Annotated in this window: 728 protein-coding genes, 5 tRNA genes, 1 other RNA gene and 2 pseudogenes (2 of these 736 running past the window's edge); 357 read left to right on the top strand and 379 right to left on the bottom strand. The window is 62.3% G+C overall.

Going from position 1 to position 922,746, the window contains the following annotated elements; translation table 11 throughout:
* On the bottom strand, window positions 1-2,076 hold the 5' portion of the coding sequence (locus ACR9Y2_RS18295) for a tetratricopeptide repeat protein (protein WP_435042982.1). The gene continues 246 nt to the left of window position 1, outside the view; the window shows 2,076 of its 2,322 coding nt (coding positions 1-2,076); its start codon is at window positions 2,074-2,076; its stop codon lies off the left edge, out of view.
* A 132-nt stretch (window positions 2,077-2,208) separates the two neighbouring features.
* Between ACR9Y2_RS18295 and ACR9Y2_RS18300 the strand changes: the two genes are divergently transcribed.
* The 3 genes from ACR9Y2_RS18300 to ACR9Y2_RS18310 all read left to right on the top strand — a co-directional run bounded on the left by ACR9Y2_RS18300 (window position 2,209) and on the right by ACR9Y2_RS18310 (window position 6,815).
* Window positions 2,209-3,828 carry an alpha-L-fucosidase gene (locus ACR9Y2_RS18300; protein ID WP_435042983.1) on the top strand — a complete coding sequence of 540 codons (1,620 nt, stop codon included), beginning with the start codon at window positions 2,209-2,211 and terminating at the stop codon, window positions 3,826-3,828.
* Between the two features lie 12 nt (window positions 3,829-3,840).
* Window positions 3,841-5,331, top strand: coding sequence for an alpha-L-fucosidase (locus tag ACR9Y2_RS18305; RefSeq protein WP_435042984.1), 1,491 nt, complete (start codon window positions 3,841-3,843; stop codon window positions 5,329-5,331).
* 731 nt (window positions 5,332-6,062) lie between these two features.
* Entirely contained in the window at window positions 6,063-6,815 is a 753-nt protein-coding gene (locus ACR9Y2_RS18310) for a hypothetical protein (RefSeq protein WP_435042985.1), read from the top strand.
* A gap of 33 nt (window positions 6,816-6,848) precedes the next feature.
* On the opposite strand, the gene ACR9Y2_RS18315 is transcribed toward ACR9Y2_RS18310, so the two are convergent.
* Window positions 6,849-7,538, bottom strand: a complete 690-nt coding sequence (locus ACR9Y2_RS18315) for a hypothetical protein (protein WP_435042987.1) — start codon at window positions 7,536-7,538, stop codon at window positions 6,849-6,851.
* Window positions 7,539-8,163: 625 nt separating this feature from the next.
* Here ACR9Y2_RS18315 and ACR9Y2_RS18320 point away from each other — a divergent pair.
* Window positions 8,164-9,081, top strand: coding sequence for a hypothetical protein (locus tag ACR9Y2_RS18320; RefSeq protein WP_435042988.1), 918 nt, complete (start codon window positions 8,164-8,166; stop codon window positions 9,079-9,081).
* 577 nt (window positions 9,082-9,658) lie between these two features.
* Here the strand turns inward: ACR9Y2_RS18320 and ACR9Y2_RS18325 are convergent.
* The 3 genes from ACR9Y2_RS18325 to ACR9Y2_RS18335 all read right to left on the bottom strand — a co-directional run bounded on the left by ACR9Y2_RS18325 (window position 9,659) and on the right by ACR9Y2_RS18335 (window position 11,194).
* Window positions 9,659-9,940 carry a helix-turn-helix domain-containing protein gene (locus ACR9Y2_RS18325; protein ID WP_435042989.1) on the bottom strand — a complete coding sequence of 94 codons (282 nt, stop codon included), beginning with the start codon at window positions 9,938-9,940 and terminating at the stop codon, window positions 9,659-9,661.
* Between the two features lie 102 nt (window positions 9,941-10,042).
* Window positions 10,043-10,477, bottom strand: a complete 435-nt coding sequence (locus tag ACR9Y2_RS18330; protein WP_435042990.1) for a type II toxin-antitoxin system HicB family antitoxin — start codon at window positions 10,475-10,477, stop codon at window positions 10,043-10,045.
* Between the two features lie 336 nt (window positions 10,478-10,813).
* Window positions 10,814-11,194, bottom strand: a complete 381-nt coding sequence (locus ACR9Y2_RS18335; RefSeq protein WP_435042992.1) for a hypothetical protein — start codon at window positions 11,192-11,194, stop codon at window positions 10,814-10,816.
* 525 nt (window positions 11,195-11,719) lie between these two features.
* On the opposite strand from ACR9Y2_RS18335, the gene ACR9Y2_RS18340 reads away from it, so the two are divergent.
* The 3 genes from ACR9Y2_RS18340 to ACR9Y2_RS18350 all read left to right on the top strand — a co-directional run bounded on the left by ACR9Y2_RS18340 (window position 11,720) and on the right by ACR9Y2_RS18350 (window position 14,202).
* A complete protein-coding gene (locus ACR9Y2_RS18340) occupies window positions 11,720-12,067 on the top strand; it encodes a YciI family protein (protein WP_435042993.1) in 348 nt (115 codons plus the stop codon).
* A 108-nt stretch (window positions 12,068-12,175) separates the two neighbouring features.
* Window positions 12,176-13,438 (top strand): RNA polymerase sigma factor, encoded by a 1,263-nt coding sequence (locus tag ACR9Y2_RS18345; protein WP_435042995.1) that lies wholly within the window; start codon window positions 12,176-12,178, stop codon window positions 13,436-13,438.
* A gap of 206 nt (window positions 13,439-13,644) precedes the next feature.
* Window positions 13,645-14,202 (top strand): dihydrofolate reductase family protein, encoded by a 558-nt coding sequence (locus tag ACR9Y2_RS18350; RefSeq protein WP_435042996.1) that lies wholly within the window; start codon window positions 13,645-13,647, stop codon window positions 14,200-14,202.
* A gap of 394 nt (window positions 14,203-14,596) precedes the next feature.
* Here ACR9Y2_RS18350 and ACR9Y2_RS18355 read toward each other — a convergent pair whose 3' ends face one another.
* Both ACR9Y2_RS18355 and ACR9Y2_RS18360 read right to left on the bottom strand, forming a co-directional pair.
* Entirely contained in the window at window positions 14,597-15,166 is a 570-nt protein-coding gene (locus ACR9Y2_RS18355; protein WP_435042997.1) for a hypothetical protein, read from the bottom strand.
* A 369-nt stretch (window positions 15,167-15,535) separates the two neighbouring features.
* On the bottom strand, window positions 15,536-16,111 hold the full coding sequence (locus tag ACR9Y2_RS18360) for a pyridoxamine 5'-phosphate oxidase family protein (protein ID WP_435042998.1): 576 nt from the start codon (window positions 16,109-16,111) through the stop codon (window positions 15,536-15,538).
* A 123-nt stretch (window positions 16,112-16,234) separates the two neighbouring features.
* Here ACR9Y2_RS18360 and ACR9Y2_RS18365 point away from each other — a divergent pair, with 123 nt between their 5' ends.
* Window positions 16,235-17,761 (top strand): PLP-dependent aminotransferase family protein, encoded by a 1,527-nt coding sequence (locus tag ACR9Y2_RS18365; protein WP_435042999.1) that lies wholly within the window; start codon window positions 16,235-16,237, stop codon window positions 17,759-17,761.
* Here the strand turns inward: ACR9Y2_RS18365 and ACR9Y2_RS18370 are convergent.
* A complete protein-coding gene (locus tag ACR9Y2_RS18370) occupies window positions 17,756-19,150 on the bottom strand; it encodes a cytochrome B6 (RefSeq protein ID WP_435043001.1) in 1,395 nt (464 codons plus the stop codon). The genes ACR9Y2_RS18365 and ACR9Y2_RS18370 overlap by 6 nt on opposite strands.
* Before the next feature lie 154 nt (window positions 19,151-19,304).
* Here ACR9Y2_RS18370 and ACR9Y2_RS18375 point away from each other — a divergent pair, with 154 nt between their 5' ends.
* From ACR9Y2_RS18375 to ACR9Y2_RS18410, 8 genes are all read left to right on the top strand, one after another.
* Window positions 19,305-19,811 carry an RNA polymerase sigma factor gene (locus ACR9Y2_RS18375; protein WP_435044882.1) on the top strand — a complete coding sequence of 169 codons (507 nt, stop codon included), beginning with the start codon at window positions 19,305-19,307 and terminating at the stop codon, window positions 19,809-19,811.
* Window positions 19,808-20,626: an anti-sigma factor family protein gene (locus ACR9Y2_RS18380; RefSeq protein ID WP_435043002.1), complete on the top strand. Its 819-nt coding sequence runs from the start codon at window positions 19,808-19,810 to the stop codon at window positions 20,624-20,626. The genes ACR9Y2_RS18375 and ACR9Y2_RS18380 overlap by 4 nt, the downstream gene beginning before the upstream one ends.
* 59 nt (window positions 20,627-20,685) lie before the next feature.
* Window positions 20,686-21,582: a ThuA domain-containing protein gene (locus tag ACR9Y2_RS18385; RefSeq protein ID WP_435043004.1), complete on the top strand. Its 897-nt coding sequence runs from the start codon at window positions 20,686-20,688 to the stop codon at window positions 21,580-21,582.
* 73 nt (window positions 21,583-21,655) lie between these two features.
* Window positions 21,656-24,121, top strand: a complete 2,466-nt coding sequence (locus tag ACR9Y2_RS18390) for a PP2C family protein-serine/threonine phosphatase (RefSeq protein ID WP_435043005.1) — start codon at window positions 21,656-21,658, stop codon at window positions 24,119-24,121.
* Window positions 24,118-26,553 (top strand): PP2C family protein-serine/threonine phosphatase, encoded by a 2,436-nt coding sequence (locus tag ACR9Y2_RS18395; protein ID WP_435043006.1) that lies wholly within the window; start codon window positions 24,118-24,120, stop codon window positions 26,551-26,553. The genes ACR9Y2_RS18390 and ACR9Y2_RS18395 overlap by 4 nt, the downstream gene beginning before the upstream one ends.
* 45 nt (window positions 26,554-26,598) lie before the next feature.
* On the top strand, window positions 26,599-29,598 hold the full coding sequence (locus tag ACR9Y2_RS18400) for a PSD1 and planctomycete cytochrome C domain-containing protein (protein WP_435043007.1): 3,000 nt from the start codon (window positions 26,599-26,601) through the stop codon (window positions 29,596-29,598).
* A gap of 9 nt (window positions 29,599-29,607) precedes the next feature.
* A complete protein-coding gene (locus ACR9Y2_RS18405) occupies window positions 29,608-31,008 on the top strand; it encodes a DUF1501 domain-containing protein (RefSeq protein ID WP_435043008.1) in 1,401 nt (466 codons plus the stop codon).
* Between the two features lie 9 nt (window positions 31,009-31,017).
* Complete coding sequence (locus ACR9Y2_RS18410; protein WP_435043009.1) at window positions 31,018-31,782, top strand: class I SAM-dependent methyltransferase; 765 nt, start codon at window positions 31,018-31,020, stop codon at window positions 31,780-31,782.
* A 16-nt stretch (window positions 31,783-31,798) separates the two neighbouring features.
* On the opposite strand, the gene ACR9Y2_RS18415 is transcribed toward ACR9Y2_RS18410, so the two are convergent.
* The gene (locus tag ACR9Y2_RS18415) at window positions 31,799-32,524 is read right to left on the bottom strand and encodes a hypothetical protein (RefSeq protein ID WP_435043010.1); all 726 of its coding nucleotides are present in this window, start codon (window positions 32,522-32,524) and stop codon (window positions 31,799-31,801) included.
* Window positions 32,525-32,694: 170 nt separating this feature from the next.
* Between ACR9Y2_RS18415 and ACR9Y2_RS18420 the strand changes: the two genes are divergently transcribed.
* A complete protein-coding gene (locus ACR9Y2_RS18420) occupies window positions 32,695-33,411 on the top strand; it encodes a GntR family transcriptional regulator (RefSeq protein WP_435043012.1) in 717 nt (238 codons plus the stop codon).
* Window positions 33,412-33,417: 6 nt separating this feature from the next.
* On the opposite strand, the gene xrtE is transcribed toward ACR9Y2_RS18420, so the two are convergent.
* Window positions 33,418-35,088: an exosortase E/protease, VPEID-CTERM system gene (gene xrtE / locus ACR9Y2_RS18425; RefSeq protein WP_435043013.1), complete on the bottom strand. Its 1,671-nt coding sequence runs from the start codon at window positions 35,086-35,088 to the stop codon at window positions 33,418-33,420.
* Window positions 35,089-35,533: 445 nt separating this feature from the next.
* Window positions 35,534-36,094, bottom strand: a complete 561-nt coding sequence (locus tag ACR9Y2_RS18430) for a nitroreductase family protein (protein WP_435043014.1) — start codon at window positions 36,092-36,094, stop codon at window positions 35,534-35,536.
* Between the two features lie 325 nt (window positions 36,095-36,419).
* Here ACR9Y2_RS18430 and ACR9Y2_RS18435 point away from each other — a divergent pair, with 325 nt between their 5' ends.
* A complete protein-coding gene (locus ACR9Y2_RS18435) occupies window positions 36,420-37,616 on the top strand; it encodes an aminotransferase class I/II-fold pyridoxal phosphate-dependent enzyme (RefSeq protein ID WP_435043015.1) in 1,197 nt (398 codons plus the stop codon).
* An 18-nt stretch (window positions 37,617-37,634) separates the two neighbouring features.
* Window positions 37,635-38,606 (top strand): GNAT family N-acetyltransferase, encoded by a 972-nt coding sequence (locus tag ACR9Y2_RS18440; protein WP_435043017.1) that lies wholly within the window; start codon window positions 37,635-37,637, stop codon window positions 38,604-38,606.
* A 1-nt stretch (window position 38,607) separates the two neighbouring features.
* On the opposite strand, the gene ACR9Y2_RS18445 is transcribed toward ACR9Y2_RS18440, so the two are convergent.
* The 3 genes from ACR9Y2_RS18445 to cpaB are packed head-to-tail and all read right to left on the bottom strand — an operon-like array spanning window position 38,608 to window position 41,198.
* Entirely contained in the window at window positions 38,608-39,522 is a 915-nt protein-coding gene (locus ACR9Y2_RS18445) for a type II secretion system F family protein (RefSeq protein WP_435043019.1), read from the bottom strand.
* A 7-nt stretch (window positions 39,523-39,529) separates the two neighbouring features.
* The gene (locus tag ACR9Y2_RS18450; RefSeq protein WP_435043021.1) at window positions 39,530-40,495 is read right to left on the bottom strand and encodes a type II secretion system F family protein; all 966 of its coding nucleotides are present in this window, start codon (window positions 40,493-40,495) and stop codon (window positions 39,530-39,532) included.
* A 4-nt stretch (window positions 40,496-40,499) separates the two neighbouring features.
* On the bottom strand, window positions 40,500-41,198 hold the full coding sequence (gene cpaB, locus ACR9Y2_RS18455) for a Flp pilus assembly protein CpaB (RefSeq protein ID WP_435043022.1): 699 nt from the start codon (window positions 41,196-41,198) through the stop codon (window positions 40,500-40,502).
* Window positions 41,199-41,370: 172 nt separating this feature from the next.
* Between cpaB and ACR9Y2_RS18460 the strand changes: the two genes are divergently transcribed.
* Complete coding sequence (locus tag ACR9Y2_RS18460; protein WP_435043023.1) at window positions 41,371-42,171, top strand: rhomboid family intramembrane serine protease; 801 nt, start codon at window positions 41,371-41,373, stop codon at window positions 42,169-42,171.
* 22 nt (window positions 42,172-42,193) lie between these two features.
* On the top strand, window positions 42,194-43,180 hold the full coding sequence (locus ACR9Y2_RS18465; protein WP_435043024.1) for a quinone oxidoreductase family protein: 987 nt from the start codon (window positions 42,194-42,196) through the stop codon (window positions 43,178-43,180).
* Here ACR9Y2_RS18465 and ACR9Y2_RS18470 read toward each other — a convergent pair.
* Complete coding sequence (locus tag ACR9Y2_RS18470; protein ID WP_435043025.1) at window positions 43,177-44,163, bottom strand: radical SAM protein; 987 nt, start codon at window positions 44,161-44,163, stop codon at window positions 43,177-43,179. The genes ACR9Y2_RS18465 and ACR9Y2_RS18470 overlap by 4 nt on opposite strands.
* Window positions 44,164-44,285: 122 nt before the next feature.
* On the opposite strand from ACR9Y2_RS18470, the gene ACR9Y2_RS18475 reads away from it, so the two are divergent.
* Window positions 44,286-45,350 (top strand): acetate/propionate family kinase, encoded by a 1,065-nt coding sequence (locus ACR9Y2_RS18475; protein ID WP_435043026.1) that lies wholly within the window; start codon window positions 44,286-44,288, stop codon window positions 45,348-45,350.
* On the opposite strand, the gene ACR9Y2_RS18480 is transcribed toward ACR9Y2_RS18475, so the two are convergent.
* On the bottom strand, window positions 45,328-46,056 hold the full coding sequence (locus ACR9Y2_RS18480; protein ID WP_435043028.1) for a sulfite exporter TauE/SafE family protein: 729 nt from the start codon (window positions 46,054-46,056) through the stop codon (window positions 45,328-45,330). The two genes, ACR9Y2_RS18475 and ACR9Y2_RS18480, sit on opposite strands and share 23 nt — an antisense overlap.
* 42 nt (window positions 46,057-46,098) lie before the next feature.
* Window positions 46,099-47,361 (bottom strand): uroporphyrinogen decarboxylase family protein, encoded by a 1,263-nt coding sequence (locus tag ACR9Y2_RS18485; RefSeq protein WP_435043029.1) that lies wholly within the window; start codon window positions 47,359-47,361, stop codon window positions 46,099-46,101.
* A gap of 95 nt (window positions 47,362-47,456) precedes the next feature.
* Here ACR9Y2_RS18485 and ACR9Y2_RS18490 point away from each other — a divergent pair, with 95 nt between their 5' ends.
* The 3 genes from ACR9Y2_RS18490 to ACR9Y2_RS18500 all read left to right on the top strand — a co-directional run bounded on the left by ACR9Y2_RS18490 (window position 47,457) and on the right by ACR9Y2_RS18500 (window position 50,073).
* Window positions 47,457-48,878, top strand: coding sequence for a sulfatase (locus tag ACR9Y2_RS18490; RefSeq protein ID WP_435043030.1), 1,422 nt, complete (start codon window positions 47,457-47,459; stop codon window positions 48,876-48,878).
* Window positions 48,879-48,943: 65 nt separating this feature from the next.
* Window positions 48,944-49,297, top strand: coding sequence for a 6-carboxytetrahydropterin synthase QueD (queD, locus tag ACR9Y2_RS18495; RefSeq protein ID WP_435043031.1), 354 nt, complete (start codon window positions 48,944-48,946; stop codon window positions 49,295-49,297).
* Between the two features lie 101 nt (window positions 49,298-49,398).
* Window positions 49,399-50,073 (top strand): SagB/ThcOx family dehydrogenase, encoded by a 675-nt coding sequence (locus ACR9Y2_RS18500; RefSeq protein WP_435043032.1) that lies wholly within the window; start codon window positions 49,399-49,401, stop codon window positions 50,071-50,073.
* A 10-nt stretch (window positions 50,074-50,083) separates the two neighbouring features.
* Here the strand turns inward: ACR9Y2_RS18500 and ACR9Y2_RS18505 are convergent, their stop codons facing one another.
* Complete coding sequence (locus tag ACR9Y2_RS18505; RefSeq protein ID WP_435043033.1) at window positions 50,084-51,619, bottom strand: AAA family ATPase; 1,536 nt, start codon at window positions 51,617-51,619, stop codon at window positions 50,084-50,086.
* Window positions 51,620-51,730: 111 nt separating this feature from the next.
* Here ACR9Y2_RS18505 and ACR9Y2_RS18510 point away from each other — a divergent pair, with 111 nt between their 5' ends.
* Window positions 51,731-52,900: a glycoside hydrolase family 99-like domain-containing protein gene (locus tag ACR9Y2_RS18510; protein WP_435043034.1), complete on the top strand. Its 1,170-nt coding sequence runs from the start codon at window positions 51,731-51,733 to the stop codon at window positions 52,898-52,900.
* Here ACR9Y2_RS18510 and ACR9Y2_RS18515 read toward each other — a convergent pair.
* Both ACR9Y2_RS18515 and ACR9Y2_RS18520 read right to left on the bottom strand, forming a co-directional pair.
* The gene (locus ACR9Y2_RS18515; RefSeq protein ID WP_435043036.1) at window positions 52,864-55,959 is read right to left on the bottom strand and encodes an efflux RND transporter permease subunit; all 3,096 of its coding nucleotides are present in this window, start codon (window positions 55,957-55,959) and stop codon (window positions 52,864-52,866) included. The two genes, ACR9Y2_RS18510 and ACR9Y2_RS18515, sit on opposite strands and share 37 nt — an antisense overlap.
* Window positions 55,960-55,962: 3 nt before the next feature.
* The gene (locus ACR9Y2_RS18520; RefSeq protein ID WP_435043037.1) at window positions 55,963-57,159 is read right to left on the bottom strand and encodes an efflux RND transporter periplasmic adaptor subunit; all 1,197 of its coding nucleotides are present in this window, start codon (window positions 57,157-57,159) and stop codon (window positions 55,963-55,965) included.
* Window positions 57,160-57,407: 248 nt separating this feature from the next.
* Between ACR9Y2_RS18520 and ACR9Y2_RS18525 the strand changes: the two genes are divergently transcribed.
* Window positions 57,408-57,827: a hypothetical protein gene (locus ACR9Y2_RS18525; protein ID WP_435043038.1), complete on the top strand. Its 420-nt coding sequence runs from the start codon at window positions 57,408-57,410 to the stop codon at window positions 57,825-57,827.
* A gap of 80 nt (window positions 57,828-57,907) precedes the next feature.
* Window positions 57,908-59,335 (top strand): Gfo/Idh/MocA family protein, encoded by a 1,428-nt coding sequence (locus tag ACR9Y2_RS18530; protein WP_435043039.1) that lies wholly within the window; start codon window positions 57,908-57,910, stop codon window positions 59,333-59,335.
* Between the two features lie 3 nt (window positions 59,336-59,338).
* Here the strand turns inward: ACR9Y2_RS18530 and ACR9Y2_RS18535 are convergent, their stop codons facing one another.
* Window positions 59,339-60,571, bottom strand: a complete 1,233-nt coding sequence (locus ACR9Y2_RS18535) for a hypothetical protein (RefSeq protein WP_435043040.1) — start codon at window positions 60,569-60,571, stop codon at window positions 59,339-59,341.
* Between the two features lie 207 nt (window positions 60,572-60,778).
* On the opposite strand from ACR9Y2_RS18535, the gene ACR9Y2_RS18540 reads away from it, so the two are divergent.
* From ACR9Y2_RS18540 to ACR9Y2_RS18550, 3 genes are read left to right on the top strand one after another with little or no spacing between them, the layout of a single operon-like run.
* Window positions 60,779-61,696 carry an FAD:protein FMN transferase gene (locus tag ACR9Y2_RS18540; protein WP_435043041.1) on the top strand — a complete coding sequence of 306 codons (918 nt, stop codon included), beginning with the start codon at window positions 60,779-60,781 and terminating at the stop codon, window positions 61,694-61,696.
* Window positions 61,693-62,925: a hypothetical protein gene (locus tag ACR9Y2_RS18545; protein WP_435043042.1), complete on the top strand. Its 1,233-nt coding sequence runs from the start codon at window positions 61,693-61,695 to the stop codon at window positions 62,923-62,925. The genes ACR9Y2_RS18540 and ACR9Y2_RS18545 overlap by 4 nt, the downstream gene beginning before the upstream one ends.
* Window positions 62,922-64,355, top strand: a complete 1,434-nt coding sequence (locus tag ACR9Y2_RS18550; protein ID WP_435043043.1) for a Gfo/Idh/MocA family protein — start codon at window positions 62,922-62,924, stop codon at window positions 64,353-64,355. The genes ACR9Y2_RS18545 and ACR9Y2_RS18550 overlap by 4 nt, the downstream gene beginning before the upstream one ends.
* 5 nt (window positions 64,356-64,360) lie before the next feature.
* On the opposite strand, the gene ACR9Y2_RS18555 is transcribed toward ACR9Y2_RS18550, so the two are convergent.
* Window positions 64,361-66,094 (bottom strand): ankyrin repeat domain-containing protein, encoded by a 1,734-nt coding sequence (locus tag ACR9Y2_RS18555; RefSeq protein ID WP_435043044.1) that lies wholly within the window; start codon window positions 66,092-66,094, stop codon window positions 64,361-64,363.
* A gap of 161 nt (window positions 66,095-66,255) precedes the next feature.
* Here ACR9Y2_RS18555 and ACR9Y2_RS18560 point away from each other — a divergent pair, with 161 nt between their 5' ends.
* The gene (locus ACR9Y2_RS18560; protein ID WP_435043045.1) at window positions 66,256-66,753 is read left to right on the top strand and encodes a CcdC family protein; all 498 of its coding nucleotides are present in this window, start codon (window positions 66,256-66,258) and stop codon (window positions 66,751-66,753) included.
* Between the two features lie 2 nt (window positions 66,754-66,755).
* On the opposite strand, the gene ACR9Y2_RS18565 is transcribed toward ACR9Y2_RS18560, so the two are convergent.
* Both ACR9Y2_RS18565 and ACR9Y2_RS18570 read right to left on the bottom strand, forming a co-directional pair.
* Window positions 66,756-67,646, bottom strand: coding sequence for a ThuA domain-containing protein (locus ACR9Y2_RS18565; RefSeq protein WP_435043046.1), 891 nt, complete (start codon window positions 67,644-67,646; stop codon window positions 66,756-66,758).
* A 4-nt stretch (window positions 67,647-67,650) separates the two neighbouring features.
* Window positions 67,651-68,307 (bottom strand): DUF1963 domain-containing protein, encoded by a 657-nt coding sequence (locus tag ACR9Y2_RS18570; protein ID WP_435043047.1) that lies wholly within the window; start codon window positions 68,305-68,307, stop codon window positions 67,651-67,653.
* Between the two features lie 133 nt (window positions 68,308-68,440).
* Between ACR9Y2_RS18570 and ACR9Y2_RS18575 the strand changes: the two genes are divergently transcribed.
* Genes ACR9Y2_RS18575 through melA form a run of 3 tightly spaced genes read left to right on the top strand, consistent with a single transcriptional unit; the run spans window position 68,441 to window position 73,427 of the window.
* Complete coding sequence (locus tag ACR9Y2_RS18575) at window positions 68,441-69,520, top strand: mannonate dehydratase (RefSeq protein WP_435043048.1); 1,080 nt, start codon at window positions 68,441-68,443, stop codon at window positions 69,518-69,520.
* A 37-nt stretch (window positions 69,521-69,557) separates the two neighbouring features.
* A complete protein-coding gene (locus tag ACR9Y2_RS18580; RefSeq protein ID WP_435043049.1) occupies window positions 69,558-71,951 on the top strand; it encodes a glycoside hydrolase family 95 protein in 2,394 nt (797 codons plus the stop codon).
* 48 nt (window positions 71,952-71,999) lie between these two features.
* The gene (melA, locus tag ACR9Y2_RS18585; RefSeq protein ID WP_435043050.1) at window positions 72,000-73,427 is read left to right on the top strand and encodes an alpha-galactosidase; all 1,428 of its coding nucleotides are present in this window, start codon (window positions 72,000-72,002) and stop codon (window positions 73,425-73,427) included.
* Here melA and ACR9Y2_RS18590 read toward each other — a convergent pair.
* Together ACR9Y2_RS18590 and ACR9Y2_RS18595 are read right to left on the bottom strand one after the other, a co-directional pair.
* Window positions 73,424-75,007, bottom strand: a complete 1,584-nt coding sequence (locus ACR9Y2_RS18590; protein WP_435043052.1) for a mechanosensitive ion channel family protein — start codon at window positions 75,005-75,007, stop codon at window positions 73,424-73,426. The genes melA and ACR9Y2_RS18590 overlap by 4 nt on opposite strands.
* 48 nt (window positions 75,008-75,055) lie before the next feature.
* Window positions 75,056-76,552: an LssY C-terminal domain-containing protein gene (locus ACR9Y2_RS18595; protein WP_435043053.1), complete on the bottom strand. Its 1,497-nt coding sequence runs from the start codon at window positions 76,550-76,552 to the stop codon at window positions 75,056-75,058.
* A gap of 110 nt (window positions 76,553-76,662) precedes the next feature.
* Here ACR9Y2_RS18595 and ACR9Y2_RS18600 point away from each other — a divergent pair, with 110 nt between their 5' ends.
* Window positions 76,663-78,774, top strand: coding sequence for an alpha-amylase family protein (locus ACR9Y2_RS18600; RefSeq protein WP_435043054.1), 2,112 nt, complete (start codon window positions 76,663-76,665; stop codon window positions 78,772-78,774).
* Here the strand turns inward: ACR9Y2_RS18600 and ACR9Y2_RS18605 are convergent.
* The 3 genes from ACR9Y2_RS18605 to ACR9Y2_RS18615 all read right to left on the bottom strand — a co-directional run bounded on the left by ACR9Y2_RS18605 (window position 78,771) and on the right by ACR9Y2_RS18615 (window position 82,029).
* Window positions 78,771-79,853, bottom strand: a complete 1,083-nt coding sequence (locus ACR9Y2_RS18605; RefSeq protein WP_435043055.1) for a DUF481 domain-containing protein — start codon at window positions 79,851-79,853, stop codon at window positions 78,771-78,773. The genes ACR9Y2_RS18600 and ACR9Y2_RS18605 overlap by 4 nt on opposite strands.
* 141 nt (window positions 79,854-79,994) lie before the next feature.
* Window positions 79,995-80,867, bottom strand: a complete 873-nt coding sequence (locus ACR9Y2_RS18610; RefSeq protein ID WP_435043056.1) for a DUF6807 family protein — start codon at window positions 80,865-80,867, stop codon at window positions 79,995-79,997.
* Complete coding sequence (locus ACR9Y2_RS18615; RefSeq protein WP_435043057.1) at window positions 80,860-82,029, bottom strand: mandelate racemase/muconate lactonizing enzyme family protein; 1,170 nt, start codon at window positions 82,027-82,029, stop codon at window positions 80,860-80,862. The genes ACR9Y2_RS18610 and ACR9Y2_RS18615 overlap by 8 nt, the downstream gene beginning before the upstream one ends.
* A gap of 69 nt (window positions 82,030-82,098) precedes the next feature.
* On the opposite strand from ACR9Y2_RS18615, the gene ACR9Y2_RS18620 reads away from it, so the two are divergent.
* The gene (locus ACR9Y2_RS18620; RefSeq protein ID WP_435043058.1) at window positions 82,099-83,286 is read left to right on the top strand and encodes an ectonucleotide pyrophosphatase/phosphodiesterase; all 1,188 of its coding nucleotides are present in this window, start codon (window positions 82,099-82,101) and stop codon (window positions 83,284-83,286) included.
* A 14-nt stretch (window positions 83,287-83,300) separates the two neighbouring features.
* Here the strand turns inward: ACR9Y2_RS18620 and ACR9Y2_RS18625 are convergent, their stop codons facing one another.
* The 5 genes from ACR9Y2_RS18625 to glpK all read right to left on the bottom strand — a co-directional run bounded on the left by ACR9Y2_RS18625 (window position 83,301) and on the right by glpK (window position 91,654).
* Complete coding sequence (locus tag ACR9Y2_RS18625) at window positions 83,301-84,506, bottom strand: deoxyhypusine synthase family protein (protein ID WP_435043059.1); 1,206 nt, start codon at window positions 84,504-84,506, stop codon at window positions 83,301-83,303.
* 198 nt (window positions 84,507-84,704) lie between these two features.
* Window positions 84,705-86,579: an outer membrane beta-barrel protein gene (locus ACR9Y2_RS18630; RefSeq protein WP_435043060.1), complete on the bottom strand. Its 1,875-nt coding sequence runs from the start codon at window positions 86,577-86,579 to the stop codon at window positions 84,705-84,707.
* 32 nt (window positions 86,580-86,611) lie between these two features.
* On the bottom strand, window positions 86,612-88,576 hold the full coding sequence (locus tag ACR9Y2_RS18635) for a WD40/YVTN/BNR-like repeat-containing protein (RefSeq protein WP_435043062.1): 1,965 nt from the start codon (window positions 88,574-88,576) through the stop codon (window positions 86,612-86,614).
* 28 nt (window positions 88,577-88,604) lie between these two features.
* Window positions 88,605-90,167, bottom strand: coding sequence for an FAD-dependent oxidoreductase (locus tag ACR9Y2_RS18640; RefSeq protein ID WP_435043063.1), 1,563 nt, complete (start codon window positions 90,165-90,167; stop codon window positions 88,605-88,607).
* The gene (glpK, locus tag ACR9Y2_RS18645) at window positions 90,164-91,654 is read right to left on the bottom strand and encodes a glycerol kinase GlpK (protein ID WP_435043064.1); all 1,491 of its coding nucleotides are present in this window, start codon (window positions 91,652-91,654) and stop codon (window positions 90,164-90,166) included. The genes ACR9Y2_RS18640 and glpK overlap by 4 nt, the downstream gene beginning before the upstream one ends.
* A 97-nt stretch (window positions 91,655-91,751) precedes the next feature.
* Between glpK and ACR9Y2_RS18650 the strand changes: the two genes are divergently transcribed.
* Complete coding sequence (locus tag ACR9Y2_RS18650) at window positions 91,752-92,381, top strand: histidine phosphatase family protein (RefSeq protein WP_435043066.1); 630 nt, start codon at window positions 91,752-91,754, stop codon at window positions 92,379-92,381.
* 80 nt (window positions 92,382-92,461) lie between these two features.
* On the opposite strand, the gene ACR9Y2_RS18655 is transcribed toward ACR9Y2_RS18650, so the two are convergent.
* Both ACR9Y2_RS18655 and ACR9Y2_RS18660 read right to left on the bottom strand, forming a co-directional pair.
* A complete protein-coding gene (locus ACR9Y2_RS18655) occupies window positions 92,462-93,358 on the bottom strand; it encodes an aldo/keto reductase (protein WP_435043067.1) in 897 nt (298 codons plus the stop codon).
* A 241-nt stretch (window positions 93,359-93,599) separates the two neighbouring features.
* Window positions 93,600-94,310, bottom strand: coding sequence for a hypothetical protein (locus tag ACR9Y2_RS18660; RefSeq protein ID WP_435043068.1), 711 nt, complete (start codon window positions 94,308-94,310; stop codon window positions 93,600-93,602).
* A gap of 239 nt (window positions 94,311-94,549) precedes the next feature.
* Here ACR9Y2_RS18660 and ACR9Y2_RS18665 point away from each other — a divergent pair, with 239 nt between their 5' ends.
* The 4 genes from ACR9Y2_RS18665 to ACR9Y2_RS18680 all read left to right on the top strand — a co-directional run bounded on the left by ACR9Y2_RS18665 (window position 94,550) and on the right by ACR9Y2_RS18680 (window position 97,480).
* A complete protein-coding gene (locus ACR9Y2_RS18665) occupies window positions 94,550-95,158 on the top strand; it encodes a class I SAM-dependent methyltransferase (protein WP_435043070.1) in 609 nt (202 codons plus the stop codon).
* 378 nt (window positions 95,159-95,536) lie between these two features.
* Window positions 95,537-96,184: a hypothetical protein gene (locus ACR9Y2_RS18670; RefSeq protein WP_435043072.1), complete on the top strand. Its 648-nt coding sequence runs from the start codon at window positions 95,537-95,539 to the stop codon at window positions 96,182-96,184.
* A 16-nt stretch (window positions 96,185-96,200) separates the two neighbouring features.
* A complete protein-coding gene (locus ACR9Y2_RS18675) occupies window positions 96,201-96,590 on the top strand; it encodes a helix-turn-helix domain-containing protein (protein WP_435043074.1) in 390 nt (129 codons plus the stop codon).
* Window positions 96,587-97,480, top strand: a complete 894-nt coding sequence (locus ACR9Y2_RS18680; protein ID WP_194451196.1) for a DDE-type integrase/transposase/recombinase — start codon at window positions 96,587-96,589, stop codon at window positions 97,478-97,480. The genes ACR9Y2_RS18675 and ACR9Y2_RS18680 overlap by 4 nt, the downstream gene beginning before the upstream one ends.
* Window positions 97,481-97,823: 343 nt before the next feature.
* Here ACR9Y2_RS18680 and ACR9Y2_RS18685 read toward each other — a convergent pair whose 3' ends face one another.
* Window positions 97,824-98,738 (bottom strand): hypothetical protein, encoded by a 915-nt coding sequence (locus ACR9Y2_RS18685; RefSeq protein ID WP_435043077.1) that lies wholly within the window; start codon window positions 98,736-98,738, stop codon window positions 97,824-97,826.
* A gap of 247 nt (window positions 98,739-98,985) precedes the next feature.
* Window positions 98,986-100,407: a Gfo/Idh/MocA family protein gene (locus ACR9Y2_RS18690; protein WP_435043078.1), complete on the bottom strand. Its 1,422-nt coding sequence runs from the start codon at window positions 100,405-100,407 to the stop codon at window positions 98,986-98,988.
* Window positions 100,408-101,510: 1,103 nt separating this feature from the next.
* Here ACR9Y2_RS18690 and ACR9Y2_RS18695 point away from each other — a divergent pair.
* A complete protein-coding gene (locus ACR9Y2_RS18695; RefSeq protein WP_435043079.1) occupies window positions 101,511-102,560 on the top strand; it encodes a sugar phosphate isomerase/epimerase family protein in 1,050 nt (349 codons plus the stop codon).
* Window positions 102,561-102,644: 84 nt separating this feature from the next.
* On the top strand, window positions 102,645-103,109 hold the full coding sequence (locus ACR9Y2_RS18700; RefSeq protein WP_435043081.1) for a DinB family protein: 465 nt from the start codon (window positions 102,645-102,647) through the stop codon (window positions 103,107-103,109).
* 36 nt (window positions 103,110-103,145) lie between these two features.
* Here the strand turns inward: ACR9Y2_RS18700 and ACR9Y2_RS18705 are convergent, their stop codons facing one another.
* Both ACR9Y2_RS18705 and ACR9Y2_RS18710 read right to left on the bottom strand, forming a co-directional pair.
* A complete protein-coding gene (locus tag ACR9Y2_RS18705; protein WP_435043083.1) occupies window positions 103,146-103,775 on the bottom strand; it encodes an L-2-amino-thiazoline-4-carboxylic acid hydrolase in 630 nt (209 codons plus the stop codon).
* A 74-nt stretch (window positions 103,776-103,849) separates the two neighbouring features.
* Window positions 103,850-104,749, bottom strand: a complete 900-nt coding sequence (locus tag ACR9Y2_RS18710) for a sugar phosphate isomerase/epimerase family protein (RefSeq protein ID WP_435043085.1) — start codon at window positions 104,747-104,749, stop codon at window positions 103,850-103,852.
* 410 nt (window positions 104,750-105,159) lie between these two features.
* Between ACR9Y2_RS18710 and ACR9Y2_RS18715 the strand changes: the two genes are divergently transcribed.
* The 6 genes from ACR9Y2_RS18715 to ACR9Y2_RS18740 all read left to right on the top strand — a co-directional run bounded on the left by ACR9Y2_RS18715 (window position 105,160) and on the right by ACR9Y2_RS18740 (window position 109,783).
* A complete protein-coding gene (locus ACR9Y2_RS18715) occupies window positions 105,160-106,266 on the top strand; it encodes an AAA family ATPase (protein ID WP_435043086.1) in 1,107 nt (368 codons plus the stop codon).
* Complete coding sequence (locus ACR9Y2_RS18720) at window positions 106,259-106,810, top strand: hypothetical protein (protein WP_435043087.1); 552 nt, start codon at window positions 106,259-106,261, stop codon at window positions 106,808-106,810. Before ACR9Y2_RS18715 ends, ACR9Y2_RS18720 begins: the two co-directional genes overlap by 8 nt.
* Before the next feature lie 399 nt (window positions 106,811-107,209).
* The gene (locus tag ACR9Y2_RS18725; RefSeq protein ID WP_435043088.1) at window positions 107,210-108,337 is read left to right on the top strand and encodes a pyridoxal phosphate-dependent decarboxylase family protein; all 1,128 of its coding nucleotides are present in this window, start codon (window positions 107,210-107,212) and stop codon (window positions 108,335-108,337) included.
* Between the two features lie 20 nt (window positions 108,338-108,357).
* Complete coding sequence (locus ACR9Y2_RS18730; protein ID WP_435043089.1) at window positions 108,358-108,552, top strand: hypothetical protein; 195 nt, start codon at window positions 108,358-108,360, stop codon at window positions 108,550-108,552.
* An 86-nt stretch (window positions 108,553-108,638) separates the two neighbouring features.
* Window positions 108,639-109,187 carry an RNA polymerase sigma factor gene (locus tag ACR9Y2_RS18735; protein ID WP_435043090.1) on the top strand — a complete coding sequence of 183 codons (549 nt, stop codon included), beginning with the start codon at window positions 108,639-108,641 and terminating at the stop codon, window positions 109,185-109,187.
* On the top strand, window positions 109,184-109,783 hold the full coding sequence (locus tag ACR9Y2_RS18740) for a hypothetical protein (RefSeq protein WP_435043091.1): 600 nt from the start codon (window positions 109,184-109,186) through the stop codon (window positions 109,781-109,783). Before ACR9Y2_RS18735 ends, ACR9Y2_RS18740 begins: the two co-directional genes overlap by 4 nt.
* A gap of 129 nt (window positions 109,784-109,912) precedes the next feature.
* On the opposite strand, the gene ACR9Y2_RS18745 is transcribed toward ACR9Y2_RS18740, so the two are convergent.
* On the bottom strand, window positions 109,913-110,338 hold the full coding sequence (locus tag ACR9Y2_RS18745) for a hypothetical protein (protein ID WP_435043093.1): 426 nt from the start codon (window positions 110,336-110,338) through the stop codon (window positions 109,913-109,915).
* 184 nt (window positions 110,339-110,522) lie between these two features.
* On the opposite strand from ACR9Y2_RS18745, the gene ACR9Y2_RS18750 reads away from it, so the two are divergent.
* Both ACR9Y2_RS18750 and ACR9Y2_RS18755 read left to right on the top strand, forming a co-directional pair.
* Window positions 110,523-112,079: a sodium:solute symporter family transporter gene (locus tag ACR9Y2_RS18750; RefSeq protein ID WP_435043095.1), complete on the top strand. Its 1,557-nt coding sequence runs from the start codon at window positions 110,523-110,525 to the stop codon at window positions 112,077-112,079.
* Window positions 112,080-112,231: 152 nt separating this feature from the next.
* Window positions 112,232-112,711 (top strand): suppressor of fused domain protein, encoded by a 480-nt coding sequence (locus ACR9Y2_RS18755; protein ID WP_435044883.1) that lies wholly within the window; start codon window positions 112,232-112,234, stop codon window positions 112,709-112,711.
* A gap of 154 nt (window positions 112,712-112,865) precedes the next feature.
* Here ACR9Y2_RS18755 and ACR9Y2_RS18760 read toward each other — a convergent pair whose 3' ends face one another.
* On the bottom strand, window positions 112,866-114,395 hold the full coding sequence (locus ACR9Y2_RS18760; RefSeq protein WP_435043097.1) for a hypothetical protein: 1,530 nt from the start codon (window positions 114,393-114,395) through the stop codon (window positions 112,866-112,868).
* Between the two features lie 226 nt (window positions 114,396-114,621).
* Between ACR9Y2_RS18760 and ACR9Y2_RS18765 the strand changes: the two genes are divergently transcribed.
* Window positions 114,622-116,325: a peptidase M61 gene (locus ACR9Y2_RS18765; RefSeq protein WP_435043099.1), complete on the top strand. Its 1,704-nt coding sequence runs from the start codon at window positions 114,622-114,624 to the stop codon at window positions 116,323-116,325.
* 146 nt (window positions 116,326-116,471) lie between these two features.
* Complete coding sequence (locus tag ACR9Y2_RS18770) at window positions 116,472-117,935, top strand: glycoside hydrolase family 140 protein (protein WP_435043101.1); 1,464 nt, start codon at window positions 116,472-116,474, stop codon at window positions 117,933-117,935.
* A 38-nt stretch (window positions 117,936-117,973) separates the two neighbouring features.
* On the opposite strand, the gene ACR9Y2_RS18775 is transcribed toward ACR9Y2_RS18770, so the two are convergent.
* Together ACR9Y2_RS18775 and ACR9Y2_RS18780 are read right to left on the bottom strand one after the other, a co-directional pair.
* Entirely contained in the window at window positions 117,974-123,754 is a 5,781-nt protein-coding gene (locus ACR9Y2_RS18775; RefSeq protein ID WP_435043102.1) for an RHS repeat-associated core domain-containing protein, read from the bottom strand.
* Between the two features lie 507 nt (window positions 123,755-124,261).
* Window positions 124,262-125,479: an L-type lectin-domain containing protein gene (locus tag ACR9Y2_RS18780; RefSeq protein ID WP_435043104.1), complete on the bottom strand. Its 1,218-nt coding sequence runs from the start codon at window positions 125,477-125,479 to the stop codon at window positions 124,262-124,264.
* 193 nt (window positions 125,480-125,672) lie between these two features.
* Here ACR9Y2_RS18780 and ACR9Y2_RS18785 point away from each other — a divergent pair, with 193 nt between their 5' ends.
* Window positions 125,673-126,476: a pyrroline-5-carboxylate reductase gene (locus tag ACR9Y2_RS18785; protein WP_435043105.1), complete on the top strand. Its 804-nt coding sequence runs from the start codon at window positions 125,673-125,675 to the stop codon at window positions 126,474-126,476.
* Here ACR9Y2_RS18785 and ACR9Y2_RS18790 read toward each other — a convergent pair.
* From ACR9Y2_RS18790 to ACR9Y2_RS18855, 14 genes are all read right to left on the bottom strand, one after another.
* Window positions 126,454-128,676 (bottom strand): GH92 family glycosyl hydrolase, encoded by a 2,223-nt coding sequence (locus ACR9Y2_RS18790; RefSeq protein ID WP_435043106.1) that lies wholly within the window; start codon window positions 128,674-128,676, stop codon window positions 126,454-126,456. The genes ACR9Y2_RS18785 and ACR9Y2_RS18790 overlap by 23 nt on opposite strands.
* Window positions 128,677-128,724: 48 nt before the next feature.
* On the bottom strand, window positions 128,725-129,144 hold the full coding sequence (locus tag ACR9Y2_RS18795; RefSeq protein WP_435043108.1) for a GlcG/HbpS family heme-binding protein: 420 nt from the start codon (window positions 129,142-129,144) through the stop codon (window positions 128,725-128,727).
* A 61-nt stretch (window positions 129,145-129,205) separates the two neighbouring features.
* The gene (locus tag ACR9Y2_RS18800) at window positions 129,206-130,585 is read right to left on the bottom strand and encodes an aldehyde dehydrogenase family protein (RefSeq protein WP_435043110.1); all 1,380 of its coding nucleotides are present in this window, start codon (window positions 130,583-130,585) and stop codon (window positions 129,206-129,208) included.
* A 55-nt stretch (window positions 130,586-130,640) separates the two neighbouring features.
* Window positions 130,641-131,747: an NADH:flavin oxidoreductase/NADH oxidase gene (locus ACR9Y2_RS18805; RefSeq protein WP_435043112.1), complete on the bottom strand. Its 1,107-nt coding sequence runs from the start codon at window positions 131,745-131,747 to the stop codon at window positions 130,641-130,643.
* A 38-nt stretch (window positions 131,748-131,785) separates the two neighbouring features.
* Window positions 131,786-132,226, bottom strand: a complete 441-nt coding sequence (locus ACR9Y2_RS18810) for an SRPBCC family protein (RefSeq protein WP_435043113.1) — start codon at window positions 132,224-132,226, stop codon at window positions 131,786-131,788.
* Window positions 132,207-133,250, bottom strand: a complete 1,044-nt coding sequence (locus ACR9Y2_RS18815; RefSeq protein WP_435043115.1) for an aldo/keto reductase — start codon at window positions 133,248-133,250, stop codon at window positions 132,207-132,209. The genes ACR9Y2_RS18810 and ACR9Y2_RS18815 overlap by 20 nt, the downstream gene beginning before the upstream one ends.
* A gap of 44 nt (window positions 133,251-133,294) precedes the next feature.
* On the bottom strand, window positions 133,295-133,663 hold the full coding sequence (locus tag ACR9Y2_RS18820) for a putative quinol monooxygenase (RefSeq protein WP_435043116.1): 369 nt from the start codon (window positions 133,661-133,663) through the stop codon (window positions 133,295-133,297).
* Between the two features lie 85 nt (window positions 133,664-133,748).
* Window positions 133,749-134,612, bottom strand: coding sequence for a VOC family protein (locus tag ACR9Y2_RS18825; RefSeq protein WP_435043118.1), 864 nt, complete (start codon window positions 134,610-134,612; stop codon window positions 133,749-133,751).
* A gap of 76 nt (window positions 134,613-134,688) precedes the next feature.
* On the bottom strand, window positions 134,689-135,804 hold the full coding sequence (locus ACR9Y2_RS18830) for an NAD(P)-dependent alcohol dehydrogenase (RefSeq protein ID WP_435043120.1): 1,116 nt from the start codon (window positions 135,802-135,804) through the stop codon (window positions 134,689-134,691).
* Window positions 135,805-135,944: 140 nt separating this feature from the next.
* Entirely contained in the window at window positions 135,945-136,682 is a 738-nt protein-coding gene (locus ACR9Y2_RS18835) for a DJ-1/PfpI family protein (protein WP_435043122.1), read from the bottom strand.
* Between the two features lie 224 nt (window positions 136,683-136,906).
* Window positions 136,907-137,227 (bottom strand): hypothetical protein, encoded by a 321-nt coding sequence (locus ACR9Y2_RS18840; protein ID WP_435043123.1) that lies wholly within the window; start codon window positions 137,225-137,227, stop codon window positions 136,907-136,909.
* A 134-nt stretch (window positions 137,228-137,361) separates the two neighbouring features.
* A complete protein-coding gene (locus ACR9Y2_RS18845; RefSeq protein WP_435043125.1) occupies window positions 137,362-138,024 on the bottom strand; it encodes a response regulator in 663 nt (220 codons plus the stop codon).
* A gap of 17 nt (window positions 138,025-138,041) precedes the next feature.
* On the bottom strand, window positions 138,042-140,966 hold the full coding sequence (locus ACR9Y2_RS18850) for a sensor histidine kinase (RefSeq protein ID WP_435043126.1): 2,925 nt from the start codon (window positions 140,964-140,966) through the stop codon (window positions 138,042-138,044).
* A 55-nt stretch (window positions 140,967-141,021) separates the two neighbouring features.
* Window positions 141,022-142,059 (bottom strand): hypothetical protein, encoded by a 1,038-nt coding sequence (locus ACR9Y2_RS18855; protein WP_435043127.1) that lies wholly within the window; start codon window positions 142,057-142,059, stop codon window positions 141,022-141,024.
* Window positions 142,060-142,452: 393 nt separating this feature from the next.
* Between ACR9Y2_RS18855 and ACR9Y2_RS18860 the strand changes: the two genes are divergently transcribed.
* The 3 genes from ACR9Y2_RS18860 to ACR9Y2_RS18870 are packed head-to-tail and all read left to right on the top strand — an operon-like array spanning window position 142,453 to window position 148,307.
* The gene (locus ACR9Y2_RS18860; protein WP_435043129.1) at window positions 142,453-143,724 is read left to right on the top strand and encodes an efflux RND transporter periplasmic adaptor subunit; all 1,272 of its coding nucleotides are present in this window, start codon (window positions 142,453-142,455) and stop codon (window positions 143,722-143,724) included.
* A 6-nt stretch (window positions 143,725-143,730) separates the two neighbouring features.
* Window positions 143,731-146,901, top strand: a complete 3,171-nt coding sequence (locus ACR9Y2_RS18865) for an efflux RND transporter permease subunit (RefSeq protein WP_435043131.1) — start codon at window positions 143,731-143,733, stop codon at window positions 146,899-146,901.
* Window positions 146,898-148,307 (top strand): efflux transporter outer membrane subunit, encoded by a 1,410-nt coding sequence (locus ACR9Y2_RS18870; protein WP_435043132.1) that lies wholly within the window; start codon window positions 146,898-146,900, stop codon window positions 148,305-148,307. The genes ACR9Y2_RS18865 and ACR9Y2_RS18870 overlap by 4 nt, the downstream gene beginning before the upstream one ends.
* A 4-nt stretch (window positions 148,308-148,311) precedes the next feature.
* Here the strand turns inward: ACR9Y2_RS18870 and ACR9Y2_RS18875 are convergent, their stop codons facing one another.
* The gene (locus tag ACR9Y2_RS18875) at window positions 148,312-149,022 is read right to left on the bottom strand and encodes a hypothetical protein (RefSeq protein ID WP_435043133.1); all 711 of its coding nucleotides are present in this window, start codon (window positions 149,020-149,022) and stop codon (window positions 148,312-148,314) included.
* A gap of 111 nt (window positions 149,023-149,133) precedes the next feature.
* Here ACR9Y2_RS18875 and ACR9Y2_RS18880 point away from each other — a divergent pair, with 111 nt between their 5' ends.
* Complete coding sequence (locus ACR9Y2_RS18880) at window positions 149,134-149,955, top strand: hypothetical protein (RefSeq protein WP_435043134.1); 822 nt, start codon at window positions 149,134-149,136, stop codon at window positions 149,953-149,955.
* A gap of 795 nt (window positions 149,956-150,750) precedes the next feature.
* A complete protein-coding gene (locus tag ACR9Y2_RS18885; protein ID WP_435043135.1) occupies window positions 150,751-153,042 on the top strand; it encodes a BACON domain-containing protein in 2,292 nt (763 codons plus the stop codon).
* 524 nt (window positions 153,043-153,566) lie between these two features.
* On the opposite strand, the gene ACR9Y2_RS18890 is transcribed toward ACR9Y2_RS18885, so the two are convergent.
* Window positions 153,567-155,306, bottom strand: a complete 1,740-nt coding sequence (locus ACR9Y2_RS18890) for a M48 family metalloprotease (RefSeq protein ID WP_435043136.1) — start codon at window positions 155,304-155,306, stop codon at window positions 153,567-153,569.
* 1,490 nt (window positions 155,307-156,796) lie between these two features.
* Here ACR9Y2_RS18890 and ACR9Y2_RS18895 point away from each other — a divergent pair.
* Both ACR9Y2_RS18895 and ACR9Y2_RS18900 read left to right on the top strand, forming a co-directional pair.
* Entirely contained in the window at window positions 156,797-157,396 is a 600-nt protein-coding gene (locus tag ACR9Y2_RS18895; protein WP_435043137.1) for a deoxynucleoside kinase, read from the top strand.
* Entirely contained in the window at window positions 157,393-160,332 is a 2,940-nt protein-coding gene (locus tag ACR9Y2_RS18900; protein ID WP_435043139.1) for a PHP domain-containing protein, read from the top strand. Before ACR9Y2_RS18895 ends, ACR9Y2_RS18900 begins: the two co-directional genes overlap by 4 nt.
* Before the next feature lie 10 nt (window positions 160,333-160,342).
* Here ACR9Y2_RS18900 and ACR9Y2_RS18905 read toward each other — a convergent pair whose 3' ends face one another.
* Both ACR9Y2_RS18905 and ACR9Y2_RS18910 read right to left on the bottom strand, forming a co-directional pair.
* Complete coding sequence (locus tag ACR9Y2_RS18905) at window positions 160,343-162,901, bottom strand: ATP-binding protein (protein ID WP_435043140.1); 2,559 nt, start codon at window positions 162,899-162,901, stop codon at window positions 160,343-160,345.
* On the bottom strand, window positions 162,888-163,964 hold the full coding sequence (locus tag ACR9Y2_RS18910; protein WP_435043141.1) for an adenylosuccinate synthetase: 1,077 nt from the start codon (window positions 163,962-163,964) through the stop codon (window positions 162,888-162,890). Before ACR9Y2_RS18910 ends, ACR9Y2_RS18905 begins: the two co-directional genes overlap by 14 nt.
* 456 nt (window positions 163,965-164,420) lie before the next feature.
* On the opposite strand from ACR9Y2_RS18910, the gene ACR9Y2_RS18915 reads away from it, so the two are divergent.
* The 6 genes from ACR9Y2_RS18915 to ACR9Y2_RS18940 are packed head-to-tail and all read left to right on the top strand — an operon-like array spanning window position 164,421 to window position 169,923.
* Window positions 164,421-164,900 carry a hypothetical protein gene (locus ACR9Y2_RS18915; protein WP_435043142.1) on the top strand — a complete coding sequence of 160 codons (480 nt, stop codon included), beginning with the start codon at window positions 164,421-164,423 and terminating at the stop codon, window positions 164,898-164,900.
* A 55-nt stretch (window positions 164,901-164,955) separates the two neighbouring features.
* Window positions 164,956-166,578, top strand: coding sequence for a bifunctional methylenetetrahydrofolate dehydrogenase/methenyltetrahydrofolate cyclohydrolase FolD (gene folD / locus ACR9Y2_RS18920; RefSeq protein WP_435043143.1), 1,623 nt, complete (start codon window positions 164,956-164,958; stop codon window positions 166,576-166,578).
* A 5-nt stretch (window positions 166,579-166,583) separates the two neighbouring features.
* Window positions 166,584-167,189 (top strand): dephospho-CoA kinase, encoded by a 606-nt coding sequence (gene coaE / locus ACR9Y2_RS18925; RefSeq protein WP_435043144.1) that lies wholly within the window; start codon window positions 166,584-166,586, stop codon window positions 167,187-167,189.
* The gene (locus ACR9Y2_RS18930) at window positions 167,186-168,331 is read left to right on the top strand and encodes a S1C family serine protease (RefSeq protein WP_435043145.1); all 1,146 of its coding nucleotides are present in this window, start codon (window positions 167,186-167,188) and stop codon (window positions 168,329-168,331) included. The genes coaE and ACR9Y2_RS18930 overlap by 4 nt, the downstream gene beginning before the upstream one ends.
* Window positions 168,328-168,954: a 3-keto-disaccharide hydrolase gene (locus ACR9Y2_RS18935; RefSeq protein ID WP_435043146.1), complete on the top strand. Its 627-nt coding sequence runs from the start codon at window positions 168,328-168,330 to the stop codon at window positions 168,952-168,954. Before ACR9Y2_RS18930 ends, ACR9Y2_RS18935 begins: the two co-directional genes overlap by 4 nt.
* Window positions 168,955-168,990: 36 nt before the next feature.
* Complete coding sequence (locus ACR9Y2_RS18940) at window positions 168,991-169,923, top strand: hypothetical protein (RefSeq protein ID WP_435043147.1); 933 nt, start codon at window positions 168,991-168,993, stop codon at window positions 169,921-169,923.
* A gap of 3 nt (window positions 169,924-169,926) precedes the next feature.
* Here ACR9Y2_RS18940 and ACR9Y2_RS18945 read toward each other — a convergent pair whose 3' ends face one another.
* Window positions 169,927-170,322, bottom strand: a complete 396-nt coding sequence (locus tag ACR9Y2_RS18945) for a 2Fe-2S iron-sulfur cluster-binding protein (RefSeq protein ID WP_435043148.1) — start codon at window positions 170,320-170,322, stop codon at window positions 169,927-169,929.
* 89 nt (window positions 170,323-170,411) lie between these two features.
* Here ACR9Y2_RS18945 and ACR9Y2_RS18950 point away from each other — a divergent pair, with 89 nt between their 5' ends.
* The 6 genes from ACR9Y2_RS18950 to ACR9Y2_RS18975 all read left to right on the top strand — a co-directional run bounded on the left by ACR9Y2_RS18950 (window position 170,412) and on the right by ACR9Y2_RS18975 (window position 178,691).
* On the top strand, window positions 170,412-172,379 hold the full coding sequence (locus ACR9Y2_RS18950; RefSeq protein WP_435043149.1) for an arginine--tRNA ligase: 1,968 nt from the start codon (window positions 170,412-170,414) through the stop codon (window positions 172,377-172,379).
* 218 nt (window positions 172,380-172,597) lie between these two features.
* Window positions 172,598-173,326: a PEP-CTERM sorting domain-containing protein gene (locus ACR9Y2_RS18955; RefSeq protein ID WP_435043150.1), complete on the top strand. Its 729-nt coding sequence runs from the start codon at window positions 172,598-172,600 to the stop codon at window positions 173,324-173,326.
* 165 nt (window positions 173,327-173,491) lie between these two features.
* Entirely contained in the window at window positions 173,492-176,755 is a 3,264-nt protein-coding gene (locus ACR9Y2_RS18960) for a TonB-dependent receptor domain-containing protein (protein ID WP_435043151.1), read from the top strand.
* A gap of 15 nt (window positions 176,756-176,770) precedes the next feature.
* Window positions 176,771-177,052: a peroxidase gene (locus ACR9Y2_RS18965; protein ID WP_435043152.1), complete on the top strand. Its 282-nt coding sequence runs from the start codon at window positions 176,771-176,773 to the stop codon at window positions 177,050-177,052.
* 33 nt (window positions 177,053-177,085) lie between these two features.
* Entirely contained in the window at window positions 177,086-177,418 is a 333-nt protein-coding gene (locus tag ACR9Y2_RS18970) for a carboxymuconolactone decarboxylase family protein (RefSeq protein WP_435043153.1), read from the top strand.
* Complete coding sequence (locus ACR9Y2_RS18975) at window positions 177,405-178,691, top strand: MFS transporter (protein WP_435043154.1); 1,287 nt, start codon at window positions 177,405-177,407, stop codon at window positions 178,689-178,691. The genes ACR9Y2_RS18970 and ACR9Y2_RS18975 overlap by 14 nt, the downstream gene beginning before the upstream one ends.
* 9 nt (window positions 178,692-178,700) lie before the next feature.
* Here the strand turns inward: ACR9Y2_RS18975 and ACR9Y2_RS18980 are convergent, their stop codons facing one another.
* Complete coding sequence (locus ACR9Y2_RS18980; protein ID WP_435043155.1) at window positions 178,701-179,615, bottom strand: MauE/DoxX family redox-associated membrane protein; 915 nt, start codon at window positions 179,613-179,615, stop codon at window positions 178,701-178,703.
* Between the two features lie 10 nt (window positions 179,616-179,625).
* On the opposite strand from ACR9Y2_RS18980, the gene ACR9Y2_RS18985 reads away from it, so the two are divergent.
* From ACR9Y2_RS18985 to ACR9Y2_RS18995, 3 genes are read left to right on the top strand one after another with little or no spacing between them, the layout of a single operon-like run.
* On the top strand, window positions 179,626-181,257 hold the full coding sequence (locus ACR9Y2_RS18985; protein WP_435043156.1) for an amidohydrolase: 1,632 nt from the start codon (window positions 179,626-179,628) through the stop codon (window positions 181,255-181,257).
* Entirely contained in the window at window positions 181,254-181,781 is a 528-nt protein-coding gene (locus ACR9Y2_RS18990) for a hypothetical protein (RefSeq protein ID WP_435043157.1), read from the top strand. Before ACR9Y2_RS18985 ends, ACR9Y2_RS18990 begins: the two co-directional genes overlap by 4 nt.
* 47 nt (window positions 181,782-181,828) lie before the next feature.
* Complete coding sequence (locus ACR9Y2_RS18995; RefSeq protein ID WP_435043158.1) at window positions 181,829-183,454, top strand: M20/M25/M40 family metallo-hydrolase; 1,626 nt, start codon at window positions 181,829-181,831, stop codon at window positions 183,452-183,454.
* 3 nt (window positions 183,455-183,457) lie between these two features.
* Here the strand turns inward: ACR9Y2_RS18995 and ACR9Y2_RS19000 are convergent, their stop codons facing one another.
* From ACR9Y2_RS19000 to ACR9Y2_RS19030, 7 genes are all read right to left on the bottom strand, one after another.
* The gene (locus ACR9Y2_RS19000) at window positions 183,458-184,951 is read right to left on the bottom strand and encodes a sulfatase family protein (protein ID WP_435043159.1); all 1,494 of its coding nucleotides are present in this window, start codon (window positions 184,949-184,951) and stop codon (window positions 183,458-183,460) included.
* A gap of 9 nt (window positions 184,952-184,960) precedes the next feature.
* Window positions 184,961-186,217 (bottom strand): glutamate-1-semialdehyde 2,1-aminomutase, encoded by a 1,257-nt coding sequence (hemL, locus tag ACR9Y2_RS19005; protein ID WP_435043160.1) that lies wholly within the window; start codon window positions 186,215-186,217, stop codon window positions 184,961-184,963.
* A gap of 3 nt (window positions 186,218-186,220) precedes the next feature.
* Window positions 186,221-187,399, bottom strand: a complete 1,179-nt coding sequence (locus tag ACR9Y2_RS19010) for an NAD(P)/FAD-dependent oxidoreductase (RefSeq protein ID WP_435043161.1) — start codon at window positions 187,397-187,399, stop codon at window positions 186,221-186,223.
* A complete protein-coding gene (locus ACR9Y2_RS19015) occupies window positions 187,396-187,830 on the bottom strand; it encodes a hypothetical protein (RefSeq protein WP_435043163.1) in 435 nt (144 codons plus the stop codon). The genes ACR9Y2_RS19010 and ACR9Y2_RS19015 overlap by 4 nt, the downstream gene beginning before the upstream one ends.
* Window positions 187,831-187,903: 73 nt before the next feature.
* The gene (locus tag ACR9Y2_RS19020) at window positions 187,904-191,407 is read right to left on the bottom strand and encodes an SBBP repeat-containing protein (protein WP_435043164.1); all 3,504 of its coding nucleotides are present in this window, start codon (window positions 191,405-191,407) and stop codon (window positions 187,904-187,906) included.
* A 91-nt stretch (window positions 191,408-191,498) separates the two neighbouring features.
* Window positions 191,499-192,320, bottom strand: a complete 822-nt coding sequence (locus tag ACR9Y2_RS19025) for a DUF6599 family protein (RefSeq protein WP_435043165.1) — start codon at window positions 192,318-192,320, stop codon at window positions 191,499-191,501.
* Window positions 192,317-193,441, bottom strand: a complete 1,125-nt coding sequence (locus tag ACR9Y2_RS19030) for an aldo/keto reductase (protein ID WP_435043166.1) — start codon at window positions 193,439-193,441, stop codon at window positions 192,317-192,319. Before ACR9Y2_RS19030 ends, ACR9Y2_RS19025 begins: the two co-directional genes overlap by 4 nt.
* 62 nt (window positions 193,442-193,503) lie before the next feature.
* Here ACR9Y2_RS19030 and ACR9Y2_RS19035 point away from each other — a divergent pair, with 62 nt between their 5' ends.
* Both ACR9Y2_RS19035 and ACR9Y2_RS19040 read left to right on the top strand, forming a co-directional pair.
* Complete coding sequence (locus ACR9Y2_RS19035) at window positions 193,504-194,538, top strand: DUF362 domain-containing protein (protein ID WP_435043167.1); 1,035 nt, start codon at window positions 193,504-193,506, stop codon at window positions 194,536-194,538.
* Between the two features lie 45 nt (window positions 194,539-194,583).
* Window positions 194,584-195,714, top strand: coding sequence for an aldo/keto reductase (locus ACR9Y2_RS19040; protein WP_435043168.1), 1,131 nt, complete (start codon window positions 194,584-194,586; stop codon window positions 195,712-195,714).
* 12 nt (window positions 195,715-195,726) lie between these two features.
* On the opposite strand, the gene ACR9Y2_RS19045 is transcribed toward ACR9Y2_RS19040, so the two are convergent.
* From ACR9Y2_RS19045 to ACR9Y2_RS19055, 3 genes are all read right to left on the bottom strand, one after another.
* Window positions 195,727-196,755 carry a tetratricopeptide repeat protein gene (locus ACR9Y2_RS19045; protein ID WP_435043170.1) on the bottom strand — a complete coding sequence of 343 codons (1,029 nt, stop codon included), beginning with the start codon at window positions 196,753-196,755 and terminating at the stop codon, window positions 195,727-195,729.
* A 325-nt stretch (window positions 196,756-197,080) separates the two neighbouring features.
* Window positions 197,081-198,109: a hypothetical protein gene (locus tag ACR9Y2_RS19050; protein WP_435043172.1), complete on the bottom strand. Its 1,029-nt coding sequence runs from the start codon at window positions 198,107-198,109 to the stop codon at window positions 197,081-197,083.
* Window positions 198,110-198,233: 124 nt separating this feature from the next.
* Complete coding sequence (locus ACR9Y2_RS19055; RefSeq protein WP_435043173.1) at window positions 198,234-198,443, bottom strand: hypothetical protein; 210 nt, start codon at window positions 198,441-198,443, stop codon at window positions 198,234-198,236.
* Between the two features lie 302 nt (window positions 198,444-198,745).
* On the opposite strand from ACR9Y2_RS19055, the gene ACR9Y2_RS19060 reads away from it, so the two are divergent.
* Window positions 198,746-199,426 carry a hypothetical protein gene (locus ACR9Y2_RS19060; RefSeq protein WP_435043174.1) on the top strand — a complete coding sequence of 227 codons (681 nt, stop codon included), beginning with the start codon at window positions 198,746-198,748 and terminating at the stop codon, window positions 199,424-199,426.
* Between the two features lie 10 nt (window positions 199,427-199,436).
* The gene (locus tag ACR9Y2_RS19065; RefSeq protein ID WP_435043175.1) at window positions 199,437-201,329 is read left to right on the top strand and encodes a DUF2264 domain-containing protein; all 1,893 of its coding nucleotides are present in this window, start codon (window positions 199,437-199,439) and stop codon (window positions 201,327-201,329) included.
* Here the strand turns inward: ACR9Y2_RS19065 and ACR9Y2_RS19070 are convergent.
* The 3 genes from ACR9Y2_RS19070 to ACR9Y2_RS19080 form a co-directional block, all read right to left on the bottom strand.
* Window positions 201,254-202,081 carry a putative Ig domain-containing protein gene (locus ACR9Y2_RS19070; protein ID WP_435043176.1) on the bottom strand — a complete coding sequence of 276 codons (828 nt, stop codon included), beginning with the start codon at window positions 202,079-202,081 and terminating at the stop codon, window positions 201,254-201,256. The genes ACR9Y2_RS19065 and ACR9Y2_RS19070 overlap by 76 nt on opposite strands.
* A 10-nt stretch (window positions 202,082-202,091) precedes the next feature.
* The gene (locus tag ACR9Y2_RS19075; protein WP_435043178.1) at window positions 202,092-203,402 is read right to left on the bottom strand and encodes an NAD(P)/FAD-dependent oxidoreductase; all 1,311 of its coding nucleotides are present in this window, start codon (window positions 203,400-203,402) and stop codon (window positions 202,092-202,094) included.
* Between the two features lie 144 nt (window positions 203,403-203,546).
* Entirely contained in the window at window positions 203,547-204,614 is a 1,068-nt protein-coding gene (locus ACR9Y2_RS19080; RefSeq protein WP_435043179.1) for a M48 family metallopeptidase, read from the bottom strand.
* A 39-nt stretch (window positions 204,615-204,653) separates the two neighbouring features.
* Here ACR9Y2_RS19080 and ACR9Y2_RS19085 point away from each other — a divergent pair, with 39 nt between their 5' ends.
* Both ACR9Y2_RS19085 and ACR9Y2_RS19090 read left to right on the top strand, forming a co-directional pair.
* Window positions 204,654-205,796: an aminotransferase class V-fold PLP-dependent enzyme gene (locus ACR9Y2_RS19085; RefSeq protein ID WP_435043180.1), complete on the top strand. Its 1,143-nt coding sequence runs from the start codon at window positions 204,654-204,656 to the stop codon at window positions 205,794-205,796.
* Window positions 205,797-205,840: 44 nt separating this feature from the next.
* On the top strand, window positions 205,841-206,458 hold the full coding sequence (locus tag ACR9Y2_RS19090; RefSeq protein ID WP_435043181.1) for a DinB family protein: 618 nt from the start codon (window positions 205,841-205,843) through the stop codon (window positions 206,456-206,458).
* Here the strand turns inward: ACR9Y2_RS19090 and ACR9Y2_RS19095 are convergent.
* The 8 genes from ACR9Y2_RS19095 to ACR9Y2_RS19130 form a co-directional block, all read right to left on the bottom strand.
* A complete protein-coding gene (locus ACR9Y2_RS19095; protein WP_435043182.1) occupies window positions 206,455-209,160 on the bottom strand; it encodes a glycosyltransferase in 2,706 nt (901 codons plus the stop codon). The genes ACR9Y2_RS19090 and ACR9Y2_RS19095 overlap by 4 nt on opposite strands.
* 19 nt (window positions 209,161-209,179) lie before the next feature.
* Window positions 209,180-210,289, bottom strand: a complete 1,110-nt coding sequence (locus tag ACR9Y2_RS19100) for a hypothetical protein (protein WP_435043183.1) — start codon at window positions 210,287-210,289, stop codon at window positions 209,180-209,182.
* Between the two features lie 103 nt (window positions 210,290-210,392).
* Window positions 210,393-210,911 carry a DinB family protein gene (locus ACR9Y2_RS19105; protein ID WP_435043184.1) on the bottom strand — a complete coding sequence of 173 codons (519 nt, stop codon included), beginning with the start codon at window positions 210,909-210,911 and terminating at the stop codon, window positions 210,393-210,395.
* Between the two features lie 226 nt (window positions 210,912-211,137).
* Window positions 211,138-212,769, bottom strand: coding sequence for a PP2C family protein-serine/threonine phosphatase (locus ACR9Y2_RS19110; protein ID WP_435043185.1), 1,632 nt, complete (start codon window positions 212,767-212,769; stop codon window positions 211,138-211,140).
* 6 nt (window positions 212,770-212,775) lie between these two features.
* On the bottom strand, window positions 212,776-213,423 hold the full coding sequence (locus ACR9Y2_RS19115) for a class I SAM-dependent methyltransferase (RefSeq protein ID WP_435043186.1): 648 nt from the start codon (window positions 213,421-213,423) through the stop codon (window positions 212,776-212,778).
* Window positions 213,410-214,906, bottom strand: coding sequence for an amino acid permease (locus ACR9Y2_RS19120; protein WP_435043187.1), 1,497 nt, complete (start codon window positions 214,904-214,906; stop codon window positions 213,410-213,412). Before ACR9Y2_RS19120 ends, ACR9Y2_RS19115 begins: the two co-directional genes overlap by 14 nt.
* A gap of 256 nt (window positions 214,907-215,162) precedes the next feature.
* A complete protein-coding gene (locus ACR9Y2_RS19125; RefSeq protein WP_435043188.1) occupies window positions 215,163-215,330 on the bottom strand; it encodes a hypothetical protein in 168 nt (55 codons plus the stop codon).
* A gap of 94 nt (window positions 215,331-215,424) precedes the next feature.
* A complete protein-coding gene (locus tag ACR9Y2_RS19130) occupies window positions 215,425-217,815 on the bottom strand; it encodes an ATP-dependent helicase (protein ID WP_435043189.1) in 2,391 nt (796 codons plus the stop codon).
* 140 nt (window positions 217,816-217,955) lie between these two features.
* Here ACR9Y2_RS19130 and ACR9Y2_RS19135 point away from each other — a divergent pair, with 140 nt between their 5' ends.
* From ACR9Y2_RS19135 to ACR9Y2_RS19145, 3 genes are all read left to right on the top strand, one after another.
* Window positions 217,956-218,558 (top strand): RNA polymerase sigma factor, encoded by a 603-nt coding sequence (locus ACR9Y2_RS19135; protein WP_435044884.1) that lies wholly within the window; start codon window positions 217,956-217,958, stop codon window positions 218,556-218,558.
* Window positions 218,559-218,658: 100 nt separating this feature from the next.
* Window positions 218,659-219,024, top strand: coding sequence for a hypothetical protein (locus ACR9Y2_RS19140; RefSeq protein ID WP_435043190.1), 366 nt, complete (start codon window positions 218,659-218,661; stop codon window positions 219,022-219,024).
* Window positions 219,021-219,458, top strand: coding sequence for a hypothetical protein (locus ACR9Y2_RS19145; RefSeq protein WP_435043192.1), 438 nt, complete (start codon window positions 219,021-219,023; stop codon window positions 219,456-219,458). Before ACR9Y2_RS19140 ends, ACR9Y2_RS19145 begins: the two co-directional genes overlap by 4 nt.
* A 93-nt stretch (window positions 219,459-219,551) precedes the next feature.
* On the opposite strand, the gene rpmE is transcribed toward ACR9Y2_RS19145, so the two are convergent.
* Window positions 219,552-219,800, bottom strand: coding sequence for a 50S ribosomal protein L31 (rpmE, locus tag ACR9Y2_RS19150; protein ID WP_435043194.1), 249 nt, complete (start codon window positions 219,798-219,800; stop codon window positions 219,552-219,554).
* A 695-nt stretch (window positions 219,801-220,495) separates the two neighbouring features.
* Here rpmE and ACR9Y2_RS19155 point away from each other — a divergent pair.
* Entirely contained in the window at window positions 220,496-221,764 is a 1,269-nt protein-coding gene (locus tag ACR9Y2_RS19155; protein ID WP_435043195.1) for an MFS transporter, read from the top strand.
* Here the strand turns inward: ACR9Y2_RS19155 and ACR9Y2_RS19160 are convergent.
* Genes ACR9Y2_RS19160 through waaF form a run of 4 tightly spaced genes read right to left on the bottom strand, consistent with a single transcriptional unit; the run spans window position 221,761 to window position 224,661 of the window.
* Window positions 221,761-222,303, bottom strand: a complete 543-nt coding sequence (locus ACR9Y2_RS19160) for a methyltransferase family protein (protein ID WP_435043196.1) — start codon at window positions 222,301-222,303, stop codon at window positions 221,761-221,763. The genes ACR9Y2_RS19155 and ACR9Y2_RS19160 overlap by 4 nt on opposite strands.
* Window positions 222,303-223,217: a glycosyltransferase family 9 protein gene (locus tag ACR9Y2_RS19165; RefSeq protein WP_435043197.1), complete on the bottom strand. Its 915-nt coding sequence runs from the start codon at window positions 223,215-223,217 to the stop codon at window positions 222,303-222,305. Before ACR9Y2_RS19165 ends, ACR9Y2_RS19160 begins: the two co-directional genes overlap by 1 nt.
* Before the next feature lie 38 nt (window positions 223,218-223,255).
* Window positions 223,256-223,585: a hypothetical protein gene (locus tag ACR9Y2_RS19170; protein WP_435043198.1), complete on the bottom strand. Its 330-nt coding sequence runs from the start codon at window positions 223,583-223,585 to the stop codon at window positions 223,256-223,258.
* A 29-nt stretch (window positions 223,586-223,614) separates the two neighbouring features.
* Complete coding sequence (gene waaF, locus ACR9Y2_RS19175) at window positions 223,615-224,661, bottom strand: lipopolysaccharide heptosyltransferase II (RefSeq protein WP_435043199.1); 1,047 nt, start codon at window positions 224,659-224,661, stop codon at window positions 223,615-223,617.
* On the opposite strand from waaF, the gene ACR9Y2_RS19180 reads away from it, so the two are divergent.
* From ACR9Y2_RS19180 to ACR9Y2_RS19200, 5 genes are all read left to right on the top strand, one after another.
* Window positions 224,626-225,399, top strand: a complete 774-nt coding sequence (locus ACR9Y2_RS19180) for a phytanoyl-CoA dioxygenase family protein (protein WP_435043200.1) — start codon at window positions 224,626-224,628, stop codon at window positions 225,397-225,399. The genes waaF and ACR9Y2_RS19180 overlap by 36 nt on opposite strands.
* A 49-nt stretch (window positions 225,400-225,448) precedes the next feature.
* Window positions 225,449-225,919 (top strand): adenylyltransferase/cytidyltransferase family protein, encoded by a 471-nt coding sequence (locus tag ACR9Y2_RS19185; protein WP_435043201.1) that lies wholly within the window; start codon window positions 225,449-225,451, stop codon window positions 225,917-225,919.
* A complete protein-coding gene (gene mfd / locus ACR9Y2_RS19190) occupies window positions 225,916-229,392 on the top strand; it encodes a transcription-repair coupling factor (RefSeq protein WP_435043202.1) in 3,477 nt (1,158 codons plus the stop codon). Before ACR9Y2_RS19185 ends, mfd begins: the two co-directional genes overlap by 4 nt.
* Window positions 229,393-229,669: 277 nt before the next feature.
* Window positions 229,670-230,113 carry a hypothetical protein gene (locus ACR9Y2_RS19195; protein ID WP_435043203.1) on the top strand — a complete coding sequence of 148 codons (444 nt, stop codon included), beginning with the start codon at window positions 229,670-229,672 and terminating at the stop codon, window positions 230,111-230,113.
* Between the two features lie 172 nt (window positions 230,114-230,285).
* Window positions 230,286-230,780 (top strand): transposase, encoded by a 495-nt coding sequence (locus ACR9Y2_RS19200; protein ID WP_435043204.1) that lies wholly within the window; start codon window positions 230,286-230,288, stop codon window positions 230,778-230,780.
* Between the two features lie 131 nt (window positions 230,781-230,911).
* Here the strand turns inward: ACR9Y2_RS19200 and ACR9Y2_RS19205 are convergent, their stop codons facing one another.
* The 7 genes from ACR9Y2_RS19205 to ACR9Y2_RS19235 form a co-directional block, all read right to left on the bottom strand.
* Complete coding sequence (locus ACR9Y2_RS19205; protein WP_435043205.1) at window positions 230,912-232,030, bottom strand: sialidase family protein; 1,119 nt, start codon at window positions 232,028-232,030, stop codon at window positions 230,912-230,914.
* A gap of 132 nt (window positions 232,031-232,162) precedes the next feature.
* A complete protein-coding gene (locus ACR9Y2_RS19210) occupies window positions 232,163-232,762 on the bottom strand; it encodes a YceI family protein (RefSeq protein WP_435043206.1) in 600 nt (199 codons plus the stop codon).
* 58 nt (window positions 232,763-232,820) lie between these two features.
* Window positions 232,821-233,171, bottom strand: coding sequence for a SnoaL-like domain-containing protein (locus tag ACR9Y2_RS19215; protein WP_435043207.1), 351 nt, complete (start codon window positions 233,169-233,171; stop codon window positions 232,821-232,823).
* Entirely contained in the window at window positions 233,168-233,647 is a 480-nt protein-coding gene (locus tag ACR9Y2_RS19220; RefSeq protein ID WP_435043209.1) for a MarR family winged helix-turn-helix transcriptional regulator, read from the bottom strand. The genes ACR9Y2_RS19215 and ACR9Y2_RS19220 overlap by 4 nt, the downstream gene beginning before the upstream one ends.
* Before the next feature lie 266 nt (window positions 233,648-233,913).
* The gene (locus ACR9Y2_RS19225) at window positions 233,914-234,483 is read right to left on the bottom strand and encodes a CvpA family protein (RefSeq protein ID WP_435043210.1); all 570 of its coding nucleotides are present in this window, start codon (window positions 234,481-234,483) and stop codon (window positions 233,914-233,916) included.
* Window positions 234,480-235,367 carry a phosphoribosylaminoimidazolesuccinocarboxamide synthase gene (locus tag ACR9Y2_RS19230; RefSeq protein WP_435043212.1) on the bottom strand — a complete coding sequence of 296 codons (888 nt, stop codon included), beginning with the start codon at window positions 235,365-235,367 and terminating at the stop codon, window positions 234,480-234,482. Before ACR9Y2_RS19230 ends, ACR9Y2_RS19225 begins: the two co-directional genes overlap by 4 nt.
* Before the next feature lie 18 nt (window positions 235,368-235,385).
* A complete protein-coding gene (locus ACR9Y2_RS19235) occupies window positions 235,386-235,844 on the bottom strand; it encodes a hemerythrin domain-containing protein (RefSeq protein ID WP_435043213.1) in 459 nt (152 codons plus the stop codon).
* Window positions 235,845-236,006: 162 nt separating this feature from the next.
* On the opposite strand from ACR9Y2_RS19235, the gene ACR9Y2_RS19240 reads away from it, so the two are divergent.
* The 13 genes and pseudogenes from ACR9Y2_RS19240 (at window position 236,007) to ACR9Y2_RS19300 (ending at window position 252,276) form a co-directional block, all read left to right on the top strand.
* Window positions 236,007-236,095 (top strand) — tRNA-Tyr (locus ACR9Y2_RS19240).
* A gap of 136 nt (window positions 236,096-236,231) precedes the next feature.
* A tRNA-Thr gene (locus tag ACR9Y2_RS19245) sits at window positions 236,232-236,307 on the top strand.
* A 108-nt stretch (window positions 236,308-236,415) separates the two neighbouring features.
* Window positions 236,416-237,536, top strand: a pseudogene (locus ACR9Y2_RS19250) (elongation factor Tu).
* Window positions 237,537-237,555: 19 nt separating this feature from the next.
* Window positions 237,556-237,629: transfer RNA gene (locus tag ACR9Y2_RS19255), tRNA-Trp, on the top strand.
* A 124-nt stretch (window positions 237,630-237,753) separates the two neighbouring features.
* On the top strand, window positions 237,754-238,014 hold the full coding sequence (secE, locus tag ACR9Y2_RS19260) for a preprotein translocase subunit SecE (protein WP_435043214.1): 261 nt from the start codon (window positions 237,754-237,756) through the stop codon (window positions 238,012-238,014).
* A gap of 29 nt (window positions 238,015-238,043) precedes the next feature.
* Window positions 238,044-238,724, top strand: a complete 681-nt coding sequence (nusG, locus tag ACR9Y2_RS19265) for a transcription termination/antitermination protein NusG (RefSeq protein WP_435043215.1) — start codon at window positions 238,044-238,046, stop codon at window positions 238,722-238,724.
* Window positions 238,725-238,801: 77 nt separating this feature from the next.
* Window positions 238,802-239,233: a 50S ribosomal protein L11 gene (gene rplK / locus ACR9Y2_RS19270; RefSeq protein WP_194452118.1), complete on the top strand. Its 432-nt coding sequence runs from the start codon at window positions 238,802-238,804 to the stop codon at window positions 239,231-239,233.
* 181 nt (window positions 239,234-239,414) lie between these two features.
* Entirely contained in the window at window positions 239,415-240,122 is a 708-nt protein-coding gene (gene rplA, locus ACR9Y2_RS19275; RefSeq protein WP_435043217.1) for a 50S ribosomal protein L1, read from the top strand.
* Between the two features lie 30 nt (window positions 240,123-240,152).
* Entirely contained in the window at window positions 240,153-240,680 is a 528-nt protein-coding gene (gene rplJ / locus ACR9Y2_RS19280) for a 50S ribosomal protein L10 (RefSeq protein WP_435043219.1), read from the top strand.
* Between the two features lie 96 nt (window positions 240,681-240,776).
* On the top strand, window positions 240,777-241,157 hold the full coding sequence (gene rplL / locus ACR9Y2_RS19285) for a 50S ribosomal protein L7/L12 (RefSeq protein WP_435043220.1): 381 nt from the start codon (window positions 240,777-240,779) through the stop codon (window positions 241,155-241,157).
* Between the two features lie 474 nt (window positions 241,158-241,631).
* Entirely contained in the window at window positions 241,632-245,954 is a 4,323-nt protein-coding gene (gene rpoB, locus ACR9Y2_RS19290) for a DNA-directed RNA polymerase subunit beta (protein WP_435043221.1), read from the top strand.
* Window positions 245,955-245,978: 24 nt separating this feature from the next.
* Window positions 245,979-250,211, top strand: coding sequence for a DNA-directed RNA polymerase subunit beta' (gene rpoC, locus ACR9Y2_RS19295; RefSeq protein WP_435043222.1), 4,233 nt, complete (start codon window positions 245,979-245,981; stop codon window positions 250,209-250,211).
* 100 nt (window positions 250,212-250,311) lie between these two features.
* Window positions 250,312-252,276, top strand: coding sequence for a CocE/NonD family hydrolase (locus tag ACR9Y2_RS19300; RefSeq protein WP_435043223.1), 1,965 nt, complete (start codon window positions 250,312-250,314; stop codon window positions 252,274-252,276).
* Window positions 252,277-252,350: 74 nt separating this feature from the next.
* Here ACR9Y2_RS19300 and ACR9Y2_RS19305 read toward each other — a convergent pair whose 3' ends face one another.
* From ACR9Y2_RS19305 to ACR9Y2_RS19320, 4 genes are read right to left on the bottom strand one after another with little or no spacing between them, the layout of a single operon-like run.
* The gene (locus ACR9Y2_RS19305) at window positions 252,351-252,887 is read right to left on the bottom strand and encodes a DinB family protein (RefSeq protein WP_435043224.1); all 537 of its coding nucleotides are present in this window, start codon (window positions 252,885-252,887) and stop codon (window positions 252,351-252,353) included.
* Between the two features lie 34 nt (window positions 252,888-252,921).
* The gene (locus tag ACR9Y2_RS19310) at window positions 252,922-253,401 is read right to left on the bottom strand and encodes an aminoacyl-tRNA deacylase (RefSeq protein WP_435043225.1); all 480 of its coding nucleotides are present in this window, start codon (window positions 253,399-253,401) and stop codon (window positions 252,922-252,924) included.
* Window positions 253,398-253,547, bottom strand: coding sequence for a hypothetical protein (locus tag ACR9Y2_RS19315; RefSeq protein WP_435043226.1), 150 nt, complete (start codon window positions 253,545-253,547; stop codon window positions 253,398-253,400). Before ACR9Y2_RS19315 ends, ACR9Y2_RS19310 begins: the two co-directional genes overlap by 4 nt.
* Before the next feature lie 30 nt (window positions 253,548-253,577).
* Window positions 253,578-253,781 (bottom strand): hypothetical protein, encoded by a 204-nt coding sequence (locus ACR9Y2_RS19320; protein WP_435043228.1) that lies wholly within the window; start codon window positions 253,779-253,781, stop codon window positions 253,578-253,580.
* Between the two features lie 92 nt (window positions 253,782-253,873).
* Here ACR9Y2_RS19320 and ACR9Y2_RS19325 point away from each other — a divergent pair, with 92 nt between their 5' ends.
* Both ACR9Y2_RS19325 and ACR9Y2_RS19330 read left to right on the top strand, forming a co-directional pair.
* Window positions 253,874-254,944 carry a serine hydrolase domain-containing protein gene (locus ACR9Y2_RS19325; protein WP_435043230.1) on the top strand — a complete coding sequence of 357 codons (1,071 nt, stop codon included), beginning with the start codon at window positions 253,874-253,876 and terminating at the stop codon, window positions 254,942-254,944.
* Entirely contained in the window at window positions 254,941-255,699 is a 759-nt protein-coding gene (locus tag ACR9Y2_RS19330; protein ID WP_435043231.1) for a hypothetical protein, read from the top strand. The genes ACR9Y2_RS19325 and ACR9Y2_RS19330 overlap by 4 nt, the downstream gene beginning before the upstream one ends.
* 3 nt (window positions 255,700-255,702) lie before the next feature.
* On the opposite strand, the gene ACR9Y2_RS19335 is transcribed toward ACR9Y2_RS19330, so the two are convergent.
* A complete protein-coding gene (locus tag ACR9Y2_RS19335; protein ID WP_435043232.1) occupies window positions 255,703-257,034 on the bottom strand; it encodes a (Fe-S)-binding protein in 1,332 nt (443 codons plus the stop codon).
* Window positions 257,021-258,148 (bottom strand): FAD-binding oxidoreductase, encoded by a 1,128-nt coding sequence (locus ACR9Y2_RS19340; protein WP_435043233.1) that lies wholly within the window; start codon window positions 258,146-258,148, stop codon window positions 257,021-257,023. The genes ACR9Y2_RS19335 and ACR9Y2_RS19340 overlap by 14 nt, the downstream gene beginning before the upstream one ends.
* A gap of 43 nt (window positions 258,149-258,191) precedes the next feature.
* Between ACR9Y2_RS19340 and ACR9Y2_RS19345 the strand changes: the two genes are divergently transcribed.
* The 6 genes from ACR9Y2_RS19345 (at window position 258,192) to ACR9Y2_RS19370 (ending at window position 265,062) form a co-directional block, all read left to right on the top strand.
* Entirely contained in the window at window positions 258,192-259,394 is a 1,203-nt protein-coding gene (locus ACR9Y2_RS19345; protein WP_435043234.1) for a Gfo/Idh/MocA family protein, read from the top strand.
* 95 nt (window positions 259,395-259,489) lie between these two features.
* Entirely contained in the window at window positions 259,490-260,635 is a 1,146-nt protein-coding gene (locus ACR9Y2_RS19350) for an acyl-CoA dehydrogenase family protein (RefSeq protein ID WP_435043235.1), read from the top strand.
* Between the two features lie 9 nt (window positions 260,636-260,644).
* Window positions 260,645-261,529 carry a methylmalonyl Co-A mutase-associated GTPase MeaB gene (meaB, locus tag ACR9Y2_RS19355; RefSeq protein ID WP_435043237.1) on the top strand — a complete coding sequence of 295 codons (885 nt, stop codon included), beginning with the start codon at window positions 260,645-260,647 and terminating at the stop codon, window positions 261,527-261,529.
* Window positions 261,514-262,392 carry an S-methyl-5'-thioadenosine phosphorylase gene (gene mtnP / locus ACR9Y2_RS19360; protein WP_435043239.1) on the top strand — a complete coding sequence of 293 codons (879 nt, stop codon included), beginning with the start codon at window positions 261,514-261,516 and terminating at the stop codon, window positions 262,390-262,392. The genes meaB and mtnP overlap by 16 nt, the downstream gene beginning before the upstream one ends.
* Window positions 262,393-262,497: 105 nt before the next feature.
* A complete protein-coding gene (locus ACR9Y2_RS19365; RefSeq protein WP_435043240.1) occupies window positions 262,498-263,736 on the top strand; it encodes a glycosyltransferase family 9 protein in 1,239 nt (412 codons plus the stop codon).
* Between the two features lie 27 nt (window positions 263,737-263,763).
* Window positions 263,764-265,062, top strand: a complete 1,299-nt coding sequence (locus ACR9Y2_RS19370; protein WP_435043241.1) for a 3-keto-disaccharide hydrolase — start codon at window positions 263,764-263,766, stop codon at window positions 265,060-265,062.
* A gap of 367 nt (window positions 265,063-265,429) precedes the next feature.
* Here the strand turns inward: ACR9Y2_RS19370 and ACR9Y2_RS19375 are convergent, their stop codons facing one another.
* The 10 genes from ACR9Y2_RS19375 to ACR9Y2_RS19420 form a co-directional block, all read right to left on the bottom strand.
* On the bottom strand, window positions 265,430-265,864 hold the full coding sequence (locus ACR9Y2_RS19375; protein WP_194452099.1) for an ATP-binding protein: 435 nt from the start codon (window positions 265,862-265,864) through the stop codon (window positions 265,430-265,432).
* 3 nt (window positions 265,865-265,867) lie between these two features.
* Window positions 265,868-266,236 carry an STAS domain-containing protein gene (locus ACR9Y2_RS19380; RefSeq protein ID WP_435043243.1) on the bottom strand — a complete coding sequence of 123 codons (369 nt, stop codon included), beginning with the start codon at window positions 266,234-266,236 and terminating at the stop codon, window positions 265,868-265,870.
* A gap of 36 nt (window positions 266,237-266,272) precedes the next feature.
* Window positions 266,273-268,675, bottom strand: coding sequence for a PP2C family protein-serine/threonine phosphatase (locus ACR9Y2_RS19385; protein ID WP_435043244.1), 2,403 nt, complete (start codon window positions 268,673-268,675; stop codon window positions 266,273-266,275).
* A complete protein-coding gene (locus ACR9Y2_RS19390; protein WP_435043245.1) occupies window positions 268,672-271,143 on the bottom strand; it encodes a PP2C family protein-serine/threonine phosphatase in 2,472 nt (823 codons plus the stop codon). The genes ACR9Y2_RS19385 and ACR9Y2_RS19390 overlap by 4 nt, the downstream gene beginning before the upstream one ends.
* Before the next feature lie 4 nt (window positions 271,144-271,147).
* Window positions 271,148-272,764: a PP2C family protein-serine/threonine phosphatase gene (locus ACR9Y2_RS19395; RefSeq protein ID WP_435043246.1), complete on the bottom strand. Its 1,617-nt coding sequence runs from the start codon at window positions 272,762-272,764 to the stop codon at window positions 271,148-271,150.
* Window positions 272,765-272,812: 48 nt separating this feature from the next.
* On the bottom strand, window positions 272,813-273,985 hold the full coding sequence (locus tag ACR9Y2_RS19400) for a GNAT family N-acetyltransferase (protein ID WP_435043247.1): 1,173 nt from the start codon (window positions 273,983-273,985) through the stop codon (window positions 272,813-272,815).
* Between the two features lie 210 nt (window positions 273,986-274,195).
* A complete protein-coding gene (gene leuD, locus ACR9Y2_RS19405; RefSeq protein ID WP_435043248.1) occupies window positions 274,196-274,813 on the bottom strand; it encodes a 3-isopropylmalate dehydratase small subunit in 618 nt (205 codons plus the stop codon).
* Between the two features lie 12 nt (window positions 274,814-274,825).
* Window positions 274,826-276,229 (bottom strand): 3-isopropylmalate dehydratase large subunit, encoded by a 1,404-nt coding sequence (gene leuC, locus ACR9Y2_RS19410; protein WP_435043250.1) that lies wholly within the window; start codon window positions 276,227-276,229, stop codon window positions 274,826-274,828.
* An 81-nt stretch (window positions 276,230-276,310) separates the two neighbouring features.
* Window positions 276,311-277,393, bottom strand: a complete 1,083-nt coding sequence (gene leuB / locus ACR9Y2_RS19415) for a 3-isopropylmalate dehydrogenase (RefSeq protein ID WP_435043252.1) — start codon at window positions 277,391-277,393, stop codon at window positions 276,311-276,313.
* A gap of 51 nt (window positions 277,394-277,444) precedes the next feature.
* Window positions 277,445-278,644, bottom strand: a complete 1,200-nt coding sequence (locus ACR9Y2_RS19420; RefSeq protein ID WP_435043253.1) for a 2-isopropylmalate synthase — start codon at window positions 278,642-278,644, stop codon at window positions 277,445-277,447.
* Window positions 278,645-278,838: 194 nt separating this feature from the next.
* Between ACR9Y2_RS19420 and ACR9Y2_RS19425 the strand changes: the two genes are divergently transcribed.
* Both ACR9Y2_RS19425 and ACR9Y2_RS19430 read left to right on the top strand, forming a co-directional pair.
* Window positions 278,839-279,723 (top strand): LysR family transcriptional regulator, encoded by an 885-nt coding sequence (locus ACR9Y2_RS19425; protein ID WP_435043255.1) that lies wholly within the window; start codon window positions 278,839-278,841, stop codon window positions 279,721-279,723.
* Window positions 279,720-280,586 (top strand): alpha/beta hydrolase, encoded by an 867-nt coding sequence (locus ACR9Y2_RS19430; protein ID WP_435043256.1) that lies wholly within the window; start codon window positions 279,720-279,722, stop codon window positions 280,584-280,586. The genes ACR9Y2_RS19425 and ACR9Y2_RS19430 overlap by 4 nt, the downstream gene beginning before the upstream one ends.
* On the opposite strand, the gene ACR9Y2_RS19435 is transcribed toward ACR9Y2_RS19430, so the two are convergent.
* Window positions 280,583-282,427, bottom strand: a complete 1,845-nt coding sequence (locus tag ACR9Y2_RS19435; RefSeq protein WP_435043257.1) for a M14 family metallopeptidase — start codon at window positions 282,425-282,427, stop codon at window positions 280,583-280,585. The two genes, ACR9Y2_RS19430 and ACR9Y2_RS19435, sit on opposite strands and share 4 nt — an antisense overlap.
* Window positions 282,428-282,480: 53 nt before the next feature.
* On the opposite strand from ACR9Y2_RS19435, the gene ACR9Y2_RS19440 reads away from it, so the two are divergent.
* From ACR9Y2_RS19440 to ACR9Y2_RS19455, 4 genes are all read left to right on the top strand, one after another.
* Window positions 282,481-284,277: a DUF885 domain-containing protein gene (locus ACR9Y2_RS19440; protein ID WP_435043258.1), complete on the top strand. Its 1,797-nt coding sequence runs from the start codon at window positions 282,481-282,483 to the stop codon at window positions 284,275-284,277.
* Between the two features lie 193 nt (window positions 284,278-284,470).
* Window positions 284,471-284,989 carry a signal peptidase I gene (lepB, locus tag ACR9Y2_RS19445; protein WP_435043259.1) on the top strand — a complete coding sequence of 173 codons (519 nt, stop codon included), beginning with the start codon at window positions 284,471-284,473 and terminating at the stop codon, window positions 284,987-284,989.
* A gap of 25 nt (window positions 284,990-285,014) precedes the next feature.
* A complete protein-coding gene (locus ACR9Y2_RS19450) occupies window positions 285,015-286,388 on the top strand; it encodes a sensor histidine kinase (RefSeq protein WP_435043260.1) in 1,374 nt (457 codons plus the stop codon).
* A 125-nt stretch (window positions 286,389-286,513) separates the two neighbouring features.
* A complete protein-coding gene (locus tag ACR9Y2_RS19455) occupies window positions 286,514-286,723 on the top strand; it encodes a hypothetical protein (protein WP_435043261.1) in 210 nt (69 codons plus the stop codon).
* A gap of 17 nt (window positions 286,724-286,740) precedes the next feature.
* Here the strand turns inward: ACR9Y2_RS19455 and ACR9Y2_RS19460 are convergent, their stop codons facing one another.
* From ACR9Y2_RS19460 to ACR9Y2_RS19475, 4 genes are all read right to left on the bottom strand, one after another.
* The gene (locus tag ACR9Y2_RS19460) at window positions 286,741-286,953 is read right to left on the bottom strand and encodes a DUF2905 domain-containing protein (protein WP_435043262.1); all 213 of its coding nucleotides are present in this window, start codon (window positions 286,951-286,953) and stop codon (window positions 286,741-286,743) included.
* A 963-nt stretch (window positions 286,954-287,916) separates the two neighbouring features.
* Window positions 287,917-288,138, bottom strand: a complete 222-nt coding sequence (locus tag ACR9Y2_RS19465) for a hypothetical protein (protein ID WP_435043263.1) — start codon at window positions 288,136-288,138, stop codon at window positions 287,917-287,919.
* A 280-nt stretch (window positions 288,139-288,418) separates the two neighbouring features.
* Window positions 288,419-289,294, bottom strand: coding sequence for an aminotransferase class IV (locus tag ACR9Y2_RS19470; RefSeq protein ID WP_435043264.1), 876 nt, complete (start codon window positions 289,292-289,294; stop codon window positions 288,419-288,421).
* Between the two features lie 35 nt (window positions 289,295-289,329).
* Entirely contained in the window at window positions 289,330-290,163 is an 834-nt protein-coding gene (locus ACR9Y2_RS19475; protein ID WP_435043265.1) for a HipA family kinase, read from the bottom strand.
* A gap of 85 nt (window positions 290,164-290,248) precedes the next feature.
* On the opposite strand from ACR9Y2_RS19475, the gene ACR9Y2_RS19480 reads away from it, so the two are divergent.
* A complete protein-coding gene (locus ACR9Y2_RS19480; protein WP_435043266.1) occupies window positions 290,249-290,467 on the top strand; it encodes a hypothetical protein in 219 nt (72 codons plus the stop codon).
* A 144-nt stretch (window positions 290,468-290,611) separates the two neighbouring features.
* On the opposite strand, the gene ACR9Y2_RS19485 is transcribed toward ACR9Y2_RS19480, so the two are convergent.
* From ACR9Y2_RS19485 to ACR9Y2_RS19500, 4 genes are all read right to left on the bottom strand, one after another.
* Entirely contained in the window at window positions 290,612-291,352 is a 741-nt protein-coding gene (locus ACR9Y2_RS19485; RefSeq protein WP_435043267.1) for a hypothetical protein, read from the bottom strand.
* Window positions 291,353-291,462: 110 nt separating this feature from the next.
* On the bottom strand, window positions 291,463-293,004 hold the full coding sequence (locus tag ACR9Y2_RS19490; protein ID WP_435043268.1) for a transglycosylase SLT domain-containing protein: 1,542 nt from the start codon (window positions 293,002-293,004) through the stop codon (window positions 291,463-291,465).
* Between the two features lie 397 nt (window positions 293,005-293,401).
* Window positions 293,402-293,953 carry a phosphatase PAP2 family protein gene (locus ACR9Y2_RS19495; RefSeq protein ID WP_435043269.1) on the bottom strand — a complete coding sequence of 184 codons (552 nt, stop codon included), beginning with the start codon at window positions 293,951-293,953 and terminating at the stop codon, window positions 293,402-293,404.
* Between the two features lie 165 nt (window positions 293,954-294,118).
* Entirely contained in the window at window positions 294,119-294,274 is a 156-nt protein-coding gene (locus tag ACR9Y2_RS19500; RefSeq protein WP_435043271.1) for a hypothetical protein, read from the bottom strand.
* Window positions 294,275-294,552: 278 nt separating this feature from the next.
* Between ACR9Y2_RS19500 and ACR9Y2_RS19505 the strand changes: the two genes are divergently transcribed.
* The 5 genes from ACR9Y2_RS19505 to ACR9Y2_RS19525 all read left to right on the top strand — a co-directional run bounded on the left by ACR9Y2_RS19505 (window position 294,553) and on the right by ACR9Y2_RS19525 (window position 298,769).
* Window positions 294,553-295,653, top strand: coding sequence for a PP2C family protein-serine/threonine phosphatase (locus ACR9Y2_RS19505; protein WP_435043272.1), 1,101 nt, complete (start codon window positions 294,553-294,555; stop codon window positions 295,651-295,653).
* 44 nt (window positions 295,654-295,697) lie between these two features.
* The gene (locus ACR9Y2_RS19510) at window positions 295,698-296,846 is read left to right on the top strand and encodes a glycosyltransferase (protein ID WP_435043273.1); all 1,149 of its coding nucleotides are present in this window, start codon (window positions 295,698-295,700) and stop codon (window positions 296,844-296,846) included.
* Between the two features lie 66 nt (window positions 296,847-296,912).
* Window positions 296,913-297,314, top strand: coding sequence for a DUF7670 domain-containing protein (locus ACR9Y2_RS19515; RefSeq protein WP_435043274.1), 402 nt, complete (start codon window positions 296,913-296,915; stop codon window positions 297,312-297,314).
* Window positions 297,315-297,330: 16 nt separating this feature from the next.
* A complete protein-coding gene (locus ACR9Y2_RS19520) occupies window positions 297,331-298,257 on the top strand; it encodes a sugar phosphate isomerase/epimerase family protein (RefSeq protein ID WP_435043275.1) in 927 nt (308 codons plus the stop codon).
* Window positions 298,254-298,769, top strand: coding sequence for a hypothetical protein (locus ACR9Y2_RS19525; RefSeq protein ID WP_435043276.1), 516 nt, complete (start codon window positions 298,254-298,256; stop codon window positions 298,767-298,769). The genes ACR9Y2_RS19520 and ACR9Y2_RS19525 overlap by 4 nt, the downstream gene beginning before the upstream one ends.
* A gap of 5 nt (window positions 298,770-298,774) precedes the next feature.
* Here ACR9Y2_RS19525 and ACR9Y2_RS19530 read toward each other — a convergent pair whose 3' ends face one another.
* Window positions 298,775-301,168 carry a diguanylate cyclase domain-containing protein gene (locus ACR9Y2_RS19530; RefSeq protein ID WP_435043277.1) on the bottom strand — a complete coding sequence of 798 codons (2,394 nt, stop codon included), beginning with the start codon at window positions 301,166-301,168 and terminating at the stop codon, window positions 298,775-298,777.
* A 246-nt stretch (window positions 301,169-301,414) separates the two neighbouring features.
* Here ACR9Y2_RS19530 and ACR9Y2_RS19535 point away from each other — a divergent pair, with 246 nt between their 5' ends.
* On the top strand, window positions 301,415-302,191 hold the full coding sequence (locus ACR9Y2_RS19535; protein WP_435043278.1) for a tyrosine-protein phosphatase: 777 nt from the start codon (window positions 301,415-301,417) through the stop codon (window positions 302,189-302,191).
* Here ACR9Y2_RS19535 and ACR9Y2_RS19540 read toward each other — a convergent pair.
* Both ACR9Y2_RS19540 and ACR9Y2_RS19545 read right to left on the bottom strand, forming a co-directional pair.
* Window positions 302,181-302,813, bottom strand: coding sequence for an oxidoreductase (locus ACR9Y2_RS19540; protein ID WP_435043279.1), 633 nt, complete (start codon window positions 302,811-302,813; stop codon window positions 302,181-302,183). The two genes, ACR9Y2_RS19535 and ACR9Y2_RS19540, sit on opposite strands and share 11 nt — an antisense overlap.
* A gap of 25 nt (window positions 302,814-302,838) precedes the next feature.
* Complete coding sequence (locus tag ACR9Y2_RS19545) at window positions 302,839-303,939, bottom strand: TIGR03790 family protein (protein WP_435043280.1); 1,101 nt, start codon at window positions 303,937-303,939, stop codon at window positions 302,839-302,841.
* Between the two features lie 176 nt (window positions 303,940-304,115).
* Between ACR9Y2_RS19545 and ACR9Y2_RS19550 the strand changes: the two genes are divergently transcribed.
* A complete protein-coding gene (locus tag ACR9Y2_RS19550) occupies window positions 304,116-305,051 on the top strand; it encodes a LysR family transcriptional regulator (protein ID WP_435043281.1) in 936 nt (311 codons plus the stop codon).
* Window positions 305,052-305,080: 29 nt separating this feature from the next.
* Entirely contained in the window at window positions 305,081-305,422 is a 342-nt protein-coding gene (locus ACR9Y2_RS19555) for a hypothetical protein (protein WP_435043283.1), read from the top strand.
* A gap of 2 nt (window positions 305,423-305,424) precedes the next feature.
* On the opposite strand, the gene ACR9Y2_RS19560 is transcribed toward ACR9Y2_RS19555, so the two are convergent.
* Entirely contained in the window at window positions 305,425-305,988 is a 564-nt protein-coding gene (locus tag ACR9Y2_RS19560) for a hypothetical protein (RefSeq protein ID WP_435043285.1), read from the bottom strand.
* 340 nt (window positions 305,989-306,328) lie between these two features.
* Here ACR9Y2_RS19560 and ACR9Y2_RS19565 point away from each other — a divergent pair, with 340 nt between their 5' ends.
* Both ACR9Y2_RS19565 and rfbD read left to right on the top strand, forming a co-directional pair.
* Complete coding sequence (locus tag ACR9Y2_RS19565) at window positions 306,329-306,697, top strand: PilZ domain-containing protein (protein WP_435043287.1); 369 nt, start codon at window positions 306,329-306,331, stop codon at window positions 306,695-306,697.
* 292 nt (window positions 306,698-306,989) lie between these two features.
* Entirely contained in the window at window positions 306,990-307,868 is an 879-nt protein-coding gene (gene rfbD / locus ACR9Y2_RS19570) for a dTDP-4-dehydrorhamnose reductase (protein ID WP_435043288.1), read from the top strand.
* On the opposite strand, the gene ACR9Y2_RS19575 is transcribed toward rfbD, so the two are convergent.
* Window positions 307,865-308,620 (bottom strand): ABC transporter permease, encoded by a 756-nt coding sequence (locus ACR9Y2_RS19575; protein WP_435043289.1) that lies wholly within the window; start codon window positions 308,618-308,620, stop codon window positions 307,865-307,867. The genes rfbD and ACR9Y2_RS19575 overlap by 4 nt on opposite strands.
* A gap of 5 nt (window positions 308,621-308,625) precedes the next feature.
* Window positions 308,626-309,522, bottom strand: coding sequence for an ATP-binding cassette domain-containing protein (locus ACR9Y2_RS19580; RefSeq protein ID WP_435043291.1), 897 nt, complete (start codon window positions 309,520-309,522; stop codon window positions 308,626-308,628).
* Between the two features lie 164 nt (window positions 309,523-309,686).
* On the opposite strand from ACR9Y2_RS19580, the gene ACR9Y2_RS19585 reads away from it, so the two are divergent.
* The gene (locus tag ACR9Y2_RS19585; RefSeq protein WP_435043292.1) at window positions 309,687-310,367 is read left to right on the top strand and encodes a hypothetical protein; all 681 of its coding nucleotides are present in this window, start codon (window positions 309,687-309,689) and stop codon (window positions 310,365-310,367) included.
* Between the two features lie 70 nt (window positions 310,368-310,437).
* On the opposite strand, the gene ACR9Y2_RS19590 is transcribed toward ACR9Y2_RS19585, so the two are convergent.
* Window positions 310,438-311,322, bottom strand: a complete 885-nt coding sequence (locus ACR9Y2_RS19590) for an STAS domain-containing protein (protein WP_435043293.1) — start codon at window positions 311,320-311,322, stop codon at window positions 310,438-310,440.
* Window positions 311,319-313,979, bottom strand: a complete 2,661-nt coding sequence (locus tag ACR9Y2_RS19595; RefSeq protein WP_435043294.1) for a SpoIIE family protein phosphatase — start codon at window positions 313,977-313,979, stop codon at window positions 311,319-311,321. The genes ACR9Y2_RS19590 and ACR9Y2_RS19595 overlap by 4 nt, the downstream gene beginning before the upstream one ends.
* A gap of 311 nt (window positions 313,980-314,290) precedes the next feature.
* Here ACR9Y2_RS19595 and ACR9Y2_RS19600 point away from each other — a divergent pair, with 311 nt between their 5' ends.
* The 6 genes from ACR9Y2_RS19600 (at window position 314,291) to ACR9Y2_RS19625 (ending at window position 321,311) form a co-directional block, all read left to right on the top strand.
* Window positions 314,291-314,821: a hypothetical protein gene (locus ACR9Y2_RS19600; RefSeq protein ID WP_435043295.1), complete on the top strand. Its 531-nt coding sequence runs from the start codon at window positions 314,291-314,293 to the stop codon at window positions 314,819-314,821.
* A gap of 13 nt (window positions 314,822-314,834) precedes the next feature.
* Window positions 314,835-315,488: an isochorismatase family cysteine hydrolase gene (locus ACR9Y2_RS19605; RefSeq protein WP_435043296.1), complete on the top strand. Its 654-nt coding sequence runs from the start codon at window positions 314,835-314,837 to the stop codon at window positions 315,486-315,488.
* Window positions 315,489-315,562: 74 nt separating this feature from the next.
* Window positions 315,563-316,840, top strand: a complete 1,278-nt coding sequence (locus tag ACR9Y2_RS19610; RefSeq protein ID WP_435044885.1) for an epoxide hydrolase family protein — start codon at window positions 315,563-315,565, stop codon at window positions 316,838-316,840.
* A gap of 50 nt (window positions 316,841-316,890) precedes the next feature.
* Window positions 316,891-317,706 (top strand): enoyl-CoA hydratase/isomerase family protein, encoded by an 816-nt coding sequence (locus ACR9Y2_RS19615; RefSeq protein ID WP_435043297.1) that lies wholly within the window; start codon window positions 316,891-316,893, stop codon window positions 317,704-317,706.
* Window positions 317,707-317,922: 216 nt separating this feature from the next.
* Window positions 317,923-319,938, top strand: a complete 2,016-nt coding sequence (locus ACR9Y2_RS19620; protein ID WP_435043298.1) for a serine protease — start codon at window positions 317,923-317,925, stop codon at window positions 319,936-319,938.
* Complete coding sequence (locus ACR9Y2_RS19625) at window positions 319,920-321,311, top strand: metallohydrolase (protein ID WP_435043299.1); 1,392 nt, start codon at window positions 319,920-319,922, stop codon at window positions 321,309-321,311. The genes ACR9Y2_RS19620 and ACR9Y2_RS19625 overlap by 19 nt, the downstream gene beginning before the upstream one ends.
* A gap of 610 nt (window positions 321,312-321,921) precedes the next feature.
* On the opposite strand, the gene ACR9Y2_RS19630 is transcribed toward ACR9Y2_RS19625, so the two are convergent.
* The 3 genes from ACR9Y2_RS19630 to ACR9Y2_RS19640 are packed head-to-tail and all read right to left on the bottom strand — an operon-like array spanning window position 321,922 to window position 326,643.
* On the bottom strand, window positions 321,922-323,091 hold the full coding sequence (locus ACR9Y2_RS19630) for an ABC transporter permease (RefSeq protein WP_435043301.1): 1,170 nt from the start codon (window positions 323,089-323,091) through the stop codon (window positions 321,922-321,924).
* 1 nt (window position 323,092) lies between these two features.
* Window positions 323,093-324,253 (bottom strand): ABC transporter permease, encoded by a 1,161-nt coding sequence (locus ACR9Y2_RS19635; RefSeq protein ID WP_435043303.1) that lies wholly within the window; start codon window positions 324,251-324,253, stop codon window positions 323,093-323,095.
* A gap of 56 nt (window positions 324,254-324,309) precedes the next feature.
* The gene (locus ACR9Y2_RS19640) at window positions 324,310-326,643 is read right to left on the bottom strand and encodes a TonB-dependent receptor (protein ID WP_435043305.1); all 2,334 of its coding nucleotides are present in this window, start codon (window positions 326,641-326,643) and stop codon (window positions 324,310-324,312) included.
* 112 nt (window positions 326,644-326,755) lie between these two features.
* On the opposite strand from ACR9Y2_RS19640, the gene ACR9Y2_RS19645 reads away from it, so the two are divergent.
* From ACR9Y2_RS19645 to ACR9Y2_RS19665, 5 genes are all read left to right on the top strand, one after another.
* The gene (locus tag ACR9Y2_RS19645) at window positions 326,756-327,460 is read left to right on the top strand and encodes a response regulator transcription factor (protein WP_435043307.1); all 705 of its coding nucleotides are present in this window, start codon (window positions 326,756-326,758) and stop codon (window positions 327,458-327,460) included.
* Window positions 327,432-328,829 (top strand): HAMP domain-containing sensor histidine kinase, encoded by a 1,398-nt coding sequence (locus tag ACR9Y2_RS19650; protein WP_435043308.1) that lies wholly within the window; start codon window positions 327,432-327,434, stop codon window positions 328,827-328,829. Before ACR9Y2_RS19645 ends, ACR9Y2_RS19650 begins: the two co-directional genes overlap by 29 nt.
* Before the next feature lie 295 nt (window positions 328,830-329,124).
* A complete protein-coding gene (locus ACR9Y2_RS19655) occupies window positions 329,125-330,702 on the top strand; it encodes an OmpA family protein (RefSeq protein ID WP_435043309.1) in 1,578 nt (525 codons plus the stop codon).
* A gap of 172 nt (window positions 330,703-330,874) precedes the next feature.
* A complete protein-coding gene (locus ACR9Y2_RS19660) occupies window positions 330,875-331,132 on the top strand; it encodes an AbrB/MazE/SpoVT family DNA-binding domain-containing protein (protein WP_435043310.1) in 258 nt (85 codons plus the stop codon).
* Window positions 331,132-331,464, top strand: a complete 333-nt coding sequence (locus tag ACR9Y2_RS19665) for a type II toxin-antitoxin system PemK/MazF family toxin (RefSeq protein WP_435043311.1) — start codon at window positions 331,132-331,134, stop codon at window positions 331,462-331,464. The genes ACR9Y2_RS19660 and ACR9Y2_RS19665 overlap by 1 nt, the downstream gene beginning before the upstream one ends.
* A 504-nt stretch (window positions 331,465-331,968) precedes the next feature.
* Here ACR9Y2_RS19665 and ACR9Y2_RS19670 read toward each other — a convergent pair.
* Window positions 331,969-332,820 (bottom strand): nucleotidyl transferase AbiEii/AbiGii toxin family protein, encoded by an 852-nt coding sequence (locus ACR9Y2_RS19670; protein WP_435043312.1) that lies wholly within the window; start codon window positions 332,818-332,820, stop codon window positions 331,969-331,971.
* The gene (locus ACR9Y2_RS19675) at window positions 332,817-333,419 is read right to left on the bottom strand and encodes a type IV toxin-antitoxin system AbiEi family antitoxin domain-containing protein (protein WP_435043313.1); all 603 of its coding nucleotides are present in this window, start codon (window positions 333,417-333,419) and stop codon (window positions 332,817-332,819) included. Before ACR9Y2_RS19675 ends, ACR9Y2_RS19670 begins: the two co-directional genes overlap by 4 nt.
* 151 nt (window positions 333,420-333,570) lie before the next feature.
* Between ACR9Y2_RS19675 and ACR9Y2_RS19680 the strand changes: the two genes are divergently transcribed.
* The 4 genes from ACR9Y2_RS19680 to ACR9Y2_RS19695 all read left to right on the top strand — a co-directional run bounded on the left by ACR9Y2_RS19680 (window position 333,571) and on the right by ACR9Y2_RS19695 (window position 335,899).
* Window positions 333,571-333,783, top strand: a complete 213-nt coding sequence (locus ACR9Y2_RS19680; RefSeq protein ID WP_435043314.1) for a hypothetical protein — start codon at window positions 333,571-333,573, stop codon at window positions 333,781-333,783.
* Window positions 333,784-334,231: 448 nt separating this feature from the next.
* Complete coding sequence (locus tag ACR9Y2_RS19685) at window positions 334,232-334,501, top strand: hypothetical protein (RefSeq protein ID WP_435043316.1); 270 nt, start codon at window positions 334,232-334,234, stop codon at window positions 334,499-334,501.
* A gap of 8 nt (window positions 334,502-334,509) precedes the next feature.
* Entirely contained in the window at window positions 334,510-334,830 is a 321-nt protein-coding gene (locus ACR9Y2_RS19690) for a PIN domain-containing protein (protein WP_435043318.1), read from the top strand.
* Window positions 334,831-334,906: 76 nt separating this feature from the next.
* Window positions 334,907-335,899 carry an alpha/beta fold hydrolase gene (locus ACR9Y2_RS19695; protein WP_435043319.1) on the top strand — a complete coding sequence of 331 codons (993 nt, stop codon included), beginning with the start codon at window positions 334,907-334,909 and terminating at the stop codon, window positions 335,897-335,899.
* Window positions 335,900-336,016: 117 nt separating this feature from the next.
* On the opposite strand, the gene ACR9Y2_RS19700 is transcribed toward ACR9Y2_RS19695, so the two are convergent.
* From ACR9Y2_RS19700 to ACR9Y2_RS19720, 5 genes are read right to left on the bottom strand one after another with little or no spacing between them, the layout of a single operon-like run.
* The gene (locus ACR9Y2_RS19700; protein ID WP_435043320.1) at window positions 336,017-337,444 is read right to left on the bottom strand and encodes a Ni/Fe hydrogenase subunit alpha; all 1,428 of its coding nucleotides are present in this window, start codon (window positions 337,442-337,444) and stop codon (window positions 336,017-336,019) included.
* 12 nt (window positions 337,445-337,456) lie between these two features.
* On the bottom strand, window positions 337,457-338,002 hold the full coding sequence (locus tag ACR9Y2_RS19705) for an NADP oxidoreductase (RefSeq protein ID WP_435043321.1): 546 nt from the start codon (window positions 338,000-338,002) through the stop codon (window positions 337,457-337,459).
* Window positions 337,999-338,733, bottom strand: coding sequence for a bidirectional hydrogenase complex protein HoxU (hoxU, locus tag ACR9Y2_RS19710; protein ID WP_435043322.1), 735 nt, complete (start codon window positions 338,731-338,733; stop codon window positions 337,999-338,001). The genes ACR9Y2_RS19705 and hoxU overlap by 4 nt, the downstream gene beginning before the upstream one ends.
* Before the next feature lie 15 nt (window positions 338,734-338,748).
* A complete protein-coding gene (locus ACR9Y2_RS19715) occupies window positions 338,749-341,904 on the bottom strand; it encodes an NADH-ubiquinone oxidoreductase-F iron-sulfur binding region domain-containing protein (protein ID WP_435043324.1) in 3,156 nt (1,051 codons plus the stop codon).
* On the bottom strand, window positions 341,901-342,458 hold the full coding sequence (locus ACR9Y2_RS19720) for an NAD(P)H-dependent oxidoreductase subunit E (RefSeq protein WP_435043325.1): 558 nt from the start codon (window positions 342,456-342,458) through the stop codon (window positions 341,901-341,903). Before ACR9Y2_RS19720 ends, ACR9Y2_RS19715 begins: the two co-directional genes overlap by 4 nt.
* 231 nt (window positions 342,459-342,689) lie before the next feature.
* On the opposite strand from ACR9Y2_RS19720, the gene ACR9Y2_RS19725 reads away from it, so the two are divergent.
* The 3 genes from ACR9Y2_RS19725 (at window position 342,690) to ACR9Y2_RS19735 (ending at window position 346,492) form a co-directional block, all read left to right on the top strand.
* A complete protein-coding gene (locus ACR9Y2_RS19725) occupies window positions 342,690-343,136 on the top strand; it encodes a Clp protease N-terminal domain-containing protein (protein WP_435043326.1) in 447 nt (148 codons plus the stop codon).
* A gap of 78 nt (window positions 343,137-343,214) precedes the next feature.
* Window positions 343,215-345,977 carry a M16 family metallopeptidase gene (locus ACR9Y2_RS19730; RefSeq protein WP_435043328.1) on the top strand — a complete coding sequence of 921 codons (2,763 nt, stop codon included), beginning with the start codon at window positions 343,215-343,217 and terminating at the stop codon, window positions 345,975-345,977.
* Window positions 345,977-346,492 (top strand): YkgJ family cysteine cluster protein, encoded by a 516-nt coding sequence (locus ACR9Y2_RS19735; RefSeq protein WP_435043330.1) that lies wholly within the window; start codon window positions 345,977-345,979, stop codon window positions 346,490-346,492. Before ACR9Y2_RS19730 ends, ACR9Y2_RS19735 begins: the two co-directional genes overlap by 1 nt.
* Before the next feature lie 26 nt (window positions 346,493-346,518).
* Here the strand turns inward: ACR9Y2_RS19735 and ACR9Y2_RS19740 are convergent, their stop codons facing one another.
* Window positions 346,519-347,463 carry a hypothetical protein gene (locus ACR9Y2_RS19740; protein WP_435043331.1) on the bottom strand — a complete coding sequence of 315 codons (945 nt, stop codon included), beginning with the start codon at window positions 347,461-347,463 and terminating at the stop codon, window positions 346,519-346,521.
* Between the two features lie 70 nt (window positions 347,464-347,533).
* On the opposite strand from ACR9Y2_RS19740, the gene dusB reads away from it, so the two are divergent.
* From dusB to ACR9Y2_RS19785, 9 genes are all read left to right on the top strand, one after another.
* The gene (gene dusB, locus ACR9Y2_RS19745) at window positions 347,534-348,574 is read left to right on the top strand and encodes a tRNA dihydrouridine synthase DusB (RefSeq protein WP_435043332.1); all 1,041 of its coding nucleotides are present in this window, start codon (window positions 347,534-347,536) and stop codon (window positions 348,572-348,574) included.
* Between the two features lie 12 nt (window positions 348,575-348,586).
* Complete coding sequence (rnhA, locus tag ACR9Y2_RS19750) at window positions 348,587-349,027, top strand: ribonuclease HI (RefSeq protein WP_435043334.1); 441 nt, start codon at window positions 348,587-348,589, stop codon at window positions 349,025-349,027.
* Between the two features lie 88 nt (window positions 349,028-349,115).
* Window positions 349,116-349,682, top strand: coding sequence for a nicotinate-nucleotide adenylyltransferase (gene nadD / locus ACR9Y2_RS19755; RefSeq protein WP_435043336.1), 567 nt, complete (start codon window positions 349,116-349,118; stop codon window positions 349,680-349,682).
* Entirely contained in the window at window positions 349,683-351,131 is a 1,449-nt protein-coding gene (locus ACR9Y2_RS19760) for an ATP-binding protein (RefSeq protein ID WP_435043337.1), read from the top strand.
* Window positions 351,132-351,208: 77 nt separating this feature from the next.
* On the top strand, window positions 351,209-351,916 hold the full coding sequence (locus tag ACR9Y2_RS19765; RefSeq protein ID WP_435043338.1) for a response regulator transcription factor: 708 nt from the start codon (window positions 351,209-351,211) through the stop codon (window positions 351,914-351,916).
* 83 nt (window positions 351,917-351,999) lie between these two features.
* Complete coding sequence (locus tag ACR9Y2_RS19770) at window positions 352,000-353,847, top strand: serine hydrolase (RefSeq protein WP_435043339.1); 1,848 nt, start codon at window positions 352,000-352,002, stop codon at window positions 353,845-353,847.
* A 156-nt stretch (window positions 353,848-354,003) separates the two neighbouring features.
* On the top strand, window positions 354,004-356,763 hold the full coding sequence (locus ACR9Y2_RS19775) for a TonB-dependent receptor domain-containing protein (RefSeq protein WP_435044886.1): 2,760 nt from the start codon (window positions 354,004-354,006) through the stop codon (window positions 356,761-356,763).
* A 32-nt stretch (window positions 356,764-356,795) separates the two neighbouring features.
* Entirely contained in the window at window positions 356,796-358,622 is a 1,827-nt protein-coding gene (locus ACR9Y2_RS19780) for a hypothetical protein (RefSeq protein ID WP_435043340.1), read from the top strand.
* A gap of 54 nt (window positions 358,623-358,676) precedes the next feature.
* The gene (locus tag ACR9Y2_RS19785; RefSeq protein WP_435043341.1) at window positions 358,677-359,138 is read left to right on the top strand and encodes a hypothetical protein; all 462 of its coding nucleotides are present in this window, start codon (window positions 358,677-358,679) and stop codon (window positions 359,136-359,138) included.
* Here ACR9Y2_RS19785 and ACR9Y2_RS19790 read toward each other — a convergent pair.
* The gene (locus tag ACR9Y2_RS19790; RefSeq protein WP_435043342.1) at window positions 359,135-360,151 is read right to left on the bottom strand and encodes a VWA domain-containing protein; all 1,017 of its coding nucleotides are present in this window, start codon (window positions 360,149-360,151) and stop codon (window positions 359,135-359,137) included. The two genes, ACR9Y2_RS19785 and ACR9Y2_RS19790, sit on opposite strands and share 4 nt — an antisense overlap.
* A gap of 59 nt (window positions 360,152-360,210) precedes the next feature.
* Here ACR9Y2_RS19790 and ACR9Y2_RS19795 point away from each other — a divergent pair, with 59 nt between their 5' ends.
* From ACR9Y2_RS19795 to ACR9Y2_RS19825, 7 genes are all read left to right on the top strand, one after another.
* The gene (locus ACR9Y2_RS19795) at window positions 360,211-360,816 is read left to right on the top strand and encodes a DNA-3-methyladenine glycosylase family protein (RefSeq protein ID WP_435043343.1); all 606 of its coding nucleotides are present in this window, start codon (window positions 360,211-360,213) and stop codon (window positions 360,814-360,816) included.
* A gap of 246 nt (window positions 360,817-361,062) precedes the next feature.
* Window positions 361,063-361,731, top strand: a complete 669-nt coding sequence (locus ACR9Y2_RS19800; protein ID WP_435043345.1) for a glycine cleavage system protein H — start codon at window positions 361,063-361,065, stop codon at window positions 361,729-361,731.
* A 78-nt stretch (window positions 361,732-361,809) separates the two neighbouring features.
* Complete coding sequence (locus tag ACR9Y2_RS19805) at window positions 361,810-362,553, top strand: 4Fe-4S dicluster domain-containing protein (protein WP_435043346.1); 744 nt, start codon at window positions 361,810-361,812, stop codon at window positions 362,551-362,553.
* The gene (gene nrfD / locus ACR9Y2_RS19810; protein WP_435043347.1) at window positions 362,550-363,728 is read left to right on the top strand and encodes an NrfD/PsrC family molybdoenzyme membrane anchor subunit; all 1,179 of its coding nucleotides are present in this window, start codon (window positions 362,550-362,552) and stop codon (window positions 363,726-363,728) included. The genes ACR9Y2_RS19805 and nrfD overlap by 4 nt, the downstream gene beginning before the upstream one ends.
* Window positions 363,729-363,734: 6 nt before the next feature.
* Window positions 363,735-365,411 (top strand): sensor histidine kinase, encoded by a 1,677-nt coding sequence (locus tag ACR9Y2_RS19815; RefSeq protein WP_435043349.1) that lies wholly within the window; start codon window positions 363,735-363,737, stop codon window positions 365,409-365,411.
* Window positions 365,408-366,760, top strand: coding sequence for a sigma-54-dependent transcriptional regulator (locus ACR9Y2_RS19820; protein WP_435043350.1), 1,353 nt, complete (start codon window positions 365,408-365,410; stop codon window positions 366,758-366,760). The genes ACR9Y2_RS19815 and ACR9Y2_RS19820 overlap by 4 nt, the downstream gene beginning before the upstream one ends.
* Window positions 366,757-367,305, top strand: a complete 549-nt coding sequence (locus tag ACR9Y2_RS19825; protein ID WP_435043351.1) for an archaemetzincin family Zn-dependent metalloprotease — start codon at window positions 366,757-366,759, stop codon at window positions 367,303-367,305. The genes ACR9Y2_RS19820 and ACR9Y2_RS19825 overlap by 4 nt, the downstream gene beginning before the upstream one ends.
* A 302-nt stretch (window positions 367,306-367,607) precedes the next feature.
* Here the strand turns inward: ACR9Y2_RS19825 and ACR9Y2_RS19830 are convergent.
* From ACR9Y2_RS19830 to ACR9Y2_RS19850, 5 genes and pseudogenes are all read right to left on the bottom strand, one after another.
* Window positions 367,608-368,000: pseudogene (locus ACR9Y2_RS19830) on the bottom strand (deiodinase-like protein); the annotation flags it as partial.
* Window positions 368,001-368,012: 12 nt separating this feature from the next.
* Entirely contained in the window at window positions 368,013-368,321 is a 309-nt protein-coding gene (locus ACR9Y2_RS19835; protein ID WP_435043352.1) for a hypothetical protein, read from the bottom strand.
* On the bottom strand, window positions 368,318-370,630 hold the full coding sequence (locus ACR9Y2_RS19840; RefSeq protein WP_435043353.1) for a ribonuclease R family protein: 2,313 nt from the start codon (window positions 370,628-370,630) through the stop codon (window positions 368,318-368,320). The genes ACR9Y2_RS19835 and ACR9Y2_RS19840 overlap by 4 nt, the downstream gene beginning before the upstream one ends.
* A gap of 26 nt (window positions 370,631-370,656) precedes the next feature.
* Window positions 370,657-371,790, bottom strand: coding sequence for a vWA domain-containing protein (locus tag ACR9Y2_RS19845; RefSeq protein ID WP_435043354.1), 1,134 nt, complete (start codon window positions 371,788-371,790; stop codon window positions 370,657-370,659).
* 127 nt (window positions 371,791-371,917) lie between these two features.
* The gene (locus ACR9Y2_RS19850; protein ID WP_435044887.1) at window positions 371,918-373,447 is read right to left on the bottom strand and encodes a magnesium chelatase; all 1,530 of its coding nucleotides are present in this window, start codon (window positions 373,445-373,447) and stop codon (window positions 371,918-371,920) included.
* 88 nt (window positions 373,448-373,535) lie between these two features.
* Between ACR9Y2_RS19850 and ACR9Y2_RS19855 the strand changes: the two genes are divergently transcribed.
* Entirely contained in the window at window positions 373,536-374,354 is an 819-nt protein-coding gene (locus ACR9Y2_RS19855) for a TrmB family transcriptional regulator (RefSeq protein ID WP_435043355.1), read from the top strand.
* A 260-nt stretch (window positions 374,355-374,614) separates the two neighbouring features.
* Here the strand turns inward: ACR9Y2_RS19855 and ACR9Y2_RS19860 are convergent, their stop codons facing one another.
* Window positions 374,615-375,586, bottom strand: coding sequence for a glycosyltransferase family 2 protein (locus tag ACR9Y2_RS19860; RefSeq protein WP_435043356.1), 972 nt, complete (start codon window positions 375,584-375,586; stop codon window positions 374,615-374,617).
* A gap of 11 nt (window positions 375,587-375,597) precedes the next feature.
* The gene (locus ACR9Y2_RS19865; RefSeq protein ID WP_435043357.1) at window positions 375,598-376,332 is read right to left on the bottom strand and encodes an SRPBCC family protein; all 735 of its coding nucleotides are present in this window, start codon (window positions 376,330-376,332) and stop codon (window positions 375,598-375,600) included.
* Window positions 376,333-376,381: 49 nt separating this feature from the next.
* On the opposite strand from ACR9Y2_RS19865, the gene gyrA reads away from it, so the two are divergent.
* Both gyrA and ACR9Y2_RS19875 read left to right on the top strand, forming a co-directional pair.
* On the top strand, window positions 376,382-379,015 hold the full coding sequence (gene gyrA, locus ACR9Y2_RS19870; protein ID WP_435043358.1) for a DNA gyrase subunit A: 2,634 nt from the start codon (window positions 376,382-376,384) through the stop codon (window positions 379,013-379,015).
* A gap of 140 nt (window positions 379,016-379,155) precedes the next feature.
* A complete protein-coding gene (locus tag ACR9Y2_RS19875) occupies window positions 379,156-380,442 on the top strand; it encodes a DUF6861 domain-containing protein (RefSeq protein ID WP_435043359.1) in 1,287 nt (428 codons plus the stop codon).
* Between the two features lies 1 nt (window position 380,443).
* Here ACR9Y2_RS19875 and ACR9Y2_RS19880 read toward each other — a convergent pair whose 3' ends face one another.
* The 4 genes from ACR9Y2_RS19880 to ACR9Y2_RS19895 all read right to left on the bottom strand — a co-directional run bounded on the left by ACR9Y2_RS19880 (window position 380,444) and on the right by ACR9Y2_RS19895 (window position 385,569).
* Window positions 380,444-382,486 carry an accessory Sec system translocase SecA2 gene (locus tag ACR9Y2_RS19880; RefSeq protein ID WP_435043360.1) on the bottom strand — a complete coding sequence of 681 codons (2,043 nt, stop codon included), beginning with the start codon at window positions 382,484-382,486 and terminating at the stop codon, window positions 380,444-380,446.
* A 102-nt stretch (window positions 382,487-382,588) separates the two neighbouring features.
* A complete protein-coding gene (gene accC / locus ACR9Y2_RS19885) occupies window positions 382,589-383,956 on the bottom strand; it encodes an acetyl-CoA carboxylase biotin carboxylase subunit (RefSeq protein WP_435043361.1) in 1,368 nt (455 codons plus the stop codon).
* Between the two features lie 15 nt (window positions 383,957-383,971).
* Window positions 383,972-384,469 carry an acetyl-CoA carboxylase biotin carboxyl carrier protein gene (accB, locus tag ACR9Y2_RS19890; protein ID WP_435043362.1) on the bottom strand — a complete coding sequence of 166 codons (498 nt, stop codon included), beginning with the start codon at window positions 384,467-384,469 and terminating at the stop codon, window positions 383,972-383,974.
* The gene (locus ACR9Y2_RS19895; RefSeq protein ID WP_435043363.1) at window positions 384,466-385,569 is read right to left on the bottom strand and encodes a M24 family metallopeptidase; all 1,104 of its coding nucleotides are present in this window, start codon (window positions 385,567-385,569) and stop codon (window positions 384,466-384,468) included. Before ACR9Y2_RS19895 ends, accB begins: the two co-directional genes overlap by 4 nt.
* 81 nt (window positions 385,570-385,650) lie before the next feature.
* On the opposite strand from ACR9Y2_RS19895, the gene ACR9Y2_RS19900 reads away from it, so the two are divergent.
* A complete protein-coding gene (locus ACR9Y2_RS19900) occupies window positions 385,651-387,651 on the top strand; it encodes a prolyl oligopeptidase family serine peptidase (RefSeq protein ID WP_435043364.1) in 2,001 nt (666 codons plus the stop codon).
* A 7-nt stretch (window positions 387,652-387,658) separates the two neighbouring features.
* On the opposite strand, the gene ACR9Y2_RS19905 is transcribed toward ACR9Y2_RS19900, so the two are convergent.
* The gene (locus ACR9Y2_RS19905; protein ID WP_435043365.1) at window positions 387,659-388,246 is read right to left on the bottom strand and encodes a YdcF family protein; all 588 of its coding nucleotides are present in this window, start codon (window positions 388,244-388,246) and stop codon (window positions 387,659-387,661) included.
* Window positions 388,247-388,269: 23 nt separating this feature from the next.
* On the opposite strand from ACR9Y2_RS19905, the gene ACR9Y2_RS19910 reads away from it, so the two are divergent.
* Window positions 388,270-389,061: a TrmH family RNA methyltransferase gene (locus tag ACR9Y2_RS19910; RefSeq protein ID WP_435043366.1), complete on the top strand. Its 792-nt coding sequence runs from the start codon at window positions 388,270-388,272 to the stop codon at window positions 389,059-389,061.
* Window positions 389,058-390,380, top strand: coding sequence for a replication-associated recombination protein A (locus ACR9Y2_RS19915; protein WP_435043367.1), 1,323 nt, complete (start codon window positions 389,058-389,060; stop codon window positions 390,378-390,380). The genes ACR9Y2_RS19910 and ACR9Y2_RS19915 overlap by 4 nt, the downstream gene beginning before the upstream one ends.
* On the opposite strand, the gene ACR9Y2_RS19920 is transcribed toward ACR9Y2_RS19915, so the two are convergent.
* Entirely contained in the window at window positions 390,352-390,792 is a 441-nt protein-coding gene (locus ACR9Y2_RS19920; protein WP_435043368.1) for a RidA family protein, read from the bottom strand. The two genes, ACR9Y2_RS19915 and ACR9Y2_RS19920, sit on opposite strands and share 29 nt — an antisense overlap.
* Window positions 390,793-390,914: 122 nt before the next feature.
* On the opposite strand from ACR9Y2_RS19920, the gene ACR9Y2_RS19925 reads away from it, so the two are divergent.
* The 7 genes from ACR9Y2_RS19925 to ACR9Y2_RS19955 all read left to right on the top strand — a co-directional run bounded on the left by ACR9Y2_RS19925 (window position 390,915) and on the right by ACR9Y2_RS19955 (window position 404,193).
* On the top strand, window positions 390,915-391,283 hold the full coding sequence (locus ACR9Y2_RS19925) for a PilZ domain-containing protein (protein ID WP_435043369.1): 369 nt from the start codon (window positions 390,915-390,917) through the stop codon (window positions 391,281-391,283).
* Between the two features lie 370 nt (window positions 391,284-391,653).
* Window positions 391,654-395,271: a carboxypeptidase regulatory-like domain-containing protein gene (locus tag ACR9Y2_RS19930; protein ID WP_435043370.1), complete on the top strand. Its 3,618-nt coding sequence runs from the start codon at window positions 391,654-391,656 to the stop codon at window positions 395,269-395,271.
* 156 nt (window positions 395,272-395,427) lie between these two features.
* A complete protein-coding gene (locus ACR9Y2_RS19935) occupies window positions 395,428-396,834 on the top strand; it encodes a uroporphyrinogen decarboxylase family protein (protein WP_435043371.1) in 1,407 nt (468 codons plus the stop codon).
* A gap of 100 nt (window positions 396,835-396,934) precedes the next feature.
* Complete coding sequence (locus ACR9Y2_RS19940; RefSeq protein WP_435043372.1) at window positions 396,935-397,783, top strand: PEP-CTERM sorting domain-containing protein; 849 nt, start codon at window positions 396,935-396,937, stop codon at window positions 397,781-397,783.
* A gap of 88 nt (window positions 397,784-397,871) precedes the next feature.
* A complete protein-coding gene (acnA, locus tag ACR9Y2_RS19945; RefSeq protein ID WP_435043373.1) occupies window positions 397,872-400,496 on the top strand; it encodes an aconitate hydratase AcnA in 2,625 nt (874 codons plus the stop codon).
* Window positions 400,497-400,687: 191 nt separating this feature from the next.
* On the top strand, window positions 400,688-403,393 hold the full coding sequence (locus tag ACR9Y2_RS19950) for an ADOP family duplicated permease (protein WP_435043374.1): 2,706 nt from the start codon (window positions 400,688-400,690) through the stop codon (window positions 403,391-403,393).
* 62 nt (window positions 403,394-403,455) lie between these two features.
* Window positions 403,456-404,193 carry a hypothetical protein gene (locus ACR9Y2_RS19955; RefSeq protein ID WP_435043375.1) on the top strand — a complete coding sequence of 246 codons (738 nt, stop codon included), beginning with the start codon at window positions 403,456-403,458 and terminating at the stop codon, window positions 404,191-404,193.
* A gap of 9 nt (window positions 404,194-404,202) precedes the next feature.
* On the opposite strand, the gene ACR9Y2_RS19960 is transcribed toward ACR9Y2_RS19955, so the two are convergent.
* The 3 genes from ACR9Y2_RS19960 to ACR9Y2_RS19970 all read right to left on the bottom strand — a co-directional run bounded on the left by ACR9Y2_RS19960 (window position 404,203) and on the right by ACR9Y2_RS19970 (window position 406,139).
* Window positions 404,203-404,634, bottom strand: coding sequence for a DUF2752 domain-containing protein (locus tag ACR9Y2_RS19960; RefSeq protein ID WP_435043376.1), 432 nt, complete (start codon window positions 404,632-404,634; stop codon window positions 404,203-404,205).
* Window positions 404,634-405,275 (bottom strand): RDD family protein, encoded by a 642-nt coding sequence (locus tag ACR9Y2_RS19965; RefSeq protein ID WP_435043377.1) that lies wholly within the window; start codon window positions 405,273-405,275, stop codon window positions 404,634-404,636. Before ACR9Y2_RS19965 ends, ACR9Y2_RS19960 begins: the two co-directional genes overlap by 1 nt.
* A gap of 66 nt (window positions 405,276-405,341) precedes the next feature.
* The gene (locus ACR9Y2_RS19970; RefSeq protein WP_435043378.1) at window positions 405,342-406,139 is read right to left on the bottom strand and encodes an SDR family NAD(P)-dependent oxidoreductase; all 798 of its coding nucleotides are present in this window, start codon (window positions 406,137-406,139) and stop codon (window positions 405,342-405,344) included.
* A 26-nt stretch (window positions 406,140-406,165) separates the two neighbouring features.
* On the opposite strand from ACR9Y2_RS19970, the gene ACR9Y2_RS19975 reads away from it, so the two are divergent.
* Window positions 406,166-407,866 (top strand): hypothetical protein, encoded by a 1,701-nt coding sequence (locus ACR9Y2_RS19975; protein WP_435043379.1) that lies wholly within the window; start codon window positions 406,166-406,168, stop codon window positions 407,864-407,866.
* A gap of 39 nt (window positions 407,867-407,905) precedes the next feature.
* On the opposite strand, the gene ACR9Y2_RS19980 is transcribed toward ACR9Y2_RS19975, so the two are convergent.
* Window positions 407,906-411,403, bottom strand: a complete 3,498-nt coding sequence (locus tag ACR9Y2_RS19980) for a TonB-dependent receptor domain-containing protein (protein WP_435043380.1) — start codon at window positions 411,401-411,403, stop codon at window positions 407,906-407,908.
* A gap of 215 nt (window positions 411,404-411,618) precedes the next feature.
* Here ACR9Y2_RS19980 and ACR9Y2_RS19985 point away from each other — a divergent pair, with 215 nt between their 5' ends.
* The 3 genes from ACR9Y2_RS19985 to ACR9Y2_RS19995 all read left to right on the top strand — a co-directional run bounded on the left by ACR9Y2_RS19985 (window position 411,619) and on the right by ACR9Y2_RS19995 (window position 416,272).
* Window positions 411,619-412,914, top strand: coding sequence for a hypothetical protein (locus ACR9Y2_RS19985; RefSeq protein WP_435043381.1), 1,296 nt, complete (start codon window positions 411,619-411,621; stop codon window positions 412,912-412,914).
* A 58-nt stretch (window positions 412,915-412,972) separates the two neighbouring features.
* Window positions 412,973-414,916 carry a right-handed parallel beta-helix repeat-containing protein gene (locus ACR9Y2_RS19990; RefSeq protein ID WP_435043382.1) on the top strand — a complete coding sequence of 648 codons (1,944 nt, stop codon included), beginning with the start codon at window positions 412,973-412,975 and terminating at the stop codon, window positions 414,914-414,916.
* 111 nt (window positions 414,917-415,027) lie between these two features.
* Window positions 415,028-416,272: an enolase C-terminal domain-like protein gene (locus ACR9Y2_RS19995; protein ID WP_435043383.1), complete on the top strand. Its 1,245-nt coding sequence runs from the start codon at window positions 415,028-415,030 to the stop codon at window positions 416,270-416,272.
* Window positions 416,273-416,557: 285 nt separating this feature from the next.
* Here ACR9Y2_RS19995 and cysC read toward each other — a convergent pair whose 3' ends face one another.
* From cysC to ACR9Y2_RS20025, 6 genes are all read right to left on the bottom strand, one after another.
* Entirely contained in the window at window positions 416,558-417,130 is a 573-nt protein-coding gene (cysC, locus tag ACR9Y2_RS20000) for an adenylyl-sulfate kinase (RefSeq protein ID WP_435043384.1), read from the bottom strand.
* A gap of 32 nt (window positions 417,131-417,162) precedes the next feature.
* Window positions 417,163-418,878: a sulfate adenylyltransferase subunit CysN gene (gene cysN, locus ACR9Y2_RS20005; protein WP_435043385.1), complete on the bottom strand. Its 1,716-nt coding sequence runs from the start codon at window positions 418,876-418,878 to the stop codon at window positions 417,163-417,165.
* A gap of 1 nt (window position 418,879) precedes the next feature.
* Window positions 418,880-419,800: a sulfate adenylyltransferase subunit CysD gene (gene cysD / locus ACR9Y2_RS20010; RefSeq protein WP_435043386.1), complete on the bottom strand. Its 921-nt coding sequence runs from the start codon at window positions 419,798-419,800 to the stop codon at window positions 418,880-418,882.
* 125 nt (window positions 419,801-419,925) lie between these two features.
* Window positions 419,926-420,801 (bottom strand): PHP domain-containing protein, encoded by an 876-nt coding sequence (locus ACR9Y2_RS20015; protein ID WP_435043387.1) that lies wholly within the window; start codon window positions 420,799-420,801, stop codon window positions 419,926-419,928.
* 11 nt (window positions 420,802-420,812) lie between these two features.
* On the bottom strand, window positions 420,813-422,672 hold the full coding sequence (locus ACR9Y2_RS20020; protein ID WP_435043388.1) for an aryl-sulfate sulfotransferase: 1,860 nt from the start codon (window positions 422,670-422,672) through the stop codon (window positions 420,813-420,815).
* 33 nt (window positions 422,673-422,705) lie between these two features.
* The gene (locus tag ACR9Y2_RS20025; protein ID WP_435043389.1) at window positions 422,706-423,452 is read right to left on the bottom strand and encodes a sulfite exporter TauE/SafE family protein; all 747 of its coding nucleotides are present in this window, start codon (window positions 423,450-423,452) and stop codon (window positions 422,706-422,708) included.
* A 98-nt stretch (window positions 423,453-423,550) separates the two neighbouring features.
* Between ACR9Y2_RS20025 and ACR9Y2_RS20030 the strand changes: the two genes are divergently transcribed.
* Window positions 423,551-425,404, top strand: coding sequence for an aryl-sulfate sulfotransferase (locus tag ACR9Y2_RS20030; protein ID WP_435043390.1), 1,854 nt, complete (start codon window positions 423,551-423,553; stop codon window positions 425,402-425,404).
* A 33-nt stretch (window positions 425,405-425,437) separates the two neighbouring features.
* Here ACR9Y2_RS20030 and ACR9Y2_RS20035 read toward each other — a convergent pair whose 3' ends face one another.
* Window positions 425,438-426,916, bottom strand: a complete 1,479-nt coding sequence (locus tag ACR9Y2_RS20035; protein ID WP_435043391.1) for an MFS transporter — start codon at window positions 426,914-426,916, stop codon at window positions 425,438-425,440.
* A gap of 94 nt (window positions 426,917-427,010) precedes the next feature.
* Here ACR9Y2_RS20035 and ACR9Y2_RS20040 point away from each other — a divergent pair, with 94 nt between their 5' ends.
* Together ACR9Y2_RS20040 and ACR9Y2_RS20045 are read left to right on the top strand one after the other, a co-directional pair.
* A complete protein-coding gene (locus ACR9Y2_RS20040; RefSeq protein ID WP_435043392.1) occupies window positions 427,011-427,934 on the top strand; it encodes an MBL fold metallo-hydrolase in 924 nt (307 codons plus the stop codon).
* A gap of 213 nt (window positions 427,935-428,147) precedes the next feature.
* A complete protein-coding gene (locus ACR9Y2_RS20045; RefSeq protein ID WP_435043393.1) occupies window positions 428,148-429,056 on the top strand; it encodes a sulfotransferase domain-containing protein in 909 nt (302 codons plus the stop codon).
* Between the two features lie 183 nt (window positions 429,057-429,239).
* Here ACR9Y2_RS20045 and ACR9Y2_RS20050 read toward each other — a convergent pair whose 3' ends face one another.
* On the bottom strand, window positions 429,240-430,727 hold the full coding sequence (locus ACR9Y2_RS20050; RefSeq protein ID WP_435043394.1) for a hypothetical protein: 1,488 nt from the start codon (window positions 430,725-430,727) through the stop codon (window positions 429,240-429,242).
* A 267-nt stretch (window positions 430,728-430,994) separates the two neighbouring features.
* Between ACR9Y2_RS20050 and ACR9Y2_RS20055 the strand changes: the two genes are divergently transcribed.
* From ACR9Y2_RS20055 to ACR9Y2_RS20065, 3 genes are all read left to right on the top strand, one after another.
* Window positions 430,995-432,431, top strand: a complete 1,437-nt coding sequence (locus tag ACR9Y2_RS20055; RefSeq protein WP_435043395.1) for an adenosine deaminase family protein — start codon at window positions 430,995-430,997, stop codon at window positions 432,429-432,431.
* A gap of 81 nt (window positions 432,432-432,512) precedes the next feature.
* Window positions 432,513-433,427, top strand: coding sequence for a DMT family transporter (locus ACR9Y2_RS20060; RefSeq protein ID WP_435043397.1), 915 nt, complete (start codon window positions 432,513-432,515; stop codon window positions 433,425-433,427).
* A 66-nt stretch (window positions 433,428-433,493) separates the two neighbouring features.
* Window positions 433,494-433,667 (top strand): hypothetical protein, encoded by a 174-nt coding sequence (locus tag ACR9Y2_RS20065; RefSeq protein ID WP_435043399.1) that lies wholly within the window; start codon window positions 433,494-433,496, stop codon window positions 433,665-433,667.
* A gap of 809 nt (window positions 433,668-434,476) precedes the next feature.
* Here ACR9Y2_RS20065 and ACR9Y2_RS20070 read toward each other — a convergent pair.
* Window positions 434,477-434,770 carry a hypothetical protein gene (locus ACR9Y2_RS20070; RefSeq protein ID WP_435043400.1) on the bottom strand — a complete coding sequence of 98 codons (294 nt, stop codon included), beginning with the start codon at window positions 434,768-434,770 and terminating at the stop codon, window positions 434,477-434,479.
* 603 nt (window positions 434,771-435,373) lie between these two features.
* Here ACR9Y2_RS20070 and ACR9Y2_RS20075 point away from each other — a divergent pair.
* The gene (locus ACR9Y2_RS20075) at window positions 435,374-436,432 is read left to right on the top strand and encodes a metallophosphoesterase family protein (protein ID WP_435043402.1); all 1,059 of its coding nucleotides are present in this window, start codon (window positions 435,374-435,376) and stop codon (window positions 436,430-436,432) included.
* A 30-nt stretch (window positions 436,433-436,462) separates the two neighbouring features.
* Here the strand turns inward: ACR9Y2_RS20075 and ACR9Y2_RS20080 are convergent, their stop codons facing one another.
* The 3 genes from ACR9Y2_RS20080 to ACR9Y2_RS20090 form a co-directional block, all read right to left on the bottom strand.
* On the bottom strand, window positions 436,463-437,497 hold the full coding sequence (locus ACR9Y2_RS20080) for a YncE family protein (protein WP_435043404.1): 1,035 nt from the start codon (window positions 437,495-437,497) through the stop codon (window positions 436,463-436,465).
* Window positions 437,498-437,535: 38 nt separating this feature from the next.
* Window positions 437,536-438,864, bottom strand: coding sequence for an amidohydrolase family protein (locus tag ACR9Y2_RS20085; RefSeq protein ID WP_435043406.1), 1,329 nt, complete (start codon window positions 438,862-438,864; stop codon window positions 437,536-437,538).
* Window positions 438,865-438,952: 88 nt separating this feature from the next.
* A complete protein-coding gene (locus tag ACR9Y2_RS20090; protein ID WP_435043407.1) occupies window positions 438,953-439,390 on the bottom strand; it encodes a VOC family protein in 438 nt (145 codons plus the stop codon).
* Window positions 439,391-439,984: 594 nt separating this feature from the next.
* Between ACR9Y2_RS20090 and ACR9Y2_RS20095 the strand changes: the two genes are divergently transcribed.
* Window positions 439,985-441,136: a hypothetical protein gene (locus ACR9Y2_RS20095; RefSeq protein ID WP_435043408.1), complete on the top strand. Its 1,152-nt coding sequence runs from the start codon at window positions 439,985-439,987 to the stop codon at window positions 441,134-441,136.
* Window positions 441,137-441,377: 241 nt separating this feature from the next.
* On the opposite strand, the gene ACR9Y2_RS20100 is transcribed toward ACR9Y2_RS20095, so the two are convergent.
* Together ACR9Y2_RS20100 and ACR9Y2_RS20105 are read right to left on the bottom strand one after the other, a co-directional pair.
* On the bottom strand, window positions 441,378-441,665 hold the full coding sequence (locus ACR9Y2_RS20100; RefSeq protein WP_435043410.1) for a HigA family addiction module antitoxin: 288 nt from the start codon (window positions 441,663-441,665) through the stop codon (window positions 441,378-441,380).
* Window positions 441,666-441,672: 7 nt separating this feature from the next.
* Window positions 441,673-441,972, bottom strand: a complete 300-nt coding sequence (locus ACR9Y2_RS20105) for a type II toxin-antitoxin system RelE/ParE family toxin (RefSeq protein ID WP_435043412.1) — start codon at window positions 441,970-441,972, stop codon at window positions 441,673-441,675.
* Window positions 441,973-442,147: 175 nt separating this feature from the next.
* Between ACR9Y2_RS20105 and ACR9Y2_RS20110 the strand changes: the two genes are divergently transcribed.
* From ACR9Y2_RS20110 to ACR9Y2_RS20130, 5 genes are all read left to right on the top strand, one after another.
* The gene (locus ACR9Y2_RS20110; protein ID WP_435043414.1) at window positions 442,148-442,339 is read left to right on the top strand and encodes a hypothetical protein; all 192 of its coding nucleotides are present in this window, start codon (window positions 442,148-442,150) and stop codon (window positions 442,337-442,339) included.
* 930 nt (window positions 442,340-443,269) lie between these two features.
* Window positions 443,270-444,427, top strand: coding sequence for an RCC1 domain-containing protein (locus ACR9Y2_RS20115; RefSeq protein WP_435043416.1), 1,158 nt, complete (start codon window positions 443,270-443,272; stop codon window positions 444,425-444,427).
* Window positions 444,428-444,984: 557 nt separating this feature from the next.
* Window positions 444,985-445,392, top strand: a complete 408-nt coding sequence (locus ACR9Y2_RS20120; protein ID WP_435043418.1) for a hypothetical protein — start codon at window positions 444,985-444,987, stop codon at window positions 445,390-445,392.
* A gap of 3 nt (window positions 445,393-445,395) precedes the next feature.
* Window positions 445,396-447,024 carry a P-loop ATPase, Sll1717 family gene (locus tag ACR9Y2_RS20125; protein WP_435043419.1) on the top strand — a complete coding sequence of 543 codons (1,629 nt, stop codon included), beginning with the start codon at window positions 445,396-445,398 and terminating at the stop codon, window positions 447,022-447,024.
* 203 nt (window positions 447,025-447,227) lie between these two features.
* The gene (locus tag ACR9Y2_RS20130; RefSeq protein WP_435043421.1) at window positions 447,228-447,707 is read left to right on the top strand and encodes a hypothetical protein; all 480 of its coding nucleotides are present in this window, start codon (window positions 447,228-447,230) and stop codon (window positions 447,705-447,707) included.
* Window positions 447,708-447,852: 145 nt separating this feature from the next.
* On the opposite strand, the gene ACR9Y2_RS20135 is transcribed toward ACR9Y2_RS20130, so the two are convergent.
* Together ACR9Y2_RS20135 and ACR9Y2_RS20140 are read right to left on the bottom strand one after the other, a co-directional pair.
* Window positions 447,853-449,556, bottom strand: a complete 1,704-nt coding sequence (locus ACR9Y2_RS20135) for a hypothetical protein (protein ID WP_435043422.1) — start codon at window positions 449,554-449,556, stop codon at window positions 447,853-447,855.
* Window positions 449,557-449,638: 82 nt separating this feature from the next.
* A complete protein-coding gene (locus ACR9Y2_RS20140; RefSeq protein WP_435043424.1) occupies window positions 449,639-451,090 on the bottom strand; it encodes a hypothetical protein in 1,452 nt (483 codons plus the stop codon).
* 1,776 nt (window positions 451,091-452,866) lie between these two features.
* On the opposite strand from ACR9Y2_RS20140, the gene ACR9Y2_RS20145 reads away from it, so the two are divergent.
* Window positions 452,867-454,375 carry a Gfo/Idh/MocA family protein gene (locus ACR9Y2_RS20145; RefSeq protein ID WP_435043425.1) on the top strand — a complete coding sequence of 503 codons (1,509 nt, stop codon included), beginning with the start codon at window positions 452,867-452,869 and terminating at the stop codon, window positions 454,373-454,375.
* Window positions 454,375-455,448: a TIM barrel protein gene (locus ACR9Y2_RS20150; protein WP_435043427.1), complete on the top strand. Its 1,074-nt coding sequence runs from the start codon at window positions 454,375-454,377 to the stop codon at window positions 455,446-455,448. The genes ACR9Y2_RS20145 and ACR9Y2_RS20150 overlap by 1 nt, the downstream gene beginning before the upstream one ends.
* Window positions 455,449-455,451: 3 nt before the next feature.
* Here the strand turns inward: ACR9Y2_RS20150 and ACR9Y2_RS20155 are convergent, their stop codons facing one another.
* The 4 genes from ACR9Y2_RS20155 to ACR9Y2_RS20170 all read right to left on the bottom strand — a co-directional run bounded on the left by ACR9Y2_RS20155 (window position 455,452) and on the right by ACR9Y2_RS20170 (window position 460,924).
* Window positions 455,452-456,696, bottom strand: a complete 1,245-nt coding sequence (locus ACR9Y2_RS20155; RefSeq protein WP_435043428.1) for a DUF362 domain-containing protein — start codon at window positions 456,694-456,696, stop codon at window positions 455,452-455,454.
* Window positions 456,693-458,186, bottom strand: a complete 1,494-nt coding sequence (locus ACR9Y2_RS20160) for a hypothetical protein (protein ID WP_435043430.1) — start codon at window positions 458,184-458,186, stop codon at window positions 456,693-456,695. Before ACR9Y2_RS20160 ends, ACR9Y2_RS20155 begins: the two co-directional genes overlap by 4 nt.
* Window positions 458,183-459,427, bottom strand: a complete 1,245-nt coding sequence (locus ACR9Y2_RS20165; protein WP_435043431.1) for an amidohydrolase/deacetylase family metallohydrolase — start codon at window positions 459,425-459,427, stop codon at window positions 458,183-458,185. Before ACR9Y2_RS20165 ends, ACR9Y2_RS20160 begins: the two co-directional genes overlap by 4 nt.
* Window positions 459,428-459,526: 99 nt before the next feature.
* Complete coding sequence (locus ACR9Y2_RS20170) at window positions 459,527-460,924, bottom strand: glycoside hydrolase family 125 protein (protein WP_435043432.1); 1,398 nt, start codon at window positions 460,922-460,924, stop codon at window positions 459,527-459,529.
* A 246-nt stretch (window positions 460,925-461,170) separates the two neighbouring features.
* Between ACR9Y2_RS20170 and ACR9Y2_RS20175 the strand changes: the two genes are divergently transcribed.
* The 5 genes from ACR9Y2_RS20175 (at window position 461,171) to ACR9Y2_RS20195 (ending at window position 468,230) form a co-directional block, all read left to right on the top strand.
* On the top strand, window positions 461,171-462,496 hold the full coding sequence (locus ACR9Y2_RS20175) for an ankyrin repeat domain-containing protein (protein ID WP_435043433.1): 1,326 nt from the start codon (window positions 461,171-461,173) through the stop codon (window positions 462,494-462,496).
* 299 nt (window positions 462,497-462,795) lie between these two features.
* Window positions 462,796-465,480: an InlB B-repeat-containing protein gene (locus ACR9Y2_RS20180; RefSeq protein ID WP_435043434.1), complete on the top strand. Its 2,685-nt coding sequence runs from the start codon at window positions 462,796-462,798 to the stop codon at window positions 465,478-465,480.
* Between the two features lie 72 nt (window positions 465,481-465,552).
* Window positions 465,553-467,139, top strand: a complete 1,587-nt coding sequence (locus ACR9Y2_RS20185) for a M28 family peptidase (protein WP_435043435.1) — start codon at window positions 465,553-465,555, stop codon at window positions 467,137-467,139.
* Between the two features lie 27 nt (window positions 467,140-467,166).
* Window positions 467,167-467,715: a DUF1572 domain-containing protein gene (locus ACR9Y2_RS20190; protein WP_435043436.1), complete on the top strand. Its 549-nt coding sequence runs from the start codon at window positions 467,167-467,169 to the stop codon at window positions 467,713-467,715.
* Between the two features lie 53 nt (window positions 467,716-467,768).
* Complete coding sequence (locus tag ACR9Y2_RS20195; RefSeq protein ID WP_435043437.1) at window positions 467,769-468,230, top strand: hypothetical protein; 462 nt, start codon at window positions 467,769-467,771, stop codon at window positions 468,228-468,230.
* An 85-nt stretch (window positions 468,231-468,315) separates the two neighbouring features.
* On the opposite strand, the gene ACR9Y2_RS20200 is transcribed toward ACR9Y2_RS20195, so the two are convergent.
* From ACR9Y2_RS20200 to ACR9Y2_RS20210, 3 genes are read right to left on the bottom strand one after another with little or no spacing between them, the layout of a single operon-like run.
* Window positions 468,316-469,014: a HEAT repeat domain-containing protein gene (locus ACR9Y2_RS20200; RefSeq protein WP_435043438.1), complete on the bottom strand. Its 699-nt coding sequence runs from the start codon at window positions 469,012-469,014 to the stop codon at window positions 468,316-468,318.
* 16 nt (window positions 469,015-469,030) lie between these two features.
* On the bottom strand, window positions 469,031-470,308 hold the full coding sequence (locus ACR9Y2_RS20205) for a Gfo/Idh/MocA family protein (protein ID WP_435043439.1): 1,278 nt from the start codon (window positions 470,306-470,308) through the stop codon (window positions 469,031-469,033).
* A 57-nt stretch (window positions 470,309-470,365) separates the two neighbouring features.
* Window positions 470,366-470,611, bottom strand: coding sequence for a GIY-YIG nuclease family protein (locus ACR9Y2_RS20210; protein ID WP_435043440.1), 246 nt, complete (start codon window positions 470,609-470,611; stop codon window positions 470,366-470,368).
* Window positions 470,612-471,288: 677 nt separating this feature from the next.
* Between ACR9Y2_RS20210 and ACR9Y2_RS20215 the strand changes: the two genes are divergently transcribed.
* Complete coding sequence (locus ACR9Y2_RS20215) at window positions 471,289-472,023, top strand: hypothetical protein (protein ID WP_435043442.1); 735 nt, start codon at window positions 471,289-471,291, stop codon at window positions 472,021-472,023.
* 102 nt (window positions 472,024-472,125) lie between these two features.
* Here ACR9Y2_RS20215 and ACR9Y2_RS20220 read toward each other — a convergent pair whose 3' ends face one another.
* The 25 genes from ACR9Y2_RS20220 to ACR9Y2_RS20340 all read right to left on the bottom strand — a co-directional run bounded on the left by ACR9Y2_RS20220 (window position 472,126) and on the right by ACR9Y2_RS20340 (window position 494,457).
* Complete coding sequence (locus ACR9Y2_RS20220) at window positions 472,126-472,422, bottom strand: hypothetical protein (protein WP_435043443.1); 297 nt, start codon at window positions 472,420-472,422, stop codon at window positions 472,126-472,128.
* Between the two features lie 16 nt (window positions 472,423-472,438).
* Window positions 472,439-472,669: a hypothetical protein gene (locus tag ACR9Y2_RS20225; protein ID WP_435043444.1), complete on the bottom strand. Its 231-nt coding sequence runs from the start codon at window positions 472,667-472,669 to the stop codon at window positions 472,439-472,441.
* Window position 472,670: 1 nt separating this feature from the next.
* Window positions 472,671-478,370 carry a hypothetical protein gene (locus ACR9Y2_RS20230; protein WP_435043445.1) on the bottom strand — a complete coding sequence of 1,900 codons (5,700 nt, stop codon included), beginning with the start codon at window positions 478,368-478,370 and terminating at the stop codon, window positions 472,671-472,673.
* A 100-nt stretch (window positions 478,371-478,470) separates the two neighbouring features.
* On the bottom strand, window positions 478,471-481,002 hold the full coding sequence (locus ACR9Y2_RS20235; protein WP_435043446.1) for a tape measure protein: 2,532 nt from the start codon (window positions 481,000-481,002) through the stop codon (window positions 478,471-478,473).
* Between the two features lie 23 nt (window positions 481,003-481,025).
* Complete coding sequence (locus tag ACR9Y2_RS20240; protein WP_435043447.1) at window positions 481,026-481,319, bottom strand: hypothetical protein; 294 nt, start codon at window positions 481,317-481,319, stop codon at window positions 481,026-481,028.
* A gap of 29 nt (window positions 481,320-481,348) precedes the next feature.
* A complete protein-coding gene (locus ACR9Y2_RS20245) occupies window positions 481,349-481,687 on the bottom strand; it encodes a hypothetical protein (RefSeq protein WP_435043448.1) in 339 nt (112 codons plus the stop codon).
* A 9-nt stretch (window positions 481,688-481,696) separates the two neighbouring features.
* The gene (locus ACR9Y2_RS20250; RefSeq protein ID WP_435043450.1) at window positions 481,697-482,119 is read right to left on the bottom strand and encodes a phage tail tube protein; all 423 of its coding nucleotides are present in this window, start codon (window positions 482,117-482,119) and stop codon (window positions 481,697-481,699) included.
* A 52-nt stretch (window positions 482,120-482,171) separates the two neighbouring features.
* Window positions 482,172-482,528 (bottom strand): tail completion protein gp17, encoded by a 357-nt coding sequence (gp17, locus tag ACR9Y2_RS20255; RefSeq protein ID WP_435043451.1) that lies wholly within the window; start codon window positions 482,526-482,528, stop codon window positions 482,172-482,174.
* Entirely contained in the window at window positions 482,528-483,037 is a 510-nt protein-coding gene (locus ACR9Y2_RS20260; protein ID WP_435043453.1) for an HK97-gp10 family putative phage morphogenesis protein, read from the bottom strand. The genes gp17 and ACR9Y2_RS20260 overlap by 1 nt, the downstream gene beginning before the upstream one ends.
* 4 nt (window positions 483,038-483,041) lie before the next feature.
* Window positions 483,042-483,701: a glycosyltransferase family 2 protein gene (locus ACR9Y2_RS20265; protein WP_435043454.1), complete on the bottom strand. Its 660-nt coding sequence runs from the start codon at window positions 483,699-483,701 to the stop codon at window positions 483,042-483,044.
* Entirely contained in the window at window positions 483,683-484,003 is a 321-nt protein-coding gene (locus tag ACR9Y2_RS20270) for a phage head closure protein (protein ID WP_435043455.1), read from the bottom strand. Before ACR9Y2_RS20270 ends, ACR9Y2_RS20265 begins: the two co-directional genes overlap by 19 nt.
* 2 nt (window positions 484,004-484,005) lie before the next feature.
* Window positions 484,006-484,299, bottom strand: a complete 294-nt coding sequence (locus ACR9Y2_RS20275; RefSeq protein ID WP_435043456.1) for a head-tail connector protein — start codon at window positions 484,297-484,299, stop codon at window positions 484,006-484,008.
* A 1-nt stretch (window position 484,300) separates the two neighbouring features.
* Entirely contained in the window at window positions 484,301-484,483 is a 183-nt protein-coding gene (locus tag ACR9Y2_RS20280) for a hypothetical protein (RefSeq protein ID WP_435043457.1), read from the bottom strand.
* 56 nt (window positions 484,484-484,539) lie between these two features.
* A complete protein-coding gene (locus ACR9Y2_RS20285) occupies window positions 484,540-485,655 on the bottom strand; it encodes a phage major capsid protein (RefSeq protein WP_435043458.1) in 1,116 nt (371 codons plus the stop codon).
* A gap of 7 nt (window positions 485,656-485,662) precedes the next feature.
* Entirely contained in the window at window positions 485,663-486,292 is a 630-nt protein-coding gene (locus ACR9Y2_RS20290) for an HK97 family phage prohead protease (protein WP_435043459.1), read from the bottom strand.
* A gap of 10 nt (window positions 486,293-486,302) precedes the next feature.
* Window positions 486,303-487,496 carry a phage portal protein gene (locus ACR9Y2_RS20295; RefSeq protein ID WP_435043461.1) on the bottom strand — a complete coding sequence of 398 codons (1,194 nt, stop codon included), beginning with the start codon at window positions 487,494-487,496 and terminating at the stop codon, window positions 486,303-486,305.
* Complete coding sequence (locus tag ACR9Y2_RS20300) at window positions 487,493-489,091, bottom strand: terminase large subunit (protein WP_435043463.1); 1,599 nt, start codon at window positions 489,089-489,091, stop codon at window positions 487,493-487,495. The genes ACR9Y2_RS20295 and ACR9Y2_RS20300 overlap by 4 nt, the downstream gene beginning before the upstream one ends.
* A complete protein-coding gene (locus ACR9Y2_RS20305; protein WP_435043465.1) occupies window positions 489,091-489,462 on the bottom strand; it encodes a phage terminase small subunit P27 family in 372 nt (123 codons plus the stop codon). The genes ACR9Y2_RS20300 and ACR9Y2_RS20305 overlap by 1 nt, the downstream gene beginning before the upstream one ends.
* 142 nt (window positions 489,463-489,604) lie before the next feature.
* On the bottom strand, window positions 489,605-490,006 hold the full coding sequence (locus ACR9Y2_RS20310) for an HNH endonuclease (RefSeq protein WP_435043466.1): 402 nt from the start codon (window positions 490,004-490,006) through the stop codon (window positions 489,605-489,607).
* Between the two features lie 138 nt (window positions 490,007-490,144).
* Window positions 490,145-490,636, bottom strand: coding sequence for an HNH endonuclease (locus tag ACR9Y2_RS20315; protein ID WP_435043468.1), 492 nt, complete (start codon window positions 490,634-490,636; stop codon window positions 490,145-490,147).
* Between the two features lie 49 nt (window positions 490,637-490,685).
* Window positions 490,686-490,931, bottom strand: coding sequence for a hypothetical protein (locus ACR9Y2_RS20320; protein ID WP_435043470.1), 246 nt, complete (start codon window positions 490,929-490,931; stop codon window positions 490,686-490,688).
* Between the two features lie 18 nt (window positions 490,932-490,949).
* Complete coding sequence (locus ACR9Y2_RS20325) at window positions 490,950-491,198, bottom strand: phage fiber-tail adaptor protein (protein WP_435043471.1); 249 nt, start codon at window positions 491,196-491,198, stop codon at window positions 490,950-490,952.
* A 9-nt stretch (window positions 491,199-491,207) separates the two neighbouring features.
* On the bottom strand, window positions 491,208-493,892 hold the full coding sequence (locus ACR9Y2_RS20330; protein ID WP_435043473.1) for a beta strand repeat-containing protein: 2,685 nt from the start codon (window positions 493,890-493,892) through the stop codon (window positions 491,208-491,210).
* Window positions 493,893-493,894: 2 nt separating this feature from the next.
* Window positions 493,895-494,095, bottom strand: a complete 201-nt coding sequence (locus ACR9Y2_RS20335) for a hypothetical protein (RefSeq protein ID WP_435043475.1) — start codon at window positions 494,093-494,095, stop codon at window positions 493,895-493,897.
* Window positions 494,096-494,106: 11 nt separating this feature from the next.
* The gene (locus ACR9Y2_RS20340) at window positions 494,107-494,457 is read right to left on the bottom strand and encodes a phage tail fiber protein (RefSeq protein WP_435043476.1); all 351 of its coding nucleotides are present in this window, start codon (window positions 494,455-494,457) and stop codon (window positions 494,107-494,109) included.
* 993 nt (window positions 494,458-495,450) lie between these two features.
* On the opposite strand from ACR9Y2_RS20340, the gene ACR9Y2_RS20345 reads away from it, so the two are divergent.
* On the top strand, window positions 495,451-495,678 hold the full coding sequence (locus tag ACR9Y2_RS20345; protein WP_435043478.1) for a hypothetical protein: 228 nt from the start codon (window positions 495,451-495,453) through the stop codon (window positions 495,676-495,678).
* Here ACR9Y2_RS20345 and ACR9Y2_RS20350 read toward each other — a convergent pair whose 3' ends face one another.
* From ACR9Y2_RS20350 to ACR9Y2_RS20360, 3 genes are read right to left on the bottom strand one after another with little or no spacing between them, the layout of a single operon-like run.
* Window positions 495,679-496,407, bottom strand: coding sequence for a hypothetical protein (locus ACR9Y2_RS20350; protein WP_435043479.1), 729 nt, complete (start codon window positions 496,405-496,407; stop codon window positions 495,679-495,681).
* Window positions 496,408-496,416: 9 nt separating this feature from the next.
* Entirely contained in the window at window positions 496,417-496,956 is a 540-nt protein-coding gene (locus ACR9Y2_RS20355; protein ID WP_435043480.1) for a hypothetical protein, read from the bottom strand.
* Between the two features lie 52 nt (window positions 496,957-497,008).
* A complete protein-coding gene (locus ACR9Y2_RS20360; RefSeq protein WP_435043481.1) occupies window positions 497,009-497,380 on the bottom strand; it encodes a hypothetical protein in 372 nt (123 codons plus the stop codon).
* Between the two features lie 234 nt (window positions 497,381-497,614).
* Here ACR9Y2_RS20360 and ACR9Y2_RS20365 point away from each other — a divergent pair, with 234 nt between their 5' ends.
* Window positions 497,615-498,052 (top strand): hypothetical protein, encoded by a 438-nt coding sequence (locus ACR9Y2_RS20365; protein ID WP_435043483.1) that lies wholly within the window; start codon window positions 497,615-497,617, stop codon window positions 498,050-498,052.
* Window positions 498,053-498,513: 461 nt separating this feature from the next.
* On the opposite strand, the gene ACR9Y2_RS20370 is transcribed toward ACR9Y2_RS20365, so the two are convergent.
* Together ACR9Y2_RS20370 and ssrA are read right to left on the bottom strand one after the other, a co-directional pair.
* Window positions 498,514-499,752, bottom strand: a complete 1,239-nt coding sequence (locus tag ACR9Y2_RS20370; protein ID WP_435043484.1) for a tyrosine-type recombinase/integrase — start codon at window positions 499,750-499,752, stop codon at window positions 498,514-498,516.
* 86 nt (window positions 499,753-499,838) lie between these two features.
* Window positions 499,839-500,188: a transfer-messenger RNA gene (gene ssrA, locus ACR9Y2_RS20375) on the bottom strand.
* Between the two features lie 134 nt (window positions 500,189-500,322).
* Between ssrA and ACR9Y2_RS20380 the strand changes: the two genes are divergently transcribed.
* On the top strand, window positions 500,323-500,649 hold the full coding sequence (locus tag ACR9Y2_RS20380; protein ID WP_194450063.1) for an ATP-dependent Clp protease adaptor ClpS: 327 nt from the start codon (window positions 500,323-500,325) through the stop codon (window positions 500,647-500,649).
* Between the two features lie 14 nt (window positions 500,650-500,663).
* On the opposite strand, the gene ACR9Y2_RS20385 is transcribed toward ACR9Y2_RS20380, so the two are convergent.
* On the bottom strand, window positions 500,664-504,149 hold the full coding sequence (locus tag ACR9Y2_RS20385) for a carboxypeptidase regulatory-like domain-containing protein (protein WP_435043485.1): 3,486 nt from the start codon (window positions 504,147-504,149) through the stop codon (window positions 500,664-500,666).
* 218 nt (window positions 504,150-504,367) lie between these two features.
* On the opposite strand from ACR9Y2_RS20385, the gene ACR9Y2_RS20390 reads away from it, so the two are divergent.
* The 7 genes from ACR9Y2_RS20390 to ACR9Y2_RS20420 all read left to right on the top strand — a co-directional run bounded on the left by ACR9Y2_RS20390 (window position 504,368) and on the right by ACR9Y2_RS20420 (window position 512,807).
* Entirely contained in the window at window positions 504,368-505,696 is a 1,329-nt protein-coding gene (locus ACR9Y2_RS20390; protein WP_435043486.1) for an aspartate aminotransferase family protein, read from the top strand.
* Window positions 505,696-506,925 (top strand): Gfo/Idh/MocA family protein, encoded by a 1,230-nt coding sequence (locus ACR9Y2_RS20395; protein WP_435043488.1) that lies wholly within the window; start codon window positions 505,696-505,698, stop codon window positions 506,923-506,925. The genes ACR9Y2_RS20390 and ACR9Y2_RS20395 overlap by 1 nt, the downstream gene beginning before the upstream one ends.
* 123 nt (window positions 506,926-507,048) lie before the next feature.
* Complete coding sequence (locus ACR9Y2_RS20400; RefSeq protein WP_435043490.1) at window positions 507,049-508,665, top strand: SLC5 family protein; 1,617 nt, start codon at window positions 507,049-507,051, stop codon at window positions 508,663-508,665.
* An 18-nt stretch (window positions 508,666-508,683) separates the two neighbouring features.
* Complete coding sequence (locus ACR9Y2_RS20405; protein WP_435043491.1) at window positions 508,684-509,484, top strand: IclR family transcriptional regulator; 801 nt, start codon at window positions 508,684-508,686, stop codon at window positions 509,482-509,484.
* Window positions 509,481-510,884, top strand: a complete 1,404-nt coding sequence (locus ACR9Y2_RS20410) for a hypothetical protein (protein ID WP_435043492.1) — start codon at window positions 509,481-509,483, stop codon at window positions 510,882-510,884. The genes ACR9Y2_RS20405 and ACR9Y2_RS20410 overlap by 4 nt, the downstream gene beginning before the upstream one ends.
* Window positions 510,881-512,044, top strand: a complete 1,164-nt coding sequence (dgoD, locus tag ACR9Y2_RS20415) for a galactonate dehydratase (RefSeq protein WP_435043493.1) — start codon at window positions 510,881-510,883, stop codon at window positions 512,042-512,044. The genes ACR9Y2_RS20410 and dgoD overlap by 4 nt, the downstream gene beginning before the upstream one ends.
* Window positions 512,045-512,048: 4 nt before the next feature.
* On the top strand, window positions 512,049-512,807 hold the full coding sequence (locus ACR9Y2_RS20420; RefSeq protein ID WP_435043494.1) for an SDR family NAD(P)-dependent oxidoreductase: 759 nt from the start codon (window positions 512,049-512,051) through the stop codon (window positions 512,805-512,807).
* Here the strand turns inward: ACR9Y2_RS20420 and ACR9Y2_RS20425 are convergent.
* Window positions 512,804-514,543: a hypothetical protein gene (locus ACR9Y2_RS20425; RefSeq protein WP_435043495.1), complete on the bottom strand. Its 1,740-nt coding sequence runs from the start codon at window positions 514,541-514,543 to the stop codon at window positions 512,804-512,806. The two genes, ACR9Y2_RS20420 and ACR9Y2_RS20425, sit on opposite strands and share 4 nt — an antisense overlap.
* Before the next feature lie 184 nt (window positions 514,544-514,727).
* Between ACR9Y2_RS20425 and ACR9Y2_RS20430 the strand changes: the two genes are divergently transcribed.
* The 4 genes from ACR9Y2_RS20430 (at window position 514,728) to ACR9Y2_RS20445 (ending at window position 522,951) form a co-directional block, all read left to right on the top strand.
* Window positions 514,728-517,916, top strand: a complete 3,189-nt coding sequence (locus ACR9Y2_RS20430) for a TonB-dependent receptor (RefSeq protein ID WP_435043496.1) — start codon at window positions 514,728-514,730, stop codon at window positions 517,914-517,916.
* An 89-nt stretch (window positions 517,917-518,005) separates the two neighbouring features.
* Window positions 518,006-519,208 carry a Gfo/Idh/MocA family protein gene (locus tag ACR9Y2_RS20435; RefSeq protein ID WP_435043497.1) on the top strand — a complete coding sequence of 401 codons (1,203 nt, stop codon included), beginning with the start codon at window positions 518,006-518,008 and terminating at the stop codon, window positions 519,206-519,208.
* A 221-nt stretch (window positions 519,209-519,429) separates the two neighbouring features.
* A complete protein-coding gene (locus ACR9Y2_RS20440; protein WP_435043498.1) occupies window positions 519,430-520,143 on the top strand; it encodes a PEP-CTERM sorting domain-containing protein in 714 nt (237 codons plus the stop codon).
* Between the two features lie 105 nt (window positions 520,144-520,248).
* Window positions 520,249-522,951 (top strand): protein kinase domain-containing protein, encoded by a 2,703-nt coding sequence (locus ACR9Y2_RS20445; protein ID WP_435043499.1) that lies wholly within the window; start codon window positions 520,249-520,251, stop codon window positions 522,949-522,951.
* Between the two features lie 5 nt (window positions 522,952-522,956).
* On the opposite strand, the gene ACR9Y2_RS20450 is transcribed toward ACR9Y2_RS20445, so the two are convergent.
* Window positions 522,957-528,716: an MG2 domain-containing protein gene (locus ACR9Y2_RS20450; protein WP_435043500.1), complete on the bottom strand. Its 5,760-nt coding sequence runs from the start codon at window positions 528,714-528,716 to the stop codon at window positions 522,957-522,959.
* A 349-nt stretch (window positions 528,717-529,065) separates the two neighbouring features.
* Here ACR9Y2_RS20450 and ACR9Y2_RS20455 point away from each other — a divergent pair, with 349 nt between their 5' ends.
* Window positions 529,066-529,815, top strand: a complete 750-nt coding sequence (locus tag ACR9Y2_RS20455) for a hypothetical protein (protein ID WP_435043501.1) — start codon at window positions 529,066-529,068, stop codon at window positions 529,813-529,815.
* Between the two features lie 55 nt (window positions 529,816-529,870).
* Here the strand turns inward: ACR9Y2_RS20455 and ACR9Y2_RS20460 are convergent, their stop codons facing one another.
* The 3 genes from ACR9Y2_RS20460 to ACR9Y2_RS20470 all read right to left on the bottom strand — a co-directional run bounded on the left by ACR9Y2_RS20460 (window position 529,871) and on the right by ACR9Y2_RS20470 (window position 534,223).
* A complete protein-coding gene (locus tag ACR9Y2_RS20460; RefSeq protein WP_435043502.1) occupies window positions 529,871-532,144 on the bottom strand; it encodes a response regulator in 2,274 nt (757 codons plus the stop codon).
* Window positions 532,141-532,755, bottom strand: coding sequence for a RedB protein (locus ACR9Y2_RS20465; protein WP_435043503.1), 615 nt, complete (start codon window positions 532,753-532,755; stop codon window positions 532,141-532,143). Before ACR9Y2_RS20465 ends, ACR9Y2_RS20460 begins: the two co-directional genes overlap by 4 nt.
* Before the next feature lie 172 nt (window positions 532,756-532,927).
* The gene (locus tag ACR9Y2_RS20470) at window positions 532,928-534,223 is read right to left on the bottom strand and encodes a Gfo/Idh/MocA family protein (RefSeq protein WP_435043504.1); all 1,296 of its coding nucleotides are present in this window, start codon (window positions 534,221-534,223) and stop codon (window positions 532,928-532,930) included.
* Between ACR9Y2_RS20470 and ACR9Y2_RS20475 the strand changes: the two genes are divergently transcribed.
* Window positions 534,222-536,204, top strand: a complete 1,983-nt coding sequence (locus ACR9Y2_RS20475; RefSeq protein ID WP_435043505.1) for a hypothetical protein — start codon at window positions 534,222-534,224, stop codon at window positions 536,202-536,204. The two genes, ACR9Y2_RS20470 and ACR9Y2_RS20475, sit on opposite strands and share 2 nt — an antisense overlap.
* Here the strand turns inward: ACR9Y2_RS20475 and ACR9Y2_RS20480 are convergent.
* The 4 genes from ACR9Y2_RS20480 to tssK (ACR9Y2_RS20495) are packed head-to-tail and all read right to left on the bottom strand — an operon-like array spanning window position 536,176 to window position 542,278.
* Window positions 536,176-536,673, bottom strand: coding sequence for a hydrogenase maturation protease (locus tag ACR9Y2_RS20480; RefSeq protein ID WP_435043506.1), 498 nt, complete (start codon window positions 536,671-536,673; stop codon window positions 536,176-536,178). The genes ACR9Y2_RS20475 and ACR9Y2_RS20480 overlap by 29 nt on opposite strands.
* A 60-nt stretch (window positions 536,674-536,733) precedes the next feature.
* Window positions 536,734-540,207, bottom strand: coding sequence for an ImcF-related family protein (locus tag ACR9Y2_RS20485; RefSeq protein ID WP_435043507.1), 3,474 nt, complete (start codon window positions 540,205-540,207; stop codon window positions 536,734-536,736).
* Window positions 540,208-540,213: 6 nt separating this feature from the next.
* Window positions 540,214-540,930, bottom strand: coding sequence for a DotU family type IV/VI secretion system protein (locus ACR9Y2_RS20490; protein ID WP_435043508.1), 717 nt, complete (start codon window positions 540,928-540,930; stop codon window positions 540,214-540,216).
* 10 nt (window positions 540,931-540,940) lie between these two features.
* Window positions 540,941-542,278 carry a type VI secretion system baseplate subunit TssK gene (gene tssK, locus ACR9Y2_RS20495; RefSeq protein WP_435043509.1) on the bottom strand — a complete coding sequence of 446 codons (1,338 nt, stop codon included), beginning with the start codon at window positions 542,276-542,278 and terminating at the stop codon, window positions 540,941-540,943.
* Window positions 542,279-542,392: 114 nt separating this feature from the next.
* On the opposite strand from tssK (ACR9Y2_RS20495), the gene ACR9Y2_RS20500 reads away from it, so the two are divergent.
* From ACR9Y2_RS20500 to ACR9Y2_RS20525, 6 genes are all read left to right on the top strand, one after another.
* The gene (locus ACR9Y2_RS20500; RefSeq protein WP_435043510.1) at window positions 542,393-544,441 is read left to right on the top strand and encodes a hypothetical protein; all 2,049 of its coding nucleotides are present in this window, start codon (window positions 542,393-542,395) and stop codon (window positions 544,439-544,441) included.
* A gap of 233 nt (window positions 544,442-544,674) precedes the next feature.
* Complete coding sequence (locus ACR9Y2_RS20505) at window positions 544,675-546,891, top strand: hypothetical protein (protein WP_435043511.1); 2,217 nt, start codon at window positions 544,675-544,677, stop codon at window positions 546,889-546,891.
* Window positions 546,892-546,934: 43 nt separating this feature from the next.
* Window positions 546,935-547,684 (top strand): glycosyltransferase, encoded by a 750-nt coding sequence (locus tag ACR9Y2_RS20510; RefSeq protein WP_435043512.1) that lies wholly within the window; start codon window positions 546,935-546,937, stop codon window positions 547,682-547,684.
* A 33-nt stretch (window positions 547,685-547,717) separates the two neighbouring features.
* A complete protein-coding gene (locus tag ACR9Y2_RS20515) occupies window positions 547,718-548,344 on the top strand; it encodes a pyridoxamine 5'-phosphate oxidase family protein (RefSeq protein WP_435043513.1) in 627 nt (208 codons plus the stop codon).
* Between the two features lie 99 nt (window positions 548,345-548,443).
* Window positions 548,444-548,770, top strand: a complete 327-nt coding sequence (locus tag ACR9Y2_RS20520) for a PadR family transcriptional regulator (protein ID WP_435043514.1) — start codon at window positions 548,444-548,446, stop codon at window positions 548,768-548,770.
* Between the two features lie 10 nt (window positions 548,771-548,780).
* Window positions 548,781-551,276, top strand: a complete 2,496-nt coding sequence (locus ACR9Y2_RS20525) for an ABC transporter permease (protein ID WP_435043515.1) — start codon at window positions 548,781-548,783, stop codon at window positions 551,274-551,276.
* Here ACR9Y2_RS20525 and ACR9Y2_RS20530 read toward each other — a convergent pair.
* The gene (locus ACR9Y2_RS20530; RefSeq protein ID WP_435043516.1) at window positions 551,245-552,204 is read right to left on the bottom strand and encodes a LysR family transcriptional regulator; all 960 of its coding nucleotides are present in this window, start codon (window positions 552,202-552,204) and stop codon (window positions 551,245-551,247) included. The genes ACR9Y2_RS20525 and ACR9Y2_RS20530 overlap by 32 nt on opposite strands.
* Window positions 552,205-552,331: 127 nt before the next feature.
* Here ACR9Y2_RS20530 and ACR9Y2_RS20535 point away from each other — a divergent pair, with 127 nt between their 5' ends.
* The gene (locus ACR9Y2_RS20535) at window positions 552,332-553,603 is read left to right on the top strand and encodes an MFS transporter (RefSeq protein ID WP_435043517.1); all 1,272 of its coding nucleotides are present in this window, start codon (window positions 552,332-552,334) and stop codon (window positions 553,601-553,603) included.
* Here the strand turns inward: ACR9Y2_RS20535 and tssK (ACR9Y2_RS20540) are convergent.
* Window positions 553,600-554,955, bottom strand: coding sequence for a type VI secretion system baseplate subunit TssK (gene tssK, locus ACR9Y2_RS20540; RefSeq protein ID WP_435043518.1), 1,356 nt, complete (start codon window positions 554,953-554,955; stop codon window positions 553,600-553,602). The genes ACR9Y2_RS20535 and tssK (ACR9Y2_RS20540) overlap by 4 nt on opposite strands.
* A gap of 219 nt (window positions 554,956-555,174) precedes the next feature.
* Here tssK (ACR9Y2_RS20540) and ACR9Y2_RS20545 point away from each other — a divergent pair, with 219 nt between their 5' ends.
* The 14 genes from ACR9Y2_RS20545 (at window position 555,175) to ACR9Y2_RS20610 (ending at window position 572,880) form a co-directional block, all read left to right on the top strand.
* A complete protein-coding gene (locus ACR9Y2_RS20545; RefSeq protein ID WP_435043519.1) occupies window positions 555,175-556,689 on the top strand; it encodes a methyltransferase in 1,515 nt (504 codons plus the stop codon).
* 244 nt (window positions 556,690-556,933) lie between these two features.
* On the top strand, window positions 556,934-557,458 hold the full coding sequence (gene tssB / locus ACR9Y2_RS20550; RefSeq protein WP_435043520.1) for a type VI secretion system contractile sheath small subunit: 525 nt from the start codon (window positions 556,934-556,936) through the stop codon (window positions 557,456-557,458).
* Window positions 557,451-558,938: a type VI secretion system contractile sheath large subunit gene (gene tssC / locus ACR9Y2_RS20555; protein ID WP_435043521.1), complete on the top strand. Its 1,488-nt coding sequence runs from the start codon at window positions 557,451-557,453 to the stop codon at window positions 558,936-558,938. The genes tssB and tssC overlap by 8 nt, the downstream gene beginning before the upstream one ends.
* A gap of 178 nt (window positions 558,939-559,116) precedes the next feature.
* The gene (locus ACR9Y2_RS20560) at window positions 559,117-559,623 is read left to right on the top strand and encodes an Hcp family type VI secretion system effector (protein WP_435043522.1); all 507 of its coding nucleotides are present in this window, start codon (window positions 559,117-559,119) and stop codon (window positions 559,621-559,623) included.
* Between the two features lie 30 nt (window positions 559,624-559,653).
* Entirely contained in the window at window positions 559,654-560,403 is a 750-nt protein-coding gene (locus ACR9Y2_RS20565; protein WP_435043523.1) for a type VI secretion system accessory protein TagJ, read from the top strand.
* Between the two features lie 5 nt (window positions 560,404-560,408).
* Window positions 560,409-562,319, top strand: a complete 1,911-nt coding sequence (gene tssA, locus ACR9Y2_RS20570; protein ID WP_435043524.1) for a type VI secretion system protein TssA — start codon at window positions 560,409-560,411, stop codon at window positions 562,317-562,319.
* Between the two features lie 3 nt (window positions 562,320-562,322).
* Entirely contained in the window at window positions 562,323-562,808 is a 486-nt protein-coding gene (gene tssE / locus ACR9Y2_RS20575) for a type VI secretion system baseplate subunit TssE (RefSeq protein WP_435043525.1), read from the top strand.
* Between the two features lie 4 nt (window positions 562,809-562,812).
* The gene (tssF, locus tag ACR9Y2_RS20580) at window positions 562,813-564,654 is read left to right on the top strand and encodes a type VI secretion system baseplate subunit TssF (protein WP_435043526.1); all 1,842 of its coding nucleotides are present in this window, start codon (window positions 562,813-562,815) and stop codon (window positions 564,652-564,654) included.
* The gene (gene tssG, locus ACR9Y2_RS20585) at window positions 564,618-565,661 is read left to right on the top strand and encodes a type VI secretion system baseplate subunit TssG (protein WP_435043528.1); all 1,044 of its coding nucleotides are present in this window, start codon (window positions 564,618-564,620) and stop codon (window positions 565,659-565,661) included. Before tssF ends, tssG begins: the two co-directional genes overlap by 37 nt.
* A gap of 54 nt (window positions 565,662-565,715) precedes the next feature.
* Entirely contained in the window at window positions 565,716-567,821 is a 2,106-nt protein-coding gene (locus tag ACR9Y2_RS20590; RefSeq protein ID WP_435043529.1) for a type VI secretion system Vgr family protein, read from the top strand.
* 4 nt (window positions 567,822-567,825) lie between these two features.
* Window positions 567,826-568,413, top strand: coding sequence for a DUF6931 family protein (locus tag ACR9Y2_RS20595; protein WP_435043530.1), 588 nt, complete (start codon window positions 567,826-567,828; stop codon window positions 568,411-568,413).
* Between the two features lie 28 nt (window positions 568,414-568,441).
* Complete coding sequence (locus tag ACR9Y2_RS20600; RefSeq protein ID WP_435043531.1) at window positions 568,442-568,732, top strand: PAAR domain-containing protein; 291 nt, start codon at window positions 568,442-568,444, stop codon at window positions 568,730-568,732.
* Window positions 568,733-569,203, top strand: a complete 471-nt coding sequence (locus ACR9Y2_RS20605) for a hypothetical protein (protein WP_435043532.1) — start codon at window positions 568,733-568,735, stop codon at window positions 569,201-569,203. It abuts the gene before it with no gap.
* Between the two features lie 80 nt (window positions 569,204-569,283).
* Window positions 569,284-572,880 carry a carboxypeptidase regulatory-like domain-containing protein gene (locus ACR9Y2_RS20610; RefSeq protein WP_435043533.1) on the top strand — a complete coding sequence of 1,199 codons (3,597 nt, stop codon included), beginning with the start codon at window positions 569,284-569,286 and terminating at the stop codon, window positions 572,878-572,880.
* Window positions 572,881-573,010: 130 nt separating this feature from the next.
* Here the strand turns inward: ACR9Y2_RS20610 and ACR9Y2_RS20615 are convergent, their stop codons facing one another.
* From ACR9Y2_RS20615 to ACR9Y2_RS20630, 4 genes are read right to left on the bottom strand one after another with little or no spacing between them, the layout of a single operon-like run.
* Window positions 573,011-573,379, bottom strand: coding sequence for a VOC family protein (locus ACR9Y2_RS20615; RefSeq protein ID WP_435043534.1), 369 nt, complete (start codon window positions 573,377-573,379; stop codon window positions 573,011-573,013).
* Between the two features lie 18 nt (window positions 573,380-573,397).
* The gene (locus tag ACR9Y2_RS20620) at window positions 573,398-573,757 is read right to left on the bottom strand and encodes a hypothetical protein (protein WP_435043536.1); all 360 of its coding nucleotides are present in this window, start codon (window positions 573,755-573,757) and stop codon (window positions 573,398-573,400) included.
* 50 nt (window positions 573,758-573,807) lie between these two features.
* Window positions 573,808-574,692 (bottom strand): serine/threonine-protein kinase, encoded by an 885-nt coding sequence (locus ACR9Y2_RS20625; protein ID WP_435043537.1) that lies wholly within the window; start codon window positions 574,690-574,692, stop codon window positions 573,808-573,810.
* Window positions 574,689-575,348, bottom strand: a complete 660-nt coding sequence (locus ACR9Y2_RS20630) for an RNA polymerase sigma factor (protein WP_435043538.1) — start codon at window positions 575,346-575,348, stop codon at window positions 574,689-574,691. The genes ACR9Y2_RS20625 and ACR9Y2_RS20630 overlap by 4 nt, the downstream gene beginning before the upstream one ends.
* Before the next feature lie 261 nt (window positions 575,349-575,609).
* On the opposite strand from ACR9Y2_RS20630, the gene ACR9Y2_RS20635 reads away from it, so the two are divergent.
* From ACR9Y2_RS20635 to ACR9Y2_RS20645, 3 genes are all read left to right on the top strand, one after another.
* On the top strand, window positions 575,610-577,412 hold the full coding sequence (locus ACR9Y2_RS20635) for a di-heme-cytochrome C peroxidase (protein ID WP_435043539.1): 1,803 nt from the start codon (window positions 575,610-575,612) through the stop codon (window positions 577,410-577,412).
* 102 nt (window positions 577,413-577,514) lie between these two features.
* Window positions 577,515-578,573, top strand: a complete 1,059-nt coding sequence (locus ACR9Y2_RS20640) for a methyltransferase (protein ID WP_435043541.1) — start codon at window positions 577,515-577,517, stop codon at window positions 578,571-578,573.
* A 104-nt stretch (window positions 578,574-578,677) separates the two neighbouring features.
* A complete protein-coding gene (locus ACR9Y2_RS20645) occupies window positions 578,678-580,279 on the top strand; it encodes a Gfo/Idh/MocA family protein (RefSeq protein ID WP_435043542.1) in 1,602 nt (533 codons plus the stop codon).
* Between the two features lie 6 nt (window positions 580,280-580,285).
* On the opposite strand, the gene ACR9Y2_RS20650 is transcribed toward ACR9Y2_RS20645, so the two are convergent.
* Complete coding sequence (locus ACR9Y2_RS20650; protein WP_435043543.1) at window positions 580,286-580,930, bottom strand: 3-keto-disaccharide hydrolase; 645 nt, start codon at window positions 580,928-580,930, stop codon at window positions 580,286-580,288.
* Window positions 580,931-580,988: 58 nt separating this feature from the next.
* Here ACR9Y2_RS20650 and ACR9Y2_RS20655 point away from each other — a divergent pair, with 58 nt between their 5' ends.
* Window positions 580,989-583,283 carry a glycoside hydrolase family 2 protein gene (locus ACR9Y2_RS20655; protein WP_435043544.1) on the top strand — a complete coding sequence of 765 codons (2,295 nt, stop codon included), beginning with the start codon at window positions 580,989-580,991 and terminating at the stop codon, window positions 583,281-583,283.
* A gap of 324 nt (window positions 583,284-583,607) precedes the next feature.
* On the opposite strand, the gene ACR9Y2_RS20660 is transcribed toward ACR9Y2_RS20655, so the two are convergent.
* From ACR9Y2_RS20660 to ACR9Y2_RS20670, 3 genes are read right to left on the bottom strand one after another with little or no spacing between them, the layout of a single operon-like run.
* Window positions 583,608-584,795, bottom strand: a complete 1,188-nt coding sequence (locus ACR9Y2_RS20660) for a Gfo/Idh/MocA family protein (RefSeq protein WP_435043545.1) — start codon at window positions 584,793-584,795, stop codon at window positions 583,608-583,610.
* Window positions 584,796-584,797: 2 nt separating this feature from the next.
* Complete coding sequence (locus ACR9Y2_RS20665; RefSeq protein WP_435043546.1) at window positions 584,798-585,964, bottom strand: Gfo/Idh/MocA family protein; 1,167 nt, start codon at window positions 585,962-585,964, stop codon at window positions 584,798-584,800.
* A complete protein-coding gene (locus ACR9Y2_RS20670; RefSeq protein ID WP_435043547.1) occupies window positions 585,961-586,911 on the bottom strand; it encodes a sugar phosphate isomerase/epimerase family protein in 951 nt (316 codons plus the stop codon). Before ACR9Y2_RS20670 ends, ACR9Y2_RS20665 begins: the two co-directional genes overlap by 4 nt.
* Window positions 586,912-588,355: 1,444 nt before the next feature.
* Between ACR9Y2_RS20670 and ACR9Y2_RS20675 the strand changes: the two genes are divergently transcribed.
* Together ACR9Y2_RS20675 and ACR9Y2_RS20680 are read left to right on the top strand one after the other, a co-directional pair.
* Window positions 588,356-589,006 carry a hypothetical protein gene (locus tag ACR9Y2_RS20675; protein ID WP_435043548.1) on the top strand — a complete coding sequence of 217 codons (651 nt, stop codon included), beginning with the start codon at window positions 588,356-588,358 and terminating at the stop codon, window positions 589,004-589,006.
* A 586-nt stretch (window positions 589,007-589,592) separates the two neighbouring features.
* On the top strand, window positions 589,593-589,754 hold the full coding sequence (locus ACR9Y2_RS20680) for a hypothetical protein (RefSeq protein ID WP_435043550.1): 162 nt from the start codon (window positions 589,593-589,595) through the stop codon (window positions 589,752-589,754).
* A 142-nt stretch (window positions 589,755-589,896) separates the two neighbouring features.
* Here the strand turns inward: ACR9Y2_RS20680 and ACR9Y2_RS20685 are convergent, their stop codons facing one another.
* Together ACR9Y2_RS20685 and ACR9Y2_RS20690 are read right to left on the bottom strand one after the other, a co-directional pair.
* On the bottom strand, window positions 589,897-590,322 hold the full coding sequence (locus ACR9Y2_RS20685; protein ID WP_435043552.1) for an RHS repeat-associated core domain-containing protein: 426 nt from the start codon (window positions 590,320-590,322) through the stop codon (window positions 589,897-589,899).
* A 465-nt stretch (window positions 590,323-590,787) separates the two neighbouring features.
* Window positions 590,788-594,999: an RHS repeat domain-containing protein gene (locus ACR9Y2_RS20690; RefSeq protein WP_435043553.1), complete on the bottom strand. Its 4,212-nt coding sequence runs from the start codon at window positions 594,997-594,999 to the stop codon at window positions 590,788-590,790.
* Between the two features lie 330 nt (window positions 595,000-595,329).
* On the opposite strand from ACR9Y2_RS20690, the gene ACR9Y2_RS20695 reads away from it, so the two are divergent.
* The 3 genes from ACR9Y2_RS20695 (at window position 595,330) to ACR9Y2_RS20705 (ending at window position 598,450) form a co-directional block, all read left to right on the top strand.
* Window positions 595,330-597,198: an RHS repeat domain-containing protein gene (locus tag ACR9Y2_RS20695; RefSeq protein ID WP_435043554.1), complete on the top strand. Its 1,869-nt coding sequence runs from the start codon at window positions 595,330-595,332 to the stop codon at window positions 597,196-597,198.
* Window positions 597,195-597,785 carry a hypothetical protein gene (locus tag ACR9Y2_RS20700; protein ID WP_435043556.1) on the top strand — a complete coding sequence of 197 codons (591 nt, stop codon included), beginning with the start codon at window positions 597,195-597,197 and terminating at the stop codon, window positions 597,783-597,785. Before ACR9Y2_RS20695 ends, ACR9Y2_RS20700 begins: the two co-directional genes overlap by 4 nt.
* Window positions 597,786-597,889: 104 nt before the next feature.
* Window positions 597,890-598,450, top strand: coding sequence for a transposase (locus ACR9Y2_RS20705; protein WP_435043557.1), 561 nt, complete (start codon window positions 597,890-597,892; stop codon window positions 598,448-598,450).
* A gap of 73 nt (window positions 598,451-598,523) precedes the next feature.
* Here the strand turns inward: ACR9Y2_RS20705 and ACR9Y2_RS20710 are convergent, their stop codons facing one another.
* The 3 genes from ACR9Y2_RS20710 to ACR9Y2_RS20720 are packed head-to-tail and all read right to left on the bottom strand — an operon-like array spanning window position 598,524 to window position 600,394.
* Entirely contained in the window at window positions 598,524-599,297 is a 774-nt protein-coding gene (locus ACR9Y2_RS20710; RefSeq protein ID WP_435043558.1) for an alpha/beta fold hydrolase, read from the bottom strand.
* 25 nt (window positions 599,298-599,322) lie between these two features.
* A complete protein-coding gene (locus ACR9Y2_RS20715; RefSeq protein WP_435043559.1) occupies window positions 599,323-600,162 on the bottom strand; it encodes an alpha/beta fold hydrolase in 840 nt (279 codons plus the stop codon).
* Window positions 600,140-600,394 carry a hypothetical protein gene (locus tag ACR9Y2_RS20720; RefSeq protein ID WP_435043560.1) on the bottom strand — a complete coding sequence of 85 codons (255 nt, stop codon included), beginning with the start codon at window positions 600,392-600,394 and terminating at the stop codon, window positions 600,140-600,142. Before ACR9Y2_RS20720 ends, ACR9Y2_RS20715 begins: the two co-directional genes overlap by 23 nt.
* A gap of 347 nt (window positions 600,395-600,741) precedes the next feature.
* On the opposite strand from ACR9Y2_RS20720, the gene ACR9Y2_RS20725 reads away from it, so the two are divergent.
* Window positions 600,742-602,565 carry a sigma 54-interacting transcriptional regulator gene (locus tag ACR9Y2_RS20725; RefSeq protein ID WP_435043562.1) on the top strand — a complete coding sequence of 608 codons (1,824 nt, stop codon included), beginning with the start codon at window positions 600,742-600,744 and terminating at the stop codon, window positions 602,563-602,565.
* 461 nt (window positions 602,566-603,026) lie between these two features.
* Window positions 603,027-604,484 carry a Fic family protein gene (locus ACR9Y2_RS20730; protein WP_435043563.1) on the top strand — a complete coding sequence of 486 codons (1,458 nt, stop codon included), beginning with the start codon at window positions 603,027-603,029 and terminating at the stop codon, window positions 604,482-604,484.
* 57 nt (window positions 604,485-604,541) lie between these two features.
* On the opposite strand, the gene ACR9Y2_RS20735 is transcribed toward ACR9Y2_RS20730, so the two are convergent.
* On the bottom strand, window positions 604,542-604,913 hold the full coding sequence (locus ACR9Y2_RS20735) for a DoxX family protein (protein ID WP_435043565.1): 372 nt from the start codon (window positions 604,911-604,913) through the stop codon (window positions 604,542-604,544).
* Window positions 604,914-605,238: 325 nt separating this feature from the next.
* On the opposite strand from ACR9Y2_RS20735, the gene ACR9Y2_RS20740 reads away from it, so the two are divergent.
* From ACR9Y2_RS20740 to ACR9Y2_RS20760, 5 genes are all read left to right on the top strand, one after another.
* Window positions 605,239-605,424, top strand: coding sequence for a hypothetical protein (locus tag ACR9Y2_RS20740; RefSeq protein WP_435043566.1), 186 nt, complete (start codon window positions 605,239-605,241; stop codon window positions 605,422-605,424).
* A 10-nt stretch (window positions 605,425-605,434) separates the two neighbouring features.
* Window positions 605,435-606,109, top strand: coding sequence for a hypothetical protein (locus ACR9Y2_RS20745; protein WP_435043567.1), 675 nt, complete (start codon window positions 605,435-605,437; stop codon window positions 606,107-606,109).
* A 93-nt stretch (window positions 606,110-606,202) separates the two neighbouring features.
* Window positions 606,203-606,811, top strand: a complete 609-nt coding sequence (locus ACR9Y2_RS20750) for a hypothetical protein (protein WP_435043568.1) — start codon at window positions 606,203-606,205, stop codon at window positions 606,809-606,811.
* A gap of 599 nt (window positions 606,812-607,410) precedes the next feature.
* Window positions 607,411-608,001: a hypothetical protein gene (locus ACR9Y2_RS20755; RefSeq protein ID WP_435043569.1), complete on the top strand. Its 591-nt coding sequence runs from the start codon at window positions 607,411-607,413 to the stop codon at window positions 607,999-608,001.
* Between the two features lie 58 nt (window positions 608,002-608,059).
* Window positions 608,060-608,578, top strand: coding sequence for a hypothetical protein (locus ACR9Y2_RS20760; protein WP_435043570.1), 519 nt, complete (start codon window positions 608,060-608,062; stop codon window positions 608,576-608,578).
* 68 nt (window positions 608,579-608,646) lie between these two features.
* Here ACR9Y2_RS20760 and ACR9Y2_RS20765 read toward each other — a convergent pair whose 3' ends face one another.
* The 10 genes from ACR9Y2_RS20765 to mddA all read right to left on the bottom strand — a co-directional run bounded on the left by ACR9Y2_RS20765 (window position 608,647) and on the right by mddA (window position 621,391).
* Entirely contained in the window at window positions 608,647-609,027 is a 381-nt protein-coding gene (locus tag ACR9Y2_RS20765; protein WP_435043571.1) for a transposase, read from the bottom strand.
* A 1,095-nt stretch (window positions 609,028-610,122) separates the two neighbouring features.
* The gene (locus tag ACR9Y2_RS20770; RefSeq protein WP_435043572.1) at window positions 610,123-612,990 is read right to left on the bottom strand and encodes a CHASE2 domain-containing protein; all 2,868 of its coding nucleotides are present in this window, start codon (window positions 612,988-612,990) and stop codon (window positions 610,123-610,125) included.
* Window positions 612,991-613,003: 13 nt separating this feature from the next.
* On the bottom strand, window positions 613,004-613,681 hold the full coding sequence (locus ACR9Y2_RS20775; protein WP_435043573.1) for an OmpA family protein: 678 nt from the start codon (window positions 613,679-613,681) through the stop codon (window positions 613,004-613,006).
* Complete coding sequence (locus ACR9Y2_RS20780; protein WP_435043574.1) at window positions 613,656-614,105, bottom strand: FecR domain-containing protein; 450 nt, start codon at window positions 614,103-614,105, stop codon at window positions 613,656-613,658. Before ACR9Y2_RS20780 ends, ACR9Y2_RS20775 begins: the two co-directional genes overlap by 26 nt.
* Window positions 614,106-614,426: 321 nt before the next feature.
* A complete protein-coding gene (locus ACR9Y2_RS20785; protein WP_435043575.1) occupies window positions 614,427-614,816 on the bottom strand; it encodes a YciI family protein in 390 nt (129 codons plus the stop codon).
* Between the two features lie 100 nt (window positions 614,817-614,916).
* The gene (locus ACR9Y2_RS20790) at window positions 614,917-616,398 is read right to left on the bottom strand and encodes a glycoside hydrolase family 130 protein (RefSeq protein WP_435043576.1); all 1,482 of its coding nucleotides are present in this window, start codon (window positions 616,396-616,398) and stop codon (window positions 614,917-614,919) included.
* A gap of 7 nt (window positions 616,399-616,405) precedes the next feature.
* A complete protein-coding gene (locus ACR9Y2_RS20795; RefSeq protein WP_435043577.1) occupies window positions 616,406-618,694 on the bottom strand; it encodes a glycosyltransferase family 4 protein in 2,289 nt (762 codons plus the stop codon).
* A 212-nt stretch (window positions 618,695-618,906) separates the two neighbouring features.
* Window positions 618,907-620,112, bottom strand: coding sequence for an FG-GAP repeat domain-containing protein (locus tag ACR9Y2_RS20800; protein ID WP_435043578.1), 1,206 nt, complete (start codon window positions 620,110-620,112; stop codon window positions 618,907-618,909).
* 110 nt (window positions 620,113-620,222) lie between these two features.
* Entirely contained in the window at window positions 620,223-620,615 is a 393-nt protein-coding gene (locus ACR9Y2_RS20805) for a YbaN family protein (protein ID WP_435043579.1), read from the bottom strand.
* Complete coding sequence (gene mddA / locus ACR9Y2_RS20810) at window positions 620,612-621,391, bottom strand: methanethiol S-methyltransferase (protein ID WP_435043580.1); 780 nt, start codon at window positions 621,389-621,391, stop codon at window positions 620,612-620,614. Before mddA ends, ACR9Y2_RS20805 begins: the two co-directional genes overlap by 4 nt.
* Before the next feature lie 310 nt (window positions 621,392-621,701).
* On the opposite strand from mddA, the gene ACR9Y2_RS20815 reads away from it, so the two are divergent.
* Window positions 621,702-622,607 carry an alpha/beta fold hydrolase gene (locus ACR9Y2_RS20815; protein ID WP_435043581.1) on the top strand — a complete coding sequence of 302 codons (906 nt, stop codon included), beginning with the start codon at window positions 621,702-621,704 and terminating at the stop codon, window positions 622,605-622,607.
* 87 nt (window positions 622,608-622,694) lie between these two features.
* A complete protein-coding gene (locus ACR9Y2_RS20820) occupies window positions 622,695-623,330 on the top strand; it encodes a pyridoxamine 5'-phosphate oxidase family protein (RefSeq protein WP_435043582.1) in 636 nt (211 codons plus the stop codon).
* A gap of 131 nt (window positions 623,331-623,461) precedes the next feature.
* Here ACR9Y2_RS20820 and ACR9Y2_RS20825 read toward each other — a convergent pair whose 3' ends face one another.
* The 3 genes from ACR9Y2_RS20825 to ACR9Y2_RS20835 form a co-directional block, all read right to left on the bottom strand.
* A complete protein-coding gene (locus ACR9Y2_RS20825) occupies window positions 623,462-626,743 on the bottom strand; it encodes a TonB-dependent receptor domain-containing protein (protein WP_435043583.1) in 3,282 nt (1,093 codons plus the stop codon).
* A 266-nt stretch (window positions 626,744-627,009) separates the two neighbouring features.
* Window positions 627,010-628,395, bottom strand: coding sequence for an FAD-binding protein (locus ACR9Y2_RS20830; RefSeq protein WP_435043584.1), 1,386 nt, complete (start codon window positions 628,393-628,395; stop codon window positions 627,010-627,012).
* 215 nt (window positions 628,396-628,610) lie between these two features.
* Window positions 628,611-629,972 carry a carboxypeptidase regulatory-like domain-containing protein gene (locus ACR9Y2_RS20835; protein ID WP_435043585.1) on the bottom strand — a complete coding sequence of 454 codons (1,362 nt, stop codon included), beginning with the start codon at window positions 629,970-629,972 and terminating at the stop codon, window positions 628,611-628,613.
* A 204-nt stretch (window positions 629,973-630,176) separates the two neighbouring features.
* On the opposite strand from ACR9Y2_RS20835, the gene ACR9Y2_RS20840 reads away from it, so the two are divergent.
* Window positions 630,177-631,670, top strand: a complete 1,494-nt coding sequence (locus tag ACR9Y2_RS20840) for a hypothetical protein (RefSeq protein ID WP_435043586.1) — start codon at window positions 630,177-630,179, stop codon at window positions 631,668-631,670.
* Window positions 631,671-631,679: 9 nt separating this feature from the next.
* Window positions 631,680-632,099 (top strand): hypothetical protein, encoded by a 420-nt coding sequence (locus ACR9Y2_RS20845; RefSeq protein ID WP_435043587.1) that lies wholly within the window; start codon window positions 631,680-631,682, stop codon window positions 632,097-632,099.
* Window positions 632,100-632,137: 38 nt separating this feature from the next.
* On the opposite strand, the gene ACR9Y2_RS20850 is transcribed toward ACR9Y2_RS20845, so the two are convergent.
* Window positions 632,138-635,632 (bottom strand): PAS domain S-box protein, encoded by a 3,495-nt coding sequence (locus ACR9Y2_RS20850; RefSeq protein WP_435043588.1) that lies wholly within the window; start codon window positions 635,630-635,632, stop codon window positions 632,138-632,140.
* A 311-nt stretch (window positions 635,633-635,943) separates the two neighbouring features.
* Between ACR9Y2_RS20850 and ACR9Y2_RS20855 the strand changes: the two genes are divergently transcribed.
* Both ACR9Y2_RS20855 and ACR9Y2_RS20860 read left to right on the top strand, forming a co-directional pair.
* Complete coding sequence (locus tag ACR9Y2_RS20855; protein ID WP_435043589.1) at window positions 635,944-636,813, top strand: HpcH/HpaI aldolase family protein; 870 nt, start codon at window positions 635,944-635,946, stop codon at window positions 636,811-636,813.
* A 7-nt stretch (window positions 636,814-636,820) separates the two neighbouring features.
* The gene (locus ACR9Y2_RS20860; protein ID WP_435043590.1) at window positions 636,821-636,961 is read left to right on the top strand and encodes a hypothetical protein; all 141 of its coding nucleotides are present in this window, start codon (window positions 636,821-636,823) and stop codon (window positions 636,959-636,961) included.
* A 25-nt stretch (window positions 636,962-636,986) separates the two neighbouring features.
* Here ACR9Y2_RS20860 and ACR9Y2_RS20865 read toward each other — a convergent pair whose 3' ends face one another.
* Window positions 636,987-637,973, bottom strand: a complete 987-nt coding sequence (locus tag ACR9Y2_RS20865) for a D-2-hydroxyacid dehydrogenase (RefSeq protein WP_435043591.1) — start codon at window positions 637,971-637,973, stop codon at window positions 636,987-636,989.
* Window positions 637,974-638,104: 131 nt separating this feature from the next.
* Here ACR9Y2_RS20865 and ACR9Y2_RS20870 point away from each other — a divergent pair, with 131 nt between their 5' ends.
* Entirely contained in the window at window positions 638,105-638,704 is a 600-nt protein-coding gene (locus tag ACR9Y2_RS20870; RefSeq protein WP_435043592.1) for a YdeI/OmpD-associated family protein, read from the top strand.
* A gap of 13 nt (window positions 638,705-638,717) precedes the next feature.
* Here ACR9Y2_RS20870 and ACR9Y2_RS20875 read toward each other — a convergent pair whose 3' ends face one another.
* Complete coding sequence (locus ACR9Y2_RS20875) at window positions 638,718-639,281, bottom strand: DinB family protein (protein WP_435043593.1); 564 nt, start codon at window positions 639,279-639,281, stop codon at window positions 638,718-638,720.
* Window positions 639,282-639,396: 115 nt separating this feature from the next.
* Between ACR9Y2_RS20875 and ACR9Y2_RS20880 the strand changes: the two genes are divergently transcribed.
* Window positions 639,397-640,509, top strand: a complete 1,113-nt coding sequence (locus ACR9Y2_RS20880) for an FG-GAP repeat domain-containing protein (RefSeq protein WP_435043594.1) — start codon at window positions 639,397-639,399, stop codon at window positions 640,507-640,509.
* 78 nt (window positions 640,510-640,587) lie between these two features.
* Window positions 640,588-642,756: an alpha-galactosidase gene (locus tag ACR9Y2_RS20885; RefSeq protein ID WP_435043595.1), complete on the top strand. Its 2,169-nt coding sequence runs from the start codon at window positions 640,588-640,590 to the stop codon at window positions 642,754-642,756.
* Window positions 642,757-642,963: 207 nt separating this feature from the next.
* Here the strand turns inward: ACR9Y2_RS20885 and ACR9Y2_RS20890 are convergent, their stop codons facing one another.
* The 9 genes from ACR9Y2_RS20890 to ACR9Y2_RS20930 form a co-directional block, all read right to left on the bottom strand.
* A complete protein-coding gene (locus ACR9Y2_RS20890) occupies window positions 642,964-643,392 on the bottom strand; it encodes an OsmC family protein (RefSeq protein WP_435043596.1) in 429 nt (142 codons plus the stop codon).
* A gap of 82 nt (window positions 643,393-643,474) precedes the next feature.
* Entirely contained in the window at window positions 643,475-645,922 is a 2,448-nt protein-coding gene (locus ACR9Y2_RS20895) for an ABC transporter permease (protein WP_435043597.1), read from the bottom strand.
* A gap of 119 nt (window positions 645,923-646,041) precedes the next feature.
* On the bottom strand, window positions 646,042-647,310 hold the full coding sequence (locus ACR9Y2_RS20900) for a polysaccharide pyruvyl transferase family protein (RefSeq protein ID WP_435043598.1): 1,269 nt from the start codon (window positions 647,308-647,310) through the stop codon (window positions 646,042-646,044).
* Window positions 647,311-647,357: 47 nt separating this feature from the next.
* Window positions 647,358-648,671, bottom strand: coding sequence for a Ni/Fe hydrogenase subunit alpha (locus ACR9Y2_RS20905; protein WP_435043599.1), 1,314 nt, complete (start codon window positions 648,669-648,671; stop codon window positions 647,358-647,360).
* Window positions 648,668-649,480, bottom strand: coding sequence for an oxidoreductase (locus ACR9Y2_RS20910; RefSeq protein ID WP_435043600.1), 813 nt, complete (start codon window positions 649,478-649,480; stop codon window positions 648,668-648,670). Before ACR9Y2_RS20910 ends, ACR9Y2_RS20905 begins: the two co-directional genes overlap by 4 nt.
* The gene (locus ACR9Y2_RS20915; RefSeq protein ID WP_435043601.1) at window positions 649,470-650,330 is read right to left on the bottom strand and encodes an FAD/NAD(P)-binding protein; all 861 of its coding nucleotides are present in this window, start codon (window positions 650,328-650,330) and stop codon (window positions 649,470-649,472) included. Before ACR9Y2_RS20915 ends, ACR9Y2_RS20910 begins: the two co-directional genes overlap by 11 nt.
* On the bottom strand, window positions 650,327-650,812 hold the full coding sequence (locus ACR9Y2_RS20920) for a Crp/Fnr family transcriptional regulator (RefSeq protein WP_435043602.1): 486 nt from the start codon (window positions 650,810-650,812) through the stop codon (window positions 650,327-650,329). Before ACR9Y2_RS20920 ends, ACR9Y2_RS20915 begins: the two co-directional genes overlap by 4 nt.
* The gene (locus tag ACR9Y2_RS20925; protein WP_435043603.1) at window positions 650,802-651,953 is read right to left on the bottom strand and encodes a 4Fe-4S dicluster domain-containing protein; all 1,152 of its coding nucleotides are present in this window, start codon (window positions 651,951-651,953) and stop codon (window positions 650,802-650,804) included. Before ACR9Y2_RS20925 ends, ACR9Y2_RS20920 begins: the two co-directional genes overlap by 11 nt.
* A 197-nt stretch (window positions 651,954-652,150) precedes the next feature.
* Entirely contained in the window at window positions 652,151-652,795 is a 645-nt protein-coding gene (locus tag ACR9Y2_RS20930; RefSeq protein WP_435043604.1) for an RDD family protein, read from the bottom strand.
* A gap of 488 nt (window positions 652,796-653,283) precedes the next feature.
* On the opposite strand from ACR9Y2_RS20930, the gene ACR9Y2_RS20935 reads away from it, so the two are divergent.
* Window positions 653,284-655,695 carry an LPS-assembly protein LptD gene (locus ACR9Y2_RS20935; RefSeq protein WP_435043605.1) on the top strand — a complete coding sequence of 804 codons (2,412 nt, stop codon included), beginning with the start codon at window positions 653,284-653,286 and terminating at the stop codon, window positions 655,693-655,695.
* A gap of 35 nt (window positions 655,696-655,730) precedes the next feature.
* Window positions 655,731-656,207, top strand: coding sequence for a hypothetical protein (locus tag ACR9Y2_RS20940; RefSeq protein ID WP_435043606.1), 477 nt, complete (start codon window positions 655,731-655,733; stop codon window positions 656,205-656,207).
* A 16-nt stretch (window positions 656,208-656,223) separates the two neighbouring features.
* On the opposite strand, the gene ACR9Y2_RS20945 is transcribed toward ACR9Y2_RS20940, so the two are convergent.
* Both ACR9Y2_RS20945 and ACR9Y2_RS20950 read right to left on the bottom strand, forming a co-directional pair.
* Window positions 656,224-657,606, bottom strand: coding sequence for a hypothetical protein (locus tag ACR9Y2_RS20945; protein ID WP_435043607.1), 1,383 nt, complete (start codon window positions 657,604-657,606; stop codon window positions 656,224-656,226).
* Window positions 657,607-657,673: 67 nt separating this feature from the next.
* A complete protein-coding gene (locus ACR9Y2_RS20950; RefSeq protein ID WP_435043608.1) occupies window positions 657,674-657,901 on the bottom strand; it encodes a hypothetical protein in 228 nt (75 codons plus the stop codon).
* A gap of 220 nt (window positions 657,902-658,121) precedes the next feature.
* On the opposite strand from ACR9Y2_RS20950, the gene ACR9Y2_RS20955 reads away from it, so the two are divergent.
* The 3 genes from ACR9Y2_RS20955 to ACR9Y2_RS20965 all read left to right on the top strand — a co-directional run bounded on the left by ACR9Y2_RS20955 (window position 658,122) and on the right by ACR9Y2_RS20965 (window position 661,159).
* A complete protein-coding gene (locus ACR9Y2_RS20955) occupies window positions 658,122-659,000 on the top strand; it encodes a hypothetical protein (protein ID WP_435043609.1) in 879 nt (292 codons plus the stop codon).
* A gap of 8 nt (window positions 659,001-659,008) precedes the next feature.
* Complete coding sequence (locus ACR9Y2_RS20960) at window positions 659,009-659,602, top strand: RES family NAD+ phosphorylase (protein WP_435043610.1); 594 nt, start codon at window positions 659,009-659,011, stop codon at window positions 659,600-659,602.
* Window positions 659,603-659,917: 315 nt separating this feature from the next.
* Window positions 659,918-661,159, top strand: a complete 1,242-nt coding sequence (locus tag ACR9Y2_RS20965; protein WP_435043611.1) for an EAL and HDOD domain-containing protein — start codon at window positions 659,918-659,920, stop codon at window positions 661,157-661,159.
* A gap of 325 nt (window positions 661,160-661,484) precedes the next feature.
* Here ACR9Y2_RS20965 and ACR9Y2_RS20970 read toward each other — a convergent pair whose 3' ends face one another.
* The 5 genes from ACR9Y2_RS20970 to ACR9Y2_RS20990 form a co-directional block, all read right to left on the bottom strand.
* A complete protein-coding gene (locus ACR9Y2_RS20970) occupies window positions 661,485-661,781 on the bottom strand; it encodes a cell division protein ZapA (protein ID WP_435043612.1) in 297 nt (98 codons plus the stop codon).
* Window positions 661,782-661,796: 15 nt separating this feature from the next.
* Window positions 661,797-662,093, bottom strand: coding sequence for a hypothetical protein (locus tag ACR9Y2_RS20975; protein ID WP_194451900.1), 297 nt, complete (start codon window positions 662,091-662,093; stop codon window positions 661,797-661,799).
* A gap of 17 nt (window positions 662,094-662,110) precedes the next feature.
* Window positions 662,111-662,467 carry a 50S ribosomal protein L20 gene (gene rplT / locus ACR9Y2_RS20980; RefSeq protein ID WP_194451899.1) on the bottom strand — a complete coding sequence of 119 codons (357 nt, stop codon included), beginning with the start codon at window positions 662,465-662,467 and terminating at the stop codon, window positions 662,111-662,113.
* A 149-nt stretch (window positions 662,468-662,616) separates the two neighbouring features.
* Window positions 662,617-662,817 (bottom strand): 50S ribosomal protein L35, encoded by a 201-nt coding sequence (rpmI, locus tag ACR9Y2_RS20985; protein WP_435043613.1) that lies wholly within the window; start codon window positions 662,815-662,817, stop codon window positions 662,617-662,619.
* Between the two features lie 104 nt (window positions 662,818-662,921).
* Entirely contained in the window at window positions 662,922-664,109 is a 1,188-nt protein-coding gene (locus ACR9Y2_RS20990; RefSeq protein ID WP_435043614.1) for a response regulator, read from the bottom strand.
* 616 nt (window positions 664,110-664,725) lie between these two features.
* On the opposite strand from ACR9Y2_RS20990, the gene ACR9Y2_RS20995 reads away from it, so the two are divergent.
* Genes ACR9Y2_RS20995 through ACR9Y2_RS21005 form a run of 3 tightly spaced genes read left to right on the top strand, consistent with a single transcriptional unit; the run spans window position 664,726 to window position 667,206 of the window.
* Window positions 664,726-665,187: a response regulator gene (locus tag ACR9Y2_RS20995; RefSeq protein WP_435043615.1), complete on the top strand. Its 462-nt coding sequence runs from the start codon at window positions 664,726-664,728 to the stop codon at window positions 665,185-665,187.
* A gap of 52 nt (window positions 665,188-665,239) precedes the next feature.
* Window positions 665,240-665,773 (top strand): hypothetical protein, encoded by a 534-nt coding sequence (locus ACR9Y2_RS21000; protein WP_435043616.1) that lies wholly within the window; start codon window positions 665,240-665,242, stop codon window positions 665,771-665,773.
* Complete coding sequence (locus ACR9Y2_RS21005; protein ID WP_435043617.1) at window positions 665,770-667,206, top strand: sigma-54-dependent transcriptional regulator; 1,437 nt, start codon at window positions 665,770-665,772, stop codon at window positions 667,204-667,206. Before ACR9Y2_RS21000 ends, ACR9Y2_RS21005 begins: the two co-directional genes overlap by 4 nt.
* Here the strand turns inward: ACR9Y2_RS21005 and ACR9Y2_RS21010 are convergent.
* The 8 genes from ACR9Y2_RS21010 to ACR9Y2_RS21045 form a co-directional block, all read right to left on the bottom strand.
* Window positions 667,203-667,925, bottom strand: a complete 723-nt coding sequence (locus tag ACR9Y2_RS21010) for a hypothetical protein (RefSeq protein WP_435043618.1) — start codon at window positions 667,923-667,925, stop codon at window positions 667,203-667,205. The two genes, ACR9Y2_RS21005 and ACR9Y2_RS21010, sit on opposite strands and share 4 nt — an antisense overlap.
* A gap of 68 nt (window positions 667,926-667,993) precedes the next feature.
* Window positions 667,994-668,197 (bottom strand): Fe-S cluster assembly protein IscX, encoded by a 204-nt coding sequence (iscX, locus tag ACR9Y2_RS21015; RefSeq protein ID WP_435043619.1) that lies wholly within the window; start codon window positions 668,195-668,197, stop codon window positions 667,994-667,996.
* A 2-nt stretch (window positions 668,198-668,199) separates the two neighbouring features.
* The gene (hscA, locus tag ACR9Y2_RS21020) at window positions 668,200-670,050 is read right to left on the bottom strand and encodes a Fe-S protein assembly chaperone HscA (protein WP_435043620.1); all 1,851 of its coding nucleotides are present in this window, start codon (window positions 670,048-670,050) and stop codon (window positions 668,200-668,202) included.
* 43 nt (window positions 670,051-670,093) lie between these two features.
* The gene (gene hscB, locus ACR9Y2_RS21025) at window positions 670,094-670,735 is read right to left on the bottom strand and encodes a Fe-S protein assembly co-chaperone HscB (RefSeq protein ID WP_435043621.1); all 642 of its coding nucleotides are present in this window, start codon (window positions 670,733-670,735) and stop codon (window positions 670,094-670,096) included.
* On the bottom strand, window positions 670,735-671,061 hold the full coding sequence (locus ACR9Y2_RS21030) for a HesB/IscA family protein (protein WP_435043622.1): 327 nt from the start codon (window positions 671,059-671,061) through the stop codon (window positions 670,735-670,737). Before ACR9Y2_RS21030 ends, hscB begins: the two co-directional genes overlap by 1 nt.
* 63 nt (window positions 671,062-671,124) lie before the next feature.
* On the bottom strand, window positions 671,125-671,532 hold the full coding sequence (iscU, locus tag ACR9Y2_RS21035) for a Fe-S cluster assembly scaffold IscU (RefSeq protein WP_435043623.1): 408 nt from the start codon (window positions 671,530-671,532) through the stop codon (window positions 671,125-671,127).
* Window positions 671,533-671,598: 66 nt separating this feature from the next.
* Window positions 671,599-672,816, bottom strand: coding sequence for an IscS subfamily cysteine desulfurase (locus tag ACR9Y2_RS21040; RefSeq protein WP_435043624.1), 1,218 nt, complete (start codon window positions 672,814-672,816; stop codon window positions 671,599-671,601).
* 20 nt (window positions 672,817-672,836) lie between these two features.
* Entirely contained in the window at window positions 672,837-673,307 is a 471-nt protein-coding gene (locus tag ACR9Y2_RS21045) for an RrF2 family transcriptional regulator (RefSeq protein ID WP_435043625.1), read from the bottom strand.
* A gap of 207 nt (window positions 673,308-673,514) precedes the next feature.
* On the opposite strand from ACR9Y2_RS21045, the gene ACR9Y2_RS21050 reads away from it, so the two are divergent.
* The 4 genes from ACR9Y2_RS21050 to ACR9Y2_RS21065 all read left to right on the top strand — a co-directional run bounded on the left by ACR9Y2_RS21050 (window position 673,515) and on the right by ACR9Y2_RS21065 (window position 680,608).
* Window positions 673,515-674,906, top strand: coding sequence for a sugar transferase (locus ACR9Y2_RS21050; RefSeq protein WP_435043626.1), 1,392 nt, complete (start codon window positions 673,515-673,517; stop codon window positions 674,904-674,906).
* A 34-nt stretch (window positions 674,907-674,940) separates the two neighbouring features.
* Window positions 674,941-675,015 (top strand) — tRNA-Gly (locus tag ACR9Y2_RS21055).
* A 403-nt stretch (window positions 675,016-675,418) separates the two neighbouring features.
* On the top strand, window positions 675,419-679,324 hold the full coding sequence (locus ACR9Y2_RS21060) for an ATP-binding protein (RefSeq protein WP_435043627.1): 3,906 nt from the start codon (window positions 675,419-675,421) through the stop codon (window positions 679,322-679,324).
* 246 nt (window positions 679,325-679,570) lie between these two features.
* Window positions 679,571-680,608 carry a sensor histidine kinase gene (locus tag ACR9Y2_RS21065; RefSeq protein WP_435044888.1) on the top strand — a complete coding sequence of 346 codons (1,038 nt, stop codon included), beginning with the start codon at window positions 679,571-679,573 and terminating at the stop codon, window positions 680,606-680,608.
* Between the two features lie 263 nt (window positions 680,609-680,871).
* Here ACR9Y2_RS21065 and ACR9Y2_RS21070 read toward each other — a convergent pair whose 3' ends face one another.
* The 4 genes from ACR9Y2_RS21070 to ACR9Y2_RS21085 form a co-directional block, all read right to left on the bottom strand.
* Window positions 680,872-683,940, bottom strand: a complete 3,069-nt coding sequence (locus tag ACR9Y2_RS21070) for an arabinofuranosidase catalytic domain-containing protein (RefSeq protein ID WP_435043628.1) — start codon at window positions 683,938-683,940, stop codon at window positions 680,872-680,874.
* A 103-nt stretch (window positions 683,941-684,043) separates the two neighbouring features.
* Window positions 684,044-687,445, bottom strand: a complete 3,402-nt coding sequence (locus ACR9Y2_RS21075; RefSeq protein ID WP_435043629.1) for an arabinofuranosidase catalytic domain-containing protein — start codon at window positions 687,443-687,445, stop codon at window positions 684,044-684,046.
* 141 nt (window positions 687,446-687,586) lie between these two features.
* Window positions 687,587-690,295, bottom strand: coding sequence for a hypothetical protein (locus ACR9Y2_RS21080; protein ID WP_435043630.1), 2,709 nt, complete (start codon window positions 690,293-690,295; stop codon window positions 687,587-687,589).
* Between the two features lie 35 nt (window positions 690,296-690,330).
* On the bottom strand, window positions 690,331-691,380 hold the full coding sequence (locus ACR9Y2_RS21085; RefSeq protein WP_435043631.1) for a TAXI family TRAP transporter solute-binding subunit: 1,050 nt from the start codon (window positions 691,378-691,380) through the stop codon (window positions 690,331-690,333).
* A gap of 373 nt (window positions 691,381-691,753) precedes the next feature.
* Between ACR9Y2_RS21085 and ACR9Y2_RS21090 the strand changes: the two genes are divergently transcribed.
* The 7 genes from ACR9Y2_RS21090 to bla all read left to right on the top strand — a co-directional run bounded on the left by ACR9Y2_RS21090 (window position 691,754) and on the right by bla (window position 704,372).
* Window positions 691,754-693,850 (top strand): family 43 glycosylhydrolase, encoded by a 2,097-nt coding sequence (locus tag ACR9Y2_RS21090; RefSeq protein WP_435043632.1) that lies wholly within the window; start codon window positions 691,754-691,756, stop codon window positions 693,848-693,850.
* A gap of 52 nt (window positions 693,851-693,902) precedes the next feature.
* Window positions 693,903-695,924, top strand: coding sequence for a sialate O-acetylesterase (locus ACR9Y2_RS21095; RefSeq protein WP_435043633.1), 2,022 nt, complete (start codon window positions 693,903-693,905; stop codon window positions 695,922-695,924).
* 20 nt (window positions 695,925-695,944) lie between these two features.
* Window positions 695,945-697,123: an alpha/beta hydrolase-fold protein gene (locus ACR9Y2_RS21100; RefSeq protein WP_435043634.1), complete on the top strand. Its 1,179-nt coding sequence runs from the start codon at window positions 695,945-695,947 to the stop codon at window positions 697,121-697,123.
* Window positions 697,120-698,274: an alpha/beta hydrolase-fold protein gene (locus ACR9Y2_RS21105; RefSeq protein ID WP_435043635.1), complete on the top strand. Its 1,155-nt coding sequence runs from the start codon at window positions 697,120-697,122 to the stop codon at window positions 698,272-698,274. Before ACR9Y2_RS21100 ends, ACR9Y2_RS21105 begins: the two co-directional genes overlap by 4 nt.
* Before the next feature lie 168 nt (window positions 698,275-698,442).
* The gene (locus ACR9Y2_RS21110) at window positions 698,443-699,972 is read left to right on the top strand and encodes a malectin domain-containing carbohydrate-binding protein (protein ID WP_435043636.1); all 1,530 of its coding nucleotides are present in this window, start codon (window positions 698,443-698,445) and stop codon (window positions 699,970-699,972) included.
* A gap of 169 nt (window positions 699,973-700,141) precedes the next feature.
* Window positions 700,142-703,507, top strand: a complete 3,366-nt coding sequence (locus ACR9Y2_RS21115; RefSeq protein WP_435043637.1) for a carboxypeptidase regulatory-like domain-containing protein — start codon at window positions 700,142-700,144, stop codon at window positions 703,505-703,507.
* Window positions 703,508-703,517: 10 nt separating this feature from the next.
* A complete protein-coding gene (gene bla, locus ACR9Y2_RS21120; protein ID WP_435043638.1) occupies window positions 703,518-704,372 on the top strand; it encodes a subclass B3 metallo-beta-lactamase in 855 nt (284 codons plus the stop codon).
* 25 nt (window positions 704,373-704,397) lie between these two features.
* Here the strand turns inward: bla and ACR9Y2_RS21125 are convergent, their stop codons facing one another.
* From ACR9Y2_RS21125 to ACR9Y2_RS21150, 6 genes are read right to left on the bottom strand one after another with little or no spacing between them, the layout of a single operon-like run.
* A complete protein-coding gene (locus ACR9Y2_RS21125; protein WP_435043639.1) occupies window positions 704,398-706,563 on the bottom strand; it encodes an alpha-N-arabinofuranosidase in 2,166 nt (721 codons plus the stop codon).
* A gap of 47 nt (window positions 706,564-706,610) precedes the next feature.
* The gene (locus ACR9Y2_RS21130; protein WP_435043640.1) at window positions 706,611-707,678 is read right to left on the bottom strand and encodes an alpha/beta hydrolase; all 1,068 of its coding nucleotides are present in this window, start codon (window positions 707,676-707,678) and stop codon (window positions 706,611-706,613) included.
* 46 nt (window positions 707,679-707,724) lie between these two features.
* On the bottom strand, window positions 707,725-710,265 hold the full coding sequence (locus ACR9Y2_RS21135) for a glycoside hydrolase family 9 protein (RefSeq protein WP_435043641.1): 2,541 nt from the start codon (window positions 710,263-710,265) through the stop codon (window positions 707,725-707,727).
* Window positions 710,266-710,307: 42 nt separating this feature from the next.
* Entirely contained in the window at window positions 710,308-711,882 is a 1,575-nt protein-coding gene (locus tag ACR9Y2_RS21140; protein WP_435043642.1) for a carboxylesterase/lipase family protein, read from the bottom strand.
* Window positions 711,883-711,894: 12 nt separating this feature from the next.
* Complete coding sequence (locus ACR9Y2_RS21145; RefSeq protein WP_435043643.1) at window positions 711,895-713,082, bottom strand: alpha/beta hydrolase; 1,188 nt, start codon at window positions 713,080-713,082, stop codon at window positions 711,895-711,897.
* 57 nt (window positions 713,083-713,139) lie between these two features.
* On the bottom strand, window positions 713,140-714,375 hold the full coding sequence (locus tag ACR9Y2_RS21150) for an alpha/beta hydrolase-fold protein (protein ID WP_435043644.1): 1,236 nt from the start codon (window positions 714,373-714,375) through the stop codon (window positions 713,140-713,142).
* 220 nt (window positions 714,376-714,595) lie between these two features.
* Here ACR9Y2_RS21150 and ACR9Y2_RS21155 point away from each other — a divergent pair, with 220 nt between their 5' ends.
* A complete protein-coding gene (locus ACR9Y2_RS21155; RefSeq protein WP_435043645.1) occupies window positions 714,596-716,143 on the top strand; it encodes a malectin domain-containing carbohydrate-binding protein in 1,548 nt (515 codons plus the stop codon).
* A 42-nt stretch (window positions 716,144-716,185) separates the two neighbouring features.
* Here the strand turns inward: ACR9Y2_RS21155 and ACR9Y2_RS21160 are convergent, their stop codons facing one another.
* Window positions 716,186-717,232 carry a LacI family DNA-binding transcriptional regulator gene (locus tag ACR9Y2_RS21160; protein ID WP_435043646.1) on the bottom strand — a complete coding sequence of 349 codons (1,047 nt, stop codon included), beginning with the start codon at window positions 717,230-717,232 and terminating at the stop codon, window positions 716,186-716,188.
* Between the two features lie 166 nt (window positions 717,233-717,398).
* On the opposite strand from ACR9Y2_RS21160, the gene ACR9Y2_RS21165 reads away from it, so the two are divergent.
* From ACR9Y2_RS21165 to ACR9Y2_RS21175, 3 genes are read left to right on the top strand one after another with little or no spacing between them, the layout of a single operon-like run.
* Window positions 717,399-718,724, top strand: coding sequence for an alpha-L-fucosidase (locus ACR9Y2_RS21165; RefSeq protein WP_435043647.1), 1,326 nt, complete (start codon window positions 717,399-717,401; stop codon window positions 718,722-718,724).
* A gap of 8 nt (window positions 718,725-718,732) precedes the next feature.
* Complete coding sequence (locus ACR9Y2_RS21170; RefSeq protein WP_435043648.1) at window positions 718,733-719,902, top strand: uroporphyrinogen decarboxylase family protein; 1,170 nt, start codon at window positions 718,733-718,735, stop codon at window positions 719,900-719,902.
* Window positions 719,903-719,915: 13 nt separating this feature from the next.
* On the top strand, window positions 719,916-720,239 hold the full coding sequence (locus tag ACR9Y2_RS21175) for an L-rhamnose mutarotase (RefSeq protein WP_435043649.1): 324 nt from the start codon (window positions 719,916-719,918) through the stop codon (window positions 720,237-720,239).
* A gap of 9 nt (window positions 720,240-720,248) precedes the next feature.
* Here ACR9Y2_RS21175 and ACR9Y2_RS21180 read toward each other — a convergent pair whose 3' ends face one another.
* The 5 genes from ACR9Y2_RS21180 to ACR9Y2_RS21200 all read right to left on the bottom strand — a co-directional run bounded on the left by ACR9Y2_RS21180 (window position 720,249) and on the right by ACR9Y2_RS21200 (window position 726,424).
* A complete protein-coding gene (locus ACR9Y2_RS21180) occupies window positions 720,249-722,000 on the bottom strand; it encodes a hypothetical protein (RefSeq protein ID WP_435043650.1) in 1,752 nt (583 codons plus the stop codon).
* Entirely contained in the window at window positions 721,997-722,992 is a 996-nt protein-coding gene (locus ACR9Y2_RS21185; RefSeq protein ID WP_435043651.1) for a WD40/YVTN/BNR-like repeat-containing protein, read from the bottom strand. Before ACR9Y2_RS21185 ends, ACR9Y2_RS21180 begins: the two co-directional genes overlap by 4 nt.
* Before the next feature lie 17 nt (window positions 722,993-723,009).
* Entirely contained in the window at window positions 723,010-724,269 is a 1,260-nt protein-coding gene (locus tag ACR9Y2_RS21190) for a serine hydrolase domain-containing protein (RefSeq protein WP_435043652.1), read from the bottom strand.
* Between the two features lie 110 nt (window positions 724,270-724,379).
* Window positions 724,380-725,078: an aquaporin Z gene (gene aqpZ / locus ACR9Y2_RS21195; protein WP_435043653.1), complete on the bottom strand. Its 699-nt coding sequence runs from the start codon at window positions 725,076-725,078 to the stop codon at window positions 724,380-724,382.
* Window positions 725,079-725,716: 638 nt separating this feature from the next.
* On the bottom strand, window positions 725,717-726,424 hold the full coding sequence (locus tag ACR9Y2_RS21200; RefSeq protein WP_435043654.1) for a hypothetical protein: 708 nt from the start codon (window positions 726,422-726,424) through the stop codon (window positions 725,717-725,719).
* A gap of 1,033 nt (window positions 726,425-727,457) precedes the next feature.
* Between ACR9Y2_RS21200 and ACR9Y2_RS21205 the strand changes: the two genes are divergently transcribed.
* The 7 genes from ACR9Y2_RS21205 to ACR9Y2_RS21235 all read left to right on the top strand — a co-directional run bounded on the left by ACR9Y2_RS21205 (window position 727,458) and on the right by ACR9Y2_RS21235 (window position 732,994).
* Window positions 727,458-729,710 carry a glycoside hydrolase family 3 N-terminal domain-containing protein gene (locus ACR9Y2_RS21205; RefSeq protein WP_435043655.1) on the top strand — a complete coding sequence of 751 codons (2,253 nt, stop codon included), beginning with the start codon at window positions 727,458-727,460 and terminating at the stop codon, window positions 729,708-729,710.
* Window positions 729,711-729,728: 18 nt separating this feature from the next.
* Window positions 729,729-730,016 carry a hypothetical protein gene (locus ACR9Y2_RS21210; protein WP_435043656.1) on the top strand — a complete coding sequence of 96 codons (288 nt, stop codon included), beginning with the start codon at window positions 729,729-729,731 and terminating at the stop codon, window positions 730,014-730,016.
* Window positions 730,017-730,052: 36 nt separating this feature from the next.
* Entirely contained in the window at window positions 730,053-731,030 is a 978-nt protein-coding gene (locus ACR9Y2_RS21215) for an alpha/beta hydrolase (RefSeq protein WP_435043657.1), read from the top strand.
* A 473-nt stretch (window positions 731,031-731,503) separates the two neighbouring features.
* Window positions 731,504-731,845, top strand: a complete 342-nt coding sequence (locus tag ACR9Y2_RS21220; protein WP_435043658.1) for an ArsR/SmtB family transcription factor — start codon at window positions 731,504-731,506, stop codon at window positions 731,843-731,845.
* Window positions 731,842-732,333 (top strand): SRPBCC family protein, encoded by a 492-nt coding sequence (locus ACR9Y2_RS21225; RefSeq protein WP_435043659.1) that lies wholly within the window; start codon window positions 731,842-731,844, stop codon window positions 732,331-732,333. The genes ACR9Y2_RS21220 and ACR9Y2_RS21225 overlap by 4 nt, the downstream gene beginning before the upstream one ends.
* A gap of 77 nt (window positions 732,334-732,410) precedes the next feature.
* Window positions 732,411-732,557 (top strand): hypothetical protein, encoded by a 147-nt coding sequence (locus ACR9Y2_RS21230; protein WP_435043660.1) that lies wholly within the window; start codon window positions 732,411-732,413, stop codon window positions 732,555-732,557.
* Window positions 732,558-732,601: 44 nt separating this feature from the next.
* Window positions 732,602-732,994: a DUF1801 domain-containing protein gene (locus tag ACR9Y2_RS21235; RefSeq protein WP_435043661.1), complete on the top strand. Its 393-nt coding sequence runs from the start codon at window positions 732,602-732,604 to the stop codon at window positions 732,992-732,994.
* A gap of 1,068 nt (window positions 732,995-734,062) precedes the next feature.
* On the opposite strand, the gene ACR9Y2_RS21240 is transcribed toward ACR9Y2_RS21235, so the two are convergent.
* From ACR9Y2_RS21240 to ACR9Y2_RS21250, 3 genes are read right to left on the bottom strand one after another with little or no spacing between them, the layout of a single operon-like run.
* Window positions 734,063-734,473, bottom strand: coding sequence for a transposase (locus ACR9Y2_RS21240; protein WP_435043662.1), 411 nt, complete (start codon window positions 734,471-734,473; stop codon window positions 734,063-734,065).
* Between the two features lie 17 nt (window positions 734,474-734,490).
* Window positions 734,491-734,691: a hypothetical protein gene (locus ACR9Y2_RS21245; protein ID WP_435043663.1), complete on the bottom strand. Its 201-nt coding sequence runs from the start codon at window positions 734,689-734,691 to the stop codon at window positions 734,491-734,493.
* Window positions 734,691-735,215 carry a helix-turn-helix domain-containing protein gene (locus tag ACR9Y2_RS21250; RefSeq protein ID WP_435043664.1) on the bottom strand — a complete coding sequence of 175 codons (525 nt, stop codon included), beginning with the start codon at window positions 735,213-735,215 and terminating at the stop codon, window positions 734,691-734,693. Before ACR9Y2_RS21250 ends, ACR9Y2_RS21245 begins: the two co-directional genes overlap by 1 nt.
* A 54-nt stretch (window positions 735,216-735,269) precedes the next feature.
* Between ACR9Y2_RS21250 and ACR9Y2_RS21255 the strand changes: the two genes are divergently transcribed.
* The 4 genes from ACR9Y2_RS21255 to ACR9Y2_RS21270 all read left to right on the top strand — a co-directional run bounded on the left by ACR9Y2_RS21255 (window position 735,270) and on the right by ACR9Y2_RS21270 (window position 739,923).
* The gene (locus ACR9Y2_RS21255) at window positions 735,270-735,578 is read left to right on the top strand and encodes a cation transporting ATPase C-terminal domain-containing protein (RefSeq protein ID WP_435043665.1); all 309 of its coding nucleotides are present in this window, start codon (window positions 735,270-735,272) and stop codon (window positions 735,576-735,578) included.
* Window positions 735,579-735,833: 255 nt separating this feature from the next.
* Complete coding sequence (locus tag ACR9Y2_RS21260; protein ID WP_435043666.1) at window positions 735,834-736,406, top strand: ECF-type sigma factor; 573 nt, start codon at window positions 735,834-735,836, stop codon at window positions 736,404-736,406.
* Between the two features lie 44 nt (window positions 736,407-736,450).
* The gene (locus ACR9Y2_RS21265) at window positions 736,451-739,240 is read left to right on the top strand and encodes a protein kinase domain-containing protein (RefSeq protein ID WP_435043667.1); all 2,790 of its coding nucleotides are present in this window, start codon (window positions 736,451-736,453) and stop codon (window positions 739,238-739,240) included.
* Between the two features lie 14 nt (window positions 739,241-739,254).
* Window positions 739,255-739,923 carry a hypothetical protein gene (locus ACR9Y2_RS21270; RefSeq protein WP_435043668.1) on the top strand — a complete coding sequence of 223 codons (669 nt, stop codon included), beginning with the start codon at window positions 739,255-739,257 and terminating at the stop codon, window positions 739,921-739,923.
* A 1,312-nt stretch (window positions 739,924-741,235) separates the two neighbouring features.
* Here ACR9Y2_RS21270 and ACR9Y2_RS21275 read toward each other — a convergent pair.
* The 4 genes from ACR9Y2_RS21275 to ACR9Y2_RS21290 all read right to left on the bottom strand — a co-directional run bounded on the left by ACR9Y2_RS21275 (window position 741,236) and on the right by ACR9Y2_RS21290 (window position 746,221).
* A complete protein-coding gene (locus ACR9Y2_RS21275) occupies window positions 741,236-742,837 on the bottom strand; it encodes a hypothetical protein (RefSeq protein WP_435043669.1) in 1,602 nt (533 codons plus the stop codon).
* A 422-nt stretch (window positions 742,838-743,259) separates the two neighbouring features.
* Window positions 743,260-743,988, bottom strand: coding sequence for an FkbM family methyltransferase (locus tag ACR9Y2_RS21280; protein ID WP_435043670.1), 729 nt, complete (start codon window positions 743,986-743,988; stop codon window positions 743,260-743,262).
* Between the two features lie 16 nt (window positions 743,989-744,004).
* On the bottom strand, window positions 744,005-745,069 hold the full coding sequence (locus tag ACR9Y2_RS21285) for a hypothetical protein (RefSeq protein ID WP_435043671.1): 1,065 nt from the start codon (window positions 745,067-745,069) through the stop codon (window positions 744,005-744,007).
* An 18-nt stretch (window positions 745,070-745,087) separates the two neighbouring features.
* Entirely contained in the window at window positions 745,088-746,221 is a 1,134-nt protein-coding gene (locus ACR9Y2_RS21290; protein ID WP_435043672.1) for a glycosyltransferase family 1 protein, read from the bottom strand.
* A gap of 93 nt (window positions 746,222-746,314) precedes the next feature.
* Between ACR9Y2_RS21290 and ACR9Y2_RS21295 the strand changes: the two genes are divergently transcribed.
* Entirely contained in the window at window positions 746,315-746,521 is a 207-nt protein-coding gene (locus ACR9Y2_RS21295; RefSeq protein ID WP_435043673.1) for a hypothetical protein, read from the top strand.
* Window positions 746,522-746,692: 171 nt separating this feature from the next.
* Here ACR9Y2_RS21295 and ACR9Y2_RS21300 read toward each other — a convergent pair whose 3' ends face one another.
* Both ACR9Y2_RS21300 and ACR9Y2_RS21305 read right to left on the bottom strand, forming a co-directional pair.
* The gene (locus ACR9Y2_RS21300; RefSeq protein ID WP_435043674.1) at window positions 746,693-747,604 is read right to left on the bottom strand and encodes a hypothetical protein; all 912 of its coding nucleotides are present in this window, start codon (window positions 747,602-747,604) and stop codon (window positions 746,693-746,695) included.
* A 157-nt stretch (window positions 747,605-747,761) separates the two neighbouring features.
* A complete protein-coding gene (locus ACR9Y2_RS21305) occupies window positions 747,762-750,056 on the bottom strand; it encodes a hypothetical protein (protein ID WP_435043675.1) in 2,295 nt (764 codons plus the stop codon).
* 298 nt (window positions 750,057-750,354) lie between these two features.
* Between ACR9Y2_RS21305 and ACR9Y2_RS21310 the strand changes: the two genes are divergently transcribed.
* On the top strand, window positions 750,355-750,918 hold the full coding sequence (locus ACR9Y2_RS21310) for a DUF2087 domain-containing protein (RefSeq protein ID WP_435043676.1): 564 nt from the start codon (window positions 750,355-750,357) through the stop codon (window positions 750,916-750,918).
* Entirely contained in the window at window positions 750,915-751,778 is an 864-nt protein-coding gene (locus ACR9Y2_RS21315) for an alpha/beta fold hydrolase (protein ID WP_435043677.1), read from the top strand. Before ACR9Y2_RS21310 ends, ACR9Y2_RS21315 begins: the two co-directional genes overlap by 4 nt.
* Here the strand turns inward: ACR9Y2_RS21315 and ACR9Y2_RS21320 are convergent, their stop codons facing one another.
* Window positions 751,779-753,578: an alpha-L-fucosidase gene (locus ACR9Y2_RS21320; protein WP_435043678.1), complete on the bottom strand. Its 1,800-nt coding sequence runs from the start codon at window positions 753,576-753,578 to the stop codon at window positions 751,779-751,781.
* Window positions 753,579-754,271: 693 nt separating this feature from the next.
* On the opposite strand from ACR9Y2_RS21320, the gene ACR9Y2_RS21325 reads away from it, so the two are divergent.
* The 3 genes from ACR9Y2_RS21325 to ACR9Y2_RS21335 all read left to right on the top strand — a co-directional run bounded on the left by ACR9Y2_RS21325 (window position 754,272) and on the right by ACR9Y2_RS21335 (window position 757,858).
* Entirely contained in the window at window positions 754,272-754,652 is a 381-nt protein-coding gene (locus ACR9Y2_RS21325; protein ID WP_435043679.1) for a PRC-barrel domain-containing protein, read from the top strand.
* Window positions 754,653-754,786: 134 nt separating this feature from the next.
* Entirely contained in the window at window positions 754,787-755,080 is a 294-nt protein-coding gene (locus ACR9Y2_RS21330; RefSeq protein ID WP_435043680.1) for a YXWGXW repeat-containing protein, read from the top strand.
* A gap of 504 nt (window positions 755,081-755,584) precedes the next feature.
* The gene (locus tag ACR9Y2_RS21335) at window positions 755,585-757,858 is read left to right on the top strand and encodes a transglycosylase domain-containing protein (protein ID WP_435043681.1); all 2,274 of its coding nucleotides are present in this window, start codon (window positions 755,585-755,587) and stop codon (window positions 757,856-757,858) included.
* A 16-nt stretch (window positions 757,859-757,874) separates the two neighbouring features.
* On the opposite strand, the gene ACR9Y2_RS21340 is transcribed toward ACR9Y2_RS21335, so the two are convergent.
* The 3 genes from ACR9Y2_RS21340 to ACR9Y2_RS21350 all read right to left on the bottom strand — a co-directional run bounded on the left by ACR9Y2_RS21340 (window position 757,875) and on the right by ACR9Y2_RS21350 (window position 764,481).
* The gene (locus tag ACR9Y2_RS21340) at window positions 757,875-758,276 is read right to left on the bottom strand and encodes a cupin domain-containing protein (protein ID WP_435043682.1); all 402 of its coding nucleotides are present in this window, start codon (window positions 758,274-758,276) and stop codon (window positions 757,875-757,877) included.
* A 212-nt stretch (window positions 758,277-758,488) separates the two neighbouring features.
* Window positions 758,489-760,603, bottom strand: coding sequence for a glycosyltransferase family 39 protein (locus ACR9Y2_RS21345; RefSeq protein WP_435043683.1), 2,115 nt, complete (start codon window positions 760,601-760,603; stop codon window positions 758,489-758,491).
* A 458-nt stretch (window positions 760,604-761,061) separates the two neighbouring features.
* Window positions 761,062-764,481, bottom strand: coding sequence for a glycosyl hydrolase (locus tag ACR9Y2_RS21350; protein ID WP_435043684.1), 3,420 nt, complete (start codon window positions 764,479-764,481; stop codon window positions 761,062-761,064).
* Window positions 764,482-764,743: 262 nt separating this feature from the next.
* Between ACR9Y2_RS21350 and ACR9Y2_RS21355 the strand changes: the two genes are divergently transcribed.
* A complete protein-coding gene (locus tag ACR9Y2_RS21355) occupies window positions 764,744-765,679 on the top strand; it encodes an NADP-dependent oxidoreductase (RefSeq protein ID WP_435043685.1) in 936 nt (311 codons plus the stop codon).
* Between the two features lie 205 nt (window positions 765,680-765,884).
* On the opposite strand, the gene ACR9Y2_RS21360 is transcribed toward ACR9Y2_RS21355, so the two are convergent.
* The 3 genes from ACR9Y2_RS21360 to ACR9Y2_RS21370 form a co-directional block, all read right to left on the bottom strand.
* Window positions 765,885-766,262 carry a carboxypeptidase-like regulatory domain-containing protein gene (locus tag ACR9Y2_RS21360; RefSeq protein WP_435043686.1) on the bottom strand — a complete coding sequence of 126 codons (378 nt, stop codon included), beginning with the start codon at window positions 766,260-766,262 and terminating at the stop codon, window positions 765,885-765,887.
* A gap of 294 nt (window positions 766,263-766,556) precedes the next feature.
* Window positions 766,557-766,632, bottom strand: a tRNA-Lys gene (locus tag ACR9Y2_RS21365).
* Between the two features lie 241 nt (window positions 766,633-766,873).
* The gene (locus ACR9Y2_RS21370) at window positions 766,874-768,718 is read right to left on the bottom strand and encodes a heterodisulfide reductase-related iron-sulfur binding cluster (protein WP_435043687.1); all 1,845 of its coding nucleotides are present in this window, start codon (window positions 768,716-768,718) and stop codon (window positions 766,874-766,876) included.
* 99 nt (window positions 768,719-768,817) lie between these two features.
* Between ACR9Y2_RS21370 and ACR9Y2_RS21375 the strand changes: the two genes are divergently transcribed.
* Window positions 768,818-769,747 carry a UDP-glucuronic acid decarboxylase family protein gene (locus ACR9Y2_RS21375; protein WP_435043688.1) on the top strand — a complete coding sequence of 310 codons (930 nt, stop codon included), beginning with the start codon at window positions 768,818-768,820 and terminating at the stop codon, window positions 769,745-769,747.
* Window positions 769,748-769,836: 89 nt separating this feature from the next.
* Here ACR9Y2_RS21375 and ACR9Y2_RS21380 read toward each other — a convergent pair whose 3' ends face one another.
* The 5 genes from ACR9Y2_RS21380 to ACR9Y2_RS21400 form a co-directional block, all read right to left on the bottom strand.
* Window positions 769,837-770,796, bottom strand: coding sequence for a hypothetical protein (locus ACR9Y2_RS21380; RefSeq protein WP_435043689.1), 960 nt, complete (start codon window positions 770,794-770,796; stop codon window positions 769,837-769,839).
* A gap of 153 nt (window positions 770,797-770,949) precedes the next feature.
* The gene (locus ACR9Y2_RS21385; protein WP_435043690.1) at window positions 770,950-771,543 is read right to left on the bottom strand and encodes a nucleotidyltransferase family protein; all 594 of its coding nucleotides are present in this window, start codon (window positions 771,541-771,543) and stop codon (window positions 770,950-770,952) included.
* Window positions 771,543-772,712, bottom strand: coding sequence for an XdhC family protein (locus ACR9Y2_RS21390; protein WP_435043691.1), 1,170 nt, complete (start codon window positions 772,710-772,712; stop codon window positions 771,543-771,545). The genes ACR9Y2_RS21385 and ACR9Y2_RS21390 overlap by 1 nt, the downstream gene beginning before the upstream one ends.
* A 5-nt stretch (window positions 772,713-772,717) precedes the next feature.
* Window positions 772,718-774,994: a molybdopterin cofactor-binding domain-containing protein gene (locus ACR9Y2_RS21395; RefSeq protein ID WP_435043692.1), complete on the bottom strand. Its 2,277-nt coding sequence runs from the start codon at window positions 774,992-774,994 to the stop codon at window positions 772,718-772,720.
* Between the two features lie 16 nt (window positions 774,995-775,010).
* On the bottom strand, window positions 775,011-775,451 hold the full coding sequence (locus tag ACR9Y2_RS21400) for a (2Fe-2S)-binding protein (RefSeq protein ID WP_435043693.1): 441 nt from the start codon (window positions 775,449-775,451) through the stop codon (window positions 775,011-775,013).
* Between the two features lie 678 nt (window positions 775,452-776,129).
* Between ACR9Y2_RS21400 and ACR9Y2_RS21405 the strand changes: the two genes are divergently transcribed.
* The 3 genes from ACR9Y2_RS21405 to ACR9Y2_RS21415 all read left to right on the top strand — a co-directional run bounded on the left by ACR9Y2_RS21405 (window position 776,130) and on the right by ACR9Y2_RS21415 (window position 778,797).
* Window positions 776,130-776,231 carry a translocated intimin receptor Tir gene (locus tag ACR9Y2_RS21405; RefSeq protein WP_435043694.1) on the top strand — a complete coding sequence of 34 codons (102 nt, stop codon included), beginning with the start codon at window positions 776,130-776,132 and terminating at the stop codon, window positions 776,229-776,231.
* Window positions 776,232-776,235: 4 nt separating this feature from the next.
* Window positions 776,236-777,534, top strand: coding sequence for a GRP family sugar transporter (locus tag ACR9Y2_RS21410; protein WP_435043695.1), 1,299 nt, complete (start codon window positions 776,236-776,238; stop codon window positions 777,532-777,534).
* A 126-nt stretch (window positions 777,535-777,660) separates the two neighbouring features.
* Window positions 777,661-778,797 (top strand): alpha/beta hydrolase, encoded by a 1,137-nt coding sequence (locus ACR9Y2_RS21415; RefSeq protein WP_435043696.1) that lies wholly within the window; start codon window positions 777,661-777,663, stop codon window positions 778,795-778,797.
* Window positions 778,798-778,884: 87 nt separating this feature from the next.
* On the opposite strand, the gene ACR9Y2_RS21420 is transcribed toward ACR9Y2_RS21415, so the two are convergent.
* From ACR9Y2_RS21420 to ACR9Y2_RS21480, 13 genes are all read right to left on the bottom strand, one after another.
* Window positions 778,885-781,140, bottom strand: coding sequence for a carboxypeptidase-like regulatory domain-containing protein (locus ACR9Y2_RS21420; RefSeq protein WP_435043697.1), 2,256 nt, complete (start codon window positions 781,138-781,140; stop codon window positions 778,885-778,887).
* On the bottom strand, window positions 781,137-783,080 hold the full coding sequence (locus ACR9Y2_RS21425) for a hypothetical protein (protein WP_435043698.1): 1,944 nt from the start codon (window positions 783,078-783,080) through the stop codon (window positions 781,137-781,139). Before ACR9Y2_RS21425 ends, ACR9Y2_RS21420 begins: the two co-directional genes overlap by 4 nt.
* Before the next feature lie 360 nt (window positions 783,081-783,440).
* Window positions 783,441-784,472 (bottom strand): inositol 2-dehydrogenase, encoded by a 1,032-nt coding sequence (gene iolG / locus ACR9Y2_RS21430; protein ID WP_435043699.1) that lies wholly within the window; start codon window positions 784,470-784,472, stop codon window positions 783,441-783,443.
* A 16-nt stretch (window positions 784,473-784,488) separates the two neighbouring features.
* Window positions 784,489-785,415, bottom strand: coding sequence for a TIM barrel protein (locus ACR9Y2_RS21435; RefSeq protein WP_435043700.1), 927 nt, complete (start codon window positions 785,413-785,415; stop codon window positions 784,489-784,491).
* 12 nt (window positions 785,416-785,427) lie between these two features.
* The gene (locus ACR9Y2_RS21440; protein ID WP_435043701.1) at window positions 785,428-786,903 is read right to left on the bottom strand and encodes a CoA-acylating methylmalonate-semialdehyde dehydrogenase; all 1,476 of its coding nucleotides are present in this window, start codon (window positions 786,901-786,903) and stop codon (window positions 785,428-785,430) included.
* A 7-nt stretch (window positions 786,904-786,910) separates the two neighbouring features.
* Window positions 786,911-788,785, bottom strand: a complete 1,875-nt coding sequence (gene iolD / locus ACR9Y2_RS21445; RefSeq protein ID WP_435043702.1) for a 3D-(3,5/4)-trihydroxycyclohexane-1,2-dione acylhydrolase (decyclizing) — start codon at window positions 788,783-788,785, stop codon at window positions 786,911-786,913.
* A gap of 25 nt (window positions 788,786-788,810) precedes the next feature.
* The gene (locus ACR9Y2_RS21450) at window positions 788,811-789,821 is read right to left on the bottom strand and encodes a Cgl0159 family (beta/alpha)8-fold protein (RefSeq protein ID WP_435043703.1); all 1,011 of its coding nucleotides are present in this window, start codon (window positions 789,819-789,821) and stop codon (window positions 788,811-788,813) included.
* A gap of 14 nt (window positions 789,822-789,835) precedes the next feature.
* Window positions 789,836-790,786, bottom strand: coding sequence for a 5-dehydro-2-deoxygluconokinase (gene iolC, locus ACR9Y2_RS21455; protein WP_435043704.1), 951 nt, complete (start codon window positions 790,784-790,786; stop codon window positions 789,836-789,838).
* 10 nt (window positions 790,787-790,796) lie between these two features.
* On the bottom strand, window positions 790,797-791,609 hold the full coding sequence (iolB, locus tag ACR9Y2_RS21460; protein ID WP_435043705.1) for a 5-deoxy-glucuronate isomerase: 813 nt from the start codon (window positions 791,607-791,609) through the stop codon (window positions 790,797-790,799).
* A complete protein-coding gene (locus tag ACR9Y2_RS21465) occupies window positions 791,609-792,622 on the bottom strand; it encodes a LacI family DNA-binding transcriptional regulator (protein ID WP_435043706.1) in 1,014 nt (337 codons plus the stop codon). Before ACR9Y2_RS21465 ends, iolB begins: the two co-directional genes overlap by 1 nt.
* 117 nt (window positions 792,623-792,739) lie before the next feature.
* Window positions 792,740-795,931, bottom strand: a complete 3,192-nt coding sequence (locus tag ACR9Y2_RS21470) for a TonB-dependent receptor domain-containing protein (protein WP_435043707.1) — start codon at window positions 795,929-795,931, stop codon at window positions 792,740-792,742.
* Between the two features lie 47 nt (window positions 795,932-795,978).
* Entirely contained in the window at window positions 795,979-797,559 is a 1,581-nt protein-coding gene (locus ACR9Y2_RS21475; RefSeq protein ID WP_435043708.1) for a hypothetical protein, read from the bottom strand.
* Window positions 797,552-798,118 (bottom strand): RNA polymerase sigma factor, encoded by a 567-nt coding sequence (locus tag ACR9Y2_RS21480; RefSeq protein ID WP_435043709.1) that lies wholly within the window; start codon window positions 798,116-798,118, stop codon window positions 797,552-797,554. Before ACR9Y2_RS21480 ends, ACR9Y2_RS21475 begins: the two co-directional genes overlap by 8 nt.
* 74 nt (window positions 798,119-798,192) lie before the next feature.
* Here ACR9Y2_RS21480 and ACR9Y2_RS21485 point away from each other — a divergent pair, with 74 nt between their 5' ends.
* Both ACR9Y2_RS21485 and ACR9Y2_RS21490 read left to right on the top strand, forming a co-directional pair.
* On the top strand, window positions 798,193-801,474 hold the full coding sequence (locus tag ACR9Y2_RS21485; protein WP_435043710.1) for a carboxypeptidase regulatory-like domain-containing protein: 3,282 nt from the start codon (window positions 798,193-798,195) through the stop codon (window positions 801,472-801,474).
* A gap of 13 nt (window positions 801,475-801,487) precedes the next feature.
* Window positions 801,488-803,554, top strand: coding sequence for an alpha/beta hydrolase (locus tag ACR9Y2_RS21490; protein WP_435043711.1), 2,067 nt, complete (start codon window positions 801,488-801,490; stop codon window positions 803,552-803,554).
* A gap of 18 nt (window positions 803,555-803,572) precedes the next feature.
* On the opposite strand, the gene ACR9Y2_RS21495 is transcribed toward ACR9Y2_RS21490, so the two are convergent.
* The 8 genes from ACR9Y2_RS21495 to ACR9Y2_RS21530 all read right to left on the bottom strand — a co-directional run bounded on the left by ACR9Y2_RS21495 (window position 803,573) and on the right by ACR9Y2_RS21530 (window position 813,560).
* Window positions 803,573-804,793: an acyltransferase family protein gene (locus tag ACR9Y2_RS21495; RefSeq protein ID WP_435043712.1), complete on the bottom strand. Its 1,221-nt coding sequence runs from the start codon at window positions 804,791-804,793 to the stop codon at window positions 803,573-803,575.
* Between the two features lie 13 nt (window positions 804,794-804,806).
* Complete coding sequence (locus tag ACR9Y2_RS21500) at window positions 804,807-805,607, bottom strand: ABC transporter permease (RefSeq protein ID WP_435043713.1); 801 nt, start codon at window positions 805,605-805,607, stop codon at window positions 804,807-804,809.
* Window positions 805,604-806,503 carry an ABC transporter ATP-binding protein gene (locus ACR9Y2_RS21505; protein WP_435043714.1) on the bottom strand — a complete coding sequence of 300 codons (900 nt, stop codon included), beginning with the start codon at window positions 806,501-806,503 and terminating at the stop codon, window positions 805,604-805,606. The genes ACR9Y2_RS21500 and ACR9Y2_RS21505 overlap by 4 nt, the downstream gene beginning before the upstream one ends.
* A gap of 87 nt (window positions 806,504-806,590) precedes the next feature.
* On the bottom strand, window positions 806,591-807,358 hold the full coding sequence (locus ACR9Y2_RS21510; protein ID WP_435043715.1) for a LytR/AlgR family response regulator transcription factor: 768 nt from the start codon (window positions 807,356-807,358) through the stop codon (window positions 806,591-806,593).
* A complete protein-coding gene (locus ACR9Y2_RS21515; RefSeq protein ID WP_435043716.1) occupies window positions 807,333-808,505 on the bottom strand; it encodes a sensor histidine kinase in 1,173 nt (390 codons plus the stop codon). The genes ACR9Y2_RS21510 and ACR9Y2_RS21515 overlap by 26 nt, the downstream gene beginning before the upstream one ends.
* 175 nt (window positions 808,506-808,680) lie before the next feature.
* Window positions 808,681-810,870 (bottom strand): protein kinase domain-containing protein, encoded by a 2,190-nt coding sequence (locus ACR9Y2_RS21520; RefSeq protein ID WP_435043717.1) that lies wholly within the window; start codon window positions 810,868-810,870, stop codon window positions 808,681-808,683.
* Entirely contained in the window at window positions 810,867-811,409 is a 543-nt protein-coding gene (locus tag ACR9Y2_RS21525; RefSeq protein ID WP_435043718.1) for an ECF-type sigma factor, read from the bottom strand. The genes ACR9Y2_RS21520 and ACR9Y2_RS21525 overlap by 4 nt, the downstream gene beginning before the upstream one ends.
* Before the next feature lie 300 nt (window positions 811,410-811,709).
* Complete coding sequence (locus tag ACR9Y2_RS21530; RefSeq protein WP_435043719.1) at window positions 811,710-813,560, bottom strand: hypothetical protein; 1,851 nt, start codon at window positions 813,558-813,560, stop codon at window positions 811,710-811,712.
* 207 nt (window positions 813,561-813,767) lie between these two features.
* Here ACR9Y2_RS21530 and ACR9Y2_RS21535 point away from each other — a divergent pair, with 207 nt between their 5' ends.
* Together ACR9Y2_RS21535 and ACR9Y2_RS21540 are read left to right on the top strand one after the other, a co-directional pair.
* Window positions 813,768-814,742 (top strand): hypothetical protein, encoded by a 975-nt coding sequence (locus ACR9Y2_RS21535; RefSeq protein WP_435043720.1) that lies wholly within the window; start codon window positions 813,768-813,770, stop codon window positions 814,740-814,742.
* Window positions 814,743-814,774: 32 nt separating this feature from the next.
* A complete protein-coding gene (locus ACR9Y2_RS21540) occupies window positions 814,775-815,446 on the top strand; it encodes an NF038129 family PEP-CTERM protein (protein ID WP_435043721.1) in 672 nt (223 codons plus the stop codon).
* An 80-nt stretch (window positions 815,447-815,526) separates the two neighbouring features.
* Here ACR9Y2_RS21540 and ACR9Y2_RS21545 read toward each other — a convergent pair whose 3' ends face one another.
* From ACR9Y2_RS21545 to ACR9Y2_RS21575, 7 genes are all read right to left on the bottom strand, one after another.
* A complete protein-coding gene (locus ACR9Y2_RS21545; RefSeq protein ID WP_435043722.1) occupies window positions 815,527-816,486 on the bottom strand; it encodes an MBL fold metallo-hydrolase in 960 nt (319 codons plus the stop codon).
* Between the two features lie 9 nt (window positions 816,487-816,495).
* Window positions 816,496-817,491: an MBL fold metallo-hydrolase gene (locus ACR9Y2_RS21550; RefSeq protein ID WP_435043723.1), complete on the bottom strand. Its 996-nt coding sequence runs from the start codon at window positions 817,489-817,491 to the stop codon at window positions 816,496-816,498.
* A gap of 194 nt (window positions 817,492-817,685) precedes the next feature.
* Window positions 817,686-819,197 (bottom strand): DUF5060 domain-containing protein, encoded by a 1,512-nt coding sequence (locus ACR9Y2_RS21555; RefSeq protein WP_435043724.1) that lies wholly within the window; start codon window positions 819,195-819,197, stop codon window positions 817,686-817,688.
* A 235-nt stretch (window positions 819,198-819,432) separates the two neighbouring features.
* Window positions 819,433-822,771: a TonB-dependent receptor domain-containing protein gene (locus ACR9Y2_RS21560; RefSeq protein ID WP_435043725.1), complete on the bottom strand. Its 3,339-nt coding sequence runs from the start codon at window positions 822,769-822,771 to the stop codon at window positions 819,433-819,435.
* 193 nt (window positions 822,772-822,964) lie between these two features.
* Window positions 822,965-824,287, bottom strand: a complete 1,323-nt coding sequence (locus tag ACR9Y2_RS21565; RefSeq protein ID WP_435043726.1) for a winged helix-turn-helix domain-containing protein — start codon at window positions 824,285-824,287, stop codon at window positions 822,965-822,967.
* Between the two features lie 75 nt (window positions 824,288-824,362).
* Complete coding sequence (locus ACR9Y2_RS21570; RefSeq protein ID WP_435043727.1) at window positions 824,363-825,754, bottom strand: DUF1501 domain-containing protein; 1,392 nt, start codon at window positions 825,752-825,754, stop codon at window positions 824,363-824,365.
* 8 nt (window positions 825,755-825,762) lie between these two features.
* The gene (locus tag ACR9Y2_RS21575) at window positions 825,763-828,774 is read right to left on the bottom strand and encodes a DUF1553 domain-containing protein (protein ID WP_435043728.1); all 3,012 of its coding nucleotides are present in this window, start codon (window positions 828,772-828,774) and stop codon (window positions 825,763-825,765) included.
* Window positions 828,775-828,831: 57 nt separating this feature from the next.
* On the opposite strand from ACR9Y2_RS21575, the gene ACR9Y2_RS21580 reads away from it, so the two are divergent.
* Window positions 828,832-829,791 carry a DUF72 domain-containing protein gene (locus tag ACR9Y2_RS21580; RefSeq protein WP_435043729.1) on the top strand — a complete coding sequence of 320 codons (960 nt, stop codon included), beginning with the start codon at window positions 828,832-828,834 and terminating at the stop codon, window positions 829,789-829,791.
* A gap of 171 nt (window positions 829,792-829,962) precedes the next feature.
* Window positions 829,963-834,840 carry a S8 family serine peptidase gene (locus ACR9Y2_RS21585; RefSeq protein ID WP_435043730.1) on the top strand — a complete coding sequence of 1,626 codons (4,878 nt, stop codon included), beginning with the start codon at window positions 829,963-829,965 and terminating at the stop codon, window positions 834,838-834,840.
* Here ACR9Y2_RS21585 and ACR9Y2_RS21590 read toward each other — a convergent pair.
* The 3 genes from ACR9Y2_RS21590 to ACR9Y2_RS21600 are packed head-to-tail and all read right to left on the bottom strand — an operon-like array spanning window position 834,837 to window position 838,446.
* Complete coding sequence (locus ACR9Y2_RS21590; RefSeq protein WP_435043731.1) at window positions 834,837-836,957, bottom strand: ABC transporter permease subunit/CPBP intramembrane protease; 2,121 nt, start codon at window positions 836,955-836,957, stop codon at window positions 834,837-834,839. The genes ACR9Y2_RS21585 and ACR9Y2_RS21590 overlap by 4 nt on opposite strands.
* A complete protein-coding gene (locus ACR9Y2_RS21595; protein WP_435043732.1) occupies window positions 836,954-837,700 on the bottom strand; it encodes an ABC transporter ATP-binding protein in 747 nt (248 codons plus the stop codon). The genes ACR9Y2_RS21590 and ACR9Y2_RS21595 overlap by 4 nt, the downstream gene beginning before the upstream one ends.
* Complete coding sequence (locus tag ACR9Y2_RS21600) at window positions 837,697-838,446, bottom strand: SDR family NAD(P)-dependent oxidoreductase (RefSeq protein ID WP_435043733.1); 750 nt, start codon at window positions 838,444-838,446, stop codon at window positions 837,697-837,699. Before ACR9Y2_RS21600 ends, ACR9Y2_RS21595 begins: the two co-directional genes overlap by 4 nt.
* Before the next feature lie 100 nt (window positions 838,447-838,546).
* Between ACR9Y2_RS21600 and ACR9Y2_RS21605 the strand changes: the two genes are divergently transcribed.
* A complete protein-coding gene (locus ACR9Y2_RS21605) occupies window positions 838,547-839,260 on the top strand; it encodes a hypothetical protein (RefSeq protein WP_435043734.1) in 714 nt (237 codons plus the stop codon).
* A gap of 75 nt (window positions 839,261-839,335) precedes the next feature.
* Here ACR9Y2_RS21605 and ACR9Y2_RS21610 read toward each other — a convergent pair whose 3' ends face one another.
* Window positions 839,336-841,537, bottom strand: coding sequence for a S8 family serine peptidase (locus ACR9Y2_RS21610; protein ID WP_435043735.1), 2,202 nt, complete (start codon window positions 841,535-841,537; stop codon window positions 839,336-839,338).
* 607 nt (window positions 841,538-842,144) lie between these two features.
* On the opposite strand from ACR9Y2_RS21610, the gene ACR9Y2_RS21615 reads away from it, so the two are divergent.
* Window positions 842,145-844,058, top strand: a complete 1,914-nt coding sequence (locus ACR9Y2_RS21615; protein WP_435043736.1) for a sensor histidine kinase — start codon at window positions 842,145-842,147, stop codon at window positions 844,056-844,058.
* Window positions 844,033-844,719, top strand: coding sequence for a response regulator transcription factor (locus ACR9Y2_RS21620; protein ID WP_435043737.1), 687 nt, complete (start codon window positions 844,033-844,035; stop codon window positions 844,717-844,719). The genes ACR9Y2_RS21615 and ACR9Y2_RS21620 overlap by 26 nt, the downstream gene beginning before the upstream one ends.
* Window positions 844,720-844,722: 3 nt before the next feature.
* Here the strand turns inward: ACR9Y2_RS21620 and ACR9Y2_RS21625 are convergent, their stop codons facing one another.
* Together ACR9Y2_RS21625 and ACR9Y2_RS21630 are read right to left on the bottom strand one after the other, a co-directional pair.
* Window positions 844,723-846,108: a VWA domain-containing protein gene (locus tag ACR9Y2_RS21625; protein WP_435043738.1), complete on the bottom strand. Its 1,386-nt coding sequence runs from the start codon at window positions 846,106-846,108 to the stop codon at window positions 844,723-844,725.
* Between the two features lie 104 nt (window positions 846,109-846,212).
* Window positions 846,213-847,514, bottom strand: coding sequence for an amidohydrolase family protein (locus ACR9Y2_RS21630; protein WP_435043739.1), 1,302 nt, complete (start codon window positions 847,512-847,514; stop codon window positions 846,213-846,215).
* Window positions 847,515-847,597: 83 nt separating this feature from the next.
* Between ACR9Y2_RS21630 and ACR9Y2_RS21635 the strand changes: the two genes are divergently transcribed.
* The 3 genes from ACR9Y2_RS21635 to ACR9Y2_RS21645 are packed head-to-tail and all read left to right on the top strand — an operon-like array spanning window position 847,598 to window position 851,131.
* The gene (locus ACR9Y2_RS21635; protein WP_435043740.1) at window positions 847,598-849,226 is read left to right on the top strand and encodes an ATP-binding protein; all 1,629 of its coding nucleotides are present in this window, start codon (window positions 847,598-847,600) and stop codon (window positions 849,224-849,226) included.
* The gene (locus tag ACR9Y2_RS21640; RefSeq protein ID WP_435043741.1) at window positions 849,223-849,771 is read left to right on the top strand and encodes an archaemetzincin family Zn-dependent metalloprotease; all 549 of its coding nucleotides are present in this window, start codon (window positions 849,223-849,225) and stop codon (window positions 849,769-849,771) included. Before ACR9Y2_RS21635 ends, ACR9Y2_RS21640 begins: the two co-directional genes overlap by 4 nt.
* A gap of 1 nt (window position 849,772) precedes the next feature.
* Window positions 849,773-851,131, top strand: a complete 1,359-nt coding sequence (locus tag ACR9Y2_RS21645; RefSeq protein ID WP_435043742.1) for a sigma-54-dependent transcriptional regulator — start codon at window positions 849,773-849,775, stop codon at window positions 851,129-851,131.
* Between the two features lie 280 nt (window positions 851,132-851,411).
* On the opposite strand, the gene ACR9Y2_RS21650 is transcribed toward ACR9Y2_RS21645, so the two are convergent.
* Window positions 851,412-852,815 (bottom strand): sulfatase family protein, encoded by a 1,404-nt coding sequence (locus ACR9Y2_RS21650; RefSeq protein ID WP_435043743.1) that lies wholly within the window; start codon window positions 852,813-852,815, stop codon window positions 851,412-851,414.
* Between the two features lie 120 nt (window positions 852,816-852,935).
* Between ACR9Y2_RS21650 and ACR9Y2_RS21655 the strand changes: the two genes are divergently transcribed.
* Both ACR9Y2_RS21655 and ACR9Y2_RS21660 read left to right on the top strand, forming a co-directional pair.
* Entirely contained in the window at window positions 852,936-854,300 is a 1,365-nt protein-coding gene (locus tag ACR9Y2_RS21655; RefSeq protein ID WP_435043744.1) for a TrpB-like pyridoxal phosphate-dependent enzyme, read from the top strand.
* A gap of 123 nt (window positions 854,301-854,423) precedes the next feature.
* Entirely contained in the window at window positions 854,424-856,067 is a 1,644-nt protein-coding gene (locus ACR9Y2_RS21660; RefSeq protein ID WP_435043745.1) for a B12-binding domain-containing radical SAM protein, read from the top strand.
* A 102-nt stretch (window positions 856,068-856,169) separates the two neighbouring features.
* On the opposite strand, the gene ACR9Y2_RS21665 is transcribed toward ACR9Y2_RS21660, so the two are convergent.
* The 4 genes from ACR9Y2_RS21665 to ACR9Y2_RS21680 form a co-directional block, all read right to left on the bottom strand.
* Entirely contained in the window at window positions 856,170-856,460 is a 291-nt protein-coding gene (locus ACR9Y2_RS21665; RefSeq protein WP_435043746.1) for a winged helix-turn-helix domain-containing protein, read from the bottom strand.
* On the bottom strand, window positions 856,461-857,090 hold the full coding sequence (locus ACR9Y2_RS21670) for a hypothetical protein (RefSeq protein ID WP_435043747.1): 630 nt from the start codon (window positions 857,088-857,090) through the stop codon (window positions 856,461-856,463).
* 90 nt (window positions 857,091-857,180) lie between these two features.
* On the bottom strand, window positions 857,181-858,368 hold the full coding sequence (locus ACR9Y2_RS21675) for an amidohydrolase family protein (RefSeq protein ID WP_435043748.1): 1,188 nt from the start codon (window positions 858,366-858,368) through the stop codon (window positions 857,181-857,183).
* On the bottom strand, window positions 858,365-859,657 hold the full coding sequence (locus ACR9Y2_RS21680; protein WP_435043749.1) for an amidohydrolase family protein: 1,293 nt from the start codon (window positions 859,655-859,657) through the stop codon (window positions 858,365-858,367). The genes ACR9Y2_RS21675 and ACR9Y2_RS21680 overlap by 4 nt, the downstream gene beginning before the upstream one ends.
* Before the next feature lie 67 nt (window positions 859,658-859,724).
* Here ACR9Y2_RS21680 and ACR9Y2_RS21685 point away from each other — a divergent pair, with 67 nt between their 5' ends.
* The 4 genes from ACR9Y2_RS21685 to ACR9Y2_RS21700 all read left to right on the top strand — a co-directional run bounded on the left by ACR9Y2_RS21685 (window position 859,725) and on the right by ACR9Y2_RS21700 (window position 865,610).
* Entirely contained in the window at window positions 859,725-861,047 is a 1,323-nt protein-coding gene (locus ACR9Y2_RS21685) for a M16 family metallopeptidase (protein ID WP_435043750.1), read from the top strand.
* Window positions 861,044-862,438, top strand: coding sequence for a M16 family metallopeptidase (locus ACR9Y2_RS21690; RefSeq protein WP_435043751.1), 1,395 nt, complete (start codon window positions 861,044-861,046; stop codon window positions 862,436-862,438). The genes ACR9Y2_RS21685 and ACR9Y2_RS21690 overlap by 4 nt, the downstream gene beginning before the upstream one ends.
* Window positions 862,439-862,617: 179 nt before the next feature.
* Window positions 862,618-862,845, top strand: coding sequence for a hypothetical protein (locus tag ACR9Y2_RS21695; protein WP_435043752.1), 228 nt, complete (start codon window positions 862,618-862,620; stop codon window positions 862,843-862,845).
* A gap of 401 nt (window positions 862,846-863,246) precedes the next feature.
* Window positions 863,247-865,610, top strand: a complete 2,364-nt coding sequence (locus ACR9Y2_RS21700; RefSeq protein WP_435043753.1) for a hypothetical protein — start codon at window positions 863,247-863,249, stop codon at window positions 865,608-865,610.
* Window positions 865,611-865,694: 84 nt separating this feature from the next.
* Here the strand turns inward: ACR9Y2_RS21700 and mqnC are convergent, their stop codons facing one another.
* Together mqnC and ACR9Y2_RS21710 are read right to left on the bottom strand one after the other, a co-directional pair.
* Window positions 865,695-866,729: a cyclic dehypoxanthinyl futalosine synthase gene (gene mqnC, locus ACR9Y2_RS21705; protein WP_435043754.1), complete on the bottom strand. Its 1,035-nt coding sequence runs from the start codon at window positions 866,727-866,729 to the stop codon at window positions 865,695-865,697.
* Window positions 866,704-867,456, bottom strand: coding sequence for a menaquinone biosynthetic enzyme MqnA/MqnD family protein (locus tag ACR9Y2_RS21710; protein WP_435043755.1), 753 nt, complete (start codon window positions 867,454-867,456; stop codon window positions 866,704-866,706). The genes mqnC and ACR9Y2_RS21710 overlap by 26 nt, the downstream gene beginning before the upstream one ends.
* Before the next feature lie 465 nt (window positions 867,457-867,921).
* Here ACR9Y2_RS21710 and ACR9Y2_RS21715 point away from each other — a divergent pair, with 465 nt between their 5' ends.
* Entirely contained in the window at window positions 867,922-870,906 is a 2,985-nt protein-coding gene (locus ACR9Y2_RS21715; protein ID WP_435043756.1) for a hypothetical protein, read from the top strand.
* A 17-nt stretch (window positions 870,907-870,923) separates the two neighbouring features.
* A complete protein-coding gene (gene cas6 / locus ACR9Y2_RS21720; protein WP_435043757.1) occupies window positions 870,924-871,793 on the top strand; it encodes a CRISPR system precrRNA processing endoribonuclease RAMP protein Cas6 in 870 nt (289 codons plus the stop codon).
* On the opposite strand, the gene ACR9Y2_RS21725 is transcribed toward cas6, so the two are convergent.
* Window positions 871,705-873,951, bottom strand: a complete 2,247-nt coding sequence (locus ACR9Y2_RS21725) for a hypothetical protein (RefSeq protein WP_435043758.1) — start codon at window positions 873,949-873,951, stop codon at window positions 871,705-871,707. The two genes, cas6 and ACR9Y2_RS21725, sit on opposite strands and share 89 nt — an antisense overlap.
* Window positions 873,952-874,094: 143 nt before the next feature.
* On the opposite strand from ACR9Y2_RS21725, the gene ACR9Y2_RS21730 reads away from it, so the two are divergent.
* The 7 genes from ACR9Y2_RS21730 (at window position 874,095) to ACR9Y2_RS21760 (ending at window position 880,517) form a co-directional block, all read left to right on the top strand.
* A complete protein-coding gene (locus ACR9Y2_RS21730; protein ID WP_435043759.1) occupies window positions 874,095-874,964 on the top strand; it encodes a TIGR00266 family protein in 870 nt (289 codons plus the stop codon).
* A 275-nt stretch (window positions 874,965-875,239) separates the two neighbouring features.
* On the top strand, window positions 875,240-876,382 hold the full coding sequence (locus tag ACR9Y2_RS21735; RefSeq protein WP_435043760.1) for a response regulator: 1,143 nt from the start codon (window positions 875,240-875,242) through the stop codon (window positions 876,380-876,382).
* 71 nt (window positions 876,383-876,453) lie between these two features.
* Window positions 876,454-876,804, top strand: coding sequence for a hypothetical protein (locus tag ACR9Y2_RS21740; protein WP_435043761.1), 351 nt, complete (start codon window positions 876,454-876,456; stop codon window positions 876,802-876,804).
* Between the two features lie 148 nt (window positions 876,805-876,952).
* On the top strand, window positions 876,953-877,540 hold the full coding sequence (locus ACR9Y2_RS21745; protein WP_435043762.1) for a hypothetical protein: 588 nt from the start codon (window positions 876,953-876,955) through the stop codon (window positions 877,538-877,540).
* A 39-nt stretch (window positions 877,541-877,579) separates the two neighbouring features.
* Window positions 877,580-878,407: a DUF4159 domain-containing protein gene (locus tag ACR9Y2_RS21750; RefSeq protein WP_435043763.1), complete on the top strand. Its 828-nt coding sequence runs from the start codon at window positions 877,580-877,582 to the stop codon at window positions 878,405-878,407.
* 924 nt (window positions 878,408-879,331) lie between these two features.
* A complete protein-coding gene (locus ACR9Y2_RS21755; RefSeq protein ID WP_435043764.1) occupies window positions 879,332-880,051 on the top strand; it encodes an RNA polymerase sigma factor in 720 nt (239 codons plus the stop codon).
* A 106-nt stretch (window positions 880,052-880,157) separates the two neighbouring features.
* On the top strand, window positions 880,158-880,517 hold the full coding sequence (locus ACR9Y2_RS21760) for a zf-HC2 domain-containing protein (RefSeq protein WP_435043765.1): 360 nt from the start codon (window positions 880,158-880,160) through the stop codon (window positions 880,515-880,517).
* Window positions 880,518-881,018: 501 nt separating this feature from the next.
* Here ACR9Y2_RS21760 and ACR9Y2_RS21765 read toward each other — a convergent pair.
* The 5 genes from ACR9Y2_RS21765 to ACR9Y2_RS21785 all read right to left on the bottom strand — a co-directional run bounded on the left by ACR9Y2_RS21765 (window position 881,019) and on the right by ACR9Y2_RS21785 (window position 885,977).
* Window positions 881,019-881,681: a DUF5612 domain-containing protein gene (locus ACR9Y2_RS21765; protein WP_435043766.1), complete on the bottom strand. Its 663-nt coding sequence runs from the start codon at window positions 881,679-881,681 to the stop codon at window positions 881,019-881,021.
* Window positions 881,678-882,235 carry a KdsC family phosphatase gene (locus ACR9Y2_RS21770; RefSeq protein WP_435043767.1) on the bottom strand — a complete coding sequence of 186 codons (558 nt, stop codon included), beginning with the start codon at window positions 882,233-882,235 and terminating at the stop codon, window positions 881,678-881,680. The genes ACR9Y2_RS21765 and ACR9Y2_RS21770 overlap by 4 nt, the downstream gene beginning before the upstream one ends.
* Before the next feature lie 195 nt (window positions 882,236-882,430).
* Window positions 882,431-883,513 carry a PfkB family carbohydrate kinase gene (locus ACR9Y2_RS21775; protein ID WP_435043768.1) on the bottom strand — a complete coding sequence of 361 codons (1,083 nt, stop codon included), beginning with the start codon at window positions 883,511-883,513 and terminating at the stop codon, window positions 882,431-882,433.
* 372 nt (window positions 883,514-883,885) lie between these two features.
* Complete coding sequence (gnd, locus tag ACR9Y2_RS21780; RefSeq protein WP_435043769.1) at window positions 883,886-885,343, bottom strand: decarboxylating NADP(+)-dependent phosphogluconate dehydrogenase; 1,458 nt, start codon at window positions 885,341-885,343, stop codon at window positions 883,886-883,888.
* Between the two features lie 346 nt (window positions 885,344-885,689).
* Window positions 885,690-885,977, bottom strand: coding sequence for a hypothetical protein (locus ACR9Y2_RS21785; protein WP_435043770.1), 288 nt, complete (start codon window positions 885,975-885,977; stop codon window positions 885,690-885,692).
* 1,010 nt (window positions 885,978-886,987) lie between these two features.
* Between ACR9Y2_RS21785 and ACR9Y2_RS21790 the strand changes: the two genes are divergently transcribed.
* Window positions 886,988-887,302 (top strand): helix-turn-helix domain-containing protein, encoded by a 315-nt coding sequence (locus ACR9Y2_RS21790; RefSeq protein WP_435043771.1) that lies wholly within the window; start codon window positions 886,988-886,990, stop codon window positions 887,300-887,302.
* Window positions 887,303-887,363: 61 nt separating this feature from the next.
* Here ACR9Y2_RS21790 and ACR9Y2_RS21795 read toward each other — a convergent pair whose 3' ends face one another.
* Both ACR9Y2_RS21795 and ACR9Y2_RS21800 read right to left on the bottom strand, forming a co-directional pair.
* Window positions 887,364-887,630, bottom strand: coding sequence for a type II toxin-antitoxin system YafQ family toxin (locus ACR9Y2_RS21795; RefSeq protein WP_435043772.1), 267 nt, complete (start codon window positions 887,628-887,630; stop codon window positions 887,364-887,366).
* A 3-nt stretch (window positions 887,631-887,633) separates the two neighbouring features.
* Complete coding sequence (locus ACR9Y2_RS21800; RefSeq protein ID WP_435043773.1) at window positions 887,634-887,888, bottom strand: type II toxin-antitoxin system RelB/DinJ family antitoxin; 255 nt, start codon at window positions 887,886-887,888, stop codon at window positions 887,634-887,636.
* 356 nt (window positions 887,889-888,244) lie between these two features.
* On the opposite strand from ACR9Y2_RS21800, the gene ACR9Y2_RS21805 reads away from it, so the two are divergent.
* Complete coding sequence (locus ACR9Y2_RS21805; RefSeq protein ID WP_435043774.1) at window positions 888,245-889,234, top strand: ketopantoate reductase family protein; 990 nt, start codon at window positions 888,245-888,247, stop codon at window positions 889,232-889,234.
* A gap of 225 nt (window positions 889,235-889,459) precedes the next feature.
* Here ACR9Y2_RS21805 and ACR9Y2_RS21810 read toward each other — a convergent pair whose 3' ends face one another.
* The gene (locus ACR9Y2_RS21810; RefSeq protein WP_435043775.1) at window positions 889,460-889,885 is read right to left on the bottom strand and encodes a hypothetical protein; all 426 of its coding nucleotides are present in this window, start codon (window positions 889,883-889,885) and stop codon (window positions 889,460-889,462) included.
* A gap of 220 nt (window positions 889,886-890,105) precedes the next feature.
* Here ACR9Y2_RS21810 and ACR9Y2_RS21815 point away from each other — a divergent pair, with 220 nt between their 5' ends.
* Window positions 890,106-890,918: a class I SAM-dependent methyltransferase gene (locus ACR9Y2_RS21815; RefSeq protein WP_435043776.1), complete on the top strand. Its 813-nt coding sequence runs from the start codon at window positions 890,106-890,108 to the stop codon at window positions 890,916-890,918.
* A 120-nt stretch (window positions 890,919-891,038) separates the two neighbouring features.
* On the opposite strand, the gene ACR9Y2_RS21820 is transcribed toward ACR9Y2_RS21815, so the two are convergent.
* Window positions 891,039-891,356 carry a DNA-binding protein gene (locus ACR9Y2_RS21820; protein WP_435043777.1) on the bottom strand — a complete coding sequence of 106 codons (318 nt, stop codon included), beginning with the start codon at window positions 891,354-891,356 and terminating at the stop codon, window positions 891,039-891,041.
* Window positions 891,357-891,818: 462 nt separating this feature from the next.
* The gene (locus ACR9Y2_RS21825; protein WP_435043778.1) at window positions 891,819-892,277 is read right to left on the bottom strand and encodes a hypothetical protein; all 459 of its coding nucleotides are present in this window, start codon (window positions 892,275-892,277) and stop codon (window positions 891,819-891,821) included.
* 426 nt (window positions 892,278-892,703) lie between these two features.
* Between ACR9Y2_RS21825 and ACR9Y2_RS21830 the strand changes: the two genes are divergently transcribed.
* The 3 genes from ACR9Y2_RS21830 (at window position 892,704) to ACR9Y2_RS21840 (ending at window position 894,868) form a co-directional block, all read left to right on the top strand.
* Window positions 892,704-892,919, top strand: coding sequence for a DUF433 domain-containing protein (locus tag ACR9Y2_RS21830; RefSeq protein WP_435044889.1), 216 nt, complete (start codon window positions 892,704-892,706; stop codon window positions 892,917-892,919).
* Window positions 892,920-892,970: 51 nt separating this feature from the next.
* On the top strand, window positions 892,971-893,252 hold the full coding sequence (locus tag ACR9Y2_RS21835) for a DUF5615 family PIN-like protein (RefSeq protein ID WP_435044890.1): 282 nt from the start codon (window positions 892,971-892,973) through the stop codon (window positions 893,250-893,252).
* A gap of 380 nt (window positions 893,253-893,632) precedes the next feature.
* The gene (locus ACR9Y2_RS21840; RefSeq protein WP_435043779.1) at window positions 893,633-894,868 is read left to right on the top strand and encodes an alpha/beta hydrolase-fold protein; all 1,236 of its coding nucleotides are present in this window, start codon (window positions 893,633-893,635) and stop codon (window positions 894,866-894,868) included.
* Window positions 894,869-895,088: 220 nt separating this feature from the next.
* On the opposite strand, the gene ACR9Y2_RS21845 is transcribed toward ACR9Y2_RS21840, so the two are convergent.
* Window positions 895,089-896,111, bottom strand: coding sequence for a tetratricopeptide repeat protein (locus ACR9Y2_RS21845; RefSeq protein WP_435043780.1), 1,023 nt, complete (start codon window positions 896,109-896,111; stop codon window positions 895,089-895,091).
* Between the two features lie 79 nt (window positions 896,112-896,190).
* Complete coding sequence (locus ACR9Y2_RS21850) at window positions 896,191-897,450, bottom strand: sigma-70 family RNA polymerase sigma factor (RefSeq protein ID WP_435043781.1); 1,260 nt, start codon at window positions 897,448-897,450, stop codon at window positions 896,191-896,193.
* A gap of 678 nt (window positions 897,451-898,128) precedes the next feature.
* Between ACR9Y2_RS21850 and ACR9Y2_RS21855 the strand changes: the two genes are divergently transcribed.
* The 4 genes from ACR9Y2_RS21855 to ACR9Y2_RS21870 all read left to right on the top strand — a co-directional run bounded on the left by ACR9Y2_RS21855 (window position 898,129) and on the right by ACR9Y2_RS21870 (window position 900,298).
* On the top strand, window positions 898,129-898,509 hold the full coding sequence (locus ACR9Y2_RS21855) for a hypothetical protein (protein ID WP_435043782.1): 381 nt from the start codon (window positions 898,129-898,131) through the stop codon (window positions 898,507-898,509).
* Between the two features lie 543 nt (window positions 898,510-899,052).
* Complete coding sequence (locus ACR9Y2_RS21860; protein WP_435043783.1) at window positions 899,053-899,352, top strand: type II toxin-antitoxin system Phd/YefM family antitoxin; 300 nt, start codon at window positions 899,053-899,055, stop codon at window positions 899,350-899,352.
* A 122-nt stretch (window positions 899,353-899,474) separates the two neighbouring features.
* The gene (locus ACR9Y2_RS21865) at window positions 899,475-899,771 is read left to right on the top strand and encodes a putative toxin-antitoxin system toxin component, PIN family (RefSeq protein WP_435043784.1); all 297 of its coding nucleotides are present in this window, start codon (window positions 899,475-899,477) and stop codon (window positions 899,769-899,771) included.
* Between the two features lie 167 nt (window positions 899,772-899,938).
* Window positions 899,939-900,298, top strand: a complete 360-nt coding sequence (locus ACR9Y2_RS21870; protein WP_435043785.1) for a four-helix bundle copper-binding protein — start codon at window positions 899,939-899,941, stop codon at window positions 900,296-900,298.
* Between the two features lie 73 nt (window positions 900,299-900,371).
* Here ACR9Y2_RS21870 and ACR9Y2_RS21875 read toward each other — a convergent pair whose 3' ends face one another.
* Entirely contained in the window at window positions 900,372-902,183 is a 1,812-nt protein-coding gene (locus ACR9Y2_RS21875; protein WP_435043786.1) for a winged helix-turn-helix domain-containing protein, read from the bottom strand.
* Window positions 902,184-902,431: 248 nt separating this feature from the next.
* Here ACR9Y2_RS21875 and ACR9Y2_RS21880 point away from each other — a divergent pair, with 248 nt between their 5' ends.
* The gene (locus ACR9Y2_RS21880) at window positions 902,432-903,892 is read left to right on the top strand and encodes a LamG domain-containing protein (protein WP_435043787.1); all 1,461 of its coding nucleotides are present in this window, start codon (window positions 902,432-902,434) and stop codon (window positions 903,890-903,892) included.
* A gap of 102 nt (window positions 903,893-903,994) precedes the next feature.
* Here ACR9Y2_RS21880 and ACR9Y2_RS21885 read toward each other — a convergent pair whose 3' ends face one another.
* Window positions 903,995-906,703, bottom strand: coding sequence for an ABC transporter permease (locus tag ACR9Y2_RS21885; protein ID WP_435043788.1), 2,709 nt, complete (start codon window positions 906,701-906,703; stop codon window positions 903,995-903,997).
* The gene (locus ACR9Y2_RS21890; RefSeq protein WP_435043789.1) at window positions 906,696-907,040 is read right to left on the bottom strand and encodes a PadR family transcriptional regulator; all 345 of its coding nucleotides are present in this window, start codon (window positions 907,038-907,040) and stop codon (window positions 906,696-906,698) included. Before ACR9Y2_RS21890 ends, ACR9Y2_RS21885 begins: the two co-directional genes overlap by 8 nt.
* A gap of 87 nt (window positions 907,041-907,127) precedes the next feature.
* Between ACR9Y2_RS21890 and ACR9Y2_RS21895 the strand changes: the two genes are divergently transcribed.
* Both ACR9Y2_RS21895 and ACR9Y2_RS21900 read left to right on the top strand, forming a co-directional pair.
* Entirely contained in the window at window positions 907,128-907,673 is a 546-nt protein-coding gene (locus tag ACR9Y2_RS21895) for a gluconate 2-dehydrogenase subunit 3 family protein (RefSeq protein WP_435043790.1), read from the top strand.
* Window positions 907,670-909,313, top strand: coding sequence for a GMC family oxidoreductase (locus ACR9Y2_RS21900; protein WP_435043791.1), 1,644 nt, complete (start codon window positions 907,670-907,672; stop codon window positions 909,311-909,313). Before ACR9Y2_RS21895 ends, ACR9Y2_RS21900 begins: the two co-directional genes overlap by 4 nt.
* Window positions 909,314-909,500: 187 nt before the next feature.
* On the opposite strand, the gene ACR9Y2_RS21905 is transcribed toward ACR9Y2_RS21900, so the two are convergent.
* The 6 genes from ACR9Y2_RS21905 to ACR9Y2_RS21930 form a co-directional block, all read right to left on the bottom strand.
* Entirely contained in the window at window positions 909,501-910,736 is a 1,236-nt protein-coding gene (locus tag ACR9Y2_RS21905; RefSeq protein ID WP_435043792.1) for a glycoside hydrolase 100 family protein, read from the bottom strand.
* 27 nt (window positions 910,737-910,763) lie between these two features.
* Window positions 910,764-911,900 (bottom strand): glycosyltransferase family 4 protein, encoded by a 1,137-nt coding sequence (locus ACR9Y2_RS21910; RefSeq protein WP_435044892.1) that lies wholly within the window; start codon window positions 911,898-911,900, stop codon window positions 910,764-910,766.
* A gap of 2 nt (window positions 911,901-911,902) precedes the next feature.
* On the bottom strand, window positions 911,903-912,580 hold the full coding sequence (locus ACR9Y2_RS21915) for a PIG-L deacetylase family protein (RefSeq protein ID WP_435043793.1): 678 nt from the start codon (window positions 912,578-912,580) through the stop codon (window positions 911,903-911,905).
* A gap of 19 nt (window positions 912,581-912,599) precedes the next feature.
* The gene (locus tag ACR9Y2_RS21920) at window positions 912,600-914,036 is read right to left on the bottom strand and encodes a glycosyltransferase family 4 protein (RefSeq protein WP_435043794.1); all 1,437 of its coding nucleotides are present in this window, start codon (window positions 914,034-914,036) and stop codon (window positions 912,600-912,602) included.
* A 674-nt stretch (window positions 914,037-914,710) separates the two neighbouring features.
* Entirely contained in the window at window positions 914,711-915,646 is a 936-nt protein-coding gene (locus ACR9Y2_RS21925; RefSeq protein WP_435043795.1) for an AraC family transcriptional regulator, read from the bottom strand.
* A 10-nt stretch (window positions 915,647-915,656) separates the two neighbouring features.
* A complete protein-coding gene (locus tag ACR9Y2_RS21930; protein WP_435043796.1) occupies window positions 915,657-916,532 on the bottom strand; it encodes an SDR family oxidoreductase in 876 nt (291 codons plus the stop codon).
* A 430-nt stretch (window positions 916,533-916,962) separates the two neighbouring features.
* On the opposite strand from ACR9Y2_RS21930, the gene ACR9Y2_RS21935 reads away from it, so the two are divergent.
* From ACR9Y2_RS21935 to ACR9Y2_RS21955, 5 genes are all read left to right on the top strand, one after another.
* On the top strand, window positions 916,963-917,334 hold the full coding sequence (locus tag ACR9Y2_RS21935) for a hypothetical protein (RefSeq protein WP_435043797.1): 372 nt from the start codon (window positions 916,963-916,965) through the stop codon (window positions 917,332-917,334).
* Between the two features lie 159 nt (window positions 917,335-917,493).
* Window positions 917,494-918,468, top strand: a complete 975-nt coding sequence (locus tag ACR9Y2_RS21940; protein ID WP_435043798.1) for a GlxA family transcriptional regulator — start codon at window positions 917,494-917,496, stop codon at window positions 918,466-918,468.
* Between the two features lie 189 nt (window positions 918,469-918,657).
* Entirely contained in the window at window positions 918,658-919,302 is a 645-nt protein-coding gene (locus ACR9Y2_RS21945; protein ID WP_435043799.1) for an HD domain-containing protein, read from the top strand.
* A gap of 58 nt (window positions 919,303-919,360) precedes the next feature.
* Window positions 919,361-919,771 (top strand): cupin domain-containing protein, encoded by a 411-nt coding sequence (locus ACR9Y2_RS21950; protein WP_435044893.1) that lies wholly within the window; start codon window positions 919,361-919,363, stop codon window positions 919,769-919,771.
* A gap of 37 nt (window positions 919,772-919,808) precedes the next feature.
* The gene (locus ACR9Y2_RS21955) at window positions 919,809-919,937 is read left to right on the top strand and encodes a hypothetical protein (protein WP_435043800.1); all 129 of its coding nucleotides are present in this window, start codon (window positions 919,809-919,811) and stop codon (window positions 919,935-919,937) included.
* Window positions 919,938-920,193: 256 nt separating this feature from the next.
* Here the strand turns inward: ACR9Y2_RS21955 and ACR9Y2_RS21960 are convergent, their stop codons facing one another.
* Window positions 920,194-921,555: a hypothetical protein gene (locus tag ACR9Y2_RS21960; protein WP_435043801.1), complete on the bottom strand. Its 1,362-nt coding sequence runs from the start codon at window positions 921,553-921,555 to the stop codon at window positions 920,194-920,196.
* A 525-nt stretch (window positions 921,556-922,080) separates the two neighbouring features.
* On the opposite strand from ACR9Y2_RS21960, the gene ACR9Y2_RS21965 reads away from it, so the two are divergent.
* Together ACR9Y2_RS21965 and ACR9Y2_RS21970 are read left to right on the top strand one after the other, a co-directional pair.
* The gene (locus tag ACR9Y2_RS21965; RefSeq protein ID WP_435043802.1) at window positions 922,081-922,533 is read left to right on the top strand and encodes an RrF2 family transcriptional regulator; all 453 of its coding nucleotides are present in this window, start codon (window positions 922,081-922,083) and stop codon (window positions 922,531-922,533) included.
* Window positions 922,514-922,746: the start of a hypothetical protein gene (locus ACR9Y2_RS21970; protein WP_435043803.1), read on the top strand. Its footprint extends 1,078 nt past the window's final position; 233 of the gene's 1,311 nt are visible here — the first part of the coding sequence; its start codon is at window positions 922,514-922,516; its stop codon lies off the right edge, out of view. The genes ACR9Y2_RS21965 and ACR9Y2_RS21970 overlap by 20 nt, the downstream gene beginning before the upstream one ends.

A 922,746-nucleotide genomic window follows, 5' to 3' on the forward strand; every position in this document is an offset into this window, starting at 1 on the left:
AGCCGACTTGTCCGGGCACGTGGCCAACAGCCACGCCAGGTTGCCCAACACCGGCAGGCGGCCCGGCTCCAGCCGCATCGCCTCGCGCAGGGTGCTGACAGCGCCGCGATAGTCCTTCTGCATCAGATAGACGCCACCCAGGTTCACCAGCGCCTCCATCGACTGCGGCTCCAGCTCCAGCGACTGCTGGAACTCCCGCGCCGCTTCGCTCAACTGCCCTGTCTGCAGCAGCACCAGCCCCAGGTTGTTGCGCGCTTCCACCGCTTCCGGCTTCGCTTCCAGCGCACGGCGAAACTCGGCCGCGGCCGGTTCCAGCCGCCCCTGTCGCAGATAGATGCCCCCCAGGTTGGTGCGCGCACGGGCATCCGCCGGATCCAGTTGCAGCGCGCGCTGCCATTCCGCAATGGCGGCTTCGTTCTGGCCCTTCTCCGTCAGTTCAAAAGCGAGGTCGTACAGCCGGTAGAACTCGGCGGCCGGCGCGTCGATATGATCCAAGCCCCCCTTGGGAATGTTCGCGAACTCCGGAATATTCACGGCCCGATTCGCGGCGGTGGAGTTCTCAATCAGGATGGGCGGGCTGTCGTTGCCGTTCTCGTCGATGTGTGTGAGGAACATCTGCGTGTACGGCGAACGGCTCTTGGAGGAGAAAACCATCCACCGGCCGTTGGGCGAGAAGCTGTGCCACGAGTTCATCAGCTCCGTATTGCAGTTCATCAGCCGAGGCTCGCCGCCGGCCGCCGGCACGATGTACAGCTTGCCGTCGGGCCGCATCAGTTGACCATTGCGGCTCTTCACAAACACCAGCCAGCGCCCGTCCGGCGAGACCTTGGGGAACGAGTTGCTCATCCCGTTCTGCGAGGCGCCGCGGATGGGCTCCGCCTTACCGCCTGCCCCCTGATTGAAGGGGATCCGGTACAGGTCGTATTGGATCTGGACCTCATTCGGATCGTTCGAGAACTCCGCCATCTTCCTGCCCTTCGGATACGATTCCGTGGCCGGGGCGCGCACGAAGATCAGCGACTGCCCGTCCGGGCTCCACACCGCGTTGGACTGCACAAACCCTGGATCGTCGGCGCCGGGCAGGGCCTGCACTTGGCCGTCGGCCCGGTTGTACCAGGCGAGGATGCCGCGCGTCGGATAGAAGACCTGCAGGAACCGGTAGTCCGTGAAATTCGCGACGTAATACTGAACCTCCGTGGTCGTGGCGACATAGCGGCCGTCCGGCGACACCTGTGACATGAAGCCGATGCGCTTCCCGGGTTCCATCTGCTTCCGGAACGCCTTCCACGAGATCACGTCTTCGTTCCGGATGGACGTCTGCTGGCGCACGGGCACGATGGCGTAGAGCCCCTTGTCGTTGTGCGGTCCGTCGAGGTCCAGGCCCAGCGTCTTGCCGTCCTTCGAGAACGAGTGGCAGTTGGCGCAGGTGTGCATTCCTGTCAACACCAGACGGCTCGCGGGTTCGTCCACATAGCGCAGCCGCCACGCGAGGTAAGGCAGCAGCTTCGGCTCCAGCGGTTTGATGATCCCCGGCTGCAGCTCAGACGGCATCAGCGGCACGTCCCGATAGAAGATGGGCGCGCCGACGGGATCGCGCGAAGTCTGGATCGTGACCCGGCCTTGGGCCGCCGCAACAGCGCCGCTGTAGCGGGTGATCGTGAGGATGGCGGGCTTTTCAATTGAGTGCTGCTGGATCATCGCCCACGTGGCCGCATCGGGCTTCCAAGTGCGCAGCGCCGCCTGGTGCGGAGTGAGTTCCGGCAGGCGGTTGGTGTTCGACACACAGCGCGGGTCGATCTCCCCCAGCCGGACCCGGTCTCCCGCGGCACTCACCTGCAAGGGCGCAGTGCCGTCCGCGAAGTGGATCTGGATTTTCCATGTACCCGCCGGGTCGCCCGCTTCGAACCACTCGATGGTGGGCGCCGCCATGTCGGGCGGGAAGATCGAGCCGTCACGCGGGTATTCAACGGTGATGCTGGCAGGCGCCGCGGGCGTGCCCGCGCCGCGTTGCTGGGCCGCAATCGCACACAGCAGCACCGGCGCCAGTACGAGCAGTTTTAACGTGAAGTCCCTCATGGAAGCAGTTTTCTCTACGATACCCGGAACGCCGCCGTCCTGCGCGCCGCCAGGGCTTGCGGCGGCATTGCACGGCCCGCTTTGATTCTTTTGTGGACACGAACGTTAACGCTAACTATAATGGGCGTGATCATGCGACGCCTGCTGCCCGCCCTCCTCCTCTTCACCGGACTCATGTCGGCCCAGCGCGACATCCCGCCCGGCTCCCTCAATAAACCCGACCGCCTGGAGTGGTTCCGCGACCAGGGCTTCGGCATGTTCATCCACTGGTCGGTGGACAGCCAGACCGGCGTCGTCATCTCGCACTCGCTGGCCGGAGCCGACGAAGCTTACACCAAGCGCTTCTTTGAAGACCTGCCCAAAACCTTCAACCCGCGCAAGTTCTACCCCCAGGACTGGGCCGCCCTCGCCAAGCTCGCCGGCATCAAATACGTCGTCTTCACCACCAAACACCATGCCGGCTTCACCATGTGGGACACGAAGACCAACGATTTCGGCATCATGCATACCCCGTTCAAGCATGACCTGACGCGCGAAATCCTGGACGCCTTCCGGGGGCAGGGCATTGCGCCCGGCATCTACTTCTCGCCCGACGATTTCTGGTGGCTGTGGAAGAACAAAATCGACATCCAGCGCGGCATCCCCGGCGTGCAGCCCCGCAACAACCCGGGCCTCATGAAGCTCGACCTCGCCCAGATCCAGGAACTGATGACCAACTACGGACCCATCGACGTGGTCTTCTTCGACGGCGAACCGCAGGAATTGCGCGATCTGGCCTGGAAGCTCCAACCCAATACCATCGTGACCCGCGGAGCGATCCAGACCCCTGAACTCTATGTCCCCGGCGTCCCGTTGGAAGGCGCCTGGGAAGCGAACTTCACCATGGGCACCGCCTGGCAGTATCAGCCGCAGAACGAGGACTACAAGTCCGGCGGCCGCGTCATCGACATCCTGGTGGAGACGCGCGCCAAGGGCGGCAACCTCCTCCTCAATATCGGTCCCAAGCCCGATGGCGAACTGCCCATCGAGCAGGAGGAGCGCCTCCGTGAAGTCGCCCTCTGGATGCAGGTGAACCAGGAGTGCATCTACAACGTCCGGCCCTGGGTCATCACCAACGAACAGAATATTTGGTTCACCAAGGCAAAGAACGAAGACACGGTCTACGCCGTCGTCAAGCAGGAGCCGCGCTGGGTGCGCGCCCAGTGGCGCGACTTCGTCCTGAAGAGCGTGCAGGCCACTCCGCAATCCGTGGTCACCGTGCTCGGTCAGAACGATCGCATCCTCGAATACCGGCCGGAAGTGAACCCCAAGCCGTCCCTCAAGCAGGAGTCCGACGGCCTGCACATCCGCGCCATGTTCACCCACCGCCTGCAGGACAACAGCAAGTGGCCCAACCCCATCGTCCTGAAGATCACCAATGTGAAGCCGGCCTTCACTCCGCCCAAGGTGGAAACCAGCAGCGCGAAGTTCGACAAGGCCACGAAGACCGCCACCCTCTCCGGAAACCTGGTGGACCTGGGCAAGGCCCCTTCCCTGGAAGTCGGTTTCCAATACCGCAGCATCATCGGGCTGGATGCCAGCGACCGCTCCATCCCCTGGCAGAACGGACCCTCCCAGATGGTAAGCGCCACCGGCGCCTTCACCCTCACCTTGCCCAACCTGAACCCGGAGGGCGTGTATGAGTTCCGCGCCTACGCGAAGCATCCGGTGCTCACCATCTACGGCCTCGACAAACGCCTGCCCATGAAGTAAGGAAGTCTCACCATGCAAATCAGTCGACGAAACCTGTTGCAGATGGCCGCCGCCGCGCCCGTCCTGGCGCAGGGCGCCAAGCCCGTATTCGAAGGCAACTTCGAGTCCCTCGCCCAGTACAAGTGCCCGGACTGGTTCCGGAACGGAAAGTTCGGCATCTGGGCCCACTGGGGCCCTCAGTGCGTGCCCAAGACCGGCGACTGGTACGCGCGCAACATGTACATCGAAGGGTCGCCCCAGTACAAGTACCACGTCGAACATTACGGCCATCCGTCCAAGGTCGGCTTCAAGGACATCGTCACGCAGTGGAAGGCCGAGAAGTTCGATCCCGAGGCGCTCATCACGCGCTACAAGGCAGCCGGAGCGCGCTACTTCGTCTCCATGGGTATCCACCACGACAACTTCGACATCTGGAATTCGAAGCATCACAAGTGGAATGCCGTCCAGATGGGACCCAAAAAGGACATCGTCGGAATGTGGGCCAAAGCCGCGCGCAAAGCCGGCCTGCGCTTCGGCGTGACGGAGCATCTGGAGCGCACCTGGTCCTGGTTCAACGTCAACAAAGGCGCTGACAAGGAAGGCCAGTTCAAGGGCGTGCCCTACGACGGCAACGATCCAAAGTACGCCGACTTCTATCTGCCGCCGCACGAGGACAACTCCCGCGCATTCCCGCTGAATCCGCCCGATTCTTGGAAAAAGGAGTGGCAGGCGCGCATCACCGATCTCATCGATCAGCACGAGCCGGACCTGCTCTACACCGATGGTGGCATCCCGTTCGGCGAAGTCGGCAAATCCCTGGTGGCCCACTTCTACAACCAGAGCATCAAGCGCAACAAGGGCAAACTGGAAGCGGTCTACAACATCAAGAACGTGCACGATAACGTGCACGGCGAGTTCGATCCGCGCTGCTGCATCTACGACCTGGAGCGCGGCTACGCCGACAAAATCCTCGACCTCCCCTGGCAGACAGACACCTGCATCGGCGACTGGTTCTACAAGGCCGGCATGCAATACAAATCGGCGCAGACCGTCGTTCACATGCTGGCCGACATCGTCAGCAAGAACGGCAACCTGCTGCTGAACTTCCCGCTGCTGCCCGACGGCACGCTGGACGCGGAAGAGAGCATCGTCCTGGAAGGCATCACCAAGTGGATGGCGTCGCACGGCGAAGCAATCCACGACACCCGCCCCTGGACAAAGTTTGGCGAAGGCCCCACGCAGGCCTCCGGAGGCATGTTCAGCGAGCGTTCCCTGAAGCAGTACACGGCCCAGGACTTCCGCTTCACGAAGAAGGGCGAAGTCCTCTACGCGATCTGCCTGGGCGTGCCGACGAAGCAGGCATTGATCCAGTCTTTAGCCGAGAATGCGCCGCAGAAAGTCCAGCGTGTGGAACTGCTCGGACGCAAGCAGGCACTGAAGTTCCAACGCAGCGGGCAGGGCCTGACGGTCGAAATGCCGGCCGACGTGGCCCCGGATCTCGCCGTGGTGTTCAAAGTCAGCTAAAGCGGCGCAGCGAAAATGGTGCCCATCCCCGCGGGGTCGTGATCGAGCGACCCCGGGGGCGGCGCGCCTAGCTTTGGCCCTGATGCTCGCCATCGTCATATAATGTAGGGCGATGGCACGCAGTTGCGCTTCCCTGGCCAACGTGAAGTGCTCGCCCAGGGTTTGTCCGGACCGGGGAACAAGAGCAGACGCGGTTCTGCCTCAAATGCCCGTTCAGCGAGTAGAAGCCGTGCCAACCGCACATGGTCACGTCGAGAGCGGACCTCCAGATGTCCCCTTCAGGAGGACCGTAAGTAGATGTCTGTGTTTAGGCGGAAATCAGGGAGCGAGGGCTGCGATGTCCGCAAGGGCTGCTGACCTCCGAGGGAACTGCAGCGAATCAGTTGGTCGACTCAAGCTCGAGAGACAAGTTGGCGCTGTTCCCCGCTATCTGATGCGGTGAGCCGCGCCGAGTTCAAAGCACTTTGCAGTTCGGATGGCTTCGATGATGAAGTGCCGCTGGACTGGGTTAATCCTCAATGGAGGCTCGGTTCGAACGGATTCCGCTTTCGATAGGCCGTGTCGGGCATTTTCACTACATGAACCAGTCATCCAGGTGGGCCTTGTGTTAGTTCTGGAGTGGGCGCAAGCACGGTGAGGCGGATTGGCATGTCGAACATTTGGCTCTTCGGGCAATCATACTGATTCCCCGCGGGTCTACTCGAAAAGCACCGCTTGCTACTCTTGTGGACATGCCTGCCGCTGCCCATCCCTTTGACGCCCTGGAGGACCGTTTTGCGCTAGAGGATTCCTCGTCCTCTCCGGTCACCGTTGCGATTCTAGAGCTAGCGTCGTCAGCGCCGCTTCCTTGGCCCATGGACAAGGTTGTGCAAAAAATCAAGGCGCACCTTGGGGCCGACTCCCTGGACCGAATCCGCATCATGCTAACGACCTGCATGGATGAGGTTCGTAAGCATGGCGCGGAGCTAGAGACCTTACGGGAGACAATGTGTGCTGAAGAGGTTGCTAGTCGAGAGGCGGCACTTAGGGATCTGGTGCTCGACGCTTCGCGCAAAGCCGAGGCGACGCGTGGTCTCGAACGTGTCAGGCGAATTGGAATGATACTCGCAACCTCAGCTATCGAATCGAAAGCCATCGATGCGGACGAAGTCGAGGAGATGATGCGAGTAGCTATGAACTTGAGTGATTTAGACGTGCTCATACTGAAGGCCGCGATCCTAATATACGATCAGGAAACGACGACCAAATCGGAGGCGCGCAACAGCATTTCCGCCCGAGTGTGGATGGCCGTAGCGCATCAAACTAGCGGAATCTCCGGAGACGAACTGGCAAGTATCGGAGCAAAACTCCAGAGCTTTGGCCTTGCGTCGCGAATCGAAGGGATAACTGGAGACACTGATTCCTTTGCAGTACTCCAGCGAGGGCGAAGGTTCACCCAGTACATTGGAACACATGTTGGCCAACACGCTTCAGACGCCCTTTAGTTCTTTCTTGCCAAGATCATGCTTGAGTCGGGATCAGCCGAGTTTTCGACTGTAAAGCGTCGAGTGAATCGCATTTATATGCAGTCCGTAATTTCGAATTTCACGCTCCACAACTTCGGCTACCCATTTGGGAGCAGTTGGCGAAATATGCACAGCGTCGATCAGCGATGGGAGATTGACCTTTAGCCGCAAGGACGGAGGCGAATTTCTAATTCTACATTTAATGCCAATGAGAAGCCGGATTTCCTGCTCATAACTGAAGCTCTTGCGCTTGGCGAACGTCAAGCCGTCTCGACGATTTGGATCCTGGAGCTGAGCGGCAATCTCGTCTTCATCAAGGTAGTTGATACTGCCAAACGCCAACTCACCGATCTCAAATCCTTGAAGGCGTTGCGAGACTTCTGGGAGTATCCCCGTCAGCCGATCCAAGCCTGAGCGTATTGCAATCCCAGCGGTTGCGTAAATGCTCCACATGGCGGCCGATTCGAATTGACTCTGGAACCAGCAGTTTACGTACTCTACTCGGAGTCCAAATTTCCGTCTATCCTTGTAAGCTCTGGCTCTCGACAAAGCATGCTCGAACGGGTCCTGCAGGCGGTCAAGCCGTGTGAAATGCAGCTCGCTAGTTTGAAGCAGGTCTATAAATTTTGCGAAATCGAGGTAGCGCCAGACCGGGCTTTCGGCCGCACTCGTTTTCGATGCGCTGGAAGTCGTAATTTTCATCCGAGAAGTGGCCCTCGAAGCATTATGCCTGCTCGACTCTCATCGGAAAAAGGGGATCGCCAGTCACTTCGGCCTTATCTCCATCCTTCTTCCAGGCGTCACACCCCAGTATTCTACCCTGTGGGCACTCCACGATCACAGGGGATCCGCCCGGTCTAGGCGCTGGCTCCCAGTTCTTCAGTTCCCCGGTTGGGGGCAACTCTCCGGCTACGATCGCTCCACCGAACAGCCATTTCGCGATCATTTCCTGAGCAAAAGTTCTATCCCGAAGCCGCTGTCCTCACCGCGTCCCATTTCGTATCGCTTTGAGCGCGGAGGGAGATATCTGTGAGGCGGTTGACATTTGGCCTGACAATGCTAGTTAAGATGGCAGTCTCCTGCGAAGTGCGTAACCGCCCGGAAGCCAACAAAACACAGCACCGCAATTTTCTCACCACGTGCCCGCAACAGGATCCGAAGTACGTCTTCCTTCATTCAAGAAGGTCATCGGGAGCACCCGCATCAGCAACGGACGCGAAACGCCAAGGAGCTTCGCACCCCACTGGCCAATGAGTTCGTGATGTTCTGCGACGACACTCCCCTGCGCCGGCCCGCTCGGCCCAACATGATACCTTGGACTCTGAAAATGGCCAAAGCATTCTCTGTTGTCCTCCGCACCCTGCTGGTTCTCAGCCTGTGCGCACTCGGCTCGGCCGCCGCGACCTGCGATCGCCCCTGCCTCGCCAAGGCACTCGATCAATACCTCAGTGCCATCGTCAGCCATCAGCCGGCCGCCGCACCGCTCGCCCCCGGCTTCCGCTACACAGAGAACGCCGAACTCACCAAGCCAGGCAGTGGGCTCTGGAAGACCGCGTCCGCACTGGGCCAGGTCCAGCGCCGCTACCTGGACCCCGTCACCGGCCAAGCCGCTTACTTCGGACAGATCGAGGAAGGCGGTATCACGAATCTCGCAACCCTGCGCATTCGCGTCGTGGGTACACAAATCACGGAAGGGGAATCCATCGTCGCTCGCAAGTCGGACGGCATCTTCGACGCCCAGGGCTTCTCCCTCGAGCCTCCGCCCCAGACCCGGCCCACCGCTGAAGCCGCCTCCTCGCGCCAGGCCATGACCGCCGCCGCGCAAAGCTATCTCGATGGCGTGCAGAACCACGACGGCTCCGGCGTGCTGGCCGTCAAAGGCTGCCCGCGCATCGAAAACGGCGTGCTGACCGCCGCTCCCCCCACCGCACCCGGGTCCCACCGCCCGGCACGAGCAGCCATTCCCGGAATCGTCGTACTCGCCGACTGCACCACACTGGAGGGTTTCGGCAAGACCATCGCTGCCGTCGATCACCGGCGCTATCCGGTCATCGACGAAGAAGCCGGCATCGTGTTGGCATTTGCCGTGTTCAACCGTCCGCCCGGCGCCACCCGCGCCGACGGCAAGCCCTACCCGCGAAACCTGCTCAGCGAGTTATTCGTAGTCCAGAACGCCCGCATCCAGGGCATCTACGCCATCATGCACTACATGCAGCCCGACATCGCCGCAGCACCCGGCTGGTAGTCTGCCCACCACCCAGCCAGGTCAGGGAACAGGGAAGGTAGGGTCCAGGGCGTCGTCTGCTGAGCAATTTCCGGCAAGACCGAGAGCGGTGCTCGGAACTGCGAGAGAGTCCCGCATCGCCCTCCAGGCCCCAAACCACGTAAACCGCAACGAACCACGACCGTCAGGGAGTGGTCCCCGCCGCGCTGCGAACCGCGCACGGCAGTAAGCGGGCAACCCGGCAAAGTCGCGTCTTCAACGGAGTCCCGTATGGCCCTGCGAGCCGCCAAATCAGATGAAGCCGCAAACGGAGCCGTGAACGTCAGTGAGCGGATAGCCACCGAAAAACTCCACTCAATTCAGCAGCGCGACCCATCGCGTGAGCGTCTTCAACGGAGTGGTCCCCACCACACTGCGAACCGCGCACCGCAGCAGGCGGGCAACCCGGCAATCGCGTGCTCAGTCTCGGCCTCAATGTGCACAGAACGACCATCACCGACTGCTGCCTCCACCTCGGCGTGAATCGTCGGAGGCGACCCCGTTTACCAGTAGGCCGCGTGCCTGGAGCCCTTTCCGCGGGCCAGCAGGAGCGGCACGATCAACCGGCGTCCACCACACGCATCTCGACGCGCAAGCCCGCAGCGGTCGCCATGTTCACCAGCGCATCCAGCGCAAACAAGTTGATCTTGCCACGCATGAGATCGGAAACCCGCGGCTGCGTGACGCCGAAAAGCTGGGCCGCTGATGCCTTGCTCATCCCGGTACGGCTGATGTGGTCCTTCAAGGCGATCATCAGGGCCGAGCGCAGCTTCATGTTGGCGGCCTGCCCTGGCGTATCTTCAATTGCGTCCCAAACATCAGTAGAAACCTGCCTTGTCATTGGCATAGCTCCTTGAACAACTCGCGGTAACGCTTGGCGGCGTGCAGTATACAAATGTTGTATGCGCGACAAACTGGCAGACCCGGCAGGTCAAATCTCGCCTCACGCGTCGTCGCGGACTTCAACCGTCAACTGCTTCCCGAGAACAGCAAGGGCGGCCTGGATCTTCTCCGCCTTAGTCGCGTGTTCCGGATCCAGCATGCGGCGGATCACCCGCTCGTGGAGTCCCAGGCGGCGCGCCAACTCGGAGTTGCTGACATTCTGCTCGCGCATCGCCAGGTACAACGCCAGCTTCGGCGCCAGCCAGAGCGGCACCGGCACCAGGCGCTGTTTCCGCTTGGGTGCTGAGGGCGTTGGAATCTCCTCCCGGCGGGACAAGCGAATCGAGAGATCGGAGCCGAGAGCGTCCATCGCTTCTTCCATCGCCTCGCGGTCGTCCTTGCCGTCTGTCGCGACACGGGCCAGATCGACAAACTCCACCAGAACGCGGCCATCGCTGCCGGTCGTGAACTTCGCGGGATATCTAAATAGGGACACGCCCTTACCTCCTACAGGTCATGCGGATCGATCTTCAAATCCGCGCACGTTTTGGCCGATGCGAATCATCAGAACTTACGCTAGATCCGTGGGGCCGGTGGAGTGGCCGTGCTTCTGCATCAGGCAGGGCGGCTAACAAGTAGAGTGGCAAACCGTCAGGCTGGATTCCCAAAAACCCCACGCTGAGGCATCGAGGCTCTGCAAGGTGCCTCCTTTCCATGGTGACCACCTGAGGATCCGACCTGCGGCGAAGAACGGAGGAAGCCGGACTCATCCCGCCGCCAATACTGCTTTCGAAATTCACTTGGTTGTCCGTAAGCCCCTGATGAGAACCGTTTACTGCGATAGGGTGTCCATGAGTTCGAGCAGTTGACGAGCACTGGTAGCGGCAACTCCCCCGTCCTTTTCCAAAGTGCCTACCAGCGGCGCTAACACAGAAATCCCTTGCTCAATCAGCTTCTTGAGTGACACACCCAAATAACGTTCTTGCCCAGGCTCTGGTTCGAACGAGCCGTACAATTCAATGAGCACCTCCAGGATTGTACGTTGCGACCACGGACTGCCCTCCCGGAGAATGCGCTCCATGCTCGGCAGAATTCCAAGCGCAATCGAGTAGTACGTCCCCGCGTGATCGTTGCCGATCGCGTTTAGCAAAAGGTGATAGGCGTCTGAACTCGACTGTTCGTTGTGCGCGCTGAGGATTTGCCGGATGGCCACACTGAGACTACTCGGATCGTTCCATTCTGGCTGTGAGAAAGCGCTCAGGTCCGGTAGGGCGATTCTGTCCAGCATCGGCGACAAGTGTACCGCACAGTCAGAGCGCGGGACCGCCTGATCCGGCCCTTCGATTCCGCCAGGGACCCTCGCAGCGCGAGCTCCACGCGGGCTCGCCCGCTCCCGCGGCGAATCAGGAGACACCAGCCCACCCGCTCGACTGCGAAAGCCGAGTGGACGTGCCGTTCCGCACAGCGTGAGCTGCTGGGCAGGCTTTCTGGAACGTCAGTGCTCCAATGATCGGGCGCGGAACACCGCGCGTCCGATGGTGTCGGAATTGTGATGGGCGCAATGCTCGCCACTCCACTGGCTCCCCATGCCAACTCACCGCATGGCCCGCCTTCCCCCTAGCCAAAACCTCCTACCAAAAACTTCTCCAACCCCCCGGTAGAAATCCCCATCCCCCACTCGTCGTTATAGTGAAGGCGGGGCAACAAGCCCGGCTGAAAACCACCTCAGGAGTAGACAATGCCGCAATATCTGGTTGCTGGGTACCTCCCCGACGACTTCGACCCGTCCACCGTGGACGAAGCGATGATCAATGAAATCCACGCGCTCAACAAAGAGATGATCGCTGCCGGCGTCAGGAAATTCGCCTGTGGCCTCGGAGCCACGAAGTCGCTGCGTGCGCAGGCCGACGGCGGAATCCTCGTCACCGACGGGCCCTACCTGGAGGCCAAGGAACACATCGGCGGCCTCTGGATCCTGGAATGCGCCGACATGGACGAGGCCGTGGCCTGGGCCCGCAAAGGTCTCGTCGCCACACGCGGTCAGGTCGAGGTCCGCGAGATCTTCTTCATGCCCGCCCCCGAATAGGACTCACCCCTGCTGGCAGCCAACAGGTGCTGCCGCAATGCCCCCCATCGCCTGCCCAGCGGCATCGTGAGCATGTTCGCCTGACCACTGAGATAATGTCAGGCGAACATGAGCGATGTCGGCAGCGCAATAGAAAAGGTCTGGAAGCTCGAGTCCACGCGCCTCATCGCTGCCATTGCCCGAGTCACCCGCGACATCGGCCTGGCCGAGGAGCTCGCCCAGGACGCCTTCGTCGCCGCCCTCGAACGGTGGCCCACCGAAGGAATCCCCGAAAATCCGGCCCCCTGGTTAATGACCGTGGCCAAGCGGCGCGCCATCGACAATCTGCGCCGTGGGCAAATGCTCCAGCACAAGCACGCGGAAATCGCCCGCGAACTACAAAGCCAACAACAACGCCTCGGAGAGGCCATGGACCGCGCTCTGGATCAGGTCATCGACGACGACGTACTGCGGCTCATCTTCACCGCCTGCCATCCGGCGCTCACCGTAGAAGGCCGCGTTGCCCTGACTCTGCGTCTCATCGGCGGCCTCACCACTGCGGAAATCGCCCGCGCCTTCCTGGCCTCCGAGAAGACGATCGGGCAACGCATCTTCCGCGCCAAGAAGACTCTCACCGAAGCTCAGTTGACCTTCGAGACGCCTCGCGGTGACGACCTGCACCAGCGCGTGCAATCGGTGCTGTCCGTCATTTACCTCATCTTCAACGAAGGACATACCGCCACCGCCGGTGACGAATGGATGCGCGCCTCGCTCAGCCAGGAAGCCCTGCGGCTCGGCCGCATGCTGGCCCAACTCCTGCCCGGCGAGTCCGAGGTGCACGCGCTGCTGGCCCTCATGGAATTCAACGAGGCGCGCACGGCGGCCCGCCGCGGCAGCAACGGCGAAGCGGTCCTTCTGCCCGATCAGGATCGCTCTCTGTGGGACCCCGGGCGGATCCAGCAGGGCCTGGCCGCGCTCGAACAGGCGCAAACGCTGGGCGGCGGCGCAAAACCCTACGCCTTGCAGGCCGCCATCGCCGCCTGCCACATGCGCGCCCGCACCGCCGCGGATACAGATTGGCACCGCATCGTCCTGCTCTACGACACCCTCGCCCAAACCGCGCCCTCGCGCGTCGTGTCCCTGAATCGGGCCGTCGCCGTCGGCATGGCTCAGGGCCCGGCAGCGGGACTCGACGCGCTCAACGACGCCAGCGCCCTCTCCGGACATCATCTCTTTCACAGCGTGCGCGCAGACCTGCTGGGCAAACTGGGCCGCCTCGCTGAAGCGCGCGAGGAGATCCAGCGCGCCCTCGCTTTGACGCAAAATCTGCGAGAACGCGAATTGCTGTCCGAGAGACTAAAGCACCTCCAGCAGTCCGCCTCGCCCACTTAGGACCGGCTTCAAACAAACCAAACAGCCCACTCCCCTCGTGGGGTGGCATTCATGCTGCGCGGGGGTTCACCCCCGCCTCTTCAATAAGCCGCAAACCCTCAACCGCCTGCTCACCATCAATCGCACCACTGCCTCCGCCACGAACCAAAGCGGGATCGAGCAATCCGTGAGCCCGCCCGCCGCTGCTAGGCTGTGAAGGTAACCCCATGGCCAAACTGATCTACTTCACGCCCACCTCCCTGGATGGCTACATTGCGGGCGATGGCAACTTCGATTGGTCGGTGCCCAGCGAGGAGACCTTCTCCTTCATGACCGAGCTCATCCGGCCCATGGGCACATATCTCTATGGACGTAAGGAATACGAAACCATGGCGGTCTGGGCGACGCCTGAGGTCCTGCCAGGCCTGACGCCCGCCATGCAGGACTTCGCGGCGATCTGGCAGTCCGCCGAAAAGATCGTCTACTCCCGAACCTGGGAGACCCTCTCCGCCCCGGGAACTCGTCTGGAGCGTACCTTCGATCCCGCCGTAGTTCGCGAGCTAAAGGCGCAGGCCTCTCTCGACCTGTCGATAGCCGGTCCAACCCTAGCCGCCGAGGCGATCCAGGCCGGCCTGGTCGACGAGTACCAATTCCTTATCCTCCCCACTCTGTTGGGCGGAGGCATTCCGATCCTGTCCGCCAACGTCCGGCAGAAGTTGGAACTCCTGGACGAGCGTCGTTTTGCCAACGGAGCGGTCTATCTCCGCTATCAAACCCAAGCCTGAACCGGTCCGTCACCGCAGGGTCTGAGCCACCCCCGACCAGCAACCCCAACGCGCACCAACCCTCGATAGGGCGCAAACGTGCGTCCGCAGCCACCCCGCGCAACGAACTACGACCGCAAGGGAGTAGTCCCAAGCGCGCCAAGAGCGTCCGGCCCGCCACTCCGCCCCCTGACACCCCAAACACCCCGAATCCAACTCAAAGCCCTCTTCCGTGGGGTATGCGTCCACGCTTGCGGGCCGGCATTCGTGCCGGCCTTCTACCCCCCCCAACCACCCCATTTCCCCACATGAAGCTTCTTTGATGACACAAGTTCAAGAAATATCTTCTCCCCTGCAATCAACACATTGCAGATATTCCTCTCCTAAATCCTAGGTCCACCCCCTACAAGAATGGTTATAGAGGACATTTTCTATGCACATCACCGAACCAGTCTACGCACCTGTCCCCGTCCACAGGCGCGCTGAAACGCAAGGAACACACCCGAGAGCCATAGAAAAGGACTCCATGCCCGCAACCCAGATCTCCGAACGCCGCCTCGCTGCCAACCGAGCCAACGCCCAGAAATCCACTGGCCCCCGAACCGTCGCCGGCAAAGCCAAAGTCTCCGAAAACGCCCGCCGCACCGGAGCCTACAGCGAAGACCACCGCATGTCGCCCCGACTCGAAGCCCACTTCCGAGCCATCGCCGAAGCTAACACCCAAAACCTGGCCGACCCAACCCTGCGCGCCCTCACTTTCGAGTGGCACATGCTCCAGGGCCACCTCGTCGTCCAAGAGAGCCGAGAACGCGCCCTCTTCAACGCCGGTCTCGAATACGGGAAGGGCAACGAAGACATCGCCCACGACTGGGTCCTCCGCCAGCACGGCTACATCCAGGCTCTCAATCGCTACGCCGGCTGGATCCAGATGCAGCTCCGCCGCGTCGAAGGCTCCATCCTGTCCACACCATCCGGCCTGGACCACCTAACCCAACTCCTGGCCCCCAGCCAGCCGGCCGAACCCACCGCAAGTTTTGAGGGAACAAACCCACCTGCCCCCGAACCGCCGCCCGTCCAACCCCTGGCACAACCCACCGCTCAATTTGAGGGAACAAACCCACCTGCCCCCGTCCATGCCACCCAAGCGAACGAAGCCACAACGAACCACGACCGTGAGGGAGTGGTCCCTCCCACGCTGCGAACCGCGACTGGCAAGGAGCGGGCCACGGGCCAGCCCGCTTCCTCCACAGCGTTCCAGATACACACGCTGCCCAGCGCCCGCCGGTCGGCGCCCGAACCGGAGGCCCAACAACGGTTGGCAACCCTCATGGGCCCGTTCGAGCCGCAAGCTCAACTACAACGGCACAACCCCGCAAGTCCCCAACGCTCCAGGGTCGTTATCCAGGGGCCCCGTCGGAGCACCCCGCCGCACCTTGGCACTCATACTCTCGATCGTCACCGCCACCAGCGCCGTCGCCCGCAGTTGCGCCTCCGTGGCCGAGGCATAGTGCTCGCCCGCCGTACGCCCCGGAAAGTAACGCTCGATCATCCGGGTAAAGACCGCCTGCTTCTCCGCACTGTCTTCCACCGCGCGCGCCCGGCCGAAACACACCACACTCCGGTAGTTCATCGAGTGGTTCAGCGCGGTCCGGGAATAGACCAGCCCATCCACCATCGTGACCGTCACACACACCGCCGCGCCGCCGGCCAGCGCGCGCAAGGTGTGGCTGCTGTGGCCCCCGTGCAGGTACAACCGGTCCGGAGCACTGCTGTCATATTGATAGGAAAACGGGATCACATAAGGCTGCCCGTCGACCTGGAAGCCGACGTGGGCCACCGTACCCGCGGCCAGGAAATCGCCTGCCTCGGCACTGGCGGCACGCTCGGGATGCTGGCGGATCGTCGAGTTGATGGGCGTAGCGGTATCCATAAGTTGAACCCCATGATGCACGCCGGCCGTGGGGGGCGAAAAGATCCAGAATGGACGCCGCCCAGGGGTCCACTTCCCGCGCCGGCCGCCCGCCATTCCACAATAGGAAGACGCACCTCCGGCATGGGTAGAAAATCATCCACCTTCCTGTCTCCGCTCTTCACGCTGGACCCGGCGAGCGCCGATCCGCTCTACCACCAGCTCTACGGCGCCATCCGCGACGCGATCCTCGATGGGCGCATTGCGAAAGGAACCCAGCTGCCCTCGTCCCGCATGCTCTCGACGGAGCTCTCCGTCTCCAGGAATACCGTCGTCAACGCCTACGAGCAGCTCCTCGCGGAAGGCTACTTGGAGGGCGAAGCGGGGTCGGGTACGTATGTGACGCTGCGCCTGCCCGATGAGAGTCTGCGGGCCGTGCGGAGCCCATCCGGGGTGCCGGCCGCGATACCCGATCCGCCCCGGTTGTCCCGACAGGGCCAGGCGCTGCAGCGCTATGCCACCACGCACACTCTCTCCCGCAACGAACCTCGGCCATTCCGCCCCGGCGTGCCGGCCGTCGACGAATTCCCCTTCCGCCTCTGGGAGCGCATGGTCGCCCAGCAGTGGCGCAAACATCCCTGGCCCATGCTCACCTATGGCCCGGCCGAGGGCTATCAGCCGCTGCGCGTGGCCATCGCCGACTATCTGCGCATGGCGCGGGCCGTGCGCTGCGACTGGCGCCAGGTCATCCTCGTCTCGGGTTCGCAACAGGCCATCGATCTCACGGCACGGGTCCTGCTCGATCCGGGCGACGGAGTCTGGATGGAAGAGCCCGGCTATCGGGGAGCGCGCGATTCCCTGCTGGCCGCCGGTCTGGATCTGGCGCCGGTACCGGTGGACGATGAGGGGCTCAGCGTTCGTGCGGGCCGGGCCATGGCGCCCGAGGCCCGCCTGGCCTATGTGACCCCATCCCACCAGTTCCCCTCGGGCGTAACCATGAGCGTGGCGCGCCGCATGGAGTTGCTGCGCTGGGCCGCCGAGACCGGGTCCTGGATCCTCGAAGACGACTACGACAGCGAATACCGCTATGTCAGCCGGCCCCTCTCCGCCCTCCAGGGGTTGGACGAGAGCGGCCGCGTCATCTACGCCGGCACGTTCAGCAAAGTGCTGTTCCCTTCACTGCGGCTCGGCTACCTCGTCGCGCCCCCGGCCCTAGTCGACGTCTTCACCGCCGCACGCGCCATCGCTGACCGCCATTCGCCCATGGTCGATCAGGCCGTGCTGGCGGAGTTCATGAAGGAGGGGCACTTCGGCCGCCACATCCGCCGGATGCGGACCCTCTATCAGGAACGCAGGGACACCCTCGTCGAAGTCCTCACGCGCGAGTTGGGCGGCTTGCTGGAGCTGTCCCCGGCAGCCGCGGGCATGCACCTGGTGGGCTGGCTTCCGCCCGGCATCGATGACCGGGCCGCCAGCCGCTGCGCCCTCGAGGCCGGCGTGGAAGCCCAGGCGATCTCGGCCTACTGTCTGGCCGAGCCTGCCCGGCGCGGTCTCATGCTGGGCTATGCCGGCTACTCGTCCGCGGCCCTGAAACGGGCAGCCGGCCAGTTGGCGCAGGCTCTCGCCGGCTTGTCCGCCGCCGCGCCGCCTGTCACTCCGGAACCCCTATAGAGTGCGCAGGAACGAGATGAGTGCCTTCTTCTCCTCCGCCGTGAGGTGCACCTGGGTCACCACGTTGAAGAACTCCACCGTGTCGTCGATCGTGATCAGCCGGCCGTCGTGGAGATAGGTGGGCGACTCCTTCAAGCCCCGCAGCGGGAAGGTCTTGATCGGCCCGTCGGCCGCGGCGAACCGCCCGTTGATCATCTTCGGGGTAAAGAAGCGCTCCGTCTGCAGGTTGTGCATCGTGTTGTCCGTGTAATACGGAGCCGGATGGCAGCTGCCGCACTTCGCCTTGCCGAAGAAGAGCTCCTGGCCGCGCAGCTCCTGCTGGCTGGCTTTGGTGGGGTCCAGCAGGCCGTCGATGCCCAGCTTGGGGGCCGGCGGGAAATCCAGCAGGGCCTGGAATTCCGCCATGAAGTGGACCTGGCTGCCGCGCTCCAGCACGTTCACACCCTTCTTGGCGGCAGTCAGGTGATCCCCGTCGAAGTAGGCCGCCCGCTGCTCGAACTCCGTGAAGTCCTCCACCGTCTTCAGCGCGCGCTGGGAGCCGAACAGGCGCTGGATGTTGACCCCGCGCAGCGAGGGCGTGTCGATGCGATGCCGGAACTCCTGCGGCCGGATGTCCCCCACCAGGTGGGTGGCGGCGTTCGTATGGCCGTTGGCATGACAGTCGAAGCAGGCGACGCCGCGGCTGGGCTTCTCTGAACGGCGGTCGTCCGTCTGGTTGAACTGCTGCTGCGGGAAGGTCGTGACCAGCAGGCGCAGCCCTTCCAGTTGCTTCGGATTGAGGATCCCGTTGAACAGCCGGTAGTAGTTGTCGATGGTGATCAGTTCGCCCTTCGCCGCGTCGCCCAGGTCGGGGCGCGTGGTGAGGAAGACGGCGGCGGGGAACTCGGGCAGCAGGTGCTCCGGCAGGTCGTGATCCAGGTCGAAACGGGTGAGGTCCCGGCCCTCCTGTTTCTTCACCTCGTCGATCTCCATCTTGGGGAACAGCATGCCGCCCTCGGGGTGATTGGGGTGCGGCAGCGGGTAGAAGCCGGCCGGAAAGACGCCCTTGGCTTTCACGTCCGCCGGGCTCATATTGGCGAGCTGGTCCCAGGTGAGGCCGGCCGGCAGCTTGACGCGGACGCCCTCCTGCACCGGTTTGCCGCGGAACATGGTGACGCCGCTGGCGGCCCGGTTGGCGAGATCGTAACGCTCGCGCAGCAAGGCCGCCTGCCGGCTCTCGATGGCCGGCTTCTCCGACTTCATGCGCGCCATGACGGTGGAGAAATCCCCTTCCACCACCGGCATATAGCTGCTGGGCTTCTGTGCGCGAGCCCGTGTGATCGTGACGGCCAGGACGCAACCCAGCGTCAAGCCCAGGGTCATCCAGCGGCCAATTCGTGTCTTGCTCATCCGAAGAACCTCCTTTGGAGGACACCTCGCGCGCCCTGCCGCGGGTGCCGCGTCTATAAGGGGAACAATCGGGCCGGCCGAATATTCCGGGAAATCCGGGAATATCCTGGTATCAGCGGTGTTGACTGGATAGAGAGGGACGCTGCTGACCGCACTGGGCCAAACTCTGCTTGCCTGCCACGCGTCGCTCTATCGCTACGCCCGGGCGCTGTCGCGGGACCCGGCCACGGCCGAGGAACTCGTCCAGGAGACCTTCCGCCGGGCCCTGGGCGCGAAGCGGGGCCCGTTCCAGGCCAGCCCGGATAACGTCCGGCCCTGGGCGTTCACCATCCTCCGGCATATCTGGCAGAACCTGATGCGCCGCCAAAGGCGGGAGTCCTTTGAAGAGCTGAAGGATGAGGCGGCGCTGGGCGAGTCACCGGAAGTCGTGCTGACCCAGCGCCTGCTTCGCTCCGAGATTGCCGATGCGATCGACGCCCTGCCCGTCGTCCTGAGGGAAGTCATCGTCCTGCGCGAGATGGAAGGCTACACCTACGCCGAGATCGCCCAGGTGCTGAACTGTCCCGCCGGCACCGTGATGAGCCGCCTGGCCAGGGCCCGGCACTCGTTGCGGAAGCTGCTGCTGAGGCACGCGCCGTCGTCGCAGGAGATAGGCTCATGAGCGCCTGCGAATTCACCCGGGAGCGGATCCATCCTTACTTGGACCACGAACTGCCCGCGGCCGAGGTGCTGGAGTTTGAGAGCCACTTGATGGACTGCTCCGCCTGCCGGGCTTCGTTCGAGAGCGTCCGTGCCGTGGTGGACGTGGTGCGCGGAGCGAAGCCGCTCTACGAGATTCCGGAGAGCTCGCTAGCCTCCGCTCGCTCCCTGGTGGCGGGCCACGCCCGGCGGCGTGTCTGGCTGCAGTCGGCGGCGCTGCTGCTCATCGGCTTGGGCCTCGGGTTCTCGCTCTGGCTGGGCGCGCGGCCGGCATCGGACCAGTTCTCCGCCTTTGCCGCCGAAGCGCACCTTCGATACGCGAAGGGCCAGTTCCCCTTGGATGTACTCTCATCCCAACCGGAGGCCGTCTCGCGCTGGCTGCAATCCCGCCTGCCCTTCGCCGTGCATTTGCCGGATTATCCGGTAGGAGCCGGCCAGCAGAAGAAGTACGAACTGGTGGGCGCCCGGCTGCTCCAATATGAGAACGAGGACGTGCTGTACCTGGCCTACCGGCTGGATGGCAAGCCCATCTCGCTGCTGATGACCGCTTCGCAGCAGGTGGCGCCCGGCGGGGGAGACATCTACCGCTCCGGCCGCCTGGACTTCCATTTCAGCGACTCAAAAGGCCTGGGCCTCATTTCCTGGACGGACCGCGGCATTCACTACAGCCTCGTCTCGGACTTGGGAGCCGGCCGCGCGGAGTCCTGTGTCATCTGCCATCCCAAATCCTCAGACCGCCGTGTGATCGAGGAACTCGTGCCGCGCGGGAAGGGCTGATTGCACGCCGGACCGGCCTGGAGGCGTAAGATAGCGGGTGGAACGTAACGACAACCTCGATGGCTCTTATCTCACCCTGTCCGACTTTCCCGGCTCTGGCCATCTTCGTTCTGGCCCTCGGAGTGCAGCCCGTTCATTCCGCTTCGCCCCGGCTGAAGGTTCTGATCATCGATGGCCAGAACAACCATGCCTGGAAAGAGACCACCCCGATCCTGCAGGAAATTCTCGAGATGTCGGGCCGCTTCGAGGTGGAGGTCGCCACCACGCCCCCCCAGGGCGGTGACATGACCGCGTTTAAGCCGGACTTCTCCAAGTATGCCGTGGTCGTCTCCAACTACAATGGCGATCCGTGGTCGAAGGAGACCAGTGAGGCGTTCGAGAAGTTCGTCCACGACGGCGGAGGCTTTGTCTCCTACCACGCCGCCGACAACGCCTTCCCCGAGTGGCATCAGTACAACCAGATGATCGCGGTGGGCGGCTGGGGTAACCGGAAGGCTCCGGAGGCCGGGTCCATGATCCGCTTGCGGGACGACGAGGTGCGCGTGGAACCGACGCCCGGCCGGTGCGGGAATCATGGCGCCCGCCTGCCTTTCGTCGTGACGATGCGCGAGCGGCGGCACCCCATCGTCAAAGGATTGCCCAGGATGTGGAAGCACGCTCCGGACGAACTCTATGACTCGCTGTGCGGGCCGGCGGCCGACTTCGACCTGCTGGGGACTGCCCATTCCACCTCCCAGAATCGTGGAACCAATGAAGACGAGCCCATGCTGCTGGCCATCCGCTATGCCCGCGGGCGCGTCTTCCACACCACGCTGGGGCACGATGTCGCCGCGATGCACTGCGTGGGCTTCATCGCCACCCTGATGCGCGGCACGGAGTGGGCGGCGACGGGCCGGGTGACGATTCCCGTACCGGCCGACTTCCCCTCGTCCGACCGGATGTCGATCCGGAAATAGCCGGCGTTACACCCGGCACTTGGATCAGGCTCTCCGTGCAGGTACAATCGGGAATTCCCGGGGCCGGGCTGCCATGTATCCAGGATTCATCCAGTCGCTTGCGTCCACGGCGCTGTTCGCCCGTCTGCCGCGTCCCACGGCGTTGCTGGCGATTGCCTTGGCCCCGCTCGCCCTGGTGGCCGGGCTCACGCTGCGCTATGCCGCCAAGGTGCCCGCGTCTGTCCGCAGCGACGCCAGCCGTACGCAATTGCAGGACATAGCCCGGCGGCTGGGCGCTTCGCAGGGACTCTCGCTGGACGCCTCGGGCGCCTTGCTCAAGATCAAGCCCCAAACCTCCCATCAGGTATTCGCCTTGCGCGCGGCTCCGCAGGCGGTGGACGCGGCGGGGCGGCTGGCGGCGCCATATCATTTCGTCCTCAATCTGGCCGAGCCCGACGGGGAGCACGGCATCATCGTCACCTTGAATGGTCGGGGCGATGTGCTGCAGTTCGATACGGAGCGGCCGCGGAACCCGGGGCCCGCGCTGAGCAGCGAGGCCGCCGAGGAACTGGCGAAGCAGTACATGCGCTCCTGGTTGACCTTCATCCCGAACCCCCAGATTGACCGGGTGAGGGAGGCGTCGTCCCAGAGCAAGAAGGACGAGGACGAGTCCATCGCCCGCCGGTTCGATTTCGAAGGCCACCTGGGGCAGTTGCCTACGGTGAAGTTCAGCGGACGGGTGGAAGTCACGGGCTCAAAGGTGACCGGAGCGCGGGTCGAACCGGAGTTCGGCCGGGCGATGCACTCCTGGTCGGACGACGAATCCGGGCTGCGCGGCACGGTCGGCGTGCTGGCCGTCTTCCTGGCGATCTTCGCCTCCATCTACTCCATCCGGCTGTACCGGAAGCGCAGCCGGGAGAAGGAAGCGCCCCGCAAGCGGGCGCTGATCCTGGTACTGGTTTTCGGTCTGTGCGGCGCCGGATACCTGGCCCTGAACGCGGAATCGTTCGCGAACACCGATGGCGCCTCCACGCTGCCGTGGTACGTCACGCTAGGCATCAGCGCAATGGGCGGAATCTTCCTGGCGATGGGTGGAGTGCTGGTGGGCGCTGCCTACGCCAGCGGCGAAGGCGAGATCCGCGAAGGCTATCCGGACAAGCTGACGGCGTTCGACGCGATGCTTTCCGGCCGGTGCCGGGTGAGCAATGTCGCGGTCTCGGTGGGCGCGGGCGCGGTCTTTACCGCATGGGCGTTCCTGTTCACCTCGATCGCGAGCTGGCTCGTGTCGTCCGGCGACGCGCTGTTGCTCTCGGATGAAGCAATGGCCGCGGCCTACGGCAATTACCCCTGGCTCAGCGGATTGCTCATGCTGCCGCCCCAGATCGCCTGGACGGTCGTTTCCGGCCTGTTTGTGCCGCTCACCTTTGTGCTGCGCAATGTGCGGCGCCCGGCCTGGAAATGGACGATCCTGCTGTTGTGCCCGTTCCTGATCGCGGCCGGGTTTACCGACAACAGCCTGGCGTCATCCACGCGCGTGCTGGACATGGTGGTGGGCGTGGCGGTCGTCCTGGCGCCGTTCTTCTTTCACGATGTGCTGGCGGCGCTGGTCTCTTCAATGCTGTTCTCGCTGGCGATCCAGACCTCGACCATGGCCGCGCTGGCGCCCTTCTCACTGCCCAGCGGGCTGCTGCAACTCGGCATCGTGACCTTCGGATTGGCCTACCTGACCGCCACCTCCTGGAAAGGCGAGGCGGTCACGGAAGACGAAGTGAAGCCGGAGTACGCCCGCAACCTGGACCAGCGGCTCTCGATGCAGGCCGAGGTGCATGCGGCGCGGGAAGCGCAGTTGCGGCTGCTGCCGGAAAAGCCTCCGCAGATTCCGGGCCTCTCCATCGCTGCTTCGTGCCGGCCCACCGGTGATGTGGGCGCCGATTTCTACGACTTCTTCCCCTTGCCCGGAGGCGGACTGGCGGTATTTGTGGCCAGCGGCGGCGGCCTGGGCGTGGCTTCGGCGCTCACCATTGCGCTGGCGAAGGGCTTTCTCATGTCGGACCTGCGCCGCGGCGATACGCCGGCCAGGACACTGGCCCGGTTGCGCGCGTTGCTGACCGGACGCCTGGGCGAGGTGGCGCAGCGGGCTCGGTTTGCCGTGGCGACCATCGATCCGCAACGGCGGACTTTCCAGGCGGCCCGTTGGGGCGAAGTGCCGGCGATCTGGGTGCTGCGCGACCTGATGGCGCATCCCATGGCCTTTGTCGAGAGTCCGGAGGGGTTGCCGGAAGCGGCGGTGCCGCTGGAAGTGGGCGACATGGTGTTGTTCCACACCGAGGGGCTCATTTCGGCTTTGGAGGATCAGTCGCCCACGGGCCTACGCGACTGGTTCCGCAACCTGGCCCGCATCACACGCGCCTGCGGCGCGCTGGATTTCCACGACTTCCTGCTGAAGCGGCTGGCCGGCGGCAGTGAGAAGCGGCTCACCCGGCGGTTGACCAGCGACCTGACGGCCGTGGTGCTGAGGCTCGAGGAAGTCCAAGTGCTGCAGCAGGAGCACGTGGCATGAAGCGGTACGTGATCATTGCCGGCGCCGCGCTGGCCGCCCTGGTCCTTCTCGCCTTGCGGCCGCAAGGCGGCCGTGCCGGCGCGGCGGCGCCATGGACCCGGGAGCAAGCCATCTCCGCCACCGTTGCGCTGGCTCACGAGTTTGGCATTGAGACCGCGAACTGGGAGTTCCTGATCACAGTGGAGCCCCAGGACGATTGGATGGACATGCGGACCCGCCATCCGGACTCCGCGTTGCTAAAGGCATTCTCAGGCACCCGCTATCGCGTGCTGGCCCGATCGCCTGATGGGAACTCCACGGTTACCGCCGAACTGGATGGCACCGGCCGGCCGCTGCGGTGGCGGCCCAGGCTGCGTGGTGACCTGCCCGCGGCCGCGCAATTGAGCAGGGAAGGCGTCCTGGCCCGTTTTGCGCCGGCTGACGCGGCAAAGTTCCAGCCCGTGACCGAGGCTGGGGAGGATGGGAAACGGCGCGGCAGGCGGTCCCGCCGGGAGGAGCAGGAGACCTCCAGCGGCGAGACAGCGAGGTGGGAATGGCGGGATCCGAAGGTCGATGGATTGCGGGCGGAGCTCAGCGCCACGTTCTACAAGGGCAAGCTCGAGGAGGTGAGTCTCCACCACGACGTGCCGCGGTCTGTCCGGCGCAACGCCTCGGTGCCCGGCGCCAAGTGGAAAGAGGTGTTGGGGGGCATCGGGGTCTTCTTCCAGGTCTGCGCGGTGACCGGGTCTGTCATCTTCGTGCTGATCAGCTTGACCGACCGCCGCGACCATCTGCGCCTTGCCCTTTGGGTGAGCGGGGCGGTGGCGTTGTTCTACATGGGCTGCCTTCTGCTGGGCGGCCGGCAAGGCTACCTCTCAGTCAATTGGGATCAATCCGATTTCGACACCACCAGCAACAAGGTGGGGTTCCTGTTCGGGCTGTTCGTCACGCGTCCCCTGGCCCTGGCCTTCCCCCTGGCTGCCGGATTCCTGCTCATCCGGGAAGGACAGATCGAGTCGTGGTTATCGATCCTGTGGCTCACCGTGCGGAGAAAGCTGATCCCTGCGGCGGGCCGGGAACTCGCGGGCGGAGTGCTGATGTCGGCACCGCTGGCAGTCCTGCCTATGCTCGTGTGCGCGGCGCTGCCAATGACGGGTGTGCGCCTGGAAGCAGCCCGGCCCGGCATTCTGATGGATACCTCGCCGGCCATGGGGGTGCTGGTTCAATTCCCGGTGCTGTGCTATCACCTGCTGTGCGTCTTCGCCGTCATGCTGCCCCTGCTGTGGCGGCCGAGTCCGCGACTGAAATGGCGGCTGGGGCTGCTGTTCCTGGCCGGGCCGCTGCTCTGCCTCGCTCGCTTTTCGCCCGTGTCGGGCAACGGCTACATCAGCATCGCTGTCGTTGCCGTGATGTTTGCGGCCTGGGTGAAGGTCTATCGGGCGTTCGGGTTGCTGGGCCTGATGGCCTGCCTGCTGGGCCTGTATACGCTCTACGACCTGTCGGCGCTGATCGCCTTCCCGGCCGGCCGGGCGTGGCCCATCGCGCAATTGCTGCTGGTGTGGGGCGTGCCTTTGGTGGGTGGATTCGTGATCGCCGCCCGGCCGGCTCCCTCGAATGTGGAGGAGCTTGCGGACGAGATCTCGCGGCGCAACGATCCGCCTCCGGGTTCCGCTCCACGGTCTGAGCGGGAGCGCCTGCTGACCGAGTTTGCGGTGGCGCGCGAGGCGCAGCAGGGCATGCTGCCCGACAGGCCGCCTTCGATTCCGGGCTTCTCCCTGTTCGCGAGTTGCGTGCCCGCCCGCGAGGTGGGTGGCGACCTGTTCGATTTTCTGGAAATGCCGCGCGGCTGCTGGGCGATGTGCGTGGCCGATGTCTCCGGCAAGGGCGTGCCGGCCGCGCTGTACATGACCTTGACCAAGGGCATGCTGGCGGCTGAACAGGCGATGGCCACCGGGATCCTCGACCTCGCCTGCGCCGTCAACCGGCAATTGCTGCTGGCCGGGAAACGGCGGACCTTTGTGACGCTGGCGATGGGCCTGCTGGATCCGGAACGGCGGGTGCTCGAGGTGCTGCGGGCCGGGCACAATCCCATCCTCTGGTGGCGGGCGGCGGACGGGGAATCCCACTATGTCCAGCCCAAGGGAATCGGGCTGGGCCTGGCCGGCGACCGCATTTTCTCGAAGAGCATCGAGTGCCAGGAACTGGCGCTGGCCGACGGCGACCTGGTGGTGTTCTATTCCGACGGGTTGACCGAGGCGATGAACCCCAGGCAGGAGCAGTATGGGGAAGACCGCCTGCAATTGGTCGTGGCGCGGGCGGCCGGACTGGACGCGCCGGAACTGGCCCAGGCGATCCTCGACGATGTCGAGGTTTTCAAGGCCGGGGCGGATCCGCATGACGACCTCACGCTGGTAGTGCTGCGTTGCCTGCCGGCCGGCGAAGCCGCGGCGTAGGCCGCTTTCGCGCCAACACCCTCCCGACTTGATAAGCTATGGCCCATGCGGAGCGGCTTGCTGGGAATACTGGGCGTAGTGTTGTCATCCACGATCTGGGCGGATCCACCCGACTTCGTGCGCGATGTGCAACCAGTCCTGAGCCGGTCGTGCGAAAAGTGCCATGGCGGGAAGCTGCAGATGGGTGGACTGCGGTTGGACGCCAAGGCCGCGGCCCTCAAGGTGATTCGGCCCGGCGATGCGGCGGCCAGTGAACTCTACAAGCGCGTAGCCGGGATTGGCGACCAGGCGCGCATGCCGATGGGCGGGAAACCTCTGCCGGAGGCGGAGATTGCCCTGTTGAAGCGCTGGATCGACGAGGGTGCGGCGTGGCCCGATGGAGTCGGATCGGCGGTACGGGACAGCGGGACTCATTGGGCGTATGTGCCTCCGAAGAAGGCGACCGTGCCGGCCCTGGGCGCAGGAAATCCCATCGACGCGTTCGTCCTGGCGCGGCTGCAGCAGGAAGGTTTGCAGCCCTCTCCGGTCGCCGCCAAGACCACACTGCTGCGCCGCCTGAGCCTCGACCTGACGGGCCTGCCGCCGACGCCGCAGGAGCTGGATGCGTTCCTCGCGGATCGTTCCGCCGGCGCCTACAAGGCCCAGGTGGAGCGCCTGCTGGCCTCGCCCCACTATGGGGAAAAGTGGGGCCGGTGGTGGCTGGACGCCGCGCGCTACGCCGACTCCGACGGTTATGAGAAAGACAAGCAGCGCCAGGTCTGGTTCTATCGCGACTGGGTGATCCGCGCCTTGAATCTCGACCTGCCGTACAACCGTTTCATCATTGAACAGGTGGCCGGCGACCTGCTGCCGAACGCGACCCAGGACCAGCGTGTCGCCACGGGCTTTCTGCGCAACTCGATGATCAACGAGGAAGGCGGCATCGATCCCGAGCAGTTCCGGATGGAAGCGATGTTTGATCGCATGGACGCGCTGGGCAAGGGTGTGCTGGGCGTCACGATTCAGTGCGCGCAATGCCACACGCACAAGTACGATCCCATCAAGCACGAAGACTACTACCGGCTGTTCGCGTTCCTGAACAACACGTATGAGGCCAATATCGCGGTCTACACACCGGCCGACCAGGCCCGGCGCGACGCGATCCTGAAGCAGACCGCGGCCATCGAGCAGGGCCTGCAGAAACGGATGCCCGGCTGGGCCGCGCGCATGGCGGCCTGGGAGCAGGAGGCTCGGCTGCTCAACCAGAAGACGAAGTGGCTGGTGGTGCGGCCCGATGTGGATGACATCTCCACCGGAGGCCAGAAGTACCTGCCGCTGGAGGACGGGTCGCTGCTGGAGGCTGGCTACGCTCCGACGAAGCACACGGTCAAGTTGACGGCGAAGGTGGGACTGCCGCGCATCACGGGCTTCCGCCTGGAACTGCTGCTGGATCCCAACCTGCCGCAGGGCGGCCCGGGCCGCGCGATTGATGGGACAGGCGCCTTGACAGAGTTCACGGTGGAGCGGCTGGGCTCGGATGCGAAGCCGGAGAAGATTCCGCTCGGCTCGGCTACGGCCGACATCGCGCTGCCCGAGACGCCGCTGGCGCCCATGTTCTATGACAAGAGCGACAAGCGCCGCGTCACCGGTCCCATCTCGTACGCGATCGATGGCAAGGACGAGACGGCCTGGGGCATCAATGCCGGACCGGGCCTGAGCAACGTGCCCCGCAAGGCCGTATTTGTTGCCGCGAAGCCGATCGAAGCCAGCGGGGAAACCACCCTGGTCTTCCTGGTGAAGCAGAACCATGGCGGCTGGAACAGCGATGACAACCAGAACAACAACCTGGGGCGGTTCCGGATCTCGGTGACGGGGGACGATGCTCCGGTGGCGGATCCGCTGCCGGCCGAAGTTCGGTCCATTCTCGACAAGCCAACGGCGGAACGCACGCTGGAGGATCAGCGCAAGGTCTTCTCCTATTGGCGCACGACCGTGGCTGACTGGGCCGCTGAGAACGAGAAGATCGCCGCGTTGTGGAAGGAGCATCCGCAGGGCTCTACGCAGTTGGTCCTGGCGGAACGCCCGACGAGGCGGGAAACGCACATCCTGGAGCGCGGCGATTTCCTGAAGCCCGCCAAGCTGGTGACGCCCGGCACGCCAGGCTTCCTGAACCCGTTGGCCGTGGAGAATCCCACGCGGCTCGATTTCGCCAAATGGCTGGTCGACCGGCAGTCGCCCACCACCGCGCGGGCGGTGGTGAACCGGGTCTGGCAGTCGTATTTCGGCACCGGGCTGTCGGCTACGAGTGAGGATCTGGGCAAGCAGGGGGAAACGCCTTCGCACCCTGAACTGCTGGACTGGCTGGCGGTGGAGTTCATGGACCACGGCTGGAGCCTGAAGCATCTGCACCGGCTGATTGTGGAGTCCGCGACGTACCAGCAGACCTCACGCGTCACGCCGGAACTGCTGGAGCGCGATCCTGCCAATCGGCTTCTGGCCCGTGGCTCGCGCTTCCGGGTGGATGCGGAGATCGTGCACGACATTGCCCTGGCGGCCAGCGGGCTGCTCAACGATCAGGTGGGCGGCACCAGCGTCTATCCGCCCGCGCCCGACTTCCTATTCCAGCCGCCGGTGAGCTACGGCCCCAAGATCTGGAAAGAAGAGAAAGACGCACAGCGCTACCGCCGGGCGCTCTACACCTTCCGCTACCGCAGCGTGCCGTACCCCATGCTGCAGACCTTTGACTCGCCCAACGGCGACGCGGCCTGTGTGCGTCGTTCGCGTTCCAATACGCCGCTGCAAGCCCTCACCACCTTGAATGAGCCGCTCTTCATGGAAGCCGCACATGCACTGGCGGAGTTGACGCTGAAGCAGGGCGGGGCCTCGGATACAGAACGGCTGAGCTTTGCCTTCCGGCGCTGTGTAGCCCGGCCTCCGGTGGAAGCGGAAGTAACGGAGTTGCTGGGGCTGTTGAAGAAGCAGGAAGCGCGCATGGAACCGGCCCAGGCGTGGACGATGGTCGCCCGCGTCCTGCTCAACCTCGACGAAACGATCACGCGCGAATAGGAGAACAGCATGGATCCCCATCAAGTGAAATCGGAGCGGACACGCCGCTGGTTCTTCGAGCAGTGCGGAGTCGGCCTGGGCTCGATCGCACTCGGTGATTTGCTGCGCGCGGCTTCGACCACGGATCCTCTCGCCCCCAAGCAGCCGCACTTCGCTCCGAAGGCAAAGCGGGTCGTCTTCCTGTTCATGGCGGGCGCGCCCAGCCACCTGGAACTGTTCGACTTCAAGCCTGAGCTCAAGAAGTTCGACGGTACCCTGCCGCCGGCCGATTTGCTGAAGGGCTACCGCGCGGCCTTCATCAATCCCAACTCGAAGCTGCTGGGGCCGAAGTTCCAATTTGCGCAGTATGGCAGCAATGGCGCCTGGATCTCGGAGTTGCTGCCCCACACGGCCGCCATTGTCGATGACCTTGCCATTGTGAAGTCGATGTCTACGGATGCGTTCAATCACGCTCCGGGGCAGCTGCTGATGAACACCGGCAGCATGCAGTTTGGCCGGCCGAGCTTCGGCTCGTGGGCGACTTACGGCCTGGGCAGCGAATCGCGTGACCTGCCGTCGTTCGTGGTGTTCTCCAGCGGAGCGAAGGGACCGAGCGGTGGGAATTCCTGCTGGGGCAGCGGCTTTCTGCCCACGGTCTACCAGGGGGTGCAACTGCGCGGCAGCGGCGACCCGGTGCTCTATCTTTCCAATCCGCCCGGCGTCGACAAACAGACTCAGCGCGAGTCGCTCGACTCGCTGAGGAGCCTGAACGAGATGCACCTGGCGACCGAGGGCGACCCGGAGATCTCGACGCGCATCAATTCCTTCGAGATGGCGTTCCGCATGCAGGACAGCGCCCCGGAATTGATGGACCTCACCAAAGAGCCAGCCCACATTCTCGAGATGTACGGCGCGCAGCCGGGTAAGCCCTCGTTCGCCAACAACTGCCTGTATGCGCGGCGTCTGCTGGAGCGCGGGGTGCGATTTGTGCAGCTCTACCACGAGGCCTGGGATCAGCACGGCAACCTGGTGAAGGACCTCAAAAAGAACTGCCTGGATACGGATAAGGCCGCCGCGGCGCTGGTGAAGGACCTGAAGCAGAGAGGTCTGCTCGACGATACGCTGGTGATCTGGGGCGGGGAATTCGGACGTACGCCGATGGTACAGGGGGGCAGCGACGGCCGCGACCATCATCCCAATGCGTTCACCATGTGGATGGCGGGCGGAGGGATCAAGCCGGGCCTGGTGATGGGCGAAACAGACGAACTGGGCTTCAACGTCACGAAGGACCGGGTACACGTCCACGACCTGCATGCCACGCTGCTGCATCTGCTGGGCTTCGACCACACCAAACTGACGTACAAGTTCCAGGGCCGCCCGTTCCGCTTGACAGACGTCCACGGGGAAGTTGTCCGGAAGATGCTGGCTTAGACTGGATGCATGGGAAATCCGTTTGAGACGGACAAGATGGCGGCGGGGTACGCGACGGCGCGGCCACCGGTGCACGCCAAGGTGATTGAACGCGCACACCAGGCACTGGGGCGGCCCGCGCCGTTCCGGCGGGCTCTGGACGTCGGCTGCGGAGCGGGGCTGTCCACGCGGGCGCTGGACGGCTTCGCAGAGCATTCCATTGGCGTGGAGCCGGCCGAGCCCATGCTCAGGTGGCACTCGACACTGGCGCCGGCCTCGGACTTCGTGGTGGGCCGGGCTGAGGCGCTGCCGGTCCAGGACGGTTGTGTGGATCTCATCACGGCGGCCGGGGCCCTGAACTACGCGAATCTGGACCAGTTCTTTCCTGAGGCCCTACGCACGCTCACACCCGGCGGCACGCTGCTGGTCTATGATTTCTCGCCGGGCCGCTCGTTTCGCCACAACGACAGGCTGGACGAATGGTTCACGGCCTTTTCCACGCGCTATCCCTGGCCCCGCGCTGAGGCTCGCGAGCTGAATCCTGAAATCCTCGCGGCGCTCGATTCCGGCTGTGGCCTGAGGCAGAACGAGTACTTTGAGATTGGCCTCACGCTGTCGCCCGGGTTCTATCTCGAGTACATGCTGACGGAGACGAATGTGGCCTCTGCGATGCGGAGCGGCGTGCCCTACGACGAGATCCGGCAGTGGTGCGGGGCAACGCTGGCGCCCGTGTGGGACGGCCGCGACCACGAGGTGTTGTTTAGAGGCTACTTTGCCTGCCTGAGCCGCCAGTAGGGCGGGCCAGGCGGACTCAGAGTTCCAGGTGATTCTGGTAGACCATCTGGCTGAGCCGGAACTTCTCGTGGATCACGAAGATCTGCAGGTCGCTGACGCACTCCACTTCCTCGTCCTTTAGTTCGATGGGGGCGGAGTTCGGGAAGTGGATCTGGATGGCGATGGTGAGGCCCTGGGGCACGACTTCCACCTTGGTGGGCTTGATGATGCGGCCGGAGCGGGTCCGCAGGAAGGACGTGCGCTCGGTTTCGACCTCCACCACCCCGGCGCCCAAATGGGCCACTTCGGCCGGAACGCCATAGATCTCGAGGACGTAGTCCTGCGGCGGGGCGCCGATCAGCGCATTGATCTTCGCTTCACCCTGCTTCTGCTGGCGGGCCTTGTAGAGCGCCGTGGCATGCCGGATGGGCAGCGCGCTGGCCCAGCGAATGATGATATCGGCCTTGGCCGGCAGGCTGGAGCGCGGCACGCCAATGCCGCCCACGGGGCTGCCGCCTTTGATGGTGCCGTTGGGCGTGTTGCCCGGGACGTCCTTGTAGCTGAAGGGCCGGTCGCCCGGTTTCACCCACATCAGGTTGACCGACTTCACGTGGGCCCAGGGGGAATCGGAGACGAGGCGCACGACGGCGTCATCGTTCCAGTTGGGGAAGGGCTTGTCCTTCCAATCGGCGCCGGAGGCGACGGCCGCCGTCGCGAGGACTGCCCAGCAACCGAGGATACACCGGAGTCGAACTGTGTTCAATGTGGAGCCCATCTACTTCCAGGATACCGCCCGTGATTTATCCGACGCGCCGCGAGGACCTTCGGTTGCGAAGACGATCCGCATGGCTCGATTCTGAAATTCCACATTCTTGCCATCTGAAATACGAAGATCTACACTCAACTTTCTGGTAGCGTTTGCAGGGAGAACCCATGGAATTCGTCAAGATCCGTCGAGAGCGTGCGGTTGATGCTGTCTATGATGCCTTGCGACAGGCGATTGTCAGCTGTTCGATGAAGCCCGGGGAGCGGCTGAACGTGGAAGAGCTGGCCCAGAAGATGGGGGTCAGCCTGACGCCGGTGCGCGGGGCGATCCAGCAGTTAGCCACGGAAGGGCTGGTGGAGGTGCGGCCGCGCAGTGGCACCTTTGTGGCGAGTCTCACCCCGCAGGATCTGGACGAGACCTTCAAGCTTCGAAGCGCATTGGAATGCCTGGCGGCGGAAGAGGCGATTGAGCGGATCCAGCCCGCGCAGTTGGCGCGCCTGCACACGCTGCTGAAGTCGTTGAAGCGCAAAGTCACCAACGATGTGGAACGCCGCGCGCATGAGCAGGACAATTCCGAGTTCCATCAGATTTTCATTGATGCCTCGCAGAATCAGCGGCTTGCGGATATGTACCACGCTCTGAACGCACACATCAAGATTGTGCGGATCCATGCCGGTGAATCGGGTTGGCCGCTGCGGTTGCAGGAGGAGCAGGCGGAGCACGAGGCGATTGTGGCGGCGCTGGAAGCGAAGGATGCGGCGAGGCTGACGGCCGCGCTGCGCAAGCACATCTACCGGGCGAAGGATGCCATGATCGCCGTGCTGCGCGGTTTGGGCGGGCATCAGCTGGAGGCGGGCCCCGGCCGGAACCATGGGGCTGCCTGAGGGCGGTTACCAGTAGCGCCAGTCGCCGGTATACCAGACCAGGGCGGCCAATGCGGCGTTGGTGACGGCATGCGCCAGGATGGCATCGCCCAGCCGTCCGCGACGCATCTGTACCAAGGCGTAGACCGCGCCGGCGACCAGGCCCGCCAGCCAGCGCGACTCGTGCATCGCCCCGAAGGCGAGGGAGGAGCCTAGAAACGGCAGCCAGGCGAACTTGCGCCAGTCGACAGATTCGAAATCAGCATCGGCCAGGCGGCGCATGAGATAGCCGCGGAAAGCCAGTTCCTCGGCGATGGGTACGGTGACGACGGCAGCCAGCGTGCGGCACGCCAGCCAGAACGCCTGCAAGGCCCAAGGCATGGCGACGAAGCCTGCCGGCAACCCGGCGCGTGCGGCGGCGGCGGAGGGCGTGGACCAGGCCCAGAGGGCGGCCACCGCCAGCCCGGCGAGCGCCGCGACGGGGCCGAAGCGCCAATCGACCTGGCCATAGGATTTGCGGAAGTACCAGAGGGCTGCGACGGCGGCCAGCAATCTCAACGGGTAGAGCCACTCGAAATCAGCGGAACCGGCGCGAGCCAGGATGGACGCTGCCAGGATCGCCAGGAACGGCATGAGGTAGGCGGAGACCGCGGTTGCGTTGGCGGTATCTTCCGTTGGGGGCCGCTCAAGTCTCAGCGAGGGATGACGGAAGAGCGCGATGCGGCGCGACAGTACGCAGAACAGGATCGCTGTGAAAAGAAACGCGATCCAGCCGGCTTCCGAATGGAAACCGCCCATTGCGATGCGGTCCGCGCCCGCATGGCCAATGAGAATCAGGACGGCGATGCGCACGGCATTGAGGATCCACATGACCAGCGCGCCGGCGGGAATCAGGCAAAGTGCGGCTGGAAACCGGTATTCCCTGCGGAAGAGGTAGAGCCAGGCAACGCTGAATGCAAGAAACAGCCCCACGCCCTCATAGCCGGAACAGGCGGGGTCGATGATGACCGAGAAGCGGCTGGTGCCGATGTCCGCCGTGGCCGGGTTCGCGGTGAGGCCGGGGAGGATCGGCTCAAGAAGGAACCGGACGACTTTGAAGGTGAGGGCGCTGGATCCGCGCCAGGTGGCCAAAGCGGAGGGACGGGCCGCGGCGGCGACGCCGGCTACGGCCAAGCCCCAAGCCCAGCCCCAGCCTACGGCTCGAATCAGTCCCAACCATATCGATATGGGGAGTAAGGAAAGCGCCAGGAGTCCGACTCCGGCCAGGCCGCTGACGAGCCAGGCGAGCGTCAGCCAGCCGGGCACGGAGGCTGAGACGCCGGCGAAGACCTGCGGAGACAGCCAGCTAAAGAGGGCCATCAGGGCAGCATGCGCGGCGAGGAGGCTGAACCGTACGCGGCCGGGTGCTTCCAGCAAGACGGAGCGGAGACCGGACGGACCCTGTTGGCTGAGCATGAACGCCGTGGCGAGGAATGCTACTGCGCTACGGACGAGCATGGGGCCCAGGTGGCGGACCCAGGTAGCCAGGCCGCCGGCGGCGGGAAGATCCGCGGCGTCAAGGGAGATACTGGCTGCCAGGAGTTCCGCGCCCAGGAGGGCGACGAGGGCGAGGAATCGGAAACCGGCGGGAGGAACCAGGGCGGTGCCGGGAATTTGCCGGTGGAGTGGCGGCGGGATAGCCGGAGATGGTGAGGGCACTGGCCAGATTGCAGAAGCCGGCCTCCAGAAGCAGCTTGACGACTATTCCTGGAGACCGGCGCTAGAGAACTACCGGCGGCGGCTACGCAGAACGAGCACGGCGCCTGTGAGAAGGGTCAGGGCGCTGGATGCCGTCGCGCCATCGATTTCGGGTGCAGTCCTCGCACACGCAACTGCCGCAACGCCAATCATGAGGCAGAGCATTCCGAGGGACTTTTGGACCAAACTTGTCATAGCTTGAACTCCTCTAAAAAATCGGACTGTTTCGAAATGCTAGTTGGTTGGGACCCCTTGCGTCAAGGTAAAACTGACGGGGAAAGCCCCTTTGGCGGCCTGTAGATAGCCCAATTAGTACTTTTTCGTCAAAACTAGTACTTCTGGGCCGACTGCGGTGGCGGGCGTAGAACTTTCCGGCAGGTAACCCCGGTCCTATCTTAATGAATCTTCAGGATTTCAGGATCAGTACTTCCGATAGCCCTTTCTTCCCGATGCTGGGAACCTCCGCACCCGGGCTGGGGTAGCCGACAGGGATGAGCAGGCACGCCCGTTCGTTTTTGGGCCGCTGGAGGATCTCGCCCAGGAAGGCCATCGGGCTGGGGGTATGGGTGAGGGTGGCGAGTCCGGCGAGGTGCAGTGCGGCGAGGAGAAATCCGGCGGCGATGCCCACCGATTCCTGGACGTAGTAGTGTTTGACCTTGCGGTCTCCCTCGAGGCCGTAATCCTGGCGGAACACCACTATCAGGTAGGGGGCATCTTCCAGGAAAGGTTTCCGCCAGTCGGTGCCCAGGGGGCGCAGGGCCTGCAGCCACTCCTCGGTCATGCGGTGCTCGTAGCTCTCCCGCTCTTCGGCTTCGGCGGCGGCACGGATGCGGCTCTTGATCGCGGCGTCGCTCACCACAACGAAGGTCCAAGGCTGCTGGTTGGCGCCGGAGGGTGCCGACGCGGCACAACGGATGGCGGTCTCGATCAGGCTAAGCGGCACCGGTTCGCTGCTAAAGTGGCGCACGGAGCGCCGCTGCCCCAGACGGGCCTGGAACTCCTCGACGCGCCGCGCCTGCTCCTCTGGCGACAGCCGCTGGAACTCGAGTGGGTGGAAAGCTGGAGGGGATTCATGAACGATGGCAGGGGGACTGCGCAGGGCGATCGCAAGCGCGTCGTCGACGGCCGGGCGCGGAGGGGACCGCGGTCTAGATCACGATGACGAGCTGGCTCTGCTGCATGGCTCGCACCGATTCCGGCCGCGCGCCACACAGAACGCCGAAGGCGAGGACGGAGGCCAAAACACAAGCCCAGCAGTAGTTCCTCATGTCCGGCAGTGTAGCATAGACCTTATGGGTTCATTGCCAGACGAGTTTTACCGCATATCTAAATTGCCACCCTATGTCTTTGCCGTCGTGAATGAAATGAAGGCAAAACTGCGTGCGGCGCAGTATGACGTAGTTGATTTCGGGATGGGCAATCCCGACGGCGCAACCCCGCGCCCCATCGTGAGCAAACTGGCAGAGGCAGCACGGAACCCCAAGAATCATCGCTACTCCGTGTCGAGGGGCATACCCAACCTGCGGCATGAGGTCTGTAAGCGCTACGCCCGGAACTACGGCGTCGAGCTTGATCCGGAAGACGAAGCGATTGTGACCATCGGATCCAAGGACGCGCTGGCCCACCTGCTGTTCGCCGTCGTCGGACCCGGGGATCACGTCATCACCCCCGCCCCGTGTTACCCCATCCACCAATGGGGGGTCATCATGGCCGAGGGGGAAGCTGTCCCTCTGCCCGTCTCCAATCCGGCCGACTTCCTGAACGGCCTGGAAGATCATTACCGGAAGGCCACCAAGCCGCCGCAGATCATCCTGATGAACTTCCCGCACAATCCCACCACGGCTTGTGTGGATCTCGATTTCTTCAAGGAAGTGATCCGCATGGCCCACCAGCACGGCACCATGGTGGTCCACGACTTCGCCTACGCAGACCTCGGTTTTGACGGTTATCGCGCACCCAGCATTCTGCAGGTGGACGGCGCGAAAGAAGTGTCTGTCGAGATCTTCACGATGTCGAAGAGTTACAACATGGCCGGCTGGCGTGTTGGGTTCTGTGTCGGCAACAAGAAGATGATCAAGGCGCTGGCCCGCATCAAGAGCTATCTGGACTATGGCAACTTCCAGCCCATTCAGATCGCCTCGATCATCGGGCTGCGCGACTGCGAAGGGGAAGTCGAGAAGATCCGCCACCTCTATGAGAAGCGGCGCGACCTGCTGGTGGACGGACTGAATGCGGCAGGCTGGCCGGTGGAGAAACCACGCGGCTCCATGTTCGTGTGGGCGCCGATTCCGGAGGAGTTCAAACAGGTAGGATCGCTGGAATTCTCCAAGCTCCTGTTGGAGAAGGCACTGGTCGCCGTCTCGCCCGGGATTGGGTTTGGACCGGCAGGCGACAGCCACGTCCGGTTCGCACTGATCGAGAACCACCACCGGTCGCGACAGGCAATTCGCTGCATTAAGCAATTCCTAAAAGATTGCAAGGTGGCCTGACGCTGATATCATCGCGCTATGGCCGCGCGTGAGCAGTCCAGGCCGCTGAGGCTCGTTGAGCTGCGCGCCCTACCTGCGTCTTCGCTCAGCCGGTTGCTGGCCGACGAGAAGGCGCGTTGGCTCTCTTTACTGCACTGGGACTTTACGCCGTCCGCGGACCTGGTGACACGTTATGTGTCCATGCAGGCCCTGGACGGCTATGTCCTGGTGGATGAGGGCGAGCCGGTGGGCTATGTCTATTGGGTGATGGAAGACCACAAGGGGCTCATCGGCGATCTGTATGTCCGCGATGCCTGGCGTTCGCCCGCCAATGAGAACCTGCTGATGGGCGCCGCGCTGGGCCAGTTGCGCCGCTACCCGTGGATCCGCCGTGTGGAAGCGCAGCTGATGCAGCTCTCGATGCGCGGCTCGCAGGTGGCGCCCACCGGGCTGCGCCCCCGCCTTTACCCGCGCCACTTCATGCTGGCTTCCATGACCAGTCTTGCGGCCCTGCGGCCCATCCAGGTTGAGCCTGAGTTCCACCTGGAGAACTGGAACATGCGCTGGCTGGACGCTTCGGCGCAATTGATCGGCTCAGTCTACGCGGGCCACATTGACAGTGCGATCAACGACCAGTACAACTCCGACCAGGGAGCGCGCCGCTTCCTGCAGAACATAGTCCAGTATCCGGGCTGCGGCCACTTTTCCCACACCGCGTCCTGGGTGGCGTTGAACCGCCGGGGCCAGGTGGTCGGAATGTCGCTGGCCAGCAAGGTGGCCTCGCGCATTGGTCACATCGCGCAGCTCTGCCTGTCGCGGGAGATGCAGGGCGGCGGGGCCGGCTATGAGATGCTGCGGCGCAGCATGCAGGCGCTTGCCAACGTCGGCTGCGAAGAGGTCTCGCTGACGGTGACAGCCTCAAACGAACGGGCGATCCGGCTCTACGAGCGGTTTGGATTCCGCGCGATCTATCACTTCGAGGCTCTGGTTTGGGAGACCCTCTGGAGCTGATCTAGAGCCCCAGCGTGGGGCCGATGGCCTCATAGAAGGTCAGCACGGCAGGGCCGAGCGTGATGACGAATACCGCAGGCATGATCAGGAAGAACACCGGGAAGACCAGTTTCACACTCAGCTTGCGAGCCGATTCCTGCGCCTTGTGGCGGCGCCGGGTGCGCAGGTAGCGGGCGTGGTTTCGGAGCGCCGGGCCCAGGCTGGTGCCGAAGCGGTCGCTGTCGATCAGCACGGTGGAGAGCTTGCGCAGTTCCATCGAGTTCGTGCGTTGTCCCAGCGAGTATAGAACCTCGGTGCGCGAACGCCCGGCTCGCAGTTCCACCTGGACTTGTGCGAATTCGTTCGACAACTCGGGGTAGAGGCCGCGCAGTTCACGGCTGGTTTCGATGAGCGCACTATCCAGCGACTGGCCGGCCTCAATGCCGAGCACCATGAGATCCAGGGCATTCGGCAGGGCGCGCTCCAGCTTGTAGCAGCGTTGATTCACTTTCGCGTCCAGGACCCGGTCGGGCAGCAGGAACCCGAAGCCCAGGCCGCAGATGGAGAGCACGAAGCCCACCGCGAGGCTCTCATGATCCAGCAGGCCGATCCAGCCCAGCACGACGCCGCAGAGCAGCGCGGTGGCGACCTTGGTGCCGTAGAAAATAGTCCCGGCGGCCGGAGACCGGTAGCCGGCGGCAATGAGTGAGTTCCTAGCCGAGGCTTTTCGCGGCTTCTGGCCGGCCGCCAGCTCCCCGATGACGAACATCGACTCCTGGAGGCTGGCCGAAAGACCTTTCTGGCCCGAGGGCGGTGGTCCCTGCAGCCCGCCATCCTGGATCTTGGCTGCGGTCCGCCACCTGACCAGCAATAGCGCCGCGCCCACGGTGGCCATCACGAAGAGGAAGAAACAGACCGCCATCATTGTTTCTGACATGGCTGCCTCACATTTTCACCTGGGCAATCCGTTTCACGACGAAGTGGGCCACCACGTTCGCCAGCGCCGCCGCGCCGAGCATGGCCCGGCCTTCCGGACGGCGCACCATGATGCCCATGTATTCCGGGTTCACCATGAACATGAGTACACCGATCATGATCGGGACGATTGTCAGGACCGTACCGGTGATCCTGCTGTGGGCGGACACGGCGCGCACTTCGCTTTCCAGGGCGCCATTGTCGCGCATAGTCTCACCCAGGCGGCCCAGGACATCGTTGAGGCGTCCGCCGACTCGATTCTGGAGCTTCACGGCGGCCACAAACAGTCTCACTTCGGGCACCGGGATGCGTTCGGCCATATTGTCCAGCGCCTGATCCCAGCCCACGCCCAGATTCCACTCCTCGCGGGTGCGCCGCATCTCGGAGGACAAGGGTTCTGGCTGTTCCAGCGCCAGCAGTTCGACTGCCGCGGATAACGGATAGCCGGCCTTCAAGGCGCGTGTCATCGAGTCCAGGGCTTCTGGGAATTGGGCGGCGAAGGTCTCGAAGCGCTTACGCCGCAGCCGCCGGATGTACAGGTAGGGGCTGGCTACGACGACGCCGACGATCAGCATGGACGGCACCAGGGGAATGAACTCGATCTGCCACAGCAGAGCGGCCGTTGCCGTACCGCCCAGCAGCATCATTAGAGTCACCCGGCCTACTGACCAGTGGAGGTTCGCCTCCGAGATCATAGCCCGCAGTTCCTCGACATGGCTGAACTTCTCCAGCAGCCGGGACCAAACCTTGATGGTGCTGAGATCTTCTCCCTTGATGACCTGCGGTTCGCCGCCGCTCTCGCCGGTCTCCAACACGAGTTCCGTGCCGGCGCGGCGAGCGCGCACGTGCATCGACGCCCAGTAAAACGACACCGCGAGCAGGGCCGTTAGAAAGGCAGTGCCAAACATCATCAGGAAGACGACGAGGCTAAGCATGGGCTTATTGGCGCACAGCGGCCGAAGCGTTCAGCAGCGTTCCAGGGGCAACGGTCTGGGCGCCTTCCACCGAGCGGTCGTTGGGATTGCGCAGCACCAGCCGCAGTTGCAGCGTGGCATCGGCCAGGCTCAAACGGTCAGCATCCACCGGTGAGACCAGCAGGGTGATGACGGGACGCCCGTTGCCGGGCTCGTTGCCCGTGACACTGAGCACTTCCACGTCTTCCAGCATCCGGCGCAGTTGTTGTGTGCCGCGCGTGTCCAATACCTGGATGTCCACCCGGCTGCCAGAGCGAATCATGGCGACCACGCCACTGCTGTCAATGGGATGGATGCTCACGGCGCGGCGTCCCGAAGGTATGGCCAGCGAGGGGCCGCCTGCTGCGCCGCGGCGCGCCACATGCATCGTCGTGATCGGCTGGTTGGGAGAGACCGGCTCCAGCAACGTCAGCCCAACCGCCTGTTCAGGGGCGGGGATTGCATTCGGCGGCAGCGCCTTCTGGTCGAAATCCACGACCTTCACGTCTTCCTGCCGCAATACTGCTCCACGGTCCAGAGCCCGCACGGCCAATACCGCTGTGCGCGGATTGTCGGCCGAGGCCGACCCACGCAGCCGCGGAATCAACAGCCCGTAGAATATTCCGGTCGCCACGACAGCCGCCACAAAGGCGACTCCCAACAGCGGCATTAGATTCCGTTTCATCGCGTACCTCGAGGCGGACTGGTACGGTTCTCCTGCTAATACCAGTCCTGCCCCAGTACAACATGCACACTTATCCGCTCATATCAGTCGAAGGCCTTAGTACCTCCGAGTTTGAACCTGAGACGGTTCGTACTCCCGGACGGCTACAATGAAAGCAGTGGAAACTCGCCGTATGTGCCCGCATTGCCGGGCTTTTATCACCACCAGCGACAAGGTCTGTCCGTATTGCGACACGCCCGTTGGTCCTACCGCCAAAGAGCGCCTGGGCGGAGCCGATATTTTGGGGGGACTCATCCCATCCGCCCAATTCGTCACGGTACTCCTGCTCACGATGAACATCGGGATGTACCTGGTGACGATGTTTGCCTCGGCCAAAGTGGGCGAGTCGAACGCGCTGATCCGCTATGGCGCGGCGCTGCCGGAAGGGGTCTTCGGCGGCCAGTGGTGGCGCATCATCACGGCTGGGTTCCTGCATGGCGGCCTGATGCACATCGGCTTCAACATGTGGGCGTTGATGGACGTCGGGCGGCACGCCGAGGAAACCTATGGCGCCAAGCGCATGGCGGTCATCTACATCCTGTCGACCATGGGCGGTTTTGCGCTGAGCATGGTGCGGGGCACACAGTTGACGGTGGGCGCCTCGGCCGGCCTGTTCGGTTTGATCGGCGCCATGATTGCGATCGGCGTGATCCACCGCAACTCGTCCCAGGCCGCGGCCATTAAGGCGTTTTACATCCGCTGGGCCATCTATGGACTGCTCTGGGGTCTTCTGCCTATGTTTCACGTAGACAACGCTGCCCACCTGGGCGGAATGGCCACCGGTTTCGTGGTTGCCTGGGCGGCCGGCACGCCCCGCGAATTCGACGTGACCCGTGAGCGCATCTGGAGTATCCTGGCCGGACTTTCGGCGGCCCTGACGGCCTATGCCTTCTTCCGCCTGTTCCTCTGGTTGCAGAGCATAGCGTCGGTCTAGACGCAAAGGCGATAATGAGGCCATGCGCGCATGGCTCATGGAATCTTTCGAAGGTGTCGAGAAGCTCCGCCTGGCCGAGGTGCCTGATCCGCAGCCAGGGCCCGGCGAGGTCCAGCTCGAGATGCATTTGGCGGGCTTGAACCCGGCCGATGCGTTCCTGGCGCTGGCCCAGTACCCCGCGAAACCCGCGCTGCCGCATATCCTGGGCCGCGACGGTGTGGGTACCGTACGCGCCGTGGGTGAAGGCGTATCCAATGTCCAGGTGGGCGATGTGGCCGGAATCCTGCGCTGTGATGCGGGCGTCGAGGCCTGGGGTACCCTGGCCGGCAGGACGGTTGTGCCCGCCGCAAGCCTGGCTGCCATTCCGGCCGGCTGGACCCACGAGCAGATGGCGGGCGCTCCGCTGGTTTTCCTCACGGCCTGGCAGGCTCTGGCCCAATGGGGCGAACTGCCGCGCGAAGGGCAAGTCGTCCTCGTGACGGGAGCCTCCGGCGGCGTTGGTGTCGGCAGCGTCCTACTGGCCAAGTCCATGGGCGCCACAGTCGTGGGCCTGTCCCGCAATCCGGAGAAGAGCGAAACAGTCCGCCAACTCGGCGCGGACTTTGTTTTCGATCCCGGCGATCCCGCCCTCCGCAAAAAGGTGATGGCCGCCATTGCGCCGCGCAAGGTCGATTTTGTGGTCGACAGTGTGGCCGGGCCGCTGTTCTCGCAGATCATCGCCATGCTCGGGTACGGCGGGCGCATCAGTGTCGTGGGCCGCAGCGCCGGTACGGTGCCCGATTTCAATACCGCAACGCTCTTCTTCCGCCGCAATCGCATCGGTGGGGTCGCGGTCGCAGACTATACTCCGGAGGGGGCGCAGAGTGCCTGGGCGGAGATTGTCCGGCGTCTGGACGCGATGGGTCGGCGCCCGGTTGTCGATCAGGTTTTCCCGTTTGCGGATGTGAAACAGGCCTTCGCGCGGCTGGCGGAAGGCCCCATGGGCAAGGTGCTCGTGAAGGTGGATTAGCAGCCCGCGCCGGCGCCCGTCGGCTTGGCCTTTGTCCCTCGGCTGAAGCTGAGGTAGTTGGCGACATTCTCCCGCAGGAGTTGCGGGAAGTTTTTGTCCAGATTCGAACGGATGGCCACGTAGCACTCGTCGCACACGTTGTGCATGGTGAACTCGTTGACCATCTTTTCCTGGTCTTCCAGCTTGTAGCGTTTGAACTGCATCGAACACGGCTGCAGCATGCCGTCGGCGGTCACCACCAGAAAGCGCAGGCCGGCCTTGCAGCCGGGGGCTCCGCCAGTCTCGAAGTAGTGCCGGGTGGCATTGACCGTCGTCGGGGCACTGACAATCCAGTTCGACTCATCGCGCCGCTTTTCAATGCGGTCCAGTTGGGCGTTGAGGACCTTCAACTGTTCCGGCGTGCCGGGGAACAGATCGCGGCAGCCGGTACGCCGCGCGGAATAGGCGCTGTAGCAGATGTTGACGCCCCATTTATGGGCCTGGTCCGCCGCGCCGTTGATCTCGCCGACATTGGCCGCGGTGATGCAGGTATTCAGGACAATGTCGTCAAACCCGTAAGCTGCGCAAGTGGGGATGACGTCGTTCAGGTGAGAGTAGAGGCCCGGGTACACCCGGAATTCGTCGTGCCGGTTGTCGGGGAAGTCCAGCGACACAGAGAACTGGTCGACGCCCGCGTCGCGCAACTCGAGATACCGCTGGGGTGTCATCAGCGACCAGCTCGAGACCAGGATGATGTAAGGCAAGCCGTTCGCCAGCTTGATGTTGCGGACGACGTCACAGAGATCTTCGCGCATCAGGGGCTCGCCGCCCGATACCTGCACCACGCACGGCTTCAGGGTCTCCGTGTAGTGCCGGTAATCGGCCGGCCGCATGTTCTTCGAATCGTCCTTCGGACCGCCGTGATCGCAGTGCCGGCAGTAGCAGGTGCAGGAATCGGTGACTTCGAAGGATACAACGATGGGACGCTGCGCGAGCCAATTCATCGATCCTTGCCCGATGATCCTCAGTGACTGGCCAATGGGAACCTTGCGCATGAACCTAAATCATACCAAGAGGCCCGAATAACGTGCAAGAAGGTAATGATTTACAGTACAGAAGTAGACTCATGCGGATTCTAGTCCTGAACGCGGGCAGCTCGTCCCTGAAATACCAGCTCATCGAGACGGGCGTGCGCCATGAACACGTTGTGGTGAAAGGCGCGGTCGAGCGGATTGGCGCGGCCGGCAGCCCGGTGCACAACCATACCGAAGCGGTGGAGGAGATTCTGCCCAATCTCGGGCCCATCGACGGGGTGGGCCACCGTGTGGTCCATGGGGGCGAGCGCTTCAAAGAGTCCGCGCTGATCGATCTTGAGGTGGAACGCGCGATTGCGGACTGCTGCTCGCTGGCGCCGCTCCACAATCCGCATCACCTGGCCTGCTACCGGGCCGCTCACGCCCTGCTGCCGAATGTGCCGCATGTCGCCGTCTTCGATACCGCCTTTTTCCACACCATCCCACGGCGGGCATTTCTCTACGCGGTGCCCTACGAGTTGTACGAGACAGACCACATTCGGCGCTACGGCTTCCACGGTACTTCGCACCGCTATGTCGCGGGTAAGGCGTCGGAGCAACTGGGGATTCCGCCGGATGAGGTCAAGCTGATCACCTGTCATTTGGGCAACGGCTGCTCAGTGGCGGCGATTGACGGTGGGAAAGCCGTCGACATCTCGATGGGGCTCACGCCGCAGGAGGGGTTGGTGATGGGGACGCGCTCCGGTGACATCGACATCGGGGTGATCTTCCACCTGGCCCGCCAGAAGGGCATGACCCTCGACGAGATCGAGAAACTCCTGATTCACCGCAGTGGGCTGCTGGGGCTCTCCGGCCGCTCGAACGATATGCGCGATCTTGTCCAGGCGTCCCAGCAGGGCGATGCCCGCGCCCGTATCGCGGTCGAGGTCTTCTGCTACCGGGTGAAGAAGTACATTGGGGCGTTCTGGGCGGTCCTGGGCGGGGCCGACGCCATTGTCTTCACTGGCGGGATCGGCGAGAATCGGCCCGAAGTGCGTGACGAGATCATGGAAGGGCTGGAGAACCTGGGCGGCGCGCCGGTGCTGGTGATTCCGACGAATGAGGAGCTCGTCATCGCTCGCGACACGGCCCGGATTATCGGAAAAGGAAGAGGGTAGAGGCAGCGGTCAGGATCACGACCAGGGCTTCAAAGAGCTTCTCGGGAATGTGGGGCACCAGCCGCCGCCCGCCCATCGCCCCCACCATGACGGCCGGCACCATCAGGACATCGAAGGTCAGCGACTGCCGGCTGAACAAGCCGTGCCAGGCGTAGATGGGCACCTTGGTCAGGTTGATGATGAAGAAGAACCACGCGCCGGTGGCGATGAACTCCTCTTTGGGGAGATTCTTGCTGAGCAGGTAGAGGCTCATCACCGGGCCGGCGGCGTTGGCCACCGTGGTGGCGAAGCCCGCCGTTGCGCCATAGACGACCGGGTGGGGCGTCACCGAGGCGCCGTTCTTCGCGTACTTCCGCCAGAGGTAGGCGATCAGCATCACCAGCACGATGCTGCCCACGATGGGACGGAGCACGGTTTCCTTCAGGTTCAGGGCCAGCGCTCCGCCGGCCATGCCGATGAGGACCCACGGCACCAGCGAGAATAGCCTTCCGGCGGCCGCGTGCCGGCGCCAGTAGATGACGGCAAACAGGTCAGCCGTACAGAGCAGGGGGAGCAGCCAGGCGGCGGAGGCCCGTGCGTCGCCCACGGTGAGAATGATGAGTGGAACCACCAGGATGCCGAAGCCGGGCAGGCCGGTCTTCGCCACGCCGACACACATCGCGCACAGCGCGCCAACCAGCCATTGCCAGATTTCCAGATGGGGCATGAGGACTAAATGCGGGACCTAGTCCTCCAGCATAACCTCAACTCAGCGGCCGTTGAATTCCTTCACGGCATCGAGCATCGCCACCAGGTTTTCCACGGGGGTGCCCGCCTGCACGTTGTGGATGGAGTCGAAGACAAACCCGCCGCCGGTGGAGAAGATCTCGCAACGCCGCAGGACTTCGGCCCGCACCTGCTCCGGCGTGCCGAACGGCAGCGTCTTCTGCGTATCCACTCCGCCGCCCCAGAACACCAGCCGGTCGCCGTACCTGGCTTTCAGCGTCTCCGGATCCATGCCCACGGCCGAGCATTGCACCGGGTTGATGATGTCGAAACCCGCGTCGATGAATGCATCGAAGAACTTCTCCACGCTGCCGCAGGAGTGCTTGAAGCACTTCCAGCCCGTGTTCTTGTGCACCCAATCATTGACGGCTTTGTAGTAGGGGAACCACAGCTCGCGCAGGGTACGCACGGAGCAGAACTGGGAGGTCTGGGTGCCGAAATCGGTGCCGCACAGGAACACCGCGTCCACGCTGTCGCCGATGCGGGCGTGCACCCGCTCCAGGTTCCGGATGCCGTTCTCGCACTGGTGCGCGAAGATCTTGTGGACATAGTCCTTGCGGCTGCTGGTGGACATGTACCACTCGGCCACGTCGCGGATCCCCTTTGGATTCTTCAGGAAAGGGGCCGGGACCAGGGCGATGTCGCCAAAGGCAGTTCCGCCGAAGGTAGCCAGGATGCCTTTGCCGGTCTGCTGGGCCGCCGCGACGCTGGCGCTGACGTGATCGAGATCGGCTTCGGAGAGCGGGGTGAACTCCTCCAGGTTGTCCTCGATGTTCAATGAATCTTCATCGAAGGCCGGCTGCCGGACGATTGTGTCGAAGAATGCGCTGCCCAGGGGCATCCGGCCGCTGGGGGCAGCGGTCTCATCGCCTTCGGGGTAGATGAGGATGTCGCCGTTGGCCTCGGTGCGGGTGCGGAACTCGGTGGAGACAAGCACCGGCAGGCCGCGGAAGTCCCACTCTTTCCAATCGGCGTTGGCGAAGCCGAACATGGTGTTGCGGGGAAAGACACCCGTGACGTCCAGGCCCATCGCCTCGCTCAGGTCCGGTTCCACCAGACCGAGCATCTGATAGGGCTCATGCACCATGACAGGGCGTTTTTCCAGTCCATAGAAATCGCGCAGCGCGGCCACGCACGAGACGTGGACCCCGGTCACCGCGCTGCCGCCAAAGTCGATGGGGATGCGGTCGGGCTGCCTGTGCGCCAGTGCGTCCCGCAGCCTCTGCCGGCTGGTAGTGGGTGCCATGCTTACGTGTCCTTCCGTGCGATCACTTTATTCGTACTTCAGGATCAATCTATCTGAATGGCTTAGACCAGTCAACGAATCGCATAATGGATCCTATGCAAAGGCGATCGTTCCTGGCCGCAGCGGCTGCCGGCCTGCTGCCTGCCGCGGGCAACCCGAAACCCAACATTGTCCTGATCCTGGCCGACGACCTTGGGTGGTCCGATATCGGCTGTTACGGCAACCGGGACATCGCCACGCCGAATCTCGACCGCCTGGCCGCGCAGGGCGCCCGCTTCACGCAGGCCTATGCCGCCTGCCCGGTCTGCTCGCCCACTCGCGCCAGCATCATGACCGGGCGCTATCCGGTGCGAACCGGGGTCACCGATTGGATTCCCGGGCGCAAACCCGATCCCAAAAGCCCCATCGTCACCCCGCTGACGGCGACTCAGCTGGACCGCAAGCAACGCACCATCGCCGAGTGCCTCAAGCCGGGCGGCTACCGCAGCGCCAGTATCGGCAAGTGGCATCTGGGCGGTGAAGGGTTCCTCCCGACGGATCAGGGCTTCGACATCAACATCGGGGGCAGCCATATCGGCAGTCCGCCACCTTCCGGCAAACTGGGCTCCAGCTATTTCGGGCCCTTCGAACTGCCGAATCTCAAGGCCGGACCGGGCGAGTTCATCACCGAGAAGCTCACCGACGCGGCCAGCGGGTTCATTGCCCAGCAGAAGTCGAATCCTTACTTTGTCTACCTGTCCCATTACACGGTGCACATCCCGCTGCAGGCCAGTGAGGCAGATATCGCGCGCCACCGCGAGCGTGCCCACGGCCGCTACAACCCGATCTACGCCGCCATGCGCGAGAGCATGGACCAGAGCGTCGGGCGCGTGATGGAGGCGGTGGAGAAGAGCGGAGCCGCGGACAACACGCTGCTCATGTTCTTTGCCGACAACGGCGGGCTGCGTTACGAGGGGAAGGGCCAAGCCGCGGTCACCGACAATGCTCCGCTCAGGGCAGGGAAGGGCCATCTCTATGAAGGCGGGATTCGCGAGCCGCTCATCATCCGCTACCCCGGAGTCGTGAAGCCCGGGATGGTGATCGACACGCCGGTCTGCAACGTGGATTTCCTGCCGACCTTCGCCGAGATGGCAGGTCAGAAGGCGGGCGATGTGGACGGAGTGAGCCTGCTGCCGCTATTGCGTGGCAGCGATCTGAAGCCGAGGCCGTTGTTCTGGCACTACCCGCACTACTCCAACCAGGGCGGAGCGCCCGGCAGCGCGATCAGGGAAGGCGACTGGAAGCTGATCGAATTCCATGCCGACGGCCGCCGCGAACTGTTCAACCTGGCCGATGATCCCGGGGAGCACAGGAACCTGATCCGGAGCCAGGCCAAAGTGGCGGACGAGTTGATGGCCAAGCTGAATAGATGGCGTAAGTCGACGAGAGCGGTGATGCCGGCCAGGAATCCGAACGCGGATCCCGCCTGGCCCGGGTTCCAACTGACCGGCGAGGAACAGCCGACGCCGCCGCAGTAGTCGATTCGGCGCGAGCGGGGCTGCCGCCAGTGCCAGTGTTATCCTGGTCTTTGGTACCCGCCCGCATGGAAATCTTCAAGGATTTCACCTTCGAAGCAGCTCACCGACTGCCCAACCTGCCGCCCGAGCACAAATGTTCGCGCTTGCATGGGCATTCGTTCCACGTCCGCATCTGTGTCCAGGGCGCTCCGGATCCAATCCTGGGCTGGGTGATGGACTTCTCTGACATCAAGGCGATCTTCAAGCCCATCCTGCTGCAGCTCGATCACTACTACCTGAACGACATCCCGGGCCTCGAAAACCCCACCAGCGAAGTCATTTCCATCTGGATTTGGAACAAATTAAAGCCGTCATTGCCGGCCCTCTGCCGCGTCGAAGTCCGGGAAACCTGCACCGCAGGCTGTACCTACGCGGGTTGATGGATTCCTCCACAATCCATTGATAGTGTGTATTTTCTTCGTAAACACGACAAAAGACTCTTGAAGTATTATTTGCCGCCTGCTAGCATGAGTAAAAATTCATGAAGCGGCCACCACTGATTGCCAGCGTATCGCGAGTGATTCTACCCTCTCCACCATCTGTCCGCGACCTCGCGGCCGACCCCATCACGCTGCCCGTGCCGCCAGCTGTGCACGGTGGACCTACCCTCGATCACTGTCTTCGCAATCGCCGTTCATCCCGCAGTTTCCTGCCCAGCCCTCTCACCCTGGCGGAAACCAGCCAATTGCTCTGGGCCGCGCAAGGCTGCACCGGACTTGGCGGTCTTCGCACCGCGCCCTCCGCCGGGGCCATCTACCCGGTCCGCGCGTACCTTCTGGCCACTGCGGTGGATGGCCTGACGCCGGGCTTCTACAGCTACGATGCCGATGCAGGCAGCCTGCTCCTGCTGCGCAAGGGCGATCGCCGCAAATCCCTGGCCCGCGCCGCCGCCGGTCAGTCCTGCGTCGAGGAGTGCGCCTTTGCGCTGCTGCTCACCGGCTGGTACAAACGGGCCGGTAGGGAATTTGGCGACGCCGCGCCGCGCCTGGCGGCCATGGAATGCGGCCACATTGGTCAGAACTTCTGCCTGCAGGCGACCGCCATGGGCCTGGGCGCCATCGGCCTGGGCCGCCTGGACCCTGAGGCGGTACGGCTGCTGTTGCGCGTCCCCGACGACGAGGAGCCGCTCTACCTGCTCCTCGCCGGCCGTATCTAGCGTTCTTTACTCAGCGTTCGGCGCCCTTCGACGGCGTGGCCTTGATAGCGCGCTCGAAGGCCCAGGCCCGGATGTGGTTGATCTGTTCGCGCATGGTGCGGGACAGCGGCACTGAGCGGGCCGCGAGCGTCAGCATGTCCTTCGAATTCACGGTCGTGTCTGTGAGTTTCGCTTTGGTGATGGCGCTGATGACGCACTGCTCCACCTCGGCGCCCGTCCAGCCCTTGGTGAATTCCATGAGCTGCGGAATGCTGAGCGTGTCGGGGTCATAACCACGGCGTGACAGGTGAATGCGGAAGATTTCGGTGCGCTCCTCGTCGGTGGGGAGGTCGACGAAGAACACCTCGTCGAAGCGCCCTTTGCGGATCATCTCGGCGGGCAGCAGGTCGATGCGGTTGGCGGTGGCGGCCACGAACAGCCCCGGCGTCTTTTCCTGCATCCAGGTGAGGAAGAAGGCAAAGATGCGGCCCTGTTCTCCGCTGGACTCATTCGCAGTGACGGCCATCTCGATTTCATCGAACCAGAGCACTGCCGGCGCAATGTCCTCCATCTGATGGCACGCATCGGCGAACGCGGTTTCGGGTTTGCCGTGGCGGCCCGAGAAGACCTCCACCATATCCATGCGGTACAGGGGCAGTTGGAAATGGGCCGAGATCGCTTTGACACACAGGCTCTTGCCGCAGCCCGGAATGCCCATCATCAGCACGCCTTTGGGCACAATCTCTTTACTGAGCGAATCGCGCAGGTCGAAGAGCTTGCGGCGCTCAAGTAGCCATTTCTTCATGTTCTCGAGCCCGCCCACGGCGTCCATGGTGGTGGGGGTGGAGACGAACTCGAGCACGCCGCCGCGGCTGACGAGCAGGCGCTTTTCCTCCAGCAGGGCGGGGCGGGATTCTTCGCTGAGCGGCGTTCCCCCGGCTGTCGCGCGGCGCAGGGTGTAACGGGTCTCCTCGAGCGTCAGGCCGAGCAGGGCGGGCGCGAGCTCCGCGATCACTTCGTCGGAAGGCGGCTGGGCGTGCCCCTTCATTTCGTCGCGGACAAAGGCTGTGATTTCGGCGATGTCGGGTGTGCGGAGCTCGACATAGGCGAGGGAGCGCTCCAGTTCCTCAGGGACGTCGTGGATGGGTGAGGTGATGACGACGAACTTGTGGCGGTCGGTGCAGGTGGCGTACAGGTCGCGCAGGTGGCGCCGGACGAGCGCCGACTCGCGCATGGCCTCATGGAAATCTTTCAGGTGGTAGAGCCCGGGTTCCGGGGTGGCGGCGATGAAGGCGAGGACCCCCGCCGCGGTCTCCGTACCTGGCTGCGGAGTGGCGTCGCCGGGGCGCCTGAGGCCTTCCGTGAGACTCCACGACCACACGGGGATGGCGGTGTCGCGGCCTTGCACGGGCAGTGCCGGCGAGAGTTCCGCGAGGATCCTGGCGACACGTTCCTCCTCCGTCGTGCGGACATAGGTGAGGGGCCGGCCGGACAGGAAAAGTTCGCGGAGGGTTCGGGTGGCACGGCTAGCCTGAGCCGCGGCCGAGGTGGCTGCTGGGACGTTCACGAGTATTAGACGCTCGAGGCGGCCAAAAGGACGGCTGGGTGGTCCGGGAATGGTCCGGGAATGTTGGTTTTCCGCCGTCCCCTCGTCCGGTTATGATCCAATACAATCGAGATGACTCGACGCGAGCTCCTAGCGACGCCAGCCCTCCTGGTTCAGAATCCGCCTGCTGTGCCCGAATACCAGATTGGCGCCTACTATTTCCCGAACTATCACGTCGACCCTCGCAACGAGCGGACCCACGGCCGGGGCTGGACCGAATGGGAGCTCGTCAAGCACGCCCAACCGCGCTATGAAGGCCATCGCCAGCCGCGCAAGCCGCTATGGGGCTATGAGGACGAATCCAACCCCCGCGTCTTCGAGAAGAAGATCGATGTGGCCGCCAAACACGGGCTGAATCACTTCATCTTCGACTACTACTGGTACAACGACGGCCCCTATCTCAACCGCTGCCTCGATCGCGGTTACCTGGGCTCATCCAATCATCAGAAGGTGAAGTTCGCCTTGATGTGGGCCAATCACGACTGGCTGGACATCCACCCGGCGCGCGCCGGCATCCGCGCTCCGCTGCTCTATCCCGGAGCCCTCACCCGCGACGCCTGGGATTGGATGACCGACAACATCGTCACCCGCTACTTCGCCCATCCCTCCTACTGGCGTCCCGGCGGCCTGCCCTACTTCTCCATCTACGAACTTTACAAATTTGTTGATTCCATGGGCGGCACGGAAGAGGCTGCGGCCGCGCTGCAACAGCTGCGCAACAAGGCGGGACGAATCCACATCAACGCGGTGGTCTGGGGCGTCAAACTGCTGCCCAGCGAGACGACCATCACCAATCCCAACCAGATGTTGAAGATCCTCGGCATCGACAGCGTCACCAGCTACGTCTGGATCCACCATTTCCCGCTCACCACGTTTCCGGCAGAGCCCTATGAACGCGCCGCCCAGTTCATGTACTCCTACTGGCGCAAGGCCGCGGCCGACTTCAGCATCCCCTATCACCCCAACGTCACGATGGGCTGGGACGCCTCGCCGCGCACCTGCCAGTCCGACATGTTCGAGGATCGCGGCTACCCCTTCATGCCGATGCTCACCGGCAATACGCCTCAGGCCTTCCGCCGCGCGCTGCAGGAGTGCAAACAGTTCCTCGACAGCCAGCGCAACACGCTCAAGATCTGCAACATCAATGCTTGGAATGAGTGGACCGAGGGCAGCTACCTGGAACCCGACACCGAGTACGGCCTCGGTTACCTGGAAGCGATCCGCGACACGTTTTCCAGCTGAAGCGGCGTCTCGGGCCGCAGCCAGCGCTGGAACCGCTCCATGTAGAGGTAGATCACCGGAGTGATGTACAGCGTCAGGAACTGCGACACAATCAGGCCGCCGACCACGGCCAGGCCCAGCGGTTGCCGGGCATCGGCACCTTCGCCATACTTCAGCGCGATGGGCAGCGTGCCGAACAGGGCCGCCACCGTGGTCATCATGATGGGCCGGAAACGCAGTTTGCAGCCTTCATAGATCGCCTCGTGTGCCGGCTTGCCCTCCACGCGCTGCGCTTCCAGGGCGAAGTCGATCATCATGATGGCGTTCTTCTTCACCACGCCGAACAGCATGATCAGGCCCACGAAGGCATACAGGTCGAGTTCCTTGTGGAACAGCCGTAAGGTCACCAGGGCGCCGAAAACCGCCGATGGCAGGCCCGACAGAATCGTAATGGGGTGGATGAAGCTCTCGTACAGGATGCCCAGCACGATGTAGATCACCAGGATCGCCACGATCAACAGCACCGACAGCCCCTGGAACGACTCCTGGAACTCCTTCACGGTGCCCTGGAAGTTCACCCCAATCGTCGCCGGCATGCGCAGCTCGCGCACGGCCGTCATCACCGCATCGGCCGCCTCGCCCAGTGAATAGCCGGGCTTCAGGTTGAACGCCACCGTTACGGCGGGCAGCTGCCCGAAGTGATTCACGCTGAGTGGACCCACCGTCCTGCGGCGCTTCACCAGCGAGTCCAGGGGGACGAGCTTGCTCTGCGACGAACGGATATACAGCTTTTCCAGCGACTCCGGATTCTTCTGGAAGTTCTGGTCCACCTCCAGAATCACTGAGTACTCATTGGCCGGCGTGTAGATGGTCGAGATCTGGCGATTGCCGTAGGCGCTATAAAGCGCGTCCTGGATCTGCTGCGGTGTCACGCCCATGGAGACAGCGCGGTCACGGTCGATGTCCACCATCACCTGCGGGCTGGCGATCTGCAGATCCGTATTGATGTCGACAAAGCCGGGCAGTGTCCGCATCTTGGCCATCAGCGGGTCCACCCAGTCGTACATCTCCTTCAAATTGGAGCTCTGCAGCGTCATCTGGTAAGCGCTGGTGGAGAACTGCCCGCTCACCGTGATGGGCGGCGGATTCTGCAGGAACGTCATGATGCCCGGCACCTGCGCCAGTTGCGGCCGCAGCGAAGCCATCACATCGTCCACACTGCGGTTCCGCTGGTCGCGATCCTTCATGCGGACAAACACGAAGCCCTGGTTGCCGGGCATCGCCACCGCAATCGCGCCTTCCACCGCCGGATCCTTCTGGATGATGCTCGCCACCGCCAACTGGTGATTCGCCATCGACTCGTAGGAGATGTCCTGCCCGGCGCGGGTCACGCCAAACATGAAGCCGCTGTCCTGGCTGGGGATGAAGCCCGTCGGCATCGTCACAAACAGATAGACCGTCCCGCCCAGCAATAAAAAGGACATGACAATCGTGATGAACTGGTGCCGCAGGACGCCGCGCAGGGTGACGTCATAGGCCCAGGCCAGGCCGTTGAAGCCGCGCTCCAGCGCCATGTAGACGGAGCCGTGCTTCGCGCCGTGATCAAACTTCAGGAAACGGCTGCCCAGCATCGGGGTGAAGCTGAGCGAAACGAAGCCGGAGATCAGAATCGCCACCGTGATGGTCACCGCGAACTCGTGCAGCAGCCGCCCCACAATGCCGCCCATGAAGAGCACCGGGATGAACACCGCCACCAGCGATACGGTCATCGAAACGATGGTGAACCCGATCTCCTTCGAGGCCAGCAGGGCCGCCTCCATACGTGGATGCCCCATCTCCATATAGCGCACGATGTTCTCGAGCATCACGATGGCGTCGTCCACCACGAAGCCCACTGAGAGCGTCAAAGCCATCAGCGACAGATTGTTCAGGCTGTAGCCCAGTAGGTACATCACGGCAAACGTACCCACAATCGACAGGGGCACGGCCACACCGGGAATCATCGTCGCCGACAGATTCCTCAGGAACAGCGAGATCACCAGGATCACCAGGCATACGGTCAGGACGAGGGTGAACTCCACGTCCCGAATGGAGCCCCGGATCGATTGCGAAGCATCGAAGGCGATCTGCAGTTCCACCGACGCCGGCAACTCGCGGCGGAACTGCGGCAGCAGCGCCAGGATGTTGTCGACCACTTCCACCGTATTCGTACCCGGCTGCCTCTGCACGGCCAGGGTCAAGCCTCGCTTGCCCTTGAACCACGCCGCCGCCTTGTCGTTCTCCACCGTGTCCAGGACATTGCCCAACTCAGAGAGCCTGACCGGCTGGCCGTTGCGCCAGGCCACCACCAACGGGCGGAACTGGTCGGCGCTGGTCAGCTGTCCATTCGATTGCACTGTGAACGCCTGGCGGGAGCCGTACAACTTGCCCGTCGGCAGGTTCACGTTGTTGCGCTGAATCGCACTGGCTACTTCATCGATACCAATGCCGCGTGCCGACATCGAATCCGGATTCACCTGCACCCGCACGGCGTACTTCTGCGAGCCGTAGACGGTCACCCTCGACACGCCGCTCGCCATCGAAATGCGCTGCGCCAACAGGGTTTCGGCATACTCGTCCACCGTGTACAACGGCAGGGTTTCCGACGTCAGCGAGAGGAACAGCACCGGCTGCTCCGCAGGATTCACCTTCTGGTAGGACGGCGGCCTGGGCATGTTCGGCGGTAGTTGTCCGCCCGCTTTCGCGATGGCCGACTGGATGTCCTGCGCGGCGGAATCGATGTCGCGCTTCAGCTCAAACTGCACCGTGATGGAAGTCGAGCTCTGGCTGTTGGTAGAGTTCATCGACTTCACGCCGGCAATCGTCGAGAACTCGCGCTCCAACGGAGTTGCCACCGCGGCCGCCATCGTCTCCGGATCGGCGCCAGGCAGGGCAGCCTGCACCTGAATCGTGGGATAGTCCACGCTGGGCAGGGCCGCCACCGGCAAAGCCCGGAAGCCCACGACGCCGAACAGGATGATGGCGAAGGTGACCAGCGCGGTCATCACCGGCCGGTCGATGAAGATCTTCGATACGTGCATCGCCTACGACCCCTGTCCGCCGGTTTGCACGCCCTGTACGGCCTTTACCGCCGCGCCGGGCCTCAACAGAAGTTGCCCGTCGGTCACCACGGTCTCGCCGTTCGCAATGCCATTCTCAATCACCAGCTTGCCGCTGATCGCCGGTCCCGTCTTCACCATGCGCAGGTCCACCGTCTGGTCCGGCTTCACCACATAGACGAACAGGCCTTTCTGGCCCGATTGGACGGCTTCCGATGGCACCACGACGGCATTCTCCAGCGTGCCCAGGGTCAGGGAGACATCCACAAACCGGCCCGGCCATAACGCATGATTGCTGTTGTCGAACACGGCCTTCAAACGGATAGTGCCCGTGGTGGCATCAATCGCGTTATCGATCACCGCCAGCCGTCCCTGCACCGGTTGGAACCCGCCATCCTGTACTGAGGCCGTCACCGCCAGTTGGCGTCCCTGGCTGCTGCGCCGTACCGCGTCCAACTGCTGTTGCGGTACACCAAACGAAACGAAGATTGGGGCCACCTGGTTGATCACCACCAGCGCCGTGTCGCCATTCGCTTTCACCAGGTTCCCCACATTCACCAATAGGTTGCCCGTGCGCCCGGAAAGCGGCGATCGGATCTCGCAGTAGCTCAGGTCCAGCCGGGCCCGCTCCACCGTAGCCTTGTCCGTCTCGACATTGGCCCGCGCGGTCTGAATCGCAGCTTCATCGGCCCGCGCCGACTCGCGTAAGGCATCCGCCGTCGTCTTGTACTGGTCATACTGCGAGCGCGACACCACGCCCTCTTTCACCAACTGTTCATACCGCGTGGCGTCCGACTCGGCGTTGCGCAGTTGCGCCCGGTCGCGGGCCAGGTTCGCTTCCGCCTGCCGCATCATCGCTTCGTCGCGAGCGGCCGCTCCCTGAGCCTGCCGCAGGGCTTCACGATAAGGCCTCTGGTCGATTTCGAAAAGCAGATCACCTGCTTTCACATCACTGCCTTCGGTGAAGTGGACCTTCATCAACGGGCCGGCTACCAACGACTTAACCTGCACTGTCGAGTACGCTTCCACCGTGCCCACCGCGCGCACACCGGTCGGAACCGACTGCGTGGACGCCTGCGCCACGGTCACTGGTACTGCCGGCGGCGGACCTCCGGCTCGAACCTCCTCCTTCTTACAGGCTGAGGAGACCAGCAGGAAGACTACAGCTGTGACGGCCGCCATGCGGGCTCTGGCCGGCTGGAGGAAGGGATGAGGCAAACGAATTGCGGGAAGTAATGATAGTTGCATGCGCGGCAACCCGAGACACTCAAAAGGGAGGTTGTTCCCACCAGATTAACACCACCTGCCGGAGGTGAAACCTGAATTCGGAGTGCAAACACTGGTTTCCTGTAAACTTTCCGCGATCCCCAACCATTGACTTCACCCTCTTCCTGCAGCACCTTGGAGCTGTCCGCATACTGGAGCGAATCATGAAGATCATTGCCACGCCCCGTCCGTCTACCACCGCGGCAGTTCTCGCCATCGCCGCCGCGCTCTGCTTCTCCTGGCCCGCGCTGACCCAGGAACCGAAAGCGCCCGCCGCGAAGCCGCCCAAGACTTCGCCTTCCGATCAGTCGATGCAGGACCGCCTGCTCACCCTTCAACTCTCCGTGCGCGAATTGGAATCCCGCGTGGCCGAACTGCAGTCGTCCGCCCGAACGAGTGATTCCTCCGGCCGCAACTACCAATCCGTCATCAGTTCCCTGCAATCCACCGTCGCCAACCAGCAGAGTTCCCTCCAATCGCTGCAGATGTCTGTCCAGAGCCTCCAGAACGCCGTGGCCAGTCTCCAGAGCCGGGTGCATGCCGCGACGCCGGGTCCTGTGCTTCAGGAGGCTGCGCCCGAGTGAGCCAGACTGGCCCCGGGTATATAGTATTGGTTTGAGATCAATCGATCTGATTGCCTTCCCAGGCGAACGGAGGCCTTGTCATGACACCGGCAGCCAATGCGGACACGCCATCGAGGCGTGAGTTCTTCCAACGCTCCCTGGCGGCCGGAGCCCTCGGCTTCCCCACCATCGTGCCGTCGCGTGTGTTCGGCGCCGCCGCGCCCAGCAACCTGATCCAGGTGGCCCAGATCGGTTGCGGCCGCATCGCCCGCGGTTCGGAGTTTCCCGGCGTCTTCCGCCACTCCGATCTTGCCCGCTTCACCGCCGTCTGCGACCTCGATACCGTCCGCCTGGAAGACGCGAAAAATCTCGTCGAATCCACCTATGGCCGCAAGATGGGCAAGGAGCAGTTCACCGGCGTCCGGACTTTCCGCGACTATCGTGAAGTCCTCGCCGACAAGAGCATCGACGCCGTCTGCATCAGCACCCCCGACCACTGGCACGCTCAGCCCGCCATGGAAGCCGCCCTCGCCGGCAAGGACATCTATCTGCAGAAGCCCGCCTCCCTCACCATCGCCGAGGGCCGTCAGATGGCCGATGTCGTGAAGAAGTCCGGACGCATCTTCCAGCAGGGCAGCCAGCAGCGCTCGGAGTTCCAGTTCCGCTACGCCTGCGAGTTGATCCGCAACGGCCGCCTGGGCCGGATCACTGAAATCTATATCGGGTTACCGGAAGACCCCGGCGGCGACGAAGAGAAAGAAATGCCCGTCCCCGGCAATCTCAACTACGAGATGTGGCTGGGCAGCACGCCCAGGGTCTACTACACTGAGCAGCGCGTGCATCCGCAGACGGCGGAGTCCAAAGGCCGCTACAACCGCCCTGGCTGGCTGCGCTGCGAACAGTTCGGCGCGGGCATGATCACCGGTTGGGGCGCCCATCACATCGATACGGCCCATGTCGCCATGGGTACTGAGCATTCCGGTCCCATCGAAGCTTCCGCCACAGCCGAATTCCCGAAAAAGGGACTTTGGGATGTCCACGGCCCCTATCATGTGCGGATGCAGTACGCCAATGGGGTCACCATGTACCTGAGCGAGAAGTATCCCACCGGCCTCAAGTTCGTCGGCGAGGACGGCTGGCTCTGGGTGACCCGCGGCAAGTATCAGCTCAGCGACTCCGCCGCCGGCAAACCACGCAGCACCGTACTGGATGCCAGCAACTTGAACATCCTGCGCAACGGCATCAAGGATAGCGAGCTCCACCTGCACGCCAGCCCCGGCAACGATCATCACCTCGATTGGCTGACGGCGATTAAGAATCGAACCCAGCCGGTCGCTCCGGTCGAAGACGGACACCGGTCGTGCTCTGCCTGCCTGGTCGCGCACGCCTCCATGAAACTAGGCCGCGCCGTGAAGTGGGATCCGGCCAAAGAGCAGTTTGGCGATGCCGAGGCGAACCGCATGCTGGCTCGCGAACAGCGTGCGCCTTACGGCACGGCCCATGTCCTGGCCCGAATGGCCAGGGGCTGATCTCTACCAGACGTGCGTCGCCACGACAGTCGGCCGCGCGGGCGTGCCCTTGTAGATGGTGGTGTGCAACAGGACCTGGATATTCTTCTTCGGCCAGTCCGCGGGCGACTTCTCCAGCGCCTGGTTCATCCGCCCGCTGTCCGTCAGGAATTCACCCGCCGCGCGAGTCCCATACTGCGTGATGCCGGCCGCCGAAACCAGCGTCTGCCCGGTAGCCGAGTCGAAGAGCCGCGACACGATCGCGTAGTCCTCAGGCGTCTTGCCGTCCGGAGCCAGGTTCTTCAGCGACCATGATTGCTTGTTGGTGGTGTCCAGGATCCGCCGCTGCCCCTGGTCCTGCTCAAAGATGAACCGCAGTTTGCCCGTCATCTCCAGCGTCCACAGGTTCGAAAATGCGCCAATCAGGACGGCCGGAGAGCTGCGCAGATCGCTGAACGAGAGATCGTTGGCATAGCGCAGTTCCACCGTCTTGCCGCGCCCGGCGAACATGGTGGAAAGCAGTACGGCCGCGTGCGCATTCCCGATGCCCACAAACTGCTCTGTCACCGGAATGATGTCCCGGCCGTGCAGCACCGCCTCAGGCCCCAGCAAGACCGGTGAAGATCCGCGCTGGTGGTCCGGATTGGTCGCCTTATACGCTTCGTGAACGTCCTTCGACAGGAAGTACACCACCGGTTGCCCACAGTAGATCAACACTGGTTTGGTGGTGGTCATCACCGGGGCCCAGAACTGTTCCAGCACCCCGGTTGGCCGCAGCATCCGGGTTGCCCAGATGCCGCCCACAATCAGGCACAGCAACACCGCAAACCCCAGCGCCATCGTACGGAATCTGCTCGCCTTGACCGGCAGGATTTCCGCCGGCGGCGCGGCGAAATGGAATTCCGCCCGGTATGAGCCGGATCGTAAATCGATGCGTACCGCTCCGGAATCTGTACCTTCCTGGTAGTATTGCGCCAGCCTCTTTCTGATTTCGGTCGCCCGCACGCGCACAATCGGATCTTCGCCCGTGTCGTAATCCGGAGCACGTTCAAAGACCTCGATCCCGATGTTGCGCTCCTTCAGCTGGTCGTCCTTGCCGTGCATGCTGTGATCGACCACATAGCGCAGGAAGCGCTGCGATTGCTTGCTGTTCCGGAACGCCGGGCTGGACAGCAGCTGCTCCAGCGCCGCGCGGACCGCCGCCCGCTGCTCGTCGCTGAGCAGGATGTCGTTTGTTTCCGGCGCGTTGGGGCGCATGGTAACGGTACTTTACCGTCCTTTTCTCTGCACAGAGCATATCGCAAATCCGCCGGGAATTCGGACTTTTTTCAGGGATTTGCAGGAGCCGATCCGTAGCGCACCTTTTCCGATTCCCTCACCGCGCCCAAACTTCGGTTGCTGGTGAACGCTATGCTGCTTCGACATTCTGCCCGTACAAGTTTCCTGAATGTAGGGCGAAGGGCCATGGCCTGCGAGTTCTCGACCCTGTTCCCGGGGCATACCCGCCACGCCGTCGATGCAGGCTGCGCCGCGCTCGACGAGGTCGACCGGCTGGAGCAACTGCTCTCCATCTACCGCGAGGACAGTGAATTGTCCCGCCTGAACACGAGCCGCTCGTTTGAGCGCCAGACGCTGCCCGAGGTCTACCAGGTCATCCGCTTGGCCGCCGGGCTGTGGGCGGAAACCGAAGGTGGTTTCGACATGGCGGTCGCGCCCCTGGTTCGGCTTTGGGGCTTCTTCCAGGGCCCTCGCCGGGTTCCGTCCCACGCAGAGATCGACCTCGCGCTGGCGGAAAGTGGCAGCCGTCATCTCTACTTCCCCGACTCGCCGCACACCATCGGCTACCGGCGGCCGGGTGTCGAGATCAACCCCGGGGCAATGGGCAAGGGCTATGCCATCGACCGCGCGATCCGCCTGATGTGGAATCACTTCGGCATCCGTTGCGCCCTGATGCAGGCGGGCCAGAGCAGCCTCTACGGGCTGGGTGCTCCTTCCGGTGAGCCGCGCGGTTGGGGTGTCGATATCGGCGATCCCCACGGGTCCAGCCGCGCCGTCGCCCGGGTCTACCTGCGGAACCGGGGCCTCGGGACCTCCGGAGCCGCCAATCAATACTTCGAAGTCGATGGCCGCCGCTACGGCCACATCCTCGACCCGCGGACCGGACGACCCGCCGAACAATTGGCCAGCGCTACGGCCATTGCGCGCAGTTCGGCCGAGGCCGATGCCTTGTCCACCGCCTTCTATGTGATGGGCACGGAATGGGTTAGGAAGTTCTGCGAGACACATCGCGAGATCGGCGCCGTGCTGGTGCCCTTGAAATCAGACAAGACCGCGGCTGGACCCATCGTCCTGGGCGCGGCGGAAGTGGAGGTAAGTGCATGAATAGATGGAGCAAATCGATGCTCGTTGCGCTGCGGATCGTGATCGGCTGGCACTTTCTGTATGAAGGCGTCTACAAGCTCGATTCCGACCGCGGAACGGCGCAGTATGCAGCCGCACGCTACCCGTTGCAGGCGGCGACGGGCCGTCTTCACAACGACTTGACGAAGAACCTGCCGTTGCCCGGGGTCTCGGCCAGGGTCGACGCCTGGAATGACGAGATCGTGAAGGTTTTCAAGGCCAGGCAGCCGCTCTCCGAGGACCAGAAGGCCAAACTGACCGATCTCGGCGACAAGATCAAATTGGCCGCCGCGGAAGGGGTCCAAGGTGCTGATTTGATGCAGTTTGACTGGACGCTTGTACACGAGGAAGTCCTGAAGCTGGCAACGGAACAGGAGGGCGAACAGTTCTCGTCGCTCCCCTTCCTGCAGGCCTCGGCTGGACCGTTCCGGTCGCTCTTCCGCGGCTTGGTGCCTGACATGGATGGGCTCGAGCGCCTCACCGAGGTGGCCCTGAAACAGCGCATGGACGACAGGTATGGGGAAATCCTGCGTCATTTCTCCGAGGCCGGGAAACCGTTCACGGCCGACCAGCAGAAACGGCTGGCGGCGGTGCGCGACACCGTGAAAGCAGCCGCCGTGGAGACCGTGACTGCACCGTGGTTCCAGGTCCGCCTGGCTGACTACCGCCTGCTGCGGCAGCGCGTGGCCGCCGCGGAAACCAACGCTCCGTTCACCCGCGAGCGCCGGGATGCCGACCGCAAGAAGCTCGACGTCATCGCTGGAGAACTATTGAGTTACCTCAACGAGCCGCTGTCAGAAATGGCGGTTCAAACCCAAGGCATCGCCACCGTGGATCAACTGGGCGCCGGGCCGCTGCCGCGTCCGGGTGACACCGCCGCCTGGGTCGACCGCGCCATCAAGACCAGCCTCACAGTGATCGGGATCCTGTTGATGCTCGGGCTGTTCACACCCATTGCGGCCTGCGCCGCCGCCGCGCAACTGGCCGTCTTTTACCTGGCCTCGCCACCCTGGCCGGGGCTGCCGGCGATGTCGGTCGCGGGCCATTACCTCTTTGTCGATCGGAATCTGATCGAGGCGTTTGCAGCGCTCGTCATCGCCACCACGGCGACAGGCCGCTGGGCTGGCCTCGATTTCTATCTGGCGCGCTGGTTTCGCGCCGTAAAAACCCAACATCCAGAAGCAGTTATGGTCACCAGGAGCCTGTCATGATCCTCAATGAACAACAACGCCAAGTGGGCAAGGACAACTTCGCCGACGCCCTGAAGATGACGCGCCGCGACCTGATTCCGGCGCTGGTGACGGTGCCTTCCGTCACGGCCTTCTACTGGGGCTACAGCAGCTTGCGCGGCAACCCCGTGCGCGCCGCGCTCATCGGCGCCGGCGGCCAGGGCCGCTCCCACATCGATTCGATCAATCCTGACTACATCAAACTGGTTGCCTTCTCAGACATCCGGCCCAGCATGCAGAAGAAAGCGCGTGTGTCGCTGGAAGGGAAGTTCGGCTCGGACGCACGCCACATCGAGTTGATCGAGGACTACCACAAACTCCTGGATCGCGACGACATCGAGATGGTCATCATCGCCCTGCCGCTGCACCTGCACGCTCCCTGCACGATCGAAGCCATGCAGAAGGGCAAGCACGTCCTGTGCGAGAAGCTGATGGCCAAGACCGTCACCGACTGCAAGCGGATGGGCCGCGCGGCCAAGCAGACCGGGCGCCTGCTCGCCATCGGCCACCAGCGTCACTACAGCTATCTCTATGCAAACGCACTGGAAGTGGCGAAGCAGAAGGACATCCTGGGGGACGTCCGGCATATCCGGGCGTTCTGGCACCGCAACCAGACTGGCGGCGGCAAGCCCGGAGCCGAAAAGGGCGACTTCGATACCTGGTTCGCCAAGGTCCCGGCCGAGGACAAGCAGGTGGATTTCGCCCGATACGGCTACAAGAGCCTGGACGAACTCGTCCGCTGGCGCCTGCAGAAGCGGACCGGGGAAGGCCTGATGGCGGAACTCGGCAGCCATCAGTTGGACGCCTGCAGCATCCTGCTCAAAGCCGTGCTGAATGACAAGGATACCCACGGCGGCAAGACCATGGTCCATCCCAGGGCGGTCTCCGGCGTGGGTGTGAACTCCTACTTCAGCGACGGCCGCGAGGTGGAGGATCACATCTTCCTCACCTACGAGTACCCCGGCGATACCGTCGTCACCTACTCCAGCATTACGACCAACGAAGCCGATGGATACGGCGAGCAGGTGATGGGTTCGAAGGGCACCCTGGCCATCCTGTCTGAACGCGATGTGTATCTGCTGAAAGAGAAGTCGTTACGGGACACCCGCATCTCCTGGGCGGAGCGCCGCATCAGCCAGCCGTCGGCGGTCTCCACCTCCACCGCGCAGTGGACTTCGGGCGGCGGGCTGCAGGACACCCTCACCAGCCGCGGCTACCGCGAGGAGCAGGAGCACCTGGCCTGGCTCATCCGCCACCCGGGCGAGGGCCAGCCGCGCTGCGGAGCCGATGTCGGGCTCGCTGACGCCGTAGTGACCCTGGTTTCGAACATGTCAGCCAGGCAGCGCCGGCGCATCGAGTTCAAGCCCTCGTGGTTTGACCTGAACTCCGACGACGCGCCGGAGACGGCCTGAGCAAACTACTTCCGGGCCAACGGCTTGAGCAGATCGGCGGTCTCACTGGAGAAGCCGGAGATGCCGCCGGTATGACGCAAGGGCGTGAATCCAAACTTATCCACATGATTCGGATTCGCGCCCAGCTCCAGCAATACTTTGACGCTATCGTTGCGGTGCGAAAGCGCTGCCCAGGAGAGGTTCGTCATCTTGTCGTCATCGGTCTCGTCGACGCTCACGCCATTCTTAATCAGGTATCGAACCAGATCATGCTGCCCCAGGGCCACGGCAACACCAAGTGGCGTCATGGCAGCCAGGCCCGTGAGCATGGAGAACTGTTTTGGATCCGCGCCGTGAGCGATCAACTCCTCGGCCATGCCGACGTCGCCCGTATAGGCAACCCGCATCAGGGGCGTCATCCTGAACTTCACATTCGCCCTGGTTTTGGGGCTGGCGCCTTTCGCGATCAGGGCTTTGAGCACGGGCCGGTTGCCCTTGACCAGCGAGGCGACAAGCAGCGCGTCAAAGCCCGTTTTGGACTGGGCGTTGACGTTGGCGCCGCGGTCGAGCAGCAGCCGCACTTTCGCCTCGTCGTCGACGGCCATCATGAGCAGCGAAGTGCCCTCCGGTGTGGCCGCGTTGACGTCGAGCCCCTTGTCGAGCAAGGCGGCCAACTCGGTGGCGGAGCCGAACAGCGCCGTCTTCATCCAGGGCTGCTCTCCGCGAGGAGTCGCGCTGGTGACAGGCGCCGCAACGCTTGGACTGGCAGCGGCCGGCAGCATCTCGGCCAGCGCCATGACCGCCCAACTGGTGGCGGCACAGGAGAGGTACTGGTCGTGACCGCCCGGGAATCCGCTCTCGAAGTAAGGCGGACTGACCTGCGCCGGCGTGTGGAGGCGCGTTCTGACGAGCCAGGCTCCATCGGGCCGCTGGTTCTTCACCAGCCAGGCAACTCCATTCTCGATTTCGGCTTGGCCGGCACTGACATGGCCCGCCTGGCGGAGGGCGGTAATCGCTTGAGCGGTCGAATAGGCGTCGCTTGCCAGGCCTGGAACCTGCGGCCATCCGCCATCACTGTTGTGGCGGGCGAGCAACTCCTGGGCGGCTGCTTTGCGGTCGGCTTCCGGGGCGCCGGCCCACTTCAGGCCGAGCAGCCGGAAGGTGGAGGCCTCGGTGTCAGCCGGCTTCGTGCCGTTCAGCCACAGGCGCGCCTTTGCCAGCGTGGCTTCGCGCTGCCTGCTCAACTCCTCCGGCAGGTAGTAAGCCACGGCGGCGGCCGCCAGGCTTGTCGATGTGAACACGCTTTGGCTGTGCGGCGGACGGTTGTCGAAATTGGACCAGTGACCATCCTCCAATTGAAGGTTGGCGAGGCGTCGCGCATAGATCGCCAGCGTGAGACTCGGAGCCACGCCCGACGCCTGGGCGCCCCATAGGAAGTAGCCCTCACTCAGCGCCGGATCGATGAGCCGGCGATCCTCCACCGCCGCGTCAATGGACGACAGAAACTCAAGAGTGCTACTGGCGACCGCCTGGGCCGCTTTCTCATCGACGGCCAACCCGTGCGCCCGAGCCGTCTCCAACGCGACAGCCGGCATCGTCTGGTGGTGGCAGGAGTAGCACGCGACCTTCCAGTTCGAACCTACTTTCTGAATCAAGGCGATCGATCGCTGGGCGGCCGCCCGGAACTGTTGCTGGGATGGGGCCGCACAGAACGTAGGCGCCGAAAGACAAAGCGTGGCACAGGCCAGGAACCGGATCATCGTCTGCTCTCCTCCGCACTCGGACCCGACTAGTATCAGTACAGAATTGTACAGAGTCAATCGAAAGTTAGGGGGTATCCCGCGGCCTTGGTTGCGTCGCGGACAAGCGATCCTGCACCATCTGAGTGTGGGTTGGCGAGACCCCGCCATTTGCGCATCGCATGTTGAACCTCTCCGTCATGTCGATTCCGTTCCCCAGCGGAGCGCGGCTGGTGGGTCCGATTCTCGGACTGCTGGCCGTGCTGGCATGGCGTGTACGCGAGGCCCGCGGGCCAGTCTCCGTCAAGAAGATCATCTTCCCGCCACTGGGCATGGCGACGGGCCTGTCGATGTTCCTGCTGCCCGTGTTCCGCATTCCCTGGCTGTGGGCTCTGGGGGCAGTGCTGATCGGAGCGCTGCTGCTGGCTTACCCTCTACTCCGGACCACTCGTCTGGAGCGGCAGGGCGAGGTGATCATGATGCGCCGTTCGAACGCCTTCTTCGCCGTGCTGCTCGGCCTGTTCGCAATCCGCTTCGCGGCCCGCGGCTATCTCGACACGATCCTGTCAGGGCAGCAGACGGCGGCTCTGGCTTACCTGCTCGCGCTCGGGATGATCGTACGCTGGCGCACCCAAATGTATCTCGAATACCGGGCACTGGTCAGCAGTCCGGCCGTCTGAAACTATCCGGCCCAGCCGATGGCCGGCCGGGTAGTGACATGGCCGGTGGCCGCCCACTCCGTTCCGTTGACGAGCAGTGTCTGGAAGTGCGGGTCGAGCAGGTTCGGATTCGGTTCATCTTTCCACGTATGCCCCAGCATGGTGGTGTAAATGCGTCCGCGGCCCCAGGAACGAACCCAATCCAGCGGCTCGCGACGATGCGAGTCCTTCGACAGCGCGTAGGTGAGAATCCGCAGTTCCTTCTCGATCGGCCCATGTTTCGGCTGCGCGGCCCCGTGCTGGCCGTGGGTCAACTGCTCCGAAGGATGGATCCAACTCTTCGGCAGTCCGCGAGTGATGGGGTGGCGTGGATCCCGCACCGACATCTCGAAATCGTGGCGCGGGCCGTGGCCGGGTCCGAGTCCTTCGCCGGCCGGCACGACCACGACCCGCTCGCGCTCATCCAGGATCAAGCCGGGGCCAAAGGTCTTGTCGCGCCAGCCCAGGCCGATCATCTCGCTATAGTCAGCCCATTCCAGGAACGCGTTGTTGGCGGCGTGAAAGACGACCAGGCCGCCGCCCTTCGACACGTACTGTTCGAGACTCTGTTCCACGGGGGCCGGCCAGCGGACACCATTTTTCTGATGGCCGCCATTGAAGTTGTTGATCACCACGGAATAACGGTGGAAGTCCGGCCGCCACCGCGCCCATCCCTCCTGGTCGCCCGCGGTGGAAGGTGTCGTCGAGACTTCGACCTCAAAGCGGCCCGAGGCTGCGAGGATGCCGCGTAGCGCCTGGGTGCCGGCTTTCCAGTCGTGGTTGTTCATGCCATCGACAATGAGGACGGGCAGCCGGGCGGGCGGTGCGGCCGCGAGGGCCGAGAGTAAGAGTTCGCGCCGTGAGAGATTCATCATGGTACTATCCGCACTGCCAAAGCAGGAGACCTTCCGTGTAGCCGGGTGAGATGAGCACATAGCAGACGCCTGTGCCAAAGTTCCAGTCGGTTTGTATGCACGTTCCGTCAAGCTCGGGGTAATCCGGGATTTGAACCAGCAGCCGCCAACCTGCCGGCATCTCATCGCCCTGAATCCACTCGGGCGTTCCCCCCATCTTCAGTCCCATCTGCTGGTCGTATTCGGCCTGGCGCTCCACGGGCAATTGGAGGTACTCATCGTACTCGATTTCGGGCAGCTCTTCCCCGATCGCTACCGCGGCGGCTAGTTCGATGGGCCTTTGCATGGCGATGCCCTCTTCCCAAAAAGTCTCATGGAGACAGGGGCCCTCGGTGATGACTGGCTTCCGGTCAGGAGACCTACGCTGGAGGATGACGGCATTCTCACCGGAGTGGGGATCCCAGGTTTCGAGGTCGCGAGGTTCGCCGCCCGTCATGAAGAGGTAGGCCACCAGCCCGGGTTCCACCGGGAAGAGGCCCGGCTCGACGCAGACCTGACCGAGAAACAGCATCGGTTCCCCGGTGGCCCGAGAGACCGGCCACACCGGCTGCTCTACCCAGACCGGCCAGCCGCCCAGCTTCGTCTCCGGTTGCTGGATGGGTGATTCCGCGCGGGTCAACACAAGCCTTCCATATTGCATGTCGGTTTGGATGAGAATATACCAGCAAATCCCGGTGCCGGCGATCGCACGAACGGCCCCGAGTATGAACAAGAGGCCTGGTCGTCTGATAGCATGGCGGGCGAAGGAGTACTCGATGCCCCGCATCACTCGTCGAACCTATGTGAAGGCGCCTCTGGCGGCATTGGCGTTGGGCGCGGCGGAGGCAGCGCCGGCCGGGCGGACAACGGGCCAGGGCGGCATCCAGTTTTCCGAGATCCTCAATCCCGGCGAGGCGTCGCGCATGCGGTTGGCCAAACAGATTGGGATCAACCACGCCATCGTCAATGTGAACTCGACGCTGGCGAAGGTGCCGCGTACGGAGTATGTCCAGGCGCTCACGAAGATCAGGGAAGAGTTCACCGCCGCGGGTTTGAAGATCGCAGGCGTCGAGAGCCACCCTGTGCCGGCCGAGAAGATCAAGCTTGGCTTGCCGGGGCGCGATGAGGAGATTGAGAACTACCAGGCGGCCATCGCGGCACTGGCCCAGGTGGGCGTGCCGATGATCTGCTACAACTTCATGGCCGGCCTGGGCTGGTACCGCACGCGCGTGGACCTGAAGGAACGCGGCGGCGCCCTGACCTCTGAGTTCAACAACGCCGACGCCAAGAAACTGGGCCTGACGAAGTTCGGCGAGGTGACGGAAGCGCTGATGTGGTCGAACATCGAGTACTTCCAGAAAGCCGTGATTCCGGTGGCCGAGAAGCACAACATCCTGATGGCGCTGCATCCGGACGATCCTCCGCTGTCGCCGCTGCGCGGGCTCGCCCGCATCGTCATCAGCGCCAAAAACTACAGGCGCATCATGAATATCGTGCCCAGTCCTGTGAACGGCATTACGTATTGCCAGGCGAACTTCGTGGCCATGGGGGAAGACGTCTACTCGCTGGCCCAGGAGTGGCTGAAAGAGAAGAAGATCTTCTTCGTGCACTTCCGCGATATCGAAGGGAAGGGGGAACGCTTCCGCGAGACCTTCCACGACAATGGCCCCACGGACATGGCCCGGATGCTGAAGATCTACGGCGAGGGCGGTTTCAACGGCCCCGTGCGGCCCGATCATGCTCCGACGCTGGAAGGCGAAGGGAACGACCGGCCGGGCTACGCGATGGGCGGCAAGGTGTTTGCGATCGGGTATATGCGGGGCATCCTCGATGCCTACAAGCTGCCGCACTCCTGAGGGGCGGCCGAATCGAAGGGAAGATGGGGAAGTGAATATGCGATCAGTGCGTTTGGGGTTGGCTGCAACACTGCTGGTGTGTCCGGCGCTTTGGGGTGAGACTCCGGGAGCGAATACTCTCTGGTATCGCCAGCCGGCGGCGAAGTGGGTGGAAGCGCTGCCGGTAGGCAACGGCCGCCTGGGCGGTATGGTCTTCGGCGGCGTGCCGGTGGAGAAGATCCAACTCAACGAAGACAGCATCTGGGCCGGCGAAAAGCGCGATCGCAACAATCCCGAGGCGGCCAAGGCCTTGCCCGAGGTACGCCGCCTGTTGAAGGAAGGCCGCATCAAGGAGGCCGAGGCGCTGGCCGAGAAGTCGATCATCTCGAAGCCGAAGCGGCTGCCGCCCTATCAGACTCTCGGTGACCTGATGCTGAAGTTCAGCAACCAGGCCGAGGTGACCGGCTATCGCCGCATGCTCGATCTGGATCGCGGCGTGGTGCGAGTGGAGTACCAATCCGGCGGTGCGACGTTTACCCGCGAGGTCTTTGCCTCCGCGGTGGCGCACGTGCTGGTGGTCCGGCTGACCTGCGACAAGCCGGGACGGCTGAACTTCGCGGCGGCGTTGACGCGGGAAAAGGACAGCACCACGACGGCAACGAACAAAGGTCTGTCGATGAAGGGACAGGCGCTGGTCCACGACCGTTTCCATGCGGACGAGCGAGCCGAGGGCGTGAAGTTCTGGGCCGAACTGCTGGTCCTCGAAACTGGTGGACATAAGAAGGCCGAAGGCCAGGAATTGATCGTGGAAGCGGCGGACTCCGTCACACTGGTGCTGGCCGCAGCCACGGACATGACGGTGCAGGAACCGGCCCCGGCTCTCGGGCCAGCTGCGCCTGCAGAAAACGCTTTGAAGGCCGCGACCGCCGCATCACGCAAGCCCTACGCCGCGCTCCTGGCCGCCCACGTCGCCGACCATCAGCGGTTCTTCCGCCGCATGGAGTTTCACCTGGAAGGCCCAGCCTCCGACCTGCCGACCGATGAGCGCCTGAAGCGCGTTCAGGCCGGCGAGTCGGACCTTGCCCTGGAGACCCTCTACTTCCAATACGGGCGCTACCTGCTGATCGCCAGCAGCCGCCCCGGCGGTTATCCCGCCAACTTGCAGGGCATCTGGAACGACAGCCTGGCTCCAGCGTGGGACAGCAAGTTCACCATCAACATCAACACCGAAATGAACTACTGGCCGGTGGAGACGTGCAACCTGTCGGAGCTGCATCTGCCGCTCTTTGATCTCATCGATAAGGCCAAGCCGGACGGACGACGCATCGCCAAGGAGTTGTACGGCGCGCGCGGCTTCGTCCTGCACCACAATACGGATGGCTGGGGCCACGCGGTGCCCATCGATGGCGCCATCTACGGCATCTGGCCCATGGGCGCGGCCTGGCTCAGCCTGCATGCCTGGGATCACTACGAGTTCACCGGCGACCGCAAATTCCTGGCCGCACGAGCCTATCCCGATCTCAAGGAAGCCTCGGAGTTCTTCCTCGACTACCTGCAGGACGACGGGAAAGGCCATCTGATCACGGGGCCGTCCATCAGTCCCGAGAACCGCTACCGTACCGCGGGCGGCGCCGTCGGCGTGCTCTGCATGGCCCCTACCATGGACACGGAGATCACACGGGCGCTGTTCAATCGCGTCATCCAGGCCAGTGAAGTACTGGGCATCGATCCGGAGTTCCGGGCAAAGGTGGCCGCGGCCCGTGCGAAGCTCGTACCATTCCAGGTGGGCAAACGTGGCCAGTTGCAGGAGTGGGCCGAAGACTACGACGAACCGGATCCCGGCCACCGCCACATCTCACCGCTGTTCGCGTTGCACCCGGATAACCAGATCACGCTGCGCGGGACGCCGGAGCTGGCGCGCGCGGCGCGCAACACGCTCGAAGGCCGGTTGAAGGCCGGCAGCGGCCACACGGGCTGGAGCCGGGCCTGGATCATCAACTTCTGGGCTCGCCTGGAAGAAGGCGACACGGCGCACGAGAACATCGTCGCGCTGCTGGCGAAGTCGACCCTGCCGAACCTGTTCGACAACCATCCGCCCTTCCAGATCGACGGCAACTTCGGCGGGACGGCCGGCATGGCGGAACTGCTGCTACAGAGCCACGCGGGCGAGATCAGCCTGCTGCCGGCGCTGCCCAAGGCCTGGGCTGGCGGATCAGTGAAGGGCTTGAAGGCACGCGGCAATGTGGAAGTATCCATCCAGTGGACCGCGGGCAAAGCGGCCTCGGCCACGCTCAAGCCGGCGGTGGCCGGGACCCTGAAACTCCGCGCACCCAAGGGCCAGCAGATCAAAGCCATCACCTCGGCCGGCAAACCGCTGGCGTTGCGGCCCGAGTCCGATGGAACGGTCAGCGTCCGGCTCGCAGCCGGGGAAAACAAGGTCACCTTCCAGTAGACGGTGCGCGGGCTGTGGTAGAACATCAGGCAGCAGGAGGGATTGGGCATGGCACACAAAATCGCAATGATCGGTGCGGGCAGCATCGTGTTCTGCAAGACGCTGATGAGCGACATCATGGCGACGCCGGCGCTCGCCGGCAGTGAATTCGCGCTGATGAGCCGTACGGAGCCGAAGCTGCGGGCAATGGAAGCCTTCGGGCAGCGCATGCTGCGCGACAACGGCCTGCCGGGCAGCGTATGGGCGACACTCGATCGCGCGGAAGCGATTCGCGATGCCGACTTCGTCGTGGTGATGGTTCAGGTAGGCGGGGTCGAGGCGTTCGGGCTCGACTACAAGATCCCTCTCCAGTACGGTGTCGACCAGTGCATTGCCGACTCCCTCGGGCCGGGCGGCATCTTCCGCGGCCTGCGCACCATTCCCCTGCTGGTGGACATCGCCAGGGACATGGAGCGGCTGGCCAAGCCCGGCGCCATCCTGCTGCAGTACGCGAATCCCATGGCCGCCAACTGCCTCGCCCTGGGCAAGGCCTCGAAGGTCTCATTCGTCGGCTTGTGCCACGGCGTGCAGACCACCCTCGACCTCATCTCCCGCTACTGCGATGTGCCCAAGGACGAGATCACCTACACCTGTGGCGGCATCAACCACATGGACTGGTTCCTCCGCCTGGAGCACAAGGGCGAGGATCTCTATCCCGACCTGCGGGCGGTCTTCGAACGGCCCGAGTTCTACAAGAACGAGAAGGTGCGCGGCGAGGTGTTTCGGCACTTCGGCTACTTCATGACCGAGAGCACCGGCCATCTCAGCGAGTACGTTCCGTGGTTCCGCAAGAACGCCAAGGCGATGGGTCTGTACTGTGACGAGCCCAGCTTCGGCGGCGAAAGCGGCGCCTACTACTCGTGGTGCAAGGCCATCGCCGACATCTACGCCGAGCACGATCCGCTGGAGACCGAGTCAACCCGCATCGATCACCGCAGCGTGGAGTACTGCTCGTACATCATGGAGGCCGTGGCGACCGGCAAGCCCTTCCGCTTCATGGGCAACGTGCGGAACGACGGCTACATCACGAACCTGCCGCGCGGCTGCTGCGTGGAGGTGCCGACGTTCGCCGACGATACCGGGCTTCGCCCGACGGTAGTGGGCGATCTGCCCCCACAGTGCGCGGCCCTCTGCATGACCAACGTGAACGTACAGTTGCTGACGGCCGAAGCGGCGCTCAACGCGGATCCGGAAAGGCTGGTGCAGGCGGTCGCGATGGACCCGCTCACCAGTGCCGTCTGCACCCTGGGCGAGATTCGCGAAATGTGCACGGAGATGCTGGAAGCCCAGCGCGAATGGCTGCCTGGCTTCCACGGCCGCTACATCAAGCAGAAACCCATCATCAGTATCCCGGCGGACTGCGAACCGGTGGACGTGCCGCTCGATCCGGCGCTGGCAATCGGTAAGCGGTTCTCTACGCTGCTGGAGCGCAGCTAAGAGTTCACCCGGAACGACGGCGGCTGGTAGTGCGGCGGCCGGTCCGCTTCCGGCGTCGTCACCGTATTGCCGTCCCTCAGTGCGAAGTAATTTGGCGACATGATCTCCACGCCCGCCTTGTTGAACGAGTCCTGGATATTCTGGTGCAGCCGCGAGTAAATGAACTCAAACTCGTTCGGCCTGTCGGTGAAGGCGTTGAGCTGATAACTGATGTTGAAGTCGTTCAACGCTGTCTGCAGCACGAATGGCACAGGCTCGATCAGGATCCCCTCCGTGTTTTGCGCCGCGCGGATCATCAGCTCGTGCACCTGCCTCCACGGTGCGTCATAGCCAATGGTCACCGTAGTGTGGAGGATCAGTCCGCGGTTCCTGGCCATGGCGCTGAAGTTCTGGATCATGCCGCCCAGGATCGTGGAGTTGGGAATCACCACCTCCACGTTCTTGATGGTGCGCAGCCGCGTCACCAGCAGCGACTTCTCCAGGACGTCGCCGATCGTATCGCCGAACTGGACGCGGTCGCCCGCCCGGTAAGGACGCATGTACGTCAGAGTGATGCCCGCCAGCACGTTGCCCACCGAGGATCCGGATCCAATGGAAATCAGCACGCCCAGGAAGATCGAGACGCCTTTGAATGCCTCCGACTGTCCGCCGGGCAGGTAAGGGAACGAGACCACCAGGGCGAACACGATCACCAGAATCCGCGCGAGCTGATAGGTCGGCAATGCCATCTCCGGGTGGATCCCAGGCACTGTGACGTCGCTGTGTTCGATGGCGCGCGCCAGAACTTTCAGCACCTGCAGCAGGTAGAAGCTGATCACACACACGATCACCACGAAACCGCCCTTGGGCAGGTAGTCGAGCACCGAGCGGCCAATGCCGCCGAACGTCAGGCGCAGGTAATCGATCAGGGTCGTCGAGATGCCCGCCGTCTGCGGGAACTGGCTGAACGAGAACGAGATCAGCAGCGAGAACTGCGAAAGCAGGAATAAGACGACCACCACTTTCAGCAGCGAGAGCGCCAGCAGCGAAGCGCGCCGCCACAGAATGAGGCCAAAACCACGCACCTGCCGGGTTTTCGTTTCGCGTTGGAACCAGAGCGAGATGCGCTGGCCCAGCCAATCCAGCCCTCGCTTCAGCAGCCAGCAGAGTAGAACGAAGGCGGCCCAGGCAAGCAGCGTCTTTCCTGAGGCGACCACGTAGCTGACCAGCGTGTGCTGGTCGCGATAGGACTCCAGTGCCTTCTGGATAGCCAGCGCGTAGCGGGCCGCCAGTTCATCGCGGGGCGCTCCGGCAGCCTCCGCATCGGCGTTGGTGACCAGCATAATGTAGACCGACCCGGCGGCGACGGCCGTGACGTTCTGCGACGGCAGATTCTTGATGCTGATCTCCGGATGGGAGGACGTGTCGCCTATCTTCTCGATCCGGCTCCGGATGTCCGCCGCGCGCGCCTCCGGCGAGAAGGGGGCCGCTCCTGTATAGACCCGCAGCACTTCCGTGCCATCGATGACGACCGGCGAACCCGGCTTTTGTGCCCATAGGGAACACAGCAGAATCGCGGTCAAGCCTGGAATGATTCGCATGATACTGATTGAATCCAGGGTAAACCGCGACCGGGCCGGATGGTAGCGCTAATCGGGCAGCGACGCGGTCGGCGCGGCCGGAGCGATGTCTGTCGAGCGCTGGCTGCGCTCAACCAGGCCCGTGCGCGCCGGTTGCGTGCGATCCTCCCGGCCCAGCATGCGGCGGAATAGGAACTGGATGCCTTTGCCGGCCTGGTAGATCGGATTGTTGAAGGTGAAGTCGTTGCCGGCGGTGAGCATCACCTGGCGGCCCAATCGCTGCAGGCGGCCCCCGCTCACTCGCATTGGGGGACCGGGATCCAAAGTCCGCAGCGGTGTACGGCAGGGATTGATCTCGAGCACGGCCACGGCGCCATCCGTCGCCAGCAGTTCCCCTGTGTAATTCTGCGTACTCTGAGGGACCCATGGGCGCTCGATCAGTTCAGCCGAATCCACGCAGCCCGTGAACGCGAGGTCGTTCACGATCTTGGCTCGTTCGTTGTCGATATTGCGGTCCACCACATGGATGAGGCGGTTCTTGCTGAACGAGAACGTGACCGCGATGTCCTGCGTCGAGCTGGCTGCCAGCACCGGATGACGGTTCCAGGCTTCGGGCTGGTCGAAGACCCGCAGATGATGGCGTTTCGAATAGCTGTTGAGCGCCTTGGAGAATTGGAAGATTGCCGGCTTTTCGTCCAGCAGCATGCCGCTCATCGGGGCGCGCGGATAGGGCTTCGCCTCGGCCACGGCGCGGAACGACATCCAGCCTGATGACTTGGTCAGCTTGTCGGCATGGATCCATCCGGCGGCGGTGAAAGCTCGCTCAATCCAGTCAGGTTCGCCCAGCAGGATGAGGTTGACGAAGTCGCCGGGCCTGCTGTTCTTCTCCCGGTGCGTCCGGACGGTCATGTTGTGGACAATACTCAGCAGTCGCTCGCGGTCCGCGGCATCGTCCGTCAGGCGCGGCAGCGGGGTCGACCAGGTGGTGTCCACCTCCAGGGGGGCAGTGAGGGCCAGGAACATCTCCGTGCCGGCCGGGAAGCTGATCTCCGCCTCGGGGAAGCGCAACACAGCGGCGGTACTGCCGGTCAGCACCAGTTGCAGCAGCGGATCCCACATGAAGATATTCCGCGTCACCCCGGCCAACCGGTGGCCCATCGGGGCGGTCGCCCGGATGCCGACGATCTTGCCTGACTCATCAACCGTCTCCCGCGCGTTATCCACCGAAGCGACATGGGCCTTCAGTGCCTGCGTGGTGCCGTCCGGCAGGGCGATGGTGTCGAACGTCAACCGCATGGAAGCCCGCAAATTTCGGACGCCCCAACCGATTCGCTTGACCTCTGTCAGCGTGCCTGAAAGCAGCGAGCCCTGCGGCAGCAGCGTGTGGCCGTCCACCCGCACAGGCGCGATCAGGTCGGCGCGAATCGCTTGCCCCTGTTTACTCGAATAGGACGACAGATTCTGACGTAGCCGCAACTCCAGCAGCGTTCCGGCCGCGACCGTGGCGGCTTGGCCGGCCACCGCAAACAGGGGGAGTATCCAGAGAATTCGGCGCAGAAGCTTCATGTTCCAGGGAAGACGGGTTTTTTCTATTTTAGCTGTTGTGGCCGGGCCGGGTGATAGAATGCGGGCGGATTGGAGGCCTGATGCCGGGCCCCTTCCATTGGGAGAACTGCATGAAACGACGCGAGTTTGTGGCCACGCTGGCGGCCGCTGGGTTGCTGCGCGGGGCGGCCTCGGCGCCCTGGTTTTTACGTATGCGGCGCCTGGGCCAATTGAACATCAATGAGGCGGATTCAGCCACACTCGATGTCCGGTATTGGATCGAATATTGGTCGAAGATGCAGGTGGACGGGCTCATCGTGAGTTGCGCCGGCATTATGGCGTTCTATCCATCCAACGTGACGCTGCACCACCGCGCGCGGTTTCTCGGGAATCGGGACCTGTTCGGCGAATACGCCACAGCGGCCAAAAAGGCAGGCATTCGCGTCATCGCCCGGCTCGACCCTTCGTATGCCTTCGAGGAAGTGCACGCGGCCAAACCCGAGTGGTTCGCCCGCCGCAAGGACGGCACACCCGCCCGCCACAACGAGGCCCCCGAACTCTATCGCACCTGTGAATTCAGTGCCTACTACGACACGCACATGACCGCCATCATCCGCGAGCTGTGCGAACGCTACGACCCCGACGCCTTCTATACCAATGCCTGGCCGTCCACCGGACTGGGCACCATCTGCTACTGCGACACCTGCCGCAAGCTCTTCGGAACCCTGCCCGAGAAGGACGACCGCAACGACCCCGTCTTTCGCAAGTGGACCGAGCGGCGCCTGGACCGCGTGCTCGAGATCTGGAAGCTGTGGGACTCAACCGCCAGCGCCGGCCGCGCTGACCGCGTCTATGTCGGCAACCTCGGCGGCAGCATTCGCGCCGAAACCGACATCCAGAGAATCGCGGCCGTGGCGAGATGGATGAATGCCGACCACCAGGACCGCTCCGGCAATGTGCCGCTGTGGGATTGCGCTCAACAGGGGCGCATCGGCTACGCAGTCATGCGCGGCCGGCCCGTCACCAACGTCACCAGCGGCTACAACCTCAGCGACGCCATCTGGCGCCACACGTCGAAGGCCCCGGTGGAAACCCATATGTGGCTCAAGCAGAGCGCCGCCAGCGGCATGGTGCCCTGGCTGACGTGGCTGGGTGGCAATCCCCAGGACAAGCGCTGGATGCAGACCGGGCTGGATGTCTTTCCCTGGTTGAAGCAGAACGAGCAGCACTTCTTCAATAAGAGGTCGCTGTCGCGCATCGGGCTGGTGTGGCCGCAGCGCACCCAGGTGTGGCATCCCAAGCTCAGCGGCAATACCGAAGCGCTGCAAGGCTACTACTTCGCCTTACTGGAAAACCGCATTCCTTTCGACCTCATCCACGACGGCGATCTCACCCTGCCGCGCCTGCGTGAGTACAGCTGTGTCATCTTGCCGAACGCCGCACTGCTCAGCGATGCCAGCGTCCAGGCACTGCAGCAGTACGCGGACGGCGGGGGCGGCATCGTGGCGACCTTCGAATCCTCCCTCTACGACGAGAACGGCCAGCGCCGCGCCGAGTTCGGGCTGGCCCGGGTCTTCGGAGCTTCGTTTGCCGGCCGCGTCGAGGGACCCTTGCGTAACTCCTACTTCCGCGTGGAGCAGCGGCACGAAGTCCTCAAAGGCTTCGAGGATACCGGACTCCTGCCCGGCGCCCAGAACCGTGTGGCCGTGAAGGATTCGCCGGCCGCCCCGCTGTCCCGCATCGCGCCTTTCCCTGCCTTTCCGCCGGAGATGGTCTATCCGCGCGACAACAAGTCCTCGGGGCCCGAAATGTTCGCTCACGACACGCCCGGCCGCATGGTCTATTTCCCCTCCGATATCGACCGGACACTCTGGCGGAGCTGGAATCCCGATCTCTCCAAACTGCTGGCCAATGCAGTGCGCTGGACTTCCAGCAACGCCCTGGGCGTCCACGTCGAGGGCTCCGGCCTCATCGATATCTTCTATTGGGAGACAGAGGCCGGACTGGCGCTCCACCTGTTGAACTACACCAACCCGGCCCTGCTGCACGGGCCCGTGCGCGAGGTCTATCCCCTCGGACCGCAGAAGGTCCGGCTCGACCTGCCCAAAGCCTTCCAGCCGCGCACCGTCCAGGCGCTGGCGGCACAAACCAAACTGGCCTTCCGGATGGTGGAAGGCCAGTTGGAGTTTACAATTCTCTCAGTCGGTGAATACGAAGTGATCGCCATCACCGGCCGCGGCTAGCGCTTGTTCTGGTCGAAGCTGACACGGACACCGGTCGTGAAGATCGTGTCGTTGCCCTTGTTTCCGAACACAGGGTTGGAGATGAAGCGGTCGCTGAAGCCGAAGTTCAACTCCAGCCACTTCATGACCGGCACGCTGGCCGTGGCGTCGAAGTTCATGCGGTATTGGCCGCCATCGCTCATGTTCGGGAAGATCGTGAGCTTCTCATACAGCTTCAGCTTGCTCAACGCCTGGTAACCCATCTCCTGGCCGACCACGACTTCCGCAATCTGCCGGGTGATGTTCACCCCATCTTTGTTGTACTTTTCACGGTTCCAGTTGCCGCCGCCAAACACATCCAGGTAACCCTTCTTGCCAATCCAGACGTGGTCACCGAAACCGCCGCCAACCACGACGCGCAGGTCGAGGTCCTGGAACTTGTCATAGTCGTAGCCGTTGGTGCCGTACACGAACAACCGCTTGCTGAGATCGCGGTCGATGCGCAAGCCGCCGCTCACCTTGTTGGCCGTCTGGCCATGCGGCAGGGTGGTGCTCTGCGTGGCATAGAGCTGGGCGAAATTCAGGCTGAGCTTGTTCTTGCCGGCGATTCGAGTAGCCGACGCCGCCGTGCTGACCGTGGTCGTGATCGAGTTGCCGCTGGAATTCGCAATCCCCAGCGAAACGAAGCCAGCCCAGAAATCATTCAGGCGCGGGTGATGCAGCCTCTCTTCCTCGCGCTCGTACGCCTTCTGCGAGGCGTCGTTCCGAAGGTTCGTCACCACTTCGGGCTTGACCGTCACTGCCGTGCCATCGGTCTTCTGCACCTGAACGCCCTCGGCGGTCGTCTCGACTTTGCCTTGAACCTTACCGGCGTCCTTCAACGTCACGTTGAGCACCTGGTCGGTCACCATGTTGGTGATGGAGGCGCGGTCGATCTTGATCTCCCCCGCATAATCCGTCTTCAGTAAGACGGTCTTGTCATCGGCCATGACGATCTTGCCAGACACACGATCGCCGTTCTTCAACGTGATTTGGTCTCCGAAAAGTGTAGCGGCCAGGCCGCACACCAGAAGAAAGGAAAGGGATGCTGCTTTTTTCATAATTGAGTCATCTGAGCGCAAGCGCCTCGGCCCGGTTCCCCCCACGGAACCCGGCCGATCATGAGTATTCTCCCATGACAGGCACGGGGGATGCCGGGCGCGCAGCGCACCGGAATGGGCTTAATACTGGACGAAGCGGGTCTAATTCGCGTCGGAAGCCGTAACCCTGAATTTGAGTCTCAGCGGCTTGCCCGGCTCCAGCGTATATCCAGTGACCGTCTCGGTCCGTCCGGGGAACGAAGCGCCCACGAATCCGTATGGGCGCAGGCACCATTGATAGGGCGTTCCGGCGCCCTTCGGATCCGGGGTGATCCGCAGCACGGCGCGCTTCCCTTCATACAGCGCCGAGAGTTCGGCCCAGGCATGGGCCACCAGGTCTTCGTCCTTCGTGACGGCGCCAGTGTCGGCCAGGATGGCGGTCTGCTCCCGCGGTGCAAAGCGGGCGCTCAAGCCGCCGTAGCTTTTGCCCTTCTCGGCGGACCCTCTCAGGGTCACCGCCTCGCCAACCGCTTCCAGCTTCAGCTCCACATCGAATTCACGCTTGGCGCCCTTGGACGGATAGGCGGTCAGCTTCAGTGTCTCCCTGACAATCTTGTGTTCTCCGGCATACCACCCGTTCTCCACCGCCAGGATGGCGCTCTTCTTCGCCGCAGGCGGCGTCACCCACTTCTCGAAGCGGTTCTGCAGGTTGGGGAACATCCAGCCATCCAGATCCTGGCCACCTGTTTCCACGTGCGGCCACGCCCAGAAGATGCCCCGGTGGTGGTAGTGGTCTTTGGGGAAGTCGTCCAGCATCGAGACGCCGGCCGGGGTCATCACAGGGAAGATATAGCAGCAGCGGCGGCGATTCTCCGGGGCGCCCTCTTTCAATTGCGGACCGTAGTTGTAGACCAGCGCCGTCTTCCCGTTTTCCAGTAACTCCACCCGTCCGTCCTTGTGGTCCCTCCACTCCAATGGGCCCGCGGCCATCAGCGGCAGCGCTGTGCACATCGCGAACAGGGTGGTTCTAGTCATGAGCAGCTTTCCTTACTTTCTCTTCGTCCACCTCGACGCCCAGCCCCGGTCCGGTTGGGGTGCGCAGGGCTCCATCCTCGAGTTGGAAGGGTGTGCGCAGGAATGACCCGGCAAGATACTGCAGGCCGTTCAGGGCCGCGGGGTACTTTAAGCCATAGGCGGCGTAGAGCACCACGGCCGCGGCCAGCGCCACGTCAGGGTCGGTCAGGCCGCTGCCCAGGAACATCAGCCTGTTGTGCTCCAGGTATTCCACCTGTTGCCGCGCGTCAAACAAGCCGGCGGTGCGCGCCGGTTTCATCGCGACCCCGTCCAGCAGCCCCAACTCGTGAAACTCTTCCAGGTCGGTGATCGAGACTACGCCCTCATCCAGGATGATCGGCAGCAGGCCCTGGCGCTTCGCGGCGGCGAATCCGCTCAGCCGGTTGGAGGGCACCGGCTGCTCCAGCACGTTCACTCCGGCATCCTTCAGCCTGGGGATCACCGTCAGCGCTGTGTCGGTGTCATAACCGCCATTCGCATCGGCCCACAGGAAGCTGTCGGGGGCGAAGCGCCGCACGGTGCGCGCCAACTCCACATCGAACTTCGGATCCGGGGCCACCTTGATGTTGAAGTGCTTGTAGCCGCGCTGCCGCCCATCGGCCATCACGGTCTCGGCTTCGGCCATGGATTTGGTGTTCACCGTCCAGCTCAGAACCACCTTCGAGAGTGGCTTCCGTCCCCACAAGGCAGCCAGGTTCTTCCCTGCCAGCTTGCCGGTAATGTCGTGTAGGGCGAGATCAATGCCCGCCTTCGCAATCGGCATTCCGGTGGAGAATGACGGTGCGATTGCCTTGTTCATGGCCGCGTGCGCCCCCGCCAGATCGGTCGGATTCTTCCCGATCAGGGTGGGCGCCAGATAGCCCCGCAAGGCCGTCGTCACCGACTCCAGCGTTTCGTAGCTCCAGGTTGGAATGGGTACGCTTTGGCCCCAGCCGAAGGTGCCGTCTTCACAGGTGACCTTGACGAAGGCCGTCTGCCGCTCCGGCTTGGTGAAGAACTTGAAGTAGCCGTTGACCGGGTAGCGGACGGCGAAGACTTCAATCGACCGGATGGCTGGCGCCGCTGCCGCGGCAGCGAGGCCGGCCAGGGGCAGGGAACCAGCGAATGCGCGTCTGGTCAGCATGAGCACTTCTATCATATCCAGGACTAGAAGATCTTTTTTGAATCGGGCAAAGGACGGGATAATGGGTCCATGTCTCGATTCCTGGTTTGGGCTTTGGTGCTGTCCGGTCTTGTGCTGCAGGCCGCTCCGCCGGTTTTGGTCATCGCCCTGGACGGCTTCCGGTGGGATTACGCCGAACGCGAGAAGGCGTCCAACCTCCTGGAGCTGAAGCAACAGGGCGCTGCCGTGGACAGCCTGATCCCCGCCTTCCCCTCGACTACGTTCCCCAACTTCTACGCCATCGCGACGGGGCTCTATCCCGAGCACCACAACGTGGTCGGGATGATGTTTCGAGACCGCGGTCGGCAGAAGAACTTCCAGTACTGGAGGGATTCCAGCGAAGGTGCCTGGTATGGCGGCACGCCCATCTGGCTCTTGGCCGAGCAGCACGGCGTCAAGGCGGCAACCTTCTTCTGGCCGGGTACCGACGCCGGGATCCAGGGCCGCAACCCCAGCTACTTCAAGAAGTATGACGGGCGTATCCCGAACGAAACCCGCGTGAAGCAGGTCCTGGATTGGCTGCAGTTGCCTGAGGGGCAGCGCCCGGGCCTCGTGATGGCCTATTTCTCGGACGTCGATGGCAAGGGACACGCACTGGGTCCGGATGCGCCGGAAACCAGGGCTGCGATCGCCGCGCTCGACGAGCTAACGGGTGAACTCGTGCGGGCCGCGCGCGCGATCCATCCAGGCATGAACATCGTGGTGCTGTCGGATCACGGGATGACCGCTGTGGCCGGCCACCTCAACCTCACCAGCCGGGCCGATTTCAAAGGCTGCGTGGCGGCTAACGAAGCTCCGATGACCATGCTCTACTGTGACGATCCGGAGCGGGTGCGTGCCGAGCTGATCAGGAACGCGCCCGAGGTGGACGTCTACCGGCGGGCCGAGGTCCCGGCCCATCTGCACTACCGTGACAATCCAAGGATCGGCGATCTGGTGGTCATTCCGAAGACCCCGCTGATCATTGAAATCGTGCCGCCCGGCGACACCGACTCCAAGGTGATTCCGCAGTTGAAGGGCATGCACGGCTACGATCCGGAGAAGTACCGCGACATGCGCGGCATCCTCATTGGCGTGGGGCCCGCCTTCCAGGCCGGCAAGACCACAGACGCGGCCAGGACGGTGGACGTGTTTCCGCTGCTGTGCCGGCTGCTGGGATTGACCCCGCCCGCGAAACTGGACGGCGATCTGAACCGTGTGAAAGCCTTGCTTCGCTAGCGGAGTGCTCCTGCTTACGCCAGCGGGTAGTCGAGGGTCTCGGCCAGCCACTCGCGATTCTCTTTGACGGCGAGCACCAGCTTCTTCAACAGCTCATCCCGCTTTTCGAACAGCCGGTAGCCCGCTCGCGGCCGCAGATAGCCCTTCGCCTTGGGGTGCTTTGCGAAGAGCGTCTCCTCGCCAAGTTCCTCCCGCAGGCGCTCATAGCGCGCCCGGTTGTCCAGCAGCGCCTTGACGAGGAATGGCAGCAGCATGGAGTAGTCCGCCTGCATGCTCTCGGTCGTCTGCTGGTAGACATTCCGGTCCACCTTGCCCCAAGTCACGGCTTCGGCCGGGAAGCAGGAGGACAGCGACCCATCGGTCACCGGAGAACTGACAATCTGGACGTCGAAGTGATACCCGCGCACGTCCGGCAGTCCCAGCACCTGGCCGAGCGCCGGTTCCGGTTGGAGATTGAAGTTCTTCGGGACGCCGCCGCCCAGCACGAAGGTTGCGAGTGCCTTGGTGTCGCTCTCAAACAGGCCCCAGTAGTGGTAGGCGCAGCTCTCGAAGACCTCGGCGTGGATGTCGAGTTCAAACTCGTAGTTCTCGAGCAGCCCGGCCTGCTTCATGGCCCACAGCTTCATTGAGTTCAGGAAGACGCTGCCGTCGCCCGGGGCGCCCACGAAGAACGGGATGGCCATCTTGTGGCACACCGCCAGCATGCCCGGCTCGACCCCATTCCGCTGCTCCAGGCTGCCAAAGCGGCGGCCCAGAAGATAGCGCAGTTCCGTGCCAGTCATCTTCTTCTGGAACTCCGGTTCCCGCAGCAGGGCCGTCAGATAGCGGTCCTGGTCCAGCAGTACATCCTCGTCGAACGCCATGTCGGTGACGCGGATGGTGTGTTCGTCGCGCAGCGCGCCGTCGTCGCCGAAGATCGGCACTTCGTGCACGGGATCGCGGCGGCCGTCCAGGCTGCGGTGGCCATCGTGGTAGCACATGGCGTCGGTGCCGCTGAGATAAGCGATCCAGCCCGTTTCCAGCAGCGGGATCAGCCACGTCTGGTGCTGGCCGGAGACCGTAATGGGGCCGGCAATGGCCATGGTCAACGGGCAGCCCATGCCGATGGCGGTGTCGAGAATCGAGTAGACACGGCGGAAGTAGGCGCCGCCGAACGCGGGCAGGCAATGCTGGATCAACTCATGCAGGCTCTGGACTTCGTCCACGCGCTTGGTGCGCACGACACGCCGGTTCTGCTGACAGGGGGACTCGGTGGAATGAGACATTTCGATGGGTACAATTTGACGCTAACACGCCCGACGGGCACGGGCGCAATGGGAAACGGCCGTACTAGCAGGGATTGGAAAACAGGGGCAAAAACAAAACCCGACCCCCTTGCGAGGGCCGGGTTTTGCGTTTTGAGGGAGAGACGGACCAGCTTATTTCGGGCAGCCGAGCCGCTTCAGTTCCTTCGGGGTCACCGCCTTGGCGCCCTTGAAGGAGTTGGGCAGTTTGGTTCCCTTGGGCACCAGCCAGACTTCCACGCGGCGATTCTGATCGGCGGTGGAGGCCATCGAACCCGGACGCTCTTTCGAGGCCGAGCGGGCGGAAGTGCCGCAGAGGGCGGGCTGCATATCGGCGACCTGTTCGGTGCCGACCCAATCGACCTTCACCCGGCTGGGATCCACATTGGCGCAGGTGCCGGTGCCGCCAGTGAGGACGGCGAGGGCGTTCAGCGCGCGCTGCTGATCGAGCTTGGAAGGTACGCGGGTTTTGGAGGCTTCGTCGTTGTCGATGTGGCCGACGAGGACGATTTCGTAGTCCGGATCAGCGGCCTTCGGCGCCAGCTCTTCCAGCAGGACGCGCTTGCCGCAGTTGTTCACGCGGCTGCTGCCCTTCGAGAAGATGACGTCGGAGAAACGGATGGACTTAGGCGTGTAGTCCACCTTCAGCGTCCCGGTGGACGTCGCGGACATGCCGCGGTCGTCGGTCACCTTGCTGGTGACGGTGACGGTCTTGGACTGGATCTTGCCACCCTGGTCGAACCGGACCGACTTCGAATCAAACGAAGTGGAGGCAGACGTCGGATTGGAGACCGTACCTTCCGTGGCGGACCACTGGAAGCTGATCGTCGAGCAGGCCGAACCGGTGGCCGAAGCGCTGAGGGCGGCGGTCTGACCATACTCGATGGCGGCCGGGTTGACCGAAATCGCGCCGATGGTCGGGGCGGTGTACTCCTGAACGTTCAGCGAGAGCGTGTTCGCCTTGGCGGTTCTGGTGGCCAGGCCCTCGGTATTGGGAGCGTCGGCCGTCAGTTCCACCATGTAGCTGCCCGGCTTGTCCGGAGTGAAGGTCAGTTCGGCGCTGTTGCTGCCGGCCGGTTGTCCGTTGACCGTCCACTTGTAGGTGATGGCGCGGCCGGCGGGATCGGTGACGTTCGAGCGGACCGTGATGGCACGGCCCTGGCACAGGGTGCCGGATCCGGCGGAAAGCGTGCCGGCATTCAATCCAGCGAGGGGCTGCGGCGGTGGCGGCGGGGCCGGCGGCGGAGCCGGTTCAGCTTTCTTGCCAATGTAGTACGTAATGCCAGCCGTAGTCTGCACGCCATTCAACATGTTGCCGCGGGGAATGTACACACCCGTGGGCGAGATGTCGGGGAGCTTAAAGGTGGGGTTCTTGGTGTACAAACCGCGAACGTCAAACCGCAGACCAACCCGGTCTGTCAGGTGGACCTTCAGGCCGCCGCCATAGTTCATGGCAGGTTGAATGTTGTTGTTCGTGTTCTGGGCGCCGTAAATCTGGTTCGCCAGGTAACGCCCTTCCGCCTTGCCGGTGTCGGTGGGGGTGATGTTGAGGGCGGAGATGCCTACGGTCAGGAACGGCCGAAATCTTGACCCACGCGGTGTCCAGTAGACAACCGGGTTCAAAGAGTACTGGTAGATGCGGTTACCGAAGCCGTAATTGGGCAAACCCGGCTGACTCGGCTTCAAAAACGTAAGGTTGTTCGTGCTGTATGTAAAGGCCTGCTCCAGGCCGACATACCGCCAGAAATTCTCGGTCACCCTGGCGCCAGCGGCGCCGCCATTATTCAGCTTCGTTCCAAGACCTTTGTCCACCTGTTGGAAGAAGCTGCCTCCTAGGAAACCATTAAGTTCCACAAAATCGGGGCGTTCATCACCCTCTGCGGCCGCTTTCTTCTTGTCCGATGCGGCCTGCTGGGCGCCGGCCGACGTACAGATTGCCATCGCCAACCCGGCCGCGACCAGAGCCCGCGACCAGGATCGATTGCTGGGACTGAGTGTCGTAAGTTTCATATTCAGGGCTTCACCTGCCTTTAATCATTATGCTACTGATCGACTGAAAGGTCTAGATAAAACATTCCCAGATCGGGAGTTAGCCCCAACAGCCGGTCCTTCTGACCCCACGCGAAAGTCAGCTTTTGGATGCTGGCTTCGGCGATTTCCGCTTGCGCCAAAGACTGCCACAGCCGGCCCCCGTTTACCGAACGGAAGACCCGGCCGAACTGCGATGCGTATACCTCATCGGCATGATCCGGCCTCACCGCGAGAGAACTCACAGTTCCGGGTTGGAGCCCGTTTTCGCGCCGCTGCCAGGTCTTGCCGCCGTCCTCGGATACAAACAACCCCTGGGCCGTGGCCACCAGCGCCAACCCCTTCGGGCCGCCGGCCAAGGCTATGTCATAGATGAGGCTCACCGGGAAAAGGATGTTCATTACTTTCCAGGAACCGCCTGAATCTTCAGACAGATACATCGCAAAGGTGGTTCGCACGGCAATCCGCCGCGGCGCGGCCGGCGAAGTATAGATCGCCTGAACGTTGTGTGGAATGTTAACGGTAGTCAGCCGGGCGGGTTGCCAAGTCTGGCCGGCGTCCGAACTCCGCAGGAGCCCCCGGTCCGTGCCGGCATAGACCAAACCCTTTTCGGGTTTGTCGCCGGAGACGCAAGCCAGCGCCAGGAGGCGGGCATCGGCGACCCCCAACCGCAGCTCTGTCCACACTTTGCCGCCGTCGCGCGACCGCAGGGCGCGGGACTCATTGCCCGCAAACAGCAGTTTTTCGTCGCCGGGACAGCCCGCCAGGCGCGTAATATGGTTGTCCCGCAATACCGTCGAATTGGCCGAAAGATTCCACGACTCTCCGCCATTCCTGCTCGAGAATATCCCGCCGCCCTCGCCATCCTGGATCACGTTGGTATAGAGCGAGCCGTCCGCGGCCGCGACGCTGATGAGGCGGCGGCTGACGAAGCCGTTATTGATGGTCCGGACGGTCTGCCCGCCGTCCTCGCTGAGCCAAAGTCCGGTGCCCTCGGCCGCGATGTAGAGCCTGTCGGGGTTCCGCGGATCGAAGGTCATGGCCAGGATGTGCAATTGATTCAGCTGTTTGAACGTCGCCCCGCCATTCACTGATTTCAGCAGCCCCAGCGTGGTGCCGGCGTAAATCACCTTGCTGTCGCCTGGCCGGATGCGGATCACATGGGTGCGGCGGTGGCTGGACGGGATGCCCTGGAACTTGGTCCAGTCGGTACCGGCCGCCTCGCTGCGGTAGATGCCGCTGCAGGCGCTGGCCAGCACCTGCTTCGGATTGGCTGGATCTATTACAATCGAAAACACATCCGAGTCATCGATCATGCCGTCGTGGATCGAGCTCCAGGTCTTGCCTCCGTCGGTCGATTTCCAGGGCAGGTGCGTGGTGCCGGCATAGATGATGTCGCCATCCAGCGGGTCGATGGCCACCGCGGTGACGCCGCGCATCTCGTGGTTGTAGGGGGCCGACAGGCGCTTCCAGGTGCGGCCGGAATCCGTACTGCCCCACACTCCGTCGCGAGTGCCCACCACCACGCGGCGCGGGTCTTTGGCCCAAATGGCCAGCGACTGGACGGAGTTGCCCGCCAGGCCGCTGCCCATCTTCCAGGTGGCGCCGGCGTCCTCGCTATACCAGACACCGGCGTACGGAGATTGCTCCACATAGAGACCGGCGAGGTACAGTTTCGGGTCGCCCGGGCTGATGGCCAAGGTCGTGACGGTGCCCAGGAAATGTCGTGGGAAGCCCAGGCGCGACCAGTGGGCGCCGCCGTCCCGGGACCGGAAAATCAATGAGTTGCGTGCACCGGCGAGCAGTGTGCCGGGTGCATTGGCATCCACGGCAATCGCCGTGGCGCTGCCGCCCCACGGACCGGAGGGCCGCCATGCCGAGGTGGATTGGGGCGGCGGGGGAACGGGGTCCGCCAAGGGCGCACTTTGGGCTTCCCATGGAGCCAGGGCCGCCAGGACTAAACCAAACAGAATGATCATTGAGCCTGTAAGTTCAGGGTAACAAAGATCACTCCGGCAGATACCGTTTCGCGACCGCAGTGAATGCGGCCACCTGGGCTGTCTGCCAAGCCGGATCCAGCCCCAGTTCCCCGGCCAACAGTTCCGCAACCCTGGGCGCCATGGCCAAGGCTGCGCGGGCATTCAGGAGGAGGGCTCGGGTCCTGCGGGCCAGGATGTCCTCCACAGTGCGGGCCATTTCCCAACGGGCGGCCCAGATCACCTCAGACTCGAGATAGGGCAGGTCGGGGTGAAGCTGAACGCCGCGGTCCGGGTGATTGCGAGCCATCTCCTGGATGGGGATCGCATCCGACCCGTAGACCTGGAGGTGCCCGAACTTCGAAGCGTAGTGGTGGTAGCCATGGATTCGCAGCCGCCGCGTGACGCACGGCCGGTCGTCCAACCCGGCCAAGACGATGGCCTGGTCGACGCAATCCTCCGCCATATGGCGGTAAGTGGTCCACTTGCCTCCAGCGATGGTGAGCAGGCCGCTGGGGTCGATGTGGATGGAATGATCCCGCGACAGTGAGGCGGTGGACCCACCGCCGGCGGCTTTCACGAGTGGACGGATGCCGGCCCACGAGCTGAGAATGTCGGTCCGGGACGGGGGCTTGTCGAGGTAGAGGGCGGAGGTCTCCAGGATGAACTGAATCTCCTGGTCCATCGGCACCGGCTCCAGGGAAACCTGGCTGATGGCGGTATCCGTGGTGCCCACCAGGGTGTGGCCATGCCACGGGATGGCAAACATGACGCGCCCGTCGCTGGTGTGCGGCACCATGATGGCGCTGTCGCCTTTCAGGAAGGAGGCGTCGAAGACGAGGTGGATGCCCTGGCTGGGCGCGACCATCGGCGCGACGGACTCGTCGGCCATGCGGCGCACGCCGTCGCTGAAGCAACCGGTGGCGTTGATCACCACGCGGGCCTCGATCTCGAAGCCGTTGCCTGTCTCCTCGTCGCGCACGAGCGCCCCGCGCACCATCCCGTCCGCGGTCTTTAGCAGGCCCTGGGCGGAACAGTAGTTCACCATGGCGGCGCCCTGCTCGGTCGCGGTCATGGCGAGGTGGATCAGCAGGCGTGAATCATCGAACTGGCCATCATAGTAGACAACGCCGCCGCGCAGCCCGTCCTGCTTCAGGGTGGGCAGGCGCTGCAGGGTCTCTTCTTTGGAAAGGTTCTTCGACGCTCCGAAGCCGTACTTGCCGGCCAACAGGTCGTAGAGCCGCAGGCCCACTCCGTAGAAGGGCGATTCCCACCACTCGTAGTTGGGGACGACGAAGGCGAGGTCGCCCACCAGGTGGGGCGCGTTCTCGCGCAGGATGCCGCGCTCCTTGAGCGCTTCCATCACCAGGGCGACGTTGCCCTGTTCCAGGTAGCGGACGCCGCCGTGGACGAGCTTGGTCGACCGGCTGGAAGTGCCCTTGCCGAAGTCGTGCTGTTCGATGAGAGCCACCTGGAAGCCGCGCGCGGCCGCATCCAGCGCACACCCCACGCCCGTGGCGCCTCCGCCGATCACCAGCAGATCCCAAGGGCCGGAGTGGGCCCTCAGCCGTTCGAGTTGTTCTGCCCTGTTCACGCTTCCTCCCAATGACGGGCGCGGGCTACGGCTCGTGTCCACTTGGCGCGCATTTCAGCCGACTGCTCCTTGGCCATCGAGGGCACAAAGCGGCGGTCTTCCTTCCACTGGCTGGAGATGATGGAGCGGCTACCGTAGACGCCTGTGGCGAGCCCGGCCAGATAGGCCGCGCCGAGCGCCGTGGTCTCTGTCACCTGTGGACGGATGACCGGGACACCCAGCAGATCGGCCTGGAATTGCAGGAGCAGGTTGTTCTTCGAGGCGCCGCCATCGACGCGCAGTTCTTCGAGTTTGATTCCGGAATCGGCCTCCATGGCGGAGACGAGGTCGGCCACCTGGAACGCGATGGACTCCAGTGCCGCCCGCGCGATGTGCGCGCTGGTCACGCCTCGGGTGAGGCCCAGCATGGCGCCGCGCGCATAAGCATCCCAATGAGGAGCGCCCAGGCCGGCGAAGGCGGGGACCAGATAGACGCCACCGTTGTCGGGTACGCTGGCTGCGAGTTCTTCCACCTCTGGCGCAGTGCGGATGATCTTGAGACCGTCGCGCAGCCACTGGACCACAGCGCCGCCGATGAAGACGCTGCCTTCGAGGGCGTACTCCGTGGCACCGCCGGTGTTCCAGGCGACGGTGGTCAGCAGCCGGTTGGTGGAGGCGACGGGCGTGGTGCCGGTCTGCATCAGCATGAAGCAGCCGGTGCCGTAGGTGTTCTTGGTGACGCCGGGCGAGAAGCAGGCCTGCCCGAAGAGGGCCGCCTGTTGATCGCCAGCGACACCGGCCACCATGATGTGTCCGGGCATGTTCTGGTGCGAGGTGGCGCCGAAGCTGCCGCTGGACGGCCGCACTTCGGGCAGCACGGCCCGGGGCACGCCGAGGATGCGGAGCAGTTCGTCGTCCCAATCTCCGGTGCGGATGTTGTAGAGCATCGTCCGCGAGGCGTTGCTGGGGTCGGTGGCATGGACGGCGCCGCGAGTGAGATTCCAAATGAGCCAGGTGTCGACCGTGCCGAAGGCGAGTTCGCCGGCTTCGGCGCGCTGGCGGGCTCCGGGTACGTTATCGAGGATCCAGCGCAGTTTGGTGCCCGAGAAGTAAGGGTCGAGCAGCAGGCCGCTGCGGGCCTGGACCTCGGGTTCCACGCCATCGCGGCGGAGCTGATCGCAGAAGCCCGCCGTGCGCCGGTCCTGCCAGACGATGGCGTTGTAGACGGGCTCGCCGGTTTTCCGGTCCCAGACCAAGGTGGTTTCGCGCTGATTGGTGATGCCGATGGCGGCGACGGCGTCGGGGGCGATGCGGGCCGAGGCCAGGGCCTCGACTGTGACGCTCAACTGCGATGACCAGATCTCGCCGGGGTCGTGCTCCACCCAACCGGCCTGCGGGTAGATCTGGGTGAATTCCTTCTGGGCGACGTTGACGATGCCGCCTTGCTCGTCGAAGATGATTGCGCGGCTCGACGTGGTGCCTTGGTCCAGTGCCAGCAGGTATGCCATGGTTGCTTGTTCTCTCTCCGAATCAGGATGCGCAGCGTGGTGGTGGAGGACCCGGAATCTGACGGCCTCCCCACGGCCATGAGAATATCAGAAGTCTATGTCCAAACCCCTTGAGATCTGGCTCATTCGGCACGGAGAAACGGCGTGGTCGCTCACCGGCCAGCACAGCGGCCGTTACGATCTGCCGCTGACGCCGCATGGTGAAGAAGAAGCCCGCGCCACCGCCCTGGCGCTGCAGGGTGTTGTGTTCGACAAGGTGATCTGCAGCCCGCTGCAACGGGCTACGCGCACGTGTGAACTCACCGGCTACCTGGCCCAGGCGCGCATCGAGCCCGACGCCGCCGAGTGGGATTACGGTGACTGTACCAGCTTCACGCAGGACCAGCTTGCGGAGAAGTACCCCGGCTGGACGATCTGGAGGGGACCTGTGCCCAACGGCGAATCCATCGAACAGATTTCGGCCCGGGCGCGGCGGGTGATTGAGGGGATCAAGGCGGAAGGCGGACGTGTTGCGGTGTTCGCGCACGGGCATTTCCTGCGGATCTTTACGACGCAGTATCTGGGGCTGGAGCCCGAACGCGGGCGGCACTTCGCGCTGGCGACCGCGGCGATCTGCATCCTGGGGGCGGAGCAGGGGGAACCGGCTATTGTGGCCTGGAACCGGAAGGGCGCAGAGAGTAGGGCTGGTGCTGCAACAACGGCGGGGCTGAAGCCCCGCGCAAGATAAATCTCGCCCCACAGGGAAATCTCGCCCCACAGGGAAATCTCGCCCCACAGGGGAATCTCGCCCCACAAAGAAGGGGGGTGTCAGGCGTTCAGGAGGCGGTTCATCCTCGCTATGGCTTCGTCGATCTCTGCGGGAGATTTGAAGCCGATGGTGGTGGCGTCGACGGCGCCGCTCTGGATCACCTTCTTCATGGCGGCCTCGCGGTCGTCGGCGTTGGTGAAGCGGCCTTCGCCGATGAGCTTCATGCCCAGCACGCCGGTGCCTTGTTTGTGCACCTGCGCGACATGGGTGAACACTTCGTTGACGTCGCCCAGGTCGTCGGTGTCGCGTGTCTGGAGCGAATCCATCTTGACTCCGCTGTGGTTGACACGCATGAGCGCGACATCCAGCCACTTGTTGCCGGGGAAGGCGCGCAGGGGCAGCAGTCCATGGCAGGAGGCGCCGTGGGCGACGATCACCTTCTTCTGTTTGACCTCGGAGAAGACGTCGCGCAGGCGCTCATGGTCAGCGCTCCAGGTGGCCGAGCGGACACAGTGCAGCAGCAGGATGTCGACATACTCCGACTTGAGCTCACGGCGGAAGCGGTCGATGGTCTCCTTGGGATCATCCTGGGTGTTCAGGCGGAACTTGGTCATCAGCCGGTAGGAGTCGCGCGGAATACCCTGGAGGGCGATGCCCAGCATTTCGGGCATGCCGCGATAAGCGTCGGCCGTCTCAAAGAACCGGATGCCGCTGTCATAGGCGTGGCGGACGAGTTTGGTGAACTGCTCCTGCCCCAACTCGCGTTGGACGCGCCCGCCAAAGGTACCCGTTCCGAAGGCGAGCCGGGTGACTTTGACGCCTGAATTGCCTAACGTCACGAAGTCTGTCGCTGCCCGTTTCGCCGGGGCGGCGGTCAGGTTCAGGCCGCCTACAGCGGCGGTGCCGGCGGCGATGGCCGCGGTTTTCAGAAAGTTGCGACGGTTGCAGTGCGCCATGGTATCGGCCTCCTCGTGGATTACTGGAAACAGTATCACAACCGCACGATAAAAACCGCCCCCTGGTCCTTCCCCTGGGTGGGCGGCCAGGCAGAGCAAGGGTAACGAGCCGGCGTTGGGGGAGCAGGCGGACGGAACTCCCCCGGTGTTGGATAGAAGGTTTGGATGTCAAAGATCGTGAGCGGGCGAGGCGCCTGGCTTCGTTTCGTGAAGTGTTGGGGCCGGGGCGGCGGGGCTGATCTTATTGCTGGGATTCCGTGTAGCGGACGAGGGGCATCCCTGCCTCTTCCGCGGCCAGATCGGCTTCGTTTTGTTCGGACTCATCGGCCTCGAATTCGGCGAGTGCTTCCTGGTTGATCTCAATGACATGGTCGATGCCCTGGGCGAGGCGAGCCTGCGCCAGGCGGGCTTCGCTGTAGTTGTCGACGTTGAGGAAATCGCCAGTGGCTTTGGTCAGGCGCGTGATTTCGGCGAAGGGTGCGCCTTCGGTGATGCCCTGGACGACGGCGGCGTGTTGCTGGAGGAGGGCGACGCGCTCGGTCTGGAGTTTGCTGAGTTCCTTCATGGCGCGATAGAGGCCGCGTTCGAGGTCGCGGCGGTAGCGGGCGTAGCTTCCGAGTTTGGGGGCGTAGGGATCGGTTTCGGCCAATGGGTTCGTTTCGGCGAGGATGAGGCTCTCGAAGGTCTCGATGCGGCGGAGGTTCCAGGTGTGGGTGAGGATGCGGTGGAAGATCTCCTCTTCGAGGCAGTCGGCGGGGCGGGTTCTGAGGCGGAGGGCGGCTTCGAGTTCGGTGAATTCGGCGCGGTCTTCGAGTGTGATGTTGAGGTGCCTGGCGCTGAAGCCATGGCGGCGGGCGTTCTGGGCGGAGCGGGCCTTGCCGTCGATTGAGACGGGGCCGGTGGACAACTGGGCGTTGGCCTGATTGGCGAGAACCTGAGCAGCGGATGACATTTCTGAAAAACTCCCTGGTAAATGAAAATGGCCGGCATGGAAGCCGGCGCGATTCCAGGGTAAAGGGTGGGGCAAGGGGTAAGGCGGGCTTTGGGGGAGGGGTGTGTTGAATCCAAAGGAAATATAGATTTGAATCCGCTGTGACTGAAGAAAGCTTCATGTGTGAATTGGGGGAGAAGTGGGGTGGGGGCGGGTGTTGAGGTTGGTGTGAAGGGTGCTGCCGCATTTACGGATTCTGAGTGCTACACTCGCGCCCAGTGGCAAGTATTGACGAGTCGAATGGCTACGAGAAAATCGCGGCGGATTACATCGCCCGGCGCGGGAGCAAGAGCGGCGGGATTGGGGCTCGGGTTGTGGCGGATTGGTCCCAGCAATTGCCCGCCGGCGGCTCGATTCTGGATGTCGGATGCGGAAACGGTATTCCGATCTCCGAGGTGCTGATTGAGCGAGGGTTCCAGGTGTATGGGGTAGATGCTTCCCAGGCGATGGTGGAGGGCTTTCGGGCTCGCTTCCCTGGTGTGCCGGTGCAGTGCTCCTCTGTGGACGATTCGGATTTCTTCGGGCGCAGTTTTGATGCCGTTGTTGCCTGGGGGGTGGTTTTTCTGCTCGCCGAGGATGCGCAGCGAAGGCTTCTGGCGAAGATCGGCGGGGTCCTGCGCAGCGGGGGGCTTTTGCTGTTCACCGCGCCTCGACAGCGTTGCAGTTGGAGCGACGCGATGACGGGAGAGCGTTCCGTTTCGCTGGGCGATGAGGAGTATCAGCGTGTTCTCGAGTCCGCGGGCCTGGTGGTGACTGGGACGGAGTCGGACGAGGGCGAGAATCATTACTACCTGGCACGGATGGATTAGTCGAGCGAGCGGTCAGCGGCTCCGCCCGTTGGCACTGCCTCGGATGGAGTCGTTTGCGCAGCTCCCGAATGGAAAGGGAGCGTAGAGGGATGGCCAGGCAGAATGTACGCCGAGCGTTGCGGGTGGCGGTGCATTTTATGCGGAAAGACATGCGCTCAATTCGTAAGTAAGGTGGTATTGTGCTTCCAATGTGCGCAAAACGGACGTAGATTGGTGGCTGTATGGAAACGAAAGCCAGTTCTCCGTGTGCTGCCTCACTTACGGCATCCTGGCGTCAGGCGGCGCCCTCTCTCGCAAGCACAGCACCGTCCACAGGAGTGATACTGCCGCCATCGTCTCTCAGTCGGCCATTGTGGGCCGGTCGGTGGAACTGAAGAGATGCTGCCCCGAATAGCGGTGCTCGCCTTGGTTCTTCTGATCGGTGGCATTGCGTATGCCAAGGAGCCGAAGCTGTATAAGTTGCGATTTCGCGAAGGTGCGGAGAATTGTGCGGTGGTGCGAATTCCGGATTCGTGGCACTATCGCCCCGGGCGGTTGCCGGATGAACTGACGCCGGGCCGGTGGGAGTTGCGTAAGGACGCAACAGCGCCCTCGCCCGGCTACCTTCTTCGTTGGAATGGGGAGCCTGGGTATGTGCCGGACAACTACAGCGACAATATGTTTCGATTCGAGTGGACTAGCGACAAGCCTGTGTTCTTCCCCGTCGCGCCGGAGAGGTGGGCCGCGGCATCGAGAATGAAGATGTCATGGTCGGGTAACAAGGGCACCCACGTCATTGGTGGCGACGATCCTAAGATGACCGTAGAAGGGAGATCGTTCGAACGAACGGGCAAGCACTGGAATCAGAGCTATGGTGATGCAATCCTGACCTCCGACAAGAAGTGGCTTGTTTTGCAGAGTACTGACGGCAAAATCATAAACCGGACCATCTTCGGGGAAGGACCAGGGCTGCCTTTGGATGGGCCAATCCATGTCGACGTTTATTGGATGTCTCCCGCCCCGCGATTTTCTTGGACACTGATTTGAAGAAAGGAGAGTCAGCATGTCCAGCAACAAGCAATCGGTCCCGGGGGGCTCGGAGGGAGCCCGAAGGGCGACCTCCGAGGCCCCCGGGACCGGCCGCCGAGGCAAGGGCCGCTGGTCGGCCAAGCGCAAGATGGCGGTCGTTCTTGAGCTCCTCCGAGGCGAGGATCTGGAGAGCTTGAGCCGCAAATACGCGGTCACCGCCGCCACGCTGTCCGATTGGCGGGACGCGTTTCTCGCCAGCGGCGAGGCTGGCCTGAAGATCCGCGAAGACGATCTGGTCGATGAGCAGGGCCGGCGCATGAAGTCCGTCATCGCCGAACTCGCCATGACCGTCGAACTGCAACGCGAGCGCATCCAGCAACTGGAGAACGCCAACCCTTCTCTGAAGTGGAGGTCGAAGCGATGAGCCAAGCCCAGTCGCCCTCCACTGGCCGCAAGTACGGGCGGGCTCGTGTTCTGACCGTGTGGGGCCAGCCGCGCTCGACGTTCTATGCCAGGCAGCAGAGAGCACGCCAACCCGCGGCTTTGCAGCGGCGCGGTCCGAAGACGAAGTACACAGATGCCGAGTTGTTGGAGCAGATCCGCGCCGTCCTGGCGGCTTCGCCCTTCCATGGCGAGGGGCATCGCAAGATCTGGGCGAGACTGCGAGCCCAAGCGGTCCGCACCTCCAAGCCACGCGTCCTGCGCCTGACGCGAGAGAACGAACTGCTGGCGCCGCAACGGCAGCTCGTGCCGGTGGAGGAGAAGTTGCATGACGGTTCCATCGTGACCAGCCAGCCCAACCAGATGTGGGGCACCGATGCCACCGCTACCGTTACCCTCGCCGATGGCCAGGTCACTGTCTTCGCCGCCATCGACCACTGCACCGCCGAGTGCGTGGGCATTCACGCCGTCAAGCGCGCCACCCGCTTTGAGGCACTGGAACCATTGCGACAGGGCGTGCGTGAGCACTTCGGCGCCTTCGGCCCCAAAGCCGCCGCCGGCTTGCAGATCCGCCACGACCACGGCTCGCAATACATGAGCGACCACTTTCAAAACGAGCTCCGCTTTCTCGGCATGGATTCCTCGCCTGCCTTTGTCCGTGAACCCGAATGCAATGGCTGCATTGAGCGTTTCTTCCGCACTCTCAAAGAGCAGCTTCTCTGGGTGCGGCACTTCCAGGACCTCGAAGAATTGCAGGCCGCACTGCGCGAGTTCCGCGATCGCTACAACCGCGAGTGGCTGATCGAACGTCTCAGCTTTCAGTCTCCGCGACAGGCTCGCGAGCGCCTCCTTGCGCTCCAGCATGCCGCATGATTATGGTGAATTTACTGTCCAAGAAATCGCGCGCGCAACAACGTTTATTGGATGCAAACCGGCAAGCGGTATATCCGATTGGAAATAAATCAATCGGAGCGCCAGGACCTATCGTACTTTTTGAACAACACCCATATCTACGAAGATCGGTATTTATTTCTTCGCGTCGATCCGCGCGGAAAGCAAATGTACTACCTTGTCTGTAAACTGCCGGGTGAGCCGTAGCCTGGAAAGATCGTCGGGCCGTGTCGGATTCCATAGGCGGCCGGCGGCTGGGGACGTCTAAGGGCCGGAGATTGCACACTCAACGATGTCTGCGGGCCGGAGGCAACTCAAGTGGCATTTAGCAGATGCCAGTCGGTTCACGGCCTGCTATCGCGAGTTGAATCTTCGCTTTCAGTGCTTCAGGCCAGCACCCATCCAAAGCTGATTCCACTAAAGCCTGGTGATCGGCCTCAGCCCATGCGAAGTCTTTGGTGAACTGCTTGAATGCAAAAGTGAACGAGACCAGGCAGGGTGTCCGGCGGTTGAGTTCTTCCAGGCCCGTGAGTAAGATGCTGTTCAGCCATCCGAGCCCGGATCGGCCGACGCCACCTAGATCCTCGTAGCAATTTTGAGTCATCAACACTTCAAGATGGATGATTCGAGCCCTGAGGAGCGGTCGCAGATCTACCGTGCCTGGGAATAGAACCTCCTGGTTCTCCCGGCAGTAGAGAAAGATTAAGCCGTATTGGAGGATCTCCATGGCGGCAAAGAGTGGAGTTTGGTTGCCGCCACACCTTCTGCCTGGGCTGAGCGCCTTCAGCTCAATGAAGTCGTACTCGGTGTCGGAATGCCGGTACACGAGGTCGATGCTTCGTTTGGCCTCGTGTCCATCCGTCAGTCCCGATGAGACGGGAACCTGATTTACCCAGTCGCTGTCCATCAGGCGTGCAATCGCCCGCTCGATCCGAACTTCAAGACTGGCGTTGCCTGGGTCCAGCTTTAGGTTCTTTTTGAAGCGCCACATCTGGCCTCCCCGCACAGGCGTGCCGGCTTGGGTCAGGGCCGAGCGATTCTCGCTGATCCTCGTCAGAAGCCGGCGAACCAGTTCTGCCCCGTCAAGCTGAGGCTTCTCCCTGCACAGCTTTCGATAGGCACTCCTATTCGCGTACGAGAGGTTGATCTGGCTGAGGCCGAAGAAATCGTCAATTTCCCGATCGAGGGAAGTGACAATACCTTTGTTGTTCAGGCTGGTCAGTGGTATGGGCGTGTTCATTCCGGTGTGCCGTAGTGCAGCTTTTGATTGTCGAGCAGGTACGCGGCGCGTGCAGCCGTCCATCTTCTGGAAAAGGACTCACGGGAGAAGTACGCATTATCGCGCGTCCAGCGATGAACTCGCACCCGGGCCGAGGGGACACCTGCGGCCAAGGCCAGGCTTTCGACCCGCCATTTGGGCGCAAAGCGCCACGCGGCATTGATCCCGTTTCGAGAGCGCAATCTGGCGTGGCGCCCGAAAAACCCGCCTAGCTGAACTTCACCAGGTCCCAGGGCTTCCGGTATGGCCGGAACAGGTACTTCCCGGCTTCCGGGGCTCCCGGGAAACTGAACGTCTTGGCATCCCAGTTCAGCTTGCGCCCGGTCCAGTAGGCCACATTGCCCATGCAGGCGACGGCCGTGGCTCGCACGCCCACTTCGATGTTGGCCGCCGGCTCTTTCCTGGCGCGCACGCAGTCCACAAAGTTCTTGGTGTGGAGCGGGGTCGGCTCGTCTTCGTTCATCTTGAACTTCTCGATGCGCGGCTTCCATTCCGCTCCGCGGGCGAAGCGCTTGCCGGGTTCCGGCGGAACGGGCTCGGGGTAGAGTTCCATGCCCAGGCGGTCGACGAACAATGCCGCTTCCGTGCCGTAGAACGCCATGCCGTGCGGACGGTCCTCCGGGCCGCGCATGCCGTAATATTTCATCCCCGGCGTGCGGCCGCCCAGGCCATGCCCGTTGTAGTTGCAGCACTCGTAGGACAGGATGAACGACGGGTATTCATAGGTCGCCGTCTGCATGTCCAGGATGTCTCCGGCCAGCTTCTGGTTGAAACGCAGGGCGGAGGACACCACATTCTTTGGGGTATCGACGCCCATGATCTGATGGACGGAATCGAAGCGGTGATTGCCGTAGTCGCTGATGATGCCGTTCGTGTAATCCATGTACGACCGGTAGTTCAAGCGGTTCTGGTTGTAGGCGACCTTGGGGGCTGGTCCCAGCCACATATCCCAGTTGAGGTCAGAGGGCGGCTCGCTGTCGGGCACCGGGGGATTGCCCCAGAACGTGCTCATGTAGTTCCACACGCGGACGAAGTGGACCTCGCCGATCTTGCCGCTGGCGATGATCTTTGCGGCTTCGGCAATGTGGTCGGCCGAGCGGTGCTGGGTGCCGATCTGCACGATGCGTTTCGTGCGGCGCACCGTGTCGACCATCGTTTGGGCTTCGGCGAGACGGTACATGACTGGCTTCTCGAGGTAGACATCCTTGCCGGCCTCGCAGGCCAGCATCATCATCGGGGCATGCCATGGGTCGGGTGTGCCGATGATGACGGCGTCGATCTCCTTGTCGGCCAGCATGGCGCGGAAGTCACTGTATGTCTTTGCCTGCGGGGCCCACTGCCTGGCGCGGTCGACGCGGCTGCCGAAGACATCGCACAGGCCGGCGATGTCGACGTTGCGGGGTTCTTTCAGGCGCGGATCGAGATTTCCGTCGTGATAGTTGTCCGGGGCGACTGCCTGGATGTCGGCCGGCGTTCCGCGCATGAGGCGGGCATCGAATGTGCCGCGGCCTCCGCAGCCGATCAGTCCGACGCGGAGCCTGTCGTTGGCGCCCAGTACGGCTTGGCGGGATACGGCGGTCCAGGCCGCGGCGCCCGCACCCACCCGGTTCAGGAAGTCTCTTCTTTGCATGCGCGGAATCTCACTTTCTGTCTGGCTGCGCGGATTGATTCCGCCCAGAACCCACCCGGCGCCGGTGAGAGCAGTGAGGTCCCATTGAAGAAAAGAACAAACCACTCCAGCCGGCCGCGTGCCTGTCCATCCTGTTTCGCTTGCTGCGAGGTGGTCCCCTCTCCAGCAGGCACACTGATCGAGAGCACCATCCAACGCTGCCGGAATCGTATATTTACGGGGCAGGGAAGTCAACCTGCCGGGCTGGTGGGGTGTGGGCGTGATTAGGACTAAGGAGAAGATTGCGTTCGGATGGTGGGATTGAGATGCGGTGGATGATGTGGTTGGGCGGGCGGCGCGGTGGCGGATGGTGCGGGCGGCGCCCAATCCTGGATTCCGCGGTGGGGGGGTTAATGCTCGGTTGGAGGGGTTTGCGCTTTGGGTCGGGCGGCCGAACGGATTGGGGCGTTTCGGTGGCTATCCGCTCACTTACGTTCACGGCTCCGTTTGGCTTGATCTGGTTTGGAGGTTCGGGGGGGCTTGGGGACGCCGTTGAAGACGCGGCTTTGCCGGGTGCCCGCTTACTGCCGTGCGCGGTTCGCAGCGCGGTGGGGACCACTCCCTGACGGTCGTGGTTCGTTGCGGCTTGCTTCGCTTTGGCGGCCTGGGGGGGCATTGGGGACGCCTTTGAAGATGTTCATGCAGTGGGTCGGGCGGCCGAACGGAGTGGGGCGTTTCGGTGGCTATCCGCTCACTTACGTTCACGGCTCCGTTTGGCTTGATCTGGTTTGGCGGCCCGGCGGGTTATGGGGGCTCCGTTGAAGACGCGACTTTGCCGGGTGCCCGCTTACTGCCGTGCGCGGTTCGTAGCGCGGTGGGGACCACTCCCTGACGGTCGTGGTTCGTTGCGGCTTCCTTTGCTTTGGCGGTTTGGGGGGCCATGGGGGCTCAGTTGAGGGCTCGCCTGTCCGTGGCCCGCTCCTTGCCAGTCGCGGTTCGCCGGGGGACGCGTCCCTTACGGTCGGCGTTCGTTGGCTTTCTGCGGGTTGGGGGGCTAGGGGGGCTGCTCCAAAAATGAGATTGGGGACTACCCACCGGAAGCCGAAGTGTGATCTGCTGTCGTCATGACACGCAGAGATGTTCTGGCCCTGGCCGGTTCGCTTCCCGCCGTTCTCTCCTCCACTGCTGCGTCCGCGCAGCCTTCCACAGGCCGACGCATGGGCGGAACTCCTACTGCTTTCCTCGCCCACGTGCGTGCGGCTCGCGAAGGCGGGAGCCCGTTCGACATCGTGGAGCACTGTCACAGCATGGGCCTGGCCGGCGTGCAGACGAATCCGCCCTCCCTGGAACCCGAGGCGATCCGGAAGTTCCGCGACCGGCTCGAAGCCTACAAGATGCACCTGGTGACCGACCCGCGCCTGCCCAGGAACGCGGGTGAGATAGCGGCTTTCGAGGCACAGGTAAAGGCCCACAAAGAAGCCGGCGCTGTTGCCTTCCACGCGGCGCTGACGGGCCGCCGCTACGACGAATTTGCGGCATTCGAGCCCTGGAAGGAGATGTTCCTCGACCGGCAGAACCAGGTGCAGCTCGCCGAGCCTGTCCTGCGCAAGTACAAGGTTCCGCTCGGCCTGGAGAACCACAAAGGCTACCGTTCGGCTGAGCAGGCCGCCTGGCTGAAGCGGCTGGGCAGCGAGTGGGTGGGCGTGTGTCTCGATTTCGGAAACAACCTCTCGCTGTGTGAGGATCCCCTCGACACGGCCCGCACGCTGGCGCCCTACACCGTCTACGCCCACATCAAGGACATGGCGATGGAGGAATACGAGGACGGCTTCCTGCTGTCTGAAGTCCCCTTCGGCGAAGGCGTTGTCGATCTTCCGCAGATCATCGCGATGCTCCGCAAGAAGGATCCGAACATGATCTTCAACCTGGAGATGATCACGCGGGATCCGCTGAAGATCCCGGTATTCACTCCAAAGTATTGGGCGACCTTCGACGATGCCTATAGCCCGCTGCCGGGCCGTGACCTGGCCAAGATTCTGGATCTCGTTCACAAGCACAAGCCGAAGCAGCCGCTGCCGCGCACTGCCGGGCTGAGCGCTGCGCAGCAGCTCAAGCTCGAGGATGAACTCAACCAGAAGTGCGCCAGTTACGCGCACGAGCATCTGGGCCTGTAGCCCGGAACCGCGGACGCACTGCCCATCGGTTCGGAGGGACGCATGCGCGCCAGCTGTGTCCGGTCCGGATGTTAACCTACGCCCATGCACCGCGACGAACTTCTGGCCAGCCCGCTTGCCTTCATGCCTCCGGCCCGGCTACTGGACGGCCTCACTCCGGAGGAGGCCGCCCGGCCCATAACCGGAGTCAAGCACAGCATCGTGGAGATCCTGGCGCACATGGTGTACTGGCAGGCCTGGTTCCTGAGCCGCTGCACTGGCGTGGCCGCGCCGATGGCTGAGCATGCGGCGGAAGGCTGGCCTGCTGCCGCGGCCGGGGACTGGGCTCCGTTGCGCGAACAATTACTGGAGGGACTGCAGCGCGCGCTCGAACTGCCGGAGAACGGCCGGGTCGATCCGCCGATCGAGTTCCCACCGCTGGCCGAGTACACCATCGGCGACGCCATCACGCACATCGCGCAGCACAATGCCCACCACCTGGGGCAGATCGTTATCCTGCGGCAGATGCTGAACCTGTGGCCTCCGCCCGACGGCAGCTACACCTGGTAGGCCGACCCCTGGAGCGGCGGGACTGTGCCCCCTGTTTCACCGTTTCGGCGGCAGATGACGGAACCGGAAATCGCAACGCGACGCGCCCCGAGCCAAGGTGCCGCCCCGGACGAGCTCCAACCCGGCCAGGGCCGAGGTGAGCTCATCCACCTCGCAAAGCACCGTCACATATTGCCCTGCACCGTGTTTCCGGAACAGCTTCACGATTCCGCATTCCAGGATGTCGAAGCCGTAGCCCAGCCCGTGCGTCTCAGCGGGGCTGGTCACGACCTGCACGAGAAAGCCGTCCTCGTGACCCTTGCGGCCTGTCTTGGCTTGCATCACGCGAGCCATCAGGGCGACGACTGGGGTCCCCATCAGTTTTGCCGGGAGCTGCCTCAGCCACCGCTGCCACGAGTTCCTGGGCTGGACGAAGGCCCGTGTGACCGCGAGGCAGGTGTCGCGAATCGTTTCCGGGCTCTCGCCGTGCCGTTCCAGGATCAGAATCGTCGCCAGGAAGTAGGAGCAGAAGTCCAGCCGGCGGTCCATCGGGTTGGAGGACAACCGGGCGAAAGCGACATCGGGCGCAATGGCGCGGTACTGTTCGTCGATCTCCGCGCACAGCCTGCTGTGTGCGGCCGGGAAGCGCCGGCGGAGTTCCTCTTGAAAGTAGATGGCGTCTCGCATCGGGGATCCTGGTAGCAGCGCCGCCCAGGCATGACGGTTCCTGCCGCGACCCGGGCGCGGGCTCGCCGCAGGCGTTAAACCTGGGCGATCACTTTCAGTAGTCCGCCGAGGGAGATCTCGGTGGCGCGAGCCTTCCCTTCGGGCGTCCGCCAGTGGGTCTCCAGCGTGTAGGAGCCCTGATAGTGGTCCTTGCGCAGTGCACGGATCTGGCCGAGGTTGTCGAATTCGCCTGTACCCACGGCGGCCCACTCCACGGTCCCATCGGCTTTGTGGCGCCAGTCGCGCAGGTGCACATGGAAGATCCGCGCGGGATCCAGCTTCGGATATCCGTCCTTCAGCGGGGCCTCGCCGCACGACGCGGCGTTGTTCGGATCCCAGGCCAGGCCCAGGTTGTCGTTCGAGACGGCCTTGAGCAGTCGAGCCGAGTCGGCGCCTGTCTGGACGTACCCGCCCTTCAGGTTCTCGACGGCTAGCTTGAACCCGCGTTTCTTCGCGCGCGTGGCCGCCTCTTTCAAGAGTTCGTAGCTGCGCGGATAGGCCGTCGTATCCCCGGTGCTGCCGTCTTTGGGGACAAAGGCGAAGATTCGCAGGAGTTTCGTGCCGAGAATATCGGCGCGATCCATGGCGGCGTCCAGCAGCGCCCACTCTTTGTCGAGAGCCGCGCCTGTGGGAATATCGACCCGGAAAAATGCCGTGTCGACGATGGACGTGTGCACTTTGGCGGCGTCGAAGATTCCGCGGATCTCGCGCACTTTTTCCACGGGCTGCGATGTGTTGTACTTGCCCCACACGGACCGCACTTCGGCCCAATGGAGGTTGAACCGCGCCAGGAATTCCGCGGCGGTTTTCGGCTCCTCGTCGATTTCGTCGGTGGTGATGCCGAGCTTGATTTCGTCGAGGGGCAGGGCACGCAGGAGTCCGCCAAGGGCAGCGGTCAAGGCGGCGCGGCGGGTGAGTGGGAGCAGGCCAGTCATGCCAAACAGTATGTCACCGTCGCTTGCCTGATCTCCCCGGGGCCGCCGGGCAGATGAGATATAGTCTGGAAATCCGGGCTCGCAGCCCGGCCTGGGAAAAAGGGCAATGGCGATGCGTTCCACGAAGATCCGGCTCGGAATCGTGCCAATCTGGCTTCGCCGATGTCTTGACTTCCGCAGAAGCTTCATTTGAAGGGGCACTCCCCTCCTCCTGTCGCCATCGAGGCTGCTCTTCTAGAATGGCAACGTTAACTCCTGCGGGTATTGCTCGCCTTGGCAACGCGCCGGGGGACGGCTGAGAGGACGGGGTTCCGATCCACAGGGGCTTTGCCATCCGGGGGGACACCAGCACTGGTTCCGTGCCGCCCCTGCTAATCTCCCTCAGGGAACGAAGTGTAGAATTGGGTCAGATGCTGCGCAGACTGTATATCGACAACTTCCAGGCTTTTGTGAACTTCGAGCTTCGGTTCGATCGTAAGCAATTGATCCTTGGCCGGAATGGTTCCGGCAAGTCCTCAATGCTTGTTGCCCTTCTGAAGCTCCGACAGTTTGTCGCCAGAGGTGATCGAGCAGAGGATACGTTTTTTCCTCAGGAGCGGACACGATGGATGGATCATCCACGTCAGACGTGGGAGTTGGAACTTGAACTGGAAAGCGAAACCTATCTGTATCGGTTGGTGATTGAACACGTTGATGGCCAAACGAAGCCAGTGGTCATTGAGGAATCGATTCATTGTGGTGGCAAACCTGTCTTCGGGTTTAGCGCCGGCGTAGTTCAGCTATACAGTGATCGTTTCGAGCTTGACGTTTCCTATCCCTTTGATCCTCACCGTTCCGCACTGGCCACAATTCAACCGCGTGCAGACAAGCGGGTTCTGTCGCGGTTTTTGAACTGGCTTCCAAAACTCCTGTTCTTCCGCCTTAATCCGTTTAATATGGGATTGCGCGCCGAGGGCGAGGACCTCGCCCCTAATGTTGATCTGTCTAATTTTTCCGCCTGGTATCGCCATTTGGTTCAAACGTTTCCGCGAGAAAATGTTGAGTTTCTGAACAGTCTTCAGTCGTCTATCGACGATTTTGGCTACCTTCAGCTCGAATCGGCGGGTGAGAACCTCCGTATATTAACAGCCGAGTTTCATAGCCAAAACGGAAGAGACGTGAAGTATGGATTTCAGCAGTTGTCCGAGGGTCAGCGGTGTTTAATTTCTCTTTACGCCATACTTCATTTTGTACTGATCCGCGAATGCACGGTATTTATTGACGAGCCAGATAATTTTATTTCCTTACGGGAGATTCAACCCTGGCTGATGGCTGCGGATGATCTTATTGAAGAAGGCCGGGGCCAGCTGTTCCTGATTTCGCATCATCCAGAGTTGATCAATCAATGGGCGCCGCATTCCGGAATTCGATTTTTCCGGGAAAAAGGAGGGCCGGTTCGGTCCAAGCCTTTCATCGGCGATCGAAGTAGTCTACTTACACCATCGGAGATGATTTCAAGGGGATGGGAAGGTGAGTAGCCCTTCGCAGGTTATCGTTCTCGCGGAAGACGTTCGGCATCAGCAATTCGCACGTCGCTTCCTGTTTCGAATGGGATATAAGAACCATCATATCCGAAATAGAGATCTTCCCTCCGGACGAGGCAGTGGAGAACAATGGGTTCGAGAGCACTATGCCGAAGAGGTCGCCGCCTGCCGCCAGCGAAATACTCGCGCGAAGACTGCGCTCTTGATAGTGATTGATGCGGACACGCGAGATGTCCAGAATCGGATGACAGCCCTGTCAACAGCTTTGAACGCCGCCGGGCATGCGCCGCGTGAGAACGATGAGCCAATCGCACACTTTATACCGAAACGAAACATCGAGACGTGGATCCTTTGTCTTGCCGCCGGGGGCGTAGATGAAGCCCATGATTACAAAGCGAGGGCTATCACAAGCATAGAGATCCGTTCTGCCGCTGAGCAACTCTTCCTGCTGAGGGGCGGAACAAATGTGGGAGAGACCCCATTGATTCCTTCACTCGAAGTTGCAAGACGCGAGGCCAGAAGAATTCCCACGCTGTAATCTGATGGGCATAGTGAGGTTACGAGGTACTGCAAGGGGGGGCGTGAGGATGCAAGGAGTAGCAACTAGGTCCGCCTCCGAGTGCGCATGCCCGTCGAAGACGAAATTTGAGGAGCTGGGCAAAGCAGAAAGACTGTAACTGCGAGAGCTCCTTCTCATGTTTCTTGCGGTGAGGGGTGCCATTCTGCCCTGCACTCCAAGCGATTCTGAGCTTCGGATTGCTACTAGTGCCATCGCGAACCCCCTGCAATGCTCGTGGTGCCGCTTTCTTCCTCTCGGCGGGCGGGCACTCATGGCGCCGATCAGCTTGGCTTGATTCCCACGTCCGTCGGCAAATCCTCTAGGAATCCGAAGCATTCCGGACGAGATTGCGACTACAGCGCGCGCTAGCATCGAAGGATGCAAGCCCTGCTAACCAGGACCGCCGGGATCGCGGCCCGCTACCTGGAAACCCTCGAGGATCGCAGCGTAGCTCCCACGGCGGCGGCTCTCGAAGGGCTCAAGGAATTGGTGGAGCCCATGCCCGGCCAGCCCATGGAACCGGCGCAGGTTCTCGAAACGCTGGACCGCATCGGCTCCCCCGCGACGATGGGGATGGCTGGACGCCGCTTCTTCGGCTTCGTCATTGGAGGCTCACTGCCGGCGGCGCTGGCCGCGAATTGGCTGGCCGGCGCCTGTGACCAGTGTCCCGGCCTCTTTGTGGCCTCCCTCATCGCGACCGCGCTGGAGGAGGTGTGCCTCGCCTGGTTGCTCGACGTGCTGAAATTGCCAGCGCAGTCCGGCGGAGCCTTCGTCACCGGAGCCACTGTCGCTAATTTCACGGCCCTGGCGGCCGCGCGCCACAGCGTGCTTGCCCGCGCCGGCTGGGATGTCGAGGCCGACGGGCTCTTCGGTGCTCCACCGATCACCGTGGCCATTGGAGATGAGGCGCATCCTTCGCTGATCAAGGCCCTCGGTCTTCTCGGCCTGGGCCGTTCGCGTGTTGTCCGCGTGCCTGTGGACAGCCAGGGACGCCTGGTTGCCGCTCGCATCCCTGCGCTGCAGGGTCCGGCCATCGTCTGCATGCAGTCCGGGAACGTCAATACGGGGGCCTTCGACCCGGAGGGTGAGATCTGCGAGCGTGCCCATTCTCAGGGCGCGTGGGTCCATGTAGACGGAGCTTTCGGCCTGTGGGCGGCCGTGAGTCCGGCCCACGCCCACCTGACGGAAGGCGTCGCCGCCGCCGACTCCTGGGCCACGGACGCCCACAAATGGCTGAACGTCCCTTATGACAGCGGCCTGGCCTTCGTCCGTGACGCTGCCGCCCTGAAGAGCGCGATGTCCCTGACCGCCGCTTATCTACCGCAGGGCGAGCATCGTGAGCCCTCGCAGTACACGCCTGAGCTTTCCCGCCGTGCGCGCCGTGTGGAGATCTGGGCGGCGCTGAAATCGCTGGGGCGGGCAGGCCTGGCGGACCTGGTCGGCGCAACTGCCGCTTCGCCACTCGATTTGCCCAAGAACTGCGGCAAGGGGGCTGCGAGATCCTGAATGAAGTCGTTCTCAATCAGGTGTTGGTCGCCTTTGGAGACGCCGAGCGCACGCGCCGGGTGATTGAACGGGTTCAGGCGGATGGCACCTGCTGGTGTGGGCCCACGGAGTGGCAGGGCCGCACTGCCATGCGGATCAGCGTGTCGTCGTGGGCCACACGGGAAGAGGATGTCGACCGCAGCATCGCGGCCATTCTGCGAGTCGCGGCGCAGTAGAAAAAAGCCGCCCCGGTCATCGCGTGCATTTCCGATGTAAGCTTTTGGCGTCCACTGAGACTACCTGTTCGAACGCGATGAATAGCATGGCCCAGGCAGTCGGGACGGCGAGCATGGATGAGCTCCATAAAACGACCTTCCTGCGATTGATGGAAGACTACTCCGCGGCGCTGGCGCGTCTTGCGGGTGCTTACCTGCCTCATCCGGAGGACCGGGAGGACCTGTTGCAGGAGATTGCGACCGCCATCTGGACGGCGATTCCGCGGTTCAAAGGTGAGGCGAGCGAGCGTACCTGGCTGTACCGGATTGCGCACAACACCGCGATCACGGTGGCCGCCAAGGTTCGCCGTCGCGGCCAGGTCGAAACTGCTTTCGAGAGGGTCGGCGAGCCCGCTGGCGCCGGACCCGGAGGCGACGAGCGCCTGATCCGGCAGCAGCAGCAGGCCTGGCTCACCACGGCGATCCGCGAGTTGCCGCTGGTCGACCGGCAGGTCCTCATCCTGCACCTTGAGGGCCTTCGATACTCGGAGATCCATGAGGTAACCGGCCTCGGGGAAAGCGCGATCGGGGTGAGGTTGACGCGGATCCGGGAACGCCTGGGCTATGCGATGCGCCGAAAGGAGAACGAACTGTGAACGAGGAACATGACCTGCTGAAGGACCTCTGGAACAGCGCCGCTCCGGTTCCGAACAAGAAGGGAGACGAAATGCTGCACATAGCAATTGAACGAACCAGGGCTCTTGACCGGCAGATCGCCGCGCGCAACTCGCTTGAATGCGCGGCCGCGCTGTTGGTGACCGCATTCTTCGGGTGGGCCGCCCTGCGCGCTCCCAGCACGTTGGAACAACTGGGCCTGGCAATTGTTTCGCTGGGCGGGCTCTGGATCATTTACTACATCCTGCACCATGGCCGAGGGCCGAGCCAGGTGGACGCGGGGCTGGACCTGTCGGCGTATCGAAAGGTGCTGCTGGAGAACTATAGCCGCCAGATTCGGCTCCTCCAGAGTGTGCAGTTCTGGTACCTGGGGCCGCTCTACGCAGGGCTGCTGATTGCCAATGCCGGCACCGCGCTGCGCTTGACCAGGGAAGGCCGCAGCGTGCTGGGCCCCGTGCTCACCGTCGCATTGGTAACCCTCGTTTTTGCTGCGATTCTGTTGCTGAACCAGCGCGTCGGAGTCGGGCGGATGCGGAGTGTCAGGAAGGAACTGGTTCAGCTCTTCGGCGGGGAGTGAGTGGACACGCGCGCGGCACGCTAGGCCGATGTCCGCGGCCGGTCTGGCCATGGCGTGCAGGGATCAGCGAAAGGATTGCCTGGATCCCAGGGGGAGATTGCGATCTCCAGTCTTCCCCTCCACATGGTGTCAATCCTCATCGTCTTCCTCGTCTGCTTCCTCCTCATCTTCGTCGTCGTCAGCGTCAGTGTCGTCCGCTTCCTCGACTTCCAGATCCTCCTCGTCGTACTCCTCTTGCTCCTCCTCTGCTTCCTCTTCCGGATCGGCTTCCGGCGGTGGCAGAAACGTGGGCGCCCATTTTTCGTCCCACTCCTGCTGCGTGACGCCTCGGGCGGCCTCGGGAATTTTCGCTGCCGTGCCGGCGGCGGCGCCAATCGACAATGCCTCGGCGGCCTGCATCAACCGGTCGCGACGAGTCGCATCGGAACAGGCTCCGGCGGAGCTTTGGAGGATCTCGATGGCGGATGCGCGTCCGGTCGCGTCCAGGCCGTTCACCGCCGAATTGAAGGCAAACAGCAGTCCTTCCACGGATTCATCGGGCAGGCTCGTCATCATGTCGGCCAGATTTTGAAGGATCCCAGGGGTGTTCACAGAAGGTGGTTATAGCATGATTTCCGTGATCCTGACGAGGCCGGGAAGCCAACCGGCCGGCCCTACATCCCGGACGCCCGCGCGGCCGCTTGGCCGCATACAATTGTAGGGACCCAGAACTAAAAAGACGCAGAGGGGCGCTTCACTAGTGATTGGCATCATCGATACGGTAGTCATCGTTCTCAGCCTGGTCCTTGTTGTGGGCGCTGTCCTGCGGGCGGCCGGGAAGAAACAGACAGACGCCGAATACTTCCTCGCCGGGCGGGATCTCCGCTGGCCTTTCGTCGGCATGTCGCTGCTGGCCTCCAACATCTCGGCCGAGCATGTGGTGGGCCTGGCGGGCGATGGATATCGCGTCGGGCTGGTCACTGGCGGCTATGAGTGGATGGCGGCGTGGTGCCTGATCATCCTCGCTTCGCTGTTCACACCCCTGTATCTGCGGCGCAAAATCTACACCATCCCTGAGTTCCTGGAGCACCGCTTCGGTTGGGGCTTGCGCGCTTTCCTGTCCGGCAACCTGCTGCTGATGAACGTACTCACGAAGAACGCCATCGACCTGTGGGCCGGATCGCTCCTGCTGCACCTGCTGTTCGGCTGGAACCAGACCGCGGTGATGGTGGCGCTGTCGTTGCTGACGGCCCTCTACACGATGAAGGGCGGGTTGCGCGCCGTGGTCTATGCGGACATGGTGCAGGGGACATGGCTCATCCTCAGCGGCATTGTCCTGACGATCGTGGGGCTCGTTGCCGTGGGCGGCTGGAGCGGTCTCACGGCCCGCGTCGATCCGGCACTCATCCACATGGTGAAGCCGCTCGATTCCGAACTGCCCATTACCGGCTTCCTCATCGGGAACCTGTTCGGGGGGATGTTCTATTGGTGCATGGACCAGACCAACGTGCAGCGCGTTCTCGGAGCGCGTTCGGTAGATGACGGACAGAAAGGCGCCATCTTCGCCGGGTTTCTCAAACTGCTCATCCCGTTTATTCTGGTGCTGCCCGGTGTCATCGCGCACGTCCTCTATCCGAACCTGGCGCGGGCCGACATGGCTTATCCGCGCATGGTCAGCGACCTGCTGCCGATCGGCCTGCGCGGGGTGGTTCTGGCCGGGCTCATCGCGATCCTCATGTCTTCGATGAGCGCCTGCTACAACGCCAGCGCCACGCTGGTAGTGCGCGACTTCTTCATGCGCTGGAGGCCCGGGCTGAGCGACGAACAGCAGGTCGCGATCGGGAGAAAGATCACCATGCTGATGGCGGTCCTCGGCGTCCTGGCAGCGCCACTGGTGGGCCGTTCCGTCACCATCTGGAACTACCTCCAGATGCTTTCCGCCTACCTGGGCGTGCCGTTAGGGGCGGTGGTCTTTGTGGGCCTGCTCTGGAAACGCGGCAATACTGCCGGAGCGATTGCCGGCGGCACGACCGGCTTTGCGCTGGGCCTGTTCCTGATGATGGACCAGACTCTCGGTTGGGGCCTGGTGGCGCACCCTTACCTCACTTCATTCCTGCACCGGTCGATCCTGGTTTGGGTGCTCGCCGCGGTCACCATGGTGGTGGTCAGCCTCATGACTGCGCCGCCGGCCCAGGAGAAGGTGGAAGGCAATGTGTTTGGGTCCGCCCCGGCGCAGACAACGGCAGGGACGGGCTATCGCCTCTGGGCCGTGGCGCTCTTCATGTGCACACTGGTCCTGTGGTGGGCGTTCCGGTAGGCGTGAAAGGCCGCGCTTTCGGTGGAGTTCGAACTGGAATCGGCGTTCGGTGAGCTGGTAAATCCGGGGAATAAACGGCGCCTATTGCGCGAACGATATAATCCCTCGAGGAGAGAATATCGCCTGAAGAAAAATCGCCCGGAGGTTCCACCATTCGCCGATACTCCAGCGGTGAATGGGCTAACCCCCAGGCTGGCCAGCCTAGGGATTCCTCGCTTCAATTCGCGGCGGCCCGCGAGGACGCACCCCGCCGTGTCGAGTTAATCTTCTACTGCGCGGAGCCAAGTCAGGAGTACATCGATAAGTTGCGTTGGGTGGGCCGCTTCCTCCACGACCAGAAGACCTGGCTGAGCTATGGTCACACGATACCCAACGGCAACCCGCCGGCTCCGTTTTGGGGCAGCCAAGTCCTGGACACACTGCTGTTCATGCCTACGATCGTCCGTCGCGACCAGGCTCTTCCCGAGAAGTTGGTACTGTCCGGCGACCCCGTGCACTTCCTCTGGGTAGTCCCGCTCTCCACCCCCGAATGCAATCTGAAGCTGGAGCACGGTTTCGGCGCCATCCTCGATCTGTTCCAGGCGAACTGCCATCCCCACGTATTCAACCCCTCGCGCAAGAGCTACGTGTAGCGGGTAGCCTCACCAGGGAGTGGGCAGTGAGGTGGTTCCTGGTTGGTCGCTGCCCGATGGGGCGACCCTCCAGGCTCCAAGGGTGCGCCGGATGGCAACGGAAATCCCGGAATGTGACTAGTTCGGCGTCACCGGCCCGCGGCCATGCACTCGCTCACGCGCCCGCGATTTCGACCCAGTGAATCGTCACGGCCGCCTGCGCCTGCACGTCGATCACGACCCGGCCCGCCGCGCCGCCTGGTATTGTCCAAGTCACAAAACCGCGCTCCGGACCAGGCTTCAATCCCATCTCCACGCCCGCGGCGCTGCACTCCTGCCCGTTTGCCCGCACGGCGCCGAACCCGCCTCCTTCCAGTTCCATCCTCACCCGTGCCCGCCGCAACGCCGGACCGCAATGCACGCGGAACGCAGCCCACTGCCCGGCCGCCAGCTTCTGCGGCAGTTGCGTGCCCGAAGACTCGCCCGGGGCCGACGTATCCGCGTAGGTCACGACATGCCGCCGCGCCTTGCCCACCAGCGTCTGCAGCCGCCCGCATTCGCGCAGCAGGGCAGGGTAGTTCTCCGCGTCCGGCATCTGCGTCTGCGAATCCATGTAGTTGAACAGGTACACCCGGTCTGCCCCGCGTTCCAGTAGAGAGGCCGCGGCGCCCCGCACCGTCTCGATTGAATTCATCGGAATCGGCCGGTAGGCAGGATACGGGCGCAGCAGCAGTTCCAGCCCGGCGGCCAGGGTCACCCGATCTCCTGCCAGGCGCCGCCACAACTCCACCGGCATGTCCGGCTCCGCGCTCGCCCAGAACGGCGTGAAGACCAGCAGATCGATCAGCCCTTCGCGTGCCCACAGGGCCCCATCCAGCCCCAGGTCGATCGCAGTTTGCGGACGCGAGGGGACGCGCGCGCCTAGTCCGATCCTATGGCCCCTCCGCTTCGCCCAACTGTCCGCCAGCCGCCTCGTCTTTCGAACGAACTCCGTCAGCAGCCGGCCGCCCTCCGCCTCCCGACCCGGACTGAGATGGAAGCCGAACCGCATCCAGTCCAGTTCCAGGCCATCCACGTCGTACCGTTCCAGATACTCTTCCACCAGCCGGAAATGGTACGCCCGAACCTCCTCGTGCGCGAAGTCAAACGCCCTGTCTCGCCAATCTACCGCTCTCCAGGGGATGCGCCGGAACTGCGGATTCTGCCGCCAGAACGTGCTGTGCATGTAACTATCCGGGTCGTCGACGTTATGCAGGTCGTTCATCCGCATCGAGACCCAGGGCGACAGACCTCGCTTTCGCGCGCGTTCAATCCACACTGCATAGGGATCGATACCCTGCTTCGCCAGCGACCACGCCGAATGCACCCACTTCCGGGCATTCACCCGCGCCTCGGTCGTAGTGGACCGGAACAGCGGTTGATCGTCGGGGCCTTCCGGATCATAGCCCTTCCAGATCGGATCCCAGGCCTTGCTCGCAAAACTCGTTCGCTGTGAATTGCCGCTGAGCAGCAGTTCCCGGACCTGCGTCCCCGCATACTGATCCACGAACGCGGCCACCGACTTCTTCGTATGCGTCTGGCCAGCCCGTGTGAAGAACCAGTGGCTATTGTCCTCATTCAAGCACAAGCCCGTTTGCCGAGCCGCACCAAGCGGCTGGGCGCTCGCCACCGACCCCACGACCTGAACAAACTGCCGTCGATTCATACCGACCAGCTTAGTGGATAGGCCAGTGCCCTCAGGATCACCGCCGCCATGGAGCGGATAGCTCGCTGCAGGGCTTCAGCGGACGCGAGAGAGGAGAGGCTGCGGCGGCACATCACGTCCACCGACGCCCCAACTCCGCAATCCCGTACCGGCCGTGCCCAACAGAGCAGGCGGTCCACCCGTCTAAAATGAAGTACCCGGAAACCCGGAGGTCCTCACCGGATCCATGCTCAAATGTCGTCTCATTCTCACTGCCGGCCTGATGGGGGCCTTCGTCCTGTCCGCTGCCCAAAGCGTTCCGCCGGGCGCACAGTCCACGCTGGACTTGATTTTGCGGCCCGCTGCTCCCGACGCCGCCGGACGCATTCCCTCCGTCGACGTGACGCTGGTCTACCCGACATTCGTCATGGTTGAACTGGCCTTCCTCCCTTACAACGTCGAGACGGTGGCGAAGACGATCACGCTGCTCACGGCGCGCGATGCAGCCGGATCCCTGCCGCTGAGGGTCACGGACGATCCGGAGTCGGCGGAAGGCGCCGCCCGGCACTGGTCACCCGCACGCCCTGTTCGGGGCCCCGTGACCGTGCGCTACCGCGCCCCCATCTCGAACCGCCCGGCGCCTCGCGGCGCTGCGCCGCCACTGGAATTGCGTTCCGACACTGGAGCATTCTCCGGAGACGGAGCCAGCTTCCTGCTTCTGCCCCGGAGCCCAGCCCCAGCCCGTCTCCGCCTGCACTGGGATCTGTCAGAACTGCCTGCCGGCTCGCGCGGTGTGTCGAGCCTGGGTGCCGGCGACCGTACCGTCGAGCTCGAAGACGTGACAGGCCGGCTGAGATCCACTTACTTCCTGGCCGGCCGGCTCCACCTTTTTCCCGAACAGCCGGCACAGCGCGGCTTCTTCTCCGCCTGGCACGGAACTCCGCCGATGGACCTCCCTCGGCTGATGGCGTCCGAACAGAAGCTCTATGCCTATTACGAGAAGTTCTTCAACCGCCCGGCCAAGGCGCCCTATGCGGTCTTCCTGCGCGAAAACCCCGTGAATCCAGGCGGCGGGATGGGCCTCACCGACTCGTTTATCGCAACCTTCGGGCCGAAGGTCACCGCGGAGGACCTGACCATCACGCTGGCCCACGAGATGCTGCACACCTTCGCCGGAGGCTTGGATCAGCCGTCCGGGCTGGAGGGTTCCTGGTTTTCAGAAGGGCTGGCAGTGCACTACGCCCGGCTGCTGGCTTTGCGCGCCGGCCAGATCACGCCTGCCGAGTTCCTGCACGACCTGAACTCGACGGCCGGCCGCTACTACACAAATGCATTCCTGGGCACCCCAAACTCGGAAATCCCGAAACGCTTCTGGGCGGATACACGGATCCGCGTACTCCCCTACGATCGCGGCTCGTTATACTTCGCGGTGCTGGATACGCAGTTGCGGGCAGCGTCCCAGGGCCAGCGTGGTTTGGACGAACTGCTGCTGCAGTTCCTGCAGCGGCGGGAACGGTCTCTACCGCTGGACGAAGCCGCGTGGTGCGCCTTGCTGGAGCAGGCGCTGGGCCCGTCCGGTCCGGCGTCCTACCGGGCGATGTTGGCGGGCACCCTGCAATTGCCGGAACCCGGGGCGTTCGGTCCGCAATTCACCCGGACCACGAGCCGGCTGCGACGCTATGAGTTGGGGTTCGCGCCCGAGGTGCTCGTCGAGCCGCGGCCTGTCGTGCGCGGGTTGAAGCCGGGGTCGGCCGCCGCCCGCGCCGGCCTGCAGGATGGCGATGAGATCACGCGTCCTGTCCCCCAGGATGTGGTCCAGGCCCAACAGGAAGCGACCCTGACCCTGCACGTGAACAGGGCGGGGCAGTCGCTGGTGATCACGTATCTGCCCAGGGCAGAAGATCTGGATGCGTGGCAGTGGCGCATGGCCGGCAGCGCCCCTCTCAAATGAACAGCAGCGGGGCTGGTGATACTCAGGCGGGCGAGACCGCTCCTGGTTGCCGGCGAACTCCGATATGCTGGCTCCGTGCTGAGAGGCAGCGTACGCCAGCGGGCCTCGCGGCACGGAATATCCTCCGCAAGATGGGGCTTCATTCAATGTCCGCAAGAACCACCAGTACAATCGACGTACCTCGCCGGTCCTACCGCGGGCAGGCAGGCATCGCACTCGCACTGCTAGTCCTGAGCCTGGCCACGGCCGGTCCCGGCTGGGGCGCCGTCCACGGCCGCCTGAAGGTTTCGGAGAACCGTCACTACCTTGTATACGAGGACGGCACCCCGTTCTTCTACCTGGGCGACACGGCCTGGGAACTCCTCCACCGATTGAATCGCGAAGCGGTCGACCGTTATCTCGAGAATCGCGCGCGCAAGGGTTTCACCGTCATCCAGGCCGTCGCCCTGGCCCAGATCGGCGGCTTGACTGAGCCCAATGCCTATGGCGACCTGCCGTTGGATGGCAAAGACCCGGCCCAGCCGAACGAGGCCTATTTCCGGCATGTGGACTACGTGGTGAGCAAGGCGGAGGCTCTGGGCTTGTTTATCGGCATGCTGCCTACGTGGGGCTCCTATTGGAATCTCACCCCCGGCAGCACCGGCCACATCTTTACTGTGGAGAATGCCCGGACCTTTGGCCGGTTCCTGGGTAAGCGCTACAAAGACAAACCCATCATCTGGATCCTCGGCGGCGACCGCACGATCACCAGTGAGGAGGAACGCGCGGTCATGAACGCCATGGCCGCGGGCCTGGAAGAGGGCGACGGCAAGTCCCACCTCAAGACCTTCCATCCCTCGGGACCGGGCCAGTCGTCCAACCATCTGCACAACGCACCCTGGCTGGACTTCAACATGTACCAGTCCTCCCATGGCGCGCAGGATCACGACAATGGCCTGTACGCGGAACACGACTATGCCCTGCAGCCTCCCAAGCCGACCCTGGACGGCGAGCCCCGCTATGAGCAGATGCCGGTGGGCTTCTACTTCCAGAACTACAGCCGCCACATTCGCTTCGACGATTACGATGCCCGCCAGGCCGCTTACTGGTCGCTGTTCGCGGGCGCTTGCGGGCATACCTACGGCAACAACAACATCTGGCCCATGTGGCAGCCGGGCCGCAATCCGGCGATCTTCTCGGACATTCCGTGGTACGACGCGCTCGACCATCCGGGCGCGTTCCAGATGACGTTTGTCCGCCGGCTCTTCGAATCGCGGCCGTTCCAGACTCTGCAGCCGGATCCCGGCATGGTGAAAGCAGGACCCACGACAGGCGGAGGCAAGATCCGCGCCTTGCGTGCCGCCAATGGCTCGTTCGCGTTCATCTACTCACCGCGAGGAGAGAGCTTCACCGTCGACAAGAACTCCATCCAGGCGAAGCGGGTTCGGGAGATCTGGTACGACCCGAGATACGGTGTGGCCCGGCAGATCCACATCTCTGACAACTGGGGCTACCAGACCTACACTCCGCCGACGTCGGGCCGCGGCAACGACTGGATCCTGATCCTGGAGGATGAGGCGGCGCAGTTCCCGCTGCCGGGGACCAATGCGCCGGCTGCGGCCGGCAGGTGAACGATCCTTCGCATCAGACGCGCTGGATTGGGATGCGACTACGACCTATTGCTCACAGTCTTGATCATCTCCCAAGTGACTCTGACGTAACCCTTGTTCGTCTTGTAGATGGAGTAGGGTCGATGGAGGTGATCCCGGTGAAGGAACCACTCGAGCAGTGTTCGTGGTTCGATGTCGACGATGAGCCGTGCCGTTTTGCTGTCATAGCCGCTCTCTTCAAGTCCATCCCAGATCGTATAGAACGTACTGAGATGGAAGTGCTCCCACGGAGTGCGTTGAAATGCCTTGGGCAGATCTGTCTCGTCCAGGACGGGGGTACCCTGACCGTGACCCTCAATCAATTTGAAAAGCTTCTCCTCATCCGCCGGGGGCACCGGTTCGGGGTCTAGGCACACCGAGATGCTGGGACCTTCGGCGAATGGCCAGAGCCCGAAGGGATCGGTGCGCGCTACCGGATTCTGCCCGGCGTAAGCATAAGGATTCATCGCCATCGTCCGCTGCATTCCATCGCGTAGCATCATCCGCGCAATGTCGCCTGCGCCCTCCAATGCCAGAACCTGCAGCGAAGAGTGGTTGAGCGGATCCTGCTGCAGGAACCGTCCGGTTCGCGCATCGTAGTAGCGCGCGCGAAAATAGTAGAGGCCCGTTTCCGCATCGTATTCCCGACCCGTGTAGGTAAGCCGGTTAGGGACACTCCCCTCGGCTTGCATCTGCCCGAAGCTGTCGTAGCGATAGCGATTCACGACCGCGCCCGTTTCGTCCGTCAGCGCGGCAGCGCTACCCAGTCCGTCGTGCAGCACGTAGTAGGTTCGCTCTCCGCTACGGATTCCCAGGATCTCGTCGATTCCGATGCCGTTCAGGTAGTGGGTCTGACTTCCTTCCGGCCCCGTCTCGGCGATCAGCCTGTCCCCATCCCAGAAGTACTGCGTCGTCGCCCCATCCACCGACTTTGCAATGCGCCGCCCCATCGCGTCGTAGGTGAATTTCACCTCTGGCCCGCCTGGCATCTCCACCATCACCAGCCGGTTCGACGCATTGTAGACATACTTCACCTTGCCCTTCGAATCCTCCCGGCTCACCACATTGCCTTGCCTGTCGTAGCCGAATACCGCCTCACTATCGCTGGTCAGTTGCCCTTCATCGTCATGAGTGTAGGCCTTGGCGCCTGAGCCCAGCCGGTTGCCGGCCAAGTCGTAGCTATAGCTCTCGCTTTCCTGGTCCGGATGAATCGCTCCCGTCAGCCGGTCCTGCTCATCATAGGTATACGTGTGAGGACCAGCCGAATCGACTATGCTCACGCGGTTGCCCGCCTGGTCGTAGCCGTAGTTCCACAGCAGCAGCGTCTCCCCCCTGTCGTTCGAGTACACCAATGAGGTCAGCCGCCCCAGGGCATCGTAGTCGTAAGTGGCCTTCACTCCGTTGGGCAGGTCCAACCGGGTGCGCAGCCCACGCGCGTCATAGGCCAGCCGGGTGATCGCCCCGCCGGGCCCTGTGATCGAGGTGATTGCTCCATTGGCGTCTCGCTCGTAGCGCGTCACTCCTCCCTCCGCGTCGGTGATCGCTGCCAGTCGCCCTGACTTGTCGTAAGCGTGCGTAATGGTCGCACCGGTTCGCGAGTCAGTCATCTGTGCCGGCCGGTTCATCGCATCGTAGCTGATCCAATAGTCGACGCCCGACCCTGCAGCATGCGTCATGTTGCCGTTTTCGTCGTAGGTGTAGCTCTCCTCCGTGCCGTCGGAAAACACGATGCGCGTTACCTGATTGAGCGCATCGCGCTCCAGCCTCCGTTCTGCTCCATTCCGGTCCCGCACGACGGCCAACCGTCCCCGCCCATCGTACTGGTAGCTGCCTGAGTGCCCCAGCGGATCGATCACCGACTGCACTCGTCCGGCGAAGTCGTACTCGTTCAGCCAAGTCTTGCCCTCCGCCGTAGTCACCCCCAGCAGATCGGCTCCTGACGGCAACGAGCCGTCCATAGGTGTATAGCGATAGCTGGTCAAGCCGCCGCTGGCGTCGGTCACCGTGGCCGGGTTGCCCATCAGGTCGTAGGTGCTGGAACTGGCCCGCCCGGCGAAATCAACCATCCGCGTTACCCGGCCGTTGCCGTCGTACTCATAGAACGCCGTCTCGCCCAGCGCATTGGTCACCTTCCGGTTGTACCCGGCCGCATCGTACTCGAACTGCGTTTCCCCGCCCACAGCATCCACCAGCGCAGTGATCCGGCGAAGACTGTCGAACCGCGATGACGCCACCACTCCCGCCGCATTGCGCTGTTCCACCAGATTACCTTGGGCATCGTAGCCGAGCGTCACTGACCGGCCCTCCGGGTCGGTGATGGACAGTAAGTTCCCGGCTGAATCCCAGCCGTAGCTCCACACGTTGCCTGCCGGGTCTATCCGCTTCGTTCGATTGCCCCGGGAGTCGTACTCGAACCTGGTTACATTGCCCCTCCTGTCGCGCAACCGCGTGAGCTGTGTGAATCCGGGTTCGTACGCGAATTCCACCCGGTTGCCGGCAGCGTCCGTGGCCGTCGCCAGGTTGCCGTTCGCGTCGTAGCTGTACTGGTTCGTCGCTCCGGCCTCGTCCGTAACAGAGAGCAGCCGCCCCTCCGCACTCCAGTTCTGTTCCACTACATTGCCATCAGGACGGACGATGCGGGTCACGTAGCCGAGATCGTTATATTGGAACGTGGTTGCACTTCCGCGCTCGTCCGTGACCACCGTTTCGTTGCGCAAGGGACGGTAGGAGAAGGACATCGAACCACCCGCCGGGTTCACGATACGCGAGACTTTGTCGTTGCCATAGTACTCAAACAGAATCGTCGCCTGGTCCGGGAAGACAATTGTACGGAGGTTGTGGTCGTCGAAGCGGTCAGCGTAGTAGGAGAAGCTCGTCTGCGCCCCGCCTGGTGCCGTGCTCGACACCAGGTCGCCTCGTTGGTCGTAGACAAAGGAAACTCGCCGCCCAGCCTGGTCGGTGACCTCCGTGACGCGGTTGCTGGCATCGTAACCAAGCACCACTCCTACACCGTCTCCGTCGCGCACCGACAGCAGATTGCCCTTGCCGTCGTAGGTCAGCCGGTGTTGATTGCCATTCCTGTCAGTGAGGGACTGCAGCTTGCCTGCCGCGTCGAAGCGAGCCTGCATTCCGGTTTTCGAGCGCAGTAGGAATCCCTGCGCGTCCTTGCTGAGTTGCAGCGGCAGATTTGCCGGCGCGGAGTAGCCGCCGCTCTTCGCGGTAAATCGATAGACCGCCCCGCTTGCATCCGTATAGTCCATTGAACCCTGGTTGTCTTTGAGGGACGCCAGGTAGTTGTGCGTCCAGCCATAGCCCAGGGATCCGCTCCCACTCGACCGGCTGTTGTAGGTGCGCGCCAATTGGATGGGAAAACCCCTGGCCGTCAGCACGAAGTCGCTGAACTGATGGAACATGTTCCCGTTGCTCACACACACGGGGGATCCGCAATTGCTCTGCTGCCAGCCGTCGCCACTCGTGCCGCTACCCACTGGCGCTCCCACCAGCCACGGCGTTGCCTGTGTGCTCTCGCCGCCCATGTATGTCGATACGTAGTGCGCGGCCACGCTGCCAGGAAGCTCGGAGATCCAGGGCACTCCGCGCCACTGGTTGTAGTTGATTGGGCCGGACGTCGTGATCACCGTTCGACCGGCGTCCACTTCAGCCTGGAAGCGGGTCTTCAGGCTGGCCGCCACCTCCAGAGTCGCAATCTCGGTAGCGGCATTGTCCCTGGTAATGGTCTTTACCACCGCCTTCGAGGCCAGAGCCAATTCCAGGCCCTTCGTCGTCGAGATAGAGGGTACGAGAGTTATCTCCTCCCACAACTCGTGCTCCAGCGACGAACTCGTCAATCCCAACATCTGCCGGAAGGCACTGTAGGTGGAGGCCGGCGTATCCGCTGAGTCAACGTTCAGAAACCCGTAGGCCAGCCCGCCCGCGTCCAGCACCGTCCGGCTCGGAGTCACGACGAAGGGACGGTCGAATGCGTTTCCAACCACCAGCGTGCTACGCGTCATTGCCTCTTCGGCAACAAGACCGCCCAAAAAGCGCAGATGCATGGGCTCACCCAATCGGCGCCGTTCCGTGTCGAAACGGTCAAAATAGCGTAGCGCGGCAATCTGGAGGATCGCCGTCATCGTCTCATCCTGCAAGCCCGTCCCCAACGCGGGAGACTGCTCCAGCAGGCTGTCGATGCGCGCCGTCACGAAACCGGGCGTCGCCTGATACTGATTCAATCCGACTACGGCCACCTCGCCCGCAATGACTGAATGAGTCACCACTCTCGACGCCGTGGTCATGCGTGCAGGATACTGTGCCACCCTCAGCCGCACATATTCGCCTGGCGTCAGTGCAGTCGTTCCGCTGGCTACCACTGCCGCGCCCACCCTCAGCTTCGGAACCAGGCTCACTGCTGCCGCTGGCGCGCCTGCCAAGCCGCCAAACAGCGCAATCACGTGCTGGTCAGCCGCCGCCGCCGGACCGAAGGTGAGCGATATCGAGTCCGTGATCGATTCGGGCAGGGAAATAATCGCCTTGGCATAGGAAGTCTCCGTCCCACTCGCCAATACCTCGACCACCGCTTTCTGGTGGAATTCGGGCCAGATCTCCGAAAGCCTCCAATAAGTCTGCACCACCTTGTATGGCAACGCACCATCACCAGCAATGGCCGGCGCGTACCCGGCATCCGAGATGCTCTTGAGCGGATAGTTCTTCGCGATTTGCGCGCGTATCAGGTCCAGGTACGCCTCGCTTGGCAGTTTGCTCACCGGAGTGGAGGCGAGAAAGGCCATGCGGTTGAACTCCGGAGGATCCAGTTTCATCCCCTCGCGAGCCTGCCTCACCTTGAAAGCAACATCGATACCTCTCCACGCCATGCCGGAATCTCCCGGCAGCCAGGCTTCCACCACCACCTGGTCGAAGTTGATGTAGTCACCTGCCTGCTCCACATAGGTGGCTCGCCCCAACAGCACAGGGATCAGTGCCGCGTCCTTGATCCCAAGCCAGTTCATCAGGTCGGCCGGACTGGCCTGCGCCTGCACCGCCACAAGTCGCGCGGGCACCCCGGCCGCCCGCAGGCACGCCGCCAGGAACACTGATAAGTCGTAGGAACTCCCTCGGCCCGCCCAGTAGACTCCCGCCGAGCCAAGCACCAACCCGTAGTACGGCTCAAAATCGTAGTTGCGCCAAACCCAATCAATGATCCGTGCGGGGTCGTTCCCCATCGCAGCGACGCGCGCGCGAATCTCCGGTGTGAAGCGGATTACCTTGCTCTCAGCCAAGTCTTCCGGCGCGGGTTCTGCATTCCTGCCAGGCGCCGCAGTCAGGCGTTCGACCCTCGCTGCCTGGACCGCCGCTTCACCCGCCACCCCGCTCATCCGAGCTGCCGTGGTCCTCGGCAGTACGGTCCTGATCAGTTCCAGGCGGGCCGCTACTTCGCTCGCGTCGCCAGCAGCGGCAGCAGCCTCCAATGCGGCCAGATCCGAATCCAAACGCCTTGCCTTGGCCTCGACTTCCTGCCGGAATGCGCGCCACCGCTCCACCTTCTCCGCAAGTCCGGCACCCGACAGGCGCGCCTCCACTTCCGCCCATCCTGATTGCTGCGCTGTCATTGATTCTCCCAGCCGCAGTCGCCGTGTACGAAGTTGTGCCGTGCGGCCTGCGAGTGAACGGCCCGCGGCGTAGAGACTCTCACAAGCTTCGATCTCCGTGTTCAACTCCGCGGTCGTCTGCCTCAGTTCCGTGGCCGCGCGGATCAGGCCGCTGTTGGTTGCAGGCTGGTTCAACCACCGGTTCAGTGCCTGCATCCGCGGTGATCCTCCACCGTCCTGGGCTGGCACGAGGCATGGTAAAGCGAATGAGATCAGCAAACTGACAATCCGGTGCGATCGCATGAAGGACCTCCGAGGCAGGCTGACTTTTGGAAGTGGCGCGGGCTCGGGTCTCCCGCCCGGGCTTTCGGCCACCGGCGAGTGTACCGCCAGAGTCTCTGTAAAACAAGAGTTAAACCGCGTAAACTCTGGTTAAGCACCGAGTGAACTCAGGCAATCCCGGAACGCGCGCCCAGGCAGCCTCGGCGGTCTGCCTTTGCTTGGATTGCATTGCCTGGGGTGTGCCAACCTGCCTTCGCGGAAAGACCCGGCCCGCACCCGAAACAGCCCTGGCGTACTGGTGTCCTCCCCCGCCGCCGCGGTCGAGGTCAGCGGCTATCGCAAACGCTGAATCCCCGGGCTCCTCCCGGGGCGCGGATCCGTATCCGGGTGAACTGGGAGCCATAGCGTGCCGGCAAGTCGGCGAGGAGCAGGGAAGGGGTGTTACCGCAGGCTGACGTCAAACTCGTAGAAGCCCTGGTTGGCGGCGAATCTGCGCCCCTTGCGGCCGTTCACCGTGAACCAGATGCGGCCGCTCCCGGTCTTGGAGAGCAGGGCTCCGGCCGGCTGGTCAGGCGATATCAGGGCGTCATTGCGTGAGCCAGGATTTCCGCCCGGGCCACCGCACCCGTCAGCGCCACTCTCCAGATCCCAGCAGGCATTTCCTCGGGCGCCGGTAATGTTGTACTGCTGGTTCCTCGGGTTCGGGATGCTCGCGCCCCACTCCACGTGGGCCGGCAGCACGACATGGTACTGGCCCGGACCGCGCTCTTCCACGACTGCTTCGGGCGGTGTGCAGAGATTCCTGCCACCGAGACAGGAAGTTGGACTGAAGGTGATGTCGGAACTCACGACGGTGATATCGGAGGAGACCTGCGGCTCGACGGGCCTGAACTTCCAGGCGAGAATGTCGTGATTCTCCCAACCTTCACCTGTGGATGCTGTGAAGCCGATGAAGGCCCGGCCCTGCGGATCGACAACAGTGGAGAGATCCACGGGCACGCGCAGTTCCGGCTCGCCGTCGTCCAGGTAGACAAATAGTACCGGCGGCTTGTAGCGGATGCGGGCCATGTGCGGTTGCCCGTCCTTGAGCCGGACTTTGAGTCTGGTGCCGGTTCCGAGGCGATTGGGCGGCCAGCGCATCTTCTCCACCGGCCCGTTCGTGCACACGGCGATGTAGTTGTCAGACGGATCCAGCCCGTCCCGGTTCATGTATGTATCGAAGAACACCGCTATGCTGCGCGGAATGCCGGGTTGGGAACGATCCTGGCGGCCATCTCCAAGAGCGAAGCCGCCAGCGGAGCCCCGGCCCGCGAGCGCCTCCGGGCCGTTATTCTGCAGGACGAAAGCGAAGCCGTCAGCTCCCTTACCCAGTCCGCCTTGTTGCGTGAGTTGAAACCGGATCAGCATCTCGAAACCGGCCGCCACCGGTTGGCGTTCCACAAACCAGGCCGCCCCGGCCATCTGCGGAATGGCGGGCGTAAGCCGGATCCGGTTTTGCCAGACTTCCGCCTCTCCCACAAGTTGGAGCTTCGGACCCTCCTGGCCGTGTAGCCCTGCCGCGCCCGCCAAAAAGAGGAGAATTATCAGGCCGCGCCGCAAAAAAGACCACCTCATCATGTTGAGGATATCGCGAAAACTGAAGCCACAGTAACGGGGCATGCGCTGGATCCGCCATCCAATTGGACCGTCTCCGTCCGGCTATGTCACGTTATTGCGGCGGCACGGAGCCACCCGCCAGACCTTAGTACCGATCGCGGTCAAGGCGCACGCCGCCCCTGGCTACTCATCGCCTCCATCTGCTCCGCCAACCTCCGAACGCATGCCAGCCTCTGGGACAATAAGCACTATCATCATGACTCTTGGATTCCTGGGATCGGGCGCAATCACGGAGGCCATCGTCACCGGCCTCAGTACTCCAGGTGGGCCGTGCCACCCCATCCGGTTGTCGCCGCGCAACGCCGCCGTGGCAGCCGGCCTGGCCGCGCGCTTCGAAAACGTCTCCGTCTGCCCTACCAACCAGGCCGTAGTCGACGTCTGCGACACGATCGTCCTCGCCGTGCGGCCCCAAGTCACACCCAAAGTCCTCTCCGAGCTCCACTTCGCCCCTACCCACACGGTCATCAGCCTCGTGGCTGGATTCTCCGCGGTCCGCATCGCCGGACTCGTCGCGCCTGCCTCGGCCATCTCAAGAGCCATCCCGCTGCCCTCGGTCGCGCAACGGCGCAGCCCCATCGCCGTCTATCCGCCGAAGAGTGCAGCCGCCGGCCTCTTCGCCCCCTTGGGCCAGGTTTTCGGGATCGAAACAGAGGCCCATCTCAACGCCCTCAGCACCGCCACCTCCACCATGGCCGCCTACTTCGGGTTCATGGGACACATTGCCTCCTGGGTAGCCGGCAAAGGGATTCCGGAACCACAGGCGCGCCAGTACATCGCCCTGCTTTTCTCTGGACTCGCAAGCACGGGCCTGGAGGAATCGGGCCAGTCACCCGCGGACCTCGCGGTGGCCCACTCCACCCCCGGCGGCTTGAACGAACAACTCCTGCGCCATCTGACCGAGCATGGCGTATTCGATACCCTCAACGACGCCCTCGAGGCCGTCCACCGCAGGGCCTCCGGCATGCAGCCTCTGCCGGCTACTTCGGCGAAATCGGAGTAGCCTGCCACGCACTGCCCCAGCGCGACGGCTTCGGCCCCATCTCGAACGCCAGCGAGGCTCCGGCTTGGATCTGTTCCCAGGTAATCAGCGGATCGTTCAGCGGCTTTCCGTCGAGCGTAGCTGACTGTATATAGAGATTCGTCGCGGAGACGTTCCTTGCCGCCACGCGAAACGTCTTCCCGTTTTGCAGCCGGATGCTCATGTGGCTGTACATCGGACTTCCGATCATGAATTCGCCGCTGGCCGGATTTACGGGATAGAAACCCATCGCCGTGAATAACAGCCACGCCGACATCTGTCCGCAATCATCGTCCCCATCCAGGCCGCCTTCATCATATCCATACTCGGCCGCGGCGATTGCTCGCACCTTCTCCTGCGTCTTCCACGGCTGGCCCGCGAAGTCGTACAGATATGCGTAGTGGTGGCTCGGCTCGTTGCTATGTACATTGTGCCCGCCGCTGAAATGGGCATCCAGCTTCCTGCCGTAAGCATCTCGTCCGCCCATCAGTTGGACCAGGCCCGCCTGATCGTGAAACGCCGACCATGTATAGGCCCAGGCATCGCCTTCCGTCCAGCCCGCCTCAGATCGGTTGCCCTGCGTATCCGCCGGCCCGCCGATCGGCGCCCACCGGCCATCCGAGGTCTTCCCGTTCATCAGCCCCAGGGTGGGGTTGAAGAGATTCCGGTCGTTCAAAGAACGCCGCAGGAAGAACTGGTAGTCTTTTTCACGCCCCAGGGCCTTTGCGACCTGCGCCACACACCAGTCGTCATAGCTGTCTTCCAACGTGCGCGACGCAGCTTCGTCGGTCTTGTCCGTAGGAATGTAGCCCAGCTGTTTGTAATACGTCAGTCCCGCCCGGGCCTCATAGGGAGTGCCCTCTTCCCGGTCGAGCCAGCGTCGCGTCGTATCCCCGTCCGGAGGCACCATCGCATCTTTATAGACCGCCTTCCAGGCCAACTCCCGGTCGAACCCTTTGAACCCCTTCCGCATCGCCTCAGCGATCATCGAGTCCGCATGGGTCCCGATCATGATGTTCGTATATGAAGGGTTCGGCCATTTCGGCAACCAGCCGCCTTCCCGGAAATTCTGCAGCAGCGCGGTGATCATGCCATCGATCCGCTCCGCCGCGAACAGCATCAGCATCGGGCTCTCCGCCCGAAACGTGTCCCACAACGAGAACGCGGTATAGCTCTCGCCCTGGTGCACCTGGTCGTCGAACGCGCTGTAATACCGTCCATACTCGGAAAACAACCGCGGGTACAACAGCGTGTGATACAAGGCGGTATAAAGGCGCGTCTTCTCGCGATCACTGGCGCCCTCCACCTGCAGGCGGTTCAGTTTCTCAGCCCACGCGGCATGCAACCGCCCGCGAACTCCATCAAAATCCCATGCCGGGATCTCCTGCCGCAGATTCTCCCGTGCCTGTTCGATGCTGAGGAACGAAGTCCCCACCCGCACCTCCACTGCTTCGCCGGGCCGGAACTCGGCATAAGCGCCCCGGCTCCCTGAGGCGTCTTCCTTCTCCAGTCCATAGGTGCCCGCCTTCGTGGGAACCTGCCGGAACTGCACGGCGAAATAGCCTTTGAAGTTCGGCAGCTTGTGCGGACCCAGGTGCGCATCCATCCGGTGCGGGTTGTAGCCCGTGATCTCGTACGTCGCCGCATCGACCGCGGCGAATCCAGCAGAACCCGGCCGCGAAGTCTCCACCAGAACCCGGGCCGTGCCGGTATCCGGGAACCGGAAACGAAAGATGGCGCAGCGCTCAGTAGCGGTCAGCTCAGCGCGGATCGACTGGCCGTTCCCGGCCTGCAACGCCACCGCATAATAGTCCGGCTTCGCGGTTTCGCCGCTGTGCGAGAAGGCGAGTCCGCGCCTCTCGGGCGCAGTGCGCAACTCACCCGTCTGCGGCATCAGCGTGATGTACCCGTAGTCGCCCATCCAGATGGCTGGCTGATGGGTACCGATGAAGCCCGTGATCGTTGGATCACCGTACTCGTATGAGGTGATGCTGATCTTGTTCTGCCGCGTCTGGGGTGTCCAGTTCGTCATGGCAAATGGCGGCGACACAAACGGCATGGTGCCGCCATAGCCGACTTTGCTTTTCGCTGTACCGATCAGGGGATTCACAAAGTCGAGCGGTTCTCGCTCGGCGCCGGACAGGGTGGCCGCGGCCAGGAGGCAGATCAAAGGGATACGCATGGGTGACCCTAATCACTCTATCGAACCGGGCCGCCCCGCCACAGACTGCTAAACCAGCAGCGCTGCTACCGCGGCCTCGGCCACTGCGATGTCCTGTTCAACAGTCCCCGCGCTGGCGCCCACGGCCCCGATAATGACTCCATGGAAGAGGATGGGGATGCCGCCGCCGAAGATGATGACTTTGCCGGCATTGCTTTCCTGAATACCGTAAAGCGGTTGCCCCGACTGCGCGAGCCTTGCCAGTTCTGAGGTCGGTTTATCGAAGATTCTCGCTGTGACCGCCTTGTCGATGGCGAGATCGATGCTGCCGATCAGGGCGCCATCCTGGCGCAGGAACGCCACCAGGTGGCCGCCCGCGTCGACTACCGCGATATTGTAGGCAATTCCCAGGCTCGTGGCCTCTTGTTCCGCGGCTGCCAACATCCGCTTCGCATCTTCGAGTGTGACGGTGTCGTATGTGCGTGGCATAGGATCCTCAATTTGCTCGACGTAGTATTCCTGGTGCAGGGGTAAGTCACGGCAGCTGCAACTATGAGTTCTTGAAGACGATCATTTTCTCGGCAGTCATCTCCCTCATGGTGTACGGAATGCCGCCGATTCCATATCCGGATTCACGCCGTCCGCGGAACGGCATCCAATCTGTTCGAAACGCTGTGTGATCGTTCACCATCACAGCGGAGGCATCCAGACGCTCTGCCGCGTAAAGTGCCGTGGGCAGATCCTCAGTGAAGATGCTCGCTTGAAAGGCGTCCGGTAGCGAATTGGCCGAGGCAATCGCCTCGTCGATGTGTTGGAATGAATACACACAGGTAATCGGCCCAAACACTTCAAGGGTCGAGACCTTCGCCTCGCGCGGCGGATGGACCAGGATGCCCGGCGCCAGCGTCGTCTCGCTCCGGCGCTCGCCGCCGATCAGGCGGGCTCCCCCGGCGACGGCCTCCTCGCTCCATGCGGCCACCCGCGTAGCCTCGTCGGGATGGATCAGTGGACCAACCTCCGTCTCCGGCAACAATGGATCGCCCACTCGTAAAGCAGAAACGCGCTCGGCGAAGCGTTTCAGGAACTCTTCCTCCAGCGTCTTGTGGACGTATATACGCTGAACGGAAACGCAGACCTGGCCCGCATGATAGTACCCGCCCTTGGCCAACGGCTCGATCACCCGATCCAGTTCGGCCTTGCGATCAATGATCACCGGCGCCACTCCGCCGTGTTCCAGCGCGCACCGTGCGCCCGGCGCCAGCTTGGAGCGGAGTGACCAGCCGACTTTGGCCGAACCGATGAAGCTGAGAAAGGCAATCCGGGGGTCGGTTACCAGCGCCTCACTCAAGCCACGCTTATCCGGCAGGAACGTCTGCACCCAGCCTTCCGGCAGGCCGGCCTTGCTCAGCAGGGCAACGAGATCGAAACAGCACAGGGGGGTCGCCGTGGCGGGCTTGATGATCACCGGACATCCCACCGCGACTGCCGGCGCCACCTGGTGAACAATCAGGTTGAGCGGATGATTGAAGGCGGAAACCGCGGCCACAACGCCAATCGGCTCGTGGATCGTGAAGGCCCGGCGGCCAACGCTCGCGCGGGTCATCCCCATCGGGATCTCCACTCCCGCCGAGACACGCAGCATGTCGGCGGCATTGCGTATGCCGTCGATGGCGCGATCTGTCTCTACCAGTGCATCTGTGAGTGGCTTGCCGCCCTCGCGCGCAATCAGCTGTCCAAAGCTCTCCCGCCTGTCAGAGACGAGGTCGCTGAGTCTATTCAGGATCTCGATCCTCTCGTACTTCTCCAGCCACTGGCCGCGGTCGGCGAGAAGCCGGGCGGCCACGGATAGTTTGTGCTCCAGCGCGGCCTCGTCGTCGCCCGGGAGAGTGGTGATTGGTTTCCGGTCAAATGCCTGAACAACTTCAACCATAGGAGCCTCGATTCGTTGGATTGAGTTTTTCGCCGTACAGAAGTCGCAAGCCGGCCTAATCTGCCTCGAACAGGTCTGGGTACTGATGTGGCTGGCAACGCAGGTACTGGTGCGGAGCGCGAACGCTCGCGCCCAGGTGGGCCGCCGCATGCCAGGGCCAGCGTGGATCGTAAAGCATGCCCCGCGCCAGCGCGATCATGTCGGCGTCGCCCGTCGCGATGATCGATTCGGCCTGTTCGAAACCCGCAATCAAGCCGACCGCGACTACCGGGATATTCACCGCTTTCTTCACCGCACGGGCCAGTGGCACCTGATAGCTTGGCCCTACCGGAATCCTCTGCGCTGGATGGTTTCCGCCAGAGGAAACGTGCATGGCATCGCAGCCATGCTCCTGAAGCGCCTGGGCGAACGTGACAGTCTGTTCGATGTCCCAGCCGCCCTCTACCCAGTCTGTGCCCGACACCCGCACGGAAACTGGCCGTTCGGCCGGGAATGCCGCGCGCACTGCATCGAGCACCTCCAGTGGGAAGCGCATCCGGTTCTCCAGGGAGCCGCCATATTCGTCCGTCCGTTGATTGGACAAGGGCGAGAGAAACTGATGCAGCAGATAACCATGCGCGGCGTGAATTTGAATGAGGTCGATCCCGAGGACTCCGGCGCGGCGAGCCGCTGCCGCAAAGGCCTCCCGAATGAGGTCGAGCCCTGCGCGATCCAGTGCAGCAGGTGGCGCCGAGCCGTCATGAAACACGATGGGCGAGGGCGCCTTCGTTGGCCACCCCAGCAGATTGTCGGCGGCGAATTGACCACCACCCTTCCACGGCACCTCCGTCGATGCTTTGCGGCCGGCGTGACTCAATTGGATTCCGATTGGTATCTTCGACCACCGGCGGACGCTGCTCAACGTGCGGCCCATCGCGGCTTCCGTCTCTTCATCCCACAGCCCGACATCCGCGTAGGTGATGCGGCCTTCCGGTAGAACCGCCGTTGCTTCGATGGTCAGCAAAGCGGCGCCCGACAGGGCCAGGTGCCCCAGGTGAATGAGATGCCAGTCGTTCATGCAACCCTGCTCGGCCGAGTACTGGCACATGGGCGCGATCACGATCCTGTTGTGCAGTTCGAGTCCGCGGATGCGAAGCGGCCGGAAGAGTGCGGTGTGGCCCAAGTTGCCTCCTTCGAAGTTCTCGCTTGGCTGTTGATCTGCTAGGCGGAGCTGCCTCGGCTTTGTCGACCTGCCAGCGTGGATGCCAATGCCCTCAGTCCGTCCTCATAAATCCCCTGAAAGAGTCTTGCTGCCTCGTCGTCGCTGACGCCCCTGGGTGTGAACTTGCCCGCCCATTCCACGAGGGATCCCGGGCTCGCGGGTTCTGTCTTGACGCGAATGGTCGACAGGTATCCGGTGACTGGGAAAGGCGCCTGGAGAATGGAGTAGGTGTAACTCCTGGAGTGATTGTCGTAGGCTTCCAACTGCTCTACAATCGCCTCGCCATGCGGGTTAGCGAGATGGCGAACCCTGCCTCCCTCGCTCAACTCACTGCTTGGAATGTAAGGCAGCCAGTCGGGCAGTGATCCAAATCCCCCGATCAGCCGCCACACTTCATCCGGATCGTGCGGAAGCTGAACGCTAGCGTAGGCGTGTGCCATGGGTCGCTCCTTCTGTTCGGTCAATGGGCAATGGCGCGTCGTGCGCCACCAGCCCCTGCTTTCGAAGCTCCATCCAGAAATCATCGGGAATGACAGCGTGCAAGGCCGCTTGATCTTCCTGGATCCGGCCCGGTTTGCTGGCGCCCGGAATGACAGCTGCGACGCCTGGATGCGCCAGTGAGAACTGCAGGGCCGCGGCCTTCATGGGAACGCCGTAGCGCTCTGCAAGAGCCTTGATCTTTCCCACTTTCCCCATCACCCCGGGCGGCGCGGGTGCGTACTCGTAGTGCTGCCCGCCCGCGAGCACGCCGGAATTGTAGGGACCGCCGGCCACAATATCAACGCCCTTCGCCGTGGCGGCCGGCATCAGGCGCTGCAGAGCGTGAGCGTGATCCAACAACGTATATCGGCCGGCCAGCAGCGTGCCGTCCGGCGTCGCCCCGGAGAGACCCAGCATCAGCTCCACCGGCTCAATCCGGTTCACACCGAGCCCCCAGCCCCGGATGACGCCCTCCTCCCGCATCTGGGTCAGCGCTCGAAACGCGCCTTTGCGGGCTGTCTCGAAACAGGCCAGCCATTCGTCACCATGGAAGTCCTGCGCAATGTCGTGAACCCACACGAAGTCAATCCTGTCAACGCCCAGGCGCCGCAGGCTGTCCTCAATCGACCGTCGCGTGCCATCGGCCGAATAGTCATAGATCATCCTGTTTGGCCTGCCATGCTCGAAGAGGCCTGTCTTCTCACCAAAGTCGCGCTTCGTCTCTATCTCATCCAGAATGATGCGTCCTACTTTTGTACTCAGCACGTACTCATCGCGCCTGTGCCTGGAAATGGCCTGGCCGAGACGGATCTCCGCCAGTCCAGCCCCATAGAAGGGGGCGGTATCGAAATACCGCACGCCCTGTTGCCAGGCCGCGTCCACCGTTGCGGCCGCCTCCCCCTCGGGAATGTTCCGGAACATGTTGCCCAACGGCGCTGTGCCGAAACCAAGCGGTCCGGCCAGGAGATGTTCTCTGATGCTCATGGATCCTCCAAACCCTGTCAGGTGATGTGTCGCGCGCCACCTGGCTATCTTGCCGCCTCTCGATAAACGCGCATTTTCGTTGTCTTGACTCCGCCCTCGGCGAGTGCGGGCAGTTTCGCGAACCATGCCTTCACGTAGGGCATGTTGTTGTGGGCTTCGAAGTCAGCCTGATTGGCCCAGACTTCATAAAAGACCAGGTGGCCTGGCGCCTCCCGGTCTTCCTGGAAGAAATAGACGAGGTTCTTTGGATCGCCGCGGACCAATGCGATGAGGGGCACCGTGGCGCTGCGCAGTGCATCCTCTTTGCCTGGCTTGGCGCGCACTTCCGCCACTACGGAATAGGCGTCCCGCGGAATTGTGGCGTAACCGGCGCCGGATCCGGATTGCGCGTGGCCCGAGCTGGCAATTGCCATCAATGCCAGAGCAGCCGCGAACGCGAGCCTGCGGTACCCAACTCGATTCGAGCTCATCATCCTACTCCTCGTTCCCCTGCATGTTCTAGGCTTTGGAGTTGAGCCCCTTCTGGCGTTGTTCGAGTGAACCATCAAACGTCTGCTTCACCTGGCCCAGCACCTGGACAAACTCCAACTGTTCGCCCTCCGGACCCTTGCAATAGATCAGCGACCATCCGTTCGATCGGCCCTGCGTGATCTTGATGGTGTTCGAATCCAGCGGCGCCTTCAGTCGTTCCACGTCTGACGCCGCCGCCCTGGTCCGGTTCGCCTTCACATTCGTCATGCCTCGCCTGGCCGACTCAGCCTCCAGGTCGTGGACGAACTGGTCAAAATCCGTATCGTCCTTGATGTAGAAGCAAATGTGGGTTGAGCTGGGATAGGCGGGGCTGGTGCGCTCGTGTGGCGGAGCGAAACTGCTGCCGCTGCCCTCCGGCTGCTCCTGGTCGCGGTACTGCAGCAGTTCGATCACAAGATTGTCGAACTGCACGAATCGCACGTCGAGGCGCTGGGCGCCATGCCGCAGATCCGGGATCCCGACGGTCCGCGGGTTGACGTGTTGCTGCTTCGCGGCAATCTCCTCGTGCAGCAGCAGTGTGTTGTGGATGGGTTCGCCTTGGAAGTCTCCATCGCGCATCACTTCGGTCCCGCCCAGCACTTCCGTGTAGAACTCGAACGCCCGGTTCATGTTCTGGACCGTGACCCCGAAATGCTGCACGCCCCGGATTCTGGATCCGAGCGACCCGCCCGATTTCGGGATCGCCCCCGCGGCACTGTGCGCCGCGCCCGATTGACCTGCGGCCGGTGTCACGCTGCCAACACTGACAAGTGTGAGGCCGGCCAGGGACTGCACTGCCTGCCGCCGGTTCGGCGTCCTTGTCACACGTTTCTCATCTTGCTCATTCGCCATGGGTGTGTCCCTCCTGGGTGGTTGGAAAGCGCCGGGTATCCGCCCGGCGCTGCACAGTGTCAATACTGGCTCCTGGTCAGCCAACGGCCATCTGCTGCGCAGCCTGGCGGCCACCGGGGCCCGCGGCCGCGTCCACATCGAACACCACGACTGCGCGCCCAATGATTTCCCCGGTGCGCAGCATTTCGAGATTCTCGTTGATATCCTTGAACCCGACTCGCTTGGTGGAATGCTGGATCTTGCCTTGTTGGGCCAGTGCCAGCACTTCCTGCAGGTCGGTGTAGTTCGCCCAGAACGAGCCGTAGAACGTAAATTCACCGGACACGAACGGGAACAGGGGCATGTCGATTTGGTCCCCTACCAGGCCAACCAGGACGAACGCGCCCGCTGTGGCCAGCAGGCCAAAGCCGGTCTGGATCGTCTCCCGGGCGCCCACACAATCGACTACCGCATCCAGCTTGCGTTTACCCGTGAGCCGGAACAGCTCAGACCGGAGGTCGTCCAGCGACTTGCCGCGCGTGTTGATCGCATAGTCCGCCCCATGCCGCTTAGCGATCGCCAGCTTCTCTTCGTTCCGGGCGAAGACGACGATCGTCGATCCGGACGAAAGCAGCTTGGCATACTGCACGGCGTAGCTGCCGAGTCCGCTGGCGCCAAAGACTGCGATCACACGGTCGGGTCCAAACACCCCCGCCGCCCTCAGTTTCTTGATCCCGCGGTAGGGTGTCACTCCGGCATCCGTCAAAGGCGCCAGTTCTTCCCAGTTCAACCTGTGTTCCATTCGGATGAGGTGGCGGTAGGGGACGGGGACGTACTCGGCGTACCCGCCGGGCGGCCCAAATCCCGGCCAGGAACCGTGTTCACAGATCTGCTCGTCCCCGACGCGGCACTGCCGGCACACTCCATCGCCCCAGCCCGTCGCCACGACCACCTGATCGCCGATGGCAAGCTGGGCCGCCTCGGGCACGTCATCGCCTGTCGCTTCCACCAAGCCCGCAATTTCGTGCCCCAACGTGATGGGGAACGTCGTATTCAACGCGTGGTGGAAATAGCCATCAATGAGTTGTACGTCCGACCGGCACATGCCGACCCCTCCGACCCTCACCAATACCTGGTCGGCCGAGATCTCTGGCTTCTTTATTTCTTCGAGTACCAGCGGTTGTTTGTAGCCGTGCATTCTTGCTGCAAGCATTTGGTGTCTCCCTTTCAATCAGGATTTTTGACTCAGAACGCCTCAGGACTCTACCCGGGTACTTGTCTTCACAACAAGGCGCGTGTCGTTACCGTCCCCGGGACCTTTAGACCGCATGTCAAACCCGGCCCTGCGCCTCTTTACGCATTCTGCTGGGTGTCAAACACCCGCACGCATCTCTCCGCCGTGCTGCGCGCACTCTGCGGGTTGACGCCGGTGACAACCCGGCCGCACGAGATCGAATAGTCGTCGAACGCGTTCATCGGCGAGCTGTAGTAGGCGCCGACTTTGGTCACTGCTTCGACGATCGGCACGACGCCATCCGCCCGCAGTTTGTCGAGGATGGCGAAGATCATCTCACCTTCAATCGTGAAGCCGGTCACCGTCCTCCCCTCGATGATCGATTTGCCCGTCTTGGCGTCGATAATGCCCGGCATGATGGCAGCGCCATGACATACGGCAGCAACAACCCCGCCGCGATTCCAGACGTCCGCGGCAGTCGCTTGCAGTGCCGCGGCGGTGGGGTAGTCGTAGAGCGCGGCGTGGCCAGCTGAGGCGAAGAACACGCCGTATTCCTCTTTCTTCACGTCGGACGCCTTCTTGAGTTGGGAATTCAGCTTCACCTGGAACGGATGCTTGGGATTGTCGTAGACGGCTTTGTCGCTGCCCGCCAGGAACGGCGGCAGTAGCGAGTTGAAATCCAGGCCGCAGGTGCCCGTCTCGGAAGCCAGGTCCACTTCGAATCCTGCGTCCGTGAGAACTTCGTACGGGTGCAGCGCCTCTGTGAAGAAGAGACCTGTTCTGTGCCCGCCGGGATAGATATCGCCAGTAAAGCTGGAGATGGCAATCAGCGCTTTTCGTTTGAGCTGCTTGGACATGTATGTTCCTCTGGTGTGGAGATCGTGATGCTTCGTCCGCCTTGCTGAACGGACGCGGACACTAGGTGGTGAAAGACCGTTGCCTGGGTGATCGCAACCCTCGGTCTTTGCAAGAACGGCCCTGCTGCGACGTCCCCAGTTTGCCCTTTGGAACAGCGATCCATGAAGCCTCAAAGTGGCTCTGGAGAGACCCCCATCGGGTGCCTGTCAGCTACCCGGTTGGGTTATTCCCCGCGGGAAAGCGAGATGCGCCGGCGTCCGAACAGCCGCGCGTCGACTGACCAGGCGCCGGGGCCCAGCAGCGTCAGGCCGGCGCCAATCGCGGCAGCCAGGTAGTGCGCGGCGGCGGCATCGGCGGTCCTCGTCGCAAACGAGAACTCCAACACCGCTGTCACCGCGGCTGCGATCGGAGTCCATAGCCCGGCGAGGAGGAAAACTCCGGCGAGCGCGGCAATGGCCGCCGGCCAGTTATCACCTAGTGGGAAGGGGTGGCTCGCAACACAGCGTTCTAGCAGAAAAATGGCAACCGCCAGTCGCAGCAGCAACAGGCCACGGCCGGGCCAGCCATTCGCGAAGTTGGAATATAGACGCTGCAGAAGCCCCGTTCTAAACCATAACGGCGCTGTGCGATTTTGGGAAGCCTTGAAAGAGGCGCTCAAGACGCCCCTTTCGAGTGAATTTACGGTATGAGAATGCCGCGCTTTACAGCGATCATCACTGCGTGCGTACGATCATTGGCCTGTAGTTTCGCCAGGATATTCTTCACGCGGCTCTTGACCGCTTCCTCTGTGATGCACAGCCGGGCGGCGATTTCCTTATTTGCATGGCCGCTCGCGATGAGTTGCAGCACTTCATCCTCCCGCTCAGTCAGCGGCTCGTCCATCATGTGATCCGTCAGCGCCACGGCCACATCCGGCGAGACCATCCGGTGTCCCGCATGGACTCTTCGAATCGTCTCCAACAGGTCCTTGTGCAGCAGGTTCTTGAGTAGATAAGCCTGTGCTCCCGCCTTCAGCGCGCGCCTCACCTGTACGTCACCGGAGTATGTCGTCAGTACGATGATCGCTGCCTCCGGGGCCTGCTCCCGAATGGCGATGATGGCGTCGACCCCGTGCAGTCCAGGCATCTGGAGATCCATCAGAGTGATGTCCGGTTTGTGCTTGCGGAACTGTTCCACTCCCTCCGCGCCGCCTGCCGCTTGCGCCACCAATTCCAGGTCCTTCTTGCCGGCCATCAGCGCGGCTATGCCTTCGCGGATGAGGGGATGGTCGTCTACAACCAGGATGCGAATCGGCCGCGGAGTGGAAAGCGGGCTGTCGAGTGGACTCGTTGACGAATGCACAGTTGCCCTCGATGGTGTCAGTATAAACCGGAATTCCCCGATTCCTCAATACGCGCATAAGCTATCGTGCCCGGAATTGTGACTTCGATCTCCGTGCCGCGCTCGAGTTTGCTCCAAATGGCGAATTGTCCGCCTATGCTCGTCGTTCGTTCGCGCATGCCTGGAAGTCCGTAATGGCCCTTGCGGCGGCCGGAGTCCAATACCTGCGGATCAATTCCGGCCCCGTCATCGCGCACCCGCAGCCGGAATGCGCCATCGTCATACCGGATGTCGAGTTCAATCTGTTTGGCCCGCGCGTGGCGAAATGCATTGCGCACCGCCTCACGCGCAATCCGGTACAGATCGTCCCGCACGACGGGGTGCAACTGTCGCGGTGTGCCCTCCACCAGGACTCGATAGCTGGTGTCGACTCCAAACTCCCGCGAGCCCCGCATCTCGTCCCTGAACTCGCGGTCGACCGTCGCCAGCGACTCGCCTAGATCATCGAATTCCTCTTCACCGCGTAGCGCCTGCACGGCGTCCCGGCCTTCGGTAACGGCCGCCGCGGCTCGATCAATCGCAAACTCCAAGGCCTCGCCAGCGGCGGCCGGCTCTTCCGGCAACATATCCCGCACGGCCTGAAAGCGCAGTATCAGCCCTTGAAAGCTCTGGAGCAGTGTGTCATGCAACTCGCGCGCTATTCTGGTTCTCTCATCCAACCGTTCCTGAAATCGCAGGTTCCACTGCCGTTGCACGGCGCGCAATCTCAACTGGTAGGCTGCGAAGCCCATCGCACAGATCGCCAGGGCCGCCGAAGTGCGGAACCACAGGGTCTGCCATAGCGTGGGCTCCACATACAATGCGATTTCACTGGGCGGCTCATTCCACAACCCGTCGATGTTGCTGGCCCGCAGTTCGAAATGATAGAGGCCGGGCGTCAGGTTCGTGTACGTCGCCTCTCGCGCGGTAGTGGGTTCACTCCAATCGTGATCGAAGCCGCCCAGCCTGTAGCGAAACCGCACGCGATCCGGAGCCGCCAGATTCAGTCCGGTGAAGTGAATGACCGTTCGCTGCCGCCCTGCTGGTATGAAGACCGTCTCCGCCAGGCGCAGCGGCTGTTCGTCCGCCGAGATCTGTTGAACTTGAACCAGGGTGGGCGCGGAGGGTTGTCGCAGTGCCGATGGATCGGCCATCACCAGGCTGTTGCCCAGCGACATCCAGATGCGGCCTGCCGCATCCGTCGCAATGGATCGGCTGGTGCGGTTCGGAGAGTTGGCCGGCAGTCCGTCGTGGACGCTGAACTGCCGGATGAATACGGGCCTCGCATTGCCGTTCAATAGATCGGAGCGTTTGACTCGCAACACGTGATGCGCCGTGAGAATCCACAGGAAATCATCCCGGTCCGCCGCCACGCCGAAGATCGGTTCATGCAGCAATGGCAGATTCGAAGCCGCCAGATAAGCCTTGCCGTTTGCGATATGACCGAGCCCCTGGTCGGCTCCCACCCACAGCACGCCGGCCTTGTCTGCCAGGATGCAATTGATACGACCGGGCGGCACGCCTTCGCGGGCGGTAAAACTCCTCCAAAGGCCCTGTGAGAGCGACGCTATGCCGTTCGCCGTGGCGAACCACATCACCCCGTCGCGAGCCTGGTCGATCGCGGTCACTGTATTCAGGCGAAGGTCGCCCGCGGCTGAATGCAGTGTGGAGTGCCCCTTCGCGATCTCAGCTACCCCGCCGTTCTGCAATCCCGCCCACACAGTCCCCCCACGGCTCTCGAAGAGGGAAATGACCGGCTGGCTGAGTTGTGCCTCCTTCCTGGCGGAGATGCCGGAGGCCGTCCCTGCCGGCTCGGCCCGCAGCACTGTTCCGTCCTTCTGCCCCAACCACAACGCCCGCCCGGCTCCGCTGAGCGAAGCGAAATCTCCCGTGGCGAGCATCCGCTCGGTCCGGCCCTCGCGAATGCGGACAAGCCCGAGATTCGGACTGGCGCACCACACCGCCCCCTCGCCGTCCGCGAAGATAGCGCCGCGGTTTCGGCCCGCATCGGAATCGAGTGCATACGTCGTCAGAATCCGTTGCCGCAGCCGTACAATTCCGGTGGAAGTGCCCGCCCAGATATCCCCTTCACGGTCTTCAAAGAGAGAGGTCACCAAGTCGTGGGAGTGAGGACTCACGAGTTGCGCGCCGCCGCCGGGGCCTAGACGGTAAAGCCCTCGCGTCGAGCCCAGCCAGAGCTGCCCCTGCCGGTCTTCCAGCATCGCCTGGATATGCGTGGGACCGAAGAAGCGTCCGGGTGTGCCGGCGCCATCCCATTGCCATAACCCCTTGTCAGTCGCCGCCCTGAAGCCGTGAGCCCCAAACGGGACCAGCGCGTTGATCTTATTGCGACGCAACTCCTGCAGTTCAGGGGGAACCTGACTATCGGGATAGGGGAACACGCCGTGGATGGTCGTACCCATCCAGATGGTGCCATCCCGAGCTCGAACAGCGGCCGTGATGTCTGGCCGCGTGCCCTCCAGGGCAGTGAAACCCTTGCCGTTGTAAGTGATCAGCCCCCTGCGCACCGTGGCAATCAGTATCGACCCCGTGCTCTCCGGATAGATCGCGGAGAGTGGATCCCCAGGCTGGCCGGGCAGCCGGGGCAGTTCCTCCAACTCCTCGTTCCGCAGGCGCAGCCGTTGGAGTCCCTCCGTGCTGACCAGCAGATTGCCTTGCGAGTCGCCTGCCAGTGCAAAGACGAAATCCAGTGGCGCTCGGCGGGGCCCCATCTGCCGGAATACCTGAAACGCTGTCCCGTCGAAACGAATCAGGCCGCGGTCAGTGCCAATCCAGAGATATCCGTCACGGGTTTGTGTAATTCCGTAAATGCGGCCGCCAGGATACCCGCGCGATTCATCCCATTCGTCCCGGATGTATTGCGGTAGATCGTTCTGGCCCGGTTGGCCCAGGGCGGCGGGCATTCCGGAATTCAGCAGCGCCAGACCCGCAAGCAACCCGTATCGCCGCCAACCGGTATCAGGGCGTGTATTCGAACCGGTCAACGACAACCTCCCCTTCCGCCGGGTGTTGGGACGCGCTGTTTGGCAAATATAGGGCGATGCGGGCAGACTCCATGCCCGGAGTGGGAATTCCCAGCGTGAACTTGTGTTGGGCCACGGCATGCTGGCCGTTGCCCTTTTTCGAGGTCGTGAAGTCGATCTGCCCAGCCTCCCAGCGGAACGCGTGTGAGAAGTCTCCGGCCTGCAAATTGAACTCGTACAAATTGCTCGCGACCTGGTACGGCTGGACCACAAACCGCGCACTCTGGATGGGAGCGGATGAGCGCCGCCGGATCACCACATCCATCTCACGATTATTCTGTCCGGCGCCGGAATAATCCCACGTAAACATCTCCAGCGTAATCTCGGGCGCCAGCTTGGATAGGTCGCGCACAGAGAACGAGTACGTCCCATAACCCAGGCTCCGCGTCAGTGCGACCTCGGCACATTCAAACCGCTCGCCCCGCTTCCTGATGCGCAGGTGCAGCGCTCCGCTGGGGTCGGTCCAGGCGTTCTCGCCGGAATACGGATTGTTCCGCCCGCCGCGATTGCTGACTGCGGTGCGGATGCGCCATTCATAGCCGCTGAATTGCAGTGTGGGTGATGGGGAAGCGGAGGCGCCCCTGGTGACACCCACCGCCGCCACAAGCCCGCCAACCGCCGGCAGGGTCTGGATGCTCCGCTCCGGCCGATACCCCGCGTCCACCAGCAGCGCGGCATAATCGCTGCCCAGGTGCGTGGCATTGCGCCACTTCAAATTTGGCTGGATCCTCGTGAAGGGAGCTTCCAGCAGCGGTTGCAGCCACCATGCCCCGCTCCTCGAATAAAGGACGATCTTCTGCCCCTCACGCGCGCCCGCTACCTTGCCCTCAATAATGTCGTGCCGGTCGGAACCGTTTATGTCTGCCTGCGGAATGCGCGTGAACTCCACCGTTGGCCGTGGAGCGTCCGGCTTGCTGCGGCAACCCGCGCCCAGTGCGCACGCCGATACCATGATGACCTGACGACGCGTCATTTCTGCCCGCCCTGCCCCCGATCGCTGACATCCCGTGGATCAATTATTGCAGGATTTGACTGTGTTTTACCTGGCCATGCGTCGTGTTTGCCAGGCATGGGCCGCGCCGTAAAGCCGGAGATCCTCAGAGGCGTTGTGGTCCCACAATCACCCCGTCGGGGCACACCCGCCTACCTCGTTTGGGTGTAAGCGCTACAGGGGGAAACGGGTAGCCCCATCTGCCTCGAACGCGGGATGTACCGCCTCGGATCTTCCTGCACACTCGAATTCGAAGAGGGAGACTGGACCGCCGGCAACTTGCCGGCCTGGCCTGAACCCATCGTGGCAAGTGAGAGGGCAGCCCGCCTCTCTAGCCCGCTGATGTCTTGTCGTTTTTGCATGGAGGTGATTTCGATGTGTAGGACCCTGGTTTGGACCCTTGCCATTCTTTTGGCGCTGCTGGCGGCTGGATGCACCAGCAATTCCAACGCCGCCAAATCCACTCCGCCCCTCACCGTGGAAACAGTCCAGGTGCAGCAGCGCGATGTGCCCATCTACGGCGAATGGCTGGGCACCCTCGAAGGCATGGTGAACGCCGACATCAAGGCCCAGGTCTCCGGCTACATTGAGCGCCAAGGCTATAGCGAAGGATCCGTCGTTTCCAAGGGCCAATTGCTGTTCCAGATCGACCCCCGGCCGTTCCAGGCCGTTGTAGACCAGGCGCGCGCTCAACTCGCCCAGGCCAGGGGGCGGCTCTCCCAGGCCAAGGCCCACCTGCTGGAAGCCGAGGCCCAGGTAGGAGTCGCGGAAGCCAACCAGGGCCGGGCGCGCCTCGATGTGGAACGCTATACACCCCTCGCCAAACAACAGGCGATCACCCAGCAGGATCTCGATAACGCGATCCAGAATAATCTGGCCGCCAAAGCCCAGGTGCAGGCCTCCAAGGCGCAGGTGGAAACGGCCAAGTCGCAGATCGAATCCGCTGAGGCGGAAGTGCAGGCCGCCACCGCCGCCGAGGAAACGGCCCGCTTAAACCTCGGCTTCACACACCTGGTCTCTCCCATCGACGGGGTCGCCGGAGCCGCCCTCCAGCAGGTGGGCTCGCTCGTGAGTCCCGCCGCCGGCACCATCACCACCGTCTCCACCCTCGACCCCATCAAATGCTATTTCACCGTCAGCGAGCAGGAATATCTCGACTTCCATCGCCGCTACTCGACACCGGAAACCCTGGCCGAGCGGCGCCGCAATCTCGATCTCCAGTTGATCCTCTCCGACGGCACCCCCTATGAGCATCGCGGACGTTTCTACTTCGCCGATCGCGAGGTGAATGTGCGCACCGGCGCCATCCGCATCGCCGGACTCTTCGATAATCCAGGCAACACCCTGCGACCCGGCCAATACGCCAAGATCCGCTTCACCCCCAGGTCTGTCTCTGGAGCCTTGCTGGTGCCGCAAAGAGCCGTGTCTGAACTCCAGGGCGGCTACCAGGTGGCGGTCGTCGGGGCTCATAACAAGGTGCAGATCCGCGCCGTCAAAGTTGCCGATCGCGTGGGACACGATTGGATCATCAGCGAGGGTGTGAAGCCTGGCGAACAGGTTGTCGTCGAAGGACTGCAAAGACTGCGCAACGACGTAGTCGTCGACCCAAAACCCTACGTTGCCCGGAAATCCGGAGAGGCCAAATAGCCAGCCATGTCAAACTTCTTCATCGACCGGCCTATTGTGGCCATGGTGATAGCTCTGCTGACGGTGATTGTAGGCGTCGTCGTGATCTTCAGCCTCCCCGTCGCGCAGTTTCCGGCGATTGCACCACCCGAAATTCAGATCTCAGCCGTATATGTCGGCGCCGACGCCCAGACCGTGGAACAGGCGGTGGCTACCCCCATCGAACAACAGATGAGCGGCGTCGACAACATGAATTACATGTACTCCGTCAATGCCACTGCCAATGGGCAGATGCGCATGGTGGTCAACTTCGATATCAAGACCGATCCCAATATTGACCTGATCCTCGCCCAGAGCCGCGAAACCCTCGCCGCCTCTCAATTGCCACAGGAAGTGACGAACTACGGCATCACCGTGCAGAAGTCTGTCACCGCGCCCTTGATGCTACTCGCGCTATCCTCCCCCAAGGGCTCCCATGACGAGCGCTTCCTCGCCAACTACGCCTACATCAACCTGAACGATCCACTCACCCGCGTCCCGGGTATCGGCAGCGTCCAGGTGTTCGGCGCCGGCCAATACGCCATGCGACTTTGGGTCAGGCCCGACCGTTTATCCAAGCTCGGCATCACGGTCCCCGAAATCGTCTCCACCATTCAGTCGCAGAACACTGTGAACCCCGCCGGCCAGGTGGGCAGCGAGCCCATCCCGCAGGGACAGGAATACACCTACTCCGTTCGCGCCCAAGGCCGCCTGACCTCGCCTGAAGAGTTTGGCGATATGGTCCTCCGCGCCACGCCTGACGGCGCGGTGGTCCGCGTCCGCGACGTGGCCCGGGTTGAACTCGGCGCCCAGGATTACAGCGTGGCCGGCCGCCTCAACGGCAATCCCAGCGCCGTCATCGCGGTCTATCAGCTGCCCGGATCCAACGCCGTCGATGCCGCGAAAGGTGTCAGGAAATTGATTGAGGAGGCACGGCAGCGCTTCCCCCAGGACGTCGAATGCATCGTCGCGCTGGATACCACGCGCGCCGTATCAGAGGGCATCCGCGAAATCGTCGAGACCCTCCTCATCGCCATCGTCCTCGTCATCCTCGTCGTCTATCTGTTCCTCCAGGGCTGGCGCGCCACTCTCATTCCGCTCCTCGCCGTACCCGTCTCCCTCGTCGGCACCTTCATCTTCTTCCCGCTGTTCGGCTTCTCCATCAACACCCTGTCCATGTTCGCGATGGTGCTCGCCATCGGCCTTGTGGTCGACGACGCCATCGTGGTAGTCGAATCGGTTGAACGCTACATCGAAGAAGGACTCTCCCCTCGCGACGCAGCCCGCAAGGCCATGGCCGAGATCACCGGCCCGGTCATCGGCATCGCGCTCGTTCTCTCCGTCGTCTTCATCCCCACTGCCTTCATCCCCGGCATCACCGGACGCCTCTATCAACAGTTCGCCGTCACCATCGCCGTCTCGGTCATCCTCTCCGCCTTCAACGCCCTCACCCTCAGCCCCGCCCTGGCCGCCCTGCTGCTGAAGCCGAGGACCCACGGCAGTGCCGGCTTCGGCGGCTCGTTCTTCGCCTGGTTCAATCGCGTCTTCGGCCAGGCGACTGAGCGTTATGTTCGCGGCTCCGGCGCCCTCATCCGCAAGAGCGCCTTCTCCATGCTCCTGTTGGGTCTCTGCGCTGTTGGCGGCGGCTTCCTGGGAAGCAGTCTGCCCACCAGCTTCGTCCCGGACGAAGACCAGGGTTACCTCTTCCTCAACATCCAGTTGCCCAACGCCGCCTCTCTGCAACGCACCAACGCCCTGGCCCGCAAAGTGGAAAAGATCATCGCCGCCACCCCCGGAGTCGAATCCACCACCACCGTCGTCGGCTTCAGTCTCCTGAGCTTCGCCCGCACCAGCTACAACGGCTTTGCCTGGATCACCCTCAAGGAATGGAGCAGCCGCCAGGAGCGTGCCCAGCAGATGCAGTCCATCAAACAGCACCTGAATCGCGAACTCGCGAAACTGCCCGAAGGCGTGGCCTTCAGCTTCTCGCCCCCGGCCATCCCGGGCGTGGGTACCTCCGGTGGTTTCACGTTTCTGCTCGAAGACCGCTCCGGCCAGGATGTGGCCTTCCTTGCGTCCAACCTCAACAAGTTCATGACCGCCGCCCGCAAGCGGCCCGAAATCGCCAACCTCACCACCACCTTCCTGCCCAGCGTGCCCCAGCAATTCGTAGTCGTCGATCGCGATAAGGCCATCAAACAAGGTGTCCCCCTCACCGACGTCTACCGCACCATCCAGACCTTCATGGGCGGGCTCTTCGTCAACTACTTCAACCGCTTTGGGCGCCAGTGGCAGGTCTATGTGGAAGCCGAAGGCGAGTACCGCACGCGCCCCGAGAACGTAGGCCAGTTCTACGTGCGCAACACCAGCGGCGAAACCGTCCCGCTCTCCGCCCTCACTCACTTCGAGTCGCGCACCGGACCCGAGTTCACCGTCCGCTTCAACGAGTACCGCGCCGCCCAGCTCAACGGAGCCTCCGCCCCCGGCTACAGCTCCACCCAGGCCATGAAAGCGCTCGAAGAAACCTTCGCCGCAACCATGCCCGCGGAGATGGGCTTCGACTACTCCGGCATGTCCTATCAGGAGAAACGCGCCTCGGAAGGCATCCCCCCCTCCGCGATCTTCGGTTTCTCCCTCCTGTTCGTGTTCCTGATCCTCTCCGCGCTCTACGAGAGCTGGTCCCTACCCTTCAGCGTGCTGCTCACCACCCCGGTGGCCGTCTTCGGCGCCTTTGGCGTACTCTGGGCACGCCGCGCCATCTCCGGCCTCTATCTCCCGCCCTTTCTGGTGCAGATCGAGAACGACGTCTACTCCCAGATCGGGCTGGTCATGCTGATCGGCCTCGCCGCCAAGAACGCCATCCTCATCGTTGAGTTCGCCAACGAGGAACTGGCCAAAGGCCGCTCGCTGGTCGACGCCGCACTCGAAGGCGCGCGCCTCCGCCTGCGCCCCATTCTCATGACCTCCTTCGCCTTCATCCTGGGCAGCGTGCCGCTCTGGACAGCCTCCGGAGCCGGCTCCGTCGCCCGCCAGATCATGGGCACCACCGTCATCGGCGGCATGCTCGCCGCGAGTCTCGTCGGCATCTTCCTCGTCCCCGCCTCCTACGTCGTCGTCAAACGGCTGGCCGGAGCGGAACGGAAAGGAGGTGCGGCATGAAGCACGCACTGCTCGCCCTGGCCCTTCTCACCCTCGCCGGCTGCGCCCTGGGACCGGACTACAAGCGCCCCGACGTTTCCGTGCCCAAAGGCTACCGCATGCCGGAGCCGCAGCCCCCCGACACGGAGGCCGCCTCCCTGGCCGATGCCCCCTGGTTCCAGGTCTTCCAGGACGAACGACTCCAGGGCCTCATCCGCGAAGCCCTGGTCAACAACTACGACCTCCGCGACGCGGTGGCGCGCGTCGATGCCGCTCGTGCCGTCGTCGGCATTACCCGCTCCAACCAGTTCCCCAACGTCGGCGCCTCCGGCTCCATCAACTTCAATCGCCTCTCCCGTACCGGAGCCACCAACCTCCCCCCCTCCGTCCTGCCGGAGCAGAACCGCACCTTCGGCTCCGCCGCGCTCAACCTTCTCTCATTCGAGGTGGACCTGTGGGGCAAGTGGCGGCGCGCCACCGAAGCTGCGCGCGCGGAACTGCTCAGCGCGGAAGAGAACCGCAAGACCGTCGTGACTGTCCTGGTCAGCGATCTCGCCACCGCCTATCTCACCCTCTGCGAACTCGACTATGCCCTCGAGATCTCCCAGCGCACCCTGAAGACCAGACAGGACTCTCTCGAACTCGTTCGCAACAGGCAGAGCGGCGGCGTCGCCACCATGCTGGACCTCCGGCAGGCCGAACAGTTGGTGGAAACCGCGGCGCAGTCCATCCCCGTCCTCCAGCAGCAGATTGAACAGACCGAGAACCGCATCAGCCTGCTGGTCGCGAAGAACCCCGCCGCCGTCGTCCGTGGCCGTGGCTTCAACCAGCAAACCCTGCCCCCCGAAGTGCCCGCCGGACTGCCATCCAGCCTGTTGGAGCGCCGGCCGGACATCCGCGCCGCTGAACAACTCCTGGTCAGTGCCAACGCCCGCATCGGCGTGGCCAGGGCCGCCTACTTCCCGCAGCTCAGCCTCACCGGCCTCCTAGGCGGGCAGAGTACCCAGCTCACCAGCCTCTTCAGCGGACCCAGCGCCGCCTGGAGCCTCGTGCCCCAGCTCAGCCAGCCCATCTTCACCGCCGGCCGCTTGAAGAGCAATGTGAAACTGGCCGAGGCGCAGCGCCAGGGCGCCTTGATCAACTACGAGAAGACCATCCAGGTCGCCTTCACCGAAGTCTCCGACGCCCTCATCGCCCACCGCCGCATGCGCGAAAGCCGCGAACGGCAGCAAGCCCTAGTCAACGCCCTGCAGGATCGCACCCGCCTCGCCTATGTCCGCTACCGCGGCGGAGTCGACACCCAGTTGAACGCCCTCGACGCGGACCGCGACCTCTTCCAGGCCGAACTGGCCCTGGCCGGCATCCGCCTGGACGAGATGCTAACCGTGGTAGACCTCTACAAAGCGCTGGGCGGCGGCTGGAAGTAACTATCTACCCACAGCCCGCCCCAACCCTCCAACCGCCCCCTCCGTGGGTCAGGCCTCGTCCGTGGGGCGAGCCCCCAGGCTTGCGGGCCGGCAATCGTGCCGGCCATCTTCCCTCCATCCATCCTCCCCCCCCACACTGAACCGGAATCTCCCCCACAGGCCCACCCTCATCCCCACCAGCCCAACACCGTAGATCCCATTCCGCCGCCATAGCATCCGCAATACCCTCCAGCAACTGCAGCAGCCCCTCCAACCGCCGCACAAACTCCAGCACGCTCACCCTCTCCTGCCCGCCCAGACCCGCGGAACCGGCAGCGCACTGGAACGCGCCATACTCCGGGTCAATCTCATGCGCTTCGTCAATCGCCGCCCGAAACTCCGCCAGGTTCCTCACACCGTCGCAACAGAACACTGCTTCCCACCGCAGCGTCTTCACAATCTGGCAGACAAACTGGGCCAGCAAGGGCAGGGACCTGGTCTTCTGGATCGACAGGACGTCCGGCCGCACCGACAGAAACGCCCCGCCCTCTCCCAGCACAATCACCTTCAGATGGAGCTCGAGCGCAAGCCGGTACGCCGAAAGCACCGGGCTCAAATCGAACTCGGGGATCGGCCCAGGCTCGTGATCCAGGCCGTCTGCCAGCTTCCGGGCCGCCATCCGGTACGACCGGGCAAAGAGAAAATAGTCATCCTCGGCAAGTTTTCGCCAGTTCATAGTTCCCGTCCCGTGATCAATCCTCCGCGCATCCCCAGCATACCGGGCCCCCGCCTCCACCAGCCCTCCCGAGAACCGCGTAGAATTATCAGATCACCAGGAGGACACGCCATGGGACAGAATCGGTGGCTGCGTAATATTTTCGCGGTTGGGCTGTGGGCGGGCACCCTCGCCAACGGCGCGACCCTCTACCAATACGAAGGTTTCGCCTACCAGCCCGGTTCCAGCATCTTCCTGCAAAACGGCGGCACCGGCTGGTCCGGAGCCTGGGGGACCCCCGGCGGCCTCGACGCCACCATCGCAGCCGCTTCGCTCACCTCCGGCGGCTTGGCGGTGTCCGGCGGCTCACTCTCCACCGCAGGCGCCCAACCACCCAACCAGGGCTCCTCCGTGGCCACCTGGGTTCGCTACCTCGGCACGTCGCAAGGCGCCGACAACACCACCGTCTACTTCAGCTTCCTCCTCCGGCCTGATGCCGGCTTCGGCTACTACGGCGGCCTGAACCTCGGCTCGGTGTTTGCCGGCCTCTCCGGCAACCAGTCTGTCTATGGCTTGGAAGGCCCGGTCAACGACCTCAGCCTGTCCTCCACACCGGTCGTCGCAGGCCAGAGCGTACTCTTCGTCCTCCGGGCCGATTTCCATGCAGGCAACGATACGCTTTCCCTCTTCCTCAACCCCACCCCGGGCCTGCCGGAACCAGCAGTAGCCGATGCAACCAAGACCAACGTGGACGTGGGCGCAATCGACTTTCTGACAATCAACAACTACGGCGGCTTCACGATGGATGAACTCCGCATCGGCTCGACGTTCGACTCCGTCACGCCCACCGCCGTACCCGAACCCGGCTACGCCGCGGGCATCGCCCTGGCGTCCTTCCTCCTGGCCTGGTCGCATCGCAAACGCCGCCTCGGTACACCGTTGGCGCAACGCTAATCCGCCGCGCCCATCGGGTCTTGCCGTGCCGCTGCCGAGCCGTATCCAAACGAAAGCCCCCAGTCCCCTCTTCCGTGGGGCAAGCCCCCAGGCTTGCGGGCCGGCAATCGTGCCGGCCATCTTCCAGAGCCCTGCAACCCCTCCTACCCCACTCCCATAACTTCAATATTTACCAATAAGTATGAATTTCCCAATAAGGCGAACCCCCAACCAGCCCCCAGAAAGATCTACCGGTCCCGGAAGATTCAGTACCGGTAATTTCCACTGACCCTCTTTAACGCCATTCCCCCAACTGTTCAGAAATCCAACACACAATGCCATCGCCCTCCGCCTCTTTGGGCCGCATCCACGCCCCATCCACCCCGTTCTCAAAATGGCCACTCACGTGCACTTTATTCGCTTCGGATGTTGGTGGATAAAAGGGTACTAAAATATCAAGTTGAGTCGCTCACCAGCTGCTCCTCGCCCCTCTTCCCCCCACAGAACCGCCATTTCGCCCATCCGCGCATCGGTTCTATCCACTCCAACCGGAGCCACCCTCCCCCGACCAGTAACAAATCTTCAACCGAACCTGTCACCAAAACAGAAAAACTGACTCTTCTGTTGAACAATCGCAGGATTCGAATTAAGGCAGACTCGGCCGCCGTCCCAAAGTTGGGTGTGAGGACCCGGCCGAGTCAGCAGGCGCATGGATTAATCGATAGAAAAACGTAAAGATTGCGAAAAACGCAACATCCCCTGAAGTGAAGTAAAACTCTACATCGAGGTACTATGAAACACTGGCGGCATGCCCGAATGCCCCTTGCCCTGGGTGTGGCCCTGTGCGCCACATTGGCAAGCCCGGCCCGGATGCTCGCGGACGAAGGCTCAAACGTAACGGTAGCCCCTTCTTCCCTGAGCTTCTCTTCCACCTCCGGCGGTTCCGCACCCCCGGCGCAGTTCGTCGACCTGAACGCGTCCTCAGGCAGCAGGTCCACCATCTCTGTCTCCACCAGCAGCGGAGGAAACTGGCTCAGTGTCACCCCCTCCGGATCCCTCACCGGCAAACAGCGTCTCCGCGTCTCGGTGACCCCCGGCAGCCTCCAATCCGGCGAATACAAAGGCTCCGTCCGCATCGCAACCCGTCAGACCACCGTAAAGGTGGAAGTCAGCCTCGCCGTCGCGCGCGCCAGCGGCTCCACCCTCTCCGCCAACCCCTCCTCGCTCACCTTCTCCGCGACCGTCGGCGGCTCCACCCCAGCGCCCCGCGAACTGACCGTCAGCGCCTCCAGCCAGACGAGCTTCACCGCCAGGGTCACCACCCAGAATGGCGGCTCCGCCTGGCTCACCCTCTCACCGTCCGGCAGCCTCACCACCAATCGCACCCTCGCCGTCGCCGTCCGTCTGTCCGGCCTCGCCGCCGGAACTTACACTGGAGCCGTCGCCCTCTCCTCGGCCCGCGGCAACCTCACTATCCCCGTGACCCTCAAACTCGCACCCGGCGGTTCCAGCGGAGGCGGCGGAACTCTCACCTCCTACACCCTCGTCGGCTGGAACGACCTCGGCATGCATTGCCAGGACGGCCAGGACTACAGCGTCTTCGCCGTACTCCCTCCTTACAACACCATCCACGCCCATCTCATCTCCAAGGCCAACGGCCTGGTCACCAACAATGTCGGCTACACCCTCACCTACGAGGCCGTCAAAGACCCTCTCACCAGCACGCTCAACACTACCTCTACGGCCAAGACCAACTTCTGGAAGTACGCCGCCGCTCTCGGCTTCGGCTCGCTCGCGCCGGATATGGGCCTCAAGGGCTTCAAGATGCCCGGAGCGGCCAACACCCCCCAGGCCATGGCCTTCAGCACCGCCGACAACACCTGGGTGGCCGAAGGCATCCCCATCATGCCCTACGCCGATGCGCCCGCCGCGCCCTACCCCGTCAACTACTTCCCCATGATGCGCCTGACGGCCAAAGACGCCACCGGCATCGTCCTGGCCACCACCGACATCGTCCTGCCTACCTCCGATGAGATGGACTGTGCTTCCTGTCATGCCTCCAACACCGGCACCGCCGCGGCCCGGCCCGCCGCCGGCTGGATCAACCGTTCGGACGCAGCCAAGGACGTCAAGCTGAACATCCTCCGCAAGCACGACGATCGTTTCAAGAGCCTGCCGCTCTTCCAGACCGCGGCCGCCAAAGTCGGCTACAACCCCGCCGGCCTCGAAGCCACCGTGCCGGCCACCCCCATCCTCTGCTACAACTGCCACGCCTCCAACGCCCTGGCAAAGGACGGCATCGCCGGCATCAAGCCCATGACCACGGCCATGCACGGCATGCACGCCTCCGTCACCGATCCGGCCACCAGCCAGACGCTCGACAGCAACACCTCGCGCCAGTCCTGCTACCGCTGCCACCCCGGACCCCAGACCGAATGCCTCCGCGGAGCCATGGGCAGCCTCAAAACCGCCTCCGGCGGCAATGCCATCGAGTGCCAGAACTGCCACGGCGCCATGAGCAATGTAGCCATGCCCACCCGCACCAACTGGCTCGATCAGCCCAACTGCCAGAGCTGCCACACCGGCACGGCCACCTCCAACGCCGGCCAGATCGTCTACAACTCCGTCTTCTCCAGCGGTACGAATCTCCGCGTCGTCACGGACCAGACCTTCGCCACCAACCCCAACACCCCCCTGGCCGCGACCTCGCTCTACCGCTTCTCCTCCGGCCACGGCGGCTTGCAGTGCGAGGCCTGCCACGGCTCCACCCACGCCGAGTACACCTCGCCCATCGTCAACGACAACGTCCAGAGCAACGCCCTGCAAGGCCACTCCGGCACGCTGGCCGAATGCTCCACCTGCCACAGCACCACACCCAACACCGTCACTGGTGGACCCCACGGTCTCCACCCCATAGGCGCCTCCTGGGTCAACCGGCACGAAGACGCCGCCCGCAACCGCGCCGCCTGTCAGGCCTGCCACGGCACCGACTACCGTGGAACCATCCTGTCCAAGATGCAAGCCGACCGGACCATGGCCGGCCGAACCTTCACCAAGGGCACCGTCATCGGCTGCTACAGCTGCCACAACGGCCCCAGCGGCGACTGATCGAACCCCAAGGGGGCGCGGCCCAACCGGCCCGCCCCCTCTCCTCTCCACCCGGCACAGACCCAAATCACCAGCCCGCCGCCCCCGCATCAGTGCGCCGCTGCAGCCATCAGACTTCAGCCAACCGAGACCATCCACAGCAAAGCCAAACGCTCACTGCCCAGTGTTGTCAACCGGACAGTCCAAGCGCACCCCTCGTCCGTGGGGTAGGCCACCAGATTGTGGGGCGGCATTTATGCTGCGCGGAGCTTCAGCTCCGCCGCGTCAGTCCCTGGGAAATCAACCCTCATGCCCTCGCGACCTGAAGCCCCAGAGCCAACACCACTCACCGGGCCCCACGATCTCTACCGGCAACTCGTATATCCCGTGGAACCGCAAAATCAAGGACTGTCGCGATCAACAATGACCCCAGGACACGAGTTCGGCCTCCCAAAGAATGAACCCAAGCTCGCACACACGCCCACAGCATCGCTGGCCATCCGGGGCGGCTTCCGCACCTCCCCCCTGTCCGGTGAACCGCTGCTTCAGGAGCGTGGCCGGGACATGCCGCCCGGTATCTTGGCGCGGCCTTGCTTCTTCCTGATCTTTCGGATGCGCTTTTCCAGATCTTGCCCCAGCACGCTTACCGTGTCGCTGGTCGGGCCCTGCCCAAATACAAGGATGTGAGCGAAAATGCGGCCGCTACGCGCATCGGCGAACGAGATTTGGAGCGCAGCCGCACCGTCCGAGCCCAGCCTCATCGTCTTGCCAAGAGCCTCGCTGCGTCCTCGAAGGAAGACGATCGTGTCGGCAGCCGCCGCACAGGGCAGCACGGCAACCGCATCGTCGATCGTGAATTGCCCTTTCTCCACATCCTTCGAGTGCTTTTCAAGGTCGTCTGCGAGCAGGTTGTACTCTTCGCGAACCGTCCGCAACTCCGCGGCCGTTGACTGGAAAGGGACAATCTCTACCCCCTCCTGACTCAGTTTCCCTCCGACTAACTTCTCCAGCCGCTCCTGCCAGGCCTTGGTCTCTTTCGACAACGCCTCGGCGTCGTCTACCCAGGAGCGCTTGACCTGGACATCGGCCGGCACCACGCAGGCTCGCTTCAGTGTCGCTGCTGCGGTGTGTGCGGAGGGGGCCAGCATCGCAAGGCGGTGTTCGATCCGGGAGCGTTCCATCGCGTCGGTGGGCGCGCCATCGAGATAGCGCCGGTACTCCGCGGCCGCCTCCTCCGGGTGGTTCTCCTTCTCCAACAGGAGCCCCAATCCAAGGTGCGCGTCCGCCAGCGCCGGCGCATGGTCGACAATCAAACGGTAGATCGGTTCGGCCTCCTCGTACTCTTTCTCGGCCAGCAGGGCGTGTGCCAACAGAAGCTGGTAGCGCGGCTCTTGCGGGGCCCATGCCACAAGTCTCCGGGCCTGCGTCAGGGCGGCTCGCGGATTCCTGCCGGCCGTCTCGGTGCGGATGTTCACCGTGATCGCGGATTCCGCGTGGGCCAGGTAGTCGTCCCCAGGTCCGCGAGAGGCCCCAGGGACGGACAACTGGGCGGCGGATTCGCTCAGTGCTTGGGCCCGCGCCAAAAGCCTGGAGCGCGATTGATACCGGAACCGGCTCTGCCCTGCGGCGGCTCCGTCCGCCAACAGGTGAAGCGCTCGCGGGAGGGCCAGCGGGTCATAACCTGCGCCATGCATCCGCTGCAAGGCGTCCAGGCCGGCTTCCTGTGCCCGCCTTTCGCCATAACCGGAAACCAACGCGGCCTGCATCCCGGGACCCCCGTTTAGGCGCGCCATGAGGCTGTTCGCGATCAGAATGGAACCGGGCAGCGGTGCGACCGCTAGGCTCTGGAGCATAGTCTTCTTGCGAAAGGATCTCAAGAAGAAGTAGGTCTGCCGCAGCGCGATCTCGGCGATCCCCTGGGCCATCACGCCGGCAAGCTGCTCCTCATTCTCCAGCAGGGCCAGCATTCCGGTGGTGATGTAGATCGAGCCATTGGGCAGCGCGAGTATATTCGGTGTCGGATCTCGCAGCGCGGCAAAGCGGAAGGTCACGTTCTCAAGTGGAGGCTGCTGCCCGGTCAACGCCGTCCCCATCCGGGTGAGCCACTCCCCCACCCGGCGGTCCTCCAGCACCGCGCCCTCTGCCCGAAAGGTCTCCTCGACGAATCGGGTCTCCTCGAGCACCTCGCGCTCGACTCTTCCGAACCGGAAGGAAGCGGCGTCCTTATCGGCCCGGCAGAGTGGCGACATCACTGCGAGAAATAGCAGAATTTCGAACCTTATCATCCTCTGGAGATCTTATCAATATTGCGCGATCGAAAGCGCGATTCCCGTGGATTCCGAACCGATGCCGATCGCCATTCCAAGGGAATGCCGATGGCCGCTCTGGACGAATGCCGGTCCCCGGCGGCGAGGCTCGGAGCGGCAGTCGTGCCGGCCCACTTCTCGTAGGATTCAGCGAGCCGCACGCCGGCAGCTCAAGTGCTTGAAAAGTAGACCCGCACCCCCGCGATACCGACAAATCTAAGGAGTATCCAGGCACCCCTCTTCCGTGGGGTATGCCTCCAGGCTTGCGGGCCGGCAGTCGTGCCGGCCTTCTTCAAGAGACCGTCAAAGACCTGGGCACCGCGTATCCGCACGCCGCAAACGGCCGCCCAGAAGCCCCAGGGCCACCAAACCCGAAGCAACCGCAATCAGAGCCGCGACTGTAAGGACCGGGGCAGCAGCCGGCAATCTCCAGCCGACGAGCACACTACCCCGGCTCTTCCGGGCCTCGAGGCTTCCGGATCCACCCAGCCGGAGGCAAACAGTGGAATATCGCTCACTCTGCAATGCACCTCAAAGCGAAGGTCACCGGGTCTCCCGCCGCGGCATCCAAACAAACGCCGCTCAGTGAAGTAGGCGGACCTCCGGACGCAAATCCCTCCGTCCGTCCGGGGAAATGTAGGAGAAGCCATCCAGGAGCGGCGCACCGTCTGTGGGAAGGTAGGGGCCGCGCCAGCCCTCGACGCCAGGATCGAGGCGGAAGGCTTCCAGGGCTGTCAAAACGGAACTCTCCCGCACCCGTTCTGCGAATAAGGCTTTTCGCTGGGATGGCGATCTTGAGGCCGAACTACTTGCCCGAGCTTGGCCCACTGGTGATATGAGTGTCACGAAGGCGGCCATATGCACAGCCACCGGGTTGCGGCACGCGGTGCTTCCCCAAAGAGCAACCGCAAGCTGACGTTCTTGTCCGGCTATGGTTCCCGCTGGATGGCATCGAAGTCTTCGCTGTACCTTGGAGGACTGCGGAATCCAGCAACCACGATTCCAACCGTGCGTTGCCGAGTATCGAATTGACAAAGAACCCGCCCAATGGATCGAATGCGTGCTCGACCTCGGGCCGGCACATCTCCTGTAACGGTAGCGCAGCGATCGACTTGTCCGGATCAGGAAGGGCAGTCGGGCTAGCGAACACGCCGAGAGAAGCTGAAACGGGCGACCACGCGGGTAGGAGAACTGAGTTTACCCACATCTGCCCTGGGCGCGGATCTCGGGGCAAGCGGATGGCCGCCCTCGGACAACCTCGTACACCTTCCCAGGGTCGAGCCAGTCTGGAAGTTCGCAGGCTCGGCCGCCGAGGAAGGTCGATCTGGCCTTGGAGGGCCCAGTCGGCAAGGGCAGCCGATACAATAGGAGAGAGGTGCACTGCGGTACCGACAACTGCTGCAAGGCCTTTGGGGGCATCAGGAACTGAGTAGTTGCGGAGGCGGAGTTCGTTCTAGTCGGATCATGGCATGTTAATTTCGATCGATGGCTGCGTTGGGAGCGGCAAAACGACGGTTGCCAAGGGGCTCGCATCCTTCCGGGGTAGCTCTGTCCTGTTAGAGTCGTTCGAGCTGAATCCATTCCTTCGCATGTTCTATGAAGACCCGTCCTCAACTGCCATCGAGACGGAATTCTCCTTTCTTTTACTTCACTTTCACCAACTGAAGACCATTGCAGCAACAGTCCCAACTTCCGAGGTCATTGCAGATTTTCATCTTGGAAAGGATCTTCTCTACGCAGACCTTAACCTGCGAGATCAAAGTGCTCGCCAGGTATTCCAAGAACTTTATGAGCTCTGCAGTCCAGCTGTTCCGAAGCCAGACATTCTGATATTTCTGACCGCACCGACTTCTCTGATTCTTCAGAGGATTCGTGCCCGTCAGCGAGACTTTGAGCAAGAGATAGAGCCCGAATACTACGCTGCTGTCAACGCGGCATACGAATTGAATTTCCGCGAATACCGCGGCAAGAAGCTACAATTGCCGATGGAAGAATGGGATTTCGCCAAAGATAGCAGTCTATATAACGCCCTCGACAGACTGATTAGGATGGAGATGAGCCAGCGATGAAGAAAGGAGCACCGAAGCGGGTCTCTGTGACGAGCCGTGCTCAATCGAACGCCTCCGAACGCTGCGGGTCACTGCCTGTTGAGTACTTTCGAATTCGAGACTTCGAATACGTGCAGCCACTATACGATCTCGCTTTTCTCCTAGAAGTCGATGCATTGGCGAAGGGAGCAGAAGTCCCAAAGTACCGGACTTTCTCGTTGTGGCGAGCTGCATACAGCCTTGACGGGTACGGCACCACGATTGATCGCTGGCTCGACGGAACGGCTATAGACCAAGATCTTGACTACGTCCCATCGTCACGAATCCGTGAGTACTTAGCGACGATCCGCAAGAATGGCACGATTCCGGAGCTTCGTTCGTATCGCCACGAGCGATTTGATCGGTGTCTGCGATTGCGCTCAGTGCGGGGGCTCGGGCCAAACAAGATAGCCCTGACCGTAACTTCGCGAGCGTTAGCTGAAGAGTGGTTTAGTCAAGTCGCCCTGGATTTGTCACTAGATCGAGACCGAATCATCGACCTGTACCAGGGAAGGCGCACGGGGCCTTGGCAAACCGCTCATCTCGTTCCACCGCTGCTTCGCTTCCTGAAGAAGACAGAAAGGCTGTACGGGGCGAAAGTTAGTTGGGCGATTTCCGGCATAACAGATCCCTTCCAACCCGTAACTGAAACCATCACGGTTCTCAGCGATTGCGCATGGGTTGACGTCAAGAGCGCCTTCAGCAAGAGCCTCAGGAGTGAAAAACTGTTTCGTCAGGTGCCAAACGACGAAGGCGACGCAATGAAGTTCCGGCACCAGATGGGTTGGACCTTTATTGTTCGTAACGATTACGAAGACGCGCCGAAGAAATGCATTCCCGAACTGGCCGAAACTCTCGATCCGATCTCCAGGGAGCATTCTGGCGGGCTGAAAGCCGATTTGCACTTGCATACGGCCTGGTCAGACGGAAGCGCGTCGGTCAATACGATGGCGACAGCGGCAGTCGCCAATGGTTTGGAATACTTTGCGGTTACTGACCACAGTAGATCAAGCAAATTGCAAGGTGGTCTCACCCCGCTACTCTGGCTGAGACAAGCCAGTGCACTGGAACTAGCCACACCACTGTGCCCTGTTCTTCATGGTATCGAAGTAGATATTCTGAAGGATGGAGCGCTTGACCTTCCTTCCTCTTTGCTCAACGCTGCCGATTTGGTTGTGGCTTCAGTTCACACGAATTGGACATCGAGTGCGCGGGTGAACACCGACCGCCTTCTAAAAGCAATCGAGTCGGGCTGCGTGGACATCCTAGCTCATCCCACATCAGCAATCATCGGTAAGCCCGGCGTACCTGATTACCATAGACCCCCTGCGGACGTTAATTGGGATGAAGTCATTCCCCGCTGTGCCCAATGGAAAGTAGCACTTGAGATGAATTGCTTCCCGTCACGATTGGACTTGCCTCTAAATCTTCTCAAACAAGCTATTGAGGCCGGCTGTGCGATCTCGATAGGCTCAGATGCGCATTCGCGTTCTCATCTCCTGAATAGGCGGTTCGGCGATGTGGCTCTGGAACGTCTCAATGCTCCTCTGGTACTGAACCGCCTCAGTTACGTCGAGCTCAAGCAGTGGATCAAGACAAGCAGAGCTTGCAGGCGGGCACTTTCCCGGAACGTCGCAGGCTTTGTACAAAGCCAGCTGCAATTCGGCGAAGAGCTTGAAACTCAAGGCCGTCCTCTATCTGCAGGAATCCAACCTCCTCAACGTATTCCGTCCGGTTCTAGAATCGTCGGGATCGATTTAACGGCAGGCGATAAAGCAACCGGCCTCGCTTTGCTTGATGGGTATACGGTCCACACATGTTCGATGTTCTCCGACGCTGAGATAATTGCGTTCATAGAGGAAAACAAACCGGCAATCGTAAGCATTGATTCTCCTCTTGGCCTGCCAGGAGGCGGGACCTTCATCGATCCGAAGTCTGGGATCGTGCGGATAGCAGAATACGATCTGGCTAGTGTGGGAATACCTGCCTATCCCGCTCTCATCGATTCCATGCAGAACTTGACGCTGAGAGGTATTGGGCTTAGAAGGGCCCTTGAAGGCCTTTCCAATGCGCCGAGAGTCATCGAATCCTATCCAGGTGCAGCACAAGACATATTGTCGATTCCTCGGAAGCAGAAGAGCTTAGATCTTCTCAGGGAAGGCCTCCGTCGATTGGGATTACAAGGTCCAGGTCTGGAGACTCGTTCCCATGACGAGATGGATGCCGTCACATCAGCGATAGTCGGACGATACTTTGAGTCTGGCCTGTTTGAGCCGATGGGGGTTCCCAGCGAAGCGCAGCTCATTGTGCCAAAGGTGAGTCCATTGGTATTTGATGACAGCCCAATTATCTGCTTGGCTGGAAAGACAGGGGCCGGGAAGTCGGTCGTGGCCCGATACCTCAGTATCTTTTACGGCTTCAAGTGGGTTCGAACCCGGAACATCATCGAAGAGCTACTACGCGAAGACCTGACGGCTCCACTCGAGCACCGACTCTCTGATCTGGCTTCACGACCGGATGCTATCTCAGAAGAGGACTTGCGCACGTTCGGCGCAGTCATCCTTACGAGGCACCGACAGATTCCCCTTCGTAAAAAGCTCAGCGAGACGCTCCGCCGGAATGTCACCCCAATCGTCGTCGATTCGATTCGCGACACTGTGGATGTCGACCCAGCGATCTTCGGCAACAGACCAGTGTTAACTTGGTTTGTTGACTGCAGCGATTCAATTATCAACCAGCGTCTCGCAACACGAGCCAAAGTGGGGGAAAAGCGCACGAGCACAGGGAGTCCCGTTGATCAAACGGCATCGTCTGTGCGCCGGCATGCTGACGCGCTTATTCCAAATGGCGGCACATTGGAAGAACTGCGGTGGAGGATCGATGACACTCTGTTCGCGAGCATAACCCTTCGGCGCTAAACCTCACAAGTCACTGTAGTTTGCTTTGGTATCGATCGATCATATACTTGACCGCTGGATTCTTTAGATCAACATCCCGCGCCTTCACCGCAGACTCATCAAATTCGATCTTATCGAAGTCACTCAGCCGCCCACCTTTTACTTTGAGAGCGAGGCGCAGAGGGCCTAGGCTGTCAATGCGGAGTCCAACCGTCTGGCTGTCCTCTTCAACCAGCCTCCGAAATTCCGCGGGTGAGTAGTCTTGTAGCTTTTGTAAGTCCTGCCAGATCTTTCCGACAAAGCTCTTGAAGTCGCCATAGGTGTAAAGGCTCAGTTGGTCTTCGACCCAGCCGTCGTTGTCGAGGCCTGCAAGACGCGCAATCGTCTCACCGACGAGCTTAGTGTTCTGGTCAGCCTTTTGCCCTAAAAAGCGATGAATCGAATTGCATTTGTCTTTTAGCGTTGGCGGCCCCATGCATAATAGCAAGTCGAATCGCCCGGCACGCTTGATAGCATCGTCGAAGTTCGCTTGAAAGTTCGTCGCCATGAGGAAGACGATCCGCCCGCGATCATGTAATTTAGCGAGCTTCGGGAGCATGTAGGTAGTCAGGAACTTACTTTCCGTGTCAGGAAGGTGGTCTCCGTCGCGTTTCTGCACCAAGGCGTCCATTTCATCGAAAAGCACCACAACTCCACACATGTCCATCACGTCGTCGAAAATCTTCTCCGCTTGAACATAGATATTCTGAAAGCTGTTTTGTAGGAAGTGAGAAGGGTCAATCTCAACGAGCGGCCATTTCAATTCCGCAGCAATGGCCTTTGCCACCTCTGTTTTAGAAGTTCCGGGCGGACCGAACAGCAGGGCGGACAGACGTCCTTTGGCTTTGGTCTTACGTAGCCGCTCAGCTTTCTCATCTGGAAATGATTTGAACGTCTGGATAACGGTAGAGAGGAGCGTTTCCTTAAGGCTTCTCGGCGATCCCGTTCGGTTAAGCAGGACTTCAATGTCCAGCAGGCCGCTAATGCCGGCGGATTCTTTTGGTTGCTTCTTGGCCGCGTAGATTTGGAGTAGGCGCCGCTGTATATGACATGAAAGTACATCCACCAATTCCCAGAGAAACATGTGGACTACGGCTGTGGCCCAGGATTCCGGTTGTCCACGTCGAAGCGTCTCGAGGTTTCCGCCGGAATTCCAGCCACTGTATACATCCGGCTTGCCAGATTCGGTAGTTTGCAGACGATTGACTTCACAGGACCGGACGGCTCGTTCAAGTCCCGATATTACGGCTTCCTCCGTCAACAGTCTGTTATGCTCGCCGCCAAACTCGACGAGAATTGCTTCCAACAATTCAAAGGTGAAACAGAAGTTGGACCCCGCATCTTGATAGTGGAAGAGCGGGAAGTACTTCGGCCAAATTCCACTCGAAGTTTGCTCGGCAAACAGGTCGACGACCGCGCTCTCAAGTTCAACTGTTGAGGGCAGCATGGAATGATGTGTATTGTCTGTCCCGAATTGTAGTCCTTTACTTATGGTGCGCAGTCGGGCACAAAGGCAGGCGGACATGGCCATGGCTACCGGGTCCATCATCGCGGCATCTTTCGCTACTACGCGTGATCTCTGTCTCCCGAATTCGTCTGCTGCAAATCGGCACAAGCGTCCCCAGTCTTCCGGGGCCAAGGGAATCCGTGCGCGTGATATGCCATCAACGAACCAATAGAGGACGGCAGTCGAGGGTTCATAGTTGTTGATCTTGAACCGATCGATTTTGGCGCTTGCCACATCTGCGGTCCGGCACATCTGGCGAGCGATGGCGGAGAGCGAAAGCTTCTTTAGGGGTTGGAGGACTTCGTCTCCAAAAAGCTGATGCACGTAAAGGCGGTTTCGCTGCGGAACACTGTACTCCCCCGTCCGCCGTCCTTCTCGATCGAGGATCTCAGGATTTGGAGGAAGATCCGCAACAAGCTCTGCTTGGCAGAGATTTCCAGTCCTGATTAGCTTCTCAAGCTCAGCGACCACTTTCTCTTCGGTATTCTTACACCGAGTCCCGTTCTCGACGTGAGCACGCAGGCAGTCTTGAAGAGCTGGCGGGAATAGTCCAGCCAAGTGTTTAGCGAAGCCTGGTTCTGTGGATAGAAGAACGGCAGCGGCTTTATCGAAATTGGCGAATTCTATCTGGGACTCCCAGCGCTTTTCGGGTTCGGTCGGACTCTTCTCACCATCGAACACGCCCGCGTCGACGAGCATTCCGAAGAGACGCAGGACGAGGGTTGTCGTGAATGCGTTATTCTCAGCGAGTCCTGAACTCATCCAAGGAGCATCCAGTAAAGCGTGAAATATATGCTTCGTTGTTTCGAGTCCTGCTTCGCCATAAAACTCAACGAGCCTGCCGGTTAGTGACAAACTCATGAGGCACGAACAGGTGGTCGTCACATTAATGTCATCTGGAGGCGATTCGGAATCCGGCTTACGACGAAAGCCATTTAGATGCCTTTCGTGTTGGAACGGCTTGAGATCCGAAGTGAGTGTTGCCAACAGCGCATCAGCCCGATGCCTTAATTCGCGCAAACGTTTTAGCTCAATATCGGGCATGGTTGAGTTCTGGCTCCTGCTGAGTTGGTGCGGTATCCGGGAATCGTACGAAATCCAAAGTTCCGAATCCAGTGCCTGCAAAGGCCACTGGGACGCCAGTAGTTAGTTCAAGGTTGTTCAAGAAGTCCCGAGAAGTGGCGGTGAGCCCGGTCGCATTGCAAACGCCAGAGTCGGCATAATCGAGGCGATCCAATCCCATTACCGCCAGGTCTGTAGGGCGATTGTATTTGCAGGCCAATACGATCGAATCCATGTCAAAGCGTGCGACTCTTCGCAAGCGCCTTGTAACCGAGGTGTATTCAGGGTATGTTCGTGGCGCGCCGGATTGTTCGCGAATATCCTCCCAAGTGCATTCGTTCGCGAAAGGACCACTGGGCCCGCCAACCCTGATCGGAAAGGTTCGCAAAACAAGGACGATTCTGTCGATCAGGCGTGGGGATAGTCCCACTTCCATTGCGAATCCCGCCGCAGTTGTGTCACGCGCAGTGACAAACGGGTAATCCCTTCCGTGTAGGAGCGATAATGCAAACCCCTGGGTACCTTCAACGATCACGCCCTCGCCCCGATCAAGTGCATCATGGAGGAGTGGTGCAACCGTCTCGATACGACAGCGTTCTGTGAGTAGGCTGGAATCCTTCGCCAGGCGAACATTGGATCTTCTTTCGATTCGGCGTATCAGGGCTGCCCCGGTGCCGGAACACGTGCTGCCGATGCCAATCAGTTGCCCACGTTCACACTTCCGATCATCTTCCGTGACGAGCATAGCCCGCGGGTCGATTATGATCTGTTCCCGGCGGATTCCGAGTACGTCTAGTTCACCCAGCAACACCGGTTCATCGATCACGCATCCGGCAGCAACGCAAAATGTCGCGAGGCTGGGCTCGGTGCAGCATGGTACCTGGCGCAGGACTATGTCCTGTCCCCGGACCGTCACTGTGTGGCCGGAATTTGGTCCTCCGCAGCGGACAAGCCAAGGAGATCTGATTTCGCGGGCTAGGAGAGCCGCGACCTTGCCCTTTCCTTCAGATCCATACTGACCTCCGACAACTATAGTAGCTGGCATAGAATATTTCGCTTGGACTCGAACATTCTCGATTCTGGCAGACAAATCGTCAATCTCAAAATTCCGGCTGAACGGGATCGAACTCGAGATCTCCCGTCATCGGGCGGCGTGCCAAGTTGCGGTCACGTATGAGGTTAGAAACACACCGATCAGCTCAGCCGCGATTGAGAGTGGATCGTTTGTTTCACGAAACGGGCCGAGGGATTGGCCTTGCAAATAGTTTGTGGCGCGGCTACGGCGGTCCGCTCTACCACGGCCACTCCACCCGCCGCGCCTGGAGGCCCACCCTGTTCGCCCCGCGATTCCGGTGCCCAGAGCCCCCGTCCCCCCACATTAAGCTTCTTTGATCACACAACTTCAAGAAAAATCTTCTCCCCTACAATCAACACATTGCAGACATCGACGTCCTAAATCCTAGGTCCACCCCCACCAAACTGGTTATAGAGGACATTTCATATGTACACCACCGAACCAGCCGATTGCGCCTTCCCCGACATCGACCTTCTCACCCGCCACTCCGCCGTCACAGAAGACGGCATCCTCACCGGCCCCAATGCCTCCGCCGTCACCACCTTCTGCGAACGCAAGGGGTACTTCAAAAAGGTTCGTGCCGCCGTCCACGAACAATACAAACCCGCCACCACCTATCAGCACATCCTCGCCGACCGCATCGCCGAATGCATCTGGCGCGCCGACCGCTACGCCTCCTTCGAAACCACCGTCCTCAACCTCCAAATCCAGCGCCAATGGGACAACACCAACGAACTCGTGCCCAAACCCAGCCCCAGCCTCCACGACTGGCAGGGCTTTCACACCCTCGACCCCGCTCAACGTAAAGCCCTTCACGAAGCCCTCAAACTCGAAGAACGCTACTGGCGCCGCCACCGCACCCTCGCCGCCGAACTGCGCCTCGTCCAACGCCTCTACCCCAACTGAGCGCCTACCCCCACTCAGCCATCCAAGTCCCATACATCGAAGCAAGGACCACCCCATGCCCGCAGCCAACATCTCGGAAAAGCGCCTCGCCGCCAATCGCGCCAACGCCCGCAAATCCACCGGCCCCCGCACCGCCGCCGGCAAAGCCGCCTCCTCCGGCAACGCCCGCCGCACCGGAGCCTACTCCGCCAACCACCAGATGCCCCCTCGCATCGAAGCCCACTTCCACGCCCTCGCCCAGGCCGCCACCCGCGACATCACCAATCCCCAACGCCGCGCCCTCTCCTTCGAACTCCACATGCTCCAGGGCCACCGCCGCCTCCACGAAAGCCGCGAACACGCCCTCTTCAACGCCGGCCTCGAATACGGCCGCGGCGACGAAGCCGTCGCCACCCAATGGGTCCTCCGCCAGGTCGGCTTCATCCAGGCCCTCAACCGCTACGCCGGCTGGATCGAAGCCCAAACCCGCCGCCTCGAACGCGCCCTCCACCTCCTGCCATCCGAACCCATTCCAACTTTTGAGGGAACAAACCCACCTCAGGACAACCGCGAATCCGCCGCCCGCCCCAACCGCCCTTCTCACCCGCACCGGCCCGCCGCCCGCCAGAAACCCATGCCGGATTTTGAGGGAACAAACCCACCTGCGCCCCAGCCCCCCAGCCCACCCAAGCCCTGTCTTTCGAACGGTCCGCAGCCAAACCAGGGCCCCATCTCCTCCAGTTCCTTGAGGTGCGCCGCCCCCCCTTGCTACCGTGAAGGAAGCATGGCGCGTATCCTCGACGGCAAAGCGATCAACCAACAGATCCTCGATGAGCTCAAACCCCGCATCGCGCACCTCACCTCCACGCGGCGCGCCCCCGGCCTCGTCGTCATCCTCGTGGGCAACGATCCCGCCAGCGAGATCTACGTCCGCAACAAGGTCAAAACCTGCCTCGAGCTGGGCGTCCATAGCGAAGAGATCCGCCTCCCCGACACCACCACCACGCCCGAGCTTCTCGCCCACATCGAGACCCTCAACCACCGCCCTGACATCGATGGCATCCTCGTCCAGATGCCCCTGCCCCGGCAGGTCGACTCTCGCGCCGTCCTCCTCGCCATCCGCCCCGATAAGGACGTCGACGGCTTCCATCCTTTTAATGTGGGCCAGCTCGTCGCCAACGCCCCCGCACCCCGCTCCTGCACCCCCGCCGGCGTCATGGAAATCCTCCGCCGCTCGGGCATCGACCCCGCCGGTCAGGACGCCGTCGTCGTCGGCCGCTCCGACATCGTCGGTAAGCCCATGGCCATGCTCCTCCTCCACGCCCACGCCACCGTCACCATCTGCCACTCCAAAACGCAGAACCTGCCCGAAGTCTGCAAACGCGCGCAGATCCTCGTCGCCGCCATCGGCCGCCCCGCCATGCTCACCGCCGATTACATCCGCCCCGGGGCCGTCGTCATCGATGTCGGCATGAATCGCGTCTCCAGCCTCCCCGAAGCTGAGCGCATCGCCCGCGGCGACGCCGAGAAACTCGCCCGCTTCGAGAAACGCGGCAGCATGCTCGTCGGCGATGTCCACCCCGTCGATATGGCCGAACTCTCTTCCGCCTATACCCCCGTCCCCGGAGGTGTCGGCCTGCTGACAATCGCCATGTTGATGTCCAACACCGTCCAAAGCGCCGAACACCGCCTAAAATAAGATCCATGCTACGCGTCGGCCTCACGGGCGGGCTTGCCACCGGTAAGACTTTCGTCGGCAGGGCTCTGGTCGAGCTCGGCTGCCGCCTGCTCTCCGCCGATGAACTCGGCCACCAGGCTCTGCTGCCCGGCGCCCCCGCTTTCCTCCAGGCCGTCGAGGCCTTCGGTGGCGATATCCTCGACGCCAACGGCCGCATCGATCGCCGCCGGCTCGGCGCCGTCGTCTTCAGCGAGCCCGAAAAGCTGGAACTGCTCAACTCTTTCGTTCACCCCGCCGTCATCGCGGCCGAAGAGCATTGGATGCAGACAGTCCAGGCCGAGGACCCCCGCTCGATCGCTGTTGTGGAAGCCGCTATCCTGATAGAGACTGGGAGTTATCGGCGGTTCGACAAGTTGATCCTGACCGTTTGCACCGATGAACAGCAGATCGCCCGCGCCATCAAACGCGATGGCCTCACGCGCCAGGAAGTCCTCGACCGCCTGAAACGGCAGATGCCGCTCGAAGAGAAACGAAGGTACGCTGACTACGTCATCGATACTTCAGGGGAAAAGGATGGAACCCTTGCACAGGTCGGCCGTCTCTACACTGACCTGCGGAGTCTTACAGTATGAAAGTACGGATTTGGATCATCGCCTCCCTGTTGGTGGGAGGATTTGTAGCCGGAACAACGTATAAGCGCTGGAGCCCTGCCGCGCGCCTCGCCACCGGGCTCGACTCGCCCATGTGGTCCGGGCCCGCCGTCGCCCGCGGAGCCGGGCTCAGCGTCGATGAGAACAACAACATCGAGGTCTATAAACAGGCCCACGAAGCCACGGTAAACATCACGTCCACCGTTTACCGCCAGAACTGGTTCCTTGAGATCTACCCCTCCAAGGAATCCGGCTCCGGCTTCTTCATCGATAAGACCGGCCGCATCCTCACCAACAACCACGTCGTCAGCGGCCGCGCGCCCGAGGTCCAGGTCACCCTCTCCAATGGCGAGAAATACAAGGCTACCGTGGTCTATAAGGATCCCGTCAACGACCTCGCCCTCCTCAAGGTGCAGCCCCGCCGCGAAGCCAAATACCTCCCGCTCGGCGACTCCGAACACCTCCAGGTCGGCCAGAAGGTCCTCGCCATCGGCAACCCCTTCGGCCTCGACGGCACCCTCACCACCGGCATCGTCTCCTCCCTCGGCCGCGATATCGCCGACGAAAGCGGCCGCAAACTCGAGGGCATGATCCAGACCGACGCCGCCATCAACCCCGGCAACTCCGGCGGCCCGCTGCTCGACTCCAACGGCAACGTCATCGGCATCAATACCGCCATCTACGGCCCCGGCGGCAACATCGGCATCGGCTTCGCCATGCCCATCAACCGCGCCAAGACCATGATCGAGTCCTACCAGTCGAATAAGCCGTATGGCCGGCCCCGCCTGGGTGTCGACGTCATCTATGTCTATGGCGACCTCGCCACCGAACTCGGCCTGCCCGAAGAGGGTGGCCTGCTCGTCCAACAGGTGGCCCAGGGTTCAGCCGCCGCCCAGGTCGGCTTGCGCGGCGCGCGCGACGTCGTCGTCATCGGCAACTACCAGATCGGTGTCGGCGGCGATCTCATCATGGCTCTCGACGGCACCAAGGTCGACCGCATCGATTCCCTGTCCCGCATTCTGGCCCGCAAACACCCCGGTGATAAAGTGGAACTCACCCTCTACCGCGGCGGGCGTAAAGTGAAGATGTCCGTGACCCTTGGAGAGGCTTCGCAGGATCTATGAAACTACTACTGCTCATCGTTCTGTCCGCCGCGGCCCTGTTGCCCGCCGCTGAGTTCAAATCGCTCTACAACGGCAAGGACCTCACCGGCTGGAAGATGACCGGCCCCGGGCAGTTCGTCATCGAGGACGGGCTCATGAAGACCGAAGGCGGCATGGGCCTCCTCTACTTCACCAAGGAGAAGTTCGGCAACTGCGTCGTCCGCGTCGTCTTCAAGACCGTCGGCGACCACGCCAACTCCGGCGTCATCATCCGCCTTCCGGAAGCCCCGCCCGATCCCTGGTACGGCGTCCACAACGGCTATGAAGTCCAGATCGATGCCGCCGGCGACGACTGGCACTCCACCGGCGCCATCTACTCCCTCTCCAAGGTGAACTCCCGGCAGCAGAAGCCCGCCGGCGAGTGGAACACCATGGATATCGAGATCAAGGGCCAGGTCACGAAGATCTCCCTCAACGGCGTCGTCGTCAACGAGTTCAAAGGCGACCAGGCCGTCCCCGAACGCAAGATGTGGTACGAGCCCGTGCGCGGCCCCCGGCCCGATGCCGGCTTCATCGGCGTCCAGAACCACGACAAGGCCTCCACCGTCTTCTTCAAGGAGATTAGCGTCAAGTCGCTGAAATAGATCCATGCCCGGCCCCGTCATAAAGTTGGGGAGCATATGGATCTAAGGAAAACCGCCACCATCGCACTGGCCGCTGTCTTCGCCGCGGGTTGCGGAGCCGGGTCGAAAGGCGCGCGCGTCGACGCCGCCATCGCTCCGCTGATTCCTTCCGACACCGTCGTCCTCGCCGGGCTGCGGTTGGATAAGTTGAAGGCTACGCCCTTCTTCAAGACCTACGTCGAAGGTCACAAGATCAAGGTCCTGGACGACTTTCAGTCCAAAACGGGGCTCGACCCCACGCGCGATATCTGGGAACTGGTCTATGCCGGCAACAACAAGCGCAGCATGGTCTTCATTCGCGGCAAGTTCGGCGGCCAGTTCGGCCAGGAACCCGACTTCCGCGTGCCCGGCATCGAGCGCCAAAGCTACAAGACCTACTACATCCTGTCGCAGGGTGAGGCCGGCGTCCTCTTCATCACCAGCGGCGTAGCCGTCGCCGGCGCCGTGAAGGACCTGAAGCAGATCATCGACAACCGCGACAAAGCAGGCGAAAACCCGCCCCACGACCTCATCGAGATGGTGACCGAACTGCCGCTCGACCACGCCTGGCTCGTTTCGCTGCACGGCGGAGCCATGGTGCCGGACATCCCCATGCAAGGGAATATGGCGAACTTCGCCCGCCTCGCCACGTCGCTAGGGGAAGTCAAGGTGCACGCCGACCTCAGCAGCGGAGTCAATCTGCAGGCCGAAGGCGACTATCCAGACGCGAATCTCGCCAAGCAGGTGCAGGAGACCATCCGCGCCGCGGTAGGGATTCTGAGATTGAGGACGCCCGACACCGAGAAGGAACTGATGAGGATCTACGACGGCATCCAGGTCAACGCCAAGGACAAGCAGATCAGCATCAGCGTCGTGGCGCCCTTTGATATCATTGATCAGGCGGTCAAGGCGTTTCCGATGCGACACCCGGAAGGCGTCAAAGCGGAGTAACCGCTACTTTTTCGAGGCGGGAATGGCGTCGCCCAGGTTGATTGAGCCGCCGCCTTCGCTTACGTAGTTGCGGTTCCAGGAAGGAATCTCGATCACGGCGTCACCGTCGCGCTCGAAGAAAACCTGGCACCCCAGCCGTGAACCGAGTTGGAGATCGGCGGCCATGTCGAGCTTATCGGCCTCGTCGTCGTCCATCTCGCTAAGGAATTCGGCGCCCTCTTTCACCACCACGTGGCAGGTGGTGCAGGCGCAGTTTCCACCGCACGCGTGTTCAATGTGCATGCCCACATTGATAGCGATGTCGAGAAAAGATTTCGGCTTGCCATGTTCGTGATAAGGCAAATTTTCCAGGTCAATCTCAAAAGTCTGGTTGGCCGGGAGGAAGGTTACTTTCGCCACGATCTAAGTATACCTCAATCTAGGACCAAAGTGGTCTCATATAGCCCTTGGAGGCGGTTGCTACACTGGAATCTGAGGTCCCACCCGTCGTGTTTCATTTGGCCGAACAGCGTCTTCGCGAAGCCCTTACCAGCCTCTTGAAAGAGCGCTATGGCGTTGATATTCCTGTAGTTATTGAGCAGCCCAAGCAGAGCGACCTGGGCGAGCTGGCGGCGCCCGTGGCGTTTGCGCTGGCGCGCCAGTTGAAGAAGGCGCCTAAGGTGATCGCCGCCGAGATTGTGGCTGCTTTGCCGCCCGTTCCGGGCATTGCCAGCCTCGAGGTTGCGGGCAATGGCTTCCTGAATGCGCGGCTCGATCGCGGTGCGTACGGCGCCCTTCTCTTGGCTGCCGCCAGCCAGGCGCCCGCGGCTCTTCCGGGCAAGACCATCGTCGAGCATACGAACATTAACCCGAATAAGGCGGCCCACATCGGCCACCTGCGGAACTCCGTCCTGGGCGACACCTTCGTGCGCATGCTGCGCGCCTCCGGCCGCGCCGTCGAGGTCCAGAACTACATCGACAACACCGGCGTTCAGGTCGCCGACGTGGTCGTGGGCTTCCACCACCTGGAGAAGAAGTCGGTCGCCGACGTGAAGGCGCTGATCGCGGCGCCCAGGTTCGACTACTATTGCTGGGACCTATACGCGCGGACCTCGGCCTACTACGGCGATCATCCCGAAGCGGTCCAGTGGCGGCGCGACGCCCTGCATGCCATCGAGCATGGCGAAGGCGTCATTGCCGAACTGGGCCACCTGATCGCCGACGCGATCGTCGAGTGCCACCTGACGACCATGTGGCGGCTGGGCATCAGCTATGACGTGCTGCCGCGCGAGAGCGAGATCCTACACCTGCAGTTCTGGGCCACCGCCTTCGAGCAGTTGAAGGAGCGCAAGGCCATCTACTACGTCGAGGAAGGGAAGAACAAGGGCTGCTGGGTCATGGCCGCCACGCACTTCCGCGATTCGGCCGGGGAAGAGTCCGGCGACGACGACGCCAAAGTGATCGTCCGCTCCAACGGCACAGTCACCTACGTCGGCAAGGACATTGCCTACCAGATGTGGAAGTTCGGCATCCTCGGCAAGGACTTCCATTACATGCCGATGCGGACCTATCCGAATGGCCACGTCGCCTGGGTCGCCACAGCCGACGCGTCGGAAGCAGTGGCGGATCGCCCCGCGTTCGGCGGCGGCACCGAGGTGTACAACGTCATCGACTCGCGGCAGTCCTACTTACAGGACGTCGTAGTCGCCGGCTTGCGCGCTCTCGGCTACGAGCAGCAGGCCGACCGTTCCATCCATTTCTCCTATGAGATGGTGGCCCTCTCGCCCCGCACCTGTGTCGAGCTGGAGATCCCGCTCTCCGAAGAGGACAAGAAGAAGTCGTACGTCGAAGTCTCCGGCCGCAAGGGTCTGGGCGTAAAGGCCGACGACCTGATCGACAAGCTCATCGAGAAGGCGCAAGTCGAAGTCGATGCGCGCCACGCCGAGAAGCCCGAAGCGGAGCGCCGCAGGGTGGCCACCCAGATCGCCATCGGCGCGCTACGCTACTTCCTGCTCAAGTTCACCAGGAACACGGTGATCGCCTTCGACCTCCAGGAGGCGCTGAGCTTCGAAGGCGAGACCGGACCTTATATTCAATACGCCGCCGTGCGAGCCGGAAAGATCCTGGCCAAGCTGGTCGAACGCGGCGAACAGCTCCCCGAATTCACCGAGGTGCTGGACGCCGAGAAGATGGCGCGTCAGCTCAGCTCCGAGCCGGTCTGGCAACTCCTGCTGGCGGCCTCGAAATCCGGTTCCGCCCTGAACGCCGCGCTCAGCTCCGGAGAACCGGCGCAAATGGCGCGCTATGCGTTCCAACTGGCGCAGGCTTTCAATACCTTCTACCAGGATTTCCCGATTCTGGCAGAGAAGGATCCAGAGAAGCGGACCCTATTGCTCTGGTTGGCAGTCTATTTCCAGAGACAACTGCACAATACACTATCGAACGTGCTGGGAATCCCGGTGCCGGAATACATGTAAGCCGAGCCCTTCGTCCTACGCAAGTCATACAGAAAGCGCTTCCATCCGATGCCTTCGCCGTCTGTAAGCCCATCGTTTGAGGGGAGTAACAAGCGGCGTCGTACAAAGTTCGAAAAATTCGTTCTGAGTAGTCACTTCTCCTATGTACATGACGTCTTAGTGTGATATCGTCACCCGTATTGGGGCAAATAAACACACTACTCCTGGAGGGGAAGTAAATGAAATTTAATGGTTTGCGAAGGGTTTCGGCCCTTTGCGTGACTGCCTTTGCGCTTGCGTCGGTCGCGCAGGCGTCGAGCATCAATGGTCAGGTGCACTTCACTGGCGGGATTCTCGGTGCATGGTCGGTCGGTTTTTCATCCAGCGATCCCGCACTCGAATTGCAGCAGTTAGTCATTACACTGCCTGCCACGTACTTTTTTGACACACAGGCAGGTGGTTTCGGCTATCTGACTTCGCAGGATTTCCAGAAAACCGGCGGCGGAGCGACCGCTACCGGACTGACTCCGAACACGACGGCTTCGCGTGACGGCGCCGGTGCTCTGGCGATCGTTTTCTCCGGGTTCAATGCGGCCTCCGGGGCCTTTACGTTCGATCTGGACGTGGATGGCACCGCCAACCTCACTCCGCTGCAGAGCTGCGCGGGCAAGACTGGCTTCCAGTTGGTCCAGTGCAACCTGACGAACGCCGGCATCACGGTTGCCAACGCGGCGCTAGCGACCGAGGCGTCGTCGGTCAACGGCTCCGAGATTGGCGGCGCCCAGATCGCACTGACATTTGGCGGTGGCAGCTCACCGACCACCACCTTGCACACGACCCTGGCGCAGACCGCCTTCTTCCAGGCGCAGGGCAACTTCTCGGCCGTGCCTGAACCCAGCTCGTATGCCCTGATGGGCAGCGGCCTGGCTGGCTTGCTTTGGCTGGCTCGGCGCCGCCGCAGCAGCTAAGATTTACCAATCCAAAGTTCGAACGAGACGAGCCGTGGCCGCCCCGCCACGGCTCGTTTCCTTTTTGGCCCGCCATCCCCCTTCCACACTAGTAGAAACCGCATATTGCTGATTCCGTGTTTTCCCGTGTAGTATCAGACCCATTGCTTCGACGGGCTCCAATTCATGACATCTTTCTGGTCTAAGTCTGCTCTCCTCATCCCTCTATCTCTATTCGCAGCCGCGTGGGGACAGGACCCTACCGGAGTTGTGGAGGGCCGCGTCACGGACCGGTCTGCCAGCATGATCGGTAACGCGCACGTGGCTGTGAGGAACCTGACCACCGGCCTCGTCCAGGAGACGATCTCGTTGCAGGGCGGGTTGTTCCGGTTTCCGCCGCTGCCGGTGGGGACCTACACCCTGACGGCCGAGGCGCCGCAGTTCTCGAAGTACACGCAGACGCCGGTCCAGGTGAATGTCAGCAGCACGCTGCGCGTGGACATTGAGCTCGACCTGGCCAGCGTGCACGAAACGGTGACGGTGACCGGCGATGCCCAGGTGGTGGACACGACGACGAATACTTTGGGCAAGGTGGTGAGCGGGCGCGAGGTGCTGGACCTGCCGCTGAACGGCCGCAACTTCACGCAATTGGGGCTGCTGCAGACGGGGGTGGCTCCGCTGACCGCCGGCGTGGCGACAGCGGGCGGTTCGCTGCGGCAGGGGCAGGCGTATGCGGTGAACGGGATGCGGCCGGAGTCGAATCTCTACCTGCTGGATGGGGCACAGAACATCAACCGCATGGACGGCGGGTATGCGTTGAAGATCCCGGTGGACGCGATTGCGGAGTTCCGGATTCTGACGCAGAGCGCACCGCCGGAGTATGGCGGCACGAGCGGAGCGACCACAAGTGTCGTGACACGGTCCGGCGGGAATCAGTTTCATGGCGGTGTGTATGAGTTCCTGCGAAACGACCGGCTGGACGCGCGCAACTTCTTCTCGCAGGATGTGGAGCCGCTGAAGCAGAACCAGTTTGGCGGGACGGTGGGCGGTCCGTTGAAGAAAGACAAGCTGTTCTTCTTTGGCTATTACGAGGGCTTTCGCAATAAGCAGGGGTTTACCAATTCGGCCACCGTGCCGACGGCGCAACAGCACAACGGCGACTTCTCCGACCTAGGGGTGCAACTGATCAATTTCGCTGCGGGCGGCGTGCCGATTCCCGGCAACAAGATCCCGGTGCAGGCGCTGAATCCCGTGGCTTTGAACGTGGTCAACCTCTATCCCATCGGCAACATTTCTCCCTCGATCTACCGGGCGACTGTTGTGGCGACGAACTTCTTCGACCAGGCGGGCGGACGCCTGGACCTGGTGGCGACGGCGAAGGATCAGGTGTCGGTGCGGTATTCGTTCTCGGGCGGCTACGACATCAATCCGATCTCGGTGCGCGGGTCTGAGGTGCCGGGCTTCCCGACGCGGAACGATATCACGACGCACTCGGCGGCGCTGGCCAGTACGCATGTCTTCACTCCGGCGTTGAGCAATTCGCTGCGCCTGACCTTCTTCCGGTACAGCTTCGATTTCGACACGCGGTTGAACCGGACGCCGCCCAGCGCTCTCGGGTTCAAGTACAACTCGGCGTCCGACCTGGGGCAGGGGCCGCCGTTCTTCAATATCAGCGGCTACTCGCCGATTGGCGGGGCGATTACGGGGCCGCGCGACTCGGTGCAGAACAGCTACGAGGTGCAGGAGGGGCTGTCGTGGTTCCACGGCGCGCACTCGCTGAAGTTTGGGGGCGGGTTCGTCCGGACGCAATTGAATATGTTCCAGGCCATCGCTCCGAACGCCTTCTATGTCTTCGCCTCCACCTTCCCGACGAACAACGCGATTGCGAACCTGCTGCTGGGCGGGCCGGTGACGTTCTACCAGGGGCTGGGCGACTTCCATCGCGGGCTACGGATGTGGGGCACCAATCTCTATGCGCAGGACGAGTGGCGGATCTCGCGGCACCTCACGTTGAACTACGGCGTGCGCTATGAGCGGCTGAACCCGATCAGGGAACTGCGGCAGCGGGTGAATGCGTTTGTGCCGGGCGTGCAGTCGACGGTGCGGCCGGATGCGCCGAAGGGGCTGCTGTTCCCGGGCGACCGCGGCATCGCCGAAGGGATTGCGCAGAGCTACAACGGCTGGATGCCGAGAGTGGGCTTTGCGTGGGATCCGACGGGGCAGGGGCAGTGGTCGATCCGTTCGAGCTATGGACTGTTCTACGACCAGTTCCAGAACGGCTCAGGCACGGCTTCGCAGGGTCCGGTCAGCTCGCTGCCGTGGGCGCAGTTCAACCAGTACAGTGGGGCCGGGCTGAACTTCGCGGATCCTTACGCCGGACGCGTGTATCCTCCGGCCGACACGTTTGTGCGGCCCTCCACCGTCTTCGCGATTGACCCGACGGCCCGGCCGCCCTACGCGCAGAACTGGAACTTCAGTGTGCAGCGATCGCTGTGGTCGCAGTATCTGGTGGAGGTGCGGTATGTGGGCTCGAAAGGGACGCGGCTGCCGCGCAACATCGAGGCCAACCCGGCTGTATACGGACCCGGGGCCACGGCGCAGAATGCCGACCGGCGGCGGGTGTATGCGAACTGCCCGGCCGACGGCGGCTCCTGCGACTTCTCGACCATTGCGATGCTGTCGAACATCACGAACTCGACCTATCATGCGGCGCAGGCGAGCCTCTCGCGGCGCTACAACGGCGGCTTCGGGTTCAACGTCTCCTACTGGTATTCGAAGTCGCTGGACTACCTGTCGGCGATGAACCTGTCGGGGGCGGCGGCCAAGCCGCTTTCAGGCGAGAACGACCTGGCGCAGAATCCCTTCAACCTGGCGGCGGAGCACGGTCCGTCGCTGTTCGACGCGCGGCAGCGGTTTGTGGCCAGCGGAAGCTGGGAGCCGAAGGTGCGCAAGAGTGCGCCGGCGGCGGTGCGGCACGCCGTGAACGGCTGGCAGTTGAACCTGATCGCGATTCACAATACCCCGACGCCGTTCACGATTTCGGATTCAACGAACGTCTCACTACAGGCCAATAGCCCGCCGATCTCCGGCTTCGCGGCCAGCCGCCCGGATGCGGTGAGCGACCCGAATGCGGGGCCGCGGACGGTGGATGCGTGGATGAGCCGGTCTGCCTTTGTGCGGCTGGATCCCGTGACGCGGGCGGGCCAGTTTGGGAACGCGGGCCGCAACACGGGCCGGGGCCCGGCGGTGACGAACTTCGACGTTTCGCTGGTGCGGAACTTCCGGATGACCGAGACCATGCGGTTGCAGTTCCGGGCCGAGTCATTCAATGTGGCGAACCACGCGAACTTCGGTCTGCCGGTATCGGATTTGAATTCAACGAATTTCGGGCGCATTTTCAGCGCGGCTCCGCCGAGGCTGATGCAGTTTGCGCTGAAGCTGAATTTCTAGAGTGGGGAGCAAGCGATGAGCGATTCCGAGAAGCCGAAGTCTCCGATGGAGCCGATGTTCCTGCCGGGGGTGGAGAACAACCCCCAGCCGAGCGCCTACCTGGACAGCATCCGAATGATGCAGGCGTCGGGGGCGGAGTATCCGCAGATCTGGCACATGTTCGCGTTCAAGCCGGAGGCGACGACGCACCTGGCGCGGTTTACGCAGGAGATGCTGCGCGAGCCGGGTCCGTTGAGCCCGGGGGTGAGGGAGCTGATTGCGGCCTATACGTCGGCGCGCAATCACTGCCCGTTTTGACTGAAGTCGCACGCCGCGGTCGCGGCGGTTTTGTTGGAGCAGGAGCGTCCCGGGCTGCAGGGCGAAGCGTTTGTCACGAGCCTGCTGCAGGATCTCGAGACGTCGCAACTGGATGACAAGGAGAAGGAGTTGTTCCGTTTCGTCGACAAGGTGAACCACCAGTCGCCGCAGATGACGGCGGCGGACATGGCGCCGCTGCTCGCGGTGGGCTACGACGACGAAGCGATCTACTACGCCATTACGGTGTGCGCGTTGTTCAACTTCTATAACCGCTGGATCGACGCCAGCGGGGTGCATGCGTTGTCGGACGAGGCGCACCGGATGGGTGGCAAGAGGTCGGCTGGAATGGGCTATGTCAGAAAGTAGAGACAGCGGCGAAGGCTCGGCCGGCTATCCTGGCTGGCGGGTCGTCTTTGCGTCGTCCGTTGGGGTGCTGACGGGCTTCGCTTCGCTGCTGGTGTACACCTTTGGGATCTTCCTGAAGCCATTGAGCGCGGAGTTCGGCTGGTCGCGGGAAGCGGTGTCGATGGCGTTTGGTTTCGCGGCGATGACGGTGGCGGTCTGTTCGCCGCTGCTGGGCCGGTTGTTGGACCGGTATGGGCCGCGGCGTGTGATTGTGCCGTGTGTAACGGTCTTCGGACTGGCCTTTGCGGCGCTGTCGCAACTGAGTCCGCGCTTGTGGCACCTCTATGCGATGTTTGTGCTGATTGGGGCGGTGGGCAATGGTACGGCCATGCTGGCGTACGCGCGGGCGATCAGCAGTTGGTTTGACCAGCGTCGCGGCCTGGCGCTGGCGATGATGCTGACCGGCGGGACGGTGGGCGCCGTGGCGTGGCCTCCGGCGGCACAGGCATTGATCCTGCACTTCGGTTGGCGCTGGGCGTTTGCGGTGCTGGGCGGCCTGGTGTTGCTGGTGGGGCTGCCTACGGTGGCGTTCATGGTGCGCGAGAACCCGGCTTCGCGCAAGCCGGCGGGAGACGCGCAGACCGGCGTGGAGTGGAGCGAAGGCTTGAAGTCGCGGGCGTTCTGGATCCTGGCCGTGGTGTTATTCCTGGCCTCGATCAGCCAGAACGGGATGATTACGCATTTGCCTGCGCTGCTGACGGATCGGGGTGTGGATTCGGGCCGGGCGGCGCTGGCGGTGTCGGCGATGGGCTTCGCGGCCTTTGCCGGACGTATGATCACGGGCTGGCTGCTGGACCGTTTTGCCGCGCCGAAGGTCGGGTTTGTGCTGCTGGCGATGGCCGCGGGCGGCGTGTTTGTACTGGCCGGCGCGCGGACCCTGGAGACCGGTATCGTGGCCGCCGCGCTGATTGGATTCGGGATGGGCGGGGAGGCGGACGTCACGCCGTTCCTGTTGTCGCGGTACTTCGGGCTGCGCTCGTTCTCAACCCTGTATGGACTGACCTGGACGTCGTATGCGATAGCGGGCGCGATTGGACCGATCCTGATGGGCCGGGCGTTCGATTCCGCGTCCTCCTATGGAGGAATGATCATGAAGCTGGCGGTGCTCACGGTTGGGGCCGCGGCGTTGATGTTGTTTCTGCCGGCGTTGCCGGAGAGTTTGGAAAAGAGGCCGGAGCCTGTGCTGCCGGGACCGCTTTTGACGGCCGAGGAACCCTTACCGCCGGTGGGTTGAGCCGGTCGATTAAGGCAGCCAGCCGAGCTTCTTGAGGCCGGCGACGGGGTCCTTATCATCGAAGAACGGGTAAGCGCCCACCTGCCGGCCGCGTTCGAGGGCGACGCCGTAGGGCGGATCGGTCTTGAACGCAAAGGTCTGGCGGAGGATGTTGATGTCGGGCGAGATGCCGGCTTTGAGGCCCGTGTCTTTCAGGAAGCCTTCCGAATACTGGGGATGGACAGTGGGGACGACCACCACCTTGACATCCTTCCAGGTGTATTTGGACATCTGCTGCGCGGCGGCGAAGCAGTGCATGCACTCCGGATCGAAGAAAAAGAGGAAGATGCGGCCTTCGGAGGTCGAGAACGCCTTGCCATCGACGGTAATGCGGGCGGGGGCTTTGGTGCCGGTGTGGCGGGCGGCGGTGACTCCGTAGATGGCGCCCGCGAAGACGACGATGGCGGCGAGCACGATGGAAGCCTGTTTCAGGCCGTGAGAGGTGCTGGACCAGCGGGCGGCGGCCAGGGCGAGCAGGAGCATGGCGGCGTCGCTGATGAAGAAGCCGGGGCCGACTACGCGCTTGAGCCAGGGGAAGCAACTGCAATCGGCGCCCTGGAGCTGCTGGTAGAAAACCGCGAAATAGACCATGAAGGCGAGCAGCATGAAGCCGCTGAGCCAGGCGCCCCATTTGCGCCAGCGGGGGACGAGGAGCATCACGCCGCTCCACACCTCGGCGATGCCGGCGGCCAGCGCGGTAGCCAGTGCCAGTTGGGTGGGGATGAGGGCCTGCACCATGCGGGTTTCCGTGGCGAACGGATCGCTGAGTTTCCAGACGCCCGCGACGAGGAACAACAGGGCCAGCAGGAAGGCGCTCACGGTTCCGACCCAATACTGCCAAACCGAGGTTTGCAGCGCGGGGGCGGTCAGATCCCCGTGTGCCATACTGTCATCCATGCTGCCTATTGTAGCCCTGTTGGGGCTGGTTCTGGTTGTTCCGGCCGTCGCGCAGAAGGCTGACCTGATTGTTGAAAACGCACGAATTTACACGGTGAATCCCGCCATGCCCGCGGCGAAAGCGATTGCCGTGGCCGGGGAAAAGATCCTGGCGGTGGGCGCGGACGTGAGCTCCTTTGCCGGTCCGAACACGCGGCGCATTGATGCGCATGGCGCGGCGCTGTTCCCGGGGCTGATTGATTCGCACGGCCACATGCGCGGGCTGGGCGGCTTGCTGGAGTCGCGCGACCTGCGGCATGTGAAGACCGTGGCGGAGATTGCTGAGTATGTGAAGCAACAGGCGGCGGGCCGGCCGGCGGGCGAATGGGTGGTGGGCCGGAACTGGGACCAGACGAACTGGGGCGGGGTATTCCCGAGCGCGAAGGACCTGGATGCGGTGGTGGCGGACCGGCCTGTGTTCCTGACGCGCGTGGACGGCCATGCGGGCTGGGCGAACTCGAAGGCGCTGGCGCTGGCGGGGATTGACGACAAGACTCCGGATCCGGCGGGCGGCAAGATATTGCGGGACGCGCAGGGCAAGGCGACGGGCATCCTGGTGGACCGGGCGCAAGGGCTGGTGCGGTCAAAGATCCCACCGCCAACTTTCGCGCAGATCAAGAAGCAGTTGGAACTGGCGGCTGCCGAGTGTGCGCGGCTGGGCCTGACGGGTGTGCACGACGCGGGTGTGAGCGATGCCGACCTGCGGGCGTACAAGGAACTGATTGCGGAAGGCAAGATGCCGATGCGGGTGTGGGCGATGATCGGCGGCGAGGGTCCGCTGTGGAAGCAGTATCTGGAGAAGGGTCCCGAGATTGGCAGCTACCTGACGGTGCGGGCGATCAAATTGTATGCGGACGGGGCGTTGGGGTCGCGCGGCGCGGCGCTGTGGCAGCCGTATACAGATGACAAGGCGAACTCCGGCCTGATGATGACGACGAAGGAAGACATCGAGCGGGTGGCGAAGCAGGCCGCGGCGCGCGGGTTCCAGGTGTGTACGCACGCCATTGGCGACCGGGCGAACCGGACGGTGCTGGATGCCTATGCGGCCGCGCTGCAGGGCAAGAACGACAAGCGGTTCCGGGTGGAGCACGCGCAGGTGATCTCGCTGCCGGACTTCAAATTGTTTGCGGACAACTCGGTGATTGCGTCGGTGCAGGCGACTCATGCGACGTCGGACATGCGCTGGATCGATAAGCGGGTGGGGCCGGATCGTGTGGCAGGCGCCTATGCCTGGCAGCGGTTTCTGAAGGCGGGCGTCCCGGTGGCGAACGGCAGCGACTTTCCGGTGGAAGAGCCGAATCCGATGCTGGGGCTGTATGCGGCGATCACGCGGCAGGATGTGACGGGGCAGCCGCCGGGGGGCTGGACTCCGGAGCAGCGGATGAGCCGGGCGCAGGCGCTGGAGAGTTGGACGCTGACCGGGGCGTATGCGGCTTTTGAGGAGAAGATCAAGGGTTCGCTGGAAGTGGGCAAGCTGGCCGATTTCGTGATTCTGGATCACGACATCATGACGGCTCCGGTTTTGGATATTGTGAAGACGAAGGTGCGCCTGACCGTGGTTGGGGGCAAGGTGGTTTACGAGCAGAAATGACGAGCCTGTGGCTGGCATTGTTGTTGGCGTCGAAGACTGCGGCCGCGGCGCCGCACAGCGTGACGCTGATCGACGATGCGGTGAAGGTGGGGGCGTCGAAGATCCGTACGCTGGATATCGACCTGCCGGTGGAGCCTGCGCGGATTGTGTGCACGTATGAGGTGCTGCAAGGCGGGTCGGGTGTGCGGGTGGTGCTGCTGAAGCAGGAAGACGCGCAGCGGTGGCTGCGTGGGGAAGCGCACGAGGTGGAGGCGTCGACTCCGTTCGCGCGCGGTGGAGCCTTTTCGCACAAGCCACTGGAGCCGGACCACTACCAGATCGTGCTGGATAACCGGATGGAGGGCCGTACGGCGGCCGAGGTCCACCTGCTGGTGCGAGTGGTCTACGGAGACTCGGGCACAGGACCTGTGCGAGGGGCGGAACCGCGCCGGGGGCTGGTGCTGGTATGGATCAGCATGTTGTTATTTGCGGCAATTGCCGCAACTTTCACATTTCGGTTTAAGCAGAATCTGGACCGCGATTAATCTCCCCGAGGCCGCTATACTATCCCCATAGAAGAGGAGGTCTTTCGATGTTGCTGCGGATTGCTGTCTGCGGTTTGGCACTTCTTTCCCTACAGGCACAGGACCGGGTGGACCTGCAGGTGGTCCAACAGATCAAGGCCGAAGCCTACGAGCGATCGAAGGTGATGGAGACGCTGGCGGGGTTGACAGACCGCTATGGACCGCGGCTGACGGGGTCGCCGGAAGCGCGGGAGGCGGCGGACTGGGCGTCGAAGCGGCTGAGCTCGTGGGGTATGCAGAACGTGCATCTGGAGAAATGGGGTCCGTTTGGACGGTCCTGGTCACTGGAGCAATATGCGGTGGAGATGGTGGAGCCGCGCTATGCATTGCTGACGGCGGTGCCGCTGGCGTGGAGCGGGGGGACGAACGGGCCGGTGACGGGCGAGGTGATGCAGGCGGTATTCCGCGATTCCTTCAATCCGAAGAAGATGGCCGAGGAGCTGGCGAAGTTCAAGGAGAAGTACAAGGGCAAGCTGCGCGGAAAGGTGGTGCTGCTGAGCCCGGTGCAGGACGTGAGCCCGTCGACGCAGGGGCTGGTGAAGCGCTATACGGATGCCGAACTGGCCGATCTGGCCAAGGCCGTGGGGTCCAGCCCGAAGATTGCCTACGATCCGGCGAAGACCGAAGTGCCCGAGGAGCCCGAGAAGCTGGGGCCGTTCTTCAACAGCCTGACGGTGAAGGGGATTGAGACATTCATCCAGCAGATCTACGGGCTGCGTGGGGAGCGGGTGAAGTTCCTGAAGGACGAGGGCGCGGCGGCTGTGTTTATGGCCGATGGACGGGCGCGGGACGGACGTACGGCGGCGGAGCAGGCCGGGCGGCAGGAAGCGGAGTTCCCGATGGGCCCGCCCACGTTTGTGGTGACGGCGGAGCACTACAACCGGCTGGTGCGACTGGCGGAGACCGGGACTGTGCCGAAGGTGCGGGTTTTGCTGAAGGTGAAGACCGAGGAGAAGGTGGACAGTTTCAACCTGGTGGGCGAACTGCCGGGCGGCGCGAAGAAGGATGAACTGGTGATGGTGGGCGCGCACTTCGATTCGTGGCATGCGGGCACGGGCGCTACGGACAACGGCGCGGGCAGCGCAGTGATGATGGAGGTGGTGCGGATCCTGAAGTCGCTGAACCTGAAGCTGGACCGTACGGTGCGGCTGGTGTTGTGGACGGGCGAGGAGCAGGGGCTGCTGGGTTCCATCGCGTATGTGAAGGAACACTTCGCCGATCCGAAGACGATGCAGTTGACGTCGGAGCACGGTCGGATGAGCGGGTACTTCAACCTGGACAACGGGGCGGGGAAGATCCGCGGCGTCTATGTGGAGAACAACGACGCGATGAGGCCGGTGTTCGAGCAGTGGCTGGCGCCGTTCCGCGATATGGGTGTCAGTACGGTGACGTTGCGGACGACGGGCGGGACGGACCACCTGGCGTTCGATGCGGTGGGCCTGCCGGGGTTCCAGTTCATCCAGGATCCGCTGGACTACGGCTCAGTGACCCACCACGGCAATATGGATGTGTACGATCACGCACCGGCGGACGATTTGAAGCAGGCCAGCGCGGTGATTGCGTCGGTGGTGTACCACGCAGCCAACCGCGCCGAGATGCTGCCTCGCAAGGCATTGCCGAAGCCCGCGGAATAAGCGCTACTGGTGACGGGCCGGGCCTTTGGGCCTGCCGATGAACTGCGGCGGGAATTCGGCCGGTTTGGCCTTATCCGGGTTGCGCAGGCTCTGCTGGCTGCCGCCGTCGGGTTGCACCGGGATGTTCATGCCGCCGGTCTGCTCGAGCACCTCGAAGAGGCGTTTGCGCATGCCGGCGGCGATGGCCTTGTGGTTGTCGCTATTGATGAGATTGCGGCTCTCCAGCGGGTCTTCCTGCAGGTCGTAGAGTTCGTCGATATCCCAGACGCCCTGGCAGCGGATGAACTTGTAGCGGTCGCCGCGCAGGGCATGGACGGTGGGGGTCTGCGGGAAGTTGCGCTCCCAGTAGTACTCGTAGAGGAGTTCCTTGCGCCAGCCGATGGATTCTCCGCGGGCGAGGGGCAGCCAACTCATGCCGTCCAGGCCGGCGGGTGTGGGCACGCCGCAGGTGTCGAGGACGGTGGGCATGATGTCGAGTCCAGCGACCACCTGATTGACGGTTTTGCCACCTTGGAAGAGTTCCGGGCAACGGGCGAGCAGGGGCACGCGCATGGATTCCTCATAGGCGGTGCGTTTGTCGATGAGGCCGTGCTCGCCGAAGGCAAAGCCGTTGTCGCCCATGTAGACGACGAGGGTGGAGTCGAGTTCGCCGCGGGTCTTGAGGGTGTCGAGCACGCGGCCGACGCTGTCGTCGACGGCCATCAGGGTTTCGGCGTAGCGCTTGTAGTAATCGGCGATGTCGAGCTGCGAGTGGTAGGGGTAGTCGACGCCGTGCCACGAGTTGCGCTGGTTGCGCACCCACATGGGACGGTTCTGGGCCATCTCGCCGGTTTCCTGCATGGTGGGCGGGTAGATGAATTTGGCGTTCTGGTAGCGGCCCTTGTGACGAGCGGCGGGTTCGAACTCGGCGTGGACGGCCTTGTGCGAAAGGTACATGAAGTAGGGCTGATTCCTGGGCAGGGTGTTCAGCCAGTTCAATGAATAGTCGGTGAGTTCGTCGGTGATGTAACCCTTCTGCGGGACCTTGCGCCCGTTGACGTTCAGGCCGTTGGGGTTGGGCAGATAGGTGCCCTGGCCGAGGAAGCTGACCCATTCGTCGAAGCCGGGCTGGGGTGCGTCGCCGGAGTTCCCCATGTGCCACTTGCCGAAGAAACCGGTCTTGTAGCCGGCCTTCTGGAGATGGGACGGGAAGAACGTGGTGCCCTGTGGGATGGCTGTGTTGTTGTCGACGATCTTGTGGCGGTGGGCGTAGACGCCGGTGAGGATGGAGGCGCGGCTGGGCGAGCAGAGCGCGGTGGTGACAAAGGCGTTGCGGAAATGGGCGCCTTCGGAGGCGAGACGGTCGAGTTGGGGCGTCTCCAGCCAGGGCTGGGCTTTGAGGAAGCCCAGCGCGTCGTAGCGGTGATCGTCGCTGAGGATGAAGATCACGTTGCGCGGCTTGGCGGCGTTGTTGAGGCTCATGGCGGCCGCGCCGGCCAGGATTTCTCTGCGGGTCATGCCGCTACATTAGCGGAAAGAGCGGATGGCCTGCACGGTGGCGTCGATTGCTTCGTCGTCGTGGGCGGCGCTGACGAAACCGGCCTCGAACTGGGAGGGCGGCAGATAGACACCGTTGTCCAGCAGGTGGTGGAAGAAGGCGTTGAAGCGCTTGGTGTCGGCGGTCTTGGCGGTGTCCCAACTGGTGACCGGGCCGGTGCCGAAGAAGAACGTGAACATGGAGCCGACGCGGTTGACGGTGACGCCTTCGGGTGCGGCGGCGGTGATGCGGGCGGCGGCGCGGTCGAGCTGCTGGTAGACGTCCTTGTGGGCCTTGAGGTAGCGGAGCATGGCGAGGCCCGAGGCGACGGCCAGCGGATTGCCGGAGAGCGTGCCGGCCTGGTAGATGTTGCCGGAGGGGGCGACGCGGCTCATGATGTCAGCGCGTCCGCCGTAGGCTGCGATGGGGAGTCCGCCGCCGATGACTTTGCCGAAGGTGGAGAGGTCGGGGCGGATGCCGTAGAGTTCCTGGGCTCCGCCGAAGCTGACGCGGAAGCCGGTCATGACTTCGTCGAAGATGAGCAGGGCTCCGTGCTGATTGCAGAGGGCCTGCATGGCCTGGAGGTAGCCGGGCAGGGGCGGGACGCAGCCCATGTTGCCGACGACGGGCTCGACGATGACGGCGGCAATTTCGCTGCCGTGGGCGGTGAAGGCGGCATCGAGGGCTTCGACGCTGTTGTAGGGCAGGGCGAGTGTGGTTTCTGCGAAGGCGCGGGGGACGCCGGCGGTGTCGGCGATGCCGAGGGTGGCCATGCCGCTGCCGGCCTTGACCAGCAGGGAGTCGACGTGGCCGTGGTAGCAGCCTTCGAACTTGATGGTGAGATCGCGGCCGGTGAAGCCGCGGGCCACGCGCAGGGCGCTCATGGTGGCCTCGGTGCCGGAGTTCACCAGGCGCACCATTTCCATGGAGGGGACGGCGGCGGAGATCTCTTCGGCGAGTTCGATTTCACGTTCCGTGGGGGCGCCGAAGCTGGTGCCGGTTTCGAGCACCGCGCGGATGGCGTTCATCACGGGCGGGAAGCAGTGGCCGAGGATGAGAGGGCCCCACGAGCAGACGTAATCGATGTAGGAGTTGCCATCCACATCGACCATGCGGCAGCCGGCGCCGCTTTCAATGAAGCGGGGCGAGCCGCCGACGCCGCGAAAGGCGCGTACGGGCGAGTTGACCCCGCCGGGGATCAGTTTCCGGGCACGCTCCATTAACTGGGCGCTACGTTCGGTATTCAAGTCTCAGCGTCCTTCCTTGACGACCCGATGGCCGAGCATCGAGCCCATGCAGACTTCCAGTAGTGTTCCGTTGAGATTGGCCAGCAGGCGGGCTTTGAGGTCGAGGTAGCCCTGGGTGCCGGAGAAGAGGTCCTGCACGATCTCCATCATGCGCGGGCTGCGGCGCATCAGCTCGATCATCCGGGCGGGCACGCTGGAGAACAGGATCCGCTGGATGAAGAAGCGCTTGGCGAGGCCGGCTCCGAGGGTGAGATCCTCCATGAACTCGCCGTGGATGAGCGAGCGGTAGAGGGCGGGCCGCTGGATTGGATCGTGCTGTTCGTTGAGGACGGATTGGGCGGCGAGGTCGCCGGAGCGGAAGGCGTAATAGAGGCCTTCGCCGGTGACGGGATCGACCAGGCCGGCGGCGTCGCCCACAGCCATCCAGCCTTCGCCGCTGACGCGGTTGCTGCGCCAGGAGGGGCGTTCCAGGGCCGGGATCATGTGGCCGTAGAACTTGGCGTCCTTGACGGGGATGCCGTTTTCGCGCATGTACTGTTCCAGGCGGGCGCGCATTTTGGCGGCCGGTTCGCCCTTGCCGCAGATGCCCACGGAGAGGTGCCCGCAGCGGGGGAAGACCCAGATGTAGCCTTCGAAGTTGGGAAAGAACTGGATATCGATGCGGCTGCGCTCGTCCGCGACCCAGTAGCCCAGGGCGTACATGGTGTCGGCGGCCGACCACTCCGTGCCGACGTTGCGCAGGGCGTTGCGGGCGCCGGTGGCCACGACGACGAAATCGGCGTCGAGGGCGCCCTTGCGGGTTTTGATGGACCAGCGGCTGCCCTGGCGTTCGAGGCCGGTGACACGCTCCTGCTCAATCTGGACGCCCGAGTCTTCGGCGCGCTTGAGCAGCAGGCTGTTCAGGTCATAGCGCGAGAAGATGACCAGCGGTTGAGTAAGGCGCATCTGGACGGAGCCGCTGCGGGGCTCAGCCAGTACGGCGTCGCTGACCACTTTCTTGGGGCGGTCGTTGTCGAGCAGGAACGGGTAGCGCGTGTACGCTTTGTAGGTGATGCCGCCGCCGCAGGGCTTCTCCCAGGCGAGTTTCTCGTCGAGCAGGATGGTGTCCAATCCGGCTGCCGCGATACCCGCGGCCGCCATGGATCCTGCCGGTCCTCCGCCCAGGACGGCGACGCGCTTCACTTCTTCTCCGGCATCTTTCCGGCGCCCATCGGCGGGTGGTTGGGCGGCATTTCGCCGGCGGCCGGAGCAGTGGCGCCGTGTGGGGAAGCCGGCATGGCTCCGGGATTGATGCCCGGCATGGCCGCGCCGTGGCCGCTATCGGCCTTCTTCTTGACGACCCACTCGGAGCCCTGGCGTTCCAGCGAATAGCGCATTTGCATGCCGCTGGCGGGATCCGCGCCCTTGGGCTTGAAGGAGACAGACGCCTCGGCTGTGTTGTCCTTGAAGGTCACACCGCTGACGGTGATGTCCATGCTGGCCAGCTGCAAGCCGGTGTTCTGGCTCAAATGCTTGATGATGCCTTGCTTTACGGCTTCGTCCGTCTGGATGTTCTTGGAACAGGCGGAGAGCAGTAGTACGGCCAGGGGGACGATCAGTTTCAGGTGTTTCACCCTTTGATTATATATTCGTCCCTTCGCGGGCCCGGGACTCAATTGAGGGTTCCGGCCCGCGGAGGGGAATACATTAACGAACCGCAATCGTTACGATTTGGGTGCTGTCCTTGCCGCCGATTCGCAGGACGACGGGCACAGCCGGTCCGGGTGTCACTTCATCCGGCACCTTCAGGTTGAGATCCAGGTAGCCGGCGAAGCGGCCGGGGGCGGCACCCGAGTAGTAGACATCGCACGGTAGGCCGCCGATGAAGACCTCGACCTTGGCGTCGGGGTGATGATCGGCGTCGGTGACGAGCTGGCCATCGGCGACGGCGGGCGTCATGATGCCGGCTCCGGTGGCGTGCAGGATGATCGGGCGGCCGTGTTCGGCGGCATTGTCGACGGTGTTGGTGGTGCCGTCTTCATTCTCGGCCCGCGCCTGGCCCTGGCCGGAGCCGTCGGCGGTGAACAGGCCGGGGGCGGTGGGCGTGAGGGCGACTTCGATGGGCTCGCCGGCGAGACCGTCGCGGGTCACCACGATGGTGGCGCGATCGCCGGTGAGGCCGAAGGGCGTGATGGCCGCGATGGCCGTGCCTTCCACGGACTCGAGCGGTGCGAGGGTCCCATTGATGGTGACGGAGACGCGGCCGAGGGTGGTGGGCAGGACTTCGGCCGCGGGGTCGGGTGTCAGCTTGCCACCGGTGAAGAGGAAGCCGTCGCCCTGCAGCAGGATGGGGAGGCCGGGCGCGATGGCCTGGGCGGTGCGTTCCGCCGCATGGAGAACACCCGATGCGGTGAGGACGGGCGGGGTGGCGTTCTTCAGGCGCAGGGTCACCGCCACTGGCATGGCGGCCACGCCGGCAAGCGGCGAGGAGACGTCGATCGCGGTCTTATACTCTCCGGCGAGGAGACTGGTCGCGTCGACCTGTACGAGCAGTTCGCCGGCCGCCTTTGGATTCGGGACGGCTTTCAGCCAGGTTGCGTCGGCGGGCACTTTGGCTTCCAGCGGCAAGGCTCCAGCGAGGCTGGTGACGGCGATCGTCTTTTCCTGGGTGAGCGGGCCGCCGTCGAGCAGGATGTCAAACGTCAGGCTTTTCTGCTGGAAGGTTGCATCGGCGGCCATGCCGGAGACACGAACCAACAGGGCGTCCGAGGCGCCGCCGAGGTAGCCGGCGCCAGCGCCTGTGAGCGTGCCGGTGAGGTCGCGCGAGGTGGTATAGCCGCCGACCCAGGTGGCATTGCCGGTGGCAACAACCGAGGTGGCGGAGTCCAGGCCGCTGCCGCCCAGCAGGGTGGTGAGCGCAAAGCCCGGGGCGATGGGGGAAATCCGGGCCAGGAACATGTCCGCCGAGCCGCCGAGAGGCTGATTGCCGAGCCCGCCGGTCACCGGGAACTGCAGGGAATCGGTCCAGCCGGCGGCGGCCAGGGTTCCGCCCGGTTCAATGGCCAGGGACGTGGCGAACTCCACTCCGTCGCCGCCCAGCAGGGTGGAGAACGGGAGGGTTCCGAGGGCGGGATCGAGCGTTGAGACGAAGGCGTCGATCGTGCCTTCGATGACGGTCTGGGGTGCGCCCGGCGTGAGGGGGAAGTCCGGCGAGTCGCTGCCGCCCGCCACATGTACGGCCCCATCGGCTCCGATGGCGATCGCGTAGATTTCGTCGTCGCCGTCTCCGCCCAGGTAAGTGGATTGGAGAATCGACTGCGCGTCCTTATCCAGATGCATCACGAAGCCATCCGGCGCGAGTTGCCCGCAGGAGTAGACCACGTTTTTATCCAGCGGGTTGAGGGCCAGGCCGTAGATGTAGTGGTTCGAGAGCTCGAGGGCTGGTTGGCTCCAGGTCTGGCCGTAGTTCAGTGACTTATAGATGCCGTAGTCGGTTGCTGCATAGACGACGCCAGGGGCGTTGGTACCGGCTCGGAACTCGTAGACCGTCATGTAAGGGGAGAGCCCGCTGCGCATGGGTTGCCAGGAGGCGCCGCCGTCCGTACTGCGGTAGGAGCCGCTGAAGTAGGAGGACGCGTAGATGGTGCTGGAGTTGTTTTCGTCGACGTGGATGGAGGTGTAGATCTCGTCGAATGGCCCGGCATTCAGCGGCGTCCAGGTCAGGCCCGAGTCGCGGCTGCGATACACCGACAGGTAGCCGGCGGCGTACAAGGTGGAGGGCGTCTGGGGATCGACCGAAATCTGGAGGATATAAGGGTAGTCCTCGTCCAGCCCGCTGTTGGCGGTGTTCCAGGTGTCACCCCCGTCGGTGCTCTTCATGATGCCGCTGGAACTGGTGGCGGCGTAGAGAGTCCTGGGGTTTTGCGGATCCAGGGTGACCTGCCACGCGTTTTTGGCGAGACCGGAATTGGCCGCGGACCAGTTGGCGCCTCCGTCGGTTGACTTAAACACGCCGACCGTGGAAGTGGCTACGTAAAGGGTGGTCGGGGTCTTGGGGTCGATGGCCAGGTATTGCGTGGCGGCGGAGGTGAGGCCTGAGTTGGCGGCCTTCCAGGTGAAGCCGCCGTCGGTGGATTTGTAGACGCCGCGTGAGGTCGCCACATAGAGGATCTGTGGATTTAAGGGATCGATCACCAACGACTCACCCTGGATGCCGCGCATGCCGTCAGCCCCGGGGATCCAACTTTGGGCGGCATTGCCGGAACGCCAGACTCCGGCGCTCTGCTGGTTCTTCTGGAACGACTTCACCATGGGTAGATCGCTGGCGGTCGCGGCTCCTGCCACCTGGTAGGTGCCGTCCGCCAGGCTGGCGATGGCGAAGCCTTCCACCCAGCCGTTGCCGGTGAGCACCGTGCTGGAAACCAGCGCCGTGCCGGCGGCGTTGAGCCGCGCAATCATTGCGCCAGGTCCGGACGAAAATGCTCCGCGGGAGCCGGCTGCCTGGGTGGGGAAATTCGTCGATGTGGTGTGGCCGGTGACGGCCACCACACCGGTCGCATCCACACTGATGGCGTCGGGCGATTCGTTTTTCGTGCCGCCCAGCAGGGTGCAATAAACGAGACTGCCATCCTTGCCCGACAATTTGGCGACAAACGCATCGTCGCCGCCCTGGCCAAACCGCTGAAATGCATTCGCCGAAGTGGGGAAATCAGACGAAGCAGTCCAGCCAGTGACATAAACGTCGCCTTTGGCGTCCACGGTCACCGCGGTTGCGCTTTCTGATTGGGTGCCGCCCAACCGGGCTGTCCAGAGCACCGCCGAGGCATCGGCTTTGAGTTTCTGGACGAAGACGTCGCCGCGATCGTGGGCAACGGCGCCGGCCGTGGCCTGCAATTCGGCGGAGGTGGAGTCGCCGGCGACGATCAGGTTCCCCTGTGGGTCTTTCGCCATGCCGTAAATATCATCTATGGCCGTTCCGCCCAGATAGCCGGAGGACGTGGCTACACCGGCGCCGGCGGCCAGAGGCGTGCGGCCGGGCAGGGACGCGGCGCGATTCCGGAAACGATCGCCGCGATTTGGCTCTGAGGAGCGCAGGCCGCGCAGGGCGGCGCGAACATCCGAAGCTTGTGTGGTTTCCGCGAGACGAGCGCGATTGAGGGGAGGGCCAGCCAGGAGAAAGGCCGGCAGGAGAAACACAATAATCGTTTTCATTTGGAGCTGCGAGGCGCACAACGACCGTAAGCAGCTCCATTATGCTGCATTGTCCAGTAAATTTGTAGAGGGCCTGTAAAAAATATTAAACTTACGGGATACGAGCCGCTAATTGCGTGGCCCGTTGGGCTGCATCGCCGGACGGCGGCGCATTGGTGAAGCCGGCTACGCGCTTTCCTTTACGGAATAGACACATTTTGCCCAGGTAGCGGTCTTCGGTCGCATAGCCTTCGTCGCCGACCTGTGCGGTGGTGCCGCCGGGGAACCGTTCCTTCAGTTTGGCGAATAAGGCCGTGGCGGAAGCGGGTGAGTCCTCTGTTACTACAAATGACTTGCCCTCGTCATATTGAGCGAGATAGCCGCGTTTCAGGATACGCAGCCCGAGGACGCTTTGCGGCACCAGTCGCGGGGAACCCGCCTGTAGCCGTTCTTTCGGGAACCACCCCAACTCCATCGGGATTTCCGTAGTTCCGGAGATTTTCTTTTCGAACTCGACAGCGGCGGCGCGCAGCAGAGCGGTGTACTCGCCTTCGGGTTCGGCTGCAATTTCTCCCAGGAACTGCCCTTTTACAAAAAGTACTTTGCGGGGCGTCACCTGGCCGCCGGCTCCGATCTTCTCGGTAGGCAGGCGGGGATCCAAATTACCGGTGAACATTCCGTACGCCAATTCGGGTGAAGGGAACGTACTGATATCGGCGATCAGCGTCACTCCGCCTTTCTTGCACGTGATTCCGGTCATGCTCTTGAAGCCGTACAGGAAATAACCTTCCGAATTCCCGTTCATGTACTCGTACAGGGTTTCGGTATCAAACTGGCGAACCTTTCCATCCTGGACAAACCCCGGTGAGATGGAGCAGTCCGGAGACTGCCCCATTGCCACCATTCCGATCAGTGACAGCAATAAAGCCCTCACGCAAACATCTCCTGTGCACGGGCCACGCGTTCGGCCACGCGGACGCCGTTCGGACAAGCGATGCTGCAGTTGGTGCAATCGCCGCACTTCACCTGCTGAAGATTCTCAGGCAAGGTCTGATAGTTTTCACGGCCAAGGGCGAATTCGCCGTAGCCTTCGGCATAGCTGACATAGCGGATGATGTCGCTGACCGGGAGACCCTGTGCGCATTTGCCTGAGCAGGAGCCGCAGAAGCGGCAATAGAGCGGGCTGATGAACTTGAGTTGGGCAGCCAGAAGTTTGTCGTCGACTTCCTTCTTGTAGCCGGCGGCGACAGCCTTGAAGTTCTCATCCAGTTGATCGGCATCCATGATGCCCGGGATGGAGGTGTGGATGGCGGTGCGGCGCACGGCCCACTTGAGGGCGGCGGCCATGGTGCCGGTCTTGGACAGCTTCTCGAACATGGGCGAACCCTGCTTGTTCTGGCGGAAGCCGCCGGCCATTACCTTCATGGCGACGATGCCCATGCCGGCTGTGTTGGCCTTGTCGATGAGCGCATCGAGCTCAGGATCCATCGTGAAGTTGTAGCTCATGAGAAGGACGTCGGTGCGCTTCTTCTCGATGAGGAACGGAATCATCTCTTTGTGGCCGCTGTGGAAGCTGACACCCTTGAAGCGCACTTTGCCGGCTTTGATGGCTTCGTCCTGCGCGTCGAAGAGCTCATCCGGAGTGGCCGCGGGGGTGGAGCGGGAGTGGAGATACCACACGTCGATGTGATCGGTCTGCAGTTCCTTCAGCGTGGTGTCCAGATGTGCCAGTACCTCGGCCTTGGTCTTGCCGGGGGTCTTGCTGGTGATGTGGAGCTTGTCGCGGCGGCTCTTCAGGGCGGCTCCGACCATGCGCTCGTTGTTTCCGTTCTGATAGCCCCGGGCGGTATCGAACCAGTTGATGCCGGCGTCGGCAGCCTGTTCAATGACCGTGGGGTCGGAGGTGGTCATGCAGCCGAAGCCGAGCACGGTCACCTTGATGCCGGTTCTACCCAGCGTCCTTTTAGGCATCTCGAGGGCGGAGGGTGCCGCCTCCAGGCCAACAGTTCCAGCCAGGCCGATGCCGGCCAGGAATCCGCGTCGCGTCGCGCTCATGTCGAAATCCTCCTTTACAGAGTTTCAGCTCTTTACATACTATATTGACAGAGGTGTTCGCAATGGCCACTACTTTCACCCGCCGGGGTCTGTTTGGCGCATCCGCCGGGCTGCTGCTGGCTTCCCGCACCGCTCGGGCCGCCACGCAAGTGCCCGCCGGCCTGTTCAAAGGCGAAGATCGCCGCAAGAACGTCACGGCCGCAATGCGCCTGATCGACAAGGAGATCACGGCGAAGCTGCGCGGACGTAAGTCTGTTGTTATCAAGCCGAACATGGTCTCCACGGAGCGCCAGTTGGCAGCCACGCACGCCGACGCCCTGAACGGAATTCTCGATTACCTGGCCGATCGCTACAAGGGCCCGGTGTTCATTGCGGAATCCTCAGCCGGTTTCACGACCGCCGGTTTTGACAATTTCAAGTACCAGGCCGCCATTGATGATCACAAGAAGATGAACATCAAGTTGGTGGATCTTAATGAAGAAGCCGAGTACGAGACGCTGCAGATACTGGACGCGAATCTCCAGATCCAGCCAGTCCGCCTGGCCAAGCGGTTGCTCGATCCTGACGCCTTCGTCATCTCCGCCGGTCTGTTGAAAACTCACAACGTCGTGATTGCGACCATGAACATCAAGAACATGGCGCTGGGCGCTCCGCTGCACTACAAGCGCGGCGAGGCGAAGCGCTGGAACGACAAGCGTGTCTATCACGGCGGAGTGCGGCAGACGCATTACGACATCATGCGCACGGCGGAACGGCTGAAGCCGAATTGGGGCGTGGCCGTGATCGACGGGTTTGAAGGAATGGAAGGCAACGGCCCGGGTTCCGGCACGCCGGTGGCTTCGCGCGTGGCGATTGCGTCGACCGACTTTGTGGCCGCCGACCGCATCGGCGTCGAGTGCATGGGTGTGAATCCCGAGTGGATGGGCTACCTGCAGTATTGCGAGAAGGTGGGCATCGGCACGTTCGACCGGGCAGGGATCGAATTGCGCGGCGAGACGACGGAGAAGGTGCAGCAGAAGTACCGCCTGCACACCGATATCGAGCGCATGATGCAGTGGATGGGCCCGCTGACGGAACTGCCGCCCAAGCTGGGCTAGTCGCGGCGCCGGTTGTTGAAGGTCAAATTCCGGAGGTTGTATCCCGTGAGTTCGAATTTCTCCCGCCGCGGCTTTCTGGCTGCCGGCGCCATTTCGCCTGTTCTGCTGGCCGCGCCGGGCGCTCCGCCGCCGGCCCCCATCCGGACCCTGGGCAAGACCGGCTTGAAAGTCACCAGTGTCGGCTTCGGCTGTATGGTGACTTCTGATCCCAGCGTGATCGAACGCGCCATCGACCAGGGCATCACCTACTTCGACACGGCCCGTGTCTATTCGGGTGGGAACAACGAGCGCATGGTGGGCGGCGCTGTGAAGGCGCACCGCCAGAAGCTGGTGCTCTCTTCCAAGACGATTGCGAAGGACAAGGAAGGCGCCCTGCGTGATATCGATATCACGTTGAAGGAGCTAGGCACCGATCACATCGACATCTGGTATCTGCATGCCAAAGACCGGGCGGAGCAGATTACTCCGGAGCTGCTGGAAGCGCAGCAGATTGCGAAGAAGCAGGGCAAGATCCGGTTCGCCGGGGTGAGCCTGCACAACGGGCATGCCGAGGTGATTCCGGCGGCGATCAAGACCGGCGCCATTGACGTGATCCTCACCACCTACAACTTCGCCATGGCCGCGACGATGGAGCCGCTGGTGAAGTCGATTGCGGATGCGGGCATCGGCGTGGTGGCGATGAAGGTGATGGCCGGGACGATGCGGCTGGATCGCAGTTACGATTTTGACCGGGCCAAGGCCGCCATGGCGAAACCCGGGGCGGCGCTGTCGGCGCTGAAGTGGGCGCTGCGCATGCCGTACGTGCATACGACGATTCCGAGCATCAAAGACAACGAACAGCTGGATGAGAACCTCAAGGCAATGAAAGAGCCTTACCGGGAGGCGGATTCCAAGCTGCTGGCCGCGCAGATGGAGCGCATTGCGCCCTTGTACTGCCGGATGTGCGGGACCTGCGCCGGGACGTGCCCGCAGGGTTTGCCGGTGAGCGACATGCTGCGGTATTTGACCTACGCGGACGGGTATGGTGAGTTTGCGCTGGCGCGCGACAACTTCCGGACAATGCCGGCTGAGCTGCAAGGGGTCCGCTGCGAGTCCTGCGACAAGTGCACGATTGAGTGCCCCAACGGGGTGCGCGTGCGGGAACGGCTCATCCGGACCCAGGAGCTGCTGGCCTAGGCCGGCGTTCCCTCAGCGCTTGCCGGCGTCCCGAGTGAAGTCCGCCACGTCTACGCTGTAGCGTCCGGGCTGCTGCACGAGGGTGCGCTGGTAGATGTTCTGCGCCTCGCGGCGAGCGGCTTTAGACTCCTCGCCGCGTTTGGCGCGCTTGAGCAGGTCGGCATAGTCGGACCACAGGCCCACCAGGAAAACATGGCTTGGACCTATGTTGGACCGCACTATTTCAATGGCGCGGTGCATCATTTCCAGTGCGTTCGGGTCGTTTCTATCGGCGCCCTTCATCTTGGCCAGATTGCTGAGGGCGGAGGCGTATTCGACGACGTTCACGCGACGATTGGCCTCGAGGATGTCGACCGCCACCTGGGCCTCCTGGCGGGCCTCGTCTTTCCGTCCCTGTTGCCACAGGATGAGGCCGAGCTGATTGTGGACCTGCGATCTCTCTTCCGGCATGTCACTGGGATTGAACTTGTGGAACTGAATCGCTTTACGGGAGAGGGCTTCCGCGCGCGGCAGGTCCTGGTTCAAATAGGCCGCGGCCGCCAGCGCGCCGTAGACTTTGTCGGCCGCCGCGGCATCCTGATCGAGCCTGGCGTCGCAGCTTGCGGCCAGGGTCCTGGCCAGGCGCGCGGCTGGACCGGGCCGCCCCGTGGCGACATACAGGCTGAGCAGGTCCGCTTCAGCCTGCAGGCGGGCGACCAAGCCTGCTTCACCGGATTCCTCCCAGAGGCGGATGGAGGATTTCATCATGGTTTCCGCCTCGGTGGGCCTGCCCAGCAGCGCGGCAACGCTACCGAGGTACTCGTAGCTCCGCGCCCGCATTTGAGTCGCGCCTGGGGTTTGCCGGCTCAGGTCGCTGGCCTGCTGCAGGGTCTGAAAGGCCGCCTGGTAGTCTCCGGCCTGCCGCTGTTGCTGGGCTGTTTCCACAAGACCAGCCCAGCGCCGGGCGGGGTCTTCCGGCGTCGTGTTGGACTGTCCATACGCGGCGCAACCGATGGCGACCGCGCTGCAACGGACGATGAGACACACGAATCCTCTTCTCATGGCCTTCCTTGTTTGAGTGGCCGATTCCAGCGGTCGAAGACAGAAAGAGGCTGTCGCGGGGACGCAAAACTCCCCGGGAGCGGCCTCCGAGGGCTTCGGCCAGCCGAAAAGGGATCGTCTTTTCAGTTCCTGAACTTGACTCTGCGCCGCGTGGCTACCACTGCCACGCGGGCTGGCCGCGATTGACTGGTGTTGGACCAGGTACTGTCTTGCAATACGGCCCAGCCCGGCAACCGGCTGTATCAAACACAGAGTTTTACAGTTGGCACAGGAATGGCGCGTCGCGGGGCAATGCGCGAGCGGTGGACGGTGGAGCGCAACAGCCCTAGTGGTGCTTGCTGGCCCGCATCAGGTCGGACACATCCACCGTGTGCTGACCCGGCTGCTGCACCAGAGTCCGCTGGAAGATCTGCTGCGCCTCGCGCTGCGCCGCCTTGGACTCGTTGCCGCGCTTGGCCTGCTTGAGCAGACCAGCATAGTTGACCAGTAACTCCGCCAGGAAGACGTGCCCCGTGCCGACGCCGGCGCGTACGACCTCGATGGAACGCCGCATCATGTCCGGTGCGCGGCGATCGCCGTTTTCCATGGAAGACATCATGGCCTGGTTGGCCAGGGCGGCAGCGTACTCGATGGAATGCGTGCGATCGTTCCTTTCGAGGATCTCGACCGCCTTGCGCGCTTGTTCCAGTCCCGCCGCGTGCCGGTCCCGCTGCCACAGAATGAGACCCAGTTGGTTGTGGGCCTGCGACAGTTCTTCCGCCATGATCTCCGGATTGCCGATCTTCGCCTCCAGCGCCTTCCGGCAGAGCGACTCGGCCCGGTTGAGATCCCCGTTCAGGTAGGCCGCCGCGGCCAGGGCGAGCAGCACCCGGCCGGCTGCCGTGCGGTTCGATTCGAGCTTGCCCTCGCTGTCGGAGACTAATCGTTTCGCCAGGCGGTCCGCCTTGCCGGTCTGGCCGGTCTCGACGTAGAGATTGACGAGGTCGGCCATGGCTTGGAGTTGCGCGATCGTGCCGATTTCGCCCATCGATTCCCAGAGCCGGATGGCCGACTGATAATGGCCTTCCGCTTCAAAGGGCCGGCCAAGGATCGCAGCCACGCTGCCCAGGTACTCGTAGTTGCGGGCGCGCAGGATGGGGCGGCCGGGCATGCCTCGCGCCTGGACGGCGGCATCCTCGAAGCCGCGGTAAGCCGCCTCATAGCTCCCTTGCCGTCGCAATTCCTGGGCCGCTTCCATCGTGGACACCCAGCGTTGGACAGCCTCGCTGTCCGGCAGGTCGGCCTGCATCTGGACGGGCCTGCCGTGGACCACCAGACACAACTGCACAATCAGACACACGAATCCTATTCGCATTGGCTGCTCTCTTTCATTGGCCGTTTTCCGGCCGGCCAAAAACAAAAGAGGCCGCCGCTGGGAACCTGGTTTTCCCTCGCGACGGCCTCCGAGTGTTTCGGTCAGCCGGAATCGGACGTTCGGTCTAGCTTGTGAACTTCACCTTTTGCCGTGTGGTTTCGGCCAGCACGGGCAAACCGTCCTGAATGCACAACCGCTCGATTTCGCCATACCGCATTTCCTGGCAGTAGCGGATGAAATCGACCCACGCTGACGGCAGCTTCCCATACGCCGGGGTAGCCGAAGCCTGCCTGTTCCGAGGTGGTGGCGGCCCTTTCACCGGATCATCGTTCATCGGGTCGTCTCCTCAGTTAAGAAATGAACTGCACTTGGAGGCTGTCTCCAAGCGGAATGACTGCGCTTAATTGCACTCCCACCAGACTCTACTCTGCAATACGACTCATGTTTGCCGGCTGTTGTAACAAAACCAGAAAAATGACTTCGCATTCCGAAAGTTGAGACTTGATGACAATCTTTGACACACGGCGGGCCTGCCGTGTTCCCGGAATCTCTACGATGCCCGCCTGTTACGCCGCCCGAATTGGAATGCGCGGGGGTCGGAACAAACGGCCTCCGTTTGATGTCTAATGGGACCGGATGAAGCGGTGGCAGAGTTGGCTGCAACTCGGAAACCTCCTGCTGCTGATCGTGACGGCCTGGCTGCTGATCGACGGCATGCCGAATCTCCTGCGCTGGCGGGCGGTGCGCAACACCACTCCCGTGAAGCGGCCCGAAGCGTTTGACTGGGTCGATCCGGCGAAGGGGCTGGGCATCATCAATTTCTATGCGTATCCGGGCGCTATCGCTGAGGGCGAGACAACCTCGGTCTGCTATGGCGTGATGAACGCCAAGGCAGTGAAGCTCGATCCTCCCGTCGCCGAGCTCTCGCCCTCGTTCAACCGCTGCTTCGAGGTCAGCCCGGAGCGAACCACTCGCTATACGCTCACGGCGGAGGATGCAAAAGGCCGGACCCTGAGTAAATCGTTCGAACTGGTAGTGGAGCCGGAACCGGCGCTGGCGCCGCGCATCAGTTATTTCCGCGTGCGGACGTCGAAAGTGGATCGCGGCGACACGGTCCACCTGCTTTGCTTCGCCACGGTCAATGCGACGTTGGTGGAGGTGAATCCGCCGGCTTTTCCCGGCTCGCCGGTCCTGCAGGGCTGCTTCTATGCGGTGCCCAAACAGCCGGTGACCTACACCCTGACCGCTACCGGGACCTTCGGCCGCAAGGTGAAACGTCAATTAACCGTGGCCCCCGAAGCTCCGGTTGAGAAATAATGCTGTCAGCATGTACCGGCGAGAATTTTTGAGTCTGGTGCCCGCGGCGGCCGCTGCTGCGCAGAGCAAGAAGAAGTCCGGGGGAAAGACCGGAGGGAAGAAAGGGGAGGCGCCGCCGCCCCCTCCTCCACCGGAGACGCAGGTCAGAAACCTCTTCCTCGACATCACGCGCGGTTACCTGAAGAATGCCGCCCGGACGTCCGCCAGCATGGCGGTGGTGGAGTATCCGAATGCCACCATCACCAGGAACTTTCTGGCGAAGTCGGGGCTCAGCGTAACGGGTGTCACCCGCATGATGCCGGCGATGGCGGCGTGGATCGCGGGTGGACGCGAGCCGGGGCTGGAACTCACGGCCGCCATGACGAACGCCTTCCGCAATGGCTGCAATCCGGAGCATCCCGATTACTGGCAGGCGGCCAAGACCGGCGGCAGCGATCAACGGCAGGTGGAGTCGTCCATCGTCGCCTGGAGCTTGTGGCTGCTGCGCGACAAAGTGCTGCCCGCCCTGACCGAAGGGGAACGCAGGAACGTGGCTGCCTGGCTGGACGGTTGTACGAAGCAGCCTGTACGCGGCAACAACTGGGCTCTGTTCACGGCCGTGAATCACGCCGCGCGCCTGCGCCTGTCGGAGAAATGGCCGGAGTTTCAGGCTGACCCGCAGTTCATGCTCGACGACATGAAAGTGATCGAGTCCATGGCGACGGGCGACAGCGGGTGGTATAACGACGGTCTCACGGGCGCGGCGTACGACTATTACAACTCCTGGGTCTTCGCCAGCCATTTCCTGTATTGGAACGAACTGGTGGGCTCGCGGTATCCCGAGATCAGCAAACGGTTCAGCGAGCGCCTGACGAAGTATCTGGAGACCGCGCCGATGTTCTTCGCCGGGCATGGCGGCCATGTGCTGTTCGGACGATCGCTCATCTACCGTTGGGGTGTGCTGACTCCGCTGGTGCTGGCCTATCAGCAGAAGCTCTGGCCGCATTCGCCGGGTCTCCTCCGGCGGATCGTGCAGCAGAACATCCTCTATCACGCTGCCATTGGCGGCTTCGATGCCGAGGCAGGGAAGCTGAGGGAGACTTATACCCCGGAAGGCTCGCCGGCCATCAAAGAGAGCTACATCGACGGCGGCCATCCTTACTGGGGCATGCAGGCCTTCGCGTTCTGGCGGATTGCCGATGACGATCCATTCTGGACCGCGCCGGAAGAGCCGCTGCCCATTGAGAAGAGCGACTACGGGATCGCGCTGGTGGAACCGGGCCTGCTGCTGGCCGGGCGGCGGTCCTCAGGACAGGTTCGCGTCTTCAACGCCAAATCGACCAAGCCCGATCCGCACTACCGAGACAAGTACAACAAGCTGGAGTACTCGTCGCATTTCTGCTTCGCGGCGACGCACGATCCCGCGCACGCCACCATCGACAATGTGTTGGCGCTGCGCAATACCAGCACGGGCGAGACAGCGGTTCGCGGTGAAATCACCTCCAGCGAGATGGACACAGAGAAGATCGAGATCGAGTATGCGATCAAGCTGGGTGCGGTGACTGCCCAGGTTCGTACGCAAATCCAGCACCTGGGGGAGTTCGAAGCGCGCGTCCACAATGTCCAGTGCTCCGGCGGTTCGCTGGAGGGGATCGAACTGGTGGAAGGCGGTTCGGCCTTTTCGCCAGGACCGGTCTATCCGGACGCCCATCTGAAGACCTGGAGCATGAAGGGCTGGGTTAAGTCAGATAAGGAGGAGGCGACGGGCAGCGTGCTGTTTGCCCGGCACCAGGTTCAGACCCTGACGGCACCGGCGCAGCCGAAGTTGTACCTGGCGTCGCTGCGCTATCAAAGTCCCAAGGCGATGCCCAAGGACAAAGTGGATGGCGAAGCAGCGCAACTGCTGGACAGGCTGAGGGTCTGATCCTCGTAGTGGGCCACGGCCTGCTGGCCGGTCTCCAGGTTAGTGAGGACGATGTCCACGCCCTCACCCGGCCCGCCGCCGATGAGTTCGGCCGTGATGGTCTCGGGGAGCGGTGGAAATTCGGCGATGACGTGGCAGTCCTGCACGCTGAGCCGGACGCCGATGGCCGGCAGGGACGTCTCTTCGCCGTAAGCGTTCACGGTGAGGGTAGTGCGCAGGCGGTTGCCGCCCGCATCCAACACTTCTATGGGCACCTCGTACATTCCTGGTACGAGCACCGTCCCGCGCAGGATTCCTTCGGGGGTCAGTACTAACCCCAGCGGAAGGAAGCCTTGCGGCGCGAGACGGTATTCGAACGGCGCCGCTCCTTCGGATACGACGGCCTGCCACTCCAGAGCCTCACCGACGGGCGCGACTGCATACGCCCTCGACAGACTGAGCGGCGAAACCGTCAGATCCAGCCATTGCTCAACGATTTGCCCTTCAGCATCAGTGACCTGAACCCTGACAAACCACTGACCTGCTTCAGCCGGTGCACCGAAGAATCCCGGGATCGACGCCGAGCCCAATATCACCGTCGACAGATCCACCAGATGTACACCGGGCGGAAGTTCCCCCGCGGTCACTTCCCATTGGTAGGGCGCGGTTCCACCTTCCGCCTTTAACGGCATCGACCATGGCCGGCCCACCGAGGGCTGGTTCCAATCCGGAGAACCGCTGGTCAACGCCAACGCAAGCAATAGGATGTGCATTTGATCTGCCTCAAGAGGCAGATCGGACAGCATCGGAGGTACTTGAGGAATTTTGTGGCTCGACGATCAGGCGCGAGCCGCGCTGTTCCGTGAAGTACGACCAGACCCATTGCAGGAATACGCTTACCCGCAGGTTGGGCAGCGCCAGGAAGAGGACGTGGATCATCGACCAGGCCAGCCAGGCGATATAGCCGGTGAGTTTGAGATTGCCGCGCTCGAGGATGGCGTAGTTCCGGCCGACCACTGCCATGTTGCCCTTGTTGACATAGTGGAACGGCGGCGGCGGAGCGTCGTTCATCAGGCGCGCCTCCATCACACGCGCCACGTGCGTGCCCATCTGCATGGCTACCTGCGCCACGCCGGGTAGAGGCTTGCCGTCCTGCTCGTAGTTGGCTACGTCGCCGATGACGAAGATCTCCGGCGCACCAGGGACGCTCAGGTCGTAACGAACCTTGACGCGGCCGGCGCGGTCGGCCGGACAGGCCAGCCAGCGGGCGACGGGCGAAGGGGTGACGCCAGCCGTCCAGATGACTGTCTTGCTGGCGATGTGTTCACTGCCGACGGTGACGCCGGTATCGTCGATCTGCTCCACCGGATGGCCGGTGAGCACCTGCACGCCCATGTGGGTGAGGCGCTTCGTCACCTTCTCAGAGAGGACCGGGTCAAAGCCGCCCAGTACGCGCGGCGAAGCTTCGACCAACAGGATCTTCGTATCCAGCGGGTCGATGCGCCGGAAGTCGGACTTCATGCTCATGCGGGCCAGTTCGGCGATAGCCCCGGCCATCTCCACGCCGGTGGGGCCGCCGCCTACCAGGACGAAGGTCAGCAGGGCGGAGCGCAGGGCGGGATCCGTCTCGTGTTCCGCTGCCTCGAAAGCGGAGAGCACCTTGTTGCGGACCCTCGTCGCATCCGACATGGTCTTCATGCCGGGCGCGAACTGCTCGAACTCGTCGTGGCCGAAGTAGCTGTGCTGGACGCCGGTGGCCAGCACCAGGAAGTCGTAGTGGAGATGGAGGGGCTCGCGCTCCGGCGTCTCCACGGTTAATGTGTGTGCCGCGGCATCGACGCTGGATACTTCACCCAGAAGTACGGTCGTGTGCCGGTCGTTCTTCAGGACCTGACGGATTGGAGCGGCAATCTGTCCGGGCATTAGCATGGCCGTTGCAACCTGATAGAGCAGCGGCTGGAATAAGTGGTGATTGGTGCGATCGACAAGCGTGATGCGGACGTTCAGGTGGCGCAAGGCGCGGGCCGCGGCCAAACCGCCGAAGCCGCCGCCAACAATCACGATGTGAGGTAAACTGCCATCCCCGGTACCCATATACCTCTATTGATGCGCGAAACGACCCCCGCGCGCCATTCGGGTTTGTCTATCTCAAATAGGGGATTTGCGGTAGTCCGCAAATGAAAAACGCCACACCCGGGTGGGCATGGCGTTGTTCGCGGGAGTCGGCGGATAGGTCGATTAGTTGCGGCGCTTGAGGGTCGGGCGCTCGTCGGATTCTTCCTTGGTCGGCTTCTTGTCGCTGCCGTCGCCGTCGATCGGGTCGGTGCCGCCGCCGGGCGACTTCCGAAGCGTGGGACGGTTGGCGTCCTCGGGCGTCGAGCCAACCCGGCGCCGGTTGTTCATCGACAGCAGGCGGGTCTTGACGTCCTCGAACTCCGAGGTGGTGATGACGTATTCCGGCTTCTCTTTCAGCAGGTCGGAGATGTTCTTCTGGGCGGTAGTGATGCGGTCGCCCGTCGGCGGATGCGAGCTGAAGATCTTGGAAACGGCGCCCGGTTTGCGCTTGTTTAGCGATTCCAGCCGTTCAAAGAAGTCGACGAAACCGTTGGGATCGTAGCCGGCCTTGTACATGTACTGCAGGCCCAACAGGTCGGCCTCGGATTCGAAGGCGCGCGAAAACTGGAGGAAGCCCAGCGGGATGGCGAGCGAAACGGCCTGGCGGATGCCATAGCCGGTCCAGCCGCCCATGAAGATCAGCGGGATGGTCGCCAGGTTGACCAACTGGCCGCGGGTGGCCTGCTTCGTGCCGTGGCGCGCCGCGATGTGCGCGATTTCGTGGCCCATGACGCCCGCGATCTCGCTCTCGTTCTCGGCCAGGGTAACCAGGCCGGTGTTCACGAAGAAGAAGCCGCCGGGCAGCGCCATCGCATTGGGTTCGTCCGTATCGATCACCTTAATGGTCACCGGGACTTTGCAGTCGGAGTTCCGGACGAGGTTCTGGCCGACGCGATTCACATACTCGGCGATCACGGGGTCGTCGACGATTTTGGCCTGACGCTCGATCTCCATGGCGTACTGCTTGCCCATGGCGATCTCTTTTTCGATCGAATACCAGTTCATGCCCTTGCCGACATCGCGGTCTCCGATGGCGTCAGGGTCCTTCTTTTTGTTCTTGTTACTGGTCTTCTTCGCGTCGGTTTGAGTGCTGTCCGTCTTGCTGTCGCTGGTCTTGGGCGGGTCGGCCCAGACCGTGGGCACAATGAGGCCCAGCAGCACGGGCAAAGTGAACGGAAGGCGCCTGATCATAGTCGATCCCCTCATCCAGACTAACGTACAGTAGAGTTGATGGGTTACATAGAATTAGGGTCGCAGGAAATCTGGGCCCAATACCGGTCGGAATTCCCGGTCACTGACAACTTAGTTTATCTGAACCATGCCGCGGTGGCGCCGCTGGCCCGCCGCGCCTCGGACGCGATGAAGTGGCTGGCTGATGACGGCATGAACTTCGGTTCGCTGCACTACGACAAGTGGCTGGCCTCCTACGACGGCCTGCGCGCCGTCACAGCGCGACTGATCCATGCCGAACCGGCCGAGATCGCCATCGTCAAGAACACCAGCGAGGGCATCGCCACCGTGGCCCTGGGGCTCGACTGGAAGCCGGGCGACAGGATCGTCGCCTTCCAGGAGGAATTCCCCGCTAACCTGTACATCTGGAAGAAGTTGGAACAGTGGCGCGGAGTCCAGGTGCAGTGGCTGTCCTATCTCGATCCGCTGGACAAAATCGAAGCCGCGGCCCGCGGAGCCAAGCTTCTGGCCATCAGCTTCGTCCAGTACCTGAGCGGCTATCGCGCCGACCTCGAGGCGATTGGGCAGATCTGCCGCCGCCACGGCGTCTTCTTCTTCGTCGATGCCATCCAGGGCCTGGGCGCGTTCCCGCTGGACGTCCGCAAGATGAACATCCAGGCGCTAGCCGCCGACGGCCATAAGTGGCTGCTGGGTCCGGAAGGCAACGGCGTGCTCTATGTCCAACAGGACTGGCAGGACCGGATTGAGCCGGTGGAGTTCGGTTGGACCACTGTGGCCGGCTTCGCCGACTATTCGTCGCGGGACATGACGGTCCGCCGGGACGCGGGCCGCTATGAGTGCGGAACATTGAACACAATTGGCTGTTTCGGCCTCTGGAAGTCCACGGAACTCATTCTGGAAGTTGGGGTTGACCGCATCGCCCCGCATGTCCAGGGCTTGGGCGACCAACTGGCCGAAGGGGCGCGCCGCAAGGGCTACGAGGTCCTGGGTGAACGGACGCCCGCCACCGGCGCCGGCATTGTCTGCATCCGCAAACCGGGTGTCGATGCCCGCACCACCCATGCCCACCTCAAGGCGAATGGAGTGATTACGGCTCCGCGCCAGGGTTGGGTTCGAATGTCCCCGCACTTCTACATCGCCCCGGCCGACATCGAGCGGGTGTTGGAACTGCTGCCCGAATAGAATTACCAAACGAACCAACCGGAGGGCCGTCCAACCCGGGCAGTATGACTGCCTGCTGCCTGCCGGTCCGCTGTCCGGGCGCCTGCGCCGTGCTGGCGTTTGCCGCTTTATTTACAGGAGTTTGCACCGCCGGCCCGCTGCCTGCGATGGAGCGGGAACGGCTGGTCGCCCATTTCGAGATGACCAACCGCTGGCTGGCGCAGGAAGTGACGGGTCTCACTCCAGCCCAACTGGCGTTCAAGGCGGCTCCCGACAAGTGGAGCATCCTGGACGTGGTGGAACACCTGACGATTGCGGAGCCTCAATACTGGCAATGGGTACAGGACTGCCTGAAACAGCCAGTGGGCGCCTTCGCTCGTCCCAAGCATCCGGATGAGGAGACGTTGTGGTACGGAATCGACCGGACGGAGCGCAACAAGACCGCCGCGGCGCGTGAATCGAAAGGCGAATTGAAGGACGCCCGCAAGGGGTTGGAGCAGTTCCTGAAGCTGCGCGGCGAGATGCTGGCCCTGGCGAAGTCGACCCAGGAGGATCTGCGCGGGCGCGAGATCCAGAAGAGCGGCACCGACCTCTACCAGTGGTTCCTGATGATCTCGGTCCATTCGCAGCGCCACATCCTGCAGATCCAGGAAATCAAAGCCAGCGCGGGCTATCCGCGTTAAGGCTTCCTCATCAGTGACCGGTAGAGGGCGGATTGCGCGGCCGCCACAGCGTCCCAGTTGTAATGCGCCTCGACGGTGCGGCGGGCGGCAGCCTCGATGCGGCGGCGCTGGTCGGGATCGAGCAGCAGGGCTTTGACCGCGCCGGCCATCTCCGCGCCCGACTGGACGACAAGGACATCTTTGCCTGGATTCAGGTCGAGTCCATTGATGCCGGCGGGCGTCGAGACGACGGCCTTGGCCATCGCCATGGCTTCCATAATCTTGATGTTCGTGCCGGCGCTGGCCTGCAGCGGAGCGATGACAACGGAAGCGCGGTTATACGCCTCGCGCACGTCGCTGACAAAGCCTTCCACCTCGATGCCGGGCCGGTTGAGATCCAGTTTGACGCGGTCCTGGTGAAGTTCCCGGTAGTGCTCTGAGCGCGCTCCGCTAATGACGTGGAGCGTGGCGCCGACGGCCTCCAGGGCGGGCCAGGCCTCGCGCAGGAAGAACTCGAGCGCCATCAGGTTCGGCAGGTGGGCGAACGACCCGATGAAGAGGATGCGGCGCGGCTCCGGTTCCTGTCCGGACGGCTGGAACCGCTGCAGGTCGACTCCATTGGGTAGCACCTGCACCTGGCGTGCGCCCTCCACGGCGGCGCGGTCTTTCTCTGACATCGTGACGACGCAGGACACATCGCGCCAGGCCTGCCGTTCGAAGCGCTGCCAGCGGGCCAGCTGCTGGGCCATCTCCCAATCGGCGTGTTCGCGCAGCAGTTGGGCGTAGAGATCCACGGTGACGTCGTGTTCCACCAGGATGGTGGGGACGGTGCCGCAGTCGCGGGCGTAGAGCGCCATTTGCGTGAATTCGAGCTGGACCACCGCCGGCTGATGCTTGCGGATCATCTCGCGCAGGGCGGCGCGAAACGCGGGCGTGTCGTGCTCTTCCACCACGTCGGGGCGGTCCGTCATGGGCTTCAGGTGGGAGCCTTCGCGACGGACCAGGATCACCTCGTGACACAACGCCAGGATCTCGGGCGCCGGAGCCTCATGCTTGTCGCAAAACGCGATCAGGACCTGGTCAAATTCCTCCGACGCGCCGCGCATGAGGTTGAAGATGCGCACCGCTCCGCCATGCGAGAGCGGGAAGGGGATGTAGGAACTGGCCACGAGCACCAGCGGTTTGCGTGGATCGCGGGGTTTGCCAGGGAAACTGACGGCGTCGCCGGTACCCAGTGCCTGGGCCAACACCTCGTCGGCGGGTTGCGGCGGAGCGGGCTCCACCCAATCGGCGACGGAGCGTGCAGCCTGCAGGGTAGGGAAGACCCACGGTTGGGTGGGCTCCTGCGCGGCATAGAGGTTCAGGCGCTGGATGGCGCGCCGCCACATACCCTGGAAGAGCTCCGGATCGGCCACGCTGCGCGCCAGGAAGCGCAGGTAGTTCACTTCCACGACGGCCTGGATCTGCGCTTCGGTGAAATAACGCTTCGTCGTGCTGCGGTGATGGTGCACCAGTTTTGCGCCGGCGACGAACACGGTGGGCCAGCCGCGCACCCAGCCGCGATAGCCCAGGTCGAGATCCTCGACATAGGCGGGTTTGAAGACCTCGCCCACGCAGCCGGCCTGCAGCAGTTTGGCGGTGTCGTAGAGCGAGCAGCCGCCGCTGCCATAGAGGACATAGCTGAGATCCTCGCCGGCCAGCGGCTCGTCGCACCAGATGGGAAAATCCACGGCGTCGCCGCGATTCCAGAGCAGCGCCTTGCCCGTCTCTTCGCGGCGCACGCCTGCCGGGAAGAAGATCTGGGCCGTGGCGCAAAACAGATCCGGCACTTTGCGGAACGCGTCGCGCAAAGGCGCGAAGAAGCCGGGCTCCAGCACCATGTCGTTGTTCAGCAGGCAGGTGTGGGAGAACCGGGCGCGGCGGATGCCGCGGTTCACCGCCTCGGCGAAGCTGAGCGGCTGGGGATGGATCTCCACGCTGACGGCAGGATATTCGGCCGCCAGCCAGGCCGCCGTGCCATCGTCGCTGCCGTTGTCCGAGACGATGACTTCATGGTCGAAGCCCTGCAATTCGCTGAGCAAGCCCGGCAACAGGCGTTCCAGCAATGCCCGCCCATTGCGGGACGGCACGACGACGCTGATGCCTTCAGGTCTCGCAGGCCCCGGCGGCGGATCCGGCCGCGGCGCCAGGGAGCTTTTCTTCCAGGCCGCCCGTGCGCCCGCCGCCAACGCCAGTTTGCAGGAGATTTGCCGTTTGTACGCCCACGGATGCAACAGACGCCAGACCTGCGTGTAGGCCCAGCCGCCGGGCCGCGTCTCCCAGCGGATGTAGTTCTTCGTGCGCCAGCGCATGTGGCGCAGAATCGCGAATGCGGCGCGCGGATGGACGGCGAAGTGGTCGAGATTCTCGTTGAAGCACAGCAGGCGTGTGGGCGACAGCAGCGTGGCGGCGGTGCGCATGGGCCAGTAAGGCATGCGCGGCTGCAGGATCATCGCCGTGTAGGCGATTTCCTTCCCGTGCACAGCATCGCGTACCCGGGCCAGATTCTGCTGGAAAGTGCGGCCGATGAACCAGGGAATCCACTTGCCGCGCGGCGGCGGGAATTCCGCCACAACATAGATGGGCAGTCCTGGCGCCACGCATTCGAACTGGTCAATCAGGGTCGGGATCAGGTCTTCCGATCCGGACGCGAATGCCACGAGGATGCGTTCCGGCTTTCTCACAACACGCGTACTTCGTTAGCTAGATCAGACTGCGACGATCCGCGAGCGGTAACCCTTGTTGGTAGTCGTCCCAAAGTGCCAGAGCCTGTAAACAGAATGCGGTCGAAACCGGATTCGAATAATTTGAGAGTACTCCTTCGCGGCGTCCGAAGTTGAACCCTCCATCCAGCCGCGGGTCTTCGCTCTCCATCTGGTAGGCGGCGGCCCAGCGTGCTTCCTGGGCGGCGGCCTCCTGATTCAGCGCAACCGCGCCCTGCGCGTCGGCCCATAGACGCACCCGCAGCAGCTGGGCATTCGCGTCTGACCGTTCAAACTCGTGCCGCACGGCGCGCAGGTGCGCTGCTTCGCGCTCAATGCCTTCTTCCAGCGCCTGGCGTACCTCGGGCCGTTCCGAAACCGCCAGAATCGCCTCCAGGAAATAGCCGTAGGCGTGCAGGCGGTCCATAATGCGGTGATTCTGCGGCTCATGGTCGAAGAACTCGCCATGCGTCTGCAGCGCACGCTCCAGCGTCCACTCAAACTCAGACCGGAACGACTCGTTGCCCGTCACCTCATACAGATCAAGCCAGGCGAGCGCCGACTTCAACTGATAGCAGTCGGACGAGCGCGACCAGCGGGCATCGCGCGCCACCGGGCACTTGCCCGGCAGGGTCAGGATGGGGTGAATGTCGTGTCGGTTCACAAAGTCGCGGCTCATCGACTCGCCGCAGCACACGGCCATGTCCAGATACTGCTGGCTGCCGGTGGCCCGCCACAGGCGCAGCAGGGCGCGGGCGATGATGCCGTTGTCGAAGAAGTAGCTGTGATGCTCCGGCAGTACGCCGCTGGCCGACCATTCGAACGGCATCGCCGAGCTGCGTCCGTCCCAAGCCTTCACCAGCAGATCGCCGCCGCGCGCCGCAGCCTCCAGATAAGAGTCCTCGCACGACCGGTCGTACAGCTCCAACAGGGCCGAAACTGTATAGCCGGTGATCTCTGTGGAGACCCGCGCATTGCGGTTCTCCGAGATGTAATGATATCGGGCCACACCGCCTTCCGCTTCCTGGATCCCCGATAGGAGATGCCATTGACCGGCGCGGGAAAGAACGGGTGACAGAGAACGGACGGTGACCGGAGTAGACAGGCTCAAGACGAAAGACTCCCCCAAAACTCTACGCCAGATTACATTGTATCAGCAGCATTCACAAGACCAAATGTGTGGTGCTCCTGACACGGTCAATTAACAAAACTTTTTACTTCCTGGGTTCGCTCGAAGGAGGCACGATGCCCTTCAACCGCATGTAGACGCTCAAGTAGCCGTACTCCTCATTGGAGTGCGACACCAGGCCTGCCAGCGCACCCAGCCGTGACCGTTCTCCGCGGCCCAGTTTCACCATCTCCGCCGCCTTGGCGTCCGTCATCGCATCCACCACGGCATCGCACATGGTGAATGATTCCTGCAGCGCCGCCACCAGGTCTGCCTTCGTCGTCTTCGAGGCCGCACCCAGTTGCTTGGCCTCGCCGGCTAGTGTCGAACAGGTCCGGGCCTGCGAATCCGCGATGTGCGCGATGAGCTGGCCGAATGAACGGATGTCCGGAGAAGCCTTGAAGTCGTAGCTCTCCGCCGGCATCTTTTCCGCCATGCGCGTGAGGTTGGTCTTCACGCCCGTATACATCTGCTTCATTTCCGTGCTGAGCGGATTGGCGGTCTGCGCGGAGACTGCGCAGGTTCCAACCAGCAATGCGGTGACCGCGAGTGTAACTCGGCTCATGCAAGACTCCTGATACGCCGTTTTCATTAGGCGGGCAAAGACGCCCGCCGGACTTCGGAAGGTTACCACACGTCCCGCTACAGGGAAAGGAAAACATGTTTGGGCGACAACATACATCACAGAAAATCTTCGTGCCGTCAGGAGTGCCCACCGGCTCTTCAATCTTGACCCCGTAATAGTGAATAGCCGGGTACTGGGAATTATGGAACTGACTTGAGCGCGCGGTTCAGTTCGGCCGCAATATGATTAGCAGCCGCGGCGGAGCCAGCATGTTTTTGCCGGTGAACTCGTGTACGGAATGCAGGGTCAGGTGGGCGATGTCGCGTGCCCGCTGCGATTCCCAGCTCTGCACGGTATCGATGTAGCGGGGCTCGCCCCAGACTTCACACTCGGGGCCCGGCGCCTGTGCGAGACCGGCGGAACTGATCGCCACGAGGTCGCCGCTGTGGATCTCCACCTCACCTACCTGCCGCGGCCCTTCCGGACCGACGCCGATGGGCGGGCCTCCGCAGGCCAGGCGCGTAATCTCCGCCCCCTCACTCGTTCTGCGAATCAGTAAGGGCGGATACACACCTGCATTGAGGTACTGCAACTTGCCGGAGCCGGCAACGTAGCGCGCGCAAAACAGACCCACGGGCGGCCGGCCCACCGCGCTGGCTCCGAGGGCCCGCTGCGTCGATTCCAGCAATTCGGCCAGGTCTTCCGTGTAGGCCCGCGCCCTGGTGCGCAGCAGCGCCTGCAGTTGTACCAGCCGCACGGCTGCCTCCTCGTCCGGACCCGGCACTTCCGCCAGGAAGAAGGCCGCCGCGCGATTCGGCACCGAGACGATGTCATAGAAAGCGCCGCCGGGGTTGTCGCCCATCCAGTACTCGGCTGCGAAGTCGAGGTCGGGCAGTTCAAAGCGGTCGGGCGGCGTCAGGTGGGTGCGGGTTGTGCGTGCCGCCTGGCGCGCGGCATCCACCGCGGCGGATGCCGTTGCTTCAGCCATGGCGGCATGGGCCAGTTCGGCCACGGCCGTTGTACTCACCAATTGACGCGCGATGGCTTCAGCGAAGTGCAGGTGTTCGCACGAGTAGCCTTCTCCACCCTGCCGCGGACCCAGGATGATCAGGCCCGGCAGCGCCGCCCCATCCTGTACCGGCACCACCAAATGCGCCTCCACCGAAGCCAGCAGGGATTGCTCGGCTTCCAGCCGGGCCGGCATGCCCTTCGACCAGATGCGCCGGCTTTGGCCGTTCGGCTCCATCACCCGCAGGCAGCGGTAGGTGTGGCCGTTCGTCAGTTCCTGCCGCAGCAGGGAGGCTCTGGAAAACGAAACATCGCTTTCCGGGGCTGAGGGCACGGCTGCGCTCAAAGTGAAGGAATCGGCCGAGCGCGTATAGAAGTACACGTGATGGGCGCCCAGAACCTCATGCAGCAGGCGGCAGGCCGTTTGGCGGGCTATACCGGCGTTGAATTGGCGCCGCAGCTCTTCCACGGCCGAATGCGTACGGTCCCGCCAGGCCAGGTTCTCTTCCGCCTGATGGTTTACCCACGCCGTGAGCTGTTTCCAGCTCCAGTCGAACGAGACCCACGTCACGCCAGCACCCACCAGGACCAGCGCGATGCGCATGGTGGGGGTTTCCAGCGGGCTGATCTGCACCAGCAGGGCGCACACAATTGCCACGGCCACGGTCAGCAGCAGCGGCCGCAACGTAGTCCGGCCCAGCGGCCGGTGGCGGTACCAGCTCACCGTGATGTCCAGCCGCACACGGCGCGAGGCGAAGAAGAAAGCGGTTAGGGAGGAAAGAAACAGGAGCAGGACCGCGAGCCAGACAAGCAGCGCCAAGCGCTGAAGAAAGTCGAGTCCTGCATTCATGACGGTTCAGCGCGCCTGGAAGACCAGGAAATACTGATGCGGCAGGAAGTCGTGGCTCTTCACCAGGCGGAAGCCGGCGGCGGCGAACTCCTTCTTTACCTCGTCGTCGGAGAGCTTCATCGCCGGCGGCGGACCCACCGGCAGTTCCTTCTTGTAAAAGTCCACTATCACTATGCGGCCTCCGGGCTTAAGCGCGCCTCGAAGCTTCCCATAATACGCCGGCCGGTCGGAGATGTGGTGCAGGACATCGCAGAGGAAGATGGTGTCGATGCCGGCTGCCGGCAGCTTCGGGTCATCGGGCTGCGCCAGGATCGTCGACATATTGGCCGGAGCGCCCTTCGCCGCCAGCGCCAGCAGGTCTCTGTCGATATCCACCGCGTACACTTTGCCGGCATGATTCGCAAACCGGCGCGAGAAGTAGCCTGTGCCGGCGCCGATGTCGGCCACCGTATCGCTGGCTTTCAACTCCAGCGCCATCACGACCTCGTGTGGTTTCTGCCACGCGTCGCGAGTTGGATCTTCCAGCACCTTGGCATATTCCCCGCTACTCTGCGGAGGATGGTGCTGGTGTTGGACCTGTGCGTTTAGGCCGGCCACGGGCAGCAGGGAGACCGCCGCGGCCAACCGGAGAAGGGAACGGCTACGAGTTGGCAAGGGTGCTGTTCTTCTTTCCAAACACGAAGTAAATCGCGATGCCGATGGCCGACCAGAAGAAGAAGCGCACCCAGGTCTCCAGCGGCAGCGCCATCATGAGGATCAGGCAGCTGACGATGGAGAGCACGGGGAATAGCGGTCCGAAGGGGACACGGAAGCTCCGTGGCCGGTCGGGCTGAGTCCTGCGCAATACCAGCACGCCCCCGGATACGACGGTAAACGCGAACAGCGTGCCAATGTTCGAAAGGTCGGCGAACGTGCCGATGTCCCACACGCCCGAAGGAATGCCCACGGCAAAGCCGGCTATCCAGGTGGAGACATGCGGCGTGTGATGTTTGGGGTGGATCTTCGAGAAGAAGCGCGGCAGCAGGCCGTCGCGCGACATGGCGAACCACACGCGAGCCTGGCCGTACTGGAACACCAGCAGCGACGAGAGCATGCCGACAATGGCGCCCACGCCCACCCACTCGCGCACCGTGTTCATGTTCAGGTTCTTCAGCGCTTCGGCGACCGGCGCGGCGTTGTTCAGGCTCTGCCACGGCGCAATGCCGGTGAGCACCAGCGCCACGGCAATGTACAGCGTGGAACAGACCAGCAGCGTGCCGATGATCCCGATCGGCAGGTCGCGCTGGGGGTTCTTGCACTCCTCGGCCGCGGTCGAGACCGAATCGAAGCCGATGTAGGTGAAGAAGACAATCGCCGCGCCTGTCAGCACACCCGACATGCCATTCGGCAGGAACGGGTGCCAGTGATGCGTGTTCACCGCACGGCCCGCGCCGATCACGAAGATCGCGATGGCGCCCAGCTTCACCAGCACCATGATATTGTTCGTCCGCGCGCTCTCCTTAATGCCGTAAGTGAGCACCCACGTCAGCAGCATCAGGATGAGGAACGCCGGCAGGTTGAACCAGCTGCCGGTGAATTGCCCGCCCATGATCATCGGCTCTGACAATTGTTTTGGCAGGTGCCAGCCGAAGATCGACTCCAATATGTCGTTGAAGTAGGCCGAGAATCCCACCGCGACCGCCATGTTTGAGACGGCGTACTCCAGGATCAGATTCCAGCCGATCAGCCAGGCAACGAACTCGCCCATGGTGGCGTAGGCGTAAGTGTAGGCTGAACCCGCCACGGGGATGCAGCAGGCCATTTCCGCGTAACACAACGCCGCGAAGCCGCAGGCGATGGCCGTGAGCAGAAACGAGAGGGCGACCCCTGGTCCCGCGCCCGGCCGTCCAATCGTGAATGAGGAGTTGGCCCCGTTCATGATCAGGTCCAGGATCGGAACGTGGAGCAGGGAGTGGAAGCTGCGCACCTCGCCGGCCGCTGCCGTGCCGGTGAGGATAAAGATGCCGCTGCCGATGACAGCGCCGATGCCCAGCGCCATCAGGCTCCAGGCGCCCAGGGTGCGGTCCAGCCGCTTGCCTTCCTGGTTGGAGGCGGCCACCAGAGCCTCGATACTCTTGGTGCGGAAGAGTTGTTTCATCGGCGGATGCCTCCTCGCAGCCGGGGTGTTTGGGAGCTGTCGGCGATCAGCCTTCAGCTTTCAGCTATCAGTGAATAAACCTCAGGCCACTGCCATCCAGAAGCGGCAGGAGCGTCAATGAAGAGTTGAAAGCATACCACCCTTGGCCACCTGCGGCCAAGGGGTGGAAGTCCGGCAACGGCAACCGAGGGACGTGCCGGACACTAGGAAATAGCTGAAAGCTGATGGCTGACCGCTGATAGCTGAACGCTTAGTGTTACCGCTTCCGCTGGCCGCGGGCGATGACCTTGACTTTGCGCTTTAGCGAGCCGCGGTCCACACCAGCCGGACGGGGCTGCAGCGGGTTCTTCTCGTCCGCCGCCTTGCGCGCCTTCCGCTTCGTCTCTTTCCGTACTGCCTTATCGGCGATGGTCTTCGTATTCATGCTCAGTTCAATCCTTCATGCCGGCTTACCGGTCTGTGCGTTTAAAATCCAACGGTCCGGCCCACGCCTGCGCGGGGACACACCGGATGCCGCCTCAATCATCGGCCGTCAGGCCGGCGAACTTGGCGATCAATTTCTTCAAGCCGTGCCCAGGGAAGCTCACTGTGAGTTTGGCGTCCTCACCCTCGCCTTCCTTGCGTAGCACGGTGCCACGGCCATACTTGGGGTGCACGATCGTCATTCCGGCCCGTACACCACCCTTCTTCAGGGCGGGCTTGACCGGCGCGGCTGGCGGCCGCATCGCGAATTGCCCCTGCGCCGGTTTCGGCTGCGGCGTCACCACCGCGCGCGATACCGGCTCGCCCGCAGGCTTCGGGGCGGCGGGTTGCGGAGCCATTGCTGGCGGGCGCACACCCCGGTCGGCGAAGAACTGCGAGATATGATCGAGCGAATTATATGTCTTTCCAGTATACGTATTTCGGCGCGCCACTTCGCGCACCGACGCCCGCTCCCCATAAAGGTCGATGGAACCGGCCGGCTGGCGTTGCGGGCTGAGGTCTTCCATCAGGGATCGTGGAACCTCTTCCAGGAACCTCGAAGGCTGGCACGGCTCCGGCGGGGATCCGCCATACTTGCGCCTCATCCGCGCACTGGAAAGGTACAGCCGCTTCATCGCGCGGGTCATGCCGACATAGCACAGCCGCCGCTCTTCCTCGAGCTGGTCGTCGTTGTCGCGCGATCGCGAGTGGGGGAACAGGCCCTCTTCCATGCCCGCGATAAATACGTAGGGGAACTCGAGGCCCTTGGCGTTGTGCATCGTCAGCAGCGAAACCTGAGCCGCTTCTTCAATGTCGTCGGAATCGGCCACCAGGGCCGCCGAGTCCAGGAAGTCCTGCAGGGTGTCGCCGCGTTCGGCTGCGTCCGCCGCTGCCGATACGAGTTCGTCAAGATTGCCGAGCTTCGATTCGGACTCCGGTGTCGAGTCCGTCTCCAGCATCTTGCGGTAACCGGTGCGGTCCAGGATCTGCTTGATCGTCTCGTCCGGACCCTGCTGTGTCATCGCGTCGCGCAGCTCTTCGATCAGCCGGTGGAACGCCGCCAGAGCCGCCTCGGCCCGCCCGCCCAGCAGGTGTTCCTTTTCCGCCGTGTCGATCGCTTCCCACAGGGTTTCGCCGCGCTCGGCGGCGATCTTTTCCAACTGCTCCGAAGTGGTTTTGCCAATCCCGCGCGCCGGAACATTGAGAATCCGCAACATCGCGATGTTGTCGCGCGGATTCATCATGAATTTGACGTAGGAGAGTGCGTCCTTCACTTCCGCCCGCTGGTAGAAACTGAAGCCGCCCACCACGACATACTTGCGCATGTAGCGCCGCAGCGCCTCTTCGATCTGCCGCGACTGCGAGTTCGTGCGGTACAGGATCGCCACCCGCGTATCGCTCTCCTTGCGGATGATCTTTTCGATGGTGTCGGCGATGAACAGGGCCTCCTGTTCGCCGTCGGCCGCTTCCAGGTAGCAGATGGGGTCGCCGTCGGCGCCGTCGGTCCACAACATCTTGCCCTTGCGGGCTTTGTTGTTTTCCACCACACGCGACGCAGCTTCCAGGATGGCCTTGGTGGAACGGTAGTTCTGTTCCAGCCGGATCACCTTGGCGCCCGGATAGTCTTTTTCGAAATCCAGGATGTTGCGGATGTCCGCGCCGCGCCAGCCGTAGATCGACTGATCTTCGTCACCCACCACGGCCACATTGGAATGCGCTTCCGACAGCAGCCGCATGAGCTCGTACTGCGAGCGGTTGGTGTCCTGATACTCGTCGATCATCAGGAATTGCAGCCGCCGGTTCCACAACTGGCGGACTTCGGTGTCATACCGCAGCAGGCGTACCGCTTCCAACAGTAAGTCGTCAAAATCCAGGGCGTTAGCCGCCTCCAGCCCCTGCTGGTAGTGCTCAAAGACAACCGCCAGTTTGGATGCCTTGGGGTCGGCCGACATCTTGTAGAAGTCCGCCGGGGTCTGCTTCTGGTTCTTGGCGTGGCTGATCCGCGACAGGGCCGCGCGGTGCTGCATGAACTTGTCGTCGAGGCCGAGCTTCTTATAAATCTGCTTCAGCAGGGCGAGCTGGTCGTCGTCGTCGTAGATGTGAAAGCTGGTGGTGAAGTTGCGCCGCAGGTCGCCCAGGGTCGCGCCATCGCGTCTCAACAGACGGACGCAGAACGAGTGAAAGGTGGCCACCATCGGCCCGGCACTCGCCGGCAGGTGGTTCAGCAGCTTCAAAACCCGGTCCCGCATCTCACCCGAAGCCTTGTTCGTGAAGGTCACGGCCAGGATCGACGGCCCATAAACCCGTTCGCTATCGATCAGGTGGGCAATTCGATGGGTGATGACTCGCGTCTTGCCACTCCCGGCGCCGGCGAGGATCAAAAGAGGGCCCTCGACATGGGCCACGGCTTCGCGCTGCTGGGGATTCAGGCCGGAGAGAAAATCCATGGGGGAAGGGCTAAGTTCCAATTTTAACATGCATCTAGAGGCACAAACGGCCTTGTGGGGAATTGTTGTAACCTGAGTGCAGGCTAGGCGCGCCTTATTGTTAGAAATTTTAAGGAGTCGCGCCAGCTCCCTTGCCTCCAATGCTGGTCGACTTCGAAGTTGTGGAACGAGCGCGGGCGGGCGATCCCGCTGCGTTCAACGAGGTCGTCACGGCATACCGGCGCCGGATCTTCGGTACCGTCTCCCGTTTGATCGGGCGGCCCGAGGATGTGGAAGATGTGGCTCAGGAAGTGTTCCTGCGCTTGTATTATTCGCTCGATCAGTTGAGAAGCCCTGAGGTTTTCGAGCCTTGGCTCTACCGGCTGACTGTCAACGCGGCTTTGGACTATCTGCGGAAGCGACGGAAGCGCCGTCTGGAATCGCGGGTTTCCGATCTCAGCGAACAGGCGGTTATGCTGGCCGACGCTTCGGCCGGAACCAAGGTGCAGGTGGACGATCTGCACCGGGCGAAGGTGCGCGAGTTTGTCGATTCGCTGCTCAGCGAAGTGTCGGAAGAGGACCGCGCTTTGCTGACGTTGAAGGAAGTGGAAGGGCTGTCGCTGAAAGATCTGGAAAAGGTCTATCATGTCAACGAGAACGCTCTAAAAGTCCGACTCTTTCGGGCGCGTCAGCGCGTCCTAAAAGCGTACGAGTCTTCGAGGAGCGCCAAGGGTGTGGAGCGGAAGGAAAAATCCGCCGAATAAGGTAGTGGACGGCCGTGTTGGACGACCCCGGCGAGTGCACCTCGCGGGTCTGCAGGTTTGCTGAACAAGCGATAAGGGTTTGGGAAAGGATGCAGGAGCCATGAGCGAATCGCAAAATCGGACGGAACAGGACTTCGACCGGCTGCTGGCGGCCTATCGGGACGCTTGCGGAGAGCCGGACATTCCCGCGGATTTCATGCCGAGGCTCTGGAATCGCATCGAGAGTGGACAGCACTGGACCAAGCAGCTTTGGAAATGGTCCAACGGCCTTGTGGCCGCGGCCGCTGCTGCCAGTCTGTTTTTTGTCATGTTACAAATGTTGCCGAAGCGTCCGGCAGTGGTCTACACTGCTACCTACCTCGAAGCTTTGGCCGACGCCCATGAAGACGCCCAGATGCTGAGCGGTGTGGCGGTTGTTCCGGTCGGTACCGAGTCCGGGCGGTCGCAGGAGTCTCCTGTGAAATGATGCGGTCGAATTCTACCCTCGCTCTTTCTCTCATCCTCGTTTTCGCCAGCGGCACGGTGGTTGGCGCCCTGGGCTATCGTTCGTATTCGCTGAATACGGTTAGCGCCAAGAATCCCCCCAAGAGCCCCGAGGACTACCGCCGCGAATACATCGGTGAGATGCAACGCCGGCTGAGCCTCCAAACCGAACAGGTTCAGAAACTTGAGACGATCCTGGACGAGACCCGGGCGAAGTTCCGCGAACTGCGCGAACGCAGCAAGCCCGAGATGAAGGTCATCCAGGACGCGCAGACCGCTGAGATCAACGCCATGCTCACTCCGCCCCAGCAGGCGGAGTATGAGAAGTTCCGCAAAGAGCGCGAAGACAAGCGCAAAGCGGAGCAGCGAGAGAAAGAACAGAAGGACAAAGAGCAAAAGGACAAGTCCGGTAAATAGACTCTTCCTATCTCATTGATCCCAAACGCGAAAAAGCCCGGCTTCGCAGCCGGGCTTTTTCAGTCCTGTAAGGAAGATGCAGGCAGCGATCGGTTAGCCGACCGGCTGCTTGGTGTCCGCGCGCTTTGCCTTCAAATTGGCCGAGCGAACCAACATCTTCTGGAAACGATCCACTCGCCCCTCGGTGTCGATCAGCTTCTGACGGCCCGTGAAGAAGGGATGGCAACTTGAGCAGATTTCCACTCGGATGTCACCTTTATTGGTCGAGCGGGTCTTGAACGAGTGACCGCATGCGCAGATCACATTCGTTTCATTGTAGGCGGGATGGATGCCAGCTTTCATCGTTGATCCTTTAACCTCCTCAGTATAGCAGACAAGCATCCTGTGCCAAAAGATGCAGCTAAACAGAAAGAACCCGCAGCCGGACTCCGGCGGCGGGTTCTTCGGTAGCCTGGATTCTGAAGCCTACGGCTTTAGAATCGCGCTCAGTGGCCGGTGCGCACGATCTTAGCCCTGCACTGAAGGTCGGGCCAAGGCGTGACCAGTTTGAGCTTCAGCAGTCGACCACCTCACGCGTGTGACAACTACCAGTACTCATGTTCTCTGGATCACCTCCTTTCTTCAGTGATGGCCTTATCCTAAGCGAGGTTCAGGAATCAGTCAAGAGGAAATCAGATACAAACCACAAGATTTTGCGGTGCGATTCCAAAAGTGGGAATATGCGGTGGTCCGCATGCCGGAATCTGCAAACACACACCTCCGGCCCAGGCTTCTTCGCCGGCTGGCCGCCAGCTCGCTCATCCAGTTGTAAATGGCTGATTAAAAAGAAAACGCCCCGGGGGATCGGAGGATACCACCGGGGCGGGATGGTTAGAGAGGCAACCACCCACAAAGCATCTAACTAACGTGACCCGCAGTCTGTAGTGCAGTTTGACTGCCAAACGTAAGTCGTTGTATTTACATGAACCCGTACGGGTGAAATATGAAAATTGGGAGAAATCGCTCGAATTCCCTCCGGTCTTTGGTAGCGGCCCACCTTGTATGCCCGCTTCACCACTTTTCGGAGCTACAATGGGCTGGTGCCGGCCGCCTCCCAATTGCCACCCGGGCTCGAGACCACGCAAGGTTCCCTGCAAGGGTCGATGGCGCGCCGCGGTATCTCCGGCCTATTCCTGTCCGGCATCCTGATGGCCTTCCTGGGCTCCATCCTGCTGGCCTGGCGCTATCATATTGATCCCAATTACCTTCTCATTGGGAACTACTTCCTGCTGCAGAACCTCGGCATGCTGCTGGCGCCCGTGCTGGCCGCCCCGCTGTTGCGCCGCAAAGGGATCGGCTTCGTCATGGCGTTCGCCTGCGCCGTGGCGTTCCTGGCGATGGTGCTGCTGGCCGCGTTTTCGCCGCCTTCCCCTTCTGCCTGGCGGATGGGCGGACTCTTCCTGGTCGGGCTCAGTGCGGGCCTGCTCAATACAAGCGTCTTCCACGCCATTACCCCGGTATACAACCTGAACCCCGCCGCGACCCTGAGCCTGGCCGGAGCGCTCTACGGCTTGGGCAGCATGGCCTGCGCGCTGTTCGTCGCCGGCACCTTCTTCGCTTACACCGTGGCCAGCGTACTGCTGATCCTGGCCGTCGTGCCCGCCTTGGCCGCCATCGTCTATTACCGCGCCAAGCTGCCGGAAGAGCCGGTGGTTCAGGAAGTCACCTGGGAGCGGGCGCTGCACGACTTCAAGAGCCCCGCCGCTATCCTTTTCGCGTTATTGCTCTTCTTCCAGTCGGGCAATGAAGGTGCACTGGCCGGCTGGCTGCCGTTGTTCCTCACTCAACGGCTGGGTGCGAGCCCGGCGACCTCGCTGTTCCTGCTTGCTGTGTATTGGTTTGCACTGCTCATCGGCCGGGTTGCGGCGCAATGGCTGCTGCCCCGGGTCCGCCATGCCCGGCTGCTGGCCGGGGCCACCCTGGCGCCCATGTTTGCCTGCCTGGTCCTGCTTTCCACCAACAACCTCTTCGGAGCTACGGTCGGCGTGCTGCTGGCCGGCGGCGGCTTCTCGGTGATCCTGCCGCTGGTGGTGGAGAAGATCGGCGACCGCTTCCCCTACTTCCACCCGGGCTTTTTCAACGGCATCTTCTCGATCGCCATGACGGGCAGCCTGCTGGCGCCTGCGTCGCTGGGCTATCTCGCTCATTTCTACGGAGTTGGTGTGGTGATGGGGCTGCCGCTGGCGGGCTCCATCATGGTCGTGTTCCTGATCATCCTCATCCTGCTGGAAGCCCGGCTCTCGAGCGCCCCCAAGTCCAAAACCTAGAGCGACTTGAAGATCAGGAAGCCGTACACGAGCAGGAATCCGTACAGCGCCTTATACTCGCGATTGCGCAGGTACACTTCAAACGAAAAGCGCTGCGGCGGGTAGATCTTCGGCAGGCGCGGCAGAAGCTGCGGAACCCGTTTCGCGTACGCTTCAAACTCCGGGAAGATCTTCGCCAGGTGCTGTTCTTCCTGTTCCATGACCGGCAGGTACACGAAGATGAAGACCACTCCGACAATCGTTGCCAGGCTGGGGCGGGCGGCGGCCACGGTGCAGCCCAGCGCGGTGAACAAAGTGCCTATATACAAAGGGTTGCGGACCCACGCATAGGGGCCGGAGTCGGTCAACTGCTGGTTCTTCCTGAGGTGGCCGGCGGCCCAGGCACGCAAGGCCAGTCCCAACAGGGCGATGGGACAGCCCAGGAGGAGTGTTGGCAGCACCGGTTGGGACAGCCACACAAAGGCGGCCGCCAGCAGCAAGCCGGTGGGGACTCTCAGCCTCTGGACCAAATCTGCATACTGTTTCGGAAAGATCGACATTACCGCCTCACTATTGTAGCGAGTACATCCAATACGGCCTCCGGCTGAATCGCCCGCATGGATGCGTCTATCTCTTTCCTCCGCTCATAACTGGTGACGGCGCCCGGTATCCGGATCACCGATAAGGACTTACCATAGGGACCGTTGCGCGCCGGATCGGTCGGCCCAAACAGCGCCACGCCGGGCTTGTCCAACGCCGCGGCCAGGTGCATGGGCCCGCTATCGACTCCGACAATCGCGGTTGCACGCCGCGTCGCGTCAATCAGGCCGGAGATCGACGAGATGTGGACCTCGGCCGCCTCGGCGCTGCGCAGCGCTTCCGCCTGCCACGGCGCGCCATTGAGAACCAGGGGGATCCCCAGTTCCGATTTCAATTGACGCGCCAGCACCGCGTAGTGCTCCAGCGGCCACTGCTTCGAGGCCCAGCCGGCGAATGGGGCGGCCAGGACAAACCTGCCTGGGGGCAGCGTGCTCTCCGGTGTACCGGCCGGTAGCGGGAAAGTTACCGTGCGGTCGCGCGCACCGGCGGCCTGCGCGAGGTCCAGATTTCGCTCGACGACATGTGTTGTTTTAGCTCTAACTGTTGTTGTGTATAGACTTGCGGCGGGCCACTCGCGGACCTGATCCTTGACGAAACCGTACACCTGACGGGAACGGGCCACCCGCGCCACCAGCGCGGATTGGATGAGGCCCTGGAAATCCACGGTGAAGTCGAACTCCTGTTTCCGGAGTTCGCGGGCGGCGCCGCGCAGGGAGGATAAACGACGTCTGTCGATTAGGATCAACTCGTCTGCTAAGCCCCCTGTTTCCAACAGCTCCCGCCATTTGGGATGGACAGCCCAGCTCAGCCGGCAATCCGGGAACGAGCGTTTGAGGGCGGCGGCGGCGGGCAAGGCATGTAGAATATCACCCATTGCGCCCAGCCGGACCACCAAGATGAGCGTAGGCGCCATTAACCCTGCCGTTGGCGCACGTGGGCCACAAACGCGGCAGCCGCGGCTGCATCCCGTTGATCCAACTGGACATCGGCGGTGGGTACGCCGGGCGCCTCGAGGAGGACGAAGTCGACGACTTTGAGGGCGGCGACGAGTTCGGCGCGGGCGCGCGTGGAGAGGATCGGCACGGGCGGATCCTTGACGACGACTGCCAGTTTGTCAGAGACGCCGCGGGCCTCGGCCAACCAGGCCGCATGGACGGTCAATAACGGATCAAAATAGCCGGATACCAGCCGTACTCCGGACGGCAATTCCGCGGGTAAAACGATCTTCAGGCGCGAATCCACTCATACTGTTGTAGCAGGACTGGCCCCTCTCAGAGCGTCGAGATTTGGACCAGTTCGAGAGCGGATTCAACGACACGGTCGACCTCGACACCGGTCATGCAGCGGTGGTCGATGGGGCACTCCCGCAGAAGACAAGGCGAACACTCGACGTCGTGGCGGATCACCTGGGCCAGCGGGCCGGTGGGGCCGGTGGTGATGTGGTTGGTGGCGCCAAAGATGGCCACCGTGGGGATGCCCAGGGCCGAGGCAATGTGCATGGAACCCGAGTCGTTTGTGAGGAATACGCGGCAGGTGCCGGCGCGCTCAATGAATTGTTCGAGGGTCGTATTGCCGGCCAGGTTCAGGGCGGAGCCACCCAAACGGAGGATTTCCGAGCGCACTTCTTCGCACAGCGGGCGTTCGGATTTGGAGCCAAAGAGTTCGATTTCGGCGTTTAGTTGTCCGGCGACCTGTAGGGCGGCGGCGGCGAAACGCTGTGGAATCCATTGTTTAGCGGTGCCATAGGCGGCTCCGGGGCTGACGCCGATGACGGGCCTCATCTTGCCGCGCTGGCCGGCGAGGCGGATGAGCGGCTCAGCCGGGAGCCTGTCGACCCAGCCGATCTGGCGCAGAAGTTCCAGATAATAAAAGCTTTCGTGCGGCGGGATGGAGCCCTTGGCGGGCACCGGGACGGCGTCGGTCAGAAGCAGGCCGCGGCCGTCACGGTTGTAGCCGATGCGGCGTGGGATGCCCGCCAGGAAGGTAATCAATGCCGCGTCGAAGGCGTTCTGGAGGAGCAGGGCGCAATCGAACCTGCGCTTGCGGAGCTCGGACGCGGTTTTCCAACGATCGAGTACAGATTCCGGCTGGTAGGGCAGGATTTCGTCGGCGAAGGGCTCCTTGCGATAGAGGCCGGCGACCCACGGCCGTGCAAGAACCGTGATCTTTGCGGTGGGAAACCGCGCACGGACCGCGGCCAATGCCGGCAAACTCATCACCGCGTCGCCGACCCAGTTTGTCGCCCTTACTAAAATGTTCTCCAAGCTTATAGAATAGGGCGCATGACGGAAGCCGAAAAGCGGCAACTGGATGAACAAGGCTACATCATCCTGCCCGGGTTCATGGATGAGTACCTGCTGCATGAGTTGCGCGTGCGGGTGGAGCAGCTGTTTGAGGAAGAAGGTGAGAATGCCGGCCACGAGTTCCGGCAGGAGCCTTTTGCGCGGCGGCTGGCGAATCTCGTCGACAAGGGCGAGATTTTTGAGCAGGTGGTCTCGGACGCGCGGCTACTCGTCTACATCGATCATGTATTGAACAGTAGTTTTAAGTTGAGCAGCCTGAATGCGCGGTCCACGAATCCGTACGCTCCTGAGGCGCAGCCTCTGCATGTGGATATGGGCGTATTGCCGGACGAGACGGGCGCCTGCGTGTTCAATTCCGTCTGGCTGCTGGACGATTTCACGGAAGACAATGGCGCTACGCGACTGATTCCGGGGTCGCACCTGTGGGGCCGGATGCCGCAGGATGTTCTGAAGGACCCGAAGGCGCCGCATCCGCAGGAGATTCTGGTGCTGGCGCCGGCGGGGTCGGTGGCGGTGTATAACGCGCATGTGTGGCACGGCGGGACGGCCAATTTGACGGCGCGGCACCGGCGGGCGCTGCATGCGTTCTATGTGCGGCGGGACCTGCCGCAGCAGCAGTGGCAGAAGCAGTTGCTGAGCGCGGAGACGAAAGCCCGGCTGTCGCCGCTGACGCGCTATCTGCTGGCGCTGGACGATGCGATGAACGACCAGTTGTGCGCCGAGGGTAGCGGACGCAGCGGTTTCATGAAATAGCCTCCCTCGCACGCCACGGCTACACTAGAGCCTGGAGCGTCGTATTTCGATGGCGAGCATCTACAACCGGGCGGATCTGGTGGTCCAGCGCGCGCGCTGGCGGGCGGCCGGACTGACCGTGGTATTCACAAACGGCTGTTATGACATTCTGCATCCGGGGCATATCCGGACCCTGGAGTCGTGCCGGAACCTGGGCGATGTGCTGGTGCTGGCGCTGAATTCGGACGCGAGCACGGCGCGGATGAAGGGGCCGACGCGGCCGATTCTGCCGGAGCAGGAGCGCGCCACGCTGGCGGCGGCGCTGGAAGCGGTGGATGCGGTGACGCTGTTTGAGGAAGACACTCCGCGGGAGCTGATTGCCGCGCTGCTGCCGGACATTCTGGTGAAGGGCGCCGACTGGTCGCACTTTGTGGCGGGCAGGGAAGAGGTGGAGGCCGCCGGGGGCCGGGTGGTGCTGGTGCCGCTGGAGCCTGGATACTCCACGACCGCTACGGTGGAAGAGGTCCTGAGCCAGCAGTGATCAACCCAGGGATTCGAGATCAGTTCCAGGCCCTGACGCGACATCCGGCCTTTCAGGAGCTGGTGAGGCGGCTGGCGCACGAGCCGACGACGCGCTCGATGCTGGGCGGGCTGACGCCGACGGCCAAGGCGTTGTACCTGACGCTGCTTTGGGAGAACCTGGAGCAGCCGATTCTGGTGGTGACGGACACGAACCGGACCGCGGAGATCCTGCAGGAGCTGCTGGAGACGTTCCACGGGCTGTTGCTGGCGGGCCGGGGGGCTCCGCCGCCGATCCACATTCCCGCACTGGATGTACTACCGGGGCAGGGCCTGTCGCCGCATACAGAGATCAAGGCGCAGCGGGCGGTGGGTTTGTTCCGGCTGGCGACGGGGAAGTGCTCGATTGCCGTGACGCCCGTGGCGTCGGCGCTGCTGCGGACCGAGGGGGCGGCCGCCTACCGGCAACTGGCATTGACCCTGAGGCAGGAAGACGAGATCGCGATGGACGATCTGGCGTCGCACCTGGATTCCATCGGGTATGAGAAGCGCGAGCCGGTGGAGATGGAGGGCGAATACTCCATCCGCGGCGGCATCTTCGATGTCTTTCCGGCGGAGGCGCACCGGCCGATCCGCATCGAGTTTTTCGGCGATACGGTGGAGAGCCTGCGGCGCTTCGATCCGGAGACGCAGCGCAGCGTGCTGAAGGTGGAAGAGGTGACGCTGCTGCCGATGGAGGAGACTCCGCGGACGCGCGATTTCCTGCGGCGGCTGGCGGAACTGATGCAGGCCGACGATGTGGTGCCGGGCGAGACTTTCCCGGGGTGGGAGTTCGCGGCTCCGCTGTTGAGGCCGAGGAACGATTCGATTGAGAACCTGATCGAGAAGCCGATTCTGGTTTGGGACGAGCCGGAGAGCCTCAAAGTCGCGGCGGAGCGGTTGTGGAAGCGGCTGGAAGGGTTGGCGGAGCAGTCGCCTTGCCCGCCGGAGCAGGTGTTCCGGCACTGGGGCGAGTTTCAGGCACAGCATCCGGACCGGCGTGAGATCGAGTTGAGGAACCTGTCGCTGGAGGGGGACACGCACGCGGGCGATGTTCCGCTGGAGATCCGGTCCCAGCCGGGGATGGCGTTCCGCAACAACATGCCGGCGGCGGTGAGTGAAGCGCGTTCGCTGGTAGATAAGGGATACCGGGTGGCGTTCTTTGCGGCGGCGCAGGGGGAAGTGGAGCGGCTGGCCGACATCCTGGGCGAGTATTCGCTGCCCTTCCAGCTGGGCATGGAGTTGACGAGCTCAACGCCGCAGTACCTGGCCGATCGCGCGTATATGGCGATGCAGACGGCCAGTGTGTACCTGATCCAGGGGCAGGTGCGGCGCGGCGTGACGCTGCCGGAGGCGCAGTTCGCGCTGATTGGCAGTGAGGATCTGTTCGAAGCATCGGACTACGCGGCGCAACCGGCGCGGGCCCGGTCGCATGTAGCTCTGTTCACGCCGGAGTCGTTGGATCTCAAAATCGGCGACTACGTGGTGCATGCGCAGCACGGCATTGGGCGGTTTACTGGCCTGCGGCAGATTTCGGGCGGCGACACCATGGAAGATTTCATGGTGGTGGAGTATGCGGCGGAGTCAAAGCTGTATGTTCCGCTGACGCGGCTGGACCTGATCCAGAAGTACCGCGGCGCGAACGAGGGCAAGCCGGCGCTGGACAAGCTGGGCGGCGTCACCTGGGCGAAGACGAAGTCGCGGGTGAAGGCGAAGATGCGTGACATGGCGGAGGAGCTGTTGAAGCTCTACGCCGAGCGCAAGATGAGCGAGGGGTACCCATTCTCGGCCGATTCGAACTGGCAGCGCGAGTTTGAAGACGCGTTTGAGTATGCGGCGACGCGCGATCAATTGCAGGCGGTGACGGAGATCAAGCGGGACATGGAGAGCCCGCATCCGATGGACCGGCTGTTGTGCGGCGACGTGGGTTTCGGCAAGACGGAAGTGGCGATGCGGGCGGCGTTCAAGGCGCTGGGGGATGGCAAGCAGGTGGCGGTGCTGGCTCCGACGACGGTGCTGGCGCTGCAGCATTTTGAGACTTTCCAGAAGCGGTTCCAGGCGTTCCCAGTGCGGATCGAGATGCTGAGCCGGTTCCGGTCTCCGAAGGAAACGAAAGCCGTGCTGGCGGACCTGAAGGCGGGCAAGGTGGACGTGGTGGTGGGGACGCACCGGATCCTTTCCAAGGACCTGGAGTTCCCGGACCTGGGCCTGTTGGTGGTGGACGAAGAGCAGCGCTTCGGTGTGGCGCACAAAGAGCGACTGAAGCAGATGAAGAAGAGCGTGGACGTGCTGACGATGTCGGCGACGCCGATTCCGCGCACGCTGCACATGTCGCTGCTGGGGTTGCGCGATATGAGTGTGATTGAGACTCCGCCGAAGGACCGGCTGGCGGTGCAGACGGTGGTGGCGAAGTACAATCCGGACCTGATCAAGACGGCGATCGAGCAGGAAGTGCAGCGCGGCGGGCAGGTGTACTTTGTACACAACCGGGTGGACTCGATCTGGACGCGGGCGGCGACCATTCAGGAATTGGTACCGGGGGCGCGGGTGACGGTGGGTCACGGGCAGATGGGCGAGGCGGAGTTGGAGAAGGTCCTGCTGAGCTTCATGCATCGCGGGGCGGATGTTTTTGTCTGCACGACGATTGTGGAGAACGGCCTGGATATCCCGCTGGCGAACACGATTATCATTGAAAACGCGCAGAATTACGGGCTGTCGGAGCTATACCAGTTGCGCGGGCGCGTGGGTCGCAGCAACCGGCGGGCGTACGCCTACCTGATGGTGCCTACGGATGTCGATTTGACGGAAGTCGCGCGCAAGCGGCTGGCCGCTTTGAAGGAGTTCTCGGACCTGGGCGCCGGGTTCAAGATTGCGGCTTTGGATCTGGAGCTACGCGGGGCGGGGAATTTGTTGGGCGGCGAGCAGCACGGGCACCTGGCGGTGGTCGGGTATGAGACGTATGTGAAGCTGCTGGACGAGACGGCGCGGGAGCTGCGTGGGGAAACGGTGGCTCCGGAGGTGCACTCGTCGTTGAATCTTGGGTTGGATATCCGGATTCCGCCCGATTACATTGCCGATGAACAGCAGAGGTTGAAGGCGTACAAGCGGATTGCGGATGCGGGCGATCCGGCGAAGGCGGTGGCGCTGCTGCAGGAGCTGGAGGACCGGTATGGGGCGGCTCCGGAGAGTGTGCGGCACCTGGTGGAGTTCTCGCAGTTGAAGACGCTGGCGGCGCGGTGCGGGATCGAGGCGATTGACCGGCGGGGTGGTGGAGTGAACATCAAGTTCCACCCGGGGTCGGCGGTAGATCCGCATGCGTTGATGCGGCTGGTGAGTGAGACGGCGGGGGCGCAGTTTACGCCGGCTGGGATCCTGAGAGTGCCCTTGGATCCGGCGGCGGAGCCTGGGGTGTTGCTGGTGCAGTTGCGAGGGCAGATTGAGGGGTTGGCGGGGTAGGGGTAGGCTGAAGGCGAGGGTGTGACTGGCCTCGCGGATGGATGGGAGCGTTTCGTTTGGCTATCCACTCACTTACGTTCGCGGCTCCGTTTGGATCCTTCCCGTGCCTCGGGAACTTTTCGCCCCTGGTGGCGTCCACCCTCGTGTGGGCCCCGGTTTATCACGCGGGCTCCTTTTCCAGATGTCGATGGTCCCCAGAAATACTCCTAGATGGCTGCTGACCGGGTTGGTGGCTGCGTGTGCGCTGGTGGGCAGTTCCTGTGACAGCCGTCCGCCGATGCCCACAGACGCGAGTTGGGATGCTGCGTCCGGCAAGTTCTCGTGGGCAGGCGGTGAGTTGGTGGTGCCCCCGGGTTTTCACTACCTGCCGGATTGGGGTACTGACAGTTTTGTGGGCCACTTCACCTCGGCGAATGGACGTGTCGTGATCTCTCACGATATCGGGAGGGATGCGGGTATGTGGGCGCGGCGGGGCAAGGAAGCGACTGCTTTCCACGAGACCGTGGTGGATGGAGCGCGGGTGTGGGTGGCTCGTCGGGATTTGTCCTTTGGTCCGGTGGGCCGGGTTTCGCACTTTGCGGTCACGTTTCCCGATTCCGGGTGTGCGAACTTCTACATGGAGTCGTCGGAGCCTGAGGACGGTAAGGCGATCGAGTTGATGGCCCGGAGTTTTCGGCCGAAGCGGCAAGGTGCGGGGGGGTGTGCTGGTTGGGCGCGGTGAGGATTGAGCCTAGGTCGGGATCTGGAACTTGGCGGCAAGTATGCAGGTGGATGTTCCGGCAGATTTCTTTGCCAGTCCTGAGAGGAACCCACGGTTCACCGACACTCCCCTTGATGTGAGCTTCTATCGGCGAAGGCTTCCTCATTGGCATCCAGAGGGAGCTGCCTTGTTCGTGACCTGGCGGAACTTCGGATCCCTGCCGCCCCACCGTTATGTTGCTCCAGCAGGGCTGACCAGCGGCCAGTCCTTTGCCTGCATCGATCGGTATCTTGATCGGGCCGAGTGCGGCCCATTGTGGCTGAGTCGAAACGACATTGCCGATTTCGTATCCGAGGCGATCCGGTGCGGCGAACGCGAGTTGAATCAGTATCAGTTGCATGCCTGGAGTGTCATGCCGAATCACGTGCATCTTCTGATTACCCCGGTCATTGAGCTTCGCCGTCTGGCTCAATCCCTCAAGGGATTCACGGCACGTCAAGCGAATCTGATGCTCGGGCGGACGGGCTCGCCGTTCTGGGAGAGGGAGTCCTACGATCATTGGGTCCGGAACGAGGAGGAGTTTCAGCGGATCGTACGGTATGTGGAGAGGAATCCGGTGCGGGCCGGGTTGGCTGGCAGAGCTGAGGAGTACCGATGGTCTTCGGCGTATCGAGCGGAGGAGAAGTAAGGCCTTAAGATGGCCGGCTTGAGAGCCGGCCCGCAAGCCTGGTGGCTCGCCCCACGGAAGAGGGTGTTGCGGACGAAAGATGATTTGTGTGACTCAAGAAGCGAGATTGCTACGGCTAGCTGCCTGCCGGTCTATAGGCGCCAGTGGGCTTGTCGGAGGACGGCTTTGGGGCTGGCTGCCTGCTGCTCGTACCAGATGGTTAGCAACGATCCTCCGGCTAGTTCCACTGTGGACGGGTAGCCCAGGTCGCCTCGCACCCCGTCTGACGAAATCGCGATGGGCTGGGACCAGGTTTTGCCGTGATCTTCACTGACTCGCGCCTGGTTGCCGAAGGGGCTTCTCCGATAGCCGTAGGACATCAGCAGGCGGCCGTCGCGCAGGCGCAGGAGATGGGACGGGAGGCCCCAGACTCCGATGGCATGCGGTTCGGTCCAGGTCTTGCCACCGTCGCTGGATTCGCACTGGAGGGTCTCGCCGCCGTTGGTCTTGCTGTGGTTTCGGATGTGAACGACCAGGCGACGATCCGCGGTCTCTACTGCGTGGAGTTCGTGATAGTCCTCGTAGCGGTCTCCCGGGCGGAGGGGGATGTCGGAAAGGATGCGCCAGGTCTGGCCGTCGTCCGTCGATTCGGCTACGCGCGCCTTTTGGCCAGGCTCCCAAAGTTCCTTGCCAGGATAGATGAGCCGATTGCCCGAGACTGAGACTGGGCCGTGCGGAGAATTGACGGGGACGCGGTAAGGCGCCGACCAGGTCATGCCTCCGTCGGTGGAACGCAGCATCCAGGTGCCCAGCAGGGCGTTGCGCTGGGCTTGCGTGGAGCGGCGCTGGACGGCGGCCCAGCGGCCGGTGCGGTCGGCTGGCCAGTCTTTGGCGCGCTGCAGTGTGGCTTCGTAGGCGAGGGATGTGAAAGTGGTGACGAGGATGGTTCCGGAGGCGGTAATGCAGAGGCCGGCGTCGCGGTCGTCGATGACTGTGTCCATCAGGACTTCGGGCCAGCTCCAGGATTTGCCCTCGTCGGTGGATCGCATGAGTTCGACGCGGCCGAAGGGGCAGACGTGAGTTTCGCGGCCTCCGGAGTAGGCGACGAGCAGTTCGCCATTGGCGCGGCGGGCGAGGGTCGGCCAGCCACAGTAGGACTCAGGCGTCAGGCTGATGTTCGAGAGGGCGGGTCCGGGGGCTTGGGGTTGGGCGGCGCGCGTGAAGTTGAGAATCGCAGGCGCGGACAGGAGAGCTCGGCGGGAGAGTGGCATCGCTGAAGTACCTTGCGGGCGTAGCTTGCAGGGTACTAAAGCGGCGGGGTGGAAATGAAGGAGGGGCCCCTTTTTAGGGGGGCCCTGTTGCGACTGCTCTCAACGAAGGAGGATGTTTCGGCAGCAGGCTGGTTATTTCGTGGCCGGTGCGGCGCCGGCGCGGGTGCCTTCCACGTCGATGGTGATTTTCACCTGATCGCTGACAACCACGCCGCCGGTTTCGAGCGCTTTGTTCCAGGTGAGGCCGTAATCGGCGCGGTTGATGGTGGTGGTGGCCGAGGCGCCGCGACGGAACATGCCCCACGGATCCTTCACTTCCGGACCGGAGTTATCCACAAGCAGGTCGATTTGGCGGGTGACGCCGTGGAGGCTGAAGTCACCGGTGACGACGAGGCCGTTCGCGGTCTTCCTGGCGCTCTTGGACTTAAAGGTCATGGTCGGGTACTTGGCGACGTCGAAGAAGTCGGCGCTGCGCAGGTGCTCGTCGCGCTTGGGTTCGCTGGTGTTGACTGTGGTGGCGTCGATGGTGGCATCGATGCGGATGGCGGTGGGGTTCTTCTCGTCGTAGACGATGGTGCCGGTGACCTTGCTGAACTCGCCGCGGACGTTGCTGACCATCAGGTGCTTGACGGTGAAGGCGGCTTTGGAGTGCGAAGTGTCGATCTTGTACTCATCCGCGAAGACTGCAGTCACGGTGAGCAGGGATAAGGCGAGGACGGATTTCCAGTTCATGATTCGGATTCTTTCCTGTGATTGTTTCGTGGGCTCTGTGGTTGTGCGCTGAGGCGGCTTACTTGGAGTAGTAGAAGCGTTCGTTGACGACTTTGCCGTCTTTCCAGCGGCGGACAGCGACCTGGGCGAGTTGGATGCGAACCCCACCCTTGAAGGTGACGTCGTAGAGCCACTCAGAGAGGGATACGTCGCTGTTCACGGCAGAGGAGAGGACGAAGGCGCCGTGGAAGGCTTCGATGCTCGAGAAAAAGTCAATTTCGCGCTGGCGGTTGACCGCCTTGCCGACGAACGGTTCGTTCGAGTTTTCCTGCATGACGACGTTCTCGTCGTAGAGTTCTTCGAAGGCTTCCAGCGCCTTGCCGGTGAGGATGTCGTTGTTCAGTTTGGCGTCGAGTTCAGCGATAGTCATTGTCTTGTCTCCCGTATCTTTTCCAGTAGTTCCACGAGGGTTTCGGCCTCATCGGGGGTGAGCCCGGCGGCCATCTTCTGATCCATTTCCGCGACCAAAGGGTCGAGGCTGGCCAGCAGGCGCGCGCCTACCTCGGTGAGGTAGCAGAGCACCTGGCGGCGGTCCTTTTCGCAGCGAACCCGGCGGACGAGACCTTTGAATTCCATGCGGTCGAGCAAGCGGGTCATACCCGGTGTCTCTTCAAGGAGACGCTCGCCGATGGCCAAGGTGGGAATCCCCTCGGCACCTGCGCCGCGCAGGATGCGCAATACGTTGTACTGCTGCGGCGTAATCTCGTGTGGTTCCAGGAATCGTGCTGTGTCACGCCGGAAGACATCCGCGGTCTTCAGGATGGACAGAGACGCCTCCTGGTAGATGGAGCTGAAGGGTTTGGTTTGTTTCAGTTCCTCTTGGAGGCGGCTTGTCTTACGTGCCATGACTTTAAATTACACGACATTAGTTGATACGTCAAGTAATTTCTTGAGGAATGCTTCGGGAGACGGCTGGGCCGGGTTCTGAGTGGCGGAGAGTTTGTTTAGATTGATGAGGTTAGAGAAGACAGAATGGGTGAATGCCGTCGCTGGGAGTGTTGTGGGCGAGGGACGTTCCCGCCCTGTCCACCTGCAGTTTTCATTGAGATTCCTGACAGTTTGCGTTTCGGGACAGGGGATGAACGTCCCTTGGGGGCGTCTTTCGGGTGGAGCTAGTTGCTGGCTTTGGGCGGGTCGTCGTGGTCGACGTCATGGCGCACGCCGGTCCATAGCTTCTTCACCCGCTCATAAGTTGCCAGGAAACCGTCTTTGAGGTCTCTAGGTGCGAGATAGACCAGGACATGCGAGGCTTCGACGAGATAGGGGGCTACGGTCGAGTCCGCGACTGAGTCAGGCACGGGTTTGATGGGGAAGGCGAGCAGCATCATGATGAAGACGACGCCGATGAGGGTCGCCTTGATGAGGCCGAAGAGGGCTCCGAGCATGCGGTCGAGCCAGCTGAGGCCTGTCCACTTAAAGATGCGCGAGAGGCCCCAGCCCAGCAGGCCGCCGATGGCCTGGACTCCGACGAAGACCAGGAGGAAGCCGACGATATTGCAGAGGGCGCGGGAGCTGAGGTAGGGCTGAAAGTAGGCTCCGGCGGAGCCATAAAACCAGGTGGCCAGCAAAAGGCCCAGCACCGTGGATGCCAGGCCGATTGCGAGCCGGGTGAAGCCCCGGCGGATCCCCTGCGTCACGAAGATGCCGAGGATCACCAGGAAAAAGATGTCGAGCCAGTTCACAGCTTGCTACCAGTGATCTTTTCGTACGCCTCCCGGTACTTGTCGGACGTTTTCTCGATCACGTCGGCGGGGAGTGACGGAGCGGGCGGCTGTTTGTTCCAGGTGAGGGTTTCGAGGTAGTCGCGCACGAACTGCTTGTCGAACGAGGGCTGCGCTCCGCCCGGTTTGTACTCGGAGGCCGGCCAGAAGCGGGAGGAGTCGGGTGTGAGGACCTCGTCGCCCAGGGTAAGGGTGTCTCCGATGAAGCCGAACTCGAACTTGGTATCGGCGAGGATGATGCCGCGGGTGAGGGCATAGGCAGCAGCCTTGGAATAGATGCCGAGGGTGAGGTCGCGCAGGCGGGTGACGACGTCCTGGCCGGCGAGTTGGGCGGCCTTTTCGAAAGTGATGTTCTCGTCGTGGCCGGACTGGGCCTTGAAGGCCGGGGTGAAGATGGGTTCGGGCAGTTGGTCGCTCTCTTTGAGTCCGGCAGGGAGCTGGATGCCGCAAACCGTGCCGTCCGCCTTGTACTCCTTCCAGCCGGAACCGGAGATGTAGCCGCGGGCGACGCATTCAATCTGCACCATGTCGGCTCGTTTGACGAGCATGGAGCGCCCTTCGAGCTGGTCGCGGAACTGGTGCAGGTCGGCTGGATATTCGCTGACTTCGGCCGAGATGAGGTGGTTGGGTACGACGTCCTTGAGGAATTCGAACCAGAAGAGGGAGAGCTGGGTGAGAACCCGGCCTTTGTCGGGGATGGGTGAGCCGAGGACGCAATCGAACGCGGAGATGCGGTCGGTGGCGATCATCAGCAGCTTGTCGTCGCCTACGGCATAGACATCGCGGACCTTGCCACGGGCGATCAACGGGAGGCTGGGGATGTTGGTTTGGAGTAGGGTGCTCATCGGAATAGGGTATGGAAATCAGGGTTCGAGGCAGACACGGACGGCTCGGGCTTCAAAGGTGTCGCCGAGACGTTGCATGGTGGCATCGCTAAGACGGTCCTGGACGCTCTCGAAGAGTTCGTTTTCCTCGCTGCGGATGTGCGCGCGGAGGAGGGCGCCGAAGTCCTGGAGGCGTTCGATGGTGGGTTCGGCGCGGAGGGCGGCGATTTGCTGCTCCATGGAGCGGTGCTCGGCGATGAGGGCGTCGACCATCGGATTGGGGCCGAGTTCCGCCAGGATAGCGGGGAAGAGGCCTTGTTCCTCGAGTTCGAAGTGGTTGACGAGTTCTAGATCGAAGCGATCGGCGCATTTGGCGGCCAGGCGTTGGACAGTGGCGGGAGAAGGGTCCCGGGCGAGGCCGCGTTCGATGAGGACGCAGAGCGCTAGTCCGTTGTGGTGCTGGTGGGACAGCGGGTGGAGGCTCTTATGTCGGCGCATAGATGGAACGTGGAAGGGTCCCGAACTACTGTTGGTACCATCCTTCGGGGCGGGACGCAAGGTGGTGTATTAGAACAAATTCAGGCGCAATTGTTTGATGCAAAACGAGCGGCAATGCGTTATATTGGGAGGGTTGCCGTCCGGCAGCGACAATACGGTTACGGACAGGTGGCCGAGTGGTTAATGGCAGCAGACTGTAAATCTGCCACTCCTTGCGAGTTACGGAGGTTCGAATCCTCCCCTGTCCACCATCTACTTTTGTGGTAGAGCGAACCGAAGGAATTGCCGGGCTAAAGCGATCCAGCCTGGGTCTGTGATGGAAATCGCGGAGAGCAGTGTGCCGGGGTTGCCATAGGCAGGTAGGGTTGCGCTAAAGTAAGTTGCAGGGCCGATGTAGCTCAGTTGGTAGAGCGCGTCCTTGGTAAGGACGAGGTCACCAGTTCAATCCTGGTCATCGGCTCCAGAATTTTTCAAGACGAGCTGGACCCTTCCAGGTTCCGGTGAGCCCGAAGCGGGCGGCCGGTCCCCACAAAAAGCTGGATTAGGCGGGAGGCAGCAGGGAGTCGCACGCATGGCGAAAGAGAAATTTGATCGCAGCAAACCGCACGTGAATGTCGGCACGATTGGCCACATCGACCACGGCAAGACCACGCTCACGGCAGCAATCACGAAGACGCTGGCCAAGCATAACCCGAAGGTGCAGTTCCGCAGCTTCGATTCGATCGACAACGCGCCTGAAGAAAAGGCACGAGGTATCACGATCGCGGCGGCGCACGTGGAGTATGAGACGGCGAAACGTCACTACGCGCACGTGGACTGCCCGGGTCACGCGGACTACATCAAGAACATGATCACCGGTGCGGCGCAGATGGATGGCGCGATCCTGGTGGTGGCGGCTCCTGACGGGCCGATGCCCCAGACTCGTGAGCATGTCCTGCTGGCCCGCCAGGTAGGCGTACCGTACATTGTGGTTGCCCTGAACAAGGTGTATGATGGACGACGGAACTGCTGGAACTGGTGGAGATGGGCTGGGCTGCCATTCTGGGTTCCCGGCGACGACCTGCCGATCTGCGTATGGCTTTGGGCGCGTTGGTAGCGAGCCGGAGTGGAAAAGTCGGTGGACGACCTGACCGGTGATTAGCTACATCCGATTCCGCCGCGACATGGACAAACCGTTCTACAGTGATCGAAGACATTTCTCGATCAGGAGGCCGCGGGGTGGTGGTGACAGGCCGTGAAAAGAGGCCAGGTCAGGGCGAGGAAATTCAGTTGGCAGGCTTCGCGACACGCGCAAGACGGTCGTGACGGGCGTGAAATCTTCAGAAGCTGCTGGACAGCGGCGCGGCGACAATATCGGCCTGTTGCTGCTGGCATCGACAAGACGACGTGGAGCGTGGTCGAATGCTGGCGAAGCCGGGCTCCGTCGGCCGCGCGAGTTCCCGCGGTGAAGTGTACGTACTGTCGAAGGAAGAAGGCGGCCGTCATACTCCGTTCTTCAAGGGTTATCGTCCGCAGTTCTACTTCCGCACGACGGATGTGACGGGCGTGATGGAATTGCCGGAAGGCACGGAGATGGTGAGTTTGCAGGACGCGCGGCGGCTTTTGAAAGAAGGCCGCCGCGTTTGTTCGCAAGGGTTTGGATCGAAAGTACGGATGGCTGGTTCCCGAGGCTGTCCGGAAGTTGAGCTATAATACTGAGTGTTTACCGGGAAGGGGATTAGGTTAACGGTAGACCAGCGGTCTCCAAAACCGCATGTGGGGGTTCGATTCCCTCATCCCCTGCCATCTTCCTGGCATCCGGACCAGATCTGGGTGGATTTCATACAAGACGCCCGCGTAAGGGGCGTTCGTCGGTAGCGGGTGTGCCATAGGCACGCCTCTCGGAAAGGCTTCGGAAAAGGTGCCATCCATGGCGGCAGTAACTACGGCAGCGAACGGCGACAACCAGCCACAGACCGGCGTGTCCGGCTGGATCGAACAGGTCAAAGAATATATCTCGGATCTGAAAGCTGAGATGCGCCGGGTGAGCTGGCCCAACAAGGCACAAGTGCAAGCCACGACAGCGGTTGTGATCGCAGCAGTATTCCTGTTCGCGGCCTACTTTGCGGTGGTGGACCTGCTGCTGGGCCGGGCGATCAATCAGATTTTCCAGACGCTGGCACGGAAGTAGTAAGCGCAAGCTAGACAAGGGTTTCGTCCATGTCCGAGCAAGACTTCGATCAAAATAACGAGGCAGGCGGCATCGCTGATGCGTCTGAAGACGCGCCGGTGAACGGCGCACAGTCGGAGTCTGCCGAGGAGGTAACCGCGGAGGAAACTGCCGCGGTGGCCGATCCGAACGCGCTCCCCGGCATGGATTGGTTCATCATCCATACCTACTCCGGATTCGAAAACAAGGTAGCGGAATCGCTGAGGGCCCGAGCCTCGGCGTATGCGTTTGCTGACCGGTTGGGCCAGATCCTGATTCCCACGGAAGAAGTGGTTGAGTTGCGGAACGGCAAGAAGGTCACGAGCAAGCGACTGCTGTATCCAGGATACGTCATGGTCCAGATGGCCATGGACGACGAGCTTTGGCATCACGTAAAGAACACGCCCCGGGTGACCGGGTTTGTGGGCGGCGGCAACACACCGGTGCCGTTGACCGCGGACGAAGTGAACGCGATTCTTTACCGTCAGGCGTCGGCTGCCGAGCGGCCACGTCCGAAGATGAGCTTCGAGAAGAGCGAGACAGTGCGGATCGTGGATGGTCCGTTCACCAATTTCCAAGGCAAGGTGGACGAGGTGAACTCGGACCGGAACACGCTGCGCGTGCTCGTGACGATTTTTGGCCGCGCGACTCCGGTGGAGCTCGAATTTCTCCAGGTGGAGAAGATCAGCTAGCAGGCTATTTGGCCAGGCTGGCGCCTGCAGGCAATTGCCGGGCGTGCGCTTGAGAAGAGTTTGAGAAGGGTTTTGAAATGGCGAAGAAAGTAACGGCTCAAGTGAAGCTGCAAATTCCGGCGGGGAAGGCGACTCCGGCGCCTCCAGTCGGCACGGCGCTCGGTCCGCAGGGCGTCAACATTATGGAGTTCTGCAAGGCGTTCAACGCTAAGACCTCCGCCAAGGACCAGGAAGGTTTGATCATCCCTGTAGTCATCACGATCTACTCGGACCGTTCGTTCACCTTCATCACCAAGACGCCGCCGGTGGCGATTCTGGTGAAGCGTGCCTGCAACCTGGCGAAGGGTAGTGCGGAGCCGAATAAGAACAAAGTCGGCAAGATTACGATGAAGCAGGTTGAGGAAATCGCAAAGCTGAAGATGCCTGACCTGAATTCATTTGATATCGATTCGGCGATCGCCCAGGTAAAGGGTGCTTGCGTTTCGATGGGTGTGGAAGTAATTAACTAGTTTCAACGTGTTCCGGTGTGGACGCGCCAGTCGCGGCCATGCTAAAGTAGTAGTTTCGTTCTTTTCCAATCTAACGGAACGTTTGCCGGGTCGCAATTCAGGGCACGGTGGGCAATCCGACCACATTGGGAGGTCTTATGGCCGGGTAACCGGCGGAAGGGCCGTTTGGACCAGTCACACTATGGCAAGAAAACCAGGCAAAAAGTATACTGCGGCCGCGGGGCAAATCGAGAAGCGGCCCTACACGCTCGAAGACGCCATCCCGCTGGTACAAAAGATCAAGTTCTCGAAGTTCGACGAGACGGTCGAAGTGCACATGCGGTTGGGGGTCGATCCGAAGCACGCGGACCAGATGGTTCGCGGCACCGTGGTTCTGCCGAATGGCCTCGGCAAGAGCAAGCGGGTGCTGGTGATCGCCTCTGGCGATAAGATCCGTGAGGCAGAAGCGGCGGGCGCCGAGTTTTTCGGCGGCGACGAGATGGTGGAGAAGATCCAGAAAGAGAACTGGATGGACTTCGACGCCGTGATTGCAACCCCCGACATGATGCGGTCGATGGCGCGGTTGGGTAAGATACTGGGTCCTCGTGGCCTGATGCCGAACCCGAAAACCGGAACGGTGACGACGGACGTCACTAAGGCTGTCAACGAAGTGAAGGCCGGCAAGGTGGAGTTCCGCGTGGACAAGACTGGCGTGATTCATGCGCCGGTGGGCAGGGTTGGTTTTGCGACCGACAAGCTGTTGGAAAACGCGAGCACACTGATTCAGGCCGTCATCAAGGCGAAGCCTTCGGTGGCCAAGGGCAAGTACGTAAGAAGTGCGACGGTCTGCTCCACGATGGGGCCTGGCGTCGCTCTGGACGTAACTGTCTACAACCTCCGTCAACTGTAGCATCGAGCGCGCTCGCGAAAGGATCCGGTCATGAAGGAAAGAAAAAAGAAACAAGCAGATCTCGAGAAGCTGCGCGGTGAACTTCAGAGTGCCCCGAGCGTCTTTGTGACGGGCTTCACGAAGTTGACGGTGGCGCAGGATTTCGAGTTGCGGAAGACCGTTCGCGGGGCTGGCGGGATGTATCACGTGATCAAGAACACGATCGCGGAGAAGGCGTCCGCCGGGCTGGAATCCGCACAGGTGCTGGCAGGGCTGAAGGGAGTGTCCGCGGTGGCTTATACCAACGGGGATCCTGTGGCTCTGGCGAAGGCGCTGACGGCTTACGCGAAGGCAAACCCGACATTTACTTTCAAGGCTGGTTTGGTGGAAGGCCGTGCGATCGACCTGAGTGCGATCCAGGAACTGTCCAACATGCCGGCGAAGGAAGTGATCTACGCCAAGCTGTTGTGGTTGATCAATGCTCCGGCGCAGCGACTGGTCACCGTCTTGAACGGCGTTGGCCGCGATCTCGCCGTGGTCATCGATCAGGGCGTTCAGGAAAACAAGTTTTCCTCCTAGTGAGGGCAGGCCTCCAGGCGGGGTTCGGATTGCGGATCGCGCGGGTGAGGAACTGAGTGGAACGATTTTACAACGATAGGGAGTTTCGAAACTAAAATGGCTGACATCAACGCGATTGCCGAAAATATCCAGGGCCTGACGCTTCTGGAAGCCTCCCAGCTGGTGAAGCTGCTTGAGGAAAAGCTGGGTGTTTCCGCCGCCGCCGCCTCTGTTGCCGTTGCCGCTCCTGCGGCCGGCGCTGCTGCCGCCGCGGTTGTGGAAGAAAAGACCGAGTTCAACGTCATTCTGACGGCTGCCGGCGCCAACAAGATCAACGTGATCAAGGTTGTGCGTGAAGTGACCAGCCTCGGCCTGAAGGAAGCCAAGGACCTCGTGGAAGCGGCTCCGAAGGCGATCAAGGAAGGCGTTAACAAGGACGAAGCCGAGACGATCAAGAAGAAGTTCGTCGACGCCGGCGCCACCGTCGAGATCAAGTAGTGAACGCGTCCTGTGTGGGCGCATTCCTATCGACAAAACAGAGATGCGGCGGGTTGCGGGGTTCCCGGATGGGACACTCTGTAGCCGGCCGCTTCTGCGTGCCCAGGTAACACCCGTTTGACGGTCTGGTTTTCATTCTGTTAGACTGGGGGCATCAGATTCTGGAGCCGGATCAGGAATCGCTGCGCCAGTGCAAAAGATATTTGGCCCGGGAACCGTACCATGGCGGAATCCGGGTGACCTCAACACTTCGTTCCTACTGCGCAGCCGGTGTGTATCCCAAATTCTTCCCGGCTTGTCCTGTCTGAACTGGTCCAATTTCCTGCCCTTGGTGACAGACATCCCTGCGCCGGGCATCTCCCGACATATGATCCCGAGATTCACCCCTATCGCCCGATTTCCGGGTAGTTAGGGATGCCAGACTCTTCTGGCGGCCCCGCCGCCGGATGAGATCGGCGCCTTAAGGAGTGGAGAATGGCTACTGCGTCCAACGGCACGCCTCGCGAGCGCGTCGATTTTTCCAAAATCCGGACCTCTGTCCCGATTCCAAACCTCATCGAAGTCCAAAAGCGCAGCTACGAGCGCTTTCTGCAAATGGACCTGCTCCCCGATGAGCGTGACGACATCGGCCTGCAGAGTGTCTTCAAGAGCGTATTTCCGATTACGGATTTCCGTGGCTTGTCCGAGCTGGAGTTCGTCGATTATTCGATTGGCAACTGGGAGTGCAAGTGCGGCAGCCTCAAGGGCTTGAACCACCTGCGCACGGTTTGCCGGAACCCGACCTGCGGCGCCACGATCAAGACCGACCCTTTCCATCCCGGCGACGTACTTTGCGACAAGTGCGGCACCTTCAATAAGAACATCGTCACTTTCTGCAACCGCTGCGGCGACCCCGTCGGCCTGCAGTTGAAGTATGACCAGGCGGAGTGCGAAGAGCGGGGCATGACCTATGCCGCGCCGCTCAAGGTCACCATCCGGCTGAAGATGTTCGATAAGGACGAGTCGGGCCGCAAGACCGTGCGCGAGTTCAAGGAGCAGGAGGTGTTCTTCGGCGAAATTCCGCTGATGACGCCAAACGGCACCTTCATTATTAACGGCACGGAGCGCGTGATCGTCAGCCAGTTGCACCGCTCGCCCGGCGTCTTCTTCGAGAAGATCCAGGCTCAGAGCTACTTCCTGGGCAAGATCATCCCGTACCGCGGTTCTTGGGTGGAGTTCGAGTTCGATTCGAAGAACCTTCTGTATGTCCGCATCGACCGTAAGCGCAAGTTCTACGGCTCGGTGTTTCTGCGCGCGTTGGGCATCAAGAGCGACTCAGAGATCATCAAGTCGTTCTACAAGCACAGCGAACTGCAGTTGAAGGACAAGAAGATCTACTGGAAGGTCGACGAGTCGCTGATCGGCGTGAAACTGGGCAATGCCCTGATCACGAAGACCGGCGAGTCGATTCACCCGGCCAACCGCAAGATCCGTGAAGCCACGATTGAAGCGCTGCGCAAGGCCAAGGTCGAGGCGGTCGAAGTGACCATCGCGGAGATCGAAGGTTCGTGGGTGGCGTCCGACGTCATCGACATGGAGACTGGCGAAGTCCTGGCGGAAGCGAACCAGGAGCTCACGGCTTCCAACCTGGCCAAGATCATGGACGCCGGCATCAAGTCGATGGACGTGTTCTTTGCTGAGCGCGACGAAGTCGGCAATGTCATCTCGGTGACCCTGAAGAAAGACCCGGTGAAGTCGCAGAACGAAGCGCTGCTGGAAATCTACCGCAAGCTGCGTCCGGGCGATCCGCCGACCCTCGACACCGCCACTCAGTTGTTCCACGGCATGTTCTTCGACCCGCGCAAGTACGACTTCTCGCGCGTGGGCCGCATGAAGTTCAACATCAAGCTGTACGACAACGCCGAGTATTCGCCCGAGGGGACGGTCGGCAACCCGCTGGACCGCCGTACGCTGGATGAGACCGATTTCATCGACACGATCAAGTACTTGTTGAAGCTGCGCAAGGGCATCGGCGCGGTCGATGACATCGATCACCTCGGCAACCGCCGCGTCCGCGCGGTGGGCGAGCTGCTCGAGAATCAGTTCCGCATCGGCCTGGTCCGCATGGAGCGGGCGATCAAGGAAAAGATGGCGGTTTATCAGGAAATGTCGACGGCGATGCCGCACGACCTGGTGAACGCCAAGCCCGTCATGGCCGCGATCCGCGAATTCTTCGGATCCAGCCAGTTGTCGCAGTTCATGGATCAGACCAATCCCCTGTCGGAGATCACGCACAAGCGCCGTCTCTCCGCCCTGGGACCAGGCGGTTTGAGCCGCGAACGCGCCGGCTTTGAAGTCCGCGACGTGCACCCGACGCACTACGGCCGTATCTGCCCGATTGAAACGCCGGAAGGTCCGAACATCGGTCTGATCTCGTCGTTGAGCTGCTTTGCGCGGATCAACGAGTACGGCTTCATCGAGAGCCCGTACCGCCGCGTGGTGGGTTCGCAGGTTCAGGACGACGTCAAGATCCTGAATCCGGGCGGCACCAACCTGAAGGTGGGCCAAGTGCTCACGCTGAAGGAAATGGACCGCATCATGGCTCTTCCCGAAACGAAGAAGAGTCCGCCCGAGTTCGAAGCTTACTGCGACTACCTGTCGGCGTGGGACGAAGACAAGTACGTCATCGCCCAGGCCAACATGGCGCTGGACGGCGAAGGCCGCATCGTCAATGAACTGGTGAACACCCGTAAGGCCGGCAACTTCTCGCTGCTGGCTCGCGAAGAGATCCAGTACATGGACGTCAGTCCGAAACAGCTGGTCTCGGTGGCCGCCTCACTGATCCCGTTCCTTGAGAACGACGACGCGAACCGCGCGTTGATGGGATCGAACATGCAACGCCAGGCAGTTCCGCTGCTGCGCGCCGATTCGCCCATCGTGGGCACGGGCATGGAAAAGGTGACGGCCCGCGACTCGGGCGCCGTTGTGCTCTGCAAGCGCGCCGGCGTAGTGGATTCGGTCGACAGCGAACGCATCATCGTCCGCGTGGAAGGCAACATCCACGAAGGCCAGATGTCGCGTGAAGTCGGCGCCGACATCTATCCGCTGACCAAGTTCAAGCGTTCGAACCAGAACACCTGTATCAACCAGAAGCCCATTGTGTACCAGGGGCAGAAGGTGAAGAAGGGTCATGTTCTGGCCGACGGTCCTTGTACCGACCAGGGCGAACTCGCTCTTGGCCGCAACGTGCTGGTGGCGTTCATGCCCTGGCGCGGCTGCAACTTTGAGGACGCGATCATCGTGTCCGAGAAGCTGGTGAAGGAAGACTACTACACCTCGATCCACATCGAGGAGTTCGAGATTGAAGCGCGCGATACAAAGCTCGGTCCGGAAGAGATCACGCGCGACATTCCGAACATCTCGGAGAGCTTCCTGCGGAGCCTCGACGAGAGCGGCATCATCATGATCGGCTCGAAGGTGAAGCCGGGCGACATTCTGGTGGGCAAGGTCACGCCGAAGGGCGAAACCCAGCTGACGCCGGAAGAGAAGCTGCTGCGCGCCATCTTCGGCGAAAAGGCCGGCGACGTGAAGGACGCGTCGCTCTACTGCCCGCCCGGTATCGAAGGTGTGGTGGTGGACGCGAAGGTGTTCTCCCGCAAGGGCGCCGATCTGGACGAGCGCAGCAAGTCGATTCTGGAATCGGCGATCGAGAAGCTGCACCGCAACCTGGATGACGAAAAGCGCATCCTGGGCGACGAGCGCGCCAAGCGCCTGGCCGCCCTGCTGGACGGCAAGGAATTGCTGGCCGACCTGCACGACGAAAAGACCAACAAGAAGCTGCTGAGCAAGGGCCAGCCCCTGACGCGCGACATCATCGAGAAGATGAAAGCGCGCGACCTGAAGCGCATGAAGCTGTCGAATCGCGATCCTCGCCTGAACGAGGCCATCGACGAGATCGAAGAGCTGACTTCGCGCCAGATCATGGTGCTGGAGAAGATCAGCGAAGAGAAGATCGCCAAGCTCAAGAAGGGCGATGAGCTCCCCCCCGGCGTCATCAAGATGGTGAAAATCTACATCGCGATGAAGCGCAAGCTGTCGGTGGGCGACAAGATGGCCGGCCGCCACGGTAACAAGGGTGTCATTTCGCGCATCGTGCCGGAAGAAGACATGCCGTACCTGGAGAACGGTACGCCGGTGGAGATCATCCTGAATCCGCTGGGCGTTCCCAGCCGTATGAACGTCGGTCAGATCCTGGAAACTCACCTGGGTTGGGCCGGCCGGGAACTGGGCAAGAAGTATGCCACCCCGGTGTTCGACGGTGCGACGGAAGCCGACATCAAGGGCCAGCTCACGGAAGCGGAATTGCCGACCAGCGGCAAGGTGACGCTCTACGACGGCATGACGGGCCAGGGCTTTGAGCAGCCTGTCACGGTGGGCATCATCTACATGCTGAAGCTGAGCCACCTGGTGGACGACAAGATCCACGCGCGCTCCATCGGACCGTACTCCCTGATCACCCAGCAGCCGCTGGGCGGCAAGGCGCAGTTCGGCGGACAACGCTTCGGCGAAATGGAAGTCTGGGCGCTGGAAGCCTACGGCGCCGCTTACGTTCTGCAGGAGTTGTTGACGGCCAAGTCGGACGACGTCTATGGCCGCGCGAAGATCTACGAGGCGATTGTGAAGGGCGAGGCGGCCGCCGAACCGGGCGTGCCCGAATCGTTCAACGTGCTCATCCGCGAGCTGCAGTCGCTTTGCCTGGATGTGGAACTGATGAAGAAGCCGAAGGAAATGCCGGACACGGCATTGGCGGCGGACTAACCGGAATAGGACAGGAGGCGAAATATGTACAGATCATCCCCGTACGATCGAGCGAACCTGATCGCGGATTTTGATTCCATCCGCATCAGCCTGGCCTCGCCGGAAAAAATCCGGAGCTGGTCCCATGGCGAAGTAACGAAGCCGGAGACCATCAACTACAGGACGTTCAAGCCGGAACGCGACGGCCTGTTTTGCGCCCGCATCTTTGGACCTATCGCTGACTGGGAGTGCTTGTGCGGCAAGTATAAGCGCATGAAGCACCGCGGCGTCATCTGCGACAAGTGCGGCGTCGAAGTCACGCTGTCGCGCGTCCGCCGTGAACGCCTGGGCCACATCGAGCTGGCCAGCCCCTGCTCGCACGTCTGGTTCTTCAAGGGCCTGCCGTCGCGCATCGGCTACCTGCTGGACATCACCCTGCGCGACCTGGAGCGCGTGCTCTATTTTGAAGCGTTCGTCGTGGTGGACCCGGGTGAAGTGCCCGGGCTCGGCAAGGCCGAAGTCCTCACCGACGAGCGGAAGCGGCAGCTCGAAGCCGAGCACCCCGGCAAGTTCGTCGCCATGATGGGCGCCGAGGGCATCAAGGAGCTGCTGAAGAAGGTCGACGTCGAGAGCCTTTCCGTTGAAATCCGCGAGCGGATGAAGACGGAAGCTTCCCAGCAGAAGAAGCTGAAGTACGCCAAGCGCCTGCGTGTGACGGAGAGCTTCCGCAAGTCCGGCAACAAGCCGGAGTGGATGATCCTCGATGTCATTCCGGTGATCCCGCCGGAACTGCGCCCGCTGGTTCCGCTGGACGGCGGCCGCTTCGCGACCTCCGATCTGAACGACCTCTACCGCCGCGTGATCAACCGCAACAACCGGTTGAAGAAGCTGATCGAGCTGCACGCGCCGGACGTCATCGTGCGCAACGAAAAGCGCATGTTACAGGAGGCGGTGGACGCCCTGTTCGACAACGGCCGCCGTGGCCGTGTCCTGCGCGGCGCCAACAACCGCCCGCTAAAGTCGCTCTCCGATGCCCTCAAGGGCAAGCAGGGCCGCTTCCGCCAGAACCTGCTGGGCAAGCGCGTCGACTACTCCGGCCGTTCGGTGATCGTGGTCGGTCCCGAGCTTAAACTGCACCAGGCCGGCCTGCCGAAGAAGATGGCGCTGGAACTCTTCAAGCCGTTCATCTATCACCGGCTGGAACTGCGCGGCCACTGCACCACGATCAAGCAAGCCAAGGAATTGGTGGAACAGCAGGATCCGGTGGTGTGGGACATCCTTGAGGAAGTGATCAAGGAGCATCCGATTCTCCTCAATCGCGCTCCTACGCTGCACCGTCTGGGCATTCAGGCTTTCGAGCCCGTGCTCGTCGACGGCAAGGCGCTGAAGATTCACCCGCTGGTGTGTACAGCTTTCAACGCCGACTTCGACGGCGACCAGATGGCCGTGCACATCCCGCTGTCGCCCGAAGCGCAGATTGAAGCCTCGACGCTCATGTTGAGCGCGAACAATATTCTGTCGCCGGCGCACGGCGCGCCCATCGCGGTGCCGACGCAGGACATGGTGCTGGGGCTTTACTACCTCACCAAGGTCCGCAAGGGATCCCGCGGTGAAGGCAAGAAGTTCGCTTCAGTGGAAGACGTCCTGATCGCCTACGAAATGGGCGAAGTGGAGACGCAGACCCCCATCACGCTGCGCTACACGGGCAAGGTCATCGATCTGGCGACCGCCTATGACAGCCAGGACGTGATGCACACTGAGCCGGTTGAGTACGCCAAGACCGACATGGAAACGACGGTCGGCCGCGTGGTGCTCAACGATGTTCTGCCCGACGAGATGCCCTTCATCAACGGTCTGTTGAAGAAGAAGGGTCTCACGCAGATGGTGCACTACTGCTACCTGAAATTCGGTCTCCGGATCACGGTACGCATGCTGGACGACGTGAAGGACCTGGGTTTCCTGTCCGCCACGCGCGCCGGCATCTCCATCGGCATCGACGACATGGTCGTGCCGGCTTCGAAGCCCACCCTGGTGAGCGAAGCCGAACGCGCCGTGGTCGAAGTGCAGAGCCAGTATCAGGAAGGCGCCATCACCCACGGTGAGCGCTACAACAAGATCATCGAAATCTGGAACAAGGTGACCGACCGCGTTTCGGAAGAGATGTTCAAGACCATGGAGAACGATGATAAGACGGGCCGCTATCTGAACCCGATCTACATCATGGCCGACTCCGGCGCGCGCGGTTCGAAACAGCAGATCCGCCAGCTGTCCGGTATGCGCGGTTTGATGGCCAAGCCGAACGGCGAAATCATCGAGACCCCCATCACGGCCAACTTCCGTGAAGGCCTGAACGTGCTGCAGTACTTCATCTCGACGCACGGCGCCCGCAAGGGTCTGGCCGACACGGCGTTGAAGACGGCCGACTCGGGCTACCTGACCCGCCGCCTCTGCGACGTGGCGCAGGACGTCATCGTGACCGAACGCGATTGCGGCACGATGGACGGCATCTTCGTCGAGCCCATCGTGGAATCGGGCGAAATCATCGAACCGTTGCGCGACCGCATCGTCGGCCGTGTGGCGCTGGAAGATCAGCTCGACTACGAAGGCAAGATCATCGTCAAGGCGAACGAGGACATCACCGAAGAGATCGCGCAGGCCATCCAGGATGCCGGTATCGATCGTGTGAAGATCCGTTCGGTGCTGACCTGCGAATCCAAGCGCGGTGTTTGCGAACTCTGCTATGCCCGCAATCTGGCTACGGGCCGTATCGTCGAGCGCGGCGAAGCGGTGGGTATCATCTCCGCCCAGTCGATCGGCGAGCCCGGCACGCAGCTCACGATGCGTACGTTCCACATCGGCGGCGCGGCGTCGTCGGGTGTGGCGCAGAACAAGCAGGAAGCGCGTTACGACGGCTTCGCCAAGTACATTGGCGTCAAGACCGTTAAGAACGCCCAGGGCGACATCATCGCCATGAACCGCACCGGCCTCGTCGCCACTTATGACGAAAAGGGCCGCGAACGCGAACGCTACCAGGTGGTGTATGGCGCCAAGATTCTGGTCGAGGAGGGTGCGCCTATCAAGGCCAACCAGACCCTGCTCGAATGGGATCCCTACGCCTTCTCCATCCTGACGGAAATCTCGGGCACGGTGGTCTTCAAGGACATCACCGAGAACGTCACTTACCACGAGCAGGTGGACGAAGTTACCGGCCTGTCGCAGTGGGTCATCATCGACTCGCCCGACGAGAAGCGCCTGCCCACCGTCATCATCCATCCGGATGGCGGCGGCAAGCATGACGAGCGCCGTTACCTCATGCCCACCCACGCGCACCTGAGTGTCCGTGCGGGCGACCGGGTCCACGCCGGCGACGTGCTGGCCAAGATCCCGCGCGCCACGACGAAGACCAAGGACATCACGGGCGGCCTGCCGCGCGTCGTCGAACTCTTCGAAGCGCGCAAGCCGCGGGAAACCGCCGTCATGAGCGAAATCAACGGCGTGGTCCGCATCGGCGATGTCGTCAAGGGCTTCCGCAAGGTGGCCATTGTCGGCGACGACAAGACGGAGAAGGAATACTCCATCCCGCGTGGTGTTCACATCAACGTGCAGGACGGTGAACGTGTGAAGGCCGGCGATCCGCTGATGGACGGTCCTCGCAATCCGCATGACATCCTGAAGGTGCTCGGTGAAAAGGAACTGCAGAAGTACCTGGTCAACGAAATTCAGGAAGTCTACCGGCTGCAGGGCGTCAACATCAATGACAAGCACCTGGAAGTCATCGTCCGCCAGATGATGCGCTGGGTGAAGATCGAGGACATCGGCGATACGGAATTCCTGCCCGAGGAGATCGTCGACAAGTTCAAGTTCAAGGAAGAGAACGATCGTGTGCGCGAAGCAGGCGGCCGCCCGGCACAGGGCTCGCCCGTACTGCTGGGCATCACCAAGGCGTCGCTGTCCACCGACAGCTTCATCTCGGCGGCATCGTTCCAGGAGACCACGCGCGTACTCACCGAAGCCGCGATCAACGGCAAGGTGGACTACCTGCGCGGCCTGAAGGAAAACGTCATCATGGGCCGCCTCATCCCGGCCGGCACCGGCATGGATTACTATCGCCGCGTGAAGATCGCCGGGGAGGATGTGGTGGACGAACCCGTGCAGGAAGCCGACGCCCTCATGGCCGACTCCTTCGCCGTCTACGACGACGAGACCAAGGGTAGCTACATCGGCGGCAGCGAACCGATCGAGCTCAACATCGACGAACCGCTGGGCGACGCCGAATAAGGAATCGCTCATCCGCAAACGATCAACGGCCGGGGCTCACGCGCCGGCCGTTATCTTTTGGGGGGCGGCATCGAAGAGGCAGCCTAGCTACACTCTATAAATGGGTCTCCTCCACTGTCTGGGCAGTCTCAACGAAGGTCCTGCCCACCGCGGCCGTGCGCCCCTCCTGGCCGCGGCATTCCTGAGTTCACTCTTCATTTCGCTGCCGTCCGCCGCGCAACAGGCAACGCCGGGCGGCAACGATGTCCCGAAGGAATTCCACGCTCCGGTCAATAGTTTCGATTACGTCCGGCGAGAAGTGATGATTCCCATGCGGGACGGTGTGAAGCTGTTCACCTCCATCATTCTCCCCAAGGGTGCGCACGACGCGCCCATCCTGCTGACGCGCACACCGTATAACGCGGCCGGGCGCACGACGCGCAATCACAGCCCGCACATGCTCTCCACGCTGCCGCAGGGCGATGAAGTCTTCGTCCAGGCCGGCTATATCCGCGTCTTCCAGGATGTACGCGGCAAGCACAAGTCTGAAGGCGATTACGTGATGACGCGACCCGTGCGCGGTCCGCTGAATCCCACGGCGACCGACCATGTCACCGATGCCTACGACACCATTGAGTGGCTGGTGAAGAATACGCCGGAGTCCAACGGTCGGGTGGGCATGATCGGATCTTCCTACGAAGGTTTCACCGTGGTAATGGCGCTGCTGGGCCCGCATCCGGCCTTGAAGGTGGCTGCCCCCGAGAGCCCAATGGTCGATGGCTGGATGGGGGACGACTGGTTCCATTACGGAGCCTTCCGGCAGACGAACTACGACTACACGGCTGGCCAGACCGCCCATCGCGGCGGCGGCGAGTCTGTCGCCCGCGGATTCTACGACGACTACGAAGACTTCCTGCGCGCCGGTTCCTCGGGCGCCTATGCCCGGCAGCACGGCCTCGACCAGTTGCCTTGGGTCCAGAAGATGATTGAGCACCCGGCGTATGACGAATTCTGGCAGGGGCAGGCGCTGGACAAACTGGTGGCCGAGCGGCCATCCACGGTCCCCACCATGTGGATCCAGGGGCTTTGGGACCAGGAGGACATGTGGGGCGCCATCCATTGCTACCTGTCACTGAAGGCGAAAGGGCAAGCCGATCACAACTACCTCGTGATGGGCCCCTGGCGGCACAGCCACGTCAACTATGACGCCTACACCTTGGGCGCGCTGAAGTGGGAAGGTGACACGGCCCTGCAGTTCCGCCGCGATGTGCTGCGGCCATTTTTCGATCAGTACCTGAAGACCTCCGCGCCCAAGGCCGACACGCCGCCCGTGTTCATCTACAATACCGGCGAGAACCACTGGGACAAGCTGAAGAACTGGCCGTTGGCGTGTGAGAAGGGCTGCGCTGCTCCGATGAAGCCGCTCTATCTGCAAGTGGATTCCGGCCTGGGTTTCGACAAGCCCAGCCAGCCCGGCAACGCCGTGGATACCTACGTCTCCGATCCCGCCAAGCCCGTGCCGTACATCCAGCGTCCTGTGCGATTCGCCGATTCCGAGCGCTGGCGCACGTGGCTGGTGGCCGATCAGCGTGCCGTCGCCGACAGGCCGGATGTCCTTGTGTACGAGACCCCTGTGCTTTCCGCGCCCGTGCGCATCAGCGGAGCGCCTGTCGCCGACCTGTTCGCCGCCACCACCGGCACGGACAGCGACTGGGTGGTGAAGCTGATCGACGTCTACCCGGATGAGGTCCCCAGCTTCCCGGAGATGGGCGGCTATCAGCTTGCGGTCTCCATGGACATCTTCCGAGGCCGCTACCGGGAGAGCTTCGAGCGGCCCTCGGCCATTCCGGCCGGCAAGGCGCAGCGCTACCGCTTTGTGCTGCCCACCGCGAACCACGTCTTCCTGCCGGGCCACCGCATCATGGTGCAGGTCCAGTCGAGCTGGTTCCCGCTGTACGACAGGAATCCCCAGACATACGTCGCCAACATCTTCATGGCCCAGCCGGCGGACTATGTAAAGGCGACGCAGTCGGTTTTCCGCGGCGGCGAAACTGCCAGCGCGGTGTGGCTGCCCGTAGTGCCGTAATTCCTGCCCATCAATGAGAGAGAGGAGCCCGCGGCCGAAAGCCACGGGCTCCTCTCCTCGTTTTGGATCGGGTGCTAAACGAGTACGGCGCTATAGCGTTCGTGGAATACCGCCAGATGGGCCAGTTCGTGGCCCGCGGTCAGCCAGGCCAGGGACCGGGCGCTGATGGGCATGTCGCTGGCAGTGCCCACGCGTGCCAATGATTCGGCGTTGAGACCGCGCAGCAGGCAGAGCGTAGAGCTGCGCACTACCTGGAACTCTTCCACCAGGTCGCTCCAGGGCTGGTGTGCGTGCGGGCCATATTGCACAAGAATGTCCTGCTCGAACCCGGGCAGGGGCGTCTTATCGTTGCGGGCAATGCGCAGCAGGCGGTAGGCAAAGATTCGCTCGGCATCGATCATATGGCCGAGAACTTCCTTTACAGACCACTTGCCCTCAGCGTAGCGGTAGTTCGCCTGCTCCTCCCGCAGGGGGGCGAGCAGTTTTACGACTGAATCCATTTGTTCGCGCAAGGTTGCGCGGATGTCTCCATCCGGGACCAGATTGATATATCGTCCAAAGTAGGGCGCATACTCCTCCGCGCCGGGCCTGAGAGTCCAGATCTCGCTCATCTCACCAGTATGACAAGTGCGCGGGCTCGCTCAGTTATCCGGCTGCGTGGGCAAACGCCAGCACCGACGGACGCACCAGGTCCTCCCAGTCTTCCGTGTTCATCTGGATCACGTCCCGATGCGTGCCGGCATTGAAGCAGATGGTCTCCTCGGACATCAGCAGGCCATCCACCCAGACTGGCATCTCATAGAGGATTCCATTGCCGAAGGGCGGCATGGCGCCCAGTTCGCAATCATGGAACAACTCCTGGAGTTCCCTCTCGGTGGCCAGCCGCAGGTGCTGGCTGCTGAAGGCAGTGCGCAGCTCCTCCAGGTCGACGACCCGGTCTGCCGGCAGCACCGACATGGCGTAGCCGTCCTCCGAGTGGACGACAACCACCTTCGCAAAGGTGCGCGGCGGAAGGTGGTCGGCTCGGGCTGTTTCCCGGGCCGTGTATGTGAGTGGATGGCGGTCGTGACGATAGAAGATCTCACGCATTTCTAGGAGTGCTGTCAGGCGGTCGAGCGTTTTCATGGTTTCTTCCTCGTGGGGTCCGGCGGCTGCCGGCGGGCCTTGTTCTTTTCGGCCGCGGGCCGGACGTGAGCTGGTGTCGGGGCCTGGACCCGGATGCGATCCACGGCCCACGTGCGAACGACGTGCGGATGGGTAGGGCGATCCATAGTCCCTCCTGGTGGTGTGGCCGGTTTGGTTCAGTCCGGGGCGCCGGTGGCGGACACTCGCTTCATCAGGTTGTCCACCTGCTGCAATCGCTCATGCAGCGCGTCCCGGAAGGTTCTCTTGTCGGTATGCCGGATCTCGGAAAGCAACTCGCGTTGCTTGGCTTCCAGCAATTGGCAGATCAGCGCCCAGTCGTCAGGGGTCAGGGCGGGTGGCTTGTCTTGCAACTGCACCATATCCACCTCCTACTTCGAGGATCCGGCCCTACCGTAACTCCAAATTGTCCGGAATGGAAGGGGGAATCCATCGAACGTGGTACATAGGAGGTATGGCCCTCCGGTTTGCCTTTGTCTTCGCCATGGTTGTGTCCGCCCTGTTGGGCCAGGTACCCACCTCCAAGATCCCTGGCTTGCAGCGGGTTGCCACCTCCTGGATGGAGCGGACGCACATCCCGGCCCTCTCCATCTCAGTCCAATCGGGCGGTCAACCGGACTACGCAGCGGCCTGGGGCTTCAGCGATCTGGAAAACTCCGTACCCGCTACACCCAGGACTGTTTTCCGCCTGGCCTCGCTTTCCAAGCCGTTCACCGCCGTTGCCGCCCTCAAACTTGTCGAAGCGGGCAAACTCGACCTGGACGCGGAGATTCAGCGATACCTGCCGTCTTTTCCCAGGAAACAATGGCCCATCACCACGCGGCAACTGCTCTCCCACCTGTCGGGCATCCGTGCCTACGAAGGCGATGAGATCAACATCACACGCCATTATGGCGACCTGATGGACGGGCTCGAGATCTTTGCCAAAGACCCGCTGTTGTACGAGCCCGGCACGAAATATCACTACTCCACCTATGGGTTCAATTTAGCCGGAGCCGTGGTGCAGGCGATCGCCGGGGTCCCGTTCGCCACATTTGTGGAACAGCAGGTTCTACAGCCTTCCGCGACCCTGACCATGCGGCCAGACAGCGTCTTCGACCTTATTCCCAATCGAACGAGAGGCTATTACCTGAGGGCAGACGGGCAGATTCAGAACTGCGGCCTAGCCGATACCAGCTACAAGCTGCCGGGTGGAGGGTGGGTCGCCGCCGCCCCCGATATCACGCAATTCGCCCGGACGCTCATGGACGAAAAACTACTGAACCGCGAAACTCTGAACGTCATGTGGAGCTCTAACAGACTGAAGGATGGTTCGTCCAATGACTATGGGCTCGGTTGGAATAACGAGCGCCGGCAAGGCCTTCGAGTCGCCTGGCACGGCGGGGGCCAGCAGGGGACGAGCACTTTCCTCATCGTTTGCCCCGAAAGGAAGATCTCGATTGTAGTCCTGGCGAACCTGGAAGGCGCCCCCGTCCGTGAGATCGCGATCGACTTGTTTGACGAGATAGCTGGATTATCAAAGTGAAATCCCTGTTGGCTTTACTCCTCCTGCCCGCCTCGCTGTCCGCGGTGGAGCTTTCGTCTAAAACGCTGGCTGAATTCCGGGCCTATATGGAAGTGGCGGACCGCTCTGTCCAGAATCGTCCCCACACCACCAATTCGTACCTGCCCGCCACGGCTACGTCCGGACCCCAGATCATGCCCTATGACGCGAAGGAGCCGCGCAGCCTCACTTCGGGCCTGGTTCACGACTGGGTGGGCGCCGTCTTCGTGCCGAAGGCAAAGGCCGCCGACGCGATTGCCGTCCTGCAGGATGTAAACCGCTACAAAGAGATCTACTCTCCGGACGTCATCGAATCCAAGCTGACTAAGCGCGACGGCGATCACATTTTCGCCTATATGCGCGTGGTCAAGAAAAAGGTCATCACGGTAGCCCTCGACACCGAATACGACGTCGAATATCGCAATAAGGGCAAGGGCCGTTGGGAAGTCTGGTCGCGCAGCACCCGCATCGCAGAGGTGGAGCATCCCGGCCATAGCCAGGAGAGCATCAAAGCGCCGGATACCGGGTTTGGCTTCCTGTGGCGCCTGAACTCCTATTGGCTGCTCGAAGAACGCGAAGGCGGTCTGTACATGGAATGCCGGGCCATCTCACTCACTCGGGACGTCCCTCTGGGCGTAGCCTGGGCAGTGAAACCGATGATCACCAGCCTGCCCCGTGAGTCCCTGCTGGCGACGCTGGAAGATACTCGCGCCGCTGTAGAAGCCCGGGTGAAGTAAGCCCTACTGCCCTGCCTTGCGATAGGCTTCGTCGAGTAGTTCCACGACATGCAGCACCTTCTGCTGCTTGCCATATTTTGTGACGCCGGCCTTCAACTGGATGGCGCAGCCCACATTGGCAGTGGTCACCACTTCGGCGCCCGTTCCGTTCACCATCGCCATTTTCTTCTGGAGCAGGGAATCGGCGATCTCGTCGTGGACGATGTTGTAAATCCCGGCGCTGCCGCAGCACAGGTCCGAGAGCGGCATTTCTTTGAACTTCACGCCAGGTATCGCATTCAGCAACTGGCGCGGAGCGGCCCTCACCTTCTGCCCGTGCGCCAGGTGGCACGAGTCCTGGTAAGTCACCGTCACACCCAGGGGCGCCATTTTCCCGGTGAGTTCAATCGAACCCAGAAACTCCGTGATGTCTTTCATCCTGGCCACGAATTGCTTCGCCTTTTCGGCGTACGCTGCATCGTGCTCCAGCAGTTCGTGGTATTCCTTCAGCGTCGAACCGCAGCCTGCCGCATTCGTAATGACTGCGTCGAAGTTGCCGGCAAGAAAGACGTCAATGTTCCTGCGGGCCAGGGCGCGTGCCTGTTCCTTCAGGCCCGAGTGGACGTGCAGAGCGCCGCAGCAGGTCTGTTCTGCCGGCAGGACGACCTCGCATCCGTTGGCCTGCAGCACCCGGACCGTGGCTTCGTTCAGCCTTGAGGACGTCACATTGGCCAGGCAGCCGGCCAGGAATCCCACTCTGTAACGACGCGGCCCCTTGGCTGGAAACGTCCGGCCCACTTTGTCGAAGAAGAATGGGACTTCCGCAGTTGGGGCGAGGTGCTCGATGCGACCCATTTTGCCCATCAATTTGAGCAGCCCGCTGCCGCGGACGATGGCCCGCAACCCCGTGGCTTCATACAGATACAGGAATGCCCCAGCGGTTTTGAGCATCCACGGCTTGACGAGTAGATGCTCGAAGATAAAGCCGCGGAATGCCCGTTCGTGCCATGGCCGCTGTTTTTTCGCCTCAATCTCCGTGCGCGCCGCTTCGATCAGACGCCCATAGGGAACTCCGGACGGGCAGGCGCTCTCGCAGCCCCGGCAGGCCAGACACAGGTCCAGGTGCTCCTCATACGATGCACCCGCTTCCACCTGCCCGGTCGCCACCTGCACCATCTGATAGATGCGGCCGCGCGGAGAGTCCATTTCCAGGCCTAGTTCACGGTAAGTCGGGCATGCATTCAGGCACAAACCGCAGTGGACGCACTTATCCAGGTCCACCGCTCGCGGAGCTTCCGGATGCCGGTTCGGCAGTACCGGGGGAAAGGCCGAGGTCGTCGTCTCAGAGGCGGCCATACAGTCTCCCTCGATTCAGCAGTTGATTCGGATCGAACAGCGCTTTCATGCGCTGCATCAGCTCCAGATCGGGACCCGGAGCCGGCCATTGTTCAATCTGCGCCTTCTCTTCTTCCGGCGCCCACTCCACAATCCTCGACCACGCTTTCGACTCCTGCGCGTCCATCCAGCGCCGCACGGATGCAGCATCCTCGAAGCCCAGGTAGGTCACGCCACTGCCCGCGCGGGCCAGGCTGGCCCCGCCGCTGCTATCCAGTACGGCCTGCAGGTCCATCAGCGGGTGGCCCACGCGGATCACGAACCGCGGCATGGCGGGGAACTCGGCCACCGCATTCCACAGCGCCTCTTCCCGATCTCCGGAAAGTTGCTCCGCGCCCGCCAATTCATCTCCGTAACGGGCCAGCAGTTTCTCGCTGCCGCCGGCGCGCACCAGCAGACAATCGCCGCTCAACGACAGTTTCTCCGCCGCCACGGCATTCACAACATCCAAAGAGGTCGGCTGCAGGACCCCGCGCAATATCTTGTCTCGCGCCATCACCGCTTGGGCCGCTGTAGGGAAACTCAGGGCGAAAGTGCGCGTACTCTCGGGAATCGGGCTCAGCTTGAAATTGAGGCTGACGATCGCCGCCAGCGTACCGAAGCTCCCGATCAGCGTCTTCTGCACATCCAGTCCCGCCACATTCTTGACCACCATGCCGCCGGACTGGACCAATTGGCCCTCCAGCGTCGCATAGCTCAACCCGATCACCATGTCACGCGCCGCACCATACACCCTGCGGCGTGCTCCGCCAGACCCGCAGGCGATCACACCCCCGATCGTGGCCCCCGCCGCGCAGGGCGGATCCAGCGGCAGCATCTGTTGATGGGCGGCCAGCGTCCGGGTCAATGCGCCGTACGACATGCCCGCCTCGACACTAATCGTCAGGTCCTTGGGTTCGTATTGGAGAATCCGGTCCAGCCGCGTGGTGGAGATGCGCAGGGCAGCGCCACCCGCCGGTCCAGCCATCCGGTCCTTCGTCCCGGCGCCGCCCATGGAGATCCTCTGGCCGTTTCCGGCCGCCTCGCGCAGCGACTCGGCCAGGTCCGCGGCGGTTGTCGGAGATAGTTCGGTCATCGGTATCGCAGAATCATTCTGACAAATTCGGTATCATCACCGCATGGGCTCCCGTCGTAATTTTCTGAGTACAGTCGCGTCCGGACTGGCCACCACGCTGGCCGCGCCGGGTGCCGTGCTCGGCGCCAACGATCGTTTGCGTGTCGGAATCATCGGTCCCGGGGCCCGTGGCCAGGAGATCATGCACTGGGCGATCGCCTGCCCGAACATCGATTTCGTCGCCGCCGCTGACATCTACACACGCCGTCTGGAACAGGCCAAGGCGATCGCTCCGAACATCAAGACTTACCTCGATCACCGCTACCTGCTCGACGACAAGTCCATCGACGCTGTCCTCATCGCCACGCCGCAGCATCTGCACTGTGAGCACTTCACCGCCGCGCTGGCCGCCGGCAAGCACATCTACCAGGAAAAGACGATGGCGTTCACCGTCGCCCACGCCAAGAAGATGCGCGAGGCGTACAAGGCCGCCAAAGGTCGTGTGGTCCAGGTTGGCCACCAGTCCTGCTCTTCCGGCCAGGCCACCGATGCAGCCCGCATGCTGGCCGAAGAGCCCATGGGCAAGATTACCTTCATCCACATGTGCCAGTACCGGAACACACCGCACGGCAAACCTCAATGGTCACGCCCCGTGTACCCGGATATGAACAGCGAGAACATCCTCTGGAAGCAGTTTCAGGGCGACAATCCGGATAGGCCTTTCGACGCCAACCGCTACATCAACTGGCGCTTCTTCTGGGACTACTCGGGCGGCAACGTCTATGAGAATATGTGCCACCAGGTGTCCTTCTGGTACAAGGCGATGAAGCTGCAGATTCCCAAATCTGTTTCCATGACCGGCGGCCTTTACCTCTGGAAGGACGGCCGCGAGGTGCCCGACTCGATGTGCGTCTCCATGGAGCAGCCCGAGGAGATGATCATCACCTGGAACTCCGGCTTCGGCAACGACAAGCTAGGCGTCACCGAGGACGTCCTGGGCGATGACGGCACCATCCAGAAGGGCAACCAGCTCCGCTATACCCCCCAGCGCGTCAACGTGAAGGACAAGGCCGAGAAGGTGGGCACTTCCATCACCGCGCCCCAGGCGCACATGCAGAACTTCTTCGACTGCATCCGCAACGGTGGCGAGCCGAACTGCCCCTTCGAACTCGGTTTCCGCACCTCCATCGCCTGCCGCATGGCCGTGGAAAGCTACCGCCAGCAGCGCATGGTGAAGTGGGACGCAGTCAAGGAAGAGATCGTTTAACACCAGGTCTCGCCCTCCCTGCAACCAATCAGCGCCTCGCCGTATCCAATGTCATAAGCCTGGGATCACCGGCTATTTGTGTGAGGAGGCGCCGCTTGGACTTTGAGTTCTCGTCGGAACAACTGCATCTGCGCCGCACCATCCGTGCCTTCGCCGAGGCCGAGATCGCCCCGCACGTCCTGGAGTGGGACGAAACGCAGACATTTCCGGCGGACGTCATCCGCAAGCTGGGCGGCCTCGGCTGCCTGGGCGCCATCTTCCCTGAGGAATACGGCGGAGCCGGGCTCTCCTACATCGACTACTCGATCATCGTGGAAGAACTGGCCCGGGTCGACCCATCTGTCGCCCTCATCGTCGCCGCCCACAATTCGCTCTGCACGAATCACATCTATCTGGCCGGCAGCGAGGAACAGAAGCAGCGCTACCTGCCGCGGCTCACCTCCGGCGAGTGGCTGGGCTGCTGGTCACTCACTGAACCCGATGCCGGTTCCGACGCCGGCGGCACCCGCACCCGTGCCGTGCCCAGCGGTGACGACTGGGTCATCGAAGGCTCCAAGACCTTCTGCACCAATGCGCACCATGCGCACGTCTGCGTCGCCATGGCCGTCACTGACCGATTGGCCGCCCATCACGGCATTTCCGCCTTCATCGTCGAAAAGGACACGCCCGGCTTTCGCACGGGTAAGAAGGAAAACAAGCTCGGCATGCGCGCGTCCGACACAGGCGAGGTGATCTTCTCCAACTGCCACCTGCCGGCGTCCCAGTTGCTGGGCCAGGTGGGCGAAGGCTTTGTCGACAGCCTGCGCATTCTCGACGGCGGCCGCATCTCCATCGCCGCCCTCAGCATCGGGTGCGCCCAGGGTGCCTATGACGCCGCCCTCAAGTACAGCAAACAGCGTAAGCAGTTTGGCCGCTTCATCAGCGAGTTCCAGGCCATCCAATACAAGCTCGTCGATATGGCGACGGAAATCGACGCCGCACGCCTGCTCACCCTGCGTGCCGCGGCTTTGAAGGATCAGGGCCGCCGCGTGACCCGTGAATCCGCCGTGGCCAAGCTCTTTGCCTCCGAGATGGCCGTACGAGCCTGCAACGAAGCCCTCCAGATCCACGGCGGCTATGGCTTCATCAAGGACTACCCCGTGGAGAAGTTCTATCGCGACGTGAAGCTCTGCACCATTGGCGAAGGCACCAGCGAGATCCAGCGCCTGGTCATCGCCAGGCAGCTGCTGCAGAACCAGTAGACTGAACAGGTGGCCGTTCCGCAGACACCTCTCCCTGAGCGTATCCTGAGCGGCGACATCCGCGCCATCGCCCGCGCCTGCAGCCTGGTGGAGAACCGTGCGCCCCAGTCTGCGGACATCCTCAAAGCGCTCTTCCCGCACAGCGGGCGGGCGTTTACTTTGGGGATCACCGGCTCGCCCGGAGCAGGGAAGAGCACCCTCACTTCAGCCCTCATCTCGGAACTGCGCCGCCGCCAGCAGCGTGTGGCCGCGATCGCCGTCGACCCCACCAGCCCGTTCTCCGGCGGAGCCATCCTGGGCGACCGCATCCGCATGGCGGCCCATCACGAGGACCCGGGCGTCTTCATCCGCTCCATGGCGACCCGCGGAGCCTTAGGCGGACTCGCCCCCACCACCCACGACCTCGCCCTCCTCCTCGATGCCGCCGGCTTCGACTGGATCCTCATCGAGACCGTGGGCGTCGGCCAGGACGAAGTCGACATCGCGCGTCTCGCCCAGGCAACAGCCGTTGTCCTGGCCCCCGGCATGGGCGACGAGGTCCAGGCCATCAAGGCCGGTATCCTCGAAATCGCCGATGTCTTCGTCCTGAACAAGGCAGACCAGCCCGGCGCGGCCCGCCTGGAACAGGACATGCACGAATGGCCGCGTCCCCTGGTGAAGACCGTCGCAACCACCGGCGAGGGCCTGCCGGAACTCTGCCAGACGCTGGCGTCCATCCGAGCCAATCTGCCGACCCGCCGAATCGAGGCCCATTGGGACTACAGGCTGCGCCAGATGTTCGCCGAACGCGTCGTCGCCCGGCTCGATCCCCAGGCCGTAGCACAGGCCGTCCAAAGGGTCGCTGGCAGAGAGTGCGATCCATATACGATCATCGAAGAATGGCTGAAAGTCTGAATCCCAAGATCGGCATCATCGGAGGCAGCGGCCTCTACCACATGCCCGGCTTCACCAACCAGCGCGAGGTGAAGGTAGATACCCCGTTTGGCGACCCGTCCGACCCCTATGTCGTCGGTGAACTCGAAGGCAAGCCGGTCGCCTTTCTGGCCCGTCATGGCCGCGGTCACCGCATCAGCCCGTCCGAGCTGAATTTCCGCGCCAATATCTACGGATTCAAAAAGCTGGGCATCGAGACCATCATCTCGCTCAGCGCTGTCGGCAGCCTGAAGGAAGAGCACAAACCGCTCGACTTCGTCATCCCCGATCAGTTCGTCGACCGCACCCGCGGCCGCATCTCCACCTTTTTTGGCGAGGGCCTGGTGGCCCATGTCAGCTTTGCCGACCCGGTCTGCCATCACCTCGCCTCTACCCTGAATCAGGCCTGCCAGAACGCCGGAGTGGGCGCCACGCTCGGCGGCACCTACATCTGCATGGAAGGCCCGGCCTTCTCGACCAAGGCGGAATCCAACCTCTACCGCAGCTGGGGCATGGATGTCATCGGCATGACAAATCTCCAGGAAGCCAAACTGGCGCGCGAGGCCGAGCTCTGCTACTCCACCATCGCCATGGTGACCGACTACGACTGCTGGCATCCCGATCACGACGCCGTCACCGTGGCCGACATCATCCGCAACCTCACACAAAATGCTGAGAACGCCGCCAAAGTGGTGAAGGCCGCTGTCGGGCTCATCTCCGATGGCCCGCGCACCTGCGGCTGCGGACGCGCCCTGGAATACGCCATCCTCACCGACAAATCGACCGTTCCGGCGGCGACCTTCAAAAAGCTCGAGCTGATCGTAGGCAAATACTTCCAGGGTTGATACCCCCAGGCGGGACGGTTTCCATATGATCCGTCCCGCCCCTTCTGCTTCGTACACGATGGATGGCCGGCACTCATCCGGCGCTAGAGAGACGGTGGACTCAATTTGGAAAGCATTGCACCCGCCGAACTGGCTGTTGAACTCCTGAATCACTGCCTGCGCGGCTCTCAGTGGCCCCAGGACCTCCTGCAGGCGCTCACCGAAGAAGCGCTCGACGAAGACGAACGCCTGGCCGCACCCGCCACCCGCGCGCTGTTCTCGATCCTCGTCGAACGCCTGGCCGACCTCTTCGAGCCAGCCCTGTGCGATGTCTACGCCGCCCTGTTTTCCACCGTGATCGAAAGCGCCCTGCCGGAGCTCCGCGCGACCGATCTCCAGGTCCGCTACCGCCATGTCCGCACTGTCAGGCCCGTGACATTCGACCCGGAGAACGTCTTCGTCCTCTCTCGCGTTACTCTCGGCGCCGACATCGCCGTCACCAGCATCCTCCTCGACGCCGCCCGCCAGCGCTTCCCAAAAGCCCGCATCTGGTTCGTGGGTCCAAAGAAAGCCTGGGAGCTCTTCGAGAGCTCTCCCTATCTGCACCACCTGCCCGTCGCCTATGGCCGCCGCGGCCTGCTGGCCGATCGCCTGACCGTCTATCACGATCTCAAGAAGGCGCTCGACCAGCCCGGCAGCCTCGTACTCGACCCCGACTCCCGCCTCACCCAGCTCGGCCTGCTCCCCATCTGTCCGCCTGAGCAGCACCACCTGTTCGAAAGCCGTTCCTATGGGGCCGATTCGCTCGCCTCGCTGCCTCAACTCACCCGGCAATGGGTGCGTGCGACTCTCGGGGTGGAAGATGCCCAACCCTGGCTCCATCCCAAGTTCCAATACGATTTCGGGGCCCAGCCCGTCACCACCGTCAGCCTCGGCGTAGGAGAGAATCCAGCCAAGCGTGTGGAAGATCCCTTCGAAACCGAACTCCTGAGCATGCTCGCCTCGCGGCCCGGCCTGGTAATGGTGGATGCCGGAGCACCCGGCAGTGAGGAAGAGGAGCGCGTTCGCCGCGCCATCGAGAGCACCGGCCTGTCGGCCGACCGCATCGGCCTCCACGAAGGCTCCTTCGCGTCCTTCGCCGCCATGATCGCCGCCAGCGAACTCTATGCCGGCTACGACTCCGCCGGGCAGCACGTCGCCGCCGCCCTGGGCGTCCCGCTCATCACTGTCTTCGCCGGCTACGCCAGTGACCGCATGTTCGCCCGCTGGCGGCCTGACAGCCCCGGCCCCAGCACCGTCATCCAGGCCGCGTACCAGGACCCCCAGGACCTTTTGGCCGCCGTCCGCGCTGCTCTCCCGCTGTAAACTGGGGAGGCCTCATCCGGCTTAGCCATGCGCCAGACTTGCCTCCCCCTCCTCCTCGCCTGCCTGGCTGCCGCCAGTTGCTCACCCCCGAAAGTGCCGCCGCCTGCGAAAAAGGCCGGCGCACCGCCGCAGGAAACAGCCGCCAAGCCCGATGCAAAAGACGCAGCCAAGCGGCCGGCAGGGAAGAGTGCAGTCCCGGCGAAATCCGCCGCCGCCAAGCCCACGGCTTCGAAATTGGCTGCCAAACCCTTCGTCCTGCCGGCAGTGGAACTTACGCCCCAGCAGGTGGCCGACGGCTGGATCAATCTCTTCGACGGTTCGTCCCTGTTTGGCTGGAATGCCTCGTCCGGAACCAACTGGACCGTCCGGGACGGCGCCATCGCCGCGCCCGCCAGTGGGTGGCTGCTCACCCACCAGCCGTTCACCGATTTCCGCCTGCGGCTGCAGTTCCGCACCACCGGGGCGGCGTCGGCCGTGTTGGCCCTCCGCGCCAGGCCAGACGGTGATCCCACGCAATCCGGCTTCCTGGTCGATCCCGCCAAGCTGAACGCGAAGCCCGGCGATTGGCACGCCTACGACATCCTGGCCCGCGGCAGCGACTACATCGTGCTGCTCGACGGCCGGCAGTTGCTCCGCACGCGCCGCTTCAGCCCCCAGGCCGGAGCCCTCGCCCTTTCCGCGGGCGCTATTGAGTATCGCGCCATCCAACTCCGCCCACTCGATATGGCCTGCATGTTCAACGGCACGAATCTCGACGGCTGGCGCCGGGTGGAACGCTCTCCTGCTCCTCCACAGCCCGCCGAGTGGACCGTCCGCGATGGCGCGATCCATGTGGAAAAAGGACCTGGCCAGCTCGAGTCGCAATACGCCTTCGACGACTTCATCTTCCAGGCGGACATCCGCGCCAACAGCACCAACCCGTCCCTCCATCCCAACAGCGGCGTCTTCTTCCGCGGGGATCGCGATATCTTCTGGTCAGGCTACGAGGTCCAGGTTCGCAACGAGTTCACCGCTGGCGATACATCCAAATCAGTGGACTTTGGCACCGGCGGGCTCTACCACCGCCAACCTGCACGGCGCATCGCAGCCAGGGACAATGAGTGGTTCACTATGACCGTTAGTGCCTCCGGGCGGCGTATCTCTGTTTGGATCGATGGAGTTCCGGTCACCAGTTATCGGGATGCCGGCGCCGAAGGCCTGAATGTCCGCGATGGCAAGGCGCGCCTGCTGCGCGGCAGCATCTCGCTGCAGGCACACGATCCAACAACAAATCTGGATTTCCGCAGCCTATGCATCGCACCGATGGCCCGGCTCAGCGAAAAATGATGCATTAGTACGTCCAGCCCCCGTGGATAGAGCAGGCTCGCTCATTGCCCTATCTTTCTGCTGCGCAGTTGGTTAGAGCCGGTGCCGCTTCACCCCGGCTGGGGGAGCGGAAACAATTTTGACGTCAATCTGCCTCCACCGATTTAAAATGTCCCCCCAAAACTCTTGATATGCGCTGAGTTTTGGAGTAGCATTTCCCCAAGCTCTGGAGGAGGAGCTCGTGCGCTTCCTGAACGGGAAGCTGGTCCCAATAGTGGCTTCTTGCGAGCTGACGCCTGGTGTCTGACTCTCCTCCGCAGTTACTCGGCGTCTGGGGCGGCTCTATGGGCCGCCCCCTTTAAATCCTGCAGCCCGCATCCCATCCCGCCTAGTGCTTCTTGAGCTTCTTCACCATCCGCAGTTCGTTCTTCTCCCCGGGCACAATCCGGTACTGCACATCGTCCATGATCGTGCGGATCAGGCGCAGACCAAGCCCGCCCGACTTCCTCTGGCGGATCAGTTCCTCCACCTCCTGCGGCTGCATTTGGCCCGGATCGAACCCTCGCCCCGTGTCGATGATCTCGAACCGCAGGGTGTCGTCATCCACCACTGCCCTGATCGTTACGTCGTGAGTCGCTTCCAGCCCATAGGCGTGCTCAATTACGTTCGCACAGGCTTCGTCGACGGCCAGTGCCAGTCGCGCCACTTCGCCTTCATTGAACCCCACCTGGACCCCGATGTTGGACACGAAGTCCCGGATCATCGCCAGGTTTTCCGTGGACGAAGGCACTTTCAGGGAGAAGGTCTTCTCAAACGACGGCATGGGTCAGAACTCCTTCCGGCCACCCTCGGCGAATTTTGCCGCGGCGGCCTCCACGGTATCCAGAATGTCGAACAGGGCGGGGAAGCCCAGTACCTCAAAAACCTGATACACCTTCGGCGCGATCGCAGCCAGCTTGATGTCACCGCCCGCGTCACGGATCTCCTCAATGAAACTCATGAAGACGCCCAGCCCAGCTGAGGAGATGTAAGTGAGACGGCCGCAATCGGCAATCAGATTCAGGTTGCCCGCCTGCATCTCTTCCTGAATCGCATTCTCGAAATGCGGCGCCGTATGCGCATCCAGGTATCCATCCAGCGCCAACACGCGCACCGCGCCCTGGTTGCCTCGTTCAATCTGAAAATTGGTGGCCACGAATTCCTTTTCTCCCTCCGCCTATCGTAATGGATCCTACGTCTGGCTCCGCCGGGCGACTGGTCCATTTTCAGCGCGCAGCACCACAACGGTCAAATCATCATGCGGGTCGGCCTCGCCGCGGAACACACGCGCCGCTTCAATGATGGCCGCTTCAATCCCGTACGCATTCAGGTGCGCCGACTGCAGCACCACCGCAACCAGCCTGTCTTCGCCAAACTGCTCCTGCTTCGAGTTCATACACTCGGTCAAACCATCGGAATACAGGACAATCGAATCGCCGGGCTCCAGTTCGACGTCCTGCACCTCGAGATTGCGCTCGAACACCAGACTCCCCGTGATCCCCAATCCCACACCCTTCGGCTGCAGGAACTCGCAACTCTTCAACGCCGCGCGATACAGCACCGGCGGATTGTGCCCCGCCCGCACATGCCGGAACACACGCTTCTCCGCATCCAGCACACCCAGCGACATCGTAATGAACGTCTTCCGCTTGCCCGTCTCCGAAACAAACCGGTTCAACCGCGATGCAATCAATGGCAGGTCGGGGAATCTCGTCTGGGCCGAGGCCAGCATGCCTTTGGTCAGCGTCATATAAAGCGCCGCCGGCACGCCCTTGCCCGAAACATCCGCCACGCAGAAGCCCCATTGCCCGTTGGGGAATGGTAAGTAATCGAACAGATCCCCACCCACCTCGCGTGCGGGTTCGCAGGCCCCTTGAATGCTGAATCCGGGGATGTCCGGCGCGCTCGACGGCAGCATGCCCTGCTGCGCGCGACGCGCCACGCTGAACTCCGCCTGCAGCCGGTCGCGGTCTGAACGCGAAAGCCCCAACGCGCCCGGCTCCATCAAGGTCTGTATCGCCGCCTCATCCGTCGCACGCCCAAAGATCCAGACGCCCGCCGCGGCCGCCACCACCACACCCTGCACCGCGATCACCTGCCAGCCGCCGGACCGTTGCCCAAGAGCCAGGAACGTCATCGCATGGATAGCAGCCCACATCCCCACCGGAGCCACCCACACCGCCAGCACGCCCGTCGCCCGGTACAGCAGCGCCATGCCGCCCAATAGGCATACCGCGTAGACCAGGTTCGGCCACACCAGGGCAGGGAAGGGGTCACGATAGGTTGCCACGAACACCACGCCCGCCGCGCCCAGCAGAATCCATCGCAGCGCCGGCCGCCGGATCTGGAAAAGGGCCCAGGGCAGGGCCAGGATGAAGAAACCGTAGGTCTCCCACGACAACAACACCCCTTCGAACGGTTCGAAACCAGGCGATGGCGAATACAGGAAACCGGGGTCGAGGATCTCCACCACCGCATCGCGCCAGCCGGGAATCGCGGCGACCAGGTAAGGCAGGCAGGCCAGGCCCGCGCCTGCGCACAGACCCAGTGCCACTTCCCGCCCAAACTGCCGGTCCAACAAACGGCCCAAAGTCAGCAGCCGCAGTCCCACCCATCGGGTCCGTTCCGTCACCGGGAGAATGGAATACCCGGCCGCCACCAGCACGAACACCGTCAAGGCCAGGAAGGCATTGATCGCCAGCGTGATCACCACATTCGCATCGCCCAGGCCGCCGCTCTCGAACGACCGGAACGCGCCGTCCGACCGCGCAGCGCCGCCCACCACCGCCAGCACAATCGGCACCGCCGCGATCAGCACAGCACGATACCCGAAAGCAGCGTGGTCTTTCCGTTTAGTCAGCCGCTGAAACACCAGGTAGGTCGCCAGCAGAGTGAGCGCCGAGATCAGCAGGATCCGCGTCACGCCTTTAATGTCCTGCCGCCGGGAGTTTGCCTCCCTCACCGGAGTCATCAGCCGCGCCGCCACATCCAGGCTGTAACTCACCCGCACCACTCGCGGACCGTTCGTGACCACTTCGATGTGCGCCACCATGCCCGGTGAGTCCTTGTCCGCCCATTCGAATGCCGACCGCAAGCCCTCCTGGCTCCGCACCCCGCTCGCTGTCCGTTCAAACCGGTCCGCGAACCCGCCTGCATAGCGGTGCAGTTCCCGCTCGGCCACACCCGGCTCGTCGGCCGCATTGGTTTTCGATGCCTGCACCCTGGGATTGCGGTCCACATAGCCCATCGGCCGTCCGTCCGGAGCCAGCGTCACCAGCACCGCCTCCGAGTCCTTTGGCGATGCCGCCAGCACCCGGATCTGCAGTGGATTGAATGCTTCCGTGATGACCTTGCCGCCGAACGCCTGGCGCACCTGGCTGTGCTGCCGGTCAATCCGCGTCGACACATACGTCGGCCATCCCGAAATGTTGGTGCCGTATTCCTGCGCCAGCTTCTGCGCGGCACTGATCGCCTCGCCTCGTGTCAGCTTCGGCTGCCACGTACGCGTCGCACTGTCGTGCGCGGCAAACAGGCCCGCCAGGATGGCGACACCCATCGCGCTCAACACCGGTACGGCGATCGTCCCGTGCCTCACGCAACTTCCTCCATCTCGCCCTCGGCGACGGAGTCGTAGCGCAGCACCACTGCTGTCAGGTCATCTGTCAGTTCTTCCCTGGGATGCTCGCCGCCCTGCATCACCGCGTCCAGCACGGCATCATGCAACTGTCCAGCCGACTCAATATGGCGGAACGCCGCTGCCTTTCGCAGCAGTTCCTGCGGCGACCCCGCCTTCCGCGCCTCCAGCAGTCTCGACAGCCCGTCCGTGTAGATGAACAGCGCGTCGCCCGGCATCACTTCCAGATGCGCCGACTCCACCGCCTCCCCGGCCTGATGCGGCTTCGGCGCCAGTTCGGCCACCGCGCCGTCCTGCGACAGGATGAGCATCCGCGGATACGGCCCCACGCGCGCCATGCGCACCGTGCCGTCCGCTGGATTCAACAGGAACAAAGCCAGGCTCGTCCGGCCCGACGGCCTCTCCAGATAGCACCCCAGCGCATCCTCCAGCCGGGCCAGCGTCTCTTCCACCGTCGCCCCGGCCGACGCCTCGTACATCAGGAAGCCCTTGGCCAAAGCGATGGTGAGTGCCGACGCCAATCCGTCGTTGCCGCCTTCGGCCACCACCACGCCCAACCGTCCTCCGGCGACCGGGAAGAAGTCGTAGAAGTCGCCCCCCACTTCGTGCGCCGGCGTGCACGACGCCGCGATAGTCAGCCCCGGCACCTGGGGCGGATGCTCCGGCAGCAGCCGCAACTGTGCTTCGCGAGCGGCATTCAGTTCGGCCCGCAGCGAAAGCCGTTCGGCCAGATTGCGCGCGTGCTTCGGCTGGACCTCTTCTTCCTCATACCGGCGCCCGCGCCAGGCTGCAATCGCGAACGGCAGCAGCGTAGCCGCCGCCACTCCGGCCGTCAGCAACAGGCTCCCTCGCCAACTCGGCAGAATTCGTGCCATGTCCACGATCGAGGTCAGAAACATGTACGCCGTCAGCGTGGCCACGGACGCCAGGTAGTCCATCGCGAAAAATGGCGCCAGCGCCGCAATCATCACCACCGCGGCGCCGAACCAGTAAATGGGCGAGGTGATCGCCACCGCGTCGCCGAGATTGCCCAACACCAGCGCGGTTACCGCCAGCAGGACATACTGGATCCTCCGCGACTTCACGTGCCGCCGCAGGAACGTCAGCGGCACCAGCAGGTTCGCTACCGAATTGAACAAAGCCACCAGGGGCAGGTTCACCAGCAGGATCAGCAACGGCACCCGTCCAAATGTGAAGGCGACCGGGCCAAACGGACTTTGCGCGGCCCGCATGCTGAACAGTGCATACCCGGTCTGCTGCAGCAGAAACAGCCAGGCCGCGGCGACCGCGCCGGTCACCACCGACGCCCCCACGTTGGCCGAGAATACCTTCCCGCACAGCAGCGTATCGAGGGACGTCAGCTTCCCCGGCCACGACTCCCTCACCTCGCCCTCGCCTGAGCCGTACGCAATCCCCAACAGCAGCCCCTGCAGCGCAAAACTGAACGCAATCGCGAATAGCTGCAAATAATAAGCGGGGCCGCGCAGTTGATCGGGCCGCAGTTCCGGCACGCTGAAAAACGGGTCCACCGCCAGGATCACCAGCCCGAACGCCAGCATCGTCGAGGCCAGCATCAGCATCCTCAGGTGCGGAGCTTCCTTTTCCATCGTCCGCCGCGTATACCGGTAGCCCGCATAGAGCGCCAGGAACACCAGCAGCACCACACGCAGAGTGCCGCCCAACTGCTCCGTCGCCGCGGTTGGAGTGATCTCCCTGTCGACAAAAGAATCCGCAAAGTTGGGCCGCACTTCCCGCCGGCTGATGCGCTTGCCCACTACATCGAACGTGAAGGCCAGTTCGATCTCCGGCGTACGCCGCGGCTGGATGCGCCAGGTGAAACGCCGCGCACTGCCGGCGCCAGCCCCCTCGGCCGTCGACACCTCCGGCTCTCCAAATCGCGACAGCGCCATGTCGCCCAGCCAATACTTCAGCGCCCGCTCCGCCACCATCCGCGCCTCAGCTTCCGTAGTCTCTCCAGTATCGGTGGGCAGCACGGCCCCGCCCAGCCGGAATGCCGTCACAAAGCCGCTGGGCCCCATCTCCGCCTGCACCCAGCCCAGGTCGTCGGGCCGCATCAGCAGAGTGGATATGGATGCCACCGGAACGAACATGCGGGTCCGTGAACGCTCCAGGTCGCGTTGGCGCTCGAAGTACTTCACCGCATAGGGCCGCTTGGCGAAGTTGACATACTCCCTCCAGCCGCGCACGTCAATTCCAGCGTCACGCGCAATCGCCCGCGTCAGTTCCAACGCCTTCTGCCGGTCAATCGTGATTTTCAGGTCGCTGCCGCGCCGCCCTGATTGCTGGATCCAGTACCCCCCGGCCAGCGCCAACGGGGCGGCCAGCACGAAGAACAGCGTCCAGCGCCTTCGGGCCGCTGAACTCCCTGGCTCCACAAACGGCTTCAGCAGAGCATCGGAAATCGGCATCAGTTCAGTCGGTCCTCTTCAGCACCATGACCGTAATGTCGTCAAACTGCGGAGCGCCGGCCGCGAATTCATCAATTGACTGGAACACATGGTCCAGGATCTCGTTCGCCGGCAGGTGCACGGTCCGCCGCACGCACTCCACCGCCCGCTCCACGCCAAACTCAAGATCGTCCACCGTGCAGGCATCTGTCACACCGTCGGAGTAAAGCATCAGGACATCCCCGGGGTGTATGTCGAACTGGACCACTTCGTATTCCCGCTTCGGAAAAAGTCCGATCGGCAAACCCGTGGTGGTCAACATCTCCACTTCGCCATTCGCCCGCAGCAGGATTCCGTCGGAGTGGCCGCCATTGACGTATTCGCACTGGCCACTCACCGGATCATACCGGACGAAGATCGCCGTGCTGTACTTGTTGCCCGGCGTCGACGCGTACAGCAGATCGTTGGTGCGTGCCGCCAGGTCGATCAGCGCCGGATGCGACGACAACAGCGCCCGCAGGGTCGCCTGGATATTCGCCATCAACAGCGACGCCGAAATGCCCTTGCCCGAGATATCGGCCACGCACAACAGATGCGGATTGTCCCGGCCGCAGGCCCCAATCGGCAGCACGTCGTAGTAGTCGCCGCCCACCTGCCGCGCCTGCCTGTTCCGCGCCCAGATGTCCGATTGCCGCAGGTCCGGCAGAGTCTTCGGAAACAGATCCTGTTGGATCGACGCCGCCAGCGTCAGTTCCTTCTCCAGTTGCTGCCGGTATAACGTATCCCGGAAGTGCCAGGCGTTGTCGAGCGCGACCGAAGCCTGTGCGATCAGGCCCGTGCAGAAATCGAGGTCAGAGGTGCTGTAAGGCAAATTCGCCGGCCGCGGGCCCAGCGCCACCATGCCGCAAATCGTCTCGCCCGACCGCAGCGGGAACAGCAGGAATCCGTTCGCCTCCACCGTGTTGCCGGTCTCATCCAGCAGCCCGCGCCAGGTCTCCAGTTCCTGGATCTCAATCCCTTTGGCTCGGGCGATGACCGGCTGATTCTCTTTCCAGGTCAACATGCCGTGCTTTCGAACGGCCCACCGGCCGCTCAACGTCAGCATTAGCATCTGCGCCACTTCGTCCGCGTCGATCGTCGCCGCCAGGCCGCGCACCAGGTCCAGCAATGCGCGCAGTTCCTGGATCTTCTGGTCCAGCGCCCGGTTGCTCTTGACGACATCGGAGTGCGCCCGCGCGTTTGCGATGGAAGCCGCCGCCAGCGAAAGCAACGCCTCCAGGAAGTCCACTTCACCCGGTTCCAGTGCGCCGCGGGCCGGCTTACCCAACGCCAGTACACCCAGCGGACCGGCCTCGTCACATATGGTATGAATCGAGTCCAGCCCCAACTCCAGGGCCTGCGTCGCATCGAACACAGCACCTGCCTTCAAGCCGGGCACGCCGCGCGACAAGGCGATCTTCAGCTCATCGCCATCCTTCAACGCAACCGCCGCCCGCATGATCAGCAGCCGCCCCATGACGGTCCTCAGCAAATGCCGCAGTTGATCTTCCAGTTTTAGTGAAGAACTGAGCAGTTTGGCGGATTCGAGCAGGCTCTCCAGCCTCGTTGCGTCGAGTCGAGTGTCCGTCAGGCGCGCGTCCATTGAAGAGAGGATAGCGCGGAGCCGCCTCGGTTGTCTTAACAGTGGTTTTTAGTGAGTGACGGCCGTCGCGTCGTCTCCCGCCACGCTCTCTTCCATCATTGCCTTGCGCCGCCAGCGCGTCTTCAGCCACTTGAGCAGGCCCGTCCGCTCCAGCAGCGCATATGCGATCGTCCGCACCGCACCGGTGAAGGCCCGCAACACCATCAGTTGCACGCCGCGCCACGACCGCCGGAACAACAGCGTCTCCACATGCATCGCATGCTCCGACGCGTAGACCTCTTTATATCCGCTATCGCCCAGGCCAAACTCGATCATTTTCACCCCGCCCAGCCCGCACAGGTCTTCCAGCACATGGTGAAATACCGCTGTGCCCGCGCTCAGGTGGCGGAACTCGTCGTCAAAGCCCGTATACGAGCCCCAATAGGTCCCCTTGTACAGATAGCCCTGGTAGAACGCCAATGGCCGGCCATCCAGGTAGAGCAGGTAGATCCGCGACATGCCGTGATCGCACAGCCACCTCAGCTTCTTCATCGCCAGTTCACTCGGATCGAACCCCGCGCCGATCTTGCACTGATAGCTCGCCTGGTCGATCTGCCGCAGATCCCTGAGCGCCTGCTCCAAATCCTCCGGCTGTGTGAAGCAGCGGCACTCCACCACACCGGCTTTCTGCAGGCGGTTCTGCACCACCTTCACTTTTCGCCGTGTGTTCTTCGAGTGCTCGCGCAGCAGATCCTCATACTTAGGTGGCAGCGTCCGGCGCCAGCGTCTGTTCTTGAGTGGGAAGTGGTCGCAGAATACGAACGACGACTTGTGCAGTTGGCGGTCCAGCGCGCCGCCCTCGGGAATGTAGCCGAATCGCGCCACATCCGCACCGCTGCTCCGGAATAGTTGCCTGATCCCGTCCACCAGCGCCCGCGCTGCCGCGTCATCGAGTTCACCCCATACCCGGCCGTAATCGACGTTCAACTGGTGAACCCTGCTATGGCCGACCGTCTTTGTGCCCAGCCGCCACTCCATCTCCGTCTCTTCCAGTTTGGCGGCCAGCACACCCCGGATCTCGCCACCCTGGCGGCAAACCAGGAAGATCAATCCGCTCTCAAACTCCAGGCATGCCGCATCGGCCTCCGGAAACCAGCCCGCCTCCGCCAGAAAAGGGCGGTAGGGTGCCATCTCCTGCCACGACCGGAGTATCTCTACCACCGGAACTACTTCTTCCGTCATTACATCTCATTCATCGGCAGGTTCACCACAGCGCAATACCGGATGTTCGATAGGCATTTCTGGCGGGGAAACTGGAAAAATAGGTGGGGATTCAATCCGGCGGGCGGGCGATTTCGTACTTGCCCTTACGTGGGAAACGAAGGGCCTCATCCGGCTATTCGTATGGGCGGTGGCGGCACTGGCCGGAGGGACAGCGCCGCCACCTTTCTTCTAGAGCGCGACAGCCAGCGTGTTCAACCCGTCCGGATGGGCCTGCTCGTACGCCGCGATCTCCGCTTCGTGCTTCAACAGGAACCCGAGCTCGTCCACGCCTTCCAGCATGCACGTCTTCGAGAACTCATCCACCGGGAAGGTACACGTGCTGCCATCTGGCAGTGTCAGGGTCTGGCTCGCCAGATCCACGCTTACCTTGGCCAGCGGGTTCGATTGCAGCGTGCTGAACAACTTGGCATGCACGTCCCGCGGCACCGCAATCGGCAGCAGCGAGTTCTTCAACGAGTTGCCCTTGAAGATGTCCGCGAACGAGGTCGAAATCACCGCGCGGAACCCGAACTGCGTCAATGCCCACGGAGCATGTTCGCGCGACGAACCGCAGCCGAAGTTGTCTCCGGCCAGCAGAACCTGCGCCGACTTCGCCGGCTCCTGGTTCAATGGGAAATCCGCCTTCGGCGATCCGTCCGCGTTGTAGCGCCAGTCGAAGAACAACTGGTCGCCCAGGCCCACCTTCGAAATCGTCTTCAAAAACCGGGCTGGGATGATCTGGTCGGTATCAATGTTATCGGTCGGCAGCAACGCCACCGAAGATTCAAATGCCGTGAATTTTTCCATGTCCGGTTCTCCTTACCCAACCAGCGTGCGCGGATCCGTCACCGTTCCGCTGATGGCCGATGCAGCCGCCGTCAACGGGCTGGCCAGGAACGTCCGCCCGCCCTTGCCCTGGCGTCCTTCGAAATTGCGGTTGGAGGTCGACACCGAATACTGCCCTGGAGTTAACTGGTCTCCATTCATCGCGATACACATCGAGCAGCCCGCCTCGCGCCATTCCGCGCCGGCATCCCGGAACACCTTGTCCAGCCCCTCGGCCTCGGCTTCACGCTTGATCTGCTGCGAACCAGGCACCACCATCACCCGTACCTTCGGGCTCACCTTCCGGCCCTTCAGGACGCCCGCCGCCGCCCGCAGGTCGCTCATCCGCGAGTTCGTGCAGGAACCGATGAACACCACATCCACCGGCCGCCCGGTGAGCGGCTTGCCCGGCTCCAACCCCATGTAAATAAGCGCTTTCTTTAAAGTCTCGCGTTCCACTGAGTCACTGATCGACGCCGGATCGGGCACCGCTCCGTTGATCGAAATGCCCATGCCCGGATTCGTGCCGAACGTGATCATCGGCTCCAGCGTGTCCGCGTCGATGCTGATCTCGTGGTCATACGTCGCGCCTTCGTCCGTCGGCAGTTCGCGCCACTTGGCCACAGCCGCATCCCACGCCGCACCCTGCGGCGCAAAAGGCCGGCCGCTCAGGAACTGATATGTGACATCGTCCGGAGCGATCAGGCCGGCGCGCGCCCCACCCTCAATCGACATGTTGCAGACGGTCATCCGTTCTTCCATGGTCAGCGCGCGGATCGTTGAACCTGTATACTCCAGTACGCATTCCGTCCCGCCGCCCACACCAATCTTCGCGATCAGCGCCAGAATGATGTCCTTCGCGGCCACACCCTGCCTCAGCGTGCCGTTCACATGCACGGCGAAACTCTTCGACTTCCGCTGCAGCAGCGTCTGCGTCGCCAGCACATGCTCCACCTGCGATGTGCCGATGCCGAACGCCAGCGCGCCAAACGCACCGTGCGTTGCCGTGTGCGAGTCGCCGCAGACCACCGTCTGGCCCGGTTGCGTCAGGCCGTACTCCGGTCCAATCACATGGACAATGCCCTGACGGTTGCTGAGGAAGCCAAAGTGCGGGATCCCAAACTCCCGGCAGTTCTTCTCAAACTGCTCCACCTGGGCCTTGGCGATCGGGTCGATGATGGGCAGGTCGCGCGGGGCCGTGGGCGTCGAGTGGTCGCACGTGCCAAAGGTCTTGTCCGGCCGGCGTACCTTCAGCCCTCGGTCGCGCAGACCCTGAAATGCCTGGGGCGAGGTCACTTCGTGGACCAGGTGCAAATCGATGTAAAGCAAAGCCGGAGCGCCGGCCGGCTCGCTGACGACGTGGGAATCCCAGAGTTTTTGGATGATTGTGCGGGGCATGGACTGATTTCTTTCCAGATCACTCCGCCGCTGGAGCGCCGGGCTTGCGGGATAGCCCGGGGCGCCAGCGGTGGAGCAAAGTTAGATCGCTGCGCAGATGGCCGCGCCAACCTGTTCCGTCGTGAGCGGAGCGCCCTTCGGCTTCAGATCGGCGGTCACCTGGCCGGCGTTCAGGACTGTTTCAATTGCATTGTTGACGGCCGTGGCTTCTTCCATCAGGCCGAAGGAGTACTCGAGCATTGCCGCCACGCTGCCAATCGCGCCCAGCGGATTGGCTTTGTTCTGGCCGGCAATGTCCGGCGCCGAACCGTGGACCGGCTCATACAAACCCACCCAGGCGCCCGACGGCTTCTGCTCGCCGATCGAGGCCGACGGCAGCATCCCGATCGAACCGGCCAGCACGGCGCCTTCGTCCGACAGGATGTCGCCAAACATGTTCTCGGTCACCACCACGTCGAAGCGGGTCGGGTTCAGCACCAGCTGCATGGCGCAGTTGTCGACCAGGATGTGCTCCAGTCCGACGTCCGGGAATTCGGCTGAGACTTCAACCATTACTTTGCGCCAGAGCTGCGAAGTCTCAAGGACATTGGACTTATCCACCGACGAAACCTTCTTGCGGCGCTTGCGGGCCAGATGGAACGCCATACGCCCGATGCGCGCGATTTCGGCGCGCGTATAGGTCATGGTGTTCGTGCCGCGTTCCGTATCGCCGCTGCCTTCCACGCCGCGCGGTGTCCCATAGTAAATGCCGCCAGTCAACTCACGGACGATGATCATATCCGTACCCTCAATCCGCTCATTCTTCAGGGGAGATGAGTCGATTAAGGCTTTGTAGGTACGCACCGGCCGCAGGTTGGCATATACGCCCAGCACCTTGCGGATCCCCAGCAACCCGCGCTCCGGCCGTTGGGCCGGAGGCGCGTTGTCGAACTCGGGCAGGCCCACCGCGCCCAGCAGGGTCGCGTCGGCGTCCGCCGCCAGCCTGGCGGTTTCGTCCGGAAACGGCGTGCCGGTCTTATGGATGGCAATGCCGCCCAGCAACCCGTCGGTGAGTCGCACCGTGTGGTTATACTTCTCGGACACCCGTTGCAGGACACGCACGGCCTCGCGCGTGACTTCCGTGCCGATGCCGTCTCCGGGCAGAACTAGGATGTTCAGGTTCATGTTGCGTAATTGTTTAACTGTCTACTGTCAACTAATAGCAATCAGGGGTATTTAGTCCGTAGCGGCAGACTCGGAATGGACGCCTTCGCCCGCCTTGAGCGTGTGGATCAGCGCCAGGATCTCCTGGTCGGATACACCCTTCTTCCGGTCGGCAATCTCGATGAATCCGTGATAGACCGCGTCCAGTTCTTCTTTGCCCAACTGGTAGCCCAGGTGCTCGCACTTCGACCGCAGCGCATGCCGCCCGGAGTGCTTGCCCAGTACCAGCCGTCCCTCTGGAATCCCGACCGACTGCGGATCAATGATCTCGTAGGTCGACTTTTCCTTCAGGTAGCCGTCCTGGTGGATGCCCGCTTCGTGCGCGAAGGCGTTCGCGCCCACCAGCGCTTTGTTCGGTTGCGGCCCGAAGCTGATGATTCCAGTCAGCATCTGGCTGGCCGGGAAGATCTGCTCGGTCACGATGCCCGTGTAGAACGGCAATCGGTCCTGCCGGACCTTGATCGCCATCACGATCTCTTCCAGCGACGCATTGCCCGCCCGCTCGCCGATGCCGTTGATGGTGCATTCCACTTGACGGGCTCCGGCGCTGACCGCGGCCAACGAGTTGGCCATCGCCAATCCCAAATCGTCGTGGCAGTGCACACTGATGATGGCCGAGTCGCCCACCGCACGCACCATCCGGCCGATCAGTTCCGCATGCTCGTCCGGCACGGAATAGCCGGTTGTATCCGGTAGATTCACCGTACGGGCGCCGGCCGCCACCACCGCGCGCGTCACCTGTTCCAAATAGTCCGGATCGGTGCGCGTCGCATCCTCGGCCGAGAACTCCACATCCTCGACATACTGCCGGGCCAGTGCGACCGCCGCGCAGGCCTCGTCCAGCACCTGCTGACGGGTCTTCTTGAGCTTGTATTTCAGGTGGATATCGCTTGTGGCGATAAAAGTATGGATTCGCGAACGCTTGGCCGGCTCCAGCGCACTGGCCGCTCGCTCCACGTCCATCTTGCAGGCCCGGCTCAACGCCGCAACCTGAACCCAAGGCAGTTCCGATGACACAAGCCGGACCGCCTGGTAGTCGCCTTCTGAGGCAATCGGGAACCCTGCTTCCAGGATGTCTACCCCTAGCTCCGCCAGCTTGTGGGCCATCCGAAGCTTCTCTGGCACCGTCATCGAACACCCGGGCGACTGTTCACCATCCCGGAGAGTCGTGTCGAAGATGTAAACGCGCTCTCTGTTTTGCGTATCTACCATTCTGCGTTCGCGCTCCTTAGTTGAGGGCCCCGCCCGCCTGGGGTGTGGTGACACTGGCGAGGGAAGGGCCAACTATCTTCATTGTGGGGTGGAAGGTCCAATTTGACAAATTTATAATGTGCTTGTCCAGAATAACTGAGACGAATATAATAAGTTCTGTAAATGGGCGCTAGGGTCGCCCCTAGGCTGGACGTATGGAACTATATCCACTGAAAGTTTTCCTAACTGTAGCAACCGAAAAGAGTTTCTCGCGCGCCGGAGAGAAACTGCTCCGGACACAGCCGGCCATCTCCCTGGCTGTGCAGCGGTTGGAGGCAGAGCTTTCCGAAAAACTCCTCGATCGCACAGGTCGCGAACTCGTCCTCACCGATGCCGGCAAGATCGTCCTGGAATACTGCCGCCGCTTTGAGAACCTGGAACGCGAAATGGACAACGCGCTGGCCGAGCTGCGCGACATGGCAGCCGGCCGTCTCTCCATCGGCGCCAATGAGTCCACATGCCTTTATTTGCTAAAACATATCGAGAGTTATCGAAGGCTTTACCCGAAGGTCAAAGTGCAGGTGCGGCGCACCCTCTCCAGTAAGGTTCCCGCCCAGTTGATCGACGGGGACCTGGAGTTAGGCGTAGTCAGCTACGATCCTGAAGACGACCGCCTGGAAAACCGCATTATCTACATCGATCACCTCTCGTTCGTTCTCTCGCCGCAGCACCGCTTCGCCGGTAGGAAATCCATCTCCATCAAGGAACTCGGGATGGAGACCTTCATCGCCCACAACGTCCTGAGCCCCTATCGCGAGGTGGTCATCAAGGCTTTCCAGCGCGCCAAAGTTCAGCTCAACATGGACGTCGAGATGCCCACGGTGGAGACCATCCGGAAGATGGTGCAGAAGAACGAGGGCGTCGCCTTCCTGCCCAAGATGTGCGTGGAGCAGGAGCTGGAGCAGGGTCTACTGGCTGAAGTAGAAGTTGAAGAATTACGTGTAGATCGTAAGATCCGCTTGGTTTACCCAGCGAGGCGCGCCCTCAGCCATGCCGCCAACGCCTTCCTGGAGGTAGTGCAGGGGCCGAAGTCGGAATGAAGCGCCGGATCCGGATCCTATTGATCGAGGCTCTGGTCATCGGTGTCGCGGTCTCCTGTCTCGGCGGTGTCGTTCTCTGTGAGAATGCCCTGCGCCTGCCGGCCGATATGCGGTCCACGCCGCGGGCCGGCTTCGGCTTTCCGGTCGAGATCCAGGCCGCCGATGGCATCCCGCTCAGGGCCTCCTGGTTTCCGCCCAGGGACCCCGGCGCGCCGGTGGTTGTCCTGCTGCATGGTGTAGCGGATTCCCGCCACGGCTTCGCGGGTATCATCGCGATGCTCCAGCGAAACGGCTTCGGAGCGCTGGCGCCGGACAGCCGCGGCCATGGCATCAGCGGCGGCGACCAGTTCACCTTCGGCCTCAAGGAAGTCGGCGACCTGAATCGCTGGTGTGACTGGGTGGAGAAGTCGAGCCCCGGCAGCAAGTTATACGGCCTGGGCGAATCGATGGGCTCCGGGACACTCCTGCAAGCCTCCGGTCCAGGCACGCGCTTTCGGGCGGTCGTGGCCGAGAGTCCCTTTGCCACGTTCTGGATGGTGGCCAACCACCGTGTGGGCCAGTTGGTCGGCTTCGCCTCGACGCCTTTTGTGGCCGGTGCATTCGTCTATGCCCGATTAAGGTATGGGTTGAGCTTTAGTGATGCATCTCCATTGAAACAAGTGAGTAAGCCTGGAATTCCTATCCTGCTCATTCATGGCGCCAAGGATGAGAACATTCCCATCGAGCACAGCCGGGTCCTGGCAGCAGCCAACCCCACTCGCATTCAGCTTTGGGAGGTGCCCGACGGCGATCACGTGGACGCCAGCGTGCGGGCACCTGTCGAATTCGAGCGGCGGGTGATCGCGTTCTTCCGCGCGAATTAGCGGGAACCCAGGGCGGAAGTCACCGCCGGCAGTTCCGCCGGAGTCACACGAAGCACCGGGTAAGTGTCCTTGTCAGGTTCAAAGTACGGCGACCGCTGGAACAGCCACAGCAGCCGGGCCCGGGGGTTTTTGGCGAATGTCGCATCGGACTGCACCTTGGCATCGAACTCCGCCTTCAGCGCCGCATCCTGTTTGAGCATCTCCACCGCGTATGGCTCGAAGACATAGTCGCTAAAGTACTCTTTCTGCTCGAATACAGACTGGAAGAAGCCCCAGCGCACCGCTGAATCCGGAGCCGCCGGTTCCAGGATCTGCATCGCCAGCTTGCCCGCCCGCTGTGCCGCTGGAACATACACGCTGCCCGCCGGAATCTCTACCATCTGGGTCGCATTGCGCGTGCTGAACGATTGCACCTGGAATCGCCCTTCGAACGGCGCAGCCGCCCAGCGCACATTCTCCACCCTCATCACCTCCATTTTTCGCTTCAATGGTTTGTTGATGGTTTGCGTCTTAATACCATGCAAATGAAGCAATTCGATAACTTCGTTCCATTGCCTGGGAACAAGGTATCCGGCCGGGGCCGCCGGCGCCACTTTCTCAGCCAGGCTCCGCACCAACTGCACCGGCTGGTCAACCGGCTTCGAGGAGTACCGCGCCACTGGCCCTCCGGATACCGTGCTGACCGGCCGCTCAAAGGCCAGCAGCCGTTGGACATACGGTTCCGACTTGTCGCCCGGCGCACCCTCCAGGAAGACCTTCTCCCCCGGCTTCAGCGCTTCATACCGTTGATCCGCCGCCAGCGACGCCGCGCGCAGCGCCTTCGCCTCAGCGCAAATCGCATCCAGGGATACCGCCATGATGTCGTAATGAGACCAGATTCTCGTTTTGAACGACTTCAGTGAATGCGTCTCCACCAGCAACGCCGCCCGGTTCTGCGCGGCCGCATAGCCCGTGGAATAGCGCGGAGACGCGGTCATCACGGCCAGTGCGTCGCCGTTCCGGCCGCGGCCTTCGATATACCAGCCCACCACATGCCCCAGCTTCTCCATCTCCGGGATCAACCTGGCTAAGTACTTCTTCGCTACCCATTCGCCTACCTCGGGCGCGATGTCCTGTTCCGTGTGTGTGGCGATGGTGACGTCATATTGGTTGTCGCTGCCGTCCGTCACATGATTGTCGACCAGAAAGTCAGGCAGCCACGCCGTGTACAGCTTGAGCCAAGCCCGCATCTCGGGCGTCCCGGCCTTGATGTAATCCCGATTCAAATTGAGACGGTTGGCGTTGACACGGAAGCCCATCTTCGCCGGGCCGTTCTCGTTGATCCGGTTATAACCGGAGACATGCTCATGCCCGTCGGCATTAAACACCACGATTGAGATCAGAATGGCGTGGTCGAGCCACGCGGCATGGCGTTTCGTAACCAGCACATCCCGCAGCAGCATCATAGCCGCGTCTTTGCCGCCATTCTCCCCGGCATGGATCCCGTTCTGCAGCAGGACCACCGGCTTGCCGGTCCGGCGAGCCGTCTCCGGCGTAAAAGCCTTTTCCTTGGAGACGATTAGGGCGTATAACGTGCGGCCTTCCCCAGTCTCCCCAAGGGGTACCAGCCTAGCCAACGGGGAGAGTTTCTCCAGGCGGCGATAGAAGGCAACAGCCTCTTCGTAGCTGCCGGTCTCCCGGTAGCCGGTCGCTTCTGCGTGCGTTCGCAGGTCTTTCGGAGCGGCCATGGTGCTCTCGGCGAGCGATTGCGCGGCCTGCATGGTGGCGGTTTCGGCTTGCGATTGCGGCGGCATGGGCGGAACGGCAGCCATTTGGAGGGCGAGCAAAAAACACAGTGACATCTTTTTCAGACTAGCCGAATTCCAACCTTCGCCCCGCTGGTAGACTTGTCGGTATGCGGAAGTATTGGCCGGCCGGACTCGTCGTGGCGCTCGCCCTCAGTGGCTGCGGCGGCGCGAAGCAGCAGACACAAGCTGTCGACTTTGAAAAACTTACGGGCGATTTTGTATATTCAACATTAGCTCTTTCGCCTGTCGCGGCGACCTCCTCCGGCTACCACCAGCACAACGGAGTTGTGCTCGATTCCATCCTGGATGACTATTCGGCCGAAGGCCTGGAGAAGCAGCGGAAGCACTTCCACGACTGGAAGGCGCGCCTGGCGGCTATCGATCAGTCATCTTTGGACGCTGATTCCAAAGCGGATCTCGAGATGATGCAAGGCCAAGTGGACTATGCCCTGCTCGACCTCGACACCATCCAGTCGTTCCAGCACAACCCGACCGTCTATGTTGAACTCATCGGGAATTCCATCTTCACGCCCTACAGCGTTGAATACGCTCCGGAAGCGCAACGCTACCAGCACATCATCGACCGGTTGAAGGCCGTACCCGCGTTTCTGGCTTCCGCGCGGAAGACGCTGGTGGATTCCAACACCGTCTGGACTCATGTGGCGATCGAAGAAAATGAGGGCAATCTGGCCCTGGTTGAGAAAGTCATTCCCGCAAGAGTCCCGGCGGACAAGAAAGCCGAATATGACCAGGCGGCAAAGAATGCCGTCGATGCGATGCATTCCTTCAACGACTACTTGAAGTCGGTCAAGGACACCGGAGCCGACGGCTGGCGGCTGGGCAAAGCGAACTACGACCTGAAGTTCAAACTCGCGGTGGGCAGCGACACCACGCCCGAACAGATGCTGGCGGACGCCGAGGCGGAACTTCTGGCCGTGCGGAAGAAGATGTTCATGCTCTCTCTCCCGCTGCACGTGAAGTTCTACCCCACTCATAAGGATCCGGTCGACCTCAATCTGATCGTCGGTGAGACCCTCGCCAAAATCGCCCAGAAGCATGTGAAAGCGGACGATTACTTCAAGGAAGCCGAGAAGACTCTGGCCGAGACCAGGGCCTTCCTCAAATCCCACGAAGACAAGATCGTCAAGATGCCCGGCCAGGACAACCTGAAGCTGATCGAGACGCCCGGGTTCATGCGCGGCATTTACGGCGTGGGCGGCTTCAATCCGGCCCCGGCCCTCCAGCCGGAACTCGGCGCCTTCTACTGGCTGACTCCGATCCCCAAGAGTTGGCCGAAGGATCGCGTGGAGTCGAAGCTGAGGGAATACAACGACTACGGGTTGAGAATCCTCACGATCCATGAAGCCATTCCGGGTCACTATGTACAGTTGGAATACTCGAACGCCGTGCAGCCCAAGTCACGGCGCGTGCTGCGGTCGGTATTCGGCAGCGGCCCGTACGTCGAGGGCTGGGCGGTCTATGCCACGGACGTGATGATCAACGAAGGCTATCTGGATAAGAACCCCGAAATGGCGCTGACCTGGGGCAAGCAGCAGCTCCGTGCCATCTCCAACACCATCCTCGACATCAAGATGCAGACCATGGGCATGACCGACGACGAGGCCATGAAATTGATGCTGGAGAAGACGTTCCAGGAAAAAGAGGAAGCGACGGCCAAGCTGCAGCGGGCGAAGTTGAGCTCCTGCCAGTTGCCCACTTACTTCGCCGGCTACCGCGCCTGGAAGCAGTTGCGAGCCGCGGCCGAGAAAGCCGAGGGCGCCCGGTTTGTACCGGGTGAGTTCCACCGCAAGGCGCTGGCTGCGGGTGCGCTGCCGCTGCCCTCGCTGGGCCGGCTGCTAGGCTATTCCACTCAGGCTCCAGCCGCTGCCGCGCCAAAGCAGTAAGGGTGGGATGGAAACCTCGATCAGTTCGGTACGTCCAATCGATTGAGGAGCTTGGATCGGGCTGGCCGCGTCCCGGCGCTCCCCCGGCCCGGATTGGCTATCAGTTTCATAGGCTCCAGTACAAAGGAGCCTTGCTAAGGTCTGGATTACCATGCTTCAATCAGGGCATCCCAAGTTCGGGAGTTGACCGCAGATGTGGAAACAGGCTGGATTCTGGATCAGAGACCTGACTCTCTCAGTCCTGATTGCGCTTGTCGTCATTCTGTTCCTTTATCAACCCGTCAAGGTGGAAGGAACCAGCATGATGCCGGCGCTGCAGGACCAGGAACGTGTGTTCATCAACAAGTTCGTCTACCGCCTCGGCTTCGGAGAAGTCTCGCGTGGCGACACCGTCGTCTTCTGGTTTCCGGGCGATCCTTCCAAGTCCTACATCAAGCGGGTGATCGGGCTGCCAGGCGACCTGGTGGAGGTCCGCGCAGGCACGGTGGTTGTGAACCAGAAAGCGTTGGAGGAGCCCTATGTTCCGGAAGAGTACCGGGACCGGCAATCCGTGGCTCCGATGAAAGTGCCCGAAGGGCAATACTACGTGCTGGGCGACCATCGCAGCTCTTCCAACGACAGCCGTAGTTGGGGACCTGTGCCGCGCGACGCCATCTACGGCAAAGCTGTCTTCGCTTACTGGCCGCTGGCCAAGCTCGGTTCTGTTCCATAGAACGACCAAACCGCTACTCTGAATCATGGTCGAGCAGGAAGATCACGGGTCAAATCTCAGGCGGATCCGCTGGCTGCTCGGCATGGGCTTCGGCGGGCTGCTGGCCCTGATGGTGCTGGTCAACGCCTACTCGGTGAAAGTGCTGCAGGAAGTTGATGAGATCGATGATGGCGGCACCAACGAGTTCCTGGCCAAAAGCGATCAACTGAACCTGTTGCGTTTGAATGCCGGCCTGACGGCCTCCCGTGTGCGCGACGCGGTGCTGGATCCAAAGAGTTCCGACCGCAAACGGGAAGGCGAAGCCGCTCGGGCCGCTGCCGCCGATACCCTGGTCGCCCTGGATCACCTGCGAAAACTGGCCAATCCGGCCGAAGCGAAACTGCTGGACGAGTTCGACTCCAGGTTCACTTCTTATTGGGAGTACGCGTCGGTGGCCGTCGAGAATGCGATGACGATGGGCCGCACCGGCAGCTACAACATCTTCGCTGAGCAGTTGGCTCCGGGTCGGGAAGGGTTCATGCATCCTCTGGACGATCTGCGGCGAAGGATGGAAAGCGATCTCCGTGCGGCCGACAAAACCGCATCTCAGTTAATCCTCACCCTACGCCAGCGCGTGTCGATGACTATCCTGCTGGCGACCGTCCTGGCCGCGGTCCTGGCATTCCTGACGGTTTTTTACTTAATGCGGCTTGAGCGCCTGGCCGCGCGCCGGTATCTGGAAGCTCAGGAGGGGAAGGCCGCCCTGGGCCAGCTCTCGGCCCGGTTGGTGGATGTCCAGGAAGAAGAGCGCAGGAGCCTGGCGCGCGAGCTGCACGACGAGGTAGGCCAGTCGCTTTCCGCCCTGCTGGTGGATCTTGGCGAAGCCCAGCACTACTCGCCCCCGCACATCAAGCCGCTGCACACGGCTCTGGAATCCGTGAAGAACCTGGCCGAGACGACCATCTCGAACATCCGCAACATCATGCTTCTGCTGCGGCCCTCCATGCTGGACGATTTAGGACTGATGCCCGCGCTGCACTGGCAGGCCCGGGAGACGACGCGAACCTCCAGCGTGCGCGTCCAGGTGCTGGCCGACAACGACGATCTCGAACTCCCTGACAGCCATCGGACAGCCGTATACCGAATCGTCCAGGAAGCGCTGCGCAACGTGACGCGGCACTCCGGCGCGACGATGGCCGTGGTCAGTGTCCGCTGTACAGACACGGGCGTGGTGGTCGAGGTGAAAGACGATGGCCGCGGATTCGACGCCAACGCCAACAAGGGCGTAGGCCTGCTGGGCATGAAAGAGCGGGTGGATCACCTGGATGGCAGTTTCCGGATCACCTCGCAGCCGGGGCAGGGCACTCTCATCCGTGTCGAACTGCCGCTGCCGGTGGAAGCGCAATCCTCCGCCGGGTAACTGCACCCCGGCTTCACCAGCCGCCAAAATACCATTCCGACGGGAGTCACCGCCCTGGGCCGGGCTGCGTTCATTAGGGTGGGCACGGCCACGACAAGACGCCGGGCCCGGAAAGAGGATCCAGAATGAAACACGGACATAACGCTCTGCGGGGCGCCCTGATGACGTTCGCCGCTGCTGGCGCGATGGTGCTGGCGGCCGGCTCAGCCCGCGCTGACGTCTTTGTACACTATCCCGCTGCCGCGGCCAAAGCCGTGGCTGGCGGTGGAGCGCACGTCGTCAAAGCAACCGCCCACGGCGCCAGCCGCATGGTGAAGGCGGTCCGGCACGTCTGACCGGTGCGCACTGACTTCTATTTCCGGCGCAGGATCCAAACGGCCAGGGAATAGAGCAGACTCAGCAGCAGGCACGTGACGATGGGGAAGTAGAAGGTCGTATTCTTGCCGCGGATGGTGATGTCGCCGGGCAGCCGGCCCAATGGAATGTGGAGCTTACCGGCAAGATAGACGGCCAGGCCGGCGGTGAATAGCACGGCCCCGAGAATCATGAGCGTGCGTGCCATCATCGGGCGGCTCCTGCCCGATGGGTCCATCCGGGGACAAGGTTTGTTGCTGGCATGGCCGGGCGGCTCAATTTGGGCCTTGGTCCTATGATACCGGAGCCGGAGCGTGGCCAGCGTGCGAAACAGAAACCGGCACGCACGTTTTATGCACAGTCTTTGCACAGAGCGTGCCCTGTATCCATCTGATTCAAAAGGAAATAAAGTCTGAGGATTCCCGTTACGAAATCGCAATATTCCTTTGACTCAAAAACGGATCGGGTGCATATTGGGGTTGGTTCCAAGAGGTTCACGGAACAGCGAGCCGAAGGGAATGTAGCGGACCTGGAACGATGATCCGCCGGTGTTGAAACTTTATAGAATCCACCGGTGGGGAGCGAAGGGAAATCGGGCATTGCCTGCGGTAAGTTTCTTAGGCGGCAGGCCGGATCGGGTGCTTTGATCTGGAGGGGTGCGAGCCCTGAAAGGGAGCGACGAATCGGTAGCGCCGTCGAGAGTGGTGTTGACAGAGTGTTCAACGGATCTTGGTTGTAGAGCTCCCCGGAGGTTCTCGAGACTGGCCGAGGAGGGAGACCGAGGTGGACCGGGTTCATGAAATCAGCATTGCGGGATCGAAGAGGTAGGGCAGGAGCTTTAACCCCTCCAAGGTGACCCGGCAACGGGAGAGTCTTTGAGGGCGAGCAAAAGCCCGCGTCGAGGTTCCAACTTCGCTTCGGCAATTACAGCCGGCGCAGCGAGAGGCATTGAAGCGCAGGCGGGGAAATCCCGCAGGCGTCGAGCCAATCGAACCAGCGCTCAAGTTGCCGTAAGTGACAGGTCCAAGCCTGGCATGCAGGTTGGGGGACGAGCTGAATCCGAGGGTCACTTGGAACCATTTTCATTTGGTGACGCGGTTCGCGCACCACTTGCCCCCAGCCACACCCCAAGCTCGCCAATCGAACACGAGCCGCCAGCGCCCCGGCTGCTCAACTACCCGCCGTACAATTCGTGATAATCCGCCGCCGCCGGTGAGATGGGTTGCTGCTGCGCCTGCTGTTCCGCGGGCCGCACATACTTCTGCTTCCTCGGCCGCCAACTCAGGAAATTGTTGCGGCAGGGCTCACACCGCCAGCGATGGGCGCCAAACCATACCTTTAAATCCATCCAGGCGCTTTGCTTGTAGTATTTGGGATCCCAGGTGGCAAGATCCATGCGCAGGCAGCGCGGACATTTCGCATAGCCAGCATTGGCAACACCCAGCGGATTTGCCAGAAATCTGTGGTAGCAGTCAGAACACCGGAAGGAATAGAACCCCACGAACGATAGGAGATTCTGACGGAACCCGTGGGCGGGCACACTCCTCACGCGTGAAGAATCGCATTCCGGACAGTTGACGAACTTCCTCTTGGGCAATTCAACCCTCCTCCGTAAGGGTCCTTAGCAGTATATCCCAGATCTCCGCAATGTAGCTATCTTTAGTTGGCTCTATGCCCTACGTGCCAACCATTGCTCTACGGACAGCCTGCGCGACGTAGTCTCTTTCGTACTTCTCAAATTCCGCAGCCAATGACTGCCGAACCCGGTCGCCGGTCTGCACCGCGAGGCCTTCCACTTCTGAAACCGGCAGGAGATCTCGAGTACTGGACGTTATGAATATACCATCAGCTCGCTCCAAGTCATCCAAGGATATTGTCCTTTCGATGATTTGAACGCCGGGAATCTGTATTTTTTCGACCAGAATCTGCCGCGTAATGCCGGGAAGGCATCCGGACGACAGCGGCGGGGTCGCCACCGTGTCCCCAAAGCAGGCAAAGATGTTGGCCGAGGTGCACTCACAAACTTCCCCCCGCTCATTCAGCAGCACCACTTCGTCCTGGCCGCGGCGGTGGGCCTCTTCATACCAGACGAGGTTCATCGCCCAGGACGTCGTCTTCGTGCCCGTGAAGACGCAGGCCGCGTGGCGGGCATTGGGCACGATGCCGAGTTTGCAGGTGCTGCCCCAATTGCTGCGCGGCGCGGTGAAGGCGATCAGGTCGAACTCCGGGTCAGTGACCGGGCCGGACCACATGGTGCCTGTGTTCCGGACAATGGCCACGCGCATGGTCGCATTGGCCTCCTGGTTTGCCTCCACCAGGCGTAGCAGCATGTCTTCGAGTTCGTCCGCGGACCACGGGAACGGCACCCGCAGCAGGTCTGCATCCCGGCTCAATCTGGCCCAGTGGCGCTTGAATTCGAACAACACGCCCTCCACCACTTTGATGGTGGAAAAGATGCCCCAGCCGGAGAGCAAACCTACCTGGCCGGGATTCAGTATGAACTCGCTGGAGGGGCGGATCTGACCGTTGTGGAGGAGTTGGGGGCGGATCACCTACCCAGTTTACTCGAAGGGCGAGTCCGCCTCATTCATCGCCAGAGTGGAAAATAGTGGGCCTTGGCTCGCACCGTGGCCACCAGCAGATCCTCGATCCGCGCGCGGCGCCTCATCAGGCGGTCGAGCAGGGCCTCCAGCAATTCGGAATCGCCCTCCAGCCAGGACTGCGGCATCTGCCGCAGCACGTCGTCGCACAGGCTCTCCGGACAGTAGCGGGCCCGGTCGAGCCACGGCTGGAAGTCGTCCAGGCCCCGCACCGGCGCATAGACGATGGGGCGGAAGTACAAACCCTGAATGGGCGAGTCGTGGAACTCCCACTGCGGTCCATCGAAGATGTAGCCGTGGTCGACCATCTGCGCGATGAAGCCTTTCTGCAGCGCCGGCGCGGACGGCTCGGCCAGCCAGTCGCGAATCCGCCGCCGGAAGAAGATGGCCTGCCGGGCATCGGAATTGGAGGTCCACTTGTCGAAAACCAGGGCGCCCAGGAACTGCCGCAGGTTCACAACGCTGGTCAGCAGGGAGTCCGGCAGATAGTCGTACACCGCATCGCTGGCCGGATTGCCCGGAAACTGCGAGCCGAAGTGCCAGCCGGCCGACACCGTTCGTCGACCGTTGCCCAACTGCAGACAGATGTCGGGCTCCACCGCCAGCAGATCGGGCGGCAGGTTGACCACTCGAACCTCGGGTGCGGCAATCTGCAGGTGCTGCAGAAACACGGCCGCGACCCACTCGTTCACCAGAATCCGGCGGTGCTGCGGGTTCTCCAGGAACTTGGTGACATAGTGGCGTCCGTCGTCACAGGCAAAAAGTTGGGCCTGTGCGCCGCCACGCATGCGGCGTTCCAGCCGCGTCGCGTTCACCGGCATCTGCAATCTAGGATAATCGTTTAGTGAGTTTCCGGCACCCGCTCAAGGCGCGGGCAGCCGATTTTTATCAGGAGCAACAGAGACTATGGAAGAGAAGTCCAAGACGCCCGAGACCCAAAGCGGCAAGGGTGGAGATGAAATCGCGCTGGAACTGATGAAGTTCATTGCCACCGCCACCGGATATGGACGTGGCTCGCAGGCAGTGGGCTTTGCCGGAAAGGGCGCCCGCACGCCGGAAGAGCAGGCCGACACGCTGCTCGAGCTGTTTGAGCGCTGCCGGACGGTGGTCAAGAAGGAAAGCTAAACGGCACCGTCTTCCCAAAAGAGATCAGGGCGCCCCATCCGGCGGCGCCCCATTGAACATCAGCATGGGCTGAATTGGTTTCGGTCAGATCGCCCAGAAGGCGGTCCAGGTTCTCTCGTGCCGTTCTTTGACGGCATCTGGAGCCTACTTCTTCTTGGCAGCGGCCTTCTTGGGGGCAGCGGCCTTCTTGGCGGGCGCGGCAGCCTTCTTAGCAGGAGCAGCAGCCTTCTTGGCAGGTGCGGCAACCTTCTTGGCAGGAGCAGCGGCCTTCTTGGCGGGCGCAGCGGCCTTCTTCACGGGCGCAGCGGCCTTCTTCACGGGCGCGGCAGCCTTCTTGGCGGGCGCGGCGGCTTTCTTCGTTGCTGTTTTCACTGTTTTCTTAGTCACCTTTCGGACGGCGGGTTGCGCCGTTGTTTTCGCGGCCGGTTTTCCGGACGCGTTCCCAACCTTGCGGACGGGAAGTTGTACAGAGGATGCCTTCTTCTGCTCGGGCCGCTTGGGTTCGGCTTTCGGCGGAGCCGCGGCAGGTTTGTCCGGCTGAACCACCTTCGCTACCGGAGCCGCCGGCTCAACCGGCTTCGCGTGAACTGCGGCTGGGGGCCGGACGGGCGGCGCTGGTTTGCGGCTCACCACAGGCTGCGGTGCCGGAACCGGCTCAGCCGGGCGTGCAACTGGCGGCGTCACAGGCGCCACCGGTGCGATCGCAGCCGGCCGCACGGGCGCGGCAGGCGCACGTCTCGGTGCAGGCTTATCCTCTTCTAAATCGTTATCGTCGAAAGCGGTATTGCTGCGCACTTCTCCCACCGCATCGTCATTGAATGCGGTGTCGAAATCAGTGTCATCCTCGTCGAACGAATCGAAGAGACGAATATCCCTTTGCGGCATGGTCGATCAAGCCTCCTGCTTGGCCGAATCATAATTAGGATAACTTGTTTTTTAGCTTTCGCAACAGGGGGGGTGTCTGAAGCACCTGATCAGGTGTCCCGCCGCAAGGCTTAGCGGCTAATGGGCTTGTGCGTCTTGGAGACCACTGCGACGCGTTTCGCGGCTGCCGGACGGATGCGCGTAGCCGTCGCAGTATAGCCCCGGCGGGCTGTCCCACGGGCCTTGGAAGACACTGCGCGCTTGACAGGCTGCACCTGGACAGAGGCCGGAATCAGCAGCATTTCGCCGCTTTCCGGCGCATCGAAGAACGAAGAATCCAGACGCGCGTTGGCGGCAATGATCGAACCCGCTGCCGTCGAATAGCGGCGGGCAATCGCGGTCAACGTCTCACCTTCGGCTACCCGGTGCAGCCGCCACGAGTCTCTTTTCGACTCAGGAACCGACTCGAGCGCGGCCAGAACCACGCTGCCTTTTGTTTTCGGAACACGCACTTCGTAGTTCCCCGGCGCCAGGTTGCGCAGCAGCGAAGGGTTGAGATCGCGAATCTCGGCCACTGGCAGATCGGCCGCATCGGCAATCAGCGACAGGCTGGTGACGCACGTGGTCTGCACCGTGTCGTATTCCATCGCCGGCTCCGGCGTCTCCGGCGTGATGCCGTAAGCTTCCGGGTTCTTGCTGATGATCGCCATCGCCAGAATCGCCGGCACGTAGTTCATCGTCTCGCGGGGCAGCACACTGCGCGAACGCAATTCCCAGAAATCGGCGAAACCAGTGCGCTGGACGGCACGCTCCACACAGAACGGCCCACAGTTGTAGGCGGCCATCGCCAGATACCAGTCGCCCAGTTGCGAGTAAAGATCACGCAAATGCTTGGCGGCGGCGCGCGTCGCTTTTTCAGGATCCAGGCGGTCGTCGTGCAGCGCGGAGGAGTTCAGGCCATATTCCGTGCCCCGGCTGCGCATAAACTGCCACATGCCGGCGGCGGCGACGCGGCTCACCGCGCGCGGGACAAAGCCGGATTCGGCCTGCGCCAGGCTGATCAACTCCTGCGGCACCCCTTCTTCGTCCAGGATGCGCGAAATCATCGACTTGTACCGGCCCGCATGCTTCCAGCCGTAGATCATCACGCGGCGCCCACGCTCACTCGTAAAGTAATTGATATAGCTGAGGACGGCGTCGTTCACCGTCAGGGGGAGTTCTGAGGAGGCGGCTGCTACCTGGGCCAGCGTACGGTCTTTCAGGCGGGGGTCGATGGGGAAGGTGCGGTCAAGGATCTCAGGCAAGTTGGACTGGACGAATACAGGACTTTCCGGGGACTCACCGCTGCCCAGCGACTCGATGTCATAACGGTGGATCAGCCGGATCAGCTCTTCAGACTTCTTCTCAGCCACCGAACGGTCCGGCGTGGATTCCGGTACATCCAATAGCGTGTCGATGGCCTGGTCGAATTCCTTGCGGGCCTCATCGATCTTGCCTTCCTGGATGTAGAACTTACCGTACTGGAAGTGCTTGTCGGAGTCGCGGACGGCCTTCTGGGAGGGGGTCAGGCTATCGGAGGAAATCTCTTTCGGCAGCAGTAACGCCGGCTGCTTGAGATTCACATAAGGATTGGACGCTGGTTCGGCGGTCTCCTCGGCCTTCGCGGCCGCCATGAACCCAGCCGGCCAGAACCCGTTGGTGTGTGGCCCTAATCGTGCAGGAGTTTGCCCAGAGGCGGTAATCAGAGTGGCCAGGCAGGCCAGCGAGGTACGAAGGAGATGATTGCTTAGTTTCATTCCGACCTGGTCACGAACTGGAATATTGCGCTTACATGACTATCGAACAATTGACTCTATCTCATTAGGGCAATTTGGGTCAACTGGAAACACCAGGTGTGTAATCTGGAAACGGCACCTGCGCCCAGTATACCAGTTTGAGGGCAACTCGTTGATTCAGCTTGTGATGGGGGGAAGAGGCGGGGCAGGCAACAGCAGTCCAAAACTGAGTTTGCCGTCTGGAACTCAAAATTTCACGACCGGAAGATGGGGATGGATGGGAGGATCGCGCCGCTCAGGCGCCCAGGGCCAGGCCGGCCGCGTGGAAACCCAGCCCTAACGCGGTACCAATCGCCGCCCCGGCCAGCACATCGCTCAGGAAGTGCATGCCCAGTACGATCCTCGACACCGCTATCGACACCGCACAGAACTGCAGCGCGAACCGGGCCTCCGGGAAGTGTCCAATAATTGGCAGGATGACCGCGAACGCCGTAATGGTGTGGCCGGACGGGAAACTGAACTGGTCGGGCGGCAGCAGGGTCGACCAGCAATGGGGCTCCAGAGCGCACGGCCTGCGCCGGCCGGTCGCCCGCTTCAGGTAAAGGAAGATCGCAATCCCCGTCCAACAGGCGAGCGCCGCTTCCAGCACGGCCCACCGGCCGTCTGCCCCGCCAAACACCGGCAGCAGCAATCCCAGCGCGTACCACAGCCAGCCGTCGCCGCCTCGCGTGGCACACACCATCCAGAGCCTGATCCACCGCGGAGCGCGCCAGCGGTGCACACGCCGCATCAGGCCGTGATCCGTGGCCTCTACCCAACTAAGAAAATCATGGGCTAGCGTGCTCATGCTTCTTTATCTCTTCGGGGGATGACAGCCGCGTGAAGAATCGACAAATGGTTCGTCAATTGTAGCGGATAGGGCGGGCGAACAGGGTTGAAAACAGCGGCGCCCGTCCGGCGCGGGGGCCGAACGGGCGCTGGGCCGACTCCAGAGGAGCAGGTGGAAGAAATACTACTTCTTCTCTTCCTTCTTCTCTTCCTTCTTCTTCTTGCCCTTCTTTTCCTTCTTCTCGGTCTTGGTGTCGTCCTTCTTGGCGTCGTCCGCCAGGACAACGGTCGTGGTCAGGGCGAAGGCCGCCAGAGTCAGAGTCGCAAAAAACTTCTTCATTGAGAGTCTCCTTATTAGATCCGGGGGGCTGCGCCCACCCTTCACTTAGCATCATGCGCCTTGCACGCCCGCCGACAACTCCCCCCGATAGGCTACCGGGAGTCACTAATTTCAGGGGGCCTATCGAACTGTTCGGAATCGGACGCAAGTGCCCGTTTACCACCACCTGCCCGCCCCTTCGCTTTCTCTCCATGTGTCTGATAACCAATTACTTGCGCCGGTAGCGCGAATGGCCGGAGGCGTGCAACCCTGATTCTGTTGTCAGTGGAGGAGCACTCATGCGGATTCTGGTGGCCGACGATCAGCCGGATGTCCTGTTGGCCTTACGTTTCCTGTTGAAAGCAGAGGGGTTTACCATTCAAACGGCCGATCATCCGGCAGCTATTTTGAGCTCAGTCCGCCAATCCCCCCCTGATTTAGTCTTGATGGACCTCAATTACACGAGGGATACCACTTCTGGTGAGGAGGGGCTCAACACGCTCGCCCAACTCCAGCAATTGGACCTGCGAATCCCTGTGATCGTGATGACCGCCTGGGGCAGCGTCGAACTGGCGGTGGAAGCCATGCGCCGCGGCGCGACGGATTTCGTCATGAAACCGTGGGATAACGACAAGCTGCTCAGCACGTTGCGGCGGCATCTGGTGGTGGCCCCGCAGCCGGCCAGCCGTGTCGCACACGATCTCGACCTGGCTCGCCAGGTGCAGGCGCAACTCCTGCCGCAGCGCCGTCCGCCACTCAAAACCCTGGAATATGACGGTCATTGCCGGCAGGCCGGCGCCGTCGGCGGCGACTACTTCGACTTTCTGGAACTGGCGCCGGGCCGCGTGGGTCTGCTGCTGGCCGACATCTCGGGCAAAGGGATAGCGGCGGCGTTGCTCATGTCAAACCTGCAAGCCGCGCTGCGCAGCCTGGCCTGGCAGGCCACCCGGAATCTGCCGCTGCTGCTGCGGACTTTGAACCTCCAGTTCCTGGAATCCACCCCGCCTGAGCGCTTTGCGACTTTGTTCTTCAGCGATTACGACGATGCCACGCGCGTCCTGCGCTATGCGAACTGCGGCCACAATCCGCCCCTGCTGATGCGCGCCTCCGGCGAACTGGAATGGTTGAAAGCCACCGCGCCCGTCATCGGCCTGCTGGACGTCTTCCTGCCGGAAGTCGGGGAGACCCGGCTCTCGCCAGGTGACCGCCTCATCATCTACTCCGATGGAGTGACCGATGCCCGCGGGCCGGGCGCCGACGACCTCGGCGACCAGGGCTTTGCCGACATTGTTCGCCTCAACCCCGCGCTTTCGCCAGAGCAACTGACGGCGCACATCGCGGCGCTCGCGCCCGGCGATCAGTTCGACGACATGACCCTCGTCATGGCGCTCTCCGTCTGACCGGGCGTTGCCCGGGGGCCTTCTGCTATTCTCCACATCAGCGCATGCCGATCCTCGATTTTCTCTTCTTTGATGCGGGGGGCGGACACCGTGCCGCCGCCACAGCACTCAAGTTGGCGATGGAGCAGGAACAGCTGCCCTGGCAGCCGCGCCTGGTCCACCTGCAGGATATTCTGGCGCCCGCCGACGTGTTCAAAAAGGTGCTGCGCATCGATCTCCAGGAGATCTACAACCTGATGCTGCGCCGCGGCTGGACCCTCGGCTCCGAACAGGGGCTGCGCTTCATGCAGGGTGTCATCCGCTTCTATCACGGCACCGAAGTGAAGCTCATGCGCGAGTGGTGGCAGTCCCGCTCGAAGGCCGCCCCACCCGACGGCGTCGTCAGCGTCGTACCCAACTTCAACCGCGCCATCTATGAAGGCTTGCAGCAGGCGCTCCCCGGTACCCCGTACATCACCATCCTGACCGACATCGCCGACTTCCCTCCCGCCTTCTGGATGGAGAAACAGGATCAATACTTCATCTGCGGCAGCGACCGGGCTTACCGCCAGGCGCTGGATATGGGCCACCCCAAAAACCGCGTCTTCCAGACTTCGGGCATGATCCTCCATCCGCGCTTCTATCAGCCGCTGGAAGTGGATGTCGCGGCCGAGCGCACCGCCGCCGGTCTGGATCCTTCCACGCCCACCGGCCTGGTCCTGTTCGGCGGTTACGGCACCGGGGTGATGAAGGATATCCTGAGGCGCCTCGACGAGTCCGGCCAGAAGCTACAGCTGATCCTCATTGCCGGCCGCAACGAGTCGTTGAAGAAGCAATTGGAAGCCCAGCCCAGCCGAATCAGGAAGCATGTGGTCGGATTTACCAGCGAAATCCCGCGCTGGATGCGCCTGTCCGATTTCTTTATCGGCAAGCCCGGTCCGGGCAGCCTGAGCGAGGCGGTCCACATGGGCTTGCCCGCCATTACGGTCCGCAACGCCTGGACCCTTCCGCAGGAGCGCTACAACGCTGAGTGGTTGCGCGAGAACAAGTTGGGCCTGGTATTGAAGAACTTCGACGGCATCGGCCAGGCGGCTTCCGAACTGCTCACCGGAGGCCGGCTGGAGGAGATGCGGGCCCATGCCGGCCGCATCCACAACCGTGCGATTTTCGAGATTCCGGGGCTGTTGAACGAAATCATGACACGCCGGCCATGATTAGTATTGCTGATTGACCTATTGCGGTTGCCCGCACATGGACGTATAATTTCGCCCCAGAGGCTCATGCAGCACATCCATTTTCCCTTGTGGAACGTGCAACATCGCGAGACCGGTCTGGCTCGGGCCATCTCAGCCTGTTGGGCGGCCTTCTGGACTTGGTTCGGCTTCGCCTGCGGTGTGGCCGAATTCGCTTCCTTCACCGACGTCCTTCAACAAACCGTCCCCGGAATACTGTTCATCGGCGCCACCGCTATCGCCTGGCGATTCCCCCGCGAAGGGGGCGCGCTGCTGCTGGCCCTGGGCATTGCCGTCTTCGGCGTGTACTGGAACTTCACCACCCAACAGGGCGGCGCCGCGGCGCTGTTGACGGCCGTCATGCTGGCCGGGCCGCCCATGCTGGCCGGCGCACTTTTCCTGCGCGCGCCCGAGGATCGCCGGGCCGCTACGATGGCTCCACGACACTGATAGACTGGCTAGGTTCATGCTCCGCAGAACCTTTCTCCCCACCGCGCTCAGCAGCGCCCTGGCCGCGCCAGCCCTCTGGGGCCGCCATCGCATCGACCTCTCCCGCATCAGCCTGCTGACCGACGAGGTTGGCAAGTCACCAGCCGAATCCATCGCCTTTGCCAAACAGTACGGAATCGACTGGGTGGAATTGCGCGGCATTCCGGGCAAAGGCGGTACCTACGCCTTCCTGGGTGAGAGCGAACTGCGCGCTTTTGCCAGGGAGCTGAAAGACGCCAAGCTGCGCGTGTCCTTCCTCAACACGCCGATGCTCAAGTTCACCATGCCCGGCACTGAGCCAAAGCGCAGGCGGCCCGAAAGCGCCGAGGATAAGGTGAAGCGCGAGGAGCGCGACAGGAAGCAGTTCGACGACCGCCTGGTAGCCCTGAACAAGGCCATTCTGGCCGCTCATATCCTGGGCGTGAAGGGCATTCGCGTCTTCGCGTTCTCGCGCGTCGAAGAGCCGGAAAGCGTCCTGCCCAAGATCGCCGAAGTTCTGCAGGAGATGGCCAAAGTCGCCGAAAAAGAAGGCGTGGAACTCCTCATCGAGAACGAGGCGTCGTGCAATGTGGGCACCTCGGCCGAACTGAAGCGCATCTGCGAACTCGTCCCCTCGAAGGCCTTCGGCATCAACTGGGATCCGGTGAACGCCATCGGGCTGAAGGAAACCCCGTGGCCCGACGGTTACAAACTGCTGCCCGCCAAGCGCGTCCACAACGTCCAGATGAAGGCTCGGGCGCTGGTCATCGGACCCGATTTCCTGGACTGGAAAGCGATCTACCACCAGTTGGAAGAGGATGGCTATGCCGGCAAGGTGGGCCTGGAGACGCACGTCTTCGACGGCACGCTGATCGAGAAAGCGCATCTTTGCATGAAGAAGATCCAGGAGCTGGTAAAGGCATGATGAAGCCTCCGGGCCTGCCGCCCCTCGCCCGCAATCTGCTGTTGGGGCTGATGGCGGTTCTCGTCTTCGCGGGTGTGGCTGTCCTGCTGAATCACGGGTCGCAGGCCCGGCTGGAAGGCTCCATCCTCAAAGTGCGGATCGTGCCCACGGACGACAACGCATGCCTGGCCGTCGTGGACTTCCGGGTGAAGAATCCCTCCTCCACCATGTTTCAGGTCAAACAGCTGCGCATCGTGGCCACCCTGGCCGACGGCTCTGAGGTGGAAGGGCAGACGGTCCCGCAAGTGGACCTGGACCGGGTGCTCGAATATCACAAGGTGGCCGGCACGCGCTATACGCCGGTGTTGAAGGAGCGTGACCGCGTCAATGGCGGCGTGGAAGAGGATCGCACCGCCGCGGCGGGCTTCACCCTCTCTGAGAAGGTGTTCCAGGCGCGCAAGGGCTTGACCCTCAAGATTCAGGACGCCGATGGCATGGCGTCAGAGTTTGGCAACGTCCCGGCCAAACCCTAAGTTCACTATTCCGTACTATTCAGCCAGGAGTGTGCGGTCTCGCTCACCATGCCGGCCCGCAGCGCCTTGCGTACGGTCTTGTCCTGGTACATCAGCTCATCGGCCTTTGCCAGCAACTCCTCCGCTGAGCGGCCGTCCTTCGGATAGAAGGCGACGCCCACGCTGAGCGAGGCTACCCGTTCCATGCACAGGTCGAAGGCGACCTTCTCCACCATTTCCGAGAACCGCTTGCGGCGGGTCTTTACCGCCTCATCCGTGGCGCCGGGCAGCACGATGACAAACTCATCGCCGCCCAGACGGGCCACGAAGTCGTATTCGCGGCACGATTCCTTGAAGCCCGCGGCCACACCCTGCAGCAGTTTGTTGCCGGTGAGGTGCCCAAAGCGGTCGTTCACCTGCTTGAAGCCGTCCAGGTCGCAGACCAGCACAGCCAACGTGGAGGTGTTGCGGGCCGAACGCGAGAGTTCGTTCTGCAGATGCAGGAACAGCGACCCGGCGTTCGGCAGTCCGGTGAGGAAGTCGAAGGACGCCTGGTTTTCGGCCGCGCGGAAACGCAGCGAGTTCTCGACAGTCACTGAGAGTTTCGGAGTCAGGGCCAGCAGCAGGCCCAGTTGAGGCTGCGAGAACGCCTCGCGTTTCTCGGCATAGAACGTGAGCACGCCTACGACTCCCTGCGGGCCTTCCAGGGGCACCGACAGGGCGGACCGCAGTCGCGCCGCCTTCTCCGGCGATCGCCCGGAGATGGGTTCCGACGCCGGGTCTCCATTCAGCAGCGGCTTGCGCCGTTCCGCCACGCCTCCGCTCAGGCCTTCGCCGGTACTCATGCTGAGGCCATTGAAGAGCGAGAAGTTCTCGCCGTCAATGAACGAGGCTTCCAACTGCTTGTCCTTGCACAGATACAGCACCAGCGTATCGAACGGGATCTGCTTGCGGAAGCGCCGGGAAATCGCCGAGAGCGTCTCGTGCAGATTCAGGGAACTGCCCAGGATCTGCGTGAATTCCAGCAGGGATTGCTCCTCTTGGCGCGCCGCGGCGATCGTCGCCAGGAATCGCGGTGTCTCTTCGGCGGGCTCCAGCTCCGCTCTTCCGTCCTTCCCCTTCACAATTCGTGGGGGTACGACCGGAACCGCCTTCGCTTCATCGCTCAGGTCGAGATAGATCTGCTCCAGGGCCGTCACGACCGTTGGATCCAGCCCCCGGCCCGACTCCTGCCGCACAATGGCCATCGCCTTTTCCACCGGCAGCGCCCTGCGGTGATGCCGATCGGAACACAGCGCCACAAAGGTGTCCACTGCCGCCAGGACGCGGGCCTCCAGCGGAATCTGGTCGCCCTTCAAGCCCTGCGGATAACCGTTGCCGTCCCAGCGCTCGTGGTGCGCGCGGACAATGGGGGCGACCGCATAGGGGAAGTTGGCGCGTTCGATGATGTCGCCGCCCACGTCGGGATGCACTTTCAGGCGTTCGTACTCTTCCGGCGTCAATCGGCCCGGTTTCATGATGATGTGGTCCGGTACCGCCACCTGGCCGATGTCGTGCAGGACTGCCGCCGTGCGCAGGGCACGCAACTCCGGCTCCCGCAGGCCGACGGCCCGTCCGAGTGTCACCGCGTAAGTCGCCATGCGATGCAGGTGATCGACCGCGCTGAGCTCCTTCGATTCCACGGCCAGCGCCAGCGCTTCCACCATGCTCAGCTGCAATGTGGCCAGTTCCTCGGCATGCAGCCGTTCACGGGCCAGCGAGTCAATCTGCAGGCCATAGGCGCGGTACACCAGCAGCAGCAGCGGCACGATGATCACCGCGGTCTGCCACAGGGGCAGCTGCACCACGGCCGTCAGCAGCCCGGCGAGAGCCGCACCGGCGAGATAGTAAGGCAGCGACCACAGAAAGCGGTTATGCCAGACGCGCCGCAACAGTTCGCCCTCTTTCATGGCGGTGGTGGCGGCCAGCGGGAAAGCGGTAACCAGGAACAGGATTGTGCCTGCCAGGGGCAGGGCAGCCGCCACGCCGCTGTTGGGCAGCAACTGCATGATGCGATCGAAGGCAAGATGGGCGGCCTCGATCCCCAACACCACCACCGCGGTCTGGAACGACAGCGACAGCCAGTTGATGCGCGCTTTCGTATCCCGCAGGTAGTGAATGATGGTGCCGGTGATGCCGATGGTGATGGTCTGGCCCATGCTGAGCTGGGCCAGGCTCGCCAGAATGAAGATGAACCCGATAGAGATTGTGCCGGCGGCCGTCGGCACGCCAAGCCGCATCAACGAAGTGACAATCGTGAGAGCGAAGTAGGACAGGAACAACCGGTCATTGCCGCCTGGCGAAATCAGGCTCTGCCGGACGGCCAAAGCCAATCCAAGCAGCAGAATCAGAGATTGGTAGACCTTTGCCTTTTTCGTCATTCGTGGAAGGGAGGTGCCGGAGTTGAGTAAGTAGTATTTGTATGCAAGAGAGCGGCCAACTGGAACACCGGGCAGGTCAGGCGGGGTACCCGCTTTGTTTCATCTGTTTTGTATCGACTCGGTGGGGCATTCACTTTAGGACATCTGCGGGTGGATAGGACAGATTGTCCAGTACCGTTGAGCAGGCAGGACTTTTTGTCCTGCTGACCGCCGCGCCGCATCCCCTACAATGGAAGAACTCGCTGCATGGTTGATATTCACTCCCACGTTCTACCGGGCATTGACGATGGTTCGAAATCGATGGAAGAGACCGTCGAAATGATCCAGATGGCCAGGGCGCATGGCACCACTGTGCTGGTCGCCTCGCCCCACGCCGATACGCAGTACACCTACGACGCGGCCCGCGTCGATGAACTGCTGGCCGAAGCACGGACCCTGGCCGGCCCGGGCATCCAACTGGTGCGCGGCTGCGACTTCCACTTGATGTTCGACAACATCGAAGCCGCCCTCCGCGAGCCCCTGAAGTACACCATCAATCAGAAGGGCTACCTCTTAATGGAGCTCTCCGACCTCACCATCTTCCCCAATACCGGCACTCTTTGGAGCCAGTTGGAGGAGGCCGGGATGAAGATCATACTGACCCATCCGGAACGGAATCCCCTGCTGCGCCAACGCCTGGAACTGGTGCAGGAGTGGGTTTCGCAGGGCCGCTTTATGCAGGTGACCGGGCAGTCGCTACTGGGCCTGTTCGGCAAAAAGGCCGAGGAGTTCGCCAGGCAACTGCTGGACCTCGGTCTGGTCCACTTCATCGCCTCCGATGCGCACGACCTGCGCGGGCGCCCGCCACGGCTGGATGTGGCGTTCCAGTGGATCTGCGAGCACTACTCACCACGCCTGGCGGAACTGCTCTTCATTGAGCATCCGGCTGCCGTGATCCGCGGCGAGGCGCTCGACCTGTCTGAATTTCCTCCGGAGCGCAAAGGCAACAAACCCGGCTTCTGGTCCCGGCTCTTCAGGAAATAGTGCCCCCCGCCAGGCCGTAGATCCCGTCAAAATCATAAACGTGCCGGCCCGTGGCTCCGCGTTCCCCGGCGACCGCCATGGCCGAAGCCAGGACACCCACCGGCATCGGCCGGTACTTGCGCAAGCCACCCGCCATCGCCCATTCGACGGCCCGCAGGAAGCGGATGCTCCAGCCTTCGCCGGTCCTGGCCTGCGCCCGGTGACCCTGCAGGACGCTGGGCCGGAAGATGTGCAACGACTCGAAGCCCATCCCGCTCAGCGCCTCTTCCATTTCGCCCTTCACCCTCAAATAGAACGTGCCCGACCGTGCATCGGCGCCGACGCTGGAAACCACCATCATGCGCCGCGCGCCTGCTTCTTTGCCGGCCCTGGCAAAGCGCACGACAAAGTCGAAATCAACCTGGCGGAAGGCTGCCTGGCTGCCGGCGGCCTTGATGGTGGTACCCAGGCAGCAGAACAGATGCGTCGCCCCGGGCAACTGGCTGGCCTCCAGGGTGTCCAGGCCATCCTGCCGGGTCAACGCTTGAACCTCGTCATAATAGGCGTCTTCGTCCAGCACTTCCCGCAGGTACCTGCCGGTGAGTCCGGTGGAGCCGGCCAGCACGGCCACGTTTCGCGTCATATTCTGCCAGGATACCCCGCTCTGGCTACGGGGCCAGGCGGCACAGCGGGTCGCCGACCACGATGTTCATCCAACTGAGGGAAGGGATCGATGACCAGAAGCTCTCGGCCAGGCTCTTGCCGGAGAGATAGGCGGGGAAGAGGACCTCGGGCCGCGGAGTCTGCTGCAGGTAGGGTTCGTAGACGTGGCCGGAGACGCCGGTGGCGCCCTGCCTAAGGAAGTCGGCCGACATGGTCTGGGGCGAGTCGGCGAAGAGGTCGACCGGGACCCTCCACGATCCGCCGGGTACCCACGAGGAAGGCGGCTCCAGGAAGGTCCGTCCGTCGGTGGACACAAACTCGGTGACGATTGCACCGGGCAGGTACTGGAACTTCACGCTGCGCTCGCGGCGACTGCGGTCGTTCGACCCCCAACTGGCATAGCCGATGACGAACTGCGCGCCATACACCACCTTGGCCGTCTCCTCGTGGAGGACCCGCTCTTTCGGCAGGCGGTGGGCGGCGCGGTACAGCCAGTTGTCGCCGGTTTCCACGCCAGGCTCCCGCTGGTCGAGCACGACAATGCCGCGATTCCGCGCGGCCAGCGCGCGGTCAATGATCGACTTGACGTCCTGGAAGGTGTATCCGGTCAGGCGGGTGACCAGGTAGAGCGGATACTCCGGGTGAGACATGGGCCGATCGATACCGAAGAAGGGATTGGGCAGCGGCCCCGGCAGGGGGTGCGGCGCTCCGGTGAGGTCGGCATAGAGCGCGGCCAGTTCCGAATCGACCGAGGCGGCAAGGGCTTTGGGACCCAGGGTGCCGTCGATCTTGAGCGGAACATCGCTGGTGGTGACAATGGCCAGGATGCGGTCGACCCAGTTGCGTCGACGCAGGAACGAAGCCAGCGGCCGGGCGATCTGGGCGTCAAATTCGGCCCGGGTGATCTCCTCCTTCACGGGCATGCTCAGCAGCAGTACATGGTCCGCGGGGATCCCGCGCTGGCGGGCATAATACTCGGTGATGGAGCGGGAGAGCGGCGAGTTGCGGTTGCCCAGGACCAGTACGTCCTCTGGAGTCAGCGCGGCGCAGGCGCCAGCGACTGCGAAGAGGAGGAAAAGCAGCCGCCGGGCGACAGGAAAGGTCATCTGGGGCGCCACTCAACCTGATCCTTTTCAGTAGTTTGCGCGGCTGCTTTGGACGTGCAAACGGCCGCAGGCAAGGAGGAGGCCGATATAAACATCCTGATCCCGATGGTAATATGGTATGATCACCCCTGCAAGTTGCGAACCAACTTGCAGGCGCCCTTCAGACGAGCCCCCGAATGGATCTAGATCAACTCCACACGTTCCTGGAGATTGTCCGCCTGAAGAGTTTTTCCAAGGCTGCGCAGACGTGTTTCCGGACGCAGCCGGCAATCAGTGCACAAATCCGCCAACTCGAGCAGGAGCTGAACACTTCGCTCTTCGAGCGGCTGGGTACGCGCATTCAACTCACAGCGGCCGGGCGTATCTTTTGCGACTATGCTGAGCAGATTCTCGACCTGCGCCGCAGGGCGCAGAACTCGATCAACGAACTGGAGCGCGTGCCGCGCGGCGAACTCGTAATCGCCGCCAACGAAGCCACCTGTATCTACGTGCTTCCGAACGTGTTCTCCGAGTACAAGAAGCGCTTCCCCAACGTACAACTGCTGGTCGACCGCAGCTACGGCGGCCATGTGACCGAGGCGGTGCTGGACAACCTGGCCGACTTTGGCTTCGCACAGCTGCCGGTCCAGGACAAGAAGCTGCAGGTGCTGCAGGTCTATACGGATGAGATCAAGCTGCTGATTCCGGCGGATCATCCGCTGGCCGGCCTGCCTGCGGTCAACTGCCAGGACTTGGTGCCTTATCCTCTATTGCTGCCGAAGGGCGGCGCCACGCGCAGCAAAATGAACCAGTGGCTGGAGCCGGTGGAAGACCTGATCCAGATCTCGATGGAGCTGGACTCCACTGAGATGATCAAGCGTTTCGTGCTGGCTGGCATGGGTTTATCGTTCATGGCCGCGTCGCACTTCCAGGAAGGTGTGGTGGCCGGGCAGTTCAAAGCGATCTCGCTGGCGCCCGACCCGGTGATGCGGCGGCTGGGCCTGGTCTACAGAAAAGACAAGGCTCTGTCGAAAGCTGGTTTAGGATTCATCCAGACCGTCATGAACCGCGCGAATGTCCCGCATCCCGAGGCTTCTCAGTTTGCGGGGGTAGCGCCCGGCGGTCCCCGATGATATTAGATAGATAGCGACCAGGTACAGCAATGAAGGAAGCCGGCGAACCCAGGACGTGGCACCTCTCCGTTGTGCTGACATCCACACGGGAAGGTACGGAAGTATTCGACACGTTGGACGACATGCCTGCCGTCCTGCGCGCGCGGTGCGTGCGTGCGTTGGACAGCAAGGACTGCCAGACTGTGGTCATCGCCGACGAAGCCGGGCGCGACTACCTGCGCAGGATCATCGAGGAGCGCGAGCAGGCGAAGCAGCAGGAGATCGCGGCCAAACCGGTGGTGAAGCGAGCCTATTCCGTGCGGCTGGCCGTCGAGATCGCCGTCTGCGGGGCGATCGGCTTTGCGTTGTGGCTGCTGGCCACCGTTCGTTGACCTCACCGCCAGACGCAGTGCGGTGCTAGTACTTCCACCACCCGGGCCGCTTCCTCCGGCGCCAGGCCCGCGCCGAAACGGTGGGTGAACCCGCTGCAATCAAAGACGATGGTGCCGGCTCCGCTGAACCGTCCCAGCGAGCCGATGACCCCGCCGGCATCCATAATCCAGGCAGCCCCGCGCAGGTTGCGCACCTTGGCGAGTTCAAAACGACTATTGAAGCCAAACCGGCCAATCTGGCGGCGGATGATGAGGGCGTTATCGCGGATGGTCACCACCTCGCGGCCAATCAGGCCCCACAGCAGGAACGCGAGGGCCAGCATGCCTCCGACGGTCCACATCAGCAGCCAGGCCAGGATGATGGGCGGCGCGGGTCCCCGGACGATCCCGCTCAATAGTAAGCCCAGGACGCCCACCTCGCCCACGGCCCAGCCGACCATCCAGATCCCGAGGAAGATCAGGACGAACCAGTTCTTGCGGGAAGGGAGCGAGACCTCCAAGTTGCCGGAGGGGTATGAGATGCGCGCCTGGTTCGACATTGCCGCCGGGACCACCATCGCCTTCATTATGCACGCGTGAGGGGCGATTTGCAGCCCACCGGGCAAGCAGGATCTTTGTGGCCTGTTTCCCCCCTGAAATACCAGCCGCACCCCCCCATTTGGGGGGAGTACTTCTATGAGGTATATCGCCGATACTTAGCCTACTAGGCTAATGCGCCTGCACAATTAGTCCGGGGCGAGCCAAGGCGCTTGCGTCTTGCCGAAACCGCCAGTTGCCCACACTTTGGCGGTGCGGATAGGTGATGACCTTCGGTCATCCCGAGCATCGCTCCGGACCATTTCTTTCTCCCGCGCGCTCGCGCCTCGATTCCCTCATAGCCGGATCTCTTGTACCGATATGGCAGGCATGGAACGCCGCCAGTCGACTCGTGTACCTGTGGAACTCAGGACAACGCTAACCGTCCTGGGAGAAGCTGACCTGAATATAGCCGCGGAGGTACTGGACCTTTCCGGCAATGGAGCCCGAGTCCTGCTCGACAGGAAGCTGCCGATGGGTGCGTGTGTGAAGCTCGTCTTGGAGGATTGTCTCTACCTGGGAGAGGTTGCGTATTGCCGCCAGGTAGATGGCGGTTATCAGGCGGGGCTCACCCTGGAGCACGCAGTACACGCGCTGAACGACCTGCACTGGTTGATGCAGTCGCTCCTGGCGGAAACAGTCAGCTCGACCCGAGGCTTCGAATCCCGGCCAGAACCGAGATCAAAAGCGCGGCGCTGAGAGCCAAGAGCAATGCAAGGCCTACGCGGTTAGCCCGACGGCTTCGCCGGAATCCTGTTTGAATCAGGGTTCGCATTGGGATCTTCTCCATTGACTCAGACGTAAGCAAAGTGTATCAAAGTTGCAACGCGTTCTCCAGAAAGTGCCTGTTCTCCCCGGGGTGCACAGAAAATGTAACGAAGATCTCAAGTTTGCCTGGCATCCCGCGCTTCGGCATCGTCGTTTCCTGTGATTGTCCTATCGGCTCGAACGGCCCTCCTCCATAGGGGAATCGCGCTATATTACCTCTGAGATGCAGAAGAAGGTAGCCATTTTCGGTTGCGCCGGCCAGCTCGGCGTGGAGCTCATGCGTGAATTCAGCGAGCGCGGCGCGAAGGTCACGGGGTGGGAACGCAGTCATGTCGACATCACTTCCGCGCCGGCGGTAGAAGAGGCGGTAGCCTCGGTGGATCCGGAGATCGTGATCAATGCGGCCGCCTATAATATGGTGGACGTAGCCGAGAACGAGCCGTACGCCGCCTTCCAGGCCAACGGCCTGGCGGTCCGCAACCTGGCGCTGGCCAGCCGCCAGTGCGGCGCCCAACTGGTCCACTTTTCCACCGACTATGTGTTTGACGGCACATCGGATAGGCCGTATGTGGAGACCGACGCGACGCATCCCCTGGGCGCTTATGCGGTTTCCAAACTGGCGGGTGAACTTTACGCGCAGGCGTATCTGGCGAATCCGTTGGTGATCCGCACCTCCGGCGTATTTGGTCCGGGGGGCTTGCGGACGGCGCGCGGCAATTTCATCGAGCTGATGCTCCGCATGGCCAGGGAAGGGAAGACGATCCGGGTGGTGGAGGATCACGTGGCGAGCCCCACGTATGCCCCGGCACTGGCGTCGAGGACGGCGGATATGGTGGCGAAGGGCATCGACGGAGTGATTCACTGCGGCGGCGGCGCACCCATCTCGTGGTATCACTATGCGGAACTGATCTTCCGCGAGGCTGGCCTGCAGCCCGAACTGAAGCCTACGACGGAACGCGAGTACCGTACGCCGGCCCGCCGGCCGAAGTTCTCGCCGCTCTCCAACGCCAAAATGGAGTCGCTGGGGATTGAGCCGATGCCTTCCCTGGATGTGGCGGTGCGCAGCTACCTGCAACTGCGGGAACGGATGCTGGCCAGCTAGCGGATTTCGCGGCGCGAGAATTCCCAGGTGCCGGCCAGGGTCACGAGCACGGACCCTACGACCGAATACACCAGCACGTCCTCAGTGATGCCCGGTTTTGTCACCAGCAGGCGAGCGGGCAGGCACCACGGCCAGAGCCGGCCATACTTCTCTGAATTCACCAGCATGAAGCTGATGACGGTGGCGCAGATCCCGACGCCCGAAGCGGCGGCGAAGCTGCGCAGCCGCAAACTGAGGAAGTGATGGATGGTCACGACCAGCAGCGAGGCGGCGATGGTCAGCCAGGCGTCGTGCAGGAACAACTGCCACGGAACCGGGTCGGGGAATAGCAGGCGGGGTTCCAGCCATCTCAGCACGATTCCATTGAGCAGGGCGCCGGCCGTGAGGATCAGCGAGCTGACGACCACCATAAGGCACGGGATGATGAGTTTGGACCAATAGATGGCCCAGCGGGGCACGGGCATGGCGAGCAGGCTGCGCCAGCGGTCCTCGGTGTGTTCCAGGCCGGCCAGCAGCGCCGTCTGCAGCGTCACATACAACGGCAGCATGAGGACGCCCCAGAGGCTGAACGAATTGCGGTGCAGGATATCCCAGAGCGGTTGTTGCTTCTTCGCGAAGAAGTCGACCCGTTCGTGAAACATGAGGAATTCCAGCAACAGGATCAGGCCGGGGGCCAGGAAGACCAGCCAGAAGGCGAGGGTGCGGCGCAGTTTCAGGAGTTCGGCTGCGAAGGTTCTGAGGAAGATCGTCATGGGCGTCACGCTGGCTGGGTCAAGTCGAGGAACATCTCTTCGAGGGTGGGTTGGTGGCCGGTGATGAGGTAGACGGCGAAGCCGCGCTCGACAAGGAAGCGGTTGATCCGGACTACGGAATCCTGGTCGAGGGCCGGCAATTCGACGCTGGATCTTTCGCGTGCGACGGCGGGCCAGCCTTGTTGCCGGAGGAGTTCGGCGGCGATTTCGGGGCGATCGAGGCCAATGCGTAGAGAGCCCTGGCGGCGGGCCCGGAGCTCTTCCGGGGAGCCCTGGAACTGCAGCTTTCCGGCGGCAATGATGCCGATGTGGGAAGCGATCTGATCCACTTCACCCAGCAGGTGGCTGGACAGGAAGACCGAGATCCCGTGGGAGACGGGCATGTCGCGCAGCAGGTGGCGCATCTCCTGGATGCCGGCGGGGTCGAGTCCGTTCGTGGGTTCATCGAGGATGACCAGCTCCGGTTGTCCCAGAAGGGCCATGGCGAGTGCCAACCGCTGCTTCATCCCCAGCGAGTAGGTTTTGACGAGGCGCCCGCCGTCACTGGCGAGGTCCACCACGCGCAGGACGCGAGGGATATCGGTGGACGCCACCTGTTTTAGAAGGCAGGTGTGACGCAGATTCTCGATGCCCGTGAGATGTGGATAGAGGGAAGGCGCCTCGACCAGGGCGCCGATGCGCTTCAGGACGGAGAGGCGCTGGCTGGTGGACGATTCGCCGAAGATGCGGACTTCGCCCGAATGAGCCCGCAGCAAGCCGAGGAGGAGGCGAATAGTCGTAGTCTTGCCGGCGCCATTCGGTCCCAGGAAACCGAACACTGACCCCGCGGGCACCTGCAAGCTCAGGCTGTTCACGGCAATCCGGTCGCCGAAGCGGCGGGTGAGTCCCTCTGTTTGAATCACCAAGTCGTGCATCTGATCGGAAGACGAGTGAATTGGCGAATTATTCCCGGCTGGGCGGATCCGTTCACTGGTAAGACTTACCGGAATCCAGCGGGCACCTGGGCGCAAGCTGATGCAAACAGGCGAATCGAGCAGTGTGGCACGGTGCATGCATTTGCTTTCCCGTGATGCAACGCAAAACGCTGATCGCCTGCGTGACGGTAGCCGCAGCAGCGCTGTTGACGGGCTGTGAGCCTGGGGGTTCGACTGTGGAAGCGGCAGCGGCGGTTCCGGCGGAACCTGCCACCGCTCGCCAATTCACGCTGGTGACGATCCAACCGGGCACTCACTTGGCGGTGCGGCTGAATCACGCAATCACGACGGACCGGAACCGGCCGGGAGACCGGTTCACGGGAGTGCTGGTTGCGCCGGTTGTGGTGAACCAGGAGACGGTCATCCCTACGGGTGCGAACGTCACCGGCACCATTCGGCGCAGCGCGTCTTCCGGTCGTTTCAAGGGCAATGCGGTCCTGTCATTGTCACTCACCAACGTGGATTGGAACGGCCGGACGTATAGCGTGACATCCAATCCGGCCACGCGCTATAGCGGAGGCCACAAGAAAAGGAACTGGGCCATGATCGGAGGAGGATCCGGCGCCGGAGCATTGATCGGAGGGCTCGCCGCGGGCGGCGGTGGAGCGCTGATCGGAGCCGGCGCCGGGGCGGCGGCAGGCACAGTGGGTGCGGCCTTTACGGGCCGTAAACAGGTGCGACTGCCACCGGAGACGTTAGTCAATTTCAGGCTGGCGTCACCTCTCACCGTGCGGACAGAGGCGCGCAAGGGCGTCTCGCGGGATCAGGCGTAGATATTCGGGCGGAATTTCTGCGTCTGGTCCCGCCATGGGGACCGCTTGCCGGCCGGAACTGAGATAACCGTCAATACTTCAGGAGCGCGATGGAGAGTTGGGGCGTGTCCGACACGTTGCCCAGCCAATTGAGGGCGACATCGCGGTCTTCAAAGAAGGGTGGCTGAGTAGGGAAGCCAGCGCGGACTCCGTTGGGCAAGCCGTTCAGCGAAACGGCCACCTTGGCTGGGGAGCCTGCGCCGGAGAGCAGAGACAGCAGCGCATCGCGGCCCGCGTCGTCGCATTCCGTCATGCCCGACATATCGACCAACAGGCGCCTGGGGCCAGGCACCACAGCCCAGAGTTTTTTCAGAGCCCGGGAAGAGAAGAGCGTCAGGCGGCCGAGGAAGATCAGTTCAAAGGGCGCTCCGCAACGCAGGGTTAGAGTTTCCCGCGCATAGCTTGGAACACTCAACGCGCGGACTGCGGCGCGGCCGGCCACCGGGTCAATATCCGACAGTGTGAACGCCCCATCGCACCGGCCGCACGTGTGACTGGTTTCGTCGCACCCCTTCCGGATATACGCCAGGACCCGATTCTGACAAACGGGACACTGGAAGGGATAGCTGGGTCCGCCGAAGGAGCGCACGGCCGCGGCTTCGTCCTGATAGACATCGAAGACCGTGTAGAGCTTGGTGATCTGCAGGAAATCAACGATGCGCTTCTTCGGGCTTAGCAGTTTCAATGCGCCGCCGCTGTTATATACCGTTGTGAAGCCGCTGACCAGTTCACCCACACCCGAACTGTCCATGTAGGCAATTTCGGCCAGCAGGAGAACGAGCTGGTTCCTGCCGATTTCAACCTGGCCTTTGATGGTCTCCCTCAGGAGCGCGGAGCCTTCTCCCAGAGTGAGGCGGCCGGAGCACTCCAGAATCGTCACATCGCCGACATCGCGTTTGGTGATGATGCAACTCATTGGGCGCCACCTCCCGAGACCAGATCGATTTGAATGGCGACGACCGTGACGTCGTCCACGGCATCGGCTTCTCTCGGATGGCGTCGCCAGGCGTCCAGGATGGCCGAACCGACGGCCCTTGCGCCCTCTGCCGCTTTGGCGGCCACAAGATCGAGGAAGCGGTAACCAAAGGGCTCCCCCACCATGACGTGGTCTTCCGTGAGGCCGTCGGAGACGAGCACAAGAATGTCGCCGTCGTCGACCTCGACCGCATATTCCTCAAACCAGGGAGTGGGCTCAGGTTGCTGTGTGGCGCTGTTCAGCAGGTTGCCGGCGAGGGGCAAAAGTTCGCACGCGCCCCGCTTGCGCGAGTAGTGCACCGGATTCGGATGGCCTGCGTTGGCCAACCGGACGACGTGCCGCTTGGGGTCGACGGCGATGCACTGCATGGAGATTCTTCGGAAGTAGGCGTAGGGGGCGATCATGCCGTCCATGGCAGCGAGCACGGCGCCGAGGTCGCGGCAGTTGCCTTCCAGCACCAGTTGACGGAACAGGTTGCCCATGAAGCGCGCGACGAAGGCGCTTTTGAAGCCGAGGCTGGGAGCGTCGCCAATGGCGAGAAAGAGGCGTTGCTCCTGGGTGACGACCTCGAAGAAATCCGCCGGGACCTCCGCCTTGGGGAGGATTCCCACGTAGATGTCGAGGCCGGCGGCATCGGCGATGAACGGTTCCAGCAGTTGGGTCCGGAAGGCGAGGGGGCCGGAGCGGTAGGGCTGGAGCGTGTTGGCGACGTGGGCCATCGCCTCTTCGCCGATCACGCCACGCAGAGACTCCACCAGTTCGACGCAGTGTGCAATGACGCCGGGATCACGGCGTTCCAGCAGCGAGCGGGTGAGCAGTTCCAGGCTCTCCAGGGCAGAGTAACCGAGCAGCCGCACGGCTTTGGTGAGGAACGACTCGTCTACCACTTCCACCAACCGCTGCTGGGCTCCGGCCTCGTACAGGTGGTGGGCCAGGGAGTGGTAGCGGTAGGAATTGGCCGGATTTCCGGGCTGTTCCAGCCATTCGGCCAACCGCCGGTGCGCTTCGCGGAGTTCATCCTCATAGAGCAGGGCGCGGCGCACGAATTGATGGAAGGAGGCGTGGTAGAAGCCGTAGCCCTCCTCGCCGTCGAGGAGGAAGGGCAGGATGGGCCGGATGGCCGTCTCGTCGATGGCTCGCTGCGTGGCTCCGGTGATCTGGCTGAGGTCCCGGAGGGAGAGCGTTTTGCGGGCTACAGACAGCAGCCCCAGGATACTGCTCAGCAAAGTATTGCCGGCGGCGAGGCTGCGGGTGGCGGCGCGATAGAAGCCCTCGATGGAGGTGGGCAGCTTCGTGAGGTCGAACGAAGGATTTGCGCGGAACTGGTCGAGTACGGCCTGGAGGTAGAGCGGATTGCCCTGGGCGGCCTCAGCGATGCGCTCCAACTCGGCTGCGGTGGTGCCGGGCCGGCTGCGCAGGATGATGGCCTGCATCACCTCGAGGCTGAGCGGGTGGAGGGTGAAGACCTCGTGGGGCAGGGAAAACAGGCGCTGCCGGAGGCGCCCGAGGAGATAGCCGGGCCTGGAAGTGAGCACGACGAAGACGCCGTTGGGGAGGGTCTCGGCGGGCAGGAAGGGTGGATCGGGAGCGTTTTCGGGCAGTTCGTCGAGGGCATCGACGACCAGGACGAGTCCGCCCTGTTGGGCGGAGCTGCGCCGCAGACAATCCTCGAACGCCTTGGTCAGGGTGGCGAGCGATTCCGAATGGAGGGCTTCGCTGCAGGGCGGGTCCAGTTGGGCGAGGAGGGAGAGCAGGATGAGGCGCGGCTCGTCGCGGCCGCCCATGCGGTTGATGAAGTGGTGGGCGTAATGGCCTGAGGAAATGATGCGGCAGGCGAGCGCGGTCTTGCCCTGGCCGGGACTGCCGCAGATGACGAAGTAGCCGCGGCGGTGTTCCTGGCGAAAGGCCTCAAACGCCTGCAGGGTTTCCTCGCCGCCGATGTAGGTGTGCGCGCGCTCGGCGATGATGCCGGCCTGTACGGAGAAGTAGGCGTCGCCGATGGCCGGTTTCTGAATCGCAGGGGCGGTGGGTGGCGGAGCGAGGGGCGGCAGGGCCGACGCGAGAGGGTAAGTCCTGCGGATATAGGCGGTGAGGTGGCGGCGCAGGGCGGCCTCGAATTTGCCGGCCCCGAGGTAGGGCCACCAGAGCCCTTCCTTGGGGAACTCCTCCTGAAACTGGAGCACCTTGCCCCACTGGTCCGCCTCTGACTTATTGCGGGGTTTGTAGGCTTTCTGATTGAAGTAGACCATCACCTGCGGCCTGCCCTGGCGGCGCCAGCCGGCGATGGCGTTGCGGATCTCGTGCTCGGTCCCGGAGGCGGCGTCGTTGACGGGGGTGCCGAAGCGTTTCCAGAAGAGGCCGATCAGCAGCTCGCAGTCCTCGATGCTGAGGACGCTATCGATGAGGTACTGGGGGCCATCCACGTGGAAGCCGGGATAGGCATCGGTTTCCCAGCGCACGGCTTCGAGGCGGAGGTTTCGATCGACGCAGATGGAGCGGTTAATTTCCTCGAGTACAGCCGGGACGAGGTCCCGTTCCTTTTGTACGTCGCCTGGCGAGGCGACAACTACACGCAGGATCCGCGGCGTTTCGGCCATAGGCGCTTGGACCACCTTACCATCGGTGCGCGCGTTTTCGAGGGGTGAGGCGCTTTTTCCAGTACAAGTTTGGGTGGATTCGATCAGTGTCGTGTCAAGCCGCCGACACTGAGCGGGCCGCAGTTTGACGTGTGACACGAGCCCATCCGCGAACAGGGCACAAGTCCTTTCGTTTGAGTCGGAAGTCGCGTGCCAGCGATTGGCGGGCGATTTGCACCCTTGGTGAACCACGACTCAAAGAAAGACCGGACGGCCCGAGAGGCTCGCCTCTCGGATGGGCCAGTGCCGCACACGTGGAAGGAGGCTAATTCATGGAAGACAACATTCTGGTTCAATCCAGTTTCTCGGCGACGATCCATGCGCCGATTGAGAAGGTGGATATTCCAACCTGGTGCTTTTCGCTGCCCGAGGCGGAGTACCAGGCCTGCTCACCGGCTCACTGCTCAGCCGGATCCACAATTGCCCCGGATGGCCGGCGCATGTCGATCAATGTCGAGGTGCTGGGGGGCAGCATGATGGTGCAGCACTATGTCGAGGAGATCGGGCAACCGGACCATCTGCGGCTGGTTTCGAACTCAGACGTATTCACGCCGGCGGGCCGCACGAAGATTGGGGTGATCTGGGACCTGGCAGTCCGGAAGATCGACGAGCAGACGTGCGAGTTCACGAACACGGTGGAGAGCTCCTTCACGCCGGAGCTGACGGACTTCCTGGCAAAGCAAGGCATCCCGGTGGACGTGTTCCGGGCCGGTCGCAGACCCATTTCAGAGGCCCACAACCACCAGGAGACGCCGCTGTTCGCCAGGAGCATCGAGCGCCATGCATTGCGGAAGGCTGAGTAGGACCGGAGGAAGCATGGCACAACTCAGCTATGAGAAAGCGATCACCGGACTTCTCGTGATCGACCCCTATAACGACTTCCTCTCAGAAGGCGGCAAGGTGTGGGATCGCCTGAAAGGCATCGCCGAAGCAAACCAGTGCGTGCCTCACATGAAGCAGGTGCTGGAGGCGTCGCGCCAGGCTGGAATCCGCGTGTTCTACGCAATGCATCACCGGTATCGTCCGGGTGACTACGAGGACTGGAAGTACATTGCGCCGATCCAGAAGGCGGCGTGGTCGCGCAGGACATTCGAGTACGGCACCTGGGGTGGTGAGTTTCACAAGGAGTTCGAACCGCAGCCGGGCGATGTTGTGGCTTCGGAGCATTGGTGTTCGAGCGGATTCGCCAGCACGGATCTGGATCTACTGCTCAAGAAGCACGGCATTCACAAGTTGATCGTCGTGGGTCTGATTGCGCATACGTGCGTGGAGGCGACCGTTCGTTTTGCCGCGGAATTGGGCTACGAGGTCACGATGGTGAAGGATGCGACGGCGGACTACTCCGAGGTAGAGATGCACGCCGCGCTGGAGGTCAACATCCCCCACTACGCAAGTGCGGTGGTGACGGCGGATGAGATCGTCGCGGCCATCTCCTCCGCAGCGGGTGTCGAGGCAGCCGCCCGGGCCTGACTAGATCGAGGAAAGGAATCCACATGAATATCAGGAAGACACCAACTCAAAACTGGCGAGGGACGCTGGTGGTGATGGGGGCGATGGGGCTCTGCGCCGCCATCCCCGCGCACTCGCAAACCAGCGGGATCGGGAACCACTATACGGATGCGGCCGCCGTCAAGACGCGGCCTGACGACACCTCCATCCGTCCCTTCCAGGTACATTTTCCGAAGGAGGCACTGACGGACCTGCGCCGCCGGTTGGCCGCCACGCGCTGGCCGGAAGCGGAGACGGTTAACGACCGCTCACAGGGTGTGCCGCTGGCGACGATGAAGAGCCTGGTGCGCTACTGGCAGGGCGGCTACGACTGGCGCAAAGCGGAGGCGAAGCTGAATGGCCTGCCGCAGTTCGTCACGAGGATCGATGGAGTGGACATCCACTTCATCCATGTGCGCTCGAAGCAGGCCAACGCCTTGCCGCTGATCATCACGCACGGATGGCCGGGCTCGATCCTCGAGCAGTTGAAGATCGTCGGTCCGCTGACTGATCCGACAGCCAACGGGGGCAAGGCGGAGGATGCCTTCGATGTGGTGATCCCCTCGTTGCCGGGCTACGGTTTCTCCGGCAAGCCGACGGCGACGGGCTGGGATCCCATCCGGATCGCACGTGCGTGGACGGTGCTGATGAAGCGCCTGGGCTACACGAGATTCGTCGCGCAGGGCGGCGATTGGGGCAATGCCGTGACGGAGCAGATGGCGCTGCAAGCTCCGCCGGAGTTGATCGGGATTCACACCAACATGCCCGCCACGCTGCCGGCCGAGATTGCGAATGCCCTGCAATACGGTCAACCGGCGCCCTCCGGCCTCTCCGCCGAAGAGCAGGGAGCGTGGGATCAGCTTGATTTCTTCTACAAGCACGGCCTGGGCTATGCGCTGGAGATGGCCAACCGGCCGCAGACTTTGTACGGGCTGGAGGATTCCCCGGCTGGCCTGGCGGCGTGGATGCTGGATCACGACGCGCGCAGCCTCGAGCTGATTGTCCGCGTGTTCGACGGGCAGGCGGAGGGGCTGACGCGCGACGACATTCTCGACAACATTACGCTCTACTGGCTGACGAAGACGTCCACCTCTTCCGCCCGGCTGTACTGGGAGAGCAAGCTCGCGTTCTTCGCCCCCAAAGGGGTCCAGGTGCCGACGGCGGTGAGCGTTTTCCCCGATGAAATCTATGCCGCCCCGAAGAGCTGGACCGAGAAAGCCTATCCCAAGCTGGTCTACTTCAACCGGCTTCCGAAAGGCGGACATTTCGCGGCATGGGAGCAACCGGAGCTGCTGACGGGGGAGCTGCGTAACGCGTTTCGATCGCTGCGTTAGTTGGAGATATCGTCAACCGGTTTGGGTACGTACAAAGAAGGAGGATCAAGGTGACATTCGAGAAACTCAACGTCAAACAGGAAGACGCCGTACTGTTCGTGGAGATCGCGGCTCCCCCGATGAATCTTCTGGGGCCCGAGCTCGTCCGTGACCTGGTTTCCCTCATTCAGCAAGCCGAGCGGGATGAGGGCGTCCAGGTGCTCGTATTCAAGAGCGCCGACCCGGACTACTTCATCTCCCACGTCGACGTGACGCGGATCAATGAATACCGGGAGCAAGTGGCCAAGATGGAAGGGGCTGAGTCCCTGGCGCTGCTCTTCCGGCGGCTGAGCATGAGCCGGTTGGTGACGATTGCCCAGATCGAGGGCCGGGTGCGCGCCGTCGGCAGCGAGTTTGTGCTGGCGTGCGACATGCGTTTTGCGGCTCGCGAGACGGCGCTATTCAGTCAGTTCGAGCCGGCGTTTGGATTGTTGCCCGGCTCGGGCGGAGCCCAACATCTCGCCCGCCTGCTGGGCCGGGGACGCGCGATGGAGGTATTGCTGAGCGCGGACGATTATGACGCAGACACGGCGGAGCGGTACGGCTGGATCAATCGCGCATTGCCGGCCGCCGCGCTGGGTGAGTTTGTGGCCTCGCTGGCGCATCGAATTGGCGGGTTTCCGGCGGCCGGCCATGCCGTGGTGAAAGAAAGGGTCAACGCCGTTGCGCTGGCGCCGGCCGAGGAGTTCAGCCGCGATGGCGATCTCTTCAGTGCGGGGGTCCGCAATCACGAAGCGCAGAGCCTGTTCCAGGCTGCGATGAAGCGGGGCTTGCAGACGCGGGAAGGTGAACTGTCGTTGACCACGATGCTGGGCCTTGGGCGATGAGTTGGTGAGAGGCCTAGGGTCGCCTGATACCTCTTCCAGAACTACCGGAACATAACCCATTCGTGAGGATTGTCCCCTTCCGGACACAATTCTCGCTTGAGCGATTGGGCGGACACGCTGGCCTCATTGTGAAGGCCTTTTCCTCACTTAGGAGCAGGTCTATACTGAGCCGGTTCGATGGGCCAAACCGTTAGTACTGGAAGGGAGGGCTTCACAGTGACGATTGAAGATTCGAAGCCGGCCAGGGAGCCGGAACAGACTTCGTCTGCCACAGGCACAGTGGTCGAGGTAGCGGCCCTGGCACCGAAAGCAGTGCGGCGCCGCTCGATCAAGGGAGTGAGTATCTCGCCCGATGTGCGCGTCAGTTTGTACGCACAAGGGCAATACCTTGCTTCCGACCTGCGCAAACAGCAGGGGTTGCTGGAGTTCCCGGTGGTTACTTACTACCAGGATCCGCTCGATGAGGACAAGTCCCCTGAAGCTGTCTTCAACCTGAAGACGTTGGTGAACTGGGAACCGGGCCTGCTGGACGGCCCCACCAGCGCCCGATTCGCGGTGGTGGACTATGACGGTGATACCGGCAAGCTGGAGCCGCCTGCACGGTGGATGTCGACCGATTCTTTCGAGGGTTACCTGGGCGCCGATGGAGCGCCGCTGGACCAGCACAAGGCCAAGACGTTTGCGTTTCATCAGGTGAACGTGTGGGCGATTGTGCAGCGCACGCTGGCGTTTTTCGAAGACGGAAACGCGCTGGGACGAAGAATCCCATGGGCTTTCGAGGGGAACCGCCTGATTGTGGTGCCGCACGCCGGCTATGGCCAGAACGCCTTCTACGACAGGCAGAGCAAATCGCTGCAGTTCTACTACTTCGACGACGGAGAGAAGACAGTCTATACGTGCCTCTCCACCGACATCGTGAGCCATGAGTTCGGGCACGCGGTGCTGGATGGCATACGCCCGTATTTCAACGAGAGCAGCTCCCTGGAGACGGCGGCGTTTCACGAATTCATCGGTGACCAGACCGCGATCCTGCAAACACTGTTGATAGAGAAGCTGCGGCAGGAGGAGGCGGATAAGACGGCCGGCGACTTCTCCAAAGCAACGACCATTTCGTCGATCGCCGAGCAGTTCGGAAAGGCCGTTGAAGACAGGCCGTACCTGAGGACCGCGAACAACGAACTCAAGATGTCGAACAAGGCCGGCACATCGGATCCGCATAGCTTATCCGAGGTGCTCACAGGCGCGATGTTCCAGATCCTGAGACAACTGGCTGAGCACTACATGAAAGTAGAGGCGGAGGATCCGGCACAGCCGGGCAAACGGAAGCGCAAACCGAGCACGCCGCGGCAGGCGTTCTGGGATGCGACGGTCCGCATGCAACATCTGTCGATTCAGCCCCTGGACCTGCTGCCGCCCGTGGAGGTGCGGTTTCGCGATTACGCCAGGGCGGTCTGCCGTTCGCAGCAACTGGCTGACCCGCTGGACCCGGAAGGCTACTACGGGATGTTGCTGGAGGTTTTCCGGGACCGGGAAATCCTGACGCAGGCCGAGGTCGACGAACTGAAGGCGCCCACGTATCTGACTGACCGCCTGCCGTTCGCGATCCGTCCCAATATCGACAACATCGCGCGTTCGCGGGCCGCCGCCTACCGTTTTCTGGACGACAATCGCGAGACGCTGCTGATCCCCGCGCACCAGGATCTTCTGGTGGCGGACCTTTACGACGCGAAGAAGCGCGGCCGGCAGAACGAGCCGTTACCGCGGCAGATTGTGGTGCAGTACGTGTGGCGGGAGGAGGTGCTGCTGGAAGGCGAACGGTTTGGGCCATACAGCGGGAAGTACACGACGATGCTGTGCGGAGGCACGCTCGTGTTTGACGACAACGGAATCACGCTGGCCTGGACCGTGAAGCCGGGCTCGGTTCCTTACGGAGGAAAGCGGGAGCGCAGCGGCCAGTTGAAGGAACGGTGGGACAAGGCGGTGGCGGAGGGGGCCGAGAGGCGGAAGGAGCTGCTGGACGAGGTGGCGCGGCAAATTGCGCTGGGCCGGGTGGGCTCCATTGTGGGTTCCGAGAAGGGCCTGCTGGCGTCGCACGTTCCGCCGGTGACGGCTGAACTGGAGGGTGAGAGCCAGGTGCGATTCCACATCTCTCCGCACTTGAATCTGTCCCAGGATTCAGACCAGGAACACGAAGATGCATCAGGAGGACGCCAATGGCAGATAAGCTGTTGATCCGCGCCTATAACGTGGGCTGCGGGGATTGCATTTACGTTCGCATTCCGAGTCCGGACGATGGATTCCACATCCTCATTGATTGCGGCAAGAAAGGTGGCGATGGGTTACTGAAGCAGGCTATCGAACACCTGCAAGGCGAGTTGCCAAAAGGCAAGAAGGCCGGGACGAAGCGGCTGGACCTGATTGTCGCCACGCACCGGCACGAAGACCACCTGAAGGGCTTCAATCCCGAATGGTTCGAGAACATCGAGGTACAGAACATCTGGCTGAGCGCCGCGATGGATCCCAAGCATCCACAAGCGGAGGGCGTGCGGAAGATGCGGGCGATCGCTACGCAGGCGATGCGGGCGTTGATGGAGAGCGGACGCGCGCTGAGCCCCGAAGTGGAGCTCCTGGCCAGCTTGTATGGGGTGAGCAACGATGCTGCCGACAAGTTGCTGATGGAGGAACTGCCGGCCGCCAACAAGATCAAGCCGAAGTACGTACACCGAGGGCAGACAGGCCGCGAACTCGAACTGGAGCTACCCGCCCAGACAGCCATCCACATTCTGGCTCCGGAAGAGAACATCGACGGGTTCTATCTGGGCAAAGAGGGGGCCGCGACGTTGAAGGGCTTCCGCGGCGTCGCCGGGAATGGAGGTGAAGCGGCGGCTGCTGCCGTGCCCGAACCTGCCGCGGAGGCGCCGGAGAATATCAGCGCGGCGGATTTCCGGGTGCTGCAGAGCCGGATGGTCTCCAATGCGCTGGCGTTCGCGGCGAAGGAGTCGTCCATCCAAAACAACCTGAGCGTGGTCCTGCTGATCGAGTGGAAGAAGCGCCGGCTGCTGTTTGTGGGCGACGCGGAGTGGGAGGGTGAGTTCAAGGATGGCCGTCACAACGGGAGCTGGAATGTGATGTGGGAAATGCACAAGGAGGGACTGCTTCAGAGTCCGGTGGACTTCCTGAAGATCGGGCACCATGGGAGCATCAACGCGACGCCGCCGCCGCGTGACGACAGCCCGGCGGCCAGGAAAGCTCCGGAGGGAGGCATATACGACCTGCTGGACGCGATCCTGCCGGTCCCGAAGGCGGGCCGCCAGCCGAAGGCCCAGGCGATTATTTCGACCGAGCGCGAATTCTACAACCCAATTCCCGAATGCAAGGTGATGGTGGATGTGGCCCGGCGCGTGAGGAACACCCGCAATTACGGCGCGAGTTTCGCGGCGGCAGGCATCGAGCCGGAGTCGCTGTGGGCTACGCCGAAGGCGAAGAAGAACAAGTTCTACGAAACGTATGAGAAGAGCTTTCTTGACCAGCCGCAGCCGCTGCGAACCGATCTCGAGTTCGCGCTGCAGGGCAGTCACTTCGTAGAGGTGGAGATCGAAGAGTAGCCCAGCCGCTAGCTTGTGCGGCTGACGAGGTCGCAGTGCGGGCGAGGCTCTACGAAGGGAAGAAAACGGGAAGAACTGGCTTTGATCCCTCAGTAGCGGTGGATTGCGGTTGCTGAGGGGCTGGCCAGCGCCTGGCGGATGAGGAATTCACCCGCCATTCCCGGAGTGGCGAAGAGAACTAGAAGAAATGGCTTTGATCGCTCAGCGGCAGTGGATTGGGGGTGCTGCCGGCTTGTCAGAGCGGACGGGCTGAGCCAATGCGTCATTTCCTCTCGGGGAGTGAATAAAACGCGAATAAATGGCTTTGATCGCTCAAAATCCAAGGATTCAATGCCGCTTCCACCCGAGCGGAAGCCTCCGGCGGCCGAGGTGCGGAGATTTGAGTGTCAAAGATCGGCTGGGTGCGGACAGGCCGCGGGATCCAGCGTGCGGATTGTATACCCCTGTCCAAAGCTTCTATGGCGATGCGGGCCGCAAGTGGTTGGAAATGGGTGGCGAAAAAGATTTTGGACCGTGGGGACCGGTTCTGCGCCCGTGGGACGTTTCGGGATTCTCCGGCCGATCCCGGAGGGTTTTTCGATCCTGAAGACGGGGCGGTCTCCTTCCCATTTCAGAGTTGCCTGAGCGCGGCCACGATTTCCTTTCTTGCCGCCGAGGCCGCCGGGATGAGTCCACCGAGCCCGCCGACCAGGAGTGCAAAGGCGATGCCGCCTGCCAGAATCGACGGTGTGGCGCGGAAGTGGAAGGTGATCTCGCTGAAGGTGACCGAGTTGCCGATGCCAGTTTCGAGGTTGTTGAGCGGGAGCACCAGCAGGCAGCCGAGGATGCCGCCGAACAGACTGAGCAGGAGGGATTCGAGTACGAAGCTGGTGAGGATTCCAAGACGGGAGAAGCCCAGCACGCGGAGCGTGCCGATTTCCGCCGAGCGCTGTGCGACCGAGGCGTACATCGTATTCATCGAGGCAAAGCTCGATCCCACGGCCATGATGATGGCAACGAAGACGCCCAGTGTCAGAACAGGCCTTCCTGACTCGGACTGCTCTGCGTAGTACTTCCTTTCGGGCACGGCAACGACGTGGAGCCGGTTGTCATTGACCAAGGTATTCAGCAGCGCCTGCATGGAGACTTCGCCGGAGGCGCGGAGGAGCGCCGAGCTGAGCGTGGTTTCGCGGTTCTGATCGGAAGCCAGTTGGTAGAGATCGCAGAAAAGTTCACTGTTGGCGGCCGAGCGGCCGGCGTCCATCACGCCCACCACCTGCCAGTCGCCTTTGCCGAACTGCAAGGTCCCGCCGAGGCGCGCCATGGGGTAGCGATGGGCGATGCCCTGGCCCACCACGACTTCGCGGCGGCCCGGCTGGAACATGCGGCCCTGCGTGAGCCTGATCCCGGAGCCGCGGATGGCGAGGCCGTCCTGGGTGAGCCCGCGCACGTTGATGTTGATGCCTGACGGAATCGCGGGGTTTTCGAGGACAATCACCGTCACGAGTTCCAGCGAGGCCAGCGGCTCGCCCCTGGCGTCCCGGGCGATGCCCGGCTGGGTTCTCATGATCCGGAACGCCTCCTGCGTCAGGGTGGAGTTCAACTCAGCGGTCGAGCCTTTGCGCATCACCAGAAGATTGAGTGGATGCCCGGTGCCGGCCAGGGCCACGCGCAGGCCTTCCACCATGGTGAGAATGCTGAGGAGCACGGCCACGGTGAGTGCGATGCCAAGCGCGGTCATGATGGTTGTGGTGCGGCGCGCCAGCAAGTTGCGGAGATTGTAGGAGAAGGGAAGGGCCATTTCAGTCATTCACCCGCAGTGCCTCGAGAATGGGGCGGCGGGCCGCGGCGCAGGCCGGGAGCAGTGAACTGACGAGGCCGATGATCAGCGAGACGCCGAGCCCTATGACGAGTATGGAGGGGGGCACGATGAGCTGGCTGAAATCGGCCCCGACGGCGGGCGCATTGCGCAGCACGCCGCACAGGAGTGAGGCCAGGCCCAGGCCGAGCAGACCGCCTGCCAGCGAGATCAGAAGCGCTTCTGCGACGAGCAGTCCCAGGATGAGGCGCGGCGGGAAGCCAAGCGCCTTGAGCACGCCCACTCCCCGGGTGCGTTCGCGCACGGCCATCGACATCGTATTTCCGGTGACCAACAGAATGGTGAAGGTGACGGCCGCGCTGATCGAGAGCAGGAATACCTTGACGTTGCCGAGGAAAGCGAGGAAGGCCAACTGGAATGCTTTCTCCGTTTCCGTCTTCGTCCGGAGCGGCGCGTTACGGAACTGATGGTCGATGCCCCGGATGACGGCGGTGGCGTTATCCGGCCTGTCGATGCGCACCATGAATGCACCGATGCGATCCCGTTCGGCCGGCTGGAGCGATTCATTCAGGTAGTCGTAGTGGAAGTACAGGGACTCATCTTCGGCGGTGCCGGCATGGAAGATGCCGCGGATGACCAGTTCCATGTCGACCGGAATGATGTCGCCCTTCAGGGTGATGCGGTCGCCCAGGTGCATGCCCAACTGCCGGGCGGTGCGGATGCCGACGATGGCTCCGGTGCGGTCCTGCAGAAAGGCCTGCTTTTCCTGCTCACCGAGGCGGAATTCAGGGAAGATGCGGAACAGCTGCCCAGGCTCGACGGCGAAGCGGGCGAAGGACTCACTGGGTTTGTTGTCCTTGTAGGAGCCGGCGAAGAACTGATAGATGATCGCCTCCTGAACGCCCGGCACTTTTCGAATGAGCGGCAGATAGGAGCGCAGCAGCGGGTTTGCGAGCGAGACCCTGTTGCGGACGATCAGGCGGTGCGCCTGGTGCTCTGGCGGGTCGGATTGAAAGAACGAGCGGTAGAGCGCCATGAGCACTCCCAAGAGGCAGAGCGAGGCGGCGAGGCTGAAGACCGTGAGGAGCGTGCGCCGCTTATTGCGGAGGGTGTTCTTCACGACGAAGGGAAGGTGTCGAAGCATGGAGGATCCTGCTCAACTGGATGTCGATGGCAGACGGCGTTTGTTTTTGGACGGCGTCAGAACTTCCAGTCGATGCCCACGAGCGGAAAGAGGCCTTCCTGGCGGAAGTTTTCCGAACGGTTGGTGTTCTGGTTCCACCTGACTCCCACGACATTGCGGCGATCGAAGACGTTCTGGATGCCGACCCAGAACAGGAGCGGTTTGTTGCGGACGGTAAATGTCCGGTCGAAGCGAAAGTCCGGCCGGAAGTAAGCCGGGGCACGCAGGCCGTTGACGCGCGTGAGGTCGTAGATCTCGCGATTCTGCGCAGTGGAGAGCGCCTCGTTGAAGGGTGTATAGGGGCGCCCGGACATGGCGCGGAAGGAGGCCGAGACATCCCACTTGCTGGTGAGCTTGTAGCCGGCGACGGCGTTGAAGACCACCGGGTAGTCGTAGGTGCCGGGCCGGCGCACGCCATCGAGGCCAGAGAACCTGGTGCTGGAGATCGACAGGTTGGTTTGGGCAAACCAGCGGCCGCGGAACTTCTTCTCGAGGAAGAACTCAATGCCTCGCGCCCTGCCCCGTCCGGCGCTGGTGTAAGGCATGAGAATCTCCGTGACGTCGAAGGTGTCGCCAGCGCTGGCGAGCGAGAAGCTGGGGAACTGCAGGGAGACGGGATAGTCCCGGTAGTCTTTCTGGTAAGCCTCGACAGTCATCCGAACCGTAGGACCAAAGATGTAGGTGAGGCCCGCCACGATGTGGTTGGCTCGAATGGGTGTGAGGCGGCGGTTCTGTGGAAATGATTCGATCAAGAGGAAGAGCGGCTGCTGATAGTAGTGGCCATAGCTGGCGCGCAGGCTGAGCTTGTCGTTGAGCCTGTAGCTGAGCCCCACGCGGGGGCTGAACCGGTTCTTATTCAGGACCTGATAGTTGTCGAATCGGCCACCCCAGGTGAGGTTGAGGCGGTTGGTGAGATTGCGGGTGGATTGAAAGTAGGCCCCGGTCTGGTAGGCCAGGAAGTTCCTGTCCAGGGTGAAGGGGTTGATGTCGCGGACTTCGGAGAACGCGTTATCGACGCCCAGCGGCTGTGCCGTGTTGTAGCGGATGCGAAAGGTCTTGAAGCTGCCGCCCACCTGGGTCTTGCCCAGGAGGGGCAGATCGGTGGTGAGGTCGTACTTCAGGGTGGTTTCGCCTTCGTGATTGTTTTCGCGGTAGAGGAGCGGCGTCTCGGAGACAGGCAGACCGTAGCGGCCGACGTCCTTTACGGCCTGGCTGACGCGGGCCTCGGAATGGCTGACTCCGAACAGGCCGACACCGTGGGCGCCGAACAGGTGCTGCCAGTTGAGTCCGGTGGCGAAGCGGCGTCCTTTGTAGTTGACGTCGACGCTCTGCGGATCGGTGGATTTGGGATCGAGTTTGGGGGCGAGGTGAATGCCGTCGAGGGCGCTGAAGTTCACCAGCCAGATGCGGTCTCGCGGAGTGAGGTCATAGAGCGCTTTGGTATTGAAGGTGTAGATGACGGGGGGCGAGTTATCGAACGCTGATTTGACGACCTCGAGGAAGCTGCGTTTGACGGAGGTGACCCAGGATCCCTTTTTGTTCCGGCCCAGGGGGCCTTCGAGGATCATGCCGCCCGTGAGGATGCTCATGGAGAGGCGGGCGCTGAAGGCATCGCGGCTGCCTTCGCGCGCGGCGATCTGCAGCACGCTGGACGTGCGGTTGATGAAGGGGGCAGGGTAGCCGCCGGTCATGAAGTTGACGTCGCGGATGATATCGGCGTCGAGGATGCTGGTGAGGCCGCCGGCGGAGGCAAAATTGGCGAAGGTGTTGATATTGGGGATTTCGATGTTGTCGACAACGAACAGGTTTTCGAGGGGACTGCCACCCCGGACGATGAGGTCGTTCCGCATGGACGAACGGCCGACTCCGACTCCGGGCAACGATTGAACGTAGCGGGAGACGTCCATCTGAGCGACGGAGGATTTGAAGATCTCCTCGCGCTCCACGAGGAAGCTGGAGGTTTTGATCTCCTCGGGGGCCACGAACACGGACTCAGAGACTGTGATGCTTTGCTGGACCGCGTCCAGGGCGGGCAAAGTGATCTGGACCTGCGCTTCCAGGCCTGCCCGGACGCTGACCGGTGCGCTGGTGAAGGGTTGGAGTTGGGGGGCCGCGATCTGCAGTTGATAGTCGCCGACGCGGATTTCGGTGAGCCGGAACGCGCCCCGTTCATCGGTCGCCACGCAGCGCGTGGTGGTGAGGACGCAGACGCGGACCGCGGCCGCGGGAGCTTCCGCTTTGCCGACGACGTTTCCGGTGATGGCGCCCACCCCGGCGGTATCCTGGCCGCGGAGGAGCAAGAGGCCGCCCAGCAGGAGGCATGTGAACTTCGAACACTTGACACCGTTCATGATCCAACTCTGCCGTCCCGAAGATTCCCGTTGATTTCCGCCATATTTCCAAATGTTTCCGAGAGCGTCCCGGCGGGTTCTCCGTGCGAAACTCGTTGCAGGGGAACCCCTAGTGACAGACGGAGTGATCCACATCCTGCTGGTGGAGGACGATTCGCGGATTGCCCAGATGACCGCCGAATTCCTGACCCGATATCAGGTGGTGGTGAGCATGGCGAGCGATGGGAAAGCCGCGCTGCGGCATACGCAGCAGACCCGATTCGACGCCATTGTGCTCGACCTGATGTTGCCCGATATGTCCGGTCTTGCAGTGTGCGAGGCGATCCGGGCGCGGTCCGATGTGCCGATCATCATCGTCACCGCGCTGGGCGAGGAGCCGGACCGGGTGATTGGAATTGAGCGCGGGGCCGACGACTACGTGACCAAGCCTTTTTCGGCCCGCGAGCTACTGGCTCGAATCCGCGCCGTTGTGCGGCGGGCCCGGGGGCAATTGCGGCCGTTGAACCAGGCCGTGAGCGTCGGCCAGTTGCGGCTGGATCCAGCGACGCTGCGCGCCTCGTTGGCCGAACGGGAGTTGGAGCTGACGAGCTATGAGTTCTCGCTGCTCTATGCGCTGGCCGAGCGCGCGGGGCAAGTGCTGAGCCGGGAGCAGTTGCTCGATCTGGCCAATGGGGGCGCCGATGAGGCGTTTGACCGTTCGATCGATGTGCGGATCTGGAAGCTCCGCCAGAAGCTGGGCGACAATGCGCGGCAGCCACGACTGTTGAAGACGGTGCGAGGGGCGGGGTATGTCCTCACAAACGGGCTCGCGGACTAGGGTGCAGGGTGCGAGCGGGAAGCTGCGGTTCGGGATCTTCGCGCGGGTCTATGCGTTTGACCTTCTTCTGGCTGCGCTAGCGGTGGCTGCCTGCGTCACGGTGACGCAGTATCTCATCGAAAGCAAGCTCAAACACCAGGTTCACTCCCTGGCGCAATGGGTGATCCAGGAGGCGTTTGATGTCCAGGACCCCGCGGCCAGGGGCCGGCTGCTGGCGAGGCTGTATCAGAGCGGGCGAGTGCGCGTGACGCTGTACGATGCCGGCGGCCGCCTGATGAGCACGGGCGGACCTGAGTTTCCACTGCCGGGCGCGGAAGAGCTGGCCCGCCTGCGGGTTTCGCGGGAGGAAGGGTTCACCGGGGCAGAGGCCAGACTGTCGGTGGCTGTGTACCGCGGGGCGTCGCTGCTGGGCTATGGTTTCGTTGGCCCAGCGGAGCCCTTCTCCCTGGCCTTCGAACTGGCGCCCGCGATTCTCGTGCTGGGCGCGATTGCGCTCATCGCCTGGCCGCTGGCGGTGTCCCTGCTGAAACCTGTGCGGGCATTGGGTGAGGTGATGGGCCGCTTTGGGGCGGGCGACCTGTCAGCCCGAGTGGACCGACCAGGTAATGACGAAATCGGTGAACTTGCGCGGGGGTTCAACCAACTCGCGGATCGCATCCGGGCGCTGATTCAGTCGGAGAAGATGCTGCTGGCATCCGTCTCGCACGAGTTGCGAACTCCGTTGCAGAGGGTTCGGTTGGCGCTGGACCTGGCGACCGATGCGGGCGGTGAGCCGGACACCGCGGATCGGCGGCCCGATGCGCGATATCTGGCCAGCGTATCGGCTGACCTGAACGAGCTCGACGAGCTGCTCTCAGAGATTCTTGTGGTCTCTCGAATGGACCAGGCGCGCACGGCATCCGCCAGCGTGCTGACGAAGCAGCCTGTTCCGGCGGATGAGCTACTGGCCGAGTGTGTGGAGCGTTTTGAGGCCGCACACCCGGAGCGCATCCTGCGGTGGCTGGAAGGCCCGCCGCTGCCGTCGTGCGAGATGGATCCGCGCTTTGTGAGGCGCGCGGTGCTCAACCTGCTGGAGAATGCGCACCGTTATTCCCCGGGCACGGAGGCCATTGAAATCGCCTCCTGGGCCGAAGATGGCGACCTGGTTGTGGAAGTGAAAGACCGGGGGGCGGGCATTCCGCGCGAGCTGCAGGGCCGGATCTTCGAACCGTTCTTCCGGGGCGATGCGGCGCGGGTGGATTCTTCCGGCTCCGGCCTGGGGCTGGCGATTGTGCAGCGGATTGCGGAGGCGCACGGTGGGCAGGTCTGTGTCGAGAGTGGCGAGTCCGGATCCACCTTCCGGATTGTGCTGCCGCTGGCGGGCGGGTGAGGGCGGGACGGGGCGGGTCTAGCGTTGCAGTTGGGAGAGTTCTCGCTTGGGCCACGGGCAGGAACGCACGCGACCGAAGCTGAGAAGACCGACTGGCTTGAAGGGCCGATCTCCGGACGCCTTTTAGAGCAGTGGATGAGGAGGAAAGTGGCTCCAGATCCCCTGCGTACCCAAAAGCTCCTCGGCAAAATATGCCTAATTGCCGGGTATGCCGTCCCTTCTCCCGGGCCAAGTCATTGAATTCCGGTGTGTGGCGAAGAGATTGCTAATTTCACGGCAGGAGGGCTGAACACACATGAAGATAGTGTTGTCTGTTCTGGCCAGTCTTGCCGCCGCGATGGCGCAAATCCCAAATCCCACTGTGGAGAAGGCAGCACCGCCAGATTCTTCAGAGTCCGTCCCCATCTATCGCATTCGCGTCGTGTCGCGTACGACGAAGGCGATCAATTATCACCATCGGAAGGGCACCACTAAGATCGACTTCCGCGGGACTGAGCTGATGCCCGCCGCGCGAGGCGAGGCGAGCGTGAAGAGCGAGCTCGGCTCCACCAAGATCGAGACCCGCCTCGACCATTTGACGGCCGCCAACCAATTTGGCCCGGAGTACATGACCTATGTGATGTGGGCGATCACCCCCGAAGGGCGCGCCAACAACATCGGCGAGGTCGTCCTGCAAGGCGATGACGCGAAGCTGCTTTCCACGACCGATCTGCAGAGCTTCGCGCTGATTGTGACCGCCGAACCATACTTTGCCGTGACGCAGCCGAGCGATGTCGTGGTCGCCGAGAATTTCGTGCGTAAGGACACCACGGGCACGATCCAGGACGTGGAGGCGAAGTATGAACTTCTCAAACGCGGACAATATGTGGTGGACCGCGCCAAGTACAAGCCGGTCAAAGTAGATCCGAAGGGTCCGCTGCAACTTGCTGAAGCGGAGAACGCCGTGGAAATCGCACGGTTGGCCGGCGCCGAACAGTATGCGGCCGACACGTTCAACAAAGCGCGGATCGGATTAGAAAACGCCACGGGACTGCTGCACCACGGGAACCACCGGAAGGAGTCGGAGACGAACGCCCGTGAAGCGGCGCAGATGGCCGAGGATGCGCGCATCATCACAATCCGGAAGATGAATGAAGAGGTCCAGGCGAGGCAGAAGGCGGAGGCGGAGAGAGCCGTCGAGCAGGCCAGCCTGGAACAGCAGCGCCGGGCGCAGGCCGATGCCGACCGGGCGGCCGCTGAGCAGGCGAAACGGGAAGCCGACCTGGCTGCCGCGAGGGCTGAGCGAGAGCGGGCCGCGGCTGACGCTGCCCGGGTCGCGGCCACGGAGCAGCAGAGACTTCTCGCCGCCCAGGCGGCGGAAGCCCGAGCGAGCGCGAGTGCGGCCGACCAGGCAAGGCTGCAGGCCGATCAGGCGCGCCTGCAGGCCGAGAAAGAGAAGGCTCAGTTGAGGGAACGGCTTCGCCAGCAACTGAATGCGGTCCTGGAGACCGAGGAGACGGCCCGCGGCCTGATCGTGAATATCGCTGATGTCCTGTTCGACTTTGACAAGTACGAACTGAAGCCGGGCGCCCGGGAGAAGATGGCCAAGGTCTCCGGCATCCTGCTGGCCTACCCAGGATTGAAGATCGAGTTGGAGGGGCACACTGATAGCGTCGGGAGTGAAGAATACAATCAAGTGCTCTCGGAGCGCCGTGCCAATTCGGTGCGGGCGTATTTGATCGGGCAGGGTGTGCCTGCCGATACGGTGAGTGCGGCTGGACTGGGGAAAGCCAATCCGGTCGCCTCGAATTCGAACGAGGCGGGGCGTTTGAAGAACCGCCGGGTGGAGATGGTGGTGTCGGGAGAGCCTATTGGCATCGTGGGCTCAAACTGACGTGAGCCGCCGGGCAGGGGGGAGGCCTCGCTGCCCGGCGGGCTTGATTTGCGGGACTGGGATTGGGTTGGTTGAGGGGTTTCTGGAGGGGTTGGCGACGACAGGAATCCAACCCGGCGAGGTGCAGAGCTGCCGATGAGTTATACTAGAATATAACTTGAGAAAGGCAGCCATGTACACAACCAGTCTGCGCAAGGTCGGCGGTTCGATCATGCTGGCGGTTCCGCCCGCAATGCTGGACCTTCTGCGCTTGCGGCCAGGGGTGAAAGTCGGCATTGCGGTGGAAGGCGGCCAACTGGTGGTGAAACCGCACTCGCGGCCCCACTACACGCTGGATGAACTCCTTGCTCAATGCGATCCCAGGGCGGCGCGCAGCAAAGAAGATCGTGAGTGGGTCCGGGGCAAGGCGGCCGGCGGTGAACTGATCTGATGAAGCGCGGTGATATCTGGCTGGTTGGACTCGATCCCTCGGAAGGGCACGAACAAAAAGGGCGGCGGCCCGTCCTGATCGTCTCGCCGGAGGCCTTCAACCGGGTGACCAAAGTGCCGGTGGTCCTGCCCATTACCAGCGGCGGAAGTTTTGCGCGGACAGCGGGTTTTGCGGTCTCGCTGTCGGGGGCTGGAACCCAAACCACGGGCGTTGTCCGCTGCGATCAACCCCGCGCGCTGGATTTGGGCGCTCGCGGTGGGAAGAGACTGGAGAGCGTGCCTGACGCGATTGTTGGGGAAGTGCTGGCGAGGCTGGCGGCGATATTGGAGTGAGGTTTGGAGTGCGTACGCTGCATCAGTGTTTCGATCTGCACAAGGGGTAGAACAAGAAAGGACCATCTCCCTCGGCGAATTCGAAGGCGATGATGCAGGACCGGCGGACATCTGTTCCCACCGGAACAGCCCATTGGTATTCCTCTGGGAATTGCGCGTCAGCCAAGGTGACGATCCAACTTCTCGCACGAACGAACCTCGGCTCTATAGGCACGCTAACTATCTCGCCCTTGAGCTGGATCTGGAGGCGAACAGAATCTTGCTGAGCAAGACCACCAGTTGGGAGGGACAGTTTTCCTTGGCGCGCTTTCGCAACCTCCTGTTGGTTGCCGGACCAGACCGTGACCCGAGCACCGGAGCGAACGACTTTCCCATTCTTAACAACCGACACTTCGATAGAGTGGGCCTCAGCCGATGCCGTTGAGCCGGTTGCTGGTGCCAAACTGCCGATCGAGAGAGCCGCAAGTAGGATCTGCGCGAACCGTTTGGAATGCGGCGCAGTCATCAGGGATGTATCCCTTCCAGCCCGTCGAAGTAGCGGGCCAAGTCCAAGTATGCGTCGGAGACCGACACGTCCAAAGAGCACTCCTCGGCGAGGGCGGCGAACGGTGTCACCCAACTTTCCGGCGGGGCTTCCAGCTTGCGCGGGATTTGATGCGTATCCCGCCGCGCGAAGGTTTCCCTTAGGGAACCGACCACGCGTGTCTGCTCGAGAGTGCCGGAGCGGATCAGCAGAACCAAATCGACCAAGTCTCGGACGCGGCTGTTTGGCGCGGCCGGGCGCGGCAGCGTGTAGGCGTGCAGTTTCTCCGCGAACTGCTGCTCGCGCTGGATCATCGGCACGTCGGGTGGAGGGACTCCGGCAAAAGCAAGCCAATCCCGCGTTCGCACGAACTCAAGGGGCTCTACGATGATGTCCCCGACTCCGACATCCAGGTGGAACTTCACAAATGTGCGGCTGCCGAGTATCGCTTCCACAGGATATCGGGCACCTCCGTAGGGTGCGCCGTCGAGATCCATCGTGGCTTCACCGATCCGGAATGAGAAGAAATCGCCGATATCCAACGCCCCTGCCTCCTGTAGGTATCCGAGCACGCCGGAGGACTTTGCTCTTACTGTGAAATCGAGATCCTTGGTAGCGCGTGCCGCGTGAAACCGCAGTTCCATCGCGTAGCCGCCTTTCAGAACCCAGTCGGTTTGCCTGTCCTGGAAAAGCCGTGCGAGGAACCGGTCGAAGGCGACCTGACGACGGAGGCGTTGCAGGTCGACTGCCTCTTCGTGGGCGGAGCGCTTGAGCCGCTCTTCCAGTGAGGTTCGCAGCGCTGCGCCGGAGTTGTACTGCCGACTCGTGGTCATTGGTGGCTCCGTTCCAGCGAATCGATGATCTGAGCGGCACCGGGGTTTTTACGTGCCTGAGCAATTTGTCCCATGGTTATCTTGCCCAGACTCCTGGCGTCGCGAAAGGCATCTCGGAGCGACGATTCCTGGAGTGATTGCTCCCGCCACACGTCGAGGATCGTTCGCAGTGCAGTAGTCACCGGGACGTTCTCGACCACCTCTATATCGGTGGCGACGACAACAGCGAAATGCAGCCGGAGCACTGGGGGGATCTCCGAGCCTTTTCGAAAGGTGGGCGGCACCGTCAGATCGATTCTCGCCGGGTTGACGTCGGTGAGTTCGTGGAGGGCGAGGGCCGTATGGTGGCTGAAGACGCCCTGCGGTGAGTCGCTGCGGCCCCGCGACCAAAGCCACCAGAGGATCAAATCGGGGCGGGGGGGCGACGGAAAGAGCGCAAGACGATAGATGCCGCGATGCTCCCGGACCCAGTTGCCAGTTCCGACGTGGTAGTTCCGTTTGCTGGCTGTGTAGCCGAGGCGTGCGGCCTGTTTGGCTGTGAAGTAGCCGCCTTGTGCTTCGGCGATCTGGTAGAGGTCCCGATTGCTCGTCCTCTGCATAATAGTTCAACTTTCTTGAGCTATTATGCGGCGGCACCACGGCGGAGGTCAAGTCTGGGCGGCGCCCGGCGGTCCGAAGAGAATCTTGATCGGGGCGGGTGGCCGCACTCGCAGTTCGCAGTTCGCGAATCGCGAATATAGGGTGGATGTCATGGCGCTGAAGCCACAAGACGCGTATGTGGTGCTGAAGATCCTGGCATCCGAGGGGGATCGTGCGCCGTACTCCCAGTTGGCTGCGGAGTTGGTCATGAGTTCGTCTGAGGCGCATGCTTGCGTGCGCCGCGTGGAAGGCAGCCGCATACTCCACGGGCCCCAGCGGAAGAATCGCCCGAACTTTGCCGAGCTCGAAGAGTTGCTCGTGTAGGGGCTGAAGTACGTCTATCCGACCGCACGGCGCGAAGTCACTCGCGGGGGGGCCGACGTCGTACGCCGCCGAGCCGCTCCGCGGACTGATCCCGCAAGGGGACGAACTGGTTCCCGTCTGGCCTTACGCGGAGGGCCCGCAGTGGGATATCGCGTTTGAGCCGCTGTAGAAGACAGCCCCCATCGCTGCTCTGTGTGATTCCTGACTCTACGAGTATCTGGCCCTTGCCGACGCCTTGCGAGATGGACGGGCTCGTGAACGGAAGGCTGCCGAGGCGGAGTTGTGCAGAGGGTTCAGGGAAGCCGATGAACGACTCAAATCGTGAGGAGCTAATTGTCGCTGCGCGGCTCCTGCGCCATCAGCCGGGGGAACTCGTGTTTGTGGGAGGGGCTGTCGTCCCTAGTCACGACAATGTGTTATCACTGTGTACACAAGCGAGGTTGCAATTATGCAGGCCACCAAAGTCGGAATTCGGGAGTTTCGGGAGAATCTGGCGGACTACCTTGAATCGAAGACGCCGGTTGCGATCACCCGGCACGGGGCGACGATTGGGATCTATATTCCCACAAAGCCGAAGCCAAGCCAGGCGGATCTGGAAGCCCTGCGCGTTGCTGGCGAGAAGATGCAGGAGTTGATTGCGGCGGCGGGGACAAATGACGACCAGATCGTGGCCGACTTCAAGAGGATCCGGCGTGAGCGGCGAAAGCGTAGCGAGTAGCGGTGGTGGTGCTGGATGCTAACATCCTGATTCGAGCGGTGCTGGGGACGCGCGTGCTGGGTTTGCTTCGGAAGTACGCCGGGCGGGTCGAGTTCATGGCCCCCGATTTTATGTTTCAGGAAGCGAGAGAGCACCTGCCGGGCAGTACCTGGCGAAGGCTGCGGACCGAGAAGTATAACAATCCAGGAGTTTGGCAGGGAACTACTCCAAGAGCTCAAACAAGAATCTGGCGCGGTTGGATAGCACAGTTGACGCTGTGGGAGAAGTTCTTCGTGAAGACCGCAAGCCTGGCCGTGCGGGAGTATACTACCGGCGAGACGATTGACTAAGCGCGACGCGGACCATTGAGGCGATCGCGCAAGCGGGGTCTAGCGGGAGTTTGTTGCGAGAGGCCTCAAATAGGACATGCATCCTGTAGCTCAGCAGGGCGGCAAGCGTTTGAGATTGTGGGTCAGGTTTGCCATCGCCGGGGCCAGTGCTTTAGCCGTTGTCGCCGGTATCGGTGCGATGTACCAGAACCTTGCGAGCGATCGAGATTGGAAACTGGTTCCCCCGCCGGGTGTGCGCGTTGATGTAGGCGGCTATCGCATGCATATGTTGTGCATGGGGGCCGGCGAACCGACGGTGGTTCTCGATTCCGGATTGGGCGACTATTCCATTCACTGGCGCAGAGTTCAAGGGGAGGTCGCCGGCGTCACCCGCACTTGCTCCTATGATCGCGCCGGACTTGGCTGGAGCGATCCCAGTCCCCGGGCGCGGACCAGCGCGGTGATCGCAGAGGAATTGCACACCTTGTTACACCGGGTCGGGATCCGGCCGCCTTATATCCTGGTCGGCCATTCAATGGGGGGATTGCACGTGCGGATGTTTCAGCGCCTATATCCATCCGAGACCGAAGGTATGACGCTGATCGACTCATCGCATCCCGACCAGGATGGCCGGTTTCCGCCTAGCATCACCGCGGCTATAGCGAATTATCAAGAGCGCCTCAGGCGTATGCGACTGTTGATGCCGTTTGGAATTCCACGCCTGTTTCGGTGGTGTGGCGAGGGAAATCCAGAACTGCAGCCGGCGTTGCGAGCCAATGCGTGCCGAACAGCTGCAATCGGCGAGACTGTCGCGGAATCAGAGGCATTCAATTCGAGCGCGACTGAAGTTCGAGCAGCGGGCAGGTTGGGCGATTTGCCGCTTGTTGTGATTTCAGAGGATCCGGCAAGGAACGCACCGGAGGGCGTTGGCGCCTTTGAAGCCATGCAGTCGGACCTTGCCGGACTCTCTTCGCATAGCGCCCGAATGGTGGCCATTGGCAGTGGTCATCAAATCCATTGGGAACGGCCTGACCTTGTGGTCAGCGCAATTCGAGCGATGGTCGCGGAGATCCGACACGCGCAGCCATAAGTGCTGGCATTCGATGGCGGCAAAGTGGGCCAATTGGCTAGCGAATCCCGATTCGCCAGGCAAGCCTTAGCAGATCACGCCGCCTTGCCGAAAGGAAACCATTCTCTGCCCTCCTCTCTATTCCGGCTTTGGCCAGGAATCCACCAGTTCCCCCTGCGGGCTCCACAGCCTCAGGTCCACCGCCGGTCCGCCATACGCGTGAGTGGAGCAGCTGAGGCATGGGTCGTAGGCCCGGACTACGGCGGAGACGCGGTTGACGGCTCCTTCTTTTAACTGGGCTCCGTCTACGAATTGTTCGGCTACCTGGCGGATGCTGTGGTTCAGGGCCAGGTTGTTGTGGCCTGTCGCTACGATCAGGTTGGCCCAGGTGATGGCGCCGTTGTCGTCCACTTTGTAGTGGTGAATGAGGACGCCTCTGGGGGCTTCGATGATGCCTACGCCCTGGTTGGCGTTGACTCCGGCTTCGGCCCGGACGTGGGTGTCGGTGATCAAGGGTTCGTTCAGGAGCTCTTCCATGCGCTCTACGCCGTAGAGCGCTTCGATCAGGCGGGCGTAGTGGTAGAAGAACGAGCTCTGGACGATGCGGCCCAGGCGTTCGCGGTACTCCTCGAGTTCGGCGTCCGCTTCGGGGGTGCCCATGCGGGCGGCTACGTTCAGGCGGCCTAGCGGGCCGACGCGGTAGATGCCTTCCGGGTAGCCAAGCGGTTTGAAATAGGGCGCTTTCAGGTACGAATCGGGCATCGTGGCTTCGCCGATGTACTTCGAGTACTCCAGCGGTTTCGCCACGGTGGCTAGCGGCTTCGCAGCGTTGTCGATGAAGCGGAGCACGCCGTCGTAGATTTTGAATTCGCCGTCGAGGCCGGAGAGGCCGGCGTAGGCGGTGGGCATGTTGCCGAAGGCGGCGCTCTCTTCGGGGAAGTCGTCGAGCATCGCCTTGAAGTTTTTCAGGGTGCGGCGCACGATCGATTTGGCGATGGGGAGGCCGGTGAGAATGTGGTCGCGGGCGTCGGCGGAGAGGGGTTTGTTGACGCCTCCGGGCACGGTCCAGGAGGGGTGGATGCGCTCTCCGGCCATGCGCTCGATGGCCTGCTGGCCGAACTTGCGCAGGGCGATGCCGTCGCGGGCCGCTTCGGGATGTTTCTCGATGAGGCCGACGATGTTGCGCAGGGCGGGATCGGAGTCGAAGCCGAGCAGGAGGTCGGGCGCGGAGAGGTGGAAGAAGCTGAGGGCGTGGCTCTGGACGAACTGGGCGCAGTGGAGGAGTTCGCGCAGGAGGGCCGCGGGCTCCGGGATCTGGACGGCCATGATGGCGTCGCAGGCTTTGACGGACGCAAGAAGATGGCTGACGGGGCAGATGCCGCAGATGCGCGCTGTGATGGCGGGCATCTCGTAGTAGGGGCGGCCTTCGGTGAACTTCTCGAAGCCCCGGAACTGGGTGACGTGGAACTGAGTGGAGGCGACCTTGCCGAGGTCGTTCAGATGGATGTCGATGCGAGCGTGACCTTCGATGCGTGTGACGTGATTGATGGTGATAGTGGGCGGCATGGGACCTCCAGTTCAACCGAATTTGACCAGGCCCGCGACGGAGGGGTTGGTGAGGTCGGGCTTGCGGCCGGCCAGCAGTTCCGTGAGGGCGAAGGCGATGAGAGCGGGTTTGGGCGGGCAGCCCGGCAGATGGAGATCCACCTTGACGATCTCCTGGACGGGGACGGCGTGCCGGAGCAGGGCCGGCACGCCGTCAGAAGGGGCACGCTGATGGATATCGGCCCCTTCCACATAAGCCCTTTCGAGCAGGCGTTTCGTGGGGATGGTATTGCGCATGGAGGGGACGTTGCCGGTGACGGCGCAGTCGCCCAGGGCGATGAGGATTTTGGTCCGTTTGCGGATCTGCTGGATGAGCTTGTAATCGTGCTGGCTGCTGACGGCGCCTTCGGCCAGCGTGACATCGACGCCTTCGGGGAACTCCTGGGCATCGACCAGCGGGCCGTAGACGATGTCGGCTTTGTGCAGGACGTCGATGAGGACTTCGTCGATGTCGAGCAGGGACATGTGGCATCCGCTGCAACCATCGAGCCAGACTGTGGCTACCTTGGCTTTGCTCATAGGATCACCCCCGGTTTGTTGTCGGAGCCGGCGGCGCGCAGAGTCGCCAGGCGGCTGATGGGATCGGTGCGTTTGCTCATCTCTTCCACGGCGAAGCCCTTTTCGGCGATGGCTCCGGTGGGGCAGCTCTGGACGCACTTGCCGCAACTGGTGCAGTTGGTGGACTCGCCCCAGGTGCGGTTGAGTTCGCAGACGAGGCGCGAGCCGACGCCACGGCCGGAGATTTCCCAGACGTGGGCGCCCTCCACTTCGGCGCAGACGCGGACGCAGCGGGAGCAGAGAATGCAGCGGTTCTGATCGGAGGTGTAGCGCGGATGGGTGAGGTCGATGGGGACCTTGGGGTAGGTGTAGGGATAGCGGACGTTGGTGACGCCGAGGCGTTTGGCCAAGCCCTGGAGTTCGCAGAAGCCGTTGGAGACGCAGACGGCGCAGACGTGATTGCGTTCGGCGAAGAGCAGTTCCAGGGCGATGCGGCGGTAGCGGCGCAGCTTGTCGGACTGGGTGGTGACGGACATGCCGTCCTGAACGGGGGTGGTGCAGGCGGGCAGGAGGCGTCCGACGCCGGCGACTTCGACGATGCAGAGCCGGCAGGCGCCGACGGAGCTGAGCCCTTTCATGTGGCACAGCGAGGGGATGAATTTGTTGTGAGCCTTGGCGGCGTCGAGGATGCTCTGTCCGGCGGCGGTATGGATGAGCTCGCCATCGATGCGGAGGGATATCTTCTGAGGCATGGCGTAATCTCCTTTCTAGTGGTCGCCGTTGCGGACATCGCAACGCAGGCAGCGGCAGGCTTCTTCCATGGCGTCGACGGGGGCGAGGCCGATGGTGGCCTCGGCGAAGGTTTTGGCGCGCTGGGCGGCGTCGACCTCCTCGACGTGATGGCGGGCGCACTCGCTGGCGTGGGCGGGCGGGGCCTGGTCGTATTCGAACGAGGGGAAGACCTCCTCCCAGCGGCGGACGTTCATGAGGCGGCGGTCGATGTTGCGAGCGGCCTTTTTGCCGTAGCCCATGGCGTTGGAGACGTTGGAGGCTCCGGTGATCAGGTCGCCGCCGGCGAAGAACTTGGTGCGGCTGGTTTCGAGGGTATAGCGGTCGACTTCGATGAGGCCGTTCTCCTTGATTTTGAGACCGGAGGCTTTGGCGAAGTCGAGGTCGACGGTTTCGCCGACGGCGAGGATGACGGTGTCGCAGGCGAAGCGGATGATCTCGCTGGTGGGCATGGGGCGGCGGCGGCCGGAGGAGTCGTACTCGCCGAGTTTGGTGCGGACGGCTTCGATGGCCTGGACGCGGCCGTCGGGCCCACCGACGATGCGGTGGGGTGTGGCGAGGAAGACGATCTCGGCGCCTTCAGCTTCGGCGGCCTCCGTCTCCTCGGGGATGGCCGGCATGTCTTTGCGTTCGCGGCGATAGATGATGGTCACCTTGCTGCCGAGGCGGAGCGCGGTGCGGGCCGAGTCGATGGCGGCGTTGCCACCGCCGATGACGGCGACGCGTTTGCCGAGCGGGACGGGCTGCTCCTTCGATACGGCTTCGAGGAAGGGCAGGGCAGGGATGACGCCGGTGAGTTCGGTGCCGGGCAGGTAGACCCAGCTTTCCTTCCAGGTGCCGATGGAGAGGAAGACGGCGTCGTACTGGCTGTCGAGGTCGTTGAGGGAGACGTCGCGTGGGACCTGGGTATTGAAGGTGAACTGGACGCCGGTGCGGCGGATGAGCTCGACTTCGCGGTCGAGGACGTCCTTGGGCAGGCGGTAGTCGGGCAGGGCATAGCGGAGCATGCCGCCGGCGGCCGGGTTGGAGTCGTAGACCATGACCTCGTGGCCGAGCATGCAGAGGTAGAAGGCGCAGGCGAGGCCGGTGGGGCCGGCTCCGACGACGGCGCAGCGTTTGCCGGTGAGTGGTTTGCGGCGGGCGGCGATATCGGCGGCGAGGGCGTCGAAGCGGTCTGAGGGGTAGATGGCGTCGGCGATGTAGCGGTGGACTTCGCGCATGTTGACGGCGGAGTCGACTCCGGTGCGGCGGCAGCGATTGTCGCAGGGGTGCTGGCAGACGCGGCCGGTGGAGGCGGGCAGCGGGTTGTCCATGACCACGGAGACGAAAGCTTCCTCGAGCCGGTCTTCCTTGAGGAGTTGCAGGAAGCGCGGGATGTTCATGTGGAGCGGGCAGGAGTTCTCGCAGGGGCTGAGGGCGAGGTCCTCGCAGACACCGGCGCGGCAGCGGGCGGCGCGGATGTGGTCCTCGAACTCATGGCGGAAGTGGCGCATGGTGGTGAGGACGGGGTTGGGGGCGGTCTGGCCGAGGCCGCAGAGCGAGGTGTCGCGGATCATGCGGCTGAGGTCGTCGAGCAGGTCGAAGTCGGCTTCGGTGCCTTTGCCCTGGGTGATGCGGTTGAGGTAGTGGAGGCTCTTGTCGAGGCCGACGCGGCAAGGGATGCATTTGCCGCAGCTTTCGGAGTGGGTGAACTCAATGAAGTAGCGGGCGACATCCACCATGCAGTTGTCTTCGTCCATGACGACCATGCCGCCGGAGCCCATGATGGAGCCGAGCTGGCCGAGGGACTCGTAGTCGACGCAGGTGTCGAACATCTCCTGCGGGATGCAGCCGCCGGAGGGGCCGCCGGTCTGGACAGCTTTGATGGCGCGGCCGTGGGTGCCGCCGCCGCCGACGTCGTAGACGAACGTCTTGAGGGGGGTGCCGAGGGGCATCTCGACGAGGCCGGTGTTGTTCACCTTGCCGACGAGGGAGAAGACCTTGGTGCCGGGGCTCTTGGCGCTGCCGGTTTCAGTAAACCAGCCGGGGCCTTTGATGACGATGGGGGCGATGTTGTACCAGGTCTCGACGTTGTTGATGTTGGTGGGGCAGCCGTAGAGGCCGTGCTCCGCCGGATAAGGAGGTCGGGGTGTGGGGCGGCCGGCCTTGCCTTCGAGGGAGCGGATGAGGGCGGTTTCCTCGCCGCAGACGAAGGCTCCGGCACCTTCGACGAGTTGGAGGTCGAAGCGGAAGCCGCGGCCGAGGATGTTGTCGCCCAGCAGGCCGCATTCGCGGGCCTGGTCGATGGCGGAGTTGAGGCGGTGGACGGCCAGCGGGTATTCGGCGCGGACGTACAGGATGCCTTCGGTGGCGCCCATGACGAAGCCGCCGATGATCATGCCCTCAATGAGAGAGTGAGGGTCGCTCTCGATCTCATTGCGATTCATGTAGGCACCGGGGTCGCCTTCGTCCGCATTGCAGATGATGTATTTGCGTTCCGATTTGGCTTTGCGGAGGAACTCCCATTTGATGCCGGTCTGGTAGCCGGCGCCGCCGCGGCCGCGCAGTTTGGAGGCCTTGACGGCCTCGATGACCATGTCGGGGTTGTTGTCGATGAGGACTTTGTACAGGGCCTGGTAGCCGCCGATGGCGATGTACTCGTCGATCTCGTTGGGATTGATGAGGCCGCAGTTGCGGAGCACGATTTTCTTCTGGCCGGTGAAGAAGGGGACTTCGTGCCAGTGGGGGATCTCGGGCAGGCCCATGCCGAAGCGGACGTGGCCGGTGATGTGATCCCACTCCTCGATTTTGCAGAGAGCGAGGCCGGTGGGCATGCGGCCGCTGGCGAGGTCGTCGAGGATTCCGGGGACGTCGTTGGCCTGTACGCGTTGCAGGATGACCAGCGGTTTGCCGGGCAGGTAGACGTTGACGAGGGGCTCTGCCGCGCAGAAGCCGAAGCAGCCGGTGCGGGCGAGGTTCATGCCGAGGCCGCGGGTATTGATGGCGTCGGCGAAGGCGTGATAGACGGATTCGGCTCCATTGCCGGTGCCGCAGGTACCCATGCCGATGGCGATGCGGGGACGGTCGGGCAGGAGTTTGGAGAGGCCGACTTCGCGGACTTCGTTAAAGCTGGAGAGATCGGAGATGCGCTTCATCGATGGCCGCCCTTCCTGATGGCGTCGACTTCGCGCTCGAGTGCGCGTTCATTGACGTGACCGAGGATGGAGTGATCGATCTCGGCCACGGGGGCGAGGGCGCACTGGCCGAAGCAGGCGACGGTGCGCACGGTGAAGCGGCGATCGGCCGTGGTGGCGCACATCTTTTCGGCGCTGCCGTCTTCGTCCTCCTCCTTGAGGCCGAGCTGGAGTTTGACGCGTTCCAGCAGGTTGCGGGAGCCGCGGGTGTGGCAGGCGGTGCCGCGGCAGATGCAGACCGTATGCTCGCCCTGGGGTTTCAGGTTAAAGAGCGAGTAGAAGGTGGCCACGCTGTAGATCTGGGCACCGGGGATGCCGGTGCGAGCGGCCAGGTAGTCGAGGACCTCCATGGGCAGGTACTTGTTGGGCTGGCGGTCCTGGATCGCCTCCAGCAGGCTCAGGAGCATACCGGGACGGCCCCGGTGCTGGACGATGAGCCGATCGATGAAATCCTGTTCTTCGAAGGAAAGAGGGCTGGAGCGGGGTGGGGAATCGGATAAGAGAGCGGGCGTCATAACGGGGACGATTGCCTCCTGCGAAAACAGACAATCACATCTGAATATGGGGTGCAAGGGGAGGGGCGCCGTTTGTTCGCCTGTTGGCGGTAAGAATCGTGGAAAAAACCAGCAGTTGCGCTCAGGGCGGGGTAAAGGACTCCCCTGCGGGAGTTATTGTCGAAGGAGTGCTGTTTTGCACTGGTTGAGTTCAGCGGGCTTTGGCTGCTGCCAGGCCAGTGAGGGAGCCAGATGTTTGACAGGTATACGGAGAAAGCGCGCCGCACGATCTTTTTTGGGCGGTTTGCGGCCAGCGAGCACGGTGCGGTTCAAATCGAAGCGGAGCACCTGCTGTTGGGCCTGGTGAAGGAGGGGCTGGAGCGGGGCTTACAGTTTCCCGAGGGAGCTGTCGAGTCGATCAGGCGGGCAATCGTGGCCGAGAGGCCGGCCGGGCAGAATCGAACCGGAACTTCGGTGGATATGATGCTGAGCAAGGACGCCCGGAAGGTACTGGAGATGGCGGACCAGGAGCGCGAGGCGATGGGCGACAAGGAACTCCACCAGGGCCATCTGCTGCTGGGATTTCTCCTGGTGCCGGGGTGCCTGGCGGCGCAGGCATTGCAGAAGGTGGGCTATGAGTTGGAGCCGTTGCGGGCAGAGGTCCGCGCGGTGACTGATCGCGGCCTGCCGCCGGAATAAAAGGCGAAGCTGCGAGGATGTTACAACCTTGGCGGATTGGGTCTCTTGGCCGGGGTGCTAGCATCGTTAGATCACGTCATGTTTCACCGCAACCTGACCCCCGCCCGGGCCACGCGACCCATGTTGGCCCTATTTCTTGCTGTTTCGATGTTGTCTGCCACTGCGTCAGCCCAAGCGCTGCCACAGGGAGTGCAGAAGGCGACGAGCGTTGAAGGAATCACGGAGTACCACCTCAGCAATGGCCTGAGAGTGCTGCTGTTTCCCGATCCGACGAAATCGAACATTACCGTGAATATCACCTATATGGTGGGGTCGCGGCATGAGGATTACGGGGAGACGGGCATGGCCCACCTGCTGGAGCACCTGATGTTCAAGGGCTCCACGAACCATCCGAATGTGCCGAAGGAGCTGCAGGACCACGGCGCGCGTCCCAATGGGACGACGTGGTTCGACCGCACCAACTACTTCGAGACCTTCGCCGCGACGGATGAGAACCTGCAGTGGGCGCTCTCGCTGGAAGCGGACCGGATGGTGAACTCCTTCATTGCGAAGAAGGACCTGGACAGCGAGATGACGGTGGTGCGGAACGAGTTTGAGTCGGGCGAGAACGATCCCGACTCGATTCTGGAAGAGCGGGTGATGTCGACGGCGTACCTGTGGCACAACTACGGGAAGTCGACGATTGGCGCGCGGTCGGATCTGGAACAGGTGCCGATCGAGCGGCTGCAGGCGTTCTGGAAGCATTTCTATCAACCGGACAATGCGGTGCTGGTGGTGGCGGGCAAGTTTGACGAAGCGAAGACACTGGCGCTGGTCCAGAAGTTCTACGGGCCGATCCCTAAGCCGACGCGGCCGCTGCGCCGCACGTATACGGCTGAGCCGACGCAGGATGGAGAGCGGTCTGTGACGCTGCGCCGTGTGGGCGATGTGCAGGCAGTGGCTGCCGTGTGGCACATTCCTCCGGGGTCGCATGAAGAATTCGCGCCGATGGAGATGGCCGGCCAGATCCTGGGCGACGCGCCTTCGGGCCGCCTGTACAAGGCGCTGGTGGAGACCAAGAAGGCGGCGAGCGTCGCGACGAGTGAGTATCAGTTGAAGGATCCCGGCGTGTTCATTGCGCACGCTTCCGTGCGGACGGAGAGTTCGCTGGCGGATGCGCGCAAGACGCTGCTGGACACGATCGATGAAGTGAAGACGAAGCCCTTCACGAAGGAAGAGCTGGAGCGGGTGCGCGCGAACTGGTTGAAGAACTTCGACCTGGCTTTGAACAATTCGGCGGCCATTGCGCTGCAGCTTTCCGAATGGCAGGGCATGGGCGACTGGCGGCTGCTGTTCCTGCACCGCGACCGGATCAAGAAGGTCACGCTGGAGCAGGTCCAGAAGGCAGCCGAGAAGTACCTGATCGCTTCGAACCGGACGGTGGGCGAGTTTATCCCGGAGAAGGCTCCGGTGCGGGCCGAGATCCCGACGGCGCCTGACGTGACGTCGCTGGTGAAGGATTACAAGGGCGAGGCGGTGGTGAGCCAGGGCGAGTCGTTTGACGCGTCTCCGGAGAACATCGACAAGCGCACGATCCGCGGCGACCTGAAGGGCGGCATCAAGCTGTCGTTCATTAATAAGAAGACGCGCGGCAACCAGGTGGTGGCCACGATGAGCCTGCACTTTGGCGATGAGAACAACCTGAAGGGCAAGGATTTCGCGGCTGGATTCGCGGGCCAGATGCTGATGCGGGGCACGGCCAAGCATACGCGGCAGCAGATCAAGGACGAGTTCGACCGGCTGAAGGCGAGCGTCAATGTGGGCGGAAATGAAACGGGCGCCACGGTTCGCATCACGACGACGAAGGAGAACCTGCAGCCTGTGCTGACGCTGGTGGCCGAGCTGTTGAAGGAATCGAGCTTCCCGCAGACCGAGTTCGACCAGGTTAAGCAGCAGACGCTGGCGCAGTTGGAGCAGTCGAAGAGCGAGCCGCAGGCGATTGCGGTGCGTGCGGTACAGCGCCACCTGAACCCGTATCCGAAGGACGATGTGCGTTACATCCGTACGGTGGACGAGGAGATCGAGAGTGTGAAGGCGCTGACCCTGGATGAGGTGAAGGCGTTCCACAAGAGCTTCTATGGGGCGTCGAACGGCGAGTTCGTGGTGATTGGCGACTTCGATCCGGAGACGACGCAGAAGCAGGTTTCGGACCTCTTCAACGACTGGAAGAGCCAGCAGAAGTTTGCCCGGGTGAAGAAGGAATACAAGGCTGTCGACGCCGAGAGCGTTGTGTTCGAGACTCCGGACAAGGCGAATGCGATGTTCATCGCCGGGCTGCCGGTGAAGATCAACGACACGAATCCGGATTATCCGGCGATGCTGCTGGGCAACTACATACTCGGGTCGGGCATGAACTCGCGGCTGTTTGCCCGGATTCGCGGCAAGGAAGGCCTGAGCTACGGTGTGGGCGCGCAGTTCATGGCGTCACCGGAAGATGATGGCGGCGTGTTCATGGCTTTCGCGATCTGCGCTCCGCAGAATGCGGCGAAGGTGGAAGCTTCGTTCAAGGACGAAGTCGGCCTGATTCTGGATAAGGGCTATACGGCGGACGAAGTCGAAGCGGCGAAGAAGAGCCTGCTGCAGGCGCGCCAGGTGAGCCGGGCGAATGACGGCGAACTGGTGTCGCGCCTGGCCGGACAGCGCTTCTACAACCGCACGATGGCTTATGACACGGAGATCGAGGCCAAGCTCAAGAAGTTGACGCCCGCTGATGTTCAGGCGGCGATGAAGAAATATATGGATGTGTCCCGAATGAGCATTTACAAGGCCGGTGACTTCAAGAAGGCCGCGGCTACCAACTGATGAATACTGATCTCGTCCAGATTCGCCGTTTGGGCGAGCAGAAGCGCGGCGAAAACGAGCGTTTTCGCCGCCACCTCAAGACCCACAGTTTCGTGGAGCGCCGTCTGCGGCACATTGCCGAAGAGACGGAAGAAGCGATCGACTGCACGACTTGCGCGAACTGCTGCAAAGTAGCCACGGTCACACTCACTGAGCGAGACGTGGCGAAGCTGGCGAAGTTCCTGCGCATCAAGGAAGGCAAGTTCCTGCGGGAGTATACGGAGCAGACGGAAGACGAGGGGCTGATCCTGAAACGCGACGAGGATACGGGCTGCGTGTTCCTGTCGGGCACGGAATGCACGGTATACGAAGCGCGTCCGGCCACTTGCGGTGACTTTCCGCACCTGGTGCGGGGGGCAGGCTCACTGCAATCGCGCATGTGGCAGTTCATTGACCGGGCGTGCTATTGCCCGATTGTCTACAACACGCTGGAGAGCTGGAAGGTGGAGACGGAGTTTTCTCCGTCCCCTAAATAAACGGTTGTGGCGAGCGGGAAGCCCGGCTAATCGTCGAGCTTCTCGGTGAGCGTCAGCGGTTCCTTCAAGCGGAAGGTCAGGCGTGTTTCGCTGGGCAGGGTGGCGTCTTTGCCACGCGTGGCGAGCACGCCGCCGGCGCCCGCGGCTCCACCGACACCGGCGCCGATGGCGGCACCTTTACCTCCGCCGGCAATCGCACCGATGGCGGCACCGATACCGGCCGCGACGCCGGTCTTGGCGAGATCGCCCTTGGTGCCGCTTTCCGCTTCCTTGCGGAATGATTCGGTTTTCAGCGCGATCTTCTGGCCGTCGGCCGTATTCAACTCGGTGAGTTCCACTGCCAGTGCGGCGCGACCTTTGACGCGTCCGGCGCGATCCAATTCAACGATGCGGCCGCGCTGGGAGGATCCACGCTCCGCGATGACAAACCCGTCGACGACCAGCGGCTGGTCGAGGGTGGCGGTGAAGTTCTGGCCGTCCTGGCTATTCTTCGTGCTGAGCTCTTCGCGCAGGCGGACGGTGATCATCGTACCGGCCGGGACGGTGACGCTGTGCGGCTGGCGCGGAGCGGGTTTCGGTTCCGGCTTTGGTTCCGGGGGGGCGACCGGCTTTTCGACCGGAGGCGGCTCCGGATTGGTGACCACGGGTGGTGCGGCTGCAGGCCTGGGCTGCTCCTGAACGCCGGGCGGCGGGACTGGCGGGTCATATTTTGCCACGGTCACTGGCGCCGGCCTGGGTTGAGTTTTCGCCGGTTTCGATACTGCTTTCGGCTTGACCGGTTCAGGTTGGGGCGGGGCGGGTTCCGGTGCGGGCGGGGGCGCCGGCTCCACTACTGCCGGGGTGGGTGCAGGCGCTGGAGCGGCGACGCTGACGGCGGCCGGTTCCGGCGCCCGGTTCTTCATCGCGAGGTACACCACGCCGCCTGTGAGCAGCACACCCAAGCCAAATGCCACGATCAACTTCTGGAACATCGTCTCGTCCTCTCAATTGTTTGAACGCGGCCCGCGCGAGCCGCGTTTCAACCCCGATACAATGGTAGAGATGGCAAACTTCCCCGCAGCCTACAAGGTCGGGCCAGTCGAGATCCGCCCGGCAACGGTGCTGGCGCCGATGGCCGGTGTGACGGATACTGTATTTCGCCGGCTGATCCGGAACCAGGGCGGCTGCGGCCTCATCATGACCGAGTTCACCAGCTCACACGGCGTGGTGGCCAGCGGCCGACATCCCAACCGCAAATCCATCAAGAGCTTTCACTATCTCTATTTTGAACCCGAAGAGCACCCGATCAGTGCGCAATTGTTCGGGTCGGACCCGGAAATCATGTCCGAGGCGGCTAAGGTCTGCCAGGACAACGGTTTCGACGCGGTTGACATCAATTTCGGGTGTCCGGTGAAGAAGGTGGTGACCTGCAATGGCGGGTCGGGCCTGCTGAGGAACCTGCCGCTGGTGGAAGAGCTGCTGAAGCGCGTGCGCTCGTCCATCAGCATTCCTCTGACGATGAAATTCCGGGCGGGGTGGAATGACAAGGAACTGGTGCATGTCCAGATGGCGAAGCTGGCCGAGGACAACGGCGTGGCGGCCATCGCCCTGCACCCGCGAACGCGGGAGCAGGGGTACAGCGGGCGGGCTGACTGGACACGGATCGCGGAAGTGAAGGATGCGGTGAAGATTCCGGTGATCGGCAATGGGGACATTACGACTCCGGAGGACGCGATCCGGATGGTGCGCGAGACAGGCTGCGACGCGGTGATGATTGGCCGAGCGGCTTCCTCGAATCCGTGGATCTTCCGCCAGATTGCGGAATACCTGGAAGGGCGCAGCTATTTCCAGCCGACGGAGCACGACCGCTGGCAGATGATGCACACCTACTACACCATGCTGCTGACGAAGCGCAGCCTGGACGCGGTGGGCAAGATGAAGCAGTTTGCGACCTACTTCACACACGGCGTGCGGAATGGCGCGAAGCTGAGGACGGCGATCTACCAGTCGCGGGAAGCGTCGGAGATCCTCTCGCTGGTGAACCAGTTCTTTGAACGCGAACTGACGAGCCAGGACGAGAAGCTGGCGACGGTGTTGTTGTAGTTGTTGGGATCCATGAAGAAAGTACAGGCGATTACGGATGGGTCGTGCCTGGGCAATCCAGGGCGCGGCGGATGGGCGTGCATCCTGCGTTACGGCGGGCACACCAAGGAGATGTACGGCTGTGAGCGGGAGACCACCAACAACCGCATGGAGCTGACGGCGGCCATCCAGGCGCTGGCGGCGCTGCGCGAAGCCTGTGAGGTGGAGATCGTCACTGACTCGCAGTATGTGAAGAACGGCATCCAGACCTGGATGGCCGGCTGGAAGCGGAACGGTTGGAAGACCGCCGCCAAGAAGCCGGTGATGAACCAGGACCTTTGGGTGGAGCTCGACGAGCAGGTGTCGCGGCACAAGACGGACTGGGTTTGGACGAAGGGCCATGCCAGTCACGCCGACAACAACCGCTGCGATGAACTGGCGCGCATGGCCGCTGAGAACCAGAGTTGTTCGTGAGACCGGCGCGAGCGCAACAGACTGATTTCAGGCGAAGATAGAAGGACCTGCGCCAACCCCTGCGCCGCGCAGCAGAAAGACCATCGGTTTGAAAGTAGCTATATTCGGTGGGACCTTCGACCCCATCCACAACGCCCATCTCCGTGTGGCCCGCGAAGCGGCCGACCGCCTGCTGCTGGATCGGGTACTGCTGGTGCCCTCGGCCAATCCGCCACACAAACCATCGGGTACGACCACGGCTTATGAGAATCGCTTCCGGATGGTGGAGCTGGCCTGTGCGGTGGATCCCCGTTTTGAGCCTTCGCGGCTGGAGGAAGGCCACGGCAAGAGCTATTCCATCGACACGATTGAGCGCGTGAAAGCGCGGCTGAGCCCATCGGACCAGCTTTACTTCCTGATTGGAGCGGATGCGTTTGCCGAGATCGGCTCCTGGCACCGCTCGGCCGAGGTGCTGCGGGCGGTGGAGTTCATTGTCGTCTCGCGGCCGGGTTATGCCTACCCCATTCCGCCCGGGGCACAGGTACAAGGGCTGGAAACTTTGGCGCTTGTCATCTCATCGTCAGAAATCAGGCGCAAACTGGATAGTGGCGAACCAGTGGAGGAGCTGCCGGAGCCTGTCCTGCGCTACATCCGCGACCACGGCCTGTATCAATAAATGACTGCCCGCATCTTTCTCAAGCTCATAGCTAGTGTTCTGTTGATCATGGTGATCGTCCTGACGGCGGTGGACTTCCTGGCCTCGGAACTGACCGAGAAGGCGTACATCCAGGGGCTCACGCTCGAGATGGAAGAGAAGATGAGGATGTTGGGTGTGATTGGGGAGCAGAACCTGCTGGATGTCTCCCCGGCCAACATCCGGGCGCTGGCCACGGCGGCCGGCGGGCGGCTGACAATCATTGCGCCGGACGGGCGGGTGCTGCTGGATTCGGAGGCGGATCCGGCTCGCATGGAGAATCATGGCCACCGGCCTGAGGTGCAGGCGGCGTTGCAGGGCCGCATGGGAACCTCGCTGCGCCAGAGCCCGACGATGGGGATCAATTTCCTGTATGTGGCCGGCCCGGTGCCGGCCGGTGCGGCGCGACTGGCGGTGCCGCTGCGCGAGGTGCGCTCGCAGGTGTCGAAGATCCGTACCCGCGTGATGCTGTACATGGCGCTGGCCTTCCTGCCGGCGATCCTGGTGGCGGGGTTCATCGCCCGCTACTTCTCCACCCGGCTGGGCGCCATTATCGATTACGCTTCGACGCTGGCCACGGGCGACTTCAAGGTCCGCTTGAAGCATACCGGCGGTGACGAACTGGGCACGCTGGCCCGGCAGTTGAACGAGACGGGCGCGAAGCTGGAAAAGGTGTTCGACGAGCTGCACCGCGAGCATGTCGAGCTGGAGAAGGTGGAGCGGATACGCAAGGACTTCGTCATCAACGTCAGCCATGAACTGCGGACGCCGCTGGCTTCCATCCAGGGCTACACGGAGACGCTGCTGGAAGGCGCCATCCACGACGACCAGAACAACGTCCGCTTCCTCCACATCATCCGGCAGAACGCCGAACGGCTGGGCCGGCTGACCGCGGATCTGCTCACGCTGTCGCGCATCGAAATGAAATCGCAGCGCTTCCAGTTCGCCTCCTACTATGTGAACCCGCTGCTGAAGGACTGCATTGAGTCGTTGGAGCCGGTGGCCGCCAAAAAGCGCATTACCCTGCACCTGGCGCCGGCGCCGGATCGCACCGAGGCGTTCTGCGACTCTGAGGCGGTGCACCAGATGATGTCGAACCTGCTGGACAATGCGATCAAGTACACGCCGGAGGACGGCCGGATCACGGTGATTGCGGAGAGCCTGACGGACTTTGTGCGGGTCAGCGTCAGGGACACAGGCATCGGCATTCCCCACGAGGATCTGCCGCGGCTGTTCGAGCGTTTCTACCGCGTCGACAAGGCCCGTTCGCGCGAGTTGGGCGGCACCGGCCTGGGGCTGGCCATCGTCAAGCACCTGGCGCGCTCGCAGGGTGGCGACGTCGGGGTGGAGAGCGTCCCGGGGCAGGGCACCACGTTCTGGTTCACGCTGCCTACGAACGACCTGGGCCTCTCGGAACAAGAGGCGCTTTAACTTCATTTCACGCTACTGTAATCTGAATGTAACAGTAGACGCGTTATTACTGGAGTTGACAATCTGGCCACATCCCCATGAAAAAAATCCTGCTGATTGAAGACGACTCCGACCTTTTCGCACTCCTCAAGTACAACCTGGAGAAAGAGGGTTTCCAAATGGTGGGCGCGCAGACCGGCCGGGGGGCCGTTGACCTGTGCCGCCGCGAGCGTCCGGATCTGATCATCCTCGACATCATGCTGCCCGATTCCGACGGCCTGGACATCTGCAAGGGCATCCGCACGCATCCCGAACTCTCGCACATTCCGGTGATCTTCCTGACGGCGCGCGCCTCGGAGACCGACCGGATTGTCGGCCTGGAGCTGGGGGCCAACGACTACATCGTCAAGCCGTTCTTCGTCCGCGAACTCATAGCGCGCATCAAGATCCAATTCCGCCAGTTGGCGCAGCCCGTGCGGAAGTTGCAGTCGGGCCCGCTCGACCTGGACCGCTCAGCCTGCCGCGTGAGCCTGAATGGCAATCCGCTTTCGCTGACCGCCACCGAGTTCCGCCTGTTGGAGTTCCTGATGACCCGGCCGGGCGTAGTGTTCTCGCGCGAACAATTACTGGACGCCGTCTGGGGCCACGACCGCGCGGTCACGGATCGCACCGTGGATGTCTATATCCTGCGCCTGCGCCAGAAGATCGAGGATGATCCCGCCGCGCCGGCATTCATCCGTTCCGTCCGCGGCTTCGGCTACTCGTTCAATGAGGCAGCCAACCAGCCCGCCGCGGCGATGGCGTGAAAGCGCGCTGACTATCCGACGATTGCATACATGACAAAAAAGTAATAGTCTGCACGGTAAGTCCTCCGGAGGGGGCTTACCGTATGTCTATTCCTGAATTCGTGGCCTACCACGGGAAATCCAGCGCGGAGCATCAAAAACAGTTCGACAAACTGTCGCCCGCCGGGTTTCGTATCATCTCGCTGAGTGTCTATGGAGATCCGGATTCCGCCAGCTACGCCGCCGTCTGGGTGAAGCAATCGGGACCTGCATGGGCCGCGATCCACAACATGGACGCCACTGCCTACCAAAAGGCGTTTGACGACTGGACGAAGAAGGGTTACCTGCCTCGAATCCTGTCGGTAACGGGTTCGGGTTCCGATCTGAAATTCGCCGGGACGTTTGAGAAAGGCAAAGCGCCGGTTTGGTTGTGCAAGTTCGGATTGACGGACGGCGGCGACACGCTGCCGGGCTCGTTGGCCTTCTTCCATAAGTGGGCGATTCAGAACAACTGCATCCCGATTTCCGTGTCGATTTACGGCTCCGGGTCGGATCGCCGCTATGCCGCTGTGTGGATGCCGAACGACAACCGCGTGATGTGGGGCTGGCGTGGCGCGGAGACTTCGGACGGCTACCAGCAGTGGTTCAACGCCTTCACGCAGATTCCCTTCCGCCCCGACTACGTGGCTGTCTCGGACAACAAACTCTACTGTTCCATTTTTCGCGGCGACGGCATAGGCGACTGGCAGGGGCGCCACAATATGACCTCGGCCGGATACCAGGCTGAGTTCGACAAGCTGACCAAGCAGGGTTATCTGCCCATCCGCGTACAGGGCGGAGGTTCCGGCGGCGGAACCCGTTATGCGGCGCTGTTCACGAAGCAGGTGCTGCCTGACGCGCGGGTTTGGACGGCGACTGGAGCAGCCAGCGCTAAGCTGGTGAAGTTCGACAATGCGATCAAGGCCTTCATGCAGTCGAACGGCGTGCGCTCCGGGCAATTCGCCATTGGGCGAGCGGGCAAGGTGGTGTACGCGCGCGGCTACACCTGGGCCGAGCCGGGTTGGATGATCACCCAGCCCACGAGCATGATGCGGCTGGCGAGCATCAGCAAAGCGTTCGCCTGCGCCGGCATCCAGGCCTGTTACGACAAGAAGATCCTGAAGAAGACCGACAAGATCTTCCCGTTGCTGGGCATCACTTCGAAGGCCCTCTCGTCGCAGACACCGAATGCAAAGATCGACACCATCACCATCCAGAACCTGATCGATCATGCCGGCGGTTGGGACAGCACAATGGGATTTGACGCTGTCTTCAGCATGCGCAAGATCGCCCTCGATCTCGGGCTCAACGGGCCCGTGAGCAAGCGCGACATCGCCCGCTATATGTATGGGGAGCCGCTGCAGTTCGCGCCCGGATCGAAGACGCAGTACTCCAATCTCGGTTACCTGTTGATGGGCCTGGCGATCGAGAAGGTGAGCGGCCAGGGGTTTCTGGACTTTGTGAAGAAGGAGGTGCTGACGGCTGAGGGCCTCAACGATGAAGTCTTTGTTTCGCTCACCCGCCGCGACCAGAAGCGGGCCGACGAGATGCCATGTGATGACCCCGGCCTGGGGCTGCCGGCGCAGGATCCGCAATCGAGCCTGCTGGCGCCTTATTGCTATGGCGGTGAAGGCTGGATGTCGGAACGCATGGACTCGGGCGGAGGGCTGTGTTCCAGTGCCTCGGCGCTGGTCCGCTTCATCAGCAGGCACGCGGCCTGGGGTGTTGGCGGACGCGCGGCCGGGTCAGCCCGGTCTGGCGGCATGGCCGGTGTGTCGAGCCTGATGGTGTCGCGCGGCGATGGTGTGGACTATGCGTATATCTTCAATACGCGCAAATTCCCGGCCGGTCCGCTGACCTCGTTCGACACGCAGTTGAGCGGGCTGTTCGACACCGTGACCATTCCGGCGTAGTCGGGAGAACTGGCTCCGGAGGTCCATATTTACTGGTCGACGGAGCCAGTCTCGTATTCATGAATCTGAAACCATCGTCACCCAACATTCACTCATTCTTCGTCTGATTTACACCTCTCTTTCGCATCCTGAACAGGTGGCTTGGGCCACTCTGTGATGCTCCGGATATACAACTTTTCCACCGCCGTCCTAATTCTCTTCAGCTTCAACTCGTGGGGCCAGACACAAAAAGGCACCGTCTCCGGGACGGTTTTCGACGCCCAGACTTCCCGGCCCATCGTGGGAGTCAAAGTGTACCTGGACGGCCAGACCGGCGACGGTCTCACCACGGGCACTGACGGCACCTACCGCCTGGAACTCTCGCCCGGCAAGTACACGTTGAAGTTCACCAGCGAACAGTACCTGGACGTCACGCTTACCGACGTGAACATCAAGGGCGGCGATTCTGTGGATGGCTCGACCATCATGACTTCCAGGGGCATGACGACCACCGTGGAAGTCTCAGAAAGCATCAGTGCTGTCACCGCCACGGCCGAGGCGATGCTCTCAGAGCGCAAACTGGCGGCCCAGGTGAGCGATTCCATCTCCAACGAGGAGATGAAGAAGTCCACAGCCTCCGATGCCGCGCGCGCCCTGGAGAAGGTCACCGGCGTCTCTGTCGTCGAAGGCGGCTATGTGTACGTCCGCGGCCTGGGTGAGCGCTACTCCGCCACCATGCTCAACAACGCCATGGTGCCCACCACGGAGGCCGAGCGCCGCGTCGTTCCGCTGGACCTGTTTCCGGCCGCGATGATCGACAACATCAAGATCCTCAAGACTTATACGCCGGACCTGCCGGGCGAGTTCTCGGGCGGTCTGGTGCAGATGACAACGGTGGAGTTTCCGACGCAGAAGATGCTGCAGGTCAGCATGAGCATGGGGTTCAACGACCGCACGACGTTCGGCCGGTTTGCGAGTTATCCGGGCGGCTCGTTGGATCAGTTTGGATTCGATGACGGCACGCGCAACCTGCCTTCGGCCATTCCCACAAGCCGCCGCGTGTCCATCGGCAGCGACAGCCGGCAGCAGTTGGCCGACTACGCCAAAGCCTTCTCGAACAACTGGCAGCCTGTTTACGCGGACTCGGTGCGGCCTTCGCAGACTTACAGCGTGGTGGGCGGCGGCACCTTCGGCCGGTTCGGCCTGGTGGCCGCATTAACGTTCACCAACAAGCCGCAGTATCAGCAGGAACAGCAAACGTACTACCGGCGTGTCGGGGTGGGTGGGACCATAGCGCCCTACAGCGACTATCCGGAATTCAACCAGTACAATCAGATGGCCCGGCTGGGTGGCGTGCTGAATGCGGCCGTCAAGCTGACACCCAATCACAAACTGCTGTTTCGCAATACGATCACCCGCGACAGCGACAAGGAAGCACGCGAATTTTCGGGGTTTGACAACAATCAGGGCGGCATCATTCAGTCGCAGCGCCTGCGCTGGGTGGAGCGGAAGCTGGTTTCCACAGGACTGGAGGGCGACCACGCGCTGCCGAAACTCCGCGACCTGTTGTTCAAGTGGCAGTTCACTTATTCGCAGTCGGGCCGCGACGAACCTGACATGCGCGAGGTCCTGCGGTCGCAGCAGGAGGACGGGCGTTTCGCGTATCTCAACATCGGCAACTCCGGACAGCGCTTCTTCGACAAGTTCACGGACCGGATCTATGAACCGCAGGCCGAACTCAGCCAGCCGTTCTTCAAGGGCAAATTGACGGGCATCTGGAAGGTGGGCTTCCGCGCCACCATGCGCTCCCGAGACTTCGACGCCCGCCGCTTCCGCTTCCAGTTGCAGAATCCGCAGCAGGTGAATGTATACGCCGATTCGAACGAACTGTTCGGTACGGCGAATCTGCGGCCGGGCGCCTTTGAACTGCGCGAGGAGTCGCGCGGTACAGACCGCTACACGGCCGACATGAAGGTCTATGGCGGCTATGGCCTGGTGGACTTCGGCATTGGCCCGCGCTGGCGTTTCGTGACCGGCGTGCGCATTGAGGATGCCGATATCAACGTCGTGACCCGCGATCCCTTCCTGCCCGGCACACCCTATGTCGCCAATTTGTACAATCGCGATCCGCTGCCCTCGTTCAACGCCATCTACTCCCTGACGCCCCGGCAGAATCTGCGCTTCACCTACAGCCAGACCGTGTCGCGGCCCGATTTCCGCGAGCTCTCGCCTTTCGAGTTCACGAATGTGCAGGGCGGTTTCAACGTTGCCGGCAATCCCAATCTGCGGCGCGCCAAGATCAACAACTTCGACGCGCGGTGGGAGTGGTTTACAGGCGGCAACCAACTGATTGCCGCCAGCTTCTTCGTGAAGGACTTCACAGACCCGATCGAAAGTACGGTGCAGCCCACGACGGACCTGCGGTCGTCGTTTCTCAACGCGAAGAGCGCCGTCAATCGCGGCGTGGAACTGGAGATGCGTAAGGGCCTGAGTTCGTTACACCGCGGACTGCGGGACTGGAATGTCCAGGCCAACTTAACCTTCGTCGATTCCACGGTGACTATCCGGCCCGAAGACCAGGGCGTTCTCACCTCGCTCAGCCGTCCGCTGGCCGGGCAGTCGCGCTACATCTTCAATGTCATCACCGAGTGGACAAAGCCGAAGCTGCGCTCGCAGGCGCGATTCTATCTGAACAGCGTATCGCGGCGGCTGTCCGACGTGGGTGCCATCGGTCTGCCGGATATCTACCAGGAACGAAATGTGTTCCTTGATTTTGTCTACCAGTATTCGCTACTGGAAAGCGGCAAGGCGTCCATCCGCTTCAATGCCGAGAACCTCGGCGACAACAAATACCGCTGGACGCAGGCAAGTCTACCCACCCGTCAATACCAGACCGGCCGCACGTATACGGTCGGTTTGACTTACTCCATCTTTTAGTTTTTGTGACACGAAAGGAAGAGCAGCACTCTATGTTGAAACGATCACTCCTCATGCTCACCGCCTCGGCGGTCGCACTGCAGGCGGGCAGCCTCGATAGCTTTACCCGGATCGACCGCTCCGCAGCTGCACAGATGGCAGCCTCCACGGCCAGCCCTTCGGCTGCCGCCGTGGAACACTCCAATGTGACCATGTACATCTGGGCCGACAAGTACGTCTACCAGCCTGGCGAAGCGCTCACGCTGAAGATGACGGTCCAGACCAACGATCCCTATCCTTACACGATTGTGGTTTTCCGCCAGAACAACCAGACCGGTAAGAAGACGTTCATCGGGCCCGGCAAGGAAAGCGATGCGCCCATCGACATCTACGGCCGCACCGCGGACGAAGGCTACCAGCCCGTGCGCGTGGCCGACAAGACCCGTGAAGTGGTGATCGGCAGCGGCGGCTGGCTGAACAGCTCCGCGTGGACTATCCCGTCCGAACTCGGCATGCACACGCTGGTCGTGCAATTGCGCGACTATACCGGCGGCCGGGTTTTGAAGGCTGCCTACTTCAAAATCGGCGTGGTGGACAGCTTTGTGGACGTTGGCGGTGTAATCGGCCAGGACACCACCTGGGTGAATACCAAGGCCTATCGCATCCAGTCCCTCACCCGCGTGGAGAATGCCGTTCTGACGATCCAACCCGGCACATTCGTCATCGGGATGCCCCGCACGGACGATCCCACCGCGCTGATCATCACCAACAGTGCCACGATCAATGCCCAGGGCACGCGTTCGCGCCCCATCATCATGACGAGCTCGCAAGCCTTCGGCAATCGCGGCCGCGAGGATTGGGGCGGTCTCGTGATGCTAGGCAAGGCGAAGATCAACGTCACCGGCGGCACCAACTTCATTGAAGGTCTCGACAACCGCCCCTACCTGCAGTACGGCGGCACCGATGACACGCACTCCTGCGGCACGCTGGCCTATGTGCGCGTGGAATACGCCGGTTCTGTCTTCACGACAAATAACGAAATCAACTCCTTCACCTGGGGCGGCTGCGGCAGCAAGACCGTGGCGCACCACCTGCAGGCGATCTACGGCAAGGACGACACCTTTGAATGGTTCGGCGGAAACAGCGACCTGAAGTACGCCGTCGGCGCGTTCAACGCCGACGACTACCTCGACTGGCAGCTCGGCTGGCGTGGGCGCGTTCAGTACCTGGTTGGCATGCAGCACCCCGGTACAGGCCTCGGCAACCGCGGCATTGAAGCCGATAACAGCGAGTTCGGCGTTACCGACCAGCCCTACTCCAATCCGCAGATCTGGAACCTGACCTTCGTGGGACCAGGCGTGTCCGCCCAGGACGAGAACACCGGCGACGGCTCCCCGGGGCTGTACCTGCGCCGCGGTACCCGAGGCTCGATCAACAACGCTGTCGTGACCAACTTCGGCTACCCCGCCCTCATGCTGCCCGACGCCGCCACCATGGGCGAACTCACCGCCGGCAACCTGGTCCTCAATGGGCTGCTGATGTGGAACAACAATCGGCTCAATCTGGCGCTGCCCAACACGGTGGAAGCCCAGGTGGCGCAGAAGCCGGCCGGTACGGATATCGCAACCTACGCGGCCGATCCAACCCGCAACTTCGTGGCCGCCGATCCGCAACTCCGTCGTCCCCTGGTCTACAGCGACCCGGACCTGCGTCCAGCCCTTGGCTCGCCCGCGCTGCAACTGCGCTGGAACGCCCCGCCGGATGACGGCTTCTTCGATCAATGGGCCAACTTCTGCGGCGCCTTCGACGGCGACAACGATTGGATGGAAGAATGGACGAGCTTCATCCGCGACCAGGACATCGCGCCGGTCGTCCAGTAACGCCAGACGTCGATTCAGAAGGGCCCGGGCAGCCGCCTGGGCCCTCTTTTCCATATGAAACCACTCATCGCACTTCTAGGATTGACCCTCTGCGCCGCGACGCCCGGCGAAATCGTGGCTCCGGCGTCAAAATGCGACTTCGGAGGCCGCACCGGGGTCCAGGCGCACCTCGGGAAACTCGACAAGTCTACCGTGATCACCAATTGGGTGAAGGCCGTTGACGTCCCATTCTGGTCCGTCGAGGTGCCGCGCATCGGCCGGTACTCAGTCGAAGTGATTTATGCCGCTTCGCAGGCCAGCGCCGGAGTCCGATACACCGTAACCCTGCAGGGATACAGCACTGGCATGACGAAGGGAGTCGTCGAGGCGACGAAGCGCGGGAAGCTGCAGTTGTTCCAGATTGGCGACATGGAACTCGAGCCCGGCCGCCACCGCCTGTTCGTCCAACCGGAAAACAAGGCCGGACAGCCGGCCATGATGCTGGAGCAGGTCCGTCTCCGCTGGATCGGTAACTAACGCTTCACCGGCTTCGCATCGCCTTCATCGGGAGCGTAGTAACCCTTCCTGACCTGGACCTTCTGGTCCTTGTTCCTGGAGCGGATCTCCACCTTGCGGAAGGTTCCGTCCTTGGCCTGGTTGCTGGCGACGTAGCCGACCGCGTACTGGCTGCGCATCTCGGCCTGGATCATGTTGTAGATGTCCTCCAGCCGGTTCCGTCGGTCCACCCGGAACACGCGCCCGCCAGTCTCTTCCGCCATGCGGCGCATGGGGCCTTCGCCCGACGAGCCACCGAAGGCCATGGAAGTGTAGCGGGGATCCTCGAACATGACCGAATAGATGATGGCGTCGGAACGCTGCGCCTCTTCGATCGCCTTTTCAATCTTGACGCGGCTACCCACGTCGTTGCCGTCGGTGATCACGATGAGTGCTTTGCGGCCCACTTCGCTGCGCAGTTTGTCTTTCGCAGCCAGCCATACGGCTTCATACAGGACGGTACCGCGGCCGCTGCCGGGTAGGGGAGAGCCGGTCGGGGACATGCCGCTGACCCCGGCGTTCAGCCGCAGGCCGGCCAAGCCTTGCCGCAGCAACCCTGGCGAGTTCGTAAAATCCTGCAGCAGTTCACTGTCCACTCCGAAGCTGATGATGAAGGCTTCGTCCTTCTTGCGGAGCACCTGGGCCAGGAACTTGTACGAGGCGCTGCGCTCTTCTTCGATCAGCGCCCCCTGGCTGCCGCTGACATCCACCAGCAGTCCAATGGTGAGCGGCAGGTCGGTTTCGCGCGTGAAGAATTTGATTTCCTGGGGTTTGCCATCTTCGATGACTTCCAGGTCTTCCTTGGCCAGGTTGGCGATGTAGGCGCCTTTCTTATCCCGCACGCTGAAGAACACGTTCACGAGGTCGACGTCTACCTTGATCACGGGCCCCAGATCTTCTTCGGCGGGTTTGGGCGGTTGCGGAGTGGGCGGAGCCTGGGCGTTCAGGCAGGGGAGCAGTGCGATTGCGGCCATCCAGCGCAATGTCGTCGTCATTGACTTCACCATGACATACTGAGGATGCGCGCGGCGAGCACCGTGTTACAACTCTTCCTATGAGGCAGGCAGTCGAGCACCTGAGTGCGGCGGATCCGAGGTTGGCCGGCTGGATCGAACTGGTTGGTCCCTGCCAGATTGCATTCCATCCGCCGGAGTTCTCCACACTGGCCCGCTCCATCGTTTTCCAGCAGTTGAGCGGCAAAGCCGCCGCCACCATCTACGGCCGGCTGGAACTCGCAATGGGGCCGGGTGGTGTCCGGCCGGAAGGTATCCTTACTGTGCAGCCGGAGGAGATGCGGCCGTTGGGCCTTTCCGGCCAGAAGGCCAAGTACCTGAGATCGCTGGCGGAAAAGACGCTCGACGGCACCATTAACTTCGCCCAGCTGCCCTCGATGTCCGATGATGAGGTGATCGCGCACCTCACGTCGGCGAAGGGCGTGGGGGTCTGGACGGCCCAGATGTTTCTGATGTTCGCGCTCCGGCGGCCCGATGTCCTCCCCCTGGGCGACCTGGGGATCCGCAATGCGATGCAGAGGCTATACGGGCTGAGGACGCCGCCGAAGCCTGAGCGGATGACCCGGATTGCCCGTCCGTGGCGCCCTTATGCCACGTATGCCTGTTGGTATCTGTGGCGGGGGCTGGATGGCACCGCAAATCTGTAGAGTCCTTCTACAGGTGCCGTTGGATTCTCCCACGTGGTCCTAAACTACCTCTTATCAGTGCTTTACGGCTCTTAAAATCGAAAAGAGAGATTCGGGTGTTGAAATACTCAACATGCACGACTCTTGGCGGTTTTAGTAAGTCTATTCGTTTCAAGCGCTTGACGGGAATTTGAGTTTGGTCCTCCAACTGCCATATAGAAAGTGTCCGGCCAAGCCGGGCAGAGAAGCAAAAGAGGATAAAACATCATGACCGTCCTACTCGTTATCGTAACCTTCGCAGTGTTCATCGCTGTTGACATGATTCTGAACCGCAAGCGCGTTCCGGCCCTCGCCATGGCTGAGGAGCCCCAAGCCGCTGCCGCCCCGGTAAACGACGAGATCCTGAGCGGATTCCGCGTCCCCGCCACCCTTCGTTATCACGCCGGCCATACCTGGCTGCATCGGGAACGGAAAAACGTGCATCGCGTGGGCGCTGATGAGTTTGCCGCCATCCTGGCTGGTCCCGTGGACCGTATCGAATTGCCGAAGCCGGGTCATTGGGTTCGCCAGGGCCAGAAGGTGATTTCGCTGTATCGCGGGGAAGAGAAGATCGAAATGATCTCGCCTGTGGAAGGTGAAGTAGTGGAAGTGAACGCCGAACTGGCGAACAACCCGGCACTGCTGCGCGAAGATCCCTACGGCCAGGGCTGGCTGATGTCCGTGTTTGCTCCCGACGAAGAAGGCCCGACCCGCAACCTGCTGCCCGCCAACCTGCTCTCGTCCTGGATGCAGGAAGCCGCTGAAGGTTTCTTCGGATTGCAGCCGCAGCTTGCTGGAGTCACCGCGGCTGACGGCGGCCGTCCGTCGAAAGACGCCACAGCTGAGCTGCCCGTGGATGTTTGGCACAAGGCCGCGAAACAGTACCTCTTGAGTTAAGCTCGCTTCATTGTAGAAAAATAGAACAATAGACCCGAAAATCTGATATAGAATCAGATAGAGCACCAAGAGGACCAGATGTCCAAGGCCATCCTTTACGACAGCACACTCTGCGTCGGATGTCGGCAGTGCGAAGAAGCCTGTTCGACCCGCTGGAAGCTGCCGTACAACGAGAAAATCGCAGCCGAGGAGAAGATCTCTTCCCACAAGCTGACGACGATTCGCACCTTTGGGGAGAAGTTTTCCCGGAAGCTCTGCATGCACTGTCAGGATCCGGCGTGCGCTTCGGTTTGCCCCGTCGCGGCGTTGCAGAAAACCGCAGCCGGTCCGGTTGTGTACGACGAGGACCGCTGCATGGGTTGCCGTTACTGTATGGTGGCGTGCCCGTTCCAGGTGCCCACCTACGAATGGGAAGCGAGGCTGCCCAAGGTTCGCAAGTGCGACATGTGCAGCGACCGCGTACCTGGCGGCGGGGTTACCCGCTGCAGTGAAGCCTGCGGGTATGGCGCAACCATCACCGGTAACCGGGACGAACTGATCGCCGAGGCGCGGAAGCGGATCGCTGACAAACCCAAGGACTACTATCCGAAGATCTACGGAGTGGAGGAGGTGGGCGGAACCTCGGTTCTCATCCTTTCCTCCGTGCCGTTCGACCAGATCGGATACAACACGAAGGTCATCAAGTCGGCGCTGCCCGCCCTGACGTGGAATGCCCTGCAGCATGTGCCTGATGTAGTGGTGATGGGCTCGGTTCTGATGGGCGGTATCCACTGGATCTCCCACCGGAAGGAAGAAGTGGCGCGCAAGGAAGGACGGTCATGACAAACGCCTTGCGCACATACTTCTGGCGTACTTCGTTCGCCGTCATCATGCTGGTGGCGCTCTACGCCACCTTCGTGCGGTTCTATTACGGCCTGGGCGCCTCCACGAACCTGAGCGATGAGTTCCCGTGGGGCATCTGGGTCGGTTTTGACGTCCTGTGCGGAGTTGGCCTGGCGGCCGGCGGCTTCACACTGGCCGCCATTGTCCACATCTTCAACCTCAAGGACTATAAGGCTGTTGTCCGGCCCGCGATCCTCACTGCGTTCCTCGGCTACCTGCTGGTCACCGTGGCGCTGATGTTCGACCTGGGCCGGCCTTACCGTGTCTGGCACCCGCTGATCATGTGGAATCCGCGGTCGGTGATGTTCGAAGTGGGGTGGTGCGTGACTCTGTACACCTCCGTCCTGTTCCTCGAATTCCTGCCGATGGTGCTCGAGAAACTCGGCCTGGTCAAAGCGCACAAGGTGCTCAAGAATGTGATGCTCCCGATTATCATCCTGGGCGTCATCCTTTCTACGCTCCACCAGAGTTCGCTGGGCAGCGTCTTCCTGATCCTCCCCACGAAGCTCCACCCGCTGTGGTACTCGCCCCTGCTGCCGGTCCTGTTCTACGTTTCGGCCATCGCCACCGGCTTGGCCATGACGATCTTCGAATCCTGGCATAGCTCCAAGGCGTTCGGCCGCCAGTTGGAGTTCCCGCTGATCCAGCGCCTGACCCGTGTCCTGGCTGTGGTCATCGGCGTATACCTGACGATGCGCTTCCTGGATCTTTATCATCGCGGCGCTTTGTCGACCCTGAACAATCCGGGCTGGGAGCGCTGGCTTTTCGGCTTGGAAATCGTACTGATGGCCGTGCCCATGCTGATGTTCTTCCGTGAACGGACCCGCGAGAACCCGCAGGCGATCTACGTCGGCACGGTACTCTTCCTGCTGGGCTTTGTCACACACCGGCTGAACGTCAGCGTGACGGGCCTGGAAGCATCATCCGGAGTCCATTACGTGCCCAAGTGGACCGAGATTTCGGTCACCCTGGCCATGGTCGCCTTTGGATTCTTTGTGTTCCGAATGGCGGCGCACTACCTGCCGGTATTCGAAGCCGAGGAACATAAGCCAGTGCCTGACGTACCCGTGCTGGAAGACCGCGCCTACGCGCATTCACTCGCCCGGGGAGACTGAGACCGTTTGACTCAGCACGCCATCCAGCTACCCCGCTTTGGTCTTGCAGCCAAACTGGCGGGGTGTCTGCTGGCCGCCGTAATTGTCTGTTTTAGCCTCTTTGCCTATGTACTCCAGCGCCTCGAGCAGAAACATCTCGAGGCGCTGGTGTCGCTTTCCGCTGAACGAATCTCCGATGTAGTCCATTCCTCCGCCTGGCAGGCGATGCTCCACAACGACCGCGAGATGCTCTACTCCATGATTCGCGACATTGGCCGCGAACCGGGCATCCGCAAGCTCCGCATCATCAATGAGGAAGGGCAGGTACGCCACTCCACCGATCCCAAAGAGATTGGAAGCATGGTGGATAAGGGCGCCGAGAGCTGTTATGCCTGTCACGCGCAATCGCGTCCGCTGACGAAACTCGCCCGCCACGACCGTGCGCGCATCTTCACCGGCGCCGACGGCCGGCGGACCCTTGCCGTCATCCGCCCCATTGAAAACAGCCCCGATTGTTCGAATGCCGCGTGCCACGCACACCCGGCCGAGCGCCGCATCCTGGGTGTGATTGACGCGCACCTGGCGCTGGATGCCGTGGATGCCCAGCTTGCCGAACACCGCACGCAGGCCTACGGCTTCACAATCGCCACGGCGATCTTCGCCTGCCTGATGTCGATCGGCTTCGTGTGGTGGTTTGTCCACCGCCCCATGCGCGAGATGATGGCCGGCACGATGAAACTGGCGCAGGGCGATCTTGGCCACCGCATCGGGGTTCACACCAGCGACGAGATGGGCGTGCTGGCCGCTTCGTTCAACGAAATGGCAACGGAGCTGGAGGAAGCGCATTCCGAGCTCACCCGGTGGGCGCATACCCTCGAGACGCGGGTACAGCAGAAGACCGCAGAACTCGAAACCGCGCACAGGGGCCTCATCCATACCGAGAAGATGGCCTCGCTGGGCCGCCTCGCCGCCACCGTGGCCCATGAGGTCAACAATCCGCTTTTCGGCATGCTCACCTACGCCCGGCTGACCATCAAGGATCTGCGGAAACCGGAGCTGGACGAACCCACGCGCCAGCGCATGACCGAGAGTCTGCAGGTGATCGAGCGCGAGAGCCGCCGCTGCGGCGACCTGATGAAGAACCTGCTGGCTTTCGCCAGACAGAGCCCGCCCCAGCGTGCTCCGGTGCAGGTGAATATGGTGGTCGAGCGCGCCGTCACCCTCATCGCCCACCAACTCGACCTCGCCCAGACCGTGCTTATCCGGGAGCTGAGCCCCACCTTGCCCGAAGTGCAGTGCGACGCCGGTCAGATCCAGCAGGTGCTGATCGTGCTCATCGTGAACGCTTCCGAGGCCCTGGGCAAAGGCGGCGAGATTCGCGTGATTACCGAGGCCGCGCCGGCCGGGCAGGGTATTGTGCTGCGCGTGAAGGACAATGGACCCGGCATCCCGGCCACGATTCAACAGCAGATCTTTGAGCCCTTCTTCAGCACGAAGGACAACCAGCATCGCACCGGACTGGGCCTGGCTGTCGCCAAAGGCATTGTGGAGCGCCATGGCGGGACGCTGGCGGTGCAGTCGCCGCCCGGACAGGGCGCCGAGTTCATCGTGCACCTGCCGCTGTGTGCTCCAGCGGAGACGCCTGGCAATCCGGCCGCCGCGGTCCGGGCAGCCGATCCAACATCGCAAGGAACGAATGTATGAATAGCGGGAAACTTCTCATCGTCGACGACGACATCGTCGTGCGTGATTCCCTGGGGAAGTGGTTTGAGAGCGAAGGGTTCGACGTCACAATAGCTCCAGGCGCTCCCGCCGCGCTGGAGATCCTCAGCCGCGACCGCTTCGACCTGGCCCTGGTCGACATCAAAATGCCAGGGGTGGACGGTATCGAACTGCAGGCCCGGCTGAAGGAGATCGACCAGGACATGCCGGTCGTCATCATGACGGGGTATGCCTCGGTCGAGACGGCTGTTCGCGCCCTCAAGAACGGCGCTTACGACTACATCACCAAGCCGTTTGACCCGGATGAGCTGGTGCACCTGGTCTCGAACGCGATCTCGCACCGTACGGCCACCCGGGAAGTCGTCCGCCTGCGGGAGAACCTGAAGCAGATCTTCCCGGACACCCAGCTCATCGGCCAGAGCTCGGCCATGAAGCGCGTCATGGAACTGGTGGAGACCGTCGCGCCCACCGATGCCACCGTCCTCATCACGGGCGAAAGCGGCACCGGAAAGGAAGTGGTGGCCCGCTCCATCCATGCCGCCAGCCCGCGCCGATTCAATCCGCTGGTGGTGATCCACTGCGGAGCCCTCACTGAGTCGCTGCTGGAAAGCGAACTCTTCGGTCACGAACGCGGAGCTTTCACCGGCGCCCAGGCCCGCAAGAAGGGCAAGTTCGAGGTGGCCGATGGCGGCACTGTGTTCCTGGACGAGATTTCGGACATCAGCCTGCACGTCCAGACCGACCTGCTGCGCGTGCTGCAGCAGAAGGAGATTGTTCGCGTGGGCGACACGCAGCAGATCAAGGTCGACTTCCGCGCCGTCGCCGCCACCAACAAGAGCCTCGAGCAACTGGTGGAAGAACGCCTCTTCCGGCCCGACCTCTACTACCGCCTGAACGTGTTCGCCATCGACATTCCGCCGCTGCGGGCGCGGCGCGAGGACATCCCGCTATTGGCTGACCATTTCCTGCAGAAGTTTTCCGGCCAGATGAACCGGCCGCTGCAGCGGGTTTCGCCCCGTGCGCTGGAAGTGCTGATGGATTACAACTGGCCCGGCAACGTCCGGGAGATGGAAAATGCGATTGAGCGTGCCATGTTGATCAATCGCGAAACCGAGTTGAGGCCCGAGGACTTCCCCTTCCAATCGCACCCTTCGCTGCTCAGCGGCGCCGTCGGCCAGCGGCTGGAGGATATGGAAAAGACCCACATCGAGAAGATGCTGCAGGAGACGAGCTGGAACCTCTCCAAGACAGCGCGGATTCTCGATATTGACCGCACCACGCTTTATAACAAGATCAAGCGTTATGGATTGAGGGATTCCGCGCCCAAGTGATCTCCGCCATCCACCTCGTCCCGCTGTCCCTGGCGAGCGGCGAGGGGTTGCCGCCCCTTTCGGTTCTCGATCGCCTGTCCGCTGCCGTCGCCCGCTCCTTCGCGGTCTCCTGCCGCGTCGAGACCCAGCCCATGAACATTGACTATGCCTTCGATGGTTACCGTATGCAGGCTTGGTCTACGCCCATTTTGGCGCAACTCCAGCAGCGCAAACCGCCCGCGAACACCGTCGTACTGGGCGTCACCGCGCTGGATCTTTACGTGCCGGTTCTGACCTTCGTGTTTGGCGAGGCGCAATTGGCGGGACCGGCAGCGATTGTGTCCACTCACCGGCTGCGTGACGAGTATTACGGCCTCCCGCCCAGGGAAGAGGCGGTTTCCCAGCGCCTCTTCAAGGAGCTACTGCATGAGGTCGGTCATACCCAGGGGTTGCGGCACTGCACCGATTGGCGTTGTGTGATGTCGTCGGCCCACAGCGTCGAACGAATTGATATTCGCCAGGCGGCCTACTGCCAGCCTTGTGCCGATGCCTTTAGCCGCGGATGACTTTTGCGTTACCTGCGCCGTTCATCCGCCAGAAGTTCGACCAGCAGATGCGAAAATGGGCCGCAATCGGGAGCAGTCGGAGCCAGAATGAAGTCGTCAGGTTCACCAGGCGCGGGCGGCGTCATGAAAAAACGCGGCTCATATGCCATCGCCGGACAGTCCAGCAGAACCCTTTGGCGGCGTGCTGTCCCTCCCAGCAGTACGGAGAGAATCGCGCGATCCACGGATGTCTGGTGGCTAACAGCCTGGCGTAAGTCTTCTTCCTTCACATCCCGTCAGATGCCGCCGATCACTGAAGGGTTTCAGTTCTTTGGATTTTGTCCTGCAACCTGTACGACAGAGGGCCGCATCTGTTCCGGATGGAAACCAAATGGGCCGGGCCCGCTTTTGTAGCGGACATAGCCGTCCTTGTCGATCACGTACAGCCTGTCGGGCCAGCCTGTGTACGCCAAATCCACTGCATTGTCGATGCCGTCAACCAACGCAGGCATCTCCAGGCCCAGCTTGCGGACACAAGCCGAGGCGACCAGGGAACGTTCCTGCTGGGTCTTCGGCGAAGTGAAAATCACCCCGTCTTTTTCGTTCACGGGCAACTGCCACATATCGCTGGCATGTGCTTCCTGGATGTAAACGACGTAAAAATCCACACGGTCACGAAATTCGCGATACATCGCGTTCAGGACGGGAACCTCCCGCCGAAAAGGCGGTCAAGTATAGCTCCCGAACACCAGCACGACGGGCCGTGATCCGCGCAGTTCCGACAAGCGCACGCGCCCCTGATGATCCTGCCGCTCCAGTGTGAAGTCCGGAGCCAGGTCGCCCGGTTTTACCGTACCCGCCCGAGCCTTCGCCCACATGGGCGGGAATGGGGTCGCGTACATCAACGGCATCGGCAGCACCATCATGAAGCGGCTGAAGTCCATGGGCGACTTCGTCATCGCGGCGTACATGACGCCCAGGAACACCACGTAGATGGCGAGAATCGCCAATCCAATCCGCAAACCCCAACGCTTCATCGGCCCTTTCCGCCTTTCCGCTTAATGCCCTTCGGGGGCCCGGGTACCACAATCGAGAAGATCAGCTTCTTCTCCACCGCGTCCACGCGATCCAGTTGGACTTTTACTTTATCGCCAATCCGGATCTCCTTGCGGCTGCGCTCGGCCACAATCGTCCTCGAGTTCTCCTGGAAGTTCCAGCGTTCGCCCGGCAGGAAGTCGATCGGCACCAGCCCCTCGACGAAGAGTTGGTCCAATTCCACAAAGAACCCGAACTTGGCTGTGGAGATCACCAGGGCGGAGAATTCCTCACCCACGCGATCGATCATGAACTTGACCTTCTTCCACTCCATCAGTTCGCGCTCCGCTTCGGCCGCGCGCCGCTCTGTGTCCGAACTCTGTTCCGCCATCACCGGCAGCCCCATGATGGGGGCCGGCCGCCCGTCCAGCAGACCGCCCAGCAGCCTGTGCACCAGCAGGTCGGGGTACCGCCGGATGGGGGAGGTGAAGTGCGTATAGGTCTTCGCCGCCAGGGCGAAGTGCCCAACGTTCTTGGTGGAATAGCGGGCCTGCTTCAGAGACCGCAGCATCAGGTAGCTGAGAATCCGCTCCTCCGGCTTGCCTTCCAGCTTCTCCACCAGCTTCTGGTACATCTTCGAGGCGACGCGAAAACTATCGTCCGCGCGCTCGATCACGCGCATGATCCGGCGCCCGTCGTTCTTGCGGTCCACCTGCCGGTAGCGCTTCACCGGCATGGCGGGTATCCCCAATGAATAGCCGAAGCGCGAGGCCACTTCCTCAAACTCCATCACGCGCTGTGGATCCGGCACCTCGTGTACACGGTAAATCGACTCGTCCAGGTGCGACTCCAGGTGACCCGATACGGCCTCATTGGCGGCCAGCATGAACTCTTCAATCAGCCTGTGCGCGATGTTCCTGGGCGTCCGCGCGATGCCCGTCATCACGCCCTGCGCATCGAACACAACCAGCGGCTCCGGCAGGTCGAAGTCGATGGAGCCGCGCCGCATGCGCTGCTTGTTCAGCACCAGCGCCAGTTCCTTCATCAGCTCAAACTTCGGGATCAGGTCCTTGTAGCGCTCACGTTGGGCCGCGTCGCCTTCCAGCAGCAGGTGCACGTTCGTATAAGTCATGCGTTCCACGCTGCGGATTACGCCGCGGCAGAACTCCTGCTTCACCACCTGGCCCTGGCGGTCGAGCTCCAGCAGGGCGCTCATGCACAGGCGGTCCACCTGGGGCTTCAGCGAGCAGATCTCCGTGGAAAGCTCCAGCGGCAGCATCGGTACCGCGCGATCGGGGAAGTAGACGCTGGTCCCGCGCACCAGTGCTTCCAGGTCGATGGGCGTGCCGGGCCGCACATAGTGGCTGACATCGGCGATGTGCACATGCAGCGCGTAGTGGCCATTCTCCAGGCGATCCACCCACACGGCGTCGTCGAAGTCGCGCGCCGTCTCACCGTCGATGGTCACGATCTCCATGCCGCGGAAATCGCGCCGCCCTTCCATCTCCGCCTGCGTGATGACGCCGGGTACGTTCTGCGCCTGCTCCAATACTTCCGGTGGAAAGCGGTTCGGCAGGTGGTGCTTGCGGATGGTCACTTCCACGTCCACCCCGAAGTCGTCCGGATGGCCCAGCACTTCAATCACGCGGCCCACGGGGTAGTCGTCGGCATGATCCGGATACTCGACGATCTCCACGTTCACAATCAGGCCGTCCAGGTCCTCCGGTCCGCGCAGGTTCAGCGGAGCGGCGCCAATCCGGTCAGGATTCAGCCCCTGCTGCGGCAGTTCCATGCCATCCGGAATCAGAACCCACTTCTGCAGCTTGCTGTCGTGCGGAACGACGAAACTCTGGCGCCGGCCCAACCTGAATTCGCCGACCACGGTCGGATGGGCGCGCCGCAGAATCTTACGGATCTCGCCCTCGGCCCGGCCGCCTTGCACGCGCGTGATCCGCGCCAGCACACGGTCGCCGTGCATCGCCGCACCCATGGAATTCGGGGGTAGGAACACGTCACCGGTCAGCCCCAGCGGCTGCGTTTCCGGAATCACGAAGCCATAGCCGTCGCGGTGCATGTTCAGCCGCCCGACGGCGTATTCCTGGGTGCAGCGCGGCAGCACATACTGGCCGCCCTTCAGTTCGATCAGCGAGCCCTTGCGTGCCAGCCGGTCCAGGGTGTCTTCCAGCGCCTGGCGATTCTCGCCCTTCAGGCCCAGCTCCCGCACCAGGTGCTTATAGTTCGAGCGGCCGTGAGGCAGCGTGGAGAACCGTTCCAGAATCTCGTTCTCCCATTGCCAGTCACTACGATGCATGATTTCTACTGTAGCGGCAAAAGCCCTCAGTGGATCGTACGCGTCTTGCGGTTCAGGAAGTCCATCAGCAGGTACTGGCCCAGGTTGTACGGCGTCGTGAAATAGGCTTTGCCTTTGCACATCTCCGTCACCTTCTGCACGAACTGCACCAGTGAATAGTCGCTGGCCAGCATGAACGTATTGATCAGGATCCCGGCTCGCTTGCAGCGCCCCACCTCTTCCAGTGTCTTGCTCAGCACCAGCGGATCCAGCCCCATCGGATTCTTGTAGATGCGCCCGTCCTCCAGCGTCAACGCCGAAGGCTTGCCATCCGTGATCATCACGATCTGCTTCATGTCTTTCTTTTCCGAGGCCAGGATGCGCTGCGCCAGAATCAGCCCGTCCCGTGTGTTGGTGTAGTAAGGACCTACCTGCACCCGGGCCAGCTCGCCCAGCCGCACTTCCTCCGCCGTATCGTGGAACAGCACCAGCCGCAGCGAATCGCCAGGGAACTGCGTGCGGATCAGGTGCGACAATGCCAGCGCGACCCGCTTGGCCGGCGTGAAGCGGTCCTCGCCATAGAGGATCATTGAATGGCTGCAATCCAGCATCAGCACGGTCGCGCACGAGCTCTGATACTCGCTCTGGTGCACGTGCAGATCGTCATATTCGATCTCCAGCGGCAGCTTCAGGCCCTCACGCTGCAGGGCCGAAAACAGCGTGGCGCTGGCGTCCAGGTTCAACGTGTCGCCGAATTCCCACTTCTTGGTTGACCCGCTCGACTCGACGCCCGTCGACAAATCGCGGGTCTCGTGCGCCCCGAATGACGATCGCCCCAGTGCGCCCATCAGGTCCTTCAGCGTTTTGAAGCCCAGGAAGTCGATCGCTTTGTCGGTGATCTCCAACTTCACCGGCTTGTCCGGGTCGTCCTCCCGATTGAGGTAGCCTTCTTCTTCCAACTTGGCCAGCAGCCCGTCCAGGGCCTGCTCAATGCGCTGCTTGTCGAACTCGCCTTTCTCTTCCAGAGCCCGCTTCAGCGCCTCGCGCAGCTCTTCCATCGTCAACTCCCGCCAGCCGTCAAAACCGCTGTCCAGCAGGAGGTCGCCCAGCATCTGCATCAGATCCTCGGCCGAGAGGCCCAGGTCTGTCTCTTCGTAGCGTCCGTACCTTATCTTTTTCATTTGAAGAACAGCCAGCTTTCGACATCCAGCCATCAGCTATCAGCCATCAGCTCTGCGGCGGACCCGGTTTCGAGCGCCCGGGGCCACCAGCGCGCAGCTGACAGAAAACGGCTGATCGCTTCATTTCTCAGTTGTAGTTGCGCTTCTTGTCCTTGCGCCGGCGCGGCGGCCAGTCGTCCTCTTCTCCCTCATTTCCGTCCCAGTCCTGCGGATCGGAATTCGGACCGTCTCCACCCTGGAAGCCCAGTTCCTCGCTGCGCCCAATGCGCTTCAGCGCGTACAACCCTTCCAGAATGAATTCGCCCGCGGCCGCTCGCACGCCGTCGCTCTCGTTCTCGGTCAGCCCCAGGTGCTTCGTCTTTTCCAGTAACCCGGGAATCGCCGACAACGCATTCACCACTTCCGCGGAGGTCGACAGCTCATTGATCTTCAATGTCCCGCCGGCCGTGAAGTGCTGGATCACTTCGCGCACGCTCACATTCTCGAAATGCTTCTTGTAGACGCGCGCCAGGGCCGATTTGATCAGCTCGCGGGCCACCGCATCTCCGCCCTTCAATTCACCTTCATACTCCAGTTCCAGCTTGCCCGTGATCGACGGCAGCGCGGCGTAGAGATCGAGAATGCGCGGCACGGCGTCGGTATCGCCAGTCATCAGGGCCCGCCGCTCGGCGTTCGAGACTACGTTCTCCATCACCGAGATGGGCAGCCGCTGGCTCACGCCGCTGCGTTTGTCCACTCGCTTGTCCTCGCGCGCCGCAAAGGCCAGCGTCTCGACGACATCCCGCATCCAGCCCGGCACGGCAATCGAGACCGCCGATTCGCGCTTGGTCCACGCCTCCGCGTGTGTGATCGCGATACCCTGATCCACCGTCATCGGATAGTGCGTGCGGATTTCGCTGCCGATGCGGTCCTTCAACGGAGTGATGATCTTGCCGCGCGCCGTGTAGTCTTCCGGATTCGCCGTGAACACCATCAGCAGATCCAGCGGCAGCCGCACGGGGTAGCCTTTGATCTGCACATCGCCTTCCTGCAGGATGTTGAACAAACCCACCTGGATCTTGCCGGCCAGGTCGGGCAGTTCGTTGATGGCGAAGATTCCGCGATTGGCGCGCGGAAGCAGGCCGTAGTGAACGGTCAGCTCGTCACTGATGTTCTGGCCGGCGCGCGCCGCCTTGATGGGATCCAGGTCACCGATCATGTCCGCGATCGTTACATCCGGCGTGGCCAGCTTCTCCACATAGCGCTGCTCCGGCGTCAGCCACGCGATAGGCGTCTCTTCGCCCAGTTCTTCCACCGTCAGGCGCCCCATTTTGCTCAGGGGCTGGTAGGGATTGTCCCGGATCTCCGACCCGGCGATGTACGGCATCGCCTCGTCCAGCAGGTAAGTGAGCATGCGTACCAGCTTCGTTTTCGCCTGGCCCCGCAGCCCCAGCAGGATGAAATTGTGCCTCGAGAGCACGGCATTCACCACTTGCGGAATCACCGTATCTTCATAGCCCACAATGCCTGGAAACAGTGTTTTGCCCTGTTTCAGCTTGCAGATCAGGTTTTCCCGCAACTCGTCCTTGACGCTGCGCCCGCGGCAGCGCTCCTCAGACCATTCGCTCCGCCGCAGCAAGCCGAGGGTGTGCGGCAGTTCCCAGGTGTTGACGCCCATGTAGATCAGATGCACGAACTCCCCCGGGTGTTGCAGCGGCAGCCGTTTCCTTGTGATATACCTGATGAACCTAAGGATGAATGGGGATATGGCAAACGATCTTGCCGATGTTGATTACGAGAAATTTTGGCGCCGGCTTCAGCAGGTTGGGCTGAATGCTTACGAGGCGCGATCCTACGTAGTGCTCGTGGGGCATCCACGCTTTAAGGCGCTGGAGCTCGCCGCGCGCGCGCGCGTACCCAGACAGAAAATCTACGAGGTGCTCGACAGCCTGGTGGAAAAAGGCTTCGCGCAAGTGGTCCAGGAAAAGACCAAACTCTTCTCCGCCGTCGAACCCGGATTGGCCATCCCGGCCTACCTGGAGCGGCAGAAAGAATCCCTCGAACAGCAACTGGACGAACAGAGGCGCCATGGCAATTCCCTGGCCACGGACCTCAGGACCGCCTATGCCGAAGGGCAGGGCGGGCGCGGAACTCTCGACTATCTGCGTATCGTCAACGATCCGTCGCAGATCGCCGTCCACTACCGCTCCATGCTTTCCAGCGTCGAGCGCGAGTTCATTGAGTTCTCCCGGCCTCCCTACGCCGTCGATCCGCTGGACGAACAACTGGTGAAACAGGCTGCCGCGCGGGGTGTGCGCAGCCGGATCCTGGTAGAGTCCGGAGCATTGGACGACGAGCACCGGGGCCGTCTGCAGGACTATAAGTCGGTCGGCGTGGAGGTACGCGAAGTGCTTTCTTTGCCGCTCAAACTGGCTTTATTCGACTGCAACCAGGGCCTGGTCGCGCTGCTCGACCCGGTGATCACCCGCCCGTCCTGGACCGCCGTGGTCTTTGATCACGCCGGGCTGGCCGAGGCCATGGCCGGTCTCTTCGAGGAGCGCTGGCGTCGCGCCATCACTCACTAAACGGAGCCCCAAACGGAGCCGCCCAAACGGAGCCGCGACCGTCAGGAAGCGGATGACCATACGGAAATCCGCATTCCACTCGTCGAGGCTCCAATTGAAAGGAAGCGGATGACCATACGGAAATCCGCATTCCACCCATCGAGGCTCCAATTGAAAGGAAGCGGATGACCATACGGAAATCCGCATTCCGCCGATCGAGGCTCCAACGAATCAGTCTGACCGGGAATTCTGCTCAGCCCCGAGAGGACCAGCCCCTACGGCTACTTCCCTTCGCCGGCCGTCTTGGCTTCCTGCTGCGACCGGACTTCCCTGATCGCGTAAATCCGCCGGCCCTGGCTTTCAAAGTAGGTCCGCATCAGAATTTCGCCCAGCAGGCCCGTCGTGAACATCACCAGGCCCACCAGCAGCAGCAATCCACCGGTAAACAGCAGCGGGCCGTGCTGCATGATGATCTCGTGGCCCAGGATCTTCTTGACCAGCAGGAAGAACAGGATAGCCCCGCCCGTCGTGCCGCTCGCCAGGCCGATCCGCCCGAAAAAGTGCATGGGACGCGTGAAGTACTTGAGCAGGAAGCGAATCGTGATGATATCGAACATCACGTTGAACGTCCGCCCGATGCCGTAGTGCGAGGCTCCGCCGGTGCGCGGCGGATTCTGGATGGGCACCTCGGCGATACGCGCGCCGTACACGCTGGCCAGCGCCGGGATGAACCGGTGCAGTTCCCCGTACAGGTTCACGTCCTTGATCACTTCGGCCCGGTACGCCTTGTAGGTCGTGCCGAAGTCGTGCAGGTCCACTCCGCTCACCTTGGACATCAGCCAGTTGGCAATGCGGGAGGGGATCTTCCTCATCACCAGGTTGTCATTGCGCTGTTTCCGCCAGCCGCTGGCGATGTCATAGCCTTCATCTATCTTCGCCAGCAGCGCCGGCATGTCCGCCGGATCGTGCTGCAGGTCGCCGTCCATCGATATGATGATCGAGCCGCGCGCTTCGTCGAATCCGGCCGAAAGCGCCGCCGTTTGCCCGAAATTGCGCCGCAGGCGAATCACCTTCAAGCGCGCGTCGGTCTCCACCAGGTTGGCCAGCAAATCGAAGCTGCGGTCGTTCGAAGCGTCGTCCACGAAGATCAGTTCATACGGCCGGTTGATGATTTCCATCACCGAAGTGAGCCCGTCGTAGAGCCGCAGGATCGCGGGCTCTTCATTGTGAATCGGGATAACGATGGAAAGCATGGGGGCTACTTTCAGGATATCAACAGGCTCTGAAGGTGGTCGAGGGATTCTTCCAACTGCGGTTTTAGGAAGGAAAGATCGTAATCTTTGCTCCACGACGTGACGCGCAAAGCCAGTTGCTGCGCACCGCCCCAGTGAAACGCCTTAAACTCCAGCGCGCCGCCCACCGGATCCCAGCGGTAGCAAACCTCCTGGCCCGTGTCCGTCAGGATCTCCCGGGGCCGCTCCGCCACCTTCAGCCAGCGCCGCAACTCCCGCGGATCCTGGTAATACGGCAGGACTTTGGCGAACGAACCCGTCCACGCCCGCTTAACGAGCAGCGTCTGCTTCGGCTGCTCGAAGTAGTTCTCCGCATAGTGCCGCATCAGGGCCATCGACATCAGCCAACCGGATCGCACCTCCGCCCTTGCCTCGGCCGGCGGCGCGGGCGGCGCCTGCCAGTCCTGTTTCACCGTCATCCGGCTGCCGTGGCCTTCCGCTGCTAAGTGGAAGACGACCGAAGTGCCTTGCGATTCCAGGGCCATCCGGACTTCAGGGATCAATTCCGTGATCCGGCTGTGTGCCTGCACGTCGAATTCGGCGAACTGCCAGTAGTAGTCGCCGCCCACCTTAATGTCACCCCAGGCGTGATCGCAAAACCACTGTTGTAGAAGCTCGGGGTCGGCCCAGGCCCTCCACAACCTGTCGCACGAGGCAAAGCTCAGCACGGATGCGCTCACCGCATTGGATTCTGTCGTGGGTTGCATAGGTTAAGGCCCGATCTTTCAACGGCTTTGCTAAAATGATACTTGATCCATGCCGAATCCGCAGAACCCTGACGATCCGCAAGCGCCACCGCCGTCCGGGGGTGGCATCCAACTGCCCCTGGGCGATCGCAAGAACATTACGCCGATCAACATCGAAGACGAGATGCGCCGCTCGTATCTCGACTATTCGATGTCGGTGATCATTGGCCGCGCACTGCCTGATGTGCGCGACGGGCTGAAGCCTGTCCATCGACGCATCCTGTTTGGAATGAGCGAGATGGGCCTGACTTACAACCGGCCCACCAAGAAGTGCGCGCGCATTGTCGGCGACGTTCTGGGCAAGTTCCACCCGCACGGTGACACTTCGGTCTACGATGCGTTGGTCCGCATGGCCCAGCCTTTCTCCATGCGCTACCCGCTGGTGGATGGCCAGGGCAACTTCGGTTCGGTCGATGCTGACCCGCCAGCGGCCATGCGGTACACCGAGGCCCGTCTCTCCAAGATCGCCGCCGTCATACTGGAGGATCTCGACAAGGAAACGGTCGATTTCCGCTCCAACTACGACGACACGATGGTGGAGCCCGAGGTTCTGCCTACCCGCGTCCCGAATCTGCTGCTGAACGGAAGTGAGGGCATCGCCGTCGGCATGGCGACCCGCATTCCGCCTCACAACCTCACCGAGATCGTCGACGCCACCATCGAATTGGTCCAGGACCCCCACACTCCGCTCAGCCGGATCATGGAACTGGTGCCCGGCCCCGACTTCCCCACGGGCGGCATCCTGTTGGGTCGCATGGGGATTCTCGATTACTTCACCCGCGGCCGCGGCTCGCTCAAGATCCGCGCCAAAGTCAGCATGGAGAAGTTCGGCAAGGATCGCGATGCGATCATCATCACCGAACTGCCCTACCAGGTGAACAAAGCCAAGCTGGTCGAGCAGATCGCCCAGTTGGTGAACGAGAAGCGCCTGGAAGGCATCTCCGACGTCCGCGACGAGAGCGACCGCGATGGCATGCGCGTCGTCATCGAGCTCAAGCGCAATGAGCAGACGGACATCGTCCTCAACAATCTCTACAAGTTGACCCAGATGCAGGTGAGCTTCGGCGTCATCCTGCTCTCCATCGTCAACGGGCAGCCGCGCGAACTGGGCATCATCGACTGCCTGAAGCGCTTCATCGACCACCGTGTCGAAGTCGTCCGCCGGCGTACAGAATTCCTGCTGCGCAAGGCTCGCGAACGCGAGCACCTCTTGCTGGGCTTCCAGAAGGCCCTGCAGAATCTGGATGCGGTCATCGAGACCGTCCGTGCCTCCCGCAATCCGCGCGAAGCGCGCGAAGCCCTCATGGGCCAGATGGAGTTCCCGGAGAATCCCCGCCTGCAGGAAGTGGTGGCCAAATGGTCCCCCACGATCACCTTCAACGGGGAGGCTATCTCCCGCTTCGACTTCTCAGAGAAGCAGGCCCAGGCCATCATCGAATTGCAGCTCCAGCGCCTCACCGGCATGGAGCAGCAGAAGATTCTCGACGAACTGGCCGAGATTCAACGCCTCATCGCCGGGTACCTCGAAATCCTGGGCTCCGACAAGGTTCTTCGCAACGTCATCATCCGGGAGCTGAAGGAAGTCCAGAAGGATTTCGGCGATGCCCGCCGCACCGCGATCGTCGAAGACGAAGGCGAGATCAGCCTGGAAGACCTGATCAAGCCGGAAGACGTCGTGGTGACCGTCACCCGCGGCGGCTACCTTAAACGGACTTCCCTCGATACCTACCGGCGCCAGACCCGCGGCGGCAAGGGCCGCATCGGCATGGCCACCCGCACGGAAGATGTGGTGGAACACCTGATGGTGGCCAACACGCACAGCTACCTGCTGATCTTCACGTCGATGGGCCGGCTCTACTGGCTGAAGGTCTATAACATCCCCGACGCCGGCGCCGCCTCCAAGGGCAAGAATATCAACGGACTCATCAGCTTGCAGGAAGATGAGACCGTGCGAACGTTCCTCGCCGTCAAGGAGTTCACGCCCGATCGTTTCGTGGTGATGGCTACCAAGAACGGCGTCATCAAAAAGTGCGAGCTCACCGTCTTCGACAATCCGATGGCCCGCGGCATCATTGCCATCGGGCTGAAGGACGAAGACGAGCTCATCAGCGCCCGCATCTCTACCGGCAAAGACCTGATCTTCATCGCCACTCATGAAGGTATGGCGATCAAGTTCGACGAGAACGATGTCCGTGCCATGGGCCGTCCCGCGGCCGGTGTCACCTCCATGAGGCTTGACCTGGGCGACTACATCATCGGCATGGAGGTCGTCACCGAGGAGAGCCTGATGCTCTCAGTCTCCGACCTCGGCTTCGGCAAGCGCACCAAGATCAGCGAATACCGCCTGCAGGGCCGAGCCGGACGGGGCGTCATCAACATGAAGCTCACCGGCAAGACCGGCCGCGTGCTGGCTGTCCTGGAAGTGAAGGAAGACACAGACGTTATCCTCATCACCCGCGACGGCAAGATCCTCCGCACAGAGGCCGAATCCATCCGCAAGACCGGCCGCTCCGCCTCCGGTGTGAAGCTGGTTTCCATGGAAGCCACCGACGCCGTGGCCGCTGCCTGCGCCGTGCAGGAAGCGGAACAGGTGGAGGGCGAAGGCGAGCCTGACAACGGCCAAGGCGACCTGCCGCTTCAGTAAGTAGTCAGTTCATTCAAAACGGCCCGGAGCGCACCCCGCTCCGGGCCGTTTTTGCGTCCATGCGAAATCAGACATTTATTGTCAGGTTGTGATTGATCCGGAACCGATTCTCCGCGAACATAACAGGAACTGGCGGAACAATGGCTATCTCATGGCTGGGTCTCTCCTCGGAAGAACTGACAAATCGAAAAGACTGTCTCGTGGACGCCTGGAACCGGGCCCAGGGCCGGTATGTGACTGACGCGATCATCGCCCATACCACCAAGGACTTCGTCGGGCTCGTGGGCGGCGTGATCACCATGGTGGTGGGCGCTGCAATGGTGATTATTATCGGTAATGTCGCCGGAGCCGCCATCGGCGGAGCGCTGGGCTCACTCGCCGGCGGAGCGGGCGCCGTGCCCGGGGCCGCGGCCGGTCGTGCCCTGGGCAACCTCATCGCCACGGGCTTCCTGAACGTCCTGGGTGTTGGGCTGCTGATTGCCTACATCGGGTCGGAACTGGCCACCATCGGCTACCACTTCTATGTCGCCATCGACTGCGCCTGGAACTCAGCCAGCTTTGGCAATCCCGCCTACACAGTCCGTATCGACTGGGCCGCCCGCCACTTCGCCGAAGGCATCGGTAAGTTCTTTGGAGCCATGGTGATGGCGCTCATCATCGTGCTCACGCGGCGACCCGCCGAAGAGCGCATGAAGGTCTTCAGCAGCAAACTGAGCCAGCTCTGCAACGGCTTGGAAGCCTACATCGTCAAGAACCTGAAGCCGCTGGAAGCCAAGTATAAGAACGGGCTCGCCAAGGCCACCGTGACCGAAGGCATCGCTGAGACTCCGGAACTCACCATGAAGGAGCAGCAGAAGAAGGCCCAGGTGGCGGCCGCCGCAGCCAAGCCGTTCGGCGATATGCCCAGCTTCTACCGCCACAAGGTGACTGAGCTGCAGGGCTGGCTGAAGGCCAATGGCTTCACCAAGAAAGCGTCAGTCCGGAGGCCAGGCGAAGCCAAGCCGGGTGGCGGCACCTATACCGACTTTCAGAGCGAGATCTGGATGCGCGATCGCGGCAACGGCTCAGTGGAATGTGTACGAATCGACCCGGAAGGCCACGTTCCGCCCCCCGCCAACCGACGCGATGGACCCTTCCGGGTCAAACAGGATCCCGCCACCGGCAAATGGTCCGACGAACGCATCGCCTGGGGCGAACGGCCCCATTACCACCTGGAGACGATCTCCCCTGACAAGGCCCAGGTCTATCTGACCCAATACGTACCCGAAGCGAAGATGTTTGAGGCCGGCGGGAAGTCCGTCGCCCAGATGCAGGATTGGCACAAATCGGCCAACGAATGGGCGATCAAGGTCTACGGCGAGGATGGCGCCCTGGCGCCCCTACGCGGCAAGTTCGAGATGATCCACATCCCGCTGGCCGCTCCATAGACTACGCTCCGCCGTGGCGCTCGCTGAACATGCGGCGCAGACCCTTCACAATGCGCTCACTCCACGTGCCGAACGGCTGGTCGGTTGTGGTGTAAGTCCAGACAGCTCCACGTTCATTGGGTTCGATTCCGCCCGATTCCTCGGCCATCCGCAGGCGCGCTTCGATCTCGGCCGGCAGGCTCTTTTCCAACTCGCCGAACCACTGGTGTACCGTGCGCAGATACTCCTGGTGCGGATCCTTGCCGCCCCACGAAATCCAGTGGACCCCGGTGCGAAAATCAGCCACGCGAGCGAGGTAATCCGCCCACAGATCGTCGATCGCACGCAACGTGACCAGCCGTTCCAACTCACTGGAGCAATCGATCTCACCCTCGAGTACGGATTGACGGTAAGTGTGGAGCCGGTGGCGCTGGCCCTCAATGGGCATCTCGTACTTCTGCAGGAACTGGCGGATGTCCAGGTTCTGGCCTTCCACAAACTTCTGAACGGTCGGGGGATCGTGCCGGAACTTGGGCATCACCTCACCGAACTTGACGATCAGGTCATCTTCCAGGGAAACGAAGTAGCGCGAGCAGCCGGGATCGCCCTGCCGCCCGGCCCGGCCGCGTAGCTGGTTGTCGATGCGCCGGCTCTCGTGCTTATTGGTACCAATCACATACAGCCCGCCCAACTCGGCCACGCCGTCGCCCAGTCGGATATCCGTGCCGCGGCCGGCCATATTCGTCGAGATGGTGATAGCGCCGCGTTCGCCGGCCCGGGCGATGATCGAAGCCTCCGCACGGTCGTTGCGGGCATTCAGGACTTCGTGCGGTACACCCGCCAACAGGTGGCTGAGGTGCTCAGACTCGGCGACGCTTGCCGTGCCCACCAGCACCGGCTGTCCGCTGGCGTTGACCCGGCTGATCTCCTCCAGCAGCGCCCGGTCCTTGGCCGCCTTTGTCGGGAACAGGGCGTCCGGCAGGTCGGTCCGGATGATGGGTTTGTTCGGTGGAATCACCTCCACCTCGAGCCCGTAGACCTTTTCGAACTCCTCGCGCTGTGTTGCCGCGGTGCCGGTCATCCCGCAGACCATCGGGTAGAGGGCGATCAGGTGCTGCAGCGTGATGGAGCCGAGAATCGAGCCCTGCGGCTTGGCGGAGACGCCTTCCTTGGCTTCGATTGCGGCGTGCAGGCCGGCGGGCCAACGGCGGTCCTGGGCGACGCGGCCCTTAAACTCGTCCACCAGTTCGATGGAGCCGTCCTTGACCATATAGTCGACATCACGGTGCAGCAGGCGGTGCGCATGCAGCGCATCCTGGATGGCCGTGTGGAGCGGTAAGTTCCTTTCGTCGAACAGGTTGCCGCAGCCGAAGGCGCTCTCCACCGCACGGATGCCGGCGTCGGTCAGGGCGACATTGCGCTGCCCCGCATCGACCGTTGAGTGCAGATAGGGTTGCAGATGCCGGACGACCTGATCGGCCCGGATGGCCACTCCGCCTTCGTCGTCGTTCCCGCCGGCAATCACGAGCGGAATCCGCGCCTCGTCGATCAGGATGGAGTCGGCCTCATCGATCACTGCCGCCGAGAAGGGCCGGTGCACCTGGTCCTTGGGATACAGCGCCAGCCGGTCGCGCAGGAAATCGAAGCCGATCTCGTTGGCGGTGGAGTAGGTGATGTCGCAGGCATAGGCGGCCCGGCGCTGGGCGCTGGTCATGCCTTGCTGGATGGCGCCCACGGTCAGCCCTAACCGCTTGTAAACCGGACCCATCCACTCCGCGTCGCGCGCAGCCAGGTAGTCGTTCACAGTCATCACGTGAACGCCCTGGCGTTGCCGTGCGAGCCAGGATATCGCCGGGACGGCAGCCAGGGTTTTGCCTTCCCCCGTTTGCATCTCGGCAATGCGGCCATTCGTCAGGGCCAGGCTGCCGAGCACCTGGACGTCGAAGAGGGACAGGCCGAGTTCGCGCTCGGCCAGCACGGCCGCCAGGGCGATCCAGTGGTGAAGATCTTCGGGTTTGGCGGCGTTTAGCCTAGCGTCGTTCTCGCGGCCGTATTCGACGCGCAACTCATTGATTTGCTGGACGGCGTTGGCTTCGCGCCGCGCTGCGGGCAGCAGGGATTGCAGGAATCGTCGAATGACACCCTCCTCCCGGACAGGAGCGGACTCTTACTGGGCGGCCGCGGCGGCTTTGCGCCGTTCCAGGAATCGCGTGATGAAGTGCGTGTCGATGGAAGCGCTCTGAAACTCCGGGTCGGCCAGGATCTCCTGGTGCAGAGAGATCGAGGTATGGATACCTTCGATCACGAACATGTCCAGCGCACGCTGCATGCGGGCGACCGCTTCGGCCCGGTCGCGGCCGTGCGTAATTAGTTTGGCGATCAGCGAGTCGTAGTACGGCGGAATCACACCATCGTTATACGCGGCGGTATCCACTCGGACGCCGATGCCGCCCGGCAGGTTCAGCGCCTGGATTCGGCCGGGGGACGGAGTGAAGGTCACCGGATGCTCGGCATTGATGCGGCACTCCAGGGCATGCCCCCTGATCTCGATGGGGCCGCCCAGGATGTCGGCCAGCTTTTCGCCCTGGGCCACGCGGATCTGGGCTTTCACCAGGTCGATCCCAGTGACGAGTTCAGTGACCGGATGTTCCACCTGGATGCGCGCATTCACTTCGATGAAATATAGATTCCCTGTCTCGTCCATCAGGAACTCGACCGTCCCGGCGTTGGTGTAGCCGATGGCCGAGAGCGCCTTCTTCAGGGCGGCGGCCGTCTTCTTGCGAAGGGCGGGAGACATCGCGGCCGAGGGCGCTTCTTCGATCAGCTTCTGGTGGCGGCGCTGGATGGAGCACTCGCGCTCGCCCAGCACTTCCACATTCCCATGCTCGTCGGCGATGACCTGAAACTCGATGTGACGCGGCTTCTCGATGAACTTCTCGCAATACATGTCGCCGTTCGAGAAGGCGCCCTGTGCTTCGTGCTGAGCCTGGGCGAGCAGGCCGGGCAGTTCATCAGGCGTCCGCACAATGCGCATGCCGCGTCCGCCGCCACCGGCGGAGGCCTTTAGAATCACCGGATAACCGATCTCGGCAGCCACGGCCAAGCCGTGCTCGGCGCTTTCGATAATGCCGTCAGAGCCCGGCAGGATCGGCACGCCGTGGGCCTTCATCTTCTCGCGAGCGATCTGCTTCAAACCCATCGAACGGGTGACGTCCGGTTCGGGGCCGATGAACTTCAGTCCGGACGCCTTGCAGACCTCGGCGAAGTCGGAGTTCTCGCTGAGGAACCCGTAGCCGGGGTGGATGGCGTCGACGTTGGTGATTTCGGCCGCACTGATGACGGAGGGGATGTTCAGATAGCTCAGCGCGCTCTTGGCCGGCCCAATGCAGACGGCTTCGTCAGCAAAGCGGACATGGAGCGAATAGCGGTCGGCCTCGGAGTACACGGCCACCGTCTTGATGCCCATGTCCTTGCAGGCGCAGATCACGCGCAGGGCGATCTCTCCGCGGTTGGCGATCAGAACTTTCTGGATCATGAGGGGTGGTTCCCGTTAGTTGGGTTTCACCAGGAACAACACTTCGCCATACTCGACGGGCTGGCCGTTTTCGACCAGGCGCTTGACGATGGTGCCGGAGACCTCAGATTCAATTTCGTTCATCAGCTTCATCGACTCGATGATGCACAGCACCTTGCCAGGTTTGATGGTGTCGCCGACTTTTACGAAGTTATCCGCCCCGGGCGCACCGGCCGCATAGAAGGTGCCGACGATGGGCGATTTGATGGGTTCCAGGGTCGGGTCAGTGAGATCGGGCTCACCGGCCGCGGGTTGCGCGGAGGGTGCCGCCACGGTCACCTGAGTGGGAACGGTATTGGATTGCACGGGCGCCGGAGCGGTTTGCTGCGTCTGCTGCGGCACATGGATTTCCTGCGTGACGACACCCGCTGTGCGCTTGATCCAGACGCGGTTCTCACCGCGCTGTACTTCCAGTTCCGCGACTCCCGTGGAGCAAACCGTATGGATCAGTTCACGAATCTCTTCAATGGTCATGATGCGAGTACCACAAATTCCTTTGTCGTCGGCGTGAGCACGTCAACGCCGGTCTCCGTCACCAGGACGGTGTCTTCAATCCGTACGCCTCCGAAGTCCTTCACATAGACGCCTGGCTCGATGGTGATGACCATGCCCGGTTGGAGGACTGTCTCCACTTTGGCGCCGATCCTTGGGTTCTCATGAATCTCAAGACCCAGGCCGTGACCGGTGGAGTGCGTAAAATATTGATCCAGCTTCCGTTTCTTCAACGCACTGCGGGCCGCCGCATCCACCTCGGCGCACGATACGCCAGGCTTGACGGCGGCGATTGCCTGCAACTGCGCCTCCAGCACGGCCTCATACAGGCCGCGGATGCGGGCGCCTGGTTCGCCCAGGTGGACTACGCGAGTCATATCGCTCGCATAGCCTTCCAGGCTCGCGCCCATGTCTATCAATAGTACCTGATCGTTTTTGAGCTGTTCGGTCGTCGGTTGGGCATGTGGCAGGGCCGAACGGGCTCCACAGGCCACGATCGTCTCGAAGGCCGCGCCCTCGGCGCCCAGGCGCCGCATGCGGTAGTCGAGTTCAGCGGCGACGTCCAACTCGGTCATGCCGGGCTTCACCTTTTTGAGGGTCAGCGCCAGCGCCTTCGAGTTGACCTGTACTGAGCGCCGGATGGTGTCGATTTCAGCGGCCGATTTGATGGCTCGCAGCGACTCCACCACGCCTTTGACCGGCTTGAGTTTGACGTCGCGGCCGATGGTTTTCGCGACTTCCAGCCAGTCGGCATGCGAGACTTTGTCTGCCTCCAGCGCAATGCTGGCCAAGCGGCGTTTCTTGATCTCGGCGGCGACCTCGGACCACAGCGGCCCGCGCACGATCCTGACCGGGCAGTGAGCCTGCTGACGTGCCTGGATGTCGTAGCGGGGATCGGTGTAAAGCGTCGCTCCACGGCCTGAAATCAATAAGATAGCGTTGCTGCCCGTGAAGCCGCACAGATAGCGGACATTGGGGAGATGAGTGATGACGGCGGCGGATGCCTTCTGCTGATCCAGCAGGTTCAGCAGCCTGGCGCAGCGGTCGCGGCGAGAATCGGGAACACGAGTCAAACCTCTCAATTGTAACATTCACCTGCTGTTGTGTTTCACGGCAGATCAGGACGGTTGTGCCAGGAGCAGGGAAATGCGCAGAATAGGCGAATGGCGCGTCTTGCTCTGCTCTTCTCCCGCTCTACTGCCGTCCTCGCCCTGGCGCTGCTGCCAGCCCTGCCTGCGGCCGAGCCGCCGAAAGCCCCCACCATTGAACAGTCGCTGAATTTCTCGGCGCCCAGCGCCGTCCGAATCTCTCCCGACGGGCAGATGGTGGTGTACACGGCCGGCTTCACAACATGGGAAGACAACGAGTTCCGGACCCAGGTGTGGCTGGCCAAGGCGTCCGGCGGGGCTCCGCTGCAGTTGACGCAGAACGCCAAGGGCGCATCGGCTCCGGCCTGGTCGCCGGATGGCAAGTGGATCTCGTTTATAGCCAATCGGGATGGGAAGAAGCACATCTGGCTGATTGCGCCGCAGGGCGGAGAAGCATGGCAATTGACCTCGGGCGAGGTGGAAGTCCAGTCCTATGAATGGGCGCCGGATGGCAAAAAGATCGCCTTCACGTCTTCCGGGCCGGAGGCGAAGGCCGCCAAGGACCGCAAGGAGAAGTACGGCGAGTATGAGGTGGTCGGCGCCGATTACACCTATACCCACCTCTATGTGGCCGAGTTGCCTTCCGAGGTGGGCGGGAAGGCAAAACCGGAAGCACTGACATCGGGCGAGAACTTCACGGTGAATGGCTTCGAATGGTCGCCGGATTCCATGCGGATCGCCTTCAGCGCGCCCAGGGACGTGGATCTCAGCCATGGCGATACGGCCGACATATACGTATTGAATGTGAAGGATAAGGGATTAAAGAAGCTGGTAAATACTCCGGGTCCGGACAGCAATCCGCACTGGTCGCCGGACGGCAAATGGATCGCCTATGAGACCGCCAATGGGGAACCGTTCTTCTACTTCAAGAACGCCCACCTGGCAGCAGTCTCGGCGGAGGGCGGCCCGGCACGCATGCTGACAGCGAATTTTGACGAAGAGCCGTCGCTGATCGATTGGACCGACGACGGCATCTGGTTCAGCGCACTGCAGAAGACGGCGTCCACCGTGTTTCTGCTGGATCCCAAGCAGGACACTTACCGGGCGGCCTTTGGGGATTCGCGTTTTTCGCCGGGGACTCCGTCCTTCAGCAAGGACCGGCGCTGGATGGCGTTCACCGGATCGGCCCTGGACGATTTCGCCGAGGTCTATTTGTCGCCGGTTGCGCCATTCGAACCCAAACCGCTGACCACGTTCCGAGACCAGTACAAAGACTTCAAGCTGGCGACGCGCGAGGTGATCTCGTGGAAGTCGAAAGACGATCAGGTGATCGAAGGGGTACTGATCAAGCCGGCCGACTTCCAGGCGGGCAAGAAGTATCCCCTACTGGTGGTAATCCATGGCGGCCCGACGGGTGTAGACCGCCCCTACCGCGCGGCCGACCGCTACTATCCGGTGGAGCAATTCGTTGCCAAGGGCGCGATTATCCTGAAGCCCAATTACCGCGGATCCGCTGGCTACGGCGAAGCGTTTCGTTCGCTCAATGTTCGCAATCTGGGCGTCGGCGATGCGTGGGACGTGCTGAGCGGGGTGGATTCGCTGGTGGCGCAGGGCATGGCGGATCCGGACCGCGTGGGCTGTATGGGCTGGAGCCAGGGCGGCTATATCAGCGCCTTCCTCACCACGAGCAGCGACCGGTTCAAGGCGATCAGTGTAGGCGCCGGGATCAGCGACTGGATGACCTACTACGTCAACACGGACATCCATCCCTTTACGCGTCAGTATTTGAAAGCCACGCCCTGGGAGGATCCGGAGATCTATCGCAAGACCTCGCCGATTACGAACATCAAGCAGGCGCGGACGCCGACCCTGATCCAACATGGCGGGAACGACCAGCGCGTACCGCTGCCGAACGCCTATGAGTTGTTCCAGGGGCTGCGCGACCAGGGGGTGGAGTCCCGTTTGGTGGTCTATAAGGGGTTCGGGCACGGGATCAGCAAGCCGAAGCAGCACCGCCATGTGATGGAAGACAACTTCACCTGGTTTTCCAAGTGGATCTGGGGCGAAGGGCAGTAGGCCGGACCTAGATATTGATGCCCATGCGCCACAGCAGGTAGCCGACAGCCTGGCGCACGTAGAGCCACTGTTCCTTCCAGGTGCCCTGCTGGCGATAGGGGCGGGGGGAACCGTACACCTTCATGCCCTCGTGCTGGAGGATCCGTTTAGCGCGAAAGATGTGGTAGCCGTCGCTGACGACAATGGCCGAGACCAGATTCATGCGGCGCATGATCTCGCTGACGGCCAGCAGGCTGCGCACAGTGGAGTCGCCTTCGCCTTCTACAACGATGGCCTCGGAGGCGATGCCGCGCCGCACGAGGTAGTCGCGGCCCACCTGGCCTTCGGTGAACTGCTGATCGCCGCCGGCTCCACCGGTGGTGAGGATCAGGTTCGAATGGCCTTTCTGGTAGAGGTCGAAGGCGTGGTCGAGGCGGGCTTTCAAGACAGGGGAGGGGCGGCCGTTGTACTCAGCGGCGCCAAGGACGACGATGATATCGGCCTTTTGCGAGTCATCGATGACGGACTGCCCCTCGATCTCCTTGGCCAGGATGACGAGATAGGTCGCCAGGGGTAGACCGACCACGAGAATTGCGATGGCAATGAGCCGCCTCATCGTACGATATTGATTCTAGCGTCATGTCCCGTGCCGAAGTTATCACGAGTGCCCGCAATCCTCTGTTGAAGGAGGTGCGTCGCGCGCTCTCCCGGGGATCGCTAACCGCTGATGGGCTGTGTGTTGCCGAGACATTCCACCTGCTGGAGGAGGCGCTGCGATCGGGGCTGGAGACGCCGGTGGTGGTGGCTTCCGACAGCGTGCGCGGGGTCGTGGAACGGCATGTGGGGCGGCTGAACGGTGTGCGGCTGATCACTGTTCCCGACGCGGTGTTCCAGGAAGTTTCGGCCACCGAGACGGCACAGGGCGTTTTGGCGCTGGTGCGTCCTCCCCAGTGGACGATGGAGCATGTGCTGCGCGGGCATTCCCTGGTGGTCGTCCTGGATGGAGTGCAGGATCCGGGCAACGCGGGGGCGATTGTACGCGCGGCGGAGGCTTTTGGCGCGACTGGGTTGCTGCTGCTGAAGGGGACCGTGAGTCCCTGGAATGCGAAGACGCTGCGCGCGAGTGCGGGGTCGATGTTCCGGGTTCCCTTTCTGGAAGGAGTGGCGCCCGACCTGGCCCGCAAAGCGCTGTCGCAGCACAAGATGGAAGTGTTCGTAGCGGTGCCGCGCGCCACGTTGAGCCTGAAGGATGCGGCGTTGGACGGCCGTTGCGCGCTGGTGATCGGCAGCGAAGGCCGGGGTGTGAGCAAGGAGATGGAAGGAGCGGGTCTAAGCCTGCACATTCCAACTACGGGCGTAGAGAGCCTGAATGCGGCGATGGCGGCCGGGATCCTGTTGTATGAAGCCTGGCGGCAGAGGACGGTGCAGTGAGCCTCTTCGACGCCGCTCCGGGCCTGCAGGATAGCGCTCCGAGGCCGCTGGCGGAGCGAATGCGGCCCGAGACGCTGGACGGCTATGTCGGGCAGGAGCACATCCTGGGGCCGGGCAAACCACTGCGTGTGCAGATCGAGAAAGACCGATTGACCTCGATTATCCTGTGGGGTCCGCCGGGGGTGGGGAAGACGACCCTGGCGAGCCTGGTGGCGCGGCAGACCAAATGCGCCTTCATCCCGTTCAGCGCCGTGCTGAGTGGAATCAAGGAGATCAAAGGCGTGATGGTGGAGGCGGAGCGCAACCGCCGGCAGGGGCTGCGCACGGTGCTGTTCGTCGACGAGATCCACCGCTTCAACAAGGCGCAGCAGGATGCGTTCCTGCCGTATGTCGAGCGCGGCGACATCATATTGATTGGGGCGACGACGGAGAACCCATCCTTTGAGGTGATCTCGGCCCTGCTTTCGCGGTCAAAAGTGTATGCGTTGCGGGCGCTGACTTTAGAGGAGTTAGTACTACTACTGCGGCGGGCGCTGCCGGTGGTGGGGATTGAGGCCGAAGACGACCTGTTGGAGCAGATCGCGGCCTATGCCGGCGGCGATGCGCGGACGGCTTACAACATCCTGGAGATCGCGGCCGCGGCGAGCGACAGCGGGCGGTTGGAGCGGCAGGCGGTGGAGGATGCCGTGGAGCGCAAGATGCTGCTCTACGACAAGGGCGGGGAAGAGCACTTCAACCTGGTTTCCGCGCTGCACAAGAGCGTACGGTCGTCTGATCCGGATGCGGCGTTGTACTGGCTGGCGCGGATGCTGGAGGCGGGCGAAGACCGGATGTACCTGGCTCGGCGTCTGGTGCGGATGGCGGTGGAAGATGTGGGGCTGGCTGACCCGCGCGCAGCAGAGCAGGCCATCGCGTGCATGCAAACCGTTCATTTCCTGGGCGTTCCTGAAGGAGACCAGGCGCTGGCGCAGATCGCGATTTACCTGGCTGTGGCACCCAAATCCGATGCCGGTTATCGTGCCCTGAACTCCGCGCGCGAGTTTGTGCGGAATAATCCGGCATTCCCGGTGCCGATGCACCTGCGCAATGCGCCGACCCGGGCGATGAAGGAGTGGGGCTACGCCAAGGGGTATGAGCACGCGCACGCCAACTCGACCGGGTTGACCGGGATGGATTGCCTTCCGGACGGCATGGAAGGCATTAAATTCTATGAACCTACGGCTCGTGGAACCGAGGCGCGCATTAAAGATCGCTTAGAAGAGATCAGAAAATGGGTCGCGGAGCAGCGTTCTAGCGAGCCGGACGCTTCCAAGCCGTAAGGGTGATCTCAATTCGAGCGGTACCAACCAACTTGGCCACCCCAACTGTAGTACGGGCTGGGCGGGGCTCAGGGAAGTACTTCGTGTAGACCGAGTTCATCCGTGCAAAGAGTTCCATGTCGGTGAGATAGACTTGGGCGGAGACAACGTCTTCGATGGAGTAGCCGCCCTTCTTGAGGATTTCGTTGGCTGCGTCGAGCGCCGCTTTGACCTCATCTTCAAAGTTTTCAGGGATTTTGCCGTCTTTGGTGCGGCCCACCTGACCAGAGCAGTAGAGGGTGTCACCGGCTCGGATACCGGGAGAAAATGGCCCTGAGGCGGAGGCGCCGTCCGGTACTACGGCGACCTTGTCGGCGGCCGAAAGGACCAGGGACCCGCAGAGGGCTAGTACACACACAATGAGGGAACGCATACGGAAGATGATACCCAACTGTCACAGGGAGTGATGGTACCGGCGTACCCCCCTCAATTAAAACCAACACCCCATTGATGTTAGGTAGCCGTTCGAGCAAATATGCAGTGTGGGCTTTAGCCATGAACTTTATCGGATCAGAACCAATCATCCCCGGTAAGAGGGGCAAGACGGATCGCAGGGCGTCGGACCGCTTTCCGATTGAACGCGAGCTTAGATTTAAGCTCATCAGTAAACGGCTTGGCGATGAAGCAGGTGCGGGTGTCACTGTGAATCTAAGTAGCGGCGGTGTGCTCTTCCAGACGGAGAAGCCGCTGATTCCAGGAAAGCGACTGGAGATGGCAATCAGTTGGCCCGCGCAACTAGACAACAAGTGCGCCCTGAAATTGGTGGCGCGCGGCCGGATCGTCCGATGCGAGAAAGGCATGGCGGCCGTCGAGATCCAGCAATATGAGTTTCGGACCGTTGGGGTCCACGGACTGGCAATCTGACCTTCGATTGATCCTCCTCTTTACTCTCTCCCAGGCCCCGGGTTCGTTCCGGGGCCATTTGTTTGCACCCCCGCCCGTCGCCCGCCTCCAGATAGCCTCGATCCAAGAATCTGATTGACAGTCAGGGTGATTCATTGTTACAACCATGTCCTATAGGTCGCCTGAGGGCGTGAGGATCAAGTCCCGTCGTAACAGCGACTCTCCGTCGAGCAGCTCATTGGTCCCTGGTCTAAATTACTAAATCTAAATGTTTGAGTGGCCCACCGGCCTGGCAGCGGCCTCCGCCGGACGTTGGGGGCGTTTCTTTCGCTTCCAAATAGGTTGGAGATGTATCTAACCGGTCATTGATGTTTGTTACAGGGGAGTTTAAATGAAGAAATTGCTTCTAGGTCTAGCCGGGCTGCTGGCCCTGCAACTGACGATGTGGGGGCAGGCGGCGACACAGGTCTCCGGGGTAATTACCGATTCCTCCGGAGCAGTGGTGCCCAATGCTGTAGCCGATCTGGAGAACCTGGACACGAGCTCAAAGCGCAGCACGACTGCTGATGCTTCCGGCAGCTACGCGTTCCTGCAGGTTGTGCCTGGCAAGTATCGTCTCAGTGTCAAAGCCAACGGCTTCCGGACAGCGACGGTAAACGGCATGCAGTTGCTGGTGAACAACCCGGCGACTGTGAATGTGAAGCTCGAGGTCGGGCAGATTACGGAGACGGTGGCCGTGGTGGCCGAGACCGAGAATCTGAACACAATCGATGCTTCCATCGGCAATGCCATCGCCAACAAGCCGATTGTCCAGTTGCCGCTGAACGCGCGCAACATCGTAGGGTTGCTCGCGCTGCAGCCGGGTGTGGTCTTCACGAGTGAAGGCGACACGGATTCGCGCAACGGCGCGGTGAACGGCGGCAAGAGCGACCAGGCGAACGTGACGTTGGACGGCATCGATGTGAACGACCAGATGGACCGCAAAGCGTTCACCTCCGTTCTGCGTATGACGCCCGACTCGGTGCAGGAATTCCGGGTGACGACCCTGAACGCGAATGCGGACAGCGGCCGGTCTTCCGGGGCCCAGGTGGTGCTGGTGACCAAGAGCGGCACGAACGAGTTGCACGGCGGCATGTACGAATACCACCGCAACACGATCACGACGGCTAACGGCTTCTTCAACAACAAGTCGGGTGTCGAGCGGCCGAAACTGATCCGCAACATCTTTGGCGCTTCGCTGGGTGGACCGATCAAGAAGAACCGTATGTTCCTGTTCGGCAACTGGGAAGGCCGCAAGGATGCGAAGGATGGCACGGCGCTGCGCACGATTCCCTCGATGGACATGCGGCAGGGCATCCTGCATTACACGCGCGCGGATGGCAGCGTAGCTACAGTAACTCCGGCGGACATCACCGCAAAGTTGGATCCCCGCGGTGTCAATCAGAACGTCCTCACATTGCTGAAAACCTACCCTGTGCCGAACGACACGACGGTGGGCGACGGTTTGAACTTTGTCGGCTACCGCTTCAAGGCGGCGACACCGCTGCGGTACAACACCTACATCGCGAAGTACGACTGGATTCTGGATTCGCAGAACAAGCACACGTTCTTCATCCGCGGGAACCTGCAGAATGACAACGAGCAGGGCATGCCGCAGTTTGCCGGGCAGCCGGCCAACAGCGTCAACCTGGTGAACAACAAGGGCTTTGGCATCGGCCTGACCAGCGTCTTCCGGCCGACGTTCATCAGCAATTTCCGTTATGGGTTGACCCGGCAGGGCAACGAGTCCACCGGCATCGCGAACTTCTCAGCGGTGACGCTACGCGGCATGGATTCCAATGTGGGCCTGACCCGCGGGTTCGTTTCGATCATTCCGGTCCACACGATGAGTGAGGACCTGAACTATGTGAAGGGCTCGCACAACATCCAGTTTGGTGCGATCGCCCGCTTCAATCAGAACAGGCGCAACAACCTGGCCAACTCATTCTCGGGCGCGGTCGCGAATGCGTCTTGGCTGGACAGCAGCGGCGCGGGCCTGACGGCGCCGTTCCCGGACCTGCCCAGCAGCCAATACACTCTCTTCCGTTACGCAATGACCGACGTGATGGGCCTGGTGACACAGGGCAACGCGCAGTACAACTACAAGGTGGATGGCTCTGTGCTGGCGGAAGGCACACCGGTGCTCCGCAACTTCAAGAACCAGGAGTACGAGCTCTACCTGCAGGATACGTGGAAGGTCAGCCGTGCGCTGACGGTGACGGCTGGCATCCGCTATTCCCTGATGCCTCCCATTTATGAGGCCGATGGACAGCAGGTATCTCCAAATATCCCGATCGGCGACTGGTTCAACAAGCGCGGCGGCCTGGCCCAGCAGGGGTTGTCGCAGATGGGCGCCGGTACGATTTCGTTCATTCCGAAGTCGGCGGGCGGCCGGGATCTGTATCCCTTCCACAAAGACAACTGGGCACCGCGCATTTCGCTGGCCTACTCGCCCCAGGGCGACAGCGGCCTGAGCAAGTTCTTCTTCGGCGGGCCTGGAAAGACCTCGATCCGCGCCGGGTGGGGCATGTACTACGATCTGTTCGGCAGCAGCCTGATGCGTTCTTATGACGCGACGGCGTTCGGCCTGTCGAATGCGCTGACGAATCCGGCTGCGACGCAGACGATTCAGACCGCGCCGCGGTTCACCTCCATCAGCCAGATTCCGGCAGGCCTGCTGCCGGCTGCTCCGGCTGCGACCTTCCCGGCCACCTATCCGAACCTGTTCGCCATCACGAACGGTTTGGACGACACCCTGAAGGCGCCCTACAACATGAACCTGAACCTGAGCATCGGCCGTGAACTGAGCCGCGGCTGGTTTGTCCAGGGTTCCTACGTGGGCCGTCTCTCCCGCCGTTCGCTGGTGCGCCGCGACGCGGCGATGCCGACGGACCTGAAGGACCCCAAGTCCGGCCAGACCTACTTCCAGGCCGGCTCAATCCTGGCCCAACAGGTATTGAACGACGTGCCGACCTCCAGCGTCCAGAAGGTTCCCTTCTGGGAGAACATGTTCAGCAAGATCGCCACGCCTACGCTGTCGGCCACGCAGGTTGCCTACAACCGGTTCGCGGCCAACGCGTATGACTGGACCTACGCCCTGTACCAACTTGATACGGGCGCGGGCCAGGGCGGCTGCGATTCGCGCAACCGCTGCTCCGACCAGGGGCCGTACACGTTCTACAGCCCGCAGTTCTCCTATCTGTCGGTGTTCAGTTCCGTCGGTGGCGGCAGCTATCACGGCGCTCAGTTGAACGTGCGCAAGCGCTTCAACAATGGCGACGTGATCGACGTGAACTACACGTTCTCGAAATCGATCGACCTCCGTTCGAACACCGAGCGCGCGGGCAGTTCGACGGGCGTGCTCTGGAATCCCTGGCAGCCCGGCCTGATGAAGGGTGTTTCGGACTACGACAATACCCACCTGTTCAACATGTTGGCGGTTTACAACCTGCCGGTGGGCCGTGGCAAGAAGTTCTCCACGGACATCCCCCGCTGGGCTGACGCCGTCATTGGCGGCTGGCAGATTTCGGGTGTGTGGCGCTGGTCCAGTGGTTTCCCGATCAGCGTGTTTGAAACCGGCGTGTGGCCCACCAACTGGAACAACAACAACTGGGCGCGTTGGACCGGGGCTCCGGTGAAGACGCAGCATGGCGAGAACATGTTTGCCGATCCAGAAAAAGCCATGGCGGCGTTTGACTACGAATTGCCGGGCGGCATCGGAACCCGCAATGGGTTGCGCGGCGACGGTATCTTCAACATCGACCTGAACCTCTCCAAGCGGTTCATCATGCCGTTCAACGAAAAGCACTCCCTGCAGTTCCGCTGGGAGACGTTCAACCTGACAAACACCACCAAGTTCGATGTGAACAGCGCTTCGCTGGACATTTCGGTGGGTGGCACGTTTGGCGCCTACAGCGCGCAGCTCACCCAGCCGCGCGTCATGCAGTTTGGCCTGCGCTACGAGTTCTAGGCGCGATTCCAGACTGGGCGTGAAAGCTACGGCCGGTGCTCCTCCCAACGGAGGGGCGCCGGCCTTTCGCTTTTTAGGGGGGCGGAGGGAGCCAGGAGGCTGTTACCACAGATAAACAGGTTTGCAGGCCTCAAAATCTGATAATTTGTTGCCAGTATGTCCCAAGACCTGTCGGAACTGTATGCTCAACGGCTGCACCGCTATGTGACTGCGATGCGGAATGGGAAGCCCGACCGGGTGCCGCTGCGCCCGTTCGCGGCGGAGTTCACGGCGACCTACGCCGGCTTCACCGACCAGCAGGTGACCCACGACTATAACCAGGCGTTCGAAGCCGTAATCCGCACTTGCGCCGGCTTTGACTGGGACGCGGCTGTGCCGAACATGGTCTATGTCTGGACAGGACTCACGCAGGCGGCAAATCTGCGCTACTACGCGACCCCTGGCATCGATGTCGGCCCCGACATCGCGTTCCAGTACAGGGAACCGGAGCAGGACAACGCGTGGATGCTGCGCGAGGAGTATGACGAACTGATCGACGATCCGGTGGGCTTCCTCTACCGGACGTGGCTACCGCGAGTCTCCGCCGATTTCGCGCTGGGGCCATACCGCCAGAGCCTGGCGCTGGTGAAGAGCACCTGGGCGATGGCGAACTACTTCAACGCCTTCGGGCCGCAAGTGGAGAGGATGCGCATTGAAACGGGCACGCCCTCCGCGATCTGCGGGATGTTGAAGGCGCCGCTGGACGTCCTGGCGGACAAGTTCCGCGGGTATCTGGGCCTGGCCTTCGACCTGATGGAGGTTCCGGATAAGGTGGAGGCGGCCTGCCGCGCGCTGATGCCGCACCTGGCTCAGATCGCGCTGGGCAGCCTGGATCCGGCGCGCCTGGCGCCCATCCCCATCTGGATGCATCGCGGTTGTGTGCCGTTCATTTCGCGCGAGCATTTCAGTACGATTTACTGGCCCACGCTCAAACCGATTGTCGAGGCGATCTGGGCGCGCGGCAACCAGACACTGTTCTACGCGGAAGGGAAGTGGGATGCCCACCTGGACGCGTTCGCCGAACTGCCGGCGGGCAGCATCATTTTCCACCTGGACCGCAGCGACTTCCGGTTGGCGCAGGAGAAGTTGGGCAGCCGATTCTGCCTGAGCGGCGGGGTGCCCAACAGCCTGCTTGCTTTCGGCACACCGCAGAAAGTGAAAGAGCATTGCCGGACCCTGATCGACACCTGCGCGGGGGACGGCGGATTCATCATGGACGCCAGCGCGATCATGCAGAACGATGCCACGGTGGAGAACGTGCAGGCGATGACCGAGTTCACGCGGGAGTACGGCCGGTACTCACAGAGCGCCTGTAGCGCCACGCCGCCAGCGCCCCCGGAGAACCGTCCGCCGGCACCGGTATGGCCGCAGGGACGCATTCCGGCCGGCGCTTGCCTTCCGTGGGCGAGCAAGCTCGGCGAATTGCCCGCCATCAGCGGCGACCCGGAATTGTGCCGCAAAATATGGGAAGACGTGGACTCTTTGGCATATCTTTACATCTGGCATCTGGTGCTTAGCTTCTAAATTTTTCCTGAATCGTAAAAATTCGTCCACAGGTGGCTTCCCCAATGGACATCTGGCCGGAAGGGTGGCAAACTACCTGCATAGTTCCTTGGAGGAGGAAATGCCATTCGTCCGTCTGTGTGCGATCTGGGTCATTCTCACGTCTCTACCAGCCTTTAGTACTCCTCTGTACCAGGTGTACACTGGGCCCGTGTCTGCCATGGTCTCGGCAGAAGCGTTCCCTGGAGTCTCTGAAGCCAAGGGGACGATGCAGGTCAACAGTATCCCGGCCGGCTCGACCGTCAAGGCCGCTTACCTCTATACCAACGATTGGTTCACGACCGCCCCGCTGAAGGCTAATTTTGGATCCAAGGATTTGGGCGACGCAGCCCCGTCCAGTACCGACGGTCAGTTCAGCACCTACCGTTGGGATGTCACCGGTGCGATCAATGGGAACGGTAGTTACAATTTCGATCTCACTGGCGGTACGCAGATCTATTCCGTCGCGTTGGCGATCGTTTACTCGACGCCCGGCCAACCTGACCGGACGATCACGCTGACAGATTTTTCTACCGAGGTCTCGGCGCCCGGCGGATATGGCGCCACGGCCGGAACGCCTGAGATGAACCTGCATCTCAATAGTCCCTATGGCGGCGAGGGTACGCTGTGGTTGCTGACGAGCGCCGACGATCCGCAGTCCAGCGGCGAGGGAATCTACTTCAACGCCGCGCAGGTAGGCGGACCCATCGACGGGAATCTGGGGCTGGTCAGCAGCCTTTTCCGGTTGCCCGTCCAAGTCCAGGCGGGTGACAACCGGATGTCGCTCACTTCCGGTGGTGACTGGTTTGGCTGGTCGCTGGCCATACTGGATGCTCCCGGCGCGTCCACCGCTGTGCCGGAACCGGCCAGCTTTGGTTTGGCTCTCAGCGGCCTGGTGGCCCTGTTTGTTTATCGCCGCCGCCGTTCCTGATTTTTTGTCCGCTCCCGCCTAAGCACCCATGTCCGGGGCGCCGCCGAACCTCCACAAGGCGCTCCGGGCAGGTAAACTGGAGATATCCATGAACAGCGTGAATTCCTTCGGCAGCGCTGCGGCCCTTCGTGTGGGCGGCCGCGACTATCAGATTCATCGGCTTGCGGCCTTGGGCGCCGCTGGTTACGACCTGAAACGGATCCCCTACAGCATCAAAGTCCTGCTTGAGAACCTGCTGCGCCAGGAGGATGGCGTGGTGGTCAGGAAGAGTGACATCGAGTATGTCGCCAAATGGGATCCCACAGGCCGTGCCGAAGAGATCCAATTCATGCCCGCGCGTGTGATTCTGCAGGACTTCACCGGCGTACCCTGTGTGGTCGACCTGGCCGCCATGCGCGACGCGCTGGCGAAGATGGGCGCAGACCCGCAGAAGGCGAATCCGCTGATTCCGGTCGATCTGGTCATCGACCACTCCGTGCAGGTGGACGAGTTCGGCAATGCGAAGGCGTTCGACCAGAATGTGCTGCTGGAATACCAGCGCAACTCCGAACGGTACTCGCTACTCCGCTGGGCGCAGAAGGCGTTCTCGAATTTTCGCGCCGTGCCGCCCGGCACCGGCATTGTGCACCAGGTGAACCTGGAGTATCTCGCGCCAGTGGTCTTCACGAAGTCGGAAGACGGCGCGACCTTCGCCTACCCCGACACGGTGGTCGGGACTGACTCGCACACCACCATGATCAACGGCCTGGGTGTGGTGGGTTGGGGTGTGGGCGGGATTGAGGCTGAGGCCTGCATGCTGGGCCAACCGGTGTCGATGCTCTTACCCCAAGTTGTTGGCTTCAAGCTCCACGGCCGGCTGCGGGAGGGCGTCACCGCGACCGACCTCGTGCTGACCGTGGTCCAGATGCTGCGCAAGAAGGGCGTCGTGGGCAAGTTCGTTGAATTCTTCGGACCGGGCGTGCTGGCACTGCCTCTGGCCGATCGCGCCACCATCGCCAACATGGGGCCCGAGTATGGCGCCACCATCGGCGTCTTCCCTGTGGATGCGCAGACGCTCTCCTACCTGCGCATGTCCAATCGCCCGAAGGATCTCATCGAGCTGGTGGAAGCCTACTACACCGAGCAGGGCATGTTCCTCACGGCGAATTCACCGGACCCGGTGTTCACCGACACGCTGGAGCTCGACCTGGCCAGCGTCGTACCCTCCATGGCCGGTCCCAAGCGCCCGCAGGACCGTCTCACGCTGCCGCAGGTGAAGGATAATTTCCTGGGCACGCTGACTGAACCCAAACGCGAGAACCCCGTGGTGAGCGACGGCGCGGTGGTCATCGCGGCCATCACGAGCTGCACCAATACCTCAAACCCATCCGTCATGCTGGGCGCCGGTCTCGTTGCCAAGAAGGCTGTGGAGAAGGGGCTGGAAGTGAAGCCCTGGGTCAAAACGTCGCTGGCGCCTGGATCCAAGGTGGTGACCGACTACCTGAAGGAAGCCGGCCTGATGCCCTATCTGGAAGCCTTGAAGTTCCACCTGGTGGGCTACGGCTGCACCACCTGCATCGGCAACTCGGGCCCGCTGCCGGAAGCCGTTGCCAAGGAAGTGGCCGATCACAAGCTGGTGGTCGCCAGCGTGCTCTCCGGCAACCGCAACTTTGAGGGCCGCGTGAATCCGCAAGTGCGCGCCAATTACCTGGCTTCGCCGCCGCTGGTGGTCGCCTATGCCCTGGCCGGCCGTGTCGACATCGACCTGACGACCGATCCGCTGGGCACGGGCAAGGATGGCCAGCCGGTCTATCTCGCCGACATCTGGCCCACCACGCAGGAAGTGCTGGACGCGGTGAACTCCAGCGTGAAACCTGAGATGTTCGAGGCTCAGTACGGCAAGGTGTTCGAGGGCGACACGATGTGGCAATCGGTGAAGACGCCGGAGGGCGCCACCTTCGCCTGGGATCCCGCTTCGACCTATGTGAAGCATCCGCCATATTTTGAAACGATGCGCGATCCGTCGGCTCCGCTGGAGGATCTGGCCGGGATGCGCGTGCTGGCCATGCTGGCCGATTCGATCACCACCGACCACATCTCGCCCGCCGGCAATATCGCCAAGGACAGCCCGGCGGCCCGCTTCCTGATGGAGCGCGGGGTCAAGCCTGTGGACTTCAACAGCTACGGCTCGCGCCGCGGCAACGACGATGTGATGGTGCGCGGCACGCTTGCCAACATTCGCCTGAAGAATGAATTGGTCCCCGGAGTGGAGGGCGGCTACACCACGTTCCAGCAGGGCGGCGAGAAGGTGTCGATCTTCGATGCCAGCGCCAACTATCTGGCCGAAGGCACGCCGCTAATGATCATCGCTGGTAAGGAATACGGTTCCGGATCCTCGCGCGACTGGGCGGCCAAGGGCGTGGCCCTGTTGGGCGTGAAGGCTGTTATCGCCGAGAGCTTCGAACGCATCCATCGCTCGAACCTGGTCGGCATGGGTGTCCTGCCGCTGGAGTTCCTCAACGGCGAAACACGCCAGTCGCTGGGCCTCACCGGCTTCGAGACCTACGCAGTAACCGGTGTCTCCGAGGCGATCGAATCGGGCTCCAAGATCGCGACCGTCACGGCCGATGGCAAGACCTTCCAGGCGAAGGTGCGCATCGACACGCCTCGCGAAGTGGACTACTTCCGCAGCGGCGGCATCCTGCCCTACGTCCTGCGGCAGCTCGCCAAGTAGCCTCCGGTCGAAACTGGAACGCGGCGTTGGATCCCAGTGATCCGGCGCCGCGTTTTCCTTTGTGGCGCGCGTGCTTGTGTAACATGTGACCCCTGGATGGACGCGGAGTATTGACTGCCTCCGCCTGCTGCCATAGTCTAGCTATGGAAGTCGTCTTCCAAGCCACATCGCCGCCTGAGAGGGATGCCTGCATGAACTGGGTGCTTGAGCTGTTGCGTCGTCTGCGTTTTCGATTCCAGCGTTCGCGCTTCGACCAGGACCTGGCGGAGGAGATGCGGCTGCACCAGGATCTGCGGGCGGCGGAGCTGCAGTCCGGCGGGGCGGCTCCAGTGGAGGCGCAGTTGGCGGCCCGCAGAAAGTTCGGCAACGAGGCGCGAATCGGTGAAGACAGCCGGGAAGCCTGGAGCTGGATCTTCCTGGATCGCCTGCAGCAGGATATACGCTACGGCCTGCGCGCATTGGCGGCGAATCCGGGTTTTACGCTGACGGCGGTATTGTCGCTGGCATTGGGTATTGGCGCGAATACGGCGATCTTCAGCATCATCAATGCGGTGATGCTACGCACGTTGCCGGTGGCGGATCCTCAGGCGCTGGTCCAGCTCAAACTGGGTGGCGGTGGGGATGACGAATTGAACACTCCGCTGTGGGAGCAGATCCGTGACCATCAGCAGTCGTTCTCGGGTGTGCTGGCCTACGCCTCTGAGCGGCTTTCGCTGGGCGCCTCCTCGGACGGCCGCTTCGCCCAGGGGCTCTGGGTCAGCGGCGATTTCTTCCGTGTGCTGGGTGTGCCGGCCATGCAGGGGCGCGCCTTCACGATAGACGACGACCGTTGGGGCGGCGGCTCGCAGGGTCCGGTCGCCGTTATCAGCTACCGCTTTGCGCGTTCTCATTTCGCCGAGGGCGAACAAGTGGTGGGGCAGACGATCCAACTCAATCGCAAACCGTTCGTGATCGTGGGGGTGACGCCGCCGTGGTTCACCGGCCTCGATCTGGAGCAGTCCTATGATGTGGCCATTCCCATCGGCTGCCAGCCCGTCCTGCGGGCCGGCGCAACCACGGAGGACGAGATTCACCACTGGTGGCTGCGCATCGTGGGGCGCATTCCGGAAGGCCGCACCATCCAGCAGGCGGATGAGCGCCTGCAAGCGATCACACCCGACATTTTGAAAGCCACCACGCCGCCGGAACAGAGTGCCCGCGACCAGGCAGAGTATCGCAAGACCAACTTTGCGCTGCGCCCCGCGGCGTTGGGCTTCTCCGCCACGCGGACGCAGTACCGAACCGCCCTCTACGTCCTGATGGGCACCGTGGGGCTGGTTCTGTTGATCGCCTGCGCCAACATTGCGAATCTGCTGCTGGCCCGGGCGGCGGCCCGGCAGCGGGAACTCTCAGTGCGCATCGCCATTGGAGCCAGCCGTGTGCGCATCATCCGGCAACTGATGACGGAAAGCCTGCTGCTGGCGCTGGCCGGTGCGGGCGGTGGGTTCCTGCTATCCCTCTGGGGCAGCCGCGCGCTGGTGCGCATGCTCTCCACCTCCGCACGGGTGGTGGATCTGGACACTTCGCCCGACCTGCGGCTGCTGGCGTTCACCATTGCCGTGGCTGGCCTCACTGCCGTGATCTTTGGCCTGGCGCCGGCGATTCGAGGCACACGCCTGGGCGTCCATTCGGCGCTGAAGGAGCAGGACCGCGGCACGTTGCGCGGTACACATCGATTGGGCCTCGGCCGGGCGCTGGTCGCCGGGCAGGTGGCGCTCTCCCTGGTCCTGCTGGCCGGCGCTGGAATGTTCGCGATGTCCCTGCGGAACCTGCTCACCTTGGATGCCGGCTTCACCCGGCGCAATGTCCTGCTGGTTGGCCTGGACCTGCAGGAAGCAGTGCCCCAGGCCCGCCGCGCGGCCGTCTATCAGGAAATACTCCACCGCGTCGAGTCCATACCCGGTGTCGCCTCGGCCGCCAGTTCTGTCCTGCAGCCCATCGGTAGCGCGGGTTGGGCGCAAGGTGTCGAGCCGGAGGGTTACACGCCCAGGTCGCGCCGCGACAGCCAGCTGTTCCTCAACCGGATTTCGCCGGAATTCTTCCGGACGTTCGGCACGGCGCTGGTGTCCGGGCGCGCGTTCAGCGACCGCGATACGCTCTCATCGCCGCTCGTCATGGTCATCAACGAATCGGCCGCCCTGCGGTTCTTCGGTTCCTCCAACGCCGTGGGCAGGACGATCAGGATGAGCAAGCCCGGCAGCCGCACGGAGAAGGATAGCTACGAAGTGGTGGGCGTCGTCCAGGATACGAAGTACAACCGCCTGGATGAGGCTCCGCGCCGCATCGGCTACCTGGCCTTCTGGCAGGAGCCGGAACCTGGGTCGTCGATTCGCCTGGCGGTGCGTTCGGACGTTTCGATGGAGGCACTCGCGCCCGCCGTGCGGGACCGAATCCTGGGCGTGCAGCGGGACGCGGCCCTGGAATTCAGCAGTTTCGAGGCGCGTGTCAATGATTCGCTGCTGCAACCCCGGCTGGTGGCGGTGCTCTCCTCGATCTTCGGGGGCCTGGCGCTGCTGCTGGCCGTCGTCGGACTCTACGGTGTCACGGCCTACTCTGTCGCCCGCCGGCGCGGCGAGATCGGAATCCGCATTGCCCTGGGTGCGCAGCGCGGGTCAGTGGTCTGGCTGATGCTGCGTGACGTTGGCGCCTTGCTGCTGTGCGGGCTCGTCATTGGTATTGCGATCTCACTCGGCGCCGGGAAACTCATCGGAACGCTGCTCTACGGTCTCAAGCCCGGCGATTCGCGCGTCCTCGGCGGGGCGGCCCTGCTGCTCTGCGCCGTCACGGCCCTGGCGGCTTACGTTCCTGCGCGGCGTGCCGCCCGCATCGATCCCATGGTCGCTTTGCGGGAAGAGTAGAAACCCGCGGGGTAGAATGGGACTGCAATCTCCAAACTGAGGAAGTAGCTGGTTCCGTATTCATGAGAGCAATTCTGGCCGCGGGCAGCCTGGCGGCGATCGCCGCGGCGATGATCTATACGGCGAATCCGGGCGCCGCGCTGCGCCGCGAACCGGGCGCTTTTTATGCCAGGATTCTCGAGCAGAGGGCTGGCGCATCGCGGTCCAGCATCTGGGCCCGGCGCGGCGACGGCTGGCTGGCTCATACCACCTCAAAGGAGAGCCGCGAACTCATCAGCGGTTCCGGGACGGTGATCATTGTGAGCGATCAGGTAAAAGCGCGATCGACCTTTGATCGTGTAGCGCGCGGCCTGTCGCCTTTCGCTACCCCGGAATCGAACTGCATGCAGAAACCGGGTGGGCAACCTGCCTCGGGCCAGCTGGCTGGCGAGACACGCATCCTGGGGCAGCGTGTGCTGATGCTGCAGGAACTGCGAGGTCCGCGCGTGCGCTGGACGGACTGGGCTGCGCCCGAACTCGGTTGTCTCGTGTTGCAGTCGACGGGCGAAATCCGCAAGTCACCCGATCAGCCGTGGCAGCTCGCCCTGTTGCTCAAGACCGAAGAGGTCCAGGCCGGCACTTATCCGGATTGGCTGTTTGCCCTGCCTGCCGACTACCGCGAAATGAGTCCGGGGCAGGTGGTCTCCATGATTACGAAAGGCCAGGGCGGCAGCTCAGAGGCCTTGCGCAGTGTGGATTCTTCCTACTATGCGAATCCGGCGCGGCTCAACGATGGTGTCCAGCCCGCGGAAGTCAGGTAGCTGGCCGGCTCACGCCAGCCGCCACAACCAGCCGCCGAGCCAGAAGACGCACGCCACCGCGGCATAGGCGGCGCCGCCCACGCGCAGGGCCCGTTCCACAGTGCCGCGGCCATTCGGCGCCAGCCCCAGCCAGAGTAGGGACAGCCCGAACAGCAGCATGCCCAGCACCAGCCACGGCCCCAGGGGATTCAGCGGGAAGGCCTGGCCCCACTGGCCGCATACAGAGAGAATGACCGACCGCGTGAGCCCACAGCCCGGGCAGGGATGGCCGGTATGCACGCGGAAGGCGCAGGCCAGGCCCGGATCCCGTCCAAACACCGTTACCCAATCGGCGCCCGCGCGGCAGAACAGGCGCAGCACCGCTACATGCAGCAGCAGCACTGCGCCTGTCACCAGGGGAGCCATCCGGAAGCGGGTGGTCGTGGGCGCCGCGGCAATCATTACTGATTCATCACCACGAAGCTTCCCACTGCCTTGTCGTGCAGCGTCTGCTTGGCCGGATCCCACAGCGGCCACAGCAGGTCCACCAGGCCGAGCAGCGGAATGAAGCCTAAGCCAACCTGCGCCAGCAGCCGGATGCCCGCTGTCTGCTGGGAGAGCAGTTGCCCGTTGGCATCCACTACCTTCACCTTCACGATGCCTTGGCCGATGGAGTAGCCGCGCTGGCTGACCAGGATCACGCGGTTATAGACGCCGACGATCAGGAACGAGACCGGGAAGATGCTGAGGGTGCAGCAGCAGCCAAGTCCGCCGAGGCCCGACATGCCATCAGAACCAACCATCCGCCCGAGTCCAAGGCTCGTCCCGAAGATGATGCCGGCTACTGCGTAGAGCGCGAAGACGACAACCATCACCATAATGCTGTCGATGATGTAGCCGATGACGCGGGTGGCCCAGGGCGCGCACTCCATTCCTGGCGGGGCCGTCACCGCCGTCACGGGTGAGTTGAATCCGCCTCCGAAAGGTGGAGGCGGCGGAGGCGCCCCCTGCGGTTGTTGCTGTCCGGCGCCCATCGGGCGGCCGCAGTTCGTACAAAACGGTTGACCGTCCGGCACATTGGTGCCGCAGTTGGAACAATACATCGCGCCTCCCACAAGCCTATGAGGTTAAGGAGGAATCATGGCACAGCGCGTATATGAGGTCAAACCTCAGCGGGAAACCTCGCGTTTGTGGGGGCTCGCCTTCTCCAGTTTGACGCGCCAGCGCCAGGGCAGCAGTTCTCCCAAGGCCGTGCCGAGCCGGTATTTCCAGTTGGGGATGACAAACAGCTTGCCCGATTCCAGGCCCTTCAGCGACTCCTCCACAACATAATCGGCGGGCATCCACAGCAGCTTCGGAATCGTCGCCTTGTCAATGCCAAGCGTGTCGTGGAACTCCGTGTAGGTGAACCCAGGGCACAAAGTCTGGATCTTCACGGCTGAACCTGCTGAGTCCACTTCCAGGCGCACACCTTCGGTGAAGTCGTTGATCCAGCCTTTGCTGGCGCAATAGTTCACATTGCCCGCGCTGCGCCAGAATCCGGCTACCGAGGCGACGTTGATAATGCCGCCATGATCGCGCTGCAGCATGCCGGGCAGGACGGCCTTGGTCAGCCGCATGGTGGCCAGGATGTGGACGTTCACCATGTCCACCTGGCGCTGGTAGTCGGTCTCGACAAAGCGGCCCTTGGTGCCGAAGCCGGCATTGTTGACCAGCAGTTCCACTGGCCGCTGTTCCAGGTGGACCGCCAGGCGCTCAGTGTCTGCCGCTGACGCGAGGTCGCACGGGAAACACTCAACGGATGTCTTTGCTGTGGCTTCCAGGCTGGTCCTGAGCTCTTCGAGCCTGGCCGCACGGCGGGCCACCAGCATCAGGCGGTAGCCCCGCTGCGCCAGTTTGCGGGCGAAGACCTCGCCCAAGCCGCTGGAGGCTCCGGTAATTACCGCCAACTTGTCCGAAAGTTGCATGGTTCCGCTTGCTATCATCTCACTTGATGGAAGCGCAGGCTCTGCATCTGCATACCTACTTCGTGTTCCCCTTTTCGGTGGACAAGGAAGCGGTCATGCAGGATCACCAACGCGTATGGGCCCGCCACGATTATTGGGTGGAAGGGCTCGACGACTGGATTGCCGACCACGGCCAATCCGCCGGCAGTCCCGTGCCCGGCCGCCTGGGTAAATGGCAGCGCGACGCGTTCAAACGCTTCGACATGGACTCGTTCGCGTACCAGGACATGGTCTTTTTCCATCCCTTCGTACGGCGCGTCTTTTTCGATACCGGCGACAGCTTTAGCGCCGAGTGCGGCGAGACGGAGAACATGGTGCACTGCTACACCATTCCTCTGCTGCACCTGGGGGAAACGGGCCGCCAGCTTGTGTTTGAAGCCGAAGATGCCCGCGGCCGCAAAGCTTCCCTACGCGTCTCGGACCTGCGGCTATTCATGTTCTCGAACGGTATCGGCATCCTCACCCTGGGCGTCGAAGCCACACACCTGCCGGTCGCCGACGCGCTCTGGATCAACGAGATGATGCGCAAGGTCTATCCTTCCAGCGGCCGCCAGCTGCGGGAAGGCAGGACGCCCTCGCGGCTCACCCTCAAACTGGAGGGCGGGGGCGAGACCCAGGTCATCGTCGAGGAGACTTTCAGCAAGTGCGTGATGAAGGGTTACCTGCCGCCACTGTCGCGCACCATCACGGAACTGCTCTACTTCCTCAACTACTCGAAGCAGGAATTCGAGCCGCTGCTGGACGAACGGATGATCGTCTACTCGTATCTTTCGGTAGATGCCAGTTCCGTTCCGCCTGAGTTCCACATGAGTGAGGATTATGAAATCCTCATGTCGAGGCTGCTGTTCGTCGACCGCTGGGGCGATGACTACCGCTATGACGCCGACTTCACGCGTGAGGCCCTGCGCAAGCAGGTCTACCGCCGCTGGGCCCACCAGGGGACTCTTTACGGCTTCACCAGCTTTTCCAATGTGACGATGGTGATGGGCCGTTTCGATTGCGACGAGCACCAGTTGAAAGAGGGCTTCCTGGTCCATCGCATGTTCATGTCTCGCTATTACCTGACGGCCCTCGTGGCCCTCTTCTACCGCGCGACCCTGCTCGACTTCAGCGAGCGCACAGCACTTGTTTCCAGGGCTCTGGGCCGCCGCTTCGGCACCACCAAAGTGACCGACGAGGACACGCGCAACGTGGCCAAGCTGATGGCGGAGTTCCAACTCTTCTCCAACTACTGGCACTTCAGCGAACTGGCCAACAAGGACGAAGAGATCGAGCACTTCCAGATGCAGTGCGACGCGTTCCGGCTGGGACCGATGAAATCGGAGGTCGAGCAGGAGATCGAGAAACTCAACTACTCGCTCGATCGGATCTACCAGTTGCGCAATACCGAATCGATCAACCGCCTGGCCATGCTCAGCATGATCCTGGGCGGCGGCGCGATGGTCACCGGCTACTTCGGCATGAATTTCGGCCAGGAGTTCGAGCGGATCTTCTTCAATCCGCCCGGTGGCGGCTGGGTTCACATTTTGGCCATCATCCTGGTCACCCTTGTGACCGTCGGATCGGTCCTGTTTACGATCTTCCTGGTGATCAGCAACTGGCAGGACTACCGCAAGATTCTGCTGCCGCCGCGCATTACCAAAGTGGAAAGCCTGCGCCGCACCATCGGCCAGGACGACGAGGATTAGGCCCGGGCCGTCCGTGGAGCCGGCCCGGATTGCCTGCTGCTACCAGATCACGCGTAACGCCACTTGCACGTTGCGCGGCGAGTTCGCCTGGCTCGTAATCACCCCGAATCCGGCGCTGCCCACGGACGTGCTGGGCGAGTTGAACACCGGGTGGTTCGGCAGATTGTACGCCTCGCCCCGCAGTTGAACGCGGATCCCTTCCTTCACTACGAAGTTCTTCATCAACGAAACGTCGATATTGCTCTTGGCCGGACTGCGGATGTTGTCGGTGAGCCGGGCGACATCGCCAAACTCGAACGACATGGGCTGGCGGAAGGCCGCGGCGTTCAGATAGCCGGTTCCGCCCGATACTCCGCCCAGGCGGCTCTCGACGTCGCCGCTGGTCTGCGGATTCACCGTGGAGGAGGTGTAGCTGGGGCGCGATCCGGCAAACGAGGCCGCCCCGGCATTGGAGAAGTTCAACGGGAAGCCGCTGTTGAACGACATCACGGTGTTCATCTGCCAGCCGCCGGCCACAGCGTTCAGCCACCGGCTCATGTTGGTGCCGTATGCCTTGCCCCGGCCCACCGGCAGTTCGTAGTTCGCGCTCACCACCAGGCGGTGCGGAATGTCGGTCGCCAGCACCGATTTCTCGATCGCCCGGTTGAAGTCGTTCTGGAAGCCGGGCGTGCCGACATCCAGGAAGCCCGTGGTCAAATTATTCGCGATGCCCAGGTTCTTCGACCAGGTGTAGGACGACAGCAGAGAGAGTCCCTGGCTGAGGCTTTTCTGGACAGTCACTTGCAGCGAGTTGTAGCTGGAGGTCGCCTGCGCCAGGTAGTTCTGCCCGACGCTGGTGAATTGCGGGAAGGCCCGCAGCAAGGCGTTGCGCTGCACCGTCGCGGCGGCCAGGCTGCCGGTTTGGATGATCCCGAAGAACGGATTCTTGACGAGCTGGGTCAGGTAGGCGACCTGTGTCTGGTCGCCGGCTGCTCCGTAAGCTTGCAAGGGCAGGGAATTGGGGTTGAAGTTCAGCGGGAGTTTGACGCTCTCACTGGCTGCGTAGGCCACATTCGCCAGGATCTTCCACGGCAGCTCCTGCTGGATGCCGAAGTTCCATTGCTGGGTATAGGACATTGGGCTGTCGTAGAAGAGGCCGCTGACACCCGCCCCCACCAGCGTGAGCGCTCCGTTGGCTGAACCGGCCAGTGGGATGGTGCCCGACGGGAAGGGATTGCTGATGGTGCCTACCGGGGTGACCCCGTCGATGGAACTGACGAACGGCGTCGAGACCTGGAACCCGGGGTTGCCGCTGCCATAGCCGCGCTGCGATGTCGGCAGGAAGAAGATGCCGAACCCGCTGCGCAGCACGGTCTTTGGGGTGATCTGGTAGGCCAGGCCGATGCGCGGGGAGAAGTTATTCTTGTCGGTCTTCCAAAGGTTGCGAGGCTGGCCGCCCACGCCGCTGAACGCCACGCCACCCGTGAGCGGCAGGCCGGTCTGCTGGGCCAGCGGAGTGGAGAGACTCGGGTCGAACCAGGCCTGGCGGTTGTACCGCTCTGTGAACCCAGTCTCCAGTTCGTAGCGCACCCCAAGATTCAGCGTCAGCTTGCGGGTGATGTGCCAGTCATCCTGAACGTAGAATCCGTGATAATACTGCTGCCGCGCCCAGGTGTCGCTGTAGCCGATGGTGCCGCTGGAGGGCAGACCCAGCAGGAAGGTGGCATACGCGCCAAAGGTGGATTGGCCGGCCGGGACCGCGGCGCGCGGATTCGGGCCATTGGCGAAATTGGCCGCATAGGAGAAGTTGCCGGCGCCGCCGTCGAGCGTCAGTTCGTTATCGCGCAGCAGCCGGCCGTCCCAGCCGAATTTGACCGTGTGCGCACCGTGAATCCAGCTCAGGTTTGCGGACAAGGCATGGGTGTAGCGCGACCAGTTGCGAAGGCTGTCGAAACCGATACTGCGGAGTCCGGATACATTCAGCAGCGGGATCGCATGGACGGTTTGTTGTGCGGCGAACGATGAGGGGAACCCGATTTTCGTCACGTCCTCGCCCACTGAGTCAGGCAGGAACAGGTTGCGCTGAATGGCCAATCCGTACCGCAGGTCCATCACCAGCGCGGGACTCAGCACCTTCATGTAACTGAGAACGAACGTATTCGCATGGATTGCCTGCGACCAGCCGGAGATGCCGTTCTCCCAGTCGCCATTCTTGTAACTGTCGTCCGTAACGCTCCAGCGGGCAAACAGCCGGTTGGCCGGATTGAAGTTGTGATCGACACGCACCGTACCCTGGGCGTCGTCCGTCGCCAGCGACTGGACCCAGTTGAAGTTATTCACCGCGCCGGCAGCATTCTGGACGGGGAAGAAGGCGTTGTAGTTCTTGGTGATGGCGTTCTGGCGGTTGGCCGGGATCACGTTGTTCGGGAAGGGTGAACGAATGAATTGGCCGGCGTTGTTCGGATCGGCCTGGGTTGTGGCGGGGTCGTAGATGTTGGCGGTGCCTTCGCTGAAGTTGCCATTCCGCATCAGGTTGGTCGGCACGGTGGAATTCACATAGCCGTACTGGCGGACATTGGTGCCCTCATAGCCGCCGAAGAAGAACGTCTTGTCCTTGCCGGAGTAGAGCTTGGGGATCTCCACTGGACCGCCGACCGTGAAGCCGTACTGGTTGTAGCGCAACGGAGTGCGGTAGTCATCCCGCCCGGGGATCGGGACCTTGCCCGCGCGATTGGTGAACCAGTTGGCCGCGCTGAGCTGGTCGTTCCGCAGGAACTCGTACACGCCGCCGTGGAAGGCGTTGCTGCCCGAGCGGGTGACCAGATTGAGGATGCCTCCGCTGGTGCGCCCGAACTCCGCCGTGGAGGCATTGGTCTGGATCTTGAATTCCTGGGTCACCTCGACCGACGGGATGATGGCCGGCTGGCCCTGGCAACAGACGGTGATCGGCACCCCGTCGAGCAGCACTTCGTTGCTGCCGGCAATGCCGCCGTTCGCCATAAAGTTGTTGGCGCCCGCCATTTGGGCGGCCATGCGCGTGGCGTTCAGACCGACGCCGAACGAACCCAACGGCACTACGCCCGCGCTGAGCGCGGCCAGGGCGAAAGGATTGCGGCCGTTCAGCGGGAGCTCCTCCACCTGCCGGCTGCTGATGACCTGGCCCAGCGAGGAGGTTTCGCTTTCGATGAGTACGGACTTCTCGTTCACCGTCACGGTGGAGGAGACCTCACCGACTTCCAGTGCGGAATCGATGCGGATGGTCTGGTTCACCGCCAGATCGAACTGGGAAATGAACTTCTTGAAGCCTGCCTTCGACACCTCCATGCGATAAGAGCCCGGCTGCACCAGGGGAAAGACAAACAGCCCCTCTTCGTTGGTCTGGGTGGTCTGGCTGATCCCGGTCCGAACATTGGTTAACACGACCGATGTGTCCGGGATGAACGCCGCGGCGGTGTCGGTCACGCGGCCGTTCACGGTCCCTGTCGTCGTCTGCGCGACGGCGCACAGGCTGCATAACATGAGAATCGAAAGGAGGACTGGTCCTCTGGTGGCAAACATAGCCTTACTCCCACTCACTTGAGTATTGGGTTCGCGATTTGCCGCAATGCGTGCGGCGGCCCCTGGGCAGATGCTAAAGGTCAACATTCGGTAACGAGGAGCGAATCGAAGTAGCGTAACTGTCAATTCACTTGTGAAGTCCTGTATTTCTAATGCCTTGTGAGCGACCAGCCCCTATGTAATAATGATCGCTGAAACTAGATGGGGGCCTTCCCGTGAGTCTGACTTCCTCCAGGATGAATGACGGCTCGGAGATTGGCGGTGTTCCGGGGCGGATTCCGGACGAGGCAGTCAGGCTTCATCTCGAAAGCCTCGTCGCACAGGAGCCCTTCCGCGATTCCCCCACCCTGCAGCGCCTTCTTCGCTTCATCGTCGAGGAGACGCTCGCCACCGGCGGCAAGGACCTCAAGGAATACAACCTCGGCGTTTCCGTCTTTAAGCGTCGTGAGGAGTTCGATCCGCGCACGGACTCAATCGTCCGCGTGCAGGTGGGCGTGCTGCGCAGGAAGCTCGCCGCTTACTACGAAACCACCGGCCGGAACGATGCCCTCTTCATCGAGATCCCGCGCGGCCACTACTCGGCGCGCTTCCAGCTGCGCGCGGCCGATCCACCACCGCTGGCGCCAAATCCGTTTCAACGCCGTCCGTGGACTCGCGACCTCGCCCTGGCCGGCCTCGGAGTGCTGCTGGGACTCCTGGTCTGGGTCCCGTTCCGCGGCAGCTCAAACCCTCCGCATCCGCCCTTCGAGTGGCAGCAGCATCCGCTTTGGCGTGGCTTCTTCGATCAGGATTCATCCACCCAACTTGTGATGGGCGCGCCGATGTTCATCTTCGTCAACGAGGTGTACATGCGTGATTCCCAGGTGAACACCCCGGAAGAACTGGAGCAGAGCCTCCGAATCCGCAGGATGGCGGAGTACTTCCACACGAAAGCCAGGCCCGAGGAGATCTATACGGGATTGGGCGAGGCGGCCGGATTGTATTCGCTGGGCCGGTTCTTCGCCATGGGTGGCAAGGAACTGCCACTGGTCCGGAATCGTCTCGCGCGCTGGCAGGACGTGGCACACGGAAATCTGGTCCTCTTCTCGTCATTCCGCTTCCGGACATTGGGCCAGGAGATGAACCTGCCGCGCGATTTCGAGTTCGACGGCGCCCATACGTCCATCAACAACCTTCGCCCGCGGGCAGGGGAAGCCAAAGTGTATATGCCGGTAATGGATCCCAAGACCGACAGCTACGACTACGCTGTAATCTCGGTCTGGCCCAGTCCACAGCAGGGGCGGCGGATCATGTCGTTGAGCGGCGTATACACCTGGGGCACGCAGGGTGCGGCGGAGTACGTCGTCGATGCGCCCAGTCTGCGGGAGCTGGACCGGAGATTGGCAGTGGACGGCAGTGCGAAGAAGGATTCCGGACTCCAGGTGCTGGTAAAAGTGCTGGTGCGGGACCGGCAGCCGGTGGCAACCAGCTATGTAACCCATCACTGGGTGACCGGGACAGCGGCTCCCTAAGCGCCCTTGTTTTGTGGGAGTTCACCGCGCTCCCAGGGCGAGTATAATCACTCCACCTATGGGCCCCCGATGCCTCGTCCTCTTCCTGCTTCTGACTTCCGGCCTCCTCGCACAAAACGCCACCCGGGCCGGTAAACTCGTCGTCGAACATCCCACACTGCTCAACCTGGGCTTCGAATGGCCCATCGAGGGCGATGCCAACCGCAACGCCGCCGTGTCGGTACAGTTCCGGGCCTCCGGCGAGACCGCCTGGAGGAACGCCCTGCCCCTGGTTCGGATCGGCGGCGAAAACGTCTACCGCCGGCGGGAGAACCTCGACTACACCGTCCCGGACGGCTTTGCCGGCAGCATCCTGAATCTCCAACCTGGCACCGAATACGAGTGCCGCTTCCAGCTGACCGATCCCGATGGCGTATCCGGCGAAGCGGCGCCCACCGTCAAGGTCAGGACCCGAGTCGAGCCCCAGCCTGCCCCTGCGGGCCGCATCCTGCATGTCTATCCACCGGAGTTTCCAGGACCAAAACAGGAGCCCAGCTTCACCGGCATTCTGCAGGCCTATTACGGCGCCGGCCTGGGCGATTGGAATGTAGTCTGGGAGCGGCGTGCCCAGCCGGGCGACACGCTGTTGGTCCACGCCGGTCTCTACAAACCGGAGCGGCTCAACTACGTCGATCCGATGATGGCTCCATTTGACGGCACCCTGCTGCTCACCTTGAAGGGCACCGCCGATAAGCCCATCACCATCAAAGCCGCCGGCGACGGCGAGGTGATCTTCGATGGAGACGGCAACTACCGGCTGTTCGACGTGATGGCGTCGAAGTACCACATCTTTGACGGCCTCACCTTCCGCAACACCGATGTCGCGCTCTTTGCCGGTCAGAAGGAGGTGCTGGGCGCGGTTGGGCTGGCCGTGAAGAACTGCCGCTTCGAGAACGTCGGCTTTGCCGTCTGGACCGAGTACGCGGGTTCCAGCGACTTCTACATCGCCGACAATCTCATCCTGGGCCGGGAAGATCGTATGCGCCTCATCGGCTGGACCTATCCAGGCGCCATGAGCGCCGGCGCCTACGGATCGCATGGCCTGAAGAGCTACTACGCCATCAAGGTCTACGGTCCGGGGCACGTGATCGCGCACAATGCGATTGCCTACTTCCACGATGCGATCGGCATCTCGACCTATGGCACCCCCGAAGCCGACCCGGAGCGGCGCGCTTCCTCCATCGATATCTATGGCAACGACATCCACATGTCGAACGACGACTTTATTGAGACGGATGGCGGCGTCCACAACGTGCGTGTTTTCGAGAACCGCGGAGTCAACGCCGCCCAGGGCGGGTACAGTTCGCAGCCGGTCTTCGGTGGCCCGGTCTACTTCTACCGGAACATCCTGTACAACGTGCCGAGCGGTGTGGCGTTCAAATTCTCGGCCAAACCGGCGGGCCTGTTCGTCTTCCACAACACGATCATCGGCGAGCAGACAGTGCGCGACCCGTCGTCGAATATGCACTTTCGCAACAACCTGTTCCTGGGGCGTGATACGCCCAACCGGGGGATCATGACCTGGGCGAATGCGACGGATACATACAGCTCCGACTACAACGGGTTCCGGCCGAACCGGAACGTCACGACACAGTATTCCTGGCTCGGCCCGTCCGCGGGCCAGCATTGGTATGAACCGAAACCCACCGACTGGAAATCATTCGGCACGCTGGCGGAGTTTCGCGCCGCTACCGGTCAGGAAGCGCACGGAGTAGAAGTGGACTTCGACATCTTCGAACAGCTCGCTCCGCCAAATCCGTCGACACGCCATGCGGTGTACCATTCGATGGACCTGAACCTCCGCTTGAAACCCGGCGGCAAGGCGGTGGATGCGGGTGTCCCCATCCCCACGGTGAACGATGGCTTCGCCGGCCGGGCGCCCGACCTGGGCGCTTTGGAGGTGGGGCGGCCGGAACCGCACTACGGGCCGCGCTGGCTGACGTGGCGGCCCTTCTACCGCTGATCGCGTGGCCAATCGAGGCAGGAAGCCGGCCCGCAATCCAAGACCGGCAACAAAACGCATGCGGGTGGTTCCAGTCCACCGCGCATCCTGATATCGTGTGGGCCAATCACCATGAACCGCCGCACCTTCTTCTCCACCGGCCTCCTCGCCGGCGCAGCCCCCGCTGTCGCGCAAGTGCCCGACCTGGGCAAGGGCAAGATGAAGATCACCTCTGTCCGCCTGGTGAACACCCGCCCCAAACGCCCCGTCCCCAGCTACACTTCTGCCCCGGGTTCCTGGAGCACCCAGGCCGTGGAGGTCGCCAACCCCATGTCGATCTATCCGCGCTACAAGGCCACCCGCTCGCTCTTCTTTCCCGATCCCGGCAAAGTCCCCGGCTTCATCGTCGAGATCGCGACCGATAAGGGTGTCAAAGGCTACGGCAGCGGCGGCGCCGGTGGTGGAGTTGTGGTCGAAGGCCATCTCATAAAGCTCCTTCTGGGCGAAGACCCCTTCGACATCGAGAAACTCTGGGACATCCAGTGGCGCTCCACCATGCACTACGGCCGCATGGGTGTGACCATGAACGCGATCAGCGGCGTCGACCTGGCGCTTTGGGATCTCATCGGCAATGCGCTCGGCATGCCCGTCTACAAACTCCTCGGCGGCCAGACCAAAGACCGCATCCCCGCTTACTGCACTGGCAACGATATCGAACAACACGTGGAATTTGGATTCCGGCGGCTCAAACTGGCCATGCCGCACGGACCCGCCGACGGCCGCGAAGGCATGCGCAGAAACGAAGAAGTGGTCAAGCGGGCTCGCGCGGCTCTGGGTCCCGATGGCGAAATCATGCTTGACTGCTGGATGGCCTGGACCGAACGTTACACCCTGGAAATGGCGCAACTGCTGGAACCTCATCGCATCTACTGGATGGAGGAGGTGCTGCAGCCTCACGACTACGCCGGCTTCGGGCGCCTGCGCAAGGCCATCCGCTCCACCCGCATTGTCACCGGCGAGCACGAGTACGGCCGCTATGGCTTCCGTAGCCTGTTGGAGCACGAGGCCGCCGAAATCTGGCAGCCCGACCTGCACTGGTGCGGCGGCCTCACCGAAGCCAGGAAGATCGCCGCGCTGGCCGCGGCCTATGACATCCCGGTCATCCCCCACGGCGGTGGGACAACGCAGGATGGCCTCCACTTCATCATGGCCACCACCAATAGCCCCTGGGCCGAAATGTTCCTGCCCGCGCCCGGTGGCCCGCCGGAAGTCTACAAGCGCTTCGAAGAGGACTACCGCGTAACCAGGGGGCCCGAAGGCATTTATACTGCCCCCTCAGATCGACCGGGCTTTGGCTGGGACTTCGAACCGCTGTAGCCCGTTGCTTTGCCTCCCACTCGTTTTGCCCTTCGCCGGGTTTCCTTTCATTTGGGCCATAACCCTGTGATTAAGAAAAAATGGGGTTGCGAACGCAGTGTGGTATTCCGGAGAGTGCGCTAGCATGTGCGAGCCAATGGCGCAGGATCCACCGCCCGACGTTCGCATCGTCTGTGCCACCAACCGCCATTGCGTAACGCCGCGGGTAGTGATGCTGACGTCCATGAAGCAGCATCTGCGACCGGCCGCCTGCCGCGAACCGAGCCAGGCGCAATCGGCACGGGTTCAGCTTTGGCGCGATTCTCCTGAATCAGGGATGGTTTCATAGGGCGACGAGATGATGCCGAGCCCCTCCATGCAATTCAGGATGGCTGAGATCCCTTCCTCCGGGGTTTGTCTCGACGAGTCGATGGTCACCTCGGGCGCCAGCGGCGGCTCATACGGATCCGAAATCCCCGTGAAATGCTTGATCTCGCCAGACAGCGCTTTCTTGTACAGCCCCTTGACGTCGCGTTCCACCAGTACGTCCACCGGACAATCCATGTGAATCTCCACGAAGTTGGCGATTCGGGAACGCAGTTCGTCCCGTCCCTCTCGATAGGGCGAAATCGCGGCCGCAATCGCGATCACACCGTTGCGTGTGAGCAGTTCGCAGATGAATCCAATCCGCCGGATGTTCTCTTCGCGATCCTGCTTGCTGAAGGTGAGGCCCCGGCACAACTGGGTGCGAAGCACATCGCCGTCCAATACCTCCACTCTCGCGCCCATGGCGCGCAGGCGGGCGCTCAGCAGATTCGAGAGCGTGCTCTTGCCACTGCCCGACATCCCCGTGAACCACAATGTACAACCTGTTTGCATGCCGCGATCCTCGTCCAATGATTCCCTGTCCTTCACGCCGTAGGCGGCGTGACGCCCCTTGCCGCCAACTCTGCCGCAATCGCCTGCGCGGCTTCTTCCGGACTGGCGAATGCCGATACGTCGAACTCCAGGAAGCGCCCTGGCTCAGTCAGCGCCCCGGCGCGTTCGCGCTCCACTTCGTACAGGAAGTCCGCCGCACAAATGGTGATCAGCCCGGCCGCTGTGAGATTGTGCGCCAGCTCCAGCAGGACGCTGCCGTCCGTCTGGGCGGCGATCACGTGAGTGAGATAGCCTAGCCGGAACAACTCGCTCTCCACGGCGAAACCCACTTCGGCGCCGCCATTCATCCAGATCAGCGCCGACTTGTGTCCAATCCGCTTCTCCCGCTCGGTCTCCGGGATCCGTCCCTCCGCGGGCGGTTGCGCGTCGGGCATCGTTGGATCCGCGACTCGCGGGTCGCGCCCGGTGACCATTCCCGCGGCGACTGTGGCGTTCGACACGGGGTCCACCAGGACGAAGCTGCCTGTCGCGCGGTTACGGCGGTACTGGTCCACGAAGAGCGGCGCATGCGTGTCTATGACCACGGTGCCGATCTCGTTAAGCCGCAGCTCCGGAGCCGGAAGCTTTTCCAGCGTGTTCACATTCACGCGATACCGGATGAATCGAACCTGGGCTTTCACCGTCTGTGTGGTGTGTTTGATCAGGTACTGCCTCCGCAGGTCCAATGGTTGATCGCCCATCCACACCAGGCGGGCGTCGATGCAACGCGTAACATGTGGCGGATGCGACGGTGGAGCCAGCATGTTGCCGCGGCTCACATCCACCTCATCCTCCAACGACACAGTAACGGACATTGGCGGAAATGCCCGGGTGACTTCGCCCTCGTAAGTCACAATCGACTTCACTCGCGAAGTGCGGCCCGAGGGCAGGACGATCACCGGATCACCTTGCCTGAGCACTCCCGAGGCGACCTGCCCGGCGTAGCCGCGGAACTCCTGGTTGGGCCGCACAACCAGCTGCACGGGGAAGCGCATCTCAGACAGATTCCGGTCACTGGCGATGTGAACCGTCTCGAGATGGTGCAGCAGGCTGGCGCCTTCAAACCAGGGCATGCGGTCGCTCTTGGTAACGATGTTGTCGCCCAGCAGCGCGCTCACCGGAATGAAGTACAGGTCGGGAATATTCAGCTGTGCCGCAAAGGAACTGAACTCAGCGCGGATCCGGTGGAAAACCTGCTCGCTGTAATCCATCAGGTCCATCTTGTTGACGGCCACGACGACGTGATGGATCCCCAGCAACGAGGCGATAAACGCATGCCGGCGCGACTGCGGCAGCACTCCGTTGCGGGCGTCGATGAGGACAACGGCCAGGTTTGCCGTGGAGGCGCCTGTCGCCATGTTGCGGGTGTACTGCTCGTGTCCCGGCGTGTCGGCAATGATGAACTTGCGCTTCGGCGTAGCAAAATAGCGGTACGCCACATCGATGGTGATGCCTTGTTCGCGCTCCGCACGCAGGCCGTCTGTCAGCAGGGCGAAATCCAGCGTCCCGGCCGTCTCATTCACCGTGGCTTTCCGGATGGAGGTGATCTGGTCTTCGTACACGCCCTTCGAGTCGTAGAGGAGACGGCCGATCAACGTGGATTTGCCGTCGTCCACGCTACCGGCCGTGATGAAGCGCAGCAGGTCCTTTTCTTCTTCTCGCCGCAGGAACTGGTCGATGCCGGTTTGGGTTGCCGAGGGAGACGTCACGTTAGAAATAACCTTCCCGCTTTTTGAGCTCCATCGAGCCTTCCTGGTCGAAATCGATCACCCGGTTCTCTCGCTCGGAACGGCGCACCAGAATCATCTCCTCGATGATTTTCGGCAGGGTGTCCGCCTCCGAATAGATGGCTCCGGTACAGGGGCTGCAACCCAGCGAGCGCATCCGGCACATGACGCGCTCCCTCCGTTCTCCGGGCCGCATGGGGATGTCGACCTCGACAGGGATCAGGGAGGAGCCCCGGACGATCATCTCGCGCTCCTTGGCGAAGTAGAGCGGCACGATCGGGATGCTCTCCAGGTGGATATATTGCCAGACATCCAGCTCAGTCCAATTGGACAGGGGGAAAACGCGAATGCTTTCACCGGGACTCAGGCGCGAGTTGAACAGGTTCCACAACTCCGGCCGCTGGTTCTTCGGGTCCCACTGGCCGTGCGAATCCCGAAAGGAGTAGACACGCTCTTTGGCTCGGGATTTCTCCTCGTCTCGCCGGGCGCCGCCGATCGCCGCGTCGAAATCGCCTTCGGCGAGAGCGTCCAGCAGCGCCCGCGTCTTCAGCAGCCCGCAGCACTTCTGGGTGCCGAGGTCGAAGGGATTGGCGCCTGCCTCGATCGCTGCCCTGTTCGTGTGCACGATGAGCTTGGCTCCGATGTCGGCGCAGAAGCGATCACGAAATTCGATCATTTCGCGAAACTTGTAAGTCGTGTCCACGTGCAGCAGCGGAAAAGGAATTCGCCCCGGATGAAAGGCCTTTTGGGCCAGGCGCACCATCACCGACGAATCCTTGCCGATGGAGTAGAGCATCACGGGCCGCTGGAACTCGGCTACTACCTCACGCAGGATGTGAATGCTCTCGGCTTCCAGCATTCGCAGGTGCGTGAGCGTCAATCCTGCCGTCGTACTGCCTGTCATACCGCTCCCTCGAAATTCCTTGGTGACCACCCGCTGCCGGAGTGTGCCTGGACGGACAGTGGCCGCGAGAGGCGGCCATCCGTCTGCGAAAGCGAGGTCTCACGGGCCAGCGGAGTTGGTTTCATTCAGTGGCGCTTCACTGTGCACAACTCTCGCATCTGTTCCAGGAAACTATAGGGCAGGCAAGTGTTGCCATCCTTACCCCAGCCCAGGCGGATCCCCGGTTTGTTTTCTCCATGAAAATCCGAGCCCCCGGTCGGGATCAGATCGAAGCGCCTGGCGATCTCCGCGTACTCCGCGCAGTCGGTCGGTGAGTGCTCGCTGTGGTGGACCTCAATACCCTGCAGTCCGGCTTCGGCCAGGCGCTGAACCAGCCGCACGAGTTCGGAGCCGCGTTGGGGCAGCCTGACGGGGTGGGCGAGCGACGCCATACCGCCCGATTCCTGAATCAGCCGGATCCCTTCTTCCAGTGTTGGCTCGTCACGCTCCACGGCCGCCTGCGCATCGTCAGCAAGATAAACGTCGAAGGCCTGCTGTACGCTCGAGACATAGCCTTTGTCACAGAGCACCCGGGCGATGTGCGGCCGGCCCACCTGGTTGCGCCCGTAAACCTCCGCCTCTTCGATCCTGATGCAAACTCCGAGTTGCTGTAGCTTCATCATCAGATCGGCATTGCGCCGCCGGCGGCTGGCCTGCTGCGTCTCCAGCCAGTCTCGAAACTCCATCGAGGGCGGCTCCTGCAACCAATAACCGAGCACGTGAACTGAGCGCTCCCGCTTGCCTGGTTCGCGATGCTCATTGGGACGTGTGCTCAGTTCCACCGCGCAGATCAGCTCCAGGCCGCACGCTGCTGCTATCGGCACGGCGGCTTCGTAGCCGGCCAGGGTGTCGTGATCGGCTATCCCGAGAGCACGCAATCCTTCGGTGGCGGCCTGCCGCACCAGGTCCTCGGGCGCCGTGGATCCGTCCGAACGATCCGTGTGTGTGTGGAGGTCGATCACCGGGATTCCTTCTACTTGACCGGCGCCGAGTACATATCGCTCACGCGGTAGCTGCGGTAGACGACGATCCCCTCCACGTCGACCGCGAAGACGACCTTGCCGTCGGCATCGGTTTCGACGGTGCGTCCATAGGGGGAGCCGGGATTGATAAAGCCAGCCTCAAAGCTGTACCCTCCGTTCTTCAGGGTTTGCGCCGATCCCACCGCGATGGCGTACACGCCGAGGTCCGCGTTCAGCACTGGCGTCGCGGTGAGCTTCTCCTCGTCGAGCCGCCACGACTGGCCCCGATTGTGCGCTTTCTTGTCGTGCTCATAGCGCACGTGACCGTCGTCCAGGATCGTGAGGATATTCGAGCCCGCGGGTTCGAAGCCCGCATCATGCTGGAACGAGAACCAGGGGCTGGGGTCGTCGGACTTCGCCGTAAAGTCGCCGTCCTTGCCCAGCCGCCAGAGAATCTTGCCGCTGCCCTTGCCGTTCTTCCAGTCGATTTTGAGAACCCAGTTCTGTTCCGGCATCGAGATGAGAAAGTCGCCGCTGGAGGCGATATAGTTCAGCGAATTGCTATGCGTCCACCCGTTGGCTTCCGCGGCCAGGAAGATTGCTGGGCAACCGCCGCTGCCACGGCCCTCTTTGCACTTGGCGTCGTACAGCGAGGCCCGTTTCAGGTCGCAGTGCTCGAAGGTGTTCCACACGCCTGTCACCTGGAATTCCTCATCAAGGTCCACCACAATGTCCCCCAGGACATCCACCGGCTCTTTTGAGCCTTGCGTCCCCGCCGGCAGGATGCGTTCGAGTCCTGCAATGGCGAGCGTGTGGCCGTTCGGCAGCCGGATGGCCTCGTGGTGGAAACCAGGCACGCACTCCTTGCCGCCCTTCCGGCAGTCGGAGTGAATTCCTCGCTGTTCGAGCTGCTCGGCGACCCGGCCGATGTTGGTTTCGCGTATGACGTTCCCGGCGAGGTCTGTCTCGCGCAGCACCTGCATCCGTCGCATCGCGTTAACGGAATTCTGTCCTTCCGCCAGGGCCAGGAACCGGCCGCCCGGAATAACCCGAGTCAGGAAGTCGGCTGACCGCATGTACCAGATAGTCCGGCCTTCCAGGTCAACCGCGAACGGCCGCCGCCCGGCGGCTACTGAGGCCGCGCTGAAGATCAGCACCGGCTCGGTTGCAGGCTTGCCGCCCGCACGTGGCACCGCGATGGAAACAGGCGAGAAGTCGCCATCCAGGATGCCGGTCTGGAACGGCAGCCAGTTGCCGGACTTTGTTGTCCCTCCGGCTACCACCTCCGAACGCAGCCGGTATTCCGTGGCCGCCCGCATTCCCGCCACGTACACGTTGCTGCTGATGGTGCCGCCACACGGTTGGTCGGGCGTGCGAGCCATTGCCTGCTGACCTGCAGTCTGGAACACCACGCGGAATTGACTCCCCTGCGGGCAGGGCGGAGCGCTGAATAGGGCGACAAGGGGATGCGCCGTCGGGGTGACGACAGGTCCTTTGGCCGTTGCCCTCGGGACGATCCGGAACCGCATTTCGTCCTCGGCCAGCTCCTTCGTCTTGTTATTTCGGGCGATCAGGTGGACAGCCGCGTCGTGTTCATACAACTCGGGGCTCCAGACAAACTCCTTGTCCTGGCTGAAGTCGCGGACCACTCGAAACGGTCCGCCATTGACGCTGACGGAGTAACGGTAGGAGTGGAGACCGGCCGCGTTGTCAACTCGCGGCGTTAGGCCGATGGAAATGCCCACCGGTTGAGGCGAGGGCAATGTCGCATGGAGATGAACGGCCAACGGCGCCGCAGTTAAGCTGCCTGCAAACGTGGCGAAAACCAGCAGCCGACCCAGAATGTCCCGCATGGCCCAGTAGTATGGCATACACAAGACATTCTGGAAAGATTTATATGGAAACTATGCAAAGGCCTTCCAGCACAACTGCAGGCCAAGGATCGCCAGCCAGATACAAAGCGCGAGCCTCAGTGGCCTGGGCGGCACCACCGATGACAGTGCCGCGCCGGTGATGGCGCCGACAACTCCGCCGGCAACCAGTTTCACCAGAATGGATGAATTGAAGTGACCAGCGTTGAGGTGGAGACCCCCGCCAAGGATGGAAATCACAAGGCCGAAGACCATGTCCGTGCCCACAACTTGGGCTGGCGTCAACTTAGTAAGGTTCAGCAGGGCCACGGCGCCCATGGCGCCGGCTCCAGCAGAAGAGAACCCGACTTCGCCGCCGATCAGCGCGGCGATAGGCGGCAGCCACTTCGCGTGATCGGTGCCGCTGATCGGGGTCCTGTTCCGGATCGCCCGGAAGAGATTGGCCAGGGAGACCGCCAAAATCGTGACCCCCAACATGGCGAAGATCACGTGCTGGTAATGGCTGGCGTCCAGGTGATCCATGACGTAGAAGCCAAAGAGGACACCCGGAATGCCACCTGCGCAGAGCAGTCGAAGGATACGAAAGTCCACCTGCCGGCGTTTCAAGTAGACAGGCAGGACGGCAAACTTGATGGCCGCCGCAAAGCTGAGCGCTGTGCCTACGGCGAGCGCGGGCGGCAGGCTGAAGAACAGAATCAGCACGGGTGCCGTAATGCTGCCCGCGCCGACGCCTGTCAGCCCGACGGCGGCCGCAATCAGAAAGCCCAGTAGGAATTCCATCGACTTCGTGCGATCCCGGCCCCGGTCAGGTGCCGGAACATAATAACAGCAAAACGGGGGTTGTCGTGCCGGGGCCATGCAATACTGATCTACCAAGTATGAGATCCCACGCACTGCTTGTCCTCGCCGTCGTTGCATCCTTGCCGGTCTGCTGGAGCGCTCCGGCGGTTCGGCTGCTCTCCAACCTGCCATCTCCTCAAAGCGTCGGAACTGTCATCGGGCTGACTGCGATACCCAAGGAGGAGGGCGAACCCTTGAAGTTGATGGGGAAGTACCGGTTCCGCTACAGCGTCAGCGTGGATGGGTCGGCTTTCCGCGTGATTCGCGATTACAGCCCGCAACAGGGATTTGCCTGGCGTCCGGAACTGTATGAGCACGAGGCGCGTGTGAAAGTGACGATGAAGAACGTCACTTCGAAGTTAACAGCCGAGGTGGAGTTGCCATTTCGCGTTGTGCCGAGAGCAACCGGCCCGAAGCCGGTGGCGACGCCGACCGCCAATCCGCTGGTCGCCCTGTTCAGTGCTCCGGCCTGTCCGGAAGGTAGCCGTTTCCGGGTGGTGTTCCACCGCGAGGGCGAGGCAGGGAAGGACCAGCGCACGGGCAGCCAACCTTGCGCCGGAACCCGAAGCAGCAACATCTATGTCGCTGGGATGCTCGCCGACTCCAGCTACGAGATGCGTGCCGAAGTGGTGACCGGCGATTCCGCAAAGCCTGGCCCGCCTGTCAGCTTTCACACGGGCATCGTGGACGGAAACTACGCGCCTTTGCGGGTTGTTACGCCGCGCGACGCCGCTGCCTCCTCGGCCGAGCCTTTCCTGGTCTACAGCATCGAACTGCCGGTCCAACGGCCTATCGCCACGGATCTCAACGGAAACCTGGTGTGGTACCTCCCGCTGAGTGACCGGTCATTGACGCGCATGCTGCCTGGCGGACGCTTCCTGGTCTTCAGCGGAGGCATCAACGACGAGAACAGCCGCACGCAGGTACTCTCGGAAGTAGATCTGGTGGGGAACACGATTCGCGAGACGAACATCGCCAGCCTGGCCGACCAGTTGGAGGAGCGCGGCATCCACTCCGTCTGCAAACCGAATGGTCAGCAGTGCGTCCCTGGCTTTCATCACGACGCAATTCGCCTACCCAACGGCCACACCATTGCCATCGCAAGCCTGGAGCGAATGATGCCCGATGGCGCACAAGGGTCCGAGGACCCGATCGATGTCGTGGCGGTTCTGATCCTCGACCTGGATGAGGACCTGCAGGTGAAATGGATGTGGAACGCTTTCGATCATCTCGACGTATCCAGGGCCGCGCGCGGCGACGACAAATGCAAAGGCCCGGTGGGCGGAGGTGGCTGTTCGCCGGTGTTCCTCGCGCCCGTCGCCAACGACTGGCTGCACGGGAATGCTCTCGCCTACAGCCGGCAGGACGGGAATCTGGTGCTGTCAATGCCCGAACAGGACTGGGTGGCCAAGATCGACTACCGGGACGGCAAGGGTTCGGGCAAGGTACTCTGGCGCTTGGGAGAGGGCGGAGACTTGAAGGCTGAAACGGATGATAAGGCGCCCTGGTTCTCCTATCAGCACGACGCCGGGTTTGAGCCGCCTGGATCCGACACCTTACTGCTCCTGGACAATGGCCCGCGGCGCAGGAAGAAGGACCCCACGGCCCACACCCGCGGCCAGCATTGGAAGATCGACGAGAAGGCGCGGACGGCCACGCTCGTGATGAACACGGATCTGGGCGTGTTTGCCCCCTGGGTCGGCTCAGCGCAACGTCTGAGCAATGGGAATTTCCACTTCACCACGGGATCCCTTCTCCAAGACATCTCCTTTGCTGGACAATCCTTGGAGGTGACGCCGCAAGGGAAAGTTGTCTTCGCCCTGGAAGCAACCGGGGCCATGATCTACCGCAGCAACCGTATTGCCGATCTTTACACTCCGCCGGCTCGCTGATCTGCCTGGCGGGAACAGGTGGCCGCCGGCTGTTTAGTGGTGAACCTCGCGGGCCGGGAATCGTGGGATTTTGAACATCAGCAGGAAGGTCACCGCCAGCAGTGAGATGTTCACTGAAAAAGCCACGCGCAGGGCGTGAACGAAGGCGTCTACCGACGTCAAACTGCCCAACGCGCTGAAAAACACGGTCCCGATCACAGCCACTCCGGTGGCGAAGGAGACCTGTTGCACGGTGCTGAGAACGCCCGCAGCCGAGCCCGCGTCATGCCCTTTAATGTTGATCAGTATTGTGCTGATGAGCGTAGGCATGACGAAGCCCTGGCCCGTGCCATAGACAAGCAGGATCGGCGCCAGATTGAGGCCGGTCAACGCCGCACCACTGGAAGCAGTCCGCCACAACAGGCAGGACAATCCGATCATCATCAAGGCTGCGCCCAGACTAATAATCCTGCTGCCCAGGCGGGGTTGCACGCGCATGGAGGCGAGCGAACTTCCCAGGAAAGCAATGGCGAACCAGGCAAGAGTCAGCCCGGCCTCGCGCGGCGAGTAGCCAATTCCATTCTGCAGAAAGATTGTGAAGATCAGGAAGAAGGCGGCGGCTCCGCTGAAGAAACAAACCCCGCTGAACAGACCAGTGAAGAACGCGGGATCGTGGAAGAGGTCGAGTTCCACCAATGGCGAACCGCCGCTCGCCGTCACCCTCTGCTCGTACTTGACGAAGATGACCATCACAGGCAGAAATGCCGCCAGGCAGGCGAAAGCCCAGGGGGGCCATCCGGCTTCGCGCCCCTGGATCAGGGGATAAAGCAGCAGCGTCAGCGCGAGTGTCATCAACGCAACACCGGCCAGGTCGAGCCGGCGGGCCTTTGGTGAGCGCGACTCCTTGAGGAACCGTGCGGCTGCAAGCACGGTCAACAATCCGATCGGCAAATTGATGAGAAAGATAGGCCGCCAGCTCAACCCGAAGAAGTCCGCACTCACCAGGATCCCCCCCAGTACGTTGCCCGAGAACGAGGACGTACCGATCACGGTCCCGAACAGCCCGAACGCCTTGGCCCGCTCATTTTGCGGGAAGGTGATCTGCATAATCGAAAGCACTTGCGGGAAGAGCATCGCGCCGGAGACACCTTGCACGGCCCGTGCGGCGATGAGAAAGATCGGCGACGGCGCGAGACCGCACAACAGCGACGCCAGGGTGAATGCGACTACACCCCACATGAACATCCGCTTTCGGCCGTAAATGTCGCCCAGCCGTCCTCCTGAGATCAGCAGTACCGCATACGTGAGGCCGTAGCTGGCGATCACCAGTTGGACCTCCGCAAATGTCGCATGCAGGGTGGCCCGGATGGAGGGGATGGATACGTTGACGACGAAGAAATCGAGCCCCACAAGAAATGCCGCTGCGAGGACCACCGCCAGTGCCTTCCACCGGCCCGGATCCGGCACGTCTGGTGGGCGGACCTGCGGCCCGGCGGGTGCTGATGGCACGGGTGGTGAGGGCGGAGACTTCACGGCTGGCCTCTTTCGGCAATCTACTTCCCAGAGCGGCAAGGATTGGGCCATAATACACCCTCCGGCCGGAATGCTGATCGAAATGGTTTGATTCATGCCTGTATCCAAGCCCGCAAGACTCCTGGTTCTGTTGGGTGGACTCCTGGCCGCGGCAACCCCCGGGGCCGCCGCCGAACCAGCGAAAGTCGTTCTTCTGGGCACGGGAACCCCAATCCCCGACCCTTCGAGCTCAGGACCCTGTGTCGCCGTAGTGGTAAACGGGCACAGCTATCTCTTCGACGCGGGGCCTGGCGTGGTACGCCGCGCCCAGGCGGCGGCCGAGAAGTTCGGCATGGCAGCCCTCGACGCGACGAACCTCACCCACGTTTTCTTCACTCACTTGCACTCCGATCACACCCTGGGCTATCCGGATCTGCTGCTGACCCCCTGGGTAGTTGGCCGGCGCAAGCCGCTGGAAGTGTTCGGCCCCAAAGGCATCGCGGCCATGACGGCGCGTCTCAAAGAGGCTTACGCGGCCGACATCCAGGTCAGGACCGAAGGTTTTGAGGGGCTGAATAAGCGGAATCTCGAGCCCATCGTCCATGAGATCGAGGGCGCCGGTCCTGTCTACAAAGATGAGAACATCACGGTGCGTGCACTGGCCGTCCCGCACGGATCCTGGCCTCAGGCTTTTGGCTACTCGATCGACGCCGGAGGCCGTTCCATCGTGATTTCCGGCGACACGGCCCTCAGCGATTCCATCACCGAGGCCTGTCGCCAGTGCGACGTGCTGGTCCATGAAGTCTATTCGGCAGATCGCTTCGATCTCGTCTTCGGCCAGCGGCGCGGCCGTTACCACGCGAACTTCCACACCTCCACCAAACAGTTGGCCGAACTCGCGGCGAAGTCGAGGCCCAAGCTGCTGGTGCTCTACCATCAGCTCTACTTTGGGCCGCGCGATGAGGTGGATCTCGAAAAAGAGATCCGCCGGACCTACTCCGGCAACGTCGTGAATGGCCGCGACCTGACTGTGTACTAATCGCGTGCAGTCGCAGCTCTCCCCCATCGTACCTGTCCACGGCTTCAGCCTCTCCTTCTGCTGTTTCTTATTCGCACGGCTTGCGGGTCGAGAACAACAGTGCTCTAATTGATTCCACTATTCGAGTCCCCGGCAACCCCGGGTCTCGAAGGCACTGGGTCGGAGCGGCTGGGACAACCGGCTCCGGAAAGAGGGGATATGACTTCAATGCAAATGGCCTGGCCTCAAAAAACCAGGGAGATGCATAACCAGCACATTGATTCCACGGTCTGGAACGACTTTAAATTCAGGGATGATGACATCATCATCTCGACCTACGCCAAGTCCGGCACAACCTGGATGCAGCAGATTGTCTCCCAGATGCTCTTCGGTGGCGACACGGAGCGCGACACCCAATCGATCTCGCCATGGGTGGACTTCCGCGTTCCGCCGAAGGAGGTAAAACTGCCAGCCTTGGAAGAACAGACAAACCGGCGATTTGTGAAGACGCATCTTCCCGTGGAAGCGCTTGTTTATTCGCCCAAGGCCAAATATCTCTACATCGGCCGCGACGGCCGCGATGTCTTGTGGAGCCTCTACAACCATCACCGGAATGGCAACGAGATCATGTACGATGCGCTGAACAAAAGTCCGGGTTTGGTCGGGCCCCCCCTGGAGCCGCCGCCGGACGATATTCGGGTTTATTGGCGCGACTGGCTGGACCGCGATGGATTCCCCTATTGGTCCATTTGGGAGAACGTCCGTAGCTGGTGGGCCATCCGGAACCTGCCCAATCTTCTGCTGGTCCACTTCGACGTCCTGAAGAAGAACATGCCCGAGGAGATGCGGCGCATCGCTGCGTTCCTGGATATTCCGATCGACGAAAGCAAGTGGGACACCATCGTGGAACACTGCACCTTCGACTGGATGAAGGAGCACGGCGAGAAGGTCGTGCCCATGGGCGGCGCGGCCTGGGTCGGCGGAGCCAAAACCTTCATCCATAAGGGCACCAACGGACGCTGGCGCGATACATTGACCGAGGCGGAATCGGCGGAGTACGAGGCTCGGGCGCTAGCCGAACTCGGCCCGGAATGCGCTCATTGGCTGGCAACCGGCCAGATTCTGGAGAGCGTTCGAGAATAGCCTCGCTTGCCGGCGGATCTCCGCGTTCAGCTTAGCCATCAGGGTCGAGTCGCAAATCACGGCTGGCTTCTGATGGCTTTTTCATGTAGGCAGGGTTCTGAGAGGGCTCGCGGCGATGGTGCGGACTCGCCTGCGTCGGGCACGCGACGCAGGCGGTCCGGAATCTGTCTCGCCTGTCGCTTGCTACGCCAGTTTCATCTCACGCACAGCATCCCCCGCTCCACTCAGGTTCGCCAGCATCATCTCTGAATACTTCCGCGAAAGAATCACTCCCGGCACACCGGCCTCGAACGCTGCCATCACCGCATCCTTCGTCCCCTGCGGAGTGCTCTTGCTGTGGTTCTTTGAGGTTGGAATATCGATGTCAATCCCCGGCCAGATCTGTGTCTTCGTCCCAGCCGCCCCTTCCATGGCGCGTTGCGCTTCCCTCTTCACGTAATCGGCCGAGAACCCGCTAAATGGAATCTGCTCGTAACTGCGTTCCCTGCAATTCAACAGGCGGTAGTGATACTCAAGCGCTTCCTGCTTCGGCAGATCGCCATACAACGTCCCGGTGACGCTATCGATATAACTGGCCATCCGTTCGCCCCCGCAGTTGTGGTACATCACCATCTTTAGGAAGTCCGAGCATTGGGCTAGCGGCTGGAGATCCTGCTGCGCCCGGTAGAACGGGCTGAACGAGTTGTTGTGCCAGATGTGCCAGCCTACCTGGACGTTCGGCTTGATCGCGTGTGCCTTGGCATACATGGCGGCGTAGATCTCACGCAATCCGTCGTGCCAGAACTGCTCCCATGCCAGGATCTCCGGATACCGCATCAATATGCGCCAGAACGTCACCTCATATCCGTCCACCGGCCGTTTGCCGGAACGGCTGGCTCGCACGAACTTCTCCAGTTCCTTGTATCCGTCCTTCACCCGTTCGATCTTGACGTTGCCCTCCTGGCGCGCCTTCTTCTCACAGAATTCGCAAAAGCAACCGACGGAACCCGCATCGTTCCCTCGTCCGCCGTGATTGGCGCCCAGTGCCGTACCCAGGGCCCCATGCCTCTCCGATCCCCACATAATCCCGTCGATGTCATAGGAACGTGTGTAGTCCTCCACCAGGCCCGTCAGGAAATTCCGGTGGTACGGATTATTCACACACATCCTCCGGACCTTCCGGCCGTACAGGTCCACTTCCTGCAACTTCTCGATGCCCGGGATGTCATAGCGCCAGACATCCTCGGTCCAGAGGATAGTCTTCAGCCCGCGCGCCTTCGCCTTGGGAAGAACTTCGCTGATGATATCGAGTGCTCCATGATCCGGAGCGCGGGTGTCTTCCGGCTTGATCCCGGTGTCTTTGTAAAATTGCGGCCGGACCACTCCATAATTGCCGCCATGAAAATCGAGGTCATGCACCTGTTTGCCATGATCCGGCAGCGGTTGTCCCGGAACCTGCCGTCCGGCGATCCCGCGACCATACGTAAAGGTCGCCAGAAACAGCGTATTGACGGCTCCGCGTTGCTGCAGGATATCGAGCACCTGATCCGTGCCCTCATCCACAAAGGACACAGCGCCCACCTGCATCCCAATCATCTTTTTGCCCCCGGCCGTGGACGGAGCGGCGGAGGCCATGGAGGCAGCACCCAGGGTGGAAGCCCCGGTCTTCAGGAAATCACGTCGATTTTGCATAATTCCTCGCAGTGCCGAAGGCCGCCTCGTCCGCAATGCCGGTACGTGAAGGCCCGCGGCCGGTTCAACCGGAGGGCGGCAAGGCCCGGGTCATCGGTGACCTGAATCTTATCACCGGGCGATCGAGTCGGGTCTCCTGCTCTCCAGTGAATCCTGCCCGTCCAAGGGGAGCTTGCCCTTCTGTGCCCGCTCCTTCTTCGCTATCCTGGACACAACACAATGCCCAGGCAACAGCCTCATGCTGAATTCTCCAGGATTTCCCGGCAAGTGACCCGCATTCGTGGCCGGTTTCAGCTGCCGGTAATCGCAGTCCTGTTCCTCCTCTTACTTCATCTGACTTCGGCCAGCGCACAACCCGCCGCCCACCCCTTCGAACCCCACTGGCAGCGCCTCAAATCGACCCTCTCCAACGACAACCTTTATCGCCTCATGTGGGCGCTCCCCAAAGGCGGCGACCTCCACAACCACCACGAATACTCCATCCCCATGTCCTTCTGGCTCGATGCAGCGGCCCGGCACAACTACCTCACCCGCACCAATGTCAGCAACTGCGGCGAATCGGAGACCCTTCAGTGGCTCACCCTCCGCCCGGATTCTGTTCAGAAATTGCCTCCCTGCGTGCGGCGCGACTTCACCCCCGTCGCCGCACTCACCGCTGACCAGCGCAAGGCCTGGCTCGCCGCTCTTACCCTCGACAGCAGCGAATCCAGGGACGAGTTCTTCGACCGCCTGGTGCGCCGCCTCGGCGATCTCGAACGCGACCCCCTACTGATGGGCGACGCCCTCCTCCTCGCCCAACGGCAGCTTCAGTCCGAGAACGCACTCTACCTCGAAACCCAGTTGGATCCCCGCGAATTCAACGGCCTCACCGAAGACCAGGGCGCCGCCGCCATCCGCAAGCGCCTCGCCCAGCCGGACTCTCTCTCCACTTCGATTCCCGTGCGCATGCAGGTCTCCGCACTCCGCTTCCTGCCCGGTGCCGAAGACGACCTCAAAGAGGGCTTCGCCTTTGTACACCGCAACCGCGATCTCTGGGTTGGCGTGAACCTCGTGGGCCGCGAGGACAACCCGGACGGACGCCCCGCCCGCTTCACCAAAGTGCTCAGCACGCTGCGCCGGGAATATCCCGATGTCCACCTCAGCCTCCACGCCGGTGAAAGCAGCCAGGCCGATACTCATGTCGCCGACACCCTCGCCATTGGTGCGGAACGCATCGGTCACGGCACCAACGCCTATAGGGACCCCAACGCCATGGAACTGCTGCGCAGGGGCCGCCAGTTGATCGAGATCAGCCTCACCAGCAACCTGGCGCTCGGCTACGTCCCGGACCTCCGCCTCCACCCCTTCCCCATATATCTTCGCCAGGGCATCCCCGTTTGCCTGAACACGGACGATCGAGGCGTCATGGACTCCAACCTTTCCGACGAGTACTTCGCCGCCGTCTCGCTCTTCCATCTGACGTGGCCCGAAGTTGTCCAAATCGGCCGCTGGAGTTTGGAATTCTCCTTCGCGGAAAGCCCGCTCAAGCAGGAACTTCTGGCCCGCTACGCCCGCAATGTCGCGGTGTTCGAGAAGACCTACTCCTCCGCCGATTGGCGGCAAAGCCTGTCACGCGTCATGCCGCAGCAGTCCGGAATCACAACCCGCCTCTTCCAATTGCGAAAGGCGTTACCGGCTGCTACACAGCCCAGTGCCAGGGATTGACGTCCACCCCGTGCGAGTTCGACAACCCTTTCATTACCCGAGTAACTTGTCCAAATCGTCCTCATACGCGACCATGACTAGATGACGGCTCGGCCCGCCACCCCATCGTCCGAACACCAATCCGTTTCGAATCTGCTCGACTGGACCCTGCTCCTGCTCCCCGGCCTCATCTGGGGCGCATCGTTCCTTTTCATTGCGCAAGGTCTCGAAAGCCTGCCGCCCAACGGCATCACCTTCACCCGCCTCGTCATCGGCTTTCTCACGCTCTCCATGTTCCCCGGAGTCCGCCAACCCGTCGCTCGCTCCGACTGGGGCCGCGTCGCCCTCCTCGGCATCATCTGGATGGCTTTCCCGCTCAGTTGCTTTCCCTTCGCTGAACAGCGCGTCTCCTCGGCCCTCACCGGCATGCTCAACGGAGCCACTCCCCTCTTTGCCGCCGCCGTCGCCAGTCTCCTCGCCCGCAGCCTGCCGCCGCGCCCCGTCCTCATTGGACTGGGCGTGGGCTTCGCCGGTACCGTCCTCGTGGCAGTGCCCAGCCTCGGCCAGGGCAGCAATCAGGCCACCGGAGTCCTCCTGATCCTCATTGCCGTCAGCAGCTATGGTTTATCCATCAACCTCGCCCGCCCGCTTCAGCAGCGCAACGGGGCGCTCCCTGTCCTCTGGCGCGCGGTCGGCTTTGCGGCTCTACTCACCGCCCCCTTGGGCATACCCGCCCTCCGTGTAGCGCATTGGACCCTGCCCTCCGCTCTGGCCCTCCTCGCCCTTGGCATCTTCGGCACCGGCATCGCCTACATCCTCCTCGCCGTCGCGGCCGGTCGCATCGGCGCCACCCGTGCCTCCGCCTCCACCTTCCTCATCCCCGGAGTCGCCCTCATCCTGGGCGTGCTGGTGCGAGGCGAGCGCGTAGCCATGCTGTCTCTCTGTGGAGGCGCCGTCTCCCTCGCCGGAGCGATCCTGATCCGCCGCGCCAGCCTGCCGGCCGCGGCCAAGTCCTAAGGCCTGTCGCTCCAGCGCCCGCCTGGCCAACTTTCCACCCTCCACCTGTGCAACGCTGGAGGTGCCATGAGAGACACCGAGACCATCGAAACCGAGCTGATGGAAATCAGCGCCATAGCAGACGATAGCCTCAAACTCGAGCGCATCATCGAGTGGTGTGCCACGCACCCCGACGAAGTCCCATTCGCCCTGCACGTCCTGATGGGCAGCAAGTCCACCCCGCCGGCCGAAAGCGCCTGATCCCCAGATCCTGAACGGAGCCGCGCACGTCAGTAAGCGGGCACCTCAACGCACTGCCGCAGTCCACCAGTAGCACTGCCCCAGCCTTCGCATTGACACGCGCACGTCAGTAAGCGGGCACCCCAACGCAAAGCCGCAGTCCACCAGTTGCCAAGCCCCAGCCGTAGCATTGAACCGCGAACCCCAGTAACCCGGCACCACAACGCACTGCCGCAGTCGACCAGTAGCACTGCCCCAGCAGTAGCATTGAACCGCGAACCCCAGTAACCCGGCACCTCAACGCACTGCTCCAACCAACCCTCCACAACACCCAATCCGCCGCCAACAATCGCTACTCTACTTCTGTGACCTGTCCCCTGCCCACCCCCCTATTCACAGCAATCCTCCTCATTTCCTCCGCCCTCCGAGCCCAACCTGCCCAACCCATCCGAAACGAGACAATTCGCCAGGACGCACTCCGTTCCATCTTTCCCGCAATGCAAATCAAGGTCCTGCCCGGCAGAAGAATCAATGACGCCTGGCCGCGGCAATCGGAGAACGCTGGCCGCAGCTTCCCCGATGCCCTCGCCGGGGAAACCGTATATGAGGTTACCGGGAAGTCAACGAATCAGATAGAGCAGTGCGCCTCCGAGAACATGGGTACTTCCACGTACTCGGAAGTGAGGCGCCTCCGCTTCAAACTGTTCGCTTGGCCAAGTCAGGCCCAGTCCGCCATGCTCGCAATCCTACAGTACAGCTTCGACGGCGCCATACCGGCCGGCTCCTGCTGGTCAGTGGGCCTGATGGTCCGCTTGGTCCGGCAGGCCTCGTCATGGAAGCCCGAAGCCAGGTTCATCCTGGGCGACCATCATCATTCCGCAATCCAGAGCATCCAACTCCGGGATCTCACGGGTGACAAGACTGACGACCTGGTATTGGAATCCAATTTCGGAGGTGCCGGTAGTGTTGGGATTCGTCTCCGTCTCTTCGACCTCCGCCATGGCACTTTTCATCCGCTGCTGAGTGCCAACTCGCACTTGAAATACGAGCTTCAAGACCATTTCACTCAAACTCTCGATCCCGTGAAAACCCTGCAAACTCACGGCGAGCGCTTCTGCTTTCACAAGATCACGGACGTCGAAGACGGAAAGCGCTTCGATCCCCCGCGAGTGACAAACCCCTGCTACCCGGCAGGCGAAGGCCTCGATCCCACAGAAACTGCAATCTTCAACAAGTGGTTAACGCCCCTCCCCTAACATCGGCTGCGCCGAATCCCAGGGAGGCATCACCGGAACCGCGCGCACACCAGAGGCAGATGCGCACCCGGATAGTCCGCATGCCAAGCATACAGGTGCATCCCCTCCGCTCTGCGAAGGCCGCCAGTGGCCTCGTCCCGGCCCCTGAATCTCCGGAAGAACTCCGGACTCTCTCCAAAGCCGCAAATCAGACCATTTCGGAGCAATCCAAACCGGCCGCCTTCCTCCTCTATCCAGCACCCCCAGTGCTTGCCCGCCAACGACGCGACGCCCTCCAACAGAGCCGAGCAGGTCAGTGAGCGGGCACCTCAACGCAACGCCGCAGTTCACCAGTTGCAAATCCCCAGTCGTCGCATTGACACGCGCACGTCAGGAAGTGGGGACCTCAGCCTCCCCCCGAACCTCTCCGCTAAAATCAAAGCTTCCTCCTAGACATCGACACCCCATGCCGCAAACCCTCGGTACTCATCCATGAACAGAAGATCCTTCGTCACCACTTCCCTAGCCCTATCGTCCGCCGCCGCCGCTCTCCCCGAATCCGCCCCCGGCCGCGACGCCCTCCGCTGCGGTGCGGATGGCCTCTTCCGCATTCTCTCGATCTCCGATCTCCACTACACCCCGCGCATCGATACCCACGGCATCGCCCTCGCTGAGCGCCTCATCGACACCGAAAAGCCGAACCTCGTCGTCGTCAACGGCGATTGCCTCTCCGGCAAGGACAGCCAGTCCGAAGCCGAACTCCGCACCTCCATCGGCTACGTCGCCGCCGCCATGGAAAAGAAACAGGTGCCCTGGGCCGTCACCTTCGGCAATCACGACCAGGAACACTTCCCCAAAACGCAAATCGGCAAGGACGCAGTCCTCGCCATGTACTCCGCCTATCCTCACAACCTCAACGCCGGCTACCGACAGGGACTCCACGGGGCAGGGAACAAGCACCTCCTCATCTGGAATGCGGCAGGTACCCAACCCGTCTACTGCGTCTGGCTCCTCGACTCAAACGACTACTTCCAGGACGGCAAAAATCGCCCCTACGACTGGATCCACACTGACCAGATCCTCTGGTACTACCAAACCTCCGTGGAGCTGGAAAAGCAGCATGGCGCCAAAATCCCGGGCCTCATGTTCTTCCACATCCCTCTGTGTGAATTCAACGAAATGGTCAACCACGCGAAGATCATCGGAACCCGCCAGGAACACGAATCACCCTCGCCCATCAACAGCGGGCTCTTCGCGGCGCTCCTCGATCGCGGCGATGTGCGCGGCGTCTACTGCGGTCACGACCACGTCAACAACTACATGGGCCGCTGGCGTGGCATCGAGCTCGGCTACGACGGCTCCCTCGGCCACTACACCTATCCCCACGTCGAGCCGGACGACCCCTCGAACCTCCACGTTCGCGGCGGCCGTGTCTTCGAAATCACCCAGGGCGCCCCGGCCCGCCACAAAACCTGGATGCGCTTCAAGGACGGCTCCAAAAACTGGGAGTCACTCTCTGATGCCTTTACCCGCGACCACGTCAAGGACTAGGTCGCCAAAGAACTCCGCGGCCCCACTCTCCTACTGCCCCCGCACCGCCCAGGCCATCCCGTCCGGCTGCTTGCCCACTTCCAGGCGGCCGGTCACTTCCAGTGTTTTCAAATCCACAATCGCCACATAATCGTCCGGCGTACAAGCCACATAAGCCCGCGCCCCACCCGGCTCCATCTGGATCCCAGCTGCGCCGCGCCCCATCCGTACCCTCTTCAACGTCCGCCGCGTCCTCGCATCCAGAATCGTCAACTCCGGTCCGCGCAAGGTGGACACGAAAACCAACTGCCCGTCCGGAGTAAACTTCAACCGGTTTGCGCCCGCCACCTCCGCCGCCAGCGTATGCAGCACCTTCTTCGACCCCACATCCAACAACGAGATCGTCCCGTCCAGCGCATTCGCGGCCCACAACTCCGCGCCGTCCGGGGAAATATCGAACCCTTCCGCTCCACGCCCCACCGCCACCACCGTCTCCTCCCACTCCTGCGGCGCCGGACCCATCGCGCCCGCCGGCCCGCCCGTCCCAACCCGCGCGCTGCTCTTCTCAATAAACGTCATCGTCGCCGAGTTCACGTTCGAAGTGACGATCCATTTCAGATCCCGAGCCACGGCAATCATGTGTGTCCGGTTCTGCCCCGTCCCCAGCACCAGGTCAATCTTCTGGGAAACCGGATCATAACTCCCGATCACCTTCGCCGTTTCCGCCGTGAACCACACCTTGCCACCCTGGAAATCCAGGCCATGCGGCCCGCGCAGTGCCCCCAGGTCCACCGTACTCTGCACCTTCTGCCCCACCAGGTCCACAACCGTAATCGTGTTGTACCGGCCGCCGCCATAGTTCGAAATGAACGCCAGCCGCCCATCCGCCGAGGCAACCACCTCATGCGGATCCGGCCCGGAAGGAATCTTGGCAACCACTTGGTGGTTTCCTGGATCGACGATCGCCAACGTCTGGTCACTCTTCGAAAGCACCAGCAGCGCAGTCGCCGGAGTCTCCGCCCCAGGCAGAGGCGCTGCAGTCAGCAGCCCCGTAAAGGCCAGCACACAACCTGTCTTCCACATCATGACCAATGAGTATACCCGCCTGACGCCCAGGCCCCGCCTTACCGCGTGTGGCGCAGGTGGTTGGCGACAATCCGGTCGAGAGCGGACCGGTCCACCAGCTTGCCCCGGACAATCACGGCCGCAATCTTCGTTATATTGCGGATATCGACGGTCGGATCCGCGTCCAATAGCACCACATCGCTGCGCTGCCCCACGCCAATCCCACCCTGTACCGCCGCACGTCCAAGAAATATCGCGGGATTGAGCGTGGCCGTCTGCAGCGCTTCCAGCGGCGAGAATCCCGACTTGGTCATCCACTCCAGTTCGTCATGCAGGCAGAAGCCGGGCACCAGTCCGTCACAACCAGCCAAAAATCGGTTGCCGTGGGAACGCAGCTCGCGAATAGCTCGTGGTGTGAAGATACCCGCCTGTCGAAGCTTGTCCAGGGTTTTGGCGTCAAGGTGCGAAAACTTCACATTGTCGCTGGTCAGTTTCAGCAAGGAATCGCTGGCATACTCGGAGTGCGCCAGCGGCGCGCCGGAAAAGACAGCGGGCAAGGTCAGCATGAACGCCAGGGTGGGCGTCTGCCAGACACCTTTGGCGGCCAGCTTGTCGAACAGCTTGGCGCAGCTCGACACGTCAAAGGTCTCCACGGTTGCGCCAGTTCCGCAATCGCCGAATACCCGGTAGTTGGCCAGGTGTTCGATGCTCCGCATCCCGGCATCGGCCGCCTCTTCCACACTCACCGCGCTGGGAACATGCCCCGCAAACGTCAGGCCCACCTTTGGTGCCTCTTCGGCAATCGCGAAAAATACATCGCGCGGCGTATGGTCGTGCACTTTGATGAAATCAACGCCCAGGTTCTTCAACGCCGGCACGGCAATCCGCGCCTCCGCCGCATTCTTCGTGGGCCGGCGGTAAGGGTAACTGGCCGGAGCGTCGTCCAGCATCGGCCCCGCTAAAACAATCTCAGGACCAAGCACCGCGCCGGAACGAATCCGCTCGCGCAGCGGAAAAATGAAGTCCGCATCGGCGCCCATGTCGCGAGTCCCCACCACACCCTTGGCGACGAACAGCTCCACCGCCTCTGCGCCGGTGCCCTGGTGGTGTGCATGCATGTCCCACAGCCCGGGAATCAGAAATTGCCCCCGCCCGTCCACCCGAGTCGCCCCACGCGGGACTTTGAGTCGCCGACCCACCGCGGTGATCCTGTCACCCTGAATCAACACGCCCGTACGCGCGTGGTGCGCCCCGTTCGACACGTCGATCACGGTGACGCCGGTAATCGCGATCACCGCCGCCGATCTCGGCACCGCAGCCTGAGCAGGGGGTGTCTGTGGATTCGCGGCCAGTGCCGCCGCCAGCAGGGCAAAACCGCTGCGCCACACTGCATTCCATCCTGCCGTGAAACAATGCATGAGGAATAAGCTAGCACTTCAGGGCAGAATCATTCGTGCGGCGCTGGCCCAGCCGCCCTCATTTCAGCTCTTGTGCCAGTCCAATCAGAATCCCTTCCGGCCCGCGAATGTAGCAAAGCTTGTAAGAGTCCTGATACCGCACAACCTCGCCAACCAGTTGCGCGCCGCGCCTGCTGAGCCTTTCCAGCGTCTCGTCGATGTCGTCCACGGCGAACATCACGCGCAGGTAGCCGAGAGCATTCACCGGAGCATTGCGGTGATCCGCGATCACAGCCGGAGCCAGAAACCGCGACAACTCCAGCCGGCTGTGGCCATCCGGCGTGCGCATCATCGCAATCTCGACGCGCTGGTTGGCGACCCCCGTAACTCGTCCTGCCCACTCTCCTTCAATCGTGGCCCGCCCTTCGAGTTCCAGGCCAAGCTCCAGAAAGAAATCAATGGTCCCGCCCAGGTCATCGACCACGATTCCAACATTATCCATCCGTTGAACGCCCATGCGTCCAATCTACAAGGCGCTGCCCAGCATGGCAACGAACCCCTTCTCACCATTGAAATACCCGCGCGACACGGAGCCCGGGGAATCGTACCGCATACCGCTCGCTCGGGGCCAGGCGCACCGCAAAACCAAACCGAGCCGCGAGAGTCAACGAGCGGGCAACCCCGAATACTCCCCCACACCAGTCGCACCCCAAACCAAACCAAACGAGCCGCGAGTGTCAACGAGCGGGCAACCCCGAATGCTCCACCAGGCCAATCGCACCCCAAACCAAACCAAACCGAGCCGCGAGTGTCAACGAGCGGGCAACCCCGAATGCTCCCCCACACCAGTCGCACCCCAAACCAAACCAAACCGAGCCGCGAGTGTCAACGAGCGGGCAACCCCGAATACTCCCCCACACCAATCGCACCCCAAACCAAACCAAACCGAGCCGCGAGTGTCAACGAGCGGGCAACCCCGAACCCTCCCCCAGCCCAGTCGCACCGCCAAACCAAACCGCGTTGCGCCCCCCGGCATTCATCCGAAATAGCACGCACAAAGCGAATCGGAGACTTCTAGTGTTATCGTCAAAGCCGGGTTACCATCCCGAAAATGACGTCCGAATTGGCCGCCACGCCCATCCTCGACCTCGAGCAGCCGCCCCCGCCCCTGCCGGGCAAACTCCACCGCTACGTCATCGGCCTCACCGCCGGAGTGCTGGTTCTTTCACTGCTCATCCTGCGGGACATGAATCAGTTGCCTCCCTGGCACTGGCCGCCGGTCAACGGACTGCTGCTCTTCCCCTTCGCCTGGCTGGGCATCGCGGTCCACGAGGCCAGCCACGCCCTGGTGGGCTGGCTCGTAGGCGTCGAGTTCGGCGGCATCTCCGTGGGCGGCTTCGTTCTGATGAAGTCGGGCACGCGCTGGACCTGCCGCTTCGAGCTGAGTCATATCTTCGGCGGCTTCTTCCGTCCGCTCAGCGGCAAGGTCGGCTTCGACCGTTCCCAATGGGCCTGGATGGTCGCCGCCGGACCACTCGCCAGCGTCGCCCTGGCCGTCAGTTCGGGCTGGCTCTGCGCCCAGTACGGCAGTGGCCGCTGGTCCTGGCTGGGCACCCTCTTCTGGATCTCGCTCTTCCTCTCCTCGGTGGCCCTCCTCCCCTCCTCCAGCGGCATCAACCGATCAGATGGAGCCCGCCTCTGGCAGCTCTTCCGGCATCCTCAGCCGGCACGCTCCTGGATCGCGCTCCTGGCCATCCAGACCGAGGACACAGCGGGCATCCTGCCCCGTTCCTGGAGCCGCGCCCTCCTGGAGGAGATGCTGCGCATGCCACCCTCTGACCCCGAGTACGCCTACTGTCACCTTCTGGCTTTCTACCGGCTCATCGACGAACGTGAGGAAACAGCCGCCTTGCAGCACCTCGAGAACGCTCTCTCCACATTGCGCCGTGCCGGGAAACTCTACCGCCAAATGGTCTACATCGAGGCTGCCTGCGCCAGCGCCAGCATTCGAAAGAACCCGGAACAGGCCAGGGAATGGCGGAAGCGCGCAATCGCCCTCATGAAACCCCGCTCCCTCGAAGCAGTCGACGCGGAGATCGCCATCGCCGAAGGCCGCTTCGAAGCCGCGTTGAAGCATCTGGAAGCCGCCCAAGCCCATCTCGACAAATCTGGCCTCGATTCCGGCCTGGCCCGCTTCGCCCGGGAGCAATGGGCCCAGAGCGCCTCCCTCTGCCGCACTGCCCTCACGCGAACCAACTCGTAGTAGTTCCAGACGCACAATCCGCGGCGGCCCTCCGGGTTCTGCGTCATGGGCCAGGAACCGCGCCGCAGGTTCTCAGCGAGGGCCTCCTGGCACCATGCAAGCGTGAAGCCGGCTTGCGGAGCGTAATCCGATTGAACTTCCGTCCCTCACAACCCACACGGAGCGGCACATCCTGGAGCAGCACGGACTGGCCCACGTGGGCCGCATGGCCGCCGGGGGGAGCCGCGAAGTGAGCATCGGATCAGGCGGCGGTGAGCCTTCTCACGTGGAGTCCCTTCCTGCCTTTCTCAGCGTGCCAGAGGTCATACTGGAGCTGCTGGCTGAGCCAACTCTCCGCACTCGTGCCAAAGGCAATGGATAGCCGGACAGCCATTTCCGGGCTGATGCCGGCTCGGCCGTTGAGGATCCCCGAAAGGGTCTTACGGCTCACGCCTAGCGACCGCGCCGTCTCAGTTACGTTCAGTCCCAATGGTTCGAGGCACAGCGTTTTGAGCACCTCGCCAGGGTGTGGAGGATTATGCATCTTCATCGTTGCCTCAGTGGTAGTCCTCATAGTCCACACGCTCAACATCTTTCCCAGCGCAAATGAACGTGACACGCCAGTTGCCGCTCACTTTCACCGCCCACGTGCCTTTTCTCTTGCCGCTCAGTTCGTGAAGGTCCAAGCCGGGCAGGTCCATGTCGCTTGCGGTTGTCGATACATTCAACCGGCCGAGGATCAGTCGAAGCCGGTCAGCGTGCTTGGGCTGAATGCCCGACCTGGATCCGGCGGTAAAGAACCGTTCGAGTCCTTTATGTCGAAATCCTTTGATGGAATCGCTCTGAGTGTAACGCAAGTGGTTACAGGCCGCACACGCCGCCAGATCGCATCTCGAAAGCGCGCTCTCGAACTTGCGTCGTGCTGCGAGGCCCTACCGCCAAATGGTCTACATCGAGGCAGCCTGCACAATCGCGAGCATTCGAGGGAACCCCAAACAGGCCCGAGAATGGAGGCAGCGGGCAACCGCCCTCATGAAGCCCCGCTCGCGAGAAGCAGTCGATGCGGAGATCGCCATCGCCGAAGGCCGCTTCGAGGACGCCCTGCAGCACCTGCAAGCCGCCCAAACCCACCTCGACAAATATGGACTCGACTCCGGCCTGGCCCGCTTCGCCCGGGAGCAGTGGGCCCAGAGCGTCTCCCTCTGCCGCGCGGCCCTCCGGTGAACCAACCCTGCGAAGCCGCATGCCCCCAATCCGCCGCAGACTTCTCATCAGACCCCCCGGACCAGTCCCAGAGCGGGCAACCCAACGACCCCCGACCGTAAGGGAGGGGTCCGTCCCGCCACTGCGAACCACGACTGGGAAGGAGTCCCCATGGCCCTGCGGGCCGCCAAACGAGAGGAAGCCGCTACGAACCACGACCGTAAGGGAGTGGTCCCCACCGCGCTACGAACCGAGCACGGCAGAAAGCCGGCCCCCGCACCATCGCGTCTTCAACGGAGTCCCCCATGCCCCTCCGGGCCGCCAAAGCGAAGGAAGCCGCTACGAACCACGACCGTAAGGGAGTGGTCCCCACCGCGCTGCGAACCGCGGACGGCAGTAAGCGGCCACCCGGCAAAGTCGGTCTTCAACGGAGCGGGCAACCCAACGAACCTCGACCGGAAGTCAGTCCCGCATGCCACTCCGGGCCGCCAAAACAGACCAAGCCGCGCACCCACCACCAGTCCCGGAGCGTAAGCGATGGGCTAAGCCGTGCAAGCCCCAGTCCCCGAGCGTAAGCACCGGGCTAAGCCGTGCAAACCCCAGTCCCGGAGCGTAAGCGACGGGCTAAGCGCGATCCACCCTACCCCCTCCGCCGCAAACTCCACCGCAGCGCCCCGGCGAGCCACTCCTAGCCCCCTGCAACCGCGAAGCCAGCGCGTAGGAGCAATCCGGGGCATCTTCAAGAAGGTTGGCTGCCCATCCGGGAACCACCCACCCACCTGAGCGGCTCATCCGCTTCCCATCAAATCGCCCCCAAAACTCCCGAGCGCCGCCAATGCCCGCCGGATGCCAACTCCTCATCGCCGCGAATTCTTACCTCCGAGGACCGCCGCCCGTTCGCCAGGAGCATCCCACCCCAGCGAGAGGAAACGCCCGTGCGAGACTCAATGGATGCGCCTAGCCCGAATCCTCCCGTTCGCCTGCGCCCTCCCCCTGCTCGCCGCGCCCGACTGGCAGGACTCAGTGCACATCGCCAGTTCCAGCACCCACACCCTCGTCATCGCGCCGGACGGAACCGTCGCGTGCCAGGGCAGCAACCGCTACCGCGTATGCGGCGCCGATCCGGGCACCGAGTTCGTCGAGAAGCTCGCCCGGGTGCCCGGCCTGCCCAAGGGGCGGGCGGTCGCAGTGCCGGACGCATGGATCAGTATGGTGCTGGGCGAGGACGGCCGGGTCTACGTCTGGGGCCGCAATGATTTCGGCCTCTTGGGTGGGACCGATCGCGGACCCACCTATGAGCAGCCAAAGCCCACCCCCATCCCGGCGCTGCAGGGTGTCGTCGGAATCGCCGCTTTCGTCCACGGCGGAGCGGCCTTGCTCCAGGACGGCACAGTGTGGATGTGGGGGGAGGACCGCGAAGGGCTGCTCGCCACGGGGACCCTCACCCTGTCGGGCCAGTCTGGAAAGCCGCACTACACGCCGCGGCGGGTGGAGGGTCTCGACGGGGTCGTGCAGATCGTGGGCGGCTACAAACACATGCTCGCGCTGAAATCCGATGGGACCGTTTGGACTTGGGGTGCCAACAAGTACGGCGAATTGGGACTCGGAGACCAACAGGCGCGGGCCAGGCCGGCCAGGATTCAGCCGCTGACGGGCATCACCCGGATCTATGCCTCCGGGAGCACCGCAGGAGCGCGGCAGGCGAACGGCGCGTGGCTGGTGTGGGGCCCGTCGCCGGCGCCCACGATTGTCGAGGATCGAGGGCCGTTGGTGCTGAACCCTGCACCCTTACCCGGTCTGCTGCGCGAGGCCACCGACCTGGCGGACGGCGCCGCGGCCTTCCGTGACGGTACGGTGCGCACCTGGGGCGGCAACTCGTTCGGGTCGCTAGGGACGGGAGGCGGCGTAGACGCATACTCATCGCGAGGCGTGCTCGTCCGGACACTGTCGTCAGTCGTGCGCGTGTGGACGGGCGGCAGCCGGGGCTTCGCCCTCAAATCGGACGGCACCCTCTACATGTGGGGCCCCTCGGGCTCAGAGAGCGCCGGTATTTACAGGGTGCCCAAGGTGATCGCGACGTTTCCGATGGCCCCGTCGCCCAAGCAGTGAAAACTGCGGTCGCTGATTCAGCCTGTCGGTAGGTGATGGATGAGGAGGAGGGACGGAACGCCCGGAGTCCGTCGTGAATCGTCGGCTACCCGGAGCCAGTCCGTTTTGACGTGGAGCGGCCATCTCGGACACGGGCCGCGTCCGAACATTTCCTGGACCACCACACGAAAGGCAGGGCCTACTTCTTCGCGCACACCCGAGCGTCGACCCGGAGCATTTGCACTGCCCTCGCCTGTGCCTCCGTCCGCTCGATCTGCTGTCCCAGCAATCCTCCATACTTAGCACGGGAGTGCCGCTCGGCGCGGTCGGACGCACTCCTCGGGACATTTCTTCTACACGGCTGCCATCTTCCCTTCGGCTCGCAGTTCCATTCGAACGGAGGGTGCCCGCTTGTGGCAGTACTTTCGAAGCCCTCGACGGCACGTTGCTGAATTGCGATCCTGGTCACCCAGACCGAGGACGCAGCGGGAATCCAGCCTCGTTCCTGGAGCCCGGAACTCGTTGCGGAGGTACTGCGCAGGCCGCCTGCTGACCCCGAGTACGCATACTGCCAGCTTTTGGCCTTCAACCGCTTCAATGACGAAGGTGAGGAGACCGCCGCCTGGCAGCATTTCGAAAACGCGCCCTCGGGCCTGCGCCGTGCGGCGATGCTCTATCGGCAAATGGTCTACATCGAGGCTGCCTGCGCCAGCGCCAGCATTCGCAAGAACCCGGAACGGGCCAGGCAATGGAGGCAGCGGGCAACCGCCCTCATGAAACCCCGTGCCCTTGAAGCAGTCAATGCGGAGATCGCCATCACCAAAGGCCGCTTCGAAGCTGCTCTGAAGCATCTTGAGGCCTTTGAAGCCCACCTCGACAAATGCGATGTCGATTCCGGACAATTCCCCACCTCCTCCGTCGTTGCCCATTGCCATGAATTCCCTGATAGAATCTCCTCAGTTTTCGCTACACGGGGTGAAGCTTAGGGTATGAACAGCAAATTCCGCTTTCGCCAACATGACAATATCGGTGTGGCAGATGCCGAGCAAGACCAGGACTTCCTCAGGAAATGCTTCGTCGATAACGGGGAAGTCGCCATTCTCTCAAATCCGCGGGACCCTCGGCGCATCGCGCTTGGCCGCACGGGGGCTGGAAAGACAGCTCTTTTGTTGCACTTTTCCGAGAATACATCGAGAGTGATTGAGATCAAGCCCGAGAGTCTGGCCCTTGCTTATATTTCGAACTCGACGATTCTCCAGTTTGTCAATCAACTTGGGGTTAACCTTAACATCTTTTTCAAGCTCCTTTGGCGCCACGTGTTTACGGTGGAAATTTTAAAAGCGCACTTCCATCTTGAAAGCGAACGGGCAACCCTTAACCTGATAGACCGGCTCACGTCACTGTTTAGTGGAAAAAATCAACGACATGCTCAGGCTCTCAATTATTTACAGAAATGGGGTAGTACCTTCTGGGAGGAGACAGACTATCGAATTAAAGAGCTTACGACGAAGCTCGAGTCTGACCTGAAGGCATCCATTGGTGGATCCAGCATTCCGTTGCCGATCTCCGTAAGCGCGGGTGGCTCATTGTCTGAGGAGCAGAAGAGGGAAGTTGTCCATCGCGCACAGCATGTGGTAAACGATGTGCAGATCAGGCAGTTGTCCGACATGATTGAACTCATTGATGAGGTTCTGGACGACTGTGAACGTCCGTATTTCGTTGTGATCGACCGGCTCGACGAGGACTGGGTGGAGGACAAGCTTCGAATACTGTTGATACGTGCGCTAATCGAAACCATCAGAGAATTCGGGAAGGTACGACACGCAAAAATTATCATCGCACTCCGCTACGACTTACTCGACAGGGTAATTCGCCTAACTCGCGATGCAGGGTTCCAAGAGGAGAAGTACGAATCTCTGTATCTGAATCTCGAGTGGACAAGCAGTAGCCTCACAGCCTTGCTTGACGCCAGGATTGACAAATTGGTAAGAAGTAGATATACGACAGCTACTGTAACCCATAGAGATTTGCTGCCTACACACATAAACAAGTGCTCGAGTATCGATTACATTGTCCAGCGGACGCTGATGAGGCCGCGGGACATCATTTTATTCTTTAATCTTTGCATCGCGCAGGCGAAAGACACACCGAAGATAACGGTACAAATGGTCCGTCAAGCAGAAGGCGAGTATTCGCGTCTTCGGCTGCGCTCGCTTGCCGACGAGTGGCAATCAACGTTTGCGACATTGCTGTCCTTTGCAGCAATACTAAAAAACAGTCCACCGCAGTTTCCCCTGGAGTATCTGACCGATGAGAAATGTATTGAACTCTGCCTGAGGATGGCCGAGGAAGAACTTGGGAGCGTCGACGAGCTTTCCAGCGCGGCGCGCAGGTATATCGACGGATCCATTTCCTGCGCGGAATTCCGCCAGTGCCTTGCGGCGGTGCTTTATCGAGTAGGACTCGTCGGTCTGAAGCTTGAGCACTACGAGGCGCCCTCATGGTCGATTACGAGTCGTAGGAGTGTATCCATTTCTGAGATTCGGCCGAATACGCGGATCGCAGTGCACCCTTGCTTCTGGAGGGCGCTAGGCATCCAAGAAGCGGTACGCTTATAATGTCAGTTGGGCATGTGGGCTCCCAGTATGTTCCTGAGTGCGTCGTGAACCTCACCTTGTCTACCGCCAACCGGATTGATCCTGCGAAGCCAGGGTAGGTCCGTTTGAGACTCGCTTGCGCCTTGTCCGCGCGAACGGCTTCGACAAACCGTGTCCACTCCCTCGCCCGCAGGTGGATTCGAAGTGCGCGAGAATTTAACCGAATGGATAAGCGCGACTTCTTCCGCAACAGCGACTTGCTCGATTATATGGTCCTCCGGCCACTAGCCCATATTCGTAGCGGTTGGGAGCTGGTTTGGGAGCCAGAGTCTAACGCTTATGAGGAAGAAGAGGATAGTTTTGCTGGCCTGCTTAACGGGCTTATCTCTCAATTAGCCACCGTTCAGTCACCCCCGCGATACCACGACAGTGAGGATCGCCTCGCGGAGTACGTACAGAGGAACCTCAATTGGGGAATTCGTAAGGAGGGAAGGAGATGGGTTGGAGCGGACTATGATGTCATATTGCAACAAGGCAGTTTTGGTGACGCTGATCAGTCCGAGCTATTGCTTGCATCGGCAGGTCGAATTCAAGCCGCAATAACTAAAGGGCAACTGCACTTCGACGACATGGAAGAGTCACATCAGCGTATGCTTGGGGCCGTGCTGTCTATCATCCTTTGGCAGCGGGATGCCTGGAAGTGATCATTGAGAAGCGCCGATCCTCAAACACGCAGCAGAATTCCCAAGGAAGGATGTGGCACGGCCAACTCACTAAGCGCTGCTTGCTGACCCTACCAATGGCAGCGACGGGTGGCCATAGTTTCGAATACATCTGGTTCAAGACGAGTCATGGCAGATCGGATCGAGCCCTACTCAGATGCGCGAGTTCTTCGTCGGGAAACAGTCGGACTATAGTCTGCTTCATGAGGGATTCGAAAGTGGTTAGAATCGGACCTCGCTTCGGTTTCTGTCTCACGAGTAGCGGAATGCGGGCGGCGAAAAGCATCGCCGCTGGATTCGACCGAAGAGTCGAGAGGTATGACTCGATCAAATCACTCAGCAGAAAGTCATCCAGGTGCCCCTGCATTGCCTCCAATTCCGAAATATGAAGGAGTGCAAGTGGAGTTACAATCGGCCGCTTTATGCGGACCATATCCCGCAATCTGTCTGCCATGTAGTGATTTAGGCAAACGGTACGAAGTGCCGTATCGAGGTGGACCAGAACTGGGATGATCTTGTCGACATCCCGTCTGGCGATTACTAGCGAATTCCGATCTCTAATTGTATCTCCTGCGGCAAATCGGTGAAGAAAATGTGCGAGCTGAGATACACCCTTCAATCCGGATCTGTCGCCAACGACAAATTTTCTTTCAAGCTCGTCCCGAAGAAGGTCGGGGTTGTCGGCATATCGAACACCTGCAGTGAGCGTGCTAGCCTTGGCTTCGATTACAATAAGCGTCCTTCCTTCGAGAACACAACAGTCCGCTGCTTGTAGTCCATCCTCGAATCTAGGGTCGACCATGACTTGACGCGCGTTCGTCCTTACCTGTTCCAGCACGAGAGCGACGTACGATTCGAACAGCTCTCCCCAATACCCTGGCATCAGTTTGCGTTCTTTGCCTTCTGAACGGCCAAAGGCGGTCCAGAAGAGGCTCCGGCCGGCCTTGTCCATCAGGAACGGCAGGTCGAGAACGACGTACTCGCGACTCCGCACCCGCATCAGGGGACGAACCCGGAAGTCAGTCAAATCCCAAGGGTGCGAGGCAGTGTTTCTGAAGTGCTCCGCTGCCTCGTGTGCATCCCAACTTACCGAGTCCCAAAACAGGTGCATGTTAGTCGGATTGAGGGCGGTGCGACTGAAGTTCTGGGCCGCAAGAGCTGGGGTGATGCAGCAGGTTGGATCTGAGGAGTCCACCAACATGACCTTGGCAGCGGACGCCAGAACAAGATCCCTATACTCATCCAACCGGAATCCAAGCAGTCGCTCAATTGCAGCGGGCAACCCGCGGAGTGCCGCATACGCAGCTGTTGGGGCGAGTACCGTTAACATATAGTGGGTTCGCGACACGTCACGGTCGAATTCTTCGAGTGACATGTACTCGGTCAATGGAAGGAGATTCGCCGCAAATTCAAGGTTGGTCTTGAGGTGTCTCGGTTGTTGGTATGCCCCAAGGTCATTCCCAATCAGGGCGGCGAGGCCGATTGCAAGGTAAGATGCGGGGGTGTTCACTGGAGCACCGTCATGCTGACAAAGTCGAAACGACTGCCGCATGAGCCACAAAACAGATGCTCGTGAAAACAGGAACTCCTCGCCCGTAGCTGATCTGTGAAACTGCAGACTTGGTGCGAAGTACCTGCGAATGGAGAGATCGCGGTCGTTGCCGCTCACGGCGCGCCAGGACTGTGTCGTGGTGAGAATCCAAGACAGCGTTAGCACCACATCGGATACTCGGTATGGTTTCAAGCATGTTGCGAGATCCTCGTAGGTCGGCCACCGACCGTAGACCGATGAATAGGTGATTAGTCGGCCGAAGCCATCATTATCTGGCATAGATACTCATGGCAGAGAATGCGAGATACTGGACAACTCGATCAAGGGCGGACCAATGAGTGCCCCACTCTCACGTCTCCCCTCACCCACCCCCGAACCCAAACGAATACAAATCCGCATCCTTCAAATGGAACCGCAGCCGCACCACCCGGCCCTGCGCCGCCCCCACCGCCATACCCTGCTTCCACCGCGCATACCCCTCAATCTCATCCCCAATCAATTCGGCAGCATCGGAAAGTCCAAACCCGGGCAACGCCTGCCCGTCCCCATCCAGCAACTCCACCCGCACGCTCCCCGCCGCCGAAGTCGCATAATTCAGCGCCAGCCGGTGCCCCGTGAACGTCACCGGGTGCGTCAGCATCGTCCCCCCGCCATACCCGGCATGCAGTGACGCAAACCCATCCAGCCGCAACGCATACCGCCCCAGATGCGCCGTCGGCTGCCCATAGTCCCGGTTCACATAGAACGACATCTCCGCCGGACCCGTCTGCGCCAGGTTCAGCGCCGGATAGTTCGACCGCGACACCCAGTTCTGCAACCCCAGCCCCGGCCGCAGGAACGCCTCCAGGAAACTGCGCGAAAACTGCCGCCCGCCTCGCGACGTCACCAGGACGGCATCCGAGCAGTCCTGGAAATACTTCGGATCCACCCGCACCGCCCGCGCCTGCGCCTCCGTCAACACCTGCCGCCCCGGAAAGAACCGCGCGCAAATCCCCGCATAAATGTGCGGAGCCCGGAAGTACGGCGACGTCTGGTTCGTATACAAATGCTCCGGCGGAGCGCCCCCATAATCGACCGGCCCCTCCACCGTCCAGTGCACGAAATCCTCGCTCACCGCCCGCGACACCCACCGGTACTTCGTGCCCCCCATCTCCTGCCACGTCCGGTAATACAGGACATACTTCCGCTCGTGCTCGGAATAGAAGGCGACATTCTGCGAGTCGAACGTGTACTCCTTCGGCGAAGGCAGCACCGGCCCGGCCTGCACCGGCTTCCACCGGAACCCGTCCGCCGAAACGAACCCATGCAGCCCGGAGGAGTGCACGCCCGCAATCGCCTTCCACAACCGCCCGGAGCCCACCCCCGGACACGTATCCAAAAAGGGGCTGAAATTGTGCGAAAACGGAGCCGCGCCCGCCAGGATGATGTTATTCCGCGGAGCGCCCGCCCTCGGGAACATCTCCAGGCCCGGCCGCGCAAACGTCCGCCCATCGGACGATTCAGCAACGCAGGTCACCTCTTCATTCCGCCCATCCGGTCCAGAGGACGGCACGCCGCGATAGTAAAGCAGCCACTGCCCGCCATGCCGCACCACCGTCGAATAAGCGCAAAACGCGCCCTCCCAAGGACGGTCAAACGCAAGGGCCGGCCCGGCATCCAGAGGAGTCGCCAACCGCAGTTCCGCCCCCGCCAGCACATCCACCAGGAAGCGGTCGACAAACAGCTCGCGGCGTGAGCCCAACGGAATGGGCCCCGCCAAAGGCGCGGAAACAGCCGCCAGGGCCGGCAGTGCCGCGAAGTCGCGTCGGGTCATGACGAGATTGTGTCACTTTGCCAGCCAAAGCCGGAGGCAATCAACTTCCCGCGGAATCCGGCCTCCGCCAGAAACCGGTCACAGCCCCGCCAAATAAACTTGCCACCTTACTCATCAATCAGATACGAGCAAAACGAACCAGAACTCCTTGCCGCGCCATGCGATCATCTCTCCGCGCAGGAAGCACCGCCCCCAAGGGAGTGCCGTCTGAGCACTGGATCTTTGACACCTGAACCGCCTGCAACCCGAGGGCACCCGAACCATGGATGGTACAAATTCGTGTGCCCACTGAATTTTGAGCGATCAAAGCCACCTTGCCCGTCCGACTTGCCCGCCGGAGCCGTAGGCGAAGGAGGGAGCCTTCGGGGAAGGCGGGCCACCCGCTCGGGAGCACCAATCCACTCAGCGTGAGGGATCAAAGCCATCTCGTCCGGTGAAGCCGACTCGACCTCGGTCCCAACGGCCGCAACGACGAAGCCCCCTCCCCCAGCATTACCCCCGGCGCAAGCCGGGGGCCCACCGCAGAGACGAAATCGCCCGCCCCATCGTACTTTCTGAGTAAACAAACCCATTTCACCCGACTTGCCCGCATTGCTCACCGACGCCATCTCGTCCGGTGAAGCCGACTCGACCTCGGTCCCAACAGCCGCAACGACGAAGCCCCCTCCCCCAGCATTACCCCCGGCGCAAGCCGGGGGCCCACCGCAGCGACGAAATCGCCCGCCCCATCGTACTTTTTGAGTAAACAAACCCATTTCGCCCGACTTGCCCGTCCGACTTGCCCGCCGGAGCCGTAGGCGAAGGAGGGAGCCTTGGCGGAGGCGGGCCACCCCCCTCCGGAGCACCAATCCCTCCACCGCGAGGGATCAAAGCCATCTCGTCCGGTGAAGCCGACTCGATCTCGGTCCCAACAGCCGCAACGACGAAGCCCCCTCCCCCAGCATTACCCCCGGCGCAAGCCGGGGGCCCACCGCAGTGGCGAAATCGCCTGCCCCATCGTACTTTTTGAGCAAACAAACCCATTTCGCCCGGCTTGCCCGTCCGACTTGCCCGCCGGAGCCGTAGGCGAAGGAGGGAGCCTTGGCGGAGGCGGGCCATCCGCTCCGGAACACCAATCCCACCAGCGTGAGGGATCAAAGCCATCTCGTCCGGTGAAGCCGACTCGAACTCGGTCCCAACAGCCGCAACGACGAAGCCCCCTCCCCCAGCATTACCCCCGGCGCAAGCCGGGGGCTCCAGCGCGGTGACGAAACCGCCTGCCCCATCGTACTTTTTGAGTAAACAAACCCATTTCGCCCGACTTGCCCGTCCGACTTGCCCGCCGGAGCCGTAGGCGAAGGAGGGAGCCTTGGCGGAGGCGGGCCACCCCCGCTCCGGAACATCAATCCCTCCAGCGTGAGGGATCAAAGCCATCTCGTCCGGTGAAGCCGACTCGGTCGGTCCCAACAGCCGCAACGACGAAGCCCCCTCCCCCAGCATTACCCCCGGCGCAAGCCGGGGGCTCCAGCGCGGTGACGAAACCGCCTGCCCCATCGTACTTTCTGAGTAAACAAACCATTTCGCCCGCCTTGCCCTGCTTGTCCAGCTTGCCCGACGAAGCCTTGGCGGGAGACGGGTCGCCCGCCCCGGCGCACCAATCCACTCCGGTTGAGGGATCAAACCCACTGGCCGGGCTTGCCCGACGAAGCCTTGGCGAAGGCGGGCCCACCTGATATATACTCGCCTCCGGACTCATCCATAGGCCGCCCGTCACCCGTTCACCCCAGGAGGATCTGCATGCCGTCCAACCTCGACCGTCGCTCCTTCGTCGGCACCGCCGCCGCCACCAGCGCCTTCACCATCGTCCCCCGAGCCGTCCTCGGCGGCACCGGCTACATCGCCCCCAGCGACAAACTCACCCTCGCCCACATCGGCATGGGCACCCAGAGCTTCACCGAACTCGGCGGCCTCCTCGCCAACCCCAAAATCCAGATCGTCGCCGTCTGCGACCCCAATCGCTCCTCCAACAACTACGTCGAATGGGGCAAAGGCTCCATCCGCAATACCATCCGCCGCATCCTCGATCAGCCCGACTGGCAGGCCAACGAAACCGGCTGCCCCGGAGGCCGCGACATCGGCAAACAGGTCATCGACGCCTACTACGCCAAACAACGCGCCGCCGACCAGTTCCGCTCCGTCACCGCCTACGCCGACTTCCGCGAGCTCCTCGACAAGGAACGCGACATCGACGCCGTCAAGATCATGACGCCCGATCACCTCCACGCCACCGTCTCCGTGGCCGCCATGAAGAAGGGCAAACACGTTGTCGTCCACAAACCCCTCGCCAATCGCATGTACGAGTCTCGCCTCGTCATCGAGACCGCCCGCAAAACCGGCTGCGCCACCCACTTCCTCCCCTACGGAGCCGGCGACGGCAACCGCCGCATCTGCGCCCGCATCAACGAAGGCGTCATCGGCACCCTCCGCGAAATCCACAACTGGTCCAACCGCCCCGTCTGGCCCCAGTACACCGAAATCCCCAAGGATGCGCCCGCTCCGCCGCCCGGCTTCGATTGGGACCTCTGGCTCGGCCCCGCGCTCGACCGCCCCTACCACCCCCACTACACCCACGCCGTCTTTCGCGGCTGGTACGACTTCGGCGGCGGCTCCATGGCCGACATGGGCATCTACAGCCTCTGGCCCGTCTTCACAGAACTGAACCTGCCCTCGCCCGTCTCCGCCGACGCCTGGGCCACCCACACCAACATCATTGAGGAGCAGGTCAGCAAACGGAATAAGAACGACTTCGCCTTCCCCGCCGCCTGCACCATCCACTTCACCTTCCCGGCCCGCAGCGGCGCTGCGCTGCCCGAACTCTTCTGGTACGACGGCGGCATCAAGCCGCGCCTGCCCGCCGAACTCGAAGCCGCCAACGTCGAATGGCCCATCGAGGGCATCCTCTTCGTCGGCGACCAGGGCAAGATCTTCGCCGGCTTCAACGGCCAGATGCCCCAGCTAGCCGCCAAGGGCAAAATCGAGCCGCTCTTCCCGGGAGAAGCCCCACCTCGCCGCGACGGTGGCCAGGCCGACCGCGTCAACGTCTGGCTCCCCTCCTTCCAGGGCGGCCCCCCGTCCCCCGGCAGCTTCCTCAACGCCTCCGGCATCTCCGACGCCGTAACCCTGGGCACCGTCTCTTTAAGGGCCGGCCGCAAAGTCCTCCTCGACAGCGAGAACATGAAGATCACCAACCTGCCCGAAGCCAACCGCTACCTCTACCGCGAATACCGCAAAGGCTGGGAACTCTAATGCCCACATTGAGCCGCGACCGTGAGGGAGCGGGCACCCCAACAAACTGCAGCACTGCGAACCCCGACCGTAAGGGAGGGGTCTCCTCCGATGCGAACCGCGACCGTGAGGGAGCGGGCACCCCAACAAACCGCAGCACTGCGAACCCCGACCGTAAGGGAGGGGTCTCCGTCGATCCGAACCCCAACCCCCAGCCAGCGCACAACTCCACCCCAACCGACTCCACCCAGAACCACCCCATGCCAAACCACACCCGTCGCAATTTCCTGGGAGCCCTCGCCGGCACCGCCGCCGCTCTCCAAGCCGAACCCCTAGGCATGCCCGCCGGCTTCCAGGTCTTCCCCATCCGCGAAGCCCTCGCCAAAGACTTCCCCGGCACCCTTCGCCAGATGGCCGAAATCGGCTACAAAACCACCGAAATGTGCTCGCCGCCCGGCTACGTCAGCTCCGGCTTCGGGCCCCTCGTCTCCATGTCCGCTGCCACCATGAAGAAGACCATCCAGGACGCGGGCTTGCGTTGCGAAAGCTGCCACTACGGAGCCAAGGAGCTCAAGGAGAACCTCGACGAGCGCATCGCCTTCGCCAAAGAGCTTGGCCTCAAGCAGATGATCCTCTCCAGCTTCGGCCTGCCCCAGACGGCCACCCTCGACGACTGGAAAAAGGCGGCCGACGGCCTCAACCCCATCGGCGAGAAGATGCAGAAGGCCGGCATCCAATGCGGCTTCCACAACCACAACGGCGAGTTCAAGGAACTCGGCGGAGTCCTCATCTACGACGAGCTCATGCGCCGCCTCGACCCCAAGCTCGTCAAGATGCAGTTCCAGGTAGCGGTCGTCAGCATCGGCTTCCAGGCCGCCACCTACATGGAGAAATACCCCGGCCGCATCCTGTCCCTCCACCTCGCCGATTGGGACAGCGCCACCAAGAAATCAGTAGCCGTAGGCAAAGGCTCAGTCGACTGGAAACAGCTCTTCGCCAAAGCCCGCAAGGGCGGCGTGAAGAACTACTTTGTCGAGGTGAACATGGACGCCATGCAGGAAAGCTACCCCTTCCTGCGAAGCCTCAAAGTCTAGCCGCTAGACCTTGTACTTGTCGTAGTCGAACCGCTCCGCCGTCAGGTGCAGCATCGGCTCACCGGCCTTCACCAGGTACGGGCTCTTCAGCGGAGTCCTCTGGAAGTCACTCAACTTCCGGGGCTCCGCCCGTCCGTCCACCCACTCGTACACCGGCACATCCCACGGATTGAACGTGTCCGACAACCCGCGCTCTTTCGCGATCCGGTACAGGTGAATGTTCCCCGGCTCGTGCCCGCCCAGCCACAGCCCAATCAGGTCCAGCCGGAACTTGTCCTTGCCGAACATCACCAGGTTCGTCAGGTAGTCGTTGCCGATATCGAAGCCGTCTCCATCGCGGCCGTAAATGCCCTCGATCATCGATAGGCCCGTCTTCAGGACACTCTGGTTGTCACACGTCTTGTGCGCCCAGATCTCCTGCGCAATCGGCGACACCTTCTGCTCCTCCGGCACGTTGTACCGCTCGTAGCCAATCCGCTTGTGGTTCTCGAAGTAGGTCTCCACCCGCTTCTGCACGTTCTGCGCGATGTTCTCCTTCATGTGGTCCGGACAACCCGTCACCATCGACCACCCCGGACAGAACCGCACATACGGCAGCACTACCAATCCCTGCTCGTTCTTCACCGCCTGCGTCAGGCACATACTGTGCCCCTTCCACTTGGCGATGTTCAGCAGCCAGGTGTCGCTCTCGTTCGTCGGAGCGAAATGCGGGATCCGCTTGTACACCACCGCATCCGGCACCGTGCTCCACACCACGTCCGGGTTCTTCCGCTTCGTGTCGAATCGCTGCTCCGGCTCGTTCGACCGCACCCCGTGCCGCTGGTGAATGTCCATGAACCCGCGGTAGTGCCAGCCATAGTAGAGGTTCGCTTCGGCGAAGTGGAACCGCTTCAGCCCCAGCTCCTTCAGGCCCAGGATCAGGCCTTCGTAGAAGTCCGGATCCGTACCCGTGCCCCAGTTGTCCACGTCCGGCCGCCGGCTCCGCACACTGGTAATGTTCGGCTTGAGCAGGATCTTGTGGGTGATCGGAATGCCGCCCTGCGGCTTCGGCACGAAGATCTCCCGCGCCAGTTGCAGGCCCTCCTGCAGCTTGCGCGCCGAGTCCATCTTCTGCGGCACCTTCGTCCGCCGGATGAACACCGCCTTCGGGTTGGCCTCAATAAACGAATGCAGGCCGAAAAATGGCGCCTGGCGCAGCAACGTCCCAGCAGCTGCGGAGGCTAGAAACTCCCGTCGGGAAGTAGTCATCGCCCAAGCTCCTCTAGGTAGATAATGGCGCTTCGGCCCGCCTGTTTCAAGTTGATCTCCGTCCGGCCCGTCCTCGGCATCAGCGTCAATGGCTGTTTCTCCGGCCGCGCCGGGTCAATAATAGACGCGCTCCGGTACCGCCCCCGGAAGCTGATCAGGAAGTCGTGATTCGGCGGATTGCCATAGCAGGTCAGCACCGCTGCCAGTTGCGATGGCCCCGTCCGGTGCAGCACCACCTGGATCGTGTCCGCCGCCCACAGCCGCACATCCAGGTTCTTCGGCCCGTCCGTGGGCACGCTCTTCTCCGCATAGGCGTCCTTCAGGTCCAGCGCGAAAGTGCCCGGATCCAGCACCTGTTCGTGATACCCGTACACCAGCCCGCGCCCCAGCGCGTACTTGTCGCGCTCCTCATCGGACTCGACTTTCCGTCCGCCCGCCCACCACTGCGTCTTCTCGCCCTCCGCGGGCGCCGCCATCACCGTCCCGCCCGCACTGGCAAATCGTTTGAGGTTCGCCACCACTCCGGCCGCCAGCGGCACATTCGCCGCCACCACCACATCCACCTGCGCGGCCGCCAGCGCCGGCACCTGCGCCGCCGCCACCACCCGCGGACACAGATTCCGCCGGTACGCCAGGTTCAGAATCTCGCCCGACTGCTCCAGGTCGCCCGCAATCACCAGCATCCGCGCATGCCCCGGCTTCTGCGCCACATCGCGATGCGCCGCATGGAAGGCCGCCACCTTCACCAGGTCTTTCCAGCCGGACGTCATCCGCCCATCGCCCGCCAGCAGCCCTTGCCGGAAGCTGTCCGGAAACGAGAGCACCACGAAGCCCCCCGCCGCATAGGCGTCCGCCAGGACGATCTCCATCGCCCGCGGAGGCAGGCTCCGCGTCTCCGGCACGCCCGCATCCTTGTCCGGACGGTAGCCCAGCACCGCCGGCCGGTTGGGGTAAAGAGACCGCAGGTGCGCCACCACCGATGCATTGGCGTTCAGCCATACGGCCTCGGTAGCGCCCGCCGCATTCGGATCCCGGGGCGCAATGCCCGGCCACACCCCGCTGCGCAGCACCGCCAGTGCCGGAGCCACGTCCCAGCCAATCTGTTCCGGCTTCAGGTAGACCACCGCGACAAAGCCCGCCTGGCTCTTCAGAAACGCCTGAAAGGCGGCCGCGTCGCCCACCGCGGAAACCGCCGCACCCGCATAACCGGCCGCCTTTGCCGGGCCGATATCAGCCGCCAGCGCCTCAATCGATCCGGCCGCCGGAGCCTCGAACAGCAACGTCATGCCCGCCGCATGGGAGGCTGCCGCCGCCTCCGTTCCAGTCGTAATCAGCGTCCGGACGCCCAGTTCCTTCAGCAGCCCAATCGCTTTCCCATTGGCCTCCGGCCAGTAGGCAATCAGGCCTTGTTGCGGATCCACTACAGGTGGCGCGGCGCAGACCAGGCTCGCCGCGCAGAACAGCGTGGCCACCAGATCCGTCCACTTCATTGTGCGAACACCTTGAGGGTCTTCCCGTACGGATAGTCTTTCCAGCCCGGCGCCGCAATGCCGTTCAGGTCCCAAACCACGACGCCTTTGCGCACTGTCAGCTCGGCTACAAAGCGCTGCGTCCCCGGATACCGCGCTCCGGCGCCATCCAGGAAACCGAACTTGCCCTTCTCCACCTGCAGCACGGTGATGTCCGCCTCCGCGCCGACATCGAGATTGCCTAGGTCCGTCCGCTGGATCTCCTTCGCCGGATTCCAGGTGGACATCCGGATCACGTCATCCACGGGCAGGCCCAGTGCCAGCATCTTCGACATCACATTGAGCATGTCCTTCATGCCGGCGTTGACGCTCCCCATGTGCAGGTCCGTCGACACCGTATCCGGATAGAACTTCTCCTGGAACGCCGGCAGCGCCACCGGCCAGTAGAAGCTGGCGCCGCCGTGGCCCAAATCAAATAGGACGCCGCGCTTGCGGCCCGCCTGCATCACCGGATTCCACTTGCCGCCCGGCAGCACTTCCAGCCGCCGCCCGGAGTAGCAATGCGTGTAGATGTCGCCCGGCCGCAGCTTGTCCAGCAGCAGCGTGCTGATGTTCCGGTCCGCGTCGACATTGCCGAAGTCCACCATCACCGGCCGCTTCGTCGCATTGCCCGCCTTCACCGCATTCTGGATGTCCAGCCAGCCGCCATGGGCGAAGTGCGCCACCTTGAAGCCTACGATGACGTCCTTGTTCTCCTGCGTCATCCGGATCGCCTCGTCGGGATCCATGTCCTCCGGATTGTTCTCGCCCTTGGGCGCCATGCCCACCGCCCCGATGTTCAGGAACGCCAGCACACGCGTCTTCGCGCGGTCGATGATCCTCTGCCGGAAGTCGGGGAAGTTCCGCCACCCCGCCGTGCCCGCATCCACCATCGTCGTGACGCCATTGCGGAACGAGATCGGATCCGGATAGACGCTCAGGTCGCCTGTCAACGACTTGAGGCCCGTGCCCGCATAGACATGCACATGCATGTCGATCAGCCCGGGTGTCACGTAGAGTCCGGCCGCGGAGGCAACCCGCTTGGCCGCCGAGGCATCGATGTTGGCCGCCACTGCCGCGATGCGGCCGTTCGCCACGGCCACATCCATCACCCGGCTGATGTTGTTCTTGGGATCGACAACGTGCCCGCCCTTGATCACGAGATCGTAGGCCTGCTGTGCGTTGAGAGAGAGGGAAAGGAGTACGAGAACCGCCAGTTTCATGAATTCTCCACCTGAGCGGACAGTGTATCGACAACCGCGTACGTTGGGAAGCGCCGCCCGTTGACGACAGCCTGTCCGGTCGATGGAGATGGTCAGAGACTAGCCGCGCAGCAGCCCCGGATTGGTCTGGTGCACCTTCAGTATCAGCTCGCCGAACATCGTGTTGGCCCAGGCGAACCATTTGCGCGTGAACTTCGCCGGATCGTCCTTGTGGAACGACTCGTGCATCAGGCCCGTCCCGGCATGCGTTGATTTCAGCGTCGCCAGGCAGGCCGCGATCTCCTTCGCGTCCCCGGTCGTGATGGCTTCAATGATGATGCCAAGCGGCCAGATCATGTCCAGTCCGCTGTGCGGCCCGCCGAGCCCGGCGCCGGCCTTGCCGCGGTAGTAGAACATGTTGTCGGAGCTCAGCACGAACTTCCGGGTGTTCACGTACACCGGGTCCTGCGGAGCCACGCTGTTGATATAAGGCAGCGACATCAGGCTCGGGACGTTGGCATCATCCATGAGCAGCCGGCTGCCGTAGCCGTCCACTTCATAGGCGTAGATGCGGCCGTGGACGGAATGCTCCACCACGGCGTACTTGGCCAGCGCCTCACGGATCTCCTGGGCGAAGGCCGTGCATTCCCGGGCAAACGCCGCATCGGAAAGTACCGTGGCATGGATCTCGGCCAACTGCGTCAGCGACTGCGCCGCGAAGAAGTTGGAGGGCACCAGGAACGGAAAGACGCAGGCGTCATCGGAAGGCCGGAAGCCGGAATAGATCAGGCCCACCGGCCGGGCCGGATTGCCATAGCCGCCGTTCGGCATCGTGTCCGAAGCAACCGGTGATGACCGCTGGAACTTGTAGGGTCCGCGGTTGGTCTTCCGCTGCTGTTCGCGGAACGTCTTCACGGTCAGGGCGGCGGCTTTGCGCCACTCGGCATCAAAGCAGGAGGCGTCGCCGGTGGACTTCCAATAGGCGTGCGCCAGCCGGACCGGGAAGCAGAGCGAGTCGATCTCCCACTTGCGCTCGTGCAGCTCGGGCTTCATCGTCGTCAGGTCCTTGGCCCACTCGCTGCCCGTCGGACCGAAGTTGAACGCGTTGGCGTAGGGGTCGATCTGGATGCACTGTGCCTGCCTGCGGATCACGCCGCGCAGCAGCGACTTCAGCTTGGGGTCGCGCGAGGCCAGCGGCAGATAGGGCCAAACCTGCGCAGTGGAGTCGCGCAGCCACATGGCGTCGATGTCGCCGGTGATGACGAACGTATCGGGCTGGCCGCCGCTCTCGCTATAGCGGACCGTCGTGTCGAGCGTATTGGGAAAGCAGTTGGCGAACAGCCAGGCCAGTTCCGGATCCGCGATGGCCTTGCTGACCGTCGAGATCGTCTCCTCCACGGCGGCGCTGGTGAACTTTCGCTCGGCTGGGGCGGGCCGGCGGCTGGCAAATCCGCCCTGTTGGGCAAGGGCGGCAGGCAGGGCCGCGGCGGTGGTGAGGAAACTGCGACGGGTAGGCATGGGAAGGCTGGGAAATGAGGTATCCGCGACCATTGTTCTGCGCCGCGCCGTCGCGCGTCAAGTCGGGAAAGGGAGAGGGAGGTCGGAAATGGCGAGCCATGGTAGACTCTTTCGCAAGGCCGTATGGGCGGCCCACGGTCCGCGTAAAGGGTCGAACCCACTCCATCAGTGCATTGCCAGGTCAGTGACCCTGACTTCCAGCCCGAGAGACGCGGACACCGGGCACGAATTGGAAGGAAGGTGTCTATGCCGAATACCCAACTCCCTGAGCGCCCGTCGCTCGAATACCTCAAAAAACTGGCCAAGGATCGCCTGGCGGAACTGCGCCGCGCACAGCCGCGAGCGAAGCTGGCCGATGCCCTGTTGGCCGTCGCCCGCGACCACGGCTTTGCCAGTTGGCGCGCCTTGAAGGCCGAAGTCGAGGCGCGGCAGGCGAAGGCCAACAGTACGTTCTTCGAAGCCTGTGACCAGGGCGATGTTGACCTGCTCGGCCGTCTTCTAGCCAGCGATCCCAGCCTGGTGAGTGCCCGAAACCCGCGCCGCTATCAGGCAACCGGCCTGCACGCCGCTGCCAGTCACGGGCACCTGCCGGCCGTCCAGTTGCTGTTGGCCCGAGGCTCGGATCCGAATGCGCGCGAGACCGGTGACGATACGTATCCGCTGCACTGGGCAGCCGCCCGCGGACATCTGGAAGTGGTTCGGGCCCTGCTGGATGCAGGAGGGGACGTGCACGGCTTCGGCGATGACCATGCAATGGACGTCATCGGCTGGGCCACGTTCTTCCGGGATCCAGGCGATCAAGCCCAGGATGTCGTACCGCTGCTGCTGGAGCGCGGCGCCCGGCACCATATCTTCTCCGCGCTGACGGTGGGCGACCCGCGGTTGATCCAGAAGCTGGTGGAGGAGAACCCCGAGGCACTCGACCGGCGCATGTCGCCCTTCGAGCACGGGCAGACGTCGCTGCATTTTGCCATCAGCCGCAAACGCTACGATCTGGTGGAGCTGCTCATCGAGCTCGGCGCCGACCTGGAAGCGACGGACAAGAGCGGCCAGACGGCGATGGCGATGGCCATGCTGCGCGGCGACCGCGAAGCAATGATCCGCCTGCAGGCAGCGGGCGCGCAACAGCCCGAGGCTCCTCCGCTTGCCGACTTCCGGGAGCAGATGGCGAAACTGGCGGGCTCAGTCAAGCGCGTCGTTCCCCTCATCAACGTTCCGGACGTCGCGGCGGCCCTCGACTGGTACGTTGCGATTGGTTTCCGGGAGCTCGGCCGCTATGAGTACAACGAGGTGGTGAACTTCGGCATGGTCGGCCTGGGCGACGCAGAGATTATGCTGACTCTGGATGGCAAGTCGGGCCCGCACGAGGTGAGCCTCTGGCTGCATACAGACCGCATCGACGAGCTCTATCAAACGCTGAAAGCTAGGCAACTGCACGCCGCGCAATCGGCGCAGGCGGGGGTCGAGTTTGAAGAGGACATCAACGACACGTTCTACCACGCGCGCCAGTTTGGGATCCGCGACCTGAACGGGTATGTCCTGTACTTCATCCGGCCCAGCGGCTCAGCCTAGGGCACATGCGAACCGCCGCTTGCGGGTCGATCTCGAATCGCTCACATCAACTGGGCATCAGGCTTCAGCCGTCCGCTAATTGGCAAGTATATACATTATCCATTCCGTCATATTTTGGTGGGTTTTGATTTGCAGCCGTCGCCGTGGCGTACTATCTTAGATCTATTGCCTGCGCCTGGTCGACGCGAGGCACAATTCTCCATATCCGGTGGTGCTCAATGAGCGCAAGGCATAGGATTCCAGCTGGATTGCGGCAGGGCTGCCTGGTGGTTGGGCTAATATGCGCCGCGGTGTTGTCCGTGTCCGGACAGAATGCCGGTCTCCAATGCGTCGCCAATTCCACGGCGGTACCGCGTCTGAACACTTCGGAGATCACGGCTCTTGCTGGAAACCTGGAAATTGCCTGCACCGGCGGCACGCCGACTCCGGCGGGCCAAGCCGTGCCCAGGATCGACATCCGCGTGTACTTCAATACGAATTACACGGGCCGGTCCACGGGCACTCACACGGAATCCCTGCTGTTGATCGATCTGCCGCAGCCGGCGCAGCAGGTGCCGTGCTCGACGGATGCCGCGGCGTGCGGCTGGGTGGGCGGTTCGCGCGGCGCCAATGTGTTCCAGGCCGAGGTGCTGTCGGCGAATGGCATCAACTTCGTGGGCATACCGCTGGATCCTCCGGGGCCGGGCGGAGTGCGCCGGTTTACGATCACGAACATCCGGGTGGATGCGTCCATGCTGCGCAACGCGTCTGAATCCGCGCCGGTGCCGATTGAGGCGGTGGCGGCTTCCACGGGGCCTTCGATCGCGAATTCTCCGACGATTCTCGGCTACGCCCAGGCGACGCTGAAGGCCGAGCTCGTTGACGCTAGCGGCGACACGATTTTAACTGGCCCGATAGGCGTCGAGTTTCCGAATTGCCTTGGAGTCAATCAGCAGCGTCTCGCATTTCTGCGTTTTTCTGAGCAGCTTGGCGCCGCTCCATTGTTCAGGCCGCGCACTACGGCCGCGGCGACAGGTTTCGAATCCTCTCCGGCTCCGATCCCGCAGAATTCTCCCGGGTTTTACTACAGCACGGAGACGGGCTTCTACAATCCAAGTTTCCCGGCCGCGTACGATATGAATAAGGCTGGCCTGGCGGAATTTGGAACGAGGATTCGTGGATCCTTCAGCAATCTTCCGGCGGGTGTTACTCTTTACGTCTCTACCATTCCCGTCAACTTTAGAAACGGTCAGCTCAGGACATACTCGGACGATTTGCCACTGGCCAGGCTGGTGTCGTCCTCCACGGGGGCTTTCACCCCGGTCCCCGCGACGGACACGCTGAACGGCATCCCGGTTGCTGCCCTGACGATCACCAACGGAACCGCGGAAGCGGTGTGGGAGGTGCTGTCCGCGAACGCCACTCTCACTGAGTTCCTGCAATTCCCCGTATTTGTCTCTTTTCCCGCGAATTCAGTCGGCCTGGGCACCGCCCAGGTGACGATGGGTTTCGCGCCGGTTTCCACTAGCTCCTCAGCGAGCGACTCCGCGCCGGTACCCCGGTTCGCGGAGCAGGGCACGACGCTGCCGCTATTTACGACTCTGGCGATGTGCCCGGGGTCGGGGTACATCGTAACGACCGCGCCGGCGCAGTTGCAGGTGAATGTGGACGGGCAGGTCTACCAGACGCCACACTCCTTCGCATGGCTGCCGGGCAGTTCGCACACTGTAAGCGCTTTGCCCTCGCAGGCGACTGGGCCTGGTGTGCGGCAGGTATTTTCGAGTTGGAGCGATGGCGGCGCGGCGACGCACACCATCACGGTGCCGTCCGGGCCGGCTACATTTACCGCGAGCTACCAGACTCAATACCGGGTGGATGTTGCCGCGGCGCCGGCTTCGGGCATGGGGACCGTCACCGCGGTGCCGCTGGCCGGCGGCACATCCAGCGATGGCTATTTTGACGCAGGCTCGCAGGTAGTGATATCAGCGATCCCGTCCGCGGTTGCCAGCTTCAGCGCATTCAGCGGAGATCTGGCAGGACCGCTGAGTGTGCAAACCGTCACAATCACAAAACCGCTGAACATCACCGCCACGTTTGTCAGCGCCGCGGAAGGCACCAGGACGATTGGCATCACGCCTCACGACGGACAGGCCTATCACAGCGTGTTTGAGGCCGTCTTTCAAGGCGCACAAGGCGCTCAGTCGTTGCGCTGGGTGCAGGTGCTGTTCGCGGTGGCGCCCGATGGAGGCGGAGAGTCCTTCTGCTTTGTTCACTATGACGTGCAGGGCGGGGCTTTTTGGCTTTACTCCGATGTGGCCGGGTACTTTCAGGGGCCAGTCCAGCCGGGTGTCGCCTCGGCTGCGCTGCAGGGTTCCGCTTGCGCGCTGGCCACGGTGGTGTCGAGGGTGTCGACCAACGGAGCAAGGCTTCAGCTGAGCTTGAACCTGTTCTTCAAAGCGACAGGTGCCCGGAAGATGTATCTGCGGGCGCTGGACATGGAGGAACGGGATACGGGCTGGACGGAGCACGGGGCTTGGACACAGGTGGCCATGGCCAACCCGGTGCCCTTTGTGAATCCATCCTCTGGCGGCCCTTCCAATCAGAGGTTCAATCTGACGTTTAGCCAAAAGGGTACGAATTTTGCGGGCATGCCATCCGATTGGAATCAGTTCCTGATCGCGGTCGACCCCAGCGGCGGTAACCGGCCTTTCTGCCTGGTGCATTACGACCGGGCGGCTGAATCGTTCTGGCTGTACTCATCCGATACCGGGTTCTTCCTGGGGCCCGCGCGGCTGGGCGTGCCGGGTCCGGCGCTGGACAGTTCAGCCTGCTCGCTCGACATTCCCACTGCCTCCGTCTCAGACTCCCCGGACACCTTGTACCTGAGTTTGCCTCTGACGCTCAAACCGGCGATGAGCGGCGCCAACAAGCTGTTCCTGCGTTCGATGGATCAACTGCAGAGGGACTCGGGCTGGCAGGAAGTTGGCAGCTACCAGGTGCCTTAAGGGCGAGTGGTACGTACTGTACTTCACGCGGCCCAGCGGGTCAGCCGAATGCAGATGCGTCAGAATTGATCCATGCGCTTCGTGATCGTTGCTGTGTGCCTGACGTTGGAACTGGCCGGGCAGACCCCGCAGAACCGCCGACTGCGGGCCGATCTCGAATTCCTTTGCTCCGACGCATTGGGCGGCCGGGTGTCATTGAGCCACGAGGCGGAGGTCGCGGCCCGCTATATCGCCGCCGATTTCCAGCGCAGCGGCCTGGCGCCCGCGAACGGGAGCTCCTATCTGCAGGAGTTCCCGCTGGTCGCCTACCGGACTGATCCGCACAAGCGGGTGTTGAAGCTGACTCGGGGTGGAGTGCAGCGGGCCTGGAAGCCGGGTGAGGATTTCACCGGCGCATTCAGCCGTGATGTACACCTGGGGCCCAGCCCGGTGGTCTTCGCCGGCTTTGGCATCACTGCGCCCGAGTATGGGTATGACGACTACGCCGGCATAGACGCGAAGGGCAAGGTCGTCCTGGTCTTTGATCACGAGCCGAAGGAAGACGATCCGCGGGCCGTCTTCAATGGAACGGGGCACACCCTGCACGCGGGCCGCACGACGAAGGTCGCCAATGCGCGGCGGCACGGGGCGCTGGCCGTGCTGGTCGCAAGCGAACCGGTGAGAAGCCATCGCGGCTTGCTGGAGCCTGCGCCGGGGGGAGCGGGGCAGGGGCAACCGCTGCGCGCGAATGCCCCGCCGCAGTCGCTGGACGACGACGCGCAGATCCCGGCGTTCTCCATATCGGATGCGGTGCTGGCGGAGTTGCTCGGGCAGGCCGCGGACCGGCAGAGATCGATCGAGTCGGGGCTGCGGCCGCAATCCGCGGACCTGCCGGATACGAGGATCGAGCTGGGCAGCGGCAATGCGGAGATGCACCGCGGAATCTCGCTGAACGTGGCCGGGTTGTTGGAAGGCTCCGATCCGGTATTGAAGTCGGAGACCGTGCTGATCACGGCGCACTACGATCACCTGGGCACGCAGCACGGCCGGGTCTATGCCGGCGCCAACGACAACGCGTCCGGCACCGTGGCGGTGATGGAGTTGGCCAGGATGTTTGCGGCCAGCGGGCAGCGTCCGAAGCGGAGCCTGCTGTTCGTGGTCTTCGGATCAGAGGAGCAGCTGATGCTGGGCTCGTTCTACTACACGGCGCATCCCCTGCGGCCGCTGGCCGGTACGCGGGCGGTGTTGAACCTGGACATGATCGCCCGCGACGAGGCGCACATCCCGCAAAGCGAGGGCGTGCTGAAGATCTCCGCCGATACGAGCAACGAGTTGAACCTGGTGGGCGCCTTCTACAGCCCCGAACTCCTAAAGCTGATTGAGGAGGAGAACCGTACTGCGGGATTGGTGCTGGATACGAAGTTCGATCGCGACCACACACTGAATGCGCTATTCCGCTGCGACCACCTGCCGTTCCTGGCGGCGGACATACCAGCGGTGTGGCTGTTTGGGGGCTTTCATCCCGGTTATCACGAGCCTTCGGACACGGTGGAGAAGCTGAATTTCCCGAAGATGGAGAAGGTGATCCGGCTGACTTACGCGGCGGCGGCTAAGGTAGCGGATGGCACGAAGCCGCCCAAGTTCGGAGTTGAGGCAGGCACACCACCGGCACCGAGATGATCGCCGTGCCGATCCTAGAATGGAAGGATGGCTCTGGAACTCACGACATCCTACCTCGCGGATTCGCTGGAATTATTCCGCTATTACAAGAAACTGGCTGAGCGCGCCATGGAGCAGGTCGCCGACGAGCACTTATTCACCGCGCTGGATGTAGAAGCGAACTCCATTGCCATCGTGGTGAAACATATGGCCGGCAACATGCGGTCCCGCTGGTCGGATTTCCTGACCACCGACGGCGAGAAGCCAAGCCGGAACCGGGACACGGAATTTGAGAATCCGCCGATGACGCGGGCCGCGCTGGTGCAGGTGTGGGAGGAGGGCTGGGCCCAGGTCTTCCAGGCGCTGGAGCCGCTCTCGGACGAAGACCTGTCGCGCACCGTCACCATTCGCGGCGAGGCCCATTCCGTGATGCAGGCGATCAACCGGCAGATCGCGCACTACTCCTATCACGTCGGGCAGATCGTCCTGCTCGCGAAGCACCTGGGCTGCGACCGCTGGAATGCCTTGACAGTGCCCAGAAACCGGTCGGCTGAGTTCAACCAGCGGGTGGCGGCTGGAGAGGCGAGCCAGCGGTAGTCCGCTGTCGGTTGGACTGGACGACTCCCGGAGCAGGGTGCCAGGATGGACGCATGGTTTTCCGGCGGAAAGCTCTGGCGTGTCTGCTCCTCGCCGTGTCGCTGCCTGGCCTGGCGGAGGACTCGGCGCGAGTCTACGTTTATGCCCGGCGTGAGACGGAGGCGCGGTCGTGGATCGCCGTTTCGTGCGGCGGGGCGGTAGCCGCTGAGGTGAAGCAGGGTCACTTTTTTACGTTGAGGCTGACGCCTGGCCGCTATTCGCTGAGTGTCGCCGATGGCGTTCCCCTGGCGCTCGGGGCGGTGGCTGGGGAGGACTCCTTTGTCCGGCTGGACTGGCACTATCAGGTGGGCCGGCCGCCCATTGCGGCATTGTCCAAAGTTGGGCCAGACGACGCTCGCAGGGAGATGCAGTACCTCGCCTATGTGCCTTCGAAGCGCCTGCATTCGAGCCTGGCGGCGAGGAGCGACCCACGTGCTCCGACTCAACCGAAGCTTAGAAGCCGCCCACAAAAATGAGGCGTGAGCCCGGCTGGAAATGGTTCAGCCGCCCCTGGCCAGGAATGGACGGGGGCGGCTGAGGTTCGATCGAGGGTCCGCTGGCTTAGCGCGGCTTGACGGAAAGGGTCTCTTCCCGGATGATGCCGCTCATCGCCGCGAGGCGCACCGGTTTCGGTAGATCGGTGGCGCTGAGCGCTGCGTAGAAGGCAAGGGCCTGGTCGCGCTTGCCTTCGGCCAGCAGGCGTTCCGAACAGACCAGGCAGGCGTCGGCAACCGCCGCTCGCGTCGCGCCGGTTGTCTTGGAGAGAGCTGCCTGGAGTTCCTTGGCGGAAGCTTCGCCGCCGATGCTGCCCAGGGCAGACGCAGCGGCCCGGGCGAGGTCGACATCGGGGCCGTGCATGAACTTGACGAGGGCCGGGACAGCCTTGGCATCCCGGCGTTTGCCGATGGAGTTAATGACGCCGACCAGGCGGACGCCCTTCTGTTTGGAAAGGGCGGCGCGGAGGGCGTCGTCGGCGGCCGGATCGGCCATGGGTTCGAGTCCGTAGCGTGCGTAGACGCTCAGATGCTCGTCGCCTAGAAGGGAGGCCAGGACGGGGATCGCCTCTTTGGCTCCGAGTTCGCCGAGCCTTACGCAGGCCTTGGCCTTCTGGAATTCGGTGGACTTGGCGTCGCTGACGATGCGGATGAGGGCCGCGGCGTCCATGGTGGCGATGGCGCCTTCCCGGAACTCGGGCGGCGGCTCAGGCGGCTTTGGCTTGGCAGCGGGGACTGCCGGCGCGGGTTGTGTCGGTTGCTGCATGGTTCGTCTCCTTCGTTCACACACGCCACGGTTCGCGCAGTGCGCGGGACCGCATCCGGTTGGCAATCTCGTCGTTCGTGAATTCGTGTTTCGTGGTGTCCCAAGTGAGCGTCTTGCCGCGCTGATAGGCGATGAACGCCGCATGGCAGGTGACGTGGGAATTGGCGGCCGCGGCGGCGCTGGCGCTGGTGGCCTGGCGCGTTTTGATGCAGCGCACCAGTTCCTTGACATGGTTCTCCAAGGCGAGGGCGGCCGACTCCGTGGGCCGCAGCAGCGGGCGGATGTTATCGGAGCACTCGATCCTGGTGGCGTCGCCGGTCTCGACCCAGCCTTTGTCGCCTTCGATGCGGAAGCTGCAGGAACCGGTCTTGAGTGCGCCGTCCCAGGCGTTGTCGCGCATGACGAGTTTCACGCCGTTGGCGTAGCGGCAGTTCACCTGGTAGGGTCCGACGTTCGTGCCGACGGGCTCGTACTCCACCGGTTGTGTGTCGTCGTAATCGGCGGCCCAGTGGCAGAGGTCGACTGTGTGGGAGCCCCATTCGAGGATGCCGCCGCCATGGAAGTCGTAGAAGTTGCGCCAGCCGCCGGTGACATAAGAGGAGTGATAGGGGCGCCAGGGCGCGGGGCCGAGCCAGCGATCCCAGTCGAGCACCTGTTTGGGCGGAAGTTCCTCGGCGGCCAGCCAGTCGCGACTGGGCAGAGGGGGCCAGTTCACGGACGGGCCGACGTTGGCGTAGAGGGCCTGGAGTTTGCCGAGGGCTCCGGACTTGAGGATCTCTTTGCAGAGCTGGAAGTTGGCTCCGTTGCGGCGCTGGCAGCCGGCCTGGTAGAGGCGGTTGTAGCGGCGGAAGGCGGCTCCGAGGGCCCAGCTCTCTTCAATTGACATGGAGCATGGCTTTTCGCAGTAGACGTCTTTGCCGTGCTGGGCCGCGATGATGGAGAGCGGGGTGTGCCAGCGATCGCCGGTGGCGATGAGGACGGCGTCGATGTCCTGGCGGGCCAGCAGTTCGTACTGGTCGTCGTACATCTGGCAGCCGTGATCGCCGTACTTCTGATCGACTGTCGACTTGATGGTTTCGCGCCGGGCGTTGCGCACGTCGCAGATGGCGACGAAGCGTGCCTGCTCGACGTTGAGCAGCTTGCTGAGGACGTGGGCACCGCGGGAGCCGATGCCGATGCCGCCGAAGGTGATTTTGTCGCTTGGCGCAATGGCTCCGGCCCGTTGACCGAGTACCAAGCTGGGGACGATCATCGGCGCGACCGCGCTTTGGAGTATCTGGCGTCTGGTTGTCATGGCCTTGGTAACCAGAATTCTATACCTGATTGACTGGTGTTGTCTTGGGTGGGTGAATTACCGCCAGAAGCGTTTGTTGGCGAAGGCTCGGCCGGATGCGGATTTGAGGTAGCTTTCGAAGGCAGCGGCTTGAGGGCGGGTTTGGAAGGCGACGTAGGTTTGGAGGGACCAGGGGCGGTATTGGGATGTATGGGGGGAGCCGCCTTCGTTGTGTTTTTGGAGGCGGGACTTCAAGTCAGACGTTAGGCCGATGTAACGCTGGTTGGGATGGGTTTGGCTTTGGAGGAGGTAGACGTAGTGCATGGAGACGCTCAGGTGAGTTAGTTTTCCAGGACTACGGCTGGTGGGGTTGGAGGAGGAGTCCTCGGTTGCGGTTTGAGCTAGAGTCCGCCTTCGCTCTTCGAGCTACGGCGGACAGCCTTCGTCAATTCTTCGGCTGGTCAGCCGAAGCCTTGGCGAAGGCTGGTGGAGGCGGCGGGAGTTGAGCGGCCTGTAGGGGTAGGCGGAGCGTAACTTATTGATTCTACGAGTCGCCAGTAACGCCAAAAACGCCAGATTTGCCAGTCCATCTTACGTAAAACTTACGTGGCCCGTGAAGGCGGTATTGCTACCGCCTCCACCAATGCCACCCAATCTGTAGGGCAGGCACCACCCGGCGTGCCAGACCTATTCCATAGTGAGTCCACGATGAGGATCGGGATCACCCGGGAATCCTTCAGTCGTTTCCATGTAGAGCTTCCAGGCTCGATCAGCAGCCGCACCCTGAAGGCTCAACTCATCACGATCCGTCCTAATGCGAAGGCTGGAAGCTTCAGTAAGGGACGGGACGAGACCCTCTGGTGACATCGTTCTATAGCCAGTTGGCGTCCCCTTGGGCACGTACTCGATGTCGGTGATGATGTCTGAATCAAGAACTCGGGTAGGGGTAACGAAAAACTTCGCCATACCACGAGGCTATCAGAGCAAAACTTGGGTGTCATGTGAAAGGTGTGAAACCTGGAACGCAATCACTCGGTTTGCTATCATCGCTGCCGATGCGGTCAAAGTTCATCCTCTGCCTCTCTCTCCTATCGCTCTCGCTGCTGGCTCAAGTGCCGCAAAAAGCGCAAGCACCTGCGGCGACGGCGCAACCTGCACAACCAAAGTCTGAACCTGCTCCAGCCGTGATCAAACCACAGGCGGCAACGGTGCAACCTTGTATCGTCAATGTGCAGCCGCCAACTGGTCTGAACCTCAGTTGGTTGTCTCCAATCCTTTCCGCCCTGATTGCTTCGGGTGTAACGCTTTTGGGCATTTATCTCAATAACAGACACAATGAAAAATTGAGTATAAACAATGAGTTGAGAAATTTAAGAATAAAAGCATACGACGATTGTATTAGCTTGCTTGTTGAGCTAAGGTCGCTATCGTTGTCGGTCAAAGAGCGTCACACTGCACTAAAAGCAAATCCCACTGCGGAGAATCGTATTGCATTCAATAGCAGCGACGTCGACATGACAAACGCTATATTGCGTCTATTGAAAGCGCTCAACCTGCTAACTCTGTCACGCTCTACTGCAGGAGAGCAAGCGTTGAGGGAATACGGAGGAAAGCTTGCACGCAGAGTGAATTGGGAAGCAGACACCGAATATGAAGCCTACTTGTCTGATCTGTCAACGTGTCAAATGGAGCTTACTAAGGCCGGAGCGGCTGACATTTGGAGTGAGCAGAGTTGAAGTTATAGTGTCAAAAGAGCTTTGGAGTATTACTGTGAATAGCATCAGAATCACGTAAAACTCAACGAAGACATCGAGGCCAAGCTTGAATCATCCAAGTGCCTAAGCCCAGAATCCCAAGATCAGCTTCTTCAGCGCTTCCAATGCGCCTTCCCACTTCACGCCCATCACGGTGACCGCCGTGACGCAGACGATAGCGACCATTTTGACGAGCGTTGCAGAAGACAGCTTGACAGATCCGGCCATCTCATCAACTCTCGCCCGCAACGTCGTGATGCTGGCCTCTCGTTCCCTCATCCCAGCTTTCAGTTCTGCGATGTCAGTCACGATGGTCGTGATTTTATTATTCATTTGGTCAAGGGTGTCCATGATGCGTTCGATGATCTTGTCGGTGTCCATTAGAGATGTTCCTGTACTATTTATTGTTTTCGGTGGCTTCGATCAGAGACTTGAGATCATCCGATAGTCTGTAATTGTCACCGACTCCATGAATCATTCTGAGCGCCGCCAACACGCCATAAACTTGGTTCATCAAGGTTTGCGTGTGTTGCTGTTGCAGGGCCGCACGATCCTTTTCGAATGCGGCCTCTGCATCAGCTTTCAGTTTGTCAATGATGGCGATTTGTTGTTCTGTTAGTTCGATCATATTAGCTTCCTGTATTGCCTGTGTCGGTAGATGAGATATTGATTGTTCGAATCCATTGAGTGGAACCATCTGCTAATCTAACTTCAACATCTGTTGTGTTGAGTGGATGTGAATGTGACGTTGGCGTTCTGGCATCACTCAATCTCGAATCATCTCCAGCGCAGACGGTTCCTGAGGACGTGCCGACATTTAGGCCGGATGAATTGCCAAATGTCGGCTTCCCGGTAATATCCGCCCAGGCGGCAGAACCACCAGAGATTGTGACGGCACCAGTTTGACCATTGACCGAAGTGACAATTGTTGGTTTGCTGTTAATGTCGCCCCACTGGACACCATAGACACGATATGCCCTAACGGTTCCAGCGGTGTAAATTCCGTCATTATCCCACCAGCCCACCTGAAGAGCACCGCTGTAGCGAATAAGCGACCCAGTCCATTGCAAACTGCCAGTGTACATTTGTGAGGATGTAACGCCAGTAGAATTGATAGTCAACGTGCTACTTCCACCATTGATGGTTACTGACGTCGGGCCGACAGTCACATTTGAAGTGCCACCACCAACCACAAGTGAATTGGTTGCAATGAGGCCAGCCAGCAACACAGATGTCGAAATGGCAGTTTGTTTAAACATGCCACCAACAACATTGAAAACAGCAGGATCAAAGCCTTGCGCTCGAAAAAGATTCACGACGCCCTGCGATACAACACCATTTGAGTCAATGACCAATTCGGTTCCGTCAACTTTTGGCTGCATCTTGCCGCCAACCACTTCGAGACCCTTCAGTTTCGAAGTATCAGATGCTGTCAAATCCAATCCAGCAGATGCCGACAGCGTGACTGTAGCTGATGTGACATAAGTTCCAGGCGTGCCATCTTTATTCTCACCAGCGACACGTACACGAGCATACTTGGTCACTTTGTCCCAGGGAAACCATTCAGTAGAACTTACCAGTGTGGTGCGATAGACGGAACCAAGAGGAATCCAGTCACTATCTGGATTTGTCAATGCTGCGTCACTCCAGAACCGCATTTCACGGATATAATTCTCCGTCGTGCCAAGTGCGGCATTAGCCGAAACGGTAATTGTCGGTCGGAATTGTGGCGCACCTGAACTCGTAGATGTTGCCAATGTAAACGACACACCTGATGGTGCTGGTGGTGCCGATACTGGATCAACAGTGCCGATAGTCGAGGACGTAATCCAGTTGCCATATCCACCTGTTGAATTCAACGAACGAATACGACATTTGGCATAAGCAGTATATGTCTGTCTCGGATATGGACCATATGCTGTCTTGTCGGTCCAATCCTGCCTTGCGCCCAGGTCAATCCATGTGCCTGTGCCATCTGGTGTTGTTGCGCCAGCATCCAAGTAAAATTGTGCATTTACTTGATAACCAATGATTGCAGGATCGGTCGGATTTGTGAACGCAGGCGTGATTGTGTATTGGCTGCTGCTACCGCCAATTTCGAATGTGAATCCCGAGATGTCTGACGGCTGCTGATAACTGACGCCCTTCGGCACCAATGTACCAGTGCCCGACATCGTTACCCATGCAGATGTCAGACCATTGCCATTCACGGCTTTGACTCGTGCGAACACGTAGCGGTCTACTGTCTGCCTTGCAAACGGACCAATCGTTACTGATGTTGTATTCTTGCCGTTCTGATCGGCTGTGGTCGGTGCTTGCCATCCAGTGCTGAGCAAAGTGCCAGTTGGAGTGTCAAGGTACTGTACCTCAATTGCGTATCCAACATTGCCGCCTTTGTTGGATGGCAGTGTCCATGATGGCGTCAATGAGAATACATCGGGCTTCGATGAGTCAACGGCGATGCTGATTCCAGTAGGTGCGACAGGAGCGTCATTTGTGCTGACTGCGCCGTCAATCATTGTTTGTGTGATTGAGATTGCAATATATGCGCTTGCTGACGCTGAGCCATGTGGTTTGTACGCAAGCTGACCGCTTGTGCTGACCGACAATACGTGAAAGTAAATCGTTGTCGGTGCCGATGGCTTGTCCATGCTGACAGTGACGACCTGAAGATTCCCAGGAGGATCAAGTGCCGGATTTGCGGTGTACGGTTGTGCTGGATAGGACAATACGTTCCCGTCCGTCAATTCGATCATCGGCAAGGCCGCAATGAGAGGCGTGACCCTCGATGGTGGCTGAGGATATGGAGGGCCGTATTGTACCGACACATCCATCGTTCCGTCAGTGTTCGAGATGACCTTGAAGCCCGAACCGTTGTAGTTGGTGTTCAGATTGACATTGTCGAGTGAGGAATCAATCGGGAGTGTAGCGATTGCGACTCTTGCCGATGTGGTCATCCATGTTGACTTTGTGTTCTCGAAATTGAGAGTCGCAATGCGAGCTTCAACCTCATACTCGCCAGAACGCTTAGGAAACGGGCCATCTGAAGCCGTCAGTGAAGAAGACAGATCAAACGTCGTGCCTGTCGTGATCCAGCCACCATCAAGGACAAAGACACCACCAGTCTTCACCCAATAGCGAACCTGACGAATCGTGCCGCTGGCGGTTCCTATGGTTGTCGGATTGACCCAAGACCAATCAAAGCCGAACTGTGTGTTGAAGTCTTTCAGGGCGAAAGCGAAGCTGGCAACCGGAGGTGGCGCAGCAATGGGCACACGCTGGTCCGACAAGCCGACCGTGTTGTATGCCGTATAGGTTGTGGTGCCGACAGGACTGAAGCCGCCTGCCGTATTGGATGACACATTGCAATCGGAGAATCTTACTCCACAGGTGTCTGCTTTCACTCCATATCCAGTGTTGGTCGTGCTCTGCGTGTTCGTGATGGCAATGTCTGTCACCCGCTTCACCGAGATGCCGTCCACAGAGTTGCCAGTTGAAATGCAGTCTGTGATGTTGGCGACAGGAATCAATCCAGCCGTGGCACTGTTCAGGATGCCCAGAGCCGTAGTGCAACCAGTGACCGTACATGCGTTGTAGATGACGGACGTGGGCACACCCGCACCAGTGCCAGAGATTGCGATGATGCCGCCAGACTTGCCAGCCTTGGCCGTCACAGCATCAGCAGTTATGGTTCCTGTGCAATCGGAGAAGTACAACAGGTTGTCGACGGCATTGGCTTGGTTCGTCTTGTTGCCGTCCAGGATGAGACCCTCAACATAAGGCTCAACACAGTTGGTGACGAGCAACAAGCATGAACCCGCTGGTGCATTGGCCTTCTGCTTCAAGGTGCCGCCGCCGTAAATGTATGGCGATGTCTTGCCGGATAGGTACACACCATTGGTCAGGAACGTGTACCCGGCTGGAATTTTCAATGTGGTGTTGTCGTTGATGGCGTTCTGGACGGCCAGGGAATCATCAGTGTTGCCGTCACCCAATGCGCCATAGTCCAGAGGCGTCTTCTCGACGGCATCTTCGAAATAGAGTTGTAGGCTGTCGATGTCGATGGAGCCTGACTGGAGCTTGCCAATGAAGGCAAAGAACGACAGATACACAGCACCCGCAGGCGCAACGCCGTGGCCCGTAAGGTGTGTCCATGCACTGGTCGTGCCTTCTGGATAGGAGAACACGAAGCCGCCGACGTAGGTCTGTGCTGCGTTGTAGAAGCCGACCTGTGTATAGAGATTGTTGCCCGCTGCCTTGACGGCCGAATTTGTACGGAACCATCCTTCGAATTTGAAGGACTGCCCTTCAACAACCGGATAGAACCCCGAACCGTTGTAAGAATGCTTGACCGCTGCTGCGATGGCCTGCCCGCCTGCAATGCGCATGAACTTGCCGCCCGACTTTGCGCCGCCCTGCTGAATGGACGTGTACGAGATCAACGGAACTTCGACGTTCCACTCTTCCAGCGCTCTTTCAAAATCGGGGTTGAGAAGCAGGTTTGCTCCAACCGTCTGCTGTGACGGTGCACCCTTGTACATGCGGATGGCGTCGATGTCCACCGTGCCGTTCATCAGCTTGCCCCAGACGGCAATCAGTGACGCCCTGGTCGCATTCTCCGGAACCTGCCCTGAAACTCTGAAGAACGTCCAATCGTAAGTGCCGAGTGGAACCGTGGATTGGATCGATGAGATGTAGGTGCCGCTTGCCGACTGGAAGTTGATCTGTGGCGACGAGATTCCTTCATTGCCGGGGCCAAGGGCATAGCCACTGGTCCGCAACCAATACTCGACTGTGTACCAATCACCAGCAGCAACAGGAAATGAATGGTCACTGTATTGGCTCACATCGCCATATGCGGTCATCGGTGTCAAGTGGAGGTACTTGGATCCTGACTTCGCACCAGTCGAGCCCACAGACACGCTGCTGGCGATGGGCGCATAGACCGTCCAACCATCAAGATCGCTTTCGAAATCGGCATTGACGAGGATGTTGTCGCCAATGGACGCCAGTCCCGATGTGCTGCTCGATGTATCAGGTGGCAGTGTGATCGTGCCGCCCGACAGAACGGATTGCCCTGTCATGGCTGAGAAGGCATCGAACCCATCGCTCAAGATGTTGCCAGATACGCACTCATACGACCGTCGCAAGCCCTTGCCCATCATGTTGGTGCGCACGGATCGGACCACATAGTTCCCAGTTGGCACACCAGTGACGTTGATCGTGATGCGGTCACCGATCTGCGATGTGATCGTGTCCGATTCGAACGTTACGACGTATGAGATGTGCTTGTACTTGTCCAGAAGGCGGTCAGCAATGGCCTGTGCGTCCGTAATGGTCGTGTCTTCGCTGACGTTTATGTTCTTCACGAACACACCAGAACCGCCAACAAGCGCCTGCATTGCCGCAACGCCAGCAGCGTCAATGGCATCCTTCACGTCGATCACCCGGCCACGGTAGGCAACCGAGACCGTTGCGCCCGATGCTGGTGCTGTCGTGAAGGTGATCTCTCGACCACCAGCAGTCCAGTAGCATTGCTTTCCAGTGTCTTGGCCGAACACGCCAATGGTTTGATTGGTGCCATTCACCTTGACTGTGGGTTGGGAAGCGACAGGATTGTTGACTGAGAAATCGGTTTGTGTCGCATTGCCCGTAAATGATTGCGTGAAATCTTTGATGAAATTGGAATAGCGAACAATCACGTAATTGGCATATTGTTCCAATGTTGCTCTTGACGATAGCGTTTGAGCACGCACATTGTGACTTGTGTCGGTTACGACAGCACTGATGATTCCAGCATCCCAATTGCCGAACTGTAATGTCTTGGTGTAATCAATTTTCCAGAATTTCTTGTACAAAGTGGCAAGTGTGTTAAGTGCGTCAGTCAGTGTCGTGTAAACCGGGTTAAACACTTCTGTCGTAAGATCACCACCACCAGCCGGAACCATAGACAGGTTCACGCCATCGTCATTCATTGGACTGTTAGTAATCAGATCACGGACGATATTATTCACTCGTGTATCTTTGGGCCATTCAAATTCGCCACTGGAATGGCGGGATGGCAAAGCATTCCAATCTTGCGCCGAAATGGACATGACACGCTTGTTGCCATGTACAAGTTTGATGCTGGTGTCCGTCACAAATCCGGAAAACAGGATCAAGGCACCGTCTGTAATGTTGATTGTGGTGCCGACTTGAATGGTAAGAGTACCTAATACGTCAGGCAGAACAAGTTCACAAGTTCCGACTTGACCCAATGTGCTTGAGATGGAAAGTGACGATTCTGCAATGTGGCGAGTGATTGATCCAATAGTTACTGACAATGACATGTCAATATTTATGAGAAACAAAATAAAGGCGTCGGCAAAGATAAAATGTAGGAGATGCCAACGCCCGGACGGTATGAACGATAATATGTAGACGATTCGCTTAGAGCTTCAAACCTCGTGCTCGCAATCTACCGATGAACGCATCAGTGAAACTATCCAATGCGCCGTCTGTCATGAAATAGCCACCATTCACAACGACTTGCATGGTTCCACCAGCGCCGACGAGCGAGTTGTCAGCCATGCGGACACGGACCTCTGAATCCGGAAAGCTGTAGACGCCAAGCCCGCCAGTGATCAGTTGTGTAATTCGGTCCTCGATGCCCTTCAGGGCCGGAAGGTACTCGTTGATCTGCTCATTCAGTCCTGTGGAGTTGCCAACCATGCCACGGATACCAGTCTCAATGTCATATAACTTGGAATTCATCTTCATGGTCACGAACATTGTCCCGAGACTGCCGATTGCACTTGCAATGCCAGACACCATGTTAACGGCTCCAGCGATGCCGCCAACACTCGACGACGCAGACGACGCTGCCGACGCTGACGACGATGTTGCGGACGAGCCAATATCTGCCGCCTTGTCCACACCAGAGCCCAGGATCTTGCCCAGGCCGATCTTTTTGAGGCCAGCGCCAAGCACGTCAACAATGCTGTTGATGCGATCTTTCGTAAGAACCATCTTGGTAAGGATTTCGGCGATGATGGCCTTGCCGATCTGTTTGAGCACATTGACGGCGGTCTCACCAAAGCCCTTCCAATTGACGATGGCATCAGCAATGGACTGATTCATGTTTGTCATGATCGTCGAAATTTCCTTGAGGACGCTGTCTTTCTGGCCATGCGAACCGCTGCCAGTTTTGTTGTTATAGACCTTCAGAAGTTCCTCATATACACGGCGGAATTCTTCAACGCTGATTGCGCCCGCCTCATAGGCCGCAATGGTTGATTTCATTGCATCTTGGACAACCGTGCCCTTCATGACTTCGTTGGTCTTGATGTTGAGTTCCTTCAACCGAGTTTCGTACTTGAACATGGCTTCGGTCGTCTCGTCATATGACACCTTCATGCCCTTTGGCAATTCAAGGTCGGTCAGCTTCGCATTTGCACGAAGCATCTTTTCCAGGCCCGCCGCCACCTGATCTATCGAGGTCACTTGCTTTGCGTATTCTGCGGTTTGTGCCGACAGTTCAGTTCTGAAGCCAGCGCCGATCTGAAGCAATTCCGATGTGAGTTGCTTATCAAGCGCTTTGCTGGTGTAGTACGCATCAAGCCACTTCTTTGCATCGGTGTAGCGTTGACCAATTAAATCAAGCTCAGCACGTTCTTGAATGGACAATTCAAGCTTTGCGTGACCCGGCTGGTAATACTTGGTTGTCTCTTCGGTCAGTCCTTTTTGGGCGGCAAGCTGTTTCTGAATGGCTTCAGCCCGCTTTTGACCGTCCTCGATTTCACGTTGCGCCCAGGCGGCTGCTGCTTGACGTTCCAATTCTGCGTCTTTTGCTTTTGCGGTTTTCTGGCGCTCGGTGTAAAGACGATCAGTGCCAGCTTTGCCGACCTCATCAAGGTGGTTGAGTTCTTTGAGAGCAACAGCAGCAACACCAAGACCAGCCAACACAGCAATGCCAGCAGGCGAAAACAACAGGCTGAATGCGCCGATGCCTTGCAAATAAGCAAATGCTGTGGCGAGATCCTTGACCACTTTAACGACGCCACCAATGCCAGCGATAATGAGCGGCGTGACTGTTATACCAATCGCAAAGTTGGTCCAAAATGATTTGGTAGCAGGATCGAGTTTGGAGAACTGCTCTGCCATCTCACCAAGCTTGGCCGTCAAACCTTCAATCTTTGGAATGATCTCCTGTACCAGGGGCATCAGGTTCTTGCCCATCTGTGCTGATGTTCTCGAAATGGCATCCTGAAGGTTCTCAAATGTGTTCCTGGTCGTGTTCCCGGCTGCTGGCAGTTTCTCCAGTCCTGCGACGACGGTTTCGATGAAGAGCGATGTGCTTACGCCCATCTTCTGAAGCGCTTCCGTGTCGATGGTTCCGAAGGCTTCTTTGACGACTTTGGCTACCTGCGGCGTGGCGTTCATGAGCGGCTTCAGGTCATCGGCGGTGACCTTAGACTTCGCCGACATTTGGCGCAACTGCTCGATGACGCTCTGTAGTTCCGCCTTGCCCTTGCCCACACCTGCCAATGCGTTGCCGAATGCCTTGATGTAGCGCTCCGCTTGTTGTGCTGAGAGTCCTGCCGACTGGAGGTTGACGGATGCCCTGATGGCTTCTTCAAGACCGAGACCCGGCAGCTTGGAGACCTCGATCAGGCGCTTCATTTGCGCCTGCGTCTCTTCTGCTGACCCGGCCACACCACGAAGCGCCATCTCAAGGGACTCCATGTCCATTGCCGACTTGACGGCCAATGCACCAGCACCGATCAGGGGCAGGGAGATGGCGGCTGACAGCTTGGTGCCGAGCCCGGTTAGACGGTCTCCGAGCTTGTCAAAATTGGCAAACTTCGTTTCTACGCCTTTGACTGTCTTTTCAGCCGTGGCGAGAACGCCAAGCATTGAATCTTGATACCCGTCAACTTGCGCACCGACCTTAACAATCAAATCGCCTAATGTGTTCGCCATAATATGAGAAAACCCCCGATATGTTATTTATCGGAGGTCTTGTTTGCTGCGGCGAACTGTTCAGCCCAGGCGAGCATTTGCTCAGGCGATTGTTCTGCGGTTTCTTTTGTTAATTGCTTGATCGAAGGGAAAAACAACTCCGGGCTGATCTTGGCTCCATTGTTAGTCTTGACGCCTTGGCTTAGTGCAATGATTTCACACAGCTTGCCGAATCGATAATCCTGATACGCTTCTTGTTTGCGATGTGATGCAAACAGCGCATCCAACTCAACAAATGCCAGATCCCACAATTCATCTTCGGTGAGATGCAATTGCATTCGAGCGTCTGCCCAGAGGACGAGCCAGTCTATTGGCTTGCTGTCTCGTCCTTTTGTGCGTTTGGGTCTGCTTTATCCTTGCTCGCTGAAGCACACAGAGCTTGGAAGAATGCAAGTGCAAGGCGTTCGATGTCGGATACCGGAAGATCTTCGATGTCCTCGATAGTGACATCCTTCTCGATGCACGATTCAGCGATTGCCTGCGGTACGACGGAGTAGAGAGGACGCTCATCCGAAGAGCCATCAAATTTGATGCCATGCTTTTCGTCGAGTCTGCGAAGAACGCCAGTGGTGACGACGAGTGTTCTGCTTACGCCGTCACCAAAGATGTCTACCAAGACTTTCAATTTGTCAGGGTAATTGCGCATAGTGATTCCTTATGCCAATGTCACTGCGCCGCTTACTTTGACAGTCACAGTTGCTTCGAGTGCGCTGCTGATTTCGGCGTTGCCCCATTCATAGCCGATTACGATGCCAGTGAATGTAAGCTTCTTGACGGGCGATGTCATGGGATAACTAATTGCCATTGCGGTGACTGCGCCACTGTTGAAGAGCGACAACAGGCCCGTCGAATTGCCCTGTGTCGTGTCAGACGGATCATAGACAAGATTCAAAGTCACTTCGCCCGAATCTTTGAAGGACTGAACGAATTCACGATACGAACCCGAACTGTCATGTGTGGTCACGTCAATCTGTTCTGCTGACAGCTTAGGTCCAGAAATGCTCTTTACGCTTGCTACGGTTACGAGCGGTGAACCATAACCAAATGTCACGCCTTTTGCGGCATACTTGTTTGCCATCGGAAATAACCCCCGAGATGAGAATTCTCAGAAGTTATTTATGAGAGTGCGATTATGCGGTATGCCAAACGTCAAATCTTAGAAAAACATGGTAGAGCGTGGTGTCGTACTCGTAAGACGAGCCTTCGGTGACCAATTCAACATTCTGAATTGAATCGCCTGCGAAACCAATCAATGTGTCTGCAATGATGTCGGCTTTCTGGAGTGCGTCCGTGCTGCTGTTCGAGAAATAGGACACCTGGATTGTCTTTTGTCTCAGCGATGCATCTCCATCAAGGGTCATGTCGGCATCTGCGCCGATGCGCCAAATCACACAATAGGGCAATTCGGCGTCTTGCGGTGCGGAGATTGGATAGACACGAGCGATGCCTGCCGTGATTAGTGCCTGTCTGATTGTTGTTTCGATCATTAGTCTACCTTCGTGAGAACTTTCAGCAGTTCATCATGTACGTACGATTTCACTTCTGCTTTCTTCTCTTTGAGCGCCTTTGCAAAGAATGGCCTTGGTGGCATCTTGCTTGTTCCAAATTCGAACATCGTGGCAAGCGACATGCCGATGGTGCGCCCTGGTGCGGATGTGGCTTTGATGGCCTTGCCACTGCCGACAGCGGACCTTGCACCCGGCCCGCCTGCTGCCTGCCATTCGACGTATGCTGGTGTGCCCTTGCCACGCTTGACGCCGACCAATGCAGATGGATTCTTGCGGACCTTGCCACGCAGACGGCCAAAGGCAAAGATGCTGTCGGCTACTTCCTTCGGCAACCCTTCTGAATGGGCGTTTGCTACGGCCTGCTGGCGGAACATGTTGGCGGCTTTGCCCAACACATCCATCACAGCTTGGCCTTGTGACCGCTCAATGATTGCGTGGATGGAGCGTTCCAGCTTGCTTAAACCATCAACTCTTACTGACTTTGCCATGCAGTTATTTAGGGGAAGACCACTCTTGCATCAGCCCCAACGTCTCAGCCCTGTCGATGGCGCTGTAGCTGGTCGTGTAGATGCGTGGGCATGTGTTGCCGTCATGGTCCAGGGCAATGCAGCGGTCAAGGCCGTCTGTGGCGGTCAGAAGTGAGCCGAGCCCAGCAAGCCAAATGCATTCGTCGCCGTGGGTCAAGTCAGGATATGGATGCTCTGTCAGGACTGAGCGCCGATACGTGATGCTGGTGCCCAGGACGAGAGCATCGTCATGGTAGTGGTATGCCCTTGCGTGGCCGTCAACGACACTGTAGAAGCGAATGGACCGATAACCAGTGATCGGCTTGTCTGGCGTCAGGATGGCTTGCTGCTCGCTCAGCCGGGCAGGGTGATATAAGTCATCGTCGTCCCAATGCGCCACAACATCGCCGGATGCCGCTTCAGCGCCAATGGTCCGCTTCAAGCCCAGCGTGAGCCCTGGAGGGCATCTGAGAAGCCGTATGCGTGTATCTGATGGGATGACGGCTGTTACGTCGTCTTCACTCACGATGACCAATTCACGGTGCTGGTAGGTCTGGTTCTGAAAGCATCGAATTGCAGTCGGCAAGTACTCAATGCGGCTTGCCCGGGTCGGACAGACGGCAGAGACTAAGTGACCTTGCGGCATTGCAACTCAATGGACTCCCGGCGCTTTTCCGAGTACCGGATGGCTGTGATGTCGTACGCATCGGATCCATGCAGCACACGCATCGTGCTGTCCAGGCCGTCCATGTGGCGGATTGTGAAAAACACGGCATCCTCTGCCACGGTTCTGGAAGCGGAATAGAACTCTCTGCCGGAACGAGACGACTTATGAGCGTAGGTATGGGCAGTGTCAGCCCAGGTATCGACAGCTTCACCGATCTGGTTCTGTGAGACGGTGCGGGATTGGATTGTGATGAGTGTGTCGAGAGTGCCAGCAGCAAACATGGCTAATACCTCACGAATGGTGCCAGCAGCGCTTTCACTCCCATTGGCAACTCGTACAATTGACCAGCGACCACAGACTCTCGATTGCTGTACAGGTGCCCTACCGTAAGCAGCATTGCCGCCTGTAAATCGGCAGGAACAGGATTTACGCCATCCACAACGCCGATCTGCTGCCCGATGTATCGTTCAGTTGCCTGTCTTGCCGCTGCGATGAGATGGACAATGTACGCATTGTCGTTGTCGTCCATCACCCGAAGATGTGACTTTGCGAGATCAAGAGAGATGGATTCTGACATGTTATTTGCTCTTCTTTTCTTTTACTGGTTTGACTACTTTTGTCTCTTCGACCGGATTGTATGGTTCTACAAGACCGATGCCAATTAGTTCTTTGGCTCTTGCGTCGTCAGCATCGAATACTTGCCCGTTGTCAATGAGACCTTCAACGCTGCCAAGAAAGGGTTTGATTGCTTTGATTTGCATGCGATGTGAAAAAGGGCGGGCTTGCGGCCCGCCCTATTCCTCCTAAGCGCTGAGGTTTAGCTCAGCACACCTGTGATGAATGCACCCGGCGCAAAGACCATGAGTGCTTCACGCTGTTCTGCCATTACGGTCACGATGCCGCTTGTGAAATTGCTTGCGTGCTCGTACGACAGGCTGAGTGTCGTGCCCTGACGCTCTGCAACCGAAGCTGCGAGACCAGAGCCCACCAGGAAGTTGTTGGCGGTCATCTTCGGCGACGGCACCACTGGGACACCCCAAATGGTTGCGGCAAAGCCAAATGCAGGACTGCCAAGCAAGTAGTTGCCAGACGTCGAAGCCTTTGCGGTCACAAGCTTGCCGTAGTCAACCGGAGCCACGACAACGAATGTCGGCACGTATCCAGTTGCCAAAGCGTCAGCGACAGACAACGCAATGCGGTCAATCATTGCTTCAGTCGTGAACGTCTTGGTAGTGGCGTAAGGTACGAGACCCTTTAGGTTTTGTCCAGTGCCATCACCAATGAGCAATTGCGTCTCTTCAGCGCCACGGATACCGAAGGCCATGCGCTGGTCGACAAAGGCACCGAATGCAGGAGCGTCAGCAAGAAATTCCTTGGCGATGCTCGTGAAGTGAGCCACTGTGCGCACAGCAGTATCGACCATCGTGATTGCCGTGGTGGTCTCAGCAGCAGCAGAACCGATTGTCTTGACAGTTGCGGCCTGAGTCGTGGTCTCCTGCGGCACCTTGACCAAGTCGGTCTGGATCGGCATGCCGCCCAGATAATTGCGCACCTGGAAGGCGAAGATGTTGTTGCCCTGCGGAGTCGCAACGATGGGAGCCACTTGCGACGGCGACGTGTACGTAGCCTTGATCTCAGCGAGGGCCTGACGGCTCTTGCCTTCGGCCATGAGGCGGAACGATTCCGTCTCGACAAACTGCTGTCCGATTGACTTCGATTCAGCCTTTGCTTGCATCGGGGCGATAGACTTCTGTTCTGCGGCAACGACACGATTGGTCAGGGACACAATGTCCGCTTCCATCTTTGCCATTGCCGACTTGATTTCTGGTGAAGCAAAACCCTGTGCCTTGACTTCAGCAAGCGCCTGATTGTGCGCTTCCTTCATTTCGACATGGAGCTTTTTGATTTCATTGATGAGTTCTTGATTTTCCATATAATACCTACTGTTTGTAGATTTGCCGGATTTGCTCCAGCAATGCCGCCGACTCATCAACGTCTCGTTGTGACTTCAGGGCTTTGTAGCCAGACGAAATAATCGTCTTGGCTTCCTTTTGAGAGAATCCCGCATCCCGCAAGATCTTCTCTAATTCTCTTTCTGTTAATTCGATTCCCTTCACGCTGGAGACCTGAGCCTCGACATTGCAAGGGAATGTTACTAAGCTGATTTCGTATAGCTCAATCTGTTTTAGCTGCCGAACGCCATCTGACCAGACAGCGCCACCGACAGGAACTGCATAACCGATGGAAAGACCAGTGATTGCTTTGAGCTTGAGCAATTCGTAAGCGTCATTGCCCTTTTCGGTCTTGACAGCCAATTGACCCTTGACGAGCAATCCATTCGAGTCTTCGGAAAGCTCCAGGCAGACGCCAATCACATCATCTGTGTCATGCTGGTAGCAGATCGGGATATACTGCTTCCGGTTTGTCAGTGTTGCCACAAATGCACCCGGCAGAATGACATCATTCGCCTGATCGACATTGCCAAACACTGCTGCATAACCCTCGAAGATGCCCTCTTCGGTCGGTGCCGCCTTCAGTGCGAATTGATATGTGAGCTTCTTTGTTTCCATTGGTTCACTCTTATTTATTCGAAGGCAAATCCTGGATGGCGCTCATGTTGAGTTGGATTGTAAGTTCGTCACCACCTTGCATCGGCGAAAGGCGTTCCAGACGGCGAGCTTCATTTCTCGTCATAATGCCCGAAGAAGTCATCTTTGAGTAGTATTCGGCTCGTGCCGCACTGTCGCCACGCATCAAGCCCGAAACATTGAATTCAGGAAAAATGATGCCTTTGTCTTTCTGCTCGATCAAGGCTTTCACAATTGCGGCTTCGATCTTCGACAAATATGGCATCAAAGTGAACTGAACGAATGACATGCCTTGCGATTCAATATTTGAGAACGTGGCATGCGACAGGTCACCAATCAAATGCGGCGGCACTCGGAAGATTCTGGCAATCTCTTCAATTGAAAACTTACGTGACTCGATGAACTGCGAATCTTCAGGCGGAATCGTTATTTGTTGCCACTTGAAACCAACAGGCAGCACGTCAATCTTGTGCGCATTATCGAGCCCTTGATTATTGCTATTGAATCTCGCCTTGAATGCCGTGATCTGATCGGCGGTCATGGCCTCAGTTGGGCTGACAAAGCCGGATGGAGTAGCGCCATTGCTGTAGAACCTTGCGCCGTACTCTTCGGCGGCTACAGCCATCCCGAGGGCCTGACGACATGTGCCGATTGGTGAGAGTCCGACGAGGCCATCAAACGAAAACAATTTGATATGGAAGATGTCTTTGGGTTGATATTCTTTGATGCCAGTGGCGGTCGAGATGCGATAAGTGATCTGCTGCTCGATGCATTGGACCGTCATGTTTGCTGGATTGACAGGAATCAGCCCAATTACCTCGACACCAGATCTCACGATGACCGAATATGCATTTCCCCAGGTCGCAAGACTGGCAATCATCGACTCCCAGTACTCGTTGCTCGTCATCCATGCGTTCGGTTCTTGTGAGACAATGTAGTCGAGCTTGTGTTTGATGCGAGATGTGGAATCATCATTGCCACGGCGATAAAAGTGAAGAGGAAGGTTGCCGCCCACTTCAGCCAGCAGTCGAATTGAAGACCAGACCGCCGCAATGCCTAAAGCCGATTCTTCAGTAACCGCTCTGCCGACATTGGTGCTGTAGATGTTCAATCCGGTGAGGGTACGATTGGTCGGCAAAAGACCAAAATAATCCAGAATCTTGATTGCGGCGGATTTAAATGTCATAGTCGGATCGAAACTGGATCAGATAGCCAGTCATCGATGAGATTATTTATCGCCTTTGCTTTTTGGTCGGTGGTATTGCGTTGAGCCCTGTCGAATGCCATGATCGACGCAATCACGCCGTCAATACGTTGATTATTCTGGCGCTTGTTGGATTTGACGACACGGATGTTGTTGTTGGCGTCTTCTTTGATCGTCGAGCACCCAATATTCCATCGCAAGACTGGATTGCCGCCATGAATGATGTTGCCAAGGTAAGCATGTTCTTTCATCGCCTTTGTTGGGTTCGTGAAAGCCATGATTGATTGATTGAAATCCCACGTTTCAATTCCGCCATCTTGAAGTTCTTCGATTACTTCTGCCGCCATAGCACGGTCAACAGCGATTTCAACAAGCTCATACCTTGTTGCAACCTCCAAAATGTGTGAGATGACATACTTGTGCCGCACAACCGGACCAGGGCAAAGGGTGAGATAGCCCTTCTTTGCCCATTCCGTATAAGGAACTCTGTCAAGACGCTCTTTTTCTGCCAGATTCTCAGCAGGCATGAAGAAATGAGGCAAGATGGCATACTTTTCGTCTTCGAGAGGAAAAACCAGCGAAAAGCAGGTCAAATCGTGTTTTTGCGATAGGTCGAGCCCACCGAAACAGCGTTTGCCCGTCAGATCTGGCATCGGTTCGTTGCAGGCGTCCCATCGGTCGAGAGGAATGTACGGCGTCTCAGAGGCCAAGACCCACTGATTGAGGCTCAGCAGGCGGAACCTGAGCATTGCGCCGGGGTCATTTAAAGCGGTCTTGTAGTCATCCTGGAATGTCGAGAGGCGCAGAAAGCCCTTGCCCAGGTCGCAATCCTCATCCGTGGCAAGCGCTGGATTGGCTTGAAACCAGTAATGCTGGTCAGCGATGTCGCAGTCCGCTGGTGCCTCACAAAGGTAGGCGTAGTAGCGGTCATCCGTGATCGTGCCATCTACAACGCCTTTGGCATATTCGTACTGTTGTCGTCCAATGCCAGTGAGGTTGTTGGATGCGGTCGTGATTGAGATAACCAAGGGCTGACGCCGATACTTCATGGACGACACCATGGCGTCGTACAGGTCTCGGGTATCCCAGAAGGCAAGCTCGTCACAGATCACGGCAGAAGCATTCAAGCCGTATGCGGATTGCGCATCGCTCGACATCACCTTCAGTTGGCGGTTGCCGTAAATGATGCGCTTTGTTGAATCAATCACTCGGCAGATCTTGGCAAGTTCTGGATTGGCCCGAACCATACGAGCGGCATACCGATACACCACAGATGCTTGTTCTCGATCACGAGCACAAATGTACACTTGTGCGCCTGCCTCGCCGTCACCTAATAGAAGATACAGCGCCAACATTGCGGTCAGGAATGATTTGGCGTTCTTGCGGGGTAAGAAGATGAGAGCATGGCGATATTGCCGGATTCCATTGTCATCAACAGTTCCAAAAATGGGATTGATGATGTTCTCTATCTGCCAGGGTAGTAGTTTGACACTTGTTCCTGCTGCGGGACCTTCAAAGTGTTGTCCGTACGTCTCGCAGAATTGGATTACTCTATTTGCCCTTTCTTGGTTGAACATTATCGAATGAGATCATTGCGCTTGATTGCGTTGGCTTGATCGTCAGCCTGTTTCATTCGCCTTCTGGATGCTGGAGTCAATCCATATTCTTTTGACAATTGGCGCACTGTTTCTGAGGCGGAATTCACAATGGAAATGAGTGGATTCGGTGCTGGCCAGCCAGTTTTTGCCGACATGACGGTCAAGCCTTGCGTCTGTAATTGCTGCTGTGCGGTCACCATGCGTGAGAAGGCACAACAAAGCGACGTGAGCCCTTGCAAATCCGCATCGGTGAGCTTATCGCCAAGCAATAGAACGATGCGGTTCCATTCGGATGCTGCTAATGGATCGAGATAATCTGGGGCGGGGAATTGTGGTTTGCGCTTTGCCATGTATGTTCATACCCCTTTATTAGTCAGTCCTTGGGGCAGAATTATTTAGCGCTTGTTGATGAGGCGGAGGACGGTCGTGGAGGGGCAGGCAAGGAGAGATTTTGCCCGCCCCTCCATCCAGGAGAGAATTGAACACCATTATCTATACAACGTCGTGTTTTGACTTGCGGTCCATGACGTCTTGCCTGCTCTTCGCACTATGGCAAGAGGCGCATAAACTTTGGAATGGTCCGTGCCAGAACAGATGCTCGTCGCCACGATGCGGAGTGATGTGGTCCACTTGCGTTGCGACAGTGACGATGCCTCGTTCGGCGCAATGCTTGCACAACGGATGCTGTCGTAATTTCTCTGCCCGCAATTGTTTCCATCGTGCGGTCGAATACAGATGATGTCCTGGTCTATCCCACTTCGCTTCTTGTTGTGGATCGTAACTCTTTCGTCGTGATGCGTGGTCGTCACAGTATCCGTTCGTTGCGGCCTTGGGACAGTTACTTATGCGACAGGGTTTCTTGGCTGGCATCTGAAAAACTAAAGGGCAGACCATTAAGGATCTGCCCCAACTCTTACTTCATAATATCGTTGTTATTTATGCGTGCTGATTATCTCACCAAGCAATTCAATCTTGCGCCGTAGTCGTTCGGCATGAGCGGCGAATAGATCATGCCATTCTTGATGTTCGCTATTATCCATGAAGGCAGATGTTCCGTACAGTCGAATATGAAATGCCCATGATTACTGCAATTTGATTCTTCGGGACATCGTAACAATAAAGCAGTTTCACCATTTCTCTTCCCTCTTGGTCGAGCACCGTGCCAGTGCGTGTAGCTACGTGGCGTCCTCGGCTGATGGCGTCCTGTGTGTTGTCCTTGCTGGTGCCAGTGCGGAGGTGGTGAGGATTGCAGCAGAGTCTATTGTCACAAGAGTGCAAGATCATATTCTCTGCCGGGTCGATTCCGTAATAGAGAAAGTAAGCAACTCGTGACGCTTTCCAATTATCATGTTGAATTGAAAATTGTCCGTATCCACCAAATGATGTTGATGCTGTCCAATTCCAGCAATCATTATGTTTGCCGATTTCTACTTTATTCCAAAAGCGACGAATCTGTGGTTTGGTGAGTTCTGGAATTGTGCGAACTCGAAATCCATTATGATGTGTTGTCTTGTTGTTGGTCATACCGTTGTGCCTCCTAACAGCACAACAGTATTTAGATTTTGCTAATATTTCACATTGATGTGTCTAATATGCTCGACACGCCGTGCCGCAACAGATGCGCTTTCAATGCTGCCAAAGCCTCACTGCGCAAGATGCAATAGTTGGCTGATGATATCCGATGTTGTTTCTGATACTGCGCCTGTGTCATGCCATCAATATGCATGATTGCAGAGATGAGATTGTAATAGATCGGTTCGGTCTCTTTGAAGATGGAGAACAAATGATCAATGTAGGCTTCTTTGGATCCGATGAACATACCGACATTTAGCCAACATCAAACACAAGCAATGGTCACGGAGCGCTCTACGATCTGTCCTGATCCGCAAGTCATCAGGACAGTCAGTGTGTACGTGGTGCCGGATGTGAGGCCAGACACCATACACGTTGCAGTGTCGGCAGTGGTTGCCTGCGGTGCCAGCGTGGCAGATGGCGTGATTGTCCATGCGGCATTGGTGATCGTGTCGCCTGCGATGCTTTGGCGGTATGCCAATTTCTCGGTGTCGGCTTGTGTGAAGTAGTTCATGGTTGCTCCTTAGTCCCGGCTTACGGGTCTTGTGTTGGTGATGGTGTTGGATACTTGCTTGGGTGCTCCAATGACTGGTGACATTGCTCTGACCCTGGTGATGACCTGGACACCTGCCAACGAACCAATAAGCGAGCCTTGGGCCATCAGCGCCGCCGCAAGGTGCTTTCTGGTGATGAGCGTGCCAGTCATGCCGGATGTGCCCGCCAATGCGGCTGAGAACAACTGACGACGCACCAGGACACCTGTCATTGACGACGTGCCAGTGAGTGCGCCTGCGATGGGTATGATGGTGCCACCAGCGCCGTACAAGGCTCCTGTCAACGTGCTCGTACCGGACAGACTGGCAGCGATCAGGATGCGCCTGATGAGAGTTCCGGCGAGTGAGCCGGATCCAGACAAATTTGCTGCGAGCAAGGCCCGTCTGGTCAAGGTGCCTGCCATAGTTCCGGACCCTGCGAGATTGGAGGCGAGCTTGATGCGCTTTAGCAGGGTTCCGGCCAAAGTGCCCGAGCCTGCCAGAGAAGCGGCCAGGATAGCTCTGCGAGCCAATGAGCTTGCCAGTGATCCATTTCCGGCCAGGGCGGCACCCAACAAAGCTCGACGTGACAGAGATCCTGTGAAGTTTGAAGAGCCTGTCAACGCACCAGCAATCGCAATCGTGGTTCCCGATGCCGGATCACTCCACAACCATCCTGTGTTGCCGGAAACGTCGGTGCTGTGTGACCCGGCGTACCATGCTGCGGTGCCCGCCGCTGCAATGTCTTGCAACGACATGTAGTCTTCAGCAATTTGTGATGCAGAAGATGTCAGTGTTGCTGCGGTGCCTGCTGTGGTGGTCGAGAGCTTTGCCAAGCTGCCAGCGCTACCATTGCTGGTCACGTTGGCGACTGCGATGGTTTGTCCAGATGTAAGTTTCAGACCATTTGTCAATCCAGCATTCGAGACGGCAAGCGTGCCAATCGTACAAGTGTTCGCATTGTTGACGGTGATGTTATCGCCCGAGAACGTAACTGTGGAATACGTTTTGACGCCAGAATTGGTAAAAGACTTGGCTGTAGTCGTCGTGTTAGACAATACGATATTGGACGTGCCAGCATTCAAAATACCGTTCGACTGCGCATTCCAAATTGTACCAGTACCCGACAATGTTACAGTGCTCGCACCCAGATTGCATATTGCGGCACCACTGGAAGCAATATTCATCGCAGTCAAAACTAACACACTGTAATCATTCGTGGTGAATGTGCCAGAGTTGACATTCAAACTTCGGCCACACGACAATGCATCTTGCAATGACAGTGTTCCGCCAGGAGCATTTAATGTGACAGTTGGAGAAATCTGCAACCCAGCCGTCGTGAGATTATATGAACCACGTCCGTAAAACTGGAGTGTTGTATTGATGTTGGCAACTGACATCGCCGACACGAGGGTTAACGATCCATTTACACACGATATAACACCAGCCGTAAAGGTTAGCGCTGGAGTTCCTGTTGTCCCTGTAAAATCCACATTTGCGCCCATACGGGGCACGTCAACAGTAATGACACGCCCTGCCGGGGTAAAGGCAGATGCCACAACAACATTGTCTTGCGGTAGTGGGACTCGTGATGTCCAGGCATTTGATGACCAAGTTCCTGATGCCGTGCCCGACCATGTTTGTGTTGCTGGTGTAGTGAAAGTGATATTAGAATTTCCGCCAACATCACCACACAATCCCGTAATGGCTGAAGCATCGTACGCTGTGGTCAAAGCAATGTCTTGAAGATCGACGTTGCTCCAGGCCATCGTTGCGCCTGTATTGGTAATGGTACGAGTGCTACCAGTCGCACTGCTCGAAACAAACAGACGATTCAATACAGAGTTTCCTGTAAGTGTCAACGTCCCTGTAACTGTAATGTCACCTGTCAGCGTGAAGCCATCAGTTTTGGCGGCTGTGCCTGTTCTTGTAATGTTTGCGAATGTGCATCCAGGCGCATTTAGTCCAGGCGAAGCACTGCCCGTAATGACTAAACTGAGACCATTCCAATTCTTGCTGGAACCACAGACAATATTTGCACCGCTTGCGGAACAGGTCACAGTAGCAGTATTTGTCGAAACAGTAAGGTTGTTATTGGTTGCTGTTGACCAAGGCGATGTGCCAGTCAATGCAATGGCAGACGAGCCAAGTGATAGAGTTCGAGTGTTGGAATTATTGGACGCAAATCCAGAAGCGGTGACACTTCTATTGTTAGTGTCAAATGTTCCCGCCGTAAGCGTGATCGAACCGCCTGTCACCAGCAAATCATCTTGCAATGTCCACCCGCCAGTACCCAGAAACGTCATATTCCCGAATACCTTGCCTGCCGATGTGAATGTCTTGCCCGTCGATGTGGCATTGAACGACACCGACGACGTTGACGCACTACCCAATGAATAGGTCATGCCAGCAGCCATCGTGAGACTGCCACTGATGACAAGCGATGTTGCGGCAGGATGTGACAGCGTGCCAGTGAAACCCGTACATGTCAGGTCACGACAAACCGACGACGCACTTAGAGTGACTGTGCCAGCGCCAGAAGAACCATCGAGGAACACGTCGTCTGAAGCTGTGGGTACAGACGCACCACCACTGCCGCCACTGGTAGCGCTCCATTTCGTGCCCGCCGTTGCGTCCCAGGTGCCAGTCGAACCGACCCAAAAGCGATTGGCCATGCTTAGTTCTCCTGCTGCTGCTCGTCTTCAGCCGTGACCTGATTGCTCAGTTCCGCCACCATTGCCGCCCAGGTGTCATAGCGGGCTTGTTTGTCGGTTTCCATGCGTTCTGGAGTCACTGACGGCCACTCGTCGAGGGTGTAGTAGAGGGCGTCAGAGTAGTTGCCGACGCTGAACCGGACCTGAATGAGAATCGTGTCCATGCAGGCTCCTATTAGTCGATGGTGACCGTGAGTGTGCCAGACGTGATTTCTGCCGTGTCGCCAGCGCCGTAAGTCTTGCTTGCCGTGGCCGGACCAGTCCATAGACAATTTCCACCTGTAGCGGCATCCCATACACCAAAGTGCGTGACGGAGACGGCAGGCATGCCAGTGAAGAGGACCGTTGCCGAGGACGTGATGACGCCGTTGGTTGGGCCGCTGAATGTCCAGGACTTGCGGCTGTACGATCCGCCAGTGACTTCGGATGTGCCAGTCTCGCCAGGATCGGCGGTATGGAGGGATAGGTAGGATCCGGTCAGATTGTCGGTGAGGATTTTGTTTTCGAGGTAGTTGGAAATGCTCATAGGGTGATGCCTATGAGTTATTTATGTGTGAGAGGAAGGCGGGAATGAGCGGCTGTGATTCGATTGCAGATGTAATCCGTCATCCGACGTCACGAGGGCGTACTCATTCGCCAAAAAGTAGATTCATTGATTGGTTGGTAAGAACAACGGCAATGGTGGTAGAAATACCCGAAGGGCCGAAGGCTAAACGTGGAAGTTATGGAATGCTTAGGGAGTGCTTCGCACCCTTCGGATTCTTTTAATATAATCCCTGACAGGGTTTTTGAATGGTAGCGAGTACTGCTACCACTCGATCACATGTGTCTGACATGGGAATCGCCGGGACTTGATCTTAGCGCCCGAAGCATAGACTCGTTGCTGATAACCCACCCGATGGCCAATCCCGCTCTTCAGCGCCCGTTCTTCCTCTCCAGGTTACTTGGGTTGGTCTTAGTTAGACTAAGACCTTTCAGGACCGTGACAGAATCGCTCTGCTATCCACGGTGGCTGTAGGTACTGCTATTCGCAGCTGTCGGCATCGTTACCCACCTTGCGTCTCGGAGGAGTACATGCCGGGTGGATTTCTCCACCACCCTGCCAAGCGGCTCAATATTGCGCCCTCTTGGACTTTGTTTCACTACCATGTCTGATCCACTATCTATGGCCCAGTGAGACCATCACAGAGCCGGAATCAGATCACATTGTTATATAGACACGCTCAATTGCAAAAAGGCCCCGTACTGGGAGAAAAGTGATGGTATAAGGCGATTTTATGGAATTCAGTTGGCTATAAGCGGGATTTATGCCGATGGTTGATTGGTCAACCTCATCTTCAGAAAACTTGTTCATAGTCGTAAGGGAATGCTGCTGCTGCGTGCCGACATCCTCATTGAGAATAGCGTCGTTTCTGGCTCTGTCAAATTCCCTGTGCGTGTGCGAATGATGTATCTAAGCTCCGGTGACGCACTGAGTTGCAGGATTTGACAGTTTGCGGATCCGTGTGACAATGAAGTTATGCAGAAATACAAATTCGGAATCAACGTGAGACAATCGCAAAGCAAAGAAGGCTATGCCGTAGTGGTGGCAAAAACCGAAGAAGAAGCAAGAGACATTGCCGAGTCAGAAGACATCGATTGGAATTTTGAACCATACGACCACCCGGCCTTGGAAATCAAGGCGGTAACTCCCATCGGACCTTCCGACGAAGACGAAGACGACGAAGACGAAGACGACGAAGACTGACTATTCTTTGCGTTTGAAGTCAAGAAAGCGAAGGGAGTCGGGTTGTAGGGGTAGCAGCATATTGTATCGAGTGACGTAGAAGATGCCGTCTGGACTTCTGTAGTGGATAGTTAAGAGTGCGTTTGTTGGTGGCGATGGGGGACCAAGATGTTCCAGTATCAGAGAGTAGAGAGATTCGTGCCAGCATGTATTGTGCAGCCCATCGAGGAAGCGAATCGATGTTTGAGTGGCATCGCCTTGCTGTACGAGATGTGCTCTTTCAATGACGAAATAGCCTCCCCAGTGTCCGCAATCGCCAGTTTGTACATCCAAGGCTGGTGCTGTGCCGATGTTGCGGAACACAAGTTGTTGGGGTCGGTACGGTTGCGCACTGTCCTCAAATGCCAAAATGATAATTGGGCGGTGTGCATTCTCGGTCTGTCGTTGCGACTCGGCAAGTTGTTTGGCTGCTGCGTCCACCTGTGCTTGAGAGATCTTGATCTGTTCGAGCGCAGTTGCGGCCTGTGTCTGCGCCGCCTTCGTCTGTGCGTTCGCTGCATCAACTTGCTGCTGAGCCGTCCTGCGAAGTCGATAGGTCTCGATTGTGTACACGATTAGAACGATGAGAGTGGCTATAACCGAGATGATGCCGATGTAGTCCCAGGCCCCTTTCTGCTGCGCCTGTGTGAGGCGATCAATGGCTTTCTCAATGGCGGCTGGATCTGGAGCGGCAAATGCAAGTAGAAACATAGTTGTTGCTCAGGATGCAGAGTTGTGTTCTTCTGCGATCAGTCCTTTAACCGTGCCAATGACTTCGCTCTCAAGTTCAGCCACGTTGGGCATTCTGTCAATATGTGATAGTCGACAGAGAAATAGAACTTCTCTTGAATAGCCGTAAAAAACATAAGCATTATAGTAGATGCTTGCTGTCAATGCTGCGAGGACGCCTTGCGTGAATCCATTAAAACCAGTAAAGGTGTGCTGGCTTATGCCGTGAAGTGCATATAACCCTTCCAGGACAAGAGACATCAGCAGAGAAAGCATGAAAACAATGCATAGAGACATAACAACTGCGAGTCTGATTATTCGATGTCTCCAGGCGTTTGGCTTGAGTTCCAGATAGAGGCGATACCGCAATTCGGTAACAATGTGTTGCTGCCGACGATTTGCCCTGGCGGCTGATGTTGTCGCCCACCAATCTTGGAACTTTGGAGTCAGAATATTACTGGCAATACTAAGTGGAATTGCGAGTACCAGACCAGCAATGCCGACAATGTTCACGACAGTTGAAAAGTCCATCGAGGCTCCAATGGCAGAGCCAGCCCGGTGACCGCCAAGCTGGCTCCATATGCTACTTCTTGCCGTATGCCTCTGCCACTGCCTGCTCAGCCTGCGCCAGCACATCAGCAGGCACCTGGACACCCTTCTTTGCGGCCAAACGATCCAGGGCCAGACGTACGCTATCGAGGGCCTGTGCCTTGGTCAGCTTGTTCGTCTTGGCGTAGTTGGTGATGCGGGTGATGCTGGTGGACCAGCGAATAGCGCCCGATTCGGCCTTGGGCCGTTTGGTGCGCCGTGGCGTGGCATCTGACCTCACGAGAACATATGAGTAGCCCAAGTCGTTCAGGGCGTCCACTTCGGCCTGCAACTGCTCGATTGCCTTCTGTAATAGTTGCTGCCGTTTGGCTTCGAGATCTCGTATCTGATCGAGTATGGATGGCATGTGATGAGGATAGCACCGTGGACGAGTGGGGATCTCGTCTGCATCGCCTTCAATGCTGAAGAAGTAGATGTATCATTTGCGCTGAAGAAAGAAGATGTATCTGTGTTGTTGCGAAAGAAGATGTATCTTTATCATTCAGAAAGACTTAATGTGGGCTGACTGTTGACTTTGTCGCAAAAGTGGAAGTATGCTGAAAACATGAAGCACACGGACGACAGCTAAAGAAGGTACTGAATGAGAGAACTATTAAGCAACATGTACGGAGCAAGAAAACGCTTCTCGGCAACATTTGTCCGAGAAGGCAAGAAACGAGCGTACAGAGGTTATGGGTCAAACATGGACGGAACGGATACAACGCTCTTGTTCAAACATGTACGAGAGTATGAATCAGGGCGTATTGTTGCGGACCACCTGTGGTTTAATCTAACAGTCGCATTCAATCAGCTAAACGACGGAATGGGCCTATTCGACGGTGAAATCGTCAGCTTCGACGCCAGAGTTGACAGCTACGTCAAGGGCTATCGCCGGGAGGGTTTCGACTACAAACTGTCACGCCCGACCAAAGTAGTTGCTCATAGCTGTCCTGACTGGGAAGATTACGACGGTCCCGAGCATTCAAGGACGATAGCCGAAAACGGAGTGCAGGCTCCTGGAGTAGTTGGTCGTCAGTGAGGGATGCACTCTGACGAGTGATGCAAAATGAAATAGAAGGGAGAAAGCGATGAGCCGGAAAACAATTTGTTCGTCAACACCTGAAACGTGACGAAGAAGAGATGTGAGATTGAGGCCGCAAAGATGCGAGCCAAGTATAGCGAAGGGCAGGGAAGCCCGCCTCTCGCAACATCAACCAGTTCGACGAGCAACCTTGCTGTCATGCAGTGCTCCGAGCGGCACTACACGGTGCGAGAGATTGCTGAGTTGTGGAATATTTCCTATGACACGGTTCGTCGAATGTTCGTCAACGAACCCGGTGTGTTGGATGTGTCTGCCAACCCTCACGGCAGAAGCAGCCGATATAAGCGCAGTCACCGCACGATCATGATTCCGGAGTCGGTGGTTGTGCGAGTGTACAAGCGCCGACAGAATCCAGCCGCATGACGACAGAGCCAACCACGACGGTTGGCTCGTTCTGTTTAGGTGGTCAGTGAGTTGGTGAGCTTGTCGTTGCTCCAGAAATCCGTGAGATGGGATTCCAGCCGTGCTTGTCGGCGACGATCCCATTTGCTGTAGTGCTCTCTCACCGTCTCCAGCTTGTCCCCCAGCAATTCTGCAATCTCCTCCATCGGGACTGGATTGTTAGCCGTCAGGAGATCACGAACAAGCGTATGCCGGAACATGTGCGGCACGGCCTCAGACACTTTGACGAGTTCTGGGGAATCCTTCAGAACTCCACCCGATCTGCGGACCTTCTCCACCTCAACGATTCTCACACCCGCCAGCACGAAGAGTCGTTGCAGGCGTGCGCCCCACTTGCTGGTGCGAGTGTGGATTTTGCCGTTGCCAGTCCAGAAAAAGTACCTGTCGCTGTCATGTGGCGCAGCGTTCAAAATGTGAATGACGAAGGGCGGGACAGCAGCGAAGACCTCCTCGTTGGTCTTCTTGCGGTAGGTCATGATGCGGTTTCCCTGGACGTGCGCCTTCTCCAGCTTGGCAACGTCGCCAATGGACAGCCCGGTGTAGCGCATCACATAGACGAAGGCTTTGGTCTGATCGGCGATGGCTTGACCCTTGCGCCCGTATTCGTCCGTGAGTTCAGACAGCGCTGCAAAGATGCGGCGCATCTCTTCGGGTTCGAATGGGTCTGTCTGTGGCCTTGTCTTCGGGATCGGTGAGAGTTTGGCGGCAGGATTCTTGACGATGTAGTCGGCATCGACACAGAAGCCGAAGAACCCCTTGATGATTCCCTGGTCCCGGCGCTGCGTTGTGTTCTTGCCTGTCCAGGTAGCCCGGAAGTTCACCAAGTCTACAAGGGTGACCTCTTCCACTGCCGTTCGCTTTTGAAGTTCCATGTAGGCCGCAAGGCGACGCAAAATTAGAACGTACTTGTCGTCGCTGCTTATCCCTGACTTGGATTTCAGGAATGTGGCGATTGCGTCCTGAAGAGACACCTTTGGTGCTTGCTGCTGGTTTGGTGGCTTGGGGAGTTCGAGTTCCCGGATGATCTCGACCGCCCGTCCCCAGTCACGAACGCCTGAACCTGTGGCCGGGTCGATCAAAGCTTGCGGTTTGCGCCGTTGCCCCTGTCCGTCGATGCCCTCGAAGTGGATCGGGCACTTCGGCTTGGAAGGGCATTCCTTAGAGCGAGTGCCAGCGAGAGAGCACCCTGTGTTGTCCTTCTTGTTCCCGAGGTGACGGCGGAAGAGGTTCAGCATGGAGTGATTCTATCACCCCATGCCTTACGTGTATCTTACGTGATGTCTGCTTTGCTTCTAAGTTACTGAAAACAAAGGAAATAAATTGGTGGAGGCGGCGGGAGTTGAACCCGCGTCCGAAATGGCCCGCCATGACAAGAACTACGTGCGTTTCCGATTCAGTTTCTCGACCGTACTCTCAGAACCGGCAAGAAGAGACACGGCCCAGCCTGATTGATCTCGACTTACAGCCTCAGGTGGCGGCTTACAGCCTATCCTGCAAAATGACGCTCGGCCCGCAACGCGCAGGCTCATTGCGGCGAGCGGCTACCTAAATTTTAGGCAGCGTATGCAAATTGCTGATTGGCAATTTTGGTTTTCCGATCGTTTTACGGGAGCTCGGAACCCGGCACGCCTCATCACAACGAAATCATCCCGTCGAAGCCGTTACGCCCCCCTCGTATTCCTACGACTCCAGGATAGCACCCGGGTCAATGGACTACATTCGCACCAGGTTCCCCGTTGTCACGCAACGGATGCCGGTGCCTGCCCACAGGCAGGACCCAAGCGTGCGAGACTAGTTAGTCGAACATGGCTTTCGCTGCGCCCACTCCGGGTACGGAGTCGAGCGAACAAGAAAAACAGGATCTGGTTCCTCTGTGGAACGTCGTGCTGCTCGACGACGACGATCACACGTATGACTACGTGATTGAGATGCTTTGCCGTCTCTTCTTCAAGACAGTCGAAGAAGCCTACGGGAACGCCGTCGAGGTGGATTCCACCGGCCGCACCATTGTCATGACCTGCGACAAGCCGGCCGCCGAGTTTGCCCGCGATCAGATTCACGGCTATGGGGCTGACTGGCGCATGCCCAACTGCAAGGGCTCCATGTCCGCGATTCTTGAACCGGTCGCCTGACGGGGCCGAGATTCCTAGAAAAGATATTTGAGGCCGAATTGGATCAGCCTCGGCGCGACGGACGACTGCGTGATCACGCCGAAACCGGCGGTGCCCAGCGTTGTGCCGGGGTTTGAGAACTGCGGATGGTTCATCGCGTTGTAGAACTCGACGCGGAAGGCCAGTTCGCCGTCCTCGCGCAGGCCGCCGACTCGGGTTCGCTTGCCCAGCGAGAAGTCGGTATTCACCTGGCTGGGTCCGTTCATGATGCTCTGGCCGGTTGTGCCGTAGCCGGTGGCTCCGTCCTCGCCCACGACCGCCGCCGGACAGATCGCGCTGGCATCGATCCAGCGGCCCAGGCGTTGGGTGATGCCGCCCTCGGTGACGAGTTGAGCGTAACTGGCGCCTGGGCAAAGGGTGACGGTGGAGGTGCCGGCGCGGCCGTAGACGGCTCCGCCGGTGGGGTCGGTCAGGGTCATGGGCAGGCCGCTTTGGACGATGAAGATGCCGGAGAGCGACCAGCCGTGGAGGAGACCGCCGCGCAGGCCGTGGGCTTTGGTGAACGCGGGCAGGGTGTAGTCGAAGTTGCCGATGAGGCGGTGTGTTCGATCGAACGAGGTGCGCGCCTTCGCCAGGGACAGGTTGTTCTGGTCGTTCATGACCGTGGTATTGCTCAGCGCCTTCGACAGCGTGTAGGCCGCCTGGAAAGTGAGGCCGTGTGACGAGCGCCCGCGTAGCGTGGCCTGCATGCTGTGATACCAGGATCTGGCCCCAAATTCGCTGGATAGCAGCGCGGTGGGATTCTCGCCAAGGATGGGCACGCGCTGCTTGGCGTTGCGCGAGGTGTTGGTGGTGATGCAGTGGGAGGAGTCGCCGTCGTAGCCGCAATTCACCGGCTTGGCGGTGCTGGCCAGCAGCGGCTGGTTGAGGCCGTGGGCGAACAGCACGTCGGCGGCTTGTGAGCCGACATAGGCGAGATCCAGCGACATGGCCTGGTTCAGCTTCAGTTTGAGGCTGGTGTTCCACTGCTGCAGGCGGGGCAGGCGGTAGTCTGGTCCGGCGACGCGGTCAGAGAGCTGGGACGTGGGTGTACGCAGCACGTAGCCCAGGGTGGTTTGCGGGAACGGCTGCTGGAATGTCGACTGGCTGTTGCTGGCGTCGGTGTTTGTGAAGCTCTGGGCAAAGGGCGGGGCAGTGAAGAGTGGGGCAGCGCCGGCGTTGCCGCTGAAGATGGGGGTCTGGTAGAACCAGCCGTAGCCGCCACCCACGACCATGCGGCCGGACGAACCGAGGGGCTGCCAGGCGAAGCCCAGCCGCGGGGCGAAGCGGTCGCGCGGCGTGCCGTTGCTGTAAAAGCTGCTGTTGGCGCGGATGGTGACGCCTTGCGGCGGTGCTCCAAACGGCTGGCCGGTGTAGGGGTTCATCAGGTTGGGGTCGTAGTTGGCCGCGACGGTGTTGCCGGCCAGCGTACCGGCCAGCGGTGGTACGGCGGACTTCCGCAACTCGGCCATGGACATGTTGCCGATGGTGCCGGCGGTGTCGTAGGAGGGGCCGATGAACTCCCAGCGCAAGCCGAAGTTGAGCGTGAAGCGCGGGCTGAACTTGATGTCGTCCTGGAGATAGCCAGAGGCGTACTGCCGGCGGTAACGGTATTCGACCTCGCCATTGGCGCCGACGCCCTCGCTGGCCTGCACGGTCTGGATATTGCTGCGGCCGGCGGGGCTCAGGTTCTCGGAAGCGCTGAGACCCAGCAGGAAATCGGTAAAGGTCTGGAACGTGATCTTGCCCCGGGCGCCGCCGGTGTCGGCCCGGCCATTGTACTGGTTTAGGTAAGATCCGCCGAGGCGCACCCGTTGGCGGCCGTGTACCCAGGAGAGGTTGTCGGCCAGGGAGTAAGTCACGGTCTCGAAGTGGTTGTCGTTGGGGTTGGTGCCGAACAGGCGAAACGTGCCGAGCGCGCCGAGCACAGTGATTTCGGGCGGATGGGGGAAGAGGGCGTCCACGGCCTTCATGCCGAAATCGGAGGCCAGGGGAAAGCCTCCGCCGGTGGCGTCGGTGTTGTTGCGGGTGAATGCGAGGCTGGCTTCGTTGACCAGATTGGCGGTCAGGTTCGAGGTGATGCGCCCGCTGGTGGCAATGTCGGTTGCCTTCAGAATCTGATTGGCGCCCCAGCCGGGCACGACAGGGGCTCCGGGGTAGCCGCCCGGCGAGCCGAAGCTGCGGAGTTGATCGACCGTGGCGGCGAACAGGCGGCCGGAGAAGGTATTCACCGGCGAGAGAACGTAGTCTGTGTTGCCGAGGAAGTGGTTTTCGTTGTACTTCGAAGGCATGCTGTAGGCGGAGAAGCCGAGGCCCGCGTTGGCGCCGGAGGAGAGGATGGTTTGGGGAATGGGGATGAGGTACGAACCGTCGGCGGCTTTCGCCTGGAGCAGGCTGAGGGCGGTGGGGTGGATGGCGGCGGTGGTGGCCGTGTTGCGGTTTTCGCAATCGAGTTGCCGGCCTCCGGCGAAGGTGAGGTAGGCTGCGGCGCCGGGGTGATTGCCGGGGCAGAAACGGGCGGCGATTGTCGAGGCGGAGCGGTCGGCGCCGAGATTGGGCAGGATCAGGTTGGCGACGGAAGTGGGGTCGAGCCCATTGATCTGGCGTGTGCCCTGATAGGAGCCGAAGAAGAACCATTTGTTGCGAAGGATGGGCCCGCCGAGTGTGGCGCCGAACTGGTTCTGCTTCAGGTTCGGTTTCGGTTGCCCGGTGGAGTTGCGGAAGAAGGCATTGGCGTTGAAGATGTCGTTGCGGAGGAACTCCCAGAGGTTGCCGTGGTATTCGTTCTCGCCGCGGCGGGTAACGAGGTTGGTGTTGGGCACCATGGCGCCGAAGCCGGCGTCATATTGGGATGTTTGGATTTTGAACTCCGAAATTGTATCCGGATTCGGTACCGTGCTGGGGGAGTAGGCCCCGTCAATTGTGTACGCGCCGGCCGTGGTGTTGCCGTTGATATTCACGCTGGAGGTGCCGCGGCCCAGTGTACCTGCGTTGTTCACGTCTGCCGCCGAGCCGGATGACATCGAGAGCACCTGGGTGAAGTTGCGGGTATTCAAGGGGACCGCGGTGATGGTTTTCTGATCGATCAACGTGCCTGTGGAGGGCGCGGCTGCCGTCACTTTGCAGTGGCAGTCCATCGATTCGGCCGGACTGCCGGGTTCGAGGGTGGCTTCGAGGACCGGCACTTCGGAGACGCTGATGGCCATCTGAGCCATGCGGGCTGTTTTGAAGCCGGTGGTGGCGAAGGTGATCTCGTAGGTAGCGGGTTCGAGCTGTGCGAAACGGAAGCTGCCTTTTTCGTCGGTGGTCGCGGTGTGTGACTGGTCGGTTGCCGGGTTGTGGACCGTGATCGAGGCGTTGGGCACAGGAGCGCCCGCGGCATCGAGCACCGTGCCTTCCAGGGCTCCTGTGGAGCCGGACTGCGCGCGCAGGAGAGTGCAGGTGAGGAGGAGCAGGGCGAGACGCCAACGGGGATCAGACACAGCGGAGACAGGACCTTTCTGCCAATGACGGGGCGGCTTCAGGGTTCGTGGGCGGCCTCGTGTCCCTGAAGCCGGATTCTATCACGCTATGATGCTGCAGCCGCCGGACGCGTTGGCCTGATTTCGTCCAGACATCTGGACAATCCACAATGCTGGTTTGATGCGGCCCGCAATGCGCTTGATAATCAACGTGATTCTCAAGTGAGGGATCCCCTATCGTGTCGACCAGCAACATCGATCAAGTGATTGAAACCGACTGCCTCATCGCGAAACAGCAGCATCTGGAGCAGGCGATGGAGTTCATCCCCGGGGGCGTGAACAGTTCGCTGCGGGCCGTCGAGCCGCGGCTGGTGCCGGTGCGTGCCGAAGGCGCCTATTTCTATGACATGGACGGGACTAGATACCTGGACTATCACGGGGCCTTTGGTCCGCCGATTCTCGGGCACAGCCATCCGGCGGTGACGCGGCGCGTGAAGGCCGCCATCGAAGAGACCGATCAGGTGGGCGTTGGCATCGGGCCGCTGGAAATCGAACTGGCGCGCAAGATCGTCCAACACATCCCTTCGGGTGACAAGGCGCTGTTGTGCAACTCGGGCAGCGAGGCGACGTATCACGCCATACGGCTGTCGCGGGCGGTGACCGGCCGGAGCAAGGTCATCAAGTTCCAGGGCTGCTATCACGGTTTCCACGACGCCCTGGCGATGAATGTGATCACGCCGAAGGAGAAGCTGGGCCAACGGGATCCGCTGTCGGCCGGGACGCATAACGCCGTGCTGGCGGATACGTTTGTCTGCGAGTTCAACAACCTGGAGGAAGTGACACAGGTATTCGAGAAGAATCCGGAGCAGATTGCGGCCGTGATCCTGGAGCCGATTCCGCACAACATCGGCTGCGTGCTGCCGCGGCAGGACTTTCTGGAGGGCCTGCGGGCACTGACGCAGAAGAACGGCACCATCCTGATCTTCGATGAAGTGATCACCGGGTTCCGGCACAGCCTGGGCGGATACCAGAAGATCTGCGGCGTGACTCCGGACCTGACGACGCTGGGCAAAGCGATCGCCAACGGGTATCCGATCGCGGCGCTGGCCGGACGGCGCGACCTGATGGACAGATTCAATACGCGAGCGGGCGGCGATGTCTTCTGGGCCGGCACATTCAATGGGCATCCGGTGGGTGCGGCCGCGGCGTTGGCTACCATTGAAGTCTTGGAGAAGCCGGAGTCGCACAAGTATCTGTTTGAGCTGGGCGACCGCATGCGGGCGGGGCTGCGTGAGATCACGTCGCGGCACGGCCTGACGGCGGAAGTCGCGGGGTTCGGATCGGTCTTCCTGACTTATTTCATGGAAGGGCCGATCCGCAGCTTCACTGACCTGTACCGCAACGACGCGGCGTTCTTTATCGAATACCGACGGCGCCTGGTGTCCCGGGGCATCTTCAAGCTGCCCATGAACCTGAAACGCAACCATCTGAGCCTGAGCCACACGCAGGCCGATGTGGACCGTACGCTGGAAGCGTGTGATGCCGTGATTGGGGAGTTGAAAAAGTAATGAACCTGCCCACCGTTTCCCGCCGTGGATTTCTGGGTGCTGCCGGTGCCGCCAGCGTGGCGGCCACCGCATCGCCCGCGCTGCACGCCGCGCCCGGACCGCGCCCCAGCGGGCAACTGCGCATCGGCGTGGTGGGCGGCGGGTTCGGCCTTTCGTTCTTCTGGCACCTCGATCCCGACTGCAAAGTGGTGGCGGTGTGCGACCTGCTGCCGGAGAAGCAGAAGCTGCTGGCGGAGCGGTACCGCTGCACGAACACCTACAAGAACTTCCGCGAGTTCCTGAAGCATCCCGACCTGGATGCGGTGGCGGTGTTCACGCCGGCTCCGCTGCATGCGTTCATGGCGGTGGAGGCGATGAAGGCGGGCAAGCACGTGATCAGCGCCGTACCGGCCGGCCTGAGTGTCGAAGAACTGGAGGAGATCCTCGACACGGTGAGGAAGACCGGGCTGCGCTACATGATGGCGGAGACCAGCTACTACCGGCAGCCGGTGATCACATGCCGTGAACTCGCTGGGGAAGGGAAGTTCGGGACGATCTTCCACTCCGAGGCCGAGTACCACCACGAAGGGCTGATGAAGGTGATGTTCGACGACCGCGGGCTGCCGACCTGGCGCCACGGCTTGCCGCCGATGCTCTATCCGACGCACTGCACGGGGCTGATCATTCCAGTGATCCGGGAGCGGCTGTCGGAAGTGACGGCGGTGGGCTGGGGCGACGGGCACGAGGTGCTGCGGACCAACCAGTACAAGAACCCCTTCTGGAACGAGACGGCGTTCTTCAAGACGTCCAAAGGCCACTCCGCGCGCGTGGCGGTTTACTGGCATGTGGCGGCGGGGGGCAGCGAGCGCGGTCAGTTCTACGGCGACCGCATGTCCTACCTGATGGAGCGGCCAGAGGGTACGCCGAACACGTTCGTGCGGATCTCGTCGCAAGGCAAGACCGTGCTCGACTCCAACGGGTATCCAGAAGGCGAGACGGAGATGCTGGCGGACAAGAAGGCCAACTATCTGGAGCGGCTGCCCGAACCCCTGCGGGTGAAGAGCGGCCATGGGGATTCGCACACCTTCCTGACTCATGAGTTCGTGCGCGCCGTGCTGGAGGACAGGCACCCCACAGTGAATGTGTGGGAGGCGATTGCCTACACGCTGCCGGGCATTATTGCGCACCAGTCCGCGCTGCGCGGCGGCGAATCGCTGAAGATTCGCGACTACGGCCAGGCGCCGGCCTGATCCAGGATCCTGGATTTGGATTTGTCCAGTATTCTGGACATTGAGGCGTAAACTCTTGTTTCCAGGGGACCCAGCCGGGAGAATAGGGTTTCCCTGAGCTGGACCCTGGAGACAGATATCCATATGTTTGGCGGCCGATTGGATCAACTGCTGTTCGCCCTGTACCTGGTGGCGAACATTTGCCTCGGCCTGTGGGTGTCGCGGCGGCGCAAGGCCAGCGTCAAGGACTACTTCCTGGCCGGAGAGCAGTTGCCGTGGTACGCCATTGGCGGCTCGATCATCGCCGCCAATATCAGTACGGAGCATTTCATCGGGATGGTGGGCGCCGCTTACGCGGTGGGCTTCGTGGTGGCGCAGTGGGAGTGGGGGAACTGGTTCACGTTCTCGGCCCTCGTCTGGATTTTCCTGCCTTACTATCTGCGCGGCGGCATCTACACGATGCCCGAGTTCCTGGAGCGCCGGTATAACAAAGAATGCCGGTACATGTTTGCCGTCTGTTCGCTGGTGCTGTGGATTGTTGCTCAGATGGCCGTGGTGCTGCTGGCCGGCGCGAAGGCGCTGCAGGGGATGTTCGGCCTCGACCCCTTCGTCACCATCATCGGCCTGACAATCCTGGCCGGCAGCTACACGATCTATGGCGGATTGATTGCCGTGGCCTGGACCGACTTCCTGCAGTTCGTCGTGCTGATGGTGGGCGGGCTGATTGTGTCGTACCTGGGGCTGGAGCGGGCCGGAGGCATCTTCAACCTGATGCACCAGTTTCCGGCGAAGTTCAAGATCATCTATCCCATCACGGATCCGAACTACCCGTGGTTCGGGGTGTTCACGCTATTCCTCTCCATCGGCATCTGGTACAACTGCACGAACCAGTTCATCGTGCAGCGCTGCCTGGGTGCGAAGTCGGAGTGGGATGCGCGCATGGGCGTGATCTTCGCGGGCTTCATGAAACTTCTGCTGCCGTTCCTGGTGGTGATTCCCGGCATTGTGGCGTTCCAGTTGTTTCCTGGGTTGGTTGATCCTGACCAGGCGTATCCGCGGCTGGTGAAGGAGTTGGTCCCATTGGGGCTGGGCGGCGTGGTGATGGCGGGCATTGCCAGCGCGCTGCTGTCGCACCTGAGCTCGGTGCTGAACTCCTGCAGCACGGTCTTCACGATGGATCTGTACCGGCCGTTCTTCGGGCAGGGCAAGAGCGACGCGCATCTGGTGAGCGTTGGCCGCTGGAGCGGGTTCCTGATCCTGACGTTTGCGATGGGACTGGCGATCTGGTTTACGCGCGGGCAGCATAGCGTGTTCCTGGTGATCCAGAACGTGGGGGCGTGGGTGGCGGCTCCCATTGCGGTGGTGTTCCTGCTGGGCGTGTTGTGGAAGCGGGCCACGGCGCAGGCCGCGACGTTTGTCCTGATCTTTGGTTTCCCGTACACGGCGCTGGTGGAGTATGTGCTGTTCAAGCACGTATGGTTCCTGCAGCCTTTCGACAACTGGCTGAACCGCACGTTTCTGGTGTGGGCGACGTGCATGGTGGTGATGGTGGTGGTGTCCTACCTGACGCCCGCGCCGCCGGCGGCGAGTGTCGACGGCATCATCTGGTCGCGGAAGTATCTGGACCTGCCGGAGTCCGAGCGGGCGTACGCCAAGGGGGCGCGGAGCCTGCTGCTGTGGTGGGGGCTGATGGTGGGACTGGCCGGCGCGCTGTATGCGTATGTGATCTGGTTCCAGTTCTGGGGACCGGGCCGGTCGTAGGGGTGGAGAGGAGTCGAGATGCCGACAACAACTACTGTTCCTTCCGTCGAGCGGGCGCTGCAGATTCTGGAAGTGCTCGATTCTTCGCGGCGCGGCATGAACATTGCGGAGCTGGGCCGGAAGCTGGACATCCCCAGGAGCACGGCGCATGTGCTGGTGCTGACGCTGGAGCGCTGCGGCTATGTGACCAAATCGGCCAACAGCCGGAACTACATGCTGTCGATGAAGGTGTTCAACCTGGGCCGCGAGATGGTGCAAAACCAGAAGCTGTCGGAGATCGCGCTGGGGCCGATGAAGTGGTTGTCGGCGCAGGCGCGGCTGACCAGCCACCTGGCGGTACTGGAGAACGACCAGGCCGTGTACGTCCAGAAGGTGGAAGGGCCCGGATTCATCCGCTTCGACACCACCGTGGGCAAGCGAACTAATCTGCACTGCACATCTGTAGGCAAGGTGCTGCTGGCGTACTGCCAGGAGGCGCACCGCAAGGAGTTCCTGTCGAAGATGACGTACGCGCGGTATACGCGGAAGACGATCACGACGGCAGCGGCGCTGCGGTTGGAACTGGCCAAGACCGTGGAGCGCGGCTACGCCCTCGACGATGAGGAAGAGGAGTTGGAAGTGCGTTGCCTGGCGGTGCCTGTGTTCAACCCGCGGGGTGAACTGGTGGCGGCGCTCAGCGTGACGGGAACGTTGGGCACGATCGTCGACCAGAACATTCCGCCGATTGTGAGCCTGCTGCAGCGGGCCTCAGCGCGGATCTGCAACTACGCGGAAGCGAGGGAAGAGCATGAACGGATGGAGCCGGAGATTAAGGAATGACGGGACAGTTGTTGGCAGGCGCGGGGCGGAGTGAGATTACGCCGGCGCCGGGGACTCCGCAGGGCGGCTGGGGCGCCCAGACGCACACGCGCGGCGACAGGGCGGATATGCCGTTCTATGCGACGGCGCTGGCGCTGGTCCAGGATGACGAGCGTGTGGTGATTGTCGAGGCGGATGCCATCGGTTTCGACGCCGCGTGGACCGGCCGGATTCTGCAGACCATTGCGAAGACGACAGGGCTGGCGAAAGAGCGGATCCGTTTTTCGTGTTCGCACACGCATTCGGGTCCCAACACGTTCCGGCTGGCGAATATTGCCGAGGGGCTGGATATGGCCCTCAGCTACCTCGAAAGCCTGCCGGACCGCATTGCCGGGGCCGCGTGGCAGGCGCTGCAGGACTTGCGTCCGGTGCGGATTGGCGCCGGGGCGGGGCAGTGCGGCATCAATTGCAAACGGCGAGTGACGGTGGATGGCGGGCTCACCGTGGTGGGCGAGGATCCGGACTCAGAATGCGACCAGTCGTTGCATGTCGTGCGGTTGGAGTCGCTCGACGGCGAGCCGGTGGCGCACCTGCTGCACTATGCGTGCCACGGCACGACTATCGGCTGGCAGAGCCGCGACTTCACTCCGGATTTTCCGGGTCCAGCACGCCAGGTGATGGAACGAGAGCTGGGCGGGCTGTGCCTGTTCCTGCAGGGAGCGGCGGGCGACCTGGGCCCACGCCGAGGCTTCACCGGTGACCTGGAAGTCTACCGACGCATGGGCCGTACGCTGGGCCTGACGTCGGCGGGCGTCGCGTCCTCCATCGAGATGCAGCCCGTGCTGCGGCTGCTGACTGGCATCGTCCGCAGCGGCGCGAACATTGCGCAATATGAGTATCAGCCGGTGGAGCAGCCTGCGCCTCGCCTGCAAGTGGAGACGCGGTTCATGGCGCTGCCCTTGAAGCCGTTCCCGGATCCGGACTCCGAGGACGTGGAACTGGCGCGGTTGCGAGCAGAGGCGGCGCGGCTGCGCGAGGCGGGCAAGCTGGAAGAGTTCAGCGTGGCGAACGGCCTGGCGACGCAGATGGGCTGGCGCGCCAACAATGCGCGTCTGTTTCATGGAAAGCCGGAGACATCCTGGCCGCTGCAGGTGATCCGCATCGGTCCGGTGGCTCTGGTCAGCGTCGCCGGAGAGCCGTTCTCGTCCATCGCACAGCGGGTGGCGGACGCCTCGCCGTTTCCGGTTACGTTGATGTCGGGTTATTCGAATGGCGGGTTCGGCTACATCCCGGACCGCAGTGCCTATGACGAGGGCGGCTACGAGATCGAAGCCACCCCGTTTTCCGCTGATGCCTGCGACGTGGTGGTCGCCGACGCACTGCGGGTATTGAATGAAATGCACGAGAAGGAGCACGCGTGAAAATCTCAAAGATCTCCACGATGGTGGTGAACGCCCGGATGCGCAACTGGGTGTTTGTGAAGGTCGAGACGGATCAGCCCGGGCTGTATGGCTGGGGCGAGTCGACGCTCGAATGGAAGACGAAAGGCGTGGTGGGCGCGATTGAGGACCTGTCGGTGCTGCTGATCGGGCAGAACCCGCTACGTGTGGAGCATCTGTGGCAGGTGATGCACCGGCAGTACTTCTGGCGCGGCGGTATCACGAACTTCTCCGCCATCAGCGGCATCGACCAGGCGCTGTGGGACATCAAGGGCAAGGAGTGCGGCAAGCCCGTGTGCGAGCTGCTGGGCGGCCCGGTGCGGGACACGCTGCGGTTCTACGATCACCTGGGCGGCGGCACGCTGGAAGGCATGTACAAGACCGTCGAGCCCGAGGAGTTCGGCGCGCGGATCCAGGACAGCCTGTCGCGCGGCTTCACGGCCGTGAAGGCGATGCCGATCCCGGTGTCGGAGTACATCGAGAGTGCATCGACGCTGAAACGAGCGGCCAAGTGCGTGGAGGCGATGCGCCTGTCGGCGGGCGACGACATCGACATCATGCTGGATCTGCATGCGCGGACGACTCCGGCGGCGGCGATTCAGTTCGGCCGCATGCTGGTGGACTACAACCTCTACTGGTATGAAGAGCCCTGCTGGCCGGAGCACACGGAGGCCCTGGTGGAAGTGGCGCGCGCGCTGCCTTTCCCCATAGCGACCGGCGAACGCCTGGTGGGCCGCTGGGAGTTTCGCGAGCTGTTTGAAAAGCGCGCCTGCTCCATCATCCAGCCCGACGTGTCGCACTGCGGCGGCATCAGCGAAGCGCGGCGCATCGCGGCGATGGCCGAGACCTATCAGATGTCCGTGGCCTGTCACAATCCGCAGGGTCCGGTGAGCACGGCGGCGTCGACCCACGTCGGCTTCGCCACACCGAACTACCTGATCCAGGAGATGGTGCGCGCCGACGTGCCTTGGCGGAACGACGTCGTCAGCGAGTTCATCCCGCTGGAAGCCGGCATCTGCACGGCGCCCACCCGCCCGGGCCTGGGTATCGACATTAACGAAAGCGAGGCGGCGAAGTACCCCTTCCAGCCAGAGGTCCTGATGGCCTACAATCACCGCGACGGATCTGTTGCGGACTGGTAGGAACATGGAAGGCAAACTGGCGGGACGGGCGGCGCTGGTAACTGGAGCGTCGCGCGGCATTGGGCGGGCCATCGCGGTGGAACTGGCGCGGCTTGGGGCCAATGTCGCGATCAACTACGCGCGGCATCGCGAAGAGGCGATGGAGGTGGCGGCCGAGATCGAACGCATGGGTAGCCACGCGATGGTGATCCAGGCGGATGTCGGAGAACGGGCCGAGGACGAGGTGATGGTGCAGTCGGTGCTGGAAGAGTTCGGCCGGCTGGACATTCTCATCAACAACGCGGCTTACAGCGTGCGCAAGCCGCTGCTGGAGATGGAGCCGGCTGACATGGAGCGAACGTGGGCGGTCTCACTGTGGGGCGCCTTCCATTGCAGCCAGTTCGCGGCGCGCAGCATGGCCGAACGTGGTGGCGGGTCGATCCTCATGATCAGCTCGGTACACGCGTCACGGCCCTATCCGAACTGCAGCGCCTACAATGGCGCGAAGGCGGCCATGAACCAGATGGCGCTTACGTGGGCCGTGGAACTGGCGCAGTACAAGATCCGGGTCAACGTGTTGGAGCCCGGCTGGACCGATACGCCGGGCGAGCGGGTCTACTACTCCGAGGACCAACTCACGGAGAAGGGCAAGGACCTGCTGCTGGGCCGCCTGGCTACCTCGGAAGAGGTTGCGAAGGCCGCCGCGTTCCTGGTCTCTGACGATGCTTCGTATGTGACGGGCTCGGTACTGCGGGTGGATGGCGGTTACGCGATCACGCATTAATTGACGCGGATCCGGATGTCGAACTGCTGCTCGGCGGGGCGGAGCCACGGATGAGTCCCGCCCTTCAGGGTAAATGGGATCGTGATGACGCCCACGGCGCGTTCCAGCCGGTACTCCGGGCCATTGCGGTAGGGATTGTAAGGATAGACGGGCCATTGGAAGCGCGCGGCGGCGGGCAGTGTGAGCGTCCAGCCGTTGTGTTTCAGCATGCCGCCGAGTTCCGCTGCTGTCCAGAGGATTGGATCCTGGCTGGCCGTGGAGTGCTTCGTTGCGGAATCGAGCGCTTCGCCGGGTTTGATGATCACCTGTAGCGCCAGTTGCGCCTCTTCTGGAGCTGGGCCCATGCCCGTGATGCTCCAGTGCAGGGCGAGTTCGTTGCCTGTCGGCGGCGACGTGGTGAGGTCAGCGAAGAAGCGCTGGAAGCCCAACGACAGGCGGTCTGCGGCCGTCTCCATCGCCAGTTTCCCGTCGATGGGCAGGTAGGAGACTTTGCCGTCAATCCGCTCATGGAAGGTGGCGAGCTCTGGCTGGTTCTTTGAGTTCGCGGCCGTGAGGATCAGGCCAGGTTTTTCGTTCCACACGCTGACGTGGGCCTGGCGTTCCAGGAACCACTGGCTGAGCGGCAGCGGCGTGTCGCGCAGCGCGGACAGGTTGACGACCCACGGGCCGGTCTTGCGGATTCCGGCCGGGATCCTCAACTGGCGTGAGTAATTCAGTTGCTGTTGCGGCGGCGGGGCGGTGGGGCCTTCGTGATAGTAGATGGCGTTCTGCGCAATGCGGCCCAGGGAATCCATGTCGAGATCGTGCTGCGGCAAGTGCGCGGCCAGGAACTTGGCGTAACCGCGGCCATCGGGGAAGTAGGAGAACGCGAACTGGCCCCAGTCCATCACGTGCCAGTAGCGGTTGCGATCGTTCAAGGTTTCTACCGGCTGGCCGTCGGGATAAGTGAAGTATTTGTGAAAGTCCGTGGAGCGGCGGAGCGCCTGCAGGGCCGCGGGATCCCGCGTGTTCTCGTAGTAGAGAGCCACCGCGCTCATGGTCAGGTGGTCATAGCCGATGGTGGGTGTCAGGCGGCTGCGCTCGCCCCAGAATCCATCCTCGTGCTGCTGCTGGACATAGCGCTGGAGGATCTGCTTGCCGAGTGTTGCCCACTCCGGTTTCTGGAACAGAGGTCCGGCGATCATCAGGTTCACGGCCCACAGGGAGTAGTGGTTGGTGGAAGTGCCGATGAACGCGGACGTGTACCAGGGCACATCGCGCCACGCCCGGCTTTCGGCCACGATGGTGGCTATGTTCTTTTCGAGAGCCCACCGCCAACTGGCGCGGCGTGCTTCGCCCAGATCGGCCTGCAGCAGTCGGTAGGCCTCCAGCCACATGTACACGTCCCACCAGCTGTCGGGCCGCGACTCAAAGCCGCCTTTCCGGTTTTCCTCCACCAATAGGTCGCCAATCTGTAAGGCCAATGACAGCATGCGCTTATCGCCGTAGCGCGGATTGGTCGGGTGCTTCTGCTTATAAAGGACCGCGGGTGTCAGCACCGCATACGGGAAGTGGTTCCAGCCGGCTGACTGTTCCAACTGCTTCAGGCCAGCCCCGGGGGCTGCCTGCAGATGCTCCTGAATGCGCCCTGCCCCTTCCACCAGCCATGCGTAGTACCGGCCAGGCAAGGACTGCGCGCCGGCCGTGCCAGCGCATCCGAGAGACAATAGAATCAGGCTGATTAGGAGTTGGCGCATTCGAGAGGATCCAAAGGTACCGCGGCGTCAGAGTACCGGAACTTGAGAGATTCAGTCAATCCATCCACCGTTGCAGGCCAGGGGTTTTCGTCCAGGATGCTGGATGAACGTTTTATTTCGATTGAGGGGATCTTCGCGGGCACCCATACTGCGAATCAGAAGATTTCTCGGGAGGTCGCTCACCATGCTGCGAACAATCCTCATATTGGTCTTGACTGCCGCCGGTCTCTCCGCGCAGAGCATCACTGGCACGATTGTAGGCACTGTCACAGACTCTTCCGGCGCCGTCGTTCTTGGCGCCAAGGTCAACGTAACCAGCGAAGGCTCAGGGGCCGCCTTCCACACCACTACCAATAACAGCGGCGACTACACTGTGCCGAATCTTCTCGCGGGCGAGTACCGCGTGCAGGTGTCGCAAGCCGGTTTCCGGCCCGTGGACGTGAAGAACGTCACGGTGCTGCTGAACCAGACTGTCCGCGCCGATGTCCGGCTGGAGCCGGGTTCGCTCGACCAGCGCGTTTCCGTCACGGCGGAGTCTCCACTGGTGCAGTCGGAAACCTCTTCCATCGCCAGCATCATAGACACGCATGCCGTGCAGTCGCTGCCGGTAAATGGCCGCACCACCGCTACTTTCATCCTTATTGCGCCCGGCAACGCCAGCGATTGGGCGTCGAACCCGAACATCGGCGGCGCTCAGCACTGGGGCGGCAGCAAGTTCACAGTGGACGGCGTGTCCACCGACGATCTCGGCAACGGCGGCGGCACCTATTCTTATGCGACATCCCTCGCCACGCAGCCTTCGCTCGAGACCATCGACGAGATGAAGATCGAGAGCAACAGTGCCAAGGCCGAGTATTCCGGTTCAGTCGCTGTCTCCACCATCACCAAACGCGGCAGCAACACTTTGCACGGCTCGCTGTTCGAATTCAATCGCAACGCGCAACTGGCCGCCAATCAGTTCTTCTCGAACGCTGCCGGCAAGGCGCGGCCCCCGTATAACCGCAATGAATTCGGCGGTTCCGTGGGCGGTCCGGTCATCAAGAACCGCACGTTCTTCTTCGGAGCCGTGGAAGCGCTGACGTTGCGGCAGTCCAATGTCGGGACCTTTTCGGTGCCGGTGCAGACGCTGCGGGACGGAACGTTTGCCACCACCGTGAAGGATCCGCTCAACGGCGGAGCGGCCTTCCCTAATAACCAGATCCCGGTGAACCGCATCGACTCTCGTTCGAAGACGATGCTGGGCTTCATCCCGCTGCCCACCAAGGCGGGCGCCACCTTCAACTATGTGGAGAACCTGCCCGCGCAGATCGGCGTACAGCGCTACTCGGCGCGCGTCGACCACAACTTCAACCAGTCGAACATGCTGGGTGTCGCGCTGGCCTACGCCAAGGGCGATCCCTATTCGACGAATCTCTACTCGCCCAGCATGTACGGCAACTACTCCAACGCCGGCTTCCTGACAAAATCGGCCAGCCTGACCTACACGCGGATCCTGTCCGCCAACATGACCAACGAGCTGCGCGGCTCCTACTTCACGATGGTGAACATCCGCATTGGCCAGAATCAGGACTTCAACCCGGGCTCGATCTTCCCCGGGCTGTTTACCCCCATTCCTATGGGCGGCCTGCCCACGTTCAACATCTCCGGCTATACCAAGGTGGGCGATGTGGGTGGCGCGCAGCCGAATCCGCAGATCACCAACCAGTTCGGCGACACGTTCTCGTGGGTCCACGGTTCGCATGTGACCAAGGCCGGCATCGATGCCTCCTTCGGTCGGGTCTCGACGAATCCTTCGGTGTCGGCGGCCGTGTTGGGCACCTTCAGCTTCCTGGCCCGCTATACCGGCAACGCCATCGGCGACCTGCTGCTGGGCTACCCCGCGTCGGCGACTCGCGCCACCGCCACCCCGCCCAACGTGATGAACCAGAACCGCTACGGCTTCTATGTTCAGGACGACTGGAAGGTGACGCGCAATCTCACGGTGAACGCCGGCCTGCGCTATGAACTGCAGACGCAGTTCACGGAACGTGGCGGCGCCTTGTCGAACTTCGACTTCGGCTCGGGCCAGATGGTGGTTCGGACCACGGGCGGCGGCCAGTACGCTCCGGCGGCCATAGCGGCCCTGCTCGCTGCCTACCCGTCAGTGAAGTCGGAAAGCGTGGGCTGGGGTTCCGACCTGCTGCTGCCCGACCACAAGAACTTCGCGCCCCGCATCGGCTTGGCCTACCGGCCCTTCGGCAACAACAAGACAGTCGTCCGCGGCGGCTACGGCATCTTCTACAACCTGATCCCCGTCTACCAGGGCATTTATCAATTGGGCATCAGCAACACGCCCTACCGGCTGGCGCAGTCGTTCACCGGCGGCGCCACCTCGCCCACCATCAGCCTGGCCGACCCCTTCAGCGTCACGCCCAGCGTCTCGGCCAACCCCGTGGCCTATGCCGTGAACCGCCAGCTCCGCAACCCTTATTCGCAACAGTGGAATCTCTCAGTGGAACGTGTGCTGCCCGGCGAGGTCGGCTTGAGGGTTGCCTACCTTGGCAACAAGGCGAATCGCGTCCTCTTTGTGAATTCCGACATGAATCTGCCGGCGACCATGTCACTGGGGAACCTGCAGACCCAGCGGCCTTACCAGCCCTGGGCCAACATCTATACGATGAGCCCGACGGGCAATATGTTCACCCATCAGATGCAGGTGGAAGGTACGCGCCGCTTCAACAACGGCCTGTTCCTGCAGAGCAGCTTCAATTGGACCAAGACCCTGGATAACGTGCCCTATTCCGGTACGGTGCAGAATCCCTACAACACCTCGCTCGACCGCGGCAATTCGGAAGGCATCCGCCGCTTCACGTTCTACGCAACCGGTACTTACGACCTGCCGTTCGGCACCGGCAAGAAGTTCGCCAACTGGGACAACCCGGTGAAGTATCTGGTCAGCGGCTGGCGACTGGCGTCGGTCGTCCAACTGCGCTCCGGCGCTCCGTTCAGCGTCACTTTCACGCCCGCTCTGGGCGGCTGGTATGCGAATCGCGCCAATGTGGCCAGCAGTGATTTCTACGGTTCCGATCAGTCGATCGCGCGCTGGTTCAACCCGGCGGCCTTCGCGGTGCCGGCGAACTTCACCTTCGGCAACAGCGCCCGCAACATGCTGTTCGGGCCCGGGTCGAAGTCGATCGATGCCAGCCTAACGAAGATCACCGCCATCACGGAACGTCTGAAGACGGAGTTCCGGGCCGAGTTCTTCAACGTGCCCAATACTCCGAGCTTCGGCCTGCCGGCTACGGACATTACCGTGCCCTCGACGGTAGGCATCATCAGCAGCACAACAGTGGACGCCAGAACCGTCCAGTTCGGTCTGAAGCTGTTGTTCTAACGCATGGGGCGGACGCGCTCCGGGTGATGACCCCATCCGGAGCGCGGGCCCATGCGGCATTTCCTCGATCCTCTTGGAGACCTCCCCCTATGTCCTCCCGCCGTGAATTCCTCCACGCCGCCGCTGCCGGTACAGGCGCTGCCCTCACCATCCCCCCGAAAGCGCTGGGCGCGAACGACCGCATCCGCGTCGGTATCATCGGACCCGGCGCGCGAGGCATGGAGCTGATCCGCGACCTCAAGGCCTGCCCCAATACGGAACTGGTCGCCGCGGCCGACATCTACACCGGCCGCCTCGCCGCTGTGCAGAAGGCCGTCCCCGGCGTGAAGACTGTGATGGACTACCGTCGCCTGCTGGAAATGAAGGATGTCGACGCGGTCCTCATCGCCACGCCGCAACACCTCCACTGCCAACACTTTGTAGCCAGCCTGCAGGCCGGCAAGCACGTCTACCAGGAAAAGACCATGGCGTTCACGGTGGAGCATGCGAAAAAGATGCGGACCGCCTACCGCGCGTCCAAAGGCATGACCGTTCAAATTGGGCACCAGTCGTGCTCATTTGGCGACGTCACGGATGCTGCGCAGTTCACCACGCCGCCCGCCATGGGCAAGATCACCGCCGTGCATGCCCACATGTACCGCAACACGCCCCACGACAAGCCGCAGTGGTCGCGCGCCGTCAGTCCGGACATGAATCCCGAAAGCGTCCTGTGGCAGTCGTTCCTCGGCGACGCGCCCAATCGAGCCTTCGATGCCAACCGTTATGTGAACTGGCGCTTTTTCTGGGACTACTCCGGCGGCAACGTCTATGAGAACATGTGCCATCAGCTCTGCTTCTGGTACAAGATCCTGAACCTGCAGATCCCGAAGAAGGCGACGATGACCGGCGGCCTCTACCTGTGGAAGGACGGCCGCGAGGTGCCCGACACGATGAATGTTGCGCTGGAGCAACCGGAGGACCTGCTTTGGTCGTGGGACTCCGGCTTTGGCAACGACTACCTGGGCTTCTCGGAAGACGTGCTCGGGACCGATGGCACGGTTTCCCGGTCTGAGCGAGTGACGTATACGCCGCAGGCTGTCAACCGCAAGGACGCGGCCGTCCTGCGCGGCTCCACGCCCACTGTCCCGGCGTGCCACATGAAGAACTTCGTGGAGTCGATCCGCGCCAGCAAGGAACCGAACTGCCCCTTCGGCCTCGGGTTCCGCGTCGCCATCGCCTGCCGGATGGCCGTGGAGAGTTACCGCCAGGGGCGCCGCGTCCGCTGGGATGGGCAGCGTGAAGAGATCGTCTAGGCAGCGCGCCGGATAAGCTAGTTGGAAGCGTCCGGTAAAACAGCGCCGTCATACGCGTCCTGCGGCGCGGTCATACCGCCAACTATATGCAGCACAGGAACTTCCGCACAAAAGTGGTTGAGAGCGTCACTCACTTCATGATAGGCTCTTAATGCTTTTGATCAGGAAGTCAGAGGCACAAGGAGGAAGGTCAATTGAAGTCATTACCAGGAGTGTGCGCTGTGTTGGGTCGCAGTTTTGCGATCGGCGCAGTACTGCTCGTAGCCCTCGGCTGGAGTGCACCTCAGGCTCACGCGGCGGTCATCCTGAACATCGATGGAGTTGAGGTTTCGGTCACCTCGCAGCTCCCCGTCACCACCCTGGAAAGCGAAGGCTTTTCGCTTGTGAATTCAACGGTCGGCGACGTCACGGGGCCGAAGATCTTCGGCAGCCAGACCTTCGAGATCTGCATCCCGTGCCTGGGTCCGACGGAACTTCTCTCGAACATTCACATCCTGGCGACCAGTGACGCCGGCAACTCGGGCGTATTCACTGGCAGCCTTCCCGTGAAGTGGGACTTCAATCTCACGCCGGAGTTTGCGCCGGGCCTGACCTCGGTTCTTGGGTCCTCCACACTCGACTGGAGCCTCCAATACCTGGTCACATCCCTCGCGGATTCCACTGAGTACACCTTCAAGACCAGCGGTTCCGGCTTCGGCAGTTTCTCCGGCACTGGTCAAATCGCCGGACTCTCCGGCATCACACCCGCGGTCTGGGCCATCACCCTGGACATCGTCTGGCAGAACAACACCAATGGCGCTCAACTGCTGCTGAGCATCCCGGACCATTCGCTGGCCATGCCGGGTGCCCTCGCCGGCGTCCCGGAGCCTTCGACCTACCTGCTGATGGGCGCCGGCCTGGCTGCCCTGGCCGCCCTGCGCCGCTGCCGGCGCTAGTTCTCGAAACCCCTTGGAATTGTTAGGCAAAGGCCGCCAGGCTGCGTGCAGTCCGGCGGCCTTTTCTTTCAATTTGCCACGGCGAACATGAGAAACTAATCCAGAATGGATCGCTTCGCCCGGTTGGAGACGCTGTTCCACAAAGCCCGCGCGCTGCCTCGCGCCGAGCAGGACCCGTTCCTCCAGAGCGAGGCCCCGGACGACCCCGAACTGCAGGAGGAAGTCCGCCAGTTATTGCGTGCCCACAGTTCTTCCGATCCGCGCATGGAGGCGCAGGCCGGCACCGCCGTTCGGGCCGCCGCTGAACTGGCCGGGTTGACCCAGTTTGGCGCCTATCGCGTCATACGCCTGCTGGGCCGCGGCGGCATGGGCGCGGTTTACCTGGCCGAACGCGCCGACGGCGAGTACACGCAGAACGTCGCCCTCAAAGTCCTGGCTCCGCACCTGGCCGATGCTGCCTTCGCCACGCGGTTCCGCACGGAACGTCAGTTGCTTGCCCAAATGAACCACCCGAACATCGTGCGGCTGCTCGACGGCGGTGTCAGCGCCAATGGCGAGCCCTACCTGGTGACGGAGTACATCGACGGCGAGCCGTTGGACAGTTACTGCGACCGCCTGAAACTCAATGTGCGCGACCGCCTGCGCCTGCTGCTGGAAGTCTGCGACGCGGTCGCCCACGCGCATCGCAACCTGGTGATCCATCGTGACCTGAAGCCGGCGAATATCCTCGTCGACAAGACCGGCGCCGTGAAGCTGCTGGACTTCGGGACGGCCACCCTGATCGGCTCCCGCGACAGCGTGGCCGTGACGACGCTACCCCTGTTGACGCCGCGCTACGCCAGCCCGGAGCAGTTGCGCAACGATCCGCTGAACATCGCCACCGACGTCTACTCACTGGGGTTGATCCTGCACGAGTTGCTGGGGGGGCACCGGGCCTTCACGCTTTCCAACGACCTCGCCCAGGAGTTCGGCCGGGCCACGCAGGACATGCCGGTCCTGATCCTGGGTTCCGCCTCCACCGCCGAGATGGCCGCGGCACGAGGCGTGAGTCTCAGTGAGTTGCGCGCTGCTCTCGGCGGCGACTTGAGCGCCATCGCCGCCAAGGCCGTGGCCTACCACCTGCGCGAACGGTATCTGAGCGTCGAGGAACTGCGTGACGACATCACCGCCTTCCTGGAGTCGCGGCCGGTGCACGCCCGCCCGCTCACCATCACCTATCGCGCCCGCAAGTTTCTCTATCGCCGCCGCTATATGGTGGCCGCGGTGACAGCCGTGATCCTGGCGTCCACCGCCGGTGTCGTGGCGACCATCCAGCAGCGCCGCGTGGCGGAGCAGCGCTTCGACGAAGTCCGCCGCCTGGCTCGCTACCAGCTTTTTGAGCTTTACGATCGCGCCGAGCTGATCCCCGGCACGCTGCGCATGCGCGCTGGCATGGTCCAGCAGTCGCTCGACTACCTCGACCGCCTGTCCGCCCAGCGCGACCTCGATGAGGGATTGGCCGTCGAAATCGCGCAGGGCTACCGCCGTCTCGGCGATACACAGGGCAATTTCGCCAAGGCGACTCTGGGGAACCCGGCGCTGGCCGCCAGGATGTACGAGAAAGGCCTGGCCGTGCTGAAGCCGTGGTCTGACAAGAGTGAGCCCGCCCGCCGGGCACAGCGCGAACTGGAGGCCAGCGCCGCCATCGCGGAACTGACTACGAATCCCGCGGCCGGCACCCTACCGAAGTTCGAACTGACCATTCAGCAGTTGGAGAAGTTGGTGCAGCAGAACCCGGCGGATGACGAGAGCCGGCTGCTGTTGGGCCGAGCGCTGCTCGCCGTCTTCAGCTCTCCGGAGGCGCGGGACAGCACCCGCGACGCGACCGCCGAGATTGCGCGCAAGGGCGAGGCCGTGCTGCTGGAAGGCATGGATCGCCAGGGTGCCAGGCAGACCTCGTTCCAACTCGCCCTGCTCGATCTCTACCGCCTGCGCGCCGTCGCCGTCGCCGACCGCCAGCCGAAGGAGTCGCGCGAGTGGATCGACCGCGGCGTCCGCCTGCTGCGCGGCTTGCCGCCGGAGGTCCAGAACAGCTCCATCGCCCGCAAGGCGCGGGCTTCTTACCTGATGACCCTCTCCGCCGTGGCGAATGCCGAAGGCGATTCCAAACAGGCCCTGGCCATGATGGAAGAGCCGCTGGCGATTGGCCGCGAACTGGCCCGCGATCCGGACGACCTGCAGGCCTGCGCCAACCTGGCGGTGCTGCTGGAGAATCGCGCGCTCATGCGCTGGAACGTGGAAGACTACCAGGGCTACCTGGCCGACTACTCCGAATCGACACCCCTCAACGAGCGGCTGGTGAAATCCAGTGCCGGCGCACGCTTCCGTCTCTACTTCCTGTCGTCTCTCAGGAACCTGGCGTATGCCCACGACAAGCTGAAAACACCGCAGACCTCCGCCGCCGTGCACAAGGCCTACGAGGAGCTCAAGAAGGCGGCGAACGATGAGAGCCTGGGCTTCCGGCCCAAGGCGGACCTGGCAGACCTGCTGCTGAACCTCGGCATCGACGGTGAGTCACGCCCCGAGGAGGCACTGACGTACGCCGAGGCTGCCGCGAAGCTGGAGCCGGGCGCCATGAACTCCTGGGAGAGTCTGGCCGAAGCGAACCGCCAGTTGGGCCGCTTTGATGCAGCCCTGGCGGCCATTGACCGCGCGATCGCCCTGCTCGAAGCCCCGAAGGACGGCGAAGCGCCCACCCTCATCTACAAGCAGACGCAGGCGAAACGCCAGCAGATCCTCGCCCAGCAAGCTGGCCATCCGCAGAAATAACCCAGCTAGTAAACCAGGAACCTGGCGGGTTCCACCTCCGCCAGCGCCTCGGGATTGTAGTAGTCGTACAGCGACGAAGCCGCGGCCTTCGCCTGCATCGACAGGCGGCCGGAGAACTCAAAGGCCAGCGACACTCCACCGGCCAGCGGCCAGAGGTAAAGGATCACCCGGTCCGGCTGGACCTCATACCGCTGCAGTCCGCTGTCGTCATCTTCGACCAACTTCTCCAGCGACGACCGGTCGACCTCCGCACCCGGCGGCAACCCGATCTCCGCCAGCATCATGCCATACCCCCGGAACCCCACACGTTCCGCCTTGACCGTACAACGGATCGGCTCGCCCGCCCGCGTCCGCAGCTTATCGAAGGCAACAGCCAGGCGCAGGTCGGGGGACGCGCGCGGCTTTGTCTTTTCCCAGGGAATCCAGTGTGTGGACGCCATTCGCAACAGCACATTGCCGGAACCGTTCTGCGGCGTCAGTTCCACCTGGTTGTGGCCATTGGCCAGGAACGGCGACATGTCGACCAGGATGGGATCGGTCGTCTTCAGTTCGGCCGGCAGTTGGACGGTGTGGACCAGGCGGCCGTTCACCCGGATTCCGATGGACCCGCCCGGCTCGGAAACCCGTCCCAGGACAGACGACGCTTCGGCCACTGCCCGCATGGCACGCACCGTGGCCTGGGTCGAGTTCCAACTGCCTTGCGCATCACGCTTCCGCAACAGGAACAGCAGCCCGCGCCGGATGGCCGTGTCGATGCCCGGCGTCTCAGGATGCCGCGTGCGCCACTCGCGCAGCGCACTCAGCACCAGCCCTGTTGTCTCCGCCCGTCCCGAACTGCCCCAACCGGCGAAGGGCGAGTTGGTTTGCAGATCCCAGTAGAGCGCGGTGCTTTCCGGCCGCGCCAACCTCATAAGGCGCTCCCCCGCTTTGCCCAGCAGTTCTTCGTCGCCTGAATCCAACGCGGCGAGTACGAACTGCGCCAGCGGATAAGGGTCGTCCAGTGAATCGGTCAGGCGCGCCATGTGATGATACGCGCCGGCCAGTGTCGTGGGCTTCAGTTGGATGCCGGCCCGCTTCGCCGCGGCCAGTGACCGCGCTACCTGCGCCGTGATCAGCACCGCCCGGCGTTCCTGCACCAGGCCGGCCTCCAGGCCACGATCCCAAAGGCCGTTCTTGGATTGCACCGACTCGAGCCAGCGCACCAACTCTTCGGTTCGTTCCGTATCCAGCTTCAACAACGGCTGCGCCGCCAGCAGAAACTCCACGACGTAAGCGGCCAGCGCGGGGTCGCCGTTGCCTCCACCCCAGTAACTGATGCCGCCGTCCGCGCCGCGGTACGCTCTCAGCCCGTCCACCGCCAGCCGGATATTCTTCAACGCAACCGCCTCGAAGGCCGGTGTGGCCATCCCGGCGGCGCGCGCATAGCGCAAGGCAATCAGGTTGGCAAAGCCCGCCGAGGTGGTTTGTTCGGCGCAGCCGTGCGGAGTAACCAGCAGGGCCGCGGCGCCTTCGCTCAGGATCGACAGTACATTCGGATACAGGCGCAGCTCACTGCTGGTCGCCCCCACGATGGCCGTGGCGGGGATGTTGACTCCGAACGCCGTCCTGCCGGCCACGAAGTCGCCCATCACCTGGCTGACCGCTTGCCCATCCGGATGAACCTCGGTCGTCCTCTCAATCGCATCGCCCAGTTGGCCGCCCCGCGCCGTGATGCGCTGTGCGGCCTTCTTCCGGGCAACCTTCGCCTCAATGTCGAAGTGTTGCTGGTCGGTCGTGTTGGGCGGAATGGTCAGCTCCAGCTTGCCCTTGCCCTGGAAGCGCGACCAGTCGTTCGCCTCCAACACCAAATCGACCGGCAGCGCGCGGTCCAGGTAGTTCCGCACCGCCACCGGCATGCGTACCCGGTCTCCCTGCGTCAGTACTAGGGGTGGATCGAAGTCGAGGAAGAAGGGCTGGAAGACACGGAGGTCGGACTCAGCCTCCACCTGCCGGCCGTCGAGCGTCGAGGCGATCGCGGCGATCTTCCAGGTCGTGACGCTGTCGGCCAGCGGGAATTGAATGCTGGCCAGGCCCTGCTGGTCCGTGGTCAGTTCCGGTACCCAGTAGAGCGTCTCGGGAAAGTATGTGCGTACGCGCGGCGTAAACAAAACGGGCTGCGCGGCCAGCGGCAAGGCAACGCTCGCGCTGGAGGTCTGGAGGAGAGTGGCCTCGGCCGACACATTGACAGTCTCCGAGACCGAGCCCACCCGCAGGGTAATGTCTACCTGCGTCACCTTCCCTTTCGTCACGGGCACCGCCTCCACGAGGTTGCCCATGAAACCCGGGGCGGACGCGTGCACAGCGCACAGTCCGGGCATCACGGCCGGGACCGAGTAGGCTCCGCTGGCATCGCTTTGGGTGACGTAGCTCCGCCCGTTCTGCAGGATGAGAACAACCTGCGCGTTCAGGATGGCGGCGCCGGTTTGATCCAGCACCATGCCCGCCACCTCGCCGCCGTCGCGTATCCGCGCAGCCGGGGTCAATTGCGGCTCCTTCGATGGGGCCGCGCTCTCTTCGTCCAGCAGGATGCGCACGCTCACCATGTCGAAATCGTCCCCAGTGCCCGGCATCCCGTCCGGGCCCGAACTGCGCAGGGCAAACACGATGAACTTGCGCGTCACCGGCATGATGCTGGTGCGCAATTGCGAATTCCTTCCATAGATTTGGACGGTACTCAACGACACGCGATCCCCGAATTCCCCAGTGGTTTTGCTAGTCAGCCGGAACGGCTGCCCCCATGCATCGGCATATTGCGACACGTCGACACCCGCGTCAGCCAGCACCTTCCTGAATTCTTCCAGCGACACCGGCGGCGTGGCCGCGTTCCGGGCCGCGTTGCGGATCGCCTCCTCCTCCCGCAGGAAATACCGCCCACGGAAATAGTCCGCCAGAAAGTCGTCCTGCGTTCCAAATGACCGGTCCGGCCCGGCACTGCGCAACTGGATGGCGCGACCCCGCCCGTACGTTTTTACCTGTGCCCGATAGGCAGTGCCCCAAGGGTCCTTCAGGGTATCCAGCAGAATTCCGTTGTCACTCAACAGCCGACGCACGCCTGCCTCATCGCCCGGAAACTCCAGCCCGGGATGGAAGATACTCTGCAGGATTTTGTGCCATGGAAGAAAGTACGATCTCCGGAAGCTGCAGGCCACGAAATCATCCTCGGTCCCCATACGCTGGTCCGGACCGCTAGAAGTGAGGACCACCGTGCGGTTGTTGTTCCAAAAGCCAAAGCCGACCACATAGGGGCGATCCCATGGATCCCGTTTCGCCGCCCATTCGACGCCGAGAATCCTGTTCAGGCTCGAATCATCCTTAGGGAAATCGAAGGATTCGGCATAACTTTGGCTGAACCTCATCTCCATCCACCGCTCCAGCGTTCGAATCGACTCAAACTCCGGCCGCTCCGTGATGTCTTCGCCGTGGGCGCCGGGCTGGTATGTGTTCGCCTGGGCCAGCAGCGCCTCGGCTACCAGGTCCAGTTCAGGATCCTGCGATTGCGGCGGCTTGAGGTTCATCAGGCTGTCGAGACGGATTCCGCCGATCTCCAGCGGATCCCTCGCAAAACAGTACACACAGTCAAACCACGGCCGCTGCCCGAACTCGCCATCTGTCCTGGCACGCTCCAGCACCGCCTGGTCTACCACCGCCAGGCCCAGCGCGGCCTCCACAGGGCGGCCGTCCGCCGTGCGTACCTGCAGCTTCAGCGAAGCCTCGTCGCCTGGCTTGTACTCGGCCTTGCCCGCTTTCACCGTCAGTTGAAGATCAGAGCCCTCCGGAAAGATCACTCGCGTCTGGGCGGGGCCGATGCCGTGATTCTCGATGTCTTTCCATCGGCTGCTGGCCGTCCATGCGGCAAACGTCACGACACCCCGGAACTCCGCCTGGTAGGGAAAGCGGACGTGTCCCTGGTTGCCCGAGATGGCGGCCACGCGGCTGGCGACCACCTGCCCCTCCACTTGCGCCTGCACCATGACAGAGGGCATGGGCGGACCGGCCGTCGGAGTCTCGATCAGGATGTCCACGGCGTCGCCTGGCTGGTGCAGTGTGCGCTTGCTCGCCAGCCGGCTGTAGAGGCCCCTGCCGCCAGAGGCAGTGTCCTGCCGTCTCCCGGTCAGCCCGCCGCTGTCCCTGGCCCGCAGTTCCATCCCGAGGTCCCGCGCGGTAGCCGCTGGCAACTGCAGCCTGGCCAACCCAAATCGATTCGTCCGGGCGGTATAGGTGGTCCCGGCGATGGCGGCTTCCACTGTCGTGACCGCCGGCCGCCCGTCCGCATAGGCCGTCGCGACATAGACCCGCCTAGGCAGCGAACCCGTGTCCGCTCCCTGGTAAACGTAAATGTGGATCGCCTCCAACGCAATGCGAATGTCGAAGCGGCTCTGTTCCGTGCGGTGCGAGGCCGGGTCAGTGTAGTAGGCGGCGAAGGAGAGATCGCGGAATCGTGTCGCGGTCTCCGATTGGAGATCCTCCAGTTCTGCCTTCAAATCGAGCTCGGCGATGAACCTTCCGTCGTCCCCCGCATCGCCCTCGGCCGCGGGCTTACCGGCGCTATCGGGTTCCTCAACTGCCCCCCGCCGGTGCCTGCTGGTCGCGCGCACCACTTTCACATGCCCGCGGGGCACCGGCTTGCCGAACAGGAACGCCCCTGTGATGGCCACCGAAGCCGTCTGCCCCGGCAGGTAAACGGTCCGGTCCGGTTTCACGGTCACCTGGAACTTGGGCAACTCGTAGCGGCTCACCCGGATCGTGTGCCGCGTCAGCGTGGTTTCCTCTGCGCCGGACTGCAGTTCAATCGTGTAAGAGCCTAGCGGAGCAGTCTCCGGCAGCACCCAATCTTCCTGGATGATGCCGAACTTCGAGGCCGTCAACTCCACCGTATGCGCCCGCTCATCATCGCCATCCTCCACTCGCAGCGAAACCTTCGCGCCCGCCGCCGCACGGCCCTGCCCATCCAGCACGATCGCCCGCAAATGCACGGTCTGCCCCGGCTGATAAATCGGCTTGTCGGTTTGGATCTTTGCGGAAGGACGCCGCGGGATACCCAGGCTGAAGCGGACACCTTGCTGGAAGTCACCATTCTTCGCCGAGAGCTCCACCTCGATCGAGCTCTCCCCGCTATCCTGTGCGCCCGCAGGCAGCCTGAACGCGAACTCCACGAACCCATGCTCCTTGCGTTCCATCCGGCTCGGTCTTAGCTTCTCCCGCCCCAGTGCCAGGACCCCGTTCCATTCGAGATCCTGGAGCGGCTGGCGCGAGACAGGATGCACCGCCTGCGCCTGGACAATCAGCGTGCCGCCCGGATGCACTTCGTTGGCGTACGTCGCCTTCACTTCGAAAACGTGATTGGCCGCCTGGGCGATGGCCACAACGCCGGATTGCGGCGGGAAGGCTCGCGCGTCCCGGGTCTGCGGCGTCAACGAATAGCGCAACCGGAGCCAGATTGACGACACCGGTAGCGGCAGCGGAACTTCAAATTGGTTCTGGCCGGTCTGAATATTCACCGATGTTTGCGCGATCCGCAGGACTTGCTCAGCCTTGCCGATCCACGACACCACCAGCGTCGCGCCCACCGCGTGGTCCACCTGGCTGCGCACGGGGATCATCACCACCGTCGCATTCTCCTTCAGAAACGACCGGATCTCCGGCTCGCTGACGCTGACAGACGACTGCGCGCCCGCCGGCAGCAGCGGCAAAAACAGCGCCGCCACGGCGAATAGTTTGGATCGCATATTGTTTCAAAGGAGGAAATATTGAGATATTTCCCGCACTAACCTCAAGTACCGCCAGAATACTCCGCGTCAATTCCTTTGACAAGAGGCAAAGTGACTTAGGCGCCGCTGGATCAAGGCTTTGGCGCCTCCTATCCTCATTTAGATGGCTGGCTATCTTTCGATTTTGCGTTGGAGATTTCGGTTCGCGCCAGCGCCTTGTGGGCGTAGTGTTAAGAACCACTGGGTTCCGGTCTTCCAGGCCGGATTATCAACCAACATCGCGCGGCACGCAGCTCCGGGTCAGGACGCTGTTCGTGTGCGCGGTCAACCGTAGTAGAGGTGACTACTTATGTCGACGGGCTTGTCTATGAGACTGACGCGCCGCGCGTGCGTTCTCTCGCTGGGAATGTTGGCGCTCCTGCCGCTGGCGGAGGCACAGCAGCAGCCGCTGATCCGAAGCATTGTCCGGTACCGCCTGAAGCCGGATCGCATTAACGATTTCAACGCCGTGATGCGCGAGCGCGCCGCGCTGCTGAAGAAAGCGGGCTCTGAGCGCTACTTCACGGTGTGGGTTGCGCAGTCCGGGCCGCGGGAAGTCGGGGTTGTGCGGTTCCACCAGAAATGGTCCGAACTCACGCAGAGCCGTGATCCGAAGATGGCGGAACATGCCGTAGCCATGGCCGCGCTGGTCGCGCGCACGAATGCCTGCGTTGAGAGCGCGGAACGCATCGTCGATGAGATTTTGCCGGATGCCTCGATGGCCAGGGGGGGCGCCCCGCCGCCGTTCGTTCGATCGGGCAAGCTGGTGGCCTTGCCCGGCAAACTCAACGACCTCCTGACCGCGCTCAAAGATGAAACCATGCCGGCCATGAAGAAAGGGGGCGTCACCGTCTGGGGTGTGGCCCGCACCAGATACGGCGGTCCCGTGAACGAAATCCATACCTACATGGGGATGAACGGCTGGGGCGACCTCGACCAGCCCAGCCCCATGCGTAAGGCCCTGGGGGACGAGGCCTTCCAGAAGTACCTGGCCAAAATGGGTTCCCTGATGGTCAGCACGGAGTACACCATTTACGCGCTGCAGCCTGAGCTGAGCCACATGCAACCGGCTCCCTAGGTGGGAAGTGTCCGGGCCCGGAGAGGCAGCACGGCCTCTACCGGGCCCGGTGCACTCAGGAGGTGCGGTGGCTGGTCGGCCGGTTCCTCCGCAGAACTTCCGCCAACTGGTCCAACTGGATCGGTTTGGAGACGTAATCATCCATCCCAGCCGCCAGGCACTTCTCCCGATCGCCTTTCAGCGCGCTGGCCGTCATGGCAATAATCGGCACGTGGCCATCCTCACCCTCCAGCCGCCGCAGTTCCAGCGCCGCCTCATATCCATCCATCACCGGCATCTGGCAATCCATCAGCACGAGATCATACGTAGCCCGCGTCCAGGCATCGAGCACCGCCCGGCCGTCCTGCGCCACATCATAGGTGCAGCCGAGCTTGTCGAGGAAGCGCCTCGCCACCATCTGGTTCACCGGATTGTCTTCCGCCACCAACACCTTCAGGCCGAGAGCCTCCCGGCCGGTAGAGTGCAGCGACGACTCCTCCGGCACCTCGGTGTGGCCCAGCACCGAAACCAGGCACTCGAACAGCTTCCTCTTGCGCGTCGGCTTGGGCAGGTAAGCGGCAAACCCGGCCTCCATCGCCTCGCTGCGGTAAGCCTTATCCACATACGAGGTCAGCAGCACCAGCGGCAGGGCGTGATACGCCGGCTGCGCCAGGATCACCCGCGCCAGTTGCATGCCGTTCATCACCGGCATCCCGAAGTCCAGGATGGCGGCTTCAATCGGATGTCCAGCCGACGCCGCCTCCGCCAGGCGGTCCAACGCCGACGCCGGAGTCTCCGCCAGCAATACTTCCGCGCCGAACTCCTGCAGCCAGTGTTCGACAATCCGCAGGTTGGTCTCGTTATCGTCCACCACCAGTACGCGCACGCCCAACAGTTGCGTCGACACGCTGGGCCTCTCCCCCACGCGTTGCTGACCCGCGCGCAGCGGCAGTTCGAAACGGAAGGTGGAGCCCTGGCCCGGCTTACTGGAGAATCCAATGGAACCACCCATCAGTTCAGTCAGCCGTTTCGAGATCGCCAGCCCCAAACCCGTTCCGCCGAACCGCCGCGTGGTCGACCCATCGGCCTGCGTGAACGACTCAAACAGTTTCGATTGCGCCGCCGGATCGATCCCGATGCCGGTGTCCCGCACTTCGAATCGAATCGGTCCCGGCTGCGCGGCGCCATTCACCGGCACCACGCGCACCGCCACTTCGCCATGATCGGTGAACTTGATTGCATTCCCCAACAGATTGGTCAGAATCTGCCGGATCCTCGCCCCATCCCCGTAAACGAAGTCGGGCAGCTTGGGGCTGACGAAATGCGTCACCTCGATGCTTTTGGCGTGCGCCGGGCTGGAGAGCAGCTCCACCACTTCTTCCACCAGCTCCTGCAGGTTGAACTCCGTCTCATCCAGATCCAGCTTGCCCGCTTCGATCTTCGAGAAGTCCAGAATGTCGTTGACCACGCCCAGCAGCGCTTCGCCGGAATGCCGCACCGTGTCCGCGTACCAGCGCTGTTCGGAACTCAGCGGCGTCTCCAGCAACAGGCTCGCCATGCCGATCACGCCATTCATCGGAGTCCGGATCTCGTGGCTCATATTTGCCAGGAATTGGGCCTTCAGGCGCGTACTCTCCAGCGCCTGGTCCCGCGCCAGCACCAGTTCCCCATTCGCCGCCGACAGAGCCTCGCGGCTGGTGTAAAGCTCAGCGGTTCGTTGCCGCACCCGCTGCTCAATCGCCTCTTGCGTCTCTTCCAGTTCGGCCTGCCGCGTCGCGATCTCGGCCGTGTCGCGCTCGCTGTGAAGACACGCCATGATCAGCACCACGTCCTCAAAGACGACCCAGCCTGCGTGTTCCAGGCTGCGCCACATGCTGGCCGACACGACTCCGTAGACGGAGTAGGGCAGCCACAACCCGCGCGCGAAGTGATCGACGACCACGACACCCGAGGCGGTCACCAGCACGCGCCAGTCGCGATACAAGGCGAGAAACGCCAACGATCCGAAGACATGGAAGTGCGTCTCGATCCGCCCCCCGGTGAAGTGGATCAACAGCGCCCCCATCATCATCTGTGCGGCCGCAATGACATGCCGGGTCAGCACCGCCCCCGGCCGCCGCAGTGCCAGGAAGACAGGCAGGCTGGAGACCAGCGCACCCAGGAAGAGGGCCGCCCAGATGTGCAGATGCGTCGTCTGAACCCGGCCATCCCACGCCAGCGGGGAGACTGTTATCGCCAGCAGGATGCCGAACAGCCACTCCAGCACCAGCAACCCGGCCAGCATGCGGTCTGTCCTGGCGTGCAGCCGGTCCTGATACTTGCGGAACAGCTCGGCCGCCCGCGCGTTCATGACGCCCCCAGCAGCGAGCAGCCGAAGACCGGCGCGCGGTCCATGGCCAGCCGGCCCGTCCGCACGAAGGACACGATCGCGCTGTGCCCTGTGTTCAATCCTTCGTGACCGCGACTGGGCGTGATTCCTCCGCTGAACCGCAGCCGGCCGTCGGCACTGTACAGGAAAACCTGGCCCGAAGTGCGCGCACCCCACCGGCTGGCTTCCTCCGCTGTGGCATCGACATGCACTTGTACTCCACGGATGGCTCGAGCCATGGCCACCGAAGCCGAGTTGGCGTCCACCAGGCCGTCCCCCGCCAGAAAGATGACGTGCGCCGTCAGCCGCCCGTCCGTTTCGCCCTGGATTCGTTCCAGTTCCCGCAGGCTCGCCCGCGTGCACGGGCATCCGGGGTGGGCCAGCATCACCAGCGTCGGCCGTCCCGTATCGCGCGGGAATCCCGCCGACTCCGGCCACGCCGTGTGAATCTCGGCCGCTTTACCGGGTTGAAGTTGATGCGCGGCCAGGATCGCCAGGCCAGCCACAGCCATCACGGCCCAGGCGCCGGCGCCCAGGGCGGTGGCCGTATTGCCGGCCAGCAATCGCGTTACGGCTTGTCGTCCCGGAAACAATACGCATTCATCGACATTCTCTAGCTTGTAGTTTAGGTACTGTTTTCAGCGACGCCGGCCCGGCGTCCGATTCCGAGTTGACCCGCCAGCCGCAGGTCGTTCCTCTTCATCGGGTTAGGTCGCCCTCGGCTTCGTTCCGTCAAACCGCAGGATAGTCCGGGTTTTAGGACGGTCAGCCTTCCGTGACGCGGTTGGTCGCGAAGTCCCAGTTCAACTTGCGACCCTTGCGGTAGGCCATATTCGCCAGGTGGGCGGCTCCGGCAGCCGCATGGCCCTCGGTCGCATTTTCACGGCTTGGCTTCGCTTCGCGAATACTCTGGATGAAATACGACCCGTGCCCGGGACCCGCTTCCACCGGAATCACCTTCGGCTCCGGCCGCGGCGGCCTCGGCTTGCCGGCTCCGCGCGACTTCAGATACTCGTCCCTCGTCGCCTTCGACAGGGCCGATGAGCCGTATTCCTGGATATCCAGATCGTCCGGTTCCGGAGTAATCGTAATTCCGGAGCCTTCCAGCATCAGCGTGCCCTTCTCGCCGAAGATCTGCATCACCGGCGATCGTGACGAGTTGTTCAGGTTCACGCTGACCTGCGCGATGAAGCCTTCTTTATACTCGAACAGCGACTCCATCACGTCCGGCACCGTCCGCCCGTCTTTCCAGCGGTAGAGGCCGCCTTGCGACACCGCCGAGACCGGAGCCTGCACGTTCATCACCTCATGCATCGTGGTCAGCAGGTGGACGAAAAGGTCGGTCGCCACCCCGCCTGAGTACTCCCACCAGCAGCGCCACCGGAAGAACACTTCCGGGCTGAACGCCCGCTTCGGCGCGGAACCCAGGAAACGGTCCCAATCGATGGTCTTCGGCGACGCATCCGGCGGCACCGGGTAGATCCAGGCGCCTTCCTTGGAATTCCGGTACTGCATCATCCGCACCTGCCGCACCGCCCCCAACTCGCCGGCCGCCACCAATTCGCGCGCCTTGGCCACCAGCGTGGTCGTTTTGCCGCCGCTGCCCACCATCAGAACCTTGCCTGCCTTCTTCTCGGCGGCAATGATCTCAGGGCCCTCCTGCAGCGACCACGTCATCGGCTTCTCGATGTAGACGTGCTTCCCGGCCGACAACGTCTCCAGCGTCATCTGCTTGTGCCAGTGATCCGGCACGGCGATGACGATCGCGTCAAGATCCTTGCGCCCGATCACGTCCTCATACCGCCTGGTGGTCAGGATCTTACCCTGTGTGAACTCCTTTGCATGCTCCAGATGGCCGTCGTAGAGATCGGCTGCGACGACAGGGTTCACACCCGGAATCTGCGAGAACTCCTCCAGCAACTGCGACCCGCGAATGCCGACCCCGACGAAACCCAGGTTCACCGTGTCGCTGGGCGCGGCCGCCTGCAACGGAGCGGAGTCGACCAGGCGATAGATCGTGGCGGCTGCGGCGGAGTTCAGGAATGTGCGTCTGGAAGGCATGCGCGGAGTATACCGCAGCCCGTCTCCGCTATACTGGCCCTTCCGGATCCGCATGCTCGAATACGCCCCCATTGCAGCGTTCCTGCTGTTGTTTCAAATACTTAGAAGCCGGTTTGCCGGCCTGCGCCTGGCCTTTCTGGCGGCCGCCGCGCTTTGGACGGCATTTGTCGTGGTTGTGGCCGAGACGCTTGGGTTCTTCCATGCTATCCATCGGACCGCCCTGGCCCCCGTCTGGCTGGCGGCCTGTGCGGGACTGGCGTTCATCCTGTTCCGCAGCCGGTCGAAACCCGCGACGTTGTGGAGCCTCGCCCGTACGGAATGGCGTGCCCTGGACCTCTGGACCCGCGCCTTGGCCGCGGCTTCGGCCCTCCTCGCCGCAATCCTCGGCGCCACCGCCCTCCTCAGCGCTCCCAATACCTACGACGTCATGGCTTATCACATGCCCCGCGTCATGATCTGGATGCAACAGCGCACTTTGGCGTTCTTCCCCACCCAGATGGCGAACATGAACTTCATGCCGCCCGGCAACGAGCTGATTCAATTGACCTTTGCCATCCTGGGGCAGGACGATGTGCTGGCCAATGCCACCCAGTGGTTCGCCTGGCTCGGCGTTCTGGCGGCCGTCTCGCTGTCCCTGAAGCTGCTCGGGGCGGATCGCCGCGGCCAGTGGCTGGGCCTGTTCCTGGCGGCCACTCTACCGCAGGGCGTCCTGGTGGCCACCGGCGCCAAGAACGACGTCACCCTCAGCTTCTGGCTGGTTGCCTCCCTCGCCTTCGCGCTCGCCTTCGGACAGGAATCCTCCCGCCGCAACGCGACGCTGCTGGCGCTCGCCGCGGCCCTCGCTCTGCTCACTAAGTCCTTGGCCTGGTTCCTTTTGCCCTCGTTCGGGCTGGCCCTGCTTCTGGTCTGGAAGCGCCCCGCCTGGATGGCTTTGTTTCGTCAGGCCGGCGTGATCCTCCCGCTCATCATCCTGGTCTCCGGACCGTTCTGGCTCCGCAGCTACCGCGAATACGGCAGCATCACCGGCCCGCGCATCGGCAACCGCGACATGCTCTTCGGCTACGAGTGCGAGCGCTTCACGCCCGGCGGTATCGCCGCCAATGTCATCCGAAACCTGGCCGTCCAGTTCAATACCGGCCCGGACAGCCTCCACCAAACCCTCGACACCGGGTTCCGCTCGGCCGTGAGCGCCTTGGGCCAGGATCCTGACGACCAGCAATCGCTGTGGCCCGGATCCAGCTTCCACCTGCAACCGTTCTATTGGGGCGAAGGCGGCATGTCGAACATGGCCCATCTTCTTTTATATGGCGCACTGGCCCTGGCTGCGATCCTCGGCTGGCGCAAGCCGGACAACCGTCTCGCCCTAACTCTCTGGGCCTCCGCCATTCTTGCGTTTCTGCTCTTCAGCGGCTACCTCCGCTGGCAGCCCTGGCACACCCGCCTGCACCTGCCCATCTTTGTGTTTGCCGCCATCCCGGCAGGCTGGATGCTGGGCCGCTTGCCGGCGAAATGGACGGCCGCCCCGCTGCTCGTTCTCTTCGGCGGAGTGGCGATCTATGCCTCCACGCAGAACACCCTACGCCCGTTGACCGGACCATACAGTATCTTCGATGCCGGCCGCACCGCCACGCTCTTCTCAGAGCGCCGCGCCGACGGTCCCTCCTACGAAGCCGCCCTCGCTTCCATCGCCAGCAGCGGCTGCCGCAAGGTCGGCGTGATCGGCGGCCGCAGCCACTTCTACTACCCGGCCTTCGTTCTGCTGGGCGGCTTCACGGGAGAACGGGAGATCCGTTTTCTCCGCCAGGAAGGCTCCGCGGTGGAGCCGCCGGATTACCGGCCCTGCGCCCTCTTCTGTGTGGAATGCGCCGGCATCCGGGCCCGCGCGGAGCTGATGCGGCAGTTCGGTCTGGAAGTCCGGGAATTCGCTGACCATCAGGTGGGTCTGAAACCGCCTACCGCCGCGCCCGCGCTGGCGCCATAGTCAGCTTCCGCCACTCGGCCTCAATCGCATCCAGCAGCGCCGGCATGGCCGCGGCTACCTGCGGCGACAACGTGGCGGCCCATTCGAAGCTCTCGGCTTCGACACCCATCAGGATCAGCTTCTCCGGCAGGCACTTCAGCACACGCCCCAGTTTCACCGCCTGCGCCAGACCCAAGCCATGGGTGGAACAGCGCGCGGCCTCGGGTTGGAACGATGCTTCTTCGGAATCGATGCGGATCAGCGTGCCGGGCGGCGCCTTGCGGCTGGAAATCGCATCCACCACGATGACGCTCTCCGCCTGCTGCCAGGCTTCCAGCAGCTCTGAGGTTTCGCCCTGTAGAGGGCGCACAGGGATTTTCCGATCTTCCAGCGCCGAGGCGCACAGCGGACCAATCGCGTCGTCGCCACGATCCATGTGGCCGCAACACAGCAGCAGCGCGCGATATTTCTTCGCCTTCGCGCCAGTCATGAAGCTGAGGCGATGTTACGAGGAATCGCCTTCGGCCGCAAGCGACTTTATTTCGCGACTTTATTTCGCGACTTCGCCCACGCAGCGCAGCCCGCGCCAGTAGCCCTTCATGAAGATCGGCGGCGCCGACTCCATGCTCAGGTCAAATCGGACGGTCAGAGGCTTGCCGTTGGGCAGCTTCATCGCTTCCTTACCCGCGCGGATGATCCACGACACCGAGTACCCGTTGCCCGCGGGCTGGAACTGCTCAGCTTCCGTGAAGAAGTGGAACGGCGCCCAAACCCCGTCCTTGTCGAACCACGTGATGTCCGTACTGCCGGCAAATCGTACCCCGGCTTTCGCCTCGTGCGCCCCCGGACCCTGCCACGTGAACCGCTTCGGTGTCGAATCGTTCGCGCCAAAGGTGGCCGCCTGCCCGTCCAGCCGCAGCGACAGGCTCTGGATCCCCTCGCTGGCCGCAGGCTTCAGCGTATACGCCACGTGCGGATCCTTGGTGTCGCCCGCATAGAGCGCATCCGACAGCGCCGCCGCCTGGTTGAAGAAGGCCACAAACGCCGGATTCAGGTTGATGCCGCCCGTCGGGTTGGGCACATACTGCTGCCCTTGTTTCTGCAACAGCTTCGACAGGCTGGCCTCATAGAACACCCACAGCGCGCCATCCGGCTTGTGCAGCAGCCCGTTCACCTCGGCCAGCGTAGCCTCTGCGGTGGCGTTCGGATCGAACGGGTACTTGCTCCAAACCGCACTCATCTGCGCGCAGACGCCCTTGCCCTTGCCGTTCAATTCCGCCGGGCCCAGGCCGCGCAGCAGCCCTTCAATGTTCGTGATCGGATCTTCCAGCAGCTTCTGCACCTGCGCCTCGACGTGACCCTCCGGATCCAGCCGGAACGTCTGCGCCAACTGCCGCGCCGCCAGCTTCGCCGTGGACGCATTGCCCAGGATCTGGCCGGCTACCGCCTCATTCGGAGCGGGCTGGCCCACGATGCTCTCCAGCGACGTCTGCAGCCCGATCAGAGCGTTCATGTAGTTCTGGTTCGGAGCCGCAATGTAGCGGTCCGTGCTCGCCGGCGGCACAACTGCCTGCGCCGGTTGGAAGACCTCCGCCACCGTCGGCCCATCCACCGCCGTATTCTGCGAAATCAGCCACAGCAGCGCCAGCAGCGGCGACTGGTTGCCGGCCAATAGCGTCAGCTTCTTGGACGCGTCCGCAATGCTGGCATAGCGCTGCACCGAGGCGGCGCGCAGGAACGCCCGCCACTCACCCGTGAAGTCCGTGTTGTACTTCTGCTGCAACTGCTCGATCAGCTTTGCCCGGTCGATCTTCGAGGTCACCTGGTCGCCCAGCACCCACTGCTCGCCGCTGAAATAGCGGTCGGGGTTCTTGATGGCGCCCTTCATGAACTCCCAGCCCGCCTTCGTGAACGCGGACTGCACTTCGCGCTGATCCGTCATCGCCTGGTCGGCCCCGGGGAATCGCTTGTGATAGTTGATGGGCGGCCCGCTCTTGGCGGCGTCGGCCAGCATGGCCCGGTAGACGCGCATCAGGTCGCCGAACTGAGCCAGGTAGTGCCGTGCCGTCTCGATCGTAGCCGCGTCGTTTTCGTTCGTATACGGATTCTCGGCCTGCAGCGCCAGGGCGTAGTATTCAAACTGATCCTGCGCCAGCTTCATGCGCTCGGCATCCACACCCCGGCCTTCGCTCCAGAACTTCATCAGCACCGGCGTCAGGAAGGGGGCTGAACTCTTGTCATGGTGGGCCGTCGTAATGAGGTACGCCTTCAGGGCGTCATAGGTGGGGTTGTAGTCTGGTCCCGGCGTCGCCGGCAGGCCGCGCAGGAATGTCAGGATCGACCCCTGCGTCTGCCCGAACAGCAGTTGCCGGAATCGGTCGAAGTACACCTTGCGTGCCGGTTGATACAGGTCGTCGCCCGTGTAGAGGCCCCAATGGAAGCTCCACGGCGAACCATCGCGCTTGTACGTATCCAGCGTGATCAGCGAATTCCGCAGCGTATCCAGCTTGCGCAGCGCATCGGCCGACGGCAGGTCCGCGCCAGTCGACTCCGACGAGTTGATCCCCTTGGCCGCCTCCAGCACCCTCGCCTCCAGCGCGTGGTTCCGCACGTAGGAAACAATCATCCCGATGCTCATCACCAGGCAGAAGAAGCAGGCCAGCACCAAACCGATGCGCCGCACGGAATTCGTCTTCGTGCTGGAAGTGCTGCCGCCCAGCGCCAGCCGGTCGGCCAGCATCACGTCGTGAAAAAGCGCGCCCAGAAACGTCCATTGCGGCACACGCCGGCTTGTCACCAGCGGAGCCTGCTGTCCCGACGGCTTGTTCGCCTCGAGACCCACGCGGAAAATGGTGGTGGCCTTGGGCACGCCGCCCTGGCCCGAGCCCGGAGCCGCCAGGTCGGTCGTCCCAGTGAACTCCTGGATCACCACCGGCCGTACGCCGGAGAAGTAGAACCCGCGCAGGTACGGTCCGGTCGAGAGCTGGCTGGGCCGGCACAGGTCCAGCAGAAATTGCACAATGGGCCCCTGCAGCTTGCGGAACTCACGCGGAAACTCGTAGGTCGGGGGCAGGGCATTGGCTTCCGTTTCCCGGCCCAGCAGCGGTGGCCGGTAGTTGGCGAGCTCTTTGAACAGGCCTTCCAGGGCGGCCGAAATCCGTGCCGTCTGCTCTTCTCCGTAGGTCCGGGCCTGCTGGCCAGCTGAGAGGGGCAGTGTCGCGCCCAGTGCGCGGTTCACCTCTTCATTGCTCAGGTTGCGGACATACTCCAGGAAGCCGGGGATCCGGTCCATGCGCGTGAACAGCGCGTACACCGGCAGGTTGATGCCCAGGTCTTCGCTCAGCGCGGCCAGCCGCTGGCGCAGCTTCTTCGCCGTGGCGGAGGCCGTCTCTGCGCCGCCCGGCTGCGCGAACGTCTCGGCATCGAAACAAACCAGGACCGCTCGCGGCGCCGTCCCGCCTTTGCCGAAGATCCCGGCCAGCCGTGCCGGACGCAGCCCGCGGATCAGCCGGTTCCACAAGGCCTTGTCCTGAGTCAGCGCACCGCCGGCTTCCACCATCGCGATGCCGTTCGCAAACCAGATGTTGGCGACCCGCGTGGGTGTCACCACATTGTCCTGGTGGACGCGGCCCGCCACCAGTTCCGGATCGATGCCGGAGCTCAGCACGACGCTCGTCTTGGCGCTGCCCGGCTCGCCCGCAATCAGCACGACCGGCGTGGTCGCCAGCCCCGTGGACTTCCCGTTCTTCGCGGCCGTCAGCCGCTTCTCGGCTTCGCGCAGCAGCGTGGCGATCTCGTCGCCCTCATTGACGTCCAGGCCCTCTTCGCGTTCCCGTTCCAGCCTGGCCTTGCGCCGGAAGAACCAGATCACAAAGCCGGCCGTCAGCAGGCCGATCACCCACAACGAAATCCGCAGGCCCCACAGGATGCCGCCATGCAGGCCCAGCCACGAGCCGATGAACCAGGCCAGCACCAGCCACAGCAGGAGGATCAGGATCGTAATGAGAACGACTTTTCGCATCATCAACTCCTACCGCACCCGAACCGGAATGGCCGCCACGTCGGAGACGCCGGAAATCAGTGACATCTTGAACCCCGCGAACAACAGCAGCGTCACCGCCAGGCAGCCGATCGCCGCATACATCAGCCGCTTGCTCCATGGATCGGCGCCCTGCACGATGCGCTCGTTCGGCAGCCGCCATGCTTCCGTCAGCGGGCCGAATTCGCCCCGGATGCGCGCAATCTTGTCCGCCACGGTGTTCAATACACCTTGAAACTCCACCGGACTGCGCGCGCTATACCGCCCCCGGAACCCCAGCAGCATGCACAGTTGGTGCACTTCGAGCACGTCCGCCAGCTCGTAGGAGTCCTCCATCCGCAGCAGCCGCTCCAGGTTCTGGAAGAACAGTTCACCGGCCAGGTGCGTGCCGAAGAACTCCTCCTGCAGCGGTTTGGTGGGCCACTCGCGGAACGCCCGGTTGTTGGCCTTGAGAATGGACTCGTCCAGGAAACCGACCACCGCGAAGATCGCCATCTTGATGTCTTCCGGTGAGTACCCGCCCGGCGTGCGAGCTTCCTGCGCGGCGATCTTGAGTGCTTCCCGCATCTGCTGCCGGAACGCTTCCTCACTGGAAACCGCCTGCGGCATGGAGCGGATGCGCACGGTCGCCGTGATCGCCTCCTGCAGGATCAACGCCAGGTTAGAGGGACGGCGCGAGGCCGCTTCCGCAGTTAGGGGCTGTGACATAGACTGGGCCTCACGCATCCAGGACGACAAAGAGCTTCAGGTCGGGTTCGGGCAACTCGGCCGGTACATAGATGCCAACACGGCGGGTCACCATGATGTTGTCCCAGAAGGGGCCGGATTTCGAAACGCTGAAATACTGCGATTCAACCCGCATTGGGACGGAGGAAGGTGGCATGGGCAGATGCGCCATGGGCAAACCGGCCATGGCGCGCTTGACGAGTTCGCCGATGAACTTCGCGGAACAGACCTTCACCAGGCGCGGAGCCTTCTCAATCAGGTCGGCATCCCCAGTGGTCGCGTGCAGCGCGATCACCCACGACGACCGGTCCAGGCAGCGCGTATCGGTGATCTCGCCTTCGTAGAAACACGAGGCGGTCTGTACCAGGGGAATCTCGATGCAGCGCGTCGGCACCGTGATTTCCAGGTGGGTGCGGATGTGATAATCCAGCGCGTCGAAGCACGGTCCGGGATTGTCGTGATCGAACGCCGGCAGGTTGCGCGGGTGCGAATCCAGGCTGAAGGTGCAAAGCGCACCGGCCAGCCGCGACAACTCCAGGAAAATCTCCTCCGGATGGCCCCTCTTCGAGGTCCATTGGTGCCGCAGCGCCGCCAGGGCGCTGTTCACGGCGTGCAGCAGCCAGAAGTTGGCGATTTCGCGGGACGACCGGTCGCCTCCGCCCGCCGGAGCGCGGCTCAGCGTCGAACTCTTCTCCCCCAGAATCTCGATCAGGCGCCGCAGCAGCAGCATGATGTGCTCGCTGGCGCCAATCTGGAGGCAGGGCGGGACGAATGTGGGATCGAAGACATACTGGCCGGCGCCGTCGCGCATCACCCGGGCCAGCGGCAGGCAGACCAGCCCGTCCTGCGGCTCAGTATCCAGCAGCAGCCGGAAGTCCTTGCCGCCCACCTCGATCGTCCGCTCGTCCCGTCCCGTGGTCTCGTCGGTATACGGCCGGGTGCGGGCCACAAACCGGGTTTGGGACGCTGCCTCGTTCATCGAGCAGTTTGGCCCGTTCTCCAGCCGCTCCGGCACAGCCAGCAGCACGACGACCGAACTGCGGATGGGCGGGAACAGGTCCCCGATCGCGCGAGGAGCCGGAGCCGCGTCGCACTCGGGCATGTGGAATTGAAGTCCATCCCGAAAGATACCCCGGGCGTGGATCACGGAAAGCGTGCCGTTGGATAAAGCGTCAGGGTCCAGGAGGCAGCCCATGAGCCCATACGGCTGGCCCATGAGTGCGGAAGCCGCAAAGTGAAGCGAGTCTTCAAAGTAGCGTCCCTGTACCTGAAAGTGGTGCGGACCAAGGTACATGCCCTCCGACCAGACCACCCTAGAAAGGAATCTCATGTTCCGGCGATGCTCCCAGTGCACTGCGGTCCAAAGTCGGACGCGCGTAAATTGCGTCCGCTACTTATAATAAACGTGCACCTGGTAGTTTGCTACGGATTGTCCGGAGGGGCGATGGATCTGAACCGCAAATATGAATTTCTGCAGCCGTTGGCGGACCCAACGGTCAGTGTTGAGCAGACGGTACCCGTGCAGGAGCGCACGTCCGGCCGCATCCTGCTGCTGCACCTGTTTCCGGCCGGCCGGGGCATGGAAGATGAGCCTTTGCTCAAGCAGGCCGGCCAGCTGCCCTCAGACCAGCAGTGCCACATCGTCGAAATCGGCGAATGGCAGGGCGCTGTCTTTATCGTGACTTCGCTTCTGCCCGGCGCGGTCCTCTTCCGAACCTGGCTGGGCGCGTCCAGCGGGCTGACTCACGGCGAACCCGAACTCCACCCGGCTCCGCCGGCGCCAACACCTGCGCCGCAGGCCACCGCTTCCACGATTCCCTTCGAACCCGAGCCGCCTCCGCCTCCTCCCCCCGCCGCGGCGCCGCCCACCGGTGATCTGGGGAAGGCTGGCCAGTGGGCCATGCCCGGCCTTGGTTCCCCGTCCGGGAAGACCCGCATGAAGATTCCCCAGTGGGATTCCGGAGAATTCAGGGCGGCCCAACAGAATCCGCCTCCGCCCCCACCCGCGGAACCTCCGGCCTCGCCCTCCCTCGCGGGCCCCGGCGAATTCACCCGCATGGTGCGCATGTCCCAGGCCGAAGCCGCGTCCGCCCAACCGGAAGCGGCGCCGCCCCCAGTGCCCGTCGCGCCAGAACTGCCGCCCTATGTGCCCGAGGCTGCGCCTCCGCCACCGGCTTCTTCCGAGCCCGGCGAGTTCACCCGGCTGCTCCATGCCAGCCAGTTCGGCCAGCCCCTCACAGCCACCCCGGATCCGGTGGTGCCGCAGCCGCCTCCGCTGCCTCCGCCGGTCACGCCGCCTCCGCCGCCGCTTGCCTCTGAGCCCGGCGAGTTCACACGCATGATCCGGCAGAATGAGTTCATTCCTCCGGCTCCGGTCCAGCCCGCGGCTCCTCCCCCTCCACCCCCTGTCGCCGCCCCGCCGCCGCTACCCATGGCCGCCGCGCCCGCTCCTCCGGCGGAATCGCACACCGGCGAGTTCACCCGCATGATGCGCAAGAGCGAATTCGCCCCTTCCGCGCCAGTCCAGCCGGCCGCGCCGCCGCCCCCCGTCGCCGCCCCGCCGCCGCCGCCGATGGCCGCCGCGCCCGCTCCACCGGCGGAATCGCACACCGGCGAATTCACCCGCTTGATGCGCAAGAGCGAATACACCGCGCCCGCACCAGTCCAGCCGGCCGCGCCGCCGCCTCTCCCCGTGTCGGTGCCTCCTCCGCCCGCCGTGTCCTCACCGCAAACTGGTGAATTCACACGCATGATTCGCTCGGCGCAACTGGGCGAACCGCCGGCCGTGGTGAGCGCCCCGCCCACTCCGCCCGCAACCTCCGCCTGGGACCGGCCGCCGGTCCAGGAACCCCTTCCGCCGGCCGAAGCCATGCCCTCGTGGCCGCCGCAGTCTGCCCCGGCCGCGCCGCCCGCCTCGTCCGCCGAGCCTGGCGAATTCACGCGCATGCTCCGCGCCAGTTGGAAGCCCGGCGCCGCGACGCCCGGCGTGGCGCCTGTCCTGCCGGCCAACGTAGAGGCCCCCTTCACCCCGAAGCCCCAATCCGGGCCCGGCTCCTGGAACGAGCCTAAACGCGACGACCTGATGGGCATGTTCGACGGCGGCCAAGGCTTTACCCCGCCTTCGGCTACTCCGCAGGCAGCCGCCCCGCCGCCCGCCGCGCCCGGCGAGTTCACCCGCATCTTCTCCGGCGCCCCGGCCCCCGCAGATGCGCCCAGCGCCCCCAGCACGCCCTACGGCCAGATGCAGAGCTCGCTTCCCGCATCGCCCGTCATGCCCTCTGCCCCACCGCCGCCCACCATGAAATCCGGCCCCGGGGAGTTCACCCGCATGATGGCGACCCCGGTGCGTCCGGCCGCCCCCGCGCCCGCCGCCGCGCCTGCCAAAGCCGCTCCGGCCGTCAAGTCGAACCCCATGATGCCGCTAATCATCGGGCTGAGCATCCTGCTTGTACTGGCCATCGTGGCCGTCGTCGCCTTCTGGCTGCTGCGCTAACCGGATTCCGGGTGTAGCTATCAGGGGAAATTAGTCAGATTAATTGCACTTCAATTCCGGCCCCGCCCGAGCCTGCACGGGGCCAATATAGCGGCTGCCGCAAATAGTGCCCGGCTGAAATGCCGCCATCATCCCCATCCGGGGACTGCGACACTTCGGCCGGACCTATTTGGTAATATGGCTGTCTACTCCGGAGCCGCTCCCGCGGAATTCTGGAAATTGTCTGCTTCGCCATGGCTAACCAAAAACCTCACCGCGCGGGTCGACCCGCCGCGGCGGAACCAAAGCGGATCAGGCCGGAAAGCCCGCCCGCCGCACCGCCTCCGGTGCCGCCTTCCACACACTGGACACCGCTTATCCTGACGCTCTGCGTCCTGTTCCCCACCCTCGTGTACTTCTTCCAGGTGGCGCGCATCCCACTGGATCAATTCGCCAGCCAAATGATTACCGAGGATGCATTCTACTATCTGGTGCCGGCCAAGAATTTTGTCCGTTCCCTCGTCTTTTCCCTGGATGGCAGAAATGCAACAAATGGTTTTCAGCCGCTTTGGATGAGCGCCGCTGTCGCCATAATGGCCGTGCTATCGGACCCGTTGGCCCAATTGCGCGCCATCTCCGCCGGCGGCTTTCTGGTCGTCCTTTCTTCTGCCATGGTCTACCTGCGCCTCTGTCCGCGCAGTTGGGCTTACAAAACCGTCTTCGGCTCCCTGCTGCTCTTCAGCCCGCTCTTCTTCTACTGGAGCTCCGGCATGGAGAGCGGTGTCGCCGCCGCTTCGCTCGTCGGCCTGCTCGCCTTCACTTACACGCTCAAAGACGGTTTTCCATCACAGAAGAAGATGCTGGCTCTCGGCGCGCTGCTCGCCTGCGCCGCCCTGAGCCGCCTGGATTACGCCCTTCTGCTGCCCCTGGTGGCCCTCGCGCTGGGCGCGCTCGCCGTCACGCCCGCCGCACTTGCCGTGCCGGCCCGCACGCGCTTCACCCGCCTCCTGCTGCCGCTGCTCCTGCCGGTGGCCTGCCTCTCCCTCTACGTCCTCGGGAATCTCGTCTTCTTCGGCAGCATCTTCCCCGCCAGCATGATGGCGAAAGGCCACATCGAGAAGACCGGCTTGCCCGCCGGTACCCATTTCTCCACGGCCCTGTCGACGCTCAAGCCCTATCTCATCAACCTCATCCCGGTGCTTTTGGGCGGCGAGGACCACTGGGTACCCCGCCAGTTCAATCTGTTCCCGGGCCTCCGCACCCTCGGCGCCTTCCGTGTGCTGTCGTGGGCGGTCGTGCTGCTCAGCGTGGCAGGCCTGGCTCTCCGCGCCAAGGCCGGGCTGCGATCCCTGGCGCCCGGGCGCTTCCTGCGGCTCGCCCTGTTTCTCTTCGCCGGCCTCCAAATGGTGGTTTACGTCTTCACTTACCCGCTCTTCGCGACGCAATCCGGCTATATCAATTGGTATTACGTCCCACAAGTCCTGCTGGTCATCGAGCTCATCGCCTCGGTCTTCGACAGCGCGGTCGGCTTCACCCGGCGGCACTTCCAGTTCCAACTCGCTCCCCGTGTCGTTGCGCACTCCGCCGCCGCCGCGGCCCTGCTGATCATCTTCTCCATCGGCTATACACACTGCGTCATCGTCACGGCCCGTCCAGATGTGAATCAATGGATCACCGCCGCCCGCCTGCTGAACCGCCACACCCCCCAGGGCACCCGCATCGCCGGCTTCAGCGTCGGCACCCAGGCGTTCTTCCTCGAAGGCAACCGCGTGATCAGCAACCTTGACGGCGTCATCAATTCGCCGGAGTTCGTCAGGACTTACCTCCGCCAGGGCGCTATCGAACGGTTTCTCAAAGACCAGAAAGTGGAGTACCTCTCTGATCACCTCGGTGACGTCGCCACCGATGATGTTTACTTCTCCAACTCCGTCATCGACCACCGCTGGCTCACTCCGCTGACGCAGTGGCCCTCCTGGGACGCCGGCACCTACTCCATCGCCCGCATCGACTTCTCGCGGCCCGCTCAACCGCTGCCGGAATCCCTCATCTTTCCCGCACCCTACAACGCCCACGGTCCCAAATTGGACTGGGGCAGACACACCGTGGCCGAGAAACTGGTGCTTGCCCCGGATCGCGTCACCGAAGCCGCTGTCAGCCTGGCGCCCATCGGCAAACAATTCAAGTACCTCAAGATCCAGTGCGACGTGCAGCCGGTGGATCGCCGTCCCGCTGCGCCAGGCGGTCTGCTCTACCTTCTGGTGAGTGCCCACGGATTCCCCGGCTTGCTCAAGTCGTGGCTGCCCGGCAACCGCATGGCTGGCGGTGGCGAACGCCACATCAACGTCTTTGTGGAGCGCACTCCGGCCGTCTCCGACCTGGGCGAACTCTTCATCCTCTCGGAATCGGGCCGCTTCGACATCGGCGTGGACAACTGCACCGCGTCTGAACTGCCGTGGGGCCGCCGGCCATGACGCAGGCCCGGCTCGTGCGAAACTGCTACAAGATGGGATTCAATTGACGAAAGAGACGTACCCGACCCGCCGCGACCAGATCACCCTGGCTGTGGCGTGCCCCATGGCGAATGAAGGCGACAATGCGTCCAAGTTCGTCACCGCCGTCCTGGAGCAGTGCACCGGATTCCGCTCCGCCACCTTCTTCGCCGTGCTCGATCGGGCCACCACCGACAATACCCGGCAAATCCTCGACACCCTGGCCGCCTCCGAGCCCAGGCTCAAGGTTGTCTGGGCGCCCGAAAACCGCTGCGTAGTGGATGCCTATGTGCGTGGCTACCGTGATTCCCTCAAATCCGGAGCCGATTGGGTGCTGGAGATCGACGCCGGTTTCAGCCACCAGCCCACCGACATTCCCCGCTTCTTCGAGACCATGGCCCAGGGCTACGATTGCGTCTTCGGCAGCCGGTTTATGCCGGGCGGCCGCATGACCGACGGCTCCTTCAAACGCTATGTCGTCAGCCGCGGCGGCACTATTCTCAGCAACCTGATGCTCGGCACCCGGCTGAGTGACATGACCAGCGGCTTCGAACTGTTCTCCAGCCGGACCCTCGAGCAGGTGCTGCAACGCGGCATCCAGTCCCGCGCCCACTTCTTCCAGACGGAAATCAAAACCTACTGCCGGAACCTGCGCATCACTGAAGTCCCCATCCACTACCAGGCGCCCAGCCCGCGCCTGGGCTCGTCCGCGCTGAAAGACTCGTTCCGCCAGCTCTGGCGGCTGTTCCGCCTTCGCCTGAAGGGGCAACTGTAGAGCGCGCTGCCGGCCCTGATATAGGATGAAATCGTGCCCTTTCCCGTCCCCGACCCCATTCGGGACCTGGCGGAACTCGACGCGATGTTCCCGGCCCCAGCCGCTCCCTCCGTCCGCAAAGTGACCACCCGGCTCACGCCTGCTTACTGCCGGATGATCGAGGCGTCCCCTTTCTTCGCCCTCGCCACCAGCGGCCCGGGCGGTCTCGACTGCTCCCCCCGCGGCGACGCTGCCGGTTTTGTCCGCATCGCCGATGATTCCACCCTGCTGCTGCCCGAACGCCGCGGTAACAATCGCATCGATTCCCTGCGCAACCTCCTCGCCGACTCCCGCGCCGCCCTCATGTTCCTGATCCCGGGTATCTCCGAAATCCTGCGCATCAACGGCAACGCATTCCTCAGCCGCAACCGCGAACTGTGTGATTCGTTCCTGGTCAAAGGATCCGCGCCGAAGATCGTCATCGTCTTCCAGCTCGAGACCGTCATGTTCCAATGCGCCCGCGCCATTGTCCGCAGCCGCCTGTGGGATCCTTCACTCCACCGCGCCCCAGGCGAGGTCCCCACCGCCGGATCAATGCTCGCCGATGCGACAGCCGGCGAGGAAGGCGGCTCCGCTTATGATGCTGCTCTGCCTGAGCGCATCCGAACCACCTTGTACTAATCAATCCCGCCCGCTGACGTAACAAATCACGGTCCTTCGCGAAGATACCTTGACGCGTCTTTAAGGCATAGGTAGTCTATACGTAGGTTGCCTAAGCCTATGGCCAAACTTGAACTCGTCCCCGGAACACTCATCCTGCTTGTCCTGCGCGTCCTCGAGGCGGGTCCCCTCCACGGCTACGCCATCGCCCAACGCATCGGCCAGTTCTCCCAGGACGCCCTGCAGGTGGAGGAGGGCTCGCTCTATCCCGCCCTGCAGAAGATGCTCATGAAGGGCTGGGTCGAGGCGGAATGGGGCCTCTCCGACACCAAACGCCGCGTGCGCTCTTATAGCCTGACCGCGGCTGGCCGGAAGCAGCTTGCCATTGAGCGCGCCGGCTACGACGACGTCACGCGCGCCATCCAATCCGTCCTGAAGCTGGCCTAAGGAGCCCACCATGCGAGAACTCGTGCGCCGCCTCTCTTACCTGTGGAATCGCCGCCGCCTGGAACGGGAGATGGCCGAGGAGATGGCCTATCACCGCGAGCAGTTGCCGCCCGAGCGACGGTCCGCATTCGGCGACGAATTGCGCCTGCGCGAGGACACCCGCGAGGTCTGGGGCTGGGGTTGGTTCGATCGCCTGCGCCAGGATCTTTCCTATGGCGCCCGCGTTCTCGCCAAGGCTCGCGGCTTCACCCTCACGGCCATGCTGGTGCTGGCCTTGGGTATCGGTGTTCCGCTAACGGCCTTCCGCACCGTGCTGGCCGACATGCAGGGCAGCTCGGCGCCTAACCCCGAAACCCTGGTGCACCTCACGCGCCGCGCCCCCGGGGTCTACATCACCAACCTGCCCCACCCGCAGCTCGCCTTTTACCGCGATCATGCCAAGTCGTTCCAGCAGGTTATCGGACTGCTGGACCGCCAGGCTGCGACCTTCGGCGCAGCGGCGGAAAACGGTGCGTCCGAACAGATCCACGCCGCCTTCACCACGGCCAACTATTTTCCCGAATTCGGCATCACTCCGGCCCAGGGCCGCCTGTACGCTGCGGAAGACGAGCGCTCCGATGCTGAGCCCGTGGCCCTGCTGGGTGAGCTGTTCTGGCAGCGGCGCCTGGGCGGCGACCCGGCCGCCATCGGCAGCCAGATTCGGATCAACGGCAAGCTCCTGCGTGTGGTGGGCATCCTGCCGCGCTCAATCAAGGGCACCGACGACATCTGGATGCCCCTGGCCAGTCAGCCGTATGTCGTGGAAGGCAGCAAGTTGCTCAGCGACTGGAACTCGGCTCTCGACGTCTACGCCCGCATGGCGCCCGGAGTGGCGCCGGAGGCGTCGCGGCAGGAAACCCTCGCCCTGGCGGCCCGACTCCGCGAGCTCCAGCCCAGCCAACTGAGGGAAGGCGAGTACCTCGACGCCCGCCCCGTGCTGCAACTGGCGGCAGACAGCCAGGAGTTCCAGATCCTCCTCGTGGCCGCCGCCCTGGTATTGCTGCTGCTCGTCGCCGCCTGCGCCAACCTGGGTACCCTTGTCCTGGCTCGCGGCGTGACTCGCGATCGCGAAATCCGGATCCGCATGGCCCTCGGCGCCGGACGCATGCGTGTCATCCGCCAGCTCTTCACGGAATCGCTCCTGCTGGCGCTGTTGAGCGGCGCGTGCGGCCTGCTGCTCAGCAGCGCCGCCCTGAAAGCGATCCAACTCCAGCACAACCCTACTTCCAGCATCCTGCCCGACTGGCGCGCGGTCGCGGCAACCTTCACCATCGCGATTCTCGCCGCCCTCGTCTTCGGACTCCCGCCGGCCCTCCGGCTCACCAGCCTGGTGCCGCGCGCCGGCCGCGCCCGCACCATCTTCCTCACCGCGCAGGTCGCCGCCAGTTGCCTGCTGCTGGTCGTCTCCAGCCTGCTCGTCAGCGGCCGCCAGAAACTGGGCAGCGCCGATCCCGGCTTCGACCACCGCCATCTTGTCTGGGTCGCGCCCGGCCTGAAAGCGCACGGGTACAACGACTCCGCGGCCGCCTCCTATTTCGACCAGCTGCGTGCCCGGGCCGCGGAACTGCCTGGAGCGAAGTCCGTGTCCACCGTCTGGCTGGCGCCTTGGGGCAATCTCCACCTGGGTACGGCCTGGCAGGGCCGCCAGTTCGCGGGCAACCATGTGGATCCAGGCTTCATCGACACCCTTGGGCTGCGCCTCGCCCGCGGACGCAATTTCCTGCCCGGTGAAACCGGCGTGGCCCTCATCAGCGAGGCCACTGAGCATCTTCTCTGGCCGGACGGTGATGCCCTGGGGAAACCGCTCCCCTGGGATAGCGCGGGCCCCACCGTCATTGGAATCGTCCGCAATGCCTCCACCACGGACATCGGCAATCCCCAACCGCGGGAATACTACCTGCCCCTCTCGGCCGGGCTCGCCCCCGAATCAGTCCTGCTGCTGCGCGTGGCCGGTGATCCGCACCATTCCGCCCGCCGCCTGCAGGAAGCTGCCCGCGCGCTCGACCCGCGCCTGCAGCCCGCCGTCCAGGTCGTCACCGATTCCTTCGATCGCGAAATGGAGAAGCTCTCCCGTGCGCTCGGGGTAATCACCCTCCTCGGCGCCGTGGCCATCCTGCTTTCCGCCATCGGCCTGGCCGGTCTCACCGGCTACACCGTGGCCCAGCGCACCCGTGAGATCGGGCTGCGCATCGCACTCGGAGCTCGTTCCGCTCAAGTCGTGCACGCCATCCTTGCGCCCATGAACCGGCCCCTGGCCGTTGGCTTCACCCTCGGCGCCCTGGGCGGTGCGGCCGCGGCCCGCATCCTACGCGCCGGCATCCCCGCCATGGCTGGACTCAACCTGTTCGACCCCCTGGCTTATCTGGGCGCCGTGGCCTTCTTCTCGGCCGTGGTAGCCCTGTCCATCCTGGCTCCAGGCCGCCGCGCCATCCGCATCAATCCGAGCAAGGCCCTGCAGCACGAGTAATCAACCCGCTGCCGTGCGCTGAGTCCGCGTGCCGGAACTGCTGCCTCACCAGCGGCAGGAAATGCTGGGCCGGAGTGTCTTTGACCCGCTCCGGGTTCCAGGCCATCCCCACCGTCCAAACCGCCTCCGGCCGCTGCAGGTCGAGGAATCGAACCTGGGGAATGCGCAGCGCCCGCGCCGACGCCGGCAGCAGGCTGATCCCGATCCCCGATTGCACCAGCGTCAGCAGGGTGAGCAGTTGATTCGCCTCCTGCACCACGCGCGGCGTGAATCCAGCTGACAGGCACGCCGTCAGCACGTGGTCGTGGAAGGTGGCCGATGTCTCACGCGACAGAATCAGGAATGGGCTCTCCAGCAGGGCCCGGCGGTTGCGCATGACACCCGGCCACAGCGCGGAGTTGTAGGCGATTTTGAGCTCGTCATCGATCACCGGCTCGATCGCCAGTTCACCCTCATCATTGGGAACCCGCGCGAAGCCCACATCGATCTCGCCTCGCCGCAGCGCAGCCAATTGGTCGGAACTCGACATGTCCCGCACCGTCAGGTGCACATCCGGATAGCGCCGCCGGAATGTCCGCAGCACCTCGGGCAGCCCCGAAAGCATGGTCGTCAGGCCGGCTCCGATGCGCAACACACCGCTGCTGCCCAGCAGCACCCGCCGCGTCATCTCCTGCGTTTCCGCTGCCTGCTCGAGCAATTGCCGCGCCCGGTCGCACAGAAAGACACCGGCGGCCGTAGCCGTGACACCGCGCGAATGACGGTCGAACAGCCGGCCCCCGATCCTGCTCTCCACCTGCCGGATCTTCTTGGTCAGTGCCGGCTGCGAGATGTGCAATGCATCGGCGGCGCGCCCGAAATGCCCGTGCGCCGCCAGCATGACCACGGCCCGCAGATCGTCCAGGTCGAAGTTCATCCCTGTCAGGCTCATAACCCAAGGTTATCGCCTCATACACAATGTTGTATTGGACGATATCGACTGGAGGACGGAACAATACAGAAATGCACTCTGCGCAATCCCGTCTCACGGCAGGCGTGCGCCCGGGGACCCTGCACGCATGAACGCCCAGGCCAGCCAGGACGCCCCCTGGGGGATAGCCGTCGCCTCGGCGCTCATCCTGGGCCTCGTGGTCGGCATCCCTTACTACGGGTTGCCTTACTTTTACGACTACTTCGAGCATCCCGTCAGCCAGGGCGGCTTCGGTTGGTCACGCGCCTCCATCATGCTGGGGCTCCCCATCGGGACCCTGGTCACCCTCATCGCCGGACCCCTCTTCGTGCGCCGCCTCCCGCCCCGCTCCTGCATCCTCAGCGGCGCCGTCGTCTGTGCCTTCGCCCTGGCCGGTTTCGGAGTGATGCGCGGCAGCCTGGCTGAGTACTACCTGCTATGGATCCTCTACATGACGGGCTGGACCTTCGCCGGACCCCTCCCTCACCAGATCCTGCTCAGCCGCACCTTCCCGCGCAGCCCGGGTTCCGCCATCGCGATTGCCTACTTCGGCATCAGCGTCTTTGGAGCGCTCTCGGTCGCCTGCCTCGCCCGGCCGCTCACTCAAGCCCTGGGCTTTCGCGCCGCCCTGGTCTTCATCGGAGCTTCCGTCCTGCTGGCCGTGCCCATCGCCCTCAGGGCCTTCCCCAAGGTTGCCCCCGTCAGGCCCGCCACGCCGGTCCAACCCAGCGGCGAGGCCCCGCTCAATCGCGCCTTCTGGCTGCTGCTGATCGGCAGCACCATCTCCGTCGCCGGAGTCGCCGGAGTGACCCAGCATCTGAAGCTGATCTTCCGCGAGGCGGGCTTCGTGAACCAGGCGCTGCTCGACCAGGTCTTCGGCTGGACCATCATGATCATGCTCGCCTGCGGATCGTTTGGCCGCTTCGCCTTCGCCTGGGGCGCTGACCGCTTCGCCAAACGGCATGTGATCACCGTCGCCTTCGCGTGCATGGCGGCGGCCATGCCCCTGCTCTACTTCCTGACGCCGTCCAGCAGTCCCTATCTTTTTGCCTCGATCTTCGGCTTCGGCATGAGTGTGGATTTCGTCGTCGTACCGCTGCTGGTCGCCGACTACTTCGACGCAAAATCGATGCCGAAGGTGATGGGCATCGTGGTGCCTGTGAATACGGTGGGACAGACGTGGTTTCCTTACCTCGTCTCACTGCTTTGGACAGCCTTCGGCAGCTATTCGGTGCCGCTGCTGATCACGTTTGCCAGCATCCTGGCGGGACGTTTCGCCCTGGCGCTGCTGCCGGAGCATCCGCCGGACGCACACCCTCGAGAATCGGTCCGCGAACCCGTGTCCGCGTCCGTCCAGGCCGCTCCGGAGACTGTCTCCTAGTCCGCCTTCGGCAGCAGGATGATCAGCTCCATCTGCGGATTCGGCAAGTCGGCAGGCACATAGACCGCCAGATTACGGGCCCGCACCACGGCCTCGTACGGGCCGCCCTTCTGCTCCAGGCTGAAATAGTTGAAATTCAACTTCACCGGGATCGAACTGGGCGGGGCAGGGACGTGCCGCAGCGGTATGCCCGGCAGCGCGGTCTGCACCAGGTGCTCGATATAGTCGGCCGAACAGATCTTCACCAGTTGCGGGGTCCGGCGAATCAACTCCGCCTGGTTCGTCTCCGCCTGAATCGCCAGGTACATCCGCGTGTTCTTGAAGTAATCCTCGCGGTCGATGCTCGTGGCGTAGATCGAAGGCTGCACCAGCTTCAGCGGCAGTGACACGAAATTGCTCGGCACCACCGTGGTCAGCAGCATGCGTAGCGCCTCGTCCAACTCGGTAAAGCAGGCGCCCAGGTTTTCGTGATCGTAAATCGGCAGGTTGCGCGGCTGAATCTTCATCGAAAACGCGGTCAGCGCCCCGGCCAGCGACAGCATCTCGCTGTAGATCATCTCCGGGTGGATGCCCGCGGCGGCATGCAGGTGCTGGAACACCGGCAGAGCCGAGTTCACGGTGTAGAGCAGCCAGAAGCTGGCAATGTCCGAGGCCGTGAAATCCGCCAGGCTCTGGTTCTTCTGGCGCCGCAAACCCGATAGAGCGTCGCTTCGCGCGGACAGAATCTCCACCAGCCGGCGCGCGATAGCGGAAAGATAGTCGTTGGCGTGGAAATCCAGCAGCGGCGGCACGCACCGCGAATCCAGCTCAAACAATCCGGCCGGCGTGCGCAAAATGCGGCCGACGGGGATCGTCGACATGCCTTCGACGCTCTCCCCTTCCACCATGATCCTCAGATTCTTCCGTGCCAGCGTGACCGGCTTCTCCGACCGGCCCGTATTCTCGTCGCTCACCATCGCGATTTCGGCCCGGTACCGCGCATCCACCTGCCGCTGCAGGCCGGCTACATTGATGCCGCGCTCCCGGTAATGCGGGATCGCCAGGCAGAAGTCCAGCTTGGAATCGTCCGGCCCAAAGTGCGACCCGATCGGCTTCGGCGCGGGCCCCGCATCCAGTTCCGGTACGTCAAATAACAGCCCGTCGGGAAAAATCCCAGCCGCCTGCGTCAGGTTGATGATCCCCGCCGCCAGCGCTTCATCATCAATCCGCAGCTTCGTGAAGCCCCACGGCTGGAACTGCGTGGCGTTCAGGCGGAAACGTAGCGAGTCCTCCAGGTACCGGTCCTGCAGTTGTAAATGTTGGGCATTGAGGATGGTCCCTTTAGTCCAGACAACGGGTTCCAGGCGATGCATCTGGATCTCAAGGTACCAGAGGAATGGTTGGCCGCACAGGGGCGGGTGCAAAAATAGCCTCCGCCCGGCTGGAAGGCCCCCTGTCAACCCAGACCCGCGGGTGTGATTCTATCAGGATAATGAAATATTTATGTCTGAAACTGATTCAAAACAAAGGCGTTGGCCTCCGGGTCGGCATTGAGTATACTGTCCATCAGCAGTTCTGCGGAGGAGCAGCGGATGGTCCCATTGAAGATCGGTTCTCCTGGTCAATTCACGGAGTTGAGGGAGGGCCTGCGGAGCCTGGGTTACACGGAAGAGGCAGTCTGCCAGCGCACCGGTTCTGAAACGATCTACAAGTTTAAGAACCTGAAGGAAGACCGCGAAGCCGGTGCGGAGATTCACGACGCCCTCGACGTCCTGATCCGTCTTTTGATGGATGAAGTGGCTGTCGAGGAAGCAGTCATCCTCCAGCATGTGCCCGGCCGCCTGCTGGAAGTTCTGGCTGAACTGGACGTGATCCGCCGCAAAGATGAGACGAAGTGGCTCTGCAGCGCCGTACTCTACCCGGTCGTCGGCCTTTATGTTGTGTCAGACCGCACCCGGGTCATCGGTGAAAAGTTTCCCGACGACGTCGTTTACGCGGCCATCACCGGCAATACCGGCCGGTTTCTTTCCATCCAGCCCCAGGATCCTGGTGAAGATTTCCTGGATCTCTGCTGCGGCACCGGCGTCGCCGCACTCCTGGCCGCCAAGCGGGGGGCAAAAAGAGCCTGGGCCGCTGATCTCGGCGAGCGTTCCGTCCACTTCTCTGATTTCAATGCGAAACTGAATGGCCTGGACCAGGTCATCGCTGTGAAGGGTGACCTGTTCGAAGCTGTCGCCGACCAGACATTCGACGTCATTGTGGCCCACCCGCCCTACGTGCCGGATGCCGGCAAGAGACTCCTGTTCCGGGACGGTGGTGAAGACGGAGAACAGATTTTCCGGCGGATCGTGCAGGGCTTGCCCCAATACCTGAAGCCGGGCGGCCGCTTCTACTGTGTAACGACGGCCACAGATCGTGAGAATGAACTGCTCCAGGAACGGATGCGGAAATGGCTGGGTGAAACCAGTCCGGAATTCGACATCATCCTCGTGGCCACGGAGGTCGGCAAGAGGCCGGCCACCGTGCTGGAGGCGGTCATTAATGCCAAGGGCAAGCTGGGTACCCTGGGCGACCGGTCGGAACTCTACGAGAGGCTGAAGGTCACGGCTATCTTCTACGGCACGGTTGTCGTCGAGCGCGTGGCCCAACCTCGCGCGGTAGCCACGGCTCGGGCTGTGAAGGCCGACAAAGCCTCAGGCGACGTGGTGGAATGGTTCAGGAATTGGGAAAAAGCGGCCGCGCAACCCTCGCTGCCCGCCGCGCTCAACCGTTCGCGCCCCAAGCTGGCGCGCGCGATGCGCCTCCACGTTGTGCACCAACCGGGCGAGTCCGGACTGGAGCCCGTGGAATTTGAACTAAAAACAAAGTACCCGCTAGTATCTTCCGCGATCATCGAACCATGGTTAGCGGTACTGGTAGGCATGTGCGATGGGCAGATGACCACTGGTGAAATCTACTCACAACTGCACGCTCAGGAAGTAATCCACGAGAGCATGCCGTATGAGGATCTCTGCCAGGTCGTGCGTCTGCTAATCTCAAACGGTTTCTTGGAGCTGGAGCAGTTCCCGTTGCCGCGCCTTGAGGCGCCGGTGCCGGCACTGGTCTAGCGATTGAGAAGGATCCGGCGCTGCCAGGCGCCGGCCGGATGGCTGATAAACGCTGGAATCAGGTGAGTTCGGTCCATAACCTTGGGTCTGGTGGCTGAGTGGAACGAGATCTGAAGATTGCTATTGAGGCGGGCGAGTCACAGGGTTATGATACAAGTCGGTTCTGGCGCTGGGATGCCGGACGGGCTGGGTTTGATAGTGGGGATGGGGCTGGTGTACCCAAAAACGGACTGGAGTTCCAATAATGGCTGAGAGTCTTCAACACAAACTGGATCGAGTTCGCTCTCCGCGTGTCCACATCACCTATGATGTGGAAACGGGTGGCGCAATTGAAAAGAAAGAACTGCCCTTCGTTATGGGCGTTTTTGGGGACTTCACGGGCATGCCCGCGGAGCCGCTGCCGAGGTTGAAGGACCGCAAATTCGTCGAAGTCAGCCTGGATAACTTCGACAACGTGCTGTCCGCCATGAAGCCTCACCTGGCTTTCTCGGTTGAGAATAAGCTGAGTGAGGATCCCGAGGCGGGGCAGATCAAGGTCGACCTCAAATTCCAAAGCATGGATGACTTCGAGCCCGCCGCCGTGGCCCGCCAGGTCAAACCGCTGAAGGAACTGCTCGACCTGCGCACGCGCCTCTCCGATCTTCGGGGCAGCCTCCAGGGCAACGAGAAGCTGGATGAACTCCTGATGGATACCGTCAAGGACGCCGGCAAGCTCGACAAACTGAAGAGCGAATTCTCCGCCGGTGACAAGGGGGGCAGCAATGAGTAACAAAGCGCAATCCGCCGCTGCGGCCTCATCAACGGAATCCGTTGTCGAAAAGAGTCTGCTCGACCAGATTGTAGAAGAAGGCCGCCTCGGACGGGACCCGGAAAGCCGGGAATCGGGCAAGGCGATGGTAAAGGAGTTCGTCTCCCAGTTCCTGGAAGGGTCGATGACCCTCTCCCGCGACTCTGAGGCGATGATCAACGCCCGCATCGCGCAGATCGACCATCTGATCTCCCTCCAGTTGAACGAAGTCATGCACCACCCTGACTTCCAGAAGCTGGAAGGCAGCTGGCGCGGCCTGAAGTACATGGTCAGCAATACCGAGTGCGGTGAGAACCTGAAGATCAAGGTCCTCAACGCTTCCAAGAAGGAATTGCTGCGCGACCTTCAGCGCGCTTCGGAATTCGACCAGAGCGCGATGTTCAAGAAGGTTTACGAAGAAGAGTTCGGCATCTTCGGCGGACACCCGTTTGGCGCCCTCATCGGCGACTACGAGTTCGGCAAGGGGCCGGAGGACATGGAACTGGTCCAGAAGATCTCGCAGGTCGCCGCCGCGGCGCATGCGCCCTTCATCGCGGCCACCAACAACTCCATGTTCAATCTCGATTCGTTCGCTGACCTGGCCGCTCCGCGCGACCTGGCGAAGGTCTTCGACACGACGGAATACGCCAAGTGGAAGTCGTTCCGCGCTTCGGACGACGCCCGCTACATGGCGTTGACGATGCCGCACATCCTGCTCCGCGATCCTTATGGGAAGGCCACCCGCCCCATTGAGGAATTCGATTACGAAGAAGATGTCGACGGTACCGATCACAACAAGTACCTGTGGGGTAACGCCGCCTGGGCGTTGGGCGCCCGCATCACCGACTCTTTTGCCCGCTACAACTGGTGCGCCACCATCCGTGGCGTCGAGGGCGGCGGCAAAGTGGAAGGTCTGACGGTGCACAACTTCAAGACGGAAGATGGCGACATCGCCATGAAGTGCCCGACGGAAGTCGCCATCACGGACCGCCGTGAAAAGGAACTTGCCGATCTCGGGTTCGTTCCGCTGGTCCACTGCAAGAACACCGATTACGCGGCCTTCTTCAGCGTGCAGTCTTGCCAGAAGGCCAAGCTGTACGACACGGATTCGGCCAACGCCAATGCCCGCCTGTCGACGAACCTCAGCTACATCCTCGCGGTTTCCCGTTTCGCCCACTACCTCAAGGCCATGATGCGCGACAAGATCGGCAGCTTCATGACCCGCGGCGATTGCGAAACGTTCCTCAACCGCTGGATCAAGGGTTATGTCGTTGACAGCGCCAGCGCCTCTCCTTCCATGAAGGCGAAGTATCCGCTTTCGGAAGCCCGCGTCGACGTCATGGAAGTGCCGGGCAAGCCCGGTTCCTACCGTGCGGTCGCCTTCCTGAAGCCGCACTTCCAACTGGAAGAGCTCACGATCTCCATGCGCCTGGTGGCGGATCTTCCGCAACCGGCCGGGTAATGGTTTTGAGGCCCGGACCGTCACAGCCCGTGGCGGTCCAGGCCTCAAATGTCCTTTGGAATCGGCCCGGAGTGCTTGTTTGCTGGCCCTCCAGGTCGGGTGGTTGATTCGTCCGAATCTTGTGGCCAGCCAAGTTCAGAGTCCAAAACGTATCTGATCGAAAAAGGAGCGAGTGACTATGGCATATGATGCATTTATGTGGCTCGATGGGGGGGAACCCACGGCCGAAGGCGAAACCCTTGACTCAGTTTACAAGGATAAGAAGGCGTTCGAGATTTACAGCTTCTCCTTTGGCGCAAGCAATCCGACCACAATCGGATCGGCGTCAGGTGGCGCCGGCGCCGGCAAGGTGAGCATCTCTTCTTTCAACATCATGAAGAAGACCGATTCCGCCTCCGCTGCAATGTTCACCAACTGCGCCAAGGGTAAGCACTTCGACGCCGCCCACGTCGTGCTCCGCAAGGCCGGTGGCGTCGCCATCGAGTACCTCAAGTACAACTTCGAAGAAGTGTTCGTCGAAAGCATCCAGTGGAGCGGTTCCTCTGGCGGCGACGACACCCCGACCGAGTCTGTTTCCTTCGCTTTCGGCAAGATGGCGATTGAGTACGAACCCCAGTTGGCAAAGGGCGAAGAAGGCACCAAAAAGACCGCCACTTGGGACATCCGTACCAACATGCCGGCCTAACGTCCGTGATCTACGAGGGGGAGGTGTTTGGTGGGCGCTGCAGAGCTGTATCGTGACGGCAAATTAAAAGAAGCCATTCAGGCGCTGGGAGCCGAGATCCGGGACAACCCGACTGACCTCCGGCGCCGCACCTTCCTTTTCGAGCTGCTATGTCTGGCGGGAGAGTATGAACGGGCGTCAAAACACCTGAGCTTGCTCTCCTCCACCAGTCCCGACGCCGAAATTGGCGCCATCGTTTATCGCTCGGCGCTGGTTGCGGAGCGGGAACGGCAGAATGCGTTTGAAAAGAAGCAATACCCGGAGACAGATACGAAAGTAACCGGGAAAGCGTTGTCCGGGACACTCAATGGACGGCCTTTTCACTCAATTGAAGATGCGGACCCGCGCATTGGCATGCGCTTTGAGGTCTTCGTCGCGGGTGAATACGTGTGGCTGCCAATGGAATATGTAGTTTCAATCAAGCTTGAAGCGCCCAAGTTCCTGCGGGACACGATCTGGTGCAGCGCCCTCATCGACACCAGCCCCCAGTTCGGGGACAAGAAGTTCGGCGAGGTGCTCATGCCGGCCATCTACCCCTTGTCCTGGCAGCACGAAGACAATAACGTGAAGTTGGGCCGTGCGACCGAGTGGCAGGACTCGGAAGAAGGTGGCATCCCCTTCGGTCAGAGGATGCTGGTCCTGGATGGTGAGGAAGCCATACCCTTCCTGGAGGTCCGGGATCTGCAGATTTGTGCGGCCACGGAGGCCTCCGCCGAGGCCGATGCGGTGTCCGCGCAGTAATTAGAATGCCTCTTCGCGACGATCTGTTAACGCCGATCCCCGGCAGCAACCCCAGCGGCGTATCGCTACGCTACGACCCCATCACCGACAAGGTGAAAGAGGCGCGCCGCGAGGACATTGAAGCCCCCCAGGGTGAGTGGAAGACAGCCCTCAAGGTCGCCGATCATGCGCAGGCGATCAAGCTGGCCAGTGAGGCCTTGGCCAAGCGCGGTAAAGACCTTCAACTTGCCGTTTGGCTGGTCGACTCGCACATTCGCAAAGAAGGCTTTGCGATGCTGGGGCCGTCTTTCCAGTTCCTCAGGGACCTGCTCGATCAGTTCTGGGATACCATCTATCCCGAGATTGAAGACGGCGACACTGAAACCCGTTCAGCGCCGCTGGAATGGTTGGGCGGCAAGCTGGAAGAGCCTGTCCGCGCGCTGCCTATCACCACCAGCAAGCTCACCTGGATCTCCTACAAAGAGTCCCGCACCGTCGGCTACGAAAAGGACGCGGTCGGTGACGAGAAGAAGAAGACCAGGCAGAAGCTGGTGGCCGACGGCAAAGTGACCGCGGAAGACTTCGACGCGGCTGTAGAGGCCACGCCGAAGTCCTTTCTGGAGAACATTCAGACGCAGATCGATGAAGGGCTGGAAGCGCTCAGCGGCCTGATCGAGCTCTGTGATGACAAATTCGGCGAGTACTCGCCCAGTTTCATTAAATCCCGCACCGCCCTGGAAGAGATCGTCCAGTTCGTCAAAACCACCATCGCCAAGAAGGGTGGACCCACTCCTGTGGCCGCGCCGGTGGTGGCTGCGCCCCCGCCTCCGCCTCCAGTCGTGGAAGCCGCGCCTGTCGCTGCCGCTGCTCCGGCGCCCGTCGCCGCCGCCGCCCCCGCCGCTGCCGCTCCTCCGCCCGCACCCTCCTCGGGCGGTGGCATCGATCCCGCTGATATCGAGGACGCGGCCCGCCGCCTGGGCGCCGTAGCCCGGTTCCTGCGCAAGAAAGACGTCTACGCTATCGGTCCTTACCTGATGCTGCGCGGCTACCGTTTTGGTGAGCTCCGCTACAATGGCCCGGACATCGACGCGAAAATGCTCGCCGCTCCGCCGCCCGAGATCCGCGCCGAGCTCAAGGAACGTTTCCTCGCCTCCAATTGGGACGGTGTTCTGGAAACGACCGAAAAGGCGATGGAACTGCCCTGCGGCCGGGGCTGGCTGGACATCCAGCGCTACACCGTGCGTGCGTTGGAAAAGAAGGGCGCCTGGTTTAAATTCGTAGCCGATGCGGTCCGGACAGAAACCCGCGGCCTGCTCAGCGATCTCCCCAAGCTCCTCACCATGACCCTGTTGGATGATACGCCCACGGCGAATCCCGACACGATGAAGTGGATCACTGAGGAAGTGTTGCTGCCGTCTGAAGGTGGTGAGGGCCAGGCCCCGCCGCCCGCCTACGATGCTCCGCAGGCTTCCGCGCCGCCTCCTCCGCCTCCGCCGCCACCTCCTCCGCCCCAGGTAGCCTTCGACACGGAGCCGCCTTCCATGGAGGAAGAGAACTCCGACGAGGACCGCGATGAGTTCGACAAAGCCTTGTCCGCCGCGCGCGCAGGCCGCCTGGACGAAGCGATCCAAACGGTGACCGAGGCCCTGTCCCGCGAACGGACCGGCCGCGGCCGCTACAAGCGCCGCATGCAACTGGCTCACCTGTTCGTCGCCGCCCAGAAGCAGAAGATCGCTTTCCCCATGCTGCGCGAACTGGCCGCCGAGATCGACCGCCGTCAACTCGAAAACTGGGAGGCCGGCGAAGTCCTGGCGCACCCGCTCGCTCTTTTGTTGCAGTGCATGGCTACAGTCGGCGGTGAAGAGGCCCAGAAAGCGGAACTGTACGACCGCATCTGCCGCCTCGATCCCGTGCAGGCTCTAAAATATCAAGAGTAGTCTATGGCTTCGCAACTTCCGGAACAGACGCTGCAACAACCGCTGCTCGACCGGCTGATTGACCTCGAGCCCTGGGTCAAGGCGGAGGTTCTGCCTTCCCGCGCCCAGGCCATCCGCAGCCTCAAGGAGTCCATTAAGCGCGATCTCGAATGGGTCTTCAATACTCGCAAGACCGAAGAAGAAGCGCCCAAATCCATGGTGGAGCTGCGCCACTCGCTCTATCACTTCGGACTCATGGACATGACTTCCATCCGCCTGCATTCGGCGGAGGATGAGAAAAACCTCCTTCGCGCCATCGAAACGGCCGTCGAGTTTTTTGAGCCGCGGCTGAAACAGGTGAGGGTCACCTCCCAGGAGCCGCTCTATAAGCAGGAGAGAAACCTGCACTTCACGATCGATGCGATGCTCATGATCGATCCCGCGCCCGAGGCAATCTCCTTCGACACTTACCTGGATCTGACCCGAGGCGAGTACCAAGTGAAGGCTTGACCCCATGCGGGACGAACTTCTCCAGTACTACGAAAAAGAGCTCAGCTTCCTGCGCCGCATGGGTGCCGAGTTTGCTGAACGCTACCCGAAGATCGCATCTCGTTTGGTTCTGGAACCCAACAAATGCGAGGATCCCCACGTCGAACGCCTGCTCGAGGGCTTCGCCTTCCTCGCCGCCCGTGTCCGGCTCAAGATCGACGACGAGTTCCCTGAGATCACTGAGGCGCTGCTGAACATCCTGTTCCCGCACTACCTGCGGCCCCTGCCCTCCATGTCGATTGCGGAGTTCCACGTCGACTCGGAACAGGTGAAGCCCGAAAGCGGCTTCAAGATCGAGCGTGGAGCGGTCCTCTCGTCACGCCCCGTCGCCGGCGCACCCTGCAAGTTCAGAACCAGCTACGACCTCACGTTTTGGCCGGTGGAAGTGGCCTCTGCCGACTGGCGCACGCAGGATCGCGTGCGTAGCATTGGCGAGATGGCCGGCGCCGCGGGCGTCATCCGTCTCGTCCTCCGCTGCCAGGGCGACCTCACCTTCGGCAAACTGGCGCTCGACCGGCTTCGGTTCTACCTCGATGGCGAAAGCAGCACGATGCATACGCTGTACGAGGTCCTCTCCAATAACTGCGTCCAGATCATCGTGCGCGATCCTTCGCCCAAGTCCTCGATCAAACCCCTCATCCTCTCCCCCGATGCCCTGCGGCCGATGGGGTTTGAGGAAGACGAGGCGGTCCTGCCCTATCCCCGCCGTTCGTTCTCCGGCTATCAGATCATCCAGGAGTACTTCGCCTTCCCGCAGAAGTTCATGTTCTTTGAACTCAATGGCCTGGATGCCGTCTGCGAGGCCGGCTTCCAGAACAGCGTGGAGATCGCCTTCGTCATCTCGCCGTTCGAACGGTCAGACCGCCGGCAGGCCCTGGAAGTGGGCGTCAACGCGAAGACGTTTCGTCTCAACTGCACCCCCATCATCAACCTCTTTCCCCACACGGCCGAGCCCATCCTGCTCGACCACACCCGGTATGAGTACCACGTCATTCCCGACGTGAACCGGCGCACCGCGCTGGAGATTTTCTCCGTGGAAGAGGTGGCCAGTGTCAATCCGGATTCCGAGGAAGTAACGGTTCTCGAGCCGCTCTACTCCTTCCGCCATGCCGACGCCAAATCCTCCAGCCAGGTCTTCTGGTACACCCGCCGCGGACCGGCCACACTGCGAAATGACAATGGCACGGAGATCTATCTCTCCATTTCGAACGCCGCCGGCAAACACACGCGGCCCAAGGCCGACGTTCTAAACGTCAGGACCATCTGCTCCAATCGCGACCTTCCGGGCAGCCTGCCCTTCGGCAACGAAGCCGGCGATTTTACGCTCGACGCCGCCGCCCCCGTCAACCGCATTGTGGCCCTCCGCAAGCCCACCACCACCGTTCGCGCCCCCCAGCGCAAGAACCTGTTCTGGCGCATGATCTCGATGTTCTCGCTGAATTACCTCTCCCTGGTGGAGGAGGGCGGCGACGCTTTCCGTGAGATGCTCCGCCTGTACAATTTCGCCGAGACTTCCTACGGCGAAAAGCAGATCGAAGGGCTCACCGCGCTCCGATCCAGGCGCGAGTTCGCCCCCGTCGTCTACGACGATGGGACTTCGTTCGCCCGCGGTACCCATATCTCCATGGACTTTGACGAAGAGCAGTTCGTCGGCGAAGGTGTGTTTCTCTTCGCCGCCGTGCTCGAGCGCTTCCTCGGCCTGTACGTTTCGCTCAACAGCTTCACCCAGCTCGAAGTGCGAACCAAGCAGAGAAAGGAGGTACTCAAGGAATGGCCGCCAAGGACGGGCAGAAGGGTGCTGATTTAGCCCCAACCAAACTGAGCGAAGTTCTCGACCAGAAACCATACCGCTTCCAGTTCTTCCAGGCGGTCCGCCTGCTGGAGCGCTTCCTCGATGAGCGTACCCCCGTCGGCGGCTACGGCAACCCCTCCGCCGAAGTGGTGCGCCTGGCCGTCCATCCGTCCACCCAGTTTCCAGCGAGCGAAATCCAGACTCTCCAGAAGCAGGAGACCGGTCCGCCGCGGATGACCGTGAACTTCTTCGGCTTGACGGGCCCCGTCGGCGTCCTGCCCACGGCCTACACCGAAATGCTGGCCGAACGGCTGCGGGCCAAGGACACCACCCTTCGGGATTTCCTCGACATCTTCCATCACCGCATCCTCTCGCTCTTCTATATGGCCTGGCGCAAGAACCGCGCGCCGGTCATGTTTGAGCGAGCGGAGAAAGATCAGTTCTCCGGCCGGCTCATGAGCCTCGTCGGGCTCGGCACGCGCGGCATGCGCAACCGGCAGGAAATCCCCGACTCCGCCTTTCTCTTCTACGCCGGCCTGCTCATGATGCAGACCCGCCCCGCCGCCGCTCTGGAGAGTATTCTCAGGGACTACTTCGGTGCTCATGTCGAGGTCGGGCAGTTTGTTGGGGGATGGTATCCCGTCTCCGCGGGCGCTCAGTGCAAACTGGGAGAAGAGGGCTACTCCAGCCGCCTCGGCCGCGGTGCCGTGGTCGGCGACGAAATCTGGGATCGCCAGTCGCGCATTCGTGTCAAAATCGGTCCACTATCGCGGTCGCATTACGATGATTTTCTGCCGGGCGGCGATTCGCACCGCCGTCTGAAGGCCTGGATTACGCTTTTTGCTGGTTTGGAGTGCGACGTGGAAGTGCAACTCGCGCTCCGCCGCGAGCAGGTGCCGGCCTGCACGTTGAGCGGCGCGGACAGCAAGGGCCCCCGCCTCGGCTGGACCACCTGGGTGAATAACAAACCCTTTGACCGGCACCCCGATGATGCTGTCTTCGAAATCTTGAGGCCTGCGTAAACCAGGCGTGCCTGCTAGCCGGACCAGATCAACAGAATCGAAAGGAGCAAGGAAATGCCATCATCCGTTCAAGGCGCTTGGCCACTGAAACTCACCACCCCACTGGGTGCGGATTTCCTACTTCCTGAAGCCTACCAGATGAGCGAAGCCATCTCTTCCCTCTTCCGGATGGAGATCGAAGCCAATGTCACGCCCGTGGCGGACCTTGCCTTCGACCGGCTGCTGGGGCAAAAAATAACGCTGAGCATGGTCCTGGGGGATGGCAGCGAACGCCACTACAACGGCATCGTCTCCCGCATCACCCAGGGGCACCGCAGCTACGACACCGCTTACTTCTCCCTGGAAGTCGTACCCAAGTTCTGGCTGCTCACGCGCGTCGAACGCAGCCGCATCTTCCAGCAGAAGTCCGTACCGGACATCCTCCGCGAAGTGCTTGGCGCCGACGCCCAGTTCCAACTCGTCGGCACCTTCGAGCCGCGTGAGTACTGCGTCCAGTACCGCGAGTCCGACTTCGCCTTTGCTTCACGCCTCATGGAGGAAGAAGGAATATGGTACTTCTTCAAACACACCGCCGACGACCACAAGATGATCGTGGCCAACTCCCCGGCCAAGCACACCGATATCACCGCGCCCACCACCATCATCTATGAGGAAGTGCAGGGCGGCACCCGCGCCGATAGCCGGATTCACGTCTGGTCCAAGTCCCAGGAGATCCGCACCGGCAAGACCACCCTTCGCGATTACACCTTCGAAATTCCGGCCCAGAACCTCGAAGCAATTAAGACCATCATGGAGACCGCCTCTGCCGGAACCGTCAGCCACAAACTGAACATCTCCGGTGGTTCCGTCCTCGAGCGCTATGACAACCCCGGCGGCTACGCCAAGCGCTTTGACGGCATCTCCAAGACCGGCGGTGAACAGGCCTCCAATCTCCAGAAGATCTTCACCGACAACACCCGCACCGCCGAAATCCGCATGCAGTCCGAAGCGGTGAATGCCCTCACAATTCAAGGTGAGAGCAATTGCCAGAACCTGGCCGCCGGGTCAAAGTTCACCCTCGACAAGCACTTCTCCGACAACGGCGTCTACGTGTTGACCTCGGTTCAGCATTCCGCCAGCCACCCCATGGGCACCGAGGCGAATATGGAGTCGTTCACCTACGAAAACTCCTTCACCTGTCTGCCCCAGGCCATCCCTTACCGGCCGCCCCAGGTCACACCGCAGCCCACTGTGCGCGGCACTCAGACAGCGGTCGTGGTCGGTGCCTCCGGTGAGGAGATTTTCCCCGATAAGTACGGCCGCGTGAAAGTCCAGTTCTCCTGGGATCGCGACGGCCAGAAGGACGCCAACAGCTCCTGCTGGGTTCGCGTCGGCACCCCCTGGGCTGGAAAGCAGTGGGGCATGATCCACATCCCCCGCATCGGCCAGGAAGTCATCGTCGATTTCATCGAAGGCGATCCCGACCGGCCGATCATCGTCGGCAGCGTCTATAACGCCGACCAGATGCCGCCTTACACCCTGCCCGATAATAAGACCCAGAGCGGCATCAAGAGCCGCAGTTCCAAGCAGGGCGGCACCGAGAACTTCAACGAATTCCGCTTCGAGGACAAGAAGGGTAGCGAACAGGTCTTCCTGCACGCCGAGAAGGATCTCCTCACCGAGGTGGAGAACGACGAGACCCGCAACGTCGATCATGACCGCATCACCACCATCAAGAACGACGAGACCAAGACGATCAAGGAAGGCAACGAGACCATCACCATCGAACAGGGTGACCAGACCTTCACCATCAAACTCGGCAAGCAGACCATCACCATTCAGGCCGACCAGGCCACCACCATCAAACAGGGCAACCAGACCCTCGACATCAAAATGGGCAACCAGACCAACACCCTCGACATGGGCAACCAGTCGACCAAGTTGAAAATGGGCAACCAGACCACCAAGCTCGACCTCGGCAAAGCCGAAACCGAGGCCATGCAGTCCATTGAATTGAAGGTCGGGCAGAGTAGTATCAAGGTGGACCAGATGGGCGTCACCATCAAGGGCATGATGATCAAGATCGAAGGTCAGATCCAGGTCCAGGTGAAGGGCCTGATGACGCAAATCAACGGTGATGCGATGCTGATGGAAAAGGGCGGCATCGTGATGATCAACTAATTCTATGAGCACTGCACCTCAATCCGGGAAGCCTCCGAAGACGGTTGCCGAACTCTGCCAGGTGGCCGAATTGGGCGAAACCGCTGCGCAACTGGCGACCCCCGAAATCACGGGGCCCGACTTCATCGACGCAGTAGTGGCCGCGGGCGAGTTTCCCGATGCCGTGAAGTTCCTCGCGTTCTCACTCCCCAAACGCGAATCCATCTGGTGGGCCTGGGTCTGCGCCCGGCGCGCCTCCGGCGCCACTCCGCCGCCCGTCATCAAGACCGCCCTCGACGCCACCGAAAAGTGGATCGCCCAACCCACCGACGCCCACCGTCGCGCCGCCATGGCCGCGGCCGAGAAAGCGGAATTCGGGACACCCGCCGGCTGCGCCGCCCTCAGCGTCTTTTTCAGCGGCGGCAGCGTTGCGCCGCCTGAGGCGCCTGCCGTGGAGGCAGCCGAGCACAGCACCGCCAGAGCGGTCGCCGGCGCCGTCACCTTTTCGGCTCTCTCTGGAGACCCGCAAGGCGCCGCCAATGCATTTCGCAGCTTCATTGCGCAAGGGGTCGAAGTTGCGCGTAAGATCAAGTTATGGGAGCCGGCGCCCTGAAGCCGGCAGTCGAGGGGAGCTCACGATCATGGGAATGCCCGCTTCCAGAATCACCGACATGCATGTCTGTCCCATGGTGACAGGCATCATTCCTCACGTCGGCGGCCCCATCCTGCCGCCCGGCGCGGTCACCGTTCTCATTGGCGGCCTGCCCGCGGCTCGCGTCACTGACATGGCCGTCTGCGTCGGTCCCCCCGACGTCATTGTTCTCGGTTCCTTCACCGTTCTGACAATGAGCATGCCGCAGGCCCGCATCGGCGATATGACGGCCCATGGCGGCAGCATCGTCCTCGGCTGTTTTACGGTGCTGGTGGGCTGATTGGCTGATCTCACACCCGAACTGGAACCCTCCGCCGGGGCAGTCCAACCCGAAGAACGGCCCGTCCTCAACGCCGGCCTCGACTTCGCTCGTTCCGTGCCGGACACCGTTCGCGCTGCCTTCGATGGCATGCCCGCCAAGGTGCTCCTGCGGGAAGGCGAAATGCTGTATCGATTCCTGGAACACGGCTTCAGCGGAACGGCCGAAGGCTTCTGGCTGCCGGCCGATACCTACCATCGGGTGCGGAAAGAATGCCTGGTGGACGGCATCCCCATCCCCGCTTGGGCTGTCAACCAGTCCACGGCGTTGCCGCGCGCGCCGCGCCCCGCTGTCTTCATCCAGGCCACACTGGTCGAGAGCGTCTATGTCTTCCGGGGCTTCCTAAAGCAATCCGGCGGAACCCCGCGCCTGCGCCTTTGGATCCCAGGCCTCACGGGCGAGCAGATCTTCGTCCGTACCTACAACCTCTAAACCGCTTCCAATGCCCGCCCGGCCGGCGCGTCTCCTTTTCTTGACATGCAACTCAGTTGCATATACGCTGGTTGCAGACTATGGAGCCTGAATACCCGTATACCTCATGTAGGACCCTGTCTAGCGGCCCTAATCTGCATTATCCCAATCGCCTGCTTCTCCTTATCTGCAACCTGCTGTCAATCGCCCTCCTCCTCACATTTACGCCCGCGGGCGCGGCCACCGGTGGCAGCATCGCCGGAATCGTCACCGACGCCAGCCACTCCGTCATCCCCAGCGTGGCCGTCACGGCCGCCAACGTCGCCACCGGATTCACCCAGCACACCATCACCAACGCCGCCGGCTTTTACGCCTTCCCCGTACTCTCAGTCGGTGTCTATGAAGTCACCATCGAGCACCCCGGCTTCAAGCCCTTCAAGCAGACCGGCATCGACCTTCGCTCCGACGGCGCCATCAAACTGGACGTCCCCCTCGAGCTCGGCCAGCAAAGCGAAGTCGTGGTCGTCACCGAGACTCTCGCCCAGGTCGAAACCGCCAATACCCAACTCGGCGACGTCATCCGCGGCACCAAGATGACCGGCATCCCCGTCAACGGCCGCAGCTATACCGACCTCCTCGCCCTTCAGCCTGGCGTCACCCCCGTCAGCGCCAAGCAGCCTAACGCCGTCATGATGTCCGGCTGCGCCAGCGCCCCGCCCTCCGGTGACCTCAACCCCGGCGACATGTCCGTCAGCGGCCAGCGCGAAACCGCCAACGGCTTCGCAGTCAACGGCAGCTCCGTCCAGGAAACCTTCAATATGTTCGCGGCCGTTGTCCCCAACCTCGACTCCATCGAGGAGTTCCGCGTCCTCACCGGCAGCTTCGACGCCGAATACGGCAACTACAGCGGAGGCCAGGTCGTCGTCACCACCAAATCGGGCACCAACGAACGCCACGGCAGCGCCTTCGAATTCGCCCGCGACACCAGCCTCGCCGCCCGCAATTTCTTCGCCCCCACCCGAGCCAAATACGACCGCCATCAGTTCGGTGGCACCTACGGCGGAGCCCTCCGCAAAGACACCGCCTTCTTCTTCATCGACTACCAGGGCACCCGCATGACCCGCGGCGTCGACACCGGCCTCATCTCCGTACCGTCCCTCCAGAACCGCGAGGGCGACTTCTCCGCCAACGCCGCCCGCCTCACCGGCACCGTCAACGGTCAGTATTGGGCCAGCCGCCTCGCCGCCAGGCTCGGCTACGCGGTCTCCCCGGGCATGCCTTACTACACGCCCGGCTGCGCCAACACTGCGCAATGCGTCTTCCCCAACGCGAAGATCCCCAAGGCTGCCTGGTCGACACCCGCCAAAAACCTGCTCCCTTACATCCCCTTGCCCAACCAGGGCGCCAACATCTTCTCCACCGCCGATGCCGACCAGACCCTTGGCGACGACAAAGGCGCGGCCCGCGTCGACTTCAACACTCGTTGGGGCGCTCTCTCCGGCTACTACTTCGCAGACGACTACAACTTCGACAACCCCTATCCCACAGGGCAGGGCGGCGCCAACGTACCCGGCTTCAACGCCCTGTCCCTGGGCCGCGCCCAACTGGCCGCCATCGGCCTCACCACCACCCTCAGCCCCACTTCCACCAACGAACTCCGCCTCAGCTACATGCGCACCGCCAACAACATTGGCCAGCCCGTTGGTGGAGTCGGCCCCACGCTCGCCTCCCAGGGCTTTGTCGACGAAAACGGCCAGCCCGGCATCGTCGCCCTGGCCCCCGAGATCGAAGGCATCGAGAACATCGCCTTCAGCGACTTCACCCTCGGCGTCAACGTCACCGGCGTCCGCCAGGCCAACAACACCTTCCAGGTCTCCGACACCTACGCCAAGGTCCTCGGCCGCCACCTGCTGAAGTTCGGCGGCAACGTCCACTTCGACCAGATCAACATCGCCCCCAACGCCACCTACAACGGGACCTTCATGTTCCAGGGCACCGAAACCGGCTCCGACTTCGCCGACTACCTGCTCGGCATCGCCAGCGTCTATGCCCAGGGCGACTCCAAGCACTTCTACCCGCGCAACAAGTACATCGGCCTCTACGCGCAGGACCGCTGGCAGGTGCATCCCACCCTGACCCTCAACTACGGCCTCCGCTGGGACGTCCTCCCGCCGTGGAGCGAGAAGTACAACCAACTCCAGACCGCCGTTCTCGGCCAGCAGTCCATCGTCTATCCCAACGCCCCCAACGGTCTCGTCTTCCCGGGCGACCCCGGAGTACCCTCCACCCTCGCTCCCACCCGCTACAACAACTTCGCCCCCCGCATCGGTCTGGCCTGGGCGCCTTCCTTCGAGAACGGCCTGCTGGGCCGCCTCTTCGGCACTGGGCAGAAGACCAGCCTCCGCGCCGGCTTCGGCCTCTACTACACCGCCATCGAAGGACTCTCGGCCGGCATCATGAGCGCCAATCCGCCCTACGGCATGGACTTCGACAGCTTCGGGCCCCCGCTCTTCGAGACCCCCTTCGTCATCGCCGCCACCGGCGAAAACGTGGGCCAGCGCTTCCCCTCGCCCATCGCCACTCCCGGCGCCTCCGCCCAGAACCCCAATACCTCCGTCGACTGGTCCCGCTACCTGCCGGTGGCCCATATGCCGGGCTTCTTCAATCAGAACGTCACGCCCTACACCAGCAGCTACATGTTCTCCCTGCAGCGCGAAGTGGCCCGCGACACCACCTTCAGCCTCAGCTACGTCGGCTCCCAGTCGCACCACCTCCTGGTCCTCGTCGCAGCAAACCCCGGCAACGCAGCCCTCTGCCTCAGCCTCAGCCGGCCCCAGGATGTCATGCCCGGCACCGCCACCTGCGGACCCTTCGGCGAGAACAACACCTACTACGCGAAGGACGGCCGGGTCTTCCAGGGCACGCGCGGACCCTTCAGCTCCGACTTCGCCGGCTTCACCCACCAGAAGACCATTGGCAACTCCACCTTCAACGCACTGGAAACGTCGCTCCGCCACACCGGACGGCAGGGCGACCTCCTCATCGGCTACACCTACGGCAAGTCGCTCGATCAGTCGTCGAGCCTCTCGGAAGCGATCAACCCCATCAACGGCGCCCTCAGCAAGGGCCTCTCCGCCTTCGACCTGCGACACAATCTCGTGGCCAGCTACCACTGGCTGCTGCCGCTGCCCCATCTGCTCTCGAAACGAAATGCCTGGGTCGACGGCTGGTCTCTCTCCGGCATCACGCGTCTCAGTTCCGGTCTGCCGGTGACGATGTTCAACAACAACGACACCTCCCTCACCGGCTCAATCCCGAACGGCATCAACACCGATGGCCTCGACACCCCCGATGTCCGCAACGGCAACCTCGCCATCAATACCGATCCCCGCAACGGCCGGCCAGCGTTCGATACCAGTCTCTTCAGCCTGCCCGCGCTCGGCTCCATGGGCACGGCCGCCCGCCGCTCCTTCTATGGCCCCGGCATGCTGAACTTCGACGCCGCGCTCCTCAAGACGGTGCATCTCTCCGAGACCCGCGCCCTCGACCTCCGCCTCGAAGCCTTCAATGTCTTCAATCACGCGCAGTTCTTCGGGGCCGCGGCCGTCAACGGCAACATCAGCAGTCCCACCTTCGGCCAGGTCATCAGCGCCACCACCCCGCGAGTCATCCAGCTCGGAGCCAAGTTCCGCTTCTAGAACGAGGTTCATATATCAAACGGGCCCGGCAACGCCGCAAGGCGAGCCGGGCCCTTGTTCGACCGAATGCGCGGGGTGCCAAGCCAAAAAGCTGCCAGCTGATAGCTGAGAGCTGACAGCTTCCCCCTCGTTACGCCGCCGCCTGATCCGCCTGCATCATCCCGAACATGTTCCCTTCGGGATCCTTGCAGTACACCAGCCAGCCCACCCCCGGAATCGCCATCTTCGGCACAGCCATCTCCGCGCCGTTCGCCAGCGCCGTCGCGACGGAAGCATCGATATCCTTCACATCCACCGTGTTCACGACACCCTGGCCCGGGTGCGCCCGCTGGATCATTCCCCCGTCGATGCCCCGTTCTTCCGCCGGGCCTGTCGTAATCAGCCAGTACGGCATAGGCCCCGGCCACAGGCTGAATTTCCAGCCAAAAAGCGTCTCGTAGAATGCGATCGCCCGCTCTGTATTGTCGGCGGGGATCTCGAAATGCACCGGTCTCGCCATCGCTAAACCTCCTCTGCCCTATGCCTTCTGTGCCGGAAGGTCGCCCCAGCGCTGCGTCAGGAAGCCGATGATGCCGCCCACTACGAAGCCCGGCAGCATGATCTCCAGGTAGTAATGGTTGCCTTTCTCATCGCCGCCCAGCGCCACCAGGAACGCAAACAGCAGCCCCAGCGCGCAGCCCAGGGCGATGCCCATCGGAACCGATCGCACCTTGCGCGCGAACCATCCGGCCAACAGGCCCACCACCATCCCCTTGACCGACGACCCGATCAGGATCCCCGTCATCTGATCCCTTACCGCGGGCGTGAACCAGGCCGTAGCCCCGTCCACCGCCCCCAGCACCACACCGACCACCAATCCCAGTACGGGCTTGTTCATTTCGCTTCTCCTTCCGGCAAATGTCCTATACCGCGTTCGCGGAAGTTCCTTTATGAGGTCCTCAGAAAAAACAGGAAAATCCTCACGGCCAGGTACGCGGCAAGCAGCAGCAACAGAGTCCGGTTCCGTGAAGCGAAGCGCACCATCCGCTCCACCGTCGATTCCGCATGCGCCTCCACTGCCGCCCCATCCAGATACCGGCTGATCTCGCGGTTCAGGGCGGCGCAGTCCGCATACCGGTCGCCCGCCGCCGCGCTCATCGCCTTCTCCGCTACGGCCGCCAGCGCACGCGGTGCATGCTCCGGCAGCGAACACCGCAGCAGCGCCCCCAGTGAGTAGATGTCCACCTTGTGGCCCGCTTCGTCGCCCAACCCCGCCAGCATCTCAGGAGCCATGAACCGCGGAGTCCCGGCCACCACCCCCGCCTGTTCCTCTGACTCGCTGCGCCGCGCCACACCCCAGTCCAGAATCACCACCTCGCCGAAATTGCCCACCATGATGTTGCCTGGCTTCAGGTCCCGGTGCACTACGCCCCGGCTATGCGCAAACGCCACCGTCTCGCAGATCTTCTGGAAGATCCTCAGCCGCTCCGACAGCGGCACGGCCGGCGTCAGGTACGCGTCCAGCGAGCAACCCTCCACCAGGCGCATCACATAGAACGGCCGTCCGTCCGCCAGTTCGCCCGTCTCGTAGATGGGCACGATCCCCGGATGCTCCAGCGACGCGATCACCCGCGCCTCTTCCATCACCGGAGCGCCCGTATACAGCACCTTCAACGCCACCAGCCGCTGCAGCCGCGTATCGTGCGCCGCATACACAATCCCCATGCCCCCGCGGCCCAGTTCCGATTCCAGCTCGTACGGCGTGCCCGCCAGATCCGGCTCGCCCGTCACCCGCACCAGATGCTGCATCACCGAATCGGGTAGCGGATTCATGGCGACAGCAGCTTCCGAGCCTCGCTCCGGAACTCGCTCTCGCCCGACGTGATGCCCGCCAGCCGGTCCAGCATCAGCCGCCGCAACTCCCGCCGTGCCCAGGCCAGGTGATTCGTCACCGTAGTCACCGCAACCTGGTGCCGCAGCCCCAGTTCCTGGTAACTCGGCCGCGCCTCCGCTGCCAGGTCATACGCCTCGAAGATCTTGAAGTGCACCTCGCGCCGGTTCGCCTTCGCCAACCTCCGCAAGTCTTCCACGGCCAGGGCAAACATCTGCCTCTGCCACTCGCGATAAAAGATCTCCTCGGGCGAGCCCTCAGGCGCCGCCAGCGGCAGCTCCCGCTCAGCCGAGGGGAAATCCAGCGAAAGCATAGTGACCCCGCCGCCCCGCTTCATCCGCCCTTCCGATTCGTGACGCCGCTGCACCTGCGAGTCCAACGACACTCGTAAAAAGGTTCGGAACGCCGCACGCTCCACATCAAATCGCGCCACCAGGCCGTGCTCCAGGAAGTCCACGAAGAACGTCTGCGTCAGGTCCTCGGCGTCTTCCGGTGATTTGCGCCACCGCAGCCGGATGTACTTGTACGCCGGCTTCCAATACGCCTCCACAAAGCGGTCCAGGGCCTGCTGCCGCAACGGTGCGTGCTCGCTCTGCATATCCACCAGCAGTGAATAATGCGTGGAAGGAAAGGGACCGCCGGGCATCGCTGGCAGAACAGCATACCATGTTGCTCCTTCGGGTCGAAGCGGTCCATCTTCTGCCTTTCCTGCGTCTGCCTTCACGGCCCGGGAGAGTTGGGTTATTCTAGGAACCCTGGGATTACTGCCGTCTGGGTGGCAGCGTTGACAACATGCGCACCTCGTGTCCTCGGCCCCTGGCGCAGCTTGCCGCATGGCTTCCATTGGAGGGAAACTCACATGAAACGGACGATCATTCTGCTCTGCGTAGCCGCAGCCGTGGTCTTGACGGCGATGCCATTTGTGAAGACAAAACTGGCTGAGATCCGCGTCAATGTGCCAGACCTGCAGCGGCCGCCCGAAACGATCGCGGTTAGCCAGAACTGGAGCGATCAGCAGCGCCTCCAGTTCCATCACACCGCTCAGGGTACGCGCCTTCTGCCCTACAAATGGTTCATGGCCCTGGAGCAGCCCTGCCTCTCCCCCTTCGGCTGCGGCCTGTTTCACGAAACCCCCTACCTCGCCCGCTTCGGCTTTGTCCCCAGCAAGAAGGATCCCTCCATCAATCCCGACGGCCTCCCCGTGGGCTTTGCCGTCGACAAAGACTTTGTCGACCCCGCCACGAAGAAGCCCGCCACCGTCGTGGGCCTCACCTGCGCCGCCTGCCACACCGGCGAGATCTTCTACGGCAAGTACGCCGTACTCATCGAAGGCGCGCCCGCCATGATCGAGGTCACCGAGTTCCAGAAGGCCCTCGGCCTGGCACTCGGTTTCACCTTGAAGTTCCCCATGAGCATCGGCCGCTACAGCCGCTTTGAAGAGCGCGTCCTCGGGCCCAACCCGACCGCCGAGCAGAAGCAGGAACTGCGCTCCGGCATGGAGACCTACCTCAAAAATGGCCTGGCCGAAAAGAAGGCTGCCGACGCCGTACACGCATACGACAACAAGGCCGGCTTCGGCCGCACCGACGCGCTCACCCGAATCGGTAACCAGGTCTTCGCCGTCGACACGGGCATCGAGAAGAACTTCGCAGTATCCAATGCCCCCGTGCGCTTCCCACAGATCTGGGACGCCTCCTGGTTCAACTGGGTCCAGTACAACTCCTCCATCGCCGACCCCCTCGTCCGCAACGTCGGCGAGGCCCTCGGGGTCCGCGCCGCCGTGAAGCTCAGCGGGCCCGATGCCGCCAAATTCGAGAACTCCATCAACGTCCGCGGCCTGTACGACATGGAGGAACTCCTGGCCGGGCCCGCCCCATTCCAGGGCCTCACTTCGCCCAAATGGCCCTCCGTCTTCCCGGCGCTCGACCAGGCGAAAGTCGTGCGCGGCGGGGCGCTCTATGCCACTCACTGCCAGGGCTGCCACCTCCCGCCGCTGCCCGAACTCCTGGCCGACCTCCAGGGCTATGGCAAGCCCGGCGGACCCCAACCCACCTACTGGTGGAAGAACGGCCTCGGCAACTGGTTCCTCCAGGTGACCGACCTCCGCATCGAGGACATCGGCACCGATCCCCACCAGGCCGTCGACTTCCGCAACCGCACCGCCGATACCGGCGACCTCAAGCTGGGCGTCAAAACCGCCGCCGAAGGCCTCAACCTCGTCACCCACGGCATCGTCGACGCCTTCTTCGACAAGGACAAGAACTACTTCACTGAGGAGCGCCGCACCCAGTGGGCCGGAGGCCGCGACCGCAAAGACCCCGCTGTCCGCGACGACCTGCTCTACAAAGCCCGGCCCCTGGATGGCATCTGGGCCGTCGCCCCCTACCTCCACAACGGCTCCGTGCCCAGCCTCTATCTGCTGCTCTCCCCTCAGTCCGATCGCCCCAAGACCTTCTGGACCGGCACCAAGCAATACGACCCCGTGAATGTCGGCTACGACACCGCGAAGTTCCCCGGAGCCAGCTTCTACGACACCGCCAAGCCCGGCAACGCCAACACCGGCCACGAGTTCAAGGAGGGACCCCGCCGCAATGGCGTCATCGGTCCGCTGCTCTCGCACGACGACCGCATGGCGATCATCGAGTACCTGAAGTCGCTGTAAACCGGGGGCGCTTCGCCCCTTATCGAACGTCAGTTGCAACTAATCCGGAAGACTTGATCCCCCTGGGCCCGGGTTTGCGCGACTTAATCAGGAGATCGAATCATGGCATCTGGGACCGTACAACAGGTCAATGCGGACGCGGCCGCCCTGGAACAACAGGCGGCGGCGCAGCAGGTATTGGGGATCATCACCGGCTTCTGGCTTTCCAGGGCCGTACAAGTCGCGGCGACGCTGGAGATTCCCGATCTCCTGGCCGATGGCCCTCGCGACGTCCAGGACCTGGCCGCCGCCACTTCCACCCACGCGCCCTCACTTTACCGGTTGCTGCGCGCCCTGGCCTCCGGCGGCGTCCTGCGCGAACTGCCCGGCCAATGCTTCGAGGCCACCGCGCTCTCCAACCTGCTCCGAAAGGACGTCCCCGGCTCCATGCGCTCCACCGCCATCACGGAGCTCGGCCTCATGCACTATGCCGCCTGGGGCAACTTCATCGACTCCATTCACACCGGCGAGTACGCGTTCCAGACCACCTTCCAAACCGATCCCTGGACCTATCTCAAAGGGCACCCACAACTCGCCGCCACCTTCAACGACTCGATGACGAACCTCACCCGCGTGGTGCAGCGCGCCATCCTCGAGGTGTATGACTTCACGCCCTACCGCCGCATCGTCGACATCGGCGGCGGCCAGGGCCAGCTACTATCCGCCATGCTCCATGCCAGCCCTGAAGCAAGCGGCGTGCTGTTCGACGCCGGCTCAGTGGTCGAGCAGGCGCGCGAGGTCCTGCAGCACGAGCCCGTCAAGGGCCGCATCGAGTTCCACCCCGGCAACTTCTTCGAGAGCGTCCCGGACGGAGGCGACCTCTACACCATGAAGTGGATCCTCCACGACTGGGCCGACGCCGAGTCACGGCTCATCCTCGAGAACATCCGTAGGGTCATGGCGCCCGGCGCGCGCGTGCTCATTCTCGACATGGTGCTGCCGGAAGCTAACGTGCCCGACTTCGGGCCCATGATGGATCTCAACATGCTCGTCATGACCGGCGGCCGCGAGCGCACGGCTTCGGAGTTCGCTGACCTTCTCGCCTCAGCCGGCCTGCGCCTCGTGCGTGTGTACAAGACCCAATCGCCGCTCGGCATCGTCGAAGCAGAGGCGGCCGCTTAGGGCAGGGAACGGCCAGGTTTGAGCCCTTCCCTGGCCGGACTCCCCGGCAAGGGGGGGCAGCATAAGGCCCGAAGCTCCTGTAGTATGTTCGTGGAGTTCCTCTTATGCAAAGACGCGATCTGCTGAAATCGGCCGCCGCCTCCGCCGGCCTCACCATTTTGAAAAGCGGCACGCTCCGCGGACAAAATGCGCCAAGCAACAAGTTGAATGTCGCCCTCGTCGGTGTGTGGGGTCGCGGCACAGCGCACTATAACGTCCTTCAAAACGAGAACGTGGTGGCGCTTTGCGACGTGAACGAACACCGCACGAAGGAAGCGCTTCAGATCTTCCCGAAGGCGAAGCCGTATTTCGACTGGCGCCCGATGCTCGACCAGAAGGATGTCGAGGCGGTGATCATCTGCACGGCCGATCATCACCACGCGTTCATTGCCAACTGGGCGATGAACCGTGACATGCACGTCTACTGCGAGAAGCCGATGGGCATCACCGTGGACGAGGTCCGCACGCTACGCGCCAATTACAACAAGCGCAAGGCCAAGATCGCTACCCAGCACGGCACCCAGCGCCATGCCTATCCGAACTTCGAGCGCCTGCGTGAGCTGATCCTCGACGGCGCCATCGGCGAGCTCAAGACCGTGCACGGCTGGGATGCCCGCCGCCTGCCGCGCCCCGGCTATCCCGTGGCCGAAGGCATGCCGCCATCCTTCCTGCACTACGAACAGTGGATCGGACCGTCTCCGTATCACCCCTATAGCCCGCAGTACTTCGGCGGCTCGAACGGCCTGAACTGCCTGTTCTGGAACATGTACCGCGACTTCGGCGTGGGCCAGATGGGCGACATGGGCGCGCACACCATGGATCTGCTGTGGAACTCCATCGACGCCGGCGCTCCGTCCGCCATCGAGATCGACCAGGAAGTCAGCGACAAGTACGATCCCAACATCTGCCCGGTGAAGCTGAAGGCGAGCTTCCAGCACCCGGCCAACAGCTGGCGCGGTCCCATCGAGATCGTGTGGTACCAGGGCGGCCTGAAGCCGCAGGCGCCGCGCGGCTACATCGACCTCAGCCGCGTCGGCAATGGCGCCATCTTTGAAGGCACCAAGGGTTCCATCTTTGCCGACTTCACCACCCGCGTCATCCTGCCCAACAATGACGACGGCGACCTCACCTACTACAAGCGCCGCGGCGCCTCGGAGAAGCTGCCGTTGATCCAGGGCACCGGCCAGGTGACGCAAGCCGCGCCACGCCGTCCGTCGGGCCAGCGTCCGCCGGCACGGCCGATGCCCGCCGGCTTCACCGGCATGCCCAGCGCAGAAGTGGGCGCCAACGGCTTCCCGGCCGTCCAGATGATGGAAGGCAACGTGCCCGCCGCGCTCGGCCTGCCCAATACGAATGTCGACGAGATCCTGGCCGCCCAGAAGGAAGGCCGCGAGATCGGCGCGCCCGGCAGCGACGTGTTCCAGCGCGAATGGCTGGATGCCTGCAAGGGTAAGTACAACAACGTCAAGCACGGTACCAGCTCGAAGACGCACTGCGATTTCGACTACTCCGGCTCGATGATGGAGCAGATGCTGCTCGGCCTCGTTGCGCACCGCGCGGGCAAGAAGCTGGAATACGACCAGGCCACCGGCAAGGTCACCAACTCCAGCGAAGCGAACGACTACCTCCGCCGGGATTACCGCCCCGGTTGGAAGCTCAACGGTTAGCCTGCCTCAGTTCCTGCTGCGGTCTCCAGACGGGGGCCGCAGCAGGCGGTATTCCACCTTCCTCACCGCCCCCACCGTGTTGTACGACGCGAACCCGAAGGGCGTCGACAGCTTGATCTCCCCCGGCCGCATGCTGATCGTCCTGCCCGCGATCTCCGGATTGAACACCACCTGATCGTCGATCATGCCCACGATCCGCTCCGGCGTCACCTGCAGGCGGAAGGTGTACCACTGGCCGTTCTCGAAGGTGAAGTAGGACCGGGTCTCGTTGTCGGAGGCGTCCCAGCCGTTGATGCTCGACAGGCCCACGATGTCGCCGCCCCAGCCGCCGGTGACGAAGGTCGCGAACGACTCGCCCACCGGCACGGTCAGGCTGGCGAAGAAGTCACCGCCGCGGACGCGCATGGCCTCGAAGCGGATCTCGTAGTTCATCTTGGGGAACGGCGTGGTCAGGTTCGCTCCGGTGAGCGGCTGACCAAGCCCCAGCACCATCGTGCCGTTCTCCAGCTTGACCGCGCCGTGGCGGGCGAACTGCGTCTCTTTCCAGCCGTCCAGGGACTTGCCGTCGAACAGGGTCTTCCATTCGCCCTGCGTCTGGGCCGCCAGCGGCGCGCAGAGCAGAACCGCGATCAGGGAGTAGTGGGCTCTCATCTCGCCTGGACTATATCACGCTCCCCGCTGTGATACGGTGATGTCGCAGAGACATCCCATGAAGCACCTCAACGTCCCCGTCGACCGCCGCTCGTTCCTCCTTGGCACCGCCGCCGCCCTCAGCATCCAGGCGCAGCCCGCGCCCAGCGGTGTGCAGCGCGTCTATGAGCTGAACCGGAACTGGCGCTTTGGCGGTAAGGCTCCGCAGGGCTTCGCCGCCCCGGCGTTCGACGACTCGAAGTGGGCCAAGGTGACGCTGCCACACTCGAACGTGGTGCTGCCATGGCACAGCTTCGAAGAGAAGGACTTCCAGTTCGTGTCGGCCTACCGCCGGCGTTTCCAGGCGCTGCCGCAGTGGAAGGGGCACCGTGTCTTTGCCGACTTCGCGGGCGTCATGACCGCCTCAACTGTCAGCATCAACGGGCACACGTTCCCCGAGTACAAGGGCGGCTACACCCCGTTCTCGGTCGAGCTCACCGCGCACCTCAAGCTGGGCGCGGAGAACGTCCTGGCGGTCCAGGTGGACTCCACCGAACGGCCGGATATCCCGCCCTTTGGCGGCAACATCGACTACCTGACCTTCGGCGGCATCTACCGCGACGTTCAACTGCGGGTGGTCCCACAGACGTTCATCGAGAACGTCTTCGCCAGCCCTGTGAACCCCTTGGAGAGCAGCCGGTCGCTGCGGGTCCGCTGCTATCTGAACGGCCCGATTGCCGGTCCGGCGAAGCTGACCGTCGAGCTGCGCGACGGCTCCACGGTGCTGAAGACCGCCACCTCCACGGTGACGTCGGCCGCGGACCACCACGACATCAACCTGGAGTCGTTGGGCTCCATCACACTTTGGGACCTGAAGACCCCTAAGCTCTACACCGTTGCCGTCCGCCTGGAAACGAGCGATGGCGCGAAGGACGAGTACCGCGTGCGGACGGCCTTCCGGGAGGCGAAGTTCACGCCGGCCGGCTTCCGGCTGAACGGCGCGCCGGTGAAGCTGCGCGGCGTCAACCGCCACCAGACCTTCCCTTATGTGGGTGGCGCGATGCCGGCCCGCGTGCAGCGGCGCGACGCCTGGATCATCAAGCGCGAGCTGCACTGCAACATCGTGCGGACCTCGCACTACCCGCAGTCGGTCGAGTTCCTGGACGCCTGCGACGAGCTGGGCCTGCTGGTGCTCGAGGAGATCCCAGGCTGGCAGCACATCGGCGACAAGGCGTGGCAGGACGTGGCCGTTCGCAACGAAGGGGAGATGATCCGGCGCGACTGGAACCATCCCTCCATCATCCTGTGGGGGGTCCGCATCAACGAGTCAGGCGACGACCATGAGTTCTACACCCGGACCAACGCGCTGGCGCACCAGTTGGACGACCTGCGCCAGACGGGCGGCATCCGCTACAAGTACGACTCGGAGCGGCTCGAAGACGTCTTCACGATGAACGACTTCGGCTTCCCGCTGCGGATGCCGAACCATCCGCTGTACCTGAACACCGAGTTCAGCGGGCACATGTTCTCGACCAAGAGGTTCGACAACGTGACGCGCGTGGCGGAGCATGTGAACCGGCATGCCCGCGTGCACAACCAGCTTGCCTCTGACGACCGCTATGCGGGCGGCATCTCGTGGTGCGCCTTCGACTACAACACGCACTCCAACTTCGGGTCGGGCGACCACATCTGCTACCACGGGGTGAGCGACATCTTCCGCATCGCCAAGCCGGCGGCCTACTTCTACAAGTCGCAGGTCGACCCGGAGGAAGAGACGGTGCTGGAGGCGGGCTTCTTCTGGTCTTCCGGCGACAAGTCGGAGGCGGGCGGCGTGGGCACTGTTCCGATCCTCTCCAACTGCGACCACCTGAAGGTCTACTTCGCGGGGGCTCTCAAGATGGAGCTCGATCCGGACCGGAAGACCTATGGTCATTTGAAGTACCCGCCGTTCCTGCTGAACATGAGCGACATGCCGCTGGACCCGTGGGGCGACCTCAAGATCGAGGGCTATCTGAAGGGCAAGCTGGCCAAGACCCTCACTCTGTCGGGTTCCGGCAAGGATACCGATCTCAAGCTGCTGCCCGACGACAAGACGATTGTGGGCGACGGGCGGGACGCGACGCGGGTGGTCCTGCTGATCACGGATGAGTATGGCAACATCCGTCCGTTTGCCACGGGGGCGGTGGCGCTGACGATCACCGGCCCGGGTGAGCTGGTGGGCGAGAATCCGTTCGCCATTACGGGCGGGACGGGGGCGGTTTGGATCCGGGCCAAGGAGGCGGGCGGGGAAGTCCGGCTGACGGCCAAGCACCCCTACCTGGGGACGCGGACCGCCGTGGTCAATGTAAGCCAGGCTACACTTGAGCTGATCTAGGGCGAAGAGGCAGGCAAGGGCTAGATGCAGTGATGGCGGCTGAGCCGACCCCTGCGAAAGCAAGCCGGATCAAACAGCGCTGACAGCAGATGTCGACAGAGACTCACGCATGCCGAGGAGGCTGGAGCCTGGAAGTACTTTCCTCCTCCATAGTCTGACCCAGCCGCGACCACTACACTGCGGGACATTACATGATTTTTTAATAGTTTGCAAGGCTTCTTTTGAGTCTTGCTTCAAATATGACCCGGGGGCGAAGGAGACGGGGTGGCGGAGGTTGGTTGAGAAGGCCGCCACCCCGGATTTTCGACCGCTGAGTAAGGCCAGCTACTCTGACTTGAGCAGTTCCTCCCAGGTGACTTCGCGCTTCTTCTCGAAGGCCATGCGACCGAGGAGTGAGGTGAGGGTGCTGTCGGCCGCGTCCTGGGCGAGGTTGTGCGGCTTCTTGTCGACGATGCTCTTGTAGAAATACTCGATGGCATCGATGGTGATTTCGCGTTTGGAATCGCCGCGTTCGATGAGGCTGCGGTCGCGCAGGTCGTCGGCGTTCTTGAGCGGCGAGGTAGCGATGGGGCCGTGCCACTTGTAGTAAGTGCGGGCGAGTTCGAGCATACCCTGGGAGCCGTACATCTGCTCTTTCACATCGCGGTAACCGGCGGTGTGTTTGACCGAGATGAGCCAGCCTTCGATGCCCTTGGGGTAGTAGTAGGTGATGTTGTGATGGTCGGAGGTCCAGTCGCCGTAGGGGACGGGGTAGCGCAGGCCGCCTGTGCCGATGGCCCTGGTGGGATGGGCCTCGGCCCACCAGTTGAGGACATCGACGCCATGGCAATCCTGTTCGACGATGGGGCCGCCGGAGGTTTCACGCCAACTACCCCAGCGGCGGATCTTCTCTTCGTCCGGAGGCAGGGGCGTGGTGGGCCCCTGGGTGGGCGGTGTGCCGCCGAGGACCCAGTAGCTCATCATCATCTTCATGTCGCCGATTTTGCCGGCTTTGTAGATGTCCCAGGCTTTGAGGTATTCGGGGCTGTGGCGCTGTTGGAAGCCGAACTGAATCGTTTTGGACGGGTCGGCTTTCTTTGCGGCGGCGAGCAGGCGTTTGACGCCGGCGACGCTGGCTCCGGCGGGTTTCTCGCAGTAGATGTGCTTGCCGGCTTTGACGGCGGCTTCGAAGTGTACGGGGTGCAGGAAGACGGGTGTGGCGATGAGCACCGCGTCGATGTCCTTGCGCGCCAGCAGTTCGTTGAGGTCCTTGTACGCGGGGACCTTATCGGCGCCGGGAATCTGCGTCTTGCCCCGGTCGATGCGATCCGGGTAAATGTCGCAGATGGCTCCCAACTGCGCATTCGCGTCATTGGTCATGTGGGTGCCGACATAGGTGCCGCGGCCGCCCGTACCAATAATCCCGAAAACCACTTTCGAATTGGCCTGGTAGCCGAAAGCGGTTTCGGGCTTCACCAGCATCAGGCCGCCGGCCGCTCCGGCCACGGCGCCTCGCCGGGTTACGTCTTTCATCTCTATGCTCCTGTTTCTTTCCAACTACCGGACCGGGCGCTTTCGAGCACCGCGTCGCATACCTTCTGGGTCTGGAGCGCGGTGCGAAACGTCGGTTCGGTGGGTTTCCCTGATTCGATGCCCAGGACGAAATCGGCCAGGGCGTTGAGGAAGGTGTGTTCGTAGCCGATGCACGTGCCGGGCACCCAGTAGCGGTTCATATAGGGGTGCTCGGAGTTGGTGACGTGGATCTTGCGCCATCCAGTGAGATGGCTTTCGAGCTTTTTGCCGGACTGCTTCTGGAGGTATTCGAAGTACTGCAGGTATTCCGGTTCTTCGAGGTCGAAGTAGATGCTGCCATCGGCTCCGTTGAGTTCGAAGGTATTGAAGTTTTTGCGGCCGCGGGCGTAGCGGGTGGATTCGAAGGTGCCCATGGAGCCATTGGCGAACTCGGCGAGGAACATGCAGGCGTCGTCGATGCCGACGGGCTGGACCTTGCCGGTGACGGCGTGGACGCGTTCCTTGACGAAGGTTTCGGTCTTGGCGACGACGCGGGTGATGGGGCCGTTGAGCCACATGGCGGTGTCGATGGAGTGGGCGAGCAGGTCGCCCGTGACGCCGCTGCCGGCGACTTCGGAGTCGAGGCGCCAGAGGCCGGCGCCGCCCTGGGGGACGTCGGTGGCGATGGTCCAATCCTGGAGGTAAGTGGCGCGGTAGTGGAAGGCGCGGCCGATGCGGCCTTCGTCGACGACCTGTTTGGCGAGGGCGATGGCGGGCACACGGCGGTAGTTGAACCAGACCATGTTGGGGACGCCGGCGTCTTCGACGGCTTTGGTCATCTCTTCCGCCTGGGCGACGCTGAGGGCGAGGGGCTTTTCGCAGCAGACCATTTTGCCGTTTTTGGCGGCGGCGAGGGCCATCTCGTAGTGGGTGTCGTTGGGGGTGCCGATGTCGATGAGGTCGATATCGGGCGCCTCGACGACCTTACGCCAGTCGGTCTCGACGCGTTCGTAGCCCCAATTATCGGCGAAAGCCTGAGCCTTTTCGGCGTTGCGGGCGCAGACGGCCTTGAGGACGGGCTTGTGGTGCACGGGGAAGAAGTCAGTGAGCCGCTTGTAGGCGTTGGAGTGGGTGCGGCCCATGAAGCCGTAGCCCATCATGCCGATGCGGAGTTCCTTCATCTCTCTCATCCTCCGTACCTCGCGTTGAGTTTGTCGACGGCCTTCTTGCAGGACTCAGTGGCCTTCCAGGCGTCGGGCCAGAAGCAGAGGTCGATGGTCCACCAGTCGTGGGTGGCAGCGGAAGCTTTGAGGAGGGCGGGGAGGACTTCGTCGAAGTCGATGGCGCCCTGGCCGAAGGGCGGGTGGGCGGAGGTTTCGTCGTTGCCTTCGGCGTCCTTGTGGCAGGTGTTGTCGCTATCGATGAGGTGGATGTGATTGATGCGGCCGGTGAGGAAGCGGAGGAACTCGACCTGGTTGGGGAAGACCTCTTTCGTGCCTTCCTGGCGGGTGCCGTTCACGCCGACCATCTGGCCGTGGCAGGTGTCGTACATGAGGCCGAAGTTGGCCTTATTGACGCCGTCGTGGACGCGGGCGATGTCGCTGGGCTTATTGAAGGCGAAGCCGGGTTCGAACTCCCAGGTGACGTAGAGGCCGTAGTCGGCGGCGATTTCGGCGCAGGTCTTCCAGGTGCTGACGACGCGCTTGAGGGCGACGTCATAGTCGACGTCGCGAAGGATGGTGGGGGGCTGGACGGAGTCGACGCGGACGCCGCCGATGCCGAGGTCGTGGGCGAATTCGGCGTTGCGCTTGAACTCCGAGATGTATTTGGTCTGGTCGTCGGTATTGATGAGTTTTTCGCCCCAGAGGTTGGCGGCGATGCCGCTGAGGGCGAGGCCTTTGGCGGCGAGTTCGGCCTTGAGGTCGGAGCGCTGGGCCTTTTCGGGCATGGCTCCGGGCCATTCCGAGTCAGGTCCATTGGGGTTGCCCGGGTTCGGGTGTGGAGGGAAGGCCCCCAGCTCCACGCCATCGAAACCGAGGGCCTTCAGCTGGTCGCAGACCTCGCCGAACGGCACGGGATGGCTCGCGTAAGGGCCGATGGTGTAGGCCCATGATCCGATTGAAATTCTCTTAGACATTGATATCTCCTACGTGTACACCAGCCGGGCGGCTTCCGGATTTCCGGGCCGTGATTGTTTTTGAAAGAAGTCTGTGGGTTGCCGGGCCTGTGGGCCTGGGGCGGAAGGGCGAGAGATGGCTCGGTTGGGGGTGAGATTTGGGGATGGGGGCGCAGGGCGCGCTGGCGGGCGCCTTTTCGAAAATCCCATGGGGGCCGGAGGTTGGATGCGGGTCCGGCTCACTCTTCGACATGGAGCGTCTCCTCGGATTGCCAATATATCCCAAAGCAGGGGTGGAACGGTGAGGGCTTCGCGAGGTGTTGCAGAATCGATCAATCTCAATCATAGTCGTGCAGCGGGTGGGTATGGAGTGTCGGGGTGTTGGTGTGTGGGCAGGGTTGGGGGAGGCTGCGCGGACCTGGGGGTCCGCCGTCCCTCGGATGGGGGTGGCGTTGATTGGTGCTTGGTGGGTATAGGGCTGGGTGGGTTCTAGGGTTCGGGTGCTGGCTGGGCTTGGGGTTTCGCAGGTCGGGGGCGCTTCTAGGTTTCGCTGGTGGTGCGTTGGGTTTGTTGCCTCGGGTAGAGAGGAATTTGAGGTTGGAGCGGGGCGGGCGGCCTGGCGGGCGGAGGATGGGGGCTTTGGGTTTGTTGGCTCGGGGGTGGTGGATTGGGGGGCGGTGGCGCGGCGCTGAGGCTCGGGGAGTGGGGTGGGGGTGACCTGCGGCTTTGGGTTTGATGCCTCGGGGCTGGTGGATTTCGGGTTTGGGTTCGGCGTCTTGGGTGATTGGGGCAGGTTGGTTGGGGATTCCTGGGGGACTATCCGCTCGCTTACGCTCACGGCTCCGTTTGGGCTCACGGCTTGGTTTGGGCTCACGGCGGCGTTTGGGGTGACGGTGGGCGTTGGGTTTGATGCCTCGGGGGTGGTGGATTGTGCTGGGTTAGACCGGCGCTGACGCTTGGAGACTGGGCGGGCGGTGTCGCGGTGGCCGGGTTCCCGGGCCGGGGCGAGCGGGGTGGATTCCTGCGTGTTCGCGGTAGGAGCGGACATTGTTGTACCTGGTGAGGGCGCCTTCGGGGCCGTGGCCCGCTCCTTTCCAGTCGCGGTTCGCAGCGCGGTGGGGACCACTTCCTGACGGTCGTGGTTCGTTGCGGGGGTGTCCGCTTTGGTGGACGGGCTTGGTTTGCGGGACTTGTTCAGGTAGCGGAGGCTGAGGCCGGGGACGGTGGGGGGGCGGATGGCTTTTACTGGTTGGGGGGCTGGGACGGGTCTTACGGCTCGGAAGCCGCGGCCCCTTAAGAGGAGTTGCAGGCCCGGGTTCATTGAGGTGGTGGTTGGACTGCCGGCGGTTGAGGACTCTCGCTCGGATTCGCGCGGTGGGGCGGCCTGGACTGATACGGCTATGGGCTTGGCGGAGCCGGCCACGGAGGCCAAGAGGGTTACTGCCCTGGCGGGGAGGGCTGCCTGATGAGCTTCGTCTCCTATGAGATAGGGGAAGGCGGCCTTCTGGACCTGCCGGATGCGGACGCAGATCCAGGCGTGGTAGCGGCCCAAGGCTTGCACCGCTTTACCTTGGGTGGAACGGATCCAGAGGGAGGCGTAGGGGACGACTCCGTTGTTCACATGGAGGGCTTCGGCCCAGAGTTTGCCTTCGAGTTGGAAGAGGCGGCGTTCGTGGCCACGGAGCATGAAGCGGTGGACGAGGAGGGCTCGGAAGCGCAGGTCGGCGATGTCCGCTGTTTCCTCCAGCGCCTGGCGATAGAGGAGGTCCGCGATCTCCTCGGGGAGGTGATGGAGTCTCGAATAGAGGTTATGGCGGCAGGCGTTTTGGGCGACACGGAGCTTACCTGCGGGCGTGCGGGGGCCAGTCGATTTTTGGGCGTTGGCGCGATTGGCGGCGAGGCGGCGCTCGGAGATGGGTTGCTTTGTCATGGTGGTGGTACCCGGCGCTTGCCGTCAGCGCGGTTTGCTCCTGAGCCCTGTGCGGGTGGCCCGACTGGGACGCCGGGCGTGGGCGTTGCCTGCGGACGTGACAGGTCCGCCGGCGGGCGTTCCAATCATTCGAGCCTGTTCCAATCCCGTTCGTCTTTTCATAAATCTCCTTGGCCGGGATTGTAGTGGAGGAGGTCCAAGGAAGTGGTTGCCGGGATGGATGTGGCTGCATCCGTAAGCTATGGCACATCAAATAGTTAGGGGTAATTTGAGTTTATTCTGAAAGCGTGTGACCGGGTTTGGGAGGGGGGCGGATTCCGGGGAGAACCGGGGATGGGGGCGGTGGAAGATGGTCTGGGTGCCGCGTTTGGGTGTTGGTTCGGGCGCGGGACAGTGGCACCCGTCCCAACGGGGTTTTCACCTTCCCAATTGCCAGTCTATCGGTATGTTTTGCGTGGTTTGGCGCAGAGCCGGGCGGCGGGACGGGTGGGTGTGGACGATCGGGGGTGGAAGGAAGTTGGTTATGTCGGGTGCCGGTGCGACTGTGCCTTGGGAATGAGCAGATTGGTGGGTCAATGTGCGCAACTGGCGGGCAGATTCTTGCGAATCACAGTGGGACGGGTCAGGCTGAGGACTTTCCTGAGGACTTTCCGGCTCGTACGTTTGCTCCACGCTTCTTTCAGACCCCGCCTCGCGACGACGCCCTTGCGCTTCGCTATGACTTCACCTCCATCAGGTTGTCAAAGGGACTTTCACCCCCAAGCTGTCGAACATGCTCGGCACACATGCCAATCGAGCCACGTTGGCCGTGGCTCGGAAGCTGGTGGCCTACCTGTTGGCAGTGGATCGCAGCGGCCAGGAATTCCAGCCGCGCACCATGGCGGAAAAAGAAACCGGATGCCTGGAGGAGCAGTTTGCAGTGCCAGCGCCATAGCCACGATTGAAGAACGAACAAAGAATCTGCTGTTGATGAGAGCCAGCACCGGCCGTTCCTCCCGAAATTGGGGACTGCGCGAAGGGCCCGCAAGGTCCGGATGCGCCACACAGGCTGTTTGAGGCCGGCCGGTAGTCCAAACTCAAACTTCCGCGAAGGGCCGAGAAGGGCCCGGATGCTGCAAATGGATGTCTGGCCACGCCGGCATTCGGCGATGGTCCAATCTGAAGCTGGGGACGTCAACAGGGGAACGGGCAGCACGAAAGAAGTTCCACCAACGGGAGCGCAGGGAAGAGTGTGTTTTCCCTTGACAACTACTTATCATGGATGTCCCCTCCTTGACCTTGATCGTGCAATTCGGGTCCTTAGCACACTCCGCCGGGACGTCCATTCCGTCAGGGTCAACGTACCGCAGGGGATTGTTCAGGGTATACGCATACCGGTTCCAAGTCTGCGGATTGCTCGCTCGCGCGCTGGCCATCAGCGGGTCCGGAGAAGTAAACCTCCCCTGCGCAGCCGAGAAGTACCGCGCGCCGAAGTAATCGAGGCCCGTTTCGGCGTTCGGCATCTTGCTGCCTAGCTCGCCACCCACAAAAAGAGCGCCCCCGCTACCCAGATGGCATAGAACCCGAGCAGCCCTAGACCAAGGGTCCTTCCCTTGCGTTCGCCAACCCAAGCCAGAAACTTTCCTAAGAGGAACCACTGGACCGTCCCCGCGACAAGAATCAGCGCGGCAAAAACCAGCGTCAGGCAAGCTCCAATGGCGGCTGAGAACCAGGAAGACATGATCGGTGAGACATCCATCGTCAAGCTGCGGACCAAGTCGTACACCAAGATGTCGACGTTCGCAATGAATGTCTGTGCCGAGTAGTAAAGAGGTCCTGACGGCGCAGGTCCTTCGCGCCACCACTTCAAAGTCCAGACTGCTGCAGCCGCGAGCCAAGCCACGAAGTGGCCAAGGACACACAACCTCACGGACCGTCTGAGCGCCGCATCACCAAGACCCGCAAGTCCTCGACGGCAAAGTGCATCCCTATCGCCCATAGCTGCGAATCCTCGGCCGCAGAATGTCTTGGACCCTTTTTACGTCGATTGGATGAAGCGCTGGGATGCCAGAGTGTCCTCGGCCATAAGCGCCGCCTACCAGCGTCCCTTTCTGGTAATCCGCAATGCCCAGTTGATCGAAGTCTGAACCAATCTTGAGATTGTGGGCGATCTTCTCATGGAGTGCACGCCAAGCGATTATGTTCGTCCATTGGCCTGGATCTCCAGTGCGCAGGTCCGCGAGTTCACCTCGCCCCACCATGTCACCAGCAAAGATCGTACCCACAGCGTCTTTGTAGCTCGTCAGTCGGCTATCTATCGTGACCGATTGATAATCCTTGTTGTAGAGGTCCGAACCCGCCTGAGCCCAGGTGCGTGTGTTGTCACTCGCAACCGCTGCATCTCTGACGATCACCTTGCCGATGTCGAGGCTGGTCAAATACTGACGAATCGCGGATAGGATCCGAGTCTTCTCTTCATCGCTGAGGTCGCCTTTGAACGTGACGACCAGTTCGAAGTCCTCTCCGGTCGGGTCAATATACTTGAGTGGATTGTTCCGGGCATAAGTATACCTATTGAGGCCTTGCGGATCGGCGATGAATTCCTGGAACCTCCGCTTCTCATCATCGTTTCCGGCCTGCCAGGAGATCCAGTCCAACGGATCTGGACTCGTAAACCTGCCCTGCGCGCCCGAGAAGTATCGAGCCCCGAAGTAATCGAGGCCGGTCTCGGCATCCCGTTCCTTGCCGGTAAACCTCATCCTCTGCCTGTCCGCGTCGGCAACCACCTTGCTCTGGTACCCCAGCGCCGCTGTCCGATCCCCCAGCCCTGGCTCGATCTCCTGCCCAAACGGGAGGTAGTCGCTCCTTGCCTGCACCACGCCATTTTCGTTCAGGGTCAAACGGGTACTCCCGAGGTGATCCGCCACGAAGTACTGCCGGCCTGCCGCTGTGTCGGTTCCGCCGCCATACTCCTGCACCAGGCGCTCCATGGCGTCATGGACATAGACAGTCTCTACCCCGTTCACCGTCCGTTTCACACGGCGGCCCTCGCCGTCGTACTGCGCCGTCATCGTGCCCGACGCGCTGGTCTGGGCGCTCACCATCCGGTTTTCCGCATCGTAGGTCAGATTCGTGGGGTAGGTGCTCGAGGTGAACGCCTTCACGTTCCCCGCCGCGTCCGTCTCCGACCCTAGCCACTGGTTCTTTACCACCATCGTGCTGGTCACTGGGTCCGTGTAGGTCGCCAGCAGCGCCGTCACCTGGGCCGGATCGTCCGCAGTCACCTGCGGCACGCCGGTCGCCGGCGCCGGTGTGCTCGATCCCAGCATGGCCCGATTCCCGTACCGGTCGTAGACAAACGTCTGCGACCAGGCGGTCCCGCTGGATCCCTTGGCCTCTGACGCGGTCTTCAGCCGGTTCAGGGCATCGTACTGGTAGGACTGTGTCCCCAGCAGGGTCGATCCGAGCTGAATCACCTGGCTCATCACGTTCCCATTGTTGCTCGTTCCGTACCCCAGGCCGAGCAGCAGGTCCGGGCTGCCGGCGGTTCCGCAAGCGGTGTCCGCGGTGGTCCCCACGCGGATCCAAGTGGTCTGCAGCCGATTGTTGTAGCAGAAGTTCTGAACCTTCACCAAACCCAGATTCACCTGGCTCATCGCTCCTGACGGTTCATAACCTACGCTGGTCACGTAGCCCGGCACGTCCACATGGTTGTACTGGCCGGTGACCGCGTTCACGCGTCCCGCGCCGTCGAATCCGTAGCCGACGGTCCGGCCACCCGGATACGTTTCCCTCGTGAGGGCCAGATCGTTGTACTCGTAGCCGAAAGTATACGGAGTGCTGCCAATGGTCACCTCGTGGTTCGTGACCCGACCCAGCGCATCGAACGCTCCGTACTTCACCGTCGCCGCTGTGTTTGCCACCATCGTCAAGCGGCCTCTCAAGTTCTTGTCGCTGCCCGTTGGCGCTGAAGTACACGCTGGCCGGGAGACGTCGCCGTCGTAGCAGTACGTTACTGCGGGCGTTTGGGGCGTCGCGGTCGAGTAGGTTTTTAATAGAACCCGGCTAAGGGGGTCGTATTTCTGGGTCAGGGTAATCCCACCCATCGTTCGCGCCGTCATGTTGCCCGCGGGGTCGTAGCCATACGTGATGGTGCCGCTCGCGGTGATCAGGCCGGTTTCGGGATTCCGGGCAGAAGTCAGCCGTCCCAGGCCGTCATACTCAAATGATCTTGTCTGGCCGCCTTGGTCAACTTTTCTGAGCTGGTCCCTCGCATTGTAGGAGTAGGTCGTCGTCAGGTTGGCACCGGACGAGTTCGTCTGGTCTTGGCACGCCGTGGTGACGACGGGATCTTCCACAACGCTGATCAACCGCCCCATCGAATCATGCGTGTATTTCCGGAACTTGCCCGCCGGGTCCACACTTACCGTCTCGTTGCTGGTGTAGCAAGTCCGCGCCACCGAGCCATCTGGAGAGCTCATGGTCACGGGGCGATTGAGCACATCGTAAGTGGTCGCCGTGTAGTCGGAGGAATTCGAGTCCTTCCCGGGGTTCCATACCTTCCACTGTCGCCCCAAAATGTCATAGCTCCGCAAAGTGGCCACTCCGGCAGCGTTCACTGTCTTGATGGTGCGCCCGAGCCCGTCGTACTCCAGCGACTGTGTCAACCACGATTCATTCGTGTTGAGACGGTTCTTCGTGGTGATCCTGTGATTGATTCTGTCGTACTCAAACTCGGTGCGGCCGATTGGCAGGTCCGCTGACGTCAACCGACCGAGCCCATCAGCGTAGTGGTAGGTTGTCGTTCTCCCGTTCAAGTCGGTAGCGGTTCGAATTCGCGCGGAATTCCAGTGATAGGTCCGGCTCACCTTTTGGTCCAAGGCGTTGGTGATGGTGGTAGGGAAGGCGTAGGTCTTCTTCCCTGCTGGAGGGTCCTCGTAGCTGTCGGTGTAGCTGAAGACCGTCTTTGGCACGACGGCCCCGTTCTCTCCTTCCACGGGTGGCGTCTTGACGGTGATGGGATTCCCGGCGATATCGTATGTGACCTCGGTCACCACTCCGTTTCTGGTCTCCTTCGTGATGTTGCCGCGCGTGGAGTAACCCGTGATCCGTTCGGGATCGAATCCAGCGATATCGTCGTAGCTGGTTAACGGAGCAGCGGAGTACTGGTCATAATCATAACTGACGGTCGATTCTGTCGTAGTGGGGGACGGGAGGTATCGCGTGACCGTCTCCGTCTTCACCAACCCACGCAGGTGGACAGTGGCGGCAGTGTAGGCGGTGCCTGTTTCGAATTGCCGCGTCACACAACGGGTCGCCGATGACCCACCGAAATCCCTTTCGCAGTCGGAGGTCACGTTGTTATGCTCGTCCACCGAATAGATAAAGGTGCGCGCGGATGTGAGAGAACCTAGCACCGTTGAGGTCGCAGTGATGCGCGGATCGTTCTGGCGGTCGGTTTCGTTCGCTGGTGTGACCGACGTGTTTGACGGTCCACGTTGCTGCCATGTGTGCGTGATCGACTTCAGCTTGACACCGGACCCATTCGCGGTGGAAGTGCCATATTCAAAACCCTCACGCCAGCCGGGATAGCCGAGAGGAGGAAATGATCCGGCGCTTACCGGAATTCCATAGAACGAGTGTTCCGTCACACGCTGAACCGATGCTGACGCATTATACTCTTTCTCCGAAACGACGTACCGGTAGCCGGTCTGCTGCTGCAAGGTAGCCGCAAAATACTGGGTCGAACCCAGCAACGTGGTACCGTCCTGCTCATACACCTTCCGAGTTTTCACTCGCCGGTAAACCAGTCCGTCTCCATAGAAGCCGTCGCCACTGCTCGTAGCCCCCTCCCACGTGTATTGGACGATGCCGCCAGTCGGCAAGCACATCTCGCCAAGCTCGGCGTAGCTGTTGTACTTAAAGGAAAAGATACTGCCGTCCGGAAGTTCCAGTTCAGCCGGCAGAATCGGGTTATTATCAAAATCGTTGACATTTGGATAGCTCGAATAAGCTGTCTCCGGAAATAGCTCCTTCACCTTCTTGATCGTCTCTGGTTCACGCAGCCGGTTGGACAACGAATCGTAACGAATGCGGATTGTTCGCTGCGCGGAAGTGGGGCTTGCGCTGGTCGGAAAGCCAGGGTATGTGATGATGTCCTCACCTGGATGATTCTCCGCGTTTCCGTAGTCGATCGACACGGTGCGGTTCAGGGCATCTTGAACTTCGAGAGGCCGATTATAGGGGTCGGTGCGGCCCTGTACGGAGTAGTTGAAGTTGACCAGATTGCCGTTGCGATCGGAGATCCAGCGGAGCAGTCCGCCCTCTATCCGGTAGCGCGTCCCGAGTAGGTGTGGACGATCGGGGGTGGAAGGAAGTTGGTTATGTCGGGTGCCGCTGCGACTGTGCCTTGGGAATGAGCAGATTGGCGGGTCAATGTGCGCAATTGGCGGGCAGATTTTTGCGAATCGCAGTGGGACGGGTCAGGCTGAGGACTTTCCAAGTCACCCACCTACGGCTACGACTATGGTGTGAATGCGCAGGGCCGGCTGAGCACGGTGACGCTGGGCTCGGTTGTGGAAACCTACGAATACTCGGTGGGCGGCCTGGTCACGAAAAAGAAGGTGGAGTTCCAGAACAACGACACACCGTTGGAGGCAAACTACACGTATGACGCCGAGGGGCGCTTGGCATCCATGAAGTATCCAGACGTCTACAACCTCAATGGGACGGTGGCGGAGACGGGACGCACCCTGACCTATTTCCACGGGCCATTGGGATTGTCGGCGTTGCGCGACTCCACCTATCCGATTGCGCCTGGCGATCGGGTCGGTGTGGTGCGAAACGCGGCGGCGCAGATTACCCAGATGGTGGTGTACAAGCCGGATGGAACCTCCGACACCGAGTCTTTCACCTACAACGTTCTGGGACAGCTGACGCAGGCGTCAGGGCGTGGTTCGAATATCGAGTATCGCTACTCGGCGACGGCCAACGACGGACGGATCACTTCGCGGAAGGACAACGTGAGTGGCGAAGAGGTCTCGTATCAGTACGATCAGTTGGGGCGTTTGATTGCGGCTTCGACGACAGGGCCGGAGTGGGGCCTCGCCTGGGGGTATGATGGCTTCGGGAACCGCCTACAGCAGAACGTGACAAAGGGCACGGCTCCGTCGGCCGTATTCAATGTGGACCCGGCGACGAACCGGATGACGGGAGCGGGCATCACCTACGACGCCAACGGAAACATGACGGGCTTCGGGACCGGTTCGGGCACGGCGACCTACGACCTTTTCAACCGGATGGCGACCGTAACGACGGGCAACGGAACCGAGGGGTACGTGTACTCGGCGGCGAATCAGCGGATTCAGATCACGCGCCCTACTGGAACGGTGGAGACGTTCTTTTACGGCCTCGGAGGAGAATTGCTGGGTGTGTACCAGCGCGGCACGAAGGCGAACGGGCACAAGTACTTCTCGTCGGCGTCGATCCGAGTGTGGTTCGCTGGGCGCATGATCGGCAGCGGGGCAAACTCCATGGTGACCGACAGGCTGGGGAGCGTGGTAAGAAGCGGGACTGAGGGCTTGAGCTACTACCCCTATGGGGAACAGCAGTCGGGGAATGCCACTGCGGATCGGGAGAAGTTCGCGACGTATACCCGGGATGAGGTGAGCGGGCTGGATTATGGGTGGAATCGGTATTATGCGCAGCATTGGGGCAGGTTTACTACGGTTGATCCTTTGAAGGAGAGCGCCAATCTTGACTCGCCTCAGAGTTTCAATCGGTACGGATACGTCGGGGATGATCCGATCAATAGTAGTGATCCCGAAGGGTTGCTGGCTGTTCCTGTCGATGATGACGGATCTTGGAACGGCACGGCGGGTCAGCTATTTTCTGCTTCGATCTTTGAGGTTCTGGAGATGATCAAGTCGAAAGAGAGTTGCCGGAAGGCAATCAATGCGCCGAGTACTCTCGCTGCGGAAATTCGCAGAGATGAAATAACGTATGTATTTATTGATCAAGGGCATTTAAAATACCATCTGAATCCGGATGGCACTTCAACGCCCCTTGATGGCTCACCCAAAATTGCCGACTACATGGAACAGTCTGTGTATCTCAGTGCCCTTCCCCCGAACCGACAGATTGTATTCAATCTAGGTATTAATTGGGATGATTTGACTCATGTGGCGTACGATTATAATAATGCCCCGTCGAAAACAGACGGGAATCTGCTGGAAAGTATGGCGAACCGAGTAGAAACAAGCTCCTTGACAGCGCTGCAGTTTATGAAGTTGATGATTTTGCATGAGTTCGCGCACAGCTTCGGCAAGGCCCACCCCGGAAATACCGAGGCGGCCTATAAAATATACGACAAAGAGATCTGGGAGGGTTGCTTTAAATGATTGTCGTTCGTTCTGCTCTTGCCTTTGTTGCGTTCGCCTTCTCGGTGTTGGGCGCAGACTATTGCTCTCTTAAAGTAATTGTATCTTATTCGCAGGGTGGCGCGCCGGATGTGCCTGTTATCGTGCAGTTGGCCGAGGGTCGCGCTTTGAAGAAAAACAATCAAGCAGAGGGAGTGATGTTTTGCGATTTAGGTATCAACCCCGTAAATATCACGATCGGGGATGGTTGCCGAAGGGTGACAATTAGTAATGTCGCTCTAAAGTGGGGGCAAATGCAAGTGGTTCGAGCTCTTTATGACCCATGCTTGATTCAAGACCGCCCGCCAGGATCGGCGTGTGAAATATTACTCATGGCTCGAGATGAATCTGGGACTCCTCTGGGTGGGGCCAGCGTCCAATTCACAGAGCCGGTTCCCGTCTCGTTTCTTGCAGACACAAATGGTCGAGTGCTCACTGGTTTTGGATTCGGCAAGCTGGTGAAAGGTTCGATTGCGTCAGAAGGATTTGCTCCCGCCTTATTCTCCTTTCGATGTACAACTGCAGATCCTACTATTGAAAAGGAGGTACTTCTGAAGCGACTTCCCTGAAGATGACCGGCGACAGCCTGAGAGCCTGTCGGAAATAGATTGCACCGGACCACCCATTCGTTGCAGCCCCGCAGCGCATGACCGCATCCAACTCATATCCCCCAATGAAGAGATTTCGGCCTTGTGATCTGGATCAGCCCTTTCTCCTCCCTCCTTCCCTGCAGGACTGGCTCCCCGAGGGCCACCTGGCTCGCTTCGTCGCGAACGTCGTCGATGCCCTGGATCTGAGCCCCATCCTCGACACCCATGCCCGCAAGGATGGCCGCGGCAAGGCCGCTTACCATCCGATTCTCTTGGTCCGTCTTCTGGTCTACGGCTATGCCGTGGGCAAGCGGAGTTCTCGTCAGTTGGAGCGCGCCACTTACGACGAAGTGCCCTTTCGCTACCTTGCCGCAGATCAGCATCCCGATCACGACACCATCTCCACTTTCCGGCAGGTCCACCTACAGGAACTGGCAAAATTGTTTTTGCAGGTTCTCGCTCTCTGCCGGAAAGCGGGGATGGTGCAACTGGGCCAGATCGCCATTGATTGCGGATTTCGAGCGATGCCGATCAGCGTTCCGATCTCAACGCGATCACGATTCCGAACTAATGCCGATCACCATTCCGAAGTGATGCCGAAGCTCTTCGCACCCTGGGCTCGCAAGCCCTTGCCGCGCGGCTAGCGGGACTCCCGCCATAGACTGCTCAGGCTCCACCGCTCCGCATCTGCCGCCTTACTTCGATTTCCGGCATGGCTCAGTGTGACAACGTTTCAGCGGCGTCTACAATGAACCTCGCCACTGGGAAAGGATCTTCGAGCATCACGACGTGACACGAGGGGAGCGTGAGCGTGGTGGCGTTCATCTGCAGCGCCTCTGATTCCTCCAACTGAGGAGAGATGACCTGGTCGCGACTCGCCACGATGAACCAATTCGGCTTCGTCTTCCACGCCGGGGCGACAGGCAAGGGGGCGGCGAGGGAGTTGACTGAGGTTGGGATTTGGGTTGCGAACAGGATGCTCTTCTCAGTGTTGGATAACCCGGGGGCGAAGTCTTGAAAGATACCCGTTCTGGTTAGCTTCAAGAAGCCAAATTCGTCGGGCGTCCCAATGTGGCTCCCGACAGGAGTGGGATTCATTTCCGCGAGCGACATGCCGGATTGCCCTTCGTCTGGCGCATATGCGGCCACAAAAACGAGTCCAGCTACTTTCGGATCGTTTCCGGCCTGGGAGATCACAACGCCACCATAGGAATGCCCCACCAGGAGGAGAGGCCCCGACTCGAGCGCCAGAGCTCGTTTGGTTGCGGCCACATCGTCGTCCAGGGAGGTCAACGGGATTTGGACCGAGACCACGTGGAACCCCCGTGCTTTCAGCAGCGGGATCACTTTCGACCAACTGGAACCATCCGCCCAGGCTCCATGGACGAGCAGCACTGTCTTCACGGCGGGTGCCGCGGCGAAGGACGCCGCAGGCATTACAAATGACAGCGCGGTGAGCAACGCCGCGCGAACGAGTTTGGAAATGGACATTCTCTTTCTCCTGTTACCGGGATGTTTAGTTCTGAGCGGCTTTGGCAGCCGCGCCGGCAATGAAAGCAGTGAGCTGCGCTGGTTCCGCGAGCATCACGACGTGTGGCGAGGGGATTGTTATGGTTGTGGCATTGATCTTCTTTGCCATGGTTGCTTCCAGCTCCGGAGAGATCGTCCGATCGCGAGCGGCGATCACGTAGAAGGACGGCTTGGACTTCCATGCTGGTGTGGTGACCTCGCCCTTCATCGCCGCGACATTTGTCGGCGCTTGCGTCGCCGTGAGAACGCTGATCTCGGATGTGGAGAGCCCTTGGGCGAAGTCCTCCGCAATCCCTTTCGGAGTCAGCTTCAAGAAGCCCATGCTATCCGGACGCAGTTCGGCGCCAACCGGGGTTGCCACGCTCGTGATCAGCCCGAAAGCGGACTCGCCCCGATCGGGGGCCACCGCGGCAATGTAAACCAATCCCGCGACCTTCGGGTCGGTGCCGGCTTCCGTGATGACGGCCCCGCCGTAGGAATGAGCGACCAGCAGGACGGGCCCATCTTCCAAGGCGAGCGCCCGCTTCACCGCGGCAACATCATCCACCAAGGATGTAAGTGGAAGCTGAACGGCAACCACATGGAAGCCGCCTGCCTCCAGCAAAGGAATCACTTTTGACCAACTCGAGCTATTCGACCAAGCTCCGTGGACCAGTACCAGAGTCTTGACGCCCTGAGCGGTGCTGGTTTGGGCGCTTGCCGACGAGGCGGTTGCCATGAGAATGGCGCCCACAGCCAACACAGACTTGAACATCCTGGAATTCATCATTCCGTTTCTCCTCTTTTGATTTGATTTGCATGAACTACCTGTTTTCGCTGCGCTCACGGAGCATCCACAGCAGGATGTACGGCGGACAGTTCCGAAGCTCGATTCCGCATTGCCGGCAAGCCCCGAAAAACCGAACGACCTGAACATCCACGAGCGTGACGTCTTCCAGATTCAAAATGGGCTTGGGGCCATTGCGGCTCACCTGAGCCTTCAATTCGTCGAGATGTTCGGCCTGGATTCTCCCGATCAGGCGGATGATGGGCGTTTCTCCGTCCGAGTCCCTTTCCATTCTGAACATCTGCCCGGGACCCCCTTCCGAATGGAAGGAATGCATCTTTGTGGCCATTGGGAAACTGCTGAAAAGAAGTGGCTTGCTGCCAGGATCATTGCTGATCTTTCAGAACTTTCTGATTCTTCGTCGGCGCGATGGCACGAGGCGTATTGGTTGGCGAGGCTGCAAGAACCGTTACTCGACAGTCTGTGGCAGAGGTCGCGCGGCAAGCGGGACTCCTGCCACAGACTGTTCGCCTTTTCCGTTGTCAGACATTCCTGTTCTAAGCTGGAAGACGATCTCCGTCACCGTGCCGCAGATTCCCAAGCTGGCGCTGGCTAGCGCGTCACTTTCGGTCGATTGCCATGGCTCATAATCGCGAGAACGACATGATTGCGGCTCAGGGGGAGGGGCTCGCCGGGGCTCAGAACGACCGCGGCGCCCTTGAGGCGATCATCAATCTCATGCCCAGCATTGCCTGGCGAGCCCAGCCAGACGGCTCCACGGAATTCGTCAATGAACGCTTCTACGAATACACCGGGTTGACCGCGGAACAGGCAAGGGGCTGGGGTTGGCACGTCGCCCTGCACCCCGACGAATTGCCGCGGGTGATGGAGTATTACCGGGAACACCTGCGTTCGGGCGAGCCTGGCGAGATGGAAATGCGGATGCGCCGCTTCGACGGAGAATACCGATGGTTCCTGGTACGAGGCGTCCCGAATCGCGACGAGCAGGGCGAGCTTATCAACTGGTACGGCAACAGCACGGATATAGATGACTGGAAACGGGCAGAACACAAGTCCAGACAGCGCGAAGCCGAACTGGAGCAGATAGTTGATACGATCGCCCAACTGGTGCTTGTGTTAAATCCGGATGGAAGCGCCATTCGTGCAAACCGGTTTATGCTCGACTACACCGGTCTTTCGCTGGAAGACGTGATGGCGCCGACCTTTCGTTCACTGGTATTTCATCCAGACGATGTGGAGAGGGTGGAAACCGAACGCCAGGGCGCGCTTCTGCAAAGCGCTCCTTTTCAGCTTGAACAGCGGATCCGACAGAGCAGCGGCCAGTACCGTTGGTTTTTGATCCGCTATAGCCCGCTGCTGAACGAACAGGGGCAGCCTGTTCGGTGGTATGCGGCTGGTCTGGATGTGGAGGCGCGACGGCAAGCGGAAGACCGGACACAAAATGAGAACGTGGCGTTGCGCGAGGAGATTATTCGCTCTTCCATGTTCGAAGAGATTATCGGCTCCTCCGCGGCTCTTCGAAGTGCGCTGAAAAAAGTGGAGAAGGTGGCGCCGTCCGACTCGACAGTTCTCATCCTGGGTGAAACCGGAACGGGTAAGGAGTTGATTGCCCGCTCCATTCACCGGCTGTCCAATCGAGCAGAGCGCGCCTTCATTCGCGTAAACTGCGCGGCGATACCGGCACCTTTGCTTGCTTCGGAACTCTTCGGTCACGAGAAGGGCGCCTTTACCGGAGCCGTGCAGCGAAGGCTGGGGCGCTTCGAAGCAGCGGAGGGCGGTACGATCTTCCTCGACGAGATCGGCGATCTTCCCGCGGAGACTCAGATCGCACTGCTGCGCGTGCTGCAGGAACGCGAGTTTGAGCGAGTCGGAAGCAACCAGCCAGTTTCCGTGAACGTCCGGGTGATTGCCGCGACCCATCGAGATCTCAAGGCGGAGGTTGCCGCCGGCAGGTTCCGGCAAGACCTTTTCTACCGGCTGGATGTCTTTCCGATTCAGGTGCCTTCGCTTCGCGAACGAGCTGATGATATTCCACTGCTGCTGGAGTATCTGATCGGGCGGTACGGGAAAAGGGCGGGAAAACGATTCCAGTCGATTCCGAGGCAGACGCTGGAACTCATTCAGGCGTACCACTGGCCCGGCAATATTCGCGAACTCCAAAACGTGGTCGAGAGGGCGGTGCTGCTGTGTGACAGCGAAGTGTTTGTAGTGGAGGAGTCCTGGCTCAGGCGCGATGCGCCAGTTGCCCCCGCTCCGAGCATTGCCCTGGGCTCCAGCCTGGAGGACCGCGAAAGGGAAATGATTGAGGGTGCTTTGACGGCGTGCGATGGCCGGGTGGCCGGTCCGCGCGGCGCGGCGGTCATGCTGGGGATGCCGCGACAGACACTGGATTCAAGGATTGCGAGACTGCAAATTGACAAGCACCGATTCAAGGCGCGTTGAGCTGGGACCTCTGGGTTTGTGTCATCGGTGTTTTGCAGTTCGGGGCGTTGGGAAGAAGCGGGGCCGGAGTCCCGCGCAGGACGGATCCTGTCCCACCTATCCGGTGTCCACCACTCTTCCCGAGTGAGGCCGCAAATGGGCGACGCGGCCGCCTTGCCGAATGCAGGAAAGCGGCGTTCGGGCAGGTGCAGGAGCATCGCCCGGAACCGCCGTTTCACCCCAGACACACTATGCGATTTTCGACGACCGTGGCTTCTGTCTATCATTTATCGATGGTGGTTGGTGGTTTTCGACGATGAAACGGTGAATGTTGATTTTTTCGATGGTGTGGCGTCGAATGAGGCCGTTTTCGACGTTCGTGAGCGAATTTCGACGATGGGAGGCGTAAGTTGGACGTCGAAGGGACTTTCCAGGATAGAACGATTCCCGCAGGTGCGCGTCTGGCAGGCTGGGCGGCCCTAGTGAGCAGGTTCGATGTCGCGGCGCCCGTACGGCGTGGAAGTTGCGTCTCCGATAGGCATATCAGCGGCAGTTCCAGGGAGGAGAACGGTTGGGCCGTCTTTGACCGGCGTTACTGGCCTGGAGACGCCTTCGGCGACCAACTTACCTTTGCCCTGAAGCATGAGGAGATGGACCTCCTGGTGCTGAAGAGAATCTTCGAAGCAGTTCCCAGGCCCGAGATGGAGGCATTTGTGCGGTCGGCTCCGACAGGGGGCACCGCGCGTCGAGGCTGGTTCCTGTACGAGACGCTGCTGGGCCGCACCTTGGATGTGGACGATGCTGCGCGCACCGTCGCTGTTGATGCGCTCGATCCCGAGCTGTATTTCACTGGGAAAGTCCGGGTTTCGAAACGCCATCGTGTGCGGGACAACCTGTTGGGTACGGGCCGATTCTCCCCGGTGATCCGGCGCACCAAGGCCCTGACGGAGTACCTGGAGCTGGATTTGCCGGGCAAAGCCCGGGAGACGATTGGGAGGACTGGTGCGCACCTGATTGCCCGCGCGGCCAGTTTTTTGCTGCTGGCGGACAGCCGGGCCAGCTTTGAGATTGAAGGAGAGCGACCGCCGCGCAACCGGCTGGAGAGATGGGGCCGGGCGATCCAGCAGGCTGGCAAGAACAGGCTGACCCTGGAAGAGATCCTGCGCTTGCAGCGTGTGCTCATCGAGGACACGCGGTTCGTGCGCGCGGGTCTTCGAGCCGAGGGTGTGTTCGTGGGTGACTGCGATCTGGACGGCGGACCTTCGCTCGAGTTCATTGGCGCGCGCGCCGGTGACCTGGGCGAGCTGATGACGGGCTTGTTGGCAGCGAACGACCGAATGCGCGAGGACGGGCTGGACGCCGTCCTGATGGCCGCCGCGACCGCGTTTGCGTTTGTCTACATTCATCCGTTCCAGGACGGCAATGGGCGGATGCACCGCTGCCTGATCCATCACGTCCTGACAGAGCGGCAGTTTACGCCGCCGGGCCTGGTGTTCCCGGTGTCTTCCGTGATGCTGGACCGTGTGGAGATCTACCGGTCGACGCTGCAGGCCCATTCGGCACCACTGATGCCATTCATCGAATGGCGACCGACGCCCCAGCGGAACGTTGAGGTGCTGAACGAGACAGCGGATCTGTACCGCTATTTCGATTGCACTGAGGAAGCGGAGTTCCTGTACTCGTGCGTGCGGCGAACCGTGGAGGAAGACCTGCCGCGGGAGATCGACTATTTAGGGAGGCACGACGAGGCAACGCGGCTGATTATGGAAGCGGTGGAGATGCCGGACCGGATGGCTGCCGACCTGGTGGCGTTTGTCCGGCAGAATCGAGGAAGCCTCTCCAGCTGGCGCAGGAACGGTGAATTCAGCCAGTTGCGGGACGAAGAAGTAAGCGGGATTGAGGAGATCGTCCAGGCGGTGTTTGAGGGGTTGGCGGGCTGAGGGAGGACGTTGGCTGCCGGGTGGGGAGCGCCTGGCGCCGGCAGGCCAGCTCTGCGTTCAGAGGATGGGCTGCAGGACCAGGCGGCCGTAGGCGATGAATGCCATGAGGAGCCCGAGGACCGCGCTCACGATGATGGTGGGCACCTCGCGGTATTTGGCGTGCACCCAGATGAACAGGAGGCTTTCGGCCGCCAGGATGGAGGCGGCGACGACAGTGAGCTGGGGCCGCCAGGGGAGGGCCGAGGGGAGGATGAGCCCGACTGTGCAGACGAGCTCGAGGATGCCGAGGAGTGTCCAGACCCGGCGAGGCAGCGCACCGAAGGAGGGGACGTCTCCGCTGACCTTGTCGAACAGGAAGACCTTCATGATCCCCGAGGCTCCGTAGATGAGCGCGGCGAGGATCTGCAGGACCCAGAGCAGGATGTTCATGCGACGTCTCCTTGCGGTTTTCGCGGCTGGCCGGAAAGGGAGATGTTACCACCCTCGCGATGTGGGGGCGCCGTTGCGGGCGGATCTCCCTCCGCGGTTTGCGATCGCTGCCCGGATTATCGCGGCGGAGTGGATTTGAAGTCTCGCCGGCCGCAGGCATCTGGAGGAGCGCCTGGGTGCCTTGCGGGCGCTTCGCACCGCGTCCATTTCGAGGAGGAGAAGGGCGAAACGGGCATGACGACGTTCACGTATTAAGCGCAGGGAGGCGACTTTGGTAGACGCAAAGAATCAAAAAGTCGAAGATATATAGGACAAGTATGGGCTCGTGCCGGTGGTGAAATGGTATCCGGTGTCGACTGGGGCGAAAGACATGGCGGAGGGGACTTCGAAAGCCTATGGCTTCGAAGAGTCGAACGCCCCGTGTGCGTTGTCGGGGACGCTGTTTTTGTGCGGCGCGAAGCCGTGCGTGTATTACGGCGGCCGGCTGATTCTGGATGGGTGGACAGCGTGAAGCCGGATCGATGGCGGCGCCCGGATGGGGCGCATGGGCGGGTGTACTCGTGCGGGCCGGTTTCGAGGTGGGTCGCCGTGGATCAGACGATGACTTTGACGAGCTCTCAGCGGGCTGTTTATACCGGGCGGGAAAGAACTGGCAGATCCTTGTGAGTTTTAATAGCCGAGGGAAGATGGATAGCCAAATAGGAAGAGGGCTGCTTCTTGCGGGGGTGCTGGTTGCCTTTGCGCCGCACTTCGAGGCGAAAGGTGAGAAGCGGAAAGTCGTGACAGTGTGTCAACTGCTAGCAGCCGCCGAGGAGCTCGATGGCCGGATTGTCAGTGTTCGGGGGATTCTGAAAACCAGCAGCGACGAGGCAGGTGCTCCGTATTTCGACCAGTTGACTGGCGGGGCATGTGCTGGGCGAGCGGTGGCGGACAGGACGTTGCAAGTGGTTTCGCCAGACGCTCACTTCCTCGCCAAGCCCCCCAGCGGTTACAAGCCGGATGAGGGCTCCTTTCGACGGGCTGGCAGGTTATTGGACAAGATGCTGGCGGCAGGCCAGCCAGTAGGCGGCTTCGACGCCACAGTGGAAGGAATCTTCTACAGAGGGAGAAGTCAGCCAAGGCTTCCTGTCAGGCACCGGCAATACCCGGGCTATGTAGTCATTCAGGCGATCCGGAACGTGAAGGCTTTACCGTAGATGGTTAGTAATCTAGGATCGCAAGGAGCCCGCACTCAATAGTGGCCTGGAGGCGGGCCAGACTGGCTCCCTCCTATGTTGGTAGGCGCGACTATGTTATTGAATCTGATGACGGCGGCAATAGTCACGATGCTCGTGGGTGGCGATCTCATCGCCCAGCAGAACCAGCCACTTGGGACTATTGAGATCATGGTGATGGACACCTATGGAAAATCGCTAAAAGGTTCTCAGATCTCTATCGTTCGTGTCGACGAGATGGCGCCGGCTACTCGATTTACATTGAGCGGCCCAGGCGTTGTTCGAGCACCATACGGAGAGTACCTTACTACGGGAACAGCATCCCTGCATCAGGACTTCCACCGCAAGGTCACTTTGAAAGAAGATCACTTGCTGGTGTTCGTTGCGTTCGCGTTCCGCGATCCAGGAACGAGTTCCGTTGTGTATACCGATCTTCATGGAGAGGTTGTAGGCAGCAAGAATCTACGCCAGGGTGTCGTCGTGAGAGCGGTAGGAGTTTGGAGCGCTTTTTCCAAGGAGGCTTCCGTCTCTGAGAACGGCGGCTTCGTCTTGCGGGAGATGCCCTATGGCGAGTATTTACTCCTGGCTCTTCGGGGATCAGAGTTGGTTGCCAGTGAGCGTTTCACACGGACAGTTCGAGAAGAGCGAGCGACCATCCACCTGCGACCTGAGACGCGAGAGTAAGCGAGAGGGGGCCAGAAGAGCGGATAGTGGTCTACGATGTCGCTGCCATGGGCAGGCGTATTCGTTCGGGGATCTTGTGAATGTGACGAAAGCGACGGCTAATTCGACGGTGCTGATGGTGGATGCGGCGACGACGGGCTGAATGGGACGAGGTTTGGCTGCGGCCCGGCTGGGAGTATGACGGGGTGGTGGACGCCGTCGGGGTTGGCGACGGGGACTTATAACGTCTCCGGCTTCCGCTGTCGGGTCGCACCTCCCTGCGGGAGCGCGACCCGTCCCAGCGGAAATTTCGATGGATTGAATGTGGACTATGGAGTACGTAGCGGGCGGCAGGTGGGGCTGAGGAGAGACGGTATGTTATGGCGTCCAAACGAGTTGGAGGCTGAGAAGAGGATTGGCGGGATCCGGGACTACGGGCGATCCAACGCCAGATGGTGAGAGGATGGAGCTGTAAGTCTTTCTTTTTCTGTGGCTTGTGAAAGGGTGCACGTCAGGCTGTCCCCGTTTCTGTCAAGTACTTCAATGATCTTGTCAAGTGGTAGAAGCAGGAGTCCGATGAGATCGCGCTTTCGCTCATTACGCAAGTTATAGCGGAAGTGATGAGACCAGCCGATGGCCGGCAAGTTCTTGATTTTGTGCGCACCCTCCCGCTTGCTGGCAGTAAGTGTTTAGTCCTGTCGAGGCTGAGCGCGTTTGCGTCCGTCGAGGAAGAGGCGAAGCTGGAATTAATAGCACACCTTCACGCCTCAACCGTCTCAGTGCCGGAACTAGTCTATATCTCGCGGGTTGATGATCCGAGAATTAATACATGGTTTGCTTTCCATCTGTATTCGGATAATAAGTGCTTACGGGGAATTGCTCAGCGTGTGGTACAGCGCGGCAAGCAGTTGCCCAGTAGCCTGGTTGTATGCGATGTCGGCCCTGATGTCGGAAGAGCAATGGTTTCTACTGAAATCAACCTTGTGGATCTCTCGAAATTGCTTTCTGAAATAGAAGCGAAGCTGGCGAAGAGATTGCCTGGAGTTGTAAGGAAGGCGCAGTTTCTGTCAGCGTTGGCCGTGGGCCAATGGGTTTACGCCCAGGTGAATACTAAGCAGGGCGAGTTGGCCCAGTTGTGGTTTAGGCTAGAAGATATAGATGTTGTGGAAGTTGCGCTTACAAAAGGTGCCGCCACGCCAGTAACATCGTGATTGTGACCGTAGAGTTGAATGAAAACGGCGCCGGCTTGAGAGCCTGTGGGGGTGGGATGTGAAAAGAGACACTTCTGACGGGATTTTCCAGTTGATTCAGGCTGCCCTTGCGCTTTTCATTTGCTGCGTTCCTGTGATCGCCGCAGATCGGGAGAACGCGAGGCAGGATCAGATTGAAGAGCAATCCATCTGTCCAGATACTTCGCAGCGAGGCACGGTAGAGGCAGGCTTTCAGTATGTGGTTAAGGGGAAGATTTCGGGCCTGTACCATGGGATCCTCGCCGCCGACGATAGATGCCCAAGCAGCACCTGGCCACTCATCAAGGGCGACGATGGTGCCGCAAACGAAGCGCTGGAGACCCTGGCTGTCCTGATCGCTAATTTCAATATTAGAGTGGAGCTGCGTTGCTCTGTGGTGGAGAAGCAAGGATTTGTTGTCTCCGGAGTTGGCGCTCAGCGTCGAGGCAACGGGTTTGGATATCGAGGTCTACACGCGCGAGCGTTGAAGGTGTCACGAATCCACCTGATCCAGTGCACGGAGCGAACGGCGAGTTCGGCGGCAGGCGGGCGCGAGTGACAGGGAGTGGGGCTACCCAGGCTGTCCCCGTTTACTGACGGCTTGTGGGTGGGGCGGGCTGTCCCCTATCAGTCTCGCGTCCTGCCGCTGCAGTAGGTTTCCATTGGCGAGCCTTGTCCTTCGAGCACATAGTTGATCGCCTTTGCGATGGCAAATGGTGCGTCGAGGATCCGGATGTGGCCATAGTGGGCCCAGATGTTTTCCTCCGCGCCGGCCAAGCAGGCGTCCCTCAGGGCCTTCGTACAGGCAAGTTTGAGAGCTCCCATGCAACTCGAGGGATCTGAGGGTGCCTCCAGAATGACGTGGAGATGAGTGGTGCGGATGTGGGCGGCCAGGAGTTCGTAGGTCTTTGCCTCGCATGTCTTCCGGATGGTCTTCAGGATGAGCTCCCGGTGTGGCTTTTCCAGGAGGAAGGGGCGGGATTTGGCTTGCTGATGCCTCCATCGCACTAGGTTCTCGTTTCTGTGGATCGTGGGGTGGAGGGCGTAGCCTCTCCAGGTTAGTAGGACTACCACTCTATGGATGTGGGAGATCGGGGGGATTCCTCTCGGGCGGTGGGTGTGGCGGGTGGTGCGGATGTTTTCTGAGTTGCGGCGGGCCCCCGGCTGGCGCCGGGGGTAAGGGTTGGGGGGAGAGTTGGGTAGGTTCGAGAAGGACGATGGATGGACGGGCCTTGTTCAGGAGCCCCCGGCTGACGCCGGGGGTAAGGCTGGGGGGAGAGTTGGGTCGGTTCGAGAAGGACGATGGATGGACGGGCCTTGTTCAGGAGCCCCCGGCTGACGCCGGGGGTAAGGCTGGGGGGAGAGTTGGGCAGGTTCGAGAAGGACGATGGGTGGACGGGCCAGGTTCAGGAGCCCCCGGCTGGCGCCGGGGGTAAGGCTGGGGGGAGAGTTGGGCAGGTTCGAGAAGGACGATGGGTGGACGGGCCAGGTTCAGGGGCCCCCGGCTGACGCCGGGGGTAAGGCTGGGGGGAGAGTTGGGTCGGTTCGAGAAGGACGATGGATGGACGGGCCAGGTTCAGGAGCCCCCGGCTGACGCCGGGGGTAAGGCTGGGGGGAGAGTTGGGTAGGTTCGAGAACGACGATGGGTGGACGGGCCAAGTTCAGGAGCCCCCGGCTGGCGCCGGGGGTAAGGCTGGGGGGAGAGTTGGGTAGGTTCGAGAAGGACGATGGATGGACGGGCCAGGTTCAGGAGCCCCCGGCTGACGCCGGGGGTAAGGCTGGGGGGAGAGTTGGGCAGGTTCGAGAAGGACGATGGGTGGACGGGCCAGGTTCAGGGGCCCCCGGTTGGTGCCGGGGGTAAGGGTTGGGGGGAGAGTTGGGTAGGTTCGAGAAGGACGATGGGTGGATGGGCCTTGTTCAGGAGCCCCCGGCTGGCGCCGGGGGTAAGGCTGGGGGGAGAGTTGGGTCGGTTCGAGAAGGACGATGGATGGACGGGCCAGGTTCAGGAGCCCCCGGCTGGCGCCGGGGGTAAGGCAGGGGGGAGAGTTGGGTCGGTTCGAGAAGGACGATGGATGGACGGGCCTAGCGGTCAGGCTCCCTCGGCTAGCGCCGGGGGTCCTGTGGCGTCGGGGGCGCGCTGGTGTCCGGGGCTGTGTCGCGGGCCAGGGCGGAGTGTACTTTGTCGGCCAGGGCGGCTATCGTGAACGGCTTGGCGAGATACTCCAGGCCGGCTAGCGCCACACCTTGGTCTTCCACGGTGTCTCCCGAGTATCCGGACATGAAGAGAACTTTGAGGCCGGGTCGGCTGGTTGCCAGAGTGTCTGCCAGGTGTCTGCCGCTCATCTGGGGCATGACCACATCTGTCAGCAGAAGATGGATGGTTTCCGGGTACCTTGCCGCCAGGGCCACTGCCGCCGGGCCGCTGGCTGCCTGAAGGACGCGATAGCCTTGCGCCTTCAGGATGGAGCAGACCAACTGGCGGACCGGGTCCTGGTCGTCGACGACCAAAACGGTCTCCGAGCCTCGCGCTTGGGTGGCGGAGGCGCGGGGGCCTGACTGGGTGGCCAGACCGGAATCGACGCGGGGCAGGTAGATCTGGAAGCTGCTGCCGTGGCCCACCTGGCTGGTGACTGCGATGCCGCCACCGCATTTCTGGACGATGGTGTGAATGGTGGCGAGTCCGAGGCCGGTGCCTTTGCCTGGAGCTTTGGTGGTGAAGAACGGCTCGAAGAGGTGCTGCTTCACGTCGTCGTTCATGCCGAGGCCGGTGTCCGTGACCGCCAGGCAGACATAGGGACCTGCCGCCAACGGGCTCTGTGTGCCGGGCAATTCCCCGTCGACTTCCACGGTTGTTGTTTCGATGACCACCTCTCCGCCGTGCGGCATGCTGTCGCGTGCGTTCACGAGCAGATTCATCAGGATCTGATGGAGTTGGGTGGGGTCGGCCATGACGAAGACGGGCTGCGGGCTGAGCCGGGTGGTGAGGAGAATGTCGGCTCCCATCAGCCGCCCGAGCATGTTCCTGGTGGTGATCACCTCTTCGTTCAGATCGAGTACTTTGAGTTGGGCCAGTTGTTTGCGGCTGAAGACGAGCAGTTTCTGCGTGAGTTCGGTGGCGCGCTCGCCCGCTCCGCGGATCTGTTCGACGCCTTCCCGGGAGGGATCCCTGTCCTCCATGGCGTGGAGAAGCACTTCGCTATAGCCGTTGATGACGGTGAGAAGGTTGTTGAAGTCGTGGGCCACGCTGCCGGCGAGCCGGCCGACGCTTTCCATTTTCTGAGCTTGCAGGTATTGGGCCTCGATGCGCTTTCGTTCGGTCGTGTCGCGGAGGGCGGCCTGGGCTCCGATGATGCGGTCCCGGGAGTGGACCGGGGTGATCAAAGCTTCGAGCCAGATGAGGGTGCCATCGGGGCGGATGCCTTCGTATTCAAGCTGCTCGTGGGCGGAATCCCCGCGAAAGAGGCGGTCGTACTTCTCGCGGAGTTGCGGACGCCAATCGGGGGCGACATGGTCTTCGAGGCGCACGTCCGGGAGGCGGGCCGAATCCAAGCCGAACAGCTCAAGGAAACGGCGGTTGGCAAAGGAGAGCCGGCAGTCCGGGTTTACCAGAATGATGGCGTCGTTGATGTTCTCGACCAGTTGTTGATAGCGGGATTCACTCTCGCGCAGCTCGTCCCTGGAGCGTTCCGTGGTGGAGGCCAGGCGTTGCTGGGTCAGGTCCGCCCTGTTCTTCTCCAGGCGATAGTTGACGAGGGTGAGCGCGGCCAGAGCGCCGGCGAGCGTAGAGGAGACCGGGAGCGGGGAGATGAGATTGCCGTTGGTTCGGAGCAGCAGGCCGCAGCCGGTCCAGGCGGCGAGTGCCAGCGCCAGAGTGAGGAGCGCCCCCCAGCGGAGGCGCAGGGAGGCGAGCAGGCAGGTGGCGGCCAGGCCCGCGAAGAGGGCGAGGGCGAGCTCGAACGACTGTGCTTCGCCGGGCCTACGGAAAGAATCCCCCTGCAGGAGGTTGTCGATGGCGGTCGCCTGGATCTCGACGGCGGGGAGAAGCGCGTCGACTGGGGTGACGCTGGTGTTCCGCAGGCCCAGCGCGGAGCCGCCGATGACGGCGATGCGGCCGCGCAGCAGGCCTTCCGGTGCGCGATTGGCCAAGACGTCAGCGGCCGAGATGCGGGGCAAGGTGCCAGCGGGGCCACGGAACCGCAAGCGGAGGAGGCCCTGACCTTCGAGGGGGACGGCTCGGTTGTCCAAGCGTAGCTCCGAGGCGCCGAACCCGTCCGTAGCGAGCCCGAGGGTGGAAGAGCGCGCGTAGAGGTTGAGGGCGGCCAGGGCCAGGGCCGGATAGGGACGATTGCCTAGCTCCATCACAAGGGGGATGCGCCTCAATTTGCCGTCGCTGTCAGGCGCGGCGTTCAGGTACCCGGCTGCGGCGGCGGCGCTGGAGAGTTGAGGCAGGCTGCAAATGGCATCGAGGGACTGAAAGAGCGGCGATTTTCCAGCTTCCCTGGGTCCCAGCAGGACGAGCGGCAGGGGTTGCAGGTGGCAGGAGGAGGGGGCGTTGGCGGCGTCAAATTTCAGAGTGTAGCCAATGACGGAGGGCCGCCCGGACAGCGCTGCCGCGAACAAGGCGTCGTTGGTATTCGCGCCGGAGCCAACCGCCGCGGAGGGAGGGCCGGGCGGTCCAGCATCTTCCTCGGGAAACATCATGTCGAAGACAACGGTGGCGGCGCCTGCCTGGAAGGTGTGATTGGTGAGTTGGGCCAAGGTCCGCCGGGGCCAGGGCCAGCGGCCGAACTGAGTCAGGCTCTGGTCGTCAATTTCGACGATGACCACGCGGCCCGACTGGCGGCCGGGGCCCGCCCAGCGGGTGAGCATGTCGCAGACTGCGTGGTCGAGGTTCACGAGCGGCCCAGGCCTGAGCAGAAAAAGGCCGGTTATGCACAGGACAGCCAGAGCACCAGCGATGATGCCACGCATAGGCCTCAGGAGTTTAGCGGACAATGACTTCCACCCGACGATTGCGTTGCTCAGCAACACCGTTGGGCGTCTTGACCAGCAGGTCGGCCTGGCCGTGGGATGCCACGAAGACGTCGGAGGCGGCTACGCCCTTGCCGGTGAGAAGCCTGGCCACCGCCTGCGCGCGCCGCAAGCCCAGTTGGTAGTTGAACTGGGGATCGGCGGTGGTGTCGGTGTGGCCAGTGACGGTGATGCCTGTGGAATGGCGTTCGGCGATGGCGGCCAGGATTTGGGGGAGCAGGGCTTCCGACTCCGGAATGAGGGTATCGCGCCCTTCCTGGAAGTAGAGGAGGAACTGCACTTCGGCGGCGGGCAGAACGTCCAGCGCCGGTCCGAAGAGGCGTCGTACTTCTGGTTGACTCATTGTGAAGGGCTGGCTGGGCGGGGTATCGGCCCGTTGCACGGTGACGGCCTGGTAGGGCTGGTCCAGATCCCTGGCGCCGGCCGGGTTGGAGACGACAATCCGGCTGGCCTTGCCATCGGGTTCAGGCAGGAGGACGACGACATTCTGCTTCGCGGGTGGAGGTGGGGCAGGGGCCGGAACACGTTTCCGTCCGCAAGCGCCAAGGAGGAGGATCGGCAGCACAAGGCCAAGCCCGATCCAGGCTGCTCCAATGGAGCGGCGTTTATTGCCCTTCGATCGAAATAGCAAGGTGGGTTCCCCTCAGTCCGACAACGCCCACGGGTGTTTCCACAGTGACCGACTCAGATGCAAATTGAGCGATCTTCCCCGAAACATAGCACAAGGCGCCCCTTGCGAGACGCAATAGGAGCCCGAATTTTCCCTCTACGGGCTGGTATAGAAATCGATTTATCTGGAGTTCGGAATTCGGCCCGAGGGAGAGTCTGGTGCCGTCCTGGAGAATTGCCCCCACACGACCGTCCGCGGACGTTACCAGAGTGTCGTTCAAGAGCAGGTGCAAGCCTTCGGAGGCCCGAATCGACTGTGTGCCGCGGCGTATTTCCACGCCGCCGAGTGCTGCTTTGACGCTGCCAACGATGGTGTCCGCACCCTGGCCTGAGACAGTAAGGCAGAGCAGGAAAAGAGAGGCTAGCCGGTTTGGTACCGCGGGCACTGTCTTTGCAATCCTTCAAAAAAGAATGGTCAAGTGTATCACGGCTGACTTGCGATGACACTCACCGCAGTTGAGGGTATTGGGGTGAACAAGCGGCAGGCAGATTGCTGCCGCATAGTGGGCGAAGTGATCCAGCCCGCTTGCGCGTGAGTTGCCGTAGTGGGTGGTGAGCACAGGAATGAAGAAGGGGTCTTTTTCGACGGCGTTTCCACCAATGCGGGCGGCGGTGCTCGCGGGTGAGGGAGTCTCAGGGCGGGATGTGGAGGGGGTTGTGCCGGGCTTCCCGGCGAATGGCGGGAAACCCGGGACGGGCGTGGCGGGTCAGTTGGTTTTTGGCGCGGCCGGCTGCCGCTGGACCACGGTGCGATAGGGGATGACCTCGCCGCGGAAGACCTTGTTCTTCACGGCCGGGTCGGCGTCCAGGATTGCCTGAGCCGCGGCGGCATCCGGTGCTTCCACCACGATGATGCCAAAGAGCCGTTTGGGTTGGAATGCCTGGCCGGCTGTGATCAGCTTGCCCGCGGCCAGCAGTTCGTGGAGATAGGCTCCGTGGGCCTGGAGAACGGGCATTTCCTCCGCGGTCACGTTATTGATCGCGAAATCCGGCCGCACGGGTTCGATCTGCAGCAGGAACTGGCGCGCGGGGGGTGCCTGCGCAAACAGCCCCGCGCAGAGGGGGAGGGTCAACAGAAACAAAAATCGTCTCAGCATATTTAGGAGTACGGTGTCCGAAAGCGGTTTGTTCTTCGGGTAGCCGGTGAAATTTGTAACTTCCTGCGCTTCCGCGGTTGGGGCCATTTGGCCGGAGGGTTCAGGGATTGGCTAGCGGGTCCGGCTCCATGGCGGCGAGAACTTCGGACAGGGGTACGGTGGCGAAGCCGGTGGAGTGATCGGCGAGGCCGTAGGGGATGATGAGCTGGCCTTCGTGGAGGAGGAAGCCGCAGGTGTAGACGACGTTCGGTACGTAGCCTTCGCGCTCGCTGGCATTCGGCTTGAGGAGGGGTTCGCGCAGCCGGCCTAGGACTTTTGTGGGGTCCTCGAGATCGAGAAGGAAGGCTCCGATGCAGTATTCGCGCATGGGTCCGACGCCATGGCTGAGGACCAGCCAGCCGGCCTCGGTTTCGACGGGCGAACCACAGTTGCCGAGTTGGATGATTTCCCAGGGGAAGGCCGGTGTGAGGAGGAGGGTGGATTCATTCCAGAAGTGGACATTGTCGGAGAACATGATGGAGGTGTTCTCGTTGTCCTGGCGGGACAGCATGACATAGCGGCCGCCGACTTTCCTGGGGAAGAGGGCCATGCCTTTGTTGAGGGCGGCGGGCCCATTTAAGGTGATGAAGCGGAAGTGGACGAAATCGGTGGTTTCCACGAGTTCGGGCACGACGATGCGACCGTCGTAGGCGGTGAAGGTGGCGTAGTAGTCGTGGATGCCATCGTCATTCCGGAAGCAGACGAAGCGGGCATCTTCGATTCCATTCCTTTGGGCTGGGGTGGCTGGGAAGAGGACGCGTTCCGACAATTCGCGATCGGGCTGGAACTGAACTTCGAAGTTCGAGCGCGCGAGCATCCAGATCCCCTGCGCGGCGGTCTGCTCCTTCTGTGTCAAGCCTCCGGGCCGGTGGGCCTGTTCGGAAGCGAGTGCCTCGCGAAGCTGGTCCAGGGTGAAGGAGGACGCGAGATCGCCCAGGATGCGCTGGGTGAATTCGAGGTCGAGATGCAGTTCCGCGAGCTTGCGTTCAAAGAGCGGCTTCTCGTACCAGGGGTTGACGATCTGTTGCGGCTCAGTGAGGAAGGGCGAGGGGGGGAGGATTTCGATGCGCTGATTGGGGTGGACGATTCCGGTGCGGAACGTCATGGAGGAGATATGGCCTTCTCCGGTGGCTCGCAGGCTGAGAACGAAGCGCAGGGCCCCGGCCGGAAGACCGGACTGATCGGGGTGGCGGACGATGGAGGGGTTGAAGAGGGCCGCCGATTCGACGGAGAACTCGGCCAGGAAGCAGGAGCCGATCAACATTCGCCGGGCTTCCGAGAGGGGGGCGGGCGGCAGCAGGTCGCGCAATTGATCGCAGCGTTCGAGGAGGGCCTTGGGGAGATCGAGGTGCCGATGGGAGAACGAAGCGGAGATTCCTTCGAGCAACTGGTCCACCTTATCGTCGGGGAGGGCCAGGATGCGTGCGAGGATCTGGTTGGTTTTGCGGGCATCGCCGTGGTTAAAGGGCCGCAACAGTACGCGAGACTGATTGGGCTGGAGAAACGTGGTGGTGCGGGTGAAGTGGACGACAGGCGAAGTCATAGGGTGCCTAGTTGCCGTTGGCGGTCGGTTTCCTAAAGCTGGTCATCATGTTCTGGGTGAGTTGGATTTCGGCCAGGGAAAGCAGGAAGGCGAGGGTGGATTCAGCGCCCTGGTTGCGATTGATGCGATCGACGTGGAGCCCATCGCCGCAGGCTCCGCTTTCGGGGGAGTAGAGTTCCAGCCCGAGGTCGTTCCAACCGAGGAACCAGTCGAAGGCGCGTTGGGATTGTTCATACCACCAGGGATCCGAGGTGGCGCGATAGGCTTCGAGGCAGGCGGAGACCATGGCCTGCGCCTCGATGGGCTGCTGGTCGAATTCGGCGCGAGGTCCTCCGCGTTTGTAGAAGCCGTTGCTCCCGATGGGCAGGAAGTGCCCTTTTTCGGAAATTTGTACCTGGTTGAGCCAGCGCAGGCTATCGAGGCCGCGTTGGAGGACGTCCGGTTGGCTGGTGGCGCGGCCGGTGAGGATGAGGGCGTGGGCGAGTTTGGCGTTGTCGTAGGAGAGTTCCTGTTCGAACCAGAGCCAGTCGGGGGCTGAGTTCTGATCGAGGAGGTCGAGCAATTTCGAGAGGAGGGTTTCCCTGGTCTGGTTGACGAGGCTGTCGCCGCTGAGGTGGTGGAGGTATTCGTGGATGCCGAGGAGGCCGAAGGCCCAGGCGCGGGGCGAAGTGAACTCCGTCAAGACGGGCAGGGCCTGGGCGAATAACTGTCCGGCCATGAACTGGAAGCTGCGGAAGGGGGAGCGGCCGACCGCGAAGCCGAGCGCCCAGATGGCGCGACCGTGGCAGTCCTCGGAGCCCTGTTCGTCGACCCAGCGGCGATCGAAGCCGAGGTGGTTGTGAAAGCGCCGGGTGTGCGGGTCGAAGGCGTATTGCAGGAAGGAGGCGCAGGTGGTGGCCAGGGCACAGGCGCTATCGCGATCCTGGCCGAGTTCCTCGAGCAGCATGGTGAGGATGAAGGCGCGCGCATTGTCGTCGGTGCAATAGCCTTCGGAGAAGTTGGGGATGCTGAAGTTGGCGTGCTGGAAGACGCCGGTGGAGTCGGTCATCCGCTGGAGATGTGTGAGCTTGAGGGCGGGGAGTTCGCGGGGCCGCCGGTCGAGCGTTTTGGGGGGCAGCGATTCGCGGGAGGGCGCCGCGCCGTGCAGGCGGGAGAGTTCGAAGGAGTGCATGTAGAGCTGGGCGACATGGCTCCAGATCATCTCCCGGCCGGTGCGATAGGCGTTCTTGCGCATGGCGTGGCGGCGGATGTCATCGCGGAGAAGGGCGGAGACTTCGCGGGCCAGGGCATCGGCGTCGGCGAAAGGTACGAGTACGCCGCGATCGCCGGCCAGCAGTTCGGCGGCGTGCCAGTAGGGGGTGGAAACGACGGCTTTGCCGGCGCCGAAGGTATAGGCGAGGGTGCCGGACGTGATCTGGGCTTCGTTGAGGTAGGGCGTGATGTAGAGGTCGGCCGCGCCAATGAACTCCTTGAGGGTTTCGAGTTCCACGAAGTCGTTATAGAAGATGACGTTCTTCTCGATCCTGCTCTTTTTTGCGAGCAGTTCCAGGCCCATGCGGTAGGCTTCTCCATGATCCCGCAGTTCATTGGGGTGCGTGGCGCCGAGAACGATGTAAACCACGTCGGGAAATTCTTCCAGGATTCGGGGCAAGGCTTTCAGGACGTACTCAATGCCTTTACCGGGTGAGAGGAGGCCGAAGGTGAGGAGGACGGTTTTCCCTTCGACCCCGAACTGGTCTTTGAAGAAGGTGGGGTCGACGAAGCTGACGTCGGGGATGCCGTGGGCGATGAGGTCGATCTTGGCGGGGGGCGCCCCGTAGATATCCTGAAGCATCTGGCGTCCGCGTTCGGCCATGACGACCACCCGGGTGGAGAGGGCGATGATCTCCTGCATGACGCGCCGCTGATCGGGCCTGGGGTCGCGCAGGACGGTGTGGAGGGTGGTGACGACCGGCATCCTGAGTTCGCGAAGGAAGGCGAGGATGTGTCCGCCCGCCGGGCCGCCGAAGATGCCGAACTCATGCTGCAGACAGACGATATCGACATTGCTGATATTGAGGAAGTCGGCTGCGCGGAGGTAGGACGAGAGGTCCTGTTCCTCGATTTCGAAGCGGACGACTTCGGGGTAATCGTAACCGGATTTTCTGTCGTTGACCGAGACGCAAAAGCACTGACTTTCGGGGTGTGCCGTGGCGACCGCAGACAGAAGATCGGAGGTGAAGGTGGCGATGCCGCATTTGCGGGGGAGGTGATCGCCGACGAAGGCGATCTTGCGGACTTTCACGGTTTCTTCCATGAGCGTTCTCCCGGGATCGTTCAGCCCGGCCGGACTCCAGTATGCGTCCAGCCGCGGCTCTTTCAGATTGCCCGCGCAGGTCCCAATGGGAATTGGTGAGGCGCGTTGCTGTTCATTTATGAGCAATCAGTGGGCCATACCCCAGGAATAGAGGGCGTGAGCGGTAAAGTATTGCAATGCCGGGTGGTAAGGCGGTGGACGTCCGGGATTAATTACCGCCCCAACGCAGGCGGTGTGCTGAACCAGATTCCATTTGGGGCGTCGGAGCGAGCGGCGACGATATCGGGCCAGCCGTCCGCATTGAGGTCGGCAAACGCCATGCCGTAGACGGTGCCCTTGCCATCGTTCCAGAGGACCTCGTGGAAGGGATGACGCTGCCCTTCGTTGTAGTAGACGGAGCCGGGCTGGCGCACCCAGCCCACAATGAGGTCGGGGCGGCTATCGCGATTGAGGTCCGCCACGGCGAGGGCGTAAGGAGGCCGGTGGGGGCCGGGCAGTGGTACGGGTGCTCCGAAGCTGCGTCGACCCTGATTGAAGATCACGAATGCGGCTTTCTTCTGCTCATCGATTATGGCCAGGTCCTGGCGGCGATCGCCGTCAAAATCGGCGGCAACACCGATGCGGATCCAGGACGGAGTTGGTCCCACTTTGGAGGATTCGAGGAAATGGCCCTTGCCATCGTTCCAATAGACGAAGCTCTGGCCGCCGTCGCGATGGGGGATGAAGAGGTCGAGGGCGCCGTCGGCGTCAAAATCGGCGGCTACGATGGAGGTGGCGGATTCGGAGGGGAGGGGTTGGCAGGCTGGAAACTGACCTTTGCCGTTATTCCAGCAGACAAAGCTTGACACCGGGGTGGGCGGTTGGGGATTGACCGCCCCGATATCCGGATAATCGCCCCGGTTGGCGGCCACGATATCGGGAAAACCGTCGCCATTGAGATCGGCGAGGGTGATGTAGCGGGTGGTCCAGCCGGGCTGTCCGAAGGTTCCGATTTCAGTGAAGCGGCCTTGCCCGTCGTTGCGATAGACGAGCTTGCGGTCTGGGGCATCGTTACTGACGACAATGTCGAGGCGGCCATCGCCATCGACGTCGGCCAAAGCCGCAGAGTAGGTGCGGGCGGGGGTTGTGCCGAGATTGGCGGCGGAGAAGCCGCCCTTGCCATCGTTGAGGAGCACCCGGCTGTGCAGCGGCCAATGGCGGCCTTTGGCGAGCACGATGTCCAGGAGGCCGTCGTGATTGAGATCGCCGATGCTGACGCCGGCCGACGTTTCGCCTTTGTCCTCCAGCAATTGGACATGCTGGAAGGAGCGGGCCACTGGCTGCGCGGGCGCCGCCGGCTGACCCTTTAAGTGGACGAAACAGAGAAGGGCGGTGATGCCGCCCGCAGCGATACAGGACGAGCTAAGGAGCGACCGCATGAGATGGAGCCACCGGGTAACCCAGAGTAGAGCCGGACAATACACTGAGTATACCCGGCGTTCCCTGGCGGCCGTGTGCGAACCCGGCGGGGTGGGCTGGTTCCTGCCGGCTAGGCGCGATCAGGAACCGTGCGAACCGCGAAGACGAGTGTCAGCGATCCTATGCAGGCCATGAGAATGGCGGCCAGCGCCGCTGTCCTGTGGGCCGCGGCCAGGATGGCGGACGAGACGAGGACTGCCGACCACATGGAAGCGAGGGCTGCCATTTTGCCGGAGCGGGTGATGCCGCCCGTGTCGCGGAATCGCCGCAGGGTGGGGCCGAACCAGCGATGCTGGAGGAGCCACGATTCCATGCGGGGCGAGCTGCGGGCAAAGCAGTAGGCGGCGGCCAGGACAAACTCGGTGGAGGGCAAGCCCGGCACCACTACGCCCACGAAAGCGAGAGTCAAGGCGAGGCAGCCGAGTGCGGTGTAGAGGATCCTGCCAGTGTTGCCGGGTTTCATTGTTGTCTCCGTTGGGCCTCGGCCATCTCCAGACGTGGCAGGACCTCGATGGTTCTGGGCAGGCGGGGCATCAGCATGGGGACCTGCTTGCGATATTCGATGTACTCGGGGTGAGCCTGCATGAGATCGCGCTCCTCGAGCTGGATGGCGACGAGGATGTAGGCGGTGGTCATGACGGCGAACAGGAGGTGGGTGAGGGTCATGGCCGGGGTGAACCAGAAGACCATGAGCCAGCCGACATAGAGCGGGTGGCGCACCATGCGGTAGAGGATGGGCGTGACGAAGTGCAGGTTGCCTTGCGGCTGCCCCTGCAGGTTGCGCCAGATCTGCCGCAGGCCGAACAGGTCGAAGTGATTGATGACGAAGGTGGTGACGAGGACCAGCAGCCAGCCGGCGGCATAGCCGCCATACAGCAGCACCTGGCCAGGCGCGCTGTCCACAGCCCAGACGGACCCGCCCAGAGGCTGCCATTGCCAGAACAGCAGCATCAGGGCGAGGCTGCTGGCGAGGACGTAGGTGCTGCGCTCAGCAGGTTGGGGGACGAAGCGGGTCAATATACCTTTGAAGGCGGGACGGGCCATCACGCTGTGCTGGATGGCGAACAGGGACAGCAAGCCCAGGTCGATGAGGAGCGCGGTGGTCCAAGGGCTGGTGGGCGTGGAGTCCATCGACTTGGGGACGGCGAAGTTCCCGATGAACCCGACGGCGTAGAGGAAGGTGGCGAGGAAGGCAACATAGCTTCCTATGCCATAGACGAAGATCAGCAAACGACTCATAGTGTTTTCCTTTCGATCAACCCGATGCCGGCGAAATTTCCGGCGACACTTGGTAAGCGGGGCCAGCGGGCTTTTTTCGCAGGGAGTTTTCGATTGGAAATTTGCGGGCCGGGTTTGCGAATTCGGGGGCGAATTCTCGCTTATGGGTGTACGAGCGGGTGGCGAGATCCCGACAGGGTGTGTCGAAGCGATCCGACCCGGGGCTGGTTCGCGTGCCGTGGAGTGGTTTCTAAGAGGCGAAAAATCAATGACTTAAGCGTTGACGGTGGTTGGCTCTACGGTTGCGAACCAGGATGCGAAAGGTAACCACTTGACAGCTCCAGCAAACACCCTGATCGGCACACCTTCACAGGTTCATTACAGAACAGTCCGCGTGAACGGACTGGACATCTTTTACCGGGATGCCGGCCCCCGGACGGCCCCGGTGATTCTACTTCTGCACGGCTTCCCGACATCTTCCAACATGTTCCGGAACCTGATTCCTCTGCTCGCTTCGTCGTTTCGGGTGATTGCGCCCGACTATCCAGGCTTCGGGCTGCAGACCAGCATGCCGGATCGCGCGGAGTTCGCTTACACGTTCGAGAATCTGACGAATGTTGTGGAGGGCCTGGTAAAGGCGCTCGGCGTGAGGAAGTATTCACTGTACGTGATGGACTACGGGGCTCCGGTGGGCTATCGCCTGGCCTTGCGGAAGCCGGAGGCGGTGCAGGCTCTGATCATCCAGAATGGCAACGCGTACGATGAAGGGCTGCTGACGTTCTGGGATCCGATCAAGAAGTATTGGAATGATCCGACCGAGGAGAACCGGCAGGCACTGCATTTCCTGGTAGAGCCAAAGGCCACGAGATGGCAGTATGAGAACGGTGTCAGCGACACGGCGGTGCTGGATCCGACGACGTGGGCGCTGGACCAGGCCGGGCTGGATCGAACGGGCAATGATGAAATTCAACTCGATCTGTTCTATGACTACCGGACGAATGTGCCGCTCTACCCGGAGTTTCAGGCGTTTTTTCGGAAGTATCAGCCGCCGGCTCTGATTGTGTGGGGCAAGAACGACTTCATCTTCCCCGCCGAAGGTGCGCCGCCCTACAGCCGTGACCTGAAGAATGTCGAGACTCATATGCTGGACAGCGGCCATTTCGCGTTAGAGTCGCACGGGACCGAGATTGCCGGCCACATTCACGACTTCCTGCTTAAGAACAGAATCGCCGAATAGCCGGGCACTGGCGTGATTGGGGGAGGGCGGACCGCGGTCAGAGGGTCCGCCCCTGGTTCATTTGATTTGGAGGAGGACTGGGCGCAGATGCCGACGAACTTCGGAAGCCGGGTATTCACCCAGGTGGTGAAAGAGCTGCAGGAACAGTATGGCAGCCGGAGGCAGTATGAGCGTCTTGGCGGGCAGAAGGTTTCGACTGATCGACTGACCGCGGACGAACGGGAGTTCATCGCGGAGCGGGACAGTTTCTATATGGCGACGGTGGGCAGTTCGGGGTGGCCGTATGTGCAACATCGGGGCGGCCCGAAAGGCTTTCTGAAGGTGGTGGACGAAGGCAGGCTTGCCTTTGGGGACTACCGCGGCAACCGGCAATATGTGAGCGCCGGCAATTTAGGAACCGATCCACGGGTGGCCCTGATCATGGTGGACTATCCTCGCCGGGCGCGGTTGAAGATCCTGGGCAGGGTGAGCATCTTCGAGGGCGAGGCGGCGAAGCCCTGGATGGACCGGGTGAAAGACCCGCGCGACCAGGCGGTGGTTGAGCGGGTGTACGTAATTGACGTCGAGGCATTCGATTGGAATTGCCCGCAGCACATTACGCCGCGCTTCAGTGTGGATGAGATTCAGGCGGCACTGGTCCCATTTGAGAAGCGGCTGCAGGAGCTGGAAGAGGAGAATGAGCGGTTGCGCCGTGAGCTTTCAGGAGGGCCGGGCGCCAGGTGAGGTGCTGATTGGTTGGCTCACGTCAATAGCCTATAGGGCGTCGTGAGCTCCGATTCCGGTGCGCAGGCAAGGAAAAGGCGCCGCGGCCTTGTGAGCCGCAGCGCCTTGGATCCACACAGACAGGTTACGCGCTAGAAGTTGAGCTTGAGGCCCAACTGCAGACCGCGGGCGCCGCCAGCGCCGGTCACGAAACCGAAGTTTGCGTCACCGAGCGTGGTATTCGGGTTGCTGAATTGCGGCGTGTTGGTCACGCTGAAGCTCTCGCCGCGAACTTCCAGATTCATGCGTTCGGTCAACTTGAAGGTCTTGAAGATGGAAGCGTCGAGGTTGAAGAAGCCGGGGCCGGAGAGGAGGTTGCGTCCGGCATTGCCGAACACAGCGCCGACTGGGGCCGCGAAGCTGGAGGTGCTGAACCACTGATTGCCCTTGTTGATCCCGTGGAGGATCTGGATGGGGGCAATGATGTCCGGGGTTTGGGAATTGCCCGGAGCGCTCAGGTTGGTGGCGCTGTAGCCGAACCACATGGGCGTACCTGTCATGAGGGTCAGGACGCCGTTGACACGCCAACCGCCGAGAGTGGCCGCGCCGATGCCCGAGCTGAGCCAGCGTTTGCCGTGGCCAAACGGGAGTTCATAGACGTAGCTCTGGACGAAGGTGTGGGTGCGGTCGAAATCGTTGCGCGAGTAGTTGCGGCGGAAGTTGATGTAGAAACGCGGGCCGCCGTCATCGCCGGTCTGGAAGCCCATGCCCTTGCCGTAGGTGTAAGCGGTGGTGACCGCGACACCGTTGGTGAAGCGGCGATCCAATTTCACCTGAAGCGCGTTGTAGCTGGTGGAGAAGCCGGCGAACAGGAGGTTGGTGTCAGCAGTGCGCCTGAGCGAGGGGTATTGCGCACGACCGTTGTTGCCGGCTCCGAGAACCATGCCGGCGTTGAGGTTGTAGTTGACTACCTGATTCACTCCGTGGCTGCCGACATACGTCATGTCGAGAACCAAATTGCCTGGCAGTTGGCGCTGAACGGCGAAGTTCCAGCTCACCACCGAAGGATTCTTGAAGCTCTTGTTGACGACGTTGTAGGAGGAGCTGATGGGCGGATTCTTGATGATGCCGTCCGTGGGGATGTCGACCTGGATGGGGGCCGGGAAGCCGTTCTGGAACGAGGCTGTCTGGCCGTTGGGCAGGACCGCCGCGCCGTAGCTGGCGACAGCGGGATCGAACTGGTTGTTGGCGCGGACGGGGTAGTTGTAGGCGTAGCTGTTGTCCGGGAACGGGGTATAGCTGATGCCGAACCCTGTGCGGACGACAGTCTTGTCGTTGAAGCGGTAAGCGATGCCGGTGCGGGGCGCAATGTAGTTCTTATGATTCTCGATGCCGAGGTTCATGGGGACGCTGCCCACGCCAGCCACTTCGAGGGTGTTGTTGACGAAGTTGTAGTTGGAGAAGCCCTTGGCGAGCCGCGGTGTGGCCGGCGGATAGAGCTCGTAGCGCAGCCCGATATTCACGGTCAGCTTGGGGTTCACGACCCAGGTGTCCTGGGCGTAGAAGAAGAAGTTCCAGGCGCGGTAAGCAGGGAAGTAGGTAGCGAGATCGCGGCCGGCCTGGCTGGGGGTATCGAGCAGGAAGCTGGCGACGTTGTTCATAAACGACGTCTTGGCGCCCGGTGTGGAAGTCTGGCCGTCGGCGAACCGGTAGAGACCGCGCGAGCTGAACGTCTGCATCTGGAGCAGTTCATCGCGAATGCGGCGGATGTCGGCGCCCCACTTGATGGTGTGGTTTGACAAGTTCTTGGTCCACGAATTGACGACATCGATATTGGCTTCGGCGCGCTTCCAGGGGAGGCTGTTCACGTAGCCGATCATGTAATCGTTGTAGCCGCCGTTCATAATGATGCCGACGATACCGCTGGAGTATTCGTCGAGGTTGACGCCGGGGATGCCGAGTGATTCGGAGGCCTTCGTGCCGTAGTCGGAGTTCTGCGCGACGTTGTTGTAGTGCGCGACGCCGATGCGGACTTCGGTCATGAGCGTATTCGTGACCATGCGGTTGTAGTTCAAACCGGCGCTGTAGGTCTTCTGGATGCCGGTACCGGCAAACCCGCCGCCAGAACCTTGCGTGGGTCCGCCGGCGATGCCGAAGATCGGCGCCTGGTAGGTGACCGGACGAGCGTAGCTGAAGCGGCCCGTCAGGCGGTCTTTGTCGGAGATGTTCCAATCCATCTTGTAGTCGAACGAGTCACTGTCCTTCTTGAAGGGCAGGAGCGAGAAGTAATTGTTGGTGTCGCCGCTGCCGAGATTCGGCTGGGGCACCAGGGCCAACAGTTTGGTCGAGATGGGATTGATGCGGCTGGAAGGAATGATATTGCCGGTGAAGGGTGTACGGCCCGTGCCGTCGGCAGCGCCGCTGGCGGGGTCATAAATCGTCGAGGTAGACCGGCTGAGGTTACCGGTGCGGAGATCCGTCTGCGGAATGCTGACCTGATTGGTATTGCTCTGGTGATCCCAGACGCGCAGGTAGTCGCCGAAGAAGAAAAGTTTATTCTTGATGATCGCGCCGCCGATGTTGCCGCCGAGGTAGTTGTAGCTCTGGTGGCCGATGGACGGGTCGAAGAAGTTGCGGGCATTGAATTCGCTATTGCGCAGGAACTCATAGCCGGAGCCATGGAGTTCGTTGCCGCCGGACTTCAACTGAACGTTGGTAACGGCGCCGGAGGCGCGGCCGAGTTCGGCGTCGAAGTTCGAGGTCGATACGGCGACGGTCTGGATGGCTTCGATGGGGGGGACCATGATCTGCAGCAGGCCAGTGCGCTGGTTATTGTCCACGCCTTCGATCATGTAGTTGTTGCCTTGCCGCATGTTGCCGTTCACCTGAGTCTGCAGGGAATTGGCGGCATTGAAAAACTGCGAGTGCTGGTAGGAGGCGCGTGTCGTGCCGGGCACCAGGTTCAACAGGTTCTGGTAATTGCGGCCGGTGCCGAGCGGCAGGTTCGCCGTCTGCACGGTGGTCAACTGGCTGCCGGTGTCCGCGCGATCGGTCTGCAGCAGCGGAGTGGATGCGGTGACTTCGATACTTTCGGACACGTTGCCTGGCTGGAGCACCAGGTCCACACGGGGCGAACTATTAATGGTGAGTTCGACGCCTGGCCGTGCCGACCGTTTGAAGCCCGTCAACTCCACTGCGACAGTGTAGAGTCCGGGGGGGACGTCTGAGAAGACGTAATTGCCGCTTTCATTGGATTGCAAAGTGCGGGTCGTGCCCGTATTTGCCTCTGTGATTGTGACCTTCGCATTTGGCACGGTAGCGCCGCTGGCGTCGGTGATTGTTCCGAGAAGGGTTCCGTTGACGGCTTGCGAGAATGCGAGCGCGGCCGACAGAGCCAGGATCACTAGCGCGATCCAAACAGGCTTAAGCTTCATGGCTAACCTCTATCACTGACCCCGTTGCGGGCGAGTAGCCCGACGGGTCCTGAAACTTCAGGTGGCTGTATTGTATCTGATTAATGGATCCGAATATCCCCATCGTTCGTTTTGTGATGTTGTTATCCATCACTGAACGGTCATGGAGGGGGTTGGGGATGGCTGGGCCGCCTGAGCACTAATGGCGGCCCGCGGGGCCATGATTGATGCCAGTTGCGGCGGGGTTCGCAGCGATGAGTGGCCCTGGCCGGGGCTTTGGAAGCCGGCTAGGGTTGCGATTGGGCGGCGGATTTGGACAGCAGGGCCGCGAAATAGGGGTTCAGCATGCGGCCGGCAGGGTCCTGTTGGGCAACCCAATCTGAGAGTTCGCGCCAGCGCTGGCCGTAGGCGGCTTCGACGTGGCGGCGTTCGACGAAGGGGCTCTGGTTCAGCAGGGGGATGCCGCCGCGCTGGAAGGAGAACTCATTGAAGGCGCGCAGGAAATTGTGCCAGGCGGGCAGGTCGACTGGCGCGTGGATGGGGTCGATGGAGAAGACTTCCTCGTCGTGGCTATAGGAGAGGACGGAGTGGGTGTCGCGGCGGATGTGGTAAGCGCCGAGCGGCATGTTGCAGCGGAAGCCGGTTTGCTGGTGGTGGGCATCGGCGAAATCGAGGTAATCGCGCAGGACGGAGAGCCAGCGCGAGCGGGGGAAGGCCCAAAAGGTGAAGGCGTATTTGGCTTCGGTTTTCGTCCTGCTGTAGTCAATGGTCTTGTCGGGCGCGAGGATGGTGATGCCGCCAAAGAGGCGGAGGGTGCCGTACATGAATTCGTCGAGGTGGAAGAGGCCCTTTTGCAGTCTGTCGCGCACGTCGTCATTTTCGACGAAGGACTCCAGCAGGTGGCCAGCGTAGGCACCGCTGCGGTTCCAGAGGCGGCGGCGGAAAGCGGCGAGGAGTCCGCCGAAGATGTTCCTGTCCTCGACGCGCGTGCGTTGCTGGAAGACGGCGGTACGGCCGACGGTCCAACAGATGAGGCCTTCGGAGGAGTCCATGAGGTGATCGACTTCCTCCTGGGTTAGCTCTTCGACGGGGCGGGGAAGATAGGTGAGGTGGATGGCCTCAATGGGCTTGATGCGGAAGGTGACTTCGTAGACGACTCCGGCGAGGCCGTAGCTGCCGCGCAGCATGCGGAGGAGTTCGGGGCTGTGTTCCTCAGAGGCTTCGGCGAGATCGCCGCTGGGGGTGACCCACTTGACGCTGGTGAGGTACGAGTTGACCTGGCCGAATTCGATGCCGTCGAGGGCGTCCTTGGTATGACAGCAGGCGGCCGAGCCGAGGGTCATATTGCCGATCTCGATGTTGGTCATGAACTGGAGATCGTGCTTGCGGAGTTCTTTGGAGGCGTCGATGAACTGGATGCCGGCCTGGGCGGTGATGGTGCCGGCGGCCGCGTCGATGTTGAGGACGCGATTCATGCGCGACATGTTGATCATCGTGCCGTCGGAGGAGGCGCAGGGGGTGAGGGAGTGGTAGCTGCCGACAGCGCGGACGGGACTGGGGAATTGGTGAGGGTCGCGGAGGACGGCCTGGAGGTCGGCGACCGATTCGGGAAAGACGAGTTGGGCGGGGGAGGCGGTGATGCTGCCGTCGTAGTTGACTACTGAATTGGGCATGGGCGCTCCTTCGGGAGGTCTGAGGTTACGAGTTAGTCAAGTATATGGGAGTTGGGGTTGGGAGGGAATGGGGCGCTCCCCGCGTCTGTACGGTCTTCACCAACCTCCTGTGGAGGCGTATCCATAGGATTCTGTGAACCTCTGGCGGGCCCGATGCAGAAGCCCCAGCGCCGTGAGGTGATACGCGAACGTAATCTTCGCCGCGGATTCTGCTGCTAATTCGTCTTCAAGGTAAGGACGATCGAAACTTTTGGATCTGGAATGGACACGTACAGGTGGGCGCTGCCACTGAGGGAATCGATGCTGCCATTGCGCCGATTTCTCTCGGAAGCGAATGCCTCTACTTCGTACTGCTCCCCCAGGTAGACAGGCGCCTCCAGCGTGCCGTCCGTTGAGGTGTGTTCCGTTGAGAACCACCGCTCGACTCCGTTCTGGTTTTTCAAGAGGGCTCCAGCGCCGGAGTAGGGAGTACCTTCCGGGCTCAGGATCCGAATCCGGAGAGTCGTTGAGGTTCGTTTGGCCTGCAGCGTCGGATTGATGTCCGCGACATCACCGCCGAATGCGAGAGGGATGCGGGTCTCTTTCGTGGATCCCTGGTCGCCGAAAACGGTGGGCGGAAATGGGTCAGCATCTCGATACTTCTCCGCATTCACGCCGATAACGTAGTCTCCGGCCGGGAGTGGCTCGATTTGGTAGCGGCCCCTATCATCTGTCTTTGCTGTGCGCAAAGGGCGGGATTCACGCTCGCCCTTTTCATTGAACGAGAAGGACTGCACTGTGACCCCACTGAGCGGATCCCCTGCCGCGTTTCTGACGATGCCTGAGATCCGCCCATGCGGCCACATCCCGAGATCCCATACCTGGCAGGATCTGACTCCGATGGTGACACTGCCACGTGGCTCGGCCTTGTCGGGCCCGATCACATTCGTCTCTTTATTCAGAACGAGCCGCCCGGACCAACGGAGATTGAAGTCCTGATCCGGAAGGAAACCTCCCTTTGAAATCTCGATTTGGTATTGGCCAGGTGCTATGTCCCTGATTTCGTAGTGACCCGCGGCGTCAGAGATGGCCTCGTACTTGTCTCCCTGGGAGCGGGCGGTGATCGTCGCACCCGCTACCCAGCCATCGCTCGAATAGAGACTGGTGCTCCGACGGACCGTCCCGATCAGGCGGGGCGCTCCCCCTCTCGACTGGTTTCGCAAGGCATCCAGGATGTGCTCGTTCCCCTCCACTTGGAAGGTGGGTGAGCAGGCTCCAATCGAGAGTTGAGGCGTCTTCCGTTCCCGTTTATACGCGAAGATCACGTACTGTTGCCCCTGCCTCAGCCGCCTATAGCAACTGGTTCCCGCGCTCGTGTCGATTTCGACTTCGGTCAGATTTTCGGGCACATTGAGAAGTTTCTCTTCAATCCGGACACGGGCGGGCCGGTTGCCCCAGCCTTCGCCGCTATCGACCAGGACGCGCGCGACGAAGACCATGCTCGAACCTCCGAAGGCGGAGCATGGGGTGCCAATGCCCAGGCAGCTACACGCATAAAGCGGGGACAGTGCGAAGAGAGCGGCGGCCAGGAGTCGCATTTCTCCATATTAGTGCCTGCGAGGCGGAAGGTGAATGCAGTGTATTTGGAAGTCGTGTGGGGCTGGTTGCCCGCGATAGAACATGGTTCCGGGCGAGAGTGCTGCGCTAGAATTGGTGGTGAATTGCGAAGGGGCTTGTTAGTCGTTGTACACGTTTTGACTGAAGCTTCGGCCGGGCTGATTTAGCTGGCTGGTTCCCGAGGGATGCTGAATTTCCGGAAATACTCGTTTTTCCTGATGATGTCGATGCCGGGCGTGTATTGTGCGCTCAATATCGCCGGGGGACTGCGGGAAGGTTTTACGCATGACGACCTGATGAATCTCTACAGAGGGGTTTTTCGGGCATGGCCGCAATTGCTGCTGGATTGTGTGATGATCTGGCGCCCGACCGAGGTAGTCCGACCGCTGGGAGAAATGACCTACAAGCTCCTGTGGGGTGCGTTCCACTTTGAACCATTCCCGTATCGAGCCGCATGCCTCTCCCTGGTAGTTGTGAATTCCATGCTGTGCTTCGTGGTGGTGCGGAAGCTGCTGGGGCACGACCTGGCGGCGCTGGCGGCGGCCTGGGTGCTGGCGTATCACGGGTCGTTTTGGGGCATGTACTGCAATACGGGCGTGATTTTCGATATACAGGTCATCACGTTGTTCTTTTCCGCACTGCTGGTGACGGCCTGGCAGCCCGCGGGGTGGGCCGGGCACTGTGTGCGGCTGGTGGTCCTGCTTGTCCTGGTGATCGCGGCACTAAATACGAAAGAGATCGCGGTGAGCCTGGCGGCGGCGATCGGGGCGCTGTGCTGGCTGGAGCGATTCACTCCGGTGAAGCTGGTGGAGACCGCGCCGGAGCGTACTACCTGGAATCTTGCCTGCTTCCTGGTCGCGGCCGGCGCGACGGCCGTGTTCGTCTTTGGGCGTGTGCTGGGCCAGGGCGGGCTGGAAGAGAACCCGGCGTACCATGTCACCGCGTCGGCGGCGCTGGTGGGTTCCAATGCGGCCAAATTCTTCTCAGACCTGCTGTATGACCGGATCTCCTGGACTCCCTTGGCGGCCGGCGCCGTCTATCTGGCGGGGTTGGCGGTGGTGGTGGGGCTGCGTTGGGTGCGCGAGTGCGTCTTCCTGCTGCTGGCGGCGATTAGTTTCCTGCCAATGGCCGTGATTCCCTCGCGGGGACTGGATGCGTCGTACCTGGCGGTTTTCTGGCTGATCGCAACGCTGGCAGGCGTGCTGGGGCGGGGGTTGAAGAGGTGGCCGATTTTCCGATGGGTGCCGGTGGTGGTGGTCGTGGCGGTGACCGCAATCGCGCTCACTCTTGGACGAACCACGTTCCCTCAGTTTGGAGAGGAATCCCGGCCGATTGCGAAGGCCTATGCGGGGATTCGAGCGGGTCTGAGAGGGCTGCCAGAGCAGGGGGCGCTGGCGATCGTCGAGGATCCTTTCGCCGAGCACTCCCCGTGGGGGACCACATTCATGGCCCTGCTTGCCACGGAGCGGAGCGACTTCAGCGTCGCGCGGCCGGAGGACCTGGCGGCGGCAGAGGCAAATCCCGCGGCGAAGCGGGCATTTGACGTGGTGCTGCTCGTGACGATGGAATATGCGGTGCTGCGTTGCGCGGGTCCCGATGGGCGGCGGATGACCCTGGAGGGGCTGCGGCAGAAAGAGTATCCCTGTCAGCCGGTATCGGGAAGCGGGCAGGCACCGTAGACTGTAGGGATGCACTGGGTAGCTACGATGCTGGCGATGGCGGGTGCGGTGATGCTGGCGGGCTGTGGCTCGCGGGCGGCCGTACCGGTTGAGGATCTCGGCGGCGGACAGGATGTCGCGCGGTTTGCGTTGACTTCGCTGAAGGGGACTCGCAATGGGGACCGGCTGGATGTGGCCGCGTTGTTTGGCGATGGAAAGTCACAACTGGCCGTGGAACTGCATTTCCGGGTGACTCCGCCGACCACGTTGGATGCGGGGCAGTGGAAGGGGTTGGGCGGTGAAGGTGGCGTGAGGGAGCGATCCTCCACCTTCCTGGGAGGGCAGTCCGGCCCGCCGAGTATTGGGGGCAGTTTCGACCTCGTGGGCGCGGCGGGGCAACCGTTGTATCGAATCCGAATTCCTGTGCAGGCCCTGGACAAGCCGCTTTAGGCGGGTGCAGGGGGGGCGGCCGACTGCACTCGCGGCGGCTAGCGGCGGAGGCGGAGGACCTGATTTACCTTTTCCAGCAACTTGTCGACGCGCAGCGGTTTGTGGAGGATCGCGTCGGCGCCCTGGAGGCGACCGGGGGCGGGACCCTCGCTTGCGAAACCGCTGGAGATGGCGATGATGCCCGTGTTCGGGGCTTCGCTGCGCAGCGCCTGGAGATTTTCGAGGCCCTCCTGGCCAGGCACTGAGAGATCGGTGAGCAACAAGTCCACTGGCCCGCTGCGCAGGGAATGCAGGACCTGGGCGTAGTCGACCGCTTCCGTAACGGTGTAGCCGTGGCCTTCCAACGCATCGCAGAGGAAGCGCCGGACCCCGATTTCCTGTTCGGCCACGAGAATACGGGCCGACGCGGCGGCGGAGCCCAGGGCAGTCCGCACCTGGTGGGCCAGGGACTGAGGGCTGAAAGGTTTCTGAATGAAGGACGTGCCCGGTTCAAGGAGCCCGCGGTGGGCGATGACATTGTCCGTATAGCCGGACATGAAGAGGACGCGCATGGATGGTTCGCGTGCTTTGAGCCGTTCCACCAGGTCGCGGCCGCTCATGTTTGGCATGACGACATCGGTGAGGACGAGGTCGATGCGTTCATGTTCGCAGATGAGCAGGGCCTCGACCGCACCGGCCGCCTGGAGGACGCGGTAGCCGTAAGCTTTCAGAACCTCGACGGCATATTTGCGGACTTCGCCGAGGTCTTCGACGACGAGCACAGTCTCCTTGCCGCCCAGGGCGGGTACAGCCGCGGGCGAATTTGTATCGACAACCGCTCCGGTGGAGGCCGGCAGATAGATCTTGAACGTAGTGCCGATGCCAGGTTCGCTGTAAACATCGACATAACCGCCGCTTTGAGCCACGATGCCCTGGACAGTGGAGAGCCCTAGCCCCGTGCCCTTGCCGGGCTCCTTGGTAGTGAAGAAGGGCTCAAAGATGCGGGAGCGGGTTTCGGCGTCCATGCCGATGCCTGTGTCGCTGATGGTGAGTTGGACATAGCGTCCCAGGCGCACGTTGTGATGGGCCTTCACATAGCGTTCGTCCAGGGCGATGCCGGTTGTCTCGATTACCAGTTTGCCTACGGCGGGCATGGCGTCGCGGGCATTGACGACGAGGTTCATGATGACCTGTTCGATTTGATGGGCGTCGGCGTGAATGGAGCCGTTTTCGGCGTTGAGGGCAATGAAGACATCGATGTCCTCGCCGACCAGGCGCTTGAGCATAGGCAGCATGTCCCTGACAACGCGATTGACGTCGAGCAGGCGCGGTGACAGGATCTGTTTGCGGCTGAAGGCGAGGAGTTGCTGGGTGAGGCTGGCGGCGCGTTCGCCGGCCTTGTGAATTTCGGAGAGGGAACCGCGCAGCGGATCCACGGGTGTCAAGCTGTCGAGCAGCATCTGTGAGTAACCGTTGATGACGGTGAGCAGGTTATTGAAGTCGTGGGCGATGCCGCCGGCGAGGCGCCCGACCGATTCCATTTTCTGCGCCTGGAGGAACTGCGACTGGAGTTTGTCGCGTTCCTGCTCGGCACGTTTGCGATCGGTGATGTCCCGCAGGAAAGCAGCCAACTGACCCCCGCCGGCGGGCAGGTATTGCATGCTGATTTCGAGGTCGAAGAGGGAGCCGTCCTTGCGGCGATGACGGGATTCGAACCGGTCTTCGCGTTGTTGGGCGACCCGCTGGAAGTGAGCACGCTGCTGCTCCTCCGACTCATTGGCTTCGAGATCGCAGACTCGCATGCTGAGCAATTCGGCGGCGGTATAACCGCTCATGCGGCAGTAGGATTCATTGACCTCAAGGATGCGGCCGTCCGAGTCGGCGACGCAGAAGCCATCCATCGCGGTTTGGAGGATGGCACGGCGATGGTCCTCGCTCTCGAGCAGGGCCTGATCGGCATTTTTGCGTTCGGTGATGTCCTGGACCACTCCGGCCATATGGCTGGGCCGGCCTGAGCCGTCGCGACGGTGGCGGCCGGCGGCCCAGATCCAGCGGACCTCGCCATCGACACGGCGGATGCGGCATTCAAAGTCCCAGTCCGTGCCGGTTTGGACGGCGGTCTGGAATTTGCGGGTGACCTCGGCGCGGTCCTCGGGCAGGACGTAGGAGAGGAAGATCTCGAAGCTCCATTCAGCCAGGAGTGCCTGGTGGCCGAAGATGCGGTCATGGAGGAGGGAGCGCTGGGCGGAGTGATCGCGGAGATCGAGGTCCCAGGCGCCGGTCCCGGTGGTTTCGAGGGCGAAGGAGAGGCGGCTCTCGCTTTGGCGGCGGGCATCCTCGTCGTGCCTCATCTGAGTGATGTCGCGGGCGGCGACGACGGAGCCCACGATGCCGCCCCGGGCATCGCGGAGGGGGGCGAAGCTATAGCTGCCGATCCAGGTTTCGCCGGTGTCTTTGCGGCGTAATGAGTATTCGGCGTTGGTGACGATTTCTCCACGCAGGGCGCGAGGAACCGCCCACATCTCGAGCGGGGCCGGGGCGCCATCCGCCATAAAGACTTCGAGGAAGGCGGGGTATTCGGCGAAAGTGCGGGCGCACTCCTGTTTATTGCGGAAGCGATGAAAGGTGGCGAAGGCTTCATTGAATTCGACAAAGCGGCCCTCGGCGTCAGAGATGAAGACCGCGTCGGTCATGCTGGCCAGGGCGGCATCGAGGTGGGCGCGGTTCGAGCGGAGGTCTTCTTCCGCCTGGCGCCGTTGAGTGACGTCGACGGCAATGCCGATGAAGCGGCCGGGCTTGTCCGGCGCGAGGCGCAGCAGGCGGCCCTGGGACAGGATCCAGCGGAGGGCGCCGTCAGGGCGGCGAATGCGGAATTCAACGATGAGCTCCGCGCCATTGTGAGCGGCGGCCTGGACGGTCCGCTCGGCCAAATCGCGATCTTCGGGGAGAACCAGTTGCCTCCACGCCTCATAGGAGGGGCGGCAACTGTGGGGTTCGAGACCGTAGACTCTCCAGAGCTCTTCCGACCAGAAGTTCTCGTTGGTCTCCAGATCCCATTCCCAGATGCCGGCGTTGGAGGCTTCGAGGGCGAGAGTCAGGCGGGCGGCTTCACTGAGGCGCGCGGGATCGGTGGTGTGCCGATGGGTGATGTCGCGCAACTGCCCGGTGGCGCCGGCGGGCGTTCCGTTCACCAGGAAGGGCGCTGAGTTCAACTCGACGAGTAAGGCGCCGCCGGCCCGCGGCAAAGCGATGACGAGGTCCTGGACGGGCCGGTGGGTTTCCAGGGCCGCCTCGAGCGAGCTAGGTGCGGCTGAGCCGCCAAGGCCCGCGAGCAAGGCACTGAGGGACTTGCCGATGAGCTGCCACGGGGCAAGGCCAAAGAGACGGTTGGATGCCTGAGAGATATAGGTGATCTCGCCTTGAGCATTGGTTGCGAAAAGCGCGTCGGGGCTGTGGGCATCCAGGGTCTGAAACGCGAGGTGCGCCGCGGAGGGTAGTGATGAGCCGACGGGGACGGATTCGTGTTCGCTGCCGTCGCCTGTCGTTGGTCTCATGTTGACAGTATTGTATCGGCCTGAGTGGGGCCAGCGAAGGACTTTTGTCACAAAGTAGATAATTGGCGCGGTGTTTTTTGGCCAAAAATGGAAGGCCGCCCACTGGTGGAGTTTCGGGAAAGCTCTTTTCCTAATTGAGGGGGATTCCGCTGGGGCATAGGCTGGGGCGGAGCAAATGGGCGTCCAAGCGCGCCAGCCGGAGGTGGCAGCCCGAGGAAGACACCGGACGGAGCTGTGCGCCGTGGAGTTCCCAGGCGCCCGGCGAAATCTCCGGGCACAGAGAGAGGCAGGCCGGGCTATAATCCTGAGCCATGAAGCACCACGTTTTGCTGTTTGTTCTGGCCGTATTGGCCAATGCGGGGCTATCGCGGGGCCAGGCTCCTGAGCCGGCAATGGCGAATCCGGTGAAGAAGATACTGCGTGAGGGTGGGATTGTGATTGGGGGGACGGTGCAGTCGTCGAACCCCGATAGTGCGGCCATTATGGCCAATGCCGGCTTCGATTTTCTGTGGATCGAGGGAGAGCACAGCCCGCTGACCCTGGAGAGCACGCGGAACATCGTGCTGCTAACGCAGGGGCGGAAGGCGGTGCCGTTCACGCGCGTACCGGTGAACGAGCTGTGGACCGCGAAGCGGATGCTGGATATCGGCAGCCTGGGGGTGATCTTCCCGTTCACGGATTCGGTGGAGTTGGCGCGGCAGGCGGTGGCGGCCTGCAAGTATCCGCCGCTGGGGCGGCGCGGTGTGGGTCCTGGGATGGCGGCGATGCGCTGGCCTGCCCCGGGTGGATATCCGAAATGGGCCGACGACAATGTGATGGTGATTGTGATTGTGGAGCGGCCCGTAGCGATTGAGCACATTGAGGAGATTGCCGCCGTGCCGGGGATCGATGTTCTGTTTATGGGGCTTAACGATCTCTCCTACAACTATGGAGTGCCGGGGCAACTGCGGGCTCCGGTGATGAGGGCGGCGATTGAGCGGGTGATGAGCGCGGCGAAGAAGAACAACCTGGCGGTGGGCGGTCCGGGCGGGGCAGCGGAGATCAAGGGGATGATCGAGGAAGGGTTCCGGTTCATCCAGGGGCCGAGCGACCTGGCGTTGCTGCAGGGCGCGACGCGCGGGTTTTTCGAAGGGATACGGGCCGGAGGAGTGGCGCACAAGGATCCAGTGCCGATTTATTGAGCGGCATTTGGGCGACGCGCATCTGGAACCGGCGCAGTCGCGACGTGCCTTCGCCTTGGCGGCGCTGGCCGAGGGGCAAAGCGAAGTGATGCAGGCCGTGTCGGGGCGGCGGAATGCGATTCACGAAGTCCGCGTCAGCGTCGTGTGAACAGGGGCAATGATGGCCGCCGCGGCTAGTAGCCGGCTTGCTTGTCGACTACGTTCACCAGGGGAAGTCCGGCGGCGTAGCGGCGGACATTTTCGGCGAAGAAATCGATGAGACGGACCTGCCGGTCGGGGCTCCAGCCGGAGGTGTGGGCTGTCATGACGACATTGGGCAGGTCGAAGATGGGGTGGTTGCTGGGCGGAGGTTCCTGCGGGAAGACGTCGAGCCCGGCTCCGGCGATCCAGCCCTCTTTGAGTGCCTTCACGAGGGCCATGTCATCGAACAGCCGGCCGCGGGAAAGGGCGAGAAAGTAGGCTGATTTCTTCATTGAGCGGAAGAGGGGCTCGTTGAACATGCGCTCGGTGAGGGGGGTGAGGGGGGCAGCGGCGACGAGGACATCGGCGCGCGGGACGAGTTCAGAAAGATAGTCGGGCGAGTGGAGTTCGTCGACATACTCGGGCTTGGGAATTGGTTTGGCGTCGGTGGCGATGATCTTCATGTCGAAGCCGTAATGGGCGCGGCGGGCCATGAAGGAGCCAATGCCGCCCATGCCGACGATGGCCATGGTGCGCCCGACGAGCTCAGTGTGATCGGCCGATTTGGGGTTGCCGACGGGCTTCATCTGGTGTTTGGCGAACTGCGGCATGTAGTGGGTGGTGATGCCGCGCGTGAGGCAGAGCAGCATGCCGATGCCGGTCTCACTGATGCCGGGCGCGAAGATACGGGCGTAGTTGGTGACGACGGCGCGATGTGTCTTGAGTTCGGGGGCCATGCCCTCCATGCCTGCTCCGCCGGACTGGACCCACTTCAGCTTGGGGGCGTAGTCGAGTTCCGAGCCGGCGATGTCGCCATAGACGACGTCGGCGTCACGGAGAAGGGTGCGGTATTCCTGCCGGTCGCGAGCGATGACGAGTTCGACCTGGGCCCGGGTCGAGGCCTGGATTTTGCGGACCTCCTCGGGTTCGAACTTATACATGGTGACGATTTTGATGGGGCCTGCGGCGGGTTGATTCATCACTTGGTTCTCCGTTGCCAATACCGGGGCTGAGCCGGCATAAGCGACAAACGTCCTGCGAGTGAGGTTGTTTTCCGGCATGGGGTCTGTTTTAGCACATTATTCGCCGGGCGGATGGTAGGATCTGGCAAATGGCAGCGATTTTTGTTGATCCGGAGAAGGTCCATGAGTTCCGGGATGCGGAGAGTTTCTACGGGTGGCTGGGAAAGAACCACGACCAGGCGGATGAGGTCTGGATCAAAATGCACAAGGTCGGGTCGGGGTTGAAGTCGATCAACGCCAAGGAAGCGATCGACGTGGTGTTGTGCTGGGGCTGGATCGATGCGGTGCGGAAGGGGTTGGACGAGAAGAGTTTTCTGCAGAGGTACACACCGCGCGGAAAGAAGAGCATTTGGAGCAAGATCAACGTCGACAACGTGGCGCGGCTGGTGAAGGAAGGTCGGATGACGGAGCACGGGCTGCGGGCGGTGGAGGCGGCCAAGAAGGACGGGCGGTGGGATCGTGCGTACGGGAGCGGCCAGGAGCTGAAGATTCCGAACGATTTGCAGGCGGCGATTGACGCGGAGCCGGCCGCGAAGGAGATGCTCTCACGGTTGAGCGAGCAGAACCGGTTTGCCCTGGCGTTCCGGATGCATCACACGAAGACCGAGGCGGGACGGCGGAAGAAGATCGAGGGGTTTGTGGAGATGTTGAAGCGGGGCGAGACGATCCATCCGCAGCGCAAGAAGTGACAGGGAACGGGCCTTAGTTGGGTTTCCTTGGCGGCATGATGATGTGGCCGCCCTGTTCCCGCAGATCTGAGGCGTCGATGTCCTTCACCGCCAGCAGCGCCGCCAGTTGGCCGCCGTGGTGGGTGTCGTGCGACAGCAGCCTCCAGATCGTCCATTGCCGCGAGATCAGATAGCCGTCGAGCAGATAGGTCTCAAACAGATCGTCGACGGTCCATTCCTCGAGCAGGCGCTGGATGGGCTGCCAGGAGCCCTGGAGCCATTCGTCGAGCACGGCAGGGTCGTCACTGGCCACAGACTCTTCGGCTACGCAACGGGTGCCGTCGTTGTCGTAGCGCCATTGCGGGACGCGCTCGGCGACCAGGTCGATGCCTGGAGCTTTCATGCGGTCGAGCCAGGTGATGCGGCCCAGGCTGATATGGCGAAAGATTTCACCGATGGACCGGCGGCCAGGCGCCGGCCTCCAGGCGAGATGCTCGCTGGTGAGGAGCGCCGCGGCGCGGACCAGGCTGGTCTGGTAGCCGTCCCAGCCTTCGTAGATGGTGGCGAGCTTGTGTGGCTGAGGGGCTTCTAATTCCATCGAGGTGGGCCTTCTATGGGGGCCATTCTAGCAACTCCCGGCGGTCCAACGGTGCGTCGGTACCCCATGCTTCCGCTGGCCGGTATCGCGGTGTGATACATTCTGGCTGATTCCAATGCTCTCCCGACTTGCCATCCTCGCCTTCTTCTTTGTCACCCGTCCCCCCGAGATCGCCTTCGACAAATCGATGATTGACGGGGGCGCGGCGGAGCCTGCCGCCTTTGCCGATATCAATGGAGATAAACGGCTGGATATCATGGCCGGCGAATTCTGGTACGAGGCTCCGAACTGGACTCCGCACCGGTTCCGGACGCTGCCGTTCCTGAACAACTACGTTGACGATTTCTCCGACCTGGTGGCCGATTATGATGGCGACGGGAAGCTGGATGTTGTGAGTGTGGGGTGGTTCTCGAAGAATGTTTCCTGGTGGAAGAATCCCGGGACGACGGCGGGGGAATGGAAGCGCCAGGACATTGAGACGAAATACAACGTCGAGTTCGCGTTCCTGGTGGATGCCGACAGCGACGGGAAGGCACTGGAGATCCTGCCGCAGTTCGGCAACGGCACGGCTCCCTTGACCTGGTATGAGTTCAAGGGCGGAGCCTGGCAGGCGCATGTGGTGAGCCCGAAGAGCTACGGGCACGGGATCGGCGCGGGCGATGTGAACGGAGACAAGCGCACCGACATCGTAACGCCGAAGGGGTGGTTTGAGGCTCCTGCTGACCCGCGCAATCAGCCCTGGATCTATCATTCCGATTTTGACCTGGGTGATACGGGGTTCCTGCACGTGCTGGACGTGAACGGCGACGGGCGAGCCGATATCGTGACCTCGATGGCGCACAACTACGGCATTTTCTGGCTGGAGCAGGGGTCCGATGGGAAGTGGGTGAAGCACCTGATCGACGACTCCTGGTCGCAGGGGCACGCCACCGTACTGGTGGACCTCAACCAGGACGGACGGTTGGATCTGCTGACGGGCAAGCGCTACATGGCGCACAATGGCAAGGACCCGGGCGAGCGCGAGCCGCTGGGCGTCTATTGGTATGAGAATGCCAAGGATGACAAGGGTGAACCGATGTTCGTGCGGCACGTGATCGACTATTCGACGCGAACCGGCGGCGGCATGCAGATCGCGGTGGCGGACATCAATGGAGACGGACGACCGGATTTAGCAACCGGTGGAAAGTCCGGCCTCTTCCTGTTCAAGAGTGTGGTCCCGAAAAAGTAGACGCGGTCGTGGCAGCCAGGTGTGATCCGGGTTCTGATTCAGAGCCCGGAATCCGATATGCTAAATCTGCCGACGACCATGAGACCCCTTATCCTTTGCGCATTTTTGCTGGCGCCCGCGTTTGGCGCCGACCCCATCCGATTCCTCGCCGAGAAGAAAGTGTTTGTGCTCGACGCGGGCCCCAACACCATCGCGTTTGGTCTGAACGAGCGCAGCGAGATCCAGCCCCTCTATTTCGGCCAGCGCTTATGGCGTGACCAGGATCTGCCGGCGGCGCACGCGCTGCGGGAGTGGGCTTCGTTCGATCGCACGTCGACGATCACGCCGCAGGAGTATCCGGGCTATGGCGCCGGTCTGTTTGTCGAGCCGGGCATCAAGGTGACGCTGCAGAACGGCGTACGCGATACGGTCTTGAAGTATGTCTCGCACGTGATTAAGGGTGACGTGCTGGAGATCAAGGCCAAGGACCAGGGCTACGACCTGCAGGTTTCGCTGTTCTATCACGTGTACCCACAGGGGATCGTAGAAAAGCACACGGTGATCACCAACAAGACGCCGAACGTCCTGACGTTGGAATCGGCGCAATCGGGCACATTGCACCTGCCTCCGGGCGAAGGCTACCGGCTGACCTATCTGTATGGCCGCTGGGCGGGTGAGACGCAGATGGTGCACGAGCCGATCAACCCGGGCGTGAAAGTACTGGAGAGCCGGCGCGGGAATACCAGCCAGCAGTCGAACCCGTGGTTCGCGATCGACGGTCCGGCGCCGGTGAGCGAGACTAACGGCGCGGTTTGGTTTGGTGCTTTGGGCTGGTCGGGTAACTGGCGAATTGCCATCGAGCAGACCTCGCATCAACAGGTGCGGGTGACGGGTGGTTTGAACACCTTCGACTTCGCGCATACCCTAAAGCCGGGCGAGTCGCTGGAGACGCCGCCGTTCTACCTGGGCTTCACGGACCAGGGCTTCGGGGAGGCTTCGCGCGCGCTGCACCGCTTCCAGCGGGAGTATATCCTGCCGGGCGGGCTGACCTCGAAAGCGCGGCCGATCCTCTACAACTCCTGGGAGGCCACGACCTTCAACGTGAACGAGCAGGGCCAGACGGAACTGGCGAAGAAGGCCGCGTCGCTGGGTGTGGAGCGCTTCGTGATGGACGACGGCTGGTTTGGCGCGCGCAACGATGACCATGCCGGCTTGGGTGACTGGACCGTCAATCCCAAGAAATTCCCGAATGGCCTGAAGGGACTGATTGCCAATGTGAAAGCACTGGGCATGGATTTCGGGATCTGGGTGGAGCCGGAGATGGTGAACCCGAACAGCGACCTGTACCGCGCGCATCCCGATTGGGCGATGCACTTTCCGGACCGGCCGCGGAGCGAGGCCCGCAATCAGCTGATTTTGAACATGGCCCGCGATGACGTGAAAGAGCACATTTTCGCGGTGCTGGACAAACTGGTGAGCGAGAATGACATCGCCTTCCTGAAGTGGGACATGAATCGCAATGTCTCAGAGCCGGGCTGGCCCGAGGTGGCTCCGTCCGAGCAGAAGAAGATGTGGCTGCAGTACACGCGGAATGTGTACGAGATTATCGACCGGCTGCGGCAGAAGCATCCAGGCCTGGAAATCGAGTCGTGCTCGGGCGGCGGCGGCCGTATCGACATGGGTATTCTGCGGCGCGTGGACCAGGTGTGGACGTCTGACAATACCGATGCGCTGGACCGGTTGAAGATCCAGGAAGGCTACACGCAGGCATACACGCCCAAGGCGATGATGGCCTGGGTGACGGATGTACCGAATTTCAACGGGCGGTCGACGCCGCTGGCGTTCCGGTTCCTGGTGGCGATGCAGGGCTCGCTGGGCATCGGCAACAACCTGAACCATTGGAAAGACGAAGACTTCGCCTTGGCGAAGAAGATGGTGGCGTATTACAAGCAGGTTCGGAACACCGTTCAGACCGGCAAGCTCTACCGGTTGGCTTCGCCGCGGGACCCCTCCGGTTTCCAGTCGAGCCAGTATGTGGCGGAAGACGGCAAACAGTCGGTGGTCTTCGCGACGCTACATTCGCAGCAGTACGGGCGGCCGGTGCCGACCCTGCACCTGCAGGGGCTGGACGAGAAAGCCGTATACAAAGTGACGGTGTTAAACGGCAGGACACTGGAGTTGAGCGGCGCCAGCCTGATGCATCGCGGCTTGGACCTGAATCTGACAGGCGATTACGCAGCGACTTCGGTTCTGATTGAGCGGATTTGACGGCCGGTTTCCCTCTCCCTCCCGCCGGCCGTTTCTCTGACGGGGTCCGCGGCTCAGACCGCGCCCCGTCCGGGTGTGTCTGTTCCGTAGCCCCATGATGCGGGCTTGGCCCGTGTTTTCGGCGAAATTGGGAGGAGCCGGCGGAACCTGCGCCGCAAAAGGGCCGATGGCCCCGCCGGTTTGGGATTCAGTAGTCTCGCGCAGGTGTCAGACGAGAGAGGCCGACAGCTCGATGGGTACGGCAGAGAGCGCCACGGAGACCGGGCAGTTCTTCTTGGCGTTATCGGCCACTTCGGCGAACTCTTCGGCGGTCAGGCCTGGCACAGAGGCCTTGGTGGTCAGGACGATCTTAGCGATCTTGATGCCGGGGTTGAGCAGTTCCATGTGAACGGCGGCGACGGTATCGATGGAAGCCGGGGGCTTGCCTGCGGTGCTGAGGAGGGCGGAGAGCATCATGCTGTAGCAGCCGGCATGCGCGGCGGCGATGAGCTCTTCGGGATTCGTACCCGGACCATCGGCGGTCCGCGACTTCACGCTGTAGGGGGCATCCACGGCGCCGCTCGCGCCTTTAACGCGGCCGGAGCCTTCCATGAGGGATCCGGACCAGTGCGCCTCACCCTTGCGAATAATGGCCATTCGATTCTCTCCTTGAGTGTGCGCGCTTCATTTGCGCACGCTTCTGTAGAGATGCACTACATCCGGCCCGGGCTTCGAGGATCTATTCCCAACGGAGAGCTTTCAAGGGTTCGACACGAAGGGCGCGCAACGCGGGGCCTCCACAGGCCAGGGCGGCGGCCGCGCTGAGCAGGAGGCAGACGGCGCCGAGGGTGAGCGGATCGTTCGGGCTGACGCCGTAGATCATGCTTTGCATGGCGCGGGCGAGCACCAGTGATCCGGCGAGACCGGCCGCGAGACCCAGGCCGACCAGGACGAAGCCCCGGCCGAAGACCATACGGAAGATGTCTGAGCCGTTGGCGCCGAGGGCTTTCCTGACCCCGAACTCCTGGGTGCGCTGGGAGACCAGGTGGGCCATGACGCCGAAGACCCCGATGCCGGCCAGCAAGGTAGCCGCAACTGCAAAAACTCCGAAGAGATACATGTTGAAGCGGCGCGAGTTCAACTGGCTGGAAACGTGCTGCTCCATCGTGAGGAGGTTCGCGACAGCCATCTCGCCGTCCAGCCGACGCACGGAGGCGCGCAGCATATTCGCGGCCCCGGCCGGGTCGCCGCTGGTGGAAACGGCGATCGATGTCCTGCGCATGGGGCCGGTGCCCACCGCCTGGCGCCACCAGCTATAGGCCTGGGCCTCGGGGGCCTTGTCCAGGCTGCTGTCCTTCACATCCCCGACGACTCCGATCACTTTCATCCAAGGCATGTCGGAGCTGGGGGTGCCCCACTTGAGCTTCTGCCCCACCGGGGGTGCGCCGGACAGAAACCGGCGGGCGAAAGTCTCGCTGACGATGACAACGCCTTCGGTTCCGGTGCGGTCCTCCAGGCCAAAGTAGCGCCCCTGTTTCAACGGGATGCCCAGGGACTGGAAATAGGCGCCAGCGATGAGGAAGTGGGTGCAGAAGGGCTCGCGGCCGGCGGTCAGGTTCTGTTCTCCCTGGATGGAGAAGATACGCTTCCAGTCGCCTTCGAGAGGCAGGTTACTGGAGAGTCCCACGTTGCGCACGCCGGGTTGGCCGGAAAGCTCCTCCATCAGCCGCAGGTCAAAAGATTCTACGTCGGACGGCTTTGCGTAGCGAACTTCCGGCAGCGAAATGGAAGCGGTGATGATGTGGTCGCTGCGGAAGCCGGGGTTGGCGCCTTTCAGGCTGAAGAACGTGCGCATGAGCAGGCCGGCGCCGACCAGCAGGATCATGGCGAGGGCGACCTGGGTTACGGCGAACCAGTTGCCCAGGCGTGAGCGGCCCCGGGAGCCCATGCTGCCCGAACTGCCGGCGCGCAGCGAGACCATCAGGTCAGCCCGGCTGGACGCCAGGGCCGGTGCGAGGCCGAACGCGATGGTGGCGATGATTGAGACGGCCAGCGTAAAGAACAGCACGGTGGGGTCGATATTGATTTCGGCTTTGCGAGGCAGGTCGGACGGAGCCAGGCTGACCAGCGCTTCGAGGCCGAACTGGGCGGCGAGGAAACCTACAACTCCCCCCGCCAAACCCAGCACGAGGCTCTCAGAGAGGAACTGGCTGATCACACGCCCGCGTGTCGCGCCCAGGGACTGGCGGACCGCCACCTCGCGCTGGCGGCCCAGGCTGCGGATCAACATCAGGTTGGAAATGTTTGCGCAGCCAACGAGCAAGAGCATGGCCACGGCCCCCATCAGAACCCCCAGCAGCGGTTTGGAGCGCCCGATCACCTGATCGCTGAGCGGTGAGACGGCGGCCAGCAGTTTGATGCCTTTGGCGAGCTCCTGAGGATAGGTCTGGCGGATGAGTTCGGCGACGCGGTCGGAGTCCTGCCCGGCCTGCGAAAGAGTGACGCCGGGCTTCAGGCGGGCTATCACGGAGTAGTCGAAATTGTCGCCTTTGTGCGAGAGATCATCCGCGCTCCACGACATAGGGACCCACAAGTCGGCTGGCCCGCCGCTGTTCAGGGTTTGTTCCGGGAACTGAAAACCCCTGGGCATGACGCCGGCCACGGTATACGTTTCGCGGTTGAGCCGCACCTTCTTGCCGAGGATGGCCGGGTCGCTTCCGAACTGGCGCTTCCACAAGCCATCGCTGAGAATGAGGGTCCTGACACGCAGCAGGTCGTCATCTTTCGAGAAATTGTGACCCAGCGCGGGGGCGACGCCGAGCAGGGGGAACAGGCTCCAGGTGATGCGCGTCGCTTTGATCCGCACCGGTTCGCCGCCGCCGGCCAGGTCGCCGGAGTTGGTGCCGAAAGCGCCCACCTGCTGGAAGGCGCTGGTCTGGCGTTCGAACTCGCCGACGTCCGGGGCGGAGAAGGGGATCGGCATCTGGATGAGGGCCGGAATGCGCGTCTGTACCAGACAGAGCTGCTCCGGATGGACGAACGGCAAAGGCCGCAGCCAGACCGCGTTCACCACGCTGAAGATGGTGGTGTTCAGGGCGATGCCCAGGCCGAGCGTGGCGATGACAGCGAAGGCAAAACCGGGGGTCTTTCGCAGGTTGCGAACGGCGATGCGCAGATCGATCCACATGTTGAGTTACAGCAATCAACCCGAGGGCCATCCCCTCAGTGCTGTGGAATCAGCGGCTTACGCGCCGGGTGACCGTACAAGTGTGTTCGGATTCGGGACGAACGTGTCTTCGGCCGGACTCAACCCAGCCAGGTTTCACGGACGACTTTCATGCCCTCCTTCTGTTTCCCCCTGGCGAAGTCCACGGCGGCTTTCACCTTCCGTTTGGACTCATCCGCGCGGCTGGTGATGTCCAGCAGGCGGGCGGCAATGGCCGGGCCGGTAGCTTGCTCGATATCGAAATACCAGTCGCCCAGGCCGATATCTTTCCACATCTGTCCTTTGATCCCGTCTTCAGGCTGGTGGACATACATGCAGGGGGTACCCTGGGCCGCGGCGATGATGGGGGAATGGCACTCGCTGCTGACGACTGCGGCGGCGTGCCGGTAGATGGAAGCCGCTTCATCCGGCAGCCAGAACGACTGGCGGCGCACGGTCTTCGCCTTTACGTCGGCCGGCAGCGGGTGGTAGAGCAGGGGATCGATGATGTCCAGCTCATAGGTCATCTCGGGGCAGAGCAGCGCCTTGCCGCCGGTCTGACGGACGTAGGCGACGATCGCTTCACGCAGTTTGGCGTGGTCCTCCTCCTTGTGGCGATCATTGATGGTGGTGCGGCGCTGGATTTCGGCTTCCGTGTAGTTGGTCTGACGGATGAGGTGATAGGGCGTCAGGCGCAGACGGGGGATCACCGCGATGAACTTCCCGTGCTCCAGGCCGTTGGTTTTCCGGAAAGCGTCGCCGGCCGGGTCGTCCCGCAGGTCGAAACTAAAAGTGCCATCCGGCGCGAAGCCCATCGTGCGGGCCGAGACGTTTGACGATTTGAGGTTCTCCAGCGACTTGGTTTCGCGAGTGAAGACGAAGGCCGCGCCATCGAGCAAGGCTTTCAGCTTCGGATCCAGGGCGGTGCTGGCGGCCTCACTGGACAACGTCACCGTGACGCCGAAGCAGCCGTAGGGCGCGCTGGTTTTCTCGTGCCATTGACGCATGTGGTTCTGCGCCGAGATACCGGCGGCGGATCCGTGGATGAAGAGGGAGGAGGCGGCGAAGGCCTCGCGCAATTCAGGCGTGGTTGGTTCTCCGTCATCGCCAATGGCGCCCTGGGCGATCTTTAGCTTCGGGAAGGCGCGGCGCAGCATGGGCTCGACGCCGCGGTCAATCGAGCTGGGCCAGAGATACACGGTGGCTTCCGGCAGGTATTGGTCCAGGAGCCGTAGCACGCCTGGGGTATGGGTGATGTCGCCGATATTGACCGTCTGCCAGCTGGAGCGTAACAGGACGGCCTTCCGCGTGGGTGCTGCGCTCGCCGCGCCGGCCAGGGCCGCGCCGAGCAGGGCTCTTCTCGTGAACATGCTGCTCATAGCATGTCACGACCGCCCTGTCCCCGGGCCTGCCTGCCTTAGTTCAGGTCCAGCCGCAAAAAGTGCGTGGCACAACTGATGCAGGGATCGTAATTGCGGATCGCCTGCTCGGCCCGCCACGCGATTTCGTCGTTTGGCAGGCCGAGCAGGCTGGGTACATAGCTCCAGAGGTCGTCTTCGATGCGCTTCAGGTTCTGCGCCGTGGGCGGGACGATGCGCGCGGACTGGATGAGGCCTCCCGGATCGATGTCATAGCGGTGGTAGAGCAATCCACGCGGGGCCTCAGTGGCTGCCGAGCAGCGCGCGGCACGCATTGGGAGGGGGACCTTCGGCTGGACCGGCTGTTCGTACTGTGCGATCAACCGCAGAGCCTCGTGGCAGGCGAAGACCAGTTCCACGGCGCGCACGATGATGCCGCGGAAGGGATTGTTCAAAGGCGGGAGGCAGTCGGCCTGCGTCGCTGCCTGCACGGCGATCTCAGGCAAAGTGTCAAAGTTCAGATTGAAGCGGGCCAGCGGCCCGCAGAGGTAGGAGCGGCGGGCCTTCACCACTGAATGCAGAGCGTTGGAGTGGCGCTGGTGCTGCTCCTGGAAATGATCCTCAAACTCGTCCGCGCCGATATCCAGGCCTTCGTTGGAGACGATGCGCCCCTCATTCATTGCATACTCCCGGGGATGGTGCAGAGCGACGAATTCATAGTCGACTTCAAACTCGGGGAAGGGCAGGGAAGCGGCGAACTTCACCGTTTCCAGCGAAGCTTCCAGCGCCCACTCCAGATCAGGGACGAGGACTGCCAGATCCCGTGGGCGCGGTGTCTGGTGAAAGCCTCCGACACAAGCGCTGACGGGATGAATCTCCCGTCCGCCCAGGATGGAGACGAGTTGGTTGCCGATCTTCTTCAGGCGGAGTGCCCGCAGCACGGCGTCCCGGTTGAGCGCCGCCAGTTCGAGGACATCCTGGCAGCCGAGGAAATCGGGCGCGTGAAGCATGTAGATATGCAGGGCATGCGACTCGATCCATTCGCCGCAATAGAGGAGACGGCGCAAGGCCCGGATTTGCGGGGAGACTTCCACGCCAAGCCCCCGTTCGAGCGCATGGATCGAACTCATCTGATAGGCGATGGGGCAGATGCCGCAGACGCGCGAGGTGATGTCGGGCGCCTCGGTGCAGTGCCTGCCCGTGAGAAAGCCCTCGAAGAGCCGCGGCGGCTCAGGGATCTTCAGTTTGAGATCGATGATGCGGCCGCCCTTCGTCTTGACGAACAGCGAACCTTCGCCTTCGACTCGTGCCAGCACGGGCACCTCAATCTTGTTGACGCCCTGTTTGGACGCTGCCTCCGTCGCGGGGATCATGGCTGTCTCACCTCATTCCCAGGCGGTACGCCGGTTGTTTGTTCACTCACTCGCCGGAACTGCCAGGCCCAGGCGTTGTAGGTGCGGAAGCTTCGCTCGATCTCGGGCTGGGTGAGGCCCAGCACACGGAACCGTTGTGCCAGGGCCGGCGCATTGGCGCTCTCCATGGGACCGAAACAGCCATAGCAGGGCCGGTCGAAGGCCGGGCAGATGGCTCCGCAGCCCGCCTGGGTCACAGGACCAAGGCAGGGCATCCCGGCCGTGACCAGCACACACGCGGTGCCCTGGCGCTTGCACTCCAGGCAGACCGAGCCGGTGGGAATATTCGGTTTCCGTCCCGCCAGCGTCGCGCAAATGACCTCCAGCAATTGATGCTTCTGGATGGGACAGCCGCGCAGTTCCAGATCGACGGGCACATGTTCGGCAACGGGCGTCGACATCTTCAAAGTGGAGATGAAGTCGGGTTTGGCGTAGACCGTGCGCACATACTCGCTGACGTCCTGCCAGTTGCGCAGCGACTGGATGCCGCCGGCCGTGGCGCAGGCGCCAATGCTGATGAGGACCTTCGCCTGTCGGCGGACGTGTTGGATCCTTTCGGCGTCGTGGTGCGTGGTGATGGAACCTTCCACCAGCGCGATGTCGAAGGGGCCTTTGGCCATGCGCCGCGAAGCTTCAGGGAAGTAGGCCAGTTCGACCGCGCCCGCCACGGCGAGCAGTTCGTCCTCCAGGTCGAGCAGGCTCAACTGGCAGCCGTCGCAGGATGCAAATTTGAAGACCGCGATGCGGGGGTGAGGGCACTTAGAGCTCATAGAGGTCGAGATACGGTTTGATCCGGGTGAAGGGAAATACAGGACCGTCCCTGCAGACAAAATACGGGCCCAGCTGGCAGTGTCCGCAAAAACCGACTGCGCACTTCATATTGCGCTCCATGGAGAGGAAGATGCGCGATGCGGGGATGCCGCGGGATTCCAACTCCCTGCCGGCGTAGCGCATCATGATCTCCGGCCCGCAGAGCATGGCCACGGTCTCGTCCGGCTGCATGCGGACGTGGCGGAACATGGCGGTGACGACGCCCACATGGCCGCGCCACGAGACGCCACCATAGTCTACGGTGGCCAGCGTCTGGGTATCGGGCAGCATGCCCCAGGCGGCGAACTCCTTGCGGTAGAGCAGGTCGCGCGGGCTGCGGCCGCCGTAGAGGACTACCAGGCGGTTGTAGTCGCCGCGGTGTCGGAGGACGTGGTAGATGGCCGGACGCAGAGGAGCCAGGCCGATGCCGCCCGCCACGATCAACAGGCTCTTGCCGCGCGCCTCGGTCAGCGGCCAGGCGGTGCCGAAAGGCCCGCGCAAGCCGATGCACTCCCCTGGCTGACGCGTCACCAATTGGTAGGTAACCTGGCCGACGCTGCGGATGGTGTAGGTGAGGTAGTCGTGACGCTCGGGGTCGCCCGAGATGGAGATAGGCAGTTCGCCCACCCCGTGCACATACAGCATGGAGAACTGCCCGGGCCGGAAACTCGAGACCGGATCACCCGGCGGCGCTTCGATGTTCAGGGTGAAGGTGTCGTGAGTCTCTTTCACCAGCTGGAGCACCCGCCCCACTACGGGCTGCATGACCGGACGCCTGGCCGCCGCAGGGACAGAGAGAAGCAGACTCATTGGCCGGGGTCTCCTTTGACGGATTTCCGGGCGTACACATCCAGCATCTGGAGCCGGGTGGCGCGTAGCCGCTCGGCTACCGTGGACAGGACTCGCCTCAGCAACATGTAGCCGAACTCATGGTCGTTCTCAAACTCAGCCGTCAGGCGCGCTCCGTCGAACGCCAGGGCGCAAACCGGTTCGACACAGCGCGCTCGAAACTGCTTGTTCACCTGATCCAGCAGGGACGACCAGCCCAACTCCTCGCCGTCTCCAATGGTCTGGATGGTCAGGAAGCGGCCCGGGGCGGCCACCTCGAGCGCCACCCGGCCCGAGAGAATCAGGTAGAAGAAGCTGGAAGGGTCGCCCTCGCGGAAGATCACCTGTCCTGGCTCGAATGTGATTTCGCAGGCGAGCAGGGCGAGTTTGTCCAGGTGGCTGGGCGGGAGCCCGTCCAGGAAGGGGTGATGCGCCAGGGCGGCAACAATCTGGCTAGTGGCCATGCGGTGATCCTCCTGCCGTGATGAGGGGGCTTGCCGCCTGTTCCAGGACGGCGAACTCCTCCGTGATGTCGATACCAGCGGGGCACCAGACGATACAGCGGCCGCAGCCCACGCAGCCTGTCACCCCGAATTGGTCGTGCCACCGGGCGAGTTTGTGGCTGACCCATTGGCGGAAGCGCGACTTCGGCGTGAGCCGGATGCTGCCTCCGTGGATGTAGGAGAAGCTGTGCGTGAAGCAGGAGTCCCACACCCGCACCCGCTGCGCGACGGAGAGGTCCAGGGAGGACTGTTCCTCATAATTGACACAGAAACAGGTGGGGCACGAGGAGGTGCAGTTGCCGCAGGAGAGACAGCGCTTCGCGGTCTGCTCCCAACGCGGGTGATCGAAGGTGTTTTCGATCACCTCGCGCACAGCCTGACGGTTCACCTTGCGGGTTTGCCCCTCGGCGGCGCGTTGGGTTGCTTCGTTACTCTGGCGCGCCCATTCCGGCGGAGCGGGCGGGGCATTGGCCTCTTCCAGGAACCTGGTCCCCAATGACGAACCCGCTTCCGCCAGAAACTCAGGATGCTCTCCGTCCAGACGTTCGGTCAGCGCGATGTCGAAGCCTGTCCTGGCCCGAGGTCCGGTACCCATGGAGGCGCAGAAACAGGTTGGCGCCGAGTGCGTGCAGTGCACTGCGATGAAGAACGCCTCCGAACGGTTGGCGCTGTATACTTCGTCCGCCTCGCCGTTTTGCAGGAGCACGCGATCGAGCGCCGCGACCGCCGCCAATTCGCAAGCGGGAATACCCAGGAACGCCCGTTTGATGGACGGCGGAGTTTCCTGCACGACTTCAAGCTGGTCGCCGGCCTTGCGGATTGTAGTGATGGTCTGCCGCGGCGGATGCAGGATCGGCTTGATGCTGTCGAGCCCGCCCGGATGCTGGAAGAACCCTCCGTTGGTTCCATCCTGCAGGCGGTACTCAGATGGGGCGAGCCGGGCGGTGAGTCCGGCGGGAAGATCCGCCAGTTGCTCCAATGGCTTCCACCGGATGGCGTTGCCGCACACCTGCGGCCCGAGGAGGGAGTACCCCCGCTGTTTGAGTAGATCCAGTAGAGCCGAAAGAACGGAGCAATCCAGACGGTAGAATGATCTCCGCATGAACGACCTCCGATGGTCTTTGGCGGAGACTATAACAGATATTAAGATCTGATACTAGATTATTAATCCAGCCGACGACTTCGGTTGTTGCACGGTGGGAGTGTGAGCAAAAACGTCCGCCTGGCGTGGTTTTCGGCCAAGCGGACGTTAAAGGCTTTGGAATCGGAAGGGGCGGCCTAAGCCGTCAGCCCGCACGTCTATTCCTCGTCGTCACCCTCAGGATCGTAGTGCGTGAGGAACGTCTGCGAGATATGGTCGTGCCAGGTGAGCGATTCGCGATCGGCCAGCGACCAGAACACGCCCATGCCGACGCTGGCAAGACTGATCCAGCCTGAGAACATGCGGACGAAGCGCTGGGTCACCGTAGGGCGATGGCCGTCGAAGCTGACCACCTGCAGGTGCGCGCCCTGCAGCCCCAGGGTTACCTGGCCGAACATGCAGAACAGCAGCTTGTAAACACCAGCGATCAGGATGGTGGCGAAGCCGTAGCAGAAGTAGAACGCGGTGCCAGTAGGGATCATGCCCAACGAGAGGCGCACGGTGAGCAGGAACAAACCCATCATCCCCAGGACCAGCCCGGCGTCGAAGAGCGCGGCCATGCCTCGCAGCGAGACAGGCGCCACCGGATAATCGGTGCGGCGGTTCATCTCTCGGCTAAAGGGCTTGCTGGGCGGAGCGGGCGCCTCGAAGTCGAAGGCCGTCTGACCCGCTGAGTGTTTCTTTGTCGAGGTCCTCTGGGTGGCGCCGGAACGCTGCCGCGGGGCCGCGGGTTGCCCTGCGGAATAGTCCTCCAACCCTACAACCTTGCGCGGTTCCCGGTAAGGGAACAGTGGCGGCTGCACAGGGCGGCCTCCAGTGCGGGCTACGGTCGGGTTGGAATGAACAGTAGTGAGCCGTTGGGGGGCCTCGGCGGGCACAGTCTCGGGATAGTACTCGAGCTCCGGTGCGGCCGCTCCGTCAACGATTGGATAGTATCCGTTTCCTTCGTCCATGCGCCGCTGGCACTTGGCGCAACGCATTTGATGGGAATGGTTCTCAGCTCCGCAGTATCTGCAACGCACGTGCACGTCCTCCGCCGCCTGCAATCAGGACGGTTGGTTATCGGCTTCAGCTCCCCGAGTCGTCTGGAGATCCCGTCTTGCGGGTCCCCTTTTTGCCATGCTAGGGTTGAGCCTTGAGCCTCTTGTATTTGCGCCGCAGGCGGTTCGAGGCACGCGCCCGACGGTACTGTCTTTTCTTAAGTAACATAAGTACCTTAGTTTGTCACTACATTTCGACACTCCTGATCAAGTTGTACTGGAACTTCATTCCTATGCGTCCATTGAGGGAAATGGCTTCCCTCCCTAAATTGGTGCTCGCGGGAGCGGCTTTCTCTCTGCTGTCGACCTTAGGCTGGGGGCAGGTGTTCCGGTCGCCCGGACTCGGTCCGGGACCCGGCGCTACTCCAGCAGCTCCACCCGCCAAAATCGAGATTCCCAAGATCCCCCGCAAAGACCCACCACCACCCGGCATTGTGGTGATGCGCGGCATCCGCCAGGAGAAGGAAGGCGAAGTCACCCATCTCCGCGAGAACGCTGAGGTGGAGTCCACCGACTATCTGCTGGTGGCGGACGAGATCGACTACAACCGCGAGTTGGGCATAGCTGAAGCCCGCGGGCATGTCCACTTCACCAACTTCCTTAGTGGCGAGCAGCTGTGGGCGGATCGCATCGACTTCAACTTCGAGGCCAGCTCCGGGACGTTCTACAAGGTGCACGGTTCCGCCTATGGGAAAATCGACCAGCGTCCAGGAATTCTGACTACCGGCAATCCCTTTTTGTTTGAAGGTGATTGGGCGGAAAAGTTCAAGGATCGCTACGTCCTCCACGACGCGCTGATCACCAATTGCGAAATGCCGAATGCGTGGTGGACCCTCAGGGCGCCTACCATCGACCTGATCCCGAATGATCGTGCACTGGCCTACAAGAGCTGGCTGCGCCTGAAGCAGATCCCCTTGCTGTACGCTCCTGTCTTCTATAAAGACCTGTCGAGCAATGCGCGGCGCAGCGGTTTCCTGACGCCCAACGTGGGCAACAGCAACCGCCGCGGACTGATGTTTGGGTTGGGCTACTTCTGGGCCATCAATCGCAGCTACGACCTCACTTACCGCCCGCAATACTTCACGCAGCGCGGCTTGGCCAACACGGTTGACTTCCGCGGCAAGCCGACTGAGAATTCCGATTTCAATGCATACGTTTATGGTGTGAAGGATCGAGGTCTGCTTCAGGATGACGGGACCCGCCTGAAGCAGGGCGGTTATATCATTTCGGTGACCGGCAAGGCCCTGCTGCCCGGCGGCTTCTATGCGCGTGGCGTATTCAACTACTTAAGTAGCCTGACTTTCCGCCAGGCCTTCACAGAGAGCTTTAACGAAGCCGTTGTATCTGAAGTAAATAGTGTAGGTTTTATCAAGAAAGACTGGTCAACCTATCACTTGAACCTAGTCTTCACCCGGCAGCAGAACTTCCAGAGCCTGGAGCCCGGCGACACGATCCTGGTGCAGAAGTTGCCGCAGTTGGAGTTTGACAGCCGCGACAAGCAGATCAATGAGAAGGTCCTGCCCGTGTGGATCTCCTGGGACACCAGCGCAGGTCTCGTGCGCCGGACCCAGCCGCTGTTCCAGACCCGGCAGTCGGTGCAGCGCTTCGATGCGCAGCCTCGAATCATGACGGCCCTGCATTGGAAGGACGTCCACCTGATCCCCGCGTTCTCGATCAGGGAAACGTACTATGGCGCCTCGTTCCTCACGGCCGCCGAGCAGCAGAGCGGCAAAGAGGTGACAGGTAAGGACATCAACCGATTTACGCGGGAGTTCTCGGCGGAGTTGATCCTGCCGACCCTGGAGCGCGTGTTCGACGCCCCGAAGTGGATCGGCACCAAGCTGAAGCACACTATCGAACCGCGGGCTACCTTCCGCACCGTCTCCGGAGTGAAGGACTTCAACCGCATCATCCGGTTCGATGAGATGGACCTGCTTGCCAATACGACAGAGGTTGAAGTTTCCCTGGCTAACCGGCTGTGGGCAAAGACAAAATCGGGCGATGTGCTGGACTTCTTCAGTTGGGAGTTGCGCCAGAAGCGCTATCTGGATCCCGACTTTGGCGGCGCCCTGATTCCCGGTCAGCGCAATGTGTTCCTCACTTCGACCGACCTGACGCCCTACGCGTTTCTGGACCAACTCCGGCATTACTCGCCTATCGTATCGTCGATGCGCATTCAGCCCCGTCCCGGTTTCAGTGTGGAATGGCGCGACGACTACGACCCCTTGCGCGGCAAGATCACCAACAGCAGCATCACCGCGGATGCTCGCGTGGACAACTACTTTGTTTCGTTAGGACATAACAAGGTTTCGTGCGTACCGCTGGTAACGGTGGATCCCGGCCAGCGCGACCAATTCTGCGCGGACGCTCCGTCGGGCCAATTGCTGTCGCCCCCCTCCAACCAGTTGAGAGCCATGATTGGCCTGGGCCAGGAGAACCGCCGCGGCTGGAATGCCGGCTTCCTGGCGATCTACGATTACAAAACGGCCACCATGCAGTACGCCAATACTCAGCTCACGTATAACACGAGCTGTTGCGCCTTCAGCGGTCAATTCAGGCGGTTTAACATCGGGTCGAGGAATGAGAATCAGTTCCGTGTGGCGTTCGTCATCGCGAACATCGGCAGCTTTGGAACACTGAAGCGGCAGGAACGCCTGTTCTAGCCGACGAGCCCTGCCTGGCTTGCGGAGTGGTAGTAGTGGAACCTGAATCAGGATTTGAATCAGACTTCGAGTGGGAACCCGAACTGGCGGAACTGCGCGAGCAACTGAAACGGCGGAACCGGTCGATCGCCGGTTGGCTGGAAACGCCCGCGGAGATGTTCCAAAAGATAGATGGTCCCGTTGAGAGAGATACTGTCTTCGACACCCTTTTCGACGAACCAACGCATGTGGTGGAGAGCTTCCTGGCCCGCCCGGATTGTCCGCTGGAGGAGGCTTTCAGCGACGAGTACAAGCGGATCTGGGTAGAGGGGATTTCCGGCAGCAAGCCGGGTACCGAAGACTACACCGACCAACTCGGCGAGTTCGCGACCGATGCGCTGGGGCGATTCCTCCGTTACGTCATCGATAACATCCCACCTTACTGGTCGCGCGACCAGTATCTTCTGATCCACGACATGGAGGTCCGGCCGCTGCCGCCATCTCCGGATCCCGATTCAGACCCGGTTCAGTGAGTGCCCCGCTTCGCGCCTACCTGGGAAATGGCGTGCCACCCTCCGTCCCGTACCAGTCGTAGTTGACGACTTTGCCCTGGATCCGCCAGCGGCCGGGGGTGGTGGTGTCCATCCAGTCGAGCGGCTCAGCCACAGGTTGCTTCAGGGCGGCGGAAGCCAGCGCAGCCCGGACGGCTCGCTTCACATCCGGCGTAAGAGATCGGGGATCGGCGGAGACGAAGAGCGGGGTTCCGCTTCGGGCGACGAGATCGAGCCATCGCTCTGTCAGGTCCCACGGAACATCCGGTGTGATGGGAACACAATCGGCGTCGGCGCCGAAGAACGTGTCGTGCTGGCACGCCCGAAAGGCGAGAGTGTTGACACCCATTCGCCGCGTCCGGTGGAAGTCGCGGCCGCTGGTGTCGTCGCCGATTCTCTGTAGTTCGAAAAGCCCCGCGCCGAGATGGCCGAAGGTGTTGCAACCGATCAGCAGGGAGCTGCCGGCGGCTTCGCGGAGGACGCGGTAGAAAGCAAGGATCACCTCGGCGTTCGTCCTGCTGCGATCGGCGAAGTGCCAGCCCGCTGGCGTGATCTCAGAACCCATGGCGAAACCCCAGCGCCCGGTCAGGTCGTAGCTGCTGTAGTCGTGCTTGATCAGATCGTAGCCCCAGGCAGCGACACGACGCGTGTCCTGACGAATGAGCTCCGCCATTTCGGGTACGGTCGGATCGAGCGTGAAGTTGGGCCCTTTGCCCGGTCCGCGGAGGCGGGCACTCTCTGGAATGAGGTCTGTCGTATAAAGAGGACGCGTCCAGACGCCCGGCCGTACCCCGCGGCTCTTCATGTCCGCGGCGAGTTTCGCCATATCGGGGAAGCCGGCATTGCCTCGTTCCCAGGGCCCGGATGTATTGGTCAGCTGCCAGCCGTCGTCAATGACCATGAACGGCCGGTTGCCGCCGGAGGGGGACAGTTCCGCCAGGATGTCGGAATCACGCCGGATGTCGGCGGCCGAACAGTTGCGGCCGTAAGCGTAATACCAGTTGTTCGCGCCGTAGATGGGTGTTGAGGCGAGACGCGGCTGCGGGCACAACATCCGGCAGAATGCACGGGCCGACTCGAAGGCCGTTTGACCCGCAGGGCCTCGGCGCGTCCGGACCACCGCGGCTTCCAGCACGCGCTGGCCCAGTTGGACCGCTCCGCCGCCGTTCCTGAGATCGAGCCACAGCGAGATCCCTTCCGGGTCCGCCTGCCAGAACGCGAAGGAGTTGCTGCCGGTGGCGACGCCGTAACCGTGGGTGGCTCGCCCGTCGAAAGCCAGGAAGTACCAGGGAAGTGTGCGCTCGCCCAGCATGCCTCGCCATTCCAGGTCGCCATAGCTCCGCTCCCATTGTTCATTGAGGACGCGCCAGGTGACAGGCACCCGCGCCCGCCAGCGCAGGTGAAGCCGCAGCAGCGAAGTTTGCGGCGCTTCGATGCGGATGGGGAGGTCAGCGCCGCGAGGCTCGGTTTCTACCGAGATGCCCCCGGGCGGACCAACGCGCGCCCGTTTTCGCCAGGGGCACGAACTCCTTCTCCAATTGGACGGTCACGCTATCGGGCGGGCGAAGGATGTCGACGAAGCCGGCAGCCGGCTGGACGGTCTGTCCCACGGCGGTGGACAGTGGCAGGGCGGCGGCGGCCAGCAGCGAGCGGCGGGTGAATTCGGATTGGGACATCAGTGCGGTCTCCTGTCCGCGCGAAAGACTGTCCGGGCGCCCGCCGAGCGAAGGACGGCCGGGCGGGGCGAGGCCGGGCGGATGGCGGCCGCGCCCGCAGTCTGGCTTTCACATCCTACAGATTTGGACGGGCATAAGGGAAGGCGGGCCCGGCTCCGGGCGTTGCGGCTGCCGGGTTTTTCCGGTTGCTTTAGTTGTACACTGGAATAGAGATGCAACTATGGCAACCACGGTAGTCACTTTGGAACCGAAGAACCTGGCCGCCTCCGTGCAGTCACTCAAGTCCGAGTTCGCCAAGGCGAATCTCTCGGGTGTAAAGACAACCACCCGAGGAGGGGCCGTTCACGTCGAGATGCCGATTGCCCGGCTGGCCGACCTGGAATTCGCCTACGCGCACGAGCAGTGTTCCTGGAAGACCTCCAATGAGATGGTGATCGTACTCGAAGGGAAGGGCTTTCTGGTGGAGCAAGTGGCGCACAAGAAGGCGTTTCATTTTGTCTTTCGAGCTCCGAAGAGCGCCGCGGCCGCACCGGCGGGAAAGACCAGTCCCGTTCGAAACATCTTCTTCGAAAGGTCATTGCGCGCCATCAAGGGCCTGCAGTCGCTGGACGAGAAGACCCTGGCCGAAGCTGTGCAGGCGCCCACCGACTACAGCGTGTTGTTGTCGGCGCTGAATACGGAAGAGGCGCTGGCGAGCATCCGCTCGCACGATCCGCTGGCAGGTGCGCGGCTGCGGGGCCTCGAAATGAAGCGTGCGCTGGTGGAGGCCGAAGGCGGGGCGCTATCGACGGCCGAGGTTGCGGCCGCGCTGCGGATCACCCGGCAAGCCGTGGACAAACGCCGGAAAGAGCACAAGCTCCTGGGCGTGGAACTGGGGCGGAAAGGCTTCCGGTATCCCGCATGGCAGGTCGGTTTACCGCACCTGGAAGCGGTGCTGGAGGCTCTGGGGGACCGCGACAGTTGGGAGCAGATGTCGTTCTTCCTGAATCCGAACGGCTTGCTGGAGGACCGCACTCCGCTGGAGGTCCTGCAGGCTGGAGCGCAGGAACCTGCTGATGTTCTGCGGGCGGCGGCGGCTTATGGAGAGCAAGGGGCCTGATCGCCGGCATGTTCCATCCGCCGCCTGCCGACCTTCACAGCCGGGAGCCGCTGATTTACTCCGCGCCGGCAGGTGCACTTTGGTGCCGCAGCCACATGGCGGGCCATGCGCCCTGTTTCTTCGGCCGGGGCCAGGCGCAGCGGTGGGATGCTCCGGACGGCGGCTACGGAGTGCTCTACCTGGGCGCGGACGAACATTGCGCTTTTATGGAATCGATCGGCCGCGGCGTACTACGGACGCGCCTGGTGCCGGCGGCCCAGCTCAGAACCCGCGTGCTGTCGAAGCTGCGCTTCTCGAAAACGCTACGGCTGGTGGATCTGGTCTCTTCCGGCGGACTGACAAGATTGGGAGCGGAGGGGAGTCTGGCAAATGGGCTGGGTTACCGGAACTCCCAGCGTTGGTCTGAGGCGCTGCGGGCGCACCCGGCCGCTGTCGACGGCATCTACTACCGGTCGCGGCATGATCCAGCGCGGATGGCCTGCGCACTCTACGAGAAATGCCTGCCGTTCGTCGAGTTGGCGCAGGCCTGCGGGCCCTGGGCCGAACAGGGACGCATGTTGGGACTGATCCTCGATCACTACCAGTTCGGGACCGATCTGTAGGCGCTGGCCGCCTCACCCCGGGAACTCTCAATCTGTACGCCGAGACGGGACCAGTCCGAAGAGTGTGGATTGGCCTACACTCTGATGTTCAAGGCAAGGAGACTGTCGCCGAATCCTACAGTTGCCCAGCTGGAGGGCTTCATTATTGACCAAACAGTATATTCCAGACCTGTCTATGCTGTTTATTCACTAGAATTGGTCTATCGGGGGGAGAGTCCTGCGCCGATACAGACTATAAGTGTCCAGGCCGTCGCCAGCCGGGAGATCGGCAATGGCGATGCTAGTTGTCCATGAGCTCACGCTCCGGAAAGCTGTATGTCTCAGGAAGTACACGTCGCACGGCAGGCAATCTACGATCGGGCCAGCAAGCCGGTAGCCTACGAGTTGCTGTTTCGTGCGCTGCCGGACGCCACCTGCTCCACACGCAACGATGAGTTGGCGACGTGGCAGGTCCTTTCGGCCGGCTTCCTCGACATTGGCTTGGACTCCCTCCTTAAAGGCCGGCGCGCGCTGGTGAATGTGCCCCGCAACATGCTTCTGGACGAAAGGATCTTCTCGCTGCCCGCTGACGTGATCGGCCTTGAGATTCTTGAGGATGTGGTGCCGGACCAGGACGTTTTGGATATGTGCCGGGCATTGCGCGCCCGAGGCTATCTCGTCGTACTGGACGACTACATCGGCCAGGAGTTCTCTGAGCCGCTGTTAGACGTCATCGATTGGGTGAAAGTGGACTTTCGGGCTCTACAAGATGGCGAAGCCGCGAAGTTGGCACGGGCGCTCAAACCGCGGCGGTTGCGGTTGCTGGCGGAGAAAGTGGAGACCGAGGAGGAGCATGACTTGGCCATGGCGGCGGGTTACGACTACTTCCAGGGGTACTTTCTGCACCGTCCAAAGGTGGTTGGAGGAAGAGCTCTCCCGTCAAACCTGCATGCCAAACTGAAGCTGCTCCAATTACTGGGGTCCGCCGAGTTCTCCCTCAACTCCGTCCGGGCTATCATTGAACGCGATGTGGCGCTCTGCTACCGCCTGATTCAGTACACCAATTCCGCGCGGTTTGGCGCCCGCCGCGAGATTACCGGCCTCAGGCAGTGCCTGATGAGATTGGGCGAGGATGAGACGCGGCGCTGGATCACCATTGCCCTATTGCCGACATTGGCACCGGGCGGGAGTCCCGAGGTCACGGAAAGTGCACTCGCGCGGGCGCGCATGTGTGAGTTGCTAACGAAGGATACTGGTCCGCTCGTCTTCCCGGCACAGGCGTTCATGGCCGGCATGTTCTCCCTCATGGATGCGGTGTTGCGCCTGCCAAAGGTCGAGGTGGTGGAAAACCTGGGGTTAGGCCTGGAACTCTCGGACGCCCTGCTGCACCGCGGCGTCAGCGCACTAAGCACCCTGGTCCAACTGGTGGAGTTGTACGAATCCACCCCTCCAGAGGCACTCTTGCCGCTCTGCGAACAATTGGGGATCACCCTGGAAACTGCTGGAAACGCCTATGTCCAGGCGCTGCGCTGGACTACTGATGTCACCGGAGTAGAGGAGCTGGCGGTGCACACGTAGCGCGCATCGGCATGCGGCTTTTCCGCGTGTCCATCCGCGTCCCGATTCAGCAGCTAACCGGGCTGGAGATTTCCATCCTGTCGACTCAACACCCTCTGTAGCGCTGCAACTATCGGTGGGCTCAGATGGACGGGATCGAAGCTCCGGTCCTCGATTGGCCGGCTGCCGTTCTGTTCGGGTGGGAGCTTTTGGGGCGGGGGAACCTTGGCCTGTGCGTGCCCGCGTCAGGGGCGGCCAGTGGGAGGAGGCAGGCTGAGTCAGCAGTCCCGTAAATCCAGCATTGAATGGCCGACAACTGGGGCCCCCAGTTATCTGCCGGGGAGACTTACTCTTCGATCTGGAGCGTCTCGGTGAGGCGTTCTTCCAGACCTTCCAGGCGGGTACGCAGGCGGTTGTACTCTTGTTCGCGTTGCCTCACCTTGTCGGCCAGGTGCAGGCAGGCTAAAACAGCGACGCGGGTCGGATCTGCTCCGGCGCTCCGTGTGGCGATCTGATTCATTAAGTCGTCCACAGCGTGGGCGAGTGCTTCAGTATCACCGGATTCGCCGGAGGATCGCAGCGTGTAAGGCTGCTGGAAAATGGTGACACGCACCAACTTCTTCTCGTTCGATCCCGCGTCCACTTAGTATCTCCCCTCTCAGCCTTCGGTGAGCAAATCCATCTGCTCAACCTGGGACAGCAGGGTTTTGATCCGGGTCGCTGCCTGCTTCTGACGGCTGCGCAACCCTTCGGTTTCTGAACGCATGCGGACAGCCTCTTCCTGCGCTTCCGCAGCGGCTGTCTCGGCTGCCTCCCGGGCGGAGAGGGCTTCGCGGAGCTGGGCTTCCAGCTCCGCATTTCGATCTTTCAGCCGGGTGATGATGCCAGTCACGTTCTCCAGGCGGGTTTCAAGCCGCGCCAGGATGTCGTCTTCTTCTTCCCGGATGGGATGCATGAGGTGTCTCCTGAACTCTAAACGAAGGCGGCCTTAGCCTTCTCGACGAGCGCCGAGAAAGCCTTCGGTTCATTCAAAGCCAAGTCTGCCAGAATTTTGCGGTTCAATTCGATGCCGGCCTTTTTCAGCCCGCCGATGAACTTCGAATAGCTCGTCCCGTTGGCGCGGCATCCGGCGTTGACACGCAGGATGAACAGGGCACGGTATTCGCGCTTCTTGCGGCGGCGGCCGACGTAACCATACCGCAGGGCCTTTTCAACGGCTTCCTGCGCGGCACGGTACAGCTTGCTCTTTGTGAGGAAGAAGCCTTTTGCCAGCTTCAGTGTTTTCCGCCGCGCGTCGCGGCGGTTCGTAGATCGTTTAACTCTTGGCACGTTTCATCTCCTGTTTAGATGCCCATCCGAAAAGGCGTGGGCTACGGGGTCCGCCACAAAAAGAGGCGGAGTTGAACAGGCTCCTTACGGGGCCTGACGGGCGGCGGCTCGGGCACGTGCCCCGCGCTCGGCGCGCTCGCCCTACGCCCTTAGTAGGGCAGCATCTCGGACAGTTTGGCCTGATCGGCCGCATCAGCGACCACAGACTGACCGAGCTTACGCTTGCGCGAACGGGACTTGGAGGTCAGGATGTGGCGGGCGAACGCATGATTGCGAACGATCTTGCCAGTCCCGGTCTTCTTGAACCGTTTGGACGCGCCTTTGTGTGTTTTCAGCTTGAGCTTTGCCATTGGTTTTGTCCTGGTGATACCCACGGGCTGATGCCGCGCAGGGTGAGGATCCCTCTTAGTTTAGCACGGAGACCGAGTTAGGAATTACGAACTAGGCCAACGTTTTAGCGGGCTGTGGCAGCCTGCCGCACCGTCAGATCGCGAACGATTCCGGCCAGCCTGTCAGAGACTTCCGCCTTGGAGATCGCTTCGGCTGCGCCCAACAGCGTGGCTGCATGCAGATACTCCAGCGCCGCCCCCGACATCACCACCACCGGCAATGCGGGATGGACCTTCCGGATACGGCGCAGTGTCTCAAATCCGTCCGGTTCCGCCATGAAGATGTCCAGCAGCACCAGATGATGCCGGGCATGACCCAACTGCACCAGCGCATCATTGCCATTAGCCGCTTCGGTCACTTGGTAGCCCTTGCCCGTCAGATAGCTACGGATCTGGGAGCGGAACGGGGCATCGTCATCCACAACCAGGACACAAGGCGGATCGCCGCCTGGCACACTCGCGGATTGACGCGTGGCGGGACGGCTGGGCGGTTGTGCTGTCTGCCGGTAACAAGCTGGCAATGTGATCTTGAGTGCCGCCTCGCCGCCCGTTACGGACGACGTCACGAGACTGCCGCCGAGCCGATCAAGCCCCGCCGTCACCATCAGGACGCCGATCCGGCCGTCCTTGCCTGAGTTCCATGCTCCCAACGGCTTGGAAAGCAGGAACTGCAGCTTCGCCGTTCCTTCACACAATTGGGCCGTGATGGTGATTTTGCCGGACGGTGCCGAATTGCCGCAAGCGAACCGCATCAGCTCGGCGAGGATACTGGCCAACTCCTCGCTTGACGCCCTGATCGCGATCTCACTCTGCGGGAGGCTGGTTTCAATCGCCGGCCATTCCGCCGGTGCGTCGGAGATGATTTCCAGCAGGGCTGCGAGCAAGGCCGACGATTCGAGCCTGGCCACTGGAGGCGCCGGGGAGACAGGCAGTCTCCTCAGCGTCTCCAGTGCGCGCCCACAGGACCGGGAAACCTCTTGTGCGAAGTCGGAAAGCGGGTGGTCGTGCGGAAGATTCCCCAGGATGATCTCGCAGAAACCACGAATCGTCGTGAATTGGTTGTTCAGATCGTGCGTCAGGCGGCTGGCATCGCGCCCAATGGCGCACAGACGATCCATATGGTCCAGTGCGGCAATTTGGAATTGGGTTTCGTCGGGATTGGTCATGGTCGTCTCTGAGACCGCGGTAAGGTGGTCCGGCTGTGCTTGGTAAAGCCGCGGACCACCTTGCTCCATGAAGGGAAAACTGGACACTTGTCTGAACTCCTTGGCCGCCCGCTTCCTGGAGCCGAGCCCGGCACGTTGGACCGTTCTGCCCGGAGACTCATCCCTTCGTTCGGTTTCGGCCGGCCTTTCCGACCACCAGTTGCTCTCTCTTGATACCCGGCTGGTGTTGACTTCCGGACTTTCGGAAACCCGCCGCTATTGAACATGCACGCTATCGGCCAATTGGGCCCAGGTCATTCAAAGCATTGAGTAACCGTAAGGTGAGGCGGCCATTCGCCGGAACCCGAATTGCAGGGGTGCCTCGAACTGAGACAATGCCGTCACGATTCAGAACGGAGGGTAGCGGCCCTTCCCGGAATGGAAGCCAGCGCCGGTGGCGAGCGAAACCATTTTTTTCAGTAGATCTAAGTTGCTCGCTCAAATCTGTCGATTAGGTACTAGTATTGCTAGTAGAATCGTTTGAGTCCGAGTGGGTATGGATTCAATCCCGGGAATCGCCGGGCGTAAGGGAAGACGAACTTCCGGCAGGGAAGGCCGGAGCCGGTTTGGTCGACCGGTAACACGCCGCGACGCTGCGACAGCTGGATGCCCGGGTCGGTCAACCCGGAACCAGGACCGGGCAGCGGCCGGCGGGAGGAGCTACATGAGCGATGCCTGGAACGGATCTCCGGCTTCGGGATCCGGAAACCGCCATGATCCGCAACCCGTTATGGTCTGGGCTCAAGCACCTGATTGCGAGCCGCCCTGGGTCGTAGTGCTGGAGGACGACGAAGGAATCCTGCGTCTCATTACAATTGTTCTCGAGAGGCACGGCTACCGCGTGACCGGCGCAACCAGCGTGACTGAAATGCGCACGCTCCTGCTCAACTCAGTGGACGAGCCCAGCCTTTGCTTGGTTGACCTGAATCTGCCCAGGAGCAGCGGCCTCGTCATCGCGGAGGAGATTCGCCGCACCAGGCCCCGCGTGAAAGTGCTGTTTACCTCCGGCATCCCGAAACACTCCATTTTAGTGGAAGGCCGCGAAATTCTCAGTGCGGAATATTTGCCAAAGCCTTTTACCATCGACGGTCTTCTAGACAAAGTCGCGGCGGTGTTGCGTGCGTAATCCGGCGCCGCCCCCGTTCGGGCATGCCCGTGTCCTGCCTCGCCGCGTGCCCATGCTCGCACTCGCCGCGGGCCTTGTAGGATTGGCTGCGGCGCTGCTGCAGGCTCCCACCCTGCTGCTCAAGCTGGCGCTCGTCCTGCCTGCCCTGGGACTGCTGAGTTTGTGGTGGATGTTCCGACGCGTTGACGGAGAATTGCGCTCAGTATTACCCGAATTCCACTCTGTCAGACAGGAGGCCCTTGCGCTCAGGCCCATTCTGCGGTTTACTTTCGATGCGATGTCGGACCAGAGAGTGATGTACGGTGAGGCCGAGGCATGCCGCCTCAGACACGATATCCTCGGCCCTTTGAATATTGCCTCCGGCTTCCTGGAGCTACTCTCCGCGGAGCTGGACACTGGTGATTCCCTCGCCTCGGAATACTTGACTCGTGCCCGCGACGGAGTATCCAGGGCAATCGCAATTGCCGTCAATATTGGCACCGCTCCCGCTGAAGCCCACGCTCAAGCCGATGACGCGCGCCCGGGTGAATCCCAGGGCAGTACGGCTCTCAGATCGGGTGGCGGGACCATGGAAGGGAATACGTGATCCAGCCGAGATCCGGCCCCGGTAATCGCTGGCAGATCCTCGTGGCCGATGACGACCCCGCGGCGATCGCGCTGCTCAAGGCAGTGCTGTCAGGTTTGGATGTCACTATCACAGGAGCCGAGACAGGTGCGGCTACCCTCGAAATCATCAAGGCTCATCCGCCTGGCCTGGTGCTGCTCGATCTCATCATGCCCGATGTGCGCGGTCTCGAACTGCTGGATCAGATTCAGCAACTGAGCCCGGAGACGGACGTGATCCTGATCACGGCACACTACTCGACAGACTCCGCTGTGGAGGCTATCCAGCGCGGCGCCTTCGATTACCTCACCAAACCCATCTCTATTGATAAACTGCGCCAGAAGATTATCGCCTGGACTGAGCAGAAGCAGCGCCGCACCGCGGCCCACGAACTGGAATCGAAGCTGGTCGAGATCTCACAGTGCGAAGGACTCCTGGGCATGAGTCCGGCCATGATGGAAGTCTTCAGCCGGATGCAGCGCATCGCCCCGCACTACTCCACCGCACTCGTTACAGGTGAGACCGGAACCGGTAAGGAAGTGCTGGCCCGCGTCCTGCATCAACTCAGCCCCGTGTGCGAAGGCCCTTTCGTGGTCTGCAATTGCGCAGCGCTGCCGGAGAGCCTCTTCGAGAGCGAGCTATTCGGTCATATCCGCGGCGCCTATACGGGCGCCGTGGACACGAAGAAGGGGCTGGTGGAAGCGGCTGACGGCGGCACCCTGTTCCTGGATGAGATCGCTGAAGTGCCGGTCTCGGTGCAGGCGAAATTGCTGCGTGTCCTCCAGAACCGCCAGTTCCAGCGGATCGGCGATCCCACTCCGCGCAAGGTGAATGTCCGTATCATCTGCGCCACCCATCGCAACCTGCGGACCATGGTCGACGAGCGCCTGTTTCGCGAGGATCTCTACTACCGCCTGGCGCACGTCGAGCTCCGGCTGCCGCGCCTCATCGACCGCCAGGACGACCTGCGCCTGCTGGTGCACCACTTCCTTACCCGTTTTGGAGAGCAGTTCGGCAAACCCGGCCTGGTGCTGAGCCGGGCAGCGAAGGCCCTGGCCTGGCGCTATCCGTGGCCGGGCAACGTCCGCGAACTGGAGAACTCGCTGAACTACTGCGCCATGATGTGCCGGGGCAATGTCATTGACATCGAGGACTTCCCCGAGTCCATCTCGCGCTACAAGCTGGAAGGCAGCCGCGCCATTACGTTCTCGGCCGATGAAGACCTGGTGCCGCTGGAGGAAGTGGAACGCCGCTATGTGCAGGAAGTGCTCGACCGGATGCAGGGCAACCGCACGAAGGCTGCCGAAATCCTGGGCATTGGGCGCGCCACGCTCTACCGGATCCTGGGCCGCACCGGCCGCCCCGAAACAGACCTCGTGCCGCCGCATCCGAAGAAGAACCAGCAGTCCGCTTAGCGCGGCTCCCGGTCGTCCAGCAGCAGCTTCGCGTCAGCCTGGAACTTCTTGAAGTTTGAATAGCGTTGGTCGTTCTCATAAGCCAGCAGGATCTTGCCCGCCTTGCGGCGGCCCCGGCTGACGATCCGCTGCTGCAGCCATACACCATCCACCGGAATCCTGTCAGAGATCACCGTGGCGCCCTTCGGCGCGCCGTCGAAGTCGCGCAGCCATTCGCCCTCCATGTGGATGGGCATGTGCGTCTGTTTGTCGATCCAGTAGCGGATCTTCATGTCGAGGCTGCACTCGGCCCGGCGCCTGGCCCTGGGCGCACCCCGGCGCGGCCAAGTCTCCACCACCCACGCTTCACGGCCCTGCATCGGCTGCTCGCCCAGAAACCGCGACTGGTGATACCGCAGCACCAGCGTGGTATCGATCTTGAAGCGATTCTCCTCGGCCGCGAAGTAACGGCGACGGCGCTCGTCCACGGGGGTCTGCTGGCGGTACTGCTCCACCTTGCGGTAGCGGCTCTCTTCTTCTTCCGCCTGCTCCTGGGTCAGCGGTTCGCCGCGGATGGCGATCCTCCGATTGTACGGCTCGCCTTCGAGAAATGTGACCTCATACGTGACCCAGTTGGTGCCGCGCAACCCGCCGTCCGGCAGGGTTTCTTTGTAACGGACGTCTTCTGTGTAAACGAAACGGGCCGCCTGAACGCGATTGGCGAGTTCAGCGGCATGCATCTCTTCCAGGAGCCGGGCCGGGTCAGGCGTCTGTGCAAAGACGCCGCAGGCTGCGCAACTCCATAAGGCTATTGACTGTCCGTATATTCTTCGTGCCACGCCATCTGAATCGCTTCGAGTTTGGCCTCGTTGGATTTCTCCGGGTCGTCGTCGAAACCGTCAAGGCTGGTCACCATTTTATGCAGGTCTGTAAACCGAACGGTGAGCGGGTCGAGTTCCGGGTTCTGTTCGAACAGTGCGATGCCGATGTCTTCGAAGTCGTTCCAGGTCATGGCTAGATCTTGGTCCCTTTGAGTGCCGCACGCACGGCGGTGTTCATCATGTTCTCGGCCAGCTTGCGCGTGGCTCCATCCAGGTTCTCGATGCAGTTGCGGATCAGGTTGTGATCCTCGCCGTGATACACCATCTGGAGCTCGTTCAGCGCCAGGTCCACCGCGGCGCGTTCTTCGTCACTGAGGTCGATCCAGGCATCGCTGGCGCGTGCCTTGTCCACGGCGGCCAGAATGGTGTCGGCTTCCACCCGCGCTTCGCGCACCTGGCGGGCGGCGAAGTCTTCCTCGGCCTTCTCATACGACTCGAGGATCATCGCCTCCACCTGTTCGTCGGTGAGGCCATAGGAAGGCTTCACTTCCACGCTCTGCTCAGTGCCGCTGCGCAGGTCGCGCGCACTGACACTGAGAATGCCATTGGCGTCGATCAGGAAGCGCACCTCGATACGGGCCATGCCAGCCGGCATGGGATCGATGCCTTTCAGGTCGAAGCGGGCCAGGGAACGGCAATCCTTTACCAACTCACGCTCGCCCTGCAACACGTGGATGAGCACGTTCTGCTGCCCGTCGACAGACGTTGTGAACACTTCAGTGGCCGAGGCCGGGATCGTGGAATTGCGGTGGATCAGCTTGCTCACCACACCGCCCATCGTCTCAATACCTAGCGACAGGGGCGTGACATCCAGCAGCAGCTTGTCCTGGACATCGCCGGAAAGAATGGCAGCCTGCACGGCGGCCCCCAGCGCGACCACTTCGTCAGGATTCAACTCGGTGTGGGGTTTGGCGCGGAACAGAGTCGAGACCGCCGAGCGCACCAGCGGAATGCGGGTCGAGCCGCCCACCATCACCACTTCGTCGATACCTTCCGGCTCCAGGCCCGCGTCGCGCATCGCCTGGCGGCAGGGGCCCAGGGTACGGTCGACGATGTCCTTGATGATCTGCTCGAACAGCTCGCGCGTCATCTCGCGCTGATACTTGCGGCCCTTGAAGTCGACATCAATCGCCGTCAGCGGCAGAAACGACAGCCGCTCCTTGGCTTCGATTACCGCGCGGCGCACGGTCTGCACGGCTTCGCCGCTATGCGAAATATCCTCGCCCCATTCCGTGGCGATCTCTTCCAGTGCAATGGACAGCAGGCGGTTGTCGATGTCGTCGCCGCCCAGGTGTGTATCGCCATTGGTGGACAGCACCTCGAAGATGCCTTCGTGCAGCCGCAGGATCGAGATGTCGAACGTGCCGCCGCCCAAGTCGTAGACAGCCACCACGCCGTCCTTGCGCTTATCCAGCCCATAAGCCAGCGAGGCAGCGGTGGGTTCGTTCACCAGCCGCAGCACTTCCAGCCCCGCTATCCGGCCGGCGTCCTTCGTCGCCTGGCGCTGGGCGTCGTTGAAGTAGGCCGGGACGGTGATCACCGCCTGCGTCACTTCTTCCCCGAGGAATGCTTCCGCGCGCTGCTTCAATTCCCGCAGCACCTGCGCCGAGATCTCCGGCGGAGTGAACTGGCGGCCCCCCAGCGCAAGGCGGATGACCTGTTCACTGCCTTCCGCGATCCGGAACGGGAAGAGCTTCGTCTCCTCCTGCACGTCGGCGGCTCCGCGGCCCATCAGGCGCTTGACGGAGTAGACCGTGCGGTCCGACCGGTCGATGAGCAGTTGCCGCGCCTCGTCGCCCACCACAAATGAGCCGTCATCCTTGAGGCTGACAATACTGGGCACCAGCAGGCCGCCGTCGGCGCCCGGAATCACCTGCGGACCCGTCAGGTCCATAAAGGCGACCAGCGAGTTGGTGGTGCCCAGGTCGATGCCGACAATGCGCTTCTTGTTGATGTTGGAGAAGTCGATTTGAAAAGTGCTCATCGTATTTCCCATTCCCGCCACCCGGCCGGGCGGCAATCCGCCGTCAGGCGTTGCGTGCCGTCAACAACTTGTCCACTTCGTTGACGAGATTCTTGATATAGCGCCGCCGGTTGAGCGTCAGCCGGATCTCGGCCAGCACGCCGCGGCGGGCATCATCGTCCACCTGCGCATCGTGCTTCTGGAACTGCTGCTCGAGACCAGCATCCATCTCGACGAGAATGTCCAGAAACCGCTTGCGCGACTCGTCGAGCTGCGGAAGAACTTCGTCATCACCCATGCGCAATTCGTCCAGCGCCATATTGAGCTCGAAGACTTCTTCCAGCAACTCCGGCGGAACATCCTTGGAGCGCTGTTCGCCGATGTCAAAACCGGCTTCCTTCAATACATATTCCGCACGCTGGATGGGATCACGCAGCACGCGGTAGGCGTCATTGAGGATCGACGAAGCTTCCAGCGAGTAGCGTTTCTCCTGCTCGCTGCGACGGGTGTAACGGTCGGGATGCAGCAGGCCGCTGAGCGTGTAGAACTGCTTCTGCAGCCGGGACAAGTCCACTGACAATTTCAGCGGCATCCCGAAGAACTCGAAGTAGTTGGGCACCGGCGCCTGCAGGCTGTTGCAGTAACGGCAGAAGATCGAGCCGGCGTCAGGTGTGCCGCAGTGCCAGCAATTGTGATGATTGTCCATTACGCCGAGAACGACGATCCGCAGCCACAGCTCTTTGTCGCGTGGGGATTGTCGAAGGCGAAGCCGGACTGCATCAACGACTCTTTGTAGTCGAGGATCATGCCGTCCAGGAACACCATGCTCTTGGGATCGACGAAGACCTGGACGCCGTCAAAGTCGAAGACATGGTCGGTGGGCCGGGGCTTTATCTCGAACTTGAACTGATAGCTCAGGCCCGAGCAGCCGCCGCCGAGCACGCCCAGGCGCAAACCGCCGTTCACGTTCTGCTTGGCGAATGCGGTGCGAATCTTCTCAACCGCTTTGGGAGTAACTTGAATCGCGGACATAGAAACTGCCATTTGCGAAATTCGGGGCCGGCGGCCGCTATGACCGGGGCCCCTCTCCTCAGATTACGCTGTTTGCACCGTGGCCGGGGCGACCGACTTCGCCTTGTAATCAGTGATGGCCGCTTTGATAGCGTCCTCAGCCAGCACGGAGCAGTGAATTTTCACCGGCGGCAGGCTCAACTCATTGACGATCAAGGTGTTCTTGATCTGCAGGGCCTCGTCCACCGTCTTGCCCTTCAGCATCTCGGTGGCCAGCGAGGAGCTCGCAATGGCCGAGCCGCAGCCAAAGGTCTTGAACTTGGCATCCTCAATGACGCCCGTCTCCGGATTCACCTTGATCTGGAGTTTCATGACGTCGCCGCACTCCGGCGCGCCCACCAGACCGGTGCCGACATTGGGGTCCTTCTTGTCGAGGTTGCCCACGTTGCGCGGATTGTTGTAGTGATCGAGAACTTTATCGCTGTAAGCCATTTGAGTATCGAAGCCCCTTACCTATTGGATTCTGTACTTCCCCGTTTGGTGACAACCGCGCGCTGGTTAATGAGCGCTCCATTCGACTTTGCTGAGATCGATGCCTTCCTTGACCATATCGTAGAGCGGCGACAGTTCGCGCAGCTTGCGAACCACATCGATCACCTTGGCCGCCGTGTAGTCCACTTCCTCTTCCGTCGTGAAGCGGCCAATGCCGAAACGGATGGAGGAGTGGGCCAGATCATCACCAGCGCCCAGGGCTTTGAGCACATAGCTGGGCTCAAGCGTGGCTGAAGTGCAGGCCGAACCGCTGGAGACCGCAATGTCGTTGATGCCCATCAGCAGGCTTTCGCCTTCCACGTAAGCGAAGCTGATGTTCAGGTTGTGCGGCAGGCGATGTTCCATCGTGCCGTTGATATAGGTTTCGTCCAGTTCCGCCATCAGTACGTCCTTGAGCTTGTCGCGCAGGAACGCGTGCCGGGCAGATTCCTCGGCCATCACCTGCTGGCAAATCGCCGCGGCGGCGCCGAATCCGACAATGCCCGGGACGTTCAAGGTACCCGAACGCATCCCGCGCTCGTGACCGCCGCCATCCATCTGGGCAGTGAGCTGCACGCGCGGGCTCTTGCGCCGCACATAGAGCGCGCCGACACCCTTCGGGCCATACATCTTATGAGCCGTGAACGAGAGCAGGTCGATATTGTCCGAGATCACGTTCACCGGGATCTTGCCCACGGCCTGCGTGGCGTCCGTGTGCAGCAGGATGCCCTTCTCTTTGCAGATTTTGCCGATGGCCGGGATGTCCTGGATGGTGCCGATCTCGTTGTTGCCGTACATGATGCTCACCAGGATCGTTTTGTCCGTGATGGCTTCGCGCAGCTGGTCGAGATCCACCAGGCCGTTGGTCTGCACGGGCAGGTAGGTCACCTTCACCCCATGCTTTTCCAGCCGCTTGCAGGTATCGAGAATCGCCTTGTGTTCCGTCGCCGCGGTGATGATGTGGTTGCCCTTCTGGGCATACATCTCCGCCACGCCTTTGATGGCCAGATTGTTCGATTCCGTCGCGCCGCTGGTGAAGACGATCTCCTTCGAGTTCGCCCCAATCACATCAGCCAGTTGTTTGCGCGCCTTCTCCACAGCCTCTTCGGCCACCCATCCAAAGGAGTGGTTGCGGCTGGCTGCGTTGCCAAAGCTGTCGAGAAAGTACGGCATCATCGCCTCAAGAACCCGCGGGTCCATGGGGGTGGTAGCGTGATTGTCCAGGTAAATCGGAAATTTGAGCATCGAAAGCGTTTCCTTAGTTCCTAACTGGCCAGTACGGGCAGGGAGAGAACCCCGGTCTTGACGGCACGCGCCGATTGGGGCGGTTCTTCGTCAGCCGACAGGTCTGAGATGGTGATGCTGTCAAGCAGGCGAAGGATTCCTTCATGCACGCGGCGAAGCGGTTCCCGCACTGTACATTGATCTGAAAGATCGCACTCCCCGTGCTCTGTGAAGCACGTGGTTAAAATGATCGGCCCATCGATCGCCCGGATCACTTCCAGGGCCGTAATCGTCGAAGGATCCCGGGAGAGGCGGTAGCCGCCGTTCGTCCCCTGTTCGGAGAGCAGGAACCCTTCCCGGACGAGCTTCTGAAGGACCTTGGATAGCACCGGAACGGGAATCCGGAACGCTTCCGCCAGTTCCTTGGCGCTGGCCGAGCGGTCCCGGCCATGAACGGCCAGGTGACGCAGGCTGATCAGCCCGTAGTCCGCTTTCTTGGTCAGCTTCAGCATGAGTCAGTATCTCGGACTAATTCAGTCCCACATCCAAAGTACCACTCAGGGGGGAGCCCGTCAACCGCAAAGAGGCATGATTCTTCATGCACTTAAACTAGGACTAAAAAGGTCCTCAATGCAATGGGTTATAGACCTAACCGGCACGATTCTGCAAAGGCATACATGGTAGACTTACTAACTGCTGATACAGGTGAAAGCCCACGGATGATCCGGATTTTCAAAGTTTTCATTCCAGCCTCAGTCGTTGGACTGCTTCTATCGGAGACCTTGTTAGTGATCGCCTGCTACATCGGCGCTTACGCGCTGGTGGGGCCGGACAACCTCGACATCTTCCTGTTCTACGACGGGGGGATGGAGCGGGTTCTGTTCGTGGCGGCGAGCGTCCTGGTCGGCGTGTATCTCAATGATCTGTACTCCGAATTGCGGGTCATCTCCCGGCTTCGTCTCGTGCAGCAGTTCTGCCTAGTCATGGGCATGGCATTTCTGGCCCAGTCGCTGGCCAGCTATGTATTGAAGGATATGGTGTTGGGCCGCTGGCACATGATGATTGGCAGCGGGCTGGCCATCCTCGTGCTCCCGGCTTGGCGTCTGACCTACGATGTGCTTTTCATCCGCAAACGGAACCGCCGGCGGATCCTCTTCCTGGGCGCGAACAATCTCGTCAAAGCGATCGTGAAGACGATCCAGGAGAAGCCGCAGTTCGGCATGAGCTGCGTGGGCTACCTGGCTGAGTCGCCGGTGGAAGACGAGTTCACCCGGGTGGTCCCCTATTTGGGGACAGTCTCCAAGCTGCGGGCGGTCTACGAGGCGCACAAGCCGTCGATGATCGTGGTGGGCCTGCCGGAGCAGCGCGACCGCATGCCGATGGAAGACCTGTTGGAACTCCGCGTGGCGGGCGTGCCCGTGGAAGACTCCAGCTATCTGTATGAAACCATGCTGTGGCGCGTTTCTCTCGACGCTTTGAGGCCCTCCCAGCTATTGTTTTCCAACGCCATTGGACCCAACGCCCGCAATCTGGCCATCCAACGGCTCTACTCCACCGTGATCTCCCTGGCCGGATTGCTGATTGCCCTGCCGGTGATGGCCATCGTCTGGGTACTGGTACGCCTAACCTCGCCGGGCAAGGCCGTCTACAGCCAGCGCCGGGTGGGCCTGAACGGCAAGGAGTTCTTCGTTTATAAGTTCCGATCGATGTATATCGACGCGGAGGCTCGCACGGGCGCTGTCTGGGCGCAGAAGAACGATCCGCGGGTGACTCCACTGGGCCGCTGGCTGCGCAAACTGCGTCTGGACGAATTGCCCCAGTTCTTCAATGTGATCCGCGGGGATATGGCGATCGTCGGCCCCAGGCCGGAACGGCCGGAATTCGTGCGCGTGCTCACTGAGCAGATCCCGTTCTACAACCAGCGCCACGCAATTCTACCGGGGATTACGGGTTGGGCCCAGATCAACCACAAGTACGGCGACACGGTGGAAGACACGATCACCAAGCTCGAGTACGACCTTTACTATTTGAAGCACCTCAGCCTGTCGCTGGACATGTACATCATCTTCCACACGGCGAAAGTGATGCTGCTGAGCAAAGGCTCTCAGTAGTAGAATGGAAGATGTCCGGCCGGCCCTCTCCTGAGCGGGAGTAACTCAAGGGTAGAGTCACAGCCTTCCAAGCTGTTGGTTGCGAGTTCGAGTCTCGTCTCCCGCTCCATACTCACCACAATTTGCGAGAAGATCCGACGCCGGCAACGGAACCACAGCACTATGCTCCCGGAGGTTCCGTTCTCCATTACAACCACAAAGCCTGCCGCCTTCAGTCGCTGGGCTCTGGATCAGGCTCGAAGTCCTCGAAAGCAGGACCTCAAAGGCTCCGGAGTTGACACCGATGCCAGGCGGTCCACCGGCAGCGGAACCTCGAACTGAATTCGATTGCAATCAGCCAGTGCGAGTCCTATGATTCCCATGGCGGAAGAGAGCTTCACCAGGAGCAGGCGCCGGTGCAATCCCTGTTTCCTGATGAGTCCTCTCGCGCCTGTCGCTTGCGGGCTGTCTTTTGCCAGGCGAACAGCCTGAGGCAATTACTTCCCGCCTGTGGGCAAGGAAGGGGAGTCTGAATGCGGACCTCGTTGCGGAGATTCTGGTTGAGAATCGCCGTGCAAGGGGGTTACCGCGGTTGGCTGCTGCTGCTCCTGATTGCGGGGATAGCGGGCAGCGGCTCGGCACAACCGCGCGAGACCTGGCGCTACTTCACTTCCAGCGACGGCTTGGCCGAGAGTTTTGCGGGAGCGATCTCTGCCGGTGTGTCCGGCCAAATCCGCATCACACATGGCCAAATCCCCCAGATGAGCCTGCTCGATGGGTTCACCGTTAGTCACATTCCCTCGCCCGGAATTGATGCACGTGTTGAGGAGGGCGGCGGCCAGTTGTGGGCTGTCGATCTGGAACCCGGGAGGCCTGCCAGGGGACTCAAGCGCTTCACCAATGGTAAGTGGATCTCCTTTCCAGTCCCGGATTTTGGCGAGCCAGATCCATCGAGCATGATTCAGGCCAACGGGGCGCGCCGCTTCTATCCCCTTTCCGCCGATCGGGTGCTCTACCTCTCAGCTCGAGGCCTGCGCGAGTATGACGCGGCCACTGGCCAATCGCGCCCGGTTCCCGCCAGCGGATGCAGCATCGGCACGGTCCACTCCATCGTCCCGGCTGGCGCCTATGGCTTCTGGATTGCCGCGGATCAAGGGATTGCCCGCATCTCGTTTGGGCCGGATGCCGGTAAATCCTTCCGCTGCGAGAGGTGGGCTCGCGAAAGCCATGGCGATCTCCGGGCATTCAGCAACCTTTTTGACGGCGGAGAATTCGTTTATGCCAGCGCACTGGAGGCCACCGGCCGCGCAGTATTGATTCGGGCTGACGAATTCAGGGCCTCAGTGATCGCCCGGACTGGCGAAGGTGAGCAGCGGATCGCGGGTTGGCCGGGAATCCATGGCGGCACATGGGTACTTCGACAGGGGGGGGGGATACACAGGCTTGGCTACCTGTGGCCTGACGGGGTGGAAGAACCCGTCCCGGAGAGCAAGGTGCTGTCCGGCCGCATTCTCGACGTCGCTGTTCAACCGCATGGAATCTTCTGGCTGGCCGGCGTGCTCGGCGTCGCCCGCTACGCCCCTCCTGTCTGGCAGGCCCCTGGCCTGTATACACTGTCTAAGGCCCACGTGAATACGATCCAGGAGACCGTCACTCACGAGACGTACTTTCTGGGCGCGCGGAAGCTCTGGATTCTCGCAGCCGGCCACTGGACCGGACGTGAGTTGCCTGTTCCCCAAGCCACCAACATCGGGCTGGGAAACCGGCTCGCCGTGCTGCCAGGCGGCCGGCTCGCGATCCCGGTCAGGGTCGTCAGTGGGACGGACCGCCTGCTTGTCTACAATCTCCGCCACGATAAGTTTGAGACGCCCTCGGTTCCAGGGCAAAGCAACTGTGCGTTTGTCGGCGCGCGCGGGGTGGATGGCGCATGGGTGGGGTGCATCGGGAACGATCAGCGAGTGGACATCTACTCGTATGACGGGACAGCCTTCCGCCATGCCTTCCGACTCCCGTTGGAGGCGAAGAACGAGTGGCCACGCGCAGTCGTCAGCTTCGATGACGGCTCCGTCTGGGTGGGGGCATTCTGGGAAAAGAGCCTTTTTCGGTATCAGAACGGAGAGGTCACCTACATCCCGCTCCCGCCCGAGAGGAGCGCAATGGGTGTTTCTGATATCGCTGGTCTACCGGACGGGAAGCTCCTGGTGGGCGGACGAGGCTTCCTCCTTGAGTACAACGGCAATACATGGCGTGAGGTGGCCAGGGATCTTGAAACAGTTCGGAACATCTACGTCGCTCGCGATGCCAGCGTCTGGGTGGCCGGAGGCGCCGGACTTTTGCGTTGCCGCGACGGAGGCTGTGTTCAAGTCAGTGCGGAAGATGGACTGCCCGACGCGAGTGCCTGGGCGGTGAGTGAGGATTCACACGGGCGCATCCTGGTGAGCACGACGCTGGGAGCACGTGTCCGCGAAAACCAAGCCGATCCGGATCCTCCGGCTGCAGAAGTGCCAGCGGATCTGAACGTTCCGCGGTTCGCTCCGGGCGGAGAAATCCAGATCATCCTGCACGCGAGGGATCGCTGGAAGTTCAGCGCCCCACACCGGCTGCTCTTCTCTCACCGTCTGGATGCCGGCACCTGGTCGGCCTTCCATGCCCGCCCGGTGCTTTCCCTCAAAGGAATTGCCGGAGGTTCCCATCGTCTCGAGGTTCGTGCCCTGGACCGCAATTTCAATGTCAGTCCAGCGGTTGTTCATGAGTTCGAGGTCCTGGTGGCCTGGTATCGGCAGCCATTCCCAATACTGGCTTTGCTGCTGACCTGCGCGATTGTGACCTTCTCTATCCATCAGCACCTGAGCCGCCATCGTGACTTGGCTCGTCTGGTTGAGGAGAAGACGCGCCAGATCGCCGCCGACTACCAGGAGCGTTCACGAATCCAGGAGCGCTTCCAGACAATCCTGGATCGGGCGCCTGTCGGCATCTATGTTAAGGACCTTCAAGGACGCTATCTGGTGTCCAATCTGCAGCACCAGATCCTGCTGGGAGGTCGGCGCGCCGAGGTCCTCGGGAAGACCGACGCAGAGATCCCCGGCACGGAGACTTGCGGTTTCCTTCGGGCGAACGACGAAGTCGTCATTGAGCAGGATCGAGTGGTTCAATTCGAAGCAACCGATTCCCGAGAGGGCGCCCAACGCACTTACCTGATCATCAAGGGTCCTCTATATGACGGCAGCGGCCAACCTAACGCTGTCTGCGGTATCTCCACCGACATCACGGAATCCAAAGCCATCCAGGAGCGCCTCCACCGTTCTCAGCGCCTCGAAGCGATCGGCCTGCTTTCCGGAGGTATTGCGCATGACTTCAACAATCTACTGACCGTGATCAACGGTTACGCCGAACTGATGCAGCAGGTTCCGATGACCAGCCCCAATTGGCGCTCGCACGCCGAAGCGATTCTGCAGGCTGGCCAGCGCGCGGCCGCGCTCACACACCAGTTGCTGGCGTTCGGACGCCGCCAGATGATGCAGCCACGGGTGATTGACGCCAACGAAGCCATCAGCGACCTTTGCGCGCTGCTGCGACGGTTGGTGCGGGAGAGCGTCACGATTCATTTCGCCCCTTCCCCCGCACCGGCCCTGCTGGATGTTGATCCCGCTCAACTGGAACAGGTGGTGATGAATCTGGTCATCAACTCTCGCGACGCCTTGCCGGGTGGTGGCGACATCCGCATCGATATCGCCGAATGTCGAGTGGCGCAATCCCATCCTGCCGCGATGGACGGGCCGTGCGTCCGGCTGCGGGTGGCCGACACCGGTATTGGGATGGATCCCCAGACGCTCTCCCGCATCTTCGAGCCCTTCTACTCAACAAAGGAATTTGGCAAGGGTACAGGTTTAGGCATGGCCACTGTCTATGGGATTGTCCGGCAAATCGGGGGCGAAATCGAGGTGACGAGCACCCTCGGCAAGGGAACTACCGTCGACGTCTATCTGCCGGTCGCCAAACGAGCCGCTGAGCCAGTGAAGCCGCCGCTCGCTGTCTCGGTCCCGCGCGGCAATGAGCGGATCCTCGTGGTCGAGGACCAGCCGGCGGTGGGCAAGCTGATCCTCGACGTACTCACACACAATGGTTATGATGTACGGCTGACATCTGATCCAACTTCAGCCCTGGCTCTCAGCGAATCCTGCGACTTGCTGGTTACCGACGCTGTCATGCCGGTGATTCATGGAACGCAGTTGGCCCAGTCGATCATGGCCGCCCGTCCGGGCATTCGTGTGATCCTGATGTCCGGCTACGCTGACCCGCGCACTGACCGGGAGCACCTTGATCTTCCGGTCACTTTCCTGGCTAAGCCCTTCGCTCCGAGCGTTCTCATTAAGGCTGTCCACGAGACGCTCCGGAATCCACCGTCACCCCACCGCTACAGCCGTGAAGCTGATGCCTGAGGTTCGGAACGTCTCCAGGACGACTACCTAATGGAGAGCGCACCCGTTTGAATCATCGCCGCTCGTGGCACCATGGGCTGAAATCTGCCCATCGTATGGGGATCTAATGGTTCAGACCGATCCGTCCGATATGTTTCTGGGTGAAGTATGCCTACTCATACGGTGTTCCTGCCGGCTGAACGGCTGTCCGGCGAGCAAATGCTGGAGCAGGCTCGGCAGATCGGGGAGAATCCGACCTTGGCGGCCATGCTCGACATCTCGCCAAATATGGTCGCCTTGGTGAATGCCGAAAGGCAGATTGTCCTCTGCAACGACGCCTGCGCAAAGGCCGGTGGACTGGCCAATAAGAACGACGCCATTGGGATGCGGCCAGGTGAACTGCTGCACTGTGTCCATGCCGCGGAGATGCCTGGCGGCTGTGGCACCAGCGAGTCTTGCCGCTATTGCGGTCTGGTGCAGGAGTTGGTTGCGGGGCAACAAGGTAATGCGAGTTCGGGCGAGTGCCTGCTGCAGTGTGATGACGGGACCGGAAGCGGATCGGCGGAATACGCAGTGGATGTCAAGCCGTTGCCGGAACTCTCCAAGGGGTGGCAATGTTACTCGCTGCGCGACATTAGCGCCGAGAAGCGGCGCGAGGCCCTGGAGCGGACATTTCTTCACGACATCATGAATCGGGCAAGCGCCGTCGAAGGCGTTTCAACCGTGCTGGCTGGCGAGCAGATGCCGCAGGAGGAGCAAGCCGAGTTCATAGAAATGCTCTCTACGTCGGCACACGCGCTGGTGGAGGAGATTCGTAGCCAGCGGATGCTGCTGTCGGCTGAAAGAGGCGACCTCGCGGTGGTCAAGTCCGAGGTCGATTCCCTCAACGCACTGCACGATGCCGTGGCTGCCTGCAGGTCATTCGGCTTCGCACAAGATAAACAGGTGGTGATCCAGAACGGTGCACCTTCTGTCCAGTTTGAGATCGATGCCGCACTGCTGGGCCGCGTCCTGATCAACCTGTTAAAGAATGCGCTGGAGGCCTCCAGAACGAAGGAGGTGGTGACAGCCACCTGTGAAGTGATTCAACCTGGCCTGGTGCGGTTCTCCGTGCACAATCATGCCGTAATGAGTGAGGACGTGCGTGCTCATGTGTTCACACGGTCATTCAGTACCAAAGGAGCCGGCCGGGGCTTGGGGACGTACAGTATCCGATTGCTGACGGAGAGCTACCTAGGCGGCAAGGCATGGTTCGAGTCTCGTGCTGGCGCAGGGACGACGTTTTATGTTGAATTCGCAAGGTAAGCAGCGGGTGAGTGGCTGGCTGATTCGCTGACGCATATCACCGGACTGGCGATACACAGGACTACTTCCGGCGCAGCCACCGACCTCGACCTCCTTGAGCGCAAGCCGGTCCACCCAGCAACATCAGATCTTCCTTCTGACCTCGAATCTCTTGTGCTCTCAATTCCCACTTGCCGACCCGTGGATGCCGGCAAAGGCGCCGGTTGAGCTCATCGAACAGCTCAGCCAATTGCCGCAGGCTTTGGGTGTGAGTCTGCCAGGCCCTAAAACTGATTGGGTGCGCCGGGTGTGGGCACGCCGCTGGCGATCTGCGCTCCCCCAGCATGAGTCTTGCTCAGCGGGGCGGTCAGGCTGATACCGCTGCCGGAGACCTGAGCTCCGGCCGAATGCGTCGCCGTGAGCGGCACGGAGACGGTAATTGTGCCGCCACCCCTTCCGAAAGCCGTGGAGGCGATCACAGCCGTCTCCTGTTTCGCGCCGCTGTCGACCGTAATGGTCTGCCCGGCGCTGAAGCCCATCCCGCTAGCGACGGGGAGAACGGTGGCGCCGGTGCTGGTGTCTGTCCGCACCGTGGAAGCGCCAGCCGTGCCCACTGTGGCGATGACGGCGGTCTCGAGATTCGCCCCCGTATCGATCAGGATCTTCTGGCCCGGGGTAAACCCGGTCATATTGCCGACCTTGATGTTGGTCGCGCCCGCGGACGCACCCAACGGCAGGAAAGCAGAGGCCTGGGTCTGGAAATCGGTGCAGTTGCTATCGGCGTCGGCGCCGTTTGGGAAGCGGCCGCGGCTGCGGCCCGCTCCACCGATCGGAAGCGGCACCACCACGATGCAGCCGCCCTTGCCCTGGTCGCCCTCCAGCGTGGCCAGTTCGGGGCTGGTAATGGTCCCGTTGCCACTGGAACTGCTCTGCTGGGATCCGTAGACCATCGCGTCGACCACGGCGCCTGCGGCGTCCAGGAGCGCGATAGAACCGGCCCTGGCCGAGAGAGTGCCCCCGAACCATTGATTGGGCGCCGGCGGCCCCTGGTAGCCCACAGTAGCGGCCTGGGTATTCACCACGGCCGCGCCGTACTCGTGGCTCCTGGCCAGAGGACGGTCGAGCGTCAGGCCGCTGCCCAGCGCCTGCACCGCGTCGCCGCTGACGTGCGGGAACCTGGTAGCCGGCGTGAAGCTGATGCCTGTTCCCACATCAGAGACGTCAATGCCCGCCGCGTGGTCGAACTTGAGTGGGGCTGCGAGATCAATGCCGGCGCCGCTGGCTCCGCTGGAACCGGCGCTCTTCACCGTAGCGATCTCTTTTCGCCCGCCAGTGCCGATCGTCAGCGTGTCACCGGGCCTCACGTTGTCGCTGGCCGCAACCTTGATGTTGGTGGCGCCCGCGGCCGACGCGGCCGACAGCGTTGTTTGTGTGGCTGCCTGGCCGACCGCGGTGACCGTGGCCAGTTCGTAGTTGCCCCCAATGTCGATGCCGATCTTCTCCCCTACGGAAAAGCCGGCCGCGTTCGTCACGGGCAGGTTGGTGGAGCCGGCCGGCACCGTCAGCCACGGTCCCGTAGACACGGGTTCGAACACCGTCGTCAGTGCCGCGGCGGCTGTCCCCATCTTGGCAATCGTGCGGATCTCTCCGTCGATGTCGACCTTCTCACCCGGCGCGAGACCGATGATGCTCCTCACCTGGACCGTCGTCGCACCCACAGTGGCCGGCGCAGCCAGTCCTGAGCCGGACAGGCCGAGAAGATAATAGGCGCCACTCTCGAGCCTGGTCCCGGTAGGGATGGTCGCCAGTTTCACGCCGGCCCACTGGCTCTGCGTATTCACAAGAGTCCAGTTGGAGAGGTCTGCGGCGCTGGAACCAGCGTTATAGAGCTCGATGAACTGGTCGGTCGTGTTAGTGGTGGTGCCTAGCCGCACTTCGTTGATCTTCACCGGCAGTACATTCCGCACTCTTGCGGGTATCGCGTCAAACTGCTTTCGGCCGGCAGTTGGAATCGACCACTCAGCCCGGCCGGTGAGGAAGCCGGCGCCGGTCTTCGACGGAGAGGTGACCTGGAACGCCGCGCTCACACTGGCGCCCGGCGCCACCGGCGCGTCGAATGTCTTCGAAACGCTGCCGGAGACGCGGGCGGTCCACCCCGCGGGGACCGAGAGGCTTAGCTTGACCCCCGTCGCAGGCACCTCAGAGACATTGGTGAACGTCGCGGTGACGTTCTGCGTCGATCCCGGAGTGAATGTCGTGACTCGCGACAGGCTCACTCGTTGAACGTCATACCGCGCCGCCACGACATTGGCCTGCACCTCATCTGTGGTGGCTTCTGTCGGATAGCCAGTGGTCATTACCCCCTCGTAGAACGTGCCGGCCGAGCCGTTGCCGTTGTCGCCGCCGATGCCCAGCAGGATCGCCCCCTGTTTGTGCATCGGGTAATAACTGCTGTTGGTCCGGGAGCCTGGGCGGATTCCGCTGTAGAAGGTGGTCAGCCCGCCCTTCTGCGCGTTGCCTCCGCGGAGATCCCACTTGTTGCCGCCGCCGCCGTCGACGACGGCTGTCACGAACCGCCACGAATCGATGGTCGGATCGCCGGGGTTCTGTTTCGCGTTGTAGCCGGAGAACAGGCCCGCTTCCAGGTCGGCCATGATCCAGGGGCCGGGTCCGTCGCCGCTGCCCCACGCGGTGGCGGTACCAAAGTAGGTGGTTTCCATGGTGCCTGTGCCCACGGCGCGGCCGTTGGTCGAAGAGTTGCCGTAATCGAAGCAGCAGCCGCTGTCATAGTGCGTGCCGTCGATGACGTAATAGATGCCCTCCGGCTCGTCGTTGATGGCCAGGTCCCTGGCATCGTTGTTGCGGAACCCCATGCCCGGCATGATGTACACGCCGTATGCCTTGTGTCCACCAATCGTGATGGGCGCCATGTCCGCGATGGGCTGGGTATCGAATCCGCCCTTCGCAGGACCTGGAAACAGCGGACCCGGGGGCGACTGCAGCAGATGGTTGCCCTTACCGGACTGGTCATAGATCCGGTTGATGACACACAGCGTATTGGTGCAGAAGGCGTCCTGCGCGGCCGCGTCAGCGACCCCGCCTGAATCCGCTATTGGCGATGCGGTGGGCGGAAGGATGCCGATATCCAGCGTCTTTCCGTCAGATGCGCGTTTCACCTGGTAGAGCGGGCCGCTGTAGGCGGCGTAAAGCGCGCGTGTGGTGCTGTGTGCGGCCACACAGGGGGTGCCCGCCGCGCCATAGATGTCGCACGGACCCTGCAGCCGCGGGGGCGTTGCCCCAGCCAGCGCCAAGGCCAGCACGGGTATCAGTACACCAAGGATTCTCATTTTCATACCGGTTTCTACTCGCAATTCAACTCTTGTGGAATCGGAGGAAGCCGCTGAGCACTGGACCCTGGCGCGTCAGCGGCTTGCCTCCCGCATGCTTTTTCGCCCGTTACTTCGACCGGACGTACTGGTTGGGCGCGCCTGGAGTGGGCAGGCTCCTGGCCACTTGGGTCCCGCTGGAATGCGCTTTGGTCAACGGGGCGGCCAGTGTGATGCCGGTGCCCGTAACGGGTGACCCGGCTGCGTGCGCAGACTTCAGCGGCGCCGCCACGGTGATGGAAGAGTTCCTGAACCCGAAGGTGACGGAAACAACCACTGCCGTTTCACGGTTCGCTCCGTCGTCGACCAGAATGGCCTGTCCGGCCGTGAAGCCCATTGCACCAGTGACCGGGATTACGGTTGCGCCCGCGTTGGTGGCAGTACCCGCTGTAGTTGCCCCGGCCGTGCCGACTGTTTCGATCACGGCATTTTCCAGTTCGCCACCAGCGTCGATGAGAACCGTCTGTCCGGCCTTGAAGTCTGCCACGCTGGCGACTTTGATGTTGTTCGTGCCGGCGGCCGAAGCGGCCGACAGGGTGGTGGCGGGCTGCAGCAGGAAATCGGAGCAGTTGCTGTCGGTATCGGCGCCGTCCGGGAAGCGGCCCGCGCTCCGGTTCGTCGCGCCCGACGCCGCAGCGGCGGGTCCGAAACCACGGGCAAAGCCGGGTGCTGGCACAAGGCAGCCGCCCTGTCCTGACCCCGAGATGCCATGATACCCCTCTGAGGCCCACGGATCGACCGGCAGGCCGTAGTTGAGGCTGTCGACCACCAGGCCGCCGGCGTCACGCAGCACCATGTTGCCGGCGCTGGAGGAGAGGGCCGGGCCCCCGAACCATTGATTGGGGGCCGGTGTGCCCTGATAACCAGCGGTGGTCACCGCGGCGTCCCGCACGGCCGCGTTGATCTCGTGCTCTTTGGCCAGAGGTTTGTCCAACGTGATGCCCGTACCCAGTGGCTGCACGGGCTCGTTGCTCGAATGCGCGAAGGTGGTCGCCGGTTGGAAGGTGATGCCCGTACCCCTCACACTAAAGGGCATGTTGCCCGCATGCGGGAAGCGCAGCGGAGCGGCCAGTTCCAGTCCTGTGCCCTGGGCGATTGCCTCCTCCCGGTTGAGGTGCGGCTTGGCGAGGGCCGGAGCAAACTCGACGTTGGCCCCGACCGCGCTGATCGTCACTGTCTCCTGGTTTGCGGGCGTGCCGATCGTCAGCTTGTCGCCCACCGTGAAACCGTTTACGCTGCGGACTTTGATGCTGGTCGCGCCTACGCTCACATCCGCGGTCAGCGCGGTGCGGCTCGCCTGGGTCCCGACCTTTGTCACCGTGACGGTCTCGATCCCATGGCCGACGCTGTCGATGTCGAGCCGGATCTTGTCTCCAGCCGAAATGTTGGCTACCGAAGTCACCTTCAGATTGGTCGCTCCGGCGGGCGCGTCCACACCCAGGAAAGCCTGCGTGCCCGGTTTGCCCACCGCGGTAACTGTGGCCACTTCATACTTCTCCACCGTCCTGGCGACGGTGGGATAGGTGGCGCCGTAGCCGATGGCAATCTTTTGCCCCACTTCAAAGCCCGACACACTGGTGACGGGCACGTTGGTCGAACCGGCGGGATTCGTGATCACCATCCCGTCGGGCAGGGGCTGCCACAATGTCGTGCTGTTGCCCGCCGCCGTTCCTACGCTCGCGATCTTGCGCGTCTCCAATTTGGAGCCGGTGTCGATGTCGATCGTATCGCCGGCCGACATACCAGTCGTGCTCCTGACGTACACAGTGCTTTCACCGCTGCGCGCAGGCACCGCCAGCCCCGAGTTGGCGAGACCCAACAGGTAGAAACCGCCCGGCGCAAGCTTCGTCCCGGCGGGCATCTTCACTGACGAGAAGATCGCCTGCTGGGTCTGGTGCTGGGTCAGGCTCCAGTTGGAGAGGTCCACGGCGCCGGCTCCGGCGTTGTAGAGCTCGATAAACGAGTTCGTCGAATTGGGGGGATTGCCTGCGCTGACTCGGAATTCGTTGATCCTGATGGGACTGACGTTCCGCGCTTTCGCCACCGTTGTTTCCGAATGCGTTGTTCCGCTCGGGCCCGTCCAGGAAGCCGTCCCTACCAGGTCGCCGTTGAAGGCCGCCGGCCCTGAGGTGACCTTGAATGTTGCATTCACACTCGCGCCGGGGGCCACTGCCTCAGGAATTGTCACCGGCGTAGTCTTGGAGCCAGCTGCCACCGAGGTCCACTGCCTGGGAACGGAAACACTCAGCTTCACGCCCGTCGCCGGCGCCCCTGTCGTATTCGTGAAGGTCAGGGTGACGTCGTGCGAGGATCCCGGCGAGAACGTCTGAACTCCAGGCGGGGTGGCCGTGGCAGCCGCCGGCGCCAGGCTCAGCCGCTGCACATCGTACTTCGCGGCCACTACGTTGGCCTGCACCAGTTGGTCGGTGGCGTCCGAAGGGAACGTGCCCGCGGCCGTCATCGCGCCTTCGTAGAAGGTGCCCTGCGAGCCTACACTGTTGTCGCCGCCATTGCCCAGCAGGATGGCGCCCTGCTTGCGCATCGGATCGTAGGTGACGTCGATGCGCGGCCCGTCGAACATGACCGACAACGGCCCCCGCTGCGCGTCGCCGCCCATGGACGTCCAGTGATGTGGCTCGCCCTTGGCGATCGCGGTGACGAACCGCCATGTGATACTCGGCAGGTTTGTGCAGAGCTTGGATCCATCCGGATTCACACAGCCCACCAGGTTGTTCTCCTGGTCGGTCATGATCCAAGGGCCGTTGCCGGTGCCCCGGTACCAGGGCGTGGCGTTGCCATAGTAGGTGGTCTCCATGGTGCCGTTGCCGTCGTCGCGGCTGTCCGTCTCGGCATTGCCGTAATCAAAGCAGCACCCGGAGTTATAGTGGTGGCCGTTGATCACCCAGTACTGTCCCTCCGCCTGGTCGTCCACGGCCGTGCCCTTCGCATCGTTCAGGCGGATGCCCATGCCCGGCGCGATGAAGATGCCGTAGACTTTGTGACCCATCAGCGTAACCGGCGCCATGTCCGCCACGGGGAGGTTGTTGAATCCCCCCATGGCCGGACCGCTGAAGCCGCCGCGCGGCGCCTGGATGAGGTGGTTTCCCTTGGGAGACTGGTCATAGAGAATGCTGATCCAGCAGTGCGTGTTGGCGCAGAAGGCGTCCTGCGCCGCCGCATTGGCATAGCCGCCCGCGTCCGGCACCGGTAGCGCATTGGGCTGGACCACACCGATATCCAGGGTCTTGCCATCCGACTGGCGCAGCACTTGGTAGAGCGGTCCGTTGTAGGCGGCATAGAGAGCGCGCGTGCTGCTATGCGCGGCCACGCAGGGGGCGCCCGCGGCGGCGTAGACATCGCACGGGCCTTGCGGACGCGGCGGTGCTGCCCCGGCCGCCGTCGCCATCGTCAACGCGGCGCACAGCGTTAGCGCCCTGGTGAACATCTGCACAGGTGTGATTCTCGTATTCATGTTTGTCCTAATTGCCTTTGGCCAACTGCCGAAATAAAGCCTTGTCGAACTCCTCCAGCCCCGTGATGCCGCGCAGGTGGTTGACGGGAATCCACGGAAGCCAGGTCCGGTGCGCCCCAATCCCACGAGCGCTCAGAATGGTTACTTTGCCCTCGATGTCTCGACGCCCCGCCTCACCGTGAAATACGGTTGCTGGTTCAACTCAGCCCCGAGCCCCGGATACAGCGCGGCGCTCTGTCCCATCCCTCTCACCTCGAAGTAATACTGAAGCCAGTACTGTGAACTCGTGTAGTCGGCGGGAATCGCTGCCCTCCAGACGCCTCCGCGAGCCTCCATGGCCACCGACTCCCAGCGCTCCGCTTGGTTCACATGCCGGAAGTGCATTTGCACCGACGACATCGGAGCGGAGGAGCTCAGCGTGATTTCCAGCGGCCCGCCGGCCCGGAATCCCGCCGCGGGCGTATGGAGACACGTCGTCGGAACACGCCGCGGGCGCCCGGTGGCCTGGGCAACCGCCTGCGTCAGCAGCGGAGAACCGTCCACGGCCCTGGCTCCTTCCAACTTCCGGGCGACCTCCGAAATGTCGGCATCCATGGCGGGCAGCCGGTCCATCCAGTGACCGCGCAACTGGCGCAGTTCGCCCACCGTGATGTCCGGAACATAGACACCCTTGCCGCGCTCGGCCACCGTCGCGAACGCCGTGCGAGCCGCCCGGTACAGCCGAAGGCATTGCTCCAACGCGCTCCGATCGCCGGTCTGCTCAAAGATCCTGCACAGCACACCAGCCCGGAACTTGGCGCCGAAGAATCGCCCAAGGCCCACCAGGAGGTCGACATCAATGGCGGCGCGGCGGTACTCGGGGCGGTCCTTTCCTGTCGACAACGCCTGCGCCTGCGTGGCACTCTTCGCCGCTGCCGCCGCGAGGTCCTCAATCCACTGCGCCACTTCCACCGGCGAGTATTGCCCGCTCACCTTGTCCTTCAGTAGATCGTCCGCATAGTCGTTGATTCGATAGAAAAGCTGCGGGTCCAGCGGGCTGACGTTACCAAAGACCCTGGGTGCCGGGCTGTCCGTGTAGGGGCCGGGCTGCGTGGCATCCACCAGCGACTGGTTCAGGTACACTTCCGGCCAGTACGTGTTATTGCCCGCCGACGCCGCGTGAGCCGTGGTCACAATGGGCAGAATGCGGCTGCCGTGAGCCAGCGCCGATTCCATTGCTCCCGCCCCGGGGCCGAACTGGGCCTGCAGATAACGCTGCCAGACATCCGGGGCCGAATCCGGGTTGTACAGCAGCCGGCCCCAGATACGGTGGCCGTAGACGTACTTCTCCCAGTCCCACCGGGGATTCAAGGACGCGTCGGCATACGCGCAACGTCCGCCCGGTAGACCCGATCCGCGCCGTCCTTTGAACGAGAGCGGCTCCATGATCTCCACACCGGCGCTGCCGCAGAACCCGAAGGCCCGGGCGTAGGCGGCGGCGGTCAAGGGGTCGCCCCACAGCAGCAGGCGCTGCGTGCCAGGCCAGATGCGATGGACTACGTCCCATTTCCGATCCTCGCGGAGCAGGTCGCCGTACCCATACCGCAGAAAGCTGCGCGATCCGGCGCTCAGCTTCATCAGCCGGCTGGTCTGTGCGTTCGGCTTCGGCCGCTCCAATTCGCGGATGTCCGCCTGGTGATAGGGCATCCCCAAATGCTCGCCCCAATACTTGGGCGAGAGCTTGACGGGCATGCCGGAGCCGACTGCGATATCCAGCATCGCCTGGTCCATGCCCTTGGAGTGCATATCGATCTCAACGGTACGCCCACACGTGGAAACACCCTCGAAAACCGTCTTCCAGAACTGATAGCTGCCTTCATCCACCCCGCTTTCCCCGTGGACGCGAAACGTCACGCCGCTGATGGCAGGACACGCCTTCAGCAGCGCCCGCACGGCATCGCGGCAGTACGGCCCATGCGTCTCGTGGGTCAACCCCTCAATCGTGTAGTTCGGATTCGGGCTGTCAATCCACTCGTAGCCGTGCATCCAGAGCCCTAACTGAAACTCCATCCCGCGAGCCACCGTCTGCTCGCTGATGTATCGCAGCATTTCCAGATTGCTGTCGCGTTCACGCTCCGCCAGCTGTGGCACGCGCACGCGATAGCCGGGGACGTCCAACAGGAACGGATAAGCGAAGAGGAAATAGGCGTCCGTGACCTTCCGCAGAAAGTCGTAGCCGATACCCAGTGCGAGGTTGAAGCGATTGAAGCGCTGGCCGGCGAGCATGGTGAGGTACGCGCCCCACATCGGCCGGTCGTTGAACCAGGGTCTGTCCTCCACCTCGCTGGTGAAGAGCCGCGTGACGCTGCGGAGCTTGTTCGCCGGCTGCTCCACCACGGGCTTCGGCACCGCCACGGCCTCCATCAGATTGCTGCTGTATCGCGCACGGTCTGCCAGTTCCAGCACGGCAAAAACGACGCCGCGCACATCGGTCCCGCAGGCGGCCACCACGCTGCGGCCCGACGTCCTGCCCGATGCCAGCACCAGCGCCTCCGGCATGGAGGGAAGAGGTGCTCGCGCCTCATTCAATACGGCCCGCGCCAGCGCAGCCTGGGCGCCGGCCACGGTGATGCAGAAACTCGCCTCCCGCGCCTCGGCCAGGCGGGCGCACCGCTGCACGGCCACCCCTCTCTGCTCCAGCGCGCCTTGCAGTTCCCCGGCGGCCCATTGCACCGGTCCTGATGAGCCGATCGGGTCAGCCGGGTCGATCACGATCGACACGCCCGAGCCGGGCGCGGCCAAACCGGTTCCTACGGCCGAAAGCCCGGCTGCCTGGAGAAACTTCCGTCTGCTGGATGAGTTGGGCGTCATGTCAATCCTTGATCCATCTTTTGCCGCCGGTCTGGCTACTTCATGTAGCCCATCTCCCTGTAGTAGCGGGCGGCCCCGGGATGCAGTGGAACCTCATACCCTTTCCACACCGTGTGCACGTTGTACGAGAAGTTCAAATGCCGCCACTGCAGCAGTTGCTGCTGCTCATCCATCGCCTTCGCAACGGCATAAGCGAAGCTGTCCGGCATGTCAGCCCGGCCATAGATTACGGTGCCGGTGCGCACCACGCTGGGCATGGGTCGGTCGATCCCACGATAGAGCCCCGCGGGGATCACGCCGCGCTCCTGTTCGCCGGCCGTCGCAAGTTCAGCCAGCAATCCGTCGGGCAATTGAAGGAAAGTGAGGTCGAACTTCTGGCTGATCTCCGTCCAGATTCTCCACTCCGGCGCGGTCGTCATCGGACCGCCGCCTCCGATGACAACGTCGAACTTCTCACGGTCCTCTGCCGTATTGCCAACCCGCCCGCCCGCCTCCTCGATGGCCTGCCTGGTCAGGCCGAAATGAGCCAGGATGCGGGTCGAGTCGCCGCCAATGCCTGCGGTGAGGATCCGCACCGGCCACCGCTTCTGCCTGATCTGCGCAAGGTCCGTTATCCCGGTTTCGGCCTTGGCCGCCACCAGCACATAACTGGGATCCTGGATGTTGGCAATGAACCGCAGGTTGGTGCGCGGCTTGTCTTTGGAGTATGGCCCCGTTCCCTTATATGCGTTGCGCAGGAACTGGATCGCAACAGCACCGAAGTCGATGGCGCCAAGTCCCGGCACGTTGCGCGGAGCCAGGATCTCGGGCACGGCGGGATCCGGTTTGTACGCCGGCGGCATCCGTGCTTCGCTCACGATCCGCGGCGCGTCCACCGCATTGCAGTTGTAGCAGATCTGCACGTCGTAGCCGTACGGCTTCAGCGCCGCCTGGACAACCTCCGCCATCGCGCCCCACGGGCACAGGCGGCATGCGCCGCCAAATACCGGCCGCTTGTCCTGGATCCCGGTTTGTCCAGCAGCGAGTACCGCGGCAGTCAACAGGACTGCCGCCAGGCGCGGCATCGATTGGCTTAGTCTTGCCAAGTGGTCACCTCTGTTTGCGGGGTATTCCGGCTCCCTTCGCAATCCTCACCCCGGGGCGAAATCGTCTCAGGTGGCGAAGGTCGCTGGTAACGCTTTCACTGAACTCTATTGCATCGGGCATTGGAAGTCAAAGCCGCCTGACTGCGCTTTCTCGAGTCGGGTTTGACTCTCAATTCGCTCCGCGATAGACTCGCTGCTGTCCATTCCTGCAAGCGCGTGCAGGGTGGTTCGCCAGTGTGGGCCAAACTGCCCTGCACGCGGTCACGCTAGTCCGGAGAATTTCACATGGTTTCTCGTTCGACCATCTTCGGAACCGTCCCCGCCCTTGTCTCTGTTGCGCCGGCCAGCCCGGCTCCGATCCTGTGAAAGACTCATGACGACTCCATCTTCCACCGCCCTGCGCCAGACAACTTACGCCCTCACCGCGATGCTCTGCGCGGCCCTTTCCGTTAGCGCCCAGCCGCCCAGGACGCGCTCCTGGGCTGCGGACAACGGAAACGGAACCTACTCGAATCCCTTGTTCTACGACGAGTTCTCCGATCCCGACATGATCCGCGTGGGCCCCGACTACTACCTCACCGGCACCACCATGCACACCATGCCCGGCTTGCCCATCCTGCACTCCCAGGATCTGGTGAACTGGCGCATCATCGGCTACGCCTTCGACCGTCTCGATCTCGGTCCCGACTTCCGGCTGGAGGACGGCAAGGAGATCTATGGCCAGGGCATCTGGGCGCCCAGCTTCCGCTTCCACAACGGGACGTACTACATCTTTGCCAATGTGAACCGCTTTGGGCTGCAGGTATTCCGCGCCTCCGATCCTCGCGGACCGTGGAAGCACAACCGCATCCAGCAGGGCCTCCACGACCTGTCCGTTCTCTTTGATGACGATGGCCGGATCTACGCCGTCTACGGGGCCTCCACGATACGAATCGTGGAACTGAACGCGGACCTCACGGCCCTGGTGCCGGGCACCGATCGTGTCCTCATCGACAAGAGTCTTGGCATGGGCGAGGGCTCGCACATCTACAAACTCAAGGGCAAATACTACATCGTCAGTGCCGTCCCCGGCGCGCACGTGCCCATGAAGTGTGCCCGGGCCGAGAGCCTCGCCGGCCCCTGGGAAGTGAAAACAATCAGCGAGAATGAGAGCCTCGGCATTGGCCAGGGCAACCGGCCGAAGAACTTCCGGCGGCCCGCCCCGCCCTTCGAAATCACGCCGCCCAATCCGAGTGAGAGCCTCAGCCTTACCCTGCACCAGGGCGGCATCATCGATACCGTTACCGGCGAGTGGTGGGGTTACTCCATGCAGGACCACAACGCCGTGGGCCGCCTTACCTCGTTGTCGCCGGTCACCTGGGTCGACGGTTGGCCGTACTTCGGACTGCCCGGCAATCTCACCCGCACGCCCTCCCTCTGGGTGAAGCCCAATACGGGACGCACCAGCCCCCTCACTGCGCCCTACGATCGCAATGATGGTTTCGCCGGCCCCAAGCTCCAACAGGTCTGGCAGTGGAACCATCTGCCCGACGACTCCAAGTGGTCGCTCACTGAACGCCCCGGCTACCTGCGCCTGCATTCGCTGCCCGCCCCGGACTTCTGGTTGGCGCGCGATACGCTAACCCAGCGAGTCATGGGCCCGGAATCCATCGCCACAACGGAACTGGATGCCGCAGGGCTCAGGAACGGCGATTCCGCGGGTCTGGCCCTCCTGAACCTGCCTTACTCCTGGATCGGCGCCTCGCGCCAGGCAGATCAACTCACCTTGGAGTTCTTCGATCAGCGGACCGCCAAACCCGTTCGCGAGCCGCTACCCGGGACCCGCATCTGGCTTCGGGTCCACTGTGATTTCGACAAGGAGACCGCCCGCTTCAGCTACAGCGCGAATGGGAAGGAGTTCAAGGATCTCGGCCCCGAACTTCCGCTAGCGTTTCAGTTGAAGACATTTCAGGGCGTTCGCTTCGGGCTGTTTCACTACAACGCCTCAGGCGCCGCCGGAGGGCAGGCCGACTTCGATTCCTTCACCGTTCTGGAACCGCGGCCGAGGGGGCTGATCGAGCCGATTCCGGCCGGCCGGTGGATCACGTTCTCTGACCTTTCGAACGGAAGCAGCCTGACGGTAGTTGATGGCAAACTGCTGACGGCGGCCGGGGTAGGGAAGGCCAGCGCTTTCCAGGTTGTGGATCGGGGACGCGGCCGCATTGCGCTTCGCACCGCCAAGGGGCAGTTTGTCTCCGTGTCGGGCGCCGGCAAACCCGGCGAAGTCTTGTTGAAGCCGGGCAAACCAGGTGACGCGGAGACGTTTCAGTGGGTGGACCTGCAGCGCGGCGATACGCTGCTATTGTCGCTGGCGACGCACCGCTATATCGCCGCTCCAAAAGAACCAGGCCTTGTGTCCGCCGATCATCCCGGACCGGCGCCGGACCGCAAGGATGGCTCCTGCTTCACCTGGAAACCCGCTCAACGCTAGGATCCTCGAAACCCATGGGCATTGGCTGCACAAGGAGACCGGGAAGATGAATATGCGACTCGCTCAAGGCCGGAGAACCCTCGTCTCTCTTGCTCTAGGGTCGGCTCTGCTGCTGTCCACGGGCCTCCACCTCGGCGCCGCACTCCAGCCTCCCGCGCCTCCCGAGACGGCAACTCCGCTTCCGTTTGTCAGCCCGATCTTCGGCGACAACATGGTGCTGCAACGCGGCAAACCGGTCGCGATTTGGGGCTGGTCTCAACCCGGCGATGCCATCCGGGTCGAGATCGGTGAGAGCTCCGCGACCGCAACGGCAAGGGCCGATGGCCGGTGGCAGGCGAGCCTCCAGCCGCCTCCACCCGGTGGACCGTACACTGTCAGGATCTCCGGCCGCCAAACCGTCGTTCTGCACGAAGTCCTGGTCGGCGACGTGTGGCTCTGCGCGGGCCAGTCGAACATGGGGTTCGGCCTCGCTCAAGCCAGAAACGGCGCGGACGAAGTGAAGGCGGCCGATCATCCGCTGATCCGGTTCTTCAATGCGGGTCAGAAGTCCTCCTACTCGCCCGTCGACGTCCCGCGCGGTGCATGGAAGATCGTCTCGCCAGGCACCGTCGGCGGCTTTGGTGGCATCTCAGCCACGGCCTACTTTTTCGCCCGCAAACTCCAGGAATCCGTGCATGTCCCCATTGGCCTGATTCAGGAAGCAGTGGGCGGCGTGCCCGCCGAAACGTTTGCCAGCGCCGGTGCCCTGCGCCCGCTCAAGGATTTCGACGCGGGCCTCGCCGAGGTCGAACGCCGGCGCCAGATCGGCGGACCGCAATACGGCAACTACATCATGCACTGGTACGACGAGTTCGACATCGGCTCCAAAGGTGGCTCCTGGGCCGATCCCGCTCTCGACGATTCCTCGTGGACACAGGTAATGATTCCGGGTGGTTTCAAGGAACTCGGCGTCGCCGGCGTGCCTAGCCTGTGTTGGTTCCGCAAAGAGATCACCCTGCCGGCCACGCTTCCTTCCGGCATGGCGCGCGTGTATCTGGGATCGATCGAGAAGATGGACACCGCCTACATCAACGGGCAACAGGTGGGCGCCAGTTCCTGGGTCGAGAATCCGCGAGTCTATTTCGCTCGCAATGGCGTGCTGAAGCCGGGCCGGAACGTGATCACCCTGCGTGTGTTCAAGCTGAAACCCGAAGGCGGGTTCCTGGGCAAACCGGACGAAATGCGGCTCACCCTGGGCGACGGCACACTGGTCCCCCTCAGCGGCGAGTGGAAGGGCAAAGTGGCCGTGGACGCCCGTCCCCCACACCCGCTACCGGTCGGCTTCGAGAACCTGCCCACCATGCCCGGCGTCCTCTATAACGGCATGCTGGCGCCCGTCGCGCCGCTCTCCCTCACCGGAGCCATCTGGTATCAGGGCGAGTCCAACACCGAGCGCGCGCACCAATACCGCCGCCTGCTGCCTGCCATGATCGCCGATTGGCGGAAACTCTTCGGCCAGGGCGATTTCCCGTTCTACATCGTCGGCCTGCCGGCCTTCAAGCATCGCAGCGAAGTGCCCGTTGAGGATTCCTGGGCGGAGTTTCGAGAGGCCCAGGCGCTGACTGCGCAGAGCGTGCCAAACTCCTGCCTGGCTGTCACTCTCGACACCGGCGATCCCGACAACATCCACCCCATCGACAAAAGGGAGTCTGGCGAACGCCTCGCCCTCTGCGCCCTCGCCGGGCAGTACGGCCGCCAGGTACCCCATGTCGGCCCGACCGTCTCCAAGGTCGAACACCTGCCCGGTGCCTTGAAACTCCACTTCGCTCACGCCGATGGAGGACTCATCGTCAAGGGCGTCAAACTCGGCGAATTCTCCATCGCCGGGGACGACCGGAAATGGCACTGGGCGGAAGCCCGCATCGAAGGCGACGCCATTATCGTCTCCTCGGAATCTGTTGCCGACCCCAAGGCGGTTCGTTACGCCTGGCAGTCGAATCCGGCGGCCACGCTCTTCAATGGAGCCGGCCTGCCCGCCGCGCCGTTCCGTACCGACACCTGGCCCGGAATCACCCAGGGCCCTGCCGCTCACTGATACACAAGAGGTCCTCCACGATGTACTTCAAAACGATTTCCTGGTTCGCAATTGCATGCGCCCTCGCCCTGGGGCAGCCTGCCGGTGATTCAAAACCCGCTTCCACCAATGTGATGGGCGCGCAGTATCCCCGCGTCCATCCCGATCTTCGGGCCACCTTCCAGCTCAAGGCGCCGGAGGCGAAGCAGGTCCAGGTCCGCCTCGGTAAAACCTACGACATGCTGCGCGCGGACGACGGCGTCTGGAGCGTCACTATCCCCCCGCAGGCGCCCGGATTCCACTATTACTCTCTGGTAGTGGATGGCGTGGCTGTCAACGATCCAGGCAGCGAGACGTTCTATGGAACCAGTCGCCAGTCGAGCGCAATCGAGATTCCTGAGAAAAATGCGGACTACTACGAGATCCAGGCCGTGCCGCAAGGCGAGGTGCGCCAGTTTCGCTACTACTCCAAAGTAACCGGGGCCTGGCGCCGGGCCTTCGTCTACACGCCGCCCGGCTATGACGCGAACCAGAAACTCCGGTATCCCGTGCTTTACCTGCAGCATGGCGGCGGCGAGGATGAACGCGGCTGGACGGTGCAGGGCCGCGCCGACATCATTCTCGACAACCTAATCGCCCACAAGCAGGCCGTGCCCATGCTCATCGTGATGGACAAGGGCTATGCGGTGATGGCGGGTGAGAGGCCTTATGTCCGTGCGCCCGGCGAACCGTTCGACATGCGCCGGCTCTCCTCCCTCCCCGCGTTCGAGAAAGTGGTCATCAACGACCTGATCCCCGCCATCGACGCCCGCTATCGCACGTTGCCCGATCGCGACCATCGCGCCATGGCCGGACTCTCCATGGGCGGCGGCCAAACCTTCGAAATCGTCCTGCACAACCTCGACAAATTCGCCTATGTGGGCGGCTTCAGCGGAGTGCCGGGCGGCAACGGCGGCCCGGTCATCAATACGAAGACCGATTTCGACGGCGTGCTGGCCGACGCGCAGGCCTTCAATAAACGGATGAAGCTGGTCTGGATCGGCACCGGTACCGCCGAACCGGCCCCCATGTACAAAGGCATGCAGGGGTTCCGCGAGGCCATCGCCAGCGCCGGCATCCGCCACATCTATATTGAGTCGGAAGGCACCAGCCACGAGTGGCTCACCTGGCGACGCGCCCTCCACGATTTCGCGCCCAGGCTGTTCAAGGAGGCGAAATGATCCGCATCTGGCCCGCTCTTCTGGTATGCGCCCTCGCCCTGGCGCAGCCTGCCGACAACTCGAATCCAGCGGGTTCGAATGTGCCCGGTGCTGAGTATCCCCGCATTCATTCCGATCTGCGGGTGACCTTCCGGCTCAAGGCGCCGGAAGCGCGCAAGGTCCAGGTGCGTCTCGGCAAGGACTACGACATGACGCGCGCCGAAGACGGCACCTGGAGCGCGACCCTTCCGCCACAGGTGGCGGGTTTCCACTACTACTCCCTCGTGGTGGACGGCGTCGCCGTCAACGATCCCGGCAGCGAGACCTTCTACGGGTCCAGCCGGCAATCCAGCGGCATCGAGATTCCCGAGAAAGGCGTCGACTTCTATGAGGTAAAGAACGTCCCGCATGGAGAGATGCGCCAGTTCCGCTACTACTCCAGCGTGACCGGCTCCTGGCGGCGCGCCTTTGTCTACACGCCCCCGGACTACGACACCAACCTCAAAGCCCGCTACCCGCTCCTCCTCCTGCAGCACGGGGGTGGAGAAGATGAACGGGGCTGGGTCGTCCAGGGGCGAACCGACATCATCCTCGACAACCTGATCGCGGGTAAGAAAGCCGTGCCCATGATCGTCGTCATCGACAACAGCTACGCTTTCAAGCCGGGAGAAACACCGCCGTCGCTCCGTCCTCCGGCAGGGCCGCCCGGATCCTTCCGCATCGTGGTTTCGCCCACCTTCGGCGACGTCGTCGTCAAGGATCTGCTGCCCGCTCTCGATAAGCACTATCGCACGCTGGCTGATCGGGATCATCGCGCCATTGCCGGACTCTCGATGGGCGCGGCCTATGCCATGCAAGTCGGACTCGGCCACCTCGAAACATTCAGCCACTTCGGCTCGTTCAGTGGCACGGTCATGCGCGATCTGGACGTCAGAACCTCGTATGGCGGAGTGCTGAACAACGCAGTGGAGTTCAATCGAAAGTGCCGTTTGCTGTTCATCGCTGCCGGCACCGTCGAGCAATCGCGGCTGGACGCAGCCAGGCACGCGCGCGCCGAACTCGACAAGGTAGGCGTCAAATACGTTGCCTACGACTCCCCCGGTACCGACCATGAGTGGCTCACCTGGCGCCGCTCTCTCTACGAGTACGCTCAACGGCTGTTCAGAAACTAGGGAGATCGGCTCCCTGGACCCGGCAGAATGGCAGGTCGCCGGGGCCAGATAGACGCAAGGCCGAACTCGCCGCCTGAACCACCTCCTGCAACCTCCGGGACAATCAACAGAAAATCCCCTGGGGTATTTCGCGAGGGAGGTGATACAATCTGCACTAAATTCGGGGCTATGACATCCAACGCGGCGATTCTGCTGGAAGAGCGAAGAGCTGCCCTCAACGCAGTTCTTGATTCCAAGGAGTTCTCACGGGCGCCCGCCCTTGCCAAACTCCTGAAGTATCTCTGCGAGAAGACCTTTGAAGGAAGGTTCCATGAGATCAAGGAATTCAGCATCGCCACGGAAGTCTACGGCCGCAGCGAGACCTTTGGCGAGAAACGCGACTCTGTCGTTCGGGTCGAAATGTCCCGGCTGCGCAAGCGACTGCGGAACTACTACGCCGACGAAGGAGCCGCCCAATCCCTTCGCATCGTGATTCCCGCCGGCACCTACCAACCGGAGTTTGAGCCCGCAATCCGAGACCCCGGACATCGCCCCGAGGTCATCCAGTCTGCACCCCTCAACCGCCCAGGGAAGCGCATCCTCATCGCCTGCCTTGCGGCTGCTGCGCTTATCACCGCAGCCGTCGTTCTGTTACTCCTGCCGTACCGGAGCCAGCGGGCCGCGCCCGCCTCCCCACCACGCAATTCCGCCGATCGCGACACCCTGCCGGGCGGCGGCATTCCACGCCCCGTCCGCATCCTCGCGGGCTCTTCCATGGAACGCTCCGTCGATCGCTTCGGCGTGGAGTGGTCCGGCGACCGGTATTTTTCGGGAGGCGAACAGAACCACTGGCAATTTGGTGGCCAGGAGATGGGGGTGCCCATCCGGACCATCCGCTGGGCGCCGGATCAACTCTACTTCCGCAGCTTCCGTTTCGGCAGCTTCTCCTATCGCATCCCGCTCCCGCCGGGCAAGTACGACCTGCGGCTGTACTTCTCAGAAGTCATCTTCCTGCCCACAGAGCTCGGCGATGGGGTGGAGAACCGTAGGATCTTCGATGTCCTCATGAACGGTCAGCCGCTGTTGTCGTCCTTCGACATCGCTGCCGACGCCGGCGGTACCAACACGGCCGACATCCGCGCCTTCACCAATATCTCGCCCGAGAACGGCTTCCTCACGCTGGACTTCAAACCCATTCTCTCCGGCGCCTGGTTGAATGCCATTGAAATCATCCCAAACAACACCAGCCGGCCTCTCCCCATCCGCATCTTCACCCGGAACGCCAACTTCACAGACCACGAAGGAAACCTGTGGGAACTGGACCGCTACTACACCGGAGGCCGGCAGATCTCCGATGGCGAAATCGTCACCGGCGCCCACGACCCGGAACTCTTTCTATCGCAGCGCTACGGGAACTTCACATATCGTTTCCCAGTCCCTCCCGGCCGCTACCGGCTCCGGCTTCTCTTCGCCGAGACCTACTTCGGCCCCCACAACCGAGGCAAAGGCGGCCCGGGCAGCCGGATCTTCAACGTCCTCTGCGGTGGCGCGACGCTGCTACACCACTTCGAGATCTTCAAGGAAGCCGGCGAACGGCGCAGTATCGAGAAGGTGTTTCGCGGAGTGGTGCCCAACGCCCAGGGCCGCATCGACGTCACCTTTGAACCCGTCGTCCAATACGCAGCCGTCAACGCGTTGGAATTAACCCCCGAAAAGTGACTGTAGCCAATTAACCCCCATCTGTAACCACGCTGATTCCAAAAGACATCGCCCGCTAACCAGCGAGACTATTCGCGTCTAGCAGCGATCTGTTGCTCTCTCAACTGCATTTCCTTTACCTTCGCACTACTCAATTGGCGCACTGGATTGCGCCGCAGAGGGAGATGCCATGTTGCAAAGCTCAGTGGGTGCCCGCCTGTTCCTGGCGGCCTGCCTTCTATCTGGGGCCGCGGGCCTTTACGCACAAACCCTGGGTTCCATCGCCGGGGAAGTCCGCGATACCAGCGGAGCCGCCATTCCCGAAACCGCCATTACCGTGATCAACACTGGGACCAACGCCCAGCGCTCCGCGTTCACCAATGAAGCGGGCGGCTACGCCTTCCCATCCCTCCCGCCTGGCATCTATACCGTGAAGGCCGAACGGGCCGGGTTCAAGACCCTGCTGCGCACCCAGGTCGAGATCCAGGTCCAGCAGAACGCCCGCCTCGATTTCGAACTGCCGCTGGGCCAGGTCTCCGAATCCGTCGAAGTGGTCGCCAGTCCCCTGATGGTCAACGAGAACGCCACCGTCGGCACTGTCATCGAGAACAAGCGGATCGTCGAACTGCCCCTCAACGGGCGCAACTACCTGCAATTGGTCTCGCTCGCGCCGAACGTGTCCACAGGCTTCTCCACCCAGGGGCAAGCCGGAGCCCGGCAAGGCGGCATCCGCGCCTCCCAGACGATCTCGGTGGCCGGACAGCGCACGAACTTCAACCACTACACCCTGGATGGCGTCGAGAATACCGACCCCAACTTCAACACCTTCGTCGTCATGCCGTCCGTCGACGCGCTCCAGGAATTCAAGGTGCAGACAGGCATCTATCCGGCGGAATTCGGCCGCCAGACCACCCAGATCAACGTGCTGACCAAGTCCGGCACCAACCAGTATCACGGCACCGTCTTTGAGTTCCTCCGCAACGACAAGCTGGACGCTACCAGCTATGCGTTCACCTCACTGCGGCCGGTGAAAGACCCCTTCAAATGGAACCAGTACGGCTTCACTTTGGCCGGTCCCGTTTTGCTGCCGCGCCTCTTCAACGGCAAAGACAAGCTGTTCTTCATGGGCAACTACGAATCGTTCCGGAAACGGGGCAACACGACGGGCCTCTTCTCGCTCGCGCCGACGGCCTTCCAGAACGGAGATTACTCCGCGCTCTCCAGCCGGATCTACGACCCCCTCACCCGTACCCGCGCCGCCGATGGCACCCTTACCGGAACCCCTTTCGCCGGCAATGTGATCCCGGCCAACCGTATCAGCCCGACATCCAAGAAGCTGCTCGAGTTCTACCAGAACCCCACTCTGCCAGGCGTCACCAACAACTACGTACAGGCGCTGGCCCGGCCGCAGAACCGCGATCAGTTCATCGTCCGTCTCGACTACAACGAGTCGCCCAAATCCTCGTGGGCCGGCCGCTACAGCTGGGGCGACGAGAACGAGTCCAGCCCCGGCCTCAACCAGAACGGCACCAAGCTGGTCACCAACCTCGAGCAATACATGGGTTCGAATACCCGCACCCTGTCTCCCTCCATGGTGACGGAAACCCGCTTCGGCTACACGCGCTTCTACAACTCGGTAGGCACGCTCCTGGCCTTCCAGCGGAACGTTGTGGATGAGTTGTCGATTCCCGGGCTGAAAGGCGGCGATCCCGTCTCCTGGGGCATTCCCTCCATCGGGATTGCCAACTACCAGGGCATCGGCGACAGCACCGATGGGCCGTTCGAGAACAAGAACAGCACCCTCCAGTTCCTCAACAACACCTCGATCACGAAGGGCAGGCATTCCTTCCGCTTTGGTGGCGAAGTCCGCCGCGATCAGTTCAACCAGGTGGGCAACCAGTTTGGACGCGGCAGCTTCAGCTTCGCCGTTACCCCTACCCAAGACCCGCGAGCCCTCACCGCCGGCTCCGGTCTTCCCACCCAGGGCGACGCCTTCGCCTCTTTCCTCCTGGGCAACGTGACCCTCACGGAAGTCGCGGCGCAAATCGCGGCGGCCCAGTTTCGCGCCACCAGCTTCGCGCTCTATTTCGACGACGTCTGGAAACTCAGCCCCCAGGTCACCCTCTCCCTCGGCCTGCGCTACGAGAACACACCGCCCTGGGAAGACATCTCCGGCAACCTCACGACCGTCTTCTTCAACGCCTTCGACAATACTCCGAACGTGGCGGACCAGAGCCGCTACCCGGTGTTCCTCCGCCAGGGGCTAAGCTCCGGTGACCCCTACAGCGGTTTGAGAGTGCGCTGGCCGAACATCCCGCTCGTCCAGGATGGCCGCCTGGGGAATCGCCTCGTGAACCGCGACAACAACGACTTCGCGCCACGCATCGGACTCGCCTGGAGTCCAACCTCCAAGTGGGTGATCCGCACCGGAGCCGGCATGTTCTACAACCAGGACCAGGGCAACCCCCGCTTCGATGTCGCACGGAACGCCGCCGGCCGTACCCGCAACGACGACAATTCCGACTTCCCAACAGTCACCTGGGCTACCGGCGCGGCGGCGTTGAGCGGCTCAGTCGCGAACATCCTCACGCCCCAGGCGTTCTCCAATAAATACGACCGCCGGACCCCCTATTCGATGCAGTGGCTGTTCAACGTGCAGCGCGAACTCGCCAAGGATCTGTCCTTCGAAGCCGGCTACCTCGCCTCCGTCAGCCGGCACCTGGAATCCTATCGCGGCGTCAGCGCGTCGGTGCCGGGTCCCGGTTCCAACGCAAGCCGGTCCCCCTATCCCAATTGGGGCCTGCTCGTCCTCGTCGAGAACGGCGGCCGCGGCAACTACAACTCCCTGGGCACCAAGCTGACCAAGCGCTACTCCAGCGGACTCACCGCGCTGGTCTCCTACACCTGGTCGAAGTCGATCGACACCACCAGCGGGATCCGAACCTCCGACAGCGACTCCCTCTTCTCACAGGACGGCCGTTGCATGCTGTGCGATCGCGGCCTCTCAGCCTTCGACAACCGGCACCGCCTCGTCATCTCCGGACTCTACGATGTGCCGTTCGGCAAGGGCCGCAAGATGGCGATCCGCAACGGTTTCCTGGATGCCTTGGCCGGAGGCTGGCAGGTGGGCGGCATCAGCACCTGGCGCTCCGGCTTCCACATCAATCCCAGCGCCGGCGTGAATCGCGCCAACACCAACATCAACACCGATCGTCCGGATGCCTCCGGTCAATCCGTCAACCTCGACACGCCCACGACGGAACGCTGGTTCAACACCGCCGCGTTCATCCTCCAGCCGGTCTACCAGTTCGGCAATGCCGCGCGCAATTCCGTGCCCGGACCCGCCGGGTTCATGCTGGATTCCAACGTGCAGAAGAACTTCCGCCTGCCCTTCGAGGGCCACGAACTCCAGTTCCGCTGGGAGTGCTACAACCTGTTCAATCACCCGGTCTGGGGCTTCCCCACCGCGAATCTGAGCAGCGCGAATTTCGGCCGCATCACCTCCACGGCCGTCAGCATGCGGCAGATGCAGTTCGCGTTGAAATACGTCTTCTAGACAACGCCAGATGCTCAACCTTTCGATTCGATGCCTTCTCCCCGCGCTCTTCGCGGTGGGAGCATTGGCACAGAACGCCAGAAGTTGGAGCGAGCCTTTTCCGCCTCATCGCATCGCCGGCAATCTCTACTACGTCGGCACGCGGGGGCTCGCTTCCTACCTGATCACCACGCCCGAGGGCCACATCCTCATCAATAGCGGCCTGGAAAGCTCGGTGCCCCTCATCGAGGCCGGCATCACCCAACTCGGCTTCCGGTTCACCGATGTCAGGATCCTGCTGATCAGCCACGCCCACTGGGACCACAACGCGGGCAGCGCGCTGGTCAAGCAGCGCACCGGTGCGAAGTACGCGGTCATGGAGCCCGACGTCGCTGTCACCGAGGACGGGGGGAAATCCGACTTCTTCTACCACAGCTCTCCGCTATCGTTCTATCCCCCGGCCAAAGTAGACCGCGTCCTTCAGGACGGAGACCAGGTGAAACTCGGCGGAACCGTACTCACCGCCCATCTCACCGGTGGACACACGAAAGGCTGTACCACTTGGACCATGCAGGTGACGGAAGACAGCAGAACCTATGACGTCGTCATCGTCGGAAGCGTCAATGTCAACGCCGGTTTCCAGCTTGTGAAGAACCCGCGCTATCCCGGGATTGCGCAGGACTTCGTCCGCACCTTCGCGACGCTCAAAGCCCTGCACTGCGACATCTTCCTGGGCGCTCACGGCGACTACTACGGCCTCGAAGGCAAATTCGCCCACCTGCCGGCCCAGGGAACCAAAGTCTTCATCGACCCCGCTGGCTATACCGCCTATGTGGCGGAGCGGGAAAAAGCCTTCCTCCAGGAGTTGAAGCGTCAGCAGCGGTGACACCTGCTGGCCTGTTTGCAGCCCGTTACGGCCGCTGAGTGCCTCCAGCACGCAGCGTGATCTCGTACACACTGATGCTGGCGGGTGGCAGCGTCAACTTCCGCGGCGCTTCCGCCAGGGTACTCTCCGCCATCGTCGCTGGAGGACCGTTAAACCCGCCACGACCCGGCACGACTGGCGCCGGAGCACTGCCCGCGGGCGCGGTCAGTTGCCACACTCTCGCCGCTCCGCCCGCCTCGACGCCCCCGAGTTTCAACTCGCATTCCTGGTTCGCCTCTGTCGGATTCACCACCGAGATCACCAGCTTCTTGCGATCAGCGCTCAGCGCCGCAACCACGTCCAGCGGATACGTCGAACTGCCCGATGGACGCTCCGGCAGGTCCACCCACACCGTGCCCTTGATCGTGCGTTGCGGCGAATCCCCCGTCACGGCAACCGGCAGCGCGCCGGCAAACCGGTCGTGCAGCACCTTCATCACCAACCCCTCCATCCGCAGGCCGATCGCCTCACCATACGGATCCAGGGCCAGCGTGCCCATCCCACCCGTGGCCACGCCCAGGGCAACCATATCCGAGTGCCGGAAGAACTCGTGATACACCAGCGCATTCGTCATCGGATTCAACATCAGGCTGCTGGCCGGAGCCGGGCTCGACGCGCTCACCGGCCGGTTCCTCGGCGCCCATTCGTCAAACGCGAACCGGATGTCCTTGCCCTTCAGCGACGGCATCCGCTTCAGGTACTCCTCCCACGCTTCGAACTTCATCTGCACCTTGTTCGGCATGCGCCGCACACGATCCGCAATCGAGTCGTTGGCCTCGACGAACTGCTGCGAAGGCCCGTCGATCGCCAGATGAGGATAGCCGTAGAAGTGTTCGCCGAGATAGTCAATGTAATCCGCCGAACGCGCCAGCAGGGCGCCCGTCCAGTCATACTTCGTGCCGAAGCCGTATGGCACCTTATCGCTCACCGCCTCCCGTTCCGGGAAGGTGCCCAGTTGGCGGTTCTCAATGTACGTCCAGGACAGCTCCTCCGGAGTCGCGCTCGAAGCAATCACCTTGATCGCCGGATCGACTTTCCGCATCGCCCTGACGAACAGGTTGTGCTTGTCCGGATACTGCGTCACATCCATGTGGCCCCACTGCCACGGACCGTACATTTCGTTGCCGATCCCCCAGATCTTCACTCCGTAGGGAGCCGCGTGCCCGTTGGCCGCGCGCAGCTTGCCCATCGGGCTGGTCGCCGGGCCGTTCACATACTCCACCTCTTCAGCCGCCGAGTGGTCGTCACCCAACCCCGTATTCACCGCAATGTAGGGCTCCGCATTCAGCAGCCGGCAGAACGTCATGAAGTCGTCGATACCCATGTCGTTCGTCTCCATCCCGTTCCAGGCCAGCTCGCGCCGTGGCGGCCTCCGGTCGGCGTCCCCCAGCCCGTCGCGCCAGTCGTAGGCCGATACGAAGTTGCCGCCGGGCCAGCGGGCGATCCCGATGCCCTGTTCCTTCAGCAGCCGCACACTGGCGGCTTTGAAGCCCGAGACATTGTCCGCCGGCATCAGGGACGTCGCCCCGATGTGAAACGCTCCGCCGCCGCTCCCTGTGATCTCCAACCGCCCCTGCGTAGTGTCAGCCTTTGCCGTGAACTTCAGCGGGAACTTCGCATAGCCCGCTGTCAGCGTCCCCACACTCACCGTCTGGCGGTCCCCTGGATTCGGTCCCCAGATCAGGCTCACATCCACCTTGACCCCCGGACTGCCGCTCAGCACAACACGCCCCACATAGGCCCTGCCGGCGCGCAGCGCAAGCCCCGTCTGGCCGATGCCGCGCGGCGACGCCGCCTCCACCTGGATCAGCGGACTCCACTCCCCCACGTACGGACTCTTGCTGTCCATCACCACAAACTGATCCCCGCCGACCGGGAGCCATCGCCGGCGGGGCCCACGCCGGCCAAATCCTCCGACGGGTGCGGCGGGTTCCGGTTTCGAGTTGATCTCGTAGTAGAACTTCCGGTCGGACAGCATCTCAGCCCAGACCTGCGTCGTGGCCGGCTCCATGAAGCCGCCAAACACCAGCGGGCTGATGGGCTGTCCTGTGCGCGTGGCATCTATCCTGGCAGTCACGGGTTGGGCCGCCGCTGCTCCGGCGAGAGCCACAAACAGCACAGGCGCCGCGCACCAGGTCGAAACGCATTTCATGTCAAAACTCCAATTCAACTGCACTTCCGGTCAACATCTCCGTCGGGTCACTGGCAGTTCGTTCCACTGCACAGGTTCTTGCTGAAGAACGGCATGACGTAATTCTGGAACCGCACCGCCACAGCGCTCGTGTGCGTACCGGAATAGATCTCGAAGCTATTCGCAATGCCGTACGTGTCCAGCACCTCATGCAGCTTTGTCGCGTCGTTCTTCAAGCCGTCCTGATCGCCCACGTCCATCGAGATCCCCCGGTACATCTTCAGGTTCCCGATGTACTGGTGCACAAACGCCAACGGAGCATTCGCCGTCCAGCGCGCCATCACGTCCGGCTGGGCCACGCCGTCCTTCGTGGGCAAGTCCAGGTAGAGCGGAGGATTCTTCGGATTCGGTGACCACGCCGCAGCGGTCGCCAACTGCGCCCTCAACCCGAACGGCAGCGTCGCCGAGTCCGCAGGAGACTTCACCGCGGCCAGTGCCTTCTCCATCGCCGGATTCGCCGGCCCGCCGCCACGCGGCGACATGCAGCACGGGCTCATGATGTACAGGCTCCCGAACACAGCGGAGTGCCTCATGCCGATCCGGCTCGCGCCGTAACCACCCATCGAATGCCCCACCAGCCCGCGGCTCGTCCGCTTCGGGATAGTCCGGTAATGCGCGTCGATATAGGCGACCACATCCCGCGCAATGAATTGTTCGAAGTCGCCCGTCGTCACCGAACTCGAGTACATCGACCCGTTGTGGACCGTCTTCGAATCGGGCAGCACCACGATCATCTCCTGGGCGCCCTTCGCAAACGCGCCCTCGATCGTCTGCGGAACGTGAATCTCCTTCGACCACTGCTCGGCCCCGATGCTGTAGCCGTGCAGTGCATACACCACCGGGTACCGCCGCTTCTTCTCCTTCGCATAGCTGGGCGGCAGGATGACAAGCACGTCGCGCTCGACCGCGTTCGCTTCCAGGTTGCCCTCCAGCGCCGCGCCGTGAATCTTGATCGGTTCGACGGTCGCCGGCTTGGCGCTGGCCTCCACCGGCGGAACTTCCGTCTTGACCTGCGCCGGGGCCAGCACAGCCAGCCCCAGCGCGATCATCGCAACACGCGAGAGAATCTTCTGCATGGTGAACCTCACTTGTTTTCGTTGTTGATCCGGCAAATGGCCGCGCCTACCGGACCAGCGCGTCCGCCGCATTGGCCGCCAGGATCCACCTGCTGGCCACGCCGACAATATACTCGTTCTCAAACCACAGGAATCCGAAGTCGTCGATGCACTCCGGAAAATCGGGCCGGATGACGATATAACCCGGGATCACACCGCCGGGAATGTACGAGCCGTCCGCCCGGTTGTTGCCGTATGCCTTCAGCTTCGAGCTCGTGCCGACCGCCGACACATAGGAGGTGCTCGACACCGGATGCGAGCCCAGGATGTAGTTCGCCGCACGCAGCGTGTAGTCCTTGCTCACGATCTCGGGAAACGCCTTGTGCAGGAAGTACATCCGCACGCCCAGGTCGATCACCGCCGCCGAACCGCCCCATGTGCCCCGGCTGGGCGGCACTCCAAACGGAGTAGCAGCCAGTTCCTTGTCCAACTGCGCCACGTAGGTCTTCGTGGCTGCCTCGAACTGCTTCCTGAATTCGCTATCCATGAGCGGCAGGATGTGCACGGCGGACCAGGCGCCAAACCCGAACCGCTGCGACACGGTCGGGAACATCTCCACCACACGCTTCTTGTACGCCTCTCCCCCGTTCGTGGCGATCAACAGGTGCACCGCCGCATTCCACTCTTCGCCCGCCAGCATCGCGGCCGGCGGAGTGAACGACCCGGGCCGGCTCACGCTCGGCGTCGGGTTCGCATGCTCGTCTTCCCAGATCTTCACCGCCGTCTCCAGGCAATCCTTCGCCAGGGCGTCGTCAAAGCCTTTCAGCACCGGAGCCGCGGCCGCCAGCGAAGCCGCCGCCCCATATTGCATGCCAGCCGACTTGGTCGTAAACGCCCAGCGGTCATCCGGATTGCCCGAGAAGTTGCCGTCCACATCATTCGGGCCGAGCTTCGCGGAATAGATCCGTCCGTCCGTCTTCGAGGCGCCATCGCCGAGATGCGTGTACTGCCGCAGCGTCGGCTCCTCGATCACCGGGAACGCATGCCCCACCGCCTTGATCTGCGCCAACACCTGCAGCGCTCCATGCTTCACCTGCTGCACTGTGTCCGATGTCCCATCCGGGCGATGCATCTCCACCGCACGGGCCTTCCAGTCCACCGTCAGTTCATCCCACTTGAGGCCGAACTCGCGATGCGCCAGCGCCAGGTCCTGGATCACCGAGAACTGGCTGCGGGTCTGGATGTCGAAGTCCCCGGCGTCATACCAGCCGCCGACATTCAAGCCGGGAATGTGTTCCCCCGGCTTGTAGGGTGAGTCGATATTCGGCCCCATCGACCAGCCATCGAAATGCTGCTGGTTCGGCGGCGCCTGACGCGCATCGTCCAGGTGCGACACGCCATGCCACAGCCGGTATCCTTCGCGCACCGAAACATGGTCCATCGCCACCGCCAGGTAGGTGTCCAGGCTGGGCTGCCACGACTTGCTGTAGACGTCCTTCGCAATGGGGAACAACTCGGTCCGTTGGCCGGCGTACTCAATCACGTATAGCCCGGCTGCCTTCACCGCGGAGAAGTCGAACTTCGCATACTCGTAACGCAGCCATGGAACACGCGCCGCGATGGGACCCTCGAACACCTGCCTGTACGTACCGTCCTCTGACAGCCTCATCACCTTGGCCGTGCCCGGCCCCTTGAACTTCGGATCCAGTTCCAGGATGGCCGACTTCGGAAAGTCCGGCGGATAACCCGCCTGGCTGTGCGCGATCATCGGCGGACGCGTCCAGTTTGGTATCACGTCCGGCCGGATGTGCCACACCACCGCGCCATCAGTCTTGCCCGCCGGGATCATCGTGCGCAGCACGAACCAGCCGTTCTGGGCCCGGTTGCGGCCATCGTAAAGCGATAGCGTTTCGTTCTCCGACTGCACTGTAATGCGGTACAGCGGATCTTCCACCGCCATCGTGATGTTGTGCCCTGTGACAATCGGACGCGGCTGCAGGTAGCCCCTCGCTTCGTCCCACTCCCGCTGGTACGGCAACCGCTTCGGATCGTCGGCCGAGGTCGCGACATTCTCCATCGGATCCCCGGGACTGCGCGGAAACACACCGAATACCTTCCCATCCAGCGCATAGCTCTTCCCGATATACGCCGAGGGCAGGAACTCGAGATTGAAACCCGCGCGGCCCGCCAGCTTCTCCGGCAGCGGCTTGTCTAAATGCACACTCACGCGCACTCCACCCGGTTCGGCCGCCACTTCCACGCGGTAATCCAGTTGGTAGTCGGGATAGGACAAGGTGGCTGTCAGGCGGTTGTTGTCCTTATCGGCTTGCTTGCCCTTCAGTTGCGCCACCTGGTCCCACTGCTCGGGCGTCGCCAGCAGCCTCACATCGCCGTTCGTCGCAATGCGCTGGCCATGCAGGATCATCTCCATGGCGGTGGTCTTCTGGTCGAGGAAGATCGGATGAAACGTACTGTGATAAAGAATGACGCTAAAGCCTTGCGCATCGAGGTAACCGCTCTCGGTCACCTTCATGGCGACATCCGCGCCGGATAAGGAAAGGCAGAGGATCAGCGCGATCCCCAGGACTGCTCGTAAGTGCTGGAACATAAAACTGCCTGGCTAAATCGACTTTCAAATAGGGTTGAACTCTCAATGCGCGGGTTTGCGCTCCGGCGGCTTCGTCACCGCTCCCTCTGGACTTCTTCTCCACGCAAAGTAGCCGTCCAGTACGCGCAGCGAGGGCTCGCTCGGCACCGGCCCGGTATGGGGCTTCCCCGCAAAGTACATGACCACCGGGTTCCTGTCGCTGAACGCGGGCCACATGGGCAGCCCCTCGCCGTCCGGCCGCAGGTTCTTCGCAAAGTTCGTCCAGTACGCCGCCATCGCATCCGAAATCTGCCTGTCCTCTCTGGTGACAGTCCGCCGGCCGTTATCCAGGTGTTCGAACACATAAACCACCTCGGCGCCGTGCGGAGAACCCGCTTTGTCCTCGGGGTGCTGGTCGAAGTAGTAGTAGTAGGCCTTGCCTTTGCCGCGCTGGGACTGTAGCCTCGCCCACACCCAGGTTTGCCAGCCGAAAGCCGAGTCCCGCATCAGGTCCCGCGCCGTCTTCGGAACAGAACTCGCCTCTGTCGGATAGGCCTGCAGCAGCCGGTCCGCGAACGGACCATAGCGCTTCTTCACGCCCGCGATGTAATCCTCCGGTGTGCGGGCCGGCGAGAAACTTGCGCCTTCGTCCGAGTTGTAGCCCACCAGTATCGGCGTATCGTTGAACTGCCCTGACTCGTAGAGCCGGTACTGATCATCCGGAATCACCCACCCGTCCACGATCGGCCAGGCCATGCCCCGCTGCTTGCGCGCCGCTTCAGCCAATTGGGTGGAATTCAATGTCCGCAGCGCCTGCAGCGACGGCGCGTTCGCTGTCTTTCCGAACTCGACGCCGGAAGCTTCCGCGTCCGCCAGCACCCGCATGTTCTCGCCGGGTACGGGTGCCAGGCTGGAGGGTCCGAAAGAGCCGCCGCTCTGCGAGATCGCTCCGTGAAAAAGGCCCTTCGCCAGTGGCGAGGCGCTCAGCATGCTCACCGCGATCCCGCCCGCCGACTCGCCGAAGATCGTCACCCGTTTCGGATCTCCTCCGAAGGCCGCGATGTTCTTCTGGATCCACTGCAGCCCTGCCACCATGTCCAGCAGTCCGTAGTTGCCTGAGACGTGCTGGGGCGATTCGGCGCTCAGCTCAGGATGCGCAAAGAAGCCCAGGATCCCAACGCGGTAAGCGATGCTGACCAGCACCACACCCCGTTGCGCCAGCTTCTCCCCGCTGTAGTCCGGCACCGAGGTGGCGCCCGCGTTGAAGCCTCCGCCATAGATCCAGACCAGGACCGGAACACGGTCCTTCGGCGACTTGGCCGGTGTCCAGATGTTCAGGTACAGGCAGTCTTCGCTCACTCCGCCGGTAGGGGGGCCTCCCATTCCCGGAATACACCCCGGCGCGAACTGCGTGGCGGCGCGGACCCCCTGCCATCCGGCGGCCGGATGCGGTGCGCGCCATCGCAGGTCGCCCACGGGCGGCGCCGCGAACGGAATACCTTTGTATACCGTCAGGTTTCCATCGGCCACGCCCTGCACCAGGCCGCCCCCCACTTTGACAGGCGCCGGCGCTGCCACCGCCGGCAGCACGGCCGGGTTCAGGATCAACAGCAGGGTACAGAGAGTCTTCACGTTCATTCCTTCCGCGCTCTACCGGAACAGCCTCGGGGCAAAATCGTTCAGGTCGCGGCGCCAGGTCTGCCACTCATGCGCTGTGCCCGGAGAGACGAAGTACACATGCTTCACTCCGGCCTGGTCCAGCATCTTCCGGAAGGCGCCGATCGCCCCCGGAAACGGGTCGGGCTCTTCCGTGCCCATCCCGATCCACAACAGCTTCAACTTCGCATTCATCGCCGCGCCATCCGCGAACACTCCGCCGATGAAGGTCTTTACATCGATCGGAGCGGTGCTCAGGCCATTGCCCGTGCCGCTGAATGCACCAATCCAGGCGAACTTGTCCAGGTTACGGAACGTCAGTTGACAGGTCTGGTTGCCGCCCATCGACAGGCCGGCCATCGCCCGGTGTTCGCGATCCGCCAGCGTCCGATAAGCGCCGTCGATCATCGGGATCACATCCTGCAGCATCACGTCGTTGAAGCCGCTGGTGTCCGCGGGATAGCCGCCCACCCTGGGTGCGGGCTTGTCCAGATCCGTCGCCGCCGCCGGTAGCTTCGACTGCCCACCCTTGCTGGCATACCCGTTCTCCATGACGACAATCATGGGCTTCGCCTTGCCGGCCGCAATCAGGTTGTCCAGTATGAGATTCGCCCGCCCCTGGAAGATCCAGCCTGTCTCGTCTTCCCCGGAGCCATGCTGCAGGTACAGCACCGGATACCGGCTCCGCGGGTTCGTGTCATAGCCCGGCGGCGTGTACACAAAGCACCGGCGGTGCTGGCCCGTGACCTTGGAGAGATACCACCGGATGCGCACCTCGCCGTGCGGCACGTTCTTTGCCTCGTAGAAGTCCACACCCTTCTCCGGGACCTCAATTCCGCTGGAATCGCGGCTCCCGCCGAAGTAGGTATGGCTGGAAGGATCCGCGACGCTCGCGCCATCCACGTTGAACGAATAGTAATGAAAGCCGGGCACCAGCGGCGGAGTGGTGACCGACCACAGCCCGTCCGCGCCGCGGCTCATGTCATACCGGCCGTGCGCTATCGAAACCTGCACCTTGTGGGCATCGGGAGCGTTCAGCCGGAACGTGGCGCGCAGGTCGGAGTGGATGCGCGGATACTGAGCATTCAGCACGTTCGACGTGGCCGGCGTGGAGTCGTCCGCCGGCTGCGCCAGCATCAGCCCGAAGGCCATGGAGGTGAGGAGGATCGCTTGTTTGACCATGTTGCTGGCGCTGACCGGCTTCGATTCTGTCCGGGCCCGACGGCAGTCCGCTGCGGATCAACGGAACAAGCGCGGTGCGAAGTCGTTCAGGCACCGCCGCCACGTCAGCCACTCGTGCGCCGTCCCGGGCGACTCGAAGTAGACGTTGTTCACGCCCGCCTTCTTCAGGTTCTCGCTGAAGGTCTTGGCTCCCGGGCCTTCCACTGACCCGATGCCCAGGAACAACACCTTTACCTTCTTATTGAACGCAGCCGCATCCGCGAACACCCCGTTGTTGGACGTCTTCGGATCAAACGTGCCGCCCCGTCCGCCCGTACTGCCGCTGAATCCGCCAATGTAGGCGAACTTATCCAGATTCGACAGGGTCGTCAGAAACGTCTGCATGCCCCCCATCGAGAGCCCGGCCATCGCCCGGTTCTCCCGCCCGGGGCGCACCCGGTAAGTCTTCTCGATCGTCGGGATCAGGTCGTTCAGCAGCATCTCGGTGAAGGTCGCTCCGGTGAAGGCCGCCAAGCCGCTGCGCGCGGCCGGAGGAGGGTTCGAAGGTCCTCCGGCCGCTGCTGCCGCAGCGGGTCTGGGCGGGGGGCGAAGGCCGCGTGAGGTAAAGATCGACCCATCTTCCCCCGCCTTGACAGCGTTGAGATTGTCCATGACGATGATCATCGGTTTGGCCTTGTTGGCCGCGATCAGATTGTCCAGGATGAAGTCGGCATGTCCCTGGGCATGCCAGCCCTGCTCGTTCTCGCCCCAGCCGTGCATGAGGTACAGCACGGGGTAGCGTGACTTCCCGGCATCGTAGTCCGGCGGCGTGTAAACAAAGCAGCGCCGCCACTTCCCGGTGACCTTCGAGAAGTACCAGCGCTGGCTCACCTGGCCGTGCGGCACGTCCTTGGGCAGGTAGTAGTCCACCTCCGGCCCTTCGGGAATCTCAATTGCGCTGTTGTCCCAGCCGGAGCCAAAGAACGTCCGTGTGGCCGGATCCGCCGCCGTCGAGCCATCCACCACCACCGAGTAGTAGTGGAACCCTTCGACCAGCGGCGCGGTGGTGACAGTCCATGCCCCGTCCTCGCCCTTGACCATGTCGTACGTCTTGCCCACCTTGAGCTGGACCTTCTGCGCGTCCGGAGCCACCAGGCGGAATGTGGCCCGGTGGTCCGCATAAACGCAAGGGTATTGTGCACCCGGGATATTCAGCGTGGATGGCCGGCACTCGCCCGTTCCCTGGGCGAACATCGGGCTCGCCGCAACCATCAGCGCGGCGCAACTCAGCAACCCGCGCACTTGAACCTGCATGGTGAACTACCTCCATCCATCGGCCGGTTAGCGACCTCTCGCGAGGTCCAGCTGGATGCTATCATCCAATTCCGTCCAAGGGTTAGGTTCGGTACTGTATATCCTGTTCACGCCTTGTAGAATCTGGACGTTGCGGTTGCCCCGCGGGCCCGCTCGTGAACCGATTAACAGTTACCTGGGGCAGTTAGCAACCCTCTCAGCGCTGTCACCCGGTTGTGCTATGATTCGCCCAGACCAGAGCATGGGCGAAAGCGAAGTCACAGGACTCAGCGAGTCTGAGCAGCAGGCCATCCGGACGGAACTCAACCGCCTGCTGGAGAGCCCTGCGTTTCGCACCAGCAAGCGCTGCAGGGACTTCCTCAGGCACGTGGTCGAGCAGACCCTCACCGGCCCCGGCGACGGCCTGAAGGAACGCTCCATCGGCGTCGACCTCTTTCAGCTTCCCCCGGCCTTCGACCCCAGCCAGCACACTATCGTCCGTGTCACCGCCAACGAGATCCGGAAGAAGCTGGCCCAGCAGTACCACTCCGAGGACGGCTCGTCGCATCCCGTCCGGATCGAACTCCCGGCGGGCTCCTACAAGGCCGAGTTCAGGTGGGAAGCTCCGTCCGTGGAGCCGGACCTTCCGGCCCCGCCCAAGTCTTTTGTCCGCCCGGCCATCGCCGGCGGCCTGGTCCTGCTGGTCCTTGCCGTCGGCATCGCTCTCTGGCAGTGGCCCTCGGCGAAGTCCGCCGCGCCCGAGGCTGCTACCGCCGCCTCCGCCACCCCGCTCGCTCCGGCGGCAGCGGGCGGCGGCGACGTGCGGATCATCGTTGGATCCAGCAGTCCTTACGTCGACCGCAGCGGCCGCACCTGGGGGCCGGACCGCTTCTACTCCGGCGGCACGGTCTTCGTCCGGCCGGCGGAACGGGTCCTTCGTACCCTTGATCCCGACATCTACCGGCACATGCGCCAGGGCGACTTCCGGTACGACATCCCGCTCAACCCGGGCAAGTATGAACTTCGCCTTCATTTCGCCGAGACGGGCCTGTCTGACCTGATCAGCGCCGAGTCCAGCGGGGATGGGCAGCGCGTCTTCCAGGTGTCCGCCAACGGCACCCGGATCCTGAACTTCTTTGACGTGGTGGCCGACGCCGCGGGCGCCAACATCGCCGATGAACGGGTCTTCCGGGATGTCAGCCCCGCCACGGACGGTCTGCTGCATCTCAGCTTCGCGCCCCAGCGGGGGACAGCCATGCTGAGCGCCATCGAGATCGTGCCGGCCAGCCCCGGCAAGGTCCGGCCCGTCCGCATCCGCGCGGGATGGACGTCCGCCTGGCAGGACTCCGCCGGCCAGCTATGGCAAGCCGACTCTTACTTCATGGGCGGCAACGCCCTGGTCAGGAATACCAACCCGGCCCAGGCCGGCAACTCGATCCAGCCCGATGTCGCGCTATATGCCAGCGAACGATGGGGGCACTTCTCTTACTCCATCCCCGTGGCCGACGGCCGCTATCGCCTGACCTTGAAATTGAACGAAGGCCACTATGGGCCACACAACACCGGGGTCGGCGGACCGGGTAGCCGCGTGTTCGACGTCTACTGCAATGGAGTCGCCCTGCTGCGGAACTTCGACATCATGAAGGAGGCGGGCGGCGAAGGCCGGCCCCTCGACCGTACCTTCCCGGGCATCCGGCCCACCGCGCAGGGCAAGATCGTACTCACGTTCGTGCCCGTGGAAGGCATGGCCTGCGTGAACGGGATCGAGGTCCTGGAAGAACCCAAATAGACCGCACATTCGCCGGGCGGCTCTCGTTCGCTTGGGATGCGGTCACGCGCAACTGGAAACCACGCCCAGCCTGGCGCTGGACTCGCGCATCACCAGCTTCACGGGGACGAGCGAATCCCGGAAACTGGGAGACGCCTCTTCCACCACCAGCTTCATGGCCATCTTCGCGGCCAATTCCCCGATTTTGGCGGCACACTGGTCTATGCTGGACAGCGGTACGCGCAGAATGTGGTCCCAGCGCCCGTTCCCGCAGCCAACCACCGCGATGTCGTTGGGGATGCGGAGGCCTGCTTCCAGAATCGCTCGCATCGCCCCGACCGCCACGGCGTCGTTGAAGGCGAATACTCCGTCCGGGCGAAGCCGCAAACGAAGCAGTTCCAGCATCGCCCTGTGCCCGCACTCTTCGGCCCCGCTGTCCCCCGTCACGACTGGGGCTACCATCTCGTGCAGACCGGGCAGTCCCAGCCCGCTCAGGGTCTCCCGGTAGCCGGCCATCCGGCCGAGCGCGGTGCTGACCTCCGGGCCGCGGATGTGCGCAATGCGCCGGCAGCCCTGGTCGAACAGATGCAGCGTGGCGATTCGTCCGATCTCCCTGTCATCCGTGCCCACGTGGTTGGCTCGCAGGCCGGGGATTGTCCTATCGATCAGAACGCAGATGGAGCCTCTCGACTGAATTTCCTGAATGAATTCCGGAGATTGCTGGACCGAGGCCAGGATGAGGGCATCCACCTGCCTGGCCAACAGATGCTCGGTCTCGCGTTTTTCGAGTTCCACATCCTCGTTGGAACAGGCGATCAGCAACCCGTACCCGCGCGGCCGGATGGTCTCCACGATCCCTTTGGCGACTTCCGCAAAGAATGGGTGCAGGAATGAAGGCACCACCAGTCCAATGGAGAAAGTGCGGCCGGTGGCGAGGGTGCGGGCGGCGAAGTTCGGCTGGTAGTCCAGCTCCCGGATTCGTGCTAGAACCCGTTCCCTCGTTTCGTCGCTGATATCCCTTCGATTCTGCAGTGCCCTGGATACGGTCACTACGGAAAGGTTCAGGTCTTTTGCGATGTCTTTTAACCGAACCGGCGGTCGACGAGTCATGCGCCTAGTTCCTTCTGACCGCCATTCTGTCACAATCGGGCGCCCAAGCTTGACTGCTCCCGGCGGGTGGGATAAGCTCATCGCGCCCGGACGCTCAGCAGGCCTGATAGCTCATTAATTCGTCAAGAATCAACGATTTGGGCGTTCGCGAGAAACGAGTCTATCGATGCAACGCCGTACCTTCTGTACCCTCCCGCTGGCCCTGACGCTGCGCGCCGCCGAGGATAGCCCTGATCCGGGCGCGCCGCGGGCGGCGATTGAGCGCTGGAAGGACCACCGCTTCGGGCTGTTCATTCACTGGGGCCCGGTGAGCATAGTGGGGACGGAGATCGGCTGGTCGCGCGGCGGGGAGCGGCGCGGACGGCCGGAGACCAAGACGGGCAATGTGCCGGTGGAGGTCTACGACAACCTCTACCGCATGTTCGACCCGGTGAAGTTCAACCCGGACGAGTGGGTCCAACTGGCGAAAGACGCGGGCATGAAGTACCTGGTGTTCACGACGAAGCACCATGACGGCTTCTGCAACTTCGATTCGAAGCTGACCGATTACAGGATCACGAGCCCGCGCAGTCCTTACCGGAAGGACATTGTGCGGCAGCTTTCCGATGCCTGCCGGCGGGGTGGGCTGGATTGGGGCGTGTACTATTCACAGCCCGATTGGCATCATGCCGACTACCGCAATGGACAGGCGCACGCGAAGTACATCGAGTATCTGCATGGGCAGGTGCGTGAACTGCTGACGGGCTATGGTCCGACAAAGATGTGGTTCTTCGACGGGCTGGGCGGCAAGTCGGCCGACTGGGATGCGCCGCGCCTGTTGAAGATGATGCGTGAGCTGGAGCCGGAGCTGGTGATCAACAACCGTGCCGGATTGCCCGCGGACAACGACACGCCGGAGCAGCGCATCGGGCTGTTCCAGAACAACCGTCCGTGGGAGACGTGCGCCACGGTGGGCCGGCAGTGGGCTTATGACCCAAACGACAAGCTGCGTTCGACCGAAGAGTGCCTGCGCGGCCTGGTGTGCTGCGCGATTGGGGACGGCAATCTGTTGTTCAACGTGGGACCCCGGCCGGACGGCCTGATCGAGCCAACCCATGCGGCGCGGTTGCGCGAGATGGGGGCGTTCCTGGCCAAGTACGGCGAGAGCATTTACGGGACACGTGGAGGTCCGTTCCTGGCGCCCGATGAGAAGAAGCGCCCGGCCCATGCGGAAGGCTTTGCGCTGGCCGAAGGCGGCTGGTGGGGCGGCAGCACGCACAAGGGCAATGCGGTTTATCTGCACATCCTGCGCTGGCCTTCGGACAGCATCGAATTGCCGGCGATCCCGCTGAAGGTGGTGCGGCACAGCCTGCTCTCGGGCGCGGGCCAGGCCGAGGTGAAGCAGACGGCCACGGGGATTCGCGTCAGCGTGCCTGCCGGTTTGCGTGGCGCAGTGGATACGATCGTCAAGCTCGAGCTGGATGGGGATGCGGGGACCCTCCAGGCCAGGTAGGGTGGTGCATGGAACGAAGCGCGAACTGCCTGTTGAAGCTCGACCGCATGAACAAGGCGCTGCGGCATCAGGAGCCGGACCGGGTGCCGGTGAGCGACTTCTTCTGGGGCGGCTTCCTGGCCCGCTGGCGGGCGGAGCTGGGCTTGGCGGCGGACACGGACATCTACCGCTACTACGATCTCGACTGGCAGGTGGTGAGCCCGAACATGGACCCGCACATCCGGCCCTTCGAGATCCTGCGGGATGATGCGAAAGAGGTGACGGTCAGGACGGGTTTCGGGGCGACGATCCGCAAGAAGTTTGACCAGGCGATGCCGGCGTTCCTGGCGTTTGAGGCAACCACGATCAAGCATATGGACGAGTTCGAGTTTGACGATCCGTTCGACGACCGGCGGTATTTCCATGCGGGCGACGATCAGATCAACGGAGTGGGGGACGGTTTCGAGCGGAATGTCGCGCCGTTTGTCGACCGGGTCGCGGCGATATATGAGGACTTTCCTGTCTTCGGGTCAGTGTGCGAAGCGCACGAGATGATGTGGCGCATCATCGGGCCGGAGAACGTGATGCTGTGGATGGGGCAGTATCCGGAGGCGATCGCGCGGTTTGTCGACCGGCTGCACCAGTTCAACCTGGGCCTGCTGCGCGCGCAGATTCAGGCGGCCGGTGGCCGGCTGGCGGGGATCGTGATCTGGGGCGATGTCGCCTATAAGAAAGGCATGTTGTTCTCGCCTGCGTTCTGGCGTGACCACTTCAAGCCGGGGGTGAAGGCGATGATCGACGAGTGCCATCGCCACGGCTTGCCGGTGATCTATCACGGCTGCGGCAATGTGAGCCGGATCTTCGAGGACTTCATTGAGATTGGCGTGGACGCCTACAATCCGCTGGAGGCGAAGGCGGGGCTGGACGTGGTGGAGCTGCGGCGCAAGTACGGCCACGACATCGGCTTCTGCGGGAATATGGACGTTCAACTGTGGGCGGTGGGCGACCGCGATCAGTTGAAGGCTGCTGTGCTGAGGAAGCTCAATGCGGCGAAGGGCGGCGGGTTCATCTTCCAGTCGGATCATTCGGTACCTTCCAACGTGCCGGGGGAGAGTTACGACTACGTGGTCGAACTGGTCCGCAAGCACGGGGTGTATCCGCTGCAACTGGATGAGTACGATCTGGAGGATGTGCGCTGAGGATGGAAACGAGATGACGCGCTACGGAATGGCGATTGGCCTGAAGCCCGAGGCGGAGCAGGAATACAGGCGGCAGCATGCGGCGGTCTGGCCGGAGGTGCTGGCGATGATCGGGCAGTGCAACATCCGCAACTACTCGATCTACCTGCACGACGGCACGCTGTTCAGCTACTTCGAGTATCACGGGACGGACTTCGAGGCGGACATGGCGAAGATGGCGGCGGACCCGGCGACGCAGCGCTGGTGGGCGCTGATGAAGCCGATGCAGAGCCCGCTGCCGGGCCGCAAGGAAGGCGCCTGGTGGGCGGAGATGGAAGAGGTCTTCCACCTCGACTAAGCGGGCGCGCTACTCGACGGTGAGGGTGCCGAAGTCCAGCTTGCGGCGCAGGGCTCCGTGTTTGAGCAGCAACTGCTGGGAGTCGACGGGCGCTTCCAGGAAAGGTCCGCCGAACAGCGGCCATTTTGCATAATCGACGGTCGAGCCGTCCACGGTTGGCGCCTGGCCGAAGGTGCATTGCAGGGTCTTGCCTCGCAGCGAGCGGAAGCGCACCGTGGGGGTCGCGTCGAGCTTGAATTCGAGCGGCAGGGCCAGGATTGCCTGGCGAAACGCGTCCATGTCGTGGAACTCCGAGCGGGCAGCGACCTGCACTACCAATCCGTTTTTCAGACTGGGGCTGAAGAGGCGGCGTCCGCCACCGTCGATGGGCTTCCAGGAGTAAGGCTGCAGGGGGCGGCAGGCAATGAGGGCGTCGCCGCCGCGGGCGAAGAGCCAGCCGGACGGGTCTTCGCGGACATCGGCCAGGTCTTTCGAGAAAAAGCCGTTGATGTGCGGGAAGCGGGTGCCGGGCGGGATATCGTACAGGACGATGACGGAATCCTGGTCCTGGAAGATCTGCTCGTAGGGGGAGCCGCCGACGAATTTGTCCGGCGAATCGTAGCTCTTCTTCGAACTGACGACTTCGGCCACACCCTGGTCTGGCGGGAAGGTGAAGTAGGTCTGCAGCTCGTGCAGGGACGAGTAGGGGTGCAGCGAGAAGAAGGTGTTGTGGACGCCGCGCGGATCGTCGACGTGCCAGGTGACGTCCCAGGAGTGCTCCTGAATGGGCTGCAGGGTGCCGCCCTGGTCGGAACTGACGGCGTATTCGCGGCGCATATACGTGGTCTTATAGACCGGCCCGTGGAGTTCATCGAAGAAGCGCCAGCGGTTGCGGGTGCGCTTGCGCTCGTAGTGGGTATAGGGCTGGGTGCGGTCGGTGGCGATCTGCTGGAGAATGGCCGGCGGTTCGTAGTCGCTGGCCAGGGTGTAGAAGAGGAGGAAGCTGCTGGGGGACGGCAGGGGGTAGCCCTGGCCGAACCAGAGCCAGCCGAAGTCGCTGGAGACGTTGTTCCACTTCTCGACGGCGCCGTTGTCATAGACGCGCGAGTGAGCACCGGTGTAGATGCCGTCGAGGCTCTCGGCGGCGTAGTCGGCAATGAGGTAGTCGAGCATCATGGCGGCGCGCTGTTTCATAGCTGGATCGCGAGCCCACTCGGCGAGATAGGACATGGGGAGCAGATAGACGCCCATGTAGTGGGGGCTGTCGTACTCACCCTGGCCGCGCGTGGTGGTGAGCTGGACCCAGGATTCGATCCAGCCGGCAGCTTCGCGCATGTTCTCCTGTGAGGACTTGCCGGTGAACCATTGATCGGCGGTGAGATCGGGCCACTGCTGGGCCATGAGGTAGAGGCAGGTGTAGTAGAGGAGCCAGTGATTCTCGGTGTCGCCGCGATAGGGCATGTAGGTCTTGAGCGACTGGCGCAGGGCCTGCCGGGCCGGTTGGGATAGCTGGCCCTGGTCGAGGTATGCGATGGCGGTGACGGGAAACATCCAGAACATGTCACCGGAGGGGCCCTCGGCGAGCAGTTCCTGGAGGCGGTTGGAGCACTGGGCCGGATCCTCGTGGAGCTTGAGTTTGGCGGCGATGTTGGAGTAGCTGAGCGGCGCTGGGGTCGCGGGATGGGCGAAGGCTTCGATGACCTGCCGTACACGTTGAGGGAAGGGCGGGGCAGCGGCCTGGAGTTGCACGCCCAAAAGAAGAACGGCGAGGAGGCGGATCATCGCTGGGGTCCCTCCGGCACGAAGCGCAGGCGGAAGACGCGGCTGCCATCGAGGCCGTCCCTGGTCCAGGTGCGGCCGTAGTCCTGCGAAACGTAGAGAGCTTCCTCGTGGACGCCGGCGTACATGCGGCCGGGAGCGGAGGGATCGAAAGCGACGCTCCAAACGCTGGTGGACGGCAGGCCCGGATTGCGGCTCTGCCAAGTCTTGCCGAGGTCGTCGGACAGCATCACGCCAAGGCCCCAGCCGGCGACGGCGATGCGGTTGGGCGCGGTGGGATCGAAGGCGATATCGGAGATATTCCGGCCGACCGCCAGGCTGCCGTTGCTCTCGAAAGTCACGCCGCAATCAGTGGAGACGAAGAGTCCGCCGCCTTGAGTGGAGGCGAGCCAGCGGCAAGGGTCGTGGGGCGACTGCTCGATGTGGAGAACCTGGTAGCCCGCAGCTCCGGCCAGTTTCCAGGATTGGCCGCCGTCCTGGCTGCGAAAGAGGCCCTCCTCGTTGCCGGCCAGAAGGACGCCCTGGCGTTGGCGATCGACGCGGATCGCCATGGTGTATTTGCGGTGCAGGCCGGCGCTGGCGTCGTTCCACGTCTGGCCGCCGTCGTGGGTGACCCGGATGCCGCGTGTGTGGCTGAAGTAGATGTCGGCGGGCGCGTTGCGATCGACCGAGACATCCATCAATTCGGTGACGTCGCTGCCGGTGAGGATCTTCCAGTGTTCACCTTTTCCGGTGACCTGGATGAGGCCGTTGCCGGCGGCTACGTAGAGGACCGAGGGGTTGCGCGGATCGAAGTCGAGGGCGCTGACGAAGGGGTGGTTGTAGCCGGCATGCTGCCAGGGGCCGGCCGGCGTTTTACGGAAGATGCCGCTGGGCGGCAGTTTGGCGCCGACCACATAGCCTTTGGAGGTGACCATGCAGGTGTAGAGCGTATATTGCGCGGCGAGGGGCAGAGGCAGCATCGCCAGCAGAAGCAGCCAGATGATGGGGGCCATTTGTGTTTCCAGGCGCCTCAACCGGTGATGGCGGCGATCACCATCTCGAGGGTGCGGCGGGTGCCGGCGTCGCCATTGATGGGACCGTCGTGGAACTGATCGGAGGGGCCGGGCGCCCAGGTATCGCGGGCATCGTCGGTCTTCGCGGTGTTCCGGCCGTAACCGAGATCGTAGTCACCGGGGCGGTTGACGGAGGCCAGTTTGTAGACGACGAGGTCGAGCGAGGGGACGGCATAGAGGCAGAAGCCGCCGGCGCCGGACTTAAAGAACGTGTCGCGCGGCGCGCCGAAGACGTGGCCATCCGCATTGACTTCGAACTGGAGGCTGTAGGGTGAGTGCACGTTGTAGGGGGAGGGCTGCCGGCAGAGGGCCATGTAGTCGCGCGGCACGAGTTGTTTGCCCATCCAATTGCCTTCGCGCAGCATGAGGTAGCCGTAGCGAAGGGCATCGGTGGCACGCAGGGCGACGCCGGCTCCGCCGGGGGTATGAGGCAGGCGGCCGGCAGCCGTGTCCATGGCGTAGCCCCAGCCACCGAAGCCGAGATGCCTGGCGATTTTCTGATCAAAGTAGGCCTGTAGTTCCATGCCCACGATGTGGCGCAGGAAGGTGGAGACGACGTGGACGCCTTGCGAGGAGTAGCTGTAGCCGCCGCCGGGATTGGTCCACATGGGCGCGCGGAGGGCGGCCTGGTCCTGGTCGAGTTTGGCGGCGGGCGGCTGGGCCTCGAGTTTGACGACCTCTCCGCGGACGATGCCGGAGTTGCCCTCGCGCATGCCGGAGGTCATGGTGAGGAGGTGGCCGAGTTTGATGCTGGCCTGGCGCGGGTCGGCCAGGGGGAAGGCTTCCGGCAGATAGGACTCGGTGAAGACCCCCTGGTCGAGCCCTTTGGGGATGCGGTTGCGGTGTTCGTCGAGCACGATGCCGCAGCAGAGGCTGGTGACGGTCTTGCCGATGGAGTACATGTTGGGCGTGACATCCCGGGCGGCGCGGCCGAAGTAGCGTTCATAGAGCAGCCAACCGTGCCGGGCGACGAGCAGGCCGCCGTGCTGGCTGGTGGTGGCGGTGTAGCGAAAGGCCTGATCGAGGCGGTCGAGGTCCATGCCCGCGACCTTGCGGATGCGTTCTGCTCCGGCGAGGGTACGCCAACCGCCGGCGGCATCGGGTGGCGGGTAGTAGTCACTCCCGGCAATAGATGCGGCGGAGGAGTTGCGGGCGAGGAAGGGGTAGAGGATCGGGGCGGCTCCGTATTGCAGGAAGCGTCTCCGGTGGGTGGCCATGCCGGATATTTCATCACAATTGCCTGGGCGGCAAAGTGGAGACGGGGGCGGAGAAGCGGGACGCCGCGGGAGCCCTGGCTGAGGACACGCGGCGTCCCTGAAGGGGGCGGTTAGCTCTCGTCCGAGGAGAGCCAGGGATAGATGATACCGGCGATGGCTGCGCCCAGGACGGGAGCGATCCAGAAGAGCCAGAGTTGCTGGACGGCCCAGTCACCGACGTAGACGGCTGGTCCGAGGCTACGGGCGGGGTTCACGGACAGGTTAGTGACAGGGATACCGATAAGGTGGATGAGGGTGAGGCAGAGACCGATGGCGATGGGCGCGAAGCCTTTGGGGGCGCGCGCGTCGGTGGCTCCGAGGATCACCATGAGGAAGAAGAAGGTCAGGACGGTTTCGGCGGTGAAGCAGGCGAGGAGGGAGTAGCCGCCGGGCGAGTGTTCGCCGAAGCCGTTGGAGGCGAAACCGGCGGCGATGTCGAAGCCGGCTTTGCCGCTGGCGATGACACGGAGGACGCCCGCGCCGCAGACGGCTCCGGCGCATTGGGCGACGACGTAGGCGGGGAGATCCTTGCCACTAAACCGTTTGCCGACGAGCAGCCCGACGGAGACGGCGGGGTTGAGATGACAGCCGGAGATGTGACCGATGGCGAAGGCCATGGTGAGGACGGTGAGACCAAAAGCCAGACTCACACCCAGCAGGCCGATGCCGACGCCGGGAAAGGCCGCGGCGAGCACAGCGCTGCCGCATCCTCCGAAGACAAGCCAGAACGTACCGAAGAATTCGGCCGTTGCTCTTTTGCCGATTGACATAAAAAACATCCTTTCGGCCCCCAGGAAGCGACCAAAGCGTTCGGTTAGTGTACCGTAATTCGGGTATGGCGGGTAGGGGAAGTGACGCGAGGCCGGTGGGGCAGGGCGAGCAGCCCGTGGCGGAAGTCGCGCGGCCGCGTGTGGTGCGATTGGCTTCGATTCGCGTTGTCTTTCGGATGAAGCCAAGTGGTGGCGGCGAGGGGAGTTGCGCAACGAGGGTGCGGAGCCTGCCGGCGGCGGCTCCCCGATGATGGCGGAGGTGAGGTTGTCAAAGAGCAGTGCAGGCGGAGAGTCCTGCTGGCAGCCTGTGGCAGAAGTCGCGCAGCCGCGTTCGCACCGCCGCCGGTAACGGAATGGAACCTCAAGGCGCTTTCGAAGCTATTCCGAAAAGAGCCGCCCTATTGAGTGGGGAAGTCCGGCGGCGGAGCAAACCCCAAAGGGCGACAAGGGGTTGCGGCCCATGGCAGTGTCGAGCCGACCTCCGAGTGGCCGGCACTAGTTCGGCCGGCTCTTCGCGCCCTGGGCTCGCAAGCCCTTGCCGCGCGGCTAGCGGGACTTCTGCCACAGACTGCCAGGAGACGGAGACCGCAGGCGGCTTCGTTTCGTCAATGCCGGGCGACTTCGCCTGGACGTAGTGTTCAGAGGCCAGCGACGTCGTAGTTCAGGTTGGGCAGTCCGTCCGGGCCGACCAGGTTGGCTTCGTTCCGTGGAACGCGGATGGGTTGGAGATCGGCGATGGGGTCCTGGTTGTCGGGGTGGTTGGAATCGATGCCGGTGGTGAGGTGTTCGAGGGCTCGGCGGGGGCGGCCATAGCCTTCATAGAAGAAGAGTTCCTCGGTGTTCTTGGTCAGGCGCGAGACTTCGGCCAGGGGGACGTTCTCGCGAATGCCTTTGACGACGTCGGGGTGCTGCTGCCCGAGGGCGGCGCGTTCGGTTTGGAGTTTGCTTAGCTCTTTGATGGCGCGATAGAGGCCGCGTTCGAGGTCGCGACGGTAACGGGCGTAGCGGTCGAGTTTGGCGGCGTGAGGGTCGGTTTCCGCCAATGGGTCCGTTTCGGCGAGGATGAGGGATTCGAAGTATTCGATGCGGCGGAGGTTCCAGGTGTGAGAGAGGATGCGGTGGAAGATCTCCTCTTCGAGGGAGCCGTAGGGCCGGGTGTCGAGGCGCAGGGTGGCCTGGAGGGCATTGAATTCGGCGCGGTCCTCGGGTGTGATGTCGAGGTTGCGGGCGGTGAAGCCGTGGCTGCGGGCGTTCTGGGAGGCGCGGGCCTTGCCGACGGGGGACACGGGTCCGGTGGAATATTTCGCGTTCGCCTGGTTGGCGTTGATCTGAGCTGCGGTCGCCATGATGTGAATCTCCTTGGTAAATGAAAATGGCCGGCTTGGTGGCCGGCGCGATTTCAGGATAGGGGGCTGGTCAAGGGGAAAGGGGTGGTTTTGGGAAGGCGGTGTTGACAATAAAGGATAAAAAGATTTTGAACTCCTGTGAATGAAGACGGCTTAATGGGGGAAATGGGGGAGAAGTGGGGTGGGATGGTTCCTCGAACGAAATAGCTGGCTGGGCCCGGTGGGGTTGGGTGTTTGTTGCGGGCGGGGTGATTGGAGATTGGCCCAAAGGCGATAGACTGCCGGAACCAAGCTGGGGGGCTTTTGGTGAGGATCCCAATCGGAGGGCGGATGTTGATCAATCGCGGTGGGACGGCGCGGCGCGCGCCGATATGTTCGGGCGGTCGACTCTGGTGGCGCCAGCACCCCCAGCAGTTTGCCGGATGGTGACCAACCGCTTTCGTTGCACCTTAGTCGTCGGCCGGTCGCGTGAACGACTCTCTCGGGGAAGACAACCCGCACCGCGCCGTCCAACAATTCCAGGTTCCCGTCCGGATAGGGGGTGAAACGGCCTCCGGCAAACGCCGCCCGAGCGGACGGTTGGCGCATCAGGCAGAACCCGGCGCAAAACGGAGAGACGCGGAAGTACCGAAATCGCGGCCAGTTGTGGGGCTACGAACGGAGAGAGGCGTTAACGGACCGGCTGGAATGGGTGCTGGAAAGTGAATTGGCTCCCCACCCTGGACGGCCTTCGAACGCAATCCATCGTTCCAGCTCGCGCGGAGCCCTACCAGAAGTAAGCTGCCAAAACTCTCGGCGGACCAAGTGCGCTGTTCGGGACGCGGGGAAGCCTTCACGGCGTTCAACCTCGTGAACTATGGCCAACCGGGAAGCACAGTGAACACGGCGACCTTCGGCGTGATCTCCAGTGCAAGCGCTATGCGTCAGATTCAACTTGGGGTGAAGCTCAGCTTCTGATGTTCGCGCTGTATATGATGCATCTATGAACAGAACCTGCGCTGCAATTCAACTACTTGGAGTCGGATTGACTCTTGTGAGCTGGGAATCGGCGGCCCAGGTTCGCCCGGCTCAGCCGAGCTTGGGGGCACGAACCAAACAAATCCTCGTTGTTGATGGATTCAAGTTCAGGGATCTGAACGGCAACGGGCGCCTCGACCCCTATGAGGACTGGCGGCTTCCGGTGGCCCAGCGAATCGACGATCTACTGGCCCAGATGAATGTCGAGGAAAAGGCCGGCATGATGCTGATCGATTCGGTGAACGCCGGTTGCGGAGGCGCCCTGAGCGCCGAGTCGGCAGCGCAGATCGGCGGCCAGAATATGACTCGCGCGATCCTACGCAACCCGGTGACCAAGACACCGGTGTGCACCGGCGAGGCGCGCCCGGGCGGGTTCGGCGGCGGCCAGGTATCTCCAACCGAACTGGCGAAGTTTCACAACGCCGTGCAGGAACTGCGCGAGGGGACGCGACTGGGCATTCCGATGGTTTTCAAGTCCAATGCCCGGAATCATATCGATCCCGACGCACGTTTCGGCATCAGCGAAGCGGCGGGCGCGTTCACCGCCTTTCCCAAGGAAGCGGGACTCGCGGCCGCGGCATTGGGCGAGGAGGGCGTAAAAACGGGACGCTCCCCGGTGCAGGGCGACATGGCCGTCATTCGAGACTTCGCCCGCGTCATGGGAGCCGAGTGGAAGGCACTCGGGATACGCGGCATGTACGGCTACATGGCAGACTTGGCCACTGAGCCGAGGTGGTTCCGGGTTCAGGAGACGTTCACTGAGAATGCCGATCTTGCGGCCAATATCACGCGGACGCTGGTCCAGACGCTCCAAGGCGGCACGATTCGCGATGGCACATCGGTTACGCCTGCATCTTCAGTCGCGCTGACGGTGAAACACTTCCCCGGCGGTGGACCGCAAGCGGAAGGACTCGATCCTCACTACACTTTCGGCAAACAGCAGGTCTATAGCTCGGGCGCTGGCTTCGCTTATCACCTGAAACCGTTCCGGGCAGCGATTGAAGCAGGCGTTTCGGCGGTCATGCCCTACTACGGCGTGCCGACCGCCGGGCGCGACGCGAAAGGCAACCCAGTCAATCTGACTTACGACGGGGTCGTGTACGAGCAGACCGGTTTCGCCTTCTCGAAGCAAATCATCTCCGATCTGCTGCGCGCCAATCTCGGTTTCCAGGGCTACGTCAACTCCGACACAGGCGTCGTCAACGATCGGGCGTGGGGGCTCGAGAAGAAGACCGTGCCCGAACGGGTCGCGGCCGCAGTGAATGGCGGCGTCGACGTGCTCTCCGGATTTCACGAAGCTAAGGTGATCCTCGACCTCGTGCAGAAGGGGCTGGTGACAGAGGCCCGGCTCAACGAGGCGGTGAAGCGCCTTCTCAAGGAGCAGTTTCAGTTGGGGCTCTTCGAGAACCCCTACGTCGACGCGGCGGAGGCGGATGGCGCGATCGGGAACGAGAGGAGCCGCGCGGTAGCGCTTGAGATCCAACGCAAATCGATCGTATTGCTGCGCAACGCGGGCGACGGTTCCGCAGGGAAGCCACTCCCGCTGAAGCCCAAGGCGAAGGTTTACATCGCCGGAAACCTCACCAAAGCGGGCATCGAGAAGTATGGGTTCAGCGTCACGGACGGAAATACCCTCGTTGGCGGTGTACGGCCGTCGGCTGCCGGACACGACTATGCGTTGATTTCCGTTACGGCTCTTGCGAACCAGAAAACCGCCGGAGCTTACAGGAGTGACGATGCGGCCACCGGCCTCAACCAGGCTTACAGAAATCCCCTGACCAATCAGCCTTGGGGGGCGCAGGACCGCTGCGTGGACCTCGCAGGCTACGGAGAGGGGGCAGCCGGAACCAAGCCTCCCTGCATCGATGCGGGGATGCGATTCGGCGGAGTGCTTCCCTGGGAGACCAGCAGCCTGTCGTTCACAGCCATGGCTGAATCGAAGTCGTGGTCGGTGCAACCGAGTCTCGCGACCATCCAGGCGATCATGAGCGAAGCCGGCCCAGAGAACACGATTCTGGTGATCTACTTCCGCCATCCCTATGTGCTCGACAAATCCAGCGGCCTTCTCGAGACAGGCGCAATCCTGGCCCACTTCGGCATCAGCGAGGCCGCCTTGATGGATGTGTTGTCGGGCAAGGCCAAGCCGCAGGGACGACTGCCGTTCGCACTCGCCGACAGTCTCGACGCCATCGCAAAGAAGCGCTCGGATCAGCCAGGCTACGGCAAGGCGAATACATTGTTTGATTTCGGCTTCGGGCTCAGCTACTGAAAGATGAAAGGCTCGAGAATGACAGTTTCGGTTCGAAACGCCATCGTCGCAGCAATCGGCTTCATCGCGACGGGAGGCCTGCTGGCACAGTCACCGGGCCGGCTTGCGCCTTCCGCCATGCGGAAGGCCGGAAAGGTCGACGATCGCTTCCAGTCATACAACGTCGAGATGGTGGAGGTGACTGGCGGCCGTTTCTGGGCGCCGTATAAGAAGGGGGCGGCCGCCGCCCGAACTGCTGCGCCGGCCAGCATCACCTTTTTCGCCATCCCGCAGGCCCATAACGCGGCCTGCCAGCCCGCAAGATAACGTTGGGGAGTAATGACCGCAATGAGGCTGGAAAGAATGAAGACCATCCGAATGATACAGGCAATTCGAATCGCCGGAGCCGTGCTCGTCCTGACCTGGGGCGCAGCCGCACAACAACAGACGATCAAGATCTGGCCCGGCGCCGCTCCCGGTTCGGAAACCTGGTCGGAATCGGAAACGGTGATGAAGGGGAGTGATACCGACCGCATCGCGAATGTCGTCACACCCTCGCTCATCGCTTACCTTCCGGAAAAGAGCAAAGCGACGGGGACCGGCGTCATCATCGCCCCGGGTGGCGGCTTTTCCTACCTGGCGATCGACAAAGAGGGTCATCTCGTCGCGAAATGGCTGCAGGAGCGGGGCATTGCGGGTTTTGTTTTGAAATACCGTACCCGGCAGATGAAGGCCGAGGACATCGCGGCCTTCCAGGCCCGCCGGGCCGCTGGCGCCGCGGGCGGGCGTGGTGGGGCTCCGACTCCCGCTGGACGCGCGGCCGCTCCGGCAAACCCGGGAACTCCAGCAGCGGCTGCGGGAAGAGCGGGTGGCGGCATGGATGCCGCCGGACAATTCGGCATCGCGGATGGAATCCAGGCTCTCAAGGTGTTGCGCCAACAGGCGGCCGAGTTTGGGCTGTCTCCCGACCGGATCGGGATCATTGGGTTCTCGGCCGGAGCGATGGTCACCACGGGCGTCCTGCTCCAGGAAGATGCGGCGTCGAGACCGGCGTTTGCAGCGCCGATTTACGGCGCGCCGTTTGGAGCCATGCCTACGATTCCGCAGAAGCTGCCGCCGATCTTCCTCGCCTGGGCGCAGGACGATCCCCTCGCAGGGACTGCCTGTGGCCGGTTCCTGGCGGCGTTGACCGCAGCCGGTTCGTTGCCCGAGGTGCACATGTATCGCGCCGGAGGACACGGTTTCGGAATGGCCAAGCAGGGCACAACCAGCGACCACTGGATCGAACAGTTTTATTACTGGCTCGATACGCAGGGCTTCGCCAAACCTGCGGCGAAGTAGAGTGGCCCGGGGGCCGGATCCGTTCCGGCCCAACCCTATCATGTACCTGGCAGCGACTGGGGAGATTGCCGTGAAGATCGATCTGCTCCAGACGGCGCTCCATGTAAGTCTCGACCGGGAGTTCCCGTTGTATGGCACTTCGGAAGCTCATCCGGCGCACTTGCCACGACGCTTCCTATGCGCACGCGGTGCAGTGACTTCTGCCCGATGCCTCATCGCTGGGCACGATCCCGGGCGTTGAGCACTCCGTGGTCGGGACTTTACGGCTTGCAGTCCTCGTGGCAGTCGTTGCAGCCCCTGCATCACTCGTTCTCCTTGCACAAGCGCGAGCGCTTGAAGGAAATGCTCCCTGACCGCGCAACAAACCCTAATCCGCGCAGGATGGTCTCGCCCCCGCAAGCGCGCAACACCAAAACTATCGAATTTGGTGTGCTTATATTGACAACTATCTATATAGATGAGACTCTATATACGTGAGCCGACTAAACCAAGCATTTGCCGCTCTGGCCGACCCCACTCGACGTGGAATCGTGGTGCATCTAGCTCGCAGGGAGGCAACCGTATCCGATCTGGTCGGCCACTTCTCGCTGACGCAACCTACCATCTCGTCACACCTGAAGGTGCTGGAATCGGCGGGGTTGATCTCGCGTAGCCGACTGGCCCAGTCGCGGCCCTGCAAGCTAGAAAGGGAGCAATTGAAGGCGGTAACCGATTGGTTGGAGGAAGTGCAAGAGATTTGGGAAGGCAATTACAAGCGACTCGACGCGTTACTCGCCGAGTTGAAGCAAGCACAGAAAGAGGAGCGAAAGAAATGAAACCTGCAGAAGTGAGCACGCCGTCAGATCGAGAAGTGCTGGTGAAGAGGAGCTTTGATGCGCCGGTCCATCTCGTTTGGCAGGCGTATACGGATCCCGCGTTGATGGTTCGTTGGCTAGCGGCCACGTCCGGATGGTCGATGCCGGTTTGCGAGATGGCGACTGATGTGGGTGGGAAGTATCGCTGGCGCTGGCGACATAACGAGAGCGGCCAGGAGTTTGGGTTCATGGGAGAGATGCTGGAGGTCGAGTTGCATTCGAAGATCGTGCATACGCAGATCTACGACCCGGGCAACTGTGAGTTTGGATCAATGGGAGATGAGCCGACGATTATCACGGTCACATTCAACGAGACCAACGGGATCACCCACGTGGCGACATTGCTCCAGTATGCTTCGAAGGCGGATCGCGATGCGGCGATCTCGACCGGCATGACGGACGGAATGGAGGTGAGTTACCAGTCGCTCGATGGAGTGCTGGCGGGTTAGGTTGGGTTGGATTTCTCACGCGTCTGCGGATCCCGCAAGCCGACCTCATCGGCTACAGGTGGGGCGGAGCCGTGGGGATGCAGTGTGCGATCCACGATCCGGACAAAGTGCAAAGGGCAGCCATCATTTCGTCCATGATTCGCCGGGACGGCAAGATCGCGGAAGCGCTCGAACCGGTCCTGAAACCCAAGGTGGAGAATAGCAAGTGCTTGCCCGCGAAGTAACCACGCGCAACGAATCCAGATGTTAGGCGGGAGGATGACTGGAAATGAATCCGGAGATAGCGAAGTACAACGAGAAACAGGATTCGGATCACAGGGAGGTCTGTGACCTGCTCGCCCAGGAAATCGACAGAAACCTACCCGAAGCGGAGAACAAGATCTGGCATGCACATCCGGTCTGGTTTCTGGACGGCAACCCGATCGTCGGATATAGCAAGCAGAAGCCGGGAATCCGGCTGATGTTCTGGAGCGGGGCAGATTTCGGAGAGGTCGGGCTGGATGTACGAGGCGCGAAGTTCAAGGATGCATCCATTTTCTTTAATCACGTTTCCGAAGTAAGCATCTCTGATCTAGGACGGTGGGTTAAGAAGGGAATCGCGGTCCAATGGGATTACAAGAATATCGTCAAGCGGAAAGGGCGGCTGGAGAGGCTGCTCTAGCAGCCTGTGGCGGAAGTCGCGCAGCCGCGTTCGCACCGCCGCCGGGACCAGAATGGCAGCTCAAGTGAAATTTCGAAGCCGCTCCGAAGAGAGTCGCCTTTTTCTGGGAGGAAGGCCGGCGGCGGAGCGAACCCAAAGGGCGACAAGGGGTTGCGGCCCATGGCAGTGTCGAGCCGACCTCCGAGTGGCCGGCACTAGTTCGGCCGGCTCTTCGCGCCCTGGGCTCGCAAGCCCTTGCCGCGCGGCTAGCGGGACTTCCGCCACAAACTGCTAGGCTCGCTGCCGCTCCGCCAACCGGCGCGGCGAGGGCTGTACAAGTACCGCAGGTTCCCATGGTGCGCGTTGGCCCATGGTGCCCGATAGCTGCGCGGAGTCCCCTGTAGCAATACAATCCCGAGAAGGAAATGATGACAACAAGGGCCACTATTGCGGAGTCACGCGCTTTCGTCAGCTGGCTTGACTATCAGGAAGCGCTCAAGCGCGCCATCGCACCGCTGACCGATGAGCAACTGGGACAGCGGCTCCTGGCAGGGCGCCGGACGCCAGGCGAAATAGCCGAGCACATCATCTTTGGGCGGGCCTTGCATCTATCCCGAACACTTGGAGCGGATGCTGTTGCGGAACTGGCGCCGTACCAGCGTTGGGATGATGAAGGCGACCCGCCGCGGACTGCGGCTGAGATCGTACAGGGACTTGAAGTCACCTGGCGAATCATGGAGGACCGGCTGATCCGCGGATCCTCGGGAGACGCTCTCCATGATGGGGAGGCAGAGGTGGTCCAAACGATCTGGGGTCTTCTGGATCACGACTTGCCTCACGCCGGACAACTGTCACTCCTCTTACGAGCAATCGGCATGCCTGGGGTAAGTATCTGAGAAGTCTCGGGCATGCATCGGGCGAACAGGCTGTCGCCTTGGTGTTTGCACGGGGAACGACGATGCACGGATTTTGCCTACAAACTTCTGGGAAGCCCTTCCATGTGGCGCTTCACCAAGAACGATGGCAGCACCCAAGGCTCCCACCCCCAGGTGGGAGTTCCTCAACGGCAAGCTTAGGGATTCCACAACTTCAACAACTGCCGCTTAAGGGTTTAAACGCAGCGTCTTCAATCTTTGCGCATATCCGGTGTAGCGTGGCGTTCCCTTTGCGCCACTGATCAAACTGATTCTCGACATCCTCGATCAGTTCGGACAACAGGCCAAAGTAGCGATTGTGCAGGCAACTCCGTCGAGTCAATTTCCAGACCCGTTCGATGGGGTTCAACTCCGGACTATAGGGAGGCAGGAAGTCGAGCGCGAAGCGTGGCGCCATCTTGTCACGCCAGGCTTTGTGAAGCAGAGCATGATGGAACTTGGCGTTATCCGAGAGGACGACAGCCCTCTTCTTGTTGTTCTTGCATGCCCGCCGGAGGGACTTCAGGAAGGCCCAGCAGGTTTTGGCGTTGAAGCGCTCTGGCTCCCTTCGGTTGTCTGGCGTCAACTATTCCGCCGGGAGTTCTAATTGTCGCCCGTCATTCGGTAGTGGAATCGCCCATCGGACAGGCGGACAGCTCCGAAGTAGCCCACTTGTTTTCGCGTTGGATGATGCAGCGAAACCGGATCGCGTACCTCGGGTGGAACCCAGATCCGGCAGCGAGAGCCGTGCTGTTGGAAGTGAACTTCGTCCAAAGCCCAGACTTCCACTGTGGGATCGGACATCAGGGCTTAGAGTTTTTGTTATGCGCAGTCTGCAACTCGGCATTGCCATGGGCGATCTGGGGCCGTGGCTTCGGCAGACGGAAGCCTAAAGACTTGAACAGCCGCTGGCATTGCCGAACACCCAGATCGACGCCAAACTCCCGATGCAAATAGGCACACAACGCCTTGCCGTCCCAAAGAGTGGCGGTCAATCCCGCCTCTTCGGGTGGTTTCCGCAGAACCTGCCCGATGCTCCTCATATGCTCCTCAGTCAGGCGTCTCGGCCGTCCAGAGCGACTGCCCTCCTGAAGCCCAGCCAGTCCGGCACGTTCAAAGTCTCGAACCCAATACTCCAAAGTACGTGGGGCGTCCCCGAGCACTGCGGCTGCCTGCCGGCAAGTCATGCCCTGCGCGACAAGCAAGACAGCATGCAGGCGGTGATCGTAGCGGGACTCATCCGTCCGGCGGATCTCGTCCTGCAATGCCAAAACCACCATGGGCGCATCGGTGATCGTTAGCGGCTTCATGCAAACATGAAACCACATTTTTGTTTTATGCGCAAATACTTATGACGCTACGTTTATTTCGGAGCCAGGACAGTGGGGACCCAGTCTCTATTTCAGTCGGGGTGGTTTATGGAAGGGCTGCTTTCGCAGACCCTGGTGGTGCACATCATCCGGACGCGAAGGGTGCCGTTTATGGAGAGCCGCGCGTCGGCGCCGGTTTGTGTTCTGACGATAGCGGTGATGCTGGGCGGCGTGGTGATTCCTTTCACCGCCTTTGGGGCGCTGCTGGGATTGAGGCCACTGCCGTTGGAGTATTTCGGATGGCTTGCCGGGATTCTGGCGGCCTATGCGGTAGTGGCCCAAGTGGTGAAGAACTGGTTTGCGCGGCGCTACGGCTACTAGTGAGGTGGGGGGCAGGATGAACGGCGCATACTGAAACCGGGCGATCGCGGCTGGGAAGTTGCCGCGCGCGAAGTTGATGATTCCGGTTTTCAGTGACAATCCAAACTAAGCGGTGTCCTGTTCGACGGGCTATTCGCGCTATTAGGGGTGATGACCGACCTGACTCAGACGGCTCCGGCGAGACGCTTTTTGGGTAGCGGAGATTTCTCATTCCCGCGATGGCTGTGTTCCGTTGTAAGCTACAGGGAATCTCCAATGGAAACCGCGAGGGGTGAGGTTACGCTGCTGTTGAATCGCGTGGCCGAGGGTGACCGGGCCGCGGAAGAAGCGCTACTGCCGCGTGTCTATATCGAACTGCATCGCCTGGCGTTGTCCCGGCTGAAAACAGAGCGGCCCGGGCATACGCTGCAGGCGACCGCGCTGGTGAATGAAGCGTATCTCCGTCTGTGTCAGTCCAACGAAAGGCGTTTTGAGAACCGGGCGCACTTTTTCCGCCTTTCTGCCCAGATCATGCGGCGCATCCTGGTGGATTATGCGCGGATGCGAGGGGCAGGGAAGCGGAGCGGGGGCCTGATGCTCCTGTCGCTGGATGATGCGATCGCAATCTCACCAGAGCAGACAGATGATGCGTTGCGGGTGGATGAACTGCTGAGCCAGCTGGCACAACTGAGCCCCAGGCAGGCACAAGTTGTCGAGATGAAGTTTTACGGCGGACTCACCGAAGCAGAGATCGCGGCCGCCCTGGGACGAAATACCCGTACCATTCGCCGGGACTGGCTGCTGGCCCGGGCGTGGCTCCACGAACAATTGAGGCCAGCTCATCGGTAGTACGAGGGGCTCCCACAATGGAGAAGACGCACTGGAACCGGGTCATGAGCCTGTTTGACAAGCTGCTGGCCGGCGAGCAACTTGAGGCGACTTTAGAGCTCGAAGAAGATCTCGAAGTTCGCGAGAAGGTTCGAGTGTTGTGGCAGCATCACATTTCAGCCGATCTCGAAGGCTATCTGAGTGAACCGATCAGTTTTGAAGTAACGCCGGTATTTGCGGTGGGGCAGGTGCTGCTGGGCCGCTTCCATATAGAAGCGATGCTGGGCAGCGGCGGAATGGGCGAAGTCTACCTGGCGTGGGATGCGCGTATTGAAGAACGGGTGGCCTTGAAGACGATTGCCCGCCTGCTGACTTCCTCGGATGCGATCCGGAGGCGATTTACGGCCGAGGTGCAAAATGCGCGCCGCGTGACGCATCCGAATGTCTGCCGGATCCACGAACTATTTGAAGATGGGGCTTGCACGTTTTTCAGCATGGAGTATGTGCAGGGGGTTCCGCTCTCCGAGGTGACTGCCCTGGATGCGCCGCAGGCGCTGGTTCTGATCCGTCAGATGGCCGAGGCGTTGCAAGCGGCGCACCAAACGGGCGTGGTGCATGGGGATTTCAAGCCGGCCAATGTGATGATTGTCGGCCTGGGCGGTCCTGCGCCGCGGGCGGTGATTATGGACTTTGGCCTGGCGCGGGCGCTGGATCGCACGGTTGGCCTGGCGGCGGGGACGGATGGAGAGGATCTGTCGTTTCAGGCGGGGACGTTGGAGTTTATGGCTCCGGAGCTGCGGCGCGGTGATCGTCCCAGCGTGCGCAGTGATATCTATGCATTCGGGAAGGTGGCCGAGCGCCTGCTGCCCGCGGGCCCGAAGTTCAAGGAGTGCACACGAGAGAACCCGGACGAGCGGCCCGAGACGCTGGCCCGCGTCATCCCTCACCTGCAACCGAGGAGTACCCGGCGGTATTGGTTGGGTGGACTGGCGCTGGCGACGACGGCTGTGGCGTCCTATTCTGCTTTCCGGCTGCGGGACGGCGCGCGGTTCAGCCTGCCGGCGAATGCACGAGTATTGATGAACGGATTCCGGGTGAACGGGGATCAATCGCCGGAGGCCAAGGTGATACGCTCGCTGATCCTCACCGCGCTGCAGCAGACGAACCGGATCCACGTCATATCGGATGATGACCTGGCGCCTTCGCTGGCGAGGCTGGGGCAGAAGGCCGTGGTTCCATTCGCGGGGGATACGTTGGGGCGGGTATTGGATCTGGCGAGGGCGGAGTTCTGGCTGGATGGCGATGTTCGGAGGTCGGAGCAGCGGTTCTCGCTGATGCTCCGATTGATGACGGGCGGCGCGCGGCAGTTGCTGGAAGGCTCGATCCACGACGAACCGGGTCCGATCGCGTTAGCGCAGGCTGCCTCGCGGTGGATTCGGGGGGCGACGGGAGAGTCGGCGCAGTCGATTGCGGCGAATCCGGCCGATCTCCGGCTGCTCACCTCTTCCAATCCTGAGGCTCTGCAGAAGTATTACGAGGGTCTGGAATATTATGCTGCCGGCAATATGTCGCTGGCGGTTCCGCTATTCCGGGAAGCGATCCGGCTGGATCCTGGCTTTGCCCAAGCGCACAGCATGCTGGGGATGACGTTGAATGGATGGCGCTATGACGAGGCGTTCCGAGAGGTGGGCACGGCGCTCGAACTGTCTTCGAAGCTGCCGCGGCACGAGCGGATCGTGATTGAAAGCAATTACTACCGGCTGACCGAAGACCCGCGAAAGATGGTGGAGACCGCGATTGAGAATCTGGCAGATCGTCCGGACGAGCCCCGCCGCCACGGTCTGCTGGCGCAAGCGTACAGCACTACCGGACGATTTCCTGAGGCGGTTGCCGCTTGCCAGAAGGCGGTTGAGCTGGCGCCCGATGACTGGATGCAGGTGATGCGCCTGGAAGACACGCTGGTGGAAGCCGGCCGCTTCCAGGATGCCCTGGCGGCGTTCCGGGCTGGTGTGGCCCGGCGCATTGAAAACAAGTGGATTTACAACGGAGCGGGCTCCGCTTATGCGGGGTTGGAGCAATACCCGGCGGCGCTGGCGGCCTTTGCCAGCCAACCTCCGAGTCCGGGGAACATTCTCGACCAGCAGTTCGTGAGGATTCTGCAGGGCAACCTGGAAGTTGCCGTTGCGGCGCTGGAGGAGAGCCGTTCGGCTGCCACGGATCCACTCAGCGCGTTCGGCTGCAATCAGTTTCTATGCGCGCTGTACTTTGTGCAGGACAGGCGGGCGATGGCGCTGAAGATCCTGCAGGAGATGGCGGAGATTCCGGTGTACCCGAACATGGCCGGCCGTTTCGAATGTGTCGCCTCGTGGTGCCGGCGACTGGATGACCGGGAGACCCTGACGCGGGTTCGCGGCATCGCGAGCACGATCGCGCAGCGATGGCCGAATGCCCGGACGCAGGCCGCGGAGACCCATGCGGCGGGTCTCGATCTGTGGGCGTCCAATGCGCTGGACGAGGCGGGCAGCCTGCTGCTGCAGGCGGTTGGGAAATCCTATTCGATCTGGACCCTGTTCGACCTGGCCGAGTTCTACACATCGACTGCACGGTGGGAACTGGCGGCCGAGTACTGGGCCAAGTTCGAAGAGCACCGCGGGACGATCATCGTGAAGACATGGTGTCCGGTGCTGCTGATACTGAGCTGGCTGCAGCGAGCCGAGGTGGCGCGGATTCGCAGCGATTTCGGGCTGGCCCAGGCAAGCTCGCAGAAGGTGTTGGAGCACTGGCAGCGTCTCAATCCCCAGCTCCCGGTCATCAAGAGGGCTGAGCGTATCCATTCAACCTCAAGAACAAATTGAAACGAGGAGGCAGCGTGTACGATGTATGGTTTGCTACCGGCGCGGCAATTATGAGCCCGGCGCTTTTAGATGAAGTGGAACAGGCGCAGCCCGTTTTCACCTTCGTCCTACGAGAGATAAAAGAAACCGACAGCAATGGGACCGTTACTGTATTTCCACCGGCGCCGTCGACAGGGCTGCTGGAAGAAGATGCGACGACGCGAGTGCGGCTGGCGATCTCGGGGTTTCTGAGGAACTTCTCGCCGGCGGCCCCGCCGGTGGGGATCTATTGCGCAGGGCGGTTTTGCCAGTATTTTGCGATTCAGAGTTTTAGCAGCCAGGACATCGAGACTAGCAGCTTCCGGGACATCATTGATCTGGCAAACCAAGCCTATCTCCAGGCCTTAAACGGTGGAGCCGAGAGCCAGTTGCCCGCCTTTCCGGCCTTTCTGGGCGCATGCCTGATGGACGGAGCGATTGTGGCCAACCTGAGGACTCCCTCGGCCGAGCAGTTGGAGGTTGCGGCGGAGTTCGGGCTTGCGCCAGGTTCCCGGGACTGGGACATCGCGCTGGCCTTCACAGAGTCGCCTGAATTTGCTCGTGCGGCATTCTTTCTGATGGCTGGCGACACGAACCCATGGACGGGCGGCACCGGGGAGCAGCTATTCTTCTGGCCGGGACACAGCGAACATGCGATCCCTTAACACCTTGTGGGCGAAGTCACGCGGTCCCGCCCGCAGGGCAACAGGCGCGCTGGCAATTCTGGGGCTGCTATTGGCCGCCCCCTGCCAGCCTGAGTTGCGTGCCCAGAACGACGAGAAGATCCTCGGGCTCTTCACCGACCGGGCATTGAATGCGAACAAGATGCCCACGACAGGGCCGGATCCGAAGATTGTAGCCGAACTGGACGATTCCGATATCGGCAAAGCGTACTACAAGATTAAGCCGGAGCGTAGCATTCTGATCCATGACTGTGCGCTGACTGCGCCGTCCTGGTGCGAGGCCGCGGCGTTGAGCTTCCCGGCGATGTTCGGGGAAGCAGCCAAGATCGCTAAACCGCGGGTATTGGGTCCGGAGCAGTTGGCGCAGGCCTGGTATCAGGCGATGATCCGCCAGGATGGGGAGCTCAAGCAAGCGTTGAAGCCTTTCTCCTCGCTGAGCGTTGCACCCTTTCAATTGCTGGCGATCGCGAACAGAATGGATCTCGCTCACTTCTCAACCAACTGGGTGGGCGCCGAGGTACATTTCGTCTTCGGGGTGAAGCCCGCGCCTGGAGCGATGCAGCCTCCGGAGGCGCTGCTGATCCTGGAATTCCGACTGCCGCCATTTGACCGGAAAGCTTTCACTCATTTGGCCGACACATGGGCGAAGCTGTCGACGGTGGACTCAGCACGATATCTGTGTGCGCTGCTGGATGCGCTGCAGGAGGCGGGCTTCTCTGCCAAAGCAGCCGCGCCGACGAAGCTGCGGTCGGTGAGTTCGCGCTTCAACCGCACGCTTGGAGCAGCGTGGAGGCTCTCGCAGTTGGTGCTGGACCCCACATCAGCGGTCCCTGGTTTCCACAGTGCATTTGCCGAGGCGGTGCTGGACGACCAGATCATGCCTGGGGCGGAATCAAGCCCCGGCTACGCTGACCTTTGGCGCACGAAACCTGAGCCGGCCGAGCATGGGGTGGATCACCTCCCCATCCAGCACGATTTGTCGGCACTTTCCCAGGTGACTTACGCGGCCATTGGGACCTTCGGCTCGCCCTCCGGAGTCTGCACGGATGAGAAGTTCCGCAACATGCTGGCACTGCAGCAATGTACGCTCTGCCACACGACGGAAACAAAGACGCCATTCCGGCACATCTCCAATCGGATGCCGGGTAAGTCGTCGACCCTCTCCGCATTTCTTGCGGGGAGCGGTGCAAACGGAACTACGATCCACCCGCGGCTGCATGAGCTTTATTACGGAGGGGCGGCGGTATCCACCGTGCCTCTGACCTACAAGACGTTCGAAGGCTCGAATGGCACATCATGCACGACGGCCACGCAGAAAACCATCCAGCGCAGGTATCACGATATTGCGCGGAGGACGCTTTTCCTGGCGGCGATTCAGCTCGACCAGGTGCAGAACAAGAGCGTTCCTGACGCGGGCAGCTTCGGGACGCATTTCAAGGATTGAGTTGCCGCCTAGAGGCCGGCCGCTGTGCCTGGTTGCGCTCAGGAGATGACCGCACTGGAATGTGAACACGGCGTCGAAGTGGTGGCGCCGGAGCGGCTGCTGGGGCGAGGTTCGATCGACGGTGAGGCTCATATCCCGGTAGAGCAGGCGTGTGAGGAACAGCAGGAAGTATTCGTCCGGGGCGAACGGATCACCTACGAAGAGCACATGGCCGCCGCGGGGCAGGGTGGGCCGCAGGGCCAGCATTTCGGCGGCGAGTTGGCGTGATGGGGGCTGGGCCGTTTCGAAGATATGGAGCGTCTTCACGCTCTCGCGGCGATGTTGGGGGGCGAGGAACAGGGCGAGCAGGACGGGCAGTGTGATGACGGAGATGAGGTGCAGCCGCTTCTCCTGGCCGCCCCTGATGGCCGCGAAGCGGAGCACCAGACTCGTTAGCAGGCGGCGCGCGATGACGAGCAACCCGGCTGCGTAGAGGGACCAGCCGGCCATGGGGAGATAGAGAAAGAACGCCGAGTAGTGAGCGATGAAGGCCACGGGCAGCAGGCTGAGCAGCACAAAGCACCAGGCAAACAGCAGGGGGCGGCTGCGGCTGCAGAGCGCGAGGGCCAGCATTGCGAGGAGAAGTTGGATGGTATTCGGGTCGCGGAAGACGTGATCCTGATACAGCAGCGGATTCAGGTAGAGATGGAAGGTGTCGAGGTAACGGCCAGGGGAGATGGACAAGTGGTAGGCGGGATTCTCGACCAGGCTGCCCGCGCAGAGGAGTTTGCCGGCGACATAGGGCAGGGTGAGGAGGCTGGTGACGAGGACGCCGCGACCCGCGCCGAGGAGCCACGCGAAACCGCTCTCGCGCAACGCGTGCCGGTGGTAGATGAGCTCGTAGGCAGCCAGCAGGACGGGCAGGGTGACGGCCATTTCCTTGGCATTCAGCGCACAGACGTAGAGGACGATCAGTACGGCCAGGTGACGCCACGCCAGTGGCCGGACGCGCAAGCAGAGGTTGAAGGAGCCGAGGTAGAAGGCGTAGCAGAGCAGATCGTAGATGGTGCCGGTGCTGTAGTAGAGGTCGACGAACCAGGCGTGGTAACCAGCGATGAGCAGGGCCAGGAATGCGGTTTCGCGTGAGCCGGACAGGCGAAGGGTGAACCGCCAGAGCAGGCCCAGGTTGAGCGTCATGATGGCGAAGCAGGCGACGCGGAATGGCAGCGGGTCGAAGCCGAAATAATGGTAGAGAGCGGAGTAGAAGAGACCGCCCAGGGGGCGATAGGCGGTGGACCAGTAGCAGAGATTGTCCACGAGCAGAGAGACGGTCGAGCGGCTGAGGTAGCCATGGAGGTTCATCAGATCGTCGCCGGAGAATGGCGCCGATAGACCGTGATGCGCGAACAGGAAGAACCAGCCAAGGGCGAGGAGGACCAGGAGTGTATCGACGCGGGTAGAGTACAGACGCATGTGTGGTGTCGAATTCACAGCCCGGGCCGGCTGGGGCAAGATCCTTGTTGAAAGCGGCCGTCCTGTCGTCCTGCCGGGGCGCCCGGACTTGCCGGATGCCGCAGTAGGCGTGCCCACGTTACGTGGGTGACGAGCGAGGCCACACGATGGACAGCAAGCTTGCGATCGGCAACCGTTGTGATTGCGCGATGGAGTTTGCCGGAGGCCGCAGGTATGAAGCTATGCGATCGGCTCTCACTTTAATAGAGCCTTGAGGTCCGGTATTCTGCTACAGCAGCGGTTGGGAATCTTTGCTGTTGTGGTGTGGGTATGGGGGACGGGCTGGGTGAGCGGGGATCGGGCGGACTCGTGCTGGTTGGTTTGGTCACCCAGCCGGCGGCACTCGGAGTGTTATGACGAGCGATTCCTATCGGCCTGGGCCTTCACTTCCGCCGTTGGAAGACGAGGTCGAGGAAGGTGACCTGGGCGGTGTCGGCGCGGCCGATGTCGAGGATGTCCACTGCGGAGAAGCCGAGGCGGTCGAGTTCGGCGATCATTTCGGCGAACTGGTAGCCGCCCTCGAAGCGTTGGGACACGCTGACCTCCACGATGAGAAACTCCGTTTCGCGCAAGGTCGCGGTGGCTCCGTGGATGATGCCGAGTTCCGCGCCTTCGGCGTCGATTTTGAGCCCGAAGGGACGCGGGCAGGGTTGGGCGGCCATGACGCGGTCGAGGGTTTCGACCTGTACACGACGGATGTCGGGGGTATCGCCGGTCTGTTCCAAGCGGTCGCGTTTGTAGAAGCTGGTGAGCTGGGGCAGACGTGGTTCCACGTATAGTTCGGTTTCGCCCGGGCTGTCGCCCAGAGCCACCTCGACGAGTGCGCCGCGGCGGGCCGCGAGGATCGAATCGATGTCGGGCTTGAATTCGGCGACGGGCTCGATCAGAAGGAGGAAGGCGTCGGGGAAGGCGCGGTAGAGTTCGGCTGTTCCATGGCCCACGCCGACATCGATGACGGTGGCCGGGCAAAAGCCCAAGCGCCGGAGGTAGGCGGCGTCCCAATAGGTGCGTCCGGCGCTCCACCCATCCGAGGCGGGCACCTCCCGCTGCACGCGCCAGCCCAGGGAAAGGAGCTTCCGATGGATATAGTTTTCGAACTCGTTCCAGCTCACAGGGTGATACTCTTCCTCATCTTATTGGTTGTCCTGTCCGGATCCTGGTAATCCAGTATTCGGATGTTAGTTGCGGCGGCAGAGCGGTGCCTGATTGGCCGAGGGCCGCCAGGCAGCGATCGAGGTGGCCGGGTTGGATCTCGGACCAATGGCGGAACGGGACGACGGGGAGGTCCTGAAACAGCGGGTCCAGGGAGGAAGCGGGTGTGAGGACGATGTGGCCCAAGGCCAGCGATTCCCACAGCCGATGTGTGTCCAGGCCATTGCCGGGCGGACTCAGGACGAACGCGTAGCGGCCGCGGCGGCGCCACATTTCGGAGCGGCCCAGCGGCTGTTCCTGGAGGTAGACGCGAGGATTGCCGCGCAGGTGGCGGATGAGGTCTCGCCTTCCTCCGAGACGGGTGCGCTGCCATCCAAAATCCACATAGACGGACGGGATGCGTTCCGAGAGAGGCGGTAGGGTTTCGCGGATGGACAGCAAAGACTGTTCCTGACCGGCGGGTGTCGCGATGGCCTCTCCCCAATAGGGGCGGTCGCACAGCGTATGGTAGTCGATGCCGATGGGGGCGGGGGAGATCTTCCCGTGGCTGCCGGAGCCATCGTAATTCTGGGCGTACCAGTGGATGAGGCGGGAGTCGTGGACGAGAGTCCGGGCCTCGCGGGGGATGCTGGAGGGAACGGGACTGTCGGAGTCGGCGGTCACCAGAATGAACTGTGAGCGGATGAGTGGCAGCACCTGGTGCAGGAAGGATCCGATCCAGGACAGGCGCAGCCAGATCACGGCGCCGTCGGGGAGTCCGGCGCAAGCGGAGGGATTGGGGATCAGGTTCTTTGGGGTGCGCCAGGTGGGGGCGGCTCCGGCGAGAACTGGGGCGGTGGTGTAGCCCTGGCCGGGGGGGAACTCGTCGGGGCAGCGCCAATCGCAGAGAGCTGCGATGCCTTTGTTCCAGACCAGGCGCGCGCCGGGCGTGCGGATGCCTGGGATGGAGTGGGGGGTCGCATCGACACCGGATGCGAGATGGGGACTAGAGAATCCCAGCCTGTGCCTGGCCGCGTTCAGGAGTTGATTCGCAAAGTGCATGGGGTGTCGCCAGGATCCTCAGAGGTGCCGGCCCAGAGAATCCCAGAGCTCCGCGGCGACCCGATCGTTGCGATAGCGTGCACAGAGCCGGGTCGCGAGGAGGTGGGCTTTCTGCCTGCTCTCGTTGCGGTTTTCGTAGACATGGCGGAGGAAGCCGGCGCCTTGTGCGACATCCGGCTCGGCCCAGCGATGGCCAAACTCATAGTTCATGAGAGGGCGGAACGGGGGCGCGGTCATGTGATAGCGGACGAGCCAGGCGAGATCGGGCGACAGGAACTCGGTTTGTCCGCCGTAGCCTGTCATGACGACCGGCCGGCCGGAGGCGGCGGCGTCGAAGGCACCGAGGCCCCAGCCTTCGGCGTGACAGAGCGAGACGTAGCAATCGCCCTGTTGGTGGAGGTCCTGGATGCCGGTTTCAGGCAATTGCTGCGTCAGGAGCGTTAGGGGCGGCGGGTCAGGATAGCGGCTGAGCAGCCGTTGCGCCAGGTCTCGCGTTTGGAAGGGCCACCAGCCGGTGAAGGGCACGCGGAGGGACACGTGGCGCTCAGAGGTTTTGAGAACGAAGCGGACGGCATCGCGCGCGGTGAAGGCCTGGCAGTAAGCGGTGAGGGTGCGGTCGATGGCTTTGCGGTCGTCCCAGACATTGATGGAGTAGAAGACGAAGGGGCCGGAGCCGCCGGACTCGAGAGGCGCGGGCGCCTGGCCGGGCAGCAGGGCATGGGGGACGACTTCGATGGGGGGTCGGAAGCCGCCAGCCCGGATGACGTCGCGATTCCACCGGCAAGGGACGATGAGGGAGTCGATGCCCGCCAGGTGCGATCGCCAGGAACGGGGTACGCGTTCAGTTTCCCAGGCGGTGTAGGCCGCGATGTGTTTACCCGGCAGCAGGGCGAGCAGGCGCGGATAGTATTCCGGCTGGGTATGGAGAAGGACGACATCGTAGGGGATGTCCCTGTTGCAGATTGGATCGAGTTGCGGGTCGCCGAGGGAGGTTCCTGCAAAGGGTTCGAACTCCATGCCCCAGGAGTTGCCGTAGACCATGGGGGTCCAGGTGACTGGAACGCCGAGCGCGGTGAGTCCGAGGAGATAGCGGCGCGCAGCCTGGGCATAGCCGCTGGTTCCAGTGAGGGAAATATAGCGCAGGCCGATCATTGCCGGTTGGGTGGCACACGACGGGACTGATGCGTGGACGGCAGGCCCCGCGGGCCGCAGACGGGCAGGCTGGAGGGTTCCTCAGCGCGGCTCATGAGCGGTAGCATTCCGAACGGCCTGGAGGGGCCGCGGAAGCAGGCGGTGTGGGGGCTTGCGGCTTCGCCGGACCGAGGAGTGGCAGAGGGGCGCCATGCGGAGTGGGTCCATACTGGCATTCTGGCTGGTCTGCGGAAGGTGACCTGTTTTGAGGTGACGATGGAGGCGGAAGAGCCAATCTCCATCCACGTCGAGAGTACTTGAGTGAGCAACAATCCGAAGACTAAATTAGCATCCGGGGGCACCGCGGTGCAGGGTGCGAGTTGGCCGCCGTTGTTCACCGCGTTGAGCGCTATGCGCAGAGCGGTATTTCCAGGTCAAAGCGGAATCGGCGCGCGTACCAGGTGCTGAGCGCGCGGATGGGCGGCTTTGGGGCTATGGCCAGAAGCGCATGCAGACGGGGTCCATCCACTGGTAGATGTAGCCGGCGCCGTGAGGTGACTTATAGCTGACGCGAGTGCGCGTCTGGCGGTAGAACCGCCAGGTGCCGGTGGCGCGGATGCCGAACACGGTCCCATACTGTGCCACCGATGGATTGCGGACACCGAGGAGGTTGCTGTAGTAGGTCCGGAGCGCCTCATTGGCGATGGGTTTGACGCCGCTCATGTATTGGGTGACATGGGCGCTTCCGGTGAGGGACGCCACGGCGGGCTGCCGGATGCCGGCTAGCTTGGCACCCTCCTTGGGCGCCTGCACCTGAGCTTGTCCGAAAAGTGCCTGCATGTGACCGATCTTGGCTTGTGCGGCTATGTCGAACTGGGCATCGTCGCCTCCAAAGGTCTCCCCGCCAGCGCCACGCACGGAAGCTGCGTTCAAGTGGTAGACGAGAGGCTGAGCCGGTTCGCCGGAGACGATCACGGTGCAGCCCTGGAGTGCGGCGGTGACGAAGAGATCCGGGTCGAGAGTGACTCCGAGTTCCTGCTTCGGATGATTCGGGCTCGGCTTCAGTTTCATGCGCATCATGTGGTCTTTGCGCCAAGGCAGGTAGTAGGCAGGTACGGCCGACGGGCTTGGACGGTTGGCGGTGATGCGCATGACCCAGAGGCCGATGTCGGTTGTATAAGAGACGACGGGCGACAGGTCAGAGGGGAGCGGATTCACCATGGCGCAGGGAAGGATCTGACAGAAAGAGACCTTGTTTTCTCCGCGGATCTCGGTGAAATTGCCGCCGCCGGCCAGAGGCACAGTCTCCAAGTGGTCGAGGCGCGCAATGGGATCCGTGTAGGGGTAAAGGCAGTGCATGCTGGCGAAGCCATGCGGACGGCTCATGAAGTTTTGAACGAACATTGGGCTCCTCCGAGGGGTGAACAGCTTCCCAGGTGACGTGTGAGGAGTGTAGCGCATTCCCCAGATCCTGGCTTGGAATTCCGAGTTGAGGATTCAAAGGGGGCGGGCGAAGGCGGTTCATAGTGTTTGGCGGGAGAGATGGGGCTGGCGGGCCGGATCAGGGATGGTTTGCGGGGTCGAGCGCGACACCGTGGTTCGCGGCGAAGGCCCGCATGGTTTCGTAGAGTGCATCCTGCCGCTGCATGGTGACGGGCGGCTGGATCTGGCCGGGCTGCCAGAACTGCCAGCGGAGATGCGTTCCGCTGGGAAACTGGGTGAGTTTTGTGCGCAATTGTTCCGGGGTGAGCGAGTTGTATTGCAGGAGCGAGAAGGCGATGTCGCCGCCTGCGCGCCAACTTGGGGTGACGACCGCGGGCCCGCGGTTCCAATCCTGAATCCAGGTTTCGATCTGGAGGGCCTGCTGCCTGGTTAGAACGAGGCTGGCCAGCCTGGCGAGCTTCGCGGGCGGGTAGAGCCACGTCCGGCCGGAGGCAAGTGCGCGCACGAGGGTTTGTTCGAGGGCAACCGCGCGTGGTCCGGGACTTTGGTAATCGGGTGTGGAGCGGAGTTCGTCCTCGCGGCCGGCCCATTCCTGCCGGAATCGCTGCAAACGGGCCCAAAGGGCGGTTTCCGCTGAAGGGTCTCCCCAGGCGCCGAGTGCGGCCACGGCGTCCTGAACAAGATCGGGATCGGGATCATCCAGCGATTCGATGGCGAGTATCTGAACATGCGGGAGATGATTGCCCAGGCTTTGCAGCAGGCCGCTATAGCAGTGGGTGTCCTTCCGTGCGGACAGCGAGGCCTTGACTTGAGTCGCGCCGTAGGGAGGATCCACCCTGAGGAAGTAGCGCAGCATGGCGCTTTGCGGCGCGCAGGCCCACTGGCCGAGGTGTTGTTGAAATGTGGCCTGGATGCCGGGCAGGAGTCCCGCGTCAGCGAAGCGGTCGAGCAGTTCGTAGTCCAGTTCGCGAGCCTGACCGTGGGCGATGCGTTCCGCCGCCGGCGGGAGTATGGCGGCGATGTCTTCGGACGGCAGGAGCCGGAGCAAATCGAGATCCGGCTGGGCGGTGGGATTCAGGGCGTCCTGGCGGATCAAGGCGCGGCCGAGCCCGGGATCGAGTTCATGGATGTGCTTGAGCGCGGCATCGCGGGCCATGGCGCGAGTGGTTCGCGGTGGCGGCGGTGTTTCGGCCGCCAGTCGGCGGAGGGCGGGCAGCAGCTCCGGTCCGGCGATGAGCGGCCAGCGGTACTGGATCCATTCCGACTGGGACTCGCGGGGCAGATCATTCCACACGGTGGCGAGCTCGGCGCGGAGCTTGCCGGCATCGGTGGAGATGGCTTCGCCGCCTGAGAGCAGTTGCAGGAGCGTGAATGCGCGGGCTGCGCCCACTTTACGTGGCAGGGCTTCCGCCACTTTGCGCAGCGCCAGGGTGGTCAACTCCTGGACGCGGTCCTTCCGCCGCTGCCAGAACAGGCGCGACGGCTCGATGTCCGCCTGGGTGAAGGCGGGGGGCTTCCAGGCGGGATCGACGCCTATTTGGAGGTTTACGAGCAGGGCGAGGAACTCTCCCGTGACCGGGTGGCTGGGCTCCGCCAGTTCCGCATTCATGGATTCGATGGCGATGCTGGGGAATGGTGAGCCGTAGAGTCCAAGCAGGAGTTCCCAGCCGGCGGGTTGCTGCGGATTGATGCCCCAGAACAGGCGGGCGAGCTGCCGGGCGGAGCCTGCGGTGTTGAGGAAGCGCAGCGTGCGCGCGGCGCGGCGGGCCTCCTCGTAGGACGGGTTAGCGGCGAGTGCTTGAGTCGCGGCCTGGAGTTGCGCGGCCTGCCACCTGGCGTCTGGCGGGTTGACGACGAACTCCACCGTGTTGGAGCGGAGAACCTCCGCCACGCGGCCGTAAGGGGTTTGTTCGCGAGGATCGGGCGGACGCCAGACACGCTGGCTGATGGCATAGACGCGGTAGCGCCCCGGGGGGAGCCGGCGCCATTCGTTCAAGTCCGCCTCGGCGGTGAAGGGAGTGGTGTCCAGTGCCCGCAGGCCGCCGAGCCCGCCGCCGATGAAACCGCCGATGCTGAAGTAGCTGGTGAGGGGATCGGCTGTGTCCGGCGTGAGGCAGTAAGCTTCGAGTGACAGGCGACCGCTGCGATCGTAGTTGCGGTCGTCGGCCCAGTAGCGATGGGGGGTGGACGCAGTGAACGAGAGTTTCAGGGCGACAATCTCGCCCGACTGGAACACGGTGCGGCCCTCTTTCGACGAGAGGGTGAAACGGGCATCGGAGACGGAGGAAGCGGCGGAGCAGCCGGCATCCTGGGCTAAGCAGCCGGGCGCGCAAAGGAGCAGAACCGGGCAGGCGAGGGCGAGAGGGATGGACAGCCTGGATGGGCTCGGCGAAGGAAGGGTCCGTCCCCGCATGGAAGTTGAGACGCCGGTTGGGTGGAAGCGGTTCCCGATTTGGCGCCTGCCGTTCAGACGTCTATTGCGGACAAAGAGAGCCTCTATTAGAATGGAAACTGGTCGGCAGTTCACCGAGGCGTCGCTGCCCCGCAAGGGGTGCTAAACCTGCCAAGTTCCTCCTCTCGACCGACACCTTATCCAGTGCCGAGCCGGAAGACAGCGACCACCGACAGTCCCCAACCGGACCGGCGCTTGCCCCACGGGCCTTTGGCCTTTGGGCTTTTGATTCCAATGCGAATTCGAAAAAGGATAAGCGATGTCCAGAGTTTCCATTCCCTTCTCCGCCGGCGACGTTTCCGCGCTGGCGCGATCGTTACGTGACCAGCTGGTCCAATGCGGTCACACTCCCAGTCATCTTGAATTGCTGAACATGCTGGCGCGCTCCACCGGCCATCGGAATTTCCAGAGCCTGCGCGCGCAGGCAGCGGCTGAGAATCAGTTGCGGCAGGCGCCGCCGGTGGAGCCGCCGGTGGATTACGTGCTGGTGAAGCGGTTGGCGGCGTACTTCGATGCTCGCGGGCGGCTGGAGCGCTGGCCGGCCAAGGAGGGCCTGCGCGAGCTGTGCCTGTGGGTGTTCTGGTCGAGGCTGCCAGCGAAGCGGGACTTGAGCGAGGCTCAGCTCAGCGGCCAGTTGCGAAGCGACCACCTGTTTGGCGACCACGCGTTGCTGCGGCGCGAACTGTGCGATCGCGGACTGGTGAGCCGGACGGCGGATGGACGCCAGTACCGGCGGGTGGAGCGCCAGCCTCCGGCGGGAGCCGTTGCGCTGATCCGTCATCTGACGGCGCGCCAAGAGGCGGCCGGCGGGAAGGCGCAATGAGCCCGCAACCGGTGCTGATCGAGACGGCGCTCGGTGTGGTGGAGTGCGCCGTATGGGGTGACGGACCGGCTGTCGTGGCTCTGCATGGGGCGATGGGCGGGTATGACCAGAGTGTGATGCTGGCGCGGGCGGCACTGGCTGGCGGCGGATTTCAGTTCGTGGCCGTTTCGCGGCCGGGTTACCTGGGTACGCCGCTGGCTGGGGCGCAGCATCCGGAGCAACAGGCCGATTTGTGCGAGGCGCTGCTGGATGCGCTGGGGATCCGGCAGGCGGCGGTGTTGGCAGTCTCCGGCGGCGGGCAGTGTGCGCTGCAGTTTGCACTGCGGCATGCGAGCCGCTGTTGGGGGCTGGTCCTGGTTTCGGCGTGCACCGCTCCGTTGCTGGTAGAGCTGCCGTTGCGGTTCCACCTGCTCAAGGTGATGGCTCGCCTGCCGTGGCTGACCGATATGCTGCGCCGGAAGGCGGCCCGGAAGCCGGAAGAGTCCGCTCGCCGGGCGATCACCAATGCGGAACTATGCGCGCGCACGCTGGGTGACCCACAGGCGGGTCCGCTGCTGACTGAGCTGCAGTTGAGCACGATGGAGCATCTGGCGCGGCGCCTGCCGGGTACACAGAACGACATTGTGGAGTCGCGGCGGCGGTTCGCCTATCCCGTGGAGCAGATCGAGCTACCCGTCCTGTTGGTGCACGGCACGGTGGATGAGGTGGTTCCGTTTGCCGACTCGCGTTCGCTGGCGGCCAGGTTACCCAACGCGGCCTTGCTTGCGTTGGAGGGCGGTCCTCATGTCGGCCTGTTCACTCACCTGCATGAGATCCGGGAACGGGTGTGGGCTTTTCTCCACGCGCACCGGCCTGGGTAGCTATGTCGCGGGCCGCAGGGTAATGCCGGCGATCCTGGCGGTTTGGCCCTCTTTGCCTGTCGGCCCCAGGCGCAGCTCGTGCGGTCCGGCTCGTTCTATTTGGATGAGGCCGATGCGGTAGGTGCGGAAGCGAGGGAAGGCTCCGCCGAACGCGTTGCGTTTGGGCCGCTCGCCCGTGTCGATGAGGGGGAAGGTGAGAGGCTTGCCGTCGAGCGTCAGGCGCCATTCGCTATAGTCGTCCTCAGCCGGCAGGGTGTACTCGATGTCGGCGTAGAATTCGGCCGGCTCGACGGTATGAAACGTCCAGGCCGCGGTGCTGGCGGCGCCTGTCCATTCCGTGGCGCACTCGGCGTGTTTCCAGTCGCCGAACTTCTCCATCCACTGGACTTTTGCCGGTTTGCAGCCGGTGAGCTGCGCTCCACCACTGTCGAGGACGTTCTCGTGGCCGCCCAGGACGTAAGGGTCTCTGCTAACCGCGAGGGTGCCTGTGGTTTCGAGGATCACGACAGGGATGAGGCCGGCGGGGCGTTTGTCCGGAAGCTGCAATTCCCAGCCTTCCGGGATTGACCTGGCGAGGACCTTGGCGCCATTGGACAGGTTCGCTCCAGCGACATTGGACTTGAGGCCGGGTACGACCAGCTTGCCGTTTGCGGGCCAATCGAAGACGTGGAGGTAGAGAGTATTGCCGCGCCGGGTGCACTCGCCCCAGGCGAGCGGCCCGAGGGGCGTCGGTTCAGCGCCATGGATAGCCGCCTCGTGGGTGTGCACCCAGGCGCCCACCTGCTGGAGCATGCGGAGCGATTGCGGGGGCATGCGGCCGGCGCCATCGGGCCCGATGTTCAGCATGTAGACGCCGCCGCGGCTGACTACCTTGACCAGGCGCTCCGCGATCTGGCGCGCTGTCTTGAAGTTCAGGTCGTCCGAGGAGTAACCCCAGGAATCGTTGTGGGTGTCGACCGTCTCCCAGAGGCCGGCGCGGGGCGCCCTGGGAATCTCCATGTCGCCGAGCGTGTCGTAGTCGCCCAGGCCGTTGCCGATGCGACTGTTCACCAGGCACTGCGGCTGTGCGGTGTGGACGAGGTCGACGAGCTCTTTCGACTGCTGCGGCGTGATGGGTCCGGGCGTATCGAACCAGATGCCGGCGAGGGGGCCGTAATTGTTGAGAAGTTCCTTGATTTGTGGGATCGCTTTGCCGGCCAGGTAGTGCTGGAAGTTGCCGGGGGTGGGGAAGTCCCAGCGGTTGCCGACGGCGTCTTTCTCGTGCCAGTCCTGGCTCTGAGAATAGTAGAAGCCGAGGCGCAAGCCCTCCGCGCGGCATGCTTCGGAGAGTTCCTTCAGAGGGTCGCGACGGAAGGGGGAGGCGTTGGCAATGTTGTAGGAGCTGGCCGCAGATTGGAACATGGCGAAGCCGTCGTGATGCTTCGAGGTGATCATGATATGACGCATGCCGGCGGCTTTGGCGGTGCGGACCCATTGCTGCGCGTCGAATGCCGTGGGATTGAAGCGCTGTGCCACTTTCTCGTATTCGGCGGCAGGGATGCGGGCGCGGTTCATGATCCACTCACTGATGCCGTAGTAGGCTTTGCCGTTCCAGTGGCCGCCCAGTTCGGAGTAGAGTCCCCAGTGGATAAACATGGCGAAGCGGGAGTCTTTCAGCCATTGGCCACGCTGCGAGGCGCCTTTGGCGGAGGCCTCGCCCCACATTTGGGGTGAGGTGCCGTCCACACTACGCTGCTGCCCGCTGGCCTGCGCCGCGGGGAGCAGGGAGGTTGCAGCCACCAGATAGTCGCGCCGAGTCATTGTCTACCTCGCTGAGGATGATTCCTGATTGCAGACGATCCGACTGCATATCCCAGCCCGGATCGTTACCGTTAACGTTATAGCACGGGGATGGTGAGGGGCACGGGCTCGTCCAGCGGTGTGTTGGGGCCATTCAGTTCATCCCGCGCTGCATTCAGTCGCGGCTCCGTTTTAAGCGGCTTCGACGGTGCAGAGGGCGTTGAGGGCCGTTGGAAGCACTCCGGCCAGGGCCTCGCACGACCGCGAATGGTCAGGTGACGCTCAGGCGTCATGGCGCTTATCTTCGGCCAAGGGTGCTTTTCTGCCGTGGACTTGGATCCTGGCGTTTCTGCCCGGCTGTGATGTGGGGACGGTCCGAGCGGCGAGGGAGGGGGCCGCCGGTTGGGCGCATGTGAGGCAAACGAGAGTACCGGCCATCGCTCCGCCTGGCCCAGGGAGGCTGAATCGGGGCCGCACAGGGGACCGCCCGTTGGAAGACCGGACGAAGCCCGGCGGGCGGCGCGATCGCGCGGATTCCGCAACGGCCCCCGAGCTGCCCATAGAAGCCTGAAGGAACCGATGAGTTCGAGGCCGGCCGATCACCGGGCCGCATGGGCGGTTTCGCAAGGATTCCAATCCAGGCGATACCGGGCAGACGGCTGTGGGAGTGGTCTCGCAACTGAACGGTCCCCAACTTGCACAAAGGAACAATAAATGCTTCAAACAACTGAAGAATTGGCGATCGGCAAGATGCGTGTTCTTGCAGCCGATACGCTTGTCGGGAACAAGGTAGTGAACCATCAGAATGAGGATCTCGGGAAGATCGAGCACCTCATGATCGACCTTGAGAACGGCAGGGTAGCGTATGCTGTGCTCTCGTTCGGGGGGTTTCTGGGCATGGGCGACAAGCTGTTCGCGATCCCATGGAATGCGCTGAAGGTCGACACCGTGGAGAAGCGGTTCATTATGAACGCCGACAAGAAGAAGCTCGAGCTAGCTCCCGGATTTGACCAGGATCACTGGCCGAACATGGCGGACCGCAGTTGGGGCGCCGGCGTGTACAAGTACTACGACGCCACGCCGTATTGGAGTTAGGTTGAGCACGCTGCGGCGGCGTTGACCGCGCCGGATGATTCGGGCCCGCTGACCCGCCAGCGGGCTCACTGGAAGTTGCAGGCGGAGCCGCCGCAGCGATTCGAGGATTGACAGGAAGAACTGGAGTTCGAGTAATGCTGTTGAAGCAATTGACCGGCTTGTTTTTCGCGGGTGCGCTGACCTTCAGCGCCGCCGCTGCTGACATTTCCATCCGAATTGCGCCGCCCCGGGCACGAGTGGAGAGACGAACATCGTCACCGGGGCGGAACTACGTCTGGGTTTCGGGCTACCAGCGTTGGGATGGCCATGGTTATGACTGGTCGCCGGGCAGGTGGGAACAACGGCCGCGGCCGAATGCCCGGTGGCAATCGCACAAGTGGAAGCATCAGCGGGACGGCTGGGTGTTGGTGGAAGGTCACTGGCGGTAGACTCCGGCCGGGGGGCGATACCCCCTGGTGGATGACCCGCTCCACTCGCAGACTCCGCATGCCCGGCCGCTGCAGCACCGGCATGCGGAGCTTGGGGTACTGGCAGCCTCCGTATACTGCCGTCCCTTGGAGCCGACGCAGGAGCGTGTCCATTGTTCTGAGCCGGTGGGCCAGCTGTCGGGTGCGGACTTGCCTCCATTGCGGAAATCAGAAATGTCGCGAGTATCCGGCGGTTCCTGGTGACCCACTTCCCAGCGGGCCGGATGTAATCAATCTATTTTCTGGATCGCGAGCCGGCCAGCGGCGAATTGGGGACAAGAGCATGCAATCTCATGAAGCGGTCACGACCATGTCGCAGCAACTTGTCGAGCCGAGCTCCAGATTCATGTATGCGGTGGCGAGTCAGCGGCGTCGCCCAGGCAGTGAACCGTGCTGATCAAGCTGAAATTGCGCGGCGACGAAGGCAGTCTCGAGCCAGGGGCGGGCCCCGACCCTGGAAGAACGATGGCATTGCGCGGACGCGCGTGGTTGGATCGGTTCCAGGCCGGATGCGCCGCGCTGGCAACGAGAATTCGCGGCGCCCGATTGCCGGAGTCCGGGTGGCGCCGGGGCGCGGTGCTCTTCCTGGGCGGGGCGACCGCCGTAGCGGTGACCCTTGTCCTGGCCGTGGTTTATCATGTGCGGTTCGACGGGGACAACCTGCCGGATCACGAGGCGTTCAGCCGGTTTGAGCTGCCTTCGGTCGGCCGGATCTACGACGCCAATGGACGTCCGCTGATCGAGATGGCGGAACAATACCGGCACCTCACGCCCTACGAGGGGATCCCACCGATTGTCCGCAGCGCGCTGCTGGCCGCGGAGGACAAGAACTTCTTCACGCACAGCGGAGTGGACTACACGGCCTTTGCCCGCGTGGTGTGCAAGCTGAGGGTCCGCACGCTGCTGGGCCGGTTGACGAAGTTGGGCTGGCGCAATGCGGCGAACAGCGCGGCGATATTCCCCCAAGGTGGATCCACCATTACGCAACAAGTGGTGCGCGGCTATTTCCTGAAAAAAGTGACGGACGAGGAGAACAGCGATCAACTGCGCCACAGGCAGATTCCGGCTCGCGCGCTCTCGGCCGTCATTGGGGCGCGCACGGTGAACATGATGTTCAGGAAGCTGGAGGAGATCCGGCTCTCGCTGTGGATCGAACGGACGATGGAAGCGCGATTCGGCTCGAAGCGAAGGGCCAAGGAGGAGATCCTGGCGCGGTACGCAAGCCTGGTGTATATGGGCCACGGCCAGTACGGCCTGGCGAGGGCGGCCGAGTACTACTTTGGCAAGCCGTTGAGCACGTTCACGATGGAGGACGCGGACAAGGCGGCGCTGCTGGCGGGGACGACCAAATCGGCTCGCACCTATGCGCCAGACTCCCAACCGACCGAGCGCGTCAGCTATCGCAGGGATCAGATCCTGGGGTTGATGGTGGCGCGGGCATACCTTACACCTGAACAGGCGGACCGGGCGAGGAAGAGGCCGATTGTGACGGTGGCGCCGGTGAAAGCCAAGACGATTGTGGTATCCGCAGTGGTCGAGAGTGTCCTGGATGAACTGAAAGTGCTGCGGGCGGATCTGGACGAGAACGACCTACAGCAGGGGCGCGTGCAGGTCTATACCACGGTGGACGCACGCGTCCAGGAGATTTCGAACGAAGCGTTGGAGCACGGGCTACTGCAGTATGAGAGGCGGCATCCCGCGTCGAGCGGCCTGATTCAGGGCTCAGTGGTTGTGCTCCGAAACAGCGATGGAGCGATCCTGGCCGAGACGGGTGGGCGGCAGTTCTACAAGGGGCGTCGCAGCGCCTATAGCGATTTCAACCGTGTGACCAAATCCCTCAGGCAGCCGGGGTCCGCGATGAAGTCATTGGTGTACCTGGCGGCCTTCCGAAGCGGCCGGTTCGACCTCGAGACGATGGTGCCGGACGAGCCCATCAGCGTTCCGAATGGCGAAGGACAGGAACCGAAGCGGATCAGTAACTACGACGGCCAGTTCAAGGGGATGATCCCGCTCCGGTTGGCACTGGCTGAATCCAGGAACACGGTGGCGATCTGGATTGCCGGGCAGATTGGAATGAACAGCATTCTCGAGACATCCCAAAAGCTAGGCATCCGGACGCCGCTGCGGTCTTATGTGACAACCGCCCTTGGCGCCTCGGAGGTGAACCTGCGGGAACTTTCGAACGCTTATCGCACGATTGCGTCGGGCATTGTGAGCCAGCCACGGATGATCCGGAAAATCGTCCTCGATTCCGGAGAGGAGATGCCGGAAGTGGGGCGGGGGCCTCATCCCGCCGGCATCGATGGACGGGCACTTTCGCTCATCCAGGAAGGGCTCCGCAGTGCCGTCCGCATTCCGAGCGGCACCGCTCACGCGCTGGAATCATACGGTCTGCCATTTGCCGTGATGGGCAAAACAGGGACGACGAATGAGTTTCGGGACGCGCTGTTTGTCGGCTCAACATATGGGGTTGAAGGCATCACGGTTGCCGTTCGGATTGGTTTTGATGACAACCGGTCCATGGGGCAGGCGGAGACAGGGGGGCGAGTGGCGCTGCCGGTAGTGCGGGAGATTCTGCTCGGCGTATACCGTGAAAAGCTGGTCGGACCTGCGCCGAGATTTCCAGGGGAGATGGAACAAAGGATTAGCACTTACTTGAGCGATGGTGAGTCAGGGCCGGATCAAGTGGCGACCGGCCCTGATCACACTGCTTCCGAAGAGCACCCGCAGGCACCCTAGCCGGGACACAGTGCGGCTAGTGGAGTTGCAGTGTCTCGGCGACACCCGCCTCAGCCTTGGTCCGATGCACCGTCCCCGCCTTGTGGTTTGGCGGAGAATAAACGGTGTAGAGCCTTAACTCCAGAGTGCGGGAGGTGTTGATTATGTTATGAAAGGTGCCTGCCGGGACCATTACGCCATCGCCGGCGCTCACCAGGCGTGTCTCGGTCCCATTGAAGACGAATCGGGCGCTACCCTGCTCGATTCGGTAGAACTGATCGACGTTGGGATGGACCTCGTCCCCGATATCCTCTCCGGGCCGCAGGCACATGACTACTAATTGTGCGTGCTGGCCAGTGAAGAGCACGGTACGAAAGTTGGTGTTGCACAGTGTGGTGTCTTCCAGGGGGCCGACATATTCGTTCATTGTGGTTGGCAATTTCGTGTCCTCATTGCTGATCGATTACGACGTGCGATCCACCAGCGAGTAGCATAGAGGCGACTGCCCTCTTCCCTGAGCGACTTCCTGGTGCCGGTAATGTGGGTAGCACGCGCATAGCCACCTGCCCGGCCGAAGGCGCACGGGCAGCCAGGCGATTGAGCGATGGGGGGGCGTCGGGGCGAATCGCTACCCGGGCCAGGCTGGCGGGGTCATCTGTGGGGCGCTGGAGTTGGACGCGGGGGCGCGGTTGCCTGGCCGGAGTTGCCAGGTTCTACCAGGATGGCATCCAGGTCAATAAAAGTGCCTTGGGAACCGGGCTGCGAACGGCCCAGCGCCTCGATGGTAAGGGTGTGGCGGTCCGGGGTGAGGTGGTCCAGGCGGAACTGCTGCTGCCACTGGACGGCCGGGTCGTAGTAGTCAAGGTCGGCGATAGTCTTGCCATCGAGGCGGATTCGGGCGCTACCCCGATTGAATGCTTTCGTATAGACGAGGGTGACGGAACTGCCCTGGAATTCAAATTGTGCTGAGGCGCCTGGCGCATTGGTATAAGCGAGGGTTCCCAGAAGGGCCTGACCGAAGCCACGCGAGTGCTCCCAGTGCCCCTGGAAGCGGATCGCACTATCCGGGTCGTCGTAGACAGTGGGTTTGGCACCCGGTTGCGTGACATTGAAGGGGGCAGGCGGTCCAGCCGCACGGGGGACAAACCGGTAGCCCTCCAGCATGGCCTGGGCGTTGCGGTTCATTACGACGAATTGCACGGACTTGTCGAGTCCATGGGCGGCCGCAAAGGATTGCATGGCCAGCTTGGCCGCGGGTTGAACGGCGAACTCCGGTGTCCAACCCAACCACAATGTTTCCTGCACTTGCTGGAGCACGGGGGCCGTTTGGGCCCGGGGGAGGCCGGGGCCTCCGGTGAAGCCGAGGGCCGCGGCCTCGAGGAGATCGAGCTGCCCTTTCGTTACTACGTCCAGTGGGGCGGCGATGCCCCAGTCGTCCACCCCGATGCGCCCGGCTTGTGAGGTTTGAACCAGGCCCGGAAGCCGTGAGGTGGCGTCCGTCCATTGCCAGGCGGCTCCGAAGCGCATGAGCCCGGCGGCGTGTCGATTTGTGTTCGCGGCGTTCAGGCCGAGGCCAAGAATGATCACAGCGAGCAATGGAGTGCGGAGCCTGGAGCCGCCGGCCATCGCTTGTGCGAAGACGAGGCCAATCAACATGTGAGGCAGCGGCCACAGGAGGGCGACGTGGTGCGGTGAGCCGCCCGCTGAGTGAGTGCTGGCCATGAACCACCAGGCAACGGCAAAAGCCAGAATCAGAAAAAATGCGAAGCGGCGGATGGAAGCGCAGGCGGCGAGGAGCAAGAGGAGGAGGGAGAGCAGTACGAGCAGGGGTAAGGCGCTGTAGGGGGCACTGAAGCCGGCGCGATCCGCCGTTACCACCAGGGTCTCGAGCGCGGATGACGGTGCGATGGCCTTCGACTGCCACTCCTGATTGACCAGGGCACCGAACAAAGCTGACCCGTTGAGAGTCTGCAGGAGTGCAGGGAACTTCTGCAGCGGACCGCGGAGCTCCCAGGCGCTATTGCTGGTAATCGTCGAAAACGCACGGGTCGCGTTGTAGGCGAGGAGCGGCAGGGCACCGAGGGAAAAGGCCAGAGCTGCTGTCAGGATCGAGCCGAGGTTCAGGTACTGCCGGACCAGGCGAGGGTAGAAGGTGAGAGCGGCGAGGGCGAGTCCTGCCGCGAGCCACACCGCGACGGCTTTGTCCCAGAAGGCCAAGCCGGCGAGGGCAAACGCGAGTGTCAGGATGGACCGCTGACGCCGTTGCAGGAATTGATGCAGGCAGAGCAGGAAGGAGACCAGGAGGAGATGCTGGAGGACAACGGGTCCCCAATCGAAAGTTGAGGTGAGGATGTAGATGGAATCGGTGGCCAGCAGGTATGCCGCGATGGCCGCGGCGGTTCGGCTGTGAAGCGCCGACAGCAGTCGATGGAGGAGGTAGATTGTTACGGCCGCCAGCAGCACGGCGGGCACACGCAGGGAATAGATGGAGGGGGCCCACAACTGGAGGAGGGGCAGGTAGAGCCAACTCTTCAGGGCCCCAAGGTAGGACATCAACATGAGCGGCAGGTGGGTCCCGGCGATATCGATGTCAAAGACGCGCATGGCAGGGCGATAGAGGGGCCATGCGAAGAGAACCTCATCCTGTTGTAAGCCGGGATAAGGCAGGCAGAGCAGCGCCAGCGCCACGAAGATGACCGGTGGAAGGATCGGGCCGCTGACCAGGTCCCTCGCCCGGAATCCGAGGAAATCCGTGCCACGCCGCATTCGATGAATCAGGGCATTCCGCGCAGGGTGGACCACGGCTGAGCGCTCCTGGGCGGTGGATCGCCTTGATGGGTTGAGGCTGATGGAATAGCCAATCCCCTCCATTATCCATGGCCGTGTGCTGGGTCGAGTAGCCGCGGCCGGAGCGAAGCCGCCACAGGCGATTCCGCAGGGGAAAGGGAGCCAGGCGTTGACGTGCGAGTCCCATGGAGCGGAGAAGGCGGGATCCACAGGACTCGTTTTGCGAAGGATGGTCCAGGAAGCACGAGCGGTGCGACGAGTGCCGCACCGCCTCCATTCGAGGCAGCCGCGAACAGCAGTTGAACCTGCCCCAGGGCCGAATCGAAACGTGGAACAGGTCGAAGCGACGCGCAGACACTACGGCCGCGCTGGCGCGACTCCGGCCCATGAGATCAACTGCGCAGTAGCCTCATCGAGCAAGGCGTGTCGTCGCGGCGTCAGGGTTGCGCCGCGACCGATTGTTCAATCACCACCGGGCCGAGGAGACCCGAGGGCAGAAGCGGCGCATCGGGCTTGTAAGTAGGCGGAACGGTGAACGAGACTTTGGCCGCACCGGGCTGCTGGTCGCCGATGAGCCGATTGACCCACAGATTGGTGACCTTCACCTCGAGATTGTTCGGGCCCGGCTTCAGGGCGCTGGTGATATCGATGCGGTACGGCGGGTGCCAGACGATACCGAGTGGGCGGCCATTGAGCGAGACCTCCGCCAGTTCGCGCACGTCGCCGAGGTCGAGCGTGAGCCGCCCGCCCTGTTTCAGCCAGCCGGCAGGCGCGTCGAACGACTTCCGGTAAGCAGCGGTGCCGGAGAAGTACTTCACCCCGGGCTCAGGGTTTTCCGACCACGACGCGAGATGATTGAGGGTGGCCTGCGGCGGCGCGCCGAGGTTGGGGGCGAAGTGCAGTTCCCACGCGCCCTCGAGGGTGGCGAGCTTTGTTTGCGCCTGCGCGGGCACGGTCAACCTCTGTGTGACAGCGGGCCGACGGAAGACGACGAAGACCGATTCGTTCCCCTCCAGCCGCAGCGGAAGAGTGGTGCGGCCGTTCTCGATGCGGTAGGAGACGGGCTCGATTCTACCGTCTTCGGCGTGCCAGAGTTCCGGACGTTTCCCGCTGACACGGAAGGTTGCTTCGAGGGATTGCCGCCGGTCGAGGCGATTCGACAGGAAGTAGAGGTCGCCATCAGCGAGGCGGCGGTGGAGGAACATCACTTCGGAGCCCGGCTCCGGCTTCGTGTAGTCGAAGTCGCGTGGGACGCTGAGGGAAGCCAGGGCTCTGTTCACGTCGTGACCGAAGATCACTTTTCCCTTGCCGAGGTTCTTTTCAGCAGAGGGCGCTGTGGGGTTGGCGCCCCAAAGCGCATCGGCTACAGCAGTGAATTCCGAGGCGTTGTCGGCGAGGCTGGGGGAACTGGTGGGGCGGTCTCCGACAACGACAGCTCCAGCGGTGACGAGGTCCCGAAGCTTGCGGAGGACGGGCAGCGTCATACGATTGCTGCTGCCGCCGAGGTAGAGCAAGCGGTAGTGCATCCCGCTGGCGGTCTCAAGTCCGCCGTTGGCGACAGTCAGCTTGTTGAGGACAACATCGGAGTTGGCGAAGTCGAAGCCATAGCCGGTGGGCAGGTCTTTGGGTAATGTACTGCCTTCGCCGTAGAGTCCGGCGAGGGGCGCTTCTTCTCCGTAGAAGTAGGCGACATCGGCGGCGAATTTGCCCTGCTGCAGCATGTGGGCATTGCGCGAGAGGTAGGAAACCCACGGGCCGGCCTGTTCGGCCCAGGTTTCGTTGCGATTGAAGTACTGACCAAAGATCATTAGTGCCAACCCCGGCTTTTTGCCGACCAGGGGTTGGTGCACCGAGGTGTGGATTACAGGGCGGTTTACGCCAAGGGCAAATTCCAGATCGATGATTGGCTTGAGGATGCGAGGGGAGAAGCCCCAGGGCACCATGGCGGAGGTCATGGATTCGGCGGCGACGAGATTCTGGCCGTAGATGTGGGCGACGGACGCGGCTCCGCGAATGTCGATGACGTAGTTGGAGCGGGGCCCGCGAGCGGGCGAGTAGGTCCACATGGCGGACATTGGGATGTCGGCATTCTGGCGCATCTCCATGTCATCACCGATGGAGACGCGAGTGCCTTCCAGGGATTCGCCGTAATAGGTGAGGCCGCGTTCGCGGGCGCTGCGCGCGATCTGGCCGTAGTGGCTCTGCGCGGTGAGTTGGGCCAGGGTGCGGCGGAAGTCCCAGAGGAAGTTATCGCTTTGCTCGGCGCTGCCGATGACCACACCGGTGAGCGCGGGCAGGAAGGGTGTGGGGTCGTAGCCCCGCAGGCGCTTGAACTGGGCGAGCATGTCGGCGGTCCAGTTGTAGGCGCCGACTTCAATGCTGTCGGTGAGCAGGGCCTTGACGCCTCGGCGGCCCATCAGTTGAGGCCCGAGTGTCTCGGCATAGGTGCCGAGATATGTTTCGATGTACTGCTTCACGGCATTCTGGTCGAGCTTGTCGACTTCGAGACCGGTCGCCTCCGCGGTGGCGGGATGGTTGAGGGTTCCGGTGAGGGAGTAGCCGAGCCGGAGCACCATCCACTCGCCGGCGGGCGGCGTCCAATCGAGAGAGCCGTCCGGTTTCATGCGGCTGGTGAGATCCACGACATCGGCGGGACGCAGAGTCTCCTCCGCTTTGAAGGGTGGGGAGGCGATGGCGTAGTAGTCGAGGACGAGTCCGAAGCCGGCCTTCTCTTCAAAGCGGTTGATGCGCGGAGTGGGATGCAGCCGGCATTCGTTGATCTGGACCACGGGTTTTGCGGCGGCGGCCATAGCCCCGAAAAAGCCGGTGTCGGCGCCTGGTGCGGGTTCGAAAGCGTCCAGAAGGCTGGCGGGTGGAGCCGGCCGGGTGCTCAGGCGGAAGTAGCGGGCTGTGACGGCGGGGAACGAGACCGTCTGTTGGGCGACGCGGGTGGAGGGCAGATCGGCCACCTTGTGATAGTTCTGCCCATCTTCGCTGGCTTCGAACTGGAGTTTGACCGGCGGAGCGGGCATGAACATGCCGACCATGGGCCGCGCGAGGGTGATGGCATGGATCGTGCGCGGGGCAGGGAACTCAAAGCGCAGCCAGCCGCCAGCAGAGTCGCCGCCGGTTGGGATACTGATGCCCCTGGTGAGATCACCATCGGTGAGGAGGGTGGCATCCACAGGCCCGGTGCTGGAGGTCACGCTGGCGGGTTCGGAGTCGGCGGCGGCACGGGGCAAGGGATAGGCCACGACGGCAGCATCCCGAAAGTACTGGGGCGGAGTCTTCTCCACTCCTGGCAAAGGTAGATCGTCGCGATAGGGGACGGATTGGAACGGGCCGGTGATGGTGGGCGGTTTGGGGAGCGTGCCGCGGAACGGCTGGCCGCCGGTAATGCGAGTCTCGCTCCACACCAGCTTTTTCATGGCCTGTTCGGGCTTTACCCAAGGGCCGCCGGTTTCGCTCCAGCCGGGCGACGAGGCGATGGCCATTTCGAGGCCGAGTTCATCGGCCAGTCCGGCGGCGTAGCGGAAGGCGTCCTTCCATTCCGGAGTCATGTAAGCCAGGCGTTTGTCCACCACCTGGGGTGTTGCCAGGGCGGCGTCGAAGTTCTGCAGTCCGCCGATGCCGACGCGCTTCATCCAGGAGAGATCGAGCTGGATGCCTTCCCGGGAAATGTTGCCGTTCATCCAGTGCCACCAGACGCGCGGCCGAGCCGTGGAAGGCGGAGTCAGGAAGTCTCTTTGGAGTGCGTCTGTAGTGGGCGCGGAGGGCGGCTTGGCCGGGGTTTGGCCGATGGCCGCCAAGGGGGCCAGGAAAATGCAAAAGGAGGGGACAAGGATGTTACTTCTCATGCCAGTAGTCCTCAATCATGGTCAGCCTGCCAGGCCTTGACCATTGAGATGATATCGCCACCGCGCCGCCGCGTCTTCCGTCGTCCCAGATTTCCGCAGGCTCACTCGAAAGTGGTATCGCGCGCCAAGCCTGGTTGGTAATGCGCAGGGGCCCCTTTGTTGTGACGACTCCAGAGGCGGAATTGGGCATAGTTGAGATGGGCGGGTGCGTTCCCGAAGCGCCTGCCCGGTTGGAACCCGACTTTCGCAAACGAGGACGACGATGAGAACTGTGCAAGTAGTTTCCACGAACTCCATTCCGCGGCTGTTTGAGCGGGATTCCGATGTGCCACAACCCGGGCCGGAAGAGCTGCTGGTGCGGGTTCACGCGGCGGGTGTGACCCCGACAGAGTTGATCTGGTACCCCACTTTGCATACGAAGGAGGGCGGACCGCGCTCCGGAGCCGTGCCGGGTCATGAATTCTCCGGAGTGGTGGAGGCCGCCGGAGCGGGGGTGGGGCGGCTCGAAGTGGGCCGGCCGGTGTACGGCATGAACGACTGGTTTGCGGAGGGAGCCACGGCAGAGTATTGCCTGGCCCCCTTCTCGTCTGTCGCCCCAAAACCTGCGAACCTGACGCATGCGGAGGCTGCGACGGTGCCCATTGCAGCTTTGACGGCGTGGCAAGGTCTGTTTCAGTATGCGAATCTGCAGCCGGGTGAGAGGGTGCTGATCCAGGGGGCTGCCGGTTCCGTCGGCCTCTTCGCGGTGCAGTTGGCCAAGTCGAAAGGCGCTTATGTGATTGCGACGGCGGGGTCCAGGAATCTGCAATTCGTTGCGGACCTGGGCGCCGATGAGGTGATCGACTACTCGCAGACCGCCTTTGAAGCCCAAGCGAGCGACATGGATGTGGTGTTTGACGGTGTCGGAGGTGAGACACTGAGCCGTTCGTGGAGTGTTCTGAAGCCGAATGGACGGATGGTGACGATTGCCGCCAGCGAAGAGAGCGCGAGTGAGCAGCGGGTGAAGGACGCGTTCTTTATTGTGCAGCCGGATCAGAAGCAGTTGAGCCTGATCGGCGAGATGTTGATGACAGGTTCGCTGCGGGCCGTTGTGAACACGGTCGTGCCCTTCTCCCGGGCGCCGGAGGCGTATTTGAACGGAGTGGGGCGGCGAGGACGCGGCAAGGTGGTAGTGGCCGTGAGCGAGACGGAAACGTAGGCGGCGGTCCACGATGCGAGCCCGCCGAATCCGGGATTGCGGTCGAGGTAGATGCTTGCCGGCCAGGCTGCAAAGGTAGCCCGGCATCGCTGCGGAACGACAGCCGCCTCCACCTGGGGCTCAGCTTGCAGGCTACTCTCTCAATTGCCGCGCGCAGGACTGGCGTCGAATCTGGGCAGAGGGGAGGCTGGTCCGCTCCCGGCTGCTATTTCGCTTTCGGGTCGGTGGCGGTGAAGTTCGCAGTCAGGATGCCTCGGGACGGCGGATGCACGGAGACGCGGTCGGGCACGAAGAGGTAACCGGGCTTCTGCACATGCATGAGATAGGTGGGCTGGGCGCGGTCGAGCCCGGTGATGCGATAGGAGCCATCCTTGCCCGTGGTGGCTGTGTTCCTGGACGTAGCCATGACCACGGCGCCGGGCAGGCCCTGGCCCCGGAAGTCGCGGACAACCCCTTCAATGATGAGCGGTTCCGAACTGACCGCGGGCTTGCTGGGCGGGCTCGCCGCGCGAGACTGCTGGGCTTGAACACTGAAGACCGCCGCCGCCGCGAGGGCAGCAAGCAAGAGAATCATTCTACGCATGAGCTTTGTTCCTCCTGGCACGCGCGTCATGGGCGCTTCCGCAAGCTAACGCGGCAAACGGAGGGAAACCAAGTCATGTTTTCTTAGCAGGTGCACAGTACGCCCGTTGAACCCGCACACCTTCGCAGGTGGAGTTCGACGCCAGCAACCGGATGGAGTGCCTTTCACTGGCGAAGAGGACATGCCGGGGCCAAGGCGCCCAGCCTGACTTTGCTGCTGGAAGTCGCGCCGCGCAGGCGGACAGGGCTATTGCCGGCAGTAGTAAAAGCCTATGTGATTTTTGTTGGGAATAGATGGTGAGCGCGGTAGGAATCGAACCTACAACCTACTGATTAAGAGTCAGTTGCTCTGCCAGTTGAGCTACGCGCCCTCACCGTTTGGACACTTCTTACTATAGCGGACCATTTGGTGATCCGGCAACATTGGGATGCCAAACTGCTTAGAATTCTTGCCGGCCGCTTAGCGGCCCGGCGGGGGCGTCGATGCTTGATCCGCCACTGCTTGCCAAATAGTGCCAGATCCGATGAGCCTTGTTCCAGCCGCACCCGAATGTGGAACGTGGGCCCGTCAACCCCCGCTTTCAAAGGGTAACCAAAGGGCCCTGTGCCGGTTTACTCGGCCGCCCGAATCTCCGCCGGAAGACGGGCCGCCGCGATCTGCGCGATGTCGAGCAGTTGAGGGCCGCCTTGCGGCTTGATGGCAGAGAGAGCGTCGCGGAACATCGTGTTGCAGAACGGGCAGGCGGCGGCGACGACATCGGCTCCCGTGGCCAGCAGTTGATTGGTGCGTTCGTGGCTGACGCGGTCGCCCTTTTCCTCGCCCAGGAAAACGAGGCCCCCGCCGGCGCCGCAGCAGAAACTCTTCTCTTTCGATTTCCGGGCTTCGAGCAGCGTGCCGGAGGCTTTCACCACCTCACGCGGTTCATCATAGACATCCTGATAGCGGCCCAGGTAGCAGGGGTCGTGGTAGACGATCTTGTCCGAGCCAGGGGCGGCGGGCAGTTTCGACTGGTGGCGGGCCAGAAAGACGGAATGATGCTCGATCTCGAATTCGACACCGAACTCTTTCCAGTCTTCCCGAATGGTCCGCACGCAGTGTGGGCAGATGGAGAGGAGTTTGGTGACCTTGGCGGCCTTCATCTGGCCGATGTTGAACTCCGCAAGCTGCTGGAAGGCAAGATCATTGCCGAGGCGGCGGGCCGAATCGCCAGTGCACTTTTCCTTCTTGAGGACACCATAGGTGACCCCTAAGTGCTTGAGAATGCGGACCAGGGAGAGGACGATTTCGCGGCCCTTGGGGTCGTACGAGCCCATACACCCCAGCCACAGGCAGTATTCCTGCGAGCCGTCGAAGATGGGCAGCTCGCTGCGCTGGATGAAGCGGTCGCGTTCCAGGGCCGCCATGCCGAGCGGATTGCCGTTTCGTTCCAGTTTCAGGAAGAGTTGACCGCCGTACTCGTCTTCCCACTTGCCGGTATTCACGGCTCCGCGACGGAGGCCGATGATGAGGGGCAGGTGCTCGATGCCGACGGGGCACTGGTATTCGCAGGCTCCGCAGGTGGTGCACTGGAAGATGGCCTCTTCCTGGAGGTGAATCCCAAGCAGCGGCTGTTCGCCGGCCGCCCCATTCTCCTTTAGATAGCTGCGGAGACCGAGCGCGATTTCCTTTGGATTGAGAAGCTTGCCGGTGTTGTTGGCGGGGCAGTGTTCCTGGCAGCGGCCGCATTCCACGCAGGAGAAAGCCTGCAGGGCCAGCAGTTGGGTGACATCCTTGCCGGTGTCGAGGCCGAAATCCTCGTCGCCTTCCAGTGGTGGAATGTGGCTGAAACTGCCGCGCGACAGGAAGATGGTCAACGGGCTGAGCACCAGGTGGAGGTGTTTGGTATTCGGCAGCAGGGGCAGAAAGATGAGCAGGGCGAGGGTGTGGGACCACCAGAGGGAGCGATCGAGCAAAGAGCCTTCCTCGGGCCGCAGCAGGTAGTCGGCCAGGAAGGTGAGCATGAGGGTCGCGATCAGCAGCGCAATGAGGCCGGATTCCCAGGAGACCTTAGATCCCAACCACATGGGACGCACGATAAAACGGCGAATGGCGAGGCCCAGAATCGAGATGGTGACGAGGAAGGAGAAGAGAACCGCAGGGACGAAAATCGGGTTGTCGCGGCTCAGCAAATGCAGTCCAGCGCCGGCCGCCAGATGATTGAGCGTGACCAGGCCGAAGGCGCAGAAACCCCAAAAGACGAAAGCGTGGGCCAACCCAGGTAAAGGCCGTTCTTTGATGACTTTAGCCTGGCAGAGAACCTCCCAGAAGAAGTCCCAGATTCGCTTGCCCACGGGGGCCAGTTGGAAGTCCGCATCGCGCTTGGATCGAAGGATCGTCTGGTATATGGTGGCAAAGCGCCCCCAGAATGCAAATAGCGACCCAGCCGCCACCACGAAGAATAGAATTTTCTCCACCATTGACCCATCATCGTAGCGCACCCGGCGCATGGGTCTAAACCCCGATTGGCAAGGCTGAACCGGTCGTCGTAGACTATTAGCCTGGGTATTGGAGGTCCATTGCGTTATCTCGTAGCGGGAGCTGCAGGTTTTGTCGGCTCCCATTTGTGCGATCGTTTGATCGCGGAAGGCCACGAAGTTTTCGCCGTAGACAATTTCATCACCGGGGCGGAGCGGAATATTGCTCACCTGAAAAGTCGACCCCGTTTCCAGTTCATTCATCATGATGTAATCCAGCCGATCCACGTGGACGGGCCACTGGACTACGTCTTTAACCTCGCTTCTCCGGCGAGCCCGAAGGATTACCTGGACCACCCCGTGGAAACCTTGCGTGTCGGTTCAGAGGGTACAAGGAATCTGCTTGAGCTTGCGTTGGAAAAGGATGCTGGATTCCTGCTCACCTCCACGTCGGAGTGCTATGGCGATCCATTGGAGCATCCCCAGAAGGAGACCTACTGGGGCAACGTGAACCCGATTGGACCCCGGTCGTGTTACGACGAGAGCAAGAGGTTCGCGGAAGCGGTGACGATGGCGTATCACAGAACGCATGGCGTTCGTACTACAATCGCGCGCATCTTCAATACGTACGGGCCTCGCATGAACCTGAACGATGGCCGCATCGTACCCGCGTTCATCGACCAGGCATTGCGGAATGCTCCCATGACGGTGTTCGGAACGGGATCGCAAACCAGAAGTTTCTGCTACGTCAGCGACCTGGTGGACGGACTGCTGCGGCTGGCCCATTCCTCTGAACGCCTGCCCGTGAATCTGGGCAATCCGATTGAGCTCACCGTGCTGCAGTTCGCCGAGCGAATTAGGGCGCTTACGGGCGCCACCTCGCCGATCGTATTTGAACCGCTGCCCCAGGATGACCCGCAGCGGCGGCGTCCGGATATCACGAAAGCGAATCAGGTTCTGGGCTGGGAGCCCCAAGTCGGGCTCGACGAGGGTTTGGCGTACACCATCGAATATTTCCGTGTTCCGGTTTAAAGGAACGGCCGTGTGCAGAAAAAGATCCGGGCCGCGCGTCTGGCAACGTGCGGCCCGGATTGCTTCGTCAGGAGTAAGTTTCTGTCCAATTACAACGCATTGCCGCTGCGATTATTCCGCACGGCCTTCATGTGCACGCCGTTGTTTTTCTGCTGAAAGAACTTCTCGAACTGATCTTCGGGGATGGTGAGGGAGAACTTCATCGTCGCGCCCGACGTGCTCAACTGCATCGTGTCGAAGATCTTGACGAGCTGATCGGCGTTGGGCTTGTCGGCGTTCAGGCGGACCATCGAAGCCACGAACCGGAAGACATCCACGAGCGCCTGTGCGTCTTTGTCTGACCGCGTCAGGGCTTCCGCTGAAACCTGCAGGTCGCTGCCGAAGCGGACGCCGGCGCTGGCCGCCTGAATGGCTTCCAACGGTACGCCCACCGGCATAACTTTGTTCTTGCCGTCGGAATTTACACCCATTTGGGTGAAGCCGGCCGTCGAGACGAACCAGGCGTCGTTGACTGACCACTCGTCGACCTTTTTCTGCAGGTCTGACGGCAGCACGGCGCCACCCGAGTTGCGACGGTCGATGGCGGCTTTGACGGCGGCGTCTTTTCCGAAGAGGGCCAGCGAGCGGTTCAGGATGGCGACGGAACCGTCGTCGCCCTTCTTGGGGTTGTTCCAGACTTCCACGCCGCCGTAGATTGCCTGGACAGCGCCTTCAGTCCGCAGGAAGGCGTTGATTTTGGACTGATCGAAGGTCCCGCTGACCACTACGAGGGCTCGCTCCCCTTTGGCGCTGCCGTCCGAGGCCATGACGACCTCGCGCAGGTCGCGCCGCGGGTCGAAGCCGGTCGCCTCGATAAACTTCTGAAAACCCTGGTCTTCGTCTTTCATTTCCGAAAGGATGCGTTGACCGAGGGCGGAGCCTTTGGCTCGCTCGCAATCGAGTCCGGCGACCATCTTGGCGTCGCTGGGGACGAGTTTGAGCAGGGAGGGGTCGCTGGCGAAGGCCCAGCCGGCGGCCAGGGTGAGGGAAAGAACTGTTCTGCGAAGCATGATGTATCGGCTCCTGCTTCCCTGTACGGTCGCCACCCCCCGGTTGTTCCGGAGGCCGGGAAATATTTCGGCGGGAACCCGCACATCTGGGACACAGGTGTTGCCGCGGGCGCCAGCGCCGGTGTTTGTCCACAGGCTGAACGGCCGGACTGGTCAGCCTTCCTGCAGCGCCTTCAACCGGAGGAAGTCCTGCGGGGTGTCGACGTCGAATTCCGCCTCGGGACAGTCCACCAGGAAGGCGTTCCCGGGGTCCGCCAGGATTACCCCTTTGCAGCCTTGCGCCGGGCGCAGCGCTGTCAGCTTGCTGAAGTACTCCTTCGAAAAGAGGACGGGCACCCCGACAGTGCCTGCATAGCGGGCAGCAACGATGGGCCGGCCGGATTCCCGATGGATATCGATGAGTCGATCCAGGAATTCCGCCAGGACCAGGGGCTGATCGGCCAGTGTCAGGATCACTGCGTCTGCCCCCGCCTTCACTGCCGCCCGCAGGCCCGCCTGGATGGACGTGCCCATGCCTTCCGCCCACTGGTCGTTTTCCACGATCGTGACGGGCAGTTCCTTCAGCGCCTGGCCCACGGCACTGGCGTGAGCTCCCAGGACGGCGATCACGAGGCTGCATTGGGACGCGAGGGCCGTCTCCGCGGCGCGCCGTAAGAGCGGCTTTCCCCCGAACTCCATCAGTTGCTTCGGGGAGCCCATTCTCGAGGCGTTGCCGGCGGCCAGCAGAATGGCAGCTATGCCCGGCATCAGACCTGCTCCAGGTGGCCCACTTCGCAAGCCGGCCGTTCCGGATCCGGCATCGGCAACCCGGGTGTAGAGCCAGCTTCCAAAACCGGGTCGTGGATCGAATCGAGCCGGTGACGCAGCTTCATCCCCGGCCGGCCGGCGAGTTCTGCCTGGATCTCGCTGACAATCGAAAGGGCGATACTCTCGGGCGTGGCCGCTCCGATATCGAGGCCAATGGGTGCATGTAGATTGAGAGATTCACGGCGAATCCCGAGTTCCTGGAGCACCCGATCCGCCCGATTGGCGGGTCCCAGCATGCCGAGGTACCGGGGCCTGACCGGTAGGATCGCCTGCAGCAGCCTGGCGTCCTGCACGTAGTTGTGCGTCATCAGGACCACCGCCGTCTCTTTGTTGATGTCCAGGCCGGCCAGGGGATCCTCCGGCCTGATGACGAGCACACGTTCGGCCAGGGGAAAGCGCGCCTGCGTCGCGTAGGCGGGCCGTCCGTCCGCGACTGTTACTCTCCAGCCGAGCTGGCTCGCCATGGACACGACAGGTACTGCATCGTGACCCGCCCCAAAGACCACCAGTTGCTGCGGGGGCGCAATCCATTCGACGAAAATCTCGCAGCCCTCCAGGCGGACGAGCCGGCTTCTGCGCTCGAGAGCCGTCTCTTCCAGATAGGCCTGGAGCCGCGGCCCCAGCGCCGCCAGGCTGCCATGCGTGTCGCCGTCGCGAGACCAGCAAAGCCGGTCGCCTACGCGGAAACCGGACGGCGGCGCACTGCGAATCACGACGGCCAGGACACCGCCTTGTTGCCTGCGGCACCGTCCGGTAAACTCCAGGCTCTCCCGGGCCGCCTGCGTGTCGAGCCGCTCGAGCATCACCTGGATTTCCCCGTTGCAGCCGAGGCCGAATTCCCACAGCGCATCCTCATCGGAAGAGGTGTCATAAACCCGCACCACGGGCTGCCTGTCCGCGGTGAACCACCAGGCCTTTCGCGCGACGTCGCCCTCCAGGCAGCCGCCGCTGATGGAACCAATGCGGCGGCCGTCTGGAAGTATCAGCATGCGTGCGCCGGGGCGCCGGTAAGCGGAGCCCCGAACGTGCACGACTGTTGCGAGTACCGCGTCCTGATCCTGCTTGCCCAGTCCCATCCAGGCAGCAAGAATGGCGCCTAACTCGTCCATGGCGTTTAGAGCCCACCCATCGACGCGCCCGGGAATAGCGGCAGGGCGCGCACCCGCTTCCCGGTGAGTTTGAAGTAGGCGTTGGCGAGAGCGGGGGCGAATGTGGGTACACCCAGTTCACCGGCTCCGCCGATATTGATTGAGCGGTCCGAGGCCGTGGGGCCCGGGATGATGGTGATGCCGATCTGGGGCATTTCCCCAAGGCGGATCATGCGGCTCTTGTTGAAGTTCCTGGCCTGCGCCACGCCGCTGACGAAAGTCTGCTGCCCGTACAGCGCGGCATTCAGGCCATGAACGATTCCACCCATCAGTTGCGCCTGGATGGAGCCCGGGTTGACGGGAATGTAGCAGTCAATGGCGCAGGAGACGCGGTTGACCCGCAGCCCCGTGGTGGTCACCTGTGAAATCTCCACCACCTCGGCGACGATGCTGTTGAATGCCGTGCCGATAGCGATGCCGCGGGCACGCCCGGAGGGTGGGGCTGAATTCCAGTTACCCAGGGCAGCGGCCGCATCGAGCACCGCGATCCAGCGGGGATCGGTCAGCTTGGCCCGCCGGAACTGGTAAGGATCCTGGCCCGCGGCGAACGCGAGTTCGTCGATCAGGCATTCCACCCCGAACGTGTTGAGCGAAGCGCCGACTGAGCGCCAGAACCCCACAGGAATGGGCGACGGATGCGAGACCCATTCCGTGACACGGGCGCCCATGTTGTAGGGCAACCCGGTAGCGCCTTCGATCCCCTGGCTATCGCCCTTGGCGCCGAGCGAGGCGCCGCGCTGGCCCAGGATGGAGGGCGAGACATTGCGGTAAGACCAGCCCAGGATGTTCCCGGAGCTATCCAAGCCGGCTCGTCCATGAATCACGCCCATCGGACGGTACTGATCGTGTGTGAAATCCTCTTCCCGCGGCCACATCAGCTTCACGGGCTTCTTCACTTCCATCGCCACCTGCACCGCCTGGCTGACGAAGTCGACTTCCGCCTTCCGGCCCAGGCCACCGCCCAGGTACATCGTGTGGACAGTGACAGCCGCAGCCGGCAGTCCGGTCATTGCGATCACCAGGGAAAGAACCGCCTTGGCCGACTGGGTGGGCGCCCAGACTTCGCAACTCACCCCGGGCACATAGTTCACCGTGCAGTTCAACACTTCCATGCAGGCATGCGACACATAGGGCAGCGCATAGGTGGCATCGACGATCTTGGCAGCGGAGGCATTCGCTGCCGCCGCATCGCTCGCCACACCCTCCACCGTATACAGCGTGCCCGCCGGATTGGCGCCCCCGGCGACGTACGGAGTAGCCGAAGTGAGCAGGGCTTGCGCATCACTCAGGAACTTGGCGTTGTTGAGGTTGGCAGCGAAGGAAGGCAGGTTCCAGGTGACTTTGAGCCGCTTGGCGGCCTGCCACGTGTCCCAGGTATTCGGCCCCACCACCGCCACCGCATTCACATTGTCGGTCTGCTCCGTCCCCCGGCCCGTGCCGGCGAAGACCTTTGTGGGCACCACCGCGAGCATTCCGGAAGGCACGGAGGGAGTGCTGGCGAGCGTCCCCCCAAACGTCGGACAGTGCTTGATCACGGCGTAAACCATGCCGTTCACCCGCACGTCGAGGCCGTACTTCGCCGAGCCATTCACCTTGGAGGGAATGTCCACTCTCGCGACAGTTTTGCCGATCAGCTTGAACTGATTGTCCGGGATTAAGGGAGCGTTGGCTGGTGGCGCCAGAAGCGATGCGGCCGCGGCCAGTTGGGAATAGGCGTATAGGGTGCCCGAGGGGCTGTGCTTCACCACTCCATTGCTCACGGTAAAGTTGGAGCGCACTTGGTCGCCCTTTGCGTTCATGGCGGCCTGGACAAGTGTCTCCCGCGCCGCTGCCGCCGCATCGCGCATCTTCCAGAAATTGGTCCGGATGACGCTGCTGCCTACGGTATTGATGGCGGCGCCGACAGGTACTGGGTTGGTGAGCGAAGGTCCGCCTTGGACCACTTTGACCTTCGCATAGTCGACCACCAGGTCTTCCGCCAGCACCTGGGCCAGGCCCGACATGGAGCCTTGCCCCATTTCAGAGGAACCGATCGTCAGAGTGATGCTGCCGTCCGTGCCTACCTGGAGCCAGGCATTCACTTGTCCGGGAATCGGCGCCGCCTCCAAATCACTCAGGCGGGAAATTTCGGGGATGAAGAAAGCGAGCGTTAAACCACCGGCGGCGCTTGCCAGGAAGCCCCTGCGGCCCACTTGCTCATTATTCTGCGGTGCTGGACACACTTCGGGTGTTGTTGTAGCCATGTTGAGGGATTCTCCTTTAGAGGCTTGCTACGGCTTCCTTAATTCTTTGATAAGTTCCGCAAACGCACAGGTTTTGTAATTCACCCTGGATCTCGGATCCACGATGACCTGCCGCCATGGCCCCGGCACAGGCCATGATCATGCCCGGCTGACAATATCCACATTGCGGCACCTGGTGGGCGATCCAGGCCTTTTGTGCCGCATGACTGGTGTCAGCCGAAAGACCCTCAATCGTCACAACCGTTTTGCCTACGGCGGAGGAGGCGTCGAAGACGCAGGAGTGTTCCCGTTGGCCGTCGATCAGTACGGTGCATGCGCCGCAGACTTCAATGCCGCAGCCGTACTTCGTGCCCGTCAGTCCGATCAGATCGCGAAGTACCCACAGCAGCGGCATACTCGGGTCACTGACATTGACGGTGCGATTCACACCATTCACATTGAGCGTTAGTGCTGTCAAGATCCTCTCCTTGGCTCCAGCCGGGATCCCGCGTCATCGTTGTTCTGTCTCTTGATCCAGAGGGTATCCCCGGCGCGTCAATCCCCAGACTCGCGCCATGGCCAGGTAGCCGCAGTCTACAAGCACTTCGGCTGCCAAACAATCAGGCGTTGATCCTACTCGTGTGTAGTCAGGACTACATTCGTCCCGGGGTGCAACTGTTACCGGCTAGGTAAATTCTTACCGGTAAATCTGGAGAACAACGACTCGCTCAATTGAGGCCAGGATTTGTGGTAATTCAATGCCGAGTGAACGTGTTGAATTTTGCAACAGGGGCTAGCTGTAGATAGGGCGTTGGTGCTGCCGCCAAAACAACCGGATTTCTTGTCAGACAAAAATACGACTAATCGAATTAAGTTCAGACTGGGGTCACCGGGTTAATTCAAAGAAGTATGAGCATCGATTCTATTAGGGCACGATCCAAATTCACCTCAGGGTGGTGCTTTCTTTCGACGTGCAGGGGTTGCGGAGGATAGCGGCAGGCAATGCCCAGTGCAGGGGTGGGGCGATGGTTACTGGTGGGGCCTGCCCTGCGAGTGGTGCACTACACAGTTCCCCCTACCCTTGGGCGTACAATGACAAAGTTGCTTCGGCGCGGTCGGAATGACGCGTCATCTCTGTCGATGGCAGGAGGTCTCTTTGAAACAGCCTGTGTGGAAGGCGATTCTCACCGATGGGCACTTTTGGCTGCCGGTGGCGGTGCTCGTGATTGGCATCAGCGTGCTCGTGGCGGTGAGGTAGAGCGATGGCGAACAAACCGGGTCCCACAGTCCTGCATTCCGCGCGCACCCTGCACTGGTTGGGCGTCTCCTGCGGTTTCGGCGCAGGCGCCTGGCTGGGCGCGGCCGAGGCGCCCACCAAACTGGTGACCGCGGGCTTCTCGCCCTTCATCATCTCGCTAGGTATGGTGGCCGGCGTGTTTGTGGCGCGCTGGACCGTGCCCATGCTCCTCAAGGGCACTGGTTACATCTGGATGGACCTCAAGGAAAAGAAGCACCTGATGGTTTGGGCGATCCTGGCCGGAATGCTGTGGGCCGTGGCCAATACCCTGACCGTCTTCGCCATCCGCAATGTCGGCCTGTCCATCGCCTTCCCCCTGTGGAACACGAACAGCCTGGTGGGCCTGTTCTGGGGCTGGCTGCTATTCAACGAATTGAAGAATTCGGGCGCCAGGCAGTGGTTGAAGGTATTGGGTGGCGCCGCTGGCATTGTCGTGGGGGCCTGCGTTCTCGCGTTGGCGACTTCCCACCAGACCAGTACCGGCCCGCAAGGCGCCGCAACCCTTGGCATCTGCGCCGCATTGGGCGCCGGCCTATTGTGGGGCACGATGTACATCCCCTACCGCAAAGCCTATATCAGCGGGATGAATCCTCTCTCTTTCGTCACCGTCTTCACCTTTGGCGAACTCGGGACGGTCTTCGCGCTGGCCCTGATCTTCGGCGGCGGCTACGACCAGGTGGCCGCGGACCTGACCAAAGCCAAACCCGTGATGTTCTGGCTCTTCCTGGGCGGCTTCTGCTGGGTGCTGGGCGACCTCTTCCAGCAGTACGCGGCGAAGTATATCGGTATCGGCCGCGGCATTCCGCTTTCGAATACGAATCAACTCTGGGGCCTGGCATGGGGTGCACTGGTCTTCGGTGAACTGGCCGGACAATCCACCACGGCGCAGGTCCTGGTGGTGGTCGGTTCGCTCATCATGATCGCCGGCGCGGCGGCCATCAGCTTCGCCGAGGCGCCTGAGTCGGAGCACACTTCCTGGGATAGTGCCATGGAACGGGAGTGCACGCGCTACGGCATGGATCGCGGCAAAGTCGAACGCTGCATGCGCGGCGAAGACGTACTCGCGTTACAGGAACCCAAGCGCCACTGGTGGGAAGCCCTGGTGGGCGTGGCCGCGCTGGGCATGTTTGTGTATCTGGGCATGAATGCGGAGCGTGCGCCGATCGAAGCCAATATTGTGTGGATGGGCATTCTCAGCGTGGCGACCCTCGTGTTCCTGGTCGTTTGCGGTCTGCTGCTCTGGCGCCGCACGAAGTTCTCTTAGGTAGTTGCAATCAGTGCCGGATCAGCAGGTGAAGCAGTGCCGCCTGCCGGTCCGGCCGTTCAAGCAGCGTAGCGGGGATCATCTCTGCCGCGGCGCTATAAACAATCCTGTCAATGAGGGGTACCGATGTCCCGCCTGCTTCGCATTGCATTTCTCTCCGGCCTCACCATCTGCTCCAGTTGGAGCCCGGCCCAGACTCCGCCCGCACCCGCGCGTCCTCCCCGTCCGACGCCCCCCACCCGCGATCCCCACACGCCCGGTTACGTCACCGCGACCGAACTGATCGACGGCCGGAATGCGCCCATCGACGCGGACGGCAACTTCATCCTGGGTCCGACCCACAACCCCGCGCCTGAAATGACCTTCCAGGAAGGCGTGCCACAGGGTACCGTCTCTGAGTTCGTCATGGAGTCGAAGGACAGTAAAATCTACCCGGGCATCCTGCGCGAACCCGGCACTTACGGCACTGCGGATCCCAACGATCCGGCGAAGATGATCGTCACCACCAGCCATCCCGCCCCTTATTCGCGCCGCGTCACCGTCTATGTGCCGAAGCAGTATGTCCCCGGCACCGCCGCCCCTTTCATCGTCGGCGCCGATGGCCCGGACAAGATGCTCTTCACGGCGCTCGACAATCTCATCGCCCAACACCGCGTTCCGGCCATGATTGCCATCTCCATCAGCAACGGCGGCGGCGATGCGCAGGGCAGCCAGCGAGGCTTGGAGTACGACACCATGTCGGGCCTGTACGCGGAGTTTGTCGAGAAGGAAGTCCTGCCCCAGGTGGAGAGCCGTTACAGCGTGAAGTTGACGAAGGATCCCGAAGGCCGGGCCACCATGGGCGGCAGTTCCGGCGGTTCCTGTGCCCTGATCATGGCCTGGTACCATCCGGAGCTCTACCACCGCGTACTCACTTACTCCGGAACCTATGTGAACCAGCAGTGGCCGTCGAACCCCGAAACACCGCACGGCGCCTGGGAGTTTCACGAGCGCCTGATCCCCAACAGTCCGCCGAAGCCGATTCGCCTCTGGATGGAAGTGGGCGACCGCGACAACCTCAATGCGAACGTCATGCGCGACAACATGCACGACTGGGTGCTCGCCAATGAGAACATGGCGCGCGTGCTGGCCGCCAAGGGCTACCATTACCAGTTCGTCTTCGCCAGGAACGCCGGACACACGGATCGCGCAGTCAAGATGCAGACCCTGCCCCAAGCGCTCGAATATGTCTGGCGGGGCTACCCGGTGAGTGGCTCGAAGTAATCTTCAATTGGAAACGGAAGAACCCGGACAACAGCCCGCACCAGAGTGCATGCTGCTGATCCGGGTTCTTCCACGTAAGCGGGCCAGTTATTTCGTCTTGTAAGTGAACGACACCTTCGTGGGTTCGTCCACCACCAGCGGCCGGACAAACCGGAAAGAGGTCCCGGCGCGCGGGACTTCCACGGGTATCGTGAGTACCCCCGCGATGCGCCGTTGCAGGTTGACGACGTTGCCGGACGCCGAATTCAGCACCTCGGCTGCATTCTTCGAGACCTGGTTCTCAATCCGTTTAGAATCGCGCACTACCTCGGCCTGTGCGGTCACCTCCACGCTCTCTGAGACCGAACCGACGTTCAGCGTCACGTTGATCGCCCGCGGCCGGCTGGCATCGTAGTTGATCTCGCGCACCAGCGGCTTGAATCCCAGCGACTCCACTCTGATCCTGAGTCGCCCGCTTGAGAAGGAACCTGCCCTCCAGCGCCCCGCGGAATCCGTCGAGGCCTGCCTTGACTGGCCGGTCGCCATTTCAGTCACCATCACTTGGGCATGGGCAACGACTGCCGTGGAGGTATCCACGACAAGTCCCCCGACCCACCCGGGAGCGAGACTCCAGGATCCAGGTGCTGAATTCAATACACCTGGCGTCATGTTCATATTGAGTACCAAAGAGGAACGGCTGTCTGAGGGAAGTTCATCCTCCTTGATCATCGCGATCTGCTTTGGCACCAACGGAGCCGTCTCAGCCTCAGGCATCAATTCCGCCGGCACGACATCCCCAGCGAAATTCGCCACCTTATACCGCTCCGGCAGGAACACCTCCCAATGCAGCAGCGCAATCGGCACGTCCATCTTGGGCAGCAACAACTCAGCACCGCCCTTCTTTGCAAACGGCGTGCCGGAATCCATATAGACAAAGGACACGGGATAACTGCCCGTAGGACGGAAGCCGGGTCGCAGGAGCGGGACCCGATTGCCATCGGCCCCCTGCACTGGCTTGACGTTCTGGCCTGCAACGTCGGCCGACACGATGCTGGCGCCGGCGGGCAGCGACACCCGCAGGAATGGCTGCGCCTGGTTGCGGATCGTCAGTCTCACTTCAGTCAACGAGCGGCCCTCCGACGTGACCATCGACGTAACCACCGCATCCTGCACCACCGCCGGAATCACGGCCTTGTCCGGGAAACGAACCCATTCCAGGGACAGCCCCAACGGTTCAGACGGCTGCCGGTGGTGCCGGAACGCCGCATGCGGCGACGAATGCGCCAGCGAACGCAGGTAAGGAGACGCCTCTTTCAAGTCCATCCTCTTCAGTCCGCCGCTCTCTTTGGCTGTGAGTTCAATCGTCCCCTCACCTTCCACCACGATCTCCCCTGTCTCCCGTTGCGAACCCTTCAAGGCGAGAAATGGCACCTCCGCCTTGCTGTCGCTCGTCGGCCGTTCCATCGTCACCAGAAACTGGTGGTTGCGCGCCGCCGCATTGCCGACCTTCAGGACCAGCACTCCGCCTTCCACCGCACCCGATTCCAATGTCGAGCCCGACGCGCCGGCCAGCTCATACCCGGCAGGCATCTCCAGCTCAAACTGCGTAGGGTCTCCCTGGATCACGTTGATGTCGATCAACGCCGCCAGGCCCAGTTGCCCCTCACCCACTGAGACCAACGTCTTGACGTCGGATAGGAATCGGACTGCCTTCGGCGCCACCGGCGCTGCATTTTCCCGCGAAGCCCACCAGACCGACGTATTCTGTCCCGGCGCGAGCGTGGCCTGGATCGTCGTCTGTCCGTTGCTGGACGAGCGCGCCGTGATCAGCCCCGGTGAGACATGGGCGTTCGTATGATCGCCCGGCAGCACCAGCGTCAGCCGCACCGAACCAGCAGCCGGAGCCGGCAATTGAAACGACGCCCGGCCCGGCTCAATGACGAGGGGAAAGCCCGTATCCAGCGAAATGGAAAACTCCGCCGGCCCCGTCAGCATGGCGGAATGAGTCCGCCCCGATTGCAGCAGCGCCAGTTCTTTCCCCTTCTGCTGCGCCTCGAGGACAGTCATGCCTGTGACCAGCGGCACCGTGGCCGAGCCTTTGGCGAAGACCTGGCCATCCAGTTGAACCTTCCCCGCGGCTCTCTCCCCCGTGACCTCGATGCGCAGTTCGGCACTTTGCAGGGAATAGGGTTGCGGCGGGGCATCCACCTTCTTGCCCGGCTTGTTCGCCAGTTCCAGCAACCGGTTGTACTCATCCAGCGTCAGCGTGACGTTTCCAGCGGACGGAGGCGGCAGCGTGGGCCTCACCTGCCCCTGCGCCACAACCGCAAGAATTGATGCCAGCAGGAACGCAACGGATCTCATTTGCCACCTCGCGCTTTCTCTTTCTGGTAAGTCAACTCAATGGTCGAGCCCCGGTTCTCACTGGTCAGTTCGGAGACCAGGAAGAGTGACGGGCCCACCGCCGGAAAAGCCGCCATCATCGGGAGCGCCGATCCGGAATGCCGCGCGTTTACCCGCGTCTTGTAGTCGTCCACCAGCGCCTGCGTAGCGGCCTGCGACGGAACCGCATTCGCCTGGCTGCGATCGAGTTGTCCCGACGAACCCGGCGGCGCCATCATCGCCACCGCGGGTTCATAGGAAGGCGCGTTCAACACGGATGAGGTGGGTTCCTGGAACGTCTCCGTGCGAAACGGCCCGGGTTCCACAGTGATCTTGGCAAGGGGCGGGTGATACAGGTGGATGCCCGTCTTGGACACGGGTAGATCCAAAGCAGGCAGCGCCAACGACGCCCGGCCTCGATCGGTCCATGCCGTGCCCTGCGCCATGTACAGGATCTCCACCACAAAAGCCGGAGCCTCGTCACCGGCCCTCGACCGTTCCAGCGGCAGCAGCAGGCTGCCGTCCGGCGCCTGGCCCGGACGCACCGGCCTGCCGGACACTGACGAACTCCAAACCACCGCTCCGGCGGGTAGCGTGACCTTGAGGAAGCTCCGCTGGTTATTCCTCACTGCATACCGCGCCTGGATCAATGTCTTGCCTTCGCCGCTGACCAGAATGCGGTATCGAGCCTCTTCGACATTGGCGGTCAACACGGCCTGCTGGTCGTACCGTGTCAAATCGACCTTGAGTGACCTTGTCGCCGTTGCTGCCCCGGGCCGGAAGCGAAAGGCCAGCAGGGACGGAGACTGCCGGTTCAGCACGGTGGGGCCCAATTCAGCGGCGTCGGCCCGATCGAGGTTCAGGGCCTTGGTGTCTTTGATCTCGCCGGCCCCCAGCACCTCCACGGCGATTCCTCCGGCCTCGCGTTCGGCCCGCAACAACGCCAGCAGCGGAATCTCGATCCCGCCATCGCGCGGCAGCCGGGTCTCACCCGTAATCACAAACCGAGCGGATTTCTCCTCCGGTTCCAGGAATTTGACCAGTACTTCGCCTGATTGAATCTCCCAATCCGCCACCGTTGCGCCCAAAACCTGATTCACTGTGACGTTGGCCGGCACCTTGATTCGGGCCTGGCTCGCTGCGCCCTGGACGATTTCCAGATTCACTTCTGCATAGACAGAAGTCGAATCCTCACCGAGGCTCAGCAATTCCGTCAGGGAACCCCGCATCCGCAGCGCCTGTGTGACGCGATGGTCTTCCGTCTTTCTGCGCCACGCGAAGGTCAGCGCGCTGCCACCCCCGCCATAAGCGAGCCATTTACTCTCAGCCGCGGATTGCGACTTCTCATACAGCAACCCGCCGCCGACCCGCACATCGACATCCAGCCGCGGCAGCACGACGAGCCCTCGAGTAATGCCCGATTCGCTCGCTGGCAGTGTGAGGCGCTCCTCCCCCGCTGAGGAGCCAATCGGCAGGGCAATATCCAGCACCAGCAGGGCGCGTCCGCGCTTTGATAGCACAGCCATCTGCTGGCCGCCGCCTTTCCCAGTCGGGCCGGGCACCAGCGCCGCCGGTTTACCATCCAGCCTGGCCTCGCGTACCAACAACCCGGACGGAATCGGTACCTGCACCCAACCGTCTCTCAGGACGTCGATCGTCAGGGTGGCGTGCCCTGTGGCCAGGTCCCCATTGATTCGAAGATCGTACTCCACGCGTGTCAACGTGGCGTCGAGCGGCGAAGCCTCCGGTTCTATCGCGGTGGGATAGGCTCGTGAGCGGAGGGCGCCATATTCGTTCACTGGGATCACCACCCAGCCTGCGGAAGAGGGCGGCGAATCCTGGGCGGGGACTCCCGAGACCAGGACTATGGCGAGCAATGGTACTAGCGCCCGAGTAGATGTCATGATTCTGAGATTGCGCATCTCGACGAATCCTTTCAGAGTTGCTGACACAAAAATACTCCAGCGGCGCATCGCGACGCGAGGAGATATCGGTATTTGCGGACTTTTGATCCGAGACCCTTAGTGCAGCATTTGACGCGATGTCTGCCTGATCGGTTCCAGGGAAGGGAAACAATCGGGTGAAAGGACGCGGCTGGGCACAAATCGACCAACCGCACCGAGAAGTGCGCTTTCGGGAATAAATCGAATTCGAGTCAGCTGCCTGGGCTCAGTCCCAGCGGCATAGTGGTCAATGGTTGCAGCGCGCTACCAACCACGACCGTCAGGAAGTGGTCCCTTGCCCCAGCGAACCATCTACTACAGAGGATTCAAACCGTCCCGTCAGGCGTGCGCCAATGAGGTAATTTCCTCCAGCCGAACCGGCCGGCGCTCGTCATACGACTTGCGGGCCGCCAGGGCCATTACCACCGGGATACGTCCATCGATGCCTGTCACGGGCGTCGGCTGATCTTGCAGGATTGCCTGCACGAAACAGCGCAGTTCGCTGACGAAGCTCTCCGTATAACGATCCATGAAGAAATTCATCGGCAAATCCTGATGGATGGATTCGGCCGTGCTCAGCACCGTCTGGTTCGCATAGCGGTTGGCGCTCGCAATCGAACCCGCGCTGCCGAACACTTCCACGCGCTGATCGTACCCGTAAACCGCCTTGCGGCTGTTGTCGATCGTCCCGATCACGCCATTGCGGAACCGCAGCGTGATCACGGCCGTGTCCACATCGCCTTCCGCCCCGATCGCCGGATCCACCATCACACCGGCCGCCGTGTAGACCTCTTCCACTTCGTCGTTGATCAGAAACCGGGCCATGTCGAAGTCGTGGATCGTCATATCCAGGAACATTCCGCCCGAGACTTTCACATAAGCGGCCGGCGGCGGCGCCGGATCGCGGCTGATGATGTGGACCATCTGCGGGACCCCGATCTCGCCGCTGGCCACCGCGGCCCGCACTCGTGCAAAGTTGGAGTCAAAGCGCCGGTTGAAGCCGATTTGCAGCTTCACGCCCGCCTTCTCCACTGCCTCGAGTGCCGCGTCGATCTTCTCCAGGCTATGATCCACCGGCTTCTCGCAGAAGATGTGCTTGCCGGCGCGTGCCGCTTCGCCAATCAGGTCGGCATGCGTATTTGTCGAGGAGCAGATCAGCACCGCCTCGATGGAGGGGTCGGAGAGAATCTCGCCGGCGCTGGCCGCAACGCGGGGGATTCCGAAGCGCTCGGCTGCCTCCTGGGCCGCCGGCAGGTTCACATCCGTAATCACCGCCGGGTTCGCTTCTGGAATTCGGAAGGCAAGCGATTCGGCGTGGACCTTTCCAATACGCCCCGCACCGATGATGCCGATGTTGAGTCTTTTAATCATGGCCATTCCTTCTTACTTAGGCGAAATTCGATTCAATCGAGCGCAGGTATTCGCGGTTGCGGCGCGCACTTTCCGCCGGTGCGCCCATGCCGGGCAGAACATCTTGTTCCACCAGCGTGTAGCCGTCATATCCGGTTTGTTTCAACCAGCGCAGGGCAGCCGGAAAATCCACACAGCCTTGCCCCAGCTCGCAGAACACACCGTGCCGCAGGGCCTGGAAATAATCCCAACCGTGCGCCCGGGCATCGGCCGCGACCGCCGGCTGGCAGTCCTTGAAGTGGACGTACCAGATGCGGTCCTTGAACCGCTGCAGGCCGGCCACCACATCGGCGCTGCCCGCTCCGTAGGCATAGTGGCCCGTGTCGAACACCAGGCCGATCGCTTCCGGATCGGTCAATTCGAGAAAACGCGCGATCTCGTGGGGCGTCTCGACATAGCCTGCGCAGTGATGATGAAATACGGTGCGCAGTCCGGTCTCGGCCAGCACCGTACGCGCCACCAGGTTCGCGCCTTCCGCGAAGACAAGCCACTCTTCTTCCGATAGACCCATCTCCGGCGTAACGCGTCCGGCATTCAAGGTGCGTTCCGGCACTGAGCCGTTGTCATCGGCCAGCACCAGGAACGGCTTCGGCTCGGTGCCCACCGCCGCCAGCAGCTTCGCGGTTTTGACGGCTGCCTCGACGCCCGGCGCATGCGCGGCCCGATTCTTCATCGCCACCGGGACAAAGGCGCCCAGCATCACCAGGCCGCGTCGACCCAGCTCGGCCGAGAGCGCCGGCGGATCTGTCGGCATGTAGCCCCAGTCCCCCAGCTCGGTGCCCGTATAGCCGGTAGCGGCCAGCTCATCCAGCATCCGGCCGTAGCCGATCTGTTCTCCTTTGGCCGATTCGAATTCAAGAGTGCCCCAGGAACAGGGCGCGTTGCCAACCTTCAGAATTGCCACAGTGACTTGCCTCTAGAACTTTCTGCTCCACTCCCGCGGCCAGCGTTCAATCACAACCTTCTTGTCCGTGTAAAACTCCACCGCATCGCGGCCCTGCGCGTGCAGGACGCCCAGGAAACTGCCCTTCCATCCGCTGAACGGGAAGTAAGCCATCGGAGCAGCCACCCCGATGTTGACGCCAACATTGCCCGTCGGGATCAGGTTGCGGAACTTGCGCGCCGCCGCTCCACTGGAAGTGAAGATGGACGACGCATTGCCATAGGAACTCTTCGCGATGATCGCCATCGCCTCATCCACGTCATTGGCGTGAATCAGGCTCAGGACCGGTCCGAAGATCTCGGTCTCGGACAGCTCGCTGCCGGCCGGGACTCCATCCAGGACAGTCGGTCCCACGAAGCTGCCATGTTCCAGTCCGGCAGCCACGGCATCGCGTCCATCGACGGCGGCCCTGGCCCCCTGCTGGGTTCCTTTCGTAATCAGCCCTTGGATGCGTTGCCGGCTCACTTCGGAGATCACCGGACCCATCTGCACGCCCTGCGCCAGCCCGTCGCCGATCTTCATGGCAGCCGCCGTGCGGGTGATGGAGTCACGGAACCACTGCTGCGCGTCGCCCACCGTCACCGCGACCGACACGGCCAGGCAGCGCTGTCCCGCGCAGCCATAGGCGCTGTCGGCGATGATTTGCGTCGTCGTCTCCGGCTCGGCATCCGGCAGAATCACCACATGATTCTTGGCGCCGCCCTGGCATTGCACACGCTTGCCGTTGGCCGAGGCTCGGGCATAAATGTAGCGCGCCACCGGAGTGGAGCCCACGAAACTGATCGCCTGGACTTCCGGGTGGTCCAGCAGCGCATCGGCCGCCGCCTTGCCGCCGTTCACGAGGTTAACGACCCCGGCCGGCAGGCCCGTCTCGTGCAGCAGTTCCACAATGCGGATCATCGACAACGGCACGCGATCGGCCGGCTTGAGGATAAAGGTGTTGCCGCAGGCGATGGCGTAGGGCAGGAACCACAGCGGGATCATTGCCGGGAAATTGAAGGGCGTGATGGCGGCTACGACGCCCAGCGGTTGCCGGAACATCAGTTCATCAATGCCGCGCGCAACATCTTCCAGGTTGTAGCCCTGCATCAGGATCGGGATCCCGCAGGCCACCTCGACGTTTTCCACACCGCGCCGTAGTTCCCCGCGCGCTTCAGCCAGGGTCTTGCCATTCTCGGTGGTGACGATGCGGGCGATCTCGTCGAAGTGCTCTTCCAATAGCTGCTTGAACTTGAAGAGGTACTGGATGCGCTCGGCCGGCGGCACCGCGCGCCATTCGGGAAAGGCGGCCGCCGCTGCCTGGACGGCGGCCTCGACGTCAGCTTGGGATCCGGCTGGGGAAACGGCGATCGTCTCGCCGGTGGCGGGATTGATCACCGGTAGGCCGTCGCCGGAGACCGGTTTCTGCCACGCTCCGCCGATATAGTTCAGAATTTCTTTGGTTGCCATGGATAATTTACCTGGGTGCGGCGATCTCGTGGCGCCGCTCCTTCCTGACTGCCTGTTCGTATTCGGCTCTGGCCTGGCGGACGGTCTCGATCTCGGAAACTTCGGCGATCTGCACGTCCCACCACGATTCATAGCCGGGCACGCGCATCTCCTTGTCGACCTCGACCACTACGGCTGTCGTCGTGGTGTGGGTGCGCATCTCGGCCAGTGCATTGTCCAGTTCGGCGCGCGTGGTAACCCGCACCGTGCGTGCGCCCAGGCCGGAGCACAACGCCGCGAAATCCACCGGTACGTTCTCGCCGTCCAAACTGCCGCTCCCGGTCCGGCAGCGGTAGTTCGTACCAAAGCCGCCCGAGCCGATCGCCTTCGACAACCCGCCGATGCTCGAATAGCCGTGGTTGTCCAGCACGACGATGTTGAGCTTCTGGCCCTCCTGCACGGAGGTCGCGATTTCTGACGACATCATCAGGAATGAGGCGTCGCCCACCATCACATAGACTTCCCGGGAGGGATCCGCCATCTTGACGCCCAGGCCGCCTGCAATCTCATACCCCATGCAGGAGTAGCCATACTCCATGTGGTAGCCGCCGGGTTTGCTCGTCCGCCACAGTTTGTGGAGGTCGCCGGGCAGGCTGCCCGCCGCATTCAGTACGACATCGTTCGGTTGCGCCACACGGGCGACAGCGCCCACCACTTCTCCCTGGCTGATGGGCGGGCCGTGCTGGATGTTATAGATGCGGTCGGTCTCTTCTTCCCACAGGGCCTTCCACTGGGCAATGGCGGCGGAGTAAGCGGCATCGACGGAATAGCCGTCGACTGCTGTGGCCAACTGCTCCAGCCCGGTGCGGGCATCGGCAATCAGCGGCAGTCCAGCGTGCTTGAAGGCATCGAACTCGGCCACGTTCAGGTTGATAAACCGTACATTCGGGTTCTGGAAGGCGGTCTTTGACGCGGTGGTGAAGTCGCTTAGCCGCGTGCCCACACAGATGACAAGATCGGCTTCGCGGGCCGCGATGTTCGCGCCCGGAGTGCCGGTGACACCCACCGCGCCGAGATTGCGCGGATGGTTGTAGGGCAGGGAACCCTTTCCGGCCTGGGTCTCGCCCACCGGAATGCCGGTGCGTTCCGCGAATCGGGCCAGGGCGTCGCTGGCGATACTGTAGAGCACACCGCCGCCGGCTACGATGATGGGCCGCTTCGCACTGCGGATCCACTCCGCCGCACGAGCTAGCATGACGGGCTCCGGCACGGCTCGCGGGATGTGCCAAACGCGCTTTTCGAACATCTCCACCGGGAAGTCCCAAGCCTCGGCCTGTACATCCTGCGGCAGCGCGAGGACCACGGCGCCGGTATGCGCCGGCGACGTCAGCACACGCATCGCCTCGACCACGGAGCACGGCAGTTGGTCGGGCCGGCTGATGCGGTCCCAATAGCGCGATACCGGCTTGAAGCAATCGTTGACGGAAAAGTCCTGTCCTTGCTCGGATTCGATCTGCTGCAGCACCGGCGCCACATTGCGCCGCGCGAAGATGTCGCCCGGCAGCAACAGGACGGGGATCCGGTTGATTGTGGCGGTGGCGGCGCCCGTAATCATATTCGTCGCGCCCGGCCCGATCGATGAAATGCAGGCGAACGTCGAGAGCCGCATGCGCGATTTGGCAAATGCTGTTGCGATGTGGACCGCGGCCTGCTCATTCCGGCACATGTAGTAGGGGAAGTCCGGATTCTGCTGCAATGCCTGGCCGAAGCCGGCGATGATGCCGTGGCCGAAGATGCCCCAGGCGCCTTCGAAGAAGCGGTTTTCCACGCCGTCGCGTTCGACGTACTGGTTCTTCAGGAAGCCCAGCAGGGCCTGTCCCATCGTCAATCGTTTTGTTTCCATTGAGATACCTCCTAAGCTGCGTGGATCAGAAAAGGCGCGAAAGCGAATCGATGCCTTGGCCGCGGTTGGCCGGAAGGGATGCCATCGCCTGGTCGACCGTCCAGGTTTGGTGAATGATGCCGCCCACGGCGCAGGCCATGGCCAACGGGTCTTCGTCGCCGGGATACAGAACGTTCCGGCCCACCAGGGCGCCGCGCACGTTCGGTCCCGCTTTCAGGGCGGAGGCCAGTTCGCCCAGGAACGGCGCGGGATTGCCGGCCGATTCCCCACCCAACAGCAGGATGGGTAGCGAAGTGGAGCGGGCCACGGTTTCATACCCGTCGCAATACGGCAGTTTCAGCCACAGATAACGGCTGCTGTCGCCGAGGGCTGAGGCCACACCGGCGATGCGGGCCAGCGCTTCCTTGTCTTTCTGGACGGCCCAGCCGGAATCCCTGCGAGTGACCGGCAGCGGCTCCAGGAACATGGGCAGGTGCAACGCGTTGCATTCATTGATGGCCTGGGCACTGGACAGCATGGTCTTCAGCGACCCGGCATCGTCATCGGCGATGCGCAGCAGCAGCTTCGCGCCATCCAGGTGCCACGCCGTACAGGTGGCCGGAGTGGGGCCGGTGATGGGGTCGTCCAACTCCCAACAGGAGCCCGCCAGACCGCCTCGGTTCAGGCTGCCAATCAGAACCTTCCCATCCAGGAGAGACGCGCCGCCGGCTTCTTTTACCAGGGCATCCAGGATGAACAGATCCTCGAGAATGTCCATGGTGGCCATCAGGCCGTCGATGCCGTCAGCCGACATCACCCGGACAATCCGGGCGAGGTAGTCCTGCCGATCGGCCATGGCAATGGGATTGCTCCCCACCTTGGTGACCCGGCGGGCCGGATGATCGGCTGCCAGAATATTGAGCTTGCCGCCGCTCACGAGACCGTGCCGGCGACGGCGTGTCTGGGCTGCGCGCCAGGCGCAGTCCGGATCGGTCACGCGGACTTCAGTGAGCCGCGCCATCAGGGCATCTGGCAGAAACTGCTGGCTGGAGAACATGAAACCTCCGTACGTTATCGGGCGGGCTCCGCGGGCTTCCGCTGTTCACTCAGGAGCGCCTGCACCTCTGCCATCGTAGGCATAGCTTCCGAGCAACTGAGGCGGCTGACCACGATGGCCGCCGCGGCATTGCCGTAGTGCAGGCATTCCTCGACCGGCAGATCCTGTAAAAGCGCATACAGGAACCCGGACGCAAAGCCGTCGCCCGCGCCAATGGTGGTGCAGACATCCACCTTGTAGGGCGGCAGGAAGACCGACTTATCGCCGGTCCAGACGCGGGTACCCTGCTCGCCCAGTTTGGACACCAGCATGGGCAAACTCCGCAGTTTCTCCGTCGCCGCCTCCAGCGTCGGCTCGCCGGCCACCAGCATCAGCTCCGGTTGATTGCCAATCAGTACGTCGATGAACGGTAAGGCCAGCCGCACGGCAAGCCCCGCTTCAGCCGGACTGGGCCACGACATGGCCCGGAAATCGACGTCGAAAACCACCCGGCAGCCCGCCTGATGTGCCCGTTCCAGCGCAAGGTAAGTAGCTTCGCGGGAAGGTGAGGCACACAACGAAGTGCCGTTCGTGATGAACATCTTCGCGGACGAAACGTACTCGAGGTCGCCGGGCGCGGTGGCCAGCAGCGTATCCACCGCGTTGTGGCGATAGAAGACTTGCGGGAAGCGGTCGGGCGGGGAAACCTCGGTGAGACAAAGGGATGGCAGGTAGCCCGGCCTCGTCTGGACACGGCTTGTGTCCACTTTGGCTTCGTTCAGATAGTCGATGAGGAACTGGCTGAGGCTATCGTTGCCGAGGCAGCTCACGATGCCAACATTGGCGCCGAGGCGGGACAGACCTACGGCCATATTGGCGCTGGAGCCGCCGAGATAGCGGGAAAAGCGCCGCGCCCGCGGCAGCGGAACGTGCGGCTCCTCGGAGTAGAGGTCATAACCGATGCGGCCGAGAATTGCGATATCCATGGGTGTCACCTCAGCGGACCAGGGGGAGTCTCGGGTCCTGCTCGCGCCACGTGTCGCGGACCCAGGCGTATTCGGGATCGTCGGACGCGGCCATCGAGCGGGCCGAGCCGGCGAGGACGTTCAGATAGTAGGCGTTATAACCGTGCGCGGCCACGACTGGGTGGTAGCCTTCCGGTACCAGCACCATCTGGCCATCGCGGACGGTGATGGTTTCGTCGATTCGCTTGTCCACGCTGTAGACCTTCTGGATGGCATAGCCTTCGGGCTTATCGATGCGGTAGTAGTAGAACTCTTCCAAGTCCACTTCCCCAGGGGGATTGTGGACATCGTGTTTATGCGGCGGGTAGCTGGACCAGTTGCCGCTGGGGGTATAGACTTCGCAGACCAGGATGCGGTGGGCGGGGAAGCCGGGCTGGATCATGTGGTTGATCTGCCGTGTGGCGTTGCCGCCGCCGCGAATCTCGACGCGGACGTCCGCCGGGCTGACCAGAGCCGCGGCGTGGTGATCTTCTGCCTTGGAGTAGCAGAACGCCAGATCGCAGTCTGTCTGCGCCGTGAGAGTAAACCGAGTGTCGATAGGCAGATACAGCGTATGGGGCAGGCCGCTGAAGACGTTGGCGCGGCCGCCGATGGAGGGGAAGTCGCCCGCCGTCGAGGTGACCGAGCAGGTGCCGCCTAGCGGGACGATCGCGAGTTCGCGTCCGGCGGTGTCTTCCTGCAGGCTCTGGCCGGCTTGCAGCTTGACAATCTTTATTGCCAATAATCCGAATCCGAATGTCTCAATCTGGGTTCCGGACCTGTCTGGATTGACGAGGAGGGACATCAGGCAATCTCCTGGGGGGCAGCAGTGGATTGGCGAACAATCAGTTCACCAGGCATTTTGAGGTTGGCTTCCGTGGGTGTGCCAGCCAACAGGTGCAGCAGGCTTTCCACCGCCAACCGGCCCATGTCGCGCATCGGCTGGCGGACGGTGGTCAGCGGCGGCGCCGCAAACTGAGCAAAGAACAGGTCATCGAAACCGACGATGGAGAGGTCTGACGGGATCCGCACCCCGCAAGCCGCAGTGGCGCGGATGGCTCCAAACGCGGTCATGTCGTTGTAGCAGAAGACCGCCGTCGGTGGTTGGGGCAGGGCGAGCAGTTCCGCCATAGCGGAGTCTCCGCCCTCGGACGTGCCGTTTCCGTATCCGACATATTCCGTCTGGATTGGCAGGTTCGCGGCTTCGAGCGCGGACTGGTAGCCGCTGAAACGCTCAGTATCCGACTGGCAGCCGAAGCGGTCGCCGATATAGGCGATGCGTTGGTGGCCGAGGTCGATCAGGTGTTGGGTAGCCTGGCGGCTGGCAGCCACGTTCTCGATCATGACCGAGTGCATGAACTCGCTGGGGTGCTGGTTGTTGAGGAGAACGATGGGCACGCGGGTTTGCGAGAGCAGTTCGGCGTAGACTGCACCGACGCGCGACGAAGTGACAATGATGCCGTCGACGCGGCGTTCTTCAAACGCGCGGACGACGCGCATCTCCCGCTCCGGCTGAGCGTTGGAATTGGCCAGGATGACGGAGTAGTCACGCTGGTCGGCCGCATCCTCGATTCCGAGGACGACTTCGGCGGCGAAGGGGTCGGCGATGCTGGTGACCACGACGCCGATGGTGGCCGTGCGGCTGGTGACGAGGCTGCGGGCGGCGGCGCTGGGGCGGTAGCCGGATTCGGCGGCGATCTGGCGGATGCGGGTGATGGTCTGGGGGCTGATGAGGGAACTGCCTCGAAGCGCGCGGGAGACGGTGGAATGGGAGACGTTGGCCAAGCGGGCGATGTCTTTGATGGAAGCGCGTCTCACGGGGTGCAGCCTCTTGAGTCGAGTCATGCAAACGTGTGCATAGCCCAACGATCGAATCTTACCGTTCCTGAGAAACGAAGTCAATTATCCGATTTGAGAATAGATTCCGCCGGCAGTTCAGAAGCTCAGCTTCAGGGCCAGCTGGATGGTGCGGGCGGCTCCGGAGCTTTCAATCCGCCCGAACCGCGCCGGATTATTCACCAGAGCATACGGATTTGACAAGGCGGCGTGGTTGAGGGCGTTGAAGAACTCGGCCCGCAACTGGGTTCGGAAGCGGTCGTGGAGCGGGACCTCGCGCGCCAGAGCGAGGTCGAAGTTGACCAGGCCCGGACCGCGCAGCAGGTTGCGGGGTGCATTGCCGAAGGTGCCGGGCGCGGCCAACTGGAATGCGGAAGTGTCGAAGTAGCGGCTGATGGTCTCCTGCCGGGATCGCCCGGTGTTCAGATGCGGGTCGCCGGAGAGGTCGGCGAAATCCTGCCCGACACCGCTGAGCGCGCGGTCCGTACCGGAACGAACCGAGAACGGCATCCCGCCGCGCCAGGCGGCCATTCCAGAGGTGACCCAGCCATTGGCGAACCAACGAACCCACCGTGTGTCGAGCCGGACGGCGGGTACAGGCCAAACCCACGAGGCGGCCAGGCGGTGCGCGACGTCGAAGTTGGCCAGGGCCCGTCCGGCCCGCCGGTCAGAGGGCACGGCGATGGACGCGCTCTGTCCGGGGATGGTGTCCTCTGAATTCTCATCGATCGCCTTCGACCAGGTATAGTTTGCTTCGACAATCAGACCGGTTGGCGCGCGCCGGGAGACCGCGGTCTCCAGGGCATGGTAGCTGGAACCGGCTCCGGACTCCGACACGATGATGCTGGCGAACTCAGGGTAGGGCCGGCGCTGTTGGAGATTCGAGGCGGTGGCCCCGGCGGCGTAGCGGGCGTAATTCAGATCGTAGGCGTAGGAGAGGTTCCGGCCGAGGTTGCCGACATACGAAGCGCGGCCCAGCCAAGCCTTACCGAACGGGTGCTCAACTGTGAGATTCAAGCCTTCGGAATAGCCAGGCCGGAAGCCGGGCGAGAAGGTTCCAAACTGGCCCATGGGCGTGGAGAACTTCACGTCCCTTGACGGCTGGAAGGGCGCGAACGAACCAGGGAAGGGGTTCACCACATTGGCGAAGGGATTGCTGAACTGGACTCCGTTGCGGGTGACCTGGGGACTGAAGGGAGCCGAGTTCACAAAGCCGTTATAGAGCATGGTGGCCTGCGGTACCCAGAAGACGCCCGCGCCGCCGCGGACGACGAGATTGGTGCCGTGCGGTCGCCACGCGAAACCGAGCCGCGGCGCGAACGCTTTGCGGTACTCGGGAAAACCACCCTGGGGACAGGCCCAGTCGCCCGAGTTCAGATAGCCCAGCGGCGCGTTGGGGAAGCGGATCGACCGGACCCCCGGCACGAAGCACTGAATGCGGCCGAGCGAGTCCTGATAAGGGGTGGACGGATCCCAGCGCAGCCCGGCATTCAGCGTGAAGCGGCTGCTGATGCGCCAGGAATCCTGCAGGAAAAGAGCGGTCCGCAGGCCGGAAAGTTCCTTGTATTCGCCGCCGCCCTGCCAGAACTGGTAGACCTCGCCGAGCAGGAAGTCGGCCATGGGATCGCCGCTGGCGGCGCCGTTGAAATCGAAGTTCCCCATCGTGCGGAAGTCGTTGCGAATCCGGTTGCGGAGGTGCAGAACCTCGCCGCCCGCCTTGAGTTCGTGCCGTCCGGCGATCCAACTGAGGCTGTCGGAGAGGTGGTAATCGCGGTCGCGCTTGTCGTAGTTCCAGCCGGGCCTGGCCATGAAATTGCCGTAAACATTGACGTACAGGGCGGCCGGGCTCTTGACGGCAATGCCCAGGACGCCGGCCCGCGCGAAGTCGATGGGGAGGCGGACGGAGTCCCAATCGTTCCAGGTGCGCCGGTCGCGGACGGCGAAGGTCAGGCTGTGAATGACGGAACCGGAGAGCATCCAGACATCGCTGAAAGTGGTGTGGATGTAGGGCTGAACGGAGCGGCCGACGCCAGGTGCAAACATGGACGCGAGGTCCTGCGGATTGCCGGAGAAGGGTGTCACCAGATTGCGCTGGAAGATGTGGCCTGTGAGGCGGTGGGCGAAGGTGTTGTAGTCGATGCGGGCCGTGTATTCGTCCTCGCCGGTGCGGTCGCGGATGCTCACCTGCCGTTCGCCGATTGCCGAGACCGGCATCGCAATGTAGCGTAGCAGCGCCTGGGAGACGGGACTCAACCGGTTGGCGGGGATACGGCCGGCCGGGAACGGGCTGAGCGTCAGGGGGTCGACCACACGATTCACAACGGCGGACAGATCGCCAGCGCGCATGGCCGCCGTGGGCAGGAACTGGCGGGTGTACTGGGTTTCCGCGCGGCCTCGTGTGCCCTGGTAGCTGCCGAAAAAGAACATGCGATTGCGGATGACGGGTCCGCCCAAAGTGCCGCCGAACTGCGACCGCTTGAGGTTGTCGCGGTTGACGGCGAAGAAGTCGCGGGCATTGAGTGCTCCGTTGCGGGCGAATTCGAAGGCTGAGCCGTGGAGCATGTTCGTGCCACTCCTGGTGATGACACTCACCACGGTGCCGGTGGAGTTGCCGTGCTCCGCGCTGAGGTTGCCGCGCTCGATCACGACCTCGGCGATGGCGGAGGAGTTGGGGAAGACTCCGCTCTGGTGGCGATAGGCGTCGGTATTGGTACCGCCATCCAATGTGTAGTGGACTCCGTTCTGGCGGCCGCCGTTGACGGCATAGCCATTGCCTTCGGAGGACGACCGGGTGCCCATCACGACTCCGGCCTGGGTCATGACGAGTTGGGTAATGTCGCGGCCGTTCAGCGGCAAATCCTCAATGCGGCGCTGATCGACGGCACCGCGCAGGCTGCCTGATGTGGCGGGCAGGGCTGCTTCGTCGGCGTTCACGGTGATGCTCTCTTCCAGGCGGCCGATCTGGAGCATCACATCGAGCGACGCCCGTTCCGACACCCCGAGCCGGATGCTGGAGCGGGTGAGGCTGCGGAAGCCACGAGCGGAGACATGCACGGTGTAGAGGCCTGGTTGCAGGCTGCTGAAGCCATACTGGCCGGTGTCATCCGAGTGGCCATTGCGGCTGAGGCCCGTTTCCTGGTTCCACACCAGGATGTCTGCCCGCGGGATGGTTGCGCCGTGAATGTCCTTGACCCAACCTGAAATGGCGGCGTGGTCCTGGGCCTGCAGAACGCACGCAGGGGCGCAGGCCAATAGTAGAGCCAGGCACGTCCCCTCCCTCGTTCCACGCATAGAGCACAGGGTATCACCTCACCCTGGAATCGGGGCGGCGCCGCGGGTTACTTCGCGCAGAGCGCAGCCAGGCGGTGCTCGAAGGACTCGCGCGACCGCGCCGTTCGCTCGACGGTGGAGGCCAACTCCGATCCGGAACCGAACAGGGCGACGAACTCGCGATGGAGCGACCGCAGATCCTCCAATAGAGAGGAGGCCGATTCAATACTGGTACAGCGCACGGCAGCCGGCGCCGGCCCGCTGGAATCCGGGCGCAGGGGCTTGGCGGCCAGGGCGGCGAGACCTTCTCCCACCAGGTGGAGATACTGGTTCGCCTCGTTGGTCACCGCCGCGGCATCGCCGAGCGCAATGGCTTCGACGCGGCGGCGGCTGGAGGCATCGAGGGCATCGATGCGGGACGGCGGGAACCAACGTAGATAACGGTCGAGCGCCGTGACCCGCGCCAGGAGCACTACGTACTGCCGAGTGACATCGTCCAAGTACTGGCCGGCACGGTCTTTGTCGCCGAAGCGGGCAGTGAGCAGCGCTAAGCTGGGGGACTCGGCCGTGCCCCCGGCGGTGATTGGCGCCAGAAGCTTCTCGCGCTCCGGGGCGCCGGATTGCCGGCATTGCTTCGCTCCAGGAAGCGCCGCCATCGCCTGAGTCACCCTGTTGTGTTCGCTGGGGTCGGACCAGAGTTCGTAGCAGAGCGCACCGTCCTGCCGCTTGAGCTGCGCCGCCCCGTGAATGTCGGCTCCGGTGGCATGGAGGACCTCCCACATCGAGATATCCAGGGTGGTGGCGGGCGAGGCGGTTTCGGCCGGCGAAGGGGGCTTTGGGGCCACCGCGTCTTCCGCCTTCGAGCCATCGGGAGCACTCTGGCGGCTGACTTCCAGTTCGGCCGGCGCGGCTTCCAGTTGGATTTCGTCCTCGCCCCGAAAGTGAACACTGCGGACGAGCGGGCGCCAATCCCGGCTATCCACGGTGATGGATGCTGACTCGATTTCGCGGTTGCCGAGCACGGCGGTGGACAAACGAACCCAGCCGTGGCCACGAGTGATGCTGTCCTGCTTCTCTGCCAGTTCGGATCGCCAGCGGGCATAGTCGTCGGGGTTCAGGGGATCGCGCCGATCGATGTGGGCCAATCGCAGCTTCGTGTCATCGATGGCGACCAAGTCCCGTCCACTTTGCCGGATTCGATAGCGGCGCGGTGCGGCGGGCGCACTGATGGACCTCGTATTCTGTACTTGTTCGCTGGCGTGGCGCAGGAGTTCCGCGGCCTCGACGGCAACCGGGTTCCAGATGCCATTGGTGCCAAAGATAAGGACGAGGCACGCGGCCGCGCCGGCCAGTGCCACCATGGGCGCCCAGCGTGTGGCGGGCCGATTGCGACGCCACCAGGAGAGTTGAACGGACTCGGCGCGCATGCGGTCTTTGAGTAGACCGACTGACGGGGGTGGAGGCGCCTGTGCCGAGGTTACGCTGCTCCAGGCGGCCAGATTGCTCTCCCCCTCGCGGAGGTCAGAAAGCAGGGACTGGCAGGATGGGCACCCGGCGATGTGGAGGCGGATGGCCTCTGTAGGCTCCTCCAGGTGCAGCAGCAGGTCGGCCGGGGTAGGGTGCCCGGTAGGCAGTAGAGGCTCAATCATGGGTCAATTTCCCTAACCGCTCGATTGCGCGGGCACAGGTTTCCGCGACGGACTGGACCGTGACGCCGTGCATGGCCGCGATCTCCCGCAAAGTCATTCCTTCCGAGCGCATAAGTACGTACTGATGTTGCCTTTCCGTGAGGCTGCCCATTGCCCTTTGCAGACGGTCGAAGCGTTCATGGTCGAGCATCGCCTCTTCAGGGCTGAGTGTGCGAGTGGTCCAGGCGAACTGTCCGCGCTGGACGACATTGCCCATGAGGGAGATATGGCCGGATTCGCGCCTGGCGCGGTCTGTGCGCAGGTTCTGCAGGGTACGGATGAGCCAAGCCTTCGGCTTCTCCACCTGTTCGCCCTCGCGCAGGCAGCGGAAGAGGCGCAGGAACGCATCCTGGAGCAATTCGTCGGCGTCCGCGGGCCGGCTGCCGGTCAGCAGAAGGTAGCGATGCAGGCTATGGGCATGCACCGTGTACAAATCGGCCACGAATTGATCCGGACTCTGCTCCACGCCTGAACTGATCTCCCCGCTCAACACCAGGGGAATTGCGGTGCTGTCATCCAAGATTCGACCTCAAAGCCCAGTCCCGGTGGACTGTCTACATACTGACGAATCAGCGCGCCTCATTTCAGGGTCGCATGACAAAAAAGTTTCAACGCCTGGCCCTGAAAACGCGAAGGGCGGTCCGTCACTGGGGCATGCATTCACGCGTGGCGCTTCTTAGCGGTCTTTGTTGCCGCCGGGCCATTCCGGCGCTGTTCCTGCTTCTATCCCTGGTTGCCGTACGAGATGTGCGGGCCCAAGCGAGCGGCCGAATCGCCGGGACTGTCCGGGATGGCTCCGGTGCATCCGTGCCAGGGGCGGAGATCACGGCGGTGAACGTCAATACGGGGTTCGAGCTGACGCGGCCCAGCCTCACGGATGGCACTTACGCTTTGCCGCTACTGCCGGTGGGGCAGTATCGCCTGCAGACTAAGGCGAACGGGTTCCAGCCCTTTACGCGTGCCGGCCTGACGCTGACCGTTGATACGACCGTTACGGTGGACATCACGTTGCAGGTGGGGGCTGTTTCGGAAGCTGTGGAGGTGACGGCGCAGGCTCCGCTGCTGGAAACGCAGACCGGGTCACTGCGTGGCATGGTGGACCAGCAGCGGATCGTGAACCTGCCTTTGAACGGGCGTGACATCACGCAACTGGTGGCCATCCAGGCCGGTGTGATTCCGCGCAGCTCTTCTTCGAGTGAAGGTAATGCCTACTCCGTGAACGGTACGCGCGGCAACGGCATTTACTACATGCTGGACGGCGGCATGAATACGGACTCCTACCGCAACAACAGCGGCCTGTTCCCCAATCCCGATGCGGTGCAGGAGTTCAGCATCCAGAAGAATAACTTCACGGCGGAGTTCGGCAATGCGACCGGAGCGGTGGTGAGTGTGATCACGAAGTCCGGCACTAATCAGTTTCACGGCTCGGCGTTCGAGTTCCTGCGCAACGGTGTGTTCAACGCCCGCAACTTCTTTGCGGCCAAGCGCGACAATCTGAAGCGGTCGCAGTTTGGCGGGACACTGGGCGGACCGATTGTGAAGAACAAGGCGTTCTTCTTCTTCGGCTATCAGGGCACGAGGCTGCGGACGGATCCGCAGTTGACGCGCCAGTTTCTGCCGACGCAGGCGATGCGGGACGGCAACTTCTCGAGCTTGACGAAATCGGTGATCGACCCGCTGACGAAGCAGCCGTTTGCCGGGAACCAGATTCCCGTCAGCCGCCTGAGCCCGGTATCGCAGGCGCTGCTGAAGTACATCCCGGTGCCCTCAACGCCGACGGGTGAGCGATTCACGGGCTACCAGGGCAAACCGGTGGAGGACGAGTACACGGCGCGCGGCGACTACAACTGGAGCAACCATCGCTTCTCGGGCCGCTACTTCCGGCGTACGTTTACGCGGCCGTTCACGGGGAACACGGGCGACCTGGCGTCGATGTTCACGTCGGACGTCGGCCGCTCCACTCAGCCGTATTCACACTGGACGTTCAGCGATGTGTGGGTGATTTCGCCAAACATCATCAATAACGGTACCTTCGCCATCCGCGGCCGCCGGACGTTCAATGACTGGGCATCGGTGAAGCTGCCGATTGATTTCGCGAAGGCCGGGGTGGCCGGGATTGCGGTGAAGGATCCGGCGTCGGTGTACGTCAATATCAGCAACTACTTCCTGGCGCGGCCAGGTTGGAACTACGACAAGAAGGATCGCGACTATCACGTCTCGGATACGCTCACCTGGATGCTGGGCGCGCATCAGGTCAAGATCGGTGGCGAGTACCTGCACGTGAGCAACAGCATCACGAACGACTTCCGCACGATGGGCAACTTCGACTTCAACGGGTCGATTTCCGGTGATCCGATGGCCGACTACATGATGGGCGAGGTCTACCAGTTCTGGCAAGGTGGCGGCGAGTACAAGGATCTCGGCGGCCAGCGCATCGGCTTGTTTGTCCAGGACGACTGGCGTGTCACCACGAACCTGACACTGAATCTCGGCGTGCGCTGGGAGCCGTTCCTGCCGTATAAGGACTCGATCGGCCGTACGCAGTGTTTCGTGCCGGGCGTGCAATCCACGCGTTTCCCGAATGCGCCCAACGGCTATTTGAACGCCGGGGATGCGAGTTGCCCGACGGGCGGCTTCGACAGCTACAAGCAGGCGTTCGCGCCGCGCTTCGGATATGCCTGGCGGCCGGGTGGCGGACGGACGGTGCTGCGCGGCGGCGCCGGCCTGTTCTGGAACCCGCAGTTCACGGTGCTTTACAACGGCTTCGTGAACTCGGCTCCTTTCAGCCCGCAGATCACCTTGAACGGCGTGAACTTCAGCAACCCCTACGCGACGACTCCGAATCCGTTCCCTGGTTCGTTCGCACCGTTCGATCCTCCGACGAACTCGTCGTTCGTCACGCCCCTGGGTACGTTCGGTGCGTTCTCCAGCGGGTTTAAGCCCAGCTACCAGGAGTCGCTGAATTTCACGGTAGAGCACGAGGTCTTCAACGGGCTGCTGGCTCGCGCCAGCTATATCGGCAACCTGGGGCGGCGGCTCTCTTACAACTACGACACGAACTGGGCGCGGTACGGGGCTGGCGCCACAACGGGCAACATCCAGGCGCGCAGGCCATGGCGCAACTTCAACTCGATTCTGGTTGCCGACTCCGGCAGCAGCTCGAGCTACCACGGGTTCCAGTTCTCGGTGGAGCGCAGGCTCTCCAAGGGCTTCAGCATCGAGGCCAACTACACCTGGTCGAAGTCGACCGATGAGCTGAGCGATGACACGACTCCGGGCCAGAGCACCTCGATTGCGATTCCGTACGACCGCCGCTCGGGCAAGGCTGTCTCGGACTTCGATAACACGCATCGCTTCGTGTCCTCGTGGGTGTGGAATCTGCCGGAGCTCAAGGGTGCGCACCGCGTGATCAAGGCGACGCTGGGCGGGTGGCAGACATCGGGCATCGCAACGTTCCGCAGCGGTTTCCCGTATACGGTGCGATCCGGCACAGATCGGGCGTTGAGCAGCATCGGGCAGGACTACGCCGATGTGATTGGAGATGCGAACCTGGCCGGCGGACGCTCCAAAGCGGATCAGATTGCACGGTACTTCAACACCGCCGCCTTCACACTGGCGGCCGCCGGTACATTCGGCAACGCTCCACGCAACTTGCTGCGTGGACCGAAGTCGATGAACTTCGACCTCTCGGCCGTGAAGGCGATTCCGATTACGGAGCGGCTGCGGGCCCAGTTGCGCGGTGAGTTCTTCAACGCGTTCAACAATGTGAACTTCAGCACGCCGTATGCTTTGGCGAACAGCGCGACGCGGTTCGGCCGCATCGAGAGCGCCGGCGATCCTAGAATTGTTCAGATCGCCCTGCGGTTTGAGTTCTGATCGGGAGAATATATTGCTTCGACTCTTGTTCACTTTGTTTGCGGCGGCCGCGCTCTCCACGGCCGCCGATCTGCGGGTCGCCGAGGATGGCCGCCTCTCCAAAGAGCTGGCCGATTACCTCACCCGGGAGGCAGCCACCCACTGGACGGCGCGCCACGCCACGATCGCAGGGCTGCGCACTGCGAAGGATCTCGAGCGGCGGCAGCTGGAGTTCCGTACGTGGTTGACCAAGGCCATGGGTGGCTTCCCGGCGAAGACGCCCCTGAATGCGAAGATCACCGGCGGCTTCACGCGGGACGGCTACCGCGTGGAGCACCTGATCTTTGAGAGCCTGCCGGGGTTCTATGTGACGGCCAACGTGTATGTCCCGACGAATGTGAAGCCGCCTTACCCGGCGGTATTGGGCACGGCGGGGCACAGCGTCTCAGGCAAGGCGATCTCGACGTATCAATATGCCTGGATCGGGCTGGTGAAGCGCGGGTTCCTGGTGCTTGCGTTCGATCCGCCCGGACAGGGCGAGCGGAGTGAGTATTTCGACAAGACCGTGGGGAAGTCGATTGTGTCGATTGGTACGCGCCAGCACGATATGGCGGGCACGCAATGCCTGCTGACGGGCTCGACCTTCGCTCTCTATGAGGCGTGGGACGGCATCCGGGCCTTCGACTATCTGCTCACGCGGCAGGACGTCGACGGGCAGAAGATCGGCGTGGCGGGCAACTCAGGCGGGGGTACGCAGTCAGCTTACCTGTCCGTGGTGGAGCCGCGGCTGGCTGCATCCGTCATCTCCTGCTACATGACGGGATGGGAGCAGTTGTGGACGACGCCTGGACCGCAGGACGCCGAGCAGGACTTCCCAGGGTTCCTCAGCTCCGGCTACGACTTCGGCGATTTCATGCTGGCCTTCGCTCCGAAGCCGGTGACGATGCTGACGGGGATCCAGGACTTCTTCCCGATTGCAGGCGGGCGGGCGACCTTCGCCGAGACGAAGAAGGTGTTCAGCCTGGCGGATGCCGAGGTGCATGCGGGGTATTTCGAGTATGACGATCCGCATGGCTGGAGCAAGCCGCGGCGCGAGGCGACTTACCGGTGGTTGACCAGGTGGCTGCAGGGCCGTGACGATGATGGTGCGGAACCAGAGATCAAGACAGAAGCAGAGGCGACCCTCAATACGACCGCGACGGGGCAGTTGGCGACGTCGTTGGGTGGGGAGACCGTACAGTCGATCAATATGCGCAGGGCGGAGCAGCAGTTCGCCACGCGCTCGGCCTTGCGCGGGTCCAATCCGGCGGCTCTGCGTGCCACGCTGACTCGGGTTCTGAATGTGCCTGCGCGAGGCGGCGCACCGGGTGTCACGGAGGTCTCCTCCTCCCGCGAGGGGGATGTCCAGGTGACGAAGCTGTTGATGGAGATGCAGCCGGGCCTGCATGTGCCGGCCGTGCTGGTTGAGCCCGCCGGAGCAGGGAAGCGGCCGGCCGTGATCCTGATCGACTCGCGCGGCAAGGCGGCGTCTTCGGCTGAGATTGGCCAGTTGGCGGCGAAGAAGACGGCCGTGCTGGCCGTGGATTTGAGCGGCTGGGGGGAGAGCGCTCCGGCTGTTGGCGCGAGCGGATACTCGGGCGACTGGCAACTGGCGCAGCGCGCGATGCTGATTGGACGCCCGCTGCCTGGGATCCAGACCCTGGAGGTGCTGCGCGCGTATGAATGGCTGCGTACACGGCCGGGAATCGACGCTGCGAATATCGGCGTGATGGGTGTGCGCGACGGCGGCATGATCGCGATGTATGCGGCTGCGCTCGAGCCGCGGATCTCGTCCGTCACTGTCAGGGAGATGATGGCTTCGTTCATGACGCTGGCACGAGCGAAGGTTCACAAGGATCGGATCAGCAGTGTCGTGCCGGGGGTGTTGAGCGAGTTCGACCTGCCGGATCTAGCCATGGCGATTGCCCCTCGCGAGCTGCGATTGCAGTCGTTGCGCAATGCCGTGGGTGCGCCGCTGGATCGTTCGGAGGTTGAGCGGTCGTACGCGCCAGCGCTGGCCCATTACAGCAAAGTGAAGGAGCGGATCCGGATCGAAGATTGATCCGCTCCTTAATCATTGCTAGACGATGTGCGCGACGGCGGGGATGCGGCGGAGCATGGCCGCCGTTGTCCAACTGAGCGCGGTGGCGCCGAGGAAGACGATGCAGAGTTTGGCGAGGCCCGGCATCCCAGCGGGCAGCAGCGCATACTGCAGCCAGTTCACGAAGACGTAGTGCAGCAGGTAGATCGCGTAGGAATTGCGTCGCAGACTGTCCATTGCGGCGGACTGCCTGTTGGCGAATCGCAGGAACACGGCCACGAACGCGAAGCTGATCGCGGCGCAGGCGGCCACGAAGCCGGCGTGCGCGGCGATGGTCCAGCCCTGCGAATCCAGATTGGTGGTGGCGGCGATGGTGAATCCGGCCGCGATGATGAAGGCCACGAGGCCGGCTGTCACCCAACGCCCCCAGCGGCGAGCAAGCTTGCCGTTCACGGAGAGCAGTCCGTTCTGCAGGTCCAGGGCCCCGATGCCGATGCCGGCGACGAAGTACGCAAAGTAGTGCAGGATCCGGCTGGTCTGGAAGGTGAAAGGCCCAAACGAACTCCAGCGCATAGAATTGACGGCGATCGCCAGGGGGATGTAAGCCAGCGCGGAGATGGCGGCCAGTGCGGCGAAAGCGGTCCAGGGCCGTGCGGACGCGCCGGCCATTCTCATGGCAAGCGCCTCGCCCCATTTCGGCCTCCATGTGAACAAAGCTGCCGCAATGGCATCAAAGGCGAGCAGCACCCAGATGAACCAGGCGGGACCGGCGGGCCACTGACCCAGCGACAGCCACTGGCTCCAGAAGCCGGCGAATCCGGCATGCGTTGCCAATTGCAGATAGGACGGGTAATAGGCGAGGGGGGCGAGGATCGCGGCAGCCAGGATAAATGGCAGCCCTAGCCGCAGCGCGCGGCCGCGCAGAAAGGATGGGGCGCCTTTCGCCTTCAGGCCCGGCCAGACGAACAGGCCGGACAGGAAGAACATGAGCGACATGAAGAAGACGTCGTTGAAGCCTACCAGTAGCGTGGCGCCGCTCCATCGTTGTACGTCGACCACGGGGAACGCCTGCCACCAGCGCGGGTCGACGGTTAGTGAGGCGTTGAGAGGCGGCGCAAACGGGTGATAGCCGAGTGCCGCGTGGTGAGCCACCACCATGACTACGAGGATGGCCCGCAGATAACCGATGGCGTGGTTGTAGGAAGATGCCGGAGCAGTAGTTTGCATCGTGGTCCCAGCGTTGAGTGTGGTGGGGGTCATAGTCAAAGGCTCCTCAGCCGATGCGCGACAGCCGGTACTGTGCCAGTGCGGTGAAGACGAGAGTCACCCCGGCGAGCACCAGTATGTGGATTGCGGGCGAACCATGGCTGGCTTCGCCCATGGCCGCGAGGCCCAGTTGGTCCAGGTGAAATGCGGGCGAGAGCAGGGCGATCCACTCCATCGACTTGGGGAGGGGCAGCAGGATCGCGGACAGGTAGATCATCGGCAGATAGAAAAGATTCACGAACGCGGGGGCGGCCTTCCCGGAGCTCAGTGAGCCGACCAGGAAGCCCATCGCGCAGAAGGGCAGGGCGCCCAGAATATTGACGAACGAGAGGCTGAGCAGTTGGGTGGCGGTCAGGCGCAGATGACCCAGGGGCGCGGCAGCCGCCATGGTCGCCATGACGATGGCCACGAACACCATCGACATCATTAGCTTCGCGACGAGTGAGGCGGCCGCCGGCATAGGCAGTGCGCGCTTCAGCTTCAGTAGCCCCTGCTCCCGTTCCATGGCTACGCTGATGCCGAAGCCAAACAGGCCCGGCCCCATGACTCCGAGTACCGAGAAGCCCATGAAGATGAGCAGCGCGCCCCTGGGGTCCTTGGCGATACCCGGGCCAAAGAGCAGCACGGCGAACAGCAGGTAGAGGACTACAGGGAGGAGGAGAAACGGCCCGGCGAATGCCGGCGCGCGCAGCATGCGTAGCGTTTCGTATTTCGCCTCTATCGCATAGGCGCGCCAGAGACGGCTGGCCGGCATGGGGAGGTTGGCCACCGGCGCAGTCTGGGCCGGTATGGTCAGTGTGGTGTTCATTGCACTGGTTCCTCGCGCGTGAGTTCACTGAACGCTTCAGCCAGGCCCGCACGCTGCACTTCCAGATCCTGCAGGTCCGGGTCAGCCGCCAGCAGGCGCCGCACCACGTTCTCGGTGTTGCTGGCGGTGATATGGAGTCCCCGCTGGTCCAGGCTCACTGTCTGTACATCCGGCCAGCCGGAGATTTCCTGCTGGGCCAAAGTGGTGCGGCAGGTAATGCGTTTGCGCACCACCAGGGCACGGATCTCGCTGAGTGACCCGGAGGCGATCAGGCGTCCCCGGGCCAGCACGGCCACGCGATCGGCCAGCGCTTCCGCTTCCTCCAGATAGTGTGTTGTCAGGACAATCGAACAACCGCCGTCCACCAACCTGCGAACCGTGGTCCAGACCAACTCGCGCGCCTGAAGGTCCAGGCCTACGGTGGGCTCGTCCAGGAAGATCAGTCTCGGGCGGCCCACCACAGCCAGGGCGAACTGCACCTGACGTTTCTGGCCTCCGGAGAGGGCGGAATAAGGGCGTTTGGCGATCGGCAACGTGCCGGTCAGCCGGAGTGTTTCCTCCACGCCCATGGGCGCGGGGTAGTAACTGGCGACCAATTCGATCTGCTCGCGCGTGTGAAGCTCCGGCGCCAGCGCAGCCTCCTGCATCATGACGCCCACCTCGCGCCGGGCTTCGATGGAGTGGGGCGGCCTGCCCAGGAGCCGGGCCGTGCCTGCATCTGCCTGCTGCAGCCCGAGCAGCAGGGAGATGGCTGTTGTCTTGCCGGCGCCATTGGGACCCAGCAGGGCCAGTAATTCGCCCTCACCCACCCCCAGGTCGAGGTTGTCGAGGGCCACGACCGAGCCGAACCGTTTGGTGACCTGCGACAGCTCCGCAAGCTTCTGTTTCGGTATCACGCTTCTGAGTTTGCGGCCCCTCTGGAGGAACACGAAGCGGAGTTTGACGAGATGGACATCCGGAGGGGCGAACCGCCGGAGGCGGTCCTAGAAGGGATTTGCCGCCAGGGTCTTCACCCGCTCACTGTAAATCCGGCCCGATTGCAGCCGCACCCCATTGGTGAGGGTGAGTACGTACTCGCCGTGCGATACGGGCTGCAGTTCCTTGATTCGCCTTACATTCACAATGATCGATCGATGAATCCGCAGAAACAGCTCGGGATCCAGGGACTTCTCCAGCGTATTCATCGTCACGTGCAGCAGATGTTCAGCGCGGCCGGCATGCAGTTGGACGTAGTTCTCCGCTGCCTCCATCCAGTCGATATCCTCGACCTCGACGAAGACCGTTTTACCGGCCGTGCGGACCGCCAGTCGCTTGAGGGTGCGCGCCGGCGAGGCGATGGTCTCCAGCAGGGTCAGTATTTGACGGTTGGCCTCTCCGGCCGGCCTGGCGCGGAGGTGGTCCTTGGCGCGCGCCAGGGATTTGATGAAACGCTCGCGCGTGACGGGCTTCAGCAGGTAGTCGATGGCGTTGATCTCGAAGGCCTGGATGGCATACGCGTCGTGGGCTGTGACGAAGACCACCGCCGGCATCGAGTCCGCACCCACCTCGCGGATCACGCTGAAGCCATCCATCTCGGGCATCTGGACATCGAGGAACATGAGGTCGGGTTTGGCGCGGCGGATGACCTCCACGGCCTCCCGGCCATTCTTCGCCTCTAATACTTCCGAGACTTCGGCGTCTTCCGCCAGCAGCATGCGGAGACCCTCTCGCGCCAATGGCTCGTCGTCAACCAGCAAGACCGTGAAGGGCATTCGTCTCCATCCGGTCAGTACCGGGATCGGATTGGGTAAGGCGGCAGGGCAGGATCACTGTGGCGGCCACTCCGCCGCCCTCCGCGTTTTCGACGGTCAGGCGCGCCGTGGCTCCATATAACTGCTCAAGCCTCGCCCGCGTGTTGGACAGTCCGATGCCGCGGCTCTGCGTGGGTGCTGTGAGAATCAGTCCTGGCCCATCATCCACGACGCGCAATTCCAGCAGGCCGTTCACGAGGCAGGCGCTGATCTGAAGCCGGCCGGCGGCACTGCTCCTGCCAATGCCGTGCCGGATGGCGTTTTCCACGAGAGGCTGCAGTATCATGTGCGGCACCGCGGCGTCCAACACCTCGGGTGCGGCGGCGATCTCCACCCGCAGGCGGTCCTGAAAACGCACCTGCTCGATGGATAAATACAATTGCAGGTATTCGATCTCGCGCCGCAGCGGGATCTCCTGTGTATCCACATCCTCCAACACCCAGCGCAGCAGGTCGCTCAAGTGGCCCAGCATCTCCTCGGCCTCGCGGCCCTTCTGCTGCCGCACAAGCACCATGATCGCGTTCAGGGTATTGAACAGAAAGTGCGGCTGAAGCTGCATTTTGAGGGCGCCCAGGTGCGCCTGCACGAGTTGCCGCTCCAATTGGGAAGACCGCAGTTCCAACCGCAGTGCCTCCTGCTTGCGCTCCTCATAGCGCCGGTACCATGCGAAGCCCTGTTGCAGCCCGAGCAAAGACCAGTACATGAGGATCCCCTGGTGATACCCGATGATCAGCAGGAAAACGAACGTCGCCACGAAGGTCTTCATGTACATCGGGAAGACCCCGATGCGGTGAAGAATGGCGGCCTCCGCGGCCAACTGAGCAAATGCGATGAGGAAGGCGATGGAGGTATGGAGGATCGTCCGGCGCAGCCAGTAACGCCGCTCCAGCGGAAACCGGTTACCCAGCCAAAACACCGCGGGCGTGATCGCAAACCACACGTACACGCCCACCATCCAGCCAATGAGGTGATGCGACCAGGGGCTGGGATCGTTGGAGAAGCGGCTCTGCACGATGCCCTGGCTGAACATGAACAGGCCGAGGAGCGTCCACGCCATGAACCGGCCGAGGATGCGGCGCAGAGTCCGGTTTTGGGAGAAGTTCAGCATGGACGCCAGCATTCAAACCCTGTTCACGCAGGCTCGGCTCGACGGAATTCCGGGAAGTCCGCCTAAGTTTGTAGGATAGCCCAAGCCCGGGGCCGGCCTGTCCCGGCGGTGACCAACAGGCCGCAATCAGTGACGAACGGGACTTTCCGCCGCCCTGCGCAAGGTAAGAAGGAGCTCATTTGCGGGCGAGTTGCGTGGCATGGCCAGGGGCCAGCAACTCGTTCGCGATCTCCTGGACGGACCTCAGGTCCTCACTGGCTTTCGCGCTGGCCGGGTCGGCCTCAACAGCCGCTGAGGCCAGCTTCTGAGCCTCGTCCAAAACTGGACGCCAATCTTTGTCCTGCCGCCCCGACGCCTTCTGTGCCTTGGCCAGCCAGGCCAGGCTCAACGCCAGTTGACGCGCAGTAGCCTGGTCATTCGGATCCTGCGCGGCGAAGTTCCTCAGCGTGGAAGCGGCCCGCCAGAGATGCTCACTGCCGCGCAGGGGAGAACCTGCCATCACGAGCGTGCGGCCCTCCTCCAGGCTATTGCGGGCAAGCTGCCAGATGGGCAGTTGGTTCTGGGGCGCCACCCGCCTGGCGTCTTCCAGCAGGCGGTCGCTTTCCTGATAGTCACGCATCGCCGCCTCATACTGACCCATTTCACGCAGCAGATAGCCGCGGGTTGCCAGGGAGCCGGCGTAATCTCCTGAGCCCTCGGGACGGCTCCCCAGGCGAATCCACACGGCTTGCCGTTGCCTGACAAACTCATTGCGCAGCCGCAGGCACTCTTCATAGTCATGGTTGTGAAACGCGATCCTGGAGAGATTGCCAAGCAGGCCGGCTCGGACCCCATCCGCCTCAGGGACTCCGGCGCTCACCTCCAGGCCTTCCTCCAAAACCTTGCCTGCCTCGTCGTAGCGCCCCTCTTCAATCAGCACGCTGGCCAGGGCATCGCGAGCCCGGGCAGCGAGCTTCTTCGACTCCTGGCTGCCCAACGAAATCTGCACCGCCCGGTCAGCAAGCCGGACGCCCCGCCGCAAGGTTGCCTCGGCGCGAGCCGACATGCCCATGTGACGCCGCCCGGGATGGCCGTACTGCATGCCCGCTTCCATCAAGGTCTCCGCGGCCGTTTGCACCGTGGCCGGATCGGTGGAGTCTGAGTCAGCGGCTTCCGCCAACTGCAACAGCTGTTTGCCAGCAGTGCCGCGTTCAAAACTGTCCATGCTCACGATCATCCTGTCGATCTGGGCTTTCTCTAGGGAGGATCGCAATCGGCCGAGCTCCTGTTCCTTCTGGCCGCGCCTGTGGAATTCGTGCAGGCCAGACGCGGCGACCACCAGCATGCCCGCCGTCAAAGCGGCCATCAGCCAGGTGCGGGGCTGGCGAACTGCATGCAACAGCGCCACGGAGAGGGCGCCGGCAGACTCCGGACGGAGCTCCGGGTCGGCTTCCAAGGCCTGGGCCAGCGCCCTGCGCAGTGCTTTCGGCCGCAGTTGCGACAGCCTGGAAGGCAGGGTCGTCTCGCCAGGCTGCAGGCCGCTCAATAGCTCCAGGGCCACCAGCGCCAAGCCGTAGATATCCGCTGCCCGCGATTCCACACCTTCAAAACGCTCTGGAGCCATGTAGGCGGGCGAGCCCCGCAGTGCGTTCCTGCCTTCGCCGGCGACCTGCAGCCGCGCAATTCCGAAGTCCACCAGCACCGCGCGCAGGCGGCCGCCCGAATTCCTCACCATCACGTTTTCCGGCTTTACATCCAGGTGCAGGACGCCCGCCCGGTGCACTTCGTCCAGTACGCCGGCCAGATCGGAGATCAAGGCCAGGGACTGTCGTCGTTCCAGGGCTATTCCGCTGCGTAGCAGCTCCCTGAGGCTCTGGCCGTCCACCCACTCGAGCACTAGGAATAGCGAGCCGTTCTCGGTGGTCCCGCTGTCGAGCGGGCGCGCGATGGCTGGATGGTGAATGGCCGCCAGGGCTTCCACTTCACATTGGAAACCGCCTGAACTGAGAGGCGAATGCGGAGTCTTGATGACCACCTTACGGCCGGATAGATGCAGGTCCTGGGCCAGCCAGACATCACTCGATCCGCCCTGCGCCAACCTCGAGACCACCTGATAGCGCTGCTTGAGCGTCAATCCGGTCAGGTCCGGTGGAGGGGGCGCCTCCTGGCCGCTGTTCGAGAGCAGCACGGCCAGGCGGTCTGGTATCGGTGTGTCGATGAGCCGCGGGCCCGTCCGTTCGTCAAAGGCGAGCAGACGCTGCAGCTCCCTGGCCAGTTCCGGTTCAGTGAGACGGATCGCGGTAAGCACGGATTCGCGCTCGTCCTCGTCCAATTCACGCAGTTCTTCGAAGTACTGCCTGAGCCGGGCCCACTCCTCCGTAGTCACCGCTGGCCGAGCTCCGCTGATAACCAGGTGCTGGCAAAGGCCCAATCGCGTTGCACCGTCTTCCGGGCTACACCCAGCTCTGAGGCGATTTCCACGGCGCTGAGTCCTCCAAAGAACCGCATCTCGACCACCTTGCAGGCCCGCGGATCCATACTTTCCAGGCGGAGCAATGCGTGCTCCAACGTCAAGGCCATGGCTTGGTCTGTTGACGACTGTTCTTCGTCCGCCGGCTCGACGACGAGGTCCACCAGATGCTTCCGCCGTTTGACTGCGTGCTTGGCGATCGTCCGGCGCATCTCCAGCGCGGCGATCGCCATCAAATGTCCACGATTCTCCAGATTGGCGCCGGAGCCGCCCAGCAGGCTGAGCACGAATTCGTGAGCCAACGCGGTGGGCTGAAGCGTTCGTACCTCCGACTCCTTGCGGAGCATGCGCCCGGCCAAGCCTCGAATACTGGGATAGATCTCCCGCAGCAGACGGTCCAAGGCGTCCGGCGTTCCGTTGCGGTTATTTTCGAGCAGCTGCGTGATCACGCCCATGAGTGCCTCTAGTTCGACCAGGAGCTCCGGGTGCAATCGCTTTCACACCCGTCTCCAAGCCAGATTCAGACAATATCATCTTGAAGTATGACTGATGAGGGGAAAGTACTGCATACGCCTGAACGGGTGAAGGCGCCGGCATGGCGGCTGCTGGTCGCGCACCAGGATATAGCTTGATGAGCCGCGGCTGAGCCCGTTTGAGGAGTACGCTACCCCCCGAATGCCGTACATTAACACCCGCCAAGCAGCCGGGAAACATACTGTTCAGATGAGCACAGCCTGAGCCCGCAACTTGTGCGCCTATCTCGGAAGGCCCAGCCGGCCGCAGAGCGACGCGTAGCCCGACTCATGTTTGAGTGCGACGAAAGCTGGCTCCACGGCTAGAAACACGGTGTCGATCACATGTGCATTCACTGCGCCGTCGAGTATTTCAATGGCGCGGCCACCCTCCCCGAGCCCCGTGTAGACCATCGCAAGATGGACATCTGCCGCATGGGGCGGGAGTTCCATCCGTGCAATCTCTCGAACGATCTCTCTCGCCTCCGCTGCTCTCCCTGAGCAGGCGAGTGCATAGCCCAATCTACCGAGGACGTCACTACTCCTGCCGTACTTCCGGGCAATCCCATTGAACTGAGTCACTGCCTCAGAGCAGTGCCCTTGCGCGGAAAGCGCGACGCCAATCGCGAATTGAGCGTAGACCGCGTTTGGATCCAGGGCGAGGTGCTTTCGTGCCACCGACATTGCTTCGTCAAATCGGCGGGCGCACAGCAGGACGGCCGCATTCTCACTGGTGGACAAGACGGATAACGGGTCAAGGCGCTGGGCACGATCGAGGGCCAGAAAGGCCTGATCGAACGCACTGTGGCTGGCGAGGGCGAGTGCGTATCCGCGGTGAGCGTAGGCCCAGTTGGGATTGATCTCGAAGACCCGTTGGAAGTGACGCTCACTCGCCGCCCAATCGTGATCGTAGGAGTATGCCAGGATAGCCAGGGCGTAGTGCGCCTCCTGAGCCGACTCGTCCAGCTTCAGGGCCAGTCCGGCTGCTTCGCGGCCTTGCCCTGCCAGTTGGTTCACCTCGCCCTCCCAATGAAAGGCCATCAGGGACCTGGTGATTGCCAGGGCTGCCCAGGCATCCGCATAGGCGGGATCGGCCTCCACTGCACGCTCGAAGAACCGAGTCGCGTCGGCACGGGCCTGGCGTCTCGACAACGCATAGCGGCCTTGCCAGTAAGCTATCCTGGCGGCCTCCGGCGGCTGGTGCACCTGAGGCCGAAAATGCGCTCGACCAAGCCCCAATTGGGTTGCGATGGCCTGGCAGAGCTCCCGCTCCAGTTGTTGTGTCTCGCTGGAGGCTTTCTCAAACTGCCCATTCCAGAGGCGTGTTCCCGTCCTGGCGTTCAGCAGTTCCACGTTGACCTTGAGGTGTCCCGATTCCATCCCTACGGTGCCGCGAAGGATGGCTCCCACGTCCAACTGGCGTCCGATGGATTTCGGATCTGTCCCTGGTGCCCTGAAACGGAACGAAGAAGTCCGCGCGGCTACTCTCAACTCCGGGATTCGTGCCAGTTCACTGATCAGATCCTCTACAAAGGAATCTGTCACGTAGTCCGACGTGTCATCCGTCAAAGCAGCGAACGGCAGCACCGCGATGGAGGCCGGTGCCGGCTTCTGCCGCACAACGATCCAGGCGCCCACTGCGCCGGCCAGCAACAACACCGCAGCAGATACCGCCGCCCGGCGGAACATCGGGTGATCTACCCGCCCAACGCGAGGGCCGGCCGTGCGGAATCTGGGTACATAGCCACCCTTCGGCAACTCGATCACCACAGGATCTCCCCGGCCGGCCGTCATGTAGTACTCATTGAGCCGGACCCGTATGTTGCGGGCTTCCACCCGAACGCTGGAATCGGAACGCGGGTCGAACTGCGAATCACGCCCGAACACGCTCACGGCAATCACGGACTCTTTCACACCGTCGGCCCGTCCCGCCAATGTCTCCTTCACGACGAAACGCAGGAACCTGATCTGCCTGGCAGCGCCGGAAAATGCCTCTGATCCGGTCACGCGATCCAGTGCCGCAACGACCTCATGGTCGTCGGGAGCGGTGTTCTTTTCGTTGTTGGCAGGATCCTGATTTTTAGGCCTGATCATCCGGAGAGCTCGAGTCTATCAAGCCCGCATTAGCCCGGCAAGGGTCACGCAGCGTTGCCGGAGGGCGGCGCGTAGTGGCGAGTAAGTGGCTTATTTGCAATGTGTTGACACTTGTTGTCACCCCATTTGTCTTGGTCCGGACCACCATTGGGGGTAGATTCGCAATGGACGCGCATGCCCAATGCGCGTGATGGAGGAGGATCACTCATGCCCTCGCGATTTCTTTGGAATTCTCTCAGTCTCCTGGTTGGCTTCGCGGCGTTTTGTCCACCCTGTTGGCCGCAGCCGCCATCCCCCAAGGTCACCTATGACGTAGTCAAGGACTTCAACAAAACCAATGCCAGCGGTGGCATCTTCACTTACGGCGTAGGTGGATTGCCCGGCCAATTCACCCTGATGACCAAGGTCGTCGCCGATTTCGAGGGGATGCCTGGCATCATCTGTTCCTCGAATGGCGGCCTGCAACCTTACTGGTCAGGCATCCTTTTCAACGGCTCCAGCAGCCTTTACTCCGCCCTGACCATCAGGCAACCGCCGCATCTGCTGCGCCTGGACCCACAACTCACGCCCGGTGGCATTGTTCGCTTCACCGCTCCGGTCGCCGGTCAGTACGACCTCGACGGCTGGTTCGAATCCATCGACACCAACATGCACTCGACGGCCGTCCTCGTCTTTGCCGCTGGAACACAGGTGTTCTACAACACCCTGCCGTGGTACAGCTTTGGAACACAGCTCCCCTTCAGCGCCGCCGCGCTGATGCTGAACGCCGGCGACACCATCGACTTCATCGTCAAGACGAATAGCAACTGCTGCTACCTTTCCACGGGACTGGCCGCGAAAATCTCCCGGAGTACCTCGGCCACGGACGTGACTGCGGGAGTCAAGGTCGAGACCACCGGCTATATCTACAGCAAGGCGACGAAGTACTTTGTGGCGACCGTCAGAGTCACCAATAAAGGGCTCAGCGCCATCAGCGGGCCACTCCACGTTGCCTTCAGGAATCTGCCCGCCGGCATCACGCTGGTCAACAAGACGGGGACATTTGGCTCGGACCCGTATCTGACCCTCCCGAACTCGACCAATGTCCCGGCTGGCGCCACTGTGTCGGCGACGGTTCAGTTCAGCAATCCGGGGCTTGCCTACATCAACTTCACGCCGGCTGTTTATGCCGGAACTCTGTGAGGATCGCGGCACGCAGGAAGGATCCACCTACAATGAAAACCAATCCGTCCCAGATCATCTTGCTCCTGGCCATTCTCGCAGTCGCGGCCTCCTCGGGGCAGGCCGGCCCGATCGTCTATTCCGTCGTGATCAACACCGCGGCGATCAACGGCACGCCGGGATACTACCTCGACCTGCAGTTGAATCCAGGGGATGCCACCTCCCAGCCGATCACCGCCACGATCACTTCGTTCGCAGTGTCGGGAGGCTCGATGGACGCCTCTCCCAGCCCGATGGGCGCCGTCACCGGAACTCTGCCATCCAACGTCACGCTACACAACTCCACTCCGATCAACAGCTACTTCGATGGGTTTACCCCCGGCACGGCCATTACGTTTTTACTCACCCTCAGCGGCCCTGCCCTCGACTCTCCCGACGGCTTAGCCTCCGCCGGATCGACCTTCGCGGTGCTGATGTACGACAGCAGCTTCAATCCGGTTCTGACCGCCGACCCGAACGGCGTTCTAGGCAGTATCGACATCGGCTTGGACGGGCTGCCGATGCTGTCGGTCTTCCCGCAGGCCGGCACTCAGCCTTCCGCGATCGTCCTCACTCCCTACGCCGATCCCCCGGGGCCGCCCGGCGCGGTGCCGGAACCGGGCACCCTGGCGCTCGTTGGGATTGCGCTCGCGGCTCTGCTCCTGCATCGGCGGAGCCGGCGCTAGGCATCGCCGCACCTGGGGGCGCGCCGCCGAATCACCGGCCGTTCGCCCCCAGACCATCCCCCACCTCTTCCGCCTCTCCCTCAGTACACATACGGATTCACATCCGGAGTGCTGGTCATCCGCGTCTGGTTGCAGAGATACACACCACCGGTGAAGTACACCCCCGGCTTCGTGATCTTTTTCGCAAACTCATACGTCCGCCGGAGCATGGCCACCTCCATCTGCACCGGAGCCTCGTCCGGCTGGTAGGTCGTGCCATACGTGTAGAACTCACCATTCTTCTTCATCTCGACATGGCAGCCCACGACGTAAGCGATCGGATGCTCGTCGGCAAAGCGCATCAGCCGCGCCATGCTCGCCATCCACTGGTCCCAGAATGTGATGTAGCAGTATCCGCGGTAAAACATGTCTCCGGTAAAGAGGATCTGCGTGTATGTGTCGTAGTAGGCGAACTCGTCTTCCACATGGCCCGGACTGCCCCAGATCAGCAGCTTCCTGCCGCCCAGGTCGAACTCCACGCGTTCTTCCGGATACTTCGTCATGTTCCAGAAACCCACCATCTCCTCATGTGTCAGGCCCATGATGCGCGTGTTCGGCCGGTCGGCGAACTGGTTCTGGGCAGCCCAGTGATCCCCATGCAGGTGGCTGAACGCCAGCACCAGCGGAATGTCCTTCCGCCCATTGCGCTTGCACCACTGCGCCACCACTCCGTCCACCACATCGCGCAACGGCCATTCCGAGCGCAGCGATGTCGAGCCCTGATCCAACAGGATCGCCCGGTCGTTTCCGAAATAGAGATACATGAACGCGGCTTCGTAGTTGTACGCCTTGTTCTCCCGCATCACGACGGTGTGCTCGTTGAACCAGTGCACCTGCACCGGCGGGTCGTGATTGTCCATCAACGACTTCGACCCGTGAATCCACTTCTCCGGGAATGTCCCCTTGGCCGGCAGATTTGATGTGAAGTCGATCCTGCGAGGAGAAGCCGGTTGGGCCGCATAGGCGGTAACAATGAGGGAAAACAGCAGCAGCGTTTTCATGTCGATTCCTTATCGCAGGCGTGGCATGTCGGGGATGCGTGGAAGGTCTTTGGGCCGGCTGGATGGACGCTCGTCCGGGCTCACCCGGTTCCGCATCACGAAGTCCGGCCGGACCGCCACCTCGGCCTTGCCCAGCAATCGTGTGGCTGTCGCCAGGGCCTCGTCAATCAACGATGACTCCATTTGCAACACACGCTCGTCCGGCTTGTATCGGATCAGCCGCATATACTCCACGCCCGGTAGAAACTTCATGTCGATCTGCCCACCCATCACCCACTTCACGCGATGCTGCTTCGCGAACGCCTGCAGGCGGCTCATAGACTCGACATAGTCCTTATCGTTCGAGATCATGATGCGGCCCGGAAACAGGAAGTGGCCCGTGTGGAGGAACCCGTTGTACGCGTCGTAGAAGCTGACTCCATCCTTGTGCGCGCCAGGAGTCGGGATCACCGTAATCACCCGTCCGCCCAGGTCGATTCGGCCGGAGCCGCCGGGCCAGGAATCGCTCAAGCCGTAAAAGGCCTTCATCCCCGCCAGGTCCAGCGGGACCAGTTTCGTATTGGGCCGCTTGAGGAACTGCTGGTAACCCTGATTCTGCGACGGGTATTCCGGCGAAGTCAGCACGACGGTCAACGGCATGTCCCGCTTGCCGCGCAGTTCGCCCCAGCGCTTGAGAATCGCGTCCACCGTGGCGCGCAGCGGGTAGTACTCGGCCTCCGCGGTTGCCCCGGTATCGATCAGCAGCGCCCCTTCATTGCCCATCAGCAGGTAGGTGAACGGAGCATCGTAGTGGATCGAGATATTCTCCCGCAGCAGGTAGGTGTCTTCGTTATAGGTGATGATCTGGATGCGCGGATCGCGGTTGGTCGCCGCGCAGATCGAACCGGAGATCCACTTGAATCGAATACTGCCCGGCGCCGGGCCGGCCGTCTGGTAGTTGTGATCCAGGGCAGTGGCGCAGGAAAGAGCCAGCGCCGCCGCGAACGAAAGCCGCACGAGTCGCATGTTGACCTCTCAGAAGGAGAATGGGCGCATCACGCGACGGGGCAGTCAGGTTTCGGCGTGGAGTAGGAAGTGACGGTCAATCTGAGGACCGAATGGGCAATGATAGCACGGGCCCGGGCTATCCCCAGGAGCAGCGCAATTATGCGGCCCTGCGGCCTGGCAGGGCTCATCGACCGCTCGAACTGTCTCTCCTCTCAGGCCTTGCGGAAACGCACCGCCTGATACGGCTTGCCCGGCAGTTTCAGCACGAATTTGCCGCGGTGGACACCTGGAACCGCGGTGATGGTCATCCCCCACGGATCGATGATCTCCGCCCGCAGGCTCACCTTCTCCGGCAGGTCGTAATCCATCTCCGCCGGCTGATGCAGGTCGTAGAAGAACAGGTAGTATTCGTTCTCCCTGGCCGCGCACGGGTACTTCTGGTTCGGCAGCGGATTCAGCCCTTCTGCCGGACCCTCGTCGAGCAGCTTGCGCAGGAAAGCAATCCGCTGCGGGCTTTCTCCGTGCAACACTCCGCCCTTTGACCACCACAGCACTTCTTCCGGATTCAGGAACGTCTCGCCGTGGCCCCCGTATGCCCCGTTGACCGTGGCCAGCCAGAAGCGCCGCACCATCTCCAGACCCGAGATGTTGCCCCACCGCCTCGGAATGTTCCCCTCATACTTACACTCGTCGAAAATCACCGGCTTCTTGTATGCCCGCAGCCACTCCTCCGTCTTCCCGAAGTCGTCACCCTGAATCGACGTGTGCGTCACCCACGGCTTGCCATGGTCGTACAGGACGGACCCGTTGTGGATCGAGCGCAGGTGCTGGTGCGGATCACATTCCTGCACAATCTGGAAGTAGCGGTCCCAGTCTGTGAGCTTCTTCTCCTTCACGAAATCCCACTCATTCGCCATCGACCACCACACGTTCCGGTAAGCCGCCAACCGCGCCACCAGATAACGCAGGTAGGCATCGTCCACCTCCGACGGCATCACTTTGTAGCCCCAGCGGTCGTAGGGATGGAACAGGATTAGGTCCGCTTCAATGCCCATCGCCATCAGCTGCCCGATGCGCTTCTCCTGATGCTGGAAATACTCCGGCACAAAGCGGCTGAAGTCGTTCTTGCCCCCATCCCGCGGGAACGGGTAGAACGGCGGCTCGTTCTTGTTGTAGACATAGTCCTTCGGAAAAATGCACATGCGCATCTTGTTGAACGGACCCGTGCGCAACGTGGCCAGTGTCTGCTCCTCCAGTGCATCGGTCTGGTGGCTCCAGGCATAGCAGGTGGTGCCCACCGGCCGGTATGGCGTCCCGTCCGCGTACGCAAAATGCCAGGTGTGGCTGACACCCACCGGACCGTGATTGCCGGCGGCCGGCGCACCGCAGGTGAAACTGCCCGTCTTGCCGTCCAGCGCCGCGGCGTTACTGCTGGTAGCGAAGCTCCACTGCCCCAGCGTGTCGGGCATGAACCGTACCCGGTATTGCCCATTGCCGTCGTAGAATCCGTTCACCTCCATCGTGCGGTGGCCCAAGCTGAACTTGGCCTTGAGTTGAACGTCCCGGAACGGGTTGCCGCTCGACGGCCCGCTCCACGAGGCTTCAAAGATGCCCCAGCGCTCCACTTTGCCGCCTCCCTGGGCCTGCAGGGCCGAAGCTGTGGTCAGCCCCAGAAGCGCGGTGGAAAGGTCGCGCCGCGAAATGGATAGGTGTTTGTTGGACATGGTCAAAGGCCTCATGGACACGGGCGTTACGAGCGGTTTGCATATTTATGCGTTGTTTGCTCGATATGCTCAACGCAGCCTATCAGCACCCGCGACGCAGGTCAAGCTGAATGCGCCCTGATCATGAAGATCCCCACCGGCTCCGCCGTTGTCCACAAACACAAGGGCCGGGGCCTCTACTCGAGGCCGCCGGCCCTTGTCCCCTGTCTTGCCGGAAGACACCGGCTGTCAGAGATCAGAAGTACAACTTGGCGCCCAACTGGATCACGCGCGTCGTGATGCCGCGAACGCCGCCGCCTACCATGCCGAATGTGGCCGAGCGGATGTTCAGGTCCACCGTGCTCGGGTCGGGGTTGTACTGGTTGAAGAGATTGAATACCTCCGTGCGGAACTCCACACTGCGCGTCTCGGCGAACCGGAAGCTTTTGTTCACTGAGAAATCGAAGTTCCACAGGCCGGGCAGCCGCACCGCATTCGTGCGCGGAGAGGTTCCAAACCGCCCATACGGTCCCTGGGCGAACGCATCGACATTGAACCAGCGCTTCCAGGTCCGCTGGTCGCCGCCAAGATTGGCCACCTGGCCCGTCAAGTCAGGGCGCGAGCCGATGCCCGTACCCGTCGTGTCCACGCCGAAGCTAATGGGGGCAGGGAAGCCTGATTGCGCCGTCATGATGGTGGAGGCCTGCCAGCCGTCCAGCAGCAGCTTCTTCGCTCCGCTGGTGTGCTTGAAGAAGGGGATGTCATAGATCAACGTCTGTACGAAGCGCTGCGTGACATCAAAGCCCGATACCGCCCGCTCCGCCCGCAGGTTGAAGATGTCCTGTACGTCGCCGATGAAGGATCCACCGCCCACCTGGCCTCCGATGTCCAGGGGGCCCGAAATCGACTTCGAGTACGTGTAGGCGGCCAGGAACGTCACTCCATTCCGCATGCGCCGCTCGCCCTTGAGCTGCAGCGCGTGATAGATGGAGTTTCCAATCGATTTGTCAGAGCGCACACTGCGTTGGTAGGCCTGGTTGGGCCGCCGTGCATTCAGAGAAGCCAGGCCCGCCGTACGTGGATCCACAATCTGCAGCGGCCGGTTCAGATCCTGGAAAGTCACAATGAGCCGGGTGCCCTTTGAGCCCACATAGCCGGCATCCAGGATGAAATCCCCAATCAGCTTTTTCTGTAGATTGAAGTTCCACTGTTGGATGTAGCTGTCGCGCATGTTCTGGTCGTTGCTCACGGCGAAGTTCAGGGCTCCCGATGTCACCGCGCCGGCAAACGGGTCGTTGAAGAAGACATTTGGTTTGCCGGTGATGTTGCCCGTGATCGTGGCGCCCGCCGTGGCCTGCGCGCCTTCGGCCATGGCGAAGATCGCGTTCGAGATCTGCGGAGTGTAGTAGATTCCATACCCGCCGCGGATGACGGCATCGTTCGTGAACTTCGGACGATAAGCGAAGCCGGCGCGCGGCCCGAAGTTGTTGCGGTCCGACTCGATCAGCGCGCGTCCGTAGGCCGAAGTCTGCGGAGTGGTCAGGCCCGCCACGATGAACCCGTTCTGCTCGACGTTCACCATCTTGTCGTCGGACTGCTTATACGGCTGGAAGTAGTCGTACCGCACACCCAGGTTCAGCGTGAGGTTTGACGTCACCTTCCAGTCGTCGTTCACGTAGTACCCCTGCCAGAAGTTCTTCAGGTCGGTGGAGGTGTGCGCCGGATTGATGCTGTCGCTGCGGATGTAGCCCAGCAGGAAGTCCGCCAGTGCGCTGCCTGTGTACGTGCCGTCAAAGGTGAACGAACCGCGGGGAGCGCGTGCCTGCTCGAACGTCACCAGCCGGCGGTCCAGTTCCGCGCCGATCTTGATGAAATGCCGGCCATGCTGCCAGGACAGAGTATCGGTGAACGGGATGAAACTGTTCGACCGGTCGCGTGGGCCGATCTGTCGCTGCAGGTCGTACATGCTGAAGCTGCCATCGGCGCCGCTGATGCTAATCGTCGGCGGACCGAACTCCTTCGGCAGACGCGAGACCAGCGGCAGGCCCATCTTGCCTACTACGTCATACGCGGCGTCATTCGTCGTTCCGAAGATCTCGGTTTCACTGAACTTGTGCCAGCCGGCCCGGAATTCATTGATTAACGTGGGTGTGAACGTCCGCGTGTAGGAGAGCGCCAGATTCTGGGTGCGGCCCAGGTTGTTGCGCTCGTCGTGGCCCCAGAAAGGAACACCTGCTTCGTAGGTATCGTTGAAGACATATCTCGCGGAGATGACGTCTCGCGACGTCAGGTTGTGATCGACGCGTGCGGTGTAAGTGTCCTGTGTGGACACAGCGCTAGCTGGCGTCGAAAGGAAATTGAACACCCCGTTCTGGGTGTTGGCTGTCGGCTGGAAGGCCAGAAACGCCTGCGCCTGCGGACTCAACGCCGATTTCGGAATCTGGTTGTTTACGATGCCCACGCCCAGCGGATCGCTCAGCACGATCGGCGCCCCTGTGCGCGCATTTACCAGGCCGCTCAGGTCGCCTCCGCGCTGGGCATTCGTCGGAACAGTGCGGTAGGCCGCCGTCGCCCCTTGCGCCAGTTTCCCCGCCTCCCAGTTGAAGAAGAAGAACGTCTTGTCCTTGCCTTTGTAAACCTTGGGAATCCAGATCGGGCCGCCGATGTTGCCGCCATACTGATTGCGGTTCAGCCGCGCGGGCGTCGCGCTCACTCCGGCAATCGCGTCATAGGACTGCGTCAGGGCGTCGTTGCGGTTGAACTCCCACAGCGTCCCCTTGAACGCATTCCCGCCGCGCTTGGTCACGATGCTCACCTGTCCGCCCGGAGCGCCGCCGGCCTCGGCCGAATAGGTGCTCGTCTCCACTTTGAACTCCGCCAGCGCGTCCACCGACGGGCTGAAAGCATAAGTCATCGCGTCGTAGTCCATGAACTCCACGCCATCCAGGAAGTACCGGTTGGCCGTGTCCCGGCTGCCGTTGGCCGACATGCCTGTCGAGCCGAAAGGAGAATCCTGGGCGCCAATGGAGCCGCGTCCGCGCCGTACGGTGATCGACCCCGGCGTGCCCGCCTGGACGCCTGGAATCAACTGGGCCAGTTGCACGAAGTTCCGGCCGTTCAGCGGCAACTCGACGATCTTCCCCGCATCGATGACCGTCCCCACCGTCGAGTTCTCCGTCTGCAGCGACGCTGCCGCCGCTTCCACATTGATGGTCTCCGCCACATCCCCCACCTTCAGCGTGAAGTCCACTCGGGCGTTCTGCTGGATCTGCAGGGTCATCTGGCTCACCTTCTGGCCCTGGAAGCCCTTCGCGGACACGCTGACTGTATAATCACCCGCCTGGAGGAAGGGAATCGTATAGGATCCGGAGGCATCCGAGGTCGCCTCGCGCACTGAGTTCGTCGACAGGCTGGTGGCCGTGATGGTCGCACCCGGCACAACCGCGCCGGTCGCATCTGTCACCGTGCCGACGACTGTGGCCGTCACCTGTTGTGCCGCGCAGGGATCGCCCGCAGCAAGAACCAGGGCGAGAAGAAGGAGCGAAGCCCAATTGCGGGCGCGACTGCAGGGTTTCTTCGAAGATAGAACGTTCATAACACCCACCTTGTGTTGTGCCGCCGGAGACTCGCCGGCAGTGTGCGGACAGACTTCAGGTACAGATGGCAACCGCTTGGATTCTCAAGAGGCCCCAGGCATTCAGATGGAATTGAGTCTGATCGATCGCGCCGGTCCGCTCAAGTGAATTTACAGTTAGGTTTACTGTAAGCTCAACGGGCAACAGCCGTGTTTACAGTCCATTGTGGGGTTTGCCAGAGGGTTGTACCAGCCGGGCGGCCAGCACCTCGAACGTCTGCGCCGCACCCCCCACCGCATGCGACCGGATCAGCGCTTCGAAGTGCCGCACCTTGCCGGGTTCGCCCGCCGGTAGCGCTGCCAGCAGCCGCCCATACCCCTGCGGCGACACAACGGCCTCAATCGCCGCCTCGGTGCCCGACATCCCGGTTCCTGCCAACAGGAGAACTTCCCCCGTGTGCTGCAGATTCGGGACAAAGGCAACCACCGCCAGCGAATCACGGATGTCCGCGTCCTTTGTAGAGATGGAATAGACCGCCCGTTCCCCGGCCAGAGGCTTCCTGTTAACGACCACGTTACCACCGGTGGCCTGATCGTACTCCACCTGGAAATTGAGCTGGTCGTCGAAGAGCTCCGCCCACAGGTTGGCTCGCTTGCTGCCGACCAGGATCAGATTGGACGTCTGGAGCCGGCCCGTGGGGTAGTCCCGCGCGAAGTGGACATTGACGGCGCGGCCCTGAACCGCGGCCAACCGGGAGATATTCTGGACCGCCTGCACGTCGGCATAACTGGTATAGCGCCGCCCCATCAGCATCTCCAATGACTTGCGTCGCTCCGGATTGCGCTCCTTCGACAAGTCGTCCATCAGGTACTTGCGGCTCAGATAGTCCTGCAGCACCACGGGGTGCTTCACCATGTCGGTATAGCAGCTGAGGCACGAGTCGGCCACCACGATGTCGGTCTCGCGGTTGGCGGTGAACATCTGCTGCCACAGGGGGTTAACCGCTGACGAGGGTGCCTTGGCCTGCTGTCGCAATTGCAGATTCCAGGCCAGCAGTCCCGCGCAAACGACAGCCAGCATGACAATCGCCGCTTGTTGCACCCTCGAACGCGGGGCCTCGAGCTGCGGAGATGCGGAGGCAACGGGCGGCACGGCCTCCACCACTGGCAGGATCCTCGGGGTCATCACGGGCGCGTAATTGCCGCGCGGCACCTCCAGAAACCAGGCCTCCTCGGAGCCCTCCTGCTTGAAGTACTCTTCCAACTTCTTCCGCAGCTCCGAAACGTGAACCCGGACGATATTGTCCTGACTTGTGTCGTAGTCAGGCCGCCGGCCAAACACAGAAACACCGATCTCCTGCTCGTGCAGATCCCGCCCCTCTGCATCAAACGATTGACGGCAAAGGAATTCCAGCAGTTCCCGCTGCCGGGGAGACCGTTTGAAGGATTTGCTGGCCAGGATCCGGCCGAGGAGTTGCCGCTGGGTTTCAGGGTCAGGACCCAGCTCTCGAAGGTGCAGAGGAGTTTCGCCTGCCATCCGGTTCCGCCCTTACGAAGAGAGGTACCGGACAGTTCTACCAGTACCCCGACCCGTGCATCGCGAGCATGGCGGCTAGGCCAGAATCTCCTCCACGACATTGCCGCCCACATCCGTCAGCCGGAAATGCCGTCCCTGGAACTGGTAGGTCAGGCGCTTGTGATCGATCCCCAGGCAGTGCAGGATCGTCGCCTGCAGGTCGTGGACGTGTACCGGATTCTCCGTGATGTTATATCCGTAGTCGTCCGTGGCGCCCCACGTCATCCCGGGTTTCATGCCGCCGCCCGCCAGCCAGACCGTGAAGCACCGCGGATGGTGGTCGCGGCCGTAATCATCCTTCGTCAACCGGCCCTGGCAGTAAACCGTGCGGCCAAACTCTCCGCCCCAGATCACCAGCGTGTCGTCCAGCATCCCGCGCTGCTCCAGGTCCTGGATCAGTGCCGCCGAGGCCTGGTCGGTTTGATTACACATTTTGGGCATCCCGGCCGGCAGGCCGCCGTGATGGTCCCAATCCCGATGGTAGAGCTGGATGAAGCGCACGCCGCGCTCCGCCAACCGCCGCGCCATCAGGCAGTTGTACGCAAACGTACCCGGCTTGCGGGCGTCGGGACCATAGCTGTCCAGCACGGTTGCCGATTCCTTGGACAGGTCGGTCAGCTCCGGCACCGACGTCTGCATCCGGAAGGCCATCTCGTATTGCGCGATGCGCGTCGAGATTTCCGGATCCCCGGTCTCCTCCAGCTTCAACCGGTTCATGCTGTTGAGCGTATCCAGATAGGTGCGGCGGTTCTCGTCCGGGAAGCCCTGCGGACTGGTGAGGTACAGCACGGGATCGCCCACTGAGCGAAACTTGACGCCCTGGTACCGGGTGGGCAGGAAGCCGCTGCCCCACAGACGGTCATAGAGCGGCTGGCCGGTGCCGTTTGACCCAGGTGAAATCATGACAACAAAGGCGGGTAAGTCCTTGGTCTCGGCGCCCAGTCCATAGGAGACCCAGGAGCCCATGCTCGGCCGCCCGGCAATCTGGAAGCCTGTCTGGAAGTAAGTCACCGCCGGATCATGGTTGATCTGCTCAGTGAACATCGACTTCACGAAGGTGAGCTTGTCCGCAATCCCCGCGGTTTTGGGCAGCAACTCGCTCACCAGAGCACCGGACTGCCCGTGCTTCGCAAACGAAAACTTGGACGGCACGATGGGGAAGCTGGACTGCGAAGCCGACATGGTCGTCAACCGCTGTCCCTGCCGCACCGACTCAGGCAGGTCCTGGTTCTGGAATTCCACGAGCCGCGGCTTGTAGTCGAACGTCTCCATCTGCGACGGACCGCCGCTCTGGAACAGGTAGATCACCCGTTTGGCCGTGGGCTTGTGATGCGGAAGTCCGCTCAGTCCCTCGGCTTTCAACAGATCGGAGAGCGCCGCCGTGCCCAGCGCGCCTGGAATTCGTTGCAGTAGTTGGCGTCGGGTCATGGTCCGGATCACTCCTTCGTGATCGCCTCGTCCAGATTGAACAGCAGGCTGGCCACGGCGGTGTAGGCAGCCAGGGTCTCCTTCGGCAAGGCCTTGTCCACCGGCGCGTGCCCCTGTTGCAGGTACTTCTCAGCTTCAGCGGGATGGCCCGTGTAGTAAGTCGAGAATCGTTCCAGCGCTGAATTGATGAACGCATCCTCTCGCGCCTTCGGCCGCCGTCCCAGCACCAGCCTGAACGCCTCGTCGATCCTGGCGCGCGGGTCGGCCGCATCGTGCATCACACGTTCGGCTAACTTGCGGGAAGCCTCCAGATAGAGCACGTCATTCATTAAGTCCAATGCCTGCAACGGCGTATTCGTCCGTGTCTCGCGCACTACGCAGGTTTCCCGCGTCGGCGAATCGAACGTGATCATGCCCGGGGCCGGCACCGTCCGGCGCCAATACGTGTAGAGGCTGCGCCGCCAGAGGCCCTCGCCCTCATCAGCCTTGTAGCCGCTGCCGCCCTGCAACTCCTGCCATAACCCTTCGGGTTGGTACGGCTTGACCGACGGGCCGCCAGTCTTCTCCACGAGTAACCCCGACACCGCCAACGCCTGGTCGCGAATCATCTCGGGCGCCAACCGGTACCGCGGCCCCCGTGCCAGCAGCCGGTTCTCCGGATCGCGCTGCTGCAACGCCGGACCCACCTTGGAATCCTGCTGATACGCGGCGCTCATGACCATGGTTTTGAGGATGTGTTTGACATCCCAGCCGCTGTCCATGAATTCAACCGCCAGCCAATCCAGCAACTCAGGGTGCATCGGCCATTCGCCCTGCGAGCCGAAGTCCTCAACCGTCTTCACCAGTCCGGTGCCAAACAGCATCTGCCAGTAGCGATTCACCGTAACGCGCGCCGTCAGCGGATTCCCGCGGTCCACCAGCCACCTGGCCAGCCCCAGCCGGTTCCTGGGCCATTCCGGCTTCAATCGCGGCAGCACGCCCGGCACATCTGGGGTCACTGGCTCACCGTGTGCGTCGTACGCGCCGCGCTTCAGCAGGAACGACTCGCGCGGCGTCTCTCGCTCCTTCATCACCATCACTGTGGGAATCTTGGCAAAATACTGAGCCTGCTCGGTTTCGAGCGCCGCGAGTTCCGTCCTTGCCTTGGCGAAATTCTCCGGAGCATGCCGTTCCAGGAAGCAAAAGTGCAGTTTGTCGCTCTGGGCCTTGCTGCGGCGCGGCGGCGTCAGGGCAGCAATCTGCGACACCGTGTCCGGAATGGGCAGCACCGCGGCTTCCGCTTCGCTCAGCGCCACATTGTAGACACGCACGTCGCGGATCCCGCCTTTGAACCGCAGTCCGCCACCCCCGCCAATCCGGAACGGCTGCTTGGTCTCCAAAGGCCAGATGGGCTGGTCGAAGAGGATCTTCAGCTTCCGCGGGGCGCCATTCACGTAAATCTTGACGTGTGAGGCCTGCATGCTGCCGTCGTAGGTCACAGCAACGTGCTGCCACTCGTTCAGTTTCACCGGCTCGATCGTCTCCACCCGCATCGCCAAATCGGTCCAGCGCATCGTGGCGTGGAACCGCACCTTCCCGCCGATGAGATGGACAAAATGACCGGTTCCTTCCAGGTAATCCTCGCCGCGCGACATCACCGCCCCGTCGGGTGCTTCCGGCTTGATCCAGGCCGCGAATGTGTACGGATCGTGGAAGTTGAAGCCCGCGACCTTGTCCCCAACCTCTGTCTGATGCTTTCCGTCGAAGTGCTCCTCGTCGAAGACCCTCAAGGTCAACCCTGACGTTGGCGTCCAGTCTTCATCTTCCCGGGCTGTCTGCCGCTCCCACTTCTGCTGCGCGGCACGCGACGCCGGTTCCATCGAATGCACGCGCGCCCGGGCGGCTTCGATTCGCATGGCGTAGTCGTCCAACTTCACCTGCTGGTCCGGTAGCGGCGCCTTGATATACGGCTCTTCATTGCCGAAGTTGTAGACAAAGCCGCGCTCCGGCACGTTGTTGAAGTACGCGAAGAGCTGGTAGTAGTCCTTCTGGAGGATGGGGTCGTACTTGTGATCGTGGCAGCGGGCGCAGCCGACGGTCATCCCCAACCAGACAGTCGAGGTCGTCTCCGTGCGGTCGGCCACGTACTGTACTCGGAATTCCTCATCAACGATGCCACCCTCGGCCGAGGTGCTGTGATTGCGATTGAACGCCGTTGCGACGCGCTGCGAAAGCGTGGCGTCCGGCAGCAGGTCCCCGGCCAGTTGTTCAATGGTGAACTGGTCAAACGGCATGTTGTTCCGGAAGGCGTCGATCACCCAGTCGCGCCAGCGCCACATGTCGCGCGGACCGTCCGACTGGTAGCCGTTCGAATCGGCGTAGCGGGCCGCTTCCAGCCAGCGGATGGTCATTCGCTCGGCATACCGGGGGGACGCAAGCAGGCGGTCGACCACGCGCTCGTACGCGTTCGGCGCAGCATCGCTGACAAAAGCATCCACTTCCTGCGGCGTGGGCGGCAGGCCGGTCAGGTCGAACGAGACTCGGCGCAGCAAGGTTGCTTTGTCCGCCCGCGGGGCAGGCTGCAGCCCTTCCTGCTCCAACCGGGCCAGGATCCAGCGGTCGATTTCGTTGTGCGCCCAAGCCTGTTCCTTCAGTGCAGGAACGGCTGCCTTCCGTGGCGGAACCAGCGACCAGTGCGGCTCGAACTTCGCGCCCTGCTCAATCCACTGCCGCATGATCTCAATCTCACGGGCCGACAACGGCTGATGGCCCATATAGGCCGGGGGCATGCGCTTGGCTTTGCTGGTGGAGGTGACGCGCAGGTAGATCTCGCTATGGGCGGGGTCGCCGGAGGTCAGGGCCGTGCGCGCACTATCCTCTTTGTCCAGGCGCAGCTTACTCTTGCGGCTCGCGCTATCCGGACCATGGCAGGTGTAGCAGCGATCCGACAGGATGGGCCGCACGTCCCGGTTGAAAGAAACGTTCGCGCCCAAAGCCGGCAGGCCGGCCGTAAGCAGGAGACAAAACAGGCGCCCAGACACACTTCCCCCAGACGATCGCAATTCTGCCACAGTATATCGAATGAGGGATTGTTCACAGTGAACCTGTCACTCTTTCCCGCGGAACCGGCCTTCCGCGACAGGCTGGGCGCCCGGTTGCGCGCGCTGGCGGCGGAAGGCGTGTACTTCGGCACCAGCTCCTGGAAATACCCCGGTTGGCTGGGCCAGATCTATACGCCGGAGCGCTACTTCACACGCGGCCGCTTCTCGCAGAAGAAGTTCGAGGGTGAGTGCCTGACCGAGTACGCCGAGGTCTTCCCGGCCGTTTGCGGCGACTTCTCGTTCTATCAGTTCCCCTCCACCGATTACTGGCAGAAGTTGTTTGCCGCCGCACCGCCCAGCCTGCAGTTTGCCTTCAAAGTGCCGGAGGAGATCACGGTCCGGGAATGGCCGAAGCATCTTCGCTACGGAGCCCGCGGCGGGTCGATGAATGAATCGTTCCTGAATGCGGACCTCTTCCAGAACGCCTTCCTGCGCGCCCTGGAACCCTACCGGCAGCGCGTCGGCGTGCTCATTTTCGAGTTCGGAACCATGCCCAAAAGGCAGTACGAGGGCGTCGAACCCTTTGCCGCCGACCTCAGCGCATTTCTCGATCAACTGCCCGCCGGATGGCGCTACTCCGTGGAGATCCGCAACAAAGAGTACTTCGATGAACGTTATTTTCAGGTTCTGAAGCGCCGAAATGTAGCGCACGTTTTCAACTCCTGGACACGCATGCCGGAACTGCCTGAACAGCTGGCCGAACCCTCCTCGGTTACCGCGGATTTCACGGTGGCCCGGGCGCTGCTGCGGCACGGCCGCGCGTATGAGCAGGCGGTGGAGAAGTTCCAACCTTACAAGGAGATCCAGGAACCCAACCCACCTGCGCGCGAAGGCCTCAAAGAGATCCTCGAACGGGCCCGCAACAAACGCCAACTGGCCTTCCTATTCGTGAACAACCGGCTGGAAGGTAATGCGCCCGGCACCATTGCGGAAGTTACTGGCGTGGAAGGCGTTTAGGGAGAAGAAACGGTGCGAATGCCGCCTGTGTTTGAGGCGTTCAGCTGAGTTTCGGCCGCTCTTCACCTCAACTTTACGTATTTGGGCGAACAGCTGTAGACATCAATGGCATAATTACGATACTGCGCCCAAGGGCTGATTGCGTTGCTGTCGCGATGTGAAGGGGGAGTGATGTCGTTTCTCGGTCGACTGTTCGTTGTGTCCTCATTGCTAAGTGCGTCTGTCTGGGCAGGCAAACTGATTGCCCCGGGTCCGGAAGACGTCCTGACACCCGACGAAGTGGTCATCCGGCTGAAGCCCAATGGAGTCATTTCCACCGTCCTGGCCGGCTTCAACAACACCGTTTCCGTCGCGGCCTCCCAAAGCAGTTTCAATCTGTACTTGTTGAAGGTACCCGCCCCGGTTCGCGATGTGATCCTGCAGCAGTTGGCCGCACTCAACGAAGTTGAGTACGCCGAGCCCAACCGGATCCGCACTGCCTCCGGCATCACCCCCAACGACACCTCCTATGCGACGCAATGGTGGCTGACCAAAATGCAGGCTTCCTCGGCCTGGAGCTTGTACCCGGCCAAATTCCCCAACGCCGGCGAATTCGGCAGCCGGGTGCGGGTGGCTATTCTGGACACCGGGGCCAATTGCACGCACCCCGATTTCATCAACAGCGGCGGCTCGACCACGGATCTCGGCGGCGGCGGGCAGTTCAACTGGGCCCTCAGCCAGGCACTCGTCGCGACGACAGCGGTCGGCGCGGTCTGCCCGTGGCAGGACGACCATGGTCATGGGACCCATGTGTCGGGCACGGTCGCCTCAGCCACCAATAACGCCACCGGCGTGGCTTCCCTCGGGTTTCCGGCCGAACTCGTAATCTTCAAAGTCCTCAACTCCCAAGGCAATGGCAACGATTTCACGATCGCGCAGGCAATCACGGCCGCAACCGATGCCGGAGCCCGGGTGATTTCGATGAGCCTGGGCGGCAGCGGCTATTCGCAAGTCCTGCAGGATGCAGTGAACTACGCCTGGAACCATGATGCCCTTGTGGTCGCCGCGTCGGGCAACGGCAATACCTCGGGCCTCACCTACCCGGGCGGAGCCAACTACGCCATGGGCATTGGTGCGACCGATTCCAGCGACCTCCGCGCCAGCTTCTCGAACTATGGTTTCGGCCTGGATGTGATGGCGCCCGGCGTGAATATCTATTCCACCTACCTCAACTCAACGTACGCCACGTTGAGCGGCACCTCCATGGCGACGCCTAACGTTGCTGCGCTGGCCTCCCTCCTGTTTGCCACCACCCCAAACCTGTCCGCCGATGCCGTCATGCAGCGCATTGAAATGTCGGCCGACACGACAACGCTGAACGGCCTGTGGGATCTCTACATGGGCTTCGGGCGTGTCAATGCCTTCAGTGCGCTGAATGGAACCCTGCCCGTCAAAAGCGGTGGAGGCCTGGTGGGACAGATCGTCGATGCGGCCGGGAATTCCATTGCCAGCGCCGCGGTGGGCATGGGCGGACTCAACGGCAATACCGATGCCAACGGGCTCTTCCGCTTCGCCAACGTTCCGCCCGGCACCTACACCTTCACTACCTCAGGCGGCGGGTTCCCGGCACGATCGCAGACTGTCGTGATACCGGCCGGCGCCGACACGCACGTCCGCCTGGAACTCGGCGTCTCCACCGGAGTCTTCTCGGGTACGATCCGGGAGGGCTCAACCGCGCTCCGCAATGTGGTGGTGCAGGCACTCAGCGGCGGACTGGTCCGGCAGGCCACCGTGACCGACGCGAATGGACTCTACACACTGACCGTGATCGCGGGTACCTACGATCTGCGCATCAGCGCCGTGGGCCGCTCGACCCAAACCGCGGCCGGCGTCGCTGTCGCAGGCGGGGGTGTCACGACCACCGATTTCGACATGACTGCGCTCGGCAGCATCTCGGGTGTGGTGACAGATAACACGCCCGGGCCTGTATCCGGTGCCCAGGTGACCGCCTACAACGCTGCAGATTCAGGCGGAGCTTCCTCGGCGGCGAATGGAGGCTACAACACGATCTCACTGCCCGCCGGAACTTACACAGTGGTCGTCAGCGCGCCGAACCACCTACCCACCACCATCAACAACGTGGTGGTCAGCGACGGGGTGGCGACCAATCTGGACGTCCAGCTTACGTTGAGCGGCGTCGTGACTGCCCTGACTCTATCGCCCGTGACCGTGGGCGGCGGCGCCAGCGCCACGGGTAACATTGTCACGCTGTCGATGCCCGCCGGCACCGGCGGAGCAGTCGTGAGCCTCTCCAGCAACAAGCCGCTGGTGGCGTCGTTGCCGGCGACCGTCACGGTGCCCCAGGGCGCCACCCAGTCGAGTCCCTTCACGATCACCACGACGGCTGTCACCAGCAATACCGTCGTCGCTATCACAGCAACCCTGGGCGGCGTCAGCAAATCAGCCAATCTGACGGTGCTGCCTTACCTCATGTCGGGCGTTTACCTGTCGCCCGCAGTGACGGGAGGCGGGGCCACGACAACCGCCAACCGCGTTCAGTTGAACGCCCCGACGCCAGCCGGAGGAGCCGTGGTCAGCCTGACCAGCGATACGCCAGGCGTGACCGTGCCGGCTACCGTCACGATCCCAGCCGGGGTCAGCCTCTCGGGCTTCTTCAATATCACGACCTCAGCGGTGGCCGCGCCCACCACTGTCGTGGTCACCGCCACTTACGGGACGTCGTCCAGGACGGCCACCTTGACAGTCAACCCCACCAGCCTGTCCACCTTCACGGTGAGCCCGCTGAGTGTGGCCGGCGGCAAGCCGCTCACCAGCGCCGTTGTCAAACTGGACAGCCCTGCTCCAGCCGGGGGCGCGGTGGTCCAATTGACATCCAGCGATCCCTCAGTTCAGGTGCCGGCGACCGTCACTATTCCCGCCGGAGCCACAACCTCAGCCAACATCACGATCACCACCAGCGTGGTGAATGCTGCGACCCAGGTGATCCTGACCGCAACCTATGCCGGAGTCTCCAAAGCGGCGACCATTACGTTGACTCCCCTGGCCATCAGCGGGTTCACGCTGCCGGCGTCGATTGCCGGCGGCAAGCCGATCACGACGGCCCTATTGAGCATCACCGCCCCGGCTCCAGCCGGAGGCTTGGCCATCTCGCTGAGCTCCTCTGATCCGGCGGTGGCTCCGCCTGCCACGGTCACAGTGCCGGCCGGCACGACCAGTTCGGGTTTCTTCACGATTCCTACCACCTCGGTATCCACAGCCACTTCGGTGATCGTGACAGCCACGCTGGGCGGGGTTGCCAAGACCGCCACCGTGCTGGTCAAACCTCCAGCCCTGCTAACCTTCACGGCCAGCCCGGCGACGGTTTCCGGCGGCAAGACCATCACCTCAGCTTCCGTCACGCTGGACGGGCCGGCCGGACCCTCCGGGGCTGTCATCGTCCTGTCCTCGTCTGATCCATCGGTAACGCCCCCAGCCACCGTAACCGTGCCGTCCGGGGCGACCACTTCCGGCAATTTCACGATGACCACCAGCAACGTTTCCGTTTCGACGCCAGTCACCGTGACCGCGACCTTTGCCGGTGCCACGAAGACCGTCTCGCTGACCGTCAAACCGCCCGCGCTCATCTCGTTCGTCGCCAATCCGTTGACGGTCATCGGAGGCAAGCCGGTCACGTCCGCTTCCGTCACACTCGACGGGCCGGCCGGACCGTCGGGCGCCCTGGTTACCCTGGTTTCGTCTGATCCGTCCGTAACGCCCCCAGCGACCATCACCGTACCGGCCGGAGCAACCACGTCGGCCAGTTTCGCGATGCCGACGACTTCCGTCTCGACCGCCACGGCGGTGACGGTAACCGCCTCGTACGCCGGGATCTCCAAGGCAGTCGCACTGACGGTGAAGCCGCCCGCCTTGCTCACGTTTTCAGCCAGTCCGCTGATGATCGCAGGCGGGAAGCCGATCACTTCCGCCAGGCTGACGCTGGATGGCCCAGCGGGCGCCTCCGGCGCGGTGGTGTCGCTCACCTCCACCGACCCGGCAGTGGTTCCGCCCGCTACCGTGACCGTGCCGGCCGGCGCAACCTCGTCCGGCTTCTTCACGATCAACACTCTCTCAGTTGCCGCAATCACGCCGGCCACCGTGACCGCCAGCTATGCCGGCGTTTCCAAGCAGGTCTCCATCACGGTGAAGCCGCCCGCATTGGCTACCTTCAGCGTGAGCCCCCTGCTGATTAGCGGCGGCAAGACCATCACCGCGGCCTCTTTCACGCTGGACGGCCCGGCCGGTCCGAGTGGAGCCTCGGTCGTACTGACTTCGTCCGACCCGTCGGTGACCCCGCCGGCGACCGTGAACCTGGCGGCCGGCGCCACCGCTTCGGGCAACTTCAGCATCCCTACCAGTTCTGTTGCGGCGAACACTCCGGTGACGCTCACCGCCAGCTTCGGGGGTGTGTCCAAATCCGTCGTCGTCACCGTCAAACCCACGACGTTAGCCAGCTTTTCGATGAGCGCGGTCCCCATCTCGGGTGGGAAGGTGATCAGCCCTGTCTCGCTGACGCTGGATGGTCCGGCCCCCGCCGGGGGCGCCAACGTGACTCTGGTCTCCTCGGGCGCCGAAGCAACCCCTCCGGCTGTCGTGACGATTCCCGCGGGGGCGACCAGTTCAGCCTACTTTTCGATCCCCACCAGCTTCGTCGCCTCAGCCACCGCAGTGACGATCACGGCCACCTATGGCGGCGTCAGCAAGGCCGTGACCGTGACGATCAAGCCCACCGACCTGAGCAGTTTGTCCGTCAGCCCCACGTCGGTGAAGGGCGGGGCCAAGTTCTATCTCATCGCGGGTTTGGACGGGCCCGCCATAGCGGGCGGGGTGACGATTTCGATCAGTTCTCCGAACCCTGCCGTGCCTCTGCCACCGGCATTGACAGTCAGTGGCGGGGCCACCAGCGCGATGCTCTCGGTAACGACTTCGGCGGTCGCAGTCTCCACCCCGGTGACCCTGACCGCCACCTATGGTGCGGTGACCAAGACCGTAAACATTACGCTGACCCCCTAAATGGGATCAGTCCGGGCAGCGTCCCGGTCCTGCGACAGCAGCCAAAGGCCCAACACCATGACGACGCAACCTGCGCCGATGATGGTCCAGGGAATATACTTCGAGCCGCTGAGGCCAAGCTCTTCGATGATGTCCTTGGAGCGGGCCAGCACAGCCATCAGGCCATTGTTTAAGGCGTGGCAGATTATGCCCGCCGCCAGCGAACGGGTCTTCCACACGGCGTAGCCGAACGCGACGCCGAGGGCAAAGGTCGGCAGCAGCCGGTAAATCGAGGCGTGTGCCAGGCCGAATAACAGGCTGGTCGCCAGGATCGCCGGCCACATGCCCAGCCGCCGGAAGCCGCTGAGGATCAGGCCGCGGAACAGAGCTTCTTCGCAAAGCGCGGGAATCAGGCCCACCAGGACCAGCGCCTGCCATAACGGCGCCGGCTTGTCGTCCAGCAGCAGCAGCCGCTCCATTGCTTTCTGCAGCGACTCGGGCGGCGGCAGCAGGCGCACCAGCAGTCCACCAGCCACCGTCCAGGCCGAAAGGCCGATGAGAATGCAGGCTGCGCTGGCCCGCAGCGAGGGCAGCCTCAGCGAGAAGGTCTCCACGAAGTCATAGCCTTTCAACCGGACCAGCGCCAGGCAGGGCAGCAGGAAGAATCCGAACTGCATCACAATCAGCACTGTCGGCAAGCCATAGCGGGTGAGGCTGAGGCTGCCGTAAAAGGCCATCACCAGGGCGACTGCAAAGACCAGCATCGAAACCGCGGGCGTGGGCCGTGCCCCCGGATGGCGCGAGAAATCGAAGACACCCGAAAGGTGCTCCTTCCCGCCCAGCAGCAGCGAATTGCGCTCAAAAATGTGAGCCGCGAACACCAACGCAATCGAGGCGTAGCAGAGCGAGCTGAGCATCACCAGGAACAGCGTGTCGGCCGCCCATTCTCCCAGGAACACGCCCTTGATCAGCAGTGCGATGTTCACCACGGGCACGAAGGCAAGGTATCCATTCAACTCGATGCCCGGTGTCATGGTGGCGACCAGCGGCACCAGCAGGCTCATCAGGATCGGGGTCAGGAAGTTCTGGCCATCCTTGAAATCCTTGGCAAAGGCTCCCACGGCCAGGAAGACCGCATTGATCATCAGGGAGATCGGCACCAGCATCACGAAGGCGATGAGATACGACGTCACCGGCACACTGGTCTGTATGCCGGGGATCAGCTTCAGGCGGGTGAAGGTGAGCGACAGGCTCAACAGGTTGACCACCGTGGCGATCATGGCGATGCTCCACACCGCCAGGAACTTGCCGCCGATGATTTCCAGCGATTCCACCGGAGCGCAGAGCAGCGTTTGCATGGTGCCGCGCTCTTTCTCTCCAGCCGTCATGTCGATGGCCGCATAAAAGCCGCTCATGGCTGAGAAGAGGATCAGCATATAGGGCAGCAGCATGCCCACCAGCATGCCGGACTTACGCTGCTCGCTCGCCACATTGGTGTTCTGGATGTCGATGCCGGTGGCAAAGCCGTCTGGCAGCTTGTTCTGTGTTTCGCGCACGGCCAGCAGGTCCAGGCGGTACTGCCGCAGGTGATCGCTGATGCGGTCACGGGCTTTGCGGGAATCGGGCCGCACGGAGTCGTACAGGATGCTCGCCACCGCCATGTCCCCGCGCTGCAGCTTGATGCCGAAGTCAGGCCAGGCAATGAGGATCGCGTCGGCCTTACGGTCGAGAATCGCCTGTTGCGCGGCCCTGGCCCAGATGGCGTCCGGCATTTTCTTCGGCACCGGGGGCTTGTCGTCGCCTTCCAGGTCGATCGGCGGGCGCGGCGGCGGCTTCAACTGGTCCATCTCGAGGCCCGCGCGCACAAGGTCCGAGGCGCCGGCCCAGGGCAACAGTTCGATCTTTCCGGATTTCAGCATCCGCTCCTGCGCGTCCAGCGGCAGGGTGCCCCATACCGCTACGCGTGAGGCGCGGGCCGCTTGAGCCGCTTCCTGGCCCTCCTGCAGCCGGCTGAGCCCGATCATCAGCAGCGGGTAAAGCAGGATGGGCAGGCCGATCATCATGAAGATGGTGCGGCGGTCGCGCAGGGCCTCCCGTAGTTCCTTGCGGTAAATCGTGAATACCGTAGCCGGTCTCATACTGCTGCTCCGGTGCGCCGTGCGCCGATGTTCTTCAGGAAGGCGTCGGTGAGATTCGGGCAGCCCGAGCGCTCCAGCAGTTCCGGCACCGTGCCTTTGTCCACGATGCGGCCTTCATGCAGCAGGGCAATGCGGTCGCAGAGATACTCGGCTTCCCCCATGATGTGTGTGGAGAAGAGAACCGCCCGGCCCGCTGCCTTTTCCCGGCGAATCGCTTCGACGATGAACTGGCCGCTGACCACGTCCAATGCATTCGTTGGTTCGTCCAGGATCAGCAGGTCCGGCTCGTGCAGAAACGCCCGCGCGATGTTGGCGCGCTGCTTCTGGCCGGAGGATAGGGTCCCGCACGGCCGGGAGGCGAACGAACTCATCTCGAGCTGTTCGACCAGCTCGTCAATCCGGTGATGCAGCGCCCGCTCGTTCATGCCGTACAGCCGGCCGAAGTACTCCAGCGCCTCACGCGGATTCAGCCGCTGGTAGAGCTGCGTGTCGCCCGAATGGAAGCCGATCTTGCACTTGGTGGCGAGCGGGTCGCGCGCGACGTCGATCCCGTTGATGAAGACTTCTCCGGCGTCGGGCGTCAGGATGCCCGCAATCATCCGTAGGATGGTCGTCTTGCCCGCGCCATTGGGGCCCAGCAGGCCGACAACTTCACCGGCGCTCACCGACAGACTGACACCATCGGCCGCGTGCACCTGGCCAAAGGACTTTGTTAGACCCTCGGCCCGCATGGTCTGATTCATTTGACTTCCCAATGATCGGTTTCAAATCGGGCGAAGGACTCATTCCAGGTCCCGAATTTCGTGGCCATCTGCCCTCCGTCCACCAGCAGGGTGGCGCCGGTGATGAATGAAGCCAGCGGAGACGCGAGGAACGCCACCGCATTCGCCACTTCCGCGGGCTGCCCACCCCGGCCCAGGGGGATGTGCCGGAAGTAATCCTTCAACACCTGCTGCTGGGAGAAGTGCGACTCCGTCAGCCGTGTCCGGATCAGGCCCGGACAGACAGCGTTGACTCGGATTCCGTATGGGCCCAACTCACCCGCGGCTGTGTGAACCAGCCCCAGCAGGCCGGCCTTCGTGGCATTGTAGGCGATCAGGTCCGGCTCGCCGTCATACGAATTGGTTGAGGCGGTGAGAACAATTGCACCGCGCCGCCGCGGTTTCATCTGGCGCGCCGCCAACTGGATGGTGTGGAAGGCGCCCGACAGGTTGATGGCCAGCAGGCGGTTCCACTGCTCGGTGGTGGTCTCGTCAAGGGGCGCCACGCTCACCGCGCCGGCGTTTGCCACCACGATGTCAAACGGCCCCTGGGTGTCAAAGACTTCGCCCAGCGCTGCCTCGTTGCAGACATCCACAGGCGGTGTGGATTCGAGGTCCGCTACCGTGACCTCCGCTCCGCAGGACCTGAGCGCTTCCGTGATCGCAAGACCGATGCCGTTACTGCCGCCGGTGACCAGCGCTTTGGCGCCATTGAGTTCGAGCCGCATGAAGCACGATTGTAGCGGGAATCCGGGCCGTAAGGCAGCTGCCCGGGTACCAGGGATCTGTCGCACGCGGGTACGGGTATGCCACACTAATCTATTCGCAATGAATCCGCAGGTAAAGATCGAATACGATACCGAGAGAAAGATCCGTACGCGCAACAAGACGTACTACCGGGTCAACCATTGGCCCATCTGGATCTTTGTTTTCTTCCTGATCCCGGGGCCGGTGACGTTTAAGCTGTTCGCCGAAGGCTTTGGCGGCAACATGGTTTGGTGGCTGGCGGCGGTCCTGGTCGGGACGGGCATCGCCGGTTTGCGCGGCCGCTTGCCGGGCTCCGAGCCGGCGCCGTATATCATCCGATTTACAGAGGACCGCCCGAATCCGGTCTACCGCCGCATCTGCTATACCTTCGCCTGGGGCGCCGCCATCAGCTATGGCCTGTTGAACCTGGTCGGCCTGGTCGTCGCGGTGACCACCGGCAAGTGGATGATGAAGCAGATCTATTGGTACGGATACTTTCCCGTCGTGATTCCGGTCTGGATCCTGGGCGCCCTGGGCAAACTGCCGCGCGTGAAGCCCTCCACCGCCGGGGAAGGGCACGAGCGCCGCTACTTCTACGGTACGGTCTGGGCGATGTGCATTGCGCAGCCCACCGTGGGCATCCTGTGGAAGATCCTGCCCCGCAACCGTACCTCCGATGTGATTGAGCTGGTTACGTTTGTGAGTGTCCTGGCGCTGGTGGGCTGGATGAGTGTGAAAGGCCTGCTGCCCCGCACGCGCCGCATTCTCCCGGGTGAGATCGCGGCCCTCGACTAGGCACTGTGGTTCCCAATGGAAAAGGCCGGCGGCGATGGCTGTACCATCCCCGCCGGCCTTTTTCTTTTGTTTGGTTTAGAGGCCGGTGATCGTGAAGTTCATGGTGGCATCACCTGCCTGCAGCCGGAACACGTTATCCCCTGCGGCAAAGCCCACACGGACCGTCACCGCGTAGATGCCCGGCCAGTCGCTGTCGTAGTTCGCCACTCTGCCCGTCGCACCACCACCGGATACGACCGAAATGGTGGGGCTCGCATTGCTGAGCGAGTTGCCGGCCGCGTCCAGGACCCGGAAGTACACGGTCGTGGTGCGGTTGCGGTTTGCGCTGCCGGCGCTGTACATCATGTTCATGCTCGCAGGCGCGGCCGTGGAGGACGCGAACCAGTAGGGCACCCGCGACGTCTTGCCCGTATTCGCGGACGTGATCGTGATGGCGCCCTGATAAGCCCCGGCGGTCATCCCGGAGCCGTTCCACGACACCACTACGTCCGTGGAAGAACCTGCCTCGATGTCGACCGTCGGCGTGGCAATCGAAGTCTGGAACTGGTCGGCGCCGCCCTCCGCGCCAAGAGTATACGTGTCTTTGCTGCCGCTGATATTGGTCAGCGTGAGGGTGCGGGCCATTTGTGCCTCTGTGCCGCCCGTGCCCAACGGAAGCGTCGCGGGATAAGCCGTGACCGTCGTATTCACTGCGGCGCTGGCATCCACCAAACCGCCGCCCGCCTGCTGCACTGTGGCCGTGCCGCCGGTCATCCCTGAGGCGGTGGAGCCGTTGTTGATGATCATCGAACGGTACTGGTCGACCGTCAGCCCGGGGTGCAGGCTCTTGATCAGTGCCGCTGTCCCGGCCACAAACGGCGTGGAGAAGCTCGTTCCATCCACCAGGATGTAGCCGCTGGAATCATACATGTCCCCGTAGTAGTCCAGCGTCTGTGTGCCGGTGTAGAAGTTGCTGCCCACGGCGACGATTTCTGGCTTGATGCCGCCATCCACGCTGGGCCCGGTCGCACTGAAATCGGTCAGGCGGTTTGGCGTCACCGGAACGCTGCCGATGTCGAAGTGCATCGTGGTGGAAAGATCGGGCTGCGCCGCCAGTCCCTGTTTGATGACGACGCCATCTCCATAGCTCACTGCCTGCGACGGCAGGGTGGCCGCACCGACACTCATGTAGATCGGATCCGGAGCCGTATCGCGCATGTAGACCAGCGCGCCCACCGCTCCCGCATTCTTCGCGTTGTTGATCTTGTCCTCGAAATAGCAGTCGCCACGCTGGATTAGCGCGATCTTGCCGCTGAGGCTGCCGGATTGGAAGGCTGAGCAGCCCAGGCCATTGCCGTCCAGGGTGGAAACATCCACCAGGTTGCCAGTGACTGGTGTCGACCCCGCCGGTGTATAGCCGTTGTACGCCACATAGGATCCCACGCTGGATACTTCCACGCTTGGGGCGAAGGTGCGGTCGTTGGTGGTGGCGCCGACTGAAATTGCGGAAGGAGCCGTCGCGGGCGACCCGATTGTGTTCAGGCCCGGTCCATTGTTGCCCGCGGCGATGACTACGATGACGCCCGCCTGCGTGGCGCGTTCCACCGCTGCTACATCCAGGTCGTCCTCCAGGCGCGGCGCGAAGTCATCACCCACGCTGAGGCTGATCACATCCATACCGTCGGCCACTGCGTCGTCGAATGCCTTGATTATCGCGTCGTCAGAGGCGTAATCGTTATAGCCCGGCGTTCCGAAAATCTTGTAGACGCCCAGGAACGCCTTCGGCGCGACGCCCTGGATCGTGGCCAGCGGACCTTGCGAACGAACGCCGGCCGCGATAGTGGCCAGCGCCGTACCGTGGCCTACGTGGTCGCGCGGCGTGTAGTCGACATCGCGGTACTGCAGCAGATTCACATAGCTGCGCGCGACGATGACCTTATTGTTCGTATAGGTCAGGTCGAAAACCGTATTCGCACGCGGGAACGAGTCAGGCACCGTCAGCGAGCTGTCCTGGAAAGCCGGGTGGCTCAGCTCGATGCCCGTATCAATAATGCCGATCTTCATGCCTGCGCCGGCTGCGCTCTCGCCGAATTGATTCCACACATCGCTCACCTTGTGCAGCAGCACCGCGCGGTCCAGCACGCGGTGCAGCATGCGCACCGGGACGACGCGCTTCACGCCGGGCAATTGGGCAAGCTGCGCGGCCGTGGCTGCGTCCGCCTGGACGAACATCGCATTGGCCACTGTGTTGACGGAATCCAGCACGATGCCCGAACGCCGTTCGATATTGCCCCGCATCGCCGTCTGCTCTCCGCGTAGGCGCGTCCGGTGGGCTTCTGCCTCAGTGCCACGAAGATCGGATCGCCGGCCCCTGGTCCGGGTCATGTGATCCGTCACAGGCTCAGTGGTGAGTTCTACGATATAGCGCCCCGGGAGTACTTCAGCGAATAGCCCTGGGGCCAATGCCATCCAGAAGGCCAGAAGAATCGAATTCCGTTTCATGGTTTTGTGGGTCTTCGTTTTGAACTATTTGAGTAGATCGGCCAAATGCATCCATGCCTTCAGCGGTTGCGCGCCAGGCCCTATTGGGTTGAACCCGGCAGTCCGCTTCGCGTTGCCGGCTGCAGCTTGTGACGCAGGCGGCACACGGCGCGTCTCAATTTTGAAGTAAAGATATGTCCGCGCCCCCCAGCCTCTCCGCTCGCCCTCACGCCAACCGACTCAATGTATTGATGCAGGGGGAGTTGACTGAGTTACAGGACCTTCCGGATCACCTCGCCGCCGGACGGTTCCGGTTTGACGTCCTTAACAATCTTGATTCAGGATTTACCTGCGAAAGACAGGCGCCTGGCATTCGATTCGCTATGCTCTAGGAAGAGACGGTCCCCGGCACCGCTGTATCTTTATGATGGACCTGCGGAAAAACAAGCGGCAGGCGCTGCTTTCGTGGCTCTTTGTGGGCCTGTTGGCGGCTCTTCTTGGCGTGCTGGGTTGGCTTCAATTCGATTGGATTTCCCAGGTCAGCTATGCTGAACGGGCCAGACTGAAAGAGAGCCTCGGAACCGGCCTGCGCCGCGTCAGCCAGGATTTCAACTCCGAACTTCAATCCGCATGTTCAGCCCTCCTGGCCAACGAACCTACTGAGCCCGGCCAGGGCGAAGAGGCCTATGCCGCGCGCTATGTCCATTGGCGGGAGTCCTCCCGCCATCCCCGTCTCTTCCACCGTCTGATGATCGCCACTCCCGCCGGCGCGACTTTGAAGTTGCGGGAGATGGACATGGAGGACGGCAGCTTTCGAGCAGCCGAGTGGCCAGCCGAATGGTCGTCCTTACGACTCCGGCTGGAGTCCCAGCTAAACCGCGCTGAATTCGGTGGCCGGCGGCCTTTCTGGGCAGGCAGTGCCGCGGAATCGGCTGTCGTCGAGCTGCCCCGTGTCCGGTTCCCCGAGAGCGGCGGACCCGGTGGGCCGCGTCCCGCACGGGAGCTGGGCCGGTCCGGAGAGCCGCGGGCAGACCGCGTCCCTCCGCCGCCCGGTGACCTGCGCAGGGACTTCCGCGAGTTGCGCCGCGACGATTTCTTCCGCCTCAATCTCGAATGGCTTCTGATCGAAATCGATCTCGACACCGTGCAGAAAGAGGTTCTGCCCGAGTTGTTGAGCCGGCACCTGTTCGGCAGCGCCGCGCCGGAGTATCAGGTCGAGGTCACTCTCCGCGATCACCCCGAGCAACTCATCTTCAGCTCCACCGGAGACAAGAGCTCGAAGATCGGCGCCAGGGCCGACGCCACCATGAATCTGATGGATGTTCAGTTTGAGCAGGTGATGCGGCGCGCGGCCATGAATCGGGCCAGGGAAACGGGTCGCGTCTGGGCTGGCGGGCGTAACGGCGGCGGTCCGGGTGGCCCTCGCGAGGCTCCACCGGAGTGGGGCCGCTGGGTGATGTCGGCCCGGCACAGGTCCGGTTCACTGGAAGCTGTCGTGAATCAGGTGAGATGGCGCAACCTTGGAGTGACTTCCGGGGTTCTTCTATTGATGGTTGCCGCCATCACGATGCTGGTGCGCTACACCCAGCGCGCCCAACGGTTGGCTCATATGCAAATGGAATTCATCACCGGCGTCTCGCACGAACTCAAAACACCGCTCACCGTAATCCGTACCGCGGGTCACAACCTGGGCGGGGGACTGGTTCGTGATGAGAAGCAGGTGCAGCGCTATGGGAACCTGATTCGAGAGGAAGCCGAGAAGCTCACCGCCATGGTCGAGCAGGTGTTGCGGTTCGCCAACGCCAAAGCCGGCCGCGCCATCGGCGATCGCGAAGCCGTTGATGTGCGCAGCCTGCTGGAGGCCGCGATCTCTTCTGCATCCCCTGTCCTCGACAAGTCCGGTTGCGTGCTCGAGCAGAAGATCGATTCGGATCTGCCGCCCGTGCTGGGCGACCCCATAGCCTTGAAACATGCCATTCAGAATCTGCTGACCAATGCCGCCAAGTACGGCGCCGACGGGCGCTGGATCGGCTTGACCGCCGTCCTGGCCAACGGCAAGAACGGTTCCACCGTCGAAATCCGGGTCGCTGACCGCGGCGCCGGCGTGGCGCCGGAAGAGATCGACCAGATCTTCGATCCGTTCTATCGTGGTAAGAAAGCCATCGACGATCAGATTCATGGAACCGGACTAGGGTTGAGCCTGGTCAAAAAAATCGCGGAAGCGCATGAAGGGAATGTTTCGGTAAGGAGCGGACCGGGAGCCGGCGCGGAATTCGTGCTCGCCCTCCCCACCGTGCCTGCCGGCCAACGGAATGAGTTCGCGAATACTGCTTATTGAAGACGAGCCCGGCCTGGTGCTCACGCTCTCTGATCTGCTGGCTGCCGAGGGCCACGAGGTGGATACGGCAACCGATGGAATTACCGGCCTCGCCAAGGCCCGCGAAGGTCAGTGCGACCTCGTACTTCTGGACATTATGCTGCCTGGGAAGAACGGGCTCGAGGTGTGCCGCGAATTGAGGCAGCACGGTTCCGACGTCGCCATCCTCATGCTTACCGCGAAGTCGCAGGTCATCGATCGCGTGGTGGGCCTCAAGCTCGGCGCCGATGACTACCTCACCAAACCCTTCGATCCATCCGAACTCCTGGCTCGTGTCGAAGCGTTGCTGCGCCGCGTCCACAAAGAGAGCTTTCCGGCCGTACTGCGCTTCCAGTTCGGCTCCGTTCAGGTGGACTTCGAAAAGGCTGAACTGCTCAAGGACGGCTCGCCCGTCAGCCTGGCCGGCAAGGAGCTCCAACTGCTCCGCTACCTCATCGATCATCGCGGCAAGGTGATCTCGCGTGAGGAACTGTTGAAGAATGTCTGGGAATACCAGTCAGATATCTCCACCAGGACCGTGGATGTGCACGTCGCGTGGCTGCGCCAGAAGATTGAAGAGAATCCTCAGTTCCCGCGCTTCATCCGCACCGTCCGGGGCTCCGGCTACCGCTTCGCCACTTAGCCGCTACTGCTTCTTCTTCACGCTGGGCGCGGGCTCGGGATCCGGCATCACATCGGCAGGATCCGCCCGCCGCCAGCCCTTCTTCTCGCTGCTCGAGGCCGCTGGTTGCGACGGCTTCGGATCCACCGCGGCCGGCGTCGCACTCGCGCCTTCCGCCGCGGCCCCCACATTCGGATTCGGACCCCTGGGCCCCTTGGAGTCGTCCAACACCACACGCCGCCGGGGTCGCACCGGGTCGGACTGTGTAGTGCCCCCAGCCGGCGCATCGCTCGACGCTGGCGTCTGCGACTGGCTCACCACCGTCGTGTCGGACTGTGCCGCGGGATCAATATTTGTGGGCGCGTGGTAATTGCCGCGGTACCGGATGTCCGCGCCGGGATAGTGCGAGCGGGCCGTCTCGGCCAGCGCAATCTGAACCCGGTTCTCTTCACCCGCCCGCGTGCCTGGCGGCAGTTGGAAGTAGATCGCATAGCGCTGCCGGATCCGCGCCAGTGTGGTCTCGAACGCCGACGCATCCGAGATACTCATGCTGTCTCCGCCCGATTCCCTCGCAATCTCGGAGGTGCCCGCTGACTGCGTTCGTGAACCCATCCCGCCGCCCGGGTACCGGCCGCCGCCCACGGGAATGCGCCCGCCGCCGCCCCAGATAATGTCGGGAATGGACCCCCCGCGCGGCCATGAATTGCCGCGCCGGTTGCCGCCTGGAGGATACTGGCCACCGCCTTGCGGGTACCCGCCCATCCGGCTGTTCATGGCGTCCGGAGCGATAATCGCACTCAATACCGCATCAGCCTCGGCGAGGGCGGAACCCACCTGCTGCTCACTGCGATCCTTTTCCGTCTGGTCATCCGTCATGATCACAATCGCCCGCCGCGCATCCTTGCGGGCCGACTTTCGCATGTAGTTCGCCGCATCCAGCAGTCCCCGCGTGATGTCTGTTCCGCCGTTAAACGTCTCGCTGCGCAGCAGGCTCTCGAACTCCCGCACCACGTCGTCCTTGTTGCTGCGGAACGGCAGCCGTACGCGCGACGACCGGTCGAACACCATCATCGCCACGCGGTCGTCCGGCCCCAGCACCCGTAGCGCATCGTGGGAGGCGTCGGCCATCCGCTGTACGTGCGAGCGCATGCTGCCGCTCACGTCCAGCAGCAGGATCACGTCCACCGGCATCTCTTCCCGCGCGAAATTGCGGATCTCCACCCGCCGCCCATTCTGCGTCAGGATGAAGTCCTCGCGGCGCAGTCCGGTCACCGCCCGGCCATCACGGTCGAGCACCTGGGCGTCCACACGCACCAGGGAAACATCGCTTTTGAAGGTGACATCGCCGTCGTCCGCCGGTAAGGCGGCCGCGCAGGCGAGTAATAGGACCAGAGAACTTGCCAGGCGCACTGTGGTGGCTCCAGAAAACGCAGCGGCTGCCAGGATCCCCAAATCCCGGACGGACCCACTAATTGTACGTCTTCCGGTCGGTTTTCGTTACAGTTTGTGCCCTTCTAGGCCCGCTTTGGCGCAGGCCGGGGGAAGATCCGCGCCGCATTGTCATGCAGGATCAGCCGCCCCGCCCGCAGCGCCTCGGCCTCCGTCATCACCCGCTGCTGGACCTTCTCCCCCAGCACCTGCGCGATGTTCCGCCGCGCCATCACCGCATGTGCATAGCTGAGCTCCACATAGCGGTAATCGCCCCCAAAGCCCAGGATCTTGTTCAACGGCACCGTGTCGATCAGTTCGTCCAGTGCCCGCCGCGCCCCTGTCGGCGTGATGATATGCACCCAGCACATGTCAGCCGTCACGTTGGCATACATCTTCGCCAGCGCCGCCACCTCGTCCATCCACGGCCAGCCCAGGTGGAAGAGATCGAATACCACCTTTGGATAGAGTCCAAAGAGGTTGGTCAACAGGATCGGCCGCGAGTTCTCCAGCGTGTTCCCATTGCCCGCCTGCAGCCCCGTGTGCATCTGCACCGGCAGTTTGTGGGCATCCGCCAACTGCAGCACATGGTGGAAGAGGTGATCCGATAGCCGCCGCGGCGCCTGCTTCTGCGGTTCCTTCATCAGCAGGTCGAAATCCCGCTGCGCGTCGCCCTCGGAGACCACCTCGAAACGCAGTGGACGGTTGTAAGCCAGCGTGCTCTTGATCGCCACCAGCCCGGCCACCAGGCTCTGCTCCAGCCGCTTCTCCACCGCCCGCTTCAACCCCTTCACATCCGGGATACCGACCCCCGTCACCTCCTCCATTCGCCGGATGTCCGCTGCCTTCGCCGCCGTACAGAACCAGTCCATCTTCCGTGCCAGGACAAAGAACTCGCCATCCGGAGCCACCGGGTCGCCGTGCCAGTAATCGTCCAGCACCGCGTAATCGAGCTTCATCCGGCCCTTGAGAATTCGCCGGTACAATCCCGGTTTGTTCGCCTCCGCAATCGCCGCATTGATTCGCGGCAGGGTTGCCCCGGAAATCTCTCCGATTCCGTAGATGTCCCGGATGGCAATGCTCAGCGCCTGGCCGTAACCGGTGAACTTCGAAACCTGCCACCAGGGTTCGAACTCGGCCCACGTCTTCGGCCCGGCGGCAGGCATGCCTGCGCTCACCATGTCGTTGTTCAGGTAATGGGAAGCCAGCAGGAACAGGTCCGGCTTCAGCTCCAGCCGCTCCTGTTCGGGCAGCAGGTGCTCGTGCGAGTCCACCAGCGGCATCTCATCGATAGCCCGGCTGAGGTCATTGCGCGGGCTTGGCTGGGCGGCTCTGGCGGCGGGCCATCCGGCGGCCAGGCCGGCTGTGAAAAAGGTACGGCGCTGCATACGATCGGCCCGTAGTATAGCCGGATTCAAATTGCAGCATAATGGAGTTGAAACTCTGTAATCGTTTCAAGGATGGTTTTGTCATGCCACGCCGCCTGTCGAGCAAACTGATCGTTTCCCTCACGGTGATCGTCATCCTGATCAACGTCGTGGCCGGAGTGGTCTATCTCCGCGTTCAGAATCAGCACACGCTCGAAACGATGATCCTCGGCGCCGACCAGCTCTCCAAGAGCATCACCAGCGCCACCTGGCACGCCATGAAGGACGATCACCGCTCGGCCGCCTACGACATCATGAGCGTCATCGCCGCCAAACAGGGCGTCGATCGCATCCGCATGTTCAACCGCGAAGGCCGCCTGATGTTCTCCACCAAGAAAGGCGACAACGCGCAGTTGATGACCGTGAACGAGCAGCCCTGCGTCGCCTGCCACGGTTCCATGCCCGTCAAGGTGGAGGTGGCGCCAGCCTCCCGCGTGCGCATCTACAGCGGTACCGATGGCCGGGATTCGCTCAACATGGTGACGCCCATCTATAACGAGACCTCGTGCAGCCAGGCCGACTGCCACGCCCATCCGGCTCGCACCCGCGTCCTCGGCGTTCTGGACGTCGCCCTGAATCTCGATCCTGTCCGCCAGGAAGAGGCGGCCATGACCCAGCACACCGTCGTCACCACCGGCATCACCATCCTCCTCACCGCTGTCTTCATCTTCTTCTTCGTCCGCTTCTTCGTCGGCCTGCCCATCCGCGAGCTCATCGAAGGTACGCGGGCCGTCAGCGAAATGGAACTCGGCACCCCCATCCGCATCAGCCACGGCAGCGAGGAGATGGACGCGCTGGTGACCTCGTTCAACACCATGCGCGACCGCCTGCAGGGCGCCATGGATGAGATCAACACCTTCACCCAAAGCCTGGAGAAGAAGGTGGAAGACCGCACTCAACAGTTGAAAGCCGCCCAGCAGAAGCTGCTCCACAACGATCGCCTGGCTTCCCTAGGCCAACTCGCCGCCAGCGTCGCCCACGAGATCAACAATCCTGTCTCCGGCGTCCTCAACCTGGCCATGCTCATGCAGCGCCTTCTCAAGGACGACGGCGTGCCACCCAACCGCCTGGCCGACTTCCGCAAATACCTCGGCCAAGTGGCCACTGAAACTGCGCGCGTGGGTCGCATCGTCTCCGACCTGCTCGCCTTCTCCCGCCGCTCCAAGCCGCAGCGCACCCCGGCCGATCTCAACCGCATCATTCGCTCCACCCTCACCCTGGCGTCCCATAAGCTGAAGCTCTGCGATACCGAGGTCGAGGTCGACCTGCCGGCCGATCTGCCCACCGTCTCCTGCGACCCTTCGCAAATGCAGCAGGTGGTGCTGAACCTCGTCCTCAACGCCGCTGAAGCCACCCAGGGCAAGGGCGGCGGCAAGGTCCTGGTCCGTACCTGTGTCGCTGACGACCGGAAGAGCGTGGAGATGATCGTCAGGGACAACGGCGAAGGCATCTCGCCGGAGAACCTCAGTAAGATTTTTGATCCCTTTTTCACCTCGAAACCAGAAGGCAAAGGCGTGGGCCTGGGCTTGGCTGTCATCTACGGCATCGTCCAGGCGCACGACGGCGAAATCGACGTGAAAAGCACCTTGGGCGAAGGCGCCACGTTCACCGTGACCATTCCCATGGAATCCGCTCTGAAGCCGCCTGCCACCCCGGCGGAGCCTGCCGTGTGAGCGGCCTGTGTCTGGCCTCGCTCGGCGAGGTCGAGGAACCCGTGATGAGGACGATCACCGAATGCGTCGAAGAACGGATTGGCATGCCTGTCGTGCGCCGCATCCAGCTGCCCGTGCCGCTGGATGGCTACGACCGTGCCAGGGGCCAGATGAGCTCTGTCACGATGCTCAAGCTGTTGTTGGAACAGGCGCCACCCGGCGTGTCCCGCATCCTGGGCGTCACCGAGAGCGATCTCTTCATCCCCATGTTGACCTTCGTCTTTGGACAGGCGCAGTTGAGGGGACGCGCCGCGGTGGTCTCCACTGCCAGGCTGCGGCAGGAGTTCTATGGCATGGCGCCCGATGGCACGGCGCTGCTCGGCCGTGCGCGCAAGGAAGCCATGCACGAACTCGGGCATACGTTTGGACTCATCCACTGTCCCGACATGCGTTGTGCGATGAGCCTGTCCATCAACCTGCCGCAGGTGGACTCGAAATTGGAATGGTATTGCGAAGGCTGCTGGCCCGTTCTGCAGGAACGGCTGGAAGAAGTGAGGTACGACTGACATGAAAGCCGTTTGGAAGATCCTGGTGGTCGATGACGAAGAGGTGATGTGCGAGTCGCTCGCCGCGTGGCTACGCGAAGACGGCTATGACGTGGATACTGCCTCCTCCGGCCGCCGCGCCGTCGAATCCGCCCGCGCCGCCGACTATGCCATCTACTTCATCGACCTGAAGATGCCCGGCGGCATGGACGGCATCGAAACCATGATGGAGATCCGTAAGCTTCACCCGGAAGCGCCCGTCATCATCATCACCGCCTACGCCACCGTCGACACCGCCATCACCGCCATGAAAGAGGGCGCGCAGGAGTACATCGTCAAGCCCTGCAACCCGGAAGAGATTTCACTGGTGGTGGCCCGCATCATCAAGGTGAAGAACCTCCAGTTGGAGAACACCATCCTGCGCAAGCGCCTCACCGGCCAGTACGACTTCCACGACATCATCACCAAGAACCCGCGCATGCTCGCCATCCTGCAACTGGTGCAGGACGTGGCCGGCCTCCGCAGTACCGTGCTGGTGCGCGGCGAGAGCGGTACCGGTAAGGAACTCATCGCCCGCGCCGTCCACTACTCCGGCGATCGCGCCGATAAGCCGTTTGTCCCGGTCAGTTGCGCCGCCCTGGCCGAAACGCTGCTTGAATCCGAGCTCTTCGGCTACGAAAAAGGCGCCTTCACCGGAGCCGCCACCCGCACCCGCGGCAAGTTCGAACTGGCCGACGGCGGCACCATCTTCCTCGACGAGATCGGCGACATCTCCCCCAAGCTGCAGGCCGACCTGCTGCGCGTATTGCAGGAACGCCGCTTCTACCGCCTGGGCGGCTCCGAAGAGGTCAAGGTCGACGTTCGCGTCATCGCTGCCACCAACAAGGACCTCGTCGAAGAAGTCAGCCAGGGTCGCTTCCGCGATGATCTCTACTACCGCCTCAACGTCATCGAGATCCGCATCCCGCCCATCCGCGAGCGTCGTGAGGATCTGCCCCTGCTGGCCCGCCACCTCGTCCAACGCCTCTCACCCGAGCTGAACAAGGACATCCAGGACATCTCCGAAGGAGCCATGAAGGTCCTGCTCGAATACGAGTGGCCCGGCAACGTCCGCGAACTCGAGAACGCCATCGAGCGCGCCATCGTCACCTGCCGCGGCCAGGTGCTCTCCGAAGACGACTTCGGCTTCCTCACCCGCACCATGCAGGAGCGCAAGGCCTGGAGCGTCCCCGCTAACATGACCCTGCAGGACCTCGAACGCCAGGCCGTCCAGGCCGCCCTGCAGCGCACCGGAGGCAACGTCAAGGAAGCGGCCTCGTCCCTGGGCATCGACCGCTCCACCATGTACGAGAAGATCAAAAAATACGACATCCAGCGCTAATCGGGCCCCCACCTCAAACCGAGCCGCCAAACGAGAGGAAGCCGCTACGAACCCCGACCGTCAGGGAGGGGTCCCCTCCGCGCTGCGAACCGCGACTGGCAAGGAGCGGGCCACGGACACCCACGCGTCTTCACCAGAGTCGCGCATAGCCCCACCGGCCGCCAAAGTGGATGAAACCGCCCACCCAGCCCCGGTCCCGGAACGTAAGTGACGGGCTACCCCCGTACCCTCTATGAAGCAGGGCATCCCCCCAACTATTTCGGAACCAAACCTCTCTGTCCTACTCTGAAAGCGCCTCCACCCGGATCCCCACATACTTCTCCCACCCCCGCAGTTTCTCCATCATCCGCCGCACCCGCTCCGGTTCCGATCCGGCCATGTTCCGCTTCTCGCCCGGATCCGCCTCCAGGTTCGACAGCCACACCTTCACCCCTGTCTCCTCCCCCGGAAACGCCGGCGGATTCACAATTAGCTTCCAGTCGCCCTCCCGCACCGCCCGTTCCTTGTTGAAGCTCCAGAACATATCGGCATGCGTCTGTTTCGCCCCGCGCAGCACTGGCAAAAGATCCTGCCCATCCACATCCGCCGGAATGCGGCCCGCCTGCCCGGCCATCGTCAGGAACGTCGGCAGCAGATCCATCGACATCAGCGGCCGCTCCCACACCTGGCCCGGCTTCACGAACCCCGGAGCCCGCAGCATCGCCGGCACATGCATCCCTCCGTCGAACAGCCCCAGCTTGTACCCGCGATACGACCCGTTGCTGCCGCCCGTGTAAGGCTGCGCCGTGCTCGAGGCCCGCACCTCGCGCGTCGCTCCGTTATCCGCCTGGAAGAACACCACCGTGTCCTCCTCCAGCCCCTGCCGCCGCAACTGATCCAATAGCAGCCCCACTGCGTCATCCACAGCCGCCACCATCGCCAGATGCGTGCGCCGGTCCCGCTCCATCGATGCCGGAAACCGGTCCAGGTACTTCTTCGGCGCCATCATCGAATAGTGCGGAGCCCCGAAAGCCAGGTACATCAGGAACGGCTGCTGCTTCTGTTGTTGCGCGAGATGCGCCGAAGCCTCGCGCGCCAGCAGTTCCGTCATATACGCCGGCTCCTCAAACACTTCCTCCGTGTTGCGCCACAAATCGTGGAAGATCTTCCCCGGAGCCGACCCCAACTGGTAATACCGGTGCGAGTACGCGTCCAGCCACCCCGAGTACCACCCGAAGAACTGGTCGAACCCTTGCGCCATCGGTCGGCTCTGCGGAGCGCTCCCCACATGCCATTTCCCGAATGCAGCCGTCCCGTAGCCCGCCTGCTTCAGCAGGGCAGGGAAGGTGACCTCGCCTTGCCGCAATCCCGGCACATCGAATGTGGGCTGCGATGCCAGCGCACCCTGCACACCTGTCCTGTCCGGATATTTCCCTGTCAGAATCGCCGCCCTCGACGCCGAGCACACCGGCGCATTCGAATACCACTGCGTGAACCGCACGCCAGAGGCCGCCAGTCGGTCCAGGTTCGGCGTCAGCGCTTCCTTGTGCCCGAAACAGCCCACATCGCCGATCCCGTGATCGTCCGTCACAATCACCAGGAAGTTGGGCCGCCGCGCCTGTCCGTTCGCCAGGGCGCTGGCCGAGGCGCCCCCCAACAGGCGAAGCGCGTTCCGGCGCGTGAAATGAGAAATGGTGTGGTTCATGACGGAAGCTCAGAATCAGCACACCAGAAGCGGCCCCGCGATGCAAATCGCTCAGTGCCGCGCCCATCAGGCGGCCTCAACTTGATAAACTGCCCCTTCAACCCATCCCTGGAGTACCTTATGTCCGACACCGTCAAATACATCCTCGACGAAACCCGCATCCCGAAGAATTGGTACAACCTGGTCGCTGACCTGCCCACGCCGCCGCCGCCGGTCCTCCACCCCGGCACCATGCAGCCGGTGGGCCCGGCCGACCTCGAACCGCTCTTCCCCATGAGCCTCATCCTCCAGGAGGTTTCCACCGAACGCGACATCGAGATCCCTGAGCCCGTGCGCGACATCTATCGCCAGTGGCGCCCCAGTCCGCTCTACCGTGCCCGCCGTCTGGAGAAGGCCCTCGATACTCCGGCGAAGATCTATTACAAGTACGAGGGCGTCAGCCCCGCCGGCTCCCACAAACCCAATACCGCCATCGCCCAGGCCTTCTACAACAAGGAAGCCGGCGTCAAGCGCATCTCCACCGAAACCGGAGCAGGGCAGTGGGGCTCCTCCCTCGCTCTCTCCGGCGCGTTCTTCGGCCTCGAGATTGAGGTGTTCATGGTCCGCGTCTCCTATAATCAGAAGCCCTACCGCCGGGCCCTGATGGAGAGCTACGGAGCCCGCTGCGTCGCGTCCCCTTCCAATGAGACCGCCTCCGGCCGCGCCATCCTCGCCAAGCGGCCCGATCACCCCGGCAGCCTCGGCATCGCCATCAGCGAAGCAGTCGAAGTGGCCGCCCAGCGCGACGACACCAAGTACGCTCTCGGCAGCGTCCTCAATCACGTCCTGCTGCACCAGACCGTCATCGGCCAGGAAGCCATGCTCCAGATGGAGATGGCCAACGACGCGCCCGATGTGGTCATCGCCTGCACCGGCGGCGGCTCCAACTTCGCCGGCATCAGCTTCCCCTACATCGGCCAGAACCTGCGCGAGGGAAAGAAGACCCGCATCCTCGCCGTCGAACCGGCCGCCTGCCCCTCCATCACCAAGGGCCGCTACGCTTACGATTTCGGCGATACCGCGCACCTCACCCCGCTGACTAAGATGCATACCTTAGGCAGCTCCTTCACGCCGCCTGGCTTCCACGCCGGCGGTCTCCGCTATCACGGCATGGCGCCCCTCGTCAGCCACTGCGCCGAACTCGGACTCATCGAAGCCCGGTCCTACCACCAACTCGCCTGCTTCGAAGCCGGAGTCCTCTTCGGACGCAGCGAAGGCATCCTGCCTGCTCCCGAAGCCAACCACGCCGTGCGCGGAGCCATCGACGAAGCCCTCCGCTGCAAAGCCGAAGGCAAGGCGGAAACCATCCTCTTCAACCTCAGCGGCCACGGCCATTTCGATATGCAGTCCTATACCGATTACTTCGCCGGCAAGTTGACAGACCTCCAGTACGAAGACAGCGAGTTGGCTATGGCCTTGGCTGGCCTACCCTCCGTACCCGAATAAATACGGGCCTTTGGCGACAAAAGTATTACAATCGCGGGCCTCTTTTATGGGTCCGGCGAGAGGTGCGGGTGCTAGCATCAAAGTGGAAACAGACCTTTAAATCTGTTTCCACGAAGCACCGCAATGACCACTCATCCGAAGGGCCGTCAGGCCCGTGTTCTTTTGACTTCCGTATTCGGACCCTATGCGCAGGACGACCAGTACGGCAGCCGCTCCATCAATCCAATGGAGCTCTACCACAACCAGGTGACCCGCGCCCAGGGTCCCTACTCGCTGCGCATCTTCCATCGCTCGTGGGGCATCATGTTCCTCCAGGCCAACATCGAGAATCCGTCCACGGTTCTCGACTTCCCGTTGCGTGAGGATTTCGAGAGGGAACTCACCGAAAACCAGTACGACGTCGTCGGCATCAGTTCCATCATCGTCAACGTGGGCAAGGTCCGCGAAATGTGCAAGATCGTGCGTCGCCTGTCGCCGCACTCCACCATCGTCGTCGGCGGCCATGTGACGGCCATCCCCGGCCTCGACCTCATGATCGATGCCGACCACATCGTGAAGGGCGAAGGCGTCGGCTGGCTGCGTTCCTTCCTCGATCAGGACCCCACCCAACCCGTCATTCATCCGCAGATCGCGTCGGGCTTCGGCCATCGCGTCATGGGCCTCAAACTGCCCGGCAGCATCGGTTCCACCGCCGCCACCATCATCCCGTCGGTCGGCTGCCCCATGGGCTGCAACTTCTGCACCACCTCAGCCTTCTTCGGCGGCAAGGGCAAATTCATCAACTTCTTCGAAACCGGCCAGCAGATCTACGACGCCATGGCCCAGGCTGAAGAAAAGCACGGTTTCCATGCCTTTTTCGTGATGGACGAGAATTTCCTCCTGCATCGCAAACGCGCCATGGAACTGCTCGACTGCATGCGCAAGGCCGGCAAAAGCTGGGAGCTTTACGTCTTCTCTTCCGCCAACGCCATCCAGAAATACACCATGGAGGAGCTCATCGAACTCGGCGTCTCCTGGATCTGGATGGGCCTGGAATCGCCCCTTTCCGGCTACTCCAAGCTCAACGGCTCCGACACCATGTCGCTCACCCACCAACTGCGTGCGCACGGCATCCGCGTTCTCGGCTCGTCCATCGTGGGCATGGAACACCACACCCCCCAGAACATCAATAGCGAGATCGATTACGCCTGCGCCCACGAGACCGATTTCCATCAGTTCATGCTCTACACGCCGCTGCCGGGCACGCCCCTGCATGCCCAGATGACCGAAGAAGGCCGCATGATCGATGTGGACCTCGCCGACGTGCACGGCCAGTGGAAGTTCAACTGGCGCCATCCCCACATCTCCCTCGACGAATCCAAACGCTTCCTCGACCACGCCTTCGGCCGCGACTTCGAGTTGAATGGACCCTCGCTCTATCGCATCTGCCGCACCACCCTCGAAGGCATCCGCAAATACCGCCTCCATCCCGACCTGCGCGTGCGGCAGCGCTTCGAACGCGAAGCCGCCGCCCTCCGCACTTCTTATTCCGCTTTGCTCTGGGCCATGGAACGTCACCTGAAAGTGACCAATGCAACCGTGGCGGCCCACATCCACGCGCTCCGCAAGGACATCCGCAAGGAATGCGGTACCTTCTCCAGCGCCGCCGGAACCCTCCTGGGCCCCATCATGCTCTGGCTCACCCGCCGCGAAGAAAAACGTCTCGACAGCGGCGTCACCTACGAACCCGAGACCTTCATCGAGCGCCGCAACTGGGCCAGCGTCTAACCAATCGAGCCGCGCCTCAAACGGAGCCGCGCCTCAAACGGAGCCGCGATCGTAAGAGAGCGGATACCCCAACGTACTGCCGCAATCAGTGGCCCGACCTGCTCAGGCCCCAGCCTGCCCCAGCAACCCGTTCATCCGCTTCTTATACTCAACAAACGCCGCCCGCCCGGCGCCCGTCAACCGCAGCACCGTCAACGGAATCTTCCCCCGGAAGCTCTTCTCCACCTCGACATACCCGGCCTCCTCCAGCTTCCCCAGGTGGCTCGACAGATTCCCCTTGGTCAACTCACTCTCCTTCTGCAGCCAAAGGAAATCCGACTCCTTCACACTCGCCAGCAAGGCGACAATCAGCAGCCGCGCCGGTTCATGAATGACGCGGTCCAGGTCGTTCATCTACGCCCCCTCCGCCGGCACGCCATTCTCCCGCACAAACCGCGACAAGCGAATCGCCCCCGAAATCGCCGCCACCACGCCCAGCACCACAAACAACCAGTTCAAAGAGCTCCAGCCCGTCCGCAGCGCCCCAAACGCAATCCCCAACGCCAGCGCCACTCCAGCCAACACCAGAAAGTGCGGAGCCCTCTGCTTCAAACTCGCCACCACGAACGACAGACTCAGGATCACCCCCACCACCGGAGTAATCATGTGCTCCACCGCCTCCGACCTGCTGCGCACAACCACCGCCGCCAACGTCAATGCCACCACAATCGCCAGCACTGCCGTCCCAATCCGTTCCCGCCGGGTCGGCTCCCGCAACGCCACATAGCCCGCCCTCGGGAACGTCACCCGCTGCTTCAACCGCCCCACCACCCAGTTCCCCGCAAAGCCGCTCAAGGCCAGCATCACCGGCACCACCAGCCAGTACACCTGGTAAAGCCTGCCCTTCGGCAACTCCTGCCCAATCAGCCACAACCCGCCCCATAGGATCCACAGGACCCCCATGATCATCTCCTGCAGCCCATCCACGTTCCACGACCGCATCGGCCGGTCTTCAATCTCTTTCAAGTTCGGAAACTGCGTCATGCTCTCAACTCCGTGAAGTGCAAACCAGTCTGTGTCGCAAACCAGTATGCGCAAAAAGAGGGAGGCCGTCAAGCCCCCCTCTCTTCCAATCTACCGGGCTGTCTCCGAAACTACCTTCCCGTCGATCAACACACCCACGCAGTGCGTCGTGTACTCAAACGGATCCCCGTCATACAACGCCACATCCGCGTCTTTCCCTGCTTCCAGCGAACCCACGCGCTTCTCCACGCCCAACAGACGCGCCGCCTCGATCGTCACACTCCCCAGGGCCTTGTCGAACGCCAGTCCGTTCGCCGCCGCCAGGGCCGCTTCCCACAAAACAACGCGCGTCTTCGGAACATAGCCCTCAAACCCGCTCTGCAGCGCAAACGGCACACCCGCCGCCGCCAGCTTCGACGCCGTCTCCATGCTCAGGTTCTCCGCATCGCCGCCCGACCGCTGCATCGTCGGGTGCAGGATCACCGGATACCCCGACGCCTTGATCTGCGCCAGCACCTCCGGAGCGTCCGCCACGCCATCCAGCACAACCTTCAGGTTGAACTCCTTGGCCAGCCGTAGCGCCGTCAGGATGTCGTTGTCCTTGTGAACCGTAATCAGCAGCGGCATCTCGCGGTTGATCAGCTTCACAAACGCCTCCAGCCGCAGGTCCCGCGCCGTGTCCTTCTTGTCCTTATCCGAGGCCTTCTTCACCGCTTCCTGAGCCTTGATCAGCTCCGCCCGCAGCATCGCAACCATCTTCGACCGCGTGCCCGGTGACTTACCCTGGCCCGCCCGCGCGTCATTGCCCAGCGTCGCCGCAATCATGGCCGCCGGCACCATCGCCTGGTCCGCCGTCTCCGCGTTCGTCTTGATGATCATCGTCTGGCCGGAAATCAGAATCCCCTGGCCATGGCCCGTATGAATCGTCGTGACCCCAAACCCGCGCACCCACTCAATCAGCCGTTCCTTCGGGTCGAACGCGTCAATCGCCCGCAGCTCCGGCTGCATCGGGGCACTGTTTTCAATCTGGTCCTGGTCCTGCGGCTGATTCAGATACCCGCTCAAGCCCAGCACCGCATGCGCATCAATCAGCCCCGGAGTCACCACCTTGGCTTTGATGACCCTATACCCTGCCGGAGCCGCACCCGTCGTCACCCGCTCAATCTTCCCATCCCGCACCAGCACCACCGCGTTCTTCAGCGGAGCCCCGGCCATCGTGTACACCGTCTCGCCCTGGATCGCGATCTGCGCACTCGCCATCGGTGCCAGGGCCGCCAGCAATACTAGAATCCGTTTCAACGCTCCACCTCGCATTCGTCCACGTAAATCTCATCGTTCCTGCTGGCTCCGTAGCCGCCCACGGCCAGCAGGTGATCCTTGGGATCCGAGCGGTCGAATACCTTCACGCCCTCCACCCAGGTCTCCAGCACATGCGAGTACACGCTCAGCGGATCACCGCTCATCAATAGGAAATCTGCATCCTTGCCTGCTTCCAAGGTACCCACTCTGGCGTCCAGGTCAAGGATCCGCGCATTGGCCATCGTCATCCCGTATAGCGCCTTCTCGCGCGACATCCCGGCCCGCACCGACAGCGCCGCTTCCCGCAGGAATAGCCGCGAATCCGTCACGCCGTCGTCCGTATGGAAGCCCACCATCACGCCGGCCTTTTCCAGAATCGCGCCGCTGGCGATGTTCATGTCCTTCGCTTCCAGCTTGCCGCCCGGCGAATCCACCACGATCAGCGACACCGGCACCTTGGCCTTCGCAATCTCGTCCGCCACCATCCAGCCGTCGCTCACATGATGCAGCACCACCCGGAACTTGAACTCGTTCGCCAGCCGCAGCACCGTCAGGATGTCGTCATGCCGGTGCGTATGGAACTGCACCACCCGCTTGCCGTCCAGCACCTCCACCAGCGTCTCCAGCTTCAGATCCCGAGCCGGCAGCTTCGACGCATCCGTACCCGCCGCCGCGATCTTGGCCTTGTACTCCTGCGCCTTGATGAACTGCTCCCGCACCAGCGCCGCCGACTTGGCCCGAGTCCCTGGAAATGGAGCCGCCCGCCTCGGGTTCGTTCCGTTCGCCATCTTCAACCCGCCCGCAATCCGCCCGTCCGGCAGCTTGATCAGCAGGTCATCAATCGTGTTGCCCGCCCGCAGTTTCAAATACAGCGTCTGCCCGCTCGACAGATGGCCCGACCCCGGCATCACATTCACCGTCGTCACGCCGCCCGACCGTGCCTTCTGCATCGTCGTCGCCCGCACGTTCACGGCATCCAAAACCCGCACCTCGGGCTGGATCGGAGCACTGCCATCGCCCCCTTCCACTGACCCGATATGACTGTGCGAATCCACAATCCCGGGCATGATCACCTTGCCCGTCGCGTCCACGCGCTGCGCGCCCGCCGGGATCGTCACGGAGCCTGTCGCGCCCACCGCGACTATCTTTCCGTTCTGCACCACCAGCACGCCATTCGAAATCTCATTGCCGGCAATCGGGATAATGTGCGCGCCGGTAAACGCCACTGGCGTGGTCTGGGCCGACAGGCCGCAAGCCACCAGTAGTCCCAAAGGGATAGCGAGTCTCATAAGCTCCAAAGGAATGAGATTAAGGTAACATGCGTCACCTCCTGTAAGTGCTGCTACCTTATGGAATATGCGCCGTCTTCTCTCGCTTTGTGCGCTCCTCGCCTGTACCCTCGCCGCCCAGGATGTGAAGGTCACCACCCACACCCTCGACAACGGCATGAAAATCCTTGTCCACGAGGACCACGACGTCCCTAACGTAGCCCTCTACTTCTTCTACAAAATCGGCTCCCGCAACGAACGCCCCGGCACCACCGGCATCAGCCACTTCTTTGAACACATGATGTTCAACGGCGCCAAAAAGTTCGGCCCCAAAGAGTTCGACAACATGATGGAGAAGAACGGCGGCAGCAACAACGCCTATACCTCCCGTGACGTCACCGTCTACACCGACTGGTTCCCCAAATCCGCCCTCGAACTCATGTTCGACATGGAGTCCGACCGCATCCGCGACCTCTCCTTCGATCCCAAAATCATCCAGAGCGAACGCGGCGTCGTCTACTCCGAACGCCGTACCTCCGTCGACAACAACCCCTTCGGCGTCCTCTACGAGCAGCTCTTTGCCTCCGCCATCATCGCCCACCCCTACCACTGGCCCGTCGTCGGCTGGGCATCCGATATCGAGGCCTGGACCATGGATGACCTCAAGGCCCACTTCAAGATGGGCTACGCACCCAACAACTGCGTCATGGTGGCCTCCGGCGACGTCACCCCCCAGGAGATCATCGCCCTCGCCAAGAAGTACATCGAACCCATCCCCCGCCAGGCGCCGCCGCCCGAGGTCCGCACCAAAGAGCCCGATCAGCTCGGCGAACGCCGCATCTCCGTCCGCCGCCCCGCCCAGCTCCCCATGCTCATGATGGCCTATCACGTACCCAATACCCGTGACGCCGATCAGCCCGCCCTCGACCTCATCGAAGCCCTCCTCACCACCGGCCGCAGCTCCCGCCTCTATCGCCGCCTCGTCGAGAAGGACCAACTCGTCCTCAATGTCGGCGGTGGCACCCAGGAATCGCTCGATCCCAGCCTGTTCCTCTTCACCCTCCAGGTGCGCAGCGGCAAAACCACTGCCGAAGTCGAAAAGGCCCTCTACGAGGAACTCGACCTGCTCGCCGCGAAAGGCGTCACCCCCGAGGAGCTCGACAAAGCCCGCAACCAGATCCTGGCCCAGTTCTACCGCGGCCTCAAGACCATCGCCGGCAAAGCCAACCTCCTCGGCCGCTACGAGGTCTTCAATGGAAGCTGGGATAAGGTGAACTCCGTCGCCGCAGAGATCGACGCCGTCAATCCCGCCGACATCCAGCGCGTCGCCGCCAAATACTTCCAGGAAAAGAACCGCACCGTCGCCACCCTCATCCCCGACAACACCCCCGCCCAGGAGAGCTCCAAGTGAACCGCCGCCTCATCGTCTCCCTCCTCCTCGCCGCCGCCTGCCTCCAGGGCCAGGCCAAACTGCCGCCCTACACCAAGCAGGCGCTGCCCAACGGAGCCACTCTCATCCTCCTCCGCAAGCCGGATGTGCCCCTCGTCTCCGTCCGCGCCATCTTCCGCGGCGGCGTCGAAGCTGAATCCGCCAACCTCACCGGCATCGCCGCCCTCACCGCCGAACTCGTTCGCCGCGGCACCCCCACCCGCACCGCAGATCAGGTCTCCCTCGATCTCGACTCCATCGGAGCCAACCTCAACGGCGGCAGCGACCGCCAGGCCTCCTACCTCTCCACCGAGTACATGGCCCGCACCCAGGACCGCGCCCTCGAAATCTTCTCCGACGTCCTCCTTCACCCTTCCTTCCCTGAGTCAGAAGTAAAGAAGGTGGTCGCCCAGGCCGCTGACCGCCTGCGCTCCATCAAAGACAACCCTGGCGCCGCCATCGGTCGCTACTATGAGGCCTTCTATTACCCCACCTCGCACCCTTACCACCGCTCCGGCAGCGTCACCGAGGACTCCCTCACCCATCTCAACCGCGACGAAATCATCGCCTTCCATAAGAAGAACTACACCGGTAAGAACCTCATCCTCATTGCCGCCGGCGACTTCGATCCCGCCAAACTCGGCCCCGTGCTCGCCAAATTGGCCGGGGAACTCCCCACTGGCGCCGAATTTCAGCCCACCAAGGTCGCCACGCCCAAGTTCGACTCCGCCCGCCTCCTCCTGGTCGACAAACCCGACGCCACCCAGACCTACTTCGAAATCGGCATGCCCGGCATTGATCGCACCAACCGCGACCGCGTCCCGCTCATGGTTCTCAACACCCTGTTCGGCGGCCGCTTCACCTCCCTGCTGAACGATGCCCTCCGCGTGAACTCAGGCCTCACCTATGGGGCCCGCTCCGTCCTGGAACAGGACCGCCATACCGGCTCCATCATCATCAGTACCTATACCCGCACCGACACCACGGAAAAGGCGATCGACATGGCGCTCGATGTCCTCAAAAAACTGTCGGAGCAGGGCATCGACGCGGCCCAACTCGCCTCCGCCAAGGCCTACATCAAGGGCGGCTTCCCCACCCAGCGCCTGGAAACGGCAGACCAGCTCGCCAATGTCCTAGGTGAGATGGAAATCTACGGCCTCAACAAGGGGGAAATCGACGACTACTTCTCCCGCATCGACGCCATCTCCCTCGATGAGGCGAACGTCATCGGCAGGAAGTATTACCGCGACCTCAACCTCCAGTTCTGCCTCCTGGGCAACGCGTCCAAGATTCAGGACTCAGTCAAGAAGTACGCGCCAAAAATGAAGGTCCTCCCCATCAAGGAGCCCGGCTTCGAGCCCCCCGCTTTCTAAACCGATCCGCAAACCAAACGGAGCCGTGACCGTAAGGGAGCGGATATCTATTACTAAACCCCCACCCCGGGGCCCCAAAAGCCCCGGGCCACCCCACCCCGTACCAGTACCTAATACACCCATTTAGGTACCCAAGTGCCTTGTCTCCACCCTGTTCTCCGCCGTAACTTAGAGACAGCATGACATTACAGTGCCCAAAGTGCACCAGCCGTGCCATCCGCCCCTCCAATTACAAAACCGGCTGGGAGCGCTTGCTGGCCCTGGTCTACCGCCACCCCTTCCGGTGCAAGCACTGCGGCCATCGCTTCTTCGAGTTCGCCACCAAGGGCCAACGCAAGACCATGTTCGAAAGCAATATCCTCGCCAAAGCCGAACAGGCATTTGCCGGGCTTCACTCCGAATTTTAACCTAGCAGTCTGTGGCGGAAGTCCCGCTAGCCGCGCGGCAAGGGCTTGCGAGCCCAGGGCGCGAAGAGCCGGCCGAACTAGTGCCGGCCACTCGGAGGCAGGTTCGACACTGCCATGGGCCGCAACCCCTTGTCGCCCTTTGGGTTCGCTCCGCCGCCGGACTTCCTCCCAGAAAAAGGCGACTCTCTTCTGAGCGGCTTCGAAATCGCACTTCAGCTGCCATTCTGGTACCGGCGGCGGTGCGAACGCGGCTGCGCGACTTCCGCCACAGGCTGCTAAGTCCACCGTCCCCACTACAGAGTTCCCCGCCAAACGCCGATCAACCGTAAGTAAGGGCGTGTTTCCACGCTCAAGGGAGAATCGGCCGGCCCGGCACGATCCCCGGTTGGTGGAGGACTGTCATGAATCGGAAGTTACATCGGCAATTCGGCTTCGCGCTCGCAATGTTCGCCGGCGTCCTGGCGCCCCACGCCCTGCTGGGGGCTTCCACCCCCACGATCAGCGGCTATGCCCCGGCCGCCACCGTCTCTGTCATCGACCTCCAATCGATCACTGTCTACGGCTCCGGCTTCCAGCGCGGCCTCACCGTCAAACTCACCGATCCCGCCGGCCGCGCCTCCGTCCTCGCTGCCAGCCGCATCAGCCAGGTCGCCGCCAACAGCTTCCAGTTCCTGTCCCGCTTCCCAGCCGCCGGAGACTACCTCGTCCAGGTCACTAACCCGGACGGCGCCGCCTCCAATACCCAGAAACTCGCTGTCACCGACAAACCGGAACCCATCATCACCAGCACCGCCCCTGCCACCCTGGTCGCCGGCGCCAAGCAACAAACGGTCACCGTCACCGGCTCCGGCTTCCGCACCGGGCTCTCCGCCTATGTCTCCCTGCCAGGCGGCGGCAATGACTTCGCACAGGATCTGCGCATCACCAACCTCACAGCCAACCAGTTCGACATGCACCTCGTGCTCGACCGCGTAGGCCGCTACACCCTCTGGGTCACTGACCCTGACGGTGCCCAGTCCCAGATCTTCTCCTTCGCCGTCACCCGCACCCAGGGTGCTCTCCAGTTGTCCGGCATGACCCCCGCCGCGCCGGTCGTCTCCGCCGATATCCAGATCCTGGCCGTGTCCGGCTCCGGCTTCCAGCCCGGACTCGCCGCGACGCTGACCAATCCCTCCGCCGGCACCACCGTCCTCTCCGGAGCCAGCTATATCCGGAATGTCACTCCTACCGGCTTCAATCTCATCACCACCTTCGGCGAACCCGGAACCCATACTCTGCGCCTCACCAACCCCGACGGCGGCCAGTCCGGCCTGCTCACCTTCGAGGTCGGCGATGCCGGAACCATCCCTCAGATCTCGTCCGTCCTGCCCGCGCCCGTCGTGGCCTCGCCCCAGAGCGTCACCCTCACCGTCCTCGGCAGCGGCTTCGAGGGCGGCCTCAGCCTCTCCATCCTGCGCCCGGACGGCGGCTTCTCGCTGCTCGCAGGCGGCCAGTTCTTTGATCTGTCCAGCTCCGCCTTCAGCGTGGTCTATAGCTTCGCCACCCCAGGCAATTACACCCTTCAGCTCACGGCGCTCTCCGGGGCCAAGTCGAAGACCTTCGTCCTGAACGTGCCCACCGTCTCCAACGCCCCGGTCATCCTCGCCTACTCTCCGCTCGTTCTTCAGCAATCCGGACAGTTGCAGACAGTCACCGTACACGGCTTGAACTTCCAGCCGGGCCTGAAAGCGGTCTGGCTCTCGCCACACGGCTTTACCACGCCTGCGCTCGATATCGACCCCGCCACCGTCACGGCCGCCGGCTTCGATGTCTCCGGCAGCTTCGATGACAACGGGACTTATCTCCTGCAGGTCATCAACCCGAATGGCGCCAAGTCCGACTACTTCCCCATCCGCGTCGGTACGCCCGGTCCGTCGACGCCCGTGATCTCCGCCCATTCGCCGAATCCCATCGCCGCCAGCGGCGCCGTCCGCTCCCTGCTCGTGCAGGGCGGCGATTTCATCTCCGGTCTCACGGCGACCCTCACCGCGCCCGACACAACCGCCGTCCAGTACGCGCCCGACCAGATCCAGGGCGTGTCCTTCTCGTCATTCGTGATCTCTGCCGCCTTCGCCCAGACCGGGAACTACACCCTGCGGATCGCCAATCCCGATGGATCCTTATCCAATCTGTACACGATCACGGTCGACCCCGCACCCGGCTCGCCCGTCATCTCCTCCATCGCCCCGACCCCCGTGCGCGCCGCGGTCGCAGGCCAAACACTTTCCATCAATGGCGGCGGTTTCCTGCCAGGCCTGAAGGTCCATGTGACGGCCCACGACCCGGCCGGCCCGGCCACCACCTTTGACATCGATCCCGCCCAGATCCAGTTCGTCAGCTCCACCGGTTTCGTCATCACGGCCAGCTTTGCCAAGCCCTGGACCTACGACCTCCAGGTGGACAATCCCGATGGCACCCAGTCCAACATCTTCTCGTTTGCCGTGCTCGGCGGCGTCAGCCAGCCGGCTATCTCTGGCTACTTTACGATTCCGTCCTTCTATCTCACCGGCCAGAACTTCCTCGATGGCCTCAGCGTGACTGTTTGGCCTGGTATCGGCGACCCCTACCAGTTGACCGGCCTCACGCCCACCTGCCTGCTCGACTCAAACAACATCAACCGCTGCACCGTACCCCTGCCCATCAGCCTGGTCTATACCGGCACTTGGCGCTTCCGGGTCTTCAATCCCGACGGCGGACAGAGTTCGACGTTCGAGATCGCCTATTAATACGGCGATCTGCCACCTGGAGAGCAAAAAGGGCGGTGCCAACCGGCGCCGCCCTTTTTGCGTCTTGAAACTGTTTTATGTTGTCTAGTTGAGGAAGTAGGTCCTGTACAACGTATCGCGCTGCTTCGGCACGAAGCCCGCTCCGCGAATAATGCGCCGCAACTCTTCTTCTGAAGCCTTGTTCCGCGCACCCGCCGCGCTCACCACGTTCTCTTCAATCATGATGCTGCCCACGTCGTTACCGCCGAACTTCAGCCCCACCTGGCACGTCTTCAACCCCTGCGTCACCCACGACGATTGAACGTTGATGATGTTCTCCAGGTACAGCCGCGAGATCGCCAGCGTCTTCAGATACTCGACGCCCGTCGCCTCTTCCTTCACAAACCGCCCCAGCGACGTGTTCTCGCGCTGGAACGACCACGGAATGAAGGCCGTAAACCCGCCCGTCTCGTCCTGGATCTGCCGCACGATCTCCAGGTGGTGCACCCGCTGCTCCAGCGTCTCGCCGCAGCCGAACATCATCGTCGCCGTCGTCCGCATCCCCAACTGGTGCGCCGTCTTATGCACCGCCACCCACTCGTCCACTCCGCACTTCAGCCGGCTGATCCGCTTCCTGACGTCGTCGTGCAGAATCTCCGCGCCGCCGCCCGGAATCGAGTCCAGGCCCGCGTCCCGAAGCCGCGCAATCGTATCCCGCAGATTCAAACCGCTGACTTCCGCAATGCAGGTGATCTCCGGCGCGGAGAAGCAGTGCAGCCACACCTGCGGGAACTTCACCTTGATCGCCCGCAGCATGTCCTCATACCACTCAATCTTGAGGTCCGGATTCAGCCCGCCCTGCATCAGCACGCCCGTCCCGCCCAGCTCCACCGTCTCCTGGATCTTGTCCAGAATCGTCTCGATCGGCAGCACATAGCCTTCGTTGTGCCCCATCGGCCGGTAGAACGCACAGAAACTGCAGTACTCCGTACAGAAATTCGTGTAATTGATGTTGCGGTCGATGATGTAGGTCACTACACCCTCGGGGTGCAGCTTGCGCCGGACGGCATCGGCCGCCATGCCGATCCCAATCAGGTCGTCACTCTCGAAAAGCTCAACGGCTTCCTGTGGTTTGATCATGGACTGGAGTCTCCGTGACGGCCGCCGGGGCGCCGTCCAACTCACGCACATACTCGAGATAGAGCGCCAGGCCCGCCGCCTCCTCGTCGCCAAGAAGGAAACAGATATTCCGTGTCAGGTATTGGTGCACCAGATCCTCGGAAAAGCCCCTGCGATCCGCCTCTTCCTTAATGATAGTGTCTAACTGGCCCAATCCGTACAGACAAGATGCCTTCAATAGCTCCGTCAGCTCGGGCGTCAGGTTCTCTTTCCGCCCGGACCACGCCGCAAAGACAAACGGCAGCCCCGTCATCTCCACCCACTCCTCGCCCAGGTCGAGGCACGGCATGTCGATTTCCGCCGGATCCAGCGCCAGCGCCGAATCACCGATGATCAGCGCCGCATCCGCCACGTCCAGCATGCCCAACAGGTCCGGATCCATCGTCACAATCGTCGGCGAGACTCCGTACTTCCGGGCCAGGATGACGCGCGCCAGTTGCACCGATGTGCGCGATCCCGAATCCACCGCCAGCGTCCGGATCTCTTCAAATGGACGATCGGAGATCAATAGGATGCTGCGCACCGGACCCCGGCACGCAATCCCGATCGGGATCCACTCCAATCCGTTCCGCGCCATCTCAATCGCCGGCACCAGCCCGACGTCGGCATCGCCTTGCGTCACCCGGTCGGCGCAGATCGAGGGTACCGCGAACGTCAGGTCCAGCAATCCACGTTGGGGACCATTCACCGCACCCCACACCAGGGGAGCTGTGTTTAAGTAACTGACGGCGCAGACTCTAGGTTTACGCCGGATTTCAGAGCGGAGGAGCAAATCCGAGTTTACCATCACCCGGCACTAGCCCTGTCCTTAGGACCTGAGCCACTGGCGAAGACAGGAAATGCATGTTATGGTGTACAAAGGCGGAGCTGCGACTTCGCCATTAAGGTCATGAAAATCAGACACTTGTTCGTATCTTTAGGCCTTCTGGCCTGTCTCGGAGTACACGCCTCGGCCCAGGTTGTTTTCAACACCAAGCCGACGAAAATATTCGGTCAGGCATTCCTCCCCACTCGCGTGGGTGAGATGCTTTATCCGCCCAGTTCCGCCCCTAACCGCACTAAAGCGAAGTCGCTTTACTCCCCTTATTCCGTTGCTGTCGATGCGGCTTCTTCCCCCGCCGCGGTCTATGTAGCTGACACCGGTAACCATAGGGTGCTCGGTTGGCGCGATTCCGCCAACTTTGCCAGCGGGGCTCCAGCCGACCTGGTCATCGGCCAGAAGGATTTCGATTCCGCCGTGCCCTATGGCGGCGGCGTTCGCGTCTCTGAAAGTTCCACCAACGTCTACGACCTCCAGGCTCTCAAAGACTATGGCGGAGGTCTGCGTACCCCCAGTAGCGTGCTCATCGTCAGCGACTACCTGTTTGTCATGGATGCCGGCAACAACCGGATTGTCCGCTTCCGGCGGCCCTTCGAAGCCCTCGATGCCGGCGCCGCCATCAAACCCGACTTTGTCATCGGCCAGCCCGATTTGAAGTCCTACTTCCCGAATCAGAGCTCCGCCACCAACGCCGGCCCCACCGCCTCCACCATCAAGACGAATCTTGGTACGGCGGGCACCCAGACGGCCGGGCTCGCCGTGGACGGAGAAGGCAACCTCTGGCTCGCCGACGCAGGCAATCACCGCATTCTCCGCTACGCCGCCGGCGACGTCACCGGCCCGTCCAATGTGGACGGCGGGAGTGCCTCTGTTTCGGCCAACCTCGTCCTCGGGCAGACCGACTTCAATACCACCGTCGTCAACGCCGGACGCTATAGCAGCGCCACCGACCAGGGCAGCAAAACCGCCATCCGCTACGGCGGCCCGCTCGCCTTCGACACCAACGGCAACCTGTACTTCGCCGACGACCTCGCCCGCGTCCTCGTGTGGGGCCCCCCGTTCTCGAACGGCAAAGCGGCTGCCCGCGTCCTGGGCGTCTATACCGCGGTCAAGGGTACCCCTGCTCCGGCCAGCGTCAACGACCTCACTTTCGGCTTCTCCCTCTCCGGCACCACCGCCCAGAATGCCGTCTACAACGGCGGCCCGCGCGGCCTCTTCTGCATCGGCGAAAACCTGTTTGTGGTCGACTCGCTGAACAACCGCGTCGTCCGCTACGATCCGCCCACCAGTTGGCCGGCCGAAGACCTCGCCAACGGCGTCTTCTCACCCCACATGACAAATGTGTACGGTCAGAACGACTTCAGCACCCGCAATCCCAATACCGCCGATAACCTCGAACCGAACCCCTGGGGCTACAACTACCCCGTCAGCGCTACCTTCGCGAACGGAGAAATTTACATCGCCGAGGCCGGCAATCACCGCGTCACTGCGCGGCCCTTCGATTCCGCCGCCCGCACCTTCGGCGCCGCCACCCGCATCCTGGGCCAGTTCGATTTCCCCTTCAAAGCGCCTAACTTCATCGAAGGCGCGGAGTTCTCCGCCGGCACCCTGCCCGCTAACGGAGTCTCCATCGGACCGTCGCTCGCCATCGATCGCACGTCCGAAGTCCCGCACCTCTTCATCGCCGATACGGGCAACAACCGCATCCTCTGCTTCGCCGATGCCCGCGGCTTCACCAATCAGAGCCGCGCCGACTTCGTGCTGGGCCAGGTCGATCCCTATCGCAGCCTCGCCAACTCGCCCTTCAATAACACCGCGACACCCGGGCCGGATGGTCTTTACCTGCCCGCCGACGTCAAGGTGGATCCCCAGGGCAACGTCTGGGTGGCCGATACCGGCAACGGCCGCGTCCTGCGCTACCCCAATCCCTTCACCCGCACCGACGGCCTGCTCACGCCCGACCTCGTCATCGGCGCACCCGATTTCAACTCCGCCCTCGCCACCGAGGTCAGCCGCGACCGCATGTACCTCCCCAGCGGCCTCGCCTTCACCCCCGAGGGCCACCTGGCCGTGGCCGACATAGGCCTGCATCGCGTCATGCTGTTCAAGTACCCCTCCGTCAACGGCCAGACCGCCGACATCGTCTTCGGCCAGGTCGACGGCTCCACGGCCACTGCCGGCAATCTCCAGGAACAGTTGAACTCGCCCCGCGGCATCGCCATCGACAGCTTCGGCCGCCTGTTTGTCGCCGATACCGGCAACTCCCGCATCCAGATCTGGGATGACGTGAATAACGCCTACACCGACGGGCTTCCCTCCCAGTTCGTGCTGCCCTCGGCCACCGTAGGCATTCCGATCTCCATCACCATCGATCCGAAGACCGAGGCGATCTGGGTTGCTGAGAGCAGCAATCTCAACCGCATCCTGCGCTTCCCCAGCTACGGCGAATTGCTCGGCTCCGGCACCATCGCCGCCAATTTCCTCATCCAGGTCATCGGGCCGCGCAGTGTCGTCCTCGACGGTCAAGGCAACCCCGTGATCATGGATTCCGCCAACCGCCTGACGATGTACTATCCGCGGTTGACGGTGACGAACAGCGCGAACGGCTTCAGCCGCGTTGCACCCGCCATGCTGGGCCTGCTGCGCGTGCAGGGCGCTACCCTCGTCCCCGACACGGTCACCTCTTCCGATTCGCCCCTGCCCATCAACCTGGGCGACGTGGAAGTCCTGGTCAACGGCGTCAACGCGCCGCTCACCAAGGTCTCCGGCGAAACCCTCAACCTGATCGTGCCCAAGGCCACAGCGCCCAGCGGTACGGCTGAATTCCTGGTCCGCCAGGTCAGCACGGGCCAGATCCTCGGCTTCGACCGGATCTCCATGTCCCCCATCTCGCCCGGCATCCTGTTCCAGGGCGACGCCATCTTCACCACCGGGCCCGCCAAGGCAATGAACCAGGACGGCTCGGAGAATTCGGCCTCCAAACCGGCCAAGATCGATCAGGAACTCACTGTCTTCCTCACCGGTTATGGCAACTTCGACGGCCTGCCCGACGACGGCCTGGCCCCCGGCAGCGACGTTCCGGTGCCCGGCGACGTCCTCGCTTACCTCCTCGGCAGCACCAGCGCTACTCCGGCCCAGGTGGTCTCTTCCACCCTCGATCCGGATAAGCCCGGGTTGTGGCGCGTCAAGATCAAGGTGCCCACCACGCTCAGCAACGGATCGTACACCGTGAACCTCGTGTATAAGAGCACGCCGACACTCATCCCGCCTGGATCGTCAACCATCCAGGTGAGACCGTACGTCGTCATCTCCCGCTAGCGGTTAGGGTTGTTCTCATGGCGGCAGGCTTGGACCTCGAAATCCTCGCCTGCCGCCTTTCTCTTTGCGCCCGCCGGCCCCTCTTCTTTCCTACCCCCGCCTCCAATCGTTTCCGCGGCGCCCTCGGCTTCCAACTGCCCGAAGAACTCTTCCGTCCCGTTTCCGCCGGCGGCCCCAGCGGGCTCCGCGACCGTCCGCGCCCCTTCACCCTCCGCTGCCATCTCCTGGACGGCCTGGAACTGGCCGAAGGCGCGCAGTTCTCCCTGGACCTGCATCTCTTCACTCCGGATCCCGCTCCCTTTCAAAATGCGTTCCAGAGCCTGGAATGGCTGGAAGTTGTTGAATGGACGACCGTCCTGCACCGCCTGAACCTCGCTCCGGAGGGCGATAAACAACACTTGTCGTTTGGCGGTCCCGACGCGCAGGCCGAAAAACGACAGGTGTTGTTTATCACTCCTACTGAGTTGAAACCACACAACGGACCCCAACCGCCGCCCTTTCAAATCCTGCTCGCCCGCGCCTGCGAACGCATCTCCGCCCTGCGCTCCTTCTATGGCAGCGGCCCCCTCGACTTCGATTTCCGGGCTTTGTTGGAGCAGGCCGCCGCCGTCCGCTGCACCGGCGGAGCACTCTCCTGGCACGACGCGCAGCGCCGCAGTGGCCGCTCCGGCCAGGTTCATCCCTTAAGCGGCTTCACCGGTTTTGCGGAGTATGAGGGCGCACTGCGCCCGTTCCTGCCCTGGCTGGAGGCCGCCGCGTGGACCGGCGTCGGCCGCCAAACCGTTTGGGGCAAAGGCGTTATGGCGTTGCAGTGCCCGGCAGTACCAGCTTCGTCGAGGGAGCTCCCTCCACTTGCGCCGTCAATGTCTGGGCCGGATCCCAGTTGAGCCAGATCCAACCGTTGGAGTCCGTGCGCAACTCCTGGTCCAGACCCTCCACCACAACTTTCACCCCCAGGTAGGGTAGCTCGTTGCGATCGGTCACTTTCAGCACCAGTAGCGTATCTTCCTGATAATACTTGACCAGCCGCACGTCGGAAGGCGAAGCCTGCACCGCCACGCGCGCCGCCGAGTCCTCGTGCTTCCCGTCGGCCGCCTTCGCGCCCAGGTCCGCCACGCCCGCCGCCAAAGCCTTCACGCGGAATTCCGCGGACGTCGCGCCCTTGGGAATCACCACCGAATCCGGCGCTTCCAGCGTTTCAGCCGACCGTGTCAGGGCAATGCTCAAATCCTCGGTCGCCGGGCTGCCGATGGAAACGCTCGCCGTGGCCGCTCCGCCCGCCACCAGGCCGGCCGCCGGCCAGACCGATAACCGCATCATTCCACGCAGCTTCGCGTCCAGCGAGGCACGCTGGCCGGCCGCATTGGGGTAATAGCGCTCAAACTCCGCTCGGTATACCTCCAGCTGGGCGATCTCTTCCGCCTTGGGCGTAGACCCCTCGGGCACCACCATGATGAAGGCGGTCCGGAACTGGCGCTGCGCCACGGTCGAATCCGGCACGCGTTGCCCTTCCGCCGCGATCACATCGTCCACGCTGATGTCCTGACGCTCGCCTCGAATCGAAATGCCCATCTGCGGGAATGTCGAGTTCGAATACTGGCTGCCCTTGACCAGGAACGTCGCCGGCACTTCGGCGGCCGGCCGGAAGCCCATAAGGTACTGATCCAAAGGGGAATACCCCGCCACCGTCGCCGTGGTGAGGAAGCGATTGGCAGCGCCGGGGCCATTGTCCACAATGCGGTTGCCTTCCAGCAGCGAAGCCTCGGAGTTGAAGTTGAAGCTCCAATGCGCGTTCTGCGTCCCCAGCATCGGCCGGGCCAGTGGATTCAACGGGTCGCGGACGCTGGCCAGCGCCAGGAACAGATGCCCCGCCTCGTGGCCGATCAGGGTCATCGTATTGTCGCCGGTAATCGCTCCACGGCTGCCCACCCGGGCATACGGATCGGCCGGATACTGCCGCAACGGACCCATGTTGAGAACAGCTTGCAGGCGGTGGGAGGAGCCGTAAGCGTCGCCGGCCCAGGTGGGCGTGTCGCCGATGCCCTGCCGCAGGCTGCGCACCGTGGTCTCGTAGGCCAGTGCCCCGGCTGCCGCCGCGATGCCGGACGTGTTGAAGATCGCCAGGTAATCGTACGCGTCCTCATGCGTCTGGTAGAACCGCTGGGCCACGCGCACAATATCGATGTCGAGCGTCGTGCCGAACCGCTCGGCCACCGTGGCGCCATAGAAAGTGCTGGTATCGTTTAGAAACGAAACCACTTCCGTCTCGCCCGCGAGATAGCCCGGCGAAATGCCGGTGACCACTTCACTGGCCGACACCTGTTGGTAGGTGAACGTGATGTGGCCGTTGGTCCACATCGCCATCTGGAACGTCTGGCGGGGGCCTATGCCGTAGTCGCTATACTCCGGCACATTGCGCCACGTGACCACCACGTGGTCGCTACCGGTCCATACCCGCACGTCGCAGTTGGGCTGCGTCGGATCCAGGTCGTCGAACAGGGGCGCAATCCGGGGCGGTCCCGAGCTCAGCCGGCCCAGGCTGCGCGCAGCCGTGGCGAACTCGGGCTGCTCCACCGTCACATTGCCGTCGGAATGGACATATATGCGGTCGCGTAGCGTGCCGTAAAACGGGACCTGGATGGGCAGGTCGACCGCGATGGCGTCGTCGTCACCTAGCCCGCTGAGCACCTGTCCGGCCGAAGCGGCCGCGGCGTCGAATTCCGCCGGACGCACCGCGAAGCCATAGGGCGAGGAGGTTCCGATGAGGGGAATGAAATCCAGTGTTTTCCCCTGGAGATTGAACGGATTGCGGCTGGCGATCACGCCGTCCGAATCATCCATCACCGCGATGTCGCCGTAGTCCTGTTGGAAGGCCGCCGCCTGGCGCGTGCCCAGGGCTTTCCGCTGGCGGCTGCTGACGCGGTGCAAGTTCTGCTTTTCCAGCCAGTTGCCGTGCTCGGTCGCACAGGTGGCGGGACTGGTCCGGGCGCCAAGCGGGCAACCCAGCAGCAGCCAGCAGCACAATACTGAACAAATGCGGGACATTCTACGTTCCATTTATCGATGCCGCTCCCTACTCGCGGAATAGCTCCCAGTAGTAGAATGTCACCGCGGAGGCGGTGAGCGCCAGCGAAGGAGTCGCGAGGCTCCCTATGTTCACGTAACCCCGACACGGAGGAAGAGTTTCCATGCCCTTTTGCACCAGTTGCGGAGCTGAGGCGGGTGGCGCCAGCAGGTTTTGCGCGCGCTGCGGAGCCATTCTGCCTGGAAGCACGCAAAGTGCTCAATTCACGCCAGTTGCGGTGGAAGAGCCGCTCGACTACACGATTCAGGGCGACAATCTCCAGGTGGCCCGCCTGAAGCTGAAGCCCGGCCAGGAGGTCTTCGCCGAGGCCGGCAAGATGCTCTATAAGACGCCCAGCGTGCAGTGGGAGTCGCGCATGTCTGGCGAGACCCTGGGTCAGAAGATCTGGGGCGCGGTGAAGCGCAAGCTGATGGGCGAGTCGCTCTTCTGGACTCATTTCCGGGCCGGCGGCGCGGGCGGGGAAGTCGGTTTCGCCGGAGCCTATCCCGGCCGGATTCAGGCCTTTGAGCTCAAACCTGCACAGGCGGTCCTGGTCCAGCGGGACAGCTTCATCTGCGCGCAGCGATCAGTGAATGTCGATATCGCCCTGGTGAAGAAACTGGGTTCCGGCTTCTTCGGCGGAGAAGGCTTCATCCTGGAACGCATCACCGGTCCCGGCGTGGCGTTCATCCATGCGGGCGGTGATTTCATCGAATTCACGCTCGCGCCGGGGGAAGTCCTGCAGATTGATACCGGCTGCATCGTTGCCTTCGACGACGGAGTGGACTATGACATCCAGATGGCCGGCGGTATCAAGACAGCCATCTTCGGTGGCGAAGGTCTTTTCCTGGCTACGCTTACGGGGCCCGGGCGCGTGATCATCCAGAGCATGACTCTGGAGAAGATGCGGCGCGAACTGGCGCCGGGGCGCAGTGGCGGAGATGAGCGGGGTCCACTCGAGTCCCTCGGCGGCTTCTTCAACAGCGACGACTAGACCTATTTGTCAAGAATTCCGGGCGTCTGGAGGCCTACACTCCAGGCGTCCGGTTCCGCATTTCAATCTGTATTCTCTCTTACAGAAAACCCCCAATTTCTTCAATGGATTGTCAGTATTAGCGCTACTGAAACGGCTGGCACCTGAGAACCCACCTTAGCCTCTATCCTTCGGGTTCTCCTAAACTTTCGGTGGAATCTCGCCGATGACTCATTCAGGTATCAATGAGTCCGAATCGGCTCAGACTTTCGACATTCACAGCGAGGCCGGCGGCCGTGCCTGCCCCCGGTCATCCGGCGGAAAGCAGCTCCACCCCCAAGCTGCAGTTCCTGGCTAGCCTGAATCACGAGATCAGGACGCCTCTCAGCGGCATTCTCGGCATGGCCGACCTGCTGCTGGAAACTCAGTTGGATGACGAGCAGCGGGACTATGTCCAGGCGGCGCGGCAGTGTGCCCACGGCCTGTTTGATCTGTTGAACGATACCCTGGAATACACTTCTCTTTCTTCCGGTTGCGTCCAATTGGACGAAGCGGAATTCCACCTGGAAGACACGCTACACAACGCCGCGGCGGAGCATATGCCGCGGGCCAAGGGAAAAGGGCTGGAGCTGCGCTACCTGCCGGACGACAAGCTGCCGCGCACGGCCATCGGCGACGCTTATCGCGTGCGCCAGGTGCTGACGCTGCTCATCCAGCACGCCATTCAGACCTCGGAGAGCGGCGACATCCTGGTGCAGGCGAAGTCAGAAGCCGTCATAGGCCGCAAGTTCACCCTGCACCTTTCAGCACGCTGCACCAACACTTCAATCACCCCGGAGCATGTGCGCGAAGTCTTTGAGACGTTCGACCATGTGGAAGATGGCGGAATGCGCCGCTTCAACGGCATCAGCCTGGGGCTGGCGCTGACGCGCCGCGTCGTACAACTGCTGGGCGGCGACCTCGTCCTGGAGGGCGGCACCGGCGGTGGCAGCCTGATGACCGCCGAAATCCCGCTGCAACTGCCCAAGCCCGTGCTGGTCCAGCCGAATCAGCGCGGCAGCCAGGCCAAGCCCAATACCGTCCGTTTGCTGGTGGTGGAAGACAACCGGATCTCGCAACAGGTTCTCAGCGCCATTCTGACCAAGGGCGGCTTCGAGTTCGACTGCGCCAGTGACGGGCCCGCCGCCATTGCCGCCGCCACGGCGCGGCAATACCAGCTCATCCTGATGGATCTGCAGATGCCGGGCATGGATGGCCTGGAGACGACCGATCATATCCGCGCGATGCAGAATTACCTGGACGTGCCCATCCTGGCCCTGACGGCCGAGGTATCAGACCTGGTGCGCGCGCAGTGCCGCCAGAAGGGCATGGCCGCCTTCCTGAACAAACCGGTCCACGCCTCCGTACTGCTGGCCGAAGTCCACGCCCACCTCAGCTAGACTCCAGGCGCAGTGCCCGCGAGCATCACGTCAAACAGGAGAACCGGGTCTGGATGGGGTAAAATGGCGCCATGCGCCTCTCCTTCGACAACGATGATCTTGGACGCCTGGTCTGCACCTTTCACGATGGCGCCAGTACGACCACGGCGTGCGCGGCCGATGGCCCAATTGCCCTGGCAGCGTTGCGGGAAGCGCTGGAGGCGTTGGAGCGGCACGGCGAAGCGGAGTGCTTCTGGCTGCTGGCAACGGGTGAATACCGGTGGGTCTTCCGCCGCATGGGGGCGCGCCTGCGGCTGGCCGTACTGTGGTGTGAGAGCGTCGCGATCGGCTTCCAGCATGTAGTCTGGGCCGAAGACAATTTCGAGTCGTTCACGACCATGCTGCGCAGTGAACTGTCGCGCTACGCGGTGACGCTGCGTTGATTCGCAGAATCTGAAATCCACACGAAAAACCGCCATTTTCGCAGCCACTTGCACAGGGTTGGTGGTAGGCTATTTTCTTGGATACGACGCGGCCGGAGGGGCCGTGCTCATGTCCAAGGTCTAGGGTCCGGTTGGCTCAGCCTCGGTCATGGCAAAGTCGAAGCACAATCTGGTGTGCTGCCCGAAGTGCGCGTCAGGCGACGTGTCCGTCAGGCTGCCGCGCGGCGTCTACGATTTCCTGATGGAGCTATGCGGGTCTTACCGTTTCCGCTGCCGCAACTGCCAGCATAAATTCCGCGGCAACCCGGTGCGATTCAAAGACCTGTTCTACGCCAAGTGTCCCGGCTGCCTGAATCAGGATCTGTCCGCCGCGCGGCCCGACCTGGTGCAGACCGGCGTGATGATGTCGCTGCGTTCGGCGCTGGGCGCCAATAAGCATCACTGCGAGCATTGCGGCGCGGTGTTTGCGAGTTTCCGTCCGGTTCGCAACCCCAGCCACCAGTCCGCCCCCATGGTTTCGCGCGGAGCCAGATTCAAGAACGAGCCGCCGGAGATTCAACCGATGAGCCTGCCGCAGCCCGTGCTGCAGGCCTGGGAGTGGGTGCTGCAGCCGCCGCGCCTCGTCGTGCGGTTGCGTGTGCGGTATAAGCCAAGGCGGAAAGAGCGTCCCGCTTCAGCGCTGGCGGAACAACAAACGTCCGCGGCGGCCGGGTCCCATCCCACCCTTCTGGAGTAGCGCCGCGCGGGATGCTATTCTCTGGCTAGACGACTGGCCATGAATCTTCGAACGGTTCGCTGGCTCCTAGCACTGGGCATCCTTGGCGTCGGCTTGGTCTGCGCCTATCAGAAGCCCTTCCGCGAGTTTCCGGGCTTTGAGAACGAAAACGACCCGCTGCCTTCCGACTATGCCGAGAAATCAGAGTGGGTATTCGCGCGCCTGATGTATCCGCCCGTGGGCGGGTTCCGCTTCCGCCGCGGCGGTGGCGACTGGTCGCAAGGCAATTCCTTCTGGACAATGGACTATCCGCGCGCCGACCGGCACTTCGCCCGCGCGCTGCGCCGGCTCACCCGGATCCACGTCCGCTCAGTGGAGCAACCAGTAAATCTCGACGAGGGCGACGACGTGTTCAACTGGCCGTGGATGTACGGAGTCGAAGTCGGGCACTGGAATCTCACCGATGCGCAGGTGGTGAAAATGAGGGAGTATCTGCTGCGCGGCGGCTTCTTTATGTGTGACGATTTTCACGGTACGCGCGAGTGGGCCATTTTTGCCGAAAGCATGCAGCGCGTGTTCCCCGACCGGCCCATCGTCGAGATCGAATCACGCGACCCGATCTTCCACATCCTATATGATCTCGATGAACGCTACCAGATTCCCGGTGAACAGTTCGTCGAAAGCGGGCGAACCTATGAACGCGACGGCTATGAGCCGCATTGGCGCGGGATCTACGACGACAAAGGCCGGCTCATGGTGGCCATTTGTTTCAACATGGATATCGGCGATTCGCTGGAGTGGGCCGATGTCCCGGCCTACCCTGAGAAGTACTCCGCTTTGGGGATAAGAATCGCCGCGAATTATGTAGTCTACTCAATGACGCACTAAAGAGTAGAGTCTTGTTTGTGGCACCGCGATAGCGCCTTTATCTCCGTCCGCGCCGCTGCCGTTCCCTCCCGTTTGTCCCGCATCGCCACCCCTTTTCGAGAATCCTCCCCGCGCAAGGCCACCGCTCCAGCGCCTTCCTAGCGCTTGCGGGCTGTTCCGTCGCCGCTCAATAAGATGAATGAATGCAGCGGGTTGGCTAGCAGCAGGAGCAGCAGTCGCGAACCAGGCCGGGTGGGTTGGGCAGGTGCCTCGGCGGCGGGGTTCAGCTGGAATTGGAGGGATTGCTCATTATGCCGGGGAGCTGCCCAAGAACTATTGAGAATATTCGTTGGAGATATCACTAGCTACGAAGTGGAACACCCTGATATGGCTGTAAAGAAAGAACGAAAATTAATCTGCCATCTCGCGTAGATGCTGATATGATTTCTACGAGTACTAATGGTCAGGGTACTCCCATGTCATCGTCCATCCAATATTAACCCTCCCCGGAGGGGTAATGACCATTGTCGTTTGGAGTCTCGCTCTGTCGAACCTCGGGTCCTTTCCGAATTCATTTCTGAGTGCGTCTGTGTCGACTCGCACACCTGGCAGGAGGACTGTTCTGTCCTCCGGAGCGGGCGGTTTTGGGGCCGCCCCGCGCTCCCGGAAAGGGCCGCAGGCGTGCACCGCTGTTCGGAGGTTCGGTTTGTCTGGGCCGCACGAGAATCATGTCCGTCAGTTTGGGCTGAATTCGGACATTAAGATCGTATTAGCTATAAGGCAAAGTGCCATTCGCAGCCAGCATGGGCTGGCCGTCCGGGACCGGCACGAGAGCGGAGCGGCCTCATTCAGGCCGCGAGGGCAATGCCGATTCAAAGCAGGAGTAGGCGGTCCATCCCCCCGATGTGGAACCACCTATTTCGTTGTGGGCAAGGAGTGACCTGCATGCAAAGATATTCGAGTGAGGGAACGCGGAAAGAACCGGATGATGAGACCGCTCCCAGCGGTTTGTCGGCTGTCCCGGCGGCCGAGGCCCAACGCACGGAAGGAGAGACACCCGAATTTGGCGGCGCTCGCTGGACGGCGCTGGTGGAGCGGATCCAGAATAGCGACAACAGCGCGATGGAGGAGCTTTACCGCATATTCTCGCGCGGCGTCCGGTATTATCTTTGCCGGCACCTGGGGCCTCAGGAGTTGGACGACAAGGTTCATGATACGTTCCTGATTGTCGTGCAGGCCATCCAGAGCGGCGGGCTCAGGGAGCCTGAGCGGCTGATGGGCTTTGTGCGCACGGTGGTGCGCCGGCAGGTGGCCGCCTTCATCGATTGCGCGGTGCAAAGCCGCCGCGAATTCGCCGATATGGAAATGGGCGGGCGGGTACCCGATATTCGTCAGAATCCTGAGCAACGGGCGATCCAGGACGAGAAGATGGCGTTGATGGTGCGGGTATTGCGCGGCATATCCCGTCGCGACCGGGAGATCCTCACCCGTTTCTATCTGTATGAACAACCTCAGGAGCAAATCTGCGAGGAGATGAGCCTCTCGGAGACCCAGTTCCGGCTGCTTAAGTCGCGGGCCAAGGCCAGGTTCGGGGAAATGGGCCGGCGGCGGTTGTCGCACACCGGGCTGACTGAAAAAGTATTGAGAAGAGCGTCAGGCGGCTGACACTAGTCTAGTGAATCGACAATTAGACCTGTTCCGGCCGGCGTTTCGTTGAGATACTAGGATCTGAATACCTAGACTGAGCGCGCTGGTTTCTTGGAGGCTGCTCATGACTTCATTGGGCTGGGAGGACGACGGCGCGCAGGAGGGCCTGATGCTGCGTCGTTCTGTTGGCAAGTGCCTGACGGAAGCCGAGATGGAAGATTATCTGGCCAATCGCCTGTCAGGCGTAACGCGCGAAGTGATCGAAGAACATTTACTGGTTTGTGCCAAGTGCCTGGACTCTGTCGAGCAGGAAGAAGAGTTTGCAGGCGTATTTCGTTCCGCTGCCATGCAGATTGAAGCCGAGGAGATGGAGAAGAGCCTGTCGGCGGAAGCCGGGTCGGCGCCAGTGGACATTCCTGTGCCCGATGAGCCCGGGGTAGGGAACTGGTGGTCGCGGGTGTTACGACGAGTGTTTGGAAGGTAAGGTGGCTCGGGGGCTCGGAAGGACTTGCTCGCTTGAGGATGTGGGTGGATGAGTTTGCGACTCGGTTGTCGTTGGGGTTCGGTTTGGTTTTTGGGGTGTTGGGTGATCGGGGTTGGGGATTGCTGGGAACTCCACGGATTACTGACGTGGCGGCTCCCTGTGCGACGCGGTTGAACTTGGAGGGTGCGATTGGGGCTTGGGGATTTACGGGGACTCCACAGCATACGGACGTGAGAGGCTCCCTGTGCGACGCGGCTGAACTTGGGGGCTGCGATTGGGGCTTGGGGATTTACGGGGACTCCATAGCATACGGACGTGAGAGGCTCCCTGTGCGACGCGATTGAACTTGGAGGGTGCGATTGGGGCTTGGGGATTTACGGGGACTCCCCCGCTTACTGACGTGCGCGGCTCCGGTTGCGGCGCTCCGGTTGCGGCGCAGCACCAGTTCCGGAACGTGAGTGACGGGCTAGGCGTGCCACCGCAGGGCGGCCTGCCCGGGTCTCAGAACACGCGGCGCTTCAGGCGCTCCACTGTGAATTTGGCCGTGTCGGCCACTGCCATCACCGTCATCACTCCGGCCTGCACCGGATCCGTGACCACCAGGTCGGCGGCGTCCGGCACGCTGCCCGCCATGTTCAAACTCACCACCAGTAGCCCTTGCGCCCGCACCTCGCGTACCGCCTTTTCGATATCCCCACCCATTAACGATCCGGCCAGGACCAGGGCGCGCGCACGAGGCAGGCGGGGTACGGCTCGCACCGCATCGGCCAATGCCTGCTCGCCCACCAGCGGGATCGTATCCACCGAAATATGCTCGCCGCGGATGTTGTGGCGGTCCGCTTCCATGATGGCTCCGATGGCCACCTGGCCCACCTGCGCTCCGCCGCCCATGATGATGATGCGCTTGCCGTAAATCTTCTGCAGGCTCTTCTCGGACGCCACCGACTTCACGGCCGGCAGCGCGCCGATGTCCACCAGCAGGGCGGCCGGCGCCGTCTCGAGCTCGATTTCGAAGTAGATGCGCGATTCCGCCGGGTCCGGGCTGGAGAGCATCTCCACCGAGAGGATGTTGCCGTTGTGCGCGGCGATGATCCCGGTGAGCTCGTGCAGCACACCGGGGGCGTTCACAACGGAGATGACGGCGCCAATACGTTCCAGGCTCATGCGATTACTTCATAATGACGCAAAATGCCTTCCCACTTCCCCTGGGCGTCGAGGATTACCTCGGTGGCTTCGCGCAGGGCGCCGGATCCGCCGACGGCTTTCGTCACGTAGTGGGCGCAGCCCTTCACTTCCGGCGTAGCGTTGCCGACGGCCACGGAGAGGCCGACGCGTTTCATGAGGATGGCGTCGGTGAGGTCGTCGCCGAGGTAGGCGATCTCGTCCGGAGTGAGTCCGGAATCGGTCAGGATCTCCTGGAAAATCGGCAGCTTCTCGGTGTTGCCCATGTAGCAGTAGGTCATGTGGCTGCTGCGGGCGCGCTCGGCCGTGGCCTGCGCGTCGCGGCCGCTAATGAGGCCGGTCTTGATGCCGGTGCGATAGAGCCACTGCAGGGCGATGCCGTCCTGGGAGTCGAACAGCTTCACTTCAAACAGGCCGCCGGCCGGATTGGGGACATGGAAATACTTCCCGTCGGTGAGGACGCCATCGACGTCCATCAGGACCAGCTTGATCTTGGCGGCGCGCTCGCGCACCTCAGGGGTAACGACAGGGGGCATGGATGAATTCTCACTTACGGGTACTGGAAGTTGCCAGCTATCAGCGTACGGGATTTGGGGCGGGTGGCGCTGCGCTATCCGTGTGGATCCGTGTCCATCAGTGGCCCATCTTCTCTGGCCACGGATTCACACGGATGCACACGGATTTCGGAAGTCCGGCGGCGGATTCCCGTCTGGATGGCTAGCGCTGGATGACTAGCGTTGGATGCGCGCCGACCCGCCCTTGGCGAACGCCTTAACCATGTCCACCGTGGCCATGGTGGTGTCGCCGGGGAACGTGGTCAGCAGCGCGCCATGTGCCCAGCCCAACCGGACCGCTTCGTCGGGCTCGAGCCCGGTCAGCAGGCCGTAGAAGAAGCCGGAAGCGTAGCCGTCGCCGCCGCCCACACGGTCGAGCACATCGAGCTCAGCCGTCGGCGTGACATAGGTCTGGCCGTCGATCCAGGCCACGGCGCCCCAGCTATGCCGGTTGGTCGAATGGACCTCGCGGAGCGTGGTGGCGACGATTTTCACCTTGGGATACTTCTCGACGACCTTGTCGATCATGCCGAAGAAGGTGCTGGGATCGAGCTTCGACTTGGCGGCAACCTCGGGTCCGGGAATGCCGAGACCCATCTGCAGGTCCTCTTCGTTGCCCACCAGCACGTCGCAATGCTCGACGATGCGGGCCAGAACGGAGAGCGCCTTCTCGTGGCCGCCCCAGATGTTCCAGAGCTTGGCGCGGTAGTTGAGGTCGAACGAGGTGATCGCGCCGGCGGCCTTGGCGGCCTTCATGCCTTCGATGATCAGCTCGCCGGTGGTCTCAGACAGGGCAGCGAAGATGCCGCCGCTGTGGAACCAGCGCACGCCCTGGCCGAAGATGGCCGGCCAGTCGAAATCGCCGGGCTTCAGCTGGGCGCCCGCTTCGTTGCAGCGGTTGTAGAACACGACCGGAGCGCGCACGCCCTGGCCGCGATCGCTGTAAACGGCGGCCATGTTGGGGCCGTTCACGCCGTTGTGCTTGAAGCGCTTGTAGAAGGGCCTCACGCCCATCCCTTTGACGCGCTCGGCGATCAGGTCGCCGATGGGGTAGTCGACCATGGCGCTGGCGACGCCCGTGTTCAGGCCGAAACAGTCGGCCAGGTTGGCGGCGCAGTTGAACTCACCGCCGCTGACGTGAATCTGGCAGCCCGCGGCCTTGCGGAACGGGATGACACCCGGATCCAGACGGTGGACCAGGGCGCCCAGGGACAGGAAGTCCAGCGCGCCTTCCGGAAGAATATTCAAACCATATTTCATTCGAGAATCCCTCTCTATATGTACTTTCCCAGAGTTCGATAATCCGTGGGGTTGCGGCCTGTAAGCTGTCAGCGATCAGCGGTCAGCTGTCAGCTACGAGCACCCCGCGGCCGATACCACGCGTGCCGGCTGGTGATACCTGGGCATCATTCCAGTATCAGCTGGAAACCACTAGCCTTCAGCGATCAGCAATCAGCCGTCAGCTACCAACGATACTCGCCTGGCCGAACCGCGAGAGCTGAAAGATGCACGCTGAAAGCTAAAGCACCAAGCAATCAGCTATCAGCGATCAGCCGTCAGCTACCAACCAACCTCGCCGGGTCAACCCGCGCAAGCTGAAAGCTGATAGCTGACCGCTGACAGCTATGCAAGCTAGACAGTGTAGATGCCGGAAGCGACGCGTCCGCCGCGGCCGGTCCAATTCGTATGGAAGAACTCGCCGCGCGGCTTATCGACACGCTCATAGGTATGCGCGCCGAAGAAATCGCGCTGGGCCTGCAGCAGGTTCGCCGGCAAACGGCCCGTGCGATAGCCATCATAGAACGCCAGGGCGGTCGTGAAGGCGGGGGTCGGTACGCCGTACTGGATCGCCTGGATGATCGCCCGCCGCCAGGAGGCCTGGTAGTTCACCAGCAGGCTGGTGAAGAACTCGTCCAGCAGCAGGTTGTTCAGGTTCGGGTTGTTGTCGAAGGCGTCCTTGATCTTGCCCAGGAACCGGCTGCGGATGATGCAGCCGCCGCGCCACATGAGGGCGATGCCGCCGAAGTTCAGGTTCCAGCCCTGTTCCTTGGCCGCTTCCCGCAGCAGCATGTAGCCCTGCGCGTAGCTGATCACCTTGGAGCAGTACAGCGCGCGGCGCACGTCTTCAATGAAGGCGGCGCGGTCGAGTTCCGAAGTGTAGCCCGGACCGGGCAGGATCGCCGAGGCAGCCACGCGTTCGTCCTTGATGGCCGACAGGCAGCGCGAGAAGACCGCTTCACCGATCAGCGTGACGGGCATGCCCAGGTCGAGCGCGCTGAGGCACGTCCACTTGCCGGTGCCCTTCTGGCCCGCGGTGTCGAGGATCTTATCGACGATGGGCGAGCCGTCTTCATCCTTCTTGGCAAAGATCTGGCTGGTGATGTCGATCAGGTAGCTGTCGAGCTCGCCCTTGTTCCAGTCATCGAACACTTCGTGGAGTTCATCGGCATTCAGGCCCAGGCCGTCCTTCAGCAGTTGGTAGGCTTCGCAGATCAGCTGCATGTCGCCGTACTCGATGCCGTTGTGGACCATCTTGACGTAGTGGCCGGCGCCGTTCTCGCCCACCCAGTCGCAGCACGGAGTGCCGTCTTCCACCTTGGCCGAGATGGCCTGGAAGATCTCTTTCACATGCGGCCAGGCAGCCGGATTCCCACCGGGCATGATGGACGGACCGCGGCGCGCGCCCTCTTCGCCACCGGAGACGCCGGTGCCGATATAGAGGATGCCCTTCTCTTCCAGGCTCTTCGTGCGGCGGTTGGTGTCGGGGAAGTGGGAGTTGCCGCCATCAATGATGATGTCGCCTGCTTCGAGGTAAGGCAGTACGGCTTCGATCATGCGATCGACCGTGTCGCCGGCCTTGACCATCAGCATGACGCGGCGCGGGCGCTTCAGCAGGCTCGCGAGCTCTTCCATCGAGTGGGCGCCTTCCACCATCGTGCCCTTGGCTTCGTTGGCGAGGAAATCGTCTACTTTGGAGACCGTGCGATTGAAGACGGCCACCTTGTAGCCGTGGTCGTTCATATTCAGGACCAGGTTCTGGCCCATGACAGCCAGGCCGACGAGGCCGATGTCACAACTTGCGGATTGCATATTCGCTCCTGATGAATGCCTTCATAGCCTCCGCCGCGCGGCGATAAGAGGGACCGCGGGCCGGCGAAGATCGGAATGATTTTCAGCAAAGGCGAGGCTCCGCCATTGCTGGCGTCCTGGCCCCGGCGGGTTACAACTGTCCAGAATTGCCATGTCAGTTGACTGGACGAGACTATCATACAGCAAAATCCGAATTGGGTGCCGGAGGGCATTCACGGGAGTGGCGGGTCGCCTTGAGTCGAGGTGGGAAAGTGGTCAACGGGCCGGATTGGGAGCCGATGGGAGGAGCGACTCTTGGAGGTTGGAGCCACTGGAGGCCCGCGTTGCGAAGGGCGGGGAACTCCCGCTAACTGCACCCTTCCACCAGTTCAATCGCGGCGAGCGTGCCGATTCGAAACGAAGTAACACGCTGGCCGTCCGTCTCGAAGAGGATGCCCCACTTCGGTTCTGCCTTGCCGGGCGGCAGGTACTGCAAGTAGTGGCCCCCGTCGACGTAGGTGTGAGGTTGTACGGTCATTCCGCCGGGATAGAGTTTCTTGATGCGAGCTTCGGCGTCGCCTATGGCCGCTCCGGTTGTCGTCTTGATCTGGTAGCGAAAGACATCGATCCGGACGAGGCGCCCCTCGGCGAACATCAAGCCAACGCCCTGCGGAATTCGTGTGCTTTCGAGATAGGCACATTCAGTGAGCGGAACGTCTGGCTCGTTCCCTGCAAGCGGGGCCTTGGGATCACTCAGAACGCTGCGGACTTGGTCGAGGGACATGCCGAGCCGGATGGGGCCGGCACCGCGCAGAGAGACGGTCCATTCGGCGGCGCGTGCGTCTGCCGGATAGAAGCAAGCGAGAATGAGACATGCGCTGCTGAGAACTGCGGGCCTGTTCACAAGAAGAAAGATAGCAACTGGTAATCGCTGAGCGAAAGTCAGTCCAGTATGAAATGGGTGATTCGATCTGCCAATAGGGTCTGCGGACGTCCCATTTCTTGCCGATAGCCGTCATTGTCGTGATGTTGCGAGGTGTGCACTCCTCACCCTACACGTGCGTGTGTGATACCTTCGATTTGCAACGCGAGGGAAGGGCCGCACTTTTTGCGAGGTGCCAGAGGCGTAAGCTGACCGCGCCCAGGGACTTGGGCACCGTCTGCGGGCAACGGTCGGACGCAGACCACGCTCGCGTTGTGAATGGAGCTCATGAACGGAGCCCTCGGAGAAAACAGGACGTCAATGGTCTGTCCCCCCGAATTGTCCCAGATAAATCCACTCTCGACAGTAATGAATGGCCGGCGGTGCTTCCTCAGGTTGTCTACGACTCGCTGCCCGCGTAGGTCGGGAAAAGGGGACGTCCACTGGCCTGTCCCTGTGCGAATTGGCGCAGATGCATCCACTCTCGACAGTAATGAATGACCGGCGATGCTTCCTCAGGTTGTCTACGACTCGCTGCTCGCCTATGTCGGCAAGAAGCTCACGCGGCGGTGGCTCCATCGCCGGAAATTATGGTTCTGAGCACTGCTCCCTGTCTGCGAGGGCCAATCGAGTCTCGTAGGACTTCGGGAAATGGCATTTTGGAGATTCCGCTCCTGAATGGTAGTAGAGAAAAGCGACCGTGACAGGCCAGGACGTCCGCCTTTCAGAGGAAGGAGAGAGCCATGAAGACCCCGATCGACACAACGATCACCATGGGCAGCGGCGACGTTTTCACCGACCTCGGTTTCTCGCCCTCGGAGTCCCGCAACTTGCGGCTGCGGGCGCAGATGATGACGGCCCTGAGGAAGTTCATCGAGAAGGAGGGACTGACGCAAGCGGACGCGGCCAAGCGCCTAAAGGTCAGTCAGCCGCGCACCTCGGACCTGACGCGCGGCAAGATCAGCCGGTTCTCGCTGGACACGTTGGTCAACATGCTCGGCGACGCCGGCTTGGAAGTCGACCTCCGGATCAAGCAGCCATCGAGACGTGTGGCCTGATTGCCCGGCACGCCCGTCGCAACACGGGTACCTGCGCTGCGGCGGGGCCTCGGCGACGCCTTCAGAACGGATCCGCGTGCGTTCCCGTGCGAACGAGGTAAAGGTCCTCGCCATCAATCTTGTAGATCACTGGCCAATCCGGTTCGATGTGGCAGTTGCGGAAGTGCTTCCACTCCCCGCCGAGAGGATGGTCCTTATAGCGCCGCGGCAACGGACTGCCCTCAATCAGCAGCAGGATCGCATCGTGCAACTTCGCCATGTCCTTGCCGCGCTTTTGAGCAAGTTTCACATCGCGCCCGAACTGCCCGCCCGTAATCGGGTTCCGCAAGATCTAGATGCCCAGGTCCTTGAACAGCGCATCGGCGGACTTCTGGCGTTTGCCCTGGCCCTTGTCGGCAGCGCGCATCGCCTTCACCGTGGTCGCATTCGGGACCTTCACCGCAAAAGGCAGGGCCTTCTCTGCCACCACCCGGACCAGCAGCATGCGGACCGCATCGGATACGGAGATGCCCATGGCAGCAAGTGTCTTCGTGGCCCTCTGCTTCGTCTTCTCGTCCACGCGAACGTGAATCATCGTGGTCGACATAATTGCCCTCTGAGATACATTGTATCTCGCAAGTGAGCGTGCCCCGACGCACTTCAGCCGGAGGTGAACCTCCGTGCAAACCACAGACAAAGGGGCAAGGGGATCCGGGGCAGGACATCCACCTTTCGCAAGGTCAAGAAGCTCGCTTGGCGGTGGCCCCTCACCGGGATTTCTGGTGCTGAGAACAGCATCCGGTCTGCGCGGATCGCTCAGGTCTTGTAGGACCTCAGAAAATGAAATTCTAGAGATTCTGGTATTGAATGTCTGCAGCAAAAAACGATCGTGACGGACCAGTGACGTCCCGATTTCCATGCCAATCAGGGGCGGCGTGCTGCCATGCTGAGACCATAACCAACATGAAGATGTCGCCCAACTCATTGATTTGGTCCACGCCTCCGAGAATTCTTGTCTACGGTGCGGGTGTCGTTGGAACTCTGCTTGCCTCCCGGCTGAAGCGTGCTGGTCAAGATGTCACAGTGCTGGCTCGTGGGAGGCGACTCACCGATATTCGGGAGCATGGTCTTGTTCTCGAAAATCAAAGTACAGACGAGCGTACCGTCACCCTGGTGACGGCCATTGACCACTTGGCACCTGACTCCACATATGACTTGGTCTTTGTCGTAATGCGCAGGAACCAGGTCGATGCAGTTCTGCCAGCGTTGGCTGCGGCACGCAAGGCGTCGACGATCTGCTTCATGGTGAATACCGCGTCTGGCTACACCATGTGGAGCGAGGCAGTTGGGCACGAGCGGCTACTCCTTGGCTTTCCGGGGGCTGGGGGCGTCAGAAACGGTCCCGTCGTCCGCTACGCGTTTGCGCCCACATGGATGCAGCCGACTACGTTCGGAGAGCCAGACGGGCAGGTCACAGCCCGCCTCAAGGCCGTACTGCGGATGTTTCGCAGCGCGGATCTACCGGTTACCACCTGCTCCGACATGCGAGCGTGGTTGACTTCACACGTGGCGCTAGTCAGCCCACTGGCGAACGGCATCTACCTCGCCGGTGGCGACAGTTGCCGGTTGGCAAAGCAGGTCGACACAGTTCGACTGATGGTGGACGCGATCCGAGAGGGATTCACTGTCGTGCGTGCAGCAGGCTTGAATGTGGTGCCCTTCCAACTTCGACTGGTGGAACGCACGCCGCAGGCGCTTGTTGTTTCCGCGCTGCGGGCCTGGGCAGGCACCGGCCATTTCGAGACGGTTGCTAAGGCACACGCAATCGCGGCAGCGGATGAAATGCAGGTCCTCGCCCACGAGTTTGCCTTGCTGGCCCGGACGGTCGGCGTCAGGACCCCCGCGATCGATCGTTTAAGAGAAGCGTGCGACACCTTTGCTCGACGGCCCTAGTGGGCATTTGCGCATCGGGCATCTCATTCGCGCCAAACATTGCAGCGAGGCAATTACCTGACGCCTTCCCGTTCTGGCCAAGTACACGAGTGCCCAGACTGCCGCGGAGCCAGCCGGTCACATCATCCATGCCAGGAAAGTGGGACATCCGCGAAGTTCGACTTGTCTACGTGTCGGCTCTTCGAACACCAGTGGAGCTGTTCGACGCGCATGGTCGCTCTGTCGCTACAAAGTGGTGGGGCTTGCATGGCTGAGCGAACCAGGATGTCCTGGGCGACCCGATTCCCCAGTCCACCGGTCGCGACCGGCCCCGTGTGGGCATTGCGTGCTTGGGGTTCCATCCGCGCAATCGACGCCTTCTTCATGCGGGCAGCCGATGATCCTGTCCGTCACCACGATCGACAGGGCGCCATGCGCCTTCACGAACGCAATCACCTGCTCGCCAATCTCCGGGTCGGTGCGCACGTCCGTGTCCTGGGCAAACCAGCGCTCCATCGGATCGGGGTCGCATCCTTCGTCGGGAAAGATGGACGCCACCACTTTCGTGGCGAAGTCCACCGCCGGTCCATAGAAGGCCAGCGTGGCGATGGGGTAGCCGCGGAAGCCGCGCTTGGCCTTTTTGCAGAGCCAGGCAGTCGTACGTCCCTTCATGATGCTCTCAGTGTTGACCCTCTCTCCGTCCGCGGCGCCATGCCGCAGCTCCTCGCTCACGTCTCGCGCCACCAATGCCAGTCCTGCTCCTGGTCGAGCAGCCCCATCTGGATCCGGCGGCAAACGCAACGACGTAAACGAACATCGATCCGGCGGGCCGCCACAGCTTCGCTCCTGCCGCCCCGTGACCTACAATCATGGGTGCGCACGATGGACGACCATGACATCCGAATCCATCTGGTCCGGTGACTACAAAATCCCGTGGGACGACCCGGCCTTCAGCAGACGCATGCTGGCCGAGCACTTGACCCAGGACCACGACATGGCGAGCCGGCGCTTGGAATGGATCGATCGCCAGGTGGAGTGGATCCACCGCCAACTATTGGCCGGGCGCTGCGCGAACATCCTCGATCTGGGCTGCGGACCCGGCTTCTACTCGCATCGTCTGGCAGCGTTGGGCCACCAGTGCCGCGGCATCGACTTCGGGCCCGCCTCCATCGACTATGCCCGGCGCGCAAGCCGCGACCAGTCACGCTGTGAATTTGTCTTGGGCGACATCCGCCGGATTGCGTTCGGCGGCCCTTACGATCTGGCGATGATCCTCTTTGGTGAGATGAACGTGTTCCCGCCTTCGGAGATTAGCGAGATCCTCCTGCGAGTGCGGGCCAGCCTCGTGCCGGACCACGGCGTCCTCATCCTCGAAATCCAAACGCCGGAGGCCGTCGAACGCACGGGACACACCCCGCCCTCCGACGAGCACCTCACATCTGGACTGTTCTCGGATGGCGCATATCGATGCCAAACCCGGTGCGAGTGGGTTCCGGAGCAGCACGTCGCCGTCCAGCGGTTCACGGTCAGCGACGATGCCGGCGCTACCACGGTGTACCGCAATACGACGAAAGCCTGGAGTGTCGAGGATCTCACCGCTTTGCTGCAGGCCGCCGGCTTCGACCGGGTGCTCCCTCGGGCAGATTGGCCTTCCAACACAGACAGCCTGGCCCTCTGGAGTGCGGAAGCCGCCATGGCTCGGTGAAATCCTGCCCGACCCAGCGCGTATTGCCACCTCGCAGAACAACGTTCATGATCGCCTGCATCTTCAGCGGCTGCGGCTGTGCGAACGGCGCCGCCCGTCTTCTCCCACTGGCGGTTGAGTCTACCTCCTCAGCGCGAGCTCAAAACGGATGCCCTCGGTTTGCAGCAGGACCGTTACGATGCTGGTGAGGTTCACGGCAGACGGGCTGCCCTTGGGTCCGAGCATGCGCATCAGGCTCTTGGCCGGGATGTGGGTCCGTTTCTCAAGGTCCTGAAATCCAACGGTGGCGTTGACGTAGTCGCGCAGCACCGCTTTGCCAGTCTGCAGATCGCCGTTGAGAATGCACTCGACGGCCTCCCGCAGCAGCGCCTGCCGAAACTCCGGCTCCTGCTGAGCACGTTGGCGGATCGTTTCTTTGAAATCGTGGGTTAGGGGCATGCTCACTTCTCCTCCTTCTTGCGCCGTTTGTAATCGGCCCAGCAGTCCGTGGCAGTCCAACTTTCTCAGGTTGGGGCGCATCCACAAGAGCCACTTGCGCAAACGTCAGATCCCGCTGCCGCTGGTTGGCTTTGCCTCCACTGTAGTTTGCACCCCGGTGCGCACTTCCACAGCCAGGCCCGCCAGAGTTCGCCCGAACGCCGGATCAGTGCGCCAGAAAAGGGGACGTCTGACACTTCGCGAATTGTCGCACAAGCATCCATTCTCGACAGTAATGAAGAACCGGCGATGCTTCCTCATGTTGTCTACGACTCGCTGCTCGCGTATGTCGGCAAGAAGCTCACGCGGCGTTGCCTCCATCGCCGGGAATTCGGGTCCTGCGCACTGCAGTCGGTCTGCGATCCATGCGATCGGCACACGTTGTCCGCACAAGCGCGAGCAGCCGTCCACGGCCGCCCAAACCTACGACACTCGATTCACTCCCGAAAAACTCGCACTCCGGAACCGCGCCAAGTCCGGCGCCACCGCGTGGCTCTCCGCCTGAAGCCGGCAGTTCTCCAACAGGGCCGCCAGGTCGCGAGCCTTCATTCCGTAGTTGTCCGGCAACTGACCGTCAAAGCGGGCGATCACCGTCGCCATCCGCAGCAACAGGCTCTTGGTCTTCTTGTGCTCCTCGGTGAACGTGAAGCAGACAATCCGGCTCACCGGGATGATGCCCAGGTATCGCCGGGTCAGGACTCCGAACGACCGGATGTCGGCCCAATTGTACCGGTGCTCGCGAAACGCGATCCGGTACGTGAATCCCTGGGCATCCAACTTCAGCCAGGCAGCGCTCGGCAGGAGACTGGTGAAGAAGATGAATGCGCCAATGCCGGCCAGCAATGCCCAGAGCAATCCGCCGCCGCCTGCGCTCAGGCCCATCAGCGTAAAAACCGCGCAGGCCGCCGCCAGAGACAACGTACGGAGCCGCCCGGGATACAGAATCCGTTCGTTTATCCCCTCACGGGTCGGTGGGAATGGAGGGGTTCCAGTGCTGATTGGGGGCATGGGTCCGTAATCGGCAAACCATAGCAACCGTTGAGTAGGGCAATCGCCCGATTTGTCTCAATACGAAACCTGGGTGGCAGCCGGGACCCGCTCCCTACGCTTCCTCCCGAGAGCTCCGTGCGCGCTCATAGGACGCCTGGGCCTTCGGACGAAGTGAGACTAGGATCGGCTTAACCCGGAGAATGCTAGGGGAACGCCGAATCCTACCGTGCACCCTTCGCAAAGGGTTGTGCATCCTGGACGCGCGCGCCGGCGTGGTGGCGACGCGCAACTCCACCGGCGTTAACATCGGAGGTGAAGATCGTGGACGAAAAGCGCATCACCATCGAGCCTGGTAAACGGTCCGGCCAGCCCTGCATCCGAAATCTACGGATCACCGTGTGGGATGTGCTCGGTTGGCTCGCTGCCGGTAAGAGCGAGGACCAGATCATTCACGACTATCCCGAATTGGAACTGGATGACTTCCGGGCCGTTTATGAGTACGCCGCCCGAGTCGGGCGGCGAGTCGCACTCTGAAGCTGCCGCTGGACGGGAACCTCTCCCGGCGCCTCGTCGACAGTTTGGCTGATTTGTTTCCCCCACTCCACGCGCGTGGCCATGGCGAGATGGCTCCATTCTCCCGACATCCGCATCTGGGAACACGCGAAGGCTGGCGATTACGCCATTGTTAGCGCGGATGCGGACTTCTACGAACTTGCCTCCCCATTCGGCCCGCCACCCAGGGTCATCTGGTTGCGCGGCTGCGATTACCCGACCGCTGTTGCGGAGCGGCTCATTCGCGGCCAGGCGATCCGCGTGACGGAGTTCCTGAACGATCCTGACCGGGCTGTTCTGATATTGACGCCGTAGCCTCTGATCGCACCTTCGCCGATTCCCACGTCACACAAGCAACGCCAGCAGTGCCAACAGGCGACGCCGCTGAGCGAGGTCGAAGCCCGGTGCGAGCAGCATGGTCCGGCCGGCGGGCCATCGAATCTCGTCGCCAAGGCGAACGCAATCCCGGATTGAGGAGCCATATCGGAGTGCATCCATCAGGCATTGACGATGCCTCAACTGAATCGGTACATCAATCCTGTATCATCGAGCCACGCCCCGGGCGGAACGCCGCCAGCGCCCCCACCCACCCCCACTGGCATTCCGTCCCCCAGTGGAATACGATGTCATCCAGGAAAACCCGAGCGACCTCGCCCGCGGCGACCAACCCTACTGAATTCGATCTGGAGGCAAACATGAGGCTGACCGCACTAGCAAGTCTGGTCCTGGCTTTCGCCGGCTCCTGCCTGGCGCAGGGCTCGGGCACTTTCAAACCCGCGACATCGAATGTCCTCGATGCACAGTATCCGCGCGTTGATAACGATTCACGCGTCGAGATCCGCTTCAAAGCGCCGGATGCCGCCAAGGTCAGGGTCAACTTCTGGAGCGGTCCCAAGGCCGACATGGAAAAACAAGCGGATGGCTTCTGGACGTTCACCACGCCGCCGCAGGCTCCGGGGCTGCACTACTACACAATCATCGTCGATGGCGCCGAAGTCAGTGATCCCGGCAGCACGGCCTACTATGGCGGCAGCAAATGGGCCAGCGCGGTCGAGGTACCCGAGGCGGGCTCCACCTACTACTTGCCCCAGGATGTTCCCCACGGGCAGGTGCGCGAGATCTGGTACAACTCCAAGGTCACCGGCACCTGGCGGCACGCCTTGGTCTACACGCCCCCGGGCTATGACACCCAGATCAAGGAACGCTACCCGGTGCTCTACCTCCAGCACGGCGGCGGCGAAGATGAGTCCGGCTGGACCCGCCAGGGCAAAGCCAATTTCATCCTTGATAACCTGATCGCCGCCCGCAAAGCCAAGCCGATGCTGGTGGTGATGGCGAACGGCTACGCTCGGCGCGCCGGCCAGACCATGCCCGATCTCCGTGGCAAAGGATTCGGTTCTCCCGAGATGAGAAAGGTGATGCAGGACATGATGACGGCGTTTGAAGACGACGTCACCCAGGCGCTCATCCCCTACATCGATTCGAACTTCCGCACCCTGACCACCCGCGAGCACCGCGCCATGGCCGGCCTTTCCATGGGCGGCATGCAGACCTTCCACGTGACCTTTAACCACCTCGACCTGTTCTCCTATATCGGCGGCTTCAGCGGAGCGGCCAACGCCTTCGCGGCGGGCAGCGACAAACTCGACACAAAGACCGCGTTCAACGGAGCCATGGCCGACCCCGCCGCCTTCGCAAAACGAGTGCATCTCTTGTGGTTCGGAGTCGGCACCACCGAGCCCGAGCGCATGCGGCAGGGCATCCAGAAACTGCACGCCTCGCTAGAGGAGGCCAAGATCCAGCACGTCTACTACGAGTCGCCAGGCACGGATCACGAATGGCAGACCTGGCGTCGCGACCTGCAGGACTTCGCGCCACGGCTCTTCCAGGCAGCGGGCCAGAAGGCCGTAACCGCGGCACAGAAGAAGTAGGGAGTCAGGCAGTCACAGACGCAAAGAACGCAGGCAGCCAGGACGTCCTTGCTCAGGCGCAGGGACGTCCCGGCTTGTCATTTCGCGAATTGCCGCAAAAGCATCTATTCTCGACAGTAATGAATGGGCGGCAAAGCCACTGCGCTGGCGGACGAAGCTAATTGGGGTATGGTTGGCCGAGAGCAGGCGGACTTCAACGATGGGCCGGGATAACGTCAGATCAACGCTTCGGCGGGGTCCGGCGGGCGAGGTCCGATGCGTCAATCGTGCGACGACCGTGCAGGTTCACCGATGGACCACCCAGTATGGCGAGGGCGCGCGCCTCGAGTCGACCTGCGAGCGCACCCTTCTTTTGCGCGCGCAGCACTACCGCATAGTTGCACAGGATCTGTCCGACCAGCGGATGCTCAGGCCCCAGGGCGCTTTCGGCAATGTCCAGCGCGCGCCGATGAAAAGAGGCCGCGAGGCCGAATCTTCGCGCGCGGAAATGCAGTGTTGCGATGTTCCCGAGCAGACTGGCCCACCTATAATCGCCGGGTGGAAGAGTCTCCGCAGCCACTTGCTGCGCCCGATCGTAGTAGCTCAACGCAGTGTCTTCTCTGCCGGCCTGCTCAAACATCAACGCCAGGTTGTTTAGCGGTGCCAGCCACTCAGGCCCGCGGGGCGCCACTGATTCCCAGATTTCGAGCGACTGCGACAGATACTTCACCGCTTCGGTATACTCGCCCTTCGATCGCGCCAACACGCCCAAATTGCCGAGGAGCTGGGCCAAATCCCGTCTTGCCGTTTCCTGTCCCGATAGGCTGGAGGCCAGGGAAGCCAGCCCAAGTCGCTCCAGCTTGGCGAACTGCAAGGTCTCGGCGTAATGAGTCGCCAGGTTGTTGATGGTGCGGACGGTTTCCAGGGCGTCCGGACCGCGGACTTGCTTCCACGCCTCGATCGCGCGGCGGTAGCACGCCTCCGCCTGTAGGTGCATGCCTGATTGGTGGTAGACAAATCCGAGATTGTTCAGTATTGTCGCGCGGTTCTCTGTGGAAGCCGGCAGTGCCAGCGCCGCGAGAAGGTGTTGTTCCGCCTCATGAAGGCGCAGCGATTGTAACGATTGTTGTGCGGCCCATACTCTTCGTTCAATCTCTTCCTCCTGCGAGAAGACTGTGACCGCGCCATCGGCAATACAACGCGGCACTAATAGCAGGGCCGCGGTCGCCGTCTGGATAGCGAAACGGCAAAGCTGTGGCTTCACTTGGGTACCTCGATGTCGTATCCACGAAGGGGTTGCCCGTAACTCTGGTTAGGGGCCGCGCGACTTCTGCCACCGGCTGTTAAGCCAGGCTAATTACGTCGATTGTGCGAATGTCGTCGATCTCAAAGCGGAGCATGGCCAGGCGTTCAAGGCCGTATGCCACGCCTACCGCGGTGTGGCGCGCTGGATCCCCGCCCAGATAGCGGACTATGCGATCCGTATAGACACCCCAGGCGGCAACCTCGGTCCACTTGCCATCATGTTCCACCTCGATTTCCCTGGCATAACTGCACAAGGAGTAGTTCAGCGGAACGATCTTCACTGCCTTTCCAGGAAGCAAGGCCTCTATCGACTGGAGAACTCTGCCTGCCACGCTCCACTGGTCACTGCTCTCATGTTCCTCGAGCCAGAGGATCTCAGCCTGATGGAATGCTTCCAGATGGGTGGCATCCGGTTGATCGTTTCGATATGCCTTGCCGGCAGCCCACACCCGCAGCGGTTGGCCCTCGAAATGAACTCTCATCAGCAGCGGTAATGTGAGGTCGGAGCGGAGGGCTCGATGATCGTCAATCCGGTAAAGGTCCGGCAGTGTCAGGTAAGGCAAATCGCAGCCCATGGCTTTAGCTATTTCCGTCAGGTCGAGGATCTCCGGAAGTTCCACCTCGGCAAAGTTGCTGTAAAAGCCTCGAATCGACTCGAGTATCCTGCCCACCGGATTGTCGGGGAGGTCCGTGAGCTTGGGACGGGCTAACAGTTCAACAATCTCGGCTGAGAGGTCCGCCCCGGGATCCTCCGGGCCAACGTCGCGCTGCTCTGCCATCTCCATTTCCTTCCTCAATTTGTCTCGTATGCGCTGCAACCGTTTTCTCATCACCGCCTCGTCGATTCCGGCGTCGCCTGCCAGTCGGGCGGTACTCCAACGCCCGTGATACCGGCGGTCGCACAGGCGGCGTTCCGAAGCCGTCAACGTTAGCAGTGCGCCAGACAGCAGGCGCCTTTGTGCCTCTGACCACCTTGTTTCCGCCTCGTCCAGCACCGGCACGACGGAGATGTCGTCGAGTCGGAGCAGGGTCGTGCGACTGGCCTTGCGAAGGGTTTCAGCGACCGTTATGACAATCCTGCGAAGCCAACTGATGAACGCCGCGGGCTCCTCCAACTCCGCCAGATTACGGAATGCCCGCAGATAAGCTTCTTGAGCCGCATCCTGAGCCTGATCCGGATCCTGCAAAACACGAAGTGCGACGGCATACGCCATAGCCTGCGTGGCGTGAACCAGCAGGCTCCACGCATCGAGGTCGCGCGTCTTGGCCCGCGCAACAACGCTGGTGAGGTGCTCCATTCGCTTGCTTGCTGTCCTCAATGAAAAGACACTCAGCCGCTCACATTGTGACAGCGCCCCCGAAGAAATTCCTCAATACTCCCGGCTGGAGACCGCAGCGCCTCCGATGCGGCATTCTCTCCTCCGGTTGACGTCGAGCGGATCTCGTGGTGAGAGTACACTGGGATGCTCCTCCGCCTGACCTGGCCCGCCGCCCGAGTCACGGCCATTTTCTTCCCAATCCGCTCCGGAACCAACCCCATCCGGGGGCTCCGCACCAGATTGCACAAAACGCACCAAACAAGTCGGAATCAGCGGGTGCAAATGAGCGGTGGGACGGGTGCGACCGTCCCGCGCTTACACCAACATGAAACGGGTCCCCTACTGTCACTTTCGTCCGTTTCTCCCCAAAAAGCCCCACGCCGAAATGCCGGTCACAGCTTAATCTAGAATTCACGTTCTTCGTAACCCCATAAGAGTCAACCTCGTCCCGCCTCCACGAAGCAGCCCTCCCTCCAGTCGCTGGCAGACCGCACTCTATAATCTGCCCCGAGGTGACATATGTCAGTGAACATGAGATCGGATCGGCCGCGCAGCCAAAGCAAGCGCTCGCACGGCCCTGTTGCGGTGGACGGCAAAGCCCGTTCCGCTTACAACTCAACCGGGGACGGCTGCCAAGCCGCGTCCGGACATCAGCCCGTGCACCCTCTCCTTACTAAGAAGGAGGACGAGGCCGAATACCAGGAACTCCTGAGCAGCCTGTGCCAGGACTTCCACCCGGCGAATTCTCTCGAATACGCCCTCGTCCGCGAACTCTGTTTCATCGAGTGGCGGATCAAACGCAACCTCTGCCTCGAAACGCAGATTCTCAACGAACAGATCGACGCCGAATGCGACGCGATCCGCAGCCGCCGGGGCTCGGTTCGAGGCATCAAGCCCCTCGACGTCACAATCCTTGCCACGCAAACGCTCCTCGACAATGCCCCAATCCTCCCCCTCCTCGGACGCGATCTCGCCTGGCTCCAGCGCGCCCGCCGCGAAACCCTCAACACGCTCTTCTCCCTCCGTAAACGCCGGTAAGCAGCCGCCGGCTCGCTTGAACTTCTTGGTGCCTCAAAACCCCGGATCACGTGCTACACGTGGCCGGACACGCTCTTTGAAATTCAAACCTTCTGACTGGTTCGGAACTCCGGCCAATCCCGGACGAAAGCTGCTCCCAACTCCAGTCCCGTCAATGCCGCCGCTCGCCACAATCCACTCACAGCGCAGGAACAAAGCCATGCAGCCCAGGCGACCGCGGCTCCTGGTTGCGCCGTTTCAGTACTTGAATCCAACCGCCCAATCCGTCCGCTGTGAGGGATCAAAGCCATTCGGCCGAGATCGCCTAGCCATGGCTGCGTCGTTTGTGGAGGCGAGGTCAACCGCCCAATCCACTCGTTTTGAGGGAACAAAGCCATGCAGCTCCAGCGGTCGGCCCCCGTGGCTGCCTCACTCGACGAAACGAGGTCAACCGCCCAATCCACCCACTGTGAGGGAACAAAGCCATTCGGCCCAGACGGCCGGGTTTGGCAGCGCCATTGCATATAAACTAAACAGTTCAGATAATTGAAATGCATACTTACCATGCAGCCCACCGACAAGAATGAGAGCATCGTCGTTTCGGCCCTGACCGCCCGCACCGGCTTCAGCAAGCTGTTGCGCCGTGTGGAAACCGAGCATCGCTCGCTTGTCATCGAGAAGCGCGGAACGCCGAGGGCCGTTCTGCTCAGTATCCGCGACTATGTGCGGCTTGCGGCACCGGAGCCCGAAGTGCTCAGGCTCATTGGGCAGGAATCTCAACAGAAGGGCACTAACAAGCTGACGTCGCGGCAGATTGAACAGGTCATCCAGTCGACGCGCGCCAAAAAGCGCAAGCCCGCGTGATTCCGCTCCGCCTCGTCATCGATACCAACATCCTGGTCTCGGGGGCACTCAAGGCAGACGGGCTCCAGCGGACCGTTCTACTGCTTGCCACCACGAAACCAGCCGCCCTGTAGGTTTCCGAGGTGATTCTTGACGAATACCGCGAGGTCCTGGCGCGGCCGGAACTCAAGATTCGCAAAGGGCTTCGCCAGCAACTCCTGGAACTTATGCGGAGCAAGGCCCACCTCGTCAAGCCATCCCGCGAGCTCCTGGTCACGAAAGACCCGGACGACAACAAGTTCCTGGAATGCGCCGATACGGCTCGCGCCGATTACCTCGTGACTGGCAATCAGAAGCACTTCCCGAAGTTCTGGAAAAAGACCAAGGTGATCACATCGCGCGAGTTCCTTGACATCGTGGCGCCGCACCTGATTCCGTAAGGCATTTGAATAGTGAGCACCAGGGACCTCCTCGCCACGGTTGCCATGCGCGGCTAATCTCCCTACAGTGTGGGTAAGTGAATTGTTTCCCGCTTCGGTGGAAGGGATGGCATTTGCCATCTATTCAGAGGGAGATCAAACATCGAACAAAGAATCGGAGAAACAATATGCCTCACAATAGCCACCTGAGCAAGAGCATGCGCGATTGCGCCGAGAACTGCCTCGACTGCCATGCGATCTGCATTGAAACGATCGCGCACTGCTTGATGCGGGGCGGGGAACACGCTGCGCCCCAGCACCAACGGCTGCTGGCCGATTGCGCTCAGGCCTGCGCCACTAGCGCCGGCTTCCTGCTACGCATGAGCGACTACCACCATCAGTATTGTGAGCTGTGCGCCACCCTGTGCCAGGCGTGCGCCGAGGATTGCGAACAGATGGACAGCAGCGACGAAACCATGGCCAAGTGCGCCAAACTATGCAGGCGCTGCGAGCAGAGCTGCCGGCTAATGAGTCCCGCGATGGCGTAATCGTTCGAGCAGGGCAGGGCATGGCAATGGCCGGCAGCCTGGGCAGAGATTCCCCGGGCCGCTGGCCAGACACCTACATCAAATGCAGTTGGGCGAGCACCGCCTTGGCCCTGGGATGTTGGCGAATTGGGTCGAAGATCGGATTCACTTTCGCCGTGATCAGCCACACTGCGTGGGCGCTCGCCATGCGCTCCAGCCAGTCCAGCGCCTCTTTCTCGTGGGCCTGTCGGATGTGCCCGAACATCACCACATGCGGCGGCACTCGGCCCGCGAGGGCGTCGGCTTCCAATTGCGCCAGTGCTGCCCGGGCAGCGGCCGCATCGCGCCGTGGCAGCCAGGCGGTCCAGATGCGGCGGCAGTCTCCGGTGTTGGCCGCGCAATCGGGCAGGGTCATGGCGGTGCGGAATGCGTCTTCCTCCCGGCCCAGCATCATGTAGGTGAATGCAATGCGCTCCCTCGCCAGCGCGAACGAGGGCTCGTGCCGGGCTACCCTCTCCAACAACTCCAGGTTGCGGCCGTAGTTCCTCTCGAAGAAATACAGCTGCGCCTCGTCCACCTGCACGATAGGCGAGATGGGATCGATCTCGCGGGCACGCGCAAACTCGCTGCCCGATTCTTCAAATCGCCCCAGGATCGACAGAAACTCGGCATACCAGTGATGAGCGGTGGAGTAGTTGGTGGCCAGCCGGATGGACTCGCGATATTGCCGCTCCGCTTCTTTCCAGTCCCAGTCGAGGTTTTCGTTAATGAGCCCCAGCGTGGCATGCGCTTCGGCCAGGTTCGGGTCCAGTTGCAGGGCTCGCAACGCCGTCACTTTGGCTTTCGGCAGCATCTCCAATTGGGGGTAGTAGCCATAGGCGCCCAACAACAGGTAGCAATCGGCCAGTCCGGAGAATGCCCGCGCATAAGTTGGTTCGGCTTCGATGGCCTGGCGGAAGAAGGCGGCGCCTTTTTCCAGGCCCTCGCGGGTCCGCTTGCCCCACTCGTACCGGCCGTCCACGTACAACAGATGCGCCTCGGGGTTCAGTTCGCGACGAGCTGCGCCGCCCGGGGGCGCCGCCGCCTGCAGGTGGAGGGCGAGCTTGGCGGCCACTTCTTCGGCGATGGAATCCTCCAGGGCAAAGAGCCTGTTGGCCCGCGATTCGATGCTCTCCGCCCAAAGGGCTCTGCCGTCCGTGGCGCGGATCAGCCGGATGCCCGCCCGCACGGAACCTTCACTGAATTGGACGGTGCCTTCCAGGACGACGTCGGCGTCCAACTGCTTCGCCGCCTGCAACGGGTCGGTGGGGTCCTGTTCGAAGCGCCGGACGGCGGACAACGGACGTACGACCAGGCCGTCCAGGTTACTGAGCCGCGTGATCAGGGCATCGGCCAGGCCGACACTGAGAGCACCGTCGTGCGCCGGTCCCCCGACAACCTGGAAGGGCATCACCGCCAGCCGGTGCACACGGTTGCCCGGTCGTGTCGCGCCCCACGCCAGCAGGATCGCCACCAGGACAATCGCCAGGACGGTGGCCTGTAACCACAGCCGGGACTTTCGAGGCGGGCTCGCTTCCACCGGCGGGTCCTTCCGCGGCGCGTGCACCTCGGCCGCAAACCGATAACCGAACTTCGGTACGGTCTCGATCCACTCCTGCTGCTCCGTCTGGCCCAGCGCCTTGCGAAGGTCGGAGATGGCCCGGGCGAGCACCGCCTCGTCGACGTGGACATCGCCCCATACCGTGCGCAGCAGCGTATCCTTCTCCACCAGCGTGTTGCCGCTGCCAAGCAGCACGCACAGCACATCGAAGGCTTTGGGGGTTACTTTGACCGGCACGCCCCCACGCAGGAGCGTTCTTTCCCGCTGGTTGAGGCGAAAGTCTCCAAACTCGAAAAAACGTGCCATATCAAGCACATCCGCGCGGGCGAGAGTTTCTTCAGAATAATTTCAGGAGGAATCCAGGGGACCAGTCTGATCTTTGCCCAGTATACTTCGGTCCTCCGGGGGCTGCACTCTTAGCGGCCGGCCTGGCAGGCAAACCTGCTGCCGGCTGCCCCAGGAGGAGAGAGTCGCAGCCGTTGGGACCGGTCCTGATTCGCCTCATATGAGGACTGGAGCCATGGTCAACGTCATCCACGAGGCAGGAGGGGTTCATGATGCGAATTGCGCAGATGGTCCTGGCGCTCTCGGTGGCGCCGCTATTGGTCGCTCAAACTCAGTTTTCAACTGACCTGCTGGCGATGAGGCCAATCGGCTACTGGCCATTGCACGGCAACGCCAACGATGCCTCGGGCCATGGCGCTGCGGGCACCCCAGGCAGCAACCTGACCTTCGCCGGCGCAGTGGGGCCGCTAGGGAGCGGAGCCGCTCCCGCCGCGGTGTTCGACAGTGCCGGCCCGTCCTACGTGACGATACCAGCGCCCTCCAGTTCCGCCCTGAATCTGGACGCACTCCACCCCATGACGATCCTGGCCTGGATCAGGACCATCCGGCAAACGCCTGGAGACATGATTGTGGCGGCCAAGTTCGACCCGCAGACAGCGACGGGCTGGGGCCTCCTCGTGGACAACGGCAGCCTGGGGGCTCCACAGGCAGGCGGCAGGCTGGCGCTGGTCTTTGTCTCGGGCGACAACCTCACCCTGAGCGTGGAAAGCACGATCTCACTCAACGACGGAGGCTGGCACCTGGTGGCGGCGACCTACGACGGCAGCGGCAAAGCGAGCGGCGTTCGGCTCTATTCCGACGGCGTGCCGCTTGCGATGACGACGGTCGTCGACGATATCGGCGCCGGTCCCATCCAGAGCTCGGCTCCCTTCACGATCGGAGGCGTCCCCGACGGCGACGATGCCTTTGAAGGCAACGTAAACGAGGTTGCGGTCTTCAGCACGGCGCTCACGCCGGAACAGAACCTGCAACTGATGCTTGGCGCGCCAGGGCTCAGGAGAATCCTTGGTCAGTTCGCCTTTGGTGGCGGCTGGACTTCGGCGATCTACTTCTCCAACACCAGTACCGCGGCTTTGACGATTCCCGTGAGCTTCACCGGCGACGACGGCAAGCCGATGACCGTGCCGTCGATTGGAGGCAGCTCCCAGGCGATCACCCTGCAACCGGGCGCTTCCGCGGTCATTGAGGCTCCCAATGTGGGATCACTGGTGCAAGGCTACGTAATGGCCTATCTGCCGGTGGGCATAACCGGGTACGGAGTGTTCCGGCAAAGTACCCCCGGCGCGGCCGACCAGGAGGCGGTAGTGCAACTGGCAGGGGTCGGCGGCCAGTTCCAGATCATGGTCTACGACGACAGGAACAGCCTCATCTCAGCTGCCGCCATTGTGAATCCCAGTCCGGTAGCAACGACAGTCGGCATCACGGCGACCGACGAAACCGGAACGGTGATCGGCACCGCTTCGGTTGACCTGCCCCCCTTCGGAAAACTGGCGACCGCCCTGCGATCGCTACCCGGTCTCGCGCAGATGGCGGGCAATCGGGGCACCGTACACTTCGCGGTGACCAAGCCAACGAACTTCACGGGCAGCGTCAGCGTGCTGGGACTCCGCTTCAACGGGACGGCCATCACCTCCATCCCCGCGGGCGGCAAAGCGCGCGGCGACTTCTGAGGAGATCACCGCTGTCAGCATGCTCGAAAGGCGGAGACCTCGCGCAGCCAAAGCGCCCATCGGGCAATCGCTTGGCCGATCGAGGTCTCCGTCAAACTTACATCACTCACTCCGCAGCGCCGTCATCGGATCCACCCGGCTCGCCCGCCACGCCGGCACGTAACTCGCCGCCAACGTGATGACCACCATGAGAAGCGCCGAACCCGCATAGGTCATCACATCCATCGCCGCCACCCCATACAACATGCTGGCCAGCACACGAGTGCCCGCCGCGGCCGCCAACAGGCCTAGCGCCACCCCGGCGCACGACAGCAGCAAGCCTTCCCGCACCACCAGCCCGCGCACATCCCCCGCCGCCGCACCCAGCGCCATCCGTAGTCCCATCTCCTGCGTTCGCTGGGCCACGGTGTACGCCATCGTCGCATACAACCCGAAGGCCGCCAGCAGCAGCGCAATCCCCGAAAACAGGCCTAAAAGCAGCACGTTGTTCCGCCGCCCCGCCAGGCTTCGATCCATCATGGTCTCCAGCGTCTCCACCTGCGTGACCATGGCCTCCGGTTGGCTCTCGTGCACGATGGCCCGGATCAGCGAGCCAATCTCGGCCGGCTCGCGCGAGGTCCGCACGACAACTGTGGCGCTCATAATCGGGAACAGGTTCGACGAGAAGTAGTACTGCGGCTCAATCGGCTGGTCCAACCCGTGCTGCCGCGAATCGCCAACCACCCCGATGATCCTCACCCGCGGCCCCTTCAGCGAAGGCGGTCCAAACCGGAACGTCTTGCCCACCGGGTCCTCCCCCGGCCAGAAGCGCCGCGCCATCGTCTGGTTGATCACCGCCGTCATCTCCACTGTCCGCAAGTACGCCAGAACCCGGCCGAGATCCCGCGGCAACGACGGCAGGAATCCGTCCGCCGGGACAAACAGCCGCCCTTTCAGCAGGGGAATTCCCATCGCCGCAAAGTACCCGGCCGTCACCGAAGCCTTCATGCCATTCGGCATCGCGGCCGGAGCGGGTACCGGACGGTCATCCCGGTAGAAATCACCATAGGAATCGACGTTCCTGAAGGGCATCTGGTCGATCGCGCCCACAGCCAGCACACCCGGTGTCGCCGCCAGCCGGTCTGTCACATCGCGCAGCAGCCGGGCATTGTCCGAGAGGTCCGTCGTCTTCCGGTCAGGCGGTTGAATCGGCACGGCCACCACATGCTCAGGGCGGAATCCCGGATCCGTCTGGAACGCCGCCAGCAGGCTGCGCACCAGTAGGCCGGCTCCAATCGAGAGCACCACCGCCATGGCCACCTGGCCCACCACCAGCAGTTTGCGCGTCCGCCCCCGCACCGCGCTGCCGCGCGACGCCCGGCCGCCTGTCCGAATCGCCTGCGCCACGTTCAGCCGCGTCGATTGGATCGCCGGAGCCAGCCCGAAGAGCACCGCCGTCAGGCCCGCCGCCGCCACTGAGAACACGAGCACACGCAGATCCAACCCGATGCCACCCAGGTTCTCCGCCGCTGGAAACACGGTCATCAGCCACTCGAAGCTCAGCCGCGCCACCACCAGCCCCGTCACCGCACTGCCCAAAGCCAGCAGCAGGCTCTCCGTCAGAAGTTGCCTCACCAGTTCCAGGCGGCTGGCGCCCAGCGCGGTTCGAATCGCGATCTCCCGCTGACGCACAGCGGCGCGCGCCAGCAGCAACCCCGCCACATTCGCGCAGGCAATCAACAGCAACAGGCCCACCGCTCCGAACATCAGCAGCGCCGGTTGCCGCATGCCGCCGCTCATGAACTCCCGCAACGGAACCACGCTGGCGCTGTTGCCTCCGTTGGCGCCTGGATACTGTTTCGCCAGTTGGGCGGCGATCTGCTGCATCTCTGTCCGCGCCTGGGTCACACTCACCCCGGGTTTCAACCGCGCGATCACGCCGGTGGAACTGTGGTTCTCCCGCATGTCCAGCCCATATTTGCTGTGGCCGAACGTGATGGGCACAAACACATCGGCGCCGCGATGCCATTGAAACGACCCGGCGACCCCCACGATCGTCCACACCTGGTCATCAATCTGGAGCGTACGCCCGGTCACCCCGGGATCACCGGCAAAGTGCGTCTGCCAGAACCTGTAGGACAGGATCACAGCCGGCTCGGCGCCCGCCCTGTCGTCACTCTCCGCGAAGCCTCTTCCTAAGGCTGGTGGTACACCATAGGTCTTGTGAAAATCCGCTGACACATAGCCGACGCGAATCCGTTCGAACCCGCCGCCCTGCCGCAGAGTCTCCTCGAAAGAGCCGCCAATTGCCATCATCTCGAACGACTGGCTCTGCTTCTGCCAGTCGATGAAATTCGGATAGGAGACAGGCATGCTGCCGCCACTCGGTGGAGTCTCCTGGAGTTGCACCAGCCGCTCCGGCTCGGGCAGTCGCAGCGGCCGCAGGAAGGCTGCATCCACCACTGTAAACATGGCAACATTCGAGCCAATCCCGATGCCCAATACTCCGATTACCACCAAACTGAACCCCAGGCTGTTGCGCAGGCTGCGGAAACCATAGCGCACGTCGCGCCACAAGCCGCTGCCCGGCAGCACCCGGTCGCGCGCTTCCCGCCGCTCGACGGAACGCAGCTCGCTGGCCAGTGTCTCCCGGCCGCTGAGCTCTTCCAGCGTAATCCGCACCGCCTCGGCTTCCGCCTGCCCGCCGCTGCGCAGTTCCCGGTAGCGATCCTCGGCGTGCTGCGCAAACTCCTCGACAATCTCTTCCTCGCGCTCCGGCTGGAGCTGGAGGCTCGCCAGTTGCTCACGAATCAGTTGTTGCCAGTCAGGCATTTTCGACCCCCGTGATGCGGCCAATCGCCGCCACAAACGCCTGCCATCCTTCGCGCTGCGCGGCCAGCACTTTCACGCCATTGGCCGTCAGTTGGTAATACCGCCGCCGCCGCTGCCCGCTCTTCTCTACCCAACGCCCCTGGATCCAGCCCCGCTTCTCCAACCGGTATAGCAACGGATATAAAGACGCCGCATGGAACCGGATGCCCCCCTCGGATCGGTGCTCAATCAGCTTGCTGATCTCGTAACCATGCCGCGGGATGCTCTCCAGCAACGAAAGAATCAACAGCTCCGCGCTGCCCTTCTTCCATTCGGCGTCAATTGATTTGGTTGCCATATATCGCTCTCCCACATATCGTACTCACGACTCCTAACACGGTCAAGTAAACTGTTCGCCACCCCGCGTCATAGTAAGCTCCTAAGGATGGATCTGGTGACGCGCCGCTCCCTGCTGCTCAGTACCCTCAGTGCTGCCACACTTTTAGACATCGCGCAGGCGCAGCAGCACGCCCACGCCGCGCAGGCTTCAAAGACGCCCTTCCGCTATCTAAGCGCGGGCGACGCACCCGAGATAGAGGCGCTCGCGGCGCAGATCATTCCTTCGGATGGAACACCGGGCGCCCGGGAGGCCGGGTGCATTCATTTCATTGATCGCGCTTTGGAGACCTTCGACCGCGACCAGAGGGGCCTCTACCGCGACGGACTCGCCGCGACACAGAAGAAACGAGCGGAGCTGTTTCCGCAGTCCCGTTCCATTGCCGGTCTCGAAAACGCGCCAGCCATCGCCTTGATCAAGGCCATTGAACAGACGGCGTTCTTCAAGCTCCTGCGTACGCACACCATCATGGGTTTCCTGGCCGCGCCGGCCTGGGGCGGCAACCAGGGGCTGGTGGGCTGGGCCCACATCGGCCTCGAGCACAACATGACGTTCCAGCCGCCATTCGGCTTCTACGACGGAGAAACCAAGTGATTGTCTACCAACCTTCTGAACTGGTCGACTTCGTGGTTATCGGCTCCGGAGCCGCGGGTGGAGTGGTCGCGAAGGAGCTTTCGACAGCCGGATTTTCCGTCGTTGTGCTGGAGCAGGGCGCCTATGTGAAAGAGAAGGATTTCACCCACGACGAGTTGGCCGTCAACTACCAGCACAGCATTGCCAACAATTCGAAGCTGCAGCCCAATACCTTCCGATCCAATGATTCTGAGACGGCCAGAGTCGAACAGCGCTACACCTACGGACGCCTGGTAGGCGGAGGCAGCGTTCATTTCACCGCCAACTATTGGCGCTTCCATCCTGACGATTTCCGCGAGCGCAGTGTCTTTGGCGACGTGCCCGGCAGCAGCTTTGCCGACTGGCCGGTGACCTACGATGAACTCGAGCCCTATTACACCAAGGCCGAATGGGAAATCGGGATCTCCGGACTCGCCGGGGCGAACCCCTTCGAGGGTCCGCGATCGAAGCCGTATCCCCTGCCGCCGCTGCCGGTGAAGTCTTCCGGAGTGCTGTTTGAACGGGCGGCGAAAAAGCTGGGCCTGCACCCCTTTCCCGCGCCCATGGCTGTCCTCTCGCAACCCTATCGCGGCCGCGGTGCCTGCAGCCATTGCGGATGGTGCGAGACCTTCGGCTGTGAGATGCGGGCCAAATCCAGCACCCTGGCCTCGGTCATCCCCATGGCCGAGAAGACCGGGCGCTGCGAGATCCGCTCGGGCTGCTATGTGCGCCGGATCCAAAGCAATGACGAAGGACGGGTAACCGGCGCTGTCTATTTCGACGCCCGGCGCCGCGAGGTCTTCCAGCGTGCCCGTGCTGTCGTCCTTTCCGCCAATGGCGTCGAATCGGCCAAGCTGCTGCTGATGTCGCCGTCGAAGCGCTTTCCGCAGGGCCTCGCCAATTCGAGCGGTATGGTCGGGAAGAACTTCATGTGGGACCTGGGCGCCTTCGTCAGCGGCCTGTTCGAACATCCCCTGAACGAATATAAGAGCGTGCAGGTGTCGCGCGTGATTCATGACTACTACGCGGCCGACCCCAAGCGCGGCTTCTATGGCGGCGCCGGCATCGATGCGCGGTTCAATTGGTTCCCCATCAGTTTCGGCCTGGACGGCCTGCCGCCTTCCGGTCCGCAATGGGGCTCCGAGTACAAGAAGATGCTCGGCCATTATTTCAACCACACCTTCTCCACGCTGTCGCACACCACTTCGTTGCCGGTGGAGACAAACCGGGTGGATCTCGATCCGTCAGTCAAAGATGCCTGGGGGCTGCCTGTGCCCCGGCTCACTTTCCAGCTACATCCCGACGACAGAAAGAACCTGGAGTGGGCACGGCAGCGCCAGGTGGAAATTCTGGAAGCGGCCGGGGCGACTCAAATCTGGGGTTACCCCGTGGAGGACATCGGGGTCAGCGCGCATCTGATGGGTACCATGCGCATGGGTAATGATCCGGCCCGCTCCGTGGTCAACCGCTTCAACCGGGCGCATGATGTACCCAACCTGTTTATCGTGGACGGCAGCAGCCTGGTCACCAGCGGCCGCCAGCAGCCCACTGCCACTATCCAGGCCCTGGCCTACCGCGCCGCGGAGGCCGCCGGCAGCGCCGCGAAAAGAGGCGAAATCTGACAAGGCAGGTGTTTGGACGTCGCGACGGTATCCAATTCCGGGATTGTTTTTGGATACGGACATTTGGGGTCGTACCCGGCGCAACTGATTGTGGAAAGGGTGCACAACATAGAAGTAAGCGAAACCCCAACTTACGACTACCGTACAATGTTGCCTCCGAAACTACGTCGTTAGTGCGCCATCCGGTCTATTGATTGGTGGGGCCGCCCGCGGATTCTGCTTGTAGCGGCCGTTCTTTCACCGTGCCTCGATTGCGATGGCGCATCTCCTCGAAGAACGGCGTTCGCTCCTGCCGCACGCATTCCGCGGCATACAGGTACATCGCAGCCGACCACGTCTGCCAGTCTCGTCCACTGGGCTGGCCGGTCTGTGCCTTGATCCATTCATTGAAGCCCCACTCGGCCTCGTTCTCATGCCACGGCTTTACGAGTTCTGTCAGGGCCACCAGTTTGCGACGCGCCAACCCCATGCGTCCGGCGGCCACACAGGCGGCTATGTACAGGCCGCAGACGAACGGCCAAACGCCCCCATTGTGGTAGTCGCCAGGCCGGTTGTATTGCTCGTAGCGGGGCCGCCAGTCGGGGTCGTCCCGCAGAATAAACGGGAACAGACAAGGCGGCAGGTTCACGGCCAGATCGCCGGTCTCCCACATCGTCTGGCACTCGGCCTCCACCCAGGCAATCATATTCCTGGACCGTTCGCGCGAGGCAATGCCCGTCAAAATGGCGAGACTGTTACCCAACAGGTCAAAGCGATCACTGTTATAGATCTTGTAAGAGTACAGGGCGTAATAGGGTCTGGACGGCATCACCAGGCCCTCATGCACGTGCGGGTCGCGAACGTCGCTCACCACTTCCAACCGGTTCATCAGTCCGCGCAGGCGTGCCGCGGATTCGTGCTCGCCAAACAGCATGAGGTAGCCGTATACCAGCGTATTCACGAAGAGTCCGTAGCCCAGCACCCATTGCTCGTCACGCCAGTCGCTTGTCGGCAACTGCGCCACCATCACCATGTCGTCGGGGCTCTGGTACTGCATCCATCTCAGCGCCTTGGCCGCCGCTTCTTCCAGGAAGGCCGGTTCGTATTCCGACTGCCGGAACAAGGCCAGCCCCAGCAGGAAGAGCGGAGTTGAATCGCTGGCTCCCCTGTCATTGGGGTCGTTGGCGAGCGAAGGGATGTGGCCCAGCGGGGTCTGATTGGCGGCCAGGGCCTTCAGCGTGCGCCGCAGGGCATCCGTCAACACCTCGTTGCCGGTGACCAGGATCCCGAGGGCCGAGATCATGAGATCGCGCGTGTAGGGTTCGGGATAGCCCCAGCCCGCAGTCCTTGGGAGTCCCTGGAAAGGCCCGTGCGCATTGTGGAGGAGTACCTGAAGGGCCGCCTCCTTCGCCCGGTCGATCGCCGCTGCTGACTTGTCATCCATTGGAGTATGCCCCTCGCGTTCCGCGCTTCATTGGATCCCAAGCCGGTCCGAGACAATCTCCAGAAAGCGCCTGGCTACGCGTCGATAGTCGAACCGTTCGACGACGCGCTTTCGCCCGGCTTCCCCCATCTGCCGCCGCAGTCCTTCGTCGCGCATGAGTTCGAGAAGGTACTTGGCGAGATCCTCGACACTGGCCCGGTACTCCACGGTGCGCGGGGTGGGGAACACGATTCGATGGCCGGTGTCGATTCCATGCCCTTCGCCGAAGATCCCCTCCTTGATCTTGATCTCCTCGGCCACCTCAGCCAGAAACGCCGTTTCCCCGTGGACCAAGGTATCCAGGAAGGCCATGGCGCGAACCGCCAGCACAGGCTTGCCGCACGCATTGGCCTCCACTTGCAGCATCCCGAACCCCTCCAGTCGCGAGGGCGCGGCGTAGATGTCACAAGCATCCAGCAGGTAGGGCATGAAATTGTGAGAGACCACGTTGGTCGAATAGATGACGTTCTTCTCGATGCCCAGTTGGGTGGCTAGCTGCAGGTCGGCCACATTCTGTTGCAAGGTTCGAGGCTGTGGCCAGACTTTGCACACATACTTCCACTGCGGCGCTTCACTGCGGATCAGCGCCAGCGCCCGCATCACTTCCTGGGCGCCTTTCGACGCGGCATCTCCACCCACGGTCAGGATCATCTGCTCGCCGTCCCTGACACCCAACGCTTCGCGAATGGAGTGCACCTTCGGGTCGTCGGCGCCGCGCGGGATAAAGGAGTCGGTGTCGCAGCCCACCGGCAAAACTTCGATGTTATGGCCGCTCAGGCCATCGCGGATATATGTCTCCTTCACCCAGTTGGAAGTCACCAGGACCAGCGGCAGGGCGTCCAGTACCTCGTGATGATCGGCTACATAGCCATCCGCCACCAGCCAGGGAACGGCGGTCATCCCGAATAGCTGCGGGTGCAGGACCAGATGTGGCACGTGGCCCCAGAACCCGATGCCGACCACCACGTCAGGCCGGAACCACCGGTAGTACCACTCCTTCTCCTGCGGCGACTCGAAGTGCACTGGATGGACATCCGCGCCTGCATCCAGCAGGCCCCTGCAGAATAGTTCCCCCTGCGTTGCGAGACCCGCCGCTGAGGGCGGGTACTCCGTCAATACAAGCACTTTCAACGTTCTTGTCCTCGTTCCGACAGACGCTCCTCGACAGCGTTGACTGAGTCGAAGCACCAGAACCCTTCTTCCTTCGGGGTGGTTCGTGCTTCCCAGCTATCCGGAGCAAACCCATAAACCTCTGTGAGCAGCCGGCGCTTTTCCAACCAGATCTCACTTGGCAGCACATCCCGCCAATCGGCGTCTTCCCGCACGCGTGGCAGATAAGCCCTTCCGCAGTCCGTATACGCGAACATCCACAGGCGCCGCGTGTCGATCACCCCGGCCACCCACTGGGCGGCTACCGCGCGGCAACATTCCGAATGCCGCCTGTGCGTCGAATACTCGCCCATCGGGCCGTGCGTGAGAATCAGGTCGTAGCGGTCGCCACCCAACAGCCGGGCGACGGTGCCATTGAGTTGGTCCTCCTGCAAGGGAGCCTGGTCCGGTCCATCATCCAGATCAGCCAATTCTCCATCAGCGGCAAATTGCTGCAGGATGCGCCGGAATCTGGGCGCCCGGTCGGAGTCGAGCTTCCGGCAAAGCGTGACGATGCGCCAGTGGAATTCGGGATGGGCGAGCAGGTAGCCGCCACACCAGAGGATCTCGTCGTCCGGATGCGCGACAACAATGGCGCCCAGCGGGCGGTGGTCCCGGGCGGCTTCACTGGCCGCGTCGGAGGTGAGTTGGCTCATCGGCGCGCCCATTGATCGGCTACCACCGGTCAGCCCTCGCGGCATCGGTCTCCTGCCACAGAGGTTCCCGGTTGAACCGTGGCATTCCCTGTTCGCGCACATCGGCTCCTGACCCATGGGCCACTGCGTACATCGCCTTCATGGCCGGGCGCTGGGCCAGCAGGAACGATTGCATATACCGCCGGGCGGTGCTGCTCCAGATCATCTCTCGCCCCAATCCATAGGCGCGCCGTCGCATCGCATTCCATCGCGATCCGTTCCGCAGCAAATCCTTCGCCTCCCTGGCAATCGCCATGGGATCGCCGAACGGCACCAGGACGCCCCGCTGATCCTTCAATAACTCGGCGGCGTGCCAGTAGGGTGTCGAGATCACTGCTTTCCCGGCTCCGAAGGCATAAGCCAGGGTGCCGGATGTGATCTGCGCCTCTTCCAGATAGGGAGTGATGTAGAGATCGGCCGCTCCAATGTACTCAGTGAGCTCTTGCAGCGGAACGAAGCGATTCGAGAATAGGACATTGCTCTCGACCCCGCTCTGCTTCACCAGGGCTTCCAGTTGGTGGCGGTACGCATCGCCCCGGGTGCGTAGTTCATTCGGATGCGTGGCGCCCAGCACGACGTACACAACATCTGGAAACTCGGCCGCGATCTCCGGCAGCGCCTTGATCACGGTCTCAATTCCCTTATTCGGCGACAACAGCCCAAACGTCAGCAGGACTCGTCTGCCGCTCAGCCCAAACTGGCCCTTGCAGCAGTCCGGCTCCACAAACGGCACGTCCGGGATGCCGTGGGGGATCAGGTCGATCTTGGCCCGCGGCGCATTGTAGGTTTCCTGCAGGATGCCCTGGCCCCGCTCACTCATGACCACCAGTCGGGCCGACCGGTCGATGATCTCCATCATCACCCGGCGCTGATCCGTATTGGGCTGGCGAAGAACCGTGTGCAGCGTGGTCACAATGGGCGCCTCCAACAGTGCCATCAGATTTAGCAGGTGGGCGCCCGCCGCACCGCCGTAAATCCCGAACTCATGCTGCACACAGACGACCTCCACCTCGCTGTCGTTCAGGAAGTGGGCGGCCTCTGCGTAGGAGCGCTCATCCTGCTCGTCAATCTCGAAGCGCACCACATCGGGGTATTCGTACTCCCCCTGTAAGTCGGTCACCGAAACGGCACGGCACTCACTGCTCGGGTGCGTGCTCGCAATGGCGCCCAGCAGATCAGACGTGAATGTCGCAATCCCGCATTTACGCGGTATGTGGTCTCCAACGAATGCGATCTTCCGGACTGTTCTGGTCTCTTCCATGAGGTCGGTCCTTTCTGTCGTCCGCCCGGTGTCCCACTTCAGGTGGGTCCTCTGTTCCGGCTGCGAATCGTCCGCCTTGTCTTCGCCCGGAATGAGCGCCGCGGTCGTGGAGACCTGGAGAGCATGGCCGCGGGGCGACTTCTCTCCTGGCCGCAAGCAGCAATCCGGACCGGCTTCGGCGTATTCCCACCCAGGCCCATCCCCGGGTCGACGGAGACTTGTAAGTGCACGTCTCGACCCAATTCCGGCCGCGTTCGGGCAACCGCTTGCCCGGCCTTCTCTCGTCCCCCGCTCGCGTGGCTACAAATCCTTCGCTTGCCATGGCGGACCTTGCATTCGTGTCGAGCGCCGAACTGGAACCACCATCTGGTCCGCCCGGACACCTGGGGGACAGACCGTTGCCGGAAATGACCATAACTTGCCACCTGACGTGATTTGGTCATCCACCTCGCATCCACCCACCTTCCTGGAACTGACCTGGTTTCTGTCCTAAGCAATGCTGTTGCGCCTGAGTTTACGGTTCTCCGCTGCAGTCAGGCACTGCCGAACTCGAAGCCAAAGAGCCCAGGCGACTCCTGGCCATCTGCGTGCTCTGTAAGAAGCGGCACCTGCTAAACGGCTATTAGCCCGGGCGAATCGTTGGGATCCAGCGGCGTGACGGGAGGGCCAGCTTTCAGCTACGAGCTACGAAAGCAGCGCACTGATCGGAGGCAATCCAGGCGGGGACGTCCACCACGACGTCCTCACCGGGTTATTGCCATCCGCCAGGCCATCCCCGCCCGGAACACGAGAGTTCTTCTCCTACCCTTCGCTACGCTGGTCAGCCCATTTCAGGATCGTGCTGTGGCTTCCGGCAGGTAGGCCAGCAGGGGCACCGCTCCGCGTGAGTGCGCCGCCAGGTCGTCCTTGGGCAGGCGGCCAAAGTACCGGCGATAGTCCTTGCTGAATTGTGAGTGGCTTTCATACCCGGCCCGCACGCTCGCTTCGCCGATGTTGAGCGACTCCAGCAACATGCTCCTGCGCGCCTCCTGCAGCCGGATGCGACGTTGATACTGAATGGGTGTCAGGCCCGTGACCGCCTTGAAGTGCTGGTGCAGCGAGGTCGGGCTCATGCCGATGTGATGCGCCAGGTCCGCCACCAGGAACCCTTCGGCGTAGTGCTGCTGGATCCACCGTGTGGCCGATGCAATCCGGTTGGATGGGCTGCCATGACGGCAGATCTCCAGCAGGCGTGCGCCGGCGGCGCCGGTCAGCAGGCGGTAAAGGATCTCCTGCCGCACCAGCGGAGCCAGCGGGCCGGCATGCTGTGGAGTATCCAGCAGGCGCAGCAGCCGCACCACGGCTTCCAGCAGATCGCCATCGGCTTCGAAGATGCTGATCCCCGGCTGTGGAGCCAGGCGGGGCAGGTCGCCGCAGCGTTGCATCAACTGGTTGAATTCCAGCCAATCGAGATCCACGCCCACGGCCAGCAGCGGTTGCGTCCGGCTGGCATGGACGATCCGCGAAGTGGCGGGTATGTCGATGGAGGTCAGCAGGTACTGGCCCACCCCATATTCAAGATGGACCGTCCCGAACTCCACGCTCTTGGCGCCTTGCAGCACCAACGCCATGCAGGGCAATTGGGTCGAGACCAGCGGCTGGCTCTTCCATCCGAAGCGCATCAGGTGCAGGCCGGGCAGCACCTGCAGGGCGAGGCCATCCTGGCGGCAATGGCGCGCCACAATCCGCCGGGCCTCGCTGCAGAGTGATTTCGCGTCGCGCCCCATCTCCTCCATGTTACCGGGCAGTGACCGCTGCCTCCGGCTCCGGGTCGCAGTCGGTGTCGAGGACCTTGTACTGCTCCAGTTGATCCAGGCGGTTCAACAGCGCAGCTTTGATGTAGCCATAAGCGTCCTGGCCCAGCGAGAGCCGTGGCGGGGCGGTGTCGGCTTCGAAGGTGTCGACAATCGCCCTGGCCATCTTCGCCGGATCGCCCGGTGCGAGGTAGCCGCCGGTTGCCATCTGACGCATCAGGCCCACCGGACCGTCGCGGTAGGCATCCAGCGCCGGACTCACCACGCCCGAGGAGCCGAAGTCCGTCCGGATGGTGCCGGGCTCCACCAGGGTCGTCTGGATTCCGAATCCGGCGACCTCCTGGGCCAGCGATTCGATGAAGCCTTCAATGCCCCACTTGGTAGCGCAGTACAGTGACAGGCCGGCAAAGGCCGCCTGGCCGGCGCTGCTGGAAACCTGCAGAAGACGGCCCCCGCCCAGCGGCCGCATGTGCGCCACCGCGGCCCGCGCCAGTTCGATGGAGCCCACCAGGTTCGTGGCCACAATGTGGCCGATGGCTTCGCTTTGGAGCTCCTCGGCTGCGCCCAGCAGGCTGTAGGCGGCATTGTTCACAACCGCGTGAATACGGCCGAAGTGCGCGGCCGCCGCCTGGAACGTTGCCGGGATATTGACGAAATCCGACAAGTCGAGCTCCGCTGTCCAAAGCTGGCCCGGGAACTGCCGGTGCAGCTCATCGGCGTGCGTCCGGTTGCGGACCGTGCCGGCCACCCGGCCTCCACCGCGCAGCACTTCCAGGGCGATGTGGCGGCCCAAACCACGGCCAATGCCCGTGATGAACCAGGTGGATCCCCGCAGGGCACGGCGCTCGGTTGTCTTCATTTGTGTTTGCTCCATGCAGCAATCCTAACCGCGGCCACCGGGAATCCGTGAGAGAGAAGCTGCAAGGAATTAGCGAAATCCTACAAAGCCGGCGCTGAGGTCGGGCAGAGCGCCGTCGCGGGTGCGCATTCCGTCCTGGGCCGCCGCGGGTCGCCTGGGGATGAATGCTCTCCCGAATCGACCCTTCGCGGGCCGCTTGCCCGGCGGGGGTCGACTTTCGCAGGCGGCCATCAGTGCGCATCAACTCCTCTATGATGCGTGCATGGAAGACGACACTAGCCAGCCGAGTTGGCGAGCGCTCGAACTGAGCGACGCTGATCTCCTTGAGGAAATATGGCGCATATTGACAGAGCGTGCCAGCGGAAATCCTTACGGTGAAGATGGTTTCTTCGCGGCAAATATAGCGAACCTATCGCCTGGGCTCAGGGCTATGGCCGCGACCCACTGGCTCGACATCAGCCTCACCCTCGACAGCATGACGTGGCACTTCGGGAATTTCGGGGAACCCGGCTTGGTGATGGCTACGGAAGCGGGACTTCGAGAGCTAGGCCTGCACGAACTTGCGGCATGCTTTGTGGAAGCCAGGGAGCTGATGATCCCGCTGCTGGCGCACAGCACGGAGGCGGATGGCAGTCCGTATGACATCCTCCAGCGGGCGGGACTCCGGGAACGAGGTGAGGAGTTGGACAACCGTGCTGAGGCTTTAGCCGACCTGGCCCAGGATGAGTCCGTGATCTACGAAGCCTGGGTACGGTATGCGCGCCAACATCCCGAGCACGTCTTCGACGCGCAACTTGGATAGCAAGGGAAGCCGGCCAGCCGCTGACCGTCGAACCAGTCGATTGCGCCCGCCCGGCATTGACCTTCTCAGCGGCGTCTTCCCCGGGACGCTCCCGCGCCAGCCCACGCTCATCCCCACGCCTGCCCCTTCCCGCCGGTATGTGAAAATACGATTTCAGGGATGCCTCCAACGCGCAGCGTGGTCATTGTCGGTGCGCCGCCGGTTCATCTACTCGACGTCGCGGGGCCGCTCGAGGTGTTTTCCAGCGCCGAAGACTACGACGTGATCATCGCGACGCCCGGGCCGGAACGGACGCTGCAGACCCACCGTCGAGTGGCCCTCACCGAGGCGGTCCCCATCTCGGAGCTCGACGATCCCATCGACACCCTGCTGGTCGCCGGAGGGCCGGGTGCGGAAACCGGGACCTACGATGCCGCACTCGTCGGGTGGATTACACAGGCCGCTCACCGCTCCAGGCGCGTGGCGTCCATCTGCACAGGCGCCTTTCTGCTCGGCGCGGCCGGACTGCTCGACGGCAAACAGGTCGTGACCCACTGGCGCCTCTGTGACCGCCTGGCCAGGGATTTCCCACTCGCCATCGTGCGACCCGACCCCATCTTCATCAAGGATGGGAATATCTATACCTCCGCTGGCATCTCCGCCGGAATCGATCTGTCCCTCGCGCTGGTGGAAGAAGACCATGGCCATGAAGTGGCCCTGCGCATCGCTAGAACCCTGGTCATGTTCCTCGTCCGCCCGGGCGGACAGTCGCAGTTCAGTCACATGCTCTCCCACCAGGCAGTGACCTCCAAGCCGCTGCGCGAACTGCAGGTCTGGATGCTGCAGAACCTGCGCGAAGATCTTACGGTGGAAAAGCTGGCTGGCCGCATCGGTATGAGTCCCCGGCACTTCACGCGCGTCTGCCTGCGCGAAACCAACATGAATCCGGGCCAGTTCGTCGACCGGATGCGAGTGGAAGCCGCCCAACAGATGATCGACAGCTCGGACCTCGGCCTGAAGGAGATCGCCGACCGCTGCGGCTTCGGAACAGCCGATGCCATGCGCCGGACCTTCTCGCGCGTGCTCCACGTGACCGCTGGTCAGTACAAGGAACGCTTCCGGCGGCCGCTGCCCGCTGATGCCGGCATGTCCTAAATTGACTGATCCGCGTCGTGGCCCGTCGGCCCGCATGACCCTAGAGTGGAGTTGTGAGGGACGCAAAAAGGCCCACGGCAGCCGGAGGGATCACGGAATTAGCCCGGATCTCGCGGGTGCGCTGGACGGCCGGGCGCACGACCCCTCACTCGGTCCGGCATTTACCTGGAAAGGATGCAGCAACAATCCATGTCAGTCTACAATTCATCCCTGGCCATTCCCGATTCCTTACTCGCGAAGGAGGCCACGCAGATCCTGCGGGAGCATGCCAACGACCTGCTCTTCAATCACTCCACGCGCGTCTACCTCTTTGCCGCCGAGCAGGGCCGTCAACAAAAACTCCGCTTCGACCCGGAACTGCTCTACGTCTCCGCCGCATTTCACGATCTGGGTCTCACCGATAAATTCTCCAGCCCCCACGAACGCTTTGAAGTTGACGGCGCAAACGCCGCACGCCAGTTCCTTTCCGCCCACAAGATCCCAGAGGAACAGATCCAGACAGCCTGGCAGGCGATCGCCCTGCACACCACCCCGGGGATCACACATCACATGCGTCCCGAAATCGCACTGCTGTATTCGGGTGTCGGCCTCGATGTCCTTGGGAAAGGCTTCGAAGAGTTTCCCTCGGACCTGCGTCACGAAATCGTGGTGAAATACCCGCGCAACCACTTCAAGGAAGGTTTTCTCGAGACCTATTTCGCCGGCTTTGCGCACAAGCCGGAAACCACGTACGGCACCGTGAACGCGGCCGTCTGTGAGCGCTTTATCCACGGCTTTAAGAACCCCAACATGTGCGAGTGGATTCTTGAGTCCCCCTTTCCCGATTCGAAATAGTGCGTGCGACGCAGGCAGTTCCGGCATCTGAGAGGAAGGAGGCAGTATGCGGAGAACAATGCGGACAGACTTCTTATGGCTCGCGTTAGCGGCCTTGGCAGTAGCGGTGCCCCCCGGCCTGGCGCAGAACGCCGAGCAGGTGAAACCCGTCTTTCAACACGCCCTCCCCAACGCCGAAGGGAAGTCCATGGTTGCTGTCGTCGTCACCTATCCACCCGGAGCCAAGTCGCCGGCCCATCACCATGCCGGGTCCGCGTTCATCTATGCTTACGTGTTGTCAGGCGCCATTCGCAGCCAGGTGGACGATCAGCCCGCGAAGGTCTTTCGTGCCGGCGAGAGCTTCTACGAACCACCTGGCGCCCACCACCGCATCAGTGAGAATGCCAGCGACAAGGCCCCCGCCAGCCTGTTGGCGGTGTTCGTTGTCGATTCCAAGGACACTCCGCTGACCATACCCGACCCGAAGTAAGGATTGTGGTCAGGATCCAAATCAAAACGAAAGGAGCATGAGGAGGAACCTGGCGGCATCGTTCCGGGGTGTGGACGGCCCTTCGCGACCGGCGCCGTTTGCTCCGGCCAAGGGTGACGATCCCGCCCAACTCACAATAATTCTCGACAAGCCCGGTGTGATCTAGGCGAAGTGGCCTTCCGGGGATCCAGCCAGAACTCCATTCCCAGAGGCAGAACCCCGCGACAACCAGTCTCAGCAAATCCCGATCAGCCTGCCGCAAACGATCACGAGGGAATTGTCCAACTATCCGCTGCTACCCAACCCGAGTCCCGGCGCAGTGGATCCACGATCCGCATATTCAACTGTTTGGTTTCCGACATCGGCGCCTTCAGGTGAACGGGCACGCTAATTCTCACTATCCGTTCCGGCCAGTTCCATTCCTACTCGTCCGGCGTCAGGACTCGCTTCCTCGGCGGTAGAGACTTCGGATCCTGCCCACAGCTTCGGTACGTGTGAGAGGCGAGGCAAAAACTTTGGGCTGTCCAGGCGCCTTCGATACTCTGGCGGAATTCCTTGACTATTCGCCCATCGCCGGAAACTTCAACTTCATACCCACGCCCGTTGTCTGACCATGCGCCCAGGTTCAATGCTTCATATGTATCGAGCGACGGCGTCAATACGTACAACACCAAGGAGTACGCAGCATAGCCGCGACGCCACAAGGGACCATGGGACTGGTCAGGGCCATACTGAATCAGGCGAGACCCATCGGGAAGGCGCCGCACTGGGAAGGGACGCAGCTTCATACTCGAAACCTGGTCTTCGGGAGGTTCAAGCCGGAACGGGTAATGTCTCGTGACCGCCCCCTTGCGATAGCTCATGAATGGACCGCAAAGGAATTCGCCTTTGTCCAGCTCCTGGGCGAAGAAGTCCTGATAGCTGGCGATGGGCGATACTTCGCCTTCCTTGGGCAGCATGGTGTCATACGGGATTTCCGGATTCTGGAAGATGAAGGCGCTCTCGATTTCCCGCGAGTGCGTAAGGAAATAAAACGCCGGTTTGTCCTCGCCGTGCAGATTGCGGCCAACCAGCGGCTGTCCGCAAGTGGTAACCCTGGCCGTGATAGAGGGCGTTACTGCGATTGACGGTATGTCGGCTCGATCTGTCTCACCGGCAGTCGTGCCCCTTTCCAATACTTTAACTGCCAACCCCAGTCTATCCATGCTGACCCGGTCAGCCGGCGGAAACAACTCCCACGGAATGAGGGCTTCGAAATTCACGCTCCCGTCGGCAAGAGTCTTGAACTTCTGATTCGGCAAACCCTCCGGCCGAGGAAATTTCAAGGCTTTGCGCTGCACCTCCGTCAAGCCATCGAATGCAGGGAGAGCATAGGCTTCCTGCGCTCCAGTGGGACTCAAACGCCACATGCGGATGAATTGTCGTTGAAGCCGCTCGCGGAAAGCAGCCTGATCGCTCCTCCATTGAATGCACGCGTCTTTCTGGTGGGCGTCGACGCCGGGAGCGGCACAGGCTTCAGCCCGATACTTGATTTCCGGGAATTCCAGCGAGCCGACGACGGAAAGCCAGATTTCAATCAGCGGAAGCGTTGTGGCCCCAGCCGGACCCATCTGGAGTCCTCGCAGCCGTGAACTTGGCACATGGCCGGCCACAACGATGCCGTCGTTCGATTGCGCTGCCCAAATCGCCTCTTCCTTTGGAGTGCCCGGCTCGCCCTCCGTACGCAAGCGAGGCACGTGTTGCCATTCTGCGAGAGAACCATCCAGGACGAAACCGCCGGGCACCTGTGCAATCACTGAACCCCACGCCGGCGCACTCAACAGGCTAACGAGCGTGGCCTGCAATAAAGCACGAGTTTGGAACACACGAAGATTCTATCCGACGGACGACGCGAGCAGACGCCAAGAGGTTGTCCAGGTCCGGTCCGCGGCGGCCGCAAATCGAGGACCGTCCTTTGGGGGCTGGAACAGATTCATGCTCGTCCGCTCTAAAACCGCGGTTAATGATGAGATTTCTGAGAATTGATCAGGGCGGGAAGCAACTCGAGGTATGGAATCAAATCAGGGAGCTCAGCGACACAGTGTGAATGGAGCCGCTCTGGACCGAAGCCTCTCGGGTGGCCGCTGAGACGATGAAACGTACTCGGGAAGACATTGAGCGATTGATCGTGCGACTGGACCGCTTGGGCTGCTGCTTTGTTGCGGTGCGGGAATGCGGGGTGCCGTGGCGAGGCCCCTTTGGCTTGGCAGGGTATGTTCAATCAATAAACCTTGATATCTTTATCCAGATATCATATTATCGATAGGCCCATGCTCTCACAGACTGTGGAATATGCCCTCCGCGCCATTGTCGTGCTGGCTGCGGACCGGAGCTCGCCCTGGACGACGCAGGCCATCGCCGCCCGGACTCTTGTTCCGCAGGACTACCTGAACAAGGTCCTGCAGCCGCTCACCCGAGCCGGACTCGTCAGCGCGCAGCGCGGCCGGAATGGCGGCTTCACGCTTGCGCGCGCTCCGGAAGCAATCACTGTTTTGGATGTGATCTCCATCGTCGATCCGCTGCGGCGGATCAATCATTGCCCGCTCGGCCTCAAGTCGCATTCCTCCCTCTGTCCGCTCCACCGCAAACTGGATGAGGCCGTCGGCGTCGTGGAAGAGGCCTTCCGCTCAACGACCATCGCCGACATCCTGGCCAACCCCAGCCCGATTCGTCCCCTCTGTGAAAGAACAGAATCTCTCTGTCATGTCCAAACGGCAAATTAGCTGCGTACTCCTGATCGGTTTGGCTCTCGCTGCCGCCGCCATCGGCGGGCTGGAGGGGTCTTATGTGGTGCCGCTCGATCATGCTGCGATTCAATACGCCGCCTTGCCTGTCGACGACGCGGTCGCGCGGCTGCAGAAGCGCATCGATTCCGGCAACCTGAAACTGAGGTTCCGCGAGGGTCATGGCTACCTGGAATCCATTCTGGAAGCCTT

This window comes from Paludibaculum fermentans, from assembly GCF_051172195.1.
GTDB lineage: Bacteria > Acidobacteriota > Terriglobia > Bryobacterales > Bryobacteraceae > Paludibaculum > Paludibaculum fermentans_A.

Bases quoted from the DNA above. Each gene is read 5' to 3' on its own strand.
- ACR9Y2_RS18580 (WP_435043049.1), top strand. From the start codon at position 69,558: ATGCGATCAGTGCGTTTGGGGTTGGCTGCAACACTGCTGGTGTGTCCG.
- ACR9Y2_RS20870 (WP_435043592.1), top strand. From the start codon at position 638,105: ATGGCAGCGATTTTTGTTGATCCGGAGAAGGTCCATGAGTTCCGGGAT.
- ACR9Y2_RS18715 (WP_435043086.1), top strand. From the start codon at position 105,160: ATGCTGCGCAGACTGTATATCGACAACTTCCAGGCTTTTGTGAACTTC.
- rpmE (WP_435043194.1), bottom strand. From the start codon at position 219,800: ATGAAAGCTGGCATCCATCCCGCCTACAATGAAACGAATGTGATCTGC.
- ACR9Y2_RS19305 (WP_435043224.1), bottom strand. From the start codon at position 252,887: ATGAGCGAGATCTGGACTCTCAGGCCCGGCGCGGAGGAGTATGCGCCC.
- ACR9Y2_RS20480 (WP_435043506.1), bottom strand. From the start codon at position 536,673: ATGACTGGCGCGAAGGCGAAGAAATATCGCGCGCTGCTGCTGTGTTGC.
- ACR9Y2_RS18860 (WP_435043129.1), top strand. From the start codon at position 142,453: ATGTGTAGGACCCTGGTTTGGACCCTTGCCATTCTTTTGGCGCTGCTG.
- ACR9Y2_RS18965 (WP_435043152.1), top strand. From the start codon at position 176,771: ATGAGCGATTCCGAGAAGCCGAAGTCTCCGATGGAGCCGATGTTCCTG.
- ACR9Y2_RS20670 (WP_435043547.1), bottom strand. From the start codon at position 586,911: ATGTCTAAGAGAATTTCAATCGGATCATGGGCCTACACCATCGGCCCT.
- ACR9Y2_RS18605 (WP_435043055.1), bottom strand. From the start codon at position 79,853: ATGAAAAAAGCAGCATCCCTTTCCTTTCTTCTGGTGTGCGGCCTGGCC.
- ACR9Y2_RS21825 (WP_435043778.1), bottom strand. From the start codon at position 892,277: ATGGGCCTGAGCGCAGGCGGCGGCGGATTGCTCTGGGCATTGCTGGCC.
- ACR9Y2_RS21895 (WP_435043790.1), top strand. From the start codon at position 907,128: ATGGATCTGGTGACGCGCCGCTCCCTGCTGCTCAGTACCCTCAGTGCT.
- iolD (WP_435043702.1), bottom strand. From the start codon at position 788,785: ATGGAAACAAAACGATTGACGATGGGACAGGCCCTGCTGGGCTTCCTG.
- ACR9Y2_RS21500 (WP_435043713.1), bottom strand. From the start codon at position 805,607: ATGAACACCACACTGACCATACCGGCCCAGACTGCGCCGGTGGCCAAC.
- ACR9Y2_RS19065 (WP_435043175.1), top strand. From the start codon at position 199,437: ATGTACCGGCGAGAATTTTTGAGTCTGGTGCCCGCGGCGGCCGCTGCT.
- ACR9Y2_RS20435 (WP_435043497.1), top strand. From the start codon at position 518,006: ATGTCCTCCCGCCGTGAATTCCTCCACGCCGCCGCTGCCGGTACAGGC.
- ACR9Y2_RS21045 (WP_435043625.1), bottom strand. From the start codon at position 673,307: ATGCTGAAGCTGACCAAGAAAGCGGACTACGGGCTGATCAGCCTGCGT.
- ACR9Y2_RS19655 (WP_435043309.1), top strand. From the start codon at position 329,125: ATGAAGATAGTGTTGTCTGTTCTGGCCAGTCTTGCCGCCGCGATGGCG.
- ACR9Y2_RS19595 (WP_435043294.1), bottom strand. From the start codon at position 313,979: ATGGCCGAAACGCCGCGGATCCTGCGTGTAGTTGTCGCCTCGCCAGGC.
- ACR9Y2_RS18670 (WP_435043072.1), top strand. From the start codon at position 95,537: ATGCTGCCCCGAATAGCGGTGCTCGCCTTGGTTCTTCTGATCGGTGGC.
- ACR9Y2_RS21740 (WP_435043761.1), top strand. From the start codon at position 876,454: ATGCGCCTCTCCTTCGACAACGATGATCTTGGACGCCTGGTCTGCACC.
- ACR9Y2_RS18940 (WP_435043147.1), top strand. From the start codon at position 168,991: ATGGATCTAAGGAAAACCGCCACCATCGCACTGGCCGCTGTCTTCGCC.
- accB (WP_435043362.1), bottom strand. From the start codon at position 384,469: ATGACCATTGAAGAGATTCGTGAACTGATCCATACGGTTTGCTCCACG.
- ACR9Y2_RS20770 (WP_435043572.1), bottom strand. From the start codon at position 612,990: ATGCGTGGCATCATCGCTGGTGCTCTGGCTGTCCTGTGCATAACCGGC.
- ACR9Y2_RS21860 (WP_435043783.1), top strand. From the start codon at position 899,053: ATGCAGCCCACCGACAAGAATGAGAGCATCGTCGTTTCGGCCCTGACC.
- gnd (WP_435043769.1), bottom strand. From the start codon at position 885,343: ATGCAATCCGCAAGTTGTGACATCGGCCTCGTCGGCCTGGCTGTCATG.
- ACR9Y2_RS21585 (WP_435043730.1), top strand. From the start codon at position 829,963: ATGTCGTTTCTCGGTCGACTGTTCGTTGTGTCCTCATTGCTAAGTGCG.
- ACR9Y2_RS20855 (WP_435043589.1), top strand. From the start codon at position 635,944: ATGAAGCACCACGTTTTGCTGTTTGTTCTGGCCGTATTGGCCAATGCG.
- ACR9Y2_RS19775 (WP_435044886.1), top strand. From the start codon at position 354,004: ATGCTCCGGATATACAACTTTTCCACCGCCGTCCTAATTCTCTTCAGC.
- ACR9Y2_RS20560 (WP_435043522.1), top strand. From the start codon at position 559,117: ATGGCATATGATGCATTTATGTGGCTCGATGGGGGGGAACCCACGGCC.
- ACR9Y2_RS21935 (WP_435043797.1), top strand. From the start codon at position 916,963: ATGGCCGCGACCCACTGGCTCGACATCAGCCTCACCCTCGACAGCATG.
- ACR9Y2_RS19465 (WP_435043263.1), bottom strand. From the start codon at position 288,138: ATGGATCTTGCCACCTGGGATCCCAAATACTACAAGCAAAGCGCCTGG.
- ACR9Y2_RS21530 (WP_435043719.1), bottom strand. From the start codon at position 813,560: ATGATCAGGCCTAAAAATCAGGATCCTGCCAACAACGAAAAGAACACC.
- ACR9Y2_RS20245 (WP_435043448.1), bottom strand. From the start codon at position 481,687: ATGCGCAATTACCCTGACAAATTGAAAGTCTTGGTAGACATCTTTGGT.
- ACR9Y2_RS19320 (WP_435043228.1), bottom strand. From the start codon at position 253,781: ATGGTGCAGTTGCAAGACAAGCCACCCGCCCTGACCCCTGACGACTGG.
- ACR9Y2_RS21185 (WP_435043651.1), bottom strand. From the start codon at position 722,992: ATGGCCCCCATCATCTGGCTGCTTCTGCTGGCGATGCTGCCTCTGCCC.
- rnhA (WP_435043334.1), top strand. From the start codon at position 348,587: ATGAAGAAAGTACAGGCGATTACGGATGGGTCGTGCCTGGGCAATCCA.
- ACR9Y2_RS20235 (WP_435043446.1), bottom strand. From the start codon at position 481,002: ATGGCGAACACATTAGGCGATTTGATTGTTAAGGTCGGTGCGCAAGTT.
- ACR9Y2_RS20265 (WP_435043454.1), bottom strand. From the start codon at position 483,701: ATGCCGCAAGGTCACTTAGTCTCTGCCGTCTGTCCGACCCGGGCAAGC.
- ACR9Y2_RS19975 (WP_435043379.1), top strand. From the start codon at position 406,166: ATGGAAGCGCAGGCTCTGCATCTGCATACCTACTTCGTGTTCCCCTTT.
- ACR9Y2_RS20140 (WP_435043424.1), bottom strand. From the start codon at position 451,090: ATGACCCGACGCGACTTCGCGGCACTGCCGGCCCTGGCGGCTGTTTCC.
- ACR9Y2_RS18400 (WP_435043007.1), top strand. From the start codon at position 26,599: ATGCGGAGCGGCTTGCTGGGAATACTGGGCGTAGTGTTGTCATCCACG.
- ACR9Y2_RS20190 (WP_435043436.1), top strand. From the start codon at position 467,167: ATGGCTCTGGAACTCACGACATCCTACCTCGCGGATTCGCTGGAATTA.
- ACR9Y2_RS20395 (WP_435043488.1), top strand. From the start codon at position 505,696: ATGAACCTGCCCACCGTTTCCCGCCGTGGATTTCTGGGTGCTGCCGGT.
- ACR9Y2_RS20910 (WP_435043600.1), bottom strand. From the start codon at position 649,480: ATGAGCTCTAAGTGCCCTCACCCCCGCATCGCGGTCTTCAAATTTGCA.
- ACR9Y2_RS20210 (WP_435043440.1), bottom strand. From the start codon at position 470,611: ATGCACTACGTCTACCTCCTCCAAAGCCAAACCCATCCCAACCAGCGT.
- rplA (WP_435043217.1), top strand. From the start codon at position 239,415: ATGGCAAGAAAACCAGGCAAAAAGTATACTGCGGCCGCGGGGCAAATC.
- ACR9Y2_RS21060 (WP_435043627.1), top strand. From the start codon at position 675,419: ATGCGGACCTCGTTGCGGAGATTCTGGTTGAGAATCGCCGTGCAAGGG.
- ACR9Y2_RS20750 (WP_435043568.1), top strand. From the start codon at position 606,203: ATGTTATTGAATCTGATGACGGCGGCAATAGTCACGATGCTCGTGGGT.
- ACR9Y2_RS18405 (WP_435043008.1), top strand. From the start codon at position 29,608: ATGGATCCCCATCAAGTGAAATCGGAGCGGACACGCCGCTGGTTCTTC.
- ACR9Y2_RS21330 (WP_435043680.1), top strand. From the start codon at position 754,787: ATGCTGTTGAAGCAATTGACCGGCTTGTTTTTCGCGGGTGCGCTGACC.
- rfbD (WP_435043288.1), top strand. From the start codon at position 306,990: ATGCAGAAGAAGGTAGCCATTTTCGGTTGCGCCGGCCAGCTCGGCGTG.
- ACR9Y2_RS18905 (WP_435043140.1), bottom strand. From the start codon at position 162,901: ATGCCCGATATTGAGCTAAAACGTTTGCGCGAATTAAGGCATCGGGCT.
- ACR9Y2_RS21440 (WP_435043701.1), bottom strand. From the start codon at position 786,903: ATGGCAACCAAAGAAATTCTGAACTATATCGGCGGAGCGTGGCAGAAA.
- ACR9Y2_RS20320 (WP_435043470.1), bottom strand. From the start codon at position 490,931: ATGTTCATCGGATCCAAAGAAGCCTACATTGATCATTTGTTCTCCATC.
- ACR9Y2_RS19450 (WP_435043260.1), top strand. From the start codon at position 285,015: ATGGTCGAGCAGGAAGATCACGGGTCAAATCTCAGGCGGATCCGCTGG.
- mddA (WP_435043580.1), bottom strand. From the start codon at position 621,391: ATGAGTCGTTTGCTGATCTTCGTCTATGGCATAGGAAGCTATGTTGCC.
- ACR9Y2_RS18520 (WP_435043037.1), bottom strand. From the start codon at position 57,159: ATGGCGGCCGTCACAGCTGTAGTCTTCCTGCTGGTCTCCTCAGCCTGT.
- ACR9Y2_RS21100 (WP_435043634.1), top strand. From the start codon at position 695,945: ATGTACTTCAAAACGATTTCCTGGTTCGCAATTGCATGCGCCCTCGCC.
- ACR9Y2_RS20040 (WP_435043392.1), top strand. From the start codon at position 427,011: ATGCCTGTATCCAAGCCCGCAAGACTCCTGGTTCTGTTGGGTGGACTC.
- ACR9Y2_RS20325 (WP_435043471.1), bottom strand. From the start codon at position 491,198: ATGAACTACTTCACACAAGCCGACACCGAGAAATTGGCATACCGCCAA.
- ACR9Y2_RS18315 (WP_435042987.1), bottom strand. From the start codon at position 7,538: ATGAAAATTACGACTTCCAGCGCATCGAAAACGAGTGCGGCCGAAAGC.
- ACR9Y2_RS20260 (WP_435043453.1), bottom strand. From the start codon at position 483,037: ATGGCAAAGTCAGTAAGAGTTGATGGTTTAAGCAAGCTGGAACGCTCC.
- ACR9Y2_RS19765 (WP_435043338.1), top strand. From the start codon at position 351,209: ATGAAAAAAATCCTGCTGATTGAAGACGACTCCGACCTTTTCGCACTC.
- ACR9Y2_RS21755 (WP_435043764.1), top strand. From the start codon at position 879,332: ATGCAAAGATATTCGAGTGAGGGAACGCGGAAAGAACCGGATGATGAG.
- ACR9Y2_RS19630 (WP_435043301.1), bottom strand. From the start codon at position 323,091: ATGGCCCTTCCCTTCTCCTACAATCTCCGCAACTTGCTGGCGCGCCGC.
- ACR9Y2_RS21320 (WP_435043678.1), bottom strand. From the start codon at position 753,578: ATGACTCGGCGCGACTATCTGGTGGCTGCAACCTCCCTGCTCCCCGCG.
- ACR9Y2_RS21125 (WP_435043639.1), bottom strand. From the start codon at position 706,563: ATGAAATGCGTTTCGACCTGGTGCGCGGCGCCTGTGCTGTTTGTGGCT.
- ACR9Y2_RS19920 (WP_435043368.1), bottom strand. From the start codon at position 390,792: ATGCGTTCCCTCATTGTGTGTGTACTAGCCCTCTGCGGGTCCCTGGTC.
- ACR9Y2_RS18475 (WP_435043026.1), top strand. From the start codon at position 44,286: ATGCGGATTCTAGTCCTGAACGCGGGCAGCTCGTCCCTGAAATACCAG.
- ACR9Y2_RS19960 (WP_435043376.1), bottom strand. From the start codon at position 404,634: ATGATTGCCGCGGCGCCCACGACCACCCGCTTCCGGATGGCTCCCCTG.
- ACR9Y2_RS19535 (WP_435043278.1), top strand. From the start codon at position 301,415: ATGGTTGATATTCACTCCCACGTTCTACCGGGCATTGACGATGGTTCG.
- ACR9Y2_RS20880 (WP_435043594.1), top strand. From the start codon at position 639,397: ATGCTCTCCCGACTTGCCATCCTCGCCTTCTTCTTTGTCACCCGTCCC.
- ACR9Y2_RS19950 (WP_435043374.1), top strand. From the start codon at position 400,688: ATGAACTGGGTGCTTGAGCTGTTGCGTCGTCTGCGTTTTCGATTCCAG.
- ACR9Y2_RS20195 (WP_435043437.1), top strand. From the start codon at position 467,769: ATGGTTTTCCGGCGGAAAGCTCTGGCGTGTCTGCTCCTCGCCGTGTCG.
- ACR9Y2_RS20250 (WP_435043450.1), bottom strand. From the start codon at position 482,119: ATGGCAAACAAGTATGCCGCAAAAGGCGTGACATTTGGTTATGGTTCA.
- iscU (WP_435043623.1), bottom strand. From the start codon at position 671,532: ATGGCTTACAGCGATAAAGTTCTCGATCACTACAACAATCCGCGCAAC.
- ACR9Y2_RS21385 (WP_435043690.1), bottom strand. From the start codon at position 771,543: ATGCCGGGCATAGCTGCCATTCTGCTGGCCGCCGGCAACGCCTCGAGA.
- ACR9Y2_RS18445 (WP_435043019.1), bottom strand. From the start codon at position 39,522: ATGTCAGAAACAATGATGGCGGTCTGTTTCTTCCTCTTCGTGATGGCC.
- ACR9Y2_RS20365 (WP_435043483.1), top strand. From the start codon at position 497,615: ATGAGAGAACTATTAAGCAACATGTACGGAGCAAGAAAACGCTTCTCG.
- ACR9Y2_RS20230 (WP_435043445.1), bottom strand. From the start codon at position 478,370: ATGTCATTGTCAGTAACTATTGGATCAATCACTCGCCACATTGCAGAA.
- ACR9Y2_RS20115 (WP_435043416.1), top strand. From the start codon at position 443,270: ATGCGCCTAGCCCGAATCCTCCCGTTCGCCTGCGCCCTCCCCCTGCTC.
- ACR9Y2_RS19325 (WP_435043230.1), top strand. From the start codon at position 253,874: ATGGCCCTCCGGTTTGCCTTTGTCTTCGCCATGGTTGTGTCCGCCCTG.
- cysD (WP_435043386.1), bottom strand. From the start codon at position 419,800: ATGACAGGCAGTACGACGGCAGGATTGACGCTCACGCACCTGCGAATG.
- iolG (WP_435043699.1), bottom strand. From the start codon at position 784,472: ATGATTAAAAGACTCAACATCGGCATCATCGGTGCGGGGCGTATTGGA.
- ACR9Y2_RS20445 (WP_435043499.1), top strand. From the start codon at position 520,249: ATGGATCGCTTCGCCCGGTTGGAGACGCTGTTCCACAAAGCCCGCGCG.
- ACR9Y2_RS20485 (WP_435043507.1), bottom strand. From the start codon at position 540,207: ATGATGCGAAAAGTCGTTCTCATTACGATCCTGATCCTCCTGCTGTGG.
- ACR9Y2_RS21030 (WP_435043622.1), bottom strand. From the start codon at position 671,061: ATGTCCGCGATTCAAGTTACTCCCAAAGCGGTTGAGAAGATTCGCACC.
- ACR9Y2_RS18575 (WP_435043048.1), top strand. From the start codon at position 68,441: ATGCCCCGCATCACTCGTCGAACCTATGTGAAGGCGCCTCTGGCGGCA.
- ACR9Y2_RS18340 (WP_435042993.1), top strand. From the start codon at position 11,720: ATGCCGCAATATCTGGTTGCTGGGTACCTCCCCGACGACTTCGACCCG.
- ACR9Y2_RS20200 (WP_435043438.1), bottom strand. From the start codon at position 469,014: ATGCAGCAACCGACACAACCCGCGCCGGCAGTCCCCGCTGCCAAGCCA.
- ACR9Y2_RS20710 (WP_435043558.1), bottom strand. From the start codon at position 599,297: ATGTCCATTTCCAAACTCGTTCGCGCGGCGTTGCTCACCGCGCTGTCA.
- ACR9Y2_RS20895 (WP_435043597.1), bottom strand. From the start codon at position 645,922: ATGTGGATCGATCTGCGCATCGCCGTTCGCAACCTGCGAAAGACCCCC.
- ACR9Y2_RS20665 (WP_435043546.1), bottom strand. From the start codon at position 585,964: ATGAGAGAGATGAAGGAACTCCGCATCGGCATGATGGGCTACGGCTTC.
- ACR9Y2_RS18995 (WP_435043158.1), top strand. From the start codon at position 181,829: ATGTTGCTGCGGATTGCTGTCTGCGGTTTGGCACTTCTTTCCCTACAG.
- ACR9Y2_RS21545 (WP_435043722.1), bottom strand. From the start codon at position 816,486: ATGAAAACGCTGCTGCTGTTTTCCCTCATTGTTACCGCCTATGCGGCC.
- ACR9Y2_RS19935 (WP_435043371.1), top strand. From the start codon at position 395,428: ATGTCCCAAGACCTGTCGGAACTGTATGCTCAACGGCTGCACCGCTAT.
- ACR9Y2_RS18890 (WP_435043136.1), bottom strand. From the start codon at position 155,306: ATGATAAGGTTCGAAATTCTGCTATTTCTCGCAGTGATGTCGCCACTC.
- ACR9Y2_RS21225 (WP_435043659.1), top strand. From the start codon at position 731,842: ATGAAACCTGCAGAAGTGAGCACGCCGTCAGATCGAGAAGTGCTGGTG.
- ACR9Y2_RS21390 (WP_435043691.1), bottom strand. From the start codon at position 772,712: ATGGACGAGTTAGGCGCCATTCTTGCTGCCTGGATGGGACTGGGCAAG.
- ACR9Y2_RS21590 (WP_435043731.1), bottom strand. From the start codon at position 836,957: ATGAGACCGGCTACGGTATTCACGATTTACCGCAAGGAACTACGGGAG.
- ACR9Y2_RS19790 (WP_435043342.1), bottom strand. From the start codon at position 360,151: ATGACGACGACATTGCGCTGGATGGCCGCAATCGCACTGCTCCCCTGC.
- ACR9Y2_RS21345 (WP_435043683.1), bottom strand. From the start codon at position 760,603: ATGCGGCGTGGCACGGATTTCCTCGGATTCCGGGCGAGGGACCTGGTC.
- ACR9Y2_RS19090 (WP_435043181.1), top strand. From the start codon at position 205,841: ATGACTGCCTGCTGCCTGCCGGTCCGCTGTCCGGGCGCCTGCGCCGTG.
- ACR9Y2_RS21485 (WP_435043710.1), top strand. From the start codon at position 798,193: ATGACAAAAAAGTTTCAACGCCTGGCCCTGAAAACGCGAAGGGCGGTC.
- gyrA (WP_435043358.1), top strand. From the start codon at position 376,382: ATGCCGAATCCGCAGAACCCTGACGATCCGCAAGCGCCACCGCCGTCC.
- ACR9Y2_RS21495 (WP_435043712.1), bottom strand. From the start codon at position 804,793: ATGACCCCCACCACACTCAACGCTGGGACCACGATGCAAACTACTGCT.
- ACR9Y2_RS18685 (WP_435043077.1), bottom strand. From the start codon at position 98,738: ATGAACACGCCCATACCACTGACCAGCCTGAACAACAAAGGTATTGTC.
- ACR9Y2_RS21145 (WP_435043643.1), bottom strand. From the start codon at position 713,082: ATGGTCAAACAAGCGATCCTCCTCACCTCCATGGCCTTCGGGCTGATG.
- ACR9Y2_RS19070 (WP_435043176.1), bottom strand. From the start codon at position 202,081: ATGCACATCCTATTGCTTGCGTTGGCGTTGACCAGCGGTTCTCCGGAT.
- ACR9Y2_RS20290 (WP_435043459.1), bottom strand. From the start codon at position 486,292: ATGGAAACAAAGAAGCTCACATATCAATTCGCACTGAAGGCGGCACCG.
- ACR9Y2_RS20355 (WP_435043480.1), bottom strand. From the start codon at position 496,956: ATGGACTTTTCAACTGTCGTGAACATTGTCGGCATTGCTGGTCTGGTA.
- ACR9Y2_RS21680 (WP_435043749.1), bottom strand. From the start codon at position 859,657: ATGAGACTCGCTATCCCTTTGGGACTACTGGTGGCTTGCGGCCTGTCG.
- tssG (WP_435043528.1), top strand. From the start codon at position 564,618: ATGGCCGCCAAGGACGGGCAGAAGGGTGCTGATTTAGCCCCAACCAAA.
- ACR9Y2_RS20955 (WP_435043609.1), top strand. From the start codon at position 658,122: ATGGCAACCACGGTAGTCACTTTGGAACCGAAGAACCTGGCCGCCTCC.
- cpaB (WP_435043022.1), bottom strand. From the start codon at position 41,198: ATGAAACGGAATCTAATGCCGCTGTTGGGAGTCGCCTTTGTGGCGGCT.
- ACR9Y2_RS21635 (WP_435043740.1), top strand. From the start codon at position 847,598: ATGCCACGCCGCCTGTCGAGCAAACTGATCGTTTCCCTCACGGTGATC.
- ACR9Y2_RS20165 (WP_435043431.1), bottom strand. From the start codon at position 459,427: ATGAAACTGGCGGTTCTCGTACTCCTTTCCCTCTCTCTCAACGCACAG.
- ACR9Y2_RS21620 (WP_435043737.1), top strand. From the start codon at position 844,033: ATGAGTTCGCGAATACTGCTTATTGAAGACGAGCCCGGCCTGGTGCTC.
- ACR9Y2_RS21000 (WP_435043616.1), top strand. From the start codon at position 665,240: ATGCTCGCACTCGCCGCGGGCCTTGTAGGATTGGCTGCGGCGCTGCTG.
- ACR9Y2_RS21790 (WP_435043771.1), top strand. From the start codon at position 886,988: ATGAAGACCCCGATCGACACAACGATCACCATGGGCAGCGGCGACGTT.
- ACR9Y2_RS19315 (WP_435043226.1), bottom strand. From the start codon at position 253,547: ATGGATCGCCCTACCCATCCGCACGTCGTTCGCACGTGGGCCGTGGAT.
- ACR9Y2_RS20525 (WP_435043515.1), top strand. From the start codon at position 548,781: ATGCGAGAACTCGTGCGCCGCCTCTCTTACCTGTGGAATCGCCGCCGC.
- ACR9Y2_RS18650 (WP_435043066.1), top strand. From the start codon at position 91,752: ATGTCCAAACCCCTTGAGATCTGGCTCATTCGGCACGGAGAAACGGCG.
- ACR9Y2_RS19725 (WP_435043326.1), top strand. From the start codon at position 342,690: ATGTTTGACAGGTATACGGAGAAAGCGCGCCGCACGATCTTTTTTGGG.
- ACR9Y2_RS19340 (WP_435043233.1), bottom strand. From the start codon at position 258,148: ATGACCGAACTATCTCCGACAACCGCCGCGGACCTGGCCGAGTCGCTG.
- ACR9Y2_RS21095 (WP_435043633.1), top strand. From the start codon at position 693,903: ATGCGACTCGCTCAAGGCCGGAGAACCCTCGTCTCTCTTGCTCTAGGG.
- tssB (WP_435043520.1), top strand. From the start codon at position 556,934: ATGGCTGAGAGTCTTCAACACAAACTGGATCGAGTTCGCTCTCCGCGT.
- ACR9Y2_RS20635 (WP_435043539.1), top strand. From the start codon at position 575,610: ATGAAACGGACGATCATTCTGCTCTGCGTAGCCGCAGCCGTGGTCTTG.
- ACR9Y2_RS18310 (WP_435042985.1), top strand. From the start codon at position 6,063: ATGCCTGCCGCTGCCCATCCCTTTGACGCCCTGGAGGACCGTTTTGCG.
- ACR9Y2_RS18710 (WP_435043085.1), bottom strand. From the start codon at position 104,749: ATGACTGGCCTGCTCCCACTCACCCGCCGCGCCGCCTTGACCGCTGCC.
- ACR9Y2_RS19850 (WP_435044887.1), bottom strand. From the start codon at position 373,447: ATGGGCGTCAACACCTGGGAACTGCCGCACACCCTCGGCTTGCTGCGG.
- ACR9Y2_RS19080 (WP_435043179.1), bottom strand. From the start codon at position 204,614: ATGATCAGGCGCCTTCCGTTCACTTTGCCCGTGCTGCTGGGCCTCATT.
- ACR9Y2_RS20610 (WP_435043533.1), top strand. From the start codon at position 569,284: ATGGAGCCTGAATACCCGTATACCTCATGTAGGACCCTGTCTAGCGGC.
- ACR9Y2_RS18535 (WP_435043040.1), bottom strand. From the start codon at position 60,571: ATGCGCCCCAACGCGCCGGAAACAAACGACATCCTGCTCAGCGACGAG.
- rpoB (WP_435043221.1), top strand. From the start codon at position 241,632: ATGGCTACTGCGTCCAACGGCACGCCTCGCGAGCGCGTCGATTTTTCC.
- ACR9Y2_RS18320 (WP_435042988.1), top strand. From the start codon at position 8,164: ATGGCCAAAGCATTCTCTGTTGTCCTCCGCACCCTGCTGGTTCTCAGC.
- ACR9Y2_RS21410 (WP_435043695.1), top strand. From the start codon at position 776,236: ATGGCGAACAAACCGGGTCCCACAGTCCTGCATTCCGCGCGCACCCTG.
- ACR9Y2_RS19500 (WP_435043271.1), bottom strand. From the start codon at position 294,274: ATGAAGAAGTTTTTTGCGACTCTGACTCTGGCGGCCTTCGCCCTGACC.
- ACR9Y2_RS19235 (WP_435043213.1), bottom strand. From the start codon at position 235,844: ATGCGCCGACATAAGAGCCTCCACCCGCTGTCCCACCAGCACCACAAC.
- ACR9Y2_RS20170 (WP_435043432.1), bottom strand. From the start codon at position 460,924: ATGCCTACCCGTCGCAGTTTCCTCACCACCGCCGCGGCCCTGCCTGCC.
- ACR9Y2_RS21950 (WP_435044893.1), top strand. From the start codon at position 919,361: ATGCGGACAGACTTCTTATGGCTCGCGTTAGCGGCCTTGGCAGTAGCG.
- ACR9Y2_RS18385 (WP_435043004.1), top strand. From the start codon at position 20,686: ATGGCTCTTATCTCACCCTGTCCGACTTTCCCGGCTCTGGCCATCTTC.
- ACR9Y2_RS19135 (WP_435044884.1), top strand. From the start codon at position 217,956: ATGCTGGTCGACTTCGAAGTTGTGGAACGAGCGCGGGCGGGCGATCCC.
- ACR9Y2_RS18700 (WP_435043081.1), top strand. From the start codon at position 102,645: ATGCACCGCGACGAACTTCTGGCCAGCCCGCTTGCCTTCATGCCTCCG.
- ACR9Y2_RS18775 (WP_435043102.1), bottom strand. From the start codon at position 123,754: ATGCAGGCACTGAACCGGTGGTTGAACCAGCCTGCAACCAACAGCGGC.
- ACR9Y2_RS19120 (WP_435043187.1), bottom strand. From the start codon at position 214,906: ATGAAACAACTCTTCCGCACCAAGAGTATCGAGGCTCTGGTGGCCGCC.
- ACR9Y2_RS19605 (WP_435043296.1), top strand. From the start codon at position 314,835: ATGGCACAACTCAGCTATGAGAAAGCGATCACCGGACTTCTCGTGATC.
- ACR9Y2_RS20300 (WP_435043463.1), bottom strand. From the start codon at position 489,091: ATGTTCAACCAAGAAAGGGCAAATAGAGTAATCCAATTCTGCGAGACG.
- ACR9Y2_RS21175 (WP_435043649.1), top strand. From the start codon at position 719,916: ATGACGCGCTACGGAATGGCGATTGGCCTGAAGCCCGAGGCGGAGCAG.
- ACR9Y2_RS20920 (WP_435043602.1), bottom strand. From the start codon at position 650,812: ATGGCCACTAGCCAGATTGTTGCCGCCCTGGCGCATCACCCCTTCCTG.
- tssK (WP_435043509.1), bottom strand. From the start codon at position 542,278: ATGAGATTCCTTTCTAGGGTGGTCTGGTCGGAGGGCATGTACCTTGGT.
- ACR9Y2_RS20275 (WP_435043456.1), bottom strand. From the start codon at position 484,299: ATGTCAGAATCCATCTCTCTTGATCTCGCAAAGTCACATCTTCGGGTG.
- ACR9Y2_RS20475 (WP_435043505.1), top strand. From the start codon at position 534,222: ATGCGCGGAGTATACCGCAGCCCGTCTCCGCTATACTGGCCCTTCCGG.
- ACR9Y2_RS19600 (WP_435043295.1), top strand. From the start codon at position 314,291: ATGGAAGACAACATTCTGGTTCAATCCAGTTTCTCGGCGACGATCCAT.
- ACR9Y2_RS21360 (WP_435043686.1), bottom strand. From the start codon at position 766,262: ATGCGTAGAATGATTCTCTTGCTTGCTGCCCTCGCGGCGGCGGCGGTC.
- leuD (WP_435043248.1), bottom strand. From the start codon at position 274,813: ATGGAAAAATTCACGGCATTTGAATCTTCGGTGGCGTTGCTGCCGACC.
- ACR9Y2_RS19770 (WP_435043339.1), top strand. From the start codon at position 352,000: ATGTCTATTCCTGAATTCGTGGCCTACCACGGGAAATCCAGCGCGGAG.
- ACR9Y2_RS19525 (WP_435043276.1), top strand. From the start codon at position 298,254: ATGATGAAGCCTCCGGGCCTGCCGCCCCTCGCCCGCAATCTGCTGTTG.
- ACR9Y2_RS18490 (WP_435043030.1), top strand. From the start codon at position 47,457: ATGCAAAGGCGATCGTTCCTGGCCGCAGCGGCTGCCGGCCTGCTGCCT.
- ACR9Y2_RS20720 (WP_435043560.1), bottom strand. From the start codon at position 600,394: ATGGAAAGGGACTCGGACGGAGAAACGCCCATCATCCGCCTGATCGGG.
- ACR9Y2_RS20865 (WP_435043591.1), bottom strand. From the start codon at position 637,973: ATGAATCAACCCGCCGCAGGCCCCATCAAAATCGTCACCATGTATAAG.
- ACR9Y2_RS18820 (WP_435043116.1), bottom strand. From the start codon at position 133,663: ATGGCAATTGCCAGCTCGGGCCACGCGCAATCCGGATCCGGCGCCGGT.
- ACR9Y2_RS19845 (WP_435043354.1), bottom strand. From the start codon at position 371,790: ATGAAAAAGATAAGGTACGGACGCTACGAAGAGACAGACCTGGGCCTC.
- ACR9Y2_RS18895 (WP_435043137.1), top strand. From the start codon at position 156,797: ATGTTAATTTCGATCGATGGCTGCGTTGGGAGCGGCAAAACGACGGTT.
- glpK (WP_435043064.1), bottom strand. From the start codon at position 91,654: ATGGCATACCTGCTGGCACTGGACCAAGGCACCACGTCGAGCCGCGCA.
- ACR9Y2_RS20915 (WP_435043601.1), bottom strand. From the start codon at position 650,330: ATGAGTCTGCTTCTCTCTGTCCCTGCGGCGGCCAGGCGTCCGGTCATG.
- tssE (WP_435043525.1), top strand. From the start codon at position 562,323: ATGGCTTCGCAACTTCCGGAACAGACGCTGCAACAACCGCTGCTCGAC.
- ACR9Y2_RS19180 (WP_435043200.1), top strand. From the start codon at position 224,626: ATGACGGAAGCCGAAAAGCGGCAACTGGATGAACAAGGCTACATCATC.
- ACR9Y2_RS20785 (WP_435043575.1), bottom strand. From the start codon at position 614,816: ATGCTGAGACGATTTTTGTTTCTGTTGACCCTCCCCCTCTGCGCGGGG.
- ACR9Y2_RS19805 (WP_435043346.1), top strand. From the start codon at position 361,810: ATGTCCAAGGCCATCCTTTACGACAGCACACTCTGCGTCGGATGTCGG.
- ACR9Y2_RS19970 (WP_435043378.1), bottom strand. From the start codon at position 406,139: ATGCAACTTTCGGACAAGTTGGCGGTAATTACCGGAGCCTCCAGCGGC.
- mqnC (WP_435043754.1), bottom strand. From the start codon at position 866,729: ATGATCAAACCACAGGAAGCCGTTGAGCTTTTCGAGAGTGACGACCTG.
- ACR9Y2_RS20410 (WP_435043492.1), top strand. From the start codon at position 509,481: ATGACGGGACAGTTGTTGGCAGGCGCGGGGCGGAGTGAGATTACGCCG.
- ACR9Y2_RS19375 (WP_194452099.1), bottom strand. From the start codon at position 265,864: ATGCCGTCGTTTGAGAAGACCTTCTCCCTGAAAGTGCCTTCGTCCACG.
- ACR9Y2_RS21070 (WP_435043628.1), bottom strand. From the start codon at position 683,940: ATGAAAATGAGAATCCTTGGTGTACTGATACCCGTGCTGGCCTTGGCG.
- ACR9Y2_RS20960 (WP_435043610.1), top strand. From the start codon at position 659,009: ATGTTCCATCCGCCGCCTGCCGACCTTCACAGCCGGGAGCCGCTGATT.
- cas6 (WP_435043757.1), top strand. From the start codon at position 870,924: ATGGCGGCAGGCTTGGACCTCGAAATCCTCGCCTGCCGCCTTTCTCTT.
- ACR9Y2_RS21870 (WP_435043785.1), top strand. From the start codon at position 899,939: ATGCCTCACAATAGCCACCTGAGCAAGAGCATGCGCGATTGCGCCGAG.
- ACR9Y2_RS21200 (WP_435043654.1), bottom strand. From the start codon at position 726,424: ATGGCGACCGCAGCTCAGATCAACGCCAACCAGGCGAACGCGAAATAT.
- ACR9Y2_RS20305 (WP_435043465.1), bottom strand. From the start codon at position 489,462: ATGGCAAAGCGCAAACCACAATTCCCCGCCCCAGATTATCTCGATCCA.
- ACR9Y2_RS19220 (WP_435043209.1), bottom strand. From the start codon at position 233,647: ATGGCACGTAAGACAAGCCGCCTCCAAGAGGAACTGAAACAAACCAAA.
- ACR9Y2_RS18420 (WP_435043012.1), top strand. From the start codon at position 32,695: ATGGAATTCGTCAAGATCCGTCGAGAGCGTGCGGTTGATGCTGTCTAT.
- ACR9Y2_RS21655 (WP_435043744.1), top strand. From the start codon at position 852,936: ATGTCCGACACCGTCAAATACATCCTCGACGAAACCCGCATCCCGAAG.
- ACR9Y2_RS21475 (WP_435043708.1), bottom strand. From the start codon at position 797,559: ATGATTGAGCCTCTACTGCCTACCGGGCACCCTACCCCGGCCGACCTG.
- ACR9Y2_RS19735 (WP_435043330.1), top strand. From the start codon at position 345,977: ATGAATACTGATCTCGTCCAGATTCGCCGTTTGGGCGAGCAGAAGCGC.
- ACR9Y2_RS21075 (WP_435043629.1), bottom strand. From the start codon at position 687,445: ATGAATACGAGAATCACACCTGTGCAGATGTTCACCAGGGCGCTAACG.
- ACR9Y2_RS18450 (WP_435043021.1), bottom strand. From the start codon at position 40,495: ATGCTTAGCCTCGTCGTCTTCCTGATGATGTTTGGCACTGCCTTTCTA.
- ACR9Y2_RS21370 (WP_435043687.1), bottom strand. From the start codon at position 768,718: ATGGTGGAGAAAATTCTATTCTTCGTGGTGGCGGCTGGGTCGCTATTT.
- ACR9Y2_RS21930 (WP_435043796.1), bottom strand. From the start codon at position 916,532: ATGAAGACAACCGAGCGCCGTGCCCTGCGGGGATCCACCTGGTTCATC.
- dusB (WP_435043332.1), top strand. From the start codon at position 347,534: ATGGCAAACTTCCCCGCAGCCTACAAGGTCGGGCCAGTCGAGATCCGC.
- leuC (WP_435043250.1), bottom strand. From the start codon at position 276,229: ATGCCCCGCACAATCATCCAAAAACTCTGGGATTCCCACGTCGTCAGC.
- ACR9Y2_RS20965 (WP_435043611.1), top strand. From the start codon at position 659,918: ATGTCTCAGGAAGTACACGTCGCACGGCAGGCAATCTACGATCGGGCC.
- ACR9Y2_RS20645 (WP_435043542.1), top strand. From the start codon at position 578,678: ATGCAAAGACGCGATCTGCTGAAATCGGCCGCCGCCTCCGCCGGCCTC.
- ACR9Y2_RS21660 (WP_435043745.1), top strand. From the start codon at position 854,424: ATGACCACTCATCCGAAGGGCCGTCAGGCCCGTGTTCTTTTGACTTCC.
- ACR9Y2_RS21760 (WP_435043765.1), top strand. From the start codon at position 880,158: ATGACTTCATTGGGCTGGGAGGACGACGGCGCGCAGGAGGGCCTGATG.
- ACR9Y2_RS18695 (WP_435043079.1), top strand. From the start codon at position 101,511: ATGACACGCAGAGATGTTCTGGCCCTGGCCGGTTCGCTTCCCGCCGTT.
- ACR9Y2_RS18435 (WP_435043015.1), top strand. From the start codon at position 36,420: ATGGGTTCATTGCCAGACGAGTTTTACCGCATATCTAAATTGCCACCC.
- ACR9Y2_RS19400 (WP_435043247.1), bottom strand. From the start codon at position 273,985: ATGACGGAAGAAGTAGTTCCGGTGGTAGAGATACTCCGGTCGTGGCAG.
- ACR9Y2_RS20145 (WP_435043425.1), top strand. From the start codon at position 452,867: ATGCCGTCCAACCTCGACCGTCGCTCCTTCGTCGGCACCGCCGCCGCC.
- ACR9Y2_RS19520 (WP_435043275.1), top strand. From the start codon at position 297,331: ATGCTCCGCAGAACCTTTCTCCCCACCGCGCTCAGCAGCGCCCTGGCC.
- ACR9Y2_RS18620 (WP_435043058.1), top strand. From the start codon at position 82,099: ATGTCTCGATTCCTGGTTTGGGCTTTGGTGCTGTCCGGTCTTGTGCTG.
- ACR9Y2_RS20500 (WP_435043510.1), top strand. From the start codon at position 542,393: ATGGATCTGAACCGCAAATATGAATTTCTGCAGCCGTTGGCGGACCCA.
- ACR9Y2_RS18915 (WP_435043142.1), top strand. From the start codon at position 164,421: ATGTACACCACCGAACCAGCCGATTGCGCCTTCCCCGACATCGACCTT.
- ACR9Y2_RS20975 (WP_194451900.1), bottom strand. From the start codon at position 662,093: ATGCATCCCATCCGGGAAGAAGAAGACGACATCCTGGCGCGGCTTGAA.
- ACR9Y2_RS18555 (WP_435043044.1), bottom strand. From the start codon at position 66,094: ATGATCCGGTTCCTGGCCTGTGCCACGCTTTGTCTTTCGGCGCCTACG.
- ACR9Y2_RS21775 (WP_435043768.1), bottom strand. From the start codon at position 883,513: ATGAAATATGGTTTGAATATTCTTCCGGAAGGCGCGCTGGACTTCCTG.
- ACR9Y2_RS18790 (WP_435043106.1), bottom strand. From the start codon at position 128,676: ATGCGTATCCCTTTGATCTGCCTCCTGGCCGCGGCCACCCTGTCCGGC.
- ACR9Y2_RS19430 (WP_435043256.1), top strand. From the start codon at position 279,720: ATGAAGCGCCGGATCCGGATCCTATTGATCGAGGCTCTGGTCATCGGT.
- ACR9Y2_RS19875 (WP_435043359.1), top strand. From the start codon at position 379,156: ATGGCTATCTCATGGCTGGGTCTCTCCTCGGAAGAACTGACAAATCGA.
- ACR9Y2_RS19505 (WP_435043272.1), top strand. From the start codon at position 294,553: ATGCGGATTCTGGTGGCCGACGATCAGCCGGATGTCCTGTTGGCCTTA.
- ACR9Y2_RS19510 (WP_435043273.1), top strand. From the start codon at position 295,698: ATGCCGATCCTCGATTTTCTCTTCTTTGATGCGGGGGGCGGACACCGT.
- ACR9Y2_RS21470 (WP_435043707.1), bottom strand. From the start codon at position 795,931: ATGCGTGGAACGAGGGAGGGGACGTGCCTGGCTCTACTATTGGCCTGC.
- ACR9Y2_RS19000 (WP_435043159.1), bottom strand. From the start codon at position 184,951: ATGACCCGCAGAGAAATCCTGGCCGGCGCGGCCGCCATGAGCCTCAAC.
- ACR9Y2_RS19670 (WP_435043312.1), bottom strand. From the start codon at position 332,820: ATGACCACGAGTCGGCAGTACAACTCCGGCGCAGCGCTGCGAACCTCA.
- tssK (WP_435043518.1), bottom strand. From the start codon at position 554,955: ATGCATCGCCTGGAACCCGTTGTCTGGACTAAAGGGACCATCCTCAAT.
- ACR9Y2_RS21605 (WP_435043734.1), top strand. From the start codon at position 838,547: ATGAATCCGCAGGTAAAGATCGAATACGATACCGAGAGAAAGATCCGT.
- cysC (WP_435043384.1), bottom strand. From the start codon at position 417,130: ATGCAAACAGGTTGTACATTGTGGTTCACGGGGATGTCGGGCAGTGGC.
- ACR9Y2_RS18630 (WP_435043060.1), bottom strand. From the start codon at position 86,579: ATGAAACTTACGACACTCAGTCCCAGCAATCGATCCTGGTCGCGGGCT.
- ACR9Y2_RS21050 (WP_435043626.1), top strand. From the start codon at position 673,515: ATGATCCGGATTTTCAAAGTTTTCATTCCAGCCTCAGTCGTTGGACTG.
- ACR9Y2_RS18875 (WP_435043133.1), bottom strand. From the start codon at position 149,022: ATGAACTGGCGAAAACTTGCCGAGGATGACTATTTTCTCTTTGCCCGG.
- tssC (WP_435043521.1), top strand. From the start codon at position 557,451: ATGAGTAACAAAGCGCAATCCGCCGCTGCGGCCTCATCAACGGAATCC.
- ACR9Y2_RS19105 (WP_435043184.1), bottom strand. From the start codon at position 210,911: ATGAGCCGAGTTACACTCGCGGTCACCGCATTGCTGGTTGGAACCTGC.
- ACR9Y2_RS21745 (WP_435043762.1), top strand. From the start codon at position 876,953: ATGGCAAAGTCGAAGCACAATCTGGTGTGCTGCCCGAAGTGCGCGTCA.
- ACR9Y2_RS21785 (WP_435043770.1), bottom strand. From the start codon at position 885,977: ATGTTCGCCGAGGGGCGCCTCGTCCGGATCGATGTCTTTCGCTACCAG.
- ACR9Y2_RS19900 (WP_435043364.1), top strand. From the start codon at position 385,651: ATGGCGCGTCTTGCTCTGCTCTTCTCCCGCTCTACTGCCGTCCTCGCC.
- ACR9Y2_RS18855 (WP_435043127.1), bottom strand. From the start codon at position 142,059: ATGACGCGTCGTCAGGTCATCATGGTATCGGCGTGCGCACTGGGCGCG.
- ACR9Y2_RS21355 (WP_435043685.1), top strand. From the start codon at position 764,744: ATGAGAACTGTGCAAGTAGTTTCCACGAACTCCATTCCGCGGCTGTTT.
- ACR9Y2_RS21090 (WP_435043632.1), top strand. From the start codon at position 691,754: ATGACGACTCCATCTTCCACCGCCCTGCGCCAGACAACTTACGCCCTC.
- ACR9Y2_RS18705 (WP_435043083.1), bottom strand. From the start codon at position 103,775: ATGCGAGACGCCATCTACTTTCAAGAGGAACTCCGCCGGCGCTTCCCG.
- ACR9Y2_RS21945 (WP_435043799.1), top strand. From the start codon at position 918,658: ATGTCAGTCTACAATTCATCCCTGGCCATTCCCGATTCCTTACTCGCG.
- ACR9Y2_RS21650 (WP_435043743.1), bottom strand. From the start codon at position 852,815: ATGAACCACACCATTTCTCATTTCACGCGCCGGAACGCGCTTCGCCTG.
- ACR9Y2_RS20660 (WP_435043545.1), bottom strand. From the start codon at position 584,795: ATGAAAGACGTAACCCGGCGAGGCGCCGTGGCCGGAGCGGCCGGCGGC.
- ACR9Y2_RS21560 (WP_435043725.1), bottom strand. From the start codon at position 822,771: ATGAACGTTCTATCTTCGAAGAAACCCTGCAGTCGCGCCCGCAATTGG.
- ACR9Y2_RS20470 (WP_435043504.1), bottom strand. From the start codon at position 534,223: ATGCCTTCCAGACGCACATTCCTGAACTCCGCCGCAGCCGCCACGATC.
- ACR9Y2_RS21305 (WP_435043675.1), bottom strand. From the start codon at position 750,056: ATGCGGGGACGGACCCTTCCTTCGCCGAGCCCATCCAGGCTGTCCATC.
- ACR9Y2_RS19210 (WP_435043206.1), bottom strand. From the start codon at position 232,762: ATGAACTGGAAATCCGTCCTCGCCTTATCCCTGCTCACCGTGACTGCA.
- ACR9Y2_RS18930 (WP_435043145.1), top strand. From the start codon at position 167,186: ATGAAAGTACGGATTTGGATCATCGCCTCCCTGTTGGTGGGAGGATTT.
- ACR9Y2_RS18910 (WP_435043141.1), bottom strand. From the start codon at position 163,964: ATGCCAGCTACTATAGTTGTCGGAGGTCAGTATGGATCTGAAGGAAAG.
- ACR9Y2_RS19480 (WP_435043266.1), top strand. From the start codon at position 290,249: ATGGAAGAGAAGTCCAAGACGCCCGAGACCCAAAGCGGCAAGGGTGGA.
- ACR9Y2_RS20615 (WP_435043534.1), bottom strand. From the start codon at position 573,379: ATGGCGAGACCGGTGCATTTCGAGATCCCCGCCGACAATACAGAGCGG.
- ACR9Y2_RS19795 (WP_435043343.1), top strand. From the start codon at position 360,211: ATGAGGCAGGCAGTCGAGCACCTGAGTGCGGCGGATCCGAGGTTGGCC.
- ACR9Y2_RS21550 (WP_435043723.1), bottom strand. From the start codon at position 817,491: ATGCGACTCGTGCGGCTTTCGTTCGCGGCGGCGCTGGCTCTTTCCTGC.
- ACR9Y2_RS18360 (WP_435042998.1), bottom strand. From the start codon at position 16,111: ATGGATACCGCTACGCCCATCAACTCGACGATCCGCCAGCATCCCGAG.
- ACR9Y2_RS21180 (WP_435043650.1), bottom strand. From the start codon at position 722,000: ATGATCCGCCTCCTCGCCGTTCTTCTTTTGGGCGTGCAACTCCAGGCC.
- ACR9Y2_RS18470 (WP_435043025.1), bottom strand. From the start codon at position 44,163: ATGAATTGGCTCGCGCAGCGTCCCATCGTTGTATCCTTCGAAGTCACC.
- ACR9Y2_RS20600 (WP_435043531.1), top strand. From the start codon at position 568,442: ATGGGAATGCCCGCTTCCAGAATCACCGACATGCATGTCTGTCCCATG.
- ACR9Y2_RS20025 (WP_435043389.1), bottom strand. From the start codon at position 423,452: ATGGAATTCCTACTGGGCTTTCTGATTGCGGCCGCCGTCGGGCTGACA.
- ACR9Y2_RS20420 (WP_435043494.1), top strand. From the start codon at position 512,049: ATGGAAGGCAAACTGGCGGGACGGGCGGCGCTGGTAACTGGAGCGTCG.
- ACR9Y2_RS20280 (WP_435043457.1), bottom strand. From the start codon at position 484,483: ATGCAAATCAAAGCAATCAAACCCTTTCTTGGCAGCGTTGAAGGTCTC.
- ACR9Y2_RS19640 (WP_435043305.1), bottom strand. From the start codon at position 326,643: ATGAACGGTGTCAAGTGTTCGAAGTTCACATGCCTCCTGCTGGGCGGC.
- ACR9Y2_RS21540 (WP_435043721.1), top strand. From the start codon at position 814,775: ATGAAAACCAATCCGTCCCAGATCATCTTGCTCCTGGCCATTCTCGCA.
- ACR9Y2_RS20735 (WP_435043565.1), bottom strand. From the start codon at position 604,913: ATGAACATCCTGCTCTGGGTCCTGCAGATCCTCGCCGCGCTCATCTAC.
- ACR9Y2_RS18305 (WP_435042984.1), top strand. From the start codon at position 3,841: ATGCAAATCAGTCGACGAAACCTGTTGCAGATGGCCGCCGCCGCGCCC.
- ACR9Y2_RS18765 (WP_435043099.1), top strand. From the start codon at position 114,622: ATGCTCAAATGTCGTCTCATTCTCACTGCCGGCCTGATGGGGGCCTTC.
- ACR9Y2_RS20950 (WP_435043608.1), bottom strand. From the start codon at position 657,901: ATGTCCCAATCCGAATTCACCCGCCGCTCGCTGCTGGCCGCCGCCGCC.
- ACR9Y2_RS19475 (WP_435043265.1), bottom strand. From the start codon at position 290,163: ATGCCGGTGAACGCGACGCGGCTGGAACGCCGCATGCGTGGCGGCGCA.
- ACR9Y2_RS21850 (WP_435043781.1), bottom strand. From the start codon at position 897,450: ATGGAGCACCTCACCAGCGTTGTTGCGCGGGCCAAGACGCGCGACCTC.
- ACR9Y2_RS21670 (WP_435043747.1), bottom strand. From the start codon at position 857,090: ATGACGCAGTTTCCGAACTTGAAAGAGATTGAAGACCGGCCGATGCGG.
- ACR9Y2_RS19055 (WP_435043173.1), bottom strand. From the start codon at position 198,443: ATGAACGATGATCCGGTGAAAGGGCCGCCACCACCTCGGAACAGGCAG.
- ACR9Y2_RS20050 (WP_435043394.1), bottom strand. From the start codon at position 430,727: ATGCAAAATCGACGTGATTTCCTGAAGACCGGGGCTTCCACCCTGGGT.
- ACR9Y2_RS20755 (WP_435043569.1), top strand. From the start codon at position 607,411: ATGAGACCAGCCGATGGCCGGCAAGTTCTTGATTTTGTGCGCACCCTC.
- lepB (WP_435043259.1), top strand. From the start codon at position 284,471: ATGTGGAAACAGGCTGGATTCTGGATCAGAGACCTGACTCTCTCAGTC.
- ACR9Y2_RS20350 (WP_435043479.1), bottom strand. From the start codon at position 496,407: ATGTTTCTACTTGCATTTGCCGCTCCAGATCCAGCCGCCATTGAGAAA.
- ACR9Y2_RS19785 (WP_435043341.1), top strand. From the start codon at position 358,677: ATGAAACCACTCATCGCACTTCTAGGATTGACCCTCTGCGCCGCGACG.
- ACR9Y2_RS21110 (WP_435043636.1), top strand. From the start codon at position 698,443: ATGACATCCAACGCGGCGATTCTGCTGGAAGAGCGAAGAGCTGCCCTC.
- ACR9Y2_RS20135 (WP_435043422.1), bottom strand. From the start codon at position 449,556: ATGCCAGATAATGATGGCTTCGGCCGACTAATCACCTATTCATCGGTC.
- ACR9Y2_RS20335 (WP_435043475.1), bottom strand. From the start codon at position 494,095: ATGGACACGATTCTCATTCAGGTCCGGTTCAGCGTCGGCAACTACTCT.
- hscB (WP_435043621.1), bottom strand. From the start codon at position 670,735: ATGGACAATCATCACAATTGCTGGCACTGCGGCACACCTGACGCCGGC.
- ACR9Y2_RS21555 (WP_435043724.1), bottom strand. From the start codon at position 819,197: ATGTCCAACAAACACCTATCCATTTCGCGGCGCGACCTTTCCACCGCG.
- ACR9Y2_RS20155 (WP_435043428.1), bottom strand. From the start codon at position 456,696: ATGACTACTTCCCGACGGGAGTTTCTAGCCTCCGCAGCTGCTGGGACG.
- ACR9Y2_RS21820 (WP_435043777.1), bottom strand. From the start codon at position 891,356: ATGCCCCTAACCCACGATTTCAAAGAAACGATCCGCCAACGTGCTCAG.
- ACR9Y2_RS18550 (WP_435043043.1), top strand. From the start codon at position 62,922: ATGATCCTCAATGAACAACAACGCCAAGTGGGCAAGGACAACTTCGCC.
- folD (WP_435043143.1), top strand. From the start codon at position 164,956: ATGCCCGCAGCCAACATCTCGGAAAAGCGCCTCGCCGCCAATCGCGCC.
- ACR9Y2_RS21190 (WP_435043652.1), bottom strand. From the start codon at position 724,269: ATGGCCACCCACCGGAGACGCTTCCTGCAATACGGAGCCGCCCCGATC.
- ACR9Y2_RS18595 (WP_435043053.1), bottom strand. From the start codon at position 76,552: ATGAAGCTTCTGCGCCGAATTCTCTGGATACTCCCCCTGTTTGCGGTG.
- ACR9Y2_RS20530 (WP_435043516.1), bottom strand. From the start codon at position 552,204: ATGAGCCTGACAGGGATGAACTTCGACCTGGACGATCTGCGGGCCGTG.
- nrfD (WP_435043347.1), top strand. From the start codon at position 362,550: ATGACAAACGCCTTGCGCACATACTTCTGGCGTACTTCGTTCGCCGTC.
- ACR9Y2_RS18510 (WP_435043034.1), top strand. From the start codon at position 51,731: ATGACTCGACGCGAGCTCCTAGCGACGCCAGCCCTCCTGGTTCAGAAT.
- ACR9Y2_RS18865 (WP_435043131.1), top strand. From the start codon at position 143,731: ATGTCAAACTTCTTCATCGACCGGCCTATTGTGGCCATGGTGATAGCT.
- ACR9Y2_RS18955 (WP_435043150.1), top strand. From the start codon at position 172,598: ATGAAATTTAATGGTTTGCGAAGGGTTTCGGCCCTTTGCGTGACTGCC.
- ACR9Y2_RS20175 (WP_435043433.1), top strand. From the start codon at position 461,171: ATGCCGAATACCCAACTCCCTGAGCGCCCGTCGCTCGAATACCTCAAA.
- ACR9Y2_RS21335 (WP_435043681.1), top strand. From the start codon at position 755,585: ATGGCATTGCGCGGACGCGCGTGGTTGGATCGGTTCCAGGCCGGATGC.
- ACR9Y2_RS18615 (WP_435043057.1), bottom strand. From the start codon at position 82,029: ATGCTGACCAGACGCGCATTCGCTGGTTCCCTGCCCCTGGCCGGCCTC.
- ACR9Y2_RS19130 (WP_435043189.1), bottom strand. From the start codon at position 217,815: ATGGATTTTCTCTCCGGCCTGAATCCCCAGCAGCGCGAAGCCGTGGCC.
- ACR9Y2_RS20830 (WP_435043584.1), bottom strand. From the start codon at position 628,395: ATGCCCAATTCAGTAGTCAACTACGACGGCAGCATCACCGCCTCCCCC.
- ACR9Y2_RS20450 (WP_435043500.1), bottom strand. From the start codon at position 528,716: ATGCGATCCAAACTATTCGCCGTGGCGGCGCTGTTTTTGCCGCTGCTG.
- ACR9Y2_RS21940 (WP_435043798.1), top strand. From the start codon at position 917,494: ATGCCTCCAACGCGCAGCGTGGTCATTGTCGGTGCGCCGCCGGTTCAT.
- ACR9Y2_RS19995 (WP_435043383.1), top strand. From the start codon at position 415,028: ATGAACCGCCGCACCTTCTTCTCCACCGGCCTCCTCGCCGGCGCAGCC.
- ACR9Y2_RS20080 (WP_435043404.1), bottom strand. From the start codon at position 437,497: ATGATGTGGAAGACAGGTTGTGTGCTGGCCTTTACGGGGCTGCTGACT.
- rpoC (WP_435043222.1), top strand. From the start codon at position 245,979: ATGTACAGATCATCCCCGTACGATCGAGCGAACCTGATCGCGGATTTT.
- ACR9Y2_RS19530 (WP_435043277.1), bottom strand. From the start codon at position 301,168: ATGACGAAAAAGGCAAAGGTCTACCAATCTCTGATTCTGCTGCTTGGA.
- ACR9Y2_RS18660 (WP_435043068.1), bottom strand. From the start codon at position 94,310: ATGTCATCCGCTGCTCAGGTTCTCGCCAATCAGGCCAACGCCCAGTTG.
- ACR9Y2_RS19940 (WP_435043372.1), top strand. From the start codon at position 396,935: ATGCCATTCGTCCGTCTGTGTGCGATCTGGGTCATTCTCACGTCTCTA.
- ACR9Y2_RS19695 (WP_435043319.1), top strand. From the start codon at position 334,907: ATGCATCCTGTAGCTCAGCAGGGCGGCAAGCGTTTGAGATTGTGGGTC.
- ACR9Y2_RS19075 (WP_435043178.1), bottom strand. From the start codon at position 203,402: ATGGGTACCGGGGATGGCAGTTTACCTCACATCGTGATTGTTGGCGGC.
- ACR9Y2_RS21380 (WP_435043689.1), bottom strand. From the start codon at position 770,796: ATGCTTCGCAGAACAGTTCTTTCCCTCACCCTGGCCGCCGGCTGGGCC.
- ACR9Y2_RS19965 (WP_435043377.1), bottom strand. From the start codon at position 405,275: ATGTATTGTTCCAACTGCGGCACCAATGTGCCGGACGGTCAACCGTTT.
- ACR9Y2_RS21300 (WP_435043674.1), bottom strand. From the start codon at position 747,604: ATGTTCGTTCAAAACTTCATGAGCCGTCCGCATGGCTTCGCCAGCATG.
- ACR9Y2_RS18990 (WP_435043157.1), top strand. From the start codon at position 181,254: ATGACGAGCCTGTGGCTGGCATTGTTGTTGGCGTCGAAGACTGCGGCC.
- ACR9Y2_RS20225 (WP_435043444.1), bottom strand. From the start codon at position 472,669: ATGATCGAACTAACAGAACAACAAATCGCCATCATTGACAAACTGAAA.
- ACR9Y2_RS20595 (WP_435043530.1), top strand. From the start codon at position 567,826: ATGAGCACTGCACCTCAATCCGGGAAGCCTCCGAAGACGGTTGCCGAA.
- ACR9Y2_RS18900 (WP_435043139.1), top strand. From the start codon at position 157,393: ATGAAGAAAGGAGCACCGAAGCGGGTCTCTGTGACGAGCCGTGCTCAA.
- ACR9Y2_RS21955 (WP_435043800.1), top strand. From the start codon at position 919,809: ATGAGGAGGAACCTGGCGGCATCGTTCCGGGGTGTGGACGGCCCTTCG.
- ACR9Y2_RS21165 (WP_435043647.1), top strand. From the start codon at position 717,399: ATGCAACGCCGTACCTTCTGTACCCTCCCGCTGGCCCTGACGCTGCGC.
- ACR9Y2_RS21800 (WP_435043773.1), bottom strand. From the start codon at position 887,888: ATGTCGACCACGATGATTCACGTTCGCGTGGACGAGAAGACGAAGCAG.
- ACR9Y2_RS21395 (WP_435043692.1), bottom strand. From the start codon at position 774,994: ATGGCTACAACAACACCCGAAGTGTGTCCAGCACCGCAGAATAATGAG.
- ACR9Y2_RS18835 (WP_435043122.1), bottom strand. From the start codon at position 136,682: ATGTCCAAGCAGCTCAAACGAAAAGCGCTGATTGCCATCTCCAGCTTT.
- ACR9Y2_RS21815 (WP_435043776.1), top strand. From the start codon at position 890,106: ATGACATCCGAATCCATCTGGTCCGGTGACTACAAAATCCCGTGGGAC.
- ACR9Y2_RS20705 (WP_435043557.1), top strand. From the start codon at position 597,890: ATGAAGAGATTTCGGCCTTGTGATCTGGATCAGCCCTTTCTCCTCCCT.
- ACR9Y2_RS21565 (WP_435043726.1), bottom strand. From the start codon at position 824,287: ATGGCAGGCGAAACTCCTCTGCACCTTCGAGAGCTGGGTCCTGACCCT.
- ACR9Y2_RS20905 (WP_435043599.1), bottom strand. From the start codon at position 648,671: ATGATCCCCGCGACGGAGGCAGCGTCCAAACAGGGCGTCAACAAGATT.
- ACR9Y2_RS21600 (WP_435043733.1), bottom strand. From the start codon at position 838,446: ATGCGGCTCGAACTCAATGGCGCCAAAGCGCTGGTCACCGGCGGCAGT.
- ACR9Y2_RS21230 (WP_435043660.1), top strand. From the start codon at position 732,411: ATGCAGTGTGCGATCCACGATCCGGACAAAGTGCAAAGGGCAGCCATC.
- ACR9Y2_RS19635 (WP_435043303.1), bottom strand. From the start codon at position 324,253: ATGCTTCGACACCTTCCCTTCGTCGTGAAGAACACCCTCCGCAATAAG.
- ACR9Y2_RS21285 (WP_435043671.1), bottom strand. From the start codon at position 745,069: ATGCACTTTGCGAATCAACTCCTGAACGCGGCCAGGCACAGGCTGGGA.
- ACR9Y2_RS20790 (WP_435043576.1), bottom strand. From the start codon at position 616,398: ATGACTTCGCCTGTCGTCCACTTCACCCGCACCACCACGTTTCTCCAG.
- ACR9Y2_RS20130 (WP_435043421.1), top strand. From the start codon at position 447,228: ATGGATAAGCGCGACTTCTTCCGCAACAGCGACTTGCTCGATTATATG.
- ACR9Y2_RS19545 (WP_435043280.1), bottom strand. From the start codon at position 303,939: ATGACCTTTCCTGTCGCCCGGCGGCTGCTTTTCCTCCTCTTCGCAGTC.
- ACR9Y2_RS21235 (WP_435043661.1), top strand. From the start codon at position 732,602: ATGAATCCGGAGATAGCGAAGTACAACGAGAAACAGGATTCGGATCAC.
- ACR9Y2_RS18725 (WP_435043088.1), top strand. From the start codon at position 107,210: ATGCAAGCCCTGCTAACCAGGACCGCCGGGATCGCGGCCCGCTACCTG.
- ACR9Y2_RS19185 (WP_435043201.1), top strand. From the start codon at position 225,449: ATGGCGAGCATCTACAACCGGGCGGATCTGGTGGTCCAGCGCGCGCGC.
- ACR9Y2_RS18800 (WP_435043110.1), bottom strand. From the start codon at position 130,585: ATGGTTGAAGTTGTTCAGGCATTTGACCGGAAACCAATCACCACTCTC.
- ACR9Y2_RS21310 (WP_435043676.1), top strand. From the start codon at position 750,355: ATGTCCAGAGTTTCCATTCCCTTCTCCGCCGGCGACGTTTCCGCGCTG.
- ACR9Y2_RS21325 (WP_435043679.1), top strand. From the start codon at position 754,272: ATGCTTCAAACAACTGAAGAATTGGCGATCGGCAAGATGCGTGTTCTT.
- ACR9Y2_RS21275 (WP_435043669.1), bottom strand. From the start codon at position 742,837: ATGCGTCTGTACTCTACCCGCGTCGATACACTCCTGGTCCTCCTCGCC.
- ACR9Y2_RS19860 (WP_435043356.1), bottom strand. From the start codon at position 375,586: ATGCTTTCCATCGTTATCCCGATTCACAATGAAGAGCCCGCGATCCTG.
- ACR9Y2_RS19215 (WP_435043207.1), bottom strand. From the start codon at position 233,171: ATGACTATCGCTGAACTCGACGCCAAACTGAACAACGACATCCTCACC.
- ACR9Y2_RS18300 (WP_435042983.1), top strand. From the start codon at position 2,209: ATGCGACGCCTGCTGCCCGCCCTCCTCCTCTTCACCGGACTCATGTCG.
- ACR9Y2_RS21065 (WP_435044888.1), top strand. From the start codon at position 679,571: ATGCTCGACATCTCGCCAAATATGGTCGCCTTGGTGAATGCCGAAAGG.
- ACR9Y2_RS19705 (WP_435043321.1), bottom strand. From the start codon at position 338,002: ATGAGCAAAGCCAAGGTAGCCACAGTCTGGCTCGATGGTTGCAGCGGA.
- ACR9Y2_RS18830 (WP_435043120.1), bottom strand. From the start codon at position 135,804: ATGCTTGCAGCAAGAATGCACGGCTACAAACAACCGCTGGTACTCGAA.
- ACR9Y2_RS18760 (WP_435043097.1), bottom strand. From the start codon at position 114,395: ATGAATCGACGGCAGTTTGTTCAGGTCGTGGGGTCGGTGGCGAGCGCC.
- ACR9Y2_RS21420 (WP_435043697.1), bottom strand. From the start codon at position 781,140: ATGAGATCCGTTGCGTTCCTGCTGGCATCAATTCTTGCGGTTGTGGCG.
- ACR9Y2_RS21135 (WP_435043641.1), bottom strand. From the start codon at position 710,265: ATGTTCCAGCACTTACGAGCAGTCCTGGGGATCGCGCTGATCCTCTGC.
- ACR9Y2_RS20875 (WP_435043593.1), bottom strand. From the start codon at position 639,281: ATGGAATTAGAAGCCCCTCAGCCACACAAGCTCGCCACCATCTACGAA.
- ACR9Y2_RS21595 (WP_435043732.1), bottom strand. From the start codon at position 837,700: ATGAATCAGACCATGCGGGCCGAGGGTCTAACAAAGTCCTTTGGCCAG.
- ACR9Y2_RS20400 (WP_435043490.1), top strand. From the start codon at position 507,049: ATGTTTGGCGGCCGATTGGATCAACTGCTGTTCGCCCTGTACCTGGTG.
- ACR9Y2_RS19590 (WP_435043293.1), bottom strand. From the start codon at position 311,322: ATGAGTTGCATCATCACCAAACGCGATGTCGGCGATGTGACGATTCTG.
- ACR9Y2_RS18975 (WP_435043154.1), top strand. From the start codon at position 177,405: ATGTCAGAAAGTAGAGACAGCGGCGAAGGCTCGGCCGGCTATCCTGGC.
- ACR9Y2_RS19990 (WP_435043382.1), top strand. From the start codon at position 412,973: ATGGGCCCCCGATGCCTCGTCCTCTTCCTGCTTCTGACTTCCGGCCTC.
- ACR9Y2_RS18345 (WP_435042995.1), top strand. From the start codon at position 12,176: ATGAGCGATGTCGGCAGCGCAATAGAAAAGGTCTGGAAGCTCGAGTCC.
- ACR9Y2_RS21150 (WP_435043644.1), bottom strand. From the start codon at position 714,375: ATGCAGGTTCAAGTGCGCGGGTTGCTGAGTTGCGCCGCGCTGATGGTT.
- ACR9Y2_RS19300 (WP_435043223.1), top strand. From the start codon at position 250,312: ATGGGTCTCCTCCACTGTCTGGGCAGTCTCAACGAAGGTCCTGCCCAC.
- ACR9Y2_RS20455 (WP_435043501.1), top strand. From the start codon at position 529,066: ATGAGACTGACGCGCCGCGCGTGCGTTCTCTCGCTGGGAATGTTGGCG.
- ACR9Y2_RS20535 (WP_435043517.1), top strand. From the start codon at position 552,332: ATGAACGCCCAGGCCAGCCAGGACGCCCCCTGGGGGATAGCCGTCGCC.
- ACR9Y2_RS18600 (WP_435043054.1), top strand. From the start codon at position 76,663: ATGAAACGACGCGAGTTTGTGGCCACGCTGGCGGCCGCTGGGTTGCTG.
- ACR9Y2_RS18985 (WP_435043156.1), top strand. From the start codon at position 179,626: ATGCTGCCTATTGTAGCCCTGTTGGGGCTGGTTCTGGTTGTTCCGGCC.
- ACR9Y2_RS21260 (WP_435043666.1), top strand. From the start codon at position 735,834: ATGGAAACCGCGAGGGGTGAGGTTACGCTGCTGTTGAATCGCGTGGCC.
- ACR9Y2_RS19050 (WP_435043172.1), bottom strand. From the start codon at position 198,109: ATGCGAATAGGATTCGTGTGTCTGATTGTGCAGTTGTGTCTGGTGGTC.
- ACR9Y2_RS20650 (WP_435043543.1), bottom strand. From the start codon at position 580,930: ATGAGAGCCCACTACTCCCTGATCGCGGTTCTGCTCTGCGCGCCGCTG.
- ACR9Y2_RS20655 (WP_435043544.1), top strand. From the start codon at position 580,989: ATGAAGCACCTCAACGTCCCCGTCGACCGCCGCTCGTTCCTCCTTGGC.
- ACR9Y2_RS18530 (WP_435043039.1), top strand. From the start codon at position 57,908: ATGACACCGGCAGCCAATGCGGACACGCCATCGAGGCGTGAGTTCTTC.
- ACR9Y2_RS19125 (WP_435043188.1), bottom strand. From the start codon at position 215,330: ATGAATACGAAGACCATCGCCGATAAGGCAGTACGGAAAGAGACGAAG.
- rplK (WP_194452118.1), top strand. From the start codon at position 238,802: ATGGCGAAGAAAGTAACGGCTCAAGTGAAGCTGCAAATTCCGGCGGGG.
- ACR9Y2_RS19925 (WP_435043369.1), top strand. From the start codon at position 390,915: ATGAACTTTATCGGATCAGAACCAATCATCCCCGGTAAGAGGGGCAAG.
- ACR9Y2_RS18885 (WP_435043135.1), top strand. From the start codon at position 150,751: ATGCCCCTTGCCCTGGGTGTGGCCCTGTGCGCCACATTGGCAAGCCCG.
- ACR9Y2_RS21770 (WP_435043767.1), bottom strand. From the start codon at position 882,235: ATGCCCCCTGTCGTTACCCCTGAGGTGCGCGAGCGCGCCGCCAAGATC.
- ACR9Y2_RS20520 (WP_435043514.1), top strand. From the start codon at position 548,444: ATGGCCAAACTTGAACTCGTCCCCGGAACACTCATCCTGCTTGTCCTG.
- iolC (WP_435043704.1), bottom strand. From the start codon at position 790,786: ATGGATATCGCAATTCTCGGCCGCATCGGTTATGACCTCTACTCCGAG.
- ACR9Y2_RS19685 (WP_435043316.1), top strand. From the start codon at position 334,232: ATGCAGGCCACCAAAGTCGGAATTCGGGAGTTTCGGGAGAATCTGGCG.
- ACR9Y2_RS18675 (WP_435043074.1), top strand. From the start codon at position 96,201: ATGTCCAGCAACAAGCAATCGGTCCCGGGGGGCTCGGAGGGAGCCCGA.
- ACR9Y2_RS18850 (WP_435043126.1), bottom strand. From the start codon at position 140,966: ATGCCCGCCGCCCTGGGCCAACCGGGCCAGAACGATCTACCGCAATAC.
- ACR9Y2_RS21885 (WP_435043788.1), bottom strand. From the start codon at position 906,703: ATGCCTGACTGGCAACAACTGATTCGTGAGCAACTGGCGAGCCTCCAG.
- ACR9Y2_RS20150 (WP_435043427.1), top strand. From the start codon at position 454,375: ATGCCCACATTGAGCCGCGACCGTGAGGGAGCGGGCACCCCAACAAAC.
- ACR9Y2_RS20505 (WP_435043511.1), top strand. From the start codon at position 544,675: ATGGCTAACCAAAAACCTCACCGCGCGGGTCGACCCGCCGCGGCGGAA.
- ACR9Y2_RS21250 (WP_435043664.1), bottom strand. From the start codon at position 735,215: ATGTGGTTTCATGTTTGCATGAAGCCGCTAACGATCACCGATGCGCCC.
- ACR9Y2_RS18395 (WP_435043006.1), top strand. From the start codon at position 24,118: ATGAAGCGGTACGTGATCATTGCCGGCGCCGCGCTGGCCGCCCTGGTC.
- mtnP (WP_435043239.1), top strand. From the start codon at position 261,514: ATGGCTGAAAGTCTGAATCCCAAGATCGGCATCATCGGAGGCAGCGGC.
- iolB (WP_435043705.1), bottom strand. From the start codon at position 791,609: ATGTCCCTCCTCGTCAATCCAGACAGGTCCGGAACCCAGATTGAGACA.
- ACR9Y2_RS18655 (WP_435043067.1), bottom strand. From the start codon at position 93,358: ATGGCGCACTGCAACCGTCGCAACTTTCTGAAAACCGCGGCCATCGCC.
- ACR9Y2_RS19495 (WP_435043269.1), bottom strand. From the start codon at position 293,953: ATGAGCACGCTAGCCCATGATTTTCTTAGTTGGGTAGAGGCCACGGAT.
- bla (WP_435043638.1), top strand. From the start codon at position 703,518: ATGCTCAACCTTTCGATTCGATGCCTTCTCCCCGCGCTCTTCGCGGTG.
- ACR9Y2_RS19035 (WP_435043167.1), top strand. From the start codon at position 193,504: ATGGCCACTACTTTCACCCGCCGGGGTCTGTTTGGCGCATCCGCCGGG.
- ACR9Y2_RS20090 (WP_435043407.1), bottom strand. From the start codon at position 439,390: ATGGGCGTTCAACGGATGGATAATGTTGGAATCGTGGTCGATGACCTG.
- ACR9Y2_RS20270 (WP_435043455.1), bottom strand. From the start codon at position 484,003: ATGTTTGCTGCTGGCACTCTCGACACACTCATCACAATCCAATCCCGC.
- ACR9Y2_RS20700 (WP_435043556.1), top strand. From the start codon at position 597,195: ATGATTGTCGTTCGTTCTGCTCTTGCCTTTGTTGCGTTCGCCTTCTCG.
- gp17 (WP_435043451.1), bottom strand. From the start codon at position 482,528: ATGATCGAAACAACAATCAGACAGGCACTAATCACGGCAGGCATCGCT.
- ACR9Y2_RS21295 (WP_435043673.1), top strand. From the start codon at position 746,315: ATGAGCGGTAGCATTCCGAACGGCCTGGAGGGGCCGCGGAAGCAGGCG.
- ACR9Y2_RS19980 (WP_435043380.1), bottom strand. From the start codon at position 411,403: ATGTTTGCCACCAGAGGACCAGTCCTCCTTTCGATTCTCATGTTATGC.
- ACR9Y2_RS18880 (WP_435043134.1), top strand. From the start codon at position 149,134: ATGGGACAGAATCGGTGGCTGCGTAATATTTTCGCGGTTGGGCTGTGG.
- ACR9Y2_RS21915 (WP_435043793.1), bottom strand. From the start codon at position 912,580: ATGAGCCAACTCACCTCCGACGCGGCCAGTGAAGCCGCCCGGGACCAC.
- ACR9Y2_RS21750 (WP_435043763.1), top strand. From the start codon at position 877,580: ATGAATCTTCGAACGGTTCGCTGGCTCCTAGCACTGGGCATCCTTGGC.
- ACR9Y2_RS20460 (WP_435043502.1), bottom strand. From the start codon at position 532,144: ATGAACGCGCGGGCGGCCGAGCTGTTCCGCAAGTATCAGGACCGGCTG.
- ACR9Y2_RS20820 (WP_435043582.1), top strand. From the start codon at position 622,695: ATGCCGACGAACTTCGGAAGCCGGGTATTCACCCAGGTGGTGAAAGAG.
- ACR9Y2_RS19665 (WP_435043311.1), top strand. From the start codon at position 331,132: ATGAAGCGCGGTGATATCTGGCTGGTTGGACTCGATCCCTCGGAAGGG.
- ACR9Y2_RS20310 (WP_435043466.1), bottom strand. From the start codon at position 490,006: ATGGTCTGCCCTTTAGTTTTTCAGATGCCAGCCAAGAAACCCTGTCGC.
- ACR9Y2_RS21450 (WP_435043703.1), bottom strand. From the start codon at position 789,821: ATGTTCTCCAGCCAGCAGTTTCTGCCAGATGCCCTGATGGCGCGGCTC.
- secE (WP_435043214.1), top strand. From the start codon at position 237,754: ATGGCGGCAGTAACTACGGCAGCGAACGGCGACAACCAGCCACAGACC.
- ACR9Y2_RS21630 (WP_435043739.1), bottom strand. From the start codon at position 847,514: ATGCAGCGCCGTACCTTTTTCACAGCCGGCCTGGCCGCCGGATGGCCC.
- ACR9Y2_RS18785 (WP_435043105.1), top strand. From the start codon at position 125,673: ATGACTCTTGGATTCCTGGGATCGGGCGCAATCACGGAGGCCATCGTC.
- acnA (WP_435043373.1), top strand. From the start codon at position 397,872: ATGAACAGCGTGAATTCCTTCGGCAGCGCTGCGGCCCTTCGTGTGGGC.
- ACR9Y2_RS20620 (WP_435043536.1), bottom strand. From the start codon at position 573,757: ATGAACAAGCCCGTACTGGGATTGGTGGTCGGTGTGGTGCTGGGGGCG.
- ACR9Y2_RS18380 (WP_435043002.1), top strand. From the start codon at position 19,808: ATGAGCGCCTGCGAATTCACCCGGGAGCGGATCCATCCTTACTTGGAC.
- ACR9Y2_RS19485 (WP_435043267.1), bottom strand. From the start codon at position 291,352: ATGCCGCAAAGGGATATTCGTCTCTTCGATTCGTTCGACGAGGATGAC.
- ACR9Y2_RS20840 (WP_435043586.1), top strand. From the start codon at position 630,177: ATGCTGAATTTCCGGAAATACTCGTTTTTCCTGATGATGTCGATGCCG.
- ACR9Y2_RS18325 (WP_435042989.1), bottom strand. From the start codon at position 9,940: ATGACAAGGCAGGTTTCTACTGATGTTTGGGACGCAATTGAAGATACG.
- ACR9Y2_RS18390 (WP_435043005.1), top strand. From the start codon at position 21,656: ATGTATCCAGGATTCATCCAGTCGCTTGCGTCCACGGCGCTGTTCGCC.
- ACR9Y2_RS20425 (WP_435043495.1), bottom strand. From the start codon at position 514,543: ATGCGCCAACTCCTAATCAGCCTGATTCTATTGTCTCTCGGATGCGCT.
- hoxU (WP_435043322.1), bottom strand. From the start codon at position 338,733: ATGCCTCAGAAGATATCCCTCCGCATCGATGGCGAGCTCATCCATACC.
- ACR9Y2_RS18515 (WP_435043036.1), bottom strand. From the start codon at position 55,959: ATGCACGTATCGAAGATCTTCATCGACCGGCCGGTGATGACCGCGCTG.
- ACR9Y2_RS19575 (WP_435043289.1), bottom strand. From the start codon at position 308,620: ATGACGATCTTCCTCAGAACCTTCGCAGCCGAACTCCTGAAACTGCGC.
- ACR9Y2_RS18440 (WP_435043017.1), top strand. From the start codon at position 37,635: ATGGCCGCGCGTGAGCAGTCCAGGCCGCTGAGGCTCGTTGAGCTGCGC.
- ACR9Y2_RS19760 (WP_435043337.1), top strand. From the start codon at position 349,683: ATGACTGCCCGCATCTTTCTCAAGCTCATAGCTAGTGTTCTGTTGATC.
- ACR9Y2_RS20095 (WP_435043408.1), top strand. From the start codon at position 439,985: ATGACGTCCGAATTGGCCGCCACGCCCATCCTCGACCTCGAGCAGCCG.
- ACR9Y2_RS20805 (WP_435043579.1), bottom strand. From the start codon at position 620,615: ATGAAACCCGGCAACACTGGCAGGATCCTCTACACCGCACTCGGCTGC.
- ACR9Y2_RS18735 (WP_435043090.1), top strand. From the start codon at position 108,639: ATGGCCCAGGCAGTCGGGACGGCGAGCATGGATGAGCTCCATAAAACG.
- ACR9Y2_RS18780 (WP_435043104.1), bottom strand. From the start codon at position 125,479: ATGCCCCGTTACTGTGGCTTCAGTTTTCGCGATATCCTCAACATGATG.
- ACR9Y2_RS20685 (WP_435043552.1), bottom strand. From the start codon at position 590,322: ATGCCGAACGCCGAAACGGGCCTCGATTACTTCGGCGCGCGGTACTTC.
- ACR9Y2_RS18350 (WP_435042996.1), top strand. From the start codon at position 13,645: ATGGCCAAACTGATCTACTTCACGCCCACCTCCCTGGATGGCTACATT.
- ACR9Y2_RS18680 (WP_194451196.1), top strand. From the start codon at position 96,587: ATGAGCCAAGCCCAGTCGCCCTCCACTGGCCGCAAGTACGGGCGGGCT.
- ACR9Y2_RS19675 (WP_435043313.1), bottom strand. From the start codon at position 333,419: ATGCAGAGGACGAGCAATCGGGACCTCTACCAGATCGCCGAAGCACAA.
- ACR9Y2_RS19610 (WP_435044885.1), top strand. From the start codon at position 315,563: ATGGGGGCGATGGGGCTCTGCGCCGCCATCCCCGCGCACTCGCAAACC.
- ACR9Y2_RS18365 (WP_435042999.1), top strand. From the start codon at position 16,235: ATGGGTAGAAAATCATCCACCTTCCTGTCTCCGCTCTTCACGCTGGAC.
- ACR9Y2_RS18635 (WP_435043062.1), bottom strand. From the start codon at position 88,576: ATGATCATTCTGTTTGGTTTAGTCCTGGCGGCCCTGGCTCCATGGGAA.
- ACR9Y2_RS19560 (WP_435043285.1), bottom strand. From the start codon at position 305,988: ATGAAGGCGATGGTGGTCCCGGCGGCAATGTCGAACCAGGCGCGCATC.
- ACR9Y2_RS19335 (WP_435043232.1), bottom strand. From the start codon at position 257,034: ATGGCCGCCTCTGAGACGACGACCTCGGCCTTTCCCCCGGTACTGCCG.
- ACR9Y2_RS18745 (WP_435043093.1), bottom strand. From the start codon at position 110,338: ATGATGACGAGCCTGCCCGATGAATCCGTGGAAGGACTGCTGTTTGCC.
- ACR9Y2_RS18935 (WP_435043146.1), top strand. From the start codon at position 168,328: ATGAAACTACTACTGCTCATCGTTCTGTCCGCCGCGGCCCTGTTGCCC.
- ACR9Y2_RS20205 (WP_435043439.1), bottom strand. From the start codon at position 470,308: ATGACAACCAGACGCCAGATACTCCAAAGCGCGGTCGCGCCGATGATC.
- ACR9Y2_RS21105 (WP_435043635.1), top strand. From the start codon at position 697,120: ATGATCCGCATCTGGCCCGCTCTTCTGGTATGCGCCCTCGCCCTGGCG.
- ACR9Y2_RS21905 (WP_435043792.1), bottom strand. From the start codon at position 910,736: ATGGATGACAAGTCAGCAGCGGCGATCGACCGGGCGAAGGAGGCGGCC.
- ACR9Y2_RS19865 (WP_435043357.1), bottom strand. From the start codon at position 376,332: ATGCAACCCACGACAGAATCCAATGCGGTGAGCGCATCCGTGCTGAGC.
- ACR9Y2_RS19165 (WP_435043197.1), bottom strand. From the start codon at position 223,217: ATGGGTGATATTCTACATGCCTTGCCCGCCGCCGCCGCCCTCAAACGC.
- ACR9Y2_RS18870 (WP_435043132.1), top strand. From the start codon at position 146,898: ATGAAGCACGCACTGCTCGCCCTGGCCCTTCTCACCCTCGCCGGCTGC.
- ACR9Y2_RS19460 (WP_435043262.1), bottom strand. From the start codon at position 286,953: ATGATGGCACGCACGCTCATGATTCTCGGGGCCGTGCTATTCACCGCC.
- ACR9Y2_RS20020 (WP_435043388.1), bottom strand. From the start codon at position 422,672: ATGCCATACTACTGGGCCATGCGGGACATTCTGGGTCGGCTGCTGGTT.
- ACR9Y2_RS19020 (WP_435043164.1), bottom strand. From the start codon at position 191,407: ATGAAAACGATTATTGTGTTTCTCCTGCCGGCCTTTCTCCTGGCTGGC.
- queD (WP_435043031.1), top strand. From the start codon at position 48,944: ATGGAAATCTTCAAGGATTTCACCTTCGAAGCAGCTCACCGACTGCCC.
- ACR9Y2_RS21160 (WP_435043646.1), bottom strand. From the start codon at position 717,232: ATGACTCGTCGACCGCCGGTTCGGTTAAAAGACATCGCAAAAGACCTG.
- ACR9Y2_RS20625 (WP_435043537.1), bottom strand. From the start codon at position 574,692: ATGAATCCGCTACCCGATTCGGTGATGCAGCATCTGGTGCGGGTGACG.
- ACR9Y2_RS20925 (WP_435043603.1), bottom strand. From the start codon at position 651,953: ATGCGGAGATCATTCTACCGTCTGGATTGCTCCGTTCTTTCGGCTCTA.
- ACR9Y2_RS20935 (WP_435043605.1), top strand. From the start codon at position 653,284: ATGGCTTCCCTCCCTAAATTGGTGCTCGCGGGAGCGGCTTTCTCTCTG.
- ACR9Y2_RS21515 (WP_435043716.1), bottom strand. From the start codon at position 808,505: ATGCTGAACTTCTCCCAAAACCGGACTCTGCGCCGCATCCTCGGCCGG.
- ACR9Y2_RS18825 (WP_435043118.1), bottom strand. From the start codon at position 134,612: ATGGCGAATGAGCAAGATGAGAAACGTGTGACAAGGACGCCGAACCGG.
- ACR9Y2_RS21245 (WP_435043663.1), bottom strand. From the start codon at position 734,691: ATGTCCGATCCCACAGTGGAAGTCTGGGCTTTGGACGAAGTTCACTTC.
- aqpZ (WP_435043653.1), bottom strand. From the start codon at position 725,078: ATGTCAATCGGCAAAAGAGCAACGGCCGAATTCTTCGGTACGTTCTGG.
- ACR9Y2_RS19425 (WP_435043255.1), top strand. From the start codon at position 278,839: ATGGAACTATATCCACTGAAAGTTTTCCTAACTGTAGCAACCGAAAAG.
- ACR9Y2_RS20795 (WP_435043577.1), bottom strand. From the start codon at position 618,694: ATGGAAGAAACCGTGAAAGTCCGCAAGATCGCCTTCGTCGGCGATCAC.
- ACR9Y2_RS19145 (WP_435043192.1), top strand. From the start codon at position 219,021: ATGATGCGGTCGAATTCTACCCTCGCTCTTTCTCTCATCCTCGTTTTC.
- ACR9Y2_RS19835 (WP_435043352.1), bottom strand. From the start codon at position 368,321: ATGAAGCGTTGGGGTTTGCGGATTGGATTGGCGATTCTCGCCATCTAC.
- ACR9Y2_RS21215 (WP_435043657.1), top strand. From the start codon at position 730,053: ATGAAGACCATCCGAATGATACAGGCAATTCGAATCGCCGGAGCCGTG.
- ACR9Y2_RS18980 (WP_435043155.1), bottom strand. From the start codon at position 179,615: ATGGCACACGGGGATCTGACCGCCCCCGCGCTGCAAACCTCGGTTTGG.
- ACR9Y2_RS18565 (WP_435043046.1), bottom strand. From the start codon at position 67,646: ATGATGAATCTCTCACGGCGCGAACTCTTACTCTCGGCCCTCGCGGCC.
- ACR9Y2_RS21315 (WP_435043677.1), top strand. From the start codon at position 750,915: ATGAGCCCGCAACCGGTGCTGATCGAGACGGCGCTCGGTGTGGTGGAG.
- ACR9Y2_RS20850 (WP_435043588.1), bottom strand. From the start codon at position 635,632: ATGAGACCAACGACAGGCGACGGCAGCGAACACGAATCCGTCCCCGTC.
- ACR9Y2_RS21695 (WP_435043752.1), top strand. From the start codon at position 862,618: ATGACATTACAGTGCCCAAAGTGCACCAGCCGTGCCATCCGCCCCTCC.
- rplL (WP_435043220.1), top strand. From the start codon at position 240,777: ATGGCTGACATCAACGCGATTGCCGAAAATATCCAGGGCCTGACGCTT.
- ACR9Y2_RS21665 (WP_435043746.1), bottom strand. From the start codon at position 856,460: ATGAACGACCTGGACCGCGTCATTCATGAACCGGCGCGGCTGCTGATT.
- ACR9Y2_RS21155 (WP_435043645.1), top strand. From the start codon at position 714,596: ATGATTCGCCCAGACCAGAGCATGGGCGAAAGCGAAGTCACAGGACTC.
- ACR9Y2_RS19490 (WP_435043268.1), bottom strand. From the start codon at position 293,004: ATGGCGGCCGCGAAGGCCGAGGAGACCGCCGAACCAGCGTCCAATCCT.
- ACR9Y2_RS18500 (WP_435043032.1), top strand. From the start codon at position 49,399: ATGAAGCGGCCACCACTGATTGCCAGCGTATCGCGAGTGATTCTACCC.
- ACR9Y2_RS20220 (WP_435043443.1), bottom strand. From the start codon at position 472,422: ATGGACACCGACAAGATCATCGAACGCATCATGGACACCCTTGACCAA.
- ACR9Y2_RS18480 (WP_435043028.1), bottom strand. From the start codon at position 46,056: ATGCCCCATCTGGAAATCTGGCAATGGCTGGTTGGCGCGCTGTGCGCG.
- ACR9Y2_RS18815 (WP_435043115.1), bottom strand. From the start codon at position 133,250: ATGAGCATCAGAGAACATCTCCTGGCCGGACCGCTTGGTTTCGGCACA.
- ACR9Y2_RS21010 (WP_435043618.1), bottom strand. From the start codon at position 667,925: ATGCATGCCGCTGAACTCGCCAATCGCGTTCAGGCGGCCCGTTTCGTT.
- ACR9Y2_RS19110 (WP_435043185.1), bottom strand. From the start codon at position 212,769: ATGAATGCAGGACTCGACTTTCTTCAGCGCTTGGCGCTGCTTGTCTGG.
- ACR9Y2_RS20340 (WP_435043476.1), bottom strand. From the start codon at position 494,457: ATGAGCATTTCCAACTACCTCGAAAACAAAATCCTCACCGACAATCTG.
- ACR9Y2_RS18485 (WP_435043029.1), bottom strand. From the start codon at position 47,361: ATGGCACCCACTACCAGCCGGCAGAGGCTGCGGGACGCACTGGCGCAC.
- ACR9Y2_RS20060 (WP_435043397.1), top strand. From the start codon at position 432,513: ATGACGGCTCGGCCCGCCACCCCATCGTCCGAACACCAATCCGTTTCG.
- ACR9Y2_RS18525 (WP_435043038.1), top strand. From the start codon at position 57,408: ATGAAGATCATTGCCACGCCCCGTCCGTCTACCACCGCGGCAGTTCTC.
- ACR9Y2_RS19680 (WP_435043314.1), top strand. From the start codon at position 333,571: ATGGCGCTGAAGCCACAAGACGCGTATGTGGTGCTGAAGATCCTGGCA.
- ACR9Y2_RS20640 (WP_435043541.1), top strand. From the start codon at position 577,515: ATGGCATCTGGGACCGTACAACAGGTCAATGCGGACGCGGCCGCCCTG.
- ACR9Y2_RS20900 (WP_435043598.1), bottom strand. From the start codon at position 647,310: ATGTTCACGAGAAGAGCCCTGCTCGGCGCGGCCCTGGCCGGCGCGGCG.
- ACR9Y2_RS21525 (WP_435043718.1), bottom strand. From the start codon at position 811,409: ATGGGCGTGATCACGCAGCTGCTCGAAAATAACCGCAACGGAACGCCG.
- ACR9Y2_RS20825 (WP_435043583.1), bottom strand. From the start codon at position 626,743: ATGAAGCTTAAGCCTGTTTGGATCGCGCTAGTGATCCTGGCTCTGTCG.
- ACR9Y2_RS21040 (WP_435043624.1), bottom strand. From the start codon at position 672,816: ATGCTCAAATTTCCGATTTACCTGGACAATCACGCTACCACCCCCATG.
- tssF (WP_435043526.1), top strand. From the start codon at position 562,813: ATGCGGGACGAACTTCTCCAGTACTACGAAAAAGAGCTCAGCTTCCTG.
- coaE (WP_435043144.1), top strand. From the start codon at position 166,584: ATGCTACGCGTCGGCCTCACGGGCGGGCTTGCCACCGGTAAGACTTTC.
- ACR9Y2_RS20800 (WP_435043578.1), bottom strand. From the start codon at position 620,112: ATGCGGTCGCTCCTTAGCTCGTCCTGTATCGCTGCGGGCGGCATCACC.
- ACR9Y2_RS20680 (WP_435043550.1), top strand. From the start codon at position 589,593: ATGCTCGGCACACATGCCAATCGAGCCACGTTGGCCGTGGCTCGGAAG.
- ACR9Y2_RS21645 (WP_435043742.1), top strand. From the start codon at position 849,773: ATGAAAGCCGTTTGGAAGATCCTGGTGGTCGATGACGAAGAGGTGATG.
- ACR9Y2_RS20315 (WP_435043468.1), bottom strand. From the start codon at position 490,636: ATGACCAACAACAAGACAACACATCATAATGGATTTCGAGTTCGCACA.
- ACR9Y2_RS20835 (WP_435043585.1), bottom strand. From the start codon at position 629,972: ATGCGACTCCTGGCCGCCGCTCTCTTCGCACTGTCCCCGCTTTATGCG.
- ACR9Y2_RS20045 (WP_435043393.1), top strand. From the start codon at position 428,148: ATGGCCTGGCCTCAAAAAACCAGGGAGATGCATAACCAGCACATTGAT.
- ACR9Y2_RS21965 (WP_435043802.1), top strand. From the start codon at position 922,081: ATGCTCTCACAGACTGTGGAATATGCCCTCCGCGCCATTGTCGTGCTG.
- ACR9Y2_RS20185 (WP_435043435.1), top strand. From the start codon at position 465,553: ATGCGCTTCGTGATCGTTGCTGTGTGCCTGACGTTGGAACTGGCCGGG.
- iscX (WP_435043619.1), bottom strand. From the start codon at position 668,197: ATGACCTGGAACGACTTCGAAGACATCGGCATCGCACTGTTCGAACAG.
- ACR9Y2_RS19625 (WP_435043299.1), top strand. From the start codon at position 319,920: ATGGCAGATAAGCTGTTGATCCGCGCCTATAACGTGGGCTGCGGGGAT.
- ACR9Y2_RS21170 (WP_435043648.1), top strand. From the start codon at position 718,733: ATGGAACGAAGCGCGAACTGCCTGTTGAAGCTCGACCGCATGAACAAG.
- ACR9Y2_RS19045 (WP_435043170.1), bottom strand. From the start codon at position 196,755: ATGAGAAGAGGATTCGTGTGTCTCATCGTCCGTTGCAGCGCGGTCGCC.
- ACR9Y2_RS20885 (WP_435043595.1), top strand. From the start codon at position 640,588: ATGAGACCCCTTATCCTTTGCGCATTTTTGCTGGCGCCCGCGTTTGGC.
- ACR9Y2_RS18690 (WP_435043078.1), bottom strand. From the start codon at position 100,407: ATGCAAAGAAGAGACTTCCTGAACCGGGTGGGTGCGGGCGCCGCGGCC.
- melA (WP_435043050.1), top strand. From the start codon at position 72,000: ATGGCACACAAAATCGCAATGATCGGTGCGGGCAGCATCGTGTTCTGC.
- ACR9Y2_RS21840 (WP_435043779.1), top strand. From the start codon at position 893,633: ATGAGGCTGACCGCACTAGCAAGTCTGGTCCTGGCTTTCGCCGGCTCC.
- ACR9Y2_RS20295 (WP_435043461.1), bottom strand. From the start codon at position 487,496: ATGACATTTAAATCCGCCGCAATCAAGATTCTGGATTATTTTGGTCTT.
- ACR9Y2_RS19800 (WP_435043345.1), top strand. From the start codon at position 361,063: ATGACCGTCCTACTCGTTATCGTAACCTTCGCAGTGTTCATCGCTGTT.
- ACR9Y2_RS19660 (WP_435043310.1), top strand. From the start codon at position 330,875: ATGTACACAACCAGTCTGCGCAAGGTCGGCGGTTCGATCATGCTGGCG.
- ACR9Y2_RS18545 (WP_435043042.1), top strand. From the start codon at position 61,693: ATGAATAGATGGAGCAAATCGATGCTCGTTGCGCTGCGGATCGTGATC.
- ACR9Y2_RS19310 (WP_435043225.1), bottom strand. From the start codon at position 253,401: ATGAAAACGCTCGACCGCCTGACAGCACTCCTAGAAATGCGTGAGATC.
- ACR9Y2_RS19910 (WP_435043366.1), top strand. From the start codon at position 388,270: ATGTCCCGTGCCGAAGTTATCACGAGTGCCCGCAATCCTCTGTTGAAG.
- ACR9Y2_RS20380 (WP_194450063.1), top strand. From the start codon at position 500,323: ATGGCTTTCGCTGCGCCCACTCCGGGTACGGAGTCGAGCGAACAAGAA.
- ACR9Y2_RS18795 (WP_435043108.1), bottom strand. From the start codon at position 129,144: ATGCCACGCACATACGACACCGTCACACTCGAAGATGCGAAGCGGATG.
- ACR9Y2_RS20890 (WP_435043596.1), bottom strand. From the start codon at position 643,392: ATGGCCATTATTCGCAAGGGTGAGGCGCACTGGTCCGGATCCCTCATG.
- ACR9Y2_RS21510 (WP_435043715.1), bottom strand. From the start codon at position 807,358: ATGCCCTTCACGGTCTTGCTGGTTGACGACGAGCCATTGGCGCGAGAG.
- ACR9Y2_RS20845 (WP_435043587.1), top strand. From the start codon at position 631,680: ATGCACTGGGTAGCTACGATGCTGGCGATGGCGGGTGCGGTGATGCTG.
- ACR9Y2_RS19955 (WP_435043375.1), top strand. From the start codon at position 403,456: ATGAGAGCAATTCTGGCCGCGGGCAGCCTGGCGGCGATCGCCGCGGCG.
- ACR9Y2_RS21080 (WP_435043630.1), bottom strand. From the start codon at position 690,295: ATGACGCCCAACTCATCCAGCAGACGGAAGTTTCTCCAGGCAGCCGGG.
- ACR9Y2_RS19140 (WP_435043190.1), top strand. From the start codon at position 218,659: ATGAGCGAATCGCAAAATCGGACGGAACAGGACTTCGACCGGCTGCTG.
- ACR9Y2_RS20110 (WP_435043414.1), top strand. From the start codon at position 442,148: ATGAAGCCCCGCTCGCGAGAAGCAGTCGATGCGGAGATCGCCATCGCC.
- ACR9Y2_RS20065 (WP_435043399.1), top strand. From the start codon at position 433,494: ATGAGAGACACCGAGACCATCGAAACCGAGCTGATGGAAATCAGCGCC.
- ACR9Y2_RS21925 (WP_435043795.1), bottom strand. From the start codon at position 915,646: ATGGGGCGCGACGCGAAATCACTCTGCAGCGAGGCCCGGCGGATTGTG.
- ACR9Y2_RS20725 (WP_435043562.1), top strand. From the start codon at position 600,742: ATGGCTCATAATCGCGAGAACGACATGATTGCGGCTCAGGGGGAGGGG.
- leuB (WP_435043252.1), bottom strand. From the start codon at position 277,393: ATGAACCTGAACATCCTAGTTCTGCCCGGAGACGGCATCGGCACGGAA.
- ACR9Y2_RS19550 (WP_435043281.1), top strand. From the start codon at position 304,116: ATGGATCTAGATCAACTCCACACGTTCCTGGAGATTGTCCGCCTGAAG.
- ACR9Y2_RS21890 (WP_435043789.1), bottom strand. From the start codon at position 907,040: ATGGCAACCAAATCAATTGACGCCGAATGGAAGAAGGGCAGCGCGGAG.
- ACR9Y2_RS18810 (WP_435043113.1), bottom strand. From the start codon at position 132,226: ATGGCACACGCCTACGCTAGCGTTCAGCTTCCGCACGATCCGGATGAA.
- ACR9Y2_RS20330 (WP_435043473.1), bottom strand. From the start codon at position 493,892: ATGGCCAATCGCTTTTGGGTCGGTTCGACTGGCACCTGGGACGCAACG.
- ACR9Y2_RS21350 (WP_435043684.1), bottom strand. From the start codon at position 764,481: ATGAGAAGTAACATCCTTGTCCCCTCCTTTTGCATTTTCCTGGCCCCC.
- ACR9Y2_RS21290 (WP_435043672.1), bottom strand. From the start codon at position 746,221: ATGATCGGCCTGCGCTATATTTCCCTCACTGGAACCAGCGGCTATGCC.
- ACR9Y2_RS18770 (WP_435043101.1), top strand. From the start codon at position 116,472: ATGTCCGCAAGAACCACCAGTACAATCGACGTACCTCGCCGGTCCTAC.
- ACR9Y2_RS19370 (WP_435043241.1), top strand. From the start codon at position 263,764: ATGCGCCAGACTTGCCTCCCCCTCCTCCTCGCCTGCCTGGCTGCCGCC.
- ACR9Y2_RS20240 (WP_435043447.1), bottom strand. From the start codon at position 481,319: ATGCAATTGCATCTCACCGAAGATGAATTGTGGGATCTGGCATTTGTT.
- ACR9Y2_RS21610 (WP_435043735.1), bottom strand. From the start codon at position 841,537: ATGCGGGGCAATATCGAACGGCGTTCGGGCATCGTGCTGGATTCCGTC.
- ACR9Y2_RS19205 (WP_435043205.1), bottom strand. From the start codon at position 232,030: ATGCCACTCTCCCGCCGAGCTCTCCTGTCCGCGCCTGCGATTCTCAAC.
- ACR9Y2_RS21725 (WP_435043758.1), bottom strand. From the start codon at position 873,951: ATGTCCCGCATTTGTTCAGTATTGTGCTGCTGGCTGCTGCTGGGTTGC.
- ACR9Y2_RS21805 (WP_435043774.1), top strand. From the start codon at position 888,245: ATGAAGATGTCGCCCAACTCATTGATTTGGTCCACGCCTCCGAGAATT.
- ACR9Y2_RS19420 (WP_435043253.1), bottom strand. From the start codon at position 278,644: ATGGTAGATACGCAAAACAGAGAGCGCGTTTACATCTTCGACACGACT.
- ACR9Y2_RS19730 (WP_435043328.1), top strand. From the start codon at position 343,215: ATGTTTCACCGCAACCTGACCCCCGCCCGGGCCACGCGACCCATGTTG.
- ACR9Y2_RS20075 (WP_435043402.1), top strand. From the start codon at position 435,374: ATGAACAGAAGATCCTTCGTCACCACTTCCCTAGCCCTATCGTCCGCC.
- ACR9Y2_RS19930 (WP_435043370.1), top strand. From the start codon at position 391,654: ATGAAGAAATTGCTTCTAGGTCTAGCCGGGCTGCTGGCCCTGCAACTG.
- hscA (WP_435043620.1), bottom strand. From the start codon at position 670,050: ATGAGCACTTTTCAAATCGACTTCTCCAACATCAACAAGAAGCGCATT.
- ACR9Y2_RS21700 (WP_435043753.1), top strand. From the start codon at position 863,247: ATGAATCGGAAGTTACATCGGCAATTCGGCTTCGCGCTCGCAATGTTC.
- ACR9Y2_RS19740 (WP_435043331.1), bottom strand. From the start codon at position 347,463: ATGTTCCAGAAGTTGATCGTGGCATTTGGCTTGGGTGTGCTGCTCACA.
- ACR9Y2_RS19700 (WP_435043320.1), bottom strand. From the start codon at position 337,444: ATGCCGCCCACTATCACCATCAATCACGTCACACGCATCGAAGGTCAC.
- ACR9Y2_RS21730 (WP_435043759.1), top strand. From the start codon at position 874,095: ATGCCCTTTTGCACCAGTTGCGGAGCTGAGGCGGGTGGCGCCAGCAGG.
- ACR9Y2_RS20160 (WP_435043430.1), bottom strand. From the start codon at position 458,186: ATGAAGTGGACGGATCTGGTGGCCACGCTGTTCTGCGCGGCGAGCCTG.
- tssA (WP_435043524.1), top strand. From the start codon at position 560,409: ATGCCTCTTCGCGACGATCTGTTAACGCCGATCCCCGGCAGCAACCCC.
- ACR9Y2_RS19515 (WP_435043274.1), top strand. From the start codon at position 296,913: ATGCAGCACATCCATTTTCCCTTGTGGAACGTGCAACATCGCGAGACC.
- ACR9Y2_RS21810 (WP_435043775.1), bottom strand. From the start codon at position 889,885: ATGAAGGGACGTACGACTGCCTGGCTCTGCAAAAAGGCCAAGCGCGGC.
- ACR9Y2_RS21210 (WP_435043656.1), top strand. From the start codon at position 729,729: ATGACAGTTTCGGTTCGAAACGCCATCGTCGCAGCAATCGGCTTCATC.
- ACR9Y2_RS20030 (WP_435043390.1), top strand. From the start codon at position 423,551: ATGAGATCCCACGCACTGCTTGTCCTCGCCGTCGTTGCATCCTTGCCG.
- ACR9Y2_RS21130 (WP_435043640.1), bottom strand. From the start codon at position 707,678: ATGCAGAAGATTCTCTCGCGTGTTGCGATGATCGCGCTGGGGCTGGCT.
- ACR9Y2_RS19650 (WP_435043308.1), top strand. From the start codon at position 327,432: ATGTCCTCACAAACGGGCTCGCGGACTAGGGTGCAGGGTGCGAGCGGG.
- ACR9Y2_RS19555 (WP_435043283.1), top strand. From the start codon at position 305,081: ATGAAGGAAGCCGGCGAACCCAGGACGTGGCACCTCTCCGTTGTGCTG.
- ACR9Y2_RS19345 (WP_435043234.1), top strand. From the start codon at position 258,192: ATGGGCTCCCGTCGTAATTTTCTGAGTACAGTCGCGTCCGGACTGGCC.
- ACR9Y2_RS18540 (WP_435043041.1), top strand. From the start codon at position 60,779: ATGGCCTGCGAGTTCTCGACCCTGTTCCCGGGGCATACCCGCCACGCC.
- ACR9Y2_RS19085 (WP_435043180.1), top strand. From the start codon at position 204,654: ATGGGTTACATAGAATTAGGGTCGCAGGAAATCTGGGCCCAATACCGG.
- ACR9Y2_RS19540 (WP_435043279.1), bottom strand. From the start codon at position 302,813: ATGACGCGAAACGTGGCCGTGCTGGCCGGCTCCACCGGACTCACCGGC.
- ACR9Y2_RS19455 (WP_435043261.1), top strand. From the start codon at position 286,514: ATGAAACACGGACATAACGCTCTGCGGGGCGCCCTGATGACGTTCGCC.
- nusG (WP_435043215.1), top strand. From the start codon at position 238,044: ATGTCCGAGCAAGACTTCGATCAAAATAACGAGGCAGGCGGCATCGCT.
- ACR9Y2_RS21570 (WP_435043727.1), bottom strand. From the start codon at position 825,754: ATGACCCGACGCCAACTACTGCAACGAATTCCAGGCGCGCTGGGCACG.
- ACR9Y2_RS21140 (WP_435043642.1), bottom strand. From the start codon at position 711,882: ATGAACGTGAAGACTCTCTGTACCCTGCTGTTGATCCTGAACCCGGCC.
- ACR9Y2_RS20630 (WP_435043538.1), bottom strand. From the start codon at position 575,348: ATGCAGAGCGAGCACGCACCGTTGCGGCAGCAGGCCCTGGACCGCTTT.
- ACR9Y2_RS21265 (WP_435043667.1), top strand. From the start codon at position 736,451: ATGAGCCTGTTTGACAAGCTGCTGGCCGGCGAGCAACTTGAGGCGACT.
- ACR9Y2_RS20430 (WP_435043496.1), top strand. From the start codon at position 514,728: ATGCTGCGAACAATCCTCATATTGGTCTTGACTGCCGCCGGTCTCTCC.
- ACR9Y2_RS20490 (WP_435043508.1), bottom strand. From the start codon at position 540,930: ATGTCACAGCCCCTAACTGCGGAAGCGGCCTCGCGCCGTCCCTCTAAC.
- ACR9Y2_RS21615 (WP_435043736.1), top strand. From the start codon at position 842,145: ATGATGGACCTGCGGAAAAACAAGCGGCAGGCGCTGCTTTCGTGGCTC.
- ACR9Y2_RS19440 (WP_435043258.1), top strand. From the start codon at position 282,481: ATGCGGAAGTATTGGCCGGCCGGACTCGTCGTGGCGCTCGCCCTCAGT.
- ACR9Y2_RS19395 (WP_435043246.1), bottom strand. From the start codon at position 272,764: ATGGACGCGCGCCTGACGGACACTCGACTCGACGCAACGAGGCTGGAG.
- ACR9Y2_RS19840 (WP_435043353.1), bottom strand. From the start codon at position 370,630: ATGCATCGTAGTGACTGGCAATGGGAGAACGAGATTCTGGAACGGTTC.
- ACR9Y2_RS20100 (WP_435043410.1), bottom strand. From the start codon at position 441,665: ATGAAGATGCATAATCCTCCACACCCTGGCGAGGTGCTCAAAACGCTG.
- ACR9Y2_RS19720 (WP_435043325.1), bottom strand. From the start codon at position 342,458: ATGACGCCCGCTCTCTTATCCGATTCCCCACCCCGCTCCAGCCCTCTT.
- ACR9Y2_RS21415 (WP_435043696.1), top strand. From the start codon at position 777,661: ATGTCCCGCCTGCTTCGCATTGCATTTCTCTCCGGCCTCACCATCTGC.
- ACR9Y2_RS21765 (WP_435043766.1), bottom strand. From the start codon at position 881,681: ATGAGCCTGGAACGTATTGGCGCCGTCATCTCCGTTGTGAACGCCCCC.
- ACR9Y2_RS20405 (WP_435043491.1), top strand. From the start codon at position 508,684: ATGCCGACAACAACTACTGTTCCTTCCGTCGAGCGGGCGCTGCAGATT.
- ACR9Y2_RS20995 (WP_435043615.1), top strand. From the start codon at position 664,726: ATGAGCGATGCCTGGAACGGATCTCCGGCTTCGGGATCCGGAAACCGC.
- ACR9Y2_RS20745 (WP_435043567.1), top strand. From the start codon at position 605,435: ATGGCGGCGCCCGGATGGGGCGCATGGGCGGGTGTACTCGTGCGGGCC.
- ACR9Y2_RS21425 (WP_435043698.1), bottom strand. From the start codon at position 783,080: ATGCGCAATCTCAGAATCATGACATCTACTCGGGCGCTAGTACCATTG.
- ACR9Y2_RS19905 (WP_435043365.1), bottom strand. From the start codon at position 388,246: ATGAGGCGGCTCATTGCCATCGCAATTCTCGTGGTCGGTCTACCCCTG.
- ACR9Y2_RS20545 (WP_435043519.1), top strand. From the start codon at position 555,175: ATGGTCCCATTGAAGATCGGTTCTCCTGGTCAATTCACGGAGTTGAGG.
- rpmI (WP_435043613.1), bottom strand. From the start codon at position 662,817: ATGGCAAAGCTCAAGCTGAAAACACACAAAGGCGCGTCCAAACGGTTC.
- ACR9Y2_RS21115 (WP_435043637.1), top strand. From the start codon at position 700,142: ATGTTGCAAAGCTCAGTGGGTGCCCGCCTGTTCCTGGCGGCCTGCCTT.
- ACR9Y2_RS20590 (WP_435043529.1), top strand. From the start codon at position 565,716: ATGCCATCATCCGTTCAAGGCGCTTGGCCACTGAAACTCACCACCCCA.
- ACR9Y2_RS20675 (WP_435043548.1), top strand. From the start codon at position 588,356: ATGAGCTTCGTCTCCTATGAGATAGGGGAAGGCGGCCTTCTGGACCTG.
- ACR9Y2_RS20125 (WP_435043419.1), top strand. From the start codon at position 445,396: ATGAACAGCAAATTCCGCTTTCGCCAACATGACAATATCGGTGTGGCA.
- ACR9Y2_RS20370 (WP_435043484.1), bottom strand. From the start codon at position 499,752: ATGCTGAACCTCTTCCGCCGTCACCTCGGGAACAAGAAGGACAACACA.
- ACR9Y2_RS20285 (WP_435043458.1), bottom strand. From the start codon at position 485,655: ATGGAAAATCAAGAACTCATCAATGAAATCAAAAAGCTCCATGTCGAA.
- ACR9Y2_RS18960 (WP_435043151.1), top strand. From the start codon at position 173,492: ATGACATCTTTCTGGTCTAAGTCTGCTCTCCTCATCCCTCTATCTCTA.
- ACR9Y2_RS18465 (WP_435043024.1), top strand. From the start codon at position 42,194: ATGCGCGCATGGCTCATGGAATCTTTCGAAGGTGTCGAGAAGCTCCGC.
- ACR9Y2_RS19195 (WP_435043203.1), top strand. From the start codon at position 229,670: ATGCCCACAGACGCGAGTTGGGATGCTGCGTCCGGCAAGTTCTCGTGG.
- ACR9Y2_RS19030 (WP_435043166.1), bottom strand. From the start codon at position 193,441: ATGAGCGCGACGCGACGCGGATTCCTGGCCGGCATCGGCCTGGCTGGA.
- ACR9Y2_RS18560 (WP_435043045.1), top strand. From the start codon at position 66,256: ATGTTGAACCTCTCCGTCATGTCGATTCCGTTCCCCAGCGGAGCGCGG.
- ACR9Y2_RS19230 (WP_435043212.1), bottom strand. From the start codon at position 235,367: ATGAGCACCCTACTCCAAACCAACATCCCCAGCCTCCCGTTGATCGCC.
- ACR9Y2_RS19390 (WP_435043245.1), bottom strand. From the start codon at position 271,143: ATGCCGATTTCCGATGCTCTGCTGAAGCCGTTTGTGGAGCCAGGGAGT.
- ACR9Y2_RS18410 (WP_435043009.1), top strand. From the start codon at position 31,018: ATGGGAAATCCGTTTGAGACGGACAAGATGGCGGCGGGGTACGCGACG.
- ACR9Y2_RS20360 (WP_435043481.1), bottom strand. From the start codon at position 497,380: ATGCCATCCATACTCGATCAGATACGAGATCTCGAAGCCAAACGGCAG.
- ACR9Y2_RS19715 (WP_435043324.1), bottom strand. From the start codon at position 341,904: ATGAAGCGCATCTCCGATCTCTCCAGCTTTAACGAAGTCCGCGAAGTC.
- ACR9Y2_RS20345 (WP_435043478.1), top strand. From the start codon at position 495,451: ATGCAGAAATACAAATTCGGAATCAACGTGAGACAATCGCAAAGCAAA.
- ACR9Y2_RS21685 (WP_435043750.1), top strand. From the start codon at position 859,725: ATGCGCCGTCTTCTCTCGCTTTGTGCGCTCCTCGCCTGTACCCTCGCC.
- ACR9Y2_RS19820 (WP_435043350.1), top strand. From the start codon at position 365,408: ATGAATAGCGGGAAACTTCTCATCGTCGACGACGACATCGTCGTGCGT.
- accC (WP_435043361.1), bottom strand. From the start codon at position 383,956: ATGATCCAGAAAGTTCTGATCGCCAACCGCGGAGAGATCGCCCTGCGC.
- ACR9Y2_RS19780 (WP_435043340.1), top strand. From the start codon at position 356,796: ATGTTGAAACGATCACTCCTCATGCTCACCGCCTCGGCGGTCGCACTG.
- ACR9Y2_RS19855 (WP_435043355.1), top strand. From the start codon at position 373,536: ATGGCAAACGATCTTGCCGATGTTGATTACGAGAAATTTTGGCGCCGG.
- ACR9Y2_RS21880 (WP_435043787.1), top strand. From the start codon at position 902,432: ATGATGCGAATTGCGCAGATGGTCCTGGCGCTCTCGGTGGCGCCGCTA.
- rplJ (WP_435043219.1), top strand. From the start codon at position 240,153: ATGAAGGAAAGAAAAAAGAAACAAGCAGATCTCGAGAAGCTGCGCGGT.
- ACR9Y2_RS19565 (WP_435043287.1), top strand. From the start codon at position 306,329: ATGGAACGCCGCCAGTCGACTCGTGTACCTGTGGAACTCAGGACAACG.
- ACR9Y2_RS21875 (WP_435043786.1), bottom strand. From the start codon at position 902,183: ATGGCACGTTTTTTCGAGTTTGGAGACTTTCGCCTCAACCAGCGGGAA.
- ACR9Y2_RS18590 (WP_435043052.1), bottom strand. From the start codon at position 75,007: ATGCGAATCATTCCAGGCTTGACCGCGATTCTGCTGTGTTCCCTATGG.
- ACR9Y2_RS18610 (WP_435043056.1), bottom strand. From the start codon at position 80,867: ATGACTAGAACCACCCTGTTCGCGATGTGCACAGCGCTGCCGCTGATG.
- ACR9Y2_RS19160 (WP_435043196.1), bottom strand. From the start codon at position 222,303: ATGTCGATCTTTCCGAAACAGTATGCAGATTTGGTCCAGAGGCTGAGA.
- ACR9Y2_RS21535 (WP_435043720.1), top strand. From the start codon at position 813,768: ATGCCCTCGCGATTTCTTTGGAATTCTCTCAGTCTCCTGGTTGGCTTC.
- ACR9Y2_RS19435 (WP_435043257.1), bottom strand. From the start codon at position 282,427: ATGTCACTGTGTTTTTTGCTCGCCCTCCAAATGGCTGCCGTTCCGCCC.
- ACR9Y2_RS18370 (WP_435043001.1), bottom strand. From the start codon at position 19,150: ATGAGCAAGACACGAATTGGCCGCTGGATGACCCTGGGCTTGACGCTG.
- ACR9Y2_RS18460 (WP_435043023.1), top strand. From the start codon at position 41,371: ATGTGCCCGCATTGCCGGGCTTTTATCACCACCAGCGACAAGGTCTGT.
- ACR9Y2_RS19060 (WP_435043174.1), top strand. From the start codon at position 198,746: ATGAAGCGGTGGCAGAGTTGGCTGCAACTCGGAAACCTCCTGCTGCTG.